This is a genomic window from Nitrospira sp. Nam80, from assembly GCF_965152575.1.
Map to the genome: position 1 here is coordinate 3,858,008 of NZ_OZ224216.1, position 876,829 is coordinate 4,734,836.

Here is an 876,829-nt window from a genome sequence, read left to right on the forward strand (position 1 = left end):
TCGGGTCAAACCACAAAACGTCTTTAGAATCGGCTTGGCTTAATCTCGTAGATAACCGCTTGCCCGTTTTCCGATCTCGTTCTTCAAGGATTAAGGTTACGCTCGTAGTCACATGAGTCGAGAGTAGAGTGCTCACAGCATTGACGTGCATCTCAATGATTTCCCCAGTCATCAAAAGGACTGGCACCTTTGCGTTCCCTGGTTCCACCATCCGAACTTGCCATCCCACCCCTTTGAGATAGCGGAGCATGGCCTTCGCTGTCGCTGTCCCGAGATCGCCACCTTTGATGGTGAAAAGGCATGAATCTAGCGTTCCCCACCGACTAGACTTGGCCCCGAGGGTAGCCGTGTCCCTCCGGCTATCAGTAAATTGGCGAAGCCCTATAGGGGTCCCCGATGCGGGTTGTATACTCGCCATTGCCTGAGTCGAAACGGAATTCGCCGGCGATTCTAGAGAAACCGCGAAGATATGTGGGTCGGCGTTGCACCCTTCGAACAAGGAACCCCAGGGGAGGAGTAGCCAAACCAATCCGGTCGGAATACGTCTGCGCAGACGTCTTAAACCATGCACGGTGAAATGAATCCTGCTGAGTTACGATAAGCAACGGGAGAGCGAGGAGGAGGAACGCTCCTCCTCGACTCTAGAGCGTTGGTTACAAGAGGGCGCCCCCTTTGCCCGGGCTTACCAGGTTTTGCTAGCCCGTGCGCGGGATGTGGGCGCCGGGATCACGCCCGTCATTAGAGCCAATTCACCCGCTCAGCTGGTCTGATGTAGATCGGCTCTTCGACCTGAATACGCGCCACTTCCTTCCCCGACTTGTTGAAGCCCAGCACGGTATCGTTGAACATCTCGAACCGCTTCCCGTGAATCTGGGTCTCGAACACCTTCGGGCCTGGAATGACGTCGTACCGGAAGATGATCTGCTGGCTCGCTCTCCAGAGTTGGAGCACGGCCAACAACTCCCGGCTCGGCACCAGGTACTTCTCGATCGCATTGTCCACGCCCGGCCCGAACATCTGCCGCGCGTAGCCCCGCGGGCTGTGCCGCGGCGGAATGTAGAAGCCGTTCGGCTCCGTGCCCCACTGCGGATACAACGGCAAGGCCACCTGCTCTACCCGAATGGAATAATAGAGCGGATGCCACCGATCCTCCGCCCAGAGGCCGTCCTCGCCGATCCGCACCAGGCTCTGCATCCGGATCTTCCCGACGCAGGCCGCCATGCAGCGCGTTTCCATCGGCTCCCCGCCCGTCAACGGATCCTTCCCTTCGATCCGCGGATAGCAGGCAATGCACTTCTCCGACACCCGGGTCGTCCCCCGGTACATCGGCTTCTTGAACGGGCACTGCTCCACGCACTTCTTGTACCCGCGGCAGCGGTTCTGGTCGATCAACACGATGCCGTCTTCCGGCCGCTTGTAGATCGCCTTCCGCGGGCACGCCGCCAGACAGCCCGGATACGTGCAGTGATTGCAGATCCGCTGCAGATAGAAGAAGAACGTTTCATGCTCCGGGAGGCTGCTCCCGGACAGCCGCCACGGTTCGTCCCGGCTGAAGCCCGACTTGTCGATGCCTTCCACCAGGGCCCGCATCGAGGTCGCCGTGTCTTCATAGATGTTGACGAACCGCCATTCCTGGTCCGTCGGGATGTAGCCGATCGCCGCCTGGCCCACTTTGGCCCCCGCGTCGAAAATCGTCATCCCTTCGAACACCCCGTAGGGCGCATGGTGCTTGCGGCCCACCCGCACGTTCCACACCTGCCCCCCCGGGTTCACTTGCTCGATCAACTGCGTGATCTTCACGTCGTAGAACTGGGGATACCCGCCGTACGGCTTGGTCTCCACATTGTTCCACCACATGTACTCCTGGCCCTTCGAGAACAGCCAGGTCGACTTGTCCGCCATCGAACAGGTCTGACAGGCTAAACATCGATTGATGTTGAACACAAAGGCAAACTGCCATTTCGGATGCCGCTCCTCGTACGGGTACAGCATCTTCCGGCCCAGTTGCCAGTTATAAACTTCAGGCATGGCTGATTCCTCCTCCGTAGCCGTTAGACGTGAGGCCGAGACGAGAGGGATGCAATCCTCGCTTCCGTGCGCCTCAGGGTTCTTAGACTTTGATCCTGATGTGTTCGCCTTTGAGCCACTTGAGCATGAACTCGTTCTCCTGACCCGGCGTAAACCCGGTCCGGACCGGCTCCCACGGACCCCGGGCGCCGATGCCGCCGTCTTCCGCCTTCGTAATGCGAATTAAGCATTCCTTCGGCACTGTGTTGATTGCATGGTGGTCCACTTGATACCCCCATTTGAATTTCCAGGCGACGGCATGCTTACCCGGTAACGAGTCGGTCTGGTGCATCGGCATCAACCAGCTCCGCGTAAACGACTGCTGGGCGCCGTACCGGAAGTTCGACTGATACCCGGTATCGACGGCAATCGCGCGGCCGTCCGGTCTCGTCTCGTGCCCCTTCACCGACTTCGCCGTCGACACGTAGGGGGCGTGCTTCGCCATCGTCACGTGGTACGGATACGCCGGGTTGTATTTACACCGGATCATCAATCGTGCGACTTTGTAATAAGGGTCCGATGGTTTCCAGCCGCGATACGGCCGGTCCACCGGGTTGCCGTCTACATAGACGTAGTCGCCGTCATTGATCCCGCGGTCTTTCGCCGCCTGCGGGTTGATGTGCAATTGGTGCTCACCGACGCCCGGCGTCCGCTTGTCCATCCGGTACGGATCGCCGAAGTTCGACTCGTAAATCTGTACCCAGTCGTTCACCGACCACTGGCTGTGCACCCGATGCCGGGTCTTGGGCGTCACACAGTAGAACTGGTAGCCCTTCTCCCATAATGGGTTTGAGTGCCGCTTGATCTCTGACCATGGCATCTTGATATTGCGCACGGTCTTGTCGTCATGGTGTTGCGCGGTGATCGGAATCCCATAGTCGTCCGGCCGAACATACGGATTGGACGTGAAAATGGCATTCGGAAGATAGGGAGTGGCTTCTGTCCCTTCCCGATGGGAGATGAAGTTTTCGCCATACTCGATCGCTTCCGGCTCGGTGCGGTAGTTTTCATACCGCCCGGTTCGCGTCCACATGGGTTTCGATTCGTTTGTTTCTTCCCAGAACGGATGACGTGGATAGGTCCGACACATGACCATCCAGCCCTTTTCCGACTTCAGCATCACGTCCGCGCTGTAGCCGTAGAACGTGCTCGAGGCATCGAGCAAGCGTTGAACGTAGACGTCTACACGGTTGACATAGACAAATTTGAAATAGTCACGGAACCGCTGATCACCGGTAATCTCACCGAGCTTCGAGGCGACCCCTGCCACCGTATCGAGATCATTGCGGGTGTCGTACAACGGGCGAATGCCGCCTTTCCAAACCTGGACCCACGGATTGGACACCGTGACGGTCATTTCCGGATAGGTGAATTCCATCCAGGAATTGCAGGCGAAGGCCACGTCATTGTGGTTGACGTCCGAGGTCATCTCAATGTCCTGCGTAATCAACATCTCGATACTTGGATCGACATTCTTCACCATATCGTAATGGTGCTTCGCGTTGTTCAGTACGTTGACATTGGCAACCCACCGCACCTTGCTCGGGCTCGGCATGTGGGTCTTGCCGGTGAACACCTTGCGACCATACTTCGGCGTATTGACGATCAGGGCGGTATCGCCATGGTTCCAATAGCCGACCTCTTCCCCGTAGTAGTAGGATTTGGTCTTGATCTCTTTGCCGTGCGCATCCGGATCAAGCGTAATTTGGAATGGGTCTTCGCCGGTATGCACCGCCAAGCCGGCACCGGACCATGGCGTGGACGTCCACACGCCGGCCTTATAGTTGCCCGCCCAGGTATGTTGACCCGTCCCGAATTTGCCCACGTTGCCGGTGACGATTAGCACCATCGCCGCACCACGAGAGTTGATCGTCATATGAAAATAATGATTCGTGCCTTCGCCATTATGGATGGCGGCGGGCTTAACGGTTCCCGAATCCCGTGCCCATCTGACCAAAAGATCCTTCGGCGTCCGGCAGATCTGATGGACGGTGTCCAGGTCATAATCCTGAAAATGCACCAAGTACATCTGCCACACCGGCATCGCGTCGACTTCACGCCCGTTGAGCAATTTCACGCGGTACGTTCCATTCAGTGCCGCGTCGATGCCGCTGTTTTGATAATGCCATCCGACCTGCTCTCGATGGAGAGGAACCGGCGCCTTCTTATTCAAGTCCCAGACCATCATGCCGCCCAGCCGTTGCACTTGTTCCGCCTTCAGGGTCTGGACTCGCCCGGAATAGCTCTTGGAAAAATCGGGGAACTCGTACCCTGCAATCACGTCTCTCGGATCCAAAAATTGCAGCGTGTCCGTGCGGACAAGGATCGGCGCATCCGTGAAGCCTTTCAGAAAATCAATGTCGTGCATGTTTTCATCGGCAATAATTTTCATCGCGCCCAAGAAGATCGCGCCGTCCGATTGCGGCCGCAGCGGCATCCAATAATCGGCGCGATAGGCGGTCGGGTTGTATTCAGGGGTAATCACGACGACACGGGCACCTCGTTCAATGCATTCCAACTTCCAATGGGCCTCCGGCATTTTGTTTTCGACGAAATTCTTGCCCCAGCTGGTGTTCAGCTTGGAGAAGCGCATGTCCGAGAGATCAATGTCCGACGCTTGCGCGCCACACCACCAGGGATTGGAGGGATTCTGATCGCCGTGCCACGTATAGTTTGACCAATAGCGGCCCCCTTGGGCCCGATCGGGTCCCACTTTGCGAATCCACGAGTCGAGGAGCGTATAACAGCCCCCATTCATTCGCGTAACCCCCATTTTGCCGACAATACCCAAGACCGGCATTCCCGCTCGGTTCTTGAAGCAGCGCGTGCCGGCACCTTTCATCATCTCGATCATCTCCGGCGCATACCCCTGTTCACGCAGACGGCGGGCTCCGGCTTCCCCGCTGTACCGGGTTCCGATGACAATGAGACCCTTCGCGACATAGGTGAACGCCGTATCCCAGGACACGCGAACCATGTCATCGAGATAGCGGCTGTCAAACTTATATTTCCGTTTGGTGTCCGGCGTTAGTTCTGGCGACCCGTCATCCATCCATTGTTTCCATCCCTTGCGGATCAGCGGACCTTTCAATCGGTACGGTCCGTAGACCCGCCGATGAAACGTGAATCCCTTGAGGCACATACGCGGGTTGTGGGCGAAGGTCCCACGGTTCCCGTACAGGTCTTCGTAGGTTTGGTGATCATAATTCTGCTCGACGCGCATCACCACGCCGTTTCGGACGAAGGCCCGAATCCGACACGCATGCGTATCATTCGGTGAACAACACCAGGTAAAGGAAGAATCATACCGATATTGATCGTGATAGACCCGTTCCCAGGACCGATCCGGATATTCCCCCAAGGGATTGCCGACTTCCACCACCGGCTGGAGCGCGGTCAATGCCAAGGCCCTATCGGCCAAGACAGCAACTGCGACGGTACCTGCTGAAAGTTTCAAAAATTGCCGACGTGAAAGAACCATGGATGCACCTCCGTAATAAGTGGCCGCACTCACCGTTACTGCCCGCGTTATGCCTCGCGTTATCACTCACCTCCTTCCACGCTGCCGCCGAGGGCACACACAACGACATACCGATGCGGCGTAGCAAGGGTGCTGCCACATATCCTAGGGTTGCGCCTAATCACTATGCGGTTGACTTTACGGGGATTTTGCGAGATGCGAAGGAAAAGAGAGGACGGATGTGAGGCTATGGATCAGTGTTCGGCATACGGCGATGTGCGCGTTACGCATATGTCGATATGCTGAACATATGGAGGAGCCGGTTACAACTCGGAATCGGTAGTGGCGCCTTGTAGATGCTTTTTCATTAACAAAGAGAAATGCTGACGAGGTATCTCACTGCTGTCGGCCGCCTTGGTTATGACCCCTTCATGCTGAGCAAGCTTGGCACGCAGATACGCACGCGTGAAGTCGGCCAGCGCCTTTTCCTTGGCCTCCATGTAGGGAAGATCCGCATAAAGCGATCCGTATTCGGGCTGCGGGGTTCCCGTGGATAGCGGCGTCAACAGACCGCGGATTTCCGCGCCCGAGATCGGGCCATCGTCTGCCATCATAACGGCCCGTTCGATCACGTTACGCAACTCGCGCACATTTCCAGGCCAATGATATCTACTCAATGCCTCCGTCGCGGACGGCTCTAGATAGAGGCCCGGCTTACCCATTTCTCGAGCTAACTGCGCCAGCAAATGGTCGGCAATGCTGGCAATATCGTCCGGCCGCTCGCGCAGAGGCGGAATGTTGAGGGGAATGATCGCGAGGCGATAATAAAGATCCTTCCGGAAAGCGCCCCGTTGAATCTGCTCTTCCAGACTGCGGTTCGTCGCCGCTATAAACCGCACATCGATCCGCCGAACCCTCGTGCTGCCGACGGCCCTGATTTCATTGTCTTCCAGGACCCGCAGCAGTTTGGCCTGCAACGACAGCGGCAGTTCTCCAATCTCATCCAGGAAAATGGTGCCTCCATTCGCCATCTCAATCAGACCGGACTTATCGGTGACTGCGCCGGTAAACGCTCCCCGGACGTGCCCAAAGAGCTCGCTTTCCATGACGCCTTCCGGGATGGTGGAACAGTCGATGATCTGAAAAGGCTTTGCATGTTCCACGCTTTTCCGATGTATGGCCCGCGCAATCAGTCCTTTACCGGTCCCGGTTTCGCCGGTAATGAGGACGGTGGAACGCACCTTGGCCGCTTCGCGAATGCTGCGCATGATGGAATGGTACGCCGCACTCGTTCCGACAAAGCCGCTTGCCTTGAATTCCTGCTCGGTTTGCTGCTCATAGAGAGCTTGGCGTCTCATAATTTCCGAGACACGAATCGCACGATGAAGCCGGGTTTCGAGATCTGCCGGGCTGACCGGTTTGAGAATATAATCGAAGGCACCGCTTCGCATCGTGTCGACCGCAAGCTGAACGGTATTCATCCGTGTGACGACCAAGACCGGAAGGTTTCGATCAATCGCCTGAATGCGGCTGACCAACTCAATCCCGGTCATACCAGGCAGCATCATGTCCGTCAGCACCAAGTCGACCGCTTGCTCGCGCAATAGATCTAAGGCGCCTTCCGCTGTCGCGCGGATCTCTATATCCCATTCGCCCCCAGTGGGTCTTACATTCGCCTGCTCCAACGCATCCAGAATCAATTCGACATCAGTCGCATTGTCTTCGACGACCAATACGGTGAACAGAGCCCTGGTTTTGCGATCCGCTGTACTGGTCGTCATATCCCCGGCTCGCATAACATCTCTCCCAGCGGACCGATAGGCCGCCTACATGTGCGCCTGTGCGGTGCCTTGATCGAAAAGGATGGTCGAATTCTCCCAATTCTCTAAGGCTGGGAGCGAAAACGTGATCGTCGCGCCCGGCTGGTCGGACGCCTCGACCCACACCTGTCCGCCGTATAATTCCACAATGCGCTTAATGATGGTCAACCCAATGCCGCTGCCCTTCGTTCGGGACGGATCCAACCGCACGAACGCTTCAAAGACACGCTCGCGAAAAGCGGCGGGAATTCCTATTCCATTGTCCGCCACACTAAAATGCAGCATCTTGCCGCAGCGCCGAGCCTTGATGACAATCTCCAGGGTGACATCCGGTCGGGCGAATTTAATCGAGTTTGATATCAGATTGTCCAGAATCTGCCGCAAGTAGGCGCTGTGGCAGGGGACGAGCGGCAGGTTGTCTTGCACGATCAAATGAACTCGGGCTCTCTCCAACTCCTCGGCGTGCGACTTCAGCACATCGCTCAGCACGGCGTGCGAATCGACGAACGTGGAGGCGGCTCGGCAGGTCCCCAGGCGTGCGATGCTCAGGATGCCGTCGGCACGGTTCGTCAACTCACCGCCGTTCTGCTGGACGAGGTCAAGCCATCGCCTGCCGCGCTCATCCAATTTTCCGCCGTATTCACGCCAGAGGAGGGACGCCAACTCGGACATCCGCTGGCCCGGACCTTTCAAGTCGTGGGCGAGAGTCTCGGCCAACTGTTCAAGCTGGCGAAGACGTGCCTGTACCGTTTGGTGCTTCTCGTGCACGATCTCATACAATCGCGCGTTTGAAATGGCGACCGCGGCTTCTTGCGCCAGTCCGAGCGCCAATCTGACATTCCACTCCTCGCGCCGAACATTCCTTTCGCTCAACAGAACCAGAACACCGAAAGGCTTCCCTTGATTCAAGAGAGGAGCGGCCAACATACTGTTGCCGATGAGATTTCGGCGCGCTAATTCGGGACTTCGATTGTCCCGCAATCCCTCGCCATTGACCGGTTCGCCTGTTTCAAAGGCCCTCGCACAGAGAGGAAGCTCTTCCCACAGCATGACGCTCTTGCAGAGCCGAGCATTCCAAAGTCCGGAAGCCGCCTCGATAATCCAACAGCCCATCTGCTCATTCCGCAAGAGAACGAGACAGAGATCGGCTCTCACCAGCTCGGCAGCTCGATCGGTGATCCGTCTCAGGACCCCTGTAATACCATCGGGACCAATGGTATTGATCTCGTGCCCGATGGCCTGCAGCGTTTCCAACTCCTGGAGATATCTCCGTATCTGTTGAGCCATTTCCTCATAGGATCTCGCCAGTTCGCCGATCTCATCTCCGGAGGAGATCCGCGCGACAGTATCCATCACTGTCGTCTGGCGGTCCGGATCGCGCCCAAGAGCTTTGCTGACGTTCCGAAGTAGTGCCAAAGGCTCCGTCACGCTCCGTGCCAAAACAAACGCGGCAAGCCATCCGAGCCCCAAGGTCCCAACCACCGCCACCAATAGACCTCTGAATGCAGCCTGCGAGAGATCCATGGCTTGTTCATTGTAGCGCTCTATTTCATCATCAAGCTGATCTTCCACATGACGGAACTGCGCGCGCAAGGTATCGGCTAGCTGAACACCTTGACCGGTGCGCACGTATTCGAGAACCTCCTCAAACTCTCCCTGTTCGACCTTCCGAATTAAGCCTTGCTTGGAGTACAGAAACTTCTTCAATTCGTTGTCGACTGCCTCCATGTCGCTACGACGTACAAACCGGTCCCTCGTCATAGTCGACGCGCGTTCAATCTCTTGAACCAATCGAGCTTCCGCCTCATGCATTGGCTTCAGAAATTCAAGTCGTCTTGTAAGCAGATAGCCCCGAAAGGCATCCTCGATATCTATTGCCAGCCGGCGGAGTTCTCCAATTCGTTCTCGCACGAGAACGATGTCATTGCGGGTATCCTGATAAGAGAGTAAAGTTTTAATCAGATATACGTGAAGAGAGAGGGCAATAAGGAGAGGGGCTAGGATAGCGAAAAGAACGAGTTCAACCTTGCGTTGAACCCGCAGATCTCCCCACCATTCGAGCTTGGAGCGGAGCATACTACAATAAGCTGCTCCATCGACCGAGGCTGCTGTCAGCCTCTTACAAGGTTACTGTAGACATGAAGTAAACGATGGTATTAAGAAAATTGACGCCATGTCAAGGAGTTGGGATTCGTGGGGCGTGGTCAGTTCGAAATAGATTTCTACTGTCGCTTGGGCCCTGCACAATCCTGAAAAGAACTAATGGAACATAGGCTGAAGACGTAAAGGAATAGCTTGGTCATGCGTCGATTTAATCGACCGCCTCGATTTTGTCCCGACCGTAGAGGGTGGTAGCAAAGTAGCCACAGCACTTTCAAACAGAAACGGCCCTTGCTCCACCGGAACAAGGGCCGTATATTCAAGCGCTTCAACTGGAGCCGGCGAGTGGAATCGAACCACCGACCTGCGGTTTACGAAACCGCTGCTCTGCCAACTGAGCTACGCCGGCTTTCGGCATGCGGCGGATGCTTCCGCCTTGAACGGGGCATCTTACTCAGGCTGTTTCAGTACTGTCAACGTGCATCGCTTAATACAACAAGCCCGGCCTGATTTTTCTTGAAGCATCATTTTTCTTCAACGCCGCTACGCGCCGGCCGGCCTTCGGAACAGCGGATTGTCCTTCAGCGCATCGAACAGGATCTCGGCCTTCATAGCCTCCCCCTCGACGGTCAAATGGCAGTTATCCACAAACCATTCGTCCTTGAACTTCTCTTGCCGCGGAATGATAAAAGGGACCCCATACCGGCGGGCCACCTCATCCAGCACCGCATACGTTTTCTCTAGGCCGATCACGAGAGCCTCTTCATACCCCGTGAAGGCCGCTGCGTTCTTGGATAAATTTTCCTTGCGCGCCTGCAAGAATCCAAATAGAACGATTTGGGAACCGGCTTGCTTGGCCTGCGACACCAGATAGTCGACGTTTCGGCGGAATCCTTCCGGATCCGTACGCTTTACCCGTTCAACCGCGTCCTGGCGAGGCACTTCCCAGAATGGTTTGGTGTAAAAGACCGTTCCCACCGGCTCCAGCCATCTGGCATAGAGATATTTGGCGATGTTGGACCGACTCAGGAGCGAACGTTCGCCCGGCCTTGGCCGCAACCCGCTTCCATGGTCGCGAAAATGCGCGTACTCGGGATCGTACCCGTCGAAAAACAACGGTAGCACATCATTGCCTCCGCCATGATAGATAATCAGGTCCGGCTCTAAATGGCGATGGCGGAAGACATAGCCGGCCACCGCCTCGGCGCTCGTCCCATAATTCAGGCCGCCGTTGATCACTTGGACCCGTTTGCCGGAAATAGCCTGAAGCCTGGCTTCGAGTTGCGCCACCCAGGTATCCCTGGGATTCTTCACGTAAGGCCACATATACGTGGTGGACCCACCCAAACATAATATTCTGATGGTGTCCTTGTCCTTCTCGACGGTGAATTCCTCGTTTCGATAGCCCAATGAATTCGTTTGCTGATAGCCGGCCGCACGGAAATTCGGCACGTTGGTGTAGAGTAAATAGGGATGGGGCATCAGCGACGTTTGGCCTGACTCTCCCGCCTCCCTTTCCGACGAAGAAGCCTTGCCTTGGTAATAGGCGACCGTTCGCTTCCCGTTGGCATAGGAAGCCTTTTCATAGAGGGGTCCTGCCGCGAATTCCAACAATAGAATCGATAGGCCGATGCTGAGTAGACTGAGCATGACGCCCACCACGATGCCTCGAGTACGGGTCATGAATGGTCACCTCTTTCAGATCGATGCAAATCCACATACGGGTTCAGGCACCGGACGAGAGCCCTCGCTCCTCATACCACTCAGATCGTTGCCGGCCTCCGGTCCCCGGGGGGCTATCCGGCAACTTGCCTATGCTGCCTCTGTTTCAATGGGACTTGCTCAACGGCAACACGCGAAGGTGGGAAGACTGACCGGCGTCCGGTAGGCAAAGCGGCTCTTGCGCATTCCCATACTGGTGTTTGGCAACGTCTTGAACCTGTCGGTGCACATAGGTGCACAGCTCACCGGCTAAGACCGTGCCGTTCTTATCCAAGTCGGCGGCCCCCCGGAGCCCCTTGAAAAGGTAGTAAGTAAAGAGGCCATGTTGCCCCGGCCTGTAGGCATGGGCATCTTGCAGAGCGTTATTGCCGATGATCCACATCAGGCGATCCGGCTTTTGCCCGTTTTCCGACATGTCCCATGTGGGCGTTGCCCCCTGAGCGACATCCGTCCCCGCAGTCGGTTCAAGAGACAAGTCCAGTAATAGAACGGCCTGCTGGACCCCTGTGCGAGCCAGTGCGCGCTGCACCCGTGCCAACGAAAAGAGACGAGACGGAGAAGCGGCGCTGCCGTCAAAGGGAACCAAGGAGACGGCCCCTGTCACCGGATCGACCACCCCCCGCCCGGACACATACACGAGCGCGGTGCCTCGTGATTCGACTTGCTGCGGCAGCCATTTCTCAAACACTTCCGCCAGATCGTCCTTCATGACATGCGTGCCCTGCAGCAACTTCACGCGTTGGCTGGGAACACCCATGAAAAACTTGAAATACTTCGCCATGATTTCCGCATCCCGATTCGCGAAGAGAGTCCCCGGCATGGCGGGGTCCCGAAATTGGCCGATGCCGATCGCAATGCCGATGGCCTGGGGATTCTTGAACGACCCCGGCCCGTACGGCATTTGGTCGACATCGACGGACAAGACTTCGGCATCTTCCTCTCGATCAGGCCGAATCGCGATCAAAAATCGTTTTGCAGTCGGCGATGCCGCATCCGAACCGGCCGTCCGCAGCACACAGACCAATTCCGCCTGTTCCACCTCCGTCACCGGCCCTAAGGCGCCATTGACGGACATGCGCTTGATTTCACCGGGTCCCAATGTCCCTACCTTCACGGGATGGGTCAAGTTCCGAAGGACGGCTGGATGTCCGTCAAAATCGATTTCGACATCATACGCGGCAGCCGATCCGTCATTCTTGATCTCAAATTCAACCGTAAACCGTTCCTCGCGTTCCAACACTTGATTGCGGTTCTCATCGCGAAAGATGGTGCGAAATGAGAGTCTCGCCTCGCCGCCATCCCGCCGATCAGCTGACATCGCGGAAGCAGCCGGCATCGCGGAGGCAGCCGGGTTGATTGCTGGCGTGGGAGCGGCAGGAGGAAGAGGCGGATTCCCGAACTGAGTCCGGACGGGCGCATCCGATTCCGGCAGCGGGCGCACCGAAGGAATCGCGGCCACCGGTCGGGGGTTCTTTGGCGATTGTGCCGCTTCACGAATCTTGGGCGAGTCCCCGAGATCGCGCGCCATGCCTTCCACTACTTTATCAACCGTCTCCCGGACCAAATCGTTCACGCCTTTAACGTCACAGGAATCGGTTGTGACCTCCACATCTTCGCGAGTCTGGCTCTGGAGTTTCTTGCTGTGACGGATGCTCCCGTCTGCATCACTATAGGAAAAATCAAGACCGAGCGTCACGATAGCCGGATAGGCGCGGTTTGCCTTTCTCGGCACGAAAAGCTCCAATTGCTTCAATCCCAATGCGACATCTACGACTCCGTCCACAGCCGCGGGCGTAGCGGAAGAGTCGACCACAACCTTCTGAAACACCATGCCCAACTTCTTTCGCAGCGCCTCCTGTAGAGGGCCTTCCACATAGACAAAGGCGGGCTGGCCGCAGGCATCCCGATAGTCCAGCACAGCCTGTTCAACGCTGGAATCGGCTCGGAGCACCACGGTGAGGGGAAGATTATAGCTAATGAAAGTGTGACTTCGGTTGAAGAACTGACATCCCGAAAGAACCAGAAGGAGACACAACAGAGCAAACGTACCGAAAGAATACCGCGATTTATTGCCACGAGACCGAGGACGATCGCAGCCCGGCCGGGGCATGACCGGTGCCGTCACGACACAGGAAAGAGCCTTGCTCGGGGCGATTTGACAGAGATTCGAGGCTCCGCTATGGTCAGCCATGTGATCGACCTTTCCGGCAATCCACACGCTCATCATACGACATATCAATCGGTCTGGACAGCGTGCGGCGAACTCATCCGCCTGCGCAACCAGTCTGGCACATGGCTCCTCATGTTGCCAAGCCTTTGGTCGCTTGTGCTCGCGAACGCTGGGCGGCCGCCGCTCTCACTGCTCGCTGTTTTCATCGCGGGCTCGTTCATCATGCGAAGTCTTGGTGTGGTCCTGAATGATCTGGCTGACCGAAACTTCGATCGCCAGGTCTCACGCACCAAAACCAGGCCGTTGGCCTGCGGAACACTCAGCCCGCACCAGGGTTGGATCATCGCGGCGGCACTGCTCGTGGCGGCTGCGTTGCTGGTCGTCACGCTTAATCCGCTTGCCATTCTCTTGAGTCCGGTCGGCTTGTTGCTCGCCGCCGTTTATCCCTATGCCAAGCGAAGGTTGCAACTTCCGCAGGCGGTGCTCGGCATCGCCTTCGGCTGGGGCGTCATCATGGCATGGGCCGCCTCTCGCAATGAGTTGACCGGTCCGGCCTGGGCGTTGTTCGGCGCAACCACTTGTTGGGCCGTCGCCTACGATACGATCTATGCGCTCCAGGATCGGGACGATGACGCGCGCATCGGCGTGAAATCCGCCGCTATCTTGTTCGGTTCCTACACGTGGCTTGCTGTCGGCATGTTCCTGGCCGCCATGCTGCTATTACTTGGATTTGCGGGATACTGGTGCTCTGTACAACCGCTGTATTACGTGGTCCTGGCTTCCGTCGGGATATTCTTCGGCCTCCAGGTGAGGAAGCTGCTGGAAACGGTTCCTCCATCTGTTGCCTTTACACTCTTCAAGCAACATGTCTGGGCGGGAACAGTCATTCTATTTGGAATGTGGGCGAGCGTCCGTTGATAGGCGCCTATCCTTCTTCCACCCTTTCGATAGGCTTGTCCGGTTTGGGCGCACGCAAGGTTCGGAGATACATGCTGACTGCCTTCGCATCAGCGTCATTGAGTCCAAGATTCGGCATCCTCGTGTCAGGTTTCATGACCTGGGGATTTCTCAACCAGCGATAGACCCACGTCGGATTCAGTCTAAACCCTGCGCGGTCCAACGCGGGACCGACCTTGCCTCCTTCGTCATTGATCTTATGGCAGCCGTTGCAGCCGTATTTATTCTGATAGAGTCGTTTGCCCACTTCCGCTAATTGCGTCGCCGCCTCAGGTTTCATGGTCAAGTCCGGACGAGCGATATTGACGCCTTTTCCCGGTCTCGTGGTGAAATTCGTCAGATTGGCTTGTGCCTGATCCAATTCCTTCTTGGCCTGACCCATAGCCTGCTGCTCTTTGGCGTAGGCGTCATCGTCAACTTCCACGCCTTTTTTCTCGGCCTCATCGTTCGCCTTTTTTTCTGCGTCTTCGGCAATCTGCGTGGCTTGCTTATATTTTTGTTCGGCTGCCTGCACCGCGTCCTGCAGGTCCTTTTTTCGACCTTCGACATTGAATTCCAGTTTCCTGCCGTGCAAGCCCCGGACAAACCCGACAATGCTCCAGATTTCTTCTTCTGAAAGCGTGTACTTGAAGGACGGCATGGTCGGCACGGCGAATTCATCGTCCCCGATTTTGTCGCCGCCCGGGCCGGTGTCCTTCATGTCACGCGAGACGGTGTGAAAAATTTCTTCGTCGCTGAAGGTGCCCATCTCTTCTTTATTGGAAAGATCCTTGGGTTTTGGATCAGGCATGGAAGACCAGTTGAATCCCTCGTTCTGGCGGCCATTTTCTCCGTGGCAATGCATGCAGTAGTGCGCATAGAGTCTTTCGCCCCTGGCCGCCTGCTCGCTCTGAAACATGGAACATCCACCGGTACCGGCCAATGCCCAGAGGCCAACCAGTCCTCCGACGAAACTTAACACCCGCAATTTTCCCCTCGCCCTCATGCTCAGGACCCTTTCTTTAAACGTCTGACGAGGACCAGCTCAAACCCGACAGCGAGCGCGATAGCCAAAACGGCATACAAGTAGGGTGAATAGTCCGGAGGCGGGTCCGCGCGGAAATACCACCAGGACGAGACGGCCTTTTCGGAACCCTTTTCTTTTGGTTGGCCGGTCTCCATTTTCTTGCCGTCCCACAAGGCGAACGCGATGCTGGTAAACTCTCCCGGCTTCAACTGAGTGTCTTCGGTGGCGTTTTCAGTGGCGAGCGGCCGCGAAAACACAACCTTCCACACGCCGCCTTCGTAGACACCCTTGGCTTTTACGTCCTGATGAGCCTGGGCCTTCAAGGTCCCGAAGCCCATGGCACTCATATCGACCCCTTTCCCGTCCTTATTCTTCCAATACCAAATATTGACCGGACCGCCCTGCACCTGACTCATTTCCTGGCCATGCGCAAAATGGGCCTTCGTGTCGCCGACCATGAATTCAATCGCGGCCGCATCGTCGGGATCTTCGGTTGGATCCGCAAACTCAAGAAGAATGGCGACATTGGTGCCGTCATGCAAGCCTTTGACTTTGATTGACTTGGCGGTCACCTCGGTGATTCGCACCGGCCAGTGGACCTGCGGGGACATGGGAAATTCAGAAGACGGAACCGTATTCCATGCCGCCGCGGTAGGATCATCTACCGGCAAGGCACCGGAGACAAGCGACGCTCGAACGGCGACGCTTTCCTGAGCCCCCGCAGAACCGAGCCACCCGACCATCATCAAACCGGCGAGTCCGGCCACGCCAATGAACCATCGATGCCTCTGTCCCAATGCGATAGTCATAGGATGCGATCCCCTTACAGCGAACGTCTGCGTTCAGGACGTCTACTCGGATTCGTCCCAGGTTCGGGGTTTCTGACCGGCGCCGTCATACTCGCCCATAATGACTTTCCAAATGTCCTCGTCTGAGAGTTCGAGCTCCCATCGGGGCATTGCCGACTTCCACGGCATCCCCTCGACCGGCAAACCGACCCCGCCCTTCTTAATGCGCCAGAACAAGAAGCTTTCCTGCAACATGGCAATGGTCGTCGGATCTTTAAAATTGGCAGGAGGAGGATTGAACCCCGCCGCGGCGAACCCCTTCCCATCAAAATTCCCATGGCAGGGCGCGCAACGAGACGCGTACAGACCTTTCCCGTACATGATATTTTCCGGCGTCTTCGGCACCGGATTGGACAACCCGGTGTATTCGCCGGGCGGAGCCGGATGGATCGTGCGGTTTTCCGCCGGAGGCGCATCGCTGGGAGCCGTGCTCCCATACGTCTGCCACCCGACAAGCAGCGGGAACAGGATCAACACGAGATAGCGTGCGGATTGCAGCGCCCCACCGCTCTCCCCGGCGAGAAACCGAAAGATCGGACCGAAGAATGCGTCTTTCGACGCGCCGCTGAGTGTAGCGAAAATGACGATTCCCGTCACCACCAAGGCGATGTACAAGAAGATCAGGCTGGCCGGGAGTGGGGCGGAATGAGGCAAATTCGGCACTACGAATTTCAGAAAGAGATAGATCCCGATCGTCAAAAGAACCGGTCTGAGTAATACGCCTCCCATAGATCCTCCTCGCCGCCGCTACGTGGTTCCGGTTAGTGCGCCCGCGCCACAGATACCGCTTCTGCGTCCGCCGCTTTGACCGGTTGGCCGGGCGCGACAATCTCCGATGGACTGACCGTAATAGGCTCTCCGCTCATTTGCTGCAAGAATGCGATCACGGAGAGAATTTCGTTTCGCGAGAGCCCGATAGGATTCTTGTTGATGTACGGCATACGTGCGGGATATTCCTTCGGCAGCCCCTCGTGCCGGAAATCCATGTAGATATAGGCCTGCGGCTCGGTGAGGCTCTCGTAAATGAAATCCCGAGACAGCTTCGCTCCGATGCCCTTCAGATCCGGACAGCGGGCCGATTCACTGGGCCCAATAGAATGGCAGAGCGCGCATTGGCCTTTGCTGAAGAAGATTTTTTGCCCGATGGCCGCCATGTCGGACGGTGTTTTAATGCTCGCGATATCAAACTTCTCCTCGGCCGGCGGCAACGAGGCCATCTGCGGCACCGCCAGCGCCACCAGGGCGAACAAGCCGAGGACAATCGCGACGAAGCCGATCACCCGGATAAATTGAGCTTTGATGAACAACAGAATGACGATGCCCGATCCCACCACACAGAGACCGATCAACTGCAGCTTGGCAACTTCACTCATAATTTCCCTTCGGGTAGTGATAAGTTTTGAGTGACGAGTCCTGAGTTAATCTCTCAATACGGATGCCAAACTCAGAACTCAACACTCAGAATTCGGAACTCAGTTCGACGGCTTCTCGTCGAATTGAGGCGATCCTCCCGCCATGGCCGGCAATGCTCCCTGCGGGAGCGGCGCCTTGGCCGGACTGCCTCCGCCTGCGGCTTTCGCTTTGTCCCCCATCGTCGCGACCCAGAAGATAAACGCGACGAGCATGCAGAAAAGAAACGTATTCAGCGCCATTAGGGCCGCCGCGTAGCCCAAGGCCGGTGAGAACGCGTAGGGAGACGAGTCCCGCATCACACCGTAGATATGCCAGTGGACGCGAGAGGAGGAACGCGCGTAGCCCATGAGCGTCATCAAGAGGATGACCATGACGGCGTTCAGCACGAGCGCATAACCGGCGCGCGGCGGCATCTTTCCCCAGACCATCTCCGTCGTCGTCTTGGCGCTCTTCAGCAGCAAAGCGGTCAGCGGCGTGATCGTCAACATGACGAACAGCACGATTCCCACCTGGGAGGTCGAAAAGTAATTAATTCGAATGATGGCTGGCACAAAATATCCCCAGACCCCGAGAATAATCACCGCGATCCCGGCCAGGACCAGCAAGGCGCCCATGACGGATTTTGCAATTTTCGCCCACCCCGCCGTCTCTTGCTTCCCCGCGCGCCAGTACATGATGAAACTCATGAACGTCACGAGAATCATGAGATTGGACACGGTCATTTTAGCCGACATGACGCCGAAGACTCCGAGGAGCGGATGGTGGGTACCGCCCATCTTGCGAGCCTCTTCTAAGCTGGCGACCAACGAGTGAGGAGTCATCCACACGCCGAGACACAGCAACAGAATAACCAGCATGGCCATGATGGGCTTGCGATACTGCATCTCCGATCCGGGAATGCGATGCGTAATTCCAAGCCAGAAATAGTAGTTGGATCCCAGGAACAGCACGCCGATCAACATGGCTTGCAAGATAAACAGCCAGGACAGGAATCCGCCCATCAGTGTAATGCCCATCTGCTGGTTGTACTGGTAAATCTCCCGCATCAGCCAATAGCCCGCAAAGGGCAGCGGCAGCAGCCCGAAGACGCCGATAAAGTTGCCGACGTATCCCATCCAATCATAGTGATAGCGTTCTTCTTGATTTCTCGCGGCCAGGTAACGAATACCGGCATAGGCGCCGCAAATGTATCCCCCCAAGACGACGTTTGCGATCAGCCGATGAATATTGACCGGCCACCAGGTTGGATTCCAGGTGGCGGCCCAAGCTCGCTCGAAATCCGTGCCTTCGGCGATGACGACGGGACTCGCTTGGAACGTCGCCCAGGAATTCGGGACGATCATAATGAAGAACGCGAACACATTGAGCAGAAGGCCAAGAACCACGTGAAGGCTCTTTTTATTGCCTTCGGCCATCGCGTCCCATCCGTACCAATAGAGATAGAGAGTCGCGGTTTCCAAGAGAAACAGGAGGCAATACACGATGAACGAAGGGAAGAAGATGTCCGTCAAATAATTCATCAGCTTCGGATAGAAACCGATGAGCAAGAACAAGAGAATGCCGCCGAAGAGCGCCGTGGTGGCGTAGGAGGAGGTCAAGAGCTTCGTGAACTCTTTGGCCAATTTGTCATAGCGCTTGTCGCCCGATTTCCACCCGACAATTTCGCACAGCCAGGCAAAGATCGGCACGCCGAGCACAAATCCGGCAAGGAGCAAGTGCAACTGAGCGACGACCCAGATCAGATTCCGGCTGCCGCCCACTTGAGGGAGATCACGATACGCCACGCCGGTGCCGGACGCGTCCTGCGCGGAACTGACGGCGGGAATTCCGCATAACTCAATGAGCGCGATGAGCCCGGCCGCGGCTGCGACGTGATAAAGCCTGCGATTCTTTTGATAGATTTCGTCACGCTGGTGCGCCATGATCCTCACCTCGCGATAGCCCTGTTTATGGTTTCGCTTTCTGCGGAACGGACTTGGCTTCAGGTTGCGATTTCGCCTCTTTCGCCGCCGATTCCTTGACGGCGGCCTTATCCTTTCCGCCCTTGTCTTTCTCTTCTTCCACCCGCTTCTCGAAGGACGCGATACGTACCTCGGAATCCTTAATGACCTTCTCGGCTTTCCCGAGGACCTTTTGAGGGTCGAGCGGACCTTCGGTCTTCGTATCGGCAGGTTTACAGCATTCATGCGGATGAGGCGTGCTGACCGGGAGAAATACCCAGAACAGGACGCCCAACACGGCGCCGGCTGCGGTGAATCCGCCCAACATCAGCGGTTGATCACTCGGTACTCGCATTAAGTCCCATCTCGAAATAAGTGCCTGGTAATTGTCGCTGGCCGGACGCGATCGATTCGCCAGTGACCGCACGAATCGGCCGATAATCGTAAAACCAATCCAGACCAACACGACTAGAACCACGGTCGAGATGGTGCCCCAGAAGGTCAATTCAAGGCTGATGCGTTCAGCGACTGGAACATGTTTCAGCAGGTCCGATTCAAAGATGGACAAAGCGATGCCGCGGGCAAGGTCTGTGGTCTGGCCGACGATGAACCAGAGAAGCGGCAGATAAATAGCGCCGGCGACGGCGCAGCGGACCCAGAGGGCCATGCCGAGCGAATCCGGAGGTTCAACGCGGAGCCGCTCCAGGAACAGTGTACGCGCTACCAGCCCCAACGCCCAGATATCGATCGGGATAGAGAGCAAAAAGAGAAATGGGAGACCGAAGCCCTCTCCAAGATGAACATCCATCGCGAGGCTGAGCACAAAATACGCGAAGACGCTGACGGGGCTGATCAATACCAGCAAGAACGCGACACCCAACTTTGTCTCAAGATGCATTGAGCCCATGGCCATGAACAACAGCGCAAGGGCCAATTTGATCGGCAGCGCAGTCCAGAATGCTGGCCACAGAACGCCAAGACCTAACTTAAATGGAGACATGGATTCACGATCAACCATAGTGATTCACACCCGGCATTGAAAACATACCCGCTCCCTCACGATGTTCTCACCGCCCGCGCAGGGCCCGCGGCACAATCGTGAGCGATCGCCGCTTGCACAAAGAAGGCATGACCGACGAATCAGCGATCGCCGGGCTGCTTCTCCATGCCGCCTATTCAAGAAATTCCCGATTAATAATGGCTGATACGGTAAAGATCAGAATCGTCGCCATCACGACAATCCATCCGATCAGCGCAATCGGTCGTTTGAAAATGTTGCGCTCGGGGCTGCGATCGATAAACGGCAGCGCCGCCAGCAGAGCCATGAAGGCGCCCGGAATCGCTACGGCTCCCAGAAATTGGCCGAACTCTCCGGCGAAAATCTTGAGGCGCAGCATTTGAAACAGAAACAAAAAATACCATTCCGGTTCCGGATGGTAATCGCCGGGATCCGGTGTGGCTTCTTCAAGGAGGACGACGGGTTCCCAAAACGCCAAGCTGCAGATGCTCAGGAACACCACGACCATGCCGACGATGTCCTTCCAGATTTGCCGCGGAAAGAAGTAGTCGGTCTTAACCCTAAGTTCCTGGGGACTCCCGCGAAATGGTCCGGCCGGTCCGGCCTTGCGGAATAAGAACAGATGGAGCCCGGCCAGTCCCATGAGAGCGGCAGGCAAAATCATCACATGAATCACAAAGAACCGGCTCAGCGTCATCTGCCCTGGAGTGGGACCGCCTTTGAGGAAGCGCGCCAAGAAGTCGCCCACCAGCGGGGTCTTATCCATGATTTCGACACCGACTGTCGTGGCCCAGTAGGCGCGCTGATCCCAGGGAAGCAGATAGCCGGTAAATCCAAACCCCATGACCAAGCCGAAGAGAGCCAACCCAACCAGCCAAATCATTTCCCGTGGTTTTTTGTACGCGCCCCAGAGAAAGACCTGTGACATATGGGCAAAGACGGTCACGACCATCGCGGTTGAGCCCCAGAAGTGGTAGCTCAGCAGAAACCATCCGTAATCGACGTCGTGGATGATGTATTGAGTGCTCGCATAGGCATGGTCGGCCGTCGGAACATAATAGAACATCAAGAGGATGCCGGTGACCGCCTGCATGATGAAGATGAAGAGCAGAACGGAACCGAACACATAGGCCCAACGGGACCCGCCGGGGACCGGCTCGTTGAGCATCTTGGCTTGCAGGGTCTTTAGGCCGACCCGTTCATCGACGAACTCGAAGACCTTTTCGATCGCGGTCGGCTGCGTATTGGTGGATTGCGTCGTTTCCATTAGACGATCCGCACCTGCGCCTTGGTTCCGGCTTTAAATTCCATATCGATGATCGAAATTTCTCCGTTGGCGGTCACTTGGATCGGCAGAGGATCAAGCGGGCGTGGAGCCGGCCCATCCAGCACTTTGCCCGCGGCATCATAGATGCTGAGGTGACAGGGACAGAGAAAGACCTGTCCGAGCACTTTATGAGTGCGCCACTTGTACCCGCAACCCAAATGCGGGCACTTGCCGGAAAAGGCGATGTATGGAACGTTCTTCTTGTTGGTCCATACATGCTTGCCGGTCGCGTCGCGGAACTCCATATCCTTGCCCTGATAGACTTTCTCAAGGACGGCCGGGGTGGCCTTCAACACCCAGACGTTCTTATCGATTTCCTGCTCCGGCATGTAGGCTTCTTTGGACATGCGCTTGAACTTGTATTGGACGCCGATGTCCTCCTGCTTGATCTTGCCGACATTGCCGATCTGCAGCCAGCCGTTATCGAACGGCTGATACATGGGCTTCATCAAATACCGCAAGACGGGCCAGGCCAGCGGCACGGCGATCAGAAAACCGATGGCATGAGTGAAATTCGCAAAAAATGTCCGGCGCTTGACGCTGCGCTCGAGTTCAGGAAGAGGAACCAGCACCTCCCCAGGCGTCACATGAATGTTCTCTTCCAGATGAGCGATTTCCACTTCATGAGTGGTGACGTAGTCTTGGCGGTTAAAGGCCGGTAGCGCGGCAAAATCGCCGGACGTGGAGCGCAGGGTGACCTTATCGTCCGTGATGCCTGAGACCTGCCCCATCGGCACTTGTCGCTCGATCGGGCCCATCCCGTCGCCGCCCACTACGATATGACTGATTTCCTGGGACAAAGGATCGACGATGACCCGCGTCACCTCGCCGACTTCGCGATCTGTACAGAGAACTTTAGACTTAAGCTTAGGCTGCATCGTTATTTCTTCTTGATGGGTTTAGGCGTATTGATGGAGCTGTTTTTAAAGCTGCTCAGCCAAGCGGCGAGCACCTGGACGTCCTTTTCTTCCATCAGGTCCTTGTACTTATCGGGCATCTTGCCCTTTTCGTACTCCTTCTCAAATCCCTCAGCCATCCAACTCTTTGGATCAAGGATCTTGTCTTTGATGTCATCGGCGGTCATCAAATTTCCGATGTTGTCGAGCTCCGGCCCTCGCTTCTTCCCGCCTTCACCCTTGAGCTTGTGACAGTTGTAGCATTCCTGCAGTTGCCACTGCTCTTCGCCTAATTTGGCGACGTCGCCAACGGCCGCGCCGCCGGTCGTCGGAGGAGGCACGCCCTCTCCGCCGGCCTTTTGATCACCGGGGGCTTGGCTCGCACCGAGAGCCTGCAACCGAGCCGTCAATTCTTTGGCTTTGTCATCGAGGGCCTTGGCCCGCTCCATCAAGACGTCGACTTTTCCCGCCTCGAACCGTTCCCGCTTCGGTTTCAGAATCTGATTAATCTTTCCCCGCTCGTCTTCCGGGTCAAACTGGGGCCAGAGGGACCCCCCGGCGATGTAGACTCCGCAGAGAACGAGATAAAAGACAATCAGTGCGCCCAATGCCTTCCCGCCGGCCAACGGCTTGAGCGATGGGGCATCCAGCATGATGAAGACAATGGTGCCCAACATGGCATAGGCAAAAAACATGGCCTGGAAGACGAACGGAAAGCCCAGCGCGTTCGATGCGCCAAAGAGAATAGCGCCGATGATGACCCCGACGATGCTTTTCTTTATGACGTTTCCCATGAGACCTCTTGTTCACCTCGCACGCAACCCGTGCAAGCCTCTATTTGGCTCCCGCCGGAACCGGGGCCCCTTCAGGCGCATGCGCCTTCGCTTCCGATGCCCGAAGAGTGACAAAAATTGCGAAACTGACCACGGAGAAAAATACGACCGTAATGGCGGTGATCCACCACGCAGAGTAAGCCAATGTCGGCGTGTATGATTCGGCCGTAAAATCAGGCAACAGGTTATAAGTGTGAAAATACTTACGAAGCAGCGACCGGATGGCCCCCATGAGGCCCATCGTCCAGATCATGCTGAACGCCAGGAAGACCAATACAAATTGCGAGACAAAATCAATGCGGCCCCAAATAATCGTGCCCTGCGTAATCGCGCGATTATAGATGATGTAGTTCACGACCGTGACAAAGACCAGGGTAAACGCGGCCGAATTCTTTGCGGGCATCAATGCCAGCCAGTTCCAATCGGACGGCAGCTCCAGATGCTCGACCAGCTTCGCGCCGGTCGGCACGAACCCGTGCGGCGTCATCCAGATAGCATTGCCGACCACGATCATCAGAAAACCGACCTTAATCACGGTGCGCGACGATACGGTGATCGGAATGAACCGGCCGAGAATGACCGGCGCAAAGAGCAACGGCAAAAGAAAAACCAACGACATAGGATCAGGCACCGGATAGTCCGTCATGACCTTCGTCATCACCGCAGGTAGCGCGACCATGACGAGAGGCGCCAAAATGGTCATCCGGACCCGTTCGACGCCTTCGATCCGCTTCATGCTCAACCAGATATAGTAATTACTGGCCAGAAAGATGAGGCCGATCATGGCGCCCTGCATTTCAAAGAACATTGATAACTGGTCCGCCATCATATACGGGCAGATCGAGGCATCGTAATCGCACAATTCATAAGCGTACAGGTAGCCCATAAACGGCAGAAACAGCAGCGCGCCGACGCCGATCAAGTTTCCGACGAATCCCATCCAATCGTAATAGGACCGCTCTTCCTCTTTCTTCGATCCCATATACATATAGGCTGCAATGAGCCCCGCGACGAACCCGCCGAAGGTCACATTCCCCACCAGGCGGTGAAGATTCATGGGAATCCAGCTGTAGTTGAAAATCTTGTCCCAGAGAGTCGCGGTCGCGAGGAAGTCGGCCGGAGACACCCCTTCCCCCTTGACCGGCGTATTCATGAAGGAGGTGGGTCCGTCGATGACGAACAGAGTGATTGTTCCGACCAAGTTCAAGAGAACGCCGAGCGCGATGTGCCGCGCCTTTTTGTCCCCTTTCCACGCATCCCACGTGTAGAAATACATGTAGAGCAGGATCGTTTCGCCGATGAACAGCAAGGGATAGACTACGGCGAAGATCAAAAAGAAATGATTGATCAACCAAGTCGTAAATTGGGGGTAGGTGGCCAGCAAGACAAAGATAAATAGCCCGCCGGTGAGAGCCGTCATACTGTACAGGATGACCGTGACTTTGGTGACCTCTTTGGCCAGACGGTCGTAACGGGGGTCCTGCTTTCGGTAACCCAACCATTCCGAGATCACGACAAAGATCGGCGCGCCCAAAATGAACCCTGCGAAGAGAATATGCAACTGGGCGACGATCCACACCGCGGTTCGATTGCCCGTGTAAGGGAATTCCACGGGTGGCGCGCTTGGAGCCTGGGCATATGCCACGCCTCCGACCACCGCCGCAAGGGCGAATACAGCTATCAGACTGCGCTGCCATATCCTCATGATCGTTCGCCGCCCCTCCTCATCTAGCAGAATAGTGAATCGCTCTCGCCGGACCGACCATCGAGACGCGCTTACTCCGCCGCCTCGGCCTTGGCAGTCTGCGTCGCAGAGGGCGCCGCAGCCGACTTCACTTGATCCGCAGGCACCCAGTCCTTCTTTTCAGGGTCCCACCCCTTGCCGGCAAGGCCGAATGTCCGCTCAAACGCCATCACCTTCCAGCGATCCTCATCCGAGAGCTTGGTTTTCCAAGCCTTCATCTTCGTATTGGGCACCCCTTCGGAGATACGCCAGAACCACACCGAATCGGAATACATCTTCATCCGGTCGCTGTTACGAAAATCGCGTGCACCCGCCTTAACCGGCTTCCCGTCCTTGCCATGGCAACTGGCGCAATTCACGTCGGGATTCTTCGCGCCGATGTAGATTTCCTTCCCCTCATCGATGATCTTTTGGTCGGTCCACCATCCGGCAGGCATATGCTTATCGGCGTACTCCGCAGGAGCCGGGGGCGGCGGAACAATGGGGCCTTCCCCTCCCCCTTCGCCACCACAACCCGCAACGGCCAAGCCGAATCCGAAGACACCGGCCATCAACATCAGCGCGCTTTTCCCTGTACCCGCCATAAAATTCTTCGCTCCTTTCTTCGGTGCCGGGCCGTCACCTGCCCAGCCTTTCGCTTTCAATGGCAGAAAAAAGACGCTTTTCCCGAGGCCCGTTCACTACTGCCCCAGCAAAAGCGCCGGCACTTACCAGTCCAATGAGGTCACGTTCGGTTTTCCCCCGCCCGACACTCGAAATCCGATCCGGCGAGGTATCACGCCCCACGGACCGTCCCGTTATTTCTGCCGCTTGCCCAGCCCCTTTCGCCGTCGCTGCTCTTTGCGCTTCCACTTCCTGAAAATTTTGAACCCGATGAGGCTGCCCCCCGCGACAACTCCACCGATCAACCCGTACACGAGCCATCGAGGGGGACCCAGATCCTGTTCGCATCCGCTTCCGAAATTCGCCTGGAGACGGCGCTCGCTCTCCAGATCATTGGGATCGAACTGGACCGTATACCGCTTTTGCTCCGCACCGGCCTCCACGAGGAGCGGGTCACCAAGATTGTCGTTATGCAAATGAAGGGTGACTTTATAATACCCGTCACTATCGGTCCGTACCGTCTGACCGATGGTCACCCGCGTATCTTTGACCAAGACCTCGACTTGGGAATTCGGCCTTCCGTCCTTGTCACACACAAACCCTTCAACGGTGAACCGATGATCGGCTTCATGTGTGGCGAAGAGGATTGAAGGAAGAGATAGGCCGACCGATCCGAGCGTGATAATCATCCACCGGATGGTACTGCCGCTGATATTCCTCCAGTCTCGAACTTCCCGCAGTTCGGTTGATGTCCGGTTTTCCGTCCCGGACACTGCCGTTTCTGACTCAAGCAATAAAAAGCCCCACCACAGCGGGAGTGCCCAATTTTGAGGCCGGCTCTTTTAACATAGGCTCCCTACTTTGTCAACAATTAGAGAGGAACAAAACAGCCAAGCAGACCATGATGGTTCCCCTCCATTTCATATACATGATCGGGGTGAATCGATCTCCAAAACGTTTACCGCTTTGACCCTAGGCAAGAAGAGGTGGCAACAACAACGAGGCCGATAGTACAGGGATCGAGAAAGATTTTCCCACGAGACTTCCTAAAGATGGCCCCGCGCCTTGGCCTGAGCCGCAACGTGATCCGCTTCCGCATGCCGCTCAGTCTCCTTTTTGGCCACCCAGGTCTCCCACGACTTGCCGTTCGCCGTGTCTTCACCGGAAAATGCAATGGACCGGACGTCAGCGTATGGAATAGTTCGCGCCGGCTCTCCTGTGGTGGGAATCACTTCGATGGTCGGTCCATGGTCAGTCACCGAACGGTTAAAAAGGTATCCGAGAACCATCTCGCCCGAGGAGAGCTCCAGAGTCACATCTCCACGATAGTCGAAGGCCAATTCCACCGCCTCGGAAAGTTCTGCATCTGTGGCGGGCCTGAATACGCGACCTTCCGGGCTGCCGGATTCAGAGGTGTGATATTTCGTATCAGTCATGGTAAAGACGAGAAGTGATTATTTTTGCTCACCCGCCAAGCCCCGCGCAGGCTATTTTCACCCACCACACCCCGGTTGCTTCGCACCCGCTTCCCGGGAGACGTCCCTTTGCCCGATCTCACCCACCCGCCCCGGCAGCGCCGGGACACTGCCTCGTCCCGATCTCACCCGCCCAACCCGGCAGCGCCGGGACGCTGCCTCGTCCCGATCTCACCCGCCCAACCCGGCGCACGCCGAGACCTGCGCGATTCCCTAGAGTCACCCGTTCGGGAGCAGAGTCAGCTTGACGGTTCGCGTGAACCCATTCAGTGATCCGAAGGTATCTTGGACCGCCGATGCCTCGTATCCGCAATGCACCATGCAATCGGCGCATTTTTCGTTCCGCCCCGTGCCGTAGTGTGCCCAATCGGTTCCTTCCATCAGCTCGCGGAACGTTTTCACATAACCGTCCTGCAGGAGATAGCAGGGTCGCTGCCATCCGAATACGTTATACGTGGGATTTCCCCAAGGCGTGCATTGATATTCGCGCCTGCCCATCAAGAATTCCAAAAAGAGCGGAGACTGATTGAAGCGCCAGCCCCTCTTGCGATTGCCGAGGATCTTCGAAAACAACTCTTTCGTGCGGCTGCGCTTGAGAAAATGTTGCTGATCAGGGGCCTTTTGATAGCTATAGCCGGGGGAAATCATCATCCCCTCGACACCGAGGTCCATCATGGCGTCAAAAAAGGCCCGCACCCGCTCGGGATTGGCATCATCGAATAACGTGGTATTGGTCGTCACGCGATGCCCGCGCGCCAGCGCGGTCTTGATTGCCTTGACCGCCACATCATAGACCCCGTCGCGACAGACGGCCCAATCATGCTCTTCCTTCAGTCCGTCCATATGGACTGAAAAGGTCAGAAATTGGGACGGAGAATAGTCATCCAGCTTGCGCTCCATCAGAATGGCGTTAGTGCACAGATACACATATTTTTTCCGCTCCACCAACCCACGCACGATCTGAGGCATTTCTGGATGGATCAGCGGCTCCCCGCCGGGAATACTGATAATCGGCGCGCCGCATTCGTCGGCGGCGGCCCAGCATTGCTCGGGCGTGAGCCGCTTATCGAGGATATGATCGGGATACTGAATTTTCCCGCATCCTGCGCAGGCGAGATTACAGCGAAAGAGCGGCTCGAGCATCAGCACGAGCGGATACCGCTTGATGCCTTTGAATCTCTGCGTCAGCACATACTTGCTGACTGTATACATTTGGGAGACTGGAACAGCCATCCCTTACTCCTCTGTGTAAGTTGATATATGACACGTGGCTAATGTCCCTTAGGCCCAAGATGGGAACTCGGGAGCCGCATTCTAGCATCTGCTTTTGAACAGGGTCAATTTCCGAACCGTCACACCGGCATGAACTTCGGTCGGTTTCTGGCGGTCACTACGTAGGCGATGAAGAGAGCAATGCAGAAGCCGGACACCGCGGCAAGCGCCACATTAAGAAGGATCCGCGGCCTGCTATGCCGGTCCGCCGGAATCGCCGGGTCCAGTACCTGCACGGTGGGCGTGTCGCGGGCTTCGGTGATTTTCGCCTGCTCGTATTGGGACGTGAGCAAGGTGTAGAGTGTTTCCTGCACTTTGAGTTCTCGGAAGAGGCGCCCGTACTGTAGGGCCAGTTCCGGCACCGTGATCATGGCCGGATGGAGCCGGTCGCCGGGCAACATGCCCTTGCCCCCCTTCCCCGATTCCATCACGCTGAGCTGTTTTCTTAGCTCGTCGATGCTCGATCGCACCCGTGCCAGCTCGGGATTGTCCTGCGAAAGATAAGAACTCATCACCTGCAATTGAACCTCTTGGGCGGTGATTTGCCCTTGAATGGTGGCGGCCGCTTCGATCATTACCTTGGATTGCGCCTCCACCGCCACCGCCTTATTCTTAGTCTGAAAGTCTCTCAACGCCTCCTCCGCCTTTACCAGGTTCACCTGTGTCTCGCCCAGGCGCCGTTCGATGAACGCTCGGTTCTGACTGGCCTTGCTGACATTCACCGTCCGATTCAATCGATCCAGATTTGTCATATAGAAATTGGCCATCTCGGCGGCCACCTGCGGATCATGGTCTTCCACCACGACCTTGATGACTTTTTCCTTCGAGACCGTGACTCTGACGCGCTCCATCAATTCTTCCCGCGTTTGCAACATGGTCGGCTCATCATAGCGCTCCATCAAGTGGAACCGCCCAATGACCTCGTCCATCATCACGCGTGATTTGAGAATCGCGACAAAAATATCAGTCGGCGTGGTCGGGATACCGGGCAACCCGATCCCCAGATTTTGCGCCATGCCGCCAGCCGCGGTGGCGGTCAAGAGAGCGCTCAACGCGCCGCCTTCTTTTGATTCCAACTGCGGCAGCACGGCGGCTGTCGATTCGTACGTTTTTGGGAGGAGGAGGCTGGCGATCAATGCGATCAGAATCGATGCGCATGTCAGCGCCGCGATTAACTTGCCCTGTAGGGATAGCAGGGACCACAGGTCTGTCCCCGCAGGCCGGCCCGATGCGGGGAGGCCTCCTCGATTGTCCCGCCCCGGCGTCATCATGGCCTGTGAAAGATCCTGGGACGGAGTCATGATGAACGGTTATCGGCCGACCACGGCGATCCCCGCCGCAGTCAGCGCGACGCTTCCGATAATACTCGCGACGGTTTGCCATAAGGCAAGCGGCGGAGTCTTGGCTTCAATCTTTTGCGGCACGACGATCGTATCGCCGGGCCTTACTTCCCGGGCGGCCAGATAGGCCGAGTCGGTAGTCCCATTGGCCCGCATCACGTACATCTCCCGCTTGTTCGCATCCTCGGTCATCCCCCCGGCCTGACCGATATATCCATTCAGGTCGAGATTGGGACGATAGACCACGGTGCTGGGGGTCTTCACAGAACCGATGATGCTGACGGTCTGAGGCGGTGTTGGAATGGTGATTCGATCCCGGGCTTCCAGGACAATATCGTCGAGGGTACCTTGGAGTTGGTCCAGAGATTCCATGCGCACCACGACTCGTCCCAATTCCAGGCGTGCGCTGATGGCCTCGAGTTGCTGCAGACGGAGCCCCAATACCTGCTGCTCTACCATCCCGGCATTCGACAAGGCCGCCGGGCCGCTGAGTCCGGCGGCGCCGGCGGCCACTTCGGCCGACTGTGCCGTGAGCCGTTGCCGTTCCGAGGAAATATACCGCTCGAGTTCCTGTTGTTGCCGCAATTTGACCGACTGGCGGACTAAGACCAACCCTTGGGGGAACGAATTGGCGGTCATCCCGCCGGCTCTCTTCAGCACCGAACTCAGCCGCTCACCCATTTCAATGGTGAAATATCCCGGCCGTTTGACCTCTCCTTCCACGAGCACCAGGTTGGGCGGTCGGTGCTGGCTGGACACGACGATTTCATCGAGCCGTTGAAGGGGATGATTCTCCCCTTCGCTGCCTTCAATCAGCGCCCTCGGGCTGAACGGAATGACCTTTGTCTGGTAGGTGACCGGATCGGTCCGTACGATCTCTGCCCGGTCGGCAAAGGCCTCCACCGTCAACTGATCGGCGGTGATCAAGTCCTTCACCGTCATACCGGAACGGTATTCATAGGGACCCGGGCTTTTGACCGCCCCGACCAAGCTCACGACATTCATGATCTGTGTCGGCAAAATTCCGATCCGGACATAGTCACCGTCGAGCAGCAACGGGTCGCCTCCGGCCACGCCCGGCCGATCCTTCTCTTTTCCCTGGGAAGCCAGAGCGCCCGTGAGATCGACGTCTATCATGATACGACCGCGGGCGGGATCGAGCCGGAAAAGATGGCATCGCTGGCGATTTGATAGCGGCGTCAATCCACCCGCCAGGCTCAACAGGTCGGTCAACCTTGTCCCCTGCTTCACTTCATAAATCGCCGGCCGCTTGATCGAGCCGCTGACGGCCACCACCGGACCCAACGGTGGGACGAGCACGACATCCCCTGACTGAAGACGCGCGTCCTGCCGGCGATCGCCTCGGATCAGAAAATCGTACATATCCAAATCCGCCACCGGCTGTCCGTCGCGCAATATTTTGACTTGTCGAAGCGAGCCCGCGCGGGACGGCCCGCAGGCGGCGTAGACTGCATTCGAGGCGGTCGCCAATGCGCTGACTTCATAGGCTCCCGGACGGACGACTTCACCGACGACATAGACCTTGATGGTTCGGATCCGGGCCATCGACACATGGACCTCAAAGCGCTTGAGCAAGTTGCTCAGTCGTGTTCGGATCGCTCGTTCGGCTTGAGAATAGGTCAGTCCTGCCACCGGAATCGCCCCGACTTGGGGGATGACCATCATCCCGTCCCGCTCGACCGGAACGATAAAACTCCGATTCAGATTCTGGTCGGGCACATTCCAGATATGGACCGCCAACGAGTCCTGAGGACCGATGATATAGTCCGGGCCGACCGGCACATCCTGAACCGGAGAAAAGCTGCCGGCTTGAGCATCGAAAAATTCGTAGCCGAACTGTTTGAGACGACTCTTCACTCCATGCAATACGGAGAATTCGGCGAAGGCTTCCTCGACCGTAAAGTCCTGTTGCCTGAGCTCTTCGGCGGTAAACGGCTTCTTTTCCTGACCCGGTCGTTGAAACCGCTCGGGCAGCCCCGGCTGTTGTTGTAACTGTTGGGACTGCTGGGGAGCGGACGGTTGCAGCATCCCCGGAATGTTCGTGCCCTGTACCGTGGGCGGCTGTAGAACGCCTTTCCTCTCGCGTTCGATTTCGACCTGTTGTTCGAGCGCACGCTTTTCCTTTTCGGCTTGGATCTTTTCGTGCTGGCGATCGCGTTCTTCTTGTTCCTGTTTCATTCGCTGTTCGATTGAGGAGGGCAACAGGCTGCTCGGCTCAACCGGCCAGTAATCGTTCAAATTCGGCACGCTGCCTTTCGGGCTGAGATCCGGCGGCACCTGGACCGGACACGGCGTCACCGCCGGCACAATCGGCTGGAGCGCATTGGGATTGGTGATAATGGCCTGCCCCGGTGCCTGCGGCCCCCCCGGCATCACAAAGCCCCCCGGTCCAAAAGGGTTCAACCCGGCGCTGGGATTTATTCCCTGAGGAATGCCCGGCTGGCCTGGTGATTGAGGGACAGGAAGAGGAAGAGATTGTGCCAGCAGCCCCGCCGGAAAAAGGAGATCCGCAACGAGCACGCCTATCAGCGCCTGCATGCCCAGCGCGGAAAGAATGCGAGTGATGGCGGGCTGAGGGCTCCGAGAGCCTTGTACCACGGCGATTCAGGCTCCTTTGGCAAGGTGGAAGGCGTGCCAGGTCTTGTAATCCAAAATTGCGAAGGCTGTCAAACATTGGAGAGCGGCTTCCAGAAGGCGCCCTTTTTCAACCTCCTGTCAGAACTGAACCGCCATGGACGTCCATATCAGATGGTTCTTCGCCGTGACGCCGGCAGCGAAGCTTTCGACAAATGGGGCGATATTGACGACCTGGCCGGGATTCTCGATACGCTGGTACGTATAGCCGAACATGAATTGCATCCGGCTGGAAGCCCACCAGGTGAGATCCACCGCCGCTTCCCGCTTCTTCTCATGAACCGGTTTGCCGCGGTCCCGTTCCTGGATATTGAAATTGGCGCCGAGTTGGATGGATTCCGTCAGGAAACGAGTGGAGCGGACAAAGAAGTCGATGCCGTCCGTCCCCATGTGATGACCCAGAGGAAAGCCGCGGTACCGCATGCCGCTGGTGTAGGTGCCGTTGTTGTACCAGACATCGGATAACTCGGGATGCCGGCGTCGCGCGAGATCCGTGTCGGCATATTCGATGCGCAAATCCAACGTATCACCGGCGAACACCTGGGGAATGTAAATGCCGCCCAGGATCGCCGCCCGGCTCGGAAGCGGCAGCTCCGACCATTTGTCTTCCGTACCCAGTTCCCCGTAAATTTGGATCCCGGCAGGAAACGGGATGAGATAGGGGACGCGCGGCACCTTGGCGCGGAAATCCACCATAGCCTGCTCGTTCACTTCCTGTTCCCCCGCCTGGTTGGGAGCGTTGACATAGGCGTCGAAGACCGCCGCGGGAAACGATTGATCACGGCCTCCTCCGTCGAATTGAGTCAATCGGGTCAATCCGATTTCCATCCAGCTTGCGGGCAGCCAACTCACCCGAAGACCGAAAATCTTAGCGCGGGAGAAGTCCCGGTTCTTCTCCAATTGCGTGAGGAAGCTGTTGACCTTGAATTCGCCGAGTTCGCGAAGCACCCACGGAAGCCGGAACGGTTGGTCGCTGCCGAGCTTGATCATATCGAGGGGAAAGGCGTGGTTGGTGAGCAGGAGCGATCCGTGATAACCCGGCCCCCACCATTGCGTGCCGCGGCCGGCTTCGAGCGCAATATTCCAGTAGGACAATTTCAGGCTGAACTCACGCAGATAAAAATTCTGGCTGTTATTGGTGGCGCCGATGCCGAGCAGATGCCGGTCGCTGATAAATTTCGGCTGCACCATGAGCGCAGCCCCGTCGTTGATGTCCAGCCACCCGCGCACGTCCGTCTGGTTCTGCTCTCCGTTGGCATAATATTCACCGCCGCGATTTTCGCGAAATCGCACGGTTTGGCCGCCCCCGACAAAAAACGCGTCGGCCTCCGTCGTCACACGGGCCCCGCCCCGCAACGGACCCCGCCTATCCTCGGGTGTCGCCTTCAGCAGGCCCCGGTCGATGAGCTCCGGTCGAAACTCCCGCATCAGCCGCTCCAGAAGCGGCTCCGCCACCGCCTCTCTCCCATCGACATCGACATGATCGGCTCTGATGCGTTCAATGGCTCGGCCCACATAGGATGCCGCTTGCTTGCGGCTATAGGGCTTCTGCACGAGCATGGCTCGGTCGATGATGTCGAGCGCCGTCAGCCGTTCGATGGCTTCATAGGACCAATGGCCGATCGGAATATCCGCCGACGCCAACGCGCCATTGGGATTCGCCGCTTGAGCGATCATCAAACCGGCCATCAGGCCTATGAGCAAACGGATCGCGCGGCCGGTCATCAGCTTCACCGGGAATGGGTATTACCAGTCATTCGGCAAATGGGCGATTCTCAATGGCGGCGGAGATGAAGTCAACGAGAAGATCGGGAGCATTCAGGTGAGCGGGCCGGCGGTCCAAGGCCGGCCATTGCGAAGATGATCTTAAAGTCACGTACAGGCTTTTCTGTGTCGATCGGGACGGGCTCGCCATACGGTGCAACTCCGTCGGCTATCGCCGTCGGGACAGAAACCAACTTCCCGAGAAAGATTCTCTTCAGCAGCACTTTTCCTTTCATCGTGGAGGGGATCAGCCGAAGCCGCACGGCCAGACGCTTCAGGCCGGATACGATACGATCCCTCAGGGATCCCGCTTTGGAGGGAAACGCTCCCAGCAGCTGAACCGAAAACTGCTGCCGGCTCAGCATCCGCGTCAGGCCTGTCGCCGTCGCGTAGCGATGGCTCTGACGGCTCGGATTGAACTCGGGCCATTCGGGGTTGACGCTGCACAGCAATAACAGACCGTTCGGCGATAATATGCGACGGCATTCGCTTACAAAGCGCTCCGGTTCGGAAAGGTAATAGATCGCTTCATAACACACGACGACGTCAATGCTTCCATCGCAGAGCGGGAGAGAATGCGCGTCCATCCTCATGAGAGGAATGTGGCCTCGGGAGGAACGTCGAGCGGCGATCAGCAAAGACCGGGTGTAATCGCCGCCCACCACAAACGCGGCCTGTTTCGAAAGATATTCCAGTCCCAAGCCCGGGCCGCATGCCACTTCCAACACTCGTTTTCCGGCGCAGAACCGGGAGGCATAGCGGTAGCGGCTGTACAGCATGGAGAGCGCCTCTCCGGAAACAAGGTCGCCCGACTGCTCGGTCACCGTGCTGTAGTCACATTCCTTCATCAGGACCGTGAAAAAAACTCACGGATGGTCCCTACGGTGATTCGGACATGTTCTTCTGTCGTCTCCGCGCTCATCGGAAGCGACAAAACTTCACGACACAGGCGTGCTGTTTCGGGCAAGCTCGGCGTATCCAGCCGGAGCTCCTTGTGTTCCCACATCGGCTTGGGCCAATGCACCAACGTTTCGATTCCATGCTCTTTCAGATACGCGCGCAATCGATCACGCATGGGAATCTGAATGACGTAGTTCTGATACACCTCCCTGCGGCGGGGATCCGGAAAATGGGGGAGCTGGATATCGGGAATATCCGATAGTCCCTCTCGGTACAGCGCCGCGATATGGCGCCGGTGAGCAATCCATTCCGGCAAGTACCGCAGTTTCACATTTAAAACCGCCGCTTGCACGTTGTCGAGCAGGGCCGTGTAGCCATGATAATGATATTCGCCTGTGTCACGATCCTCGCCGTTGTATCGCAGCAATGTGGCCATCCGGGCAAGGCGCGGATCATTCGTCGTAATGGCTCCGCCGTCCCCGAATCCCCCGAGGATCTTGAACGGATAAAAGCTGAAACAGCCGGCCTGCCCGAAGCTCCCGGCACCACGCCCATCGTACGTCGCTCCGAGCGCCTGAGCCGCATCTTCAATAACGGCCAGGCGATGGCGCTGCGCGAACGCGAGAATCGGATCCATGTCGCACAACCGGCCGTTCAAATGAACGGGCATGACCGCCCTCGTCCGAGACGTGAGGGCGCGTTCCAGCGCTTCCGGATCCATGTTGTAGTCGCGGCCGACATCCACCAACACCGGCCGGGCCCCGCAATGAACAATGGCGGACACCGTCGCCACGAAGGTATGCGCCACAGTGATGACGTCATCTCCCGGTCCGACCCCTGCTCCCAGCAATGAAAAATGCAGCGCGTGATATCCGCTGTTCACACCGACTGCGTACTTGACCCCGACAAACGACGCGAGATGCGCCTCAAAGTCGTGCAACTGCCGGCGGCACACGAGATCCCCCTGAGAGAGGCATTCGATGATCGCGGCGTCAATGTCCGGTTTCAGCTTGGCGTAATGGGCGCGGGGATCGACAAACGGAACTTTGTAGCCCATAGGACTTTCGTCTTGCTCAGTGCAGGATTTTTTGAACCGCGGCGACGATGTCGCCGGCATCGATATAGTAGGCCCGTTCCAGGACCGCGCTGGTCGGCGCAGGGGCATCGGGCAGACAGACACGAAGAATCGGCGCTTTCAACGCATGGAACAATTCACCCGTCACAGTCGCAGCGATTTCGGCGGCAAGCCCACCGCTTTGCCATGCCGCGTCGGCAATGACCAAGCGACCTGTCTTGCCCACGGAGGAGAAGAGCAGGTCACGATCCCACGGTTTGACGGAGCGCAAATCGATCAATTCGACATCCACTCCCAGCGCCGTGAGGGTCTCCACCGCCTTCATCGCTTCGGCCGCCATGAATGACGTCGTGACCACCGTGATATCCTTGCCTTGACGACGGACCGCCGCCTTCCCGATCGAGACTTCGTACATTTCTTCCGGGACATCGCCCATCTCATCATAGAGCCACCGGTCATCGATATATATGACCGGATTCCCATCCCGTATGGCTGCGATCAAGAGCCCTTTGGCATCGTACGGGGTGCTCGGCATGACCACCTTCAATCCAGGCACGTGCGCAAACAGCCCGTGGAGCGCCTGCGAATGCTGTGCCCCTTGCTCGCCGCCGCGATTGATGACGCACCGGATGACGATCGGCACCGGCACCTGACCGGCGAACAGATAGGACCAGTTGGCTGCTTGATTCAGGATCGGGTCCATTGCCAGCAGCATGAAATCCATTCGCGCATGAAACACGATCGGCCTCATGCCGACGATGGCCGCCCCGATGGCGGCTCCGGTCGTCGCATTCTCCGACACCGGACAGTCCAACACCCGCCGGCGGCCGAACTCTTTATCCAAATCGAGCAGGCTCTTCCCGGCATACCAAGGATTCCACACTCCTTGGCCACAGACGAATACCCGAGCATCCGTCCTCAAGAGTTGGGCGTGAGCTTCACGTATGGCCTGCGCGTACGTCAGCCGGCGCATGAAATTCTAACTCCTGGGCACACACACCTGTTGGAGAAGCTCGCCGGAATCGGGAAACGGTGATTCACGCGCAAAGTACACAGCGGCCTCGATATCCGCGCGGACTTCCTGTTCCATCCTCTCCAGCTCGTCCACGCGTCCGCCTGCCTCGACAATCCGCCGCCGCAGTCTGAGGATCGGATCTTTGGGCACCCATTCTTCCAACTCGCGCCGCCGCTCTTCGCCGACATCGAGATCCCAAGCGGGGCCGACATGCCCCCGCCAGCGATACGTACGACATTCCAACAGCGTCGGACCTCGCCCTTCTCGGGCGCGCACCACAGCCTCAAGGGTTGCTTCATGCACGACGACGGCATCATTGCCGTCAATGCGCTTGCCTGGGAATCCATACAGATCGGCGGTCTGCGCGATATTATCCTGCGGCCGTCGGTCGCGAAGCGCCATATGCGTTGAATAGAAATTGTTTTCGCACACAAACAGGACGGGCAGGCGATACAGGGCCGCAAGATTCATCGATTCATGGAAATGGCCTTCTTCCGTCGCCCCGTCACCGAAAAATGCGACGGCCACATGGCTGTCGCCGCGCAATGTCGAGGCCAGGGCCGCCCCGACAGCGAGCGGAATTGTGGCGGCGACGAGGGGGACCGTTCCGTACAACCCGATGTCGGGAGCAACCAGATGCATCGATCCCCCATGTCCTTTGGAACAGCCGGTCGTCTTCCCAAAGATCTCGGCCATCAGCGCGTTCGGATTTCCGCCTTTCGCCAGGTAATGTCCATGCGAGCGATGCCCGCCCCAGATCGAGTCCTCCTGCTTCAATGCCGCACACACGCCGGCGGCAACCGCCTCCTGGCCGATGCACAAATGACAGGGCGTCTTGATCTCGCCGCCTTCAATCAATAAGGCGATTCGCTCTTCCGTGAGGCGAATCTGCAGCATGGTGCGATACAACGCAATCAGCAATTCGGCCGTCCAAGCAGTGTTTTCACGCATCAGTTGGTCATTCGCGGATTCGGCCGAGGATTCTTTCGACATGGGATCTCAACCGCCGATCCGTTGCAATCTTACTGAAGCTCGGCGGACGAATACTAGCCCGCAGCCGGGTGCTCGATCACGGAGGAGGGAAGCGGGATGCCTTACCGCCCTTGATAAAATTGCCTTACCGAGGAGATGACGTGCTGGATCTGGCTGTCGGAGAGCTCCGGCCAAATCGGCAAATACAGGAATTCCCCGGCGATTCTTTCCGTCATAGGAAGTGAAATATGATCCAGTCCGAGCGCCTTGTGTTTGTGGACCGGCGTGACTAAAGAAAGAGGGGTCAGGGGTTCGACCCCGCTCTTCTTCAGGAAGCTCACGAGATCATCCCGGCGCTCGGCTCTTACGGCGTAATTCATATACACGTCGCCATAGGCGTCGCCGGGAAAATGCGGCAGCTTCAGTTGAGGCATGTCGGCAAACCCACGGCGATAGAGATCGGCGATGCTGCGGCGTCGCTTGACCCACATGTCAAAATACTTCAGTTTGACGTTCAACACAGCCGCCTGCAGATTGTCCAGCCGTGAATTAAACCCGAAATACAGTACTTCCCCCGTTTCTCTATCTTCTCCATAATCCCGCAGGATCGCGATCTCGCGGGCGATTCTCGGATCGTTAGTCGTGACAACTCCTCCGTCACCGAAGGCGCCCAACATCTTAAAGGGGTAGAGGCTGAAACAACCCGCGATGCCGAATGAACCGACTTTGCGTCGGTCGAACTCCGCGCCGAGTGCCTGCGCGGCATCCTCAATGATGAGCAACTTGTGCCGGCGCGCAATGCCTGCAAGCCGCTCCATATCGCAGGCGCGTCCGTTCAGATGAACCGGGACAATGGCGCGGGTGCGCGGTGTAATCGCCGCTTCGACTTTGGCCATGTCCATCGTGAAATCCTCACCGATGTCGATCAGCACCGGCGTCGCTTTCGCATGAACAATGGCGGAGATCGTCGCCACGCAGGTATGCGATACGGAAATGACTTCGTCGCCCTGCCCGATCTCCAAAGCCCTCAAGGTTAAGTGCAGGGCGTCGGAACCGCTGTTCACGCCGACCGCGTAGTCCGTGCCCACGAAGGCGGCGAGGTTCGCTTCGAATGTTCGGAGCTCGTCGCGGAGGATCAGATTGCCCTTGCGAAGGACCGTGGTGACCGTCTCCAAAATTTCCTTTTGGAGGCTCGAGAAATGAGTCGGGACATCGACGAAAGGCACCTTGTAAGGCATGAATACTGGTCCTGCCTACAGACAATGAATGAGAGGAAGCCGTGACGCCCCGGCTGAATCAAGTCTCATGGGAAACTGGGCTGTCCGTCAACCGGCCTCGACCGAACCGTGTCGCCACGATGATCGCGAGCGTCATCAGAATAAGCTTGAGATCAGTACAGAGCGATTGCTCGCGGATGTAGCGCCGCTGCTCCCTGACTTTTTCATCACGAATGCGCTCGACATAGGCTTTCACTGGATCGGCATCGCCGGCGAGGAGTTCACTTTCATTGTGAAAGCGCAACGATCCATAATCCGTCATGCCCGGGCGGACCGATAGGATCTCATCCTTCTCTTCGGTGGTGTAAAATTGGAAATAGAATGCGGTTTCGGGCCTGGGGCCGACCAAGCTCATCTCGCCCTTCAGCACATTGATCAGTTGCGGAAGCTCATCCAATTTGAATTTCCTGAGCACGGCGCCGATCCGGGTCACCCTTCTATCACCATTGGGGGTGATGGGCGGACCGGCTCGCTCGCTGTCTCGGCGCATGGTTCGGAACTTCAGTATATGGAATGGTTTGCCATGCCTGCCTAGGCGCTCTCCTCTATAGAAGACAGGACCGCGAGAATCCAATTTCACGAGCAGGGACAGAGCGACCATCAGTGGAAGGCACAGTATTAAACCGACCGCGGACCCGACGATATCGAAGGCTCTCCTTCCCGCGTATCCTTTATTTGCGTTCCTCGCACCGGCCCGTCGCCCTTTCCATGTCATACCTGGTAACGGCACCAAGAGCCCGCCATAGAGAGCGCCGAGTCCATGAGCGACATGCCTAATGGCAAAGACAATCGGAATCACCGCTATGTATTTCCAATTCCCGGTTCTCACGCAGAGTTGCGCAGCCGCCGCCAGATTGACGCCCCCGTATGCAATCGTCGTCCATGTGAGAAGCCGGCCCACCGGCGGAAAGAAGAAAAGAGCGGGAATCCAGCCGAGCAACGTGAGAACAAACAACAGAGGAACCATGTGCCTCCATGAACCGGCCAGTTTGCCGAACTTCAATGGATAGGTCGCCCACACGCCGTCGCTAAAATTATGTTGCCAAAACCGTCCGAGATCCGAGTCGGCGAAGTAGGTAATTTGTATTTGAGGAGCAAGTAAAATTTTGCCGCCGCTCTTTCTCAGCCTGATGTTGAGATCCATATCGGAGCTGCCCGCCAGGCGCTCATCGAAGGGTCCCAATTTTTCCAACGCCTCGCGTGTCCAACAGCCGAAGGCGGCGGCGTCCGCCCACCGAGGCTCGCCGGAACCGGTCTTGATGTAGGCATTGCCGGATGCGAACCAGTGAGACAGCGCTGCGGCAATGGATTGAGCCCTCAGGGTGTTCTTCCGAGGCGCGATGGACCATATGCCCCCTGCCATGTCGGCCTGATAGCCGATCAGGTATCGAATGCAGTCTCTGATGTAGGAAGGCGGATATGTCGAATGCGCGTCCATTTTCAGAATGAATTGGCCGCCGGATTCTTTGATCCCGAGATTCATAGCCGCGGGGATTGTCCCGGCTGGGTTATTCACGAGTCTGAGGCGTGGACATCGTTTTGCATATTCATCCACTATGGCTCGGGTCCGGTCTTCGCTCATGCCGTCTACGACGATTATCTCCACCCGCTCGGCCGGATAATCATTCTTCACGATCGAGTCGAGACATTGTTCGATAAGCGCCTCTTCGTTCCGGCACGGAATAATGACTGAGGCGAACGGCAATCCGCGATCCAATTGAGTCATGATTTCCATGAGAGCTGTGTTCCCGCCTGTCCAGCGGTGTCCATTGGTGAGCCGTCCCTCCGATGGAGCAATTGGCCCCACCGGGTAGACGCCAATAATATGATCACCATCGGTATGAGGAACCCTTCAATGATCACGCCTTTGTAACCGTCCGGTCCGGCGCGCACGAGCAAAGGGATAGCGGCAACGAACCCTGCGGGGGCTACGATTGCAAGCGCATGGTGCCACCGGCGACTGCCGCTCCCCGCCTTCGTATACGCTCGATAGCACTGTCCCCATACCAGCCCCCATATCACCGCCCCGGCAATAATTCCCCATATCCCGAAATTCAAATACCATCCCGCCGCATGATGGATCGTATAGGCCTCGCCGGTCGCGCCTTCATAGATGCCGACACTTTCCGCATATTCGACATAGGTGCCTAAGGGGCGGTCGGTCCAGAGCAATCGAGGCACGACTGATTGCGCAAACGACACAAAACTGGAGCCATAGGTAAGCGGCGCATTGAAATGCAGCATGCCATAAAGCGAGAAATGGGCCGCAAACGCCTCGCCGCTGGAACGGATCTCAGGCGCATGAGTGGCTGCTTCCCACCACGTATCGGTATCTAACAAAGCCAAGACGGGCAAACTCCTCAAAAAGTTGATCGCTCCGATTGCCAGAAATGCGATGCCCCCTATTGGCACCACGGACTTCCAGTTCATTGTTCTCGTATTGATCGAATAAAACACTCCTCCCAGTAACAGGGCGGCAAACAATTCATTCTTATTGCCCAGCATGGCCAGAAATCCAAACGTCCCCAACAGCAACCCGGCATAGGTCCATCCGACCAGGAATGATTTGCCACCAACTAAAAACATCCCTCGCTCACCGGCTAGATACACCGCGATCCCGATGGCCAATGCAAACACAGCCATCCGATTCAGGATCTGATGAACGGTGAACAAGGGATGATACGCCCCCAATCCGCCCCTCGTCGCGACATAGGCTGAGACGTTCATTTCCGTGGCGCTGGTAAGCTGATCCGCCAATATCCCAAAACTCACGGTAATACTTATTCCGGCGAGAATGAATATACAAGTGTGTGATACCCGCATTCGCGGGCTATTGTGATCATCGTCCGGACTCGCTGCCGCCGGGAGGAGCCATAAGAGCGTGAATTGAATCACAACAATAAAGACCGCATAGAGACCCAAGGCCGCCATATAATGCTCGTCCAAATCGACAGGGAACATTTTTTCGGTCAGATAGTCATAGCCCTTTCCACCGTCTCCTCCGGTTCTCTCGGCAAAGACCGACCAGGCCCCGTAGAGGGACCAGTAATACAGGAGGCCGAAGCCCACCGGGAAGCCTATATGCCGGGTCTTGAGGAACAGCAGTGCCGTCAGCGCGGTGATCGCCGCCGTTGCTGCTCCCAGCACAAAATAAAATTCCATTCTTTGTCGCCTATGCCGCAGGGCAATAGAAAATAGAATCTCCTCACTCCGTCATTGTTTCAGCGCTTCCTCGTATAAGCGGAGGGTTCTCCATGCGATTTTGTCTGTCGAGAGATCTTGGATGATCTGAGGCCCGTTGGAACGTTCGCTTTCCAGCAAAATCTCAGCCAATGCCTTTCCGATAGCCTCCGGATCCCGGCTTACGATCATCGATGGGCGGACATTCCGCAAGCGTTCCCTGACATCGCCGACGTCTACGGACACGACCGGAAGACCGCAGGCTATCGATTCCTTGACCACGTTCGGCGACCCTTCCGAATCACTCGTCATAAGAAAACAATCCGAGGCGTTGAAAATGATCGACACATCGCGGTGTTCCGTGCATCCATCCAGGACGACAAAACGGATGGCGCCGCATAACGATTCTGCGGCCCGAATGCTCGCTTGAGCCAAGTCAAGACGCTTGCGAGGCGGATCTGTCCCGGCGCTGGACACGACGATTTTCTCCTGCTGTCCCCAGCCGAGCTTCGTCCTTGCCTCACTCTTCGGAATGGGACGAAATATCGCGGTATCGACGCCGGAGGGCAGGACCGACGTTCGCGCGCGTTTCCACCACAGTCTTCCTCTCAATTGTTCGCTCACGCATATAATACGGCCGGCCCGCAGAGCGGCAAGCTGAGACAGCACACGACCGATCGGTGATCGCAGCGGGTTCGGATGGAGAAACCAGTTCAAATCACTGCCTTGATAGGTGATGATCAACGGGAGTCGTGTGAGGACTACACAAAAGAACGCCGTCACCGTGCCGTAATGAGCATGGATGAGATCCGGCTTGAACCGCTTCACTTCTCGGCGAAATCTGCGCGATTCATTGATGAGTATCGGCAATGAGCTACGAGAAGATAGTGTGAATGTGGTCCCTATGACTCCACATCTTTCAATGGCCGCGATATCGTTCCTGATAAAGACTGTCGTGGGACCCGCGGGTGTCCCTGGTACAACAAAGAGAACACGTGGCTTGCCGGACTCCATATCGCAAACAACCTTCTATTTCACCCGCCCTATTTCACCCGCCCGCCCCGGCAGGTCCTTCTCGCCCACCACATCCCCCGGTTGCTTCGCCACCGCTTCCCGGGGACTCACCTCACCGCTCAAGAACTCTTCTAGAAGCCGGAGTCGGATTTCAGATGAACGGGTGAATTCATCATTGGCGCCTGCCTGCTTTGTTCCTGTCAAAGATGTCGGCAAACGCCTTTGTGTGTTGTATGGATCGAGCAACGACTTCATGGCCGACGGGATTCCAATGATAGTCATTCGGAAATTCGTATTTCAAACCGGTTCGTTGATAATCGGATATGAAGACTTGTTCCATATCGATCATCCCGAATCCCTTTTCCGAAGCGGCGGTGGTCAAATACCGGCGCATAATCTCAAAGTAGCTGTCTTGCACGGCGGCCAGCCGATCCAGCGAATAGATTTCCGGCCGAGGCGCATCCAACACAAGCACGATATGGTCGGGCCGGAGCCCTGCCTCGGCGGGCAACATGTCCAAGAACGCGTCTACGGCTTTCTTCGAGTCGCTGAGGCGCACCGGGTCTGCGTTTGCCGGCACATTTCCGACAAATTGAGGGCTGTTTCCAAAAAAAGAGACTATTCGCTCCCTCAGTTGATCGGGGTTTCCGAATTCGAGATTCATGACGAGATACCGGCCGAGGGTCGGCATCATAAGCATATCCTTCCACCACGGGATTGAGCGGTCTATCCGTTTGAGGACCAGCCGGTCATTCTCTGTCTCGACGAAATAGTGGAACCCGGGATTGCTCCGGTATTTCAAGAGGCTCTCATCAAAATCATTGCCGACGACAATAATTACCATGCCGTCCGGATGGAACTCATCTCGAACATACCGAGCGTACGCCAGATATTGGCTTAAAGCCGCACCGGAAGCGCCGAACGAATAGACTCGGCCGATGTCCTTGACTGATGCCTGCAAATTGCCGGCGGCCGTCTGCCGATAGGGAACCATGGCGGCTTCCACGAAACTGTCTCCAATAACGGCTAATAAAGGTGACATCGCCGCCGGATCATAATCGATGTCATTGATGAATCCATAATTATTCGTTCGGATTTCGTTGACGAGAAAGAAGTTCCATCCTTTGGACCAGCGCAACGTCCGATTCGGCGCAAACCGATACACGGGATTGTTCTCGTTCACCGGCACGCCGCGAAGCCCGTCGCTGACGGGAAAAAATCGGAGCGCCGTATCCATCACCAGGAGAGTCGCCGAGATAGACAGCAAGGCGGACACGGCTGCGAATTTTCTGCGCCTAGTGTGTAATTTCATCAGCCGGCGCCATGGATCGGCGTTGGAACCCAATCATTGGCGGTCTTTTATAGAAGGCGCGGCGGAACATTGACCGCGGGAAGCTCCAGCACAGGCGCGATTTCAGAATGGAGCCGAACCGCCATACGGCGATGCAACACCGTGCCGAGCAGAAGCCCTTCTAACGCATAATACAAACTCATGGCCAAGGCGATTCCGATAAGCCCTCCCAGAACAAATCCACAGCACTTCATTACGATGCCGATTGAATAGCTCAGCATCTGGATCCTGGTCGGCGTGCGCATGTCGCCGTGAGCATAGAAGGCGCTCATCAAAAGATGATTGAGACTTCCGCACAGCAAGATGCCGGAACTTCCTATGAGCGCCAGCACAAGCTTGTTCACATCCGGAGAGCTGATTGCGGTCAGTATCACCTCCCTACCGGCGTTGTGATAATAGTCGTGCGGCAATAGCGCCGCGGCGGCAAGTCCGCCGACCGCCGGCAGACTGACAAGCATGATCCATAAGAGCCTCCGCCGATACTGTCGCCTAAAATCTTGCCACGCGCCTTGATGTGAAAGCCTGGCAAGGACCGGAAGGATCGGCGTCGTGAGGCCCTGATTGAGGATTCGCACCAGTGCCAAATGGAATCGGCAGGCCAACTCCAACACCACCACACTCCCCGGCGCAAGAAGAGACGCTAAAAAGCGATCGACCAAGAAACCAGTCCGATAATAGGCAGCGCTCACCATCAGCGGTTTCAGTCGCCGCCACAACTCGCGTACGTTCGCGCCAAGTTTCAACCACTCACTCCGCCCTACCCATCCGACGGATGGGGCAAGGGAAAGCATCGGGCCGATGGAGCACAGCACCTGTACCCATGCCGCCAACGAGACACCCCGCTCCTGTATTCCAACGACAAGGATAAGCCATCCCACGAGGGTCCACACCAGTGTCCACAATGCCGGTCGGATGAATTGTTGACCGGCATGATAGAGGCTCGACAGCACCATCATGCAGGCGGCGCCGATGACTCCGATGACCTGGATTCGTGCCAGCTTAACGGTCAGTTGCGTGGTCGCGTCCGAAAAACCCGGGACAAGGAACGGAACAATGAGCGGGAGCAGCAGAAACAACAGAAGCGTAATGAGGATCGAGGCCACACCGACAAACCAGAAAAGCAAGCTTCCGGCGATCTTCCGCTCACTTGCCTGTGTCACGGCCAGCATCGGCACCAGCACAAACCCTAAGGGGTCAATCAAGACCACCATTACAATCTGTGGAAGCGTGAAGCCGGCATAGAAGGCATCGGTTTCCGGTCCCGCACCTAATTGCGCAACCGTATACCACTGAATGGCGAACGCGCTCGCGATTTGTGCCGTCGTGACCGCTGAAAGCGCAAGCCCCAACAGCAAGGGCTGACGCGGCGCTGCGATTAGAGCTTCTTTTTCCGTCAACATCCCGCCATTCGGTCTCCTTGCACCGGAGCGGACCACCCTCTCAAACGCCGTCATATGACGCGCTTTTAAAATCAAGTCAAGCCGGGCCCCCGGCGGGATTCTGTCATTGACGGGCGCCGTAGGCCCCGAATATGATCGGCCACCATTGTGCACCGGCTCGGCCACATTTCATCCTGCGTATCATGGATGCGCGGGACAGCGGCGCTCGTTCTGCTGTTCTTCGGACTCATCGGCACCGTCGCAGGCGCTGATTCGATTCCCCCTCATAATCTCGACCTCCGGCTTGAAACGACCACCTTCCTCCTCAATATGGAAAAGCAAGGGCTGGAAGACAACACGTTCACCAACGGCTTGGGCCGCGATACGACTCTGATCGGGAGCCTTCTCAATGTGTACCTCCACAAGCGGTTATTCTCTTCCCTCGAAGCGGACCTCGGCGTCTTTGCCAACATCCCGTTCGGATATGAGACGGAAGTCTCCCAAGTGCGCCCGATCTTTCGGCTGAAGTATACGCCCAATGAACAAGTCTCCGCCTTGATCGGCACACTTCAGGTCCCGCATCGCGACTTCCACGATGCGGTGTTCGATAATGCCAATCGGTTTGTCCGTCCACTCGAGCAGGGCGCGCAATTCCTGGTAGACAACCGATACTACCGGCAGGACCTCTTCATCAATTGGGAGCAGGCATTCCGCGGATCCGCGCCTAATCGATACGATGTGGGATATGCGGGGCAGCTCCGATGGGGGCCGCTCCGATTCAACGCACAGGCTCACTGGGTCCGAAACGGTCAAGCCCTGTTGAAGCTGAATCGATCGTTTAACACCGCGAATAATCTGGTGACCGCCGCCGGACCGGAGCTGGTATTGGCGCCCTCGGCTTACTTTCCGGCCCTGTTCTGGTGGAATGAAATCGGTGCGAGCTTTACCTATCTCACGACCTATAACGAGCCGATGGGCGATGGGCCGGCGCTTCGCGGACGCGGCTACGAGACGACCTTTTGGCTTGACCTCGCGGGATGGCGGCCATGGGTGTCGTTTTGGAAAGGGCGTCATTTTCTGAGCCTTCAGGGGGACCCCGAATTCGCCGCGAGCAATTTTCCTGAATTTGGCCTCGCAAGGCGGGTTCCCTTGGGAGAATCGGCCTCGATTGAATTTGGCGTCCAGGTACGGCGGATTCGCGCGTTTTTCACGGAGGACGGCATTACGTATCAAAATCGCGACACCTTCAAATGGGTCAACCAGCAATACATCGTATTCAACTGGAACTGGGACACAGGCAGGAGCCGGCTCTTCGAAGATCTTTTCAACAGCACGCGGCCGCTTTCTACGGCCGGAAACGACCGGGCCGGAGCAGGCCGTTTCAGCGCCAAACTGGACGCGCTGACCTACGTGTACAACATCGACTATGCCGGCCTGAAGCAACTCGATGGACAACCGGTCTCGAATCGGACGTTCGCGGGGCAGTATCTGGCGCCGGTCCTCCGCTATACGCCCTTTGCCCGCTTGAACCTCGACGCCGGGTTCTTTGCCGGGCTTCCGATCGGCGACACACAACCTTTCCATACCGTGCAGCCGATTCTGGCCGCGGAATATGAATTCTGGCCGAATGTCTCCTTGATCGCCGGCACGATCAAGCGGAATCACCCCTTTGTCGATGCGCTCTTTAACGATGCCACACTCTTTTCGCGTCCGGTTGAGCAAGGATTTCAACTGCTCGTCAACCGGCCCGGCTACCAGCAGGATTTGTTCATCGAGTGGAATCAAATTGAAACGTTCCAGAAGGCCGAGCAGTTCGACGTCGGATACACGGGGCGTGTGGTCTACGGCAATCTCGCCTTGAACGGGCAGGTCTATTGGGCTCATTCCGGAGGCGCGCAATATTCCGAGTCTCGCACCTTCATTGGCGTGGGCCTCCCCCGCGATCGTACCGCAACGAACAATTTCGTGACGGCTCTTGGACCGGAACTGGCCTTCGAACCGGGCCGATATTGGTCCGGTCTGTCATGGATTAGGGAAATCGATGTGATCGCACTGTACCTGACGAGCCAGAACGAGCCCACCAGCAGCGCCCTGCCGATCGTCCGGGGGCGAGGATACTTTCTCTCGGCCGGTGTCGATATCGGAGGGTGGCGGCCCTATGTCAATTTCTGGAGGGGCGAGGGATTCGTGTCGGACCGGGGCGATCCCGCCTATGCCGCCGGCAACTTCACCGAGTTCGGCCTGCTGAAGGATGTTCTCTTGCCGGCTGGCTTCAGCCTTCGAATCGGTGGGTTCGGCCGCATATTGTCGGACCGCCTGACTCACACGGAATACGCACTGCTCAATTGGTCATGGGACAAATCACCGTGGCGCGGATTCTGTCTGCGCCCTACGCTCCTTCATCGGCAGGACACGCAATGTACCGGGTTCTAGAGACTTTTCTGACGAAGTTTTCCGGCTTTTTCCCTTTCACTTCTCTCTTGCCAGGTTCGTCAGACCCCGTTAGAGTAGCACTCGCATAAGTCGGTGTATGGACAGGAGGAAATGCATGGCTCGATGGCAACTAGGCGGTCTCGTCGCAGGGATTATCCTGCTGGGCCTGGTTTCTGTTGCTCACGCAGACACGTATGTAGCGGTCGGCGGCGGCCTCAATTTTGCCGAATTGGATTCAACCGATGCCGGGACCATTCGCCTCAAGCAGAATGGGTTTTTCGGCGGCAAGATCGGACACTACTTCGATGACCGGCAGTTCAATTGGTTCGGCCTTGAAGTGGACATGTACCGAGCCAACCCCAGCATCAAACAGCAACATGTCAATGGTTCGACCAATCAGGCACTGGGCGGCTCGACCGGTTCCTTGCCGGGAGCGGATTTCTTGGTGCATTCACTGGCCTTCAACGCCTTGATCCGGCTCACCGGGTATCAATACAAAGTCGAGCCCTACACGGGCCTTGGGATCGGCCTGAACGTCGGGAATGTTTCGGACGGAAGCCTCAAACCCGAAGCCTCCTTTGCTCCGAGCTTCAATATCCTGGCCGGCACCAGATATTACGTGACTCCGAAGATTGCACCGTTCATCGAATACAAGTATAACTTCGCGCATTTCAACTTCAGTCGCAGTGATCTCTCCGCCGACTATCGCGCCCACCTCTTCATGTTCGGCATCTCCTTCCACTTCGGCCGCTGACCGTCACTAACGAGCAATTAATTTCCGCTGTACTCATCACTGGAAGCTCTATTTCCGGCGCGTTAGTCTTCAATCATACAAACCGGCAGACATGAACTGGAAATTTAAGGCGGCAATTCAGAACGCTCTATCAGCGCTTCCTACGCCCATCAGCTATCGCGCCTATTATCTCGTGCAGCGCTATTTGGGGAGCCTCAGAACTACAAGTCCGGTGAACCGTCTACTCGCCGGAGCTGAAATTATTCATCGTATACAACAAGCAGGATGCTCGGTGGTCGGCAAAACGTTTCTTGAAGTCGGCACCGGCCATCAATTGAACATCCCGACGGCATGCTGGTTGTGCGGCGCAGAGCGAAGCATTACCGTCGACCTCAATCCTTACCTGAGATCTGAACTCGTTCAAGAAGATCTTTCCTATTGTCGAAAGAATCCCGAGTCAATCGCCGGGATGTTTAAAGAACGCGCTGAACCGCGTTGCTTCGAACAACGTTTCCGCGAGTTGATCCAGAAGGAAATCATGTTGGATGAGTTTTTACGCATGGCCAATATCGAATATGTTTCTCCCGCCGATGCGGCTCATCTCGAACTGACTTCGCAGAGCATCGACTTCCATGTCTCGTACACCACACTTGAGCACATGCCGCCTGAAACGCTCCGCGGTGCTCTCCTTGAGAGTAAGAGGGTTCTAAAAGAGGACGGCCTGTTTGTGCATCTCATCGATATGACGGATCATTTTTCCCATTCCGATCGGTCCATCTCATCGATACATTTCCTCCAATTCAGCGATGCAGAATGGCTGAAGTATGCAGGCAACCGGTACATGTATCAAAATAGGCTGCGCATTGATGAATACCTGGACTTTATAGAGAAGTCTGGACTAAGGGTCGTTTCGATGCAGGCAAGCATTGACGCCGTTGCGTTGAACAGCCTCCGTCACGGCTTGCCATTGGATGAGAGGTTTCGCAATAAACCGGAGGAGATCAACGCAACCACGCACGCCTGGATTATCGCCCGCCCGGCCGCAAGATAGATCCATGTTCATGACTTTAGCCGCATTGTCTACAGGGTCACCTCTCGTACAATACTTCTCTCCATCTTTATCCGGCCCGTTGTCCCAATGATGCGGGCTGCGCCGCTATGGCATCTTTATCAGACGCATACGATCACAAATGATAGTAACAGTAGTCCATCGAGGCTGTTCTCAGATACCCGGCAGGACGATATCTCCATACCGTCGCGAGCGCGTGGCAAGTCAGTAAGACGAGGTTCGTTCGTAATTGTTCGCCCGCGATATCGGTGGGAAAGCTTTCTCGCGCCGTACCCTTCCACAGTTCCTCTTCTTTTTGCACGGACAGAGCTCGTATGGAGACCGCCAGTTCATCGGGGTTGTGATTCCGTGAGAAGCGCGCAAATACCACTTGTTCCGCTTTCAATAATTTAGCATGGGCCAGCACGGCTTGTAATTGGCAATCCTGACAAGATTCCGCCCCCTGGCCAGGCAGTGCTCGATCAAGGATGGCGAGTCCCTGGTTCCGTAACCATGTTTGCACCGTCTCGCGCAGGACGGCATCCTCCGCCCATACGAAGACCCCAGTGCGCTCTCCGGGGATGGCTCTAAACGAGCCGTCCGTGTAAACGCGATGCAAATCCGTCGTACAGCCCAAGAAGAACGTCGCCATGATCAGTGCGAGACTCCATCGACTCCACACACGCATGTTCGGTGTGACCCCTTTTGTTAGCCGCCAGAATGCTGAGTGCATGGACCTACGGTATCGCAGTTAAGTCCGACCCCTCGAATGTGAAGAAGAACAAGACCGTGTATTGATTGTAGAACGCCGACCCTTCATACCAGGAAGTCGATCGTACGAGTTCGCCGGTGTGGGCATCGTAGACGTCCATCGTGAAGCGGGCATAGGCTCGTTGTCGTTGCGCCTTGTATAGGGTGAGCTCCGGCAACGAGAACGGTATCAGCACGCTCTGGACCGGCGGCATGCCGAAAAACGTTTCTCCCTGCTCTGTCCCAAGGGCTTCCACGACGGCACGCAGAAAATACCGGGCCTCCTCGCGACGCGTGCGCAGCATCAACCCCAGTTCCCCCAGACGAGCCTCGAGCTTTCCTTGCACGACAGGCAGATCGGAGGCCTGCTGGCGAATGACCGGCAGGTCATCTGGACTGGTAGTCGGCGCTTGTGGGACGGCAAACGTCCTCTGTAGGATCGATCGGTCCTGTGGGAAACCCGCCAGCTCAACGACGACCGGCTGCCGTAAGGGTACCGGGACGACAAGATGATTCAGGCTGCGTGTGATGGCCTGTGCCAGCAGCAATTGCTCCATAGCTGTTCTCGGTGTGCGGGTCGGTTCGCGGGTCAGAGCGCAGCCGGATAGGACCGTGGAAACCAAGAGCGCGAAAAAGATCGGCTTCCTGAGCTTCAACGCAATCAAGGTCTTGGCATCCTGCTTGGCGATGATGTGTGGGCTCTGACTCGGCGGTTGCGGCTCATGATAAGAAATCTACCCGAGGCGGGAACGCTCTTCAAGGGGAACCCTTGCGAGATATCCGCTGCGCGGAGACAAATGCAATCAGCAGGCTCGAAGGAATCGTTGTACTGGCGGCTATCCCTAATGAGAAATGACTCTGGGCGCCTGAAGGCGGCTGAGACAGTCCTGCCAGAGCGTGGCTGGATCCTTATCAAAGATGTCGAACGATTCAGGCGGCAGGGTTGCCCACGCTCCTTGGAGCATTTCAAATGTCAGTTGCCCCGGAGCCCACCCGGCGGATCCGGCAAAAGCCCGGAAGGTCTCGGTGGGACGGGCCTGTGTGATGATGCGTTCCAGAACCGCCGGTGTGCCACCCACATAAACTCCGTCGATGACCGCCCGCGCGTCTGTTGGAGGCTCCTTGAGGCGGAACAGCAGGAGCAGGCGGGATGGTTCTACCGGCCCTCCCACAAACAACCGGTGGTTACTTCCCTTGAGCACGGTGAGCTGCGGTAATGCCTCCGACAGGAGGATGTTCGTGGACCGATTCAGAATGAGTCCGGTTGTTCCCTCCGACCCGTGCTCCATGATGAGCACACGGCTTGACGGAAGTTCGGATCATTCAGCATCGGGCTGGCCACCAAGAGCACTCCCTTCGCGACCGACGACGGCGAAAACTCGTTCCCCGTCGCCGGAACCGTGAGCAGGACGGTGAAGAATCCCCCGAGCAGGAAGCTCACCACCGCTTTTCGTGCACCTGCGAGAGCGAGAAACAGCAACATTCGATCCACGCCGGGTTCCCCCATGATATCGAATTGGTCCCTTTTCTTTAAGCGAAGTGAAGTTACTTTTCCCGTAGCAGCCAGACATTCTCCTTTGCCGCGCATTTTCCCTTCAAACCACCAGGCACATCTGCACTTAAGATCATACTCACCTCGTAACTTTCTCTATAATGTCTATTGACTTCCTCGTTGTTGATGGAAAAAGGAGGGCCTTCCATCAGGCTTTGGTCGTACTCATAGGTAATGAGCAGTTGCGGCGCGTCGCTCGTAAGCGCCGTTAAATGTGCCGTGTATCGCTTTCGTACTTCTTCCGGCAACGCAACTAAAGCGGCCCTGTCATAAACGGCATCGACCGGGCCAAGGACGTCGCTGGACAGTTGAAATATGTCACCAACAAACACGTCGATATTGGCCGCGCTGTAGTGATCTACTTCACCGTCACGCGATACTTTCGGCTCCACGCCGAGTTCCGTAAATAATTGCTCAATGGCTACCTTGCTCAGCTCCGCGCCGGCTACACGAAAGCCTTCAGAAAGTAACCAATGAATATCCAGGGTCTTGCCGCACAATGGTACAAAGACACGACTACCCTTCGACAATGAAAGCGCGGCGAAGCATCTGACCAGGAGCGGGTTGGCTTCCTTTTTGTGAAAAGCAATGTCGTTGGTTTCCCATCTTTCGTGCCAAAAACCTGCATCCATATTTATCTCCTTAGAGAATGGCTTACCCGCAGCGTTAGAAGGCGGCGTCCCATATTTGGACGGAAACTGCGTTCGAAAATCGATAAGACTATATACACTGCCTAAGCCTTGAGAGTCGATTTAGAATGGTTTTACCTTGGCTTGGTCTTCGAAGATCCCCCTATTTAGACCACATAGGTGTTAAGCAGGTTGCACATAGTCGTGGGAGAGATCGAGGTCGAGCAATCACACCAGCGAGAACGGTGTGCCGACCGGAAAGGATGAGCCGTGAGTCACAAGCAATTTGGGTTGTTAATCGTCGTGACGTTGATTGGGGGTTGTATTGGCGGAATATTGGGGGATCGGTGGCTGGCTCCCTCGCCGGCTACTGCGGAAAAGGCCAATAGCGTTAATGCCGAGGAGTTTCTCTTGCTCGACCCATCGGGCAAGGCACGGGCAGGCTTGGGGCTCGATCAAAACGGAGAGGTCGGGTTGGTGCTGACGAGTCGGGATGGCAATCGAAGGCTATACCTCACCCCTGACGAGCGAACCGTCATAAAACTGACCGATCGCAACGGACAGATCATTTGGAGCATGCCATAGACACTGGAATAAAAGTGGCGCTGGTGCTGGTGGCTCGATGACCTGGTAGTGAAAACCAAATGAATTAAATTGAATAGACTTCAGCAAGCGCGTAGGTAAGCTGTATCAGACTGAAATGGAGACAAGGAGGTACACCATGATGCCACTCTTAGTCATCCTTACCGTCATTTTCAATGGTTCAGTCTTTGCGCAGATGAACCAGTCCTACAAAAGAGGCGACACGTCGAGCACGGTCTTCGGGACGAGTCCGAATAATATCGAGGAGTACCTCGAGAGCCGAAAGAATACAGGGACGGTCTTTACCAATCCTGAGATCGGCACCCCACAGCGCCGGTTCAATGAACCGGCCGGGATGATGCAGGAGAGCCTCACGATATTTAATACACCAATGGATCGTACACCGGTCGGTAATACACCGATGGGTATGCCGCGATCTGCACCCGATATCATGGCTCCATCTCAGCCCTTTGGGCCCGCACTGGTTCCGACACCATGGAGACGATAACAGCGCCGTGAAGGCCGGCCCGGGCGATTCTCTTCCACTGTGCAATCGGTAACCTACATTGGTGCCGTCTGTCTCGTCGCCAAGCACAATGAGAAGGTCGGTGGGGTGCTTGCGTCACCTTTACATAATCGGCAATCTCCTTGCTAGCTCATACAGTCGCCGGAAGACAATATATGGAAATTACAAAAAGCGGCCCCGCTGCTTTCATGCCACCCTCGGCATGACACGCTAATTCTAGAGATACGCCTAGTCCACGGGGGTTTGCAGCCAGTATACGATTAAGCAACACCAACGGCGGACCCACGGTTATTTCTTGCCGAGGGCGCTGGCATGGTGATTAATTCACCTAAAGGAGGCGAAATGACGAAAAAACTTTTAGCCATCGCATTGCTTTCCGGGGTCATGTCCAGTCCCGCGTGGGCACTGTTCGAGACCAATAAGGAATTGATCGCGACGGCGAAGATCACGATGGAAGACGCCGTGCGTACTGCCGTAAAGGCAGTCCCGGGTAGCAAAGCAGTAGATGCCGAACTTGGGAAGGAAGACGGCCGGACAGTCTACGAGGTCGAGGTCATAGACGCCAACAAGAAGACCCAAAAAGTCTATGTCGATGCCGAGACGGGAAAAACCAAGATCGATAAGTAACGCCTAGCGTGCGGCCTCCTCGCGGGAGGCCGCACGTCTCACCTCATATGCTCTCCCCAGCGCGGTGTGATCCGGCGTTCTAGCCTCAAGAGCGTCCCGCCTTCCGCTCAGAGCCTTCGCTAAAGCTCCCTTACGTGGCTCAATTACCATCAACCTGAATCGCTTTGCGTTCCCGTTCCCGGTGGGCAAGCCATGCGTCATTTGCGCGTATCTGCCGCGCCCGCCAGTGCCATTCCATGTAGATATAGATTGCCCGCCCGGTGAGCGCAAGCAAGGAGATTCCGGTCAGCCATTCCACCGTGTTTAAGGTCATTTTCACCGCCTCGAACGCGAATCTTACCTGTATAGCAGCCGCTGGTCAGATAAGTCTGTTCGAGCGGAGATCAAGATCAGTAACCGAAGAAAGAAGCAAGACAACCAGGTGCGCTGTTTAAGAGAAGCCACGGAGAAGACTCTTTTCTCTCCTCAAAGAATCGAGCTCCTTTAGCAAGGTAGTACCGGGATAGATAATCCCAAGCGACGGGATGTTGCGCTAATAGGCAGGCGTAACCGCGCTCTTGTAAATTGTCCAGTTGATCGCGTAGCCTGCTTATGAGGCCTCTTCTCACCCTGTCACCCCATCAGCCAGCGGACAAGAATCGTCTGACGAAACTGCTGGGCATGCCTGAGAAAGGAATCCAGTGACGACTGCCACCAGCAAATTTGCTGCGAATCGCATCCTCGCGCTTCTGCCGCCTCAGGAGGCTGAGGTCATTCTTCCTCATCTTGAATCGGTCGATATTCATCTCGGCGATATCATTGACCAGCCTGGAGAGCTGATCCAATACTTGTACTTCCCGCTTCACGCCGCCATTAGTATGACGGACATCCTTGACGAGCGTCATACCGTCGAAGTGACGATCACAGGAGCCGAAGGCTCTAGCGGGGCATCGGTGGTGCAAGGGAGTGAACGAGCCGTCTGTCTGGCGATTGTCCAAATTGGCGGCCCGGCCGTCCGTGTCCCAGCCCCGGAGCTGGTTTCACGGCTGCATGACCTGCCATACCTGCAAGGCGCGTTACAGCGGTACAACGCCCTACTGCTCCGCCATGCGGTGATTTCCGTAGGCTGTAACCGCTTCCATTCCCACCAGCAACGTCTCGCGCGGTGGTTAAAGGCCCATTGGGATCGGACGGGGTTGGAAACGTTTCCATTTACACTAGACTTTCTCGGCGCACAGGTGGGATTGGACCTGAAAACAATCACCGATGTGGTAGACGACCTTCAACGCCAGAGCATTGTTGCGAAGACCCGCCATACCATTGCGATCGTTGACCACGACCGGCTCACTGCCACGTGCTGTGACTGTTTTGCCCTTTGCAAAGAGACCACGCAACAGTATGTCGCGGCCTTACAGGACATCGCGCGTGCAAACCGCGGTGAGTAAATCACATGCCGACGATCTTGACGCCCGGAATCTCTTGAGCAATCGTCCGTGCCGCCTCAGGGCCATCCATGATCGGCATATTGAAATCCATTAACACGATCTGCGGCCGTAATTGACGGGCCAGTTTCACCGCGTCCGCTCCATTCCTTGCCTCGCCGATAACCCGGAAATCGAAGTATGATTCAATTAGGTACCGTACGGACTCGCGAACCAACGCATGATCGTCGGCTACGAGCACATCAACGACCGTCTGAGCGAAGACAGTTTGCAGTCTTTCTGAGCCGAGTACCACTGGTAACGATGATGAGTGATGGATTGCTACGTGAGCCGAGAAAACACGATGGCTTAGAGATGCTTATTACTATAGTCTGTGACTGAGTACCGGGACTTAGAACCGGGACTGGGACCGGAGTAAAACCGGGATCAGGGCCTTTACGCAATAGTGCACCAGGAGGTGTGATGAGCAAAAAGAAAAAGCGCAAGAAGCGAGACATCTCCATTGGCGAGGCTGTTGGAAACTCTATAGATCAGGGATTGTTACGGTCAGCGGCAACGATGGGTCAACAGATGATGGAGCATGTGCTCAAGACCGATCCGAAAATTAAGTCGCTTGTAGAACAACTGGTAAGAAAGCGACTCGAACGGGCGTTGCGGGATTTGGGCGGCAACAGAAAGCCATGATTAGTGCATCAACTACAGTGGCCGAATACATTTTGCGCTACCTGGTGCCAAAGCCGGGATTTGATTTCCCTCGATTTAGCTGTGAAAGCTAGAACTTAAACTGACAGTCAGGTAGAGTCCTCCCTCTTTCGAAAGGAGCGAGGACAATGACGACGGAGCAGAAGATCATCAAGGCCAAAGTCGGCGTGTTGGAACTGGCGAAGCAGCTCGGTAATGTCTCCAAAGCCTGTCAGCTGATGGGGTATAGCCGAGATAGTTTCTATCGGTTCAAAGAACTCTACGACACGGGCGGCGAGGCCGCCCTCCAAGAGATTTCGCGACAGAAACCCCTCCTCAAGAATCGGGTGGCGCCTGAAGTGGAGCAGGTGATTGTGCAGATGGCCATTGAGCAGCCGGCTTGGGGGCAGGCCCGCGTGGCCAATGAACTGCGCAAGCAGGCCCTGACGATTTCCCCGGCGGGCGTGCGATGCATCTGGCTCCGCCATGATCTCGAAACGATGCGGAAACGATTGAAGGCGCTGGAAGCGAAGGTGGCGCAAGAAGGTCTGGTGCTCACCGATGCGCAAGTGGTGGCGCTCGAGAAGGCCACCGCGGATAAAGAAGCGCACGGGGAATTCGAGAGCGCATGTCCCGGCTACTGCGGCGCGCAGGACACGTTCTACGTCGGGACGTTGAAGGGCGTGGGCCGGATCTATCAACAGACCTTCATCGATACCTACAGCAAAGTCGGCTTTGCCAAGCTATACGACCGAAAGACGCCGGTGACGGCCGCGGAATTGCTCAATGACCGAGTCTTGCCGTTTTTCGAGCAGCACGACATTCCGCTGAACCGTGTGCTCACCGATCGTGGCACGGAATACTGTGGCGCGCCGGAGCGCCATGAGTACGAATTGTACCTTGCCGTGGAGAACATTGATCACACGCGCACCAAGACGCGGCATCCCCAGACCAACGGGATCTGTGAGCGGTTCCACAAAACGATGTTGAACGAGTTCTACCGCGTAGCGTTCCGGAAGAAGATCTATCAGACGCTGGAGGAACTCCAGGCCGACCTGGATGCATGGATACAGGAGTACAACGAGCAGCGCCCTCATCAGGGCCGCTGGTGCTATGGCAAGACGCCCATGCACACCTTCGTCGACAGTGTGCCGCTGGCCAAGGAGAAAATGTTAGCGGCCTAAACCCGGTGAGGACTCGCTGTCTGTCAGATGAAGTCTTGAGTTATACAATTTAGGAATTATCCAATTGGCGTGGAATTCACTGCCTTTTACCTCAATTGTCAATAAGTTGGCGTGCGGTATAGAGTGATACGGAATGATAAGAAAACGCATCAAAATCGGTCTGCTATACGACCGTTTTACGACCGCTTGCCTCCGTAGTAAACCCTTACCCGCTCTGCTTCATTGAAACACACTCAGGAATACGCTACATACGTACGGCATTTCCACACACTGGCCTTATTGGTGCTTCTTATGTCTCGGGCCTATTGGTTAGATCTGTTCACATTCACCACGTGGCAAGAGTTCATTAAGGCAGGCTCCAGTGTCTCTGGGTTCCGCGAAAAGCGGTGGAAAACCGTTCAGCAGATCAAACCAGGCGACTATCTACTTTGCTATCTGACGGGTCTTTCACGTTGGATAGGAGTCCTCGAGGTGACTTCATCCGCGTTTAAGGACTCTGCTCCGATATGGAAAGATGAAGACTTTCCTTCAAGGGTGAAGGTCAAGATGATAGTCAGTTTGACACCAGAAACCGCTCTGCCAGTCCTAGAAATGAGGGACAAACTAACATTTTTTAGCAACCTTAAAAGTCCAATGGCATGGACTGGACACTTCCGGGGTTCACCGACAAAGATGAAGGCTTCCGATGGGGAAGCCATTGTTACCGCCATGCGTGAGGCGGAGAAAAATCCTGTATCACGCCCCTTCGATAATAATCTGGCCCATCGGCCTAAAGCGCTGAAAGCAAAAATCGGTTCAGTAACCGTCCCAGAAGCCGATGAAACGCCGCTGCAGCTGGCACTTGTTGAAAAGGAAACTACAGCGCACGATGAGATTCAGTGGATCCTGTTAAAGCTCGGGAGCGAGATGGGTCTCGAAGTCTGGGTGGCACGCAATGATCGCGGGAAGGTAATAAACGGTCATCGCGTTATGGATCTTCCAAGACTAAAAAAGGATCTTCCATTGCAGTTCGATGAAGCAACAAATCGAACAATTGAATTAATTGATGTTCTCTGGCTTAAAGGTAATGCAATTGTAGCGGCGTTCGAGATTGAGAGTACTACATCAGTTTACTCAGGGCTGTTGCGGATGTCAGATCTAATCGCCATGCAACCGAACATCAACATTCCCCTTTATTTGGTCGCACCAGACGAGCGTCGCAATAAGGTTATTCTTGAGGTGAATCGCCCGACATTCTCGAGACTTTCCCCGCCGATGAAAGAGATGTGCAGGTTTATTTCCTTTTCTGTACTACGAGACCGCATTCCTCAAGTAACTGCTATGGCGCGGTACCTTAAACCGGAATTCTTGGAAGAACTGTCCGAGTCTTGTGAGGCAGAAGAAGCAGAAGACTAACCCTACCTAAACGCTGCTGAGCCTCTTTGAGAGGGCCCTTATAGGCTCTACAGCTTCTTCGATGATTATGCACTTTCGCGTTCCCAATACTGACCCTGTGCTATGTGTCTGCCCCCGGTCGTAAAATTGTGCAGCCTAATTGAGTGCTACAGCAGGTAAAGTAGCGGATATTCGTATGAGAACGATTGCGGTGGTTTTTGAGGGAGGCATCAAGCTATGGAATATCGATGGGCTTTTTTACAAGGACTCCAATGTTCGCTCAGAAAGTCTCGGGCGATTGAAAGAAGTAGTCGAAAAGTATGGGATAAGGCCCATAGTGGCGATTCTAGGAGGGATCGGCGAGTATGAAAGGGCAATGTTGCTGCCATTTCAGGAAGAAACGCAAAGCTTAGATATTCAGAAATCGAACTTCGAACAAAGTGCTTTGACAAAAGGGGTCTTTTTTTTCTCTCAAACATTCAACATCAGCTATTTGATAGGAGCTGTTATTTATCACTGTAAAGAACTAGCTTTCACTTACAATGACATTTCATCCGGAGCCTACGATTTTCCTCTGCCTGGTGACCCAAGCTCCAATGAATTCATTTTCAGTGGTCATCCAGAACCATACTACGAATTTGAGGCCCTTATAACCGCCGCGCGACGAACGTACGATAGTACTCGATTTATCCTCTGGAACACGTTTATGGGCGGACAGGGCAGCGTTCCGAGTTCCTTCGCTAGAACCATTAAGAACTGTCGGAATATTCCCGAATCATTAGCTATGCGTTTGGAACGGAGTTGGTCAAGCTACGGCGAAATGATAACGGAGTATAGAGATTGCCTCCAACACTATTGCCCTATTGGAAGGGAAATGCCGTACGCACATATGAAACGATTGCAGGGCGAATTATGGTCAACGGCCCTATGGATACCTGACAATCCACAAGTCCGATCGCAGCGGTTGTACCGGTACGATTTAAAAATCGACGCTTTGACTTACGGATGGAGGGTTACTAGCGAACTCATGAATTTGGCTCGGTGCATCATAGAAGAACTGCCAAAGAAGGATGGCTGAAGAACTACGACTGTCCGGGCTGAGTTCGGAACTATAGACACACGCCTGAGCTGTATAACTCAAGACTTCATCTGACAGACAGCGAGTCCTCACCGGGTTTAGGCCGCTAACATTTTCTCCTTGGCCAGCGGCACACTGTCGACGAAGGTGTGCATGGGCGTCTTGCCATAGCACCAGCGGCCCTGATGAGGGCGCTGCTCGTTGTACTCCTGTATCCATGCATCCAGGTCGGCCTGGAGTTCCTCCAGCGTCTGATAGATCTTCTTCCGGAACGCTACGCGGTAGAACTCGTTCAACATCGTTTTGTGGAACCGCTCACAGATCCCGTTGGTCTGGGGATGCCGCGTCTTGGTGCGCGTGTGATCAATGTTCTCCACGGCAAGGTACAATTCGTACTCATGGCGCTCCGGCGCGCCACAGTATTCCGTGCCACGATCGGTGAGCACACGGTTCAGCGGAATGTCGTGCTGCTCGAAAAACGGCAAGACTCGGTCATTGAGCAATTCCGCGGCCGTCACCGGCGTCTTTCGGTCGTATAGCTTGGCAAAGCCGACTTTGCTGTAGGTATCGATGAAGGTCTGTTGATAGATCCGGCCCACGCCCTTCAACGTCCCGACGTAGAACGTGTCCTGCGCGCCGCAGTAGCCGGGACATGCGCTCTCGAATTCCCCGTGCGCTTCTTTATCCGCGGTGGCCTTCTCGAGCGCCACCACTTGCGCATCGGTGAGCACCAGACCTTCTTGCGCCACCTTCGCTTCCAGCGCCTTCAATCGTTTCCGCATCGTTTCGAGATCATGGCGGAGCCAGATGCATCGCACGCTGTCAGGGGTCATCCAATAATCCCCAGGTGTGGTCATTGAATTCTCCCCACCCATCCTAACGAAGGAGGAGAGAGATGGGACTTGACGAGACGGGAGCGTCGACGATCATGCGCGTCCAGGACCAACTTGGGGAGGCGTGCATGGTGGATCAGGAGCGGTGGGCGGAGATCCGACGGTTGTTTCATGAGGAACGGGTATCCATTTCGGAGATCGGGCGGCGGTTGGACCTGGATCGCAAGACCGTGCGTCGCAGTGTCCGGCAGACGACGTGGCAGCCCTATCGCCGGGTGGCGGTCGCCGAGACACTCTTGACCGCCCATGCCGACTTTGTGCGGGCCCGCGCCCCGCAGGTCAATTACTCCGCACGGATTCTCTACCAGGAGCTGCGGGCGAGCCGGAGCTACACCGGCAGTTACGAGACGGTCAAGCGGTGTGTGGCACCACTGCGTGAGGTGCAGATGCAAGCGGAGCGGGCCCTGCTGCGCTTTGAGACGCCGCCAGGGCAGCAAAGTCAGATTGATTGGGGGCAAGCGTTGGTCCCCTTTCGCGCCGGCGCCTCGGTCGTGCACGTGTTCGTGCTCACCTTAGGCTTCAGCCGACGCGGGTTCTATTACGCCTGTGCTGACGAGCGACTCGCGCAGTTTCTCGAGGCCCACGAGCGGGCCTTTGCCCATTTCGGCGGGCATACCCGTGAGCATCTGTATGACCGGCCGCGGACAGTCTGCTATGCGGATGACACCGGACGGCGCCTCTGGAATCCGACCTTCAAAGCGTTTGCCGACTACTGGGGCTTCGAGCCGCGGGTGTGTCGGCCCTACCGCGCACAGACCAAGGGCAAAGTCGAATCGGGCGTGAAGTATGTGAAGCGGAACTTCCTGCCGGGGCGGACGTTCGTCGATGTCGTCGACTTCCAAGCCCAGCTCGACGAATGGAATGCGACGATTGCCGACCGTCGCTTGCATGGGACCACACATGAGCCGCCGATCACGCGGTTCGAGCGGGAGCGCGGGCAATTGGTGCCGTTGGCAGGGCAGCGCAGCTTCCAGCAGGAAGCGCGCGTCTCGCCATCGTGGCCGAAGACTATCTCGTCAGCCTGGACACGAACCGCTACTCCGTGCCCTTCCGGCTCATCGGCCAGCGAGTCGAGGTACAGCGACGGGGCGAGATGGTGCACATCTTCCATCGCGACCGCGAGGTCGCCAGCCATCCCGTCCTCGCTGGCACCCACCAATTCCGCATCCTGCCAGAACACGGCCCTGGGGCCATCGCGCGCATCGCACGCCAGCGCCGGTCGACACGAGGCGAGTCGGCCCCATGGGCGGCGGTCCTGCCGGAGGTCGAGATCCGGGATTTGGCCTGCTACGAGACGCTGTGCGGACGCGTGAACGCGCACGAGGTGCAGCCATGAACCCCGCCCAGCTCGAACGACTCCGCGAACAGTTGACGCGCTTGCGGCTTTTCACAAGCCGCGAACGACTCGACGCGCTCTTACAGGAGGCCGCGGCGAAGGACCTCTCGTATGCGGACTTCCTCGACCAGGTGCTCAGTGAAGAAGTCGCCGCCAAGGCCGAAAAGAACATTACCATGCGCACCAGTCTCGCGCGGTTTCCGTTTGTGAAGAGTCTGGACGCCTTCGACTTCGCGTACCAACCCTCCTTGGATAAGAAGCAGATTCAGCAGGTGGCGACCTGTCATTTCATCGAACACGGCGAGAATCTCGTGATCCTGGGACCGCCCGGCGTGGGCAAAAGCCACCTGGCCATTGGGCTAGGACTCAAAGCCATTGCGCAGGGCTACCGGGTCTTGTTCACGACGGCGGCCGCCATGATTGCCACGCTCACCCGGGCGCTCACGGAGAATCGGCTGGAGGACAAGTTGAAGCTCTACACCATCCCGCGGTTACTGATTATTGATGAAATCGGCTATCTGCCGATTGACCGCACTGGAGCCAACTTGTTTTTCCAGCTCATCTCGCGCCGCTACGAGAAAGGGCCGATGATTCTCACCAGCAATCAGAGCTTCGGCGCCTGGGGGGAGGTGTTTGGCGATCGGGTGCTGGCCACCGCCATCCTGGATCGGGTCCTGCACCACGCCATCACGATCAATATCCGCGGCCATTCCTACCGCCTGAAGGAGAAGCTCAAAGCCGGCTTGGTGCGACCCGAAGAAGCCACAACCACAACCTAACTGGGTGGGGACTTTTCGATGACCATAACTGGGGAAATTTGGGTGACCCTTGACAGCACGCCCGCCGGGGAAATCGTCAGGGCCTGCTTGCGCAGTTCATTGGCCACGCGGGCCTGCCCCCAAGCCGGCTGCTCAATGGCCATCTGCACAATCACCTGCTCCACTTCAGGCGCCACCCGATTCTTGAGGAGGGGTTTCTGTCGCGAAATCTCTTGGAGGGCGGCCTCGCCGCCCGTGTCGTAGAGTTCTTTGAACCGATAGAAACTATCTCGGCTATACCCCATCAGCTGACAGGCTTTGGAGACATTACCGAGCTGCTTCGCCAGTTCCAACACGCCGACTTTGGCCTTGATGATCTTCTGCTCCGTCGTCATTGTCCTCGCTCCTTTCGAAAGAGGGAGGACTCTACCTGACTGTCAGTTTAAGTTCTAGCTTTCACACCTGAGCCATGCACGACTATCCTAACGGAGGCTATCGAACATCGAATGGATCTGTTCATCCGTGCCCATTTCTAGTTCCGATGCTGCTCCCCTCCAGTCATCGTCGTTATAGTTCGGCTCTTCTGCGTGTCTCGCATCAATCTCGTCTGCAGTTTCTCTGATCTGATCGCAAGCGGCGTCCACATCGACATTCAGTTTTTCACCAATGGAGCTCAGCTGATCGGCATACTGTCTAATACTGTCTGTATCATAAACTAAATCAGACAGGTCTCCATCTACGATAGCATTATATGCGTCCTTAAAATCCTTTCGGATTTCTTCGAATTCTTCTTTGGACACCGCTGAAGAAAAAAGCTCAGAAAACTCGATGGCAAGGTCAAAGTCATCTAATCTCAAAAACTCGTGGTTTTTCATCAAGGCTTGGAGCAATGTTTGTTTTGTTGTCTCTATGAAACTTTGTGAGACAGGGATTTCATGCTTAGCTATATAATTCAGCAGATAGCTTAACGAAGTTCCTTTACGAGGCATCAACTCTATCATTGCCTCAATTACTCGTTCTCTCAGGCCGTCTTCGTTGAGATGTCGTGAGATATCGAGGGCGTGTATTGACCGTCTCTCCCAGGGGATAGGGCTGGCTTGCATGCGTTCGCTTGCTCCCGCGCTGTCATATGTCGTTTGCTTTGTCAAAGTGCAATCTGAAGAGCAAAAGAGCCGGTCCACGGCGTCTACCATCTCATTGCCCAATTTTATTAGGGTACTACGGAGACCATTTTCTTCTTTAGCGTTAGCGGTTGAACCCCATAGTTCCATTACCTGTGTAAAGAAACAACACGACTTCACTAGTGCGGCACATACGTCTAAGTTTTCTTTCAGGTACGCTATGATGAAGTCCTTTATCGATGGGTTGTGATACCTTACTAAAATGGTCTCCCCAACTTTGCTCAGGTTAATAAAATTCCCCTCTAACTCTTTCATGGCTCTCTTGTAATCCATTGGCGAGATGGAAAACCGATATTGGCTTGCGCGTGCACTGTGCAGACCGGTAAAGGCCTTCTGGACATCCTCCCATGATGCTTGGCTCGGCATACTAGACAACACGATCAATATGTGTCTGGCAGCATGCGAGAGCTGGCTTTCGAATGCGTGCTCCCAAAGCTTTGATGGATTATCAAGCGTATACATGAACTTCGTGTAATATTCCCTCGGCATTATGCCGTGTGCTTCTACGTAGCTGGTCATCCACTCGATGATGCGAGGATTAAAATTGGGATGTCCAATTATTCTCATATACCGCCGATCCCTTAGCAGATCAGCTAGATAATGGGGTTTTAGGCCTGAAAAATAAACGTGGTTATAAAGAATCTTTGCACGGTGAGATCTTTTATAGTCTGAAAGGTCAATCACGCATTTCTTGTAATCCATGTTAGACCTGGAGAGTTTCTCATAGACTTGTTTAGCTTGAGCGAGGATGTATTCGCGGGTCGTAAGCAGCAACCTTGTATTCTTTGATTTCTGGACCATGTCTATGAACCGAAGAAGATTGTCATCCTCGTTCTTATGCAACTTGTCGCCCAACGATGTTTGGCCCAGAAAGTCATCATAGTAAAAAATTTGCCGCTTCCCTTGTTCCAACACCTTAAAGGCTTCTGCAATATCATTCGTTACTTTTAAAGGCTCATAGCCGATACTCAAGTAGTGGACTAGTAGTATCTCAGCCAGGGTCGTCTTGCCGATTCCCGGGATCCCCGCAATGATGCAATAGTGCAATTCGTCAAGTATCTCCTGGGCTCGGAAGAAACTTTCATTTTGGACATAGAGTTTTATTTTTTGCTTAATGTTCTCTAGGTCGACCTCGGTCTGATTGTAAATAGTGCTATGAATGATACGGCTAAGGACTGCTTCACTAGACAACCATAATTTAAAGTTCTTTCTTTCAATCTCCGGATGTTGGCGTAGAAGATTATTAAGATCTTCTCTGCCGTACACGTCTTGAGTCCCTCGGCAGAAGGGTTTCAATATTTCAATGATTTGGTTCTTTTGGGATGGACTCAGGGAGACAGATGTCGCGATGATGTACTGCGAGGGTTTGATTCTCTCTATCTTTGAATACTCTTTGTCCTTTAGATCACGACAGAGTCGAGAAAATCCCGACTCAGCGTAGTGCTTACACTGTACGATAAGTGTTTTTGAAGGAAAAACCCTCTGCTCCGTCGAATAACGAAGATCAATGCCCTGATCTCGCCCCGCCTTAAAAGACTCTAGTCTCAGTTTCAATTCGACTTGCAACAAGTCCCTGACGCATTCTTCAAAGTCATGGCTTGAAAGCGTCTTGAAATCATAGTTCGACATTTGTTGGTTATAGTAGTATTTATTAGCTGTCCAGTAATGTTCTATTAAAAGGACAGCGTAAATATACTAATTTCACGCGAAAAATTCGAGGCTTTTTGAGGGATGGTTTTGACAGGTTTTATGGACAAAGGATTTAGACACCTTCACGGCCTCAGCGATGGCTCGAATAGAATGTCCCTCGGCCTTCAGCTGTACCACTGTCCACAAAAAATTAAGATCGGTGAATGGACGCCTTCCCAGCTGCTTATCTACTTCCTTCGTAACGGTCTGTGAAAAAGCGGTAGAACGCGATGCACCAGAGTTGTACGTGGAGTGACATTGCGGGCGAGCCGTACTGGTGTGCGTGGCGAACAATCGAGCCAGGTCCGACTGCCGGTGGCTGTCGCAACAGGCAGCGGCAGATCGGAAACCCCCGCATTCTGATGTGGGGGCTGGGGGGAGCCGCAGCCGATTGTCCGCGAGCTACAACAGTTCGGCGAGCACGCACCGGAACGACATGCACAACTCTGGTGGTATGAAGCGGCGTTTATTCCGTCGCCAAGACTAATGAGAAGGGCTCCGAGTCGGGGCAAGCAAGGTGTGGAGGCGCCGGGCGGGTTCGAACCGCCGCATCGCAGTTTTGCAGACTGCTCCCTTAGCCACTTGGGTACGGCGCCACTGGAAGGATAGACAATCGGATTATAAAAGGGGGAGCTTGCAGAACTCAACCATCAGGAACGTACGGACGAGAAATAACGAAAACGAAATGCGGCGTGACCTTGACTGGAAGACTTACCGCTGGGTCGGCAGTACCGGGATGTCCCGCACGATCGTCGAATTCTCATCAGGAGCATGGCCGATCGGCTCCCAGCCTGTTTCTCCATGGCCGTTCTCCTGTGCCGGTACGCTGTCCGGCGCGCCGGCCTCGGCTTCTTTTTCCTTGGCGAGAATCTCGACTTCCTGAATCAAAGTGTCCATGAGTTCTTCCATAGGCACCTTGCGCATCAGTTTGCCCTTCTTGAAGAGAATGCCTTTGCCTTCCCCGCCCGCGATGCCGATGTCCGCCTCTTTGCCTTCCCCGATGCCGTTGACGACACACCCTAATACGGACACGTTCAGCGGAGTCTTGATATGGCCCAGCTTCTTTTCCAGTTCATTGGCCATCCGCACGACGTCGATCTCGACCCGCCCGCAGGTCGGGCAGGCAATCACATTGATCCCGCGATGCCGGAGTTCCAGCGACTTCAGAATTTCAAAACCGACTTTCACTTCTTCCACCGGATCGGCCGCCAAGGACACGCGCAAGGTGTCGCCGATTCCCGAGGACAACAGCCACCCGAGCCCGATGGCCGACTTGACCGCCCCCGTCATCGCGGTGCCGGCTTCGGTAATGCCGATATGGAGTGGATAATTGGATTGGTGAGAAAAGAGCCAGTACGCGTCGATCGCGTGATGCACGTCGGAGGCCTTGAGCGACACTTTCATGTTCGTGAAGCCTTCGTCTTCGAGCGCATGCACGGCGTTGAGCGCCGACTCAGACAGAGCCTCCGGTGACGGCCATCCGTATTTATCGAGCAGCGGCCGCTCCAATGAGCCGCCGTTGACGCCGACTCTCAGCGGAATGCCGCGCTCGTTCACCGCCTTCAGCACTTCCTGAACTTTCCACCAGGCGCCGATATTCCCGGGATTGATTCGCACGCAATCGACGATTTGAGCGGCTTTCAACGCGAGCCGGTGATCAAAATGGATGTCGGCGATCAATGGCACCGACATCTGCGCCTTGATCTTCGGCAAGGCGGCAGCCGCTTCCTCATCCGGCACCGCTACGCGAATAATTTCACAGCCCACCGCTTCAAGCTGCTTGATCTGTTCCACCGTTGCCGCGACATCACGGGTATCCGTCGAACACATCGACTGCACTGAGACCGGTGCGCCGCCGCCGATCTTCACGGGTCCCACTTGAATCTGTCTCGTCGCTCGACGTGTAATATGCATGATTCTTTACAGGCGCCTCTGCCCTTTTCCGCTTTCTATCCTATTCCTCATTCCTCATTCCACATTCGCTTCGCGTCAGCTTCCCTGCTCATCACCGTGGATCGCTCCACCGGCGAAGGCGGACCACTTGTCGGCGGAGACGGGGGACTTGCCCAGCAATTCCTTGACGCTATCATAGATGCCTTCGGCCGTCAGCCCGTATCGTTCTCTCAACAGATCTTGAGGTCCCTGCTCAATATACCAGTCCGGCAGACCCAGAATCTTCGTGCGAAGGTGCGTGAGCCCTTCGTCGGAAATCGCCTCCAGAACAGCCGATCCGAAACCGCCCATCTTGGCTCCCTCTTCGACTGTCACCAGATACCGAACCCGTTTCGCAACTTCGACGATCAGTTCTCGATCCAACGGCTTCACGAACCGCGCATTGATCACGGCGGTCGAAATACCTTCTTCTTCCAGCCGCTCCGCCGCTTTGTTCGCCGGCCATGTGGTGACGCCGATCGATACGATGACGACATCGCTGCCGTCCCGCAACAACTCGCCTTTTCCGACCGGGACGGCCGCCGGCTGCTCATCCATCGGGACTCCGAGACTGACGCCCCGAGGATAGCGGACCGATGCAGGGCCATCGTACGTGAATGCGGTCTTAATCAAATGCTGCAGTTCGTTTTCGTCCTTGGGCGCCATCACGACCATGTTCGGGACATGCCGGAGAAAAGCATAGTCGAACGCTCCGTGATGGGTCGTTCCATCCTCGGCCACCAGTCCGCCCCGATCGATACAAAAGGTGACCGGAAGGTTTTGCGTCGCGACATCGTGAACGACCTGATCGTAGGAGCGTTGCAGGAAAGTCGAGTACAGAGCACACACGGGTCGCATCCCTTGCGCAGCCAACCCCGCCGCGAATGTTACGGCATGCTGTTCGGCGATGCCCACATCATAGATACGGTCGGGAAACACTTTCTCGAACGCGTTCAGTCCCGTTCCTTCACACATCGCAGCGGTAATGGCGACAATTCGCTTGTCCTGCTTTGCGAGCTTCACAAGCGTATCGACCGCCAGGGCGGTGTACGTCGGACGAGGCGATTTCTTGGCCGGCACCCCTGTTTCGCGGATGAACGAGGGGCAGGCATGGAACCAGACCGGGTTGGCGATCGCCGGCTCATAGCCCAAGCCTTTCTTGGTGATCACATGCAACAGAACCGGGCCCTTCATCTTGAGCACATTTTCGAATGTAGGCAGCAAATGTTCAAAATTATGGCCGTCGATCGGGCCGACATATTGGAAACCCAATTCTTCAAAGAGCAGGCCGGGCAGAATGGCTCCTTTGGCCAACTCCTCGGCGCGCCGGGCGATCTTTTCCATTTCAAACCCGATGTGCGGGATCTTTCTCAGCAGTTGTCCGGTTTCCTCGCGGACGCGGGCGTAAAATTCACCCGTGAAGGTTCGGTTCAGATAGGCCGATATTGCGCCCACGTTCTTGGAGATAGACATCTGATTGTCGTTCAAAATCACCAGAAAATCTTTATTGGCCCCGCCGGCATGGTGCAGTCCTTCCAAGGTCATTCCGGCCGTCATCGCCCCGTCACCGACGACGCACAGCACCTTGTACTTCTCTTTCATTTGCTCGCGCGCCGCGACCATCCCGAAGGCCGCCGACACCCCGGTCCCGGCATGGCCCGCATTGAAAGTGTCATAGACGCTCTCTTCGCGCTTGCAGAACCCGCTCAGTCCTCCATATTGGCGCAACGTATGGAATTGTTCCCGCCGGCCCGTGAGGAGCTTATGCGTGTAGGCCTGATTGCTCGTATCCCACACGATCTTGTCTTTCGGAGTGTCCAGGAGGTAATGCAGCGCCACCGTCAACTCAACCACGCCGAGATTCGAAGCAAGATGGCCTCCTACGTTGGAGACCACAGAGATGATTTGTTCGCGAATTTCTTGACAGAGCGCGGGAAATTGCTCCGGAGAAAGCCGCTTTAAATCAGCGGGGCTATGTATGGTCTTCAACAATGACATTGCGATCTCCTTGGTGAATAAACCAGAGCGTACGAGATGTGGTAGTTTTGCGCAGGGCTCGGCGAAGCAGCGATAGAAGTTCGTCCAATTTCCACAGTCTCACATAGACATATGGCAATGTCAAGTATTCCGTTGCCTTAACAGGAGGTTCGGCGCCTCGCGGACTCTAGTGGGTTCACGTACGGCCTGAGCCCTGTGTGCTGGTTCCACGTGATTCGATATCGCCATCCTTGGATTACGATCCGAATCGAAACGTCACCAGCGTCGCGGCCGTAAAATCAGCGGCGCTGCCCCTGATGAAATCGAGATTTTCAATCCCATACACTTGCCAGAGCAAATTCCGCGTGAACCGATAGCTGAACCCGGCAGCGACCTCGGTGACTCCTTTATTGAGCACCTGCGTCCCGGTCCCATGGTACGGGGACGAATAATAATCGAATTGAGCCGTGAACGAGAGCGCATGAGACCAGAGATACTCCACGGCCGCAATGCCGCTGACTACCGGATGGAGCGGCAACCCCGCGATGCGGCCGGTCGGAAACACGCCGTTGATATTGCCATAAAGGATGAATTGCGATCCCATGGTCTTCTCCATAGCCAGGCCGATCCCGGCGTCCGGATGCCCGCTTCCGAATACCTGGCTGGCATTGCCGGTGGGCGCTTTCACTCCGATCCGCAGAGAGATGGCCGGCATGGTATGGCTTTCCCGCAGCATTTGATACTTGCCGTAGAAGGAGATATCCCCAAGTCCGACCTGCCCCTCCCGCCCAGCGAATAATGTCCGATCTCCCGTTCTCACGTCGAAGACATATCCAAAATCCTTCAAGGCTGTCCGGGCTGGGGCCTCGCCGGTCGTGGCATTTTCGACCCCGACGATCGCCCCCTCCATAAAACCGCCCCAGCGGTAAATCACCGGAATCTCCAGCGCCGCCTCGAATCGATCGGTGATGCCGTACCGGAAAAACGCTCCCGTGCGCATCGTTTCGAACTTCATCCTGGCCACGGCTTGATCTGTTTCATCCCGCGCGATATTGGCGGTTTCCGCCAACTCCAGCCTGAAATCGAACGCGCCTTTCTTGATGACCTCCGCTCGTTCCCCCGGCATGGCCATGACCAACAGATTGAGCGCCTGAAAATTCCGCACGGGAAAGGGCCCGGCGCCGTCGGCGCTCGCCGACCACGGCAGGCTGAGCGACAGGGCGCCGAAAAACCCGACCGACAAGATCAGCTTCCAACCATGCGATACACGAGCGTGCACGGCGGGTCACAGAGGGCAGCTAATAAGGGAAATCGAGGCCGGCGAAAATTGCTCCGCCTTCACGACTATAGCCATAATCCACTCTACCGACGACATTGGGCCGTACAATTCCCCGAAATCCTATGCCGGGCGTCATCCGATAATCTTTGAAACTGAGATCGTTATAGGAATTGAAAACCTGGCCGGTGTCGAGAAAAGGCGCGATCTCAAAATCCGCCGTGACTCCTGCGATCTTCGTGCGCAACATATGAATGCGCTCTTCGACGCTGAACGCAATCAGATGCTTGTCGATATACCGGTCCTGCCCGAAGCCGCGAAGATTATTTTGCCCGCCCAGCGACGACTGTTCATAAAACGGTACATCGGTCCCGAGCGTGGCTTGAAGGTCGCCGCGAACGACCAATACGGCACGTTTTGATTCACTAGGAAAAAGTCTCTTTACTTCAATTTCATAGCGCGAATACACGGGATGATCCCCGTTCCTGACATTCTGATTGATTTCGGCGTAGGCGGTGACCGCCATGCCCTCCGTCGGAGTGACCAGGCTGTTGCGGGTATCGTAATAGAACGTGGCCCGATGTCCAAAGATCACCGCTTCCCCCTGCACTCCGGGGACATCGGGAAACACTTCCTTGGTGAACGGCAGATCCGTCGCGCCACGCTCAAGCCGCACCTGGCGGAACCGCTGTCCCACCGAGATCTGCGTCACCTCGTTGACATGCACGCCGAAGCGCCAATCCGCCCGAATCTCCCGCGCCGTGTAGTTGGTCTCGTTCGCCTCCACCGTTCTCTCGCCGAGGCCGAAAAATCGGGAGGTCGCATTCTTAAAGAACTGCGCGCCGAGGTTCAAGGAATACCGGCCATTGCTGAATGCGGGATCCATATAGCTGAATACCAATTTCCGTTCGATTCGCTCCGTGAGTGACGCAATTACCCGCAACTGGCGATTGCCCGGCTCATAATGGAACCAATTCAACGCTCCGCGCGTCCCGACAATCGAATTTTGGATCAGCATGGGGGCAAAGAGGTTTTTCAACTCTCCGTCCTGGTCGCTGTGCAGAATCGGCACGATGAGCCCGACATCATTGCCGTCGTTCCGGCTGGTCGAAACCGATGGAATGGGGAAATATTGCGTATCCGCCACGGCATTCTCTGGGGCGCAGAGCGAGAGGACCCACGCGCACGCCACCAGCACACGGAGTACAAACACGTGTCTATGCTGCATGGCTCCTACGACGGATCACGACGGCCCACAAGGATTACGGAGATTTGATTTTGTCGGACTTCTTGCGAAGCTGGTCGACGAGTTCGGGATAGGACGAGGTGCGGAGGATTTTCGAAAATTGTCCCCGATAATTATTGACCAGACTGACGCCGTCGACCACCACATCATAGACACGCCAGTCACTATTCTTATTCATGAGCCGATAATCCATCGGGATTTCCGTCTTGCCTGACAGGATCTTCGTGCGCACTTCGGCGTAGTCCTTCTCCATCCGCTCGTTTAAGTATTGCACCCCTTCGCCGGAATAGGATTCCACCCGGTCGGCATAGGTATTGGTCAGCAACGTGCGAAACAGATCCACGAACTCGTGCTTGTCTTTGTCGGCCAACTGGTTCCATGGCGCGCCCAACGATCGCCGCGACATTTCCTGATAATCGAACCGCGCTCCGACGGTTTTTTCGAGCAGCTTGCGGCGCTCCTGGGCGCGCGACGGCTGCTTCAGGTCCTTGTCACCGAGGATACGCAAGACTTCATCAATCGTGGCCCGCACCGCGTCCGTAGCGGTCGCGGCGAAAACATCCGCCGGCATCAGGCCGACCAGCAGGAGGTATGCGAGAACCAGCCGCACCACATGGCGGCGAAGCCCAGCCGCTATCGATTTTGCCGGATTGGCGTCGATCGTCCCATCCATCCCCGCCCCCTTTATCCTAATTCACCTTGCCGTGCACATACTGGCTGACCAGTTCCTCTAGATCAAGCCCCGATTCCGTGTCGCGGATCTTTTCACCCTCTTTGAGTGGATCGCCGCCACCGCCGACCGAGAGCGCCACATATTTGTCGCCGATGATGCCGCGTGTCTTAATGGACGCGATCGAATCGGTAAACAGCTTCACCCCTTCTTGAATTGCAAGATTCACGATCGCGCGGTCGCCGCGCAGCATGATGCCCTTGACGCGACCGACTTCCACGCCCGCGATCTCCACCGAGGCGCCGGATTTCAGCCCGGAGGCGGATGTGAATTCCGCCTCGACGACATAGTTGTCTCCGCCGATGACTTCCAGCTTGCCCAACTTGATGGATAGATAGGCGAGGCAGGCGAGACCGACCAACACGAAGACCCCCACCACCAGCTCCAGCTTTGCCCGTTCCATGCTCAACTCCTCTCCCGAGTTTTGGCCATCACGCCCTCCAAGCTGATCGTTCCCCCGGCCGTGATGAATTCCTGGATCTCTTCATCCTTCGTGCGGACGAACTCGGCGGCGGGGGCCATGGTCACGATCTTTCCGTTCAGCAACATGGCGACCCAATCCGAAATCGCGAAGACTTCCGGAATTTCATGGCTGACCATCACGGCGGTAAATCCGAATTTCTTCTGCGTGGCGACAATCAGATCATGAATTGACTTGGCCAACAGCGGATCCAAGCCGGTTGTCGGCTCGTCGAACAGTACGATTTCCGGATCCATGACCAATGCACGCGCCAGCCCGGCGCGCTTCTTCATGCCGCCGCTCAACTCGGCGGGGAATTTATGGCCCATTCCGGCCAAACCGACCTGCTCCAGTTTTTCCTCGACCCGCCTGGTTACGTCGGCGCCTTTCAGGTGCAGCTTTTCGCGCAAAGGAAAGGCGACGTTCTCAAACACCGTAAAGGAGTCGAACAGCGCGGCGCTCTGAAACAGCATCGCGAATCGCTTTCGGACTTCGTTGAGGGCCGGCTCCCTGAGTCGCGCGATCTCGGTGCCGTCGATCCACACTTCGCCGCGATCCGGATGCATCAGCCCGATCATGTGCTTCAGCAGGACGCTCTTCCCGCTGCCGCTCTTCCCGATGATGGTGGTCAACTGGCCCGCTGGAATGGTGAGATCCAAACCGCGAAGCACCTGTTGGCCGCCGAGCGTCTTTTGGAGACCGACAAGCTTGATCACAATGCACGTCCAAGTACTGGGTTCTGAATTTTCAATTATGAGTTACAAGAGCACGGAGGTCAGGAAATAGTCCCACACCAGAACCATGACCGACGACAAAACTACGGCTTCCGTCGTGGCCGTGCCCAGTCCTTCCGCACTCTGCCTCGTATAGAAGCCTTTGTAGCAACAGATCCAACTGATGAGAAGCCCGAAGCTGACGGATTTCCAGATCCCGCCGTAGACATCCTTCCACTCGACGGCCGATTCGATCGAACTCCAATAGGCCCCCGCGTTGCCGCCGAGCAGATTGACTCCGACAAGGTAGCCTCCATAGATTCCCACGACGTCGAACAGCGCGACCAGCAGAGGCACCCCGATCAGGCTGGCTACCAATTTCGGCGCAATCAGATACTGCAGCGGATTGATGGCCATGGTCTCGAGCGCGTCGATCTGCTCGGTAATACGCATAATGCCGATTTCCGCCGTCATGGCCGATCCGGCCCGTGCCGTTACCATGAGCGCGGCCAACACCGGCCCCAGTTCCCGAATGATGCTCAGAGCCACGGCCGAGCCGAGCACCGCTTCGGAGCCGAATTTCCGTAACGTGTAGTATCCCTGCAAGCCCAGGACCATACCGGTGAACACCGCAGTCAAGACGACGACGAAGGTGGATTTATATCCGATAAAGTGAAGCTGTTTGATCATTTGGAAGAATCGCACCGGAGGGCGCACGAGCCAGGCGAAGGACGACAGAAGGAAGAGCAACATCCGCCCCATCTCCTCGATGTAACGGAGCGTGACGCGGCCTATCTTTGCAATCCACGGCACAGTAAGTCCCTCCTCTAGCGCCGGGCCGCGGCCAATGCGCCCACATAACATTGATGGAACCGGCTTAACTGCTTCGCAGCTATCCGACTTTGAGCCCGCAGCCGTGACAACCCGGTGAAGCTCGACGGATGCGATAGACAGGCCATGGCGCCCGCGATCCATCCGCTTGGCCGCAGGAAGAGATTGAAATCGAGGGGCAGATCTTCATCCCTGCCATCGGATACGGTTCGAATGGCGGCAAAGGGAAGAGTCGCCTCACGGGCCACCAAAGCCAGCGCAGCGCTCTCCATGTCCAATGCTATGGCGGCAGTTGATTGAGCCAGGGCTCGCTTCTGATCGCCACGGCATACCACCTGTTCCACCGAGACAAATCGCCCCGGCGCATGCTCCACCCCCGACTCCTGTGCCGCGTGAATCGCCTCCGTGGTCAATTCGAGGTCACAGGAATACACCGGATCGTATCCGGTGCAGGACTGACGGACGATCTCGGTTCCGATTAGTACATCGCCGACGCGCGCTTCATTCAAGGCACAAACGAAGCCGGTGGAGATGATCGCGGAAAGCGGGCCAACCGTCAGGATCGCTCGGGCGGTTTCTTCGGCCTTCCGTGGACCGATACCGGTTCGAACGACCCAACAGGGAATGTCACCGCAGTTGCCGGCCCAATACTGCACCCCGTTCACCGACCGCATATCATGGGACGGGAGAGCCTCAAGAACAGCGTTAATCTCCCATCTGGTGGCAGCAAAAATTCCGATCGGTTTCACCGGTTCACCCGGGAGGGGATGAAAAAATGGAATCCGCAACGGGACGCGAGCGATCACTCGGATCGATAGCGCCCCGATTCGCAGGCCTGCTGACGTAACTCATCAGCTTTAGTTTTCCCGCGAGTCCTGATGTTGCGGTACATGGCGAGAGCCCACAATGGGAAGTACTGGCAATACCAATGGTAGCGAAGATAAAACACGCGTGGAAATCCGGTGCCGGTATGGCGGACTTCCTCCCACGATCCGTCCGCGGTCTGATGGCGCAGCAGATAATGGATGCCGCGCGCCAGACTAAATGAATCGTAGACCCCCGCGGACATCAGCGCGAGCAGAGCCCAGGCGGTCTGGGACGGTGTGCTCTCCCCCTTGCCGCTGTGCGCGAGGTCGCCATAGGAGAGACACGATTCCCCCCATCCTCCATCCTGATTCTGCTTGGATTCGAGCCAGTGCACCGCCTTCCGAATGTAAGGCGACGCCGGATCCTCACCGATCGCCCGAAGCCCGGCGAGCACGGACCAGGTTCCATAAATATAGTTGACGCCCCACCGTCCGTACCAGCTCCCGTCTTCTTCCTGATCCTGCTTTAAAAATGTCAGCGCCGGTGCCACGGCCGGATGCCGGTGATCGTATCCCAGTGTCGCCAGCATCTCGAGGCAGCGACCGGCCAAATCGGCCGTGCTCGGATCCAGCAAGGCTCGATGGTCGGCGAACGGAATATAGTTAAACACGATGCGATTGTTATCTTTGTCGTACGCGCCCCATCCGCCGTCGGATCCTTGCATGGCGACAACCCACCGGCACCCGCGCGCGATGGCAGATTTCAAGGCCGAATCATCCTGCATGCGGACCTTGGCCAGCGCCATGAGCACGACGGCCGAATCGTCCACATCGGGATAGGTCTCATTTTCGAACTGAAAATACCAGCCGCCTGGTTCCGCGGCAGGCGATGAAATCTTCCAATCACCGATCGTCGTCGTCTGCTTGGAGAGAAGCCATGAGGCGCTTTTCAGCAATGCCGGATGGTCCTGCGGCATCCCCGCCTCGATCAATGCATTGATCAGCAGCGAAGTATCCCAAATGGGAGACACGCAGGGCTGGAGGTGCATCGCCTCAACCCGTTGCCCATGTTCATACACCGTATCGTGCACTTCGAGTTCTTCGATTTCACGCAATGCCTTAAGGACCAAGGGATCGTCCGCCTTATACCCCAGGCACAGGAGCGCCATCACCGAGTTGGCCATGGCCGGATAAATTGCGCCGAGCCCGCCGGTTCCCTTGAGCCGCTCAATCATCCATCGCGCCGCCTTCTCGAGCGCATGCTTACGCACCGAAGCGACCGGCGTTCGATCATAAATCTTCAACAGCGCGTCGAGGTTGATGAAGAAATTGCGCGGCGTGAACCAGGCCCGGTCCTTCTGGAACGGCGGGACCGCGCGATAGTTGATCCGGTCCGGCGGCACGGTGTACAGCTCGCTGATGCCCTGTTCATCCGGAATACGGCACAGCGGGCGATGCGCGAAGACAATCAGCAACGGGATGAGGACCGCTCGGGACCAATAGGAAATGGCATAGATGCTGAAATAGAACCGTTTGGGCAACAGCATGATCTCGGGCGGCATACTCGGAACACCGCGCCAATCGTATTGCCCGAACAAGGCCAAGGTGATCTTCGTAAAGACGTTGGCCGCCACGACGCCGCCCTTCGCGAGGATGCATTGCTTGGCTTTGATCATGAACGGTTCGTCAGCCGACACGCCCGACAACTTCAACGCAAAATAGGCCTTGACCGATGCGCTGATTTCCGAGGGGCCGCCGTAATAAATGGGCCATCCGCCGTCGGACAGCTGCGCGGATTTCAAATAGCGCACGGCTTTTCGCTCGAGTTCGGGCTCGACCCGGTCCATGAAACGGCGCAGCATCAAATACTCGGATGTCAATGTCGTATCGGCTTCCAGCTCCGCCACCCAATAGCCGTCGGCCTGGTTCTGCCGAGCCAGGAACCAGGCTTGGCTCTTATGAATCGCTTCGTCAATGGCATCGAGCTGTCCGGTATGATTGGTGGCACGGCGCGACGGCGCATCGGTTTGCGGCGACGGCACGGAGGTGCCGAATCCCCAAATCAGACGAGGCGCGGTGAGCCCGCTGGCCGCCATGATTCGGTTGGACACCGACACGAGCGGGCTATCGGACAGACGATTCATCAACGATTTGATCAGCCGCATGATATTGTTCCGTGATTCAGACGAAGGCGGCAGGAAAGATGATCGAGACTGCTCCATCAGCCTCTATGCAGCAAGACCTAGTAATCTTACATCCCACATTCTCACGGCTTATAACAGACAAGGGTGGGCAAGTCAAGCAAGCGGCAAGGTAAGCTCTCTAAAGTATTCGCGTTTTTGCCCGCCTACTAAGCAGGCTGAAGGTCCGCGAGCTTCACCGAGATCAGTTTCGACACCCCCGGATCTTCCATCGTCACGCCGAATAATGAATCGGCCATGGCCATTGTTCGCTTGTTATGCGTGATGACGAGGAACTGCGCTCCGCTCGAGAGTTCACGGAGAACGGTGGTGAATCGCCCGATGTTCTCCTCATCCAAGGGCGCGTCGATCTCGTCCAGGATGCAGAAGGGCGTAGGGCGAATCAAAAAACTGGCGAACAGGAGCGCCATGGCGGTGAGAGTCTTCTCTCCGCCCGAAAGCATCGTGATGCTTTTGAGGCGCTTGCCCGGCGGTTGCGCCACGATGTCCACACCCGGTTCCCCGGACGATCCTTGCTCGGCCCCTTCTTCCGGCTGCTCTTCGACGAGCTGCAGTTCGGCGCGGCCGCCAGGAAAAAACTGCGTGAAGACTTCGCCGAACTTTTGCTGCAGCTCATTGAAGGTGGAGATGAACATTTCTTTCGTCGTCCGATTGATGCGCTGGATAATTTCCTTCAACGAAGCGATGGAATTCGAGAGATCCTGTTCCTGTGCCGTCAAGAATCCGTACCGCTCCTCCAACTCCCGATGCTCTTCGATGGCCGCAAGATTGATCGCGCCCATGCGATCCAATCGCTCGCGAACCTTGCGTAATTGCTCTCGCAATTCTTCCGTGGCCGTGTCCGCAAAGCGATGTGCCTCCTCCGATGGTGCGCCGCCACCGGCTTCTGTTTGGACGGAAACCGGCCCGCCCGCCAACAGCGTCGTATCCATCTGATAGGTGCCCGTCAGCGTGCCTTCCAGAGTCGAGAGGTGTGTCTTGATTTCCGCACGCCGCACTTCCACCGCCATCCGGCTGTCTCTGATCGCCGAGAGCGCATGGCGTGTCTCGGCTAAAGCCTGTTCCAGTTTTTGAATCAAGGTCATCTCGTCGGCCTGTCGCTCCTGCGCCGCAACGAGATCCGACTTGATGCGATGAACCGTCACGCCGTATTCCTGGCAGAGCGAATCCTGCCGAGCCGATTCCCGGCGGCTTTCTTCGATCGCGGCCGTCAACGTGGCCAACTGGTCCTCCAGCACAGCCACTCGGCTGCCGGCCGCCTGTTGCTCCTGAAGCAGTCGGTTCAGGTCCGCGCGGCCGTGCTCGCCGCGGGACCGCAAATTCTCCAGCATCAAGCGAGCTTCGGTGTGTTGTTGCTGCCTCGCAGACATATCCCGTTCCATGTCGCCCAATCGGGCCCGCGCTTGCGTCAATATCGTTTCCTGCCCGGTTTTTTCGGCGATCCATTGCGCCAATTGCCCGCGGCCCGACTTCAATTCCTGCTCCAACCGAAGCCGGTCCTGCCCGCACGCCCTCAGATCGTCGGCCAGGACGTCGGCGCGCCGCCTCAATTCGACGCGCTGATGATCCACTCCCGTTTCATCCTTCTGAACGGAAAGTTCCAGCAGTTCCGCTTCACGAAGGGCTTGCGCCGTATGCCGCTCGTCCTCGCGCAACGTCGCCGCCTGCGCGACGGATTCTTCGCGCAGTTGCTTGCTTTCTTGGAGCGCCATGCTCAACCTATCCCGTTGAGCCTCCAATTCCAGCACCTCGCGGCGGCGCTGAAGTAGTCCCTCGTTCTCACTGCTCGACCCGGCGGTAATCACACCGGCCGCATCCACGATCTCTCCGGATAGGGTCACCAAGGTCGGACCGTCCGGCGCCGCCCATTGGTGGCGTTCCCATAATGATAGGGCAATATCCAGCCGATCGACGAGCACGACACCCTCGAAGAAATAGGGCACCGCCGCAGTAAATCCGTCACGAGTTCGGATCAGATCTACGGCGCGGCCGACGACACCGGCTTCCTGCGCGATCCCGTTCCACCAAGGTTGGACCCCCTCGCTCCGTTGTTCGTTCCACCGGAGTTGTCGGGGAATGAAAGAGCCCCGCCCCAACTCTTGGCCTTTTAAAAACTCAACGGCGCGGCAGGCGGCTGCCGGCTCGTCGACAAGCCAGCCTCTGACCCGCTCGCCGAGAATCGCTTCGACGGCGCGATCAAGACCGGGCGGAATCTCCAGCCATTCGGCCACTGCGTCCTGCACACCCTCGCACGCGCGCAGAGCCGTCCCTTCTTCCTGCCCTTCGCGGCCATACCCCATTTCTTCGCGCACGACACCTTGGATCGCCTGCAACCGGGAATCGGTGGCGGCCAAGTCCGTCGATTGCTCTGTAACCTGTTGTTCCAGTTGACCGATGCGTGCCGTCGTCTGCTCAAGCGCCGAATGGATTTCTTTCCGCCGATCGGTGAGCGACGTGATCCGTTCCCTCACCTCGATCCGCTGGCTGACCAGCGCTTCCTGCTGATCGCTCAGAGCGACCAAGACCCGCTCCAATTCGTCCCGTTCACGAGCCGCCCGTTCTTCGCGCTGCGCTGTTTCTTCCAACCGCGTCGCGATTTGACTAAGTCCCTGCTCGGTATTCGCCACGAGGACGGTTAGATTCAAGATGTCATGGCGCCCCCGCTCCTCCTCGGCTACCGCGGCCGCCCGCTGGGACGCCAGCGCCTGCACCGCCCGATCAAGCGTCGTGAACTGCTGTTCCTGTCCCGCCGTTTCCTCGTCGATCTGTGCCAATCTGGTTCGAAGATCTTCCACTTCGCGATTCGCCTGCTCCTGCTCTTCCGCCAGGCGTGTCAGCTCGTGCGACGCCTGCGTTCGCTGCTGATCGAATAATTCGGTCCTGCTGCGCTCCAGTTGACCGGCGGCCAGGGCTTGCGCCTGTTGCTGTTCGGCCTGCCCTAATTCTTCCCGCACTCGGCTGATCGCTTCGCCCATGTCGGTAATACGGAGACGGGCTTCCTCGTGTTCGCCGTCGAGACGGGCTTGTTCAGCCAATCGTTGCGCTTCCTGTGTTTCGAGACCCTCCACCTCGGTGTCCACCTCATTCAGTCTCGCCCGGTACAGGCGATAGTCTCGCGTCAACAGCTCGATCTCCACCGTTCGCGCTTCCTGTTGCAAGGTTTGAAACGACCTGGCCTGTCGCGCCTGCCGCTCCAGCGAGTTCAATTGTTTTTTCACTTCGACAATGATGTCGCGGACGCGCAGCAGGTTCTGCTGGGTTGCGTCAAGCTTGCGCAGCGCTTCGGCTTTTTGCTTCTTGTAGCGGACGATGCCGGCGGTCTCCTCGATCAATTCGCGCCGGTCCTGCGGCGAGGCATTGAGAATTTGGTCGATGCGTCCCTGCTCAATCACCGTATGGCCCTTGGTCCCAGCCCTGGTTTCGATCAATACGCTTCGAATGTCCTTGAGCCGGCAGGCCGTCTTATTGATGAGGTATTCACTGTCCCCGTTTCGGTACAGCCGTCTCGTGATCATGAGCTCCTGATACTCTCCCAGCTGGCTCGGCATGCCGGCCACGACGTCCAATCGCAAATCGGCCAGCCCTCCGATGATCAACGACACTTCCGACATCCCCAATGGTTTGCGTAACTCGGTCCCGTTAAAGATCACGTCTTCCATTCGCTCGCTGCGGAGAGTCTTCGTGCTTTGTTCCCCCAGGACCCAGAGAATGGCGTCGACCACGTTGCTTTTGCCGCTGCCATTCGGACCCACGATCGCCGTAATACCCTTGGGAAATTGGATCTTCGCCTCGGCAAAGGACTTAAAACCCAGCATTTCCAATGACTTTAGATACACGATGCACCTCCAGGGATGAGACGAGTTGGGAGAGGAGCGACGGCGGGGCCACTTCTAGCATAGAGCCCATGGGAAAGCAAAGAAAAACACCGGGTATGGGGGATAATCAAAAATGATCCCCTATATATGGAGGAAATGACCTAAGGGGAGAGAAGCCGATTTAGGAGGTTGGGGCAGCGGCGCGGGACGCCGACTCGATCGTGACCAGTTCCTTAGGGAGAAGGAATTCAACATCCTCTTCGACCACGGTTAAATCTTCGACTTCTTCGCAAGATCCCAACTCTTTGAGATATGCCACGACTTCGGTGACCAAAACCTCCGGCGCCGAGGCGCCGGCCGTGATCCCGACCGCTCTTGCACGGGTCAACCAGGCGGGATTGATGTCCGCAGCGGAATCAATGAGATAGGAAGGAATACCGCAATGCTCGCCGAGTTCGCGCAGCCGATTTGAATTGGAACTGTTGGGCGACCCGATGACCAAAATGACATCGACCAATTTCGACAAGGTCTTGACGGCATTCTGCCGATTTTGAGTCGCGTAGCAGATATCCTCCTGATGAGGACCTTTGATATTCGGAAATCGCCGGTGCAATGCGCCGACAATATCGCGGCATTCATCCACGCTGAGCGTCGTCTGCGTGACATAGGAAAGATTGGGCGTCTTTCCCACTTGCAGCTTTTCCACGTCTTCCACCGAAGAGACCAGATGGAACTTGTCCGGGATCTGCCCCAAGGTGCCGATCACTTCCGGATGCCCGGCATGGCCGATCAGGATGAGCTCATACCCCTGGGTATAGTCTCGATTGACTTCGTTATGGACTTTGATGACGAGAGGGCAGGTCGCATCGATGACATGCAACCGGCGGCTTTGCGCTTCTTCCCAGACGGACTTGGCCACGCCATGGGCGCTGAATATCACGACCGAGCCTTCCGGCACTTCGTTCAGCTCTTCCACGAAGACGGCGCCTTTCTGGCGCAAGGAGTTGACGACATGCCGGCTGTGGACGATCTCATGCCGGACATAGATAGGAGCTCCGTATTTCTTCAGCGACAAATCAACGATGTCGATCGCACGGTCCACTCCCGCGCAGAAACCCCGAGGATTAGCCAGATAGATTTTCATGGGTCGTAGATCTCCCTACCGTCGCGTCTTGAAAACAGCCGCAGAGTTTCACCTTACGTCAGACCCGCCCTTCTCGTCAACATTCATCCTTTCCCCTGCTCCCGTCCGGGGTTGAGCCTTCCGCCTCCGCTATGCCACAATCGCGCCATGTCGCGGATCGCGAATAAGAAAATCCTGATCGTGGAAGATGAGGCGGATATTCTTCACCTCGTGAGCCTCTATTTGGAGAAAGAAGGATTCCGCATCAGCACGGCCGGAACCGGCGTCCATGCGCTCAAGCTGGTGAAGGAAGAGCGGCCGGATTTGATCATCCTCGATTTGATGTTGCCGGAGATGGACGGCCTCGAAGTGTGCAAGAAAATACGGCTCAATCAGGACACGGCTATGATCCCGATTCTGATGCTGACCGCGAAAGCCGAGGAATCGGATACGGTGATCGGCTTGGAGTTGGGGGCCGATGACTATGTCACCAAACCATTCAGCCCCAAGGCTTTGGTCGCGCGCGTGAAGGCCTTGCTTCGAAGAATGGACCGCAGCGCGAACGAGGCCCAGTCGGTCCACCAGTACGGATCTCTCGTGATCGACCTTTCGCGCCATGAAGTGCGGGTGCGGGATCGCGAAGTTCCGCTCACGGCCAAGGAGTTCGGGCTGCTGGAACATCTCGTGCGCAACGTGGGCCGCGTGCTGACACGCGATGTCTTGTTGAACGCCGTGTGGGGCTATGACTATTACGGCACGACCAGGACCGTCGATGTCCATGTTCGGCGGCTCAAACAAAAGATCCCGCTTCTCAACGACGCCATCGTTTCGGTCAAATCACTCGGGTACAAGCTCCGCGACTCCGACGCCTCTCCATGAACCTTTCCATTCGATGGAAGGTCGCCCTCGGCACGCTGGCAGCCGTCATTCTGGGATTGGCGGTGGCCGGATGGCTGGCGATCCGTTCGGTCGAGGAATCCGAGCTGACACGAGTGACCGACATGCTCGACACCCGTGGTAATCTCATCGCGCATGCGCTGCGCCCGCTCTTCAATGAGACCGGTTTACCGTCCGTCGACTCACCAGCCCTGCAAGCCGCGATCACGGAACTGAGCGACAAAGCACATATCAGGGTGACGGTGGTCGCCGCCGACGGGACCGTCCTCGCCGACAGCTCGGTCACTGCCGCCGAACTCGCCCGCCTCGACAATCACCGATCGCGGCCCGAGATCAAGCAGGCTCTGGATGCCGGGCGCGGCGCCGATATTCGAGCCAGCCATACAACCGGAGAACGGACATTCTATATCGCGTTGGCGATGGAGCAGCCGCGTGGAGGGGTCGCCTTCCCTATCGTGCGGGTCGGATATCCGCTCACGACCATGGAAGACCATATCCGCCACATCCAGGAGGACTTGGCCGTGGCCTTCGGCATTGCTTTTCTAGCGGCCTTATCGTTGAGCATTATCCTGGCCAGAAGCATCACCAAGCCGCTCGCCGAAATGACGTCCGTCGCGCGACAACTGGCCGGCGGCACGCCCGGCGTCCGGATTCATATTGCCTCGCGCGATGAGGTCGGCTTTCTCGCCCAAACCCTCAATCATATGACCGATGAGTTGGAATCCAAGATTAAAGAAGTCTCGGAGGACCGCGCGCAATTACTGGCCATGTTGAGTGCCATGATCGAAGGCATCATGGTGCTCGACTACCGCGGCGTGATTCTTCAGGTCAATCCCGCGCTCGAGCGCATGTTCTCGCTTGGCCGCCACGACTGGCGCGGCCGGCCCTACGGAGAAGTCGTTCGACACGAGGGGCTCAGCGAACTCGTGTCCAGGGTTCTGGAGACCCGGACCGGAGAAGGCAATGAAATTATTCTATTCCCCAGCGGCCGCTGCCTGCGGATTGAGGCCTCCATGGCGGGCGGGCGGCTCGAAAATGAAGCCTGTGTGGTGCTGGTCTTTCACGATATGACCGAACTGCGGCGGCTCGAGAAGATCCGCAAAGATTTTGTCGCCAACGTGTCGCATGAACTGCGCACACCGCTCACCTCTATCAAAGGCTATGTCGAAGCGCTGATCGACGGCGGAAAGGACGACCCCGACACCGCCGCGCAGTTTCTCGACATCATCCTGCGGCAGAGCAATCGGCTGAATCTGATTCTCGACGATCTGCTGCAATTGTCACAAATCGAATCCGGTCAGGTGCTGCTGCGAAAAGACCCCGTGGATCTCCGGTCCGTGCTGGAGCGCACCGTCGCGTTCATCAAGCCGCTCGCCGACAAGAAACAGCATACGGTCGGCGTCAGTTTGCCCGATCAAGTGCCGTTAATTGTCGGGGATGAAGACCGCCTGGTCCAAGTGTTTATCAATCTCCTCGACAACGCGGTGAAGTACACCCCGGATGGGGGCGCGATCACCGTCGCTCTCCGATTGGCCTCCGACCACCGTACACCCCCGATCGAAGAAGCCCTCGAAGTGCGTGTCTCGGATTCGGGCATCGGCATCCCTGAAACGGACCGGCCACGGGTCTTCGAGCGGTTTTACCGTGTCGATAAGGCTCGATCACGTGAATTGGGCGGCACCGGACTCGGACTGGCTATCGTGAAACACATTGTCGAGGGTCATGGCGGGTTGGTTTGGGTAGAAGGCAACCATCCGCGAGGGAGTCGCTTTATTGTGAAACTGCCGGTCAGTGACTCCGCGCTGTCCTAGCCTCTCAACGGACAACCATCATGAGAGCATAAACGCCTGCGGCAAGCAGGCCGGCTCCAGGCAGCGTAAAAATCCAGGCGCTCACGATTTTGGTCGTCACGCCCCACCGCACCGCCGACAATCGTTTCGTCGCCCCAACCCCCATAATCGCCGAGGTAATCGTATGGGTTGTGCTGACCGGAAGGCCGATGTGCGCCGTCATGAGGAGAACGGCCGCCGCGCCTGTTTCAGCGGCGAAACCATGAACCGGCTCCAGCTTGACGATGCGCATGCCCAATGTTCGGACGATCCGCCAGCCGCCGGCGACGGTCCCCAGCCCCATGGCGGCGGCGCAGATCGCAATGACCCATCCCGGCACATCGTTGGTTTCCAAATGACCAGAAGACAGCAGGGCCAGGGTAATGATCCCCATTACTTTCTGCGCATCGTTCGCGCCGTGACTGAACGCCATGAAACTGGCCGACACAAGCTGCAGGCGGCTGAAAATCCTGGTCGCGGTCCCGCGCGCCACACGAAAAAATGACCAGCTGATCACGACCATAATCAGCAAGCCCGCCGCGAAGCCGAACAAAGGGGACAGCACCATGGCTTCCAGGACGGATCGCAACCCGCCGAGCTTGATCGTGGTCCAGCCTCCATGAGCGACCGCGGATCCGACCAGTCCGCCGATCAGCGCATGCGACGAACTGCTCGGCAACCCGAGGATCAGCGTGAAGAGGTTCCAGAGAATGGCCCCGCTCAAGGAGGCCGCGACGACCGTATGCGTGATCGCTTCGGGAAATACGATGCCGGAGCCGACCATTTTCGCCACGGCGGTGGAAAAAAACGCTCCGGCCACGTTCAAAAAACCGGCCAGCAACACGGCGACCAGCGGGCTCAAGATCCGCGTCGAGACCACGGTGGCAATGGCATTGGCGCTGTCGTGCCATCCGTTCGAAAAATCAAATACCAGCGCCAGAGCAATGGTGATGAGCAGCATACTTTCAAATTCAGGCATGGATCTTTTTTGGGGGCTGATGTAGACGGATATATCGTGGATGGTCTCGTGTGCGGCGCGGGTTACTTAATAGTGCTTGAGCGCGATCCGCTCCAGGATGTTTGCAACGTCTTCGCAGCGATCCGTGCCGGTCTCAAAATTCTCGTAAATCTCCTTCCACTTGATCACGGCGATCGGATCGGTTTCTTTTTCAAAGAGCTGGGAGATGGCTTCGCGGGAAATGCGATCCGCTTCGTTCTCCAAGCTGTTCACGCGCACGCTGCATTTATTCACGTCGGAGTGCGGCTTCCCCAACATTTCGACGGTGGCTCCGACTTCGACGGCCGATTGGTAGAGAATATCGGCCAACCGGATCGCTTGTTCGTTCGGCCGGCTGATCTTGTAGAGCACGAACCGATCGGCGATGTCTTCGACCACGTCCAGAATATCATCGAGCGCGCTGGCCAGGTCGTGAATGTCCTCGCGATCGATCGGAGTAATAAACGTCTGATTCAATCGACGAGCGATATCATGCGTAATACCGTCTCCGACATGCTCCACTTCCTTGATCCGCTTGGCCTTCCCGACCGGATCATGAAAATTATCCATCATGTCCTTCAACAACCGGCTGCCCTCGATCATATTGTGGGCCGCTTGCTTGAACAAATCGAAGAACGCTTCTTCCCGCGGAATCAAGCTCAACATTGCTACATCTACCTTCGCGCGCCTTTCGGATTGTGATCAAGCCTCGAAGCCGGCGACGAGCCCGCTCACCAGCGGAGCACCCCTGTCGCCCAGGTCAATCCTCCGCCGAAGGCGCCCAATAAAAGCGTGTCCCCGGACTTGACCGGCGCGTCGCGAACGGCGCAGTCCAAGGCAATAGGCAGGGAGGCCGACGAGGTATTTCCATACCGCTCAATGACCGAATGCATGCGCCCCGCCGAGATGTGAAGGCGGCGGCGGATCGCATCCAGAATACGGACATTGGCCTGGTGCATGATGACATGATCGATGTTGTCGATGGTCATCCCCAATTCCTTGAGGAGATCGGTGACCGCCCGTTCCAGCCTGCGGACCGCCTGACGAAACACCGCCCCGCCTTTCATTCGAAGCATGTGTCGATGATTCCGGATGGTGTCGGTCTTGAACGGCGCCCGCGAACCGCCGGCCGGCACGGTAATCAGATCATGCCCCGACCCATCGGCGTACACCCGCACCGCTATGATCCCGGATTGCTCTTGGCCGGATCCGGCTTCCGCCGTGAGAAGAGCGGCTCCCGCTCCGTCACCGAACAGCAGCGCCGTTTCTTTATCCGTCCGATCCAAGAACCGCGATTTGACTTCCGCCGCCGCAACTAGACATGTCCGCAGCTGCCCGCTACGGATCATCGCATCGGCCATGGAGAGCCCGTACAGAAATCCCGAACAGGAGGCGGCCAGATCGAAGGCCACCGTCGATCGTCCGCCCAATGCGCGCTGGACATAGCAGGCCGTGGACGGAAAAGCCGTGTCGGGCGACGTGGTGGATAGGAGAATCGCATCAACCGACTCCGGGGATTTTCCGGCTGCCGCGCAGGCTCGGCGACAGGCCTCAAGTGCCAGATCGGAGGTAGCCTGCTCGCTCCCACTCCAATATCGCGAGCGGATGCCCGTCAACTGATACACCTGCTCGGCAGAGAGATTCAGAGGTCCGGCTATTTCCTCATTCTCCACCATACGCCCCGCGATATAGGAGCCTGTACCGATGATTCTGCTACGTATCACGCTGCCCAGCTATGTCGATAATTGGTTCAGGACGCGGCGCATAGAGCGGACGGAATGTCGGCGGATTATAGGGCGGGCAAACCGGAGGGTCAACCGCATGAGCCATTTTCGTTGCAATTCAGGAAACCTTCTGCTAAAAAACGGCAACATATTCATCGGGCCGTCTAGTTACACAAACGAATGCCGCACCGTTGGCCGTTTCTCATACCGTGCGTGGCGTTGGGGGCCCTGCTCTGGCTGCTCGGCGCCTGCTCCAGTACTCCCAAGAGCAATCCCGCGGAGAAAAAAGTCCTCAGCAGCACCGATGAACAAATCTTTCTCGGTGACACCATCGAAAAGAATTATGATCCCAATGTGATCATGAAACGCGGCGAGGCGTTCTTCGACAAGGAGGAATTCCCCGAGGCGATCGTCGAGTATCAACATTTTCTGGATCTGCACCGGTCGCACATGCTGGCCGCCTACGCGCAATTCCGATTGGCGGAGAGCCATTTGCGAATCGCCCGCTCAATCGACCGAGACCCGGATCCGATTCATAAGGCCATCGCCGCCTTTGAACGTCTTCGAAAAGAATTTCCCGGCAGCCGGTATGACGCGCAGGCGGTGCAACGCCTCGAGGACTGTCATGATTGGTTGGCGCAGACCCACCTGTTCGTCGGACAATTTTATTATCGTCGCGACTCATTTCTGGCCGCCGCGCATCGGTTTGATCAGATCATGAAGCAGTATCCCGACAAATCGGTCGCCCCGGCCGCCCTGTATTATTTGGCGCTGAGCTATAAGGAAATGGGCGCGAACGACTGGGCGAGCGAAAAGCTCATCATGCTGGCGGAAAAATACCCGCAGAGTGAGGCGGCACAAGACGGAAGGAAGTTGCTCGCGAAGATCCAGTCCACCAATCCGCCGCCGGTCGTGGCGCAATCCAAAGAGCTCCCGCCGCCGGCGCCGATGGTCGCGCATTCGCAAGCCGCGCCGCCCTCACCGGCCGGCGCGCCATTCCAGCCGGCAGCGCCGCCGCCCGCGGGCGCGAAGTCCCCGGAGGCGTCGCCGGCCCCCGTGACGAATGCCAGTCTTCTGGCCGAGACCCGGCCGCAACCGGTGTTCCGTACTCCGCTCAGCCGACCGCCGATCTTGTCCGATGCCTCCGGGACCAAAGTGACGCAGCGCTTCGTCTCCTGCCGCCTCGGCGCGTGGTGCTAACCGTTCCCCTCGCCGCACGACGAATCGGGCCGCATCAGCCACGTCTATCGTATAGGAGAGGATTAGCAATGTGCTGAGGCGGATGTCCGCCCTTAATGGAGCGGCAACGCTTCAAGGATGAGTTTGCGGAACGAGTCTTTGACCAACCCCTTGGCCTGCGAAAAAAATCCCTGGTACGTCGTTCTTCCCTGCAACACGCCGTAATACAGCCGAATAACTTCCTGATAGTTGTGCATCAATCGATAGCACATCTGGGGGAAGGAGTAGACGATGCGGGCCATCCGGGACGCAATCCGGAATTCGGGATAAATTTCCCGCTCCAGCGCACGGTCGTATTCGAACAGAGATGCGCAACGGTCATGCACGCGTCCGAGCACGGCATGGGCCGCCAGCTGTCCCGACCGGACGGCGTAATAGATGCCTTCGCCGAACAGAGGATCGACCAAATGACCCGCATCGCCGACCAACAATGCGTCTCCGTTCACCAACCCGCCAGATTTCCAGTCACCGTTGCTGTTCCGCCGGCTCTTGAAAATGGGAAGCGGATGGCCGAGCGGCCGGGGAATGGTTCGGTTTGCGAGCCTCCGTTCTTCTTTCGTGAAGCGTTCGAACGTCCGTTTGGGACTGCCGGATTTCTCACGAAATTCAGCCACGCCGATCGATAATTGATGATGCTTGGGAAACACCCAGGCATAGCCCTTTTTCGCAGCGCCGATATCAATGAGGACGGTTCTCGTGTTGTGATGACACGCCGCCTCGTCGGCTCCGAGCATCACTTCGCTTTCCAACGTCGGCATCCGGAGGGCTCGTGAACCGGGGAACAACTGTTGCGCCACGAGGCTGTTTGCGCCATCCGCCCCAATGAGCACCTTGGCATGGTACCGGCCTCGATCGGTCGATACGGAGACGCCCTCGGGCTGGTGGCTGAACAATATTGCCCGTTCGCCTTCGTGAATCGTGGTCCCGGCGGCACGCGCCTTTTCTACGAGCGCATGATCGAATCGGTCGCGCATGACCATGTACGCGATCGGGGAGGGCGACTCGATGAGGAAGGACTCCTGCCCCCGATAAGAGAACTGGACACCGTAGACCGTGTGCTCGATGAGTGACGCGACATCCTGATCGAGGATGGCGTCGATACGAGCCGATAATCCACCGCCGCACACTTTGTATCGAGGATGCTGTTGTTTATCCAAGGCCAGGACAGAAAGACCGGCCCGGCTCAGCTCGTATGCGGCGGCCGCCCCAGCCGGCCCCATGCCGACAACCAGCGCATCGTAGATGGTGACATCGGGACTGGCTTTCATAGATGCCGCGAGGGACAGGTAAAATGCAGATCCTGACACTACTGGCCGAGATACCAGCCGATGCCGTATCGCTCCAAAAAACTCGTGATCATGGTAAGCGAATTGGCGTAGATCATCACGCCGACGACGATAAGCAGGACACCGCTGACCGTCGAGACTCCCCACAAATATCCCCGAAGCTCTTTGAAATAGCCGAGGAACCGGTCGACGCCGAGCGCCGTCAAAAATAACGGTAGGGCAAGCCCGAGTGAGTAGCAGCTGAGCAAGACCACCCCGTTCAGCAGAGAATCGGTCGTGCTGGCATACAGTAAGATGGTTCCCAACACCGGTCCCACGCAGGGGGTCCAACCCGCCGCAAAGGCAATTCCGATCAAGAAGGAACCCAAATAGCCGGCTGGCCGGCTCTGAAATTGATACCGGTGCTCCATTTTCAGAAAGTTCAGATTCAAGATGCCGAGCAGGTACAGGCCGAACACAATGACGATAATGCCTCCGATCCGGCGGACATGTTCCTGATAGGTCAAGAGCGCCTGCCCGATCAAGCTTGCGGAGGCTCCGAAGGCCACGAACACGGCTGAAAATCCCGCAATAAAGAGGAGCGAGTTCAAAATGATCGCCTTACGGAATCGAGTGCGTTCCGAGGCGGAGGTCAGCTGTTCGATGGACAGGCCGGTAATGTACGAGACATAGGACGGCACCAGGGGCAGCACGCAGGGCGAGACAAAGGACAAGAGCCCCGCGCTGAAGGCTGCGACCAGAGAAATGGACTGCATCGACTCCGTCATAATCAGGATGCTCCCATGAGCGATTGAACCAAGCGACGGCCCTCCGGCGTATTCCAGTCGCGCGCACCGAAAATGCGCTTGCGGATGATGCCGTGGGGGTCGATCAAAAATGTCATGGGTAACGTACGGGCCCCATAGCGCATCCCGATGCGGAAATCGGCATCATGCAACACGGGGAACGTAAATCCCATTTCCCGCTGAAAGGGTCTGGTAACAGCTATACCCTGTGCATCCGTCGAGACGGCGAGGATCTCAAAATCTTTCCGGCTGAACGATCGGTAGAGTTGCTCCATGGCGGGCATCTCAATACGGCATGGTCCGCACCAGGTTGCCCAGAAGTTGAGCAGCACCACCTTGCCCCGAAACTGATCCAGCGCGACCTGGAAGCCTTCCAGGTCCTTGAGAACGAAATTCGGCGCTTCATCGCCGATTTTCACGATCCCGTTGTCGGCCACGCCGGCCGCCGAGATCAATTGTTTCGGTGGAGCGGCGGGCGCTCCCGCTCCGCAGAGAACCGCGCTGCCATGCATCAGCACCGCCAGAAGGCTGGATATGATCCATCGGGACAACATGCCGATGCCTCAAAGAGACGGTTCTGTGGCGGGGGGGACGGATTGAGCAGACTGAGAACCCTGCTTGATGAGTTGGGTGAGGATCTGCAGATTATCGAGTCTGGTCCAATCTCGAGGGCCGATCACCTTCTCACGCAATGTGCCTTCTCGATCTATAATATAAGTTTCCGGCACTCCCATAAGTTTGTACCGCTTGTCGGTTTGTCCCCACGAGTCCACCAACACCGGGAAGGTCAAATTGAGACTCTTTACGAACGGCGGGATTTCCTTCTTGGTCGTCACGCGATCAATGCTGACGGCTAGAATGACCAACCCATCCTTCTCAAAATTCTTGTAGAGAACCTCCATGGAGGGCATCTCTTCCCGGCATGGCTTGCACCAGGTCGCCCAGAAATTAAGGAACACGACCTTGCCCCGGTAATCCGATAGTCGGATGTCCTTATCGTTCAAATCCGGCAATTGGAAATCGGGGGCCGGTTTGCCGACGGTCAGCGGCTCATACTTCGAGCTCTGCAGCCAGACCACCATGAACATGGCCACGAGAATCAGGCCCGCAATGAGCGCGACCAGAAATCTGGAGCGGCCCGCCCCCTGCGGAGTGGAGAGCGAATTTATGACCGACTGGTCTGCCATGATCGGATAGAGCTCTCCATGATACCGGTCCGACTCATCCCGGTGGATTTACGCGTAGGCATGCAATCCTGACAGCAGAAAATTCACGCCCCAGAAACAGAAAACGACCATGAGAAAACCGAAAATCGCGTAGACCGCCGCACGGTGGCCTTCCCATCCACGGGTCATCCGCGCGTGGATGTAGGCGCCGTAAATCAACCAGACGATCAGCGACCAGGTTTCCTTCGGATCCCAGCTCCAATAGCCTCCCCACGCATAGTTCGCCCACATCGCGCCGAGGATAATACCGAACGCCAGCATAGGGAATCCGATCATGATGGCCTTGTAGCCCAGCTCGTCGATCGTTTCGAGATCGGGAAAGGCCTCGTAGAACCGGGACCGGCTGCCCTTCCGCTCCGCCCGTTCCTTGAGCAAATACATGATACCGAGGCCGCCGGCCATCGCAAACGCCGCATAACTGGTCAGCGTTACCGAGACGTGAATATAGATCCAATAGCTGTTCAGCGCCGGGACCAAGGGCTCCGCCGTCTGGTACCGGTACGGGAGAAGCGAGGCGGCTCCCATTGCGATGAATCCGATTCCCACGACAAAAGCTCCGATGGCCTTGATTCTATAGCGATACTCCAGGAGAACATATCCCAGGATAATGGCCCAGGAGACGTAGGACATCGCTTCGAACTGATTGGACCAGGGAGCGAACGTCCCGGAATGCTCCATTCGCTCATAGGCCCGAGTCGTCAGCGCCAGGGTGTTCATGATCCACCCGAACACCGTGACGAGCGTGGCAACCTGACCCAATTGAGACGCCCATGCGCCGTCTCGATCTTCATAGCCGCCGCTTGGATGCCCGGCCGGCGCCAATTGCATGGCCGGACGTCGGGCGAACAAATAGGCGATGTAGAGTCCGAGCGCGGCCAGATACAGCCAAAACGTCATATCAAAAAGAAACAGTGAACGCGCCATACTTTCCTCCGTCTTTCCTTACGCCTGGATCTTATCCGTGAGCTTTTTGAATTCTTTCTGAAAATCGATTTGGCTCTTATGTGTCGTCCCGCCGAGATGCACAGTCACACCCGTATCGGCGGGGATGATCTTCGCCCACAGTCGTCGATGATAGATGAAGGACGATAATGTCATCCCGACGACCAGCATGGTTGATCCGATCCACACGATATTGATGCCGGGGTTCTTGGCGATTTGAAGCCCGGTGAATTTCTTCGGCTGGTAGCCGATCAATTCGAACTGATAGGTGGAGTCCTTCACTTCGAACAGGTCGGGATAATGGTAAAAAATCCAGGGCGTCGCCTGGACGGAGTTCCGTTCATCGACCGCTAAACGAACGGCGGGGTTGGCATGTTCCGCCGATTTGGAAAACACCTTCTTCTCGGTGGAATTGAACGCGAAATCCGCCACGAAATCGGTCATGGTGATTTTTAACGGCAGGCCTTCGACCGCTTGTTCCTTCTTCCATTCCAAATCCACGGTCTTCACCACTTTATCGGTCGACTTGTCCTTGATATTCACGCGGGCCACTTCGATCTGATCCCACGCATCCCCATAGCTTGATTGATAGAACCAAATACCCTTATGGACGAGCGGATCATTGACCGTGATCGTCTTCGTCACGGTCGGAGCGCCGTCCTCAATGACGGTCAACGTACTGTTATACGATTTGACCGATCCATTCTCATGGTAATCGATCCAAAATTTATCGACGCGCAAATCAAAATTACCCCGGGGAATATGATAGGTCTGGCCTTCCAAACACACGCCGAATTCTTGAAACCCGTAGGAACTTCCCAGCAGCCCTCCCAACACGATGACCGTGGCGCTTAAATGCGCCATGTGAGCTCCCACGCGCCCCATGATTCCCTTGGTGGCATAGAGGGTGACTTCACCGGCATCTTTCTTTGCCAGGACGCGATAGCCCTTTTCGGCAAAGAGCCGCACCATCTGAGCGGCGGTCTGTTCCTGTGAAGAGGACGCGTTCAGTTCGGTGTGCTGCTTCATGCCCTTGATGAAGGCAAGTGTGACACTGACCTTATCCTGGCGCATTGATCGCCAGACGGCGGGAAAGCGTTTATAAAAGCACGTCAGCGAGTTGATACAGAGCAGGCCCAGCAGGCTGGTGAACCACCACGTATGATACACATCGATGAACCCAAGGCGAACGAACCACCGGTACGCCTCTTCTCCGTATTCTTTGATGTAGACTTCAGGCCGCTCCCCCTGTTGAATGACGGTTCCGATCGTCGCAGTCATGGCGATCGCAATGAACAAGAACATCGCCAGCTTGATCGAGGCGAAGAACTCGACGACCTCGCGGGAAAATTCTTCCCATCCCAGGCCGGACGGCCGGGAGGTCTCCTGTTCGGTAAGGGCGTCCGGATTACTCATGAAATATCTGCTCGCAGCATCACGGATTGGAACATACTATCCATTCTCTGGCGCAAAGATCCACTCCCTGAAACCGGCAGAGCTTTCTCCCGAGAGGTCCGCTACCATGGGGGTCGGGGTGGCCGAGGAGGAAGCGATACAATACGACGCTACGCGAAAGCCGCGAAATTCCAGCTATCTTACAAGTCGATTCGGAGCACTGTCAAGCAACGGCCCGCCGCCTTGCCGGCGCGATATCTATCAGAAATGGTGGACAATTGGGGGCTACTCATATAAGATTCGACCTGTTTTTTTGGTAGCTTCGGCGCACGTTCATCTACAGTGCCAAAGAGGATAGATACTCATCCGGGCCGCCGCTTCACTACACATTCCAGGGGGAGCAATGAGACACAATTATTTGTTCACGTCGGAATCCGTCACCGAAGGACATCCGGATAAGATCGCCGACCAAATTTCAGACGGCATCCTCGACGCCATCATCGCCCAGGATAAATATTGCCGGGTCGCTTGTGAAACCATTCTGACCACTGGGATTGCTTTTGTCGCCGGTGAAATTTCGACCAAAGCCTATGTTGAAATTCCGGATATTATTCGTGAAGTCATCAAAGACGTGGGTTATACCGACGCCTCCTGGGGATTCGACTGCACGACCTGTTCGGTGTTGACTTCAATCCATCAACAGTCCGGCGATATCGCCATGGGCGTGGACTCAGGCGGAGCCGGAGATCAAGGATTGATGTTCGGCTACGCGACCAACGAATCAACCGAACTGATGCCCATGCCGATCGTCCTTGCCCATCGCCTGACCAGGCGGCTCGCGGAGGTGCGAAAGAAGAAGATCCTGCCGTGGGTCCGGCCGGACGGCAAGTCCCAAGTCACGGTCGAGTATAAGAACGGCAAACCATTTCGCATCGATACCGTCGTGGTCTCGACCCAGCATAGCCCGGATGTCACCAGCAAGCAGATTGAAAAAGAGATCATGGAGCAAGTCATCAAACCGGTCATGCCGAAGAGCCTCTACGATCCGACGAGCGTCAAGCATCATATCAATCCAACCGGTCGCTTCGTAGTGGGAGGACCGATGGGCGACACCGGGTTGACCGGACGCAAAATCATCGTGGATACCTATGGAGGCCAAGGTAGTCATGGGGGAGGAGCCTTCTCCGGCAAGGATCCGTCAAAAGTCGATCGATCGGCATCCTACATGGCGCGCTATATCGCCAAGAACCTTGTCGCAGCCGGCTTGGCGGACAAGTGTGAAGTCCAACTCGCCTACGCCATCGGCGTCGCCGATCCCGTCTCCGTACTAGTCGATACCAAGAATACCGAGAAGGTCTCCGTGGATTTGCTCGACAAGCTGGTTCGCAGGCATTTCCCGATGACACCGCGCGGCATCATCGACCACCTCAAACTCCGCCGGCCTATTTTCAAGAAAACCGCGGCCTACGGGCACTTCGGCCGAAATGAACCGGAATTCATCTGGGAAAAGACCGACAAGGTCAAGGCCTTGCGGAAGGATGCGGGCCTCTAATCCGAGGCTCCATGTGCCCTACACAGGGGGACGGATTGACCGATCCGTCCCCCTTTTCATGACTATCGAGTGACGATCACAACGGGAGGGTTCTGTGGATTACGATGTCAAAGACCTCAGATTAGCGGAGCAAGGAAACCTGAAGATTGAATGGGCGGAAGCCACGATGCCGGTGCTCCGCCTGATCAGAAAACGATTCGAGAAGGAGCAGCCGTTTCGCGGCGTTCGCATGGCGGCCTGCCTCCATGTCACCACGGAAACCGCGAATCTGATGAAAACTTTGAAGGCGGGCGGCGCCGATGTCCGGCTTTGCGCCTCCAACCCGCTCAGCACGCAAGATGACGTGGCCGCCGCTCTGGTGCAGCATGAAGGCATTCCGGTATTTGCCATCAAGGGCGAAGACAATGAGACGTACTATCGCCATATTGAATCGGCCATCGCTCACAAGCCGCATGTCTCGATGGATGACGGAGCGGATGTGGTTTCCCACCTCCATTCGAAACGAAAGGAATTTCTGAAGCACGTCATCGGCGGCACCGAAGAAACGACGACCGGCGTGATCAGACTCCGGAGCATGGCCCAGAAGAAGGTGCTGCGCTTTCCGGTCATCTCGGTCAACGACGCCGATACCAAACACATGTTCGACAACCGGTACGGAACGGGACAGAGTACGATGGACGGCATCATCCGGGCGACGAACCGGCTTGTCTGCGGATCCACCTTGGTAGTCGCCGGGTACGGCTGGTGCGGGCGGGGGATCGCGATGCGGGCGAGGGGCATGGGGGCCGACGTGGTCGTCACCGAGATCGATCCGCTCAAGGCATTGGAAGCGGTCATGGATGGATTCCGCGTCATGCCGATGGAACAAGCCGCGCCTATCGGGGATTTCTTCGTGACCGTGACCGGCAACCTCAAGGTCATCCGCGGCGAACATTTCGAAGCAATGAAAGACGGCGCCATCGTCTGCAACTCGGGCCATTTCAATGTGGAACTGGATATCCCCGCGTTGGAGAAATTGAGCAAGAAGAAGCGGGTCGTGCGGTCAGGCGTGGAAGAATATACGCTGAAGAATCGCCGCCGCGTCAGCCTGCTCGGCGAGGGGAGACTGGTGAATCTGGCGACAGCGGAAGGCCATCCGTCCAGCGTGATGGATATGAGCTTCGCGAACCAAGCTTTAGGGGCCGAATTCATTGTGAAGAATCATAAGAAGCTCGAAAAGAAGGTCTATCCCGTGCCGCCGGAGATTGACAAAGAGATTGCCCGTCTGAAGCTTGCCGGCATGGGTGTCTCCATCGACAAGCTTACCAAGGAACAGGATAAGTATTTGGCCTCGTGGGAAATGGGGACATAAGCGGCCATCTGGCTGCGGTCTCGCTTTGGCTTGAGCTTGCCTCGCGGCTGTAGCTCCCGGGTGGAGGCTCCGTCCACCATCCCCCGCATCAGAATGCGGGGGGTTTCCGATCCACCGGCGCCTGATTCAACAGGCGCCGGTGGTCGGCCTCGTGCTTCACGCAGTTCGCACAGCCGTGTCACTCGCCCGCAAAGTCGCTCACCGCAGCCCAGATGCCCGCTAGTCGAAGGAGTAAAATATCAGCGCCTGATCCCCACCCACATGCTCGGCAAGCGCCGTACCCCGAACCTCCGCTGAATTGGCGAAGTGCCCCCGCCATTCCCTTACACAAATCTCGCTTTGGGTGGCTCCATTGAAGAGGACATCGTTCATTATTTCAACCACACGAAGGGAATACATATGAGGACGGCAAGGCATGTCAGGGGCGACTTGACCTATGCTCAACAGTGACCAGGCGCGGACGCGTATAAGCGAGTCTCCCGCCCAGACCGCGCCTATGTGCCATATCTCCAACAAGAAATGGTCTGTTGACTCGTCCAGGCAACCAGCGTATCGTTTTTTTACTCTGACTCAAAGCTATGTGGGATTCGCTTCACGAAGAATGCTTCACCTTTAACAAGGAGGGAGAACCATGTCGGTCATGTGCTCCCTGGCAGTGTGCAAGGCGCAGCAAGGGATGTGCGGGCACGAAAAGGTGATGCTGAGCGTCGCCGTGCTTGCGGCCGTTGGCCTTGGCGCTTACTTCCTGGTCGGCTGAGTCCGGCTTCCGACTTATCCTAATCCAAGCTGTAGAATCAGAGGGGATTGGTGTGTCGACCCCGGACAAACTACGGCGGCGATCGCTTTATTTGCCAATCTCTGATGATGCGGCTCCTATTGGAGCAACGAAGGATTTGTTATGGCCGACATCCATATTGGTCTTTCCGGCTATTCCTACAAACCCTGGCAAGGGCCGGATCGCTTTTACCCTTCAGAAATCAAGCAATCAGGTTTTCTCGAGTACTATGCCACCCGTTATGACACGGTGGAGTTGGACGGGATCTGGTATCGCTTTCCAAGCGAGGCCGCAGTTCAGACCTGGATCGAGCAGACTCCTCCGGGTTTTGCCTTCTGTCCAAAAGCTCATCGGGAGATTACGCACTACAAGCGTTTATCATCCGAGAGTTTTTCCACCGTGGATTTTATGCTCAAGCGACTGGCCCCGATGGCCGCCGCCCAAAAGCTGGGCCCGATTCTTCTTCAATTGCCTCCTAATCTCAAAGAAAAACTCGATCGCCTGGAAGCATTTCTGGCTGCACTCTCGACGGAGTATCGCTGGGCCATCGAGTTTCGCCATGACAGCTGGCACACCAAAGAGACGGAGGAGTTATTACGCCGTCACCGTATCGCCTGGGCCGCGGTTGAAACGGACGATCACCAAGCCGAGCATCGCGACACGGCCGATTTTTTCTATGCCCGCCTGCGACGAAGCGAGTACGACATGGAGGACTTACAGAAGTGGGCAAGGCGATTGACCGAGAAGCGGGAAAAAGGCATGGATTGCTTCGTGTATTGTAAACACGAAGACGAGGGCTCGCCTTGGGTCTGGGCGGACCAATTGAAGGGATTTACCGCCTCACCGGAAAGCTAACGTGCCGGCATCATCGGCAACTCTCGCAACCCTTCGGCCTCGCGCTGAATGCGAGAACGTTCCGCCTTCGATGTTTCCAACACATTGTGCAACATCTCGTCCGTGAGTTGCGTCAATTCCGCAGCCGTTTCCTTCATCTCGGCGTGCTCCACCGCGCGTGACAGCACCTCGGCGTTTGTAGCCCCTTTCTTTCTTCCAAGGAATGGTTTCGTGATCAGATACACCACATCACGAACCGGCATGTACCGGAGAAACCGGCGAAGCAAGCGATAGGTCTGAAGTGGATAGTGCATGAGCTTGTATAGAAACAATCGCTTGAGGCCTTGCTGGCGCGCATCATTGATCGTCTCGCCCGGCAGGCAGGTCGGATCGATTTCGGAGCATTTAAAATACTTGTACCAATCCGTCGCGTCGCTCACCAACCCGCGCTTCAGGTACTCTTGCCAAAGCGGGGTGCCACGATACACACAGAGCCGGTTGAAACCGAACGTATCGAGCGGCAGTTTGGAGGCGAAATCGAATGTCGCGCGCATATCTTCAACGGTTTCATCGGGATTGCCGACCGTGAAAAACCCGTGCACGATTTCGATGCCGGCTTGCTTGGCATTGCCGACCGCCGTCGTCACTTCGGCCAGCGTCTGCTCCTTCTTAAGTCGATCGAGAATCTTCTGACTGCCGCTTTCGATCCCAAACATGACCGTTCGACAATGAGCCTTCGCCATCGCGGGGAAGAGGTGCTGCGCAACGGAATCCACGCGTCCTTCGATGCCCCACTGGATGGTCAATCCCGCCTCCATGATCCCATCGCAGATGGCCTCGATACGCTTCGGCTGCAAGAGGAAGTGATCGTCGACAAAGTAGACGGATCCATAGCCCTGAGCTTCAAGATGTTTCAACTCATTGACGACATGCTGTGGACTTCTCGCCCGCCATTTCCCCTCGTTGAAAATGGGGATATCACAGAAGACACAGGGCCATGGACAGCCACGCGACGTTTGCATCGTGGTGAACCGCTCCATGGACAAAACGGCGGGCACATCGAGGGGCATGGACTCGACAAAATCGAGAGGCAGACCTTCCCGATCCGGGAATGGCCACTGGTCCAATCGGCGCTCGATCGAACGATTGGCGTTTTCAATGACGCGACCATCCTTGGACCAGGTCAATCCTGCGACACCTTCCGGGTTATCCAGATGACACACTAAATCAAGAAGAAGCTGCTCACCATCTCCGCGACATACAAAGTCGACCTCCGGGCACTGTAATTTCACCAAACCGGCGTTGAGTGTCGCGAAGACGCCGCCAAATGCAAGTTTCACGGTCGAATGCGCCGCTCGTATTTGCCGTGCGAAGATTTTGGCATAGGGATAACTCGTCGTGCTGAGGAAGCTGAGTCCCACAAGTGCCGGCTGCCGCTCTTGAATCTCTTGAATGATACTCTCATTCGGAGTCTCCGGATTGGCCTGATCGAACATGACGCATTCATGCCCGGCCGTCTTGAGCACAGCCGAGAGGGACATGATGCCGATGGGAGGAAATCCCATCACGCGAATTCGGCCGTTCTTCGCACGCGTTTTGGCGGGAAGCGCATAGAATTGTGGGTCGCGGATATGGATGAGAAAGACGAGCATAGAGGTCTCCATTCGGCTGCGAGAGCGCAACCGCGACAACGGCATAGTGAATGCCGGCGTTCAGTGAAAGGAAGGAGTTGGAATTAGACGGTGCCGCAGACTAACACGATGGAGCAGGCATAGAAAGGAATAAATGACGGAGAGGAATGGATTCCCGGTCAAGGGAATCCATTCGACCAATGACAAAGAGAACTTCAGCGACCCAACGCTGTCTTGACCGTATGACCAATTTCGGCTGGATTCTTGACCACCTGCACGCCGGCCGACTCCAGCGCCTTCATCTTTTCGGTCGCGGTGCCCTTGCCACCACTGATGATGGCGCCGGCATGGCCCATGCGGCGGCCCGGTGGTGCGGTGATACCGGCGATGAAGCTGATGACTGGTTTTTTGATGTGCTGTTGGATGAATTCGGCGGCCTTCTCTTCCGCGTCGCCGCCGATTTCGCCGATCATCACAATAGCTTGCGTCTCAGGGTCCTTCTCGAACAGGGGCAATACATCGACAAAGCTCGTGCCGTTCACTGGATCGCCGCCAATTCCGATACAGGTCGTTTCACCGAGCCCCAGCGTGGATAGTTGATGCACCGCCTCATAGGTGAGCGTGCCGCTGCGTGACACGACTCCGACCACGCCTCGCTTATGAATGAATCCCGGCATGATGCCGATCTTGCATTCATCGACCGTGATGATACCCGGACAGTTGGGGCCGATGAGCCGAACGGGCCGACCCCGTAACGCCCGCTTGGCACGCACCATGTCATTCACAGGGATGCCCTCAGTGATACAGATGATGAGGGCAATGCCGGCATCAGCCGCCTCAAGAATCGCATCGGCAGCAAACGGCGGCGGAACGAAAATTAACGAGGTATCGCACTGGGTCTTCTGCAGCGCCTCGCGGACAGTATTGAAGACTGGAATCCCCTCGACCTCCTGCCCGGCTTTCCCCGGCGTGACGCCGGCCACGACCTGCGTGCCGTAGGCCTTGCACTGTGTCGCATGAAACGATCCCTCTTTCCCCGTGATGCCCTGCACCACCACCCGCGTATTTTTATTAACTAAAATACTCATCCCTCAGTCACCTTTCATGGTTGCCGAAGATCAGCTATTCCGCTTTCGCTGAGCGATTCTTGTACCAGAATGCACCAGTACAGCGCTTGTCCGCCTTCAATACACGAGGCACTTCCCTATAAACTGATTGATCTTTCCTGGCACAGAATATCCACGATTCATGTTCAATTCCGGCACTATGTGACAGACAGCCGCCGGGATATCTTCCTGATATGTCAAGTCCAGGCTGTCCAATTGATCACTTGCTTCACTGAGCTGCTTTCGAGCATCTTTGATGGCGCAGTTTTTTATGGATAGCCCTAGCCGGGAGGATTTCTTTTGTTAGCCTCATACCAACTGATTACAAATCCATGATCTTCTTACAGGCAAGAATCACAAGATTATCAGGGATGGCCGGCCTCGGATCGCGACCTATGCGAAGGTTCGGCTCCCGCACTTGCCCTCCCTCCACCTACTCTATTTTCCTTCCAGAGGCGAGGCGGCGCCATGCTGCCTGAAGCGACATTGCGCCGGAGCGACCGGGTCTCATCCGATGTCGAAACTGACTTCCACCTATCCCTTCCCCTATGCTGTGAGGGAAGAACGCCGACCGAGCCGAGAAACTCTTGAAGCGTGATCAGAGTATCGTTGCAACTCGCTCTTACTGAGCTGAAGCGACCCGCAAAGCGGGATGGCGAGGACTGTTCGCAGCTGCATTCGTGCCGAGCACGGGATGCAGGAAGTTCTGCAGCCAAACGGAAGCGAAGCTTAGAGCGATCAACGACACTCTGTGGCTTCGAGCGAAAAGAGTTCTCGGATCGGACCGCATCTTCTGCTTCAAGCCGCCTCCACCTTTCCCTTTTTCTTCCCTGTCATCTCCACGATCTTCTGCGCTGCTTCCCAGAGATCATCCGCAACGTCCAGTTGCAATCCCGATTGCTGGAGCAACGTCCGTCCTTCTTCCGCATTCGTGCCTTGCAGCCGAACTACCAACGGCACCTTGATCTTTACTTCCTTGGCCGCTTCAATCACGCCGTGCGCGATGCGTTCGCAGCGGACGATTCCTCCGAAAATATTGATGAAGATGCCCTTCACATTCCTGTCCTTCAGGAGAATCCGGAAACCGGCCGCCACAGTCTCCTTCGTCGCTCCGCCACCGACGTCCAGGAAGTTCGCCGGCTCGCTCCCGGCCAGCTTGATGACATCCATCGTGGCCATCGCCAACCCGGCCCCATTGACCATGCAGCCGATATTCCCGTCCAACTTCACGTAATTGAGGTTGTTTTTCCCGGCCTCGATCTCGAGCGGGTCCTCTTCGTTCAAATCCCGCATTTTCTGTACGTCGGCATGCTTGAACAAGCCGTTATCGTCGAAGGACACCTTGCCGTCGAGCGCGATCAGGATTTTTTCCTTCGTGATGACCAAGGGGTTGATCTCGACCAGCGCGCAATTCTTCTCCATGAAGAAACGATAGAGATTTCCCAACATCTGGACGAACTGGTTCATGACGGCGGGCTCGATATGATTGAGTCCCAATCCAAACGCGACATTGCGGCCGTTGTACCCTTGAAACCCGACGGCCGGGTCGATCGCTTCCTTGATGATTTTTTCCGGAGAATGCGCGGCGACTTCCTCGATCTCCATGCCCCCTTCGGTGCTCGCGATAAAGACGATCCATCCCGTATCCCGATCGACCAACAAGCTGAGATAGAGCTCTTTCGCGATATTGGCGCCTTCTTCGACCAAGAGGCGGCGTACCTTTCGGCCTTTCGGACCGGTCTGGTGGGTGACAAGGACCTTTCCCAGCAACTCTTGGGCAATGGCCGGCACCTCCGCCTGCTCCTTTGTAAGCTTGACGCCGCCCGCTTTTCCCCGACCACCGGCATGGATCTGGGCTTTCACCACGTAGACAGGTGATTGGAGTTTTGCCGCCCATTGTTCGGCAGCACGCGAGGTTTTGACTTCCTTCCCCCGCAAGACGGGAATTCCATATTCCGCAAACAATTGCTTCGCCTGAAATTCATGAACGTTCATCGTAACCTCAAAGAGCTAATAGCTGATCGCACATACCTTATGGCAAGACCCGAGGACGCGTTTCTATTCCTTCCTTGCGTAGGCCGGCAAGACCATGGGCGAGACGACCGAAGAAGAGACGCCGTGTTTCTTGGACTCTGAGCGGAAACGGTCCAGGTGGTCGAGCGTCAGCTTTCCATGCCGGACGGATCCTGTTCTTAGCCCCGCCGTCGTTCCCGAGCGCTTCCCGAAAACCATTAGATCGAGCAATGAATTGCCCATGAGACGGTTGCGGCCATGCAGGCCGCCGGAAGCCTCGCCCGCGACAAAGAGATTTTTGACGCCGGATTCTCCGTTCACGTCGATCTTGATCCCGCCATTCTGATAGTGCAACGTGGGATAGATCAGCACCGGATCCTTCGAGATATCGATGCCGAACCTCTCGTACTGCAACACCATTGCGGGAAAATGCTTCGCGAGCGTTCCAGGCCCCTGTTCGACCTCGAGCAAGGGCGTATCCAACCAGACACCGATTCGGCCGGACATCGTTCTAATCCCACGGCCCTCCTCGCACTCCCGAATAATGGATGAGGACACGACATCGCGCGTGTCCAGTTCATTCACGAATCGTTCGCCCTGCGCATTGACCAGTTGGCCGCCTTCCGACCTGATGCCCTCGGTGACGAGCGCGCCGATTAATTGTTCAGGATATACGGCTCCGGAAGGATGATACTGAAACGTATCAATATGCATAAGACGGGCGCCCATCCGATAGGCCATCGCCAGGCCGTCCCCGGTTGCGCCATAGTGATTACTGGTTGGAAATCCTTGAATGTGAAGACGGCCGATGCCGCCGGTCGCCAGGATCACGGCCTTGGCCGCGACGACCACAAACCGCTTATTGTCCAGATCCTTGAACACGGCGCCGGTGCAGACACCCTCCTCGCTGAGCAACTCAACCGCCGCACAGAATTCGAGGAGTTGAATCTTGCGATTCAATACTTCATCCTTCAGCACCCGCATGATCTCCAGCCCGGTATAATCCGAGCACGTGACCAGCCGAGGCTTTGAACTGCCGCCGCCTTTCTTGACGTGGAGATTGCCGTCGGCGTCTAGATCGAACAGGACCCCGAGACTCAGCAGCCATTTGGCGATCGACGGCCCTTCCTCCACCATCGTCTTGAGCAGATCGTGGTCATTTTTCATATGACCACCTTTCAACGTGTCAAGAAAATGGGTGACCGGTGAATCCTCATCGGTCACGGCGATTTGCATCCCGCCCTGGGCCATCACCGTATTGGAATCGCCCAGACGAAGCTTCGTCGCCAACATCACCTCGGCGCCGTGCGCCTGGGCATGCAGCGCAGCCGCGCATCCGGCCCCGCCTCCGCCGATGACCAAGACATCCGTCGTGTAATCCGGCTTCAGGTCCAAGTCGGCCGGGATGGGACTTTCCCCTTCCAGCAGGGCGGCGAGTTCGCGCACGGTCATGTCCCCGGCATTGGGACCGAACTTGATCGCCCGGTAGGCGCTTTCACGAAAATCCGGATGATACTTCTTGATGAGCTGATCGCGGTCGGCCGGAGAATATTTCGGCAAGGTTTGCTTGCGGCGAGTTTCCCGCGTCCGGTGGACGATATCTTGAAGTTTATGGATATCCATTCTGTTCGGCACCAATCTTACCGGCGGGTCGCCATCTGAAGAGGCAAAAAGTTTGCTCTTTGCGAATAGCGCCGCGAAAGAGGACGATCAATCGCTATTTGAGGTCCGCACACACCGCCTTGAGTTCCTGATCGTCCATGCGCAGCACGCGATCCCATTCCTCTTTGTATTTCCCGCTCTCAATCTCTCGGATACGCTTGTCCAAACGCTCGGGCCTTTCGGTAAAGTGGGCTCCCTGGGCGCGGCTCACATAGAGCGCCACGAGATTCGGCGCGATGTCGGCGATGCAGACCGGCGTGCACATCCCGCACATCACGCAATCCATGAACATTTCCGAGACACTCTTGAAGTCGCCGAAGACCGCCTTCCAGACTCCTTCACGAACATCGATTTTCTGGGGGCAGGCTTCGGTGCAGGCGTTGCAATTCCGGCACAACGGCGCCTCGGGATAGAGGGTGAAGAGATCCTGCTTTGGATCCTGCAAAGCCGCCATATCGTAGGTGGCTTTTCTCGCAGGGAATGGCGGCATCATGGAAAACGACATGCCGTCCTGTACCGCCGTTTGACAGGCCAAACAGGTCTTGACCTTCGGATCATCTTTCGTTCGGTAATACGTGGCGCAGGCTCCGCAGAAACCGCCCAAGCAGCCGGCACCCCGCACGACTTCCTGCCCGGTGTACCACAGGGCCTTCATCAACGTGATGCCTTCCGGCACTTCGTATTTCTTTCCGGCAATTTCCACCGATACCATCCGTGGTTTCAGCACCTCGGGCTGGTCGATGATGTTGGTGTCTTCTTGTGCCATTGTTGCTCTTTGTGAAGCGGAGGTCGTAAGGCATGAGGCCGCAGCCTCACGCCTCACGCCTTTTATTCTTTACTCCTCTTCCGGTCTGGCTTATACGATCGCGTCCACGATTCTATTCAAGGTCTGGCTGGGACGCATGGCCTTGGCTGCTTTCTCATCGCTGGGATGATAATATCCGCCGATGTCCACCGGTTTTCCCTGAGCGGCGAGCAGCTCGCCGGAAATCTTAGACTCATTATCCGCCAGGTCTTTCGCGATCTTGCTGAATCGTTCGGCCAGTTTTTTATCCTGCGTCTGCTCGGCTAACGCTTGCGCCCAATACAAGGCTAGATAAAAATGGCTGCCGCGATTATCGATCTCGCCCACCTTGCGAGCGGGAGACTTATTGCTTTCCAGGAACTTGGCGTTCGCTTGATCGAGCGTATCCGCCAACACCTTTGCGGCGGAATTGTTGGACACTTTCGCCAGGTGTTCCAAAGAGGCGGCCAAGGCCAAAAACTCACCGAGGGAGTCCCACCGTAAATACCCTTCTTCCTGGAACTGCTGCACGTGTTTGGGCGCCGAGCCGCCGGCGCCGGTTTCGAAGAGCCCCCCGCCGTTCAGCAAGGGGACAATCGAGAGCATTTTCGCGCTAGTGCCGATTTCTAGAATCGGAAACAGATCCGTTAAATAGTCGCGCAGGACGTTCCCGGTGACTGAAATGGTATCTTTCCCCGCTTTCATCCGCTCCAATGAGAAGCGGGTGGCCTCAGCCGGCGACATGATTCGAATATCGAGCCCTGTCGTATCGTGCTTCGGCAAGTATTGGTTGACCTTCTTGATCAATTCGACGTCATGCGCCCGCTCCTTGTTCAGCCAGAATACAGCCGGTGCGCCGGTGGCTTTCGCACGATTCACCGCCAGCTTGATCCAGTCCTGAATCGGCGCATCTTTCACCTGGCACATCCGCCAGATGTCGCCCTCTTCGACTTTGTGTTCCAGCAATGTCTTTCCGGACGCATCGACCACTCGCATCGTTCCGTTACCCGGCGCCTTGAAGGTCTTATCATGCGAGCCGTATTCTTCCGCTGCCTGCGCCATCAGACCGACGTTGGGAATGCTTCCCATGGTTCTGGGATCGAAAGCGCCATGCTTCTTACAGAACTCCACGACTTCATGATACACCGGCGCGTAACTCGAATCTGGGATGACGCACTTGGTATCCGCCAGCTTCCCATCCGGACCCCACATTTTGCCGCCGTCCCGAATGACCGGTGGCATGGAGGCGTCGATAATCACGTCGCTTGGCACATGAAGATTGGTAATGCCTTTGTCGGAATTGACCATCGCCATCGGTGGTCGCTTCTGATACACGGCTTGAATATCTGTCTCGATGGCTTTGCGCTGGTCTTCGGGCAACGCCTTGATTTTGAGGTACAAGTCGCCGAGCCCATTGTCCGGATCGACGCCGAGCTTCTGGAACGTGGCCGCATGTTTGTCGAAGACGTCTTTAAAATAGACGGACACCGCGTGACCGAAGATCTTCGGATCCGAGACCTTCATCATGGTCGCTTTCATATGGAGGGAAAACAACACGCCCTGCCGCTTGGCCTCCTCAATCTGTTCATCGAGAAACTGGCGGAGCGCGCGCTTGCTCATAAATGTCGCGTCGATGACTTCGCCGGCTTGCAGAGCGACCTTTGGCTTCAGCACCGTCGTCTTGCCGTCTTGACCGACGAATTCGATTCGGGCATCGGTGGCGGCCGGAACCGTCATTGATTTTTCGTTTGAACGAAAATCTCCGCCTTTCATATGAGCGACATGGGTCTTGGAATCTTGGCTCCAAGGGGACATTTTGTGCGGATGCTTCTTGGCGTAGTTCTTTACCGACAGCGGCGCGCGACGATCGGAATTGCCTTCGCGTAAGACCGGATTGACCGCACTTCCTTTGACCTTGTCATACCGGGCCTTGATGTCCTTTTCCTTATCGTCCTTCGGATCCTCGGGATACTCCGGCAGCTTGTAGCCCTGATCCTGCAATTCCTTGACTGTTGCTTTCAACTGAGGAATCGAGGCGCTGATATTCGGCAGCTTGATGATGTTGGCCTCAGGAGTCTTTGCGAGTTCCCCCAATTCGGCAAGAGCGTCTGATTGTTTTTGTTGCGCTGTCAGGTATTCCGGAAACACGGCCAGGATTCTTCCTGCCAGCGAGATATCTCTCAATTCAACCGACACGCCGGCCGCTTTGGTAAAGGCGTTGACGATCGGAAGAAACGAGTAGGTCGCCAGCATGGGCGCTTCATCGGTTTTTGTATATATGATTTTGGACGCATTGGTCGCCATGGTTTCCCTCTCCAGATCTGGTTAGTTCAAGGCGTTCAACGCCGAACCGGCTTTGAACCACGTGATTTGCTGATCGGTCATGCTGTGATTGGCCTGAATCGTCAACGTCCTGCCGTCGGCCTTATGAATCATGACCGTCACTGGCTTTCCCGGAGCCAGATTATTGAGCCCGGTCGCGCTCAAGCGATCGGTCTGGTCGATTGTGTCGTAATCCTTCGGGTCCACAAACGTCAGCGGCAGGATTCCCTGTTTCTTGAGGTTGGTTTCATGGATGCGCGCAAAGCTCTTGGTAAGCACAACCCGCACGTTTAAAAAGCGAGGCGACATCGCGGCATGTTCGCGGCTGCTGCCCTCACCATAATTTTCATCCCCCACGACAAAGGAGCCGATGTTCTGAGCCTTATAGCGGCGCGCAATCGCGGCAATCGTCAAACCGGATTCGCCGGTCAGCACGTCGGTGCCCTTGCCCGGTTCCGAAGAAAACGCGCTATTCGCTCCCAAAAACATATTGTCGCTGATTTTATCGAGATGGCCGCGATATTTGAGCCACGGTCCGGCCGGCGAGATATGATCAGTGGTCGTTTTGCCTTTGGTCTTGATGAGCAACGGCAGCTTATCGAAATCCTTGCCGTCCCATCGGGGAAAGGGCTGCAACAGCTGCAGGCGTTCGCTGGTCGGAGGAATTTCTACCGTCAAGCTATCGCCATTCTCGGCCGGAGCGACAAACCCTTCTTCGCCTTTCGCAAAACCCTTGGCCGGCAATTCTTCTCCCTGGGGAGGATCGAGCTTGAACTCTTTGCCGTCCGCTCCTTTCAGAGTCTGGTGAACCGGATCAAAGTTCAAAGACCCGGATAAGGCGTAGGCGGTGACAATTTCCGGGCTCGCCAGGAACGAGAGCGTGTCACTGATCCCGTCGTTGCGGCCGGGGAAATTCCGGTTGAAGGAGCTCACGATCGAATCGGCTTTCCCTTTCACGCCATCGGCGCGCTTCCATTGCCCGATACAAGGCCCGCAGGCATTCGCCAACACCGTGGCGCCCATTTGCTCAAACGTCTCCATAAACCCGTCACGCTTCATCGTGTGGTAAATCCGTTCAGATCCAGGAGAAACGAGAAACGCGGTCTTCGCCTTGAGGCCGGCCTTCATACCTTGGCGCGCAATATGCGCAGAACGGCTAATGTCCTCATAGGAGGAGTTAGTACAGCTTCCGATCAAGGCCGCCTTGAGTTCGATCGGATAGCCTTTTTCGTTCGCCTCCGCAGCCATTTTCGAGATCGGACGAGCCAAATCCGGCGTGTGGGGTCCGACGACGTGTGGTTCCAACTGGGATAGATCCACCTCGACCACTTGATCGTAGTATTTTTCCGGTGCCTGAGCTACTTCAGGGTCGGCGACCAAGAGATTCTTATTGGCTTGGGCCAAGTTGGCCAGGTCGGCTCGATCGGTCAAATTCAGATAGGCTACCATCTTCTGATCGAATGGGAACACGGACGTGGTGGCGCCCAATTCCGCTCCCATGTTCGTGATCGTGCCTTTTCCCGTGGCGCTGATCGTCTCGGCTCCCGGCCCAAAATATTCCACGATCTTATTGGTGCCGCCTTTGACGGTGAGCAGACCGCAGAGATACAGGATGACATCTTTCGGCGAAGCCCATCCGTTCAACCTTCCCGTCAACTTCACGCCGATTAATTTCGGATGCAGTACCTCCCAAGGCAAACCCGCCATCACTTCGCCCGCGTCCGCGCCACCGACCCCGATAGCCAGCATCCCGAGACCTCCGCCGTTAGGCGTATGCGAATCGGTGCCGATGATCAAGCCGCCTGGGAAAGCATAGTTTTCCAGGACCACCTGATGGATGATACCGGAGCCTGGCTTCCAGAAGCCTATCCCATACTTTTTGGCCGCGGAAGCCAGAAAGTTATAGACTTCCTTATTCTCATCCATCGCACGCAAGAGATCTTTCTGCGATCCCACTTCCGCGCGGATCAAGTGATCGCAGTGAATCGTGCTCGGCACCGCCACTTTCTTCTTACCGGCTTGCATGAACTGCAGCATGGCCATCTGTGCCGTCGCATCCTGCATCGCCACGCGATCGGGACGGAGCGCCAGCATGGCTTTCCCACGTTCCCATACCTGGGAGTCAAAATTGTCCGCGTGCGAGACGAGAATTTTTTCGGCCAACGTCAGCGCGCGGCCGAATTTTTTCCGTGCCTTCGCGATCACGTCCGGCATCTTGGCGTAGAGTTGTTTGGTCAATTCGAGCGACATGGCAGTTTATCCTCTCAATTCTAAATTCTGAGTTCCGAATGCTGAGCGACAGGATCCCTCGGCACTCCCCTCAGTATGTATTTTACAGTGGAACTTCCCGCGATTACTGTAAGGGCGGGACTTCCCGCCGTTTGGGCGCCGCATAGTTGACCAAGTAATCAAAGAGCCGGATCAATCGGCTTTCCTGCCGCTTCTGGTCAACCCAATGGCCGATCAATCCAATGGTGCGCGCAAGGATGAAGAACCCGTTCAGGCTTTCGACCGGAAAGCCAAGATCCACCAGCACGGCCGCCATGGTTCCATCGACGTTCAGGATCAGATTGTCTTTTTTCGCCGCGGTCACTTTTTCGACTTCCAATGCAAAATCCAGGTGAGGAGTCTTGATTGCCAAACTCTTGACGTAACCCACCAGTTCCTTGACCCGCTTATCGGGATTGCGCAGGCTTTTCACCCGGTGGCCGATGCCCGGCACGGGGCCGACGTTCTTCTTCATATACCCAAGAAATTCATCCACGCTCATTTTGTGATCGACGGCGTGCTTGAAATACCGGCCGGCATCAGTCACGGCACCGCCGAAGCGGGGACCGATCATGATCAATCCCGCCGCCACCGCCTGGGACATGCCGATACCCGCGCAGGCGGCCAAGATTGTGCCGAACGCCCCGCTTACGCAGGGCCCATGGTCCGCGGAAAGCATGATGATCCGCTTGATGATTTCGGCTTCCTGCTTGGAAATCAGCCGCTTATCCCAGAGGAGGCCGACGATGTGAGGAATCTCATAGCCTTTGTTGATGAGTTCAGACGCGGGATAGCCATCGTACAACGGTTCATCGCCTCGGTCGTCGCTGATCGTCGTCCGAATCAGCGGGACAACGGTAACTTCCTGTGCCCGCATCGCTTCTTCGACTGTTTTCGGCAATTTGGGAAGGTCCGTGGGATTGACGTCCGCCACCGGGACGATCTGCCGGGACTTCACAAATTCCTCATATGTTTCCTTGATCGCGGGTCCCAGCGCGCCGAACGTCGGCGGCACAAGCGCGCCCGCTTTCTTGAGCGCATCAGACTTCGCTCGCGCCGATCCCTCGCCTTTCATTCCTTCCTTCGCGCCGGCATGGCCGAATTTCATGCCCTTGGGCAGGCTTTCCTGGCAAAACCCCGAGACCACGCCGATCAATTTGATCCTACGCTTCTTGGCGCCGTACCATTCCGCTGCCCGTTCCTCCAGGTCGCCGCCCATTTCTCCGACGATGACGACTGCTTTGGTTTGAGGATCTTGTTCAAACTTTTCCAGGTAGGAAACGTAATCGGTGCCAGGATAGGCATCTCCGCCGATGCCGATCGCAGTGGTGATGCCGTCGGCGAATTGCGAGCAAATCCAGATGATCTCATTCGAAAGCCCGCCGGATTTCGTGATCACCCCGAAGGAGCCTTCCCGATACAGCTTCGACAGAACCAGATTATCGAAAGCGCCGCCGATGACGCCCAGCCGACATGCTCCGGCGGAAATGATGCCGATGGACGAAGGACCGTTGAATACCTTGCCGAGTTTCGTGGCCTGCCGAGCCAGAATCTTTGCGTCCTTTTCCGGGACTCCCTCCGTGATCATCGATACCAACTGGACCTTGGTATCATTGATGGCTTCCAGCCCAGCCGCCATAGCGCGATCCGCCCCGATGTAGACCAGACTGGTATTGATTTGAGGGTGGTTCTTCGTCGCATCCGCCACGGTCCTGTAAATCGGAATGGCCAACAGCCCGCTGCCGTAGGGAATCTCGTTCGTCTTTCCGGCGTCCGGAGGATAGACGAAGGCCTCCACATTCAATGGCCGTTTGATCAAATAACAGAATTCGGCCATGCGTCGGGCGGCGTTCACGCCTGCGGCGCCGCCCTGAATGACCACGCGGGTGTCTTTATTTGCCAGGATGCTCATCGGGATCTCCCCTATGTGAGTAAGTTCATGTACTCGACGGCGGCGGGCTACTTGCTTGAATGGACCGCTTTATCCACGATGTCCGTGAGCGGTGTATACCGGTCGAACACGTTGATATCGAATCCTTCCTCCTTCAAGGCCCGCATGGCGTCGAGACCTTCCTTCTCTCGTGGACCGCCCCGGCGAACCCAGATTTTAACCCCATTGAGTTTACCGTCCGCTTTCGCCTTTCGGAAACCGTTGATGATGCCGCCGAAAGTCTTTTTCACATCCGTGAAGTTGGCGATCGCTCCCCCGACAATAATATTCTTAATTCCATGGAGGGAACAGACCTTTTCAGTCAACACTTCCACGGCCCAATCAGGTGGGTCGCCAGAATACTCGGCATAGTTGGCCAGTTTTCCGCCTCGCGCCACCACGGCATCGGAATAGTAGACGCTGGCGCCGCCGCCCGCCGGTAACATCGCCGTATCGCCGCCGGGAATCTCGATGAACTTGACCGACCCCTTGATCTTCGAATCCACCGCCATCACGTCGAGTTCATCCTTGGAATACGCTCGCCCAAATTCGGCGGCAAATGCAAAATTCCAATCCGGATGCCTGAACTTAGCGTCGCCGTCCAACAGAGTCACGGCATCCAACGCGAGCAAGGCTCCGTCGCTTTGGCGAAGCACGACAGGGTTGACTTCCAGGTACTGAGCGTCCTCATTATCGAAACAGGCGAACATCTTTCCGGCAAACTCCGCCATTTTCTTGATCAAGTCTCCGGAAAACCCGGCTTCCTTCGCAAGCTTCTGGAGGTCCTCGGACGAGGGTGCCTGTCCCACTTCAAGCGAGTGGCGCTTGACACGATCCCAATTGGATTCGACTTCAATCCCGCCGCAGTTCGCCACCAAGACATCGGCTCCTTCGCGAGTCGATTTCACGGCACAGTAATACTCTTCTTTGTGGGGAATCATCTCGGACACAATGACTTGTGAGACGTTGATGCTGCCGACCTGCCGTCCGAGCATTTCCTTCGCCGCTGATTCAGCCCCTTTCAAATCTAAATCCACTTTCACAAGCCCGAGCTTGAAGCGTGATCCGAGAGCCTCATGAGCCTTCACGACCAACTTCGACTGTTTCAGCCAATCATTGGCCTGACCAAGCTTCGACAGTTCGTCGACTGAGGTGACAACAACATAATGGGGGACATTGATGCCCCACTTCTTCATGAGTCCCATCCCCGGTCCCTCGAGCACTTTTGCCATGGCTCACCACTCCTTATGTCGAAAAAGGAAAAAGGACTGCAAGAATAGCCAATTCTTTGAATCAGCTCAATCCACCAAAGGGCCCACGTTTCGAGCGCAGAAGTCCTACGCTCTTCCAGGTCTCTGGATTCGGACTAAGCCGTTGAAACTCTTAACGATGGGGGGCTGAGTCTACGGAACCCTTGCGCATGAAGTCAAGGGGCGCCGGATCGTTGAGCGCTTGCCGTTCGATTGGCAGGTGGGACAGAAAAATGAACTTCGCTCATGAACCAAATGTTTGACGAAGCTCCCACAGCGGTTGGGACAAGGCTCACCCGTTTTGCCGTACACTCGATGATGAAGGCTGTATGTCCCTAATGTTCCATCAGGAGCGAAGAAATCCCGTACGCTGGAGCCTCCGCTTTGGATGGCCTCCAGCAGCACTTTTTGCATGGCTTCATGCAATGTGTCGATTTCCATAGGCCGTAATCGCCCGGCGATTGAGTTCGGATGAAGCCCGGCGCGGAAGAGAATTTCATTGGCGTAGATGTTACCGATGCCGGCAAGTTTCTGCTGGTGCATCAAAAACCGTTTGAGCCGGCCGCGGCTCATTGCCATAAGAGTCCTCAACTCCTCCCTGGTGATGGTCAAAGGATCCCAGCCAAACCGTCGCCTGCAATAGTAATCAAGACCCTGTGCATCGAACAGGCACAGCCGACCGAACCGACGGGGATTCCAGTAGCGCAGCTCCGGCTCCAGCCCTCCTTCGAACTTCATCACAAAATGGGTATGCCGGGGAAAGCGAGATGGGGCGGAACGAAAAAGAAGCAACCCCGTCATGCCGAGTTCTGCGGCGAGAAATCGCTTGTATCCGTCCCGCGAAAAGGCGATCACGACGGTCTTGCCCCTGCGCTCCACGGCCTCGACCCGGCTCCCGTCGTACCAGGACATCGTGTCGCGCCCCTCTCTAATGATGTCAGATCGGCCGACCCAACAGTCCTGGACGATTGATCCGAGGATCCGTCCGCGGAGTTGCGCGGCGGCGACTTCGGCTTCCGGTAGCTCCGGCATATGAACAACACCTGCAATGAGAATGGACCGACGACAGGCACATATGGACCCGTCGCACCGGCCATTACGCCACGAGCCTTATGCAAAAGGCAACCGGACGCAGGCTCGATTTCGGGCAGATTTGAGCGTGTCGGCTAGGTCACGGAGTTGGCGAGGGAGTGGGGGTTATTGGATCGACTTGGCTGCTTGATCCGCGGGATCGATCGCGGCGGGTGGCGAGCACCTGTTGAACTGCCTCCTCCAGTCTTGGAAGCGGCACACCGCCAGGTCTCCTCGTTAGAACAAGCTTGACCGCTTCGTCATAGCTAAGGCTCTCCACGCAACAAAGATACGCGATGACGACCGATACAGAGCGCCCCATCCCGGCTCGGCAGCACACCATAATGCGATTCTGCGCGATATGGGATTCAATCCAATCTACCGCCTCACACAAGGCGGAAGCTTGCGGTTCGCCGAACTCTTTCAGGGGAATCTTCGCATAGGCCAACCAGGAAGGCGCGGTGATATCTTGCTCTTCGGCGACCAGCAACAACCCACCGACTTGAATGGGAGGATGCGCGGCATCCTCGATATTTCCGACGATGAGTCGCTTGCTGATCATGTGCATGGTAACGTTAGTATAGAGCCGGACCCCCTTGCGTCAAGAAAATCATTTATTGGCCGCCGTCGCATTGCGTCTGCTGCAAATGACCGTTATACTCCGATTAGAATGTCGTAATTCCGAAAAGCAGGTTCACGGAAGAGTGTGACGACAATGGGGAGACCAAGCCTTGAAGACGTGGAGAAGCGCCTGCAAGATGTACGTTGCGCCGTCTGTAAGGCCAATAGTTTCGGTATCGATCGACGCACCCTCCAGCCCGACGGCGAATGTCGGGGTGTGTGTTTGAAATGCCGGTATACGTTCCCCGTCTATACGGACATGGATTTTTACCTGAGGACTCAGCCGGACATTCCGTATCGTCTTAAGGAAATTTCATGCCCTTCATGCCGGCATCGCGGGGTCGATCTTGATTTCCGAGCGACCATGTCAGTCCGGGAAGCGATCTATTTTGTCACCTGCGCCGCGTGCCGGACACGGTTCCCGGAACGCTCTTCTTTGGAAGCCTTCGAGTAGAAGGTAATCCATCCCCGAATCGTGTATACTGTTCTTATGCCTGATTCTGATACATCCCGGCCACAGGGACAAACTCCTCCAGGGGAACCACCCGCCAAACCGCGAAAGGAGATTCCACTTGTCTCCGTTCCAAACGATCGGGACATGATCGCGGAGGAGATGGAGGAATTGTTCGACGAAGACCGGGTCACCCACCAGCACGGCAGTTCGGAACCGGAAGCAGATTAGTCCACCCCGTTCAGCAATCAGCCGTCAGATTCCAGCGAAAATTATCGATTAAGGGATTACAGCTTTAAGACCGGGTAAGAACTGGCTGACCGCTCCTGCCTGCTCAGACGCTTCGGCTCGACCGCAGTAAGCTTCGCATCTACTTGGCTGCGCAACTTCTTAGCTTCCAGCTTCGCGAAGCGGAGGCTGGCTGGCCGCTCCTGCGTCGCGCATCGCGGCGTGGCACCCACTATTCACACCCATTCACACCGAGCGAACGATCTGCACTGCCGTGTCGCCTTCAATTCTACCGACCGTCGACACTCTTCCCTCTCGTTCCTTTCTCACGATCTCGCTGATGCGCACGATTGCGCCTCGATGCCAGCCGTTGACCGCCGCGTTCTGAGGCGATGTCAGCCGATCCAGCCGACCAACCTCCGGTCGCCCTTGTGCACTGCAAAGCCAAGCCCGCTTTTCTCCTTTCATCACCCGGAGCTCGCTCACGATGCGATACAGATCAGGATTTCGTTCGACCACAGTTCGACCGTCCTTGCGCAGAAGCGCATAGGAGAACTTCAACGCGTCTTTGATGAATCCCGCCTTCCGGTCTATAGCTCGGATCCAGTCAGGAGGAATCCACGCACGCTCTTCATGACACCAGTCGGTCGGTTTCATGAGCGCCGGACAAGGGCCTTCGTGCAAGCAAGGGCTGTACAACGTGCAGTGCATGGTCTCGAGGAGCCGGTCTCGTACTTCATGGAGTTCGCGTGATGCGTCGCGCAGCGCCGGCTCGATCAGCATGAGAGTCCCACGATAAGACAGCATACTCATGGCCTCCGCAACCAAACCGACGCGCGCTTTGATTCGCTCAGATTCTTTCATTACAAATAGTTCGCTCAGAGTATTCTGCATAATGATGAGATCGTACCCACCCGATCCGGCTAGGTACTGTACTTCTGAACCTAATCCGTGCTGCACATCCCGGCACATCGTAAGCAAGGTTGCCTTTTGTCGAATAGGCTGCAGAACACGGTGGGTATAGCTCGCCCACAGTTCTGTACATGTACTCAGCGCATGCTTGGATCGGTCGAGCGCCACGCATTCAAGCCCGCGGCTCTCAAGTAAGCCTGTTGACCAGGCCCAATCCAAAATCCCCATTACTCCGGTGCCGGGACCGCAGCCAAGTTCCAGCACACGGACCACTCCATCTTGGCCGCATTCAACAACCGGCGCCAGCTCTTCGAGAAGTTCCTGCACTTTCGCGACGTTGACCGGGAAAAAGTAGGCAAGATATGCCGCAGCCAGCTGGCGATCCTCCATGTAAGGCATTGGCGCCTTCCGCCGTTCCCGCGTAAATCGCCGGGACAATTCGAGAACGTCCTGGACCAGCACCCCAGGCACGGCGATCCCCTGATCCCGGACGTCAAGACCGATGGCCTCCGACAAGACCGTTAGGATCGCCTCAGAAAGCCGGCGCATAGGACCCTCATGTGGTTGACCCCCGAAAGAAACCTGCGGTATCTTACCGATTGAGAGGAGTCACTGTCATGACCGACACTATCCTGCACGCTTATAAGGACGTTGAGAAGGCCATGGAGCGATATACGCTGGCGCTCGAAGACTATGTGAAGACATTGCAGTCGTCCGAATCAGCGGATGCCGGGAAGTTAGAGCGCATGACTCACGGCGCTCGCGCCATGCGTGACAGCAGTATGATTTATTTGTCGTACGCCAAGTTCATCGCGTATGGCATGCCCGATAGTCCCGACCTGGTGGAGGAAGATCTCCAGGGATAATGAAGTCCACCTCACCCGGCTTGTTTTAGGTACTAAAGACGAAGGGCCTGTTCGGCATGACCGAACAGGCCCTTCTCATCTTCGGCCCTTCGCCGGGTCAGATACTGCGCATGAAATGACCCATGGCTTCTTGATCGGAATCGGTCATTCCCATGATTTGAGACATCGCCACGTTGGTCGATTTCTTTCCGGTTGCTCCTGACTCCACTTCATCGACGATAAGTTCCACCGGCATGGACTGCCCGCCATAGACCCTCGGCCCTCCGATGATCTTCGCCTTTGAATACCCATAGATCGCAGCCGCGACATCTTTGGCCAACCATCCGACATAGTTAAATTCCGGAATAACAATGAGTTTGGCCTTGGCACATAACTGCCGGAGTTCCAGGGTGGGAAACGGTCGGAGCGAACGAATTTTGATGAGACCGACCTTAATCCCCTTTTCCTTACAGAGGCGCATGGCTTCCCGCGACTGCGCGGCGGCGCTACCCGAGGCGACGATCAGCACATCTGCGTCATCGACATTCTCCGCGCTTAACAAGCCATCCATATAGTTGATGATGTACTTGCGGGAACGCTCCACCGCGGCCCACACTTCCTGCTGCCAGACCGCGTGGATGTTATAAGCCATGAAATTCGACTTTTGCACCGGAGCGTCGCGCGAGAGCCGAGCCGGAGGATTCTCGGCATCGAGTACAGGAACCGCACCACGCCACGCCTCACGCGGGGGAAGTTTGATTCCCCGCTCTTGCATATGAACATACCCGCGGGCATGCGTGACAAAGAAGCCGTCGCAGCAGACTCCCACCGGCAACGTCACGTCGTTTTTCTCGCTGATGATGAAACCCTTCATGATGAAGTCAAACATGTCCTGCTGGTTCTCGGCATGAAACACGATCATCCCGCAGTTCAGCAGATAGGAGATCTCAATGTTGTCCGGCTGAATCGCCAGCGGCGCATTGACAACACGACAGGTAAACATCGCCACGGCTGGAAGCCGGTGACCCGGCCAGGACGCGATCGGCTCAATGCCGCGCAGCGTACCGGGTCCGGCTGTCGCCGTGAAACATCGCACCCCGGCGCGTGAAGCGCCCGCTATGGCCGACATCACTCCATATTCCTCTTCACCGCGGAAATATTCTTTGACGTACCCCTCGCCGTAGAGAACCCCGATCAATTGCATGGTTTCGCTTTGAGGCGTGATCGGGTAGGCGATGGACACATCGACGTTGGAACGCCGAACGGCTTCTTTTGCCGCTTCGCTGCCGGTAATGAACTCCCGCGTGCGAGGCGCCTCCAGAAACATATATTCGGGGCTGACCACCTTTTGCTTTTTCGCTTCCGCGTGCGGATCCTTCTTTACGTCCGCTTTTTGAGCCGCGACGCTGGTGATCGGATCACCCTGCGGATTGGTTTTGACTTCGGATTCCAAGGCTTCACTCATGGCCGCACCTCATAGCTATATAGTCTGCAAAACCGAACTAGGCTTCACTTTGCATATGTTCCGGTTTATGCCCGAACATGGCCGCGCTTCCGAGGGCGGTGGGCTCCGGAGAAAAGGACATTGGATTGGTGTGGGTTTTTCCTCCATGCACCTTCGACTGCGTGCCGGTGAATCGTACATTCTCTCCGTTATCCGGCAATTTGATGCCCAACTGTTCGCGCACCCGCTTGAATACCTGCGCTACCTTTTTCAGTTTGGCGGTATCCGAATCACGAATGGTCAGCATGGCGTCTTCATGGCCCTGCTCAGCGCACACGGCCATGGTACAACAGTTCGTGCCGGCGCGAATCATCTTTAGGGTCAAATTGGCGTAGTGGCAGTGGACCCCAATAAAGATACAGGCTTCGATCTTATTACCCCAAATCGTGAGGTTTGGATGATTGGGATTAATCACTTCCTCGGGATCGATTTTGGGATACTTCGGCCGATAATCCGGCATGGGAATGATCAACACGTCGGGGATCTGGGCTGCGATTTCAAGAACCGCTTTGGCCTTTTCGACCGCGTGGTCGTTCCACGCCCATAGCACAAGCGGCCCGGGAAAGAGTGTCGCGTTGGGGCTTGTAAGCATCTTGCGCGCCATCTCTTCGATGACCTTTTCCTCGTTGGGTTCCAAGAGGCCGTAATACAACCCCTGTCCGGGATCAGGCAAGGAGACGCCCATCTGCGCGGCGGATGGAGGATGGAACCCCGCTGGACCCGGCACGATAATCTTCTCTCTCGCATCTTGTGTTGCAGCCACTGTAGAGATCTCCCTTTTCTAACCGACCACCGGACTAGCCAACACGGCCGTGGTGCTTTTCTCGCCGTAAGTCACATTGTCCGTGATAGCAGCCTGAGGTAATTGATCGATCATGATCATCTTAATCGCATTATGTTTCGACATGTTGTCGCAGACCCAGACGCACTGGGCGCAGCCCTTGCACCGGTCCACTGCGACATACGCTGATCCGTATTTAAAGCCTCTGTCCTTACCCAGGCTGTCGTTATACAGAATGGTATTCGCTTCTGGACAATACTGCGTACAAAGCTTGCAGCTCGTTGCCGCACAAATGTCTACGTTGATATCTGCTACAAGGTACATCGAGACTCCTTCCGTACCGGTTATGCGCCGACCGCTTCAGGCGCTTCCGCACGCTTGACGGCCGGGGCGCTCCAGCCTTGATCCACAGCGTAGTTCCAGCCTGCGCGGATGACCGCCACATTTTTCTCAATCAGTTCCTGCTTTTTCTTGAACTTCCGTTCGACCACACTGTCCAGCGCGGCAGTTCCACCGGAGACCACGAAACCTTTGCCGAGGAATCGATCCTTAACTGCCTGAGACAAGGCGTCAATAGTCGTCAATCCGGTAATCGCCCCGATCGCGCCCATCAATGCCATATTGGTGGCAAGATCCATCCCCGCTACGTCCAGAGAAATCTTAGTGGCCGGGAAATAATAGAGTTTCGCACGCCGCTCTTCCAATTCCCGCGCCTGATCTCTGTGCAGCTTCATCGGCCCGTCGTTGTTGATCAAGGCAATGCCGTCTTCCTTCAATCCAAAATAAAACGGCATCGTGTATGACTTGCCGTGCGTAATGACCTGCGGGTGGAAGATGATAATGATGTGAGGAAAGGTGATCTCGCCGATCTCATAAATTGGTTCATCCGAGACCCTCACATAACTCTCAACCGGGGCCATTCGCTTTTCGGAACCATAGAAAGGAACGATTGTACTTTCACCGCCGGCATTGATCACCGCCGTGCTGAGAATGTGCGACCCCGTCACAACTCCTTGCCCTCCGACGCCCGCCATGCGGATATTGAATCGTTTTGACATTGCTCCGCTCCTTCAGTTATGGACCTTGCCGAAACCGATCGTCACCTGATTTAGGCCTTCGGAATCTCCGCCTTGGCAGCCGGCTTTTGCTGGAATTCTCTGTAGCCATACCGATCCGTCAGATATTGCTTCGCATCATCCGTAATGTATTCGGTAAATTGATAGCGGTCGTTTTCGACATTCTTGGCGTCTTCCATAACTTTGTCGGTGGGAATGGCATATTCGATGTTACAGGACGTATACGCTTGAATATATGTCGGACCGACTTCCCGCGCGATCAACACGGCCTTCTTGATCACGCTTTCCACGCGCCGGGGATTATTGGGTACGACGGTGGCAATGTAGGCGCATCCAGCCACCTTGGCCATGGACACCATATCCATCTTATCGAACTTCTTCCCCAACGGAGCCATCTTCAGCACAGCTCCCCGGTTCGTCATACCGCTTTCCTGGCCACCCGTATTCCCGTACACTTCATTGTCCAACATGATCGTGGTGAACTTCTCTCGCCGGAACCATGAATGGAGCGTCGCCGAGAACCCGATGTCCGCCATTCCGCCGTCGCCAACCATCACGACCACGTCTTTGGGCTTATCACCGAAGCGCAGTCTTAGCCCGCGCGAAAGCCCTGTGGCGACACCGTTCTGATCGCCGTAATTGCCGTACACGAAAGGAATAGCCGCTTGCGAAATGGCCAGTCGTCCGCAACCGGCGGTGCCGACCGTGATAGTATCTTCAGGATTGGGAAAGGAAATCATGGCGAGTCGGATAAAGAGTGTCATGGCGCATCCGGCGCACATCGGGTGCTCTTCAAGGATTTCCTTGAAGGAGCCCATTTGAGACACGGAGACTTTCTTCCCGAAGGGACCATGCTCCACCATATCTCGATATTCTTTCGGCATGAACTTTTCGAAGCCGTTCGAAAATTTCACGTAATCAAGACTCATTGGGATCCCTCCTTCTATGCTTGATCGGCTTCGGCGGTATCTGAAAGCCGTTCAAATGATTCTGAATGGTGCCCGCTGTTACGAGGAAATGATCTGCCGATCGCTCACCGAGAACTCCGCGCTCAAAGCAGACAGTCGCCGAGTGTAACAAAGGCTGAAAAAAACTGTCAATTGGAAACCCTGGCAGAACTTGCCGTCAATTCAAGGCAATCTCAGTGTATAGCGGTACAAGGAGGCAATGCAACTTTGCAGAAGACCCACGTCGGACGAAAGAAGGCCTAGTGCCGTTATAGGGGCTAGGCCCTTGGCCCTAACATAACATCGCTGTAGAGAAGTCTGCGCCGGCACTTAATATCCGAATCGCCCCGCCATAGGCAACGGTTGAAAGCCGAATCGAGGATGAATAAGATTGCCGGCTGAAGCATTTTAAGGCTACACTGTACGAATGCCGTTGCGAGTCATTATTCCAGGAGAAGACGAAGGTTCTCAACAGACCGGAGGGGTCCATAAGCGCCCTCCGATCCCAGACGGTTCATTGAAGTCGGAATGCCCCAAGTTCATGAGTCACGGCCCCTGCGGCGGCGTCCGAAAAGGAGGCTTTTGCGAGGTCTATCCGGAAATGGCATGCCCATGGGTGACATTGTACCAGCAACTGGAGAAGATCGATCAACTGGAATGGATGAAACAACTGTGAGCAAGCGAAGCAGTAGACCTGAGTATTCCGAAGCCCATGCCAAGAGTGGTTTAACCGCGGCTCTGCCTGAAATCGAAACCTGGCCGAACCAATATAAGGGATATGAAATAACGATCGAGATCCCCGAGTATACCGCCATTTGTCCGAAGACCAGTTTGCCTGACTTCGGTACCATTACCCTCTCCTATATGCCGGACCGATCCTGCCTCGAACTGAAGTCGCTCAAAATGTATGTCCATGCCTATCGCAATGTCGGGATCTTCTACGAGAACGCTGTGAACCGGATTCTTCGCGATGTCGTGAAAGCTTGCCGGCCTGTCTGGGCCAAAGTGACCGGGGATTTCAAGGCTCGCGGCGGCCTCTCCAGTAGAATCGAAGCCAAATATCCGTAGCGTCGCCCGGCTTTCTCCACAACCGGCCTGCTATGAGTGGGGTCAGTTATTGCCCTTTCTTTGACAGAATCGCCCATGAATCCTACACTTCGGTTAGGTCATCAGCAAGCGGCGGGTACGGGGATGCCCCATGAAAAAGATCGCCGTCATCGGCATACTTGTCGGATTGGGCTGGTGGTTTTGGGGACGGACCCTCGAGCCAGCCAAGGTCGTCCATGCCCAATTGGAAGCTATCGGCAACCATGACTATCAGACGGCCTATAACTTTCTCTCGGCTACCGCAAAAAGCCGTATAACGCCAGAGCAATTCACAGAATTGATACAGAGCAACAAGATCGTGGACAATAACTACACCAGCGATTTCCTTGATCGACATATGAAGGATAACGTTGCGACCTTTTCGGGCACTGTGCGAGCCTTGGGCAAGGAGAAAACATCCGCCGTCTTTACCGTGGTGAAGGAAGGCGACCGTTGGGCCATTGAAGACTTTCACTTCAACTGACTCCTTATCTTCCCCGCTCCACCGAGCCTTCTTCACACTTGCCGCCGCCTTCGCATCACGATACTCTCTTCCACATGGCCATCTACGCGATCGGCGACGTGCAAGGGTGTTTCACTGCCCTGGAGAAACTCATCCGACGCATCGACTTTGACCCTTCAAGAGACCGCCTCTGGTTTGTGGGAGACCTTGTCAATCGCGGCCCGGCGTCACTCCACGTCCTTCGATATGTCAAAAACTTGCACGACGCCGCAACCGTCGTACTCGGAAATCACGACTTGTTTCTGATTGCCGCCGCATCAGGCATTGTGTCCCTACGTCCCAAGGATACGATCAGGGACGTGCTCGATGCCCCGGATTGCTGGGAATTAATCGGCTGGTTGCGGCGGCAGCGGTTACTGTATCGTTCGGACTCCTTCGCGTTGGTACATGCGGGATTGCTTCCGCAGTGGACTATAGAAGAGGCCGCGCAACTTGCCGTGGAAGCGGAATCCATGCTTCAGGGTCTCGATTTTCAGACCTTCTTGCGCACGCTCTATTCGAGTTCCGATTGGCAATGGTCTTCTTCCTTAACAGGCTCGGCCCGCGTTGCAGCAATTGCCACGGTTCTCACCAGGCTGCGAACCTGTTCCGCTGCCGGCTTGATGGAACCTGAATTCTCCGGTCCGCCGAGCCGGGCACCGAAGGGCTTCCTTCCGTGGTTCGATATTCCCGGCCGGCAAAATGAAGACATCACGATCGTATGCGGGCATTGGGCGGCCCTTGGCCTCTGCCTGAAGCCCAACATCATAGCCCTTGATAGCGGTTGTGTGTGGGGCAATCACCTCACCGCGGTCCGGCTCGACGATAGATCGGTCTTTCAGACCGACTGCCGCAATTAAATGACTACCATTTATGCGTTCGGACAGGCCTCGCTATTCCAACCGACCTTTTCCCCGCTATCGCTTTGTGCCGGGTGAAACTCCCCACCCTCGGCGCCATCCGCACGGACATTCGTTCAGACAGCCGGAGGCAAGTCCGGTCGCTTTCGAAATGGAATTGTGGCGCGACTCGGAGATCTATGCATTTGGGATCGATCTATTCAACTTCGGCTACTGGTGGGAAAGTCATGAATGCTTCGAAGCCTTGTGGCACGCATTTGGTCGCCGAACCCCGGAAGCCCGCTTTTTCCAAGGACTTATTCAATTAGCAGCGGCACATTTGAAGCGACGAAGCGGGAACGAGACGGCGGCAATCCGATTGTCCACCAGATCGCGGCATACCTTGCAAGGAAGTCCGATTCGCTATATGGGTCTGGACATTGCGAAATTAATAGAAGACATCGAACGGTTTTATGCCACCCCGCGCGGACCGGCCGTGAGCCTCAGGCTCGATCTTTCCGAAGAGCAGCCGATGACAACATTTAAGGATTATCCGACCGAGAATCAAGCGAACGAACAGAGTCGAGCGAGCGGCAAACGGAAACCTTGAGGCGGAAACCTGTCCAAGCAGATTTGATGAAAACTCCGAGGGGCGATTATTGATAACTTTCCGACTCGGTGGGAAATTTTTGCTGTTCCACTTCTTCTTTGTAGCGCCGCAAGGCCTCTAGGGCATCCGCTTTCAAATGCCCATAGGGCCGGACAAATTTCGGCACAAAATCATCAAAGAGCCCCAAGAGATCGTACAAGACGAGGACCTGCCCATCGCAGGACGGCCCCGCGCCGATACCGACGGTCGGTATGGTCAAGGACTCAGTAATCTTCCGAGCCAACGGAGCGGGAATGGCTTCCAGGACGACCGCAAAGGCACCGGCTGCCTGCAATGCTTCGGCATCCTGAAGCAGCATGTCCGCCCGATCCTTTCCTTTGCCCTGAACTTTGTACCCTCCATACTGGTGAACGGATTGGGGAGTCATGCCCAGATGGCCTACCACCGGAATTCCGACGCTCGTCATGGCCTGAATGCGGTCTGCCATGATCCCTCCACCTTCCAATTTGACGGCCGCCGCACCGGCCTGGAGTAATCGACCGGCATTGCGCACCGCTTCTTCGAGGCTGGCCTGATAGGACATGAACGGCATATCTCCGATCACGAAAGCCCGTTGCGCTACGTTAGCCACCATGCCCGTGTGATACAGCATCTCGTCCATCGTCACAGCGAGTGTATTCGACTTACCTTGGACGACGACTCCCAGAGAGTCGCCCACTAAAATAATGTCGATCCCGGCCTGTTCCACGATTCTCGTGAACAAGGCATCGTACGCCGTCACGACGATGAGCTTTTTCCCCTCCCGCTTGTATTTCTGAAAGTCCGGAACCGTCATCATCCCAATTCGGCTTTCGTAAGGATTTCGGGAATCCTGTCGGTTGCTTTGATCGCCATGATATGGACGCCGTCGCAATGAGGGCGAACCGCTTTAATGGTGCGCACGGCGATGTCCACCCCCACATCAAGCGCATGCTTGTCGCCGGCTTCGCGCAATTCTTGGATCATCCCCTCCGGCACTGATACGCCGGGTATATTGGCGTTCATGAATTCCGCCATTTTGGCGCTGCGCAGCAGGAGAATCCCGGCCAGCACTTTCACTTTGAATTTCCGAACCGTCTTCATAAACTGCTGGAATTGGTCCGGGTGGTAGATCGCTTGTGTTTGGAAGAATTCCACGCCCGCCCGGACCTTCACTTCGAATTTGATCAGCATTGGGCCCAAAGGATCTGCCTCCGGAGTCACGGCTCCGCCGATCGTATAATTCGTCGATCCGTCGAGCTTGTGTCCCGCATAATCCTTGCCGTTATTCAGACCCTTGACCAATTGCATGACTTGGACCGAATCCAGGTCATACACCGGCTTGGCGTCTTTATGGTCCCCGACGGTCGGATAATCCCCGGTGAGGCAGAGAATATTGCGAATCCCGAGAATATGCGCGCCCATCAAATCCGACTGCATCGCAATGCGGTTTCGATCCCGACATGTGAGTTGCATAACCGGATCGTGGCCTAGCTCATACAGCACACGGCAGACCGGAAGTGACCCGGCCCGGACGATTGCAGCCGTATTGTCGGTGACATTGATGCCGTGGACGCGCCCCAGCAGACTCCGCGCGCTATCTACGATATGCGTGATGTTCGTGCCTTTCGGGGGATTATATTCTATGGTAACGGCAAATTGTCCCTGATCCAACACCTCCTTAAGGCGACGCGGTTCCCGGCTCATCAATATCTCCCTGATTCAGAATCGGTTTCCAAAAGCGACCGGCACGATCATACACTCTGCGCTTATATGGCGCGACGCCATACTGAGCAGAGTCATCTCGCTCCCGCAATTCTCTTAGCAGATTCAACGGTATTGTCCAGCAACATCGCAATCGTCATCGGCCCCACTCCACCGGGCACAGGACTGATCCATCCCGCCTTGAGGCTGACCGGCTCGAAATCGACGTCGCCGACAACTTTCCCGTCCGGAAGGCGGTTCGTGCCCACATCGATGACCACTGCTCTGTCGCGCACCATGTCCGCCGTGACGAACTTCGGCTTGCCGATGGCGACCAGCAGCAATTCCGCTTCCCGGCAAACCGCCGGCAAGTCCTTCGTTTTCGAGTGGCAAATGGTCACGGTGGCATTCCGTTGCAGCAGCATCAACGCGAGGGGCTTCCCCACAATGTTGCTTCGACCCAGGACGACGGCGCGCTTTCCTTCAATGGGCACGCCCGTCGATTCGATCATTTTGATGACGCCTTTTGGAGTGCAGGCCTCAAAAATGGGATGGCCTTCAACCAAGCGACCGAAGTTATAAGGATGAAATCCGTCCGCGTCCTTGTGGGGAGAGACGGCATCGAGCACCACCTTACTGTCGATATGCTTGGGTAATGGGAGTTGGACGAGGATGCCGTGAATTTTAGAATCCCCGTTGACCTTCTCGATGAGGGCCAGCAGATCAGCCTGTGTCGTGCTCGCCGGAAGCTTATGGTCGTCGATATAAATGCCGGCTGCGTCACAAGCTTTCTGTTTATTTCTCACGTACAGATGCGACGCCGGATCGTCGCCCACCAGGATCGTCGAAAGTCCCGGCTTGACGCCGGTCTTCGCCAGCAGTTCAGCCGATTCTTTGGCGAGGCGCTCCCGCACCTGTTGCGCTAATGCTTTGCCGTCGATAAGTCGTGCCGACACTGGCTCCTCCCTGGTATCGTTTTGTGGAATTTGCGATAGAACAGGCCACCATAACAGGGCATTTTTGAGCAAGTCAACGCCGTCTCCGATACGGCATAGTCCGCTATGGGGGGCCGGCGTTCCTTGACAGTCCGCGAGACCGTTGGCTACGATGCGTCATTACCAATCTACAGTTCTCATTCGTGAAGATATCCCATCGCATTCGTTTCTCGCTTGGATGCAAGCCGGCTTGGTTCTTCGGCGTACTATTGCTGACGACCGTCCCGACCGGAGTGCTTCCGGCTGCGGCCACGCAAATCAGCGGTCTTGAATCACCGCAAAGCTTTCTCGCCGACCCGGCCACCAATAGTTATTTCATCTCGAACGTCAACGGCGAACCGGGCGCGCGGGACAACAATGGATTCATTACAAAACTAAACGGCAATGCGGAGGTCATCGGATTCAAATTCATTCACGGCGGCCAGAACAATACGACGCTCCATGCGCCCAAGGGCATGGCCCTGATCGACAATATCCTGTATGTCGCCGACGTTGACACGTTGCGGGCCTTCGATAAAAATACCGGCCGGAGCATTACGAACGTAACGTTTCCCGCTCCGAAATCCACCGTCCCCATGTCTCTGGTCGATATCGCGGTGGGAGATCACGGGCTGCTCTACGTGTCTGATTTGATGAGCAATACCATTTATCAGGTAGACACCGTCCATCAGTATCGCGTATCCGTCTTTGTTCACGATGCCCGCCTCGCCGGCCCGGCAGCCATCGCGGTCCATCCCAAAACCGGGCATGTCATCTCCGTGAGCTGGGAAAAGGGGAGCATCATCGATATCACGCCCAAGGGCGAGGTGACGGAATTGGTCAGTAATTCCTTCTTTACCTCGCGCTTTCAGAATTTGAGCGGTGTGGATTTTGATCGATGGGGCAACATGTACGTATCGGACTTGACGGCCGGAAAAGTATGGCGGATGCAGCCCAATAAGAAGTTTCAAGTGATCGCGGAATATCTTCCCTCTCCGGCGGATCTCGGCGTCGATCGCGTCAACAACCTGATCCTCGTGCCTTTCTTGCAGGCGAATGTGGCCGAGGTCAATGGGCTCGAGATGCCCGTCGGTCTGCGCGGCGACAGCAAGAAGCGAACACTGGCGGATTACGGGTTCGTCGCCCCCCCGAAAACGGATGCCGGCGGGACGGCTCCACAATGAGCAAGTGCGTCTATTGCCACCAGCGGAAGGGACGCCGCGCCTGCCCTGCGTTGGCGGGACTGATCTGTAGTCAATGTTGCGGGGAACACCGGCTCAGCCGAATCTCCTGCCCCCCCGACTGCTCCTACCTCGACACCGGCAGCGAATACCAGCAACGGAGGCTCGGCGAACAATTCACTCCTGTCCGCCGCGATCTGTACCGCCAACTGAGTGAACTGGGAGGCGAGAAAGCCGCAGCCCTTTGCAATTTAATCGAGGTTGTTACCTTCACACATTTTCACGACCGCCGGGACGGCCAGGACGCAGAGGTAATCGCAGCTGTTCAAGCCCTCAGAAGGACACTCAGCCCTCTCCATGTTCCGGCGGCTCCCATGCCGGTCTTCGCCGAACGCTTGAAGCGGGAATATGACACATTTGTCAAACAACAGCCGCAACAGATCGTAGATAACCGGACCGCCCCGGATATCCTCGATCGGCTGCTGACGGTCATATCGGAATTTTCCGGACGCGAATTTCAATCGCGGCGATTCTTGCACGGCCTGATCGGATACGTCCGAACATTTCACCCGGACGTGGCCGAGCATTTGGCCAAGCAGGCGGAAGCTGGACGGATCGTGCTGCCCAGCCAGTTCACGCCTCCGCCTCCCGAGACGCACGTCCATTCCCCTGAGTGCCGGCATCATCATTAAAATCCGGCTCTTCCCGTTTTTTCCCCGAGTCGTCCACCGCACGATCTATCCAGCCGCCGTCATCTTCACAAATTTCCGAGCGCCATTTTATCCATTCGGATACAGCCGGTTATCCTTAGAGATACGCGCTCATAGTTTTCGCCTATGTGTGGACTCGTATGTGCTTGAGTCTACGATTAATAATAGCTGGATCAAACTTTGCTTTACATCAGGACAGGGTACGTAGTAAAAGACACGGCCACTGGGATCGTAATAGATGACAATTTTTGTCTCACAGAGACCACAGGGCTTTCCGTGCATTGCCTGACGTTCGAGGTAGAAGAGCATTTTCAGGTCTTGCGCTTTGACTCGCCGATGCGCCGCCGACATTGGCACTCTTATGAGAGCCGAGTCGCCGCCAACGTTGCTCGACTGCTCGAACTCCTCGAAAACCAGCGCACCAAGGCCACTTTCTTCGTCCTAGGCTGGGTGGCGGAACGCCATCCCGCTCTTATCAAGACCATCGCCGGTTATGGACACGAGATCGCTTCGCACGGCTACAACCATGAGGTCATCACTGCTCAGACGCCGGACCTGTTCCGTGAAGATATCAAGCGAGCCAAAGAGCTCCTGGAAGAACTGACCGGCCGGCCGGTCCGGGGGTATCGCGCACCTGGCTTCACGATCACGTCCGAGACGACATGGGCGCTGCCAATACTGGTGGAAGAGGGGTATACCTACGATTCGAGCATCATCCCCGCCCGGCACGATGTCTCAAGCATGCCGGGAACGAGACTCGGTTGTCATATGCGGGAAACAGCGGCCGGATATCTGTGGGAAGTTCAGCCCACGACTGCCCGCCTTGCCGGCATGCGATGGCCTCTCGTCGGCAGCGGGTTCCGCCTGATTCCATTTTCACTGATCGAGACGCTGTTACAAGAAATGGATCGAAGCGGACAAGGGCTCGTGATGTGCTTCCATGCGTGGGAATTCGATCAGCAACAACCGAGAATGGATGGTCCGTTTCTTTCCCAACTACTGCACTACTTAAATCTCCATCAAATGGAGCCGCGCCTCGTCTCCCTGCTTCGGCAGTTCACCTTCGGGCCAATCGAGGACTATATCGGCATGTTGCGGACGGCACCTGCCGACCATTCGCTCCATTTCTCCCCCTCTTCCGCGCCGGCAATCGTGACGGACCCCGTCTGACGGTCCCATTGTTCTTCGTCGGACCGGCATCCGCGAATTAGATTGATCGCGGCCGGACCATCAAGTACTGTTAGGGGCCTGTCCGGAGATTGGCTCACGCTTTGTGAAAAGGAGCGGCTACTTGATTCGAATCTGGGGACGCATGATGCCGTTTGGACGGCGCATGCTTGCTGCTGCGGGGTTGTTTTTTCTCGCCTGGTGGCCCACCGGCGCATCTGCGCAATCCGTCGATGAAACGGTGAAATTTATTTCAGACATGGTGAATACCCGGGGCTTTGTCCGCGCGCTGAATTGCCGAAACCCCAAGGCGGCCAAGCCGACAAAAATGACGGAGGTCTACACGATTATTCCGACCGGGGCCAAGTTAGGAGTGATCGAACTGAATCATGGCCGGGACGATGCATTGACGGGGTTTACTCAGTTTGATTTGCATGACATCGAGGTCGTGGAGTACCGCGCCAACGACACAGAGGAGCGGGGAGTCATTTACCATGCGGTGCAGTTCTCCTGTGCGGCCGGAAATCCCTGCGTAGTGAAAGCCACGTTTTGTAGCGGGGCCGTGAGCGAACTGGAGTCTCAGTTTTCCGAAGATCGACTCTTGTTCCGCAACGCCTCTCACGCAGAACGGGTCGCAAAAGCCTTCACCCATTTCTTGACGCTGATCCGGTCGGAAAAAAGCAACTCGCCGTTTTAGACGGTCATTCGACCACCACCACGGTCATCTCGATCCGTTCGAGCGGATTATCGCAGGGGCCTTTATCCGGGGGATTGGGAGACCCGGTCTGACATGTCACCCGCGGCTGGCCCGCGATCTTATCCGCCACCCCGATGCCCTTCACGACTTCTCCAAAGATCGTGTACTTCCGATCGAGAAAGCGCGAATCCTCGATGACAATGAAGAACTGGGAACCGGCGCTGTCCGGATCCTGAGCGCGAGCCATGGAGACGACTCCGCGCTTATGCGCTAACTCGCTGAACTCGGCCTTCACATTATGGCCCGGTCCTCCCTGGCCGTACGTGTCCTTTTTCAAGGAGTCTTTGGTATTCGGATCGCCGCCTTGGATCATAAAGCCGGGGATCACCCGGTGGAAAATGGTCCCATTATAAACTCCCGATTTCGCCAGCTTGATAAAGTTTTCCACATGTTTGGGCGCCACGTCGGGAAGGAACTTGATTTCCATGTCACCGAATTTTGTTTTAATGACCGCCCGGGCCGATCGACTTGAGGCAGGTTCTTTCCCGCCTTTTCCTTCTTCCGCCGCCCAGAGAGGATTGGAGCCAGGTCCCCATACGAACGCCATCACCGTGAGTAGGGCGCCCGCCAGTCTGATGAAATACCCTCTTGCTTGCATTTCATTCCTCCGCCTTCGGTTGTTCATGATCACCGTCGCTCATTCCTGGCGCATTCACCACTTGCTCCAACGCCTGCTTGGCCGCCATCTGCTCGGCCTCTTTCTTGCTGAGTCCCCGGCCGCTCCCTTTGACCTCCCCGCGGATCAGCAGTTCCACTTCGAAGAGTTTTCGATGATCGGGGCCGGATTCACGCACTGTAACATAGCGAGGTAACGTATCATACCGTTTCTGGCAGATCTCCTGCAGATGTGTCTTGTAGTCTTCGACACCGGATTCCCCGTTCAATTGCTGAATTGCCTGAAGCTCTTGCTCAAAAATTCGCAAGATAAAGTCGCGGCTCGCCTCCAACCCACCATCCAAGTAGATCGCCGCGATCAAGGCTTCCAGTGCATCGGCCAGCAATGAATGCTTTTCTCGGCCCTTGGAGAGTTCCTCCCCCCTGCCGAGCCGGAGTAACGATCCGAGACCTAGACGCCTCGCCGCCTTGGCCAGGGACGATTCACTGACCAGCCTGGCCTTCAGCTTTGAAAGCGCGCCTTCCGTGCAGTGCGGAAGGCCCGCCGCCAGATGCTCACTGATGATGAGCGAAAGCACGGCATCGCCGAGAAATTCCAATCGTTCATTCTGTCTTTGATTCTTGGCCCGGTTCTCATTGACAAATGACTTGTGAGTCAGGGCTTCATCCAACAGGTAGGCGCGCACGAAATGATACCCGATGATGCGCTCGATCGCCTCCGTTGATACAGTGGGAGTCATCGTGCGTTGCGTCCGCGGACTGGAATGAATCAGGCTTCGGGGCGCCGAAACAGCAGGCAGGCATTCACGCCGCCGAATCCGAATGAATTAGACAGCGCCACATTCAGCACAGCCCGACGAGCGGTATTGGGGACATAATCCAGATCGCATGCGGGATCCGGCCGGTCGAGGTTGATGGTCGGGGGCAGCACTCCATGATGAAGCGCCAGGATGCTGAAGACGGCCTCAATACCTCCCGCCGCACCGAGAAGATGGCCGGTCATGGATTTCGTCGAGCTGACCGGTACGCGATATGCGTAGTCGCCGAACACTTGCTTAATGGCCTTGGTTTCAATCGCGTCCGCCATCGTCGACGTACCGTGCGCGTTGATATAGCCGATATCAGTTTTTGCCACTCCGGCATCTTTGATCGCGAGTTCCATGCACCGCACGGCGCCCTCGCCTTCTTCAGGCGGCGCGGTGATGTGATAAGCGTCACTGTTCATGGCATACCCGATGATTTCCGCGTAGACACGCGCCCCGCGGCGGCGGGCATGCTCCCATTCTTCGAGCACGATGACCCCCGCTCCCTCTCCCAACACAAATCCGTCCCGGTCCTGATCAAACGGCCGGCTGGCCTTTTCCGGCGCATCGTTGCGAAACGACAAGGCTTTGGCTGAAGCGAATCCTGCAACTCCTAGGGGAGTAATGGCGGCTTCCGCGCCTCCTGCGACCATCACATCGGCATCCCCCCGCTGGATGAGTCGATACGCGTCGCCGATACAGTGGTTGCCCGTGGCGCAGGCCGTCACCGCGCAGGAGTTAGGACCTTTCGCTCCGAGACGGATGGCCACTTGCCCCGAGGCCAAATTTATGATGGTCATGGGGATAAAGAAGGGAGAGACGCGTCCCGGCCCCTTATCCCGCAGGACTTGATGATAGTGTTCAATCGAACCGAGACCGCCGATTCCGGATCCGATATAGACACCCACTTTTGTAGCCTCGTCGGAAGTCACCTTCAATCCGGCGTCATCCACCGCCAACTGGCTGGCGCCAACCGCGTAGTGGATGAACGTATCCATCTTCTTGATTTCTTTTTTCTCAATAAACTGGGCCGGGTCAAAATCTTTGACCTCGCCGGCGATCTGGGCATCATAGCCGGCCGGATCGAAGCGGGTAATCCGGCCAATGCCGGACTGCCCGGCACACAGGGCCTTCCAAGTCTTGTCCGTGCCGGTGCCCAATGGGGTCACCAACCCCAGGCCGGTAATGACCACACGCCGTGAATCTCGATCCGGTGCCATAGAGGCGTACCGCCTAGACCTTTTCCTTGATGTAGTCCAAAGCCTTGCCGACCGTCAGAATTTTTTCGGCGTCCTCATCGGGTATTTCGATCTCAAATTCTTCCTCCAGCGCCATCACCAGCTCCACCGTATCGAGCGAGTCGGCGCCCAGATCTTCGACGAAGTGCGCTTCGGGAGTCACCTCTTCTTCTTCCACGCCGAGTTGCTCGGCGATAATTTTCTTTACTCGTTCATCCACGGTTGCCATCGACTTACCCACCTCCTTCCCCATAGAAAAGCCTCCTTCAGACCAGGTCGTCGCCGCTTATGAAGCAGCCGCCGACCGGGCCGTCACGCACTTATGACATTAGCATACCGCCATTGACATGGAGCACCTGCCCCGTAATGTATGCCGCCTCATCGGAGGCCAGAAAACGGACCGCAGCCGCGATATCGCCGGGCTGGCCCAAGCGGCCTAAGGGAATCTGCTTTTGAAGCACCTCCTTGACGTCGGGCGACAGTCCCTGCGTCATCGCTGTGTCGATGAATCCGGGGGCCACCGCATTGACCGTCACCGCACGACTGGCATATTCCCGAGCAACCGTTTTGGTGAATCCGATCACGGCCGCTTTCGACGCCGCGTAATTCGCCTGGCCGACGTTGCCCATCACGCCCACGATCGACGCGATGTTGACGATGCGTCCGTACCGCTGTTTCGTCATCGGCTGCAATGCGGCTTTGGTGCAGTGAAATGTCCCGTTGAGATTTACCTGAAGCACCAAGTTCCAGTCTTCCTCCTTCATCCGGAGCAGCAGCCCATCCCGCGTGATCCCGGCGTTATTAACGAGGATATCGACCTTGCCCCATTCTTTGATGACTTGGTCCACCATCGCTTTCGCATCATTCCAGTCGGCAACGTTGACCTTGACGTTCAACGCGCGGCGACCGAGTTGTTGAACCGCCGCCACGGTCTCCTGTGAGCGGCCCGCATCTAAGTCCGCCACGGCCACGTCCGCACCATCCCGGGCGAGCGCTTCGGCGATGGCCCGGCCGATACCCTGCGCGGCTCCGGTCACCACTGCCACTCTTCCTTGCAATCCCATCAGAAAACCATCCTTCGTATCCTAACAGAGAAACTTAGATAATGGCTTCAGTTCAGCGCGTTCACCGTCGCGTCCAGCGACTTAGGATCACTCACGTTCAATGTTTGTGCCCCAGGGAGAATCCGTTTGATCAAGCCGGTCAGAACCGCGCCCGGACCGACTTCAATGAAGATCGTGACACCCAATTGCGCCATTGTCTTGATGGACTCTTCCCAGCGCACCGACGACGGCAATTGCCGGACGAGAGACGCTCGAACCGCCTCAGCCGTCCGAAGGGCAACCGCCTCCGCATTATTGATCAAGGGGGCGTTGAGATCCTGCCACGCCACCGAATCAAATTCCTTCGCCAACCGCTCGGCAGCCCGTTGCATCAACGGCGTATGTACCGGCACGCTGACGGGCAGCGGAATCGCCTTCCTGCACCCGTTGGCTTTCGCGGCGTCGATCGCCCATTCGACCGCGGCTTTTTCTCCAGCAATCACAACTTGCCCGGGGCAATTGAAATTGGCGGCAGTGACTACCCCATGAGCCGCGGCGGCCCGACAGATTTGAGTCACGGTATCGCCGTCCAATCCGATCAAGGCCGCCACCAAACCGGACCCGCTGGGAACGGCCTCGGCCATATAGCGCCCGCGCTTCTGCACGATCGAGACGGCATCCGTGAACGACAATCCACCCGCCGCACAGATCGCGCTGTACTCTCCCAAGCTATGTCCGGCAACGGCCGTTGCGGTCAGACCGGCCGGTGCCAGCGCCTGCCAGGCTGCCATGCTGGTTATCAGCAACGCCGGCTGCGTAAACTCCGTGAGGTTCAACCGTTCGGCCGGCCCATTAAAACAGAGAGCCGCGGCGTCATATCCGAGAACCGACGACGCCTCCTCATAAATACGATGCACGGCGGGAACGGCATCATGAAATGCGCGGCCCATTCCGACCGACTGCGACCCTTGCCCGGGAAAGACAAACCCGATACCAGTCGATACCATAAGCGCGTAAGATATCTTAGAAACTGCCGGGAATGTCAACGAGAAAAATGGTTCAGAGTCGCCGGCGCCGCAATGTCGATGAGTCGACGCTTCACCAACGAATCAATGCCGAGGCCCAGGTCAATCCGGCCCCGAATGCTCCAAGCATGATCAAGTTTCCCGGTACGATGCGGCCGTCTCTGACTGCTTCATCCAACGCGAGGGGAATCGACGCGGCAGACGTGTTCCCATAGCGGTCCATGTTGAGCACCACTTTCTTCAACGGCAACCCGAGTCGGTCCGCGACGGCTTTGATAATTCGAACATTGGCTTGGTGCGGGACGTAAAGATCAATATCGTCGACTTTCAAATTGTTCGCTGACAGCGTCTCCCGCGCAATCTCCTCCAACGTCCGAACCGCGACTTTGAATGTCTCATTGCCCTTCATCTTGATGTATTGAAGCCGCTCGCTCAGCATCTTCTCGGAGGGAGGAATGCGCGAGCAGCCCCCCGGCACGATGATCAAATCGCAGAGACTCCCATCGGACCGCAAATGCGTGGACAAAATGCCGCGTTCATCAGGCGAGGCCGAGACTACGACGGCGCCGGCGCCGTCGCCGAACAGCACGCAGGTGTTGCGGTCCGTCCAGTCGGTGATGGCGGACATCACTTCCGATCCAATGACCAAGACATGGCGCATGCCGGTCTTGATGTAGGCGTCGGCGATTCCTAAGGCATACACGAAGCCGCAGCAGGCGGCAGAAATATCACAGGCTGCAGCCCGGATCGCCCCCAACCGGTGCTGAATCAGACAAGCGGTTGCAGGCAACGGTGTATCCCCGGTGCACGTGGCAACGAGGATCATGTCCAAGTCACTGGCGGAGAGACCCGCGGCTTTCACCGCTCGCTCGGACGCCTTGATGCCGAGATCGGAACAGGCTTCGCCTTCGGCAGCGATCCGACGCTCACGGATGCCCGTACGCTCGGCAATCCATTGATCGGACGTCGCCACCATACGTTCCAATTCCGCATTGGACAGGATCCGCTCCGGAGCATAGGAGCCTGTCCCGGAAATCCGGCTTCTCATGTCGCGCTCGTGTCTCCTCGCCGCTCTTCCTGGTGGCGGATGATCGATTCATCGATATCCCGCTGGATCAGTTCGTTGACCCGGCTTTCCGCCAGTCCTTTCGCCCGCTTGATCGCATTCTTAATGGCCTTCGCCGAGGAACGACCGTGACAGATCATGGTAATTCCGTTCACGCCCAGCAACGGAGCGCCGCCGAATTCTGCATAATCGATTTTTCGTTTCAGATTGAGCAACGGCCCGGCGATGAGGGGGTAGGCCAGCCGCCCTAACCAGGACCCTGAAATTTCCTTCAGCAACAATTTCTTAATGACCTCCGCGACCCCTTCGGAAATTTTCAAGGCGACGTTCCCGATGAATCCGTCGCAGACCACCACATCGGCCCCTCCACTGTAGACCTCGCGACCTTCGACGTTCCCCACGAAATTGAGCGGGCTGGCCTTCAAGAGTTTAAAGGCTTCCTTCGTCACCTCATTGCCCTTCGTATCTTCCTCGCCGATGCTGAGCAAGCCGACCCGCGGATTCGGCTTGCCGTACAAGTGTTGCGCGTATTCATGGCCCATGAGCGCGAACTGTTCCAGGTGCTCGGCCGTGCAATCCACATTGGCGCCGACATCCAGCATGACTGCCGTCCCGGTCAGCGTGGGCAACTGCGTGGCAATGGCAGGACGCTCCACTCCTTTCGTCAATCCGAGGATAAAAAAGGCGGCCACCATACTGGCTCCGGTATTGCCGGGGCTGACCACGGCGTTGGCCTCACCGTTTTTCACTAACCCGGTGGCGACCCAGATCGACGATTCACGCTTCTTTCGGGCGACGACCGAAGGGGACTCATGCATTTCGACGATTTGCGGGGCATGGCGGATACTGAGGCGGGCATCGCGGCATCCCAGGCGGCCGCATTCCTTCTTCAAGGCATCTTCCTGGCCGACGAGAATGATGTCCGTGTCATATTCACGGGCCGCCAGCATCGCCCCCTCGATGACGGGGGCCGGTCCATGGTCACCGCCCATGGCATCGACGGCAATTCTCATAGGCGATGAATGTCCACGGATGGATGACGAGATGGATCGTCGGGTAAGCGCGCTCAACCCTGATTACGGCGCGCCATTGTACCGAATCACGCCCTTCAAGAAAAAGACATCAGGCTTCTTCGACCGCGATGATGGCCTTGCCTTTGTAGGTCCCGCAGTTCAGACAGGTATAGTGAGGCAACTTCAGCTCATGACATTGCGGGCACACTGAAAATCCGGGCGGCACCAGCCGGGTCTTGGCCGTGCGGCGCTTATCTCTGCGTGCCCGGGAATGTTTATGTTTTGGATTCGGCATAGTAACTCCTTAACTACCGGCGGAAAGACTTACGTTCCGCTGTTCTTTCCGTTCCTCTCGCGACGTTCTCCCAGAATGCGAAATGGGCTTCTGATCGTCTCCGGCTCACAGCCACACCGCCGCTCATTCAAATTTTGCCCGCATTTCGGACAGAGGCCGGCGCAGTCCTCCCGGCAGAGCGGCTGCATCGGCGCAACGAGAATGATCTGCTCCCGCAACATCGGATTCAAATCGACATGATCGCCCTGGTAGAAATAAATCTCATCCTGTTCGTCGGCATCCTCCATGGCCGCTTCTTGCGCGCGCTCTTTCGATCTCCGCGCGACGCGCTTCAGCGGAAGACCGGACTTGGACGCGCCCTCCGCCTGTCGAAGGTAATCCGCATAGACAGTCACATATAACGGGTCCTCATATTCGCTCAAACAGCGGACACATTGACGCAGGGCTGCTCCCTCGACGGTACCGGCGACCGTAATGGCATTTTCCTGCTGCCGGACTTCCAGGTTAACGGACAGCGGGCCGGCAAGCCGTTCATCGGCCTCGTTCAGTCCGAGTTCCTCGGCGGTCACGTCACAGGAAATGACCAAGCCTTGCGGGGTAATGTCTACGATGGCAGGATGAAGCAAATCCATGACGGCGATACCGGTTACCATGAAATTGGAACAGTCGGCGCTCAATGTCGGCCCTCCGCGGAAAATTCCCACCGGGGCTTTCGGAACTGGCGCGCGAGTCTCATCGCTCTTCTGCAAAACTGACCAGCGCAATATGCCGGGCCCGCTTCACCGCCACGGTCAACTCCCGCTGGTGGCGCAGGCAATTGCCTGAAATTCGGCGAGGGACGATGCGGCCACGTTCCGTCAGAAAATTCCGCAACAGTCCGATGTCTTTGAAGTCAATCGGCGCTTTGTCGATACAGAACCGGCACGGCTTGCGCCGTTGAAAGAACCGACCGCCGCCGCTTGATGCTCGCTCCATATCTACCTCCGTCTTCTAGCAGGATGTTGAAAAAGTCTTTATTTCACCCGCCCGGCCGTTGTGCGCCGAGACGCACATTTCACCAGGCTTTGTTCTCGCATGATACGCCCGCTTCGCTCCGCAGACATTCCTGCGGCCACGCATGGGAAAGGCGTGTTTCGGCACGCCGGAGCTGGGCGGGTGAGAAAACGGCCTTTTGAACATCCTGCATGTATTCCAAATCGCTTTTCAATAGCCGCCAGAACGTGTCTAAAACGTTTCGTCTTCGTACGCCGGTTCTTCGTGCGGGGCCTCGGCGCCGCTCGTTCCGGATTCGGCCCGCTTGGGAAGAAAGGTGACGCTAAGCGCCACCACTTCATGCTTGCTCCGCTTTTGCCCGTCTTCAGTTTCCCAGCGGCGTTGTTGCAGCCGGCCGTCCACGATCACCCCGTTCCCTTTGCTGAGATACTGGCCGCAATGCTCGGCTTGCTTGCCGAACACCACGATATCGACGAAACACACTTCCTCTTTCAGTTCATCGCCTTGCTTGAAGCGCCGGCTGGTGGCGAGACCGAAGCTGGCCACAGGCGTACCGCTCGGCGTGTATCGGAGCTCCGGATTGCGCGTGAGGTTCCCGACGAGGATAACCTTGTTAAACCCTGCCACCGGCGGCTCCCTGTGTTTCGGCGGCGCCACGCGGAGGCGGCAATTCCTTTTCCAGGCGAACAGTCAGAAACTTGATGATCGAATCCTCAAGTCTGTAGGAACGCTCCAGTTCGCCGATGACTTGACCGGGCCCTTTGAAATACAGATACACAAAGGTTCCTTTTCGCTCCCGTTTGATTTCATAGGCGAGCTTCTTCCGGCCCCAATTTTCAGCCTTCATCAGCGTGGCGCCGTTCTTTTCGACGACGCCTTTCATCTTGTCGAATAGCGATGCGGTCTCTTCGTCGTTTAAGGACGGACGAATAATGAACAGAGATTCGTAGATCTCCATGCGGCAATCCTCCTGGACAAAGGCCCCGCGTCAATGCGCGGAGCGAGGTGTAGGACGTCGAAATCGACGCGGGTTTTGGAAGCTATCACAGCGCCGCGCGGAGTGTCAAACGATCAAGAAGGCCGCGGAGCAGGCCGTCATGTGAATAGGTTTGTGTCCCACGGCAAGCGTTCCGCCCTGCTCCATGGCGACACTTCCTTCATCAAACCCCCGCACCTCAATAAAAACCCTGCTAATCCGGTGGTCGCTCACGGGCTCCAGTCGCTTCCTCGACTTGCCGCCAAGTTCCTACGCATTGGGGCGAGCTTGACTGAATCGAGCCATACTGTAACCATTGGTTACTCTACAAAAACACGCCGAGGCGGCGCATCCTTCAATTGAGCGAGTTCCCTTGATTCATCTTCACGTCCATTCCGATTTTTCACCCATGCACGGCGTTTCCTCTGTGTCCGCATTGACGGCTGCCGTGCGAGCCCAAGGAGGATCTGCCGTCGCCTTGACGGATACGAACGGACTCTATGGAGCAATCCGCTTCGTGGAGGAAGCTCGACGAGCCGGACTGCGTCCCATCCTTGGCGCGGAATTGGTCACAGACGACCATCGCGCCGTGCTGCTGGCGAAGACTCCCGAGGGCTATGGCAATCTGTGCCGGATATTATCCGCGCGCCATTGCGAGGCGTCATTTGATTTCATCGAAACGGTGGCACGCCGTCGAGGAGGGGTGATCATTCTGACGGACGATGAGCGGGCGATTCAGGCCTGGTCTCAGGATTCGCCCCAGGATCTCTATGTGGAATTGACGCCGGGACCGGCCATGCACGACACGCTGGCCGTCAGCCGCCAACTGCATCTGCCTCCTGTCGCCACAAACCGCGTTTATTTTATCCGGCCGGATGAATTTCCAGTCCATCGTCTCCTTCGCACGATTGCGCTCAATACGACCCTCTCTCGGCTGCCGGCCGAAGCTTGCTGCGCACCCACCCAATGGCTGATGCCGCCGGCGGCCATGCGGATCCGATTCGCTCATGTTCCCGAGGCGATCGACAATACGGTCCGGATCGCCGACGCTTGCCACACCGCTTGGGACTTTCGCGAGACGATCTTCCCGGCTTTCCGCCGGCTCTCCAACGACGAAGCCTCCGCCTTGCTGCGCGAGAAAAGTTATGCCGGGGCTCGCCGGCGGTATGGAATGATTTCTCCGGCGATCCGCCGGCGCCTGGAGCACGAACTGGCGCTGATCTCACACAAACGATTCGCCCATTATTTTTTGATCGTCGATGAAATCGTTCGGCGGGCGCCGCGCACATGCGGGCGTGGATCGGTCGCCGCATCGATTGTCTCGTACTGCCTGGAAATCACCCATGTCGATCCGATCCGCCACAACCTGTTCTTTGAGCGCTTCTTGAATCCGGGGCGAAAAGATCCACCGGACATCGACATCGATTTTCCCTGGGACGAACGGGACGACATTATCAAGTGGGTCTTCGATCATTATGGAATGGAGCGCGCGGCCATGGTGGCGAATCAGAACAGCTTGGGCCTTCGGGCAGCTTTCCGCGAAGTCGCCAAAGTGCACGGCATTCCGCCGGCGGAAATCGGCCGGGTTTCTTCACTGATCATGCGGCGAAAGGAATTTCTGCAGTTCGACGAGACGCCCACGGCACGGATGTGGGCCGATCGGCTCGGCAAAGAATTGCGCCTGGCGGAACCATGGCCGCTTATCGTCCGTTCGGCGGTCCACGTCCAAAACCATTTCCGACATTTGTCCGTCCATTGCGGCGGAGTCGTCATCGTGCCGGATGAGATCCGGCGCTATGTACCGGTTGAAATTGCCGCCAAGGGTGTGCCGGTCATTCAATGGGAAAAGGACCAAACGGAAGACGCCGGTCTCGTCAAAATCGATTTATTGGGTAACCGGTCGCTGGCCGTCATCCGTGACGCGCTGGATGCCATCGCGCGTAACACCGGCCGCCGCATCGACTACGCGGCCTGGGACCCGCTACGCGATCCGGCCACGCAAGCGCTCATCACGCAAGGCGACACCATCGGATGCTTCTACATCGAATCGCCCGCCACCCGGCTCCTGCTCAAAAAGCTCTGGGGCGGCATGCCGGCTCAGCGGCGCGCGCGGCTCGATGTCTTCGACTATCTCGTCATGGTGTCGTCGCTGGTCCGGCCGGCGGCGAATCATTTCGTCGATGAATTCATCCGACGCGCGCAGGGAAACTCCTATGATCCCTGGCATCCGCGGCTCAAATCCATTCTGAAAGACACCCATGGGATCATGGTGTATCAGGAAGACGTGACGAAAGTCGCCATGGCCCTGGCAGACTTTTCGGTAGAGGACGCGGACCAATTGCGAAAGGTCCTCAGCAAAAAACACAAGGCCAAGCAGTTGCGCGATTATCACCGGCAGTTTTGCGAGGGCGCCGCGAAAAACGGTGTGTCGGCCCGCGTCATCGCGTTGATCTGGGATATGATCATGAGCTTCGCCGGTTACAGTTTTTGCAAGCCCCACTCGGCCAGTTACGCGCAAGTCTCGTTCAAATCCGCCTATCTCCGTGCCCATTATCCCGCGGAATTCATCGCCGCCGTCATCAGCAACCAAGGCGGCTTCTACTCTACCTTTGCCTACCTGTCCGAAGCGCGACGGATGGGACTCTCCATTCTGCTGCCGGACGTGAACATGAGCGAGTGGGCCTATACAGGACGCAACCGTTCCCTTCGCATCGGGCTCATGCAAATCAAAACACTGCGGGAGTCATTGGGGAAGCGCCTCATCGAAGAGCGGAATCGCGGCGGACGATTTCGATCCTTCCAGGATTTTCTTGACCGCGTCAAGCCGGATCCCGCTGACGCGCGCACCCTGGTGCGGGCCGGCTGCTGCGATTCCTTGGCGGGCGATCTGACCCGCCCGGCGCTGCTGTGGCGTTTATATGCCGGCGACCGGACACGATCCGCCATGCCCATTCCTGATGAGTATGCCGTGCCGACCAAGCTCGCCCATGAACGAGACACGCTCGGCTTGCTCGCCAGCCGGCATCCATTGGAGCTGTACACCGGCGAAATCCAGCGATTGTCCCCTGTTCCCGGTTCAGCCATGGCCCGCTATGTCGGTCGAACCATCACCATGGTCGGCTGGCTGATTACCGAAAAGTTTGCCGAGACCAAGCAAGGCCTCCCGATGGAATTTGTCACGTTCGAAGATACGACCGCCTTGTACGACGCCACGCTGTTTCCCGACGTGTATCAACGGTGCTGCCATCTGCTGTCCCCCGACTACCCTTATCTGTTGCGTGGTCTTGTCGAGGAGCAATTTGGAGTCGTGACGTTGACAGTCCACGATCTCCGGATTCTTCCCGCCGCTCATCATGCTTCCGAAAATAATGGCCTGTCGCAGTCTTTTTCATCATGGTATGGTGACACATGGGACGACGAATGCCGGAGAGATCCGCCGCAGACTTTCTGCCGTCCACAGTGACGGTGGCGGCGTTGCGCGAAGCGGCCGAATCCTGCACCGGCTGCGACCTCTACAAACGAGCGACCCAGACGGTCTTTGGCGAAGGAGCGTCGCATGCCAAGATCCTCTTCGTCGGGGAGCAACCGGGAGATCAGGAAGATCGAGCGGGTCATCCCTTTGTGGGACCGGCGGGGAGAATTCTCGACAAAGCGCTCGCGGAGGCCGGCATTGCACGAGATGAGGTCTACATCACCAACGCGGTGAAGCATTTCAAATGGGAACCACAGGGCAAACGGCGAAAGCATAAAAAGCCGTCGGCCGGTGAAATCGCCGCCTGTCGCCCATGGCTCCAAACCGAGATCAAAGCAGTGCGGCCCCGCGTCGTCGTCTGCCTTGGAGCCACAGCCGTGCAATCCATGCTCGGCAAAGTGGTCCGCCTGAATGAGACCCGTGGCAAATTTTTCTATACGCCCTGGGCGCCGGTCGTAATGGCAACGGTTCATCCGTCGGCGATCCTGCGCCATCGCGAGCGGATGCAACAGGAAGCCGAGTACCGGCACCTTGTTCAAGAACTCGTGCTTGTGCGGCGCAAGCTGCTTGATCCGGCCTCATAATCACTCACATCCATGCCATTACCCGAATCCGATCTTCATGGCAACGTTCCCGATGCGGCCGAGACCTGTCTCGTCATCATCGACATGATCAATGCCTTTACCTTCGACGACGCGGAGAAGTTGTTTCCCGCGGTGGTACAGGCGGCCGACTGCATTGCGCGGTTGAAACAACGAGCGGCGGCGGCTCAGGTGCCCGTGATCTATGTCAACGACAACTTTGGGAAATGGCGGCACGATTTCCACAAGCTGGTCGAACATTGCATGAAGACCCAATGCAGGGGAAAGCCGGTCGCGGAACGGCTGCACCCGACAGAGGACGACTATTTCGTGTTGAAACCGAAGCATTCGGGCTTCTTTGCGACGCCATTGGAGCTCCTGTTGAAATTCCTGGGAACCAGGCGGCTGATTCTAACCGGCGTGGCGGGCGATAATTGCGTGTTGTACACGGCGGCAGACGCGTATATGCGGGATTTTGTCGTCTGCGTCCCGGCTGACTGCATCGTCTCGCTCGACTCGAACTCAAACCAGGCGGCACTCGACCATATGAAGACGACGCTCAAGGCGGACATCAGCCCGTCCATCGATATCCGATTCAAGGAAGAACCAGCCTAAGCCGCGGGTCCGGAAAAGCACCGCCTGACCGTCAGAAGCGATAGGACAGTTCGATCATGTGAAGATCGACTCCGCGGGTGTCGCTGCCATAGATCGTCCCGTCGGAATAGTGCTGAAAGCGATAGCCCAGGGCGACCGGCCGGAACACCACGACGCTGATTCCGGTCGTCGCGACAAATTGAAAAGGGCCGCCCAAGTTGTGCCGCCCAAACCGATGTGCACTCACGAGGGCGCCGCCTATCCCGGCATCGACGGTAAACGTCTCATCTTTCGTACCAAGCGCAAGAACCGGCGCGACGGAACTCACCAATGCGACCTTCTCCAAGGCGGAGAGCGCACCGGCGCTCGTGATCAGTCTGGTCCCCACACCCCAACCTGAGGCCGAATACCAACTCCACGGCAGACGAAACAGACCGAACATATCTGCCCCGACGAAGTCCTCCCGCATTTGCTCGCCAAGTGGAGATTCGCCTTTGATACTGACCCCACCGCGCAGTCCCACCGCCATCAATTCCCTCTCAATTCCATATCCGACCTCGGCAACTACGAGTACATGAAGACCGACCAACAGCCGGCAAACCTGCAAAAACATTCGAGACTCGCGATCTTCGCGATGCGCCGTCATGTGCCGTTCTCTTTTCCTCCATATGCGTCGGATGAGGAGTCCCGCCACATCGCTTCGAACCAACATGACAAATCTTTGTGCGAGTTCACGGAATGAGCGGGTTGCCGAGTGAGAGAGCAGGTCCTCACCGTTCCGGCTCGTTGCGAGCGGATGAGCCGTACAGATGATACAGCACAATCCCAGCCGCGGCGGCGATGAGAATGCCGGCAACTATCCGTGTGCCGAAGGTAATCGGGCCTCCAAAGAACTCGTACAGGCGCGGGAGAGCGATCGGGGCGATAACGGCGAGCGTTAAAGCCACCATGTGAATGCGCAGATAGATCGGTTCGCCGGGTTTCCGCATATCGGAGAAAGAGATGACTGAAGTGTAAGCGAATGGGATTTCATTATTCCAGCCTCACGGCACAAAAGTCCCGGGGGCCGTCCACTCGACCGTACAACGGCTCACAGCGTGCCGCACTCGAGATGCAGACTATTGGCCGTGAATAGACCGTTTCGTTTCTTCCAGATGTTTGGTCAGATAAGTCATGAAGGGCGTGCCGCCTGTACCGACGGCGGTGGGATTGCTCGCGTGGGACTGATGCTGGCGAAAGATATAGCGATCGGCATAGCCGACATGGATTTCCCTGAATTGCGCGAGTAAGTCCACGCACGCGCCATAGGCTTTCCAGAGATCCGGGTTTGTGCGTCGTCGATCGGAGACATACCCGTAAAGCAGGGGCCGCTGCTGCTGATCCATCCGCTCCTCAAGCGCAGCCACAAAAGCCCGGTGGCGCGGCGGCATATAATCGCGCATTTCATTAAGATACTGAGTTAGCGGATCGTCGGCATGCCGGATTCCGAGTCCCGCATCGAGAGCTGGCACAATGGTGCTTTGCGCGCCGGTTTCCCCGCGAAATAGCTGCGGCTTTTCTTGGTAAACGGCGACGCCCTCATATATCAGCCCGTCCGGCAAAGCCGGGCTGTTCTTCCAACCGTGGATATAGGGCCGCACCCGGCTGTAGTAGATGTAGGGATCGCAGCGCTCGGGCATCCGCAGGAGCGTCTCGCGCATCGCTTCTTGGGACGCAGCCAAACTCTCCAAACCAAGCAGGACCTCGTCCTCCTTGTTGTCCTGTGCGGCATTCTGTGCTTGGAGCAAACCCACAAGACCAGGTCCCGCTTCCGCTTCAATTTCGATGTGGACGAGGACAAACCACTCCTCGTCAAGGCCTCCGAGGAAATTTTGCTGGAGCACGATATTCCCCAGCTCAATGGCTTTTTGCGGATCGAGGCGCCGCCAGTTCTCGAGAGCATAGGACGCGTAGGACAACACGGGCTGGCGCCCAAGCTGTCGCGCAATGTCGTACCAGGGACCGGCCAAGCTTGGAGGCAATCTTGTGGCCGGATGATCCGGGTCTTCCCAGACGTAGGCGTGACCGGTGAAGGACAAGGTTCGCATGGCGCACCGAAATGCGTCGAGCCCCCAGTCGTCCGCGACGGGCCCCATAAGATTCGTGCGATCTTCAATGGACCGGCGGACGTGCCGCGCGGTGAGGAGCTTCGGAAGCTCGGCTCCGATTTGGTTAAGGACCGGTTCGCTGGCAAGATGGTCTAAAGGATCGACCGCCGGGAGGAAACCGCGCTCAGGCGAAATATCGAAATCGTCGAGGGAAAGCCGCGGTGGGCCGGATGCCTTCATGACAAATTTCGCCCCTCAATAAGATGCTTCCTTTCACTTTACCACAGGAAGCTCGAGTAGCAAGCGCGGACGAAATAGGGGAACAACCCAAACAGGGGAGAGATGTTTACTCCCTCCCGCACTTGTCGGACTCGAAGGGAATGATCAATCTTTCCATTTCTCATCACCTAAACGGTGTAGACAAAACTATTCTCGACGGGAATAGCTGAAAGGCAGGCGTACTTTTTACAATGGGCTCGATCCATCGATAGGTCACCGACCGGGGCTTCCAGAGCATCCTCATGAATCGTACATCCTATTCAATCGCGAGATCTCCTCCGGGATATCAAGCAGCCTCGGCGGCCGACGCCTGTTCAGCAAGGCGGCTGGCGCAAAAAGGCCCGATCACACCAAGAGAGGTGCACCATGCTGCGACAAACCGTACGACGCGACGCACGCGGGTTGTTGGTCGCGAGCTGTGCTTTGGTATTGATATGCGGCGGTGTGGCCCTGGCGGCGGAGAACTGGGTGGACGAAGTCAGAAACATGGTGACATTCGAAAAGGCGAGCTATCCCGGCTCGGATTTTGATCCCTATCTCCAGAAACTGGACAGGATTCAAGCGGGGCTGGATCGAGAGGATCAACGCATCGTCAGGATGGAAACGGATCGTTTCCTGAAGATGCTGGCGGAGCGCCGGCACGGGATCAATGACGTAGCCGCCGATGAAATCTACAACTTTGTCTTGAGCGTCCGGCCGAATGACACCGGCGAGGCGGCCGCGACCAATTCCGCGACTGAACTTGGTCCCGACACCGAGCGTCCCATCAGTGTCCCGGAGCACACCGTCAATACTCCATATGAAGGCGGAAAGTTCTGCGGCGCCGACGGTTGCGACTACTGGCTCGACGACGTGTACGATCCAGGCGCAGCCGGGTGATGATGAAAGAACACTGATTGAATTGAATCTGTCCTGTGGAAATCCGCGTGGCCCTACTGTTGTGAAGGGCCACGCGGGAAGGGTACCGAGACCTTCGATCACCGCGGAGCCAGTATAGTTCGCTCAACTGACGGACGTGAACAATCTCAGTGTGTCGAGCATAAACGCCAACTGCTCGCTGTCTGGCAGGTGCGGTAGGATCTCTCGCTTCAACGCTTCCCGCGGCATCCCATCCACAGCAGTCTGGAGCGGAAGCCTTCTGGAATTCCCGCGGTCACGATCGCTGATCGTGGTGCCTTGGTCAGTTCCAACTTTCCTTCTCCAGATGCCGGGCGGGACCCTGCCGCTCCAGCGAAATCGCTCAAGATCCTACCGCACCCGCCGACCCGCAACCCCGTAACACTTAGCTCCTACTGACCGCCTTTTCATCCCTTGCCACCCAATCTCTCTGCCTTCATCTGATCAGTTTCCACAACACTTCTTATACTTAAGACCTGATTCACATGGACACGGGTCATTCTTACCTAGCTTGTTTGATTTTGATGGAGGAACAAAAATTCTGATCTGACCCCAGTGACGATCTTGATACTCAGCCTTAGACGGATTTGGGAAACTCGAAGGTTTGGGAAGTGCTGCTACAGAAAACGTGCCACCACCTCCTAACATTAGCGCCCCATCGTTACCTATTTTTAGAGCACCACCCTGATATTGGGCACTACGACCGTCACGGCTTGTTGCTGATAGGGCCACACATCCTTCACTATGAGCCACAATCTCCCGACCAGAGATTATGACTATACCTTTGTCATGACCTTTAACGCGAAGCTCATACCCATCAGAAATGAACCGGGTGCCTCTAAAAGACATGTTCATTTTTTCAATGATGATACCGTTAGGAGGATTACAAAGGATTTGTAGAGTTATAAGTGAGAACTGACTCCTGATGATAACCTTTCCTCCGATGCATTCGATATCCCAATTGCTAGTCTCTCCAAACCACTCGTTTCTCGAAATCCTAAAAAGAGGATTTCCAGAATCGTCATAGAACTCGCCCGACAACCGATAGGGAGATCCCGCTTGTTCGGGCGGTTCAATCGACAACAAGATTGTTTCATCAACCCGAAGTATAGTTTCAATATTGACGACCTTTACCGTTCCAATCCAAACCGTCAAATCCTGTTGTCCTATATCAAACGCGTCGTGGCATTTGCCTTGTCGAATACAAAAAGGATCACGTCTTGCCTCTTTTATTTTTTCTTTCGACCAGAAGCTCCGTGTAACCCGCCCGTGACAATTTCCGCACAAGAGTGCCATTTTATCGGGGTCATGACTCTCTGCATTGTGAAACTCTGGATCAATATGTTCATAGGTGACGATAGCGAGGCCGCAGCAGACACATCCAAAGCCACAAGTTTGTCTTACCTGCCTTTTAACATCCTCCGGGATAGTCCGGCTTAATTCATATCTATTGTATGTATCCGGCATAGTGAAATTGAAAAGCTAGCGTGGGAGCTGTTTATCATTTCTGTGCTTCATGCGGTAGGGGCTTCGGTAAAATTTTAGGTAATCGCAGTGCGGGCGCGCTCAGCATGCACAATAATCAACGACCGTGGCCGCGGCAGGGCGTGGAAGCAGGAGGCCCTACCGCAGTTGGGGTCAGACTAGCCAGCCACCCCTGACCTGCATCGCTAATCGCACGGAAGTTCGGGGCATCGCACTTGCCGAGCAGATGCGGTCGCTCAAAGCGACGACGAGCACTGTTCGAAGTTCCGTTCAAGCTCGCTTGGAACGGAACAAGTTGCACAGTCGAGCAGATGGAAGGCTTAGTGCGGTCGAACCGCAGTGCTGAGCAGGGCAGGACAGGAGCGGCAGGATCAAAAAAGGCATGAGCCTCGGATGGAACGGATGCGCGGCGAAATGCATACCGTGTCGCGGGAGGCGCGGAAGCGAGAGACCCGTCCCGCACCTGCCACTTTTCAAAAACCGTCAGCCGCCCTTGTTTGCATCGCAATTGCAGGAGGTCTGGATACGGCATTTGAGCAGGGCAGAACAGAACGACAAATCCTTCGCGCTGTTCGCTAATGTCCTGATTGCAATGGCACGTCCGTTTTATAGCGGCCGCGCCGCCTGGGCGGTGGTGCCTGCGACCTTGTGGGCGAGCTGTTGCTGATGTGCGAGCAATGAGAGCCAGCGAGGCCCGACCCGGCCAGGCCTGTCGAATCAGGCTTGGCCGAATCGGAAACCTCCACATTCCGATGTGGGGGCTGGGGGGAGCCGCAGCGGTTCTCCCTTCGAGCTACAGCAGCGCAGCGAGCACACACAGGAACAGGCATCCACCGTTCAGGCGAGAAACATCAATGCTGGCTGGTGCCGGAGGGCTTGCGGATTAGGCGCAGTGAGTGGATTCCCGCCTACGCGGGAATGACAAGATTAGGCGGGAATTACAAGATATTGTTCCACCAAATTTTAGACCCCGCTACACATTGAACCGGAAATACACCACATCCCCTTCCTTGATCACGTACTCCTTCCCCTCCAGCCGGAACAACCCCTTTTCCTTCACCTTCGCCTCCGACCCGCACGCCAGAAGATCATCGTAGTGATAGACCTCGGCGCGAATGAACCCGCGCTCCATGTCGGTGTGGATCTTTCCAGCCGCTTGCGGAGCTTTCGTACCCTCGGGGATCGGCCACGCTCGAGATTCGACTTCACCGGCGGTGAAGAACGTGACAATGCGCAAAAGCTGGTAGGCCTCCCGTGTCAGGCGCACCAGACCCGATTCGGCCAACCCCATTTCTTTCAAAAAATCCGCACGCTCCGATTCCGGCAAAGACGACAGCTCAGCCTCCAATTGGCCGCAGATCGTGACGACCCGCGCGCCTCGCTTTTCGGCAAACTCCCGCACCGTTTTCACCATCGCCTCGTCGATATGCGCACCTTCCGACACGTTCGCCACAAACAGCACCGGTTTGGCCGCAAGGAGTTGGAACTCCGCCAACATGGCGCGTTCCTCGGGCGTGTACGTCAGATTTCCCAGCCACTCCCCCTTGTCGAGCAGGCCGGACAGCTTTTGGATAAAGGCCAGCTCCACCGCCGCCTTCTTCTCGCCGGCCCTCACCTTTTTTTCAGTCTTCTGTTTCCGGCGTTCGAGCGTATCCAGATCGGCCAGCATGAGTTCGGTTTCAATCGTTCCAATGTCGCGGAGAGGGTGGACGCCCCCGCTCACATGGACCACGTCCGTTCCCTGGAAGCAGCGGACGACGTGCAACAGGGCATCGACTTCGCGGATATGGCCGAGAAATTGATTGCCCAATCCTTCGCCTTTGCTGGCCCCTTCGACCAAGCCGGCGATATCGCGCACTTCGAGCGTGCTATAGGTGGTTTTCTTGGATTTGAAAATGTCAGTCAGCACCACCAGGCGAGGATCCGGCACCAGCGCGATCCCGGTATTCGGATCGACCGTCGCGAATGGATAGTTGGCCGCCAGTGCACCGCCACCCGTCAAAGCATTATAGACCGTCGTCTTCCCGACGTTCGGCAACCCGATCATGCCGCAACACAAAGCCATACTTCTACCCCAATGAGAAATTAGGAATGAGAAATGGGGAATGAGTGAGGCGCCAATCTCGCTGGATTCAGCATTCCCAATTTTTCATTTTCCCACATTCGTCATTCCTCATTCCTCATTTGTTTCGTCCCGCTCTCTCACATTGAACCGGTTCATCGCCACGGCAGGCCCGCGGTGGAGCAAGACTTCCAAGGCATCGATGGCCCGCTCCAGACAAGGCTCAATGATGTCCAGCTCCGCCTTCGTCGCCGGCTCAAGCACGTAATCTGCCGAATCGAGCCCGCGTGGAGGACGCCCGATCCCGATTTTCATCCGCATGAATTGCCCGGTCCCCAAGGTTTCGAGGATCGAGCGGATCCCATTGTGCCCCCCGTGGCCGCCGTTCTGCTTGATGCGCAGCCGACCCGGCTCCAGATCCAGGTCGTCATGGACGACCACCAGACGATCAACGTCCAAACGGAGTTCACGGAGGAGCGATTTGATGGGAGGACCGCTCAGGTTCATCCAGTCGAGCGCTCCGGCGAGTTCGATCGCTTCGGAACCCAGTCGCCCGGTTCCTCGTATGGCGTGACCTTGTCGGGTGAGACGGATGGACCAGCGGGCGGCGGCTCGCTCTATGACCCACAGACCGGCATTGTGGCGCGTTCTGGTATAGGAAGAACCGGGATTGCCCAGTCCGACGATGAGGTGCAATGCTATTTCTTCTTTTCCGGCTCCTTCTTCTCAGCTTTGGGAGCCGCCGCTGCCTCCTTCTTTTCTCCCGCCTTCGCTTCACCGCCGGCTGGGGCAGCCTTGGCGGCCTCCGCAGGTGCGCCCTCGGCAGCCGCTTTGCCTTTTGCCGCGACCTCCGGTTCTTTACCGGCTTCCAGTCCGGCCCCGCTCGTAAGCAGCGCTTCAAGCTTGGCGTCCGACATCGGAGCCGCCACACTCACGACCATCTGGTCCGGATCATCAAGGAATCGCACCCCTTCGCGCGGCGGCACTTCTTTTAAGTGAATACCTTCGTTAATGCCCAACTGCGACGCATCGATTTCAATGAAATCAGGAAGCACAGAGGGGAGGCACTCGATATGAAGTTCTCGCATGTTGTGGTGCAAGACCCCGCCATCTTTCAATCCGAGAGGCTGCCCTCCGGTCAGGGTCACCGGCACCTTTACGCGAATCGGTTTGTCCATTAGAACTTCGAACAGGTCCGCATGCAACACCTGTCCGGTAATGGGATCGACTTGGTAGTCCCGCAACAGGGCGATCCGGCTGGTGTTCGAGCTGCCCCCGTTCACGGTCAGGGAAATCAGGGCCGTCGCTCCCGCGTGCGATCGCAGAATCTTCACCAGGTCGTCGGGATTCACCGTCAGCAGAAGACATTCGCCCTGTCCATACAGCACGGCCGGCACTTTACCTGCCCGCCGCAGTTGACGCGCCGGCCCCTTGCCGACACCCTGTCTCACCTCTACCGCCAGATCAAACTTCATCGGAATCCTCCCTCACGACCGAGCCGGTCTCATATAAATAGCGAACTGACTGATTCGTCTTCATGGATACGCCGGATCGCTTCACCAAGCAGCGGCGCCACGGATAGTACATGGAGCTTGGGACACTGTTCTTCTTTTCCGCGCAACGGAATAGTATCCGTCACCATGACCTCCGCCAGGCAGGATCGACAGAGCCGTTCAAGCGCCGGTCCGGATAACACCGGATGGGTGCAGCCGGCCCATACTTCGCGCGCCCCCTTGTCATAGCAGGCTTGCGCTCCCTGCACGATTGTGCCCGCCGTGTCGATCATGTCGTCCAAGAGCAACGCGCTCTTTCCCTGAACGTCCCCGATGATGTTCATCACCTGCGCTTGATTGGGGCCCTCTCGCCGCTTGTCGATGATCGCCAGATTGGCCTGCAGTCGCTTCGCAAACGCACGAGCCCGTTCCACACCGCCCGCGTCCGGAGAAACAATGACGAGATCCGCAATTGTGCGCTTGGTAATGTAATCCATGAGCACCGGAAGGGCATACAGGTGGTCAACGGGAATGTTGAAGAAACCTTGGATTTGTCCGGCATGTAAGTCCATGGTCAGCACGCGATCCGCCCCGGCGGTCGTGATGATGTCCGCGACCAACTTGGCGGAGATCGGAACACGCGGCTGATCTTTTCGATCCTGCCGCCCATAGCCAAAGTAAGGGATGACCGCGGTGATGCGATTGGCCGACGACCGTTTGAGCGCATCGATCATGATCAGCAATTCCATGATCGAATCATTGACGGGCGCGCAGCACGATTGAGTGACAAACACATCGGCGCCGCGAACATTTTCCTCTACTTTGACGCGAACTTCTCCGTCACTGAACGAGGACACGGTCGCTTCGCCGATGCGGATACCGAGGTAGTCACAAATGGCGTGGGCGAGCGCAGGATTGGCGCTGCCCGAGAAAAGCTTCAACTCCCTGCTCATGTGTCCCTCGGACTCTTACGATGTGCCGACGCAGAGGCCTATCCGGAAAGCTGAACGAATCGTTTGGAACGGCGTGGATCTGTGGGCGCCCACTAACCTCGTCGCGTGACCGTCAAGAAAGAAGCCGTCGGAAAGTGCAAAATCTATCGGAAAGCCATATGGGTTGTCAACCTGGGAAGTGGTGCGGTGATGGTCAAGGGATGTCTTTATTGGAAGCTCAGCGGCTCCACGCACGTCTCGACCAAAAAAACTCTGTTCTGCGGCTCGGCGCTGAATAGTTCACACGCGCGAGTGGCCGAGGCTTTGTCCGGAAAGACTCCAAATACCGTCGCCCCGCTGCCGGACAGCAAGGCCATGTCCGCCCCCGCCGCCGCCAGGCGGTGCTTGAGGTCGCGAAGGACGGGATGCGCCTCGAACACGGGCGACTCAAAATCATTCGCCGCATCGCGGATGATATCGTGCCAGTTCAACTCCGGATAGTCACCAAGCGCGGGTTGCCGCACCGGGGCAGTCTTTTCACGAGAGGCGGCCAATTGCTGATAGGCCCATCGCGTATCGACGGGAAACCCCGGGTTGATCAAGAGAACCCAGCGGCGTTCCACGAGCGGCGCCGGGCGAACTTGCTCTCCTCTCCCCGTCGCCACAGCGGTCGGAGCGGCAAAGAAAAAGGGGACATCGCTGCCCAGATTTTGGCCGATGTCGCTCATGATCGCTCGCGACCATCCTAGCCCCAGCAACCGATCGAGGCCCAGGATGGTAGCCGCGGCATCGCTGCTGCCACCCCCGAGGCCGGCGCCCGTGGGAATGCGCTTCTGCAATTCGATTGCGATCCCCCCCCGGCGCTGCGCTCGCTCGAGCACGAGCGCGGCCGCGCGGGAGACCAGGTTGGTCTGATCTACTGCCAACGCCGGATCATCGCATCGCAAATCAATGCCGGCGGGCGATTCAGGCCTCAGGGTAATCAGGAGCTCGTCGTAGAGTCCCACCGTCTGCATCACGGACCACACATTATGGTACCCGTCAGACCGGCGGTCGAGCACTCGGAGGATAAGATTGATTTTGGCTGGAGCGCGAACCCGAACGTAGGCGGGCCTCATGTGAGGCGCATCCGGCTGACCCTAGTCACGGCCTCCTTTGATCTCATATTTCTCCAGCCGGTACCGAAAGGATCTGGTATTCAAGCGAAGCAACCGCGCCGCTCGTTTCTTGACCCATTGGCTCCGTTCCAGCGCTTTGAGGAGCAGCGCTTTTTCAATTGAATTGATCAGCCCTTCCAGGTCCAAGCCTTCGTCCGGCAGATCGGTCGACAGGCCGGCCTGCTGGTGAGCGGGGGCTTTATGAAGCCATCCGCCGATGTCGGCGTCGGTCACCGTACTTTCCTGACTGAACGCGACCACGCGTTCAATGACGTTCTCCAATTCCCGGACATTGCCCCGCCATTCATGTGCCAGCAGCACGCGCATGGCTTCCTGCGTCAGGTTCGGCATCGGTTTACCACTTTCCCGGGAAAATTTCTCCAGAAAATGGGTCACCAAGAGAGGAATATCGCCGCTGCGCATACGGAGCGGCGGCAGCTTGATGGGAATGACATCCAAGCGATAGTAGAGATCTTCCCGAAACGCGCCCTCCGCCACGGCCTTTTCCAGATCGCGATTCGTGGCCGCGACGATCCGAACGTCGACTTTGACATCTTGCGTACCGCCGACCCGTCGAAATTCGCGTTCCTGGATCACCCGCAGCAGCTTGACTTGGATGGCCGGAGTCGTATCCCCGATCTCGTCGAGAAAAATCGTGCCCCCATTCGCCACTTCGAACAATCCAGCTTTGTTCGAAACGGCCCCCGTGAACGAGCCTTTCATATGCCCGAACAGTTCGCTTTCCAACAGAGTTTCCGGCACGGCGCTGCAGTTGACCGTGACGAACGGCATCTGCGCCCGGCTGCTGTTGTAGTGGATAGCCCGCGCCACCAACTCCTTCCCGGTGCCGCTTTCTCCTCCGATCAGGACATTGCTTTTGGAATCCGCGACCTTTTTGATCACTTCGAACACCCGTTGCATCGCCTCGCTTTGACCGATGATCCGGGAGAACGATGATTGGCTGGCCATTTCCCGCTTGAGCAGAATGTTCTCGGTGGAAAGCCGGCGCCGCTCCAGGGCGTTGCGAATAATCAGCTGGACCTCGTCGACTTGAAACGGTTTCGTCAGGTAGTCATAGGCCCCATGCTTCATGGCATCCACGGCCGACTCGGCGGATGCAAAAGCGGTAATTACCAAGACCACGGTCTCGGGCGACGATGCTTTGACCGCCTTCAGCACTTCCAATCCATCGATCTTGGGCATACGGAGATCGGTAATCACCAGGTCGAACAATTCTTTATGAATATGGTCGATCGCCTCTTGTCCGTTCGACGCGGCCGTCACGCCGTACCCCGCCCGCTTGAGCATGATGCTCAGCACATCGCGCATACTTTGTTCGTCATCGACAACTAGAATCTTTTCCACGGTTCCCTTCCTTCATACCATGGCCGCGCGCCGGTATCGGCAGAGCGCGGCAAGCACACGATGAACTTGGCCCCATGCCCTACGTCACTGTCGACCTTAATCCATCCTCCATGCAGATCGACGATTCGGTGGACTTGGGCGAGTCCCAGGCCCGAGCCTTCTTTTTTGGTCGTAAAGAAGGGCAGAAAAATCTTGTCGAAGTTCTGCCGGGGAATACCTTCGCCCGTATCCTGAAACGTGATTTCCATGACATCGGTACGGCGGCCCATGACATCAACCTGCCGCAAGGCGGTCGCAATGGCGAGCCGGCCCCCGGCTGGCATGGCATCAAACGCGTTCGTCGCAAGGTTCCAGAAAACCTGTTTGAGTTGATCTTGATCCACCTGCGCGACGAGGGGCTCGGTCGCCATGGACGCCGATATCGTCATGTGCACGCGTGTTCGAGCCTCATGTTGAATCAGATTCAACGTGTCGGCAAGCAGTTTGTTTAAATCGTGCTCGCGCAAATGGAGTTCCGGCGGACGGGCATACTGAAGAAACTCCGTGATGATGTTATCCAACCTGGTCGCCTCTCGAATCGCGATGTCCATCAAGCGTTGGCTGGTGTCATCGCCGCGCACATCAGCCCGCAACATCTGCATGGCTCCCGCCAGCGCGCCCAGCGGATTCCGTATTTCATGCGCCATCCCGGCTGACATCTCACCCAGCTTGGCCAGCCATTCGCGCCTCCGCATTTCCTCTTCCAAGTCTCGAATCTGGGTGAGATCCTTGAAGACGCCTACCAAGCCCGTTTGCTTGCCCTGCTCATGAAGCGGTGACACCGTCATGCCCAACACGAGCCGGCTTCCGTCGGCTCGCGCGCATTCCACTTCGAATCGAACGGACGCGATCGACATCACATCTTCTTCGTCCGAGGACTCCATGGGATGCCAATTGAAGACTTCGCGCCAGAAACGCCCCCGGACCTGTTCGGCCTGGTAGCCGGTGGCCTCTTGCGCAGCAGGGTTGAATGAGGTGATCCGTCCCGCCTCGTCGGTGGTGAACACCCCGCTGCTGATGCTGTGGACGATATCCTCGTGAAACCGTTGCAGGCGCGAAAGCCCTTGTTCCTTTTCGCGCAGCGATTGATCCGCTTGTCGCAACTGATCCGCCAGCATCCCGCTCAAAAATCCGACACCGAGAAACGCAAGTCCGTAGATTGAAAAGGTCTGCATGCTTTCCGCATAACTCAATCGGCTGGGCGGTAACCATCCGACCGACTGTAAGAGCCCTTCGGATTGAACCACCGTCACCGTCCCCAGCAAGATGGTGCATAGACTGGCCGTCACCAGGCCCGCGCGACATTGCAGCACGAGGCTGGCAACGGCCACGGTGATGACATACAGCACGGAAAAAGGACTCTCGATCCCGCCGGTCGCCAGGACCAGAATGGTTTCAAGAATCAAGTCAATGGCCATCTGAAACCAGAGCACGAGCGTCAAGGCTTGCTGAGTACTCAGATACCGGAGCAGCGCGGCATAGAACAGGGTGACGACATAGGTGAAGATAATAAGTCCGTAGAATATCGGCGCCTGTTCGCCTCTGGTGACCTGGAACGCCAGAGACAGGCCGAGCAACAACGTCACCACGACCACGCGGAGGGCCATCAACCAATGCAATCGCGTTTTCAGTTCATTCATGAGATCAGGTGCTCAACGAGGCGGCTAGGACTAATACGACACGCTGCCCCACGGCAAAGCGGGATGCCGCGCCGTTCCGCTTGTTTCGGAGACGGCGAACGGTGCCTGGCGGTTGCGTGCGGCATCCGATTCCAAGCGATGCATGAAAACTTATTGATGTGGAAATGAGGGGGACAATACTACGGAACAAGCATTCCTTGACGTCTCCGGCTTAGCCGATCGCCGAGGCCATCGTAAAGATGGGTAAGTACATCGCGATGACGATGAAGCCGATAATCGTGCCCAGGACGACCATCATGATGGGCTCCAGCAGCGACGTCATGGCGGCGACCGCTTGATCGACTTCGTCCTCGTAGAAATCCGCGATCTTTCCCAACATGGCGTCCAAAGCGCCGGTTGATTCTCCCACCGAAATCATGTGGGTCACCATTTTGGGAAAGACTTGGCTCTTGGCAAGGGGCTCGGAAATGGTTTTCCCGCTGCTGATGCTGATCCGGGCCCCCAGGAGCGCTTCTTCGATCACTTTGTTCCCCGAGGTCTTGGCGCAGATCCCTAATCCTTCCAAGAGGGGTACGCCGCTGGTGATCAGCGTCCCCAACGTTCTCGTAAATTTTGCCACCGCGGCTTTCCGAATGATGTCGCCGAAGATCGGCAGTCTGAGCAGCAGGCGATCGATGACGACGCGCCCGTTGGTGGTGTTGTAGTACCGCTTGGTCCCGTAAATGGCCGCGGCCAAGGCGATCACGATATAGACGATATAGTTCTGGAAGAAATTGCTGATGTCGATGACGAGTTGCGTCGGACCCGGCAGTCCGACTTTTCCTCCGGACATCTCCGCAAACATCTTGGCAAAGATGGGGATGACCCACACCATCAGCACGGAAATCACAATGACCGCCACTCCCAAAATGGCGATCGGATACACCATGGCCGACTTGATCTGACCTTTCAGCTTCATGGCTTTTTCAATATGCTTGGCCAGCCGGGTCAGAATCGTATCGAGCAGCCCGCCCACTTCGCCCGCGTGAATCATATTGACGTAGAGATCATCGAAAACCTTCGGATGTTTCCTTAGGGCGTCGGAAAATGTCGATCCGCTCTCGACATGATTTTTCACGTCCGCCACGGTCTCCCGGAGGACCTTGTTTTCGGACTGGGTGGCCAAAATGTCGAGACATTGGATCAACGGAAGGCCGGCATTGATCATGGTGCCGAATTGGCGCGTGAAGACGACCAGATCTTTGTCCGTGAGGCCGCTGCCGAAACTAAGACTGAACTTGCCCGATTTGGCGGCCCGCTCTTCGAGGCTGGTGACGACGACTTGCTGCTTGCGAAGCTGGTCAACCGCTTCGTCACGGGATTTTGCGCTGAGTTCGCCCTTTTTGACGGTTCCCTGGCGGGTCCTTCCCACGTACGCGAATGTACTCATAGGCGCAACTCCAGCGAGACATGCACGAGCGACCTCGTCATTGTGCGAGCATGAACGAAGTCTATAAGAGGTCCCTGGGTCTGTCAAACGAATGAACCAAATGCGTGAGGTGAGACGTCGTCGAGACAATCGGCTACGCGCCGCTTGTCGTGACGTGGGCGTAGCCGCGGTAGAGATAGTGAAGACCCGACGACAAGGTCACGAGCGCCATCACATACAAGAGAGGGCGAATGATCGACAAGTCGATTTGACGGGACGCGAAAAAGACAACCAACACCAATGTCGTGAGTTGGATCAGGGTCGTGCTTTTTCCCAAGACTGTCGGTGAGATATCGACCTGGGTATCGGTGTATTGCGCCACCGCTGTTCCCAGCATCAAAATCAGATCTCGACTTACCACAATAATCGTCACCCATAAGGGGATCAAGTGCATGACCGAGAGAGTAATGAAGCCGGTCGTCAAAAGCAGCTTGTCCGCCAAGGGATCGAGAACCGCTCCCAACTGGGTCCGCTGGTTCGCCACGCGCGCGATGGTGCCGTCCAATCCGTCGGTCAACCCCGCCACAAAGAGCACCACTAATGCGTAATCATATTGCTCATAGACCAGAAAGCCGACGTAAACGGGAATCAGAAGAATGCGGAGGATGGTCAAGCTATTGGGAACGTTCATGTACATGAAACGTGCTGCGACCTGTCACGCCGAAAAGACGCCGGAACGGGATAAGCCAGGCATCATAGAAAGCGGGCCCCGCCTTGTCAACGACGGTTGCACTCCGCGTTGCGGCCCCTTATAATCCGCTCCGGCCTAGGGCTTTGGAGACTCGGACGGAGGTATGTATGAGTTCGCTCCCTCTCCTTTTTAGAAAAGAGGGCTTGATCGAACGACATCAGGTCGAAGGGATCGACCCGAGCGATCGATATTTTAACCGTGCGATCCTGGTCAATCGGACGACTGCGGGTTATACAGCCAAGGTCACCTATGAGGCCTTGGCCGTGGAAGGAAAGGCTTACTCAACCGTGGCCGCGGCGGTCAAGGACGTCATCGAACAGCTCCAACGGTTTGGATTTCACAAGCTGCGCAGCCGAGCCAATTTCAAGGGCGCCCGCTACCTGGCTGAGAAGGAAACCTGGATCGAGTACCCCGATCAGCCGTGACGCGGTTCTATTCCCGCCTCGTTCGCACTATCGTTTGATACACCACATCATGAATCTGCGGCCGGAACTGTTTAATGCGCTCGTTCCGCCTGCTGGGATGGACTCGATTCGACAACAGCACAACTTCCAGGCGGCAAGCCGGATCGACCCACAGCGATGTACCGGTGTACCCAAGATGCCCGAAGGAGATATCCGAAAACCATGTCCCCGCCGACGATGGCGCAGAAGGTGTATCCCAACCGAGAGCCCAGCTGGAATGAGGAACAGCGGTGTGTCGGGCGACACACCGACGGACGAGACCGGCATCCAAGATGGACTGCCGCCCCTCGTATGCGGACAGCCAGGCGGATGAGATCGCGAGCACTGCGCGGGCAGTGCCGAAGAGGCCGGCATGCCCGGCGATGCCTCCGAGCGCAAAGGCGTTTTCGTCGTGAGCCTCCCCACACAGGAGTCGTCCTCGCCATGCATCATGCTCGGTTGCTGCAATGGGATACTCCGCGCCAAATCGCCTCTCGCCTTGTTTTGCGTCGGGAACAAACGCAAGCGGCGTCGCCCCCACCGGCTCAAAGAGCTGCCGTCCACAAAACATTGCCAAGGACTCGTTTGTAATACGTTCCACGATGAAGCCCAGCAACATAAAGCCGAGATCGCTATAGAGACTGCGTGTTCCGGCCGGATACAGCAGAGACTCATCCCGAATGTAGGAGATCACGGCCTCTTTGGCCCGTTGGTGATCCACGCAGCCATCACAGAGGATCCCGTCCGCGCAAAGACGTTCATAAAATGGACGCCAGCCCGGCAAACCGGAACTGTGCGTCAGCAGGTGAATAAGGGTAACACCTCCAAGTGCGGTGCCGCGTAACGTATCGATCCAGTCATCGACGCGCGACTCGAGTGTAAGCCGGCCCTGCTGCGCGAGGAACACGATGGCTGTAGTGGTCGCGAGCGGTTTGGTGAGGGAGGCAAGATCGTACAGCGTCTGCGTCGTCGCTGGCACCGGGGAAGGCGCAAGAAAACGTTGGCCTACGGCCCGTTCATAGACAAGGACATCCTGGTGTCGAACCGCCAAGACCGCGCCGGGAAAGGTGCCGTCTTCGACTGCTTTCTGAAGCGCCGCATCAATGGCTTCTACGCCGGCCATACGAGCCCGCCCGCCGCCCTCGTCACGTGCAGACTCGCCATTCTTCGAGCAATGGATCCGTTATCGGCCGCCGCTTGACTCACCGGCTAATTTCTCGTCCGCCGTTGCCGTTTCCGCTTGAAAGGCTTCCGTCTCCTCCACTTCCAACATGCGCTCAAAGGAACGAAGGGTAGCCCGAAACCGTTCGACCATGAGCAGACGCTGCTTCTGCAGGTCGGCCACATCGCGTTGCACATCGGTTAGCTCCACGCGCGCCTGACGGATCACCTCGCTGGCCTTCAACTCCGCTTCCTTGATGATCAAATCCGCTTCCCGCTGCGCGGATCGCTTGACATCCTCCGCCAACGATTGGGCGGACACCAGCGTGTTGGACAACGTCGATTCGGTCCGCTTTAACTCGGTGAGATGCTGCTCCGTCGCGACCAGTTTTTCGCGAAGCAAGGCGTTGTCCCGGTTCAATCCTTCGACCGTGAGCGCCAGTTCCTCGAGAAATCGATTGACCTCATCCTTGTCATACCCGCGGAACTTGACTTGGAACACCATCTGCTGAATGTCGATCGGCGTAATCTTCATGAGCCACCTCTTCGTCGTTCAGTTGATTCTGACTGCGAGGTCCATTAGCGTGCGGACGAGCGCTAATTGTAGAAAGATTATGATGAGGATAGCAATCATGGGAGAGAGATCAATTCCCATCCGCCAACCCATCCATCGTCGGATCGGCGCCAGCACGGGCTCGGTCGCCCGTTCCAAAAATTGCACGATCGGATTCCAGGGATCAGGATTCACCCACGAAATTAATGCCCGGGCGATGATGACCCACATGTACAACCAGAGTACCGTATCGAGCACGGTCGCGAATCCATGTAACACGTTGCCGACTACAAACATGTGCGTCCTAACTCCTCCGAGCGTTTGGTCGCGGCTTCGACGGCCGCCATCAGTGTCGCGCGAAAGCCCCCCTCTTCCAACCGGTGAAGTCCGGCTATCGTAGTTCCACCCGGCGAAGCCACCTGGTCTTTCAAGCGCGCGGGGTGTTCCCCCCGTTCCATCAATAAGCGGGCTGCACCCAGCATAGTCTGGACCGCCAATAATTCTGCCGTCCGGCGGGGAAGCCCCATGTTGACGCCGCCGTCGGCCAAGGCTTCGATCGCCACAAACACATACGCGGGACCGCTCCCACTCAGCCCGGTCACGGCATCCATCAATCGCTCCTCCACCATCACGACGCGGCCCACCGATTCAAACAGGCTCCTGGCAAATGCCACTTCTTGATCACCGCACGACGATTCAGCGGCCAAGGCCGTGATGCCCTCATGCACGAGCGCCGGCGTATTGGGCATAGCCCGGATGATGGCCCGCACCGCGGGTGCTTTCTTTCTGATCCAGTCCATCGGAATCCCGGCCGCAATCGACACAACCAGCTTCCCGTTTGCGACGGATACGATATCGGCCAATACTCGGGCGACCATTTGAGGCTTAACCGCCAACAGCATGGCATCCGCCCATTCCACGGCCGCTTCATTGCTGTCCCCTACCTGAATACCGAACCGCGTTTTCAACACTTCCCGACGGGGGGCTAATGGATCGGTTGCCCAAATCTCGGATGGCCGGCAAACTTGTGATGCGAGTAGTCCCCCGATCAGCGCCTCGGCCATTTGCCCGCCTCCCAGGAAAGCAAGCTTGTTAGATCGACCGGCCTCAGACATCGCGCGTCCCAAAAATCGCGGTTCCGACTCGTACCAATGTGGCTCCCTCTTCCACTGCCATTAGATAATCGGCCGACATGCCCATCGATAATTCGTCCATCCGAACGTTGGGAAAACCGTACTGCGTGAGTACCTGCGCCAGGTCTCGTAGACCGCGAAAATGCGGACGCGTTCGGTTCGGATCGGTCTCCAGTGGAGGAATGGCCATTAAGCCTCGTACGGCCAGATGAGCCATGCCGCCTAAATCCGCGCAGGCGCCGGCTACAGCTTCCGGAGCAAATCCGCCTTTACTTTCTTCTCTCCCGATATTGATTTCAAGCAGCACGCACTGGCACAGACCGGCCTGTTCCGCGCGCCGATTGATTTCCTCCGCCACTTCAAGGCTCTCAACCGAGTGGATGAGTTCAAATTTGCCGACGACCGCTTTGACTTTGCGCCGTTGCAGCCGTCCGATAAAGTGCCAAGCCACGTGCTCATGCCCTAACTGCTGAATCTTCGGCAACGCTTCCTGAAGTCGGTTTTCTCCCAGAATGGTGACCCCGGCGGCAATCGCTTCCCGGATGCGATCCGCCCCGACCGTCTTTGTAGCGGCGACCAAGCGAATCTGGTCAGGCTGGCGCCCCGATCGCAATGCCGCCGACCTGATGCCTTCCAGAATATGGGAGACATTATCGGCAATCGTTCCGGAGTCCCGATCCATTCGCACCCCATATGTCCTCACCGATCGGTTCCGGCTCCGGAGGCAAGTATCCGCTCATGGGCTCGCAAACCAGGCGGCCCATGCGAGGGAGCATGTCACGGCAGGAGTATCATCTTGGCGCCACCAAGGCAATACCGCTCACCATGGTGCGCTTCACAATGCCTTCCCGTCGGTAGGAAAAGAATAGATTGGGATGACAAATCGTACAGGCGTTGACCACACCGATCGCCTCTTCAAACAGACCGCTTCCAATCGCTTGCCGGCGGATCAGTTCTCGCAAATCGAGCATCGCCTTCTGTGGACCCCTTTGCCTGCGCACGACCAATTGCCAATCGGGAAAGGCGTCCCGCAATTGGGACAGGACCGGCTCATCGACTTCATAACAACAGGATCCGGCTGAAGGTCCCACCGCCATTCGCAGCGAGGCCGCCTCACTGCTGAACCGGCCGGCCAATGCGGTAATTGTTTTAGGCACAATGCCGGCGACGGCCCCCCGCCATCCGGCATGGATGGCCGCCACGACCCGGCGGACCGGATCATGGAGCAAGACGGGAACGCAATCGGCCGTGCGCACCGTCACGGTCACACCCGGTTGGTCGGTGATCAGGGCATCCCACCCGCCCTCGAAGGATTGCCCTTCCACCACCGGGCGGTCGACGATCAGCACCTCGGTCCCATGCACCTGCTTCACTGCGATCACGGTTGCCGGCCCGGCGGAATGAAACCTCCTGCGTCCTGTAGATGTGCTGATCCCCGGCGTGACTTCAAGTTCGGAATGCCTTGTCCCAAAAAAATGGGCGATCCCGTCACCGTTCGCCGCGAACGAAGGAATGGTAATGAACGGCTGCGGCATGTTCAACACACTCGGCTGCTGTCCGTCGGCGCTAGTCCGCCTGCCTTCTTAGAAATGTCGGCACATCCCACTCATCATCCGCAGCAACCGCCACTCGCTCCACCGGCTCGCGCGCTTCGCCCAAGCGACGAAGGAACGTGGGACGGTCCAGGTCCTTGTGCGGCCGCTCTCCGGCGGCCTGCATGCCGGTCAAGACCTGTTGGGCCGCTCGACCGTTTCCATTCTTGGCGACCAACCGTTCAGGCGCCACCGGCTTGGAAGACGGTTGATCTTCCCGTTCAAATCCCGTCGCGATGACGGTCACCACCAAATCGTCTCCCATTTCAGAGTTGATGACCTGCCCGACGATGATGTTTGCCTCTGGATCCGCGGCATGTTGAACAATGGACGCCGCCTCCTCCACCTCGTGCAACGACATGTTAGGACCACCCGTGATATTCAGCAACACGCCGCGCGCTCCCTCGACGCTGCCCTCTTCGAGCAGCGGGCTGCAGATGGCCTTCTGCGCCGCTTCGGCGGCCCTGGTGGCGCCGCGTGCGATGCCCATTCCCATCACCGCCCGGCCGGTATGGGACATGATTGTGCGCACATCGGCGAAATCTACGTTCACGAGACCGGTTGTCGTGATGACATCCGCGATGCCTTGAATGGCTTGACGAAGCACATCATCCGCAACCTTGAACGCGTCGAGTAACGGCGTCGCCTTATCCACGATGCCGAGCAACCGCTGATTGGGAATGATCAGGACCGTGTCCACATGGCGCTTCAAATCGCGAATGCCTTCCTCGGCATGGCTCATTCGCCGGTGGCCTTCATATTGAAACGGCTTCGTCACGACGGCAACCGTGAGAATGCCGAGTTCACGGGCGATGCTGGCGACGATCGGCGCGGCCCCCGTGCCGGTGCCTCCGCCCATGCCCGCCGTTACGAAGACCATGTCGGCCCCTTCGAGGCTTTCCCGGATCTCATCCTTGCTTTCCAACGCCGCATCCCGGCCGACTTCCGGCTTCGCTCCGGCGCCGAGGCCCCGCGTCCGGTCGGGACCGATCTGAATTTTATAGGAGGCTTGTGACCGTTCCAGCGCCTGCACATCGGTGTTGGCCGCGATGAAGTCCACCCGGCAGAGCCCCCCGGTGATCATCGTATTGATCGCATTGCAACCGGCCCCACCGACTCCGATCACTTTGATGCGGACGGGTGACAATTGATCTTCTTGAATTGAAAACATGGGGACACCTCCCTTGGCGATATCGCGTTGGCCGGCCTCCTGCCGCACGCGACGGTTAAAAAAACTCGAACATCCACGACCGCATGCGATCCAATACTTTCCCCAACCCGCGCCCATGACGCATTCCCGCCGTCTCCAAGTCCTGAGCATGCTGTCGGGCGTGCAGCAACAGCCCGACACCGGTCGCATGCATGGGATTACTGACGATATCCCGCAGGCCACCGATGCCGGTCGGCACACCACGCCGCGCGGGGAGATTCAATCCTTTTTCCGCCGCATCGGGCATCCCTTCCAGCAACGACGTGCCGCCCGTAATAACCACGCCGGCGCCCAACATGCCTTCATACCCGGCGCGCACAATTTCCCGCTTCACCAGATCGAACATTTCTTCCACCCGCGGCTCGAGGATCTCCGCGATATCCCGACGCGAAAAAGTTCGGGGCGGCCGATCGCCGACCGAGGGCACTTCAACGGTCTGGTGCCCAGAGACCAGGTCCGTCCGCGCAATGCCGTGCTGCACCTTGATGCGCTCCGCCTCCGTCTGAGAAGTCAGCAATCCAATGGCCAGATCCTTCGTAAGATTCTGTCCGCCGATCGGCAAGACCGCCGTGTGTCGGATGCTGCCGTCCAAAAAAATGGCCAAGTCGGTCGTGCCTCCTCCCAGGTCCACCATCACCACGCCCAGCTCGCGCTCCTCCGCGCTCAAGACCGCCTCGCTCGAAGCAAGCGGCTGCAGAATAATGTCCACCACATCCAAACCGGCTCGATTCACGCTCTTGATGATATTTTGCGCGGACGTCACGGCTCCAGTAATCACGTGGACGTTGACCTCCAGCCGGTTGCCCGACATTCCCAACGGCTCCCGCACTCCTTCTTGATCATCGACCATGAACTCTCGAGGCAGCACATGAAGGATGCGCCGTTCGTGCGGGATCACCGCCAACGTTCGGGCGCTTTCGATGGCTCGATTGATGTCGTCCCTCGTCACCTCCTGCTTTTTCAGGGCGATAACGCCTTTCAGGTTTTCTCCCGAAATATGGCTGCCGGCGATTCCCGTGTACACGGAATTGATCTGAACGGCAGCCATGAGCTCCGCTTCTTCCACGGCTTTCTTGATGGACTCGACCGTACTTTCGATGTTCACCACCACGCCCTTGCGCAGGCCGCGGGAGGGACAGGACCCCACGCCGATGATATTGAGCGGTCCTTCATCGAGGACCTCCGCCACGATCGCGCAGATCTTGGTCGTCCCGATGTCCAAGCCGACAAGAATATGATCCCGCTTAGGCAATCAGCTCACCCCCTTCCACGAATAATGACGCGATCCATGTAACGGAGGTCGATCTCCTGGCTTCGCTCGCCTTCGTTGTCGAAAGCGACATCCCGAAGCGCGGGCCGCATCTGCAGGAATCGGTGCCATTGCTGATCCATCGATGACGCACTGAACTGGAAAGTCAAGCCCTGCACTGTAGCGACTAGATTCGACAGATGCGCCACATTAATATCGGGCCGTCCTCCCATGGACTTTGCCATCATCCGCGCCAATTCGGTGCCGGTCTTCACCGCCTGTCTTGCGTCCACCTTCCCTTGCAGCAAGCCGGGTGCATCAATACCGGACAGCATCGGCAATGACGGGTCGTCTTTGGTTCCCAGTCGCGCCAGAATGAAACCCTCCTCGTCGGTCAATACATTTTCAGTCGGGGTCCGCACGATGGCGGACGGTGATCGTTCCGTGATCGATATTCGGATTTCATGAAACGGCACGAGCGTGACGGACGCGTCTTTAATCCAGGGATGCTGCTCCAGCCGTCCCGCAAGCCAGGTCGGGTTCAGCGAGTAGAGAGTTGTATCGGGTTTCAGCGCCAGCCGCGATAGGATTTCTCGGCGACTCACATGATCCAAACCTTCGACCGTCACCTGCCGGACGGCGAATGATTCCTTCATCAACGGCCCCAGTTCACGCAGCAGCACGAAGAGTCCTGCACATCCCGCAGCAAACAAACTCAGCAGGCCGACGGCATAGAGTCCCTTCACCAACCGCCTGCCGAATCGCGCCAATCGGCCCTTGGCGGTTCGCCGATCATCACCGTATTCCTCGCCTCCACGGCGCGCATTGACGCGGGCGCTGCGCTTCTTCGCTTCCTTTTTGGTGAACAGGCTTGCCATCGTGACGATCAGGCCTTCGTATTGAACGGCTCACGTTCAGCGCGCGCCAAGGCGGATTGCAGAATCCGTTCGGTCAACGCTTCATAGGTCAGCCCCGCTCGCACAGCCGCCATCGGCAAGAGGCTGGTCTCGGTCATGCCGGGCACCGTATTGATCTCGAGAACATAGGGCTTCCCTTTGGGCGTAATCCGAAAATCGACTCGCGCCGCCCCTTCGCATCCTATGACTCGATAGGCCCGGATGGCCAAGTCACGGATCCGGCGGGCCACTGTGGCCGCAAGCGGAGCCGGACAGAGATATTGCGTGCGGCCCTTTTGATACTTGGCGGAGAAATCATAAAATCCTTCCGGCGCTACGATCTCGACGGCTGGGAATGCCTCTACACGGCCGCCTTCTCCCCGCACGACCCCGACCGTCACTTCATGACCGGGGATGTACGCCTCGACCATCGCCTCATTTTCATACCGATGCGCGAGCGCGAGCGCTTCATGCCATTGCGACGGGTTTCTGACGATAGTCACTCCGATGGTCGAGCCTTGAGACGGAGGTTTGACCACCACGGGCCATTTGAGTTTTGCGGCACGTAAGACGCCGGCACCCGAAGGTCGTGTGCCTCGCTCGACCACAGTGCCGGCCGGCGCCGGAATGTCATGCGCAGCCAGCAACGTTTTCGTGACGACCTTGTGCATCCCGATGGCGCTGGCGCGCACGCCCGATCCCGTGTAGGGAATGCGGAGTGATTCAAGAAACCCTTGAATGGAACCGTCTTCGCCGCCTGGTCCATGTAACGCAAGGAACGCGATCTGCACCTGGTGGTCGACCAAATCTTTGTGGAGGGACGGCCCCACATCGAGCGTGACCGCGTCATAGCCGCGTCGCAGCAACGCCCGATACACCGCGTCGCCTGTTCTGAGCGACACGTCCCGCTCCGCCGATTGCCCGCCCATCAGGACGCCGATCCGGGCTCGGGTCAATGGGCCGGCATCAGATTCGTTCCGGTTCACACATCCCCTCTAGGCTTCCCCAACAATTTTCAACTCGAGATCTAACGAGACACCGGTTTTCCGCCGGACTTCGCGACGAACTTTCTTGATTAAGTCGAGCACGTCCTTCGCCCGGGCATGCCCCAGATTCACCATGAAATTGGCATGCTTGTCCGAGACCTCCGCGTCCCCGACGCGCACACCTTTCAGTCCGGCCGCTTCGACCAACCGGCCGGCGGAGTCGTGTGGAGGATTTCTAAAGACACAGCCGGCGCTGGCCTGCGCCAACGGCTGCGTATCCTTGCGATACTGCAAATAGTCCTTCACCGTCTTTTCGATCGTGGCCCGTACACCCGCGCGCAATTGGAGCCGGACGCCAACGACGACTCCCCGAGGCAACCGGGCATGGCGATATTCGAACTCAATGTCCGACGCGTCGATATCGGCGACGTCTCCTTTCGGTGTGACAAGGCGAACGGCCTTCACGGCATCCTTCATCTCGCCTAACCTCGTCCCCGCATTCATCACGACGCAACCGGCGACCGTTCCCGGGATGCCGGCGCCCCATTCCACTCCGCTCAACCCGCGCCGGATTGCATACCCGATCAAGGTCGGCATGCCGACGCCGCCCTCCGCATACAAGACATGCCCCGGCTCTTCCTGAATCGCCCGCAGCTTCGACAGACTCATGACAACTCCGCGAATCCCTCCGTCACGGATGAGCAGATTCGTGCCGCCGAGCACAAAGACGCGGACTTTATTGGCGGTCGCTTGCTTGACCAGCAGAGCGACATCATCGATATCGACCGGTTCGACCAATATATCCGCCGGGCCACCGATTCGAAACGATGTATATTTCCGAAGCGGTTCATGGAATAGACTTCTTCCCCGGACACCGGCCACAACTTGCCGGAGCGTTGCCGCAGAAACCGGATGAGCGGCTTTGGTTGCAGCGTTCGACTCAGTCTTTCGCTCATGAGTCATTACGCCTGAGTCGGCAATCGATCCAAGATGCCGATGCCCGCTTTCCATATATCGCCCGCCCCCAACGTCAGCACCAGATCACCGGGTTTCAGTGCGGGCAAGACCTGTTCCGGCAATGTTTCTTTCCGCGGGACATACGTCACGATGGCGTGCCCGGCACCACGCACGGCGTCCGCCAAGCTCTGACCCGAAATCCCCGGCAGCGGCTGTTCTCCTGCCGCATAAATGTCGGTCATGAATAGCAGGTCGGCCTGATCAAACGCATGCGCAAACTCATCGGCCAAATCCCTGGTCCGGCTGTACCGGTGCGGTTGGAACAGGACGACCAGCCGCCGGTCCCAGCCTTGTTTGGCGGCGGCCAGGGTGGCTCGGATCTCGGTCGGATGATGGCCGTAATCATCAACCACCATGATACCGGCTTTTTCACCCCGCAAATGAAACCGGCGTTCGACGCCGCTGAAGGCGGCCAAGCCCTTGCGAATCAGATCGACAGGCACGTCGAGTTCCAAGCCGATCGCGATCGCGATCAACGCATTCGACACGTTGTGCACGCCCGGGATGGCCAGGCGAAACGGGCCCAGATTCCTCCCGCGGAAGTGAGCGCGAAATTCAGATCCCCATTGCCGTAGGCTGATTTCCGTCGCGCGAAAATCAAGGACGGTTCCCCCATGGTCCTGCAGTCCGTACGTGTGGTACCGCTTGACCACGCGGGGAAGGAGCGCCTGCAACCGCTCGTCATCCGCACAGAGGACGGCCAGGCCATAGAACGGCACCTTATTGATGAATTCGAGGAAACTGTCGTTCAACCGATCCATCGTTCCGTAGTGTTCGAGATGCTCACGATCGATGTTGGTCACGGCCACGATGGTCGGGGACAACCGCAGGAACGAGCCGTCGCTTTCATCCGCCTCGGCCACAAGAAGATCGCCGCGCCCCAGGCGGGCATGGCTGCCGAGCGCATTCACCTTGCCGCCGATGACCATGGTCGGATCCAATCCTCCCTGGGCCAGCACATTGGCCACCATCGAGGTCGTGGTCGTTTTTCCATGGGCCCCCGCGATGGCGACGCCGTATTTGAGCCGCATGAGTTCGGCCAGCATCTCGGCCCGAGGAATTACGGGAATCTGCTTCGCCTTGGCGGCGACGACCTCGGGATTGGTCGCGGACACCGCCGACGAAATCACCACGACCTGCGCCTCGCCGATGTTGGATTCATGGTGACCGATCGCGATGCGGCCGCCGAGCTCCTCGAGCCGCCTGGTCGTCTCCGATGCGGCGAGGTCGGAGCCGCTGACCTTATATCCCAAGGTCAGCAAGACCTCCGCGATGCCGCTCATGCCGGAACCCCCGATTCCGACCAAATGAATATGTTGCGTCTTTCTGAACATGGCGGTCCGCCTCAACTCATTGGCTCTGGGAAATGTTTGCGGAGCCTGTCCATGGCGCTCACTTTCGTGATGCTGAACTTCTCTGCGTTCATACCGCTCCAACACTCCTGTTGGTCTCATGACGCCTCCCCATTACGTCATAACATTCGCGGACAATGGCTTCTGCAGCATCGATCCGTCCAATCCCGGCGCTTTTTTCGCCCATGGCACGAAGCCGCTCCGGATCATTGAGAATGGCGGCCAGCGTGTCGGCCAAGCGCGATCCGGTTAATTCCGATTGAGGCAGCACCACGGCGGCGCCCGCCGACTCCATCACCGCGGCGTTCAGCGCCTGATGGTTGTAGATCGCGGTCGGCAGCGGAACCAGAATGGCGGGCTTCCCGCACACCGTCAGTTCGGCGACCGTCATGCCGCCGGCTCGGGCCACGATGAGATCCGCCGACCGCAACACAGCAGGCATGTCATAAAGAAACGGCACGACCTCGGCCGGCAGGCCGGCTCGTTCATAGGCCGTCCTCACTCGCTCAAGATCCTGCGCGCCGGTTTGATGCGTCACGCGTAGGCCGCTGATTGCCCGCAATACCGGTAACGAATCGATCACGGCCGAGTTGATCGCCTTTGCTCCTTGGCTGCCACCAAAAATCAACACATGGCGCCCTCCGCACATGCCCCGCTGTTCGTTACCTGATCGTTGATCTAAGAAGGCCCGCCGCACGGGCATGCCCACGACCCGAACCGTGGCCTGTTTGAAATACTGCTTCGCCGATTCAAACGCCAAAAAGATCCGGCGGGCAAGCGGTGCGACCACGGTATTGGCAAGCCCGGGATAGGCGTTCGGCTCCAAAATGACGCTCGGAATCCGGCGGAGGAACGCGGCCAGCAAGACAGTGGGGCTCGTATAGCCGCCGACTCCGATGACTAGGTCGGCCCGTCTGCGCTTGAGCACTCGCAACGATTGCCACAGGCTCACGGGAATAGCGGCCAATGCGCGTGCTCTGTCGAAGACCTGCTTGCCCATTAGCGGTTGGGCGGAAATCAACTCCAACTCGAACCCCTCGTGGGCCAATACGGTGGATTCAATGCCGCGCGAGGTACCGACGAATACGATATGAGTCGCTTGATCCCGGCGCTGGAATTCCCGAGCTACCGCGATCGCGGGATAGAGATGTCCTCCGGTCCCCCCCGCGGCAATCACCACGTTCATGCGCCTCCCTTCGCCTGTGCCCGTCCGCTTTTCGCTCCACCGCTTTCGCGACCTCCATGGCGATCCCGGGAGATGCTCAACAAGATGCCGACCGCCAAGAGACTGGCCACGAGTGACGATCCCCCATAACTGACAAACGGCAAGGTCAAGCCTTTCGTCGGGAGCAAGCCGGTGACCACGCCGGCATTGACAAGCGCCTGCACTCCGATGAGCAGCGTAATCCCCATGCCGAGATAGCGGCCGAACGGTACTCGCGCACGGTTCGCCACTTGAAATCCCTTGGTGACGAACAATGCGAACAACAGAACGATCAAGACGGTTCCGATCAAGCCCAATTCCTCGCCGATGAGCGCCAGCACAAAATCGGTGTGCGCCTCCGGCAAGAAGAAGAGCTTTTGTTTCCCTTCGCCGAGGCCGACCCCAAACAGCCCCCCGCTGCCGAATGCCAGAAAGGATTGCGTGATCTGAAAACCTGCATCGGCGGCGTCTTTCCATGGCGAAAGAAACGTCATCAATCGCTGCCGCCGGTAGCTGGACCGTAAGATCAACATCAACACCAGCGGGAGCGTGCAGAGGCCCAGCGCGATGAGGTGCTGGATCTTTGCCCCGCCGAGGAACAAGAGGGTCAACATGACCAACCCCATGACGACAACGGTGCCGAGATCCGGTTCCATTAACACCAACCCGCTCAACAGACCGATCACAATGACGGGCGGCAACAGCCCTCGGGCGAACTGCGTGATCTTCTCGTTTTTCTTGGTCAAGTAGGCGGACAGATAGATCACCGACACGACTTTCACCAGTTCGGCCGGCTGCACATGAATCGAGCCGACCTGCAACCATCGCCTCGCTCCCTTGGCCACGACCCCCAGCGAAGGGACGAGGACCAGGACAAGGAGGATGACGTTCAAGGCAAGCAGCGGCACGGCGAACTTGCGCCAGATCGTGTAGTCGATGCGCGATGCCACATGCATGAGGATCAAGCCGACGACCATCCACGCCATCTGGCGCTTGAGGTAGTACCATGGATCGTGAAAGCGATTGCCCGCCACAACGGCGCTCGCGCTGAACACCATCACCAACCCCACGAGCGAAAGGATGAGGGTCACCGCCAGGAGCGTCGGGTCCATCGCCACCCGCTTCGCCGACCGTTGCCCCGATGTGGACCAGGGCAATGTCAGCGTCCCGACCGCTTTCTGCGCCATCTCTCAGTGTCACTCCTCCGGTGCTCGGACCGCCCAGGGCGATCATGCCGGCAACTCATGCACCAGTGCCTTGAATTGTCGTCCTCGATCCTGATAATCCGCGAACATGTCGAAGCTGGCGCAAGCCGGCGAAAGCAGTACCACGTCGCCGGATTGAGCCTCCGCGGCGGCCAGTTCAACGGCTTCGCGCAGCGTCGCGGCATGGCGGAGCCGGTCAAACGGACCCACGGCGGACTGGATACGCGGCGCCGCTTCGCCGATCAGAATCAGACGCTTCACGCGTTTGCGAATCGCGCTTTCCAAGCGCCCGAAATCTCCCCCTTTATCACGACCGCCGGCGATCAACCAGATCGGCTGTTCGATACCCTCTAACGCTTTCAGTGTGGCATCGACGTTCGTTCCCTTGGAATCGTTCACATACCGGACACCCCGCCGTTCACGGACGACTTCCAGGGCGTGTTCGAGGCCCGGAAAAGAGCGCAGGACTCGCCGGATGGCCTCAATGGGGCATCCACAGAGCAACGCATAAGTCACGGCCGCCATGACATTGTCCACATTGTGCAAACCGATCAGCCGCATATCGCTTCTTCGACAAATCTCCTCCAGTTTACCGGTGACAGTGGAGACGATCCGATCGCCGGCAAGATACGTTTCCCTGTCCACCATGCCGGCGGCGCTCGCGCATCGGCGACACCCCAACACGTTGGCGTGGATGCCGGGCCGCAAGCGCGCGACCCGATCATCATCCAAATTTAAGACCGCATAGTCTCCCGGCCCTTGGTTTTCGAAGATTCTGGCTTTTGCCGCCACATAGTCCTCGACCGAGCGGTAGCGATCCATATGGTCAAGCGTCACATTCAGAATCGAGGCCACCCAGGGATGAAAATTTTCGATCGTCTCCAATTGAAAGCTGGATACTTCCGCAACCAGAAAATCAAAGGGCTTGTCTGCCGGCCCACCCGCTGCAACAGCCTGCTGCGAACGATAGATCGTCAATGCGGCTTCGCTGATCGCCGTGCCGAGATTGCCCCCGACAAAGGCCGACTTCCCCGCTTCCTTGAGGAAGAGTCCGATCAGCGTGACCGTCGTGCTCTTCCCGTTCGTGCCGGTGACGGCCAAAATCGGCGCATTCAGAAATTGCGAGGCCAACTCCAATTCGCCGATGACTTTGACGCCGCGCTCTCGAGCCCGTTCCAGCGCCTCCAGGCTGGAGGGAACACCGGGGCTGACCACGATCACATCGGCTCCTTCGAGCGCCGATTCATAGCCGGATCCCAATGCCGTCCGAATACGGTCCTGATTCAATTGCGACAGCACGCCGCCGAACTCCGACGATTCCTTGCGGTCCGCCACGGTAACATGGGCGCCGACGGCATCGAGCAACCGCGCGGCGGCGGCGCCGCTCCTGGCAAGACCCACGATGACGACGTTGGCGTCTTTGTACTCCATGGGCATCATCACCGGAGTTTCAGCGTGCTCAAACTCAGCAGGGCCAGGAGAATGGCGATGATCCAGAGACGGACCACCACCTTCGGTTCTTCCCATCCCTTCATCTCGAAATGATGATGAATGGGCGCCATGAGAAAAATTCGCTTTCCACGGGACTTAAACGAAATGACCTGAAAAATGACCGACACTGCCTCAATCACGAAGACGCCGCCGACGAGCAGCAACAACAATTCATGTTTGCTGATGACCGCCACGGTCCCCAACGCCGCGCCCAACGGGAGTGAACCCACGTCTCCCATGAACACGGAAGCCGGGTAGGTGTTAAACCACAGAAATCCAAGACTCGATCCGAGGATTGCCCCGGTAAAAATTGCGATTTCTCCGGCCCCCTCGATATGCGGAATCAACAGATACTCAGCCATCACTTTATTGCCCGTCACGTAGGCGACGATCGTATAGGCGAGCGATGCGATCATGACCGGTCCGATCGCCAAGCCGTCGAGCCCGTCGGTGAGGTTGACGGCATTCGAGCTGCCGACGATCACCAAAATCGCGAAGACGATGTAAAACATTCCGAGATCGGGGGTGAAATGCTTGAAGAACGGCACGCTGAGCTTCGTCGTGTAGCTCGGCAACATGTACAACAAGAGCCCGATCGCCAGCGCGATGGAAATCTGTCCGAGAAATTTTTGGGTGGCCGACAAGCCTTTCGATCGCGACTTGATGAATTTTAAATAGTCGTCGGCGAATCCCACCGCACCGAATCCCACCGTCGCCAATACCACCAACCAGACGTACCGGTTCGTCAAATCCGCCCACAGTAGAGTGGACAACACCACGGCGAAGATGATCAGAATGCCTCCCATCGTGGGAGTCCCGCTCTTGGCTAAATGGCGCTTGGGGCCGTCGTCCCGGATTTGCTGTCCCAGCTTGACCTCTTGCAGTTTCCGAATTACCCATGGAGCCAGCGCAAAGGCGATAAGAAATGCCGTGACGGCCGCATAGATAATCCGAAAGCTTTGATACCGAAAGACGTTCAGAAACGAAAATTGCGTGTGCAGCGGATAGAGCCAGTTGTATAGCATCCGAATACTTCAGGCTTGGTTCGATCGACGAACGAATCGAATCGTCATGCCGTCCCTGCTATGAGGCTTTCGCCACCCGCCGCATGCCGGTGAGGGTCTCGACGACCTGTTCCAGGCGCATGCCTCGCGACGCCTTCACCAAGACCACGTCTCCTTGCCGGACCATGGCCTTCAGACTGGACCCGGCTGCAGCGGCATCCGGCACTTCAATGATCCGCTCGGCGGCCATTCCCGCCGAGCGCGCGCCCTGCGCCAGCTCGCGGCCAAGCACGCCGCAGGCGATCAGTTGCGTAGGACCTTGGTCTGCGAGAAACGCTCCGACTGTCCGATGCAACTGTTTCGCATCAGCTCCCAATTCAAGCATATCGCCCAACACGGCAATGGTGCGTCGTCCCGATCCCAGCTGGGCCAGAAGCCGGATGGCAGCCTGCATGGAGGCAGGATTGGCGTTGTAGCAATCATTGATTACGCGCACACCATGGCATTGAAGAATTTGGGACCGCATGGCCGCAGGACGGAATCGTCCCAATCCGTCGGCAATCGCCGCTCCCGGCACGCCCAATACGTAACCCACTGCCGCAGCAGCCAGTGCATTTTGTATATTATGGTGCCCGTGGGCCTTCAGGCGGATCGCGATCGGCCGCGCCCGCCCGGGAAGGATCAACCCGAACATCGCGCCGTCATTGCTCCCGTCGCGGCTCAGAACCGCCCGCACATCGGCTTTTGGCGAGAGGCCGAAGGATACGACGCGGCATTGGGCCCTGGCAGCCAGATAATCGAAATACTGATCGTCCGCATTCAAGACGACGGCTCCGTCGGGAGGAAGCTTATCCAGCAACTCAGCCTTTGCCTGCGCGGAACCCTCCATGCTTCCAAAAAATTCCAGATGATCGGGCCCGATATTCGTAATGATCCCAACCGTCGGCCTCGCGATCTCGCACAGCCTGGTCGTCTGCCCTTCCTGATCCACGCCCATTTCGATGACCGCCGCCTCATGGCGGGGTGTCAGCAAGAAGAGCGTTTGCGGCACACCGATACGATTGTTCAGATTGCCTTCGGTCTTCAATGTTCGCCAGCGCCGGGTCAATACGGCGGCAACCATTTCTTTTGTCGTGGTTTTCCCGTTACTGCCGGTGATCGCCACCACCGGTATGGCGAATCTTGACCGATGATGCGCGGCCAATTGCTGAAAGGCGACCAGTGTATCCTTGACGCCGATCACGGCCGGCTCGCCCACCCGTTTTGGCAGAGACGGCGGCTGATAGTCCTCCTGCACGATGACTCCCGCAGCTCCGTTAGCCAAGGCCGCCGGCACGAAGGCATGACCATCGAACCGATCGCCTGGTAAGGCCACGAACAGATCACCTATCCGAACAATTCTGGAATCGGACACCACGCGTCGGACTTTTCGTTTCAAGCTCGCCGCCGGCCGGCCGGATATCAGCTTGCCGGTTAGAACTTCCAGGATTTCCTCGATCGTGAAGAGAGACATGGATCAGCCTGAGCCTGCGGCGTTTAGACGGACGAACCCAAATTGTGAATTGCCTCGCGGGCAACTTCGCGATCGTCGAAGTGAAATTTCGTAGTCCCGATAATCTGATAGTCCTCATGGCCCTTCCCGGCGATCAGTACGATATCTCCGGTTCGAGCCTTTTGGATCGCGTGTTCGATCGCGAGGCGCCGATCGGCCACCAGCACGTAGTCCACCTCGGGCCGCTCCTTCAACGCCTCCTTCACGCCCACTTCCACCTCTGCCAGAATGCTGGCCGGGTCTTCCGTCCGCGGATTATCCGAGGTGAGCACGACGACGTCGCTGAATCGGACTGCGACCCGCCCCATCTTCGGGCGTTTGCTTCGATCCCGGTCGCCGCCGCATCCGAACACGGTGATGATCCGTCCTGTCCGCAGGGCTTGGGCCGCCGTGAGTAGACGAGCCAAGGCGTCGTCTGTGTGGGCATAGTCCACCACCACGGTAAAATCCTGACCCGCTTCGACCCGTTCGAATCGACCCGGGACATTCGACACGTCGGCGATCCCCGCCTGGATTTGTTCGAGGGTCATGCCTTCATGTAAGACGACGCCGATGGCGGCAAGGAGATTATAGACGTTATGTTCGCCCACCAAATTATTCTCGATGGCAATCGATCCCTTTGGAGTGTTGAGTCGAAATGTCGTTCCCCGCGGCGTCAAACTCACGTCATGCGCCTGCAAGTCCGCTTCCTTCCGAATTCCATAGGTCCAGACCGGGACGGAGCAAGCGGCCCGCACAGCGTCACCCCGCGGATCGTCCAGGTTGACAATGGCGCGTTTCTCGCCAGCCTTTCTTCCCTCCAGGCCGAGGCCGCTGAAGAGCCGGAGCTTCGCACGAAAGTATTCCTCCATCGTCCCGTGGAAATCGAGATGGTCTTGAGTCAAGTTCGTAAAGACGGCCACATCGAATTCCGCGCCGGCCGTGCGATCCAAGGCCAACGCGTGGGAAGAAACCTCCATGACGACTCCGTCCAATCCCGCCGCCACCATTCGGCCGAAGAGACCTTGGAGTTCTATGGCCCCCGGTGTGGTATGAGAGGCGGGGATGATCTCACTTCCAACGAGATAGGCGACCGTCCCAACCAGGCCGACACGGCGCCCGCACGACTCCAACAGGCTCTTGCAGACATACGTCGTCGTCGTTTTCCCATTCGTCCCCGTAACCCCGACGACACGAAGTTTGGACGTGGGGTAACCATGAAAATGTGCCCCTAACAGGCCGAGCACTCGGCGCGAATTCTTGACTCGTATCGTCGGCAGCGGAACGGGCCCGCCATGCTGAATTACGACTGCGCCGGCTCCCTGCTTGACGGCCGCGTCGAGATAATCATGCCCGTCTACTCTCTCCCCCTTCACCGCGACAAACAACGTACCCGGACCGACGGCGCGGGAATCATCGGTCACACCTGTAATGACGACGCGCTGGTCGCCGTGTCGCTCCGTCACCTCCAGCCGGCTTTCAAGAGGCACTACCAACTCGTCAAGCGTCATGCATCACAACGTCGGACCTGCGAGAGCAACCCTCACCGGCTCCTCCGCCGGTATCCCAAGATAATTCAATACCTGCTCTCCCACCCTTCGGAAAACCGGGGCCGCCACCACTCCTCCCCACCCTTCGCCGTGCGGTTCATCGATGACCACGATCATCGCGAGCTGCGGATCCTCGGCCGGCACAAACCCCACGAAGGACCCCACCAGCAGAGTGGACGAATACGCCCCCGTTCGAGGATCGATCTTTTGTGCCGTGCCTGTCTTTCCCGCCACCTGATATCCGGGGATCGCCGCCTTGCCGCCCGTGCCGCTGCTCACCACTCCTTCCATGATATGAGTCAGTGTCCGGGCCGTATCCGTCGAGATGACGCGACGGCGGACTTGAGGCTTGGTTTGCGCCACCGGCAAATTCTTCGTGTTGCGAACCTCCGACATCACGTAGGGTCTCATGAGAAGGCCGCCATTAGCGATGGCCCCGACCGCCGTCACCATTTGCAGCGGCGTCACGCCGATTTCCTGCCCCATCGAGATAGAGGCCACGGATCGCCGCCCCCACTCGCGAGGGCTTCGCAACAAGCCGGAGGCTTCGCCCGGCAAATCAATATCGCTCTTATCGCCAAATCCAAATTCTTTCAAGTAATCATAGAGACGCCAATCACCCAAGGTCATACCGACTTTGGCCGCTCCAATGTTGCTGGAGCGTTGAATCATCTGGGCAAACGTCATCCAGCCAGATTTCTCATGATCATGGATGACAGTGTTGGCCACCGCCATCTGCCCATGCTCGCCAAAAATCATTGAGCCGGGACTCATAACCTTCTCTTCCAAGGCCGCCGCCGCGAGGACTACTTTCATGGTCGATCCCGGTTCGTAGGAATCGCTGAGAGCTCGATTGCGCCATCGATCCGGGCTCAGCGCGCCGACGGTGTTCGGATCGAATCGCGGGCTGACAGCCATCGCAAGAACGGCCCCCGTCTTGGGATTGGTCACAATAATGGTTCCGGACTTGGCGTTGCTACGATTGACTGCCTCGTCAAGCTCCTTTTCAGCAATGTATTGAATGACTTCGTCAATAGTGAGAACCACGCTATGTCCTGCAGCCACATCTTTTTCATTCAGTCCCTTGGGAAAGACCGCCCTACCGAGGGCATCTCGCTGGAGAATCACGACCCGCTTCTCTCCGCGAAGAAAGGCCTCATATTTCAGCTCGACTCCCTCCAGCCCCCGATCGTCCATTCCAGCGAAACCCAGCACATGGGACAGCAATGGCCCTTTGGGATAAAATCTTCTTCCTTCCATGACCACGCCGACACCGTCCAGCGTGAGGCGCTCCAATTTGCGCCCCTGCTCGGGCTCCAATTTACGCGCCAACCAGACAAAATGCTTCTCCTGTCGAAGCTTTTTTTCCAATTCACCGGCTCGAACATGCAGAATTGGCGAGAGATGCCTTGCCGTTTGACCGGGATCGCCGAGTGACGTGGGCACGCCGAATACCGACGGCACATCCATATTCATGGCCAATACTTTTCCGTGGCGATCGTAGATCGTTCCCCTGGCCCCTTCAAACGAAACGCTCTTCTGATGCTGGCGGTCGGCCTTGACGGTTAATTCGGCCGCTTGGAGTACTTGCAGGTTCACGAGCCTGATCAACACAAAGACAAAAGCAACGACCAGCCCGGCCGACACAACCATCCAACGCCCGCGCGACGGCACTCCTGCCACTACTTGCCCCTCCTGATAGGCACGTTCTTGGCGAGCCGCACCTCACCGTGATCGGAGTCGTGATGTGGAACTACGGGAGACTCCGGCTCCAGATGAACAAGGATGATCTGCCCTTTTTCTGGAAGCACCATGCTCAATTTCTCGGAGGCGGCTCTCGCTATCCGCTCGGGAGAGGTCAAGGAGGATAGCTTGACACGCAACCCATCCCGCTCCCGTTCCAGCAAGACTTTTTGGGACTTCAATCGCTCAATGTGATATCCCAATCGAACGATATCTACTCGTTCCCAGACGAATAGGAGGGTCATCGATAGCACAAGGGTAAAGACGATGCCTTTCATGACACAGGCTCCCCGGGGAGGCGCTCCCCGACGCGCAACTTTGCGCTTCGTGCTCGTGGATTGCGTCGGCTCTCCGCCTCCGTGGCCATGATTGGTTTTTTCGTAAGGCTCCTGAATGCAGCGCGCGGGGCTTGGGTAAGGGCGCGCAGGGCGTTCTTCACAATGCGATCTTCAAGCGAATGAAAGGAGATCGCACACAGCCGGCCTTCCGGGGCCAGCACTTCCGCCGCTTGCCCCAAAGCGGGCCCCAGGGCGTCCAGTTCTTGATTCACCGCGATTCGAAGCGCTTGAAACGTTCGCGTCGCGCAATGAATACGACCATATCGATAGGTGGATGGAACTGCTTGCTTGACGAGTGCGGCCAACTGTCCGGTGGTCTCTATCGGCCGGCTCAAGCGTTCACGCGCAATGACACGTGCGATTCGCCTGGCATAACGTTCCTCGCCGAATTCATAAATGAGATCGGCGATTTCCCCTTCCGACAATTCACGAATCAAATCGGACGCCGTCCGTCCGGTGCTTTGATCCATCCGCATATCGAGAGGACCGTCAGCTAAAAAGCTGAATCCCCTCTCGGCGGTGTCCAATTGTGGAGAGGAGACTCCGAAGTCAAACACCACGCCATCGACAGTGGAAAATCCAAAGAATGTGAGGTGCGATTTGAGGTCGGCAAAGTTACCTTTTCGGAGGTAGACCCGTTGTCCGAATTGCCGAAGATTATTTTTAGCTGCATCAAGAGCTTCCTGATCGCGATCGATTCCTATCAGGATGCCGTCCGGCCCCGACTGCTCCAGGATTCGCGACGCTAGGCCGGCGTAACCCACCGTACAATCCATATAGACTCCACCAGGCCTGGAACGGAGCCAGAAAAGCGTTTCTTCAAGGAGCACTGGGATATGCATGGCGCGGAATTCAGCATCGGTTCCATTTCCACCCACTTTTCCCCACTTCAGAGCCGGAGTATACACTCAACCGAAAACTAGTCAACAGGTTTTTCGACGTATTTTCAAGAATATTGTCCCTTACGTGGATCTCTCAGGCCAACATGCCCCGTCCGACGATTACTGGTATTTCGTCCATGAAAAAGCTGTCGGACGACAGCGGGTGGACCAGCGAAGCCGGTGTTTTCAGTTGATGCAGCGGGACTGCCGGCAGATCTCGCAGATGGTGCGCTTAAAGGGCAGGATTACGGATAGAGTCTGTACAGCATCCGTGGGAAGGGAATCGTTTCACGAACATGTTCGAGCCCGCATATCCAGGCCACGGCACGCTCTATTCCCATGCCAAAACCGGCGTGAGGGACGGAACCGTAGCGGCGCAAATCGAGATACCATTTGAACGCTTCTTCCGGAAGATGGTGTTCCAAAATCCGAGCGTGTAGCTTGTCGTATTCGTGAATGCGTTGGCCTCCGCCGATAATCTCGCCATACCCTTCCGGCGCCAAGATATCCATGCACAGCGCCAGATCCGGTCGATCAGGATCGTTCTGCATATAAAAGGCCTTCATGGACGCGGGATATCGGTGGACGATGACGGGACGATCAAACTCGTTCGATAGAATAGTTTCCTCGTCTCCACCGAAATCATCGCCGACCTTGGTCGGGTTGCCTTTCCGCTGAAGAAGCGCAACGCCTTCCTCATATGTCATCCTTGGAAAGGGCGCGCAAATACGTTCCAACTTCAACACGTCCCGTTTCAACAGCTGCAGTTCAGCTCGTTTTGATGCCAAGACCCGCTCCACAATATAAATCAGAAATTCCTCAGCCAAGATCATCATATCCGCCAACTCGGCAAAGGCAACTTCCGGCTCAACCATCCAAAATTCCATCAGGTGGCGACGCGTCTTTGATTTTTCGGCCCGGAACGTCGGGCCGAAGCAATATACTTTTCCGAACGCCGCCGCGGTGGCCTCGCTATACAACTGTCCACTTTGCGTCAAGTACGCGGTCTCATCGAAGTATTGGGTCTGGAACAGCGTCGTCGTGCCTTCGCACGCGTTCGGCGTGAAAATGGGCGCATCAACCAGCACAAATCCCCGATCGTCAAAAAAATTGCGGCACGCGCGGATAATTTCATGGCGGATTCGAAGCACCGCATGTTGCCGGCTGGATCGAAGCCACAGGTGCCGATGTTCCATGAGAAATCCCGTCCCGTGCTCCTTGGGCTGGATTGGGAACGGCTCGGCGAGTTGCACGAGTTCAATGTGCTTGACATCCAATTCACATCCGCCCGGCGCTCGCGTGTCTGCTCTCAACATACCGGTGACAATGCAGGACGATTCCTGGGTCAATTGTCCTGACAAGGCGAACTGATCATCCCCGATCACGCTCTTGTTCACCACGGCCTGCAAATCGCCTGTGCCGTCGCGCAGCATCAAAAAGTGCAACTTCCCTTTATCCCGGCGACTTCGTAACCACCCGCGAACAGTCACGTCCTCGGCAATATGCCGTGCGGCGTTTTCGATATAGATATGCGGCATCACGTTCACCTCACTGTGAGCCTTTCGACATGAGCGACGCAGCCTACCGCGTTCCCAACGGGCTTGCAAGGCGGCTTTCGCGTCTTCGTTTGACAATCAGAAATGGTAAGGGAACAATCGTCGATATGCGATCACAACCGACTCGTCTCCTTACCGGCGTTCAGTTTGTCCTGATCACGGTGATCCTATACTGCGGATATACCTTGCCTTCAGTGGGACTTGCAGCGCCGCCTCTGGAATATTGCGAAAATCGGACGGCCGATCAACAGCTGGGAGCCGCTTCGCACCCGGAACGCAGCCATAACGGCCGTGCTCACGCCGGCTGTACGCCACTGATTGACAACGACAAGACTCCCGATGAACCAACACCTACAGATGAACGAAAGGCAATCCGGCCCTCACATGAAATGAAGATTGATAACCTCCAAGGCGAAGTCTCCGACTTTTTGCGCGAATACCGGCAGTTTCTCGATTGCTGCAAGGCCGATCCGGCGGAATTGGAACGAGTCGAAGAACTTGGCGACCACGTCGGCGAGTTGCTCCGCCTCGCGCAATCCGAGTTGTTCAGCGAACAGATGAAGCTGCGGGGCATGACCCTGAAAGAAATCATTCCACCTGTCGCGCGCGCCAGGCATGATCTGTCGGTGTTGCGCAAGCAATTGGAGCAACTCGGCGCGTTAATGGAAAAACGAGATGCCGCGGGGTATGAAGAAGCCGGACGGGAAACATTTTTCATCCAAGAAACGGAAGAAGCGCTGCGCAAGAGACTGCGCCCGTACGATCTTCCAGGCGGAGCCAAGACGGGCGTTGAGATCGGCGCCACTCCTTCGGCGGGTAAATCCATTGGGAAAACCCCGGCCAGCGGTACGGCAATTGGAGTAGATGGGCTCACCGGCCCGAACATCGGTGTGAATCCGAAGACCGGCAGAGAAATCGGCTCTACCGGATCAACAGGCTTCGAAATCGGCGCCACCGGCCGCGCAGGCCCGGAGATCGGCGAATCGACGCTGAACAGCGCCACCTCGTCATCCGCCGGCTCCACCCTACCCCAATCCACCATCGGGTCATCGTTGCAGGATTCCACTATCGGATCGAACATTGGACGATCGACGACGGGCTCCTCTCTTTCGGATTCGTCAGTAGGCTCCTCCCTCGGCGGCTCATCGATCGGTTCGTCACTTCAGAATCGTGGCACCCGTACGAAATAGCCGGTGCTCGACTGCAGAGGACCTCATCCCTCTGAACACCGCACTGTTAATCACTCGACGACTTGATCGGCGGCATCTTTTCCCACAGCTCGCCATGATTGCCGCTGCGATACAAGCCACTCCCATTTGTTCCGGCATACCAGACCGCCGCATCGGACAGACTCTGCGCCAAGGACCGTATGTTTTTTGTGGCCAGTCCTTCATTCAGGAAGCTCCACGTCATACCGCCGTCTTCACTGCGGGAGATGCCTTCCCGGCCGGCCAGATAGATGACGCCCTTGCGGGTCCGGTCGAGAACCATCGTAATGATCATCTGATCGTGCAATGACTCGCCGATTCGCTTCCATGACTTCGCCGCATCCACCGATTTATACAGTCCGCTCAGCGTGGCGGCATACACCGTGTCCGGCTCAAACGCGTCGACCTGCACCGCGGTGACGTTCAATGCCCGAGATGATTTGAGCATTTCGCGTGCCACTAAGCCGGTATTGGCTTTTTCCCAATGTCCGGCTCGATCAACCGACCGGTACACGCCGCCGCTGGTGCCGGCGTATAACATCGCCGGGCGAGTCGGGTCCAGACAGAGCGTGACCACCATCAAGACCTCCTTCATGCCCTCCATCCGCTTCACCCAGTTGTCTCCGCCGTTGGTGGATTCGAATACTCCCATCGTTGTCGCGGCGAACAGATGCGTATTTTGAGCCGGATCGAACACGAACTGATTGACGACCGACGAAATGGTGGCGTCATCCAGCCCCGCCCGCTGCGAGACCCATCGCTGCCCGCCGTCATAGCTCTTGTACACGGCGTCGCCCTTCGTGCCGGCATAAATCGTGGCCGGATAGGCCGGATCAACCGCCATTGAAATGACGCGCGAATGGCTCATGCCTTTGGACAGATTCTTCCATGTACGCCCGCCGTCGCGCGTCTTGTAAATATAGTCGTTCGTGGCGATATAGAGGATGTCCGGATTTTTCGGATGGAGTTCAATGACGACGATCGGATCGCTGCCGTTGCAGCCGGCAAGAGCGAACAGCAGAAAAAAGAGGAGAAGACCAACCGGATGTCCCATAACAAATATTGAGACCGGTTCGAACGAAACAAGCAAACAAGCTTGCAGCGAAGCCGCGGGGGAACAGAATTGGTGAGCCGTATCCGATTCACCATCCCGACTAGCGGTAATTCGTGAACTGCAAGTCGATCCCGAAGTCCTTTCCTCTTAATAACGAGATTGCCTGTTGAAGTTCATCCTTACTCTTACTCACAATCCGAACCTGCTCCCCTTGAATTTGCGCTTGGACCTTGAGTTTGGAGTCTCGCACCTGTTTGGCAATATCCTTGGCCTTCTCGGACGAAATACCGCTTTGAATCTTGACGACCTGTCGGACAGTGCCGCCTAAGGCTTCTTCCACCTGGCCATAGTTCAGGGCTTTCAGGGACACTTGGCGCTTCACGCACTTGTTTTTGATGATGTCATTCACAGCATTGAGCTTATAGTCGTCGTCCGACAGCACAATCAATTCTTTTTCTTTCTCCTTGAGCGTAATCTCGGTCTTTGAATCCTTGAAGTCGAACCGCTGCTTGATCTCTTTGGTCGCCTGATCCACCACGTTCTTCATTTCCTGCATATTGACTTCGGACACCACATCAAATGAAAACTGGTCAGCCATTGTCTCCTCCTCCGACGTTACATGTTAGCAGCAGCCTCCGCCCGGCAGTTGAAAACCATCCTGAGCGTTCACCGTCGTTTGCACCCGGCCTGCCGACCCGCCTCCGGCCGTGGCGATTACCTCGCTGCTCGTGAACGGCCGTTTCAAGACGACATAGCCGTACCATTTCATCATACTATCGCCCAGGACAATGGCCCCGAGGAGAGCGACCAGCCCGACAAGCACCGCGTCGAGGTATAACACGAAGGCTTGACTCGTCACGGTCAGAGCCGAGGCCTTGCTTATGAACATCCCGAACATCTCATAAGAACCGGTCAGCGTAATCGCCGCCACGAACACCATCGGCAAGGCAGTGACCCAAAGATATTGGGACTTCCACATCTTGATCAAGACCGTCGTTCCGATGCAGAGCGCCAGTGTCCCCAGCAATTGATTGGCTGCCCCGAACATCGGCCAAATCGTCGAGATGCTGCCCGTCCCGATCAGATAGCCCCAGGCTCCCACCACAAGCCCGCTGCTTGCCAACACGCCCGGCCACCAGTTCATACGGCGGAACGGCGCATGGAACCGGCCAGCCATTTCCTGGATGAGATACCGAGCCACGCGGGTCCCTGTATCGATCGTCGTCAGAATGAACAGCGCCTCGAAGACCAATGCAAATTGGTACCAATAGGCCATCAATCCGGCCATGCCGGGAAGCGCGGCAAAGATCGATGCCATGCCGACCGCGAGCGAAACGGCTCCGCCCGGCCGTCCCGCCACGTCAGTTTCTACCAATCGGGACAATTCTTCGATCCGCGCCGGGGCGAATCCCATTGAAGCCAGCACATCCTGGGATAAGGTCGTATTGATCGCCAGATAGTCGCCTGGCACAAGCACCGATGCGGCAATCAATGCCATCACACCCACGAAGCTTTCCAGCAACATGGCCCCGTATCCGATCATTGCTTCGCTTTCCCGCTCGATCATCTTGGGCGTCGTACCGGATGACACGAGCGAATGAAAGCCGGACACGGCTCCGCAGGCGATCGTAATAAACAGAAAGGGGAACAATGTCCCCGGAATGATGGGGCCGCCGCCGGAGGCAAAGATGGTCACACGCGGCATCTCGATTGCCGGCGCCATCAGGATCACGCCGAACCCCAAGAGGAACACGACCCCAAGCTTCATAAAGGTCGAGAGATAGCCGCGCGGCACGAGGAGCATCCATCCCGGCAGAACGGACGCGAGAAACCCATAGCCGGCCAAGAGCCATACCAAAGTAGGCCGGTCATATTCAAACCATCCCGCTATGGAAGACTGCGCGACGACCCGGCCGAGCAGGACTGACGCAATCAACAGCGCCACACCAAGAAGCGACACTTCCGCGATCCGGCCGGGGCGGAAGCGTTGCAGATAAAAGCCCATGATGAAGCCAATGGGAATGGTCATCGCAATCGTGAAGGTTCCCCATGCGTTCTGGTAGAGGGCGTTGACCACGGCAAAGCCGAGACCGGCCAGTGCCACGACCACGATGAACAGCACCGCCACTGCGGTCGCCGTCCCGGTTACAGAGCCGAGTTCACTCTGCGCGATCTCCGGCAGCGAGCGGCCGTTCCGTCTCATCGAGGCGACGAGAATAATAAAATCCTGCACCGCCCCCGCCAGTACCGCTCCAATCACGAGCCACAGAAATCCGGGCAAGAAACCGAACTGAGCGGCCAACACCGGGCCCAACAATGGACCGGCGCCGGCGATGGCCGCAAAGTGGTGACCGAACAGCACCGCCTTGTTCGTGGGATGGTAATTGACCCCGTCATTCAATCGGACGGCGGGCGTGACACGCCGGTCGTCCAATTCAACGACACGGCGGGCTATCCAGCGGGCATAAAAGCGAAACGCCAACACATAAATGCAGGCCGCCGCGACGACCAGCCACAGGCCGTTGACCTTTTCATTGGGATTGATCAGGCCGGTGATGAACGCCAATGCGACCGCGCCGAGGATCGCGAACAGCGGCCAAATCAGTGCCGAGGCCAATTGCATGCGGGGCATCCTACCATAAAGACGAAAGAACGGACCCAAATTACGGCGCCGTGACGGTGTGATACACTGTGCGCGGCTCGATCACCTCGGATCCGAATGACATCGCCCTTCATGAACACCGGCCCAGACATCCCGCTGCTCTTCGGACCGTATGGCAGGGCTGCACTGGCCTACGCCGATACGCTGGCCAGTTACGGCGTAACCGCTTGCTGGTTTCACATGTTCGACGCCAACGCTTTCGAGACCTGCGCGCGGCATGGGTTGGCCGCTTGCGTTGAGTTCAAAACCTTCCGCGCAGATTTCGATCGCCACCCAGAGCTGATCCCGATCGGCATCGACGGCAAGCCGATCCGCTATGGCCGGCTGGTCCAAGGTGTCTGCCTCTCACAGCAGGATTTTCTTGAGCAGATCGAGGCGGACCTGCGCGGCGGCGTACGAGCCTACAAGCCCGTCGGCATTTGGCTTGACTACCTGACCTATGCAGGCTGGTTCGAGACAGCCGACCCCGATCTGCAGGAGAGCTGCTTCTGCGCCGCCTGCATCGCGACGTTTTGCAAACAAACCGGCGTCGACGCCCACACACCGGAAGAGATCCTGGCCGGCCACGCCGACGCTTGGACTCGGCACAAGTGTGAGCGGGTCCAGCACTTCGCGCGCCGCTACGCGGAGATCATCCGTGCCGAGCTGCCGGATTGTGTGATCGGCGCCTACATGTGCCCGTGGACGCCGGAGGAGTTCGGCGGCGCGCTGACGCATATCTTCGCTCAGGACTATGCGCTGCTTGCCGAGGCCATCGACATATTTACTCCGTTGATCTATGGCACGAAAAGTGGTCGTTCCATCACGTGGGGCCGCCGCTTTCTCGAACACGCGCCGGCGTTTGTTCCGCAGAATCGCAAACTGCAGCTCATCGTCGATGCTCAGGATGGGCCCGGCAGTCTCTCGGAGACGGCCGCGGCGGTGCGGCCAAGCTGGGGGCTTCAGGTCTTCGATGGCGCGAGCGTTCACCGATGCGAGTTTCGCACGCACGTTTCGGGCTGCCGTCTCACGTATCCGAAGCGCTACCGGTGCATGACAATGGCGAGATGGTCACCTCCCGCAAACATCCGCCACGAGAGAATTCGTCTAGCGCGAGGGCCCGTAGCCGGCTGAGCAGACCACCTCCGTCTCACTGATCTGGATCCTGCTATCGTGCCGTTTTCCCCAACTGCGCGCCGGTTCCTTACCCGCTCGGATCACCGTTATATTGGCTTCATTCTTCGTGAAAAAAAGCATTCTGAAAGATTCATTGTTCTTGAAGGTAATAGACGAATTGCTGCCCTAAAGATTCTTTCAAATCCGAATGTGCTAACAAAGGCGCTTCGAGTCACCGATCAAAAGGTTCATTCGAACTCAGACTGAGCCCATAGCTTGTTTTGAAGTATCAGACCGTGATGATGGCAACCGCTAGATCTACTCAGGCATACCGACGAGACCGAAGGCCCATACGAATCAGCCGGCTCGTACACTTGATATCGCCCAACCGTCTTCACCAGCCGCAGGCGGTTTTCTTCCACCAGCACCTTGTAGAATCCTGCCCAGCGGCCGAAATCTCCGACCACGATATAGCCCGGGTTCGCGCTGAGCGGATCATATTCCGGAGGAGGACCTAATTGTTGATGATGCCGGATGATCTCCACCAGGACATGAGGCGGTGCATAGGTATAGGGACGATTAAGAAGGAGAAACAATTCGCTGTCGTAGGTTTCGACGAGCGCACCTGGCGGTGTATGGGCATGGAGAAATGCGGTCACCGCTATGAGGTCGCGATCGTCCTCTCGCCCTCGAAGAGCATACCGCTCTTGGACACCCACCCATAGCATCAACGCCAACAAGCCGAGAGCGACGATGACCTTCCGTCCATCGAGATCGAGACGTCTATTGCGAACCAGCATCGTCAACGTCTCACGGACATAACGCACGTCGAAATCACGTGTGAGAAAAGCGAAGAACGCGGCCGTGCAGGGCGCTGCGATGAATAAACCCGGCAAAGCATAGCGCGCCTCGCCGGCACAGAGAAACGCGAACCAGACCAGCCAGCTGCCCGCCAGCAGGATCAGCATGATTCGAACGGTGCGAACGAGGGATGGAAGCCGATCCTCCGAATCAGCCCACCACATACGCAGAACCCCATACCCCAACGCCACGATATATTCCGGCCACACGGTCAGGGTGAGTTGAAGGGTTTCCAGTCGAATCGAGGGCACAAAGACGACAGCGATCGCTTCGGCCAGCCCCTTCAGATGGGGATGCGGAATGGTATGCCCCGCCAGCAACTGGTCTTTTGCCCACAGCAGCCCGCGATAGCCCATCCACGACCCGACCAATCCCATCGCGAGCCAGCACACGATCTGCCATTCCCGGCGGCGGACGGCCAGCGCAAGAGACAGACCGAAAGAGGCCGCAAGAAATGGCGCCGCTTGCGCTTTCGTCATCCAGGCAATGCTCCAGCAGAGTACTGCAGCACCCAACCAAGCTTGCTGCCGTTCGATGTTGAGGAAACAGGCGTAGCCGGCCAGCAGAAAGAATATCATCGGCATTTCGCCCAATACCTGACGGCCGACGATCAACGGATGGATTTGCCATTTTAATGGAAACAGAATAATGAGGGCCAACGCAGCAATCGCGACTTTGCGCCCATAGAGACGATCGGCGAGATAGTACAGCAGGAGAAAAGCCCCATACGTATACAATAATCCGACCAGACGCGCCTGCCAGACACCGACGCCGAACAGGCGAAAGCTCGCGGCGATCGACGCGACGACTGGAAAATGAGCGGAGAGCAACGGCGGGGCCGGTTCGCCCTGGAGCAGGCATCCATAGTGTCCTTGTTCTATCCATGTCCGAGCAGCGCACGTCGTCCATCCTTCATCGAACCAGAAGGGTGGCAGGCTTTCCAGGTGAAACGCCCCGGAGCCGAACACGATGAGGGCGAGAACCGCCGCGACGAGGACATGCGTGCCTGTGTCAGTCCACACGAGCGGAGCGGCCACGGATGATGGACGATCGCTTATAGTTGACCCCATGCGCTCATTCGCCTTGCCGCTCACTTTTCTTTCCACGGAATCTCCCACGGCCGGACGTCCTATGCCCGATCGCGTACAGCATGATGTTCTGAAACCGATCCCGGGAATACAGCGGCATGCAGACCGCGTCGATCTGATAGTCAAAGCCCTGTGCCTCAAGCGTGGTTAGAAACCGCCCCAGCTTCGCGCGTTCGCCGTCGATCCTGTGGTGAAACTCGATCAGCGCTTCCCGAACCGCCTTCAGCCGTCCGGTGATTGCAAGATCGCTCAGGACGATATCTTCTGCGCCTTCAACGTCCAGCTTGAGGAAATCGATATCTCGTCCCGGCAACTGCGTGCCGATGACAGCCGAAAGCGCAACCGTCTCCACGGTGATAGTGTCCTTCGGCATACGCCGATAGTTGAGGCTCATGCGTAAGGACCCGGGAGGGGCATGGTCCACATGGAAGTCGGCCGTTCCGGATGCATGGGATAGCGCGGCGTTGTACAGGTGTACGTGGGATAGATTGTTCGCCTCGACATTGCGTTTGAGCAGTGCAAACGTAATCCCATCCGGTTCGAATGCATGGATTTCACTGTGCGGGTACATCCACTTGAAGAACAGCGTGGCAAGACCGATGTTGGCCCCGCAATCGAAGATCACCGGATTGCCTTTCGGTGTTTCGAAATAATACTCATTCCGCAATAGGATGACCCGAAGCAAGAGATGCATGGTTCGATAGTCAAAACACCGCACGGTGAAACCGAAGACCGTCTCTTCTTGAATCGGCCGGAACGGATGGACGAAGAGCAGTTTGGCGGTCACCCGCATATAGGTAACGAGAACGCAGGTCTTCGCTCGCACGGGCAATCGTCCGCGCAGTACGTACGGCGCGAACATGAGCGTGTCGAACACTATTTCGAGGAACAACCAGATGCCTGGGTTCATCGTGTCTCCTCGCTCATGCTGACGCGGCGATCCGGTCTTGATGTCGGATCTTCGCTTCGATCTCCTGCATGGCCTTCGCCCGGCTCGGCATGAGCAGCGGCGCACATCGGTAGACCGCGACCTTGACCGGTCCTCGGCCATGCCGCGCGATCAAGGCACGTCGCAAGTCCTCCCATTGCCCGAATACCAGGGCGCGAGAAAAGACGCGCCTCAGTTCGTCCTGTTTCAATCCCGAGGACAGCACCATGTAGGGCTGCTGTTTTTCTCGGATCAATCTGGCCATCGTTTTCAGTTTGTCAGCTGGATGCCGCAGATCAGCGAACCGGAAGTGCCGTACCCGTCGGACAACTCTTGTCCAGAGTTGATTGTCGACCGGGAATAAATCATGCGTACCGATGCCCAATGGACAAGCGGCAATCACGACCCGCGAAGAATTCTTTTGCGCATCGTCGAACGGCCAGAGCCCCCGGTCGTGAGCGAACTGCCAACTGGTATCGAAGGGATACATATCAGCAATGACCACATCCGCTTTTGGAAGCCGGGACATCTCGTACATTCTTCGCGCTGCTTCAACTCCCTGCGCATGCGCCAAAACGACATCGCCGGCAAAGAGGGCACCGATGCGCCGCTCATGATTCAGCACCACGTTGCCAATGAAGTCGAGTCCGACCATTTTCGCAACGTCCACCATGTCACGCCGAAGTTCCGTATCGACCGACCCTCCTCGCTCGCGCGCACCCCGCAGATAATCGTGCATCATGCGCGTCGTTTCAGCTCCACAGACAGCCGGGAGAATGATCTTGGCGCCTCCTGAAAAACCGGCAATCGGATGAGGATAAATGCACCCGACGCCGATTTTGAGATCGCAGGACATGAGCGTGCGATTGATCTGAAGCGGTAAGCCGGCCGGAGATACACCGAGATCGACGAGATCCCGGCGGCAATCATGCGGAATGACCCGGACGGTCCCCGCCATCCGAGCACCAACCTTCTTGGCGATTCCCTCCGCCGCTTCAGGCGGATGCGTGCCCCCTGCCACGATGATGGTGATTGCGGATTCAGCCATGCCGCCGCGTTTCAACTCACCGATCAGCAGCGGCAGCAGCTCGGCGGTGGGCGTCGGCCTCGTGAGATCATCGATCACGATCGCCGCGCTGCTTCTCGTTTTCGCCAGTTCGGACAGCGGTCGCGTGCCGATCGGCTGGGCCAGCACTTGCCGCATCCGATCTGCCGTTAGAGCCGGCTGATCCCGAGGTCCAGCTTGATAGATCTCCCACGGATCAGGGAATTCGATGGTGAGCGGCTCGTCTCCGAACCAGGCTTTCGTCCGCAGATGCACCGCAGTCATAGTTTCACGCGCGCTCCTTTACGCCTGCGATCCCAGTAGTTCCACGGCGGGTGGTCGGTCCGGCAGCCGCGCGTCTCCGGATCATTCCCCAGAGAAATCCTAACGCCAGGCATTTTTCTCCGATCCAAAATGCCCAGAAGTGCCGGGCCTTCGCAAAATTCTTGAAATCGAACGGCCCGATGATCTTCTCCGAGAACGCTTCGCGCCATCGCGGCTTGGATTTCATGCCATGCCGGCCCCACAGCAAGCTGTCCTGCACGATGACGGTCCCGGCGTCCGACTGGTACAGCCTGTACAGGAGCGCAATGCCCATTCCGCGTTGGAACGAATGGCGGCAATGTTGCCCCAGCGAGGCCCGGCGTAAATGGGTCACCGGGTTAGGCACATACACCATCATCGCTCCGCGTTTCCGCAGCCGCCAGATCAGTTCCCAGTCTTCACCAGACCCCGCGAAGCCGGGATTGAAGACGTAGCCGTCTTCAGCGAAACATTTTTCCAGCCATGCACGGACAAACAGAATATTGCCGGCATTTCCTACGAGGCCGCTTCCGTCGAGTTGCTCGACGAGCGGCGCCGGGTTCCGCCGGCGAATGGCATTCAACAGGGAATCGGTTTCCCGGTATGTTCCTCCCACGGCGGCCGCCCCGTATTCATCGATGGCTCGGATCAATCGCTCCAACCAGTCAGGAGGGGCGACCGCATCGTCGTCGATAAAGGCGATGAGGTCACCTTTGGCCCGGCGCAGGCCTTCGTTCCGTGCCCAAGCCGCGCCTCGACGGTCATGATCCACCACCGTGATGATTTCGTCGGCCGGCCTCGTTTGCTCGGCCAGTGCCGTCCGGCAGGGGGTAAGCGTGTGCCGTCCTATCGTCGGAATGATGACGGAGACAAAATGACGATCGTATCCCATCGAGCTATGAAGGCCTCCCTAACCCAATGCAATCGCATCCAGACGGATCAGCATGGGTTGAAACAGACGCATCACTTTGATGCCGATCCGGTGTAACGGCCCAGGAAGGCTGTCCACAATCCGTTCGAGTTCATGGACACGGAGCAACCCCAACCAGAAGATACCGGCCCAATAGAGAACGACCGCAAGGGTTCCTCCCGTCGCCAGCGCTATCCATGAAGAGCTGATCGCCAAGGCAATGGGAGTAAGGACGGCTAGAGTGACCGCGCAGAGCACGATGAATCGACCGCCGGCAAAGCCTTGAAAGGGGTGCGCTCCTTCAACTTGCAAGAGCCGGACGTACACAATCGCCACGCCGATGAACGAGAGGGACGTGGCCACGGACGCTCCGGCCGCGCCCCAGGACGGAACCAGCGCCACATTCAAGGCGATATTGACCACCGTGGCCGCCACGACCACTTTCAGCAACGTCAGGATCCTTCCGCGCGCCTGAATGACCGGCCTGATGACCCGAGCCAACGAGAAGGCGAATGCGCCGGGCACCAACAATTGCAGCGGCACGGACGCATCTTTGAATTCCGGTCCGAAGTACACAGTGACGATCTGTTCGGAAAACACCAGCACAAAGAGCAGGAGGAAGGCGGTCGTCAGGGCCACATAGCGCATCAATCGACTGACTAATTGCGTGATTTGATCCACCTGTCCCTGAATCCATAGACGCGCCGTCGTTTGCAGCATGACTCCCTCGATCGCGATAGGGAGAAACCACACGAACTCCGACCACTGGACGGCCGCGGCATACAGTCCCGTTTGCTGATCGCCGGCGAAGTGCCGCACCAAAACGACATCGATTGAATACAAGGTCATGGCGATTCCGGCATACGCCATAGAGGAAAGCCCGAATTGCAGCAACTCGCGGCGTGGAAGGGCCATCTTGGGTTCGCGTTCCCAAGGGCTGCCCAAAGCCCGGTGCGCGAGACACATGGTCACGACCGCCACGATTATGCCCGCTCCCAGCATTCCGCTTAGTGCCCCTAATACGCCGAAGCCGGCCGCCGCCAAGCCCACGCCGAACGCTCCGCCGAGGACAATACCGAGCGAAGCGGGCAGGGTGGCCTGCTCTTCACGATGCAGCCCATACAGAATCCCGCCGGCATGCTGAAGCACCTGTTCAGACCACAACAGGCCGATCACGACGGCAGTCAACAACAGCGATCCGAACTCAAACGGCAACGAGGATAGCAGCCAGCAAACAACGACGATCCCAATAAGGCCCGCCGCGACGGCGTTCACGGACCCGGCAAACCGGGCCAGATGTCGATGCCACGCATGATCCTCCGTCCGTTCCGCGAGGTACTTGGTGAGGGTCTGCCTCATCCCGCAGTTGGCCGGCTGCGAAGCGAGCAGCAGCAAGGCCACGTAATAGGCATATTGGCCGTACCCTTCGATGCCGAGAAGCCGGGAATACAGGGGCAGGACGATGCCGGTGACCAAAAGCTTAGTGGCAGACCAGGTTCCGACCGAAACGATGCCCTTCGAAACGGTCTTGATGGAGAGCATACCGCGCGACAAGGCCAACCTTACGGGCTAACCGACATGATTCATGAACGGCGTGGCGGCGGATGAAAACATTCGGTCGATCCAGGAGCGAATCATGCCGCGCGTCCCACGCCGCGGACATGACTCTCGTAGACTTCGACATGCGCCTGCAACGCTTTGGAGGTTTCATACGTGTCCCGCACATACGCGTAGGCGGCACGCCCCTTTTCGAGAGGGCCTTCTGCCAACAACGCTCGAATCGCTCCGGCATAGTCGTCGTTATGGACTTGTCTTCCGAATTTCGTGGCGAACTGATCCGGGTCCACACTGCTGACGATGGGGCATCCGTACGCGGCTGCCTCCAGAAACGTCAGCGGCAGGCCTTCCCGCACCGCCGTGCTCACGAACACCCAGGTGTCCGACAGCAGCCGGTGCATTCGATCTGGTTCCCGAAACCGATTGATGAGCCCCGGCATTTCCAGGTTCGGCACATCCCGATAGCGGCGCCTGAGCCGCGCATCGAAGTCCATTTCAGCCGAGGCGCTTCCTTGGCCGACGGCCACGAACCGATACTCGGGAAACATGCCGGCCAGGTCGAGAAAGATCCAGGGGCGTTTCCGCTTATCCCATCGAGCGACAAAGGTCAGCGTCGGCCGATCGCTCTTTGCCGGCAGCGTCGCCGGCACGTCGATCAAGTTCGGAAGTAAGTCCGGCAGCGTCTTCAGGCCGTACAAGCGCTTCACTTTTTCCTTGAGAAAATGCGCGGGACAGAACACGGCGTCCGCATTGCGAACAGCCTGCCGGACGAAAAGACCGGCCTCGGTCAGATAGTTGAACGGGGTCAGCAGCCTGCGCGCCGGCGTGGCATAGCGAAACTCAATCCACCAGTCCTTGAGATCCCGAGGATCACGACTCGTGACCAAATGCGTGCGCCGGGGATGTAATCGCTCGGCAAGATACGTCAGAATCGTCGGATCCTGAGAATGGAAGAGATCGGCCGACGATTGCCGGATGAGACGGCACGCGTCGAATACATTCCGCGGTGAAAAACTCCGGATCTCAACGCCTTCAATCGTCTCCTCCGGCCGCTGTCCCCGGCGTCCCGGCACAATGACACTGACTCGATGACCGGCCCGCGCCAGGCTCTCGGCGAGTTTTCTGGACATGCTCCCGAATCCGCCGTAAATCCCCCAATCGAAATACTGGCTGGTCAGAATGCAGATCGATGGGCCGGTCTTCATGCCGAGGATTCCTTCGGGCGATCGTTAGATAAGGTTCCAACCGCCGATGCGCCGGATTTCCCTTTTTCCGTCGTGGTCTGCTTCACGACCGTCATGCAAAGATCCAGATATCTCGCTGCCAGGGCCGGCCAGCCGAAGGGGATCGCGCGCCGTCGGCTTTCCGCTCCAAATCGTCGGCGCATGGGCTCATCCTCCGCCAACACTTTGAGCGCCTGGGTCAACGCCTCGATGTCACCCCACGGGACAATGTCGCCGTTGACGCCTTTCGTCACCAGTTCATCCGTCCCGCCCGTTTGCGTCACCACGACCGGCAACCCCGATGCCATCGCTTCCAGCAGCGCGATCGACATCCCTTCCTGTTGAGACGGTAAGACGAACAAGTCCGCCGCGCGATACATGTCCGGCATCCCATCTCTCGGTACATAGCCCGTAAAGGTGACAGCGTGGGCGATGTGCAGGCGCGCAGCGAGATCCCGCAACGACCTCTCCGCGTCTCCCGTCCCGACCAATGTGACGTGCACCGGCCTGCGAGAACAGCCCTGCAGCCGTGCCAGCGCTTCAAGCAGATGACGTTGACCCTTTCGTTCGATCAGCCGAGCCGCGCATACCATGTTGACTTCCCGCCGTGCCTCTCGCTCGACGGGGGAAAAGGTCTCCGTATCGACGCCGTTCGGAATGGTCACCAGCTTGAGCTCGGGCATCGTGCGCCAAGCCAATGCGGCCTGCTCGGCGCTGATGGCAGTGACGGCTCCCGCCCTTCCCCAGATGCGCCGGATAAGTGGCGTCAGGACAGGGTAGAGGCGCTGGTATCGCTCCTCAAATCCCGGCACATCCGGCCCTTGCAGAGAGAGCACATAGGGCAAACGATGTGTCAGGTTCAAGGCATAGCTCAATGCGCCGGCCGGCACGCCGGCGAAGGCGAAACTGAGATCGTATCGATGTTTCTTCAGCAGACCATAGGCGAGCCGGATCCCGCGCGCGCTGTAGCAGATCAGTTCGCGATTAGTCGAATGATGAATATTCCGATTGTCGACCGGCACTCTATGAAGGATAATCCGCTCCGAAAACCGCTCCCGTTCATAGGTGCGCCGGCTGCGCGATGAGGTGACGAGATCGACGGCGACGTCCTGGTGTTTGACCAGTTCCTGCAACAGGTAATGATTGACGACTCCCGTTCCGCCACCGAGCGGGGGGAACTCGTTATCGAACATCAGGATGCGAATGGGAGTTCTCTCCTCGTGACACGGCGGGCAACATACAAGGGGCGGCGTTTGACTTCATCGGAAATTCTTCCGATGTATTCGCCGATCACCCCGATCGTCATGAGTTGAATACCGGCTAAAAAGAAAATCGACACGACCAACGTGGTGAATCCGGGAATTCCCGCTCCCAATACTATTTTCTTGACCACATAGAACAGGGCCACGGTAAAGGACAACAGCGACACGGCAATGCCGAGCAGCGTGATGATACGCAGCGGCATGTGACTGAAGGAGATCAACCCGTCAAGCGCCAGATAGATCAGTTTGCGAAAGGTGTATTTCGGGCGCCCGGCATGTCGTGAATGGCGCTCATAGGCCACCCCGACTTGATGAAATCCGATCCAACTCCGAATTCCCCGAACAAACCGGTTCCGTTCCGGCATCTGGACGAGATGGTCCACCACGCAGCGATCCATGATGCAGAAATCGCCGGCATCGAGCGGAATTTTGATATTCGCCACGCACTGCAGCAAACGGTAAAAACCGGCATAGGCCAGGCGCTTCCCCCACCATTCCTTGCGCATGGTCCGGACGGCGTACACGACCTCCGCTCCCTCCTGCCATTTCTCCAGAAACTGCGGGAGGACTTCAGGCGGATCCTGCAAGTCCGCGTCCATGATGCACACCGCTCGCCCGCAACTGTGTTCCAATCCTGCGCTGATCGCCACCTGATGTCCGAAATTCCTGGCCAACTCCACGACCACAACGTGGCCATCGCGGTCGGCAAGTCGATTCAAAAGGGAAGGGCTTTGATCCTGGCTTCCATCGTCCACAAAAATAATTTCATACTCATGGCCAATGTCTCGAAGCACCCGGGTGAGGCGAGCATGGAGCGTTTCAATGTTCTCCGCTTCGTTGAAGACGGGGATCACAATGGAAAGAACCGGCTGAGTCCTCGCGCTCATGGCCGGCTGGTGCGCCCGATGCGTGTCCATTGGCGAGATCGGTGCCGTCCCAAGGACATCCGCTTTTCCGATCGTTGAACCGTGCGGCGGTGTTGACAAATTCCGTACAGTCACGCTGCGCTCCGTTTTGGCATCAGACTTGGCCGGATCACGTCGAGCCGGATCTTATCCGCGTTCATTAACATAGCGCCGTCCCAGTCCAGGCCGGAAAGCCGCCATGCGATCCTTCGCTGAATGGAATCACGATATCGCAGAGAACAGGATTTGCCCAGCTATATGGAAAAATGAACCATACCGGGAACCACGTAGCGGAAGGCTGTGGCAGGACGCAGGACTTACTTGCCCGAACTCTGAACTTCTTTGCCTCTCTTGCCCATGATGCCCAGACAAACGAGACCAATGAGGACCCATACCAACTCGCGGAAGCGGCGCAACAGCGCAAAGGTAATCCCGGCCACGTCGCCGTAACCGAATGTGGTGACCAGCAGCAGATTGCCCGCATCCTGCGCCCCGAGGCTGCCGGGGATAAAAAACGCTCCCCCCTTGATGAAGACCGAAAGCGCCCCGATTGCGATGGAGGCCTTGATGGTTGCCGGTTCTCCCAGGACCCTCAGCATGACGAAGACCTCAATGGTCTCGACCAGCCATCCCAAAAAAAATAGCAGAACGGACATGACGAAGCCCGAACGATTCTTGACATAGAACGCGGCGATCGTCCGATCCAACTCGAGCAGCCTCTCCTCGTGCCTGTCCAGCGCCTTGATCGCGACGCCGATCTTTCGCAGCACCCACAAAAGCGACGAGAAAATTCCTCGTCGTTGGATTAACACGAAGCCGCCGACGCCGAACGCGAGCAGCCCGACGCTCACCATGGTGGCCATCGCGGTCTTGCCCGGTGACCCGCCCGTCCCAAGCAACCAGAAGCCCACGGCCATACCAACCAAGATGAACGCAATTTGCGCGATCGTCATGGTCGTCTTGGCCGTCACAACCGACGCGAGCCCATCGACCATCGGTACGCCGTATTGTTTGAGCAGGTAGGCCTTCAGCGGCTCGCCGCCGACGTACGCGGTCGGTGTCGTCATATTGACCACCTCGCCGGCCGTCCGAATCGCCAGGAGCCGCCAAAACGGGACAATCCGGGCGTAGCGGCCGAGCGTCATGCGCCAGCCGTACGCTTCGAGCGCGTACATGAGGATGGAGGGTAGAAGGATCAGCAGCAGCGCCCATGGTCCCAGGCGCGTGACCGCATTATAAATGTTGCCGGGACCGATATGCCAAACAATGAGGCAGAGGGTGAGAAGACCGAGCGTGAGAAGGATTAATCGGAGCACGTGGCGTAGCCGGGATCATTCCTTACATAGGTGGTGCCGAAACAGAATAATGGAAGCTGTGCGATCCTGTTGATCTCTACGCGCGCGCGACCGCAGAAGGTCGGATGACCCAGAGCATTAGAAGCCAGAAGGCGGTCGAGCCGAGGGCGGCGATCCAGAGGAACCAATCGAGCCGGTCGAACAGGGCGAAGAGCAGGACGACGACGGAGAAATCACGGCTGGCAACATTCTTCAAAATAAATCGTGACCAGGCTGCTTGACCAGGCGTGCTCCATCCCCTGGTCGCGCCGATTTTTTGAGCCTTGGTCACCAGCCAGAACGAGAGCCCGTTTCCCAATACCGCCGCCGTGCCGAGCATCAGGGGAATCCATTCGGCTCCCGATCCTCGCTGGCGCACGTAAGTGCCCCAGGCAATCCCGGCGAATACGGCCATATGGACGACATTGTCCATCGCAATATCCAACCATGCTCCGAAGGCCGACTCGCGGAAGGTCAGCCGCGCCACTTCCCCGTCGCAACAGTCAATCACCGCGGCCAATTGAAACAGGATCGCCGCGACAATGCCGGCGCTATAACTGCCGAGCGCGAATCCACCCGCGGCCAATAGTCCCACCAGGGTAGCCGCCATGGTAATGACGTTGGGAGAGCAGCCTAGGCCAAGAAAGAACTTCGTAAACAAGCGTGAAACGGTGCGATTGAAATATCGGTCGACTATTCCCTCGTACTCCCCTTTCAGCGATCTGAAGAGCGTGCGCTCGGCTGATGTGGCGCTCGGTTGATCCCAGACGTCGCGATACCACAATCCGACGTCGGCGGTGGTGCCGATGACCCGAACCCGGCGCTCGGCCGCGGCCCTTTCGAGCCACCGTCGGATGGGAATTCCACCCCCAGACTCCGGCGTGCCGCTCAAGCCGGCCGCCGTGCCGGCCGCTCCCAGAATGCCGGCCGGCAAGACGACTAGGTCCGCGGCGATTTGGCTGCTCTCAAAACCGGTTTGGTTATGGAACGAGACCAGCTCATCGGCGCGTGACTCGATAGCCGGATTGCGGCGCCCCATCTGCGGCTCCCGCTCAATCGCCGTCCGCGCAACGATGAGCGCCTGCCCGCCTTGAACGGCGCCGCGCAACTGCTCGATCAGTGCTTTCGGATAGACCGCTTGCACGCCGGCGATAAGACAAAACCCATGAATCTCGGTGGCCAAGGCTTCCCATGTTCTCGGATCATCCAAGGGAAATTCCCGAATCGGCATCCATCGAACCGGAATGGTCACTCGGGGACCGCGGAGCAGGGTCTGCTTCAGCAGTTCTTCTTCCGACCCGGCCAAGATGATCAATTGGCGAATACCCGCTCGCTGCAAGGTCAACACGGTCCGCTGAAACAACGGCACGCCGCCCACTCGCGTCAATGGGCCCACATTGCTTAATCCGCGGCCCGCTCGATCGGCGAACAATCCCGTATTAGGCAACAGGATGGCCGTGGCCAGCTCCTGAACTTCCGTGCCTCGCTGCAGAATGCTTTCACTCATTGCTCACCAAAGCTTGTGGTCAACGGCGTATTGCATATGCCACGAACAAAGGGCCACCTCTTTGGTCCTGCGATCGGCCATAAGCCATTTGCTATATGCTCCCATACCCTAGAGCTTCGGCAATATTTCTTGCTCGGCTCGTGTGACATCCTCAGCGAAATCGATTTCAATCCAAGGCAGCCCGCCGATCTTTTCATGGCCCACCGGCACGTGCTGAAAAAAGTCCCGGAGGGCATCCTCATATTCCATGGACCAGGCCTCCCGTTCGACATGCGGCTTCAGCGATGCGACAACCTGGCCGGAATCGGCACGGCGAACTTTCAAGAATCCCACTCCTTCGCCGGCGTAGTCATAATGGAGCGGCATCTGTTTGGTCAGTGCGATGACCCGCCCTCCCTGGACCACGACCATACACTCCTCAGCCTGCTGTTTTACGTTCTCATCCATCAGCAAGCAATTTGGAGATCGTGACTCCACCAACCGGCGAAGAATCTCTCGGTGAAACAGCACGTCGGCATCCATAATAATGAGGTCGTCATCGAAGGCCGTACGGGCGATCCAGAGCGAAGAGATACTGCCGCGATGGAACTGGTCATTCACCAAATACGATACGGAGACGCCGGCATACTCCGATCCGACGGCCGCCCGAATCATCTCCTGTTTGTATCCCACCACCAACACGGCGCTTCGAACCCGCAGACCGGACAGAGCGTCGAGGTACCGATGAATCAACGAACGCCCGCCGAGTTCGATTAAACACTTGGGCCGGTGCTGGGTGACCGGCCATAGGCGCTTGCCGACGCCGGCGGCCAAAATGACCGCCTTCATGACGGGACCGCGGCGCTCTCAAGCGTTTGCTCAAAAGCCCGAAGAAAGCCCTGCACATTGTCCACCGTCAGCACGCCCATGTTGGCGATCCGGAATGTCTTTCCCTCAAGCGGCCCTTGGCCGGCATAGATAACATAGCCCTGTTCTTTCAACCGATCATGGAGCGTCTGGTACGAGAGGCCCGCCGGCATATGAAAACAGGTGATCGTATTGGACTGCAGCTCCGGGGGCAGCATGGGCTTGATACCGAGCGCACGCAACCGCTCCCGAATCATGGACGAGACTTTCTTATACCGATTTATACGATTCGCCACTCCTTCTTCCAGCAGTTCATCGAGCGCCTCTTCAAATGCATAGTAGACCTGTACCGCGGGCGTGAACGGCACCGTGCCGCGGCCTTGGTCGTCGACGTAATGGGTCAGATGCATATACCAGGATCGCTTGGGATACAGCCGCATCCGCTCCAAAAATCCTTTGCGGATCAGCACGAATGCGGCACCAGGAAATCCCTGAATGCATTTGCCCGCCGTACCAGCCACCATATAGATGTGCGACCCGGGGATGTCGAGGGCCTCTCCCGCTAATCCGCTCACGGAGTCCAACACACAGACCCGGTTTTGGCTATCCACGACATCGGCAAGTTCCTTGACATTATTGATCAAGCCCGTGGTCGTTTCGTGATGCACCAGGGCCACTGCGTGGACCTCGGGATGCTGGCGCAAGGCCAGCCGCAATCGTTCGGGGTCGAGCCTGGTCGACCAATCAAGCTTCAGCTCGGAGACCCCGAGTCGATGCAGGCCGATCATATTCGAAATCCGCTCGCCATAGACTCCGTTGTTGATCACCATCATCCGTTTGCCGTGAGGCAGGCAGGACATAACAGCAGCTTCCACCGCCGCCGTTCCGGAACCAGTGAGGACGACCGCCACATAGTCGGATTCCGCCCCCGGCACAAAGGCTCGGAGCAGTTTGTGTTGGATGCGATGGAGAAGTTCGGAAAATTCAGACTCGCGATGGCAAATGTCCGGGCGTTGAAGAGCGCCCCGCACTCGTTCGCTCACGTTCACCGGACCGGGGTTGAGTAAAATCATGAATGTACCTCGTCGTTCGTAATCGCGGATAAAAAGCGATTTCGTACTTGTTGCGTTCGTGAGCCGGAGACCGGCCGGATCGACAATCAGCAATTCATCCGTTGAGCTATGAACGAAGCGTATGAGCTGCGAACGGCGCGATCACTCGATGGCTTTCATGAACCGTTGCGTGATCTCCGGCGGCTCAAGCAGGACGCGCCCGGCGTCCTCGGCCAGCTCGTTCACCTTGATGAGCAACATGCTGGGCCCGTCTTTCTTGAGCAGATCTTTGAATTCGTAGACAATGTCCTCGCGCTCTCGCACTCGCTCCACATTCACGTACCCCGCCGCTTTGGCTACTTGCTCCAACCGGACGACGTTGGAAATGGTCGGCTGATTGCCGGTGCTGCCGTACACTTCATTATCAAAGACCACATGAATGAAGTTCTTCGGTTGAAGCGACCCGACCGTGGCCAACGTGCCCATTCCCATCAGCACGTTGCCGTCGCCGTCGAAGACCACGACCCGCTTGGCCGGCTTGGAGAGGGCGACGCCCAATCCGATCGCAGCGGCTACCCCCATGGACCCGATCATGTAGAAATGCGTCGGCCGATCGGCGATCTTAAAGGCTTCCCGTGAAGGAAACCCATTGCAAATAATAACCGGCTCGTCGCTTAACAATTCGAGAATCGCGGCCATCGCCTGCGCGCGGCTCTGCATGGTGCCTTGTTCCGGTCTCATGGGTGTAGCCCCTTGATGACTCCTTTTTTGATGATCAGGGCCGCGGGAATCCGCTGTTTCATGAACGTCTCCCCGAGCCACTTCAGATCGTCATGGAGACTCTGTTCCGACAGGGTGCGGTGTGGAATTTTCATGGTATCGAGCACTTGCGGCATCGTCTCCCCCATGACAAGATGCTCCGGCGCGTCCTTTCCCTGATACCCGCGCCAGGATACGATCATTACGCAGGGCTGCCGGTAAATAAGATTCAAGGAAATCAATGTATTGAGGGACGTGCCCAGCCCGGAATTCTGCATGAGCACGGCCGGAATTTTCCCGGCCATGTAGGCGCCCGCCGCCATCGCCATCGCTTCATCCTCCCGGACGGCCGGCGTATAGACTTTCCGCGTCATAAGCTCCGCGATAATACCGCCGAGCATCGAATCCGGAACCCCGGTAAAAAAGTTGACCCCCATGTCTTGCAGGGCCTGAACAAATACATCGCTCTCGATCATAGAATGTCCTGTCACCATGTGGACTGAAGAGCAAAAAGAATCCGCATTATAGCCAAGGCGTCACGACATACTCAAGGATTGATGACCGGTTGCCTTATCAATCCACCCATGCTAGCGTGGCGGCATGACGGCGAAGACGATGGCGGCTCGGCTTCGTTTATTTCCTGCCCGGTCCACTCACCACGCCCTCTTAATTGTCTTATTCGCCTTCATAGCATCGGCCTTGGTGACCGCGTTTGACGCGAGTCCGGCCGGCGCAACGACCATGAGCCATGATCCGAATGGATTTCATGGCATTCTATGGGGGTCCCCACTAAACGAGACGCAGTTTTCGGTATCCCATCCGGGAACCCGTATCAGCGACTATCGCCTCAAGGATGGACGGTCGCGCTTCGCGGATACGGACGTGGACAGCATTATGTTTTCCACCGTGGATAATCAATTCGCTCGGGTCACGATTCGCTATCGCGGCGAAAACACCCATAAAAAAGTCCTCGCCTATCTCGAACACACATACGGAGAAATCGACCGCCTGCCTGGGCAAATGACGCGCGGACTCAATCAGCAATATAATTGGCGGGGGCCTGAGACCGAAATCAATCTGACCTACGAAGGAAATCTGGAACGAGGATATATTTTCATCGAAAGCCGAACGCTCTCTCCGCGGTTCAACGACGGGTTGACTGACACGGGCGGCTGACATGATCTCCACCTCCGGTGGACGAACGGTTCTGCTTCGACCGGCTCAGGCGGCTGGCGCTCTCCTCTTGTTGCCCTTTACCATTTCGCTTGCGCTCGCAGTTCCCATGGAGCATGACCCCAACGGATTCGAGGGTCTCCCTTGGGGTGCCACCTGCAACAACTCCGAAACCTTCGTGAAAATCGAGAGTGCCGGCTGGATCGAAACATACGAACTCACAACTCGGCCGCCCGCTCTCGGCCCAATCACCGTGGACCAGATTCGATTTATGACGGTGGACGGCAAACTCGCGCGTGTGGCGGTGCGCTACCACGGCAAAAGCTCGCACAATCGTATCCTCGTCTACCTACAGCAACAGTTTGGTCATCTGGACCATCGACCGGGGCAAATCGCGGCAGGCACCGTGAAACTCTTCGACTGGCGAGGACTGGACACCGAGATCATTCTTCGCTACGAGAATCGTACGGACGAAGGCATCATTTTTTTCGAAAGCCAAACTTTCCGCGCCAAGCTGCTGGAAGGCGACTCCGGCTCGCTCTTTTAACGCAGAATTTTCTCGCACGACCTCGCACGAGCCCCGCCGTCAAAACTGTTCTTGACAACTCGGTTGAGACTTTCGCATCATGCCGAGCCATGCATAACGCGACCAAACTGCGACACATGCTCCAACAACCCGGCATTATTAAAGCCGTCGGCGCTCATGACGCGCTCAGCGCCAAGCTGATCGAGCGGGCAGGGTTCGACGCCATCTGGGCCAGCGGCTTCGCAATCTCCGCGTCGCTCAAATGCATTCCGGACGCAAGCTTTATCACTTCCAGCGAACAACTAGAGGTCGAGCGCAATATCGCGGAGGCGGTCTCGATTCCGATCATCGCTGATTGCGACACAGGATATGGCAACGCGCTGAATGTCATGCGCACGGTCAATGACCGCGAGCGGGCCGGTGTTGCGGCCATCTGCATCGAGGACAACGTGTACCCCAAGCGGTGCAGCTTCTACGCCGGAGTCCGGCGGGAATTGATCCCGGTTGAGGAACATTGCGGGAAAATCCAAGCGGCCAAGGCCGCTCAGACCATTCCTGACTTCGTGGTCATCGCCAGGACCGAGGCGCTCATCGCCGGCTGGGGCCAGGAGGAGGCGCTCACCCGTGCCAAAGCCTATGCGGATGCCGGCGCGGATGCCGTGCTCATTCACTCGAAATCTTCGACCTTCGATGAACTGAGAACCGTGGCCAAAGCCTGGTCCGGCCGTGTCCCGCTGGTCGTCGTTCCCACCATCTTTGACCAGGTCACGGCGGCGGAACTGGAGGAGGCGGGCTTCAAGATTGTGATCTACGCCAACCAAATGGTCCGGGCCAGCATCAGGGCTATGCGCGACGCCTTGACCGTCATCAAGAAAGATACCCGCCCCGGTTCGGTGAACGATCAGATCGTGAAGTTGAAAGAGGTCTATGACATCGTCGGCGTGCCGCAGATGGAGCAGGACGAGCGGAAGTTTCTCCCCATGGGAAGCGAACAAATCACCGCCATCATCGCCGCGGCCGGTTTTGAGAAGCAGTTATTGCCGTTGATCGAAGACAAACCGAAATGCCTGCTTGATATTAAGGGGAAGACGATTCTCGAACGGCAGGTCACCGCTCTGAACGATTGCAACATCAAGGAGATCGCGCTGGTCCGCGGCTATAAAAAAGAGGCGATTACCCTGCCAAACATCCGCTATTACGATAATGATCGCTACGAAGAGACGGGCGAGCTCTTCTCCCTGTTCTGTGCGGAGAACGAGATGAAGGGCCGCACAATCGTCCTCTATGGCGATATCATTTTCGAGACGGCGGTCTTAGAAAAACTTCTGAAGAGTCCGGCCGACATCACGTTGGTGGTCGATTTGGCCTGGTCCGACACCCCCGAAAAGGGGCAGGAACGGCATCTGCAGCCTGATCTGGTGAAGCTGGATCCTCCACCCGGCAAGAATTATTTGGCTCGGTTCATCATGCCGGAGGGGGAGACGACGGTCACGCGGATCGGTCAGAATATTCCGTTGGACCAAGCCCATGGCGAGTTCATCGGGATGGCAATGTTCTCCGACAAGGGTGCGCGGGCCTTCACCGAGTGCTATCACGCCTCGCTGGCCAAATATAAGGCCAAAGGGTTCCACGAAGCCGGCGAATTCATGAAAGCCTCACTGCCCGATCTCATTCAAGAATTGATCGATACCGGCGTGACGGTCCAAGCTGTGCCTATCTACAAAGGCTGGATGGAAGTCGATTCCTTCGAGGAATACCAGAAAGCCTGGGCCAAGATTCGCAGTTAGCTCCAGTCTTCCCTGTCTCGGCCCGTTTTCCCCCAAATCGGTTCACCGCTCATTCCTTAAGGCTGTCCCCGCCTGACGCCCTACCTGCCCAGGAAGGCGACTCTTCCCTAATTCTTGTGATTTTTCGCCCCTGCGTGGTACGCTCGTGAGTAACCACTCACTCACTGCCGGATTGCGATGCCAGATCGCGCGAAGATCGCCGCGCCCACCGCCCATTTTCGTCGGATTGCGATGCCGCGTCGCAAGCAGGACGGTCCCTCCTCGGGTCGTACTCGCCAGGCCAATCTCATCGCCGCCGCCACATCCCTTTTCGCCGCACGGGGATTCCGCGGCACGACGACCAAGGAAATCGCCAAAGCCGCCGGGGTCAGCGAGGCGCTACTCTTCAAATACTTTCCGACCAAACGCGCGCTCTATGCCGCCATCCTCGCGGAAAAGGCGAATCTCAATGCGCTCGTAGGGGCGATCGATGAGGTCGCGCGCAAGCGCGATGACGAGCGGCTGTTTTCGTTGATCGCAAGTTACCGCATCCGGCCCGGCGCCGACCCCACGATGCTCCGCCTCCTGCTGTTCAGCGGGTTGGAGGGCCACGAGTTGGCCGATATGTTCTTCCGCAAGCAACACCGAGTCATTAGCGATTATCTGGCCGGTTATATCGAAACCAGGATCCAGGAAGGAGCCTTCCGTCCCGTCGATCCCTTGTTGGCCGCGCGGGCCTTCATCGGCATGGTCGTCCACCATCGCCTGCTGCACGAGATCTATCGGATTCCGATGCACCGGTCCCACGAGGACACGGTGGCCAGGTATGTGGAATTGTTTCTCCAAGGCTTGGTGCACGATCGACCACGAGGCCGGAAGGAGAGGATTCCGTGTCGCTGAATCCGGTGAGACAACATCCGCTGGTTACCTTGGGAGTCATCCTTTTCTTTGCCGTGTCCGCTCTGGTGGTTTTTCGTCTCAGCAGCGGGGCGAAAATCGACGCCCGCAAGAGCCGTGTCATCACGGTCGGCATCGCCGTGCCGATCAAGCAGGATCTGGATGTCCGGCTCACCTACACGGCCGATCTGATTCCGAATCAGTTGGTCAATATCTTCTCCCGCGTCGACGGCTACATCGCCAAGATCTATGTGGACAAGGGTGATTTGGTTCATGCGAATCAACTCTTGATCGAGATCGACCATACTGATTTCGTGCATGCCGTCAATCAAGCCAAGGCCAATCTGCTGTCCGCCCGCGCCAAGGTCGTCCAGCAGGACGCCGCCGTCCGCAATGCCAAGCTGACGTTGAATCGTATGCAAGCGCTGATCAAAGACGAGTTCGTCTCCCAGCAGGACCTCGATACGGCGCAGGTGAATTATGACGGTGCGCTGGCCCTCCAGGACTCGTTGCGGGCGCAGGTCAAACAGATGGAAGTAGCCCTCGCCCAGGCGGAGACGAATCTGGCCTATTCCTATATTCGGGCGCCGTTTGCCGGCTATGTCGCCGAGCGGAATCTGGACCCGGGCTCCTACGTGAGCGGAGCCACGGCGAGCACTTCCACCATGTCCCGCGGGATCCTGAGTCTGCACGACGTGGAAACGGTGCGCACGTTGATTGAGGTCGTGGAGAAGGATGTTCCGCTGGTGCGGATCGGCCAGCGCGCTGAAATCCGGGCGGAAGCCTATCCGAACCGGATTTTTGAAGGCACGGTGACCCGCATTGTCCAAGCCCTCAACCGGGCGACCCGAACGATGACCGTGGAGGTGGACCTACCCAACAAAGATCATCTCCTCAAAGGCGGCATGTTCGCCCGAGTCGAAGTACTCGTGGACCGGCACGTCAATGCCGTTCAGATCCCGCTCGACGCGGTCAGCCGCCTCGAAGAGTTTCAATATGTGTATGTGGTCAAAGAAGGCAAAGCCCATCAAGTGCCGGTCGAGTTGGGCAGCCGCGTGGACAATCGAGTGGAAGTGACCAAGGGCCTGGCGGGAGACGAGCAGGTCATCGTCTCGGGGAAAGACCTGGTGAGCGACGGCATGGCCGTGCAGGCGCAACCGCTGTAGAAAGTACGAGTCAATCACCCAATCCTTTCGTATGTGGCTGACCCTTCTCGCGCTCAGGAACCGCATCGGCATTTTGATGCTGTCGCTGGCCATGGTCGTGTTGGGCATCGCGTCCCTGCAACGGCTCCCGGTCGATCTCTTTCCCAATATTCAAGTCCCCGTCGCCTTTGTCGGTGTGATTTATAAAGGCGCGCCGCCGCTCGACATCGAACAGAGCGTGGTCTACCCCATCGAGAAGGCCGTCAGCTCCGCTTCCAACGTGGAGCATGTGGAATCATTCTCAAAGCAAGGCATCGGGGCGGTGCAGGTCTGGTTCAACTGGGGCGCCGATATCAATGTCGGCCAAATGGAGGTGATGCAGCGCATCACGCAGATCCTCAACAGTCTGCCGCCCGGCATTCTGCAGCCGTTCATCGTCAAGTTTGATGTCTCCAACATCCCCGTCGCCTTCGTCACTGTCGCCGGCAGCGACTTGGATGAGCGGGCTCTGTACGATCTGGCCTTCAATACGATCGCGCCGCAAATCGAGCAAATCGCCAACGTGGCGGCGGCAACGGTCGAAGGAGGCAAGGTCCGGCAGATCAACATCAACCTCGACCCGGCTCTGCTTCAGGCGAGGGGACTTTCCATCCTCGACGTGGTGAAGGCGGTCAAAGCCGCGAACCTGATCCTGCCGTCCGGAGACATCAAGGCCGGCAATCTGGATTACAACGTGTTTACGAACAATCAATTCAAGACGGTCGAGCCGATCGCGGATGTGGTCGTCAAGATCGATCCCCGCGGGAACCCTGTCAGAGTGCGCGATCTGGCGACCGTGACCGACTCGTCCGACATCCAGACAAATATCGTGCGGACCGACGGCAAACGGTCCGTCTACCTGCGCGTCAACAAACAACCGATCGCCAATACGGTCGAGGTAGTCGATGCCCTGCGGAAGGCCTTGCCCCAAATGATCGGCATCCCGCCCGGCGTTCAATTGGGCATCTCGTTCGATCAATCCCTGTATATCCGGCAGTCGATTCAAAACCTGATCGAGCAGGCGCTCCACGGTTCGCTCTTGGCGGCGGCCGTGATCCTGATCTTCCTACGGAACCTCACGAGCACATTGATCATCTCCGTGGCGATTCCCTTGTCCATCCTCGTCACCTTTATCGTCCTGTACTTCACCGGGCAGACACTGAATGTCTTCACGCTCGGTGGACTGGCCCTCGGTATCGGCCGGCTCGTAGACGACTCGATCGTGGAATTGGAAAACATTCAACGGCATCTGAACGAGGACCGCAACCGATGGACCGCCATCGTAAACGCAGCGCGCGAAGTGGCCATGCCGATCTTTGCTTCCACAGTGACGACCGTCGTGGTGTTTCTACCCATTTTCTTTGTCGTCGGCATCGCCCGTCTCTTGCTGATCCCGCTGACCCTCACGATCGCGATTGCCTTGTTCACCTCCTTCTTTGTGTCGCGCACTGTGACGCCGGCCCTGTGCTATAAATTCCTCAAGCCCGAGCAAGAAGCCCAGCGCTCCATGCCCGCCTGGTTCGTCCGCATCATGGAATGGAGCCGTCGGCGATATGAGGCGTTCGATCAAAGTTATGAACAAAGCCTGGAGTGGATTCTGCGGCACCGGCGCGTGCTGGTCGTCGGTGTCATCGTGATCTTCGCCGGATCGGTCGCGCTCGTCCCGCTGTTGGGCAGCGAGTTCCTGCCCGTCTCGGACGAAAGCCAATTCCGGATCGTCCTCCGGGCGCCGGTGGGACAGCGGGTTGAGAAAACTGAACAGCAGGTCGCGGCGGTCGAGCGGGTATTGCGCGAAAATATCCCGCCCCACGAACTCGATACGATCGTCTCGAGCACCGGAGTTCTGGCCCAAGGTCGTTCGTCGCTCTTCAATCCCAACACCGGACCGCACACGTCGGTCATCTCGGTTTATTTGACGCCCCCCGCCAAGCGGAAACGGACCCAGGTGGATGTCATGAACGAGGTGCGTCCTAAGATCATCCGACTTTTTCCCGGCGTCGCGATGTTTTTCGATCCGGGCGGGCTGGTGAAGCGTGTCACCAGTTTCGGGTCGCAGAAATCGGTCGATGTCGAAATCTACGGCTACGACTTCGAAAAAGCCCGCGCGGTGATCGCACAAGTCCAGGAGGTGATGCACAAGACGGAGGGCCTGGCCGATATCGAGGTCAGCCGAGAGGAGAATTACCCGGAGGTCAACGTCGTGGTGGACCGCGAGAAGGCGGCGCTCTTGGGCATCAGCGAAACCGATGTCGCCATCGCCGTACTCTATTCCTTGAACGGCAACGGGCAGACCGATCCGATTATCTACACCGATCCACAGAACGGAAATGAATATTACATCAGCGCCTGGCTCGCCGAAGAGCATCGAAAGGACCTGAGCGATCTTGAAAATATTCTGCTGACGACGAAGGCCGGCGAGCCAGTCCTGCTCAGAAACGTCGCGTCATTGAAGCTGAACGCGGGCCCGGTGAAGATCGAGCGAAAATATTTTCAGCGGGTGGTGCATATCACGGCGAACCCCGTGAACCGCGACCTCGGGTCCATCGCCACCGACCTCGAAGAAGGCTTTGCCAAGCTTCAGATGCCGCCCGGATTCAGCATCCGGCTGGCCGGGCAGATCCAGCAGCAGCGCGAAACCTTCGCGGGACTCATTTTCGCCAGCATCCTCGCACTGATCCTGGTCTACATGGTCATGGCGGCGCAGTTCAAATCGCTGGTGGATCCGTTCATCATCATGTTCTCGGTACCCATGGGCATCCCAGGCGTGATCCTCATCCTGTTCCTGACGGGGACGACCTTGTCCACTACGTCGATGATGGGAGTGATCATGATGCTCGGCATCGTTGTCTCGAACGGCGTCTTGCTGGTGGACTATACGAATGTGCTGAGGCGGAGAGGTTTGCCGTTACGGGAAGCCGTGGTCACGGCGGCCAGGACGAGGCTCCGGCCGATCCTGATGACCTCGTTTGCCACCGTCGTCGGATTGTTTCCGATGGCGCTGGGCCTCGGGACCGGAGGAGAAACCAACGCGCCGCTCGCGCGGGCCGTGGTGGGAGGGCTGACGGTTTCGACCCTGCTGACGCTCTTTCTCGTGCCGACCGTCTATATGATTCTGGAGGAACGATTCCCGCGGCCGGCCAAAGAATTGATCGACCAGGAGACAGGAGCGCTGGCCGCACAACAGGCCTGACAATCCAAATCAAATTGGATGGAATGCCTCTGTCGTTCCCGCGCAACCGGGAATTCATGTGGTCTCGAAATAGCGATGGAAAGTTTTAAGACTCCCGTATCCGGGAATGACGAGACAAGGGCCCTTGCTCCCCGTGTTAGCGCCGTAAGCTCGGGAACAGCGATCCCAACTGCAACGCCAACCCCATGTCTCCGCTGATGCGGAGCCGGCCCGACATGGCGACGGCCGGGCCATTCAATTGCCCATTCAGGACCCGTACGCAGTCTTCTCCCGAGAGCGACAGGGTGACGTGCGGCTCAGGATGCGAACCACGCGTCACCCGGCAGGACCCGTCATTAATCAGCACATAGTACTGTCCCCCCTGTGCCCCGCTTAGGTCGAACTGATACACAGCATCCATTCCTTCGGCGGCTTCGGGATCGAACTTTCCCGGCAACAACCGAAAGAAATCTTCGACTGTTTTTTCTTTATGTTCGTCCATCACGTGTGGAGACAGTATACGCCCTGGTCGTTGATCTTGTTCAATATCGCAGCAGCCCCGTATGGGTGGACCGGCGCGCACCGAAGAACGTTTTGGAAAACTCCTCCACGACGGCGGGATCATACCCTTTGCAGCTGAAAATATCGAGATAGGCGCTGTTCGTATCGTTGGCAAAGTGCCCGCTGATCAGAGAAGTCTGAATCAGCTGAACCATGCTGTACCCCGCTACCCGCCCTTCGCCGAAATGCACTACTTGGCAGGCGCCGTATCGCGTCATCCCAATCAACGCGCACAATTCAATGACATAGCGTTCAATGTATTTGGCATCGCGGATCCGATCGGGATCGCAATCTTGAAGGTCAACCGAGGTGAGCAGTCCCCAGGCTTTCCCTGATCCAACCGAGTCTTCGTGGATCGTGGGCTGGGAGAGCCTGGCTAAGGATGACGAGATGTCGTCGGACGTGGCGCTGTCGGCGTTGTGCATGGGATTGTGCATCCTTTCTGTGGTGAAGGGTGGTTGTAGGATTCATGAACCGCACTATACTCAAGGCTCCCCGGACTGTCCACTTTTTCAATGATCGGCTCATTGACAAATTCACGGAGGCTTGGCGAGAATGCCAGCCATGGATGATCAGCCGGCCAATAGACAGACGCCAGTGGGGACGCCCCAAGCCGATATTCCCGACCGGCTCTGCACCTGGTGCAAAGTCCCGATGAGAAAGCGGCTCGTGGCCGGCGGCCAATTCATCCATTACACTTGCCCGAAATGCATCTTCCAGCACACCACCAAAGCGGCGAAGCCCCCTGCGGAGTAACGCGTCACTCGTCATAATACTTCTCTCGATGGATCGGGCAGAGCCCTTTCCCGCTTAGAACTGCCGTCACATCCTTGATCATCCCGCCATTGCCGCAGAGGTAGACCGACAAATTCTTGACCAAAGCAATCGCTTTCTCAATGAAGGTCGTGACCCTCCCTGCGAACCCCATCCAGCCCGGCTCGGGGCGAGACAGCGTGATCACGTAGGAGAAGCGTGGGTGCGCCTGTTGAAGGCCGGCCAATTCGGATTGATAATAAAGGTCCCGCTGCGAGCGCAGTCCCCAGATCAACGTCACCTGCCTGGCTGAGTCACGTGCCAACTCCGCCAGCAGCATGGAGCGAAGCGGCGCGATGCCGCTCCCCGTCGCCACTAACAGGAGGTCGCGACCGTCGTCCCGAAGATAAAATGATCCAGCCGGGCCTTTGAACTGCGTCTTGTCTCCTTCGCGTAAGCCGTAGAGATAGGTCGAGCCCGGCCCCCCGGTCACGAGGTTGAAGACAAGGATCACGCGATCCGATTGGCTTGGCGGCGAGGCGATCGAGTAGGGCCTGGTCACGAAGGGAAACCGGCCGCTTGACGGAACCTCAAAGGAGATGAACTGGCCGGCCTTGAATTGAATGTCGCGCGGCTCAATGAGCCGCAACTCGACCTCCCGCACATCGTGCGTCAAATCTCTGATACGGGCGACTTCTGCGTGAAAGAGTTCCATCCGGGGCTTGCCCGTCCTCCTTTGCTTCACCATACCATGGACGATGGCCAATAGCAGATGGCTGATGGCGTATAGCTCCAGCACGGATGAAAGATGTTTCTTTGGCTTGCCCGGAGGCCAGAAGCTGTATGCATTGGCCACCGGTTCCGCTAATAGAGGATAGTCGTGGGTGTTTGCGATGGCAGCTCGGTTTCGACCGTGAAACGGATCCGGCCGAACACCCGGCCATCCTCCGCCTCGATATCCACCCGCCAGTCGCCCGGAGATAGTCCTTGTTTGACGCTGTAGGCGCGATATCCGCCTTCGCGACCTCCCTGGATTCGGATCGGAATGCGGTCAACCGGGGAGAACGGCGCATTCTTGTCTCCCCTGTGATACCAATGGTGAAAAACCGTGGTTTCCAGCATCACCGGCGCGAAGACCGCCGTAAAGCAATAAATCGGTTCGTCGGCGGGAAACGGATCGTCGGAGTATTTGAAGAACTGAAACCATCGCTTCTGATAGACCAATTCGAATTTTTCTCCGGCTTTTCGGACCTCATGGAAGACCCCGCCGAATTTCATGGAGAGCGGCACGGGGGGAATCCAGTTCATGAAGTATAAAACAACGACTAGGCCGAGCACGCCGAACGCCGGGGCGGCGGCCAACGCGGCCTCCCGCCGGGACGAGTCCGGCCGGCCTCGATAGAGCCAATCCACCACCCGCCAGGTCACCACGCCGCTCAAGGCCACGCCGACCAGAAACACCACCTTATTCATCGATCCGGTCATGACGGGGAGAAAAAACGTGAAGAATGAACAGGACACCAGCGCATAGAGCCCGAGCAAGAGTTGTAGATTCGTGAGCCGGTCCCGTAGAAATTCGTTTCCCACCAGCAGGCCGACCAGCAGACAGAAAAAGACCGCCGTACCGGTCAACGAGGCGCTTTTCCAATAAAAAATGGCATACGCGCTGAAGAGACTGCCCAGAAAGAACTGAATTCCCATGGGAGCGTAGGGACGGATCTGCAGCAACAGGCGTTCCAGCGGAGATTTGGTCTGTTCCAACTCTTCCGGGCCGACGGCGCCCGTGCCCAATCGTCCCGTCAACACGATCAGAAAACCAAGGAGTGAGAGGTAGAGAAGTAAAACCAGGTTGTCCCGCAGGCGGTCGATTCTTGTGAGCATGATGGAGTCATAGGTCACACCGGCGAAGAAGAACAGCGGGGGCAAGAACGGTTGCCCGAGCACCGCCTGAAATTTCGGATGTCGCCACACATTGGAGGGTCGCCACATGGGGGCTAGGTTTCAGGAGAAACGTGAGAATGTCAAACGAAGAAATGAAAGATAATATCAGCTGCTGTAGAGATCGGAAGCCTTGGCTGACGAAGGCGAATCGGCGCACGGACACGCGTCGGTCTGACGCGGACTCGCTGTGCTGCTGTGGGGAGTCAGCGAGCGGTATGCTTTCACGCCGCACAGCCTCGACTAGCTGCTGTAGCGTGCGAAAGACCGGGTGCGCTTCCCCCCAGCCCCCGCATCAGAATGTGGAGGTTTCCGATCCGCCGAGGGCGGTCGGACCTCCCTCGGTCTTTCGCTCGACACATCAGCATGTCTCGGCCGCAAAGGCGCGAAGCACACCGCCCGCCGCCCCAGTGGAAAGAATAACAGCGCCGCAGTTACATCCCTTCGCGCATCCGTTCCAGCCAAGGCGAGAAAGGGTGCTGAAGCCTCAACTCAAGAGAACCCACGGGTGTAACAAATGGGAAGCCAACATCCAGTCAGACGAACGGCGGGAGCGGCGCATACCTGGCCGGGTGGCCGAGCAGGCGCTCTACCCAGCTATCCATCAATTCTTCCGGAAGCGGCGCGCAGTTGAGGCGGACCTCCAACTGAAAGCTCTGCCCGCTTCCGACGACGCCGATGATGGCCGACGCCTCCTCTCCGTCCGGAAGCAACTCCTGGGTGTGAAACTCGCACAGGGTCGCGTACAACCGCCCCTGTGGTTGAATCGCTTCGAGAACTTCCGGCAACTCGTCGAGCAGGCAGTGGACGGAACAGCGATAGGCATAGGTTGCGCCGGCCTGGACCGTTTCGAATTCTTTGAGCGCCGCCTCGTCGAAGCCGGTCAGGTAGGTGCGCACGTTGGCGAGCTGCGGCCCGAAGGTCGAGGCCAGCTTGCTGGCCGGTACAAGAAATTCGTAGGCGTCCGAAGAATTGTACTCAAATTGGCAGGGGCCGAACGCATCCGGCCATGAACAGAAAAATGGAGTCGCCTCGTCGGCCGGCTTCAACACGACGCTGCCCCGTTCGACACCGGTCTCGACGGGGAGATCCAAGGTCGTGATGGCTTCCAGAAATGCGGCGCGGCGCTCTTCCACCCAGCCGTCCCGCTGGTCATCCGCCCGGTGTTCGCCTGGTGTCACCACGTCGCGGGTATTGAGACGGACGCGAATGAACGCATGTGCGTGCCGGAAGCCGACCCACAGCATGCTGGCCGGATGATGGAACCGCAGGGGCCCGCGGATTCTCCACGGGTGGCTGATCGAACAGTAGGTGCCGACGTCTTGATGGCGCCGGTACACCGTATGATATCCCCCGGCCAGCAGAAAGAAGTCTCCTTGCCACTGTTCCCGCACATGGATCAACGTGACATCCTCGGTCGCCCAGGGATCGAGCTGATCGAAATCCTCCGGAGCCTTGACGGACCACTCTTCGACATAGCAGATCACATCCTTCGCGGGATGCACGGGTTTGAGCCCAAGCGCAGCCAGACGCTCGCCGACGGCGAGGATTTCTCTGAACTGAAGTGGTGTGGTCGTTTCCCAGCGACGTTCCCGCATGGTGGCTCCGTGGTCCAATGGACGACGCGCCGAGCATTGGATCACCGTACTGACTTTATCGTCCCGTCTTCAATCTTCGTATCGCTCACAAAGCGGTCGAAGCCGTCCTTCAGAACCAGCCCGACCAATTTCTTCACGTCATCATGCTCGAACCAAAACACCGTCTGAGTGAGCGCGCCTTCGACGCTCCTCGTCGTCACGCTGCCGTCCTTGAGATTGGACGCTTTGATCAGCATTTTGCATTCGGTGGTGATGACCGTGGAAAAAAACCGGCTTTTTGCGTTGGCCGCCAATTCCAAGACTTCCCCCGTGACCAGAATATCCGCACCCGAGACCGCCACGCCGCTCTGCACGACCCTGGCATCCCATCCGCGCCGTTGCCAACCTTGCTGGCGCAGAGTCTCCGCCATCGTCTCGGCTGCGGTATCTCCCACTTTCCCACCCGCGACGTTGAAGTAGGTCACACCGCCCCCCAGATGAGTCCGATAGCCGAGCCTGCTCTGATCCGCCCGCCGGTCCTCGAAGGGTTCGATCACGATCTTCACCGGATCGGACGCCAACGCTTGCGCCGGCGGCAGCTTCGGTACGACATCGAGGGACACCATTTGACCGCTCCCGGCGCAGCCGGCCAGAAGAACCAGCACGGCCGGCAACCACGCCATGAGCCTTCGTCCACACACCGCTGATAGTCTCACGCCCACCTCCATAACCATTTGGTTGAGTTCGTTATGATAAAAGGACCCCCAGTCTACCTAACTTGACGAGGGGCTGACAATTCATTGTCGGCCAGGAATCAGCTGGTGAGTCAGCCCACAGATCCTGTGCCGCAATAGCATGGCATTACTCGTCCAAATTCCTAAGGTGGTGTGACAATGGGAAGGACGCTGCGGAAGGTGTCCCGGCCGATGTCCGGCAGGCTGTCTTGGAGCCGGTCGAAGTCCGCAATCGGAACAAACCGCAGGATCTTCATAAAGGATCGTTCGGCAATGACCGCCCCGATCCGCGCCTTGCGGTCGTGAGAGAGGGGCAAGGTGTAGCCTTCTCCTCGTTTCCACTCCCAAAAGTGGGATGCCAAGGACATTTCCAGGTCGCGTCCCGCCACCATGTGAAACCGATCGATGAGATTGCGCTTGTAGTCTTTGAGCTGCGCGCCTTCGAGCAACAACGCAAACGTCAGATGATGGCCCCACCAGAACAGGGAGCGGAAACTGAATGTATTGCCTCCGCTGAAGTGTTTGGGATAGTCCAGATACTGATAGGGACATTGTTCGAGGTGCTCGCCCTTCACGAATTGGCAGTTGACCGAGTTGAAGCCCGGCGGCGCGAGCAGCGCGGTCCTAGCCATCTCTTCCCGCAACCCCTCATGCAAGCGACCCAGCAGGTCCCGGACTTTCCGCATGATTACGGCCTTGGCGCGGAAGAACTCCGCATTCTCCATCAAGGCCAATTCGTCGGGGGTGAACCGTTGGAGAGCCATGCGAGGAATCAGATCTGCGTGAACGGGACCTGTTGTCCGATCAGCACGCCGCGGCAATGACCGGCCGACATTCTCACCATGCGGCTATTTCTGGCGGGTTTCACAGGAGGCAATACGGAGGTCAAAGACACGCCGGCATTGGGCGCATCGCAATCCCATGGTGTCATGCAGGACATTCATCTCCCTGATCGACACGGCGCCCGCATGTTCGACGATGCAACGGTCTAGCACGAGCGGAGCCTCATCGCCGGTCGTCCGGACGGGACTATCCGGCGCATCCATCACGATCGAGACTCGGGCGACGATCGAGTTGATCATGACATGGTGGGCCATCCGGCAGGAACTGCACGTGAAGACCAGTTTGTTCTGATTCTCAAACCGCTTCAGCGTCACACAGAGCGGATGCACGGCGAAACACTGCTGTACGAAGGCTCCGCTGTGAAATACTTGAGTCATGACAACCCGCTCTGCGGCGTCACTCGGATAGTTTGCGTCACACGGCCGGCGGGGTAACCCGGTCGCATTGACCGACCACCTTAGAACTTGATCAGAACCAGCATGACCAGGATGCCGGCTGCATAGGGGATGAGACAGGAATACAAGACGGCGTGAAGCGCCCGTTCATGCGAGGCGGCTCGGGCACGCTGTTCTTTATACACGAACTCATAGGCCAGGATCGCAAGCGTTAGGGTCAAGGCAAAGACCCGGCTGCTTCGTGGCCATCCGTACTGCCCGCTCACGATAAAGTTGGCGGTGAAGAACCCGCTCGACAACGAAATCAGCGGCGCCAGCACATAGAGGACGGTTTGGGCGAAAGCGCTATGCCAGGCCGGGCGGGCGGAGCGATGCTCGGGCCTCGCCAGGACGCTCATGACCCGACCGCCACGTCCGGTGAAGAGGCCGGCTGAGCGGCACCAACTTTCGCGCCGGTGCGGGCTTTCTGACAGGTCAGGCAGACTCGGGGGCGCTGCTTGAGAAATTTTACTTTGCCGCTGGCTAGACAACTGTAATGCACAAATTCATCGCAGACCGTGCAACGAGACCAACCGCCACGCAGCATGGTCTTGTCTCGGTAGAGACCTTCCTTGCAGACCTTGCATCGCCGGGGTTCGATCCCCAGCAACATGGGCTCCCAGTCGCCGCCGGCTTTTCGAATACTCATCAGCGGAAGTATAGCGAAGGGTCTCGCGGAAATACAAGCCGGCCAACGGTGGCCTGCCAGGTTCAGCGCCTGTTCCAGCAAAGCAATCGCATAGATTTGATGCGGCAATTTCGATAGACTTCGTCTCGGCAGGCTTTCGACTCTATGTTCCAGTTTCGAATTCCCGTGGTATTCCCATGCAGCGCAGACTACAGATTGTCAATGAGCTTGAACAAAGCGGTGCGATGAGTCGATATGCGATAGGCGGCGCGATGAGGGCGACTTTTTACATAGAGCCGCTGCTGACCTTCGACCTGGATATTTTCGTGCTGCTGCCGCGGACCACCGGCGGCCTGTTGACGCTTACAGGACTCTAGGTTTCCGATCCGCCAAGGGCGGTCGGACCTCGGTCTTTCGCTCGACACATCAGCGAATGCACCGCGAGCTCACCGACTCGCGCCCGTGCGCAAATGGGAGGCGATTTATTCATCGCCTCGCGCACCTCGGCCGCAAAGGCGCGAAGCACACCGCCCGCCGGCAAAAAAGCCCAATCAGGCGGCATACTCCTTCCCTTATTCCTATAAGCCAGCAAAAACGGCACAAACCCACACCGCGAATGAGAACTTTAACCCTGTTCTGTTTCTTCGCGAGCGCGGCACGCACGATATCCTTGTGGTCGAAGTGAAGGCAGAGGGGGATGATTCAAATCGAAACCGGGCCAAGTGTCGCGACGGCCTTCGGCACTTTGAAGTCCTGAACGACAGGCTTGTGAAGATGAAAGAGCCATGGCGGTATCACTTCTATTTCCTTTCGCCTGGAGATTACACTCATTTCTTTGAAAAAATACGCGATGGGAAATATGCGGGCTGGAAGTCCGGATTGATGTAAGAATTGATTAAGTCATCTAGCTAATGGCAGTCAGGTATTCGGAGCGCGTTTACGGCCGAGCCATGCATACAATCCAGTTCTAGCCTTGGCTGGAACGGATGCGCACAGAGGTTTGGACGTGGTCTCATCACTCGTCAGCAAGAGGCGAACGGACAGCGGAGCGTCCTTGCGGGCGAGCCATGCTGATGTGTGAGGCGGGAAACCGCGCGAGGCCCGACTGTCGAAGGCAGATCGGAATCCCCCATTCTCTGGAATGGGGGTTGGGGGGAGCCGCAGCCGGATTGCCGGCCACTACAGCAGCACGGCGAGTCCGCATTAGACCGACACGTCCGTTCGCCGATTTACCGTTCGTCAGCCAAGGTCCGACGCCGCTTGCACCCGACCATATATCGCTCACCCCAAGTATTCCTATGCGCCTTTAACCGACTCACTTGCTGTCCCGATCAAACCCGATGCGCCGTTTGGGTTCGTCGGGAAGCGGTTGAAGGAGCGGCAGCAATTTCTCATACACATCCACCAGCGCCGAATCGTGCTCAAGCAAGGTCTTATCGATTTCGGTCAAGCGTTTCAGAATCGCCTGATTGGCGGCAACATGCTCGCGCAAGCGCACGAAGGCGCGGATGACAAACACGCTCATGTGTACGGCCCGCTCGCTACGCAAGATGTTCGCCGCCATCAATGCACCGTGCTCAGTAAATGCCCATGGGCGATACACTGCACCACGATGGCGGCTGGAACTGGTCGCAAATTGCGACCAGTTCGGATTATCTTCCATTGATTCAATGGGTTGTAAATTTGAGGCCGCGAGCTGCGACCTCAAATTATTGAGTTCGGCCTTGGTGAGCTGGAATGCAAAATCATGCGGAAACCGTTGGTGATTCCGCTTGAACGCTTCGTTGAAGCGCTTTGTGGGCACGCCATAGAGTCGCGCCAAGTCCGCATCAAGAATCACGCGTTGGTTTCTAATGACGACAATTAGCGGTTCCACCGATTCATGCGCGCCGGATTTCTTACGAGAAGACATATGCGAAGTCTCTTATCGATCAAATTTGCCGAGGAATACCCTTATTCACAGGACGAAATCAACGCGAGCGCTCGGAAAGTCCCTCACGCGCGGTTTGACACCCCTCAAATTCTTTTGCTACTCTCGCGCGGATATGAACGGTACGGATTTTCACTCACTCCAAACTCAACAGACATGAGCCCTCTCAGCCAAGCTCCTCCATCCCGCATGGACATCAAGGAATACCTGGAACAAAAACGGGAAGCCGTGGACGGCTATTTGCTCTCAGTCATCCCGGCTGCTGATACGCCTCCGACGACGCTGCACGAAAGCATGCGCTACAGCCTCTTTGCCGGAGGCAAACGGGTCCGGCCCATCCTGGCCATCGCCGCCGCAGAAGCCGTCGGTGATCCCGGCGCCGCGATCCTCCCGATCGCCTCCTCGCTCGAACTGATCCATACTTATTCGTTGATCCATGATGATTTGCCGTCCATGGATAATGATGATTTCCGCCGCGGGAAACCGACCAACCACAAAGTCTATGGCGAAGCCATGGCGATTCTGGCGGGAGACGCCTTGCTGACCATGGCATTTGAGTTGTGCAGCCAGACCGGAGCATTGGACGTCCTTGACTCGGCACGGCAAGTGCGGCTGATCCAGGAACTCGCCGTCGGCTCCGGCAATCGCGGCATGGTCGGCGGGCAGGTGTTGGACATTCAGTCCGAGAATAAAGACATCGATCTCGCGACGCTGCAATCGATCCACAGGCATAAGACCGGCATGCTGATCCGGGCGGCGGTCCGCATGGGAGCCCTCACCGCGGGCGCAACCGAAAGTCAGCTAGGCAAGTTGACCGCCTACGCCGAAGATATCGGCCTGGCATTTCAAATCGCCGATGATGTGTTGAATGTAACCGGCACGCGGGAGGAATTGGGCAAGAATCCCAATACGGACGCACAGCGCGGAAAGAAAACCTACCCGACGTTTTACGGCGTGGACGGGGCGAAACGGCTGGCCGACGACTGCGTGAGCCGGGCCGTGACCCGGTTGTCTGAATTTGGCCACTCCGCCGATCCGCTCCGCGAACTCGCTCGATACATCACGTCACGGAAGAATTGACGATTTAGTGATTTGGCGAGTGAGAGATTGAGCGGATCCCTCCTGCAGGCTCATTTCGCCAAATCGCGAAATCATTAGATCACTAAGTCATGAAGGCTCTCGTCACCGGCGCCTCCGGATTCATCGGTGGAGCGGTCGTCCGCGCACTTGTCGCGTCCGGCGTCCATGTGCGTGTCACTGCCAGGCCGGGCAACGATATGCGGCATCTCACCGGCGTGGCGATGGAACGGGTCGAGGGAGACCTGCGGAACAAGGAGTCCCTGCTTCGTGCGCTGACTGGATGCGGACAGCTGTACCATGTTGCTGCGCATTATGCGCTCTGGGCCCAAGATCCGTCGATTTTTTACGACGTGAACGTGGCCGGCACGCGCAATCTGTTGGAAGCCGCGCGCGAGGCCGGCATCGAGCGAACCGTCTATTGCAGCACCATCGGCGCGATCGGTTTACCTCCCGGCGGGGGACTCGGGACGGAAACAACGCCGGTTTCGCTGGATCAAATGGCCGGTCACTACAAGCGGTCAAAATATCTTGCCGAACAGGAAGTATTGAAGCTCGCGCGGGAGGGGCTTCCGGTGGTCATCGTCAATCCGAGCGCGCCGGTCGGCGCCGGTGACGTGAAGCCGACCCCGACCGGCCAGGTCATCGTTGATTTCATGAAGGGCCGGATGCCGGCGTATATTGAAACCGGCATGAATCTGGTCGATGTGGATGACGTGGCGGCCGGGCATCTCCTCGCTATGGAGAACGGGCGGCTCGGGGAACGCTATATTCTCGGCAACCGGAATCTCTTGCTGCGTGAAGTCTTCGAGATCCTGAGCCGGCTCACCGGCGTGAAAGCCCCGGCACTCAAGTTGCCCCGCCTCGCGATTCTCCCGCTCGCCTATGTGAACGAATGGATGTCGTCGTGCACGGGCAAACAGCCGCGCATTCCCCTCGAAGGGGTCCGCATGGCGAAGTATAAGATGCATTATGATTGCAGCAAGGCAATCAAGGAGCTGGGCCTCCCGCAAACACCGGTCGAAACGGCCCTTGAAAAAGCCGTGCAGTGGTTCCGCGACCACGGCTACGCGTAATCGAATGAGGAATGTGGAATGAGAAATTTGGAATGTGAATCTTGCGAAGTGATTGATTATACGTGTCTAAATTATCGGGGCATGGAGAGAACGATGACTTCTGACTCGGAGTTCTCAGCCGGGTCAGAAGACATTCCTCATTCCTCATTTCTCATTCCTCATTGATGGAATTCTTTTCTCTCTTCCTGAAAACTATCCTCCTCCGCTCGTACGTCTTCATCTTCCTCGCCGCGTTTCTTTTCTCGGCGATCAAATTGCTCGGCTGGCCCAGGACCTGGCGGTTCTGGTTCATCAGTTGGATCACCGCCTTCGTCTGCGAATTTTCCTCAACGCGAACCGGCATCCCGTTCGGCTGGTACCACTACACCGGCTCCACCGTCGGCCAGGAACTCTATATTTCGAATATTCCGTTCATGTCCTCCCTGTCGTTCTCCTTTCTGCTCTACGCGAGCTATTGCCTAGCCCTGACGCTTCTCCTTCCCATGGAAAAGCCGAGCGGCCTCTCCGGTTCCCGCGGGCTGCCGAGGCTTGCACTCGATGCCGCCTCGCGCACCTCATGGTCGGTTGCGGCGCTGACGGTACTGTTCTTCGTGATGATTGATATGGTGATCGACCCGGTTGCCCTGCGAGGCGACCGATGGTTCCTCGGCAAGATTTATTACTATCCTGAGCCGGGCGTCCATTATGGCGTGCCGATCGCAAACTATATCGGCTGGGCCGTGGTCGGAACGCTGTCACTACTCATATACAATCCGCTGGACCGGCGGCTTGCCGATCCGATTCAGCCCCATCGCCCATCAAAGACCGGCATCCTCCTGCTCGGCTGCGGACTCTACTATGGAGTGTTGGTGTTCAATCTTACCGTAACCTTTTGGATCGGGGAATCGTTGCAAGGCATAACGGGCCTGCTGTTATATCTCCCAATTACTCTATTGCTCGCCTTGCGCCTGCTCCGGCAGTGGCCGGCACAAGCTATCGCGCGCTGACCCACAGCGGCATTGTTCTTGCCGAATCCGACTGTGGCATTGAACTGAATGAGACGGTATAGTGAAACAGCGCGTTGCCTAAGGCCTGCGGCGAATATTTTGCCCGGTACACTCTCACGGAAGGCGGGACATGCGGAAATTTGTTGGATTCATCGTGATCCTCTTCCTGCTGTTCCTCGGCTTACTGGGCTGGTTCGGCTATCAATCTTTTTCGACCGGATTCAGCGCCAAAGCCGAGCCGAACTGGCTCGAGGTTTTAGTCGCGCGACAACTTCGCTATCTGGCGATCCCGCTGGAGAATCGTAACCTGCGCAATCCGGTACCTCTCACACCGGACGTGATGAAGGAGGCCCGCGGGCATTTTGCCGACCACTGCGCCTCCTGCCATGCCAACGACGGCAGCGGCCAAACGAAAATGGGGAAGAATTTCTATCCCAAGACTCCGGACCTGAGATTGAGCGATACTCAAGACATGTCCGACGGTGAGATGTTCTTCATCATCCAAAACGGGATCCGCTTTACCGGGATGCCGGCCTGGGGCACCGGCGATCCATCGGAAGATACGGATAGTTGGAAGTTGGTGCACTTCATCCGGCATCTTCCCAGAATCACCCAGGAGGAACTGGCGGAAATGAAGACCCTGAACCCTAAAACGAAACATGAGCTGGAGGAAGAAGAGGCCAAAGAACGATTCCTCCGAGGCGAGGACGAAGGACCCGCTGCGCCTTCGAGCCATCGCCATTAAATCGGCCTGGAAGGAGTTTCCGTGAAGACGATTGTACGATATGCCTTGCTGACATTCGCGCTGATCGCTGTTCCAACCCTGGGCCTGGCCCATGGTAACGACCAACATGTGCTGGGGACGGTGACGGCTATCGATGCCACCCATGTGGACGTAAAGACTCCGAAGGGAGCCTCCGTGACGGTGCAGCTAACCGATCAAACCAAGTTCATCCCGAAAGGAATCAAGCGGGCCGGCGGCCAGCCTCAAGTCGGCGATCGCGTGGTAATCGATGTGAACACGGAAGGCGCGGTCATGACCGCGACGGAAGTGCAATATTCGAATCCGAAACCAAAGACTCCATAACGTCGATGGCCGTGTTTCACTTTCAACGTATGGAGCGCGTCGGCGGGGCGGGATCAGGTCTGTCCCCGCTGGCGCTCCGGATCCTGGTGACCGGAGTAGCCGTTTTTCTGGCTATTACCATTGTCCCGGGCATCGAGGCCCAAACGTTGGCAGCCGGCGTGGCGGCGGTCCTTGTGCTGACCTTGTTGAATGCGGTGATACGGCCCATCCTCTATTTCATCTCCCTCCCGTTGATCCTGCTGTCTCTCGGGCTGTTTCTGGTCGTCATCAACGGACTACTGCTGCAAATTACCGCCTATTTTGTGAAGGGGTTCATCGTGGCGGGATTCTGGCCGTCGGTCGGGGGCGCTGTGGTCATCAGTATCGTCACCTCGGTTCTCAATCTCTGGATTGGAACGGATCACGTACGAATTCACGAACCGCCCCATTCCACTCGCCCACCGAAGATCATCAATCCCAACTGAGCGGCATTTCACGCGACGCCTCGTCTCTCGCGGATTTCTTGTGTTCTTCCCACCCGGCTGCTACAATGCGCTCTCTTTTTCTAAGGACGTATGACGCCCCCAGCAGAGCAAGCCAAAGCCGCGGCCGATACCCATCTCCAACGCACCCTGACATCGGTCATTAACGGATTTTCGTTTGATGCGGCCCTGGCGGCAATCTTTCATCAGGAACATGGTCCTCTGACGGCGCATGTCTCACGCGGATTTACGCCCCGCGACGTCCAATCCATTCTACGAACCCTGTCATCCCGAACGGTACTCAGCGCCGTGCCTCCGCAGGACGAAGCGGACTCAACCCGCACACTTCGGCTCCGGCTGGTGACTCCCGGCGCGAAATCGCTCTTGGGCATCCCGCTCCGGCATCGCCAACGGACCTATGGATTTTTGGTGATCGGCCGAAAGGACAATGCCGCGTTCGCCAAAAAGGAAAAGTCCCTGATGGAGCAGGCGGGCGACGAAGTGACCAAATCCCTCGAACGCGAAGCTCTGTTTGATTTAAACGTGATTTTAGGTCGTTCCTTGGTGGGCAATGAACCGGTTCCCGCTGCTCCGCCCGCCGAGGCATTCATTCCGGCGCCGTCCCGAGCCACCCCGGACTTACAGGAAAAAGTTGTCGCGCTGTTGAATGACGCGGGTGAACATGTACCCTTCGATCGCGCCTGGATCTGCGCCTACGATCCTATTGCTGGGAGCGTGGAAGTCCTGGGCATCGCCGGAGAAGCGAGAGTCGATCCGAAAGATCAGAAAAAGGAACTCAAGCCCGGGCATCGACTGGCATTGGACGCTTCTGCCGCCGGATGGGCCGTCCGCCATCGCAAACCACGCGTGGACCATGACTTGGCCTCAACGCAGGGGCGGTTCTTAGATCATAAACATCTGTATAAGGATCGCTTTCAATCTTCGCTCGTCGTCCCGTTTTTCTTACGGGGACAGGTCGGAGGCACGATCACGCTCGCATCCAAGAATCCCGATCGCTATACCCTTGCGGATGCACGGACTTTGGAGCCGATCACGCTGAAGCTCGTCGAGCTGCTCCAGGCCACCCCGGCCGGCCAACCCTCGAAACCGGCCGAATCCACGGGGGACGCCGCTGCGGCGGGGACTACTCCACCGCCTCCGTCCGAGCCGCTCATTCGCAAGCAGGAACGACAGGCGGCCATCGGTGAATTCAGCGCGTTCCTCGCGACCGAAGTGAGGGAGCCCCTGGCGTCGATCCGAGCACAATTGGAAGAAGTCACCGGGGAAGGGATTCTTGACTTCGACCCGCAGACGCGGGTTGAGAATGCCATGCGGGATCTCATCCGCGTCGAAGCGATCCTCAATGAGATTCTTGATTTTGCCAAACCGCTCGAACTGAATCGCCGGCTCTGCCGCGTGCCGGAAATTATTGAAAGCTCCCTCACCGTCGTCGCCACCGAATTGGAAGTCACTCGGATTCAAGTCGTCAAGGAATACGCGGGCCACATCGCCCCGGTCCGGTGCGACGAAGCCAAAATGCAGCAGGTCTTCTTGAGTATCTTCAAGAATGCCATCGAGGCCATGACACCCGGTTGTATCTTGACCATCTCCATGAGCAACCAGCGGGCAGGCCGGCACCTTGAGGTTCAGATCCTCATCAAGAACAACGGTGCTCCAATCCCCGCCGAACATGTCGACAAGGTATTCGAGCCGTTTTTCACGACCAAGCGCTCCGGAACCGGCCTAGGTCTGGCCACGGTCAAGAAGATCGTCGAGGAACATCAAGGCCACATTGCGATCGCGAGCACGCCGGGAGAAGGCACAACGGTCACCATTCGACTCCCCGGCATCAGCCGCGGGCCGGTCCATCGATATCGAGGCCGCGGCCGGCGGCCACCACGCCGCCCACAATAAGGACTTCCGAGCCGGCCGGGCCCGCCACGCAACGGAGCGAGCCCGCATGAAACCGCCGCAGCCGCTCGCCTTTCTTTTCCTTGACACTGCCCCCCAAGCTCGCTAAGATTTCCCCACTTTATCGGCCTTAGACTATTATCGGCAAGTATCCTTTCACATTCTTTCAAAGGAGTAGGGGACATGAAACTCGTGATTGGCAGTGTTGCAACACTGGCGGGTGTGTTCTTTGTCCTGTCATCGGCATCGGCGAATCCAGCATTGCTCCCGAAGCATCCAGGTTATCCGGCGAAAGCGGCCACGAGCCCCGTGAACGGCCAGCCGCTCGCGAATGATCCGGGCCAGACTAATGCCGCCGGTGAAAATGCCGTACTGCAATCGGCTGGATACGATGACAAGCATGTCAGCCAGCAGCTCAAAGACCCCAATAACGACCGTATCACCAAGAAGGAAGGGGCCGGCCGGCTCCCCAACGTCCAGGGACCCCAGATTCAAATTCAGCCCCCTGTCTCGACCGCCACAAAGGCTGACGCCAGCTTGGGCGTGAAGTAATTCATTTTCGCGCTCGTCATTATTGAAATGAACGGGGCGGCTACCCTGTGATAGCCGCCCCGTTTTTCTTTCAGCGTGCCATACTATTTGATCAGCCGAAACCTCCACGGTTTTTTGGCCCATTCCCCCGCGTAATCAACACCGATCCGAGGATAGGCCCCCACGTCTCCCGGTTTGACCCGTACGAGGCGGTCTTCCAACCAGAGAGATCGACCTATCGATAGGTCATACCGGTTGAGGTTGAGATCGATGTTCAGGGCGCGGCATAACCGGCCGGGCCCGTCGATCAAACGGCCGTCGATTTCAATGGCGCGGATCAGCACGGCCGCGGGAAACTCCTCCCGCTCCGTCACGACGTTCAACAGGTGATACATCCCATAGATGAGATACACATAACTCATGCCGGGAGGGCCAAACAGCACCTCCGTACGCTTCGTTCGCCCCTTCGACGCATGACAAGCCTTGTCCTGTGGGCCGACGTAGGCCTCCACCTCGATAATCTTGCCCGCGATTCGTCCACGTCCGTTTTCCCGAACGAGATACTTCCCGATCAGCGACCTAGCGACTTCCACAGTAGGGCGAGCGAAGTACTTGCGATCTAGCACGGCCTCCTTCCTTTCCTCTCCATTAGTTGGCAGCATTCCGCAGTCTCCTGAATCATCCCAGTGGTGAAGTGTTCAAAAGTGATATTTTAACGTATGATACTTCAATTGTGTTCTCCAAGCCGGCTGCTCAAAAAGGCTGACATTCTCACCCAGCCCTCCCCGGCGCGCTGTGCGCGCTTTTCCCTGGCGCGGCCGCACGGAGGCTGGCGACTGAGGCGTACGGTTGTATGTACGTCGCAAGGAGGCGGACGACGGAGAACAAAGTTGGTAAGTTTTTCAGCAGCCCGCTAGAAGTACCACGCCAGACCGCTCATGAGAAACCGCGGATTCCCCGGCACGAAATGAATATCCATCACGCCCGTCGCTTCGTTTCGCAAGCGGGACTCAAAGGCAAAGACGGCTTGTTCCCACTTTGTGTTGAAGAGATTTTGAATGAACAAAAACGCTTCGAGGCGTCCATGGGACAGTTTAACGGGGATCTGATACCGCGTGGACAAGTCGAATTCCAGCCAAGATGGCGATTTGATGCTACGATCTTCGACCAGCGGTCTCGTGCCGAGGTACGTCCCTTGAACCTGTGTGGTTAATCCTTCCGGCCATCGCAAAATCAGCGCCCCATAGCCGGTCAATTCGGGAGCCAGCGGAATCGCATCGCCGTTCGTGAATTCCGCATGTGACCAGGCCACGCTGCCATTGAAGTACAGGGGACCGGCAATCTGGCCACGTGCCGCAACTTCCACGCCGCGCCGTCTGGTCGCCCCGCGGATTTCTGTAGTGCCCTCGTCTCCGACAAACACCAGTTCCGATTTCAAGTCGATGGCCCAGAGAGTCGCAATCAGTTCCAGTCCTTCCGGCCCCCATGGCTTTGATCGGACTCCTATCTCATAAGTCTTGGCGCGGGCAAGCGGCGCCGAGCCCGGAGCCACGGCAGAGCGAGCGTCGTTACTGTGAAAGCCCTCGCCATAGTTGCCAAACAATTCCGTCCGGAACCAGGGCCCGAGTATGAGATTGACCTTGGGCAGGACGAGCCCTGAATTCGTTCTGCCTGCAGGCTGTTCGGCACAATTGGGGCAACGATTGCGCACATCAAAAGTAAAGACCTCGCTCCGCACACCACCGGCCAGTCTCATCCATGAAGTCGGCTGCATCTCCAGTTTCAGAAATGGTGAATAGGAGGCTTCCATAATATCGCTGTCCAGTGTCGTGCTCAAAGGGTTGCGCTTCGCCTGGGTCCCGAGCCGCGCATGGATGTTATCAACACGAGATTGCACGCCGACCGTAACTGCACTCTCCATATCCAAGAATTTGCCCATGTGCCGATATCCAATATCGCCTCCGTACATCAACCGCCGATCAGACTGTTCAATACCGTCGCCGTTGACCGGATCATTCAAAAAGAAGGTGAAGTTGGTGAACAGGTCGAACTTGTAATACTGCCCATAGGCGTTCATGAAGAATCGGCCGCCGGATGGGGTATCGTAATGGTAGTTCAAGCGGCCGGTCGATCTGATCGTCTTTCCGCCTTCGGACGGATCAATCGCCCCAAAGCGGTCCAGTGATCCGTCGTGCACCGCGCGCAGGGGAATTTCGCCCGACGCATTCCACTGAGCCTTCTGGAACGTACCGGTGAGGCTCAATTCCGAGCGGCCGCTGGGATTCATAGTCATTTTCCCCAATAGGTTGGTGCGAAAATAGCGATTGTCGTTCTGAAACGGCCCATTCGTGTAGTAGCCTTCCGCCGCAAACAAGGTCCGCACCTGGTTCTTCGTCGGGGACAGCATCAAGAGATACCGCTGGGTATCGAATTGGCCGCCGGCCGCCTGCATCAATCCTTCGCGAACCATCTCCCGCGTTTTGAAGTTGACCGCCCCCGCCGTGGCAAAGTCGCCGAACTCAACATGGTACGCGCCTTTGTACACATCAAGGCCTTCGATGGTTTCCGGGATGATGAAATTCAAATCGGCATAGCCTTGGCCATGAGCATGGGAACGAAAGTTGATCGGCATGCCGTCGGTGAAGAACGCCACATCCGTCCCGTGGTCTGCATCGAAGCCCCGCAAAAAGTACTGATCGGCTTTGCCCGCCCCGCCCGAATGCTCCACCGTGATCATGCCCGGGATCAAACGCAGCACCTGCGCCGGCCGGCCCTGTGGTTGGAGAACAATCTCCTTGTCGGGAATGAACTGCTGAGAAGACGCGGCCACCGGCCGCTCGGCGGACACGGCAATCTCAGGCATCTCCACCTCCGGCGCATCCGGATCATGGGCGAAGACGCCCCCGCTGGTGAAGAGAAGCCCTACGCCGGCTATGATAAGCAAGCATGTCCCCGGCCCCGTCAGGCGCCACCCCGGACGGCGAGTGAACGGGAACGCGGCGATTGAAGATCTCAACACGGCTCCTTTCAGCCGGTTCAGACCCTCGTGATCTGAATGTGCGGGGTTACAGGCAGGAAGAACGGTATGAATCAGGCGGCTGACTTCGTCATACAGGTAATCCGCTGCACAGCCTGCTCAATGAGTGAATCGAGGGTTCGTCCCTCCAAACCGACCACTTCGATCTTTCGCCGATTGAGCGGAAGGAGAAACTTCTGCGCCGGCGACTCCACCAAGGCCTGAACGAGATCCGATGTCACCTCGCCCAACATGGCTCCCGGTAGAAGCAGACTCAATGACCCCACAATCATGTCCGCCTCGCCGATTTGCTGTCGGATGACGTCCGTCTGCGTTTCCACTGATGTCGCTCCCGCACGCACCATCGCCTGCGCAGCAACCTTATTGAGACCAAGACCAACCACCGCATGTCCATCGATCGCGATGTCACGCAACCCCTCGACAATCCGGCTGCCAAGACCGCCCCCGCGGCCGTCTACGACGCAGATTGTCATCACAGACTGAGCCCCCTCCCGGTCGTCGTCATGACCAATTTTCCGTGTTTCACGCCCTTGATGCTGATCAATGCATCGGCGATTTTTTTGATCTCAGCACCCTTGCCCTTCACGACCAAGACCTCCAGACAATGGTCATGATCCAGGTGCACATGCATCCCGGCCAGCACGAGCCCCTGAAAATCATGCTGTATAGTGGTGAGCTTTTTCGTCAGGTCGCGGACATGATGATCATAGACAAACGTGATGGTCCCGACCGTCTCCTTGTTTTCCGACCATTCTTCGCCGACCAGCTTGTCCCGGATCAGATCCCTCAGCGCCTCCGACCGGTTGGTGTATTTTCGTGTCTTGATATGGCGGTCGAAATCATCGAGCAGGTGATGATCGAGCGACACGCCGAAGCGAACCAGTTTCTTCATGATGGACGAGACAGTGCTACGAATTAGCAAAAGATGGCACGGAGAGTAATACAATCGGCGGAGTTAAGCAACTGTCTATTCCGCCATCACAAGATAATTCTAACGGGCTTGGCTTGGCTGGAAGGGATGCGTGCGAAGGTTTGGCCGTGGCGCCTCACTTAGTATTAGAACAAAGTGCATGGTGAGTCGTGCGTCGCGCATCGCGCGAAGGCGAAACCTCTGTTCATTTACTGGCCGGGACGCTGCCGTGCGGCGTGCGACCTTCACCGGAGGAACGGGGACCCACCGAGGCTTGGCCGAGAAGGAAAGCTGGAACTGACTGAAGCACTGCGATCACATGATCGCAGCTGAGGGAATTCCAGAAGGGTCCGCGACGCGAAGAATAATGAGCGTCACGCTTGCGGACGCCGGTGAGTCGGTGAGCCGGCAGGATATTCCGCTCGGTTAAGCCCGGAAGGGTCGTTCTGAGAGGTGGGGAGCAGCGCACGCACGACAGCGGCAATCATTGCTTACGTGCGGTCGAGTCATAGCGCTGAGCAGGCAGGACTCACCATTCAGCAGCCGTCGCATGACGGCCAACACCGGCCGGGTGCGCCGTTCGTCAGCCAAGGCTTCTTCTTTATTCACTCTGAATCGGAATATACAGCACCGCCCCCTGGCGGTTGATCAGCAGAAGAGCCAGGTCGGTGGTTTTGAGCGGCTCGGCGAGGCGTTGAAAGGTATTAAAGTTCGAGACCGGCTGCCGGTTCAATTCGAGAATCACATCGCCGGGCTGAAGGCCGGACACTTCCGCAATGCTGCCCTCCTCGACATCCGTGACGACAATGCCGGAATTCGCGGTGAGATCCATTTGTCGGGCCAAGGCCGGCGTCACATCGTCCACCATCACTCCGGACAGCGGATGCGCCGCCGCCTGGTTCTGAGACGCCTCCGTGTGATCCCGCTTACTTCGTTCACGGGGCGCTTCCTGCACGACGAGCTCGGCCTGCATGACCTTCCCATCGCGGACCACTTCCAGCCGATGTTTGCTCCCTATCGCCGCGACCGCGATCAGATTTTTCAAATGGCCGCTGTCCATGACATCGCGCCCGTCGAACCGCACCACCACATCGCCGCGTTTGAGACCGGCCCGCTCGGCGGACCCCTTCGCTTGGAGATCCGTCACGACGGAGCCTTTGACATCGGGCAAACGAAAGACCTTGGCCAAGAGCGGGCTCACATCCTGCGTGGAAGCGCCAAGAAATCCCCTGACCACTCGTCCGGTTTTGATCAGACTCTGCATCGCGGCGCGAGCCATATTGCTCGGAATCGCAAAGCCCACGCCGACACTTCCGCCCGTGGGGCTGGCGATAGCCGTGTTGATGCCGACCAACTCTCCATTGATATTCACAAGCGCGCCGCCGCTATTGCCCGGGTTGATCGGGGCATCGGTCTGAATGAAATCTTCAAAGTCCGCCACGCCGACATCGGCGCGGCCGACCGCGCTCACGATCCCGAACGTCGCAGTCCGACTCAATCCCAACGGATTGCCGATCGCCAGCACGAAATCTCCCACCACCAGCGCGCTCGAATCTCCCCAGGATACGGTCGGCAGACCGGTCGCATTGATCTTCACGACCGCCACATCCGTTTTCGGATCGGTCGCCACCACACGGCCCTTGTATTGACGCCGATCGGCCAGGACAACTTCGACATCGACTGCCTCCGCGACAACATGGTTATTCGTCACGATATAGCCGTCGGCGGTGACAATGACTCCGGATCCTTGACCATATTGCCGCCGTGGGGGCACATCTTTAAACATGCCGAACGGCAACCCCTCATCACTGAAGGCCTGGTCATGAACCACGACCGTCGAGGCGATGCTGACCACCGCCGGGATCACCTTGGCCGCGGTGGACCGAACTTGAGCCTGTAAGTCCGCCGCAGCCGTCAGGCGCATCGACTGCCTCGCCGCGTGTGCCGGAGAAACAGCAGCGGACTCAAGCAGAATACACGCCTGAACGGCAATCACAATAGTGGAGATCAGGCGGAGCCAATCATTACAATGACGAATCATGGCTAGTTTCCGGTAAACGAGGATGCCGACAAAATTTATCATGTGGACCACCGGCTGCACAGAGAGAGCTATAATTCGGCGCGTCGCAGGCGGAGCGCGTTGGAAATGACGGAGACGGAGCTGAAGGTCATCGCCGCGCTGGCAATCATGGGGCTGAGTAAGAGACCAAAGAACGGGTAGAGCACTCCCGCCGCAATGGGCACACCAAGCGCATTATAAAGAAAGGCGAACAGCAGATTCTGTCGAATGTTTTTCATGGTCGCCCGGCTGAGCCGCTTGGCCCTCGCGATGGCCCGCAGATCACCCTTTACGAGAGTCACTTCCGCGCTCTCCATTGCCACATCGGTTCCGGTTCCCATGGCCAATCCGACATCGGCTTGCGCCAGCGCCGGCGCATCATTGATCCCGTCCCCTGCCATCGCCACCACATGGCCTTGCGCTTGTAGTTCCTTGATGATTCGGCCTTTGTCTTCGGGTCGCACCTGGGCCCGCACCTCGTCGATCCTCAACTGCTTGGCAACCGCATCAGCAGTAACCTGGTGGTCACCCGTCACCATAATCAACCGCAACCCTTCCTGCCGCAACAATTCGATGGCTTCAGGAGTTGTCGCTTTGATCGGATCCGCTACCGCCACCAGCCCGGCCGGCTCCCTATCAATGGCGATAAACATCACCGTCGCCCCGGAGTGACGTAACGACTCGGCCTGCTGGATCAGTTGATCCAGGGATGCGCCCTGTGCACCCAGTTCATGTAACAATTCGGCGGTGCCGACACCGACGACCCGGCCCTGCACCGTGCCCGTGACCCCCCGACCGGTGACCGATTGAAACTCGGACACCGGTGGAATATCGAGACGCTGCGCATGAGCGCCGGCGACGATTGCGGCGGCCAGAGGGTGTTCGCTTCCATGCTCCACGGCGGCGGCGATCTGCAGAACCTCCTGCTCCTTCCATGGAGACACGACCGAGGTTTTGAGGAGCCTCGGCCTTCCCTCCGTCAAAGTTCCGGTCTTGTCGAACACCAACGTATCGACCTTTTCCATTACTTCCAGCGCCTCGGCCTTTCGGATCAGCACGCCTGCCGTCGCACCCCGGCCGGTACCGACCATAATCGACATCGGCGTCGCGAGCCCAAGCGCGCAGGGACAGGCAATAATCAACACCGCCACGGCGTTCAACAGCGCATACGCGAGCCGCGGCTCCGGTCCCCAAAAGGCCCACGCCACCCCGGTCAGCAACGCGATCGCCACAACGATCGGCACAAAATACCCGGCCACAACGTCGGCAACCCGCTGGATCGGCGCGCGGCTGCGTTGCGCTTCTCCGACCATGCGAACAATCTGCGCCAGCAGGGTCTCATCCCCGACGCGCTCGGCCCTCATGATGAATCCGCCGGTCCCATTAATAGTTCCGCCGGTAACGCGGCTGCCCTCACTTTTTTCGACCGGTACCGCCTCCCCTGTCACCATTGACTCGTCGACGACGGTTCTGCCTTCCGCCAATACTCCGTCCACCGGCACCCTCTCGCCCGGACGGACGCGCAGGCGATCGCCGACCTGCACGCGCTCGAGCGGGACATCTTCCTCTCGTCCATCATCACGCAGGAGTCGGGCGGTTTTCGGAGCGAGCCCGAGCAGCGCCCGGATCGCTCCCGATGTCCGGCTTCTGGCCCGCAGTTCCAAAACTTGGCCGAGCAAGACCAGCACCGTGATCACTGCGGCCGCTTCAAAGTAGACGGGAACCGACCCATTGGGTTGGTGAAAGGACGCTGGGATGAAATCGGGGAACAGCGTCGCGACAGCGCTATACACATAGGCCGCGCCGGTGCCGATCGCGATGAGCGTGAACATATTCGGACTGCGATGGATGATGGAATTCCATCCTCGCTGGAAAAAGGGCCACCCGCCCCACAAGACAACGGGTGTCGCAAGAGCGAACTGCACCCAAGCGGACATGTGATCCGACAGCATGTGTTGTACGGGATGGCCGGGTAGCATATGAGACATGCCCAGGATGAAGACAATGACGGTCGGGCCGAGGCTCCACCAGAATCGCCTCGACATATCGATCAACTCAGGGTTCGCCTCCTCTTCCACTGAGACGGTCCTGGGTTCCAACGCCATGCCGCAGATGGGACAAGTCCCCGGTTCCGATCGGACGATCTCAGGATGCATGGGACAGGTGTATTCCGTTTTGCTTTTCGCAAGCGGCTCGGCCGGCTCCAGCGCCATCCCGCATTTGGGACAGGGCACCGGCTTGTCTTCCGACACCTCGGGACACATCGGGCAGACATAGTTTGTCGTTTTCGACCCCGTTTTTGCGGCGGGCGCTTCCATTGATCGTGTTACTGCCCCTGACGGGTACGCGTCCGGATCCTTCCTAAATCGTTGGAGGCAACTGGTGGAGCAAAACCAATAGGTCTTGCCTTGATAGGGATAGGAGCCTGCGGCGGTCTCAGGCTGCACGGTCATGCCGCAGACCGGATCGATCTGGGCCTTCGAACGATCTTTCACTCCGTGAGCATGCGCCATCGGAAGCGGCTTCAACAGGACCGGCGCCCCCTCATGCATGTGACGAGCCGACGGTCCGGACGCCAGAAATTGCTCCGGCACGGCTCGAAATTTTTCGAGGCAGCCCTCGCTGCAAAAATAGTACGTTTTCCCCCCGTGCTGATAAGACCCTGCGGCTGATTCCGGCCGGACTGTCATGCCGCACACTGGGTCAATTTCTCCAGGAGTCGGCTCGGAGGAGGGCGATGCCGGAACATGCATCATCGGCAGCGGCTTGCGGCCGGCGAATTCTTTCTGTGGCATTCCCGGGGGCACCTTGGCATAGCGAGCCGGATCGGCGCGGAATTTGTCGAGGCAGTGCCGGCTACAAAACCAGAAGGTCGTTCCTTCGTAATCGTAGCGGCCCGCCGCGGTCGCCGGGTCCACCGTCATACCGCAGACCGGATCAATCGCCATCGCTTACTCCGTCGTTCGTCGCTCGCATCTCGACACCAAGGATAATAAGAGCTGATGACTCATTCAGAATTCACCATTCCTCATTCGATTACCGTTTCCCGTCTCCATCGAGAATGCTTTGGATGATCAACTTGAGATTGTCGGGATCGATCTGCTCAACCTTGATGTTCCCGTCCAACAGAACCGTCGGGGTTTGCTGGACCTTGATTCGATCGCCCCATTTCCGTCCCTCTTCAAACGCCTTAGCCGGCTTCGCGCTTTCCAACCCCTCTTCAAAGGCCTTCGGATCCAGGCCGACTTCCCGGATCAATGCCTGGCGCAGCGTGCGATCCAAAATGCCGGTGACCTTGTCCTTGTGAATCGTGCGGAACAACACCCGCTTCATCTCGTTCCCCTTGCCCATCATCTTGGCCTGCTCGTACATATCGAAGGCGGTCGGCAGTTTGCCGGCGATGACCGGATAGCCGACCATCGTCACATCAAGCTTCTTCCCGAATTCCTTTTCCAGGATCTCCAAGCCTTCCCCATCGAACCGATGGCAATGGGGACAATAAAAATCCGCGAATTCGACGAGTTTTACTTTACCGGGCTGGTGGGTGGAGGGCTCGTCTTTTAACAGTTCGAATTTCCCTTTGAGCTCCGGCTTGGCGGCGCCGGCTGCCGTGGATAACGCCAATGCGCCGATTATGGCCAGCATCAGGCTCAAGATCTTCCTGCTCCTACCGCATTCCTTCATACACCGCACTCCTTTCGCTCCTTACGTGACATGTCAGTACACAAGACTTCCTCCATTATAGTCAATGCCGGCCGGTTTGTATGTCTGCTATAATCGACCCACCTATGATGAGCTATTCGAAACTCGGTATGCTGGCACTCGTCCTCGCCCTCCCCGGGTGCGCCACCACGTCCGAGCCCGGCGATTCGAGCCAAATTCCCTTCACTCAAATTAAGAGTTCGCCGGATTCATTCAGGGGACAGACGGTTGTCTTGGGCGGCGAGGTGCTCGCGGCAAAACGCTTGAAGGATGCGACGAGGATTGAAGTTCTCCAGCTCCCATTGAGCGGTTCGGCCCCGGTCCCCGACCTCACGCAATCCCAGGGACGGTTTCTTGCGCTTCAGAGAGAATTTCTTGATCCAGCGACCATTCCCCATGGAACTCGCATCACGGTCACGGGCGAAGTGACCGGCTCACAAACCATGCCGTTGGACGAGACTGACTATACGTATCCCGTCATCGAAGTGAGAGAGCTGAAAGTCTGGCCGCAGATGGCCGAAGCGCCCCTGTACCCCTATCGTCCCTATCCCTACTACTATCCCTACTGGGGGCCCATGTGGGGTCCCTATTGGCGCCCCTATCCCTATTGGTAACGAAGTCCTGGTTCTTGCCGCCCCTTTACTGGTTTCCGTGCGTCGCCACTTCCGCATGGGCCAGCGCTTCCTCGGCATGCTTGATCGCCTCTTTTGCATGCTCCAAGGCTTCTTTGGCATGCGGGTCGCCGCTGGCCTTCACGGACTCTTCCAAATGTTTGATCGCCTGCTTTTCGTGCGCGATGCCTTCCTTGGCATGCTTGATGATCTTTTTCACATGATCCGGCTCCTCAGCCGCTGGCACGACATTCGCCGACAAGAGGATAAATAAAAAACAGACGCCGAGTATATGGATGATTGGACGTAGCATGGCACTTCTCCTTTGTTGCAATGTAATGCACAGAGACTCATTCCTCAACTTCTCCGGCGCTGTCATGAGCTCGGATCGCCGTGCATTAAAATTTATACTCCACTCCCGCAAACCCACTGATGCCCCAGGCGGGATTCGCAAAACGATTGAGTTGGTCGTTCACGACCACCGCGCCGGCATAAGTCTTGTCCGTCAGATTGCGTCCCTCGGCGAAGAGTGTCCAATGCTCGTCGATGTTCCAGCCGGACTTCATATGCAGCACAAAATACGACGGGTTCTTGATTGTATTCAGATAGTCCACATAGAAGCCGGACAGCGACCATTCGAAATACGGCGCAATCCACCAGCCGGACGGATGGTCATACCGCATTTCGACATTGAGTGCATGTTCCGGGGCGCCGGCTACGGTATTGCCGTCCTTGGCAATCAGAACGTTCGGGCCTCCGATGCCGCCGCCACGTACATCATCCGTGAACTTGAATCGAGACCATGTGTAGGCGACACGCGTTTGCAGACTGTCGTCGCGCATGCCGCCCCCACGGGCAAAAAGACCTTTGGTCAGCACCATCGCCCCACCGGCCTCCACCCCGGTATGGCGCGTCCCGTTGGCATTCTGAAAAGTGCCTTGATTATTAATAATCGAGGCTAGAATCTCCTTTTGCATTTCCAGATTGTAGACGGTCACATCCCAGCTATAGCGTTTATTCTCAGATGTCCCACGGTGCCCCAACTCCAACTGCCACGCCCGCTGCGCGTCCAGATTCAGGAAGCCCGTGTTTGCGCTTCCATTCGCATTGAAAGCGGAAAGCAACTCAAGATTCAGCGGAGCCTCATAGGCTCGGCTGGCGTTGAAATACAGTTGCGAAGTCTGAGTCGTGCGATACACAAACCCCAACTTGGGATTGATGGCATCGAAATGCCGCAACGGCTGCTGTGTCGTCGTGGGGGCTGACGGAGTGTTCGGGTTGAAGGGATTGCCAGCGGGCCCGAAATTATTCACGTTGGCTTGGCGCCCGCTGTAGTCCCATCGGCCGCCGAACACGAGCGTCAGGTTCTGAGTGGCATCAAATGCATCTTCGGCGTACATCCCGAAATAGGTCGTGCGGATGTGCGCGTTCTGCGTCATAGCGCCGATGTTGCCGTTGATGTTCACGAACCGGGTTTGATGCTGATCGTCGTAGCGTGGTTGAAATCCGACAACCAACGAATTCTTTCTTCCGAAGAGTTCGTTGGAATTCACATAGCGAAATTCGCCGCCGACATTATTATTGTCCTGTCTGATAGTCTGAAAAATCGGATGGTCGAGGTATTGGTACGAATAGTACGGAATGATTTCAAAGAACTGATTGGTGGCGAACTCATTGTGGTACGCGACACCGATGCGTTGCAGATTATAGTACCGGCCATAATTACAGGTTTGATTATTGATATTGCAGGCAAAGAAGGGCGGAGTGCCGGGAGGACTTTGCCCGCCTGCCTGTTGTGGATTTGCAAACAGTTGGGCATTGGTCAACGAGCCTGGGATGCGCTCGGCTACGTTTGCTTGCAGAAAATAGGCGCGAATTTCTTGGTGGTTCCCGAGTTGAATCCCGACGTTCGCGTTGACACGCTGCCGTGTCTGTTGGCTGTTGTCCTGAAATCCGTCCATGCGGTTGCCTGATGCGCTGATGTAGTAATCCATGGTCGCGTTCATATTGCCGACCTTGAACGGTTGCGTGACCTTTCCGCTTGAGACCTGTCCGCTGACCAATCCGTAGCTGCCCGCCAAGAAACGCGATTGGAGAAATGAAGCACTGTACCCGGTTCTCGGCACGAAATTGATGGCGCCGCCGATGCTGTTGGCCCCGTAGCGGAGGGCATTCGCCCCTTTGTACACTTCGATCCGCTCATAGGCCAGGAGATCGATCGACTCAAAATCGGAGAATCCGTCGGCATCTCCAAAAAAAATGCCGTTAATCAGAATATTGATGCCGCGGTGATGGAAGTTGTTGCGCAATGAGGTTCCGCGGATTTGAAACTGCCCTTCGTCGGCGCCGAAACGCGATTGAAACCGGACGCCCGGCGCGAACAGCAAGACGTCGTTCAGGTTCAAGGCGCGCGATTGGACGATTTCCCTCTCCGGGACGATGATGTTACTGCCAGGGCGGCGGGCCAGTTCGCGCCGCACGTCCTCGATGTTTTCGATACGCTTGCCTTCCACTGCGACCGGCTCCATCACTATTTCCGGATGTTCATCTTCCGGTCGTTCCGCGCCCCAAGCGGCAGACGGAATGACTCCGCCAAGATCCATCGTGATCACGCCCAAGACAATCGATACAATGATCAGCCCCGCCATGCGCCCCATTTCCCTACTCCTCGATTCAACGTGAATCCAATCGCCCTGTCTGCTCCGCTTCCTTTCCCGGCGATACTCGTGGACATCAATGAAAAGGACCATCTAGCCGCATCCCTTGCTTGACCCGCAACTCGATCGTCTGCACGTTCGCGAAATTCGCCAGCGGATCTCCTTCGAGCGCAAGAAAGGAGGCTTCATACCCTTCGTCGAGTCGTCCGATCCTGCGACCGGGGAAGATTGCGGCCGGCGTGATTTCGCACCAGAGCTTCAGCAGGGTCAGATTGTCAAAGACCCCCAATGCTTTTAGACTGAGCGCTTCAGCCAATGACGTGTCGGCATGGTCACTGCCGATAGCCAACTTCACCCCGTATCGGTGCAACAGCCGGAGATTGTCTCGCTGCACATCACGCGCACGGTTTTGTAGAGTGCCGCCATCCCCGTGGGAATCCGGATGTGCTGTGGATTCTTGAGCCTCATGTGCATGTCCGCCGGGATGATGCACGCCGGTTCCGGGCATCATCCGGCCCGCCACGGTTGTGGTCACCACCACAACACCTTTGCTTGCGGCAAGCCTCGCATCCCCTTCAGAGAGCCGAGCACTCTCCATATCCGATTCTCTTACAACCAACCAGCCCGGGAGGTGTGCGATTTCGTCAACCCCGGCCTGCACGTCGGTTCTGAAATGGACGTCATTCGGGTTCTTCACATAGAACACGCCGTCTCTCACATACCGGGCGACGACAGCCTTCAGATTCCATTCGCCTTCGATATTGTGATTGTGCGCTTCGCCGAAGGGCGGAACGACAAAGGCACCGGCAAGATCGACGACTTCCACCGGCCCAATCGGCGGGGTGCGGGTCAACCTCCCTTGCACCGAATACCAGGTGGCCTCCTGGAATCCGCTGCCGTCAAACCACCGACCGTTTGTGAAGGCATAGTTCTGAGGCGCGGAAGGCCCGCTCGCCGGCGCCGGGACAGGAGAATTCGTCAGGGCAAAGACGGCGAACACACACGTGGCGGCCATACAGCCTCGGATCAGACGACTCATTTCATAACCCACACTTGATTGAATGAATGGACATGGACGCGCCGTCTCATTCCAGTCCGGTCGGCTCGTGCCGGCGCAAGGGTTTCATCACGCATGGCGGCGATGGCCACACGACTACCGCGCGATCGAACCGACCGGCAGAACGAGGTGAACGACAATCGGAAACTGATGGGATTACAGAGGAGGGCCGCGGGATGAACGTGCGATCAACTCATTCTGGAGAGGTACTTTAAGGACGGCCGCGACGATCGCCGAGACTGGATCAAAGGCCCGAACGGTCAGGGACGCCGGAACGAATGTCGATTCAGCCGAACCTTGGCAGGCCCAGGCGCAGAGCGAGAGATGCGAGGCCCCGTGTGGATGGTGTTCATGCCCTCCGAAAGAAATGTCCGAAAGGCTCGCACAGGCTGAGGAGCCGATAAGGACGCAGATGTAGAGGGCAACAACTGATCCGAGGAGAATCGTCCGATACCGCGCCACAGCACAGATTCCTATAAAATGGGCGTGCTAGCATAGCGACGTACCGCCGGTGTGTCTACCGACGGTTGCTCACGGATGCTACACAAAAGCAAGATTCCGTCATCGATCCAATCGACCCCATCGCACGACAACGCGGTTATGGGGCCATTCATGCTCATTCCAACTAATAGCTACGGTCCCATTCTCGTGCATTGCGGCGGTAGGGTTTTGCGCCTTCGCTTGGCCGCTCACAGGTCGTACCGCCCCAAACGTTTTTCCTCGATCGGTTGATACGCGCATGACGATGCGCTTCCGCACGCCGGTAATGTCCTCCCACACCGCCATGATCATTCCATCCGGATGCACAGCCATCCTCAATTGATCAGGCAATGAGTTCACGGAGGTGTGGAGAGAGATCGGTTCCGAGAACGTCTTCCCAGAGTCATCCGAGGTCGCAAACAACAGACGTGGGGTTTCGTCCGTTCCCTCCGTATACCAGGCGACATAGAGCCGCCCGAACTTGTCGAGGCCAAGGGAAGGCCCTCTATGAGGACAGGCGGAAAACACCCATCCATCTTCATGCACGAGAACCGGAGAGGAACCAGCGAGATTTCCGTTCTGAACCCGGTTCAATACAATATCGCGCACGTTTCCATCGAACGTTTTTCTCCAGCTCAGCCATACGGAGGCATCAGGGGCCATCACGCTTGTCGGACGGCAACAGGGACAGGCCATTCCGTCCACGGTGACATTTGGGTTGATCGCTTTCCCCGCGTCGCGTGACCGCACAAAAAGAATCCCGGCGCCACTCTTCTGCTTGTGTCGGTTATCCAACCACGCCACATAGATGTCATCGTCCGACCCGACCGCGATCGTTTCGAAACTATGGCCGATCGATTGGCCGTCATCATTCACCACGACGGGGGATTCGAACGTTTCCCCACCATCCGTGGAGCGGACGAGCATCAAATCCCCGGGCAAAGGTTCCCGGATCTCCCTTCGGCGTCGTCCAGGTGGCATACACCCTTCCTTGCCGACCACTCGCCAAGCCTGGGGCTTGATGCAAGGAGGCGGGGGGCACATCGAGAGGATTCGCACGAACCGAAGCAGACGCCTGACCTTTCTCAATACGAGATACAACAAGTGAGGATGTTTCTTGTCTCCGTTCAAACCAGGCGGCATGGAGTGTCCCCTCCATATTGAATTGAATGGCCGGGGGGGAGAGCTCTTCGCGCATTTCCACCACAACTTGTGTTTCAGCCAGGACGAGCCCATCGCTCGTGGATATCTCGCCACCCGCAGGACCAAGGGCCGGAAAAGCCAAGCCAGCGATCATAGCAATCGAACCGACGTTTCTCCGAATGGAGTCGGCGCCGGTCGGCAGGAGTCCCCCGAACAGTGTCCGGGCTACGGCAGGGAGTTTTGATCGGTCGTTCATATAATCGTCCTCCCTTCCTCCATTCTGTTCTGCTGGACCAGCTTGTTTAGGGATGCACGAAATACTCTCAAACTGCCTCGGCCGAGCTTGGTCCCCTCCAGCTTTCCCTCCTCCAGCCATCGATAAATCGTCCAGCGACTGACCGATAAAAACTCTGCCGCTTCGCCCACACGCAACAAGGTCTTTTCCATAGCGAATCTCCTATTCTCCGGCCAAGAAATGACCGCCACAGATACGGTCCTCTCTCGACGCGGTCAGAACAGCCCCAAGGTCACGCCTGCATAGAATGCCCGGCCGTAGCCCGAGAAGAACAGCGTCTTACTGGCATCCGGCGTGCTGTCGCCGACGACGTTGCCGGAGGCCGCATAGGTCTTGTCCGCGATATTGTCCAACTGGGCGAAGAATTTTGCAAAGCGGATATACTTATTGTTAGGAAACTCCACGTTCTTGTGGATGTTGGCGCTCAGCAGCCAATAGGCCGGAATGCCGACAGTATTGTTGTTGTTCAAGAAGTAACTGTTCCAGTAACTGACTTCAAACCAGCCGCCCCAGCCGGACGCCCAGTGATCATACTCTTGCTTGAAGTTTAATACGTCGGTCGGCACGTTGGGCACAAACTTGCCGTCCCGCACGAATGTCGTCGGCACTCCACCAACCAGGAACTTGTCGCTGAAATTGATGTACTTGGCATCGATGTGGGTATAGGCGCCTGAGAAGCGCAAGCCGGTGAACGGCCGCCAGTCATAGAACAATTCAATTCCTCGATATTGGGATGAGTCGGCATTAATCGACGCGGTGCCGCCCGTGTTGGATACGACTTGAGAGATGATTTCATCCTTGAAGAACACCATGAACGCCGCCAACTGAATTGAGAAGGTCTTATGCAACCTCGACTCCGTCCCGATCTCTACATTGAGATTTTTCTGCGGCTTGATATCGAAGTTGGTGCCGGCCAGACCGGTGAAGGGATTCGTCGTGAGATTGGTGAATCCCGGTATGCCATACCCGGTGGAACCTCGAATCCAGTGCCGATACCCGTCGGCCGGCTTCCAGGTTAAGGACATCTCTGGCGCCCAGTTATAGAAGGTGCGGTCGGCATTGGCTCGCGTCGCGACTGCGCCGTTGGTGTAGTTGATCGTCTGGACGCTCAGCATTGATTGTTCAAAGCCGAGCCCTGCGGCGAGAGTCCATTTTGGGATAAATTCCAATTCTTCCCTGAACCGTCCCCCGATGTTCCGGATCGTACCTCGGTTGTTTTGCACCAGCGTGCCGCGGGTACCAAAATAGTCCTGGAGATTATTGAAGGTCTGACCTTCCTGTTCCATTTGGTTCACAAAAAAGCCGACGTAGCTCCGTAGCGGCATATTGAACAAACGGCCGTCATGGCGCAGATCCGCGTAATGCTTGTAGTTCGGATTGAGGTTGTCGGTGATTTGGGTGAACGTCTGATTGATATCCTTCACATCATAGTCGGCTTCGAGCGTGAGGACGGTATTCGGATTGATCTGCCGCTCGTACATCCCGCCGATGATCGTCCGCCGGTCCAAGCGGCGTTGTGCCAGCAGCACGGCATCGGTCGCCGCATTGATTCCGCCCGCCTGCCGGGGATCATTGTTGAACTGCGACAGCGTCAACCTGGTCGGCACATTGGTATTCAGCCAATTGGTGATGGCCTTGAAATACAGATTTTGCTTGTCATCGACCTTGACTCGGAAATTAAAGTTCAACGTCTGCGTGTTGTAATTGCTGTGTCGAATAAAGCCGTCTTCAATCACATTGCTGGCAAAGAGCGAGACGTCGACATTGGTGTACTGCTTCCCCACCGCGAACGCATATTTTTGGTAGCCGTAGGATCCACCGCTGAAGAAGGACTCGAAGCCGTTAATGTCGCTGCCCCGCCTGGTCCTGAACTGCACCATACCGCCGAGTGCATAATTGTCATACAGAGATGAAGAGGCCCCACGCGTGACCTCCACGCTGCGCATGAACCAGGGGTCCTGAATGTCGAGGCGGGACAAACCGTCGGATTGAGTTTGAATGATTCCATCTTCGTAGATCTTGAGATCACGGATGGCGAACGAGGTTTTGACGCCGGAGCCGCGAATGGAGATGCTGAAATCGCGCGGGCCGTTGGCCTGCCGCAGGACCACGCCGGGGAGCGACTCCATTGCTTCCTTCATCGTCCTGGTCGGCTGGGAATCGGTCTCGGAGCGCGGTGTCGCGGAAAACGTAGTACCTTCCGGCCGCCGCTGCACATGCTCGCTGACGATGCTGACATCGGCCAATTCATAGTGTGGAGTTTCTTCCGGCGTCTGAGGTTCCGTTTTCTCGACGATCGGACTTGGCGGCGGCGTCTCCTCCGGAGCCGCCGGTTCGGATTCCTCGAGTTGGTCGAGCTCGTTCAAAATCTTCTGCAACTGCTCGCGCAATTGCCGCTCGCGCTGCACCTTCTCGCCGGCCGCCGGAGCCGCGCCTTGTTGCGCTGATACGAACTGCGGAATGAGGCTGACAAGCAGCACAAGGAAGAGACAACCACTAAACGTTACGCTCAGCACAAATCTCGGCACACACATACGCATCCTCCTGAGAGGCGGCCAGGCCGCACACGCACAATCCACTCCTCTCCCGCTCGATGAGTGCGGGAAAGGGCCCTAGGAACGAGATGGAAAGGAAGAGTTACGGCAGGGAACCGGACGGAGGAGGGCCGCGGGAAACCGAGAACTGATCGGAGCGGGATGGCATGGTGACCGCCGGCTTCACCTGCAAGGCGTCGATGGCCAAAATTGATTGCGAGGTGACGCCGGATGAGATCAATCCCACCGCCGGATTGGCATGGCAGGCCCATGCACAGAAGCTCGAATGCGAGAGACTGCCGCCATGGTGGTGGCCGGCGGCATGCCGGTCGGGGACATCGATAGGACAGACCATCGGCGCGATCGATAGGGCCAGATAGGCGGCCACAAGTAGCAGCGCCATGCCGAAGAAAGACTTTCTCACTCCTGCCGCTCCATGAACCGGCGCATCAACGCCACGGTCTCGGGGCTGTCCCATTGCCGAGGTCCTACGGCCCGGCCCAACAACGTTCCATCCCGGTTGATGATGATCGTCGTGGGAAGGGCACGGACCATATATGCGCGAGATACTTCCTGATCCTCATCGAACAGCACCGGAAGGTGCACGTCGAGGTTGCGGAGAAAGTGGCCGATGCCGTCCCGCTGTAGATCCGTCGTGACGGTCAGCAAGGCGAACGTGTCAGGATCCAGGCTCTTCCGAAGACGGTCGAGCGCAGGCATTTCATCTTTGCAGGGACCGCACCAGGTCGCCCAAAAATTCAGGACAATCAGCTTTCCCGCAAGCTCGTTCGAAGCGACACGGCCGCCGTCGAGCGTCGGCATTTCGAACGGCGCAGCCGCCGTGCCGGCAGGCACCGGGCCGATCCTGAGCCGCTTGAAGGAGTCCTCCGCCGAACGTGCGGCAGTCCCGACAGCCAGGCAGGTTAGAAGAACGAGACCGGACATGCTCGCCGGCAGGATTCTGAACTGGCAGGACGCCAATCTACGGAACACGGGGCTCGGCCTTTTCGGCTGCTATTCTGGCGGCGGGCAGGCGCAATGTCTGGAGGACCATTCGATGCGCTGGCATGGCATGTTCCATCCAGGCCACTGCAAAGACTCCACGGCCGTTGACGGCGACTGATGGAGTCTGAGCTTTCTTCTCATTGAGTTTCTGCGGAACGGTGAAGGTCTCCCCGCGGTCCAACGACGCGCTCACGACCACTTCCCGGCGCACGGGTGATTGTTCTTCCCAGACCACGACGACACGGCCTGCCGGATCGACGGCCATTTGCGGATGATCGGGGAAGGTTCCCTTGCCGCCGTTGAGCTGCCGTTTCTGAGAGAAAGTTTTCCCGCGATCGTCCGAATAGGCCAGATAAATGGCAGGGGTTTCGTCGGTGCCTTCCGTATACCACACCACATAGAGCCGCCCCTGCTGATCGACTCCGAGAGAGGCCGGACGGTGAGGGCAACTTGGAAACACCCACTGATCATGTCCCACGACGACCGGAGCCGAGAACGTTTGCCCGCCGTCCTCCGATCGGGCGACCACCGTTTCACGGATGTCTCCAAAGATTTTTCGCCAGGCCACATAGAGAGTCCCATCGGGAGCGGATGCAAGGGCGGTTCGGCAGCAGACACATGTGTTCTCATCCACTTTCAGGTTTGCCGTCACGCTCCGGCCGTGATCCTGAGAGCGAGCTACAAAAGTACCCGGCTCCTTCTTGCCTTCCCGCCCGTCGATCCAGGAGAGGTGGACGGTGCCGTCCGGGCCCCGATGCAACGCGTCAAACGTGTGGTTGATGACCTGCTGATCATCATTCACCACAATAGAAGGAAGGAACGTGCGGCCTCCGTCGGCCGATTTACTCAAACGCAATTCACTGGAAAACGGCTTCTCGGGGCTCGCCTTGGGATGAGCCATGGCCCAGGAAATATAAATATCCGAGCCGGCGGTGATCAACGCCGGGGCTTCTTGCCGCCAATAGGGAGATTCTTGCGGCTGATTCACGCGTACGGGCTGTCCCATCGGGCCGCCCGGCTTCGTATCCCTCGCGTAGAAGACCGACCTAACCTCATGATCTTCCTCCATCCAAGCCAGCGACACAGAGGATTGGTCATCAATTTGAACGGAAGGTCCCACCAGGCTTCGCACTTTATGATCCGTCGAAACTTTTTCGCCCAGTTCGATCATCGACGCCGCGACAGATTCCGTCTTCCCTTGCGTCGGGCAAAACAGAATTCCGGCACACAACAGAAAACAGAGGCCCCCGCGGACAAATGTCGTCATGTGCGGACTCCCTGGTGCTCCGTCACGAAAGGACGCACAATGGGGCGGCACGACTCATTCGATTCCTTCCGCTCCATGGCTACCTGTTTAAACTATAATTGATCGGCACCTGTACCACGACCATCGGACTGGTCAATTCGTGCTTCAGATGTAAGGGACACGCGCGCCTGACCGCTTCCATGGCCGCATTGTCCAATGTTTCGTGACCGGAGCTTTTCACGACGGAGACGCTCTCGAGATTGCCGTCCTGCCGGATCTGAACACGCAGTACGACTTTGCCTTCCCAGCCGTTCAATCGTGCGGTGCTGGGATAATGCCGCAGCTCAACGATCCTCCGATGAAGGGATTCCGCCAGCCATCCGTAGTCCGCTTTTTTAGGCTGTGTGGGCGCTATGGATCGGGCAATCACCGGCGCCTGCTCTTGAACAGCCGGAGCAGGAGAGTCATTCGCTGAAGGGACCGATTGAACGGGCCTCGATTCAATGGCATCCGGAACGGCCGGTGGTGAAGCGACAGGCGCCGGTCCGGGACGCTCAGCCGGCGCCGGTTTTTCGACCGGCACGGCCGGAGGGCTCTCGATCACCGGCGCACGAGCCATCACTTCCGGTTCCGGTCGCGTTTCGGGCATCACTTGATCAGTCACAGGCGCCGGTACTTGGCGCGTCTGGAGGGGCACCGGCGCCGCCTGAGTCACCTGCTGTTCGACTGCGGGAGTGATCTCCCGAACCGCTTCCGCCGCCACTGGTTGATCGATCACCGTATCCGGCTTCGCGACATCCTGCCGTTCGGTGTTCTGCATCGCGACGATTTCTCGGGCAGGTTCCGTCTGCTGCCTCGGCCGTTCCTCTACAATCGGCTGCGGCTCACGCTGCACCGGCTGAACGTCGCGTTGAACCGTTTCGACCTTCCGCTGAACCGGCTGGGTCTCTCGTTGGAATGGTTCCACTTCACGCGTGATCGGTTGCACCGACTCTTGCGGGTGAACCTGTTTGGTAATGATCTGTGGCGCCGGTTGCGGTGAACGGACGGGCTGCTGCTTGGGCGGCGCCTGTTTAGCTGGAGCCGCCTCTTGTGCCGGCTGCGCCGTCGCTGGAACGGCCGGCGCCGGGGACGGCGTATCGACCAGCGCGACATCCCATCGAAACGGCTCCTTGTCCAGCGTGACCGTCAGCTTCGGCATCGCGACCATGATCGCCAGGATCAGGCATCCATGGAGCGCGATTGACAAACTCCAGCCCTTGGCCAATTGCGACGTGCGCTCCTGCTCTAGGACCATCACCTGATGACTCATGCCGCTGCCTTTATTTCTCGTAGCCGGCCACCCGCTCTACTTAAATGTAATTTTCGACAGGGATGCGACCGGGACATCGACCTGCCCGAAATCCGATTCGCCGCGCATGCTGCCGGTCACTGCAGGGACGAATTCTCCGGTTTTGCCGTTGGTCAATGTGATGACAATCACCGGCGAGCCTTTGTCATCCGATGGTTTGACATCCACCTGCTTGATCGTCTCGAACTTAATATTCACGGTCGATGTGCCGCGCTTTACCGGGAGGTACCGCAGTTCATGAGGGACGAAGGACGTCTCGCTGACCTTTTCCTCCCAGTAGAACATGACATTCTTCAATTCCGTTTCCAGACCTTGCGTATCCGCCACAATGGCCTGGAAGGACCGCTCGCCCTTTGTCTCGGCCGCCTGCCCGGCCGCCGCACAGGCTAACAGTCCCGCCACCATCATGCCGATGATTCCATACCGCATTCCTGTCCTCCGTTGCCGGTCCATATTCGCCCTGGCCTTTCCTTAACGCACCATGGCATGTCAGGTCCGATAATGATCGCACCGTCACCCAGTTATCTCATTGAAAATGGACGTATTGTTTCATTCCTGCTCTTTTAGGAATTCCGGTTGCCGTCATATCAATCACCAAACCAACTTGGCACAGGAACCAGGATCAAACCGTTGACATGACGGCAACGTTGCCGTTGTCATTCGGAGAACCGGCCTGCTCATGGAGCGTCGTTAGGCGATAGAGACTGGAGGAGCCCGAGAGATCAGATTGGTGACGAGATGAACCGGGAGATACCGATCAGGAACGGATGCGGGTAAGTCAGACTTGGACAATACATACTCCGGGGAAGGCGAACTCTGCTGGGCTATTCCGCCGACCGCGCACATCCAGGCGCAAATACCATGACTATGCGAGGCCGCCGTGTGGTGAGCGGCATGCTCAACATCATGTACAACGGACGCGCTCATAGCGCCGCCCAACATGATCAGCATCGCCAGCAGGAGCAGACAACCCGAAGATCTGAAGAAAACCGTCTTCATGGGAACCAACTCAAGGTCTCTTGATTAGAGCGCATGGTAACAAAATCCAGGGGCAGGGTCAAAGGCATGTCTTGAGCAACATTACGGTGCCGGCGCTCCGATGATTCGCTCAACCCGGTCATCGCGTCCTCCAAGATCTCGATATCGACGATAATGCACCAGCGCCTTAATCATGTCCTTCCGATGGAGTTCATAGAAGACGCCAATGTTGTAGTGGCCTTCCAACGAATCAGGCTTCAACGCGACCGCTTGCGCATAAGAGCGTTCCGCCTCATCCAACCGGTTGAGGCTCGTGTAGACCATTCCCAGATTCATGTGGGCTTCCGCATAATCGGGACGATACCGTAACACTTCCAGCAATTCTCTCTCCGCATCGGCCAGACTCCCCTGGCTGCGATGGACAAACGCCAAATTATAATGGGCGTCCACCAAATCGGGACGGGCCCGGATCGCCTCTCCATATGCGTGCGCCGCTTCCGGCAGATTATTGGCCCGCTCGGCCAACCGTCCCAGCAGATACCAGGCATCGGCATGCCTCGGGCTGATTTTGGTCAGGCGGGTCAATTGCTCTCGCGCCGAACGAGAATCCCCCTGACTGTCGTACAAATTCGCCAAGTTGTACAGCGCATCGGTCTGATCGGGATGCATCCGAAGCAGCGTCTGGTAGACGCGGGCGGCGGCCGCGCGATCCTGTCGTCCTTCGTACAGCCGCGCCAAGTCCAGATACGCTTCCTTTCCCGCGGGAGACACGTCGATGGCTTTACGGAGCACTTCTTCCGCCTCCTGGGATTTGCCCTGTGCGATGTACACATCGGCCAAATCGTTCAAAATACGGGGTGACCGCGGCTCCAACTTATGCGCTTCATTCAATGCTTCCACGGCATGGAGCGCATCCCGCTTCCCTTTGAAATACACCAGCCCGAGGACATGATGGGCTTCGGTGAGGCGGGGATTCAGTTCGATGGCGCGCTTGAGCGCCTGGACCGCCCCATCAGGGTCCCCTTCCCGAAAAAGCGCTATTCCTTTGTCGAAATACTCATTCGCCGTATTCGGGGTGCGAGGCGCCGCAGCTAAGAGCGGTGGAAAGAGCCAGCAGGCACCGGCGAGCAAGAGCGCGACGGCGGCGAACTTCTGGAGGCAACAGGGGAATTGTTGCACGAGACCAACCTAGAATCGGCGACGGCGTTCCAAAAGAATGGAGGAAACCAAGTTTACCACCCGACTATAGAGAAAGGTTGAAGGCCGAAGCAACGGAGATCTCATACGGTCGGTTCCTTTCATCGCCGGCTCAGGCGACATGCCCGGCCGTCTGTCACACCAACTCGCCAATCTGGCATCCGTACTTCACAAGGACGCCGTTCGCCTCCCAGCCGGGAGGACAGAGCTTCCCCGTCCCGTAGTAATCGGCATCAAGGACGGTCAAGGGCGCGACGTTTTTAATCCAGTCTTGCACGACAGCGTTGGATTCGATGTAGGATTGAAAAAAGTAAGGGCCGCCGCTCAACGGCAACTCAGGGACTATGAATTCCACATAACCCTCACCGCGCAAGGTCAGCGGAGTCGGATCGACGATATCGGTGGACAGCACGAACAGGTCCTGCCCCTTTCGCCCGTTCACGGATAAACTAGCCCGGCAGTGACGAAACTCCCGATCGATCGGACACCGGTAGTACATGCGGAAGATCGTATCCCGTCCCGTGATGGCCGCAGCCAACGGACGTCGATCTTCGTCGAGCACTTCAATCTGGGTCACGATGATTTCCCCTGAACCGACCCTGTCGGCCCGATCCTGAATGGGGGTGCCGGCCAGTGCCGCCAAGGAATCGGCATACCCTTGGACGACCTTTCGCGCGTCGCCTTCCTGAGCGATCTCGCCTTTCTCAAGGAGAATCGCCCGCCCACAGAGGTTTTCAATGACCGTCATATTGTGGCTGACGATCAACACCGCCCGCCCGCTGCGGCTGACTTCCTCCATCTTTCCCAGGCATTTCTGTTGAAAACCGGCATCCCCCACCGCCAGGACTTCATCGACAATGAGAATTTCCGGCTCCAGATGCGCGGCAACGGCAAAGGCCAGCCTCACATACATTCCGCTCGAATACCGTTTCACCGGGGTATCGATGAAGGGGCCGACGCCGGAGAAATCTACGATCTCGTCAAATTTCCTCTGTACCTCGGCACGGCGCATCCCCAGCATCGCCGCATTCAAAAAAATATTCTCGCGGCCGGTCAACTCGGAGTGAAATCCCGTCCCTACTTCAAGGAGAGCACTCACACGTCCGTACATATCCGCCCGCCCTTGGGTCGGTTCGGTAATCCTCGATAGGATTTTTAAAAGCGTGCTCTTCCCGGCTCCATTATGGCCGATGATCCCGAGCACCTCTCCATGTTGGACCTGCAATGAGACATCTTTCAGCGCCCAAAACGGAGTCGGCGCGCCGCGCCCCTGTCCGCCTCTCGCCAGATCCTTCAACCGGTGCATGATCTGGTCACGAAGCGTGTTATGCCGAGCCTTGAACCCGCCGCGCCAATACCGCTTCGACAGCTTGTCAATGACGATGGCCTGGTTGCCCTTTCTAAATGACATCAGCAAACGTGCGCTCCATGGAACGGAAATAGATGAGCCCGCCTACCAGAACGACGGCGACGATCGCGAGGCTGGGCGCAAACACGGCGAAGTCCACCTCAAAGCCGGGCAATAGGGCCCAACGAAACCCCTGAATGACGCACACGACGGGATTCAATGCGTAGATAGGGCGCCAGGATTCGGGGACCGCGCTGACCGGATAAATAATAGGAGAGACGAACATCCATAACTGGACAAACATAGGAATGACATGTCCGACGTCGCGATATTTCACGTTCATGGCGGAGAGCCACACGCCTCCCGACAGGGCAATAAGAAAGGCCAGGCCGGCAAAGAGAGGTACCGTCAACATGCGCCACGAGGGGACTGCCCCGAACCATGTCATCAACCCCAAAAAGACGATGAATGCCAACAGGAGATCGAGCAATGGGGCGATCGTCGCGGACAGGGGCAGAATCAGCCGAGGGAAATACACCTTGCTGATCAACGGCGCCTCGCCCACCAAGCTCGTCGCGCTCCGGCCTAACGCCTGGGACATATAGAACCACGGCAACAAGCCGGCGTAGAGAAAGATCGGATAGGGAACCCCGTCCGACGCAATCTTGCCCGCGTAACTGAAGACGGCCGTAAAAATCAGCATCGTCGCGAGCGGCTGAAACATGGCCCAACCCGCTCCGAGAAGCGTTTGCTTATAGCGGACTTTGATATCCCGCCACACCAGGATGTAAATCAGTTCACGGTACTGCCAGAGTGCCGGCAGATCCAAATGCAGCAATCCCTTGGAGGGGCGGATCTTAATGTGCGGCAAGCGCAACGGGCGACCGCTTTGAAGGTCTGAACTCAGCACACGCGCATCTCTCTTCGGCAATCCATCTCCCTACGCCGGACTAAAGATCGCTCTGCCGAAAGCAAGGCCGGTACCAGCCGGCTCATGAGCGATCGGCGGCCCCGGTGCGGCGTTCTTCATCGAACGGCCGACAAGTATTGTGTGATGGTGACGGGACAGAACGTGTTTCTACCATGTCACCCCGGCAAAAAGCGATAATATTGGAGAGACCGTTCTTGAGAGAACCAGCCGGGACGCTTCGAGAGACGCCGCTGTTTCTGTAGGATTCGCGTCGAACTTGCTGTATACTGCCACATTGTTGTTCAATAGTTACATAGGCCCTCCCACGAAATGAATCCTTATGCTGACTCAAACGCTCAACCTGATCTTCGGCAGCAAAAATGATCGCGAGATCAAAGCGCTCCGGCCGATCGTCGAACGGATCAACGGCCTCGAATCCGATCTGACTCCCCTTTCGGACCACGCACTCGCCGATAAAACCCAAGAGTTCCGCAAGCGGCTTGCAGGAGGGGCCCCGCTGGACGACCTTCTTCCGGAAGCCTTTGCCGTGTGCCGCGAGGCGTCGCGCCGCGTCCTCAACATGCGCCACTTCGACGTGCAATTGATCGGCGGCATGATCCTGCACAAGGGGCGTATCGCGGAAATGAAGACCGGCGAGGGCAAGACGCTGGTGGCGACCCTCGCCTTGTATCTCAATGCCCTCGAAGGAAAAGGCGCGCACCTCGTGACGGTCAACGATTACCTCGCGAAGCGCGACGCGCAGTGGATGGGCCCTTTGTATCACGCGCTCGGCTTGTCGGTGGGCATCATTCAGCACGACGCCTCATTTTTCTTCGATCCAGCGTTCGATGCGGCCGATAAACGGCTGCAATACCTTCGGCCTTGCACGAGGCAGGAGGCCTATCGCGCCGACCTCACGTACGGCACCAACAATGAATATGGATTCGACTATCTGCGCGACAATCTAATCGTCAGCGACCTGAGCCAGTGCGTGCAGCGTGAATTGAACTTCGCCATTGTCGACGAGGTCGACAGCATCTTGATCGATGAAGCGCGGACGCCGCTGATCATTTCGGGACCGACCGACCAGTCCACCGACCTGTACTACCGCATCAACGCAATCATTCCTCAACTGAAGATGGAGCAGGATTACACCATCGAAGAGAAGACGAAGACCGCCTCGCTGACGGAAGAGGGAAATAATCGGGTCGAAAAGCTGCTCGGCGTGGATAACCTCTACGACATCAAACACATGGACTTGGTCCATCATGTCGTCAAAGCATTGCAAGCCTACGCGTTGTACAAGCGGGATGTCGATTACGTGGTGAAAGACGGCGAAGTCATCATTGTCGATGAATTTACCGGACGGCTCATGCCTGGACGCCGCTGGAGCGACGGGCTGCACCAAGCCGTCGAAGCGAAGGAAGGGGTGAAGATCGCCAATGAGAATCAGACCTTGGCTTCGGTCACTTTCCAGAACTACTTTCGCATGTACAAGAAACTCGCCGGCATGACGGGAACTGCGGATACCGAAGCGGGGGAATTCGCTAAGATCTACAACCTCGATGTGAATGTGGTCCCGACAAACCGAAACATGGTCCGTAAAGACTACGCCGATGTGGTGTATCGGACCGAAAAAGAAAAATTCAATGCGATCGTCGAGGAAATCAAGGATTGCCATCAGCGGGGCCAACCGGTCCTGGTCGGTACAATTTCGATTGAAAAGTCGGAGCGATTGGCCGGGCATCTCAGCCGACACGGCATCAAGCACAATGTCTTGAATGCTAAATACCACGAAAAAGAAGCGGAAATTATCGCGCAGGCGGGGCGAAAGGGCGCCGTGACGATCGCCACCAACATGGCGGGGCGCGGCACCGACATTCTCCTCGGCGGCAATGCGGATTTTCTGTTCAAACGCGTGCTGTATCAGGACGAGGCGCTGTCTGATGCCCGCAAGCTGGAAATTTACGAACAGATCAAAAGCGAGTGCGAAAAAGACAAGCAAGAGGTCATGGCCGCGGGCGGGCTCCACATACTCGGCACTGAACGCCATGAAAGCCGGCGCATCGACAACCAGTTGCGGGGACGCGCCGGCCGGCAAGGTGACCCGGGCTCCTCTCGTTTTTATCTATCCCTCGAAGATGATCTCATGCGCATCTTCGCGTCGGAGCGGGTCTCCCAGCTCATGTTGAAGCTCGGCATGGAAGAAGGGGTGCCGATCGAACATGGGATGGTGACGCGAGCCATCGCCAACGCGCAGAAGAAAGTGGAAGCGCACAACTTCGAAATTCGAAAGCAACTGCTCGAATACGACGACGTGATGAATAAGCAGCGCGAGGTCATCTACCAGCATCGGCATGCCGTGTTGGCCGGGGAGAATATTCGCGAAGACGTCCAAGACATGATCAAGGAAGTCATCACATCCTTCGTCGATACCTATTGCCCCGCCGATCAGTACCCGGAAGAATGGGATTACAGCGGGCTGGTCGAAGCGCTCCAAGGACAATTCGCCGTGGATATCCTCGAATCGCACCACAACTCGATGGACCACCTCAAGGATTTGGGCCGGGATGCGTTGTTGGAAGAACTCCGGACGCACATTGCTCAAGCCTACGAGAAGAAGGAACAAGAGTTGGGGTCCGATCTCATGCGCTATCTCGAGAAGCTCATGCTCCTTCAAGTGATCGACCACCATTGGAAGGACCATCTCCTCGGCATGGACCACCTGCGCGACGGCATCGGCTTGCGAGGCTACGGCCAAAAGGACCCGCTGATCGAATACAAGCGCGAAGGCTTCGACATGTTTTCGAGCATGATGGATCGTATCAAGTCGGACGTTTTGGACCGGCTGTTCCGAGTGCAGGCTGTAAGAGGTGAAGAACCGCCGCCGCCCCCTGTCGCCGCGCCGCCGCCCCGCATGATCCTCAACCGCGGGGAAGAGCCGGCCGCTTCTCCCGCTGTCCAGCGCCACGCCGACAAAGTCGGCCGCAACGATCCCTGCCCCTGCGGCAGCGGTAAAAAATATAAAAAGTGCCACGGAGCGTAGTGGCGAGAGACCCGACTTCATTGTCCTCCGTCAGCTTGACCGTTCTACGCCTCATGGCGCTCGGCGACGGAACTGAAAGGCGCGGCTGACGAAGCGCGGACACGTTCGGTGTGGCCATGATGCGATGACAACGCACATCATCTGAACCTTTTCTTTACCCCCGCGCGCTCCTATGAGGCTGCGACGAAGCGTCGCAATGCCAGTCGCACGCTGACTGGTTACTCATTCTCGACTCAAACGACGCCGTGGCGACAGCCTCAGTGCCCATCGCTTCCACCCGCGCCGATAAAAGAAAGAAGAGTATAGCTCTTAGTATTTGCATTACGAAGGCTCTTCTGTCAGGGGGAGTCTGTGTTGGTCCATCGTTATCAATCCACCCGTATCCCTCCCACCGTTCTAGCCAATACGCGTAAATCTGGCATAAGCGTCCTGCAAGCGTGACCTTGCGGGCGAGCCACGCTGATGTGCGAATGAACAATCTCTTCCTACCGCGCGACGTAAGGTCTCGGAGCACCAGCCGTTCGGTAAAATGAATCACGGCTTTTCCCCTGCTTGGCTGAACGGATGCGCGCAGAGGTTTGGACGTGGCGCTAATGAAGCTAAGAGAGCAGAAGGCCGACAGCGGAGCCGTTCCGGTAATCCGTAAGGCGAAGCGGCACAGTCGAATCTATGCCGGAATGGCTCGCGAGAGGTCTCGCATCACGGCCAACACCGGCTGGGCGCGCCGTTCGTCAGCCAAGGTCCCGAATTCTCCGAAGCAGCCAGGCGAGGCTGCCCAGGTGAAGTGGGACGCTGATGCCGGTTGGTCTCACGGTCCGCGCTTCGTCAGCCGCCTTCACCCCATTTCGCCTTGACTTAGTTCTCACGCGGCGGCTAATTTAACCCACTCTTTTCCTTAATGAATACGGTAAGAGGACAGGCGTCTCGCTGGATGACGAGGATTGCCTCCGATTACCGGCAAGGGTGGTGTCACTTTGCTTCCTGGACATCAAGAACTCATCGCCGACATCGCGTCCGAAATCACGCGCAGCGGTCCGATCACCTTCGCCCGCTTCATGGAACTCGCCCTTTATCATCCGCAGTTCGGCTATTACGTTCGGCCGGTGGACGGTTCCGATCTCGAGCGGATCGGATGGTCCGGCGATTTTTATACCAGTTCCGATGTGCACCCATTTCTCGCTCATGCGCTGGCGAAACAGGCTAAACAGATCGACGATTTCCTCGGCCATCCCACACCCTTTACCGTCATCGAAATGGGACCGGGGAAGGGATTGCTGGCCCGTGATTTTATCGCGGCCTGCCAAACCTATGGCGAATCGTTCAACACACGCCTGCATTACATTCTGATCGAGCGCAGCCCCGCGATGCGGATGCTGCAGCAAGAGGCCCTGGCTCCGTACATGAACCGGACCGGACTTGTGACCTGGCTCGCGGGTCTCGATGAATTGCCGCCCGGCAGCGTAGAAGGACTGTTCTTCTCCAATGAACTTGTAGATGCGTTCCCTGTGCACCGGGTGACCGTCGCGCAAGGCGGGCTTCAGGAACTCTACGTCGGCTGGAACGGTGAAGGCTTCCAGGAGTCCCCCGGGCCGCTCTCGACTCCTCTGCTGGCGGACTATTTCGACCGGCTCGGTCTCGTACTTGGCGAAGGGTTCCGGACCGAAGTCAATCTTGAAGCCGTCCGCTGGATGGGGCGAGTAGCGCTGGCCATGGCTCGCGGCGTCGTGATGACGATTGATTATGGACACACGGCCCACGATTTCTACGGGCCGTCACGATCCCGCGGCACGCTGCTGTGTTATTACCATCAGACTGCCTCAGACGATCCCTATACGCGGGTCGGCGAGCAGGATATGACGGCCCACGTGGATTTCACCAGTCTCGCAACGGCCGGAGAAGCGGCCGACCTTCGCGTGACCGGCTTTACGAATCAGATGAGCTTTTTGATCGCATTGGGTATGGAAGAGATGCTCGAAACCCTGGCTCCGGATTCGCCGGAGTTTGCCGGAGCCATTCACCTCCTGCGACCGGAAGGCATGGGCCGCACATTCAAAATCTTGGTTCAACATAAGGGAATAGCATGCCCCGAACTTGACGGATTGAAATTCCAGCCGTTCTTCGGCTCCGCATTGACGACAACGACGGCATTCAAAGACGCATAACGAAACCCCATGGGAAACGAAGCCGTTCCACTAAATTATGTCCCGATTCTCGTCTTTACCGCTATCGCCGTGGCGTTCGGAGCGGTGTCGTTGCTGTTGGGCTGGGTCGTTCGCCCGAGCCGACCTTATCGGGCGAAACTCGCGCCCTACGAGAGCGGCAGCCCGCTGTTCTCCGATGCGCGTGTCCAATTCCCGATGCGGTACTACATCATTGCGATGCTGTTCGTCATTTTCGACATCGAGATCGTCTTCCTCTTTCCCTGGGCCGTCGCATTCAAGAAACTGGGCCTTGTCGGCGTGGTCGAAATGGCGATTTTCATCGGCATTCTCGTGGTCGGGTTCTGGTACGCCTGGAAAAAAGGCGCCTTGGAATGGGACTGACGCGCGCGAGGCGCGCGAATTCTGAATGATGAAGTAGAATGATGAATGCCGGGTTCGGCCTTCAACTCAGCATTTAGAATTCAGCATTCACAATTTAACGCGGGGCGTAGCGATCGTGAGTTTTCTTGAGCGGCAGCTTGAGCCAAATATTTTGACGACGAATCTGGACGCCTTTGTCTGCTGGGCGAGAAAATCGTCGCTGTGGCCCATGACGTTCGGTCTCGCCTGCTGCGCGATTGAGATGATCGCGACGGTCTCGTCCCGATATGATATCGATCGCTTCGGCGCCGGGGTGTTCCGATCTTCTCCCCGGCAGTCGGACTTGATGATCGTAGCCGGCACCGTCACCAGGAAAATGGCCCCGGTGATCAGACGGATTTACGATCAGATGGCCGAGCCTCGGTATGTCATTTCGATGGGCTCCTGCGCCACTTCCGGCAATCATTACAACAGTTACGCCGTGGTGCAGGGCGTGGACCAAATCGTGCCGGTTGACGTGTATATTCCCGGCTGTCCACCCAGACCTGAAGCGCTTCTGGACGGATTGCTCAAGCTCCAGGAAAAAATCCAGCGCGAGAAAGTATTTGTGAAGTAAGACGCGATGCAGCCATTGCTTGAATCATTAATGAAAACCTTTCCCGACGCGGTGCTTTCCATCGAGGCGGATACCGAACGCCAGGAAATCATGGCCCGCGTGGCTCCCGGTCGCATCGCCGACGTGGCCCGATGGCTGCACGATACACCGGAGGCCGCGTTCGACCATATCACCGATATTTGTTCCGCCGACTACCCGGATGATGTGGAGCGGTTCGAGGTCATTTACCATTTGCTGTCGCTTCCCCATCGACGCCGCATTCGATTGAAAGCCCGCGTTACCGAGGATGATCCGACCATCCCTTCCCTCACAAGCATCTGGAAGGGCGCCGATTTCATGGAGCGTGAGGTCTATGACCTGATGGGTATCAAGTTTTCCGGGCATCCCGACCTTCGGCGGATTCTTCTGCCGGAAGACTACGAAGAAGGCCACCCGCTCCGAAAAGATTTCCCGACCGAAGGAAGAGGTTGGAGAAGTTCGTTCCCGTTCATCCCGCGGCTGGACGAGCCGCCGAAGGAACTATCTGACAGCGAAGTTTCCGCCAAGGAGAAGCAGGCGTTTCTTTCAGCGAATGGCAACCAGACGGGCCAACGCCGGCGCGAGGAACTCTTGCTCAATATGGGTCCGCAGCACCCCAGCACCCACGGCGTACTCCGCGTGGTCCTGGAACTGGACGGCGAACGGATCGTCAAGGCGACGCCCGACCTCGGCTATCTGCATCGCGGAGTCGAAAAACTGTCCGAAGGCCTCCATTACATGCAGGTCATCCCGCATACCGACCGGCTTGACTATGTGTGCGCCATGGCGAACAACTATGCCTACGTGCGGGCGGTCGAAAAGCTCCTGTGCCTCAAGGTGCCGGAACGGGCGGAATACATCCGAACAATCGTCGCTGAGATGCAACGCATCATCGGTCATCTCTTCTGGCTGGGCACCCAGGCCCTCGATATCGGCGCCATGACTGTGTTCTTCTGGACGTTTCGAGAGCGCGAGGTGCTCCTCGACATGTTCGAGAAGCTCTGCGGCGCCCGCCTGACGTTGAACTATTACCGCATCGGCGGCGTGGACAGCGATTTTACGCCCGACTTGGTGGCGCGGCTGCGTTCGTTTCTCGCGACGTTTCCGGATAAAGTCGGCGAGTATGATCAATTGCTCATGACCAATCGCATTTGGATCGGCCGCACGAAAAACGTGGCGCTGATCTCGGCCGAAGACGCCATCAATTTCGGATTGACCGGCCCGACCTTGCGCGGCTCGGGCGTCGCCTATGATATTCGGAAGTATGAACCCTACGGCGCCTACGACAAAGTCGATTGGGAAGTCCCGGTGGGCAAGAACGGCGACACGTACGACCGCTACTGGGTTCGGATGGAAGAAATGCGGCAAAGCGCCCGGATCATCAAACAATGCCTCGATCAAATGCCGGACGGTCCCATCATGGCCGACGTGCCGCAGGTGATTCCGCCTCCCAAAGCGCAGGTGATGCGGGACATGGAGAGCCTGATCCACCATTTCATCATCTTTACGCAGGGTTTCAAACCGCCGAAGGGTGAGACCTACTGCGGGACGGAAGCGCCGAAGGGCGAATTGGGCTTCTTCATTATCAGCGACGGAAGCCCGCGCCCCTACCGGTTGAAGATCAGAGCGCCCTCGTTCATCCACATGGGTGCGTTCGACCATATGGCGCGCGGCTATCTGATTTCCGATGTGATTACGATCTTCGGAACGTACGATATCGTGATGGGAGAGTGCGACCGGTGAAGCAGCGGAATGCTGAATGTTGAATGACAAATCAGGACGCCGAATGGCAATTCATCATTCAGAGACCCGTGACTAAAAATAGGTAATGCAATGGGCGTCATGAGTGCATAGCAATTCAGCATTCATCATTCAGCATTCAAAATTCGAGACTGCGAAGTGTTACTGGAAAAATACAAAACTGAAATAGAGGGCATCCTCGCCCGCTATCCGGTGAAGCGCTCAGCGCTGTTGCCGTTGCTGTACCTGGCACAGGAAGAGAACGGATACGTCACCGAGGCCGCCATGACCGAAATCGCGGGGATTTTGAAATTGACGCCGCCGCAGGTCTACGAGACGGTGACGTTTTATACGATGCTGAACTTAAAACCGGTGGGCAAATTTCACATCCAAGTGTGCAAATCTCTGATGTGCGCACTGGTCGGCTCGGATACCGTGCTGGGGTGGTTGCGCGACAAGTTGGGCGTAGGACCGGGCGAAACGACGCCGGATCGCCTGTTCAGCGTCAGCGCGGTGGAATGCTTGGCCGCCTGCGGCACCGGCCCGATGATGCAAATCAACGACGACTATTACGAGCGCCTCACCGAGCAGAAAGTGGATCAAATCTTAGCGGACCTTCGACGCGACGGCACGTCGCCACTCAAGAGTGGCCCATTCATGTGGCCGGAAGCGCCTCAGGCGCAAGCAGCCAAGTAAAAGGGAAACCGTACAAAGTGACAGTCTTCCATCGAAACATTTTTGCCTTTTGACTTTTGCCTTGCGACAACAATGCCAAGTTACGAACCCATCCTGTTGAAAAACATGCTGCAGCCCGGCTACGGCGGGTCGCTGACGGAGTATGAGCGCACGGGCGGGTATCAGGCATTGCGCAAAGTCATCGGCAAGGTTGCTCCCGCCGACGTGACCGCCATGGTCATGAAATCCGGATTGCGCGGCCGAGGCGGCGCCGGCTTTCCTACCGGGGTCAAATGGGGTTTCCTTCCAAAAGACTATCAGGGGCCGCGCTATCTCTGCTGTAATGCCGACGAAAGCGAGCCGGGGACGTTCAAGGACCGACAACTGATCGAACGGGATCCCCACCAGATGATCGAAGGCATCGTCATCGCCTGTTACGCCATCCAAGCCGCCACGGCCTATATTTATATCCGCGGTGAGTTTGTTCTGGGCGCCAAAATTCTGGAGCGCGCGTTGGCTGAAGCCCGCGCGGCGGGCTATGTCGGCAATAACGTGCTCGGCTCGGGCCTCAAGATCGATGTCTGGGTGCATCGCGGGGCGGGAGCCTACATCTGTGGTGAAGAAACAGCCCTGCTTGAGTCGTTGGAAGGAAAACGAGGATTGCCGCGCGTCAAGCCGCCCTTTCCGGCCACGCACGGGCTCTACAACAAGCCGACCGTCGTCAACAATGTCGAAACGCTGGCCAATCTGCCGCACATCCTCACGCGCGGGCCGGAATGGTTCGCCGCCATCGGTTCGCCGCCCAAGAGCACGGGGACGAGAATTTTCTGCGTCAGCGGGCACGTGAAGCGCCCGGGCAACTATGAAGTGCCGATGGGAATCACATGTCGAGAATTGATTTACGAGCAGGCCGGGGGGATGCGGGGAGCCGAACCTCTGAAGGCCTTCATCCCCGGAGGGGCGTCCGCGCCGTTTTTGACTCCCGACCATTTGGACGTCAAATTGGATTTCGAATCTGTCGCGCAGGCCGGATCCATGCTGGGATCGGGCGGCGTGACGGTGATGGAAGAGGGGACGAGCATGGTCTGGGCCGCTCTGAGGCTGATGGAATTTTTTTATCATGAATCCTGCGGCAAGTGTACGCCCTGCCGCGAAGGCAGTTCCTGGCTGGTTCAAACCATGCGGCGCATCATGAATAAGCGCGGCCGCATGGAGGATCTTGAAACACTGACCGATCTGTGCAAGAACATCGCGGGCCGGACTGTCTGCGCGTTCGGCGACGCCGAAATTTCTCCGATCCTCAGCACACTGAAGCATTGGCGACATGAATATATCGAATTGATCCGTACGGCTGAGGCGGCGAATCTGATTAAGCCCGAGCCGGTGGGAGCACGAAAGTAAAATGTGGCGTCGACACTTCGCCAAATCCCTCGATCACGGATCTAGCGATGTAATGCGCCTTTCCATTCACCAAATCACACAATCACAATTCACCAAATAACCTATGCCTGATTCTCCGAAAGATACGGTTCGATTGACGATCGACGGCATTCCCGTGACCGTGCCCAGGGGCACGCTGGTCATCGAGGCGGCGCGGCGCGTGGGAGTAATGGTGCCGCATTTCTGCTATCACCCCAAATTGAAGCCGGACGCCAACTGCAGGATGTGCCTGGTCGAAATTGAAAAGATGCCGAAGCTCCAGACCTCCTGCAGCACGCCGGTGGCCGAAGGCATGGCGGTCAGAACCGCCACGACCGTCGTGAACGACGCCCACAAGTCGGTGCTGGAATTTATCCTCGCCAACCATCCGCTGGACTGTCCGGTGTGCGACCAAGGAGGGCGCTGCGATCTTCAGGACTTTTCACACCAGTACACCCCGACCACGAGCCGCTTCGCCGAGACGAAACGGATCTTTCAGAAGGAATATTTCAGCCCGCTGATCGAAACCCAGATGAATCGGTGCGTGCAATGTTTGCGTTGCGTCCGCTACTGCGACGAAATCATGGACGTCAAAGCGCTGGCGCCGTCCGGCCGGGGGACGATGACGGAGATCAAGCATTTCGGCCATCACCAGCTCGACTGTGAATTCTGCGGCGGCTGCATCCAGATTTGCCCGGTGGGCGCCATCGTGAGCCGCTTGTCCCTGTACGAATACCGCCCCTGGATGCTGAAGCGCGCGGATACGATCTGCACCTATTGTGGGGACGGCTGCCGCATCACGATTCAGACCAAAGGCAATGAACTTATCGAAGTGAATTCCTCACACGGCGCCGGCCGGAACAACGGAGATCTTTGCGCCCGCGGATATTTCGGCTTCCACGTGTCCACCCATCCCGATCGCTTGACTCATCCTCTGGTTCGCCGGGAGGGTCGGCTCATCCAAGCCACATGGGAAGAAGCGCTTGAATATGTAGCCGAACAGACGACCAAGCTGAAGCTCGCGCACGGCCCCGACTCCTTCGGCGGCCTGATTTCGTCGCATTGCACGAACGAGGACCTCTACGTCTTCCAAAAATTCATGCGCCTGGCGATCGGCACGAACCACATCGACAGCGGCGCGCGGCACGGCCATATCACCGGCATTCAAGCGCTTCGGCGGGTCCAAGGCACGCATCGCTGGACCTTTACGTTCGACGATATCGCCGCCGCAGACGCGCTCCTGCTGGTCGGCACCAACATCACGGAGGCCAATCCCATCACCGGCCTCCGAGTGAAGGACGCGGTGAAAAAGCGGGGAGCCTCGTTGGTGACGGTGGAGTCTCTGGAGCCGGCCGTCGATACGATCAGCAACATTGCGAATTTGGCGCAGCATCATTTTTCCGCGTTGCCCGGTCGGCATGGGAATGTGATTCTGGGTTTGATCAAAGCTCTCGTCGAGCAACATCTGGTCGACGAAGACTTACAGCGCGAGGCGGGCGCCTATAACGAAGCGCTGGCGAGCGTGGTTCACAAGCTCAATTGGGAAGCGATCGAACGTTCCACCGGTCAATCACGGACCGATCTAGAGGAGGCGGCCCAAACCCTTGCGAAGGCCAAGAAGCTCGTCGTCCTGGTCGGGGCGGATATCTTGCGACATCCGGGCGCGCCGGCCGTCATGGCCAATCTTCTCGATCTCTTGATCTTGACGGGAAAACTCATGACGCCCGGCTGCGGGCTTGGAGCGTTGGCCGAAGAGAACAATGACCAAGGCGCGGTGGAAATGGGAGCCGTGTCGGAATTCTGGCCCGGCGCGACCGAGTCGGCGGATCGAGCGGCACAGGAACGCCTGTCTCAGCTCTGGCACGAGGATCTGCCGCAGCAGGCCGGCGCCTCGTTGACAGAGATGCTGCAACTGGCGCGTGATGGGCGACTCAAAGCCATGTTCGTCGTCGGAGAAAATCCGGTCGGGACATTCCCGCCCGCCGCGCACAGCCGGGATGCCTTGGCCGCGCTCGATCTGCTCGTCGTCCAGGAATTGTTCCCGACGGAGACCACGGAGCTGGCTCATGTCGTGCTGCCCGCATCGTCCTACGCTGAGAAGAACGGCACCTTTACGAATTCCGAAGGACATGTCCAAACCGTGCGCCAGGCGATCGATCCGGTAGGCGAAAGCCGGCCGGATTGGGAAATCGAGTCCGCCTTATCGATTCTAATGGGCTATCCGCTCGAATACGGCTCTGCCCGCGAAATTCTGAAGGAGATCCGCGAGGTCATTCCGGGCTATGGACTGCTCGGTCCGGCGCCGACGCCGCCCAAGATCGATCCGGCGATTCTTCGACGGTATCTCTCGGAAGGCTATGCAAGCGATCTCCCGGCCAGGTACACGTTGACCGTCGAAGCATCGCAAACGGGCACGCCGCTGGTCTTTGGACAGAGCCTGTTTCATTCCGGCAAGCTTTCGACCAAAGCCAAGGGTCTTTTGGAAGTACAGAGCAGCGGCGTCTTGCGCATGAATCCGGAGGATGCGGCACGTCTCGGCCTTGTCGACGGCGATCCCGTTCGCTTGGCCAACGGGCAAGGACAAGCCACGGCGACCGTTTCTATCAAGGCGCGCGTGCCGTCCGGGATGGTATGGTTCCCCGAGCACTTCAACGATGCGCTCAAGCCGCTCGTCAATTGGAGCGTTGATCCGCTGACCAAGGTGCCGTATTGTAGGCTCGCTCACGTATCGATCGAAAAGGTGAGGTAGGAAGTCATGGAACTCGGATTACGGCTCGCAGTTTCCCTTGCGCAAATCGCGGCGGTCATGGGCGTGGTGATGCTCACGGTCATGATCTTGACCCTGGCGGAGCGCAAGGTATTGGGATGGATGCAGGATCGTATGGGCCCGATGGAAGTCGGTCCGTACGGTGTGCTCCAACCGATTGCCGATGGCCTGAAATTATTCTTCAAAGAAGACATCATCCCTGCGGGCGCGAATAAATTTCTGTTCAGTCTCGCCCCTATTTTGGCGTTGGTGCCGGCCTTGATCGGATTCGCGGTGATTCCCTTCGGCCCGAACCATACCGTTGAATTATTCGGGATGCAGATCAAGCCCTTCATCATCAGCGACATTAATATCGGCATCCTTTACATTCTGGCCTTTGCGTCTATTGGCGCCTATGGGATCATCCTCGGGGGCTGGTCCTCCAACAGCAAGTATTCGCTGCTCGGCGGCTTGCGATCCGCGGCCCAGGTCATCAGTTATGAATTAAATGTCGGCTTGGCGATCGTCGGCGTCATCCTGCTGTCCGGGTCGCTCAGCCTGATGCAAATCACCGAGGCGCAATCCGGCTGGTTTTGGAACTGGTTCGTCCTGGCGCTGCCGTTCCCGCAGATCTTCGCATTTGTAGTCTATGTCATCTCGTCCGTGGCGGAGACCAACCGCGTGCCCTTCGATCTTCCCGAAGCGGAAAGCGAACTGGTGGCGGGATTCTTCACGGAATATAGCGGAATGCGGTTCGCTTTTTTCTTTATCGCTGAGTACGCGAACATGATCCTCGTGAGTTGCGTGGCGGCTGTGCTGTTTCTGGGGGGCTGGAACGCGCCCTATCCCGGCACGCTGCTCGGCCACCTCGGGCTGGAGAGCATTGCCTGGGTGGAAAATGTCGTATGGTTTGCCGCCAAGGTGTATTTTTTCCTGTTTCTCTTCTTTTGGCTGCGTGCCACGCTGCCCCGGCTTCGGTATGATCAGTTGATGCGGTTCGGCTGGAAGGTGATGCTTCCGATCGCGCTCGGCAATATCTTGATCACCTCGATCGCCGCGTATTTGTTTCCCCGATCCTGAGGAACCCGATGGCCACCACGACAGCTTCTTCAGCAAGCGCCCGTAAGCTCTCCTTCGGAGACTGGGTCAAGACGCTGACCTTTTATGAACTGCTGGTCGGCATGAAGGCGACGCTTAAACATTTGCTGCGCTACAAGCCCATTACGCTGCAATACCCGCATGAGAAGCGCACGCTGCCGGAAAATTATCGCGGCATGCTGGCGTTGCTCCGCTACGACGACGGAACCGAGAAGTGCGTCGGCTGTGATCTCTGCGAAGCCGCCTGTCCATCCCGGGTGATCCGCGTCGTGAGCGCCGAAGTGCCGGGCGAGCCGACCAAGCGTTATTCCAAGGAATATTACATGGACATGACGCGTTGCCTGTTTTGCGGCCTCTGCGTGGACGCCTGCCCGGTAGATGCACTCGGGATGACGAGGGAGTTCGAGTGGTCCGTGTATGACAAGCGCCAATTGCATTTGAACAAACAGCAGTTGCTCGCCATCGGCGACCGCTCCTATCCCGTGAGGGAAAAACGGCTGGAATTGCAGCATCCCAACGTCGCGTTCTTCAACGTGGCATTCAAAAATCTTCCGCAAAAACCAAACTGATTCGAATGAGCCACGCACCCTGCGACCATCAGACCCGCACAAGCGGACAACGGCGTGCCGCCGAGGTTTTGCGCATCCGCGTGTCCTCCGTCGGCCGCTTCACGTCCTGTCCAGGAATCATGACACAACGACCCGGACCCATCGCATGAGCGGGTCAGGCTTCCGTCCATGCGCACGCGACGCGCGCCTGCGTTTACCGTCGAGCGGCTCCAAACCGCCGGCGCGGTACCGCCCCGGCTCGGATAAAAGGAGCCGGTAATGGCATCGGTCTTTTTCTTTTACTTTGCGGCAATTATTGTGACGACCTCGGTTCTGGTCGTTGCCGCCCGCAATCCGATCTATAGCGCCCTGTCGCTTCTCATCATGTTCTTTCACGTCGCCGGGCTCTATGTGACGCTCCACGCGGAGTTCCTGGCCGCGGTGCAGATCATCGTGTATGCCGGCGCGATTCTGGTGCTCTATCTGTTTGTGGTGATGCTGCTCAATATCCGGCGGGAAGACCGGTATCATACTCAGCTTCCTGTCGCCATTCTCCTCGGCATGATGCTCCTGACCGAATTGGTGCTGCTGGCGCTGCAACGAGGCTGGACGCTGGGGCCGGAAGCCGGCGAAGGAAGCGCAGCGGTCACCGACTTGGGCAATACGCAGATGATCGGGGAAGTGCTCTACTCGACCTATCTATTTCCATTCGAGGTCGCGTCGCTGATCCTGCTCGTGGCGATGATCGGAGCGATTATTCTAGCGAAGCGGGATATCTTGCCGGAGAACTAACAGGATGGCGGAAAGCATTATCAAAGACACATTTTTGGTGAGCCGCCCATGACCGTACCGTTGTCGTACTATGTCGTGCTCAGCGCCGTCGTGTTCTTGACGGGCGTGGTCGGCGTGCTGATCCGGCGGAATATCATTATCATCCTGTTGTCGGTTGAACTCATGCTGAATGCGACCAACATCAATTTCGTCGCGTTCTCGCAGTACTATCAAAATGTGGCGGGGCAGGTCTTCGTTTTCTTTGCCTTGACCGTCGCCGCGGCCGAAGTGGCGGTGGGCCTGGCGATTATCATCGCCCTTTATCGGGTAAAATCCACGATCAATGTGGACGAGTTCCAGCTGCTGAAATGGTGAAAACCAGCACAATTTCGCGATTGGAGATTTGACGAAGTGATGTACGCGCTCATCCCTCTCTTGCCGTTCGCGGCATTTCTCGTGCTCGGCCTCACCGGCTCGCGAGTAAAGGATCGCGCGCATCTGGTGGCGGTCCCGGCCGTATTGGGTTCGTTCGCCCTTTCCGTTTTTGCCCTCGTCGAAGTCGCGACCGCCGGTCCTCTCCATGCCACCTGGTACACGTGGCTGACATCAGGAAATCTTCACGTCGAGATCGGCATCTCGATCGATAGGCTGACGGCGGTCATGCTGCTCCTGGTGACGATCGTAAGTTCACTGGTTCATATTTATACGATCGGCTACATGCATGGCGAGCCTGGTTACGCGCGGTTCTTCGCCTACATCGCGCTGTTTACCTTTTCGATGCTGATGCTCGCCATGGCCGACAACCTGCTCCAGCTCTTCGTGTTTTGGGAAGCGGTCGGATTGTGTTCCTACCTGTTGATTGGTCATTGGTTTGATCGCCCCAGCGCCTGCAGCGCCGCGACCAAAGCCTTCATCGTGAATCGAATCGGCGATTTCGGATTTATCCTCGGCCTGTTTATGGTCTGGTACTTCGCCGGCTCATTGGACTACGCCACGATCTTCGATAAGGCTCAAGCGCTGGGCAGCCTCACAATCAACTTCCTAGCGCCGTTCGGGGGAACCTGGGACATCTCGGTCGTCACGCTAATCTGCCTCCTGTTGTTCACCGGCGCGGTGGGCAAGTCAGCGCAGGTTCCCTTACACGTCTGGCTTCCCGACGCCATGGAAGGTCCGACGCCCATCTCGGCTTTGATTCATGCCGCCACGATGGTCACCGCCGGCGTATTCATGGTCGCCCGGCTGTCACCATTATATGATCAGTCCCAAACCGCCCTGACCGTCGTCGCCATCACCGGCGGGATCACGATGCTGCTCGGCGCGTCCATCGCCCTCACTCAACACGATATCAAGCGGGTGGTAGCCTATTCGACGGTAAGTCAGCTTGGCTACATGGTCATGGCGTGCGGATTGGGCGCCTATGCGGCCGGCATGTATCATCTGCTCACGCACGGAGCCTTCAAGGCGCTGCTGTTCCTAGGATGCGGTTCCGTCATCATCGCGTTGCATCATGAGCAGGACATGCGGCACATGGGCGGCTTGAAAGAGAAGTTGCCCGTCACCTATTGGACCTTTGTCGTCGGTTCGCTGGCGCTGGCCGGATTTCCGCTCACCGCTGGATTCTTCAGCAAGGATGATCTGCTCGTGGCTGCCTGGTCGGCCGGACCGTTGGGCCAAGCCCTCGCCATTGCCGGACTGTTGACCGCCGGGATCACGGCCTTTTACAGCTTCCGTTTAGTCTTCGTCGTCTTCTGGGGACCATCTCATGTCGATCGCCATCATGCGGACCATGTGCATGAGCCGTCCCGAACAATGACCGTTCCGTTGATGGTGTTGGCCCTGCTGAGCATCATTACCGGATACTTTGGAATCCCCGGATTTCTTGCGCCGGTGTTTCCCACAGGTTCCGATCTGCACCATGAAGGATCCGCCGCCTCAATTATTATGGCGATCGCCTCGATCGTGGGCCTGACGGGGATCGGCGCCGCCTACTACGCCTATGTCGTGAATCCGAGGTTCCCGGATCGGCTGGCCCGGCAATGGCGCGCCCTGTATGACCTGTCGCTGCACAAATGGTACGTGGATGAACTGTACGATCATGCATTCGTCCGGCCGACCTTTTCACTGGCGCAAGGATTATGGAAACAGATCGACGTGAACGTAATCGATGCCGCCGTCAACGGCGTGGCCCGCGCGGTTGCCTGGGGCGGGTGGTTCATGCGACTGGTTCAAAGCGGGCAGACCCAGCACTATGCCCTGGGCATGGCCTTGGGCACGGTAATCATCCTGGGCGTGTACATGTTCTTCTGAGCGAAATCCGATGACCGAATTTCCCTGGCTTAGCGCCATCATTTTTCTGCCATTGCTCGGCGCGGCGGCGCTGTGGTTCGTACCGGCCGGGGCCGCGCGCTGGCTCGCATTGGGCTGCACCTTGTTGGTGTTCATTGTCGCGCTTCCCCTCTGGTGGGCCTTCGATTCCGGCTCTGCCCAGATGCAGTTCGTGGAACAGCTCTCTTGGATCTCCTCGCCGCCTATTCAATACAGTGTCGGGCTCGACGGAATCAGTTTCCCCATGTTTCTGATGACCGCGTTTTTGATGCCGTTCTGCATCCTCGTGTCCTGGACGTCGATTACGACTCGTGTCCACGGTTTCATGGCTACGCTCTTGATCATGGAATCGGCGATGCTTGGAGTCTTCGCGGCCCTCGATTTCGTGCTGTTCTACGTGTTCTGGGAAGTGATGCTCATTCCGATGTATCTCTTGATCGGCGTCTGGGGCGGCCCGAATCGGCTCTACGCCGCGATTAAATTCTTTCTCTATACATTGGCCGGCAGCCTGCTGCTTCTGGTGGCGATTTTGGCCTTGTACTTCCACGGCGGCCATACATTCGATATCCAGGCCTTGAGTCAGAACTCCTATGGCGTCACGCTGCAGACCCTCCTGTTCTGGGCATTTTTCGCCGCCTTTGCCGTGAAGGTTCCGATGTTTCCGTTTCACACCTGGTTGCCCGACGCTCACGTGGAGGCGCCGACGGCCGGCAGCGTCATCCTCGCCAGCGTGCTGCTCAAAATGGGCGCCTACGGCTTTCTCCGCTTTACGCTGCCTATGCTGCCGGACGCCACCGCCCGCTTCACCAATCTCATGATTGCGCTCTCGATCATTGCGATCATTTACGGCGCCTACATGGCCTTGGCCCAGGCGGATCTCAAGAAATTGATCGCCTATTCCAGCGTCAGCCATATGGGATTCGTGACTCTGGGGATTTTCGTCTCCAATACGCAAGGCATTGAAGGCGCGGTGATGCAGATGATCAATCACGGCATCACGACCGGCGCCCTCTTTTGCTCTGTCGGGATGATCTACGAACGGACTCATAGCCGCCTGATCGCCGACAATACCGGCTTGGCCGGGCCGATGCCGCGATATGCGACCTGCCTGATGATCTTTACCCTGTCGTCGCTCGGGCTGCCGGGCACGAACAGCTTTGTCGGGGAATTTTTAGTGCTGGCCGGCACGTTCGTCTGGAGTAAGTTCGCGACAACGCTGGCCGCACTCGGCATTATTCTCGCCGCGGCGTATTTTTTATGGATGGCACAGCGCGTGGTGTTCGGGATTCCCTCCGCCGATCAGCGGGCCCATTTGAGTGACTTGTCTTTTAGGGAGATGGCGACCTTGGTTCCGTTGGTGTTCTTGGTTTTTTGGATCGGCTTCTTTCCCAATCCGTTCCTGACGAAGATGCATGCGAGCGTGAGCAACCTATTGTCCGGCGGAATCGAACGGGCCCGCGCCGTTGCACCACTTGAGCCCGATCAGGTCGCGCACGAGGCGACCCTGAAAACCAAGAACGATCACTATCTTCTGTCTCCATACAGCACACCATGACACTTCCCTTCACCGATATCCTCGCCATTCTCCCGGAATTGATCGTCATCGGAACGGCCTGTCTCGTGCTCGCGCTCGACCCGATCACGCCGGCGGCGAAAAAGGATGCGCTGGCTTGGCTTACGCTGGTCGCGTTGGCCTGCTGCATAGGAGTGACCTCTTCTCAAATGTCCTCGCGCATCTCGGCGTTCAGCGATCTCGTCATTGTCGATCCCTATGCCGGATTCTGGAAATTGTTGCTATACATCGTCACGGGGCTGACGGTGCTCTTATCCCTGGTCTATCTCAAATCTGAACGGCTTCATGTCGGCGAATATTATGGGTTCATTCTGCTGTGCCTTGCCGGAATGATGGTGATGGTGTCCGCCGCGGATTTGCTGACGATCTATCTCGGGACAGAACTCATGTCTCTGTCCCTCTATGTGCTGGCCGGTCTCAAACGCTCCGAGCCCCGCTCCCTGGAGGCCTCCGCCAAGTATTTCGTCCTGGGCGCCTTTTCCTCCGGCATCCTGCTCTACGGGATCTCACTTCTTTTCGGCGTCGCGGGCAGTACCAGGCTTCCCGACATTGCGGCCGCTACCGCCGGTCAAGGATTGGGAAATCCTATTTTAACCCTTGCGATGATTCTGTTGACGGTCGGCTTTGGATTCAAGCTTGCCGTCGTGCCCTTCCATATGTGGACACCGGATGTGTACCAGGGGGCGCCTACCAGCGTGACCATCTATATGGCGGTGGCCTCGAAGGCCGCGAGCTTCGGCGCATTCCTCCGTGTCTTCACGGAGGGCCTTGGAGGACTCAGGACCGATTGGTACGGCCTCTTCTTGATTATTTGTATCGTCACGCTGGTCCTGGGAAATGTGGTGGCCATCGTCCAGACCAACATCAAACGGATGCTCGCCTACTCGAGCATCGCGCATGCCGGTTATGCTCTGATCGGTGTGGTGGCGGCGGCCAAGGTCGGCACGCCCGGCAGCTCCACCAGCCTGGCGAGCGTCATGCTCTATCTCGCCATGTATGCGTTCATGACGCTGGGCGCTTTCGCGATCGTCGCGATGTTGCGAAAAGGCCGTCTCGAAGGCGAAGAAATTCAGGATTTCACCGGCCTCGCCAAACGCGAGCCGATTCCCGCGTTTTTCATGCTGATCTTTTTAGTGTCGCTGGCCGGTATTCCTCCGACCGCTGGCTTCATCGGCAAACTCTATGTCTTCATGGCGGCGGTGGAAGCCGGGCTGGCCTGGCTCGCCGTGGTCGCCGTTATCTTTGCCGCCATCTCTGCCTACTACTATCTTCGCATCGTCATGGTCATGTATATGCGCGAGCCAGACCCGGCCGTCATGCCTGCTCCAACATTTGAAACCTCGCCCGCTTTATCGATCGTACTGGCCTGCGCATTGGCAGGAGTGGTGCTGCTAGGGCTCTTCCCGAACATCGTTGTGTCCCTTGCTACGCAAGCCGTGCCGCTCATGAGGTAGCCGCGCCGTCTGCTTTCTCCGGATTGTGCAACGGGCGCTTGCCCTGATACGGTGAAACCGGCGCGAGATTCCAAGAGGTTTCCTCATGTCGATAAGCCGAATTCTGGCCAATGCCGCCTCGGCGTTCCGCCATCAGGGCTGCATTAGCCTCGCAGCATCGCTGGCGTTCTACTCATTCTTGTCTCTCTTCCCGATGGTCTTTCTCCTTCTCTATTTCGTCAGCTTCGTCGTCAGTCAGGACGTGATCGGGTATCAGTTCCTTTTGATCTTTCTCAAAGGCTTTCTTCCCAGCGTGGGAACCGGCCTCGCGGAAGAAATCCGGCGGGTCGCTCAACTCGATGAGGTGCGATGGATCATTTTTTTCATGTTCGTATGGTTCGGCGCATTGGTCTTTTACGAACTGGACTACGCGATGAATATCGTGTTCGGCACGGCGGGACAGCGACACCCGCTCATTTCGACCGCGATCGCCATCGCCTTGGTCGGTCTCCTCGCCGTGCTGCTCATTGTCTCCTATGTGGCTACCCAAACCATTGAACTGCTGACGGCGCACGCGCCCCACCTCTGGGGCATGGACCTTGTCGCGATTGCGGCCCATGACTTTCTGCTCGCCTACACGTTGCCCTTCGCCCTCGCGTTTCTGTCCGTCACCTGCCTCTATCGCTATCTGCCGCACCGGCGCCCGACCTGGCGGGATGCGACGATCGGCGCCATCGTCTTCAGCCTATTGTGGGTCGCCGCCAAGCTGATCTTCACCACCTATGCGGAACAGGCCGCCGTCTACACCCGAATCTACGGCTCGCTCCTCGAAGTCGTGCTGCTGCTCTTATGGGTTTACTACTCGGCCACGCTCTTGCTGGCCGGTGCGGTGATTACACGGCAGTTCCAACTCCATGCGATGCATTCGAGGCCGGAACCTGGGTAATACCCCTCGCCCGCTGTTTTGTCGAGAATCCGCAACCTGCTTGTTTCCGGTCTTTTTCTAGCGGCATCTGCACCCGCCGTATAGAATTCTGTTGGGAACCAGACAGAACCCATCCGCATCGTACTGAGCATGGCCGACGGACCTGAGAAGGACCTCCTCATGTTGGCGGGAACGCTGGCCGGCTTTACGGCGGCGGTCCTCACCATTTTCGAGAGGCTCCTGAACATCCAGGATCGACTGGGACAGCGCAAGGCCAAGCAGTCGCCCGGCACCGACGAACGGCCCGTTGCGTCTACCGCTCCTTCCGGCGGCTCCTTCGAATCCAAGTCGTTTCAGCGAGCCTCGTATTTGTTCCTTTACGAGACGGGCGTCATCGTGGCGGCGGGCGTTCTGCTTAATTATCTCGGACTGACGCTGAGCCGCCATTTGGAAAGCATCCTGTTCCTGGACATGACCGGTACCGCCTTGGCGGCGTTTCTGCTCGGTCCCTGGTGGGGCGCGATCGTGGCGCTGCTCTCGAACTCGGTGGTGAACTGGCTGCTCTATCCGGAGGCGGGAGCGAATGTCGTGATCTTTCCTTGGTCTCTGGTCAACATGGCCGGCGGATTTTTCTGGGGCGTCATGGCACGCCGTGCCGGCTTTCGGCATTATCTGAAGGCCGGCCGGATCTCAATTCTCTCGCATGCCTGGTTCCTCATTACCTTCGGTCTGTTCGGCGCGGTGGTGATGAGCATTCCCGGCACCTGGGTGCAGGCCGCGCTCGGCGAACAGGCGGTCTTCGCGCTCAACCCCGAGGTAGCCGCCGTGTTGGCGCGCTTGGTGAGCCAATGGGAAGCGGCGGTGCGCGAATACTTGCAAACGTGGGTGGGACTGACCTGGAGCCAGCATCTCGGCTGGACCATCGTGAACTGGTTTCAGAACTGCATTCGCTATATTCCGGATAAAACGTTCAGCGCCGCCATTGCGCTGGTCGTGCTGAAGTACAGCTATCCGTTGTTTGAGCGCGAGTTGGTGCACGGCGGACCGGACGGGGAGCGCATCCCGGATGAACGGATCCTACCACTGATGCTCGGCTTATTTTACGCGCCGTCCTGCGCCGCGTTGATAACCGGAGAACTCTATAGCGGGTCATCTTACTGGCCGCTCTGGGCGGCGCCTTGGCTGGGCATCGTGGGAGGCTATGTCATATTGCGGCGCAACGAGGATCCGGCCGCATCCCCGCACGAGTTGCGGACGCTGCGTGCGGGGCGGTATGCAAACGCGCTGAACCTTCCCGACAAAGAACCATCGTACGAATTCTGCCGGCGGTTAACGCTGATGACCTTGATCGCCAGCCTCATCTTCGCGCTCTTCCTGCCCCTCTTGCTGGTCGATTTCTACCGGGTGGCGTTCAATTTCTTCTGCGTGGTCTATGGCTTTCTGCTTGTCGTCCACCTGCTTCGAGTCGCCATCCTCCAGAACCTGTCGGCGGCGCGGATAAACGATTAGAAATGAGGAATGAGGAAGTGGGAATGAGGAATGAAGGCGTTCTTCATGTTTTGCGTCCCGACGGGTAAACTTCTGCGAAGTGCGCGATGGCGGCCCGAGTAATCATTCCAACCACCAATCCATGCTCGACAACGATGAGACGTTCCACCTCCTGCTGAATCATCCGGTCCACCGCTTCCATCGTGGAGAGATCCGGACCGACTATCAATCGTTCGTCCGCCGGCCGCATGACTTCATGAATCCGGCTTGACGTCCATCGTGAGACCGGCACCGCTTGGACATCGGCGACGGTGACCAGTCCAAGCAACCGTTCCTCTTGCATGACCGGAAACCCGCTGTAGCCGTAGGGCAGAAAATATCGGTTGACCGCTTCTTCCAAGGTGAGATCCGGCGACAGGGAGACCACCGTCCGCACCATCAATTCACGGATCGGAATGGCGGCCAGGGACGCGCGCATGGCCGCTTGCCGCCGACTGCCCCGCGCCGCTGCAAAAAGAAACACACCGAGGAGGATGATCCAACCTCCGCTGCTCGCCAACTGGCTCGATAATGAGCCGGACACGGCCCCGATTACCAACAGCGCCCCGATCAAGCCGAACGACAACCCGAAGAGGAGGCCCAGCATTGCGGCTTGACCGGTCGCCCGATAGAAATCCTTGGTCCACGCCCACAAGCCCGCCCGCAAGACACGGCCCCCGTCGAGTGGAAACCCCGGCAGCAGATTGAACAGCCCGAGGTTGGTATTGACCACCCCGAGGACGGCGCCCAGTGCGATCAAGCCCCGGAATGTTTCTCCGGTTGATGATGCTTCTGCAAGCGCGACAAGTCCGAGACAAATCCCGGCAATCACCAAGCTCACAATCGGACCGGCGATGGCGATGAGAAATTCGGCGCGCGGGTTCGGCGGCTCCTTACGCATCTGGGCGACCCCGCCAAAAATAAATAGCGTGATTTGCCCGATCGGAATTCGATATTTGAGCGCCACATACGAATGGCCGAGTTCGTGCAAAAGGACTGATCCGAATAGAAGGAGGGACGCTACCGCCCCCATCGCCCAATAGCGAGGAGCCGATAGTCCGGGCAGGGCGTCCGGCAGATAACCGGTCGCCAACCCCCAGGTCACGAACCAAAACACGAGCAGCCACGAAATATGGATGCGGATGGGAATCCCGTAGATACGGCCGATCTGCCAATCAGGGCCTTGCATAGATGTCACCGTAACAGGGCCTCGGCACACCGTCAACTACCCTAATTGCAGCAACAGTGTTCAGGAATCACGCGGTGGGGTATACTTCCGCCATGCGATTGCTTCTTCTCGCATGCGCGGTGATGACGTTCGGCCTATGCCTCTTCCTCGGCTCGGGTTCGGCCGAGGAACGCGGGATCGTGACCGCTGGTCCCCGGACCTGTCCCGCCGTGGCTCTGACCTACGATCTGTGTCCCGTCCAAGGCAAGCCGGGATTTGACGCGGAACTGATCGATCTCTTGACGAGCCGTCGAATCCCCGCCACTTTTTTCATGTCCGGAAAATGGATCACGCGGCACGACGCCGACGTGAAACGACTCTTGGCCGTGCCGTACTTCGAAGTGGGAACCCATGGCAATGTACATGCGCATCTACCTCTTCACGACGCTGCATCCCAAACAAGGGAGATTTCCGGACCGGTCACCCTGCTGAAGTCGGCTTATGGGCATCAGGCGAGACTCTTTCGGCCGCCGTATGGAGAGTTCAACGACGCAACGGTCGAAGTGGTGAAGTCATTGGGGTTGGAATTCATTCTCTGGACGATCAAGTCGGGCGACCCCGATCCCACTTTGAGCGCCGGATCAATTGTCGCGCGTATTAAAAAACAACTGAAGCCGGGCAGCATTATTGTCATGCATGCGAACGGCAAAGGCCGCCACACACGAGAGGTCACGCAGGAATTGATTACAACGGTCCTGCCTGCCGAGGGACTCAAAGCCGTGACCGTGACCGACCTGCGCTCATGCAACCCGGCGATCGATTAGCGTCCACCGTCAGGCCCATGCAACCGGACGATCGCGCCGCGGCAATCGCATTGCTGGCCGAGTCGGATCCCTGGAAACGGTTAGGCTACCCTGTCGATTTCTGGGATCGCCTGTTTGCCCCCCTTCCGCAGGGCCGTGACAGTCTGGTGCTGACGCGAGGCGGACAGATCGCCGGAATTGCCGTTTTACGCCCGAAGTTTCTTGTAGGCGATTACCTCGAATTATTGGCCATTGCGCCCGGCCTGACGGGACAAGGGCTCGGCGCTCGTCTATTGAGCCATCTCGAATCCCTGGTGTTCGCGCGCGCAAACAATCTCTTTGCCTGCGTCTCCGACTTCAATACCGGCGCGCGACAGTTTTATCGTCGCCACGGTTTTCAAGAGGTCGGTCCCCTTCCAAATTTGCTCGTCCACGGGTCGACGGAAATCCTTCTCCGAAAAACGGTCGGTCCACTGACACGAACCCGGGCGTGAAGAGAGATCCGGTCCATCACAACTCCGCCATACACTGTTAAAAGTCTTTACATGTTTTGAACGTATTTCCGGACGAGCGGCTTTCTGCAATGGCATGCAAATTGCGCCATGGTAGACAATCAGAAAATGTCTATACTAGCCGCACGATTCAGATAGACAACTTGGGCCCAAGGAGAGGCTGCATGACACGACGCACAACTTTGTGTTTGATGGCAGCAATACTCACCCTATTGTCTTGGTCTTATCCTGTCGCCTGCTCGGCGCAGCCGTCGAAGACCGATAAAAACGGCTCGGCGACTCAAGCCCCTGCTAATAAGGACAGCGCGACTTCTAAACCTCCAGCCACCACCCCTCCAGAAGTTCCAACTGAAGGAGATCGTGAAAAGGAGGCGGAAGAGGTCAAACGTTTACAGGAATTCTATTTGCGCAATCAGAGTGTTTTCATAAAAAAAGGAGAGTATATCGTCGAATTCACCGCGTTCTATAGCACGGACACCAGGCAAGAATTTATACCGATCGCACCGGGCCAGTCGACACTCATCAATACCACAAGACGCTTTTTCGATGCATCGCTCTTTGGCCGTGCGGGTATCTTCACAGATGGGTTGGAACTGGATGTCATTGTGCCGTTCCTTGTTCATGCCGACCAAGAGATTGATCTTGTGTCCGGCCGTACCAGGTCTTCTACGACAGGATTCGGCGATGCCGCCGCTGCATTGCGCTATCAAGTCTGGTATGAGCGCGGTGCCAGGCCGGGATTGATTATTGACATCGGCGGCAAGTCGACGTCCGGCGGAACCGGCCTGCGTGGAACGGACAATATCAACCTCGGCGGCGGTATCACGCTGCTCAAATCAATCGACCCGGTTGTGTTTTTTGGCCGGGTCGGATACACAGAAACCTTGCCCCAGGGTGGACGCAACTTGGGTAATATTTTCGAGTATAGTGCAGGAATGGGATTCGCGTTGAATGATCGAGTGGCGTTCAACATGCAACTCATCGGTTCATACATCGGCAGAAGTAAGATACAGGGACAAACCATTGACGGATCGAGTCTGGAGATCGCCAGCCTCCAATTCTCGAGCACGATTCTCATCACAAGAAAACTGTTTATTGAGCCGATCGTGGTCGTCGGCATGACAGAAGACGCGTTTAACTCTACAATCGGGATCCGGGTCCCTTACAGGTTTTAGATGGAACCAGGCTGTTCAGACACACCGAGACGATTTGGCTCGCCGGTATTTCTGGGAGCGGGTGTACTCATCGCGTCTCTATTCTGCGGATGCGCCGCCTCACGTGATGGAACATCGTCGGCCGGCTCACCCGAGCCTCTCGTGGTGCGGCATTCGCTCAAGGAATTGCGCGACCGCTATGTCGTGAAGCAGGCCCTCGACTATTCCTGCGGAGCCGCGGCCCTTGCAACATTGCTGATCTATTATTATGGAGACATAACATCCGAAGCGGAAATCCTCAACATGCTCAAGGAACATCTGACCCCTGAGGAATTGGCCATCAAGACCGAACGCGGCTTTTCTCTTTTAGATCTGAAGAAAGTGGCCCAAAAAAGGGGATATCGAGCGGCCGGCTTCAGGCTGACGCCCGAGCAGCTTACGCGGCTGGTTGCCCCGGTTATCGTGTTTGTCGAACCTCTGGGCTATAAACATTTTGCCGTTCTTCGTGGTGTACGGAATGGAATGGTTCATCTCGCAGATCCAGCCCGGGGAAATCTACGCATGCGGATCGATCAGTTCGCGGGATATGGAAATGAATGGGAAGGAATTATTTTTGTACTCGGCAAGACAGGAGAAGAAAAAAGCACCGCCCATACGCTTTACCCCGGGGCATCCTACACCGACTATCAGCCACAGTTCATAGGAGTCATCGATATGTTGGATCAAGCGCAGAACATACGGGCGTTGCCGATGAGATAATGCTTGAGAGTTGCTGGTGAGAAGCGGGTAGGAGATCAAGAGAGGCGACCGAAGCCGGAAGGAACCTCCCTTGACCTCCGTCTCGTGCAGCGTCAGCGGACGCGGGCGACATTGCTCTGAGTGGCGTCATTCATCTGATTAATAGAGCCGTTGCGATGGCCGCCGATGTTCAGGTTGGCCTGGTCCAGCCAATTTGACTGGCTGATTTGCACGGACCGAGAACTATACCCACAACCACAATCGTGGTGGCGTGTATAGCTCATACCTTCCACAGACTTCAATTCCTGATCGGACATCCCCTGCAGAGCGTTGGAATTCTGGGTGGTCAGTTCGCTGACAGCATACAATTCGACCGTCTCATTGTCGGCTGCGAACGAAGAAACTCCGAAACCAAGCGCGATTCCCACAACACCAAGCATAAGTAGGCCTTTCATGGACACCTCCTTGTTGTTGATATGAACCTCACCGACCACTGTGCTGATCGATCGCTAAGTTACGCTGCTGGACTACAGAACCGAACGCATCAGGAACTAGCCGCTCCTTTATCAATGCATTCTCAACATGGTCGGTGGACTCCCGATCATAGGGATGGACAACTCCTGGATAGCACGAACGACGTCAGGCGAGACCGACACAAGATTCTGAAACGGAATGGCGTTCAAGAGCGTATGAGACGAAACGGGGAATGGAATAATAATGGTTATCGTCCGTCCTCCGTTTTGCGTCACCACCCTCGTTGTGCCGTCCGGTTGTGCAGTAATACTGATGTTCGGGATTTGGGGAAGGCTGGTGACCGGACTATCAGACTGATGAAGCGGCGTTCGAGCAACCACGACAGGCTGCGGTCCGTTTGATTGTGTACCGCCTTGAGTTTGCTGTACGACTACGGTGGTGTCCCCGCTCGACTGCACGTTTGTAGTAGACGATTCTCTGGTAGTGGAGCCTGATTGATTCATTGTTTGTCCGGCCAATATTTGATTGAGGATCTGGGTCACCTGGCTGCTGATCGAAGGATTGGAAGAAACTCCCGTCGAATGGATTGGGAAGCCAAACTCCCCTCCGATGACTGAACCCAATTGGCTGTCGGACATCTCTAAGAGAGTGGTTTCTTCTCCGTCTCCTAGATTTAGATCCACCAACGCATCAAATCCTTGTGAATTATCGGCTGCTGCCACGCCCATCGTTCCTGCTTGAAGTCCGAGGGCGACAATAATCGGTCCGCTTATCATCCACACACGGTTCATGACAGGCCTCCGTATCCGCTTCGGGGTTCATATCTATCTCCATGGCTATTGGATTCATTGCCGGTGCTTGACCGGAGGTTTGACCCTACGACTTGCCGATCCGGCACAAAGTTAAAATTAGGGGCGCAGGTGCTATTTCAGTTACCGAAGACTGTCGTTCCGGCTGCGAAAAAAGCCGCGTCACCGGACCGAGGCGTAATTGCTTTGATACGCGTAATTCCCCTGGTATACGTCGCCGCCTTTCTTGCCTCCAAAGTTGAGGTTCCCCTGACTCAAGGAATTGCTCTGATATATGCTGGTCCAGGACGAACTGCTTTTTCCGTAGCAGCCACAGTCCATGTGGCGGGAATAACTCATGCCTTCTACCTTCGTGAGCTGTGCATCCGTCATGGTTTGGAGATTGGAAGCGGTCTCAAGCTGGCTGACCGCATAGAATTCTTGCACGGTATTGTCCGCGGCAAGCGCCGAAAAGCCAAATCCAAGGACGACCGCCATAACGCTCAGAAAAGCTAATGTCCTCATAAAGATACTCCTTATTGATAGATGTTTTGCCTCCGCACCATACTTGAGCCTGCGCCCCTAAGCACGAAGCCCTCAGTATGTTAACGACCACCTCTAGAGCCACCGGTGTTATTGATCGCCGATGCAAACGACGACTGATCAATATTTCGTCCGAGTGCAATGGACACTTGATTGATGATATTGAATTGAGCGATCGGCGCGATCGCTATGTTTACATTGATCGACGGGCATCCCAAGCAAATCCCCGCTCCTTCAATCGAATCCAGGCTGCTGTCGGACAGCGGCGTCAAGGACTCTCCTTGACGGTCTTCTCCAATTTCGCTGATTGCCATAAATGGATCAGACCCGTCATTCTCCGCCATGACCGGTGTCCCCAACAAAGACAGACCAAGCGCTATCGCGAAATAGTGGTTGCGCGTCGTCATACTGTCCTCCGGTTAAAGGCCCATAAAGCGCTCACGTTGCCTCTCGGCAAAGGTGTACGTGAGCCTTCACTCGGTCTATGCCTGCAGTCTGTTATGCAAATGGAGACACGTCTCGTATCGGTTTAATGACTCGGACCGCTCTTTATAAAACTTTTCAGTGGTCTTCCAATTTCCAAGCAGAGCTCACCGATCAATTGCTTTAGCCTACGGTTCTCCTCTTCGAGCTGATGGACGCGATGGCTGTTCCGATACTTCTTGCTGTTGTATTTCGCCTTCCAGACGTAGAGCGTTGCGCGGCTGATCCCGTGCTCCCGACTAATCTCGGTTATCTTCCGGCCTGCATTGAGTTCCTTTACAATAGATGCAATTTTGTCCTCTCTGAACAGACCTCTTGGCATTGCCTGCTCGCGCGAATCGCTTCGGACCATCGGTTCATGGAAGAAAACATTCTGCACGACACGGTTCGCAATTTGTATGCCGCTCCGACAATAACCGTAAGTACTATTCGCTGGCCTGGGATTATATGAGTGAATTAGCGCTTTCGGAATTAGCAGTATTGTGTTCGTCCCAGAAGAGGTCGGGAAGCGGGATGAGAGGGTGTAAAGAAGGCGGACGCCTGCCGTTCTGACAGAATCCATGACGTTAAGAAATCACTTCTCTTGTCCCAGAATATTTGCATGGCATCCGCTGTACAGGTCACGGGCCGGGTATACATCATGTAGGCAGGGGTGAATGGGGCATCTGGAATGCGAAGGCGGCCGGTTTGTACATCTTGTCTGTCATTGATGTGTTTAAGAGGATCTGGCTGGAAAGAATCTTTACATATGTCAATGCATGCAAACACTTTGGTCAGCCTTACGCACCGCGAGCGAAAAGGAAAAGCAGGCTGCCATTGCAATCGTGGAAAAGGCTAGATCGGCACAGAATGGATCGGAGGAGATACACCGTATTCGGCGTACCTCCTCCACAGGAAGGATCAGCGCATGGGTTGCGCTGTCAACGAGGCGTTGTTGTACTGGAACCCGTTGTTTGTCTGGCTGATGTGGTTGCCGATTGCCACGTTAAGTTGGATGAGGAAATTATTCTGACCGGGCGGTGAAATTACCCCCCCACCACGAAAGAGGTCGGTGAGAAATCTATATAGAAAGTACTCGAACATCAGCTTTCGCATTTCCCGGGCCCCATTGTGATTGCTCCAAGGGTTGAATCGAGAGCTTCCTTCGACGGTCCCAAGCTGCACATCCGATAACGGTTTCAATCGTGCAACATCGCCCTTCACCGACCCCAAGTTGCTTAGCGCATAGAAGCCCGACGGCGCTTCATCGGCCGCCCACGCGGGGCTCGCCGCTGCGCAGAGAAACATGGCCAAAAGAGCTGTGCCCACATATCGCATATGGTCCTCCAGGTTATTGTGAGCTGCAAATCACATCGCCGCCCGGGTCGTCTGTGAGGCCGACTAAACACGTGTATAGACACTATCTGGACACAGAGGGTGAATCAGACACGTTTTCTCTTCCCTGCTTGACGTACGCGATATGCTTAATCCTTTTGGCAAAGCCCATGCTTTTGTAATAGACGATATAGGGTAGGCCGACTAATCCCGAGTTCCTTCGCGGCGCGACTTAAATTCCACTGATGGAGGGCGAGCGCCTCCACGACAATATGACTTTCCAATTGCTGCCGAGCTTGCTTCATCGAAAGACTTGCCGGCGGGACATCCGCAATATTCTTTTCTGAAAGATTCAAGTCATGGGCGGTGATGTCGGGGTGCTCAGCCATGACGATCGCATGCCTGATCCTGTTTTGTAGCTCCCGAATATTCCCGGGCCATGAATGATTGCGCAGAGCCTGGACTGCATCGGAGGTAAATCCGGAGGTCCTTTTGTTCAGTTCCCCGCTCAGGCGTTTAAGAAATACCATTCCGATCAGGAGCGCATCGTCTCCCCGGTCGCGCAAAGCCGGGAGTGTCAGATGCACTCCACCTAGCCGGTGGTACAGATCTTCACGGAATGTTTTATTCGCCATAGCCTGATTCAGGTTTGCATTTGTTGCCGCAATGATTCGGACATCAAGTTTGATTCTTTGGCATCCGCCAACCCGTTCGATCGTTTGATCCTGCAGAAACCGCAGCAGTTTGCACTGAGCCGATAAAGGAAGCTCTGCAACCTCATCTAGAAATAATGTCCCGCCTTGTGCCAATTCCGCCTTGCCGTACTGGCGTTGCACCGCACCTGTAAACGCGCCCTTTTCATGCCCGAATAACTCGGATTCCAGAAGATTCTCCGGGATAGCCCCGCAGTTAATCGGAATAAACGGGCCGCTCTTCCTTGAACCATGCTCATGGATGGCCCGTGCGGCCAAGTCCTTTCCCGTTCCACTTTCCCCGATGATCAACACCGGGAAATCGGTGGCGGCAATTTTTCTGATCGCTGCGAAACACTCTCGGATACTATCGCTCGTACCAATCATTCCACCTAATCGCTCTGCATCGTCGACTGCTCTGCCGCCGAGTTCCAAATCGCGAAGCGCGCCGGCCCTCCGGATAATGCATGTGAGAACATGTGGGTCAACGGGTTTGGGAAGCACGTCATGGGCTCCAAGCGAAAGAGCCTTGACTGCGTGTTCCCGCTCAACCAGACGGGTATATACGATGATTTTACCGAGGCATCCATGCTTGCGGATATCTTGCATCAAGCTCAAGCCGGTGTCAGGCCGTGTGACTGTCGGAGGCAATCCAAGTTCGAGCACGATGACATCAGGCTGCCACTCAATACAGAGTGTCGTCGCCGTGGCAGGGTTTTCAGTCGACCAAATATCAAATTCATCCTTGGACATGACTTCCAAAGTCCGTTGGATGGCGATATCCGAATCAATGAGCAAAACCTTCCGTCGTGTCATTGCAATCCTTTCCCTACAAGACGACATCGTCTATTCGAATGTCGCCCAAACAGTTTTGGAATTGCATTGCCCAACTTTGCACCCGTGATGAATGGAATTCGTCAACTGTCTCGAAACGTGTCAGTTGACAATCTTAAACGCCGTAGACAAGTACGCACCCCGAGGCCATCAGGTGTGTTACTTAGTATTCCATGGAGCATAGGCTCCCATAAAGCAGTGAATGATTCGTCCGTCTCTACAAGGGAGCAGCGGGAGCACTTCATCGCTTGCGTGCAGCGTCTGGACGTATGCAGAGCAGATGAACGGATTCATACCGACTGAGGCGCATTGATTCGGCGAAGCTGCGGCAATATTCCCACGCCCTTCAATGAGTCCATACAGCCCTAGCTAAAAACACTAGCCTGAAACTATGCTTTAAGATGAATAACTTATACATCGCCGAAAGTATGAAATCGGCATCATAGTTTGTACTACACGTGTATACCACAACAGACTACATCAAATCATTGCATTATTTGCTTGACATAAAAAATGTCCAGCTCCGAGCGGAACTACTGGGCATAATCTGCACGTGTTTTGTCTGTCAACCTATTGCCCATGAGCTCTCACAGTTTTCATTCAAACGTCTCAGATACTTCCCGGATCACAGCCTCAAATCCTGGTCTCTTGAAAGACCCTACCTGCGTCTCTTGAGGAGAAACCCCGATCGCGCTAGGATTCGACTCTACCGTCCATAGTCGTGAGTCGCGATAGGGTCTACAATAACGAGGGAACAGGATCTGTGTTTTCGGAATGACTTACGTATAGGTGGCCTATGCAATTTCACAGTGCCCGTCAATTGTTTCTCGTAGTCGCTCTCACAATCATCTGCGCATTCTATGAATCCGTCCCGATCGCCCTGGCTCAGAGCGGTGGTGGAGCAGCCGGAGGGTCGGCTGGTGGAACAGGGCCCGGCGCAGGAGGCGGATCCGGCGCCGGACGTGGGACGGGCAAAGCCGTCGTGCCGAGCAGCAAGGACCCGGACGCGAAGTCCGTCAATCCGCAACTCCCTTCAGGCCAATCCCAACAACGTGACCGCGCACAGAGACTTGAGCAGCAACTCCGACAGGGCCCAGTCAATGCCCCTTCGCCACAAACAGAAATGAGCGACCGGCTGGATCAGTTGTACAAGAATCCGCCGGCCGGGCCATCGGGCACGGGTGAGAGTGGTAAATGACGGAACAACCCCGCCCCATGAACAGCCATCACAACCTCACCGCTCAAACGCCATTGAGGCGCCTTCCATGAATGCCATGAATTCGCGGCCAATCATCCATTCGAATGAGCCGAACCGATCCCTTCCGCTTGAGTACCATTTTGGCGACAGCTACAATCGGTTTTCTTCGACTCGGCAGAGGATTGGGACCGATAACTCGCTAGAGATTTACAACGGAGTCCAGAATGAAATGGTCGTTCCCTTTTCAAGCAAACACGCAGGTTCACTCGGCTCACCGGCCGGTACTGTCGAGAAGAGAGGCATCGTGGACGCTTGCCGCGCTTCTGGCTGTCGCGGTGTTGATGCTCACGGTCCATGGATGGACCGGCATCGCCAACGGGCAAACCGGCTCGACGGCCGACGGATGCCGCCTTTTACCGATCGCTGAGTTGGAGTCACATTTCGGTGCACAAGCGACAGCTGTCCGCGCCTCTGAAAGTCTCGCAGGGACGGTGTGCTCGGCGGACCTTCCGGATCGCGGACAGGGGGCCGAACTCCTGAGTAAGCCGCCAGGGCCCGGCGCTCCGACCATGGAGGAGCGACTGGCCGCGCTAAGGCGCCCGCTTGAACTGCGAGGCGCCCAGATCGAGAACTTCGGTTCCGTGGCTTGCTTTACGGATCACACGAAGATCGCGGGCGCCACGGTCTTCACCGCGACCTGCTTTCAGGAAGCAGGGGGCTATCTCAGCCTGTCCCTGCGCAGCAATGACCGGCAACGTGTGTCGGTCGAAGCGGCCAAGGAACTCCTCAAAACCGCGGTTCTCAGGCGTGAATGAGAGCGGTACGTTACAAAGAGTGATGCGTGTGAAACACCTCGATCCTTGTCCATCGAGCCCGAATTGCGTTTCAACGCTGGCACATGATCAGCAACATACGATTGCGCCGTTCCGATACCAAAAGGACACCGCCGAGGCACAAGCGACGCTGAAGCGCCTCGTTCTCGAGCTGCCCCGTGTCACGCTTGCCGAAGAAGAGGAAGCCTACCTGCACTTTGAATTCACAAGTCTCTTGCTTCGCTTCGTGGATGATGTTGAGTTCCTCTTCGATGCGCAGACCAAGACGGTTCATTTTCGTTCCGCCTCTCGAATCGGCTACGGTGATTTCGGCGTCAACCGCCGGCGGATGGAAGAAGTCAGGAGATTGATCGAGGGGAAGATTTGACGCGGATCGCGCAACGAGGTCCGCGGCGCGAAGCATCCGGCTGGTGGCGAGTAGAGTGAACCGCGTTGGATACACTCCTGTATCAAGTCGGATACGACAATGAAATGCTGGTATTTCAGAGCTTCCATCCAACTGCTCGCGTAAGTATCTGCACCTGCCCCATTTAAAAACCAACCATTTCCCTTCTCATCCCGTCACTCATCGGCACATGGTTTGCTCAATTAGCTCGGCGGCTGAAGCCGTTGTGCCCGAATCCTGCTTCCCGTCCTGATTTACGGTTCAGGTGTGCGGAATGAAGCACGATAGTTCGGCTGAGCGCTGACGATTTCGGAAACGGCAGAGAGTCGCTGGATCGCCAGATGGGTGAGGGCGGCCAGATTGAGATCGAGCAATGCCTTATCCGCCATGCGATTGGTATCTATCGCCAGCAGCAGACGCTGGCCTGAAACCAATTGCTTGGCGGTCAGTGGAATGCCGGTCATGGTTTCGAGGCGCGTCACGATGGGAGCAAAATCCGTCAAGTCCGGCACCGACTGCCTGCTCGCCTGCATGGCAAGGCGGTGGCCTTCGGAGCCGGGGTCGAATTGAATGATAATTTCGCCGGGCACAAACGGAGCGGAGGAGGCTGCGACCGACGGCATGACCATGAGACCGGTCGCGAAGAGCAACCAGGCCGGGGTCTGATGCCATGCGGTGTGCATCGCGTTGGTGTCCTGCGGGTGAGCAATCAAGACCGTTCTCCACACTATACAGGAAAGGAACGCCGCCATGAAGACGAGGACTCTGCTGATTGTGCTCACAGCAACGGCGGGTTTGTGTACGGGTGTACCGGTCTTTGCGATAGACAAGGCCGGCGGCAAGGGGCAACGGACGTTGGAAGGCAGCTCGTCCGAAAAGCCTCGGTTCGTGCCCGGCGAAGTGATCGTGAAAATGAAGCCGACACGCAGCTTGGATGCTCCAGCGGCTGCCGGCCTGGGTGTCGAAGAAGTCGTCCAACAGACGTCCGGCGGAGAAAAAGTGTACCGCATCCCGTCATCGACACGCAGCACGATGAGTGACAAACAAGTGACAGATCGGACTCTGTCCGCAGTTCAGGAATTCCGGGCACGGGACGATGTCGAATATGCGCAGCCGAATTGGATCAAGCGTATCGTCGCGACGCCAAATGACGAGCGATTTCACGATCAATGGCACTACCGGAACAACGGCGCCGGCACCGGCCTTTCGGCGGGTGGGATCGGACTCCCTTCGGCGTGGGATCAGACCAAGGGCAGTCATGATGTCGTCGTGGCGGTGGTGGATACGGGGATCCTACCGGACCATCCGGACATCACCGGTTCCCCGAATCTCCTGCGGGGACATGACATGATTACCGATCCGAAGATCGCCAACGATGGAGGAGGGCGGGATAACGATCCGAGCGACCCCGGCGATGCCGTCGGGGCCGACGAGTGTTCCCCAGGCGATCCCGCGTCGCCCAGTAGTTGGCACGGGACGCATGTGGCAGGAACAATCGGCGCGGGGAGGACGAACAATGGTATCGGGGTGGCCGGAATCAACTGGAACACGAAGGTGATAGTCGTCCGGGTACTGGGGAAATGCGGCGGGACCACGGTCGACATCAATGACGGGATCCGTTGGGCGGCGGGGTTGGATGTACTGGGCGTCCCGAAGAACATGAACCCGGCGCGAGTCATCAATATGAGCCTCGGGACACCACCCGGCGTGTCCTGTGATGACGATCCGGCGACGCAATCGGCCATTCGGGACGCGGTCGAGGCGGGAGCGCTTGTCGTCGTCGCCGCCGGGAACGACGCCGTCGATGCATCGCAGGTTTCGCCGGCCAGTTGCGACAACGCCTTCACCGTCGCCGCCAGCGACGCCCGCGGTCAGCTGGTGAGCCGGTATTCGAATTTCGGCCCGCTCGTGAAAATCATGGCGCCAGGCGGTGACCGGCAGCGTGATGACAATGGCGATGGTCAGCCCGACGGTGTCCTCAGCATGGTGAAGGATGGGTATGCCTACTATAACGGGACCTCCATGGCCGCCCCTCATGTAGCGGGCGTGGCGGCGTTGATTATTTCCCAGAATCCCGAAATGATTCCCGGTCAAATCATGGCAAGGCTCCAGCATGACGCGTTGCCGCGTGATGCTGCTCAATGCCCTAATCCGTGCGGCGCCGGCCTCTTGCAAGCGAAGTTTGTCGATCCTCTCCTTGTCGATGGAGAGGTGATTCCGCTACAGATTATTCCACCCGCTCCACCGGCCACCTTAGGAACCATTCAGAAACCGGGCGAGAAGGATCTCTATGAATTCCAGGTGGCGATGGAGAAGAGGTATCTGATCGAAACACAGGGCGGGACCGATCTGTACATGACATTGTTTGGGCCTAACAGCCCGACGGCGAAGGTCGCCGAGGATGACGACAGCGGAGAAGCATCCAACCCAAAGATTGTGCAGGCCTTGAAACCGGGCGCCTACAGAGTTGAAGTTCGTCACTATTCGCCGACCGGCATAGGAGACTATCGCATCTGGGTTCGACAAGACGAACCATGACGAACCGGCACGCTGCGTATTGTTGTATTTCCGCAGTTCGTAGTACTGGTCACCAGCATCGACACATGGGCCTATGGCGAAACGGCGCTATCGCAGTCCGTTGGAAGGAGAACCTATGGAGCACAACAATTGGACGGTCGTCATGGCTCTGATCACGGCATGTCTTGTACTCGCGACACCCCCTCCGGCGCGATCCGAGATCACCAAACATTTCGGTATGTGCGACGCATCCGCCGCCGTGCCGGTCGGGCCGGCAATGTTCGTGGTCGCAAACGATGAAGACAATCGACTGCGCGTGTACCGGCGCGACGATCCCGGCGCACCGGTCTCTTCAGTGGACCTTACGTCCTTTCTCAACGTCGGTCCGAAGCACCCAGAAGCCGACATCGAAGGCGCTACCCGAATAAGGGATCGCATCTACTGGATCACCTCGCATGGAAGGAACAAGAATGGCAAGCCGCGCCCTAGCCGTCACCGGCTGTTCGCCACAGAGGTCAAGGTCTCCGGTGACCAGGTCACTATTGTCCCTGTGGGTAAACCATACAGGGATCTGCTCAAAGACCTTACCGCGTTACCATGGCTGAAAGAGTATCGATTGGGTGACGCAGCGGAGAAACCGCCCGAAGAAGAGGGGGGCCTGAACATCGAAGGGCTCTCCGCAACCCCGGACGGTGCCTTGTTGATTGGCTTTCGCAACCCCGTCCCCAATGGGAAGGCGCTTCTCGTTCCGCTGAAAAACCCCAAGCAGGTCGTCGATGGGAAAGCGGCAACGCTCGGGAGGCCGATCTCACTGTCGCTCGGCGGTCTGGGCATCCGCAGCATCGAGTATTTTGAGGTGACGGGCAAGTATCTAATCGTGGCGGGTCCGCCGGGCGATGACGGGGATATCCACCTATATCAGTGGTCAGGTCCTCCTTCGGAAGAGACGGAACCGGTTGCAGGAGTGAATTTCAGCAGTCTGCATCCTGAAGCGTTGATCGTGTACCCCGAAGAGAAGAGTAGAGTCCAAGTCCTTAGCGATGACGGCTCGGAGAAGATCAACGGGAAGGATTGCAAGGACGAGGACGTCGAACCGACGCACAAATATTTCCGGAGTGTCTGGATAAGTCCATAGCAAAGGACTTCACGTGAACCGAATCCGGCAGCAAGCGTCACTCGCTGCGGGTCTGCGTAGATAGAAGCTCATAAGTAGTGCCGCAGGTAAAATGGGTACGGACGAGGACCTGTGCCTTACCCTGAGTCTGTACCTTGTGGGTCGCAAGAACAAACGCTTCGGCTTTCGGTCGGGCGCGCCGTTTCTTCATTCGCTTCCCTTTGGGTTTCGCCAGGATGATCGCGTTGTGTTGAAGCAGCGTGCGAACGAATGCCGTGGCCTCCTCTCTGGTTGCGCGCTCCTCCGGGAGCTGCCCGAGCACCGCAGCCCGCGACCCACTCTCTCCGATGAGGACAGGTTCCGAAGCCACTACCACCACCTTCTTGAGCCGCTTGTCCAGCGCATCGAGCCGCACAGGCCTTTGATGGACAGCTTTGGCGATGGTCTGTCCTCCAACTGTGATCCGGACCGCGGGCAATGTCGCTTTCGTCGAACCGCGAATTCGTTTCAACACATCCCGCTGCGTGGCGGTCGCGAGCGTGGCCTTCCGGAGGTCTCGTGTAAAACGAGGGGCCTCGCCCGCCAAAGCGACGGTCGGCGCGAGCATGGCGGAACTTCCCAGCAGGACGTTATGCGCTGCAAAGGCGTCGCGGATGGACTGATGATTGGTGCCACCATTCAGCTCCGTGTCAGCCAAAATCATCGCACGACCGACGGCTTGAAAAAACCGCATGGCCTCGGGGGCGGTCTTGGCCGCTGCGATCAGGAGCCTGCCGGCGGTGAGCGCAGCTCTTCGCAACCCGGCGGTATCCCGGGATGAACCGGTGTCGAAGAGGTTGCAGACCATGTCATAGAAACAGCCGGTGAACACACGGCTGAAGCTGTGAGGCTCTGAGGTCAGTTCAGCAGCCGACCCGATCGTCGGCAGGTTGACGGGAAACTCCCACTGCCAGGTGTTCAGCGCGCGCCGTGGGAGTGAGCTGGGATGGCCTGTGCCATGTTCGCGAAGAACGCCGTCCGCTACGTCCTCGGCCAGCGATTCAAGAAAGTTGGGTTGCCGGAGCGCCGAACCATTGCGTAGCAAAGCCTGTCTGGTCTGAGCATCACACCAGCCGACGAGGAGGGCGAGGCAATCTCCAAAGGCCTCATGGAATGCCGCCACCTCGGTATAGGCGCTGCCCCACAGGTCCGGCCGGATCGCGTCGAGCAACGCATGGCCCACTTCATGCGCCACTGCATCGGTGCTGGCGCCGGAAGCCGTCGTCTTTGATCCCGTCGTCCAACGTGAAAAGGACAGCGCCGTCCGGTCGTACGATGCATTCAAGCCTTCGCCGCGGTCATGGTTGAGCGTTAACAGATTGACGCCATTCGCCCAATGTGAGAGCGGCTGGGTGACCAGAGCCCAAGTCTCCAATGCGGCCAACGCCGCCTCACGACATTGCCAGAAGAGAAACTCCGGTGTGTCCCGCGCATAGTGGCCTTCCGAAATTGCAGCGGCATAGCTGAATCGCGCCCGGACCGATAAAGGATCCGGGCGCGGCCGCTTACGACGAGGCCCGAGCGGGCCCCCGTCCAACGGATCATTTTGGATGAACATAATGGCCATAGAGGACCGCGGCTCAGTCCCTCCACGTGTCACTGGCCGTGCGGCGTGTGAGTCACGCTCAAGTTGTACGAGGCGGCGGAAAAGCCGTGTGCCATGACGAAGGCCTGGGTCTTCCCGGCCGGCACATCGAGCGCGCAGGCTTCCTCTGCTCCGGTCAGATACGGCCGGCAGGCGTAGCCCCCAGCTACACGGGTCGGAGTCTGCCCGAACTGTACGTAGAGATCCGGGTCGCCGGATGCCGTTCCGGCTCCGGTCATTTTGACCTCAAACCGAGTGCCGGGTGTGACGGCGAACGCAGGATAGGCTTTCTGCTCGTCCTTGGCCACCTGCTGATTCGTGAATGTCTTGGTCTGGGTGGCGCAGGGTTCCGGTTCTGAACCAACATCAGGGCATGAAATACCGGACCCAGGAAGCGCGCCATATAAGCACGCGGCCCCCCGCTTGTCCATATCGGTGAGCTTTAAGGTCCAATCGCCGCCACCATTGCACTGAGGATAATGCATGACCGAAAACTTGTCGTAGTCCGTCAATGGACGCCACTCGGTGTCTTCGAAGCAAGCACCCGACTCCGGTCGCGTATGTTCATGCCGGAAGCCCAACGTATGTCCGAGCTCATGACGGAGGATGCCGATCAACGTCAACTTGCCGTTGGGATCGAGTTGAAAACTGCTCTCGTCGACCAAGACGTTGCGGCTTGCGCGAGCGTCATTCGGGAAAAACGCGCGGGCCAGATAGTCCCCGTTCACATTGACCGGACGCACGTCGAAGACCACGTTCGGATTGGACGCGTCGCAGGTCGCATCCTGCGACGCCACATGCATATACTTCACGTCAGAAATCTCTTCCCACGCGCTCCCGGCTGCGACCATTTCTGCGACCATTTTCGTGTGCCGGTTCCCAAAGTCGGTGCTCACGCAGTAGGTCAACTGTTTCTTCTGGGTGCTGTTCCACACCGTGTCTTGTCCGCCTGCCCGGTTGACCACGAGGTTGGCGACGATGTGCTTGCCGGCCTGTGTTTTGACGCGACTTTCGAAAAACTCTTGGAGGTGCTTCCTATCCACGATGGGAGTGTCGCCGTCAACAAGATACTTCCCGCCCGGCCAAGGCTCCCGATAGACGGACCGTTCGAATTCTTCGAACGTCTTGTCCTTCCAATAGTCCCGCTTCTGCGCCGACGTCGTCTTCATCCGGACCATGGCACTTTCAACCGCTTCGGGATCAGCCTTGACGGTGCCGGACGCGGGGCGCATCTTCGACCCCTGAAGCTTGGACATCATGCTCGTGGTCGTTTCGCAGCCGGTGAGCATGAGACAGAATGAGACACTGGCGGCGGCTAATGTTCGGACAATGCCGGCCGGAGGTGTCATGGTCATCTCCTTTCGATTGAAGTGAGTGAACGAAGACTGCTTCGGTGGCGTTCAGCGTTGCAAACAGGGTTCTTCGACCACATTGATCAGATCGATCCCCTGAACCATCTCACGAATCTGTCGCAAAAAATCCTGTTTCGCTGATTCATCGCGCAGGTCCACGCAGACTCGCGTCTCTCCCTCCAACCCGATCCGTGTTTGCCGCCACTCTTGGACCGTTCCCCGCTGTTTCCCGGTTTCAGCGAGACCGCGCACGTCTTGGAGCACCAGCCGGGCCGCTTCAGGCACGCCCTTGCCGCGTGAGAGCCCATAGATTGCGACGCTATGCTGACCGAGCACGGGCGCTCCTTCGTTGACCGGCTGCGCCGATGATGCGGCGCAGCCGGTATAGGTCATCCAAGCCGCTGCCACGACCACGGCGACGACCCGCATGGAAACTCCCCAAAGAACTTTTTCCTTGTCTACAGAGTGAACCAGGCGACGCATCAGCGGAACCTCGTGACTGGGGTGAGCAAAAGATATACCAGCCGTTTAAGAACAGGCAGAATCGACATAACTCCTCATGGCAGCGAGGAATCTCGGCCCTCCCGGTAAGTCCATACGCATCCCACTTCCTCCCGTGGGTGTATCCGATCGGATTCGATCCGGTATCGTTTTAGATACCCACGTATTATCGCTTACCCATGGATCGCCGTCGGATCCTCATCTCGCTGATCGCACCTTCTCCAATGCAATCAATCGCTTGTCACGATCGCCTGGCCTATGAGCCACAAGCGTGTGCTCTGGCATGATGTGTGATCTCTTTGCAAGTGGATGGTTTAACAACTGATCAGGGCGCAGAGAACTAATGCGGCAATTGCGAGACCGGAGATTGCCATGCCGAAAAATATCGTGATCTGTTCAGATGGCACCGGCAATTCAGCCATTAGACGATTTCTGCCGGCGCCAGAGGGTTCGGACTCAGTCGCAACGTGGAGCAACTGTATAAAGAGTTGGTCCGCATCCACGACCCCGGCGATCGCATCTTTCTCTTCGGCTTCAGCCGCGGCGCCTTTACCGTGCGGACGCTCGCCGGTCTCATTGCCGCCTTCTGCCGGCCGACGCGACGTAATCGCGACCGCCACGAACAATCGCGGAAAACAGACAGCCATGCTGACGAGGACGAGAGGAGTTGAAGCGGCGCTTCGCGCCGCCCATGCCGGAGAAGAAAAACCACTGGCCACCGCGCCCTGGAGACTTTGGGTCGCCGTCGGGGGCTTCGCCATGGCCTATGTGCTGATGTTCTACGCGGACCGCCGCATGAGTTCGGTCCTTTCGCAATTCTGGCATCGGACGCATCTGCACCTGCGCGATGCCTTGAAGCAGGCCCGCATGACGGCGCTGGAATACAGACGGGGAAGAGACGAAGGTGGGGTGACGGATGGCTGACGTTTTCTTAAGTTACGCCCGAGAAGACCGCAAACTTGTGCAACAGATTGCAAGCGCGCTGGAATCACAACGGATCACACGAGGTTCTTAGCAACCATTTGGAGGCGGCCATTATCACCGTGGCTCCCCCCACTGCCACCGACCAACAGCAGTTAAGTGACGCACTTTCCACTTTGAGCACTGAGATCAAAAAGGATATGAAGTGGTCCGCCGCATTTAAACTGACGAGGGACATTCATATTGCCGCACAGAGCATTCAAGCCAACATGACCGGCCGACAAAACCGCATGATCGCTTAATTTGTCATTTTTGCATGTGCTTGAAAGACTCGAGCATAGCCATGATTTCAGCGTAGCTCGTCATCGAGTAATGCTATGCTGCAGATGGTTGAGGGCTGCAAAGGTGGCCGAAACTCTACGAATTGTCGACGGCGCGTATTACCAATTTCTCGATCAGCAGATCCAATCGATGGCCGGGCAATCATCAGACTTGGAAACTCGGGCCGAGGCCACGGTTCGGAAGCCGGACCTTGCGCCACAGAAGAAGACGCATCAAGGTCATTCGAGTCGCTTTTCTCCCGACTCTTGCGGTATCTTCGGCGGCAAAGGTCACGGCGCTCGGCGGAGCGCGTTCCATGGCGATCTCTGAGGGAGATAGATGACATCAGTGAACCAACAACGGCCGGTTGCGCGCCTCTTTCTCCCGCCCCTTCGATTCCCTCTTAGACGATTGTTCGGCCTTCGCGCGGTCCTGCCTTGGCTCGTGATTGCCGGCCTCGCCTCCGGCTGCTCGTTCAAACCCAAGGGCGGCATAGTGGAATCGACTGAGACGTACGAGGTGGTTCTGGACGACTCGAGCACCGACGCGGGCCTTTTCAATAATCGCGGCACCATCAAGATGCAGAATGACGACTTCAAAGGCGCGATTGACGATTTCCTCGAGGCCGTCAAGCGCAATCCCAATGAAGCCAGCTACCTCGAGAACCTCGGCTGGGCGCAAGCCGGGGCGGGGAACTTCACAGAGGCGGTTAAAACACTCGGGCAAGCGGTCGCCCTCAAACCGAATGATCCGGAGCTCTACTGGAAACGAGGCGTCATTACGGGGCGCCTGGGAAATCACCGGGCCGCAGTGGAGGATTTTACCAAGGCGTTGTCGATCGATCCCAAACTGGCAAAGGCCTATCGCGATCGTGGATGGGAACGAGCGACCTTGCGTGACTGGACCGCGTCAATTGCCGACTCAACCGAAGCCATTAGCCTCGCGCCCGACGACGCGCTCGCCTACGAAAATCGTGCGGCCGCTCTGGCCGGCGCCGGCAATTGGAAGGGCGCCGCCGAAGATTACACGCGCGCCTTGGACAAGAGTCCACATGACCATGAGATCTATCTCATGCGTGCGGAAGCGAGAGGAAACGTGAACGATCTGTCCGGCGCAGTTGCCGACCTGGACCGGGCCATTCGCATGCATCCTGATGCCGCGAAAGCTTACCAGTTGCGCGGCGTGATCAAACAGCGGCTCGGCGACAACCGCGGTGCCGATGAGGATTTCCAAAAGGCCAAGACATTGAAAAACCCCTGACCGTGAAGGACACAGGACGATACCAATTTCTTTTCCCATTGAATTCATCTGCGGGTTTCGGCAGAATTGGCGTATGCGACGGTTCTCAACTCTCCTACTTGCTGGGTTCTGTACTTCTCTCTTGACCGCTTGCGTCTCAGTCAAGGTCAATCCGCTGGTGCCGGCGACATTCGAGCCGCGCCCCGGCAAGGCAGCGGTGGCCACGCTTGATCGCGAGCCGGACCAGAGCCACGTGGAGATTGCCCGAATCATTGCCACGAGCGAGCATGTCAGCGAGGACACCCTTCGGGACAAAATTCTGGCCCGGGCAAAGGAATTGGGCGCGGATGCCGTTGTCCTCGGTAAAGCCGATGTTCGTCATTTCTATGGACAGGGCCCCAGCTTTCAATCCACGGCAGGCCCGGCCGGTGTCAGTACAAGCCCGTTCAGCGGCGGCGGCTACTGGAACCCGTTCCGCATGGATGCCTGGACCTTCATGCAGGGAGCCGGAGGCGGCGAGAGTTGGATGTTGCACCTATCCGGTGTCGCGATTCGTTATGTGTCGGAAGACGAACGGCGCGCCCTGGAACAAGAAACTCAAGCGGCTCAACGACATCCTCCCCCACCCGAGCAATAGTATGGCCGGATCGCCCGATCCCTATCGGTCGGCCTCGTGTCTCCCTCTCCTGAGAAGTCCGGATTGGCACGATCCAAACGAGCGCACTATAATGGGCCGGCAGGTTGTTTTCCTGTCCATGGGTGCCGATGGCGTCTCCGTTTGATGAGCGACCGGCTCAACTTGAATTAGCGGGACTCAAACGCGCCCTTGAATGGACGCAAATTCAGCGGGAGCAGCTTCTTGATCGGCTTGATATGCTGCGGTTGGAAAATCAACGGCTGCACAGTCGCGTTGAGGAGCTGGAGCAACAAGTGGCCGAGATGAAACAGCAACAACCCCTCTTCTAGGCGTGTCTCGTGAAGGTCCGCGACGCGACGAATAATGAGGCCCACGGCGGGAGGAATAACGAGCGCCACGTTTGTGCGCGCCGGCGAGTGGTGAGCGGGCAGTGTCTTCGGATTTTCTGCGGACGGGCGCGAGCCGGTGAACGCCCAGTGTCTTGAACAGCGAAATCTTGAACAGCGAAAGACGAGCGATGAGCCGCCTTCTGAGGCGACCGATAGCATGAAGCACCATCTTAAACAAGCGGACGATCTGCGATGGTTCATCGCGCATACACAGGGCTTTCGCGGCGGGTACATCACCGACGTCCAGATGTCGAAAAAGCGGCTGTTCGACGAAGGCAGCGGCCGCATGTTGCCGGCCGGCACGACCGTTGCGGTCGTTATTCATTACTGCGCCGACGAGATGCTCCGCATGGCCAAACTCACCATGAGCGGCGTGTCCGATTTTTCGGTTCTGGAACAGGAAGGAGTCGATGCGTCGGCGCTCTGCGTCATTCAGGCCGAGGCATCCGATGAACAATTGCGTTTTTGGTTCGATCCAGAAGGCCGTCTCTATGTGGTCTGTGAAGAAGCCTTGTTCGAAGAGGTTGGAGACCCGGCCGGGGACCGGGACATTGCCTGCGCTGTGGCCAAGTGGTCGTTCCAAGCCGAGGAAGGGGACGTGCCGACTATCGATTGGGTCTTAAACCATCTGGACGAGGCAGGCATGCCATGCATTTGGCGAGTCGAACGGCCGCAACGCAGGCGCCATCCCGCTATTCGCTGGGAAGGAGATCTCATGCCGTCCTCTCTTTCAGAAACAAGAAGGGCGTCCGTGCATGTGACGGCCCATCGCTCCCTGCAGTCATCCGGATTCGGCATGACGCTCCGCGCACCGGACAATTCCGATCCGCACTGCGGCCGGGTCCTGGGACTGGTCGCCGACCTCATCGTTCGGACCTACCCCGGAACCTGCGTGGCCGGTGATACGTTCCTGTCCAGCGATGAATGGTTACGCGGGAATCGACGAGAGAAAAGCCGGCAATAGGCAGGGCGTTCGCCGGCGATGGCTTAATTGGTGTGGCCGTTCCTTCCGCCCCCGTTCATGACGGTCTTCTGATTGACACACTCGACGAGATGCCAGAATTTCAGGGGATTGACCTTCTCCTTGCGGGCGACTTGTAACGCGGTTCCTTCCAGCACGGTCTTCAACGACAAATCAGTCCGGAAACCGATGTGTTTGCATAGCGGGGAAATGACTTTTTCAACGGCCGCGATCAGCTTATTCCCATTGCTGAAGTGATTCAGCATGATGATGCGCCCGCCCGGCCTGCATACGCGGATCATTTCATTGACCACCGTCCGATAGTCAGGCACGGCCGTCACCACATAAGCGGCCATGACCGTATCGAAACTGTCATCGGGAAAGTCCATGCGGCCCGCATCCATAAGCATGAGCCTGACATGGTCCAGGTGATATCGCGCTTGGCGCTGCCTGGCTTTGGCGAGCATGCCGGGCGAGAGATCGATGCCGACGACTTTGCAATTCTTGGGGTAGAAGGGAAGGGCGATGCCGGTTCCGACCCCCACTTCCAGGATCTCTTCATTTGGTGTGATCCGAAGGTTCCGTACCGCCGATTCTCTGGATTCATGAAAAATTTTGCCGAAGATGTGATCGTACACTCCGGCATAATTGGTATACACACGTTCAACCTTCGCAATATCCATCGTACCTCCGCTATCCACGCTCCGATTCCCGCGCACCCCCGATGGTGCTGGGATGGGCTGATGAGCGGTATGGCGTGGGAAACTATAATGAAGGCGGGAAAGTCAAATACCAGCGTGACGAACCCGAGCCCGCCCGAAGAAACTCAGCTTAATGTAGCCAAAGCACAGAACCTAGTCAACAGGTTGACGCGCGAATTTCCGCCTGCCCGGTCGGGTGCTCTTGATTCTCCGGTCCGGCCTATGGGATGGTTTGTACATGGTCCTTGCCGGCACATTTGCCGTGGTGTTGTTCATCGGCCTCATCGTAGGCGACTGGTTATATTTCATCCGATTAACCGCAGACGCCAGCCGATATGGCTGCGGTATTGCGCGGGGACGAGATCAAGTCGCGCTCGCCGATCTGGACCATGTCACCCACCGGTTTGATCGTAACGGCCTTCTCCCGTTGCCGCACGGGATCGCGCGGTTTTTTCCGGACGTCAAACGAATCCTGATTCGCCCTCAGTATCGCCTCTTTTCCCTGCGCTTCCGGACGGCCTGGCCGCTCAAGGGCTCTCTGGAACTGGCGCCGGTCGAGGAGGGCTTTCGCGTCCTCTATATCAAGCGTATCCCCTGGTCTTCGGCCATCATCACGCTACTCTGGTTCGCACTGGTCGGATTCGGCACCATCGGCTTTCTCGTCAGCTACGTGATGCAAGGCGGCCTTGCCTCGCTGAGCGGCGTCCTGCTCGGTGCCGGTGTCATGGGACTTGGGCTGCTCGTGCTGGCTTTCGGCCTCATCACAATTACGATGGCGTATCGTTTGGAAGACAGCCGTTTGACCCAGGTATACCAAGAACTCCGAAACGCGCTGGAATGGTCAAGCCAATCCGCTTAGCCTGCATTGATCATGAGCAGACTACCGAATTACAAGGCGCCATGAACGATGCGGGGCTTAGCGGCGGACATAGAGATCGAGAAAATGATCGAACTCCGGAGGGAGGTCGAGGGTGCCGCGCTGTTGAGCAAGCCCGGCGATAATGCCGCGGTGTTTCTGGCTCAAACCAGAATCAATAAAGGCCCGGCGGAAATGCGACCACCGAAGAGTCTCATCCGACAGGAGCCGATGTTGATCGGCGGCCGGTAATGCTTCGAGGGACGCAGTGAGTTGGCGCACGGCTTTCTCGACACTGTCGTATGGAGGCGCCAATTTGAGCCGGCTGTAGAACAGTTGCAGATGCCGGCGGAATTCGTCCCTCACGGCGTCAAGGAAAGCGTTGGCTGTATGGCGATTTTGTCCGGCCATCCTTCAATGGTAGTTCAATCCAGCAGTTTCGGTAGCTTACGACAAGAAGTATCCGACCCGCAATCACCGGCCAGGCTCTCATACGTTGAAGCCCATCACTCACTTACTTAAGCAAGGAGAAGTTCATGATGCGATCGACCGGGCTGTGGTGTGCCGTTCTCTTTTCCATTATCATCGCGGGCTGTTCCTCTCCGCATCACAGCAGAATGGGACATGGATCGGGAGACGCTTATTTGGACAAGGCGAAAGGAGACATTGCCTCCCTGATCAATAAACATGTCGCTGATCCGCAGAAGGCCAAGGAAGCGAACGCCGTCACGGAAGATATTGTGGCCGAGATCAGAACATCACGCGAGCAGAACAGCCGGTATCATCGCGAATTGTATGAACTGAATGCCAAATACGACGCGGCGCCGGAAGAATTTACAAGGATTCTCGATGCTCAGAATAACAGTCGCATGCAGTCGGCAGCCAAAATCCTGGGCCTGCGATTCAAACTGAAGAATTTGCTGACGGCTCAAGAATGGAACGCCTTGTCGCAGGATCTGGCGGCGTACGGGAATCGCTACTACGGGAAAGGCGGCGATCGGCCGGGCGCGAGCGGCTACTGACAAGCTGAACCTCAACAATTCATAGCTGCCTCATAAGATTCAGACACTGGGCGCTCACCGTCTCGCGCCCGCCCACAGAAGATCCGAAGACACTGCCGGCTCACCACTCGGCGGCGTGCACAAACGTGGCGCTCATTCTTCCTCGCGCGCCTCATTATTCTTCGCGTCGTGGACCTCAGAGTTTCTTAGAGCAGCACGTCCGGCGTGGGCCGATAGTTCAAAAACAGGAGCTGATTTCCTTGCGGAGCGATTTCAAGCGCGGTCGCCGACGCATGGTCGATCTTGATGTTGCGCAATGCGGCGAGATCCAACTGAAGGTAATGGGCGACGATCGTTCGGATGACGTCGGCATGCGACACGAAGGCACAGTGCCCCCCGCGTAATGTCGGTAGAACTTCTTGGACCGCGGACACCGCCCGCCGTTGGACCTCACACAGCGTCTCCCCTCCCTCGGGTCGCGCTTCATCCGGCCTGGTATACCAATCGCGTTTCGCCGGGTCCTCCGCCAAGTCTCTCCAGAAGCGGTTCAGCCACGCGCCGACGCCGATCTCGCTGAGCCCTTGAGCGGGGACGACGGCGGCCTGCAATGCCTCGCCGAGGACCTGCGCCGTCTGAAGTGCGCGCAGAACCGGACTACTGTAGAGACGTGCAATCTTGGCCCCTCCGAGCAACCGAGCCAGTTCTCGGGCTTGCCGTTCTCCGGCATGATTCAGGGGAATCGGTTGATCTCCCATGACCCGGCCTGACCGGTTCCAGTCCGTCTCGCCATGTCGAATCAGCAGACAAATCGGCACGAGTATCGCCTCAATTCGGCGGCGCCGCCGATGCGGCCCGGTGCAGCGGCACGTGTGTCCAAGTTTCACCCCCGTCCGCCGAGCGGTAGAGACCGCTGCCATTGGTCCCCGCATAGAGCAACTGCGTGTCGCGCGGGCTCATGACCACGGTTCGGATGTTCAGCGTCTCAAGCCCTTGGTTTTTGGTCTGCCAGGTTGATCCGCCGTCCAGGCTTTTCAGGATACCGGCCCGCCCCCCGACATAGAGAAGGCCGTCCTGATTCGGATGGACCACCAGGCTGCTGACAAATTGATCGGGCATCGTCTGCCCGATCTGCTGCCATGAATCGGCCCGATTCGTCGATCGGAAGAGGCCGTTGGTCGTTCCGGCATACACGACCGCGGGGTTCAGGGGATCGACGACCAGCGTATTGATCCCGAGAGCCATCGAAGCATTCAGGACCTGCTCGGGAATCAGCCCCGTATTCACCTTTTGCCACGAGGCGCCGCCGTCCTGTGTCCGATAGGCACCGCCGGTTGTTCCGGCGTACAGCAAACGAGGATTCGTCGGATCCATGGCCAGAGACACGACGATGTGTACTTCCTTCATGCCGACCATCCGCTCTTCCCACTCGCGCCCCCCATCCGTCGTGAGAAACGCCCCAACTGTCGTCGCCATATAAATCGTGTCTGTTTTCTCAGGGTGGAAGACGAATTGATTGACGAACGAGACGTGTTCTTTCAAGCCAACGTTGTGCGGCAGCCAATGTTGCCCGCCGTCAGGGCTCTTATACACCGCATCTCCCATTGTGCCGGCATAGACAGTTGCGGGCAGTTTTGGATCAAGAGCCAGGGTCGTGACACGGCGCGCACTGAAGCTCGGAAACTGCTCCCAGGACCGGCCGCCGTCGCGGGTCTTGTGCACGGCTTCATTGGTGGCGACGTATAGGATGTTGGCATTCGTCGGATGGACGACGATCGACACAACCGCGTTGTCCTGGCTGCCGCAGGCGGCCAACGTCAGAAATGCAAACAGGCTAAGAACCGCCGACCGTCGCAATGCGGACAAAAACACCTGTTCGATATAAATGCGAAGACAACTCAGCCTGGACTTGCGATCACTGGCATGCCCAGGATATTTCTCGAGTAATCCACATGAAAGCATGAGTGAATACTAACTGCGAGCAACCTACGGAGCAACTCTTGGAGGCTTATCCGCAGGACTTGACTCCACCGCAATATGTTCGCCCGTGTCCCGCAATCATTTTATACGGGTCGGCACATGAGCGGTCGGCTGCCGACTTCACCGGAGGCGCGGGGTGCCCACCGAGGACCGGGAAGGAAAGCCGCAACTGACCACGACACGGTGGTCGCAGACGACCACAGCCACGGAAACTCCGGAAGGGTGCATAGACTGACGCTGAATGGCGCTAGTCCAGGTGCAGGATTCCACCCGGGAAGTCCTGAAGGGCCGCGCCGGGAGATGCGAAGGCAGACGGCCGATCAGATGGCGACATTAGGTGTAAAATTTTTACCAATTCGCTCACAGCCGTTCTCTGAATCGTTCGGCGTACCCGGTCAATTCGACATAGCCCTGCCCCGTGACGGACCGACCGTTCGACGTCCCCGCCATGCGCACCGCGCCTTCCCAATAGGTCACCTGCGTGCTGCGTCGCGTGGCAAGTTCCTGATCCGCCATGAGCGGCGTCACATCAACGTCCAGACGCAACGAGGGACAAGCAATATGCCAAGCCGCGGGATAGCGGGCGCCTGACATCGGACTGGTCCAGTGGGAATGCACCGTCACGTTGACATCGCCGCTCGCGAGCGTCTCGCTCCGTCCGTCAGGGAGCACCACCGTGCCGCTGGACGCCGGGTCCAGCGAGCCATCGGCTCGACGCAGCAGATAGACCATCAGCTCGCTGCGGTCATCCAGTTGCAGGCTGAACCAATCCCACCCGACCAGATCCTCACTCAAGTCGGCCGACCCGAATTCATGATCCATCCAACTGGTCCCGGTTACTTGAAAACTCTCCCCATCGATCGTCAGGCGGCCTTCCGCCGCCATGCGGGTCATGGAATAATAATGCGAGGCCTGACCGGCTTGTTCTCCTTTACGGCTGACCCCTGCCCGCCCATGAATGATCGGTTGCTTCAGCGGATGCAAGGTCAATTCAACGGCCACGCCATCCTGTTCGGCCGACACACGATGATGCAACGGCTCTTCCGTCGTGCCTTCTACAACCCACCGATCCGCCCACACGTGCAATCGTCCGGTCTCGGCTCCCGCCTTGCCCAATCCTTCTCGACTGATTTTCTCGGAAAACAAAAACTGTTTTCCTTCAGTGTCGGAAACGGCAAAGTGCGCCAAATAGAGATGCCGGATGGCCCAGCGCGATGGCAGCGTGGCTGATTGATCGGGCCCCATGGCACGGCGGAAAAAGGTCACTTGAAACCCGAACCGGCGGCCCTTCTGTGTTGAGAGATGGCCGGTGTAATACCACCATTCGGTCCGAAATTCGTCATGCGATCCGTGGTCACGCGGAAACTCGTACTGATATCCGGGCTCAGCCAATCGAAAGCCGTCCGCCTCGGCGGAAGACGGTGCGGAAGTTCCCGCGCCGGCGGTCACCTGGGTCAAGAGCAGAATGGCCGCTACAAGGAAATAGCCAAGCGGCGGCAGGATGCGACGACAGCGTTTGTGGACCATGGCGGTGTGGAGTTTCGGCCGATGCACGGTGCTTATATCATGCTGCCGGCAAACGCGTAAACGCCAATAGTCATCGGTGTTTTCGCCTAAGCGAGAAAAACTCCGCTCGGCCGCGCGCCGTTGACAATTTCGCCGGGCATCGGCTATCGTGAGCCATGTTCATTCAGCCGGAACGCGACCAGCCGGGCCACGGAGGGCCCGAACAGCCCCAGGCATTTCGGGTTCCGGAACGCATTCCGCTGTTCCCGCTGCCCAATGTCGTGTTCTTCCCCAAAACCTATCTCCCGTTACATGTATTCGAGCCCCGCTATCGGGAAATGGTGGCCGATGCGGCGGTTCACGGCCACTGTATCGGAATGGCCTTGCTCAAGGAAGGGTGGGAAGCCGACTACCATAAGAATCCGCCGATTTTTTCCATCGGTTGCGTTGGGCGATTGGCGACGGTGCAGAAGTTGCCGGACGGTCGTTCCAATATCCTCCTGCAAGGCATTGAGCGTTTTGAAATTCATGAAGAATTTCAGGATAAGCCGTATCGCGAAGCGAAAATCGAATTGAAAGCCCGCGCCGGCGCCGGCGCCTTGGACACCGCGATCCGAACTCATTTGCTGGCATTGCTCCGGGAGTATACGAACATGTCGCAGGACGCGTCCGCCCTCCAGGTATTGGTCCGCCAAGCCGTCGCGGATGAGATACTCGTCAATTCCCTATCCGGCTCCTTTGATTGCACGCCGTTGGAAAAGCAATTCCTCCTCGAAGCGGAGACGCTCCATCAGCATGCGCGCCGCCTGTGCGATTTGATCCAATTCAAGCTGCTGGAACGGCGAGGGGCGAAAGGCTGGGGGTAATGATCGCCGCAGCCGCCATCGAGGTGTCTCGCCTCACGAAAGTGTACGACCGCGTGAAGGCCGTCGATGATTTATCCTTTCAAGTCGCCGGGGGAGAAATCTTCGGGCTCCTGGGTCCGAACGGCGCCGGCAAAAGCACCACGCTTCGGATTCTGATCACGCTGCTTCACCCGACATCCGGCACCGCCAAGGTTCTGGGCCTGGACACCGTCGCCGACGCCGACCGCGTCCGGCAGACCATCGGCTATGTGCCGCAAGAACGGGCCATCGACCGGTTCCTCACCGGAAGAGAGCATTTGGAGCTGCTGGCGAACCTGTACCATCTGACACCGCCTGAAGCGGCGCAACGCATTCCGCATCTGCTGAAACTTGTGGAACTCGAGAGCCATGCAGACCGGCCCGCCAAGACCTATTCGGGCGGCATGAAACGTAAGTTGGACATCGCCTGCGGGCTTCTGCCGGATCCTAAGATTTTGTTCCTCGATGAGCCGACCCTGGGACTTGATGTCCAAAGCCGCCTGCGGATCTGGGACCATGTCCGGGCCATGCGCGCGCGCGGCATCACCGTCGTCATGACGACCAACTACCTGGACGAAGCGGATCAACTGTGCGACCGCATCGCCATTATCGATCAAGGCCGGATCAAGGCGCTCGGTTCGCCGGCCGAGCTCAAGATTGGACTGGGCGGCGACATCGTGTCGCTGACGATCCGGGAATCGGATCGGGTCGAAATCTTGGGCGCGGCGATCAAAGCTTTGCCTTCCGTTCGTTCTGTTGTCTCCAAGCCGGCGGGGCTGGATGTGCGCGTCGATTCTCCGGAAAAGGCCCTCCCTGCCATTTTGGAAGCAGCCAACCGGCTCGCGTGCCAGCTCGAGTTCATCGATTACCACCGTCCCCGCTTGGATGACGTATTTATCGCCCACACGGGGCGCTCAATTGCCGAGGAAATGAAGAATGAGGAATGAGGCATTAGGAATGGCCAATTCCACATTCCTCATTTCTCATTTCTAAGTGGGAGCCATGCGAACTTATTGGCAGGAAATCAGGGCGTTGACGATGCGATGGGTCCGGCGACTCAGCCGCGAGAAATTCAGCATGCTGTTTACGCTCGTGCAACCGATGCTGTTCTGGTTGATCTTCTTCGGCAATCTGTTTCAGCGGGCGGCCGACACGCAGGTGACTCAGGCGCCGAACTACATCAGTTTTCTGGCGGCCGGAGTCGTCGTGATGACGGTGCTCAATAATGGCCTCGCCGGAGGCGTCGATCTGCTCTTCGATAAGGAAAACGGCTTTCTCGAACGGCTCATGTCCACCCCGATCCGCCGGAGCTCCGTCATTCTCAGCCGCTTTATTTTTGTGATGACCATCACATCGCTGCAAGTCCTGGTCATCCTCGGCGTCGCGTGGCTGTTCGGCGTCACCCCCGCCACCGGGCTGGGCGGCGTGGCCATGATTCTGTTGATCGGCATGTTGTTCGGCGTCGGACTGACCGCGATTTCAATGGCCATGGCCTTTTCGGTGCGGAGTCATGGAGACTTCTTCTCGGTGCTGGGCTTTCTTTCCTTGCCGATGATCTTTCTCAGTTCCGCGCTGGTGCCGTTGGCGGCGATGCCGGCCTGGATGGGCGTGCTGGCGAAGTTCAATCCCATGACGTGGGCCATCGACGCCGTTCGCCCCTTGATCCTGCAGGGATGGGCGGAGGCCTTGCCTCATGTCGGCATGGTGATCGTCGTCATGTTGATTTTCGACGCTCTCTGTCTCTATGGCGGCGCCCGCGCATTTCGCCGGGCGATTGGATAAGGCGGCCCTTGGTGGGAATTTCCATGCTCGTGAATGAAAGCCAAATTCGAGCTTTGATTCGCCTTCTCGGAGACGAGGACGAGCGGATCGTCAAGACCATTAGCGGCCGGCTCATCGACTTTGGCGACTCCGCCGTCCCCCTGTTGCAGGAGGCGGAAATCGAGCAGCCGGATATGGCCGACCGGATTGCGACGATTCTCGAAGAGATCCGAGGAAGCCGCCTGGAGGAAGAATTGCAAGATCTGGTCAACGGGGCCGGTCACGACATCGACTTGGAAGCCGGGACGTTTCTTCTGGCGCGCTATGCCTACCCGTCTCTCGATGTGCGCGTCTACGAACGCCAACTCGACGGCATGGCTTGCGAACTGCGGGGGCAGATCGGCTCGCGGGTTTCCGGCGAAGAAACCGTCAAAGCCCTCAACCGCTACCTGTTCACCGAACAAGGCTTCAAAGGCAACACGAAGAACTATTACGAATTGGAAAACAGTTATCTCAATCGCGTGATCGATCGCCGGACGGGCATCCCGATCAGCCTTTCCGCCGTTTACCTGCTCGTAGGCAAGCGTCTGGGTCTGCCGGTGCACGGGATCGGCATGCCCGGTCATTTCCTCGTGAAGTATGAATCCGACAAGTACAAGATCTTCATTGATTGCTTTAACGGGGGAGCCTTGCTCACGGAAAAGAACTGCGCCCGTTTTTTAACCGAAGCCGGGTATGGCTTCGAGGAACGGTACCTGCAAAAGAGTCCCACCCGGGCGATTCTCACGCGCATGATCAAGAACCTATTGGCCATCTACAGCAAAATGAACGACCCCCTGAAAAAGGTCCGCTTGGTGCGGTTTATGGAGATACTGGGGTGTGAGCAACGAGAAGGCGGATTATAAAGCGCTGCGGCCGTCCCGCGGAAAGGCATGTCTCGGCATGCCGGGGCTGGAAGGTGAGACAATCGGCTATTTTGAAACATCCTGGAACAATCTCCTATCCAATTTTATAGCTGGCCAAATCCCGCGCCATCTTGATCTTCCCTGAAAAATACTCTCCTGCCTGTTCACGCACGTTATAGCGCTCCGCAATTTGATAAAAATGCGAAAGCACCAACTGCGAGACGCCTGCGTCTCTCGCCGCCTGGCCGCATTGTCCGGCATGAAGGTGCGCCGGTCCGGGCTTATTGGCAGGAAAGGAACAATCGAGCACGGCGACATCCACTTCCCTGCACAACCGGACCAGATTGGGACAGAGTTGCGTATCGCCGGAGTAGGCGATGGACTTGCCTTGGTAATCGATTCGATACCCCAGACAATGGAGATCCGGGACATGATTCATCGTCCGAGCCGTGACGAGGGTCCCACCGATCGTCATGCTGCGATCGGCCATCTCCTTGATGATGACGGGAAACGGCGGGGAATCGAAACTTGGGAAGGTGCTCATGATCGTGCGAAGAAGACGCTTGGTCCCGCGGGGGCCGATCAGAGTCAGCGGCGGCCGCTTCCCTCCTTCATACTTGCAATGAATCACAGCGTCGAAAAAAAACGTGATCAAATCCGAGAAATGATCGGCATGAAAATGCGAGAAATAAATATGGGAAATACGATGGCGATCGACCCCGCTTTTGATTAGATTCATGAGTGTGCGCGGGCCGAAATCGAGCAAGAACAGGTGATCGGTTTGTACGAGATAGCCGGCTGCCGCACGAGTGGGATGGACGTTGGTCCCGGAACCCAATATGGTCAGGGTGATCATGGCGGCGTCTGCTCGAAGCTGTCGCGAATCCGCTCCAGCAAGGCCTGCAATTGATCCGCATCCTTGGGCGTCAGCGCGCGGTCGAAAAACGGCCGGATAAAATCGATATGCGCCGCGAACGTTTTGCGGAAGAGTCGATCCCCCTTGTCGGTGAGATGAATCTTGATGCTCCGCCGGTCCGCTTCAACCGGTTCGCGCCGGATCAATCCTTTATCCGCCAGACGGTCGAGTACGCCGGTCAAGGTTCCTTTGGTCACGAGCGTCGCCGCGGACAGTTCGGCGCAGGTCATGCCCTTCGTGTCGCCCAACGTCGCAATGACGTCAAACTGCGACGGAGTCAGCTTGAGCGACCGAATATGGCGGCTATCGGTTCGATTGAAGGCAAGGTAGGCTTCGACCAGCGGACGCAGGACCTTGAGAATCGGATCATCTTTGAGGTCGGGAAGTTCCACGTCGAGGGCGCAGCCTAGTCACTGCTCCGGGCGCCTGTCAAGCCCGAGGGCCGATCGTTGACGGATTCTCCGGGGCCACCTATCATGCGTCATCACATGGTACGACGCAGCCTTTCTCACGAACAAGGACAGGTCAATGTGATTGCCGCCTTGGTGCTGGTGGCGATCGTGGTGACCTGCGTCTGGGTCTGGAAACGTCTGCCGCTCGAGACACAAGACTACTTGACCGACCAGGCCTTGCCGTCGTCGGCGATTCTTGCCGTCGTCGCGATCGCCGCCTGGATGATTCTGCGGGCGATTCGGCAGCGCCGGTGGAAGCAGCAGCGACGAACTCGCCTCATGCAGTCCTTTACGAAGGCAACGACCAGAGAGAAACGTCTTGAATTGGCCTTCGCCCTGGTCGAGCTCAACCAATATCGACGCACCGGGATCGAAGAGGTACTGCCGGCCTTACAGGAATTATTTACAACGGTCCTTACCCGGGCGTTGGACGATAAGCAACATCAAATCAGGGGCATGGCGGCCAGCCATCTCGGCGTCGTGGGCGACCAATCGACCGTCCGGCTGTTGTTGAACGCACTCGAAGACGACCATGCGTACGTCAGGTCCTGCGCAGCGCTGGGATTGGGTCGTTTACGGGCGCCGGAAGCAAAAGAGAAATTGCAGAAAGTCAGCGAGGAGGACTGGGATCAAACCGTCCGAAGCCGGGCACGTGAGGCGTTGGAGCGGATCAGGCGGTCCACTCGATGAGGAGGATTTCGCTCGGGCAGTTCCAGCGGATCGGCAGCGCAGACCATCCGAGACCGCGGTTCACGTAGAGCCGGTGGCCGTTCGCCTCATACAAGCCACCCAATCGCCCGTTGCAGCCGGGCGGCAGCCAAAAGGTCGGCACAAAAGGGACTCGACATTGCCCGGCATGACTATGCCCGCAGAGCCCCAGATCGACATGATGGCGGTGATCCAGTTGATCGAGAATATTCGGCGCATGAGCCAGCAAGAGAGTGTACCGGCCGGTCCCGGCGGACGGGATGCACTCAAGATCCGCCCGATGGAGGGACGGATCATCCAACCCCACGATCGCCAATTCTCCGGCAGGCAAGGGCAAAAAGGTCACCTGATTGATCAGCAGCGTGATCTTATGGCGGTCGAACGCCTCGGTAAATTCATCGATGGAGACGCCGCTATAGTAATCGTGATTGCCGAGAACCACGAAGACCGGGGCCAGGTTCCGCAACCGACTCAGAAAACGGATGAGATGGGGCAGGCCGTCACGGACGTTCAGCAGGTCCCCCGTGATAAAGATCCAATCAGGCCGCAAGCCGTCGATGGTCCGGATCGCCTCCTCATGATGAGGAAGATAGCGATCCAGATGCAGATCACTCAAGTGGACGGCGCGACGTCCCGCCAAAACCGGATGCGAGCAGCGCAGATGTGAGATATGCAGCCGGGACAGGCCGAAATGGACATGCGGGACGAGATTGAAGAGCTTGTGAAAAGGGCGGCTCAGCCAGTGGCCGATCCAGATCCTTGCAATTTCCTGCCACCGGAGGCCCGGATGCCTCATTCCATGAGCCTATCCAAATTGGCTTTGTCGGCCGCGGTGAACCGATAGCCCTGGTCATACAATTTGGTCATGCCCGCCATCAGCTTTTCGAGCGACCGCCCCCGATGCATGGAATCGAAGCTTCCGGTCAAGGCCTTGATATGGCCGAACACGCCTTGCGCCGATTGTGCCGGCAGCTCGAGCGCGCGCAGGATATCCTGAAGCTCATGCGCACTGTAGGCGCCGTTGTCATCCCCGTCCGCGACGAGCGCAAACTCATAGAAGGTCAACGACAATGATAAGGACGTCTGGGTCCGCTGAAAATCCTGACGGACCGCATCCAATCCACCCGGATACCGAGCGTCGCAGTCCTGTTGCGACTGAACTGTCCCGGCTCGAACCCGGTCAGGAACAGCCCATGAAACCCCTTGAACCGCCGGAGGCGCAGGCTTGTTGCGCTCGCGGCGATAGAACCAGTTCATGCACTGGCTGGCATGCGCGAACTCTCGCTTGTCGGAATCGGTTTGGCGGCGGATATGTTGCGTGAATTGAAGAAACACATCGGTGGCTTCATATGGACCCGCGATGGACGCAGAAGGTAGGAGGACAAAGATCAGCAGAGCGGCCGACAGCCACACCATCAAAGTAGTCCGGGATTGCCGTCGATTCATGAAAACTGCGCCACGCCGGTAATGGGGTCCATGGACGATGCAGCACTCTGAGGAGTATACCATGGGAAGGCATGGTAACCAGCTCAGGTTTCCACAAATGAGCCGGTCGAAAAAAGGGGCCTTGCGATTATGAATTCACCCGGCGTTTCCAAAGAGCTCCTACCCTTCTTGACGCCCGGCATCCCCGGCATCGGTGGTCGGATGAAGAGCGCTCCCGAAGATTTCTACGTGGATGAATGCCCGCTCTATCTCCCATGTGGAGCGGGCGAGCATCTCTACGTGCGCATTACCAAGCGCAATTTATCTACACCGGATCTCGTGGGGCGGCTTTCATCCGTTCTCGGCGTGAAAGCCAAATGCATCGGGGTCGCGGGCCTGAAAGACGCGCAAGCCGTCACCAGTCAGATGATCTCCATTCAGGGCGTTGAGCCGTCCGCGCTGGACCGGATTCGCACCGATGATCGATTGACGGCCATTGAAATCCTGGGACGGCATCGCAACCGCCTCCGAAAAGGACACCATTCGGGCAACCGGTTTCGCATCACGATCCGGGACGTGAGCCCCGATGCCGGGGATCGTGTTCCCGCTATCCTTGCCGAGTTGGAACGACGCGGCGTACCGAACTATTTCGGGCCTCAGCGACAGGGACGGAGCGGCTTGAATTATGAAACCGGCGCTCAATTGCTGGTCGATTCTGAACGCCGGGCACGGATGAGTCGCTCGAAGCGACTCTGGTACTTGAGCTCCTATCAATCCTATCTTTTTAACCGCCTGCTGGCGCGGCGGATCGACCGAATCGATCACATGCTCGCCGGAGATTGGGCCATGAAGCATGCCAATGGCGCCTGTTTCCCGGTAACCGACGCGGCGGTGGAACAACCCCGCGCCGACCGATTCGAGATCAGTCCCACGGGGATTCTGTTCGGCTCCCGCGCGCCCTGGGCTGCAGGCGAACCGGGTGCTATGGAGCACACCGTCGCGGCAGAGGCCGGAGCGACCGCCGAAGAACTGACCCGGGCCGCGGCCGAGTGCGGGTTCCGCGGTGAGCGCCGCGCGTTGCGCGTACAGCTAAAAGACCTGGTCTGGTCCCTTGATCAGGGTCGACTCACGATTGCCTTTTCGCTTCCTCCCGGCGCCTATGCCACCAGCGTGCTGCGTGAATTGATGAAATCCGAATAAGCGCGGTTCGGTGGGAAACCTGGTGTACAATAATCCCATGTCACCGGTTCATGAGACCGTCATCCTGCAAGGCCACATCATCGATTCCTTGATTCTCGCCAAGGTCTTGGACACCGTCTTGATGATGGGGGGATCGTTCGATCTCAAGGATGTGCGGATCGGCGCCACGCGGGAGGACCCGTCGCGCGCGAAGATCGCCGTGCAGGCCCCTTCCCAGCGCCTCTTGGCCGAGATTCTCCAGGCAATCCAACCCCATGGGGCGGCAGTCGAGCGGGAATCGGATTGTACCTACCAGCCGGCTCCACGCGACGGCGTGCTGCCCGACGGGTTCTATGCCACCACCCATCTGACGACGCAGATTCGGCTGGAAGGCGAGTGGACCGATGTCGAAGGCATCGAAATGGATCTGGCCATATCCATCGACCCGATCAAGAATAAGGCCCGCGCCGTGCCGATGGGCGATGTGAAAAAGGGAGAGCTGATTGTAACCGGCCGCGACGGCATCAGGGTCATTCCGCTCGAACGGCCGAAGGAACGGGACGTCTTCAGCTTTATGGCCTCCGTGGTGTCCTCCGAACGCCCTCATCATCCGGTGATTGCGGATGTCGCCAAGCGAATGGCGGGACTCCGGGAAGCCTATCGGCAAGGCCGCCCTGCGTCCAAGGTGCTACTCGCCGGAGGTCCGGCGATCGTGCATGCCGGAGGACGGGACGCGCTCGCCTGGTTGATTGACTCTGGATACATTCAAGTTTTGTTTTGCGGCAACGCGCTCGCGGCGCACGACTTGGAAGTCGCGCTCTACGGCACATCCTTGGGATACGGTCTCGCCGCCGGCCGCGCCGTTCCCCACGGCCATGAACATCATCTTCGCACCATTAACCACGTCCGCGCCCTGGGCAGTATTCAACAGGCCGTCGAGACCGGGCTCATTACGTCGGGCATCATGGCCGCCGCCGTGCGACAAGGCGTGAACGTGATCATGGCCGGCACGATCCGTGACGACGGCCCGCTACCCAGCGTCATCACCGATTCGGTCGAGGCGCAGCGGGCGATGCGCGCCGCAATCCCGGGAGTGGGACTCGCCTTATTGATCGCCTCTACCCTGCATGCGGTGGCGACCGGCAATCTGCTTCCGGCCTCGGTGCCGACGGTCTGCGTCGACGTCAATCCGGCCGTGCCGACCAAACTGGCGGATCGAGGAACATTCCAGGCGGTCGGCGTCGTGATGGATGCCGCATCATTTCTGATGGAACTCGGGCGTGAACTGGGATGGGCCCCATGAGCCGCCTCTTGGTTTGTCCGCCGGATTACTTCCAGATCGATTACGAGATCAATCCATGGATGCATCGAGCCAATGCCGTCGTCGCGAAAAACGCAGTGCAGCAATGGCACACTCTCATGGCGGTCTTCGAACGGGATCTCGGTGTCGTCTTGGAGCGTATGAAGCCGGTGGCCGGCCTGCCGGATCTCGTCTTCACGGCGAATGCCGCCGTCGTGTCGGGCCGGCGCGTGGCCCTGAGCCGTTTCCGGCATCCCGAGCGCCAGCGAGAGGAAGCTTATTTTGAAAACTGGTTCCGGGAACGGCACTATGACTTGTTCATCCTCGACAAGGATTGTTTCTTTGAAGGGGCCGGCGATCTGCTGGGATTTCCTGAGGGTTGGTTCGGCGGCTACCGGCAACGCTCGGATATTCGCGCCTTCCCTCGGCTCAGCGAATGGTTTCAGCAGGAGATTATCCCGCTCGAACTAACCGATAGCCGCTTCTATCATCTAGACACCTGTTTCTGCCCACTCAGCGGCGGCGAACTGCTCTATTATCCCGCCGCATTCGACGAATATGGCCGGCGGGCGATCATCGAGCGCCTGGCTCCCGAACGCCTGCTGCCCGTGACCGAGCCGGAAGCGCTGAAATTTGCTTGTAACGCCGTCTGTGTCGGCAAAGATGTGGTTCTTCCGGCAGGCTGTCCCAATACGGTGCGGCTTTTGGAGTCCTGCGGATACCGAAGTCATCCGGTGGTTCTCGACGAATTCATGAAATCAGGCGGGTCCGCCAAGTGCCTCACGCTCGCCCTCGATTGACTCATCCCCATAACCGAGCCCGCGCGCACCGGTTCAACAGCTCGGCCGGTCATACGAACATCTTCAACGCAGATTCCCAAGCCATCAGTTCTTGCTTCGAAGGAGAAACGAGAAGTACAGGCCGGCGATGGCAAGCGTTGTCAATTCGATTGTGAGGAGCAACCGGCTGACGACAGCCTCCGGATTGGGTGGACTCAGGATGAAGTGTAGGCCGAGAAATTCCGGTGTCTGTGAAGCGGGAGTTTCCCAGGGCGGAAAGAGCAAGGCCAATAGGAGGGCTGCCACCATCGCATAGAGCACGTTGATGTTGAGATCTTCGCGTTTGATGCCGGATGGGGAAGCCGATGGACGTGTACTTACAGACGCATCAACCGGGTGGCCGCATCGCGTGCAGAAGCGGCTGATATCCGGAAGTTCCTGATGACAGGAAGGACAACTCTTCATCGTCGTCTGCCGAACGGCTTCATAGCGCTACAGCCTAGCGCGATCATAAGCGCATGTCCACTGAGGAGGTCCCGGCTGGACTGCCATGAGACTGATCGACCGGTAACGCGACGGGTCGTTCCGTTGACAGTCATCGAACTCGATTCCTATAATCCGCCACGTCGCCCGATAGCCAGGAATTCGACGCCGAGTGAGTTCGCCGTCATTGACGTATGCCTGACACAACGGCCATCACGACAGTAGGGGTCATAGGAGCCGGCGCCTGGGGAACGGCGCTCGCGCGCCATGCGGCGGACAAAGGATTGTCCGTGACCCTGTGGGCGTATGAAAAGGAAGTGGCCGACGCAATCAACAGCAGGCACGAGAACTCGCCGTATCTTCCTGCCGTTCGACTCCCGGCCTCGCTCAACGCGACCAGCGACCTGGCGGATGTCACGCGAGATGCGAATTGTCTCATCTTTGCCGTCCCCTCGCATGCGGCGCGGTCCGTCTTGGGACGAATCTCGGGATCGCTGAATCGAACCGTGTCCGTGGTGAGCGCAACCAAAGGAATCGAGGAAGACAGCCTTAAACTCATCACGCAAATCATGGAAGAACTCCTGCCTCCCGACATCGCCGCCCGCTTGCTGGTCCTGTCTGGTCCCAGTTTCGCCACGGAAGTCAGCCGTGCACATCCAACGGCGCTCTGCCTCGCCGGCAAAGATGCCGAGTTGGTGAAACAGGTCCAAGCTCTCCTCATGACGCCGGTCTTTCGGGTCTATGCCGATGACGATCCCATCGGCGTGCAACTCGGCGGCGCGCTCAAGAACGTCATGGCGCTGGCCGCGGGCGTGGTGGATGGCTTGGGACTCGGCGCCAATGCCCGAGCGGCCCTCATCACCCGAGGGTTGGCCGAAATGATCCGCCTCGGCGTGGCCATGGGAGCCGATCCGCGCACGTTTTATGGATTATCCGGAGTGGGAGACCTGGTATTGACCTGCACCGGGGCATTAAGCCGCAACCATTCGGTCGGCGTGCGACTGGGAAAGGGAGAACGGTTGGAGGCCATCCTCGGCAGCATGCATGCGGTGGCGGAAGGCGTGCGAACCGCCAAAGCCGCCCTCCGCCTCGCGCAGCGCTATCATGTCGAAATGCCGATCGTGCAAGAAGTCCATAACGTCTTATTCTCAGAAAAGTCCTGCCGGCACGCCGTCGGCGATTTGATGGAACGCGACGCCAAGGAAGAAAAGAATCCGGCATGACCCGCGAACAATTGAGCGCCCTCCTTTCTGAAGTCCAATCCGGCACGCTGTCCGTCGAGGCGGCCTTACGCCGATTGCGCACCTTGCCGTTCGAAGATCTTGGGTTCGCCTCCTTGGACCACCATCGATCGATTCGCCAAGGATTTCCCGAGGTGTTGTTCTGCGAGGGAAAAACCGACGCGCAGATTCTGGGCATCGCCAAAAGCCTGCTCCGCGGCAAAGGACCGTTTCTCGCCACACGCATCGGCCCGCGCGCCGCGCGGGCCCTCTGTCGCTTGAACCGGCGCGCTCGATACGTCGAGGCGGCCCGGGTCGTAGCGGTGGCCCCGTCCGGTCTAACTCGCCATGGCCATGTGCTGATCGTGACGGCCGGAACCGCGGATATCCCGGTCGCCGAGGAGGCGCGGGTCACCGCTGAAACCATGGGGAGCCGGGTCGATACACTGTATGATGTCGGCGTGGCGGGTCTGCATCGCCTGTTGGGCCAGCAAGAGCGGTTGCACCGCGCTCGCGTGCTCATCGTCGCCGCCGGGATGGACGGTGTGCTGCCCAGCGTCGTGGGAGGGCTGGTGAGTCAACCGGTCATCGCCGTGCCGACAAGCCGGGGCTATGGGGCCAGCTTCGGAGGATTGGCGGCGCTTCTGACGATGCTCAATTCCTGCGCCGCCGGCGTCGGAGTCATGAACATCGACAACGGCTTTGGAGCCGGATGTCTTGCCCACCGCATCAATATGATCGGGATTGACGTCAAGGATGAGGCATAACCGCTCGCGACAGCAGTCGCCTCACGTCCGGCTGGTTTTATTTGACCACAAACGTGCCCCGCTTCGGCCAGGACAGCATCTGTGTTTTCTGTCCCTTGTCGTCGTTGCTCAACAGCTTGGCCCGTACCATATAATCATAGGAGCCGGGGGGCGCCAGTTGCTTGTTGTGGTCGAGGCCGTCCCAGCTCAGGTGAATGCGGACCCGCTTTGGTTCCGGCTCACCGGATGAGCCGGGCGTCGCAACGACCGTCGAGGGCTGGTGATCATTGACCGCCTGCCGGCTCGACAGGAATCGGAGTGAGGTCATCGACGCGGACGTGACGAGGGACGAGACTTCGAGCATCAACGCTTCGTCGACTTCCTTCGGCAATTGCACGATTACCGTAAAGTCCAGCGCGCCCTTCTCCGGTGTATAGGGGAGCGGTGTAATCTTCAGATCGATGATTTTCAGTTCCGGTTCACGGCGCGGCGCGCTTTTCTGTTTGGTCTTGGCGCCGAGTTCGCCGGCTCCGACGGTGAAGAACACCAGGAATAGAAAAAGAAAGACGCCGTAAACGAGGCGGGTGCGACGACTGTCGAGCGCGGAGAAGCGCGCAAGAGGCCGGCAACTCATCATGCGATTACGGCAACATCTGGGGTCGATGACGGCATGTTCATCGGGGATAACATAGCCGCGGGAGACTGTCAATGAAGCCCGCATTATTCACGAGCTCTTCTACTGCAAATGACTGAGCCGCTACTGCGACGAGCCAGCACACGGCTTCGCGTGTGCGGACGGGCGGGCTCGCGTCTCCATGCGCAAGACACGGCCGGCTCACGTGACGCCGTGCACCTCGCGCCCGTGCGCAAACATGACGCTCCTTCTTCGTCGCGTCGCGCACCTCAGTAGTCTTCGCGCCGTGGACCTCGCCACGCGACTTAATTTTACACCCGCCCTTGCCCAGGCACGCCGAGACGCGCCTCTTCCAGAGTTCGTGACGAACCGTCGTAAATAATACGGGCCAACCGGCCAATCGTTGCCGTCCGAACACCGCGTCGAGTAAGATGACCGCCGATCCGATCCATTCATGCGAGGCGATGCGTAGTGGGACGACATCTGCATTTTGATTGTTTTTCCGGAATCAGCGGAGATATGGTGCTCGGCGCATTGATCGATGCCGGGCTGCCCTTCAAGGATCTGGCGCGGGCGCTGCGTTCGCTGTCCATAGACGGGTATCGATTGACCCGCAAGCCGGTGTCCCGAGCCGCGCTGCAGGCCACAAAAGTAGACGTCTCGATTCCGCAGGAAGTGCGGGTCCCCTTGCCGTCGAAGAAGATCGACCGCCTCATCGCGCACAGCCGGCTGCCGGCGCCGGTCAAAGATCGCGCGCGCAGGGTGTTCGCGGAATTAGCCAAGGCCGAAAGCGTGGCGCATCGAGTCCATCCCTCTCATGTGCATTTTCATGAGGTCGGCTTGATCGATTCCGTCGTGGACGTCGTCGGCACCGTGTGGGGGCTACATGCCTTGGATATTGAGCGGGTCACGGCTTCGGCGGTCAATGTGGGCGGTGGTACTATTATGTCGGCCCATGGTCTGCTCCCGGTCCCGGGACCGGCCGTAGCGTCGCTGGGGCGCGGCATCCCGATCTATAGTGACGGGCCGTCGCAGGAGCTGGCGACGCCGACCGGTATGGCCTTGTTGCGTACATTCGCCGAAGGCTTTGGCTCGATGCCGCTCTTACGGCTACAGGCCGTCGGCTATGGGGCGGGGACGGCCGATTTCCAGGATTGGCCGAATGTGCTGCGGGTCTTTATCGGCGATGACGGCGCCCAAGGGTCAGGCGAGACCGACCGAATCGTCGAACTAACCAGCAATCTCGACGATCTCTCTCCCCAAGCCTATGAAACGGTGATGGATCGCCTCTTTGCGGCAGGGGCCGTCGATGTGACGTTGACCCCGATCATTATGAAACGCGGCCGGCCCGGTGTGGCGCTGTCCGTCCTGGTCTCCCCGGAAAAGGCGGATGCCGCTTCATCCGTGTTCTTCCGTGATACCACCGCGTTGGGAGTTCGCATGCAGGAAATTCAGCGGCGCACCTTGCCGCGTACCTTCGCCACCGTCCCCGTCGGGGGCGGGATCGTGCGCATGAAATTGGCCGGTCTCGGACAGGGGCAGACCAAAGCCGCTCCAGAATATCTCGATTGCAAACGGATAGCTGAGCAGAGCGGACGTCCCGTTAAAGATGTGATGGAGGAGGCGATCGTCGCGTATCACCGGCAAAAGGACCAGAAGCGCCGATCTTCCGAATCCGGCGGAAGGGCAAGGAAGCGCTAAGTGTTCACGATCTTGACCTACGCCGGCCTGTTCATCGCTTCCGTGGTCATCACGTTAGGCGGCTGCCATCTCTTCACCAATGGCATCGAGTGGTTGGGAAAGCGGCTGAAGGTATCGGAAGGTGCGGTCGGCAGCGTGTTCGCCGCAGTGGGAACGACGTTGCCGGAAACCTCCATTCCGATCATCGCAATTTTTTTCGGCTCGGGCCAGGAACGGACAGAGGTCGGGCTCGGAGCGATCCTGGGCGCGCCCTTCATGCTCAGCACATTGGTGCTCCCAATTCTCGCCATGTTGCTCCTGCTCTATGCGAGACTCGGCAAGAGACCTCCGCACTTCAAACTGGATTACGGGGAGGTGAGGGCGGATCTGCTGTTCTTCTTGATCGCCTATAGTCTGGCGCTCGCCTGCGTCTTCGTCCCGATCAAGCCGCTTCATATCGCCGTCGCAATCGGCTTGATCCTGCTTTACATTTATTATATGCGGATGAAATTTTCGGCCGTCGATGAAGAGGGCCAGCCGAGCAGTGAACTGGAGCCGCTGGTGCTGGTTCCTCGCAGTCGGAAACCATCGTTTCCAATGATCGGCTTTCAAGGAATCCTGGGCCTCGTCGGATTGGTAGCGGGCGCGCATCTATTCGTCACCGCCGCCAAGTCTCTTTCTGCCGAATTAAGCGTCTCCCCACTGCTTCTCGCCTTGCTGATTGCGCCGCTCGCCACCGAGTTGCCGGAAATGTCGAACAGTTTCCTATGGCTCTATCGAAAAAAAGACCGGCTGGCGGTCGGGAACGTGACGGGCGCCATGGTGTTCCAGGGAACCTTTCCCGTCTCTGTGGGACTGGTGGGAACCCAGTGGACGTTGGACACCACGGCCTTGGCCACGATGGTCCTGGCCGTCGTCGCGATGGTCTTCAGTTTTTTGCAGTTGTTGTGGGGTGGTCATTGGCGTCCCTGGCTGCTGGGCGCCGCGTCCTTGTTGTATGTGGGATACACGGTGTATCTGTATAGCAACTCCTGAGAGGAGCTGATGGCTGGAACTCAGAACTCACAACTCAGAATTCAGAACTCAGAACGCCGTGACACAACGCGGCGTTCTGTTTCTCGTCTGCCCCTCCTCGGGCTCACTATGGGAGATCCGGCCGGTATCGGAGCTGAGGTCATTGCAAAGGCATTGGCAGAGAAGGCCGTAACCCGTCTGTGCCGTCCTCTGGTGATCGGTTCACGCGCCGTGATGGAAGAGACGGTTCGGAATTTGCGTCTATCATTGAAGGTCATCCAGGTGGAGGATCTTCAGCATCTGTCCCCGAAAGCGAACCAACTTATGGTCTACGAACCGCTTGAAAAGCCGCTCGGCCGGTTCGAGATGGGGTTGGCCGCCCCTGAAACCGGCGCGGCTTCCGTCGTCTTCATCAAGCAGGGAGTCGCCTTGGCCCAGGCGGGACAGATCGCCGGCATCGTCACGGCTCCCATCAATAAGGAAGCGATGAACATGGCGGGCTTCCATTATCCCGGACACACCGAACTATTGGCGGATCTGACGCAGAGCGCCGAAGTGGGTATGATGATCGTGGGCGGACCGCTGAAGATCATGTTCACCACGACCCATGTCGCGATCAACACTCTCTCATCGCTTTTGACGACCGATCGGATTGCCAAGGCGATCAGGCTCGCCCACCGCGGGCTCCGTGATTATTTCGGCATCGCCGCGCCGAAGATCGGCGTGGCGGCGTTAAATCCGCACGCGGGCGAGCATGGATTATTCGGCGATGAGGAAGCCACCAAGATCTTCCCCGCCGTACAGCAGGCGCGGGCAGCAGGGATTGATGCGAGTGATCCGATGCCGGCGGATACGCTGTTCGGAAAGGCAACGAAGGGCGCCTATGACGGAATCGTGGCAATGTACCATGATCAAGGATTGATTCCACTGAAGCTGGTCGCGTTTGGCACCTGTGTCAATGTCACCGTCGGCTTGCCGATCATTCGCACCTCCGTGGATCATGGCACGGCCTATGACATCGCCGGCAAGGGTGTGGCCGACCCTGGCAGCCTGCTGGAAGCGGTCAAGTTGGCGGCAAACCTGGCAAAGAAAAGAAATGAGGAATGAAGAATTATGAATGAGGAATGGAGAATCCGAATTGATGACTCGGCCGGGACGTTCCCGCGAGATTGTTCCTTAAAGAAAAACCATGCTGATCGACAAGGAGAATCACGGTGGACATGACACAAGCAGCGCTTGCGGTCATCGAACAACAAATCAAGGAATTGGATGCCATTGCCAAGGATACAAACGATACGTTGAATGCGGTGGCGGGACGCGAACGCGTAGCCAAATGGAAGGCGCGCACCGCTGACGCGCTGGCGCAACAAGTGAGCCAGCAAGAGGGCCAAGCTTTCTCCAAAGCCAATCCCGGCCCTTCCTTTACAAACGATTTGGTGGACGAATTCAACGACGAAGTGGACTTCTATCGCGTGCAATTGACGGCGTTGCGGACTCGCATGCAAAAGATCGGGCCGGGATAGACTTACGTTTTCATGTCTACGCCCCTCCCCCCGCCGCTCAAACGCTTCGGCCAAAACTTCCTGATTGATCACAATATCGTCCGCAAAATCGTGGATTTGGCGGCCATCCGCCCGGAAGAAACGGTCCTGGAAATCGGACCGGGTCGTGGCATTCTGACTCGTGCGCTCTGCGCGAAAGCGCGGCGTGTGATTGCCATCGAAATCGATCGCCAACTGGCGCAAGCACTGGCGGAGAGTCAGGTTGAGCATCAAGCACCCGTTGAAGCCGGCAATGCCGGCTCGGGCGACTTACCGCTTACTGCGGCCTGTCCCAACCTCGATCTCCGCATCGGGGATGCGCTGGAATTTGATTATGGGACTTTGCCGCCCGGCACGGTCGTCGTCGCCAATCTGCCCTATTACGTTTCGACCCCGCTCCTGTTTACATTGCTGGAATCATCGCGGTTGATTGATCGGCTGATTCTGATGCTGCAGACGGAAGTGGCCCAGCGGTTGGCGGCCAGACCGGGATCAAAAGAATATGGAGCATTGTCGGTGCTGACCCAGTACAGAGCAGCGGTGACGCTCGCCTTTCGTGTCTCCCCTCATTGCTTTCGCCCTAGACCCACGGTCGGATCGGCGGTGGTGCATCTCAGGATGAAGACGACCGGATTACTGGACGCCGGTAATGAACAACGCTTTGTGCAAGTGGTCCGTGCGGCCTTCGCGCATCGCCGGAAAACCGTGCTGAACTCGCTCCGCGACGAAGGCTATGCCGCGGATTCCGTTACGGCTGCTTTGAGCCGATGCGGTATCGCGGCGGATCGCCGCGCCGAAACGCTTTCACTGGACGATTATTTCAAGCTTGCCAGAACACTCGCGGCCCTCGAATTCTGAACGATGTATGGAGGTGCCAATGCCATAATCAGGACAGGCATCAGTATCCCGCTTCGTTCTCCGCGGTCTCGCCAAGCTGCTGTAGCTGGCAGAAATCCGGCTGCGGTTCCCCCCAGCCCCCACATCAGAATGCGGGGGTTTCTGATCAGTCGATGCCTGAAAGAGCAGCCATCGCCTGTCGGGCCTCGCTCAGATTTCTACTGCGCACATCAGTCTGGCTCGCCCGCAATGTCACTCCAGCGGGATACTGATGCCGAACCGACGCATATTGGGAACAACGGGGAGACACAGACGAGCTTAGGAGAGGCGGCTGACGAAGGGCGGGCCCTCCGGCGTCGCCATAATGCGATGAGCCGCAATGCCGATTGAATCCTTTTCAACTTGACGCGGGCTCCTATAAGGCTGCGCCGAAAACGTCGCAATGCCGTCACCCGCTCGCTTCTTGCGCCAGTGGACTGAATTTCCGCTATGGCGAGCGCCTCCGCGCCCATCCCTTCCAGCCGCCGAAGGCACACTGGTATTGCCAGCGCTACAGGCATCAGGGTCCTGCTTCGTTCTCCGCGGTCTCGCCAAGGTCCTGTAGAAAAGGGTCCGCCTTGGCTGACGAACGGCGCGCCCAGCCGGTGTTGGCGACGCCGGAGGGGCCAATATCTCACCCGCCCGTTTCCCCGGCGCGCCCGGCGCGCCTTTCCCGGCGTCAGCCGCCTATACCCTATTGCCTCACACTGTTCACAACCGCAGGTTCAGGAACAGCATCCTGCGACAACGACCGGCGATCGGTTTTCCGAGCGCATTGCGGCCGAGGCGTGCTGATGTGTGGAGCGAAGGACCGAGGGAGGTCCGACCGCCGGAGGCGGATCGGAAACTTCCGTCTTCTGAGATGGGGGCTGGGGGAACCGCGGCCAGGATTTAAGCCTTTTTCCGCCGTGGCTGGAACGGATGCGCGCAGAGGTTTGGCCGTGGCGCTAGAGATGGCAAGAAAAGCTGCGGCTGACAGCGGAGCCGTTCCGGTGGTCCCTAAGGCGAAGCGACGTAGCTTAATCTCTACGCGATGGTCCAGAGAGATGCATCGCATCACGGCCAACACCGGCTGCGCGCGCCGTTCGTCAGCCAAGGCTCCCGCTCTACAGGCAGTCAGGCGAGCCCGCACGAAATGATGCAGGATGCTGATGCCTGGTGACGATCTCGCCATCCTGAAGTCGCATCGCTGTTTGAAATGACCCTTTTCCTGTGCTAGCATGCCGACTTATGGGTGTATCCACCACGGCGAAGCGCGGTGACGCCCGCAGTACCTCCTCTCGCCCATCCCATGTACAGCGTGAAGTAATCGGGGTGCTCCTGATTACAGCCGGCCTGCTGATCCTGCTCAGCCTTCTGTCGTTTGTCCCGAGCGATACCAAGCTCCTGACCAGTTCCGGACCGGCCGCGGCCGCTCCGGCCAAGAATATGATCGGAACAGTAGGCGCCATGCTGGCCGCCACCATGTTTTTTCTCATCGGCGGCGGGGCCTATCTCTTTCCCGTGTTACTCGGGCTGTTGGGAGCGCGTTGTTTCACGCAGACCCCATTGACCGTACGCCTCCGCAATGCCGGCAGTTCGGTCGCAGCCGTCATCTTTCTGAGCGCCTTCTTGCACGTCGAAATAACCGGGGTGCCGACTCTATCGAGCGGGATGGTGAATCGCGGGATGGCGGGCGGCATCATCGGACAGACCTTGGCGGAGACCTTGCGGGCCTACTTTGCCAATACCGGCGCCCACATCATCATTCTGGCTGGATTCCTCATCGCTCTCCTCTTCACCGTGCCGGTTTCCGTCGGGACCTTATTACAACGAGTACCTGAATGGTGGGACAGGGTGAAAGACCGAATGGCGGCCTTGATTCCGGACTGGCCCGTTCCTTCAGCATCGGAGCCAAGACGAGCCAGGCCAAAAGCCGCCAGGCCCGCTCGCCCCGCGTTCACGGAGACACAGGCGGAGCCGGCACTCGAGGCCGTCGAGCGCGAACAGCCTCTTCTCGAACCGGCGGAAGATCTCCCGCGAATTCAGCCTTCTATTCGCATTGAGAAACGCCGGCCTCCCGAGTCGCCGCCGGAGCCGGACGTGGTCATGGCCCATCCCGTGTCCAAGGCGGGGTATATTCTCCCGGATTCCAACGAACTCCTGAGCGATCCGTCCGGTCCGCTGTCGAGACTGACGGAGGAGGAACTCAAGGCCCAATCTGAAATTCTGACGAAGGCGCTCAAGAGCTTTGCCGTTGACGGCCGAGTCACGGACGTGCGCCCCGGTCCCGTCGTGACGATGTATGAATATGAGCCGGCGCCCGGCACCAAGGTCGCGCGCATCGTCAATTTGGCGGACGATCTTGCCCTTGCCCTCAAAGCGATCAGCCTGCGGATCGTGGCCCCGCTGCCGGGCAAGTCGGTCGTCGGCATTGAAGTGCCGAATCCCCACCGGGAGACGGTCTCCTTCAAAGAGATCGTGATGAGCGACTCGTTCGCGCGCTCGCGGTCCAAGCTCGCGCTCGGGTTGGGTAAAGATATTTTCGGCGCGCCGGTGACGGCCGATTTGAAGACGATGCCGCATTTGCTGGTCGCGGGAGCGACCGGCGCCGGCAAGAGCGTGAGCCTCAATACGATGTTGCTGAGCATCCTGTTCAACGCCAGACCCGACGAGGTCAAACTGCTCTTGATCGATCCGAAGATGCTGGAGTTTCAAACGTACGAAGGCATTCCGCATTTGCTGCGGCCGGTCATCACCGATCCTAAGTCCGCGGCGCGGGGCCTCGCATGGGTCGTGCAGGAAATGGAACGGCGCTACAAATTGCTCGCCGAGGCGGGGGTGCGGAACATTGACGCCTACAACCGAAAAGTGGGCCACGCGCAAGGCGTTCTGCCGGATCCGTCGAAACCCCAACAGCCGGAATTGCCGATTCAATTTTTATCCGAGGAGGAACGGCTGTCCGCCGGGGAAACGACGGAAGGTCCCAGCATTACCGTGCCGGGCGGCTCAGCCCCGCCGACTCCGCCTGAACCCCTTCCTTATATAGTGGTGATGATCGACGAGCTCGCCGACCTCATGATGGTGGCCCCCAAAGATGTGGAGGATCGTATCGCCCGCCTGGCCCAGATGGCGAGGGCTTCGGGCATCCATTTGATTCTGGCGACGCAGCGCCCATCCGTCGATGTATTGACCGGCTTGATCAAAGCCAATTTTCCGGCCCGGATCGCGTTTCAAGTTTCTTCGAAAACGGACTCACGCACGATTCTCGATGCGAACGGCGCTGAAGCGCTGCTCGGTCGCGGCGACATGCTCTATCTCGCGTCTGGGACCGGGCGCCTTATGCGTCTGCACGGATCATTTGTCTCGGATGACGACGTCCGTCGCACGGTGGAGTTCGTCAAGAAACAATCATCGCCTTCCTATTCACAAGAACTCCAGTCGCTCAAACAGGAGGAAGCCGAAGAAGAGCAGGCGCGCGATGAGGTTTATGAGCAAGCAAAGGATCTGGTCTTGACTACGGGTCAAGCCTCCGCATCCTTGATTCAGCGCCGGCTCCGTGTCGGATATCCGAGGGCAGCCCGCATGATCGAACAGATGGAATCAGAAGGATTGGTCGGCGCGGCCGGGCGTGACGGCCGCCGCGAAGTCATCGGACGCCGTGGACCGGTCGGAGAGGAAGAAACATGAGAATGATGATGATGGACGGTTTCCGGCCGTGGCGCGTGTGTCTATTGTCGTTTATTTTATCCTGTTACTCGGGAGCACCCGGCTTGGATGTCGCACAGTCGGCGGACGAGGTCGTCGATGAAAAAGCCAATCACGAGGTCGCCGAGATCGTCAAAAAGATCCAGGCCAGGTATGAAAAGACCAAGGATCTGCAGGCCGAGTTTACGCAGAAGACCAGGATCGAGGGGTTTGCGACCCCGGTGCTCTCATCGGGACGGTTCTATATCAAAAAACCAGGCCTGCTGCGCTGGGATTACCGCGAGCCTTCCATCGAAGAAATCTATGTCAACAAAGATGATGTGCGGATGTACGTGCCGGAGCATAAACAGGTCCTGGTGGGGAAACTGACTCACATGGCGGCGTCGCAGGCGCCGCTCCAGCTGCTCCAAGGCGTGGGAAAGATCGACGAGGAGTTCGATGTGCAGCCGACGGGGCAGGAACGAGGAGCGGGCGGCATCCGACGAGTGACCCTCATCCCCAAACAGGGGCGTTCCGAGCCGGACCGCGCCGTGCAACGGATCGTCATCGAAGTACAGCCGAAAACCTATTTTCTCAAGACCATTGCCCTGCACGAGGTCACCGGGAACATTGCGACCTTTGAATTCGTCGATCTCAAATCCAACAGCGGATTGCCTGACGACCTGTTCGAATTTAAAACGCCGGCCGACGTGGAAGTCGTAAAGGCGCCGGTGCTGAGCCCGCCCTGACGGAAGGGCCGAATTATGAGTTATGAATTATAAGTTCTGAATGAGGGATAAGGGACTTCGGACTAGAAAGGGATCGCTATGATGACATCATCGACGACGCGGATCGGTGAGTCGGTCGACCAGGCGCTGGCAGCGCTGGACTTCGATCGGCTGCGGCAAGAGTATTGGGCGCAGAATGAATTTCTATACATCCCGTCGTTTTTGCCCCGCGATGTGGTGGAGAGCTGCCTGGTGCCCCAGGCGCAAAAACTCAAAAGCCATTTGAATCGCAATTACATTCCCGGACACAAGAAGGGCGGAAGCGTCAGCTATTACAGCGTTATCGAGAAGGCGCCTGCGTTTCTCGAATTCTATCGGTCTGACGCGTTTCGATCGTTTCTGAACCGTCTCACGAACGTGGATCTATTGCTCTGCCCCGACACCGACCCGCATTCCTGCGCGCTCTATTATTACACGGAGCCAGGCGATCATATCGGGTATCATTACGATACCTCCTATTACAAGGGCGCCCGTTACACCATTCTCGTGGGCCTGCTCGATCAATCACGGCAATGCCGGCTGGTCTGCGATCTCTATAAGGATGTGCCGAGCAAAGAACCCGTGCATCTGGAACTGGCGACCGCACCGGGCGATATGGTGATTTTCAACGGGGACAAGCTCTGGCATGCAGTCACCCCGCTCGGTGAACGGGAAGAGCGCATCGTCTTGACGATGGAATATGTCACGAACCCGGAAATGGGGGCATTCAAACGTTTGTACTCGAATTTGAAGGACTCATTCGCCTACTTCGGCTTACGGGCCGTATTCAAACGGCCTTCCCATCCCACTGCCGGATCGCGCTCCTGATCATCCGGTTCACACGATGAATTGGTCCTTGAAGATCGTATGGTGATCAACCGCATTCTTGAGCGACCGCAACAGTTCCTGCTTGGCCGCCGGCTTGACCAGATAATCGCGGACACCCGCCTTCATGAGATGAATGGCGAGTTCGACGTCCGGATAGCCGGTCAACACAATGATCGGGATCGACGGATATTGGGCGCGAAAGTAGGGAATCAGGTCGGTGCCATCTATTTTCGGCATACGGATATCGCATAGAATGGCGTCCACCATCAATGCATTGTCCCCTTCGCGAAGCACGGCAAGCGCCTCTTCTCCGTCGGCCGCTTCGATCACCTCCAGGCCTGCCTGCAAAAGACAGCGCCGGATCGGCATCCTGATCGACGCTTCGTCGTCAACCACCAGTACCCGACCTTCCCGCATGGCGAGAGGTCGAAAGATTTCTGCATGCGGCGTCAGTGTCATGATAGGGCCCTCCTACGCTCGCCGCCCGTTTGGCATCGACCGGCTCTCCTGGCTTCTTCCGGCGGCCGAACGCTCGCGGTCGACATCCAATATGGACAGGGCTTGTAACTTTACGCAACATCGGCCAACGGAAACCGAATGCGAAAGACCGTACCCTTTCCATCCTCGCTCTCAAGCGCAATCGTGCCTCCATACTTGGTCACGATTCTATGAACGATGCTCAGGCCGAGTCCGGTCCCTTTGCCCGGCTCCTTCGTGGTAAAGAATGGATCGAAGATTTTAGCCTGAATCGACTTGGGAATTCCGCATCCCGTATCGCCGATCGAAACGACGAGGGTCCCGCCTTCAACCGCGGTCGAAAGCCTCAATTCCCCTCGCCCGTTCATGGCTTGAGCCGCATTGCTGATCAGGTTCACAAAGACCTGATCGATCTCCGCCCTGCGGGCCCGCATGATGGCGGGTCCCATAAAATCGGTGACCACCGCCACGTAACCGAAGTGCGGACCGCGCCGGACCATTTTGACCGCCTCCGTCAATCGATCGGTGACATCCAATTCCGTCTGGCCGTCTCGTCCGGCTGCTCTTGCATAGCTGGCGAAATCACGCACCACATTGGAGACATGCCGCGCATAGTCCACGATGTCCGCCGCAAACTGCTTGATCTGCTGCGGATCCTCCTCCTCCTGAATCAGCTCGGCCATGCTGAGGATGGCTTGAGCGGGGTTATTGATCTCATGAGCCATCCCGGAAACCATGGTGCCGAGGCTCGCGAGCTTGTCGGTCTGCATCAGTTGCTCCTGAAAGTGCTTCTCCTCCGTGATGTCCCAGAGCACGATGCCGACTTCGTAACGGGGAGCTTGACGGTCCATTGAAACCGGAAACAGGCGGTATCGGAAGACACGTTTCCCTCCTTCGAACTCCCGATCGAGCGGCGGACGTTGCCCGGACAGCAGAACCTCGACGAAATCCTGCGTCAAGCGGTCCTTCGCGGAAGAGGATAAGGGCAGGCACGCCATAAGCGATCGACCAAGCAGCGGCGTGTCCGGCGTTCCAAAATACGTGGCGGCCAGTTCATTGGCGTACTGAACGACATGTCCCTCCCCGCACAGAAAAATGGCGCCAGGCAGACTGCCTAAAATACGTTGGGTTTCTTCATGGGCGTCGCGCAGCGCTCGGTCCGAGGACTCGCGCTCGATAAACTGGCCGATCTTCATGCCGATATCGGCCATGGTATGGAGCACACGGCGGTCGGATGGACGATGTTCATGGCTGAGCACCTCGATCACCCCGCATATGTCATCCCCGCTGCGAATGGGAAATGCGGCGGCTCCATGCAACCCGACCCGGGCTGCAGTCGGACTCCTGGTAAACCCGGCATCATTCCCAACGTCCGGCATCCAGACCGGTTCCCGGCCGAGCCAGGCTCGGCCGGGAAGATCAACGCCGGGTGGAAAGGCGGCGCCGCGACTGACGGCGCAGAATTCTTCGTCCTGGGACCACGGCTTGTGCCAAACCGATTCGCAGCGGAGAACATTCATACCGGTATCCATCCGCCAGTAGAGCGCCACGTCCCACTGTCCCAGTTCGGAACAGGCCTTGAGGAGCGACGGCATGGCGGCTTGCAGGCTTCTGGCTTCGGCAAGAATATGGCTGACCGTGAGCTGAGCCTGCTGGAGCGCATCCATTCGTTTTCGCCAGGCGATATCCTTGAACACCACCACGGCGCCCACCAGCCGGCCCTGCTCTCGAATCCCGCTCGTAACATATTCGGCGGGAAATGTCGTGCCGTCCTTCCGCGAAAAGGCCTCGTTCTGAATACGGTGGGTGGCGCCGTCTCTGATGGCGGAATAGACCGGACTCGTATCCTTGGTCGGGACGCTTTCCTCGGCCATCGAATGATACAGAACCGTATGCATGACTCGTCCGATGAGCTGCGACGGCTCCCACCCGAGCAGTTGTGCGCCCGTCGGATTAATAAATGTCACACGACCCTCCAGGTCCAAGCCAAAAATGCCTTCGCCGGCTGAATTGAGAATGAGCTGATTGTAGTGACTGAGACGGGCAACCGCTTCTTCCGCCCGCTTCCGCTCCGTGATGTCCCGTATGATGCCGCTGAAGAAGGTCCCTTCCTTGGTGGTCCAGCGGGCCAGCGACAATTCCAGGGGAAACTCAGTCCCCTCCTTTTTTAAACCCACCATTTCGATCGCTTTCCCGATCATCCGCGGCTCGCCTCCCTGAGCGAGCCGGCCCAGCCCCGCCTCATGGGCCGCGCGGAACCGCTCTGGCATCAGCATGCTGAGCGACCGGCCCAAGGCCTCATGCTGCGGATAGGCAAAGAGACGTTCGGCCGCCGCATTCCACCAGATAATGTGTCCCCCCTGGTCAGATAAGACGATCGCGTCGCTGGCGGATTCGACCAGGGCTCGGAATCGCTGTTCACTGGCCAACAAGGCTTGTTCGACATGTTCGGCACGGACGACCAGCCCTTTCACGGAGACGGCCCGGCGCAGGATGGCCGTGAGTTCCTGCTTGTTATAGGGCTTGGTGAGATAGGCGAACGCCCCCTTAACGAGCGAACCGATGGTATTCTCGGCGTTGGCGTGGCCGGTCAGGATGATGATCGGTAGATTGGGGTCCAACTCCATCATGACCTTCAGGACTGAGAGTCCGTCAAGATCAGGCAGTTGAATGTCCAAGAGGGCTGCGCTATAGCGCTCGCGCTTCACGCATTGCAGGGCCTCCGTGCCGTCGGGGACCGTCTGAACCCGGTACCCTTCATGGGCCAGCATGTCCCCCAGGGACTCTCGGATGTCGGGGTCGTCGTCGACGATCAAGATCGGTGTAGGCATACAACCTCACAAGATCAAAGTTCTTCGATGGGATAGCGCAATAGACGTGCCGTGCGCGATCGATCGCGGACTTGTGCGCCGGCTTTCGCAAGAGGGGGTAATTACGATTGATTTCGGCCTGGGCTTGAGAATGCCGGACTAGGGCCGAATGGACCGTATCGAAATGGATATAGCGCCGTTATCGAATCAGATACACCGGGGCATCAAGAGATACATCTGGAAAGCCTCCGGATACACCGGTGCTGCAGGACATTAGGGCCGGGGGGAATGGTCACCGGCATCGCAAGGAAGCGTGACTTGAAAACGGCAACCCGAACCGAGCGTGCTCTCCACACAGATTGTGCCGCCGTGCAATTCCAAGAGACTCTTCACGATGGCGAGACCCAGTCCCGCCCCCCGAGCATCGGTCGGAGCGGAATCCGCATGGTAGAATTTCTCAAACACCCGCTGGATCTGATGAGACGGGATGCCGCATCCGGTGTCGGCCACGCAAATCTGCACGGCGCCGGCTTGAGAGACATCCGTCGAGATCGAAACCCGTCCTCCGGCCGGCGTAAATTTGATTGCATTATGAACCAAGTTGATCAACACCTGGTTCAATTTGTCACGATCGCCCTTGATGTCTGGAAGAGGACGATGGTGTTGGACGTGAACAGTAATCCGTTTGTCCTGAGCCAGTTGCTCGAGGCTATCCACGACATCCAGGACCAATTCCCCAACGGATAACGACGAGACTTTCAGTCCCGCCCGCTTGGCCTCGATGCGCGATAAATCCAAGAGATCGTTGATCATCCGCGTCAGCCGCTCCATGTTGTATTTGATGCGCGCCAAATAGGCAGCCTGCTTCTCCGTCAATTCTCCGGCTATGCCTTCGAGCATATTCTCGACATAGCCCTTGATCGATGTCATGGGGGTCCGCAGCTCATGCGAGACTGTGGAAACGAAAAACGACTTCAATTGATCCAGTTCCTGTAGCCTGCTATTGGCACCCAGAAGCTCCTGGTTCACTTCTTCCAACGCCACGGTGCGTTCCTTGATCTTGGCTTCCAAGCCGATATTGAGTTCCTCAATCTGGCGGTAGGCCGCCGCATGATCCAACGCCACGGCCAGATGGTTCGCGACCGTCACCATCACTTCCAGATCTTCCTCATTGAGGGAGCGCTCCTGCAGCCGGTCCACCGTCAGCGACCCGATGATGCGGTCCTTTACCTTCAGCGGTACGGCGAGGAGCGTTCGGGCCCGGCTGAGCGTCGCCAATTGCTGCGTCAAGGGATGCAGGCGGGACCGCACCTCGTCGATATCCGCGATCAGAATCGGGACCCCTTGCACGAATAATTGCGCTTCGATACCGGCCGGATCACTGACCGGCGTCACCAGCGACCGGGCGAACGAAGCCACTTCATCCGGCACGCCGACCATGCGGGTATCATGGGCGACCCCTCGCACACTATCGTAAAACGAAATCATCACGCGATCGAAATGGAGATTGTCTTTAATCGAACGCAGCGCCTGCTCAATCAACGTTTCTCGTTCCAGCGTCGAACTGACCATCACACTGGTCTGATGGAGCAGGGTCAACTGGCTGACTTTATGCTTCAGATCGACGGCGACCTGTTCCTGCTCAAGGTATGCCTCTCGTAGTTCTTCATGCCTGTTGTCCGCCAACGCGATCTGCTCCTGCAGCACCGCCGTGGTCGCGCCGACCTTCCCGCGAAGGATGCGCGCCTGACTTGCCAACCAGCAGGCAATCCCTGGAAAGAGCGAAAGAAAACCGGCTTCGGGAAAAGCCAAGCCGGGATGGCGGAGGCGAAGGTAGGTGAAGATTACCCCGGACAAGGCGGCTCCGATCAGAATCCCGGGCAACGAACTCGGTTCCTGCGGAGTCCATGTGAATTCCCACTCGCAACAGTCATCCCCTTCGGAGACGCACGCGCGATCAGTGATGATGGCCGGCCTGAGCGAGTGGATCAGGTGAGGAAAGGCGCCCAGCGCCGCTTTAGAAGATTGGCAGATCAAATAGGCGCAGGCCTTTCGGTAACGCCCGAATTGTCGATACACATGATCGCTGTACTGCATTCGAAGGACCGCGGACCGGTCGGTAATGGCTCCAGTCGAAAAGAGAATGGACCCTTTCGCATACTTCTGACCGAAATGAGGGAACATCCGATAAATCTGCGCTACCGAGAAGGGACGGCCCAGGGTTTGAATGATCGGTGAAATGAGTTTTCGCTCGCCGACGTGGAACTGAAAATCACGGTCGCCCGAGATATCGACGCAGAATTCCCCGAGGTAGCACACAAACTCATATGAATAGCTGTTCCACACGTTCCTGAGGAAGTCGGGTGTCACATGATAGGCGCGATCGCCGATGCGTTCATTCAATCGTCTGCAGAGTTCCGCCACTGCTTCCCGGCCCGCCTCCGGCCCACGCGCCTCCCCCACGAGGTCTTCGAGATATTCCACATTGGCCAGAACCGTGACACCGCTCGCATCTCGGATCTTCCGTCCTTCGGCATCTACCCCGAACGGCCGAAATTCCATCATCCCCTTTTCGAGAATCCGGTGATGTTTCGAGAACAGCTCCGCGATGCTGTTATGCTCGTTGTCGGTCATAGCGGCCATAGGGGGTCGGCGTATTACGTCCTGATGCTTACAATACGATCCATGATCCTCTGATAGATCGCGCCAAGCCCCGGTTCCAAGTCGTCATTCCAGCTATAGTCGGGAATGCGCCAATTGATCTGCCCGAAATGATCGTACGGGATGGTTTCCGCATAGTCGCGTCCCTCATCATCCCATGGAAAATGCGAAGACCAGTCGGAGACCGCTCCGTCATTATTGCCTGCTTTCTCGGCCGGAGTTCCGAAAACGCGGATGAGATCGGAAGACGGCTTCAACAGGGATACGGAGCCTGACGGCAGCGCCCCTCCATATGCCACATACCTAATATGACGTCCAGCGCCGGACCGCGTCTGCTGCTCCGCCGCTGCAAGGCCGTCGTTGAAACCTTGCACTCCCTGTAACGTGAGGTCATGGAGTCCTCGTTTGAGCTCAGCGCGTGAAGTATGTTCGACCAGATTGCCTAACAAATGGCGGATGCACTCAAAATGATCGCGCGTAATACGGATGCGAGGGCCGGCAAACCAACCGAAGAAGTCGTGGAATTTGTTGTCGATCTCTTGGATCGCATGGTCGAGCTGATACAACCCGTCGGCCACGGACGGAATCACACCACGCAGGGCATAGGCGATATCGCCCAGCGACGTTCCGCGATGCGGCGTGGCGATCGTGGTCAGCGAATCGATTCGATCGGTGAGGCTCCCTTCGGCGATTACCCAACGGCCGTCCAAGCCGCCCATGCTGTGAGCGATGAGATGCACGCGGGTTGCCGAAGGCATCGTCTCCAATTGTGTCCTGATGGCATTCAGGAGACGCCGGCCGCGGACCGCGGCACTTTCCGAGACGGGCACCTGCGGGGCAATAATCGTGAGGGTGAGATCATCCCTATTCCCATACTGACGTTCAAGGAACGGCCTGAGCCCGGTATAGTAATCCAGTCGCATATCGCGTCCGGTGGCCTGGGTCCCCCATCCAAAAATCCCGTGGGCCAGCACCACCAGCAGTGGTCGCTTAGTCACCTCTCCACCCCTCTCTTTCCGCCGCAACGATACCGCTTATTCAGCGGCTATTATAGTAACAGCCTGACGATCAACCCGAACGCTACGTCACTTTTCATGGCGGCCTTCCCGCAATGGACCTAAAAATTCACCCGAAGATTGACGGCCCCCACATACCACGCCGTCTGGTATGTCCCATTGATCACGCCCGGGATCGCCACGGGATTCTGGTTGCCGGCCACGGTCCGCGTTTCGTACAACAACGTCTGAAAAGCCAGATCAAGCCCGATCGCGCGGGAACGAATCGGCCCGATGCTTGACCCCTCACAGGCAAGCAGGCCGAGAAAACGGCCCTGCTCTTTGCATAGCAGGCCCAATCCCACTGAAATCGAATGGTTGTCGGCGTCCGGGACGGTCGGGGAAAAGGAAGTGTCTGGAACGGCACTCTGCGAATGCCAATAGCCCCCACGCAGCGCGACTTCCCAATGAGGTAACCGCTCCGGCCGGAGCCATTTGTATTCCGTTCCTATCATGACCGTATAGGTGCTGCGCCAATTCTGTGGAAAGGCGATGGTCGTGCCGTTGGAGAGATGCACATCCGTGTTGCGGAGCGATTTCCAGCCTGTATAGTCCACGTCCAGTTCGAGCTTCCATTCATGGTCCGGATCACGCACCGGCCAGACTGCGACTCCGCCCGTAAAGACCTGCGGCAGCACGAGCGTGGTGGAGGCATCGGCAATCAATCCTCCATTCGCGAGGAAATTTCCATTCAAATGCAACGTCGCCTGACTGCGATACACGAATCCAATATTCACGAGCGGCTTGCCGTCGCTGTTGCGAAACGGCGTATACATCAGGCTCGCATTAAATCCCGCGGCGGTATCGCCCCCATTGATTTCCAATGGAGCGCCGGCCGGAATCCCCGGCAACCCGGCATTGTTGAGTTTCGTCACTCCTTGTCCGGCACCCCAGAAACTGGCAAACGTATAAATATCCGCTCCCACCCCCACCGACAGCTGATCGTTGAACCGATAAGCCAGCGTGGGTTTGATATCGAGCAAGGGAAGGGTCTGACGGGTCACGGCGGTTGAAAAGGGGGCTTCGTTGGCATATCGATACAGGATACCGAAGGGGGAGAGCACGCCGATACCGGCCGTGACGCCGGAAAGCCCGGCAAGTCCCACGTCCTTCAAATTCGCCGTCGCATAAAAATTGATGGGCGGCGGGAACGCCACACTCCCGCCGAAATCACCCCGAGCGGTCGCGCCGGTCTGGCTGTCGAACGACGTGTGACCGCCTGCCAGGATGGTACCGGCGGAGAACTGAACTCCTCGCAACTGCGTCATCCCCGCCGGATTATAAAATAATGCCGATGGGTCGTCGGCCTGCGCCGTGAAGGCTCCACTTTGCCCCACCGCCGACGCGCTTTGATCCAGGATGCGAAACCCAGTCGCAGAGGCGGACGCGGGAGGCAATAAGCATCCCAGCACGAGCGCCGCCATGCCGACCCTTAGCCTCACGAGACGCATGGATGAGATCCCGCTCAGCGACCTTGCCCCGGCGCCGGCGCGCCGGAACAGGGAATGGTGAAATAGAAACGGCTTCCCACATTCAACTGGCTTTCCACCCATATGTCTCCTCCATGAAGCCTGACCAGGCTCTTTGTAATGAATAACCCCAGCTGCGCGCCTTGAGACGAAGGCAGCGAGGACTCGACTTTGGAAAACTCATTGAATACTTTTGGCACTTCATGGGCCGCGATGCCGCAGCCTGAGTCGATGATGCCGATCTGCACGAATCCTTCTTTCAGGAGAAACTCTACGGAGACCCGGCCTCCTGGCGGCGTGAACTTCACCGCATTGCCGAGCAGGTTCCATAGAACCTGCTCCAATTTATCGCGATCGGCCTGAACCAGCGGGAATTCCTCGCATGCGGCGATGTGAAGCGTGATGGATTTTTCCGCCGCCATGGTCTGAAAGCTCTCCACCACATCACCGACGAACTCGCAAATGGCGAGAGGCTCGGGCTTCAGTTCAATACGTCCCACGTCGATGCGGGACCAATCCAGCAGCTGGTTGATGATCCGTGTCAGCCGCTCGATATTGTGCTTCACCCGCTGCAGGTAGTGTTGCTGGCGGTCCGTCAACTGTCCGGTGAGGCCGTCGAGCATGTTTTCGACGAACCCTTTGATGGACGTCATCGGCGTGCGCAACTCATGAGACGCAACCGATACGAATTTTGACCGGCGCCGGTCATGCTCCTGCAGGCGTTCATTGGCGCTTTGCAATTCCTCTGTGCGTTCCTCGACACGGCTCTCCAAACTCTGGGTCAGGCTTTCCAGTTCGCTATAGGCCCTGGCATTGTCGATCGCCACCGCCACGTGGCTGGCGACCGTCATCAAGAGGTCAAGGTCTTCCTGATTGCAAAGTTGTGTTCCTCGGTCCGCACCCATGTACCCCAGGATCCGTTGCTGGCTGCGCAGCGGCACGCCCACGAAGGAGAGTAGTCCCACCTTCCGAACCAGAGGCAGAACGGCAGGAGAAATTCTATGCGCCACCGACTCGAGATCAGAAATGAGTACTGGTTTGCCATGGATCAACATTTCCGCGGCAAGCCCGCCGTCGTCCCGGACCGGAATGACCAGCTCCCGGGCCGCCCGTTCGACCTCGACGGGAACTCCGGCGACCTGGCCGAGCACGGCAACGCCGCGTTCACTGTCCAACAAGAACAAAACCATGCGTGTGAACCCAAGGTTATCGCTCAGGAGTTGCAGCACCATGCTCATCAGTCGGTCCTGGTCGAGCGTCGAGGTGATCGCGGCACTGGTTTGATTCAACGTCGTCAATTGGGTGACTTGCCGGCGAATAATTTCCAAATTTCCGGAAATCGCCTGATTCCGCTCCTGAATTGATTTGGTCATGAGATTGAACATCCCCGTCAGTTGCCCTACTTCATCCCGCGTCGTCGGCGTGACGAACGTCGAGAAATCCCCTTCCGCGACTTTTCTCGCGCCGGCAGCGAGATGGCGTAACGGCGTGATGATCATCCTGGCCAGGAACACCGTTCCCAGGATGCCGGCCAGCGCGATCCCGAGTGCAAGCAACACGAAATTGCCGATGATCCTCGCCAGCTCCCGCTGCATCACCGACTCGGTGAGTCCGACCTGCACGACACCGTAGACTTTGGACTGCGGGGTCGGCTGAGGCCGGAGCAGATCTTCTCCCTGGAGCGGCAACGCCTCGCTTTGGGTCGTCTCACGCCTCATGACGGGAAGCGCAAAATCGTAAAAGGTCTCGTCCGAGCCCCGCCCACTGAACAGCGGGAATCCGGATTCGTGCGGCGGAATGATGATCGAGCCGATGCCACTGAGGCGCAAATGCGTGACCAGCGGGTCGGCGCGAGGCTGCTTCACGAGGGTTTCCGCGATTTCAGGACGGGGGTAGAAGGGTTTATCGGCGGAACGTGTCTGCGTGAGCGTGCTTTCCAGCTTTCCTTTGCTCCGTGCGGCGAGCACTTGGCCGTCGCTGCCCGAGATAATGACATAGACCACTTCATCGGCTTCCATCACCCCGGTGATGAACTGGTCCAGCATCGTCCGCTCCTCGATGATAATGCCATAGCGGACATTGTGGGCAAGGTTCTTGACCAGAACAGCCCCCAAATCCTTTACCCGGTCCGCCATGGCGACCCGCTTGTTCTGGATGAAATACCAGCTCAAGGCGGAGCAAGTGAGAACGATGATCAGGCTGAAGAAGACGACAAATTTCGTCCTCAGACCGATGAATCGCCCGGCCCCGACGGTCGGAGGATGCGGTATCTTCAGGTTGTCGCTCTGCTGATCCATGGGAGCGCCTCGCGATTAATAAAGTTCATCGGCTCGCGTTTCCATTTCTTTTGGAATGTCGATGCCGAGGAACTTAGCCGTCTTGAGGTTCAAGGTCATTTCGATCCGATCCGGGGAAATGGGGGCGAGCGGCAAGCTCGCGCGTCCATCCAAAAGTTTTCGCGTCAATTGACCGGCTTGCCGGCCGATGTCCTGATAATTGACCGACAGGCACAGAAGGGCGCCGGTCTTCGCGAATTCGCGTGAGAATCCGATGACCGGCACATGAGCTTCCAGAGCGCTGTTCAGAATGAACCGCAGTGACTCATCGTTCAGGACCGTCGAATCCGGGATTAACCACAACGCGCCGATGGATCCCAATAGCCGCTGGAGCGCGGCCGGTACTTCCTTCTCGGTCGACACGGGGGTCGCATACAGGTCGGCATTGTTGGCGTGCTTCATCAGACGCTGCGCATCTTCGATCACCGCGGCGGTCTTTGCCGGGTCGTAGAGCGTGCCGATATGCTTCACGCGAGGCAGCAGCATCTTAATGGTGGCCAGCTGGCGCTCCACCGGCACTTCCAGTAAGACGCCCGTCATGTTTGGCGTCGACAATCCGTACTTCGCCGGGTCCAGCACCATGACATAGACAATCGGGATATCGACGATCTCCAATTGCGCCGCCTTGGCCGCCTTGAGCCCCACCGCCAGGACAAGGGCGGGATCGGAGGCCCGGATTTTTCGAGCCAGTTTGCGGCCTTTTTCCAGATCGCCTTGGAGGTCGTATTCTGTCAGGGTTAGGTTGCCGGGTAGCGCCGCTTTGAAGCCGGCGATGGCCTGGTTATAGGCCGCGATGTCGGAGGATTTGAGAATGGCGACTTCCGTCGCGTCGGCGGGAAGCGGACGGAACAGTGATTGGTGGAGAACCAGCGCGCTCAGCAGACAAAGCCAGAGCATCACGCTCCGGCGTACCCCTCCGATTGAGGTTCCCCTCGCTGAACGCGTCACTCGCGCTGATCTCCCGATAATCCGATATGTCTGTATGAGGCCTTTCCCTCATTCATAGGTTGTGAACATCCCGTCCTGTCACGTCGCTCACCGTACCTAACACGCGCACGGCGCGATTTTCGCTATCGCGGTAAATCCGTCCCGCCCAAGCCAGCCAGTGTAGCGTCCCATCGGGCCACATCACGCGGTGCGTAGCCTCTATGGCGGCCTGGCCGGTCAATGCTCGTTGGACCGAAGCAAGCAACGACCCGCGATCTTCCAGGTACACCAGCTCGATGTAGGCCGCGTATGTGCCGGCAAATGAGCCGGTGGCCAGCCCGCATAGGGCCTCCACTCCAGCGGACCAGTACATGCGCCCGGTGCGGATGTCCCAGTCCCAGATACCCACATGCGATGCCGAGAGGGCCATGCGCAGTCGCTCTTCGCTCATACGGAGCTGCTCTTCCGCGCGCTTACGTTCGGTAATGTCGGTCGAAATTCCGCACGACGCATAGACTCGTCCCTGCGGATCCACGAGCGGCACCTTCACGGAAATGTAGGCGTGGAGACCGTCCGGGTGGGGAGCGACTTCTTCATACTCACACGGCTGGCCTGTCTTGAGCACAAGAAGGTCATTGGCGCGGAAGGCGTCGGCAAATTCCTTCGGAAAGATGTCGTGATCCGTCTTCCCTCGCAACTGGTCGAGCGGGATTGAAAACAGTTGCTCGAAACGGGAGTTGACCAGCAGATATCGGCCGTCCGCATCTTTGGCGTAGACGACCGCCGTGGAATTGTTGATGATGGACCGGAGCAGCTCCTCGCTCTGCCGGAGCGCTTCCTCAAAGCGTTTGCGGTCCGTGATGCATTGCAGGGACCCGGCCATGCGAATCAGCCGCCCCGCCTCGTCCCAGACGCCTTGTCCCCGCGCGCGGAACCACCGGTATTCTCCCTGCTTAGTGAGCAACCGGTATTCGTGATCGTACGGAATGCGGCGTTCGATATGCGCTTCGAGAGCTGCAAACGTTTGCTCTTTGTCTTCGGGATGCAGCCGGGCGATCCAACTTTCCAGCATATCCGGGAACTCAGCTTCGCTCACGCCGAGCATTTCCCGTACGCGGGGCGAATACCAGATCGGCGTACTCGGGGAATACCACGGCTCGTTCGGCGGCATGCGACCGTCCCAGAACCCGTCGTTCGACCCGTGGATGACGTGCTCCAGCCGCTCCTCGCTGATGCGCAGCGCTTCCTGGACTCGCCGGTACTCGGTGATATCCCGCGACGTGACCAGCAGCCGCCGCAGCGTATGTTGCGCGTCATACATAGGTGTGATCTGCACGTCCCACCATTTCCGCTGGCCGCCGGCGATCGGACAGCAGCCGACGAACTTCCCGGTCTCTCCGGCTTTCGCCGCCGCAATCGCGGCAAACGCGGCCGCCCGATCTTCTTCTTCCCAGAAATCCGTCCAGAGCCGGTTTGTCAGCGCAGAAGGATCCGTGATTCCCATCAGCGCCGCCCCGGCCTGGTTCATGAATTGAATGCGATCCTCGAGGTCAAGCACCTTGATACAATCGGCGCTGCTCCGGAGAATTTGATTCGTGAAATCCTCGCTTTCACGAGCGGCCCGCTCCGCGTCCTTCATCGCGCTGATGTCTTCGCACACGATCAACACCACCGGTTCACCGCGTTCGTTCATGACCGCCTGAGCCGTTTCTCGCACCCAGATCACCGAGCGGTCCTTTCTCACTTTGCGCAATTCCCAACTCATGGGCACGCCGGGCGAAGCGAGGCAGGATTCCACGCTGCTCCGCACAGCGGCCCGATCGGCATCATGGAAGATATCGAAGACCGACCGGCCGACCAGTTCTTCCACCTTGTATCCGAGCTGTTCGGATCCAAAGCGATTCACGGACAAGACAACGCCCACCCCGTCCACCATGAAGTACATCGACGGGTTGTCTTCGAAAAGCGCTCGATAGCGCGCCTCGCTCTCTTGCAGTGATTTCTCCGCGAGCTTGCGGTCGGTAATATCGAAGATGGCGCCGTCGAGCCACAGCAGCCGGCCATCCTCCCCGAAGATGGCCTGACCGTTTTCATAGACCCATCGAATCCTGTCCTGGGCGGTCACAATGCGGTATTCCAATTGATAGGGCTGCCTGCCGAAAATGGCTTTCCCGATGACCTCCTGGACCAGAAGGCGATCGTCGCTGTGAATAATGCTGGCGTAGGATCGGACCACATTGTCGATGAAATCGGAAGCGGGGTAACCGCAGATGTCCTGGATGGCCTCGCTGAGATATCGCATTGTCCAGTCCGCGTCACAGGCGCAGCGGTACACCGCTCCCGGAATATTGGCGACCAAGGAGCGAAAGCGCTGTTCCGCCTCCTCCAGGGCCGACTCGGCGCGCTTGCGATCCGAAATATCGCGAAACACGACGACCACACCGATCACCCGATGATCCTCGCGAATGGGCGTGCTCACATACTCCACAGGGAAGCTGGTGCCGTCCTTTCGCCAGAACACCTCGTTGGTAACCCGGCGCACGCGGCCATCATGGATCGCGCCATGAACAGGACAGAGTTCCATAGGATAGGGGGCGCCGTCAGCCTTGGTATGATGCAGGATCCGATGCATCGATCGGCCCAGCAGCTCATCCACCTCATATCCAAGCAAGGCGGCGGCCGCCGTATTGACGAATGTCGTGTTGCCATCGGCGTCCAATCCGTAGATGCCTTCGCCGGCCTGCGTCAAGATCAACGCATGCTGCCGGCGCAATCGATCGAGGGCCACTTCCGCGCGCCGCCGCTCGGTAATGTCCCGAATGATGCCGCTGTAGAACGATTGCCCTCCGCTCTTCCAGGTCGCCAGTGAGAGTTCCAGCGGAAATTCAGTTCCGTCCTTTCGCAATCCTTCGACCGCAATCAGGCTCCCGATCAGCCGGGATTGCCCCGTGGCTCGAACTCGCTGAAACCCCCGTTCATGGGCCGCCCGGTATCGCTCGGGCATGATGATGGTGAGCGGCCTCCCCCGGACCTCGGCTTCGGTATAGCCGAACAGCCGCCTGGCGGCCTGGTTCCAGGACACGATGAGGCCATCCTCATCGGCCAATACGATGGCATCCGTCGCCGATCCCACGAGCGAGCGAAACCGTTCCTCGCTTTCGCTGAGCGCATGCTCGACAGACTGCACTTTGGTCGCCAGCTCGTGGACGCCGACGGCGCGCGTCAGGATCGCGATCAATTCGTCGCGGTTGTACGGCTTGGTCAAGTAGGCGAAGGCGCCCTCGCTCAATGAGCCTACTGTCCGTTCGGTGGTCGTAAAGGCGGTCAGGATGATGACGGGAAGCCGCGGATCCAACTCTTGCAGCGTCCGTAGGACGCCGAATCCGTCGCCGTCCGGCAGGCTCAAGTCCAGGATGACGGCGTCGTAATGCCGGCCCCTTGCCGCCGTCAGCGCCTCGGCGCAGGTGTAGGCGACATTAACCCGATACCCATGATGATCGAGAAAATCCTGCAGGCCGAGGACGATATCCGGATCGTCGTCCACCACCAGAATGGAATAGTCTGTCGTCAGGGAAGCCATGACGCACCTCGCTTGGCTCGGTGTAGTTCCGAATTCTGAATGATGCATGCTGAATGATGGATGTCAGGAGAAGACAAAGAGCCTGACTTTAATCGTGAGCGGGCAGTGAGGATGATGCTGTTAAGAATGGTCAGGATTTCCTGGCATTCATTCACAAGACCGTTGAGACTGGCACTATCGATCATCATCGATCCATGGAGTATCCTGAGCCAGTACATGGTTTCCGTGGCCTCCTTCGCGGAAATCGACATTTTGGCTATGAATTCTTTTTTTCTGTGCGCACCGATAGCCTCTTCAACATTGGTTCCAATAGAAGTTCCTGATCGAAGCAGTTGTTTTGAGAGGGAAGACTCCTTCTGTTCCATTTGAAGGAATCGGCTGAATTTGACGATCTTCACTGCAAAGGCAAAACTCTTCTCCTGGATCACGTTCTTACGTTGTTGTTTCTCCACAGCTCTTCTCTCCTTACAATTTCCATTCATCATTCAGCATTCCGCATTTCACGTTGTTCATTGGCCGCTCCCCATTCCTCATTCCTAACTGCTCCTTCCTCATTTAGGGTCTCAGACCCCGCTGCCCCATGGCGTGCCAGGCCGCAGTGACACATGGCCTGCGCAAGGAAGGCTGTTTTGAGCCCTTCTCATCGGCGCTCGTCAGGCGTCGGCGCGAACAGTTGTCCTCGGTGCACAACGCGCTTCAACACCGAGGAAGGTCCTTTCAATCGTGTACGAAAAAGATTGGCAGGTTTTTGCAAGGGTAGATCGGCCCTCTCGGGATGCCGGGCGCAGGACCGATGTGTCATGGCCCTTCTGACCTCGCACTCTGGTCGCGGAAGGTGATACCACAAGCTATCTTGGGTCGGAATGTCCTAACGCAAAATGCATGCTTGGAATGCCGAAGGCGGCCGCCTGGAAAGGCGGCCATCAGGCAGGAAAATTAAAGGGTTGGGATAGAGGTCTGAGAAGGAATCGCCCCGGCCGGTTCAGGCTGGTATCTGAGAAGATACAGTATGTATTTCATCAGATACAGAGGCGGAGGAATCGCGGTCCATCTTGGGCCGCCCAGGCTTCAGCGCTCCAAGCCGTGGAGCGAATGGCCGGCCGTTCTGTACTTCGCGTTGTTTGAGTAAATCTTCAAGGGCCTGCGTGATCAATCCGGCCATCGTCGAACCCGGCGTCCAATAGGCGGCGTCGCGCACTCGCTCGACGAGGTCCGCCGGTAGACTCACCGTCATCCGCTGTCGCTTGAAGGATCGCATAAATAGAAGGCGATTCATGGCATTCCTCCCGGTTGTTAAATAAGGTCCGCCGGCCTATAAATCGAGGCGGGTTATGCGACGGCCTTCATGCCCCGCTCTTTTCCTTGAATGGGACCCGTTTCCTGCCGCATTGCCGGATGGTCTTCCCCATCCTTGCTCAGATCCTCTGAATCATTTCCTTGAAGCGAAGCCGCGACAAGGAGCCAGACCATGCCGACCATTCCAATCAGAAGTCCCCATATGACGAGTTCCATATGAACCTCCCGGTTGTTTGGAGGTCATTCAAGCCGATCACTATTGCTCGATGGGAAGAACCCTTATCCTCTGCCGTGAGAATGAGCAACTGCTATGCCATCGGCTCGTGTTCAATACCTGCACCGGTAAACTTCTTGAAATTCCTACAGTTCTGATCAAATTAGTCATAGCCCTTATGGCACCCTTACCTAGTTTAAGAAGCGCTACTGTATCTAATTTGATGGAGGCGTATCCAATTGGATAACGCGTGTTCTACAGAAATCTGTATCGGCGAAGAACGACCCGATGATTAACTTGGCAAGTAGACGCCGGCTTGTCTCAACAGATGATCCAGGATTTTCTGCAAGGCGCTCCGGTCGTGCTCCCGTTCCATAAGATCAAGCAGGCAGGCAATGGCGTCATACCACAATCCGGATTCGGCATAGCGATACACTGCCTCCAGTTCACAGGTATTCCACGTACAGGGCATATTCAGGGCGCAGGCTTCATCGAACGGGATTCGCTCGATCATGCCGCCCGCGACGAGATCTTGGGACGGCTTTTCCGGATTCCACACCAGCGTGATGAACCATCTATACTGTTCCTGCTCCTTCAGATCGATTCCGTGTTCCCGCAAGCGAATACAATGAATGCCGGCGCGAATAGGAGAGGGAAGCGACTTGTCCAGGATCGGACGAATCCCTCGCGAATCGACCACGGTGAAGGTGATCGGCCCGGAGGTGTTCATAGAGAGATACCAGCAGAGAGAGGGATCGCTCTTAATGGTAAAGGCGATATGATCCGGAACCAAGGCGATCAATTGAGGCGCATCTGCCTTTGCTCCTCTGGATCTGCCTCCGATGCGTGCACGGGGCGCATTCTCCTTCCGCGGTTTGTAGATCGGCATGCGCGCCTCCGGCGGCGCAGTAAGTTCCGCCACGGCATTTGCCTGATGGCTGGAGGGCAACCACTCAAAATGGTGAGGGGTCTCGAACCAAACGAGAAAGAACCCGAGAAGAAAGACGAGCCTGGGAGGACGCATGGCACCCTCCATCGAAAGTGCATCTCTCTTTCAACACTCGTTAGAAATTCCGAGCATGGGGGGCTGAGAGATCCCATTCGGCCACTTCATGCAGCCCCACTTGCTTCAACAAACCAGCCCGCTGCCGGCGCAAGTCTCTATCATCCGGATTGATTTCGATAAGATCGCAGAGACAGGCCATCGCGTCATACCAAAACCCTTTGCTTGCGCTGACCGCCACCGCATCTCTGTTACAGGTCGTGGTCGCGTCCAACACGAGACACTCGCTGAACTCGCACCGTTCGATGATGCCGCCGGTTACGATATCCCGGGAGGGTGAATCGGCATCCTTGATTAACGAGACGTACCATCGGTATTGGACATTCGGCTGGAGGGTGAAGTCAATGTCGCTCAGTTTGATCGCTTGGACACCGGCCTTCTCGGGAGGCGTAATGGATTTCTCCACCAAGGCCCGGATTGACCGCTCGTCGATCAGCGTGAACCGAATCGGCAGGGAGGTACGCTTCGACAGAAACCAATTCAGCTCGGGATGTTGCTTGACGGTTATCCCCACGTGGTCGGGGACTAATGCGGTCACCGCCGGATCGGATCCCTCGGTGCCGCGCAGTCCCCTGCCGATACGAGCCCGCGGCGTCGCATGCTCCGGAGGCTTGTAGACCGGCATGTTCTGCTGGCTGTCAGAGAAGGCCTCGCTCGTTACCAGCAATAGACAGGCGCCGATAACCGGGCCGACGAATCCAGAGAGGACACTATGGTAGGCTTTGGAGGCCATCGTGACACCATACGGCTTTACCCCACCGCTCTCGGCCCTACCATGCGCAAGGCCTATGCCACTAAGGTCTTTCCCTTGTATCCCTAGACCGGCCCATCATAGACGCATATATTTACTGAGGAAAAACAGACCGGGCCATTAAGCCCTAGCTCGAATATTGAAAGGATTTTCCTGTTTCCGGTGTATCCGAATGGATGCGGACCGTATCCAAAGCGATACGAGGAGGTCTGCTATTGGCTTGCAGGCTCTTCGAGACAGGAGACCCTTTTCGTGAAGCGTAAAGATTAGCCTGCCAGGATCTGCTGAAGAAATCATGGATGAAGGTTAGCCGGCCTCATACCACGATGACTTTCTTCCGAACGTGATGCAACCGAACGATTTCCAGAGATTGTCCCTCATCGAAGTGGCAGCAAACCAGCCGATCTTCATTCCAGAAGATTCAGTGTAGCGGCCGCTCTCAGCAATGGCCCGTCCAAGCTCCAAAGAGCACACCCTGTGAGAAGTGCTGACGCAAGGATGTGCACATCGATCCAACCCAAACCGCGTCCGTATAGGCGTCGTCCGTCTAAGAAATGCAGGACTTCGTCATGCTCCAGTACCCGAGCCTGTGGCAAAGCACCTAATAGAGTAAGTATTTCATGACGGTTTCGCAATGTCCCGCAAGCCAACTCACCTGCAATGAACGGGTGGCAGAATACCTGCTCCTCAGACAGCAGAGACTGCAACTGTTCACTTCCCGTACGGAAATGATGAATCCACACCGACGTGTCGACCAGAATCATGCCGGGCGGGCGAAACGCCGTCTTGGGATAGGACGGAGTCCCTTTTCTGTCCCTGCGAGTTCCGCTAAGCGGCGGGCACTAGCTCTAGCGACCAGAGCCTCCAAACCCAGGCGTACAAGTGAAGTCTTCTCCTTCACCCCCGTAAGTTTGGCAGCGTGACGTAGAAGGGAATCGTCGATGTTCAGTGTCGTCCTCATATGCATCAGTATGTCCTATTCATGCATACAGTTCAAGCCCCTATCCTAATCCTTGAGTAAAAAGCGCCTGCCTGCCGGGACAATGACTCATGCAAGTAGGCTGGAGAGGAGCGCACTCTAGTGTGGAGCGAGCCGGGGTAATTTCTTGAGAATCTGTGGCAGTTCACCAAGCGTTCTTTTCTTGACCGGAGGATGTAGCCGGTCCGGTCCCAATGTGCCACGGGTCTTCCTCCGCGAAGAATCGTGTACCGCGCGCCTTAAATCTAATAGTGTTCAACAAATCGGAAAACTCGTGCAGTGCGGAAGCCGGAACGAATCGGCCTGGAAGCATGTCCGGCCGGTGGAAGTACGCCGGCGGATTACGGTCTCAGCTCGAACTGAGGGCAGTGGCGGGACCCGACGAGGGAAAAATGATGGGGTCGGTAGTCAACGGTTCTTTGATCTGCAATCGTTCAGCTACAGCAACGAGTGACGCATCAACAAAACCGCGGCCGCGTCGACATACCAGAATCGGCTTCACCATTTACGCTTCGAGTGGGGAGACGTCCAGAGCAGGTCTTCAGCCCGATCGGCGATGTCCTTTCTCCCGCTTCACGCAATCCCCGCACAGGAAGGCAAGATACCTGATCCCTGGTGCCGTCCGAGAAATTCTTCGAGCGCCCGCCGGATCACCGATGCGAGACTGCTCTGCTCTGCGCGGGCAATGTCGTGGAGGGCCCGGAGAAGCGGTTCCTCCGCAAAGATCGTCGTTTTTTTCATGAATACACCCAAATATGCTGGTATGCCATCGAGAGTGGAATAGCTTATCAAGCAGCGATGAAGAACCCGCCTTACAGCGGGAGCTCTCCTTATAGTTCAAGTTGGAGTGGCTTATTCCCTATCCAATGATGAAGCAATGCGCTAGGGAATGGAATAGTGTTAAACAAAGCCGAAAACCGGCGACCGCTCGGTGATGCTTTTCATCTCAGCGGCTCCATCAGAGTCTGACGTATCTTAGTCCGCTCAAGTTCGAGTGACGGACCAGTGCCTCTTAACGTGATGTCCACGAAACCCGGGCCAACTCAGGGTGCCCCTTTTTAGTTCGCTCATTCTCACCGTAGAAGCTAACTTCGCGCCTGCTATTCCTATGGTTCACTTCCTAATGTGGCCTAACTTGTAATAGGATGCCATACGGGAGTTCCCCATACTTCGTCATCATCGAAGCCTCTTTTTAATACAGCTCCTAAGTTGCGGTTTATTTGAACGTAGGTTGTTTCTGAACTCGGCTGCTTGGCAAGCGCTAAGATGGCTCCAGCCAATAACTGAGCGTCATCTCCTAGGTAGGATAACGTGGTGACCTCATCTGGGTTTAACGGATTAATCAAGCCAATAACATGTGAAACGTGTTCAGCCTGATTCTCATCACATTCATCCCATGTTTCAAGATCCTGAATTGAATGACCTCCTAAGGCTTTCAGCTTGGAGGAGGCAATGTAATATCCAACCTGTCTCGCATATTCCTGCATTTCAGGGCGAGGCAATTCGAGAGCGTTCCCTGCCGTAAATTGTTTATACTCTGGGGGCCCTATCGGGAGTTTAGGGCCGATCCAAATCCACGTGCCAGCTCTAATCTGTAGCCATCCTTTAATAAGGACATTCTTTGTTGCGTAATGGTCGAGAGGGACTCCGGGATATGACCGCTGCAGTGCCTCATTGCCTTCCGCGAGACAGACATCGATAGAGTTCTTAATCCAACGTATGTACTCATCTTTTGTCTTGTCAGGTAGATCGTTAAGCGCCTCTATGGCTCCGATAACGGCATACAATGCCAAAATGTTCGGTGGATGATATTTTATGTAAGTTTGCTGGCGCTGTTCATCATATATATTAGAGATAGAAAGCGCAGGTAACCGATCTCCTGTTTCCGAGTTGCCGTTTTTAGATTTTCCATATAAATGCCTGCGCACACGTTCGCCCAACGCAGCGAAGTATAAGGCAAGGGCTATACCGTACGATGGTCCAAGATTCATAACGGCATATACATCAGACGCTGTTTCTTCAGTCCAATACTGCCAAAGGAGCCCGAGTTTCTGCTTATCACTATCCAATTGTTGTACGTGAGGGTCTGGTCCGCGGTAAAAGAGTTCGCGCACCCCTCGCTGCAGTTCGGGGAGCAACCCTTTGTAGGCATGTAGTACGTCATGCCCGCCCGCCTCATGCGCGACTGGGGCCCAACACAGAACAGGATGACATCGATAGACTGACGGCAGGCTTACCACCGCGACTCTAGCGCCACAGAGCCTATACACTTCATCAGTAGGTAGGGTAAATGGGACGAACACGTGCTCATTGGTCCATTTCCCGTCCTTAGGGGGAAGCTTCGGCTCAGGATTGAATGTAACCAGCGCTGGCCAGCGGGAATCCGGTTGAGGGAAACTAGCGGAGGGGACTAGTTCGGGCTCAAGAAATGATCTGTATACGTTTGAAGTTAATGCAAGAACTGACTTGATGTCATCGCTACATTCAGGGTTCATGAGGTCAAAGACTGCCCCTGATAATGTTTCCACTGTACCTGGTGACCACTCTTGAACCGACTCTAAAGTTTTCAGAATTTGGTCACTATAGTTCTCCCTGTAACTGCCGGGCAAATAGCTAGCTGCTGAAGTAATAATTGTCTTGAGATCAGAAATGCGTTTCGCTTCTTTCTGCTTCTGTTCCTCAGTTTTCTGGGGCGCTCTCCCAATCTCTCTTAGTTTTTCAATAATGGGGCGTACCTCTTTCCAACGCTCAACTGGCGCACACATATCTTCAATTTCGGAAAGAAAAGTTCGGAAAAGTTTCAGGAATGTCTCGCCCGCTGTAATGTTAGCTTCATCTTCCATGGGACGGTTCCTTTCTGTTTCCAATAGCTACCATGTAGATCGTCGAATGAGTTACTCCGTCCAGCCCGAGGATGTCGTCAATCTCACGATCATAGAATCCGCCAATATTGACGCAGCCCAGATCGAGTGCCGTGACGACGTGATTGATGTTTTGTGCAACGTGACCCGCCTCCAAGAAGATGAATCGATAGCCTCGATCACCGTATTTGAAGATAGAACGTTCGAAAATAGCGGTGATGAAGATTATCAATGCTGCCCTCTCAATCAGTTCGGGGTACACCATAGCCTTTGCAACACTTTGCGTCTTGTCGGCCTGGCTCAACAGGCGAATGTTCCGTCTAGATAGGTTGTAGTGGTAAATGCCGGGCTGTTCATTGGCGATGCAGTTGCTGTGAAAATAGATTTCCAATGGGTACAGGCCGCCACCCGATGGAACGACCCTGAATGGACGGACATAGCCTGTATCCTTGTTATCTCTGGTCTCGCCGTAGGCATAATGAAGTATTGTGGAGAGAGCGGATAAGGTTAGGACGGATGGATGCAGCTCTCGTACAGACGCGCGCGCCTGCAGAACTTGGTCTAGGGCGTTCTTTAATGGAAGCGGCTGCGGCAGTTCAGTGATTGGGTAGCCTTTGTACGGGAGTGCTTCATGGAGCTCCTTCATTCGCTCAACTACTTGTTGTTCCGTTAAGGAAAAGCGATCGTACCTGCTGATCTTGGAATTCTCATGGAAAAGCTCCCACAGAAGGTCTTCTTGCTCCGTGGAAAGAAGCGAGTTTTGCCAGCGGATCCGATTCATAAGCCGTTCCTTTTTCATGGGTAGGGATGTGGAGCCGGATTATCTCCTGAAACACGTTCAATTCCTCTATGCCCCATCTTCTGTGGAACGTTCCACAACCTTGTACCCCCGAGAGCCCGTAGCCGATGGCCTAATACGAGCGGATGGAAACCAGGAACAATCGCACGCAGAACCCGAAAGCCTAGAATGCCAACATCGGGCGTGGTCAAATCGGCAATGAGTACCTTATGACCGATTGAGTGTATCTTCTCTACAAGGGCGCCAACGTCCTTACCAGCATCTCCGCTTGAAATATTAGGTATCTCGTGAAAGTCAATTCGCCTGTCAGATAAAAACATAAAGTCTGCGAGATGCGAGTTGATATGCTCTGAGTAGAAGCGCACGTGGCTTTCTTGGTCTACAATGTTCCGGTATTCCGGGTCATTGCTCAAATCGGGTAGCGTCGCCTTCACATGGCGTGCATAGATGCTTGTATAAGCTACCTCTTCCAGGCTCTTCCGTACGGCTTGCTCCGGATCAGGGTGAGCCGATGCCGCAAAGATCAATGCAGGAATCTCCGGCGAATCAGACCGCAGCACCGATAGAATCGTCGGCACACCAACATCCATGGAGATGTCCAATATGATCACGGTGCTTCCCGTCTTTCGAAGTCTGTCCACTATATCGGTGTTTTCCTCGCTCAATGAATCCAGACGGATCTGAGAACGTGGCCATATGGCCTGCCAGGTTATCGTAAAGGCGTCTCGCTCAATAACTTCGCAGATAGCGGAGATGGCGGCCTCTGAATAGCTCATATGGCAGGCAAGGCCCGTAGAGATTGGCTGTACAATGGGCTTTTCCGTTCCATGTGAATAATAATAAGGCACATAGACCATCGCTGCAGGAACGTGCCAGGTCCGGCCGCTTGACACTTCCGTAGCAGGAGCCCACCGCACTGGTGTGTCGTGCTGAAACCGACAGAAGGGGAAATCCGTCCACGCACACTGCTCGGCGCTATACAGAGCGAATTCACTTGGCGGTACGCAGAGAAACGGGGCCGATTTGAACGTTGTCAGAGGAAAGTCATTCTGGTCAAAGATGGCAGAACAATATCGTTCAACGGCCTCGCCAACGGCTTTTGCAAATGCTCGCTCTCGGTTGGTAGATCCGCCGCCTCCTATATTGGAGTTTCGTTGAACCGCAAACGCGCTGGTATCGCAGGAAGAAGCGTAAAAATAGAAGAAATCTGGCTCACCGGCTTGTCTTGGGGCTTCATCGACGTTGTGTATAATGCCAACATGGCTATCCACCAAGTACTCCGCTGCCTGAAACAGCCGTTCGAATGAGGTCTTGTAGTCTTTCACGGAGACATTTCTTTCTCTGTAGGAGAAGCAAAGAGCGTCCTTCGAGATGTCATCGACGGCCTTGTATTCAGCGGACTGCAAGCGGGACAACGCGGAACTTTTAATACTTTTCGCGCGGTCATCTGATAGGTAAGCAGATTAACTTCTATCAGCCTGCCGATCTGTCCATGCGGAACTCCACCATAAAACTTGGCCAGCTCAAAGGCCGCTAACTCTGCCAGAACGCCAGCCATGGCGGGATGGAAAGCGATTATCTTTCGATACTCAAAAGTCGACTCTTCAATGGCGCGGTACACCCTTGGCGAGGCCAGGTGCGAATTCTGTCGCAATAGCAGACATTCATAGCAGGGTGTCTCTGTCGGGACGACAAGAGGTCCTAAATATCCGATCATGTTATGCAGCACGACGGGTAGAAAATGCTTCTTTCTCTGAACGCAAGCTTTGTTCCATTCCTGGATGATAGGAGTGCGGCCGCAATCTGATGCGACGACAAGGCAGCTGTAATCTTCCAGAGACTTATCAAATGCATCGCTAAACTGCTGAGGCTCCTGAAGAGAATTAGGCCACGAGTCCCGTCTTTGTTTTCCAGCATCGTCGAAGAGTTCTAGATTTCGGAGTTGCGGATGGTCGACGACGCTGAAATTAGTCATACCTGACCTGCCCAGTGCAACAGCAAGCTGCTGGGATAGATAATTAACCCCCATAATCAAGATGGGCTGGTCGGCCAGACGCGGAAGTAGTTCTGCCGACGACGCATCAAAATGCCAATAGAAGATGTCAAGGCTTGACTCATAGGTTGTGGGGCTCACGTCCCCGTCGGGGTGGTAGGCTAATAGGCGTCGCTCGGTCAACTGCTGAATCAAATGTTTCACTATTGAATGGTGCGCAGGTATGAAAAGCTGGGTCAGGCCGTCAACCGTGGCGCCATGGTTGGCCGCTGCCAGTATTAACCTCAGAACGTCCGCGACGCCTTCGCCGGTAATCCTGACTTCAGTGCATCCTCTTTTGAGCAGCACGCCATCGAACGTCTCCATTAACTGTACGGCCTTCGCGTACAGTTTTTTGCCCGCTTCATCAATCATTGGCGATCACTATCTCAGTTCCGTGCCACGCGACAGGAAAACATTGAACCCGTGTGAGGGAATCGAGCGATCCCCTCACCATGAGAATCTTGACCACAGGCGTCGGTATGTACAACAAGGCGGTTCGTCTTCAACGTGCAGTACAGCACATGCCGGTACAGCACATTCCGGTGCAGCACATAACTCCACGGGGCTTAGTGCCTTTCACCTCTAATTCTTGAATGGCTTCGTTAAGATTATTGATGTCTGAAACAGAAACGTCTCTAAGGGTGGGCACGTTCAAGTCGTACTTTTGAATCAACTCTTTTGGTATGACTTCAAGAATCTTCTTCTCAGCCATGATATAGCCTCCTTATGGTTGGATTTGTTCTACGAGAATCAGACTCTAATATCTGACCGTGAGCCACCCCATAACGCGACTTCCAATTGTGTCCCCTAGAGGATGCTCTTTGTGCTTATCGTTGAGTGCATTGAAGACAGCGAACGCCGCCTCGGCTCGGTCATGCCAAAAGAAATAGCCGACTCTTACATTTAAAAGGACATAGCTTCCAACCCGCGTGTTGGGAGCAGGTGGGCCTGATCCAGGAGGCGTCCCTAGAGGAAGATTTTGAGCCGTCGTGAAGAACGAACCGATTGGATAAACCGCAGAATCGACGTAATGAACGGCTGCCTCTCCATTTAAGCCATTATCCAATTCAGTTCGTAGGCCTGCATTAGATTTCCATCGCGGAGCGCCACGGCGGGTTGTTCCCGTTAGATTTTGGCCGATCTGTTCGTAGCTGAAGTTCGCGAATCCGGTAAGCCATTTGGTCGCAAGAAATTCAACTCCGGCTTCGCCTCCGTAAATGTCTGCCTTGCCACTGTTGACCGGCGTAGGGATGTTAAAGGTGATCATGTCACTCAATTGATTGTAGAAAAGAGCAGCCCGAGTCCTTAAACGATGTCGCAGATACCAGCCCTGATATTCTGCCTCATAGGATATGATCTGCTCGGGCTTTAGATTTTTAGAACCGACAAATATGTTGGGAATTCCTACACAGTTGGGAGGGCAGCCAAACAAGAACAGGAGGGAATGGGATTCTATGAAACTCTCATAAAGCGTCGGAGGGCGATAAGCAACAGAGCCTGAAATCCTAAAGCTGTGATTCTCAGTGGGACTATATACAAGCGATGCGCGAGGACTGTAGGTCGGGTTGATTTGGCTATGCATATCGAACCGAACTCCCGCCATGGCAGTCAACTGCTTTATGGGCTGCCATTCCTCCTGCACATACAGGCCTACGCGATCTTCACGTGCCGCGTCTCCTAGAATGAAGTTACTCGTGAAGCGTGTATAGCGAAGATTAGCCCCATAGGTGAATCGATGACTACTCCCAAAAGGGATCGTGTGTTGAGCATCGATGTTGTAGGTGTTTCTTTGGCGGTTCTGTTCAATGTTGCCGTTACGGTCTATAATGCGGAAAAACCGCTGAATGGAGGGAAATACAGTTTCGTCGTCTTCATGCCTCCAGTATTGCCACCAAGCACGGATAAAAAAGTTCGGTCGTTCATACATCGCGTTCAAATACCCCGAATTGATACCCGTAGTCGTTTCAGCAATGGTCTCGAAGAATTGTCCATCGAAGCGGTTGTTGGCCAAGTAACCACCCTGCACCACCACTCGTGAATCGGAAGAAAGGGCATAGTCAGTGTGGAGGTTGAATTTCGTCTGGCGCAGAGCGAGAGCATCGCGATTTCTCCACTGCTGATTCTGGTCATGGCCAATGGACAGACGATATCCCAATTTGTTATAAGTGCCGGCCTGAATAGCCGCCGCGCGGATCGTGCCGAGCTCTCCTCCGCCCACCTGTACCGTTGTTCCCTTTATTTCTTCTGGAGATTTGGTAATGATATTGATGACCCCATCGAACGCGTTGAAGCCGTACAGCGCCGAAGCAGGTCCTTTCAACACTTCAATTCGCTTTATTTCGGGCAGTGTGACTGGAAGAGTTGTCCAAAATACACTCCCATACGCGTCTTCATAGATTGAACGACCATCTATCATGACGAGTAGTTTGTTGGCTGCTGGTTGGTTATCGCCTCTTACACTGACGTTGTAGTCCGCGCCAGTCATCTGTATAACTTCAAGGCCCGGGATGCGCCGGAGCACCTGGGGTATATCAGTTGCGCCTGAATGCCTAATATCCTCGTCCGTTATCACGTAGACGTTCGAAGGAGCCTGGGAAATCGGCTGCGGCTTTCCCGGATACATCCCGTGCGCAATGGAAGCGCTTTCCTCTCGTAGCGCCACACTTTCTTCTTTGAGCAGTTCGAGTTCGGATATGAGTTGATCCCCAGGTGCGGCCGGGTAATCACCAGAGTGGGGTTTGGCGGAACCGTCGCTTGGCACGGGACGGTCGCTACCCAGCCGGTCCTGAGCCAAAGAGTGATCAACCTCCAACAGACACAACGCGCCCATGCTCAGCACCACCCGTAGGAGGATTTGGGCTTGATGAAGGTGGAACGGCTTTGGCGGGCGGGAGGGTCTGTCGTGAAAAGACTGCGGAGCCTGAGCAGCCATCCCGGGCTTACTCCTTCCGGCCTTCTCCACGCCATGCTCTGGTGTTCTCTAGAACATGGCAGTAATGAGGGCTGCTTAGATAGACCTTTTTCGATTTTTTGGCAAGCCCTGATTCGGGGCGGCTTTGCAGCCTCAGCATTTGTCTTGATTCGATTGTGCGGCTGTGGCACAGTCCCTCGTTTTCCCGCTCAGTTTCCGCGCTCGCGATTCTGTTCAAAAATGTTTCTCGCTTGGTTCTCGTAAGAGTTCGCTGATCTGATTGCCGCCCACGCGCGCGACTCTGAGTACTGATCCAGCCGCCGTCGGCTGTGCTTCGGTCTCTCGCGGATTCTGAGGGGGAACGATCACAAGTGTGCTGCCAGCGATCGGAACGCCCACTGTCCGCTCAAGCCAACGAGTTTTCTTGCTCGCCGACTTTTTCAACCTTCGCCGGCCCCGATTTGATCTGGTGCACGTATTGGGATTCGTCCCCTTGGCTGGGCGGCGTCCCGTCCTGCCAGATCCGGGACACGAGGGCCAGTAGAATAATCAGCAGAAGCACCGTGACCAGCGCGACTGTGACGAACATCATGTCCCACGTCATCGCGTTCTCCTCTAGTCATCGTCGGTGTGCCCCGCCGCGATTCGATGTTAGTCTCAAGAATCTTCGTGATGTCGGCCTAACGTATGGGCAAAGGCTGTGCCACGCTGCGAGCTTTACGTACGATAGGGAGGAGTCCCCGCATAGCCCCATCAATTACCTGAGGAAAATCGGCCCGGGCTATTCAGCCCTCGCCTAGCTCGATGGGAAGGGATGTGTGTCGAGTGTATCCGAAAGGATTCTCATGGTATCTAAAGAGATACGTGGACGATCACTTACCCACGGGAGCCGTCGTGGTCGCGGCCAAGTCTTTCAAATGTTTATAGACGTGCGCGAGCTCGGCGCTTGATTGTCTGGTGAGATGAATGTGTCGGGCGCGTGACCGAAGCGCGGCCGTTTCATCGGAATCAACAGCATATTTCCGGATGGTGGTCTCCAGCAGCGCGACATCGGTGCCGTCATCCACGACCAGGAACGTTCGAGATAACAATCGCCGCGAGACGATCGTTTGGATTTCAAACAGACAACCGCTGTTGTTCTCGCTAAAGCCGCGGAGGTCTATCAGCACCAGGTCACTGTGTTGCAACAGCTCGATGAGCGCGGCGCGCCACGTATCGTCTCGGCAAAAGAATTTGGTGGTTCGGAAGCGATCGTCCGCATCCCTGACGACGTCGATGGCGGTGGACACCCGGCGGACTTGTGCTTCTCCGCCAATAAAAAGACTCTGCAATCTGCCGCTCATGAAGCCGACGATGTCCCCGGGACTGAACGTCCGCATCGCCAAGTCCGTACCGGCGATCATCACCACCGGCCCCAGAAACCGCCATCGTTCGGCGATGGAGTCAAAGAGCGCTTCGGTCCGTCGTTGAAATCCGAATACCCGCAAGAGCAGCAGTGTGGGGCCCTTTCGATCGGCGCCGGAGCGAAACAGCCGCAAGCCTATTTCTACTGTTCCCCGATATCCGGCGAACGCCAGCAAGCCGGCCAGCCCACCCCACCCCAAATCAGAGGCCACCTGCGAGCTGAATTGAAAGGCCACGATCAGCCACCAGGAATCGACCAGCACTTGCACATCGCTGAACCGTTTCTGCTCATACCAGGCAGCCAGGCGCTGAATTCCCAGCCAACAGACATATCCGATCGGCACGGCGGCGATGAAATACCAGAAGGAGTAGGTGGTGGCGCCCGCGAACAGAAACCACGAGGCCGTGGGATCGGCCTGCACTGCCGCGATATAGAGGTCGCGCGCCAAGAGTGAGCCGAAGCTGAAGACCAGCAGGCCGGCCAGCACAACCGGCGACACCGGCCGCAGCCGGCGATTCCCCGTCACCAGGATGATGAGATAGGGAAGCCAGCTTACCCGCACCAAGAACTCAAGAAAGAAGCGCGCGTTGGTCGATGGCGAGACATGGGGGCGCCCGAGAATGACGGACGAGAAGCCCGACCATCCGATGACGATGAGTGCGCCAAGAAGAACGTAGATCAGGAGGAACGTCATGTTGCGGTGCCGCGGGAGAGCCAGCAGGACGATCGTGATCGGGACGATGGGCCATGCATAGACGTACCAACTCACAAAGAGAGCGAGCGTACTGAGATCGAACTGCATTGAGTATGCGAACAGGAAGGCCATCATACCGGCAGCTGCCAGGCTGCCCATGCCGTACACAAGCGTGAGACGCCGTCTGATCGTTTTTATTGAATCGTCGCCCGCGATCTTGGGCTGTGCAACCAGGACCGGTGCGCGGGTTCGCGGCTCGTCCTTGACAGCCGGAAGCGGCATGGAAGCGCCGTCTCCTGCCTGACGCATGTTGCGAGCGACGCTCCGCCGATAGCCAGCCAGAATCACGAGCGATGTTGGAACCGTAATGAGAACGGCTTCCAGAAAATACATCCATAATTTCCCCGGCGCCTGACCAATCATCGCGAGCGTTCCATTGAGAGATCGGGTATAGTCCCGCGGGCGGGGAGGCGCAAGAGAAGATCGATGAAGACCCGCATTCGCGGACTCATTCTGTTTCTCGCTATCGTCTGGTCCATTGCGCTGGCCTTCCTATTACTCGAACAGGGCAGCCAGGAACTGGTAGATTGGGCTTTTCGATCCGGCACCATTGCCGCCGACCTCGGCATGCCGAGAGCTTCACCGGAAGCGGCGGAGAAATGCGCCGCTGCCATGCACACTTTAAACGAGTCCGCACGCCGAAAGCCGGACGCCCATACGCTGCGCCAAGACCGGGTGACGGCCTGGAAGATGGGATATGGATTCGGCTTTGCGGTCGCGCTTGGCGATGCGGGCATGATCGACGAGGCGAGGCGGGAGGAATCGTTGAACGGCATTGCCACGATCAGCCAGGACCTTCACGTGCCGGCCCCCACAGCACCGCCCCTCGCTCGCTCGATCACGGCGATCCCGGATTATGGACAATTGATCGAGGACGATACTTCCTGCACGGCGGCGTTTCTCACGAAGGAGTATGGCGCGGACATGAGTCATGTGTATAAGCTCGGCGCAGTGATTGGGTTTGCCGTCGTGTACCGGATCGCCTGCCCCGAGTGCGGCGTGCTCTTCGCACCGCAGATCGCCCGCCATGCCACGGACGCAGGCCTGCCGAGTGACACATGGCAGGCGTTCACGCAGCTTCCGCCGCAGGAGCCGAGCATGGAAGAGCGGCAAAAGAAAACAATGGGGCTGGTGGTTCAAATTGAACAACATCTTCAGGCTCGCGGTCATTAGCGGATTTCTAAAGGTCTACCCTATCAGGTGCCCGCCGTCTTTTTGGTCGTTGAGAGGGACCTCCGCTATTTCCAGACACTTGCAGTATGGGAATGACCACAATAGTGATATCAGGTAAGTATGAACTCGACCGTCGCCTAGGATCTCATGGCCCGTGCGGCACTCGTTTGCTTACAATTTCGAGATATCGATGATCTCCACTGGATGACCTTCATTTTGCCAGTCGCGCACCGCGTCCGCCGTGCCGCCCGCCCCGTCGCCGGGATTGCCGTTCCAGACGGCGATCAACAGCGGCTCTTCATCCAGCAGCTGCGCCTTGGCGATCGCTTCTTCCAAGATTTTGCGGTTGCAGGCGGCATAGGCGTCGGGGTGCTGGTCTTCCGGGGGGAGCTCTTGTGACAGCTCGACCACTTCTAATCCTTGTAAGGCTCGTTCGAAGGCCGGATTCCAGCCATTGCCGACAGAAGTCTTCTTGAACTGATCTCGTGGAAAGGGCAGGAACACGCGAGGGCGACCGTTGACCTTCTTCAGCTCCTCAATGAAGATGAGATCCGAGCCACGGGCGGCGGAACTAAAGCCATAACCGATTCGCTGCCTCTTAAGACATTCGGAGAGCGCCTTGCGAACCGCAGGAACTTTGTCGGACGGGAATCGCGGCGTGGCCCGTCCCGGCGCGTCCACCATATGGCCCGTGAAGGCAGCGACGTGCGGCACGTCAAGGACGGCATCCAAGGCGCTTCGCTCAAGCCCGAGTTTCTCGAGATTGCGCCGCGCCTGACGCCGCATCACGGCGATATCCTGATGGCATTCGGGGCAGTACGCGACCGCCTTCCCATACCATTTCTTGGCATTGTCCAAATCACCCAAGAAAAGATAGACCTCGCCGAATGTCGCCAGCTTCCAGTGGTCAAAGTCCTCGACACGCGCCCCCTGGAGAGAAGACAGGACTTGCTGGGCGATGCGCAGCATTTCGCCACGATCACCAAGTTCCATCGCCATTGCGGCAGCATTGATTCCCGGATACGAGTCCTTCGTCCGCTCGAACGTCTCGCGGTAGATCTCGAACGATGCACGGAGATCTGCGTTGTTGGTGCGACTGCCCTTGATCCATCGCTGCTTATAGCGACCGGCCAGAATCCCGCCCGTTTCTGAATCTGTTTCAGTTTTCTTCCTGTCATACAGTTTCCTCAAAATCTGGATCGCGCCATCGATATCGTTCGTTTTTGCAAGGGCTAGCGCCAATAGTTGATCCGCACGCTCTCCTGGCTGCGCATGTTTCAGGACTTCGATCACCCGATCGGGTACAGCCAACGAAATCAGCAATTGGGCAACATAGAGGTTCGCCGGTCCATCCGGCATTTCCGCCTCTCGCCACTTTTTCCAGAGCGCGTAGACCTTTTCTGGGCCTGTTGCTGCCGCCGCTTTGACCTCCCGAATCAATTCGTCAGTCGCTGCCGTTTCTGCCTTGAAGACCCGGTTTTCGATGGAATCCTCACGTGGCGGCGTCTTACCGATGAGCCCGAATTGCAGTCTTCTCAACTCATGGCCCTCTGGAAGCTTGCTGTCAGAAAAATCCAACCAGAACCGCCCATCCCACATGGCAGGCGGTTGAGATTTATCAATACGCACCGGCACCACATGGAAAGACGGGGTTTCTATTGACCGCTTAAGAAGCACGTTGCCTTCTTCTTGACACCAAGGCGATGCCAACCAACCGCTGCTCATAATCACGACTGCGGATTTGCACGTAGCCAGGGCCTTTTGGAGAGTATTAGCCAGTTGTGTTCCTGGAACCAACTCCCGATGGTCGATAAAGACTTTGAACCCGATGCCCTCGAGACGCGTGATCAATTGATCCGCCCACTTGCGATCGGTTGATCGATAACTGATGAAGACGTGGTACTCGTCTTCCCCAAGGCTCGGCAATGATGCGGTCGGAAACAGCGGGTCGGGAGGTTGGATCACCGTCACCGCCGGCTGCGCGCCCAAAAGCTGGAGAACGGCGCGTGATGGCGTGGCATACACATAGCCATACGCCGGACGCAGCGGGCTCTCCCTATCCTTGATATATCGTTTGAGATGGCCCACGACCATGCCATCCACCAAGACGGGGCTCCCGGAAAACCCATGCAACGACGCTCCTTCTCCTGCCGCGACCTGCTCCGACCGAAGGAGAAGGACCGGCGCGCTTTGATCGTCTTTACTTTCGGGATCCATCACGGCGCCTTCAAGTGGAAGGCCTTCCCCTTTCGTCAGCTCGGGAAACCCATATCCTTCCCAAGGAGCTTTCCGATCGACGCTGCCGGCCAGCTGAAGGGGAGTGATATCATTGAGCGGACGTGGCAGGGCCAACAACGCCGCGTCCGCTGCTTCGTCAAGCTTGAGAACCGTCGCAACCAGTTCAGCGCTTGAAAACGCCACGCTCGCCGTGCCGCCCACTCCGACCGGCTTGACGACGTGCGCGCAGGTGGCCACTCGATCACGGCCCACGAGGTATCCGCTGCCCTTGCTGGTCCCTGCGACAATGCGCGCACAGGCCGCCTTCAGCGCCTTATAGATTTCGTCGGCCATCACAGCACTCCATTGCTTCTCGTGCTCAAGGGCTAAGTCTTGTCAGGCGTCCATTCGGAACTCGCTCGACTTCACCCACTCCGTTGAAGAAATAGGCCTCGCTTGATTGAAGGCTGTCGTCGTCCAAATCGATCCGCACGAAGGTCGGAATCAGTCTGCGCCACTGTTCGAGCCGGTTCGTGCGCAGGTCTTCGATGAATGGAACAAGCGCCTGTTTTGCATCTTCTTCCTTTCCCTCCAATACCTGCTTGGGCACTTGCATGAGATCGGCCCACGTCCCGCTGTTCAAATAGATCGCACCTTCTTCGTCCAACGGCACTCGTTTCACCAGGTGCGTGTGGCCAAAGACAATGGCTTTGAATCCTCGTGCGGCTGCAGCTTGTGCCGGCTTGATGAATTGTTCGTTCTCTCGATTGACATCGAAGGTCTGCCAAGTACTTTCGGCCCTCGCCCGCAGGGCGGCATAGAGCCGCTGAAGTTGCTTGCCCTTATCCTTGACTGATCGCGCTAATTGCCACAGCTCGAAGAGGTTTTTCAGGTCATCCACCGCGCTGATATCGCCCAATTGGTCGGTGTACAGCTCATTGGCCAAATCGATTAACTCTTCCTCTTTATTAGAGGTTGCGGATGCAATGTTCTGCACATCGACGGGTGCACCTTGCTCATCGAATTCCACATGGGACTGCTGTCGCCAGAGTGCGATCGCCTGCTTCGCTTCTCCAAAGGAAGCCGGATCAAGAACAGCCAGCACAGGAAGCAGTGCAGCGTCCTCCGGCTTCAACAAATCTACGAACGGAAACTTCGCTTTGATCCCATTCATGATAGTGACGACCAGCCTGCTCCCGGCCGGACTCTCAAAGATCGGCGCCGCTTCGCCGCGCGACATGGCCGATCTCACTTCCCGCAACTGATCGTGCGAAATCACGTTCCATGAATCATATCGGTTGCCATGTTCGATCAGCACCGGTCCTTCGACATAGGCTTGGTTGTCGTAGATGAATTCGACTCGGCCGGAGCCCAGTCTTTCAAGCAGCAATCGCCGAGGGGTCGGAAGCGACAGCTCGATATCATGATTGCCGAGCAAGAGGGTCAGCCGGCATCCCGCTCCGACGAAGGCCTCGAGACTCTTCCAAACCTCATCCGTGCGTTCGAGGATGCTTGAGAGTTTGTTCCCCGCGAGGTTGTCTTGCGCCGTGAAAGGAGCAAACTCCTCTTCGGCCAAAAAATCCACGATGTCGCCGTTGATAATGAGATGAACTTCCCCTTTCCCGGATTCCTGGACCACATAGTCAATGAACTCCGCCAGACGTTTTCGACCATTCTCGGAGCACATCTGGAAACTCGGCTTGCCGTCCTGCGCCGGCGCGCCGCCCAGGTGAAGGTCGGAGATGACGAAGATACTTTTCTTCATGGAATTCCTCCCCGCTCCCAAGCGTTTCGGGATTGAACAGGCACGGCTGGCGCAATGCAATCATTGCAATCGGGGAACTGATCTGTGCTGAGCGTGCCTGGCTAGCCGGCGCACGGAACTTCTTCACCTCGCCTTCGCTTTTATGGCAATGACCCTACCGGTCGAGAGTTAGGATGGTTCGCAGGCAATTACCCGCTTTTTTCCAAGCCGCAAGGGCTGTGCCATTACTGAGATGCCTATTCGCAACGAACCCATGGATGTCCCCGGACCAAGGAAGATTCCTGAGGAAATACGGCTCGACCTGTTACGCCTATTGTCGGCCCCTGCCATAAGAACAACTCGTCAGGTGTATCTAAATGGATAAGTGACAGTATCTAAATCGATACGATGCGACAACGTCACGATCGTTGGAAAATGAGGAATACCGGCTACTGACCGATGGACGAGAACTGAGAAATTGAGCATGCGGAACTGCTATGGGTTCGACACTCAGGCTCGAGACCTAATTATGTATTGGGACGCGTACACGTCTTCGTTACAAGGAGGGGCCGCGTCCCCGGTGATGGACGGAAACGCGGCCGAGTGGCGTGAGTTGTGAGGCGGCTCGATCAGCGCTGGATGGGCACGATCCAGGAGATCGTGTGGTGAGATCGGTCGGCTGCTGACGACCGAAGACACTCTGCCGGCTCATCGTCACGCCGAAAGGGAAATCGAATCATGGTCGTCACGCGAAGACCGGAGTGCTGTTCGCCGCTGCCATATGTTGCTCACTACAGTCAGCAAGAAATAGACCGCAATCACTTCCAACAACGCTATGGAGATGGCCCACAACACGTGCTGTCTTCTTCCGAGGATACTGAGAGATTTTACGGTTCGCTTAACGTTTCTGCCGTTGAGTAAAAGCAATCACTGTGCCACCCAGGCGCCATCGCTCTGTCAATAATTGAAGCGCAGGGAGAGAGCGCCGACATGGATCATCGTGTCATATCGTCCGTTCACGGTCGGGTTCTGATTGCCGTTGACCGTACGAACTTCGTAGAACGCCGCCTGATATCCAAGGTCGAGGGCGACCAGCTTTGGTTTGAGCGGGCCGATTCCCAGCCGGCCACACTTTATACCGAGGAATGAACCGGCCTCCCTGCATGCCAGACCGACTCCAACGGATGGCACATGGTTCGTCGCGGACGGAATACCCGGATTGAACGTGCGGTCGGGAACCTGGGTCTGCTGAGTGAAATACCCGGCGCGCAGGGCGATTTCCCACTCTGGCATTGCGGCCAAGCGGAGCCACTTATATTCGGTTCCGATCATCACCGTATAGGCATTCTGCCAGTTTTGCGGAAACGGAATCAGAGCCCCGTTCGAAAGATGGATGTCCAGATTGCGGTTCGATTTCCATCCGACATAATCCACATCCAATTCCAATTTCCATTCATGATCTGAATCCCTGACGGGCCACACCGCGATGCCGCCGGAAAATACTTGGGGCAGCACCAGCGTGGCGGCGGCGTTGGACACCAACGCGCCGTTCGCGCGAAATTCTCCATTGAGATGCAATGTCGCCTGACTACGGTAGACCAGGCCAATATTGGCCAGCGGCTTTCCATCGGCATTGCGTAACGGCGTATACATCAGACTCACATTGAATCCCGCCGTCGTATCGGTGCCGTTTAGCTCGACCGCCGAGCCTGCCGGGATGCCGAGGCCGCCGGGCCAGATCGATCGTTGCTCGACCTGCCCTTCGCCGAATAAGCCGGAGAACGTGTAGATATCGGCCCCGAGTCCGATCGAAACCTGCTCATTGAGCTTGTACGCGAGCGTCGGCTTGATATCGAGCAATGGGAGGGTGGTAAAGGTGACCGCCGTTCGGAATGGACCGTCGTTCGGATAGCGGGTGAGCGATCCAAATGGGTTGTTCAATCCAATGCCGGCCGTCAGATCCCCGAGCGCAGTGATTCCGAGATCCTTGAGGTTCGCTGTGATGTAGATATGCCCCGGCGGCGGCCACGCCACGCTTCCATTGCGGTCTCCGGTGACATGCTGACCGCTCGGGCTCGTATAGTGCGTGGTCCCGCCGATGAGGGATGTCCCAAACATATTCTCCACGCCGCGCAACTGCGTCATCCCGGCGGGATTATAGTGCACCGCCGAGGCGTCGTCAGCCTGCGCCGTGAAAGCATTGCCCATGCCCACTGCGGAGGCGCTTTGTCCTTGCAGGCGAGGAGTCTGGGCCAGTGCCCGCCCACTCAATGCCGGTGAAACCGACCCTATTAGAATGAATGACAAAATAACATCGAGGAGAGTGGGAATCGAGGTACGAAGCAAATCGACTGCGCAGTCTGCCCGTGACCTATCGTTCAGAGGCATGACGTTCAATATCGCTCGCACCGTCGGTGGCCCGTTTGAACCATCGATCCACGATCTGCTTCAGTTGGCCAATATCGAACGGCTTCAATAAGTACGCTTGGGCTCCCGCTTCCACCGCCAGGAGCGCCCGGTCCAAGGCCTCGACTGCCGTCATGATAACCACGGGCGTTGTCTGATCGGTCCGGCGCAAGAGACTCAACACCTCCAATCCAGCGATTTCCGGAATTCCGATATCCAGCATAACCCCGCCGATTGATCCTTGGCGGAGTACCTCCAGCGCCTGCCGGCCGTCGCGGGCTGTTTGCACGCGATATCCGTCGGCTAGAAGACGATCGCGCAGCAGGTCCCGAATATCCGGATCGTCATCCACGACCAAGATATGCAATGCCGGGGCGCGAGGCGCTCCCAATTCATTCCGCGTCGCAAGAGGAAGCGAGAATTCAAAGGTGCTTCCTTTTCCCACCTCGCTTTCAACCGTGATGGTCCCGCCGTGGAGTTCGACCAGCTCCTTGACGATCGCGAGGCCCAACCCCAAGCCCTTGGAATGGTTCCGTTCTTGTTGGTCGACGCGGAAAAACGGATCGAAGAGTTTATCCAACGCATCTCTCGGAATTCCTTGTCCGGTATCGGTCACGCTCACCGTCGCGATCCCGGCGGACGCTGCGCCGATGACGACGGCCACCGTCCCGCCTTCATCGGTATACTTAATCGCGTTATCCAATAGATTCGTTACGATTTGACTGACTCGATCGGCATCCGCGCGCACCATAATGTCCGGTGCGACCGCGTGATAGTGCAGCCTGATCTCCTTGGCATAGGCGAGAGGCCGAATCTGTTCGATCACCTCCGACACGAGAGCCGGCAGTTCGACATGATCAAACGAGACGGCGATCTTTCCCGCCTCCACCCGCGACAGATCCAACAGGTCGGTAATCATGCGCGCCAGCCGTGCGCTGTTCGCCTTGATACGCGAGAGATACTGTTCCTGCTTCAGGTTCAAGGCGCCGACCAAGCCCTCGAGCATGTTATCGGTGAATCCCACGATGCTGGTCAGCGGCGTCCGAAGCTCGTGAGAAACATGGGCGAGAAATTGCGATTTCAGCCGATCCATCTGTTTGAGCTTGGCATTGGCCGTCTCTAATTCTTCGGTTCGTTCATGAACCCTCGCCTCAAGACCGAGATTCAGGGCTTCGATTTCGCCATAGGCCTGCGTATTGTCCAGGGCAATGGCAACCTGGCCGGCCAGCGTGCTGATGAGCTCAAGATCATCGTTCGTCAACGGCTGCTCCGTGGTCCGCTCCACGGTGAGTGAGCCGAGGATGATCTCTTTCACTTTCAGTGGGACGGAGATCAGAGATTTCGCTCCGACCATGGCCGCCAATTCCTGATTCAGGGGGTGCAATCGATTCCAGATCTCGCCGAGATCCCTCGTGAGCACGGATTCGCCCTTGATCAAGACCTGTCCCTCCACCATCGAAGGATCCGTGACGGGAATCTCCCGCGCATGGGCGAAGGCGATCACTTCGTCCGATACGCCGCGGATGCGGAAGCTATGGGACATTCGGCGCTCCCGATCATAGAGGGCGATCACGGCCCGATCGTAGTGAAGCTGCTGAACAATGGTTTCCAACACGCTGTCGAGCAAGGCCTCCTGATCGAATGTCGAACTGAACAGCAGGCCGGCCCGGTGGAGCGTGGTGAGATGCTGAACCTTCCGGCGCAGCTCCACCGCGGTGCGTTGTTGTTCAAGGTACGATTCGCGCAACTGTTCATGACGCGCTTCCACGACCTGTTCTTGTTCGCGGATCAGCGTCTGCAAGCCCTTGGCTTGCCGTTTCACGAGCCCCATGATCCCGAGGCAGACCGCGGCGACCGGCACCAGCGCGAGACCAACCGTTTCTACGAGCGACATCTCTGGGTGCAACAAGCGCAGATAGGCGAACATTCCGGCGGACAGCAGGCCCCCTAAAGGCCACAGGAGACTCACGCCGCCCTTTGGTGTCCAGGTAAATTCCCATTCGCACCATTCGTCTCCATTGACGATACAGGAGAGATCTCGCACATGGGCGGGCGCCAGTCCATGTATCTGTTGTTGCGCCCCGGCGATACCGGCCTTGCATGATTGGCAAATGACGTCCACGCACCGCTTGCGATAAGGGCCGAACTGTCGAAAGGCCTTCTCCGTGAATCGCATCCGCAAGATCGCAGACCGGTTGGTCACCCTTCCGATCCCGAATTCCAACACCCCCTTCGTATACTTTTGCCCGACATAGGCCCACATCTTGTAACTCTGCTGAGTAGAAAACGGGCGGAGCAGAATTTGGATGATCTGCGACACCTTCCGGCCCCGTGCCGCATTGACGTGAAATTGAGGAGTCCCGGACAGCGCCTCACAGAATTCTCGGAGGTAGCATCCGAACTCGTAAGAATAACTGTTCCAGGCGTTGCGGAGGAATTCCGGCGTGACATGGTAGGCCGGATCATGCAGCCGTTCGTTCAGCATCCGGCACAATTCCTGGACAGCCCGGTCGGCAGCCTCGGGGCCCGCGCTGAGCGAGATGAAGTCGTGCAGATATTCGACATTCGACTGGACGATGACGCCGCTGATGTCGCAGATCTTCTCACCATGCGCATCCACTCCAAACGGGCGGAACTCCATGAACGGCCGCTCAAGGATGGAGTGGTCTTTGGAGAGAAGCTCGGTCATGGACGAACCAACGATGGCGGGCGAATGATCATGCCCCACTGCCGGCTGACTACGAATTCTTATTCCGGCAGAAAGACCCGTCTCGCCTTGCATACCTTCGGAATTTCATGTGGATTCCACGTCACATCGTCCAAGTCGCAGGTTTTCAGATATTCAATGATCGCCATGCGTTGGTCGCGGTTGAGCTCGCACCCGAGTATTCCATTTTTTCCGCCCTTTTCAAACGATTTGCATTCTTCAGGCGTGAAGATCTGCCCGGCGCGATTATCCCTGCGAAACTCGTGTCCCGTTTGTCGATTCCCGTCCTTCGAGGTGTCGAACTTAAACTCCCCGTGTCGCTCCCCGTCGGCGCATGGTCGCACCTTATAGCCCGCTTTTTCCGTGTCATATTCAAGGTCGCCAAGATAAAAACATGCCGTTCGCTCTTCCATGGGGCTGAGAATTTCGTACAAATTCGGTACAGAGCCGTTATGCAGGAACGGCGGAGTAGCCCAGACACCGGCATGCGGTCGCGCCAATAACCCATACGATTCCCACTTATTCGGGCCGGGGTCCGGCGTCCACCGTCTCATCAGGGTCGTGGTCAGCCATTCGGACGCCTTGGCCGCCGACAGGGACTCGGCTCCGAAGTCATCCTTCAGTTTCCCCGTCTGTACCCTCCGGGAAACAAAGTTGAGATATTTGGTATCGGTCCCCACTTCGGCAGGGTCGATGATATTCATCTTGAAACGCTGGCCGAACCCCGTCGGCGAATCCAGAAGTGCCGGCACATGACAATGCTTACAGTTGTCGCGGTACAGTTGTTTGCCTTCCACCGCTTTCGCCATATTGATCTCACCAAAGAGTTCCTCCGGCCAACGCGGCGGCTTGATCGTTGACACCATTTCCTCTAGCTGCAGAAGCTTGTCGATCTCCAAAGAGGATGCAAAAGGATCAGGCGGCCGTTTAAGAAGGAGCAGCGCCTTTGGATCCTGGAGATCCTGAAACGGCGGATTTTGAAAGAGCCCTGACCCGATGCCGATCACCTGGGCAATATTCCGCGCCAACGGATTTTGTATGGCGCCGTTCCACTGGACCCAATCGTAGAGATGCACATTCCAGAGCGGCGGGATACTTACCGGCGCATCCAGCGCGCTTTCATTTTTAGAGTGCAACGGCATAAACACCAAGTTGCTGCCCCGGTTCAGAGCGTCGAACCGGCCGACTCCCCATTCCTGAACTTCCTCCCGGTGCGATCGTGCGACAAGGACGTCCTTCGAATTATTCAGGGCCTTCTTGAGAGCTTTTCTGCTTTCTTCGTTGTCCCACTGCTTGAGGACAGGCTTGGCAAATTTCTTGAGCTTGGCCTCGTCCGAGGCGGTGCGCGCGAGCGATGTCACGAGCGCCTCCAAAAATTTGGGATTGTTCTGCATGGAGCCGCCGCCCTCGATGTACAAGGTAAGGCGCCCGCGATCCTGCGAAGTGATGTGAAGCTCGCCGGTGTGGCAGAAGGCGCAAGTAATGCCGACATATTCCTTGATCCCACGGGGGTCGTTGGGAAACACCGTCTTGGTAAAACCCAGCGGCAACCCGTCCGGGTTGTGCACAGGATGAGCGCCATCGGGAATTAGATGGAGCTGCTTCATGTGATCATCGTCTGTAAATAAACCCTCCTTGTCGGGCTGTTCCAACGCAAGAAACCAACTATACGGGATGAGCTGAGTGCCGCTGCTCAAATGGTAGTACAGTGCCCGTTCGTCTTCATTCCACGGAGCCTGCCTGAGCCACACGGCATCGATATCAGGACGTGCCACAAATGATGAGGCGCCATTCTGCTGTCCCATAGAGGGGAGAGGCATACCGGACGATAACATTAGTGCAAGTCCCACCAGCGCGATCACGGGCGTCTTTGGCATAACTCCTCCTATCGAGTGCGTAGTGGGACGCACTATTGCCATAAGTATGACCGCCCTGCAAGAACGCGGATCGTGTGTCCCGTCGCTGCCATCGGATCTGTTGGGTCCTGGCAGACCTATCCGCCTTTTATCTCAAGCAACTCGTATACCACCCAGGTCCGTTTGGCACCCGTTACGGCGCGCCTTAGATACTGACATTTTTTCAAAAGCTTGCGGGAAGGCGGATGTTGACCGGGCAGAGCAGGCTGCCTGTGGTGGTGGAGCGGTGTATCGTTTCAGAAAACGAACGGTATCTGAATGGATACGGTCCTACAGGCGTGAGGGCACCGAATTAGATCATCATAAACGGTTCAGGCCCTCTAGGGAGAACTGCCCGTACCGGGCATGATTACTGGTGCAGATGCTTCATGGCGGCGGCGCACAGAATGATGAAAAATCCCATCCATAGGGCCGCCCGTTGAAACGGAATGGCCTCGTAGGCCTCCTCTTCCTCATGTTCGTCTTCCGGATCGGATTTGAAGATCACCGTGTAGAGAAAGAGGGTCAAGAGGCAGAGGACAAGGATGAGTTTAATGCAGAAAATCCAGAGGTATTTGCCGTGATGCTGAATCCCCTGTCCGGTTTGGGAGGTGAGGACTTTATTTACATAATGGACGTTGATGCCGCCGGTGAACAAAAGCACGACGAGAAGCGCGCCGGCGACGCGTTTATAGTACTTATAGAAGGCATCCGTAATCGGACGGATATACTCCTTGGGCACACTGCCGTCTTTCAAAGCCGGGTTCACCGCCATGACGAGAAAGGCCAATCCGCCGATCCAGATCACGGCGGACATGAGATGAAACCAGTGATTCACGATAGGAATCAACTGATTGAGATCGAAGAAGACGCTTTGAAGGCCGTCCATCAGCAGCCCAACGAGGAAGGGAGAGTGAGAAATGAGAAGTGAGGAATGAAAAATGAGGAATGGTGTGCGGAATCTAGGAAAGTCAGCGATCGGACCCTGCCATCATTCCACATTTCTAATTCCACACTCCTCATTAGAATTTAAAGACCGGTGCGTCGTTGCCGAAGCGCTTCTTGCGAAGCTCTTCCATTAATTGCACCGTGATCAGGGTGATGCCGTTCTCCCTCGCGTGCCGCTCGACACCCTTCTTCACCATGGCCCGTAGGAAATAGGGAATACGGCTGAGGCGGAGTTCCGACGCTTCATCCCAGGCGATATCCGTCTCTTCCGGCGTGTTGAACGCGACCTGAATTTTCTCGCCGCCCTTCGGGGTATAGAGACACCATTGGTCTTCATCCAGCCAATCACCGTGATCGACATAGGGCCTGGCCCGACAGCCGCCGCAAATATCCGTGTATTCACAGTCGCCGCATTTGCCTTTTAATTGCGGATACCGGAATGAATCAAAGATGGCGGAGCGTTCCCAGAGATCGACGAAGCTGCTCTCCCGCACATTGCCCGCCGACAACGGCATATAGGGACAAGGGGTGAGTTCGCCGTTAGGCGTCACGCGGGCATAATTGGTCCCGGCGAGGCAGCCGCCGCCCATGTACCCGGTCGCCTTGGTGATGGGAGAATTGGGATCTTTCTCGTAAGCCAGCCGCTTGAAGTGCGGTGCGCAGCGAGCGCGCACGAGCATGTCCTTATACTTATCCTGGCAGTCGATCAGGAAGCCGAGCACTTCTTCGTATTGTTGCGGGGTAATATCAGTCAACTCCTCCCCACGGCCCGTACAGACCATAAAGAAGACATTCAGCACCCGCGCACCCAAGTCGTGAGCCCAATCTACGACCGCCGGCAACTCCTGGTAGTTCATCGGTTGCGCGCTGAAGTGCACCTGGAACTGCAATCCGTTCCGTTTACAGGCTTCGATGCCGGCCAGCGCGCCTTCCCACGCGCCGGTGAGGCCGCGGAACCGATTATGCTTCTCGGCATCCAATGAATCGATGCTGATCCCGACTCCCATGACCCCGATCTCGACCAATGTTTGCGCCATGCGATCATTGATCAACATCCCGTTCGTACCGAAAACGACCATGAAGCCGAGCTTCACTGCATGGCGCGCGATATCGAGAATGTCCGGGCGCACCAGCGGCTCGCCGCCCGTAATAACCAGCAAGCAGCCCTTATTGACCTCCGCAATTTGATCGATCAGGCGCAGACATTCCTGCGTTGACAATTCATCGGAGCCGCCGCCTGCTTTGGTCGTGGCGTCCAGATAGCAGTGATCGCATTTGAGATTGCACCGTTTGGTCAGATTCAGCGCGACCAGATAGGGCTTAAAGTCATCGACCGTCCGCCCGTCCTGTGGCGCTTGCGGGCGATCAGACGGCGAAAAGAATTGGGTGAACTGGCCTTGAAGAGCCCCGAGTTTGTCCCCAAACGAAGGCAGATTGATGATCGGAAGAGATTTACCCATGTTCGTGTTAATTTGGAATTTGGAATTAGGAATAAGGAATGAGGAATGTCAGGATAGAACAGTTGCCCGATTCATTCATCATTCCAAATTACTCATTTATCATTGCAAAGCTAGGAACCGGCTTTGCCTGTCAGATTGGCGATCATGTCTTTCAGGTTGCCGGTTTTCATCGCCTCAGCCATGTAGCCTTTGGCCTGCTCGATGCCCTCGGTGGCGACTTCCAGCGTGATGACCGTCGCCCCAATCTTATCCGCATGTTTCTCGATGAGCGCCCTGGTGCAATCGCGCATGAACCCTTCCGGCGCCCGCTCCAGTCTGGCTTGCGCATCGGAAGTCCAGGTGTAGGGCGAAGCAGGCTGCGGCGGCGCGGACACCTCCTGTATCCCGTGACCATTGGACCGGTTGCCGTTCGCATCTTCAGGTTCCGCCTCTGATCCCGGGGCCGTCCCGGTGCCCTTATTGGCAAAGATCGGCGTATAGTCTTCGGAGGCTGCCTCTTCAATCATCGGCCCGGCATATTCCAGAGTAATCGTAGTCATGCCGAGTTTTCTTGCGCTTTTCTCGATTTTTGCCTTTGCGCGTCGGCGCTGGAATCCGGCAGGGACGGCACGGATGGCTTCCTTCGCATCTTTCGTCCATTGCATCGGCACATCGTCGTACGCGACGTCGGTTTCGACGCCGCCCTCCGTCTTGGCAGCCGCATCGAAGATGCTCTTATCGACCTGCTTGAACCGATTGCCCTCGGCATTGCAGACGGGGCACTTGACCGGCGTCTCGCCTTTTCCGATGTAGCCGCAACCGTCACACACAAAATAATTCTGGCTCATCCTGTCGAGATAGGCCTGCGTCGCTTCTGTCACCACCGGCTTCTCTTCGACGACCTGAGTCATCATGCCGCTCAAGGTTGAGCCCATGAGATCCTGAGCAACCGAATCATCGGCCTGCATCTTGTCCCGGTCGATGCCGGCCGCATCGAGACTCCCCCCTAAGGCCCGCATCGCATCCATGGCGCCTTTCGGAAGGATGTGTCCCACCGCCGCGTCCACGACCGTGTTGCTGATGATCGTGTGGCCTTTCTCGATGGCATAGCGATGAATGGCGGTCTTGGCGACGCCGCGCGCGAAGATCGGAATTTTTTCCATCCGCCTGAGAGCTTCCTCGGTCCAGGCGATGGTGTATTCGGCCTGGGTATCGATGGGGGGTACGTACTTGCGGTTCGAAATGAGGACATTGCAGGGCGCGGATCGAAGAAGATTTTCCGTGTTGCTGCCGATGTCCATATCCTCATCGCTATGAACGCCGATGCGTCCCACGATCAAGAGCCACGGCGTTTCTTTACGCACATACTGGATAATTTTTTCAAAGGCCTTGCCGTCCAGCAGTGTGGTCTTGACATCTGTATCTTCAGCCTGTGCAATTTCTCGGGAAATGTCGAGATGCGACTGGTAAATCTTGGCCAGGCCGCTGTCGATGATCTCTTCGTGCAGCTTTTCCTGCTCCTTGAACCGAAAGACCTTCCCGGCCTCCTCGTTCAAGACCCCCGAGATGCTATGGAAGGCGGCATAGTGAAAATAAGGATCGAAGGCGGCGATCGCTTCAACCGGCCGGTTGAACGCCTTGCCCAATGCCAGACCGGTCATAAGACCGCCGAAGGAATAGGGGCTGCCGTCGACCGCAACCACGATCTTGCCGTTGGTCATGGGCTGGGTCTGTTTGATGATGAGCATGTCGGAATTGCGCACCCGGCGGACGACCCGCTCGGTGTTGCTGCCGATCACGCTGTCCTTGACCGCTCCCACGCCGAGCGACCCCATGATGACCAGGTCGTAAGCATTGGAATTGATATCCTCGACCAATACTTTCCAATTACGGCCTTCGAGCGAACGCCGCTCGATCGGCAAGTTGTTCTCCGTGCACATCTTGTCGACGTAATCGAGGTAGGAGTCGGTGATGATCTGCAGGCCGCGGGTGATCAAGGAATCGTGGATCTGTCGCTGGCGGTCCAATTCCTTTTCATCGTGGTACTCTTCCGGCAGTCCCGCTTCCATCTGCTTGAAGCGTTTATCGTGCATCTTTGCCGCATACACATGGCTGCCGACAATCTTGGATCCATAGGTCTTCGCAAGGTGTATTCCCACGTCCACGGCCGTATTGGAGTGGTCGGAATTATCGACCGGGATGTAGATAGTCTTATACATCGAGGTGCCTCCTGGAGGAACGCTCCATACGAGATCGAGTCAAATAAATTTCAGAATTTCAATTGGTTAAATGAGACTCGTCCCTGAAATGAAGGGGCATGATAGCATCGCGTTTCTTTGGAATGCAAGTAATCCTTGGCCTATCGGTGCGTACTCACGGCGGTCCTCTGCGCCCCGGAAGTGGCCGGATTCGAGGAGCCGCGCGACCGCAGTATTTCTTCCAGGGTCAACAGGGCTTCCCGGCCGGAGTTGTTCTGGACGCCCTTGATGAGATTCCCATCGGCATAGGAACCGGTGGCGGGCCTCCCCGTGAGGGAGGCTGAATTCTGCGAGAGCGAGCCGGTCCAACGCCGCGGGTCCCGGCTACCCTGCTTCCGCTCCCAGGCTGCAAGACAGGCCTTGGCTATGATCTTGTTCAGCGGCGCCGGGTTATATAGCAGTTTCCTGATGCTGGTGGGGGTCAACATCAAAGGATTGTATCCGGCGGACAAATATCCCTCCTCCAATAGCCGATGTTCGAGATCGGTGTTCGGCTGGATGCCGAGGAAGAACATCAATGGGAACACTCGATCCTCGCCCAAGATCGAGGCCACCTTTTTATAAGACTCCACGCTTTGCAACAGACTGTCTTCGGTCTCCTTGGGACTATTGAGGGAATAGTTCAGAATCACCTTCCCTTTGAATCCTGCTTCAGCCAGATAACGGCAGCCGTCGTAGAGCCGCTCCAATTTGAAGCCCATATGAAGATTATTCAGGACTTCCTGGGACCCGGACGTGATCGCGACCTCCAGATCGCCGACTCCCGACCGCACCATCAATTTGGCAAGCTCGGGCGTGATCAGGGACGTCCGAATATAGCCGGACCATTCGATGTCCAGCTTCTCAAGGAGAATGCGCTCCAGGATTTCAATGCATTGCGGATACGCCTCTTTGCCCGTGATGAATTGCGCATCCGTAAACCAGAATCGCCTGGCGCCCCATTGGTGATAATGCTGGGCGATGTCGCGGACGACCATCTCGGGCGGCCGATACCGCACCCGTTTCCCCTCTATATATGGATAGAGGCAGAAGGCGCAGTCGTACGGACAACCTCGCTTGGTCTGGACGCCGATCGATTCATCGACATACTGCCCGTACTGCGGGAAGATTGAGGTCAGATACGGCAGATCCACGGTCAGGGCGTCGAGCAAGGCCGGCGCCCGCTGCTCCCCTTTGCGGACTTGCTTACCTTCACGAACGATATACCTCTCACCTTCCAGCGATTGGCCTTCTATCACTTTGAGAATGGCGTCCTCCCCCTCACCGAGGATGCCGATGGTGCCTTCCGGCAATTTTTGGATCAGTTGATCTGCAAAGGCGGTGAAAGCACCGCCCCCGATCATGATCTGCGACTCGGGGAATTCCTTGCTGATCAGCCAGGGATAGGACAGGGTGGCTCTGATGTGGCTGTAATACCGATAAAGCTGCGTCAGCCCCGAGAAGGAGGCTGCCACCCGCTTGATCGGGTTGCTGGCGAAATAAAAGTTGAACGCATGTTCCAGCGAGGCGTCCCCTTCATGGGGTGAAAAAATCTGAATGTCCCGCCAGGAAAAGCAGACTAAATCAGGCTTGAACGCCAGAGCCGCATCCCGGACCGCTTGGGTACGTTGAGATTCCGGATACAGCGACAGATCGATAATCCGCTGGCGGACCTGCGGCTTCCTCCGGTGAATAAAATCCGCCAGATAGGTCACCCCAATCGGATAGACCTTCTTGCAGGGAAGGAAAATGTAGAGGATGGAATCCATAAACAATTAGAAATGAGGGTTCCTCATTTATTTTATTGCCACATGTATCGCCACGATTCCGCCGGTCAAGTTATGGTACTCCACTTCGCGGAATCCCGCCCGGCGAAGCAGCTCGCTGAACCGTTCTTGATCAGGAAATCCCCGGATAGACGCAGGAAGATATTCATACACACCGGTCCGATCATGTGCAACTTTGGTCCCGATCCAAGGCATGAGGTGGAAGGAATACCAATCATAGGACCTTCTCAACCATCTATAGACCGGCCTGGAAAACTCCAAGCACACGAAACGGCCTCCCGGGCGCAGGACCCGCCTGATTTCCATACAGGCCTGCATGAGGTCACCGACGTTGCGCATGCAGAACCCGGTAGTCACGGCATGGAACGTGTGGTCGGCAAACCCTAATTGCTCGGCATTGGCGCGCAGACAGGAGATACGCCGTCGAAGCTGTCTCTGGTCGATTTTCTTGAACCCTTCCACCAACATGGCATGGTTCAAATCGGATGCAATGACATGTCCGCCGTTTCCCATCCGAGGCTCGATCAGTAAGGCCAGGTCCGCCGTCCCTGCCCCGATGTCGATCGCGCGCCCGCTGTCGACGGCCGGCACAAACGAGGCGGCTTTTCGTTTCCAGCCATGATGCAGCCCGAAGCTCAACAGCGTATTATTGAGATCGTAGACACGGGCGATGGCCGTGAACATCCGCTGCACGGCCTGCTCGCGCGCCGGCCCGGACCAAGTCGAAACGGCCTGCGGCGGAGCGGCAGGCTCCTCTTCTGTACGCACCGGCCGTTCTTCCAGATGCACCATGGCTGCGTGGTAGCACCCAAGTTCGAGCTTTGTCAAGCACGGGCGCCATAGAACGGGCGAGAGCTTGTTTCCAACATCTTGTGAAGCGACTTGATTCGTCGCGCCGTATTTAATGCGATACTCTTCGGGATAACTTACTTACTTTTCAGCAATGGGAAGATTTTCGAAGAAGCAGGCGCGCTGTGATGAGCGTCTGCGCTCGCCGTAGAGGCACGTCCAATAGATGGTGAGTCCTGCGCCGCGAATCGCGTGGAGGGTCGGGGTCCGCGACGCGAGGACTAACGAGCGTCATGTTTGCGGACGCAGGCACCCGAAGCTGCCACGGTTCGTCAGCCGCCATTCTTGCCCTTGCCCCGCGTCAATCAGTCCATCCACGGCGCCTACGAGGACTGAGAGTTTTGCCATGCGTCGATTTCGGCCAGAAAAGCTTCGTCCGACTGCTTGCGGTTCTTCTTCCTTACAGCGGTGACGTAAGCGGCGCTGTTCTTCACTTCCGTATGCCCGAACGGCTTAAAATTCTCCCGCATGAGATGTTCGAGGAGCGTAACCGGCTGCACGCCCGCCCTTTCGCCGGGCAGCTTTGGCCACCAGACTTTCAGCGCTGCATCGAACACCGGCGTCCATTTCACTTTTCGTAAGGTATCATTGGTCATGCGGGCCTTTCCATCTTTCGATTTAATATTGTTATAATCCTGCGCTTATGTCCGACTCCATCGTCATCAAGGGCGCGCGCGAGCACAATCTTAAGAATCTCGATGTCGAAATCCCCCGCGACAAGCTGGTCGTCATCACCGGCTTGAGCGGTTCGGGGAAATCCTCGCTCGCCTTCGATACGATCTACGCCGAAGGTCAGCGCCGCTACGTCGAGTCGCTTTCCGCCTATGCCAGGCAGTTTCTGGAGCAGATGGGAAAGCCGGACGTCGATTCCATTGAAGGGCTCTCGCCCGCCATTTCGATCGAGCAGAAGAGCACGAGTCACAATCCGCGCTCCACGGTCGGAACCGTCACGGAGATTTACGACTATCTGCGCCTCCTGTTTGCGCGGGTCGGCCGGCCGTTCTGCCATCAATGCGGAGAAGAAATCACTGCCCAGACGATCCAGCAGATGGTCGATGCCATCCGGGAATTACCGGAGGGTACCAAATTCCAAATCACCGCGCCGATCATTCGGGGGCGGAAGGGCGAATACCGGAAAGAACTGTTGGAGATGCGCCGCGCCGGCTATGTGCGGGCCCGGATCGATAACCAGATCGTCGATCTCGGCGACGACATTTCCTTAGACAAGCAGAAAAAACACACAATCGAAATTATTATCGATCGTCTGATTATGAAAGCGGGCGATGCGCTGGCTCGGCGGCTGGCCGACTCGGTCGAAGCGGCTTCCAAGTTGACGGGTGGCCTCGTCGGGGTCCTGACCGAGGACGGTCACGGTCGCCTCTATAGCGACAAGCTGGCTTGTATCAAGTGCGGCGTGAGCTATCCGGAGGTCACACCGCGGATTTTTTCCTTCAACAGCCCGCACGGCGCCTGTCCTGCCTGCGACGGCATCGGCTATGCCGTCACGCCCGGCTGCCCGGAGGATGAAGACTTCACATTATTGGAGCTCTGTGCCGCCTGCCAGGGCGCGCGGCTGAAGCCCGAAAGCCTCTCGATTAAGCTTGCGAATAAGTCCATCGCTGATACGACCCGGCTCTCGGTCCGGGCCGCAGCCGAATTCTTCCAAGGACTGAAGTTCACCGACCGGGAACTGGTCATCGCACAGCGGATCCTGAAGGAAATCCGCGAGCGATTGGGTTTTCTCGTCAATGTCGGCTTGGACTATCTGACCTTGGACCGAGCTGCCGCAACGCTATCCGGCGGCGAAGGGCAGCGTATCAGACTCGCCACCCAGATCGGCTCAGGGCTTGTCGGCGTGCTCTATATATTGGATGAGCCGTCAATCGGCTTGCATCAACGGGACAATCGCCGATTACTGCAAACCCTTCTGCGACTTCGGGATCTCGGCAACACGGTCGTCGTCGTGGAACATGACGCAGAGACGATGGAGGCGGCGGACCATATTGTCGATATGGGCCCCGGCGCCGGCACCCACGGCGGCAACATCATCGCCCAAGGGACGCCGGCACAGATCATGGCCACCCCCGCCTCGCTCACGGGGCAATATCTACGGGGCGAGCAGATGGTCTCCCTGCCGCACCGGGACCGAAAGGCCAAAGGCCATCTCAGTGTAGTCGGCGCCCGGAAACACAATCTCAAAGGCATTACGGCCCGCATTCCGCTGGGATTGCTCACCTGCGTCACCGGGGTGTCCGGATCGGGAAAGAGCACGCTCGTGCTGGAGGTTTTATTCCACTCACTGTCGCAGCTGCTCTACCACAAGAAACCAAAAATCGACGGATGCAAAGAGGTGGCGGGCGTCGACGCGCTGGACAAGGTTATCGACATCGACCAGTCGCCGATCGGCAGAACTCCGCGATCCAACCCCGCCACCTACACGGGGCTCTTTAGCTTTATCCGGGATTTATTCTCCAATTTGCCGGAGTCGCGGGTGCGCGGTTATAAGCCGGGCCGATATAGTTTCAACGTGAAGGGCGGTCGCTGTGAAGCCTGCCAGGGCGACGGCCTCATCAAGATCGAGATGCACTTCCTTCCTGACGTCTATGTGACCTGCGAAGTCTGCAAGGGACAACGGTACAATCGCGAGACATTAGAGATTGAATACAAGGGTCGGAGCATTGCGGATATTCTCAACATGACGGTGGATGATGCCCTGGAATTCTTTGAGCATATCCCCCATATCAAGGCCAAGTTGCAGACGCTCCATGACGTGGGACTGCACTATGTAAAGCTCGGCCAATCGGCGACGACCCTGTCCGGCGGTGAAGCCCAACGGGTGAAACTGTCCCGCGAATTGTCCAAGCGGGCGACCGGCCGCACCATGTACATTCTCGATGAACCGACCACCGGCTTGCACTTTGCCGACATCCAGCGGTTGATGGACGTGCTGAATCGGCTTGTCGAAGCTGGCAATACGGTCCTTGTGATCGAACATAATCTCGATGTGATCCGCAATGCGGACTGGATCATCGACCTTGGCCCGGAAGGAGGCGAACGGGGCGGAGAAATCGTCGTCGAAGGCCCACCGCGGGATATCGCCAAATCGAAACGGTCGTATACGGGACAGGTGCTGAAGGAAGCGGGGATGTGAGGCCGCGGATGCAGACCGGCGTCTTCTTCGATTGCATGTGATACGATAGACCGAATAAGTTCAGCCCCCGTTTCTGATCATTCTCCGCAGCTTTTGGTCCGCGTACCGCTCGCCGTTTCATCTGCTCTGCAGCCGCGTTGAAAAACATAAAATGCTCGGGATTATCAGTCCCGGGCTCTACACTAAATCGTATGCCCGCGTCATTAGAGCCCCGCTACATCAGGCCATGCCGCCGCTCGTGAAGCGCAAAGACTTAAGACTCAAATAATGCATAAGCCAGATACCATAGCCGCAACTCTTTCGAAAGGAGTTCTATGCAAACCGTCGCCTTGCTCACCGTCTCGAACATCTTCATGACGTTCGCCTGGTATGGACACCTCAGATATAAACAGTCGCCTTTATGGATCGCCATCGTCCTGAGTTGGCTGATCGCGTTCCTCGAATACTGCTTTCAGGTTCCGGCCAATCGCATCGGGCACCATATGTTTACCGCGGCTCAATTGAAGACCATCCAGGAGGTCATCACGCTGGTCGTCTTCTGTGTGTTCTCCGTCCTCTATCTGAAGGAACCATTGAAATGGAACTATGTGGCAGGCTTTGCCATGATGGCGGGCGCCGTGTTTGTTATTTTTAAGGATTGGTGAAGTACAACCCCGCACAACTAAACCGAACCATCTCGCCAAATCGATCCAACCTCGGGCTTCGCCCCAATTAGAGCCGTCCGCAGGCGGCCCCATGCCGTTCAACTCTCCATCCCACCGTTCAATGCATTCTGTCCGAAATCGAGACAAGATGTCCGCAGAGCACGACGAATGAGATCCGTCCCTCGCGGGAACACGTAGAGAATTCGACGAATTGTCTGCAGGTTCGCTGGGGGACGGCGCTCTTCAGGCCGGTCCGCCATTTGCTTGTACTCATACCGCAAATCGGTAACGGCGGCAGTATCGTCTTGACACAAAGAAACGCGAACTGCACTCGACCTCATTGCCAATCATAAGAGGAGGAGCGATGACAACCACACTTCGTCACCAACTAGCGGCAATGGTCGGAATCATGGCCCTCGGCGTCAGCCTGTCGGCCTGCAATACGACCAAAGCCAGTGTCGACACCACGGTACGGTTCTTTTCCAGCACGAGCCCGGAAGGTCTCTTCTCGGCGGACGGCATCGTCAAACAAGAGCAGAAGATCAATCTCTTTGCCGGCGTCGCATATGAGAACTTGCGCCAAGAGGCAGCGGCCGGCGGCGGGCAATATGTGACCTCTCTCGCGGTTCTGTATGGAGTCCCGGAGACAAGGCATGGACAATTCGCGGAACTGTTGCAGAGGAATCATGCCAACCTCTTTGTCGCCGATCTGGCACAGGATCGGACGGCCCATCTGAAGATGGTGGATGCACTGAATCGCGCCCTCCTGGCGGACGCCTCGATGAGCACGCGATGATCCGATGCTGCTCCTGATTATGCAATGCACTCAAAATCGGAGGGGACAATGGGTACGATGGGAAAGGGATTTATTCTGTGGCTTCTGGGCGTCCCTGTCAGCCTGCTCATCCTGCTCTGGCTGCTCGGAATTCTAAAGTAGCGGCGCCGGCACTTCGATCGACCGGCCTATAACGCCATTATGCGCCCATTGAAAAGGAGGGTACGATGCGGTTGCACAACCTTTGCGTGAGAGCATGGTTCCTTGCGCCGGTACTCATATTCGCCGCCTGGCTCCCGAGCGGCGCGGCGGATCTGGAAATGCAGGTGGTCGACAAAAATTGCTGGATCGAGATTTTTGAAGATGATGACTTCGACGCCGACGATCCCCACGTCAAGCTCTATGGGCCGAAAGAGTTCGCCACGCTCAAGAGCGTCGCGGGAAAAGATTGGAGCAACGACATCGAAAGCGTCATCGTCGGATCCAATGCGACCGTGCGGGCATACGAAGATAAGGATTACAAAGGGACTGAAATCGCGTTTGCCCCGGGACAGCGGGTCCAGAATCTCGGCAAACTGGATATGGCCAACGATATCGAGTCCATGAAGATCACCTGCGGCAAGTGAACTCGTCATGCGCTGAATCGTTCGTGTGACCGCTTGCCCGATCATCTCCGTTCTCCCGGACTATTTAGCGGACGAGGCTCCGAAGAAGTGTACGGGCCATAACAATGTGCCGGCTCCACTTTCGAAAGGCACGGCCGACCGATAGTCGCATACGGGGTTCATAACTTACCGTCCAAGATACAAGGAGGGCCCATGAGTACATTCAGTCAATTGTTGACCGCGGTGGGGATCATGGCGGCGGGCCTTAGTCTGTCGGCCTGCAACACGACCAAAGCGACCGTCGATACAACTATCAACTTCTTCTCCAGCACGAGCCCGTCGGACCTGCTCTCACAGGACGGCTTGGTGAAGCAGGAGCACAAAATCAATCTCTTTGCAGGTGTGGCATATGAGAACCTTCGTCAGGAGTCCGCGGCCGGCGGCGGCCAATACGTGAGCTCTTTGGCGTCGTTGTACCAGATTCCGGCGGATAGGCAGCAGGACTTCGCCCGGTTGCTCCAGAGCAAGCATGCCGATCTGTTCGCGTCGGATTTGAGTGTTGATCGAACCGCACATCTCAAAATGGTCGACACGTTGAATCAAGCACTGAAGGTCTCGGCGATATTGAATCGCTGAGAAGAGTACCGCGCCCGCGGCAGGGCTGCGATTCCGCAGCACCATCAGCGTCCTTCTCCGGCGGCCTGATCGCCTCTTCTTGTAGCGATCAGGCCGCAACTCTCTCAGTTATCTCCCCATGAACTCCCCAACCGGTGCCAGCATCTCGATATGTTCGCATAGAATTTTAAACGCCACCATGAGTGGAACGGCCAATAGGGCTCCGGGGATGCCCCACATCCATCCCCACACCATTAGGCCGATCAAGAGGACGACAGGATTGAGTTCCAGCCGATGGCCGAGAATCAGGGGATAGGCGAACGAGCCCTCGATGAGAGCGAACAAGGAATAGGCTCCTGCAACCGCAAGAATCCATCCCGCGCTCTCGAACGTCATGGCCGCGACCAATGAGACCACCGCGACGCCGATCATATGTCCCAAATACGGAATGAACGTCAGCAACGCAGCCATGGTTCCCCACAAAACCGGATTCGGCATCCCCAGAAAGAACATGGCACTCCCCACAGCAAAACCCAGGCCGCAATTGATGCAAGTCACCGTGAACAGATAGGTGGCCACTTGTCCCTCAATCTCGCGAATAATCTCCACCGCCCGCTTCTTATCCTGTAATCGGTGCAACACTTTCATCACCTTCTGGAGAAACAAATCGCCCGACGACAAAAAGAAATAGAGCAACACCATCATCGCCGCGAGGCCGGCGAGGAATTCCCCGGTGATGCTGAATATCTTTGCCGGCCAGGCATCATTTTTCAGCTTCACTTGTTGCACTTTCTTTGATCCATCCGGATCGGCTGCATTCGCAATGAGGTCGGACGCTTTGTTCATCTCCTGCATGGGTCTCTTGAGCACGCGAAGTTTCTGTTCGGCCGCGCTGAACGTATCGGGCGCCCTGGCGATCCATTCCGCCGCCGGTTCCGAAAGCCGCAAGAGCCCATACGCGACAACAAGCACGACGATCGCCAGCACGAACGCGGCTCCGATCGGCTCGGGAATGTTCATTCTCTTCATGCGGCGGATCAGCGGCGCCAACAATACGGACAGCATGACGGCGATGGCGATGGGAACAAACACAACGCGTCCAAGGTGCAACGTATACAAAATGGCGAGAATAAAGAGGCCGGTCAACGGGACCGAATGCGGATGAGGCAAGCCATCTATCAGCCTGGCGAGCGGACCCATGTGTTCCATGTCACCGGTCCGGCGATGGGGCAGCGGATCAGTCGAGGACATCTCTGCCTCCGGTAGCCATCTTCATTAACAGCGCACGTCCGGCATCCCGCGTGGGGTCTCGTGCTGTCCTGATTTTTCAAGCACCCGACCGGCCGAACCGAGGCCATCCTTGACCGCCGGCCCCGGAGTCGAGGCCGGTTCGCAAACCGCATTCGGATCGCACATATTCTCCAGCAGCGCCGCGAAAGGCCGGATGCCAGCCCTGGCTTGGATTGCAGTCTTGAGCGATGCGGCTCGGCGTTTCCAATGAGGCTCACGCAGCAGTTGGCGCGCCGCCCGGCTCAAGGTCGTCACGGAGGGATCGCCGGCACGAACGTATTGTCCGGCGCCGAATTTTTGCGTGTAGTCCATCATGAGATATTGATCAAGATTATTGGGAATGCCAAGCACAGGAACGCCGGCTGCCAACGCCTGGTAGACCGTCGCACTGCCCCCGTTGCAAATGACAAGATCGGCCCGCGTGGCTGCTTCGGTACCGGGTAGATACTCGGAAATCCAGGCGCGGCCTTGAACCGCTGCCCGGAATTGCCGTCCGGCCGTCGAAACCAAAGCGCTAACGCCAAGGTCCTCCAAGACCCTCAGGATAGCCGGCAAGAGATCGCTTCTTCCCGATGACCCCAGATTGACGTAAGCCGACGGTCGAATTTCCGGCATGCTATCCCACCAAGGCGGCCTGGTCGCGGGCGACCATAAGACAGGACCGATATAGTGATGATGGGACGGCAGATGATAGGTCGGCACGAGCTGAGGAATATCCGCATATACCGTCTGATCTGCCTCCGTGAAGATCCGAGACAAGCTATAGCCCATGGCGGGCAATCCGTACTCCCGGCGAACTTTGTTGGCGGCCCAGGCATGATGAGCGAACGCGACCGGCCTCATGAGATTGAACAGCGCTTGGCCTAGCCTTGGTCCAAACTTCGTCGCAATCGCCAATTCCGGGACGATGAACCGCGGCCGTGCATAGGGACTCCAATGGGCGTTCGTCACGGTCATGTAGGGCACGCCGGCCGCTCTCGCGCTGATCGACAGAGACAGGCGAAAATCGCCGACGACCACGGCAGGGTCCAGGGAGCCGATGACGCGCAAGTCCTCCTTCACATAGCGGCGCATCTCGGAAACGGTATACAGGGGATTCCCTTTTGCGAGCCGGTGCTGGAATTCGCCGCCTGCGAGCGAAACGATCGGATGGATGGGAAAAGACAGCGGTTGGAACAGTTCGGCGTAACGCGGGTCGCAGGCCAAGTGAATGTCATAACGGTTCTGGTCGAGCGATTGAGCCAGAGCGACCGCTCGTGCCATGTGGGCCAGGCTCACCGCCTCGGCAACAAACAGAATGCGCCGGCGGGATCCCATCGGCCGGGATGGATCCACGTGACGACCGAACGACGGGGAAGGAGAAGACTGCGGGCGGCGGCTGCGGATCAAGGACGGCACATCCAAGTTCCGGGCGATGAGCTTTCGCGCCACCATTCTCGTAATCCTCGCGATGTCCCTGCCTTTTCGAAAATGACTTCGGCGAAGATGCCGTCCATAGACCGCAGACACCGGGACAGATTGAATTCTGATACCTTTCCGGCCCGCCTCGATCAGCACTTCGCTTTCGAAGACAAACCCCGCCCTCCGGTCGCACGATAAGACCACCGACCCAAGCACCGTGGTCGGATAGAGCCGAAACCCCGATTGACTGTCCGCGATAGACTGTCCGGCAGCCCAGGAGATCCAAAAGTTCGCCACCCGGTTTGCCAGCAACCGCGCCTGGGGAATCGCGTGAGCGTCATGCAATCGGGATCCGATGATGACGGCATGGGGAGCCCGCCGGTGCATGGCGATCAAGGCAGGAATGGATTCCGGCTCATGCTGCCCGTCGCCGTCGAGTGTAATGATCGCGGTTGCTCCCTGGTCGATGGCGGCTCGCATGCCCCGCCAGAGCGCCGCCGCTTTCCCATGGTTGTCGGGCTGGCGAAGGAGGGTGACCGGAAGATCACGCAAGGCTGCAGCCGTACCGTCGCTCGACCCGTCATCGACCACGATGACCTGAGAAACGACCTTCAAGGCGCGCGCCGCCACGTCGTAAATCGTCGCGGCTTCATTGAACGCCGGGATCACGGCGACGTAGCGAGAGCGCGGATCGTTCATGCCATGGCTCCATTCACCGAAATGATTTGGCCGGACAGATAAGAAGCGGCATCGGAGACCAGGTAGGCCACCATGCTTCCCACCTCCGATGGTGCGCCGGCTCGTTTCATCGGAACCAGCCGCGCAATGGTATCCGCGTCGAAGAGGCCTGCCGTGGTAGGAGTCGAGACAAGCCCCGGCGCCACGGCGTTCACCGTAATCCCGCGCGGCGCCAACTCCAGCGCCAGCGCCTTTGTCGCTCCATGAAGGCCGGCTTTGGCCGCGGCGTAGTTGACCTGGCCCCGGTTGCCGATCAATCCGCTGATTGAGGTGACCGTCACGATGCGCCCCCACCTGGTCCCGATCATAGGAAGCAGCAGCGGTTGCGTGACATTGAAGAATCCTTTCAACGACACATCGATTACGTTGCTCCATTGAGCGGGCGTCATCCCGGCCATCGGCCCATCCTGAAAGATGCCGGCGTTGTTCACCAAGACTTGAATCGCCCCGTCCTCCAGCAATTTGGTCAACACCGGCTGCGTCTGCTCATAATCCGTGACATCAAACGTCACCGCTTCGGCCGACCTTCCGGACATACAAACCGAATCGGCCAAGGCCTGGGCTCGATCGGGATGTCGATGGGCATGAATAATCACATGCAGGCCGGCTGCCGCGAGTTCCCGGCAGATCGCCGCGCCGATGTGCCCACTGCCGCCCGTCACCAATGCCCGTTTCTTCATCATGGTTGGGTCTCTCCAAACATGCTGTGGCCCTTCTGCGGCCTCCCTCCCGTCATGAAAAGCTCTCATCCGCCGCGCGTGGCATCATGACCACGATACGCCCCGTGAGAATGGTCTGCGCCCCGGCCGTGACGATGATCTCGTAGACGCGACCGGATCCCTGCCTCATCGCCACATCCGCACGCACGGTGAGCACTTCGTCGATGTCATCGAACCGCGCCACCGACACCATGACCTCCCGGACCGCCGCGAGGAATCCCGTCCGCGCTCCGGCAGCTGATGCTTCTTCCATCAGCCCGGCATGCGCCGCGGCGGCCTGCGCGCCATATTCAACCGCGCACGGGCCTCGCAGTCCCACACCGTCCCGCAAGGGATTTTCCGGACGCCGATGACTGTTCGTGCGGCAGACTATTCCCTCCTCATTCCAGCTTTCCACCATATCCAGCAAGCACATGGCGCCTTGGTGAGGAATGAGAGCGGCGATATCGATCGGCCTATCACGGGTCACAGGTCACCACGAGACTCGAATGGTCAAGATATTCCAGCGAAACGAGGGCCGGACCTCCTTCGGCCAATGCCGCCAACAGCGGCAAGCATCGGGCCGCGGGATTGTTCTGCAACGTCTCATTGAGTCCCGGCGGCAAAGCCGTGGAGTCTCGATAGGCACCCAGCGTCACATCCCATCGCATTAACGGCGCACCGCCTTCGTCCGGCGCCAAAAGAAGCGCAACGGCGAAACTGTGATCCATCGGTCTCACCGCCTGGAGCGGATCGGGAAACGGCAAGTCCGACGCAATCATCATCACCGGTTGCCGTTCCACCGTCACCTGGACCGCCGCTTCCAACAAGGCTGCCGCAAAGGACAGGTCGTACGCGCACAGGCTGGTTGATCCGGATCGCGAGCCAGTGGCAATGCTCCAGTACCCTGCCGGGGCATTGTAAACGGAGTTATGGAAAAGGGTCGGTGAAACGTCGCGGTCGGCGCCGGCCAGTGACTGGCAAATCGTATGGGTGATGTGGCCGTCACCGTCCGAGGAAGCGAAGACCGTCGCCACCTCGCGGGCAGAAATCCCGCCCGCCTCGAAGGCTTCTTGCGCGACCGCAATGGCGAGACGAGCCGCCTCGCTGCTTCGCCGCCGCTCGGTCGCGGGTAACACCTCGGCAATCGGTTTCCTGGTCGGCCGCACGTGATACGCGTTGAGGCCGGCCAGGATCGCGCGCGTGGACGGCCATCCGTCCAGCCCCGGTCCCAGCACACCGACCGCATGAACAGACAGGATCATGACGTCACCTTTCCGAATATCAGGCTGCAATTATTACCACCGAACCCGAATGAATTACTGATGACGCGCGCGAGCGGCTGATAGACACTCTTCACCATGATGCGGCTTCCCAGGCAAGGATCGACCACCGCCGTGTGTAAGGTCCCGGGGATGAAATCATGCCGGAGGCACAGGGCGCAGAGAATCGCTTCGGTAATGCCGGCTGCCCCGAGCGTGTGTCCCGTTCCACCCTTGGTCGAACTGCAGGGTGTACGGTCTCCCAGCACCGCACAAACGGCCCGATCTTCAGCCCGATCGTTGGCCGGCGTGCCGGTGCCGTGCAGATTGACATAATCAATGTCGATGGATTTAAGCCCCGCGCGCGCCAAGGCCTGCTCCATGGCCGCCGCCGCTCCCTTTCCCTCCGGTTGCGGCGTCGACATGTGGTAGGCGTCGCTGCTTTCCCCATACCCGAGCAAGACCACATCCGCGTTCCGCCGGCCGGGTCGCTCCAGTAACATGAATCCCGCGGCCTCGCCGATCGACAGTCCGTTTCGCGCCACGTCGCAGGGACGACAGGGATGATCCGACAACAGCCCGAGCGACGCAAATCCATACAGGGTCATGAGGCACAAGCTGTCCACACCCCCGACGACCACTGCATCGCAGACACCGGACCGGATGAGCCGCGACGCGCTTGCAAACACCTTCGCGCTGGATGAACAAGCGGTCGAAATGGAGACGGCCGGGCCGGACAACCCAAGCCGGCGCCGGACGAACTCGCTGACCGAGAAGAGATTCTGCTGGTGCCGGTATCGCAACGTGTCGGGCAGCGCCCCGTCCGCAGCCCGCCGGCGATAGGCCAGTTCCGTCTCGTAAATTCCCGACGTCGTCGTCCCGATGACCACGCCGATTCGTCCCGTCCCATAGCTCCGTCGCGCATCATCCACGGATTCCTCGAATCCGTCCTGTCGTAGTCCAAGCAAAGCCAGGCGATTATTCCGGCAATCCCAGTCGGACAGCTCACCGAGAATCGGTTGTTCCTCCAGTCCGACGATTCGTCCAATCCACGTCTTGACGGCCGCATCCTCGAAATCGTTGGGGCGCAGGCTGCTTCGTCCTTCGTGTAGCGCATCCCATGTGGCCGGCAGGCCGAGACCCAAGGGGTTGGCTGTGGCAATGCCGGTCACCGGCAGGGGTTCCATGAAGGTCACGTCTTCACCTCGGGCTTCGATAATGTCGCCGAAAGAATCAGCGAAAAGAAGGCGCCCAGGCTCACCGTGCTGCCGATTGCATGCAACACGGGCGTGCGCGAAAAGGCCAGCGTGCCGAAGGCGGACAGCGTGGCTGCAATACAGACGGTCAGGGACAACGACGTGCGCCGGCGGTCGGTCTCGTCGTCCGCGGGGCGCTGAAAAAAGAGGGCATAATTGAGGCCGATGCCCAACACCAGCAGCAATGACACCAGATGAAAGAGCGACAGGCGCTCTCCCGCCAGAACAAGCGCCGTAACGGCCAACAGGATCGCGAGCACCGAGGGAACCAATACCGCCGCGACGAGGCTGGGACGACGCAGGCCCCACCACAGAATAAGCGTGATGGCCACGAGCCCGGCGGCGGTCAGCCGCAGCGCCTCCTGCCGATACCCCGCCACCAACCGATCCGCTTCCGCCTTTAGGTCAAGAAACGACAGATTCGCGTCTTCCCGTTCGATCCGGGCAGCCAGCGCGGCCGGTTCCGCGACTCCTCGCAACGGAGCCAGCGCCGTCCATTCCTGCCCCGTCTGCAGCAGGAGCGCGTGCAGCTTCAGTGAGAGAGCGGACGAGCCGAGCGAGGAAATGTCCATGAATTCACCGGTACGCGCCCGCTCGACGTCCTGGAGGAACGGCTGGAACAAACCCTTTCGAAACGGCAAGTCCTCGATCGCCTCCTCTAAGGCGGTTCGCAACGCGACCGGTTCAGGAAGCGCGGCGCGGCGGCGGCTCTGCGTCTCACGAGAGGGTAGATAGAGACTGGGTAAATCGAACCCCGTCAGCAGGCCTTCGTGAACCAGCCGGCGGAGAAGAATGTCGGCAGCCTCGCTCATTGCCAGGACTTCGTCGCGACTTGCGGCGGTCATGATCAACAAATACCGCACATCCGGCGCTCCCACATCCGTGCGCAACTGTTCGTCCAATCGTTTCGCCGACTGGGAAATCGGGCTGAGATGCGCCAAGTCATCATCCCAGATTCGACCATGATTCATCGCCAGGAATGACAGCGCCATGGCCGCGCCGAACCACACGAGCCATCGTCCGCGGCTCATCCATCGCAAGGGGCGATTCCAATCGATCCAAGGAACATGAGCCGACGGGACCGCCTGCGGTGCCGGCGCTAGCGCCGGCACGATCCATCGGGTGACGAGACCGGCGGCGATGACGCCCACGACGGTGAGAGCGCCCAACTGGGAGAGCCCGGTGAAGCTGGACAAGAGCATGCTCAGGCCGCCGAAGACCGTCGTGAGCACGGCAAGGCGGAGCGTGGGCCATATGCGCGACAGTGTGTGCTTCAACTGTTCACCCGGAGCCAAATGAATGAACAGATAGGCGGGATAATCGACGGCTTCTCCGATCAACGTGGCTCCGAACCCCAGTGTAATGCCGTGGACGAAGCCGAACAGCAGTTGCACCGCCGCGATTCCCATGAAGAGGCCCGTCAACACCGGCAGCAGGCTCAACAAGATGAGTGGAACCGATCGATAGACTAGAGCGAGCAGCATAATGACGAGAGTGCCCGCAATAAGGGAGAGCCGCCAGGAGTCAGCCTCAATGGTCTCCCGAGCCTCCACGGCGAACACCGCGGGGCCGCTGAGGAGTAATCGACTGTCAGCGGGGAGGCCCGTATCGGCGAACGCCGCACGGATCGCCGCTAATGCCTCTTCCTGCCGGTCGAGATCGAATCCCGGCGCGGCCGATTCCGCAATGAGCTGAGCCCGTGTTCCATCCCGAGAGAACCAGACTCCATGGAGCATCGAAGGGGGAGTGCCGGGAGAGATGTCGGCAAGGATATGCCCCAGTTCGCCGGTCGGGTCGGCCGGCAATAGGGCCTTCGTGAGCGCTCCGGTCGGAGAGCCGAGCAGCCGCAGTTGCTCGCCCAGTGAGGCGCGGAGGGAATCAGCCGTAAAGTGGCCGCTGGTGACGGCGGAACTCAGCAGATATCGGTGACGCATCACAATATCCCGCTCTTCCTCGAAGGCAGCCGGATCCCCGTTATTCACATAACTGAACAGGCCGCTTGACTGCAGGCGCCGAATGATCAGCCGGCTGGCATCCGCCAAGGATTCGGGCGGCGCCCCTTGGAGTCCCATCAGGATCAGTCTGGCCGCGACCCCGTCGTGCAATTGGGCGACCAGCAAGTGTTGCATGCGGTCAGCGGCTCGCGGCAAGAGAGCCGTCAAGTCGGCGGTCAGCGTCAGGCGGCTGATGACCAGCCCACCGGCCAGCAACAGGATGACCCAGATGGCTACGGCCGCCCGTGACCCGGCAGTCACGAGACCGGCTCATGGATAGCCATGACGGATCGGTCTCCACCCGTCTCCCTGATATCGACCGACTTCAAATGATTCCCACGCCCGCTCAGCATAATGGATGTCAAATAGGACGCGGCCTGTGGATCGAGTGGACGTAACGTCAGCAGCCAGCTCGTTCGTGTGCCCTCAAGCTTGACGTGGTAGAAGCGCCGGAGCGCGGTCACTTCGCCGGCAAGGCTGGCTCGAATCGCTTCGACGAACGACCAGATCAGCGGATGGCTTTTCACGCCGATTCGCTTCGTGCCGTCCTTATTCATCAAGGTCAGCTCATCGCCTTTTACGATGAGATGTTCTTCATAGGGGGTCATGACATGTTTTTCGACACGGTCCGGCCGCGAATAGGCCAACGTCCCGGTCAGCACCAACGGCTTGGTCAGAACGGCGAGCGACTTGGTTTCGGTGAACCGTTCCCGGCGGTCCTTCACCTGCGCCATCAACTCCATGAGTTGGGGCAGATCCAAGGGCTGTTCGGTGTCCGCCTCAACGAGAACGGGCAGCCCAAGCGCGAGAATCAGTGTCCACGACCGAACCAGGAGATTCATAGGACTGTTCATAGAAATTAAACCAGTTGTACGGATAGAGCCGGCAATAGTGCTCCAGTCGTTCGACATACCGTTCCACCCATTGCTGAACCTCTCCGGCGCAACGGCTCCTGTCTTTGGTAATCCGTTCCGTCAATAACTCGAACCGGATGAGATAGCGGCGGCCGCCCCGATACAAGCCGAAGCACAGCACTACCGGCGCTTGCAAGACGGCGGCGAGCAAAAAGGGTCCTTCAGAAAACCGGGTCGGAACCCCAAGGAACTTGCAGGTGACGGACTTCTCATGTTGTAAGAGCCGGTCCCCCAGAATTCCGACCAATTCTCCCCGATCCAACCGTTCTTTCACCAGCAACATGGTGTCCGACGTGCCCGGAGGAATAATTCGTTCTCGGATTTCCGGGCACAGGCCATGAAGCACGCGATTCAAGTTTGAAGCAGCCCCCTCATGCATAATGACGTTGATCGGCAGGTGCTTCTCGAACAGACCCTGCGCGCGAAGTACTTCGAAGCTTCCCAAATGCGACCCCAGCAGGATGCACCCGCGCTTCTCGACTAGAAATGGTTCCAGCTCGGAGGCCCCTTCGATCTGCAGGTCGAAATACTGATGTCGTCCCGATAGAAGATAGACGCGGTCGTGAATCGTCGAGGCGAAGGCATGGTAATGACGAAACACGTCCCGCCACCCGGCCGGCCGCCGCAAGGCCCGCGCTAAGTACCGGCGGGACGATGCGGACGTCCCGCGCGAGAACAGCATGAAGTAGAGACAAATGAGGGGCAGGATCAATCGCCCGATCGGCCGGCCGATCCGCAGAGTTATCCAGGTGAGGAAACGGACAAGGAACAGGTTGCCGCGTTCAGGTTTGGTCAACCATTCGACCTTCACGATGTCACAGTCGCCACGAGAGCGTCGCGCTGCTGCAAGCTTCCCGACGCGATCGCAGTGTTCCCCCGGCGGATGGTGAAGGAAATCCGCCCCCTGTCGGCGACATCTATGGTAACGGTAAAGAGTTCGCCGGGACGTAATGGAGCAGTGAATTTCACGATTGAGAAGGACACAGGTCCAGGCGTCACCCTCAATCCACGTTCGATCACTGAGAGCACTTCGTTCAACAACAGCACACCGGGAACAATGGGATTCCCGGGAAAGTGCCCGGCCAACGCCGGATGATCGGTGGAAATGCATCTCTGAGCTGTGATCTGCATGGATCAGCCTCGTGATGGCGGCTGCTTCACGAATCCGATCGCAAAGGCCTCGAGTTGTTCACGCGGCAACTTTCCTGTTGCATTTCGCGGCAACCTTTCAACCAAATGCAGCGGGCGCGGAAGGAAGACCGGATCGATCCTGGTCCGTAACGCCGCCACGATCACTGAGGGAGACAATCCCGGGGCCACCACGAACGCGGTGAGCCGGCCGTGCCCGTTTCTGCCGCCGGCAGGCCGGTAAAACACTCCATCCACGACTCCGTCGATGCCGGCCAAAACCGCATTCAAGGCCGCCAGGGACGCGCGTTTTCCCGCTACCTTCACCACGTCATAGCCGGGACCGTGCAGGACGAATTCGTCGACATTAAGGACTGAAATCCGGTCCGCCAAGCGGAACGATTCGCCGACGTGGCCGCCGCTCACCCAGGCGGCATCCCCGTCCTGCTTGAGCCGTAAGCCTCGGCATAGGGTCCACACCTCCTTGTCGGTAGGTTGCCGCAATCCGATCACGCCGGTTTCGGTACAACCGTAGATCTCGTGGACCGGCGCATTCCATAATCGTTCTGCTTTTTCGGCCAATGCGCGGGACAGCGGCATGGTGGCCGACACAATGCCTTCCAGCCCCGGCAAGGGAGTCTCTTGACCGACATAGGCCCGAAGATGAATCGGCGTCGTCATCAACCAAGCCGGCGCCTGGAGCACATCGAGTTCGCCGCGAATGTCCGCTGGGAACACCGGATGGGCGGCATGGACGATCCAGCCCCGCTGGAGGGGCAGCATGATCGTCGTTTCCAGACCATACATATGTTGCGGCGGGACGGTGCCGACCGCGACACGCGGCATGGCGGCCTGGATGTGGAGTTGCCGCGCGAGCACATCCGCACCCCGCACCAGGGAGCCCCAGGTCTTGGCATGCGCCCTCGGCAACCCGCTGCTTCCTGATGTAAAGACGACGGCGGCGAGGCGATCGACCGGGATCATCGGAACTGGAATCTCCTGGGTCGATACCGGTGAGGAAGACAAGAGGGCATCGGACGGGCGGCACACCGGCATGCCACGAGGTATGTCGTCGTGGTCGGTCAGGATGTAGCTTTCGGGATAGCGGTCATTGATCTGCGCGAGCGATTCCGGCGCCCGGCAGGTCGGAAACAGGCTGACGTGCTTGGATAGTAACGCCGCGGCAAATCCGATCAGAAAATGGTAGCGATCCTTGCAGAGATTGACGGCATGCCGCTTGGGCGGTAATCGAGAGGCCAGATCGGCGACGGTCCCCAGGAAGTCCGACACGGAGAATGCGGTTCCCCGGCGCCACGCCACACAATCCTCCGGATCTCGGTGCACGAGAAGTGGAGAGGTCTGCCGCTCGTCGAGAACATCCCTATGGTCAAGTTTCCTGAGTGCGAGATCTGTTGCTCGCATGGCCGAGCGGATCATTTGGTCCTGTGTTGTTCGATATGAGCGGTGAGGGCGCGCACCGATGCGAAAGCCGCGCGATCTTCGGAGCGCAGCTCGAGTCCATACTTCTTTGAGACGGATAAGGCGATTTCCAGCATGTCGATGGAGTCCAATCCAAGACCTTCACCGAAAAGCGGAGCGCCGTGGTCCACATCCGCAGGCGAGACATCGAGGTGCAACGTCTCGACGATCAGCCGCGCAATCTCTGTCTCGGATATCGAAGCCATCGGTTTCTCAGCTTGTTGAGACATGGCTATCACGCCGCGGGCGGGCGCCTTCTTGACGAGGCGGCTCGGAGCGGATGAACCGCGCGATGTCGCGCGGCCCTCTCCAGCTCCGTCGCCTCGTCGTAATAGGGTTGATGGTCCAACGGCAGACCGGCTCGAACGGCTTCCTCTATAAGTAGCTCAAGATAGTCGCCGACATGTTCGGCCGTGTACGAATTCGTGTCATGGAACGCGACGACGACGGGAACGACGTCGCCGGTCGTGGGAATCTCATCGTCCGGCAGGCGTCCGGCGATCGAGGCGAGCTGCGCACGGAAGTTCCACCGTCTCAACACATGCAGACCCCAATTGATGCCGTCGTACGCCTTCACGTCGGACAATATCATCTTCAGGCCATGACGCTCGTACTCCGCGACCGTCGTCTGGTTAAACCACCAATAGGGCGGCCGCACGAGGGACGGCTTGGCTCCGGTGACCGCGCAGATGTCCGCCATCCCGTCCTCCAACGATCGATTCAATTCAGCCGACGACATGCTCGTATGGCTAATATGGCCTCTCGCCGTCCCGGTATGAAGACCCAACACATGCCCCTCCGCATGTTCTCGTTGAAGCAGCGCGCGCCCTTGCCGGCATCCCCCACCCTCGATGCTCCGAGTCTGCACAAAAAACACGGCCTTGATGTCGGGCTGAACCCGGTTACGACCGAGCTTCTCCAACACCAATCCGGTGTTCACATGAGGCCCATCGTCAAACGTCAGAGCGAATCGGATTTTCACAGAGCTTTTTGAGCTTCTGCGCTGCTCTTTACCACCCTGCCCGTGCAGACGTAGCTGTTTGTATAGATCCAGGCGATCGGCCCGGACGTCGCTTCATGGTGCACATCGGTCAGGCGGACTTTGAGATTGAGCTTCTGGGCGTCTTCCTTAAGATTCTCGATGCAGGACTGGGGGGAGCGTCCGCTCGATATGACCTTCTCCACTTCGTCGGTCTCGAAGTTTGGAATCGTATATTGCGGCCCGCATCCGCCCAGCAGCACCAGTGTGGCTATGATCCAAGATTTCTTCATGGGTACATCCTCCCGCGATAGAATGTTGTCATGATCGGTTCGATCCTCCGTAGAACCTCAGTGTAGGAATCATTAGAACCTTACTGCACTAGGCCGACCCCTAGTCCACCGAGGGAAGCACCCGAGATTAGCTTCCCTCCACGGCCTTGCGGCCTCCGCGCGCCCGCCATACAATGCACGCCGGTGTTTCCGTTTTGCCGTTTACCTTGCAGGGAGGACCCATGCCACGGAAGAAACGCGAGGCTCCGCGCGAACGGGCCGCCGCTTCCGGCCAACCGAACGAGGACTTTGAGAAGCTGGGCGTCTTTTATCTGGGCCGTCGATATGATCCGGCCTCCAAGCAGCGGGAGCGGGACCTGTTGCTCTATGACTCCAAGGACCTCGTGACCCATGCCGTTTGTGTCGGCATGACAGGAAGCGGGAAAACCGGGCTCTGTATCGGTTTGCTTGAAGAAGCCGCGATCGATGCCATTCCCGCCCTGATCATCGATCCGAAGGGAGATCTGACGAACTTGATGCTGACATTTTCGCAACTGCGCGGAGACGATTTTGTTCCGTGGGTGAACGAAGATGACGCGCGCAAAAAGGGGCTGTCCCCGCAGACCTATGCCGAGCAACAGGCGGCTTTGTGGAAGAGCGGACTCGCCGAGTGGGGACAAGACGGATCCCGCATCCAGAAACTCCGTGAAGCGGCCGACTGCGTGGTGTATACGCCGGGCAGCAATGCGGGCATTCCGCTGTCCATCCTCAAATCCTTTTCCGTTCCATCAACTCCGATCCTCGATGATCCGGAGTTGCTGCGCGAGCGGGTCGGCACGACGGTGACCGGCCTACTGGCGCTCATCGGCATCGAAGCCGATCCCGTCAAGAGTCGCGAGCACATTCTCTTGTCCACCATCTTTGCTCAGCTTTGGAAGGACAGGCAGGATCTTGACTTGGCCTCGCTGATCCAGGCGATTCAGGCCCCTCCCGTGACCAAGGTCGGCGTGCTGGATCTTGAATCGTTTTTTCCGTCCAAGGAACGATTCGCGCTCGCGATGAAGTTGAATAACCTGCTTGCCGCGCCCGGGTTCAGCGCATGGCTGGAGGGAGAGGCGATGGATGTGGGAACACTGCTGCATTCCCAGGCGGGCAAACCGCAGTTGGCCATCATGTCCATCGCCCATCTGAACGATGCCGAGCGGATGTTTTTCGTGACACTGCTTCTGACTCAAGTCTTGGGATGGATGAGGACCCAGTCGGGGACGACAAGCCTGCGGGCCATTCTGTACATGGATGAAATATTCGGCTACTTCCCTCCTGTCGCGAACCCTCCCTCGAAGGCGCCGCTCCTCACGTTGTTGAAACAGGCCAGAGCGTTCGGATTGGGTGTCGTCCTCGCGACTCAGAATCCGGTCGATTTGGATTACAAGGGATTGGCCAACGCCGGTACCTGGTTCATTGGTCGCCTTCAGACCGAACGGGACAAAGCGCGGATGCTTGAAGGCCTGGAAGGAGCGGCGGCAAGCGGCGGACGCCGGTTTGATCGCAGCAACATGGAGCGACTCCTGGCCGGCTTGGGAAGTCGCATATTCTTAATGAATAATGTTCATGAGGATGCCCCTGAAGTCTTTGAAACCAGGTGGACCCTGTCCTATCTCCGCGGCCCCCTGACTCGGACGCAGATTAAATCGTTGATGGACCCCATCAAACGCGGAACCGAATCGCCAGGCATCGGGGGTACGGGGTCAGGCGAAGAAGAAAAAGGCCGGACAGTCATCTCCATCCTTACGACTCACCCTTCACGCCCGATCGTGCCGCCCGACGTCCCGCAGCACTTCATCCCGATTCGCGGCGCGCACCCGGCCGGCACGGACCTGATCTATCAGCCGATGCTCCTTGGCTACGCCCAAGTCAGAATGACCGACACGAAAGCGGGGGTCGATTATACCGAGCCAGTGACGGTGCTGGCGCCGATTACCGATGGGGCGGTTGCTGTCGATTGGGACCATGCGGCGGACACCGCGCTGGAGATCGGTGACTTGGATGACGCTCCGGAAAAGACCGCGGCATTCGCAGCCCTGCCAGCCATCGCCACCAAGCGAAAGAGCTATGAAGTGTGGAAACAGGATTTCCTCGGATGGCTATTTCGGAACCGCCGGCTGCAGCTGATGCGAAGCCCGAGCACGAAACTGCTGTCGAATCCCGGGGAATCGGAGCGGGATTTCCGCGTACGGCTGCAACAGACAGGACGAGAACAGCGTGATCAGGATGCGAAGCGCCTGCGTCTCAAATATGCGCCAAAGATCGCGACTCTCCAGGAACGAATCAGACGGGCTCAACAGGCGGTCGAACGACAGACGACGGAATCACGAAACAGTCAGATACAGGCGGCTATTTCCGTCGGCGCGACCATCCTCGGTGCCTTTCTCGGCAGAAAGACCGTGAGCGCGGCCAACATCGGCAGAGCCACCACGGCCATCCGCGGAGCAGGCCGGGTCATGAAGGAAGCGGAAGATGTGAATCAAGCACAGGACAACGTCACGGCGCTACAACAACAGCTCACCGAGTTGGAGGCGCAATTCCAACAAGAGATTCAGGCCGCGGCTGCCGCAAGCGATCCGCTCGCGGAACGTTTCGATGAGGTCATCGTGAAACCCACAAAATCCAATATCGCCGTGAAATTCGTGGCCTTGGCCTGGCGGCCATCCTGGCAGGAATCCGGCGGGCGCCTCGTGCCGGCGTGGGAATAGCAACACTCTGAGTTCGACAAATCGTGTCCTGTTCAAGTTTCCAACTCAGAAGACACAATTCAGAACTCAGAACTGACTCACCGTAGCGTTCGTTTCATCCTGAGCCGACCCGGAACGGATCCGTCGCGGGTGAATCCGAGCTGCTCATAGAATTTCACCCACACCGCCTTTTGATCGGAGTAGCCGGCCACGTTCGCATCATCCGGCCCAAAGTCCACCATGACGATAGACCCTGCATAGGTTTGGCTGAGCGAATGGAGAGCCGCTCGCAAGAGGCGGCTGCCGATGCCGAGTCCACGATAGGCCGGCCGGACCCACGTATACAGCTCTACTGTGCGGCCGGACGGGATGGTTGCCGCGGCAACCGCCAAGAACTGCCCGCTCATCCGTCCATTCTGCGGCTCAGCGTCGGTCGGCAGGATGCGGAGCGCCCATCTGGCGACACCATCCGGTCTTCCCTGCCCTCCACGAAGCGGCGCCGGCTGGTGAAAAGCCCTTCGGCAGTTCTCCGGGTACTCCGGGATGATCTGACACTCGCGCGCCATCTCGGCAAGAAGCGGCGCCACGTGATCTACATTTTCGCATGGCCCAACGGAGAGGGCCTGGTCAAATGCCAAACCCAAATGGCGCTGAATAAAGTCCACGAACTGACGACTGTAGCTGCCGCAGAGCATCGGCCAGAATCCGCGCAATGTGGGCGTCGAGGCCCAGCGGCGGAACAGATTCATCCATCCGCGGCTGAGCGGATGCGCATGGAACTCCTCCAACCTCAAGGCATAAAAAACCTTTTCCATCACTTCAAGCTGCGCGCGGCAGGCGTGCAAGGCCGAACGCGGATCCATCGAGGAATCCGGCGGCGGATGCCCGAAGAGCGACTGGAGTTCCGGATACAGTTGAAGATCGTAATGCAGGAGCTGCGGATCGTTGCGCAACAATTGGTTGAGCCGGCCCAACCCGGGCGTCTCGCGGAGGAGAAAGTCTTGCATCGCCGGCGGCGCGGTGACCCAATGGGATCGCAATTCCTCACAGACCGCCGTAAAGCCCTCGCCGGCGCAGTGAGCCGCGGGACTGAGCACTTCCCAGGCCGCATGTTCGCCGAGGCGGCTGTACGATTGGAATTGCGATTCGTCGAAAAATTGATCGGAGGTCGGCTCGTGGGGAAAGGCCGGATGGTGTACGGCATATTCGTGGACATCGGTCGGTTCGTCGCCGGTCAATGAAGGCTTGAGATACAGGATGGTTCCCACGGCGGCGGTCGCGTCTACCTTGTCGTAGCGAATGGAGCCGATGGCATGGTGCCCCCGGCTGGCGGACGAGCCGGGTTGCCGCTTCAGCAATTCGAGGTCCATGTCAATCTCGATGCCCAGATCGACTTGAATTTTTCGAATGGCATTGCCGAGATCTTCGAAAAATCCGGCGGGGTCACAGCCGGCGTCCACCACAAGAATGGAATGACAGCGGCGCAGCACCATTTCATAGAGACCCAGGTTCTCAAAATGTCCCCCATCCGACAGGTAGACATAGGGATGTCCGGCATCCGTAAGCCCGAACGCCTCGGAAAAGAGCGGCCCCACGGCGAAAGTGGGTGACGATCGAGAATAGGTGGCCACCCCTGCCGGTCCCGGATTGCCGAGCCACCAACCCAAGCGGACATTGAAAAGGGCAAGGAGGAATGTGACGGCCGGCGATGAGTGATAGCCCATGTTCGGGCTCGCGGCCGCCCCGGAAATGGCCAGCGCCGTCCCAAGCGAGATCGGTCGATTCAAAAAGACGTTCTTTCCGTAGTCTTGAGAGCGCCGGTATCCCAAATTGGAACTGCCGCAGTGGAGCGCGCTAACCGTCAGCGATTGCGCCTTTCTCTGCTGCCACGCGAGGTTGTCGCCCTTGACCAGATTCAGGGCAATATTCAGCACGTGCAGCGGGCGGGGCTCGACTCGGTCGAGCCGGTTCAGCAGAATCGATCTCAGCCATGACGTAGTGTCGCGCCAGGATTGTTCCTCCGACGGAACTTTGGTCAGGGTTTTCAGCCGCTCCAGGCAGGCCGGGCCAAAGGCCAAGTCTTGGGACATTCGATCCAGCACGCCTCGCTCGATCAGCTTCCGTATATCATGATCGAGCTCGCGATCAAGATCATCCTGCAAGTCCCCGGGCGCGCCTCCGCAGTGACCACCTTCCAAACGCCGCCGCGTCGAATCCGAGAGATGGTCCCGATAGAGCGCGCCGGCCAGCCGGACATCGTCGAACCGTAGATTGCACATGGCCTCATTGTCACGGGGATCGAAGCCGGTAAAGGGATTAAACAGCCGTTTCCTCTCTTCCGGCCGGCGGGAAGCGCCAAGATAGGCGCGGATCAATCTGTTTCGGTACATCGCATGCAAAGAGAACTGGTTGATGTTGATCGTAACCGCCATCAGGATTCCGATCAGACCGAGAATCCCCGCCAGTTCCACGATCATCGGCAAGGTCGCATTGTGCAAAATCAAATTGTGTGCGACAGGCTTCGAAGGCATCAGCAAGCCGATGTTCTCCGGACCCGCCGCCATGGTGAGCGGATGGCCATGGAGATGACCGGCCAAGGCATTCAGCAGCCAGCTGGATACCAAAGCCAACAGAATCAGGATGAACAACATGAAAATGGGTGCGGCTGCCTTCGAGGCTGCTTCCAATACGACGACCGACCATGATCGATCCGTTTCCGTTTTTGCCGGAGTTTTCGATCCAAATCCCAAGAAGAGCGTGATCAAGCCAGATAGACCACCCAGCGGGGCAACGACATGCGGCATATAGGCCAGGAGACCCGGCCCGAAAATAACGACCCCGCTCAGCACCGTCCATAACACCATGGCAATGAGACACCAGGATCCCGTACGTCCCCACCATTCCCGGTCATGGTCATCGGTGACTCGGCTCGCCATCCCAATGAACAAGGTCGCGGTCAGCAGGAACATCGCGAGGTATCCGGGAATACCGAAACAGGCATACCATTCCGCGTACCTCGCCACGGGAAGGTCGGCCGGTGTGTTGATCAACACCGCCCACAGAAAAAATCCTCCTGCGGCGCCGGTCCCCGCAATTACGGCCAACTCCCCGAAAATCCATTTGCCGAACAGCTGCAGCCGGCGCAATGCGACCGTTGAAAAAAGCCAGCTGCCGACATGAATCAACGATGCGCCCGATACGGCGAGCATCCAAGTGAATTGCTCGCCGCCGGCATTTCGATACCAAGCCCAGCTGATCGTCAGGCAGACGGTGGACAAAAGGAGAGGCGCCAGACAGGCCTTGAGGAACCAGGCCTGCGTTTCCAACCGCTGGAACCCATACCGAACCCGTAGCTCGTGAAGATGCGGCCGGCAGAGATGGAGGTAAATCAGCGCGACGGCCGCAAGTCCCAACCCTGAGACCAACATCTCGGTCGTCAGAAATTTCGAAACCTCATGGCCCGCGGTATTCATTTGCAGAAGCGCGATCAGCGCCCTCGGCGCGAGCAGCGGCACCATTAATAGCGGCAGCAGGACCATCCAGTTCAGCAGCAAATTTCGCAGGTAAATGCCGAGCAATGTCCATGAATCGGCCGAAAGAAAGCCGAGTTTTGGAGTCAGATAGTTGCTGTAATTGCGCAGCCAACGCACCGGGTCTGCTTCATGGCTCTCGCCGGTCGGCGACCCTATGGATAACTCGTGCATGACCCCAGGCAGTCCGCGCGGATGCCGGTGGATCCACGCCGTGAGCCAGCTCCCGATATACCCGCCGCCTGAGACCGTCGAGAGATAGTCGAACTTATCGAGCAAGCGTAGGCGCGCCAGTGACCGCAGGACTCCCAAGCCGTAGGTCGCGCTGCGGATACCCCCTCCAGAAAAACACAACGCGGTGCGCTTGCGATCGAGACCATGGATGTAAGACGTGATTTCCCGGACGCGGGCCGAGTCGGCGTCATGAGCGGGATAGTCGGACGGAAGCGGCCCGTGGAGCAGACGGTATTCGTCCTCGAGCACGGCAGAGAGGCTGAGCGGAGCATCTGGTTTCGCGCTCATCGTTCCGCTTGCTGTTCGGTCAACCCATTCCTGTAGAAGATCCGCATAAATGCCGAACAGCTCACCCGTTTGGAGCATCAAGCACTGCGGCTCAGTGCTTCTTGTCCTTCTGCATGAGTTTGTCCGTATAGGCCAAGAGAATCGCCGAACCCAAAAACGTGAGGTGAATATAGATTTGCCACTTGATGTGTTCGACCGGCACGTTCGCGACGTTGACAAACGCCTTCAGGAGATGAATGCTTGAGATTCCGATCAGAGAGGCGGCGAGCTTGATCTTAATAGTGCCCGGATCAACATGAGTCAGCCAATCCGGACGATCCGGGTGGGTTTCCAGATCGAGCTTGCTGACGAACGTCGCATAGCCCCCGATGACGACCATTGTTAAGAGATTGGCCACCATCGTAATATCGATCAACGAAAGAATGCCGAGCATGAATACCGTCTCGGTCAATTCGCGAAGGCCGTGAATCATCTCCCACAGTTCGACAAGAAACTTGTAGGCATAGAGCAGTTCCGCGACGATGAGGCCTCCGTACAGAGGCGCTTGAATCCAGCGACTTGCAAAAACGATCGTCTCGAATACGTGCTCGATTCGCTGGGCCGTGCGGGAAAGCGGGATAACGGGCGGGGATTCCGAATGCGACGATTGACTCACGCTCGCGAATGATCCTCCTTACGGGGGCGTATCCTAGAGGGTGGCGCCGCATCTGTCAATCAACGAATGTGGGTTCAGACATAGCATCAGGCGTTACACCGACATGATGAAGGAATATGGCGAATAGAACACCAATGCCGTTCACCTCATTGCAAATTCCCTGTTCTTAACTCCACGTTCCTCGTTCCCAATTTCTCATTTCATTATGCCTCACCCGCTGTGCGCCTCATGAGAAGTGCTTCGAGTAGAAGGCCGCCGCCTGTGAGCGTCTCGTGATATGCAGTTTATTGTACACATTGGCCAAATAATTCTTGACCGTCTTATCGCTTAACCCAAGCTCGGCGGCGATCTCCTTATTGGTCTTTCCCTGAGCGACCAACGGCAGGAGACGCTGTTCCTGAGGCGACAGCGGCGGCCTGTTCCGTTCCGTCGGCTGTGCGGCGATCCGGCGCAAATAGGCGAAGGTATGGTGCGTCACCCGCGGATCCAGATAGGCATTCCCCCGCGCGACGGTCCGAAGGGCTTGTAAGAGCGTTTCAGTCCCCGTGTCTCGGAGAACATACCCATGCGCGCCGGATCCCACGGCGGCCAGCAGCGTCTGGTCTTCGAGGCTGTTGGATAAGAAGAGAATGCGCATTTTGTCGTGGAGCTTGATGAGATCCTGCGCCGCCTCGATGCCGCTTCCGTCCTCCAGCCGGATATCCAAGATGACGATGTCCGGCTTGAGCCGGCCCAGATTCGCCATGGCCTGTTGTTTCGATGTGGCCTCCCCGACCACCGTGAATTCCGGGTCCGACTCCAGTAAGGCGCGCAAACCGACGCGAACAATTTCATGGGGGTCAACGATATAGACCTGTACAGGCTTCGAAGATTGTTTTGTCATCGTATTGTTCCATTCTGACAGAGACGTAGGTTCCGGTTCTTTGATCATGCGGGCATCCGATCGCTGCCCTGCTTGCAACGCCGCCATCCGACCGTACGGCGTACCAGGAGGAAAACCTTTTGGAGACAGAATCCGTTTTCTGATCTTTGGTATCGGCTTATCCATGACGACCTCCTGCTGTTTGCGATCACCTGAACGCGATCAAGCACCGGCATTGTGAGTTAGCAGCGGGACGGCGCCGCCCGGCGCCGTCCCGCTCTCTTCCCTTAAGAGACACCTGCAAACTGGTGGCTGGGATGAGCCGCCCAGTCATTGTCCATGAGCGCCCCATACGCAACTGCCGCGTCCACCCGCGAAAGCGCCAGCACGACGTTCTTTCCACCGAAGCCGAAACTATTGATGAGGGTCCGGCGCATGTTGGCCGAACGGCCCACACCGGCGACGTAATCCAAATCGCACTCGGAATCCGGCTCGGTAAGATTCACCGTGGGAGGAATGAACTGTTGCTCGAGGGCCAGCGCGGTACCGACCACTTGAAATGCCCCGCTGGCGGCAAAGGCATGGCCCAGCGCTCCCTTGAAGGAGCTGACGGGGATACGATACGCGCAATCGCCCATGGCCATCTTGATGGCGCCCGTTTCAATTGCGTCCAGGTCTCGTGTCCCGAGCCCGCAGGCGTTGATATAGTCCACTTCCTCGGGAAACCAGCTCGCGGTATTGAGGGTGAGTTCGATGGCCCGTCGCTGTTCAGCCCCTGTTTCTTGAGGCTTAGCCATCGAATAGGCGTCGCAGGTGAAGCGCCACCCTTCCAGCTCCGCATACATACGGGCACCGCGTTCTCGAGCGTGTTCAAATGATTCCAACACAACACAACCCGCTCCCTCCCCGAGTACGATCCCGCAGCGCGTGCGATCGAACGGTCTCGGCAAATTGCGGATCGCTCCTTCGTGGTCCGGAGCCAGGACACGTCCCGCGTCCATCGCGGAAAAAATCGTCGGATGCAGCGGCGCTTCGGAACCTCCGGCGATGACGATGTCCGTAAGGCCGGACTTGATGAGTTCGGATGCGCGCCCAATTGCATTGGCGGTCGACGAACATCCGACCGAATACGTCTCGGATCGACCATGGAGGCCCAGCGCAATGGCGACTTCGGAAGACACGGCATTCGGGAATGTCGCCGTCATCGTAAACGGATTGGTGTGCTGGTACCGTTTGCGGATCATGGAGTCATGCGCCTCGAACGCTTCCTTTAAGCCGCCCACGGATGTGCCGAAGCTTACGGCCGCCTCCGCCCGGTCGTTATCGGAAAAATCCAAATGCGCATCACGAACCGCCATCAGCGAGGAGGCGACGGCGAACTGGGACACCCGCCCCATCCGCCGAGCCTGTTTGACCGGAATAAAGTCGGTCGGATCGAAGTCGGTCACTTCTGCGGCCAGCGAAGCGGAAAACGGAGATGTATCGAACAAGGAGAGCGGCCGGACTCCGCTCGCCCCATCACTCAACAATTGCCAAAACGTTTTGAGGTCGTTTCCTAACGGAGATACGATGCCGAGGCCCGTGACAACGACGCGGCGCGCTTCATTCGTATTCATCGGATGCCCTCCTTGTGTGCTGAGTCCTCTGTGTCATAAATCCAGTGCTCTTCGGCATGCCAATCCGTCCTATGGTTGCGATGCGCCGGCGGCAAGGGGTCTTTGGGATAAAATGTGCCATAAAATTCTTCGTCCACATGATGCGCCTGAAACGCGATCACGGTCTTGAATGCATCCTCATGTGCGGGGAAACGGCCGTAGGTGGTGTATACGTAGTCGCAGAAGGCAATGACGGCCTCGACCGCCCGATCGTCATGCGGGGCAATGAAGCCGTCCGCCGCCCCTGTCCACGGCCGCGCGCGAGAGGGGCCATAACTGCCACCGGCACCGAATTTCGACGCAAGGAGATCCAGCACGGATTCCGTCATGCTGGAGACGAACGGCGGCAGCGCTCCCCGCCAAGCTTCGGGATGCCCGACGGGATTCGATCGCACACCCGGCACCGGTGATGCGCCGAAGTGGAAGCCGAGACCGCGGCACATTGCAGGTTCCCACCCGAGCAGATGCCGCCCGCTTCCGACGCTGTGAATACCACCGCCCAGGCCCATCGCCTGTATCATCAAGAACATATTTTGGCAGATGGCGCCTTGTTCCTGGAGAGCGGTGCCGGCGATCGCGGTGTCCAACTCACGCAGCGTCATGGTTCGCCGCTTTGCCGGATCGTCGTACAAATGCCCTCCTTTAGATCGGCGGAAGCGGTCCAGTCCGCAACTGCGACTGCCCTGATCGGTATCCACAATGAAATATCCATACTCATCGCTGAGCAGCGAAAATAGGAGATTCAAATACACGGTCGATACATTCGTTACCGGGACGAGATACAGCGTGCCGGGACGATTGGCATACCACTGGTTAAACGAGAGCATGAAGGGCAGCGCCCGTGGAATATCAAGGCGGCCGTCCTGCAGATGAAGGAGCCGGGGGGCCATACCGGTCCCCGGCACCGGCACCATGTCAACAAAATAGAGGCCGTTGTCGTCTGACATAAAAAGCTTGGTCGCATTCGCCGCACAGGCACTCGGGCTGGTTCGTCCTTGAAATCCCATGATCGCCATACCTTGTCCATCCTCAGCGCCGGCGCGCCGGGCATATTGCATGTCGCCGAGATGAACACCTGTTTCCCCCACCCCCGCGAATAAGATGTGATGGACTTCTTCCGCCGACAAAGGCATGGGCGGTACCTTGCTCCGATAAGCAAGCGGACCGGCCGGCAGTTCCATGCCGTAGCCGAAACGGCGTGTTTTTCGATGCTGGAGGAGACCGACGAGAGTGTGTACTGCTGTTGAATGTGTGGCATGGCAGTCCGTAGTAAGCATCTCATTCTCCTTCCGTGAGTACGGCTTATTCTGGCCGTTGATGTGGCGACTATACGAAAATGAACGCAGCGGGGGACCTACCCGCTGGGGTAGGTGATGGGGGAGATCGGCCGGTCAGCCTGAAACGACAAGCGGCCGGCGAAACGTGACAAAGTTGGCGGCGAAACCGAACGGTCGGCATGCCCGGTAGGCAGGGCGCCCACCGCCCGCATGACCTTCCTTGACCAAGAAATTGGAGATGGGGAATCGTCTAATGTGGAAGCGACGAACTTTGGTCGGACGAGGCCCTATGATGGCGGACATGAGGCTCGGAAATCAAACCGGCTGAATACCACTGCCAGCGTGCAATGGCGTCCCAACGGTTTTCAACCCCGCCTAACTTATCGTAGATATTTTTCAGATGGAACTTAATCGTGTTCAAACTGACATGCAAGATCATGGAAATTTCCCAATTGGTCTTGCCCTCGGCCACCCACTTGATGATCTCTTCTTCGCGAGGAGTCAGCATAAGAGCTGCGTCGCTGGGTGGTTGTGTCGAAACCGGGGTCGTGGCTCTCAGATACGCCAAATGGAAATGCGGACCGACGATATAGAGCAGCGTTCGAAGTCTCGCCTGCGCCTTCTTGTCAAAATTGCTGAAGGCAAAATAGGTGCAGATGCCGAGGGCTCCGCGAACACCTGCCGATAAGCATGTCTTGATCCCAAAATCGAGCTTCAACCCTAAGACCGACCGAGGAACTTCCGGCGAAGTGGCATCATCGCTCGACGTCATGCTCACATGCGTCGATTGAAGAGTCTGAATTGAGGGGTCCGTGAGAAAACCCTGGGTCTGGTACAGATGCGCGAATTCTCGCCCGTACGAGGAATACCCCAGCGATAATTGGCATTTCCGAATATTGAAAGCACCGCACGCGGCATATTGATGCGGCACCCACTTCCCCAGGAGTGAAGTCAAGCTCGATAGCTTGCCGGCACTATCGACAAAACGGGCGAGATGCATGATCTCGCCCAAGCGCTCGAATTCTTTTTTTGATGGGTAGGTAAGAGGTTGAGGATCTGAAGTCATAGCCTTACCTCTCGTTGTGACGAAGCCTCATAGTGAAGATGAAACGCATGGTGATGTGCCGTACAATCTGTTACGTAGCGTGCGCATTGTACTCTTGCGTCAAACCGAATAGCTAGATCCATTCGGCCCTATTCAGGCACTATTGTGCCTGAATCGAAGGGGAGATCGCTCCAGGGTCGTTCTAGGGGATAAGGGCTATGCGGCCAGGGTAATAACACTCCGCCACTATCTCTGGACACGGATGATCGGCCCTATGGCCAACCATTTCAACGGCCCTAACGCCGCCATATGCGGAAGGTGGGCGGTATACCAAAACACAATATCTTGTTCCTGCACGCCATCATGATCCTCGTCATACGCGAGCTCGCCCCTGGCTCCAAATGGCCAGGGCTCATCCTCAGTCCGTTTACTTCGTCGTATGGCAACGTCGATGTCTGAGAATGCGTCACGAACTCCGTCGTCTTTGAGCGGCGCATAGCCGGTTCCCGGAATGATCCATACGCCATGGCCCGTGGGCTGATCGCGCACAAACCAGACGCGGTTGGTCGCAGGCAGCCTGATATCGTTTTGCTCGTTCGTATATTTATGCCAACCAGGCCCCCATCCGGTATCTTCCATTCCTCCTTCATCATGGCGAAACACCTGATCCAATCCATTTCCATCGATATCAAAATCGAATCGCCAATAGGGATGGTGGACGTGGTCGGTATTGCAGGACAGGCCTCGGCTATGCACCACCGGATGAATCTCACCATTCTCGTTCAGGTACCAGGCTTGATAGATATGGTATTCACCGATCCGGGCATAGATACCGAGTTCCAACCATTGAACTCCGTTCTGATTGTAGGACTGGATGCAGACTTTGTTCCCGCCGCAATCCGCTATGGGCGTGCTGTTTGTCCAGCTCAGCCGATCTTGAAATGGTCCGCAGCGGCCCGTCGCGGCTCGCGATCCTCCGAGTGAAAACGGATTCCACCAATGCCGCTCTTTGATATATTTCACCCGAATGACCGGCATGCTAGCCTTCGCCAGGACCTTTTCCTTTTGGTAGAAGACATTGCGAAGAGCGAGGCCGGTATTGTCCTTCAGCTCCCAGTCGAAGGCCCAGCCGCCGAATTCAATCTTGCCGAACATGTCATCCGCGACGGCATGCGAACTGAACCCGCCGGCCGGAATGCACATGAGCATGACAACCAGACCGAGGCAAACAGACAGCTTCATGGATGCGGCTCCTCTTTGTCCGCCTTCAAGACTTTTCGCTCACTCAGATCGACAACGGCCCAATAGTGGGGATTCCCACTGACTCCTTGAGAGAATGTCACCCAAAACACCCGATGCCCGTATCCGGGATCGTTGAAGATGATGCCGTCGCCCGGCTGCATGAGGATCGCATGTCCCTCGAGCCCTTGAATTGATGCAGCGATCCGATTGTCTTTCCGTGCCAGCTCAACGGCTTGATCGAGTTCCTCCCGACTCTCCGGCGGGAGATAGTCCTTTCGCTGCCGCACCGACACGATCCGTTCTCCGCGAAGGGTGACTTCTACCGCCGCATCGTTGGAGTAACTATAAAACATGCCCTCCAGCAGAGGAGGGGCGGGGGAGCAGCATCCGAGATCAAACTTGTGCGGCGGGTCCGCGGGATGCAGGCTGATCAAGGCATAGCGCTCCCCGAGCAGGTCACGGACCGCGGTATTCGCCGCTGCTCGTGCCTCGAATTCCGCCACATGCGGCGAGGCCGCGTCTTGGCCGCGTGAAACGACCGGATCGGGAAGCGCGATGACGTTCTTAGGTTTCACGCGTGAACCGTCCGAGGGATCATCAAATTCAAGGCGAGCCGGCATCGGCGCTGAAATTGGAAGGGGCCGTTTATCGACCTTTGTTTCCGGGCTGCGAATGTCTTCAGGCGGGCGTGGCCCGCTCGTCAAGAGCGAACAACCCGCTGCCAGCACTATCACCGGCACGATCAGGCCATATCGAAGAAGACACGCGACTGTATCCATGTTCCCGTTTCCATCCTCTCTCCAGCTCTTGGCGGGGTCCGCTGCGGGAGCCGAGAGGACGAGAGGGCTTTCAGGCGATCAATTTAATCGCCACCTTGGCCGCAAACTTCGTCAATCCGACGGCGCCGTCAAGAATAAACGCCAGCTTTTTCCTTTCATCGGTATCGAGGTCCGCTCGCTTCACGAGCGTGGCATATTCGTCGATGTCCAACGGCTCGAAGGAAATGACTTGTGACACGGTAGTCGTGAAAGTATCGGCCAGCTTTTTATACAACTTCGACCGGTGCAAGAGTTGAAGGGCCGTCAAGTCGGGATCGGCATGGAAATCGCGGATCGATTCACTGATCTCGTTGATGGCGGCCAGCAAGGATTGCTGCTGTGCTCGGACGTCGCTTGATTTGGCGACGACAAATTTCACGTTCGGGCCCAATGCGTTCAATAATTCGCGGGCGTCTTGCTTAGCGACCTCGAGCTTGCTGAATAATCTTCCCGCCTCGCTGCCAAGATCTTCACCGATCTCGACGGCATCCCTGATTTGGGACACAAGCTGGTCACTTTGCTTGAGAAAGTTGGTGACTCCTTCCATGCTCAACGGGATACTCATAGCTAGGCCTCCCCGTGCCGCTTCATATGCGCCGCCGCCTACTTCACGCGCTCCAGCAAGTCCATGAGCTCCACCGTCAAGGACCGGGTTCGCTCAAGCGTTCTCGTCTTGAGGAATTGGTAGGTCATCGCTTCCTGGAGCGCGTCATTGAGCGTACTCGACTGTTGAAGAACTTGAGCAAGTCGATCCGATGCTCCCGGCACCTGTTCGGCGATCGCGCCCACCAACTTGGGATCGAGAGAGGCCAATGCCGATTTGTCGGCATAGCGCTCGATGAGGGTGTGGATCCTCCCCAGATCGGCCCATGAGTCTTCGACCTGGTTGGCCGCCTCCAGCAACGCGCAAAAATCGTCGTCAAATTGTTTGACCACCGCCTGTTCCAAGCCTTCATATTCCGCCAGGTAGGTCTTGGCGATGAGATAGGAAATGGCCCAGGCCTCGACGTCCGTCTTGCTCAACACCGGCTGCGGGGTAGAGGTGATCAGAGAGTGTTTTGCCTCGGCGGCCTGGGTCAGTTTGATACTTTGATTCAAATCCTCGATGGAAGACTTGAGATGATCCACGCGCCTTTGAGCTTCTTCATGGAATTGGCGGCTATTTGATTGGGCCGCGTCGATTTTGGTCCCTTCCTTTTTTATGAGATCTCGAATCGCACTGCTGGGGATCGAATGGCACCCGTATTGTCCGGTCAGGATGACCGTAATGATAATCAGGACGCGTCCGATAGGCATGCGGATCTCCTCCAAGCGCAGGGCTTCTCTACCGTAGCTGCTTCGCCGTGTCGATAAGCTGCTTCAGATCTTCCGGCTTTACTGTTACGTCGATGTCCAGGTACTGTTCCACAATCGCATTGATCCGTCGCAGCCCGGCGAGGTTAGTTTGGTACTCATCGAACGGCTGGTAGTCGGTCGTCTTGTAGGCCTCCTTAAACTCCGCTTCGACCTTCTTCTGAATGACGTCGATCAGCTCCGGAATCGCTTGGATCAATTGCTTCATATCTGCATGGCCGGCCGCGAATACGAGGTCGCCGTCGCCGCTCTTCCGTTCCGGTAATCCATTGAGACGAAGCCTGTTGATCAACCTGATGAGGGGATCAGACTTGGCGGACTCGAAAATGTCCTTTGATGTCGGCTCCTTGTCTTTTGTTTCCTTGGCGACAAGCTCACGCACGTAAGTTGCCAAATACTTTTCCTCACTCGCTCCTGTCGAAGGCAACGGATTCGTCGTCGTCCACTTGAGGGCCGCATTCAAGAGAGCCAGTTTTTTCGCATAGCGGTACCAATACCAATAGCGGGTGTCGATATTGACCAGCAGCCCGCGGTGGATTTCCATGAGTCGCGCATTGTTCGCGTAGGCCTGATCCTTCGCGATGAGAGCTTGCTTGATTTCTGGAGGAGTGGCGCAGCCGGTCGCCGTCAAAAGCAGCAGCAGGAGTGTACCCACGACCCTCATACGAAACCTCCTCTGGAATGACGGCGGCGATACGCTGCCACCGCAGCAATCCCCGTGCCTGGGGAAACCTCGTAGGGACGGAGTGGAATCTATCGGCGCATCCCAATGAAAGCAAGAAGAAAGATCGGATCGCCTCATAATGAGACAGTCGGCCGGCGGGCTTTCAGATGGATACAAACAGATACACACTGTATCCGTATAGGTACAGAGTGAATGAGGAATGTGGAATTAGAAATGTGGAGTGAGAAACGGAAAAAGAACGAAGGAATGAGGGGCATTGCGAATACAAATCGCTGATTCCTCATTCCTCATTCATTCGGCCATTGTTTTGCGGACTTCCTGCGCGGTTCTTGCATCGAGGCCTGCCTGCTTCAACTCGTCCTCTGTCGCCTGCGCAATTTTATCAAGCGAACCGAAGTGCCGGAGCAGCCGATTGCGCCGGATTTCGCCGACTCCGATGATGTGATCAAGCCGTGACGAGATGAGCGCCTTGCCGCGTAACTTGCGATGGTACGTAATGGCGAACCGATGCGCTTCATCGCGAATCCGTTGCAGCAAGTGAGTGACAGGAGACGTGGGCCGAAGAACAATCGAATTTTTTCTTCCGGGCAGAAAAATGCGCTCTTCCTTGTCGCCGCGAGCCTTCGCCAATCCGATGATCGGGATGTGAGAGCCGCCTACTTTCCGCAAGCCTTCCAGGGCCGCAGCCAATTGTCCCAAGCCCCCGTCGATGACAATCAGATCAGGCGCGGGGAGGTCCTCCGTATGCCCGTATCGCCGCTCCACGACCTCCTGCATGCTGGCAAAGTCGTTGGCCCCCACGACCGTTTGAATACGAAAGCGGCGGTAGTCGGATTTCTTGGCCTGCCCGTCCTCCCAGACCACCAGCGAAGCCACCGATTCCTTGCCCATGATATTCGAAATATCCATGGCTTCTATCCGCCGAGGCGGATGATCCAATCGCAAGAGCCGCTTCAGTTCGGCGGTCGCCTGCCGATCCAATTCCTCGTTGCGTAGGTGATCGGCGATCGCCGCCGCGGCGTTCTCTTCCGCGAGCCGGACCAATTGATGCTTCTGGCCTCGCTCCGGAGCAATGACGCGGACGGTCTCTCCTCGCTTCTCCGTCAGCCATTGTTCGATGAGCGGCGCATCGGCCAGCTCCGCCGACACCAGCAGTTCCTTCGGGGGTTGACCTTCCTTGTTATAAAATTGTTCGATCGCCGACCGGAGCAGTTCTTCATCGCCGGCATCCGCGGACTGAGGCCAGAAGAAGTCTTTCCGTCCGATCAGCAGGCCGCTGCGCACGAATAAGATCTGGAGATCCACCGCCTCACCCTGACGGGCCAGGCCTAAAACGTCCTGGTCGCTGGCGGTCGTTTGGGTGATCCGCTGCTTCTCGAGCGTCTGTTCAATTTTGAAAATGCGGTCCCTAAGGCGGGCCGCCTCTTCAAATTCCTCGCGATCCGCCGCCCCTTCCATCTGGCTGCGTAACTCATCGAGCAACTCTCGGTCCCGGCCTTCCAGAAATTGACGCGCCTGCTTGACAATCCGGTGATAGTCGTCGCGAGTCTGGTTGCCGGTGCAGGGCGCCATGCACCGCTTGATTTCGAACTCGATACAAGCCCGGTCCGCGGTTCCGTCGATTTCGATTTCGCACGTCGCGAGAGGAAAGACCTTCCGGATGACTTTCAACGTCTCACGAAGCGCGCCGGCCGGCGTATAGGGTCCGTAATATAAGGCGCCGTCCTTCTGGACCCGGCGCACAATGGAGAAGCGGGGAAAGTCTTCCTTAATCGGCAGACGCAAATAGGGATATTGCTTGTCGTCCCGCAGGACGACGTTGAAGCGAGGCCGATGCCGTTTGATCAGGTTGCTTTCGAGGATGAGCGCCTCCAGAGCCGAACGGGTGACGATGGTTTCCAGATCGGCGATCTGGCTCACCAACAAGGCGGTTTTCGGTGACGAGTCGCCGCCTTTCTGGAAATACGACCGGACGCGATCCGCCAGGACCACCGCTTTCCCTACATAGAGGATTTCTCCTTGCCGGTCTTTGAACAGATACACGCCCGGCTGATCGGACAGGTGGTCGAGCTTGGATTGGAACGTGTCGGTCGTCATAGGTCGATCCATGCATCGTTAGCCCGCATTATTCATGGCGCTTCGTGACGAAACTGCGAAGACACCATGGGAGACGGGCGCGCGGAGCGCCAAGAGGCCGAGGCGTACTTGAACCAGTACGTTGACACCGCGCGGGGCAAGCCCGCCCGCCTGGCCGTGTACAAACCACGGCCAGGCTTGTCGCAGCGGCGTATGCGCAGTTGCAGTAGAATCGTTCATGAATAATGTGGGTTAGGATACCAGGAACCGCCCTCCATTTTCCTGCCGTTTCGGTTCATGACGCGAGGAGTGGATGCAGTCGCCTTATTTCAGGTTTCGGACAAACGAGCGACTGAGCGTCCCTCGGGCCACTTCCGCGACCGGTCCCTTCATTGTGAGGTAATAGTCGGCGGTAACCTCGATGTCGAGCGACCCGCCGGGCATTCTGACGGTGACAGGGCTGCGCACGAGGCCCAGTCGGACGGCCGCGCTGGCGGCGGCGCATGAGGACGAACCGGAAGCTTGGGTTTCACCGGCCCCTCGCTCCCAAATGAGAACAAAGATCTCTTGCGGACCGGTCGGCACGGCCAACTGCACGTTCGTCCGCTTGGGAAACAACGGATGATTTTCAAGCGCCGGTCCGAGGGCCAGGAGATCCGTCCGCGACCAGGACTCGCCCGCCTCTTTGAACAGGACGCAATGCGGATTGCCGACGCTCACCCCCGTGAACCGGAGCGATTGCCCTCCCGCGTCGATCGGCTGCTCAATTAATTCTTTAACGGCGAGCGTGCAAGGAAGGGCGTCGGGCAGGAAACTGGCCTGCCCCATTTCGACCGTGACGGCAGCTGCCTCCCGATGCCGATCCAAATGCAACCTGATCGAGACGAGACCTCCCTTTGTATCCACGGAGAAGGTCGTTCGCGTCGTCTTGCGGGTCGCATGGAGATAGCGGGCAAAGATGCGCAATCCATTCCCGGACTTTTCTGCCTCGCTTCCGTCCGGGTTGAAGATGCGCAAGCCGAAATCGGCCTTCTTGGTCGGCACGAGCGCCAGAATCCCATCGCTCCCGAGCCCCCAATTTCGATCGCAAATCGTTCTGATTGCGGCCGGGGTCAATTTGAAGCCCAACTCCTTTGGATCCATGACGATGTAGTCATTGCCCAATCCATGCCCCCTGAAGAAACCGTTTTTCATCTGGCGCGCTCCTTTGGGAAAACCGTCTCATGAATCATCGTTCGTAAAGATTCGTAAAGAAACAAACAATTGATGGGCGGGCCACTAGAATGAGCCTGGTGAAACGAGCGACGGAGACTGTCATACGAGCACCGCTTCACAACTGACGCGATATGAAATACGAAGCGACGCTTCACGATGCTACACAAGCGCCGTGCCCGGAGGCCGTTCGATCAGCTCGATCTCATACCCGTCGGGCGCATCGATGAAAATGAATCGGCTTCCTGAAGAGGTCCTGGTCGGCCCGTCGGTGATCTTGATATGGCGGTCGGTGAGCGAGGCGATCGTCGCGTCCAGATTCTCGACTTCGAAGGCCAGATGGACCAGATCTTCCTGCACCTTCACCGGGCCGCTCGCAGCGAAACTGCATAATTCAATCAATTCCTCGCTGTTCGGCACCTTTAGGAAAGCCAGATGCGAGCCTCGGGGGGACACCTTCCGTTCCATCACTTCGAGCCCGAGCACATCGGTGTAAAATGCGATGGTCTCATCCATGTCGCTGACCCGCATGCGCGTGTGAAGCAATTTCCGAACTCTCATCGTTCACCATCTCCCTTGTGCCTGGTACGGCCGGCCGCCGTCGATCGCCGCCGGATAGTACCGGGCCATGCAGCAATCCTCTGGTAGTGGGGCTGACCCACTACCAAGCCTCTCGTTGATTGCCACAGTGCACCTGCTGTAGTCTACCCCCTCGTTCAAGAAATCGCTCACAGTCCGACGCCGAGCGCGACTGCCTCGATGCGTCCGCATGATCCTAGAAAGGAGCTCCTCAGCATGGCCGGGTTTCCCATTGAATATGCCACACGTATCAAAACACTGCCTCCTTATTTGTTCGCCGCCATCGACAAGATGAAACAAGAAGCAATCGGGCGGGGCGTGGATATCATCAACCTTGGTATCGGCGACCCGGACCTGCCAACCCCGGCTCCGATCATCGAAAGCTTGCGCAAGGCCGCGGGCGACCCCAAACATCACCAGTATCCCTCCTACGAGGGCATGGCGTCGTTCCGGGGCGCCGTGGCCGGCTGGTACAAACGGCGTTTTAATGTCACGCTGGACCCGGCCTCGGAGGTATTGACTCTGATCGGATCAAAAGAAGGGATCGGCCATGTCCCGCTTGCCTTTGTCGATCCGGGCGATATCGTCTTGGTGCCGAGCCCGGGTTATCCCGTGTATCCGGTCGGTACCAGCTTCGCAGGCGGTGCCTCGCACATCATGCCGCTTACGAAGGAGAACGGCTTCTTACCGGATTTAACCGCCCTCCCACAGGATGTCGCCAGGAAGGCGAAGCTGATGTGGCTGAATTCGCCGAACAATCCCACATCGGTGGTCATGAGCAAGGACTTCTTTCGAAGAGTCGTCGACTTCGCGCGAGCGAATCAGATTATCGTCTGCCACGATGCGGCCTATTCGGAAATCTATTACGACGGAAAACGTCCCGCCAGTTTCCTTGAAATAGACGGCGCCAAGGAAGTCGGGGTCGAATTTCATTCGCTTTCCAAGACCTATAACATGACCGGATGGCGTTTGGGCTTTGCCGTCGGCCACCGAGAGGTATTGGCCGGCTTGGGCAAGGTCAAAAGCAACCTGGACTCCGGCGTGTTTCAGGCCGTTCAGGAGGCCGGGATTACAGCCCTTAACCTGGATGATTCGGTGACGGACGGGCTACGCAAGGTGTATCAGGAACGGCGCGACGTGCTGGTCCCCGGCCTGAAAATGCTGGGATTGGAGGTCGATCCACCAGCTGCGGCTTTTTACGTGTGGGTAACGGTTCCGAAGGGCTATACATCTGCATCTTTCACGGCGCATCTCTTGGAAAAAGCCGGCATCGTGACGACGCCGGGCAATGGGTTCGGCGCGCCGGGCGAGGGCTATATCCGGATGACGGTCACCACGTCGAAGGAACGGTTAGCGGAAGCGGTGGAACGAATGAAGAAGACAGGGTACTGAGGGAAATAAGGAATGAGGAGTGAGGAGTGACGAATATCAAGGCGCTTCAAGGGGTGTGATAGATCATGGCTACCGCCCTCATCGGTTTCGGCTCCAACGTGGGTAATCGCCTGGATTACTGCGACCGGGCCATGACGCTGCTGAGCTTGCTGCCGCATTCACGACTCGACGCGACTTCTTCACTCTATGAAACCGAACCGGTCATGGATGGGGCATCGCCTGGTCCCAACTGGTTTCTGAACGGCGTGGTGCGTCTCGAAACAGACATTACGCCCAAAAGCCTGTTGGATGTCTGCCGGGAGATCGAGCAAGCGCTCGGGCGTGACGAGGAGCAACGCAACGGTCCTCGAACTCTGGATCTGGACCTCCTTTTCTATGATGATCGTATTATCAATGAACCGGGCCTTTCGATTCCCCATCCCCGCTTGCACCAGCGACGCTTTGTCCTCGTGCCGCTGGCTGAAGTGGCTCCCGAATGGCGGCACCCGCTCTTGAATCGAACCGTCGCGGAACTGCTGAACGATGTCAAGGATCAGTCAGCGGTCCGGCTATTAGACCCCCAGCCAAGCAGCCGCTATGGAAGCCCGCCATCCTGTGGAACCCCGCTCTCAGGCGAGCCGCCCGCGTGAAGACCATCCGATCACTCTCTGCCTTGACAAACTGGAGCAGGGCGCTCCGCCGGGAAGGTGTGACAATTGGACTCGTGCCGACCATGGGCGCCCTGCATGCCGGCCATCGAGCGTTGATAAGGGCAGCGCGCCTACGGTGCGATGCAGTGGTCGTCAGTATTTTCGTGAACCCGACCCAATTCGGTCCACAGGAAGATTTCGCCCGCTATCCTCGCCGGCTTCGGCCCGACCAAGCCCTGTGCAAGGCTGAAGGTGTCGACGTAGTCTTCGCGCCGGACACCGCCTCCATGTATCCGGACGGGTTTCAAACCGTCGTTTCAGTCCCCGGTATCGCCCGATGCTGGGAGGGAGCCGCTCGTCCCACGCACTTTCAAGGGGTGGCGACGATCGTGACCAAGCTTCTCTGCCTTGCGGAGCCGGATGTCGCGTTCTTCGGTCAAAAAGATCATCAACAGGCAACGCTTGTCCGGCGGCTCGTGACGGACTTGAACATCGGATGCGCCATTGTCGTCCACCCCACCGTGCGGGAACCCGATGGATTGGCTCTCAGCTCGCGTAACATCTATCTCTCGCAGGCGGAACGGCAAGCGGCGCCGGTGCTGTATCGCGCTCTCAGCGCCGGCGCTCAAGCGCTCGGCAAGGGACCCCGTGTGAGCAAGGATATTATCCGGGTCATGGCCGGCTTGATTGCGCAAGAACGGCTGGCGAAAGTCGAGTACCTGGCCGTCTGTGATCCCATTACGCTGGAACCGGTGACCACAGTCCGAGCAGATTGTGTGTTGCTCGGGGCGATACGTGTGGGATCGATTCGCTTGATCGATAATATGCCTGTCGGTATGTCGAAGAAGTCGCCGAGATCACGCGGTGATGCCCGGCGGGGAAGTTTGCGTGACCAGAAGGCTTAGGACCAATTCACCGAGCCGGTATTTATCGTCCGGTTCAAATTCCAGAAATTTAAGACCGACCGTCGAGCCTCGCTGCGAACAGATCATCGCCGCATCCACCTTGATGTCCATTTCGCTCTGCGGCGGTTTGAGCAGAACCTCGACAAAGGTACCTCGGGGAAAGGTGGCTTCCGTCTGCATGGTACAGCCTCCCATAGAGACGTCGGTGATCATTCCCTCGAAGCTCGGCTGATCAACCGTGACGGCGGCCGGAATATTGGCGACGAGCCGCCGGTATTGCCGCCGATCGAATTGTTGCGTGGCATGTCGGGCGCCCGAACGAATGGCTCGAAACTGATTGGTACAGACCTGACAGCGATACGTAAAGAGTCCGAAACGATTGAAGAGGCGTTCCACGATCCCGGGCTGATGCGTCAGCCGAACAAACGGTGTCCCGCAGGCCGGACAATGCAGTTCCTTCATGCCCATTACTCCGCGTCCGGGGCTTCGGATGAACAAGAGCGGCCGCGACCCGCAAGCTGCGACGTGAGAATAGGGCCGATTTGCGCCGGCGAGTATGTCGGCGGCTTTACCCATTTCCCGTCTCCGCGTTTGTAACCCCCTACCTTGCTTAGATTCGAGCGGTGGACTTCGCGAAACACCGGATCCATGTCGATGCCGTACGACACAGCGGTACCGTACACGACATAAAGCAAGTCGGCCAATTCTTTAGCGATTCCGTTCAAGTCTTCCTTCGCCAGGGCCTCCTTGACCTCGTCGAACTCTTCTTGAATCAGCCGGACCCGGAGCCGGCGTGTTGCTTCATCCGGAATCGCCGGCGCCGGCTCAACGCGAAGCTCAAATTTCTGATGAAACTCTTCAACCATGCATTGCTGTTCACTCATTCTGCACTCCCGGCGTCCTGTCCTACCAACGATGGGGGCTCCCTGGGCGCGACGTCGATCGTATCGAGCCGACTCAGCTCTTTCTCCGATGACACGCCGAGGTCTTTAAATTTCCTGGCGGCCGGAAGAATGCGCGTCTCCAAGGAAGCGACGGCTTTATTATACGCTTGAACACTTCTGGTAAGCGATTGTCCGATATCGTTCAGATGGTCGGCCAGCACTGCCATCCGTTCATACAAATCTTTTCCCAACCTCCCGGCCAATGCGGCGTGTTCCGTCAACTGTTCCTGGCGCCATCCGTACGCGACCGCGCGCAAGACCGCTACCAGCGTCGTCGGCGTCGCAATGACCACCCCACGGGCGAACCCGTCTTCGATCAATGAAGAATCCTGCTCCAACGCCGCGCCGAGGAACTGCTCGCCGGGCAAAAACAGTATCACGAATTCAGGCGCGTGCGCGAACTGGCCCCAGTAAGCTTTCAAGCTCAGCTCCTCCATGCGCGAGCGGACCTGGGCGGCATGTCGCGTAAGATGAGCGCGCCGCTGGCTTTCGTCTTGACATTCATAGGCGTCCAGATAAGCCGACAGGACGGTTTTGGCGTCCACCACGACTTGCCGCCCCGCTGGAAGCCGCACAACCATATCCGGACGACGGTTTCCGTCTCCCTGGCCTGCCACGGCCTGTTCGATAAAATCACACTGCGCGATCATGCCTGCGAGTTCGGCCACCCGCCTCAACGTCGTCTCTCCCCAGCGGCCGCGTACCGCCGGCGCACGAAGGGCCCTTACCAAATTCCCGGTCTCTTGTTGCAGGCGCTGATGTGATTCAGCCATGAGCTTCAGCTGCTGTTCAAGTCCTCCATAGTCACGGAGTCGTATTTGTTCGACCTGACTGATCTGTGTTTCATACCGCTTGAGTTGATCCTGCAGCGGCCGGATCACCTCATCGATGGCCTGTTGCCGCCGGCCAAGATCTCCGTTGGCTTCAACCTGAAACGTTGCAAAGGATGAATGGGCCAGTTGCAGAAACGCTTCGTTATTCTGTTTCAGCGCCTCCCCGGACAGCGCTCGAAACGAGTCCTGAAGTTCCCGCCGCGCTTCTTGCAGCAAGGCCTTTTGCTCGTCGATGTGTTTCGCGGCTTCCGCGCTCTTTGTTTCGGCCACGGCGCAGGCCCGTTGCGACAGGGCCAACTCTTCACGAAGACCGCCCGTCAGGAGTTGTTCCTCCTGCAGGCGCCGCCGAAGCTCTTCGCACATGGCTTCAGCTCGATGCAGGCGCTCCAGGCCATGGCCCGGCAGAGCTTCCGTGCGATTGCGCAGTCGCGCAATGTTCCACACCAATGCGGCCAACAAAGTGAGCGCCAACGCCACGCCGGCGCCAAGGAAGAAGGAAGAGGAAGTGAGGGCCATCGCTTTCCGATGCGGGAACCGTCAACGCGTAAAATTGATGAAGCCTACGGAAACTGCGTAGAAAGGTCAAGCAGGTGTCAACCCCAAGTAGAAATGTCCTCTTCTTCCCCAAGTAGAAATGTCCGGTTTATGTTCGGGCCTCCGCCGCGTGGCGTTCTTGTTCAGGCAGAAGCCGTTTGCGCCACGGATGATCCGCTGCCGGCTTGACTGGGCGCTGAGGGCGGTGGACTGTTGGGGCATCAGCCGCACGCACCGGACGCGTGGCGATAGCCGCATGGTCGAGCCTCCGGCCCTGATGTGTGATGCAGAGCGTCCCATCCACGCGTTCTTCCACCAGCACGTGGGTCGCCCGGACATTGGTCTGAACCTGATAGAGCTGCCCGTGGTGGGCCACAGTCCAATCGCGGCGCAGGACCCGCGGGGTCTTCAGACACAGCATGCGATCGAGATCTCGGCCGGCCGGAACCGGTCGATGCAGATCGGCGGGCTGCGCGGGCAGCACGGCAAAGCGTTGGTTGTACCGCGGCAGATACTCCTCCAAGAAGCGGTTCGCGGCCTCCAGCGTCGTGATCCCGGCGAGGCGCAGTTCCTTGACCAGCCGATCCTGGAAGGTGGCAAACAGCCGCTCCACTCGACCTTTGGCCTGCGGCGAATGGGCAGGAATCACCGTGACGCCCATCTCCACGAGGCTCCGCTCAAACTGACTCTGGGGCGTGCGGCCTTCAAGCTGGTCGTCCACCGTCGGCTCGGCCGGCGACTTGTAGGTCGTATGCTTGTCCGTGTAGACGGCCAGCGGAAGGCCATGTTGCTTCACATAGCGCCCAAAGCTGTCCAACGCCGGGATGGTCCCTTCGTACTCATAGAATCGGGCATAGACGCGACTGCTTGCATCGTCGATGTAGGCCATGAGCACACCGCGGGGGCCGCGCCCTTCCAACCAGTCCTGGTGCGAGCCATCCATCTGGAGCAACTCGCCCACGTGCGCGTGGCGCGCCCGCCACGCCCGATGCGGACGCTTGCGCCGCTGAAAATGCTGCACCCCTTGCTCGAGGAGCCAGCCCCGCAACGTCTCCGGGCTCACCGCGATCCCATGCCGCTCGGCCAACTTCTCCGCTGCCAACGTCGGGCCAAAATCCCCGTACCGCTTCTCATACAGCCGGAGCACCCGCGCCTTGACCGGCTCCGCGATCCGGCGATTTGACGGCTGGCCCCGTCCCCGATGCGCCAGCCCCTGGTCCCCCGCCTGCTCCACCCGCTTGATCAGTCGCCGGATCTGGCGGGCTGTCAGCCCCAACAGATCACCGGCTTTCTCTTGCGTGATGCGCTTTTCCCTGACCTGGCGAATCACATGCACCCGCCTCAACTCCTTTCCACTCATCATGACCCTGTCCTCTCCGACCATCCGGCCCTCCTTGTGAGGGCCGGCAGTCTAGCAGTGAAGAGGACATTTCTATCTTGGTCAAAGCGGACATTATCATTTTGCGATTACAGCAGGGACACGCTCCACCAAGCCTACGACGGCATTGAGCCTGACACGGTCTCCGTCTCTCAACAACTCGGTAACACGGGAGACGTTCACAACGCCCGGAATTCCATATTCCCTCAGGATGATCGCCCCATGAGATAACGTTCCTCCCATTTCCGCAATCAGACCCGCAGCCAGCCCGAACGCCGTCACCATTCCCGGATCAATCACCGGCGCGACGATAATATCACCGCGCCGCACTTTCTCGATGTCCTTTGCGCTCCGTACGATCACCACCGGTCCTTCGACGACTCCGCCGCTGATCGAGACGCCGTGCAGGCATCGTTCCGCGTCCATGGTGGCCTCCCCGGGCGTCCTCGGCCTGCTTCCCGATGCGGGGATAAAATCCGGCACCGTGGTCTCCGCATATTTGCGGCGAAGCGCCCGGCGCCGCCTCACCACCGCCTTCCAATCATAGGGAGAAGAGGAGCCGCGTGCTAATTGTAGGCATTCTTCCGCCGTGACAAAGAAGACATCGTCCGGAGCCGACAGCGCACCGGTCTCCGTGAGTCTTTTGCCGAGGACAAGGGCCAGCCGCCGCATGGCCGTCCCGTAGTACATCAAGGAATGCCGATTGGCCTCCCGCAAGGCGGAAACTCGGCAAAGACGCGCATACCACCATTCGAATATCAGCCGCCGATCATATCTCCATCCTAGACGGCTGCGAATCGACTCAAGGGCTACCTTGCGGTCCAATTCCTGTTCTCTGGTTGCCTGTTCTGCCGTCCGGCGCGAAGCATCCCGGAGGTGCCGACGAATCACATTTAAGAGGTATGTGGGATCTTCGGCGAAGCGCGGGCTCATGATGTCGGACTCCCCGATGGCCCGATGGCCAAACTCCGCCAAAAATGCATCCAATTCCACCAAACAGGCGGTTTCACTCAATTCCTTTCGATACAGTCCCGGCATCCAGTGATCCGACAAGAAAAAGGTTCTCGCCTTCGCTTCATGACCGGCATGGTCTGCAATCTCACGCAACGCGCGAATCTGCTTAGCGCTGATGATGGTGTGCTGCCCTTGTAACGCCCGATTCAGCAGGGACCGCCACTCTGTGCCCAGCCACCGAGGGAGGACCGTGCCCAACACCTGTTGCGCCTGTCCCACCGCGGCCACAATGGCAAAGGTACATTCTCCTCCACTGAGATAGGCTCCCAGCCACCCGATCCGGCGCAGCACCTCATCGAGGGAAAGATTCTCTAGCGAGCCGTCGGTTTGAGCGGAACTAGCTTGCTTGAGATCGTCAAACCATCCCGGTGCGTGTCGAAGGGCATGGCGAATCTTCCGGCGCATCCTGAGCAACGCGCGCCCAAGCTTCCAGACGGGAAGTCGCGCGGACCGTTGTGCGGCCGTTTGCCCTTCCCCTCCCATCTGTTCGGTCACCAATTCGGGATGTCCACCTAATTGCGCCAAGCATGATTGCAGCAGTGTCACGTTGATGAAGGGACGGCCTTGAACAATCTGGACGGCCGTGAGTCCGGCTGGAATCTCGCATCCCAGTTCACGGTAATGGCGCAGGATGAAGTTTTCCATAAACTGGTTCAGGAAGGAGAGGCCTAGCGGACTCGGCAGTTCCGGCAGCGTCTCCTTGAAATTCGCACGAGACCACTCGCACCGGGAGTTCCTCACGTAGTCCGCATCGCTCCGGCTGGACGCGGGCCGAGCTTGGAGCAGCCATACACTGTCTTGATCGAACGCCCATTCCACATCGACCGGCTGCCCCAGTGCCCGCTCTACTTCTTGTACGGCGCACGCGAGCATCACCGCCTCCCTGTCTGTAAGCGAGACACATCGGCCCGCTGCTTCTGGTAAGTGCTCGATGACCGGACCGGTCGAGCTGAGATTCATCACGGACGATTTTCGGGCGACGCGGCGCGACAAGACCTTAGCCGTGATGTCAGATCGCCGGCGCGACACTACATATTCATCCGGTTCTACCCGCCCAGACACCAGGAGCTCGGCCAAACCAGGAACCGCATTGATGAGCGTTTCATCGTCACCCGTTACCGGATGCCGGGAGAACGCCACGCCCGACACGCGGGCGGCGATCATAGGTTGCACAATGACCGCCATGGCGGGGGCCGGATCCATCTCCCAATCCCGGTTGAGATATGAGACCACTCGTTCCTCCCAGAGCGAAGCCCAACAATCCCGGATTGCGCGCGGAATATCGTGGAAGGCCACGCCGAGTTCCGTTTTGTAGAGTCCGGCGCCGCTGTCTTCCGCGGTATCTTCATTAGTAGCAGACGAGCGTACCGCCCAGAGCAACCCGGGCTCTCTACCGAGGCTTTTGAGCGCAGCGTGGAGATCCCCAGCCCAGTCCGCTGGGAAGGGAGCGGTTGCTATCCGTGCCCGCACCGCTGCGAGAATTTCAATTCGCCGGTCCGGGGGCAGCTCTCGGGCGAGTCTCCATGTAGATCCGGCGTCGATTCCGGCTTGTCGGCAAGATTCTCGATACGCAGCAGTCGTGAGGCAGATACCCGAGGGAACGTGGAATCCCGCCACGATGAGGCGAGCCAATCCCACAGCCTTGCCTCCGGCAACGGCTGGATCCAAACACTGCTCCAGTGGCAGGAGTAGAGCGGCCATGCGGAAGAATCGTACCTAGAGGGCGAGGAGAAGGTAAAGATCGTTGACGTTCGTGCCGGTCGGACCGGTGATAATATGGCCGCCGGCTTTTTGAAAAAAAGGATAGGCATCGTTCTGATGCAACGCGTGCGCAGCATCGAGTCCCTTTCGCTTTGCAACAGCCACGGTATTTCCGTCTACGATCGCGCCGGCGACATCGGTGGGACCGTCCGAGCCATCCGTCGCGAATCCGGCAATCCAGATTCTCTTCAAACCGGCTATCTCGCCGGCCGCCGCGAGGGCGAACTCTTGAGCTCGGCCTCCTTTTCCTTTACCGGTCACCGAAACGGTCAACTCCCCCCCGGCCAGGAGACAGCACGGACGGCGCAGAGGCCTCGCTCGATGGGCAACCTCGCGGGCCATTGCCCCAAAGACTTTGGCCGCCTCCTTGGCTTCTCCCGTCAGGGTCGAACCGATCACCATCGGGCGGAGACCGGCGGTGAGCGCCGCGCCTGACACCGCGTCCACGGCGGCGCTATTGCCGCCGATCATGTGATGACGCACGCGCTTGAAGACGGCCGATTTGGATGTCGGCGTTTCAGGTACCCGCCCTTGTACTCCCCGCAGAAGATGGCGCCGGACTGATGGTGAAATGGACCGGTCAAGACGATAGCGCCGCACGATTGTCCATGCCTCACTGAACGTTGTATCGTCCGGAGCAGTCGGACCGGACCCGATCGTCCCAATATCGTCGCCGATCACATCGGACAAGAGAAGGGTCAGTACCTGCGCCCTGGTCGCCGCGGCCAACTGTCCGCCTTTCAGCGACGACAGATGCTTCCGTATCGTATTCATTTCCTGAATGGTGGCCCCGCTCCGCAGCAATAACTGGGTAGTGTGCTGTTTATCCTGCAAGGTCAGACCGTTCACCGGAGCCGGCAGCAGACTCGAGGCTCCTCCGGACAAGAGGACAATCAGCAGATCTTCTTCGGTGAGCGCCTTGGCAACATCCAGCAACCGCCGCGCGGCCGCAAGCCCCTGTTGATCGGGAACGGGATGACCGGCTTCCAGGATTTGTACTGTCTTGGTCGGCACGCCATGGCCGTACTTCACCACCACCAGGCCGCTTACCAATGACTCTCCCAATACTTGTTCAAGGGACTGCGCCATACGAGCCGAAGCTTTGCCCGCTCCGATTGCCACGATGCGGCGATACCGCGAGAACGGGTAGCGATAGGGTCCCGCCACCAACGACCCCTTCTCAATGCTGATGCTACGAAGCATGGCGCCGTACGGATCGACGGCGCGCAGCCCCGCCTTGAACAAACGGGAGAAAATACCTCGCGCGCGAGCCTGTGGCACTTCGATGCGCATGGAGATGTCAGGGCTTTTCCTGCTTGAAACAGCGATTGGGGCAGGTTTGGCGTGGAACTTTGATTTGATAGCTTCCCTTGGGCAGGAAATCCTTGGTGAACTCAGGGTTGAGCATTTTGAGCTCGAGAAAATATGTTCCGAACTCCTGCGCGATAGCGGTGAGATGGCGCTGGGCTTCCTTGATCGTCACCGTGACGGTTTCCGTTTCCAAGGGGGTGTACAGGTCTTTTTTCGTCAGGCCGAGATATTTTTCGGGCTGGGAGTAGATTTCCTTGGCGGCGATGATCCGCGGGACATATCGCATGGTTTCCCGCGGTCCGTGGAGTCTCCAGTAATCGCCGACTTTCTGTTCCTTCATCAGCTTCCTCACCCGGTCCTCTCCGGCGTTATAGGATGCCATGGCCAAAAACCAATCCCCCTGCTGAAATTCGCGCAAATACCGCAAATACTTGATGGCCGCTTCCGTGGACATCTCGAGGTTTCGTCGTTCATCCCGCCACCGGTCGCTGTGCAATTTGTATCGGCGTCCGGTCGAATTGATGAACTGCCAAGGGCCTGAAGCTTTTGCTCGTGAATAGGCCGCCGCAATGCATTTGCTTTCGACCAACAGCATATATTTGAGATCGTCCGGCAATCCGGCTTCGGCCAGTTGTTTTTCCGCAGGAGCGAAGCACCGCCCGGTTCGTTTCGCGAGAATAATGCTTTCGCCTTGATCCTCAAGAAATTGATAGAACTCGTATTCAATCCGTTCCCGCACCTGCCAATTGTCCAACGGCACCGATTGACCGGCAAAGGTGAGTTTATCCGGCAGCTTGAATGAACTGAGAAAGAACCGTTCTCCTTCGCGTTTAATCTCCGGAAGAATCACCAGACGATCTTCCGGTTCCGGCGTCCCGTCTTGTTCGGATGGTACGGCGCCCGGCCTCTGAGCGGAGTCACCGGTCTCCGGCACTCCCTCTCCCGGTTTCTCTGAAACGATGTTTCTATGACCACCTGCCGATTCTCCCCGACTTTGCATAGGCAGGTACAACACAATGAGAAGCCAGGCGGCTATGACGCCGACAACAGCATGGAGCATAGGTATTTATCCTTTCCGAAGAAGACTGGCACCATGCTATCAGCAAGGTCGGGAAGCGACAAGCGTGAACAAGTTTTGCGATTCTGGTACAGTCCGCCTATGCCCTCGCTGACTCTGCTCAATGAAACAATCGTCGCTTGCCGGCGATGTCCCCGTCTCGTGGCATATCGGGAACAGGTGGCGCGCACCAAGCGGCGACAGTTCGAGGACTGGACTTACTGGGGCCGGCCGGTACCCGGATTCGGTGACCGTCGCGCGCAATTGTATATTTTGGGATTGGCCCCGGCCGCGCACGGCGGCAATCGGACCGGGAGGATTTTCACCGGTGACCGGAGCGGGGACTGGCTCTACGAAGCGCTGCATCGGTATGGATTCGCTAACCAAGCGCATTCTGTTCATCGGGACGACGGCCTGCGCCTATCGAACTGTTACATCGGCGCATCGGTGCGGTGTGCGCCGCCGGACAATAAGCCGTTGCCCGACGAGTTTGCGAATTGCCGGCCGTACGTCACTCGCGAGTTGGACGATCTCGGTGCCGTGCGGGCGGTCATCGCACTGGGGAAGGTCGCGTTTGATCAATATTTCAAAGCCTGCAGGGACATGGGCCTGGCGCCGCCGAGGCCGGCTCTCCGGTTCACGCATGGCGCGGTCTATCATCTACCGTGGCGCATTACCCTCCTCTGTTCTTTCCATCCAAGCCAGCAAAATACCTTTACCGGCAAACTGACCAAACCCATGTTTCACAAGGTATTCGAACGAGCCCGTGCGCTTCTTGCCGATCCGGCAAGTCCGGCAGTCTGATCCGGAATCCCTTTACTTTCGTCTTTACTTTCGTCCCTGGGCTTCCCAGTCGGCCAGAAATTTCTTCAACCCGGCATCGGTCAAAGGATGCTTGACCAATTGTTGAAATACGCCGTAAGGCATCGTGCAGATATGACCGCCGGCCAGCGCCGCTTCAACGACGTGTTGCGGATGTCGCACGCTCGCGACCAGCACCAGCGTCTTGTAGTCATAGTTCCGATAGATGGTGACGATCTGGCGGATCAATTCCATCCCATTGGAACTCACGTCATCCAGCCGGCCGATAAAGGGAGAGACGCACCACGCACCGGCTTTGGCTGCAAGGAGCGCTTGGGTCGGCGAAAAGCATAGGGTGACGTTGACCCGAATTCCTTCGGCCGCAAGCTTTTTCGTCGCGCGCAGTCCTTCAGGAATAAGGGGCACCTTGACAATGACATTCTTGTGGACCTTGGCCAGTTCACGACCTTCTTTGACCATTCCATCGGCCTCGACGCTCACCACTTCGGCGCTGATCGGCCCGTCCACGATATTGCAAATTTCCAAGAGCACCTCGCGAAAACTGCGGCCTTCCTTGGCCACGAGGGAGGGATTTGTGGTGACTCCATCGATCAAGCCGAGCGCAGCTCCTTCCTGAATCTCTTTGACACTGGCGGTATCCAAGTAGAGTTTCATGACTCATCCTTTCCTTCGGGTGATTCCGTTCCGCTGAGGGTCTTCGGTTTAGCTATTTTAAAGGGCTCAGGACTTCATGGCAAACAATCCTTGGCTTCCCACGCGGGACGTTTGACAGTCTCGCCGGATCGACGCTAGAATTTCTTCGTATGTCTTTCGACACAACTCCCGATTGTTCCCAAGGAGCAACTGTATGAGACGTTCCGCCTGGTTGACGGTCTTGACGTTCATGTTCGTCGCATGCAGCCATAATCCATATCTTGAAGCCTCACTCAAGCCATCCGAACTGCAAGGAAAGGATAAAGCCTGGTTTGAAAAGAATTGGGGTCCTCCCGACGGAAGAAGTTCACGCTTTTTCGGCGGTGAAAAATGGATTTACTATCGGATTGCCGGAGGGAAAGCGGCGCTACCCCTGTTTAATTTCGAAGCCAATGAGTGTCAGATTACCCTGCTCTTTGATAAGGAGGACAAGTTTACGGACTATAGTTATTCCGGCTGCTAACCAGCCAATTGGCGTTGAAACGTTTTCGCGCACTCCCGGCTACAGAAAAAATAGTTCTGTCCTCCTATTTCCTCCTGCACGGCCGCTCCTCTTGGAACAAAAACCCGACAAACCGGATCCTGTACCATTTGATGTTTGTCGGAAAGCTGATTTTGCCCGACCGTTTTGCTTCGTTCCTGTAACGCACGGACTGCGCTGCGGAGCAAAAAATACAGAATCGTGAGCAATATCAGGATAGTGATGATTCTATACATAGCGGTCCCGTGCTTCCTCACCCCGCCTATATTGACCAGTCGAATCCAAGCCGATCCCAAACCGGTACACTTACTAGTTCATCTAAGGCCGAATGGCCATAGTTGAGGTTCGAAGGGCCCATTCATTCTCCGAATCAAGGGACCTTTGACCTCGATGCCAGGTACTTCAGGTGGATGGCTTGTCTCACGGAGCAATGTTATAGAGATAGATATGCATACATGTGATAAATGCCGCGGCACGATGTTGCCGGAGCGGGCTGTTGATTTGGATGCAGGTCTCGCGATCACAGTTTTAGCATGCCTGAATTGTGGTCGACGAAAAGTAGCCGATCCCGAGCCGAGACCTATTACATCCCGTCACTGACCGCTCTTATGAAGAGACCGAGGCCGCTCACCCACGATGAGCAAAAAGCCGCCGAAGCGGCTTTTCGTGGTCTTCCGCCCGATCCCACGTGGACGGTGGGCGCGCTATGCGTCTATCATGGGATACGGACCGCGCTGGCCTCCCGAAGAGAACTGAAGGAGTTTACTCCAGCCGGCGACGCACCCAGTTGGGCTCATCAAACCGCCTCCGTTTAAGGTTTCTGGTCCGTTCGGCTTTCCTCATCAGGATCGCGCGGATCACAGTGCCTTCATCTTCCATACCATGAAGCTAGACAGCGGGCACTATATCAAGCGCGCTGCCGAAGTCCCAACACATCCAACATGTCATAGAGCCCCGGAGACTGTTTGACCACCCATCCGGCGGCGCGCAACGCACCGCTGGCGAACGTGTCACGGCTCTGTGCGCGGTGGGTTATCTCGATCCTCTCTCCCACAGTCCCGAACAGAACGGTATGATCACCGACAATATCACCGGCCCGGACTGTCTGAATCCCGATTTCCTTTTGCGACCGCTCACCGATCAATCCTTTACGGGAATAGACCGCAACTTGCTCTAAATCCCGGTTGACGGCCCGAGCCAGGATATCGGCCATTTTGATGGCCGTCCCGCTTGGCGCATCCTTCTTAAGCCGGTGATGCGCCTCGATGATTTCGATATCGTACTCTTCACCCAAGGTCGTGGCCATCTCGGCAAGGATCTTGTAGATCACGTTCACCCCTACGCTCATATTCGGCGAGCACACGCATGGAGCCTGTCGGGAAAGGCTCTTCAGTTCATCACATTCGGATGGGGAGAAGCCTGTCGTCCCAATGACCATGGCCCGACGGCGTCCGGCGGCGGCCTTGAAGTGCTGCAAGGTGGCCGCTGGAGTGGAAAAATCAACAATCACTTCTCCCTCATCCAGAAGCGTCGAAAGATTATTGCCGATGGTGACGCCCATACGGCCGCAGCCCGCTATCTCACCCGCATCTTGTCCTACCAATGGATGATCTTTGCCTTCGACAGCGCCTGCCAGTACCAGCGACGGCGAATCCTTGACCAGCGCGATGAGACGACGGCCCATCCGTCCTCCTGCCCCGGCGATAATAACCTTCGTCATGAGAATTCCAATCTCTCTGGCACAACGCAACTATAGCAGCCCGTATTCCTTCATCACGTTTGTCAACTTATGTTTCGTGTCCGGCGCCATGCCGCATAACGGCAGACGTATCTCGCCGTCGATCTTCCCCATCATACTGAGCGCCTCCTTGACCGGTATCGGGTTGGTCTCATAGAAGAGAGCGGTAAACAGGGGCGCGAGCTTATAGTGTAGCCGCCGAGCTTCTTCCACACGGCCAGCCAGGAAGCTATTGACCAGCCCGGACATATCAGCGGGAGCAATATTTGCCGTCACCGTGATCACGCCTTTTCCGCCGAGCGCCAAGATAGGAAGGGTCAAGACATCATCCCCGGCAAGAACCGCCATTCTGTCACCGCAAGCCTGGATGATTTCGGATGCCTGCTGGACTGAACCGCTCCCTTCCTTGACGGCCACGATGGTCCGGCAACTCACGAGGCGCGCCACGGTAGACGGCATCATGTTCACGCCGGTCCGGCCCGGGATATTGTAGAGGACAAGCGGAAGATCGACCGCATCGGCAACGGCCTTATAGTGCCGGAACAGTCCTTCCTGAGTCGGCTTGTTGTAATACGGCGTGATTAGGAGCGCACCATCCGCCCCAGCCTTCTTGGCGTGTTTCGTCAACGCGATGGCTTCATCGGTGCTGTTCGAGCCGGCTCCGGCAATGACCGGTACACGACGCTTCGCCACTTCCACGGTAAAGGCCACGACCCGCTCATGCTCGGCATGGGAGAGCGTCGCCGATTCTCCGGTAGTGCCGCAGGGAACAATTCCATGCGTCCCGTTAGCGATTTGCCATTCGATCAGTTCTCCGAGCGCTTTCTCATCCACCTTTCCTTGTCGGAACGGGGTGACGATTGCTACCAATGATCCCGTGAACATGGCCTACTCCTTCGCCGGCAATGTGGCAAAACTAAGATAAAAAGGCGGGAATATGTTCGCCGCGCACGAGATCGTCGTACGACTCTCGAGCCCGGATCACATGCATTTCCCCGCCCTTCACTAGGACTTCCGGCACGCGAGGCCGCGAGTTATAGTTCGACGCCATCACAAATCCATAGGCGCCTGCGCTCATGACCGCCAACATCTCACCCGGTTTGACATCCGGCATCATCCGATCCTTCGCCAGGAAATCGCCGGACTCGCAGACCGGGCCTACGACGTCCACCAAGCTCCGGTGAGTCTGATTGGTGCGCTCATACAGCGGGCGAATATCATGATAAGCCCCATACAGGCTGGGCCGGATAAGATCATTCATGGCTGCATCAACGATCAAGAACCGCTTGGCTTCCCCATCCTTGGTATACAGGACCTTCGTCATGAGTACCCCGGCATTGCCGACGATCACGCGTCCCGGCTCCATGATCAGCACGCACTTGAGATCGCGCACCAGGGGAGAAATGGCGTCCGCCAAGTCTTTGGGTTGCGGCGGGTTCTCATCCGAATAGGTGATCCCGAGGCCGCCGCCGATATTGATGTAGCGGATGTTGATGCCCCGATCTTTCAAGGCTTGCACTAAGCCTAATACCTTTTTCAAGGCCTCCACGAAAGGCGTCACCTCGGTCAATTGCGATCCGATATGTTTGTGCACCCCCACTACGTCAATGTGTGACAATGTGGATGCCAGATGAAATTCCTCCATTGCCCGATCGGCCCCAATGCCGAACTTGCTCTTTTTCAGGCCGGTGGAGATATAGGGATGGGTTTTGGGGTCGATGTCGGGGTTGATCCGCAGCGCCACGCGAGCCTGCTTTCCCATCGATGCCGCGACGTCGTTGATGGCCCGCAATTCCTCGGACGACTCGACATTGAACATGAGGATATCCGCCTTCAACGCTTCGGCGATCTCATCCGCATTCTTGCCGACACCGGCAAACACGATCTTCGAGGCCGGCACCCCGGCCCTCATGGCCCGATACAATTCGCCTCCCGAGACGATATCGACCCCGCTTCCTTCATTCGCCATCAGTTTCAAAATCGCCAGATTCGAGTTGGCCTTCATGGCAAAGGCCAGAATGTGCGGAATGTTCTGAAACGCGCTGTCGTACGCGCGGAAATGCCGCACAAGGGTATGATGGCTATACACGTAACAGGGTGTACCGATTTCTTTGGCAATCCGGGCGAGCGGCACGTCCTCGCAATACAATTCACCTTCCCGGTACTGAAAATCATGCATCTTGGAAATCCTCGCTCAAAAAGTCGATCCCGCTCATCGACAGCCCATGCAACGCGTCCTCGAACGCCGCTCTAAACTTTTGATACCGCACTTTCGCGTAGGGCAACACCTCTTTCACCGCCCCTCCGTCCAGCAGCGCTTTCAGCGCTTCCGGTGTGGCATGCTTGAGATGTTCGAAATTAATAATGATGTCCAACCGAGCCTGTTCAGCCGCCGTCTTGATCCGCTTAAGCAGTTCCTGCGCGTTCAGGTGATCCAGCGTTCCTTCCAGGGTAATGACCAGGGCGGCGAACTGATCGTGCCGCTTGGCCTTGATGTTGAGCCACATTCCGTGCGCCGGGGCCGTCGTCTGATCGAACCGCTGTTTGATCGCATGCAAGGCATTGGGAATGAGTTGCCTGGTTTCGACGGTGGGCAACTTGGCCTGCAAGTTTTTCAGCACGCCGGCGACCGGTGAGAGCGTGCCTTTGGGACAGGACCGCTTTACCAGCTTTCGAAATTCCCGATTCATTTCAAGACGCGCCACAAGGCGTTGTTTCGTTCCCGAGAGGCGGGCCCAGATCGAAGGGACCGAATAGAAATGATGGTTCGCCCAGTAAAATCCCTCCTGCAACTGTTCCGGCGTCATCCGGCTCGGACGAAATACGACGTGTTTGCCGTCGTACTTGGCCCAATCCCGATCGAAGATACGGCCCGCCTGGTTGTATCGGTCGTAGAGCGCCGTCCCCGGCAGAGGAGTCAGCACGTTGAAATAGGCTAGTTCCACGCGGCATTTCGTGAGAAATTCCACCGCACGTTCGAAGACGGATTCATCATCATTGTCGAACCCGAACACGATGCCCGGATTGACCATGATCCCGTATTTGTGGAACATGTCGATTTCCTGAGCGAATTTTTGGACTCGATTGAACGGCTTGTTCGTTTCCTCCAGACAATCTTCATCCAGCGACTCCATTCCGACGAAGACGGAAACACAGCCGCTTTCCGATGCCAGCTTCACCATCTCTTCGTCGTCGCCGAGAAAGAGCGTCGACTGGCAGCCCCATTTGATATTCAACGGCTTCAGGGCCGACCATAATTCGCGGCAGTACGCGCGGTTGCTGTTGTGCAAATCATCGACGAACGCGAAGATGGTGCCGTCCTCCACGCCAAGTCTGATGCGCAGGCCGGTCTTAAAAGCCTGCCACAACGAGTCGTCGCAAATTCGATCCACCAGCTCGCTTCGGACCCATTGTTTGACGGCCGTGAGCTCTTTGACGACTTCCTGCACCGGCCGGCGCCGCGTCGTTTTGCCGTTGAAGGGGGAAACGCTGCAGAACTCGCAATCGAAATGGCATCCCCGCGTGGTGAAACTACATTGCCGCGTCATATAGGAATCCGGGCTCAGCAGCTCGACGCGGGGGCTCTTATAGTGCTCCAATGAAGGAAACGCCTTCATTTCATACTTGCGTTGCATCCGGCCGGCTTCGAAATCGGAAATAACCTCGGGCCAGAGATCCTCGGCCTCTCCGCACACTACGGCGTCGCAGTAACGCAAGGCTTCGTCCGGACAATAAGTCGGATGAACTCCTCCCAATACGACTTTGACGCCCCGCTTTCTGAATTCGTGAGCGATTTCGTATGCCCGGGGCGCGTAGCAGGTCATGACCGACAGGCCGACCAAGTCGCATTCGTGATCAAAATTGATATCCGTCACGGCCTCGTCCACGAGATCGACATGCCAATGCTCCGGCGTATAGGCAGCAATGGTGGGGAGACTCAATTTCGGAAACCAGACCGCCCGGCGTTCTGACGCGGTCAAATGATAGCGATTATTTCTCGGGTATGGGTCCAAGAGTAACAACCGTCGCTGCGGCCTTTTGCCGGGGACCATCGGATGACGTGCCGGTTGAATCAGTTCCATATTGGGGTTCTCCTCTCGGCCTGAATACGATGAGACCAATAAAGAGCCATTATTATATTCGCCGCCCAGGTGCTGGAGCGTTACGGTTTCGTGCCCACGGATTGCAGCGGTGGCACGGGAAGGTCATCGGTCGACTGGCTTGCATCTCCTTCGCCGGCCCTGAGACCCGGATACATGAGAGGGGGGCCGGCCGAGTCCGGTACGCCACGACTGCTCATATCCTGTTCCCGCTCTTTTTGCCGCTCAATAATCGGGGCTACGCCCACATCCTCCGGTGCGACGGGGGCGCCGATCACGCCGCAACCGGACAACCAGACCGCAGCGGTCACAATAACCCAGCCGGCGTTCATTGTCCCGCGCCCGCTCGGTGTCATCTTAGGACAGCGATCTCTCCAGTTCCCGTATCCGGGCTTCAACGCGTTTCCTGGACGTTCCCCCGATCTGCGCTTTACGATCGACCGCCGCGCTGATCGTCAGGCGATCCAGGACGTCCGATTCAAATCGTTTCGAAAATTCCTTCAATTCTTCCAGCGTCATCCGCTGAAGATCGCGCTCCTGCTCCAGGGAGGATCGCACAACTCGTCCCGCTATGGAATGGGCTTCTCGAAACGGAACACCCTTGAGCACCAGATAGTCGGCCAACTCCGTTGCCAACATGGCGCCTCCCGACGCCGCCTGCGCCAGCGCTTCGCGATTCATCCGCATCCGCCGGACCAATTCCGTCAGCAATGTGACGGACTGCAGAGTCGTGTCAACCGCGTCAAAGAGGGCTTCCTTGTCTTCCTGAAGATCGCGGTTGTAACTGAGCGGCAATCCTTTGAGCATCGTCAGCACGCCGACCCAATGGCCGTAGACCCGTCCCGTTTTACCACGAATCAACTCCGGGACATCAGGATTCTTCTTTTGAGGCATCATGCTGCTGCCCGTGCAATAGGCGTCGGGAAGATCGACGAAATGGAACTCCTGGGAGGCCCACACAATCAGCTCCTCGCTCATGCGCGACAGATGCATCATGATCAGCGAGAGCGCGCCGAGCGATTCCGCCACAAAATCCCGGTCGGACACCGCGTCCAGACTGTTTTGCGTCACGGCAGGGAACCCGAGGAGCCGAGCGAGGTATTCCCGATCCGCCGCGTAATTCGTGCCGGCAAGCGCTCCCGACCCGAGCGGCATGACATCGAGGCGGGACCGTGCATCAGTCAGGCGGCCCCGATCTCGAGCGAACATATCCACGTACGCGAGAAAATGGTGGGCCAGCAGCACCGGCTGCGCCCGCTGGAGATGCGTATACCCCGGCATGACGACGTCGAGATGCTCGCGCGCCTGCGCCAGCAATACGCGCTGAAACTTCATCAGCGCCTGACCGAGACGGTCGAGCATGTCCCGCAAATACAATCGGATATCCAGCGCGACCTGGTCGTTTCTGCTACGCCCGGTGTGAAGTTTGCCCCCGAGCGGGCCGATCAGTTCCGTGAGACGGCGCTCAACGGCCATATGGATATCCTCATCTTCGGCCGCGAAGGAAAATCGTCCTTCATCGAGTTCAAGATTCACCGCTTTGAGACCTCGTATCAATACTTCCGTCTCGCGCGTCGTAAAGACGCCGGCGCGCTCCATCGCTTTGCAATGAGCCATGCTGCCCTGAATGTCATAGGGATACAGCCGGCTATCAAATGCCAACGACGAACTGAAAGATTCCACCACGCGGTCGGTCTGTTCGCTGAACCTTCCCCCCCAGGCCTTGCCCCTCGGCAGCCCGCCTGCACTTTGCATTCTGGTCCCGGCTCTCGAACCGGGCTTCGCCTTGGAGGGAGGCCGGCGGCGTGTGGTTGCCCGTGCCATCAGGATCGAGGTTTTTTCCGCTGGGCTCGGATGGCCAGCCGAAGCGCGTTCAAGCGGATAAATCCTTCCGCATCCTGTTGGCGATACACTTCATCTTCCTCGAACGTTGCCATATCCAGCCGGTAGAGGGAGCGCGGTGATTTCCGCCCCACGACCGTGCAGCTCCCCTTATACAGTTTCACCCGCACCGTCCCCGTCACGTCCTGCTGCGCTTCATCCAGAGCCCGTTGCAGCATTTCTCGTTCCGGCGCATACCAATAGCCGTAGTAGATCAACTCCGCGTAGCGAGGAATGAGACCGTCCCGCAAATGCATGACTTCTCGATCCATCGTCAGGGATTCAAGGCCACGGTGGGCGGCATGCAAGATCGTCCCGCCCGGCGTTTCGTAGACGCCGCGTGATTTCATGCCGACATATCGATTTTCCACCAGATCGACACGCCCTACCCCGTGCGCGCCGCCGACTTTATTCAGATGGGCCAATAAGGCGGCAGGACGTAGACGCTTGCCGTCCACGGCGACCGGATCCCCTTGCTGGTATTCGATTTCGATTTCCTGCGGCTTCGCCGGCGCTCGTTCCGGTGACACCGTCATATGAAAGATCTCTTCCGGCGGGGCCTCCCACGGATCTTCCAAGATGCCGCCTTCATAGCTGACGTGAAAAAGATTCATGTCCATGCTGTAGGGCTTGGCTTTGGTCGCCGTGATGGGAATGCCGTGTCGCTGCGCATATTCGATCAGTTCCCGCCTGGAGCGCAACGACCATTCCCGCCACGGCGCGATGATTTTCACTTTCGGATCCAGCGCCAAATAGGTCAGCTCAAACCGTACCTGGTCGTTCCCCTTGCCGGTCGATCCATGGGAAACCGCATCGGCGCCTTCTTTCGCGGCAATTTCAATCTGACGGCGCGCGATCAGCGGACGGGCGATCGACGTGCCGAGCAGGTAACTGCCCTCATAGACGGCATTGCCGCGCAGCATCGGGAAGATATGCTCCTTGACGAACGTCTCGCGCAGGTCTTCCACATACACCTTGGAGACGCCCAAAGCCTTCGCCTTCGCCTTGATGGCCTTGAGATCTTCTCCTTGTCCGAGATCCGCGCAGAAGGCTACGACGGAACAGTCGTAGGTCTCCTGGAGCCACTTGAGGATGACCGACGTGTCGAGTCCTCCGGAATACGCCAGCACGACTTTCTTGATTGAAGACCGGTTCATCTCACTCCCTTGTCAATTGTGATGCTTCGCCTGTCGCTTCTGCTTGGATAACAATCGCACCAGAACGGCCTTTTGAACATGCAGGCGGTTTTCCGCCTGATCCAGAATGACCGATTGCGGCCCATCCAGAACCGCCGCCGTGATTTCCTCGCCGCGGTGGGCAGGCAAACAATGCATGACGATGGCGTCCGGCTTCGCCCGCTTGAGGAGCCGCTCGTTCAGCTGGTAGGGCGCCAGGGTCTTGAGCCGCCGCGCCTGCTCGCGCTCACGTCCCATGCTGATCCAGACATCGGTATACACAACGTCGGCGTCCTTCACCGCCACATGGGGGTCCTGATGAATCTCAACCGCCGCCCCGGTCTGTTGCGCCTCCGCGCGAGCCCAATCGACAATGTGTTGATCGGGAAGGTATCCGGCCGGGCAGCCGACCGCAATGGACATGCCCATCTTGGCCGACGCCTCGATCAATGAGTTCGTGACGTTATTCCCGTCGCCGACATAGGCGATTTTGACCCCCCGCAATCGACGCTTCTTTTCCTGGATCGTCAACAGATCCGACAACGCCTGGCAGGGATGGCTCAAATCGGTCAGCCCGTTAATGACCGGGATCGTCGCTTCGCGGGCCCATTCTTCCACGATTGCATGGTCGAATGTCCTGATCACCAGGCCGTCCAGATATCGCGAGAGCACCCGGGCCGTATCCGCCACACTCTCTCCCCTCGACAATTGAATGTCGGCCATCGGCAGAACCATGGCCTGCCCGCCCAATTGATTCATGCCAGCCTCAAACGACACTCTCGTGCGCGTGGACGGCTTTTGAAACAGGAGACCCAGCATCTTGCCCTGCAGATGGCGCTGGACGATTCCCCGCCGTCTTTGTTGTTTCAATTGGGCGGCCAACCGCAACAGCCCGGCCAATTCCTGGCGGGGCACGGACATCAGCTCTAAAAAATCTTTACCGAGAGCGTTTCGGCCTGATCGCCGTGCAGGACGCCGCAACATGGTACGCCGCTTCACATTAAATTTAATGGAGTGACGCGGGCCGCTTGCCGAAGACCTGCGAAAGCCCGTCCAATAATCGATCGACGTCACGCTCGGTGATGATCAAGGGAGGAACCACGCGCAAGACCCGGTCACTGGTGCAATTGATCAACAACCCTCGGGCAAGACAATCGGCGACAACCGTGCGAGCGTCAATATCCAACTCCATCCCTTGCAAGAGTCCCAGGCCCCGTACCTCTTTCACAAGATGATGGCGCTCTTTGCACTCATCGAGTCCTTTTCGCAGATAATCGCCGATTCGTTTGGCCTGATCCAGCACCTTGCCTTCGAGTAACACGCGCAGCACGGCAAGGCCGGCCGCACAGGCCAGAGGATTCCCGCCGAATGTCGAGGCATGAGAGCCGGGGACGAAGGCGCGGGCGACATCTTGCTTAGCCAGGCAGGCGCCGATGGGCACGCCGCCTCCCAAGCCTTTGGCCAAGGTCATGATATCCGGCTCGACCTGCATCTGCTCGTACGCAAACAGAGTCCCGGTGCGCCCCATGCCCGTCTGCACTTCGTCAAAGACGAGGAGAATATCCCGCTGCCGGCAGAGATCGCGCACGCCCTTTAAATAGGCCTGGTCGGCCACATGCACGCCCCCCTCGGCTTGAATGGGCTCGAGCAACACCGCCGCCGTCTTCTCGGAAACTGCGCCCTCCAGCGCCGTCATATCATTGAAGGGAACATAGGCAAATCCGGGAAGTAAGGGCTCAAATCCCTTTTGCACCTTTTCCTGTCCGGTTGCCGTCAAGGTCGCCATGGTTCGGCCATGAAACGAATTCTTCATCGTAATGATTTCATATCGGCCTGGCCCGTACTTCTCATGCGCGTAGCGCCTGGCCAGCTTGATCGCCGCTTCATTGGCCTCCGCACCGCTATTGCAGAAGAACACCTTGTCGGCGAACGAGTGATCCACCAGCATCTGCGCCAATAGCACCTGTGGTTCGGTAAAGTATAAATTCGACGCATGAATGAGGTGCATCATTTGCTTCTGAAGGGCGACGATCAAATCGGGATGGCCGTGGCCGAGAATGTTCACCGCGATCCCGCCGACGAAGTCAATGTATTCCCGTCCCTCCAAATCATAGACGCGGGAGCCGCGGCCTCGTGCGATGGAAATGGGTTGTCGCTGGTACGTGTTCATCAAATACAAGTCTGCTTGCCGCCGTAATTCTTCCGTCAACATGGCCCACCGCTCAGATATGAATTTGCGAAGCTAGCATAGGGAGATTGTGAACGCAATACAAGGGCTTCGGGCCGAAACGAATCGATCTTCGCTCCGATTGCTTGACGCGAAGTCATGGCGGATGGGATAAGGGTTAACCAATGAAAACCTGCGCGCAGTGTCGACAGCACAACAGCGATGAGGCGAAGTTCTGCCACCAATGTGGAACCGCCTTGGATCAGCAAGAGCAGCTCTCGACTCCGGCTCCTCCCATCCCGCTGACGGAACAGGATCTATGGCGGGGTTTTATCGGACCCAATGCCGATCGTTATCTGGAGACATTCAAGAAATTTTCGACGCCGGCCGGGCCCCGATTCGCCTTCACCTGGCACTGGCCCGCGTTTATTTTTGAGCCGTTCCTCTGGTTTCTCTATCGAAAAATGTATGTCTACGCGATGATCTATGCCATCGGGCCGGTCATCGCATTCTATTTGACCCAGGACCTGTCCGCAGACATCGTCTGGCGGCTCATGGCTGGCGTGAGCGCCAACTACATCTATTTCTGGCACGTCAAGGAGCAGGTGGATACGATTAAGAATCAGCGCCTGCCGGATACCGAAGACCGCCGGCGAATGTTGGGTGAACTCGGGGGAGTCCAGCCCTACGTCGTATGGGTCGGCGTGGGACTGTTGGTTTTGAAAGTGGCGATGGTCATCACGATTTTCAAGGAAGGCGCGCCGGGAGAATCTGGCCACGAGCGCCCGAAAGTGAAACCCGCCGCCCTCATGTCCGTGTAACCGGCACAGGGTTTTATTCGGGCGGGAGCGGCATTTGCGTGCGTTGCCATTGAATCCAGGCGACGAACCAGGAAAAGTCCTGTTCGGAGGCCACCCCGCTCAACTCCGGGGTTGATTGTGTCTGCTCGAGCTGGTTATAAGTCCGCGGCCAATTTTTCTGCCACCACGATTTCAATTCATCCGCTCCGTATGGTGCGCCTGTCGCCTGTGTGATGCCCGCGGCCGCGCACAGACTGGCGACCAGGGGCCAGTATCGGTCCTTCCCCAATCCCACGCTGCGAAAATGTTCGCGCAGTAGAAAGACGACCCATAATTCGGCACTGTTCTTCTTGTTATGTTTAAAGGGCTGGGTTTGGCGGAGGGGAACCGGGTCAAAGCTTTTTACGACCGAGGTATAGTCCGGCCCCCCGTAGCTGCCCGCCACTTCCGCGATCCCTTCCAACATGTTCGCTAACTCCACCTCCACGATCGGGGCGCCCGGCGAACCGGTCATTCCCTGCCCTCCCATCAAAGGGTTCGGAGCGGTCAGCAACTCGATGAGAGGCTTCAGTTCCCGAAGTCGAATGACGGCGGCTTTGAGGACTTGCTCCGACTCCAGCCAATAGTCCGCGTCATTCTTCGTCAAACGTTCCCGTCCGGAGGGCGGGAGTACCACAGGAACCCAATACCGCACGATCACGAACAGGATGTAATCGAGTTGCCCTCCGAGCTGATACGCTCGTTCCAGCACCGATTCCGGCCCCACGGCATGCTGAAAAAACGCCTGCATTTTCTCGCGGACCCGCAGGCGTTCGCCCATGTGCATCCACCATGCGCGGAACACATCCGATGCGCGACTGGACCATTCCGAAGCGGCCGACGTTGGTTGGTTTTTTCCCACGATAGATGACGGTGAATGTGCGGCATCGTACCGGCGCGCCGTCCTTGGATGCAAGTCATTCGTGACGCCGAGGCATGTATCGCACGCGGCCAAGTAGATCCGTCTCTGCGACATCCATCGGTTGACAGCCTGAATAGGCAATCGCGTATGCTATGGCGGATCCGAACATACGCTACGGAGGAACGATATGAGCCGACTGGTTTTACTGCGACATGGGGAATCACAATGGAATCTGGAGAACCGCTTTACCGGGTGGATCGACGTTCCTCTCTCGCCCAAGGGAATTGAAGAAGCCAAAGCCGCAGGAGAGAAACTTCGCGGGTACAAGTTTGATCGCGCGTTCACGTCCGTCCTGACTCGCGCCAACGAAACGCTTCGCCTCGTCCTCGAGGTGCTGGGCCAGACCGCGATCCCGGTTGAAAAAGATAAAGCGCTCAACGAACGCATGTATGGAGAGCTGCAGGGACTCAATAAAGCCGAGACGGCAAAGAAGTTCGGCGACGAACAGGTGAAGATTTGGCGAAGAAGCTTCGATGTGCGCCCTCCGGGGGGAGAAAGCCTGAAAGACACGGCCGAGCGCGTCCTGCCTTATTACGACACCCGCATTCGACCCTTCCTGGCAAAAGGCGAAACCATCCTCATCGCCGCCCACGGCAATAGTCTTCGGGCGCTGGTCATGCAGTTGGATCAGCTCACGACAGAGCAGGTGCTGGAGCTGAATATTCCGACCGGAGCGCCCCTCTCGTACGAATTGGATTCGGAAGGCAAAGTGCGTTCACGACACTATCTGTGATTCAATTCCGGGCAAAATTCAAATAGGGAGTCGTCACCGTTCAGCATCGAGAATCTCCCCATAGCGATCCAGCGGCACATGATCCACCAAAAACGCGAGTACTTTGGTGCGATCTTCAGCCGACACGGTTGCCTGGTCCTCAAGGATCGTACCGGCTTCTTTTGCAACGGTGAGATCACCTCCCGGCTCGTTTCCGAGCGGTCGATACACTGCTTCCCGTTCGTGGAATTCCGTCAGATAGTCTGCCCACGGCCTACCCTGCTGATGGAAACTTTCCCAGTCTTGCTGGATGAGCTCAACCAACCGGTCGAACAGCACCGTGCGGTACTGACGCGGAATATGCGCGTCGATGGCCGCCCGAACCCAATAGAGATTGAGAGACAGCACCTCTTTGGTAAGGACACGGGCTTGGTCCTCCGTCGCCTCAATCCCATATTCTTCGAGGAGCGCTCTGGAAATCGCCCGCGGCATCACTGCATACAAGGCCTGCGCTGCTTCTTCAGGCGTCATGATCCGACAATCCTCTCACGTTCAAAGCCGAGAATATCGCACCGCGCATCGACTGACAACCTCGATCGAAGGCCCATTGCGCCTGCCTTCCCGGCGAGCCAATCTGCTGTCTGGCATGTCGGCTGAAATTATAATGGAATGAACAAAGGACGTGGAAGGTTGCCGCGCCGGTAACTACGCGACGACCTTGGCCGGCCGCCACCGCAACCCGATGTGGAGCAATTCCTGCAGCAGGTCCTTGTAAGAGTAATTCGCCTTGAGCGCGGATTCCGCAAAGTCCTCATCATCGGCAATCTGCGGGTTCGGATTCGCTTCGAGGACATAGACGTTGCCGTTCCCATCCATCCGCATATCGACTCGGGCATAGCCGCTGAGACCCAGCACGCGATACACGCGTTTGGCCAGATGCTGAATCTTCTCCGCGGCGCCCTCCGGCAGATTCTTGGCTTCCCCCGATCGGATGCCATATTTATCCTGATATTTCCGGCTCCATTTGACCCGCTCCGTCGCGATACGGTTCGCCTCCTCCGGCATGCGATCCATCACCAACTCCCATACGGGCAAGACCTGAAGGTGGGCATTCCCCATGACACCCACGTACAACTCCCTTCCTTCGATATACCGTTCCACGAGCGCGCCGGTCCCCACGCTGTCATGGATGAAGGCGACCCGCTCGCGCAACTTGTCTTCATCGTCCACAATCGAGGCTTGAGAAATGCCCAAGGAAGCCTCTTCGCTGACGGATTTGACAATGAGGGGAAATGCCAGCCACTTGGGCCGCCGGACCATGCGATGGGGCGACACCACCATGAAATCGGGATAGGGGATGCGATGGTAAGACATGACCTGTTTGGACAGGGCCTTATCGCGCGCCAGCATAAGACCGCGGGGATTGCAGCCGGTATACGGCACGCGAAGCAACTCCAGATAGGACACGACGTTCTGATCGTACACGGCCACACCGTCGAACTCTTCAAGAAGATTGAACGCAATGTGCGGTTTCCACTGCTCCACCGCTCCGCGGATCACCTCCAGGTCACTCTTCACGCCGAGCGCGATGACTTCATGGCCCGACTTTCGGAGCGTCGACACGACGTCGTATTCGGTCTTCCATTCGACGGTCTGCAGGTCCTGCCCGTTCAACTGGTCCGGGGGGACAAGATCTTTATGCATCAGGACGAGAATTCGAAGCCGCCTCATAATGCCACCTTATGCCGACCGCTATGGAGATGATTCATGGTTTGCACCGTCAGCAGGATCGAAAATTCCCACTTCGCCTGCTCCTTTGTCGTCGTCAAGCGGAGGCCGAGGGCTTGGCACCGCTCAATCATTCCTTGCAGCACCTGATCGATCGTATATTGATACTCACCGGTCCAGTCGGCGACTTTCCGGCGCACCTCCTTCCTGATCCGGTGCAGAAACGCGGCGGCAGGCGGATTGTGGACGCAGGAGGCATCGTCGGAAAATAGCCGCCGCAAGTCGGCATCATACGAAGGCACGCCCCCGATCCCGTAATGTTTCCGTTTTTCGTCATAATGATCGCGCAGCGTCTTATAGATCCGGCGTAGCGGATCCACCTGCTCCCGCGTTGTGACCAGCGATTCCATTCCCGCCAACTCGCGCATGAGCGAGTCCATGAATTGCAATTTCTTCATGACCGGCCATCCTTTATACCGATCGGCCCAGAACGACTGCGGGTCCAACCACACGGCAAAGGTCTCGGCAAAATCCTCGTCCGGATGACTTTGCGCATACCAGACATCGAGATACCGGACAAAACTGCGGCTATAGGGTTTCGGCTGATAGTAATCCGGATACGGCTTGGACGATCTCCCGAAGAGTTGTTGGCGGCGGCGGCGGCGGCGCAGGAAATATGCGTTTTCAATCGCATGTCCCGCTTCATGTCGAAGTATCCGCATGCACCAGTCCCGGGTTCCGCCCTCCACCTCGAGCATTTGATGTAATTCCAATTTAGCCAAGCGCGGATGCGCCAGGTAAAACGGCAGCGCAATGCCCGGGATGCCGTCCGGTGTAAACCATTCGTCCGACAACCAGAAGTACGGCCGAAATCGCAACTGGCGCGCCTCCAACTCTTGGGCCAACTGCTTGATCGGCTCCTCAAAAAAACTCCCTTCAATGCTGAGCCGAAGGTCCCGCATTCTCACATCCAAAAGCCGCTCATCAGGCCAGTCCACCCATTCCGCCTCACGGATGGTCGCCCCTTGGACGGTCTCCGCGTGCAATGTGGTCTCATCCATTCCATGCAATCCTATGCTGACCTCGGGAAAATCGCCTGTCGGATGCCCTTTTCCCATTCTCAACTATAGCACTCCAAGAAAAACACGCCCAGCCCCCTAGGGCAATGAGCGTAGTGAACCAGGGTCCAGCCCGGCCTGCGTATAGGCGAACACACCTTCTTGAAGTACGTACTGGCCGTAGATGGGCCTTCGCCGCACCGGCACATGAGACACGTTGCAAAACTCAAGTAATGGTGGTAGATGTGTGAAAGGGTATCGGAAAGGAACGGGGATTTGCCTAGACCCGCCGTCTCATTGATTTGTCTTCTCATCGGCCTCCTCATGGCGGCGACCCCCGACTTCGCTTCGGCGAAGGCCAATGTGGATGCGGCCCAATGGAGAGAGCAACTGATCCATATCTTGGGAACCTTCCAGGGCAGTCAGAGTCAACCGGTCGGCGTGGTGGCCGAGGTCGTCATCGGCCTCGAGCAACGGGCCGACCACCGTGGCACTGAGGTCGTATTCGAAGAAGCGTCCGGGACTTTTTCAGATCGGACTCAAGGGGCCATCATGTTGGCTATCGATCGAACCGCGCGGGCGGCTCACCTGAACCCGGACTCGTGGAGCGTATTTCTTTCTTTCAATACGCCGGGGATGACGCTGTACGGCGACAGCCTGTCGGCGATGGTCGGTCTGACCGTCGTCGCATTGGCCAAAGGCGATACGGTGCGATTTGATCGTGCCATGACCGGCACCGTGACCAATGACGGACATATCGGGGTCGTCAGCGGGATCCCGTTCAAAATTGCCGCCGCGCACGGGCGGATGCACCGCGTTTTGATCCCGGACGAAGCCGATGCGACCGACCCGGATTGGCGCACTCCGTTTCTCATGCATGTGTCTCCCGTTGCCTCGATCTCGGATGCGTACGAGGCACTCACGGATCGGCCGCTCGTAAGCGACCCGACCCCTCGCTAGATCCGGCTTTCTTTCCTATTTCCTCCTATCCCCTTCCGCCCGAGCTGCGCTACAATGCAATGCGAACATGACGACTCTCTATCGCCCCCGAACAGCAAGCGCGTCACCGGCTGACGGCGCCATCGAAAAAGCGCACGTGCGGTTGTGTCGCTCAGTCGGCCAGGCGATTTCCGACTACGCCATGATCGAAGAAGGGGATGTCGTCATGGTCTGTCTGTCCGGTGGGAAAGACAGCTACGCGCTGCTCGACGTCCTCCTTTCGTTGCGCCGTCGTTCGCCGGTCCGCTTCGACCTGATCGCGGTCAACCTGGATCAGAAGCAGCCCGGGTTTCCGGCGCATGTTCTTCCGGATTATCTGTCCGGCCTGGGCATCCCGTTTCATATTGAGACCCGCGATACCTATTCAATCGTCAAACGACTGATTCCCGAGGGAGAGACGACCTGTTCCCTCTGTTCACGGCTCCGTCGCGGTCATTTGTACCGCATCGCCGGAGAATTCGGAGCAACGAAGATCGCACTGGGCCATCATCGAGACGACATCCTGGAGACACTGTTGTTAAATCTTTTTTTTACCGGGAAACTCAAAGCGATGCCTCCGAAGCTGCGCTCCAAGGATGGCCGGCATATCGTGATCCGCCCGCTCGCCTACGTGAGGGAGCGGGAGCTGGCCCGGTATGCCGAGTTAAAGGCCTTCCCCATTATTCCGTGTGATCTCTGCGGCTCCCAGAGCGATTTGAAGCGCCGGCAAGTCAAGGCCATGCTGGCCGACTGGGACCGACGGTTTCCCGGATCCAACGACAGCCTCTTTGCGGCGCTGTCAAACGTGGCGCCGTCACTCCTGCTCGACCGGCGACTCTTTGACTTTCTGACGCTCCGCTCCGCGAGACCGAACACCGAAAGCCCGGCTGATGGAAACTGCGATGATGAAGAGGAATAGGTCGCGGTCACGATGAACAGCAGGTTTCGGAACCGAGGATACGGACTGATGTTTCTCTGTGTAATGACTTCTTGCCTGATAGCCGGCGCAGGAAGCTCTCCGGCCGCCGATGCACCGGCCGAACCTCCTGTGATTAGGATCATGCCGTTGGGAGACTCGATTACCGAATCCGGCAGCGGGCATCCGAGTTACCGGTACTTTCTGTGGCAACGGCTGGCAGCGGACGGTCTGCATGTGGACTTTGTCGGGTCGAAGGTCAGCCGGCCTGAGGAGAGGTTTGATCCGTCGAATTTCGATAGTGATCACGAAGGCCATAGCGGGTGGCGGTCGGATCAAATCCTCGCGTGGATTTCCTCCTGGACCTCAGTTGCCCGCCCCGATATCGTGTTACTCCATCTCGGGCATAACGACTTATGGCAGGGAAAGGGACCGACCAACACGCTACAGGATCTGGCCGGCATCCTCGATCACATACGCGGGGTTGATCCACTCGTGGTGATCCTGATCGCGCAGATTATTCCTTCGACGTCCATCCCCATGGAGACGACGACAGAACTGAATGAAGGCATTGCGGCATTGGCTCGGGCGAGTTCCACAGCGGGCTCCCCCGTGATAACGGTGGACCACAGCACCGGTTTCGAGGCCGCGGCGATGACCCGAGACGGCACCCATCCGAATGACGAAGGAGAGCGCCACATGGCAGACCGGTGGTATGCCGCCCTACGCCCGATTCTCATTGAGAAGGAAGCGACCCTTGCCGAAGGAAGATAGAGCGATGGCTATGACCGCCGCCGCAGCCGAAATCGATAGTGACAGACGACGCATCGGAAGGGATAGTACCCGATGAGATGGAGGACAAAATCTTTCCAGCCATGGCGGCCGACCCGCTTGGCATTCCCCGAACACATGGGACAATAGACCATAGGACAGTTCCACTAGAAAACTGCCGCCGATTGAAGTCGATGGGCGGTCGGCGCGCGAAAGCGCGCCAGTGTGACGAAACCGGAATCCACGCGCAAGCAAATTATTCGTTCAGTCATGTCGAACCGGCCGACTTCGGATAAAGAAGAATTCAGGCCAGCCGAGCCGCCTCTCTGGTCGATCGGGCTCGCGGCCGCCGTGATACTTGTGGCCCCGATGGTGATGTACAGCCTGGCGCCGGCGGGTCCGATCAGAGAAGGGGACACGGTCTTCTCGAACGGTAGCCATAAAGTCTTATTGTCCGACCCCGAGCGCTATAAAAGCATCGGATTTGAACAGACCTGTATGCTCGATCCCAAGGATCCCCTGATCATTATGCACGGAATGGCCGATGACGCCGACGGGACGATGATCGCCCAGGTGCAGGGAAAGAGTCGAATCGAGTGGCCGTTTTGCCCGCCTCAAGCCGAAATCTTGCTTAAACCGCACCAATTTCAGCAGAAGCCCAACCTCCTGCAAGATATCAAAGACAGTTTCATCCGGGTATTTGGAAGTTAATGCTTTAATTTGGCGGAGAACCGCTGGCGGAATTTTGCGACTTTCGGTCCCACGATATAGGAGCAATACCCTTGAAGCGGATTCCGCGCGAAATATTCTTGGTGATACGCCTCCGCCTCGTACCACTGGGACGCCGGCTGTAGCTGGGTAACAATCGGATTCGGATACACCTTCTCCCTGGTCAGCTCCGCGATGACTTCACCGGCCGTGCGCTGCTGATCCGCCGAGTGATAGAAAACAGCGGATCGATATTGGGTCCCGACATCATTTCCCTGGCGATTCAGGGTCGTCGGGTCGTGGATCGTGAAGAATATTTCCAAGAGTTCACGATACGAGATCACCGCCGGATCGAACGTAATCTTCACCGCTTCGGCATGACCGGTCATGCCCCCGCAGACCTGCTCATAGGTCGGCCGGTCGGTCGCTCCTCCTGTATACCCCGAGTCCACTGACTCCACGCCCTTGACCTCGTCATACACCGCTTCGAGACACCAAAAGCAGCCGCCGGCCAACGTGGCCGTTTCATGTGTTGATGGAGAAGTATCGCTCATACAGCCCTTCCCGGCTATCTATTGGCGGATCTCCTATCCCTATACCACCAATCACTCGTGCAGTACCACCTTCCGCGTCTCGATGACCCGGCCGCCGGCTTTTTTAATTGTCTAGGCCATCACAACGGTCCATGGTACTGATCAGGCGACAGGACCATCTCTACAGGAACAGCGAGGATCCGTTTGTTGGCTCACCGGACACCGATTGTAGTCGAGGCTTGGCCCTTTCCATTGCGGTCCGCTCTCCACCGATCTTCGATGATACTTGGAGCTGTGACAGCCTGCGTCCTTCTTGCGCCGTCCCAGGCCTTCCCTTCATCGCCGCTGCTACCGGCGGATATCCGCATCGATATCCCCCGCACGCAGCTGTTCGGCTCGCTCCCCACGAATCGAGGGCTGACCTTGGTCGTGCAAGTCCATGGGCAGGCGGCGGACAGCGGCGAACAGCTGGTGGCGATCTTTGAAAGTCCCGCATTCGCCCAACAGATCAGCCCGCTCGTTCCGGATTCCGAGGGACGGACGCTTACGACGACCGTCGCCTTCGGCCCTATCTCCCCGTCGATCGGGACTCCCCCGAAAGCCGCGCCGGTGCATATCGCCATCGCACGACAGCGGGGGTTGCACTTCGAAGAACGAGCACGCCGGACGATCTTCGTCACGGTGGCGGTTCCCGGCTATGTCGACCATGGGTCACGGCAGCCGGTCGTCAGGATCGATGGAATGGCGTTTGAGATTGCCGACTCTCCGCAATTCCAGGAACCGGCATCGGAAGCCCTCCCCGCAGGCCGACTGGAAGAAAAGGATCTGGCGGAAAATTCACGGCAGAATCAGGCGGTTGGATACTGGAGAATGGTCAACGGCATGATCCATCGACAAATTGACCGAGACGCGCCTTCTCGACCGGCGACTCCGGCGCGGCGGATGCCGATCGTGCATTTTCGCTTGTATACCAACGGCGAAGCCCAGCTCATTGAAATTGAACGAAGTTCCGGAGACCTGGAATTGGACCAATCGGCGATCTTGGCCGTGGTAAACGCGCACCCCTTTCCTCCTTTGCCGGCCGGCTCTCTCGAGTCCCATGTGGACGTGCATGTCAACATGCCCGTTCCCTCCCGGTAATCTCCCATATCGGCGGTTCCTCATCCCGCCTCCACATTCCGGCGAAGGCGGCGATAGCCCGCATTATTCATGACGGTTCGTCGCGAAATCATGGAGTCGCCAAGCGAGACGGGCAAGCAGAGCCACGAGGGACCGAGGCGTACTTGAAACAGTACGTCGAGGGACTGAGAGGCGAGCACGCCCGCCGACTGGCTTGTCGCAGCGGTGAATCCGCGATTGCAGCAGAAGCGTTCATGAATAATGCGGGCTAGTTGTTCTGGGTAGTCTCCAGCCAAAGGATGAACCGCTTGAGCCGCTCTAATTCCTCGGCATGCAGATGAACGAATTCAAGGCCGAAGCTCGACATGTTGGTCCATCGCACGTGAGCCACCTCGACTTTCAACGGAGCGTTGGGCTCCGGCAACTGTACCCTCAGGGCGACGAAGGTATGAGCCGGAACTGATTCTTCACTCTTGACCGCACAGCCTTCCTTCGACAGACTCGTCACGATCCCGCCGCCAGCCAACTCGTTTCCGGAGTAGGAAAAAGGAAGTTCGACTTCATAACGAACCGTCTCTCTGCGTTCCATCCAGACCTCAAACCATCTTATCGCTGTCCTTGCGAGGGATACCTGTTTCCCAACCATAAATCAATGTGCGAGCCGTTGCCTCTATCCAATCGGATACACCCTGTATCAGTTTGCGACGGCGGTGCGAGGCATAGCTAGAGACATTGGCGACCGTGCATCTCTCACAACACCTCGAAACCATTTAGAAAGCGTTGTTCTCTGCCCTCGTGGACAAAGCAACATGCCCGGGCATGGCTATTGCTGTGCTGTCATGGCAGCGGAAGTTGAAACAGAAAAGAAAAGACGGCTCAGGAGTTCGGGAGAAACCATGGATCATCTACCGGCAATGATCAGAAGCTTGCGAGGATTGGGAGAAGCCCATCCCCCGCTCGAACTCTTCGTGACGCTTCTTCCTCTTTCCCTCGGATGGCCGATTGCGATTTGGTTTGCGGGAGGTCGCGGCACTGCCGTAGCGAGCTCCCTGCTCATGTTGCTGTGCCGGTCGCTTCGCATACATTCCGCCGCTCACGCCGATGCCCTTCCACTGGGCTGAACAGTTGCATCGTTTCTAAAGGAAACAAGACGATTCCGGCTTGATCGCTTGATCATCGACTTGTGGGACGGGACTGCGTGGCGCCGCCGCCTCAGTCCTTCGTCGGATCCGACATCCGCTTCCGGATGATCCTTCGGCCGATGGCCATCAATCCAAACGACAGCCCGAATGCGAACGGAATGAAGACAGCGGTGGCGAGCGTGGCGCTTTTCATCCAGCCCCCCTCATACATCGCCTTGAAGAGATACTGCGCCAGTCCCGTCAAATAATAGGTAATGACGATGACGGACAAACTCTCCACTGTTCGCTGGAGGATCGCTTGACCGCGTGTGGTCGAATCCACGCTGGCCAGCAATTTGATATTTTGGTCCTGAAGGGCGAGGTTTTGTTCCTGAAGCCGGAGTTCAATCTGGGTCCGGAGCACCGCGATCGTCGCTTCGAAGTCCTTCTCCATCGCATCAATCCGCCGGAGGAGCTGCTGGTAGCCATCGGTCACTCCGGTGATCTTCCAATAAATATACTCGGATATCGGCCGCAACGGCGGGTACGCTCGTTCCTGCATCGCAGTCAGGTTTCCTCTCACGATGCTGTCATAGGGCACCGAGGCTGAGAGCCGGTATCGCATGGATTCGGTGAGCCGGCTCACCTGGAGAAGATCCTGGGTCAGCACCGTGAGCCATTTTTGCAAAGTCTGGGGGTTTGAACTGCTCAATTGCTCGCTGAGGACCGCGCGCTGGTACAGATGCCGTTGCTCAAAGTCATGAATCTGATCGACCGCCCGCGAGAAGGCCTGGAACGGCAGCATCACCAGATGGTAGTAATTTTCCACCGCGACGATCGTGTCCACGATTTTCGTGACATGGTATTGCAATACCTCCGTGTTGGGCGAACATACGAGGTACCGCTCGCGACTGTCGGCGTCCGGCGTGAAACTCGTCGCCGCCACAATATCCTGACCAAATATTCGACTGCCGTACACATGGGGTCCCGACAGATTGGTTTCCAGAGTTTCCTGCGATGGAAGCGGCTGCGGCAGGATCAGGATGTCCAGAGCATTAATCCGCACACCGAGCGGGCTCACGGGAAATGCATAGCCCGGATACGTGAGAGGGCCGAAGCTCAGCGGGCGCGTCGCATCCGGCGTGATGTGCCACACTTGATAGCTGTAGTATTCGGTGTGGGCCTCCCACACCACCACGAGCCGATCACCGTTCGGCGCCGATTTTGCGCCATATCCGAATTTCTCCTGAACATCCGCCTCCTTGATTTCCAGCGAGTCGAGAACCTGCTGAAACTCCTTCCGGCTGAGCGGGCGCTCCACCGGAGGGTTCGCCATCCGATGCGCCACATGATGAATATGAGCAGGCGCCCCGAGCATGTGGAACAATCGGGGCTTCGCCGGCAGATGAATTCTGCCGAGGACTTCCAGCGGTCGTACGGTCCGCTCGGTTTGCTTGACTTGTTCGCTCATGGCAGTACGCGGCTCACTTAATCGTCTTCTTCTTCAATGTCCTCGATTCCCTCATAGCTGGCATCTCCTTCCCCCATGGAGGCGGCTGCCTTCTCACAAGCGGATTCGATGATCTCTTCGGCTTCTTCCGGCGTATCTGCACTGATTAAAAATTTGACGGTAATGCCGTAACGTTGGCTCACGAGTCATCCTTTCCATGTTGATGGTCTCTCTACGGCGGCCTTTCAGCCACGTGGTCCTTACGCGCTCAAATACCACAAGCCCCGCCGCATTGTCACAAAAAAAGCGCCTCCCGGATCGACTCCGGGAGGCGCCCTGGGTCCGATGATGAAACGGGTTACTTCGCTTTCAGCAACATATGGCCCCTGCGATTCTCCTGATAGCAGGTCTCGCCGCTCTCTCGACAGAAAGGACGATCCTTTCCATATGACACAGTCGTGACTTGTTTCGGGTTGACGCCCAACTCGACAAGGATATTCTTGGCCGCGCGGGCGCGTTTTTCTCCAAGCACTAGGTTATAGTCATGGCTGCCCCGCTCGTCACAATGGCCCGAAATTCGCAACTGCGCGGCCGGATTGTCCTTGAGCCAACCAGCGTTCCGGGAGAGGGCCTGTACGCCCTCGTCCTGCACCAGCCATTGATTGTAGGCGTAGAACACGTCGTGAAGGCCCGCCGCAACGGCCGCTTCCTCCTGACGTTTGAGTTCGGCATACATGCTGTCCCCCTGATCAACCGGGCGGAGCATCGTCCCGATTCTACTCCGGCTCAGTCGTTCCTCCCCGCTGATCCGGTCGCCTTCGACCGATGAGAGGCCGCTCAGGCTACCCCCTTCAGAACCAAGGGAGGAACCGGCCTCGCGATCGGTCTGCACGCTCAGGGAAGGCAACCCCTCCAATGTCCCGTTATTCTTCGATGCGCGTAGATCGGATCCGCTTCCGGCACTATCTTGGCTGCCGCCGTTATCAGCCGATCCTGCGCCGGCTCGCTCCCGATCACTCCGGCTGGCGATTTGCTCGTCCTCTCCGTGATTGAACCATTTCATGTTGCTACAGCCCGGCATCGACATGACCAGGCCGCTCAGAAGACCGAGGATAATGAGGTGAGTATGACGATACTCCATAAAGATTCTCCTTCGAGATGATTCCCTATTGCGATGGTGAAAGAAGCGGTGCAATGGGTTCTCCAGTAAATATAGCACTGGCGGCCGGATGCGCCCGGCCGAGAGCCGGCATCACGGCGGATAAGAGAATCACACTATAATTTCGCGGGGTTGGAGGATTGCGATGCGGAGGTCCGCCGCCCCAAAAAGGCAACGGCCCCACGATCGTCTAGGCGACGGGGAGGGGTTCTTGGGCCAATCGCCGGCGGAACCAAGCGGTTAAGACAGCCAAGACCAGCAGGACGCTGCCAATTCCCACCAGGCTGACTGATTCATTGGAAATCTCCATGAGCCACCCAAAGAAAGTCATGCCCGCCATTGAGGTCGCCGTCGCGATCGCCGTGTAGAGGGCCATGACTCGGCCGATCATATGCGCGGGGGACAATTCTTGAATAATGCCCCAGGCGATGGGGGTCCATGTCCCATATCCAATGCCGATCAGCACCACAAGGATCGTCGCGACGGCCATGTTGGAAGTCCAAATCAGCGCGCACAACGAGAGCCCGCCGAGGGCGCTCGACAGGGTGATGACCGATACGCGACGCGAAAGATTCCAGCCAGTGAGGCGGACGAGGCATAAGGATACCACTAACAGGCCCACTCCCAGCCAGGACCAGAGATACCCGACTTCCACGGGGCCGAGCGAGAGTAGCCTCTTGCCGAACACCGGGAACAACGTGGTAAAGGCGCCGCTGCCGAACGTGTAGAGAGAGGCGAGAACAATCAGCAGCAAAATGGTTCGCCGGGATACCAAGGTGTAGCGAACCCCGTCGATCAGGTCCTGAAGGGCCGTCGGTCGATTGGTCTGCGTCAAGGGTTGCGCCGCTCCCTTCGAGAGACGAAGCGGAAATAGGAAGACCGCCGAGGCAACATACGTGATCGCATTCAGACACAGCACGTCTTGGGAGCCGGACAACGCGATGCCGAGGCCGCTGACGGCCGGGCCGATAATGATGCCGAGGCTGGTCGTGCCCTGAAGGAGGGCATTGGCGGCGGTGAGTTGATTTCTGTTCACCATTAACGGCACGGAAGAAGACAGGGTGGGTACAAACATCGCCGTCGCAATGCCGTAGAGAAATGTCAGCACATAGAGCCATTGAACCGTAAACGATTCAACGGAAACCCAGCAGGGAATCAATCCGATCAACAGAGCCCTGGCGAGATCACTGCAAATAAGTATGGTCTTTTTCGGCAGGCGATCGACCGTCACCCCGATGATCGGCCCCAGCATGATCGGGGGCAGCGTTTGCAGGAGACCAATGACGGTGGTTTTCAGCGGCGACCCGGTGATCGAATAGACGAACCACAGGAGAGCCAGCTTGCTGACTCCATCCGCCACTTGGGAGAGCACCTGACTCCACCAGACGAGGCTGAAATCGCGCGTGAGGAGCCACCGCCTGCGACGGATGATCGAGTACTCCGCCATACGAGAGGTTTCCTCTCCCTGATCCATCGTGAGCGGCCGGCCTAACAGCGTGCCGATGCCGGTTGGCTCCCGCATACAACCTCGCGAAGAGATAGGTTATACCGAAGTGTGGCCGATCAAGAAAGGCGGGGGAGACGACAAGCCCGAAAAGCGAACGGATACACCATTCTAGGCAACCGCCGGTTTCGCGACTACCGCTTGGTGCATGAATCGGATCGCGACCACGGCCGTCAGCAACAGCATCAGACCGAGACCGATCAGACTTTGCGCCGGACCGACCGCATCGGCGATCCAGCCGAACCCTGTCATGCCCGCCATGGCGGCTGCCATCGAGCCGGTGCTGAACGTCGTCAGAACACGTCCCATCAAGTGTTCCGGCGTAACCTCTTGCAGTAACGCCCACACCACGGGATTCATGATCGCCGTGCTGCCGCCCACCACGATGACCACGGCAGTGGCGACCAGCGGCTGCTCGAGAAGGCTCAGGCTACAGACGGCGAAGCCCCCCACGGTCATCCCCCAGACAATGAGGCGCAACCGGCTATGGATGTCGCCTTGATGTCTCCACGCGAGCCACGTTGACACGATCAGCATGCCCACGCCCAGCGCCGACCACAGCCATCCCAGTTGTACCGGCCCGACCTGCAGAAACTCCTTGGCGTACACCGGCAGAATAAAAACGAAGGCGCTGGCGCCCAGATTGTATAAGGCGGAAAGAATGACCAGGAGAAAAATCACGGATTTGGAACCGAACACAAATCGGAATCCCACCTTTAGATCTTCAAGTACCGACAAGGACGTCCCGTCCCCATCGGCAGCGCTTCTCCATGTTTCGTGAAGCCGCATCGGCATCAAACAGAAGGCCGAGACTACGAATGTCGCGGAATTCACATACAGCACGTTCTCCGCTCCCATGATGGCGATCAGCACGCCACTCATGGCCGGGCCAAGCAGTAACCCGATATTGTTCGTTCCCTGAATCAAGGCATTCGCCGTCATCAACTCCGTCGGTCGGACCAGCTTGGGAACAGCCGACACGAGCGCCGGACCGAAGATTGTCGACACGATGGAGGTGAGAAAGATCAGGACGTACAGCCCCCCCAGCGAGAGGAGATCCAAAGCGTAGAGTGCGGGAATGAGAAAAGTCATGATCGTGCGGATCATATCGACCCATATCATCACGGTTTTTTTCGGCAAACGATCGAGATAGACCCCGATCATCGGTCCGAACAGGAGAGGTGGAATTGTTTGAATCAGCCCGACGATTGTCATCTTCAAGGCGGAGCCGGTCAGGGTATAGACGAACCAGAGGAGTGCGACCTTGTTCAGCCCTTCACCAACTTGAGAAGTCAGTTGCCCCCACCAAAGGAGGCCAAAATCTCTGGTTCGGACTAAACGCCATCCTCTGCTGTCGCGGTCGCTCATGCTGTCTTCCATGATCGGCTCCCTGTCGGATAAAAGGCCGCTATCCCATGAACTGACGCGTACGTTCTATATGGTGAGCATAATGCATGTTTGCCGAAAGAGAAGCCTCGGAATGCCCCTAGTCGGTCCCCGACAAATACCTGATTCATATGGCGATTTTGTCGAATTGGTTAGCCGCTGGATGGACTCAGGGTCATCACCGGCTGCCTAAGTCTTTCAGAAACCAGAGGAACGAGGGCCAATGCTCTCGATGCAGCTATCGCGCTATTATGATGAGACCGTGAGTTCGTGATACCGGCGCGCCAGACGCGTGTAGAGCACATCGGCAAGCGGCTCGAGGTTGGCACAGTCGGCTTCGTTATAAGCGATCAATCGCTCCAATGCGTCGGCATCACGGCTATGTCGCCAGCGATTCCACCAACGCACCGCATCGGATCCGTCCATGCCGAGTAGATCATCTCGTCGAATGATTCCCATCGCAGTTTCAATCGTTTTCAGTCCGCCCCGCAATCCGACGGCGCGAGCCAGGCGATAGACATCGATATGCGGCTGATCCAGTTGAAGCAACGGAAACTGTCCGTGAAGCATCGGCAGGTCGAAGCTCGCGCCGCAAAATGTAACCAGCAAGTCGTACTGCGCGAGCTCATCGCATAGCCGGGCCTGCGTGAGCGAATCACCGCGAATCAGCGACGTCATGGTTCCGTGCGCATGTAATCCCACGAGCGTAATCCGACCGAACGAATCGGTCTCAATATCCAAATAGACCGCCTTCGGCCGCAGCCATTCATACAGTCGCCATTGATGGCGCGGAGGAAGACGTCCCCCAAAAAACCGGGCGTTGCCTCCCTCGTATTGTTGTTGAGCCTGCGCCACCTCGTGGTCGTAGAGTGCCTTTCTGTGCCGGCCGATTCCCGGAACAGTCGTGTGGGCAAGAAACGTTCGCCAGGTCTGAATGCCGCGCCCCCACCATCTCCGCTCGGTCGTGAGGCCGACGCCAGGCAGAAAACAAAAGGTGGATTCAATCATCGGCGGTCTCCCGCGGGCTCATCGCATCATCGCGCCGCCTTTCGCGTCGATGTTATTCTGTCCCGCCACGGTAAAGAGCACGCCGGCATCCCCGACCCAATGCTCCTCGAAGCGATATTGGATTGTCGGTTCGATACCCAACAATGGGAAGCTCGACGGCGCGATGTTTACTGCATGCCCGTCGGCGCGAAACGGCAGGCCATGGATCGTGACGAACTCCAGATTATATCCAAAGCCGTGCGTTTCATCGAGGATGTGGCTCCAGAATGAGTTTGGCAGTGTGTCGATTGGGAACGTGCAGGCAAGAGTGCGGCCCTTGAGAAGCCCGCTTGACGGCCTGCCCAAGACGAAGCCAACGCGTGCCATCGCACAGTCGGACAAAGGCAGACATCCGTTAGATATTGAGTCCCCGCGTCACCCCCGTCATGACCAGCCGTCCGACCAGCGCGCCGATTTGCGTATGGGTCCCGCCGTATCTCGTCGCCGGCCCATCACCGGAGACCACGACCACCGCATCAGTCCCCGTGCCGGTGGCCCCCGGTTGCCCGGTCCAGGTTCTGACGCCGTGCGCGAGCAACGCCGCCGTCTTGCTCTCCGTGGCAACCTGCACCAGCGTCACCATCGCGGATGTCGAGAGGGCTGCATTGGTGATCAGGATGATGTTGATAGTGCCTGCAGGAACCGCCGGCTGCTGAGCCACTGCATCTCCGGCTCGCACCGCATTCGTTATCCCGACGGTTAAAAACCCTTCAAGCCACAGGTCCTTCGATTGTTCCCGAAGGACGATCAGCCGGCGCATCAACACCGCGGTCATGAGGCCGACGCAAGGCTCCGGCGCGGCAAGCGACCGCGCGATCAAACCCAGGTAGCGGGCGGGATCCCCCCAATGTCGTCGGCCATTTCCTGAAACATCATGACCGCTGGTGGAATTGTCCGGCACTTGGTGATTGATGATGGATCGTGCCGATACCAACCCGCCCAGGCGCGGCGAGGACGACAGCACGCGCCGCCGGGTCATCAAATCAACCACCAGCGTGTTGTCCTTAACGAAGAATCCGGTCGTGAAGCGTTGCCCGGACAAAGCGCGTGTGTCGTTAGCCATAAAGAATGGTCTGCAATGCCCGGCACAACCGTTCATTGTCTCCTCGTCGCTTGATCGCGATCCTGATCGTCCGCTCGTTCAAGCCCGGGACGTTGGAGCAATCGCGGATCAGGATGCCGGTCTCACGAAACCGTTTAGTCACATGGCCGGCTGTTATCGTTGAAGGCAGTTCCAACAAAAGAAAGTTCGCGGCTGATGGGAAGACCCGGACGCCTGTGATGGACTGCAATGTCGATTGTAACCATTTCCGTTCCTTTTCGATGAAAGAGAGGCTCTTCGCTGCGTAACCAGATTCTTGGAGCGCGGCGACTGCCGCAATCTGGGCTAACGCATTGACCGACCAGGGAGCCTGCCGCTGGTGCACCTGCCTAAGCGCAGCGGGATGACCAACCAGGTATCCTAATCGGAGGCCGGGAATGCCATAAAACTTCGTGCAACTCCTGAGGATCAGGAGCCGAGGATACTGAGACACGACTTCGAGCATGGAATGGTCCGGCGCAAAATCACCGAAAGCTTCATCGATAATCATCCAACCACCGCGCCGGTTCTGCACATCGATCAATGGGAACAGGTCGGCCTTCGTCACGACTTGACCGGTCGGGCTATTGGGATTACAGAGGAACACCGCGTCAATGGTTCGTTCCTTTTGCAGTTTTGCGATGACCCGGTCGATCGGAGGTCGATAGTCCTCATGTCGATCCGCAAGACATGAAGTGCAGACCGCGCCTACCCCGTGGATAGCCGAGTCATATTCAGAAAAGGTCGGTCCGACGACCAAAACCTTTGTGATTCCCAGGCTCAACGGAAGCAGATGGATCAATTCCGCCGAACCGTTGCCGACTAGTAGCCAATCCGGCGACAGACCAATCTGTTTGCTGAGGCTATTCCTGACCTCGTACGCATCAGGATCGGGGTAATGGCCGATCGCCCAGAGACCATTGCGCAGGACGCGCAGCACACCGCCAGGCGGTCCCAATGGATTGATGTTGGCGCTGAAATCAAGCCACTCAGTGGGCCGGCAGTGCTCTTCTCGCGCGGCCCCATAGATGTTCCCACCATGCCCATCGAGGCTCTTCACCAGAGAACCCAACAAGCGAGTCCCGCGGACAAGGCCGAGACGATCCACATGAGGGTAACGGCTTCCGTGATCCGATCCACAGCCAGCGGTTCGCGAGCCGTTCCTATTGTGGGACGAGATTCAATTCTCCCGTCATACCGGTTGCTTCCACCAAGCCGGACGCCGAGTGCTCCCGCCATCGCGGCTTCCGGCCGGCCGCTGTTGGGGCTGGGATGCTTGCCCCCGTCCTTAAGGAGCGTCCGCCAACCGTCCGCAAGACGGCGCCGATCAGCGAACCGGATGCCGGCCGCGACCACGATCAACGCGGCCGTCAGGCGTGCCGGAATCCAGTTCATCACATCATCCAGACGAGCCGACGCCCAACCGATGTCGCGATAGGGCGCTTCTTTGTGTCCGATCATCGAATCGAGCGTATTCACGGTCTTGTAAGCCCAAACCAATGGAGCCCCTCCGATCGCGAGGAAAAAGATCGGCGCCACGATGCCGTCGCAACTGCTTTCGGCCACCGTTTCGACGGTGGCACGCACGATCTCCGATTCCGGCAAACAAGCCGTGTCCCGCCCCACGATTTGTCCGACAGCCGCACGCGCTTGCTCGATCCGTCCATGGCTTAGCGCCTCTCTCACGTTCCCTGCGTGATCGGCAAGATCTCGTGCCGCAAGCGCCCAGAACGCAAACAATAGCTCAACGACCCACCCGACACGTATGAAATCGGCGGCCTTGATGGCGCTCCATACAAGGAACGCGCTCACCGCGGGAAAACCGATCGCCGCAATGGCGCCGATAATCTTGGCCGCCGTGGGTCGCGTGGGCCAAGCACCGGCAAACCGCCTTTCCGCCGATTCGATCAGCCGGCCGATGGCTCGTACCGGATGAGGAATCATGCGAGGATCACCGAAAAGAAAGTCCAAGGCGCAGGCGCCCAGGAAGGAGACCGCGGTCATCGGCGACTCATGAGCGCCGGCATCGCGATCACAAATGCGACCTCCGTCACCTCGTTGATCAGACCGAAGACATCGCCGGTGATGCCGCCGCAAAGACGGTGCGAAAAGAACGCAATCCCTCTCGCGACCAGTCCGGAGATGGCCAACACGCTGAGTCCTCCCGTGAGGCCGAAGGACCAAATCAGCCACGGTCCGGCAAAGGCGGTCGCGATCACGACATGATGAGTTTTGAGGTGATCCAGGAATGGTCGCGCCATCCCGCCCTCCGGCCTCGCATAGGGCATTCTCAATCCGCCGATCGCCATGGCCCAACGACCGACGAGAGGCATGCTCGCGACAGCCAGCCAGCGGCCGTGATCCGGGAGCGCCGACAGTCCCAGGTAACGGAGTCCCAAAGCTGCAATCAAGGCCATGGCTCCCATCGCGCCGATCCTGGGATCACGCATGATCGTCAACCGTTGTTCCGGCGTCCGCCCGCCTCCCCACCCATCGATGGTATCGGCGAGACCATCCAGATGAAGTCCGCGTGTCACAATCATGAGAAGGACAACCGCCAATCCGTCGCTCACGCTTCGCGGCAAGGCGATCTCGAAGAGTGACATGGCGCCGGCAAGCATGCCGCCCACTACCAATCCAACCGCCGGGAACCAGGCCATGGAGGCGGCAAGTTGCTCGGACGCGACGACATGGTGCCTGCGACTCACCGGAATGATCGTCAGGAATTGCCACGCCGCCACAAACTGATTCAGCATTGCCCAGCCCGCGGTTCTGCGCTGGAAACGCCGGCTTCATCGAAGGTCGCCATCTGTCCGTATATTTTGATCGCGGCCTTCAGCAAGCTGATTCCAAGACAGGCGCCCGTCCCCTCGCCCAGGCGAAGTTGCAGATCCAACAGCGGCATCAGGTCCAACCGAGCCAGAACCGCCTCATGCCCGCATTCGACCGATCGATGCGAGGCAATCACGTACTCTCGGCAAGCGGGAGCCAGGCCCACGGCGATGAGAGCCGCCGCACCGGAGATGAATCCATCGAGTATGATCGGCACGCGAGCCGCCGCCCCGCCCAAAATCAGACCGGCGATGCCGGCAATCTCGAGGCCGCCGACCTTGGCCAGCACATCCAGGGCATCATGCGGAATGGGCCGATGTCGTGCCAACGCCTGTTCAATGACGGCTATCTTATGTCGCATCGTCACTTCATCGATGCCCGTTCCCCTCCCCGTGACCGAGGTCACCGGCTCGCTGGTCAAGACGGCCGCGATGGCGGCACTGGCCGTGGTATTGCCGATGCCCATGTCCCCGGTGCCCAGGATGCCGATTCCGTCCCTCACCGCCTCCATGGCCAAACCAATCCCCGTTTCTACCGCGCGCCGCGCCTGCTCCGTCGTCATCGCCGGCTCATGGAGAAAGTTATTGGTGCCGGCCGCAATCTTGCGCCGGATCAAACGGGGAAGCATAGGGAACTCGCCGGCCACTCCGATATCGACCACTCGCACTTCCGCGCCCACATGCTGCGCCAGCACGTTGACTCCGGCGCCTCCACGCAAAAAATTCAGCACCATTTGCGCCGTGACTTCCTGAGGATAGGCGCTGACCCCGTCCTTCGCGATGCCGTGGTCCGCTGCGAACGTAAAAACAGCCGCGCGCGGCACATTGGGTTTGACGTCGCCGGTCAACATCACGTACCGGGCGGCCAGCTCTTCCAGCCGGCCCAGGCTTCCCTGCGGCTTCGTCAGGCGGTCGAGCCGTTCTTGGGCCTTGTCCCACAGGCTGCGATCAGGCGTCTCTATCCGAGCGGCGATGTCCTCAATCGTCATCCGACTCCCTCATTACTTCACCCGCAGCGACTGGCCCGCGAGAATGAAATGGACCTCGTCCGCGCTCGTGGCAATCTGTTGATGGACCTTCCCCGCTACGTCTCGAAAGCGACGCCCCGCCCGGTTCACCGGGACCAAACCCAGACCGACTTCGTTACTCACCAGCACAACTCGTGCGGAGGTTGAACGAATGGCATCAAGCAGTTCGCCGACTCGCTGTGGGATTGCTGTGTCCGGCACACGATTGTTTTGCAGATTACTGACCCACAAGGTCAAACAATCAATGACAATCGTGCGATAGCTCGATCCCCGACCTCGCAGCCATCCGGAAAGATCCATCGGTACTTCCGCGGTATGCCAGTCAGCCGAGCGCGAAGCTTGATGACGCCGGATCCGTTCAGCCATCTCCTGGTCCAGGGCCTGCCCTGTCGCCACGAAGGCTTTCGGGGTCGCTCCACCGGCCAGTTCCAGCGCAGCCTGACTTTTTCCTGAGGCCGCGCCACCCAAGACGAGAATCAATGGGAATGGCTGCCGGCCGCTCCTCTTGAGGGAAAAGGCCGATACGCCGGCTCGACGCACATGGCGCTCCGGCACTGTTCGCCGGCCGGCCGATCGTGGTTTCCTTCGTCCAGCGATGCGCCCTGCATCAGACACCGGAAGCACCGCCCTGCGGATTTCCCGGATCACTGGGACGATGAGCCATATTCGTGGCCGGCCCCAGTTCTTCGCGACTGACTTTCCGGAGGCACGCGGGGCAGAGACAGTCCCGGAACGTCGCCGCGATCCAATCCATGTGTCGTTCCGTAATTGCGACCCGCCCGCACCAGCAGCCATAGCCTCCGCAACTGAATGCCAGCCCGCAGGCTTCGCAGATCTTTGGCACCGGTCCTCTCATCGCGCTCAAAACTCCACGCCGGGCTGCGCTTTGATCCCTTTGCGGAACGGATGTTTGATCTGTTTCATTTCGGTGACGAGGTCCGCTTGCTCCATCAATTGCTGCGGCGCGCCGCGGCCGGTAATGACCGCATGCTGCATGGGCGGCCGCCGGGACAAGAGCGGCAACACGTCGTCGAGGCCCACGTATCCCTGCTGCAAGGCAATGTTGAGCTCATCGAGAATCACCATCGCATACGACGGATCACGAAGAAATTCGCCGGCTTTCTTCCATGCCGCCTGGGCGAACAACGTATCCCGCTCGCGGTCTTGCGTTTCCCAGGTATAACCTTCCCCCATGCGCAGAAAGACGACCCCGTCGCCGAACGACTTCAAGACCCGTTCCTCCGCTGTGTCGATTGTCCCTTTGATGAACTGCACGACGGCGACCTTCATGCCATGGCCTACGCAGCGCAAGGCCATTCCCAATGCGGCAGTCGTCTTGCCCTTCCCCGCGCCCATATAGACGATCAGGAGGCCCCGTTCCTCCTGCGCCGCCTCTATCCGGCGATCGACCGACGCCTTCAAACGCTTCATGCGTGAGTGATGTTCGGCCGGCTGCGCAGCGTCCGCGCCTGCTTTCACTTTTTCAGGACACATTTGTCATAGAGGTCCTTGAGCCTTCCGGTTGAGTCGTATCTCAGCTTGAGTCGGCGGTAGGCTGGTTCGTTGTACAATCGTCCGAATTCCTCTCGTGAATAGTAGGAGCTCGAATAAAGGGACTTCCGGCCGCCGCACTCCCGCACCTTGGCTTCCACGGCCTTGTTGAAATATCCCTCTTCGTGATTGCTCTTCACCACATCCCAGAATCCGAAATTGACATAGAGCTGTTTGGGATTCATGGAATACAACGAATACGAGACCGACGGGTCATAGGCCCTCACGGGACACACCCAGACCGGTCTGATACCGATGTTCCGATGGAGAAACCTTGCAAAATCCGGCGCGCGTTCAATCGGAATTTCCACGTCTTGAATGACGGCTTCCTGCCGCCCCTCAATCATCCGGGCCATCAATTGCGCCACTCGTGAACGATGAAAGCGTTTCCATAATTTCCAGTACACGGCCGACCCGAGCCGGTTTTTCCCCCAGAGGCGCCGCATGACGGGATATTGCAGAAGAAAGTGCTTGGAGCACCAGAACCAATCGGTGTCCCAACGCCAGAGATAGTCATGGGTCGTCAGATAGTCCGTCTGTTTCCGTGGGATCGATTGATAATAGATCTGTTGATAGGTGTAATCGCTCACCCATTCGGCGCGATCCACGAACTCTCCCGTGGTCATGTACAACTCGTTCTCGTGAAACATCGTTCCATCGATGAAATCGACGGACCGTGCCTCACACGACCGCGCGATCCCTTGAAAATACTGTTCCAGATCTGAATAGCGATGGTGCGACAGCTTGACGAACCGCTTGATGGGAATGAGCTTCACGACGGTTCTCAACGCATAGCCCAGCGTCCCGTACGAGTTGGGAAATCCCAGGAACAGATCGCTGTATTGATTTTCCCTCGTCGCCACCACGATGTTTCCATCCGGGAGCAAGACCTCGAGCTCCAGCATCGTTTCGTGGACAAATCCATACCTGAACGACGAGGATTCGATGCCGATGCCGGCGATGGCTCCGCCGACGGTAATTGATTTGAGCTGAGGGACGACCGCGGGCATCAGATTGAAGGGCAGCGTTTCGCGGACCAAATCTTCATAGGTGGTGAGACCTTCGACCTCCGCACAGGCTTCCTTCTCGTCCACCCGGATGACTTGATTGAAATGACCCACATCAAGGCGGTGCACGCGCTCCTGCTCACGATGCCGGAAAAGGTTCGATGTCGTTTTCGCAAGAGCCAGCGGCGGGAGCCCGGCCATTCCGCGAAGGGACGCCAGCGCCTGCTCCCGTTTGGCGAGATATTGGTCGATGGAAATCATGACGGTTCAGCGGACCGACTCATACCCGCCCAACACCCCCTGTTTGGACATGACAATTTGCCACAGGTGGATCTTTCTGGCGCGGAACGATCCGGCGAGCGACAGCAGGTAGTAGCGCCATGCGCGATAAAACCGTTCGTCATGCATCGCCTTCAGCTCGTCCCGATGCCGATCGACATTCTCCTGCCAGGCCATCAAAGTCTTGTCATAGTCCGGCCCGAAATTATGCCAATCCTCCATTACCAGGAGACCGTTCATCGCCGCGCTCAATTGCGCGACCGAGGGCAGCATGCCCCCCGGAAAAATGTATTTATCAAACCAGGGATCGGCGGTCGTCACCGACGCATTATTGCCGATGGTGTGGAGGAGAAAGAGCCCGTGCCGCTTCAATGTCCGGTGGGCGATGTCCATCAGCGTGCGATAATTCTTGAATCCCACATGCTCGCAGAGGCCGATGGCCGCCACTTTATCGAAGTCTCCGGCCGCTTCCCGATAGTCCTTCTGGATGATGTCGACAGGGAGACCGGCACACCATCGGCGTCCGTACGCAACCTGCTGCTCGGAAATGTTGTACGCCGTCACGGAGCAGCCGTACTTGGAGGCCGCATAGTGAGCAAAGCCTCCCCATCCACACCCGAGTTCCAGCACGCGCTCGCCCTTGCACAACCGGAGTTTTTGACAGATCAGTTCCAGCTTGTGCTCCTGGGCTTCATCCAGACTGTGTGCCCGCTTCCAATAGCCGCAGGTGTACTGCATGGACGGTCCCAGCATCGTGCCGTAAAAATCGTTGTCCAGATCGTAGTGGCGATGCGCCACTCTCATGGAGAGTCGCTTGTTCTGCATGTTGAAGAGACGGGCTTTCAGCGCGTTGAACATGAGCCACTTATCGACCACGGCTTGGTCAAGCTGCACCGTATGGAACTTGAAGAAAAATTCATCCAGCTGTTCCGAATCCCACCACCCGTCCATATAGGACTCGCCAAGGCCGAGCGATCCTTCAGACAGCACCCGGCTGTAGAAACCGTCGTTGTGCACGCAGATGTCACCGGGCCCGGTGCCGTTGATTCGCACCTGCGCCTTCTCCAGCAATCGTTCGATGATGTCTCTATGTTTCATAGACTTCTTGATATGCTCGAATGCATGCCGGTCTGAAGGCGCTTCTCGACGGCCATGGTCCTGGCCTTGATATGCGCCGGAGGCGTCCTGAGATCCCATACGATTCCGACCCAAGACAACACCGATAAGACATAATAGGACAGGTCCACCTCCCACCAGAACCATCCCTGGTTGACGGCCGACTGATAGTGATGATGATTGTTGTGCCAGCCTTCTCCACAACAGAGGATCGCGAGCACAAAACTGTTCCGGCTCTGGTCATTCGACCTGTAGCGGACCCGCCCCACCATGTGCGTCAGAGAATTGATGAAGAAGGTGCAGTGATACAGTGCGGTCGTGGAAATAAAGAACCCCCAGACGAGGCCGGGAAAGCCCCAGAAAATATAGATCAGCAACGCGTAAAGAACCGGCGGGATGTAATGGTACCGATTCAAGAAACGCAGCTCCGGGTAACGGCAGAGATCCCTCACCCGCTTGAAATCAGTCCGGGTCGATTCTTTGGATAACATCCATCCGACATGCGCGGACCAGAATCCTTTTTGCGATGGAGAGTGCACATCCGGTTCCTGATCCGAATATCGATGGTGATGTCTATGGTGCGCGGCCCACCATAAGACGCCCTTCTGCGCCGACGTCATTGCGAGAAAGGCCAAGAAGAACTGGAACAGCCGGCTCGTCTTGTACGATCGATGTGAAAAATAGCGGTGGTACCCGGCGGTGATGCCGAACATCCTCACATAATAGCTGGCAACAGCCAGTATGACCCATTCCGGCCGGATGCCGGTGTGAAATGCCCACAAACCCATCAGATGGATGCTGAGAAACGGAACGAGGTCCCAATATCGAAGGAACGCTGTCCCGGTGGTGCGCACGAAATGGCGATGGTTGTTCCGGATCGTGCTCTTCATATGCGAGGCCCGCCGGATCTCTGGTTCATGTGCACATTCATGAGTCTCCTTATTCTGTAATAGGGCGAACGGCGGATGGCGCATTCCGGCGAGCGGATTCAACCAGCGCTTCGGCCACTTGCGGGCAACTCGCGAAATGCAGGTGGGTATAGAGGGCCAGCGTTTTTCTCGTGACAAGGCCGTCAGGTCCCAGAGGTTCTCCTCTCGCGTCCCTCAATAGACAGGCACAGTCGAGCGGTCCCTGGTGGCTCAAGCTCGAATAATGAAATTCATGTCCCCGCACAACAGTCCCGCGTTCACCGAGAAGACAGGATTTCGACACCTCGACCGTGCGATAGCCCAACGTGAGACCGGTTCTCCGCATGATGGCCTCGGCGGGAAATACGCCGACCATTTCTTGCGCAGCGCCGTCGAGGTCGCGGATCGCTCCCGTAAGATACATCATGCCGCCGCATTCAGCGTAGACTACGCCGCCTGCTTCAGCGAAGGATCGGATCGCTTGCCGCATGGAGCGGTTTCCCGCCAAGGCCCTTCCATGGAGCTCCGGATACCCTCCGCCGAGATACAACATGTCTACCTCGGGTAATGTCTCGTCCTGTATCGGAGAAAATGGCGCCAGTTCGCCTCCGGCCGATTGGAGCAATTCCAGATTGTCGGGATAGTAAAAACAGAAGGCTTGGTCCTGAGCCAGACCGATTCTGATTCCCCGGCCGTGATGCCGTCGAGCCGGCTGGATCGGCGCGAAGAGCCACTCCCTGGCCGAGCCGGCCAATTGTTCGAGACGATCCAGATCGACCGTCTCAGCTGCGGATTGCCCCAGGCGCGCGTAGAGATCCGCTCTGCCTCGTTCGATTGCCGTGACTAGGCCGAGATGGCGATCGGGAATAGTGGCGGTCGGATCGGTCCGCAGATATCCGACGACGGGGACGGCCATCCGCTGTTCCACGGCTGCCTCCAGGATCCGGTAATGGCCCTCGCTATTGACACGATTGAACAGAACCGCTGCCACGTTGAGCTCGGGATCGAACCGGACGAATCCCTCGACAATCGCCGCGGCCGATCGGGCCATGGCGCTGCCGTCGAGGACGAGCAGCACGGGAGCCTCCAGCTGCTTGGCCAATTCCGCGGTGCTGCCGAGATCGCTGATCGGGGAACTGCCGTCGAACAGTCCCATCATGCCTTCGATCAAGGAAAGATCCGCGCCCAAGGCGGCGCGACTGAAGATGGCGCGGTTCACATCTTTCCCTAACATCCAGCCGTCCAGGTTGCGGGATGGTCGTCCGGTGACGGCCGCATGGTGGCCCGGATCAATGAAGTCCGGTCCCGCCTTGAATGCCTGCACGACCCGCCCCTTGGCCGCAAACGCCGCCAAGAGAGCGAGCATGGTCGTAGTTTTGCCGACGCTGCTCGCAGTACCGGCGATAACCAGACGAGGCGCCTTCACCATCGAACCTCATAACGTAAGCCGAACGCCCCCCTAGACCGGGTTGATCGAGCGTCCAAATCCGATCCTGCCGTCCTAGTCCTCATCGCACAGTCCTCTTTTTCGCCCGGCGCCGGCCCATCATGCGTACCGCGTTGGTTCTCGATGGCACGACATCATGAGATAAATGAAAAACGGTCCTCCGGCCAAGGCGGTGACAATGCCGACGGGGATCTCGCTCGGCGCCAAGGCGGTCCGGGCGATCGTATCGGCGATGACGAGAAAGAGCCCGCCGCTCAAGATCGATGCGGGAAGCAAGACCCGATTATCGGCGCCGAGTACAAGCCGGACCGCGTGGGGAACGACCATGCCGACAAATCCGATCATGCCGCTGAGTGACACCACCGCGCCGGTGATGAGAGCGGTCAGGATAAAAAGCCGCCGCGTCACCGATCTTGTGGAGACCCCGAGTGTACCGGCCACTTCTTCACCCAACGCCATCATGTTGAGCCCCCGGCTCTCCCGCATCAATAACAGTAAACCTCCGATGAGGTACAGCGACACGGCCGTCAAGCCGTGAGTTCCGTCCCCTGTAAGCGAGCCCATCAGCCAGGCCATCATGCCGAACGAGCGATTCGGTTCCATAATCGACGTGAGGAACATGATCAAGGCGCTGAAGATCGCGTTCAAGATCACGCCTGCCAGCAAGAGGCTATGCACCGACAAGTGACCGCGATGGGCCGCTAGGCCATAGACAATTCCGAGAGACAGCAATCCTCCGACGAATCCGCAGAGAGGAAGCGTCGTGACGGCAACCATGGACGTGCCGATGCCGAACAGCACGGCCAGGGACGTTCCAAGCGCCGCGCCGCTGGAGACCCCCAAGACATAGGGATCGGCCAGCGGATTTCGCATGAGAGCCTGCAATGTCACGCCGACTCCCGCCAAACTGGCTCCGACCAGAAAACCCAGGAACACGCGCGGCAGGCGGACCTGAAAAAGAATGACGCCGGTTGTGCCGATGGTTCGAACGGTCCACTCGTCTTCCGCCGCGGCTCGCTGCAGCGCCTGCACCACTTCCGTCGCCTGGATGTGCTGCGCCCCGAATTGGAGGCATACGGCAAGTCCGGCGACAGAAGAGAGGCCGAGGAAGAACAACACGCGTCGAGCCCGCATGGCGGGACGACCGGATTCACATCCACCCCCTGAACGAGCCGCATGCGGCACATTCCAATGGGATTGAGCTGTTCGTTCTTGCAGTAAAGGCTTTTCGTTGCTCACCGTGAGGGCCTCGATTGATCCGCCGCCGGATGAACAATACTGATCAATTCCTCCAAAGCTTCGACGATACGGGGGCCCGGACGATTGATGACATCGGACGAAACGGTATGGAGCCGGCCGGTTCGGACCGCCGTCATATCGGTCCACCGCTTCCACGCTTCCCGATCGGCGACCGGCACCGATTCCGTCTTTCCCGCAGGAAACAGCAAGATCTCGGGGTCACCCACCACCACCGTGTCCATGCCGATTCTCGGGTAAGCCGTCCCCGCAGAGGCGGCAATATTTACACCGCCGGCCCGTTCGAGCAATTCATGAATATAGCTCCCGGGCCCCACGGTTATGAGGGGCCGGCTGTTCAGCACATACAGCACACGGACAGGCCTCAGCTTCCGGACTCGCGCGTTTGCCGTCTCCATCCGTTGCCGCATGGCATTGACTACTGCCTCCGCCTGCGAAGGCCGGTTGAAGACCAGGCCGAAGAGCCGGAGATGCTGCTCGATGTCTTTCAGGGATCGCGCGCTCAGCACGAGCGTGGGGATCCTGAGTTGCTCCAGCTTCCCGACTAGCGCGGGGTGCAGGAAATCGGCAGGCGCAATCACCAGATCTGGATTCAGCGCGACGATCTGCTCAAGACTGGGGTTGGCATATCCGATTTGGGGTCGTCCGGCGGCGGCCGCCGGAAAATCGCAAAACGGCGTCACGGCCACGATCTCGCGATCAAGCCCGATGGCAAACAACATTTCGGTTATGCTGGGGGCAAGCGAAATGATGCGTGAAGGCGTAGCCGGCACGAGAACCGTTCGTGTGAGGTCGTCGGTGAATGAGCGGGACTCAGTCGCCGCCGTGGGAGGGACCCACACGAGGCCGTGAGCCGCCGGTACCAGCGGAAGGACACAAAGGTAGAGGAACAATCCGATACGGCGCAAGAACGAAGTCCTGGGGGGCTGTTGAGCCAAGACCCGGAGGACTGCACCAGGCTTTTCGTCCTCGCCTCATTCCCCACCCCACGAGGGAATAGTGGTCGCAGTCTTCGGCCAGGTCTTCTGACTTCTGGATCAACCAAGCACCCGCGTCTTCCCAATCGCGCAGGGCGACAGTGACATGCAACGGTGTTGTTCCCAGTTACAGCGGCGGGACCGTGAGGGAATTCCACCCTCTTCCCTTAACCGAAGCCTTATATGGAGGCGGACTGTAGAGGAGAGCAGGGGGTGAAGTCAAGGAAGAGAATGAGGCTGCGCGATGACACATCGCGCAGCCTTCGCACACCTAGAACAGACTCCGGCTCAATTCGCCGGAACGCGCACTTTCATTCCCCGACCTGTCATAGGCCGTGACGGCGAAGAAGTATGTCACGCCTTTGGGAAGCGTAATCGCATAAGAAGTGGCGTTGCCGGCATCAATGGTTCGCGTATACACGCCGGACGTGGTGCCCACATAAATTTTATATCCGGCCAGATCCGCCTCACTGTTGGCAGACCATGTCACCGTCGCCACGCCGTTCACCGGAGGGACTGGCGGGGGCGGCGGCGGGGGCGGCGCGACTTGGCCATTGGGATCAACCGGTGGAACTGGAGGCGGAGACGGCTGCGGTGTGGTGCCGCCGCCCGGAGTCACGGTTACGGTCAGGGGGACCGTCACAAGACGTGACAGCCCCGGGGCAGTGTCCCAGATATAGACCAAGGCGTGGTTCGTACCGACGGTAAGGTTCCCCGTGTTGATCGTGACCTGCAGTTGGTCCAATTCGGTCGTAATCGTGTTGATGCTGCCATAGCTGGGAGACAAGCTGATCCACGGAACACTGGACGTCGGTTCCCAGTTATGCGGATCGGCTCCGGTCTTCTGCAGATTTATCGTGAGCGTCGCACTCTGTCCCTTGGCCACGGTTGCAGAAAGAGCACCTGGAGACGCCGTGATATTCGATTGTAAACCGGGCGCCGTCGGGGGTACCGGTGGTGGCGACGGCGGAGCCGGAGGCGGCGATGGCGGTGCCGGCGGAGGTGGAGAAGGGGGAACCGGAGATGGTGACGGGGGCGTCGGAGGCGGTGAGATGGGAGCCGGCGGCGTAGGTGATGGAGTTCCGGCCTGCGTCACCGTCACCATGACAGGAACGGAGATAAGTCGCGATACCCCGGGAGCCGTATCCCAGATGTACACCAGCCCTGAATTGTTACCCACCGGCATGTTTGCCGAATTGACCGTAACCTTGATCTGATCCAGTTCGCTCGTGATGGTATTGACACTGCCGTAGTTCGGTGACAAGCCGATCCACATCACGTTCGTCTTCGGCTCCCAGTTATGCGGATCGGTGCCCGCCTTCTGTAAATTCAAGGTGAGTGTCGTGCTCTGGCCTTTCGCCAAAGTCGCCGAGAGGGCGGCAGGGAACGCCGTAATGTTGGAATTGAGGGATGTCGGGGTCGGTGCGGCCGGCGGTGGTGATGGCGGTGCTGGTGGCGGAGGAGGCAATGCCGCAGGCGGAGAGGGAGGAGAAGCCGGGGGCGGTGATGCGGGAGCAGGCGGCGGGCTGACTGTCCCGGCTTGAGTTACCGTTACCATGACGGGAACGGAGATGAGCCGCGATACGCCCGGGGCCGTATCCCAGATATAGACCAGACCAGAGTTGGCTCCCATGGCCATGTTTGCGGAATTGACCGTGACTTTGATCTGATCTAGTTCGCTCGTGATGGTATTGATGCTGCCATAGTTGGGCGTCAGGCCGATCCACGGAACACTGGTTTTTGGTTCCCAGTTATGCGGATCGGTACCGGTCTTCTGCAACGTCAACGTCAATGTCGCGCTTTGCCCTTTCACCACCGTCGTCGAGAGCAAGGAGGGGCTGGCCTGAATATTTTGGGCCCATGCCGGGACGGCTGAGAATCCGATCGGCGCGAAGGCCAGCGCTACGGCCCACAAGAGCAGCCGGCCGGCCGACCAAACGGAAAATGGTGTGTGTCTGGATCCTTCCTGATCATGACCGGATCTCATCGGCCTGCTCCTCGGTTAACGCAGTGGTATTACGGGACTCCTTCCGGGGAACTGAGCAACTGCCATGCCATTTGTTGGAGGGAGAAGGAATGGAATCAGCGAATCCTAACGAGCAGGAATGGAAAGGAACGAGCTAGAGCCGTGGAAGACCGTATCTTTCTGCCTTTGGTATGAACGAAAGGTTACTGTATGGAGGTGAAGACGCCGCTGTTCAAAAATGATTCATCGGCGCCGCTCTTCACTTGGTCCATGGTGGCCGGCACAAGAACCATCGAGACGGAGAGTACGGACCTGGTGACATAAACGCCGATGCGAGGGCTTCAGAAAGCCGTTGCAGCCCAATCGGGACACTTGCACGATCGAGATGATTGGGGGGCCCCCAGGGAGTATTGTTCACATCGACCACATACAGTCTCCCATCATCCCGGTCTCTCAGGACATCCAACTCTCCGTAATCCAGCCCCATCGCATCGCAGAATTGCAAAATTTGTCGCACTTCAACGGAGGACAATACCGTATCCACTTCACAGAGGCTGGCCGAGGTGTTTTCATTGCTGAACCGGGAGACAATCGGCCGTCGCTTCCGATAGCAAAAGGGAATCAGGTGCCCGAAAACCGGCACGCGAATGTCTTCTATGTACTCGGCGTCTATTCGGTTGTTTACCTCTTTTTGATAGACGCAGCGCTCGTCACGCTCGGCAATCGGACACTCAATGATCGTCCCGTCATTCATGGCGTTTTCATTCGATTTCTTCACGCACGGGCCATGATGCCGTAACGGATCCACCTCAAGCCTATAGCCGAACACCGCGTGATGTGTGGCATCTACTTTCAGTTTGGAAATATCCCGGCAGTGCAGATTGAGGACTTTTTGCCGCCGATTCCGTTCTTCCAGGGCGGGATAGGCCGGACGAAACGAGGAGTCTTCCCAATGAATGACGAGATCCGCCTTCGCGGCAATGTTGTCTGTCATTCGATAACCGAGCTGCTCACATATCTTGAACAGAACCGATCCGGGCTCGAGCGCGTGAGGATAGGCGAGTATGGTTTTGCGAAACGCTGCACGGACCAGCCGGAGCGCTTGAATCAGCCTTTCAGGAAGAACCCGTTTAATGAAGACTAACATGAGTCCACGCCCGTGGCGACCCTCACGTCCCGCCTTGCTTCACTGCCCTGATGGAAATGATGACGTCGTAGTCACGGTCGTGATAATCCAGTTCCTCCGGGCGCAGTTCAGAGGCGAGAATGCCGTGCAGGCGGGCAATCGTGGTGAGGACGTTTCCATAGGACTGCACCGTCACGCTTTCGTCCTGAAATTGTTCCCGGAACAGCGTCTGCGCCGACAATGTGGTAAATCGCCAGTATTCGCCCCATTGCTCCATGTCGTAGCGGGTAATTTGAGCGATCCCGGGCACCGTGGCAAGTAAAACCCCGCCCGGCCTTAAGATACGCTTGATGGTCCGCACGGCGGCGCGGGAATCCCAGATGTACTGCAATGTCTGCGTGAGAATGACGCAGTCAAATGCATCCGACGGAATATGGTCCGCCGAAGTCAAATCCGCAATAATCGTCGCATCCGGGTTACCGGCCTTTACATGCAGCACGTCCGACTGCAAGACGCGGTTTCCGCCGTGTCTTGTGGTATAACGCCTGTCGGCCACCTCCAAGACCCGGCCCTGGATATCGCCGGCATGTTGAGCAATGAAGTTGTCGATGTAGTACCGCCCGATGCCAAGGCCGACCCGCGCCCCCGAATCGAGCCGGATGGGCCGGAGGCGTCGCAATGAACAGAAATACTTCCAGTCAATGGCGGGGCTCTCCTCTCCGAGCAGGGCTTCCCGCATGTTCAGATAGGTTCTGGAAGGGAATACAAATTTGACGGCTTGCTTGGCGAGACGGATCAACACGGCAGTCAATGTCATGGCCGGATCGAACGAACGGGCTTCATTCGCCTGCTATCGTTCATCATTAGATCGACGTCCCGCGATCCCAAGACAAGGCTGCATGGTACGCAAGAATGCGGGGCCGCTCAAGTCCTCCTCCCCGGCCATCCGGCCAATGGCGTTCACATTGGGGTTGTTCTTTTGGTAAGGTGGTGGCACATCACGGTTACGGCGACACAGCGTTCGTACTGATCGTAGCGGCTTGGGACCGTCCATCTGTTCCTCCAACCGGGATGCTTGCGTGCCTATGCAGGGAAGCTGAATGGAGAGCGTACGAAAGTTAGCCGATGCGGTGTTCATAACCGCGGCGTCATCCTGCCTCCTATTCCTCGTTGTCATGCTCCTGCGTCACGGATGGGCATGGCACTATGTTGTGCTGATCCTCCTGGCCGTCATCGGGTTTGCCGCATTGCGCCTGTCCGTTTCGACCAAACTCAATCTCGCCCTCCTGCTTCTTTCAACCGCGGTGGGAGCCTATGGCGCCGAGGCCCTCGTCGGCCATGTTCTGTTCTCCTCCAGCCGTTTCAGCATGGGCGACTGGCTGAATTTTCCGTCGGATCGTGATTCTCGCGCGGCAGTCAGGCGCATCAAGGAAGAGCAGTCCTCTCACACCGCATTTGACGCCAGGACCAGGTTGCAAGTGGTGCAGGACCTCAGAAACGAGGGCATTCGGGCGTTTCCGGACGTATTCTCGGCGGTGTTGTTTCAATCAGCCGGCAAAGGGGTGATCCGATCGGTATTTACAAGTGATCAGGGAGAACTCCTGCCGCTGGCCAGTCTCTCGAACGTGACGACCGTCTTTTGCAATGAGAGCGGGGAATACATCATTTACGAGAGCGATGAGCACGGATTTCACAATCCTCACGGAATTTGGCAAACCCGGCCGATCCAGATCGCCGCCCTCGGCGATTCATTCACACACGGAGCGTGCGTGCCGTCGGACGAGAGCTTTGTCGCGGGCATTCGATCCCGTCTTCCGGCGACGATCAATCTCGGCATTAACGGCGACGGCCCCTTGGCGATGCTCGCCACGCTCAAAGAGTATGCAGCGTCGCTGCGCCCGAAGGTCGTGCTCTGGTTCTATTTCGAGGGAAATGATCTTCGCGATCTCGACGGCCGGGAAAAATATTCACCGCTCTTGCGGACGTATCTGGAACCGTCTTTTTCTCAACGCTTGATCGAGCGGCAGGCGGAAGTGGACCGGCTGCTCACGACGTATCTTGACCAGGTCATGCAGTCGCAGGATTCCTCGTTCAACGTCGAGGAGTTCCTTAAACTCCAGCGGCTGCGAAACTCGGTGAAGTCGATGCTCGACAGGCCGGTCGGGCGGGACGGTCTCTCCGGAGAACTCATCGAATTTTTGCAGACCAACGCCGAGCCCGCCGCGCAGGAAGATTTGGAATTATTCCGGGGTATCCTCCGAGAAGCTCGGACAACGGTCTCGACATGGGGCGGACAGTTGTATTTTATCTATTTGCCCGCATGGCAACGGTATCGAATCCCGGAACTCGCGAGTCACGATAGAGACATCGTCATCAACATGGTGAGCGATCTGGATATTCCCCTCGTAGATCTCCATACCTCATTTGCCGAACATCCTGATCCGCTGTCCCTCTTTCCCTCCCGGCGCCATGCGCACTACAACATCGAGGGCCATCGGCTTGTCGCCCAAGAAGTCTTGAAACGCTTGGCGGCCGACGATGAGCGCTTGGCTTCAAACGACCCGCTTCGGTAACACAGGCGCCGCACACCATATCCTTATGCGGCGCTAGTAAATGCTCTTGGTTACGACCGTGGAGAGCGGGCTCTCATTTCCACTTGTATCGTACGCACTGATCGCAAAGTAATACGTATTTCCGAGCTGCAGATTACCGGCTGTGTATGACGTGACCTTGCCCAGGACAACAGGGGCGCCGTAGACCCCTGCAGCACTACCCATGTAGATTTTATACCCGCCAAGATCTGTCTCGGCATTGGGAGACCAAGTCAAGGTCGCGGTCGTCGGTGGCGCCGGGGACGGAGGCGGTGGTGGAGTGAACGATGGGCTGATGATCGAGAGTGTCACCGGGATCCGGAGCGACGAGCCGTTACTGACTCGAATCTTCACTGTGCCGGTGTAAATGCCCACACCCAGCCCCGCGATGTTCACCGTGACAAGGACTTGATCACTAGAAACAAGTTGTCCTGAGGTCGGCGCCACCGTTAGCCAAGCGGATCTATCGGAACTGGTCCAACTCACGAGGCGCTTGGTGCTCTTCGAAACAGTTACGGTCTGGCCGGGAGGATTAGCGCCTCCTGCCGGAGCGGTGAATGAGAGACTGGCCGGAGCAGCGGTCAACGCCCATGCTTCCGGCAGCGTTGGAGCAATCAACAAAATGGCGACGATTATGCCGATGCCACAGGATTGGTGGAGTCTCATGGCGGAACCTCCCGTCGGAATTTCCGGGAAGAGTGTTGCAACGGCAGTACCAGCAGTCGCCGAGCCCTAACGCCAGGACTTATCGACGAAAACCGTGATGTGTTTCGTTTTGGGCCTGAATTCGACTGTAGGGTTCACCATCCGGAACGGAAGAATCTGTACAGGAGTACGTCCGAGGGAGATTCGATATGGCCCGACGGGAAGTCCTTCGGCATCCATGAAGGGTTGATTTGCGTCTCAATGAGCGTCTTGCGGGCGGCACCTATTATCTGAATTCGCCGTGGAGGATTGAAGATCTTGCATGGATGAAGCCGCCTGGGTCGGTCGAGTGAACGGGGGACGCCGAAGCGGGAATGAAGGTGTCTCGGCCGTCGCCATGGATTCACCGGAGGAAGGCACTATTTGGTGCGCCCGGCAGGAATTGAACCTGCGACCTGCGGGTTCGAAGCTAGAACAAGACGCCTCTCCAAATCAGGAAAACCGCATGGACACTGGCGAAGGGAAAGGCAACAGTGGTCAAGAATAGCCTAAGCCAACTCCCCGACCGCACCCCAGCAGCACCAACGCCACGCCCCCGAGCGTGGAGCAAGGGGAAGGAAAAATCGGGGGGATAGGGGCCTCTAGGCCTTAGGCTCCTTCTCTATTCGTGCGGAAAATTTATCTAGCCATGCTATAGAAAGGTATTTTCTATGTCTTCCTTGTCGGAAGGTCATCCATGATCAACCACCCCGGTCTTGGTGTCGCTAATCTTTTTTGGAAGATTCCTTACCGCCCTGAGTTTTCTTACCTTTATTTTTTCCTTTGAGCCATTGAAGCAACTTTTCCCTTAGTCCGGCCTCAAGCGCATCAGATACTCCCTTTGCCGCCCCGCAAATTATCATTCCAGCTGGTACCGTCACCAGTAGCATAGGACTGGCCCCAAACGCGACAAATCCTACAAATGCTCCAACCCCAGCGCCGGATGCCTTCGTGACGAGTGTTACGAGGGCTTCTGCCTTCAAAGGTGACTGCTCGATCGGTATGACATCATCAAAGCCCACGACCTCTGCGAAGGTCAAGTCGGACGCTGCAACGACAGCGACACCAGAGCGCATTTCAATTTTCCCATTGCTTGCTGAGACCAGCAGTTGGTCTACCTCCTCTGTCGAGACCGAACTAGAAAGAGCAACTGCGAGAGCGCGCGTGATATTCGATGGATTTATCTGGGCGGTGATGAGACGCATACCCAACTCTGGCAAAATATCCCCAACCGGCATGTCGCTATTGAATTCACGAAACGATCTTGAAGGAAGCACGACTATATGAGCCGCGTGCTGCGATGTTTCTGCGATGATCGTTGTTTCATAAATTTGCAATGTTTTCATTGTACCTCCTATCGTAACCCTGAGCCTTCTGTCTGCTCTCTGCCGGTTCACCGGAAGCAATCTCACCGCGCTCAGTGTGGGCGGTTTCGACAGAAAAATTGGGCGGCTAAGCGGCTATAGGCTATGGGTTGTCTCTCTGTTGTACGAAAAATGCATTGCGCTTTGCTGGAAGGATGTCGGGTCCTTTTATTACATGACTTAAGCGCAACCTATATGAAGGGATGGAGATAGCGTACTATCCAACGCCCAGGAAAGCGATCTACGGGCATTCGAACAATCCTGCCAAGCACACGCGCTAAAAGAAGGAGAAAGTTACAAAAATTACGGGCCATTAATCAACGGCTGCAAACCGTTTTACGCTTAATTGATTCAACAGCATCCCATGATCGGTCATCCGCTGCGCAGGCAGAAACGGAGTATCACGGATTATGTCCCCATGTTTGGCAGTCAAGAGTCGGCGGAGTGTTTCAGGTAAATCCTCCTCTAGCTTGAGAAGGTGTTTCTCGCCTTCTTCTTTGGTTCGGGACCCGACAATTTCTATAAGATTTAAGATTAGATCCCTTTCTGGACCACCTAATCGATGCGTTATGAATCTCCGTACACCTTCATCCTGCCATTCCGGCTCAGCCGGCTTTGGTTGGCTTGTTCTAAAAATCGACGAAAATTCGCTAAGCTCAGAAAAAGCCTTTGCTTTCATATTGACTAATAGTAACGAGGCTATTCGAAGCATCTTCATAACTAGTTTTCCTCTAACAGGGAGGTTACGCTCCTTCAGTACTTCATCAGCCAACTTTAGTGTGACATCAAAGTGACTCATTGTAAAATTCGATTCGGCAAAATTCATTTTTACGTTCAGGTTGTTACCTCCTATTTCATAGGCCTTTTCGTAATACGTGTATGCTTTGGAATAATCAAAAAATACTTCATGATATAAGGTTGCCAATTGGGTCAATAGATATACATTAGGCTCGTCCGCCTTAAAATAGCTCTCAAGAAGCGTTGCCGCGTCGAGCGGCCGTCCTATTTTTGCATATGCTTTTGTTATCAGGGAGAAGGCGTCCTCCTGGAAATATTTACTGTATTTTAATGACTGCTTTGCACTTTCTATAGCAGCTTCATATTTACGCCTGTCGGATTGTAACTGTGCTTCATCTAGTTCAATCGTTCCCTTAATTAGATATAAATGACTAATAATGTCGCCTGGGTATCTCTTCTCATTCGAAATTCTCAGCGCTTTTTTTATGATACTGATCCCCTGATCCAACTGCTTTCGCAATCTATAGACTTCGGCTAGTTGCGCATATAACTTCACTGAGTTCGGGATAACACTTAAGCCGTTCTCAATGATTTCTATTGACCGACTATAATCCCCCTGGTCACTGTAGATAGCTGACCAGCTACGATATGCCTCATCGGATCGATCGTTCATTTTAATTGCTTTCCTCACATAGCCTTCCGCTGAGACGTAATCATACTTCGCGCGGAATAAATCAGCTAGGTAAGTATAGCGGAAGTCGGTAGGTTCGATTTCGGTTGAGAGGCTGGAAGTCGTTATTGCTTGATCCAGGTCGCCGATACTCGCATACGCTCCACTCAATGCATCTAAAGCCCGCTGGTCGCGACGATTCAGTGCTACAGCCTTCTGCAGCGCGGCGATAGCATTTTGAAATTCTCCATTGCTAAGCCAGATTACACCTATAGTGACATATGGAAGATAATAGTCTGGTGCCGCTTCGATGGCTTGTTGTAGTAAATCGATAAATGGACCCTTACTTTTATCCCTATAAATGTATTCTAATTCTAAATATACTTCTTCTTTTCTCGGGGCTAAGTGCAACGCACTCTTCAAAGCTTGCTCTGTGCTCGCAATATCATTCTTGTCGGTGTATACCTGCGCCATAGCGATGTAGGTGTCCGCATTCGGCTCCATCTTGATAGAGGTCTCAAAATCTTGTAAGGCAGCGTCTAGTTCAGCATTGTCCTTTTTCCCGATTCCGCGAGCATAATAAGCCTCAGCTAATCGGGACGTGATATTTGTGTCGCCAGGCTGTTGGCTCTCCGCCTGTCTATAGCTTGAGATAGCACTATCATGTTCTCCGATTGCGGAGTAAACATCACCAAGTGCTTTATTCGCCTTGAACTCCATGCTATGGTCGCTGGGCGCGACCTCACGCAGTTTCTGAAAGACTGAAATCGCCTTCTCATAAGCCGCTAAATTCGCATAGGCGATCCCAAGGCCGTAATATGCATTTGCATTTGATGGACTGAGAACAACCACTCTATTATAGAGGTCGCTGGCTTCATTGAAGTCAGCTATCGATAAGTACGTAGACGCCAAACCATTAAGGGACTCCATGTCGTCAGGACGGATCTCTAGGGCTTTTCGGTACATCAGAATCGCCGAGTAATAGTCGCCTTGTTGGACATATTGCGCTGCTTTGTCGCGGTATTTTTCCGGCTCGACACTCGCTAGGAGAAGCGACTCTTCCTTCCACTTTCCGCTATAGGATACGCGTCCTCGTATTACCTCTATGAGTCTTCGTGATACCTTTTTCAAGGTGCCATCCAAATCGTTCTTTAGTCCGTGAACCTCTGTTTTGAAAACTGCTCCCTCGCGCTCAGTAATTACGCAGTTCACAATCATATGCTCTTGAGTTATCTTGAAAGTCCCATCAATCAAAGCATCACTTGCTATTTCAGAATGAGTATCCGTCATGCCTTGTCGCAAGGTTATTCCCAAGATCTTTGCCTGTTCAATACTCTCCCTTATTGCACCGGGTATGACTGACTCCAAAAAATGATAGTGGTCTTGATCACCATCTTGCCGGAACGTACCCCCAATGGCGTAAATAATACTCTTGTCTTTTATGTCGCCCGGACTGATGCGGTTTTCTATGGTTTCCACCAGTCGCGTGATTAATTTGTCCATGGATATAAGGAGCCGTTTGTCGAAGCGGATGAAGTCCCTAAATATTACCGTTCCAGCCACTATATCGGTGAGGCTTATATCAATAAGCGCTTGTCCTTTGGATCGATCGTCTAATTGAAAAATCTTTCCTTTCAGTATGAATTCAGCACCTTTCCATCTGTAAAAATCTGCATCAGGGTATGCCGATCCGGTTCTCTTTTCACTTGGATCGAGCGATTGAACCGAAATCCCTGGACGGGACAATAATCCTGCGCGCAGTAAATCCGGAATAAGTTTTTTCAGATCTGCTGTGCCAGGAGACGAATCCGTCGTCTCAAAGGGTGCGATAATGATATTGGTTGAATCAGATACGCGTTCCTCTGCACACAATGAGCTGGCAAACAAAGCCATAGGAGCCACAGCAAGAAACCATACGAGAATAGTCTTCATATTAGGCGGGTCTTACAATTCAGCTTGGGTGAAATCCTTTCCCGCGATTTTTGATTTCAGTGTTTTCAGTACAGATTCGAGCGTTGAACTTAAGCTTAATAGCTTGCTCTCCTCGCCAGCCACCTCCTTAAAATTATTCCTGCCCTCTATGACAAATAGAAAAATGATGTGAATCTTCTCTGGTGTGTCAATGCAACTACCGTTATCGTGAAGATCTCTAACTCTTATTTCTGAATGGACGTACACGGCAGCATCTGCATCGTCTTCTTTAAGCGTTTGGACCATTGAAGCAGTCAAAGGATCACCGGAATTAGGATGAACTTCGGGTTTAAAGCGGTTCAATTCCCCGTCAAACAGGATCTTGGAAAGTAGTAGCCGAATCTCGGCCTGGAGGTAACTTGCAGTTGTTCGCGACCACGCGCATGTTATGACAGAATCAGGGAAAAAGGTGGACCCGAGAACTAGAACGCTATTTCCTTGCGGTTTAGGAATGCCTTTGTCACTTAATAGAGCATTCACTAACTTATTAGCCCAACCTGCATAGAATAACTTGTAAGATGTGTTTGGAAGAAGTGAGTGCTCAATGGTATTCACGGAATTCAAATGGTCCGCATCTAAACGTACAATTCGGGACTTTATTAGAATTTTTGATGTTTGCTCCATTCCCGGCTGAACGGTTATCTGGCTCACAACAACATATTCAATACCACGTGCCCGTAGAGCACCAAAGTGATCCAACCCCTCATAATGAAGTTTGCCAGACCTTATCTTTCTGTAAATTTCTCTAGTAATTTGATATTTATGATTTTCAATAAACTCAGCTGGAAGGTTCTTTGATTTCGCGAAAGTGAATAACGGCGTTAGGACGCTAGAAAAGTTATCGATTAGCTGTTTAGCCCTTTCATCGTTCTTTCCCTCTAGTGTGTATGTTTGAATCTGAACAATAAATTCTTCGATAGCATAAGCATTATGTGCTTGATCAGCCACACACAATGTAGTTAGGGCTAATAATAGGCGGGACAGATAAGCTCGGTGCATTTTATGAATCTTTACACATCAAGTGCTTTAATGCTGGATGAACCACGCGTACTATCAGTTCTGCTGAGTGATTACAGGTGTGCCGTCTCTATAATCCGTGTCCTTCTTCTGCTGTAGCTCTATCTTCTTTAACTCGATCTGACCATTTATGAAGATCTGTAGAAGGTCACCCGCCATGTCTTTGTCTTTTACCCTTGAAAGCGTTTCTATCACTTGCGCTTCTGCGAGTGTGACGCTCGTGTTGACGATGGTTGCATAGAGCGATCTGACATCCCGGGGGTCTAAGGTTCCATTCAACTGTTGCTCGCATAGACGGTACATCGCCTCCCGAAGAAACAAAATAGTTTGAGTTCGAGATACTAATTCCACTACGCTGCCAGTGTAATCTACTTGTGCTTTAACTGATGCAGCTACCTCAGGTACTGTATCCAGCGCTTTTCCAGAGGCAGACAGTTCAGCTAGCTTCGTAATTGCAGTATTGAGTGCCGCGTCCGGAGAGGGCTCCGCACACATAGAAACACCCTTCTGTTGTTCCTGCCTTGGGGTGAGGATTGTACCCCGACGCGTAGCGTCATAGTTAAACCAGTAAGCCTGGTCTTTCATAAGTGGGTGAAAACCATGTGTTGTTGTTCCGCCTGTGCAACCCTCTAAAACTGACAAGAGAGATAGAACCGATACGGCAATAACAAGGGATAGCGGCATAAATGAAGTACCGAGATGCTTATTCTTCACAGTTGCAATCCTAAGCCTGCTTGCGCGCTTTCTTGCTGAGCAAAATGCGAGCCAAAGAATAAGGACAGTGGTATGGTTGGTAAGCCTGAAATTTCCATAGGATACGAATTTTGGATAACCGCTCACGCAAATGGAAGAAGAATAAAAGGATACAGTAGTATCTTAATGGATAAATGTAGCCGTAGAGCGGCAATAGCGGCGAACGTGGGCCTCAAGGCGACGAAGGGTAGCTGGACTAAGATGGCTGATTTCGGCAGTCCTCGCTAAAAGGGGTGGAGCTATGTCCGCTAATGGTTGAGTAGCAAAGACCCGGATCAAATACGCGTGAAGATGTCAACATTCCTCCCTTTGTTTTGCGAAGTACCATGGACTAACTCTGAAAAGGACATCAAGACCTGTGACCTCAACCATGGCATCAGTACACCTGATCATCAACGACTACTTAACCTTGATATCGACCGGTTTTGTCGTTGAGATGGCGCCAGAATGGAAAGGGGTCGGGACTCTCAGCTGAGTTATTGGATAAGCTTTCGCGGAACCTCTTGGCTAACGACTTCGGAGAAAAGAAGCATCCCAAGCATCCCAGCCGAGGACCTAGCTTCCGCGCTACTTGGGACTTCTACATCCCTTTCCCACGAAAATATCATGCGTGGGTAACGCTACATTAGACCAGAAGGGAATTAAGGAGTTTCCGGAAGACCGCAAGTTAAAAGGGAGTGACCGAATAGTGCATACATCACGTGATGGCTAGCATAGTCGATCTCTATAAAGGCCATATGAGATGGATATTCGTCTGTACTGAATCAGAAGGAAGGCTATCTTTCTTCTCAAAGGATATACGGAGAGGTATCATGCTGAACGAACCGCCAAAGTATAGGCTAGAAAATGAAGCCACTCAGACGCGGGAAAACCGCATGGGCACTGACGAGAAGAAGGGCAACAGTCGCCAAGAATAGCCTCAACCAACTCGCTGACCGCACCCCGCCACACCCAGCTGACAGACCCCATGTGCCGAGACGGGTAAGGACAAATCGGGGGGATAGGGGGCTATAGGCTATAGATTCCCTCCCTGTTGTGCGAAAAATGGATTAAGGCGATAGGGTCACAACGATTCTCAGATAAACCTGCTTTTCATCCAACCATCCCGCAGTTGAAATACTTGTATTTGCTCGGAGGTACTGTACTTACTGACAGGTTTATCGAGGTGACCGTCTATCTCTCCTCGACGTAGGAAGACCGGAAAGACTATCGCCGCATCATATTTGAAACCTTGCGGAAAAGCGGGCACCATATTATCGCGGTGAAGGACTATGTTGCGGCAAATCAGCGACCAGTCGATCAGTGTCTTAAGGATGTGGAGAAAGCTGATCTCTGCCATTCTTCATAGGGTAAAACCACAGACTAAACCGCAGTTATACCTATCTATCGACAGTGCGCTTCACTAAGCACTAAGACTAATCAGCTTCGGTTAGTCATTTTTCTTGAAGCTTAGCTGATAAACCTCCTAAAATCCGCGAATCTTGGTATAACACCGTGTACCCTTCATCTTGTGAAATGCTCTCATTTGAAGAAGATAACATTAGGGCCTATAGAATCCTTCTCTGGATTGAAGTCGCGCTGAGAGAATGCATCAGAAATGCTATGGAGAAAGCCCATGGAACTGTATGGAGGAGGCGAATCCCTGGCCAACTGCTAACCCAAATTAGAGAGGCACAAAAGGATGAGAATCGCCCCCATTACAACTACGTGTGTCTGGGCCCACTTTACTATCTAAGTCTTGGGGAGCTGATTGAAATTATTAAACAAAGGGTTGGTACGGAAGTGGTCAACACCTTTGGTGGAGAATGGATTATAAAAGACATTGAAGGCATTCTCGGGATTCGTAATGCAGTGTGCCACTCTCGGCCTATCCCAAAGAACGGGCTGCCAGCCCTTGAAACGCTCAGACTTAAAATGGAAACCGCGCTCGAAGCAAATGGTTTGAATCATCTGTTTAATAATCTAGATACCGGCATGTTTCCTGAGATGGCACCGAGAGTGTTAGCTACATGGTTGGAGACAGCAAGGGAAACTGCTTCTAAGTTAGAAGCGCCAATCTCGCCTTCTGAAGAGTATGAAACCGCGACAAAGCAGTACTGGTGGGGCGTGGAGACCTTGGCTGGTTTTGATTGTAGGAAGGTCGAAACTGCAGCCATGATGATAATGAAATACAATTCATTGCGATCCGGGGTAGGCTCGGCTGCAATCCGACAACGCTTCATTGAAAACAATAACGTCATTTTGTTGCTAGACGAGGCTGTCATCGAGTTGAAGAGGGGCTATTTATGAAAGGATTCTCTAAAGATTCCCTTCCACCAAATCCATACACTCGACAGCCGATCAAGAATCGCGAGTTTTTAGCAGGACGCGGTAGAGAGTTACGGTCAATTCGATACTACCTTGGCTTAACAGCATCCGGCCAAAGTCCACATCTCGCCTTGATAGGACAAAGAGGAGTGGGAAAAACGAGTCTGCTAAATGGAACGGAATCCATAGCAACCGACTTGAAACTCCTATCCATTCGGATAGACCTGAATGAGAACAAAGTTCGTGGACCAGGATTGTTCTGGCATGATCTGTATGCGACTTTAATAATCACATTAGCCAAAGCTGGTTGCTGGGGAGGGCTGCAAGGCCCAATATACATGGAATTGTTTAAGATGATGTACGCTAAAGCACAACCGCCATCACTCGAAAAGGTGGTGTTGCAGATTCCCTATGCATACTCTTGCCATACCGGTGACCTCTCTACTTTCTCTTGTAACGACGCGCTAGTTATACATGATTTTACATCCTGCATAGAGGAGCTTCAGCAGCGAGGGTACATGGGTATTGCACTTTTAGTAGATGAGGCGGATTGCCTTGGGACTAATGCGCCATTGTTACAGATGCTGAGAAACATATTCCAAGTCGTTCAAAGAACGTCGTTAGTCATGGCAGGCACAGAAGCGATATTCCCGTCCATATCAGAGATATTTTCTCCTGTACCAAGGCAGTTCCATCGGCTAGATGTCAAACCGTTCTCTCAAGCAAACGATACAGCACAGCTTGTGACGAAACCGTTGAAGCCATCCAACAGAAAAGAAATCGCCCCTGAATACTCCAACATAATGGAGTTGCACGAGTTATGCGGCGGAGATCCATCTGAAGTTCAATTGTATTGTCATCATATGTATCGCCTCGTTGAGGAAGGAAAAGCGGAGAGAATGGCACTTATTCCGCAAGTATTTAGAGAGGTACTACACGAGTACAGAGCAAACGCGACTGCTGGCCTCGAATCGGTTATTAATGCCATAGAACAACTGCCAGACAAGTACCTTTTTAAATCCAAGTGGCTCTCTCGACAAGGCATAAACCTAGAGCAGAATATTGAGATCGAAATTCTCCGAAGAGCATTGGAAAAAGGTGCTCAACTATCTCAAGAAGAAGTGAACTCACTAACGTGGGATCTTAGGCAGGGTTATTCAACATTATTCAATATGGGCATAACGGAGAGCGAAACCCAAATAAGGCTCGTCGGTTCTCCGTTGACCGCAGGATATTGGAAGTCCTTCGTTGAATTGGAAAAGGATAAACGTTGGAAATGGTCCGATGATTCCTTCGGAGAATTGCTACGTCATGTCATTGCAAAGGCAATCTCAAAGACTATACATAGTCGCGGTTACTTTGCTGTGTCATCTGCCGATGAAGCGCTGTTGGCGCTCACTGCCTTGCGTAAGGGTGAACCGATACCGGAAATCAAAGATGATTTTAACGATATGATCTTAACAGGAATAGTGGCATCATTTGACAATACGACGGTCGCCGTGGATATCGACGTCCAGATGGAATCTCCTGCTGGCAGACAAATATTCCGATGCAGATATCTACAGAGCCCGGAAACCTCAACTAGCCGAGAAACGGTAGAGGCATGGATCAACTCTAGTCTAGGTTCTTTATCAAGCAGTAACATTGTGCTGGTCATTCTGAATTTCTATCAATGGCAGCTTCCGACGAATACTGAATTTCATCGACTTGCCAGAATCGCTGGCGCCGATCTTCCCGAGAACGTTTTTGGCCCTAGTGAAATCGATATCGCAGTGATGAAGTTCGACGAAGGAGGAATAGCAGAGTCTGCGGAGATTTTTAGGAGAATGTACCAAGACAAACAAGAATCGGTTATAGCGAATAACTTAGCTTTTTGTGAATTGTTACTGGGAAAGACAGACAGCGCTTTGGCTACACTAGAGAACGCCCTTGCTAAAGATTATGACCCTCTTTTCGCGCTTAACAAAGGTCTTGCTCTGATTGTGCTGGGAGATTCCGATACCGGCGTCAAGGAATTGTGGCATGCCATTAAATGGTTGGGAGATAATAAAAATGAAAATAGGTATAAAGATAATGACCCTCTCTATGTCTTATTGATTAATCCCTCCTCAATGACGGTGAAGTCGATTGCTAATGTCCCACTCATCGCAGCTCTCCATGCTAACTTGTGGCGAATGGGTGAGGAATCCAAGGAAGAATTTCAAAAGACTCTGGAGACTGATTTTCCTGAGAAATACAAAAGCATCCTCCTCCTTCTAGAAAGTGTTTGAATATGCATCCCCAGTATTGTCTCTAGCCATAGCTGGGCACTGTCTTTCCTTTAATCTGGCGTAACGCGCGCGGTGGGACGAGTTGACCTTAAGCACCCGGTTCGGCTTTACTATTTTACGATTGCTCCACATGTTGTTCTTCCAATACCACAAATCCATAAGTAAGAAAAACTGGCACGATACGAAGGACTGAAAAACAGTAATTCCAGCTTCGGTACCTATCATGACAGGCTGATCTTCCCCCGATTCCGTGGACACCGGGTTACGCGACAGTCGCCCTCGCTTCAAACTCAGCCGGGGACCGATAGTCGAGGGTCGAGTGACGCCGCTGCCGATTATAAAACACTTCGAGATATTCAAAGATCTCCTGCCTGGCTTCCTCCCGCGTCTGGTACGGGCGATGATGAATCAGTTCCCGTTTCAAGGTGCCAAAGAAGCTCTCGACACAGGCGTTGTCCCAACAGTTCCCTCGACGCGTGACATATCCTGTTGAGAATGGGCCCCCTGGCTAGGCTAGAGTTCAGCCATTCCGGAAAGGGGGATACCGATGTTAACCGTCACGGCCAAAAGAACTGGAGACATTGAAGATTCCGAAACAGTACCGGCCCACCGTCAAAGGGCGCTTAGCGTCTTGCGCTATGCCAGTGACTATGGCGTGCACCCCGCCGCCGACCGCTTTGGCTTGAATCGCAAGACCGTGCGCCGCTGGCGACGACGCTGGCAGACCCAGGGACCGTTGGGTTTGGTGCCGCGCTATCCGGCCCACCGACGTCGACGCATCCCGGAGAGCACGGTGCAGCTCATCGAACATGCCCGCCGGGACCTGGAGTATGGGGCCGCCCGGATCCGGATCTGGCTGGAGCGGGTCCATCGGATCCGGGTGGCGGCCTCTACGATCCAGCGCATCTGCCGCCAACTCGGCTATCCCCCCATCCGTCGCACTCCGAAACGCCGGCCCCGGCAACTCACACTCTTTAGCCGCGAGCGGCCCGGCGACTGTGTGCAAGTCGATGTTAAGGAAGTGAAGATTGCGGGCCAGCGCTGTTTTCAGTATACGGCGCTCGACGATTGCACCCGCTATCGCCTCCTCCGGCTCTATCCGAAAAAGGATCATCACACCAGCCTGCAGTTCCTCTCGGTGATCCGGCAGCACTACCCGTTCGCTATTTCCGAAGATTCAAGTCGACAATGGGACGAATTCTCCCTTGCCTTCGCCTTAGCCGTGCAAGCGGCCGGCATGCGCCTCCGATACATTAAGCCACGCCGGCACGAACAGAATGGCAAGGTCGAACGCAGTCACCGCATCGATGATGAGGAGTTCTGGAGCGTCCGTACCTTTGCCGTCTTTGATTCAGCCGCCGCGGCGGTACAAGCCTTGGAACAGCGGTATAACCACGACCGATTCTCCATGGCCCTCGATGGTTTGACTCCAGCGGAGAAGCTGGCCCGGTGCCTCATGCGGCCCGGCCTGCCTTCCCTCGTTCCACGATCGGAGCCCGGTCCAAATCCCGTTACGGATTTACCGGCACACTCCCATCCTGAGTCACATGCATGAGCTCAATATTCACCGCCGCCGGCTCAGCCACCAGGAGACCACTTCTTGACAGGTGATTACACCCGGCCCACACCTGATTCGGAGCCGCGACGGTAAACTGCCGGTTCAGCTGATTGGCGGCCACCGGAAACGAATGGCTGGATTGGGTGGTGGCACGCCACTTCGTGACGGTCTTGGCGCGCAACCCATCGTGCCGCATGAGCCGGGCCACGCGATGGCGGCCCACGACTCGACCTCGCTCGACCAGCACTCGCCACATCCGGGGGCTCCCGTAGGTCTGGCGACTCTCATGGTGCAGCTGGCGCAATTCGGTCAGCAGCGTCTGATTCGCGGTCGCTCGGCCGCTCGCAGGCCGGGTCCGCCAGGCATAATACCCGGTGGGCGATACGGCCAAGGCCCGGCACATCAGACGGATCGGATAGCGACGGTCGTGCTCCTGAATGACCCGGTATCTCATCGCGACTCCTTCGCGAAGAACGCCGCCGCACGTCGTAAAAAATCTCGCTCCTGCTTCAAGATGGCATTCTCTCGGCGCAGTCGGGCCAGTTCCGCCTGCTCGGCCCGGAGGGATTGCCGGGTCTGCCCATCATGTTCCTCCTTTAGAGAGGTGTCTGTAAAATCGGGGGAAGGTCATTCAGTGTACCCTGGGACGGGATAAAAGATCACGTCGCACTAAAGGAGATACTAGAAGCGAAATCCAGAATATTTTCTACAGTTACAGCATCTTTTCCAGCAGTGAACGGTAGCATCACTATTCAGAGGCAGGAACCATTTGATCAAGTCAGCATACATTTTCAGGATGATGAACCTGCGAAGTACGCCAGCTTTATTGCTGCGGTGTACACCGAGCTTCAGGCTATTGATTCAAAGGAAAGCATCGAGAGAATACTTGGTTCCGAAGTTGCCGAGTTTTATAGGCAGAGAGAAGAGACCTTAGTACGTCTTGAAAACTTGTCCCAAAAATTGATAGAGCAAAATGAGGAATACCGACGCAAGAAAGACGCTGAGGCAGATACTCTAAGACAAACGCTTATCGCCGAACGGGAAGATGATAAAAAACAGATAGAGACCATTAGGCTTCAAGGCGAAGAGTCCCTGAAGCTTCGCCTGAAGCAACTCGAAGAGCGAGAAAAACAACTCGATGATCGGAGCAGCCGACACGCAAGAAGGCAACTACGGCAAGACTTAAAGCAGGCAGTTGCGGCGCGTGGAGGGCCTGGTTTTATGTTCTGAAGCCTGTGCTAAGCGGTATTGCGATTGCAGCCGCAATCATCTTCTATATTCGTTGGAACAATGAATGGTTTAGCCTGCATTCAAATGAAGAGTTTCGCCTCATGCGGTTAGACCTCGACATTGACCGGGCAAGTTGGGTTTTCGAGATGGCATCAGAATGGAAGGACGACAAAGGGTCTGAGCTTCCGGCGGATCTTATTGATAAGCTATCTCGGAACCTCTTTGTTCAAGATGCTGGAAATAACCGGCATCCCAAACATCCCAGCGAAGATTTAGCTTCGGCGCTTTGGGGGCTTCTACCTCCCTCTCTATGAAAATTCCAGGCTTAGGTGATGCCATGTTAGATCGAAAAGGAATTAAGAATTTTCAGAAGACTGCGAATGAAAAAGGTGTGACGGAGTAATGGGAAGCTGACCAAAGCCATAAAACATGGCAGCCTATGAGTCCATTATATAAAGCTTACGAGAACACGAGGATATGGAATCCCTTGCCCGCCGCAAGGATATCACCATCGAGAAGGATATAAATGGAGGTATAATGCCCGACAAACTTCAAAAGCGGCCAGAAATAGACGAACCGGAGAATATCAAAAGCCAGAGAACTGGTGTGCTCTTCCCCCTACGCCCCCACCTTGTGCCGATCAGAAGGAAAATCTCTCCGTGCCGATAAAGGACGTGAACGATACTGTACTTAGATGTATAACTCAAGACTTCATCTGACAGACAGCGAGTCCTCACCGGGTTTAGGCCGCTAACATTTTCTCCTTGGCCAGCGGCACACTGTCGATGAAGGTGTGCATGGGCGTCTTGCCATAGCACCAGCGGCCCTGATGAGGGCGCTGCTCGTTGTACTCCTGTATCCATGCATCCAGGTCGGCCTGGAGTTCCTCCAGCGTCCGATAGATCTTCTTCCGGAACGCCACGCGGTAGAACTCGTTCAACATCGTTTTGTGGAACCGCTCACAGATCCCGTTGGTCTGGGGATGCCGCGTCTTGGTGCGCGTGTGATCAATGTTCTCCACGGCAAGGTACAATTCGTACTCATGGCGCTCCGGCGCGCCACAGTATTCCGTGCCACGATCGGTGAGCACACGGTTCAGCGGAATGTCGTGCTGCTCGAAAAACGGCAAGACTCGGTCATTGAGCAATTCCGCGGCCGTCACCGGCGTCTTTCGGTCGTATAGCTTGGCAAAGCCGACTTTGCTGTAGGTATCGATGAAGGTCTGTTGATAGATCCGGCCCACGCCCTTCAACGTCCCGACGTAGAACGTGTCCTGCGCGCCGCAGTAGCCGGGACATGCGCTCTCGAATTCCCCGTGCGCTTCTTTATCCGCGGTGGCCTTCTCGAGCGCCACCACTTGCGCATCGGTGAGCACCAGACCTTCTTGCGCCACCTTCGCTTCCAGCGCCTTCAATCGTTTCCGCATCGTTTCGAGATCATGGCGGAGCCAGATGCATCGCACGCCCGCCGGGGAAATCGTCAGGGCCTGCTTGCGCAGTTCATTGGCCACGCGGGCCTGCCCCCAAGCCGGCTGCTCAATGGCCATCTGCACAATCACCTGCTCCACTTCAGGCGCCACCCGATTCTTGAGGAGGGGTTTCTGTCGCGAAATCTCTTGGAGGGCGGCCTCGCCGCCCCTGTCGTAGAGTTCTTTGAACCGATAGAAACTATCTCGGCTATACCCCATCAGCTGACAGGCTTTGGAGACATTACCGAGCTGCTTCGCCAGTTCCAACACGCCGACTTTGGCCTTGATGATCTTCTGCTCCGTCGTCATTGTCCTCGCTCCTTTCGAAAGAAGGAGGACTCTACCTGACTGTCAGATTAAGTTCTAGCTTTCACAACTTAGACCCGGAGGCGTGAAAGAACACGTTGCCGTTCTTCTTCCCTCTCTAGTTGGCGTCGTAATTCTTGGCGCTTCAGTTCCATTGCATTGGCTCTTTCAGAACTGACAATCTCTTCATACTTTTTATTCACTCTTGGTAACCATTCCTTAAAATAGGCAAGAATCTGTTCGGCATCGTGCGCCCTAGTTGGTATTCTGGCCTCATTCCCGCGAAACTCGAACTGATCAGGTCCCTTGCCAAAGACAGCAGTATGGTTTCCGAAATTACGGAAAGCGTGCCGCCAATTTGCGTTGACCGGCTGGCTTAGAGTTAGGATCAATTGATTATCTTGATAGTCTACCTCCGTTAGCCGTATTGGATCAGCGATGTGTGGATCGTCAATTTCAGTTTCGGGAATAACGGTATTCTCAAGCTGACTTACCCGCTGTTGAGTAACAAAGTCATTATGACGTGCAATCAGCTGTTCTTTTATCTGTCTGATTGTCGAAGGCCGGTCCGCCGGGTTCTGGCGGATCATTTGTGCTACTAAGTCATCAAGGTAGGCGAAGTCACGATCAACAGCACCAATCGGTCGGTATTGGGTTCCCTGCGGTATTTCCTTTGTAAACATCTCATTCAGAATCAAGCCAAGTCCATAAATATCCGCTAGATGGTCCACGGATTGCCCTCTCCGGCGCTGTTCTGGCGCGGCATACTGAAAGTTTGCCAGTCGATCTCGATGACCTGTTTCGACCGCCGTGTATAGTTCTTCTTCTTCAAAAGCCGCAATGCCAAAATCGGCTACTACTAGCTGATCAGCTTCGAGACTATGAAGAATATTTTCAGGTTTCAAATCGCGATGAAATATTCCTTTCAGGTGTGCCGCTTCAACTCCATTTAGGATTTGGCTGAAGTATGGCAGAACTTTTACCGAACCAATCCCGCCCTCTATTAGGTTCCGTAACGTTTGGCTGTAGCGCGGCATGACGTAGAAGGGTGAAGCGGATTTCCCATTACCATATAGGCCATGGTCAACAATAGTGATGATGTTTGCATGGGTATTGCGGATACCAAATTGCACTTCATTTCTAAATCGTTTTAGCTTGTTCCCGGTTGCCTTTTTAGGATCGAGAATCTTAACCGCGAACGTAGAACCTGACTCATCCTTTGCTTCATAAACTCGACCCGACCCGCCTTCACCAATAGTTCGACCGGTAGAGTATGAAGTGAACGTAGTTCTGAGAGTTACACTGGGCATGATTGCCGAATATACCTATGGGCCATATCCGTGTCCAGGATTGTAAGCGGCAGGTTCACATAACCTCTATCAACCATAACCATGAAAGGCCCCACCATGTCCACCAAACAAATATCCCAGCCATCCTGGACTAACCATGCCTACCGCCGCTGAACCGATATGCTTGCCTGTGTCATGGCGATGGTCGATATGCTGTCGTCTCAGCGTGTGACCGGTGGATTACGGCAACTCTCTATCCGACCCTGGAAGCAGCCCAGGGAGGGATTAGCCGAACTAGACCTTGTGTACTGCGGCGGGGGATGCCGGGGCGAGCGAGGAAACCATTGGATTGAGGACTTGGGTAGGCGAGAGAGGAATTGGAATTATTAAATTTAACTAATTGTGAGACAAATTTAGTAGGTGGGGTGGTAGCTACGCCGCTGAAACTGTTATTAGGCATGCGAGATACCATCCTGTTTACACATGTGCGGTAGTAAATTTGGCTGCGTCGTCGTTATTAGGTATGAGCCATGAAAGTAGGCTGTTTTTTAGTCGTAAGAGACTCCCAGTTACTACCACTGGCTTTGGCTCTTTAACGTTCCCGTGCTTAGCGGTGAACACCCGGTAGAGTTGAGTAGTTGGATGCGTCCCTCCCCCCGGTGAAGCTTCAGCGTAGTTTGTTCTAAGCCGCGGATATCTCTAACTTGTCCCAAAGAGTGTGCGAAGCGTGCTAGGTGTGTCCTTTTGGATAACACCACGGCTCTACTTAGATGAACTTAAACTTACGAAAGGAGGTTCAGTAGTGGAAGCGATATCTGAATCGGCGGTCCTACAGCAGTATCAACCAGACTGGAGAATAACCCTGCAAGAGGCGATTAAAAGCGCACAGGAGTCAGTCGGCCTACGCCTTGCCGATCTCCTGGAGGAGATTAAACATTATCTTACGCAGTTCGTCTACTTCCCTTATCCATCTGTGGCATCGCTGGTAGCCTGTTGGGTTGCTCTGACATACTGTTATGAGGAATTTTATTACAGCGGGTACCTGGCCATTCGCTCAGACCTTCCCGGATCGGGTAAGACCCAACTATTGGATGTACTTAGCGGCCTTTCAAAAGGTAACCCGCCTGTCGTAACCAGCCCGACCCCGGCAGTGTTGTACCGCGCAAACAAGGGAGTCTGGCTAATCGATGAGGTAGATAATCTCGGAAATCGCGACAAAGACACGTACGGGATGGTTATCGCTGTCCTCAATGCCGGCTTCAAAAGAGGCGGGCAAATCATTCGGAATGAAAAAACAAAGACCGGATACAAACCCACCACGTTCACGGTTTACGGCCCGAAGGGATTTGCCGGTTTACAAAAGCTTACGGATACGCTGGAGGACCGTAGCTTTCCTGTCGAAATGGTGAAAGCCCCATACCGCTTGCCCCGGTTGCATCACACATGGCTCTCGGGAGTAGCACCACGCATTCGGCAGGACATGGATACATGGTTCGATCTACATAAAGACTCCATCAGGGCATTGTACGAAAACCTTCCCAAGGAGATGCCATTTCTACGAGGCTATGACCACCGGTTTCAGGATATTGCTGAGCCGCTCGTTACATTGGCAGCGGTTGCAGATGCTGAAGTAGGTTCCATTCCAGGGCATCTAGCGTCTGTTCTATCGGGCATCCGAATCATCGGGAGCCATCGTCTTACTCCTGAGGGGCTAGACAATGCCTTGCTAGAATCGGTCTCGCATGCACTCGGCGAGCAGAACGAATGCTTTGTTCCATCAAAGAGCCTTCTGGAAAGATGCCGGGAGAATGGACTTACACAAATCCAATCCGAAAAAGCATTAAGCGCGCGGCTATCAAAACTCGGACTATCTTCACGGTCGAATGGGTCAGTCCGTGGGTATGACCTCAATAAATCGCGATTAGATGGGGCGAGATGTAATGTGTCAGCCAGTTTTGCCGCTTCAGCAGTGGGGTTTTGACACTTCTATATATTATATGAAGGGGTATAAGGGGCATTACGATGCCCCTCTCTTTATCTTTCTATCTTTGTATGGAGGACGCTATACATCCGCCCCCCTAGAAAAAGGGTCAATGTGTCAAATCGCCTCTCCAGGAGCGGGAATAAGGGCTGACGGATGCCTAAATTTGCCCTAACCGGAGAGGCGTCTTACACGAGCTGCCGGGCCGCTATGAAGCCGCGGGCAGGCTCGCCCTTCGGCTTATACACCCTTCCCATAGCGACATATGGGGATGACTAACCCAATTCCCAATGAGGTAAACAACCATGCCACGCAAATCGATTACCGACCCGCGAGTGTCCTGGATACCGCCCTTAGAGAACGACAAACTGAAACGCCGCTCGCACAAGCGGAAACCGACTCCATGGACAGAATCGCGGTTCGCGAACGAGACGGTAGACATATTGGATCAGCCTACCGAAGCCGACGTAAAGCGAGAATGGGCACTTTTACGGCAAGCACGGAGAGAATGGTTGAAAACCGAGGCATTGAAGAAGCGGATGGAGGCTTTGTTGAAGCGCATAAACAGCCGCATACGCCGCAACGAGATCAAAGCAGCGAATCAGCGGTTACGGGAGGAAATAAAAGCCTATCGGCACAAGACCGACGAAGCGGTATCTGGCAATCCAATCAGCAGCCCACTGTCACAGCCAGAGGCAGCCTAATGCCTGGCTTTCTTTCCGTTAAGGAAGCAGCTCTATGGGCTAGTGTGTCCACAAAGACCATCCAACGATGGATAGAGCGAGGATTGCCCATCTACCAGGCTGGCCCACGGGAGAAGGTCCTCATCAAACCGAGTGACATAGAGCGGTATTTGACGCGGAAACAGCAAGCACAGCTGGACCTGAATGCGGTAGTGGACGGTGTATTAGCGGAGATGGCACTCCCGACACGAACCCGGCGGGCAGCATGAGAATAACGTATTTAAAGGCCCTAGGACGTTTATCCCATACCAGGGGCCAGGGTGCGAAACGATCGCCCGTCCTAGGGCAAATCTCAAAAATGAACCTTAGTGGAATCAACCACTTAGCATGAGGCTAAAAGGGGGTCCGAGACAGGAGAAAGTACTATGAGGAATAATCCAACACATTCCTTCCGCTGGCAACATCAAGTAGCTTCCTGTAGCTGTGGAAGGTGGGAGTTATCGTCTACCAAGCGGGGCGGGCTTACGCTGCTATCGGCTCAGCGGAATCATGCGCTCCATGTGAGGAACGCGAGAAAGGTAAGGGAAGAAAATAAATCAGTAATGCAAAACGCAGCCTAGTTGAGGTACAGAATCCCGTGGAGTATGTGATGGATTGCGCTAGCGAGTTTGCGAAAGATTGCACCTGCCTGCGATGGCTGCAGGTTGGGAGTTAAGGCAATTTGAATAATGACGCTGAGTGCCAGCATCAACCAATCCTTTTTCCCAACACGAGAAGTGGCATCTTCGAGGTATTGAAACCGCTCCCTTACAAATTCGGCTTGCTGCCCCAAAAACCTGTGAGTCGCGATAATGTCTTCCTTGAGTTGATGCAATCTTTTAGAAATAGTCGTTTGCTCTTCCGCCGTAAACCGCGCGTTCGACGTATCTGATGAGGCCGCAAGATTGATAAGCGATCGGTCGCCTGAAATTGTACCCCATAAATCCGGTGCATCAATCTGTGTTCGTAAACAAGAGAGCCATTTCTCTAAATGCGTGTACAAGCTGACCCAATCTCCGGGTAGCACCCGCTTTTCTGTCACACCTTCGCCTGGGGAATACTGCGCCCAGTGCGCTGACTGATCATCGCTCCAATCAAACTCAAAATAGAAGTCACTCGGTTTATGAATGATAACAGGTATTAACAGATGTTCCTCGACTCTACTCGCTCTTTCAGTCCAATCAAAATCCTCTGGATCAAAACTACGTTGACGAATAGCGCCGTGAACATCATTCTTTTGCGTCCCTAGCAGGCGGTGCCTTTTTGGTTCGGCATTGCTTGCCAGAAGATCAGTCATTACGCCCATGGAGCATTCCTCTTGGTAATGTGCCCTTCTTCCCTAACTCATTGACATGGTCCTCTAAGACCGTAACTACATATTCCTTAAGCGGTTTATGGGCAAAAGCAGCCGCAGCCTTGAGACAGGCAACTAATTCACGGGGTACATCCCGAAGGTTCAGGACCCCTGAACCTGACTCATGTGCATCGCTTTTTCTATGCTTCCGCTGTGTCATGGTGCCAGACTGTAATACTTGGTCTATTGCTTGTCAATGGGTTATTGACACCATAGTGTACACTGAGTACAATGTTTCCTGTTGGCTGAATCGACATTTACTAGGCTTCAGGAAGGTAACTGAGTTATGGGCGTTCGGGTCAAACAATGGAAAGGCGCATGGTGGGTATTCATCTACCATAATCGCCGTCGCGTGGTGAAACGGATTGGCGTAAGCGAACAAAGCAAGAGGGCTGCGCGGGATGCTGCATCGAAGATACAGGCAAAGCTTGCGCTAGGCGAACAGGGCTTCTTTGCCGCTCCTGAATCCGTCGTACTCGCTGACTATGCTAAGACCTGGCTGTCCCGTATCAAGCAGACTCGCAAGCAGTCTACCCATGAGGACTATGAGAACATGCTCGCTCGCGATATTCTGCCCGTTCTTGGGGGACTCCCCTTGCATGAGATTACCCGGGAGAAGGTGAAGGCACTAGCGTATGACCGCCTAGAAAACGGACAATCGCCCAAAACAGTCCAGAACGTGATTAGGTGCCTCAGCAGCCTTTTGTCTCACGCCGTAGAGGATGGCATCATTCAAGTGAACGTGGCTCTCAAGCCCGGCAGGTTTCTGCCCAAAGTTGGCAAGCGGCGGAACATCAATCCATTCTCGCGTGAGGAAGTAGCGGCCTTCCTGGAAGCCACAAAGCGGTATTTGCCACAATTCTACCCATTGTTCCTATGCGCCGTCCGTACGGGGATGCGCCTGGGTGAACTGCTCGCGTTACAGTGGGGAGATATTGATTTCCACGGGCAGTTTATCGTGGTGCGGAGGAATTACACACGAGGTGAAGTTGTGGATACTCCGAAAAGCGGAGAGACTCGCCGAGTCGATATGTCCAGAAAACTGACGCAGACGCTCAAGGACCTACTTACCGACCGACAACTAGAAGCAGCGATGAACAAGCGTGAAGTATCGTCATGGGTATTTCAGAGCGGCACTGGAGGCTTGCTTGACCCGGATAATGTCCGGCATCGCGCATTCTATAAGGTCCTAGCAAAAGCGGGACTTAGACGGATACGGTTCCATGATCTGCGCCACACGTACGCATCGCTCCTGCTTCAACAGGGTGAGAGTCCGGTTTACGTCAAAGAACAGTTAGGCCATAGTTCCATTAGCATCACCGTGGACCTGTACGGACATCTCATTCCAGGGGGGAACAGGCAGGCAGTCGATAGGTTGGATGAACCGGTGAGAATGCCACTTCCGGAGGACCTAAACCGCACCCAGGCCGCACCAGCGTTTGATGAGCTAGGACCCAATGTACCGCAAGTGCCTGATTCTATTTGGTGCGCCCGGCAGGAATTGAACCTGCGACCTGCGGGTTCGAAGCCCGACGCTCTATCCAACTGAGCTACGGGCGCACGCTGCTGCGAAATTCAAAGAAAACGCGCGCCGGTCATCGGGCGGATGCGGCCTTTCCGAGCGGGCGCAGTGTGACGTGTCATTGTGTAATCAGTCGATGGGATCCGTTGCTATCGCACTACCACCGATCGCGATCCCCGCCGCCCGGTCCTCGTCCCCCGCCTCCGCCGCCGAATGACCGCTTCTCCTGAGGACGGGCCTCATTCACCACCAAGGTCCTTCCGCCGAGATCGGCGCCGTTCAAAGCGGCGATCGCTTTCTGCGCTTCTTCATCGGTCGCCATTTCGACAAAACCAAATCCACGGGATTGCCCGGTAAATCGATCTGTAATGACCTTGGCCGACTGCACGGACCCATGCTGCGCAAAGAGATCGCTGAGCTGTTGTTCCGTCGTCGAGTACGGAAGACTGCCCACATACAGTTTGCTCCCCATGACAAACCTCCGTCAGGCTATACGGCTGATTGATGGACGAGGGAAGGAAAGAGGAACGGTCGCGCAACCGGGCGCTGCGGCAGCACTGGGTCACTGAGTCATTCCAGCCAGCTTCCACTCACGGCGAAAAAAGGATAGCACGCACCCCCTATGAGATCAACCGGAAGGGCCTGGAACGTGAAGGAGAATGCGTTCCGCAACCTCGTGGACGGTCAACCCCTCGGTCGAAATCGTCCAATCTGCCGCTGCCTGGTATTTCGGCAAGCGTTCCGCCAGCACTTCACTGATTTCATCGAGAAACGACCGCGTGCCGGTCAATGACGGCCGTTGGGTGTCATGCCCAATCCGCCGCGCAATGGTATCGACTCCGGCCGTCAACCACCAGAAGCGCCCGTTTTTCTTGAGGACCTCGACATTCTGCGGCCTGAGAATCGCCCCCCCGCCGGTATCGATGATCAGGTTGTCTTTCTCGGCCAGGTCACGGCAAACGGCGCTTTCCAACTCTCGAAAATGCTCCCACCCGTGCTGCTCGACGATCTTCGGAATCGCCTGGTCTGCCCGCTTCACGATCTCCGCGTCGGTCGAAACGAGTTCCCGGCGCAGTCGTTGAGCCAATACCCGGCTCACCGCGCTCTTGCCGGTTCCCCGGTACCCGATCAGCACAATGTTCATTGAAATCGGCTCTCGAGCACGGCGCGCATGACATCCGCCGGAGCCGTCTGGTTGGTCCAGAGTTCGAATTGGAGGATGGCTTGGCTGAGAAACATCTCGATGCCCTGAATCGTGCGGCACCCCGCCGCCCTGGCCTCTTTGAGCAATCGGGTTTCGCGCGGATTATAGACGATATCCATGACGGTCAGATCCGATCGCCACATTGCGGCCGGCACGCAGGTTTCTTCCACATGGGGCGACATGCCCACGGGGGTGCAATGGATGACGGTCCGGCAGTGCGGAATCCAGCTGCGCAAGCTGTCATCTTGGATCGGCCCATCCTCGACGACCAGCGTTGTCCTGCTTCTTAAGTCCTGCACCAGCCGGCGGCGTTCTTCTTCATCGACGCCCAATATCGTAAGCCCGGCGATCTGGGCATTGCCGGCCAGTGCAAACGCAATGGCGCGCGCGGCTCCGCCCGAACCCAACATCAGCACACGCTGACCTGAAAGCGCGGCTCCCCCCTCACGCAAGGCCCGCAATGCCCCGGACGCGTCGGTGTTGTAGCCGATGAGTTTGCCGTTCTCCACCACGATGGTATTGATCGCACCGATATGCCGAGCCGTCTGGTCCACTTCATCCAAGAACGGCATCGCGGAGAGTTTATGAGGAATCGTGACGCTGAAGCCGCGGCTGTTTCCCAACGCCCGCAGTCCTTTGATAGCGTCGCCGATCACTTCCACCGGGAATGCCAGATAGACGAAGTTCAAGCCCATCTTTCGAAACGCCGCATTGTGGATGGCCGGGGACAGCGAATGGTGGACCGGGTTGCCGATCACTCCGCACAATTGCGTCTCCGTGTCGATTTCAAACATTACATCCCATCCTTACTTCTTCGGCGTCACTCGAAGCGCGAGGTACTGAGCCCCTTGCATCTGATACACCACCACGACATGATCATCTTTCTTCAAATCACCGATTCCCTTGAGTCCACCCTCCCAGCGCGTCTGCTCGTTGGTGACGAAGGTAAACCTGGTTCCCCCCGACTCTTTCCTGACGGCGATCTTGCCCGTCTTCGCATCGGCCGTGAGCACCGTGCCGGCAAATTCAACCTCTCCAGCGGCCTCACCCCATCCGGTTGATGCGATCGCATGGACGAAAACGAGGGAAAGAACTAACACATACCGGATCAGCCGATCTGGACCGGATCCCTCGGCGGTTCGCGCCATGTCTCATCCTCCCTTATTGATCGTCATCCCGCCGTCGATCATAAACGTGCCGCCCGTCACCCATGCCGCTTCGTCGGAGGCCAGATAGAGGACCATCTTCGCCACCTCATCCGGCTTTCCGGGCCGCCGGATCGCGTATTGCGCCATAATCGGGTTCAATTGTTCGGGACTATTCATGAGCGGCGCGGCCATGGGCGTATCGACCAATCCCGGATTGACGACGTTGCACCGAATGTTGTCTTTGGCGTAATCGACTGCAAGCGCTCTGGTGAGGGCATCAAGGCCGCCCTTCGAGGTGGCGTACGCCGGATTTCCCGGCAACCCCACCACGCTGGCGATGCTGGAAATGTTGACGATGGATCCCCCGCCGGCCTTGATGAGTTCCGGGACCACGGCCCGCGTCATGCGAAAGACGCCGGTCAGATTGATATCCAGGACACTTTGCCAGGTAGCATCATCGATTTCGTGGAGCCGGCGGCCGAAATCCCCGACGCCGGCGTTGTTCACCAAAATATTCACCTTGCCGAACGTCCGCACGGTTTGCGCCACAACCTCCCGAACATGGGGCTCGTCGCTGACCGAGCCGGGCACGGCCAAGGCTCGTCCGCCGTTGACGACAATGCCCTTCACGACACGCTCAAGTTCTTCTTTCCGCCGGCCGGTGACGACGACCGAGGCTCCTTCTCCGGCGAAGAGTTTGGCGATCGCTTCGCCGATTCCCGCGCTCCCGCCGGTGATGACGGCGACCTTTCCCGATAATCGATTCATACGTCTCGCTCTAACTTTCATCCAAGGCATCCGAAGAGTCCGGCATGTCCATCTCAACTGCCTCTTCGACTGGATTCACGGGGCCGCGTGAACCCATATGCCATTCCGCATCCACCTTTCGCGCCACCGTAATGAACCCCGAATGCGCGACCATCCGATGATCCGGCCTCACGCTGCGCCCCTGAATCGACCAGGTCCGCAGAAGCGTCTCGAACGTGTGAATCATCCCGAAGACCGCCGCGCGCTCCAAGGCCTCCACCGTCTGGACGACCTGCGGAACGGTCGGCACAAAACTCAGATAGATCCCCCCGCTTCTGAGGGCAGTCACCGCATGAGGAACGACTTGCCACGGCTCGGGAAGATCCAAGACGATTCGGTCAAACAGTCGTCCGTCCTCCGGCACTTCAATTCCTTCATAGGCGTTCTTGCGAACCGGGTAGAGGTTCGGCGCCGCCCCCATATAGCGTTCGATGTTCGACAGTGCGGTTCTGGAGAAATCGTCCCTCATTTCGTAGGTGACGACCGCACCTTTCGGGCCGACGGCGCGTAACAGCGCCATCGTCAAGGCGCCCGAGCCGGTTCCCGATTCGAACACGAGGGCGCCCGGATACACGTCCGCCCACATGGGTATCAGAGCCAAATCCTTCGGATACAGGACTTGCGCGCCTCGCGGCATTTTCAGTACGTACTCCCCCAGCGTCGGGCGCAGAGCCAACATGCGTTTCCCGCGTGATAGTTGCACCAAGCACCCGTCGGGCCTGCCGATTAGGGCGTCATGCGCCACTGTTTCACCGCTGTGCTGGTAGGTTTCGCCGGCTTTCAACGTCAAGGCATACTGCCGGCCCTTCCGGTCGATCAAATGAATGCGTTCTCCGTTCGAGAAAAGTGACATGCCGGCATTCTAGGAGACTGCCCATGGCTTTTCAATAAGCCGGACACCGGCGGCGGCCTTCCTTGACAGTCCCCGGAGCGGGCCGTATGATCCGCTCTGGTTTCGAATTGGCATCATTCCGGATTGGGACTTCCCTTCCGACTCCCGCGCATGGAGCGTTCAATGCGTGGCCGATCGTATCTCCCGGCGGCACGCCATGTCGGCGCGGCCTGCTCTGTATTATTTGTCTGGTTGTCGGTTTTTCCGAGTCCCGGGTTTACCTCGGATAAGACCGCGGAAATCGTTCTTGCCTCGTACGAAGGGGTAATCAATCCTGTCGCAGCCGAATATTTGCACGATGCCCTTCTTACGGCGCAGGAAAGAAAAGCCCAGGCCTTGGTGATTCGGTTGGACACACCCGGCGGCCTCGACACCTCGATGCGCCTCATTATCAAGGACATCACCGGCGCAAGCGTGCCGGTCGTCGTGTATGTTTCGCCTTCCGGCGGCCGAGCGGCCTCGGCCGGAGTGTTCATTACGATGGCGGCCCATGTGGCGGCAATGGCGCCCGGCACCAATATCGGCGCGGCTCATCCCGTGGCGATGGGGGGCGGCGACATGGACAAGACGATGCGGGAAAAAGTCGAGAATGATTCCGCCGCCTACATCAAATCCATTGCCGAACAGCGGGGGCGCAACGCCGCCTGGGCGGAGAACGCCGTCCGGAAGAGTGTGTCCGCCACTGAAAAGGAAGCTGTCAAACTCAAAGTCGTCGATGGTATCGTGGAAGATGTCCCGGCTCTTCTCCAATGGATCAATGGTCGCACAGTGACGCTCGCGACCGGTTCGGTGGCCTTGCGGACCGAACATGTCGCCATTCACGAGTACCCGATGAGTCTGCGCCTGGAATTGCTGAAGACGCTCAGTGATCCCAATATCGCCTACATTCTCATGACGGTCGGAACCATCGGTTTGATGGCGGAATTGTACAATCCGGGCGCCATCCTGCCGGGCATTGTCGGAGCTATCAGCTTGGTCCTCGCCTTTTATTCGTTCCAATCGCTCCCGGTCAATTACGCGGGCCTTCTCTTGATGGCATTGGGCATCCTTTTCTTCATTCTCGAAGCCAGCGTCACGAGTTACGGATTGCTGGCCATCGGAGGCGTCATTTCCATGCTGCTCGGCTCGCTGATGCTGATCAAGACCGATGCGGAGTTTTATCAGCTCTCGTGGGCCGTGATTGTGCCGGTCATCGGCTTGGCCACGGTTTTCTCGCTCTTCATCGTCGGGATGGGGGTCAGAGCCATGCGAAGCCGGCCGCTGACGGGCGTGGAGGGGATGGTGGGATTGATCGGCATCGCGAAAACCGCGGTCGCTCCTCATGGACAGCTATCCGTTCACGGTGAACTATGGGAAGCCGTCAGCGACCGCCCGCTTCAGCCCGGCGACCGGGCTGAAGTGATCAAAGTCGAAGGACTGACGCTGCACGTGAGACCGGTCGTCCATGAACATGAGGCCACATTATGATTCTCAGCCCCATCGGTCTGGTACTCGTCATCGTCATCATCATTTTTTTGGGCTTTAAAGTTCTCCCCGAATATGAGCGGGCGGTTATTTTTCGATGGGGCCGCCTGGCCAAAGGGTTGGTCGGCGCGAACGGTCCCGGAGTCGTCATTATTATTCCGTTCGTGGATAAGATGGTCCGCGTCAGTCTCCGTACGGTGACCATGGATGTCCCACCGCAAGATGTCATTACTCGCGATAACGTGACGGTGAAAGTCAACGCCGTAATCTATTTCCGCGTCGTGGACGCCCAGCGAGCCATCATCCAGGTGGAGGATTATCTCTATGCCACCTCCATGATGGCTCAAACCACGTTGCGCAGCGTGCTCGGACAAATGCAGCTCGATGACTTGCTGGCCAAACGCGACGAGATCAACGCCGAATTACAGCGGATCATCGATCAGCAGACGGAGCCCTGGGGTGTCAAGGTCAGTGCCGTCGAGGTCAAGAATGTGGATCTCCCCCAGGAGATGCAGCGAGCGATCGCCCGGCAAGCCGAAGCGGAGCGAGAACGGCGGGCAAAGATCATCCATGCCGAAGGCGAATTCCAGGCAGCCCAACGCCTGGCTGACGCGGCGGACGTCATTAGCCCCAACCCTGCCGCGCTTCAACTCCGATACCTCCAGACCCTCGTTGAAATCGCGGCGGAGAAGAATTCGACCACAATCTTTCCCATCCCCATCGACACCCTCGCGCCGTTTCTGAAGCGGACGGTTGAAGAGAAATAGCCCTGGGCCGCCCTGACCGAATGGCCGGGAGAAGCCTAGGCCCTTCGGTCCGTCGAACTCCGCCCTGTTCTCTACTTCATTGACTCCATAGGCATTTTTCAGCTTGGCATCGGCTTTTGCCTGGGTCTAGCAAGGTGCCCCTCTTCACACACCACAGCCGGGATTCACTCCGGCTCGAGACATATTGAATCCTTTCCGGCCTGCCATGGCTCTAATTGTATTGAAGAAGCACAGTTCCCGCCGTACTTTATAATCAGCGATTATTCCCTGAGAGGGGAGAGGTGACGATATGAAAGAGACTCTGGTGCTTGCGGAAGAAAAGGAACCGATGACCGGTCCGGGGATCGACCCGGACGCGGACGATCCCAAGGCAAGTGATCTGCTGGAAGTGATTTCGCACGACGCGCATGAAGCGAGCGCGCGAGAGGAACAGCCGGCAGCCAAGGCTCCGCGGATGGCGGACGGCCCGTTCCTGCTCGAGTCGCTGTACTTTCGGTCTTTCGGGGAGCGTCCGCTGCTCGCCCGAGAGGAGGAAATCGCCCTCGCCAAGCAAATCGATATTGGAACGCGGTCTGTCCGATTGGCCCTTCGCCAGGCCATCAAAGCCGGGGCTCGCCTCAAACGGTCCGATGACACGCTGGAAGCACTTCGTACTTTGCAAGAGACCAAACGGCTGAGCGGGTTGTCAGCGACCGCGTTGGATCAGGCTCAGCAGGCGCTTCAGAGTGTCATCACCGAACATACCGGTACGTCAAAGACGAGCATCCCCCTCTTGAAGCAGATGGCTCAAAGTCTGTCCGATGTCCGAAGGGCGCGCATCATTCTGGAGCGAGCCAAGGATGAATTGGTCCGCTGCAACCTTCGCCTCGTGGTCGATGTCGCGAAGCACTATACGGGTCGCGGCCTGACCTTGCTGGACCTGGTTCAAGAAGGCAACATCGGCTTGATGAAAGCCGCCGAACGCTATCAGTATCGCAAGGGCTTCAAATTCAGCACCTATGCCACCTGGTGGATTAGGCAGGGCATTACAAGGGCGCTCGCGGACCAGTCCCGGACAATCCGTATTCCCGTGCACCAGACGGAGGCATCGAATCGAATCCTCCGGGTCACCCGCAGGCTCGGCCAGCAACTCGGGCGTCCGCCGCGACTGGAAGAGGTCGCCCACACGATGCGCATAAGGCCCGACCGGCTGCACGAGACGATTCAGGCATTTCAAGAACCGGTCGCTCTTGAACATACGATCGGCGATGGCGAAACCGAGTTCGGCGAACTCTTGCCCGATCAACAGGCGGTGCCGCCGGACGCGCATGTGAATCGCAGCGAACTCACTCGAGAAATGGATCGGATCCTCGGTACATTGACGCCGAGGGAGCAAACAGTCATTCGCTTGCGCTTCGGGATCGGCCAAGATCATCCGCGCACGTTGGAACAAGTCGGCCAACGGCTGTCCGTCACGCGGGAACGCATTCGCCAGATCGAAGCCAAGGCCTTGAAGAAACTCAAGACCCCGCAAGTGAAAGAAATGTTCGCAGCGCTGAAGTGATTCTCCGTCAAGAGATCAGATGACGGGCGAGGGACGGCCCTCGCCCGTTTTATTTGCCTTCCGCTTTCCGCCTTCCTCGAAGTTATGAGACAATAGCGCATGAGCGGACTTGTCGAGCGTGGAGGCCTGCCTGCTCCTTTACCCCCATTGCCGGCTCAACCGTGTCACAGAACGACTATCCTGTCTTTATGTGTTCTCATGGCGCTGTGCGGCGGCCTCGTCTTCCAGGCCGTTACCCCTTCTGCCCAGGCTGAAGAGTCTCCAACCAAAACTCTGTCCGTTCCAGCCGTGGTGAACAAGGTTCGCCCGTCGGTGGTCACTATCCTCACTCGCGGCGTTCCTCCGAGTTCCAGTCAGCATTCCACCCAATCTGGGTCGGGGTCCGGCATCATCATCGATGAGAACGGCTATGTGTTGACCAACAACCACCTGGTGCAGGGGGTGAAGAGCGTGGTCGTGGGCCTCTCCAGCGGCCGGCTCATCCCGGGGCGGGTGGTGGCCCATGATTTCCTCCTGGACCTTGCCTTGATCAAGATCACCGCCCCCGAGCTTGTCGCGGCGGCGTTGAGCCGACCGGTGTCCTTGGAAATCGGGGAAACAGTAGTCGCGATCGGCAACCCATTAGCATTGAAGGGCGGCTCCACGGTAACTGTTGGAGTGGTCAGCGCGCTGGATCGTTCGGTTCTGACGCCGGAAGGCGAGACGCTCTATGATCTGATACAGACGGACGCGGCCATCAATCCCGGCAACAGCGGCGGCCCGCTTGTGGATCTATCAGGCCGTGTCGTGGGTATCAATGTCGCCATTGCCCCTTCGGCTCAAGCCATCAGTTATGCCATTTCCATGGACGCGATCTATCCACACATGCAATCCATGATCGTGCGCGGCACGGTTCTTCGGCCTGAATTGGGATTCATCCCGCTCACCGTGACTCCCAGCGTCGGGGCGAGCTTTGATTTGGATGCGGAGCGGGGAATTCTGGCCCTCCAAGTCGATCCGTCGAAACCGGCGGGACAAGCGGGCCTGCAGTCGGGAGATGTGATTACATCCATCGATTCGCGCCAGGTGTTTAATATGGGTGACTTCTGGCACGTCTTGCTTCGCTCCGCCGATCAACCTACCGCCCAGTTGACCATTCAGAATAAGGCCGGCAACTCGTCCGTCACGATACCCAAGCCCTCCGTCCCCAAATCATCGCAATGACTCGGTCTAGGATGGGAGAGGCCCGATGTTTGATACAGGAACAGCAAGATCGAGTTCCAGGAGGAACCGAGCCATGACCATGCCGGCCGATTTGATCATCGATGACCGAATACCGTATGAAACGGCGTTGGGCCGGCAGAACCGGATAGCCCGGGAGCGGGCGGACAATGCGCGAACGGACGCGTTATGGTTGCTGGAACATGAGCCGATTTTTACCGCCGGCCGCACCACCAATCGCGCCGCATGGCCGAGCGATGAAGACGAGGACAGAATCGGGGGGATCCCGATCGTTCGTACGGACCGAGGGGGATCCGTCACATACCATGGTCCGGGTCAGGTGGTCGGCTATCCTATCCTCCGTTTGAAGCAATATTGTGCCGGTCCGAAGGCTTACGTCGCAATGCTGGAAGAGGTCCTCATTCGGGTCCTTCATGAGTGGCATGTGCCGGGCCGTCATTTGGACGGCTTGCCCGGCGTATGGGTCGGGACGGACAGGGCTGAGAAAATCGCCTCGATCGGCGTGCGGATCTACCAGGGAATTACCACCCATGGTTTTGCCTTGAATGTGGACATGGATCTGACTCCTTTCTCTCTCATCGTGCCCTGCGGTATCACAGGCTGCCGCGTGACATCTATGTCCCGGCATCTGGCACGGCCTGTCAATGTGACCAGTGTAAAGCACGATCTGGCCGCCGCGTTTTCCGAGGTGTTTCGGTTGGCCTGGGCCAATCGGCCGGGCGGAGACCCGCCGGAATCAGAGGGTCGGCGACGCGCCCTGGGATTTGCAGCAGCATCGCTTGATCGCTGATGACTCGAATTATGTGGAGGGCTTAATGCATGAATTAGATACTCCGACCTATCGCCTGGCGGTTGCGCAATTCGACGAAGCGGCCGAGGCCATGCACCTCGATCCCAATCTGCGTGAACGCCTGAAGGTACCGCAACGGTCGCTGATCGTCAGCGTGCCGGTCCGCATGGATGATGGACGAGTGGAGATTTTTACAGGGTACCGTGTCCAGCATGATTCGGCGCGAGGCCCCTCCAAAGGCGGCATCAGATATCATCCCGATGTGAATCTCGGCGAAATCGCGGCGTTGGCGATGTGGATGACGTGGAAGTGCGCGCTCGCCGGCCTTCCGTATGGCGGAGCCAAAGGCGGCGTCCAGGTGGCGCCGAGAATGTTGTCACGAGCCGAGCTTCAGCGTCTGACTCGCAGGTATGCGGCGGAGATCTTTCCGCTCATTGGACCGGACAAGGATGTGCCCGCGCCGGATGTCGGCACGGACGCGCAGGTTATGGCGTGGATTATGGATACGTACAGCCAACAGGTCGGCTATTCCGTGGGAGGAGTGGTTACCGGAAAACCGCTGTCGATAGGGGGCAGCCTGGGCCGCGAAGATGCCACCGGGCGGGGAGTCGTCTATGTCACCCTGGAAGCACTGAAGCATCTCAATATCCCGATCGATCAGGTGACGGTTGCCATCCAAGGATTCGGCAATGTCGGGTCCCACACCGCGCTCATCATGCAAGAGGCCGGTGCGCGCGTCGTGGCCGTCAGCGATGTCAATGGTGGGATTTACAATCCAAAGGGACTCGATGTGCGGGAGGTGCTCCGCCGGCATCGCGATAAGGGTGGATTTGAGACCGGTGGCAGTATGGGTGATCGTCTTACAAATGCCGAATTGCTCGAACTGGACTGCACGGTGCTTGTTCCGGCTGCGCTCTCCGAGCAGATTACCGGGAAAAATGCCGGCCAGTTGCGATGCCGCATCCTCGCCGAAGGCGCCAACGGCCCGACCACTCTCGATGCGGATCGGATCCTGGCCGACAAAGGGGTCTTTATTATTCCGGATATTCTCGCCAATTCCGGCGGCGTCATTGTGTCCTATTTCGAGTGGGTGCAGGATGTTCAACGTTTCTTCTGGAAGGCACCCGACATTCGTGAACGCTTGCAGGATATTATTACCGACGCGTTTCATCGAACGCTCCATTTCGCGACGGAAAGGCGCACCAGTATGAGGTTGGCGGCGCTTATCTCGGGAATCGACAAGGTGGCGCACGCCCACCTGCAACGAGGCCTGTATCCGTAGCGGAGCGAATAGGATGAACGCCGTCCTTGCACTTACGGCCGAGTGCAGTTTACAGATGAACCGTTTGGCCCGGCGGCAGGTTCGCTCAAGCTCCATTCGAGTCGTAGGCGCAGAATCCGGCACACTGCCTGGTCAGTCTTACGGCTGGCTTTCAGATGAATGGCTGCGGCAACATCGGCGGTGCTACGAACAACTGTAGCGGTGACGACATGGATCAATCATCAATTGCGTCCGTCTGGGATGCGCACAGCCAAGCAAGTTGGCCGCAATTGTCGGATCCCAATGAAGGGCAATTGATGACCCTCGATACCGTCATTGGAGGCTGCGCCGTGTACTATTTGGACAGCGCCGATGGATTGGATGCCGGACGAGTCTCAATTCTGAAAGACTGTATCAGTGATCTCGATGCTCTTCTCGACGATCTCACAGATGATTCTCTCGCTTACTTCCGTCGTCTCCGGCTTCTTGCGGAACTTTTGATTGCAAGCGATCGGCTGCCTTAACAGAAGGAGTGAAGCAGGGAGTCGCCCATAGGACCGACTCCCTCCCGCCTACACCTACGGTGCTTCGACGATGTCCATCTTCATCGGCCCCAGCAGAGCCAGAAGTTCGTTCTTTTCCTGAGACGGCACCTTGAATTTGTCCAGAGCAGCCACAAGGTCTTCCACCAATGCATGGAAGTCCTTCGTGCTGATTCTCATGCCTTCATGCGTCGTTTTCATATCACGACCGCGATACGTGCAAGGTCCGCCGGTCGCCTGGCATACCTGATCGACCAAGTGCCCCTTGAGCCTGGGAATATCGGTCGTGGCAAATCGGCCGTTGATACGCCCGTCGGCTGCAACATTGGACACAAACTGATCGACCACCGCCGTGATGGCCGGTTCCCCCCCCAGCCGCTCATAGAGGGACGCCGTGCCGCTCGCAGGAGCGGCGTTTTTTACCGGCGCCGCGGGTTGGGACTGTTCGACACAGGCGAGGGTGGTGGCAAGGAGCAATCCCGACAACAGGTAGAGCGCCCGGGGTGATGACCGCATCGTTTCCTTTCTTTCGGTATTAAGGGTTGGCCATCGGACTAATTGCAGTGGAGTCGGACAGCATCTTTACGTTGACGGCTGCACGGTAAGGCACGTACTGTCTATTTGTCTAATATATCTTTATGATAGATTCTATAGTCCGCGTCTATAGGAACTTCCCGCCCGACGGCGAGGCATCTCAATGGAACTACGGCAACTGCATTATTTCCTGGCGGTAGCGAAACACGAAAGTTTCACCCGTGCCGCCGAACATGTCCACGTTTCGCAGCCTTCTCTTTCCGTCCAAATCAGCGCGCTGGAGAATGAACTCGGGGCGCGCCTCCTCGACCGATTGGGACGAAAGGTTGTGTTGACTCAAGCGGGTGAATTGTTTCGCCGGCACGCCGAGCGCGCGCTGGGGGAACTGGAGGAGGCGGCGCACATCGTGCATGAGTTGCGGGGAGCCAAACGCGGTCGCCTCACCGTGGGCACGCTCTCAACCGTCAACAGCTATTTGATCGCGCCCCTGGTGTCTCGCTTCAAACAGCGGTTCCCTGCGGTTCATTTGCATATCCACGCCCAACCTTCCACCGACATTGTCCGCGGGCTTCTAGCGAATCAATTGGACCTCGGCATTTTCCTGCTTCCGGTTGCTCATCCGCAATTGACCACCATTCCCCTCTTCGAGGAACGACTGGTGCTCGCCGCGCCCGCCTCAGCCAAGGTGCCCAAGACGCGGGTCAGGATGCAGGAGCTTGCCACGTTTCCGTTGATTCTCATGCCGGTCGATTACTGTTTACGAAGGATGGTGGAGCAGGAATGCGCTAGAGCGGGAGTGCACCCGCAAGTCTCATTGGAAATGAGTTCACCCGAAGGGATCCTGCAAGCCGTTTCGGAAGGAGCCGGGATGACGATTCTACCCGAACTCTATGTACGGCTCCGTGTGCCGGGAAGCGAACTTCAGATCGTGGACATTTACGATCCTGTTCCTCGGCACCCTGTCGGTCTGGCGTTTTTAAAACGTCGACATCAGAATCTTGCCGCGACGGAATTCGCCAATCTCTGCCAGAGCACCGTGAAAGAGTTACTCGCGGAGTCCAAAAAGGCCACCGTGCCAAACAATCGGACTCGCTTCTCCACCTGACGTCCTATCGTCGAGTCGCACACGATCGGCATTCGGCCGCATCCCCGCTATCCGTCGAAGGGTTGCCTTGAAAGTGATCGTGTCGTTGTTTAGAATGCGGGTATCGTCTGAGTCTTCCTTGTCATACTCTCGAGATTCTCAGCACGATAGGTCGAGTGAAGGAGGAGTCGATGATAAACAGCAGATGGGCGGCGGCCGCTTTGATTGTATTGTCGGGGTTCTGGGGCGAGGCCTTGCTTGGAGCTGAACCCTACGAATTGAGCAAGAACGACCTGATGGACCCAAAGGCCATTACCAGTCCGGACGTGTCCTTGTTCGGCGTCAAGCTGGGCGATTCGGAGAGCAAAGCCATCGATATTCTGGTCAACGAAAAGATTCCGGGCATCAAAACCGAACAGGAAGCGACCTTTATTTTCCTGCTCGATCAGCGCAGGCCGACCGGTCCCATGGCGGGAGTTCGCGTGCAGGACGGGAAAGTGGATTTAATTTTTATCAATAATCGTTTCGCGTATAAGACGCGAGGAATTTTCCGTAATGTGCTGAACAGCGAAAGCCCTGATGACGTCCGGAAACTGCTCGGCAAAGAAGATTATGGAGACGAGAACGTTATGGGCGCAGTCTTGTCCTATGACAAGCAGGGTTTCATGGTGAACTACCTCGGCAAGGATGTGAACGTCGAATTTTCCCAGCCTCACTGACCGTCTCCTGCATGCTCTGGTTGACAGCAAAGCCCTCCACGTCCTCATAGCGTATCGTTCTGCTCAACTGAACTCTCTTCGTAGCAGAATCTGGCCGACCGCCGGTGCTGCGTCAAGCGTATCGATGGAGACTACTGCACAAGCTCCGGCCGCCCTTGAGCCATCCTCAGGCCGTAGGTGATGAGACTGGTGGCTGTGTTCCACCGACGCTTCGAATTCAGGATTACCAGCAATAAATCGCTGCCGTCTTGAGAGACCTTTGCAATCAGGCACCGGCCGGCCTTGGACGTGAACCCCGTTTTGACCCCCTCGACACCGGGGACGCGACCGAGGAGGCGGTTGGTATTGCGGAGCAGGTAGGAACGATGCTCATTGAGCGGCATGATCATTTCGCGTTCCTCTCGGACGAGGCCTTTGAAGATCGGATCTTGCAGGGCGATTTCACTTAATTTGGCTAAATCCTCCGCCGTGGAATAGTGATCCGGCGCGTCAAACCCGCAGGCGTTGCTGAAATGGGTATTTTTCAGTCCGAGAGCCGCCGCTTTCGCGTTCATGATCATCACGAACTGATCTTCCGATCCCCCGACATGCTCGATCGCGGCGAGGCAGGCATCATTGGCCGACACAATCAGCATGGCTTTCAAGAGGTCTTCCAAACGAAAAATTTGGCCGGTCCGCAGTCGCAAACGAATCTTGTGTGCACGCGCGGCCTTCGCACTGACCGTTACTTCATCACTGAGACGGCCGTGCTCCAAAATGACCAACGCGGACATGATTTTCGTCAAACTGGCCGGCGACAATTTCCTTTCCGATTGGAATTGATAGAGGGTCACGCCGGTTTTCAATTCCTTGAGGAGGATACTGTGGGCCGGCACGCGCCGCCAAGGCGGTCGAGACGCAGCCTGGGCGGTCTTGCCCACAGGCGGCCGGCCTTCTCGGGACAAAGACATTGAAGCGATTTCAGCGTGAAGATCGGGCGATAAAAATGCGATGGCGAACAGGACGGTGAGACACTCGAGCGCACGGAACAACCAACGAGGCGATGGGATTGTCATGCGCCCGCCAAATCTTGCTTGTTCATCTACGCCTCCTCCGTCAAAGAGTGTAGGATTCCTTAATCTTGCCCCCGCGCACGCCGCTCTCGATGACCTTGTGGAAGAATCGCAGCATGTCGGCGAGATCGATCCAAAACCCGCAATTCAAGCACCGGGCGTACAGGCGCCGATTCATCAACGTGTAATGGCGCTCGACCATCATGAAACCTTTGCATTTTAAGCAGTGCATAGAATAGTGCGTCAATCCGGGTCGTCAGGCGGTGGAGGATCTTGTTGTATTCAGGCAAGACGCGGCAAGCCATTCCAGGCGGTGTCGTTCACCGGAGACGGTTCAAAATGAGCGCTAGACACCCGGCCAAGAGTCCCCCGCCGAAAATGGTGGTACCGAACGAGAGATAGGCGCTGGTGCCCGCCGAATGTGTTCCGTAGAACAAATCTCTGACTCCTCCCTGAACCATGAGCACCGCAAGCGTCATGAGCGATCCCATACTGAACCACCAGACGAACGGCCGCACTTCCCCTCTCGCGCATGCACCGAACGTGATAACCAAATACGATCCGTTAAATCTTTTTGAACTCTAGCCGACCGGTCCCATGGTGTCAAGCAAGCGCTTCCTTTATGCGAATAACGGCTGCGACGGTGAGTCGAGGTTAGCCCGAACTCCTTGCTGACGACACGGATTTATGCCCGCGATGAAGAAAAATCGACACACTGCCGGCTCCATTATTGGCGATGGCGAGCCCCGGTTCTTCCGCTTCCTGGGATAACACCTTGAAGTTCGCGAGCGCGAAGGGTCCCGAAGGCGTCCGATAGTTTCGCGGGGGATATTCAAAGGTGCCGTCACCCCGCCCGAACAGGATCGAAAGATCGTTCGACTGTAAATTGACAATGGCCACGTCCGGCAGTCGATCACCGTTAAAGTCCCTGATCAAGCCGAAATTCGGGCTGGCATCGGCTCCGGCCTCCTTGCCGGATTGGAATGTGCCATTCCCGTTGCCGAGGAAGGTGGTGAACGAATCCTTCTCCCCGTTAATAACCAACAGATCAAGGAATCGATCATTGTTGAAATCACCGAAGCTCACTCCCAGCGGGCGCTTTCCGGTCTTATAGTCCGCCGGCTGGCGGAACGTGCCATCCCCAATCCCGATCCAGACCGACACCGCCCCCAACATGGGCCCGCCGTTCGTGACGATCATTTCCGGAATGCCGTCGTTATTCAAATCCTGAAGCGCAAGCGAAGTCGGTGTATCTCCATATTCATATTGGGCCCCGGAGCGAAATGTTCCGTTGCCGTCGCCCAAAAAGACTTTGATCTTATCGTTTCGCAAAGCCACAACGAGGTCCGGCTTCTGATCCCCGTCGACATCGTCGACAGCGATCGAAACGGGGGTCCGGTGAACCGGATATTGTGCGCCCTCATCGAATTTCGAGTTTCCCTTGCCGAGGAAGATGGAGACCTGATCGCTGCCCGAACAGGCCAAAGCGATATCAGGGTGGCCATCCAGATTAAAATCGCTCGTGGCCAATGCGCGCGGCTCCTGGCACACGCGCAACTGGACCTGCTCTTGAAATGTACCGTCACCGTTTCCCATCAAGAGCGACAGGGTATTACTGGAGATGTTGGTCGTAATGATGTCGGTGAATCCGTCGGAGTTGAAGTCAGCCGTTGTTACGGTGGTGGGATTCTTTCCGACGGGATAGCTGGCGAAATAATATAACGGGTCCGGTGGATCAAAGGGGTCGGATTTCGAGCAGGCCGGTCCACTTAGGAGGCAGCACGCCAGACCGACTCCCAGGAGAGCGAAAGCCCGTCGCCCCACATTCGGGCCGGTTGTCCGGTGTAAACCCGGCTGAGTGATCCATTTCATTACGCCACGGAACATCGGTCCTGCTCATAGGTGAATTGACCTCGTCCAGCGGAGTATACAGAGGCTATTTGCGCTTCGCAACGGCACGAATCGTCCCGGTGCCGTAGCCAACTCTGTATGCCTCAGAGTCAGAGGGATTGACAGGTTCCGTCAATCGATGGGCGTCAATTTGATTTCCGTGCGACAGATTCTCGGGACATCGATGGACCCTGCGCATAGGTCTTCAGACCCTTTGATAATAGACAAAGAGCTGAGCTAGAATGCCCTTCTTTCTTCAGGAGGATACAATGAGTGAAATCGTGCGCATCCCGCTCACCATGTACGGCATCGCAGAAGTACTGAAATGGTGTATCGATAAAAATCAGGGACGTATTCCCGGCGTGGATACCCAGGGATTCAAAAAAATGCAGGCGCTTCTTGCTGAGAGGCCTCAGTCCAACGACTATGTGGCGCTCGACAATTTCTGGAAGAAGCAGGTGACGCTTGAGTTAACGACGGAAGAAGTGGAGACCATTGATCGGTGCCTCTACGACATTCCAAACTTCGAGAACGTTCCGCTGCCTCAAATCCGCCACAAATTCTGGCCGCAGGGAACATCGGCCCATTAACGAACGGGCTACAGCGACCCTTCCCCTTTGAGATATTTGCGGAATCGCGACATGAGGTCGGCACCCAGCGTGCCGCCCTCCGGTTTTTTCGTTTCGGGATCCTTGAAATGATCCCGGATTTCCTGCAGTCGGAGTTCCGCCTGCTCATTGCCCTGCAGCCGTTTGGTCTTCTGAAGCGCCGTCTCAAAGGCATCAAACGTCAGATCGTTGTACCCGAACGACCGAATCCGCTTCACGGCTTTCATCATAGCCTGATTGCGGAAGGTCGTCAGATGGTCCGAGTCGATCTCCTTCAGACCGAGTTTCCGTGCGCGCCGCTCCGCAGCTTTACGAATCCCGCTGCGCACAAAATCCGGCGAGGTTTGTAATCGCTTCCATGCCTCATCCGTCCACGTCACGCGTTCCTGCGGAGCATCCCAGAGTTGGCGCAGGGTCTGCTCGTCGATGGAGGTGAGCCCCCGCTCTCGCGCCAGTTCCTCCGTGTCCAGCTTCAACATATCGTGAACGAATTCCATCGCAATGGGCGGTGAATCTTTGATCTTTTCCTGCAACAGCGCCGCAGCTTGCTCGGTCCATGCCATCGGTGCCGCCGGCGTCTCCCGCACATCGCCCAATGCCTCGACTTTTTCAAACAGATCGACATTGACCTCTAGGTGTCCCCGCTCGCGGGCCATTTCCTCCGCGATCTGCTTGATCATGCCGCGCATGAATTCCGGCACCGTCGCCAGCCGTTCGCGGGCGGCAGCCGTCCACGGCAGGTGCCCTTGTGCCATTTGCTCGGCCGCGTCGCTCATGCCGGACTCGCCGCCCATGCGGCCCATCATTTGATTCTTGAACTCGTCGAGAATTGGTTCGGTAATTTCTTCATAGCCCAGTTCCCGCGCTTTCTTTTCCGCGAGCCGGCGGACCATCCCGCGCAGAAAAATGGGGGCGCGTTCCATCCGTTTGAGCGCGCCTTCACTCCATCGAACCTCGGATGTTGATATGTCATTCGAATGCGACACGTGCATCTCCTGTTATTGATTCAAGAGCTCCTTCAGTTCCTTGCCGGCTTTGAAAAACGGCACCCGTTTGGCGGGGACGGCGACGGTCGCGCCGGTCTTGGGATTCCGTCCCTCCTTCATGCGGCGGGCTCTCAAGCGAAAACTGCCGAATCCTCGAATCTCCGTCTTGTCCCCGTTTCGCAACGAGTCGCGGACACAGTCAAAGATGGTGTTCACGACGATCTCGGCTTGACGCTTGGTCAAAGTCGTCACCTGCTCGGAAACCCGTTCGATGATTTGCGCCTTGGTCATAGCTCCCTCTCTTGCGGTTTAGTGCTGAGAGACCTCCACGAGGACGTTCGCCTGCTTTTCAAACGCGTACCGGACACGACTTAGAACGCCATCAAGTACTTCAAGCTCATGCCGGCTTGGAGCTCAAGTTTGGGGAACAACGATGCCAGCCGCGACTCCAGCAACTCACGAATTGAAAAGCGCCGCCGCGGTTCCAGGACCTTGGGCTCCCCTTCGATACCTACAATGTCGGCGGCGAGTCGAATGGCGTCGTCCAGATCACCCAATTCATCCACCAACCGAGCCTCCTTGGCCTGGCGCCCCGTAAAAATCCGCCCATCCGCCAATGGTTGTACTTCCGATAGTTCCAACGAACGGCCCTCGGCGACAGCCTGAATGAATTGCTGGTGAACATCGTCCATGACCGATTGCATCAGTTTACGTTCTTCCTCGTTCATCTTGCGGAGCGGTGACCCCACATCCTTATATCTGCCGCTTTTGATCACGACGCCTTCGACGCCGATCTTCTTCAGCAACCCTTCGACATTGGCCATTTCCATGATGACCCCGATACTGCCGGTGAGCGTGCCGGGATTGGCGATAATGCGATCGGTCGCTGCTGCGATATAATATCCGCCGGACGCCGCAACAGTCCCCATCGAGGCGATAATCGCTTTGTTGCTCCTATTTTTCACGCGCTTCACCGCATCATGGATCTCCTGCGACGGCACGACCCCGCCTCCGGGGCTGTCGATGCGCAGTACGATGGCCTTCACGAGAGGGTTTTCGCTGAATCGCTTCAAGTCGCCGACCGTGGTCTGAGCATCCAGAATAACGCCTTCCACCCGGACCAGCGCAATGCGGTTCTCCCCGGACAAGTCGAGATCGGGAAACAAGATATTGAGGACGATCAGCGCCCCAATGCCAATCACCGCGATCCAGACGATTCGCCGAAACAGGCTGCGTTTTCGGCCGGCCGGCTTGTCAGTTCCCTCATCCATATAGGCTCCTGTGCAGGCAATCTGTCCGAATCGGCCTCACCAGGCGGAGCGCCCTATTGCGCATCCCCCTCGCCTCGCTTCCGGCTTTGCTTGGCCGCTCGGCCGAGCGATTGATCGACGGCCCCCTGCGACGCATGGAACTCATCCACTTGCCGGCGCTCAGCATCCATTTGATGGTCCCGCAGGCTAAGAGCGATCTTTCGCTCCTCGCGGTCGACCTTAATGATCTTCGCAGTCACCTCGTCTTGGGCTTTGAATTTGTCCTCCATGCGGGCCTGGGGTTCGAGCCCGACTTCGCTGACATGGATCAGTCCTTCGACATCCCCGTCCAGCTCAACAAAAACGCCAAAATCCGCGATCTTCGTGACTTTACCGGAGACCGTATCACCGACATGATACCGCGCCGGGATTTGATCGTCCCAAGGATCGCGGCTGAGTTGCTTGTAGCCCAGGGACAGGCGTTCTTTATCCTTGTCGATGCGAATCACGACGGCATCGACCTTCTGTCCCTTCTTAAACAATTCGGACGGATGCTTGATGTGCTTGGTCCAGGACATGTCGGAAATGTGAATCAGCCCGTCGATGCCCTCTTCCAATCCGACAAACGCCCCGAAATCGGTCAGGCTTTTCACTTTGCCTTCGATACGGGTGCCGGGCGGATATTTACCTTCGATCATGTCCCAGGGATTGGGCGCTGTTTGCTTCATACCGAGGGAGATCTTCCGGTTCGCCGGATCCACGTTCAACACGGCCGCTTCGACCTGGTCCCCCACCGACACGACACGCGAAGGATGGCGCACTTCATGGGTCCAGGACATTTCGGACACGTGAACCAATCCCTCGACTCCCGGTTCTAGTTCGATGAAGGCCCCGTAATCCGTCAGGCTCACGACGCGCCCGCGCACGCGGGTCCCGACGGGATATTTGCCGGCAACGCCGGTCCATGGATCGGCGCTCTTTTGCTTCAAGCCGAGTGAAATGCGGCCGGTCTCGCGATCATATTTCAGGACGGTGACTTCAACTTTATCACCGACCTGGAACAGTTCCGAGGGATGCCCGACGCGCCCCCAGGACATGTCGGTGATGTGCAAGAGTCCGTCGATGCCTCCCAAATCGATAAAGGCCCCGTAGTCCGTAATGTTCTTGACCATTCCTTGGATGAGTTGGCCTTCTTTCAGCGAAGCCAAGGTGGTTTGGCGCCGCTTGTCGCGTGATTCCTCCAATAACACCCGGCGGGACACGACCACATTCCCGCGCCGATGATTAATCTTAATGATTTTCAGCGGGAAGGTCTTGCCGACCAATCCATCGAGATCGCGGACAGGATGCAGGTCGATCTGAGAACCGGGCAGGAAGGCCTTGACGCCGATATCGACCATCATGCCGCCCTTGATGCGGGAAATGATTTTGCCTTCGATGCTCTTCTCCTCTTTGTGGAGCTTTTCCAGTTCTTCCCAAATCTTCATCTTGTCGGCTTTTTCTTTGGAAAGAACCAGATTGCCGTCGGCGTCTTCACACTCCTCCAAATAAACTTGTAACCGGTCGCCGACCTTCAAGCGCTGCAATTCTTCGGATGAGAATTGATCGGCCGAGATCATGCCTTCCGATTTGTACCCGATATCGACGACCACCTTATCCTTGCCGATCGCCACCACGGAGCCTTCCGTGATGGTGCCTTCCTCGAAGTTCCGGAAGGTTTCTTCGTACATGGCGGCAAGGGCGTCGCGATTCAATTTAGGTTCCATTTGTCTCGTCACTGTACTCATGAGCAATTCCTAGTCCTCCGGCTCATGCCGGGTGCTGAAAGTGAAATGACACGAGGCTTACTCAGCGTTGCAAGACTCGGGAGCCAATGTCGAGCCAAGGCGCGACTGGTCGCCGGATCGTTCTCCGTGGTCCTTGGGAGGCGCCACGTGTCCCAGCGTCGCAATCTTAGCCATGACTGTTCGACTCACATGTTGATAGAGTGCTTTTCCTTCCAAACGCTTCAGATCATCAGAAAAATTAACCGGCTCTCCATACGAGATCGTCACCCGGCGGAATCGCGGCCAGAACGCTCCGACGGGCAGCGCCTCATGCGTGCCTTTGATAAAGGCCGGAACGACGGGACAACCGGTCTGGCTCACGATGAGTCCGATCCCTGGCTTGCCCGGACGCAATTTGCCCGTTGCCGAACGAGTTCCTTCCGGGAAAATAACGACCGCTCTGCCTGCTTTGATATGTTCCACGGCTTTCGCAAATGCGATCCGATCCAATCGACCCACCCGTAATGGAATCCATCCCAGCGCCTGCAACACCTGATTCAGCAGCGGGATCGGAAACAGATCATGTCGCCCGAGGAACCAGACACGCCGGGAAATCCCGCAGCCCAGGAGCGGAATATCCAAATAACTCGCATGATTCGCCGCCACGAGAATCCCGCCTTCACGAGGCACGCTCCCGGTTGTCTTGTATCGGAAACAGATCCAACCGACGACCCGTGACAAGATCCATAGCAACCCATAGACGACCCCGGTCACAACTTGGCCGCAATGACGGCGAGCATGTGCCGGACCACTTCCTCCGCCGGGATCGCCGATGTATCGATCAGCTCGGCATCCGGCGCCGGCATCAACGGCGCGACGTCCCTGGTCCGATCACGAGTGTCCCGGCCCGAGATATCTCGTTTGGTCTCCTCCAGCGGCACCGCATGTCCTGCGGCGACCAACTCGTGATGCCGGCGCGTGGCTCGCACCTCCACATCCGCCTCAAGAAAAAATTTGATGTCCGCCGTCGGAAAGACCACCGTACCGATGTCTCGGCCTTCCGCGACGACACCACCGCAGGCCCCAATTTTTCGCTGGACCGGAAGCAACCATTCCCGTACCGCCGGAACGGCCGACACGATCGAGGCCAAACTGGTGACCGCCGGCATCCGGAGTTCTTGTGAAATCTCATGGCCATCGACATAAACCCCGATGCGTTCTCGGGCACAATCCATATGGATCTCGGTATGCTGAAGCAGATCGGCCATGGCCAAATGGTCATGAGGGTGGACGCCGGCGGCTTTGACCTTCCAGGCCACGGCACGATAGAGGGCGCCGGTATCCAGATATAAATATCCCAAACGGGAGGCCAGCAACTTGGCGACCGTACTCTTCCCCGCGCCCGCCGGCCCGTCGATCGCGATCACCAACCCGCGCCTGTCCTGACCGTCCTTGCCTGTCCTGCCGATGGACTCCTGCATTATAGGGATCACGCCTTGTCGGTCAATAAATCGGCCAACTTCTGGTCAAATTGGGGAAATGACGTTTCGATACAGTCCGTGTTTTCAATAGTGGTGGGGACCGGTGCAGTCAGGGCGCCGACCGCAAGCGACATCGCGACGCGATGATCCCCGTGACTCGAACAGCGAGCCCCGGATAGGCGCCCATTTCCATGGCGGTCGCCAAGTCCCTCAATAAGAAGGCCATCGGGTTTTTCCACGACTCGCGCCCCCATCGATCGCAGTTCCGCAGCCATGGTGGCGATACGATCGCTTTCCTTGACCCGCAATTCTCCCGCACCCGAGATTTCCGTCGTTCCGGCGGCGACCGCCGCCGCCACGCAGAGGATGGGAAATTCGTCGATAGTCTGCGGGATGTCCTCCGCGCCGATACGGATGCCTTTCAGCGGAGCAGTTTGCACTCGTAAATCCGCCACCGGCTCGCCTGATTCATGCCGATGATTTTCGATTTGGATGTCGGCTCCCATTTTGTTCAGCAGATCGATCAAACCGGTTCTGGTCTGATTCATCCCAACGCCGGTCACCGTCACGCAAGATTCAGGAACGATCGTCGCGCCGACGAGAAAAAACGCGGCGGCGGAAAGGTCCCCGGCGACCTTGACTTCCCCGCCACCCCATCGGACCGGCGGTCTCCCCTCGATCGTCAGGCTGAGGCCTTCGCGCTTGAATGGGATACCGAAATACTGAAAGAGCCGCTCGGTATGGTCGCGAGAAGCCCCCGGTTCGGAGAAGACCGTCGCCCCGTCGGCATAGAGGGCGGCAAGCAAGAGCGCCGACTTAATCTGGCCGCTGGCAACGGGAGACTGATAGTTAATCGCCCGCAACTTCGTTCCCGTCACCGCCAGCGGCGCCAGTTCCCCCCCTTTGCGGCCCGCGATCGAAGCTCCCATCTGGCGGAGCGGCTTCACCACCCGGCCCATCGGACGCTTCCGGATCGATTCGTCGCCGGTGAGGACGGTAAAGAAATCCTGTCCGGCGAGGACGCCCGCCAAGAGGCGAATACCGGTTCCTGAATTTCCGCAGTCGATCGGGCTCTCCGGTTCAGTGAGCCCCCACATGCCTTTGCCATGCACCACCAAGTGACGGTCGGTTTCATCCACGCGCACACCCAGCGAGCGGAACGCCCGCATGGTATTCAGACAGTCCTCGCCACGGCAGTACCCGGAGATGGTGGTCGCTCCATCGCCCAAAGCACTCAGGATAACGGCTCGATGGGTAATGGATTTGTCGCCCGGGACCGCCACGGTTCCGCGCAAGGGACGACCCGGTGTAATGGTGAGAGATGCCATCGTGCTCAGGCCGATCTAGCCGGCCGCTGATTTAACTGCTCGCGTTCGTGCTTGGCATTTTCGAGTTCTTTTTCGATGCCCGCGCCATCTCCGGCACGAATCAATCGTTTCAATTCCCCGAGCCGGCGCTCATAGGCTTCAATGAAGGAGACGAGATTATCCCGGTTCCAGAGAAAGATGTCCCGCCACATCTCGGGAGAACTGGCCGCAATCCTCGTCGTATCACGCAGCCCGCCGCCCGAATGCCCGGCAAGGTCGAGTTCCGGGATCCCATGGTCCCTGGCATCCGCCAAGGTATTGATCAAAGCAAAGGCGGCGGCATGGGGCAAATGACTCACCGCGCCGAGAATTTTGTCATGGAGATACGGATCCATCTCCAGCACCGTCGATCCGGCCGTTTCCCACAACGCGCGAACCGTCGCGAGCGCGGCACGATCTGTTGATGTGGTCGGCGTAAGAATACAGCGGGCACGCTGAAACAACGTCTCCGATCCGGCCGCGACCCCTGTCTTCTCCTTGCCCGCGATCGGATGGGCGCCGACAAAATGGACGTTCGCCGGCATCATCGCTTCGGCACGCTCCACCAGCAGTCCCTTGACGCTTCCCACGTCGCTCACTACGGCGCCGGACGGGAGGCACTGGGCCCAATCTTTCAGATGTTGCTCATAGGTATCGACGGGAGTGGCCAAGACAACGAAATCCGCGGCTCTTACCCCTTCCTTCGGATCCGACACGTATCGATCGATGGCGCCGAGGTCGACGGCCGTCTTCAAATTCTCGAGGCGGCGGCCGATTCCCACGACTTCATCGGCAAGCTTTTTCCGGCGGAGGATCATCCCGAGCGATCCTCCGATCAGCCCGACTCCGATGATCGCGACCTGTCTAAAGTGCACCGTCATGCCGTTTGACCGCACCTCATGAACTCAGCACGGTTCCTTTTGAGAGATGTGGATCTCACAGGGTTCGTCCGACCGCTTCAGCGATCTTATGAAGGTCGTGCATCAATTCCTTGAACTTGCTCGGCCTGATGGACTCTTCCCCGTCACAGAGCGCGCATTCCGGGTTGGAATGCACCTCCACCAACAGTCCGTCCGCACCGGCCGCCACCGCGGCCTTTGACATCGGCGCTACGAGATTCCACTTGCCGGTCGCATGGCTCGGATCGACGATCACCGGAAGATGCGAAAGTTCTTTCAGCGTCGGGATGGCGGCCAAGTCCAAAGTATTTCGATATTGAGTTTCGAAGGTCCTGATGCCCCGCTCGCACAGCATCACATTGCGGTTGCCCCGGGACATGATGTATTCCGCGGACAGTAGAAATTCCTTGATCGTCGCCGACAGACCGCGCTTCAGCAACACCGGCTTATCATAGGCGCCTACCTCTTTCAGCAGTTCGAAATTTTGCATGTTCCGGGCGCCGATCTGAATGATATCCGCCTTTTCAAGAAACAACTCGATGTCGCGCGTATCCAGAATCTCGCTCACGACCGGCAATCCGGTCTGCTTCCTCGCTTCGAGGAGATAATCCAGCCCCTCCCGGCCAAGCCCTTGAAATGAATAGGGTGAGGTTCTGGGCTTGTAGGCGCCGCCGCGCAATACGGTGGCACCCGATGATTTGACCTCATGCGCAATTCCCACCGTGAGTTCCAACCGTTCGACGGCGCACGGGCCCGCCATGATCGTGACCTTCCGGTCTCCGATCTTCACGCCGTTGACATCGATGATGGTGTTCTCTTTCTTGAATTCCCGGCTGACCAGTTTCCAGGGAGCCAGGATGGGCAGCACACTCTCGACCCCGGGCAGGGCCGTCAGCGGCTGATTCTGGAGAATACGGTCGTCCCCGATTACCCCGATAATGGTCCGCTCTTGTCCCGTCGAAATATGTGATTTCAGCCCAAGCTCCCGCAAGCGGTCAATGATATGATCGACCTCCCGCTCACTGGCCTCGGGCCGCAAAACAATAATCATGACAGCCTCTTTTGTTTCGCCGCGCTCACGCCTTCAGTACTTTCTGCAATGCCGCCACAAACGCCTGATTCTCCTCCGGCAAGCCGATACTCACCCGCACCATCGGTCCATGAATATGTCGAACAATGACGCCTTCCCGCAACAATGCCTCAAAGAGTAGACGGCCGTCCCTGCCTGCATCGAAGTAGAGAAAGTTGGCGTCGCTCGGAAGCGGCTTGATGCTCAGGGCTTCCAGTGCGGAGCGGACCTTTTCCATTTCGATTGCGTTCAACGTTCGACTTCTTGCGACATGGTCCTCATCTTGTAACGCGGCTAGCGCCGCCCGCTGGGCCATGCTGTTGGCATTGAACGGTGGACGGACTCGGTTCAAGTAGCCGGTGATTTCCGCTGTCGTCACGCCGTAGCCGATCCTCAGTCCCGCGAGGCCGTATATTTTTGAAAACGTCCTCAACACGACCGCATGGCGGCCTTGGGCCACATATTTCAAACTATCGGGAAAGTCGGGAAGCCGCACATATTCATAGTAGGCTTCGTCAAACACGACGAGCACATGGTCCGGGAGACGCGCCATCAGCGCATCCACGTCCGCCTGTCCGACTGTAGTGCCGGTCGGATTATTGGGATTGCACAAAAAGAGGAGCCTTGTCTTATCGGTGACCGCATCGGCCATCGCCCGTAGATCGTGCCGGCCGTTCTTGAGCGGAACTTCAACGGGGATTCCGTGCGCGGCCGTGACCTCCATCTTATAGATAACGAAGGTCTGGTCCGCCATGACCGCTTCATCACCCGGCGCGAGAAACGCACGAGCCAAGAGACCGAGAATCTCATCCGACCCGTTTCCCAAAATGACCTGATCCAAGGCGACCTTCCACCGTTCCGCCAAGGCGGTGCGCAATTTATGGGCGCCGCCGTCCGGGTATCGATTCAACGTGGAGGCAACCTGGGACAAGACCGCCAATGCTTTCGGCGACGGGCCGATGGGGTTTTCGTTCGAAGCCAGTTTCACCACGCGGGACAACCCCAGCTCGCGCTGTAACTCTTCGATCGGCTTGCCCGGAATGTAAGGATGAAGGGACAGAATGTCTTGATGGACGTGTAGCGGCATGATGTCAGTTATGCGCCGGATAGGAACCGAGAATTTTCATGAACAGGCACCGGCCTTTGACTTCCTCCAACGCCTTTCTCAGTTTTTCTTCTTCGATATGGCCCTCGATATCGACGAAGAACAAATACTCCCAGGCCTTGCGACGGGACGGACGCGATTCGATCTTCGTCATATTCAAGCCATGCGAAGCAAACGGGCGCAGCAAGTCGTACAGCGCTCCGACTTTGTCTTTGATAGACAGCATGAGAGACGTCTTATCCCGACCGGTCCGTTCAGGCGGTTTTTGGGACAAGACCAGGAATCGGGTGAAGTTATTAATATTATCTTCAATCCGCGCCGTGATGACTTTCAGGCCGTAGAGCTGCGCCGCAAGTTCCGACGCGATCGCGGCGGCGGAGGGCTCGTCGACACAGACCTCCGCAGCACGCGCCGTGCTGGCGACCTCCGAGACCGGAACATGGGGCAGGTTCGTTTCCAGCCAGTTCCGGCACTGAGCGATGGCATGGGAATGCGAATAAATCTTTTTCACATCGTCGATCAGACCCGTCTTTGACAGTAGATGGTGCGCCACTTCTTGGAGCACCTCTCCATAGATCAGAAGGTTCGAATCGATGAACATGTCGAGCGTGTAGTTCACGACCCCTTCGGTCGTATTCTCAATAGGAACCACGCCGAAGTTGGCTCGCCCGCGCTCCACCTCACTGAACACTTCCTTGATACTACCGACCGGCACGTACTGGGCGGAGGCGCCGAATTTTTGGGTACAGGCCATATGAGTGAACGTCGCCCGAGGACCCAAGTAGGCCACCTTTTGTGGCCCTTCCAGGGACAGAGAGGCCGACATGATTTCCCGGTACAACGGCCGGATGGCATCGGTCGGGAAGGGGCCGGTGTTCTGCTTCATCAGTCGGTCAATGATGGCCGCTTCCCTGGCCGGCGTATGGAGATGGGCGTCGGAATCCTTCAGCTTCTTGAGTTTTCCAATCTCGACGACGCTTTTGGATCGTTGGTTCAAGAGCCGTAGGATCTCGTCGTCGATACGGTCGATCTCCTGCCGGTACCCCTGCAAGTCATTGGACATGATGGGATCTATTTCCTTCCGGAGGACTCCCGTAGCAAGGCGGGGGTCTTTCGCACACGTCGCCGTCTCTGGTGCGGGGCCAAGCGAGTATCCTACAGGAAGCGCCGAGATCTTTGCAACAATAGACTCGACGATTCAATGACTTGCAGGAGGCTCGGTTTCTTCTGGCGGAGAGAATAGATCCTTCTGTTTTTTGAAATGTGCATACGCGAGCCTCGTGGCTTGCCGGCCTCGGCCGGTGCGTTCCAACATGGCGGCCTGAATCAGGTACGGCTCGTAGACATCTTCCAACGTGCCTTTGTCTTCTTGCACAGCGGCGGCCAATGATTCGATTCCCACCGGCCCTCCGTCGAATTTTTCGAGAATCGTGAGGAGAATTTTCCGGTCCATTTCATCAAACCCGGCCGAATCGATCCCCAGCCAATCAAGGGCCGCTTCGGCCACCGGCTTGGTCACCCGGCCGGCGGCTTTAATTTGTGCATAGTCCCTGGTTCGCCTGATCAACCGATTCACGATCCGGGGCGTCCCTCTGGCTCGGCGCGCGATTTCCGCCGCCCCTGCTTGCTCCATTTCCACATGGAGCAGCAATGCCGACCGCAACACAATCGCTTCCAACTCAACCGGCGTATAGAACTCCAGCCGATGGACCAACCCAAACCGATCCCGTAAAGGGGAAGTCAGGGCGCCGGCCCTCGTGGTTGCGCCCACCAAGGTGAATCGTGGCAAATCCAGCTTGATCGTACGCGTGGAAGGGCCTTGTCCGATGACGAGGTCCAATTGATAGTCTTCCATAGCCGGATACAGCGCTTCCTCTACCGAGGCCGGCAGGCGATGAATCTCGTCGATGAAGAGCACATCATGTTCCTGTAAATTGGTGAGGATGGCCGCCAAATCGCCCGCATGGCTTAACACGAGACCGGATGTTGATTTGATGGAGACTCCCATTTCCCGGGCAATGATATGGGCGATCGTGGTCTTGCCCAGTCCGGGAGGCCCGTAGAAAATGGCATGGTCCAGCGCTTCCCCCCGACGCCGCGCCGCCTCGATGCAGATCCGCAGGGATTCCTTCATGCGCTCTTGCCCCACATATTCTTCCAACGACTGGGGCCGCAACGCCGCTTCTAATCCGCGCTCGTCATCGGATACGCGGTTCGTGACCATGCGATCGGACATCCGAACCTCTCCGATTCTATTTGGAGCTGGGCGCCGGCCGGAACTTCGGCGGAGGCGTCCCGGCTCCTTCCCCGGCCGTCCCGGTACTTCCACAGTCGGGCGGGCAGACGACTCCGCCTTTGGTCGGGTCTGGCAAGGTACTTTCCATCTGCTGCTGTTGGCATTGCGCAAGGAGACCGCCGGCACGTTGGCCGCATCGGGCCACGACGTTGGAGCGACCGATTTCCCTGTATCCGCCCGGACATTCTCCGCACACCGCCAGCATATTCGCTCCCAAGGGCACACATTGCACCAGTGTCGACTCTCCATCCTTACAGAGTTCCGGCGCGCTGGTTACGGCGGTCGTCGCATAGCCGTCGGGACAGCTTCCACACATTTTACGAATCGATTTGGGCTCGTTCTCCGGCTCGGCAGCCGATACCGCCGTCATCAGGAGTGCACAGGTCATCATCATGACGAGCCATAACCGTCCCACGATAGATCCGCCGCCGAGTCCGTCCGGGCGCTTGCCGCATCCTTGATCTTCCGTATGATTCATCGCTACCCCCTGGCTAATTCCTTGAGTGCTTCTCGAATGAAATCCTGAAGGAGGGACGGAGGTTGTTGTCCGCCTGAGATTCGCTTGAGGACTTCCTTCACGTCGGCCGTCCGGTATCCGAGATTCACCAAGGCGGACAAGGCGTCATCCTGCAGCACATCGGACGCGCTGGACACCGCATGAGAACTGGGGCCTGCCGCGGGCTGGATGCGGGCGGCTTTTTCCTTGAGTTCAAGTACAATGCGACCGGCGGATTTCTTTCCGATGCCGGGGACCGTGGCAAGTTTTTCGATGTCGCCAGCCTGAATGGCGGTCAGGAGATCCATGACAGGGAGAGTAGACAGCACACTCAGCGCCAATTTGGGACCGATGCCGGAAACGGCGGTCAACAAGAGGAAGGACTCTTTTTCGGCGCCGGTCAAAAATCCATAGAGCTGAATGGCATCTTCTCGAAGGTGGGTGTGGATGCTGAGCGTGACGACGTCGTTGACGCCGGGAAGCGCATAATAGGTGCTGAGCGGGATGAAGACCTCATAACCGACGCCTTGGACATCAAGCGTCAAGGCGGTAGGTGCCTTCACAGCCACACGGCCCGTCAGTAAGGCGATCATCTCAAGTGATAGGGAGAGTAGCGCGAGCTGTGGCCGACCAGTGGGATTCGAAGGTTACCCGGCCGCCGCGGCCATTTTTTCCATAACCTCGTCCGGAATATCGAAGTTTGCATGCACCTTCTGGACGTCATCGTGTTCATCGAGGACTTCCATCAACTTGAGCATCTGCTCGGCCGGCCGTTCCTCGAGGCGGATGGTATTTTGCGGAATGAAATTGATCTCCGCCAGCGAGGTCTCGATCGAGGCATCGCTGAGAGCCTTTTTCACGGCCTCGAAGTCATGCGGATCGGTGATGATTTCAAAGGCCTTGTCCGTGACTTTCACATCTTCCGCGCCGGCCTCCAAGGTGACGGCCAGCAGACGATCCTCATCGGCCTTGTCCTTTTCGACAACCAGCACGCCCCTTTTCTGGAACTGCCAGGAAACCGCCCCAGCTTCCGCCATATTGCCGCTGTTCTTGGTGAGCAGATTTCGGATCTCGGCCACGGTGCGATTGCGATTATCCGACGTGATCTCAATGAGCAGCGCCGTACCGCCCGGCCCGTAGCCCTCAAGGCTGAACTCTTCATAAGTCACACCGGGCAGTTCACCGGTCCCGCGCTGAATCGCCTTCTTCATCGTATCACCGGGCATATTGGCTTCCTTCGCTTTGGAAATGGCGAGCCGCAGCCGGGGATTGCCGTCCGGGTCGCCGCCCGATCGGGCGGCAATGGTCAATTCCCTGATGATTCTGGTGAAGATTTTTCCGCGCTTCGCGTCCTGTGCCGATTTATGGCGCTTGATGGTCGCCCAATGGCTATGCCCACCCATGTGTTCCTCCCCGGGACTGGTACGCCCGCCATGCCGTTCCAGGACGCCGAATCCGCTTGGATCGTGATGAAAGAGTTCGAACGGTTAGAGCTAACACAGTGCGGACAAACGTGTCAAACCACAGGCAGCCGCCTCGTCGCGTACTTGCATTGCTGCTGAGCTCATTCGGAATAGAAAAGCAGTTGGACGCCGATTGCCAGAACCAAGATGGCCCAGGCGAATTCCCACCAGGTCCCGAGAACCACCGGAACCGTATCACCATGCCGACCCCATTGAGGGGGTTTGCGCCAACGCGCTGATACCAACTTTGACGAACCGGCTGTAATGGCCAACAATCCCATGATCGTGTGATGAAGCTGGATCTTGTGCGCGGCCGGATGATCGCCATGCGAATGACCGAACAGCATCAAGCCGCCGATGATCGCAAAGAGCGGAAGCGGGATAGCCCACGTGCTGCGGCGCATCGGCCCCAAGCGGCGCATCAATTCAATGGCACCGACGGCCAAAGCCAGAACTCCATAAGTCTTGTGCTGGATCATCTCCGGATCCTGCCCGGATAACGTTTTGGCCAGCGTGAGCGAACCGATCGGCCAAGCGTCGTGGTCACTCCAGATCAACAAGAAGATCCCGGCTGTCATGAACGAGAACGGAAGCAGGAGCCGCGTCCAGGCTAGAACATGGAGACCCAGCGCCTGCCGCAATTCGCTGAGGCCGATCAGCAGGACCAAGATGCCGGCGAGATGATGATTGGCTTCCGAATAGGCGATGCCCTCGGCGGAACCTTCCCAGAGAGAGGGCGAGGCTGAATGATGGTGATGAGAGCTCGCGGCCTCATACACCCCGTCGCCTTGCACCGGCACAGACCATCCGGTGAAAATGATTACAAGGACACTTGCACACCAAAAGAGGAGGCCGGCCGACGAGAGTCGCCCCCGCCGACTTTGGAGACACCGCCCTTTCAAAAGTCCCAACAACCGAAAGGCCCATCCGGTGCCCCGGATGAGCCTTCTACCCGGCTCGCCCATCGTCTCGCACATTACATGAACTTCATAAACTTTTCCTTGGCTTCATCCATGACCTCCGCCGTGATCGTCGCCAACCCGCGCTCCTTTGCGATCCGCTCGATCTCCCGGCGGGCCATCGGCCGGATGAAGTCCGGAATATTGTCCAACCTGCGCTCCGCATCCTGCGTCCACGCCAACCCATTGGGCGAATCGTTCTTGGAATCGTCCATGACTTGCAGCGTGATGCTCTTGTATCCGTGCTTCCGCGCATAGGCTTCCACACTGCCCTGCACCATCGGCTTAACGAAGGAGGGCAACCGGTCCAGCTTTTCCTTGGCATCCGGCGTCCACGATAAATCGGACGCCCCTCCGCCGTTCTGGGGCTTGCCGGATGAAGTCAGTCCCATTTCGGCAACCATCGCGGAGAACGGGCATCCGCTGGAGGATTTTTCTCCTTCTTTGGCCCCCGCCACCGCAGGCTTGGCCGAGGCGGCCGGCTGTCCGCCCTGAATTTTCTCGTTCAGATAGGCGGCCATGGCCCCGCTGCCGGCCATTGCTTCATCCTTCAACGTTCCGCGCGTCATTTCAAACGGTTCTGCCGCCGCCGGCCTCCCACCCAGCTTTACGCCGAGCGAGGCCACCATTTGCGTCTCTCCCGGATTGGTCACCATGGAGAATTTTGCGCCGCAGGAGGGGCACCCGAAAAAGACGCCGAGCGATCCTTCGCCTGGCTTCTCAACTTTCTCAAAATTCATGTAGGTTTCACAATTTAAGCAAACAAATTTCATACTTCCCCCTTCAGGGCTTACAATTTCTCGGCCAGCACCTTTTTATAATCCAACAGAGACTGCACTCGTTCCACGATGGATTGATACCGTTGGATGGTGGGATAGTCGGCATCGAGCAATGGTTCACCCTTATCAAACGTCCGCGCCAACCGCCGATCGAACGGAATGCGGCCGAGGAGCGGTAAGTCCAACGCTTCACACATCGCTTCCGTATTGCCTTCGAAGAGCTCATGTTCTGCGCCACACGAGGGGCATCGATACTGGCTCATATTCTCGACGATGCCGAGCACGCGAATCCCCATGTCGCGAGCATAGGTCACCGACTTTTGCACCACATCCGACGCGACTTCTGACGGCGTCGTCACCACAATGGCGCCCGCCAAATCGGGAATAAAGCCGGCGATCACCGGTGGTTTGTCGGCGGCTGCGCCCGGCGGCAGATCGGCCAGCAAATAGTCCAATTCTCCCCAGATGACGTCCGCCAAAAATTCCCGGATGACATTCATTTCCATGAGACCCAACCAGACGGGGCTCAAGTCCATCGGTCCTTTCCAGCGAACCGGGGAGCTGGCATCGAGGAAAAAATCCATTGAGGCAACTTTGATTCCAAGCGGGCCGGTCGGAGGCACCGCCCCGTCCGGCGTGATGGTCAGGCTGCGACCGTGCAATCCCAACATGCGCGGGACACAAGGACCGTTCAAATCCACATCCAAGAGTCCGACTCGCGCTCCGCGCCGTGCGAAGGCCAAGCCGAGATTGACGGTGGTCATGCTCTTGCCGACCCCGCCCTTGCCGCTCATTACAACCAGCTTATTTTTGATCCCGGCCATGCGCGCCTGGACCTGCCGCATCTGGTCGGTGATCTGCTGGACGACCTTGGCGTCATCCGAATATTGCAGTTTGCTCAGGATCGATTTCAGATCTTTCTCGGCGGCCATTGCCATGGGAGTCCCCAGAATTGTGCGAAAAATTACGGTAGCACAGCGGTTTCTATTGAGTCAAACGCAAGCCGACAGGCAAGTCCCCAAAGCCGCCGGCTGTCTGCATGGGCGGATGGTCCGACTAAATCGAATATTGAACGGTCGGGCGCGTCCCGCCGGATTCGACAAACACGCCCCGCCGCTTTAATTCCTCGATGATTCTCCTGGCCGCCGCATCGAAATCCTGCGGGCCGGCGTAGTGCAGATCGGTGTCCTGGGGAGGTTCTTCTCCGATCTTGCTCATATGGACGGAGATGACGGGAGCCGGCTGGACCAGCGTGCGGATCATCTGCGCCATCTGCTGATGAGCGATGCCAAATGTCTTGCTCGTGGACACTACGATCAAACCCGTATCGATCAGCAGTCTGGCGACTTCTCCATACCGGCGCACTCGCTCGGCTGCGTCGGATGGATTCGACGCGGAGAGATCGGCATCCAGGCCGTGTAGCAGGTTTTCTCCGTCGAGCAGGTAGGCATGGCGGCTGTCCGCCACCAATAATGATTCGACTTTCCTCGCAAGAAATGTCTTCCCGGTCTGCGCTGCCCCGGTGAACAAGACAATCGCCGCCTGGTGCCCATAGTGCCGAGCCCGGTCTTCCGGCGTGACCTCGCCTCGGAGCCAGGCAAAATCCCGTTGGCGCGCCTCTTCGCGCAGAAACTCCTGTTCGTCGTGCACGAATTCGGTGACAATCCCGCCGCCTGAGATATCGTACTCGTCCACCAGCACAAATCGGCCGGTCGATTCGAACGATGCCGACAGGTCGAAGGCCACCGGAGCTTTGGTGCGCAGCGTCACCTCGGCGACTTGATTCTTCGCGATCGACTGTCCGCCCTGCCGCTGACTCAAGTCCGCCGTGTCGATGATCCGATGAATCGTCGCCACTTCGCACTCGATCTCGCGGGTGGTGAGCCGCAGGCCGTACTTGTGCCCGCGATCCAGCGGACGCTTCCCGAGCCAGAATACATTGGCGCGGAACGCCGTGGAGACCAGGGGCAAATTGTCCTGATGGGACGCAATCTCGCCCCGCTCGACGAATAGTTGCTCGTCCAGCGTAATGCCGACTGACTGTCCCGCGTGCGCCTCCGCAGGAGGCGGCTCAATGTTAAATGCTTCGATCGATTTAATGTACGCCGATTTATTCGACGGACAAAATACCAGGCGGTCGCCCACTCGCAGCCGTCCGGCGGCGATCCGCCCGGCCAGGATCCGGCGGGCATCAAACTTATACACGTCTTGCACCGGGAAACGGAGAGCCTGCTCTGATCGAGCCGCCTCTTTCTGGAATGTGCTCAAGATATCCAGGACAGTGGGGCCGTCGTACCAGGGCATGGCATTGCTATGCGAGGCAATATTTTCTCCCAGCTTGGCGCTGACCGGGATGACATGCTGCGGCGAGACCTTGAACTGACTCAGATATTCCCGATATTCCTTTTCGATGCCGGCAAACACATCTTCTCGATATCCCACGAGATCCATTTTATTGACCACGACGGCAAACTGGCGGACCCCGAGCAGTGACAGCAAATACCCGTGTTTCTTGGATTGCTCCTTCACGCCTTCCAAGGCATCAATCAGCAGCAAGGCCGCTTCCGCCCTGGCTGCGCCGGAGATCATGTTCTTGAGAAACTCCTTGTGGCCCGGGGCATCAATGATGATGTACTGACGGTCCTTCCAGTTAAAAAAGGTTCTCGCCGTATCGATAGTAATGCCTTGTTCCTGCTCTTCCAGAAACGCGTCGAAAAGGAAAGCGTACTCGAATTCTTTGCCCTGCTGGCGGCAGATGGCCTGGACTTTCTCAAGCTTGCCTTCGGGCAAGGAACCGGTATCGGCATAGAGGCGCCCGAGCAGGGTCGATTTTCCGTGATCGACATGGCCCACGATGACGATGTTCAATGTTTCACTTGGAGTGGCACCCGCGTGCGTATTGGTGGTCATGGTTTTCCTGGGAGGATGATCCAAAAGAACGCCGCCCTCATCGTTTTCATCATCCGACTCTACATGTAGCCGTCTTTGCGCAACAACTCCATCCCGCGTCCCTCATCCTGCGCACGGCCCGCCCGCTCCGCCACGGTCGTATGCCTCAATTCTTCGATGATTTCGTCCACCGTGCTGGCAGTCGATTTGATCGGCGCCGTGCAGGGCGCGCATCCCAAGCTGCGATACCTGGTGCCGTCTCCTTTATTGAGATACAGATCCATAAAGGGGATATTCTCAAGCTTGATGTATTCCCAAATATTGATCTCGGTCCAATCGAGCAGCGGATGAATGCGGATATGGGTGCCGGGCGGAAACGTCGTCTTGAATTGATCCCAGAGTTCGGGCGGTTGGTCGCGAAAGTCCCAATCGCCGTGTTTGTCCCGCGGAGAAAAATAGCGCTCCTTGGCCCTGGTTCCTTCCTCATCGGCGCGGACACCCAGAATGATGCCGGTATAGCCCTTCGCTTCGATCAGTTGCTTGAGTCCGTTCGTCTTCAGCGCCGTGCAACAGGTGACGCGCCCCATCGTGTGATTCATGCCGGCGGCCAAAGCCTCCTTGTTCTGCCCGACAACCAAATTCAGGCGCCATTCCCGCGCGAGCCGGTCGCGATATTCGATCATGGCCGGAATCTTATAGCTGGTATCCACATGAAGAAGGGGGAATGGAACATGTCCGAAAAAAGCTTTCCTGGCAAGCCAGAGCAGCACGGTCGAATCCTTGCCCATGGACCACAGCATGGCCAGATTGTCGAAGTGTTTATAGGCCTCGCGCATGATGTAGACGCTCTGATCTTCAAGCTGTCGCAAATGTTTCATGCTCTCGCTCCCGATGCGGCCGGCGAATCATCCGGAAGAGGCCGGTCTATTTCCCGCGCGCCGGCCAAGCTCGCTAACTTCCTGGCCGCTGCTCCCGATTCTACCGCCTGCCTCGCCAGCGTCACGCAGGCGCCAATCGAGGACCCCTTACCCGCCGCATACAGCAAGGTCGCTGCATTCAGCAGCAGCCAGTCCTTCGGTCCACCCTGGACTTCGTTTTTGAGCAGCCGCGAGATCAATGTAACCTCCTGAGCCCGCTGTTCCTTCGGAAATCCCGCCATCTCGCGATGGGAGCCAAGCGCCAACCCTGCATCTTTCGGGTGGAACGTCGCGGGTGTGATGCGCTCGTCCCGCAATTCCAGCATCTTGGTGACGGACGCGATGGAGAGTTCCGGATCGCCTTCGACGCCTCGAATGACCAACCCGCGACGGCATCCCAACATGCGAAGCGCTTCGATGGTCTTCTCAAAATACGGCGGATGAGAGAGGCCGATCACCTGGGATCCGGCCCGAGCTGGATTCAACATACGGGCCACCGGATGAAACAAATTCCTCACGCCCAACTGCTGTCTCAGCTCAAGCAAGCGGTTCACCGGCGGGTGATAGAGCGCGAGATCCAGATACGCGAAACTCTGATTACAAAGCTCGTTTCCGATTTCCGCGGAGGTCAGTTCAGTTGGAAGTCCCAGCGCCTGAAGGACCGGGCCGACGCCTGGCCGGTCTTCAGGTCCTCTTGAACCGTGCATCAGGATCATGGCCCCGGCCGCCGCCGCCACAATGGCCGCCGGCACGATGACATGAAACGTTTCCTGCTTCCCCGCATAGGTCGGCACATCGAGGACCGGAAGTCCCGCGACATTCGGGATGGGGGGAATATATTGCCGAGCTTGGGCGGTGAACGCCGCCAGTTCCGTGACCGATTCCGTCTTGAGACGCATCGCCACGAGAAAGCCGCCGATTTGCTCCGGCGTGGCCGCGCCTTCAATCAAGAGCCGCATGGCCTGCTTGGCTTCTTCCCAAGTCAGATCCTTCGATGTCTTCTGCCCCTTGGCGATTTTGGCAATGAACTGTTGCATGGAGAATGAGGCGGCCATCGTGAGGATGTCTTATTTATGCAGCCCGCACTCGGTCTTGCCGCTGTTCTTCCAACGTCCCGAACGGGGATCCTCGCCGGGAAGAACGGGCGCGGTGCAATGGGTGCAGCCGATGCTGGGGTAATTTTGGTCGTGAAGGGTATTGTACGGAATTTCATGGATGCGAATATAGCTCCAGACCTCCTCGCTGCTCCACCGAGCCAATGGATTCACTTTAATGAGCTGAAACTTGGGATCCCACTCGATGAGGCCGGCATTGGCCCGGGTTGGGGCCTGATCGCGCCTGATGCCGGTGATCCACGCGGTATAGTTGCCGAGGACTCTGGTCAGAGGTTCGATCTTCCGCAGGCCGCAGCAGCGATCCGGATCGCGCGACCACAGGGCCGGTCCATGTTCAATCGCCTGTTGTTCCGGCGTAAGCCGCGATTTGACCTGAATGACCTGTTCCGGCTTCAAACCATACCGGGCGACCAGCCGGTCTTTGACCTCAATGGTTTCAGGAAACAAGAAATCCGTATCGAGGTAGAACAACGGCGCCGCCGGGTCGATCCGGTGGATCATGTCGAGCAGGGCCACGTCTTCCGCGCCAAAGCTGCAAGCGAGCACGATGCGCGGGGCATACCGCTGCAACGCAAACTCCACCACCTGCCACGGCTGCTTCGCCTCAAACGCATCACTGAGCGTCTTCAGTTCCTCGTCAGTGGGACGAAACTGAGAATGCTGCATCGGCATTGATTTGCTCATCATGTTGCCCGGAACAGATTACGCTTCGACCTTTTCAACCAGGATCGTGAAGTGTTTCGCCTCGGCATCCAGCGGCTCTTCGCGCATGATCTTATGTCCGTCGTTCCGCAAGCTCATGGGTACATTACGAATAGGCTCGCCGGCATCGAGCCAGACTTCGAGCTTGTCTCCGGCATCCATCATCTCCAATTTGAGCTTGGTCTTGACATAGTTCATCGGGCAGGCGACCCCGCGAAGGTCATAGACCGGCGCTTCGCCCGACTGCTCGGCCTTGGGTTGTTCCACGGCGGAAGGTTCCCGTGGTTCCTGAGCCGGCTGGGCGAGCTTCAGATCCTTCCCCATCTGTTCGGTGGCCGTACGGCAAACGTTGAGAAACTCCTTCGCAAATGCCATCTTGGCGGCGGCCGCAGTCCCGGTGGTCTCTTTGGGGCCCAAGTCGCCGATCTGCTCCCCCAGGTTTCGATAGACGGCCGGGACTGCTCCCTTGGCCGCCAATCGTTGTTCAAACTGCTGAAGCGTTTCGGCATCGGTCGCGGGGTCGATTCCTTCTGTGACGAGCAAAGCTTTCGCCGCGGACAGGATGGCACGATATGATTTGTTCACCGAGACGGCGTACTGATGTTTGTCGATGAGCAACCGCGCCTGGTACAATTCCTGCTCGGCCTCCAGCATGCGATTATCAATCATTTCCAACGCGCCGCCGGCGCATTCTCCCGGCCCTAAATCCTCGAGTACGAATTCGTTCTCCCCTTCCCAGTCATAGTAGTAAGTCGGATCGTCGTTATAATCGGGCACGATCGTGTAGGGAATGAGTTCGTCCTTCAATTTGGCCTTCCCCGCCCGAGTGAGAAAGGACAGCAAGGGCTCGCCCCCCTGCCGATCACGGCGATAGACGTCCACCAAGTGTCTGATGGCCGCTGGAACGCTCTTGGCCGGCAGTTTGACCGTCATTTGCCCGATCTTGGCCGTGCCGTTCACCTGACCGCCGAGATGCAGCTCGTAATGAGGAGCGACATGCTCGCCCAAGCGCTTGCCCACTCCATGTAAGCCGATCGTCGCGATATGGTGTTGGGCACAGGAATTGTGGCATCCGCTGATTTTGATGCTGACGCCGTTGAGGTCGTCCGGAACTTGGCCGGCGGGAAAGACTTCCGCCAGCGCCCGCGCCATGCCCTTTGAGGAGGTAATCCCGAGGCCGCAGGTGTCGGTGCCGGGGCAGGCAATGATGTCCTCGACCAATTCGGCGCCCGGATCGCCGAGACCGATGGCGGCAAGCTCCTCATAAAACGCCGTCAATTTGGTTTCCGGAATCCAACGGATGATCATGTTCTGATTGATCGTCGTCCGGATATTGCCGTTGGAGTAGCGTTCGGCCAGATCAGCCACGGCCCACATATGGTCGGCAGTGAGGTCTCCCATGGGCAATTTGATGACCGCGGCCGCATAGCCCGGCTGTTTTTGCGTGATCACATTTGTGCGCTTCCATGCCTCAAAGCCGGACCCATTCCTTGCATGGAGCGCGCCGTTTCCTTGCTCTCCATTGCCGCCGTTGAGTCTGGTCGGCATCAGCAGCGGCGGTTCATCCCGATGCTCAAGAAGCCGAAGCGGCTCGTGCGAGGGCGTGTCATACCCCATTGCCTTATAGGTGTCCTGCCACCGGCGCTTAAATTCTTCGAATCCCAGCTTCTCGATGACGAATTTCATCCGCGCCTTATGGCGATTCTTGCGGTTGCCCAACGTATCGAACACCTTGATCACGGCTTCAATAGAAGGGATCAGCTCCTCCATCGGGGTAAATTCCCGCAACACCTGTGCAATGCGCGGAGCCGATCCAAGTCCTCCCCCGACGACCATTCGAAATCCGATCACACCGTCTTCCCGTTTGACTGCCAGCAGACCGATATCGTGAATCGGCGTAAGCGCGCAATCTTGGCGGCAGCCCGAAAAGGCAATCTTAAATTTTCTCGGCATGCTCTGATTCAGAGGGTTGCGGAGCAGATGCAAGGCGACGGTTTTCGCATAGGACGTCACATCGAACACTTCACCTTGACAGATCCCCGCCAAATGGCAGGCGGTCACGTTGCGCACCGTGTTGGCACAGGCTTCGCGCGTGGTCAGCCCCACCTCCGCCAAGCCCCGCATCATCCCGCCCACGTTGCGAAGCTCAACGAAATGCAGCTGAATGTCCTGGCGCGTGGTGACGTGTCCCACGCCGGTCGCGGACTGCTCGGCCAATTCCGCGACGCGCCGCAATTGGTTGTCGGTCAATCCGCCGAACGGAATCTTGATGCGAAACATTTGAACGCCGCCCTGGCGTTGTCCATAGATGCCGTGCTGCAGCCGAAACGGCTTAAAGATGTCGCCGGACAATTCGCCCGACAACATCCGCTGGGCTTCGACTTCAAAGGCTTCGATTTCTTCCAGGATCGCCGGTGGTATCGGGGTTATTTCGATGGATGGGCGGAGACCCGCAACAGGAGTCATGATCGACCTCGCGAATTATTAATCTGGAAAGCCGTCGAGCCTTCCCGGCTAAATGTGGTACATGATCGAGCGTTGTTGCTCGAGCTGGCGTTGTCGCGTCGCAAGCTGTTCAATCGTCACCTCAGACAGGATGCTCAATTCCGCCTGCTTGATGCGCTCCCATACAGGGGCCAATAATGCATCCAACCTGGGGCTCGGTCCGTCGATTCGTTTGCCTCCCGCGCCGTTCGAGACCACTACGGGTCCTTCCAATGCCTCCAGGATATCGGCCAGGGAAAGACGCTCGGGCTTCCGGTTGAGCACATAGCCTCCCTGTGCCCCGCGATGGCTGCTCACGAGCCCCGCTTTCTTCATGGCGTGGAGCACCTGTTCGAGAAAACGAGCCGGTATCTTCTGACGCCGCGCAATCATTTTGGCTTGGACCGGCACCTCACCGTCGTGTAACGCAAGATCCACAGCGGCAATGATTCCATAGGTCGCGCGCAGCGAAATCCTCATTCCTGATTATTCCGATAGGAATTAGAAATCTTTTATACACGGGCCGTTGCCAGCCTGTCAAGGCGGGGATTGAGCCGGCCTTCCCGATAGCCAGGCTGTCTTTTATCATCGCGCCACTTTTTCGCCGTCGTGATTAAGATCGTGGCGCCACGAAACATCCGAGCAGCGTGTGAACAATGAGGGGCCCGCGTTGAAATTCTTTACAACAACATTATTGAACTGAGAACATTTTGCAACGCACGACGATGCGCCGCGAACTTGGATCGAGTTTCCTGCGTTCTGCCGACAATCCTATAATGCTGGCATTGATTTCGTGGTGCCACGTCAGCCCGGCCGGATTTCTCGATTGACAACCTCTGATGGCTGGGCAATAATCCCGCCCTCTTCTTCGTTTGGTACCCTCATGTCATTGCGCACTTCACCCGTCATTGTGCTGTTGCTTACCGGAGACCCAGAAATTCAGACTCAGTACAAGGATGTCTTCCGGGACGCGACAGTCATTAGCGCGAAAGATCTGGCTTCCGTGCAGAAAGACGTGATGAAGCGTAGCCTGCACGCCGTGATAGTTGAAACCGGACCTCACATGCGCAACGGCGATCTCTCCAAACTGTTGCACGGGATCGATCCGTCGCAGACCTTGATTGTGGCCGGATCCCGGCCGGTGCTGAAACGAACCTCCGCGCTGTTGCAGGCAACCAAGCCTCAAAAAACTGCATCGGCGAACGGCGCCGAGCAAGCGCTTGGCCTGGAAACGTATCTGGAACACAAGGTCGAAGACTTCGTGAAAGGCATGCGGAACGGGTCGGCGCGAAATCTTCACCCCATACTGATGTCGGCGGTCGAACGTCCCTTAATCGCGTTGGCGCTGCAGGAGACCCGAGGCAATCAAATCCAGGCGGCCGAACTATTGGGATTAAATCGCAACACGCTGAGAAGAAAGATCCAGGAACTTCGCATTCCGATCAAGCGGTCTAAAACCCATTGACCGCACCGGTTGGTCGCTCGGAGCGATGCGGTGATCGCCCGCAGGAGCCGGTGCGAAACACCAGGCGATTCCACGCGCGCTTCTCAACCAAAGGAGGATGCAATGACCAAAGAGGAGTTGATCGCCAAGATGGCTCATACCGCGGGCATCACCAAAGTCGCTGCAACCACGGCCTTGGAGGCATTTACCGGCGCCGTCACGTCATCATTGAAGAAGGGCAATCGGGTGACCCTGGTGAATTTTGGAACGTTTACCGTAGCAAAGCGACGGGCTCGAATGGGGCGAAACCCACGCACCGGAGAAGCGCTGAAGATCCCGGCTGCCCGGATCCCGAAATTTTCTGCGGGAAAAGAATTGAAGGCAGCGGTGAAATAGGTCGTCCGAGCTAGTCATCGGTTTTGGGCCCTCGAGCGGGCGCCGTCGTCAGCGGTTTCGGTCCGCGATCGGTTGCTCATTGGTTTTCTTGACACCCTTGTCAGGGCTGTATTAGCATTCGCGGACGATAGGCGCGTAGCTCAGGGGGAGAGCGCTACCTTGACACGGTAGAGGTCGACGGTTCAAGACCGTCCGCGCCTACCATTTGAATCTTAAACAATACCCCTGTGATATTCGTCCAATTATCCGCCGACGGATTCAATTGGAAGGGTTAGGTTTTTCTGCGTTAGGACATACTTGAGTGGCCGCTCAGCATATCCACATTACCCTTCCCGATGGAACCCATAAACAGGTCCCAGCCGGCGGTTCAGTAGGCGACGCCTTGGCCCAGGCCGGGGTGCCGATCGGCCCCGATGTTGTCGCGGCTAAAGTAAACGGCGTACCCAGTGACCTATCGCGCCCCCTACATGAAGATGCCGCCATCGAACCGTTGACTTTCGCCTCGCCCGAGGGGCGGGATGTCTACCGCCACAGCAGCACCCATATTATGGCGCAGGCGGTCAAAGAGGTTTTCCCTACAGCGCAGCTCACTATCGGACCGGCTCTGGAAGAAGGGTTCTATTACGACTTCGCGTTCGACCGTCCCTTTACCCCGGACGATCTGGCCAGCATAGAGGCACGCGCGAAAGATATCATCAAACGCGATCTCGGCATCACGCGCACAGAACTGCCGAAAGAGGACGCGATCCGTTTCTTTGAGTCCCGCGGGGAGCACTACAAAGTCGAAATGATCCAGGGCTTCGACGACAACCAACCGATTTCCTTGTACAAGCAGGGCGACTTCATCGATCTCTGCCGCGGTCCACATCTGCCGGCCACCGGGCACGTGGGAGCTTTCAAGTTATTAAGTACCGGCGGCGCCTATTGGCGCGGCGATGAACGCAACCCGATGCTGCAACGCATCTATGGAACCTCGTTTCCCACGCAACGGGAACTGGACGCGCATCTCGCCAAGCTCGAGGAAATCAAACGGCGGGATCACCGCAAGCTGGGCAAGGAATTGGATCTGATCACCATTCAGGACGATATCGGTCCCGGCCTGGTGCTGTGGCATCCGAAAGGCGCGCTCGTCCGATTGCTGATCGAGAATTTCTGGCGTGAGCAGCATCTCAAGGATGGGTATGAATTAGTCTATAGCCCCCATGTGGCCCGGTTGGATCTTTGGAAGACGAGCGGCCATGTGGATTATTACCGCGACAATATGTTCGCGACCATGAAACTGGAAGGTAGCGAGTATCAACTGAAGCCGATGAACTGCCCCTTCCACATCATGATCTACAAATCGCACCTTCGAAGCTACCGCGACCTTCCGATCCGATACGGAGAACTGGGTACGGTGTATCGCTATGAACGGACCGGGGTGCTCCACGGCCTGTTGCGGGTGCGGGGATTTACACAGGACGATGCGCACCTGTTTTGCCGTCCCGATCAGATCGAAGCGGAGGTCAGCCGGGTCTTGGACTTCACATTCTTCATCTTGCGGACGTTCGGCTTCACCGAATTCGAGGTCTTCCTCTCGACACGGCCCGAGAAGTCCGTGGGCTCGGATGAAAACTGGTCGATCGCAACCGACGCCTTGGACGCCGCGCTCAAGAGCCGGGGAGTGGCCTACCAGGTCGATCCCGGCGAAGGGGTGTTCTATGGACCCAAGATCGATATCAAAATCAAAGATATCCTCGGTCGATCATGGCAATGTTCCACCGTGCAGGTGGACTTCAACAATCCGGAGCGATTCGATCTGGCCTATACGGGCGAGGACGGCAAACATCATCGCCCTATCATGATCCATCGGGCCTTGATGGGGTCCATCGAGCGATTCTTCGGAATTCTCTTGGAGCACTACGCCGGGGCCTTTCCCTTGTGGCTCGCACCCGTTCAGGCGGTCGTGCTGACGATCACAGACAAACAGCAGGACGTCGCGGCCGGCGTCGTGAGCGCCCTCAAGAGCCAAGGCTTCCGAGTAGAACCCGACTTTCGAAACGAGAAAATCGGGTTTAAGATCCGAGAGGCGGAGAAATCGAAGATTCCCTATATGATCGTCATCGGCGATAAGGAAGTTCAAAGCGGGACGGTTTCCGTTCGCGGTCGCAGCGGCGCCAACCATGGAAGCATGCCGATTTCAGGGTTCATCGATTTCATGCGAACCGAACTCACCTCCGTCAACCGCTAACTTCAACTTTATTACCAAGAGGTGGCCTATCGTCCCCAAATTACGAGTGAATCGCGAAATCCGAATCCGTGAGGTCCGTGTCATCGGCCCCGAGGGCGAACAATTGGGCATCATCCCGACGGCCGAAGCGTTTGCCAAGGCTCAAGAGCAGGGATATGACCTGGTCGAGGTGGCGCCCACCTCGCAGCCCCCGGTGTGCCGGATCATGGACTATGGTAAGTATAAGTATGAGCTGAGCAAAAAGGACCACCAAAGCCGCCGCCATCAGAAATCCACGCAAGTCAAGGAAATCAAACTGCGGCCGCGGACGGATAAGCACGACCTGGAGATCAAGATTCGCCAGATCAGAGGATTCTTGACCGATGGAAACAAGACCAAGGTCACGCTGACCTATCGGGGGCGGGAAATGGCCAATCAGGAAATGGGTCGGACGATGATGGCGACCGTAATCGAACAGTTGTCGGATTCGGGAACGGTGGAATTCGCTCCCCGGATGGAAGGCCGAAATCTCATTATGATTTTAGCTCCAAAGTGACGGGATTTTACGGAAGGATAGAAAAATGAAGCTTAAAACTCACAGCGGCACGAGTAAGCGGATTCGGCGGACAGGGACCGGCAAATTGGTCCGACAAAAAGGCGGCAAACGGCATTTATTGACCGGAAAGGGAAGAGATCGAAAGCGCCGGTTAAGCGGAACGGCTGCCGTCCCCTCCACCATGACGCTGGCCGTCAACCGACTGCTGCCGAACGGATAGGTTGGATATTCACGTCATCGGTGTGGAAAGGAGTCACATGTTATGCCTCGTGTAAAAGGTGGACCCAAGTCCCGTGCCCGGAGAAAAAAGCGGTTGAAATTAGCGAAGGGTCAGTATGGCGCCAAAAGCCGGTTGTTCCGTACCGCGACTGAATCGGTCGATAAGGGACAAGCCTACGCTTATGTCGGGCGGAAGCATCGCAAGCGGGATTTCCGGCAATTGTGGATCGCGCGCATCAGCGCCGCCACCCGCCCGCACGGCCTCGCGTACAGCCGGTTCATCAGCGCATTGCGCAAAGCCAATATCCTGCTGGACCGGCGGGTCCTGTCCGATATGGCCATTCGCGACAGCGCCGGATTCGAACGGCTCGTTGGAATGGCGAAGGAACAGTTGGCTGCCGCCGCCAAATAGCCCTCTTGCCGTCCGCATAGATATCCGGGTGTTGCTTGCGTTGCGTGGGAGTCGGGCCGGTGCCGCCGGTCAGAGAATTTTGAGCAGCCGCTGAAGGTCCAATTCCAACGCGACGGCGGGCATCCCGATCTGCCATTGTTCAAGCACCTCGGGATGAATCTCTCCAAGCAGCCCCACCGCCTTTCCGTCGGATACGATTGAGCCTGCCCGGCCGCTCAAAAAGGTCGGATGATCCAGCGCGCGTAACTCATAGGGGCAATTTAAATAATACAGCAGCAAATCAAGGCATGAATGCAGCTCGGAAAAGTGGGCTTGGGCATGGGCGATGAGCGCGCCGAGCGCCGTCACGGTCCGGGACCCCACGTCCGCTCCTTCATCAGGAATGGCGACCTCTCCGACTTCGAACAGACGATGGGGATAGAACGCGCGGCTCGATGCGGCTTCGACATGTAGAAGAGACGGCATCACCCATTGCCGCAAGCAGGCGTAGCTCTGCGACATCACATTATCGACTTCGACCACGCGTCCCCATGCTGTGCCTTCGACTCTCATCCGCCCGCAGAGATCGCCCCGCGACCCCATGATGTTAGCCATGATTTCCTGAAACTCCATCCCGACCATGAGATCCCTGACCCGATCCGCTAACTGCTCCACCCTGGACAAATTCCCGACCGTAAATTGTGCTGGCATGACCGGCGCAAAAGTGCCATAACCCCGGCTGATCGCCACATCCTCGACGACGTCCACGGCATGGAGAAAATCATTCCGATAGAGTGGCAACTGCACCGTGACCGCTTCCTCGTCGGCCTTCACTTCATATCCATAACTGGTCAGTGAACTGGAGATCGCCTGCATGCCGAGCGGTTCTCCCAGGGCTGCTTCAATCACGGTAAGCGGAATGGTTCTGGGCTCGGCAAAGGTCATCGGCGTCACGCAGATCCGTCCCAGTTCGGTATCGGCCGGATAGTGAATGGCAACCGGCGTCACGGCCGCCCCACGATCCGCCAGATTGGCTGCCAGGATATTGAGCGTCAACACCACCATTCGGATGTCGGTGCCGGTCACTTCGACGAACAACTCGCTGTCGCCGACCTGGACTTCTCCCACGTCCCGGCTGTTGATGATGGGTGGGAAAGACAGCACCAGTCCTTTTGCGTCCCGCAGCAAGGGCACACGGTCATGTCCCGCGAGAATGCTCCCGTACTCCAATCCTTTGGGATGGACCATAAGGATTTCCGCCGGCGTCATCATGGTATCCATGCCCAACGGGGTAAAACGAAATTCGTCCGGCGCCACGAGACCGTATGTGACCGGAAAGGTTATCCGCGGCAAGCGATAGAGGCCGATTGAGACGGTCCGCCGCTTGCGGCCGAAAATATCCGCGAGTTTTTCCTGTGTCTGGATGAGCTGCGTCAGTCCCTCGCCGGTGATCCGATGGCCGACGGCGATGCAGGCGGCGACATAGGGCCGCATTGCTTCCAGCCCAGGCATCACATCGAGGCGGGGAATCGTTCCCTCCGGACGCTCGTTGGACCACGCATAGAAGCTCGGCTCGCCTTGGCACTTGATCCGAATCTGCCGGGCGATGCCTTCACAGCACCACAGGTCGGGCCGGTTGCTGTCCTGCAATTCGATGCGTAATTCGCCGGTGTCCGGATTATGTCCCTTGAGTTCACCTTTGACGAGTGCCAGCCAGGCTTCCACCTGCTCAAGAGTGGGCGGTTCCGGAGGGCCGCCTCCGGCGGCTATGAGCGCTTCAAGATCCTGGCGGTGTACGGTAATGGTCGGCATAACGGTGCGGCTAGAATCGCCTTCTCATGGTTCGAATGAAATCCAAATCGGTCGTAAACAGCTCGCGAATGTCATGGATGCCCAGCGCGATCATGGCCATGCGATCCAAACCGAGCCCCCAGGCGATAACCGGCACATCCACCCCAAGCGGCAACGTGACCTCGGGCCTGAAAAGACCGGCGCCTCCCAATTCCATCCACCCCAACTGAGGATGCTTCACGTGGAGTTCGACCGAGGGCTCGGTGAACGGAAAATAGGCCGGAACAAATTTTACCTCTTTCGCCTGGGCGACCTCGCGGGCAAATAAATTCAGTAATCCCAGGAGGGTCCTGAAATTGATGTCCGAGCCGAGCACGATGCCTTCCACCTGAAAAAAATCCGTGGCATGGGTCGCGTCCACTTGATCGTATCGAAAACAGCGGGCAATGGAAAAATACTTGCCCGGTACATCCGGCGCCGCAGCCAGCGTATGAGCCGAAACCGCCGTGCCTTGGCTCCGCAACACCAGCCGTTTGGCGCGCTCGATATCGAATCGATAGCCCCAGCCGGTGGATCCGACCTCATCGCCGTTTTCATGCACCTGTGCCACCCGAGCCAGGTACGGCCCCGCGATCTGACGCGCATGGGTCGGTTGTTTCACGAAGTAGACATCGTGAATGTCCCGCGCGGGATGGAATTGCGGCATGAACAGCGCATCCATGTTCCAGAACTCTGTTTCGACCAACTGCCCTCGCATTTCCTGAAAGCCCATGCTGACGAGCTTATACTTCACGCTGTCCAGAAATTCTCGGTAGGGATGGCGTTTCCCCGCGGCGATCCGCGGCGCCCGCAAACTGATCGTGTATTGGCGGAACCGCCTGGTTCGCCAAGCCCCTTCTTTCAAAAGATCCGGTGTCAGTTGAGACACTTCATCTTCGGTCCTTTGCTGAGCAAGCCGCTGCACGGCCGCTTGGCCTTCCCCCGTCAGCGCAACCATGCGCATGACGCGTTCATCGATACGAAACGGCTCGCGCGTGTTCCCCCGCCGAACCGCATGTTGCTGAATCACCTTGCGGATCGCCTCGGAATACGTTTGAAGATCGCGAGGCGCCGCCTGCAACTCCTGCAAGAGCGTGCGGATGGTCTCGGCGGTCGGACTGGGCCGTCCCGTGGCCTCGAGGCACCCCCCTTGGACGATCAGAATCGCCCCTTCCTTTTTAAGTACGCCTACCGCGCCGCTGATATCGCCCGGCTCGAATCCTTCTTTGCTCTGGATATCTTGAAGCGTCAGCCGATTGCCGGTGTGGCCGGCATCGCGCGCCGCGTCCAACACTCGTTCAATCGGGGCCTTCGATCCGGCATAGGCCTCGCCGACCTTGGTCAGTGAAACCGACTGCGTCACCGTTTCCGATTCAATCTGAATAAGCGCCTTCGCCAGCAGCCATTCGACGGCCATGCTGAGCTGGGACGGTTCAAGGCCGGATGCTTCGGACAACTCATCGACGGAGGCGGCAGACGGACGTGAGCCCAAGGACGTGAGGACTTTGATTTCGAGAGGATGGAGACTGTCGATCAGCGACGATATGCGCACTCTGCCTCGCTCATTGGTGGGCGGATGCCGGGGCGGAAGACCGGGGCGCCTTCGGACCGTTGTGGCCGCCTCTCAGCGAGCGGATGGTAGCCGCATAATCATTCCCGCAAAAGACCGCCGATCCCGCGACAAGAATGTCTGCGCCCGCTTCAATGACTGTCGAAGCATTGTCCGGCTTGATCCCCCCATCGACTTCCAACAGGGCCTGACTCCGCGCCTGTTCGATCAATTGACGTGCCCTCTCAATCTTACGCAACGACGAGGGAATAAACGCCTGGCCCCCGAAACCGGGATTGACCGACATGATCAAGACCAAGTCTACGTCGCCCACGATTTCTTCAAGCGCCATCAAGGATGTGGCCGGGTTCAACGTGACTCCCGCTTTGACTCCACGCTCTTTAATGGATTGAACCGTCCGATGAAGATGCGGGCAGGCTTCGACGTGCACCGTGAGGTAATCCGCGCCAGCCTCCGCAAAGTCAGCAATGTACTGATCGGGGTTCGTGATCATGAGATGGCAATCCAGCGGCAGCTTCGTCACCTTACGTAACGCTTCAACGACCAAGGGTCCGACGGTCAAATTCGGCACAAAGTGGCCGTCCATGACATCGACGTGCAACAGATCCGCCCCACCCCGCTCCACCAAACCGACTTCATCGGCAAGACGCGCGAAATCAGCGGAAAGAATAGAGGGGGCAATGTGGACCGGCCTGGCCTCCATCATCGTTCCTTTCGCAGTCGGGCCGCATAAAATCCATCCATGGAAAAGATATTGCCCATCGTGGAAAGATCTCCTCGCGGTGTTATGAGCGGCAGACCGACCGAGGGCAACCGAGGCCCGAGGTGCTCACGGCGAAATTCGTGATGGGCGCGACAGAACCGGTCGATAACCTGCTCACTCTCCTCCGGTTCCGTCGAGCAGGCACTATAGACCAAGCACCCGCCGGGTCGCAAGAGAGCGCTCACCCTCTCGAGCAGCTGATATTGAACCTCATGGTGGGCTGCGGGCGACGTCGCCTCTTTGAGCCATTTGCCTTCGGGATGTCGGCGAAGCACGCCGAGCCCGCTGCAGGGCGCGTCCAAGAGGATGCGATCAAACTGCGAATCACACACAATCCCGCTCTGTGACAGCGGCTGGAGCCCGACATTGATGCCGGGCACGGCCGCTTCGGCCATCATATCGCCCGGCATCGGTTTCACGATCGAGATGCCGAGACGGCCGCAGTTTTCGCTGATCAGCTGCAATCGCGATTCATTCCGGTCGACCGCAATCACTTCACCTTGGTTCTTCATGAGCGCAGCTAGATGGGTCGTCTTCCCTCCAGGCGCGGCACAAGCATCCAGGATTCGCTCACCCGGTTGAGGATCGAGCAGCAACGGAACGAGTTGCGCGGCTTCATCCTCGACGTAGAACCAGCCTTCGCGGAACATCGGCAAGGATTCGATCGTTTGCCGGCTATCCACAGACAACCCATAGGGGCTGACCGGCGTCGGCTTCACCAGACAACCGGCTTGGAGGAGCCGATCCAGCAGCGCTTCCCGTGTAGTGCGGAGACTATTGACCCTCAAGGTCAGCGGAGGCGCTTCCAATGACGCGCGGCACCACACTTCGGCCTGAGTCCGCCCGAGACGCTCGATCCACCGCTGGACGAGCCATGTCGGACAGGAGTATCGGACGGCCAGTGCGTGAACCGAATCTCGATGAATATCAGGCCAGTCAGGAGGCGGATTGCGGCTCAATGACCGCAGGACCGCATTGACGAATCCGCTCCAATCCCGGCCAAGTTTTTTCCCCACTGCCTTGATCAGCCGGACCGATTCATTCACCGCGGCAGACGGCGGGATTTTCGTCATATAGATGATCTGGTAAGCGCCGAGCCGCAGCGACATCTGGACGAGAAGGGGCAGACGGCGAAGCGGCCGATCCGTCACGGAACCAAGTCGCCAATCGAGCGTGGCCCGATATCGCTCCACGCCATGAACCAGATGGACGGCCAGCGCTCGATCGCGGACGTCGAGGCGGGACTCGGCGATGAATCGCTCCAGTATGTCGTCCGTCAGGAGGCCCGTCTCATCCGTAGACAAGAGAATGCGAAGAGCGGCCATGCGTGCGGAGGATTGAGCGGATCGGACTATTGACTGTGCCGATGCCATATGGAGATCGTGACACGAGGCGGGAGCCGGAGGCAATTGCCGGGCGGCGCGGCCCTGCGGCTCTCTCTGCGGCTCTATTGAGTCGCCTCCTGGACGATGGGCCCGAGACGCGCGCCGGTAGAAATCTTATGGCCCGCGAGGTATTGCGCCGTCGCCATGCGCCGGCTATTGGCCGGTTGCAGTTCCGTGATCAAGAGGGCGCCTTGTCCGGTCGCCACTGAAATGCCCTCTTTCCCGGCGGAAATCACATGGCCGGGTCGAATCCCCGGGACTGAGTCGGTCACGGCCGCCCGCCAGATCGTCCACCGTTCCTCGCCCGCAAACGTAAATGCGCCGGGCCATGGAGACAATCCACGAATGCGCCGTTCAATCTCCACGGCGGACGTGGTCCAATCGATGACTCCATCTTCTTTTTTAAGCAATGGCGCCAGCGTCGCCTGCGTATGATCCTGTGCCACCGGCACAAGCGTTCCGGCCTTGAGTCGGGCGATCGTCTCAACCAGCAACCGCCCGCCCACATCGGCCAATCTGGTCGATAATGACCCGGCTGTATCGTCAAGGAGAATCCGCATCCGCTCCTGCAGTAACACCGCTCCGGTGTCCATGCCTTCATCCATCAACATGGTCGTGATCCCGGTTTCCGTTTCTCCGGTGAGAATCGCCCATTGAATGGGTCCGGCGCCGCGAAACTTAGGCAGGAGGGAGCCGTGCACATTGATGCAGCCGCGTGGCGGCATGGTCAAAATCACAGACGGCAGGATTCGACCGAACGCCGCTACCGCAATGAAATCCGCTTGCCAAGCGCGCAGCGCGTCAAGAAACGCGGGGTCCTTCATCTTGGCCGGCTGCAGAACTGGAATGTTTTCCCGTTGGCACACCAACTTGATCGGTGACAAAGTGACTTCCTGCCCGCGGCCTTTCGGCCGGTCGGGCTGCGTCACCACGCCCACGACCTGGTCCTCCGATTTCAACAGCGCTTCCAGTGACGGTACCGCGAAGGCAGGCGTGCCCATAAAGATGATGCGCATGGTCCGCTTTAGCATTCCGCCGGGACGAAAGCAACTTCACGCGCAGTTTTCTTGACTTGGCTTTCCGTCGTTTGTTAGCATCCGACCGCGGGGTGGAGCAGCCTGGTAGCTCGTTGGGCTCATAACCCAAAGGTCGAAGGTTCAAATCCTTCCCCCGCAACCACATTATTTAGCTTTCCGCCCGCCCCCAAGTTCAGCAGCCCTGCATAGTGACCCGCCATCTCCGTGCGGCCGCATCTTTGGCACCCGCCGCTTGGTTTCTGGATTCAGGATCCGATCCCGCCGATTCCAAATAACTTTCCGATTGTCAAGACTGAAGTTGGTTGTCCACAAATCACCGATGTGGGATGTCCACTTTTCACCGCGATGAAATTGTCCACGCCGTCGGGTCAGACCGACGCATCGGTTGTCACCTCCGCCGACACGGCGGCTGGCCGTCGGCTGAAGAGCCCCGCCTTCTTCTTTTCCCTGAGTCGATAACTCTCGCCCTTGATGTTTAACGCTGTGGCATGGTGCAGGAGTCGGTCTAGCTGTTAAGGAGCAGTATCTGACAGGCAATCAGCGGCTATCAGATCGTTCGGCAGTGAAGTCTGTAAGTTCTCATACGAGCATTTGTTTCCGTATGCGTTTGATCGCCTGTAGCACGTGGAAATAGGGCTGGTTACTGTCTATGGGGATACGACCATGATGCGACAAATCTACCAAGGGGATTTCCTGTTGACCCTTTTGAGCCTGCACTATCAAACATCCGAGAAATTCCCACCCGGTAGCGTTAAGTTTGCCGTTCAGGGCTCGTTTACAGGCATTGCATACGATATCTACGAGTTGAAGACCCGGCTCATTTTCAGACGGCTGAAAGCAAATATTTTTCATAATCTTATCTATCCTGATGTAGTCAAAAGGCTCGCTTTTGAATCTGCCCCTGAGGTGTCTAGGCGGCTTCTTCCTTGTTCCAGTGAACTTGTAAAAATAGCTGTAGTCAGCTCCGCGTAGACGATACAAAGGCGGAGAGTTTCCCTCAAGATATGGCTTTACGGTACCACACCACAAAGTTTCATACTCCGTGAGCGCCTTCTTGTCCTTTGCATCAATGATCCATTCAAAAACGTCCAATTCCTTTGGCTGTCGTTGCGCATAATATAAAGTCACATCCTGCAGTAGCTTCCTTACTAAACAAGTCATAAGCGTTGCCTGCGTGTACAATTGATCGGGCAAAGATCTGATACGGGCCTGTAACTCTTTCAGCGAATTAATCAATTCCGGTCTGTGAGCCGGAGTTAGATTTTCCATGATTCTTTCGGCCTGCCTTAATTTATGAGCTGAGATCCCTGAGCGAGTCTGTAGCCCCATATCAATGGCAACAACTTCAAGAATCACGTCGAACTTGTTCAATAGCCTGATCATGCTTACGATTTCATTCTCGTGCAAATCTCTTCCCTTGATTTCTTTGCCGATCACACCCCATTCTTTCTTCAGTGTTTCGAATTCATCAATAATCAGCGAATAACTGGCGCCTGGAATCACAAGAGCAGCCACACAGCAAACAGACCATTTCCCGTGGGTCGGAACCACAAAGGAGCCAGACTCATCAATGAAAATCAGCACATCATCACCCGCTTTGAGTCATCAATACTGCTGACCTGCGCTTATATGCTCCATGCAAGGCGGTGCCAAGATGGTACCAAAGCACCATGACCTATGCCGATCTAGGAAGGCAATAGGCTAGTACTCGTCGCTGTTATTGGTCTCTGATTCCTCGGAATAGGTCAGGTCAGGCAGGGATCCGGCAGGACTCTTAATCAATTGGCCCCAGGCTCGATCCCTACACGGCTCACGAGAATCTCAATTCCTCTTACCTTGCGGATGATCGTCCGTAACCATCTCTTCATGGTCGTCAAAATCTGTACATCGCCTTGCCTTGCTTCCAGCTGATTTACTAGAACCGAAGCAGCCGGCCGAGCTTCCGAACAGGCATCAACGAATCACGGACAAGCCACGGACAGGTAGTAAAAACCGACAGAGGATCGATGAGATAGGAGCGCCCATTGGGTCCGCTCCCCAATGGACAACCCAGATGATTCCTGACTGAAGGGGAGAAGAGCCGTCTGTCGAGAAGCGAGAATACTGGTATAAATGTAAATGGAATCAATCATGTGACTTGACCCGCAGTTACACTTGGAATACCCTTCGTAAACGCGTAAGCCCTGGGTTTGCTACTATGCTCTCAAAGCGGCTTCGTGTATTTCTCAGCTCCCGCATGCAAGAATTGGCGGATGAACGTAAAGCAGTCCGCCAAGCTCTCGAAGAAGTATATCTATCACCCTTCGTTTACGAAAACGACGCCGGAGCTCGTCCTACTACCGCTCAACACACGTTCTCGAACGAGCTTCACAAGGCAGACCTGTATATCGGTATCTTCTGGAAGGGATACGGTCAGTACACCATCCAGGAGTTCGAGGAAGCGCGGACATTGCGCAAACCGTGTTTTATATACGAAAAGCAAGCCAACATCTCAGAGCGAGACGCGAAACTGATCGACTTTCTATCCGAGGTCAATAATGTGCGGGGAGGGTTGACCGTTCGCCGATTTGATACGCTCGATGAGCTGCGCCTCGGCGTTAAAGATGACGTGTCACAGTGGATAGCTTCTGTTGTCCGCTCGTATGCAGGAGATCCTACCGGGCTCCTGCCGGAACAACTCCCTTGCCTCTGCAATCGCGACCCTCAAGATAAGACGCTAACTGATCAGGTGTCCACTCACCTCACTGCCCGGCTAAGAAGACCTCTCGTCATCGCGCTCAAGGGTCACAAATTCGACGGGCATTATCATTATATCGAGCGGGTTAGATCACGTTCAGCGCTGGAGTGGTTGACCAAATTCAACATGGGACCCTTTCGAGAAATCCTTCGGATCTCTGAATCCATTTCCGGCACTCAAACGCTCGAGGAATTTTCAAAGGATCTGCGTTCACGGCTGGCTCCAAAATTGAAGGACTATACCGACGACAATGGGATGCTGGTCCGATATATGCGCAATAAGAGACTCAGCGCACTGATCATTGTGTTTACTGTCAATTCATCGGAGTATGAGCAGGAGAAATGCACGTTCGTGCAGCGAGTTTGCGAGTACGTGGCAGAATTGCCTGATACCCTAGAAGGGACCTTTTTAGGCTTTCTAATCTGTCTGAAGTATGGCAGCCGCCAGGCCGGCAAATCCATAGTTCGGCAGCTGACAGGTCTCTTTTCATCGTCGTATCATATCGATGAAGACAACGTCTTCAAGGCAGATCTCGATCATTGCCGACATATCTATGGGGAGAACTCGAAGACGGTTCGTTTCATCGAGCTACCGACGCTCCTACCGATCACACAGAATGACGTCGAACGCTGGGTTGACCGAGAAGAGGTGCGTCGTCACGTTCATCCCAAAGCCTTCATGAACATCGAGCGATTCTTTGAGGACCGCAGGAGTCTTAGGTTCGAAGAGGCGTATGAAAAGATGCTCCAACTGATCGGAGGACAGATCCCCCCTTCAAGGAGGCCTGATGAAGTTTCCCTTCATCGACGGCAAAGCTAAAGAGCGACCCCAGCGTCCAGTGGATGTGCCCACGCCTGATCGCGAGCATTATCTTGACCCGGCGGGCTATCTCATGGACCAGGCACTCGTCGATGCGGTCAACGTCGCACTCCTCCTCAGCCAGCCATTGTTGGTCACCGGAGCACCCGGTACAGGCAAAACGCAGCTCGCCTATCGGGTAGCGTGGGAGTTAGGGCTAGGCACTCCCCTACGGTTCGATACGAAGTCCACCAGCACGGCGCGAGACCTCTTTTACACATTTGATACTTTGAGCCGCTTCCATGCCGCCAATGTCAAAGCCGGGGCCAACCATACCAACTTAGACTACATCACGTATAACGCGCTCGGTCGCGCCATGCTGTTCTCCCGCGATCCAGAAGATATGGACATACAGTCCCTTCTTCCGCCGGGATTTGTCCATACCGGCAAGAAGGTGCGTAGCGTCGTACTCATTGATGAAGTGGACAAGGCACCAAGAGATTTTCCCAATGACTTGCTGAATGAGGTTGAAAACATGATGTTCTGCATACCGGAACTCGGTAATGCTCCAGTGATTGCCGACAGGTCCCTTCGACCTATCGTGGTTCTGACGAGTAACTCTGAAAAAAATCTTCCCGATGCATTTCTCCGTCGATGCGTCTATTTTCACATCGATTTCCCGTCAAAAGATCGTCTAGCCGAGATTGTTCGAATACGAGTCCCAGAACAGGCAGGGACCGAGGGAATTACGCCCCTGCTGGATTCGGTCCTCACTCTCTTTTTCAGTATTCAAGGGGATCTCGACCTCCGTAAGCCGCCCTCAACCGCTGAACTGATCAACTGGGTACAGGCCCTCCAAGCATGGGGGGTGAAACCACAGCAAACATTGAAAGATTGCCCCGACGTGACGAAACGCACATTAAGCACGTTGGCAAAGACGAAGGAGGATCTTGAGAATCTGGACAACTACGTGAAGACCTATATCGAGAAGGTCTAAACGGACACAGCGATGCTCAGCGCCGATGACATAAGTGATCTCGGCGCGACGCTCTCGGGCGCCGGCTTCAAAGTTTCCATTCAGCAGTATCTCGCCGCACAACGCATTGTCACCCATCTTCGGAATGCGCTAAGTGGTGCCGACCCTCACTTACGACTAATCACGTTGTTTAGTCCGATTTTCTGTACGAATGCTGAGGAGCAGGACCGGTTTGGACAAATCTATACAAAGTGGCTCTACAAGCGATTCGGGACAAATTTGCCGGACAGTGTGGAAGCAGTCACACCCATATCGTCATTTCCGGCACGCCATGCGATCGCATTGACTCTGGCATTATTCTCCCTTGCGGTGGTCGGATGGTTCTTCTGGCAAGATCTTAGAGAACGCACATATCACGGACGAGTCATCCTTGAACGGCAGGCAGTCGGCCACGCCAAGCTTAGCATGCTCGGTCGGCCCGTGGAGTCCGAGGACGATGGCCGTTTCTTGCTCACGTTCCGTGCCAATGAGATGCCGGCGACGCTATCTGTCAAGCTACGACAAGACAAGGAGCTTGAGCAGACAATAGGGGAGGAATTCACCACGAGTCGCCGTCGTCTCTACCTTGATGGAACTGGTCGGCAAACGGAGTTTCCACTTGAAGATTTGGATTTGAGCAGGGCAGTTACACGTCCTCAGCCGCCGATCGTCCTGAAGGATCCATCTGAACAAACCCGCCAGCGTTTCGAAGCACTTAACCGATTCGATGTACGCGACATCATTCCTCCCCTCAGTTGGTGGCAACGCATCAATACGCGGAATGCGGCTCTAATTGCGCTGTTACTTGTTCCAGCTATCGGGGGCATGATCTACCGAAAGCTCCGAAAACCGGTGCTGCAGCGACTTGCGACCCAAACGCCACAGTCGCTGCACGAGGTCCACATTACCAGGCGGCAACAGTCGTTCTTTCCGGCTTTGCCGTTACGACGATTAGCCCAAGCTCTGCGAAGCCGGACGAGCACTGAGTCAGCGAGCTTGGATGTCGAACGAACCGCTTATGCCACCGCCCGGGCGGCCGGTCTGTTCACGGCAGTTTATGGCTCCCGATTCGAGCCCGGTTATCTTGCCTTGATTGACAGCTACACGCGTGACGACCACGAGGCTTGCTTCGCCAGTCATATCGTGACCGATCTCCGAGGAAGCGACGTGTCACTCGAACAGTTCGAGTTCTCACAAGATCCCCGCCTTTTACAACCGATTTATTCGTCAGGCGAGATTAAATCAAAATCAGCGACCGCCGTTACCACGATGATGCAGGCCATTACGCTCGATGAGCTCTACGCGCGGTATCCCCATCGTCGTCTTCTCATATTCGCCGATGCGGACTTTCTTTTCGACGGCTTTACGGGCCGGCCTTATCCCTGGCTGGAAGATCTGGGACGGTGGCATGAGCGCTATCTCTTCACTGTAAAGGAGCTCGGTCTATGGAGCCGCGCGGAATGGCTCATTGAAAAATCCGGGATTAGGATCCTGCCCCTATCACCGTCTGGCCTTGTGCTGTTCTCGGAGCTGCTGCAGGGAAGTGAAAGCGCCCCAAGCCGCGTGCCCGCACAAGACGTGGTACAGCCGTTATACGAGCGTCGTCGACACCGCTGGCTTGAGAGAGAAGGTCCGCCAGACGCTGAAGTCCGGCGTCTCTGTGATGGGTTGGAACGTGATTTGGGGCCAGATACCTTCACCTGGTTGTCCGCGTGCGCGGCGTATCCCGAGATCGTTTGGGGCTTGACGCTGCGACTCGGGACAGGACTCCTTGGCCAGGGCGAGCGTTTTGTACAAAGCCTGACGCGCCTCGCGCAACTGATCTGGTTTCGTGAAGCTTTCATGCCTGATTGGCTTCGGATCGCCCTACTTCAGCGACTGCCAATCGCTCAATGGAAGAAGGTCACCAACCTTCTAACCAAGATCCTTTCCACTGTGGGAGAATCCAATCAGACTTTTGGATTATGGGTCGGAGTCGGCTCGTCCAGTTCGCGTCAGGCCCGTGGGATACGGGGAATTATCGCACGATGGTTCAGCCGACAGAAGGCGAAAGTTCAAGCGCAAGAGATCATTGCAGAGGCGCCGAAGAAAAGCCCGCTCGGTGACTTTGTCTTTCTGCAATTCTTATCTGGCAAACGCCCGGAGAGGTTCACGCCCGGTGTCCCACGCGTCTTCCTGCGCGCGCTGTTCCGACAGGGCCATCCGTGGCTGGGCTTCCGTTCCTATATCCTGATGCTGGCCGTTGTGAGCAGCATTGTGGTGCTCGGCCTGATACTCCCCCCAATTGATCCGCCCGATAGCCGCGAATTCACTGTCCGCTTGGTATCGCCGAGCGCGGATGGAAAGACATTTGCCGCACTTGAAGGGAACGGCAATGTGATCTTGTGGGATACAGCACGAGGTCCGGAGGTAATCACCCACAAACAGGGGAAACAGGTCGATCACATTGCCTTGCGGCCGGACGGGAAACTAGTCGCACTGCAACATCCGGATGGCCGCATCACATTATGGGATCCGATTGGAGAATACCGGTCACGAGAGCTGAATGTATCATCCAGGGTTGGCACTTCAGGACTCGGTATACAGTTTGGCAATCAAGAGACTCTCCTATCCTTTTTTAAAAATTCGAGTGGTGAGGGGATGGAATTTGTGAAATGGGATCTCAGCAAAGATAGTTTTGCACCATTTCCTCTTCCGCGACTCAACATCACTGCAGCAACCATGGCAGTTGATGGCCAAACTGTCGCCTTTGGCACGTCAGACGGCAATGTCGAAGTCTATGAGCCCGTGGGTCGAAATAGAACGCAGCTGCCGACGAAGAACACCACACCACTGACAGAGCTCTCATACAGCTCGGATGGACTACGGCTCGCTGCACTTCATCAGGACGGAGCGATCGATATTTGGGATATGACATCACGGACAATCCTTGCAACCATGGCGATGTTGAGAGGATCTTCCGATACATCACCACGACATATCGCATTAAGCCCCGACGGGACCTTTCTGGCGGCAAGCACTGATGATGAACTCCGATTGTGGACGACCGCGGATGGGGGTGGCGCGGAAGGCTTACTAAAACCCTTCAGCGACGCCATCAGCAGTATCGCATTTTCAAACGATGGGAAAACACTCGTGGCGGCAGGATTCGACGGTATGATTCAAATATGGGCACTGCCCCAACGCACAATCCCACGTCAGTCGAGGTCTGTGGCGCTCCTGATCGGAAACAACTCTGTCGAGGTTTCATTGTCCCTACCAGGACTCATCACTGAACTCAAAAACGTGGGCGATCAATTAGCTAAGCTTGGTTTCCAGGTATTTCTTCTCGACGAACCCAGTCATGAGCAGATCGATGGAGCATTGGAACAACTCATCCAAAAATTGCGGCCCAATGATCGCCTGCTATTATTTCTTGCTGGCCACAGCTCGACTGACGAGGCCGGGGACTTTCTATTTGGCAAGGCGCGCGATTCCAATCCATCAATCTATGAATACAGTGGAAGTGAATTGGCAGAACGTCTAAGCCAGATGCGTGCGTCGGAGATCCTGGTTATCATTGATGCCAGTTTCGCCAATCTTCCCTCGAAACTCGCTCCGGCGACGACACCCAACACAACTTTGCGCCGTTCCAGGATGCTGCTAGCGTCGACATCCAATGATGTCGCCCATCATTCTGTGGACGGCGGGCCCTTCGGGATAGCGCTAACCAGACTGCTTGGAGATATGAAACGGACAACAAGTGGATCGCAGTTTGCCAGGGATCTGGTTAGCAAAATGAAAGCCACAGAGCCTGTGCAACATCCATCATATGGTCCGTTTCTTGCTGCCGGCCATACAGCTGGTGATTTTCACTTTATACTGCCTAAAGACGAGAGGACACGAGACGTACCACCAAACTACGGCTATGCGTACTATGCTTCTTCAACTGAACGATACTTTCGCAAAATTTCGGGGGATCCTACCGGTGAACCCAAACCCGGCGATATTGTTGAAGCGACAAGAAATGTGAACATCAGGAAGGGCTACATCGAATTTCAAGGCTCCGAATGGGTCAATAAGGAAAGTATTGGCATTCTACGGCCTGGTGCTCGCGTCAAGGTTGCTGAGGTCAAGTCGTTCGGTGGATTTATTTGGATCGCGTTCGAACGACTGCTCCGTAAGGATGCGACCGGTGCGGGCGGAGGGCCCACTGAGACACCAACTGGGGTTCCAATGATACCCACTCAGCCTAAAGCAACGCCGACTAAGACCATATCGCCCACCCCTGACTGGGTCAGCCGTGGCGCATCTGCTGCATCAAAACAGAATGAGAGAGCATTTTACGGGGTCGGTACTATCACCGGCGTGAGAAATGAGCTTTTGGCGTGGGAAGTCACTAAAAGCCGAGCAAGTGATGACATCATCCAGCAGATGGAGGCCTATGTGGAGCTTCTCCTGAAGGACTATACTTCATCGCTAGAAGGCAAAAGCGTCGCCCCTATCTTTAAAGATATTACGCTCAAAACGTTGAGGCGGCCCGACAGAAAACTTCCAGTTACCGCTGCCGATCAATATAAGGACGATAGTAAAAACACATACTATGTACTTATGAAACTGAATCTAAAAGACGTTGTTGAAGTACTAGAATCAAGATCCTCAAGTAAGGAATTCCGCGGCTTTGTCAAACAGAATGCCGAGCGCATTTTCGATGAACGATTAAAACGATCGCCTGACTCAGATGGGGCGATCCGGCATACCATGAATCAGCCTCTTGGTACGCGATCTCTTCGCGCATCGAACTTACCTAATCATTTTGTCCGCCATCGACATTTTCTGATAGAACTTTCGGAAATAAGAGAAGATCTGGATCAGTATGATGCCTCCTTTACCATCGTTCCAGGCGTAGCGGATTCCGCTGGGATCTCATTCGAGTCCGTAAACTACCCTGGGCACTATCTCCGTCATCAAGATTTCCGGCTCAAACTGGCGCCTGCTTCTGACGATTCCCTATTTAAAGCTGATGCGACATTCTACATAGTCCCTGGCTTAGCGGATCAGACGAAGGTGTCTTTCCGATCGTCTAATTTTCCGGACCGGTACATGCGGCATCGAAACTTTGAAGTGGTACTGGATCCGGATACGGGTCCGCCGTACCGGGAAGATGCGACCTTTATTCTTGATGCACCGTTCAAACTTAAGGCGCCAGACGCGGCACCACAGGCCAGAGCCACAGACCAACAGTCAGATTCAGCAAAGTTGTCGCCGTTTACGCAAGCCATCTACCGAGAAGTTGCAAGAACCGCCGGCGTATCAGAGAGTGAAGTATCTTCGGACTTCAAGTTAACTGATTACACACAAAAAGCCCTCGTCATAAAGAATCTCACACCGGTTTTTCATGGCGACTTTTCAGGTCTTAATTTGAGGGTTATCAAAACAGCCGGCGAACTGGCCAACTCTATGGCACGTGAACCTTTTTCGATCTTGAACAGTGTTGATCCGATTAACTTATTGATGAAATATGGCTGGTCACTGCCATCAGATAACTATTATCAAATCGGTTATTACATACTTGCGACTCATGAGAATGTGAATAACGGAAGACCAATTATTCTCACACGCGAATTCGATATTAGGGGCTTAATGGAAGAGAATAAGCAATGGCAAGAAAGACTAATGAAGATTATTCAGGAATGCGAATGTCCCATACTGGCGATAGACCGGAGCTACTATGATCTGTATTTTGATGACTCGATTAAAGTAGGAGGTAAACTTTATCTGTTGGACAGAACGCTTTCCTTTTACCAGCTTCTACGAGAGTGGCATCAAGCCCTCCCCGCCCTCTTCAACCGCAATGATGTTAATTAACACCATTGCCGCGCCTGAGCTAGTAATGGTAGAACTCCATTCTAGCATTACGAAAGAAACGTATGGCCCGGAAGCTGTCTGTTGTGGACATGTCCGTCCCTCCGTGGAAGTGATCGATCGGGATGGTGCCAATAACGATAGCCATGAGCGAACAAGGGACCAGGAGTGAGTCACGCCATGATTTGCCCTCATAACCCAAAGGTCGAAGGTTCAAATCCTTCCCCCGCAACCACATTATTTAGCTTTCCGCCCGCCCCCAAGTTCAGCAGCCCTGCATAGTGACCCGCCATCTCCGCTTCAAGATAGCCATTTGCGGGGACGAGCCGAATTTCTCCCACGAGAACGGGAATAGATTCCCGCGCCCATCCCCTATCCTTTCCCAATACGCAAGCTGGGCTGTTCAGTCACAATCCATTCCGACTGCGGCCGCATCTTTGGCACCCGCCGCTTGGTTTCTGGCTTCACGATCCATTCCCGCCGATTCCAAATAACCTTCCGATGTAAACGGGTTGGTGCGGCATGCCTGTCGCGTGCCCGATATCACCATGCAGAACTGTGGCCGACCACGTGCCGTAATAACTCGGCCGGATCTTTCGCCGGTAAGTCACGCCGGGGGCAGGGATGCCCGATCGATTCAATTGGCCGGCCATCCACCGCGGAGATTTGCCGTCCACATACCAGGCGAAAATTTGCCGAACCCATGTCGCTTGATCTTCATCGATTCCGAACGCACGGCCTTGATTCAATTTGGGAATCGGCATAGGGCAAGATATGCCAGACAGTACATGCCAAGAATCGATATGGTCGATGCCGACGTTTAATGATGGAGAAGAAACGTACAAAGCCAGGAACAATCTCCAGGTGATGCTTCAGCGCGGCTATAACGGCGACAGGCGTCGCGAAAAGGCGAAGGCCGTGATTGGAATGAGCCAGCGTAGAGCTTCTCGGCAACAAAGCATCACTTATCCATCCAGTTTACAGCATTATTTATTAAAGTCCTGCAATGGCAAACAGTATCAGCACCTGATTCAATAGATTAGGACTAAAAGACTATGATCTAAAGCTACCTTCGCAGACGTGATCCTGCCTGATATAGTGGGCGCCCTCCATGGCATCCATTCTCATCATTCAAAGCAAGGACGTGGTTCGCGCCCTATACCGTGAACTCCTCGAACGGGCTGGCCATGATGTTCGAGAAGCCTCGCAGGGCCTGGAAGGCCTCTGGAATACCGCCAATCGCCAACAGCATTAGTGATAGCCGATATTGATATGCCGGATTGCGATGGCCTGGAAGTGATTATGACCCTCGGAGAGGAATATCCCCACGTTAAAATTTTGGCTATCTCGGCAAAGAAGGGAAATGAGGATGCGCTTATCTCCTCAAAACTGCTTGGTGCGAACGCCATTGTGCAAGATGCTCTTGATGGAGAAGAACTGATCAACGCAGTGAGCCAATTACTCAGCGAACCGAAATAAGAGAGGGCATGGCGGATTTTCCCGGACAAGTGGTGACTTTCATTTTGTGCGGCGTCCCTTTGGTACGGAATCGGCTGGCGCGGCGCGAAGATGAGCCGTTTATGAATCAGGCCTTTAAGGGGACTTGCAGTTATGCGAATAGGTCACCACATTTATCGCTCACCTTGGTCCTGAGTCTGTTTACCGCTCGCTGCTGCGCACGACGTTCATTACTTTTACAGGTTTGTCGCAATCTTTTCAGGCTCACCTCAATCCTGGTCGCTGTTTGTTCCAAAGAAGCGGCCGATTCCTGAACGCGGAGCATAGACTGGGCGAGCAGCTCATCCACCCGATAGCTCAGCGGTGTCTCAGCACTATTACACTGATGTTGGTCTCGTCGCTCGCGCAAACGCGCCAAGGCTTGCTGTTTACGCGCAATTAATGCGCGCCACTTTGACAATAGAAGAGCGTCCTCTATCGATTCGCGAATCTGCTCGAGTTGGAATGGGCTGAAGAGGAAATCATAGACCCCAAGATCGAGCCATTGAGCAGCGAATTCGAACTCGTCCGGTTTAAGCCTGAGCAGGAACGGTACGGGTGGATCGACTCGACGGCTGCTTGTCAGTATGGAATTACCACCGGCAACTGTCAGAGTTGGACTACAGATAATAGCGTGGTATGGGAAGGTAAATAATCGCTGTCGCGCCTCATTAGATGAGACGCACGTATCGATACTCAAACGGGGGACGCTCGCCCGGAGTGTGCGTGCTAAAGCATCGACCATCGCACTGTCCTCATCGAGTAGCAGCAGACTGGTCCTCGATCCCATCCGAGACGCTTGCAAAGTTCGTTCACTCACTTTGTCAGTTCCTCCTTGCGCCCAGCGCTACGTGGTTGAACCAGCGCGACGCGGTGCCAGTGGACGTCGGAGCGCTGCCCCATGGATGGCGTCGCCGACTCCGCTCCATGCGGAGCGCAGTGCGTGAACTGCTTCGCTCGCAGGCAACGGCGGCGCAGTAACCCAGAGGCAGCGCTCCTCGCCGCGGAGCCCCGCGACCAAGTACGGAACCAATGCCGCCACAAGCTCCTCGCGATTGGTGTAAGGGTCACAGACATGCATGCCGAAAGGGACGCGGTTGATTCCCGGCAAGCCAAAACGCGCGATGTGGGAAAGCTTCACCATAGATCACGCAAGCGGTCGGTGGTACTGGTGATGAGGACGCAGGTGCAGCCGGTCGCGCTCCAGACGCGCTCGTCTCCCGTGCCCGGAGCACCATAGTAGTAGTCGCCGGGTAAGAGCTTGCGCTGGTCGATCCAGAGCTCGCCGCCGAGGAGATGTAACTCTTCAGCACCGGTATGCGTATGGCCTGGGTACTCCCCTCCGGGTGGGAGGCGTACGAGCATGCTGACGCGGTATCGTTCTGTGTCGGTCTCGAGAAGCTTGCATTCGATTCCGGGTGCAACCTGTTCCCATACCGGCTCGGACCGCTGCCGCGCGGGTGGCGCCACGAGCGGCAGGCCGGTCTCTTCGGCGATACGCCGCGCAAGACGCGTCTGTAGCGACGTCGTCGGCCTCAGCACATCGGTGGGCCAGCAGACAAACCGATTGACCACCAGGCGGAGACTTTCCACCTCGCGCCGGCAATCCGGGCACGAGGCGATGTGGGCCTCGGCTGCCGGCAATTCGCTCGCAGCCAGGACCTCAAGGGCAAAGGCGCACGCCAGGTCCGCTCCTTCGCAAGAATCAGATCCGAAGTTCCGCCCATTGGCTTGCCTCTGCGCCATGACTAGACGTCTAAATGACGGAGAGAGAGGGTTTGCCGGTGGTGGGCAGCAATTTCGCCGCGGTTGATTTCATGGGTTGTCCCAATGTCCTAAGGATTGGGAACGTTGTCTACCTCCTTAAACGTCAAACGAGAGCGTTTGGATTGCTCCGAGGTGAGAAAAACGGGAAGGCTTTATGCCGCCGGCGGCATCCTCGGTCTCACTGGCGACAAAATCATTGTATTCGAGGGGTTGCTCAGAGGGCGACCAGCGCGTATGGATGGCGTTGTATCTGGGCGCGCCATGTGCCCAAGGCGCTTTAGCGAAGGGTGTCCTTGGTGCTTGTAACGAGTATGCAGGTGCAGCCGGTCGCGCTCCAGACGCGCTCGTCTCCCGTGCCCGGAGCACCATAGTAGTAGTCGCCGGGTAAGAGCTTGCGCTGGTCGATCCAGAGCTCGCCGTCGAGGAGATGTAACTCTTCAGCACCCGTATGCGTATGGCCTGGGTACTCCCCGCCGGGTGCGAGGCGTACGAGCATGCTGACGCGGTGCCGTTCTGTGTCGGTCGCGAGAAGCTTGCATTCGATTCCGGGTGCAACCTGTTCCCATACCGGCTCGGACCGCTGCCGCGCGGGTGGCGCCACGAGCGGCAGGCCGGTCTCTTCGGCGATACGCCTCGCAAGACGCGTCTGTAGCGACGTCGTCGGCCTCAGCACATCGGTGGGCCAGCAAACAAACCGATTGACTACCAGGCGGAGACTTTCCACCTCGCGCCGGCAATCCGGGCACGAGGCGATGTGGGCTTCGGCTGCCGGCAATTCGCTCGCAGGGAGGACCTGCAGGGCGAAGGCGCACGCCACGTCGCCCTGCTGGCAGCGCCCCTGATCAGACGTACTCATGATTCCCCGCTTCCGTGGTCAGCTTCTGCCGCAATTTGTGTAGTCCTGAACGTATGCGCGTCTTGATCGTGCCGAGCGGCTGATTCAGCCGCGCTGCGGCTTCCGCATGCGTCAGCCCGGAGAAAAATGTCATCTCAATAGCCTGACGCTCGTCCGGCGTGAGCACTGCCAATGCGGCATGCAACGACTCGCCCTGCTCTCGCAGCTCGAGCTGGTCACGTGGATCAGCGGCCACCTCAACAAGGGGCTCTATGTCGCCGCCCGGACTGCGTTTCTTTCGGCTCTCAAAGCGCAACCGATCGATGGCTCGTGAGCGTGCCTGATTCATGATCCAGCCGAGCACTGTGCCGTTCGCGGCGTCATAACGCGACGCACGCCGCCAGATGTCGTGGAAGACGTCGATGGTGAGTTCTTCAGCGGTTTCCCGGTTGGCCGTGATTCGCATGATCAAAGTGAAGACGATGCGATGAGCCATCTCGTAGAGCGCATGCAGAGCGAGTTGATCGCCTGCGGCAATCGAGTGAACGAGCGTTGCCCAGTCTTGCTCCGGCACTGGAGCCTTGGGCTTGGCATACAGTATGTCGCCGAGTGTTGCCGGCCTCTTCTCTGCATGTTCCTTCGACATCACCGGAAGGTTCTCCAAGCGGGAAGGAGTTTGCCAGATTCTCCGGTGCTCGATCAAGGGCCGGCGGTGACGGTAAAGCATTGGGCGCGTGCGTATAACACGACTAGGGTTGGCCCTAGCAGCAGACCTATTGCTCAGAGGTATACTGGCCTATCCTGGCAAAAGTCGATGAGAAAGGATGGACCATGACGGAAGGCAAGGGAGATTCGCTGTCCGCTACAGACGGACGCTGTTGGACCGGCATTGAGGGACTGGACAGTATCCTCGACGGAGGATTGCCGAGCGCCTGCTTCTACCTCATTCAGGGCGATCCCGGCTCAGGCAAGACGACATTGGCCATGCAATTCTTGCTCGAAGGGGTGCGGCGCGGCGAAAAGACCCTTTACATTACGCTTTCCGAAACGAAAGAAGAGTTGCTCAAAGTTGCCCGTTCGCACGGATGGTCACTTGATGGCATTGCCTTACTGGAATTATCAGCCATTGAGCCACTTGTGCGTCCGGAAGCCCAGACCACAGTCTTTCATCCCTCCGAAATCGAATTAGCCAAGATAAGCGGTATATTGCTTGATCAAGTCCGTACCACGCAGCCGACACGGGTCGTATTTGACTCCTTGTCGGAATTCAGGCTTATGGCCGAAACACCCTTACGGTATCGCCGTCAGCTACTGTCGATGAAGCAGGAGTTCGCTAAGTATCACAGCACCGTCCTCTTGCTCGATGACAAAATGGGCCATAACGTCTCTGGAACGGACCCTCATGTGCTGAGCTTGGCGCATGGAGTGGTTGAACTCGAGCAGCTCTCGCCGATCTATGGCCGGTCACGCCGGCGGCTGCGGCTGCTGAAACTGCGCGGCGTGCGATTTCGCGAAGGATATCACGACTACGTTATTGAAACCGGCGGCCTGAGAGTCTTTCCGCGCATCGTCGCGGCCGATTATCGGGGGGAATTCCGGCGTGAGAGCATTTCAAGTGGGTACCGTGAACTTGATGATCTTCTTGGCGGAGGCCTGGACCGAGGAACCACCACTCTGATCATTGGGCCGGCCGGCACAGGAAAATCCACGCTGGCAATGCAATACGCCGCACAGATGTCGCAAGCTGGACAACGCAGTTTAATGTTCTCGTTCGATGAAATTCGCGGCATTGTCCTGGCTCGAGCAGACGCACTGGGGATTAATTTTACGAAGCAGGTCCATAGCGGCCTTATTTCCGTGGAGCAAGTAGACCCAGCTGAAATTTCTCCTGGGGAATTTGGCGCGCGCGTTCTCCGCGGCGTGGCGGATGGGTGTAAGCTGATCATCATCGATAGCCTCAATGGCTACATGAATGCGATGCCGGGCGAGAAATACCTTAATAACCAGCTCCACGAGTTATCCGCTTTTCTCAACCAACAAGGGGTCGTGACTATTTTCATCGTGGCTCAGCATGGGTTCTTAGGCACTGCCGAAGCTCCCATTGATCTCAGCTATTTGGCCGATACGGTGATCAATCTCAGGTTCTTCGAATCCGCCGGGGCGGTGAAGCAAGCCGTATCAGTGATGAAAAAACGTAGTGGCCATCATGAACGCATGATCCGTGAATTCCAGCTGCGAACCGGGCATGGGTTACGCATCGGTCGGCCTCTGGCACAATTTCGCGGGATTCTCACCGGGATGCCTCGCTTCGAGGGCACCGCGGACCAGACGTTGGAGCAGCCAGCCGATGGCACAACTGCTTGAAGAACGCATCCTTATTCTTGCTCCGATCGGGCAGGATGCGACTGCGATGGCGAGGCTGCTGCATGGCCATGGGTTTGTTGCGACCATCTGTGAGGCAGCGAGCGAAGTTTGCAATCATATAAAGGCGGGCGCGGGCGCATTCCTGATCACGGAGGAAGCGCTCGAATTACCACGGATCCCGGCTGTGCTCGAAGAGCTTGCCGGCCAGCCGCCGTGGGGCGAATTGCCGGTCATTGTGCTCACGCGTGGGGGAGAGTCGAGGCTAGCTCGGCTGCTCAATCTGGTAGCGCAGGCCGCGGGCAGCCTGACCGTACTCGAACGGCCCCTCGGCGAGGCCACCTTGGTGCGTTCCGTCGAAGTGGCGCTGCGGTCCCGGCGGCGACAATACCAGGTGCGGGACTTACTTGAACAACAGCGCCTCGTGCAGGCGCAGCTTCAGCGGAGCGAAGAACGGCTACGTCTCGCGATGGCCGGAGCCAACATGGGCGCGTGGGATATCGATCTCGAAACGGGCGTTGTTGTCTGGGACGCCCGGCAGCAGGAGCTGTATGGAACCGATCGGCCCCCTCGGAATATCGAAGAGTTCTACGCGCTCATTTATCCCGAGGACCGAAACCGCATCCAACAAGCCGCAGCACATAGTGAACTGACGGGGCATTTCGTTGACGAATTCAGAATTATACGGGACGACGGCACGGTGCGCTGGATCGCCGGTCACGGGATGACGGTGGGCGATCCTGCCGGCCGACCTATGCGCATGGTGGGAATCAACTACGACATTACCGAACGCAAAGTCTCTCAGCGCCGATTGGAGGAGTTCAGCGAAGAGCTTGAGCGGCAAGTAGCGGAACGAACCCATGAACTGATGGCATCACGGAACCAGCTTCGGGCCCTGACGACCGAGTTGAACCTCACGGAGCAGCGTGAGCGTAAACGCCTTGCAGGTGAACTGCATGATCATTTGGCGCAAATGCTGGTCCTGGTTCGCTTGAAATTAGCACAGGCAAAACGAGGGCCGGTATCGAGTTCACTTGAGAGTATTCGCGAGGCGGAAGACGTGATCAGCCAATCTTTGGCTTACACCCGCAACCTGGTTGCGGAATTGAGCCCGCCGGTCCTGCACGAATTCGGACTTCCAGCGGCCTTGCGCTGGCTTGGCGAGCAGATGTACCGTTACCAATTGGCAGTAACTGTGAGAGTCCAATGCGCGGAAGATTTACGACTTGCTGAAGACCAGGCTGTCCTGCTGTTTCAATCAGTCCGGGAATTGCTCATAAATTCTGCAAAGCACGCCGTCTCGAAACACGCGATTGTTATCATTGAAGAGCACGGAGGCGCTCTTCGCATACGGGTGGAAGATCAGGGCATCGGCTTCGATCCTCTCGCGGTCACGACGCGAAAGAGCGCTCCGATATCATCTCAATTCGGACTCTTCAGTATCAGAGAACGCATGGCTGCGTTAGGAGGTCGTTTCGAATTGCATTCCGCTCCAGGTGAGGGCACCAGAGCAACCCTGATTCTTCCGCTGCTGCCTTCTCTTCAAAAGAATGTAGCCTGCGGGGCAGGCATGCGAAGAGATTTGATCCGCGCACAGGACCAAGGCTCGCCCTCCACTGGTCGATTTCGAATTATCATTGCCGATGATCACGCCATGGTCCGTCAAGGTCTACGCTCTGTGCTGGAGAGGTTCACGGATATTGAAATCATAGGAGAGGCTTCCAACGGCCACGAGGCCGTCGAGATGACGGAGCAGCACCAACCATCGGCCGTCGTCATGGATGTCAATATGCCCATGATGGGCGGGATCGAGGCCACGGCAGTCATAAAGGGGAGGCAGCCGGACGTCGTGGTCATTGGGCTCAGCGTCAATGCAACAATTGAAAATCAAGAGGCGATGCGAAGGGCCGGTGCTTCGGTTTTGCTCACCAAAGAAGCGGCTGTCGAAGAACTCCACGAAGCGATTTGTGGCTTTGTGAAACAGACAGGAAAACTTGGGATAGGTCTCTGACCTGTTCTCCCCTATGCGACGCATTGTGATAGCGCTGCCCAGGCGAGTTACCGTCAACCCCGACGTTCACAGCAAGCACAAATCAGCGAGCCTAGACGTTGGTCGCTCCGCCACCGCACATATTTCTTTTCTTAGCCGAACTTATAGTCCATCTACTGGAAACTTTCTGGATCCGAGTCAATCTCAAGCTACTCCCGTCATGCTTCGCCTCATCCTCAAGCTTAAACCTCCCATATAACCGCCGGGACACCCCGCGCGTTCGCAGCTGTTCCGCCGGATGCCGTCCGTTCGTTTTCACGCCGGTGCACCGTTCGCGGTCACGCCCCCCTATCCTTGCCCCAGCATCGCGCTCCAAAACTCTTCTTATTCATCCGCATTCGTCACAACGCCAATGGCATAACGTTTGCGTTGTACAGAACGAAATACAGTGCGGACTTAGGCTATTCCGGATCGCCGAGAACCAGCTTATTGTTCCCTAACAGGTTTCTAAAAAATCTTTGTGCATCACTAGGAAGTCGCTGAATGAATGTCCCGGATGACGAGACACTACCACCAGCAGGATGTTCACAATGGCTTCGAGCAAGGCCGCAACTAGGTCCACGGCACGAGGAATAATGGAGTGCACGAGACGGCGGAAGAAGGAGCGTCACATTGGCGCACGGGCCCGGGACGGTGAGCGCCCGGTGTCTTCCAAGAACAAAGCTGGAGGACTTTTTCAACATCCTGCTCATGAAGAAAGCGGGAGAAAGGAAAGTAGACATGAAAGATAACAGCACAATCTGGGCGATGTTCGGTACGATCGCGGCTTCCAGCCTACTAGGCTTTAGTATTGTTCACGCGGCTCCAGATCATCTCGGCACCACGGTACCGGCATTCTGGGGCAACACTGAGAGTCAAAAATCTGCTGCGTGGTCGGAAGAGCTGCTGGGACAAGTCGTGACCTACCAGATATTGGCTGAGAAAGGAATCATTCCGGGTGACTTTGATCCCTATCTCAACCAAATGAGTGAGATACGTGAGAAGCACCGCGCAGGCGACCGTCGTGCGACTTATGAAGGGGTTAACACCTTCATGGTCATGTTGGAGGCACGCGTGGGCGGGATTGATCCTCACAGTGCCGATGCCTTGTGGGATTTTTGCTATAAGGTGACGCCTCATGAGTTTCATGCCCGTGATCGACACGTCAGGGCCAAAGGCGCCGAGGAAGTGAAACAGTATGAGGAGTTCATCCGGGACATGGAAGAACGAGCCGGCATGGCATTCTAACCCCGCTGGTCCTTGATGACGGAGCGCTGCGAGGATCGGAACCCGGCATACATGCCGCCCTGAAAGTTCTCAATTCCGCATCTGTGGTTCTTCACTTCGTGAAGCCGATCTTTCAGTTTTCCACGTGCTTCTTTTCGGTGACAACCCGGCCGAGACGACCGATCATGCCGAGGTCGCGTCTCCAGCCACCGTCGTCACCAGGGCCCCGAAGTCACACACCGCCGCAATCCCGACGAGAAACCCGGCCGAGATGCCATCGGTCGCGTCCGTCAGGGGGAGGAGCCAGGCACAGCTCGTCGGGATCGGGGCGATGATATTCCCGGCCTCGGTCCACCCGTTCTCGTAGCTCGAATCCAGGGCCTGCTCGACCGTGGCCCAGACGCCGATGCCGAGGACCATGGCGCCGAAGATGGTGAGGGCGATCGGCCCCACGATCGGAAGGAATCTCGACTCCGCTTTCACGCTCGATAAGGTCGTGAACGCGATGTTGAGGAGAATGGGCCCGAAGCCGAATGCCCAGTAGGTGAGCGTCGCCTTGTCGGCCTCGGACCAGTCGGCCTCGGACTTTGACAGGACCGTGTAGGGTACGGTGAGCCCGAGAATTACCACGCCGAGGACGATGCCTGTCCAGGACAGGAACGTCGCGAACGGGTCCTGTCCTCCTTCTTCCGCGGCGGCATAAGCATCAATCCCCATGTCGCAGAACGCATAGAGAAAGTACGTGATGCCGCCGAGAGCGAGCAATATTTCCTGGGTCGGCGTCATCGTGCCCGGCGCCGCTTGGGTGCGGATGGACGACAGACTCGGCCAAGGGATGGGGCTGCTCGTGATCGCACTAACCTGCGCGGAGGTGAACGGCGGTGACGCGCTCGCCCCGCCGAACAGAACCTTGTAGAGGATGGTGGCAGGGATGGCGAGGATTAGGCAGAGCAGATCGAGAATCGTCAGATCGTCCCCCGGATCCACGATCGTGCCCGTGATTACGTACTTGTAGAGCCACGAGATAATCGGGATGTCAATGTCGGCGTTCAGCGAGTCCTGGAGCGCGGTGATCGCTCCGCCGATCAGGTTAATGAGCCCGACGGCGATATCCTCGATCACGTCGAGAATGAAGGTGATGACCTCGGCCGCAGCTTCGAGGAACCCGGCGGCGGCCAGGTCGAACAGCTTGGTCGGATCGCTGATCTGGATTTGCAGCAGGGCTTGCAGCTTGGCCGTGCTGGCCTGGAGGCTGGAGACTTGCTGCTGGATCATGTTGATCAGGTTGGCAAAGGGGCCGGAGTCGACCGCAGCCGCAAGAGTGGTCGGGAGACCGGTCGCGCCGGCGAAATGCTGCTGGGCCTTGGCAAGGGCATAGTTGCAGCGCACCGCATGGTCGTTGAACGTCGTGCGATAGCTCTGGGCCGCGAGGCTCGACGACGAGCCGCCCGGCTGCCGGCTGATGAAGCCGTTGAACGACTGGTTACCGAACACCGTAGCGATCTGGTTCACGCCCTTCGTGATCTTGCTTTGCAGCGCGCTGAATTCGCTCTGGATCAAGTTCACCGCCTGCTGGTCACTGTTCTTCAAATTGGTGAATACCGAGTTGACGTAGTATTTGATGACCGTATGGGTGCGCAGGATGTCGTCCCATTCGAACAGCATACGGAGCCACGCGATGATCACCTTGATAATCTCGATCACCTCCTTGAAAAGCGTGGCGATCTTCTTGAGGACCAACTCGATGCCATCGACGATCTCATTGATCCTGTTCAACGCATAGGCAATGCCATTGATGGCGAGATTGGCCACGCCGTTGACGATGCTGACGGCGATCGTCTTCACCTCATCGACCGTCTGCTTGAAGAAGTGGATGACGTCCCCGACAATGTCGCTGATCCAACCGCCGACCGCGCTCCCCGCTGCGGTTCTCCCGAAAAGCTGCGGGTCGAGCTCACGCCAGACCAGACGACCCGGCTGGGTAAAGTCGAGCTCGAAGCAGGCATCCGGCAGAGCGGCGCGCGTGGCGCGGCTCGCCGACGGCGCAAGGTTGGCGGCCGCGGCGCCGAGCGTGGTGATCGTCTGCGCAACCTGGGTCGCATCGCTCGGCGACATTGCCGCCGGCAGCAGGCCCGCGGCTTGGAGCGAGGCGCCGGTCATCGGAAAGGTTGCATCCTGTCCTGCCAGCCGCTGGTGAACGCGCACATCCGCCCGGAACCAGAGCGCGGCGCCCAAGGACGGCGCACTCAGCGCCGTGGCTGCCGTTGCAACCGTCACCGCCCCCCTCGCGTCGCTCTCCACCAACACCGGCTCGTTCGGCCCGATATGGTACGAGAGACCGTTCGCGACGATCACTGCCTTGCGGTCCGCATAAAGGGTCACAGGCGAGCTCGGCACGGGCAGCCCCTGATCATTCTGGAGAATCAGCTCCTGCGTGTACGTCGTCGTCTGAGTCGGATTGGCGTTCGCGGCGGCCGGCACGGCCATTTGGGTGGTGAACCAGGTGCTGTCGCCGCCGGTGATGCCTTGCGCCATCTGGCAGACCTGCGCTTGAAGATTGTAAAAGAACAGCTCCGGCCCCGCGGTCATGATCGGCGGGCAGGCAATTGACGCAAGCTCATTGCCGAGCGCGACCCAGTCGTTGAACGTGACCCCTCGGGTCCCCGTCGAAGCCTGCGATTGGCGGAGCAGCCAAAGCCTGGTGCTCGTAGTCTCGATGACGAACACCATCCAGCGGTTCTCGCTGTCGAGCCCGATGGCAACCTGCTGGGCGCCGGCAGGCTGATTCGCGCCGCCGGTCATCGGAGTGACAGTCGGTTGGTCGGCGAGGTACTCCTCGACCCGATAGAGCGTGCCGGTGCTGCTCAGCAGCCAAAAAGCCCGGATCGTTGCTCGTAGAGGGCATAGCGAACACCTCCTGCGCCGCGATGTCCCCCTGTCCGAGGTCATGGCTGATAGCGGGCTGTGAACCCCACTGGAACATGCCGTCGGCGATCGACCTGCCCTGAAAGGTCGCGGTCACCCCTTGCAGCGTCATCACGGTGAGCTGCTCGCCGCTTTGCCCCGGCAGCAGGCGATAGGTGGCGCCGCTTGCAGCCACCCCCTCGAACACTAGGTCCCATGGCTGCGCCCCCTGTGCCGCCAGCATCACGAAGGTGGGCTGGTTGAACTGCTGCGAGACACCGTAGACGATCACGTTGCCGGCGGCGTCGGTGAACATGGCGGTCTCGAGCATCGCGCCAAGGGCATTGGTCAAATCCGGTGTCATCGGCATCGCGGCCCACCCGCTGTTAGGGGTCTTCTGCATGCCGATAACCTGGTGGCGCCGCCGGAAGCCGCGTAGTGCGCGAACACGAACAGCGCGTCGCCCTGATAGAACCCGATCAGCTTGGTGATGGGCTGATCCGGCGCGCCGTCGACCAGACGCTGCTCCTGCCCCCAGCCGGAATGACGCTCGGGTCGCGAAAGAAATGCAGGAGTTCGTTCTGATCGGTGACCGTCAGCACTTCGCTCACGGGTGTCCCGCTGGCCCCATTTTGCAACGTCAGGAACGAGTACTGGACATTTTGAGCCACCGGCGGCCAAACCGTCAGCGCATAGTCCTCGATCATGTTGTAGTTGTACTGGATCTGCGTCGCTTGCGTGGCCATCACGCGCCTCCCCTACCCGAGCTTGAAAGGATTGTCCCGATCTATCGCTTGCCGAGGGATTCCGACTGACCCGCCGTGTAGGTGCAGGCCTGCATGACCACATAGGGACCGCTGCCATTTGCTCGCACACCAGGAACTGGATGAAGGGCAGCGGGAGGGACGCTTCTTGACTGGTGCCGCTGCTCGTGACCTCGCCGCCCGCGGCCCTTGGAATGTGTACGCCCGAGGTGGGCAATGACGAGTTCGACGCGCTGGCGATCGTTCCAGTGACCGTGAACGCGTGGACGTGCTGGGGCGGCTGCGCATCTGTTGCGGGGGTGCCTGCCAGAATCTGGACTTTCGAGCCGGCAGTCGTGCCGAGGATCAACCGCCCTTGCGCGTAGGCCGCCTCGGTCCAGTTGTTGGGGCATTCGGTCTGGCCCGGCCCAGTCATGTAGGTCACCATGTGTTGCGGCAAGCCTTGGGTCGGAGATGACGTGGCCATCGCCCACAATAGGCACCCGAACACCACGCCGACAGCCATACGGCCAGAGAGCACGGGCACAGCCGTTCCGAGGCCCTGCATAAAACGAATGACCGTGGCGACAGAGCCAAGATCTCGCACATTCTGATCCTGGGCGGAACACAGGGTAACCGGTTTCCAGCTCACATGTATCTGGGCCTATTTAGGCTTTGATGGTGTTAAATTTTTCGCGGATTACACCTTGAGCCTGTATATACTCTCTTCTCATCTCTGCTTTCCCTGAGAAGGCCGCTGTGCTCGTTACAGTGCGCGTATGTACTCGCCACCCCTGTGAGGGCTGATCTATGTCACGCGCGATCTTGCGGTTTGCATTTGTCATTAACTTCATCGTCGCTGGTTCGGGCTTTGAAACCGCTATGGCCCAAACGCCGCGATCGCCTACACCGGCCCCGCGCGAGGGAATGTTCCGCGTTGAAACTGTGGCTGTCGGTCTGGAACACCCGTGGGCGCTCGCGTTCCTGCCTGATGGTCGGCTCCTTGTTACTGAACGGCCCGGCCGATTACGTATAGTGGGAGCACGGGGAGCATTATCCGAGCCGCTCGCAGGCGTACCGCCCGTGTTTGCCGGCCGCCAAGGAGGACTCCTCGATGTAAAGCTCGACCCACGTTTTGCGGACAATCGGTTCGTCTATCTCTCGTATGCCGAGCCCGGGGAAAACGATACGGCCGGGACGGCGGTAGCGCGAGGTCGGCTCGTTGAGGACGGCCGGCTTGATCAGGTGGAGATTCTTTATCGGCAGCAGCCCAAGGTAAACGGCCCCAATCATTTCGGCTCTCGTCTCGTGTTTGCGCGCGACCATACCCTCTTCATTACTCAGGGCGACCGTGGCGATCGCGATAAGGCACAAGACCTGTCCTCCGGTCTGGGGAAGATCATCCATATTAATCCGGATGGGGCGGTTCCCAGTGATAATCCCTTCGTGGGTCAAACGAATGCACGGCCGGAAATATGGTCATACGGCCATCGCAACGTTCAGGCGGCGGCGATTCATCCAGGCACCAGACAACTCTGGACCGTGGAACATGGCGCCCAAGGAGGCGATGAACTGAATTATCCTGAGGCGGCAAAGAATTACGGTTGGCCGGTCATCACCTACGGCGTGGACTATGGTGGCGCAAGCATCGGAGAAGGGACGATGAAGCCGGGTATGGAGCAGCCCGTGTATTATTGGGATCCGGTGATCGCGCCTTCCGGTATGGTGTTCTATACAGGGGAGGCATTCCCTGATTGGAAGGGCGATATATTCATTGGTTCGCTCAATCCTGGGCTGCTCGTGCGTCTGACGCTCCGTGACAACAAGGTGGTCCATGAGGAGCGCTACCTTGGTGATCTACGCGAACGCATCCGCGACGTGCAGCAGGGGCCCGACGGCTTGCTCTACCTCCTGACGGACAGCAGCAATGGAAGAATACTCCGCTTATCTCCGGCGACCCGATAATGTCTGGGACGGCCACATGCAGAGAAGTTGGCGCGCCGGATGCCATTATCCTCGTGCGCGTCATCGCAGGGTCGCGTTTCAGCCGTTACACAATCACTTCGCAGGGTTGGAGAAAAGCTTTTAACACGAATTCCCGGTGCTCTTGAACCTGCCTGTCATGCAGCTCCTTCACCGCGTTCACTAATGAAGCCATGTGCTCGTCGTCCAAGGCGATGAGATATAACTTGCTGCGATCTGCCCATAGGCCTTTCCCAAAAACCATCCCGGTTTGGCCGCTACCTCCGACGTCAGAAATGACGGTGTATCCTGTAACAGCAAGGGTGTTCAACAACATGCGAACCTGCTCTTCAATTCGCGGGCCACAGACTATCGTGAGCATCTGCATCGTTCGGCCCTCCTCTTCATCCAGTCCCCATTCGAATAAAGAGAGTCTGCATACTGCGTGACGCGCCGGCGAAGCTATACGTGCTCCACCGTAGTTTCTAAGTCTCATCTTTGAATTATAGGCGGCTTGACGAAGAATACAACTAAGAGCCGTATCCATTGATCAAACGAAACAGACCGGTAATAATTTGCCGAGCGACTCCCCTTTACTCCACCGGATGTTGAGATCTTTGAAGCTGGAATGAAGGCCGGGCTGCGTTTCCATCAGGCCTGTTTCATTCACTGAGGGATCCTTGAAATGACCCGTCCAGATATGTAGGGCAGCAGCGTGCAGTTCCTACCGCCAGCGGGGCACATCCAAGCCTATCGCGATGAGAAGGCGAAATGGTCGGTGAACTTTCATTCTATCTAGCCACAATTCTCATCTGCACCGGATACCCACTGTTAATGCAGAGCTATCCTCAATGGAGAATATATATTTCTATTGGATTTGCAGGCTTCATTATTTCAGGAGCCGTGCTTACCTATCTTGAAGCGAAAGAAAAAGGAGAAGACCAAGCGAAGATCGGACAACTGCAAAGCATGCTTGAGGACGCGAAGAAGGAGACCCAGAAACAAGAACATCTCGTAAAAGATGCCGCCAAGAAATCTTTTGTACTGGCCGAACAATTAAGGAGAAAGACCGAACAAGTCCGCAATGAGCTGAAAGCGCAACCACAAATAGTTGGGAAGATCGATAAAGTGACAGTATTTCCTTGGCAGCGTCACTCAGCGTCCCGAACGCCCGCAGAGGATATGGCAACCACAATAGGAATCCTGGTCTTCGCGCATATTGCGAACGACCGCTCCGCCACACCGCTCGCAAACTGGGAACTGAACATCGAACTTCCCGACAACACAATTATCAGGCCGCAGAAATGGCCGGTTCAAAAACCAATGCATATTCAATGTCAGAATGGTGTGATCAACATTTCACAAGGCGAATACTTGGATGCCAAAAGCAAGCAAGCACTTCAAGAAAAAGAGGAGCGCTCGGGCGTCACCATATGGATGATCAAGAACATACCTTTGAGCACCGTTCGCACCAAGGATTCGGTCTATACTTTGACAGTGAGAGACAACGCCGGCGTGGTCCACGCATTGGAGAGATTTGACCTGGCGTCTTTACCGCAGAAATGCACCGGATTTGATATGGATTAGTCCCCCGTTGACGGCTGCAACATCCTGTTTCCGCTCCCATTTCATGGAGGCGACATGGCGTGACTTACCTTTTCCCGGACCAATTGCCCCGCCTCATGTCAACCAGCCCTGGAGTTCCCATAGATCTCCCATTTGTTCATCAAACTTCGCCGGACTTGAACAAATGTAATAATGTATGTTCAAATTTTGGAGACGAGCGATGGAGGCTGCCATGACGAACGTTGGGAGCGTCATGCTTGTGACTCTATCCGTTTTAGTGGCCGGCAGTCACGGTGATGTGAAGGCACAGGGGGCACAACCGCTGAATCCCAAAGCCGCCCAAGAATATGCGGCCGACTCGGAGAAAGCCGCCGGCGGAGATCCCGACGCGGCATACCGCATGGGGGAAGCTCTTGAATCGGGCCGCCTGGGCGGTCTGAGGGATCTCAATAAGGCTCTCAAATTCTATAGGCTCGCGGCGCAGAAAGGTCACCACCAAGCAGCCGCGAGGGCGGCCGAAATTGAGGCTGATCTCCACCGAAGCCAAAAGAAGCAAGCGCCAACTCCTGGTTTAGGGCACTGAACTGTCTCTCGACCTCAGCAACATCCGCCGTTTCGATATGTCACTTCCGCACCCGACAGGCTCAGGATGGCACGGTTATATATCGTACATCTGCCGGCGATAGGCCGGGTGTCCGAAGAGTCCAAAGTCTAAGCGCAAATTTCCACATAGGAATTCCCCGCCGGTAGGTATGGCAATCGTCATCGGTTCCTTCGATGAACGGGCCGGTCATCACGGCATACTCTCTGTTCCACACACAGGGTCGTTCCGGCAAGACGGTTATCCAGTCGCCGCGGGTTGATTTTACGCTTGCCCCCGTCGCCTTCAGCGAGTCTTAAAATCAAGCGGGGACGGCTGGGGATATTCCTGGTTATGTCTGCGGCCATTGGCGGCGCACAATGAGAGGGAAGCGGACTACGCCGATTGCAGCGGTAACCGCTATGGCTTGGGACGGCCCAGGGTGGAACCATGATTGCGCGTATGTGGCAAGGCAGACCGAGCTTGGTGGAGCAAGAACCGCTGGCGGAGGTGGCCTCGCATCTGTTGGAAGAGTGCCGGATGGTACTGCCCGGCATCCAGGCTCTCTTTGGCTTCCAACTGATCGCGGTGTTCAACGCAACATTTTGGGAGCTGCCTTCCGCCGATCGCATGATCCATCTTTTCGCGATCAGTCTGGTGGCCGTGGCCATTGCCCTCGTCATGACCCCTGCCGCCTACCATCGTCAGGTGCATCAGAATTGCATCAGCCGGAGATTCATTGAGATCTCGTCGCGGCTGTTGTTGTTCAGCATGTTCCCATTGATGCTGGGCATTTGCCTCGACTTTCATCTGATCTCCAAAATGATCCTTGGAAGCCTGGGCATAAGTCTCGCCATCACCGTCGTGCTGGCCGCCATCTTCATTGGTCTATGGATCGTCTTGCCTCGTTTGGCCCGGGCGGCCCGGTAAATCCGCTCCCAAGACGCAAACGCCCTTCATCGTTTTGGAGAAGATTCGCCGCCGCGGTGGACTGCCACGAACGATCCTCGTGGACAATGCGGCTTCCGAGCCCAAGCTCGTGAGTCACCTCGGAGGCGCGGTCACGGACGACCAATGGCAAATGCCGGGGTAGGACTGACGTGGTCAGAATGGTAAGATTCAATCATGTTTTTATTCTTTATTCTGTTGGCCTGTGTTCTGTACGGCGTTCCTGTGTCCGCCGAAACGAAATTGATCGAAGCGCAGGCCTCGTACATGATGGATGACGGCGAAACGCCTCTGTTCGCTGAAGCCATGGTGCTGCAGCTCGCGAAACAGTCTGCGATAAAAGAAGCAGTCACATTTGTCACGGAAGCCACGAAGGCGAAACATTCGCGGCTCACGATCGAAGAGATTCAGGCGATCGCCGGCGCCGGCTTGCGAGTGGAAAGCGTTGAGCGAAGCAGGACGCTGGTGGGCGAGACGCTCCGGTTCGCCGTGAAACTCACCACCAGTCTCGCGACCGAACGCATGGACGAACTGGCCAACCGGATCAAGGGCAGGCCGTTGAGCCAGGAATATAAGAAGCTGCAGGAAGATTATGCGGCATTCGCCAAGGACCTGGAGAAACCAAAGAATTCTGGAGGCTCAGAAGGAACAGCCGGCGCTGATCGAGAGGCGGCGCAGAGCCGTTTGCGCGAAAAGGAACAGTCGCTCGCCAAAATTCAAAGACGCGAGAGCGCCTTACATGAGCGGCTTCTCACCGGGGAAGACCTCCATGCCAAAGCGGAACAGCAGCTCACGGACGAGCGAGACCGCGTGAAACGGAAAACCATGACCGTCTCCTCATTGGTTGATGAAATTGCCCAGCATGGACATGACATCAGCGTTGGAGAGCCGGAAGTCAAGGCACGGCTTGAAGAAAAAGGACAAGCGGATCTCTATTTCCCGGTTGCGATCACGGGGAATCAGGCCATGCGCGGCAAGATCAAGGAGGCACTGGCGTCATCCGGCGGCGAACTCAACAATGCCTCCTATCGGAAATTCGAACGGAGGCTGGCGAACGTCTGGTTTGTATTGGAAGTGTTGTTACGGGATGGAAGCCGCCGGGTGTGCTATGTGCCGACCCATTTAACCAAGTTCCAGGCCGATGGAGAATTTGTATCGATGGAAGAGGGCCGCAGTAACTGGAAGATCAGGATGACGCTTCCTCTGCCTACGATCAAGGACATCGTGAGCGTTCAAGGTAAGTTTATGGAAGCCATGCCCGGTTCTGCATGCGGAGTTGCCCGAGTTCAGTAACGCGCGAACGAATGTCCCCTTCTCCGCGGCGCTGCCTGGCCGCGGCGCTTTAGCCGGCCTGCGCGCTTTTCTTCCTCGCTTCATCCGCATGAGGGACTGCGCATCCTACCCTCGGATTAGGCGCATCGTTGAAGGCCGATGCGATATCAGCCGTCAGTGGGACTTCTCGCTCATACACAGTAAAGTGATAAGGATCCTTTGCCGTCAGGCCGAATTTGTTGATCAACATTTGATGTTGCCGTTCGGATTGGATGTGGTACCGAACGCGGGCGATGAGGCGGAGCCCCTCAATCTCTTTCGGTAGGCGAGCAGTAAAGGGATAGTCCCGGCTGGCGAGAGGCAGCAGCCGATTATCATAGAGTTCCACGATCGCCGGTTGCCACATGATCCACCGCCCCATCGTGCTTTGTTGCTGCGCAATCCGTCCGCCGTTCCGGTTCACCACCTCGAATTCCACCGTAAAGTACCGATCAGGGTCACCGGTCGGAATCTTGTGTCCCGCCCCTGCATTCAGCAACGTAAGGGTCACGTTCAAGTCCTCTCCCGGCTTCGGGACGGATGGAGTAGCCGTCACCTGAATCGCGACGGCTCGTTTCACCATATCCGGATCGTGTCCGCCTCGCCACAGATGTTGCCGGCCGCGTCTGATCGGGCCGTTTTCCGCCACCGGCCGGTCGATCTCCGGCATATGACAGCTCTGGCAAATGAATCCCCGCTCCTTCATGAAGACTTTGCCTTCATACTCGGCATAGGTGCCGCAAGGGCCGACGTTATAGAATTGCGCCGGACCCGATACCACATTGTGGCATCGATAGCAGATCTCGGTCGTGCGAAAGGATGGGTCGAACTTCGTGGGATGCGGAGCCGCGGAATCATCATAGGGCCCAAGTATGGCGCCGTCGCGCACATGACAGGCAGCGCAAGTGACGCCTTCCTTCTGATATTCGGCATCGAAATGCGGATTGGTTTCCTGATGCGCTTTTTCGACCCGCCCGCGGGGGATATCCTTCACGAGGGTCGGTTGCTGATTTTCAAGCGGTGTATGGCAGTTCAGGCAAACCCAGATACGCTTATCCTTGGTCCAGTAGGCTTGGAAGAATGGATCCTGATAGGATCGCGAGTGAATGCTGGTTTTCCACTCCTCGTAGATCTCACGATGGCATTGCCCGCAGGACTCGGCCTTCAGGCTCGTGAGCCCTTCCGGAACTTTCTGCAACGGGATGGCCCGGGCGTAGTCGGAACGGAGGCCGAAGATTACAACCGGTTTGACTTCAGTGTAATAGAGATACACCAGTCCGGCGAGCACGACGACGGCTATGCCGATTTTGATCGCAAGTCGCATGGTTCCTGCATCATATCCTTCAAACTTTGTTATAACAAACAGAACGCCTCAACGGAGGCAGGCCGGTCATGAAGACCAAGAAGCGCTTCTGTTTTCTTCCGCAGATCACCATGACATTGTTTATCGGCCTTTGGCCGCCGGCCTGGCCGGCTCATGGAGAGGCCGCTGACCTTTTCTTCACGACTCGGCGTGGAAATGAACTGGAACAGGTACGCGGGCCGGTGCGGCAGATGACGATCACGACCAAGGATTCGATCGCAACGCTCCGTTTCTGCTCGAATGCAGTTTTAACCGAGAAGATCAGTCGGAATCGTGCCGGTTCTTCCGATGACCCAGGCGAAACAACCCTGTATCGCTATGATGAGGACGATCGAAAGCTCGGCGAGTATGTGGCGGATCTCGATGGAGAAGTCGTGCCTTCCGCTGACAGAGGATGACGCCGTGCACTCCGTCAAAATTGGCAATCGCGCGTTGAATTTGGATAGCTTGACGCACTGCGGATGTCAGATCTGGCATGATCCCACCACATCGAAATCTATTGTTCCGGAGCCGCCAACAATACGCCCATTGTCTTGAGTGAAGGAGAAGCCAAGCTTCTGTGGAAGTATCTCGAGCCCATCTCCCAAAAGCCCGTTGCCCCATGAGCAGGGGCGTGCTCCCAAGACAGGCTGCTGTTGGCTCTGATTGACAATCACCCTCACTCTTCCGGTCCGATCCCCCACTGTCGCCGGCTCTCCGGCCTGCGCCCAAACCGACGTTTCCCCTTGTTGATCCGGCAGGGTACGCTATACTTTGACCGGGCACTCTCGTGACGCCGAACACAATGCCTTCGCTCTTCAGCCGGCAATCCTTGGTTGGCGTGCCGATCAATGAAAGTATTGCTCATAGAAGACAATCCCGTTGATGCGCAGCTGACACAGGATCTACTGAGCGAATGGCAGCCCGACCGGTTCGAACTCGTGCAGGTCTCCACCCTATCCGAAGGCCTCACGCGGCTGAGTCGGGATCGGTTCGACGTGGTGTTGTTGGATCTGTCGCTGCCCGATACCTTCGGCCTCAGTACCGTGACCCAAGTGCTGAGCACCAGCACCGGGATTCCAGTCGTCGTCCTGAGCGGGCATGACGATCACAATCTGGCGCTGCAGGCGATCCAGCACGGCGCCCAGGATTATCTCGTCAAAGGCCAGGGAGGCACCGTTGTATTGGCGCGGGCGATTCTCTATGCCATTGAGCGAAAGCGGGCGCAGGAACGACTGACCTACCTCGCACAATACGATCAACTGACCGGGCTTGTGAATCGCACATTGTTCCGAGACCGGCTGGTCCACGCCATGGCCCGCAGTAAACGGGAAGACCAACCGCTGGGAGTCATGCTGCTGGATCTCGATCGGTTCAAATCCGTCAATGACACGTTGGGCCATGGCGTGGGCGATAGCCTCCTGCAAGCCGTCGCAGAGCGGTTGAGAAGTTGTGTCCGAGAGGTCGATACGATCGCCCGGATGGGAGGCGATGAGTTCACCGCGATCTTAGAAGGTGTCTCGGGCGACGCGGATGTCGCGGTCGTCGCCAAGCGCGTTATCGAGTCGCTCAGTGCGCCGTTTGCTCTCGGAACGCACCGCCTGTCGATCGGCGTCAGCATCGGCGTGACGCTCTATCCATCGGACGATCAAAATATCGACGGGCTGCTGAAACATGCGGATGCCGCGATGTACCGGGCCAAACAACGAGGGGGCAACGCCTTTGAATTTCATTCGGTGACCAATAGCGGGGCACCTGATTCTGCTCCTGCTTCGTAATGCCGTTCCTATGCCTTTACTCCCGCCCATCTGGGTCCTTCCTGGTTCCGGTCATCGCCCAATCTCACTCAATGGCTGTTCCGTGACCTGAATCGCGCCTCTTGGATTGGGGGTGAGCAGGTTACTTGAGGCCAACTCATCCCGACCCGGCACGGGCTTACAGTCCGGCGTCATGACGAGGCCCCATTGCCGGTTCTCCCGACAGTCATTCTCCAAAAGCAGCGCTTCGGCGTGATGAAACAGCAACATCCCGCTCAGCATATTGTCCCGACAGAGATTGCGGACCAATTCCGGATGGCTTCCAGGATCCCGCACCGCGATGCCGAAATGATGATTGCCCGCGCAACGGTTATGAGCCACCCGCGGCTGCGCGCCGGCGAAGACAAAGATCCCGGATTCGCGATTCCCGCAGACTTCATTGTCATGGAAGTTGGGCCGGCATTCCGGACCATAGATCACGACACCGGACAGGAGGCCGTCAACGGCACGGCATTGCGTAATGGTGACGGTCGAATCGAGGATATTCATCGCCGAGTGTTGATCGCTGCCGACATAGCGAAACGTGAGGCCGCTCACCAATCCGGAAGGAACACGTTGAAGGTACAGCGGCCCGCCGCGGCGGCAAAACACCGTCACATGGTCTCGTCCTGCACCCACCATGAGTACCGGGCGGGCGGATATGAAAATCTTATCTTCATAGATTCCGGGCCGGATGAATACCTGGTCGTTGTCCTGCGCATCCTTCAGTGCTGCGCTGGGAGTGACATAGGCGGCGGGATCATGTCCGTCCACAATCAGCGTGCGGCCCCCTCTGGGATTAGGCGGCGGCTCCTGCAGGACAGCTTCACTGATCTCGCGCGGGCCGGCTTCATGAGATTCCATCGGCCGAAGAGTCTCCTTCAACAATGGGAACAATTGAACCATAGCCGACCACATCGAGTCGAATGAAGTGCAGCGGGAAACAGACTGCTCCGTACAGAATCGTTCTTTTTGGAGCGACTCCCAGGAACGGAATGGCTTGTCGTGTGAAGCCAGGGACTGCGTTCGCTGGAACGAATCGTCCAACCTTTCATGCGGTTACCATCGGACTAGGCGGCCGCGGGCTCGAATGGGTACAGCGCTTGCTTCCATAGCGTGAGTTTAAAGAGCAAGGGAGGAACCGATGATGAATATGCTGGTGCGAGCCGCCCGTCGCTTGCGATCTTGCCTCATCATCATGGTCATGACCGGCTGTCTCTCTGTTATGGGCCATTTTGCCGCTGCAGCCGATTCCACCCACCATGTGGCTCGTCATCTGTATGACCGGGTGATGGATGAGTTCCGGCAGAGAGATTATGAAGCCGCCTTGTCCGGCTTTCGGTTCTTCTTAGAACTTCATGGACAGTCAGCGCTGGCAGGCAACGCCCAATACTGGATCGGCGAATGCCAGTATCGGCTCGGGCGATACCAGGACGCACTCGATTCGTTTTATACCGTCCTGTCGTACTACCCGCTTAGCCCGAAACTCCCCGCTTCGACACTCAAGATCGGACAAGCCTATACCAAACTCGGCGACAAGGAGAAGGCTAGAATGATGTACGAACGAGTCGTCGATCAGTATCCCGACATGGCTGAGGCCGAAGCGGCGCGTCGCGCGTTGGACCTGTATGGCTTCAAGAATGAAAACGTCCCTCTGGAATAGGCGGCCGGCAAGCCCGCCGACGATGACATGGTCCGCCTTCTTCCTTTACCGGTTCATTGCGACGGGTACTTACATCAATCGGGTTCCGCCGTATCAAACAATGCGGCCAAATCGGCCACCGTATAAGACTCGCGGGCGTGGATCGTGACGAGTTGCACACCGGCCGACTTCAAGACCGCTTCAAGAAGAGGGTCCGGACGTTCTTCCGGCGCTTCAAGCCCGCTGTCGCCTTTCCAGTCCACTACCTTTTCCGCTTGCCTCGTCCCGGGATGCACGAGGACAAACGTAGCCCGTTTCAGCGCAAGCTGGCTCAACAACGGCACCCGCGAGCCGGCCTCCGGCATCGGCACATCCACCAGGCACCAGAGCGGGACATGAGCAAATACGAGGTACCGGTCTTGTACCGCCATTCTCAAGAGATTATAGAAGCTAACTTCGGCTTCGCTCAGGACCGGTTTCACGGTAGTCGGTTTGCCGAGATCCAGTTGGACGGGGCTTCGCCTGCTACCGGACCGCCTGGTCCCCACACTCCAACCGATCATGGCTGCCATCAGGGCTGCGCCGGCGCCGACCAATAGATAAACTGGATCCATTTATCGGCGCCGGGATTGAGGAATGAGCGATGAACCGGCCGGCCGCTTTCCCGCGCCGGGAACGATGGCACCGAGGATAACGGAATGCCGCGCGCCCGTCACCTGGGGCAGATTCGTGCATTCACCCGAGGCGGTTTGATGGGCTAGCACTGCAAAGGCAACTGCTTCAAAGGCTTTGCTTTTCCATCCCAGATCGTCAAAGGTCTTCACCGGCACATTTCGGAAGACGGATCGCAAATGGCGCATCACCGTTTCGTTATAGATGCCGCCCCCTCCCACCACCACTTCGTCGATGCCGCTGCTGATCCAACGTCGTGCGGATCCGACTGCGGCGGCCGTCCAATACGCGCAGGTGGCCAGAAGATCCTCGGGCCTGAGTCGATGGGCGCGCGATCGCGCGAGGACTTGATCGACAAACCGTTCGCCGAATTCCTCGCGTCCGGTGGATTTCGGCGGCCGTCGCTTGAGAAACGGGTGCGCCATCAATTCCGCCAGGAATTCCCGATGAATCGTGCCGGCCGCCGCTTGTTTTCCTCCCCGATCAAAGGGCATCCGGCCATCCGACACCCGTTGTACGAGCGCATCGAGAACCATATTTGCCGGGCCTGTGTCGAACGCAGCGACATTGTCGGCATTCCCCTGTTTGGGAAGGTACGTCACGTTGCTGATGCCGCCGAGGTTCACGATCAATCTCCCACGACGAGGGTGATGCAACAACACATAGTGCGCGTATGGAGTCAAGGGAGCGCCTTCTCCTCCGGCGGCCATATCGCGAGATCGAAAATTCGCGATGGTGGTGATGCCCGTGCGCTCGGCGATTACCGCGGGTTCCGCGATTTGCAGTGTCGAACGAACGACCCCGACACCCGCTTCCTTGGTCCCGACGGGCAGATGATGGATGGTTTGGCCATGCGATCCGATGAGCGCCACGTCGGCCGGCTTCAATCCCGCGCGCGCGATCACGCGGAGCGCCGCTTGCGCGAACAGTTCTCCGAGCAGGACATTCAAATGACAGACGTCGGCCACTGTTCCTTTCAGCGACGCCTCAAGCACCCGCTGCTGGAGGCTGCGTGAGTAAGGGCGCGACAGGTAGGCCAGCATCGTGACCTTGAGCGCTTCTCCGCGCCCGCGAATATCGATCAGCGCTGCATCGACACCGTCTGCGGATGTTCCGGACATGAGCCCGATGACTTTCATGACCCTCCTGGAGCGTACAGAATGCGAGACATCTCAATAATGGGCTCGCTACGCTAATCGAAGTTCACGGCGGGGTCAAGGGTTTGGAGATCGCCGTCGGATATTTCTTCGCTCACCCTTCGTTGACAATGCCCAGATCGAGTGCTACCGTCCGCTCCGTGTTTCACAGCCCGCGTTATTTCCGACTCTTCCTCATCGCCTTCCTCTGTCCTGTTCTTCAGTGGGCGGCTGCGCCGGCCTATGGATCACAGGCCCTCAATGTGGTCGTCACGCTCCCTGTTCTCAAGGATTGGGCCCAGCAGATCGGAGGCCCGCATGTCAGCGTGACCTCGCTCATGACCGGCTATGAAAGCGAACATACCTATTCCCCCAAGCCGAGCGACCTGGTGGCGGTCCGGAAGGCGCAGATCTTGATCGAAATCGGCGCGGGACTGGAAGTCTGGGTTTCGACCTTGGTGAAGAACGCGGGGAATCCCCGTTTGCAGACGGTTACGGCCTCGCGCGGCATCGAGTTACTCGAAGATCAAGACGACGCCCCCGGGATGCAAGCCGGCGCCGGTGCGCCCCATTCCCATTCTCACGGCAATCCGCATGTCTGGCTGGACCCCGACGGCGCCTCCGTGATGGTCCGCCATATTGCCGATGCGTTCATCGCCGCCGATCCGGCCCATCGAGAACAGTACGAAGCGAATGCATCGATCTATCTGTCCCAGCTTCACCGAACGAGCGAGGCACTTCGACTCCGTTTGGAGACGGTTTCAGACCGCCGCATCGTCGTGCATCACCCGGCTTGGCCTTATTTTGCCCGCTACTTCGGACTCATCGTCACAGGCACCCTGTTAACGCAACCGGGTGCGGAGCCGTCCGCCCGCCGGGTTCAAGCGATGGTGACGACCATCAAGCAAGCCGGCATCCGGGTCATCGTATCGGAGGCGCAGTTGAATCAGAAACTTCCGCAGGTACTGGCCCGCGAAACGGGCGCGCGCGTGGTGGTATTGACCACTCTTCCGGGAGCCGTCCCCGGGACGGAGACCTACCTCGACATGCTCCGTTATAATGTGCTCCAATTGGCCGACGCGCTGGAGAAGCCGACGGAACGCGGCCCCCATCCATAGCACGCCATCACGTTCGATTCGAATCGCTCCATGATGAGCATTCCCATCATCCGCTTCGATCACGCCACCCTCGGGTTTCCCGGGGTCGTGGCCTTGCAAGATATCTCGCTGGAGATCATGCAGGGGGAATTTGTCGGGGTCATCGGGCCTAACGGATCGGGAAAGACGACCCTCTGCCGAGCTGTGTTGGGACTGATGGCGCCGCTGGAGGGCACCTTGCGGGTGTTCGATTGCGCCTGTGAAGAACTGCGCTGTCACCATCGCGCCCGCATCGGATATTTGCCGCAAAAGGGAATGATCGAACGGCATTTCCCTGTGACGGTGTTGGAAGCGGTTATGATGGGCCGCTACGGCGCCTTGGGACTCTTTACACGCCCCTCTACCCGGGATCGGGACATCGCGCTGGAGTCGTTAAGTCACGTCGGCATGGAGACCCATCAGCGTACGGCGCTGGGAGAATTGTCAGGAGGCCAACAGCAGCGAGTCTTCATCGCCCGCGCATTGGCGCAGCAGCCGCAGATTCTGCTGCTGGATGAGCCGACGACAGGGCTCGACATCACGACGCAACACAGCGTGGTCGAGTTGATTCAGCAACTCCATAAGGAACTGGGCCTGACCATTCTTCTGATTACGCATGACATCAATATGATCCGTTCCCGCGTGGACCGGTTGGTGTTGCTCAAGACGAAGCTCTATGCCTCCGGCCGTCCCGAAGAAGTCTTGAAGCCTGATATTCTCAGCCAGGTGTACGGTAAAGAGCTCGTGATTACGGACAAAGATTTTATCTTGGTTGAAGATTATCACCGGCATTGAAAAGCGACGTGATCATTGAACCAGTCCATCATTGCGTCAGTGTCCATGGCACTATTGCAACAGTGCACCAGTGAGCCACGATTCGGATGGGTAAAGGCCCGCCCGGCCCGCTTAGATATTCCAAATCCTCCAATGAACAAACGATTGCAATGACCACGTCGATACAATGTTAGAGATGCTGGCATACGACTTCATGCAACGGTCGCTGCTTGCTGCAGCGCTCGTGGGACTCCTCTGTTCGGTCATCGGCGTCTTCGTCGTGCTGCGAGGCCTGGCATTTGCGGGAGCGGGAACGGCCCATGCGGCCTTTGCCGGGGTTACCCTCGCATATCTCGTGGGCTTTTCGCCGATGGGCCTGGCAATCGTGTTTGGATTGGCGACGGTCTGGATCACCGGATGGGTGGAGGAAAAGGGACGGATGAAATTGGACGTGTCGATCGGGATCCTCTACACCACAACCATGGCTCTCGCGATCCTCTTTCTTGGACTCATGAAAAGCTACAATCCCGAGGTGTATGGATATCTGTTCGGCAGCGTCCTTTCCGTAACGAGCGAAGAACTGCTCGTCATTGGGGGATTGAGCGTTCTGGTGTTGGGGACCATTCTGCTGCTCTCGAAAGAGTTATATTTCATCGCGTTCGACCAGGAAATGGCCGAAGCCTCCGGTGTCCCAGCCCGGCAAATCTTCTACCTGCTCCTCTCATTGGTCGCACTCACCGTCGTGATCGCGCTCAAGACCGTCGGCGCGATCCTCGTCTTCGCCATGATCCTCATTCCGGCCTCAACCGCCTATCAACTCACCCACAGCCTGGCGCAGATGACGTTCTACTCCGCGATTATCGGCACCCTGTGCGCGGTCGGAGGAGTCCTCCTGTCCTATACATTCGATCTGCCGTCGGGGCCGGCCATCGTGCTGCTCGCCACGGCCGTCTTCTTTCTGTCGGTCCTATTCTCGCCGAAGCGATTACTCAGACATCAGCACGCCTGACCGAGGCTATGCCTGCCTGGCTTGCTTGGCTCGAGACCAGACCATGCCGGTCTGCTCCTTGGCGCTGAACCCGAGCCGCTCATAGAAGCCCGGCATGCGCGTGCAGAGCCAGAAGAGTTCAACGTGCTGGAGCGTGGGATGGTCGAGGATGTGCCGGACGAGATCGGTGCCGATGCCGCGGCTTTGGTACGCTTTATCGACGATAATGTCCCAGATCGAAGCGCGGAACACATAGTCGGTCAAGACACGTCCAAAACCGACGAGCCGATCGCCGGCCCAGGCGGACACGACCAGATCGGTATGGCCCAACATCCGTTGCGCCTGCTCGGCCGTGCGGCCTTTCGCCCAGGGGGCCTGGTGGTACAGACGGAGGAGCTGAGAGAGGTCGATGTCTTTCCGGTCCGAAAAGGCGACGGCGTGTTTGACGCTCTTGAGAGGAGACGGCATCTTGTACTAAATTAGTCTCCCTTCGTCATATAGGACATCAGGAGGAGTGTAAGAGGAATAGTATGGGAACGCAAGTCCGAAGCTGTCCGAAATGTTTTCGACTCATGTGGCTCAAAGAGGACCAATTCGAATTTCTCGATGAAAACACGGTCCGCGCGCGATGCCCGCATTGTAATCAACTCGTCCGGGTGAAACTCGTGACCGAAGGCGCCAACGCCGCCGGTCCGAAGATGGGACACTGACCAGTCACATTCCCCTTCCCGCTCCTTCCAGTTCAGGCTGGCTCCCCGGCAGAATCTTCATCAGCGCCGTCCGATACTCCGCGAGACGCTTTTCGTCCGCATGGTTGACCTTGATCTCGTTATCGCGCCGCATGCGATCCACATGGTCCAGCACCGCAAGAAGCGGCTGGACCGCTGCCAGCAGTTTTCCAGCCTCGAAGGCCTCCAGCGACTCCACGAGAAATTCATTCATCACACGAAGCGCCGACCCGGCGCTCTGTAAACGGAACCGCGCCAGCGCCTGCTCGACTATTTCAACGGCCTCCGGTTTGGGTCTGATTCCGGCGGGAGCCACCGACAAATGCACCACGGGCGGCAACTTCGCGGCGTAGGTCTTCAACTGGGAAATCACGGTTCCTAATATGTCGAGAATTTCAGTAGTTTCCATGGTTCGTTTCCTGCCGTAGGGGATCGATACGCCCCGAATACCGGCTTGTCAAGAGGCGAGGCTGCGTTGATTGGTCGCACGCGATTCCAATGCTGCTTCTGCCGAAGCGAAATCCGGCGGAGCCGCCATGTGATACTCCTGAAACAGGCCCGTGACCGGATGGGTAAATCCCAATGTGCGGGCATGCAGCATCACGCGAGAAAATGCGATGCCGCCAATTTCACGAACGCGCCCTCCCCCGTAAGTGTGATCGCCGAGGATCGGATGTCCGATGGAATTCAAATGGACTCTCAGTTGATGGGTCCGACCCGTCTTCGGGTACAGCAAAACGTGCGCTGCTTCTGCGCCGTAGCGCCGGTTGACATGAAACTCAGTGATGGAGTCCTTTGGCCGCGCCGTCCTGGCTGAGAATTTTTTCCGTTCTCGCTGATCCCGGCCGATCGCCAATTCGATCGTCCCACGGGCTTTCCGCGGGACACGCCATACGAGCGCTTCATAGACCCGGCTGATGCTGTGTTGCTTGAATTGGGCGGCGAGGCCGCGATGGGCTTGATCGGTCTTCGCAATGACCATCACCCCGGAGGTCTCCTTGTCCAGCCGATGGACAAGGCCGGGCCGCTCTTTGCCACCGATCGCCGGAATCGGACAACCGGCCGACTCGAAATGATGCAGCAGCGCATTGACCAGCGTGCCGGACCAGTTGCCGGGTGCCGGGTGAACCACCATCCCCGCAGTCTTATTGAGGACCAAGAGATCCTTGTCTTCATGGAGCACCTCAATCTCGATCGCTTCCGGCTTCAATTCCAGCGGAAGCGGTCGGGGGACATCCAAGGCGATGCGATCACCGGGCTTGATCTTACGAGAGGCCCGCACCGGCTCTCCATTGACACGAATGCGCCCTTCCTTGATGAGGCGCTGAATGGCGGCACGCGAAAACTGCGCATCCCGGTTGGCCAGGAACATGTCCAGGCGCTTCATGCCCTCGCCTGCCGTGACGACTAATTCCGTCGGTTCACTCATCGGAAAACGCGAGGAGTGTGAATAACTCATCACGAAGCCATTCGGCGCCAGTCTCATCTGCGAGGCCATAGATCGCCGGCACGGTACTCATTCGAGACCGATGGGTATTGCACAGCGAGGTCACAATACATCCACAGCCTTTCCACACTTTTCACCTTCTCCACTGACGTTGCTTCCTCCCAGCTGCTCTTCGATTTCTGATCACATCTACGAGAAAGTTGCCCAATGCCCATAACACCCCGGGACAGATCCGTCACGGGTCTGTCATTCTCACTTGAGCATCCTCCAAAAATCAAACGCTTAGCCGCCTGGCGAAATGCCGCGGTGCGGGCACTGAATTGCCTTTTTTTCTATGGTCCAGTACTGACCGAAGGCGGCCTCGAGTTATCGAACCTCATGCCGGGCTGGTGCCGAGAGTGCGGCCATGCTCGGCCCATTTGTGGCGGACTTTGTCGTTATGGTACGCGCGCGAGTGGAAAATTGTGTGACAACAATCTCGATACGACGGTTCTTCTGCCGGCCGGCTTCGGTCGTGTTGCTCGCCAGCGGCTTCTTGTCGGCCAATCCGATTGCTCTGATATGCTCTGGTGGTGTACCGCCGCTGATCAAAGCTTTTCGAGCACTATCCGCTCTCGCCCATGAAAGGGCTCTGTTATTGGGAAAGGTCTTTCTCAGTTCTTTGCTGATCACTTGATTGTCGGTGTGGCCGGTTACTTGAATTGCCCTATTGGATCCCTGCCCGATAATCTGTCCGATCCGCTGCAGCACGACTGTCCCATCGGGCTTCAGGTTTACATCCTCGGAAGCAAACAGCAATGAAGAGGACAATGAAACCGACAATTGATTACCCTCCTGTTTCAGCGTAACGGTCCCCCTCGCCATATCGTCCTGTAAGGCTCGCAAAAGCTCGTCTTTGGTCTGGCTCAATTTGGCGTGCGGCTGGTCGCCTGATTTGGAGGGCGCCGGATGATCAGGAGCGGGTTTGCTGCCGGCGACTGAGCCGCCGGTCGACTTCGGAATCGGCATCCTGTTGAATGCCGCTACCTGATTGCCGGAGCTGATTTCCTTCGGGGAGCCTATCTGGCGGAGCAGCGCGTCCCTCTCGGTGACGAGTGATCGGAGGGCTTCCATTTCCTGATTCTTTGCCGCCAATTGTCGTTCAAGTTGGGAAGCGCGCTGCTTCATCTGGGTCAGATCCATGTTGACCGCGGCGAGCTGACCGATCACTCTGTCTCGGTCGCCGCTGCTTCGCTTCAAAATCTGTAGTTGTTGCTCGCTGTCGGTCGCTTGCTGTTCAAGGAGCACGATGCGCTGCCGGGCCAGTTTGAGATCGTTCGCGTAGCCCGCCGATTCCATCGACAAACGCTGCTTCTCACTCGCATTCGCCCGAAGATCCTGGTCCTTTTGCGCCGATTGCTTCTCGATGCTGGCCAGGCGTTCCTTTGTATGGTTCAGCGTGACGGTCGCGGTTTGCAATTGGGCAGCCAAGCTACCCCGTTCTGCGGCGGCGCTTCGAAGTGTCCGGAGTTCCGTGTCCCGCTGTACGAGGGTAGATTCCAGCTCGGCGATGCGGCGTTTGGCCGCCTCCAGTTCACTGGCCGTGACGGCGAGACCTCGAAGGGCGGCCAGTTCCTGTTCCCTTTTCGTGAGCTGTTGATCGAGCGTGCCCAGACGCTGTTTAACTTGAATGAGTTCCGCGGCTGCCGCATCACGCTGCGCGGCCACCGTGGCGTGCTCGGCCGACGCTTTTCGCAGGTCGCGCAACTCCGCCTCTTTGATCGTGAGGAGTTCATCGTAGGATTTCCCGATGGGCTTGCCTTCTCGGTCCGCCAGCTTGCTTTCCAACTCCCGAATCCGTTCATGGAACTCACTCAATGTGGCGAGCAACTGTTGCCGCTCCTGTTGGAGCGTCAGGAGTTGTCGCGCATCGGCGCTCGATGGTTGAGCATTCTGGACAGAAGCGGCGGGCTGGCCGCCTGGGTCGCCCGTGGACCCGTTCTCATGAGGGGCACGGGAAGTGAGCATAGCGCAGCCGACCGCGGCGGCTCCAAGCAGAAGAATCAGGAACGGGTTGGTTTTCATATGCCCTCCCTCGATGCGGCGAGAGTGCTTGCATGAGATACGGATGGGGGATACGTAGACAAAACGCGAACCAAGCAGGCGAGATACAACCGACGCAACCTTCGCGCTTAACGCGGTCCAAGTGATCGGCGTCCTCCGCTCGCCTTACGGAATATTCACGAGGCTAGACTAATCTCTTCGGCTCCAAGATGCAACTTGCGCCCATCCATCCCGTCCTTCTCATTACATGACGTAAGGCAGTTATCATGGCCGCTGGTTTTTAAGAATGTCGCGGATTTCGGTCAGGAGCACCTCTTCTTTCGGTGGCGGCGGCGGAGGTCCCGGGGGCGGCTGCGTCCGGAAGCGATTGACCTGCTTCACGACCATAAAAATGACAAAGGCGAGAATGACGAAATCGAGCACGGTCTGCAGGAACACTCCGTAATTGATCGTCGGGGAGCCGGCTGCCTTGGCGGCGGCGAGCGACTTTCCGGCGGCCTCTTGGGACAAGGGAATGAAGAGGCTGGAGAAGTCGACACGGCCCATGAGCAGGCCGATGGGCGGCATCAGGACATCACTGACAAGGGATGAAACGATCTTGCCGAATGCTCCCCCGATGATCACGCCGACTGCCATATCCAGCACGTTGCCCTTCATCGCAAATTCTTTGAATTCGCTCACCATGCTCATAGGCGCTCCTCCTTTGGTGGCTAGAATGCCGACCGAACGGCTTCACTTCATTGCTTCCGGCTCGTGGCAACACCATATCCGAGCGTGATCAAGTACAGATTATCCGTGTCGGAGACGCCGGGAGGGGTTATCGCGAACGGTCCACCGATCCGACGATATTGCATACAAGCCCCGCCTCAAAAAGTGCTACTCATATAGAAGAGACTGCGTACGAAAGCAATACAAAGGGGGCATGACCTCTCGCAGCGTCGAGGGGTGGTCAGACCGGGTTCAGCAGGCGAACGTCATGCTGGGGAAACGGGATCGAAATATCGTCCTGTCGAAACCGTTCCAGAATGGCTTGATTCAATTCGGCCCGAGTCGATTCGAAGTGAGGAACCTGGACCCATGGTTTGATCGAGACGGTCACGGCCGAATCGGCGAAGCCGGTGACGCCGATAAGCGGCTCCGGCTCCCTGAGCACGTGGGGATGGCGGCCCAGGAGATCACGGACCGTCCCCAACGTCTTCGTAATGTCCGTATCGTATGACACGCCGACCGAGAGGTCGAGCTGGCGGATGCTGCCGAAATTGTGCAGGATCTCTCCGACGATTTTGCGGTTTGGAATGACAATACGCGACCGGTCGGGATGCATGAGCGTCGTCGTGAAAATATCAATCTTCACCACGTCGCCGTGAACCCCCAAAATGCCAATATGTTCGCCGACACGATAGGGCTTGGTAAAAATGATCGATAAGCCGGCGACGACGTTGCTGAGTACGCCCTGAAGAGCCAACCCCACTCCGAGCCCCGCGACACCGAGGCCGGCAATCAATGGGGCGATTTGAAAACCCAATTGATCCAGCGCGACCAGAAGCGCGAAGGCGATCACCACCAATTTGACCACGCGGACCAAGAGCAGCTTGATCGGAGGTTCCAGGTCATGGCGATCGAGCCATTGTTGCGTGAACGCGCCCACCCAACGCGCGAGGAATGCCCCGATCGCGAGGATAACGACCGCGCCCAGTACCTGAAATCCATACCGGACCACATATCCGAGTATGAGATTGGGCAATGACATTACTTCCTCCACGATTATCTCCCCAGCAGATCTTTCAGCAGACTCTTGCCCTGTTTCCGGAGATCCTCCGGTGTGGTGTTGCCCTGCAGCAAGTCGTTCACGGTCTCTCTGACCTTCTGCTTCGCTTGTTCTTGAGCCTTTCCCGCGAACATCTTTGTGTCCAGGGCATATGACGGAGCCTGGACGGTGCCGGTCACGATGAGCGGCAGGGACAGGCGCCCGCCGGATAGAGCCACCTTCGCGATCGGGGATGCGGCCGCAATGCGCTGGCTTAATGACTGGGAAAGATTCATATTCACACGCAAGGATACCGTCTGGTCGAATCCCACCGTTCCTTTGCCGGTGGCCTGAAAGTCATGACTGTCCATGAGCAGGCGTTGGACGGTGATGAAACCTTGGTTCACAGTGAAGTCACTGCTTATGGTAGAGAAGACCGTCGCTTTCACCCCCTCTGCGGAGAGGCCGGCCACCTTCAGCAATGAAGCTACTTCCTGCATGAGATTGACACCTTCGAGTTTTCCATCCTTGACGGCGAGAGTCCCGGCTCCCTCGAGTGTTTTGGTGAGATCGGCCTTGGTGGTTCCCCGGCCTCCGATCGTAAGCGTGGTCGCGGCCGTTCCACTGACGGACACAGCAGCAAGTCCGGCCGCATTGGCCAACGGACGTAGCTGCAGACCTTCAGCGGTCAGCGTCGCATGGAAAGGAGGCGCGCCCGAGCCGAGTCCCGCGCTCGCGTGCCCTTTGACCGATCCATTGAATATCTCGAACACCAAATTATTCAAGCGGACGTCCTGACCCCGCATCTCCGCCGTCGCATGGAGCCCTGTGATTTGAACAGGATTTTTCAGCGGGAGGACGATCGGCAGGTCGGCGGTGTTGAGCCCCTTTGAAACCAGGCTTGCCTTAGCGGTTCCGGCGGCGAGCGTCCCCTGCACATCGGCGGTCGAATTTCCCATCACCGCAATCAAGCCGAAATCCGTGACATCCGCCAACTCCAATAAGCGGGTTCCCTCTTTCGGCGGATAGGGCGCCCGCGCGCTCATGTGAAAGTTCTTGATGTCCATCGGCTTAGCCAGCGGCAGCGCAAGAGGCAGATCGCCCGAGTTGATATTGGATGAGGCGGCAGTGATGTGCGCCACGCCTCGCGCCGCCGTGCCTTTTATGTTCACGACGGACTGTCCCATCGTGAGCGCCAATCCAAGGTCCTTGACCTCGGTGGTATCCAAGAGAGAGGCAGTTGAGGCCGGTCCATAATCCGTGCGAGCGGTGAGGTGGAAGTTTTTGATCTGAACGGGTTTGGTTAGAGGCAGGCCGACCGGAATATCCGCCGTATCAATGAGAGAAGAGCTGACGGTGATGTCCAGGCTGCCTCCGGCCGAGCCGCCTTTCACCGAGATCGGAGTTCTTCCAAGATCGAGAGCAAAGTCAAAATGCTTGAGGTCTAATGTCTCCGTCAGCGGCCCGAATGTCCCGTCTAGTTTGACCGGCAGGTTGTATGGCTGGACGGCAGCTGTGGCATGCAGCTGAGCCGTATCGCCGAGATGGACCGAGGTCAGAAGAAATTCGAGATCATGGACCGCATATTCGACGGGAACCGGTTTGGTTTCGTCCCGATACGTCAGCTTGCCGCCGTCGATGGAAATTTTATCCACAGCCAGAAGGGCGAGCGCGCGTAACGGACCTCCTGTCGGTTCGCCGGGCGGCGCTTCCGGTTTGGGTGCGGTGGGTACTTGCGCGCCAAGAGTCGACACATTCAGGACGCCCGCCTTATTTTTAAAGACCACAATCAGAGGATCGCGTAAGGTGATGTCCTCGACTTCCACCCGCCCGCCGAGCAACGGCCAGAGCTTGACGCCGACATCCAATGAGGAGAGGGAAGCAAAGGGACCGGAGCGGAACGAGGGATCGTCCTGAACGGTGAATCCGGCAATCCTGGCTCCAATCCGAGGCCAGACCGTGAGCCGAATATCCTGGAGAACGACCTTGCGGTTCAACGCATCTTCTATCAGAGGGCGATAGCGATCTTGGTACTTATTGAGATCGACTAAAAAGGGGAGCGAGATACCGACGCCGAGGAGGAGCAGAACGATGATCGCGATGCCGAAGAACACTTTCATAAGCGCATCTTGTACTATGCAGTATAGGTAGAGGATTGAAGAGGGTCAATGCCGGCCTGCTTTTCCGCTCGTGCGTCCCTTGCCTTGCCGCCTATGGGGTCGCGTGATAAGATGCTGCCCTTTAGCAAATTCGCATGGTGCGGAGAGGTGCGAGAGTGGACGAATCGGCGTGCCTGGAGAGCACGTGAACTGGCAACGGTTCCGTGGGTTCGAATCCCACCCTCTCCGCCAGCAAAGCGGGTTCTGAGTTAGGAGTGCTGAGTTTTGAGTTGAAAGTACCGTGCAGACGGGTGCTCCGTCCTCATCTTGAGGTCATGCTGTTCTGGTTATCAGCAGTATAGGGGCCGGGCCCTGTGCAACAGAATCCTGTGAACCCCGCCAGGTCCGGAAGGAAGCAACGGTAAACGGTCAATTCTGTGTGCCGCAGGATCACCTGGCCCCGCTATACCCGAAGCGGGAATGATGAATGAGGAATTATGAATGTTGAATTAATGGAGCTTGAGAAATTCCTCATTTCTCATTCCTAATTCATCATTGGGAGCACTGCGACCCGTGGATTATCAAGTTTCCGCCAGAAAATACCGCCCGGGGACGTTCGATGAGGTGATCGGCCAACCTCATGTGGTGCAGACCCTCGTCAACGCGATCTCATCAAAGCGCGTGGCCCATGCCTTCCTCTTTTCCGGCACGCGCGGGGTGGGAAAAACAACCGTCGCACGCATCTTGGCGAAGTCTCTGAACTGCGAGCAGGGCCCTACCGGAAATCCCTGCAATACCTGCGCAAGCTGCCGCGAAATCACCCAAGGAAGCTCGGTTGATGTGATTGAGATCGACGGCGCATCGAACACCAGCGTGGATGATGTGCGGGAAATCCGCGAGAACGTGAAGTTCACTCCCTTCCGCGGGCAGTATCGCGTGTACATTATCGATGAAGTCCATATGCTGTCCAATTCTGCGTTCAATGCGTTGCTGAAGACGCTGGAAGAGCCGCCGGCTCATGTCATTTTCATTTTTGCAACGACGGAGATTCATAAAATCCCCGCGACCATTCTCTCGCGTTGCCAGCACTACAATTTCCGGCGCATCTCGAAAGCGGAAATCGCCGCCCGCTTGAGGTTGGTGGCCGAGCGTGACCACCTGCAGATCGAAGACCGCAGCTTGCTGGCCTTAGCTCGCGCGAGCGAGGGCAGCATGAGGGATGGATTGAGCCTGCTGGATCAAGTGGTCGCCTTCGGAGGTTCCTCCGTGAACCACGCGGATCTGGAAACCCTGCTGGGAGCGGTCCCCCAGGAATTGGTCCATGCGATGGCCGATGCCGTGCTGGGACAACACAGCGCCAAAGCACTCCATACGATCCGGGAGGTTCTCGATCAAGGACATGATATTCGAACGTACTGCGCCGACGTGGTGGAGTATGTCAGAAACCTACTGGTCGCCGCGGTCGTGCCGTCGCAGGACGAGGTCAAGGGACTGATCGAAGCTGCCGAAGAGGATATCCGCCGGCTCAAGGCCGAGGCTGCCCGAGTCGCGCCTGATCAGCTGCAGGAAGTCCTGCGCATTTTCACCCAAGCGGAAGATGCGGTCCGAAGCAGCGCCCATCCCCGGTATGTGCTGGAAGCGGCGGCGGTCCGCGCAACCCGGCTGACTGCGGCAAGAGAGCCGGCGACAGCCGACACGCCGGCGACCAAATCCCGCACGGAGGACCATCGGCGAACTGCCGCCGATCCGCGCAAACAAGAACGAACCGCGCCTTCCCCGCCCATCACAGGCACCGCACGGCCGGTAGACAGTCGAGGTTCAAATGACAAGCGCCCCGGTCAGACCGCTTCCAACAGCGATGTCTTAACCGAAAAGCCGACCAGCGCGCGGTCCTCGGGCCCGCCGGCAATTGAGACCGCCGAGGCCGGCCCTTCGAGTAGTACCCGTAACAAGCCGGCGCCTGAAGACCGGCAGGCATCAACGGCCAGGACCTCTGTGGAATCGTCTCGGTCTGATGCCGATCGCCCCGCTGCTCCATCCGCCGTACCCGCTCCGCTTGATTGGCAGACGTTTCAAGAGGCGGTCTCGTCGGAATATCCGAACATTGCGCCATTCCTTGAGATGGGGCGATTTCTCGGCATCGAAGGTCACAAAGTGCTCATTGGATTTGCGAAGCAGGGCACGGTTGGACGGGCCATGCTGGAGAAGCCGGATAACATTCACGCGCTGGCCTCGTTGGGTGAAAGGCTCGTGGGGCGTCCCCTGCAGATTCGTATTATCGAAGTGCCCGAAGGAGAGAGCTCCGGACCGACGATGAGAGAATTGCGCGCCGCCAAAGAAGCGGAGGAGCGCATGATGTTATTTCAGCAAGCGCGCGCCCATCCACTGGTCAAGCAGGCGCTTGAACTGTTCGGGGGAGAACTGGCTGAAGTCTCTCCCAAGTCCCTGCCACAGGAGGTCCAGGAATGAAGAATCCATTTGGAAACATGTCGAATATTATGAAACAGGCGCAGGCCATGCAGGAGCAGATGGCCAAAGTCCAAGAACAAGCCTCGGCAAAAACCGTATCGGGTACGGCCGGCGGCGGGATCGTGACCGTGACGGCCAACGGCGCCATGCAAATTGTCAGTGTGGCGCTCGATCCGGAAGTGGTGAAATCCGGCGATGTCGAAATGCTGCAGGATTTGGTCGTTGCCGCCTCGAATGACGCCCTTCGCAAGGCGCATGAGATGATGGCGGAAGAAATGAAGGCGGTCACCGGAGGACTAAAGATTCCAGGGCTGTTCTGATATCGCCGATGAGCGGGAACGTGCGGAGATGAGAAAACCGAGGTGAGTATCGATCAACAGGGGCTGCTCGCCCAATTGGTGCGGGAACTCGTCCGGTTGCCGGGGATCGGCCGGAAAAGCGCGCAACGGTTGGCGTTTCATCTTTTGAAAGCCGAGCGCGAGGACGCGCTTCGATTATCGGACGCCATTCGAGCGGTCAAGGACGGAGTCTCCTTTTGCATTGAATGCCGGAACATTGCGGAAGGCGAGCTGTGTGAATTTTGTCGTGATCCCAAACGTGACCGGTCCAAAATTCTCGTGGTGGAAGAACCCAGTCCTCTCTATGCGATTGAGCGAGCCGGCGGCTATCGAGGGCTGTATCACGTATTGCTTGGGGTGCTGTCCCCGTTGGATGGGGTGGGACCTTCGGATATCCGCGCCGATGAGCTGATCGATCGCGTGAAGCAGGGTGGGGTGACGGAAGTCATTCTTGCCACGAACCCGACGATCGAAGGAGAAGCGACGGCCATTTACCTGACCAAAATGCTGAAGCCGTTACAGGTCCGGGTATCGCGAATCGCCTATGGGATTCCGGTCGGAATGGATATCGAGTATGCCGATGAGGTGACATTGGTCAAATCGATTGAAGGCCGGCGGGATCTGTAAGCAGACCGGCGTTGCGCATGCGATAGAGTTGTGCACACGACGGTGAAATGCCTGCAGCCGGCATTGACCGCGGAACTTTCCGGCTGCTATATTCTCGATTCCTGGGAGGCGCTTCACAGATGAAGATAGGCCAGCCAGCCTCGCGACGCTCCTCACGTTCTCAGCCCAAAAAGCCCCGTAGCCATGATGCTATTGCCGCCTCCAGCGGTAACGGTGAAAAGTACGCGGACATTCAGCTTGACCTTGAGCGCCAGCGTGCGGCCATCCTGCAGGAAGTGGAAGATGTCCTGACGAACCGAAAGGGAATGGAGAGCTTTCCCGACGTCAGCGACCAGGCCTCCGCTGAGACCGATCAAAATTTCTCGCTTCGGATCAGGGAGCGAGAGCAAAAGCTGCTGAAGAAAATCGACGAGGCGTTGGGTCGCCTGGCGAGCCATACGTATGGAATCTGCGAAAGCTGCGGAAATGAGATTCCTTATAAACGGCTGAAGGCCAGGCCCGTGACGACCTTGTGCATCGAGTGCAAGACCAGCCAAGAAGAACAAGAAAAATCCCGCCGGTAAGGTTCGCTTCCCGACCTGACATCCCGAATGCTACGTTGCCGCTGCTATCGTTTGAGGTCTTTCACCCGTTCTTTGGCGAGCAGAATACGATCGGCCTCTTCGGGTATACCGTCCACCAGCGCGATATAAGTTTCGTATTCCGTGATGGCGCGCTTGCGATCGGTCGCTTCAAACAGCTGCGCCAAGTTGTAGCGCGCGATGGCATAATTGGGTCGAACCGACACAGCCTTTTCGAAAGACGCCATCGCGTTACGTTTGTCGCCCAACGTCTTGTAGACCGTACCTAGATTGTTCAAGACTTCAGGGCTGTTCGGTCGAATGGAAAGGGATTGGAGGAGTTCGGCCTTCGCTTTGTCGGTTTCTCCCTTCGCGTCTAACGCCATTCCTAACCGATGGTGCAGTTCCGCCTGCCAGACCTTGTTGGAAAACCCGCTGGCCCCGGCTTTCTGGTAGGCATCAAGCGCGATGGCATCGTTCCGGGTGCCGCAGTACGAGAGCTGGGCGGTTTGTCCCCGCGCAAACTGTTGGAGCGAGACAAAAGGCTCTTTATCTTCGGCGCCCTGACTGTCCAAACGGTGCTCTGCCGATGCATTGCGCGGCCCTCTCAGTCGATCCAGAAAATCCTTCCGGTACGGCGAGAACAACTGGACATACGGATCGATAGTAAAGGAGGCTTCGAGGAGAAACGGAGCATCCAAGTTTCCCAGCACCAGGTACTGAGTGGTCGATTTTTCATCTCCAGTCTGGTAGAGCGTACTGGCCTCCATGTTCGCGCGATCGGCAAGTTTCGCGACGGTCAGGTAAAACTCCAGGGCGGGTTTCAGTTGCGACAGGGTATGACGGAGAGTCCGGTAGGGGGCCAAGTCGAGCCCTGCGGGGAATACGAACAGCGCGCCCACCAGCGTGCCGTCCTCGTCAAAAAAATACGATTCATCGCCTTTGAGAGAACTCTGTGTCGCGGGCAGGCGGAATTCTTCTCCGGTCCCCCAGGGACGTCGTTCAAAAGTCAGTGATGGATGGCGTTTTAGAAACGGCTCCTGCTGGTCGCATAGTTTGGTCGATCGCAACAGGTCCAAGTCGCTTTCGGAAGGCGGAAGCTCAGGCCTTGGGGGCGGTGCTTGGCATGCGCCGGCAAAGGCCAGCAGCGCCAGCATCGCAATCAGACGGGTATAAAAGGAATGGCGCATCTATCGGCCGGAAGCGAGTAATAGACACGGTAGGATACACTAAACGGCCGGGCGAAGTCGAAGTTACGAGCCCAGTGGAGCGGAAACAGAAAGGGCCCGCTACCCGACGCAGCGAGCCCCTCGATCTCTTTATAACCGGATCAACGTCGTTGGGAATCGACCATCGCATCTTCCGCTGTATACCCGAACACGTACGGCATGGTAGAAGCAAGGCCGCGCAGCGGGCGGTTAACCGTGTAATCCACCAGCTGTCCCACCGGGTAAAGCAGGAAACCGAGCCATCGACGAGGTTCGTCATTCATAGGCGCGGCGGCTTTGGGGTCGGTATAAACGAGAGACGTGGCATCCATCACGCTGTAGATACTCATGGGCGCGGCATAATCCTGCTCGATTACGGCGCCCTGACGGGTACTTGAACAACCCGTGAGGAGTAGAACCACCACGATCAGTGATGACCAGGCTAAGCCACGCATACGCGCCTCTCTTTCGTTTGATCCTTTTAGACGAGACAGAAATCTCACATGGAAAGTCTAGCTGAGGGAGTCCATTCTGTCCAGTATCGGCCGACTCCGGCGGGCGAAGAAACTGAATGCTACGTGAAGCGGGGGAAACCCTGTAGAAACAGGATGGTGGGCGATACTGGTATCGAACCAGTGGCCTCTTCCGTGTGAAGGAAGCGCTCTCCCCCTGAGCTAATCGCCCCCAGCGAACGGAGTGTAGCACGGGCTCTTGAAACGGATCAACCGAGGAGGGTGGTGGCGCCATTTCCTTGACATCTTGAAAAAGCGATTCTTACAATCACTTCTTTCCTTTTGAGCGTGAGGTTTCTAGCTATGCGACCGGATATTGTCATCGTCGGAGGCGGGCTGGCAGGAAGTGAAGCGGCCTGGCAGGCAGCCAATCGAGGAGCCAAGGTGACGCTCTATGAAATGCGTCCCAAGGAAACGACCAAGGCCCATAAGACGGGGTACCTGGCAGAGCTCGTCTGTTCCAATAGCCTCGGTTCGGCGGATGTACTCAACGCGCCGGGCATTCTGAAAGAAGAGATGCGGCGTCTTGGGTCATTAGTCATCCGTGTGGCCGACGGGACTCGCGTTCCGGCCGGCTCCGCCTTGGCCGTCGACCGGGAGCAGTTCGCGGCGCGAGTGACGCAGGAATTGGAAGGACATCCCAACATCAAGATTTTGCGGGAAGAGGTGACGGACATTCCTGCCGACGCGATTACGATTATCGCCACCGGTCCACTAACCTCGGACAAGCTCTCGGCTGCCATCGCCCAATTGACGCATGAAAAGCACTTGTATTTCTTTGACGCCATTTCACCGATCGTGGATGCCGATTCCATCAATATGGACGTGGCGTTCCGGGCATCGCGGTACGGAAAGGGCGGCGATGACTATTTGAATTGTCCGATGGACGAGCCGGCCTATCAGGCATTCTATGAAGCCATGGTGACGGCGGAGAAAGTGCAACCGAAGGAATTCGAAAAGATCGCCTATTTTGAAAGTTGTATTCCCATTGAAGTCATGGCAGAACGAGGACGGCAAACTATGCAATTCGGCCCTCTCAAGCCGGTGGGACTGAGCGATCCCCGGACCGGAACGCGTCCTTACGCCGTTGTCCAATTGCGCGCCGAAAATGTCCATCGCTCCTGTTACAACCTGGTCGGGTTTCAGACGAAATTGACCTACCCCGAGCAGCGCCGCGTCTTTCGTATGATCCCCGGCTTGGAACAGGCGGAGTTTCTCCGATACGGGAGCCTTCACCGGAACACGTTTATCAATTCGCCCCAGCTGTTGCGCAGTACGTTGCAGCTCAAGAGCCGAGGCACAGTGTTCTTTGCCGGTCAGCTGCTCGGCGTGGAAGGCTATACGGAATCAGCGGCGATGGGTGGCCTCGCCGGCATCAACGCAGCGCGGGGCCTCGCCGGCCTGCCGCTCGTGACACCTGTGCCCACGACGGCTCATGGTTGCCTGATCTCGCATATTTCATCCAGCGATCCACGGTATTTCCAGCCGATGAACACCAATTTCGGGCTGTTCCCACCGCTGCCGACGCGCGTCCGCGACAAAGAACAGAAACGGCGGCTCTACCAGGAGCGCGCCCTCAAGGATTTCGACGCATGGATGACGCGATCGGCGCTTTCATGACATTCCTGGAAGTGCAGCAGGATGCGTCTCCGGAGACGATGCGGAGTTATCGATCGGATCTGCGGCAGTTTCGGAATTTTGTCGGGAAACGCGCGCATGGACAAGAACCGGATACGATTGCGCCGGACGCATCGCTGATACGGGAATATCTCGCGTGGCTGGCCGGCGCTGGGGAGAAGAGCAGCTCGCTCGCAAGGAAGCTCGCCGCATTGCGGAGCTTCTATCGGTTTCTGGTGCGTACTGGCAGAGCCTCGTACAACCCGGCTCAAGACGTTCGCACGCCCAGGTTGCCGCGCTACCTCCCTCGTGTCCTCTCGAAGGATGACGCCAACGCGCTCATGGAATTTCCGGAGGGTGTAAGCGTGTCGGCGTTACGAGATCGGGCCATTCTGGAGGTCCTGTACTCGACGGGCGCTCGCGTCAGTGAACTGGTGGCGCTCGATGCGGGGGACGTGGTGCCGGCGGAAGGAGTAGTCCGCCTCAGGGGAAAGGGCCGCAAGGAACGCATCGTTCCGATCGGAGCGGTTGCACTCGATGCAATCGGAGCGTACCATGCGCGGCGGTCTGCGATCCGGCGTGACTCGCCCGTGATGAAATCGTCGGATCAGGCAGTCTTTACGAACTCCGCGGGGCGGCGTCTTACGACAAGGACGGTGGCGAGGATCGTCGCCAAATATTCGCGCCGGCTTCCCGGCGGGGCGGTGAGTCCTCATGCGTTGCGCCATTCATTTGCCACGCATCTACTTGATGAAGGGGCCGATCTGCGCGCGATCCAGGAAATGCTGGGTCATGCATCATTGAATACTACGCAAAAATATACGCATCTGGCGGCTGACCAATTGCTGGCGGTTTACGATCAGGCCCATCCGCGCGCCGCCGGTGAGGCGGGCCGCAAACGGGGAATCGGGAAGATCAAGCCATGATGATTCGATCCACGACGGTCCTTTGCGTGAGGCGAGGCGACCGCGTCGCCATGGGTAGCGACGGGCAAGTCACGGTCGGCACGACGGTGATGAAACGGAACGCCAAGAAGGTGCGCCGCCTCCATGGAAATCGGGTCCTGGCCGGGTTTGCCGGCGCGACCGCCGATGCCTTCACCCTGTTCGAAAAGTTCGAGGCCAAGCTGGAGCAGTACCGCGGGAATCTCACGAGGGCGGCGGTGGAACTCGCCAAAGATTGGAGAACCGACCGCGTGTTGCGGAGGCTGGAAGCCTTGCTCTCGGTGGCGGATGAGCACAACTCCCTGCTAATTTCCGGCACGGGCGACGTGGTGGAACCGGAAGATGGCATCCTGGCCATCGGGTCCGGCGGCCCTTATGCGCTGGCGGCCGCACGGGCGTTGCTGGCCCATTCCACATTGGACGCCAAACTGATTGTCCAGGAAGCTCTATCGATCGCGGGCACTATTGATATTTACACCAACGACCACATCATCATCGAAGAATTGCCGCAAGGAATCGCCTCATGAGCATGGAACCGTCCGCGCCTCTGTTGAATGTAAACAGCCTGACTCCACGGCAAATCGTGGAAGAGCTCGACCGCTACGTCATCGGACAGCGCGAAGCGAAGCGCATGGTCGCGATCGCGTTGCGCAATCGCTGGCGGCGGCAACAATTGCCCGCCGATCTGCGGGACGAGGTGATGCCCAAGAACATCATCATGATCGGTCCGACGGGAGTCGGGAAAACCGAGATCGCCCGGCGTCTGGCCCGGTTGGCGGAAGCGCCGTTCATCAAGGTGGAGGCCTCAAAATTCACCGAGGTCGGATACGTCGGGCGGGATGTGGAGTCCATCATTCGTGACTTGACCGAGTTGGCGGTGAACATGGTCAAGGCGAAACATTTGGAGGAGGTCCAGCAAAAGGCCGAACATCTGGGAGAAGATCGCCTGCTCGATCTGCTGTTACCGCCATCAGGTCCCAGGACCACCGCCGGATTTACCGACGGTTCGAACGAATCCGCTGAAAGCTCGCCTGCGGGCGAATCCCAGGAAGCGACCAGATCAAAACTCCGGCTCCAGTTGCGGCAGGGCAAGTTGGATCACCGATCGGTGGAACTCGAGGTCAAGGAGCGCAATCTGCCCGTCGGCGTCATTTCCAATGTGGGCGGTCTCGAGGATATCGAGAGCAACCTGCGCGACATGCTCGGGGGATTATTTCAAGGTAAGAAAAAACGCCGGATGATGAAGGTGCCCGACGCCCTCAAGCAACTGACGCAGGAAGAGGCACAAAAACTTATCGACATGGATGAGGTGATCCGAGAAGCCATCGCCAAGGTTGAGCAGACCGGCATCGTGTTTCTGGATGAAATCGACAAAATCGCCGGTCGCGAACGAACCATGGGACCGGATGTGTCCCGGGAAGGCGTCCAGCGGGATCTGCTGCCGATCGTCGAAGGCTCGACCGTGACGACCAAGCATGGGCCGGTGCATACGGATCATATTCTATTCATTGCCGCTGGGGCGTTCCACGTCGCCAAACCATCCGACCTGATCCCGGAATTGCAGGGCCGGTTCCCGATTCGAGTAGAATTGGCGCCGCTCACCAAGGACGATTTTATCAGGATCCTGACGGAGCCTAAGGGTGCGCTCACGCGCCAGTACCATGCGTTGCTCGATACCGAGGGTATCAGCCTGGAGTTCCGGGCGGACGGGTTGGATGCGATCGCCGCCACGGCGGTGCAGGTCAACGAACGAACCGAAAACATCGGGGCGCGCCGGCTCTTCACAATCATGGAGCGATTGCTGGAGCAGATCTCGTTTGAAGGACCGGAATTGCCGGAAAAGAAGGTCGTGATCGATGCCCAGTATGTGGATCAGCGGCTCAAGGACATTGTCAAGGACCAGGATTTGAGCCGGTATATTCTCTAGCTTCGCCATCCGCTGTGGTTTCTCGCCGGGAGAACAGGCATGAACAAGCTGATTAAGAAGGCCAATGTCCTCATCGAGGCGCTGCCCTACATCCGCACCTTCCGCGGCAAAACGATCGTGATCAAGTACGGCGGCAATGCCATGACGGAAACGTCGCTGAAGGAACGATTCGCGCAGGATATTGTGCTGCTTAAGTATGTCGGCTTGAATCCGGTGATCATTCATGGCGGCGGGCCCCAGATCGACAAGATGTTGAATCGACTCGGCATCCAGGCCAAGTTTCGCCACGGGGTCCGAGTGACCGATGAAGCGACCATGGAAATCGTGGAAATGGTGCTGGCGGGTCAGATCAACATGGAGATTACCGACTTGATCAACCGGCACGGGGGCAAGGCCGTCGGATTGAGCGGCAAAGACGGCGGATTGATCAGAAGCAAGCCGTTGACGGCCAAGGCCTGGGCCCAGAGTTTAGAGAAGGACCTCGGCGCTGAGGACGGAGAAGAGGATTTCGGACTCGTGGGCGACATCGAATCGGTCGATCCCAGCCTGTTACGCAATCTGCAAGAAGACCATTACATCCCGATCATTGCGCCGATCGGGACCGATTACGAAGGGAATACGTACAACATCAATGCCGATCTGGTCGCCGGAGCGGTGGCGGCGGCGCTGCGTTCCGAGAAGCTATTGATGCTGACGGATGTGAAAGGCATCCGCGACGCCAATAATCGGCATCTCTCGACCGTGTCACGCAAAGACGTCCAGCGGATGGTCAAGAAAGGCGTGATCGGCGAAGGCATGCTACCCAAAGTACACGCCTGCCTCGATGCCTTGGAAGGAGGTGTTAGCAAGGCGCATATTATTGACGGCCGGGTGCCCCATGCCGTGCTGCTCGAAATTTTTACCCACAAGGGCATCGGAACGGAAATCGTCGCCTAGTCCTCATAGCCGCTGTGTCAGATCTCGAGAACCGTCTGACAGCTCATCTGCAAGCGCTCATCGGCGAACGGCATCCTTATTCTGCTCGCAACCACCTCCTTCAAGTTCAAACCTATCTGAGCGAGCAGTTCCATAAGACGGGCGCGGCCGTTAAGCTGCATTCATTCCATGCGCTCGGCGGAATCTACCACAATGTCGTGGCCACCGCGGCGGCCAGTGAGCAGGCGCCGGCGCTCATCGTCGCGGCCCATTTCGATACGGTGGAGCAGTCACCCGGCGCCGATGACGATGCCAGCGGACTCGCGGTGCTCTTGGAGGTGGCCCCGCTGGTCCAAACAATGGACTTGGCTCGGCCGGTCCGGTTCATCGCGTTCAATTTGGAGGAAGAGAACCTGTTGGGCAGTTCAGCCTACGCAACCGAACTTCGAACGTCAGGCCAAGAAATTCTTGGCGCGATTGTATTGGAATGCGTCGGGTATGCGCGGAGGGAGCCGGGCTCGCAACGAAGCCCGCCGCATGTGCCGATCCAAGTTCCGTCGGTCGGCGACTTCCTGGCGGTGGTGGGCAATGAGAAGTCTCAACATCTTGTAGCGTCACTGACGGAAGCCGGGAACCGAGCTATCCCGGCTCTCAAGCTGATACCGCTTGTGGTGCCGGGGCGGGGAGAGCAATTGCCTGATACAAGGCGTAGCGACCACGCGGCCTTCTGGGATCAGGGTTATCCCGCCGTCATGCTGACCGACACGGCGAACTTCCGGAATCCGCACTATCATCGGCCGACCGATACCATCGACACGTTGAATCTCGATTTCCTGGCGAACGTCACGAACGCCGTCGCAGCCGCCGTCAAGGAACTCGCCGGCCGGCCTACGTAGCGTTCACGGCCGAAGTTCGCTAGACTGACCGCCAGGAAGCTAGTGAAATGCTTGCCGGTGGTGAAGCAAGCGCCGAAGTCGCCATCCAGGCTGCGGAGGTGACGAATGAAAACCCTGGAAGAATTGATCAAAGAACCGCCGCCCCACCTTCGTCGCGTTGAAGTCCACGCGATCGATTTCCCTTCAATAACGATGGCGAAGGTTCAACTCGGTGATTACGAACGGGTGGCAGAGCGATTACGAGAGATAGATAGGCACTGACCGTGGTCTCTTCATTGGCTCTCCCCAAAACGAGATCTGACCGGTAACTGTTTCCTAATGCCACATCGCTTAAAGCTGGAAACGCGCCGTGCAATTGCCGACATTTTCCGCCGGTTGGACTACGCCGCGCTGGGACCGGTCTATTGCGACGAGGGTGGCGATGAGTTTTGGAAGGCGAAGCGGGGGCTATGTCGGAGGCGAGGCGGTACGATAGCGGCTGCGCTACGGAAGAAGCTGACCCTTGGAGGACGCAGTCTCTACGTCGGCGCCGGCGTGCCGGAGATCCCGCCGCTGATCACGGAACTCATGGAATCGAAGCGGACAGTTGATGCCTACAATCTTAGGGGAAAAGAAGTCTCGGTGTTAAACCGAGCCTGTAGCACGATGGGATTGCGGTTCGAGCGAGGCGATGCGGGACATGCGCGGGGCCGATATGATCATCTCTGGATCGTCAGCGTATTGAATGATCCAGAACGATTTCCCGATCTCGCGGCCTTATCCTATGGACGAGCGACACCGCTGACATTCAATTCCAAACGGTTTGAGGCAGAACGCCGGATTGTAAGGCAGCTCGTGAACCGATGTCTGAGAATATTACGCCGGCCCGGCTGGGTCACGACGACTACCGAGGAGGTGCAGTGGATCGCTGAGTGGTGCCACCGCCGCGCAATTCCATATGCCGTCGAGGAGAAGCAGTATCCCACCGCCACCGTCGGCGATCCCGTCTGCTTCGTCCGAGTAGGATAATAGCTTGAACCTTTCGCGCAGAGAAGTTGAGATGCCGACTTCGCCGGAGGAACGGGGTACCCATCGAGGTCTTGCTGTGAAAGAAAGCCGGATCTAACCACGGAACTGTGGTCGCTTTGCGACCATAGCCACGGGAATTCCGGAAGGGCGTACGATGCGATGAATAAAGAGTATCACGTTTGTGCGCGCCGCCGAGTCGTCGAGATACCGTGATGATTGTCAAGTGGTGTGTGGTCATTGGAGGACTCCGTGCGCGGCAGGGTTGACCACAAAGGGCCGGCGGACAGCCTTCTCACCTCCGAGGACGGAGCCTCGCGGCGGCCATGACGGCGCCCCTCTCCCGGCATCCGTCGAGCAACTAAGATGTTCGAGGACCTATCATACAAGGCGGCAGGAATTCCGCACGGCAAGACCCGGAAGGGTCGTTCCGAGAGGTGGGAGGCATCGAACTTCTCTGCGCGAGACACAGACGCAAAGTTTTCGATTATGACGATGACTGATCGACGTCCAAAACATCAGACCCAGAAGCCGGGGCGGGGCTTCTCCGGCCCATTCATATACTGCCTGGCATAGTTCACGTAGTTCTGCGCCGATTCCTTGATCCAGGCCAATTCTTTTTCGCTGACGGGGCGCTTCACTTTGGCCGGTGAGCCGAGCACCAAGCTCTTCGGCGGCACGATGGTTCCTTCCGTCACCAGGGCGCCGGCTCCCACGACCGAGTCTTCACCGATAACCACGCCATCCATGATAATGGCGCCCATTCCAACCAGGACCCGATCCTGAATCGTACAGCCATGCAAGACCACATGGTGGCCGATGGTGACCTCCGATCCGATCACGAGCGGGTGCGTGTCGTGGGTGACATGCAACATGCAGAGATCTTGAACGTTGGTGCGGTTACCAATACGGATATAATTCACGTCGCCGCGAATGACGGCATGGAACCAGGCGCTGCAGTCCTCGCCCATGACCACATCGCCGATGACGACGGCGGTTTCTTCAATGAAACAGGAAGCAGGAACGGTCGGTTTGATGCCTTGGAAGGTGCGGATCACGACAAGAACTCAGAAAGTAAAAAGACAAAAGCAAAAAGTCGAATGTCGTCGAACTGTAAGTGAATCGCTCGATCGAATCAAGGGCCCGGACCGCAATTGACACCCTTTTCAGCCCTCTCGTACACTGATGAATTATGTCCAATCGTTTGATCACGCCGCGTCCGGCGTCCGGCCGGCAAAAGACCAAGATCGGCTTCGTGAACCTCGGCTGTTCCAAGAACCAGGTCGATTCCGAGGTCATGCTCGGAGTTCTGGTGGCCGCGGGATTCGAGCTGACCGGTGAATCGAAGGACGCCGAAGTCGTCATTATCAATACCTGCGGGTTCATCGAAGAGGCCAAACAGGAATCGATCAACAGCATCATCGAGCACGGCCGCCTCAAGAAGCGGGGGGCCTGCCGAGTGCTCATTGCCGCGGGCTGTCTGGCCCAGCGCTATCAAGGAGAGCTGTTGGCTGAGCTTCCCGAACTCGACGGGGTGGTGGGTACGGGGGAATTCGGAAAAATCGCTGACATCACCCGATCGCTCCTCAAGTCCTCGAAGCCGGAACAGCGGACCTTCATCAGCCCCCCGCCTTATTTGTACGATGAATTGGCACCGCGTATCCGTCTCGGATCATCGCACAGCGCTTACATCAAGATTGCCGAAGGATGCAACCGCACCTGCTCATTCTGTGCGATTCCGATCATGCGCGGAAAGCAGCGCAGCCGTCCGATTGCATCCATTGTCGCCGAAGCGAAACGGCTCGTCGATGAAGGGGCGAAGGAGCTCAATCTGATTTCTCAGGATACGATCAACTATGGCGTGGATCTGGGTATACGGCAGGGCTTGACGTCCTTGTTGCGAGAGCTGGTGAAGATCAAAGGACTCAACTGGATCAGGCCGTTTTACCTCTATCCCCAACAGGTCACCGATGAGTTGCTGGACCTCTATGCCGGTGAGGCGTCCATCACGAAATACATCGATATGCCGCTCCAGCATATCAACGACGGGATGCTCAAACGCATGCGCCGGATCGGCGATCGTTCGACCCTTACCGCGCTCGTGGAGCGCGTCAGGCGGCGGATTCCCGGAGTGATCTTTCGCACTGCCTTCATTGTCGGCTATCCCGGTGAAACGGACGAAGCGTTCGAAGAGTTGCGAGCGTTCGTGGAGGACACCGAGTTCGATCGGGTAGCGGCATTCCTCTATTCGGATGAAGAGGGCACGGCCGCCGTCGATCATGACGGAAAGGTCGCGCGGAGGGTCATGGAAGAGCGCCGGAACGACTTGCTTGCGGTTCAGGATGGGATTGCGGCGGCAAAAGGCCGCGACTTCATCGGCCGGACACTCGAAGTGCTGATCGACGGCCGGTCGGATGAGAGCGAAGATTTACTGGAGGCCCGGCACGAGGGGTTGGCGCCGGAAATCGATGGTGTGGTCCTTCTGTCGAAAGATGCCGGACGGCCCGGCGAGTTTATGAAGGTCACAGTCAGCGATGCCGTCGGGTATGATCTTGTGGCAATCGGAAAACAACGTTCAGGAACGACACTCAATCCTTCCCTCCTGCATCCGTCGAAAACCAGCCGGGGCTACCGCTGACTAGCAGCGGTAGCCCCGTCCTAATTGCCGTACGGGTTCTTACACCTTGGCGCTCAAAAACAGAGATGCGCCGCGCCGATTGATCAGCATCAGCACATTTTCTCCCTTCTTGAGCGATGACGCGGCCTTTTCGTAGTCCTGCACGGACTTGACCGGCTTGCGATTGATCTCGCGGATCACATCGCCGGGCATCAAACCGGCTCGGTCCGCACCGCTGTCCGGCTCCACGCCGGTCACCACGACTCCTTGCACCTTGCCTTTGAGTCCCAGTTCCTGCGCGGTGTCGCGATCGAGGTCCTGCACAGCCAGACCGGCGAGGCCATAGTCGCCCTCTTCGCCGCCTGCTTTCGCGACCTGTGTCGGTTCCGGCAATTCGCTGATTTTCGCCGTCAGTTCCTTCTCATGGCCATCGCGCAAGACCTTGATCGTGGCCTTCGCGTCGATGGGCGTCTTCATCACCAACCGCTGCAACGCCGCCGCGTCTTCGATCGGCGATCCGTCGTAGCCGATGATGACATCACCCTGCTTGATACCGGCCTTGTCGGCCGGGCTGTCTTCCTTGACATCACTGACCAGGGCGCCTTTGGAATCCTTCAAGCCAAACGACTTGGTGAGATCCTGATTCAAATCCTGGATGCCGATCCCCAAATAGCCGCGCACGACCTTGCCGTGTTTGATCAGGCTTTCGAACACCGGTTTGCTCATGCTGGTAGGGACGGCAAAACCGACGCCTTGATAGCCGCCCGTCTGCGAGAAGATCGCCGTGTTGATGCCGACCAACTCCCCTTTGGTGTTCACGAGGGCGCCGCCCGAGTTGCCGGGATTGATCGCGGCATCGGTTTGAATGAAATCCTCATACTGCGTGATCCCCATGCGGCCTCGTCCCAACGCGCTCACAATCCCAAGCGTCACGGTGCTGTTGAGACCGAAGGGATTGCCGACCGCTAGGACGTACTCGCCGACCTGGAGCTTGGATGCGTCACCCCAGGGAATCGTGGGGAGATTGTCTCCGTCGATTTTCACGACCGCTAAGTCGGTTTTGGGATCGGCCCCGACGACCTTGCCTTTGAATTCACGTTTGTCCGGCAACGTGACCGTGAGCTCTTTCGCGCCGTCCACCACATGATTATTCGTCAAAATATAGCCATCCTTCGTCACGATGACGCCCGAGCCCATCCCGCTGCGTTGATGTTCACGCGGCATCTTCGGCCCACGATGCTTGCGGGGCCCGAAGGGATCGCCCGGCATGCCGAAGAATTCCTCCATCCGGTCCCGGAAGTTCGGGGCGTCGGAGACCGTTTCGGCCGCGGCGGTCGTAATATTGACGACAGCCGGTGTGACGGATTTCGCGACGGCGGTAAAGCCCTCTGCCGCCGCCGGCGCTAGCGACTGGACGCCGGTGGAACTTGCTTGTGCGGTCTCGCTCGATGCATGAGATGCCGGAAATGAGACCTGTCCTGAAATCAGAGCCAGGCTCAAGAGCGCCATGCCGGCCAGTCCTCCTGTTGTGTACTGGACCACTCGCTTCATAATCCCTCCATCTGATGGTTTAAGGAATAGGGGCCAAGATCGGCCGTTCCATCGGCCGACACAGGTGTACCCTAGCAACCGGCGATGAGAGAGAGATTAGGTGAAAATTAAAAGACGCTAAGCTGCGGCAAGGGGAAGGATGACGGTGAAGGTGGAGCCTTTGCCCACCTCGCTTTGCACTTCAATGTGGCCCTTGTGGGTGTCGGCGATCCAGGCGCAAATGGCCAACCCGAGACCGGTTCCCTTCTTGTTATGGGCTCGCGCTTCATCGGTCCGGTAGAATCGATCGAAAATCCGTTTCTGCACGTCGGAGGGAAAACCGATGCCTTGATCCGTCACCGCGAGACGGGCTTGGTGCTCCGCCACGGTCAAACTGATCTGGACCGTTCCGCCGGGGTGGGAGTACTTCACCGCATTATCGACGATGTTCAACAGCAGCTCACGCAGGCGAAGCTCATCGCCCATCACGGTTGCGGGCATGACTTGGCCGAGCACGACTTGGATACTGTCTTCCTGCCCCAGCAACACGGCCTGGCGCTGGATATCTTCCACCAGCCCTTCCAACCTGACCGGCTCGCATTCCATCTTGATCTCGCCCAAGTCCGCCCGGGATAGAAACAAGAGTTCATCGACGATTCGCGACATGCGGTCGATTTCTTCCAGGTTGCTTTCGAGCACGGCCTGGTAGTCCTTGACCGGACGCTGTCGCCGCAGGACGAGTTCGGTTTCGCCTTTCATCACCGTCAGGGGCGTGCGCAATTCATGAGAAGCGTCGCTGCTGAACTGGCGAATTTGCTCGAAGGAGGATTCGAGGCGCGCGATCATGTTGTTGAACGTATCGGTCAACCGTCCGATTTCATCCGAGGAGGCCGGCGGTGGCAATCGCTGTGTCAGGTCGCCCCCCGCGATTCGTTGGGCCGCGAGCGTGATGGAATCGACGGGGCGCAAGGCCCGCCCGGCCAGAAACCAGCCTCCCGCCAGCGCGATGGCCAGCGCGATCGGGGTCATGACCCATAAGACGATCAAAAAATGGTGGAGCGTGGCGTCCATCGATTCCAGCGAGGTCCCGACCTGCACGATGTAGAGCAACGATCCGCGATACACGATCGGGACAGAGATCAGGCGCAACGGAGGCTCGTTGGGATACTTGGCGGACTCGAACATGGTCCGCCCGCTGAGGGCGACATCAAGCGCGTGGCGGCTCAGTGGGACCTCATGCTGGCGGATATTCGGCGACCGCAGCGTGATCGTGCCGGAGGGACTGAAGATCTGAAAAAATTTGTCGATCCGCGCCAGCTCGGGGAACTGATTCATGAGTTCATCTTCATCGATCAGCGGCAGAAAGCCGCGCACCTCCAATGACCGGACGGCCACCGTCGCCGTCTCTTCCAACGATTCATCGACCTGGTCGCGAAGATTGCGTTCCGTAATGGTGTAGAGGATGATCGAGAAGGTCAACAGGATGATCGCCAGCGCCGTTCCGTACCAGAGCGTGAGTCTGACGCGCAGGGGCATTAGTCCGCCTTCAACATATAGCCGCTGCCGCGGATCGTATGGATCAATTTGCGGCTGCGACCGCGATCAATCTTATTCCGCAGATAATTCACATAGACGTCGATCACGTTCGTAAAGGTATCGAAGTCCTGATCCCACACATGCTCGGAAATCATGGGTCTGGTGAGCACGCGGCCGGTATGGCGCATGAAATATTCCAGGAGGGCATACTCTTTCATGGTGAGATCGATCCGTTGCCCGTCCCTGGTGACTTCCCGCGTGGCCGGATTGAGGATCAGATCGTCGACTTGAAGTACTCCCGGCGCTTCAGCCGTGCCGCGACGCAGCAACACACGCACGCGGGCCAACAGTTCATCGATGGCGAAGGGTTTGGTGAGGTAGTCGTCCGCGCCCGCATCCAAGCCTTTGACCTTTTGATCGACCTTGGACTGAGCGGTCAGGATCAGGACGGGCGTATGGATCTTTTCTTTCCTGATCCGGCGCAGAATCTCCAAGCCGGGAAGATTGGGCAGCATGAGATCGATGACGATGACGTCGTAACTGCCGCTCAATGCGAGGTCGAGCCCCTGCGCGCCGTCCTCGCAGAGATCCACGGCGTAACTTTCCTCTTCCAGCGCCCGCTTGATGAAGGAGCCGACTTTGGTTTCATCTTCGACGACAAGGACGCGCATCAAACGCTCCACAGGAGTCTTGAATTATACCAAAGCGAAGAAACGCGCAGCGGCACAGAGCCCACCGGCTATTTTGGAATAAACTTGGTCACGGTGACCGGACTATACGAGAGCGCGGGACCATCGGAGGCACGGTGAGCTAAGGTATGTTTAAGCCAGGTCTGGTCGTCTCGTTTCGGAAAATCCCCGCGATAGTGGGCTCCGCGGCTCTCCTCGCGGGCGAGGGCGCCGGTCACGATGGTATCCGCGATCTCCATGAGTGAATCGAGTTCCAAGGCCTGAATCAGGTCGGTATTGAAGACGGGTCCTTTGTCTTGGACCAATACATGAGGACTGCGGCTCTTTAATTCGCGGATCTGGTTCAGCGCTTCGCGCATCGATTGCTCGGTCCGGAAAATTCCCAGGTTTCGGTTCATGACCTTCCCCAGGTCCTCACGGAGCTGCCACGCCCGGAACGGTCCTTCGTTGGACAGTAAGCGTTGAACCCGCATGGTCTCGGCCGTGAGCGCGTTGCCGGGCACGGGACGAGAAGTCGCTGTTTCCACATAACAGGCGGCTCTGATTCCCGCGCGGCGCCCGAACACAATGGTCTCCAGGAGCGAGTTGCCGCCGAGTCGATTTGCGCCGTGGACGCTCACGCATGCGCATTCTCCCGCCGCATAGAGACCGGGAAGCTCCGTTTCTCCCCATTGGTTCGTGGCGACGCCGCCCATTTGATAGTGGGCGCCGGGGCGAACCGGAATCGGCGTTTCAATGGGGTCCAGCCCGGCGAATTCAACAGCCAATTCCCGGATCTGCGGCAGCCGCTCCAGAATGCGCGCCCGGCCAAGATGGCGCAAATCCAACAACACGCAGCCATCGACCCCGCGACCTTCCAAGATTTCCTGGCCGATGGCGAGCGACACGGTGGAGCGGGTCGCCAATTCCATTTGCTCCGGCGCGTATCGCTTCATGAACCGCTCGCCGAGCGTATTCAAGAGGTAGCCGCCTTCGCCCCTGGCTCCTTCCGTGATCAGGATGCCGGTGTCCTTGAGCGTGGTCGGATGGAACTGGACGAACTCCATGTCTTTGAGCGGCACGCCGGCCCGATAGGCGAGCGCCATCCCATCCCCGGTGTTGATCACCGCGTTCGTGCTGGTGTGAAAGACTCGTCCGCTTCCACCGGTGGCAAGGATCACGGCTTTGGCCTGGATCGCCTGCATCCCTCCGCGAATCATGTCCCAAGCGACCACTCCACTGCACCGGCCCTCCTCTGTCACCAGCGCGGTGACGTACCATTCTTCGTAGACGCGCACATGGCGCTTGAGCAATTGTTCGTACATGGCGTGGAGCAACGCATGGCCCGTCCGATCCGCCGCGTAGCAGGTGCGGGGAAACCCGGCGCCGCCGAAAGGCCGTTGAGCGATGCGCCCGTCCTCATTGCGGCTGAAGATCACGCCCATCTGTTCGAGTTCCAGAATATCCTGCGGCGCTTCGCGGCACATGACTTCAATGGCATCCTGATCTCCGAGATAGATGCCGCCTTTGGCGGTATCGAACGCATGGGCTTCCCAGGAATCCTTATCGCCGAGCGCCGCATTGATGCCGCCTTGGGCGGCGACCGAATGGCTGCGAACAGGATGAACCTTTGAGAGGACCGCGACATCAAGGCGGCTGGGAACGGCAAGGGCGGCACGCATCCCGGCTAGACCCGCACCGATGATCAGCACGTCATGCGTGATCATCAGTCCCGAGGCCTTCCGATCCGGAGAAACAGGCGAGCGTCGAGAGAGCCGTTCTCGCGGGTCCGACGCGCGGTGGGCAAGAAGAGAGCGAATAGTGGCCGATGGATCGGCCTGATGCTTGGAAAAGGCTCTTGAGCATGGTACGTTAGCATCGAGATCGACAATCGAACGTCTTCATTCTACCGCTTGCAAGGACGGTCATCTTTCCATGTCACAGCATGATCTACTTACAGTACCCGATTCCTTTGTCCGCCGCCACCTGGGACCGACGGAAGCCGATATCCAGGAGATGCTGGCCATCCTCGGCGTCCCGTCCTTGGACGCGCTCGTAGACAACACGATTCCAGAAGATATCAGATTACGGGCGCCGATTTCGCTCCCGACTAATCGCGGCGAACAGGATGTCCTCGGCGAACTTCGCGCGATCGCCGGCCGCAATCGGGTCTATCGCTCACTCATCGGAATGGGGTATTTCGACTGCATCACGCCGCCTGTGATCCAGCGCAATATTCTGGAGAATCCGGGTTGGTATACGCAATATACGCCCTACCAAGCGGAAATCGCGCAGGGCCGGTTGGAGGCGCTCATCAATTTTCAGACGATGGTGGCGGATTTGACGGGCCTGCCGTTGGCCAACGCGTCGTTGCTCGACGAGGCCACGGCCGCCGCGGAGGCCATGGCGATGTGCGTCGCGCACGCCCGGAACCGACATGAGGAGAAGCCGGAATTTTTCGTGTCCCACGATTGCCATCCGCAGACGATTGCCGTGGTGCAGACGAGGGCGGAACCGCTCGGCATCACCCTGCGCATCGGAGCCAACAAAACCGTTGATTTCAACAGCGGGCGGCTGTGCGGGATTCTCCTGCAATATCCCACGACGGACGGCTATGTGGGCGATTATGGCTGGCTCGTCGAGCAGGCTCATGCGGCCGGCAGCTTGGTGGTGGTGGCGACGGATCTCTTGGCCATGGCACTCTTGCGTCCGCCCGGTGACTTCGGCGCCGATATTGCGGTGGGGTCGACGCAGCGGTTGGGCGTGCCTCTCGGGTATGGAGGCCCGCACGCCGCATTTCTGGCCACCAAAGAGGAATACAAGCGACAAATGCCCGGACGGATCGTCGGCGCTTCCCGTGATAATGCCGGCAAAACGGCCTATCGGTTGGCACTGCAGACACGCGAGCAGCACATCAGGCGCGAACGGGCGACCAGTAATATCTGCACCGCCCAGGTTTTGCTGGCCGTCATGGCGGGAATGTACGCGGTGTATCACGGGCCGGAAGGATTGCGACGGATCGCCGCCCGCGTGCATCGGTTTACCAAACTGCTGGCCGAAGGGTTGCGCCGGCAGGGCTATGACGTGAGCCCCGAAGTCTTTTTTGACACCTTACGTGTGCGAACGCACCAGGACCAGGCGCAGGCGATCTTGTCTCGTGCCGAAGCTGACCGGATCAATCTCCGGCGATACGAGGATGGAAGCATCGGTCTGTCCCTCGATGAGCGAACGACGCTCAACGAGGTCGAGACTCTCTTGACCGTGTTTCTTGGCCCGAAGACGGGTGTCGCGAGTGTGCAGGAGCTGGAACGCGGCCTGAATGTCGAGTATCCGACCGCTCTGGCCCGAACGACGGGATATCTTACGCACGCGGTCTTCAATCGGTATCATTCGGAGCATGAGATGCTCCGGTACCTTCATCGGCTGCAAAGCAAGGATCTCTCGCTCGTGCATTCAATGATTCCGTTGGGCTCCTGCACAATGAAGCTCAACGCGACCGCGGAAATGCTGCCGGTGACGTGGCCGGAGTTTTCCGGCATCCATCCGTTCGCGCCTGCTGAGCAAGTCAGCGGGTACCAGGAACTGTTCCGGCAACTTGAAGCGTGGCTGGCGGACATCACCGGATTTGCAGCCATCTCTCTCCAGCCGAATGCCGGCTCACAGGGAGAGTATGCCGGCCTCATGGCCATCCGAGCGTACCATCGACATCGTGGAGAGTCCCATCGGGATATTTGTTTGATTCCGGTGTCGGCTCACGGAACCAATCCGGCCAGCGCGGCGATGTCCGGGATGACCGTCGTGGCGGTCGCATGCGATGCCAATGGCAATGTGGACCTCGGCGATCTAGAGAATAAGGCGGCGCAGCATCGAGATCGTTTGGCCGCCATGATGATCACCTACCCCTCGACTCATGGCGTGTTCGAGGAAGGGGTCCGAAGAATGTGCCAGATCGTCCATACGCATGGAGGCCAGGTCTACATGGACGGCGCCAATTTGAATGCGCAAGTCGGTTTGTGCCGGCCGGCGGATATCGGAGCGGATGTCTGCCACCTGAATCTGCACAAGACCTTTTGCATTCCACATGGCGGCGGCGGACCGGGAATGGGACCGATCGGCGTGGCTCGGCATCTCATGCCGTTCTTGCCCGGTCATCCGGTCGTCAGGGTCGGCGGGGCGGATTCCATTGGCCCGGTGTCGGCGGCGCCCTACGGCAGTTCAAGTATTCTCACGATCTCGTGGGTGTACATCGCGCTCATGGGCGGCGATGGATTGACCAAGGCGACCGAAGTCGCCATCCTCAATGCCAACTACATGGCCAAGCGGCTGGAAAAGCATTATGCCGTGTTGTACGCCGGCCGGCACGGCGCAGTCGCCCACGAATTTATTCTGGATTTGCGGCCGTTAAAGGAGCAGTCCGGTATTGAAGCCATGGATGTCGCCAAGCGGCTGATGGACTATGGATTTCACGCGCCGACCGTGTCGTTTCCCGTTCCGGGAACCTTGATGATCGAGCCGACTGAAAGCGAATCCAAGGCGGAGCTCGATCGTTTTTGCGATGCCCTGATTGCCATCCGTGGAGAGATCCAAGACGTAATCGACGGCCGCCAGCCGCGATCGGGCAATGTCGTGAAGCAGGCGCCCCATACGGCCCAAGCCGTCACGTCGTCTGAATGGGCCAGACCCTATAGCCGCGAGCAGGCCGCCTTTCCTGCTCCGTGGGTCCGGGATCATAAGTTTTGGCCCAGCGTCGGACGCATTGATGAGGCCTTTGGCGACCGCAACCTTTTCTGTACCTGCCCACCGATGGATCCTCAGTCCTGAGCGCGACAATGAAGGTCGTTCGTGAGGCCGGCACTACCCCCTGGGGCTGGCTTCGCCTCCAGCTTGTTGCGATGGCGATCCTCGTCGGCGGAGCCAGCCTCCTTGCTTCGGATGGTCCATCTCCGGTGTGGGCTGAAGCTCCTCCTCCCGCTTCACCCTCCGATACTCCGGTGGACCTGGCGCCAGGCGGGAACTATGCCTCAGGCATCAGGCTGCGAATTCCCAGCCAGGGATGGTCGTTCCAGGTCCCCGCGCAATGGCATGCGACCGTGTTTGAAGATTCGGAACTACCGTTCCTGATTTCCGACGAAGGCCGGAGCATGGGCATGATGTTTCCATTGGCGCATGCGACCGCAGATGAGGTCGAGCATGAGCTTGGTCAACCGCTCGCGTTATCCCAGGGCGTGTCCTTTGTGCCGACCGGCTCGCTCGTCCGAACGGGGTCCCGTCTTCTGCGGTCCTATGTCAGTGAGGCGACCGTCGGACGCGCGCTGGCTGTGAAAGGACCGTCCGATCAATGGGTGATTTATTTCCTCATGGGGCCCGGCAGTGAGTCGGAAGGCTATGACGCGCTGCTCGATCAATTGGCGGACTCAACGCAGTTTGGTGGGGAAGGAAGCCGGAGCGAGCCTCGTGAGGGTATCTGACCAAATCGTCCTTCTCCGAAGCCTCAGGTGACGCATGAGTCCTTCACATCCGGCGCGCGTCGTGATCGACACCGATCCTGGACTCGATGATGCGCTCGCATTATTGTTGGCATTCCGTTCCCCGGAGCTCGACATCGTCGGCCTCACGACCGTCTGCGGCAATATTCCCGTAGGCCAAGCCACAAAGAACCTCTTTCGCGTCCTGAATCTTCTTCACCCCTGTCCCTCGGTGCCCGTCGGTCAAGGGGCCGCTCGCCCGTTGGAATATCAGTTGGCGACCGCCACGCAGTTTCACGGAACGGACGGCCTGGGCGACCTCGATCAATTTCTGGATGCGGCGGGGGCATGCCGGTATGTCTCGCCGCGCCTGCCGGCGAGTTTGCCGACCGCGCAGGAAGTCTGGCAAGAGTGCGGGCGCCGCTATTCAGGAGAATTGACGTTGATTACGCTGGGACCTTTGACGAACGTCGCGCTGGCGCTGAAGGTCAGTCCCGGCACCGTTCAACGATTCACGCGAATCATCGCGATGGCGGGAGCGATTGCCGTGCCGGGCAACGTCACGCCGGCCGCAGAGTTCAATGTCTTCGTGGACCCCCATGCGGCAAAGCGGGTATTGCAGGCCGGTCTCCCGCTCACATTGATCCCATTGGATGTGACGACGCAAGTCGCCTTCCGTCGTGAGCGGATCGCTGCGTTGACGAAAAGTCCTTGCGACCATGTCGCGCAATTCATCGGCGATTCGATGGGCAAAGGATTTGATTTTGCCGAGATGGTTGAAGGCCATGGACGGGTCTATTTGCATGACCCATTGGCGGTGGCTGCGGCGATCGATGCAACGCTGATCACGCCGGAGCCGCTGCATGTGGATGTGGAAGTCGCAGGTGAGGCGGCGCGAGGCATGACGATCGCCGATCGCCGGACGTTATTGCCCGAGCACAAGAACAAGCCCAATGTGCAGGTGGCGTTGGGAGTGGACGCGTTGCGGGTGCTTGCGTTGTTCGAGGACCGGTTATGCCGAAGGTAATCGTGATCGGTTCGGCCAATCTGGATTTCACTGTCGCGGTGGATCGTTTGCCGGGGCCTGGGGAAACCGTGCTGGGCCGCGATTTCTATCAATCGTACGGCGGGAAAGGAGCCAATCAAGCGGTTGCCGCGCGCAAGGCCGGAGCCGACGTGGTCTTTCTGACCAAGATCGGCACGGATTCGAACGGGAGAATGATGGAGAAACATTTCCTTTCTTCAGGATTGCCGCCGACGGGCCTCCTTCGCGATCCGAAAACGCCGACCGGCGTCGCCTTGATCATGGTAGACCGAGCGGGGGCTAATCAGATCGCCGTCGCGCCGGGAAGCAATCAGATGCTGACCGCGGACGAGGTGCAGCGCGCTTCGTCCCTCATGGCCGGCGCGCGGGTATTGTTGGTGCAATTGGAGATTCCCATGGCGGCCGTGATGATGGCTCTGACTCTTGCGAGAAAGACTCGGGTGATGACGATTCTCAATCCTGCCCCGGCCCAACCGCTTTCGACTGAACTGCTGAAGCTGGTGGATATCTTGACGCCGAACGAAGGGGAAGCCCGCGCTCTGGGAGGGCAGGAGGATCCGGGAGAAGCGGCCCGGGTGTTGATGAAACGCGGAGCGCGATCGGTCATCGTCACTCGTGGCAAAGAGGGCGCCCTGCTGGTAGACGGCGAGGCCGCTCCCCGCTCGTTCCCGGCTTTTGCAGTGGATTCGGTGGATTCAACGGGAGCGGGGGATGCTTTCAACGGGGCGCTGGCCTGCGCTCTGGCTTCCGGCGACCAGCTCGATAAGGCCATTGCCTTTGCCAATGCGGCCGGCGCGCTGGCCACGGCCAAGCGAGGCGCTTACGAATCATTCCCCTCCCGCCGCGAGATCGAGCAACTGCGGCGCCCGCGTATCGATAGGCCGTCATGAAGAATTAATTCATTTCGGTATCGAGCACCGATGCGAGATCAATCGAAGAATGGAGTTCACCATGCATAGGCGTCAGTTTCTGATCAGAACCGGCGCGGTCTTAGGCGCCTCGTTGTTGTCTGGTCTAACGGGTCCGCCGATTCTGCCTGCGGGCGGGCGGCCGGAAAGCGGGTTCACCGGCTGGGAGTCGGTGCGCGCGCAATTCCCGCTTTCACCGGATGTGATTCATATGGCGGGCTTCTTTCTCGCGTCGCACCCGACGCCGGTGCGCGAGGCCATTGAACGGCATCGCCGCGGATTCGACGCCAACCCGATCGGCTATTGGCTCGAGCATGAAGCGAAGCAGGAGGCGATCGTACTCCAAGCCGCCGCGGACTATCTCGCAGTGGCGCCGACCGACATCGCGCTTACCGATAGCACGACGATGGGGCTGGGATTGCTCTATGGCGGCTTATCGCTTCAAGAGGGGCAGGAGATTCTCACGACGGTCCATGACCATTACTCAACCGACATGTCGATCAGGCTGAGAGCCGAGCGGACAGGGGCAACCGTTCGGCACATTACTCTGTACCGGGACATCCAAGGCGTGACGAGCGACGAACTGGTCGAATCGATCGCTGATCACGTGAGGCGGGAGACGAGAGTTGTGGCGGTGACTTGGGTCCATAGCAGCACCGGCCTGAAATTGCCGATCCGGCAGATCGCCGCTCGTTTGGCTCATGTGAACGATCAACGGTCTGCGGATGACCGGGTTCTTCTGTGCGTGGACGGCGTCCATGCGCTGGGTGTGGAGAACTTCCGGCTGGAAGAGATCGGATGCGACTTTTTGGTGGCGGGGACGCATAAGTGGATGTTCGGTCCACGCGGGACCGGGCTGGTATGGGGACATCCGAAAGCCTGGCCGTTCACGAATGCCATTATCCCGACCTTCAATACCGACGCCTACGATATGTGGACCAACGACGCGCCGCCGCATCGGATTCCCCAGTCGGTGTACATGACCCCCGGCGGTTTCCATTCGTTCGAGCACCGGTGGGCGTTGGATCAAGCGTTCGCGTTTCATGAGGGGATCGGGAAGTCCCGGGTGACGGAGCGGATTCATGCCCTGAATGACCGGCTCAAAGACGGCCTGGCGACGATGAAACACGTCAGACTTCATACGCCTCGGTCGCGCGAATTGTCGGCAGGAATCGTGTGCTTCGATATCGAGGGAATGAAACCGCCGGAAGTGATTGAACGACTCCGGCAACGAAACATTATGGGCAGTGTGACACCCTATGCCGATCACCTGGCCCGCTTGGCACCCGGTCTCTTGACGTCGGAGGAGGATGTGGATCGAACCATTGAAGCGATTCACGATCTTCGCCGATCGTAGATCCTACACTCTCTTCGTCACGAGCGTGAGGCGTCTCGTGAACCTGAAACATCTGTCTATCGCCGGGTCAGTTGGCCTTGGCCGCGGTCGCCCGCAGTTGGGAAAGGACGGACCGGGCCTCGGGAAGGAAATCATCGCGGTGATGCGTCTCGGCCAAGTGAAGCGCTTCGGCGGCCGTGGCAATCGCCTCCTCGTGCTTCCCCTTAGCGCAATACCTCTTGGCGAGGCCTAGTCGCGCATTCACCGATACCGGTTCTCGTTGAGTGACCTGTCTGAGAATCTGCTCCCCTTGGGGCTTGTCACCGCCCAGGAATGGAGCAGCCGCACGAGGAGCGTCCCTTTCGGTGAAAAGGCGTCCAGGCGTTTGGCGAGCTGAACAGGAATCATGTGCGGAGAAAGGCGTTGAGTTCTCCGTAGGCCTGCACCATGGCCTCGAGCGAATAATGAGCGTTCCGCCCACTGGGGTTGGGCAACAGGAAAACAGCTGCCTCCGCGAGCCGCGCCCGTTGAAGGCCAGGCCTAGTTGCGCCGCCCTTTCGCTTCGAAAACAAGACGGAATAGAGGGTGAGTCCCAGAATTGCGACCACTCGGGGGCGATAACGTTCGATCTTGGACAAGAGGATGGCGCGTCCTTCGTCATAGTCCTGGGAGGTCAGTTCATGGATGCCGGAACTGGGACGCGCGACCATGTTTGTCAGGCCGAGCCCCCAGGAAGGCAACCGCCAGTCATCCGCGTATGTGAGAAGCTGCGGTACTAAGCCCGAGTGACACAGCACTTTCCAGAATCTGTTGGAATACCCGGCGAAATGATGACCCACCGCGGCGGAGCGCAGCCCGGGATTGATGCCGACGAACAGTACTTGCACATCGGATCCAATATAATCGGGAAGGCCGCCGGCCTTTGGATCCAATGCAGCCTTTCGTTTGCTGGGGCGGTTTAGTGACGGTCCAGCCATTCTGCCACAGGATTTCCGTCCTTCATTGTGTCATCTCGCCGGATGCTCCACCATAAGTTATCGAAAAATAACAGCAGGATTTGAATAAGGCAACAGGCACCACCCTTGCTCTAGCCTTCACCGCTTTCCGAAACAATCTACCAAAATGAAAGGGGGTGACATCTTATGAAGCGGATGATGCTGAGCATGTTGGCTGTCGCGATGTTGGTCGCGTTCAGCGCTCCTGCCTTCGCTGGCGAGGAAAAGAAGAAGGACGAAAAGAAGGGTGGCAAGCTCACCCAGATGGTGTACGGCGAGGAGAAGAAGAAGGACGAGAAGAAGGGCGGCAAGTAATTATTGGGAGTCTCTTGGCGAGGCTTACTGGCCCGGGAGGTCTCCCAGCTCTGATGGGAGGCCTCCTGAGTCGCCTTACCGCTTCATTGCTTGAATGAACACCGCTTGTAATCCGACGATCGTTTTCGCGTCCCGGATCGCCCCATCCTCAATTTTCTGAATCGCCTCTTTCAGCGGCAGTTCCACGACCTCCAGTACCTCATCCCGATCAAGCTCCTGCGTTCCCTGTGCCAACCCCGTCGCCTGATAAATATGGATGACTTCGTCCGTAAAGCCAGGCGCGGTGAAGATACGGGAGAGCAAGACGAACGATGCGGCTTTATAGCCGATTTCCTCTTCAAGTTCGCGCGCGGCGCAATGAAGCGGATCTTCTCCGGGATGGAGTTTGCCGGCGGGAATTTCATAGATGAATCCGCCCGCGGCGTGGCGGAATTGACGGATCATGATCACCGTCGCCTCATCCTTCATCGGCACCATTGCGGCGGCGCCGGGATGGCGCACTACTTCGAGGTCGACTGTGACACCGTTGGGAAGCGTGACGGTGTCAATATTGAGTGTGACGACGTGCCCGGTATAGACGTTTCTCGTCATAGGAGCCAGTAGCGTATGGCCTCCAGCTTGCGGCGTATAGCACAAGCAGAACCAGCCAAATTATTCATTTGTTCCTACTATGAGCCATCAGCCATGCTTTGTTTTTCTATAGAATGGAGCTTTCACGACCGCCGCCGGGAGCAGTTTTCCTCGGATATCGATATGGAGCCGCGTGCCTGGTCCGGACAGTGCCGGCGGCACATAACCCAGACCGATGCCCTTCTGCAGGAGCGGCGAAAAGTTGCCGCTCGTCACGACCCCCGCCGCCTTCTCTTGCGCTTCCGGCCGAAGGATTAAACAACCATGCCGCGGCACGGCTTTCTCCAATAACTCAAATGCCGCCAGCCGGCGTTCCGGCACGGCGGCCTGTTGGCGCAGAAGAGCATCCCGGCCGATGAAGTCACCCTTGTTCAGATGCACCACCCAGTCGGCGCCGGCCTCCAGCGGCGTGGTTTCTTCATCAATGTCGTTGCCGTAGAGCAAATAGCCCATCTCGAGCCGCAACAGATCTCGTGAGCCGAGACCGGCGGGCTTGAGGCCCTTCGGCCGGCCGGCGTCCATGAGATGGTTCCAGACCCGTTGAGCCAGATGGGCGGGCAGATACAGTTCATATCCCAATTCGCCCGTGTAACCGGTTCGAGAGATGAGCGTGGACTCTCCGAACACCTTCGACTGAAGAACATGGCGGGCTTTCAAGGCCGCGAGACCTTCGATATCCAACGCGGCCAGTATCTCTCTGGACTCAGGACCTTGCAATGCGAGCTGGGCCAGTTCCTGGGAACGATCATTCACGGAACAGTCCTCAGCAGCGGTCTTCCGTCCCTGCATCCATGCCAGGATCTTCTCGCGATTGGAAGCATTGACACAGACGAGGTATTCCTCCGGCGTCACGGCATAGATGAACACGTCGTCTTTGATGCCGCCGCGCTCGTTGCAGACCATGGAATAGTGCGATTGCCCGGCCGGCAGTTTCGACAGATCGTTGGTCGTGATGTGCTGCAGGAACGCCGACGAGCCGCGGCCGGTGATGCCGATGCGGCCCATGTGGCTCACATCGAACAATCCGGCCCGCGCCCGTACGGTCTGGTATTCATCCACGACCCCCGAATATTGGATCGGCATGTCCCAACCGGCAAAATCCACCAACTTCGCGCCGGCTGCCCGATGAGCGTCATAGAGCGGGGTTCGTTGCATATCGATGATTGAATCGGACGAACGTTATCGCAGGCCGAGCAGTTCCACGTCGAACATCAACGTCGCATTCGGTGGAATGACGCCGCCGGCTCCGCGCGAGCCGTAGCCCAATTGAGGAGGAATCGTCAGCTTGCGTTTGCCGCCGACCTTCATGCCGGCCACGCCCTCATCCCATCCTTTAATGACTTGCCCGGCCCCGACGCGAAAGGAGAACGGTTCTTTTCGATCGACCGAGCTGTCGAATTTTTTGCCGTCGGTCAGCCACCCGGTATAGTGCACCGTGGCGGTGTCGCCGAGCGCGGCTTCGCGGCCGCTTCCGACCGCCACATCCCGGTACTTCAAGCCGGATTCCGTGGTGATTTCCTGTCCGCCGGTTGGATTATCGCCTGATTGCATGTCGGCCCCCGAATTCAGTGTGGTGATCAATGCGAACAGTAATGCCGTCGCAGGGACTATCAAAAATCTCATGAATAGCTCCTTTTGATTGCCGATTCTTCTGGTTCCACGGGAAGGGCCGTCCTTTCGGAATACCTCATGGCAGGAGCCGCGGTCGCGCCGGAGCGTCGTCCTCGAATATCGCGATGCTCGCCGTATAGCCATGGAGAAAGCTTCTTCCACCGATCGGCCCAATCTCTCCCTGCGCAAAGAAACCTGACAGGGGAATCCGTCCCATGTGCTTTTCGATGACCGACACGTCATGATTCACGCGCCCGAAAAGGCCTTTCCCGCGGCCGCAGCAACTGAACAGGAGCGCGCCAAGCGCCGGCGTGAGAGCGCCGCCCCGGCAGGTCGCGAGGAGATCGTGTAAGTCTTCGTGCGCCGATCCGGCATCGCGCACTTGGAATTGAACGGTCTGGCCTTCCTGCACGACATCTCCGATCACGACGGCCCCGGTCTCCTGGTCCGCGCCGATCAGGTTACGGACGAGAAAATCTCCCCGTTCGAAACGATCACGATGTTCGTCGATGGCGATACCGATATGCAACGCTCGATGCGCCAGTTCCCGTTCCTTGTCCTCCAGTGATTCATAGACATGCTGAAGGCAGTGCAGGGCCGGCATCCCGCCCAGTTCACGGATGACATTCTGTTCCGCCCTGGTGACGATATAGCGTTCCCCGATCGGGCGGCACCCTTGTGAAACGACTGTCGTGACGGAAACGCCGCCGGACAATGCGACCCCGACCAGTCCCGAATCATAGACCTCCTCATTCAACATGAGCCGGTTCTCACCGATATCCCGCCCGCCGCCTGCGAGCCCGCCGATGACGATCGAACCGGGATAGCGGTCTTCCAGCAACGGCAAAAGTTCCTGCATCGGAGTCGAGAACGGGTCGGCAAAGAGCAGCAGCACAGGAGACGAATCCGGATCGCTGTGAAATCTGTCGGGCCAGCCGGCCATGGTGAATTGATCCTGCACGCTCGAAAAAGAAAGGCGTAAGGGGGTGAGGCCGGTACGCGGAAGATGCGCCACCCACAAGCTCGCCGCCGCACTCGCCTCGATTTCTCGTCCGGCTCCGATGACGCCTTCTCCGGTGCATCCGATCACGACGCCGGGAGACAAGGCCGCGCGGGCGCCCGCAACCAGACGATCGGTATCGTTGCCATAATGAGAGGAAAGAAAAAGGACCGCAAGGTCGGCTGAACCGTCACCGAGCTGTTCCCGCACGTTGGCCGATAATATCTCCGCTGCCGCCACCGGATCGCGCTCACTGGTGAGCGAGGAGGCGAATCGGGGTGTCGAAGAATGCGTACCGGCCATCTGAATCGTCTCACGCGTTGCAAATCATGTCAGTGTGAGGGCGGGCGGGATCGCTAGACGCCTGGATTCATGCGTTCCGACCGATCGGCGGCGAGCTTCTTGTAATAACGCCACATGTAGGAATGATAATCATCGAGTTGCGCGAGCAAATAATGGAGTTCGGTCGGGTCCTGCGTTTCCAGCGCGCGCACCATTCGAGCTCGTAGAAATTCGGCAAAATGTTCGGTTTTCTCAAGCGCCGTTAACAGGCGTAACCCTCCGCCTACATGATATTCGCTCATACGTGACCGCCGGGACTCAATCGGGATAGGAGAATAGCGACGCTCGGATACAAATGCAAGGCGCGCATGACATTCACTTGCTTACCCAACCTGTTCAATGAGGTCCTGGTGAGTATTCGCGCAAGATCGATTGCAGCCTCGGGAGGGAGATGGCGTCGACGCGATGACCGTCACGGCCGACGACCGTCGTGGCGCCGGTGAGGGCATTGAGAACGGCTTCTTCGGTCGCTTCAACCGTGGCGGCCAATATCGGATTAATATGAGCATCCGACAAATGCGACATCGTAAAAACCGCGTCTTTGGGATAATGGGGAATGACGTTGGCGGTTGAAAAAGCCAGCATGAAATCTCCGCTCCCATGCCTCGCGGTCGAGCCAGTTCTGGCGAGACCCAAGGCTGCTCGTTTCGCCAGGCGGGTTAATTGTCTCGCATCCAACGGCGCATCTGTTCCGATGACGATGATGATCGATCCTTCCGCGATTCCCGGACCGGCCGCGGCCCATTGCTCGTCCGAAGTGGTGGAAGAGACGCCGGCCGGAGAGGTCTGATTCTCATAGACGAGTCCGACCGGGACACCGGTCACTGTCAGTTCCGGCCTGCGGCCGTGGTTCGCATTGACCAAGACTCCGATCGTATAGCCTCCCTCGTCCTCGGGTAATTGCCTCGATGACGTACCGATGCCGCCTTTAAAGCCATAGGACACCATTCCGGTGCCGGCCCCGACGCTGCCTTCCAAAACAGGGCCGGCGGCAGCCGTATCGAGCGCCGCCATGACATCGCGTTCGGAAACATGACGGCCCTGGCTGTCGTTCAGGCGACTGTCATCGCATTCGGCGACGACAGGGGTCAACGTATCGTCGGTAATGCCGATCCCCGGATACTGCTTGATCATCCAACTCATGACGCCGTTCGACACACGCGGCACATTTAGGGTATTCGTCAGCGCAATGGGATATTCCAGGAATCCCGATTCGGCCACCCATGCCAACCCAGTCATCTCGCCGGTGCCGTTGAGCACGAAAGCTCCAGCCGGGACCTTTTTGCGCCACACATCTTCGCGCGGAATTAGGACGGTCACACCGGTTCGGATTGGGCCTTGTCCAGGGATCAGAGGCCCCTCTCCTTCAATGAGCGTGACGTGGCCGACTTTGACACCGGGGAGATCGGTGATGGCATTGAGTGGTCCCGGTTGATAGCGGCCGACGACAATCCCGAGATCGCGTGCCCGCTGTCTCAAGGAATCGGCCGGCTCGGCGGATCCGTCGCCTGTCGCCCACGAGCCGAGCGGATGGAAGAAGAGAAACATCAGAGCGAGCAGGATAACCCGTCCGTACCGGGGAGCCTGGCCGGACACGGGTGGGCATCGCTTGGATTGCCGCTTGCAAGGGAATGACACGGGGTTCTTCATGATCTGTTAGAGTTCGTATGCTTGGCCGATGGATGGAACAATGACATCCGCTTTGGGAAGTTCGGTTTGGACCGCGCCTGCCAATGAGAGCGATTGCTTGTCCTCGCCGTGCACCACGAAGACCTTGCCTGGAGCGGGGGAGATGCCTCGCACATAGGCCAGTAGCCCGTTGCGGTCCGCATGGGCGGAAAGGCCGTTGAACAGAATCACTTGCGCGCGGCGCGGCGTGGGAATGCCGAAGATCGGGACGATCTCCTGTCTCTCCACCAATTTGCGACCCAGCGTATGCTCTGCCTGAAAGCCGACAATCGCAATGAGGTTTGCCTCATCCTGAACGGCATGCTTGAGATGGTGCAGCACCCGCCCTCCTTCGCACATGCCGGACGATGCGACAATAACGCAAGGCCCCTTCATCGTATTGAGCTGTTTACTCTCTTCGACCGATGAAACGTAACGAATATAACGGGCTCCGAACGGGTCCTCTTGGGACACGAACGTGCGGTAGGTCTCCTCATCGTAGCATTCCGGATGCTTTCGGAAGACCTCGGTCGCTCGGGCGGCGAGCGGGGAGTCGATGTAAATCGGAAGCGGATCGATGCGGCTTTCCATGACGAGTTCCTTGATCCGCATGATGATGTCCTGCGTCCTGCCGACGGCAAAGGCCGGCACGATGATTTTACTGCGGTGAGCCCTCGCGTGAGCCACCATCTGTTGGGCTTTGGCTTTGAGTGCTTCCCCAACCTCTTCATGGAGGCGATCGCCGTACGTGGATTCAATGATCAGCACGTCGCAACTCGGGGGCGGCGCGGGGTCCCGAAGGACCGGCATGCGCGGTCTGCCCAGGTCCCCTGAAAAGAGAATCGTGGTGCTGTTGCCTCGCGCGCTGTACTTTAGTTGAACGGCAGCGGACCCGAGGATATGTCCGGCGTCATGGAGCGAGGCGCTGAGTTGCGGAGCCACCCGTATGGTCCGGCCGTAATCCGTCCCGATAAAGCGGCGGACGATTGCCCTGACATCGTCCGTGTCATAGAAGGGACGCAGGCAGGCATCACCCCATCGGCCCTCCTTCTTGTTGACATAGGCACAGTCATTTTCTTGAACGCGCGCGGAATCTTCCAGCATCACCGCAGTCAGATCAGCCGTCGCGCCGGTCATATGCACGTTGCCGCGAAATCCGTGTTTGCCGAGGATGGGCAAGGCGCCGGAATGATCGATGTGGGCATGAGACAAGAGAACAGCCTGAACGGATCGAGGATCGAAACCCAGATATCGGTTCTGACGGTCGCCTTCCTGGCGGCGCCCTTGGAACAGTCCACAGTCGAGGAGGACGCGGCCGGGCGGCGTGTCCACGAGGTGACGACTTCCGGTCACGGAGCGAGCGGCGCCGTGAAAGGTGATGGTCATGGCGCGGACGGATCTCCATGTTGTCGCACGATCAGATCCCACGCCTCTTGCGCGGTCTCGGCATACTGAAACAAATTCAAATCGGCCGGGCTGATGAATCCCTCCTCCGCGAGCAGTTGCCAATTGATGAGGCGATCCCAGAAGGCCCGGCCGACGAGGACGACGGCGACCCCGGACGCCTTGCCCGTCTGCAACAGGGTCAAGGTCTCAAAGAGTTCGTCCAATGTGCCGAATCCACCCGGAAACGCCACCAAGGCCTTCGCGCGAAGCAAAAAATGCATTTTGCGCAAGGCGAAGTACCGGAATTGGAAGGATAAAGCCGGAGTCACATACGCATTCGGGTATTGTTCATGAGGCAGCATGATATTCAGGCCGATCGATTTCGCCCCGACGTCCGCGGCCCCTCGGTTTGCCGCCTCCATGATCCCGGGACCGCCTCCGGTCACGATGACGAAGTCACACCGCCCGCCGGTCTGGCACGTCGCGGAAACGAGGCGACCGAACTCGCGAGCTTCATCATAGTAGGGCGACAGGGCGACCTGCCGCTGAGCCAAGACGAGCGCGTCCTTCAGCGCGGGATCGTCCGGAGTATCTCGCAGTGCCGCTTCAACTTGGGACAACTGCTCGCGCGCCGTTTGAGGCTCCAATAAGCGCGCGCTGCCGAACACCACGATGGTGGATCGGATGCCTTCCTCTTTTTGAATTAGCTCCGGTTTGAGCAGTTCCAGGCTCAATCTGAACGGGCGCAACTCCTCCCGTTGCAGAAAGGCAAGGTCTCGATCGGCCGGAATGTACGACGTGGACGGGACGGCGGAATCCGGAACGGAATCGCGGTCGGGCGGAACATGAACCATGGGGCGCGATTATAACGGGACGGATGCGACGCCGCAATTCCGTTGCACGACGCGAACCGAGGCGCACCGGCATCGAATGAGGGCTCAATCCCCGAACGGCCAGAATCGAAACTTGGATGAGTTGGCATGAAAGGCGAATGCATAATGTTGGACCACCCATTTTTCGTCGCACTTCACCTGGAACGCATCAAAGCCAACGCCGCCGCCGGCCTGCACGATCTCCGGCGAGTAGAAGGGGACGATGAACCGTAAGCCCCATCCATAGTCAACACGGAAGTATTTTCCGTCGCTGAAGTGATACGTGGCCACTGCTCCGCTCTTGAGATCCAGCAGTTCGTCCGGAGCGCCCAGACGCTCCGCCACTTCGGCTAAGGTCGTTTGCCCGTTGACGATGAAGGCGACATCGTTCTGGCTGATGGGGAAATTGACGCTCATCCGTTGCCAGGTAATGGGACCACGGATGCAGCCGCCGAGCGTCAAGCAAAGGAAGCAGACGAAGAGACCGAACGCGTATCGTGTCATAGGTCAAGCGCCGCTAGGACCCAAAGGGCCAGAACTGAAACTCCAGCGGAGGCCGCTTTTTTCCGGCCACGACTTCCTCGACAATCCCGTTCTTGTCGAAAATGACGAAGACGTCGTCGCTTTTGACGTTGGTCCTTGAAAAGATAATCACCGTGCCGGACTTCATGTCATACCGGAAATAGTGAAAGATCTCCCGCCCATTGGCTTCCACGATTCGATCGGGCGCGCCCAGCAAGTCGGCGACCTCGGCTCTCGTGCTGGCCCCTTTCTTGATTGCGGAAATATCCCCTTGGCGGACTTCTTCGCCGTAATTGCCGCGGATAAAGGCGCACCCGGTCGAAAGCATCACAATGACCAGCCAGCAGAGAAAATCTCCGAGTCTCCGGGAGAAGGCCTGGACGAGATGCCGACGCATGAACAATAGCCGATTCATGATGACTCCTTGAGAGAATGGGACGAATAGACAAAATCTTCTTCGAGTATGAGATAGCTGGAGCGGTGCAGGCCCGCGCGACGATAGGCTTCCCGCGCGATTGTGTTGTTCTGTTCGACGTACAGGCGAATGCCGCAGACTCCGGGCGTCATTTGCGCCCGCTGCCTGATGCTGTCATGCAGCCGCCGATACACGCCGCGGCGGCGCCATTGCGGATCGACATAGACGCTTTGGATCCACCAGAACTGCGCATTTCGCCAATCGCTCCACTCATAGGTGATCAGGCATTGACCAATCACCGTGCGATCCGGGCGGTGCTCCGCCACGTAAAAAGTCCCTCGATCGGTCTGGTCGAAGACCGCCAGAGTCCCGTGCCGCAAACGCTCCTGATCCAGCTCGCGCTGTTCCGTCTCCCACGCCATGGCGGCGCTGAAGCGGATGAGGGTGTCGGCATCCTCCCGACGTGCCTGCCGAATCACGATGTCTTCAGAGACCATCGGCGGGCCGACCGAAGAGAGACGAGAGCCATCGTGTTCCCGGCCGGTAGAGACCGGCTGAGAATTCGAGCTTCAAGGCATCCTCGGGAAGCAGATTCACGGGGCGGAGTTGCTCCCTGGGAACGAATGCCAAGTAACCGGTGAAGGGATGAATGGCTGTGGGAACAAAAATCATCACCAGTTCGGAAGCCGGAACAATCTGGAGCGCAACGGGCGCGGTGCCCATGACAAATCCCAGCGCCCACAGTCCGTCACGCGGAAATGGGAACGCAACCACCTTACTCTGTCCGAAACGGGACCGGTAATTCAACAGGTCGGTCATGCTTTTGAGCGTGAGATAGACGCTTCGTATGAGAGGAATCCGCTCGAGCCATGCCTCGGCCCACCTGAATAACCGCTGTCCCAACACATGGGTCGCGATCGCCCCGACGCTCAGCACGAGGACGATGAGCAAAGCCAGGCCGAGTCCCGGCACATAGGATTCCGCCTCCCTGCCGATCAGATCGATGAGCAGATTGTCCAGCGCGACGAACATCGCGGATAGGATAAGAAAGGTCGCCCATGTCGGGACGAGAATCAACAAGCCGGCCAGACAGTATTGCCACAGCTTCTGGATGACGACCATTCGGAGCCTCCGTGCGCGCAATGTTGTAAGATAGCAGATACATTTCGCCTTTAGTAAGGTCTTGATCTAAAACCATGTTTTGGACTATCGTTTGGCACCGGACGAAGCCACGCCGGATGTCAGTGAGGAGGTGTGCCAGATGGCCGAAGGAACGACCGGAAGAGTCAATATCGCCAAGGATCTCTTAGCGATCCTCTGTTGCCCCGATACCAAGCAAACGGTGACCCTAGCGGACGACCACCTGATCGACAAATTGAACGGCCTCGTTGCGAAGGGTGAGCTGAAGAACAAGGCAAAGAAAACCGTCACCGAAAACCTGGACGGCGGCTTGATCAGAGCAGACGGGAAGGTTCTTTATCCGATTCGTGAAGATATCCCGGTCATGTTAATCGATGAAGCTATTCCGCTCGACCAGGTATCCTGATTCGCACCGCTCCATCCGAATAGCCCAAGGACCTCTGGGCCTTACCCCCACCGGCGGAATTAATCGTCGAGCCCGCCGCACACATTGCGCGCACATTCCAATGGACCAATGAGTCGCTTCCATTCCTCCGCTTGCGTCGGGATCCCGGGAGCCACGGATATCTCGGGCGGTGATTCGCTGGCTGCTTGAACGCCGCTGGGGAATCCGAGCTGTCGGCCGGCATGGGCCTACGGTTTCAGAAGACGGGGCTCCATCTGACCCGCCTCTGTCTTGGAGCCGGTCGATGTGCCGCAGTGGGCACAGAGATATTCATAGAGGTTGCCGCTCGGCAAGACCAGAAGCAAGCGCTGGCGAGTCGGTGTGGCCTGTTTGCAGGTACCGCAATACAAGAGAGACGCGTTAAACGAGTCGTATTGCGCGGGCGGCCGCTGGTGTCCGGGACGAGCGGATGGAGCAGGGCGCGATGGACTCGGTCCGGCCCAAGGAGGCATTCGACGTTTGGCTGAAAAATCTGACATCGCGTTGGATTCTAACGACCCCACCGAGCCAGGTCAATGAGGCCGGCGTGCGAGTCACGCATCATCGTCTCTACCGCCGCGATGAAGCCGCCAAAGCGATCGCCCTACTTGAACGACGCCATACAGAGCCAGACCGGACAGCAGTCCATATAGTCCTGCCCGGCTCCACGGCCAGAGGTCGGGCGCGTGCAGCATGACCCCGAGTGCGATATGCCCTCCCAGGCCAAGGCAGATCGCGAAGATAATCCATTCGCGAGCCATCGTCTCTGTGAAGATTGGCGCGGGTGCCGATACCTGCAAGTCTGGACCAGCTAGACGGAGGTCTTGGCCGATTCGATTTCGGTAGCAGTGATCAGGCTGGACAGATAATCCGCCACGAACGTCAATGCCTCTTCCCGGCCATCCGCTCGGCGGCCCTTTTCCCTGCGCTGGACGGAGAGCTCATGGTCGAGGTCGGATTTGACTTCAGTGAGCACCCGTTGCAGGGTGGTCGGCGTCAAATTGGTATCCATATCCTCGAGTTCTTGGCACCGATCCAGAACCCAATTCAGCCCTTCAATACGCCCGGCATAGTGTTCGGTTTCCGCCGTATCGATTCGAGCCATCGTGGTCGCGAAGGTCTGGGCTTCGTAGACCAAATTATAAAAACTGGTGACAGCTCTCTGTAAAGTCGGATTCATATATCTCCTTGTGTCATGAGAGGTTTTACTAATTATACCCGAGATTGGGGGGTGGACAAGGGATTTTTTTCGCGTCGGGCTGAGCGGCTAGGTAAAAAGAAGCGAATGGAATTCGTTCATAAAGCCGTAATAGAGTGGGGCAAAATCCTTGAGGCTCTCGGGACTGTTCTCCTTCAGACGTTTGAAAAAAAATACCTGACTGCGCGGGTCGAGCTGTTCGAGCAGCTTGCTGAGCTGAGCCATGGTATAGCTGCCGGACGGCACACTTAATACATAGTGAACAAGGCGCTCGACAAACTGCTGCGCAATATACTCGCTGGTCAGCAAGCCTTCTGGGATCTTTCCCGCCGCAAGCAGCTCATCAAAGGGAATCGCGCGTGCAGCAAACGGAATTGGCGGCGGCTGAGGGGAGGTCACGCTCGGGTTACCCCGCTGGTCCGGTGAATCGACTTGAACAAAACTCACTGTACTGAACCACCCGGGGGGCGTCAAGTGCGCAAAGGAAGCAGGAGAGCCTGGGCTGAAAGACCGAGGCTGTTTTTCTGTATAGGCCCCTCGCGGCGGAAACTTATCTTCAATCGGCTCCTCAGTTCGCATCGTGTTGATGGCCGGCAAGGTGTGTCGTCCAAGGTGGTGAAGTAATCGAACGTCGGTATGGATTTATTCCTCAAGGAGCATTGTCTCGGTTCAGCCAACAACCTCGCCTTGACACCATGGGACATGGCCGGTAGAATTCCGCTCCTCACCCCATTCGACGCGAGCGGGAATAGCTCAGTGGTAGAGCATCGCCTTGCCAAGGCGAGGGTCGGGGGTTCAAATCCCCTTTCCCGCTCCAATTTTCCAGCGCTTACACTGAGTCGGCTCCCGGCTGACCTCGTTATAGACAGCGTCGTAGGGTTTGCCCTTGTTCTATTTTCAATTCAGCCTTCCTCACAACCCTACAACAGGACAATCGCACTGAAGCGGACTTCTTCGGCAGGCATAGGAAAGCAATTGGAGGCTACGTGTCGAAACGACTGGCCTCGTTGTAATACTTAAGCGTATCGTCGCGGGGATAGCTTTACACCTGCGGTGACGAAGCGAGCAAACGTCTAGTCAGGCGGTCGAGTTTGGCGTCGAGTTCGTCGAAGTTTTGCAACACTTCGATCTGCGCACTGACAAAATGCTCCTGCATCGCAACCGTCCCTGTGCCTCCCGCTATCAGACTGGTCGCAGGTGCGACCTCGTGGGCCAGGGCATGAATCAGCTCCGTCGATTTGTCCTGAGGTAAGGGCACAGGAAAGGACATGATGGTCAGGTCTGGTTGGACCTGGCGACAAAGATCGCCGAGGGCGGAAATCGGGACGTTGGCGCCGAGGTAGTAGACTCGGCATCCCCGAACTCGACAACGGTATGCGACCACGAGTGCGCCGATGTCATGTTCTTCCCCTGGCGGGCAGGCAACGACCACCTTCGCACCGAACTCCGCCACCGGCAGTTGATTCATGGCGGAGAAAATCTTCTGTTGGACCTGTTTGGTCACATAGTGCTCGATTGCCACATCCAGGCGACCGTCGTGCCACCGCGCTCCGACTTCTTCCTGGAGGGGCAAGAGAATTCCGTGAAGAGCTTCTTCGAACGGCACAACTGCGACGGCGCCGTTTAGGCGCTTTTCGAACTTAATCCGATCGAATGGATCAAGCGCCGCGAGTAATTCCTGCAGCAATCGATCGAACGTGTGGCCAACGACTGACTGGCGCGGCGCGGTCCTTCGCGCGCGATTCATCAACTCTTCGCGGCCCAGTCTAGCCAGTTCCCCGATGGAGCCTCCTGCATCCAACTCCGCTTTCAGGTAACGCAGTAAGGCCACATCTTCGTCCGAGTAATTTCTATACCGATTGGCGCCCCTGGTGGGCTGCAACAGACCAAACCGACGCTCCCATACTCGGATAACGTCTTTAGAGAGTCCGGTGAGCTTTGCAACTCTATGAATTCTATGAATATTCATCGGTATGCGAGTATATTCTTTATGTCTAATGTTTGTCAAAATAAATTTATAATAACTCTTGACAACATTGAACAACTGGTATTATACATTGGACATACAGGCTACAAACATTGGACACACTGGGGAGTGAACTCGCAATATGGATCGAAGCGATGGAGCAGGCGCAGCAATGCGGGACACAGGCGGCAGTTCAGAACAGCATGCCTTCATGAGCTGCATGAGAGACTGTGGGGTTCATGGTGGCGAGATCCGTAGGATTTGCTCATGAGCATGGGAAAAAGGCAAGTGCTGTCTGAGCTCCGCGATGTTTACTCGTCCGCAGGTCGCGGTGAGCAGCAGCTCTCTCGCTGTGGAGTTTCGCATCACGACGATCGGGTGATTTGCGGAGATGTTCCCCAGATCCGGCCCGCATGCGGTGCAAGGATGCCGACGGTTTTTATTGATTCTTCGCCACTCTATGGATCGAAGTCAGCGCACGTCAGGCTTTCAGTTGTGGCGCAGTGTTGTGCTTAACCCACCAGGGGTGCCCTGGTGATGTAGCTCAGGAGGTCAGCCATGCGGAGTCAAACAGTCCTTCAGCTCGGTTTGGGTGTTGCGTTGGTCGCGGGTTCGATGTCCTTGGCGGGAGCGGCGGAGCCGCAAGGAGAGAAAGATATGGTCAGAATCCCCAGGGGCGAGTTCATGATGGGAAGCGCCGAGCATGCGGATGAGGCGAAGCATCGCGTCGTCTTAGATGCCTATCTCATCGATAAGTACGAAACCTCCAATGCTCGCTACAAACAGTTCATGCAGGCCACCAGTCATCCGGCGCCAGCCTATTGGGACGATCCTCGACTTAGCAAGCCCGAACAACCGGTTGTGGGTGTGAGCTGGACCGACGCGGTCGCATTCTGCAAGTGGGAAGGCAAGCGGCTCCCGACGGAAGCCGAATGGGAACGCGCGGCTAAGGGACCGGATGGCGACAACCATTATCCCTGGGGACACCATCTTGACCAGAAGAAGGCGAACTACGGTCAGAACGTCGGTCATACTATGCCAGTCGATTCCTATCCGGAAGGCGTCAGCGGCTTCGGGCTCTACAACATGGCCGGGAACGTGTTCGAGTGGGTGGAAGACTGGTACGAGCCGAAGTATTACAAAGAGAGTGTGGCCCTCAATCCGAAGGGGCCCGACAAGGGATATAACTTTGCGAATCAAGGCCCGGTGCGCGTGCTGCGTGGCGGATCATGGTTGGCGCCTGAAACCTCTCTCCATACCAGCCACCGGTTCTGGAATCAGCCCGAGAACAATTCGTATGGCGTCGGCTTGGGCTTTCGATGTGCCAACTCAGTGAAGTCTGCGTCCGACGAAGCGATGCAAGCGGGCCGCGATGCGTTCATCCAGGCATTGGTTGCCATGGGGGCGGAAAAGAACGCCGATGCGATGACGTCCATCGAAAACGCGTTGGCGGCGGACCCGGAGAATAAGGAGTACCTGGCGACCCGTGACCTGATCAAGAAAACCATGTCCACGAAAAAGAAGTAGGAGGCCGTTAGGATAGGGGCGGACGATCCGCCCCCATCCAGCGGTGCCTCGGGAGGAGGTGTGGGATGCACAGAAAATGGAGCGGGCTGATGCTAATGCTTGTCGTGGCGACGCTCATCCCCTTCGCAGGCAGAGGGTGGGCGGATGAGTCCCTGATCCCGCGTGGAATGGTTCTAATTGCGCACGGACCTTCGGTGATGGGACTGGATAAAGAACAACCTGCGGAGACGACGCGGCGTCTGACCGCCTATGAGAAGCGTATGCAGACCCCCTGGTCGGCCGACTCCTTTCATGACGAAGCGCCGGCCCATATGGTGTTTTTGGACTCCTACCTGATCGACACCTATGAAGTATCGAACAAGTCCTATGGTGAGTTTATGAAGGCGACCGGGCACCCGGCTCCTGCTTATTGGGACGACCCGCGGCTCAACAGCATGAAGCAGCCGGTCGTCGGGGTCAACTGGTTCGACGCCAAAGCCTATTGTGAATTTCAAGGCAAACGTTTGCCGACCGAGGCCGAGTGGGAGAAGGCGGCTCGCGGCCCGCACGGCAATCTCTATCCATGGGGGAACGAGTTTGATGCCAGTAAAGCCAGCTTCGGCAAAAATCAAGAAGCGACTCTCCCGGTGGACGCCTACCCACAAGGCATCAGTTACTATGGGGCTTATAACATGGCCGGCAACGTGTTCGAGTGGGTGTCAGATTGGTATGACCCGCGTTACTACGGACGGCTCGAGACCATGGTGAATCCCACCGGTCCGGAAAAGCCCCTGTGGCTGGGCGGCACCGGCACCTATGTGGACCGTCTAACCGTGGGGGAAAAGCGAGTCATTCGTGGCGGATCCTGGATCGCGCCTGAAAGCACTGTCCGCACCACGCATCGGTTCTGGAACCATCCACTTAACAACAGCTACGGAGTAGGTCTTGGGTTCCGCTGCGCTAAGGCCGCGCCCCCCGAAATCGATCAAGAAATAAATGAAGCGTCCATCATCGCCTTAATCGAAATGGGGCGGGAACGGTTCCCAGAGGCGGAACAGGCGGTGCTCCGTGGCCTGACCGTTGATCCCAAAAATGTCGAACTCTTGGACCTACGCAGCCTGATTGAGCGTTCAATGACGAAGAAATAGCGAGAGAGCGCGATCTTCACGGGAGGCCTGTCCATGCGCACCTATTGCTCGATTATTCCGGCACTTTCACTCACGGCATTCCTAGGGGTGGCCGTCGCTCTGGGGGGGCCCATTGATTCAGCCCGGCATCCGCATCCGGACAAGATTCAGATGGTGCACGAGGCGGAACATACTGTGGATCATGCTTGGGAGGTCTACCACAGGGCGGCCTTGGGCGGGACGATCGCCTCTCCCGCCCTGCAGGCTGAAATCGAACAGCATCTCCACCAGGCCAGGACCCTGGTTCCACAGGCTCAGGAAGCCGCTGACCGAGGCGACAAGGGTGAGGTGGAGCGTCTCATCGGACAAATCAAGGATCATACGGCCCATGCCATCGAGGGCAGTAAGGAGCAGAAGAAATGAATCAAGGTCCTAGGCAGAGAGAATCCCTGATGAAGACGATCGGTTTGTTCATCGCCGTGACCTTCGTCTCGGCGTTGTCATCCGTCGTCGCTGCGTCGCAGCCGAAGGAACCAGATCCTGTTCCAATGGTTGTCATTCCGGCCGGACCATTCCTCATGGGAAATCCTGAATCCAAAGGGCGGGCGGACGAATGGCCGCAGCGGCAGGTGTATCTCGATACCTTTGCCATCGATCGGGTGGAGGTCACGAACGAACGGTACATGAACTTTGTCAAAGTGACAGGTCATCGCAATCCTCCGAATCCCTATGCAAATGGTCTTCTTCTCTCCGCACAGGGCATCGAGCAGCTGCCTGTCGTGCAGGTGACGTGGTACGACGCCAAGGCTTACTGCACCTGGGCCAGGAAGCGGCTCCCGAGCGAGGCGGAGTGGGAGAAGGCGGCAAGAGGGACGGATGGAAGGAAGTTTCCGTGGGGCGACGAATCCCCGAGCCCCAAGCACGCGAATTTTGACCGTGAATGGGACGGCGACAAGACCATGCATCCCGTGGGATCCCTGGAGGCCGGGGACTCGCCCTACGGCGTGAAGGATATGTCAGGCAATGCACGTGAGTGGGTACAGGACTGGTATGACCAACAGTATTACGCGGACGCACCGCTTAGAAACCCGCGCGGGCCCCAGACGGGCGTGGTCCGCACCATCCGCGGAGGTTCATGGCACAGCCTGCTCTCGGACATCACGACGAGCGCTAGAGGGCGCGGTGGATTCGCGCTACAAACACACGGCACGGGGTTTCGATGCGCCCGCAGTATCGGCACCGACACGATGGAAAAGTCGTCCCTCGATGCCGAGGCCCGAAAGGGACAATGACCCATGACTGCGAGAGGCGGCCCCGTTCGCCCCTCACGGAGACACCGCGACTCCGCACGGTGTCTCCAGCCGAGGCTGGCAGGCCCTCTTCCCAGGGAGGGTCTGTCTCCTCGGTGGGACGAGGTGGGATGGTGAGGGCACCTCATCAAGGAGGCGAAGATGAGCGGTATTGTCGTGTTGATATTGGTAGCGATCCTGCTGGTGGTCTGGAAGATCTGGTCGTGAATGCGCAAGCGCGCGCTTGCCGAACGGATCGTGAGGCAGACGGTGTGAGCGATCGGAGGCTCCTGTGGCATCGGATGGACGGCGCGCGAACCAGAGTCCGCAGGGGGGTCGGGCTGTCTGCACGCGTTGCGGAGGGCTGCTGGTGACGGAGCACTATCTGGATCTCCACTACGATACCGGGCAGATCGATTTTATCGCCTTGCGCTGTGCGTCGTGCGGAGAAGTGATCGACCCAGTGATCCTTAAAAACCGTGAAGCCTCGCCGCCTAACCTCTTATATGGAAGCAAGGCTCGAAAGTTTAGCCAGCCGGTAAAGGACCGGAGTGAGGAGAAGCGGGATCGCAATGCCGATGGCGGCGAACAAACTGCTTGGCGGGCGGCTCATCCCGAAGATTGGTGGACCGGCATTCCCGATGCATGGCGCGGACCACTCGATGCAGAGAGTTAAAGGAGACGGCTTATGACGGGGCCGCGCACCGGTCGAGAGATCCAGCTGTTCGGCGTGGTGGTGAGCGATCCCTTCGCGTATTTGGTCAAGCTGCATTCTCCATTGGTCCACTTCCTCATCGGCTACGGGTTTCTGTTCCTTCGCCCTTGGAGCTGGGGATTGGCAGTGGCGTACGGTGCTTTCGGGATCGCGAGCGAGTGGTTGAACCAAGCCGTCTTCGGATTTCATCTCGTTCGGTCGGGGTTCATGCTGACGACGTTCGGTTTCCTCGTCTATCTCGTGTGGCGAAGAACGCTCTTTGCCGATGCGGTTTCGAGAGGGCGCCCTCTCGGCCCGCCCGCCTCGGAGTTGCACTCATGAAGGGGCTGATGTGGTATCGACGGGATTTTCGCCTGCGCGACGACGCGGCGCTGGCTGCTGCCTGCGCGGAGTGCCGTGAGGTCGTGCCATTGTTCGTGTTCGACGAGCCGTTGCTGCACCACCGTATCTTTGGAGCGGCCTGCGTCAATTTTATGTTGGGATGCCTCGAGGAGCTACGGCAGTACGTCAGGCGATACGTCCCTGACCTTCGCCATGTGGGGTCGCGTCGCATCCGCGAGCCCCATCTCATGCCCGTCGGCGAGCAATTGCGCGCCGGCTGCCGGATCGGGGCCGATTATCCGTCGCCCATCGTCGACCATGGTCAGGCTCGGCAGGAATATCCGGCTCTTGGCAGGCAGGAGATGGTCCGCTGATGAAAGCCGCGCTTCGTTTGGGAATCAGCCGCTGTCTGCTGGGAGACGAAGTGCGTTTCGACGGTGGTCATAAACGGGACAGTTTTCTCACCGATCTCCTGGCCCGCTATGTCGAATGGGTCCCCGTTTGCCCCGAAGTGGAAGCAGGGCTCGGTACTCCCCGCGAAGCGATGCGATTGGTCGGGGACGCTCGGCATCCCCGGTTGGTCACGATCAAAAGCGGCCAGGATCAGACGGAGGCCTTGGAATCGATGATAACGGGCCGCATTCCGGAACTCGAGGCGCTCGATCTGTCCGGCTACGTGTTCAAGAAGGACTCCCCCAGCTGCGGCATGGAGAGGGTTCGTCTCTACAACCGCCACGCCATGCCGAGCCGGAACGGAGTCGGATTGTTTGCCCGGGCTTTTATGGACCGCTTCCCGCTCACTCCGATTGAGGAAGAGGGGCGGCTCTGCGATCCCCAGTTACGAGAGAATTTTATCGAACGGGTGTTTTGTTATCGCCGGTGGCAGGATTTGATGCAGAGCGGAGAAACCAAACACGAGCTCATCCGCTTCCACACCATCCACAAGTACTTGCTGCTGGCGCACAGCCCGCAACAGTACGAGATTCTTGGCCGACTGATCGGCGAGGCTGCGCGATACCAGGCGAAAGAATTGGCGGTTCGCTACGGCGAGCTCTTCATGAAGGCCTTGGCCGTGAAGGCCACGGTCCGGAAGCACGTCAACGTGCTGCACCACATGCTCGGCTATTTCAAGGCTCGGCTCGGCCGTCAGGAAAAGGCCGAACTGCTGGAGGTGATGGAGGACTATCGTCGTGGCTTGACGCCGCTCATCGTGCCGTTGACGTTGATGAAACATTACGTGCGGATCTTTGAGGTGGAGTACATCCGTGATCAGGTTTATCTCAATCCTCACCCAAAGGAACTAATGCTGCGAAATCACGTGTAGCGTCGGGCAAGCAGGTGCAACAAAGAGGTTGTCTCGGATGACGGTTGGTGAATGACGATGAACGGACAGTGAGCACCGGTGGTTCCGAAGGAGCAGAGAATGGTCAAGGGAGTCGTGCTGGTGGGCCACGGTGGCATTCCGAAGGATTGCCCTCAGGAATTGGTGACACGACTGAAGCGGCTCGAAGCGCAGCGCCGCAAGGCGGGTGCGCCACCCAGCGTCGAGGAGATGGAGCTCGATCAGAAGATCCGGCTATGGCCCCGAACCGCTGCGACGGACCCATACCAGGCCGGTCTTGAGAAGGTCGCAGCCGAACTGCGGCGGTCGCTGGATGGGACGTTGTTCGGCATTGCCTTCAACGAGTTCTGCACGCCGACGCTGGAGGAGGCGGTGGAGGACTTGATCCGCCAAGGCGCGACCCACATCACGGTCATTACGACCATGTTTACGCCGGGGGGATCGCATTCGGAGATCGAGATTCCGGAAATACTTGAGCATCTCAGGCCGCGCCATCCGGATGTCGACTTGCGCTACGCCTGGCCGTTCGATCTGCAGCTGGTGGCGAAGACCCTGGCGGAGCAACTGCGCGGATGGTTGTGATGCATTCCATGTTGTGAAGGAGCAATACGATGCGGTGCTTGACCAGCATGGCACTTCGATCGGCCGAACAGGGATGGCTGCCCGATCCGGTGATCAGACAAGGGATTCGGCAGTTGCTCAAGCGCCGCCTCCGCGAAGTTGATCCGCTGGCTCCGCGGGCAGTCTTGCGGTCAGAAGCAGAATTTGTGGAACAGATGCAGCATGCTCCGGTGGCCCTCGTGCCCGAGAAGGCGAACGATCAGCACTACGAAATCCCGGTGGACTTCTTCTGTCACATCCTCGGCCCTCACCTGAAATACAGCAGCGCCTTTTGGCCGACGAACAGGGCTACGCTGCCGCAAGGGGAGGCCGCTGCTCTGCGCGAATCCTGCCTCCATGCCGACGTCATGGACGGGCAAAGCATACTGGAACTGGGATGCGGCTGGGGTTCGCTCACGTTGTGGCTGGCCACCCACTATCCCAACGTCCGCATCACCGCGGTGTCCAATTCCGAGTCGCAACGTACCTACATCGACGCGCGAGCCAGGGCGCTCGGTGTCTGCGACCGGATCCGGGTCATCACCTGCGACATGAATGCCTTCACGACCGATCATGAGGCATACGATCGGGTGGTTTCGGTGGAGATGTTCGAGCACATGCGCAACTGGCCTGAACTGTTCCGGCGGGTCGAGCATTGGCTCGCCCCTGGAGGGTGTTTCTTCCTCCACGTCTTCGCGCATCGTGGCGTGCCGTATGTCTTTGAGGACGGCGGACCGGACGATTGGATGAGCCGCCATTTTTTTACCGGGGGAATGATGCCGAGCGACAGCTTGCCGATGGCCTTTCGGCACCATCTGGCTTGTCGTGCACAGTGGCGGTGGGACGGCACGCACTACGAAAAGACTGCGAATGCCTGGCTGGCCAACATGGATGGCGGGCGAGAGCTGCTTTGGCCCGTGCTGGAGCGCGTGTATGGCGCGGCTCTGGCCGGGGTATGGTGGATGCGTTGGCGGATGTTCTTTATGGCCTGTGCCGAATCGTTTGGCTTCCAGCGTGGACAGCAATGGCAGGTCAATCATTATCTGTTCGAAAAGTCGGGAGCGGGCGCGTCATGAAAGCTGGCACCGCGACAGTCCTCATGAATGTGGTTCTCTTTCAAATCGGCTGGTTGACGTGCGTCTGGAGCGCTGCTCTGCACAAGCCCTGGATCGGGGTGGTGGTGATCAGCGGGGTCATCGGTCTGCACCTCTATCGTGCTCCGATGCCCAAGAAGGAATTGCAGCTGGTCCTGCTCACGCTCGGCATCGGCCTCGTCTTCGACAGTCTCTTGGTTTCGCAGGGCTGGGTCGCATATTCCTCGGGCACCGTAGTGCCCAACGTCGCTCCCTATTGGATCGTGGCGCTCTGGGGCTTAATTGCGACGCTTCTGAACGTCTCGTTGCGCTGGATGCGAAGACGCTGGATCACGGCTGCCCTCTTCGGAGCCCTGGGCGGCCCCGCCGCCTACATCGGCGGACTTCGCCTGGGCGCGTTGCATTTCACAAACATGGGGGCAGGCTTGGCGGCCCTCTCGCTCGGGTGGGCGGTATTGACACCGCTGCTGCTGACGCTGGCGGAGCGTTATGACGGCCAGTCGGGCCTATCGGGAGCGGTGGCCACATGAACGCAGGCTTGTATGCAGCGGGCTTGATCGCAACGTTGACCGTTTCGACGGTCACCTGGCTCGTCAGCATTGTCAAGCGGGATGTGAGCATAGTCGATGTGGTGTGGGCTGTTATGATCGCCGCTGCGGCAACGGTCTATGCTTATGGAACGGGTCAGACGACGAGTCGGACGCCGATCATCATGACGTTGGTCGTCCTATGGGCGCTCCGCCTGTCAGGACATATCATGATCCGCAGTTGGGGAGCGCCTGAGGACCACCGCTATCGAGACATTCGAAAACGCTATGAGCCGCACTTCGGACTGAAAAGCCTCGCCATTGTCTTTTGGCTGCAAGCGGGCCTGGCTTGGGTGATCTCCATGCCGCTGTGGGCCGCCCTCACCGTCCCGGTCGACATCACCGGGTGGGATGTGCTGGCGGTCTTGCTCTGGGTAGGCGGTATGTTTTTCGAGGCGGTCGGCGACTGGCAGTTGTCCCGATTTAAGGCCGATCCAGCCCATGCCGGAAAGGTGATGGATCGGGGACTGTGGCGCTATACGCGCCATCCCAATTACTTCGGCGAATGTCTGGTTTGGTGGGCATTTTATCTTTTCGCACTGCCTACTGGGGCTTGGTGGACGGCCGTGGGACCTCTGCTGCTCACCTACATGCTGCTGCGATTCTCCGGCGTCGCATTGCTCGAGCAAACGATCGTCGTGCGCCGGCCTGCTTACCGTGATTACATGGCTCGGACGAACGCGTTCATTCCCGGCCCTCCGAGACGAGGCGCGCTGGGGACGGCCGTCCTCGTCGTTGTCTCCTTCATCGGCCTTACGCAACCGGCGTGGAGCGCCACCTCCAAGAGCTACGACTTCAATGTGTTCCTTGGCCAGGACAAGATCGGGCACCAGCGCTTCGAGGTGCTTACCGAGGGGCAGCGGACGCAGATACGGGTTGAGGCGAAGTTTACGGTCACATTCTTGTACATCCCCGTCTATACGTATCGCCACACCAACGTCGAGACGTGGGACGGGGCATGCCTTCAGGAAATTCGAGCCGAGACGAATGATAACGGCAAGGCGTTTTTTGTACATGGAACCGCCCGCGAAGGACAGCTGGAGGTACAGACGCAGGACGGAACCTGGAGCGGCGACGGCTGTTTTCGGTCCTTCGCGTATTGGAATCAGAAGTGGCTGACGGGTGGCCGCCTCCTGAACTCGCAGACTGGTGAGCTTCAGGGGGTGGACATCCTGACCATTGGCCAGGAACGCATTGCTGTGCACGAAGCCCCGACGGTCACCACGCGCCTGCGCATCGTCACTGCGAAGTTCACGATCGATCTTTGGTACACGCTGGACGGCGAATGGGTCGCGCTCCAATCCACGACGGCGAAGGGAGACGTCCTGCGATATGCGCTTCAATGAGAGAGCCATGACCCTTACCGCATCCTCCATGATTACTATGTGGCTCCTCGCGGTGGTGGCCTGCAGCAACCCTCCGCCAATTCGTACGGTGGAGGCGGTAGACCTGGATCGGTTCATGGGAGACTGGTACGTCGTTGCCCACATCCCCACCTGGCTGGAACGCGATGCCTACAACGCCGTGGAATCATATCGCCTCGATCCGGATGGCACCGTGGCGACGACGTTCAGCTTCCGCGAGGGCGGCTTTGATGACCATTGAACGACTACCACCCGACCGGGTACGTCCTCGATCACGCATCGAATGCTGTCTGGGGGATGCAGTTCGTCTGGCCGATCAAAGCCGACTACCGCATCATCTTCCTGGACGAATCCTACAGTCAGACAGTGGTCGGAAGGAGCGCGCGTGACTACGTATGGTTGATGGCGCGCACGCCAGAGATTTCTGAGTTGGATTATCAGCGGTTCCTGACGCTGATCGCCGCGGAGGGCTACCAACGGTCCAAGGTCCGGAAGGTGCCGCAACGGTGGAACGCGCGAGAGCTGATCCGCTCCGAGTCCGAACCGATTCAGGCGCCGTGAGGTCCGCATGAACATCGCCATTGTAGGAACGGGTATCTCAGGGATGGTCTCCGCCTACCTCCTTCACCAGGATCACAACATCTCCGTTTTTGAGGCCGCGGACTACATCGGCGGGCATACCAATACGATCGACGTCACGCTGGACGGTCAGAACTACTCGGTGGATACCGGGTTCATCGTGTTCAACGACTGGACGTATCCGCATTTCGTCCGATTGTTGGACGAGCTCGGCGTCCCTTCGCAGCCAAGCGACATGAGCTTCAGCGTAAAGTGCGACGAGACGGGATTGGAGTATAACGGCACGAGTCTCAATACGCTGTTTGCCCAGCGCCGCAACCTGTTGCGTCCCTCTTTCTACCGCATGATCCGCGACATTCTTCGGTTCAATCGGGAAGCGCCGGACTTGCTGTCCGGATCGGAGCCAGGTCAGTCCCTCGGTTCCTATCTCGAACAGCACCGCTATTCGAAGGAATTCGTCCGAAATTACATCGTGCCGATGGGCGCGGCGATTTGGTCGGCGAGCCCTGCCACGATATGGGAATTTCCGGCACGCTACCTGGTCCAGTTCTTCAAGCATCACGGGATGCTCTCTGTCGATAACCGGCCGACGTGGCGGGTGATCACCGGGGGATCTCGGCGCTATGTCGACAAACTCGTACGGCCGTTTCGCGATCGGATTCTCTTGTCCACGCCCGTGTCGTCCATCGTCCGGCGGCCGGATTTGGTGGAGATCCGCGCAGTGCCCAAAGGAGGCGCCGCATGCACGTTCACCTTCGACGTGGTCGTCCTCGCTACGCACAGCGACCAGTCGCTGCGCCTGCTGGCCGATCCATCACCGGAGGAACGTGAGATTCTGGGGGCGATCTCATACCAGGAAAACGAGGCGGTCCTCCATATCGACTCGTCCCTGTTGCCCCGGCGTCGCCTTGCCTGGGCGGCTTGGAACTATCATCTACTGCCCATCCAGCCGGACCGCGCCGTCGTCACCTATCATATGAATCGGCTGCAGAGGCTGACAGCGCCGTACGAATTCTGTGTCACGCTGAACCATACGGATGCGATCGATCCGGCGAAGATCCTCCGGCGCATCACGTATCACCATCCACGGTACTCCCCCGCGGCCGTGGCGGCCGAGCGGCGGCGCGGCGACATCAGCGGCGTGAACCGCACCTATTACTGCGGAGCCTACTGGGGCTATGGATTCCATGAAGACGGCGTAAAAAGCGCGCTCGCCGTGCACCGATCGATCAAGGATGAGCGAACGTCATGAACAGCTGCCTATACATGGGCCACGTACGCCACCGTCGGTTCAGCCCGGTTGCTCACGCGTTCCGGTACGGGCTCTTCATGATGTACGTGGATCTCGCCGAGCTGCCCACGCTCTTTGCACGTCGTTGGTTCTGGTCCGTCGGACGTCGGAATGTGGCTTCGTTCAACCGAGCCGACCATGTCGGTGATCCGTCGACCCCCTTGGACGAGACGATCAGGACATTGGTGCAGGAACGAACGGGTCACGAGCCGGCCGGACCGATCCGACTGCTCACCCACTTCCGATACTTCGGGTACGTGTTCAATCCCGTCAGCTTTTATTTTTGTTACGACGAGACCGGAACCGTCGTCGAGGCCATCGTCGCCGAGATCACCAATACTCCGTGGGGAGAGCGGCATTGTTATGTGATGGGAGCAGACCAGCACGTTCCATCGGACGGACGCCGGCGATACTGCCTGAACAAAGTATTTCACATCTCCCCCTTCATGGACATGGATCTGACGTACGACTGGCGGTTCTCGCTGCCTGGGACCAGCCTGTCGATTCACATGGAGAATAGCCGTGCAGGCGCCACCGTCTTCGACGCCACGATGGTCCTGCGGCGGAAAGAACTCTCCGGTGGTGTCTTAGCGCGGGTTCTGTGCCGGTACCCAGCGATGACCGCCACCGTCATCGTCGCGATCTACTGGCAGGCGTTGAGCCTGTGGATGAAGGGCGTGCCCTTTCACCCGCATCCCAATCGGAACAAGGGGACGTCGCCAATGGTGACGAACGAGACACATCGATGACCGAGACGGGAAGTCCATTCGATGTCGTCTATGAAGGCGCCGCTGTGAGGGAAGCTCCGGCTCCGGCTTCCTTGTGCTGGGTCCAGCGGCTCGCCAAACGGATGGTATTCGGGCGACTGCAACGGCTGGAGCACGGCGCGATGACCGTCATCGATGGGATGGACCGAACGCAATTCGGGCATGCCCGGGATGCGACATCGCTCCGCGCCACCGTAACCGTGGTCGATCCCCAGACGTATCTGGACGTGGCATTGGGCGGCACGATTGGGGTGAGCAAGGCCTACCGATCGGGATTCTGGACCTGCGATGATCTCACCTCGCTGATCCGCATCTTCGTCCTCAACCGCGACCTCCTCAACGCGATGGAAGGGGGACTGGCTTCATTGTCCCGACTTTTGTTCAAGACCCTCCATTGGTGGAATCGGAATACCAAATCGGGCAGCCGCCGCAACATCGCGGCTCACTACGATCTTGGGAACGAATTCTTCCGGCTGATGCTCGGCGAGACGATGATGTATTCCTGCGGTTACTTTGAACGGGCGGATGCCACGCTTGCGGAGGCGTCGCGGGTTAAGAATGACTGCATCTGCCGCAAGCTGGAGTTGAGCCCTTCGGATCATCTGCTCGAAATCGGTACGGGTTGGGGCGGGTTCGCGATCCATGCCGCCCGGCACTATGGTTGCCGCGTCACGACGACGACCATCTCGCGGCAACAGTATGATGTCGCCGTCCGTCGTGCCGAGGAAGCCGGACTCAGCGACCGTGTGACGGTGCTTTTGCATGACTATCGTGAATTGCCTTCATTGGGCCGGCAATTCGACAAGCTCGTCTCAATCGAGATGGTCGAGGCGGTCGGTCACGAGTACTACGCCACGTTCTTCGACGTGTGCCGCCGGATGCTGAGGCGCGAGGGACTCATGCTCATCCAAGCCATCACGATGGACGAGCGGTTGTACGAGGGTGCGAAACGGTCGGTCGATTTCATCCAGCATGCGGTGTTTCCAGGGAGCTGCATTCCGTCCATCAGCACACTGATCCGGGCCTCGAGTGACGCCGGGCGGATGACTCTCGTCGACCTAAAAGACATCGGCGCCCACTATGCGCCCACGCTCCGGGCTTGGAGATGCAATGTGGTGCGCGCGCGTCAGGACATCGCCAAGCTTGGGTATCAGCCGGATTTTTTGCGACTTTGGGAGTTCTACCTCTGCTATTGCGAAGCGGGCTTCCTCGAACGTTCGATCAGCAACGTCCAACTCTTGTTCTCCCAGCCGGGGTGGCGGCCTGCGCCGGTCGGATGCTGACTCTGGTTACCTTCTCATCATCTTTCAATGAAGCTGGAGTTGTACGTGATGAAGTGGGTCTTGCGTAGCTCTGGTCGTGCGCCGACCGCGCTGCCGGGTTGCCTTCGAGCGATGATCCTGCGCGGTTGCCTCTTCAGTGTCGCCTTCCCGGCATGGTTGATGACGAGGTCGGCCTGGTTGGTGTGCTGGGGTTCGGCGAGAACCCCGCTCGAACCCGCTCTTCCCGCCTGGCTGCTGGTCATGTTGGCTGTCATGTGCCCAACAATCGCACTCGCTGCGGTCGGCTGGTCGGTAAGATAATCCTCGACCCAATAGAGCGTCCCCGTCGCGCTGAGCAGCAAAAAGCCCGGCTCACCGCTCTCGGACGGCATCGCGAACACCCGCTGCCCCGCGTATTCTGCCGGTCGGGTTCGGAACGAGGCTTGCAGTCCGTGGGTGTGAGGGGAGGATTGGCCGGGCCCCATGCGCTGGAGATCGCATAGCCGGGCGCGACGCCAGCGAACGCCGGCAGGTGAAAGCGACCATCCGCTTGACCGAGCGCTGCCCAATTGTCTGGCACCTCGACGCGTTGCAAAAGGCGACGGTTCCGTAAAGCGCCGAGTCTGGCGATTCCGTCGCCATCTGCTCGCACACCATGAATTGGATGAAGGGCAACGGGAGGGACGCTCCCTGAGTGGTGCCGCTGCTGTTGACTTCGCCGCCTGCGGCCCTTGGGATGTTTACGCCGGGGCCCTTATCACTGGTTTAGTAACTATACGGCCGACAAACCCTACGGTAACATTTCCCCGATGCACGGAAGTTGAGTCGGGTGAAGCCGCCCCCGCCAAGGATTTAGCGACCGGCTTTTTTGAGGGCGCCGAGTTCCCGCAGCAATCCCTCCGCTGCGAGCCGATCCTCCCGGGTCATCGGCATCTGTCCGAACCGCACGCGGCAATAGAGCTGTGTCAGCCGGCGAATGTGGGGAGCCCCCTCCGCCCACTGCTCCTCCACGTGCCGTACGAATTCCAACGGCGTATGGGTGGAAGCTTTATGAAGTCCGCGCGCTGCCGTGTGACGAAGCATGCGCGCATACCATTGAGCCGCGATCATCTGCTCTGTTGAATGAAGACCAAACCTGGACCTCGCCGCTCCGAATGTTTTTGCGACAACAGCAAGAAGCAAGAGGCCGCCCCCGATCAACAGGAGCATAACTGTGGCTTGTCCCGGGCCTGCGTGCGCGATCTTCGATAATCCTTCCCGAATCGATGTCACCAGCAAATTCAGCCGGATGGCCGAGCCGTCCGCGAACCGGCTGCGTAACGCCTCGCCGCCTTCTCGCACGCCCTGGATGACTGACAGTTGGTCGGCGGCGTTGTATTGAATGATGAATTGATCCCACCGCAAGCGCATCGAATCCATGGCGCTGTCCAGGGATTGCCACCAACGTACCGCCGAGTCGGCGGCTTGGGCGGGTGTGGGGTCGAAGGTGATCCACCCTGAGTTGGGGAAATAGACTTCTACCCAGGCATGCGCATCTCGCTGCCGGACCGTATAGTACCGGCCGAATCCGTTCCACTCGGAAGCCAAGAATCCCGTCACGAGCCGAGCCGGTATGCCCAAGGAGCGCAGCATCACGACCATGGCGGATGCATAGTGCTCGCAGTACCCGGTCTTTCGCGTAAATAGAAAATCCTCAATCGGATGCGGCGAGCGACCCGATTCCATATCGAGGCTGTACCGGTAATTCTCCAACAGATGCCGCTTGATGAGAAGCACGGACTCATGTGGAGTTCGTCCGGCCCGGATGATGTCCTGCGACAACCGTGCTATCGCAGGGCTGAGAGAGGGCAGTTGCAAATACTGCCGCCGTATGAATTCGGGGTGGTGGAATGTCGTCGTGGACGCGTCGGTAGGATGAATGAGAGGAGCGCGCGACCGAACGCTATATTGAATGCGGCTGGATGAAGAGAACGGCAGATACATGACGCCCATTAAATCGGATTGCACGGTCACGAAATCCCCGGTGATTGTCAGCGCCTGCGGGACACCGAAGAGCACCGAGATATCGAGCGCCTCCAATAGGATATGTTGCTCAATTTCCGGTGAGACGGGGGTAGGAGATCGGCCGCCGTCCGCGCGGACCGTGAACAGGCCTTGGGGTTTTTCAGTCAAATTGCGTCGATTGACCAGGCTGTTCGTCCATGAGGTTCCGTTATAGCGGTCATAGGCCATGCCTCGTAAATACAGCGGTCCGTTGGCCGGTGGAACTCCTTCGGTCAACTCAACCCGCATGACAATGCTGGGATCCTGCTTGACCGAGCCCATCACGCCGAGATCGACCTTTTCGGTGAATCCTGAGGTGCGGAGATTGTCGCCGGTCCCCTTTTGCAGGAAGCCGATGCCGACGCGGGGAATGATGAAAAAGATCGCAATGGTGAGGCATGCGGCGCCGGCTACCATGGCATTCGTAGCCCAAAAGAAGCGCGCCCTAATATGTTCGATCTGCTGCATGGACCCCGTTGAGATCCGACTCGTAAGGGCGGCCATATCATCTCGTTCCTTGGTGAGATGATAGAGCAGAAGAGTCCAGACTCCCGAGCAAAGATAGGCGAGAAGGAACGGGCCATACCAGATATGGACGGTCATGGCGGCGGAGGCCAGAACAGCCATGAGGCTGACGGCATAGAGATGAAGGAAGTCCCGGCGTTGGTGCAAATTGAAGAGCTTGTTCACCATCAAAACGATCAAGAAGTGGACGCCGGCGGGCAACAACTCTTGGGAGATCCACAAGAGATCGATCCAGAAGGCAACCAATCCGACCACCAGCAGGATATTCCACGTCACAGGGGAGAGCCGGAGGGTGGCAAGCCACGGCGCGCACCGAGGCGGGACCAATGTGTGCGCGAGACACAGAGCAATGGCGGCCCAGCCGAGCGACAACATCCAGACGGAGAGATCCGCCGCGAACGTCAGACCGCCGAACGCGGCGGCCGCCAACAGGATTGAACTAAGAGAAAAGGCCCGGGCGAGCGGCATAGGCCGGCAATCCTTGGTTGGTCGTGGTGATGATGCAGTCTGCCTCGTGGGGGCAGTTCATGAGGGTCCCCTTCGGGGTCCACGGCAGAACGGCCAACACGATGCCCGGGTCCGCGGCCTCGGAAGCGAGGTACGGTCGGACTCGATTGGATGGTGAGACACCGGGATCTTGGCGCTCGCAGGATGCGAGTGCTCGAAGAATACGAACATACTGCTCGGCTCCGGTGGCGGCGGGGATCTCCTCCTGCCCGATCACGGCACGCAGGACATAGCCGCACTCGTGAAAAAACGTCGCCAAGGCGGCCGTCACCGAGACCGCCTGTTCGAAAGCTGCGTCATCCACGGCCGGTGCGATGGTGGAAAGCAGGAGCGTCACGGCTCGTAGATCCTCCGCCTCGGTCTCTTTCAGCATGAGCTTGGAGGTGCGGGCCGTCGTCATCCAATGAATGGCTCGGGAATCGTCCCCAGGCCGATATTCGCGCAGATTATAGAGCGCCATGCCCGGCCCTCGACGCATCAAGGCCTGGTTCCGACCGAGCGCCGTCAGATTCTGGAGGATCGGAGAAGGCAGAGGGATGAGTTCGGGACACACGACGATGGTAGTCTCATCCGGATACAAGGCCTTCTTTTGAAAGAGTCCGAAGGGGAACAGCGTCGCGGCTCGGACGCCTTGTAGACAATAGCGGCCGCGCCGAGCGGCCTGGATCGTATACGTTGCGAGGGTTGACGCTTGGGGAGCCAACTCCGCGAGATGCGCCTCTCGATCGATCTCCTGCCCATTGACCACGTCGAAGATTCGAATCGAAAAACTCGGCAGGTATGCTTTCTGATTCGAGATTGTGATGGAGGCCCGAACCGGTTCGTTGGCGAAGATGTAGTCCGGCACATGGCGCCGGAACACGAGGCCACGAAGACAGAGTTCCGATAACAGGCCGGAGAGCATGATCACGCTCAGCATCATGGCCAGCAGCAAATAGAACAGATTGTTGCCCGTATTGATCGCCGCGATTCCCACCGCCAGCGCGAACAGCAGAAAGCGCGTCCCTTCCGATGTCAGTCTGGTGGAACGGCGACCTGACAGGCCTCGAAAGCGATTGACAACGGACCGTGGGAAGTCGGCCAAGATAGCCCTCGTCCGGTCAGACGGGAACCGGAAGGCTCTCGAGGAGGTCATGAATCGTCTGTTCGGCTTGTTCGAAGGCGCGGGGTCGTATGCCGCGGGAGGCGTTCAGCATGATGCGATGGGAGATCACGACCGGGGCCAATTCTTTGATGTCGTCGGGCAGGCAATAATCGCGATGGCGAACGAGCGCCAGCGCTTTGGCGGCCTTGCCCAACGCAAGTGTCCCTCTGGTACTCGCTCCGAGCATGAACAGTTCGCTCTGTCTGGTGGCCAGCACGATCGAGAGAAGATACTCCATCAAACTATCTTCCATCCGGACCTTTTCGACCTGGGCTTGGAGATCGAGAACGTCTTGCGCCGTCAGCACCGGCTGGATTTCGTCGGCCGGATGCAGCAATTGAGGGCGATCGAGCACCTTCTTCTCGTCTTCCCGCGCCGGATACCCGATTTTCAGCCGCATGAGAAACCGATCTAGCTGGGATTCGGGAAGCGGAAACGTGCCGTGATATTCAGCCGGATTCTGTGTCGCGATCACCATAAACGGCTGGGTCAACGGATAGGTCTGATTCTCGACGGAGATCTGAGCTTCGCTCATGGCCTCCAACAGACTGCTCTGTGTCTTGGGCGTCGTGCGATTGATTTCATCCGCGAGGACGACGTTGGCGAAAATAGGCCCCGGCATGAATTCAAACGCCTGCTTCTGTCGATTGAACATCGAGATGCCGACGATATCGGACGGAAGGAGGTCGCTGGTGAACTGGATGCGCTTAAAGGAGCAATCCAGCGAGCGCGCCAATGCATGGGCTAAGGTCGTTTTTCCCACCCCGGGCACGTCTTCAATGAGCAAGTGACCGCGGGCAAGCAGACAGACGATCGCCATCTCAATGACCCGGGGCTTCCCCTTGATCACTTTGGCAATGTTGTCTTGCAGTGCCTGAATCGATTGTGCAGCGTTCACGATGGGATGGCTATTGAAAGGAGGCCAAGTTCCGCACCTGGCAGGCTATGGCGGAAGTCTAACAGAGGGGTCCCAGACGGTCAATTTTTCACGTGTTTCTGAACGCGGCGAGCGACTGAAGAATGCCAGACGGCGCTCTTCAGATCGATGGAGACTGGGAAAATTCCGGAATGAGCGTCACGAGCCACGGAGGCGTTTCCTCGGTCATACGGTCGAAGAGTCTTGCCGTGCTGCTGGCGGGCATGCCTGGAAAGACGGCGCCGCGGCGGATCGTCACATGGCGAAATCGGAGATACCCGTGCCGGCTCCCGCCGGTCGTTGAACCAACAGGAATGGCGTGCCGCAGCTCCGCGATCTCGCCGAGATCGAGCCCGCTTCCGACCGGCAGCTCCGACAAGCGCCGATACACCTCGCCAAATGCCTCGGCCAGGTTCTGATGCGTGAACAATTTATCGGCCGGCCTGGCGCGCGAATCTTCTAGCAACTGCGCGAGCGTTTCCCAAAACACCTGAGAATCGACGGCTCCCAATATGCAAAGGCTGCCGCGCATGGCCATGAGTTGCAACAGGGAGAGCGGACCTCTTATGTCGAATTTCCATGGGGGGAACAGCAGGAAACGGGTCTGGTGGTGCACCTCCAATGCCGGTTCTCCGTCGATGCGCACCGGACGAAAGTCGCCCTTGGTCCGGCGCAGATCATCTTGAATGACGGAATCGGAGAGCCGCGACGGCTCATAGGCGAAGGTGGGCGTGGCAGGCGCCCAACAGGTCACAATATCGTACTGCGGCGCAAGGACCTGCGTACGGTCTAGCTCATCAAGATCAAACATGTCCCGGTCGCCGACGTAGCGAAATTCGAGATCCGGGTTCGCGCGGAGGCCTGCCAACCGCGAGGGATCCGGATGCAGCGGGCCGCCGAGCCGGGATGAGGGGTCGATGCGATCGATGCAGTGAAGAACGAGCGGCGCCAGGCGCTGTGACAGCAGAGGCCCATAATGAGCCGCCAATTCATGGGCGAAGGACAGATCACCGGCCCCCAGATCGAGCAGAGAGCTGCTCTGTGACCGGAGCAGCAGATCGAAGGGATTGGCGAGTTCCCGGACGAGCGCTTCCACCTCTGAAGGAATCAGTAGGCACGGCGTTGTGTCTTGCCGAGACACGAGATTGAATAGCAGACAGAGGGCTCTGACCGCTTTGGTCAGGGGCAGTCCGGTGAGCTGTTTCAGCTGTTCCCCGGCGAGGTCCTTGGACCTGGTCCCGTGCCCGCCGGCGAGCGCGAGGGTCACCGCCTCTTTGAGGGACTCAGGCCAAGGCGAGGCGGACACCGTTTCGCATAATTGTTGCAAAGTTGTGGGAAGTCGAGCTGGCTCGACAAGGCGGCGTGAGGCCTCCCATGCCTTTCCTCCGTCCGATCGTGCCGCCATGACCTTCCGGCGGAACTCGGCCAGTTCGACCGGTGTTAAAGTATTGAGACTCATCAATAGGGCGACACGATGGTGGCCGCGACCGGGCCAATAAGAAATATGCCTTCACTATATAAGGAGGCACAGTAATGGGCCTGCACTGGGAGAGTCAAGGCAGCTTGCCGGTGACCAAGGGCTATGTTAGGTACTGATCATGACTGTCCTCGCACACATTCTTCGGCGAGCCCTGGTCTGGCGATGCGTGATCCTGTTCTACATTCTTTACGGCTTCATCGCAGCGCCGGCCTGCCGGTCGCTGGAAGCTTCCCCTGCCACACCTAATCCAATCTCGGCCGATCGTGAATGGAAGGAATGGGATGTGCTGGACAGCCGGCTCGGCGCCCCGGTGAAATTTGATCAATGGCTCGACCGCCTGTCCAACTACGACATTGTGTACGTGGGCGAGGAACATCACAATCGTTTCCATATCGAGGCCGCCCTGAAGATTCTTCGCTCGCTCGTGGACCGGAATGGACACCCGACGCTCGCTCTTGAGATGTTTGGCTGGGACGGACAGGCAGCAGTGGACCGATATGTGCACGGAAAATACAACGAGGCGAGCCAGGCTGATTTCCTCGCGCAGTCTCGCTGGACTCAAAATTGGGGTGGGTCGTTCGAAGATTATGCGCCGTTGCTGGAGTTCGCCCGCGAGCATCATCTAGCCGTCCAGGCAATGAATCCTCCGAAGTCGGTGGTCCGGAGCGTGGCCAAGAAGGGTTTGGTCGGCGTCAAGAGTGACCCGGAATGGAGCCACTGGGGGTTGGATAAGGAGACAATCGTCGATGATCCCCTCTATCGACACAAAATCCTTGACCAACTCCAGGAGTGTCATGGAGGTGGGGCCCCGGCGGACTACCAGACGATGTACGAAGCTTCCATGGTCCGGGATGAAGCCATGGCCAAAACCCTCGTGGACGCGTTGGGATCCTCCCGCTCGCGTGGGTCCAATCGCGGACCGATCGTGAGCTATACCGGCGGGGGGCATATTCAATACAACTTGCCTGTTCCCAAGCGAGTGGCTCGGCGTCTGTCGGGTGATGTGAAACAGGTCACGATCTATCTGACGTCATTCGAGCCGTCCCGGAAAGCCGAGTTGCTACAGTCCATGGAGGAAGGCCTTGCCGATTACCTCTGGCTGACTCCGTTGGGCGCACAAGGTCCGCCACGCCGCTGCCGTTAGCCCGTTCGATAACCAGCTTCACATGATACCGGCTTCCAGGTGGCGGATGACATTGTGCGAGAAACTTGACAGGTTCACGGTGCGACGGCAGACTACAATCGACATGTCAGCGCAGCCGCAGTAATTCGTGCCGGGTGTCTCTAGATGAAGGGTAAAATCGCCTGCTCCGCCGATCGGCTCGGATTATTGGAGCCGGCCATGATTCAGTCAGTCGTTGAATCGAACGCCTTCCATATCGGCAAGCAGTACAGCTCCGAAAATCGGGTCAGAATCATCGATGCCAATGAGGTACATCTCACCGCGGCGGTCATGGGAAACTCCGGATTGTACGAGCAGGCGATCCAATTGCGGGACGGATTCTTGGAAGCACGATGCAGTTGCACATTGTCCGAACAACCCTTGTGCCGGCATGGCGTGGCCGCGCTGCTGGAATATCATCGGTGGTCGAAACCGCGGCCGGTGCCGAAGACTCACGAACCGAAGGCGTCCGCGGCCGTCCAAAATGAAGAGCATGAAGCTCCGTCGAGTCGCTCGACGGATGTCCGGCTTGGGGAGCTGACGATCTTTATCGAGTGGATGCAGCAGGCGGTGCGTGCAATTGAGCGGGGCGCTGCGGTTCCCGACCAGCCTGCCACGGCGACGGGCGAAGTAGCGTCGTGGATGCGGTTTATCCGCAATCTCGACGATCGGCGCCGCGAGGGTGAGGAGATTCAGGTCGGGCTCGAGACGGAACTACAAAGCCGGGAAGCGGCTTTGGCCCGGCTCACGCAGCAGCTGGAAGCATCGCTCGATGAGTCCAAGGCCATGCAAGTGACGTGTCGAGATTTGCGGCGGGACCTGGCCTCTTATAAGAGTCAGCTCGGGAAGACGGGAGACCTGTCTCGCCAGTTTGAGAATCTCGATGCGGAGATGCGGGTCATCGCCGGCGATCTGGCTGACAAAAGCGAGAAGCTGGCATCGCTGGCCGCGACGATCAAAAAAGTCATCGTCGCACTGCGGGCCATGGATAAGCGGGAAGCTTCGCACTAGCATTTACTCCGTCGTCCCCAGTCGTCGAAGCTCTACTCTCCTTCCTTGCAATCCTCCGCCGGTGGAATTTTAAGGCACCAGCCTCTTGCGCCGGCCTAATCCCGTTGAGTAGAATGCAATCTTATTTTGGTCTGTCTACAGTTTTTGCTACAAGGGGGTGTAAGGATGAATAGGTTGATGGCGGCATTTTTCGGGCTAGCGGCAATCTTGGGACCGTCCGTGGCCTTTGCCAATGTGAGTGAAGGGCCCGTCGACTACAGCGGCATCACGGGCATGTACTACACGTTGATCGGGATCATCCTGGCCTACGGCGTCTACGATACTTTCTTCAAAAAGAGCTGAACCTTCCCTGCTCCTTTCCCCATCAGCGCTTGTCCCCTTCAAAGGCCGGATGGGCGCTGGTCGGTCTTTGTGTGCCCTGCTCCCTTGCCACCTGTTATCGGGCGGTCAAGCAGCGGTTCCAATGTCCGCAGCACATTCTCGACTACAATCCGGTATCCCTCACCGGTCGGGTGAATGCCGTCCGGTTGATTAAGCCGACGATCACCGCCGACGCCGTCTAGCAGAAAAGGAATCAGAGGAAGACCATGGCGTCTCGACAGATCCCGGTACATGGATTCGAAACGGGTCGTGTAGTCCGCCCCATAGTTGGGAGGCAGTTTCATGCCGGCCAGAACGACGATGATGCCGGCTTGTTTCAAGCGGGCGATGATAGCATCGAGATTCGCGCGGCTTTGCTCCATGTCGAGGCCTCTAAGGCCGTCATTGCCGCCGAGTTCGAGGATGACGATGTGCGGGTTGCCGTTCAAAATCCATGAGATTCGACGAACTCCGCCGGCCGTGGTGTCGCCGCTGACTCCCGCATTCACGACATGATAGCGATATCCCAAAGTATCGAGGCGACGTTGCAGTTGCGCCGGATAGGCATCCTGGGGGGCAACGCCGAACCCCGCCGTCAGACTATCACCAAAAGCGACAATCCTTGGTAGAGTATCTTTCTGCGCTTCGACAGGACGGGGCATGTCGGATGAGCGAGCCGGCTCGGCATCGGCCACGGTCCGCCCGGCGTGAATGTCGGCGGAGGCATCGCTTCTCTGGTGAGGCGACTCCTCATCGCAGGCCGCTATGGCGCAGCCGAAGATAATGGGAATGAGCAACCATAATCGAGTCCGGTGAGAGCGCCCGTTCATCATGAACATCATGTACCCAGTATAATATGAACAGCGGCGTCGTAGTCGAGGGGAGGAAAATACCAACAACATGATCGCCATCAACAATGTCACGATGCGTCTGACGGCCGGCGGGCATGCCATCAGTATTCTTGATGAGATCACACTTACCATCGAAGAGAAGCAACGCGTGGCCATCGTGGGTCCGTCGGGAAGCGGCAAGTCCACGCTGTTGGGACTCATCGCGGGGCTCGATCGTCCCACGTCCGGCTCCATCGTCATCGACGGCACGGACATCACGAAATTATCGGAAAACGTGATGGCCCGCTATCGTCGAAGAAAAATCGGGTATATTTTTCAATCCTTCCATCTCATTCCGACGTTGACCGCCGTGGAGAACGTCACCGTACCGCTCGAATTGGCCGGTGATGCCGATGCAAGGAAACAAGCCCATCAGTTGCTTAATTCAGTCGGGCTGCGAGAGCGCCTCGACCATTATCCCGTCCAACTCTCCGGCGGAGAACAGCAACGGGTGGCGATCGCGAGGGCCTTCGCATGCCGCCCGCCCATCCTGCTCGCAGATGAGCCAACCGGCAATCTGGACACGGTGACCGGCCGGCAAGTGATCGACCTTTTGGAAGGTATGCATCGGGATTATGGAACCACACTGGTGCTGGTGACACATGACCAGTCGCTGGCGAGTCGGATGGAGCGCGTCATCATGTTGCGGGACGGAAAGGTCGAGTCCGATTCCATGGTTCAGCCGTAACTCCTATGAATCAAGTACAAACCTTCTCCTTGAGAATGGCGTGGCGTGAGACGAGGGCGGCCTGGCGGCATTTTCTGTATTTCCTCGCCTGCATCGCCGTGGGAGTCGGAGGGCTCGTGGCGGTGTCGCTGTTCGGCGTCAACGTCGAGCAAGCGGTCACGCGGGAAGCACGCGGCCTCTTGGGTGGCGACATTGAGATCAGGCTTTCGCATCAGCCCGGCGAGCGGGCGACAGAGGTCCTCCTATCTCTGGAAAAGCGAGGGGTCACCGTCAATCATGCCAGTGAACTCGCGGCGATGGTTTCCACAGGCGGGACGGAACGAGCGAGCGACCGCGCCAGGACACTCTTGGTCGAACTAAAGGCGGTGGAAGCCGGGTATCCGCTCTATGGTGTGTTGGCCCATAGTCCTGAAGCGCCCCTTGCTTCGCTCTTGGAAGCGAAGCGCTTGGAAGGCTGCCTGCCGACCTGCTACGGCGCGCTGGTTCAGGAGTCCTTTCTGATTCAGATGGGCATGCAGCGCGGGGCGCGCATTAAAATCGGCGAAGCGGTCTTCGTCATCACCGGCGTGATTCAGAAAGAACCGGACCGCATGGCGAACATGTTCAGCATCGGGCCCAGGGTACTTATTTCTCAAGAGGGGCTGGCGGCCGCGGAGCTCGTGAAGCCGGGCAGTCGGGTGCGCGAACGGTTTCTCCTGCGATTGCCATCCTCGATCGAAATCACTCCGATCCAGCATGAACTGCGCGGCCGTTTGGGCGGGGAATCGGCTCGCGTCTCGTCCTATCGGGAAGCGCAGCCGCAACTCAAGCAATTCCTGGATCAGCTTTCACAGTATCTCGGATTGGTCGGGCTGACCGCCTTGTTCGTAGGCGGAATCGGCGTAGCTGCCTCGGTCCAGTCGTTTCTGCGAGAAAAATTGCAGAGCATTGCCGTCTTGAAGATCTTAGGCGCGGATACGGCCACGATCATTCTCACTTACCTGGGGCAGGCGCTTGGGCTCGGTTTGGTCGGGAGCTTGGCGGGAGTCTTGGTAGGACTCGGGCTTCAAAGTGTCCTGCCGATGGCTGTGTCGCAGTTGATCGAGGTCAATATTTTAGACCAGGTGCAATTTTCCTCCTCGATCAGCCGAGCATCGCTGCTGCCGATCATCAAAGGTATTGGCCTTGGCCTGCTCACGACATTGCTGTTCAGCCTGTGGCCGTTGCTTGCTATTCGCGCCATTAAACCTGCCGCGATTTTTCGCCGTGATGTCGAGGGAATCGGAGGGGCGGCACAACGTCGGGCACTCTCGTTGTCTGCATGCTGGAAGGCGGTCATGGTGCGTGATCGTCCGCGCCTGATCGCCGCCCTCTGTATCGCCGCCGGACTCGCCGGTCTCTCCATATGGCAGGCCGGCAGCGTCAAGGTAGGCGCACTCTTCATCGCCGGACTGCTCGTAGCCGTACTATTGTTGATTCTTGCGTCCCAGGCGATGTTGTCCTTCCTCCGGCGTCTTCCTGCCTCACCGTCGATCACGGTGCGGCAGGCCGTCGGCAATATCATCAGGCCGGGAAGCCAGACACTCATCGTGATGATGTCGATCGGTGTCGGAGTGATGGTGATGGTGACGATCGGCATGGTCGAGCACTCACTGGTCAACCGGGTCCAGGATAACCGGCCGACGGATGCGCCGACCTTTTTTTTCATCGATATCCAACCGGATCAAGCGGACTCCTTCAGAGGCCTGTTGCATAAGGAAACGGGAGAGTTGTCTCCGGCTCTGACACCTCTTGTCCGGTCCCGCTTGCGGGCCATCAACGGCCAGGTGGTCACCGCCGACATCGATCCCGAGGCGCAAGACGACGCAAAAAGAGAAGACAGGCGGAAGAACTGGTACTTGACCCGCGAATACGTGCTGACATTTTTAGACCAGCCCCCGAAGGACAATCTCATTGTGAAGGGAACGTGGTGGGAGCCGGGACAACAATTTACGGAACCTCTGCTCTCCATTGAAGAGGAGGCGGCCAAGCATCTCGGCTTGGACATCGGGTCTTCGGTTGAATTGGAGATCCAAGGTGTGACCCTCAAAGCGAGAATCAGCAGCATCAGGAAAGTGGAATGGGGCAATTTTTCGACAAACTTCTACATGATTGTCTCGCCCGGCGCCTTGGATGGAGCGCCGTTTACCTATGTGGCCACGGTTCGTGTCCCGCCGGCTGAGGAAGCATCGTTGCAGCGCGAGGTCGTCGCCGCGTTCCCCAACGTGACGGCCGTGAACATCGGCGACGTCTTAGACAGCTTTGCCCGCATTCTGGATCGCTTGTCGTTGGCGGTGCGCGCGGTCGCGCTCTTTTGTATCCTGGCCGGGGCCTTGGTCATGGCGACGACGCTCAGCGCCACGCGCTATCGGAGGCTTTATGAGTCCGTGATCCTGAAAGCGCTGGGTGCAACGAGGGGAATGATCGCTCGATCGTTCGCCGTGGAATATGTGATTCTGGGATTGGTCGCCGGCTGTATCGGGGTGCTGTTGGCCGGCGGTCTTTCTTGGGCGGTGTTGCGATTCATCCTCGACTTACCGTGGTCTGCTCAGCCGAGGGTGCTGTTCACCGGACTTGGTTTGACTGTTTTGCTCACCTTGCTGGTCGGATTCCTCAGTACGTTCCGAATTTTGGGACAACGGCCACTGGCGGTCTTGCGGCATGAGTAATCCGGGGGCCGAATCCATCCGGCGCTTTTCGGCGATTGTCGTGTTCGAATTGTCTGCACGTTATGTGGCAAGTTGTGTTTGTGTTCCACCCAGATAGTCACGGACCGCGCCGAGCGACTGCTCGCGGAACGCCACCACGATCTGCAATTGCTCAAGATACTGCTGCAAGGTTTTGCCCCCCAAGTCGATTTTCTTTGAGGCGAAAAATTCCTGCACCTCCTGTTGCAGTTCCCGAGTGGCCAGGCCCACGATGCCGCCGCACATGCGGCGGAGGCCGTTCTTGGGAAAGCGACGATCCATTTCCTCCCAATGTTTCTTTACAAAGGCCCAGGCTATCGTGCGGCCGTACACATTATGGAGCAGGGCGCTCACGACCATGGGCGCGTCCTGCGTCCGAATCTCTCCATTGAGGGTCTTCTCCAACGTCCGCTTAAGGAGGTCGGGCGATCGAAAGGCCGCCAACGCATAGAGAAAGCGCCGCTCTTCCTGCGGGGTGGCGGCTTTACGGAACCGGTGGAGGAACTCCTCATAACGAGCCTCATCGCCCGTAAAGGCGAGAATCGACACGAGCGCCGGAAGAAGGTTCGGATCGACGGTACCGGGATGATCCTGTTCGGCACTGTAGAGTTGCGCCGCTTCGCGTTGCGTGTCGGAATGATTGCCCAAGGTGCCGAGGGCGCGAAGAATATTGCTGCGCAACTCCTTCACCAAATCCCCCTCATTGTGACGAGGCGCCCATCCCAGCTCGTCCGCCGCCGAGAGGAGTCGGTCGCGCACGAACCGTTGGAGCAGCGGCCTCTCGTCTGCCGGCAATACCCGGTCCAACGTTGAAAAGGACCCGAGCAACACGGCCCAGACGTTATGGTCCCGCTCGCCTTTGAAGTGTGCGGTGAGTGATAAATATTGTGCCGGCGGCAGCATGCGCGCGAGCGTCGAGGCCCACATGTCGTTGGCAAGGTTGAACCGTTCGACCGCGGTCAGTCGCGCCAATCCATCCCGTTCGAGACGATCGAGAAGCTCGGGCCCATATCGGACGCGATAGAAGCCATGACCCCCTTCATTCAGGATCACGGAGGTCCACTGATCAGGAAGTCGCATGACAGTTTCCCGCCCGGTAAGCAGTACACGCTGCGTCTCCGTCCGATCCCCGCTCATGATTTTTAATTGAATCGGGACCTGCCACTCCTGATGGTTCGACTCCGGCCCGGCATCATCGGCGAGCGACGTGGACAGATAGGTGAATCGCTGCTGCGAAATCCTGATCTCTGATGGGCCGGCAAGATTCGCGGAAATCAGCGGATACCCCGGAGAAAAGATCCAGCGGTCGAGGAGTTGGGGAATATCGTGATTCGCCGCTCCGGCCATCGAGATCCAGAGATCGTTCGTATCCGCGTTGCCGTATGCATGGGCGCGAAGATACCGCCGCACCCCCTCACGAAACGTATCCGGCCCGATATATTGCTCCAGCATGCGAAGCACGGACGCGCCTTTCTCATAGGTCAGGACGTCGAACATTGCATCGGCATCCTTCGGAGCCAAGACGGGATACTCGATGGGTCTGGTGCTGTGCAGCCCATCTACGGATAAAGCCGCAGCGCGCGAGACGCCGAACGCCGTCCACCGTTCCCACTCCGGCTTCCAACTATCCACGGCCAGCATTTCCATAAAGGTGGCGAAGGCTTCATTCAGCCAGAGGCCGTTCCACCAGGACATGGTCACCAGGTCGCCGAACCACATGTGGGCGTTTTCGTGCGCGACCACATCCGCAACTCGTTCACGTTCCGAGCGCGTGGCCCGTTGAGCGTCGACCAGCAGCGCCGTCTCGCGGAATGTGATTGCGCCGAAATTTTCCATGGCGCCGGAGGCAAAGTCCGGGATGGCGATCAAGTCGAGTTTGTCCCCGGGATAGGGAATGCCGTAGTAGCTCGAAAAGAACGACAGCGAATAAGCGGCAATGTCGAGGCCAAAGGCGGCCAAATGCTGCTTGCCCGGCACCGTCCAGATGCGGATCGGCGTTGTCCCGACCAGGACGGGCTTGGTCCCTTCCATTCGTCCGACGATCAAGGCGACGAGATATGTAGACATTGTTATCGTATCGGCAAAGGTGACGACTTTCTTTCCGTCCTTAATCTCATCCGAACGCACGGCGGAATTGGAGAGAGCGGTTAAGACCGGATCGACGGCCAACGTCACGGCAAATACGGCTTTGAAGTCGGGCTCGTCCCAGCAGGGAAAGGCGCGGCGGGCGTCGGTCGCTTCAAACTGTGTCGCTGCCATGGTCTGCTTGATTCCATCGGCATCAGTGTAGGTGCTACGATAAAAACCGCGCAGCTTGTCGTTGAGCGTGCCCTTGAACGTGAGCGTGAGGCGCCAACTGCCCGAAACGAGCGGAGTGGGAAAATGAATCGTGCAGCGCTCCCTCTCGGGCTGAAGGGCGATATGTCCCTTCTGCTGAACACCGGCCGGGCCGTCGATTAAGGCGGTGAAAATGTCCAGTTCGGCGGCATTGAGCACGATTTCCGACGTGTCCTGCTTTACTTGGAGGCTGATGGTTTCGTGCCCGGAAAAAGTCCTGGCATGGAGATCCGGTTCGAGATGCAGGTCATAGCGACTTGGAACAACATGGCGCGGCAGCCGGTACGGATCGTGGGCGATTGGAGGATGATCGGTCATGGTCGGTTCTCTCGTAGTGTGAGTGTATGCGTAAGGTATAGAGGTTGATTTCATGAACCAGGGGACCGCAAGCGGAAGAGCAATGAGTCCCCGACCGGTACAGGCAATGACTCTCAATAGATGACGGCGCGTAAGGTGACGGTCGTTCGGCTCCTCGGTATGGTGATTGCTCATGTCCCCATGAGACGAATGCCTTCGGGCCCCCCGACGACCAATAAGGTTGTTCTTCCGACGAATAACCCCGTCTCCACCACGCCGGGAATCTGCTGCAAACCGCGCTCGAGTTGAGCCGGGTCATCGATAGCGCCGATAGAGACGTCCAGGATGTAATGGCATGCTTCTGTGCGGAACACCTCATCGCCCTGTCGCCGGAGAGCGCATTTGGCGCCGGTGAGCGCTTCAATTTGCCGCCTGGTACTGCCCCAGCCGAATGGGACCACCTCAATCGGCAAGGGAAAGGAACGTCCCAGAACGGGCACGCATTTATTCTGGTCCACCATCACGATGAATTGCTTGGCGGCGGCCGCGACGATCTTTTCCTTGAGCAATGCCCCGCCGCCGCCTTTGATCAAATTCAAGCGAGGATCCGCTTGATCGGCGCCGTCCAGTGCCAGGTCGATGTTCCAATCCTCTTCCGTGCCGATCAAGGGAATCCCCTGCCCGCGAGCCAGGTCGGCGGTTTCCCGCGAGGTCGGAACACCCCGGATCTCAAGACCGTCGCGCACCCGTTGTCCCAGCAACACGATCATGAATTTGGCCGTTGAGCCGGTTCCGAGGCCGACGACCATCCCGGTGCGGACAAACTCCACCGCCTTGGCTGCGGCCTGTTCTTTAAAAGCGGAGGTCGATTCGGTCGCACTCATCGCGTCGAGGCCTCCACCATCCGCCCGGCGACAGAAGCAGCCCCAAGCAACGCGGTCTTTGGATTCATGACGACCTTCACGGGAATGGTCGTCATCAATCGTTTGTAGCGACCCTTGTTGGTAAAGGCCCTCATGAATGTGCCGTCCTGAAGCTTCTTAAGCAGTTTCGGCGCGATGCCGCCAGCCACATAGACTCCATCGAGCGCCAACGCCTTCAGCGCCAGGTTCCCGGCCTCCGCACCATAAATAGAAGCGAATAACTCCAGCGCTTGCTTGGCGATCTCCGTCCCGCCCTGTAACCCGGCTTGAGCGATGGTCGCGGCCGGGTCTTCGACCTTGATCTTTTCGGCCAGCCATGTCGGCTCATTCTTCTTCGTATCGCGTAAATATTCATAAATCGCGTGGAGTCCCGGACCGGACAGGACGCGCTCGTAACTGACATGGAGATAGCTGCCTCGAAGATGTCGAAGCAGCTCGATTTCACTGTCGCTGTTGGGAGCAAAATCCGTATGGCCTCCCTCCGACGGCATCGGTTGATAGCGCGTTCCATCCCAAAACAAAATTGACTCTCCGAGCCCGGTCCCGGCGGCGATCAACGCCAGCGCCTGTCTTTTCTTCGGCGGACTGCCTGCATTCAGGACCGCCATCTCGTCATCACGCAGGAGAAGAAGGCCGTACGCCGTCGCTTCGAGATCGTTCAGCAGCCGGACATTTCCGATGTTGAACCGTTTGCCGATGGCGGGCCCGTCTACGAGCCACGGCAGATTAGTGGTTCGGGAACAGTTATCGATAACGGGTCCCGCTACTCCGATACAGGCCGCGCCAAGTACCAAGGGAGCCGGTTCTTCTTTTTTTGAGGAATCGAGCTCCTCGGATTCGACCGGCTCGTCCAACCATTCGCCGGATGGACTCTGAACGGTGGCCGGCTTGTTCAGAAACTCCTCAAGGATGTCCTCAAGCGACTGATAGTCGGCACTATGAAAAGTCTCTTCACGGATTGCCTCAACCCGTTCTGTTGTCCATTCGAACAAGGCAAGGTTGGTTTTGGTTCCTCCGATATCTCCTGCCAGAATCATTTATTCCTCACGCCACGATACATGTTGTCTGGTGGTGGTTAATTCAGCTGCTGCCGCGGAATCAAGGAACCACAGAAGTCGTCCACGGCTTGGACGTACGAGCGACGCCGGATGTTGACAGGCCTCGTCGAGCGATGAAGGCTCGAGCACTTCCTTGGCGATGCGGGCCTTGCCGGCCCCGGTGACAAGAAAGAGCACCAGATCGGCATGGTTGATGACTCCCAGGGTGATGGTCAGTCTTTGTCGGACACCGTTGGGAGCAAGCCCGGGCGTCACCCACTTATTCTGCTCTTTGAGAGCATCGGTCCCAGGGAACAAGGATGCCGTGTGGCCGTCCGGACCAAGCCCGAGGAGGATCAAATCAAAACGCGGCCATCCATCGGTCGATGGTTCGAGCGTCCGGCGCATGGTGCCTTCGTACTGGGCGGCTGCAACCTGCGGATCGAGTTCGCCCCTCATGGGAAAAATCCGAGCATCCGACAAATTCAACGGGAGAAATAATGATGTCTGAGCCAGGTGAAAATTGCTGTCCGGATGGGAAGAGGGCACACACCGTTCATCGCCGAAGAAAAAGAATAGGCGGGACCAATCAAGCCGCCTCGCATGAGAAGAGGCGAGCAGGCTATAGACACTTTTTGGTGTTGACCCGCCGGACAAGGCCACAGTACAGCGACCACGGGCCTCGACAGCTTGTTCGGCAAGCCAGAGAAAAAGGTCAGCTGCCTCGGCGGCCAATTCCTCGGAATCCTCAAAGATATGAATCTCGGCCTCTCTAGCCATATCAACGACGATGAGCGCGGGTGCCGGACCGCTTCTGGTCGGAAGTCGATCAGCCTCGGTCAAGATCAAGCCAATCTTAGGTGGCGCGGGGACAAAACGCAAACGGAAGAGTCGGGGGCGGGGCGAGTTGAGGATGAAAGTCTTTAGCCCGGATTATTCATGACGGTTCGTCGCGAAATCGTGGAGCCGCCAAGCCAGACGGGCAAGCGAAGCCACGAGGAACCGAGGCGTACGGGAAAGAGTACGTCGAGGGACTGAGTGGCGAGTACGCCGGCGAATGGCTTGTGGTAGCGGTGAATCCGCGATTGCGGCTGAAGCATTCATGAATAATGCGGGTTAGCATGAACCGCAGCGGTCTACCGTCATGTCTCTTCCTGGTCGCCGAGATCCGCCAGCACCAGTGACACGGAGTTCTGAGATTCCAACGCTCCCACAATGGTCACCGGTGTACCTACTGCGACTTGTTGAAATAACGCAGCGATATGTTGATTGTCGAGGACGATGCTGCCGAACGGTTGATCCGTGATCCCGTGCGCCATGCCATGGATCTCAATCGATCCCGACATGGACTGCGACGTACTGATCTCGCCGGCCTTCTGCGCCGCCTCGAAGCGGCGCTTGTCATCGGCATTCGGATAATTGAGGACCAAGGAACGATGGAATGGAGTATGTCGTTGCCCCCGTTTTCGGACAATCCGATATTCGCCTTCCGGTGTGGCTCCATCGCCGTAATGACGCTTGGCTCTGATGCCCCGTGAGCCGAGCTGGATGGGATAAGAGCGAACCTTTCGTCCGTTCTTATAGAGGAGCAGCAGCCGGTCGGCCTTGCTGATCACAATGGCCTGCGCACGATGCGCCTGCGACCATTCCACGGTTCGCCGAACGGCATCTTTCCACGCAGTAATGAGTTCTTGGTCGGCGTACCGCCCGAGTTCGTTGTTCAAAGTCATGGCTTGGGCGAGGACGATCTTGGAGGCTCGATCGGATGCCTGAATAGACCGCTCGAACTGCCCGTCTTCCAAAAGTGTTCGTGCCTGCTTGATCCAGAACTCCGTTTCGAGATGCTGTTCGCCGGAGACGAGACGGCTGCCGATCGTACCGATGCTGGCTGTCAAGAACCGCAGGCGTTGTTCGATACGGGCAAGTTTAGCCTCCGCTGAGAGACGCTGGCTATTCTGGCGCTCTTTCACGGAGGCAACCAGTTGACTGCCTTCCTCGTGCAGTTTTTCGAGATCGCTCTCCAATCCGTTCTCTTCCCAGGGCCAACGAACCAGGTTTTCCTCGGACTGAACCCGGGCTTTCAGACCAATCCAATGCTGCACAAAATGTGAATAATCTTCCGGGGAGACATCTCCGGCTCGGAGACTAACCAGATCTCGGTCAATTGCTTCGATCGCGTCCACCAATTCATCGGGCACCGTCTCCACACAGCCGGGGAGAACGAGGAGGCTGAGCAGGACGATGCTGAAGATATGGAGCCGGATACCCTGGGACATAACGCGCATGACCGTCATCTTACTCTTGCCCATGCCGAGCGGGCGAGTATTGTTGAATTTGCCCGCAAGGCTTAAGCCAGCATGTTCCGGGCTACGCCGTGGCACCAAAGGCATTTTCACGCAATTGGACAAATAGTTCCTCTACAAGCTAGGCAACCTCAGTGCCAGCGGGACGGCCGGCGGGCAAAACTTGAATTCGACTGAGGTGACCATGGGTTACAGCATTACTCCGCCAATCGTTTTCGAGGAATCACTGTGGCATGATGGCGCCGCGGGGGCAAAAGCGCCTCAAATGTAGACAAACTCCAAGGACGACTTAAGGGATCGCGCTGAGAATACAACCACGCCTTATACGGAGAGCGGCGCACATCGCATTGACACGTTCGCAGGCCTCTCCCTATAATGACCGTCTTTTCGCCTATAGACCTGTAGAGAGGAGCATTCCATGTCGTTTACATTTCGGCAGCCTTCGAATCTCAAGCGCAAGCGGGAGCATGGGTTTCGGAAGCGCATGAGCACGAAGAACGGTCGAAAAGTCTTAGCCCGCCGTCGGGCCAAGGGCCGCGCCCGCCTGACCGTATAAGTCTTTTCCCCCAAGCCGTTTGTAAGATGAATCAACGACATCGGGCCTGGGATCGGAGGCCGGAGGTGGGTACCGCCTTGATGACCTATGGCCGGGGTCGTGTGACTCGTTCAGCGTTGCGTATCGAGCGGACCCCGGCAGAGGGACCGTGTGTGAAGACGTCGGTTCATTCGCCATGCTCGGCTGACGAATGAGAAGGAACTATGAGGGATCGACATTCCGGGGCGGATCTATTCTTGCGGAACACCCGCGATATTGATTGGGTCAAACAGGCGGGGCAACGGGTATCCACCGCATTGTTCAATTTGCTTATTCGCCGGGCCGACGGCATGGACACGAGATTGGCGATCATTGTCGGAAAGCGATTCGGCACGGCGGTGTCACGGAATCGCGCAAAGCGTATCTTTCGCGAACTCGCCCGGCTTGTCCGCGGGCGTCTTTCCCCGGGATATCGATTTCTCGTCTTTCCCAGGCGAGAGTGCCTGACGGTCCAGTTCGCGAGGCTCCATGACGTATGGATTCAGAGCCTTGGACGAAACGGATTAATCGCGGCGGGCGGGGTCGTCTCATGAAGATCCTCTGCCTCGGCCTCATTAGAGTGTACCGCCTATGCGTCTCGCCGTTTCTCGGCCGTGCGTGCCGGTTTGAGCCAACCTGTTCGGCTTATGCGCACGATGCGATTGTAAAGTATGGCGCGTTGCGAGGGGTCGGGATGGCCTGTTTCCGCTTGCTGAAGTGCCATCCATTCCATCCGGGCGGAATGGATCCAGTCAAATGATCAATAGCGGGCAAAAAAGCGGAGCGGGACGGAATGGATAGACGCGTTATCGTATTCCTGCTGATTTCCCTCGCGGTGATCATCGGGTATGACTACTTACTGAAAGAATTCGGCCTGTTGCCTCCGCCGGCGGAGCAGCAGGCCGAGCCCGTCTCTCCTGCTGCTCCCGTCAAAAATGCCGAAGCTCCACCGAGTGAATCGGCTCCGCCGGTTGCCATGGGCCAGCCCGGTCCGGGAAATAAACGCGACGTTTCGGATATGCGGTCCCAGGCCTTGCCGGGCTCGGTCGAGGAACAGAGCGTCGAGATCGAAACGAATCTGTATCGAGCGCGAATGAGTAACCGCGGCGGGGTGATTACCAGCTGGGAGTTGAAGCGGTACACAGTCGGTGACCATGCGGCGGACCAGCCTGTTCAATTGGTGTATACGGGGGGAAGGTTCAAAGGCCCCTTAAACCTCACGGTTCCCGATTCGGGCATGACCGACCGGTTGCAACAGGCGCTCTACCAGGTTTCGCAGGACGCAGGAAAACTCGATGCTTCGCACCCGGTCGGCCACGTGACGTTCCGGTATCAAGACCCCGCCTCCAGGACGATCGTTGAAAAGCAACTGACCTTTCACCATGACACCTATTTGGTGGACATCAACGTAAAGACCGAGGGCTTGCCGACGCCGATCGACGTGGGGCTGGGCACGAATTTCGGCATTATCGAGTGGGGCGAGGGATTCATCGGTCTGATGGGCGCCGCCTCGCTGGTCGATGAGAAAGTGGTGAAGGAGACACCCGATACCGAAGCGGAACGAAAGGGCGACGTTCAATGGGTGGCGCTCCAAGACAAGTATTTCTTAAGCGTATTGATTCCGGTCCGCGCGTCCGGCGCATTGGCGAAAAAGGAGGGCGACAAGCTGGCCTCGGCTGCGGTGCGATTCGCTCAGCCGGCGCCCGAGACCGGCTATTCCATGCAGCTCTTTGCCGGCCCGAAAGAATACGACACATTGAAGGCATTCAATATCGGGCTGGAAGATACGATTGATTTTGGATGGTTCATTTTTGGGAGCTGGAGCTTTGTCAAAGCCGTCGCGAAGCCGATTTTTTATGTGCTGCGCTACCTGTACGAGTTCACCCACAACTACGGCGTCACGATTATTTTGTTGACGGTCGGCATCAAGCTGATGTTCGCGCCCCTGCAGTACAAGAGTTACAAATCAATGAAGCAAATGCAGGTCATTCAGCCGAAGGTTGCGGCCTTGCAGGCAAAATACAAGGATGACCGGGAACGGTTGAATAAGGAATTGATCAAGCTCTATCGGGATCGAAAAGTGAATCCCGTCGGCGGGTGTCTCCCGATGGTGCTACAGATGCCGGTGTTCGTGGCTCTGTTCAACATTCTGTTCATGACCATCGATTTGCGGCAGGCCCCGTTCATATTGTGGATCAAAGACTTGTCCGTACAGGATCCCTATTACATTCTGCCGATTGTCATGGGAGCCAGCATGATCGTGCAACAAAAGATCACGCCGACGACCATGGATCCGACACAGGCCAAGATCATGTTGGTCTTGCCGGCCGTCATGACGTTCTTGTTCATCAATTTCCCCGCCGGATTGGTCCTGTATTGGCTGACGAACAATGTCCTGACGATTACCCAGCAGGTCCTGACCGATCGCTATTTCTCCGGGAAGTGGCACCTGCCCGGCTTGGATACGGACGAGGAGAAGAGCACCGAGCCGGAAGAACCAAAGATCGGATCGAGAAAAAAGAAGGATCAGGCCCAGTAGCGAAGGCCGGCCGGTTCTCGGAATGAAGATGGCACATGAGCGGCGGGTTAAACGATACCATTTGTGCCGTGGCTACCGCTGCAGGAGAGGGCGGGATTGGAATCGTACGGCTCAGCGGCACAGACGCCGTTCAGATCGCCGGCGGTCTTGCGAGACTTCGTTGTCGCGAGCCCCTCGCATCGGCAAAAAATCATACCCTCTATCTAGCTGACCTCGTCTTTCGAACAAGTCCTTCCGAGCTCACGCGAACCAAACAGCCCATTGATTCACCGAGCCAGGCTTTCGATGAGGCGCTGGTGGTCGTGATGCGCGGGCCACGGTCCTTTACCGGCGAAGATGTCGTGGAATTTCACTGTCATGGCAGTCCGCTCATTCTTCAGCTATTGTGCGAAGCGATGGTGGCGGCAGGGAGCCGGCTCGCGGAGCCGGGAGAATTTACGAAGCGCGCGTTTCTGAACGGACGGATGGATCTCGCGCAGGCCGAGGCAGTCCTCGATACCATTCGAGCCAAAACAGCAGGCAGTCTCCGTATCGCGCAGGCCCAGAGACGGGGGTTTTTGTCTCGGGAGATCGACAAGATCAGGAACGAACTGCTCAGCGCATTGGCCCATGTAGAGGCGGGACTTGATTTCGCTGAAGAGGATATCGCGTTCGTGCGGCGTGATGAATTACTAACCATGCTGGAGCGGGCGATCCAGAGAGTTTCAGCTCTGCTGAAAACGGCCCGGGAGGGTCGGATTTGGCGTGAGGGAGCGGCAGTGGCGATCGTTGGGCGTCCGAACGCGGGAAAGTCGAGCCTGATGAACGCTTTGGCCCGCACAGATCGGGCTATCGTGACCGCGATACCGGGGACAACGCGTGATGTGCTGGATGAATGGCTCCGTATCAACGGCATGCCGGTGCGGCTGATGGATACGGCCGGCATTCGAGATACGCGGGACCCGGTGGAACAGGAAGGAATCAGGAGAACGAGACAAGCGGTCGAAGACGCGGATCTCGTGGTCGCCCTGATCGATCAATCAGTGGCGTTGGAAGAGGCGGACCGGACGTTACTGCGAAATCTGTGCGGGAAGAATTATATCGTCGCCCTCAATAAGTCGGACCTTCCATCCGGGCTTCAAGTAGATGCCTACCTGGCCGGATTTCTCGACGGCCGCAGTTCAGTCCGGATTTCGGCTTCTACGGGAGCGGGCCTCGATGATCTGCGCAGACTCATTCGTGTGAAGTTGGCCTCCGGCGGCCTCGAGGCCGGTGACGGCCTGTGCGTAACTCATCTCCGCCATAGCGTATCGTTGCGGCGCACCGAAGAGGCGCTGCTTCAAGCCAGTGCGGCGCTTGAGAATGATCTCACCGGTGAATTCGTTGCGGCGGATTTGCGGCGGGCGGCGGATGCGCTGGGCGAGATTACCGGTGCAATCAGCACGGATGATATTTTGGATCGAATATTCTCTGAATTCTGCATTGGCAAGTGAGAGAGGTGCACGATGGCTCAACGATATGACGTGATCGTTGTCGGCGGTGGTCATGCGGGCTGCGAAGCCGCCCTGGCTGCGGCGAAGATGGGCGCCTCGGTACTACTGCTCACGATGGAACGGCAAAAGATCGCCCAGATGTCTTGCAATCCGGCCATAGGCGGAATCGCCAAAGGGCACTTGGTCAAAGAAATCGACGCGCTCGGCGGAGAGATGGGACGGAACACCGACCGAGCCGGCATTCAGTTTCGGATGATCAATACCAGCAAGGGACCGGCGGTGCGGGCGTTGCGCGCGCAATGCGACAAGCAGCGCTACAAAGAGATGATGCAGCAAACGCTGGATGAGCAAGACGGGGTGACCATCAAGGAAGGCACGGTGGATCGCCTTCTCATCGAACGAGGCGCGGTGAGAGGCGTGACGACGGGCGCCGGGGACCGTGTCGAGGCGGATGCCGTTATTCTTACTTCAGGTACTTTCCTTAAGGGATTAATCCATGTCGGACTAAATCATTTTCCGGCAGGACGGGCGGGAGAAGCCTCCGCGGAACATTTGTCCGACTGCATGCGGGATTTGGGTTTTGCGGTCGGGCGCTTGAAAACGGGAACGCCGCCTCGGCTTGATCGATCCACGATTGATTTTGGCTCCATGGCGCTCCAGCCGGGCGATGACCCGCCGGTTCCATTTTCCGGGCGGACGGAACGAGTGCTCCAACCACAGGTACCCTGTCACTTGACCTATACCACCGAGCAAACCCATGAAATCATTAAACAAAACATCGACAGGTCTCCGCTCTACAATGGACTCATTGACTCGACCGGTCCTCGGTATTGTCCATCCATCGAGGATAAGGTCGTCCGGTTTGCCGATAAGAACCGCCATCAAGTGTTCATTGAGCCGGAAGGGCTCGACACAGACGAGTTCTATCCCAACGGGATTTCAACCAGCCTGCCGGTCGATGTTCAACGCGCAATGCTGACGACAATACCGGGATTGGAGCATGCGAGGATGCTCAAGCCCGGATATGCGGTGGAGTATGATTTTTTCCCTCCCCGCCAACTCCATCCCACGCTAGAAACGAAGCTGGTGGAAGGGCTGTACCATGCCGGACAGATTAATGGCACGTCCGGCTATGAAGAGGCTGCTGCCCAGGGAATTATGGCCGGTATCAATGCCGTACTGAAACTGCGCGGGAGGGCCCCTCTTATTCTGGATCGATCGCAAGCCTATATCGGAGTGCTGATTGACGACCTCATTACCAAAGATGCGAACGAACCATACCGGATGTTTACCTCGCGCGCAGAGCATCGGCTGCTTCTGAGACATGATAACGCCGATTCCCGGCTGACTGAGATTGGATATCGGATGGGCCTAGTGTCTGAAGCGGCTTATCGAGCTTGTGAGAGGAAGTTAAAACGCGTCGAAGAGGAGGTGGTTAGGCTAAATGAGGCAAAACCATCGTTATCATCCGCGGTGCGATCGCGCCTAGAGCAGTTGAGGATGGCGGACATCTCGCCGAATCATACACTTGCACAGATTCTACGACGGCAGGAGATGACCTATGAATCGCTTTATACATTGTTCGGAAGTGACTCCTGGATCATGCCGGAGGAAGAGGTCGTCGAAGCGGTCGAAATTGAAATCAAATATGAGGGCTACATCAAACGGGAACGGCAACAGATCAAGAAGTCCAGCCGTCTCGAACACTGCTTGATCCCGGCTCATTTCAACTATGACGGGATTCCGGGGTTTTCACGGGAAGTTTTGGAAAAACTAAAATCCATTAAGCCGGCCTCTATAGGCCAAGCGAGCCGGATTTCCGGCATGACGCCCGCTGCAATTTCGCTTTTGCTCGTTGGCTTGGAGAAATTCCAACGTTCCGATTCATCTTCCGTGCAAGTTCTTTAAAGGCAAAAAGTTCCTTGACCTCTAATAATGATTCACGTATGTGTTCCACGTGGAACATGTCCGATGAATTCGAGCGACATCTCAACGACGCCGCGAAAATTCTATCAATTTCCATCGACTCACATCAATCGCGGCAATTCCAGGAATATTCCCGCACATTAGATCAATGGAATCGCGCCACGAACCTCACTGCAATCGAAGACCCAGGGGAAGTGGCCGTCAAACATTTCATTGATTCGATTATGCCATTAAAGTTTGGACTCCCACTCGATGGTGCGTCGATCCTGGATGTCGGAAGCGGGGCTGGATTTCCTTCAATACCTCTCAAAATCATGAAACCGACGCTATCGTTGACCCTGCTGGAGCCAAACTCAAAAAAGCGATCCTTTCTTCTCTATATCATCGGCATGTTACGACTTGAGGATACGACCGTGCACGGCCTGACATTAAAGGACTTTGTGGCCCAGGACCATGATCACCATGATTGCGCCGTCATTAGAGCTGTCAAGTTCAGTTTGGTTGGAGGCGACTTGCGAGAGGCTTTGAATGACGGTGGGACGGTCCTGGCATATCGATCAAGCGCGATGGTAAGTAGCGATATTCCGGGCGGATTCATGAAACAACATGAGTGGAGTTACAGTCTTCCGTTTGGTCACGGACCTCGTTTTCTCACGGAACTTGGTCGATTTGACGCAAATGTTCCACGTGGAACAGGGAAGTGTACATAGAACATGGCTAGAACTATTGCAGTCGCCAATCAGAAGGGAGGAGTCGGAAAAACAACGAGTTCTGTCAATCTTGCAGCAGCCTTGGCAATCGAAGGGGTATCGACGCTATTAGTTGATATGGACCCTCAAGCCAACGCAACAAGCGGATTAGGCATCGACCCGAAGTCACTGAATAGGACTGTGTACGACGCCCTGATCAATAATGAAGATGCGAAATCAATTCTGGCTGAGACAGGAATCAAGGGGCTCTCTCTCTTACCGGCCAACAGTCACTTAGCCGGTGCTGAAGTCGAGCTGGTTGAAGTTCATCAGCGAGAACAGCGGCTCCGAAATGCATTAGCGACGGTCCAACATGAATTTGCTACGATTCTCGTGGATTGCCCGCCAGCTCTCGGATTCCTCACGATCAATGCCATGGCCTCCGCTCACTCGGTCCTCGTCCCGGTGCAATGTGAATACTACGCCATGGAAGGATTGGGCCGTCTCATGGAAAGTATTGACCGGATTCGTCAATCGGTGAATCCGGATCTGGAGATCGAAGGCATTCTCCTGACGATGTACGATTCGCGTAACTCCCTCGCGCGGCAAGTCGTCGAACAAATCCGATCGCATTTTCCCGGTAAGGTGTATGAGACGATGATTCCGCGCAACGTCACATTGGCAGAGGCGCCCAGCTACGGTCGTCCTGTATTGCTTTATAATGCAGCATCAGCCGGGGCCCAATCGTATCTTTCGCTAGCGAAGGAGTTTCTTGCTCATGGAGAAAAAAGCGCTCGGTAGAGGACTCGATGCGTTGCTTCCCACAGCTCGTCCGGCAGTCGAGGCGGAGCGGGGTGACGTGCAGCAGTTGCGTGTGGAATCCATCGTTCCCAACCGGTATCAGCCTCGCCAGCAATTCTCAGAGGCCGAGCTTTTGGACTTGTCACGATCACTTAAGGAGAATGGCTTACTGCAGCCGGTTCTCGTGCGACGAAAAGGAGACGGAATTTTCGAACTCATCGCCGGCGAGCGACGGCTCCGTGCCGCCAAGTTGGCCGGATTGGAGAAGATTCCGGCCCTGATCCGCAATTGCTCGGACCAGGAATCCATGGTGCTGGCCCTGGTGGAGAATCTCCAGCGAGACGACCTGAATCCCATGGAGACGGCTCGGGCGTATCACCGCATGGTCACTGAGTTCGGGCTTACGCAAGACGCGATCGCCCAGAAGGTCGGCCGCGATCGATCATCGGTCGCGAATCTCCTGCGGCTCATGACACTTCCCACCGAAATCCAAGAACTAATTGAGACGGATCAACTTTCAACCGGACATGCCAAGGTGATTCTGGGCCTGGTCGCGCCCGATGCGCAAGTGCAGCTGGCCCGCCGGATTCTTCAGGCTCAACTCTCTGTGCGTGAGGCTGAACGTCTTCTTCAGCACCAGGCAGAGGGACGGCGCAGCGCAAAGCGTGTCGCCCGTCCGCCAGCGCGGTCCGACCTGGAAGAGCGACTGCAGAAACGATTGGGAACCCGGGTCCATATCGAAAAAGGGCGACGCGGAGGCAAGATCATCATTCAGTACTTTTCCCCGGAAGAGCTCGACGGGATCGTGGAACGGATTCTGAACGACGCAGAAAGTTTTTCATAAGCTTTTTGGATCGTATCCGGGTAGAATAGCCCCTCATCTCACTCTGGTCATCCGCGACAAGCCGACCGCCCGCGGCGCCGAGGCGCGCGTTGAGAAATTCATGCTTCGCCCGGAGTGATTCGCATCATGAAGGAGGACATGCATGTGGAATAACAAGGACAAGCAGGAAGGGAAGCGGGCTTCTTCACCGGCCGAGGAAGGTGAGACGGAAAATCAGGAAACGACTCCTCCGCGTGAAGGGACTGAAGAGATCAATGCGTTCGTGGGCAAGGGAGTCAGCTTTAAGGGCGTGATCTCTTACAATGGCACGGTTCGCATCGACGGCCAACTGGACGGCGAAATTCATACCGAAGGAGTATTGATAGTCGGAGAAGAGGCCGTGCTTGCCGCAAAGATCACCGCCGGGACGGTCATCTGCAAGGGAAAGATCACCGGCGATATCAGCGCGCGAGAAAAAGTGAAGCTTCGGGCGCCGGCGGTGGTCAACGCCGGAGTCAAGGCGCCGCTTTTGTCCATGGAGGAAGGTGTGGTCTTCAACGGCAATCTTGAAATGAGCCAACCATCGACTCGGGATACGCCGCGCGATACCGCCCGAGGACCAGGCGTGAAACTCGTGTCCGGGTAGAGAGGAACAAGTTCGATCCCAGGCCCGGTCGGTCGCTGTCGCATGGCATTGCGGACTGCGTGAAGGAGGTTTTATGTGGGGCGAAAAAAAAGCGCAAGTTGTTACGGAAGACGATAAGTTTACGTTTTTGGGGAAGGGAACCAGCTTCAAAGGGATCGTCAGCTTTGACGGAACGGTTCGGATCGATGGCCGTGTCGAAGGCGAAGTGCACACCGGCGGGGCCGTCATTGTCGGGGAGAGCGCGATTATCAAGGGTGTCATATCGGCCGGATCCGTCGTCATCAGCGGGAGAGTGAGGGGAACGGTGACCGCGGTTCAGAAAGTCGAAATACAGAAACCAGGCGTCCTGGTCGGCGACATCCATAGCCCGGCGCTGTGCATTGAAGACGGAGGACATTTTCACGGTACATGCGACATGGGAACCGATAAATGGGTTGAGGATGAACAATCGGCCGCAGGAGCCGCTCGTGATATTGCCGTCCATGATCTGGCCGCCCACCGCGGAAAAGTGAAGGGGCAGGAGAGCTGACGGATCGATCCTATGACTCGGCGCACGGTACTTGTCGGCATGAGCGGTGGCGTGGATAGCTGCGTGGCGGCATCGCTCTTGGTACGTCAGGGATTCGAAGTCCACGGCGTCACGTTGCAAGTCTGGGAACATGAGGACGAAACGGTGGCGGCGTCGAAGCGGTGGCAAGAGCGGGGCTGCTGCAAAATCGGGATTGCCAAGTATGTGGCCCAAAAGCTGGATATCACCCACGAGGTGATCGATACCCGCGACAGCTTCCGCCGATACGTCATTAATGATTTCCTTAGCGGATATGCCGGCGGGACCACGCCGAACCCCTGTGTGCGCTGCAATGAACGGGTCAAGATTCGAGCCCTTCATGACTTAGCGCAGGCGCGGGGGATCGAGTATGTCGCGACCGGCCATTACGCGCGCGTCGTCGAAGAAGCCGGATCATGGCAACTCCATCGTTCCAGCGACACCCGCAAAGACCAGAGCTATTTCCTGTACCGAATCCATCCCGGCTGGCTGCCTCGCATTCTATTCCCGGTCGGCGGCATGGAGAAGCGTGACGTCTGGAAAGAAGCCGATGCGCTCGACCTTCCAGCCGATGAATTAAAGGAAAGCCAGGAAATTTGTTTTGTCAGTCAGGGAGATTATCGGACCTTTATTGAGCAGGAAGCTCCCGAAGTCAGAAAAAGCGGCAACTTCGTCGATACGGAAGGCCGCATTCTGGGACGGCATGAGGGAGTCGCCTTTTACACTCCCGGCCAGCGGCGTAGGCTCGGCATCGCGACAGGCCGGCGGCTGTACGTTCAAAAGGTCCTTCCGGAAACCGGTACCGTGGTCCTCTGTCCGGAGGAACAACTGCATCAGTTGGATTGCTTGGCCGGAGATCTTAACGTGTTCGAGCCTTACCTCATCCGCGCGACGCAGGACGTGATGGTGAAGGTGCGCTATGCTACACCGGCGGTGCCGGCGACGGTGACACCGAAGGGAAACGGCACGACGATGCATGTGCAATTCCATGAACCGCAACGAGCGGTGAGTCCCGGACAATCCGTTGTGTTCTACGCTGAAGATCGGGTCCTCGGCGGCGGGATCATCCTGCGTTCGTGATGCGGTTGGTCGTCTCAGACCCGTGCAGCCAATCCCAGTTGCTGCTGCTCTTGCTTCTTGACACTCCCCGCTTTTGAGTGCTACCCTGGCGCGCTTTTGATCGTGCCCGCCCGCACGAAGGCTTCTCGTTTGCTCTAACCCGCATTATCATGACGGTTCGTCGCGAAATTGCGGAGTCGCCAGGCGAAACTGGGGTGCGGAGCCGCGAGGGAAGGAAGCACCGTCGTACAGTATGTTGACCGACCAACGCGCCAATCCATCGGCCTGTACGTTGCGGCTGGTCGCAGCAACGAAATTGCTGTTGCAGCAACCAGGTTCACGAAGGACGCGGGCTCGCACCATAACGCTACCGGACAACTATAGTGATTAAGACAGCCGTCGCACGTCGATACGCAAGAGCCCTGTTTGACCTTTTGGATCAGTCGAACGTCGAGTCGGCCAATCGCGCACTCCATGGGCTCGGAGAGGCGTTTACGCAGTCCGCCGCCTTGCGGCACATTGTTGCCTCGCCGGCGTTCGCTGAGCACGATAAACTCGCTGTGTTGCTTGAATTGGCCGACCGCCTCGGTTGCCCGCCTGTCGGTAAGAATTTTCTTGATCAGCTCGTCCGAAAGAACCGGGTCGGCTTTCTGCCGGACATCGCCGACGCCTTTACGAAGCTCCTCGATGAAGCGAAGGGAAAAGAACAGATCATCGTCTCCGCTGCGACAGCGCTTCCTCCGCAGGAGCAGGATCGCATTCGCATGCGACTGCGCGATGCCCTGAAGCGGGATGTCGAAGTCACGTTTCAGGCCAACGCGGCTCATGTCGCCGGCTTGCATATCAGACTCGGGAGCACCGTGGTCGACAGCACCATCCAGGGCCGCTTCACCGCGATGCAGCGTCTGTTGACGAAGGAGTAGCCATGCAGATTAAGGCCGAAGAAATCAGTTCAATCATCAAAGAAAAAATCAAAGGCTTCGACCAACAGGTCGACGTCAGCCAAACCGGATCGGTGATCCAAGTCGGAGACGGTATCGCCAAGATCTATGGCTTGGACGGCGCGATGGCAGGAGAAATGTTGGAGTTCCCGGGCGGACTCTATGGCATTGCGCTGAATCTCGAAGAGGACAATGTCGGAGCCGTCTTAATGGGGGAAGACGTCGGCATCAAAGAAGGCGATCCGGTCAAACGCACCGGTCGCATTGCCGAGGTTCCGGTCGGTGAAGCCTTGGTCGGACGGGTCGTAAACCCCATCGGTCAGCCTTTGGATGGAAAGGGCCCGATCAAGTCCCAACAGACCCGTCTGATCGAGATGGTGGCCCCCGGAGTGATCACGCGGCAGTCGGTACGCGAGCCGTTGCAGACCGGTATCAAAGCCATCGACGCGATGATTCCAATCGGCCGCGGGCAGCGTGAATTGATCATCGGCGATCGCCAAACCGGCAAAACCGCCATTGCCGTCGATACGATCATCAATCAAAAGGGGCTCGGCGTCTTTTGCATCTATGTCGCAATCGGCCAGAAGCGATCCACCGTGGCGCGCGTGGTGAAAACGCTGGAAGAACATCATGCCATGGAGTACAGCATGGTCGTGTCCGCGACCGCCAGCGACGCGGCCCCGATGCAGTACCTTGCGCCTTTTGCCGGCGTGGCCATTGGCGAGTATTTCCGCGACAACGGCAAGCATGCATTGATTGTCTATGATGATCTTTCCAAACATGCCGTCGCGTATCGCCAACTGTCTCTCTTGTTGCGCCGGCCGCCAGGACGCGAAGCCTACCCGGGGGATGTGTTCTATCTCCATTCGCGGTTGTTGGAGCGGGCGGCCAAATTGAGCGACAAGCTCGGCGGGGGGAGTTTGACGGCACTGCCGATCATCGAGACCCAAGCCGGAGACGTGTCGGCCTACATCCCGACCAATGTGATTTCGATCACGGATGGGCAGATCTATCTAGGAAGCGATCTTTTCTATTCCGGGATCAGGCCTGCGATCAACGTCGGGTTGTCCGTGTCTCGCGTGGGCGGATCCGCGCAGATCAAAACCATGAAGCAAGTGGCCGGCACGCTGCGGCTGGATCTCGCGCAGTATCGGGAAATGGCGGCCTTTGCCCAATTCGGCAGCGAACTGGACAAGGCGACCCAGGCTCAGTTGGCCCGAGGCGTGCGGATGGTCGAATTGCTGAAGCAGGGTCAGTACCAGCCAATGCCGGTGGCGGATCAGGTCTTGTCGATTTTTGCCGGTGTCAACGGCTTCCTCGATGATGTGGCGGTGAACAAGGTGCGCGAGTTTGAAGAGGAGCTGCTCCGTTACGTTGCACAGCATCATCCGGAGCTCAGAAAAGAGGTGACCACGATTTCCAAAATCGACGACAAGGTCGGCGGGAAACTGAAAGAAGTCATTACGACGTTCAAGCAAAAAATGGGCTACGGAGCCAAGTGAATTGATCCTCGTGTCATTAACGATCGCGCCATTTGGTAATCGCGGTCATCAATGGTGCAATGATCTAATGGTGGAGTGGCTCACTGGTGCAGTTCGGCGTGCACGCGCTAAAATAAGTTCTGAATTCTGAATTGTGAGTTCTGAGTCCGGGACGATTCCAACTCATAACTCAACACTCATAACCCAGAATTCAAGTAAGGGAGTTTTATGAGCACAGGCAAAGTAATCCAGGTTATCGGACCGGTCGTGGACGTGGAGTTTCCACCGGGCCATCTTCCCAACATTTATAACGCGTTGAAGGTCGAACAGGCGGAAAACAAGGCCGCCGGCAAACCGGCCGTACGGCTGACGCTCGAAGTCGCCCAGCATCTTGGCGAGAACCGCGTCCGCGGGGTCGCCATGTCAACGACGGATGGGTTGACCCGGGGGATGGATGTCCAGGATACCGGGGCGCCTATTGCCGTGCCGGTGGGTCGTGAAACGCTCGGTCGCTTGATCAACGTCCTGGGTGAGCCGGTCGACGAGAAAGGTCCGGTCAAGACGAAAAAGACGTACCCGATCCACCGACCCGCGCCGCCGCTTGACGAGCAGGAAACAAAAACTGAGGTACTGGAAACCGGCATCAAGGTCGTGGACCTGTTGGAACCCTACAGCAAAGGGGGAAAGGTCGGTCTGTTCGGCGGCGCCGGCGTGGGAAAAACCGTCATCATCATGGAATTGATCAACAATATCGCCCTGCACCACGGCGGTTTCTCGGTGTTCGCCGGTGTCGGTGAGCGCACCCGCGAAGGCAACGATCTGTGGCATGAAATGCAGGAATCCAAAGTCATCGATCCCGATGACTTTTCCAAATCCAAGGCGGCGCTCGTCTATGGCCAGATGAACGAGCCACCAGGGGCGCGGCTGCGGGTCGGCCTCACAGGCTTGACCGTGGCCGAATACTTCCGTGACGAAGAGAATCAAGACGTGTTGCTGTTTGTCGACAATATCTTTCGGTTTACTCAAGCCGGATCGGAGGTGTCCGCCTTGCTGGGCCGCATGCCTTCGGCGGTCGGCTATCAACCCAATCTCGCCACCGAGATGGGTGCGCTGCAGGAACGCATCACGTCGACCAAGCGTGGGTCCATCACATCGGTGCAAGCGATCTACGTCCCGGCCGACGACTTGACCGATCCGGCTCCGGCGACCGCCTTCGCACACTTGGATGCGACAACCGTGTTGTCCAGGCAATTGGCTGAATTGGGAATCTATCCGGCAGTGGACCCCTTGGATTCCACCTCTCGTATTCTCGATCCCCAGGTAATCGGCGAAGAACATTATAAAGTTGCGCGCGGCGTGCAATCGGTTCTTCAGCGTTACAAAGATTTGCAGGACATCATCGCAATTCTCGGCATGGATGAATTGTCGGAAGACGACAAGATGGTGGTCACCCGGGCGCGCAAGATCCAACGGTACCTGTCGCAGCCGTTTCACGTGGCAGAAGCCTTTACCGGCTCCCCAGGCAAGTATGTCAAGCTCAAGGATACGGTGCGGAGCTTTAAGGAGATTCTCGAAGGAAAATATGATCACCTTCCGGAACAGGCCTTCTACATGGTGGGAGCGATCGAAGAAGTCGTGGCGAAGGCGGAGAAGATGGGAGTGAAGGTCTAAAAGGCGACTGGAATCAGATATGGCCGACAAGGTATTGCTCGAAGTCGTGACGCCGGAGAAATTGCTGCTGAGCCAGCAGGTCGATATGGTTATTGCGCCCGGCTCCGAGGGTGAATTCGGCGTGCTGCCTGGCCACTGTCACTTCCTCTCTACTCTTCGGATCGGTGAACTGCGGTATCAGACCGAAGATGTCTGGCACTATATGTCGGTTCTTTGGGGATTTGCCGAAGTGACCCCTACCAAGGTGACGATTCTGGCCGAAATCGCCGAAAAAGCCGAAGACATCAATGTCGAACGAGCCCAAGCTGCGGTGGAGAAAGCCGAGCAGCGCTTGCATGTAGGCGGGTTGCCTTCGGAACTCAAAGAAGCACAGATCAGCCTCGAAAAAGCACGTCTCCGCAAAAAGATCGCCGAACGAGCCCGGCGGGTCGGCCGCGTCTGATCTTCGTCTGGATTCATTGGCCCAGCGGACCAGCGCTTGCCGGCCCCCGGAGCGACGCCTCCGTGCGCAAACTCCAGGCGCGTTATTTCTTCATCTCGCTCATCTCATTATTCTTCGCGTCACGGACCGAAATGCCCGTGTCTGTGGTCAAACACCACACGAACCATTTGTAGCCATAGCGAACGTATCAGAAGCGCGAGTTTGGACTTCTCCGCTTGATTAACCCCCCGATATTCCCCTAGTCTCCGATCATGGAGGCTGCTGCCACGCCGGCTCACGAGACTATCCGTACCGATATCCCGCAACGCCTCGATCGCCTCCCCTGGTCGCGCTGGCACTGGCTGGTCGTCACCGCCCTCGGTGTGACATGGCTGCTCGACGGATTGGAAGTGACCATTGTCGGGGCGTTGGGCGCCGTGCTCACCCATCCGAACACACTTCATTTGACGGAAACCGAGGTCGGGCTTACGGCATCCGCCTACTTGGCGGGATCTGTGTCCGGCGCGCTCCTCTTTTCCTACCTAACCGATCGCCAAGGCCGCAAGAAGTGGTTCACGCGCACATTGATGCTCTATCTGGCCGCAACGGTCCTGACAGCTTTTTCCTGGAATCTGTGGACCTTCATGCTCTGTCGGTTCTTTGCCGGCGCAGGAATCGGTGGCGAATATTCTGCGATCAACTCGGCTATCGATGAACTGATTCCCGCCAGAGCCAGAGGTCACACCGATCTCGCAATCAACGGCAGCTGGTGGCTCGGGACGGTAGTAGGAGCCTTGCTTACCATCCCATTGCTCGATCCATCGCTCATTGCCGAACAGTTGGGATGGCGGCTTTGTTTTGGATTCGGCGCAGTGCTGGGTCTGGGCATGATCATCGTGAGGCGGTACTTGCCGGAAAGTCCTCGGTGGCTGATGACTCACGGGCGGGTGGACGAAGCAGAGCGCATTGTCCGTGGCATCGAGAAGGAGATCATGGAAGAAACTTCGGCTGATCGGCTGCCCGATCCTCAAGGAACGATTGTCATCAGACCAAATCCGCACGTGACAGTCTTGACGGTCGCGCAGGAACTCTTCAGATCGTACCCCAGCCGGACCGTTCTCGGGGTCTCGCTCATGGTCACTCAGTCATTTCTTTATAACGCCGTGTTCTTTACCTATGCGCTGGTGCTCAGCAAATTCCATCATGTACCTCCACAGTCCGTAGGCTGGTATTTGCTGCCTTTCGCGGTGTTCAACTTCCTAGGCCCGCTGCTCCTTGGACGCCTGTTTGATACCGTGGGCCGGCGTGTGATGTTGACAGTGACCTACGGCACTGCCGGCCTCCTACTGGGTTTCACGGGCTATTTGTTCGCGCAAGATTACTTAACGGCTGCTACCCAGACCATGGCCTGGTCGGTCACGTTCTTTTTTGCTTCAGCCGGCGCTAGCGCCGCCTATTTGACCGTCAGCGAAATTTTTCCCCTCGAAATCCGCGCCATGGCGATCGCCTTCTTCTTCATTGTCGGGCAGGGAGCGGGGGTGCTGTCTCCCTGGTTTTTCGGTCATTTAATCGAATCATCCGCGTCGAGTGTCTTTGTCGGCTATCTCGTGGGGGCCGCTCTCATGGTGTTAGGCGCCCTCATTGCATTCGTCTACGGCGTCGATGCAGAACGGCGGTCGCTGGAGGAGATTGCGAAACCCCTCTCTGCGGAGAATTGAATCCATCATGTGACAGCGCGGCGGCGCGTACTAATTACCCGGGTTATCTGACTGAGCGGCTGGAATAGGGAGGCGGAAATAAGAAGGAGATAACCGACAAATCATGCTGCCAGAGCCATAGGCCGATAAAAGCGATTACGCTGATGATGGGAACCATGATCACGAGCGGAATGAGAATATCACTCATGCATACCGGGGTGGGCAACCGAGGACAGGCACCCTCCTCGCCCTGCTTCACCTCCCGTAACAGTGCGGCGACATTCTTCGCATGGCACTTGAACATGAAAGAAAAGGCGTCTCCAAATATCGGCACGCTGCCCGCCAACCCGTTGACGAAGAGGTTGAACGCCATGGTTGCTAATGTACGTCGGGGGACCCCGAGCCGTTGAGCCGTTAGCAGAATAAGACCGCCTGCCGCTGTTACAATCACGTCCCCGACGAGAGGAATGATTCCGATCAAGGGATCCAGACCGAACCGAATGCGGGTGCCGGGTATATGCACCACGTCGTCCAGGAGGTGCGCCAGCCGTTCGACATCCTGTTCTTTGCCGCGAACCGACTCCATCCTTTTATTTTACCTTCCGAGGATGCCCGTCAACCATCGGAAGGGTATAAGAGAAAAGAAGGAACCAAGCCGACAACAATTTGGCTTGGAGTCTTGGAGTGATGAAGATTGGTCTTGGTGCCGAAGCTCAGGGATAAAAATTGATTGTTCGCCTCTCCATTGCATTTGCGACAGACGTAAGGATTTTCTCACGATCGGCCGGTTTCGCGAGGTGCTCGATCACTCCTTGTTGTATCAACGAGGCGGCCAACTGCGGCTCGTGGTAGCCGGTCAGAACAATCACCGGCACAGAAGGATACTGGGCTCGGAAGTATGCAATCGCCTCCGTTCCGTTGATTTTCGGCATCCGAATGTCGCAAATAATGACATCGACCATCAATGGATTATCACCGCTGTTGAGCACCTCCACGGCCCGGCCGCCATCGTCTGCTTCCTCTACGTCGTACCCCGCGTTCGTCAGCATCGTTCGGAGGACCTGCCTCACACAATCCTCGTCATCGACGATCAATACCCGTCCTAGACAGACCCGTTCATTCGTATCGCTTTGTGACCGCCACCACCTTCCCATGGCTCCTCCTTGGATCCGGTTGTGAACTCCACTACTTTCCCAGGGATGCAAAGATGGAACCATGGCAAAACGGGTAGTGATTACTGAGGGAATCCTTGTGGCTTGGGGCGGGTTCTGCTACAGGCCCTCAAGACCAAATGATTTCATTTGGTGGAATGGCACCATGATCGGTTCAAAACCACCGGCAAGATCCCGATGCAATAAGAACGGCACGTCTCAAATGCAATCACACTCACACTTCTCGCAAAGAGAATTTTTTTACAGCGCGTAACTATTCGCCTGAGGCCTCGCGCTGCCTCAGGCTCCTAATCGCTTTTCCCGCGCGGCCGCGGCCAAGACAATCTCTCCGGGCACATCGACTTGCGACTTGGCCTGTCCGCTTACCTCAAACACGGTCAAATCGATCTCATAGACGGCTTCGTGGCTGTTCGGATCCAAATACGGCGGGGTTGTCGTCAGTCGCATGATCTTGCCGGCCTGGGAAGACCGTCATGATCTCTTTGGCGGAATGGACTCTATGCAGCACGCTTCGGCCTTCTCGCAAGGAACCTGTCAAGGCGGTCGAATTGCTTCCGCCCTTTGTATGTGATTTGAGCCATCCGCGCTCATGAAGAGATCCCGGAGCATTGGGGACTTGAGATTCGGAGGTGACGCGATCACTGACCCAGCGGAACCTCGATCACCAGTCCGCCCATCACGTCATTTATCCGAAAATCCTTCTTCGGGCTGCCCTGGTGAGCATTATGACAGTCGATACAAGCTTGCGTGACTGCACGGTCCGCATAGATCGCTTGAAAGTATGGTTGGTCCCCGATCGTCACCGTTTTGGTAAAGGCTCGTTCGGGATTCCGCCGGACCATTTCCAACCCGGTTTTCTCCCCTTCGTTTGCCGGAGCGTTGTCGGGATTGACAGGCCATAGGCTGATCAGTCGATAGCGAACCTTTGTCCCCGTCATCCTTGCAAGGTCGCTGGCTTCATGAAGAAATTGCGCGGGTAGCGGTAAGGAGTTTTTATCTGCCCGCCATGTTTCCGCCGCCTTCGTTCCTCCCTGTTTCTGGAGTCGCTCGACCACATGGACGGTATAAAAGGTCCGATCGGATTCGATCACCGCATGAATGAAGTCTGCTACCGTCTCGGGAGGAATGCCGGACGCTTCCGCATGGGCGTCGCCAGGTCCAAGAAAGAGCGCATAGTACATCCCGCAAAGCATCACCGCGGTCCCGACCGTCCGCCTCATAGTACCCCCTCTGTTGTGAGTGACATGTCCTCATTATGGTCGCTCTGCGAAATCAGGTCAAAGCCGGATTATCCCGGTTATGCCGCCTATTCTGGAAAAGCGGAGGAACGGTTGGTCTGGGATTGACTATGGCTCTTGGTGATCGTCCGCCTGGACCAATGGGTCGGATATTCGGGTCTTGGGAAGATTGGCATCCGAAAGGATTTCGTCACGGATCTGCGCCAAGGCCTCGCTGAACGCACGATTGAGTCGTCCGCCCGGACGCAATTCGTCATTCGGGGTGAAATCCTCATCGAATTTCACCCGTCCGGTATAGGTTCCCACGACTTGGCCTGTCGGTTTTAGCAACATCATGGTCAGGTGGACTTCCCCGTCGCTCATATAGGTATTCAACCTGAACAGGCCGGCCAATTTGTCCGAGTAATACGGGACATAGGTCCATAGCTTCCGGCGGTCGTGTTCATAAAAGCGATCGATGCGGCCGGTCAGCACGAGATCAGGATGAGGATCGTAGAGACTGATGCGGCGAAAGACCCCATTCGATGAGAATTCATTGAGGATCTCGGCCGTAATGGCCTTGTCCATTTTCGACGGAGGCTTGTTCACATAGTCTTCAGCCACCACCCCATATGGCGAGTGTCCGGAGCGCAAGCTTTCCGCAGCCTGGAGCGGATGGAGCTCAACAACGGCATCGATGGACCGGGTGAAGCTCGAAGGAGGGAGAGTGAGCTGGGGCTCATATTTGGTGGAACAACCCCACACCAACGTCATGGCCAACAAGGTGGGGACTAGTGCGCGATATGAGTAGATTAGAGCCCTCATGGAGCTTCATCGTTTCACTCTTCTCACGGGTGAACAACTAGGAAGATCCCGCGCTGTCATTGTTGTCAAAGGCGCCGATCAGGTCGGGCAGAGCCGCCGGTCATGAGACAATCGGAGGGATCGGCCTTGTGCAAATGGACTTACGGCTGGGATGAAAGCTGTCCTCCGGAAAAGGATCAGCCCAACCGGCCGGACCGGCAGTCACCGGCTTCCTTCGCGACGTCATCACCGCTCACCGTCGCGAGAATCTTATAGTGACCGAGTCCTAGTTCTTTGCCGTAGGCTTCCCCGACCAAGATGTCTTGCACGTGCTGATGATCGTCCGCTCTGAAGTAGGACTTTCCTTGCTTCAGTCCGTCAAATGCATGCCCTTCCAGAGCCTTGACTAAGGAGGCCGTCTCCGTCGTCCCCACCCGTTGAATGGCTTCAAGGACCTGCGTCATGGCCGCATATCCGAGATAACAGCGCGAAGTCGGCGTATGGTGATACTTGTCGACCACCGCCTGAATGAACCGTTTCGAACTCTCGGTCTTTACCTTCGGATCCCATACGAGCCCCCAGATGCCCGCGTTGCTCGCATATCCGAGCGGACGCCCTATCTGTTCGCCCCCGATCATCCCCCCGATTCCGATTTTTTCCTTGGCCAGATCCAGTTTGGCATAGGCTTTCAGTGCATTCACAAGATCCCACCCATAGAGATTCAGGATCACGGCATTCGGCTTGGCCCGACGAACTTGCGCCATGACATCGGAGAAATCCGTTGCTCCAAATGTCGTCGTGGACGAACCGACCACTTCACCGCCTTGTTCCGTGAGAGTTTCGGTCATGGCCTGCAATGCGGATCGCCCGTCCACGGTATCCGCGGTGACCATATACCATTGTTTGCCGTAGGCCTTTACGATGGCAGGCGCCACCGCCCGAGCCAACATTCGAGCATTCGGCATGAAGACGAATGTGCGCGAATCGCAGCGCGTCCCCGTGAGGTCCATGATGTGTGCGCCGGTCACCATGAAGAGTCTGTCGTGTTGCTTCGCAACTTCAGATACGGCCAGTGCCACGTCACCGTTGAACGTTCCCATGAGAACATCGACATGCTCCTGGTCAATCAATTTCTTGGCCGCCTTCACCGCCGTCTCGACATCCGAGGCATCATCGGCCTCAAAGAGCATGATCGGCCGTCCCAACACGCCTCCCTGCTTGTTGAACCAGTCGACCGCCACAGTGGCGCCATGCACATCATGGATCGAGGAGGTTTTATATGGGCTGCTCAAGGGATCGAGAATACCGATTTTGATCGGCTCGGCGGCCAATGCGTATCCGGAAAGATTGGATCCTATGGTACGAAATAGCCAATTGGAAGTGATCAGTCCTGCCCCTGCCGTCAGCGACCATTGCAAAAATCTTCTCCTGGATAGTCCCGCCATATTCGTACCCTCCGTTCGTTCAAAATCGAAAAAAAATGGGTGGATGACTCGCCTGAAACGATCCACCACCCGATATGATGGTTCGTTCTGTTGGGACCACGCCGAACGCATCCCCATACGATCAGGGCATACGGCTTGCTATGTGACAGATTGATACAGGAAATTAAGATGACAGATAAAAATTGTCAATGAGGCGGGATGCGGAATGGTCGATTCAGATCGATCAAGCAATCTATTTAACTATATTGGTCTTCCGTATACACCTGCTTTATTGACCAGAAGACAGCTTCCTTTAACTTCTTGATCTGTGGATCAGGCGGATCCTTGCGTATCTTTTGCAGCTTCTTGTCCAGATCGAACAACGGTTGGACCGACCGTCGATCCGGTACCCGTCCCAGTGCCCAGGCGACTTCTGTCTGGACGACGATGTCGACGCCTGGGGCGTCCAACATTTCCAAGAGCGGCGGCACGACGGAGGAGTCATTGTGAGTATTGCCGAGATCTCCCAATCCCTTGGCCGCAGCCGCTTGCAGCTGCGGCTGTTTGGAGTGCTTCAATATATCGACCAGAATGGGGATTCCTTCCTTTCCCATATTGCCCAAGGCGACTGCCGCTTGCTTCGATAAATCCTTGTCCTTGAGAGCTTCCCGCAACCGAGGCAAGGCTTCATCTGCTTCCATCTCCCCTAGAACAGAAATGATGCGCAGCTTTCTAATCTGCGGCGTGTCGGAGGCATCCAATAACTTCAGGAGTCGGTCCGGCTGTCCCCATTCCGCCGTGATCCATACAGGGAAATCGTATTGTTCCAGCTTCTCCCTTAACTTGGCCATCACAAAGTCGCCGACATCTCCGGCCTGTGCTTTGATGGCGGCATCGGCGGGGTCTTCAAAATCGGTGCGCACTTCCTTCTGCCATTTGATCTTGAGGCCTCCCAACACATATGTCAGCTGGCACGCCGGCCCTTTCCATAAACGCGACGGGGCATCCGGCAGATCGGCATCACCTCCCGCCGAGGTCGTCCCTTCCCAGGTCTTTCGCTGTTCGCACTTCACTTTAAAGATAACGTCGCCTGCTTTGGAGCCGTCTCGCGCAACGGCATAGCCCAGTTCGGCCATCCGGCGGGCTACCACATCCGCAATGGCGGTGGAATCAACGGCCCCCTTATCGGTCAATGCGATGACATCCAGCCCTACAGTCTGGATTTTGGCTAATTGCGCTTTCTGTTCCGGAGTAAAATAGTCCCGATATGCCAGCCCGGTACTATATGACGCCGCTATCAATAGAAGCGTTCCGATTATGCCCAATGCTTGCCTCATCTCACTCCTCCTTTGGAGAACGGATCCGAGTTAAGCACCAAGAGGATTTGTTTACGCCGGCCGCAGTCCGCGCCGGAACAATGCGCTTGACGATCGATTAAACCGCAACTTTGCGAGGCAATCCGTCTAGGAGGCAACACAGGAAGCTTCACGGATTATACTCTCGGTATTGGCTCCATTCCACCACATTACAATCCATACCGCCCTGCCTTCGCGGCTCCTTCTTCGCAGGGGTCTTACAAGGACAGCCCCGCGCCTATCGTCCTGCGTGAGTATGGGTTGACACTTCCTCCTATTCAACGGTACAAGATGCCATAATCACAAGGTCTCCCCGCACGCATGTGCCGGTCCTCCTAGGAGAAAAGGGACTCCCGCAACGTGCGAGAGTGGCGGAACTGGCAGACGCGCGAGACTTAGGATCTCGTGGGCAACCGTGGGGGTTCAAGTCCCCCCTCTCGCACCATTCTCCCAGACCTACATTAACGCCATAGTGGATATCACCGGAGGTATTGAGTCCGATATGCGAATGGAAGTAACCGAACTCGGCCCTATGAAACGCGCGTTGAAGATCGAAGTTCCCGTCGAGGAGGTGAAGCAGCGCTTCGTTCAGGCCTATACGGAACTGAACAAACAAGTCCGCATTCCTGGCTTTCGACCCGGCAAGGCGCCTGTCCAACTTCTGGAGAAGCGCTACGCAAAAGCCGTCGAGGAAGACGTCATTCGTTCGCTCGTTCCCGATTATTACGATAAGGCAATTCGACAAGCGGGCATCGTCCCGGTCGTTGTCGAGATTCCGCCCTTGGAACGGGTTAAAATCAGCAGGGATGCGGCGTTTAGTTTTACGGCCACGGTTGAAATCAAGCCGACCATTGAACTGCGGGATTACAAAGCACCGAATCCGATCTCTCTCAAGCCGGATACACGAACCGTTACGGATGAACAAATTGATAAGGCTCTAGAGGTCCTTCGCGAGCGCATGGCCCAGTTGCACCCGGCGCCTGCCGGAGCGGCGCTGGCGGAAGGAGATTTCGCCGTTTTGGATATAGAAGGCCGGCTTGACGGCCAGGTGCTCGAGGGAACAACCAAGGAAGGCCATCTCCACAAAGTCGGGTCGAAGGCTTCGATCCTTGGGATCGAAGTGGACAGCCACATTACTGGAAAACGCGAAGGAGAGGTCATAGACATTCCACAACAGTATCCATCCACTCATCCCGATCAGCGCGTCGCCGGCAAAACGGTGACGTTCCGCTGTACGATTCGCGCGATCAAGCAAAAACAATTGGCCCGACTCGATGACGAATTTGCCAAGGATTGCGGTCCATACAGCACGATTCAGGAACTCAAGGATCATCTCAAGGGAGAAATGGAACGGGCCCTGAAGAAGGACATCGACGATTCATACAAGAATACCGTCCTCAAGCGACTCACGGAAATGCACCACTTTGATCTTCCGGAGTCGCTGGTTGAGCGAGAACTCACGGCCATGATCCGCCAAACGCTGCAATCCCGCCATCGCAAGCCGGACGACGCTCAAGAGTCCGCCGCTGCGTCCCGGACCGAAGAGATTACGAGACTGAGGGACGAGCACCGGCCGGAAGCGGAGCGCCGCGTGAAAACCAGCCTCATTCTTGAAGCGATCGCAGATAAGGAAGGGTTGACGGTCAGCAACGAAGAATTACACGCGGAGATTGCGCGCCTGGCTTCCGAGGTCAAATTGTCGGTGGAAGAGGTCACCCGCATGATCCAGGCCGGCGGGAAGGAATCGTTGGATGATTTGCGAAGCCGGATTCTTGGCGACAAAACGCTGGACTTCGTCTATCGACATTCGGTCATCCAGGGATAACCAGACATTGACCGACAGAACATAATTGTGCTTTTCCCAAGCCAACCGGTCTCTTGCACGGATATGTTAGAGTGAAGCCGGAGAGCTTACTCTAACGGAAAGGATCATGCTGCATGTTAGTTCCGATCGTTATTGAACAAACCAATCGCGGTGAACGCGCCTATGATATTTATTCGCGCCTGCTGAAAGACCGCATCATTTTTCTGGGCGCCCCCATCGATGATGTGTTCGCGAATCTGATCATCGCCCAACTCCTCTTCCTCGAAGCCGAGGATCCCGAGAAGGATATCAATCTTTATATCAATTCACCGGGCGGCAGCGTCACGGCCGGGCTAGGCATTTACGATACCATGCAGTATGTGAAACCTCCCATCACCACGATTTGCCTGGGACAGGCTGCGAGCATGGGAGCGCTCTTGCTTACGGCTGGATCTAAGGGCAAGCGCTTTGCGCTGCCGAATGCTAGGGTGATGATCCATCAGCCCATGGGGGGCTTTCAGGGCCAGGCCACCGAGATTGATATTCATGCGCGGGAGATCTTGAAGATTCGTGAACGACTCAACGACATTCTCTCGAAACATACAGGCCAGCCTCTTGATAAGATCGCCCTCGATACCGAACGCGATTATTTCATGTCGGGTGAAGAGGCCAAGAAGTATGGATTGATCGACGAGGTCATCACCAGACCGCTGAAAAGCTTCAAGATCCCTGGATCCGAGCCGTCAAAAGAAACCGCCAAGAGCTCGTAAGGACAGGAGGGAGCATGGCCAAGCAGGAGAAGATCGACCGGCATTTGCGTTGTTCATTCTGCGGGAAAAGCCGGGACGAAGTCCGCAAACTAATTGCCGGGCCGACGGTCTACATCTGTGACGAATGCGTCAATCTGTGCAACGATATTATTGCGGAAGATTGGGAAGAAGCCAAGGAGGAGATTTCGTCGAAGCTGAAGAAACCGGCGGACATCAAACACCATCTCGACCAGTATGTCATCGGCCAGGATCGGGCCAAAAAAATTCTCTCCGTTGCGGTCCATAATCACTACAAGCGCATTTCGGCCAAAGAAAAGGATGTGGACGATGTCGAATTGCAAAAGGGCAACATCCTCATGATCGGTCCCACCGGGACAGGCAAGACGTTGCTGGCCCAGACCTTGGCCAAGTATTTGGATGTGCCTTTTACGCTAGCCGACGCCACGACGCTCACCGAGGCAGGTTATGTCGGTGAAGACGTCGAGAATATCATTCTCAAGCTCTTGCAGGCGGCTGATTACGATGTGGAACGGGCCGAACGGGGCATCGTGTATATCGACGAGATCGACAAGATCAGCCGGAAAAGCGACAGCCCTTCGATCACCCGCGATGTGTCCGGCGAAGGGGTGCAACAAGCCCTCCTCAAGTTGATTGAAGGCACCATCGCCAATGTCCCGCCTCAAGGAGGAAGGAAACATCCCCATCAGGAGTTTATCCAGGTGAATACCGGGAATATTCTCTTCATATGCGGCGGAGCGTTCGTCGGATTGGAACAGATTATCGAGCAACGCTTGAACAGAAAATCGATGGGATTCGGAGCTGAGATCCGAGGTCGAAATGACGTCCGGTTAGGCGAGTTGCTGCCTTTTGTCCAGCCGGAAGATCTTCTGAAATATGGTCTCATCCCCGAATTTATCGGGCGGCTTCCCGTCGTCGCGACGTTGGACGAACTCGACGAAAAGGCCCTGATCCGAATTCTGACCGAGCCTAGAAATGCCCTTACCAAACAATACGAGAAGCTTCTTTCTTTCGAAAAGGTCAAACTTAAATTTACGGAAGGTGCCCTGGGAGCGGTGGCCCGCAAAGCCTATACTCAAAAAACAGGCGCTCGCGGTCTCCGAGCCATTCTCGAAGAAGTGATGCTTGACCTCATGTACGACGCGCCATCGCAAAAGCAGATCAAAGAGGTCGTGATCACTGAAGACGTTATTATCGGAAAGCATCCGCCGATTCGGATCTTCGAGCAGGACAAGGAGATCAAAAGCGCTTAGACAATGTGCTGGACGCATCTTAGGATGCGTTCCATCCACCGCCCCTGGCAGGTATGCCGCCCTTCAGCCATGAGCGCCCCCGGCCCGTTCGGCTTGCCGGTACGAGGCCTCTCGCTCCAATTGCGATCAATTGATCGACATTTTGGTGCTCTGCGCTATACTCCCTACAGAGAGCGGGCGAATCTTTGCCAAGGAAGAGCGACGTGAAAATCCCCGTAGTTTCCAGCAATCGCCATAAGGGCAAAGCGCTTGACCTGGATAGCGCTCGAGAAGTCATTACACTGATCGGCATCAACGGGGAGACTCTCGGGACCGTCGCATGGGATTTCATTATCGATCATATTCTTGCTTACCGTAAACCCACCCACTTCGAAGACGGCCGGACCGATCCTCGCATCTCGTTATCCGTGCGGGTCAAATACAATACTCCGCAGGGACAGCAAGTCGAGAGCCGGGCAGGCGGCATAGGAGGCGGCGGTCTGTTTATCGAAAGCGAGGCTCCGCCCCCGGTCGGGACAAAGCTCGTCATAGAATTCTGCCTTCCCGATTCCGAGAATGAATGGTTGTCGGCCAAAGGCGTCGTCGCCTGGGTTTGCCCAAAGGCCGATCAGTATACATTCAGCCCCGGCATGGGGGTACGTTTTACGGACATTGCCGCGGAGACCAGGATTCGCGTGGTGAATCTCGTTCATTCAGTCAAGAGCGCCAACCAGAATCCATAGCCGGGGCCGTCTGCCTACCAGCCTTGCACCTTTCTTGAGGAGACGCCATAGATGAAATTCCCTGTTACCATGACCCAGGAGCACCTGGGGAAAGTGCTTGAGCTTGATTGCGATCAAGAAACAGTCACCTTGCTCAGTGAAGGGGGACACCGCCTCGGTACCCTTGGGTGGGGACTCCTGATTGAGCGGATCTTATCGGTCGATGAAGATACCCGATTCGCGCATAGCCGCGCCCATCCACGCGCACCACTTGCGATCAAGGTTCGTTGCACGACTTCGGAGGGCCAGCAATTCGACAGTCTCACCGGAGGTGTGGGAGGAGGAGGGCTTTTCATCGAAAGCAGCGCCCCATTGTCCCCGGGAACAGAACTGACCGTCGAATTTTCATTGCCGGACCGTCCGGCCGACAAATATAAAACGAAAGCCAAAGTCGCGTGGACGCGAGCAAAACCGGAACGGTACTTATTGTTTCCGGGTATGGGAGTGCAATTTACGGAAATAGAAGACGAGGCCCAGCAGCGACTGATTGACCTTGTGGACGCTCTCAACCGGAGTCGAGCGGTCGCCTGAGCTGCTCGCTCGCCCACTTGGCCCACCGACGGACCGTGGCATCGTGATCGGTCGCTGCGACATGACCCAACTCCTTGGCCAGTTTTTGATGCCCGATCTTTCCCAGCCGGTATGCCGCCTCTACCCGGACCCTGGAATCCGCATCAACAGCAAGCCGTTCCCTCAGTAAAGGGACCGCTCGTTCCCCCCACCATTCGCCCAGAGCGGCCACTGCTCCTTGGCGGACTTCCGCATCAGGATCACGGAGAGCAAGGGAGAGCTGAGGAAAGGCCTGGTCCGCTTCAACGTGCACCAACGCTTGAATAGCGGCCTTACGCTTCTGTTTGTCCGGATACTTCAGTAGCTGGACGAGACGATCGCCCGAAGCCTTGCCCCCATTCAGCTCACCGAGGCTACGGGCAGCCGCTGCTCTGACCGGTTCGGCCGTATCGCCTAATGCCTGGACGAGCGCCTGGACTCCGTCCGCTTGAACATCCAACCGCCCCAATGCAATGACACCGGCTTCACGTACACGAGGATCAGGATCCCCTAAGGTTTGGATAATTCTATCGATCTGTGACGGACTACCAATCTTTCCCAAGGCTTCGGCGGCGGTACGCCGGATTTCGGGGTTCCGATCGCCCAGGAGGTCTGCAAGCCATATGGACACCGCATCGGGGCCGGCGGGAGGTGTGTCGAGATAACAGCCGGAAAGAGTCAGAAAAAGAAAGAAGCCATATCCAAGTGGGGATTGCGAAGCCTGATTGAGCAAATATGCCTCACGAGGCGAAAACAGTATCAGGCCGGCTTGCCGGGGGGCTGCTCTTCAGTGACCGACGCTTGCTTGGCTGCTTCAATCGATTGTTCAAGCTCCTTTTGGGCGGCATCGATTTCCGCCTGAATGGTTCGCATCTCGGGGTCTACGGAACCTCGCACATCCGCCACGGCTTGACGAAACGTCCGTAGCGCGTCCCCCAATCCTTCGCCGAAATGCTGCATATCTTGTTGCGACACACCGGCTGACGGTGGATGAGCCTTCCCCTTCAGCGCAGCCTGGGCGGCCTGGACTCGAGCCACCGCCTCCTTATTGACCACGGCAGAAGGTCGTTTGGCGACTGGTTTGGCCTGTGCACCCGGCGGAAGAGGAGGATACTGAGCCCGTGCCATAGGTGCCGGCGCCGCCATCCGATCTTCCATGGTCGGGGGGGACTGGTGAGGGGCAGCAGCCGCCGAACCCGATTGGGCATTCTGGCCATTCTGAGTCCCGGCAACGGCCGGTTTCGGTGGCTGGCCCTGAGCCGATCCTTGTGGCCCGAGATTCGCCAACATCGCCGCAGTGGTACCAGGCGTCAGTTCTGGTCCCGGAGTATAGGGGGAGGTCGGCTTCAAGGTGCTGGCTTCAGTCGGCGGCGTTGCAGCCGGTTGGTTGGATGGCGGGGGAGCCTGGCCACTTGCCGGTTCCGCGGCCACCGTCGCTGCCTCGGCGGGAGGGATGTCGTGGACTTCCTTTTTGAACCCCTTGAGCGCCTTTCCGACTCCCTCCCCGATCTGAGGAAGCTTGCCCGCCCCAAAAATAATCAGCACGATCACGAGGATGATGATCAATTCTGAAAATCCCATTGTGCCGAACATGGCCGTGATCCTTTCCTCTGGAATTCTAGATTTGACACCGCCTCACGCGGGCGAGAGTGCCATCGTCCACGATATATGCCGCGGCTTGGACGTGTCAAGAAACCGGGACTGGCGGCGAGGCGCCCCGCCTTAATTTATCATGCGCGGACCGGAATCGGGACGATCTGAGTCTGCACCGGTTGCCCATACACGACCACTTCATTCTCAGACACATAGACGTCAAGTTCGCTGCGGATGCCGAATTCGCCGGGCAAGTAAATGCCGGGCTCGATCGAGAAGCAGGTGCAGGGAATCAATCGACGGCCATCCTGGGTTTCAAGGTTGTCGATATTCGCCCCGTTCCCATGAACCTCGACGCCGATCGAATGTCCCGTCCGGTGGATGAATCGATCCGCATAGCCGGCCTCTTGGATCACCCGTCGGCACGCATCGTCCACTTCCCATCCGCACGGGAAAATTCCTGCACCGACTCGTTGCCGCACAAAGCTCAACGCCGCATCCCGGGCATTCCTGACTATCTGAAAGAGGCGCTCGTGCCGCTCAGGCACGGAAGATCCCACGTAACCGGTCCAGGTAATGTCGGCGTACACGGCGCCGGCATCCGGCTGTTTGGCCCACAGATCAATCAGCACCAAGTCGCCCTTTCTGATGGGCTGACTCGTTTCCGGTGAGGGTGAGTAATGGGGATCGGCGCTATGCTGGTTGACCGCCGCGATAGGGGCACTTGATGTGACCAGTCCGTACTGCCGGAAACGGGACATGATGAACTGTTGCAATTCGTATTCTCCAAAGGGCTCTATTCGAGCCACCATGGCTCCGACCTGGTGAAATGCTTCATCGACGATCCTGCGAAGTGCCTCGGCTGCGACACGATGGGATCCCAATTGCCGGGCGTCCCATACCGCCTCGAACCGCTGCACCAGATCGGCCGATGTGACGACCTCGATATTGAAGCTCCTCACGAGTTCAACCGTGCCGGCGTCCACGCGAGATACGTAAGGAATTGCGTTATACGGGGAATACTCCATGGCAATTCGCCTGGCCGGCCGAAGGATCGATTGCAATGCCGACTGTCGATCACGCCACGAGACGTACCGTCGCTCCTCTCCCGGCAATGGACCCAACACATGGGGTTCAATACCGTGGAGGAGTTTCACCGGCATCCCACTGGCCGGAATCCAGTAGTACCAGCGTCTCGTGACATGGAGCCCGGCATCGAGCAACAACACTCCGTACGCGAGGGGGTCGCTGTGCCGGAAATCACAGAAGAGCCATCCATCCAATCCAGGCTCTTCGCGGATCGCTTGCTGAATGGCTTCCACACGGTTGCGGTGTACAGCGGACGAATCCATGGAGGCGCATCATAACGTCGGCTTTTTTTGCGGTCAATCGACCTGTTTCCCGATCAGAACCGATGATAGAATGCACGAGAGATGATGCCGCCGTCTTCACCAGACACCACGCCTTTCCGCATTACTTTTTTCTTCGGCCCCGATGATCTCGGACAGGACGAAGCGTGGCGCTGTGTGTTCAATGTCAAGAAACGCAGTTGGAAGGGCGGGGTGCAGGTTTCGGTTGACATCTCGCAGAGCCAAGTAGAACGGATCCGCCAGGCATTACGTTTCCACTCCTGGCTGGCCGAGACGCTTGAGCGAGTGCCGGACGATGAGCGGCTAGACCTGGCCCAGCGAATCGATGAAGTCTTCATCCAAGTTCTCTGCGGCCGTAAGCTCCATCTGGCATTGGAATCCGGTCTTGCGCAGGAGAGCCAGGAGATTGCGGCGCACGCCATGATCTCTGAATTGGACCGGCTTGCGCGAAGCGAACGAGAACACATCTTCTCATCGCTGCGCGCTGAACTTGATCTTGATGAACCTCAATTCCATTCGACGTCTTAAACCTACCGCACGTCGCCGGAGGGGTTTTTATTCCCCATCAGATTTGCTATAACGCCAAGGTATGCCGAGTGGAGCTTCTGCGCCGCCGGCGATGTCATCAATCGCATTATTTTTTGTCGAGATGAGGAGGAGCATATCGTGAGCGTCATGAATAAGGAACCCGAGCCCGCACGTCAGGGACTCCTGAAGACCCTCGCAATTTTGGTCTTATTGGCCTTTTCTTCCGTCCTTATTGCATCGCCGGTTCTTGCCCAGGATTCGCCCACCTCGTCCTCCCCGGCCGGCGACGCCTCGACCGGGACTCCGTCGGGCGTCGGGATGCAGGCCGCATCGGCTGTCGCGACCATTCTCTACTTTCCGTTCAAGGCCGCGTTCGCCATCGGTGGGGGAGTCGTCGGCGGCCTCGCCTATGCTTTCTCCGGGGGCAGCGAACAGACGGCCAAGAATATTTGGATCCCGAGCATGTACGGCACCTACATTATCACTCCCGAGCATCTGAAGGGAGACAAACCCGTGCGATTCCTCGGCGTGCCGGCTGAACCGGCGCGCGAGACCGACGCCGCTGCTCAGGAACCGGCTCCCTTGCCATTGGAACCGATTCGATAACATGAGACCCGTCATCGGGGTAACACCGGACTTCAATGCCGGTGACCGCGAAGATATGGGCGGACGCGAGCCCACCTACTTCTTGAGAGCTCGATACATACGAGCCATTGAAGAGCTCGGCGGCATTCCTGTGATACTGCCGCTCATCGCCGATCGGCGTGCCAGGCGCGCTTTGCTGGCCGACATCGACGGCCTCTTGCTTACGGGAAGCGGCCCCGATCTGAATCCCTCGCATTATGGTGAGGTTCAACAATATGACTTCAAGATCATGGCGCCGCGGCGCGCGGACTTCGAACTCGATCTCGCGAAATGGGCGGTGAAGTCCCGTATCCCTACTCTGGGCATTTGCGGCGGCATGCAGGCCATGAACGTGGCATGCGGTGGAAGCCTCTTTCAGGATATTCCTTCTCAGACCCAAAACTCATTGCCCCATCGCCAGTCGGAACCGGCCACGCGGCTGTCCCACGCCGTCTCCATCGTCCCGGGCAGCGTGCTCAATCGCATTGTCAAACAGAGAATCCTTCGGGTCAACAGTTCGCACCATCAATCGGTCAAGCAGGCCGCGCCCGGCTTCATCATCAGTGCCCAGGCGCCTGACGGGATCATCGAGGCCATTGAATCGCCCTCCCATCGATTTTTCGTCGGGCTTCAATGGCATCCGGAATTCCTGTTTGACCGCTATCCATCCCACCGCCGGCTCTTTCAAGCATTTCTCCGGGCGGCCGGGCGGGCTTCGTGAGAGCGACCTGCTATACTTGTTTCAATACCCCCTGCCAAGAGGTTCTCATCCTCGCCATGGTTATTCACGCATGATCTCGGCCGAAGGAGCGTGAGTGGACAGTTCGCTATTCCGCACGAAATCCATCGAACGAATCCTCGCCGACTCTGACGCTCCGGAACATCGGCTGAAGAAGACCCTGACGGCCTGGGATCTCACCGGCCTTGGAATCGGGGCCATCATTGGAACGGGCATCTTCGTACTGATCGGCACCGCGATCGTCGGCGATGCGCACCGGCCCGGAGCCGGTCCGGGGATTATTCTCTCGTTCATGCTGTCCGGTCTGACGTGCGCGCTGGCGGCTCTCTGCTATGCCGAATTTGCCGCGATGATTCCTGTGGCAGGAAGCGCCTACACCTATTCCTATGCGACGCTGGGAGAATTGCTTGCGTGGCTGACCGGCTGGAATTTGATCCTGGAGTACGGAGTGGCTTGCGTCGCCGTTGCTATAGGGTGGTCCGGCTACTTCAATAACATCTTGAAACTCTGCGGGATCGAGTTGCCTTATTGGGCGACCCACGCGCCCGGCACAGACGGGGGCGTGGCGAACCTGCCCGCCGCGATTATTGTCCTGCTGGTCACCATTATTCTCGTGATCGGCGTCAAGGAAAGCGCGCGCGCCACCGGTGTGATTGTCCTCATTAAACTGGCGGTTATTGTATTTTTCATCGGGGTCGGCGCCGGGGGGGTGGACAAGGCGAACTGGAGTCCCTTCATGCCGTTCGGCTTCGACGGTGTCGGAGCGGCGGCGGCCATAGTCTTTTTCGCGTATATCGGATTTGACGCCGTCTCGACGACCGCCGAGGAGGCCCGCAATCCTCAGCGTGACCTGCCGATCGGGATCTTCGCGTCATTGTTCATTTGCACGCTGCTCTACATCGCCGTCGCGGCAATTTTGACCGGGCTAATCCCCTATTCAAAAATCGACATCAATGCCCCGGTGGCCGAAGCGCTCAGTGTCGCGGGCTATCGATGGGGGGCTGCGGTCGTCGCAATCGGTGCGGTGGCGGGAATTACGAGCGTCCTGGTCGTGATGATGATCGGCCAGATCCGCGTGTTTTTCGCCATGTCTCGGGATGGTCTGCTAGGCCCTTGGTTATCGACAGTGCATCCGAAGTTTCGGACGCCGCATCATGCGACTTATCTGACGGGCGTCGCCGTGGCCGTGCTTGCCGCCTTCATCCCCATCGGAGATGCGGCGGACATGACCAACATCGGAACGTTGTTTGCGTTCGTTTTGGTCTGCATGGGCGTCATGGTGCTCCGTTACACGAAACCTCTCCAGCCGCGACCATTCCGCATGCCGCTGATGCCCTGGGTTCCGCTGCTCGGCATGTTTGCCTGCTTGGCTCTGATGGCGTTTTTACCGACGCTGACCTGGATTCGCTTCGTCGTGTGGACGATTATCGGCATCGCGGTCTATTTCATGTATGGCATCCGCCACAGCCGCCTCTCCGTTCCGTCGCGTGACATTTCCGCCTGAACAGAGTGCTCAGTAGATCATGTTCATGCCGCGCCCGCTATAGGGAACTAGAGACTAAGACTTGGGATCGCGCTGCGGCGCGGCGGTCTTGAGAGGGGCGGCCGGTGCCGTCGGCTTGGCCGGAGCAGGCGGAATCGATGTATTCTTTCCGGCGGCGAGCGGAGCAGCGTTTGAGGGAGTCGCTTGCGCCGGTGCCTTAGCCGCGCCAGGCGTGGAGGCTCCGGCCGGCGCGGAAGTCGCGGAAGCCGGCTGAGCCGGAACTTTGGTTGGTGGAGCGGCCGGTTGTGTCGAAGCATCAGCCGGAACCTTGGCGGATGGGGGCGGTTGCGATCCGCTTCCGGCGTTGCCGGCTGGAGCAGAAGCCGCGGAGGCAGGCTGTGCCGACGCCCCGGGAGTTGCGGCCGGTTTCGGAGGAGCAGCCGGTTTCGGAGGCGCCGGTTTCTCCGGTTTGATACCACCTTCCCAGGACGGTCCGGAATACATGTCGGCGGACAGGCCCTTACCCTTCCATTTTTCCTCGAAGTCTGCAGCAGCCTTGTTCGGAGTCTCCCCGATGCCTATCACATCATTCCATGGATAGGCTTTGGGGCCGATTCGACAACCTTTATCCGAGCGCAGGAGATAGAGGGCGATAGGGTTTCCTCGGTACGGCCCCAAATAGATATGCACGTAGCCGACATATTCCAGCAAGCTACCCATCCCTCTCTCCAAAAGTAAAAGAAGAGGCATGATGCCACAACCGCTTATGCACAGGCAAGAGAGAGTATCGATACGAAGGCTTCACAAGCGCAACGGAACAATTTCTTACGGTCGGGATCAGGCAGGGGCGACCGGAGTCGGCCCCGGACGTTTGCGAAGGAGGTACACGGCGACGATCAGCACCATAATGACGGCGACATTGAGTCCGATATCCATTAAATAGTGATAGAACTGTTGCGGCGTTACCTCCGGTTGATGAGAGAGCTCGGCGCTCGCGGTCAAGATACGCCTGGTGCAGGCGATGATGCCGACGGCCAGATACGGTTCCAGTTCCAAGACCTCGGTCTGCAAAAAACGAACAACGGTCCGGAACAGTTCGAGCAGGATAATGACGAGAAGCAGATCATTCAATAGCCTGAGGCCGGCCGGAAGCAGCCCGGATTGCCCGCTTTTCAAAATAAATACGTACCAGGCATGAGCAAAAATCAGCATGCCGAGCAGCAACAAGCTGAATCCCGCCGTGATGTAGCCGAGACGGTCCAAACCGTCCATGTACCCGAGCCAGCGTTTCATGGTCGGGCTGCGATGGGTCAACAGATTATCCATGGATTCCCTTGAGTTCTCTTCCTATGCAGTCCCGCCCTTGGCATTCTGACCCGGATCCTGACTGCGCATCCCGCCGTATTTCAATTCGCGTATTGACGATAGGGAAAGCGCGTGGCCGCAGCATCGGATTTCTTTGAAGCCCGCGCCGCCGTCGAAGATCATGACCCGCAAGCCGCACGAATCGGGGTACAGTTTTTTTTCGTCCAGAATGAGGGCGGGACCCAACGCGCCCCGCTTGCGGCCGAGGGAAGCAGCCACTTCGGTCACCGTATCGGCTTCAGTGAGTTCGTGATCGCAACACACGATCTTTTCAAATCCCTCACCGCCGCCCATGATCTTCACCACCAACCCGCACGAGTCCGGATGGCGTTTGCGTTCGTCGATGATATCGCCTTTCTTGACAGCCATTTCAGCCTGCCTCCTTGCCGAAAATCGGATGTTAGTGAATCAGATTGTGGAACGGAATGTCCAGGAATTTTCAAAGGCCGCGGGACGGTGAGGGGTCGAACAACTCGTTCGCTAGGACGCAACCGGAAAAGACAGCTGTGCTAACCGGTCACGCGTTCTGAGCAACGACTCAAGCAGCGCTCGATGCGTGCGACACCCCACCGTCAGTCGCGCATCGGAAATCGTCACCGGTTTGTACGGCCGCACAAAGCGCGCCTTGAGTCCGGCAACGCGCGCCAACGAAGTTTCCAGCCTGGCAGAAGAGATTCGCCCCTCCTTGACGGCGTTTTCGATGGCATGGATGGCCGCGACTTCCCGCTCCCGGTCCTTGCAGATCAACAGGACATCGCACCCGGCCAAGAAGGCCTGTACCGAAGCTTCACCAATGCCGTAATGATCGATGATTGCATGCATCTCCAAATCATCCGTCAACACGACGCCGTCATACTTCAATTGCTCCCGGAGTATGGATTGAATAATGGCCGGAGACAGGGTGGCGGGTCGCTGGTCATCCAGGGCATCATAACGGACGTGCGCAGTCATGAGTGTGGCGACCCCATGTTGAACGGCGTGTTCGAACGGCCGCCATTCGACCTCCCGCAGGCGCTGAATCGACGCCGTCACCACCGGAAGCTCTTTATGCGAATCGGTGGCGGTATCTCCGTGCCCGGGAAAATGCTTCCCACAGGCCACGACCCGATTATCTTGCAATCCGGCCACGGTCGCCTGTCCCATTTCACACACAATTTCAGGCACCGAGCCGAAGGCCCGATCGCCGATAACGGGATTGTCTGGATTGCTGTTCACGTCCAGCACCGGCGCCATGTTCATATTGACGCCCACGCACCGCAGCTCCGCCGCGACCACCGAGGCCGCGGCATAGGCGAGCTCGTAGGAATTGCAGCGACCCAACGCTTCACCGGGCGGAAAAATTGTAAACTCCTTCGGCAACCGGGATACGCGTCCCCCCTCCTGATCGATTGAGACGAGCAACGGAGAATGAGAAGACAGCTTCTGGAGTTGATTCGTGAGCTCGACGATTTGCCCGAGGGATTCCAGGTTGCGGCTGAACAGGATCACGCCGCCCGGTTTGTATTCTTCGATGAATGTCGCCAGTTCCTTGGATATCGACGAACCCAGAAACCCGACCATGAAGAGCTGCCCGATCTGCTCGCGTACCGTCATAAGAGGGAAATCCCGATTAGAGAGAACCGCTGCCACGCTCCATGGACGCATGGAACCGCGAATCAGTCTTACGCCCGTCCGACCACATGACCATTGTGGCGTTAATGCGAGGTTCGATCGATCAGATATTGAATCAGCAATCGCGTCCCGATCCCGGTCGGCCCCTTCGGAATATAGGCGCGCTCCCGTTCGCTCCAATCCGTGCTCGCGATATCCAGATGGATCCAGGGACAATCCCCGACAAACTTGCTGAGAAACAGCGCCGCTGTGATCATGCCTCCGCCCCGCCCGCCGATGTTCCGCATGTCGGCCACGTCGCTGCGCAATTGCTCAAAATACTCATCCCAGAGCGGCATTTCCCAGACGCGCTCTCCGGCCCGTAACCCCGCCTTCCGCACCTGATCTTTAAGCCGATCATTATTCCCGAACATCCCGATGGCGAATTGACCAAGCGCCACCACACAGGCTCCCGTTAAGGTCGCGATGTCGATCAGCGCGGCAGGTTGGAACCGAGTTGCATACGCCAACCCGTCCGACAGAATCAGCCTCCCCTCCGCATCGGTATTCTGCACCTCAACCGTCTTGCCGGACAGCGTTTTCACAATATCCCCGGGTTTCATGGCCCGCCCGCCCGGCATGTTTTCGGCTACGGGGAGAATCCCGATCACATAGAGCGGAAGCTTCAGGCGGGCCGCCGCGCGTACGGAAGCCAGCACCTCGGCGCCCCCCGTCATGTCCGCCTTCATCTGTTCCATGTTCTCGGAAGGCTTGAGCGAGATGCCTCCCGTATCAAACGTGATCGTCTTTCCAACCAGGACAATCGGTTGCAGCGTTTTCTTGGCCCGCTCCCCCTTGTATTCCAAGATGATGAACTTCGGCGGTTCATGACTGCCCCGCGCCACCCCGAGCAAGGCGCCCATTCCGAGTTGTTCCATGTCCTTCTGCTCAAGAATCTTCAGCGTTACCCCTGATTCCTTGGCGATGCCTTTCGCTTCGCCGGCAATCCTGGTCGGCGTCATGACATTCGAGGGATGGTTGCAGAGATCCCGGACGAACACCGCCGCCTCGGCCGCTGCGGTTCCGCGACGAATTCCCTCGACGAGCTGCCTCATGTATTGTCGCTGGGCGCAATACAGGGTCAGCCTTTCAAGATCCGGAGGCTTTGATCCGTTGTCGCTCCGATATTCAGTAAAGTGATAAGCCCCGAGGATCGCGCCCTCCGCGATGGCCTGGGCGATATCCAAGGGAGCAGCGCCGCGGGGGGAGACGGGCGGCATCGCCACGCCGAACGACGTCACCTTGGCTTGACGCACTCGCTTGGCGGCAACCCCCATCGCTTGCCGGAAGGAGTCCAACCGCAATTCTTGTTTCTGCCCCAAGCCGACAAGCAGCACCCGCTTGGCGGCACATTTGCCTTGGGTATGCACAAGAAACAGCTCATTCGGCTTGCCTTCGAACTCTCCCTGATCGAGCGCGGCAACAAGCTGCCCGCCCAGCGACTTATTGATCGAAGCGGCTTCGTCTTTAAGATGTTTGTCTCCCTCGCAATGCAACAGCACGAGGAGCTCCAGCGGTTCTTCGTCACTCCGACCCTGCTTCACCTCTATCTGCATTACTTTCATGCGCTCTCCTTTGATGGCCGGCTGGGCTGAAGATCGCCTGGTGCGGTTCACACACCCCGCATGTCGGGCGACCAGATGATTTTATGGAGCTGGAGTTGGAATCGGACATGGAGCCGATCGGCAAGCAGCCATTCGGCCAGGCATCGCGGATCGAGTTCACCGAACACCGGGCTGAAGAGGACATGGCAGCGGGCAGTCAGGTCATGTCGGCGGACCAATGCACGGGCCCATTCATAATCGGCGCGGTCCTTCACGACGAATTTGGCCTCATCCTGAAATGACAGTTGTGAAATGTTGGCCCACAACATCCGATCAGTCATCCCGCTGCCGGGGCATTTGATGTCCATGATCACGCGCGCACGTCGGTCCACCGGCGCAATATCAATCGCGCCGCTGGTTTCGATCAGGACCTCGAATCCTTCCCCGCACAGCCGCTCGATCAGCGGAAGTGCGGCGGGCTGATGCAACGGCTCTCCTCCTGTGATCTCGATCAGCGGGCAACCGTACGCTTTCACTCGCGCCGTTACCTCATCAATCGTCATGTCGTCGCCTCCGTGGAACGCGTACTCGGTATCACACCACGTGCAGCGTAAAGGACAGCCGGTCAGCCGGACGAACACGCAGGGCCGCCCCGCGTGGGTGGACTCACCCTGAATACTGAAAAAAATCTCTGTGACACGTACTCGAGGAGTCGGCATCGGATCAAACATGCTAGTTCCAGCGGACCACCGGCCATCGATGGCGGCGGGCGATCCCTCGCATCCCTCGGATGGGGTTGATGACGAGGGGGTGACCCACCAGCCGCAAAACCTCTACATCGCCCGGACTATCACCATAGGCATAGCACGAGCCAAGGTCCAAGCCGCTGTGCAGAGCAAGCTCGCTGATCAGCAGGCGTTTTCCTTCGCCATAGGGAAGGGGCGGCACCAGATCCCCGGTGTAGCGGCCGTTGAGCCGTTCTGGCTTGGCGGCAAGGACTCTGTCGATGCCCAGCCATTGAGCGAGGGGGGCAATGAGGAAATCCAAACTTCCGGTCACCAGAATAATATGATGACCCGCCCGGCGATGCTGATCCATCCGGGCAAGTCCCATCGAGGAAAGTCCGGGACACAGCACCTGCCGGCAGAATTCATCCGCCAGAGGTTCAATATCGCGGGGTCGTTTTCCTCGAAGATAGAGTTTGCGTTCACGCAGGGGCTGCAGCGAGGCTCCCGTGAGGTGGCTCGCCAACTCAAAGATACTTGTATAGACTTCCCGCCATCCGACCAAGCCTTGGCGCCAAAGATACCGAAAAAACCGAAGTTCACTGGCTTGACCCGGCAACAAGGTGTTATCGAAGTCAAAAAATGCCGCGACGTTTGAGCTCGTGCAGATCTTGGACATGTTCTCCGGAGTACCAGGCGCGATAAGAGATTCCGCTTTCCCGCAGGCTACCATCAGAATTGTTCACGGACTGCGGGTCGGACGGCAGTGAATTCTACCGGACAACTAGTTGATTGACAAGCATTTTAGGCCACTCCTATAATGCATTGCTTTTCCCTCGACGCTTAAAATACGGAGGCTGCCCCTCTCACCGTCATTCACTCAGCGATGAGAAAAATAGCCGGCAGCTTCAGCATCCGGTTAGCGTGCCGAAGTGGTGGAATGGCAGACACGCACGTTTGAGGGGCGTGTGGCGCAAGCCGTGCGGGTTCAAGTCCCGCCTTCGGCACCAAATCTCTCAGTCTACACTTTTCTGCGGCGTATAACTCTTGATACGAAATCAGGTTCGCCACACACCCCCCAACCAGCCGCTGATCCCTCCTGCCACGGACAGACATTAGAGCATGCAATTCATGGTCGGCTGGTTCAGTGCTCAGCAATGCCCTTCTATTGGCATCATGATGAGTTCACCACTGTGACGACGATGACCCATGAGCGAGCGCGACACCTGTAATGAACTGGAATTATTACGGGCCAAAGTGGTGGCTCTTGAACGGGCCCTGATCGATCGCGAGCGCACAGCCGGCAGCGAAAACCTCACCGACCGGAGCGCCATCGAGGAGCAAGCGCACCTCTTTCGGACGTTGATGGATCATTCCAGCGACGCGGTTTTCATGTGCGATCCACGCACCGGGCGCTTTATGGATGTCAATGCGTCCGCCTGCAGGCACTTGGGGTATGGGCGGGAAGAATTGTTGCGCCTTTGCATAGCGGACATCGAACAAATCCTTCCGAACAGAACCTCTTGTTCCGATGTCGTGGCGGCGCTGAAACACACGGGATTTCGCACCGTCAGGGGATGGTACCGGCGCAAGGACGGTTCACTTTTCCCCGTGGAGGTGAACGCCGGATTCGGCGCCCTGGGACGAGGCGATGTGATCGTCGCTATCGCGCGTGACATCAGCGATCGGGAGCGGGCGGAAGAGCAACTTCGTCAAAGCGAAGAACGGTTTAGAACTCTGATTCAATACTCCTCGGATATCATCACCATTCTCAATCCCGACGCCACGATCCGCTATGAGAGTCCCGCGTTCTATCGTCTCTTCGGCTATCGTGAAGAGGACGTATTGGGCATGAATGCGTTCCACTTCGTTCATCCAGACCATCGCGAGCGAACGATGGAGATTTTCCGCGAACGGCTACACACCCCGGGCCTGGCCGAACCAGTGGTGTTCGGGTTCCGCAAGGCCGACGGCGGATACCTGACGCTTGAAGTCGTCGGCAATAACCTCCTGCATGACCCGAATGTCCAGGGTATCGTGGTCAACTGCAGAGAAGTCACCGGCCGCATTCGCGCCGAGGAAGCCTTACGCGCCAGCGAAGCCAAGCTGAGGACGCTGGCAGACCATGCGCCGGTATCCATTTTCATGTCGGACCCGGGTTGCCACTGCGTGTACGTCAATCAACGCTGGTGCGATATGACGGGGTACTCCGCGGCGGAGGCCTATGGCAAGGGATGGCTCCGGACCCTGCCTCACGACCAACGGGTCCGTATCGAGCAGTATGGATTCGACGAGCAGCCGGACGCGACGCCGCCGCTTGAAAAAGAATACCGGTTTCTAACCAAAGGCGGATCCGTCCGGTGGGCCGAAGGCTCAACCGTCCCGCTTCGCAATGCCCGACAAGAGATCATCGGTTTCATCAGTACTTCCGCCGATATCACCGAGCGGCGCAAGGCGGAAGAGGAACTGCGGATGTCGCACGATTTCATCCGCCACATCATCGACACCAATCCGAATCTGATTTTCGCAAAAGATCGGGAGGGACGATTTACGCTCGTGAATAAAGCGGCGGCCGATTTTTATGGCACCACGGTGGACAATCTCATCGGAAAAACAGACGCCGATTTCAATGCGAATCCGGTCGAAGTGGCGGCTCTCCGGCGTCAAGACCTCGAAGTAATGGACACGCTGACCGAGCTCTTCATCTCCGAAGAGATCATTACCGACGCCGCGGGCAACCGGCACTGGCTGCAGACCGTCAAGCGCCCCTTGCTGGACGAAACCGGCCGCGCGTCACAGCTGCTCGGCGCTTCCACGGATATTACGGTTAGGAAAAAAGTGGAAGAAGCGCTGCGGCAGCGTGAACAAGATTTGCAAACCGCGCTCACGGAGCGGGAACGAATCAGCCAGGAACTGCACGACGGCCTGCTTCAATCTCTCTATGCCGTCGGCCTCGGGCTGGAAACCTGTCGATCACTGATCAAGCGGAATTCCAACCGGGCGGCCTTCACTTTGGAACAGGCCGTAAATCAATTGAACGCGGTCATGCGAGAAGTGCGGAACTTTATCGCCGGCCTCGATTCGGAATTGATCCAGGGGGGCGACCTGTGCGGCGCGCTGAGGACAGTGGTAGAATCGCTGGACGGTCCCCAGAAATTGCCGTTCCGTGTCGCGATCGACGAGCAGGCTGCACGGCATATCACCCGAGAGCAGGGTCTTCACGTGCTCAATGTGGTGCGGGAAGCCGTCAGCAACAGCCTTCGCCATGCCAAAGCCAGTCGCGGGACAATCAGCCTGCGACGCCTCAAACGCGTCATTCGCGTGACGGTCCGGGACAACGGCATCGGATTCAATCCGAAAGCGGTCACCGGCTTGGGATATGGACTGACGAATATGGCGGCGCGGGCGAAACGCGTGGGGGCGAAACTCCTTGTCGATTCGAAACCCAAACGCGGCACCAAAATTGTGTTCGATCTGCCGAAGGAACCCGAGCATGACCACCCTTAAGACCCGGGCGATCCGTCTCTTGCTGGTGGATGATCACGAGGTCGTGCGCGTCGGCCTACGCACTTTGCTCAGCGAACATCACGCGATCAAGGTTGTCGGAGAGGCCGAGACCATGGCCGAATCGATCCGGCAAGCGCTACGGTTGAAGCCCGATGTGGTACTCATGGATATTCGTTTGCCGGACGGCTCCGGGGTGGCGGCATGCCGCGACATCCTGGCGGCATGTCCCGCGACCCGTGTCCTCTTCCTTACCTCGTACGCAGACGACGACTCCGTGCTGGCCGCCGTCGTAGCGGGCGCCCAGGGGTATCTACTTAAAGAAATAGATTCCACCGCATTAATCGGCGCGATTGAGGCCGTGTCGGAAGGACGGTCTATTTTGGATCCCAGCGTGACCCAGCGTGCGTTGACCTGGCTCAAGGACTTCGGGAAAGGTGCCAAAAGCTCGTCCACCGAGGAGCCGCTTTCGCCGCAAGAAGAACGTGTCCTGGCCTTGGTGGCGGAAGGAAAAACCAATAAGGAAATCGCCGCCGGTCTTCGGCTTAGCGACAAGACGGTTAAAAACTATCTCGCCAACGTCTTCCAGAAGCTCCATTTGACGAGGCGGACTCAGGCCGCCGCTTTCTTCATCAAGCGCCGCCCATACTAAGTACTTTTTACAGGTCCATCGAGCCCTATTTTGCTAGGGCCAAAAACGCCGTCCTCCTGAACCGATCCTCACTAACATCGCATCGCTTAATTAGGGTAAGATCCCGATTTGCGGCCTTGGCGCGTCACATCAGCGAACGGAAATCGATGCCTTGAGCAGCTGTCCCGTCTTCCGATGCGCGGCATGCGTGACGGCCGAATATGCCAAATTGCTTGGCGGAGTGCCCGTTAGAGTCACCGAAGGCAGAGGCCAAAACAACGGCTGATCACCGCTGAAGATCACTCGCCGGGTGACCGTATCGTTCTACCGCGGGCGTGGGACCATGAAGGAGCGCTATGTCGTCAGTCTTGGTAGTCGATGATGAAGAAAGCGTTCGTCGTCTGATACGGGATACCTTGGGACAGGCCGGATATCAAGTCAGCGAAGCACGAGACGGAAAAGAGGGCTTGAGGCATTATCGTCAGGCTCCGGCTGACTTGGTAATCATGGATATTTTGATGCCGGATCAAGACGGCCTTGAGAGCATTCTGACGCTTCGACGGGAATTTCCGGCGGCCAAGATCATCGCGATTACCGGCGGAAGCGACATGATCGGCATCCTGAATTTTTTGGATGTTGCAAAAATGCTCGGCGCCCGGCGCACCCTACAAAAACCCTTCGACATCAAGCATCTGCTTGAGGCGGTCCAAGCGGAACTTCAGCCCTAAACTCCTTTTTTCCGCTTTCTTGACATTGTGCCGGCGCCCATTCCACACTGCGCCGGCTTGACCTACTGCGAGAACCTCGCACCATGTCTTCTTATGCCATCCAGATCAATATCGTCTTGGCGACCCTGGTGGTGTCCATTGGAGCCTGGCTTGTGTGGGGTCCCTTTCCAATCGTATGGAGTCTCGCGCTCGCCGGCGGCATTTTCTTGTTTCTTCTCTGGCGGGGCGAGACCATCGGGATGGTATGGGCCTGGGCTACATTCTTGTTGGGATCCGAGAGTTTAGCCTGGCCCATTACGATCATGGTCCAACTTCACTCGTCATCCGGCCAGCCGAACGACGAAGAGATGGGTCTGATCCTCAACGCGGTTCTGTTCGGGCTGTTTTCTTCCGTCTTTTGGATTTCGTTTGCTTTCGGCCTGTATAAGCGGGAGCAACGGGCTGCCGATCCAGCCTCGAGAAAAGACCATTCACCACCGGTCAACGAAAAAACTCGGTCTCGTCGAAAGACGCGGCGCTCATAGCATCGTCAGCGGATCCACATCGACACTGAATTTTATGCCTCCGGTCCGGGACAGACCTTCCGTCTCAGGAAGCGTTTGCCTGACCACCTGCAATACGTCCTGTTGCGACTCGGATCTGACGAGGAGCTGCCATCGATACCGCCCGCGCAAGCGGGGCACCGGAGCCGGCGCCGGTCCTAAAATTGTCACTGATGGGCCTTTGCCCGACCGACTTTCAGAGGTCATGGCGCATCGCAGCGCGGCGGCCCACCGTTCGGCGGCTGATTTGACATACCGCTCCGAGGTGCCCGACACATCGAGTCGTATGAGATGACTGAACGGCGGATACCCCAATGCTTTTCTGAATGCCAGCTCGACATTGTGGAACACCGAGGCATCATCACGGGCGATGGCCTGAATGGCATGATGATCAGGAAGATAGGTTTGAATAATGACCCGTCCCGTTCTATCCGTCCGCGAAAGGGCGACCGCGTCGTGAAGCGCATGATAGGTCTGCTCGGCAGAACGAAAATCCGGCAGATGCAGGCCTGCATCCGGGTAGAGCACCCCCACCAAAGCGGCGGGCGGCATGTCGCGGTGCAGAAAAAGCATTTGCGTGCCGATGAGGACGTCGATATCGCCGGTGCCGGCCAGCGTGAGAAGCGCATCGAGTTGCCCTTTTCGCCGCACAGTCTCGCTATCCATTCGTGCAATGCGGATATGCGGAAAATGCTGTCGCAACAACTCCTCTACCCGCTCGGTGCCGGCGCCAAGCGGCTCCAGCCTTGCCGCATGACAGGCCGGACACACGGCCGGCACCTCTATTCTGTGATCACAACAGTGGCACACCAACCGGCCCGTGTTCTTGTGAAACCGCAGCGCAAGACTACAGCCGGGACAGGATGGCGCCTGCCCGCAAGCCCGGCAGAGCAAGAGGGGAGCATACCCTTTCCGATTGAGATACAAAACAGTGAGCGACCGTTCGGCGAGAGCTGTCCGGATACCATCGATCATCGGAGGGCTCAAGAGTGTCCCCCCGGGAAACCCGCGCAGGTCAACGATTTCTACAGTGGCAGGCTGTCGATCGATCGGGATCGACCATAATGTGGCCTCCCCTGTCCCGACCGCGTGCACGCATTCCAAGGAGGGATGAGCAGAGGCCACGACCAGCATTGCCCCATCAAGCTGCGCCCGCATGCGGGCAACCTCCCGAGCATGGTAACGAGGAGCCTGCTCTTCCTTCAGAGCGGTATCGTCTTCTCCATCCACCCACACCAATCCCAGATCCTGTATGGGAGAAAAACCGGCTGACCGAGTCCCGACCACGACCGTCGCCTGGCCGGTGAGCATCGTGTGCCACACGAGAACTCGTTCCCGTTGAGGCAAGCTCGTATGATACACATGAACAGGGTCGATGCCCGATTGCCGCAATATCCCGCCGATATCCCGTGCGCGATTCACTTCTCCCGTGAGAATGAGCACCCGCCGCTTCCGATCAAGCGTCTCATGTACCGCCCGCACAAGAGCTCTCATACGGTCTTCAAAAGAAGCATGGAACAGCACCGTCTGCGGCTGTTCGGAATCCCAAATTCGGCGCAGATATGTCTCGAAAGATGTGAAAGATTCGTCGTGTTGATCTCCTTGCCTCCCCGTAGCGTCGAGTCTGCGGGGAAGAATCGATGAGGGATGATCCGCCGTATGCCGCCGCCCGCTCGTGCCGGCGGTTTCGCGCTCCACAATCAATTGACGCCGCATGAGAGCGGTCCGGGTGGAATCTGCAGGCTCTTCTCCTTCTATTTGTTTCAATGTCCGCCAGGCCAGACCTGACGCCCGCCGCGCCAGTCGCTCCAGCATCCCGAGCTCGGCGACCGTCAGGCCTTCAGGCGAGACAAGAGCCTGCCGCCCTTCAGGCGTGATGAACCATCTCGCTCGAGGCTTCGCCGCCGATTCAGGCGGCGGCGAAACGCATTTCATGCATAGCCCCCAGGGAGTGAGATACCGCTCGGAGAGCCAGCGTGAAAATTGAAGTTGCGCAGGAAAGAGATCAGAGCGATGTCCGGTCGCCAGCGACTGTATTTCCTTGAGGCGCTGCGCTCGAAGAGCGGATGGGAGGCGATGGTGAAGCGAAACCACGACGCCCGATACAGTAGAGGCTCCCAAGGGAACGATCACGCGCAGACCCACCGCCACGGTGCGTTGCAGTGCAGAGGGAATCAGATAGGTAAAGGTGCGACCGAGACCTCGCGGCACGACGACCTCGGCATAGAGCGGAGGAACTCCGCACCCCGATCCATAGTCAGCTGACTCCGCATATGCCGGCATGCCGCATTCTAACAATGTGGCCGACCGCCAACAACGATAATGGCACTCGTCGGAGATTTACGAGCCTGGGAGATCGCGGCCCGATAACAATGCTCTGATTAGAGAGAATGAGCGAGGAGAATAGGCGGAGGAACCTTTCGTCACTGCACCGGTGTCATTACGGGATGCCCGTCACTTTTGTCGTCACCAATCGGCTGAACAAGTTCTGCCTGACCGGATTGGTTTTCGGCCACCCCGCCTGCGGGGACGGGAACAAAAATCTTGGCCGGTTCCACCGTCGCTATGAATGGCTTCACCGGCATAGAAACGCTCGCCTCGCCGATCTCTTTTATGGATTCGGAGGCGCCAGTTGTATAGAGCACAATTTCGATGCGACGGTTACGTTTTCGGCCTTCCTCAGTCGCATTGCTGGCCACAGGCCTGGTCGATCCATAGCCGACCGCGGTTAACTTTGCCGAATCGAGCCCGCCCTTTTCCACCAGATGCCGCATGATGCCGGCAGCCCGCGCCCGTGATAAGTCCCAATTCGAGGCAAAGGAGGACTTGAGTGATGGGCCGATCTCCATGTTGTCGGCATGGCCTTCGACCCGCACCGGCTTATCGGAGGCGGCCGTTTTCAGGAAATCGGCAATTCGATCCAAAATGGGCAGACCAGCCGCTTTCACTTTGACCTCGCCGGACTCATATTCAAGCTGTTCCACCAACTCGTCCAAATCGATGCGAGTCCCTCCTTCAACGGGGACCATGCGAAGCTTCGGTTCCAGCTTTGCGGAGCTGGCAACAGCAGGCGCCAAAGTTTCGGCGCCTGCTACGACCGCGGAAGCGTCTTGTCCCTGGGATGGCCTTTGCCAGGAGCGTAGTTCATCGACCGCGCTGGAATCCCTATATCGCACCCGATCTCCGACGAGCACACGCGACGTCGATCTCGTAATGACGGCGGTGGCCGTCTCGTCTTCGGTGGACAGGATTTTGATTTCGGCTATCTTGCGACGCGGGAGTCCGCCTCCTGTCCGATCGACCTCAAACCGATCCCCCGGCCGGACCCCATGACCTCGCCCCCGATCCAGATACACCAGATTGCCTTGGCCGACCAACGACATGTTCTTGTCCGCCTGCAAATCTACGACCATCCCCTCATCGTCATTCGAGATCTGCGGATCGGCCGCCGTTTCATCGAGGACAGGCGGAACGAACCGCATGACTGAATCACCGGGCGAGAGGGGTGCATAGGACTGAACGATTTGGACCGTGGCTAGATCGTGATCAATTTGGGTCACTCGAACCACGGCCAGCCGGTTGACTATATATCCCATATAGTGCTTGGTCCGTGGATGAAAGACCTTTCGCGTTCTCCGATAGACCGTATACAAATCCCCCAAGGCCGGCTCATCAGGTCGATGGAGTTTTATATAAAGGACATCGGTGCCTCTCCAGCCTAGGATCATGCGATTTCCGGTTGTCTGATTATCCCCGGTGAGAAAGTTGACAATGCCGTCCTGAGGCACGGTCTGGCGTATGGATCCACCGGCAAACCGCAGAGCCGCTTCGCCGAGTTTGACGCTTTGAGCTTCCTGGGAGGCCGCGGTTTCGTGAGAGGCACCTATCAGCGCAACCATAAGGAGCAGAAGCCGGATCTGTCTATGTCGTCTGATCATAGTCGTTACACCCATGTGTTATGTCACAACCTTAGCAAACGACAAAGAGTTGTCAAGAAAGCCCGGCTTGACTCTCCTTTGAAAATCATCCCTTGCGACTGTTACACTAAGATCGATGCGCCAAGGTACAGGCGCCTGAATCAGATCCATGGATGCCAACAAAGATCATGGGTAAGACTCGGATCGACACACAGATTCGCCGCCGCAAAACAAACGCCGGTCCGACAGAACTGACATCGGAGTGGGACATTCAGGAAGGCGTCAGCAGGACACAGCTCAAGATGGCTCCGGACGCCATGGCTCCAAAGCAAACTCGACGAGCAGATCCTTCCAAGCCTTCTTCCTCTCACTGAATCGCTGCATCAGCACAATCTGTGAGACTCCAGGAATTCTAGGACTTTAGGGTCTCCGCAGCTAGGTCCTTTGTTCGCTTGCTATTACAAATGGGGGGGAACTAAGATTCGAAACTCCTTAGTCTCTCCATGCCTTTGAGGATCGTCGTTCATGGCGGGCGCAGAGCTTCTCTTGGAGTATCTGACCAGGTACTTTCCGGTCCTGGTATTCATTTTTGTTGCGCTGGGGTTCGGCGTCGTCACGCTACTCCTCAGCTATGTCGTACAGCCTAAATACCCGGAACCGGAAAAGTTGTCCACTTATGAGTGCGGCAGCGAGCCCTTTTCTGACGCCCGCATGCCGTTTCCGGTCCGGTACTACATCTTTGCGATGTTATTCGTGATTTTTGACGTAGAAATCATATTTTTGTATCCGTGGGCGGTCGTCTTCAACAAGATCGGGCTAATCGGACTATTGGAAATGATGATGTTCATCGCGCTTTTTCTGGTCGCCTACGCCTATGCGTGGCGCAAAGGGGCGTTGGAATGGGATTAATACAAATCGGGCGACAAGGCAAAGACGGTGCCCCCGATGTCATCACCACGACGGTGGAAAAAGCGGTGAACTGGGCCAGAAAGGGTTCCTTGTGGCCGATGACATTTGGCTTGGCGTGTTGCGCCATTGAAATGATCGCCGCGGTCTCGTCACGGTATGACATGGACCGGTACGGCGCGGGAGTCTTTCGCGCATCCCCTCGGCAATCTGATCTGATGATCGTGGCGGGGACGGTCTGCCGCCGGATGGCGCCCGTTATCCGTAAAATCTATGACCAAATGCCGGAACCGAAGTACGTCATCGCAATGGGATCCTGCGCAACTTCTGGGAATATCTACGACAGCTACAGCGTAGTTCAGGGAGTGGACCGATTCGTGCCCGTCGATATTTATGTGCCCGGTTGCCCGCCGACCCCTGAAGCGCTCTTTGACGGCATTCTCAAACTGCAAGAGCGGATCATGCAGAAGCGGGTGTTTGTCAAGCAGCCCAAGGAAGTCAGAGACGTTTTCAAGTCTAGGGTCTAAAGACGGCACTTCATGAATTTGCTGGCGAAGCGCATCCAAGAATCCTTCCCGGAGGGCTTTATTAAGTCCGTTGAATGGCGCGGCGACGTGGCCGTCACGGTGAAGCGGGAAGCGCTACATGACATTGCCGGTTTTCTGCATGATGATCCGGCCCTGGCGTTTGACTACATCGTTCATGTGAGCTCGGTCGATTGGCCCGATGAAGAAGAGCGCTTCGAAGTCGTCTATGAACTCTATTCGATTCGCAAGCGACATCGAATCCGTATCAAATGCCGCGTTCCTGAATCGGACTGCGTGGTCGATTCCCTGACCGATCTCTGGAAAGGATGCGACTTCATGGAACGCGAAGTCTACGACATGATGGGCATCCGCTTTCGCCGGCATCCTGATCTTCGGCGGATTTTGATGCCGGACGACTACGAAGAAGGGTACCCCCTGCGTAAGGACTTCCCGTTGCGCGGCAAAGGCTGGCGCGACACATTTGAATTCTTGGATGAACCGGCCAGATAAGGCATTGAACCCTGTAGAGGATAACTTCACGCATGACAGCCTTTGAAGATCAGCGGACGACAGTTTACAAGGTCGATCCCGATCATCCCGAAAGCGCCACACTGCCGACCCTGAGGACGGAAGAGCTGTTGCTCAACATGGGGCCACAGCATCCCAGCACTCACGGCGTATTGAAGGTGATCCTGGAACTCGAAGGGGAGCGACTGGTCAAATCCACACCTGTCATGGGGTTCCTTCACCGAGGCGTCGAAAAATTGGCGGAGGAGGGCACCTACCACCAGTTTATTCCTCATACGGACCGGCTGGATTATGTGTGCGCGATGTACAACAACTTCGCCTATTGCCGCGCGGTGGAAAAGTTAATGGACCTCACCGTCCCGGAACGGGCGGAATACCTCCGCACTATCGTCGCGGAAGTGCAGCGCATTATCGGCCATCAGTTCTGGCTCGGCACGCAAGCGCTCGACATTGGCGCGATGACGGTGTTCTTTTACTGTTTTCGAGATCGTGAAATTTTGCTCGATTGGTTTGACGAACTGTGCGGAGCCCGGCTGACGACGAGTTGGTATCGAATCGGAGGGGTCGAGCGGGATTTCACCCCCTCTCTCCTGGCCAAGCTGCGCCAGTTCCTGGATTATTTCCCTCCCAAGATCGACGAGTACGTCGTCTTTCTCGAAAAGAACCGCATTTGGCTGGCCCGGACAAAAGGCGTTGCCGTCATCTCGGCAGAAGACGCCTTGAGCTTCGGGCTCAGCGGCCCGACGTTACGGGGATCGGGGGTCGATTACGATTTGCGCAAGTACGAACCCTATGCGGCCTACCCGCGTTGCGAGTTCAGCGTCCCGGTAGGGAAAAACGGAGACACCTACGATCGATACTGGATCCGGGTGCAGGAACTCTACGAGAGCGTCAAAATCATCAAGCAGTGCTTGGAGCAGATGCAGGACGGGCCGATCATGGCGGACGTGCCGAGCGTCACGCTGCCTCCCAAAGAGCGCGTCTTCACAAACTTGGAATCGATGATCCAGCAGTTCAAGTTGTTCTCTCAGGGCTTTAATGCGCCGCCCGGTGAAATCTATTGCGGGACGGAAGCTCACAAAGGAGAACTCGGCTTCTATATCGTGAGTACGGGCGGCGGAAAACCCTATCGCCTGAAGATCCGGGCGCCCTCGTTCATTCACATGGGAGCGTTCGACCACATGTCTCGTGGGTACATGATCGCCGATGCCATCACCATTTTTGGAACGTACGATATTGTCATGGGAGAGTGCGACCGTTAAAGAATCGGTGAATTTGATGATCTGGCGATTTGGTGAAGTGTTCGGATCCGAATCAATCAGGAAATTATCACATCACTAAATCGTACTTGAGGCAACAATGGGACTGAAGCCAGCCACCAACCCGGACGTCGAAGCGGCAACCATCGAATTGTCCATCGACGGCAATCCGGTCACAGCCAAAGACGGTGTCTCGCTGTATGACGTGATCGCGAGCACGGGCAAAATCATCCCGGCCATGTGCTACCACTACACGTTTGATCCTTTCGGATCTTGCGGCATGTGCCTGGTCATGCAGGAGGGCAAAAAGGCTCCGGTTCGTTCATGCACCGCTAAAGCCGCCGCCGGCATGGTGATCCGAACGGAAGGCGAAGACTTGTTCCTCGCACGGAAGAAAGCCGTGGAGAAGCATTTATCCGTGCATCCGCTGGATTGCCCCGTCTGCGACGCCGACGGCCACTGCGAATTACAGGACATGGCTTTTTTGCACGGCGTGACGAACCTCGCCAACGCCAAGCAGAAATTCATTCCGGAGGACACGCGCAGTCTCGTACTCGACTTCAACATGAACCGGTGCATCGCCTGTGCCGAATGCATCAACGTCTGCAAGGACGTGCTGATGATCGACGCCCTTCAATTCATGAAGAAAGGCGGCTTCAACCAGGTCGTCGCCAAAGGCGACACGCCGCTCTCATGCGAATTCTGCGGCGATTGCCTCGCCGTCTGTCCTGTCGGCGCGATCACCAACAAGTATTCGAAGTATCTGTACAAGCCGTGGCAGATGAAAAAAACCATGACCACGTGCAACTACTGCGGCGACGGCTGCCAGATGTATCTGGAGACCAAAGACACGGAAGTTGTCCGCGTGACTTCGCCGCTGTCCTGGAAGAACAAATGGGGAGAACGGACCGACACCGCGAAGGGCCATGGCGGCATCTGTGTCCGCGGGCGGTTCGGCTTTCAATACATTGACAGCGACACCCGCCTGCGTCATCCCCTGATGCGCAAGGACAATCGGCTCGTGGAAACCCCGTGGATCGACACGATGAACGCCGTGGTCGACCGACTCAGCGACATCCATCGCAAGCATGGACCGGAATCCATCGCCGGCTTAATCACCGCCCGCTGCACCAATGAAGAATTGTATCTCTTCCAAAAGCTCATGCGAGCGGGTTTTCGCACCAATCAATTGGACAGCAGCGCGCGATACGGGCATATGAACTTTGTCCGAGCCGTCCGGCATGCGTTGGGAATCGGCCGTTCGCCGAATGATTGGGAAGACATCACGAAGGCCAAGGCGATTTTATTGATCGGCTCCAATCTGACCGAAACGAATCCGTTGACCTCCGTCCGGGTCAAGGAAGCAATCCGCGTCTACAAATCGCAGGTCCTGGTAGTGGATTCGGCAGTCACGAATATTGCGCAATTGGCCTCGCATCCGCTTCTTGTCAAGCCCGGTACGGAATCACTATTCATCGACGGACTGATCAAAGCGGTGCTCGATCAGGATTTGGTGGATGAAGAGGGCACGGCTCAACATCCGCAGGCCTTCGCCGCGCTGAAGCAAGCGATGGAAAAGATCTCGCTGGACCGGATTGCGGCTCACACCGGCGTGTCCGCGGAACAGATCCGGGAAGCCGCCGCCATCTTTGCCGAGGCTCCGCGATCGATCGCCCTCTGCGCCGAAGGCATCGTGCGGCGGCCGGACGGCTATCGCAATGTGCTCAAATTGATCGATCTAGCCTGGATTACCGGAAAGCTAGGCCGCCCCGGCTGCGGCGTCAATACCGTGACCGAAGAAATCAACGAGCAGGGCGCCGTCGACATGGGTGCAGCGCCGGAGTTTCTGCCCGGACAGGCGCGCTTTGGCGACCCCTCGGCAAGGCAACGATTCGAGCAGGCCTGGGATGTGACTCTGCCGGCCGCCGAGAGCGGCGCCAAACTGTTGGAAATTCTTGCGCGCTGCCGCCAAGGGCAGATTAAAGCCCTGTACATCATCGGAGAAAATCCGCTTGCCACGCTGCCCGCTTCCGTGGAGGTCAAGGCGGCGTTGGAAAAGTTGGCGCTTCTGATCGTACAGGATCCTTTCCTGACCGAGACAGCGCAACTCGCGCACTTTGTTCTCCCTGCGTCCACCTACGCGGAGAAAGACGGCACGTTTACGAACCTCGAGGGGAAAGTGTTGCGCGTCCGCCAGGCTCTTGACCCGATCGGCGAGAGTTTTCCTGATTGGCACATTATGACAGCCATGGCGAACGGGCTCGGATACCAGTGGTCGTATGAGTCCTCCCAAGACATTCAGAATGAAATCATGAAACTCGTCCCCGGTTATTACAATCTGGGACAACCGCGGAAATTGACGCCGGATCCCCGGGCGTATCTGTCCAACGGCTACGCCGCGGAAGTAGCCGGCCGGTACGGGAACGGATGGCAATCGGCTCAGGATCAGGATGGACGTCTCTTCTCGCTCGTGATCGGCCAAACTCTGTATCATTCCGGCAAACTCTCGACACGAGCCTCGGGATTGGTTCAGATCCAGCCGAATTCCGGCCGGCTCTGGATGAATCCCTCGGATATGGAGCGCCTTGGTCTGCTGGAATCATCCGTCATGCGCGTCTCGACACCGAAAGGATCGATCGAGATCAAGCCCAAGCCGGATCATGACGTGCTGCCCGGCTCCTGTTTTTATCCGGAGCACTTTATCGATCCTCCGCTGAAAGATCTGATGCCTCTTGAAGCAGACCCGATCACGGGAGTGGCCTATTTCAAATCCGGTCGCGTGCGTATTGAAAAGGTCGGATTGTAAGAGTAAGCTCGTGCGTCTTTTTTGTCTGAGCCAATTGTCGGAGTCTCCATGAGTGTCGCCGCTCTCACAAAACGAGTTCTGCAAGCCGCGCTCTTCTATGAGATTTGGGATGCGATGAAGGTCACGTTCAAGCATATGTTTCATCGCCCGATCACGTTCCAATATCCTCGCGAACAGCGCACGATCCCGGATACGCACCGCGGCGCGCTGGGACTCCTCCGCTATGAGGACGGCCGGGAACGGTGCGTCGGATGCGATTTGTGCGAGGCGGCCTGCCCGTCGCATTGCATTAAAGTCATCAGCCAGGAAGATAAAGACCGGCCGCTTCAGCGGTACGCCTCGGAGTTTTACATCGATATCACGAAATGCGTGTTTTGCGGCTATTGCGTCGAGGCCTGTCCGGTGAACGCGCTCGCCATGACAAAGATGTACGAGTATTCAACGCACGACAAACGATCCCTTCTCTTCGACAAGGCGCGTCTCTACGAGATCGGCGAGCGCCATCTCGAGGATGCGAAACGATATTTGTACGCCCATAACCAAGAGAAGAATTCCGAAGAGAGCCGGGAGTATCGTTATTACTTTCCCCAATCGGTACTCAAGCCTACACAAGAGCCGCCCAAGCATATAAGCTGAGCCGAATCCTATGGCGTTGCTGTTCTTTAGTTATTTTGCGGTGGTCAGTATTGTCGCCGGCGTGTTGACCGTCGCGATGAAGCATCCGGTCCACTGCGCTCTGGCGCTGCTGGCGCTGCTGTTGCACGTGTCCGGATTATTCATTTTGTTGAACGCGGAATTCTTGTGGGCCGTCCAGGTCATCGTCTATGTCGGCGCGATTCTGGTGCTGTATCTGTTCGTCCTCATGCTGTTGAATCTCAAGACCGACGAGCGGTATTTCCATGCACGGACTCCTTATCTCCTCGCTCCGGCCGTCCTCGGCACCCTGTATCTGCTCGCCTTCGTGGTGCGGTCCCCGATGAGCGGAGCCAAAGGGGACGCGACCGCGGCGGCCATTCTTCAGGATGGGAGTACTTCCGCCGTCGGCATCAAGATGTTCAGTGAATACCTCCTTCCCTTCGAAATCATCGGCGTCTTTTTGACGGGCGCTATCGTCGGAGCGATTGTGCTGGCCAAAACGCCGAAACCGCTGGAAGGCAAGCGGGAGTCATGATTCCCCTGTCCGCGTATATCGCCGTGAGCGCCGTACTCTTCGCCACCGGCCTCCTGGGAGTCCTGATCCGCAGAAATTTCATCATCGTATTGATGGCCGTCGAGATCATGCTCAACGCCGCGAATATCAATCTGGTCGCCTTCTCCCATTACCTGGAATCGATGGCCGGTCAAATTGTCGCCCTGTTCATTATCGCCATCGCCGCCGGTGAAGCGGCGATCGGATTGGCGATCATCATTGTAGTATTCCGTGGAAAAATCTCGACGAATGTCGACGAGATGAACTTGTTGAAGTGGTAACGTGTCCGATTCGATCGATCTGATTGTCAAGCTGATCCCGCTGTTCCCGCTGATCGCCGTCATTGTGAACGGCCTCTTCGGACATCGGTACTCACAGGATCTGGCCCATCGATTGGCCTGGGGCTCGGTCCTCCTTTCCTTTTTCTGCGCCCTCACGGTGTTCGCCGATACGCTCAAGACAGGGGCCGCACGGGAAATCGTCGTCTACAAGTGGATCTTCGGCGGAGATCTAACCATCAACCTTGCCTTCCTCATCGATCCGCTCACGTGCATTATGCTGCTGGTGGTGACCGGCGTCGGCTTTCTGATTCACGTGTACTCGGTCGGCTACATGCACGGCGAATCGGGCTTTACGCGCTTCTTCACCTATATGAATTTGTTCATGGTGTCGATGTTGCTCCTTGTGATGGGGAACAACTATGTCGTCCTGTTCATCGGCTGGGAAGGGGTCGGACTCTGCTCCTATTTGCTGATCGGATACTACTACGATCGGGTTTCGGCCGCCAAGGCTGCGACCAAAGCGTTCGTCGTGAACCGGATCGGCGACGCCGGCTTTCTGCTCGCCATCTTTCTGGTATTCGTGAATTTTCGCACGCTCGACTATACGCAGGTCTTTTCCCAGGCCGCCCAACTATCCCCGGAGATGGCCACGGCGATCGCGCTCTGCCTCCTCATAGGCGCGGTCGGCAAGTCGGCCCAGATCCCACTCTACACGTGGTTGCCCGACGCCATGGAAGGTCCCACGCCGGTCAGCGCCTTGATCCATGCCGCCACGATGGTCACGGCCGGGGTCTATATGATTGTCCGCAACCACGCTATTTATGATCTGGCACCGATGGCCATGACCACCGTCGCCTGGATCGGCGGGGCCACCGCGTTGTTCGCCGCCACCATCGGCCTCGTGCAAACCGACATTAAGCGTGTCCTGGCCTACTCGACGGTCAGTCAATTGGGCTATATGTTTCTCGGCTGCGGCGTCGGAGCTTATGCCGCCGCCATTTTCCATTTGATGACGCACGCGTTTTTCAAGGCGCTGTTGTTCTTGTCGGCGGGATCGGTGATTCATGCCTTGTCCGGGGAGCAAGACATCCGGAAGATGGGCGGACTCAGTAAAAAGATTCCTTGGACCCACGCGGTCTTCCTGATCGGCACCATCGCCATTGCCGGAATCCCTCCGCTGGCCGGTTTCTGGAGCAAAGATGAGATCATGGGCCATGCCTTCACCCATCATTATTATGCGCTCTACGGCATGGCCGCGTTGGGCGCGTTTCTCACTTCGTTCTATATGTTCCGGCTGACCTATTTGACGTTCTACGGTCCGTCCCGCGTTGATCATCACACGACCCACCATATCCATGAATCGCCCATGATCATGATCGGTCCGTTGATCGTCCTGGCCGCCCTTTCGGTGATCGGCGGAGTGCCGGGCATTCCGCCTGAGAACGGATGGTTTCACCATTTTCTTGAGCCCGTGATCGGCGCGCCCGGCGGGGAACATGCTGCGAGCACCGGACTCATTATCGGCCTCATGGTCATCGCCACAGCCATTGCCGTGATCGGGTGGGGAGTCGCCCATTATTTCTACTCCATCCAGCCGCGCGTTCCGGATGCTCTCGCCGCTCGGATGCCGGGGTTCTATGCGACCTTGCTCAATAAATATTATGTCGATGAACTGTACGATACCCTGTTTGTCGAACCGACGAAACGCCTTGGGATGGCGTTGGATTGGTTTGACCGCACCGTAATCGACGGGATCGTGCGGGCTGTCGGGCAAGGCGCCGAACTGGGGTCCGCCGCCAGCACCTGGGTCGAAAAGCATGTCATTTACGCGTTCCTGAATGTCGTCGGATATGCCAACCACTTGTTGGCACGATCGTGGCGGCGCTTGCAAAGCGGCATGGTCCACCACTACGCCGCCATCATCGTGGCGGGTCTTTTTATTCTTGTCCACTTGGTGCTGTTGTGGTGGACCGGCTCAGGGACCGGGACCAAGACGTATTCATTACGCTAGGAGAAGTCCGCAGAAAGTCGATCGATGCTGGAAGAATTTAGTTTTACCTTTCCGATTTTGTCCTATATCATTTTTCTTCCGCTGGTCGGAGCCGTTGTCCTCTGGCTCATCGAAGATGAGGATTTGGTCAAGACCGCGGCGCTCGGTGTTGCGCTGTTGGAACTGGCTCTGACCGTCCTCGTGTTGCTCCGGTTCGTCCCCGAATCGCCCGCGATGCAGTTTTCCGAGCATGCCCGCTGGCTGCCCGAACTGGGAATCGGCTATCACCTGGCCGTCGATGGGATCAGCGTGCTGTTTGTCGGGCTGACCGCCTTCCTCACCGTCTTGATCGTGATTTATTCCTGGGACACCGTGCGCCACCAGGTCCGGCTCTATCTCATGTGTCTGCTGGCGCTTGAGACCAGCACGATGGGCATCTTCGCCTCCATCGATTTGATCCTGTTTTTCGTGTTCTGGGAACTCATGCTGATTCCGAGCTACTTCCTGATCAAGCTTTGGGGCGGCGGGACCGACCGGCACTACGCCGCGCTCAAATTTGTGTTGTATACCCTGCTCGGCAGCGTATTCATGTTGGTCGGGATCGCGCTCCTCAACATCAACTATCATCAATGGGCGGTCAACCATCATCTGGAGCGCGTGTATTCGTTCGACCTGCTTGATCTCTTGTCGGCGCCCATCCCGTTGCAGCAACAGATTCTCATTTTCTGGATGATTTTTCTGGGCCTCGCGTTCAAGGCGCCGGTGTTTCCGTTCCATACCTGGCTGCCCGATGCCTTGATTGAAGGCCCTATCGGGATGTCCGTCGTGCTGGCCGGCTTAAAACTCGGTACCTATGGCTTCCTGCGCTTCAGCTTTCCATTGCTTCCCGACGCGTCGCGGAACGAAGGAGTCGTGACCATCGTCATGCTGCTCGGTTTGGCGGCTATTTTGTACGGCGCGATCGTGGCGCTGATTCAGCCTGATTTTCGCCGGTTGTTGGCGTTCAGCAGCATCAGTCACCTGGGATTCGTCGTGGTGGGGCTGTTTGCCCTGAACTATCAGGGACTCCAGGGCAGCCTGCTGACGATGATCAACCTCGGGTTCAGCACGGCGGGGCTGTTTTTCATCGCCGGCTTCCTGGGAACCAGGCAGCAAAGCAACCATCTCTCGTCATTCGGCGGGCTCGCGAAACAAGTCCCCCTATTGGCCACGTTTCTACTCATCATCGGCCTGGCTTCGATCGGCTTGCCGGGAACAAACGGCTTTGTCGGAGAATTCCTGATTCTCCTGGGCGCCTTCAAAGCCAAATGGTGGTACGGAGCGATTGCCGTGCTCGGAGTCATCTTCGGCGCAGCCTACTTCCTCTGGTACTACGAACGATCGATGCTGGGCCCTTTGACGAAAGCCGTGTCGCCCTCGATGAAGGACTTGCACATGCGTGAACTCACCATCGCTACGTCTCTGTGCGTCATGATTCTCTGGATCGGCCTCTATCCCAGCCCCTTCCTGCGCATCATGAACGGATCGATTCAAGCATTGGTGGACCGACTGGACCGGACGGCAGTCGCCTCGGTCGAACTCTATCCACCGACGCAGCAGGCGAAGTAACGGGCATGGCCGAATATACGCTGCTCATCATTCTCTTCGCGCCCTTCATTGGGTCCATCGCGCTGGTCTTCGTATCCAACCGCCAAGCCATGTTGGTCCGCGGCATTGCGGCCGGGTCCGCCTGCGTGTCTCTGATCGCGTCGCTCTATCTTTTCTATGCCTACGATCCGGTCAAGGGAGGATTCCAATTTCTCTGGCGGCATGTCTGGTCTGAGCAACTCGGCGTCTCTCTGTACCTCGGGGTGGACGGCATCGGCACTCCGCTGGTGCTGGCGTCGGCTATCCTGCTGTTCGCCGGCATTTTCGTCTCCTGGCATATCAAGGACCGGATCAAGGAATTTTATATTTCGCTGCTGATCCTGGCCGCCGCGACGATCGGCGTGTTCATGTCGCTCGATCTGTTCTTTCTCTATTTCTTCTATGAGATGTCCGTCATCCCTATGTATCTCTTGCTCGGCATCTGGGGGAGCCATACCAAGGGCTATCTGCAGATGACCGATCCCGAGGGCATCAAGCAGCGGGATTCCGTCGGCTTTATCTTCAATTTCGGATCGAACAGCAAAGAGTACGCGGCGATGAAGCTGGTGTTGTTTCTTTCGGCCGGCGCCGTGTTGGCCCTGATGGGCATTCTGTTGATTTATAAGTTCTCCGGCTTGAATACCTTCGATATCCTGGTTCTCCGCGAGCAAGCCAAATTCTCGGGCTTCCTCGCCGACCTGATCTGGATTCTGATTTTCTTCGGCTTCGCGTCGATCGCGCCGATCTGGCCTTTGCATTCCTGGTCTCCGGTCGGGCACGCGGCCGCCCCTGCCGCGACCAGCATGTTGCATGCCGGCGTCTTGATGAAGCTGGGCCATTTTTCCATTATTCGGGTCGCGTTCGAGATTCTTCCCGAAACGACGCGGGAACTCATGCCGATCGCCGCGATCCTCTGCGTGTTCAGCATCATCTATGGGGGGTTCGTCGCCTATTACGCCAAAGACACCAAGTACGTCATCGGCTATTCCAGCTCCAGCCACATGGGCTATGTCTTTCTCGGCATGGCGGCGCTTGATTACATCAGCCTCAGCGGCGCGGTGATTTATATGTTTGCCCATGCCATGGCGACCGGCATGCTCTTCGCGATGGCCGGCTGGGTCTACGACCAGACCCATACCCGCGATATTCCGTCGCTGGGAGGCTTGTCGAACCGCATGCCCTTCATCGCCGCGTGTTTTGTCGTCGCCTGTATGGCGTCGATCGGAATGCCGGGGACCGTCAACTTCATCGCCGAAGTGATGATCATCGTCGGGAGCTGGAACAAATATCCCTTTCAGGTCGTCGTTGCCGTGTTGGGTATCGTGCTGACGATGGCCTACCTGTTCAAAATGATGCGCGGGCTCTTTTATGGACAAATGGCGGAGAAGTACAGCCATTCCCATGACGCGGTTTCCGTCGTCGACCGGCTCCCGCTCCTGCTGATGATCGCGGTAAGCATCGGGTTCGGCATTTTTCCCGGCCATCTCTATTCCGTGGTCCGCTCCGGCGTTGATCCGCTGATTGCCCGGATTACCCACGTTGTGCCGGTGGCCGAGCAGCCGATGGAACGACTTCCGACGGCCGGCGGCGGCATGCCGGACTCCGAGCCGCCAGGATCACTCATCAAGGTCGCTGATCGATGACGTTCAACCTTTCCATGTCCGGATCGGACTTGCTGCTGCTCCTGCCGGAGCTGTTTCTCGTGGGATGGCTCTGTCTGGTCTTGATCGTCGATTTTTCATTCCGCCGAATTCTTCAAGAACACATTGCCTATCTCAGCATCGGCGGACTCGCTGCGACGCTGGGCATCCTAGCCTGGTTCGACATGGCGGGCATCAGCGGAACGCTGTTCGGCACCATGTTCGTGGTCGATCGACTGGCACTGTTCTTTAAAATCTTTGTCGTGGGCGCCACGGTGCTCGTCATTCTTCTGTCCATTGACTATGTGCACCGGTTCTCATTTTTCCGGGGAGAATACTACTTCTTGGTTGTCATGTCCGCGCTCGGCATGATGTTCATGGCCTCGGCCAACGATCTCTTGTCACTCTTTATCACGCTCGAATTTTCCACCTTCGGGTTCTATATCCTGGTCGCCTACCTCCGCGAGGATATGGCCTCCAATGAGGCGGGGATTAAATTCTTCATCCTGGGCATCTTCGCCGCAGGTCTCCTGGCTTACGGGATCAGCCTGGTCTACGGGGAGACCGGCAAACTGGTGTTTTCGGACATGGCCGCCGCGAACGCAACGCCGGGGCTGACGATCGGATTTCTCCTGATCTTTGCCGCCCTGGGGTTCAAGATCGGAGCCGTTCCCTTCCACTCATGGATTCCGGACACCTACCATGGTGCACCGACCCCGGTGACTGCATTCCTGTCGATTGCGCCCAAGGCCGCCGCCTTCGCGATTCTCTTGCGCATGTTCCTCGTCGCGTTGGCGACCTTCAAACCAGCCTGGGCCCTCTTGCTCGTCGCCGCCTCCATCCTTTCGATGACCTACGGCAATATCGTGGCTATCGCCCAGCGCAATATCAAACGGCTGCTGGCCTATTCCGGTATTGCCCAAGTCGGAAATATTTTGATCGGGTTGGCGGCGGGAACGAAGATGGGAAGTGATTCCATCCTGTTCTATCTGCTGACGTATCTCTTTGCGAACCTCGGGGCCTTTGCCGTCATCGTCGCCGTCAGCAATGTGCTCGGATCCGATGAAATCGACGACTACAACGGACTGAACAGGCGATCTCCCTTTCTTGCGTTCGCCATGCTGATTTTTTTGCTTTCGCTGGCCGGTGTTCCTCCGTTAGCCGGGTTCATCGGCAAACTCTATATCTTCGTGGCGGCCATGAAGGAAGGCTTGTACATGTTGATCACGGTCGGGCTGATCAACATTGTGATTTCCTTGTATTATTACTTGGTGATCGTCAAGAAGATGTACATCAACGAGCCGCTCGATCCGTCGCCTATCAAAACTTCCACCCCGATGAGGGTGGCGCTGTACGTCGGGCTCGCCGGAACGCTGATTATCGGAATCTATCCGCAGCCCTTCATGAACTGGGTGGTCGCTGCAACATTGATGTTCTCCAATCTGGTCGGTCCCGCGGCCTCCGTCCCCTTTTCGTCCTCGCCGTTCGGCGGGTGACCGTCCGTCCCACGCCTCCATCGCTGCTGTTCGATTGTCTTAAATTCCTTCGCCAATCAATATGTTCTGTTAAAATACGCCTTGCAGTAACGGTATCGTCGGTCTACATTTTTGACGGTGGGTTGTTGATTATACCTTCGCCATCACACCCGGCTGACATTCCATGCAGGACTCACAGCGCCAACGCGTTCCCCCTTCTGAGACAAGGGGTGGAGTCCCTCATACGGCGGGAGAAGACGGTTCTCTGGGGCGACGGTCGATCGCGGAACGCCTGGTCGCCGCCTTTGAGCGCTGGTCTATTGAACGCCGTGTCCTGGTGGGATTCGGTCTCGTCTTCGCCGGCATTTTAGTCATCTCCGCCGTGTCCTATCGCAACATGACGGTGCTCTTTCGAAACACTCACCAGGACCAGCGCAGCCACGATCTCATCGAATTGCTGGTCGGGATGGGAACCAGGATGGATGAAGCCGAGATCGGGCATCGCCGCTATCTCGTCACCGGGGACGAGAGTTATCTGAAAGCCTTCCATATCCTCGACGAACGGATTCCCGACTATATCCGGTATGTCCGGGAATTGACCCGCGATATCCCGGAGCAGCGCCAGCATGTCGATCTTTTGAATCAGCTGATGCAAAAGCAGCTCGAAGCAGAGCGGGCAGCCATCACCTTACGAGACCGGACCGGCTTCGAAGGCGTTCGAGACATCGCTCTGACCGGCGTCGCCAAAGCCGAACTCGAGGAATTCCACCGGATTCAATCCCAGATGGAGCACGACGAAAACCGCTCGATCTACGGGAGGGGAATTCAATCGGCCGCCATTACGCGCAATACCATCGGCCTCCTCGGAGTGGGCGCGTTCCTCCTGTTTGTCCTCCTCGCTTCCGTCTATTATCTCATTCGGCACGACATCACCGAGCGGCGCCGGGTCGCGGCCGAGCTCGAGCGGCGAGGTGAACTGCTGGAAGCCGCCAACAAGGAATTGGAAGCGTTCAGCTACTCCGTCTCCCATGACCTGCGCGCTCCGCTGCGCCACATCGACGGCTACGCCTCTCTTCTAGAGAAATCCGCCCAGCGACTCCTCGACGATAAATCCAAGCGCTATCTTCAGAACATTTCGGAGTCTGCCACGCGCATGGGTCAACTCATCGATGATCTGCTCATCTTCAGCCGAATGGGACGTCAGGAAATGCTGCGGAGCGCGGTCAACCTGGACCAGTTGGTTAAATCGGTCCTGCACGATCTCCGCCATGATGTGCAGAATCGAGATATTTCATGGTCCATCGGCGCGCTTCCCGAAGTGAAGGGTGATCCGGCGATGCTGCGACAGGTCTTCACTAACCTGATCGGCAATGCCATAAAATTCACCAGTACCAGGCCGCTCGCGACGATCGAGATCGGCGGCGACCAAAGCAACCCGGCCGAAACCGTCATTTTTGTCCGTGATAACGGCGTCGGGTTCGACATGCAGTATGCGGGGAAATTGTTCGGCGTCTTTCAGCGACTTCACCGGGCCAACGAGTTTGAAGGCACCGGAATCGGACTGGCCAATGTCCGGCGCATTATTCATCGCCACGGTGGCCGAACATGGGCGGAAAGCGAGCTGGGCCGGGGAGCCGCCTTTTATTTCAGTCTGCCGACGAAAATGGAGTCCACATGACCGCGACAAAACCTATTCTCCTTGCCGAAGACAATCCCAGAGACGCTGAGCTGGCCTTGGCCGCCATGGAGGAATACCATTTGGCGGACAAAGTCATCCTCTGCCATGACGGCGCGGAAGTCCTCGACTATTTATATTGCCGGGGCCAGTTCAAGACACGTCTGCACGGCAATCCGGCTGTCGTATTCCTGGACCTTAAGATGCCGAAAATCGACGGTCTGGAAGTGCTCCGGACAATCAAGAGCGATGAGACCTTGAAACCGATCCCGGTCGTCATGTTGACCTCTTCACGGGAAGAGCGGGACCTCGTCGAAAGTTACGCCCTGGGCGCGAACGCCTACGTGGTGAAGCCGGTCGAATTCCATCAATTCCTGAAAGCCGTCAAGGAATTAGGCATCTTCTGGGGTGTCATCAACGAACCACCCCCGGAAGTAACCGGGCGGCACAAATCATGACCACCGGTCCATCCGCACAAACACAGGCGTAATCGTGCAGCATCAGCTCCGCCTCCTCCACCTGGAAGACAATCAAGCCGATGCCGATCTCGTGGCGACTATGTTGCGGAACGGAGGAATCGCCTGCCACAGCCTGCGCGTCGACACGCGCCGAACCTTTCTGGATGCATTACGGCAAGGCGGATTCGATTTGATTTTCGCCGACTTCTCCGTGCCGGCCTTTGACGGCGCCGCGGCTCTGGCGTTGGCTCACAAACTCTGCCCCGATGTCCCTTTCATCTTTGTCTCCGGCACGTTGGTCGAGGAATTTGCCATTGAAATGATGCATCGGGGTGCCACCGACTACATCTTCAAGCAACGGCTCGGCCGTCTCATCCCCTCGGTGCAGCGAACTCTCCGCGAGCTGGATGAACGAGCGGAGCGCAAACGGGCCGAGGAGGCGTTGCGCCTCAGCGAGAAGCAATTTCGTCAAGCCCAAAAGATGGAGGCGGTCGGCAGACTGGCTGGGGGATTGGCCCATGATTTCAATAATCTTCTGACCGTGATCATGGGTCACTCCCAAGTTCTCTTGTCCGAACTGCCGGCGGGCAGCGCAGAACGGGCAAAAATAGAGGAGATGCACAAGGCGGGAGAACGGGCGGCGGCCTTGATCCGCCAACTGTTGGCCTTCAGCCGGAAGCAGGCGCTGGAGCCCAAGGTGCTCTGCCTGAATACGGTCGTCACCAACCTCGACAGCATGCTCAGCCGTCTGATCGGCGAAGATGTTCAGCTCGCAATCAGAATCGATCCCGACAAGGGGCACGTCAAGGCGGACCCCGGCCAGCTCGAACAGATCATCATGAACCTGGTGATCAATGCGCGCGATGCCATGCCGAACGGCGGGCTCTTGGCCATCGAAGTCTCGCAGACCGAGCTGACCAGGACTCCCATGCACCACATTCGCCCACTGTCTCCAGGCCCTTATATGAAACTCACCGTAACGGACACAGGGTGCGGCATGGATCAGAATACCCTGTCGCATTTGTTCGAGCCGTTCTTTACCACCAAGGAAGAAAGCAAGGGGACGGGCTTGGGCTTGTCCACGGTCTTCGGCATTGTCACGAAAAGCGGCGGGGCCATTGATGTATGGAGCCAAGTCGGCCACGGCACCACGTTCGATATTTATCTTCCCCGCATCAATCCTCAGGCCGATGCGCTGTTGCCCCACGAGAAGCCCGCCGCAATCGGACGGGGCAATGAAATGATCCTCGTCGTGGAAGATGAACAAAGTGTCCGTGACCTAGTGCGGGAAGAGCTGACCAAGATCGGCTACCGGGTCGTGGAGGCGATGAACGGGATCGAAGCCTGCCTCATCGCAACTCAGCATAGCGGGCAATTCGACTTGTTGTTGACGGATATCGTCATGCCGGGGATGAATGGGCGTGAACTGGCGGGCCGCCTGCACCTGATCTATCCGGATCTAAAAGTCTTGTTCATGTCGGGGTACCTCGACGACGTGACCGCAAATGCCGGCCTCGAACAGAACCAAACGGCGTTCCTCCAGAAACCGTTTACCCCGGATGTGTTGGCTCGATCAATCCGGGACCTTCTCAATATGCCGACACGCATAGCCCGCGTGAATGGAGTGCGGTCACTGCCACATGCAGCCGAACAAAAATCGACATAGACGGCGCCCCCTGGCGGCGCAAGTCGCCGTGACGCTCTTCTGTATGCTGTTCGCCGGGCTCGGCGTCACCGATAGGACCGGCGCGGCCGATCCACTGTGGGATCGCGTGACCTCCGGGATCATGGCCACCCTCTGGGACCCGGCCGCGGCCTGCCCGGGCATCCCGCCCTTACTGATGCTGCAAATCGATCCCGAGCGGCATCAATTTTCCGTGCAGCAGTTCCGTGACGCCGGCATGGCCGCGCCGTTGACCATCAACGAATGGCAACGCCATACCGGCGCCTATGTCCTATTCAATGCCGGGCTGTTTCGTGAGGATTATTCGTACCTCGGACTTCTTCTGAAGGACGGGCGCCCTTTGGAAGGGAAGCGACATCACTCCTGGCAAGGACTCTTTGCGGCCGAGCCGACCGAGCCATCCCAGCGGAAAGCCAGGCTCTTTGATCTGGCTTTCGATCTCATTCCGGACGGGGCCCGACATTTCTCGTATCGAGAAGCAGCGCAGTCGTTGATGCTGCTCGATCGAACCGGAAAACCCCGGGTGCGCCCGACCGGCAAGCGGGCGAATCAGACCATTGTAGCGGAGGACGGCGAAGGAAAGATTCTTGTCATGAAGAGCGTTGGACCGGCCCCATTGTATGGACTGGCCGAATGCCTGCGTGACGCCCAACCGAATGTTCGGCAGGCTATGGCTATGGATGGCGGTTCCTCATCCGACCTCATCGCGAGTCCCGAACTATTGGCGACCGTACCGGATCGCGGCCCCCAACAGAAATGGCGCCCCCTGCTTGACGGCTATGCGACTCATCATATCGGGCTGCCCGCGGTGATCGCAGTCCAGCCGCGTCTCACGGGGCGCCAGCCGGACCGAACGGCGGTCCAGCGTCCGGCGCCGGCCCGCTAAGGGCAAGTCTACCGGACTTCCGCCACCGGGTATCCCGCTTCCATCCATGCATTCATGCTGCCGTTTACATTATAGACATGGGTATAGCCAAGATCGGCCAACGTCTCGGCGGCAATATTGCTCCGATGGCCTGACTGGCAATAGACGACGATATGATCATCGAGTTGGGCCCCGAGTTCCCGATGACGAGCTTTGATTTCCCTGAAATCGATGTTCAAGTCCGTCCCGGGAATTTCTCCCGACAGGTGCTCCTCCGCGGACCGCACATCGACCAGCACAAAGCCCTTTTGTTTGGGCGACGGCGCTTTCATCAGTCCAGCTCTTAACTGCTGCACCGTCAGCAGATAGGAATGATGGGCCAGCACGTCTTGACTCATCCACATGAAGCAGCTACAGATCAATACAAGAGACAGCCATCCCGTTCGATAGTGCATAAGGTCCTCCTCGCGGCGAATCTCATTGGTTGGAATTTGAACGCACCCTTCATGATAGGAGACCGATGAAAATATGGTCAAGGGTCCTCTTCTTCTTGGCGCTCCCGGCCATTGCAACCGCTTGCGGCGGCAACGGGGTCAGGTTGGCTCAGGATCTCGATAACGGCGGCGTAGTCGTCTACCCCTTCACACCCGGGCAAGGTCACATGTTATCGACGTTTCGAAAAGACGCGGTCCGACTCATGGAAGAGAAATGCCCGAGCGGTCATACGATTGTACGGGAAGGGGAAACGAAGGGACGGTCCCGCCTTGCCGGTCCAATCCAGGCCGGCGGCGGCGAAATGATTCAAGAACGTCGGTGGGGCATTCAGTTTCAGTGCAAATGAGCCGGCAGCCGGGTGATTAAACCTTCGGCAGCGAACCGGCCGGGCGGGCGGGAGCCAAGTCATCGATGGTGAGCAGGCTCACGACTTGAACCTGTTGCTCCTCCACACGCGCCCTGCCTCCCTGCTCCATACGGTCGACGATGACGAGGACGGACCGAACATCCAATTGCGCTTCCCTCGCGGCGGCGATCGCCTTCAGAACCGAGCCGCCGCTGGTCAGGACATCATCGACAATCAAGGCCCGATCGCCCGGCCTCACGACCCCTTCGATCAACTTTCCGAGCCCGTGATCTTTTGGTTGTTTTCGCACGACAAACGTGCGCCATTCCTTCTGCGGGACGGCGAGATAGGCATAGTCGGAAATCGATGTGGCGATGGCGATCGCTCCAATCTCCAGGCCCCCGATGCAGTCGATATCCAATTGGTGGAGGTGGTGCCAAGCCAGGCTGGCGACTTCATGCCTGGCTCGGGGCTCCGCCATGAGAGTCCGGCAATCGATATAGAAAGGACTTGTCTGTCCGGAGGCCAACTTGAACCCGTTCCTCGGATCCCATTTAAACGAGTGAGTTCGGTGAAAGGCTTGGATCAGGTCGTCTTTGGAGCGGCTTTGAGTCGGATTCATCGTCAATAAGAATGAGACGGATGAGCGCAAATCATGCGCCTATGACCAGCATGAGCGCCCATTGTACAGAGCCGGATGCGAGAAGTAATCCGTTTCTTGCCCCATGTCAATATGCTTTCCTCAGTCATACCACCGCGGCAGCCATCCCGTTGAACAAGACTATGTCGGCGCGCATCGATCAACGTGGTCCGCCAACATCTTTGCCACGAAGCCTAAATCAACCGGCCACGCGTAGCGAAGCACCACTCCCGCATGGACCTTGCGCAACTGCGCCAGTAGTTCAGGGATCTCGATTTTCAGCATGGGCGCCCCCGGCGTAACCATCGTCGTAACGGTGATGTCGCTCGCCCCTTGCTGAACCAGATCCTGCACCGCTTCGGGTAACGCCGGAGCGCAATGCTCGTTGTAGGCGGTCGCGATCCAACTGCTTTTTCCTTTAATGAGACCGGCCCGCCTGCCTCCCGCCGCTGTCCTTCCAGCGCTTGAGCCTGATCACGAGTTCACGCGGACAATCCGTTGGAATGCCGCCATGTCCCGCAAGCATTACGCCGCGCTTGATGGTCTTCATGGCTGACTCATACGCAATACCAGGCGCCAAGAATAGCAGGGATCATGGTGCCGGCGCACCAATTGACCCTCTCGGCCCGGCACGGTGCGATCTTGTCAGGCAGGCTCGTGCGAAAGCCGATTCAAACGGCGGCCGGCCCCTCGCCGAGGGCTGCCGCGACGCTGTTCAAGAGATTCGCCATATTGATGGGCTTTTCCAATACTTCATGCGCCCCGAGTTGTCGGGCGGCGACCAGCAGATTTCTATCCCCCGATCCACCCGAGATCGCAATGACTCGGATCGAAGGGAACTCACGACGTAGCGTCATGATCACCTCCAAGCCGTCGCAGTCCGGCATGTAAATATCGGTCAGCACCAGATCGACCGGTGACCGGCGCAGATATTGAAGCGCGGCGCGTCCCTGGCTGGCTTCAGAGATCGTATGGCCTTGTCCTTCCAAGACCGTGCGCAACAATCCACGCACCAGCTCATTGTCATCGACCACGAGGATAGATGCCATGATCAGATGAGTGGGCTCGTCACGATGCGAAGGGCGGGAGTGATAGATCGCTGAATGGCATAGATAGGATTGCATGTATGATAACCATGGGCGATACCCCACGCCACCAGGATCTTGGCCTGAGTCAATCGCTATCAGTATTGCTACGGCCATCGAGCTTGCGGACTCATTCTTCGTCCCATTCGTTTTACATCCGCCCAGGCGAGAAGAACCGTGCTGATTGGCTCTATGGCGGCGCCGGCGTTCACAGTATGCTCAATGCCAGACGGCATCCTCATACAACACGTCGCATTCTAGAAGGGGCGCACCGCGGGTCGGAAGGACCCCGGGCTTGTCCTATGAAGTGGACCATCAAAAAACCCGTGGACCCAGGTTTCTACTGGTACAAAAGCGGCCAACATGACACGACGGTTGTGGAGATCAGTTCAGACGGGACCATCGGCATTCGGCGGGACGGCCGTATCGTCAGGCTGACACTGACCCAGTTTCGTAGCCTGTACGGCAGAGGCAGGTGGTATGGGCCTATCGATTGGGCAATGGGGTAGATCCGGTACAGGACTAGGGGTTTCCCTATTGTATAAGGATTCGTTTTTGGCGAGTCTTGTATGAAGAGACTGCATGACGGCTGAAACTGAAAGGAGGCGTTTATGCGAAAGGTTGTGTTATCACTTGCCGCCGTAGCCTTGTTGAGCCCCGGCGTGGGGACCGCACTAGCGGCCGACCCAATGGGAGAGAAAGAGGCCTCGCCCTCGATCTCGGAACGGCTGACCAAAGATACGGTCAAAGGCACGTTGATGAAGATCGACGGCGAATACTATTGGATCAAGGACAACGACGGGAAAGAAGTCAAAATTCATGTCGATAAGAGCACGAAGCTCGACAAGGTCGTCGAAGGGGATCACGTGAAGGCGTATATCACGGATAAGGGCCATACCACGACGCTCCAGCGGCAGGAGAAATAACCGGATATACGGTCTCGCATCCACGGCCCGGCTGAAAGACTCGGCCGGGCCCCCGATGCGGGGAGCGGGCACACGGTCCGGCCGTCGTTCCGTGAACGACGGCCGCCATGTCGCTTTCACAAATCCCCAGGTTCCTTAGACGGAACAGATAATTCGGTCGTCTCAGGCTTGGCGGGTGCCTAAATTGAGAACAGCCTCGGCATGTCCGCTGGATGTCAGCTGCATGGCGATACTATCGCGAGAGTCGATGTTCGCATCGAGCTTCACGCGAACATGAGTTTGCGTCCCATCAGGCTGTTGAATCCCATAGGCCCCTCGATCCGTACCATTTTCCCGGCGACACTCCTGCAGGGCATTGAAGTACTGCATCCATACGATGCAGGTACTCCCTTCCGATCAAAGAACATGCATGGGGATAGCAATTTCGAGGCCAAGCCTGAAGCAAAAAAGCATGGTCAATTCGCCGGCCTGTGCCGGAAGTCCTGAAAGGCTCAAGAAGCGGTGAACAAGTTGCCGGTTTGAGCGGGACGGAATGTCCGACTCATACCAAAGGATCCGGTTCGGTCATGTCATCGGTTGACTTTCTTCCCGCATCGGCAGAGAATCAAGGGTCCATGTACACGGTCGCCTACAAAGACAAAATACTCACCCGCCAATGTACCTGCACCCACCGCATCTATCGCTCCACCCGGCATGGCATGAAGGAATTTCTCTTCAGCTGGATCGGCCGCTATCCGTTTCGCTGCTGGGAATGCGGCCGTCGCTTCTATCGTTTTCGCCGTCGCTGACCCGCCTTCTGCCCTCTGCCGTTGCACGGATTGGATGCGCTGTCCGCTTCCGGACATCCCTCGCTCAACGGAATGGAAGCGTCATTTCGACTCGCCTTCATTCACACGTTGGAGTGCGGCCTCCGCGCCCCTTCGAAAACTGATTTCATTCTCCCCGGTAAAGGTCGTAATGATCGATCGGTACACCTCGCGCGCCTTATCCGTCTCGTGTTGCCTCAGATAATCGGCGCCGGCATCCCTCATCAGAATGGCGGCGGTGGCTCGTTCACTTCGCCTGAACCGTTGCGCTTCCATTTTGGTCTCCGTCGTACTTGACGGCGTCAGTTGGCGATCATACTCCTCGGCATGGGTCAAGAGATCTTGCGCCGTCCGCAGTTTCGCTTCGGGAGGAGATTCGAAATTGACCCGCTTCATAATGGCGAGACCATCGTCCGCCGTCGGCTTAAGTGGAGTGGGTGGTCCCGCACAAGCGATGAGGACGAGGCTCGTCGCAATGACAAAGAACATACGCATCGTGTCACCTCGCGGCTTTAGCGGCGCATTGCGCCAATCGATCACAGCGCTCGTTTTCCACATGCCCGTGATGCCCGCGCACCCACTCCCAGGTAATCCGGTGCAAGGAACAGAATTCATCCAATTGAACCCACAAGTCGTGGTTCTTTTTTCGTTTCCATCCGAGCGTCATGGTTTTGATGAGCAATTGTGAGTCAGAGTACAGGACCACCGATCTCTGTTCACGCGGCAAAGTTTTCAAGGCCTCAATGGCCGCCGTCATTTCCATGCGATTATTCGTGGTGAAGGGGTCGGATCCGTGGTTTTCTCTTTCCAGCGCTCCATCCCGAATAACATAGGCCCAGCCGCCGGGGCCCGGATTTCCGAGGCAACTGCCGTCCGTGTAGATGTAGATCATCTCATGGAATCCGCCGGGGTTCACGGTTTCTAGCGGGTAGGAGCGAATCGCAGCCCGACGATCTCGCACCGAACCTTGCACCGCTGTACATCACGGAGGCTCAACGGGTCTTTTGTATTGATCTCAAGAGACTGGATCAGGGATTTTTGGAACAGTTCGAGGAGTTTCAGCGCCGCCTCGATATCGCGGGCTTTCGTCCACATCGCCGAATGGATTTCATCGATCGGATCCTTGAAGGCGATTACCACTTCCAATTTCTCGGTCAATGTGATCCATGCCACCTTGTCCACATTAAATGGAACCACGTGAAACGGAGACGAGCCCTTCTCCTGCGCCGGCGCGGCGGACACGAACAATAATGCGAACGCGATGGAGATCAGAATTCTGTAGGTTAGGCTTCTGTGTGGAACAGCCAACCGAGTGCCGACCGGCCCGCCCGTGGCTAATGAGCGCGGTCCGGATGCACCGTAATGAGCCATTTGATATCGTCCCCCGACTCGTGTCGATGATTCTGCTGGAGTTCGAACGTCACGCGCTCCTTCAGCATCGCGACGGCGAGTTCCTGACTTGGAAAGATTTCTTCCACCCTGGCTGGAATATCAAGGACGACCGCTTGGTCCTCATGCACGGCTACGGTGCAGCGCACCTGTTCCCACCCTCCAGGCACTTGCCGCAACTCAATCCTTGCGTCGATCATCCGCAGCTCTCGATCTCTTCGGCCGGCTAGAGCAAGACTCATTATGGCCGGTCACTGATGAGCCTCAGCGTACCCGTCTACAATTGATTACGCAATAGGACGTTGATGTTCCTGCCGAACCGCAGAATTTTTGCCGTGCCGGCGAGCGCTGAAAATACAACAACGTCTTCATTCGGTCCTTACAAGGCGTTCATGCGGCCGGCTTATCTTAGATTTCACAGGAAGGTACTGCACCTAGCATCTCGCTCGTGTGCTTGGGGCGATCGGCTTCACCCTGACGTTTACAGCGGGGGTCATATACGTGATGCAGGACGGCATCTGTCTGTCCCTACAATTCCAGGACGTCTGGACGTATGCGCAGGGAATACCGGATCGGAAACGAAGCGCGGTACTCGCAAGAGTCAGTCGTCGGAAAGATGGCGGAATACAGCCGTGCAGCTTGGCTGATTCTCTTGATTCACTCTCTGTAAAATCACGTCTTGATCGGAATGAAGAATGTATCCCACGCACCCCGACTGGTTGGAAGCACCACCGACATGTGAGATGACATTGCGGCTCATCTCACGCACCAGGGAAAAGGCAAAACCTAGGCTACCATAGATCTCGGCCCACCTGGGAACCTCGGTAGTCCGGTATTCCCAATGTCGGAATGAGAGCGAGTGGCCCGGCGACTCCATTCTACGCCTGATTCCCTGTTTCCGCGACTCATCCGATCATATGGAGCCTCCAACAAATATCCTGTTCCGATTCGGCATAGCCGCATAGCCTGATTCTTTCCATGGCCAGCGCGCGCATGTCTTCGTGTGCCGCGTCGGGTGACGCATAGACCCACTCGGAAGACACGGTCATCGGCTGGCGATCCAAGCCAAAATCGATCGTGCACGATCGAACGCGCCAAGAATCGGGATCTCTCGCTGCCCGAATACCGTCGGCGGCGCTGTCTTTGTAGACGGAAGTGGTGACCTGAATCATGTCGGCGGAGGCTAGCATGGACAGAAACCGGCTTGTAGAGCCGTTCAGCCGGAATGCAAAGCTCTTAGTGTGGCACGATCTCTGCCATGATTCCGTTCCCGGACGTGACGATGGCCGGAGCCAAACGCCTCTTGTGCACACAGTTGCCTCTACTTATTACGAAGTGAGTCAGACGAACGATTGGGATCGAGAATGAAATACCAACCGCTCACGCCGCGCGAACGCGAAGTACTCCAGTTCGTCTGGGAAGGCCTTTCGACCAGGGAGATCGCAAACAAATTAGGCCGGAGTTACAATACCATCGCCATGTATCGACAGCAGATTCGAAGCAAGTTCGGCGTGACGACGACCGCGGCCGTGCTCAAGATCGCGCTTCGAGAAGGCATCCTCGCGGAAAAGAAGTGAGCAAGGCTAAGGCCGGCTGAAGGAAGACGAGGCGGCTCAATGCTGCCGTCTCACCCTCTTTTCCGACTCGTCCTCTACCACCTGTGGTAGCGCAGCCTCTTATACCGTCCAAGCACCCTGGTTTCACAACATCTGTGGATAAGGCTGTGGATTGGGATCCATTTCGGAGGGGAATGCTCCGTGTCCATGCATGATTCGACATCTTGCCTATTTCATGAGCATAGATCATAAACGCACCATTACCCCAATATCTTGAGGATTGACACGTGCGAATTCTATTGCTGGTTCCCCTTCTCAGGGTTTGTCCCAAGTTAAATTAAGTACTTTGACTATGTCCATTTGTCTTTCTACTTATGCACAGCCTTGTGTGATGAGAGAAAGGAAATGATGCAAGGAGCACTTACCGTCCCAGGGGGATGCCTAGTCGGGCGCTTGTGGTTTGAGTATGCGGCAGACCCACGCGAATCGTGGCTAGAGCCGGCATGCATGGTTCCTGGCTTGCCTAGCCCTCTACTATGGATCGACGGCATGATAAGATCGAGCACCTGCAAAGAGTCGCAATGACTACGAATCATCCAAAGGAGTGCTATTATGAATGGTCGTACATTGCTGTCCGGTGCGGTACTCTCAAGCTGCCTGGTTGCTTCTCCCATACGATGCCGTTGGCGTACTCCAATCCATCCCTCTCCGAGCGAAACAAGGTCAGGGCTGCACAGTCCTCGCCTTCGGAATCAGTAGCGACGGCCGTGATCTGACTGTCGGCGAACCCATTGGGCTGGGCGGCATCACTAACTACACTACGGAGTGCCAAGTATCGAATAGCACATTCGAGGATGTCGGCAAAGAATGCGTCACCAACATTCTCCCACGCTCTTACGGTGTTTAACCTCCAACGGATTCTATGATCCGACATACCGTTCCGTGAATGGTGGTACGTGCCGAGTGGTAAACCAAGGGCAAACTCAACCCATGAAGGGATACATCGTCGAGATCGACCCGAGGATCGAGGCGGCTCTGCCTGAGGTCATGCCGGGTGTGATGCGACTTTGCCTGGCCATGTTCGCCCGGCATTGTGACACGGCTTTGTCGGACGGGGTAGAACGCCGAGTGGCGTCTATACCTTCCGGCATGTGTTCAGTACAAATGTGAGGCCGAATGAAGCCTTTGGCGCTCATTGGAGGGATACAATGCACTCACACCTCAATTTGTTGGCAATAGCGAGCATTATCTTCGCTGGCTTACTTTTCCTCGGAGCAACTAAAGACGCTCGTGATGAGGTGGGAAGATTCCAGCTTGTGTCTGCACATCAAACGACGATTTTTCTCGTTGATACAACAAATGGTCGCACATGGAGGTATAGCCATCGGACAGAAGCCCAATCGACGCCGGCGGGCCCCCCATGCGAGGGCATGCTTAAGGATTGCTTCATGGAGATAGACAGACTGTCTGTCACCCCGATGGGATGGGTCAGCGAAATAAAAAGTGCCAATAAAAGCTCACCGTCTCCCTGAATGTCGTCCGTCTGGTATTGCGAAAATTATAGGTTCAGCCACGCTTGGGGAGACGTGTCCAGAAGAGAATCCAGACTGATGATGACTGAGAACACGTCAAGGTAGTAGACAGGATGGGACCGAGGCGAAAGAAGCTGCTTAAGGAGACCAGTAGCGCCGGATACCTGGACAAGGATCACCAGGACCAGTAAACCGTAATGCTCCTAAGAAAGAATCATCTCGGGAATAAGGTTTTCGTGGAGCCTCAAAGGTTGAAGCTTCGTCAGGATCGCACCAGAATGGCTTGCTGCTGATTGATTGACACGCATATACGCTCATTCCGCCCGGCTTTGGAACTCTACCGGGTTTAGAGGACCCCTGCCGAGGCTCAGGTGCATCACCGCATTCATTCATTGTGAGTGACAGCCAGCAAACGTTTAGGCAGTTGTGCTAACGGAGCCGGGCCTTCGTTTGAGGCGGCATTCGCGCCCGCAGGCTGCTTAGGTCCATACGATGTTTGAACCAATCGTATGAGGATCGTTTCTTAATGTGATAGCGATCGTTATCAAACGTGAGCTGTGCCGTATGGAGTCGACGTAAGCCCATGGACGGCAAATGAAGTTGAATCTTGGTGCCGAAGCCGGGATTGTATCAGAGGGGGTTGCTCAAGTCATTGACGACTTGGGCAATCCCGCCTCGGGTGGGGGAATGCTCATGAGTGATTCCTTGTCGGTGTCTGTCGCTCTTTGTTTCAGACCAACGCGATTTGTCGCTCTCGCTAACACCTGATTAACACCTATCACGAGACCGGGGAGGCCCCCTCAGGCTGGCTTCCGGCTGCCGGAAGGCTCTCAGATTCGCGCGCATCAAATTGGAAAGTGAAAAAGCTGACAAGTACTTAATTACCGTCTAGACGACTGTTTTGTACTTGACAGTCAGCATGGATGGAAGTTTGAGGAAAGCTGCCGCATCGCAGGCCGCTCATGCTCGGTGGAGGAAACGCTCAAAGTAACTCTATCGGGATTTCTGAAGATCTAGAATCTTACACCTTTTACTTGTGGCTTCGTCGGTACTGGTAAAGTTTGCCTCTCCGCTGCAATGGCCCTTCCTCGGTCCGTGGTCGAAACGGCCATAGGTGGCACGCTAGTACCATGGAAGCTTAAACAAGGTAGGCCCGCCTCTAGAATGCCGAAGAAGAAATGAGCTTAGACCGCTAATTATCAATATGGCGGCGGACAAAGCCTCCAACATGGGTACGGTGATCGATACTTGCCATACCTATTTTTGCAGCCAATGCGCATTCAAAGAAAATTGAATATCACCAGCACGCCTTGGCGCGCTCTATTTTATGTACTACAATTTCGTGGGATTCATCAAACGTTGCCCGTTACTCCTGCAATGCAGGCAGGAATAACGGATCATGTATGGTCACTTGATGAAATAGCTGGACTACTCGGTTAAATTATGCGAAGCCAATGGACTCTAAACTATTCAAGCCTGCTAGGCGCAGCATTGCACGGGGCAGGCAGCACACCTATAACCTGCATAAAGCTATTAATGCTTGGTTTGATAGAAGACCATATGCTCTTGTCAGAGAGCCGCATGCTGATGGATTGCACGATAGCTTTAAATTTAGACTGACTAAGCAGTTCCCTCCCTCGTTCGAAGCCACCACAGCCGATGCCCTTTACAATCTTCGCGCCTCCCTGGACCAGGCGATTTTCGCTATTGCTGATGTAATTGGCGGGGTGAATCCCAGGGATATTTATTTCCCATTTTCTTCCAACGAGGGAGACTTCAATGGGGCGATAAATGGAAAGTTTGGATTCCTGCCTAAAGAAATTAGGGAGTTGATCTGTTCTTGCAAACCATACCTTGGAGGAAATGACACCCTTTGGGCTCTCAACGAGGCCTGTAAGACAAATAAGCATAGGTTCCTTACTAAACCTGGATTCATTATTGCTGGCTTCGGAATTCATGAGGACAGCGGACATGACTGTCGAGTCCCACCCCTGGTTTGGGATCGCTCGAAAAATGAAATGACTGTGTATATTGTCTCCAAAGAGTACTTCGGAAATGCGCAGTTCAATCTTCCGTCCTTCATAGGCTTTGAGGAAATCCCCGGCATAGCAAATAGACCAGTAGTCGAAGTCCTTTACAGAATGCGATGTATCGCTCAACGATTCATCATCGACCTCGAATCGGCGGCACATCAGCTAGGCCTCACCGGCTAAAGCTTTACCAGTGTCGCCAGCCCGCGCTTCTTGATGCCCACCGACGATTAGGGTATTCTATCTCCGAAGAACTACCTGGGGCGTGGGACGGCCAGTCGGCCTGGTACGTCACCCTCACCACACGCGCATTTGAGGAGGCTCATCATGGGCTCAGTATCAGGCGGCAACCCCAGCCAACCGAAAGCGGAACAGAACCCGTACTCCAGCCTCCAAGCGGGCTGGATGGACACGACGATGCAGCACATCGCCCCGTTCATGCGGGCGGTCCTGGGGGAGGGGGACTCGATCCTGCGGACGGGGAAGGGGAACTTCACCAACGGGCTGATGAACTCCGTCATCGAGAGCACGAAATCGGGGGTGGCGAGGGGCCGGCAAACGACGATGGACGCCCTCGGCCGGTCGCGGATGGCGGGGACGCCGTTCGGCCAGCGCATCCTCGCCGATCAAGCCATGCAAGGCGAAAGTCAAATCGCGCAAGTGACGCCGAACTTCTTCCAATGGTTCATCCCCCAAGTGATGAACTTCGCAACGGGGAACCAAGCGAGCGCGACACAGGGCCTATCCGGCGCATCCGGCGCGGAGGCGTCGCGTATCAGTAGTCAGGTCCAGGCGCAGGGCATGTACGAGTCCCAGAAGGCGCAAAACTACGGGAATATGATGACGAAGATGATTCCCTCCACCCAGTTCTCATTCGGTCCGAAAGGGTAGCCCATGATTGGCACCAGTGCCGGACGGTGGCCACGATCGGGCTGAGGTATTTCCAGCTTGCGTGCCATGGGCCGAGGTGACCTTGAATGCGAGACAACAAGACGGCCCGCTGGTTCAAACCCTCAACCTTAACCTCCACTCGTTCCCTATACGGTAACCACTAGAGGCGAAAGGCCCCTACGCAGATTCGCCCCCCTTTGATACATTCTCTCATCCACCCATGGCCTCTATTCTCATCATTCAAAGCAAGGATGTGGTCCGCGCCCTGTACCGGGAACTGCTTGAGCGGGCGGGCCATGAGGTCATTGAGGAGTCGAGGGGGCGTGAAGGGATTCAACGGTACAACGAATCTCCGACCACGCTGGTGATTACCGATCTGCACCTGCCGGATTGTGATGGACTAGAAGTCATTGTGGCCCTGGGGCAGGACAACCCCAGTGTCAAAATCATAGCTGTCTCAACCCAGACCGGGAGCGACGATGCCTTGATGACGTCAAAACTGTTCGGCGCGAATGCCATTGTGCACGACGCCTTGGACTGCGAAACCTTGCTGAAGAAGGTGCAAGAGCTATTGGACGGTACTTGAGAACATATTCGGTCTCTGGCGAGAATTCCTGGCACATCATAAGCGAAGACGGATAGCAGCACAATCTGGGATGGTGAGGAGGCAGCCACACTTTGTCCGTAGATTATCGCAACACCGGGCTTGATGACTTGTCCAACAGGGGGGAAACGACCGCAGCTGCGATAGCGTTGTCCTGCGTATTGGCGGTCCATGCCGTGCTGGGGAGACTGATGACGCGCTCCTGGGACGGTGCCGCGGGCACAGGCGTGAGGTGAGACGGGGCGGAATCGCCAGATACCAGACCCGCCGTGTTTACTGTGACGGTTTTCTTGCAACGGACGCACCCCCAGTCGTGTAAATCGAGGCTGTTGCCAAAGCGCCCGAGCTTCGCCTTGCGGTAGAGCGGTTGCTGACACACCGGACAGGGGAAGAGTCGGCCTTCTTCATACACCCGCCAGTCCATTTGATCCGGCATCTCTTTGTGACGCTTCGCCTCTAAGTAGCCGAAGGTCGCCTTTTTGGCGTGACGGATACTCTCTTCCAAGGTGTCGAACCGAATGGGACGGAGTAGCGCCGGATTACTTACATCCTGCATGAGCCCGCCGACCTGCACCTGGCACCGTTTCAATTGCCAGTACGCGGGGGTGCCGGTGTGATGCTGAACCTCGACTCGGATAATCATGGCTCCGTAATCTCCTTACACCCAAGCCTAGCACGGGTCTGCACTGACGGCATGACGCCCCTGAGATAACACGAGCGGGGTATGTTCCTTTCAGGCTATTCCAACGTCTGTAGCCGCCACGTCGCGGTGCACCGCGCGGCGCCCCTGGTCCATATCGAATTCAAGAAACCGGCGATTGAATTCGCCCAACGGATTGATGGCAAAGCCGCAGTACTCACACCGCCAGCCCGTCATCCAGACCAACGGCAGCGCCTCGCGCGTATCTATATAATCGACCAGCTTCATGGGGCGGTGACAGGGCGGACATTGCATAGGCGACCTCCTTGTTCGATAGGACAAGGATAGCTGAGTCCCGCCCGTATGCCAGACCTGATTGGAGTAGCCCCTTAGGGGTGTGGAAGACGCCGGTCACACCAGCGCCGTCATGCGAGCGGCAATGAACTCGGTGAGCCGGGTTGCCTGCGGAGCAGCCATATGACGTGTCAACAGCCCCACGTCTGGCCCTCGGCGCCAACAGACCACCGCTTGGTCCACGACGATGGGCGGTGCCCCATCCGGCAGCATGACAAAGAGCTTCAGGTGTGTGCCCGGTGTCAAGGGTAGGTCCGTATCCATTCTCCAGCCCCCTACCGACAGGTTCCACACCGTCCCTGTCCCGCGAAGATTCTTCGTCGCGAAGTATAACCGGCAGTGTACGGCAACCCGCCGGTACTGACGGATGTGAAACGATCTTGGACTATGCATGACCTCACGATACTGGACAGGAAGGCCAGCGACTAGTCCACCGTTGGAGGGAGTGCGATCTCATCCGGCAACCCGCTGTTCACGCGCGTCTCGGCTTGGCTTTCTCATAATCTCCACTGCCTTCAAACGCACGATTGGGAAGGCGTGGCCCTAGCCATTCGCGGTACGCCGTCCGCGCAATAGTCAGCACGGCTTCGGCGCGCTATGCTGGAATCGTCGTCGCAGTAAAATCCAATTCAAGAAGGAGCCTAACATGGAAACAGTGGCAAGGAGTGGATTCAGAGTGGATTTTCGACCAGTCACAGCGCCGGGATGGTCTGAGAGCACCGGCCGCGTGCACGAGCTCACGGAAAAAGAGTGCCGCATTGTAAGTCCGACGCGCTGTGACCCCGGCACCGAGCTGGAGCTGCGGCTCTATATTCCGGACACCAGTTGGCCGCTGTGTGTGACCCGGGCCTCTGTCACCTGGAAACACTGGGATACCTTCAACGTTCAGTTTGAGACGCTACCAGAAACTGATCAGACCATCTTACAACGCATGTTCGCAGGGCACCGATGAAGCACACGGCGATCCTCGGTACGGCTTGTGATGACTTCATCAAGGAGGGATGCTTGTGACGCCTCGGTATAGTGCGCGACGGCCATTTGTCTGTGGCGTGACGTTATCCTGTGACGGCTTGGTGGGGCAGGGAACATTACTCAACCTGTCCGTGCCAGGCTGCCTGATCGACACGGGCCTCAAGCTCAAAGTGGGTCATTTCATTCAGATGCGGCTGACTCTCGCGCCTGCGCAGGGATCGCTGTGGATTGCGCTCGCGGCTGTGCGGTGGGTTCAGTGTTCGAAGGCCGGCATTGAATTTATTCGCATGTCAGAAGGGGACCAGGCTCGCTTGCGAATGCATGTCGGCATGGTTGACAGGCGCCGGACATCGACATGGAGCGAGCACGTCATGTGGACCGGCATCTCGGGGGTGTAAGCATGCCGCTACGAAGCTCAAGCGTCTACGCCATCTATCGAGTTGATCATGACCCGTCTCGGACACATTCCTGGTTAGTCACCCTCCAGCGCCGAGGCCGGATTTACAATCGGCACTTCAGCGATCGCGTGCACGGCGGGAAACGCCAGGCCCTCAAAGCGGCAACAGCCTACCGCGACCGCCTCAACTCTGAACTGCGACCACTAACACGTCAGCAACTCTGTGCGATCAGGAAGAAGAATAATCGCTCCGGGGTGTCGGGTGTCAGCCGAGTCGATGTCATGGAAAAAGGACGACGTGGTGGTCTATTCCATAGAGTCTACTGGGATGTACAGTGGCCGATCGGGAATGGGAAGGCTCGCCACAAGAAGTTTTCGGTGAAGAAGTACGGCGAGAAGCAAGCCTTTGAACTCGCCTGTAAGGCTCGGAGAACTGCGCTTCGCTCGCTCCTAGGTTCTCTTCGCTAAAGCACTTGCCCCCTATACAGGGCGGGGCGAGCGGTCCTGGACCACTCCCCGACGACAAATCCGTGCCATAATTCGGAGATTGCTACGGGTATGTGCCATAATCATAATTATCATTGGTCCGTGCTAAATAATTCGCGAGGTTCACAAAGAAACTTTCCAAGGACTCATCAAATAACTCGCCCCTCGCCGTCAAGCCAATTTGAACTACTCCATAAGTGTGGCTCTGCTGTGTATCCTCTGTTCGGTACCGCCCATAATCCTCCGCTTGAAGGCTCAAAGCGTCTAAGTTCACCCCCGTCTCACGCCGTTTGAGCACTACTGCAAAATCAAAGATTGTTTCCCTACCCGTATCGTTTGAGGTCTGGAATTTGGTAATCACCGGCTCATCTGATCTTTTAATCACTATTTCAAGAATTCCGGGATAGGGATAGACCGGTCTCTGTGGGTCCCGTAAATTACCACGTGAATCTAATACCTTGCCGTTGCTTTTGGCGGCGAGCACTTGCCCGTCTCCGCCGGAGATCATGACGTAGACGACTCCGTCGACGTCCATCACACCATCGATGAACTGATCCAGGATGGTGCGCTCTTCGATGATGATCCCGTAGCGAACGTTGTGCGCCAGATTCTTGACGAGAATGGACCCCAGTCCTATAAGCCTGTCGAATGCGTGTGACCGCGCCTGGTACCAAAACAGGCTCGCCACAAGAAAAATTACCGCGCCTATGAGCAACCCGCCAACGAGACGACGGGTCGCTTGTTTTTGGGCAGCTACGCGTCGGTTCTGCTCTTCAACTCGGGCTTTTTCAGCCTCTTCACGTTTAGCCGCTTCAATTCTTGCATTATCAGCCTCCCGTTGTGCCTGTTCAGCTGCCTCTGCTCTAGCACGTTCTAACTCCAGTTGCTTCTGCAGCTGCTGTTCCTTTTCCCGTTGAGAAACGTTCTCTTGCAGCCGGCATTCCATTAAATATTTCCGCCCTATATCGCCAAGGCGACGGTAGAAATCGAATCGATTCTGCAACTCCTCTGCGGCCTCTAAGCGGGAGCCAGTATGTGTTAGCCAAGCATCAGCGCGAACATTGTTATCCCACTCTGCCGCACTGCGGGTTACACCCTCCAGCACTCTGAGATGATCGGCATCCTCCAAGAGCCACGTGGCCAAAGTAGGCCACTGTCTTAAGAATGCCTCGTGCGCAATTTCGACTACTATGCATTCCCCCTCTACATCGTTCAAAAAGCGTCGGTCACGCAACAGGAGTCTGGCACCGATAAAACGTTCAAGCACCGCATGCGTTTCCGGTGGGAATTCGTCCCATCGTGCGACGCGTCGCTTCGGCTTCTTAGTATCAGGGTCCACATCAGCCAGCCACGGGATGAAGGCTTGCCGGACCAGCTTCGTCCGTTGAGCATGGTCTTCTGGGATCACCGGGACACGAGCAGGGTCGGCGAACGCTGTCTTCACCGCCTCCTCAATCGACCCGCGCATCCCGCCGAGAGATTCGTATTCTATTAACCTTAGATCGCCATCGCTACCATGTTCGACATAAAGTCGTTCCAACATGAATCCTAGGAGCGGAAGCACGTCAGCCCCTTCTGCATCGTGAAGTAGCCGTTCCGTGAGGGCCGGTTCAATCCATAGTTTACGACCTGAAGCCGATGCTCTAGCCGCAGGTCCCTCAATAACGCCTTTGAATTCTGCACGGCTCATTGGTTTCAGGTTGAATAGCCGGCTCTTAAGCGACTGCAATCGTGGCTCCGTTTGGAGTTGTTCATAAGAATCAGAACGGATGGCCACGATTGTTATAGCCGTTGAAGATGTCTGACATGCCGACGGCTCGTCGCGTTGTGTGCCAAGCACATCTGCGAGCAGCCAAGAGAGGTGCTCGGCTTCGCCGCATCCATCGGCAATAAACAGTTCTTCCCCTTGGTCGATCGGGATTACTACTGTCGGCACGCTACCCTGATGTGCCAGACGAGTAAAGGCACAATCCTGAAGTTTTTTAATCAGTTGCCTAAGCGTCCCGGGCTCTCGAACGCACTCACGAATCTCGGCGCGTGTGCTCTGGATTTTGTACTCGCGGAGCACAACTTCAAGGCTCGCAATAAGACCTGTCGAGCCGGTCAGTGCAGCCCGCCCTGGCCTGATGACGGGGAAGACTAAGAAATGCCGATCGTCACGGCGAAGACGTGGCCATAATCCCGCACGCAGAAACGAAGATTTACCGGCCCCGGATGCGCCGAGGATAACAAGGAGATGTTCTACCCCACGTTCCCTAATGGTACGAAGAGTATCAAGTCCATCGATAATTGCTGCCTCTCGGCCGAAAAACACAGCAGCATCTTCTGCCTCAAGTGGTTTAAGGCCACGATATGGGCACCTATCCCGTTCATGTTCGGGTGGCCACGCGAAACTTAGAGCGCCGAGGCCTGCCTTCTGCAATCCAATTCTGAGACGGGCGAGCCCCGCTTTGGCAAAGGAAATAACAGTTTCGGGAACAAGAGGATCATCGTGAACTTGATAGAACTGCCGTTCCACGCCATCCACAAGATTAGCGAGCTGCCATTCGCTCGTCATTTCTTTTGCTAGTGTGTCCAGTGGGGTCGTCTCAACCATTGCACCAAAAATCGTCTTACCGAGCTGCTTTGCCAGCAAGAACTCGGCGAGACACCATTTGGAGTCGCGCCATGCCGGTGAAATCAGGAAGAGTACAGCCTCACAGCGATCGGCGGCTTTCTTAAGGGCTGCCTGCCAACGCTCGCCAGGGCTGAGCCCACGGGTAGGGGTTATATCAAGGAAGTAGTCATCCCAGCCTTGCTCCTCTAGCCATCTTGCTAGTGCCAGTGCAGAAGCATTGTTAATGCTGGAGTGGCTAACAAAAATCTTCGGCATGGTACTTCCGAAGAATGAACGCGTGAATGGTCGGCAGGATCGAGAACCTAGCCGTTAATTTATCTTCGTGTCAATCGAGGTTGCCTCTCAGCCTACATGGGTCGGGCGCGGATGATTTGCCCTGGTATGCCTTCCTTGTGCCTGCCTGGTGCCCCCGGCGCACCTGGAATGCATTTACTCACCGCCAGGCCATCTCCCGCTGTTCCATTGCTTTCTCGACAGCCGCTTTCAACTGCTTGCCATCCACCGGCTTCACCAAATAGTCCATCACGCCGCCCCGCATACAGGACACGGCCATTTCCGTATCCGGGTAGCCGGTCAGCACGATGAGCGGCACGTGAGGATACGCCCGACGAAAATAAGCGATGGCGTCCAGTCCGTTCATCTTCGGCATGCGAATGTCACAGATTACGGCATCCACCATGAGTCGGTTCTCTCCGGTATTGATCCCCTCAATAGCGGCCTCGCCGTCCTCTGCTTCCACCACGTCATAGCCGTTCTTTTCGAGCATCCGGCGGACGACGGCCCGAATCGCAGGCTCATCATCGGCTACGAGAATGCGGCCATTGCCTGTGCAGGCTCCAAAGAATAAATCTGATCTGTACTCCGTCATGGCGTTCTCCTTTTTGAATTGATGTGTACGTTGCAACCGGGCCGTCTATCATCGGACGCCCACCAACACGGCGGCGATTCGCTTACTCCGGCCACAGCATTCGGGCCAACAAAAGGGCTGCGCCCGCGCTGAGTACAAAAGCCATGAGCATCATGAGGTCCATTTTGACATCCTCCTCTTCTCGTTCACCGCGTCACTGGTGGACGAGAAGAGCAAGCCCTGTACCACTATGGACTTCACCTCCAGGATCCGGGAGTTCCATGCCTGAACCAGTTGATTTACTAGGGCCATTGGCCCGGCGGTAGGTGGTGCCGTTACCTTTTTCACATAAGGTGAGAAGGCACCTCGACGGGTATCGAAACGGATACGGTCGTGTATGTATTTGGATAATGACTTCAGGCAAGAGAGGCAAATCGAAGTGTTGTCCATGAGAATCCTTGTCCCCTGCAATCAGCGGAGGTTTCCCGTGTCTTCCCTAGGGCCTGCTGCCCCCGCGTGGCGCTATGCTAACAAGATCATGTCTAGCATCTTGGTCATCGATGCCGATCCTGCCGTTGGCGGGCTCTTTGAGACAGTACTGGTGGGTCACCGTGGCCGGGTCATCGATCCGTTTCGGCACGGGGAGGGCATCGGCCGCAGTACTGTAATAGCCTGAGGCGACATGTAAGGGTTGGTGGAGATCTTCTACCAGGTGGAGAAGCCATCGCAGCGCCTGAAGCCTGGTGAAATGGGGTGACTCGGTCTCTGCCTCCAAAATGTCAATACACTGCTGAATCATTTGCACGATGTCATTTGCCCGGGTAAACGGCAGCACCGGATCCTCGGGATTGTCTGTCTTGAGGAGATCCGGGTAACGAAGGGAACCAAGCGGCAGATCGACATAATGCCATTCCGGATTATCTGGGTGGGCCTTTACATAGGCGCGCGCCTCCTTCCAGGTCGCTTTGCCAGGTCGCTTTGCGAAAAGCCGGGAAGCACTGCATTCGCATTCTTGTTGAACGCTCGGATCTGATCGGGCCACAACGAGAGACGAGCCAACATGCCGATCGGCAGTTCATCGCCAGTTCCTACAATGTCGGCCAGCGCCTTGATGGTGGCAGGCTGGAGATTGGCCTGCACCGCTTCGCCGATTGCGCGATGGCCGAGGTCGCCCCACAGCGAGCACGGGCACGGCTTAAGTCGCCAATAGAAGCAGCATCAACACGAGTATACTTACACGCATAGCCGCCCCGTTAATACATCAATAAGTACGTTCTGCAGGCAGCTTGCCGAATTTGAAACTGTTAAATATGCAGTCTTCAAACCAAGACAGTACATTGAGGATCTACGAGATAAAATGTTGTGAGTTGATATACCGAGAATAAATAGTGAGGACACTTTAGCCAGCCCCTAAATTTGCTGGACTGGCATTAAGTTTGCTTCCCTTGACGCAGTATTCTGTGAATGATATTTGGAGCTGTCACTATCACCATTACACTAGGAGGTGATTCCATTGTCATCGGATGACAGACAAGCGTATGTATTCATCCCTGTCAAACTATCTCCAGGCATTTTTGAGAATGAGGTTACTGTGGAGATAGTGGTTGAGGGTAGAAGCTTTCAATCGATCGTTCCGAGGGAATATGTAAAAATCCAAAAAGAACCAACTCAGAGTACCCTTGGAGAGGGTCAATTACGAGTTCGTGTTGTGGAACCATCCGGTGAGGGGAAGACCTGGGTTGATATGCCTCAGGCGTCATTCACCTCTCAGCCGAGAATTCTAATTCAAGAAGAGGAATTAATTAGAAGTTGATTCTGAGCGATTCCGCTATTAAGGCTGCGATCAGCGATAAGCGCCTCATAATCGATCCCGAGCCTCCACGTCAAAATTACAACACTACTGCTATCGACCTTCGCCTGGGGAAGATCGCGAAAGTTTGGATGAAGGTAGCAAGAGCAACCAAACTAGTTTTGGATTATGACGATGTAAAGCTCCCAGAACTTTCTACCTACTCGCGCGATGCTCAACTTGAGACCGACGGATCATTCACCATAGAGCCGGACCAGTTCGTCCTTGCCCAAACGCTTGAAAGGGTTGGACTACCACTATCCGGCAAGCTGGCGGCTCGTGTAGAAGGAAGAAGCAGTCTTGCGCGCCTAGGCATTGTGATTCACCTGACGGCTCCCACGATACACGCAGATTTTGGCGGAGAAAACGGAGCACCGATAACCCTAGAGATTATTAACCTTGGCCCGTTTCATGTTCGTGTCATCCCTGGCGTTTCAAGGATATGCCAACTAATCGTCGAAAAGGTTGAGGGCGACCACGGTGGCGCTCCATCGAGCCAATTTAGAGAGCAGCGATCGCCGCTTGGGTAATTTTCAGCAATTTGCCTAATTTGGCCTCTGCTCTGCTTCAGATCTTCCATTTACTCCGCCGCTCCCGCGTCCGGATCTTCGAAGAACGAACTGCGAATTCGTCCCCAGTTCTGCTAGCCTTGTTGCGGGTTTTCCCAGATGGTGATCTTGGACAGCTTGCACGTCGAGAGAAAGGCCGTGACCACCTGGCGGCCCTTTCTTAGTTCTCCTGCCACTCCAGTCAAAAGTTCCTAGGCTCCGCGCACTCGCACAGCCGTATAATCGACAAGACAACCTCGGTAATCAAATCCCGGTCTTCAGGCTCAGAAACTAGAATTTAGTTATGGCGACGGGAATTGAAATCGGAAGCTAACTACGGTCATCACTCTTTCCGTAAGGACTTTGACCCTGTGGATTTAACAAATATATGAATATATGACTAAGGTCCACCGCCCACCGCAAAGGTATAAAGGATGTCATAGAATTGCTCAGTGATATCGGAGGGAAACGTGGGCAGTCGATCCACACTCAACACCGCCCGGCGCGCGGCTAGATCATAATAATCATTGCCGGACTGTTGAGTAATCGCAACGCCGCTTATCACTCCGTTGCGCGACAAGCGAAACTTAATTACCACTGTCAGCGCGGCGCCTGAGATGTCAACCGGCGGGGCCGTCCATTTTTCATTGATAGCCCGCTGAACCAACGCCAGATAGGTATTCGATCCCGATGACTCGGGAACATTCATCTTTGTGAAGGGCGTCTTGCTGATTTTCGGCACGCTCGCACTCACCGGAGGCGGTTGTTGCTGGACCGGCGCTTGCCGGACCGGCGGCTCCCGAAACATCGGCTTTGTTTCTCGAACTGCTTCCGGCAACTTCACCGTGGGGGGAGCTTGGATAGGCTTCAGCTCTTTCAATTCCGGATCCAGCTCTTCGGAGAAAGAGGGATATCTCTGGCTATTTTCGTTTGGGTAGGGCTCATACTCCTCTATAGACTGGGCTGTAGTCGTGTTTGACGCGTGAGGATCCTGAACATCCTTCATAATATTATTAGATTCAGAACCTTTAGACGAAGGAGTGTTTGGTCGGCTACTCATAAAATCGTTCAACGCGCCTGCCCACATATAAGGATCCCGCGTCGCCTTCAGTGCCTTTTGATATGCCAAAGGCTGGGATTTGAGCCACTTCTCATAGTCGCTCAGGTCAATCTGCCTCCAGCCAGGGGCTTCACGATCAAACACCTTCAATAAGATATTTTGTGCGAACTCATCGGATGGCTCCTTTTCTGGGGCAAAGCAGTGAATGAGAACCGTGTATCGACGTGCCTCCTCTACGACATCCGCTCGATCTCTCACAGGTCCAGATAGCCGTGAAACATATGGAACGCCGTGAGCCTCTAGAAACGAACGGACCACCGCGCTATGGATGGCAAAGTTCACATTCTGCGGGACTTGTCCGCTCATTTTCGTACCTTTGATCGAATCCAGCATGCCATACATCATACCGACAACGGTCCCACTCGCATCGAGCACAGGTCCACCACTGTTTCCTGGTTGGGTAGGAGCGGAGAGTTGAAATGTTGCGGCATTATTCATCATTCCCGCCAAAGCGCTGATTGTTCCCGTCGTAACAATCGCTTCGTGAGCTAACGCGCCATGCAAAGGATACCCTAAAATAATAACGTCACTCCCAGCACGAATCATTTTGCCATCCCTAAAGACCGCCACAGTTCTAGGTTGCGCGTTGTCCAACAACAGGGCAATATCGTTGTTGGTATCTGAGGCAATAAGCTGTACCTTTCTTCGAATACCGCCCAGTTCAACTTCGATCCGACCGCAACTCTCGATCACGTGATCGTTGGTAAGTAGGTGTCCTTCTTTGCTCACATAGAATCCAGAGCCGGTCTGAATTTCGGAGGCATTCACCGCTTCCGAGACTGTGGTTAGGAATGCGGCCGCTAAACCGATGAAGCTCAAGCCCATGGCTAACCATCTGAAGCTGAGCTGGACCACGCTGGGTGATTGACCACCTTCGGAAAGGGTCCTCATCTGTACAAGCCTTTCGAGGACTCGGCCGGAATTTATAGGGGAGGGATTTTATACCGTTATTTCACCCACGTAAAGGATCCGACGCAGGGGCCTGACCGTGCGTCCTGGAAGCAGCATGAATATACCTGGTGTGGACTACCGTTTTCTTGTCCAAGAAGTGTACTTGGTATGTTTTCAACAGGGCCTGAGTGGTAAGGGAAGGAAGCGCCATTCAAGTAACTGGGCGACGGTCTCAAGCCAGCTACCCTAATGGTTATAGGGTCGTCATGTCATATGGTTGGTTAATCACCAGAAGTTTGCCGTTCCCTTTCCTCTAGCAAGGAAATCCCACAGTCCTGGCACATCCTCATTAGGAACTCGAAGGCCGTCCAGTCATGAACATAAAAAGCCGCATCATTCGTTGAACACTTCGAGGACGGGGGCGAGTCGAGCGTCTTCTGGTTCGATGCCATAGGTCAGCCGGGCCAATCCATCTCATCTCGCTCATCGGTGTATTGCTTTTCCGACGAAGGGGCAGTGAGATGAGGGCGCCTAGTGGAGGTGATGCCGGTCCGGAGGATCGTGCGGCTGATAGAAGACTCAGCAGGCCCAAATGGATCAGGAGGCGGCTGGGCAGACATAGCGGCCGCCTGCTCGGCGGTTCCTTCAGATGCCATAATTGCCGCAGCCTGTTTCGCAATCGCTTTGTATGCGGGGGCGGCATTGAGGCGAGCATAGATCTGCGTCTGTTTGATATCGCTATGATTGAGCACGGCCGCGATCACTGAGAGATTCTCTCCATCCATCGCGGCCCAACTGGCCCACGTGCGGCGGAGATCATGGATGGTCACATCCGCCAAGCCAGCACGGGTCCGAATACGTCGCCAGTAGAGGGTCGCGGTCTCAATGGGCCACGGGTATTCGCCACGTCCGGAGCCGCTAAACACATACGGCCCACACCTGGGAAGCGCCTTGAGGCGGCCGGCAACCTCATCCGGCAGCGGGATCGTATGGGGCGTCCCATTTTTCGTCATGGGCTTGTGCCAAAGATTCTTCGTGAAGTCGAGATCCGCCCAGCGCATGCTCCGCGCCTCGCCACCGCGACAGCCACAGAGTAAACACGTCAAGAAATACGCCTGAATGACATCCGGCTCCGTCATCAGCGAGTCCAAGAGGCGCTTCATTTCCTCGCCAGGCTGGATAAACCGGGTGCGGGCAAATTTACGAAACTTCTTAATACCCGCTGAGGGATTCTTGCCGTCGTAGAGTTCCCACTCCGTCGCCTTGTTATACAGAGCCCGCAGCGTGGTCAGACTCTTCGTCGCTTGCGCGCGGCTCCGGTTGGCGATCTCAAAATACCACTGAGTGACGCCCTGGCGGGTGAGTTCACTGAGCTTCAGCGGATACAGCGCCGGAAAGTATTTAGAGATGCAGCACAAGGTCGAATGCGGGCCATTGAGCGTGGTCAGATGATGCCGCTTATAGAGTTCGACTACTTCCTTAATCGTGTAGTGTGTCCGGCAGTAGTCGCGGAGCCAGGTATCGCCAATCTTCGGGAAGCGATGGCCGGCCAGGCACTCGGCCACATACCCGGCATAGGTCTCGACGGGCTCACCAGCCATCCGAGCGCGGGTGTTCAGTTCGGCCAGAATCACAGGCGGCAGGTCGATGTTAAGGCCTTCGGGGAGCGGTTCAGTCGATGGGGTGACCAATTTCAGCATGGGGTCCTCCTTGAAATCGTCGTTGAGCGAGTCCTAGCCCGCCTTCGCGGGTCGCTGCCGCGCCTGTGCCAACAGGACTTCCAGGCGCTGTAAGGAGATGACTGGGCCGAGCTTCGATTGCAACCGATAGCCCCGGCTCCCGAGGCCGTTCCGCATGCGCGCGTGACCGTTTGCCGGACGGCGGAATTGTTTACAGTTCATGGGGCGCGCCCCTTCTCACGCTGTAGAAAGAATCAACTCCATCGCAATCGATCGAGTTCATACTGTGCGCGCTGTTCCACGCGCCAGCGCTCATCCGCGACCCACCTGCTAACAAAATCTGCGACGGTGATCCCGTGCACGGCCGCGTACCGACAAGCCTTCCGGTAGAGGTCGGGATTGTTGGATTCGAGATCGCGCACAGCCTTGTCCAGTAGCCGCGCCTCGGCGTCCGAGACCGATAGGCCGGTCGCTAAATACTCATCCACCAGTTCATTCACGAGACAGTCAAATTTCTCGGCCTCCGTTAGGGTGGCCATCCGTGTAGCCGCCCGTTCCGTACAACAGCGTGCCATCTTCTTCATGACTCACCGTCCTTTCTGCCCCTTCGGGGCGTTGAAGTATTGTGTGAGCAGATGCAGGATCAGGCCGGGCCGCCGACCTGCCTTGCGCCTTCAATCCATGCAGTCTGGCTTTAAGCGCTCCTAGTAGCTGGATGTTGAGTCTCCGCCATTTGCATAGAGTACCCATGGCGAAATTGTATGCGTGACTACAACTGTAGTTCTTACACATTACGGTGTCAAGTGCTATTTGACTCCGTCTACTATTACCGCTACACTTACTGCCGTATGAAGAAAGCGGACGACTACACGGTTCTCAATCTTCGAAATATGTCCAAGGACGTAGTGGCGAAGCTAAAAGCCGCGGCGGCATTGGAGCACAAGTCGCTTACGGCGTATGTTGCCGAGTTGCTACAGGATCATGTACACGACCTAGAGAAGAAGGGACTGCTGCCGAAGGGAAGATGAGACGCTGAACAAATATAGGATGGATTCATGTTCGGGCGACTGACGGTTTTTACGGTTTTGTGTATAACTATTACGGCAGCAGATTCATTCGCAGAACTATCGGTGTCGTCACTTTGGAAGGGGGTGGCATTCGAGGCTCGAAACAATGTCGAAAAGTTACAGGACAAATTGAAACAACATCCTTGGGAAAGCAAGCAAGCGCAATTTCTCAGGTGCCAAATAATGGTGCAGTTTGCCTTCGTGGCGCATATCTCTCACGAGGAAATAGCTCATAAGCGAGAAGAAGGCTTTCATGCGTTTCATATTCTGCTGAATGGCGGAGAAGAACATGGGCTTTTTGATCTTGTTTACGTATATACGAACGAAGGCGAGCATTCTGTCACCCGCTTGGATCTATTGCCCAAAGGGTGGAACCTCACTTATGTGCCAAACCTCGCGCAGGGAATGCTTGGCGTCCGTAGTTCAGACGGACAATGTATTTTTGGTCTAGATTTGAACAATCCGTTCCACTTCATGGCAATTGATCCTTCTGAATAAGGGGGCGGACAATGAGACATGCCGCCTTGCTCGTTTGGCTCTGTGCGGCGTCCTATACCCCAACTCCCTCCGCCTCCGCCGCATTCCCGCACATTTCAACCACTGCCGGTCCGGGCATCATCCACGGCTGTTACGATGGCGACACCTGCACGATTTCCATTCCCGGCCTGCCGTCGATCTTCGGCGACAAGCTCGGTCTACGCTTGGTCGGCATCGATACGCCAGAGATGAAGGGCAAGTGCGAGGAGGAGCGGGCCCTGGCGAAGCAAGCCAAAGCGTTCTTAAATGCCCGGCTACAAGCCGCTCAGGAGATCAACGTGGAATTTGTCGCGCGAGATAAGTACTTCCGCGTCCTCGCCCTGATCATCGCCGACGGCATGGACTTGGCTGATGCGATGGTTGAGGCGGGACTCGCCCGGAATTATGACGGGAATGCGAAGGCCGGATGGTGCACTGACAACCAGTAGGTGAACTGATGACTTTTATCCAGATCAGCGCAGCCCGGAATGCCCGCAGTACAATTATTCGGGCAGAGCGGAAGGCCAGGGAATTCCTGAAGGAGACCGAAAAGGCTCAAGCGGGGAATGCCATGCGCTCAATCGTCCTACACTCCCGAGGGACCCGCGCAGACCACGCCACCAACCACATCGAGAGCTGGCACATCACGACCGCCGCGGTGTACGTGTAGATCGCGAATGGGTTGAAAATGTAGGCGAGGGCTTCTTCCATGTTATCGCTCCATAATGATCGTGGACTTCGCCCCCTGACTCCGCTCGATCACTGATGGCTGCACCTGAATCATCCCCCCACCCAGATCCTGCCAGGTCCCGCCGGTCGACGTCATCCCGAACGTCGGTCGAGGCGGCGGGGACGCGCCACCTCCCCGATGCAGATCAAAAAACCACGCCCAAAATCCCTTACCCTTCATCGCGTTCTCGTACCGCTTCTGCTCCGCGAGACGATTGAGCCGATTGCCCTCTGCCAACGCCTCGGGCGTTTTGCACACAAGGTAGGGCACGAACGGCGCCTGTTGGCCCATGATCTGCTGATACCGCGCAATGCACTCCTCCTGACTCGCAAAATAGCCAGGCTTCCCATAGTATAGGTCCTTCGACTCATCGTACTCAAACGGCGGGGTTGAGGCGCACCCGGCCAGGACCCCCAGCAGGACGCCAGCAATGACAGGTCTGTGTCGTCTCATGCGGCCCCTCCCTAGGTATCTTGACTAACAACTCCCAGGTTTAGAGGATGACACATACAACACATGATACTCCTTATGTGAATCATACTGATCATGCGTACAATACATATCATGTGTAATACATAACAGTAGCTCACTTTACGCATCATCTGACTAAGGCGCACTGGTTGCTGACTAACCAACGGCTTGATCCCTCGCCCTGTTCCCTATACCCCCTTCACATCGAGGTGTCTTCAGGGTGGCCTAAGCCTCTACCATTATGTGCTTGTGCTGGTTATCGTGCAACCGTGCACTTAACCGAGAAAAGGGCCTTGAAGTCTGAATTCACTATGTTAGAGTAGTTCAGTTACTGAGAGGTTAGCGATATGGAGACCGCCCGGCCCTCGAAGATCGATCAGAAAATCCTGCATCACTTGCTTGTGAATGAAGGGTACAGTCAACGGCAGGCAGCCGATTACTTCGGCGTCAGCGGCGCAGCGGTGTCGAAGTGTGTCAAGAGACTTAACATCAATCTGACCCGGCACGTCGGAATGGAACGCGCCAAAGAGGTGGCCAACTATGGGCTTGATGTCGTGCGGCAGTTGAATGACATCAACCGCACGATCCGACAAGAACTTGAATGGGCGACCCGTGAAGCCAGACGCGAAGAGGGAGACCGCAAGGGCCTTCAGCGTGTCATCGTCGAACTGTCTAGTGAAGTACGCAAGCAGCTCGGCTTCCAACTGGAAGTCCTACGCTCACTCTATGACTTCCAGGCCGCCGCTGAATTCCAGCAGGAGGTACTCAATGCCATCGGAGAAGTCTCGCCAGAAACCCGACAAGCCATCATTCAACGGCTCACTCAAGGACGGACTTTACGATCAGCTCTTACATTCGCTCACGGGGGATGATCTCGCGTCCGAAAGCGAGGTGCGTGCGTATTACCAGTCAAAAGGTCAGGAAAAGTGGAGTCTCTACGAGGTGGACCCTCTAGCGCCGTGGCCAATCCAGCGCAGGCAAGCCTACACCGCTGCAACGCTATTTACGCCCGACGAATATTGGAGATGTGTGTACGGGCTATGGGAATGCGAGGGTATTGATGTTTCGGAGAATCGAACACTAAGTACTTCGCCTCCGCCCGATAAACAAGCCGTTTTAGCGGATTGGGCGGAATGGCGAGAAAGAATGAATCGTCATTATTGTCTCTCCCTGCCGCCTGTAGACGCGCTTTGAAGCTGGCCAGTTACCGACCAGGCGATTGATGAGCTTTACCCTCCAAGTATATCGACATAGAAATTGAATGGCACACGGAAAGTTGCCACTAAGATCCACATGAGTTCTGCCAATGAGCTTCGCCAAGAAATTGAAAGAGAGCTTCGAAATTCCATCGGTAATCGTTTCGCTGAAGAACGTGATAACTATTACCCGACCCTTAGACGCCAACTCACAGATATGACTGTCCGAGATGTGTCATCACAAACTGATGCTTATACTTGGATTTTACAGCGCATTTACTTTGCGCTTCGGTGGCACGCAAGCGAGGCAGGTCTATCACTTGCCCGAGACAAGAGTCTAAGGCAGCAAGCATATCGCGTAAAAGTACAACGCGCCAGGCGTGCCATAGAGCTATTGAAGTTGCGCCATCCGATCATTGAGGACCTACAGCCTACCTTTCGTACAAGCGATGAACCATGTCCGCACGGCCGAACACGTAGTGAGTGTGAATCTTTTTGGTCTCGGTTGGAGCAAATCAAGCTTATAGAACAAGCAGGATCTGTTTCTAGGCTTTTGAAAACAAGACTAGCTGATCTGAAGAGAGGATTACCGGACGATGCACTTGTCTCACCGTTAGGCAATTTGTGCGCGCCCAGTCTACCGCCTGTCTTTGCGGTAAAAGGGCCAGGGGGCCGGGATCGTGACAACTTAAATGAGGATTTGACCGGTCATATCGTTAAACTATTCACTCAGAACGAACGCACGGTTCGGGACGGGTCTCGGTGCGTTCAGCAAATACTCAGATTGTTCTTTAATGAGAGAACTGGCGTGGAAGCGATCGAGCGCCGCTGGTATCGCATCAAATCCACCGCTCATTGATGTAGTTCTAGCTTGGGACATCACTGGCTCGACTGACAAAACCTCCCCCGATAAATCCTACTGAGTTCCGCCGGTTCTACTTCCTGGTCTTCATATACGCTACCCATAGTTTCTGAAGGTGCCTGGTAGTAACCGCACGAGGAGGAATATATGCGAATCGGACAAGTCGCCAAAGTACTTGGCGTGTCGAAAGACTTGCTTCGGAAGTTTGAACAACGCGGTCTGATTGCTGACCACCGGGACTTGAATGGACACCGGCGCTACACGGATGAAGACTTGGCCGCAATCCGCCGCGTGCTATTTGGCAGCCCTGAGCGTGTCTCGGGACACAATCCGAAGATTGGAACAGCGCTCCAATAATGACAGCGTGCCCGTTGCCTAAGGCGAGCTATCTGCAACAAACCAAGATGCAGGGTGGAAACGCCCATAACTAAGAAGCCGCCACCGAGGGATGAGACTCGATAGCGGCTAGAGGAAAGGAGAAAGTTGTGGCTCTCAGAATAACATGTCCGCCTAGTCCCATTCAACCTTACCCCCCTCCTGTCTGGGAATACCGATTCGAACCGCTCCATCTGCCTCGTGGGATCGATGAGGCTGCTGAACAAATTCAGCATAGTGCGATGTTGCTCAACCAGCTCGTGGAGGAGGGCTGGGAATTAATACAGATGCATTTTGGAGAAAATGCCTGGGCTATCGCAATGCTGAGACGCCCAGTCGAGCGAAAGGAGTCATTAAGTGATTCACTTCCAGCCGGCAAGAAGAGGTGGGAATAGCCATGAACGAGTGTCCTCTAAACGCCCTTCCGCTTTCCCTCCGTGCCATTGTCGAGGAAACCGCTCAGGCTTTATCCGTTCCTGTCGATCTCGTTGCATTGCCCGTTCTTGTCGCCGCAGGTACGGCGATCGGCCGCAGTACAGTAATCCGTCTAAAAAATGGCTGGACTGAATCCTCCGCTCTGTATGGGGCTATTGTGGCTGCTACCGGTTCTGGGAAAACGCAGGCCTTGGGGGCCGCCGTTTTTCCTATACACCAACGTCAGGCCAAAGAGCAGCGCAGTTTTGAGGGTGTGCGGAAACAATATCAGGTAGATCTCGCAGAATGGAGAAAGAAGAAAGGAGGAGAGAAGCCAATTCCTCCTGCTATGCCGCGTACATGGACCACTGACGCAACCGTTGAATGCCTAGGCCTACTTTTAACAGAGAATCCGCGCGGACTCCTTATGATACACGATGAGTTATCCGCGTGGGTTAAATCGCAGAATCAATATAGGTCTGGCAAGGGTGCGGACCGTCACTTCTACCTTTCGACTTGGAGCGGCCAATCCACTTCAGTTGACCGTTTAGGCCGTGACTCCATACTCATTGAGTCACCCTTTCTGTCGGTAGTAGGTAACATTCCTCCAGGGATGCTCTCGGACCTATCTGAAGAACATGGGCGGGAAGATGGATTTATACAAAGACTTCTATTTGCCTTTCCAGATCCTATGCCCGTCCGATGGACTGACCAGACGGTTTCACAGCAGGCACAGGATGAGTACGACCAGCTCATTCAAACATTGTACTCACTGGAGCAGGAGACGAATGCCGACACAGGAACACGGGGTCCTGTCTGCCTGGATCTCTCCTCGGATGCTCGCCACCGATTCATGGAGTTTTTTAATGCTCTCCACATGGAGAGTGAAAGTCCTTCTGTCCCCCCCATCCTCAGAGGATTCTATTCAAAATTAATTGGGTATTGTGGACGTCTTGCTCTAATTCACGCGGTCTCTTCGAACCCTGACACAGGGGTCATAGGGGTGGAATCTATTGAATCAGCCATAGCCCTCATTGATTACTTCAAAGCCCAGGCGGCTAAGGTATGCACACACCTCACACAGCCGAAAAAAACACCGATGGAGCGCTGCGAGAAAGAAATTGTTCGTAACCTTAGCGGTGGACGACTCCGTACCAAACGAGAACTCCAACAGGGGGGGAATGCTGAGGCAAAGGTATTTAACCCGGTATTTCAGGATTTGGTCAGGGAAGGGAAGATCATTGAGACGATGAGAGAAGGGAAAAGAAGATCGGAGAAGGCCTTTAGATTACATGACTCCAATGTGGATACATGATTAAAAACACCCCTACTACCTACAGTTACCCTTTATTGAAGGCCTATAGATTGTTTGATCCTGCTTTGGATACATGAATGAACACCTACTACCTACACTCCGCCTGGTTCAAGTGTAGGTATGTAGATAGTAGGTAGACGAGCGACGAGGGTGTTGCGGAACTTGTGAGACTCCTATGAGCCAATCCGATATGACCCACAAGATTATGAAGCGGCTCTATTCTGTCGCTGAGGTGGCAGAGTACACAGGCCTCTCGATTCATACCCTCTACACGATGGTGAGTCAGCGACGGATTCCATTTGTGAAGGTGGGGCGACTCACTAAGTTTGATTTGGTCATGCTCGATGCCTGGATTGACAAGAATACTGTCCTGCCGATGCGATGCAGGCCACTTGAATAATGTATACCTAAAAGGTTACTAATGGCGATGCAAACACGCTTGAAGGAATGGCGAGAGCGACGGGGGATTAGTCTCAGGCAATTAGCGGCGAAGAGCGGTATCCATCACATGTCCCTCTATAAGCTGGAGGCCGGAAAATTGGACCCGCAGCTCTCTACCCTCATCAAGGTGTGTGGCGCTCTAGGTATCACACTTAATCAATTGGTTGGCGTGGCCGCGAAGCCACGGAAAGGAGGTCAGTCCTATGGGACTCACCAAACGAAAGGATAGCTATTACGTCGAGTTTCGGGTTGTGGACGACGGGAAGGTCTTGACGCTCGCTCCACCGGGTGCCGGGAAATTGAAACGGTGGCGAGTCGGATGTCTGAATAAGCATGTGGCCAAGAATCACGAGGCGATTTTGAAGGCCAAGCTGTTGTCTTGCACCATCCCAAGCGGGCGGATCGCGTTGTCGGTCAGAACATTCGGACAATGGGCTGCGGAGTACAAGCACATCGAAGAGGTCAGGGGCCTGCGGAGTTATCGGGAGCGCTGTCAGCGGATAGATCAGGTCCTCATCCCGTTCTTCGGCGAGGGGACACTCTTGGTTGACCTTTCTGTGCAGGATGTCGAGCAGTTTCGGCGGGAACGTGGGGCGGGGCGCGCAACCGCGACGGTGAATATCGATCATAACATTCTCAAGCACATACTGAAGCATGCGATGAAACGCGACTTTGTTACGCGCAATGTGGCCTGTCTGGTGGCAGCGCCAAAGCCGAAGAATGCGCGGGATCGCGTGTTAGCGCCGGAGGAATGGACGCGGTTGTATAAGGCAGCGCCAGCCTGGTTCAAGCCTGTCCTGTTGACTGGCTACCATACTGGTATGCGCTTAGAGGAGATCCTTACGCTGACGTGGGATCGCGTGGACTTGGAGCGAGGGCGCATTTTCTTGCCCAAGGAATTGACCAAGACGGGCCAGGAACGAACCGTTCCGCTCACCCCGACCCTGCGGCGGGAATTGGGCCGACTTCGCCACCTGGAAGGAATTACGCGCATCCAAGGGCTGGTGTTCCAGAAGGGGGGGAAGAAGCTGAATCACACCTATCGAATTGTCAGGCAGCTCTGTCAGGAGCAGCAGATCGAAAATTTTGTCTTCCACGATCTGCGACACTGTGCGGTCACGAATCTCGCGGACGCCGGTGTCCCTACCGAAACCATCATGAAGATCGTGGGTCACTCTTCAGTGGAAATGTTCCTCCGCTATCGGACGATTCACCCCGACAAACTCGACGACGCCATGTCACGGTTGAACACCCTAATAACACGTCGTCACACCGCCACTTCTCAAGTCTCTGGAATTGCTACAGTCTAGGAGAGTTGGTGCCGAAGCCGGGAGTTGAACCCGGAAGGGATTGCTCCCACACGGTCCTGAGCCGTGCGCGTCTGCCAGTTCCGCCACTTCGGCATGAGCACGATGTTGAAAGACAAGAGTTGGGGATTATCGCCGATCATGAGGGAGTCGGTCAAGAAACAGAATTCCCAGCCGGCACTAATGCATGAGCGCGGGACCAAGGCCCATCCGATCGAATCTCCCGGACGTCTCCGCTCAGAATGATTCGCTCGCGCGCAATCCCCGCCGCCGCAACGAGAAAGGAACTCGGGACGCGGGGAGCTTCATCCACGATAAGGACATCAAAACGGACCCGCTTGAACAAGGGATCCGTAAGGACCCGGCCGGCCGTCGTGATCAGCAGCCGGCGATTCTGTACAAAGGCCTGGCGGTTGGTATCTTCCTCGGCCGCAAGTAGCTCGCGGATCTTTCTCGTCCCCCCTAGCCGCTGGATCTCTTCCTTCAGTTCCTGAAACTCGGGCTTCATATCTTTCGGCACGGCGGCTTCCGGAACCAGCTCATCGATCCGGCTCTTGGCCACATCAAGTTCACGCCTCAATCCGTCGATTTGGCCTTCGTGAATCAGGCGATACTCCCGTAAGGTCTCCACATTCTTCCCGACCGCCTGCATGGTCAATCGCTTCCAGAGGGGGATCTTCTCGTAGTCGGTCAGGGTCGTCTCAATCTCTTTGATCCTGCCTTGCAGCTCACTCAATTGGGTCAGCAGCCGCCATTCCAGCAAGCGCACTTCATCGAGGTCTCGCTGCTTCTGCGCCTTGTAGGACAGCAAGGGCGTCAATTCGCGAAACCGTTCATACTTCCTTCTCAGACTAGCCTTGTCGGCGCGCGATTTCGCATAGAATTGATGCATCTGCGCCTCGAACCCCAATTCCTGCAAGGCCATGCCGGCCGCGTCCTTGGCCACGGCCATTTCGTAGCGGGTCAGCCAACTTCGGAAGGAAAGCCCGGCGCCTTTCATGGCTCGGGCAACCAGACCGGTCAACAGATCGGCGGAATGGTGATCGGGGCTGATCAGTAGAATGCGCTTGTTGCCGCGGATCAGTTCCAAAGCCGTCGTAGCTAATTTTTGCCGCCGCCCAGCTGCATCCTCCTGCCAGAACATGGTCAGCACCGAGGTGGAGCTAAGGACTTGAATGGTCGAAGAATCACCCCTTTCCGCCGTCTCGAACAAGGGTAGCAGTCGCTCGGCAGGACCTAACGTGTAGCGCTCGCCCATTTTCGCCATGTCCCCATGCCGTTCTGCAGCCAGCGATAAAAAGCCCGCGGCATCCGGAACCAACGTGGCAATGGAAGGGGTATCGCCCAGTGGATCGAACGTTTGCACCAGCACCTGCTCGCCATCCTGCGCCAATACAAATCCCTCGGTCGACTCCCCTTCATCGGGCGGAATCACCGTCACGGGAATATCGGGCGCCAGAATGGTTCCAGCCGGCAGGTTCCATTCATAGATTTGCAACGTCCCCACCTGCTCGACCAACCGACCACCGGAGACCGCAATCGGTCGATCCACGGACTGTCCGGCGTAACGCTGCGCCTCCCGCTCTAGGCGGGACGCCGTCTGTTCACTAAAGTCCCGGACGGTTTCCGGGAAATGATTCAGCTCCTGGCCGCCCGGCATCATTGGGCTCGCATCTATTGTGCATTCCTTCTCAAAAGAACCGGTATCTTAATGATCCGCGAAGGGACCTGTCCAGCCGACAATTCATTGACTTTTCGCCGCCCCCCCAGTATTCTCTTTTTCTTTCCAACAGAAGGAGTTGCAGTATGAAGGTGATTCTCCAGGAGACGCTCGAAGGCGTCGGCAATCTCGGGGACCTGCTCGATGTGTCCCCTGGATTTGCGCGAAACTACTTGCTTCCCCGCAACAAGGCCGTGGAGGCCAATAACCGGAACATTAAAGAATTCGAGCATGCCAAGCGTGTGACCGCCGAGAAGGCCAAGAAAGAACGGTTCGAGATCGAGGCGTTCGCCAAGAAAGTGTCGACGGTGTCCCTTACCATGCCGATGCAGGTCGGCAAAGATGACAAGCTCTTCGGATCGGTGACGGCCAAGGACATTGCCGAAGGATTGGCCGAACAGGGATTCACGGTGGATCGCCGGAAGATCCAGTTGCCTCAGCCGATTAAGGAACTGGGCACCTTTGCCATTGCGGTGAAACTGCCACGCGACGTGGCGGCTTCGATTTCAGTGCATGTCGTCAAGAAGCAGGAGCCAGAAGCGCCGGCTGCGGAATAAGCGCGGAGCGAGAACGAAGCCTGGCCAAATGTGCGTCTCGGGTTATCGATTGCGCAGCAATCGGCGGGTGGCAGGGTGAGATAAATTCACAAGGGCCGGGGGGGTAAAGTAGACGCTTTTCCACCATCCTGCCAGTCGACCGGAGGATTCATGCAAGATATCATCGGCACCTTGGATGCTCTCAAAGCCACCGATCCCGATGTCTTTGCCGCCATCACAGCGGAGGAGCAGCGCCAGCGGGAAAAACTGCTGCTGATCGCATCGGAGAACTTCGCCAGCCCCGCGGTGCTCGCGGCTCAAGGCTGCCTCATGACCAATAAATATGCCGAGGGCTACCCGGGCAAGCGGTATTACGGCGGCTGCCAATATGTGGACCGGGTGGAAGAGCTGGCGATCCAGCGGACGAAAGAGATCTTCGGCGCCGAGCATGTGAATGTCCAACCCCATTCGGGGTCGCAAGCCAACATGGCCGCCTATCTGTCAGTCCTTAAGCCGGGCGATACCATCCTCGGCATGGACTTGGCACAGGGCGGACATCTGACCCACGGCAGCCGCGTCAATTTTTCAGGCATGATTTTCCGCGCCTTTTCCTACGGAGTGGATCGACAGACCGGCCTCGTCGATTATGCGGCGGTTCAACGCATCGCCGAAGAGAGCCGCCCGCGCATGCTCGTAGTGGGCGCCAGCGCCTATGCCCGTACCTTGGATTTTCCCAAATTTCAAGAGATCGCCAAGTCGGTCGGCGCGTATCTCATGGTCGATATTGCCCACATCGCGGGACTTATCGCCGCGGGACTGCACCCCAACCCCGTGCCCTATGCCGATTTTGTCACCACCACGACTCACAAGACGCTCCGCGGGCCGCGCGGCGGCATCGTCATGTGCAAGGCGGAGCATGCCAAGGCGGTCGATAAGATCATTTTCCCCGGGCTGCAAGGCGGTCCGCTGATGCATGTCATCGCCGCCAAAGCCGTGGCGTTGAAGGAAGCGCTTGCTCCCTCGTTCAAACGGTACCAGCAACAGGTGATCGCCAATGCGCGCGCCCTGGCGCAAGGGCTCGTGGACCGCGGCTATCACATCGTGTCCGGCGGCACCGACACCCATCTGATGCTGGTGAATCTTACGAACAAAGGCGTGACCGGTAAAGAAGCCGAGACCGCGCTGGATGCGGCCGGCATCATCGTGAACAAGAATGCGGTGCCCTACGACGAGAAGCCTCCGGCCGTCGCCAGCGGCATCCGGTTGGGCAGCCCGATTGTCTCGACACGCGGCATGCGTGAACCGGAAATGCGGGAAGTCGTGTCCTTGATCGATCGCGTGTTGCAGCAGCGACAGGATCAGGCGACACTGGACGCCGTGCGCGCCGAAGCCAAGGCGCTATGCGGCCGATTCCCCATCTTTCATGCCTACGACGCCCCTCCCTCTTGATCAGGGATGACGCCAGGTGAAGTGTCCCTTCTGCGACGATGTTGAGGATAAGGTAGTCGACTCGCGGATGGCGAAAGAAGGCGAGGTGATCCGCCGTCGCCGGGAATGCCTGTCCTGCAAGCGACGCTTCACCACCTACGAGCGGGTCGAGGAAACCATGCCGGCCGTCGTGAAAAAGGACGGGCGGCGCGAACCGTTTGACCGTTCAAAGATCGTGTCCGGGCTGAAGAAGGCTTGCGAGAAACGGCCGATCAGCATGGCCACGATTGAGGCCGTGGCCGATCGCATCGAGAAGCGGCTCCAGGAATTGGGCGAAACCGAGATCGCCAGCCCCCTCGTCGGGGAAGAAGTCATGAAAGAACTCTCCCAATTGGACCAGGTCGCTTACGTGCGCTTTGCCTCCGTCTATCGTGAGTTCAAAGACATCGATCAATTCATGGACGAAATCAAGGCGCTCGCGCAGCAACGGCGCGAACGATAGCGCGCATTTCGCTTTCAGGCCCGCATTATTTATGGCGCTTCGTCGCGAAATTGCGCAGTCGCGTGGTGAGACGAGCGCGTGGAGGCTGCGCGATCTGATTGATCTTGCGCGAGAGTAGACGCCATTGTGTTCTTCCTCGCTGACCATCTCAAATTCGCAATTGCAACAGAAGCGCTCATGAATAATGCGGGCTAACCCTGCCTTCATTCCCCCCTATTCTGATAGGATGGATGACGCATCAAGCCTGCGATTCCGATAAGTCATCACTCATGGCCGTCACTCGATCGACACCTAAACGCAAACCGGCGGCGCGGGCGAAGCGCCGGCCGCCCGGCGCCACCCACGTGGCCATTATCGGCGCCGGGCACGGCGGCACCGCGTTGATCGAAATTTTCGCCACGGACCCGTTGGTGCGCATCGTCGGCGTGGCGGAGATCAATCCACACGCGCCGGGACTCGCCCTTGCCAAACGTCTCCAAATCCCTGTCACCGCCGATTATCGGCTGCTGTTGAATCTCGAGCGGCTGGATCTCGTGATCGACGTGTCCGGCAATACCGAGGTCGGAGACCGACTGGAAAGCTTCCACCGCATGGGCGTGACGGTCATCGGCGGCGCCAGCGCCAAATTCATGTGGCAATTGATCGAGGCCCGCATCCGCGCTACGGCCGAGATTGAAAAGACGTTGAACAAATATCAATCGCTGTATCGGCTCTATGTGAAAGAGACGGGAGCCGCGGTCACCGAAGAGCGGACCAGAATCGCCTGTGAAATCCACGACGGGCTCGTCCAGAGCCTCGCCGGGGTGAATTTCAAACTGGAGTTGTGCCAGACATTGGTGCGCAAGGACCCGAAATCGAGCCTCGCGACCCTTCGAGAATCCAAGGCTCAACTCAAGCTCGCCATCCAGGAAGCGCGCCAGGTCATCTTCAACCTGCGGCCGCTCCAGTACGACAAAATGGAGTTGATCCCGGCGCTGACCAATTATCTCCGGTCGTTCGAAACCGAGTCGCACATGAAGACCGAGTTTTCGGCGTCGGGCGACGAGAACAATCTTTTCCCCCGCACCAAGATTTTTCTCTTCCGCATCGTGCAGGAAGCGTTGAGCAACGTGCACAAACATGCCAAGGCCAAGCGGGTGGCGGTTCGCCTGGAAATCGGCACGCGCTTGTTGCAGCTGACGATCACCGATGACGGGATCGGCTTCGATATGGAAGCGATCTTGCGCGATCCGGAAAAGTGGGATCACTTCGGGATCAGAGGCATTCTGGAACGGGCGCGATTGGTCGGCGGCGAGGCCACGATCGATTCAAAGAAGGGGCGCGGCACCAAGATCGTGCTTCGTATTCCTTTATCCGACAAGGAGGCGTTTCGAAATGGAAAAAATTAAGGTGCTCATCGCCGACGACCATCGCGTGGTCCGGGAGGGATTGGCCGCGATTCTCCGGACCAAAGAAGACATCAATGTCATCGGCGAGGCGCAGGACGGCGCGGAAGCCGTCGAGAAGACCCGGACGCTCATGCCGGATGTCGTGCTCATGGACGTCAGCATGCCGCGAATGGGCGGGGTGGAAGCCACCCGTCAGATCAAACGCGAATTTCCCCACATCGGCATCGTGGCCCTGACCATGTACGAAGAACAACAATACATATTCGATCTCGTCCGCGCGGGCGCCACCGGCTACCTGCTCAAGGATTCGGAATCGTCGCAAATCGTCGCCGCCATCCGCGCGATCTATCGGGGCGAGTCGTTGATCCATCCGTCCGTCGCGAGTAAGATTCTCGCTGAATTTTCTTTGATGGCCCAGAAGAAGGGAAAGAAGCCGGCCTGGGTCGAACATGATCTGACGGAACGCGAAATCACCGTGCTGCGGCTCGTCGCCGACGGGAAGACCAACAAGGAAATTGCCAACAGCCTCGACCTGAGCGAGAAGACGGTCAAGAACCACGTGCGGAACATCTTCCACAAGCTGCAAGTTTACGACCGCACGCAAGCAGCCATCTTGGCCATTCGCAAGGGACTGATCGAGCTCGAGCCCCGGCCGTAGCCGATACAGACTCTACGACCTACTCGTATCCCGCCCACCGCCCGATTTGCCTCTTCATGGCGCCTCTCACTCCTGCGTACGGGCACGAGCGCTATATAGTCGCGTGGCAACATTCCTGCCGTCTGACCGAGGCATGTGAACGCTGGCCTCGTTCGATTTGAGGCGTATGATTCGGCGGAACTACACTCCGACTCAAACACATCCATGAGCGCCGGAACGTAGACGCCTTCGATGGGCCGACATCGCCGCTCAAGTACGTGCATGGTCGGACAGTGACTTGCGACCGCCCTACATCAATGGGCGGGGCAATTAGAAACCGGTGGCGAAGCCGTCATTACTCGTGCCGGCTGCTGGTTACGATATTCGGACTCATGCTGGCGCCGATTTTCGATCACGGGTGCAATGCCGGCATGGCGCAGGAGCAGCGCGACGAGTCCTGTCACCCCGGCGGTCTTCGGTGCATGTCTGACGGAACTTCGTCCAATATTTGGTCACGGAACGTGATGACCGAGGCTGAGGGGTGTTCGGACGCGCGAGAGCCGTCGATAAAAGCACCAATCCGTTTCACTAAAAAAACCTCCTTGCTTCTCCGTTCAAGTTAGTAGAACCGCGACTTCATATCTTTTCCTCTTCCACTACGTAAAGAAAGCACAGCCCGATCCAACACTCGGATTGATGGACTAGGGTGACGTCTTGTATTCATGACTAGATGTGACTATCATATGACCATGCGCAAGGTACGGATAGCTGAACTCAAAACTCATCTCAGCGAGTATCTTCGGAAGGTGAGGAGCGGCCATAGCCTCACTGTGCTCGACCGGGATACTCCGATCGCTCGCATACTCCCGTATGAAGAGAATGGCGCCTCCCCTCTCAAGGTAAGGATCCCTGTGCCTGGTTCCCCGAAACCGGCCCGCGTCCCACTGCCTCCACCTCTGCGTCTGCGTGTGGATATTGTGAAACTCTTGCTGGAAGAGCGGCAAGGCGAACGGTGATTGCCTACCTGGACTCTTCTGTTCTTCTGCGAGTCGTCCTCGGTCAGTCGAACGCTCTCCGGGAATGGCCGGCCATTGAAGGCGGGGTCGTCTCCGCCTTGGTAGAGGTCGAATGCCTCCGCACCCTTGATCGCCTTCGGTTGTTGGAAGGCCTCAGCGATGACGAAATTGCTGTGCGACGAGAAGCTGTGTACCGCCTGCTCGATACTATGGAAATGGTCGATCCCACACGGCCGATTCTAAGCCGAGCGGCCCAGCCGCTTCCGACGGCGCTGGGAACGTTGGACGCGATTCATCTGGCGACGGCGCTCCTGTGGCGAGAACGGGGACATGCGGGCCTTGTCATTGCCACGCATGATGAAGCGCTGGCCACAGCCTCCAAGGCCAGCGGATTCCGCGTCGTCGGCGTTTAGTCAAGGCATCGCTCTCTCGCGTTTCTCTTCCCTCCGAAAAACACCCTTGCTTCTCTGTTCAAGTTAGGTAGAATCGCGACTTCGTGGCGCGACGGAGGACATGCGCCGTCGAGATCCACTCGTCTCTAAGAAAAACGATGTCAAATCCTCTTCCACTACGTAATCAGTGCGTGCCGTCCTCGCGTCCCGAGGGATGGGCGAGGAGGCCATGCCGTGCTCATTCTCTCCCTTCATTGGGGACAATGATCGGTCACGGAGGATCCCAATGAATAAGAAACTTGATCCGGCACTTCGCTCGAAGCTCCGTGCCGCCCGGAGTTCCATCAAAACGGCTGCGCCGGGTGACCACGCCGACAGTCCGGGGCAACGGCGCACCGGGATCATTGTCGAATTCACCGGAAAGTTGGACGATCTTCTTGCCGTTGGTTTCGAGAAGCACAGTCTGGTCGAGCATCCGACGAAAGGCTACAAGATTGCCACCGGGCTGATTCCGGTGGAGCGTCTGGAAGATCTCGCGGCCTTGGGTCATGTCGTGCAGGTCGAAGGTCCTCGTCGGATGCACCAGGAATTGAACTACAGTTTGCCCGAGATTCACGCGACTGCCGTGCATACGGGGACGCCGTCGCGCAAAGGTGACGGCATCGTCGTGGGGATTATCGACAGCGGCATCGACTGGCGGCATGGCTGCTTCGTCAAAGACGACGGCACGTCCAGAATTCTCGCCATTTGGGATCAGATGCTCCCGTTTCAAGCCGGAGATACCAGAGGGCCGAACAATGTCGGCGTCGTCTACGTCCGGGATCAGATCACGCAGGCCTTGCGAGGCAACGCTACGGTCCGGACCAGGGATGTTAACGCCAGAAACGAACGGAATGGGCACGGGACCCACGTGGCTGGAATTGCAGCCGGAAACGGCAGGCCTCCCACCTGCTGTCATGTCACCCAAACCTACGTCGGCGTCGCCCCCAACGCCGATATCATCATGGTGCGGTATAACTATCGAGGCTGGACGGAGATTGGAGAAAATCAGTGGTTGGTGCAAGCCCTGGACTATATTTTTACCTTTCTCGACGCCATTGATAAGCCCAAGGTCATCAACATCAGCTTGGGTGACAATATCGGATCTCACGACGGGACCAGCACCGTGGAACTTGCCATCGACGCGCACGTCGCGACCGGCGATTTTCTCCATCTACCCCATATTGTCGTAAAGTCCGCCGGGAATGAGGGAGCCGCGCTGCACCATGTGCAGGGAACTGTGCCAGGGAATAACAATATCGATATCGAGTTCAAGATCGGCGAAGGCCAAGAGTCTCGAACTATTCTGGATCTCTGGTACGACCGAGCCGGCACGATTAACCTCACGGTCACGGCGCCGAGCGGGACAAACAGCGGCACAGTGAACCATGGAACGGATCATTCATTCACCGCCAATCCGGCGGACGCGGCGAATCGCCGGTCGCGAGTGGAAATTGATGGGACGATCAACGGCGCGCACGATCGCGACAATAACTTTCGGATTACCATTCACGATCCCGCCCAAGGGAGTCTGCCCAACGGCGATTGGAAGCTCAATCTGGCCAATCCGAACGCCGGAGGTGTGGCGTTTCATTGCTGGATCCAGCGCGACACCAATACGTGGTTTTTGCCTCAGACAAACCCACCGGACGGCAAAATTCGGGCCACCTCTGATTCGACGCTGAGCATTCCGGGAACCGCCGCCCAAGTCATCGCGGTCGCCAATCACCAGTCGCGCACGAGTTGCTGCAATTGCTGGCCTTCGACCGGAATCGAACCTTCGTCGAGTCGAGGTCCGGTCGCCAAAGGGGCGGCGACCAATCGCAAACCCGATATTGCGGCCCCCGGCCTGGAGATTACCTCCGCAAAGGCCGACGCGGCCAACCTCCGCGGCAACTGTTGCTCTTGTTGCCCCGATGCCTGCTGCTGCCTCTATGAGGATATGACCGGCACGAGCATGGCTGCTCCTCATGTCACGGGAGCGATTGCGCTCCTCCTCGAAGAAAATCCGCGGCTCACGAGAGCGGACATCGTGCGGCATCTGCAAGCCACGGCCAGAGATAGGCCGGCCGGCGGATGGGACACGACATGGGGTGGAGGCAAGCTCAATATTGAAGCAGCCATCGCTGCGGTCAGGGCCGAGGCGGGCGGTGGCGGAGGCGGCGGCGGAGGGCCGCACATTCATGCGCCGGCCGATCTGGATGCGTCTATCCCGAACGGACGCAGAGCCTCCGACTTCAGCCCTGTGCACTTTTCTCCAATCAATCGATTCACCCGCGAGGGCTTCGGTGAAACGGAGCCGGGCTCCCAACAGTTCCCGCCGTGGCTCCGGATTATCCGAGCCCGACTCAAGACTTTTCCGGAAGGCGAGCATGTCGCCGCGGCCGTCAGCCGCCATTTCAGCGAGGTCCGCCGGTTGATCAACAGCAACCGCCGCATTGCCACCATGTGGCATCGGGCCACCGGTCCCTTCCTTCTTCGGCAGCTGTTACAAGGCGCTCTGGACCCCGAGGCGTATGTCGCCCCGGCGGATCCCTCGGAGAGGCAGTATCTCGACCGCTTCTTCGATCAGTTGCGCCGCTACGGGAGCAGGCGGCTGCGCGACCGAATCGACCGGTATCGATCCGCTGTCTTTGCGTTGATCGAAACCCCGTTGGCCGCCATGGCGCACGACCACCAGAGGAAAGGATGAGCGAGACCCTCGGTACCATCGAGCAGTTGGCCGGCGAACTGGCGCGGATGTTTGATCCGCTCGCCCAGCGGGTGGAGGACGACACGGTCGATACGCTGCTTGAATGGCTCGGGCTTCGGTCGTCGGATGCCACGGCGGACGCAACGGAGCTGGCCGGCGCATTGGCGACCACCGCTACGGCAGCAGCAAGCATGCCGGAATTGATCGCTGCTCTGGCGAAGGCGATCGAAGAGAAGGACGGCCCCGCCATTGCCTCAACAAGCCTTGAACTGCTCCAGCATATCGGGACACTGACTCAAGCGGCGCGCGATGTCGGCACGTCGCTGCAAACCGTAAGCGCCGGCGCCGGCTTGACGCCGCAGCAGAAAATTGAACTCGCAAACTTTGCCGGCCTGTTTACCGAACGGCTGCTCAATCGGTTGTTTGTCGAATATCTCGAATCGCGCTTCCCTCATCTGGCGCTGGTGCTGCTGGCGACGGGCGGAATCGAAATCGTGAACGAAGAGGGCGGCCCGCCCGGCTCGCTCAATGGGACGTATACCCGCAAGACGTTTCATTTCGATCGGATGGCCAAGGCCTTCACCGACCCGTCCGGACTTTTGACGGAGGTGTATCAGTGGGGCGCGCCCGGATTCGACGGCCTCGCCTTGTTCACTGCACTCCAAACCCTCTTGCGAGAGCAATTTCGAATCCCGGCCGCGATCCTCCAGCCGCCCGGCTCGCCGGCCGCGATCGAGGCCTTTGGTTTCAGCGCCGAGGTTGATCCAGGCCTCAATCCTCCCGGCCTGGACGTGAGTGTCCGGATGCCGCTGGCGATTGATCAAACACAGACGGTCGATGTCGGGGATTGGCAGGCCACATTCGATGCCCATGCAGCTTTTTCCACCGACCTTGACCTCACGATCCAGCCGCCGTTGGATGTGGCGCTTGATGTTCCAACCGGCGCGGTTGACGTGAAGCTCGGCGCGTCATTCGCCCGCCGTCCGACCGCGCCGCCGTTTTTGCTGCTCGGCGTGGCCGGCGGTTCACGCTTGGAAGTCCAGCGTCCGAGCGCGGGAGTCGATCTCGCACTTCATTTTGACGCGACCGCCTCCCAAGTCCGGCTCGACCCCGAGATTAAGACAGGATTGAACGGCGGCAAACTCGTGATCAGCGGCGCCAGCGGAGACGGATTCATCGCGACGCTCCTGTCCGGCATCGACCTCCAATCCGTCTTCGATGTCGATCTCCGTTGGAGCCCCAGTCGCGGCGTGCGGTTTGAAGGAAGCGCCGCGCTGGAGATCGCGATTCCCTCGCATGTGACGTTGGGTCCCATCGAGATGCTGTCCCTCTATTTGCGACTGGCTATGCAGTCGGACGGCTCGATTCCCGTCGAACTTTCCGGCGGCTTCAAAGCTGCCTTGGGGCCCCTCACCGCGTCGGTGGATCGGCTGGGCATCATTGCGACTTTCACGTTTCCGAAGAACGGCGGCAATCTCGGACCCGCTCATATCGCCTTCGCGTTCAAGCCGCCGAACGGGGTCGGCCTCGCAATCGACGCAGGGATGGTCAAGGGCGGCGGTTATCTCTATCTCGACTTTGAGAAGGGTGAATATGCCGGCGCGCTCGAACTGACGGTTTCAAACTTCCTCTCGCTCAAGGCGATCGGGCTCATCAATACGAAGATGCCGGGCGGGCAGCCGGGCTTTTCGCTGCTCGCGATCATCACGGCGGAATTCAATCCCGGCTTTCAGCTTGGGTTCGGATTCGTGCTGGCAGGAGTCGGCGGGCTTTTGGGGTTGAACCGCGTCGTGCTGCTCGATCCCCTCGTCCAAGGCGTGCGGACCGGCGCGGCCAACAGCATTCTCTTTCCCACGAACGTCATCGAGAATGCGCCGCGAATCATCAGCGACTTGCGGGCGATCTTCCCGCCGCACAACGGCACGTTTCTGATCGGCCCCATGGCCAAAATCGGTTGGGGCACGCCGACCTTGGTCAGCGTCTCGCTCGGCGTCATGATCGAAATCCCGGGCAATGTCGTGATTCTGGGCCGACTGCGGGCGGCGTTGCCAACCGACGAGGAAGCGGTGCTGATCCTGCAGGTCAGCTTCATCGGCGCGCTCGAGTTTGCCAAACGCCGCATCTGGTTCTTTGCCACCCTGTATGAGTCGCGGGTCCTCTTCATCACACTCGAGGGGGAGATGGGCCTCCTCATGGACTTCAGCGACAATCCGAATTTCGTGCTCTCCGTGGGCGGATTTCATCCGCGATTCACCGCCCCGCCGTTGCCGTTTCCCTCGCCGGCGCGCATCACGCTCTCGATCGTGAACGAAAGCTGGGCCAGGATTCGCGCCGAGACCTATTTCGCGGTGACGTCGAATTCGGTCCAAATGGGCGTGCGAGCGGAAGCGTTTTTCGGCTTCGATGCGTTGAGCGTGGAAGGCTACCTCACCTTCGACGCGTTGCTCCGCTTCTCGCCGTTCTATCTGATCGTGGAGATTTCAGCCGGGTTCTCGGTCAAGGTCTTCGGGCTCGGCGTCTACGGCATTCATTTGCGCGGATCGCTCGAAGGGCCCACGCCCTGGCACATCCGCGGGTCGGCTTCCATTGAGTTCTTCTTTTTCTCGATTTCCGTCGATGTGGATGTCACGTTCGGTGAACGGCGCGCGGACCTATTGCCGCCGATCGAAGTGCTTCCACGGTTGCGGGCGGAATTCGAGAAACTGGAAAGCTGGCGCGCGACCTTGCCGCCCTCGGGCCAACTATTCGTCAGCCTGCGCGATGTCGGGAGCGCCGGTGCATTGGTCCTGCATCCGGTCGGGACGTTGCAAATCAGCCAGCGGTTCGCCCCCTTGAACCTGCCGCTCGATAAGATCGGCAATCAAAAGCCGTCCGATATCAAGCAGGCCGCCGCCACCGTCACCACGAGCGGCCTGTCCGTGAAGGGCCCGACCAAAGAGAAATTCGCGGTGGCGCAATACCGCGACATGGAGGATGCGGCCAAGCTGTCGGCACCGGCCTACGAGCCGCTGGACAGCGGGATCGAACTCGGGTCAGCCGGCCGGCCATGGGCGACCGGGCCCTCGGCTCAACGCAATGTGCGCTACGAAACCATTATTGTCGACGGGGCCTTCCGGCGGTTCCGGATTCGCTTCTTCAAATTTTGGGACTCGTTGTTCGTCCATTTCCGAAACGGAGGAGCCGTCTCCCGATCGCCTGTGTCCTTGGCGCAAGAAAGGCGGTTGCGACCCTTTACGACCAAAGTCACCGTCTCGGATGAGCACTATGCCGTAGCCTTCCAGGCCGATAATCGCGTCTATGAGTCCGCCACCTTCGCGAGCTATACGGAAGCGCAGGCGCACATGGCCAAAGTCGTGAGCCTCAATCCGTCTCTGTCCGAGGAGGTCCATATCATTCCCACTGTAGAGTTGAACCAAGCCGCATGAGCACGCAACCGATCGCCGCCTATTCGTTCCTACCCTGGGCCCGTCAGGGACTCGGCATTTTCATCCGCGAAGGGGACCAGCAAGCGGGCGTGTCGGAACGCGGCTCGATCGACGTCAGCCTGCAGATCACCGGCGAGCGGCTTTCCGGCGGGACGGCAACCGCATCGATCCCCAAATCGGTGCAGCTTTACGGACCCGGCGATATCATCGGCATCGACGGCAAGATGATCGTACGGACGGAGCCGCGCCACTGGATTACCAATTTCGAGACTAATTATTTGCCATTCGTCGAGTTCTACGACGAGGATTTTCCCTGGCGCTATACGCCGAACCGTCCCTCACCGGACGGCAAACGCCTGCGGCCCTGGATCAGCCTCGTGGTACTGGAAGAAAGCGAATTCAAGGAGGGCGGGAATGTGCTTGGCAGGCCGCTGCCCTTCATCGAGGTGGCGGACGCCGCGCAGAAGTTCCCTCCGTTCGATCAACTCTGGTTCTGGGCCCACGTGCACGTCAACGGCGGCTTCGGCGTCGATCCCGGCGACCAGGCAGCTCTCGCTGCCCGCTTGGATGACATCGTGAAAACCAATCGCGACCTCGCCTATTCGCGCCTCCTCTGCCCGCGGATCTTAAAGGCCGATACCGCATACCATGCCTTTGTCATTCCCACGTTCGAGACCGGTCGCCTCGCCGGATTAGCCAGGGATCCGGCCAAGGCCGCTTCCGCCACGCAAAGCGCCTGGGCGGACTATACAGGCAAGGAAGAAGGATCATCCTTTCCCTATTATCACCGGTGGTATTTCCTCACGAGCAGCGTCGGCGACTTCGAATATCTCGTGCGCTTGCTCCAACCTCGCACGGTGGACCCGCGGGTCGGACGCCGCGACATGGACGTCCAGAAACCCGATGCCAATCTGCCCGGCATCCCGGAATTGGGCGGTATCCTGCGCCTTGGCGGAGCCCTGCGTGCCCCGCTCGACACATTGAGCGAAGACGATCTCAAGGAGTACGAGCGCTTTGAAGCCTGGGGCAAACCCTATCCGCATCCGTTCCAAACGGCCCTAGCGAGCTTCGTCAATCTGGCGACGGACTACAGTGACCACAGCGCGACGGATGCGAACCATCAGAGCGGGCTCGGGCCGACCATTGAAGATGACGAGGACCCGTTGATCGTCCCGCCGATCTATGGACGCTGGCATGCTCAAACTCAACGCCTGACTCCTCTCGACGGCGATCCGGCCCGGAGCCGATGGGTGCAGGAACTCAACCTCGATCCGCGCCATCGGGTGGCGGCCGGATTCGGTACGCAGGTCGTCCAGCAGAACCAAGAAACCTACATGGAAGCAGCCTGGCAACAGGTCGGCAAAGTCTTGGAAGGCAACCAGAAAATCCGGTTCGGACAAATGGCGAAGCTAGTGTCGCGGGTGTGGCATGCTCGCGAACTGTCCCGGCTCCAGACCGATGCTCCCCAGCAATTGTTGAGCATCACCGCCCCGGTCCAGCGCCGCCTGTTGGCGGATGGAGTGACGATTCGTCATCACATCAACAAAAGCACGGTCCCGAGCGCGGTGCTGTCGAAAACCATGCGGCAAGCCCTGCGCCCAAGGGCGCGCGTGACCAAGTTGATTGGGTTCACGTCTGATCGGCCTCCGGCGCAACTGGTGAACCGGGTGAATCGCGGCGAGGTCTCGGCCGCGCCGCCCAAGATCGTCGCCCCGCAACTCCCGACCGAAACAAAACTCTCCGAAGAGTTTCAACCGGGCGAGATTCCGCCCGGCTGGTTGGACCTGCTGAATCGTTATCCCTGGCTCAAGTATCTCCCCCTGGCATTGGCGGTCTTGATCGCATTGGTACTCCTTGCCGGAGGGGCCGGGATCGCTGCGGCGCTCATCACCGGCGCCGCCCTGTCGGCTGGAGCAATCTGGGTGATGCGCCGGGTGGAAGCGATCCAACGAGGGGCCGCCGCCGCCTCTGCCATCGATTCAGATACGCGCACCCCGGCCGGCATCGACGAGCTGCCGGCCAGTCCCGATTTTCATATCGGCAAGCCGGGGACAGGGCCGATCCCGATCTTCGGAACAACGGACAGCCGCGAAGCGCTCCGATTCAAGTCTTCCTTGCGGAATCTCTACACGGTCGACCAGGTCGAGCGGGCTCTGCCGATCGAGGTCCGGCGGGCCGTCGATCTGCCGGCCTTGGCGACCGCCACGATCCAGGGACTCGATCCGATCCGCACTATCCCGACCCGGGTGCTCGGAACGATCGTCGTTCCATCACGGATCATTGATCAACTGCGCGAGCCGTTCGGCGAAGTGATGGTCTACCCCGAGGTCGATCTCCCGATGTATGAACCGTTGAAGGACGGCTCCAGCGAACTGTTTGTGCCGAACCTTCAGCTCATCCCGAACAACTCCATTACCTTGCTCGAGACGAACCAGAAATTTATCGAATCGTATATGGTCGGGCTCAATCATGAGTTTGCCCGGGAACTCTTGTGGCGCGAATATCCGACCGACCAGCGGGGAAGCTACTTCCGGCAGTTCTGGGACGTCCGCGGATTCCTGGCCGAACCGGGAGTCGATGCGGACGCGCGCCGCGAGCGATTGTACGACATTCCCGAGCTGCACCGGTGGGGGACGATCACCGCCTTAGGCGACCATGATCATCGCGAGGCACAGGGCGATAAGGAAGACGAACTGGTGCTGGTGATTCGCGGAGAATTGCTCAAGAAGTATCCGACCGCCGTCATCTACGCCCATCGAGCCGCGTGGGAACGTACCGCCGACAACCGCATCGATAAATCGCGGCCGCGGAAACTCGCCCCGCTCGCTCCCGGTCAGGACACCAATCCGCCCCGCGATCTCGTAAAGACGCCGCTCTATGAGGCCAAGGTTGATCCGGACATCTATTTCTTTGGATTCGACCTGACGGCCGAGAAGGCGCGCGGCGGGAAGATCGTAAACGGCGAAGAGGACCCAGGCTGGTTCTTTGTGATTAAGGAGCGTCCGAGCGAGCCACGGTTTGGTCTCGATGTGCCTCAATCCGCGCCGCAGGCCGACATCCATACCTGGAATGACTTGGCCTGGACGGATGTGCTCAGCAGCTATGAGCCGGGCAAATTTCTCCGGATCGGCGAGAAGACGATCAGCGTCACCAATCCCGGCGCCGGCAGCGAGGCAAAGGAGCAATACGATGAAGACAGCCGGTTCCAATGGCGGCCTGATACGCATGCGGCCGAACTCGCCTATATCCTTTTCCAGGTGCCGGTCCTCATGGCAGTCCATGCGGCGGAGATGCTGAAAAAACCTGCGTGAACCAGTCATGACGGAATTCGAGCAAATACGCGAGAGCCTCTCCACCCAGCGCCGCGATCTGGACACTCAACGTCGCGAAGCGTTGCTGGCCGGAGAACGGGTCAAGCAACTCGAACGGACAATGGCCCAACTGGGGCGCCGCGGCGGTCCCGGCCGGAGTGACGAGCGTGCCCGTTTGGAGGAAGAACTCAAGCGCGCGCGGGCGCAGGCCGACCGAGCCGGACGAGCCCTGTCGGAACTGTCCGCCGCGGAACGTGAGCGGTTCAAAGAGTTTACTCGTTTCACCGATCCTCGCGAGACCCTCCGGTTGCTGCCCGACGATTATCCGATTGTGCTCCTTCCCTTGCGGCTTGAAACCCGGTTCAAGTCAGGACCTGAAGGACAACCCCAGCTCTGGGTTCGCGTCTATCCGGACACCTGCCTCCTTGATTCTTTTGAAGAAACCCTCAGCGAGCAGGAAGTGGCCAACGCGCGCCTCTTCTGGGCGGCGATCTGGCGAGCCGGCGGCGACGAATCACTTGAGCGGAGCGCCTGGCGCGAATTGGTTGCATCCCACGGGTCGGGGCGAGCCGGCTGGATCGTCCAGCAATACCAGCCGATGAATCCGAACGAGAAACCCGCCAAAGACAGCCCGACCGACATTCTCCTGATCATTCCTGCGGACCAACCGATGCCGGCTGCCGGCATGACGTACTGGGAGTCGGTCTGGAGGGCAGACGGCAGGGCAGATCTTTTGGCGGGGGCCTTTACCGTACTGGAAGCGGCAGTCGGTGCAGCCCAGGCTCGCGAGATCCAAGAACATTTCAGGCCGGTGAATCTGGCCGACGTTCCCTCGCCCCCTCACACGAGAGCGGACGTGCAGGTGAAGGTCGCGCTGCTCCGATTTCCTGACCCGGGGGCGGAGGCTACAAGACGCTCATCCTGGTCCAGCGCGCCCAAGGTTTCGCTCTTGCCGGAACGGTTCATCTTGATCGGCACGGCACAGGAAGGCGCCTCTCGCGTCGAGATCGGCCGGCCGATTCGCACTCCGCTTGTCGTGGGGCCGGACCCGAATGCGCCGCCTGACCAGCAACTGAAACCGGTGGACGACCAGCTCCAGATCCCGGATGAGCTCGCCTGGATGTTCGATTTCGAGAAGGCGTTGGAAGTCGGGATGGCATTTCGTTTCGATCTGACTTCCCAGCAGGCGGCCAACGGCTTTGAGCGTCTCGTCGTACTTGGCGTGAGACTGGCGGATTCATCGCAGCAAGGAAGACAGAATCTCGAAACCTTGCTTCTCCATCATTTGCATAGCCGGGGTGGGCTGGAGATCCTTCCTCAAGGGACTCCGACCAACAATACGGAGCAAGGCGGAACCGGGTATACTTTCCGCGACGAGGCGGACGCGACGTTCGATCTCTTCTTTCGCCGAACCCCTCAATATACGAATGAACCGGATCCGCTCGCACGCCGCGACGGGCAATGGCTCGCCGATCTGCTCGGTCTCTCGCCCGACCTGGTCCAACAATTGCCCCATGCAGACGGCCGGGATCAAAGCGAGGCGCGCGCCATGCAAATCGCGCTCTGGCCGGGCACGCTCGGCTACATGATGCGGACTCTGCTCTCTCCCGTGTTCTCGGACGATGAGATCGCCTCGACGCGATCATTCTTTACCCGCTACGTGAGCGGGCGAGGTCCGCTGCCGGCCCTTCGCATCGGTATCCAGCCCTATGGCCTGCTGCTCACGACATCGTTCGATCGCATCAACTGGTTCGAGCGGGAAGGTCGAGCCAATTATCTCGGGAAGCTCTACGGCATCCTCGCGCGTATCGAGGCCGACTGGAGACAACTGCTCCCCCGCCTCTCGTACATCGGGAAGAGCGGAGGTGATCCGCACCAAATTCTGCTCGATGTCCTGGGACTGCATCCATCCTCGGTCGAGTATTACCCATTGCAGGCGGAGAGCCTGGACCATAAATTTTATGAGCTGTTGTTTTTCGATTCCACGATCGCGTTCGGGTTGTTGAATCTCTTTCCCTCCGCGATCCCGCTGGCATTGCTCCGCAGCTTCGGCTATGTCGGGGCCGAAGTGCCTGATTTACTCACCAAGGTGTTCAAGGCCCGCCAGACTCCCTTGACCGGCCCGCTGATCGACGATCGTCCGCTGTCGGAACAGGACCCGATCCGCAACTATGCCGGCGCCCGCAATTACATCGAGTGGCTGATCGATGCGGCCCAGGCGGGGATCGAACGGGTTCAACAAGAACAGGGGTTCGACGGCGGCAAGAAACCGGCCGCTTTGCTCTATCTGCTGTTGCGGCATGCCTTGCAGCTCACGTTTTATGAAACGGGCGTCCGGCTGCAAACGGAGGCCGGGCTCATCGAGAATCCAGAAGCGAGCTACCGGGAGCCGAACTTTGTACATGTGCGCGAACCCCAGAACGGAAGCGAGAGCCGCTATAGCACCTTGTTTCGTCCGGCGCAGCGCATCACGGGCCGGGACACTCTGTTGCTGGGAGACTATATCGCGCGCGGACTCAGAACACTTCATCCGAATCTCCGCGAGCACATCGAAGCGCTCGAGCGGTTGAGCCGCGTGCCGACCGCTCGGTTGGAACGCATCTTTGCCGAGCACGTCGATACCGTGACCTACCGGCTGGACGCCTGGGAGACCGGGCTCCTGACCTGGCAGCTCGAATCGATGCGACAACAGAAGAATCAACCAGGCAATGAGGGACAACCGGGCGACGACAACCCGGGCCTATTTCTCGGTACATACGGCTGGCTGGAACCGGTACGGCCGAAACAGGCGGCGTTGACTCCCGTCCAACTGCCGCAGGACCTCGCCGACAAGGTCAACCAACGGGATCAGGCGCCGCTGATGCGCGACAGCACGAACGAAGGGCTCATCCACGCGCCGTCGCTTAACCATGCGACCACCGCGGCGGTTCTGCGAAACGGGTATCTCGCCAACGACGGGCGGCTGGCCGTCAATCTGTCGTCACGCCGGGTCCGCCAGGCGCTGGCGATTCTCGAAGGGATGCGAAACGGCCAGTCGATGGGGGCCCTGCTGGGGTATCAATTGGAACGCCATATTCATGATCATGGGCCGCTGCAGGTGCGCGATCTCGTCTACCACTTGCGCCGAGCCTTCCCGCTGGCCGCGAATCAGATCCAGAAGACCAGCACCGATGACGGCGACGCGAAAGACTCGATCGCGGCGATGAACGTGGTCGACGGGCGCAAACTGCTCGAACATGCGGAACAGGCGAACAATTATACGTACCCATTCGGCATCGCGACCCTGCCCCGCCGCGCCGCCGATCAAGAGGCCGCTATCACCAACGCCGTGGCCTCGATCCGAGATGCCAACGACGCGGTGGCCGACCTCGTGTTGGCCGAAGGAGTCCACCAGGCCGTGTTGGGCAATTATGACCGCTCCGCAGGGACCCTGGATGCCTTCGCCAAAGGGAATTATCCTCCGGAGCCCGACATCGTGCGCACGCCGCGCAGCGGGATCGCTCTGACCCTGCGCACCGCGATCCATCTTTCACCCGAGCCGCCAGCCAATCCCCTCCCGGCCATTCCGTTGACGCCTTTATCGAAAGTGGAACCGGCGCTCAATGCCTGGCTCACGCCTCGCTTTCCGGCTCCGGACGATGTCGGCTGCGAAGTGCGCTTCACCGACCGAGGCACCGGCCTGGAGCAGAACCCCTTCATCAGCCAAACCCAGCTGGGATTGCAGCCGATCGATCTCATCTACCGGATCGAGACACAGGCGGATCAAGCGGTCAATCAGCTCGATGATCGCATTCTCGATTATATTCACCGTCACCACGCACCGCGGCTCGATCGCCCGATTGTGATCAGCTACACCGCGAGACAGGGCGGCAAGATCACCTGGTTTGAATTGCAGGCGCTGCTCAACAACTTGCGTCCGCTGGTGGTCGGCTCGCGTCCGCTTCAGCCGGCAGATCTGATCCGCCATAACGATGCGTCACGCGACGATCAGGGGATGTCCGTCCTGTCCAAAACGCTGATCCAAGCGGCGCGTGACGATCTCCACACCGCCCATCTTCCGGCACTCGATACCTTGATCAGCGCGCTCGATAACGCGGCCGTGACGATCGATGCGGTGCTCGCGCAGTTCGCTGCGACGGTAGGGAGCCTGGCTTCCTATCGACTGCCGCAGACCGGAATCGGATTTGTCTATGAATGGCGGGCGGGTCTCTATTCCAACCTCACCAAAAAAATCAGCGACCGGGTAAAGCAGTGGGATGATCGCCTCGCGCGATACCAGTCACGGATCGATGAATACGACGCTCTTCCGGCTTCTACACCGGAAGCGGATCGGTTCAAATCTTTGCAAGCGGCGGAGATCCTGATCAGCACGCAACTCACCGCTCCTCCGCCCGCCAATGCGGGCGACTATCGAGTCGCGCTCGACGGGAGACGAACGGCCTTCGAGACCAAGCAGACCGGCCTGTTGCAATTGATCAACGTCCCGCGCGCTATAGTCGCCGACTTGCTGGCCGATATCCAGGCAGCCTTGCCGCTGACTGACTTCGATGCCGAGCCGTTCGACTTCACCGACGAAGAAGCCGAGGTCGGCCGCTTTCGAATCCGCTTAAAGCAAACCACCTCGCTGGTCAAAGAGGACGTGGCCGGCCGGATCGCGAAAGCCGACGCACTCCTCGTGCAGCATGATGCAGCGTCCTCGTCGGACAAGATCAAGCTTCTCCAGCAGGCGGCAAAGTTCTTGTTCGGCGAAGACTTCCAACTCATTCCTCGCTTCACGCTGCCGGCGGCAGCGGCCGACGAAGTGGCCAATGCCTGGCAGCATTCCAGGTCGGGCGCATTGACCAAATTCTTGCGCGATCCCAAGCCCTCCGGTGCCGGCCGCGATTTTCCGCTCGACGACTGGTTGCATGGCGTCGCGCGGGTCCGCGAGAGGATGAAACAGTGGGAGACGGTGCTCCTCCTGGATGAGGCGTTCCCCGGCGTCCAGCCGCCGGAGCTGATCCCGTTGCAACTCCCGCACGGTGCCGATGAGCCCTGGCTGGCCTTGGACATTCCATCGGATTATAAGATCGACAGCGACCGTTTGCTCTATACCGCGCATTTTGCCGATCCGTTCGACAAGACCAATCCGCTCTGCGGCCTCTTGATTGATGAATGGACCGAAGTCATTCCGGGAACCGAGGAAACGACCGGGATTGCGTTTCACTTCGACCGCCCGAACGCCGAACCACCTCAGGCCTGGCTCGTCGCGCTCCCGGCGGTGCGCGACGGCGCCTGGTCCTGGGACGATCTCCTGGGCGCGGTCCATCATGCGCTGGATGCGGCTAAGCTTCGCGCCGTCGAGCCGGCGCATGTCGATACCACCGCCTATAGCTGGTTCCTGCCGGCCACCACTTCGGCCTACACGTTTCCCGAGATTTCGATTTCCAATAATTTGCTGCGCAACCTCGACATCTTCGCCAAGTTCGCCAAGGAGTAGCGCATGGCCGATCCGAATATTGTGACCAAGATGAGCGAAGCCGTGACCTTGCGGCTGCACCCGGCCATCACGCGCTGGAATCGGCTCGAAGGAAGGCCGCGCACACATACATTTGACCGCGCGCTGAAGGCCGAAGTCAGGGATGCGCTGTGGATGCTCTCCAAGCAATGGCAGATGGGGGAATTCGAAGGGGACGACGCCGGCTCACCGGTCCTGGCGAGGGCCTGTCTCGACGTCATGCCGATCGATCGTTTCCAGGCAAACGAAGGACCGGTCGAACCGCTGTTGCCCGACGAACCGTTGGAAGCCAAAGTCGAACGCAGGCCGCTCCCATTGCGAACCGGAAATCAGTTTCTTTCGCTCGACCTGCGTCTGGTAGTCGGACGCCGCTGGCTCAAGCTGCTGAACCGTGAGGTGTCGCGCCCCGGCGGCCTGTCGGCCGATTACCGAGATGCATATCTCACTCAGTATCGAGTGCCGGTTCCCAATCCGGCGCAAAAGGCGGACGCAGCCATCTGCGCCCATCCCGAGGTCTGGCAGCTGGTCGGCGCGGCAGCCGAACGGGCGATGGACGGCATCGCCCTGCTCGAGCATGTGGCTGCGCCGGGAGGCCAAGCCTTTGACGGGATCGGCGCGTCGGCTCCGGATCAGCCGAAGCTCACCACGCTGGTCGAGGAGCTGAAACGGTGGTTTCTTGATCTTATTGCGCAGCCACCGGCCGCCGAAACCGATGCCTGGGCCCCATCCAGACTCGAGTACCGTTTCGGCTGCGAGGCTCAGAACGGCGCCACTGGCATCGTCATGCGCGCTGAAGAATATTATCAAGGCCGCCTCGATTGGTATGCGCTCGAACGAGACCCGAGCGCCACGCAACTGGGTGAGGAGCCGCCGCCGCCCCAGACACCGGAGCGGCTCGTCCATACATTTCTGCCCATGTCGATCGTGTTCGAAGGCATGCCGAATACCAGATGGTGGGCGTTTGAGGATCGGCGTACCAATTTCGGCGATGTCCGTCCCGACCAGACCGATTTGGGCAAGCTGCTCTTGATGGAATTCGGCCTGGTCTACGCGAATGATTGGTTCGTCTTGCCCTATACGTTGCCGGTCGGCACGGTGACCGACGTGAAGGGCATCGCGATTACGAACGTGTTCGGAGAGCGCTTCTGGATCGAACCGATCACACAGAGGGAAGGAGCCGGCTGGCAACAGTGGAGTCTGTTCGCGTTGACGGCGACGGCGCCCGAACGACAGGCGCCGCCACACAGGCTGACCTTGCTGCCCACGGTGCCAAAGGTCCAAGAAAGCCCGGCGCTGGAGGAAGTCTGGTTGATCCGCGACGAGGTCGCCAACATGGTCTGGGGCATTGAGCAGCGGATCCTGCTGCCGTCCGGCGCCGCGAGAGCCGGCGGCGAAGCCGCCCGCGAGTATCACCGATATTTACAGAAGTTGATCGGTCCACCCGGGCCATCCACCATTGAGCCGGCCGCGCCGATCAGATACCAGGTCATGAACCAGGTGCCCGAGCAGTGGATTCCGTTTATCCCGGTACACGTGGACGGCAGTGTCCGGGAGACGCAATTGCAACGGGCCGCGCTACCCCGCATTCTCGAAGGCGACCCCAATCCCCCGGAAAAGATTCGCCCCCGCACGATGCTGCTCAGGCAGAATCTGCCGAAGGCTTATTATGTGCACGAGGAGGAAGTCCCGCGTGCCGGGGCGGTGGTGAGCCAGTCCTATCAACGCACGCGTTGGATCGGCGGCAAGGTCTTTACGTGGCTGGGCGTCCGGAAACAAACAGGCCGGGGCGAAGGCACCAGCGGGCTCGCGTTCGACCGGGTGGTCGAAACGAAGCCTCGCTCATGACGTGATATCGGCCCGATGCACATTGCCGAGGAGGACCTTGCTTAAACGTTACGCCGTACGTTGAAGACGGGTCGATTTGCGGAGAGAGCGAAGGAACCGGCGCGACCCCGGCGCGAATTCAGAATGCTTGCTCGCTTTCCATGCACCGAAGCAATTAAGTAGAGCCTTTATGACGAAGAAATGTCCAGCAGGCGAGCCTCAGCCGCCCGTCGTGCTCGCTGTATTTGAAGATTTCATCAATCGCCTACAGACTGATTCGTCGATGGATTCCTGCGTCATCGCACGGCTGCGACAGACTCTTGTGGATGATCAGGAGATATCAGCAGAGGCTTTAAGGAAAGCCCTATTCTCAGATGAGCTTCTGCCATGATCCGGGTAGTTTCGCTTGTCATTGAAGAGTTTCGTGGAATTCACAAACTGTCGCTGACATCCAGCGGCCAGAATTTCGCGATCTGTGGACCGAATGGCACTGGCAAGAGCGGTGTCGTCGATGCCTTAGAGTTCGCAATAACAGGAGCGGTCACGCGGCTGACTGGTCAGGGCACTTCCGGCATAACTCTAAAGGCTTATGGTCCGCATGTGGATATGCGCGATAAACCGGATTTCGCACGCGTCGTGCTAACCGCGCTTATTCCCACTATCAACAAGACCGTGACCATCGAGCGAAAGGTCAGCTCGCCGAACGAGCCGTCCGTTACGCCGAACGATCCGCAAATCCTGGCACTAGTAACTGAACTTTCAAATCACCCGGAGTTTGCGCTGTCACGCCGCGAAATCATCAAATATGTTCTCGCCGCACCTGGTGACAGGTCGAAGGAAGTTCAAGCGCTGCTGCGACTCGACAGGATCGACAAGGTCAGACAGAGTCTCCAAATGATCGTCAATAGTTGTAAAACGCGCCTGAAACAGATCAACCAGTCCTTGCAGGACGCCGAAACGAACCTACTGCGCGCTTTGGGAATTCCAATGCTCAAGAAAGAGCATGTGATCGATGCAGTGAACAAAAGACGGCAGGTACTCGGACTTACTCTGCTGACGGATTTGGGAACGAACACTTCCGTAAAAACAGGGATGATACGGACTGCACCATCGATAAAATCCAATATCGGTAAGGCGCAGGCATTGGCTGATATCGCGGCACTATCTGAACAGTTAACTGGACCGGAGCCAAGCACGGTAGCTTCTAGCCGCGTGGACGTGACACAACTGCTTGAAAACCTGGCCAATAAGCCCGCGCTAGTGCGGAGCTTGCGACGCCAGACATTCTTGAGTTCCGGCCTCGATCTTCTTGACGACGCGGCCTGTCCGTTTTGTGAAGACGAATGGATTCTGGATGAGCTCCGTACGCGGGTGAAAGGCAGATTGGCGGAGGCAAAAGAAGCGGCCGAGACCAAAGACTCTCTTGAACGAGCTGCGGCCCCACTGCTCTCATCGCTTCATGGTTTCGAGAATCTGGGGCAAACAGTCGCAGAATATTGTAAGAATCTGCCAACGCCCGTTGATCCCACGGAGCTTACGAATTGGATTCAATCCCTGAACGAGCGGCGTCACAAAATAGTGGATACCGAGGATCTCGAAGCCGCCATGAAGGAGTGCTCTACTGATTGCCGGCAGATGCCGGATGGTGCACTCAAGGTGGTGAAGGAAATTCACGCCGCAGTCGCTAGTCTTCCTGACCCTTCGAAGGAAGATGAGGCACGCGAATTTCTCACTGTTTGTCAGGAGCGGCTTGACAGCTACCGGGAGGCCAAGCGTCAGCAGGCGCGAGCAGAGCAGCAAAGCAATCTGGCCGGGAAGGTTCTCGATGCGTACAGCGCCAGCTCAAATGCAACTTTGGCCCAAATCTATAAAGATGTGGAGAAGGATTTCAGCGACTACTATCGCATAGTGAACCAAGATGATGAAGCCGACTTCGAAGGCAAACTGACTCCGTCGTTGGGAAAGCTCGGGTTTGACGTGGATTTCTATGGCCGTGGCTTCTATCCGCCAGGCGCATATCACAGCGAAGGGCATCAAGACAGCATGGGCCTGTGTCTCTACCTCGCGCTGATGAAGCATACACTTGGAGATAACTTCACTTTCGCCATTCTGGATGACGTACTGATGTCGGTCGATGCAGGTCACCGTCGGGAAATATGCACGTTACTCAAGACGAAGTTCCCCCAGACGCAATTTCTAATGACAACGCACGATCCAATATGGCTGCAACACATGATGACGGAACAGCTCATTACGTCGAAATCCTATGTTCACTTTCGAAAATGGTCGGTGGACGATGGCCCCATAGTCTGGGAGGGTGGCGAAGTTTGGGACGAAATACAACAAGACCTGGATAATGATGATGTTCCAGGCGCAGCCGGGACGCTTCGCCGGTATTTGGAGTACATCTCCGCTTTGCTGTCGCACAAGCTCCGGGCAAGCATCGAATATCGAGGTGACGCCCAATACGATCTTGGCGAACTATTGCCAGCCGTAGTTTCGGCATTTAAGAAGCTGCTCAGTAAGGCGCAGGAGTCGGCAAATTCATGGAATAAGAAGGAAGATTGCACCCGGCTATCCACATATCAAATGGAGTTCAGCTCAAAGGTAGAGAAGTCGCAAATTGAGCAATGGGCCATAAACAAAAGCGTCCACTACAATCAATGGATACAGCTAAAGAAGCAGGACTTCGCCCCGGTTGTCGAGACCTTCAAGGATTTGCTGGCGTGCTTTCGTTGCGACACTTGCGACGGGATAATCTACGTCTCACCGGCAAAGGGAGCGAAAGAAAGTTTTAGGTGCGATTGTGGTGGATTCAATCTGAATCTCAAGACGAAGGGAAAAGCTTAAAGATTGAATCCCAGCGGTGTCTTAGCATGTGGTAAAGAGGGAATGGCTTGATAATATTACGGTTACTTTTGAAATGGCATATATGACGCATGAATTGGACCCGGTAGAACGGGAGATCTCCGAGATCATCGCATCGGTCGCTGTCGATGGGATTCGCGATATGTGGAAATCCGACCGAATCTATACATCAGAGATAAAACGTCGCGTCAGCGAACTGGGCCAGGACAAGGGATTTCAAATCTGCTGCAGCGGCTGGACTCCACCTCATGGTCGTTGTGAATGGCTCTACGACCTCGTCTGGCTTCAACTTAAGGATGATCACATCGAGAGGGTTCCTCTGGTCCTGGAATCCGAATGGAGTCTCGATCTCGGCGAGATTGACTGGGACTTCTGCAAGCTTCTACTGGCACGTGCGGATCATAGAGTGATGATTCTTCAACAGGGTACGGAAGATGACGTTCTGCGCGTTTTCGATACCCTCGAGGCGCGAATCACTAACTTCCGCGAGGCCTCTGCAGGAGATCGCTATCTCCTCCTCGGCTACGATTGGAATTCTCCTCAAGGATTCCACCGCCGCCTGATCGTCTCGTCATAACAGCACATGACCCAAAATCAGAACAGCGGACCAATTAAGCCTCAGATCCGTATTTCTAGGAACCACAACTTACAAAGAGTTTGCATATATATTTGTAGTAACCTCGTTTGAGATCGATCAGACTGATTCTCTTCTCGCAGTGTAGCCAACCACCCAAGGTGATAGTAAGGCAGCAGCATTGATTCCGCGAGCCTTCTTTTCGCTTGCTGTACATATCTGGTGAGCAATCCTATCAGCGCACCCACTGGATCGGCGGCAAGGTCTTTACCTGGCTGGGTGTCCGGAAGCAAACGGGCAGGGGCGAAGGCACCAGTGGGTTGGCGTTCGACCGGGTGGTCGAAACGAAGCCTCGCTCATGACCCGGTTACAGCCCGGTGATAGTCCGCCGCCAGGCAATGTAGACACAAAACACTTCGCCGCCGCCGTTCCATCAATATCGTGTCCAAAATCTCGGCATAGTGGTTCAGGAGATTGAACTAGAAACCAGCGCCTGCGCAGCGACCGTCGACTTCACCGGAGGCGCGGGAACTCATCAAGGCTTAGCCGAGAAGGAAAGCTGGTACTGACCACCGCACCGTGGTCGTAGACCACGGCGACGAGAATACCAGAAGGTTTCCGCTCGGATAAGCCCGGAAGGGTGGCGCCGGGAGGTGTGAAGAGGGCTCACTGCTCAGGCGCCGAGTTCCTGAAAGAGGAACCGGCCCTTCCCGGACCTGTTGTCTTTACTCAGGAAGCTCGATCTTTCGGCAAATAGTCGTTCAGGCGGCGGCGGATGATGCCGTCCGACAAGGTCGGATAGTAGCCCTTGAGCGCCTGGGTTCCGATCTGCGCCGCAAGATAATCTTCGCCGCGTCCCAATTCGCTGAAATGCCGCTCGATCCGCCGCTTGGCGCCGGCGCAGAACGAATCCACCAATTCCCACACCGTCGTATGCCCGTCCAACCGCGTTTGCCGCTCGGCATACAGAGCCGTGGCAGTGATGGCCAGCAAATCTTCGCCGACGGCTTCGATATGCGTCTGCACCAACTGCTCGTCACGAAACGAGGCTTGAAACCGCGCCATAGCGTACAGAGTTGTACGCGCCAGGCGCCGGCTGGTTCGCTCGACATAGCGCAGAAGGGGAAGGACTTGGGGATGCGAGAGTTCCCGGCGATCCGGCACCGCGCGTCTCCGCCACTGTTTCACATACCAGGGCAGGTAGAAGAGCCCCAGTTTCATGACTTGGCGTACGCGCTGGGACCGGGTGCTTTCCTCGGCATACAAGGCTTTCGATCGATCCACATGGCGGCTCAAGGCCTCGCGCACGATAAAGGGCCGCAGGATATCGGTCGCCCCCTCGCCGATCCGGTACATCTCCGCATCTCGGACGAGTTGCTCCACTCCAAAGGCCGGCTCACCTCGTTGTTGTTTAGACTGCGCGGTCTCATACCCCATGCCGCCGAAAATAATCTGCGCATCCCGTAGAAAGCGGATCGTGTGCTCGGAGCAGAATATTTTCGCGACGGCCGCCTCGATCCGGATGTCGTACCGATGTTGGTCGGCCAAATGCCAGATCAGTATCGACATCGCCTCCATGGCGAAGAGATGGCCCGCCATGTCCCCGATGCGAATCTGTTGGGTTTGGCGCTCCGCCAGGGCCCTTTGAAATGTCCGGCGATGGTTCGCCCGATCCAACGTCGGCTGCCAGGCCTGTTTCGCCATGCCCAGACAGATAGCCGGAATGCTGATCCCGCGACCGACGTTCAGGATCGTCAAGGCATACTTCAGTCCCTTGCCAATGTCCCCGATCAGCTGATCGACCGGGACCGGGACATTCTGCAAGGTGATATGAGCATTTTCGATGCCGCGGCATCCCTCGAACTGGCAACGCTGGCGTACGGTGACACCCGGACCAGCCATGTCCAGAATGAACGCCGAGTGGACTCGGTCCTCCGCTTCCTTGCCGCCGGGAACCGGCAGCCATTCCGTTTTTCCCTCCCGTTCAATCCGGCGCGCCGGCACGCGGGCAATCAATGTCACGTATCGGGCAATCGGGCCGTTCGTACACCAGAGCTTCTCGCCGTTCACAAAAAATTGCGTCCCGGTGGTATCGAGCACCGCCTCCGTCTGAACGTTGGCCGCATCGGAACCCGTCATCGGTTCAGTGAGCGCAAAGGCGGAAATCGCTTCTCTCGCCACCAGCGGGAGATACTTCCTTTTTTGCTCGTCGTTTCCAAAAAGAAGGATCGGCATCGCGATGCCGATCGATTGCGGCACCGCGACCGTCAAGGCGAGGATATTGCTCCAACTCGCGATCAAGGTCAGCACGCGCCCATAATTCGTATAGGACAACCCGAGGCCGCCGTACTCCTTCGGAATCTTCATGGCGAACGCTCCGAGCTTGAACAGTCCTTGAATAACCTGCTCCGGAATCTTGGCCTGCCGTTCGATTTCCTCCGGATCGACGTGATGGATCAGGAAATTCTCCATCTGTTTGCAGAATGCCTCACCGGCGGCCTTTTCCTCGGGCCGCTCCGGCGGCGACAGAAGCAGATTAAAGTCGGGAAGTCCGTCATAAAGTCCCGCCATGAAACTGGCTCCCATGAACCGCTCGCGGGCCTCTTCAATCCGCTCGAATCCCTTCAATAGCCGGCTCATCTGTCGCCTCGCTCTTTGTCTTCCTTGAATTGTCGTTCCCGGTACGCGGCCAGCGCACCGGCAAGCCGCGTTTTCAGCTCCAACCGCTTGGGTTTGCCGGTCGAAGTGTAGGGGACCTCCTGCCCAACAATGATGACCTTCGGCTGTTTCGCAAAGGGCAGCCGGCCGCGACAATGGACCAATAGCTCCGCCTCCTTCGGCGGCGCGCTCGGTTCCTTCGGCACGATGTAAGCGGCGATCTCTTCGCCGTAGTAACGGTTTTCAAAGGCGACCGCCATGGCAAATTTCACCCCTGGATGCCCTCGGAGTACGTTGTCGATTTCCAATGGGGAAATGTTGACGCCGCCGCGAATGATCAATTCCTTCATCCGGCCGGAGATGAACAGGAATGGGCGCCCCTGTTCATCGTTCACGAAGAAGCCTTCGTCGCCCGATCGAAACCATCCCCATTGGAAGGCCGCCTCGTTCGCGTCCGGACGCTTGAAATAGCCTGAGCAGACCGTGCGGCCCTTGATGCAGATTTCACCGCGGACCTGTTCGGAGACCGGCTTGCCCTGCTCATCCAAAATCGCCATCTCGTTGTGCCGGAGCGGCAGGCCGATTGATGGGAACTCATAGTCGCCGAGCCAACGCCGATGCACCTCGCGCGACAGGTCATTCGGCAGAAAACAGGAATAGCAAGTCGTCTCGGATAATCCATACCCGTGACGGATGCGGAAGGGAAAGCGATCCTCGAACCGCGCCGCCGTATCCTTGAGCAAAGGCCCGGCCCCGCAGATCAGGCCACCGAAACGGCCGAGTCGATAGCGGCCGATGTCTTCATCGGCCGCCAGAAGAAATTCGAGCAATGTCGGAACGACGCTGACACAGGTCACCTGCTCCTCATGAAGCCGCTTCCAAAAGGCGCCTGGCTTGAATCTCCGATTCAGCACGATGGCGCCCTTGCAATAAAACGGCGTGATCACGGTGACCACGATGCCGTTCACGTGGTGGATCGGCAGAACGCACATCAATCGATCGTTTGCGCCGAAGCCGTGCCATTCGGCGATGGCGTCGGCATCGATCAAAAGATTGGCGGCCGTCAGCACGACTCCCTTCGGAGGCCCGGTCGTGCCGGAGGTGTAGATGATCAGCGCGTCATCGTCGAGCCGTGATAGTTGGGGAGGCCGACCATTCCGCGCCTGGCTCGAAGACAAGCCTTTGCTCCCGTGATGGGCGGCTTTCAGAAATCCATCGTCACCCAACGCGACGACTTCACGCAATGAGAGCAGGTCTTGTTGGAGTTGGACCAGTTCATCGTAATAGTCCGGCCGGCAGATGACCGCCGCCGCCTCCGAATGCTCCAGGATGTAGCGTTTTGTCTCGGGCGACTCTTCGACGTTGATCGGCACGACGGCCGCGCCCAATCGCCAAGCAGCAAAGTACACCAGCACGGTGAGATCGTGATTGAATAGGACCGTGGCGATCCGGTGCCCGCGCCGGAGGCCCAATCGCTCGTGAAGAAAGACTACGGCTCCTTCTACCAGAGTGCCGAATTCGCCATAGGTGTAGGACCGCCGTACCTGGGCGTCATCATCGTAATAGGTCAGCACCGTCCGATCCACCAGCCGGGGATCGTGCACGCGCGCGCGAAAGAACTCCGCGAACGAGGACCAGGGCAGCATGAAGGGTGCCCCCGCCATACCCCGCGCCTGCTCGATCCTGTCCTCAACGGCGGTCAAGAGGTTCATAACTCCTCGGCGCCGGGCCCGTATAGAGGGCCCGCGGCCTCATCAAGCGGTTATGTTCCTGCTGTTCGATCACATGGGCGCACCATCCGGCGATGCGGGAACAGACGAACAGCGGCGTGTACAGCGGCGGAGGAATGCCCATCAACAGGTACGCCACCGCCGTATAAAAATCCAAATTGGGATAGAGACCTTTCTCTTCCTGCATGATGCGGTCGATAGTATGGGCAATCTCGATCCATCGATGTTCACCGCAGAGATGACTCAGTTGCTCCGCATGGCGCTGAATGATGGCGGACCTGGCATCGCCGTGTTTCAACACCCGATGGCCGAAACCCATGATCCGTTGTCGCTTCGCGAGGATCTCGCGGACCCATGCTTCTGCTTTCTCCGGCCGGCCGATCTCTACCATCATCGAGGCCACCGCTTCATTCGCTCCACCGTGCAGCGGCCCTTTCAATGAGGCCACGGCAGCGGTGATGGCGCCATGCAAGTCGGTCAGAGTGGAAGCCACGACCCGGGCCGCAAAGGTCGAAGCGTTGAATTCATGTTCCGCATAGAGAATCAGCGAGACGTTCAGCACCCGCGCCATCGGCTCGGTGAATTCGTCCTCCTTGCGATCAGTCAAGAGCTGAAGCAGATGATGGGCGAAGCTTTTCTTCGACTCCGGCCCACTCGGCTGACTTCCGGCGGCGGCGTCACGCATATAAGCGATCAGCAGCGGGATTTGGCCGAGCAGGCGCACGGACTTTCGAAGATTCGCCTCGTGCGATCCGTCCTGCGCGTCCGTATCCGCCAATCCCAAGAGTGAAATACCGGTCCGCAAGCCATCCATCGGGTGAGCCCCCGAAGGAATCGGCGCCAAACAACGCTGGACCGAGCCCGACAAGATCCGGCCGCAATCCATGAGCCCGCAAAACCTGTCCAATTCCTGGCTATTGGGCAAATGACCGTAGAGCAGGAGATACGCGACTTCTTCGAAGCTGCTCCGGTCCGCTAGATCCGCGACCGCATAGCCGCGATACCGGAGGCCGGCCTCTCCTTCATCAACCAGGCAGATAGCCGATTCGCCGGCTATGACACCTTCCAGGCCGGGACTGTAGGATGGAACCGACACAGACTCAACCGCGGGCCGCTCCTTCATTGTTTGGTTCATAGGGCCTCCGCTCTTGGATTGCCGTCGGGTCATACTGAAGCAATTCATACAACTCCGCTCGCGTCATCATTTGCTGCAACAAGTCGCGCTGGGATCCCGCTTCCTTCAGGTCGGTCAGGAATCGTTCGATGGCCTTGATCGCGACGCGCAATACACTCACAGGAAACAGCACGCCGCGGTATCCGAGTTGCTCGAAGCGGCTCACAGGCAAATAGGGACTCTTGCCGAACTCCGTCATGTTGGCGATCAAGGGCACGGCTACTCCCGCCTTGCTCATTGCCGACGAAAATGTTTCAAATTCCTTCTCCGATTCGAGCGCTTCAGGAAACAACGCGTCTGCTCCGGCCTCGACATACGCCAGGGCTCGATGCACCGCTCCCTTCATTCCCTCGACGCTGCGGGCATCGGTGCGAGCGACAATGACAAAGTCAGGATCGCGCTTGGACTCGACTGCTGCACGAATCTTCGACACCATGTCATCCGTCCGCACCAATTCCTTGCCGGCGAGATGCCCGCACTTCTTCGGCAATTGCTGATCTTCAATTTGCATGCCGGCAAGGCCGGCCTCTTCAAATGAGCGGACAGCCGCAGGGATGGCGGAAACCGGCCCGAACCCCGTGTCCGCGTCCACGATTACAGGAATCGAGACAGCTTTCGCGATGGTCCGTGCCTCCGCTGTAACCTGCTCCAATGAAAGCAGGCCGATATCGGGAAGTCCTTGAACGGCGGAGAGGGCCGCTCCTGACACATACAACGCATCGTAGCCGGCCCGTTCGATCTGCATCCCCGTCAAGCCATTGAACGCGCCGGGAATGGCAATCGTCCTGCCCGCGAGCAGATCTCGAAGTCGCCCGGCTTTGGACAATGTCCGCGCTCTAGGCATGCGCCACCTTCAAAAGCGAAACCAGTTCGCTGAGATCCTTGGCTTGATCGAGCGTCCAGGCCGCTTCCAGCAGCTTCGTGATACGCCGCCGATCGAGCCGGCCTTGAGCCAGGCGGCGGAACTTGCCTTCGACTTCGCGATCCGACATCGGGTGAAGTGGATGACCCAGTGGAATATCGACCTGTTTCCTGTAGGATCGACCGGCTTCAGTCCGGACTGTGATACGGGTCGGCATGGACTCAGGATAGCGATCTACAAACTCAGGCTCTCGGACCACGCGGGTCTTCTTCATCAGTTCACGCAAGACGGGATCTTCGAGCCGTTTCTCGCTGAACGAGTGCAGGGTGACGCGCCCGTCGCGCAAGGCCACCGCCACGCAGTAGGGGAAACTGTGATCGGCCGTCTCCCTCGTAGCCGGCTGCCACTTTTCCGGATCGCGTCCGATGATTTCGATCGCGACATCGTAGCTGCCGATCTCAATTTCTAAAAGATTATCGATTACGTCGGGGCCTTCGGCCTCAATCAACTCCTTGCGCAACGCGAGCGCGGCCTCCACCGCCGTCTGCGCATGGTATTCGACGGGAAAGTGTTTGATGTAGGTCTCCATGATTTTGAACCGTCCGGGCGATTGACCCTGAACGACTTCTGCGCCGAACGGCGGCAACTCGAACGGCCCGGACACCAATTTCATGAAGCCCTTTTCTCCTTCGAACAGCGGCGCGGGGCCTGACATTCCGCGTTGAGCCAAAAGAGCGGCAAACACGGCGTTGCGCGCCGCGTTCGCGAAGGCCGAGGCTTTCCACATCGACAAATCGCCGACTCTGGTCTGCCGAAGCGCCACGTTCGCCACGCCGGCCAATGACGCGGCATGGGCCGTTTGCGCGACGGACAATTTCATCACCTTGGCCGCGGCCAGGGCCGACGAGAAGGGCCCGTAAGTCACATGGTCCCATCCACGGGGCCGCAGCGCCGCCGCATCACAAAGGCGGCATTGCACCTCATAGGCCAGCGCGATGGCTTGAATGACCCGTTTGCCCGAGGCGCGCTCCGTTTCGGCGACGGCCAATACCGCGGGGATATTGTCCGAAGGGTGGGCCGGCTCTTTGGACAAATACGTATCGTTGAAGTCCAAATAGCGCACGCCGGTTCCGTTGGCGAAGGCGGCGAGGTCCGGCGACGTCTTCTGTCCGGTCCCCCACACCGTGGCCCCGCCGGAGAGTTTGACGGATTGAGCTAGTTGCCGGGCGACGCGGTACGGTTTCGCGTTCCACGCGCCCAGCGCGCAGCCCAGGCTGTCGATGATCCGCCGCTTGACTTCATGGACGACCTCGACCGGCAAATCGTCATAACACAACGACTGGGTATAACGAGCCAAGCGATCGGTCAGCATGCAGGACCTCCGATAACAAACGTCGGCAAACACGTCGCTCGTCACAATAGTGGAACATCGCAAGAACTGCCTTCTCATCGACTCGGCGGCGTCCGCAAACGTGACGCTCATTATTCTTCGCGTCGTGGACCTTCACGACGAACGAGCGGCTGTTTTCGCATCCTCTGTTTCAGTCGATGTAGACTGCCGCTTTTCGAGAAACGCCTGGGCGGCTTCCTGCTTGTCGCGCGTGACGCACAACTGCCCGAAGAGTTCCGCCTCGCGTGCCAATCCTTCGGCTAGGGGGATATCGAGGCCGCCGCTGATGGCATGGAGCGCCGCTTGCACGGCTGTCGTCCCGCGCGAGGCAATCAAACCGGCCAACGCCTCCGTTTGCGCCAGCACCTGGGCGATCGGGAACACCCGGTTCACTAAGCCGATCCGGAAGGCTTCCTCCGCCGAAATGGTTTCACCGGTCAAAATCATCTCCGCCGCCCTGGATGGGCCGACGACTCTGGGCAGTCGTTGAGTGCCGCCGAACCCCGGTATCAATCCGAGTTTGATCTCCGGCAAGCCCAACTTGACTCCCTGCGCGGCGATGCGGATATGGCAGGCAAGCGCCAGTTCCAGACCGCCGCCGACGCATGTGCCATTGATGGCCGCCAACATCGGCTTGCGGGAGCGTTCAATGCGGTCGAAGACCCGTTGGCCACGCACGGAAAACTCCATTCCCGCATGCGTGCTGTTGAGGTGAACCAACTCGTGAATATCAGCGCCGGCGCAAAAGAACCGGCCCGATCCAGTAAAGACCACGGCTTTGACATACGGGTCCTCCTCAACTTCTCTAAGGCTCTGTTCCAATTCCTTGAGCACGGCGAGATCCAGGAGGTTCGCCGGCTGGTTATGGAGGGTAATGCGGGCGATATGATGCGCAATTGTCAGTAATTGATGGGGCATGACGGTCTCCTTCTCGAGACACGAACCACTTCCAGCTCAGCGCTTCGCAGGTTCAAGATTCTGGGTTTTTTCCTGTTCGGCAATCGCGGCCATCAGTTCCGGTATGCCTGTACCGCTTACACTTGCCACGGGCAAGACTGATCGACACCACTCACGTAGATTTTTCAGCGTGGCGTCCGCCCCCGCCAGATCGCTCTTGTTCACGACGACGATATCCGCCACTTCCAGGAGACCGGCTTTCATCGCCTGGACCTCATCGCCCAATCCCGGGGCAACGACCGCCACCACCACCTCCGCGACATTCGCAATGTCGATTTCGCCCTGGCCGACACCGATGGTTTCGATCAAGATCACATCATACCCTGCCGCCTCCAATACCTTAGCCGCATCGCGAGTCGCCCGGGCCAATCCGCCTCCTTGCCCGCGCGACGCCATGCTGCGGATGTAGACCATCGGATCGCCGGCATGGTCCTGCATTCTTACGCGGTCACCGAGAACGGCGCCTCCGGTGACAGGACTACTGATATCGACCGCCAGCACACCGACCTTCTTCCCGACTCGCCGGTAGGCGCCGATGAGCGCATCGATCAGCGTGCTCTTCCCTGCGCCCGGGTAGCCGGTGATGCCGATCACCGTTGCTTGGCCCACATCGCTCTTGAGCAATCGGAGAGCCGCACATCCATCCGGTGCCCCATTTTCCAATCGAGTGATCAGGCGCGAGACGGCCCGGATCGCGCCGGCTCGAATCGATCCGACCACAGCTTCAATATCACTCTGATCGCGCCTCATCACATCGTAAAATCGAACCGGCCTCATGTCATATCTTCTATACTTCGCGCAGATTCTTCACGTGAGAGAGTCGAGAGTATAACGGATGATTCAGCACATCCCCGAGTTGTCGCGCTGCCGCCGCAACCATTATTTCATTGACCGGCACGTCTGCTCCACATGCTTTCAACGCATAGACAATATCTTCCGTGGCGACATTACCGGAGGCGCCCGGCGCATAGGGACAGCCGCCCAAACCGCCGGCCGAACTATCAAAAGCCTCGATCTCATAGTCGCTCCAAGCCGTCAGCACATTGGCGACCGCCATCCCATAGGTATCGTGAAAGTGCAGCGATAGCCTGGCCCCCGGGATCCGAGGAAGCACAACATCCAGCAGTGTCCGGACATCAGCCGGAGAGGCCCGGCCGATCGTGTCGCCCAAAGAGATCTCGTCTACTCCCAGATCAAGGAGCTTGATGATCACATCCGCAACCCGTGCCGGTTCGATCCGGCCCTCATAGGGGCAGAACCAGGCCGTCGAAATGTAGCCCCGTACAGTCACCCCGTCTCGTCGAGCCCCTGCCGCCACCGGTTTGAATCGATCCAACGACTCTTGAACCGTGGCATTGATGTTTCGTTGGGTAAACGTCTCGGACGCGGCGGTGAACAGGCCGATCTTCTGCACCCCGACGGAACGGGCACGTTCCAGGCCTCGTTCATTCGGCACCAAGGCTGAATAGGTCACATTCGGCATCCGTTCAATCTTGCGAAACACATCCTCCGAATCCGCCATCTGGAGCACCGCTTTCGGCGATACAAATGCTCCCGCCTCGATTTCGGCAACCCCGGTCCTCGACAGGGCATTGATAAACGCAACTTTCCTCTCAGTGGCGATGATGGCTGGTTCGTTCTGCAGCCCGTCTCGGGGCCCGACTTCGGTGATGCGGATCTGATGAACTCCGGTGCTAGGTCCGTTGGCCTGCAACATGATGCGTCGTGTCCTTCACAGGCTCGCAGTCCCGGTCCACCGTGGCTTGCCTCCATGCCGGTGGACGTTTCTCCATGAAGGCACGGAGTCCTTCCTGCGCCTCTGCGGAAAGCCTCGCCTGAGCATTGGCTTCCACGGACAGACTCTCCTGCTCGCCGGCCGACAGGGCCTGTAGCCGGCGGAGCAGAGCTTTGGTCTGCCTGGTCGCCTCAGGTGCGAGCCGCAAAAGGGCGTCGGTCAATTCCTGTATTCGGCTGTCAAGCAAATCGGGCTTGACCACGTCTTGGACCAGGTTGAATTGCTTGGCCGCAGCCGCGGAAAAGGGCTCGGCGGTCAAGCAGAAACGGCGCATGAAGGACTCGCCGGCTTTGCGAAGCAAGAAGGGAGCGATGACGGCCGGAATCAGACCCAGTTGCACTTCACTGAGCGTAAACATCGCCTCTTCGGCAGCCACGACGACATCGCAGACCGCGAGCAATCCGACTCCGCCTCCGAAGGCATTACCCTGAACTCGGGCGATCACCGGATGTGGACATTCATCAATTGCTCGATACATGCCGGCCAAGAGACGGGCATCGTGCCGGGCTTGCTCCACCGACGGTCGATGATCCTGACTCAGCCAGCGCAGGTCCGCCCCGGCACAAAATACCGATTCCGCGCCGGTCAGAACGACGCCCCGCACTGATCGATCATTGGCGAATGTATGAAAGCTGTCGAGGAGTTCGCCGACCATGTGCTGGTCCAACGCATTGCGACGCTCGGGTCGATTCAGGGTTACGCGGGCGATGCCGTTGCGGGACTCGACGATGATGGAGGTCCGATCGGCCATCTTCATCCTCACATGCGAAACACCGGCGCACGAGATTCGCGGATAGGTGTCAAGGCCGCCACATCCAAACACAGGCCCAACACGCGACGGGTCTCGACCGGATCGAGAATCCCGTCGTCCCACAAGCGGGCCGTGCTGAAGTAGGGACTGCCTTCTTGCTCGTACTGTTGGAGAATAGATTCGGAAAGCCGGCGCTGTTCATCCTCCGACACCGTTCCCTGTTCCCGCCGTCGCTGTTGCTGCTTGACCGTCACCAGCACCTGCGCGGCCTGCTGCGCTCCCATCACCGAAATCCTTGCATTGGGCCAGACGAAGAGAAACCGCGGCCCATAGCCGCGCCCGCACATCGCATAATTGCCGGCCCCGTGAGACGCCCCAATCATGATCGTGAACTTCGGGACCTCCGCCGTCGCGACCGCCTGAACCATCTTTGCGCCGTCCTTGATGATCCCGCGCGTCTCGTACTCCTTGCCAACCATGAATCCCGGAATGTTTTGCAAAAACATGAGCGGGATCCGCCGCTGGGAACAGAGCTGCACAAAGTGGGCGCCCTTCAGCGCCGACTCCGAAAACAGAATGCCGTTGTTCGCTATCAGGCCGACCTGGTGCCCCATCCAATGGGCGAACCCACAGACCAAAGTCCGGCCGTAACGGGCCTTGAACTCCTGGAACCGGCTGCCGTCCACCAGTCTGGCAATGATTTCATGCGCGTCACAGGTCTGGCGGGGATTCGCAGGAATTAGACCGTAGAGATCCTCCGCCGGGTACAACGGCTCTTCAATGTCGGCGCGGCGCGGCTTGGCCGATTTCTTTCCCACCATGGCGACGATCGAGCGGCAGATCTCCAGGGCGTCGCGATCGTCGTCGGCCAAGTGATCGCTGACACCGGACAGCCTCGTGTGCAGATCGGCGCCGCCGAGTTCTTCATGGGTCACCTCCTCGCCGGTCGCCGCCTTGACCAACGGAGGGCCGGCCAGATAAATCGTGCCGGTTCCTTTCACGATGACATTCTCATCGCACATGGCCGGCACATAGGCGCCTCCGGCCGTGCACATGCCCATCACGACGGCAATTTGCGGAATCCCTGAGGCGGACATCCTCGCCTGGTTGTAAAAGATGCGACCGAAATGCTCCTTGTCGGCGAAGACGTCCGCCTGCATAGGCAGAAACACGCCGCCGGAATCCACCAGATAAATGGCCGGCAAGCGGTTTTCCAATGCGATTTCCTGCGCCCGCAGGTGTTTCTTGATCGTGATTGGGAAATAGGTGCCGCCCTTGACCGTCGCGTCATTGGCGGCGATCACGCAGAGGCGTCCCGATACGTAGCCGACTCCCGTGATGATGCCGGCGGCCGGCACCTGGTCATCGTACATACCGAACGCCGCCAATGGACTCAATTCCAGCCAGGGAGAGCCTTGATCCAAGAGAGCCGAGATCCGCTCGCGCGCCGTCAGTTTTCCGCGCTGCTTGTGCAACGCCACGGCATCGGCCGGTCCACCAGCTCGCGCTTGGATGAGATACTTCTTGAAATCCGCCATCAGCCGTTCGTAGTGAACCTGATTGCGGGCAAACTCTTCAGAGCCAGGAACAGCCGAGGTCCTGAGAACCGGCATCGCCTTTCTCCTTACCGGCCGGGAAGGCCCCGTAAAAAGTCCACGATCTCGTCCATGGGAGTCCCCGGACGGAAAAGCGCCCGCACGCCCGCCGCCTTGAGACGCGGCACATCATCATCGGGGATAATTCCTCCGCCGAACACGACGATGTCATCCGCCCCCTGCTCTTTCAGCAACTGAATGACGCGGGGGAATAACGAGTTATGGGCGCCGGAATGCAAACTGAGTCCAATCGCCTGCACGTCTTCCTGGATGGCCGTTGCGACGACTTGTTCCGGTGTTTGATGCAGCCCCGTGTAAATGACTTCCATCCCGGCGTCACGTAAGGCGCGGGTGACCAGCTTCACCCCTCGATCATGGCCATCCAATCCGACCTTTCCCACCAAGACCCGCATCGGTGCCGTGGCGACGGTCATAGTTTCACCTTCTCAAGGAAATATTTCCCTTCCATATCTTTCCTGACATGGCCGGCCTGGACCAACGGATCGTGCTCAAAGATCAGCAGCCAATTCTCCTCGAAGGCCCGGTCTAGAACCCATCGTTTGGTTTCGAGCGTCTGAATGGGATAGAGGTCGTATCCCATGATGTAGGGCAGGGGCAGATGCGAGACGGTCGGGATGAGATCGCCGAGGAAGAACGCCGTCTTACCCTCCGATTCGATCTTCACGCTCTGATGAAACCTGGTATGGCCGGCCGTGACGACGGCCGTAATGCCCGGCAGCAGTTCCGTGTCGCCGCTCAAGAACTCCCATTGGTTCACATGCGCGATCGGCGTGAAATTATCCCGGCGATAACTGGCTCTGGTCCGCTCATTGGCCCGAGCCGCATCATCGTATTCGCCGCGCTGAACATGATAGACCGCTTTGGGAAAGGCCGAGGACAGTTGGTCATCCTCGTATTTGACCGTGTTGCCTCCGGCATGGTCGAAATGCAGGTGCGTGTTAATCACGAGATGGATATCGTCCCGGCTCAGCCCCTGATGTTTGAGAGAGTCCCCTAAAGACGGCGTCCGCTCGACCGCGAACATCGAGTCAAACTTGGCGTCTTCCTTGTCCCCCAATCCCGTATCGACCAGGATATGTTTTCCGTGCGCCCGGATGAGCAGGCAAGTCAGACTCAACGGAATCCGGTTCTGATCGTCAGCCGGACAGCATCGCTGCCAGAGCGCCTTCGGCACCACGCCGAACATCGCGCCCCCGTCCAACCGAAACCGGCCGTCCGAAACCGGCACAATATCAAACGCTCCAAGCTTCATAGATTATCCCTACATCCTTCATGGGATGGCACAGGACTACAAGCGACTTCGCCGACAGAGCGGACCACGTTGAAGCTCCTCATACAATCACCGGCTCCCGATACGTCCCAAACACTTCCTTCAGCGCCGCGCAAATCTCGCCGAGCGTCGCCTTCGCTTTGACCGCTTCGATCAGATACGGCATCACATTCTCGCTGCAGGAGGCCGCCTCCTGCAGTTCTTCCAATGACCCGGCCATCTTGAAGGGATCGCGGGACTTTCGAAGATCAGACAGGCGCGCGATCTGGTCCTGTTCCACTTCCGGCCCGATCTTCAAAATCGGAATGGAACAGGATTGAGGCTCCACCTGCTCGGTCACGCCGACGATGCTGCGCTCATGCCGTTCCAGTTCCCGTTGGTACCGCTGCGAGGCATCCAGAATTTCCCGTTGCGGAAATCCCCGTTCGATTGCCGGCACCATACCGCCCATCTCGTCCAGTCTACGGAAATAGTCGCGTGCCCCTTCCTCCAATCGATTGGTCAACGATTCGACGAGATAGGAGCCGCCCAACGGATCCACGCTGTTCGCCGCTTCGCTTTCCGCGGCGATAATCTGCTGAGTTCTCAGCGCGAGCTTGACCGCCTCTTCGGTGGGCAACGCGAGGGTTTCATCCATCGAATTCGTATGCAGGGATTGAGTCCCGCCGAGGATTGCGGCTAGCGCCTGGAGCGCGGTCCGAACCACGTTGTTCAGCGGTTGCTGAGCGGTCAAGGAACAGCCGGCCGTCTGGGCGTGGCAGCGGAGCTGGAGCGAGCGGGGATTCTTTGGATGATACCGTCGCTCCATTTCTCTTGCCCATAAGCGCCTGGCCGCTCGAAACTTCGCAATCTCTTCAAAGAAATCGTTGTGGACATTGAAAAAGAACGATAGTTGCGGCGCAAATGTATCCACGTCGAGCCCCGACTTGACGGCCGCCTCGACGTAAGTAAGGCCGTCGTAGAGTGTAAGCGCCAACTCCTGGACGGCCGTGGACCCGGCCTCCCTGATGTGGTAGCCGCTGATGCTGATCGGATGCCACTTCGGCACATGGGTCGCGCAGTAGGCAATGGAATCGACAATGAGCCTGATGTGAGGAGAAGGCGGAAACAGCCATTCCTTCTGGGCGATGTATTCTTTGAGAATATCATTCTGCAGCGTACCTCCGAGCCGGTCGAGCGCAATGCCTCGCTTTGCCGCCGTCACCAGGTACATCGCAAAGATCACTGCTGCCGGCCCGTTGATCGTCATCGACGTCGTGACTTGATCCAACGGAATACCGTCGAACAGCCGTTCCATGTCGGCCAGCGAAGAAATCGCCACGCCGCAGTAGCCCACTTCTCCGTGCGCTCTCGGATCGTCGGAATCCAGGCCCATGAGAGTCGGCAGATCGAACGCGACGCTTAATCCTGTCTGTCCGTGTTTCAAGAGATATTTGAAACGCCGGTTGGTATCGTCCGCGGAGCCGAATCCGGCGAACTGGCGCATGGTCCAGAGCCGGCTTCGATACATGGAGGGATATATGCCGCGCGTGTAGGGAAAGGAGCCTGGTTCGCCGAGATCGTGCCCGGCGTTCCAGTCCTTCAGATGATCCGCCGTATAGAACCGCTCAATATCAATACCGGACAGAGAGATGAATCGGGATTTCCGCTCCTGCATGCCATCCTCCGTCACCGGCCGGCGAGACAATTAGGTCACATTGCCACCGGCTGTTCATTATAGAGATAGAAACCTCGCCCGCTTTTCTTGCCGAGCCGGCCTGCATCCACGTATTTCTGCAGCAAGGGGCAAGGACGGAACTTGGGGTCACCGAGATCTTGGTGCAGGACCTCGCAGATCGCGAGCACAGTGTCGAGACCGATACGATCGGCCAAGGCCAAGGGACCGACCGGCTGATTCGTCCCTTCAACCATCGCGAGATCGATCGCCTCGGCGGAGGCCACCCCTTCGTCCAACGCAAAAACCGCTTCGTTGATCATGGGCATGAGCACGCGGTTTACAATGAACCCCGGGACATCCTTGGAGACCACCGCTGTTTTACCGAGGCGGCGAACCAAGGCGAGGGCCAGTTGCATCGTCCCCTCCGACGTTTCGACCGCGCGCACGACCTCGACGAGCCTCATAAGCGGCACAGGATTCATAAAATGAATGCCGACGACACGGTCGGCTCGTCCGGACGCCATACCGAGCGTCGCAATCGACACCGACGACGTATTGCTGGCAAGCACGGTAGACGGCTCGCAGATCTTTCCCAGCTGCGCAAACAGTCCGCGTTTCATCACGCGATCTTCGGGGATGGCTTCAATCACCATTTGGGCGTCATGCAACTGCTCGATCCGGCTGGTCGGTTGGATGAAATCCATCACGGCTCCGGATTGATCCCTTCTGAGCGCCCCCTTCTCAATTGCCTTCATGATTCCCTGGCGGATCTTGGTGATCGCTCCATCGAGCGCCTGATCCGTCACGTCCACCAACCTGACGTGCCAGCCGGCCGTGGCCAAGACTTGGGCGATTCCGCGCCCCATCTGGCCGGCCCCCACCACTCCGATCGTCTTAATTTCATCAATCGTCATCGCCGGATCATTCGCCCTCTTACTGGATTGGCGCTTTCACGGGAATGACCATAGATGATCTGGCCGCAGCATTCCCCTGTTACTGGATTCCCGCTGTCGCGGGAATGACGATAACTCATCGCACCCGGTTCTGAGGAGCATAGTGACTCTAACTCAGAACCCTCTATTCCCCCCAATTCCATTCCTCATTTCTTATTCCTCATTCCCCCCGCTCCACCACCACGGCAAGGGCCTCTCCGCCTCCGATGCAGAGACTGGCAAGGCCCCGCCTGGCGTCCCGCGCTTCCATAGCATGGAGCAAGGTCGTAAGGATTCGAGCGCCTGTCGCGCCGATCGGATGGCCCAATGCCACGGCGCCCCCATTGACATTGACCTTGTTGACATCCAAGCCCAACTCGCGATTGATCACGAGCGAGACGGCCGAGAAGGCTTCGTTGATTTCGAACAGATCAATGTCTTCCAGAGAGAGCCCTGTGTGCTTCAACACACGCCGGATCGCCTCAACCGGGGCGATGGTGAACCATTCCGGCGCCACGGCGGCGCCGGCGTACCCGAGAATCCGGGCCATCGGCTTCAGGTCCATCCTGCCGGCTTCCTCCTCCGCCATGATGATGAGCGCCGCCGCCCCGTCATTGCACGAGGGAGAGTTTCCGACGGTCAGAATCCCATTGTCTTGAAAGGCCGGCTTGAGTTGTCGCATTTTGGTCAATTCCACTCGGTTCGGCTCCTCATCGTCCACCACGAGAAGGGGCTGACCTTTTCGCTGCGGCACGTCAACCGACACGATCTCGGGCTTGAACGCGCCGGTGGCGATCGCATGGCGCGCGCGCCTATAGCTCTCCAGCGCGAAGTCATCCACTTCCCCTCTGGACAACCGGTACTTGGCGGCGCAGAGTTCTCCGGCATCACCCATATGGAAATTGTTGTACACATCCCAGAGCCCGTCCTTGATCAGGCTGTCTGTCACTTCGCCATGACCCAACCGGTATCCCTGACGGGCCTTCTCCAAGAGGTAGGGCGCCCTCGTCATATTCTCCATTCCGCCGGCCACGACCACACGTGCCTCTCCGAGCCTGATCGCTCGGTCTGCCATGATCACGGTTTGGAGGCTGGAGCCGCAGACCTTGTTTACGGTCACGGCTCCGACGGAATGGGGCATCCCGGCCCCAATCGCCGCTTGCCGCGCCGGGGCCTGGCCGAGCCCCGCACTCAACACGCATCCCATCAGCACTTCATCGACGCGATCACCGGGCATCTGCGCGCGCTTCAAGGCTTCCGCAATGGCGAGGCTGCCCAGTTTGGTGGCGGGAACGGCGCTGAACAATCCGTTGAAACTGCCCATCGGGGTTCGGACCGCGCTGACGATCACAGCTCGTGGTCTGGTGGTCACAAGAATTTCTCCCATTCGCTCTGTTCGAGATAGCCCTTCACCTTGGACATGAATCGATCCGCCGTGGCGCCGTCGATTACCCGATGGTCAAATGACAGACTCAAATAACTCATGGAGCGGATGGCGAGGGCGTCGCTGATCACGACCGCCCGCTTCTGAACAGCGCCCACGCCGAGGATGGCGGTTTGCGGTTGGTTGATAATCGGAGTGCTGAAGAGGCTTCCGAATCCACCATGGTTGGTGATCGTAAAGCTCCCGTCCTGGACTTCTTCGGGAGTCAATTTTTTGGTTCTGGCCCGCTCAGCCAGGTCGGCGACTTCACGCGCCAGCTGCCCCAGGCCTTTCCGATCCGCATGCCTGATGACCGGCACCAGCAGCCCCTCGTCGAGCGAAACCGCAATGCCGATATGAATATCTTTTTTGACCGCGATTCCTTGATCGCGCCAGGAGGAGTTTATGATCGGGACATCTTTGAAGGCCCGAGCCACCGCCTGAAGGACGAAGGGCAGGTACGTCAAGGAACGGCCTTCTCGAAATTTGGCGATCACAGAGAAGTCTGCTTCGAAGAACGTCGCGACATGGGCGGCGGTACGGCGGCTCGAGACCATCCGTTCCGCGATGGTCTTTCGCATGAGCGTGAGCGGCACGATTTCTTCGTGAGGCGCCTCACTCCGGTTTTCTTCCCGCCCTGCGGGCGATTGATGTTTCGCGACGGCATCGAGCACATCTTTCTTCGTGACGCGGCCTCCTTCACCGGTTCCGGCGACGGTGGAAAGATCGAGCTCATGCTCTTTCGCCAGCTGCTTGACCGCCGGCGAATAGTGCTGTCCGCTTTCCCCTGCGGTTCCCATCGGCCGGACCACCACGCCGCCCACGCGATTGATGACGCCGGTTGCCGGCTGACCGTCGAGCCGCGCCAGTAATGCGCCGACCGGCACGGTTTCTCCCTCGCCTACCAGAATGTCGGTCAATATTCCCGTCGCCGGACTGGGGATTTCTAATGCCACCTTGTCGGTCTCCACCTCGAGAAGCGGCTGGTCTCGTTCCACGGAGCCACCTCGGACCACCAGCCACTTTACCACCGTCCCTTCGGCGATACTTTCTCCGAGTTGTGGCATTATGATGTCCGTCGCCATCGAAGCTCCCTTAGCAGCATATTGAAAAAGCCCCTATCTCACCCGCCCGCCCTCGTGCGCCGAGGCGCACGTTTCACCAGGTCTCACCCGCCCGCCCTCGTGCACTGAGGCGCACGTTTCACCAGGCCTTGTTCCCACCGGACGGCCTTTTTCAACATTCTGTGGTTGACCGCCGCCTCGCGTCTCAAGACCGCTATTATCAGTACGCCGCGAGCTTTCTCGCCGCCGCGAGCACATCGCCCGCGTTCGGGAGAAAGTACTCCTCGAGCGGGGTGCTGAACGGCACCGGCGTATCCGGGGCCGCGATCCGCATGATCGGACCGTCAAGGTGATCAAAGCAGTCTTCGCTCAGTCGAGCGGCGATCTCCGCCCCCACCCCGCCCGTCTTATTGTCTTCATGCAGCACAATTGCCTTGCTGGTTTTTCTGACTGACTCGTAGATCGCTTCCTTATCGAACGGCATCAGCGACCGCAGGTCCACCACTTCCAACTCGATCCCTTCTTTCGCCAGCGTTTCCGCCGCCTCGAGCGCCACATGGACCATGGCCCCATACGTGATGACCGAAATGTCATCTCCGGTCCGCTTCACATCAGCTTTGCCGATGGGTACGATGATTTCCCCCTCCGGCAACACCGCTTTGATTCGCCGGTACAGGAATTTGTGCTCGAAATAAATGACCGGATTGGGATCTCTGATCGCCGCCGTCAACAGGCCTTTAGCATCATAGGGCGTGGAGGGAGCCACGATCTTGAGGCCAGGCGAATGAAAGAACCACCCTTCCGGGCATTCCGAGTGAAACGGTCCGCCATGCACCCCTCCGCCAAACGGCGCCCTGATCACGAGAGGAACGGCAGCGCCCCAGCGATAATGATTTTTGGCCGCGACTTCGGTGATCTGATCAAAGGCACAGGAAATAAAGTCCGCGAATTGCATCTCGACGACCGGCCGCAGTCCCATCATGGCGGCTCCGATGGCCGCTCCCACGATGCCGGACTCGGAGAGGGGGGTGTCCAGCACGCGCCATTCGCCGAATTTGTCGAGAAATCCTTCGGTGATTTTAAAAGCCCCTCCATAGATACCGATGTCTTCGCCCATCAAAAACACGCGCTCGTCGCGGCTCATTTCCTCGTCCAGCGCCTGCGAGATGGCTTCCAGGTAGGTCGTTTCCTTGGCAACGGTCGCGTTGGTCATGGCCTTGCCTCCTCCTCCAGAGCGAAGACACCCTCTAGAACCTCTTTTCCCTCGGGCAATGGGCTCTGCTCCGCAAACTCCGTTCCTGCGTCAATTTCCTTTTTGATCCGATCACCAACGTCGGCGAAGTAGGAGTCGTCACCATAATTTAGATGTCTCAGAAGCGCTTCGACCTTGATGATCGGATCCTTGGCCTTCCATTCCTCCAGCAACTCCCGGGGGACATATTTGGCGGCGTCGTGCTCGGAATGGCCGTGCATGCGCATGGTCTTGAATTCGAGAAATGTCGGCCCTTCACCCGCTCTCGCTTTGCCTATGGCACGTTTGGATGCCAGATACACGGCCGCCACATCATTGCCGTCGACGATTTCTCCGGGCATGCCGTAGGCCTTCGCTCGTTCGACGACATCTTTGATCGCCATTTGATAGCGCAAGGGCGTCGAGTAGGCGTATTGGTTGTTGGTGCAGAAAAAGACGACCGGAAGTTTGCGCACCGCTGCGAAGTTCATCGCTTCATGAAAATCGCCGCGGCTGGTGCCGCCGTCGCCCGTTCCGGCTAAGGCCACGCGAGACTCACCACGGATCTTGAATGCCAGGGCGGCGCCGGCCGCCACCGGCATGTTATCGGCCAGATGGCTCACGAATCCCAGCATGCCCCGCTTCAAATCTCCCATGTGCACATTGCCGTCCTTGCCTCTGGTGGGGCCGGTCCGTTTGCCGAGGTATTGGGCGATTACCTCGCCTGGAGTAAATCCACGAATCAGGAACGCGCCCATATCGCGGTGAAACGGAGCGACGACGTCATCCCGTTCCAGCGCGGAGGCATAGCCGACGGCGATGGCCTCCATGCCGTGACTGGTATAGACCCCGCCGACGATGCGGCCCTGCCGGTATAGGGCAGTGATGCGTTCTTCCAATGATCTGGTGAGACGAAGATAGTAGTACATCTGGAGGAGGTCGCCCCGTTTGATCTCGTTTGCGACAACGGCCAGGTCCATACGAGCCTCCTCTCTAGCTTGGCGAGATAAGAATGGTTTACAGTTCGGGCAGATCCTTCCACATCAACAAGGGCCGATGATCTTGACACAAGGAACAGTCGGCCGGTTCCCATTGCGGCATGGCGAGATTGGCGCACCAATAGAACGGATGCGCCGCGGTCAACTCGTCCATCAATGGAAATTGGCCGCTGTCTCGTCTGGCAAAGACCATCATCCCTGCAAGCCGGCCGCCATGATCCGTCACGATCTTGCCGAGTTTGCTGACACACATGCCTCTGGTGGTGACGTCGTTCAATGCAAGAAACCGTTCGCCCGGTCTGATCACCCCGGCCGGGACGTCCGTTCCAATTTTCCCCGTTTCGTCATTGAAAGGCGCCAAGACGACCTTCAACGGCATGCGATCAGCCAGAAGTTCGCCGACTCGATCAGCCAGCAATCGGGCGCCCGATGACGGCGCGACGATCCCATCCGGCGGCGCGCCGGCAAACGTGCGCCCGAGCCATTCTGCCATGTCGCGGGCGATGAGCGTGATCAGCTGTGGAAATCGCGCGATCGATTCAAAACGAAGATGGGTCGCCGTGTGATGCCCCGACACGACCTCCACATGGGTGTCGAAATAGACTGCGCGCGCGGTTCTCAACAACCGATGGATATCCCACCACGACAGGGCGCACGTGGACGCGCCCTGTATCAGCGTTTCCAATTTTCCATCGATATCCGGTCCCTCGTAGAACCTGGACTGTCGGTCCACGAGTTCGTGGAGCCCCGCTGTCGGCGTCGTCTTCGCTATAACCGGCATGGCGCGATATCCCTCCCTATGCGGGTTTCTGGACGATGACGGTTCGTAAGATTCCGATCGGCTGGATTTCCAGTTCGACGATGTCGCCCGGCTTGAGATAGCGATCCAGTTCCAGTCCGCAGCCGCCGCCCACAGTACCTGATCCGAAGAGGTCTCCCGGATAGATCGCCTCGCCCCGCGACACATGGGCAATCATTTGATTGAACGACCAATGGATGCTGCCGAATCGACCCTCCGACCATATCTCTCCATTCACCCGGGCAATCATATGCAACGAGGCCGGGTCGGCAATCTCATCCGGTGTCACGATGCAAGGTCCGATGGCCGTCGCAAAGTCCTTTCCTTTTGCCGGACCAAGGCGGCAGGCCATCTCTTGAAATTGAATATCCCGGGCGCTGAAGTCATTCAAGATCGTATAGCCCGCGATATAGTCCGCCGCGTCTTGTTCGGCGATATCGATGCCTTGACGGCCGATCACGCAAGCTAGTTCCAATTCATAGTCTAATTTCGCCGTGTTGAGAGGCCAAGACAAATCCTGATCGGGACCGATGATCGTCCGATGATTTCCCTTGTAATAAACCGGAGCTTTGTACCATTCCGGCGGGATCGGCTGGCCACGCCGTTTGGACGTCGCCGCAATGTGGTCCTCGAACGCGATGAAATCCCGCAGCGACGGAGGATTCGGAAGCGGGGCTGCCACATGGACATGAGCCAGTTCATATAGGATCGTTTCGCCCTCCGGCCCCATCACGGAGGTGCCGCCATGCCCGACGTATTCAAAAGCACGGCGGGCGGCCTTCATTGCGGAGGAGCCGCCTTCGAGAAATTCCAGCATCGATGCCGGTACCTGCGCGTCGGCAAGGCGTCGCGGCTGAGCTTCTTTCTCGGCCGCCAAACAAGCGGCATAGGCCATATTCAGGTCCACGACCCGCGCGTGATGCAAGGCGCCGGTTCTGGTAAACACTCCTATCGGCGTCTTGACCTGGAAGCTGATGAGCTTCACGGCTTCCTCCAACTCATGGCATAGTCCTTCACTTCCACCGTTTCCAAGTCCCGCATGACTGTGAATGGCCGGCGCGACTCGATCATCACCGCCACTTCGTCAGTTTTCTCTTTCCTTATGCTGGCCCCCACCGCCTGGGGTTGCGGACCGTGATGAATCCCTTGTGGATGGAGTGTCAGCATGCCCGGCTCAATCCCGGCCCGGCTGAAAAAATCTCCCGAGTGGTAAAACAACACCTCGTCATAGTCCATGTTCCGGTGGTAGAACGGGACCCGCAGCGCCCGCGGATCGGTTTCGAGCGGCCTCGGGGCAAAGGTCGAAACCAGAAGCCCACCGCTTTGAAACGTGACATGCACGCTTGGCGGTAAGTGATAGCGCGGGCTCGTGACCGGACGAAAGTCACGAACGTGGAGCTTAGCGACCCAGAGGTCGCCTTTCCACCCTGCAACGTCCATCGGATAAAAGGGATAATACACGCGCGTGTACTCGCCGTCCCGTTTGATCCTGACTTCCCACTCGCGCTTGCTGCCCGCATCTTTGGGAGGACCGGCCAGTTCCGGGCTGATCAACACACCAGGGTCGAACAAGGCATGGCGGCCCAGGGGTCCTCGGTCGGGCAGCACCATAGGTACCGGCGTCTCTACGATCACAAACAAGCTCGCACCGGCCGAAGAGTCAACATGGACGCGATAGGTCGTCCCTTTCGGGACGACGAGATAGTCGCCGGGCTCATACGTCAAGATACCGTAATCCGTTTCCCATGTTCCCCGCCCGCTATGCACGAAGATGGTTTCGTCGCCGTCGGCATTGCGCGCAAAATGCGGCATGGTCTCTGTTCGCCTCGAAATAAAGACGCGCCCATCGCTGCTTTCCAGAACGGCCGACGGGTTGCCGTCCGCCGCCCGCTGATCGAGGGTGGTCAACGCGGCGCACTGAAATGCCCGCGGACGCAACGGCCCTTCAATTCTGCTCCAGCCGGTCGGGGGATGGGTCCGATAGAGATGGGAGGAGGGACCGCTGAATCCTTCGCGGCCATGCTCTTCTTCGTGAAGGCCCTCGGGGATACCGACATGGGCCTGGGCGGGAGCCGCCCCTTTTTTCTGCAAATACATCGATGGCCTCCTAAGGCACGTCGGGTGCGTTCGATGCCTTATGACGCCATCCGGTACGGCTTATGCGGGTCTTCATCATAGGGAAGCGGCAATGTCTCATAATCGACAATGGTCCGTTCCACACTTTCGATTTGATCGCGCTCGATATCCTTGTAGAGAGATTCCACCGTCGTCCGTACGAATGTTTTGGACTGTTCATGGCCCTGCTGGCGCTGGGTCAACTCAAAAAACATCCCGCATCCCGGAAACAGCGGATAGGTAAACCGCTGCTTGAGCGGGCCGAACCCGTCCCGTCCGTCTTTCACGTCTCCGCAGAATCGTACTCCGTGGGATTCCCATTCACGGCAGACGGCCTCGATATCATCTACTTCCATCGCAATGTGTTGGACGCCCTCTCCGTATTTATCGATGAATTCGCAAATCTGCGATTTTAGTTCTTTGTTTCGACCTTGCATGAGCGCGATCTTGGCGTTGCCGCGCTGCACCACGACTGTGTCCATACTGGACTTGTCGGTCCCGACATCCTGGGCCGACCAGATGACTTCGAAGCCGAGAATCTTCGTAAATAAGAACTCCGCCGCATCCAGATTCTTCACGCACAAGGTGATGTGATCAATTCCCATCGGCTGTTTCATGATTATCCCTCCCGCAGCATCGCATCAATCCGGTCGGCTTGGGGCTTCTATTCCGAGAGAAGGCGTTCACTGAATCGGATCATACAACATAATAGTTGCATCATTCAATATAAAAACTGTATCATCCTTACAAATGGCGACGAAGCTTCAGGGACGGCGGTGCTTGATGGTCTTTAACACGGCCGCTTCCTCGACAACATTCTCACACTCCCCTTCGTGATAGTAATTTGATATGGCTTTTTTCGTGATGTCTTCGCCGATGATCCGGACCAACCCGATGATGTCATGCTGTAACGGAGGTGCGCCATGTCGTTCTATGAACAGGTACGGGACCAAGTGCTTCGGCATGGGGCGATCAACAATGTCTATTTGACTCGTTTTCGCAACGCCGACATTGCCGATCACGAGTTTCGCGAGTTTGCAATCGAGTTTCACAGTTTCGCTCGCTTTTTCCCCCGAATTCTCGCCGCTCAACTGGTCAATACCGAAGATGAAGCCGTGGCCGAGGAACTCACCAAGGTCCTGTACTCCGAACTCGGTGATGGTCGTGTCAAGAATCGTCATGAATTGTTATATCGGGATTTTCTTCGTTCCATCGGCATCGATATTCACGAGGCGATGACCAAGCCGATGCTGCCGTCCACAAGGGCGTACATCGAAGGGATGGAACGGCTCTACAGCAGCACGAACCATGCGACCGCGCTCGGCGCGTCCTTCGGGCTCGAAAATATGGCCATCACGATGTGGGATCACTTGATTCCGGGCCTGAGCCGCCTTCGGGCTTCGCGTTATCCGGCGATGGATATGACTTACTTCACATTTCATCGTGAACTGGAACAGACGCATGAGGACGCGATGAGAAGTGCCGTGCAGGCGGTCGATGGAGCCGGAGGGTTGGCCCAGCTCTCTTTGCAGGAACGGCAAGACTTTCGGCACGGCATGCTCGCTGTCCTTGATTATCTGGAAGCATTTTGGATGGGGCTTGAACATCGACCGGCGATGCAGCTCCATGGGGAAACGCCCGCCTCCTATATGGAAGCGAATCGGGGAGACACCGGCAGGGCGAGACTGCTCTGAGATTCGTTCTGTAAGGCTCGCTGCGCCGCGAACAGAAGAGTCTTTGCAGACTTCCCCCCAGGAGACGCAACGATGTTCGAGACCGCCCGGTTCATGGCTGAAGTGAAAGATCGGTACAGCCTCAAGAGCGACTATGCTTTGGCCGCCAAGCTGGGGATTGCTCAACCGGAGGCCAATTTGATTCGCCGCGGTCTGAAGGTCCCCAAGCCGGAACTCTGCATCAAAATCGCGACCCTGTTGGAAAAGAATCCCGTCGAACTCTTGTTGATCGCCCAGAAAGACAAGGCTCCTGCCAGGGCGAAGGAATATTGGAAGCTGGCCTTGACGGCAGTGGATGTCATGCTGCACGTGCCGAAGCGGCCTCACTATCTGCCCAAAAAGGTAGAGGCGATCGGCCGGGAATTGCGGCAACTCGAATCACAGACTCTGACCTATGAAGGGGCCGCGGCGAATGCGGAAGCGGTTCGGCTGATGGAAACAGCCGAGCGGTCGGTCGATGCCATGATGGAACGGTGGAATATTTGGAAGAAAGGGGAAGCGCTCTATCCCAATTACTTACTCGCGAACCAAGCCGCCGCGCGCAAACACGTCAAGATTCGACGTCTTCTTATTCTAACCCACGAACAAATGCTTAGCGAGTCATTGATTGCCGACGCGATACAGATCATGGACGACCAGCGGCGGTCTGGGATCAAAATCTTCTATGCCTTTCGGGAAGAATTGGTCCATTCGCCCATGTTCCAGCGGCTGGAAGAGGGGTTCCGCAAATACGGCGCCGCTCAAGACATGAACACCGCCATGTTCGACCGTGAAATTCTGATCTTCTCGCAAACCTATGGAACGGTGCCGCTCGGCGTCGTCGGCACTCCGACCCCCATTACGATGATCAACAGACTTCAAATTTCGTGGAAACCGGACATGATTCGTGAGTTGGATCCCGCCCCGCTGTTTGATATGACTCGTTATGTCTTCGAATATGAAGGAGCGGATTTATTCCGGGAGCAGCTCGCGCGATTCAAGAGGGCCATCCGTGAAGTTCCCATCCGAGCCGTTTAAGATCAAAGTTGTCGAACCGATCCGGCGGACCAGCCGTGAGGAACGTGAACGATTGCTCCGCGAAGCCGGATACAATCTGTTTCGCGTGCCGGCTGAGGGCGTCTACGTCGATCTGCTGACGGACAGCGGCACCTCGGCCATGAGCGACGCCCAATGGGCGGGGCTCATGCTGGGCGATGAATCCTATGCGGGCAGCAAGAACTACTACCATTTCACATCGGTCGTGCAGTCCATCTTCGGGTATCGGCATATCATTCCGACGCACCAAGGACGCGTGGCCGAGAATCTTTTGTTCTCGACCGTCCTCAAGCCGGGCATGCACGTCCCCAACAACATCCATTTCGATACGACACGGGCCAACGTCGAGCACCAGCAGGCCGAAGCCCTCGACCTCGTCATTAAGGAGGCCTACGATCCGCACTGCGAGCTGCCCTTCAAGGGCAATATGGATCTGATCAGGCTGGAAGAGACGATCAACCGGCTGGGACGCCAGTCGATTCCCTTCGCGATGATCACGATTACGAACAACAGCGGGGGAGGACAGCCGGTCTCGATGGAGAACATCAGAAAGACCAGGGAACTGTTGACTCGATATGGCATCCCGTTGATCTTCGACGCCTGCCGTTTTGCTGAGAACTGTTTTTTCATCAAAGAACGAGAGCCGGGCTATGAGAGAGCAGCCGTGCTCGATATCGCCAGGGAACTGTTCAGCTACGGCGACGGTTGCACCATGTCGGCCAAGAAAGACGGGCTCGCCAACATCGGCGGCTTTCTCGGCTTGAACAATGAGCGATGGGCGCAGGACATCACCAACATGCTGATCCTGGTTGAGGGCTTTCCGACCTATGGAGGATTGGCGGGCCGCGATCTCGAAGCAATGGCCCGGGGACTGGAGGAGGTACTCGACGAAGATTATTTACGATTCCGCATCAGCCAAGTCCGTTATTTGGGAGAACTGCTCGACGGGGCGGGCGTGCCGATCCTCAAACCGGTCGGCGGCCATGCCGTGTACCTGAATGCCAAGGAATTTCTTCCCGGCATGCCGGCGGATCAGTACCCGGCCCAAGCCTTGACCGTCGCTCTCTATCGAGAATATGGGATCCGCGGCGTTGAGATCGGAACCGTCATGTTCGGCAAGCGCGATCCCGCGACCGGACGAACCATATATCCCGAACTTGAATTGGTCCGCCTGGCGATTCCTCGCCGCGTCTACACGAACATGCAAATCACCTATGTCGCCGAGTCGATCAGCGACCTGTATAGAAGGCGCGATTCCATCACCGGGCTTGCTATGACATATGAAGCCCCGGTGCTCAGGCACTTTACGGCCCGGTTTCAAGAGGTTCCCCCGCCATAGCCTTTTAGGGACATTGGGCAGCCATTTTCTTGCATCTTTCTCTATCCCGACCCGAAGTCCTCCCAGGCGAGTATCCATGAAAGCCACATGTGTTGCGTTTTTACCACAGAACTAATTGTCTTCAGTTTCATTTTTAGCTTGTAATTCAATAGGTTGATGCAATACCACACCGTGGCATTTCTATTGCTTAATGAACCTCTCGCATCGTCAATTGGGAGGCCACGTGCGACAACAACAGACCATTGGATCCACCGTTTCCTGTTCCGGTGTAGGCTTGCATTCAGGTCAGCCGGTCACGCTCACTCTCCGCCCTGCTTCATGCAATACCGGCATTACGTTTGTGCAGAAGAACGGAGAGAAAGAAGCTGTCCTCCCTGCTTCGGTTACCAACCGGGTTTCCACGGAACTGTGCACGGCCATCAGTTCCAACGGCCACCAAGTGAAGACAATTGAGCACATCCTTGCCGCCTTGGCAGGACTTGAAGTGGACAATGTCCTCATTGAAGTGAACGCGGGCGAAGTACCGGTCATGGACGGGAGCGCCGGTCCCTTTGTAAAGCTGATTCGGAGCGCCGGAATTGTGCCTCAGACCAGACGGCAATCCTATGTGAAGATCACGCAACCGATCGAAGTCATCGATGGTTCGCGCCGTGTCAGAATCGAACCCAGTTCCACGCCGAAAATTTCCTATTCGATTCAGTACGACCATCCTTTGATCAAGACGCAAACCTACACACATGTGTGTTCCGCCGCCTCGTTTGAGAATGATATCGCCTCAGCCCGTACATTCGGCTTTCTCCATGAGGTTCAGGCGCTGTGGTCTCGGGGCTTAGGCAAGGGCGGCTCGTTGGAGAATACCGTCGTCTTGTCGGGGCAGGGCGTCGTCAACCAGTCCGGCTTGCGGTTCTCGAATGAATTCGTCCGTCACAAGATCTTGGACCTGATCGGCGACGTCGCTCTTCTTGGATTTCCCTTTATCGGGCACATCCACGCCGAGCGGTCAGGACACGCGCTCCATACGAAACTTGTCGAGCAGATTCTTCTCCAACCTGATAAATGGGTGCTGCTCAGCCCAGAGCGTCCTAGCTCCGCTTCCGAGGCGCGGCCTTCATTGAGCTTGCTGCGTCCGGTACCTTCTCTCGCGGTCTAACCGATCCTTCATATTCCCCCCTGCGCGACCAGGCCATGCAATCGCATGGGCGCGCCACATGGCGCGGTCTCGCAAAAAGAAAGCGCCGGAGGTAAGTGGCCTTACCTCCGGCGTCTTCAGCCAGGCGGGACTTACTTCTTTTTCTTTTTCGCTGCCTTCTTTGTCGCCAAGACTCTCACCTCCCTTCTGAAGCGTTGAATTGACTCGTCGACTTACACTGCGTGAGTGAGCTCCTCCGCCATCAGCTCAAAAGTATTGGGGCCGACTTTGCGAAACCGTTTGTCGCGCTTGAGTGACGTGGCGACGGACGTCAGCGGAGTTTTCCCTTTGATTTGCAATCCACCCTCCAATAACCGCTGCAACAATTCTTTGGCGTGCATCGGCCGATTGGCCTCTCGAAGAATTTGAAAGGCCGCTTCGGGCACGCTTTTGCCCACATACTTGCTTCGCCCGAGAAGGATTTCTTTCGATTGGTCGGTGACGTCCGTGACCGGCAATGGCCGGACGCCTTTCTCGTCGGTGATGATTTGACTGGAGAGGCTGGCAAGTTTTGCTTTATCGGCTTCAACTCTGTAGAGCGTTTCAGCAAGCTCTAGATATTTCTTGATTGTGGCGATTTCGTCATCCAGACGGCGACGTTTTTTCTCTAGCTCTTGGTATCGGGTCTTGTATGCGCTGATCCGCTGTTCGAGACCTACGAGAATATCCGTTAACTCTTCCACCAAGCACCGCCTCAAAGCATGCTTGCTTATTAGCAAAGCTTCATATCAATGTCAAGTTTTGTTTTTGTATACCGATCTTTGGCAACTGCACGCTTTATCGGTTTGCATGTACCGATTATACAAGCCTTGAATGAAATTACAAGCATTCATATTTTCAGTGGCTTACGGCGTCTATAAGATCGGTTTGCTTACAGACCGCCGAAGCCGTGCTACAATGACTCCGTGCCGACTTCACTCTGGCAGGATCTTCCTCATTCTGAACGAAAGGACCTGCTGCAGTTTGCCGTTGCGTCCGCCAAAGACGCCGCCAGCATACTGCTGCGCCAGGCTCGCGACGGATTTCTCATAGAATACAAGGCAGCCGTGAATCTGGTCACCGACGCGGACCGAGCCGCCGAAGACGCGATTGTCTCGGCCATCCGCCGTTCCTTCCCGACCCATCGACTGCTGGCCGAGGAGCGGGGCGCTATCGACCTGGGTGAATCACCCTATCAGTGGATCATCGACCCATTAGACGGCACGACGAACTTTGCCCATGGGTTTCCCTTCTATGCGGTCTCCATTGGTCTCGAATATGCGGGACAGTGCGTGTTGGGAACCGTGCTGGACCCGGTCCGAAACGAACTGTTCACGGCGGAACGGGGCGCAGGAGCGTTTTTGAACGGACAGAGGATTCGGGTCTCAGGTGTCGAGAACTTGGATCAGTCGTTACTGGTCACCGGGTTCGCCTACGATATTCGGGACAATCCCAACAATAATCTGGATCATTTTGCGCGGTTGTCATTGCGCGCACAGGGCGTCCGTCGGACCGGATCCGCCGCCTTGGATTTGTGCTATGTCGCCACGGGGCGGTTCGATGGATTCTGGGAAGTGACGCTCAAGCCGTGGGATATGGCCGCCGGCTTGGTGATACTGGAGGAAGCAGGGGGCGTGGTCACATCTTTTCAGAAGCACATCTTTTCCATTTACGGGCAAGAGCTCGTCGCGACCAACGGTCTCATTCATGACGAGCTGCTCTTTTTCCTCACTCAATAAGCCGCTTCCGCCGCCGATTCACAGGCAAGCCGATATGTACAGCCAGAGCGGGATTGAGATATGATCCTGTTCGTTTGAAACCCCTTTTCATTTAGAAGGAGTAGATTGGATATGGCGAGTCAGGTGCCTCCCGACAAACCGCCCGCTCAAACCACCAACCGCCAGGAAGTCTTCGATGTCGAGCTTCTCCATGTCAACGTCACGCGAAAGGGCAAAGGAGTCAGCGCGGAATGGGCGATACATCCTCAGATCAAGCAAGATCTGGTGCCCGATGAATGGACAGAAATCTCGCAGCTCATGGCAAAAGTGACCGACATTGTCGGACGCCGTTTTTCACAGATCCTCACCGATGTCGAGCCTGACCCGCCGGGCAATGCCTGACGGCATCGGATGCGGAATCGTGACCGACCGAAGCCACAGCTTGTCTCATTCACAGTCATTGTGAGGACACCCACATGGACACCTATTATCATCCGAAGGATCTCAGCAAGTTCGAGGATATGGGAAAGGGAAACAAGGAGTTATGGGACAAGTTCATGAATTATTACAGTGCCGTGTTCGCGGAGGGCGCGCTGACGGAACGCGAAAAGGCCCTGATTGCCCTGGCCGTCTCACATACTGTCCAATGCCCTTACTGCATCGACGCCTATACGACCGCCTGCCTGGAAAAGGGATCCAATGTTGAAGAAATGACCGAGGCGGTCCATGTGGCCTGTGCCATCAGAGGCGGCGCCTCATTGGTGCATGGAGTGCAGATGCGGAATGTGGCCGAAAAACTCTCGATGTAGGAACGGCGCGGCGAGCGCAACTCAGGCAATCAGTAATACTGATGTTCGGGAATCGCGAGGGTAAAGTATTTGCCGCGCTCTTCGTAGAGAACGCGTTTGAAGGTCAGTCTCGCCAAGGCGGTATCGACCGCTGAATCAGATTCATCGATAGCCGGCGCTTGTGCTCGGACGGCCTGCCGGATCTGATCCACCGACTTGGGCGCCTCATTGCAGAAGTCGATAATGTACGAGGCAGGCCAATTAAACCGCTCTCGAGTGGGAGCGGCAGGATTGCGTCCGTCATACACCGTGACGTACGTCATCGCCTTCGAGAAGTAGAGGAACGGCTTTTCCGCCGAGGCATACCGGCGCTGCCATTCCGCCACCACGCCCACCAATTCTTGGTACAGGTGCGGATCGACGTTCCAATCATCCAGCTCGTACTCGAAGTCGTACGCGATTTTTTTCAGCTCCACCTGGCGAGGATCATAGACGTATTCATAGGCCAGGCCCGGCCCCGTGATCCTGACGCCGTACTCCTGCGGCCGCGTGAAATACGGGCTGAACCGCTCGAGCCAGAACTTTCCCGTCGCTTCGGGAGGTTGGAGATGGAACAGGGACGGAAGCAAGTCGATCTGACGCCGGTAGTCTTCGTTGGTTTCTCCTGGAAATCCTAGGAGAATGTTCCATGACACGACGACACGATAATAAAAACTCCATTTGAGGCAGACAATATTCTGCAGGGGGGTGACCCCCTTATCCATCGCCCGAAGCTGGGTCTGGCTGAGACTTTCGAGCCCCGGCTGCATGCACTTGACTCCGCCGACCGCCAGCGTCCGAATCTGCTGCTTATTGAGATTGCTCTTCGTCTCGATAAACACATCGAGGTCGCACCGTTCTTGACCCAACTTTCCGAACAGTTGTTCGATGTACTTCATATCGATGATGTTGTCGACCAATCGAAACCGGGACGTATCGTAGCGGCTGGACAGCCATGCCATTTCCGTGGCAACTTGCTCGGGGGACTTGGCCCGGAATTTCATGCTTTGGGCGTTGAGTCCGCAAAACGTACAGTGATGTTTTTCCCCCCACCAGCACCCGCGCGATCCCTCGTACAACAGGATGCGGTCCAAACCTAACTGCGAATCGGCGCCAAGCTCCGCCAGCAGCCGATAATAATCGTCGTAATCGGGAGGTCCTGTGCGAACGAACTCGGTAAACAGGGTCGGATTCGCCTCGAATTCGATCCGGCCTTCCCGGCGATATGCGACCCCTTTCGGAAAGGGGCCGTTGCGTCCCTCGACAATATGGGCGACCAGAGCCGGAAAAGTTTCTTCCCCCTCGCCCACAACGACGTGGTCGATGAATGGAAAGGCCCGGAAATATTCCAGTCCCATTTCGCCGTCGAAGTTGGCCCCGCCGAAGACGATCCGCACATCCGGGTAGAGATCCTTGATAAGTTTCGCCAAGGTTAAACTAGCGACGTTTTGATCGAAGGTCGAGGTAAACCCCACGATCTTGTATCGGCCCCAATCGATCGCGGTCATCGCCCAGGTCAAAAATTGCGGCGCGATGCGATGCGCCAAATCCTCGAAGTAGGAGGCGGGTTGGCCGGTCTGCCTCGTCAGATCTTCAAAGACCGGTTTGAAAGTCCTCGGATAGTCGGCATGTTTGGGGTTATCCCGGAAGAGCAACGAGGAAAACAGCCATTCCCCGAACAGGGCCCGTTTTTCGCAAATCAGCTCATACAGCGGGATGCCGATTCGATGCGCAAACCGCACATTCAAGTGATGGCAGTCCACGCCGAACCCCCGCGATTTCAGCAGCGCCGACAATGTGCCGAGCTGGATCGACGGATACTTCGAATAGCTGAACGGCATGTTGACGAGCGCAACCGGTATGTTCTGGTTCATTACGGCTCCGATAGATCATTCACGGACTATAGGACAAACCAGATCATGCCGTGCCGCTCCGAAACGACTCGAATTCGCGGTCTGCCTTTGCGGCCAAGTAGAAATCACTCTCGGTCAGTCCGTTGATCTTGTGCGTCCAAATCTCCACTTTGCACTTGCCCCAGGACAGATAGAAATCCGGATGATGTCCCTCGGCCTCGGCCACCGCGCCCACCTTGTTGACGAACGCAAGCGCCTGCGCGAAATCCTTGAAAGTATAGAGCCGCTCGAGATGGCCGTCCGTATTCACAGTCCAGCCGCGGCCGAGTTCCTGAAGAAGCGACTGCGCGCGATCAGCCGGAAGCGGCGGCACACCGCCGCGGCAGGGCACGCACTTTTGGTCTGCTAATCCCATGTATTCTCCTTCCGTGTTTTCTAGGCGTATTCTAAAGGCGGCATCGAGCCCACGGCAACCCGGCAACTCTGTGGCTCTCCCAAAGACCGTCTCCGCGTTTATGAGTCATGCGGGCTAGAACGCCTGCCCGCGCTCAAAAAAGAGGCCCCGATTGATATCGCCGATGCTCACCATCCCGGCCAGTTTGTCTTTGGCCACGACCGGAATCCTCCGGAAGTTCTTCAAGCCCATATAGGACGCGGCTTGCAGGACGGGATCGTGCGGCGCCACGGTGAGCGGCTGCTGGCTCATGATCTCGTCAACTTTGCGGCCCAATACCTCAGTGTAGCCGTCTTCCATTTCGACGAAATCGCGGCTGTGAACATTGTCATGAATGTAGTCGCCGTAGTTCGGATAGAGCTGAAGCAGGACATCCCGAAGCGTCACGACGCCGAGAAGATGGCCGTCATCGTCCGTCACCGGAATGGCGCCGCAACGGCGATTGAGCATCTTGATCACCACGGACCGGATCGTATCGCTTCTCTTTGCCGTCAACACACCGGCGGTCATCACATCATGCACCAGCATGGCAACCTCCTTTCAGGAAGTCAGTGACTCAGTGGCCAAGCTATTCATAGAACGCTATTCACTCTCATCCGGGGCGCCTCCTGTACGAGCCACATCGTCCATTTTGATCTTATCGGGATTGAACTTCATCGCGGCTGTCATCATACGATCCAGCGCGTCATTTAATGACAGGGGCGGAGCGTCCTTGGGGCGGAACCGGACGGGATTCACCCGGGCGACGACGAAGCTTTTCAGATAGGGGCTGGTCAATCCCTTGGCCTTCAACGCCTCGACCTGTTTCACGATCTCATCATCCAGGGCCAGCAGCACACGGGCGCGCTCTTGCCGAATTGGCAGCGCGTCGGACAATGGATCTTTGAGAAACGCCTCCACCCGCTTCAAAACGGGATGATACGCTCCACCGCTGAAGCGAGACCGCGCCTCATAGCAGAGTCCCAATGTAATGAACGACGGTTCCTCGAATTCCAGTGCATAGTGCTCTTCCGTCGATGTATCCAGGCGGGCCAATTCACGATACATCCGGATTACTTCCAGCGACTTTTCTCGAAGATTGTGCGCCTTCTCCGTGTTGAGCGCGAGAATCTGATAGGCAGCAGCCGCCTCCGGCACCACGATCGCGATAATGCTCTTGGCCCCCAACGTCCGCATCGCCGAAAGCCGGTGGTGGCCGTTGGGCGTCCAAAACCGCACTCCATCGTCCGTTTGACTATCACGGACCGCGATGATGGGATCGAGAAAGCGCCCCAGCTTACTGATCACGGCCTCCAGTTTGCGGACGTGCGTGTCCGAGAGATTCCGCTGATACGGAGTCGGTTCAACCAGTGCGATGGGCAGCGCAGCCATCACCAACCAGCGTCCGCCGTACGGCTCCCGATAAACCGAGAGCGCCTTCCCGCCGTGCGCTTCGATCGCGCGATGCAATTCCACCGCCTCGGGTGACGGGGCCGCGGCTTGCAACTCAGCGGCTGTGAGGCCGATGGAGGCGCCGGCTGGTTTTCTCCGCCGCTTGGGTCCTCCAGGCGCTCGAGATTTTTTACTCTTCTTCTCAGGCATACCAAGAATATGGTAGGAGAGTCGGCCCGTAAAAGAAAGCCCTCTCTCATGAGATCATGAACGAGAATCTGCATTCGGATCCGATGCCGCAACCGCGAAAAGACGCTGCACAATCCGGCATCTTACGCATCGGCCATCGTGGAGCGGCCGGCTACGCGCCTGAAAATACGCTCGCCGGCATCTGGAAGGCACGGTCCCTCCACATCGATATGGTGGAACTCGATCTCCGAGAGACCGGCGACGGTCATCTCGTCCTGCTCCACGATGAAACGGTGGACCGAACGACCGATAAAACGGGACGCCTCGATCAGTTCTCCCTTGAACAGGCGCAACGGTTGAATGCCGGACATTGGCAGTGCATTCCGACGCTCGAGGAAGCGCTCGACGCGGCGGGCCATGAATTGGGCCTGATCCTTGAGCTCAAGGTTGAGGGAATTGGAACGGAAGCGCGCGCGGTCGTCGTCCGGAGCGGATTTGCCGGAACAGTGCTTTACGCCTCGTTCTTGTTCGATGAATTCATGCGCATCCGCGCGGCTGATCCCCGAGCGCAGATCATGCCATTGTTAGGAGAATGCCTTCCTGCAGATTCCGTCCAGGACGCCCTGGCCCTCAACGCGTCACACGTGGGGCTTTTTTATCAAACCCTGACACCATCCTTGGTGAAGACCTATCACGATCTGGGACTGCGCGTCTTTGCCTATACCGTCAATGATGCCCGCGATATCGAACACACGCGCGATTTACAGGTGGATGGGATTATATCGGACTTTCCGGACCGGATTTGAAACCTCTTGTTGCAATAAGATGCGATTCGACCTGGTGGATTGAGCTATCATCATTCTCTGCGCTTCGACATAGAAAGGCGGAAGACTTAGGGTTAGGATTCTGTCTGAAATAGCACGGGCGACCTTGCACTACGGTGGGAGGTCGCCCGTGGTTGGCGCTTAGGACGCCGGATTCTTATCAGTTATGTCCGCTCGCAGACCCGTTCGAGGGAGAGAGCATCAGGTTTCCCGTCGGGGGAAATGGTCATGGTCCCGGGCAATTGTGTTCCTCGTACCTTTACGCTCCTTCACGTTTCTTGGCTGCTATCCTGTTGGTCTACAGTGCCGTGAGGCACAGCCAGTGAGGAACAAGCGATACGACCGACGAGAAACCGGCCCTCAGCTCGGCGGGCCGTCCTGGTCCGGTGGAGTCAGTTCTTCCATCATTTGATCCCTCCTTCAAGGAGCGATAGGAGACTCAACAGGCGCGCTCTGTTCATAGTCTCACCACGGTGAAAGACGGTTTAGTGGACCACTGGTTCCTCCAATACTCCTATCTCGAAAACCTGTCAACCCTGAAATTCGGCCCTAGAGCCAGTACAAGTGATTACGACGACGGAGGCTCCCGTTAAGAGAGCCTCCGACTGGCGCTTAGCGCGCCTGATCTTTACTTGTCTGTATTGCGGCCTTGAGTTGCATGCCCGTTGGGAGAAAGATAGAACCTGACGTCGGAAATTCACGTCCAGTCGCACTACTTTTTCTCGGAATCGACTTCACCATACAAGAGGCGCGACGCAAGCTCTGGAAGCTGTCTGCATCATGGGTGCCGAGAGGCACGGCCAATGGCTGGTCGGTTACGAGTTCCGATGAAAAGGCCGCTCTTCGCCCGACGGGCGATCAAGGCCAGGTGGCGTAGCATCTTCCATCCTTCCACCCTCCTTTCGTTTCGGAATCGTGAGGAGATCTAGCTGACAGCCGCGCGGTCTGCCCGACCTCCCTCCACCATAAGGAACCTGGTAGGCCGCACTTCCCTATCTACGCTTCCCTCAAAAATCTGTCAACAGGGAGAAAACCCGCGGTGGATGCCGCATTCCAGGCCACGGCAGTTGCACAGCGTGTACGGACCGTTTTGCATTTCGTTATCGTTATTGGCCGCTTTGCGGTCGCTTCTTCATCATATCCCCGAACTGCTTCATCATTTCATCCATGTCGGGCTGCGAAGCGTCGCCCGATTGGCCTTCGGTCACCCGGCTCCGTTCTGCCCGGCGTTTCTTCATCTCCTGCATCATTCGTTGGAATTCTTCACCGCCGCCGCCCGTCGCTCCGCCGGCAGCCTCACGCATCAAAGCCTCTCCATTTATCTTCGTATAATCGGCAGGCATGACGAACAGAGCATCGCCAAGAGACTTCTTCTCGATGGCCGTCGTTTCCGTCCGCGATGATTCCTTGCCGTCGTCGCCATAGTGAATGGTCCGTAATCCGAATCCTCCCTCATTGACCAATTGCTTCACCCACCCCGGTTGGGATGATCGCTGAATCTGTTTAGGATCCAACCAAAATGTGGCGGATCGTCCGAATCCCTTCGCCACACAGATTTCTTGTTCTAATTTTTTCGTGTCCTTGTCCGTGATCCGCCACACTTCGCAGGCATAGCCGGCAATCTTCTCTGACTTGCCGGTTCGCTCCACGACATGTTGCTCAAGAGCCTCCTTCAGATGCTCTTGTGACCGCTCGCCCAACTGATCGATCGACATTTCCATGTACATTTTCTTATCCCCCATTGGAATCTGCATAGTCCGCGCGCGGCCGTCGATGATCATGAAATGCTGCTTCCCTTCGTCGCGCAACGTTTCCATGCGCGCCTTCTCACCTTTGATATACCAGTTCATGGCAGTGGCGCCGTCGAGGCCCGGATGCGTGGTTTTCATATGAACGATGCCTTCGAAATCTCCCGCCATAATCGAGCAGGGCACCACCATGAGCACGAGGCAGCCGAGCAGAACCCCATAGATGATCTTCATGGTTGCGGACTCCGGGTTAGGGTACGTGAAGAAAGCGCGCCAGTGTAGCCTATCCGGGAAGGCGACACCAGGAAGAAATAACCTGGACCGCGTGGGGAGCTTGGATGTGTGCCGGTGTTAGATGATCGTAACGTGTTCGAAGTCTACCCCTTCGGGGGCGGGCGGACTCGCGAGTTTCATAGAATCGAGGGTATGCACCACCAGATCGGCTACCACGAGATTACGATACCATTTGCGATTCGCGGGCACGATGTACCAAGGCGCATCGGCGGTGCTCGTGGCGGAGATCACGGCCTCGAACGCCTTCATATAATCGTCCCATCGCTTGCGTTCTTCAAGATCTCCCTCGCTGAATTTCCATCGCTTCTCGGGGTCACGGATCCGCTCTTCCAGGCGCTCCTTTTGCTCCTCCTTGGAGATATGGAGAAAGAATTTGAGCACCGCGGTGCCGCTCTCACTGAGCAATTGCTCGAATTCGACGATCTGATTGAATCGTCGCTTCACCACTTTGTCTGAGACCCAGCCATGGACGCGTGTAATCAGCACATCCTCATAGTGAGACCGGTTAAAGATCCCGATGTGGCCCTTCGGTGGAACTTCACGATGCACGCGCCACAGAAAATCGCGCGCCCGCTCCTCTTGTGACGGTTCTTTGAATGTTGCGACGTTGCAGCCCTGGGGATTCACTCCGGACATCACATGTTTGATCGTGCCGTCCTTCCCGCTGGTATCCATGCCCTGCAGAACGATTAATAGTGCGCGTTGCCGGCCGGCGTACAGCCGCTCTTGCAATTCTCCCAGCCGGACCGCTAATTTCTCTGTCCGCGCTTTGGCCTTATGCTTTCCGTGCTCATTCTTCTTGCAGGAGCCGGTGTCGTTCGGATCAAAGGCCCCCAGCTTGACTCGGCGTCCGGGTTTGATTCGATACTGGTCCATCCGCTCTCCCTCAGTCCTTCTCTCCTCCGGGTGCGCTTAGAAGATAGCCGAGGAGCGAGGCGATCTCCTCCTGCCGCCGCAGGTAATAGCGAGCCGCTGAAAGGGACCGTCGACCGATCCGTACGGAGACTATGCGTTCGTCCGACAGAGCAAATACGTCTTCGTCCGTATCGTCGTCTCCCACATACAGGGCGGCGGGGCAACGCAGTTGCCGCATCAATTCCACCAGGGCGGATCCTTTATGCGGAGTCCCGGGCGGGATCACATTGACAACCGCCTTTCCAAAAATAAGGCGGGGAGTGGGCACGAGCTGCGCCGCGGCTTTGAGCGCGCGCTCCTTGGCCCGGCGTGGGGACTTGGCCTTCCGATAATGCAGCGTCAGCGAATAAATTTTATCCTCGAGACCGATCCCCGCTGCGGCAAATTCCGCTTGGAATTTTTCCAACTCCTTGATCCACACGCGGCACAGATCATGGGATTGATGCAGCATGCGAGAGGACGCGCAGACGCCTTGCATGCCGTGATTGCCGATCAGGTAGGTCACGACGCCCTCTACCCTCGGACGGAGGTCATCGAGAGCTCGTCCCGACACGACGGCGGTCGGGGCTTTCGCCGTCAATTCCCCCAACGCAAGCCGTACGGACTCGACCATTCGGGCCGCGTGCCGATCGCGGACGATGCGCGCCAATGTGCCGTCAAAATCGAACGCGTAGAGCGTCCGACTGTCGCCCGCAAGGCCGTCCAACGCCCGCTTTCCCGTGGCGCTCAAAAGATATCGCATGAATCGATGTTTTCGTGGAGAGACGCTACTGCGGAAGGCCGGTGGTCTGGCCGACTTGTCTCATGACACGAATTCGTTTGCGCATGCGCGCGGCATCCGTGAGCATCCGCCCCGCCCACCGGTACACATTGAATTCCTGAATCAATCCCCGCATGCTCCGCATGCGCGCTCGTTGTTCAGCCGGCGACATGCTCAGCGCCAGATGCAGAGCGGCCGCGCACTGATCAATGTCGTACGGATTGACGACCAGCGCCTCGGGCAATTCCTGAACGGCGCCGGTAAACTGGCTCAAGATCAGGACGCCTTGCTCATCATCACGCGCGGCGATGAATTCTTTGGCGACGAGGTTCATGCCGTCGTGCAGGCTGCTGACCACGCAGACCTCAGACGCCCGATAATATTCGTAGACATCCGGCGGCTCGTGGTGCCGGACTTTCAAGACGATCGGCTCGTATCCTTCGCGGCCGAATCGCTTGTTGATTCGTTCCGCAAGCGCGTACACCTGATCGTGAAAGTGTTGATACTGATCGATGATGGTCCGGCTCGGCGCCGCGATCTGTATGAACGAGAACTTGCCGATCCACTCGGGCTGTAGCTCGAAGAGGCGCTCGACCGCGAGGAACCGCTCGACGATGCCCTTCGTGTAATCCAATCGATCGACGCCGATCCCGACCAGGCGATCGGGTCCCATGGCATGGCGTTCCCGGATATGCTGGCGGCAATCGGCAATCGGCCGTTGGTTATGGAGCCACCGCGACGGCCATTCGATCGAGATCGGATAGTTCTTCACCGCGGTCAGTTTGCCTCCATAGGAGACGATGGAGGTGTCGCGATCGATGCGGGCCTCCAAAATCCGATCGATGCAGTACATGAAATGATTGCAATGCACTCGCGTGTGAAAGCCTACGATGCTGCTCCCGAGTAATCCTTCAAGAATCTCCTGGCGCCACGGGCAAATCCCGTAGCTCTCGGCGTTCGGCCATGGGATATGCCAGAAAGTGATGATCGTCGCGTTCGGCAATTTCTCCCGCACCATCTTCGGCAATAGCGCCAAGTGATAGTCCTGCACTAAGACCACCGGGTCATCCGTTTTGGCCTCTTCGATGACCGCCTGCGCGAACCGTTCATTGATCGTCACGTAATGTTCCCAGTCCGAGGTGCGAAACATGGGGCGGACATGCGCATTGTGACAGAGCGGCCAGAGTCCCTCATTGGCGAAGCCGTAGTAATAGCCGGCCTCCTCGTCGGGAGTCATCCAGATCCGCCGGATATCATACGAGGGATGATCCGGGGGGACACGGACATGGTCCCGGTCGTCGACGACGTCGCGGTCGGCAGACCCGCTTCCGTGCGCAACCCAGACGCCGGAGCAGGCCCGCATGACGGGTTCAAGCGCGGACACCAGGCCGCTCGCCGGCAACTGCACTTCGATTTTCTGGCCGCGCTTCGTATGGATGTAGGGCTCGCGATTGGACACGATGATGATTTCATCACCGGCCAGATGCTCGTGTAGAATCAATTTCAAGCTGGACGGGCTCCATGTTATCTGGCTCTCGTCGCGCATCCGCCGATCCGCCTCCAACTCGCGAACGAGGTCGTGAAGGTCCTCCGCGACGGGATGCAGCTCGGGGGAGTGAACCTGCCGCCTCAACGCCGGAAGTCCGCCGCGATCTAGCAGGGCGCGGACGCCCGCCACCCACCCTCTCCAACTGATCTGCGCCACCAACACCGTCACGAGCGAGACCACAGCCGCCAGCCCGGCGAAGAGATAGAAGATGTACCACTTGGTATCGGTGCTCCACTGATGCACGAAACTCATATCATGAACGAGCATCAGCCGCCCCAAGGCCCGCCCGTTCGATTGAATGGTCGAGGACATGACATGGAGCGGACCTTGAGCGAAGTTTACGACCTCAGACCTGCCGGGTTGCAGGTGCGCCAGGCTTTCGCACGACAATTGATCGGGGTAGGTCAAGGTTTGATAGACGAGTCGGTCTTGAAGATCACAGAACCCCAGCGCGTAGAGCCGTTCGTCCTGAATGACTTTGTGGAAGTAGGTGAAAATTTTCGAGCGAGACTTCGACGCGACCAGCTCCGCTAGCGGCGCCTCCATGGTGCTGGCCAGCAGCCTGGAACGGCTTTCGAGGTCTCGCGTAAACCACTTGAGTGTCAGCGCGTCCACCAACGGCACCACCGCATAGGCAACGAAGCCCAATACCAGGAGCAACGGCACGACAAAGCGCAGGGAAAGCCGCATGCTAAACTCGCAGTTTCCTCTCCAGCCCGTTCGGTTCAGGCTGAACAGAGACACGTCGTGCTGGTGAATCGGCCATATTCCTCACGTTTCAGGCCGCGCTCATCGGTGTGAGCGCTGAGTTAGATCCTACGGCCGCCGCGGAGACGGATACATATCAAGCCCTATTGGTTCGGTTTAAGTCAAGGACAAGCTGGTGATCATTACTTACTTGGACCGCCACGGAGCGATACGGGATGCCGCGTCTGACAGTTCCTCAGGCGGGCATTGTGTCCATTCGTCCAGTCGTTTTGTCCTTCAACCAGCGCACGCCTCCTGGACACTGCACGCCGCCTATGTCTCGATGACACAAGGAAAATCTTGTTTTTTTGCCGGTCATGACTTTGGTATCGGGCTTGCTTGCTGTTAATCGACTTGCCGTAGTTGCCAGCCACAGCGCGCGGCTACGCAGGATCGAGAGAATACTTTGCGCGGTCTACCACGCACCACCACATAAGAAAAGGAGGATGTTCAATGTCAATGATCGAAAAATCAATCGAAGTCGATGTACCGGTTCGGACCGCCTATAACCAATGGACTCAGTTCGAGGAGTTCCCCAAATTCATGGAAGGCGTTCAAGAGGTGAAACAGTTGGACGATACACACCTGCATTGGAAGGCAACCATCGCTGGCAAGGACAAGCAGTGGAACGCCGTCATTACGGAGCAGCGGCCTGACGATCGGATTGCCTGGAAAAGCGTCGACGGCGCCAAGAATGCCGGCGTCGTGACATTCCATCGCCTGTCGGATAACAAATCCAAGATTATGCTGCAGATGGATTATGAGCCGGAAGGCGCCGTGGAAAATGTGGGAGACGCAGTCGGCGCCGTATCCGCGCGAGTAGCAGGGGATCTCGACCGGTTCAAGGATTTTATTGAATCACGTGGACGAGAGACGGGGGCCTGGAGAGGCGACGTGAAACAACCCAGGATTTGAGTAGACCCGCTGGATTGGGATGGCCGTGGCTCGGCGCCTCGGGATTGCTGATTCCGAGAGCGCCGAGCCGATCTCATGGCTTCGGCCGACTGGCTCGGATCATCCCCGCAGGACCTGATCTCCACCACCCAGCGATGTTTCCGCTCGGACGTTGAATTGAAGACGCCCGGCTTTGTGAAACACCGTGAGGAGGTCTCATTCGGCTTGAGACGGACCGATTCTCCCAGCGAACCCATCCAATTTGTGAGACCGCTGGCAAGAAAGATCTTCGGACTTGAGCTGAGGAATTTCGACCCGTGCATGCAGCTCCCTGTGATTGATCCAGCGGACTTCGTCTCCCGCTGGACCAGAACATTGTCGGGCGACAGCTTCTCCTCCAGCTTGATGTCATGAACCGAAGCTGTTCGACCGGGCTCATGAAGACCGGCGCAGCCACCTGAGTGATTCATCCGAACGCTCTCCTATACGAGGGACGATCAATGCCGGACGGGTGGCATGAAGAGCTACTGGAAAAAGATGGTGCTGAAGCCATCGAGTGCCAATGAGTTCAATACAACACCGGAGGGCTTTATCCGGCGGCCTTAGGAAGAGGGCTTTGTCTAAGAGCCGCCGGATCACACGAAGTGCGGTTGGTGGAGGCGAGGGGAGTTGAACCCCTGTCCGAAGATCGTCAGCGCACCGGTTCTACATGTGTAGCCGAACGTTTTAAATTTGCGACCACCCACGCCCGTCGGCAGGCTTAGAATGGCAGCTAGCCCAGAAAGTTCTCGTCCTCAACCGCTGAGCACCGGTCTTGGACCAGCCCGCTGCATCGCGCCTCTTCACCCCCGCGGGCCTCAGATGAAGAGACGTCCCAGCTTAATTAAGCTGCGAGTGCCAGTTCTTGGTTGGCAGTTGCTGTTTTCCTAAAGGTTTTACGAGACTCTAGGAGCTCGACATGCCCCGATGACCTCAGTATCCCCGTCGAAACCGGTCGCCCCCTTTCATTGAGAATGTTGAAAAAAAGCCTGAACCGACCATGCTCGCGGCCATAGGCCATCAGCTCTTCATAGTTACTCATCATATCGCATCCGTCAAGGGGATGCCAGCGATGGAGCACGGCATCCTGAATGTCGAGAATCCCCCGGCCGCCTGATCAATCAATCACCATTCAACCTTTGTCCTGCCGATGAGAGGACGGTCACGGAAAAGTCGCTTGGGATCCGATTCCAGGTGAAGAATGAAGATCCGGCGATCGCCCCAGATCTCGGCTTTTTCTCTCCGTTTTCGCTTGCAATTGGGATGGTCCGCGGATACATCTAACGCAGTTTCAGGTGGCGCCGTCGAAGGGAATCGGGAATTTCAAGCGGGGAGGGAGCCACCTCTCGACATAATGTGACAGGCAGTGGAGTCTCGCCGGTGTTCTCGATAGGGAAAGGCCGGGGACAGTGTAGGCCAGTCGTTGAGTCCTTGTTTCAAGGGCCGTCGGCTGGCCTTTTTCTTTTGTCTATGAGGGAGATGGCGCAGGCATGGCCTTTCTGGTGCTGATCGCATTGCTGCCCGTGTTGACAGCTTTCATCGTGATGACCGGCGATCGCGCGGATCAAGAACGGAATGCGAGGGCCGGAGCCCTGCCGATCGTAGCCGCCTTCTTCGGTTCCATCGTCACCTTGGTACTGGTGTCCTCGGAAGAGCCGATCACCGTGCGGCTCTACGATCTGGAGGCCGCGAGCAACGTCGCATTTCCCTTCGGATTCTATATCGATCGCCTCAGCGGGGTCATGATGGTTCTCATCACAGGGGTCACCACGCTCATCTATCGCTATTCCACCGGCTATATGTATCAAGATCGAGGCTTTCGCCGTTATCTCGGCATGCTGGCCCTCACGACCTCGGTATTGCTGTGCATGGTGTCCAGCGCCAATCTCGTGATGTTGTTCGTCTTCTGGCAAATGCTGTCGTACCTGCTGTTTCTACTGGCTCACAATCATGGGCACCCCGCGACACTCGCCGGAGCCGTCAACACCTTCACACTCTTGCGGGTCAGCGACGTGGGTTTTCTCGCCGGCATCATCCTGGCCTACTCGCTCTACGGCACGTTCGAGTTTCAAACACTCTTCAGCCGGGCAGCCCAGAACCCGGTCACGCTGTCGCTCTGGCCCGCGCTCGGGTGGGAGATGAGCGGCGTGACGGCCGTCACCCTGCTGATTTTTATCGGCGCGATGGGCAAGTCGGCTCAGTTTCCCATCCATACGTGGCTCCCTCGATCGCTCTACGCGCCGACACCGGTTCACGCGCTTCTGCACGCGGGAATCATCAACGCCGGGGGCTTCTTACTGAACCGCCTCGCCCCGCTGTATGGTCAAAGTTCCACGACATTGCACGTCGTGTTTATCACCGGGATGCTCACGGCCATTCTGGGCGCCACCATGATGCTGACGCAGAACGACATCAAGAAGACGCTCGGATTTTCGACCATCGGCCAGATGGGCTACATGATCATGGAGTGCGGCCTGGGCGCCTTTTCCCTCGCCGTCTTCCACCTCATCGCGCACGGTGTGTTCAAGGCCACGGTCTTCCTAAACTGCGGCAATGTCATCCACAAAGCTCGTCAAGAACCGTCGTTCCCGCAGATTGACCGCGAAGCGGTAGAAGGGAAGCTTTCCAATCTCACCTGGTCCACCGGATTTGTGACGACTCTGTTGTTACCGCTCGTGATCCTATTGGTCACCCATGGAGTCTTGCATATACCCTTGCTTGAATCGCAAGGGACGGTGATCTTCCTGTTCTTTATCTGGGTCACGTCCGCGCAAGCCATTCTCTCCTTGACCCGCATTCGCGCCGTCGCGTCCTGGAAAGTCTCTGCCGCCATGCTCTCGACTCTGCTGCTGGTCGTTTTTACCTACCTCTTCGCGGTGGAGAGCTTCACGCATTTCCTCTATCCCGATCCGACCGAAGTAGCCTCCTACTTCAAGGCCGCCGCGCTTCCCGGCCGGCTCTTCGACAGCCTGGTTGCAGGAACCACAGTGTTGATCGTGCTCAGCTGGTTCTATCTCTACGCCCATGCGCATGGGCGGACCTTCCACATCCCGGCCTCGATCGAGAGCCTCCTGGCTCATCTCTATGTGTTGTTCATGAATCGACTCTACATTGACCTCCTCTATCTCAAGGTGGGACGGATGGTGATCCTGATCGCCCATCGCCTGGAGAAACGGCTTTCATGAAGCAGGCCTGGATGATGGCATGGGCAGCCGTCGCCATTCCCTTCATCGGCGCGGCATTCAGTCTCCTCCTGTGGTCCTCACTCTACAGAACAAAGACCGTGGCATTGTCGGCCACGGCGGCAACTCTGTTCGCCGTGTTGGGGCTGTCATGGATTGCGAATGAGCCGGCTGCCGGCATGCCGTTCATGTGGCTGCTTCCGTTGGCGGCGTTCTTCTCATTGCTTGGGCAGCCAATGCATCGGGACAACCGTACAGCCTGGTTGATGACGTTGATCCTTCTCGGGTCGGGGCTCGGATTCCTGACGGTGCAGGAACCGGTCCGGCACATCCTATTGGCGGCGCTATTCAGCGTGCTGTGCGGCTTGATCTATCGCTATCACCCGGATCGTCGCCAAAATGGCATTCACCCCGATGTCTGGCGAGGACTGGGGAGCTATGTCGTCGGTCTCGTCTCGGCTCTGCTCGCGCTCGTCCTGCCGGCACCGGTATCCTCTGTCGCCGCCTTAATCGCCTGCGCGACACTGTTACCTCTGTTTCCTCTCCACAGCGGTTTCATCGCGGCTCTCACGGGATTGCCGGGCAATCTTCCCGCGTTTCTTGTCCTGCTGTTACCCGCACTGGGATTTCATTCACTCCTTCTTCTGCTCCCGAACCTGACCGCGACGATACTTCACACCGCGACTCTTCTCGCGCTGGCGGGCGCCACCTATGGGTCGCTCCGCGCGCTGATTCAGCGGCGCTCGTTGCCCAGGTTGAGCTACGCCGGTTTGGCATTCTTCTCCATGCTCTGGTGGTACGTTGCGGATACCGGCACTGCCCCATCGCAGGCCCTCGTGTACCTGAGCGCCGTGGGGTTTGCGATGAGCGGGCTCTTGCTGGCGTGGTATTCACTCCGCGCTCGTTATGGAGACATTGATACGCGAGCCCTTGGAGGGCTTGTCTATCCAATGCCTCGGTTCAGCACCCTGCTGGTCTTGTTGGCTCTCGCCGCACTGGGCATGCCGCCCTTCGGCGTGTTTTCGGGGTTTATGGGTATGCTGCTCAATCCCGCATTCACGCCCTCGGGATCATTTGCCGTGATCATGATGGTCTGGTTCTGCGCGTCCTGGTATTTCATGGATTGGATGCAGGAATTGGTCTTCGGCAAGCAGCGATCGGATATACGGCATGAAGACTTGCGCCGGACGGAGCTTGCCTCTCTTTTCATGCTGCTTTTGCTGTTGCTGGTCCTCGGCACCGCCCCCTCTCGATTGTTTCAGGCGGGCGCCGTGATGCCTCCTGCTTCTATCGCAACCCAAAGTGTGACATGGGCTCCTTGAATACGGCGAATACGGCCGAACCGGGTCTCGATCTCGAAGCGCGTCGCATGGCGCTTCGCGCCACGATTCGCCTCGCCAGCGAGGTGATCGCGCAGTATTGGCCCATGCGGACCTTTGTCCACCACAATCCGTTGCATAGCCTCGAGTATCTGCCCTTTGCTGAAACCGTGCGCCGCGGCCGCCGGTTTTTGGATGGCAGCGGGTATCTGCCGGGCGAGGTGTATCGGCGGTACTTGAAGTCCGGCCGAATTCTGATTCGCCATCTCGACGACGCATTGGCGCCGCTGGCACGTGATCAGGATGTGATTCTTGGTCCGTGCCGGATTTCGCACCGCGAAGTGTTGCGCGCCTGCTTGACCCATGGACTTTCCATGTCCGCGGACGAACCGTTCGATCGTCTGATGGAATTCGACCCGAACGAGGAGCAAGTCATCAGTCTGGCCGAGCGCCTGGTTTCATTCGCGTCGCCGACCGTCAAAGAACGGATGGCGACCATGATCCGTGACGACCTGGCTACGCTGGGACGGCACACGACGCTCTCAAGCTGGTGCGATCGGACATTGAGCACGCATATCGTTCACCAGATCAATGACGAACTCATCAAATGGTGCGAGGCCTTTTTGGATGAAGGCCATGCCACGTGGTCGATGCCGAAACGCGATCAGGGCCTGTACGCAATCTGGAAAACATTGGCTGCAAAAGAATGGGCGATCTGCGGCATCGCCGACAGCCATCGAAAGATCGCGGCGCTACCCGAGCATCCCGAGGATACAGTGTTGGACTGCCTCGAAGGCCTGGCCATTCCGGTGGAATACCGGCAGGACTACCTCTCGCTCCAGCTCGCGGCCCTACCGGGTTGGGCCGGATTCATCAAGTGGCGCGCGGAAGAACAACACTATCCTTGGCAACAAGCTTTTCCCGTGGGGTTGGTCAAGTTTCTTGCGATCCGTTTATGGTACGTGCGGGAGCTGGTTCAGAAAACGTGCCGAGAAGAATTACACATCGAGGGGACCTATCGCGCGATCTCCACCTATATGGAACAGCATCCCCACGCCTATTTCATGCGGAAGGAGCGTGCCGCGGCGAGGCTCCCGGCCGTCTATGCCGAACGAGTCGATCGACTGCATGCTCGTTCCCGCGACAGCCGTGGGGAACGTTCAGCACTCGCCCACGAGTGGGAACAACTTACGAGTCGGTACCAGACAGAATGCGGGCCGGGCCGCGAGCGAGCCGCTCAGCGAACCACGGCGCGGCGTCTCTTAGCGCTCGCCCAGTCGCTCGAGATCGTCCCGACGGTTCTCATGGACAGTTCTCTCGCTCAGCTTAAGACGCTCGTGGACTGGATGGACGGCTTTCCACAATCAGACCATGGGCCGGTCTGGCTGAAGGCCTTCGAAGCAGGATATCAAGACCACCTGTTCGACATGCTGTTGCGCGCGCCCGCCAAACCCCAGCCGCCCCTTCCCCTACAACAGCCGCCCGTCCGGCCCCACTCACAATCCGTCTTTTGCATCGATGTACGGTCCGAACCGTTCCGTCGCCATCTGGAATCCACCGGGGCCAACGAAACCTATGGCTTCGCCGGATTCTTCGCCGTCTTCATCCGCTATCGCGCCTGGGGGAAGGAACATGAGACCGAGCAGTTCCCTGTGATCATGCGCTCGAAAAACGAAGTGCGTGAGATTCCTCGCAGTTACTTGGACCACTACCTATCGAAACACCGCTCGCGGGCGAAATTGATCCATGCCGGGCATACCCTCCTGCACGATCTGAAGGAGAATGTCGTCACCCCGTACGTTATGGTGGAATCGCTGGGATGGTTCTATGCTTTTCCCATCGTCGGGAAAACGATCGTGCCCGCCTTGTACAAACGTATGACCGGCTGGATACGGAAGTTGTTCGTCCCACCGATCGCGACCAGCCTTACCGTTGATAAACTCTCTCCTGCCGAGACCGAAGAAATGGTGGCGTCCGAACAACGCGCGCTGATTTGGAAGGCGTTGCGTGATCGGTTCGGTCTCGGCGGAGCGCGGGTCGATGCCGAATTCGTCGAAGCGTTGCGGCGGCGTTCGTTGGACGGGGATGAGCCGGTCGGGCCCTTCTTGAGCGAGGCGGCCAAAACCGCCGATCTGACGCCGGAGCAATTGACGGAGTTTCTCAACGAGCTCCGGGACCATTACCGGATCAATCGCCGGGCGGCGTCCCGCCAAAAAGAGCGAATCACCCGGACCGGGTTTACGCTCGAGGAACAGGTCATCACGGTGGACACGGCATTGCGCATGATGGGGTTGGTCCGGAACTTTGCGCGACTCGTGCTCTTCTGTGCGCACGGGAGCACGACGGAGAACAATCCCTTTGAATCGGCCCTGGATTGCGGCGCCTGCGGCGGGAACGAAGGAAAACCCAACGCGCGGGTACTCGCGGCAATGGCGAACCGGACGCCGGTTCGGGAACGCCTGGCGACGCGCGGCATCGAGATTCCTTCCGATACTCATTTTCTCGCGGGCCAAGTGGACACGACCACCGACGAAGTGCAGCTTTTCGATCTGGAGGACGTACCGCCGACGCATCGGAAGGACATCGGCAGATTGCTCGATGACCTTCGAGAGGCCGCGCAGCTCACGAGCCGTGAACGGTGCACCCGGTTCCCCGAGGTGAAGGAGGCCTTGTCGCCGACGCAGGCCGCATCCTATGTCAGAGAGCGGAGCGCGGACTGGAGTCAGGTGCGGCCGGAATGGGGTTTGTCCGGCAATACCGCCTTTATTATTGGCCGGCGGGAGCTGACGAAGGGCTTAAATTTAGGCGGGCGGGTCTTTCTCCACTCCTATGATTACCGGGAAGACCCGACGGACCGCCTCCTGGAGGTCTTGTTGACCGGCCCGCAGGTGGTGGCTCAGTGGATCAATATGGAACATTATTTCTCGGCCGTGGATAACGACGTCTATGGAAGCGGCAGCAAAATTTATCATAACGTCGTCGGCCGAGTCGGCATCATGTCCGGCCCATGGAGCGATTTACGGCTCGGCTTGGCGTGGCAGACCGTTATGAACGGCGAGATGCCGTATCACGAACCAATGCGTCTGTTGACATTGGTCGAAGCGCCGCGCGCGCGCCTGGAAAAATTGATCGCGCGGCATGAACTCCTCCAGCATTTCTATCACAACGAGTGGGTACACCTGGCGGCGCTGGAACCGGATGGCGGAACCTGGTACAGCTACATGCCGTGGGGTGTCTGGCGCCGGGTCAGAAAAGCTCCATGATCGGCAGACCGCAACCGGCCGCGTCGGGAAGACCTGTTTCAGTCGGAGAAGACCTTTTTCAAGGAGTTGCACCATGGGCGGACTGACATTGCATCCCATGAAAGAAATCCGTGTCATCGTGTCGGGCGACAACCGGCCCTTTGTGACCGACCTGTTGGACAGGGTTCAGGCAACGGGGTATACCATCATCGGCAATGTTTCAGGCAAAGGGCACCATGGCATCCGCGAAGCTCACTTCATGTTCAGCGAACAAGAAAGCTTGGTCATGATCATGACCGTCGTGCCGGAGGAGAAAGTGGAACCCATTCTCGCGGGATTGCGGCCGCTGTTCGATCGGTATTCCGGTGTGATGTTTGTTTCGGATGTCACCGTGAGCCGGCATGAGTATTTCGAAAAGAAGGTGACATGAGCCGGCGCGAAGCAAGCTCATCTTGTCTTCTCTCATGTGATTGTCTAGAATGAGGCCCACTTTCGCGATCGAACGTCCGGAGGATGTGGTGAAGGGTTTACGATTCGAGCGGATTGGAAAAGATCGTCATTACAATATCATTTTCCACATCGGCAGCACCTATATCCCGGTCAGCGACGAGACCCTTGAGCAGCTCAAGCGCAGCAGCCTGTTGCCTGCCGATCGCTTCCTCGATGTGCTGATCGATAAGATCGGCTATTCCTCCTATCTCAAGGACCAGATCCGCACGGAACTCGAAGCCGCCGGCGATCCCACCACGCAGATCACCGTCCTTCAAGGCGCAATCAGGGACCTGTAACCACCTGCTGAAAGCTTCCCTCTAGCTGCGTTCTCGTCGTCTGGCCGCCTCAACGTACGGCTCATAAGTACGACCCGGCGCCCAGACTTCCTGCGGCCTTGCTAGAGAAACCTTTGAGCAGGCTGGAATCAATAGACTAAAGCGTCCCATCCCGATTCTCTATGGATGAGAAAGTTTCGACGCCTCAATTTTTACAGATTCTGACCTTTGATTTGATAGGCTCATTCAATTCATCAATTACAATTCCCCGTCATCATTCGCGCTTGCGCGTCAGTCTCCCACCTGGCCCAATTGGAACAGCTCGTTCATGATCTGATTTTTTCGGTCGGGATCCTTTTCCAGCCGCAGAGCCTTCGAGAAATTCTCGGCCGCCATCTCGCGCTTGCGATTCGAGGCGTAGACCCGTCCGATTCCATAATACGCCCAGGCTTCATCTGGATTGCCCTTCACCGCCCGGTTGAAGGAATCCATGGCTTCCCAGAGTCTGCCCTTGTCGAACGACATCCACCCGATCGCCGTATGGGCCGACGCGAATTCAGCATCGATCGCAATCGCTTCGCGATATTCCCGTAAGGCCATATCCGCGCGCCCGCGCCCTTCGTAGAGGCCGCCTAAGGAAAAATGCAGCGCGGCATCTCGAGGATTCAGCCGGATCGCTTCTTTATAGGCCTGGACGGCCGGTTCCAGTTTGCCTTGTTCGGCCAAGGCGCAGGCGAGATTCGCATGGGCCACGGAGTCGTTTGGGTTCAACTTGATGACTTCGCGGTACTGCGGAATCGCCATTTCCAATCGGCCTTGCTCCTGGTAGGCCACGCCCAGATTCGTGCGAGCCGCGGCAAACGCGGGGTCCAACCGCACCGCTTCACGGTATTCCTTGATCGCCATTTCCAGTCGGTCGGCGCGCTCGTGAATCTGCGCAAGGAAATAATGGGGATACGCGGACTGCGCATCCAAGGCGGCCGCGGTTTTATACGCGTCGATGGACTGCTCGGATTGTCCCGCCTGAGACAGGAAGAGGCCCACGATGAGATGGGCATGGCTGCTTTGCGGATGACGGTCGCGGAACGCGCCAACCCACGTTTTGACCTGTTCGATATCCCCCGCCTCTTCCAACGCCTGCGCATGCATTTTCCAGGCATCGGCAAACTCCCCACGAATGAGATGGACGACATTCAGGACAAAAAAGGGGCGGCTGTCCTTGGCTCTGGTACGCTCCAAGTCCAGTTTCCAGGCTGATGCTTCCTGAAAGGCCGAGCTCCAGTCGCCGGCGACGAAGGCTGATTCAATGCGTTCTTCGAAACGTTCCATGTCAGATGCTTGGACAGGCTAGCGTGTCAGGGTGTCCTGTACATCGGGGGGAGTCGCGTGAATGTGATGGCCCAGCATCGGGTAGTGTTCCGCGAGTTTTTTCTTCATCAGCCACGCCACGGTCCGATAGGACCAGTGGCCTTTAACTCCCGATCGCAGCCTGGCGATGTACTCGGCCTCCGCATAATCCATTTTAAACAGACATCGGACATAAAATCCGAACGGGATCGCATACAGCGCGGCCTCCTGGCTACTCTTTCGCAACTGCTCGATGTCCTGTTTGACGAGGTCCATGGCTTCGCAATAGTCATGCTTCACGCCGGCCTCCTCCAAAAGGGGCGGAATGTCATACCCGTGAGCCGTGGTGAAGTTCTGCTGAACCTGTTGGCATCGCCGATGCCGATGGAGGTCGCGCCATCCTCCGATATCCATCAGCACGTCGAAGATGAATGCGTACCCGCTTCGGAACTCCTTAATAAGGTCATCATACGGACCCCTCGTCCGCATTCCCACCTCGATCGTGTCCTGCTTCTGTTTCTCGGTCCACTCGCGGACCACCGCCAAGATATTCCGATAGGGCGCCTGACTCACCCGATAGAGCAGCGTGGTCACCACTTCGTCCAGCGGATGGTGCGGCTCCATGAGATCCACCGGTTGGGATTGATCCGTCCCAAGGTCCATGCCTCTCAGAACTTCCCTCGCATGGCGCGAGAGGTCGTTGTAGATCTCACTCTGATAGGTGCTGGCCTTGGCGTGGCGCGCCAATGTGGGGGCCAGCGGTTCGCTCAACCCTTTTCCTTTTCCCGATAATTCGCCCCAGAGGTCAAGAGGCGGCCGCCCGCAGGCCTGTTTGAGTTCCTCACCGATCGCGCGGAGTTCTGTCACGGACGACGAGAGAAGCCGCGTGATTTGCTTTTCCAAGGTTCTAATGCTGACAACCTGACCCACGTTCGTCCGGGCCGCCAGCGGCAGGAGATACCGGGTCACATCGAATGTTCGCGCGGCGATCGTGCGGTCGTACGCGGCCTGGGTCATTCCCTCGGGGCGAGGGTCGCGTTCCGCGATGCACCTGGCGAGCGGATCATGGACCGACCGATAGACCGTCGAAAGACTCCTAAGGATTCCGTCATACGTGGCTTCGGTTTCCGTGCCTCGAACCGCATCCGGAACGAACCAATTACTTGATGCGAAATTCTGGTAGCGGCTCGACTTGGCCTGACCATCCCACAATTGCTCATCTTCCAGGCGAATCGCCGCCAGTTCGGAAATGTTCTCAAAACAGACGGTCACATGGCCCAGATCTGCAATAGAGGCATGGCCATAATCGAAATAAAACTGTTCCCAGAATTTTTCCGATGAATGACCGTGTACCCACCCAATGCTCGCTTCAATGGAATCAGGCGAACGACTGTACCGGGCCAACGCATAGGCGGATTTCTCCGGAGGCATCGGCGCGACGGCGATCACGCGGCGGATCTGATTGGTCATGTCCGGCAACCTTGGGAACCGTGATGCGGACTTACATTGTGATAGCAGGAAGAATGCGACGATCGCCCATGCTTCGTATGCCGCGCACTATACCCCCGGCTGGCGACGGAGCGCAAGAAGCAGGGAGGACCATTCACGGCTCACGCCGCGGTCAGCGCCCTGAGCCGCGTTGACTTGCCTGCAAAGTCGTCGTTATAGTCCCGACGCGTTCGAGGCTGAAGTGACGGGGCTTCTGGATGGAAGGCAACACGATCAAAGGCATTAAAGGCGTCAAAGATATTCTGCCGGAAGAGACGGGACGTTGGCATTTTATCGAAGAAGCGGCCCGACGCTGGGCGGCCCGTTATGGATTCCGCGAGATCCGCCTCCCGATTTTCGAGACGACTGCGCTCTTCGCGCGAAGCATCGGCGCCACAACCGATATCGTCGAAAAAGAGATGTACACCTTTCCTGACCGCGACGGCACCTCGCTGACCCTTCGTCCGGAAGGGACCGCTGGCGCTGTTCGGGCCTTTATCGAGCATAATCGCGCCGCCGAACCGATCCCGCAGAAATACTTCTACCTGGGTCCCATGTTTCGACATGAGCGTCCCCAGGCCGGCCGGCTCAGGCAATTTCATCAGTTTGGTGTCGAATCATTCGGCACGTCCGACCCGCGGGCCGACATCGAAGTCGTATCGCTCCTCTGGCGCTTCTTGTCCGACTTGGCTTTGCCCGGCCTCACATTGGAAATCAACAGTCTTGGTTTGGCGGACGACCGCGCAGGCTATATCGCTCAACTGGTGACGTATCTGAAAGAACGGGAATCCCGGCTCTGTGGAAACTGCCGGCGGCGTATCGATACCAATCCCTTACGTGTGCTCGACTGCAAGGTTCCGGATTGCCGGACGGCGACAGAAGACGCTCCGCGTTTGCTCGACCATTTATCACCGCCGGCCCGTGCACACTTCGATCACGTCCTCGCCGGTCTCGACGCTCTCACCATTCCCTATGTGATCAATCCCCGGCTCGTCCGCGGGCTCGATTATTATTGCCTCACGGCGTTTGAGCTGACCTGTTCCTACTTAGGCGCACAAAATGCGGTCGGCGCCGGCGGCCGCTACGACGGACTCGTCGCGGCCCTTGGAGGAACGCCCACCCCAGCCGTCGGTTTCGCGGCTGGACTCGAGCGCATTGCGCTTCTGCTTCCGGAGACCATGCTACCTCGACCAACACTGCGCGTCTACGTCGCGGCTTTTGGAGAAAAAGGCAGTCGCATAGGCCTCACTCTGCTTGATGAACTCAGGCGTGCCGGTATCGAAGCGGACATGGATATGCGTCCGACGACGCTGAAAGCCCATCTCCGCCAAGCCGACCGGCTCGGGGTCACGTATGCCGTCCTTCTCGGCGACGACGAAGCAGAAGGCGGTGCGGTCCTGCTCCGCAACATGATGACAAAATCCCAAGAACAATTTCCCATCGCAGACCTCGCATCCGTCTTAGTCAAACGCCTGAATTCCACGTCATAATTGACACTTTTTGCAGTTGACTTTCCTTGCTGAAATTCGTACGCTTCCCCGTTGCATATTACTAACAATAACATATTGAAAACGCTTATGTTTTTATAATTCTTACCCCTGTGGATTACTATGGAGCATAAGAAGCTGGGCGTCCTCTTATCCACAGGTCCATCGCACCCCGATGCCCAGACCGTCGCCAAGCTCTGCACAGAAGCGCTCACTCAACACCATGACGTGTATCTCTATCTAATCGACGAGGGAGTCCGGAACATTCTCGATCCATTGATTCCGCAGCTCGCCGGAGGCGGCACCAAGATGTTTGTCTGTGCTTATGCCTGCCGGCGACACGGCGTCCCGACCGAAGGGTTGGATCCCCGTATCTCCCTGTGCGGGCTGGCCGTTCTCGCAAATCTCATGAAAGGCTGTGATCGTTTCGTATCGTTTAACTAACGCACTACTGCGCGTCTAAGTTTTATGGCATTCACGACCATTGTTGTCGTCCAAGAAGATCCGAGGAAGTCCCATCGTCCTGTTGAGGCGCTCAGGATCGCTCTCGGCTTGGCCGCGGCCGACCACTCTGTCACAGTCATCCTCTTGGACACGGCACCGATTCTTCTTCGCGAGGATACGGAAGATCTCGTCGATCTTGACATTTTGGAGACGTATCTGCCGTCCTTTAAGCAGCTCGCGATTCCATTTGTCACGAGAATCAGCGATCTCCCTCAGGACACTCAGCCGGGTCTTGTCGTGCAGAAACAGGCCCCAGAGGCGATTCACCAGCTCATTGCGACCGCGGATCACACACTTGTATTCTAAGACCCATTCGGTTATATGCCTGGCCGCAAACTTCTCTATATGCTCCGCCGCCCGCTGACTGCCGGGCAAACCGACGATGTCTTTCTCGGCGGACGACCCTTCGCCCAAGAAACTGACATTTCCGTGGTCTTGTTCGACTCGTCGATCACGGATGACCGGCAGTTTCCAGGCCGCATCTTTTTTCTTCAAGAGGGTGCCGACCCTGGTTTCGGTGGGCGGGGTGTGCAAGGGATCTCGTATGCCGACTTGCTCAAGCTCATATTTGAAGCGGATGCTACGATCGTGGTGTAAAAACTCTCCGCGCTCTTCTTCTGATGTTTTCCCGGTAAGAAGAGAATTAGTAAGCGTAGGAGTGATAGTAGGCGTTGTGAGTAATGGGGATAGAGAGGAATACCGCGAGGAAGCATCGAATGCGGGCCGGTTCACTGTGGACGGGTTAGTGGACCGCTCGTGTGGGAATTGTGGGTATCCGGTTGGTGAAATGAAGGTTCCAGGGCAGCTGTCGGTGCCGGCCTCGATTATCCACATACATAGAAGCAGGAATGTCTCTTTGAATGATGTGAGTCGAGCAGAAGGCGCACTGGGAGCGGTATTTGAGTTATCCACATCTGTTGATAAAGCTGTGAACAGTCATAAGTGATTGAATT

The 876,829-nt window shown here is 57.3% G+C and carries 801 protein-coding genes, 11 tRNA genes, 2 other RNA genes, 11 pseudogenes and 1 riboswitch; of the genes and pseudogenes, 322 read left to right on the plus strand and 503 right to left on the minus strand.

Going from position 1 to position 876,829, the window contains the following annotated elements; translation table 11 throughout:
* Window positions 1-738: 738 nt before the first annotated feature.
* The 7 genes from ACWGXE_RS18085 to ACWGXE_RS18115 form a co-directional block, all read right to left on the minus strand.
* Window positions 739-2,028, minus strand: a complete 1,290-nt coding sequence (locus tag ACWGXE_RS18085; RefSeq protein WP_447599415.1) for a 4Fe-4S dicluster domain-containing protein — start codon at window positions 2,026-2,028, stop codon at window positions 739-741.
* Between the two features lie 82 nt (window positions 2,029-2,110).
* Complete coding sequence (locus ACWGXE_RS18090; protein ID WP_447599416.1) at window positions 2,111-5,548, minus strand: molybdopterin-dependent oxidoreductase; 3,438 nt, start codon at window positions 5,546-5,548, stop codon at window positions 2,111-2,113.
* A 302-nt stretch (window positions 5,549-5,850) separates the two neighbouring features.
* On the minus strand, window positions 5,851-7,323 hold the full coding sequence (locus ACWGXE_RS18095; RefSeq protein WP_447599417.1) for a sigma-54-dependent transcriptional regulator: 1,473 nt from the start codon (window positions 7,321-7,323) through the stop codon (window positions 5,851-5,853).
* A gap of 30 nt (window positions 7,324-7,353) precedes the next feature.
* Window positions 7,354-9,423, minus strand: coding sequence for an ATP-binding protein (locus ACWGXE_RS18100; protein WP_447599418.1), 2,070 nt, complete (start codon window positions 9,421-9,423; stop codon window positions 7,354-7,356).
* Window positions 9,424-9,780: 357 nt separating this feature from the next.
* Window positions 9,781-9,856, minus strand: a tRNA-Thr gene (locus ACWGXE_RS18105).
* Window positions 9,857-9,990: 134 nt separating this feature from the next.
* Window positions 9,991-11,130 carry an SGNH/GDSL hydrolase family protein gene (locus ACWGXE_RS18110; protein ID WP_447599420.1) on the minus strand — a complete coding sequence of 380 codons (1,140 nt, stop codon included), beginning with the start codon at window positions 11,128-11,130 and terminating at the stop codon, window positions 9,991-9,993.
* Between the two features lie 145 nt (window positions 11,131-11,275).
* Window positions 11,276-13,396, minus strand: coding sequence for a hypothetical protein (locus ACWGXE_RS18115; protein WP_447599421.1), 2,121 nt, complete (start codon window positions 13,394-13,396; stop codon window positions 11,276-11,278).
* 75 nt (window positions 13,397-13,471) lie between these two features.
* Here ACWGXE_RS18115 and ACWGXE_RS18120 point away from each other — a divergent pair, with 75 nt between their 5' ends.
* On the plus strand, window positions 13,472-14,257 hold the full coding sequence (locus ACWGXE_RS18120; RefSeq protein WP_447599423.1) for a 4-hydroxybenzoate octaprenyltransferase: 786 nt from the start codon (window positions 13,472-13,474) through the stop codon (window positions 14,255-14,257).
* A 7-nt stretch (window positions 14,258-14,264) separates the two neighbouring features.
* Here the strand turns inward: ACWGXE_RS18120 and ACWGXE_RS18125 are convergent, their stop codons facing one another.
* The 27 genes from ACWGXE_RS18125 to ACWGXE_RS18255 form a co-directional block, all read right to left on the minus strand.
* Window positions 14,265-15,281, minus strand: a complete 1,017-nt coding sequence (locus ACWGXE_RS18125; RefSeq protein WP_447599424.1) for a c-type cytochrome — start codon at window positions 15,279-15,281, stop codon at window positions 14,265-14,267.
* Window positions 15,282-15,283: 2 nt separating this feature from the next.
* Entirely contained in the window at window positions 15,284-16,111 is an 828-nt protein-coding gene (locus ACWGXE_RS18130; RefSeq protein WP_447599425.1) for an ethylbenzene dehydrogenase-related protein, read from the minus strand.
* Between the two features lie 42 nt (window positions 16,112-16,153).
* A complete protein-coding gene (locus ACWGXE_RS18135; protein WP_447599426.1) occupies window positions 16,154-16,879 on the minus strand; it encodes a c-type cytochrome in 726 nt (241 codons plus the stop codon).
* Between the two features lie 32 nt (window positions 16,880-16,911).
* Window positions 16,912-17,523: a c-type cytochrome gene (locus ACWGXE_RS18140; protein ID WP_447599427.1), complete on the minus strand. Its 612-nt coding sequence runs from the start codon at window positions 17,521-17,523 to the stop codon at window positions 16,912-16,914.
* Between the two features lie 99 nt (window positions 17,524-17,622).
* The gene (locus tag ACWGXE_RS18145) at window positions 17,623-19,485 is read right to left on the minus strand and encodes a cytochrome ubiquinol oxidase subunit I (protein WP_447599428.1); all 1,863 of its coding nucleotides are present in this window, start codon (window positions 19,483-19,485) and stop codon (window positions 17,623-17,625) included.
* Between the two features lie 25 nt (window positions 19,486-19,510).
* A complete protein-coding gene (locus ACWGXE_RS18150) occupies window positions 19,511-20,503 on the minus strand; it encodes a hypothetical protein (protein ID WP_447599430.1) in 993 nt (330 codons plus the stop codon).
* A 172-nt stretch (window positions 20,504-20,675) separates the two neighbouring features.
* Window positions 20,676-21,788 carry a cytochrome b gene (locus ACWGXE_RS18155; RefSeq protein WP_447599431.1) on the minus strand — a complete coding sequence of 371 codons (1,113 nt, stop codon included), beginning with the start codon at window positions 21,786-21,788 and terminating at the stop codon, window positions 20,676-20,678.
* Window positions 21,788-22,726 carry a QcrA and Rieske domain-containing protein gene (locus ACWGXE_RS18160; RefSeq protein WP_447599432.1) on the minus strand — a complete coding sequence of 313 codons (939 nt, stop codon included), beginning with the start codon at window positions 22,724-22,726 and terminating at the stop codon, window positions 21,788-21,790. The genes ACWGXE_RS18155 and ACWGXE_RS18160 overlap by 1 nt, the downstream gene beginning before the upstream one ends.
* Window positions 22,727-22,728: 2 nt before the next feature.
* Window positions 22,729-23,538 carry a c-type cytochrome gene (locus ACWGXE_RS18165; protein ID WP_447599433.1) on the minus strand — a complete coding sequence of 270 codons (810 nt, stop codon included), beginning with the start codon at window positions 23,536-23,538 and terminating at the stop codon, window positions 22,729-22,731.
* 40 nt (window positions 23,539-23,578) lie between these two features.
* On the minus strand, window positions 23,579-25,282 hold the full coding sequence (locus tag ACWGXE_RS18170) for a cytochrome ubiquinol oxidase subunit I (protein ID WP_447599435.1): 1,704 nt from the start codon (window positions 25,280-25,282) through the stop codon (window positions 23,579-23,581).
* Between the two features lie 71 nt (window positions 25,283-25,353).
* Complete coding sequence (locus tag ACWGXE_RS18175) at window positions 25,354-25,905, minus strand: c-type cytochrome (RefSeq protein WP_447599436.1); 552 nt, start codon at window positions 25,903-25,905, stop codon at window positions 25,354-25,356.
* A 213-nt stretch (window positions 25,906-26,118) separates the two neighbouring features.
* Window positions 26,119-26,697, minus strand: a complete 579-nt coding sequence (locus ACWGXE_RS18180) for a carboxypeptidase-like regulatory domain-containing protein (RefSeq protein ID WP_447599437.1) — start codon at window positions 26,695-26,697, stop codon at window positions 26,119-26,121.
* 273 nt (window positions 26,698-26,970) lie between these two features.
* Complete coding sequence (locus ACWGXE_RS18185) at window positions 26,971-27,360, minus strand: hypothetical protein (protein ID WP_447599438.1); 390 nt, start codon at window positions 27,358-27,360, stop codon at window positions 26,971-26,973.
* A 258-nt stretch (window positions 27,361-27,618) separates the two neighbouring features.
* The gene (hpnH, locus tag ACWGXE_RS18190) at window positions 27,619-28,632 is read right to left on the minus strand and encodes an adenosyl-hopene transferase HpnH (protein ID WP_447599439.1); all 1,014 of its coding nucleotides are present in this window, start codon (window positions 28,630-28,632) and stop codon (window positions 27,619-27,621) included.
* 119 nt (window positions 28,633-28,751) lie between these two features.
* Window positions 28,752-29,972, minus strand: a complete 1,221-nt coding sequence (locus ACWGXE_RS18195; RefSeq protein ID WP_447599440.1) for a GumC family protein — start codon at window positions 29,970-29,972, stop codon at window positions 28,752-28,754.
* Window positions 29,973-29,981: 9 nt separating this feature from the next.
* A complete protein-coding gene (locus tag ACWGXE_RS18200; protein ID WP_447599441.1) occupies window positions 29,982-32,630 on the minus strand; it encodes an SLBB domain-containing protein in 2,649 nt (882 codons plus the stop codon).
* Window positions 32,631-32,747: 117 nt separating this feature from the next.
* Window positions 32,748-34,391, minus strand: coding sequence for a capsule assembly Wzi family protein (locus tag ACWGXE_RS18205; RefSeq protein ID WP_447599442.1), 1,644 nt, complete (start codon window positions 34,389-34,391; stop codon window positions 32,748-32,750).
* Between the two features lie 71 nt (window positions 34,392-34,462).
* Window positions 34,463-35,278 carry a class I SAM-dependent methyltransferase gene (locus tag ACWGXE_RS18210; RefSeq protein ID WP_447599443.1) on the minus strand — a complete coding sequence of 272 codons (816 nt, stop codon included), beginning with the start codon at window positions 35,276-35,278 and terminating at the stop codon, window positions 34,463-34,465.
* Window positions 35,278-36,387 carry a DegT/DnrJ/EryC1/StrS family aminotransferase gene (locus tag ACWGXE_RS18215; protein WP_447599444.1) on the minus strand — a complete coding sequence of 370 codons (1,110 nt, stop codon included), beginning with the start codon at window positions 36,385-36,387 and terminating at the stop codon, window positions 35,278-35,280. The genes ACWGXE_RS18210 and ACWGXE_RS18215 overlap by 1 nt, the downstream gene beginning before the upstream one ends.
* Before the next feature lie 16 nt (window positions 36,388-36,403).
* The gene (locus ACWGXE_RS18220) at window positions 36,404-37,378 is read right to left on the minus strand and encodes an alpha-ketoacid dehydrogenase subunit beta (protein ID WP_447599445.1); all 975 of its coding nucleotides are present in this window, start codon (window positions 37,376-37,378) and stop codon (window positions 36,404-36,406) included.
* 6 nt (window positions 37,379-37,384) lie between these two features.
* On the minus strand, window positions 37,385-38,413 hold the full coding sequence (locus ACWGXE_RS18225; RefSeq protein WP_447599446.1) for a thiamine pyrophosphate-dependent dehydrogenase E1 component subunit alpha: 1,029 nt from the start codon (window positions 38,411-38,413) through the stop codon (window positions 37,385-37,387).
* A gap of 101 nt (window positions 38,414-38,514) precedes the next feature.
* A complete protein-coding gene (locus ACWGXE_RS18230) occupies window positions 38,515-39,630 on the minus strand; it encodes a DegT/DnrJ/EryC1/StrS family aminotransferase (protein WP_447599447.1) in 1,116 nt (371 codons plus the stop codon).
* Between the two features lie 58 nt (window positions 39,631-39,688).
* Complete coding sequence (locus ACWGXE_RS18235; RefSeq protein WP_447599449.1) at window positions 39,689-41,404, minus strand: sugar transferase; 1,716 nt, start codon at window positions 41,402-41,404, stop codon at window positions 39,689-39,691.
* A complete protein-coding gene (locus ACWGXE_RS18240; protein ID WP_447599450.1) occupies window positions 41,392-42,831 on the minus strand; it encodes a hypothetical protein in 1,440 nt (479 codons plus the stop codon). The genes ACWGXE_RS18235 and ACWGXE_RS18240 overlap by 13 nt, the downstream gene beginning before the upstream one ends.
* A gap of 51 nt (window positions 42,832-42,882) precedes the next feature.
* The gene (locus ACWGXE_RS18245; protein WP_447599451.1) at window positions 42,883-43,863 is read right to left on the minus strand and encodes a glycosyltransferase; all 981 of its coding nucleotides are present in this window, start codon (window positions 43,861-43,863) and stop codon (window positions 42,883-42,885) included.
* A gap of 172 nt (window positions 43,864-44,035) precedes the next feature.
* Complete coding sequence (locus tag ACWGXE_RS18250; RefSeq protein ID WP_447599452.1) at window positions 44,036-45,175, minus strand: SGNH/GDSL hydrolase family protein; 1,140 nt, start codon at window positions 45,173-45,175, stop codon at window positions 44,036-44,038.
* A gap of 47 nt (window positions 45,176-45,222) precedes the next feature.
* Complete coding sequence (locus ACWGXE_RS18255) at window positions 45,223-46,614, minus strand: lipid II flippase MurJ (RefSeq protein ID WP_447599453.1); 1,392 nt, start codon at window positions 46,612-46,614, stop codon at window positions 45,223-45,225.
* 186 nt (window positions 46,615-46,800) lie between these two features.
* Here ACWGXE_RS18255 and ACWGXE_RS18260 point away from each other — a divergent pair, with 186 nt between their 5' ends.
* The 3 genes from ACWGXE_RS18260 (at window position 46,801) to ACWGXE_RS18270 (ending at window position 50,810) form a co-directional block, all read left to right on the plus strand.
* Window positions 46,801-49,026: a hypothetical protein gene (locus ACWGXE_RS18260; protein WP_447599454.1), complete on the plus strand. Its 2,226-nt coding sequence runs from the start codon at window positions 46,801-46,803 to the stop codon at window positions 49,024-49,026.
* 115 nt (window positions 49,027-49,141) lie between these two features.
* Complete coding sequence (locus ACWGXE_RS18265) at window positions 49,142-49,780, plus strand: hypothetical protein (protein WP_447599455.1); 639 nt, start codon at window positions 49,142-49,144, stop codon at window positions 49,778-49,780.
* A 172-nt stretch (window positions 49,781-49,952) separates the two neighbouring features.
* A complete protein-coding gene (locus ACWGXE_RS18270; protein ID WP_447599457.1) occupies window positions 49,953-50,810 on the plus strand; it encodes a class I SAM-dependent methyltransferase in 858 nt (285 codons plus the stop codon).
* Window positions 50,811-50,943: 133 nt separating this feature from the next.
* Here the strand turns inward: ACWGXE_RS18270 and ACWGXE_RS18275 are convergent, their stop codons facing one another.
* From ACWGXE_RS18275 to tmpT, 5 genes are all read right to left on the minus strand, one after another.
* Complete coding sequence (locus ACWGXE_RS18275; RefSeq protein ID WP_447599458.1) at window positions 50,944-51,495, minus strand: hypothetical protein; 552 nt, start codon at window positions 51,493-51,495, stop codon at window positions 50,944-50,946.
* Between the two features lie 49 nt (window positions 51,496-51,544).
* Entirely contained in the window at window positions 51,545-52,222 is a 678-nt protein-coding gene (locus tag ACWGXE_RS18280) for a hypothetical protein (protein ID WP_447599459.1), read from the minus strand.
* A 177-nt stretch (window positions 52,223-52,399) separates the two neighbouring features.
* A complete protein-coding gene (locus ACWGXE_RS18285) occupies window positions 52,400-52,846 on the minus strand; it encodes a YqgE/AlgH family protein (RefSeq protein ID WP_447599460.1) in 447 nt (148 codons plus the stop codon).
* Window positions 52,807-53,064 (minus strand): hypothetical protein, encoded by a 258-nt coding sequence (locus ACWGXE_RS18290; protein WP_447599461.1) that lies wholly within the window; start codon window positions 53,062-53,064, stop codon window positions 52,807-52,809. Before ACWGXE_RS18290 ends, ACWGXE_RS18285 begins: the two co-directional genes overlap by 40 nt.
* 38 nt (window positions 53,065-53,102) lie before the next feature.
* Window positions 53,103-53,741 (minus strand): thiopurine S-methyltransferase, encoded by a 639-nt coding sequence (gene tmpT, locus ACWGXE_RS18295; protein ID WP_447599462.1) that lies wholly within the window; start codon window positions 53,739-53,741, stop codon window positions 53,103-53,105.
* A gap of 267 nt (window positions 53,742-54,008) precedes the next feature.
* Between tmpT and ACWGXE_RS18300 the strand changes: the two genes are divergently transcribed.
* The 3 genes from ACWGXE_RS18300 to ACWGXE_RS18310 all read left to right on the plus strand — a co-directional run bounded on the left by ACWGXE_RS18300 (window position 54,009) and on the right by ACWGXE_RS18310 (window position 55,473).
* Window positions 54,009-54,323: a hypothetical protein gene (locus ACWGXE_RS18300; RefSeq protein ID WP_447599463.1), complete on the plus strand. Its 315-nt coding sequence runs from the start codon at window positions 54,009-54,011 to the stop codon at window positions 54,321-54,323.
* Window positions 54,324-54,459: 136 nt separating this feature from the next.
* A complete protein-coding gene (locus ACWGXE_RS18305) occupies window positions 54,460-54,828 on the plus strand; it encodes a hypothetical protein (protein WP_447599464.1) in 369 nt (122 codons plus the stop codon).
* Between the two features lie 360 nt (window positions 54,829-55,188).
* Window positions 55,189-55,473: a PepSY domain-containing protein gene (locus tag ACWGXE_RS18310; RefSeq protein ID WP_447599465.1), complete on the plus strand. Its 285-nt coding sequence runs from the start codon at window positions 55,189-55,191 to the stop codon at window positions 55,471-55,473.
* Window positions 55,474-55,612: 139 nt separating this feature from the next.
* Here the strand turns inward: ACWGXE_RS18310 and ACWGXE_RS18315 are convergent, their stop codons facing one another.
* Window positions 55,613-55,786 (minus strand): hypothetical protein, encoded by a 174-nt coding sequence (locus tag ACWGXE_RS18315; protein ID WP_447599467.1) that lies wholly within the window; start codon window positions 55,784-55,786, stop codon window positions 55,613-55,615.
* 367 nt (window positions 55,787-56,153) lie between these two features.
* On the opposite strand from ACWGXE_RS18315, the gene ACWGXE_RS18320 reads away from it, so the two are divergent.
* Window positions 56,154-56,897, plus strand: coding sequence for a Crp/Fnr family transcriptional regulator (locus ACWGXE_RS18320; RefSeq protein ID WP_447599468.1), 744 nt, complete (start codon window positions 56,154-56,156; stop codon window positions 56,895-56,897).
* Between the two features lies 1 nt (window position 56,898).
* Here ACWGXE_RS18320 and ACWGXE_RS18325 read toward each other — a convergent pair whose 3' ends face one another.
* Entirely contained in the window at window positions 56,899-57,135 is a 237-nt protein-coding gene (locus ACWGXE_RS18325; protein ID WP_447599469.1) for a response regulator, read from the minus strand.
* A 221-nt stretch (window positions 57,136-57,356) separates the two neighbouring features.
* Here ACWGXE_RS18325 and ACWGXE_RS18330 point away from each other — a divergent pair, with 221 nt between their 5' ends.
* From ACWGXE_RS18330 to ACWGXE_RS18345, 4 genes are all read left to right on the plus strand, one after another.
* The gene (locus tag ACWGXE_RS18330) at window positions 57,357-57,578 is read left to right on the plus strand and encodes a hypothetical protein (RefSeq protein WP_447599470.1); all 222 of its coding nucleotides are present in this window, start codon (window positions 57,357-57,359) and stop codon (window positions 57,576-57,578) included.
* 146 nt (window positions 57,579-57,724) lie between these two features.
* Window positions 57,725-58,759, plus strand: a complete 1,035-nt coding sequence (locus ACWGXE_RS18335) for an IS481 family transposase (RefSeq protein WP_447598420.1) — start codon at window positions 57,725-57,727, stop codon at window positions 58,757-58,759.
* Between the two features lie 471 nt (window positions 58,760-59,230).
* Window positions 59,231-60,154: a hypothetical protein gene (locus ACWGXE_RS18340; RefSeq protein WP_447599472.1), complete on the plus strand. Its 924-nt coding sequence runs from the start codon at window positions 59,231-59,233 to the stop codon at window positions 60,152-60,154.
* A gap of 175 nt (window positions 60,155-60,329) precedes the next feature.
* The gene (locus ACWGXE_RS18345; protein WP_447599473.1) at window positions 60,330-61,211 is read left to right on the plus strand and encodes a hypothetical protein; all 882 of its coding nucleotides are present in this window, start codon (window positions 60,330-60,332) and stop codon (window positions 61,209-61,211) included.
* A gap of 98 nt (window positions 61,212-61,309) precedes the next feature.
* On the opposite strand, the pseudogene ACWGXE_RS18350 reads toward ACWGXE_RS18345, so the two are convergent.
* Window positions 61,310-62,047: pseudogene (locus tag ACWGXE_RS18350) on the minus strand (integrase core domain-containing protein); the annotation flags it as partial.
* 125 nt (window positions 62,048-62,172) lie between these two features.
* On the opposite strand from ACWGXE_RS18350, the pseudogene istA reads away from it, so the two are divergent.
* From istA to istB, 3 genes and pseudogenes are all read left to right on the plus strand, one after another.
* A pseudogene (gene istA, locus ACWGXE_RS18355) lies at window positions 62,173-63,000 on the plus strand (IS21 family transposase); the annotation flags it as partial.
* Between the two features lie 101 nt (window positions 63,001-63,101).
* On the plus strand, window positions 63,102-63,440 hold the full coding sequence (locus tag ACWGXE_RS18360; protein ID WP_447603793.1) for a Mu transposase domain-containing protein: 339 nt from the start codon (window positions 63,102-63,104) through the stop codon (window positions 63,438-63,440).
* Complete coding sequence (gene istB, locus ACWGXE_RS18365; RefSeq protein WP_447599474.1) at window positions 63,437-64,219, plus strand: IS21-like element helper ATPase IstB; 783 nt, start codon at window positions 63,437-63,439, stop codon at window positions 64,217-64,219. Before ACWGXE_RS18360 ends, istB begins: the two co-directional genes overlap by 4 nt.
* A 50-nt stretch (window positions 64,220-64,269) precedes the next feature.
* On the opposite strand, the pseudogene ACWGXE_RS18370 reads toward istB, so the two are convergent.
* The 15 genes and pseudogenes from ACWGXE_RS18370 to ispH form a co-directional block, all read right to left on the minus strand.
* Window positions 64,270-64,593: pseudogene (locus ACWGXE_RS18370) on the minus strand (helix-turn-helix domain-containing protein); the annotation flags it as partial.
* An 87-nt stretch (window positions 64,594-64,680) separates the two neighbouring features.
* Complete coding sequence (locus ACWGXE_RS18375; RefSeq protein WP_447599476.1) at window positions 64,681-67,008, minus strand: nSTAND3 domain-containing NTPase; 2,328 nt, start codon at window positions 67,006-67,008, stop codon at window positions 64,681-64,683.
* A 580-nt stretch (window positions 67,009-67,588) separates the two neighbouring features.
* Window positions 67,589-67,664: transfer RNA gene (locus tag ACWGXE_RS18380), tRNA-Cys, on the minus strand.
* Between the two features lie 115 nt (window positions 67,665-67,779).
* On the minus strand, window positions 67,780-68,982 hold the full coding sequence (gene ispG / locus ACWGXE_RS18385) for a flavodoxin-dependent (E)-4-hydroxy-3-methylbut-2-enyl-diphosphate synthase (protein ID WP_447599477.1): 1,203 nt from the start codon (window positions 68,980-68,982) through the stop codon (window positions 67,780-67,782).
* Between the two features lie 75 nt (window positions 68,983-69,057).
* Window positions 69,058-70,998 carry a 1-deoxy-D-xylulose-5-phosphate synthase gene (gene dxs / locus ACWGXE_RS18390; protein ID WP_447599478.1) on the minus strand — a complete coding sequence of 647 codons (1,941 nt, stop codon included), beginning with the start codon at window positions 70,996-70,998 and terminating at the stop codon, window positions 69,058-69,060.
* Window positions 70,999-71,233: 235 nt separating this feature from the next.
* Window positions 71,234-72,220: a DUF3187 family protein gene (locus ACWGXE_RS18395; RefSeq protein ID WP_447599479.1), complete on the minus strand. Its 987-nt coding sequence runs from the start codon at window positions 72,218-72,220 to the stop codon at window positions 71,234-71,236.
* A gap of 55 nt (window positions 72,221-72,275) precedes the next feature.
* A complete protein-coding gene (locus ACWGXE_RS18400) occupies window positions 72,276-73,481 on the minus strand; it encodes a BamA/TamA family outer membrane protein (RefSeq protein WP_447599480.1) in 1,206 nt (401 codons plus the stop codon).
* A gap of 34 nt (window positions 73,482-73,515) precedes the next feature.
* Entirely contained in the window at window positions 73,516-74,172 is a 657-nt protein-coding gene (locus tag ACWGXE_RS18405; RefSeq protein WP_447599481.1) for an MlaC/ttg2D family ABC transporter substrate-binding protein, read from the minus strand.
* 16 nt (window positions 74,173-74,188) lie between these two features.
* On the minus strand, window positions 74,189-74,632 hold the full coding sequence (gene mlaD, locus ACWGXE_RS18410; protein ID WP_447599482.1) for an outer membrane lipid asymmetry maintenance protein MlaD: 444 nt from the start codon (window positions 74,630-74,632) through the stop codon (window positions 74,189-74,191).
* Window positions 74,633-74,634: 2 nt separating this feature from the next.
* The gene (locus tag ACWGXE_RS18415; protein ID WP_447599483.1) at window positions 74,635-75,405 is read right to left on the minus strand and encodes an ABC transporter ATP-binding protein; all 771 of its coding nucleotides are present in this window, start codon (window positions 75,403-75,405) and stop codon (window positions 74,635-74,637) included.
* A gap of 42 nt (window positions 75,406-75,447) precedes the next feature.
* A complete protein-coding gene (locus tag ACWGXE_RS18420; RefSeq protein WP_447603795.1) occupies window positions 75,448-76,164 on the minus strand; it encodes an MlaE family ABC transporter permease in 717 nt (238 codons plus the stop codon).
* 65 nt (window positions 76,165-76,229) lie between these two features.
* Window positions 76,230-77,039, minus strand: a complete 810-nt coding sequence (locus tag ACWGXE_RS18425; RefSeq protein ID WP_447599484.1) for a 5'-methylthioadenosine/S-adenosylhomocysteine nucleosidase family protein — start codon at window positions 77,037-77,039, stop codon at window positions 76,230-76,232.
* Entirely contained in the window at window positions 77,036-79,204 is a 2,169-nt protein-coding gene (shc, locus tag ACWGXE_RS18430) for a squalene--hopene cyclase (RefSeq protein ID WP_447599485.1), read from the minus strand. The genes ACWGXE_RS18425 and shc overlap by 4 nt, the downstream gene beginning before the upstream one ends.
* 185 nt (window positions 79,205-79,389) lie before the next feature.
* Entirely contained in the window at window positions 79,390-83,076 is a 3,687-nt protein-coding gene (smc, locus tag ACWGXE_RS18435; protein ID WP_447599486.1) for a chromosome segregation protein SMC, read from the minus strand.
* Window positions 83,077-83,236: 160 nt separating this feature from the next.
* Window positions 83,237-84,199, minus strand: coding sequence for a 4-hydroxy-3-methylbut-2-enyl diphosphate reductase (gene ispH, locus ACWGXE_RS18440; RefSeq protein ID WP_447599487.1), 963 nt, complete (start codon window positions 84,197-84,199; stop codon window positions 83,237-83,239).
* A 147-nt stretch (window positions 84,200-84,346) separates the two neighbouring features.
* Here ispH and ACWGXE_RS18445 point away from each other — a divergent pair, with 147 nt between their 5' ends.
* On the plus strand, window positions 84,347-85,057 hold the full coding sequence (locus ACWGXE_RS18445) for a response regulator transcription factor (protein ID WP_447599488.1): 711 nt from the start codon (window positions 84,347-84,349) through the stop codon (window positions 85,055-85,057).
* Between the two features lie 620 nt (window positions 85,058-85,677).
* On the plus strand, window positions 85,678-86,886 hold the full coding sequence (pnpS, locus tag ACWGXE_RS18450) for a two-component system histidine kinase PnpS (RefSeq protein ID WP_447603797.1): 1,209 nt from the start codon (window positions 85,678-85,680) through the stop codon (window positions 86,884-86,886).
* Window positions 86,887-86,890: 4 nt separating this feature from the next.
* Here pnpS and ACWGXE_RS18455 read toward each other — a convergent pair whose 3' ends face one another.
* The 3 genes from ACWGXE_RS18455 to ACWGXE_RS18465 form a co-directional block, all read right to left on the minus strand.
* A complete protein-coding gene (locus tag ACWGXE_RS18455; protein WP_447599489.1) occupies window positions 86,891-87,883 on the minus strand; it encodes an anion permease in 993 nt (330 codons plus the stop codon).
* 66 nt (window positions 87,884-87,949) lie between these two features.
* A complete protein-coding gene (locus ACWGXE_RS18460; RefSeq protein WP_447599491.1) occupies window positions 87,950-88,567 on the minus strand; it encodes a DUF47 domain-containing protein in 618 nt (205 codons plus the stop codon).
* Between the two features lie 65 nt (window positions 88,568-88,632).
* Window positions 88,633-89,625 carry a 3-oxoacyl-ACP synthase III family protein gene (locus ACWGXE_RS18465; RefSeq protein ID WP_447599492.1) on the minus strand — a complete coding sequence of 331 codons (993 nt, stop codon included), beginning with the start codon at window positions 89,623-89,625 and terminating at the stop codon, window positions 88,633-88,635.
* 180 nt (window positions 89,626-89,805) lie between these two features.
* Between ACWGXE_RS18465 and ACWGXE_RS18470 the strand changes: the two genes are divergently transcribed.
* Window positions 89,806-90,825 carry an outer membrane protein assembly factor BamD gene (locus ACWGXE_RS18470; protein WP_447599493.1) on the plus strand — a complete coding sequence of 340 codons (1,020 nt, stop codon included), beginning with the start codon at window positions 89,806-89,808 and terminating at the stop codon, window positions 90,823-90,825.
* Between the two features lie 92 nt (window positions 90,826-90,917).
* Here the strand turns inward: ACWGXE_RS18470 and ACWGXE_RS18475 are convergent, their stop codons facing one another.
* The 6 genes from ACWGXE_RS18475 to resB are packed head-to-tail and all read right to left on the minus strand — an operon-like array spanning window position 90,918 to window position 96,519.
* Window positions 90,918-92,132 carry an NAD(P)/FAD-dependent oxidoreductase gene (locus ACWGXE_RS18475; protein ID WP_447599494.1) on the minus strand — a complete coding sequence of 405 codons (1,215 nt, stop codon included), beginning with the start codon at window positions 92,130-92,132 and terminating at the stop codon, window positions 90,918-90,920.
* 38 nt (window positions 92,133-92,170) lie between these two features.
* On the minus strand, window positions 92,171-92,917 hold the full coding sequence (locus tag ACWGXE_RS18480) for a cytochrome c biogenesis CcdA family protein (RefSeq protein ID WP_447599495.1): 747 nt from the start codon (window positions 92,915-92,917) through the stop codon (window positions 92,171-92,173).
* 2 nt (window positions 92,918-92,919) lie between these two features.
* Window positions 92,920-93,489 (minus strand): redoxin domain-containing protein, encoded by a 570-nt coding sequence (locus tag ACWGXE_RS18485; protein ID WP_447599496.1) that lies wholly within the window; start codon window positions 93,487-93,489, stop codon window positions 92,920-92,922.
* A gap of 9 nt (window positions 93,490-93,498) precedes the next feature.
* Window positions 93,499-94,122 carry a redoxin domain-containing protein gene (locus ACWGXE_RS18490; RefSeq protein ID WP_447599497.1) on the minus strand — a complete coding sequence of 208 codons (624 nt, stop codon included), beginning with the start codon at window positions 94,120-94,122 and terminating at the stop codon, window positions 93,499-93,501.
* Window positions 94,123-94,170: 48 nt separating this feature from the next.
* Window positions 94,171-95,085, minus strand: a complete 915-nt coding sequence (gene ccsB / locus ACWGXE_RS18495; protein WP_447599498.1) for a c-type cytochrome biogenesis protein CcsB — start codon at window positions 95,083-95,085, stop codon at window positions 94,171-94,173.
* A gap of 18 nt (window positions 95,086-95,103) precedes the next feature.
* Window positions 95,104-96,519 carry a cytochrome c biogenesis protein ResB gene (resB, locus tag ACWGXE_RS18500; protein WP_447599500.1) on the minus strand — a complete coding sequence of 472 codons (1,416 nt, stop codon included), beginning with the start codon at window positions 96,517-96,519 and terminating at the stop codon, window positions 95,104-95,106.
* 382 nt (window positions 96,520-96,901) lie between these two features.
* On the opposite strand from resB, the gene metK reads away from it, so the two are divergent.
* From metK to ACWGXE_RS18520, 4 genes are all read left to right on the plus strand, one after another.
* Window positions 96,902-98,050 (plus strand): methionine adenosyltransferase, encoded by a 1,149-nt coding sequence (metK, locus tag ACWGXE_RS18505; RefSeq protein WP_447599501.1) that lies wholly within the window; start codon window positions 96,902-96,904, stop codon window positions 98,048-98,050.
* A 94-nt stretch (window positions 98,051-98,144) separates the two neighbouring features.
* Window positions 98,145-99,401, plus strand: a complete 1,257-nt coding sequence (gene ahcY, locus ACWGXE_RS18510; RefSeq protein ID WP_447599503.1) for an adenosylhomocysteinase — start codon at window positions 98,145-98,147, stop codon at window positions 99,399-99,401.
* A 631-nt stretch (window positions 99,402-100,032) separates the two neighbouring features.
* The gene (locus ACWGXE_RS18515; RefSeq protein WP_447599505.1) at window positions 100,033-100,158 is read left to right on the plus strand and encodes a hypothetical protein; all 126 of its coding nucleotides are present in this window, start codon (window positions 100,033-100,035) and stop codon (window positions 100,156-100,158) included.
* A gap of 141 nt (window positions 100,159-100,299) precedes the next feature.
* Entirely contained in the window at window positions 100,300-101,031 is a 732-nt protein-coding gene (locus ACWGXE_RS18520; protein WP_447599507.1) for a DUF72 domain-containing protein, read from the plus strand.
* Here ACWGXE_RS18520 and ACWGXE_RS18525 read toward each other — a convergent pair.
* The 11 genes from ACWGXE_RS18525 to ACWGXE_RS18575 form a co-directional block, all read right to left on the minus strand.
* Window positions 101,028-102,662 carry a B12-binding domain-containing radical SAM protein gene (locus tag ACWGXE_RS18525; protein WP_447599508.1) on the minus strand — a complete coding sequence of 545 codons (1,635 nt, stop codon included), beginning with the start codon at window positions 102,660-102,662 and terminating at the stop codon, window positions 101,028-101,030. The two genes, ACWGXE_RS18520 and ACWGXE_RS18525, sit on opposite strands and share 4 nt — an antisense overlap.
* Window positions 102,663-102,856: 194 nt before the next feature.
* Window positions 102,857-103,729 (minus strand): succinate--CoA ligase subunit alpha, encoded by an 873-nt coding sequence (gene sucD / locus ACWGXE_RS18530; RefSeq protein WP_447599509.1) that lies wholly within the window; start codon window positions 103,727-103,729, stop codon window positions 102,857-102,859.
* Window positions 103,730-104,545: 816 nt separating this feature from the next.
* A complete protein-coding gene (sucC, locus tag ACWGXE_RS18535) occupies window positions 104,546-105,742 on the minus strand; it encodes an ADP-forming succinate--CoA ligase subunit beta (protein WP_447599510.1) in 1,197 nt (398 codons plus the stop codon).
* A gap of 63 nt (window positions 105,743-105,805) precedes the next feature.
* The gene (locus ACWGXE_RS18540) at window positions 105,806-107,383 is read right to left on the minus strand and encodes an FAD-binding protein (RefSeq protein WP_447599511.1); all 1,578 of its coding nucleotides are present in this window, start codon (window positions 107,381-107,383) and stop codon (window positions 105,806-105,808) included.
* Between the two features lie 94 nt (window positions 107,384-107,477).
* Complete coding sequence (locus ACWGXE_RS18545; RefSeq protein WP_447599512.1) at window positions 107,478-108,188, minus strand: 2Fe-2S iron-sulfur cluster-binding protein; 711 nt, start codon at window positions 108,186-108,188, stop codon at window positions 107,478-107,480.
* A 90-nt stretch (window positions 108,189-108,278) separates the two neighbouring features.
* Window positions 108,279-110,510, minus strand: coding sequence for an NADP-dependent isocitrate dehydrogenase (locus ACWGXE_RS18550; RefSeq protein WP_447599513.1), 2,232 nt, complete (start codon window positions 110,508-110,510; stop codon window positions 108,279-108,281).
* 21 nt (window positions 110,511-110,531) lie between these two features.
* The gene (locus ACWGXE_RS18555; protein ID WP_447599514.1) at window positions 110,532-112,778 is read right to left on the minus strand and encodes an aconitate hydratase; all 2,247 of its coding nucleotides are present in this window, start codon (window positions 112,776-112,778) and stop codon (window positions 110,532-110,534) included.
* A gap of 103 nt (window positions 112,779-112,881) precedes the next feature.
* Entirely contained in the window at window positions 112,882-114,708 is a 1,827-nt protein-coding gene (locus tag ACWGXE_RS18560) for a citrate/2-methylcitrate synthase (protein WP_447599515.1), read from the minus strand.
* A 47-nt stretch (window positions 114,709-114,755) separates the two neighbouring features.
* Complete coding sequence (locus ACWGXE_RS18565) at window positions 114,756-115,958, minus strand: ATP citrate lyase citrate-binding domain-containing protein (protein ID WP_447599516.1); 1,203 nt, start codon at window positions 115,956-115,958, stop codon at window positions 114,756-114,758.
* 171 nt (window positions 115,959-116,129) lie between these two features.
* Complete coding sequence (gene mutM / locus ACWGXE_RS18570) at window positions 116,130-117,008, minus strand: bifunctional DNA-formamidopyrimidine glycosylase/DNA-(apurinic or apyrimidinic site) lyase (RefSeq protein ID WP_447599517.1); 879 nt, start codon at window positions 117,006-117,008, stop codon at window positions 116,130-116,132.
* Window positions 117,009-117,147: 139 nt separating this feature from the next.
* Entirely contained in the window at window positions 117,148-117,609 is a 462-nt protein-coding gene (locus tag ACWGXE_RS18575; protein ID WP_447599518.1) for a protein-tyrosine phosphatase family protein, read from the minus strand.
* 153 nt (window positions 117,610-117,762) lie between these two features.
* Here ACWGXE_RS18575 and ACWGXE_RS18580 point away from each other — a divergent pair, with 153 nt between their 5' ends.
* Window positions 117,763-118,122, plus strand: coding sequence for a hypothetical protein (locus ACWGXE_RS18580; protein WP_447599519.1), 360 nt, complete (start codon window positions 117,763-117,765; stop codon window positions 118,120-118,122).
* 471 nt (window positions 118,123-118,593) lie between these two features.
* Here the strand turns inward: ACWGXE_RS18580 and ACWGXE_RS18585 are convergent, their stop codons facing one another.
* Window positions 118,594-119,808: a small ribosomal subunit Rsm22 family protein gene (locus tag ACWGXE_RS18585; protein WP_447599520.1), complete on the minus strand. Its 1,215-nt coding sequence runs from the start codon at window positions 119,806-119,808 to the stop codon at window positions 118,594-118,596.
* Window positions 119,809-119,876: 68 nt separating this feature from the next.
* On the opposite strand from ACWGXE_RS18585, the gene ACWGXE_RS18590 reads away from it, so the two are divergent.
* Window positions 119,877-120,125, plus strand: coding sequence for a hypothetical protein (locus ACWGXE_RS18590; RefSeq protein WP_447599522.1), 249 nt, complete (start codon window positions 119,877-119,879; stop codon window positions 120,123-120,125).
* 97 nt (window positions 120,126-120,222) lie between these two features.
* On the opposite strand, the gene ACWGXE_RS18595 is transcribed toward ACWGXE_RS18590, so the two are convergent.
* The 5 genes from ACWGXE_RS18595 to ACWGXE_RS18615 are packed head-to-tail and all read right to left on the minus strand — an operon-like array spanning window position 120,223 to window position 124,394.
* Window positions 120,223-121,569: a transketolase C-terminal domain-containing protein gene (locus ACWGXE_RS18595; RefSeq protein ID WP_447599524.1), complete on the minus strand. Its 1,347-nt coding sequence runs from the start codon at window positions 121,567-121,569 to the stop codon at window positions 120,223-120,225.
* Between the two features lie 37 nt (window positions 121,570-121,606).
* Complete coding sequence (locus ACWGXE_RS18600; protein ID WP_447599526.1) at window positions 121,607-122,371, minus strand: carbon monoxide dehydrogenase beta subunit family protein; 765 nt, start codon at window positions 122,369-122,371, stop codon at window positions 121,607-121,609.
* An 18-nt stretch (window positions 122,372-122,389) separates the two neighbouring features.
* The gene (locus tag ACWGXE_RS18605) at window positions 122,390-122,713 is read right to left on the minus strand and encodes a pyruvate ferredoxin oxidoreductase (RefSeq protein ID WP_447599528.1); all 324 of its coding nucleotides are present in this window, start codon (window positions 122,711-122,713) and stop codon (window positions 122,390-122,392) included.
* A 20-nt stretch (window positions 122,714-122,733) separates the two neighbouring features.
* Window positions 122,734-123,447: a 2-oxoacid:acceptor oxidoreductase family protein gene (locus tag ACWGXE_RS18610; RefSeq protein WP_447599530.1), complete on the minus strand. Its 714-nt coding sequence runs from the start codon at window positions 123,445-123,447 to the stop codon at window positions 122,734-122,736.
* 50 nt (window positions 123,448-123,497) lie between these two features.
* The gene (locus ACWGXE_RS18615; RefSeq protein ID WP_447599532.1) at window positions 123,498-124,394 is read right to left on the minus strand and encodes a thiamine pyrophosphate-dependent enzyme; all 897 of its coding nucleotides are present in this window, start codon (window positions 124,392-124,394) and stop codon (window positions 123,498-123,500) included.
* Between the two features lie 445 nt (window positions 124,395-124,839).
* Between ACWGXE_RS18615 and ACWGXE_RS18620 the strand changes: the two genes are divergently transcribed.
* From ACWGXE_RS18620 to ACWGXE_RS18640, 5 genes are all read left to right on the plus strand, one after another.
* Entirely contained in the window at window positions 124,840-125,088 is a 249-nt protein-coding gene (locus ACWGXE_RS18620; protein WP_447599534.1) for a methylenetetrahydrofolate reductase C-terminal domain-containing protein, read from the plus strand.
* A complete protein-coding gene (gene queF, locus ACWGXE_RS18625) occupies window positions 125,070-125,480 on the plus strand; it encodes a preQ(1) synthase (protein ID WP_447599536.1) in 411 nt (136 codons plus the stop codon). The genes ACWGXE_RS18620 and queF overlap by 19 nt, the downstream gene beginning before the upstream one ends.
* Window positions 125,481-125,610: 130 nt before the next feature.
* Window positions 125,611-125,982 (plus strand): DUF4864 domain-containing protein, encoded by a 372-nt coding sequence (locus ACWGXE_RS18630; RefSeq protein WP_447599538.1) that lies wholly within the window; start codon window positions 125,611-125,613, stop codon window positions 125,980-125,982.
* 74 nt (window positions 125,983-126,056) lie between these two features.
* Window positions 126,057-126,860: a symmetrical bis(5'-nucleosyl)-tetraphosphatase gene (locus ACWGXE_RS18635; protein WP_447599540.1), complete on the plus strand. Its 804-nt coding sequence runs from the start codon at window positions 126,057-126,059 to the stop codon at window positions 126,858-126,860.
* Window positions 126,861-127,011: 151 nt separating this feature from the next.
* Window positions 127,012-127,449, plus strand: coding sequence for a DUF309 domain-containing protein (locus tag ACWGXE_RS18640; protein ID WP_447599542.1), 438 nt, complete (start codon window positions 127,012-127,014; stop codon window positions 127,447-127,449).
* A 46-nt stretch (window positions 127,450-127,495) separates the two neighbouring features.
* Here ACWGXE_RS18640 and panB read toward each other — a convergent pair whose 3' ends face one another.
* The 3 genes from panB to folD all read right to left on the minus strand — a co-directional run bounded on the left by panB (window position 127,496) and on the right by folD (window position 130,127).
* On the minus strand, window positions 127,496-128,287 hold the full coding sequence (gene panB, locus ACWGXE_RS18645) for a 3-methyl-2-oxobutanoate hydroxymethyltransferase (RefSeq protein WP_447599544.1): 792 nt from the start codon (window positions 128,285-128,287) through the stop codon (window positions 127,496-127,498).
* Window positions 128,284-129,174, minus strand: a complete 891-nt coding sequence (locus ACWGXE_RS18650; RefSeq protein ID WP_447599546.1) for a methylenetetrahydrofolate reductase — start codon at window positions 129,172-129,174, stop codon at window positions 128,284-128,286. Before ACWGXE_RS18650 ends, panB begins: the two co-directional genes overlap by 4 nt.
* Window positions 129,175-129,266: 92 nt before the next feature.
* Window positions 129,267-130,127, minus strand: coding sequence for a bifunctional methylenetetrahydrofolate dehydrogenase/methenyltetrahydrofolate cyclohydrolase FolD (gene folD, locus ACWGXE_RS18655; RefSeq protein ID WP_447599548.1), 861 nt, complete (start codon window positions 130,125-130,127; stop codon window positions 129,267-129,269).
* A 182-nt stretch (window positions 130,128-130,309) separates the two neighbouring features.
* Between folD and ACWGXE_RS18660 the strand changes: the two genes are divergently transcribed.
* From ACWGXE_RS18660 to ACWGXE_RS18675, 4 genes are all read left to right on the plus strand, one after another.
* Window positions 130,310-131,329: a hypothetical protein gene (locus ACWGXE_RS18660; protein ID WP_447599550.1), complete on the plus strand. Its 1,020-nt coding sequence runs from the start codon at window positions 130,310-130,312 to the stop codon at window positions 131,327-131,329.
* Entirely contained in the window at window positions 131,326-132,018 is a 693-nt protein-coding gene (locus tag ACWGXE_RS18665) for a hypothetical protein (protein ID WP_447599551.1), read from the plus strand. Before ACWGXE_RS18660 ends, ACWGXE_RS18665 begins: the two co-directional genes overlap by 4 nt.
* A gap of 354 nt (window positions 132,019-132,372) precedes the next feature.
* Complete coding sequence (locus ACWGXE_RS18670; protein ID WP_447599553.1) at window positions 132,373-133,206, plus strand: XrtA system polysaccharide deacetylase; 834 nt, start codon at window positions 132,373-132,375, stop codon at window positions 133,204-133,206.
* A gap of 121 nt (window positions 133,207-133,327) precedes the next feature.
* Entirely contained in the window at window positions 133,328-133,900 is a 573-nt protein-coding gene (locus ACWGXE_RS18675; RefSeq protein ID WP_447599554.1) for a hypothetical protein, read from the plus strand.
* Between the two features lie 4 nt (window positions 133,901-133,904).
* On the opposite strand, the gene ACWGXE_RS18680 is transcribed toward ACWGXE_RS18675, so the two are convergent.
* The 13 genes from ACWGXE_RS18680 to rpsF all read right to left on the minus strand — a co-directional run bounded on the left by ACWGXE_RS18680 (window position 133,905) and on the right by rpsF (window position 143,009).
* Window positions 133,905-134,387, minus strand: coding sequence for a peptidylprolyl isomerase (locus ACWGXE_RS18680; RefSeq protein WP_447603798.1), 483 nt, complete (start codon window positions 134,385-134,387; stop codon window positions 133,905-133,907).
* Window positions 134,388-134,559: 172 nt separating this feature from the next.
* Window positions 134,560-135,315 carry a ribonuclease III gene (rnc, locus tag ACWGXE_RS18685; protein WP_447599556.1) on the minus strand — a complete coding sequence of 252 codons (756 nt, stop codon included), beginning with the start codon at window positions 135,313-135,315 and terminating at the stop codon, window positions 134,560-134,562.
* 29 nt (window positions 135,316-135,344) lie between these two features.
* Complete coding sequence (gene fabF / locus ACWGXE_RS18690; RefSeq protein WP_447599557.1) at window positions 135,345-136,598, minus strand: beta-ketoacyl-ACP synthase II; 1,254 nt, start codon at window positions 136,596-136,598, stop codon at window positions 135,345-135,347.
* A gap of 13 nt (window positions 136,599-136,611) precedes the next feature.
* Window positions 136,612-136,845 carry an acyl carrier protein gene (gene acpP / locus ACWGXE_RS18695; RefSeq protein WP_447603800.1) on the minus strand — a complete coding sequence of 78 codons (234 nt, stop codon included), beginning with the start codon at window positions 136,843-136,845 and terminating at the stop codon, window positions 136,612-136,614.
* 91 nt (window positions 136,846-136,936) lie between these two features.
* Complete coding sequence (gene fabG, locus ACWGXE_RS18700) at window positions 136,937-137,680, minus strand: 3-oxoacyl-[acyl-carrier-protein] reductase (protein ID WP_447599558.1); 744 nt, start codon at window positions 137,678-137,680, stop codon at window positions 136,937-136,939.
* 47 nt (window positions 137,681-137,727) lie between these two features.
* Entirely contained in the window at window positions 137,728-138,666 is a 939-nt protein-coding gene (gene fabD / locus ACWGXE_RS18705; RefSeq protein WP_447599559.1) for an ACP S-malonyltransferase, read from the minus strand.
* Between the two features lie 91 nt (window positions 138,667-138,757).
* Complete coding sequence (locus ACWGXE_RS18710; protein WP_447599561.1) at window positions 138,758-139,732, minus strand: beta-ketoacyl-ACP synthase III; 975 nt, start codon at window positions 139,730-139,732, stop codon at window positions 138,758-138,760.
* Window positions 139,729-140,763, minus strand: coding sequence for a phosphate acyltransferase PlsX (plsX, locus tag ACWGXE_RS18715; RefSeq protein WP_447599562.1), 1,035 nt, complete (start codon window positions 140,761-140,763; stop codon window positions 139,729-139,731). Before plsX ends, ACWGXE_RS18710 begins: the two co-directional genes overlap by 4 nt.
* A 109-nt stretch (window positions 140,764-140,872) precedes the next feature.
* Window positions 140,873-141,058, minus strand: coding sequence for a 50S ribosomal protein L32 (gene rpmF / locus ACWGXE_RS18720; RefSeq protein ID WP_447599563.1), 186 nt, complete (start codon window positions 141,056-141,058; stop codon window positions 140,873-140,875).
* Between the two features lie 29 nt (window positions 141,059-141,087).
* A complete protein-coding gene (locus tag ACWGXE_RS18725; protein WP_447599564.1) occupies window positions 141,088-141,762 on the minus strand; it encodes a YceD family protein in 675 nt (224 codons plus the stop codon).
* A gap of 28 nt (window positions 141,763-141,790) precedes the next feature.
* Window positions 141,791-142,033 (minus strand): 30S ribosomal protein S18, encoded by a 243-nt coding sequence (gene rpsR / locus ACWGXE_RS18730; protein WP_447599565.1) that lies wholly within the window; start codon window positions 142,031-142,033, stop codon window positions 141,791-141,793.
* A 249-nt stretch (window positions 142,034-142,282) separates the two neighbouring features.
* Window positions 142,283-142,678, minus strand: coding sequence for a single-stranded DNA-binding protein (locus ACWGXE_RS18735; protein WP_447599566.1), 396 nt, complete (start codon window positions 142,676-142,678; stop codon window positions 142,283-142,285).
* Window positions 142,665-143,009: a 30S ribosomal protein S6 gene (gene rpsF, locus ACWGXE_RS18740; RefSeq protein ID WP_447599568.1), complete on the minus strand. Its 345-nt coding sequence runs from the start codon at window positions 143,007-143,009 to the stop codon at window positions 142,665-142,667. Before rpsF ends, ACWGXE_RS18735 begins: the two co-directional genes overlap by 14 nt.
* A gap of 445 nt (window positions 143,010-143,454) precedes the next feature.
* Here rpsF and ACWGXE_RS18745 point away from each other — a divergent pair, with 445 nt between their 5' ends.
* From ACWGXE_RS18745 to ACWGXE_RS18755, 3 genes are read left to right on the plus strand one after another with little or no spacing between them, the layout of a single operon-like run.
* Window positions 143,455-146,490 (plus strand): DNA polymerase III subunit alpha, encoded by a 3,036-nt coding sequence (locus ACWGXE_RS18745; RefSeq protein WP_447599569.1) that lies wholly within the window; start codon window positions 143,455-143,457, stop codon window positions 146,488-146,490.
* Window positions 146,448-147,083 (plus strand): UdgX family uracil-DNA binding protein, encoded by a 636-nt coding sequence (locus tag ACWGXE_RS18750; protein ID WP_447599571.1) that lies wholly within the window; start codon window positions 146,448-146,450, stop codon window positions 147,081-147,083. The genes ACWGXE_RS18745 and ACWGXE_RS18750 overlap by 43 nt, the downstream gene beginning before the upstream one ends.
* Window positions 147,084-147,095: 12 nt before the next feature.
* Complete coding sequence (locus ACWGXE_RS18755; RefSeq protein WP_447599572.1) at window positions 147,096-147,695, plus strand: isochorismatase family cysteine hydrolase; 600 nt, start codon at window positions 147,096-147,098, stop codon at window positions 147,693-147,695.
* Window positions 147,696-147,726: 31 nt separating this feature from the next.
* Here the strand turns inward: ACWGXE_RS18755 and ACWGXE_RS18760 are convergent, their stop codons facing one another.
* The 3 genes from ACWGXE_RS18760 to ACWGXE_RS18770 all read right to left on the minus strand — a co-directional run bounded on the left by ACWGXE_RS18760 (window position 147,727) and on the right by ACWGXE_RS18770 (window position 150,001).
* Window positions 147,727-148,320: an acyloxyacyl hydrolase gene (locus ACWGXE_RS18760; RefSeq protein WP_447599573.1), complete on the minus strand. Its 594-nt coding sequence runs from the start codon at window positions 148,318-148,320 to the stop codon at window positions 147,727-147,729.
* 124 nt (window positions 148,321-148,444) lie between these two features.
* Window positions 148,445-148,624 carry a hypothetical protein gene (locus ACWGXE_RS18765; RefSeq protein ID WP_447599574.1) on the minus strand — a complete coding sequence of 60 codons (180 nt, stop codon included), beginning with the start codon at window positions 148,622-148,624 and terminating at the stop codon, window positions 148,445-148,447.
* Between the two features lie 168 nt (window positions 148,625-148,792).
* A complete protein-coding gene (locus ACWGXE_RS18770) occupies window positions 148,793-150,001 on the minus strand; it encodes a hypothetical protein (protein ID WP_447599575.1) in 1,209 nt (402 codons plus the stop codon).
* A 405-nt stretch (window positions 150,002-150,406) separates the two neighbouring features.
* Between ACWGXE_RS18770 and ACWGXE_RS18775 the strand changes: the two genes are divergently transcribed.
* The gene (locus ACWGXE_RS18775; RefSeq protein ID WP_447599577.1) at window positions 150,407-150,919 is read left to right on the plus strand and encodes a hypothetical protein; all 513 of its coding nucleotides are present in this window, start codon (window positions 150,407-150,409) and stop codon (window positions 150,917-150,919) included.
* Between the two features lie 462 nt (window positions 150,920-151,381).
* Here ACWGXE_RS18775 and ACWGXE_RS18780 read toward each other — a convergent pair whose 3' ends face one another.
* From ACWGXE_RS18780 to ACWGXE_RS18825, 10 genes are all read right to left on the minus strand, one after another.
* Window positions 151,382-152,404 (minus strand): SEC-C metal-binding domain-containing protein, encoded by a 1,023-nt coding sequence (locus ACWGXE_RS18780; RefSeq protein WP_447599578.1) that lies wholly within the window; start codon window positions 152,402-152,404, stop codon window positions 151,382-151,384.
* A 991-nt stretch (window positions 152,405-153,395) separates the two neighbouring features.
* Window positions 153,396-154,487: a redox-regulated ATPase YchF gene (gene ychF / locus ACWGXE_RS18785; protein WP_447599579.1), complete on the minus strand. Its 1,092-nt coding sequence runs from the start codon at window positions 154,485-154,487 to the stop codon at window positions 153,396-153,398.
* A 108-nt stretch (window positions 154,488-154,595) separates the two neighbouring features.
* Window positions 154,596-155,180 carry an aminoacyl-tRNA hydrolase gene (gene pth, locus ACWGXE_RS18790; protein ID WP_447599580.1) on the minus strand — a complete coding sequence of 195 codons (585 nt, stop codon included), beginning with the start codon at window positions 155,178-155,180 and terminating at the stop codon, window positions 154,596-154,598.
* 2 nt (window positions 155,181-155,182) lie between these two features.
* Complete coding sequence (locus tag ACWGXE_RS18795) at window positions 155,183-155,959, minus strand: 50S ribosomal protein L25 (protein WP_447599581.1); 777 nt, start codon at window positions 155,957-155,959, stop codon at window positions 155,183-155,185.
* A gap of 29 nt (window positions 155,960-155,988) precedes the next feature.
* Window positions 155,989-156,930, minus strand: a complete 942-nt coding sequence (locus ACWGXE_RS18800; RefSeq protein ID WP_447599582.1) for a ribose-phosphate diphosphokinase — start codon at window positions 156,928-156,930, stop codon at window positions 155,989-155,991.
* A gap of 206 nt (window positions 156,931-157,136) precedes the next feature.
* On the minus strand, window positions 157,137-158,027 hold the full coding sequence (gene ispE, locus ACWGXE_RS18805; RefSeq protein ID WP_447599584.1) for a 4-(cytidine 5'-diphospho)-2-C-methyl-D-erythritol kinase: 891 nt from the start codon (window positions 158,025-158,027) through the stop codon (window positions 157,137-157,139).
* Window positions 158,028-158,048: 21 nt separating this feature from the next.
* Window positions 158,049-159,431 carry a sigma-54-dependent transcriptional regulator gene (locus tag ACWGXE_RS18810; RefSeq protein WP_447599585.1) on the minus strand — a complete coding sequence of 461 codons (1,383 nt, stop codon included), beginning with the start codon at window positions 159,429-159,431 and terminating at the stop codon, window positions 158,049-158,051.
* The gene (locus ACWGXE_RS18815; protein ID WP_447599587.1) at window positions 159,416-161,110 is read right to left on the minus strand and encodes a two-component system sensor histidine kinase NtrB; all 1,695 of its coding nucleotides are present in this window, start codon (window positions 161,108-161,110) and stop codon (window positions 159,416-159,418) included. Before ACWGXE_RS18815 ends, ACWGXE_RS18810 begins: the two co-directional genes overlap by 16 nt.
* 211 nt (window positions 161,111-161,321) lie before the next feature.
* Window positions 161,322-162,539 carry a type II secretion system F family protein gene (locus ACWGXE_RS18820; protein WP_447599588.1) on the minus strand — a complete coding sequence of 406 codons (1,218 nt, stop codon included), beginning with the start codon at window positions 162,537-162,539 and terminating at the stop codon, window positions 161,322-161,324.
* Between the two features lie 133 nt (window positions 162,540-162,672).
* Window positions 162,673-163,209 (minus strand): CDP-alcohol phosphatidyltransferase family protein, encoded by a 537-nt coding sequence (locus ACWGXE_RS18825; protein ID WP_447599589.1) that lies wholly within the window; start codon window positions 163,207-163,209, stop codon window positions 162,673-162,675.
* A gap of 167 nt (window positions 163,210-163,376) precedes the next feature.
* Here ACWGXE_RS18825 and ACWGXE_RS18830 point away from each other — a divergent pair, with 167 nt between their 5' ends.
* Window positions 163,377-163,694, plus strand: coding sequence for a hypothetical protein (locus tag ACWGXE_RS18830; RefSeq protein WP_447599590.1), 318 nt, complete (start codon window positions 163,377-163,379; stop codon window positions 163,692-163,694).
* A 7-nt stretch (window positions 163,695-163,701) separates the two neighbouring features.
* Here ACWGXE_RS18830 and ACWGXE_RS18835 read toward each other — a convergent pair whose 3' ends face one another.
* The 22 genes from ACWGXE_RS18835 to asnS all read right to left on the minus strand — a co-directional run bounded on the left by ACWGXE_RS18835 (window position 163,702) and on the right by asnS (window position 187,346).
* Entirely contained in the window at window positions 163,702-164,835 is a 1,134-nt protein-coding gene (locus ACWGXE_RS18835; protein ID WP_447599591.1) for a serine hydrolase domain-containing protein, read from the minus strand.
* 60 nt (window positions 164,836-164,895) lie between these two features.
* The gene (locus tag ACWGXE_RS18840) at window positions 164,896-165,408 is read right to left on the minus strand and encodes a DivIVA domain-containing protein (RefSeq protein WP_447599592.1); all 513 of its coding nucleotides are present in this window, start codon (window positions 165,406-165,408) and stop codon (window positions 164,896-164,898) included.
* Window positions 165,409-165,426: 18 nt separating this feature from the next.
* Window positions 165,427-165,723 (minus strand): YggT family protein, encoded by a 297-nt coding sequence (locus ACWGXE_RS18845; protein WP_447599593.1) that lies wholly within the window; start codon window positions 165,721-165,723, stop codon window positions 165,427-165,429.
* Complete coding sequence (proC, locus tag ACWGXE_RS18850; protein ID WP_447599595.1) at window positions 165,714-166,490, minus strand: pyrroline-5-carboxylate reductase; 777 nt, start codon at window positions 166,488-166,490, stop codon at window positions 165,714-165,716. The genes ACWGXE_RS18845 and proC overlap by 10 nt, the downstream gene beginning before the upstream one ends.
* 43 nt (window positions 166,491-166,533) lie before the next feature.
* Entirely contained in the window at window positions 166,534-167,241 is a 708-nt protein-coding gene (locus tag ACWGXE_RS18855; RefSeq protein ID WP_447599597.1) for a YggS family pyridoxal phosphate-dependent enzyme, read from the minus strand.
* A gap of 109 nt (window positions 167,242-167,350) precedes the next feature.
* Window positions 167,351-168,094 (minus strand): peptidoglycan editing factor PgeF, encoded by a 744-nt coding sequence (gene pgeF, locus ACWGXE_RS18860; protein ID WP_447599598.1) that lies wholly within the window; start codon window positions 168,092-168,094, stop codon window positions 167,351-167,353.
* 31 nt (window positions 168,095-168,125) lie between these two features.
* Window positions 168,126-169,322, minus strand: a complete 1,197-nt coding sequence (gene ftsZ / locus ACWGXE_RS18865; protein WP_447599600.1) for a cell division protein FtsZ — start codon at window positions 169,320-169,322, stop codon at window positions 168,126-168,128.
* Between the two features lie 55 nt (window positions 169,323-169,377).
* Window positions 169,378-170,613 carry a cell division protein FtsA gene (gene ftsA / locus ACWGXE_RS18870; protein ID WP_447599602.1) on the minus strand — a complete coding sequence of 412 codons (1,236 nt, stop codon included), beginning with the start codon at window positions 170,611-170,613 and terminating at the stop codon, window positions 169,378-169,380.
* A 5-nt stretch (window positions 170,614-170,618) separates the two neighbouring features.
* A complete protein-coding gene (locus ACWGXE_RS18875) occupies window positions 170,619-171,488 on the minus strand; it encodes a cell division protein FtsQ/DivIB (protein WP_447599604.1) in 870 nt (289 codons plus the stop codon).
* An 8-nt stretch (window positions 171,489-171,496) separates the two neighbouring features.
* Window positions 171,497-172,492, minus strand: a complete 996-nt coding sequence (locus ACWGXE_RS18880) for a D-alanine--D-alanine ligase family protein (protein ID WP_447599605.1) — start codon at window positions 172,490-172,492, stop codon at window positions 171,497-171,499.
* A 9-nt stretch (window positions 172,493-172,501) separates the two neighbouring features.
* A complete protein-coding gene (murB, locus tag ACWGXE_RS18885) occupies window positions 172,502-173,455 on the minus strand; it encodes a UDP-N-acetylmuramate dehydrogenase (RefSeq protein WP_447599606.1) in 954 nt (317 codons plus the stop codon).
* Window positions 173,455-174,843 (minus strand): UDP-N-acetylmuramate--L-alanine ligase, encoded by a 1,389-nt coding sequence (gene murC / locus ACWGXE_RS18890; protein ID WP_447603802.1) that lies wholly within the window; start codon window positions 174,841-174,843, stop codon window positions 173,455-173,457. Before murC ends, murB begins: the two co-directional genes overlap by 1 nt.
* Window positions 174,844-174,931: 88 nt before the next feature.
* Window positions 174,932-176,047 carry an undecaprenyldiphospho-muramoylpentapeptide beta-N-acetylglucosaminyltransferase gene (murG, locus tag ACWGXE_RS18895; protein ID WP_447599607.1) on the minus strand — a complete coding sequence of 372 codons (1,116 nt, stop codon included), beginning with the start codon at window positions 176,045-176,047 and terminating at the stop codon, window positions 174,932-174,934.
* The gene (gene ftsW / locus ACWGXE_RS18900) at window positions 176,044-177,252 is read right to left on the minus strand and encodes a putative lipid II flippase FtsW (protein WP_447599608.1); all 1,209 of its coding nucleotides are present in this window, start codon (window positions 177,250-177,252) and stop codon (window positions 176,044-176,046) included. Before ftsW ends, murG begins: the two co-directional genes overlap by 4 nt.
* 42 nt (window positions 177,253-177,294) lie before the next feature.
* Entirely contained in the window at window positions 177,295-178,701 is a 1,407-nt protein-coding gene (gene murD, locus ACWGXE_RS18905) for a UDP-N-acetylmuramoyl-L-alanine--D-glutamate ligase (protein ID WP_447599609.1), read from the minus strand.
* A gap of 8 nt (window positions 178,702-178,709) precedes the next feature.
* A complete protein-coding gene (gene mraY / locus ACWGXE_RS18910; RefSeq protein WP_447599610.1) occupies window positions 178,710-179,786 on the minus strand; it encodes a phospho-N-acetylmuramoyl-pentapeptide-transferase in 1,077 nt (358 codons plus the stop codon).
* 58 nt (window positions 179,787-179,844) lie between these two features.
* Window positions 179,845-181,278 (minus strand): UDP-N-acetylmuramoyl-tripeptide--D-alanyl-D-alanine ligase, encoded by a 1,434-nt coding sequence (locus tag ACWGXE_RS18915; RefSeq protein WP_447599611.1) that lies wholly within the window; start codon window positions 181,276-181,278, stop codon window positions 179,845-179,847.
* A gap of 23 nt (window positions 181,279-181,301) precedes the next feature.
* Window positions 181,302-182,807, minus strand: a complete 1,506-nt coding sequence (locus ACWGXE_RS18920; RefSeq protein ID WP_447599613.1) for a UDP-N-acetylmuramoyl-L-alanyl-D-glutamate--2,6-diaminopimelate ligase — start codon at window positions 182,805-182,807, stop codon at window positions 181,302-181,304.
* A gap of 3 nt (window positions 182,808-182,810) precedes the next feature.
* Window positions 182,811-184,529, minus strand: coding sequence for a peptidoglycan D,D-transpeptidase FtsI family protein (locus ACWGXE_RS18925; RefSeq protein WP_447599614.1), 1,719 nt, complete (start codon window positions 184,527-184,529; stop codon window positions 182,811-182,813).
* Window positions 184,529-184,867, minus strand: coding sequence for a hypothetical protein (locus ACWGXE_RS18930; protein WP_447599615.1), 339 nt, complete (start codon window positions 184,865-184,867; stop codon window positions 184,529-184,531). Before ACWGXE_RS18930 ends, ACWGXE_RS18925 begins: the two co-directional genes overlap by 1 nt.
* Entirely contained in the window at window positions 184,864-185,769 is a 906-nt protein-coding gene (gene rsmH / locus ACWGXE_RS18935; protein ID WP_447599616.1) for a 16S rRNA (cytosine(1402)-N(4))-methyltransferase RsmH, read from the minus strand. The genes ACWGXE_RS18930 and rsmH overlap by 4 nt, the downstream gene beginning before the upstream one ends.
* Before the next feature lie 284 nt (window positions 185,770-186,053).
* Window positions 186,054-187,346, minus strand: a complete 1,293-nt coding sequence (gene asnS / locus ACWGXE_RS18940) for an asparagine--tRNA ligase (RefSeq protein ID WP_447599618.1) — start codon at window positions 187,344-187,346, stop codon at window positions 186,054-186,056.
* A gap of 29 nt (window positions 187,347-187,375) precedes the next feature.
* On the opposite strand from asnS, the gene ACWGXE_RS18945 reads away from it, so the two are divergent.
* Window positions 187,376-188,554, plus strand: a complete 1,179-nt coding sequence (locus ACWGXE_RS18945; protein ID WP_447599619.1) for a hypothetical protein — start codon at window positions 187,376-187,378, stop codon at window positions 188,552-188,554.
* 46 nt (window positions 188,555-188,600) lie between these two features.
* Here ACWGXE_RS18945 and ACWGXE_RS18950 read toward each other — a convergent pair whose 3' ends face one another.
* From ACWGXE_RS18950 to ACWGXE_RS18960, 3 genes are all read right to left on the minus strand, one after another.
* Window positions 188,601-189,626 (minus strand): WD40/YVTN/BNR-like repeat-containing protein, encoded by a 1,026-nt coding sequence (locus tag ACWGXE_RS18950; RefSeq protein ID WP_447599620.1) that lies wholly within the window; start codon window positions 189,624-189,626, stop codon window positions 188,601-188,603.
* A gap of 100 nt (window positions 189,627-189,726) precedes the next feature.
* Window positions 189,727-190,224 (minus strand): YajQ family cyclic di-GMP-binding protein, encoded by a 498-nt coding sequence (locus tag ACWGXE_RS18955; protein WP_447599622.1) that lies wholly within the window; start codon window positions 190,222-190,224, stop codon window positions 189,727-189,729.
* A 24-nt stretch (window positions 190,225-190,248) separates the two neighbouring features.
* The gene (locus ACWGXE_RS18960) at window positions 190,249-192,249 is read right to left on the minus strand and encodes a carbon starvation CstA family protein (RefSeq protein ID WP_447599623.1); all 2,001 of its coding nucleotides are present in this window, start codon (window positions 192,247-192,249) and stop codon (window positions 190,249-190,251) included.
* 96 nt (window positions 192,250-192,345) lie between these two features.
* Between ACWGXE_RS18960 and ACWGXE_RS18965 the strand changes: the two genes are divergently transcribed.
* On the plus strand, window positions 192,346-193,401 hold the full coding sequence (locus ACWGXE_RS18965) for a hypothetical protein (RefSeq protein ID WP_447599624.1): 1,056 nt from the start codon (window positions 192,346-192,348) through the stop codon (window positions 193,399-193,401).
* Window positions 193,402-193,631: 230 nt separating this feature from the next.
* Here the strand turns inward: ACWGXE_RS18965 and ACWGXE_RS18970 are convergent, their stop codons facing one another.
* From ACWGXE_RS18970 to ACWGXE_RS19035, 14 genes are all read right to left on the minus strand, one after another.
* Window positions 193,632-195,350 (minus strand): ArnT family glycosyltransferase, encoded by a 1,719-nt coding sequence (locus tag ACWGXE_RS18970; protein WP_447599626.1) that lies wholly within the window; start codon window positions 195,348-195,350, stop codon window positions 193,632-193,634.
* Window positions 195,319-196,242, minus strand: coding sequence for an FkbM family methyltransferase (locus tag ACWGXE_RS18975; protein ID WP_447599628.1), 924 nt, complete (start codon window positions 196,240-196,242; stop codon window positions 195,319-195,321). Before ACWGXE_RS18975 ends, ACWGXE_RS18970 begins: the two co-directional genes overlap by 32 nt.
* A 13-nt stretch (window positions 196,243-196,255) precedes the next feature.
* Window positions 196,256-197,590 carry a lactate racemase domain-containing protein gene (locus tag ACWGXE_RS18980; protein WP_447599629.1) on the minus strand — a complete coding sequence of 445 codons (1,335 nt, stop codon included), beginning with the start codon at window positions 197,588-197,590 and terminating at the stop codon, window positions 196,256-196,258.
* A gap of 4 nt (window positions 197,591-197,594) precedes the next feature.
* The gene (locus ACWGXE_RS18985; protein WP_447599631.1) at window positions 197,595-198,500 is read right to left on the minus strand and encodes a glycosyltransferase family 2 protein; all 906 of its coding nucleotides are present in this window, start codon (window positions 198,498-198,500) and stop codon (window positions 197,595-197,597) included.
* A gap of 18 nt (window positions 198,501-198,518) precedes the next feature.
* Window positions 198,519-200,072, minus strand: a complete 1,554-nt coding sequence (locus ACWGXE_RS18990) for a flippase (RefSeq protein WP_447599632.1) — start codon at window positions 200,070-200,072, stop codon at window positions 198,519-198,521.
* An 80-nt stretch (window positions 200,073-200,152) separates the two neighbouring features.
* Window positions 200,153-201,280: a glycosyltransferase family 4 protein gene (locus ACWGXE_RS18995; protein ID WP_447599633.1), complete on the minus strand. Its 1,128-nt coding sequence runs from the start codon at window positions 201,278-201,280 to the stop codon at window positions 200,153-200,155.
* Complete coding sequence (locus tag ACWGXE_RS19000; protein ID WP_447599635.1) at window positions 201,277-202,491, minus strand: glycosyltransferase family 4 protein; 1,215 nt, start codon at window positions 202,489-202,491, stop codon at window positions 201,277-201,279. Before ACWGXE_RS19000 ends, ACWGXE_RS18995 begins: the two co-directional genes overlap by 4 nt.
* Window positions 202,491-203,561 (minus strand): glycosyltransferase family 2 protein, encoded by a 1,071-nt coding sequence (locus ACWGXE_RS19005; RefSeq protein ID WP_447599636.1) that lies wholly within the window; start codon window positions 203,559-203,561, stop codon window positions 202,491-202,493. The genes ACWGXE_RS19000 and ACWGXE_RS19005 overlap by 1 nt, the downstream gene beginning before the upstream one ends.
* 221 nt (window positions 203,562-203,782) lie before the next feature.
* Window positions 203,783-204,781, minus strand: coding sequence for a flippase-like domain-containing protein (locus ACWGXE_RS19010; RefSeq protein ID WP_447599638.1), 999 nt, complete (start codon window positions 204,779-204,781; stop codon window positions 203,783-203,785).
* Between the two features lie 76 nt (window positions 204,782-204,857).
* Window positions 204,858-206,306 carry a CDP-alcohol phosphatidyltransferase family protein gene (locus ACWGXE_RS19015; protein WP_447599640.1) on the minus strand — a complete coding sequence of 483 codons (1,449 nt, stop codon included), beginning with the start codon at window positions 206,304-206,306 and terminating at the stop codon, window positions 204,858-204,860.
* A gap of 108 nt (window positions 206,307-206,414) precedes the next feature.
* The gene (locus ACWGXE_RS19020; RefSeq protein ID WP_447599641.1) at window positions 206,415-207,134 is read right to left on the minus strand and encodes a phosphocholine cytidylyltransferase family protein; all 720 of its coding nucleotides are present in this window, start codon (window positions 207,132-207,134) and stop codon (window positions 206,415-206,417) included.
* Window positions 207,131-208,225, minus strand: coding sequence for a pyridoxal-phosphate-dependent aminotransferase family protein (locus tag ACWGXE_RS19025; protein ID WP_447599642.1), 1,095 nt, complete (start codon window positions 208,223-208,225; stop codon window positions 207,131-207,133). The genes ACWGXE_RS19020 and ACWGXE_RS19025 overlap by 4 nt, the downstream gene beginning before the upstream one ends.
* A 141-nt stretch (window positions 208,226-208,366) precedes the next feature.
* The gene (locus tag ACWGXE_RS19030; RefSeq protein ID WP_447599643.1) at window positions 208,367-208,945 is read right to left on the minus strand and encodes a thiamine pyrophosphate-dependent enzyme; all 579 of its coding nucleotides are present in this window, start codon (window positions 208,943-208,945) and stop codon (window positions 208,367-208,369) included.
* A complete protein-coding gene (locus ACWGXE_RS19035; protein WP_447599644.1) occupies window positions 208,942-209,439 on the minus strand; it encodes a thiamine pyrophosphate-binding protein in 498 nt (165 codons plus the stop codon). The genes ACWGXE_RS19030 and ACWGXE_RS19035 overlap by 4 nt, the downstream gene beginning before the upstream one ends.
* Before the next feature lie 124 nt (window positions 209,440-209,563).
* Between ACWGXE_RS19035 and ACWGXE_RS19040 the strand changes: the two genes are divergently transcribed.
* From ACWGXE_RS19040 to ACWGXE_RS19065, 6 genes are all read left to right on the plus strand, one after another.
* On the plus strand, window positions 209,564-210,139 hold the full coding sequence (locus ACWGXE_RS19040) for a hypothetical protein (protein WP_447599645.1): 576 nt from the start codon (window positions 209,564-209,566) through the stop codon (window positions 210,137-210,139).
* 1 nt (window position 210,140) lies between these two features.
* A complete protein-coding gene (locus ACWGXE_RS19045; protein ID WP_447599646.1) occupies window positions 210,141-210,683 on the plus strand; it encodes a hypothetical protein in 543 nt (180 codons plus the stop codon).
* Between the two features lie 89 nt (window positions 210,684-210,772).
* Window positions 210,773-212,449: an isocitrate lyase/phosphoenolpyruvate mutase family protein gene (locus ACWGXE_RS19050; protein WP_447599647.1), complete on the plus strand. Its 1,677-nt coding sequence runs from the start codon at window positions 210,773-210,775 to the stop codon at window positions 212,447-212,449.
* Window positions 212,450-212,626: 177 nt separating this feature from the next.
* Entirely contained in the window at window positions 212,627-213,328 is a 702-nt protein-coding gene (locus ACWGXE_RS19055) for a TetR/AcrR family transcriptional regulator (protein WP_447599648.1), read from the plus strand.
* On the plus strand, window positions 213,319-214,491 hold the full coding sequence (locus ACWGXE_RS19060; protein ID WP_447599649.1) for an efflux RND transporter periplasmic adaptor subunit: 1,173 nt from the start codon (window positions 213,319-213,321) through the stop codon (window positions 214,489-214,491). Before ACWGXE_RS19055 ends, ACWGXE_RS19060 begins: the two co-directional genes overlap by 10 nt.
* A 31-nt stretch (window positions 214,492-214,522) precedes the next feature.
* Window positions 214,523-217,699 (plus strand): efflux RND transporter permease subunit, encoded by a 3,177-nt coding sequence (locus ACWGXE_RS19065; RefSeq protein WP_447599650.1) that lies wholly within the window; start codon window positions 214,523-214,525, stop codon window positions 217,697-217,699.
* 136 nt (window positions 217,700-217,835) lie between these two features.
* Here ACWGXE_RS19065 and ACWGXE_RS19070 read toward each other — a convergent pair whose 3' ends face one another.
* A complete protein-coding gene (locus ACWGXE_RS19070) occupies window positions 217,836-218,180 on the minus strand; it encodes an SCP2 sterol-binding domain-containing protein (protein ID WP_447603804.1) in 345 nt (114 codons plus the stop codon).
* 40 nt (window positions 218,181-218,220) lie between these two features.
* Window positions 218,221-218,565 (minus strand): annotated as a pseudogene (speD, locus tag ACWGXE_RS19075) (S-adenosylmethionine decarboxylase); the annotation flags it as partial.
* Between the two features lie 238 nt (window positions 218,566-218,803).
* Between speD and ACWGXE_RS19080 the strand changes: the two are divergent.
* Window positions 218,804-218,995, plus strand: a complete 192-nt coding sequence (locus tag ACWGXE_RS19080; RefSeq protein WP_447599651.1) for a hypothetical protein — start codon at window positions 218,804-218,806, stop codon at window positions 218,993-218,995.
* A gap of 4 nt (window positions 218,996-218,999) precedes the next feature.
* Here the strand turns inward: ACWGXE_RS19080 and ACWGXE_RS19085 are convergent, their stop codons facing one another.
* The 8 genes from ACWGXE_RS19085 to ACWGXE_RS19120 all read right to left on the minus strand — a co-directional run bounded on the left by ACWGXE_RS19085 (window position 219,000) and on the right by ACWGXE_RS19120 (window position 225,167).
* Window positions 219,000-219,848 (minus strand): FAD-binding oxidoreductase, encoded by an 849-nt coding sequence (locus tag ACWGXE_RS19085; protein ID WP_447599652.1) that lies wholly within the window; start codon window positions 219,846-219,848, stop codon window positions 219,000-219,002.
* An 8-nt stretch (window positions 219,849-219,856) separates the two neighbouring features.
* A complete protein-coding gene (locus ACWGXE_RS19090; RefSeq protein ID WP_447599653.1) occupies window positions 219,857-220,981 on the minus strand; it encodes a DUF2914 domain-containing protein in 1,125 nt (374 codons plus the stop codon).
* Between the two features lie 485 nt (window positions 220,982-221,466).
* Window positions 221,467-222,528, minus strand: coding sequence for a hypothetical protein (locus tag ACWGXE_RS19095; RefSeq protein ID WP_447599654.1), 1,062 nt, complete (start codon window positions 222,526-222,528; stop codon window positions 221,467-221,469).
* A gap of 41 nt (window positions 222,529-222,569) precedes the next feature.
* Entirely contained in the window at window positions 222,570-223,190 is a 621-nt protein-coding gene (locus tag ACWGXE_RS19100; protein ID WP_447599655.1) for a hypothetical protein, read from the minus strand.
* 194 nt (window positions 223,191-223,384) lie between these two features.
* Entirely contained in the window at window positions 223,385-224,005 is a 621-nt protein-coding gene (locus ACWGXE_RS19105) for a hypothetical protein (RefSeq protein ID WP_447599656.1), read from the minus strand.
* 84 nt (window positions 224,006-224,089) lie between these two features.
* Complete coding sequence (locus ACWGXE_RS19110) at window positions 224,090-224,461, minus strand: hypothetical protein (protein ID WP_447599657.1); 372 nt, start codon at window positions 224,459-224,461, stop codon at window positions 224,090-224,092.
* A gap of 80 nt (window positions 224,462-224,541) precedes the next feature.
* Window positions 224,542-224,877, minus strand: coding sequence for a hypothetical protein (locus tag ACWGXE_RS19115; RefSeq protein ID WP_447599658.1), 336 nt, complete (start codon window positions 224,875-224,877; stop codon window positions 224,542-224,544).
* Complete coding sequence (locus ACWGXE_RS19120; protein WP_447599659.1) at window positions 224,874-225,167, minus strand: hypothetical protein; 294 nt, start codon at window positions 225,165-225,167, stop codon at window positions 224,874-224,876. The genes ACWGXE_RS19115 and ACWGXE_RS19120 overlap by 4 nt, the downstream gene beginning before the upstream one ends.
* A 441-nt stretch (window positions 225,168-225,608) precedes the next feature.
* Between ACWGXE_RS19120 and ACWGXE_RS19125 the strand changes: the two genes are divergently transcribed.
* Window positions 225,609-226,034 (plus strand): hypothetical protein, encoded by a 426-nt coding sequence (locus tag ACWGXE_RS19125; protein ID WP_447599660.1) that lies wholly within the window; start codon window positions 225,609-225,611, stop codon window positions 226,032-226,034.
* A 427-nt stretch (window positions 226,035-226,461) separates the two neighbouring features.
* Here the strand turns inward: ACWGXE_RS19125 and ACWGXE_RS19130 are convergent, their stop codons facing one another.
* Window positions 226,462-227,058, minus strand: a complete 597-nt coding sequence (locus tag ACWGXE_RS19130) for an ORF6N domain-containing protein (protein ID WP_447599661.1) — start codon at window positions 227,056-227,058, stop codon at window positions 226,462-226,464.
* Window positions 227,059-227,265: 207 nt separating this feature from the next.
* Between ACWGXE_RS19130 and ACWGXE_RS19135 the strand changes: the two genes are divergently transcribed.
* From ACWGXE_RS19135 to ACWGXE_RS19170, 8 genes are all read left to right on the plus strand, one after another.
* The gene (locus tag ACWGXE_RS19135) at window positions 227,266-228,156 is read left to right on the plus strand and encodes a polyprenyl synthetase family protein (RefSeq protein ID WP_447603806.1); all 891 of its coding nucleotides are present in this window, start codon (window positions 227,266-227,268) and stop codon (window positions 228,154-228,156) included.
* 89 nt (window positions 228,157-228,245) lie between these two features.
* A complete protein-coding gene (gene hpnA, locus ACWGXE_RS19140) occupies window positions 228,246-229,229 on the plus strand; it encodes a hopanoid-associated sugar epimerase (RefSeq protein ID WP_447599662.1) in 984 nt (327 codons plus the stop codon).
* A gap of 164 nt (window positions 229,230-229,393) precedes the next feature.
* Entirely contained in the window at window positions 229,394-230,215 is an 822-nt protein-coding gene (locus ACWGXE_RS19145) for a carotenoid biosynthesis protein (protein ID WP_447599664.1), read from the plus strand.
* 130 nt (window positions 230,216-230,345) lie between these two features.
* Window positions 230,346-230,960, plus strand: coding sequence for a c-type cytochrome (locus ACWGXE_RS19150; RefSeq protein ID WP_447599665.1), 615 nt, complete (start codon window positions 230,346-230,348; stop codon window positions 230,958-230,960).
* A 21-nt stretch (window positions 230,961-230,981) separates the two neighbouring features.
* Complete coding sequence (locus ACWGXE_RS19155) at window positions 230,982-231,302, plus strand: DUF5666 domain-containing protein (protein ID WP_447599666.1); 321 nt, start codon at window positions 230,982-230,984, stop codon at window positions 231,300-231,302.
* A 5-nt stretch (window positions 231,303-231,307) separates the two neighbouring features.
* Window positions 231,308-231,766, plus strand: coding sequence for a phage holin family protein (locus tag ACWGXE_RS19160; RefSeq protein ID WP_447599667.1), 459 nt, complete (start codon window positions 231,308-231,310; stop codon window positions 231,764-231,766).
* 90 nt (window positions 231,767-231,856) lie between these two features.
* A complete protein-coding gene (locus ACWGXE_RS19165) occupies window positions 231,857-233,677 on the plus strand; it encodes an ATP-binding protein (protein ID WP_447599668.1) in 1,821 nt (606 codons plus the stop codon).
* Between the two features lie 180 nt (window positions 233,678-233,857).
* The gene (locus ACWGXE_RS19170) at window positions 233,858-234,226 is read left to right on the plus strand and encodes a hypothetical protein (RefSeq protein WP_447599670.1); all 369 of its coding nucleotides are present in this window, start codon (window positions 233,858-233,860) and stop codon (window positions 234,224-234,226) included.
* Between the two features lie 83 nt (window positions 234,227-234,309).
* Here the strand turns inward: ACWGXE_RS19170 and ACWGXE_RS19175 are convergent, their stop codons facing one another.
* The 7 genes from ACWGXE_RS19175 to ACWGXE_RS19205 all read right to left on the minus strand — a co-directional run bounded on the left by ACWGXE_RS19175 (window position 234,310) and on the right by ACWGXE_RS19205 (window position 243,895).
* Window positions 234,310-234,867 (minus strand): DNA-3-methyladenine glycosylase, encoded by a 558-nt coding sequence (locus tag ACWGXE_RS19175; RefSeq protein ID WP_447599671.1) that lies wholly within the window; start codon window positions 234,865-234,867, stop codon window positions 234,310-234,312.
* Between the two features lie 251 nt (window positions 234,868-235,118).
* Window positions 235,119-237,224 (minus strand): TonB-dependent receptor, encoded by a 2,106-nt coding sequence (locus ACWGXE_RS19180; protein WP_447599673.1) that lies wholly within the window; start codon window positions 237,222-237,224, stop codon window positions 235,119-235,121.
* 71 nt (window positions 237,225-237,295) lie between these two features.
* Complete coding sequence (locus tag ACWGXE_RS19185) at window positions 237,296-237,715, minus strand: DUF3842 family protein (protein WP_447603807.1); 420 nt, start codon at window positions 237,713-237,715, stop codon at window positions 237,296-237,298.
* Window positions 237,715-238,134: a nickel-responsive transcriptional regulator NikR gene (nikR, locus tag ACWGXE_RS19190; RefSeq protein ID WP_447599674.1), complete on the minus strand. Its 420-nt coding sequence runs from the start codon at window positions 238,132-238,134 to the stop codon at window positions 237,715-237,717. Before nikR ends, ACWGXE_RS19185 begins: the two co-directional genes overlap by 1 nt.
* Before the next feature lie 619 nt (window positions 238,135-238,753).
* A complete protein-coding gene (locus ACWGXE_RS19195; RefSeq protein WP_447599676.1) occupies window positions 238,754-240,235 on the minus strand; it encodes a Do family serine endopeptidase in 1,482 nt (493 codons plus the stop codon).
* 26 nt (window positions 240,236-240,261) lie between these two features.
* Window positions 240,262-243,159, minus strand: a complete 2,898-nt coding sequence (locus ACWGXE_RS19200) for a heavy metal translocating P-type ATPase (RefSeq protein WP_447599677.1) — start codon at window positions 243,157-243,159, stop codon at window positions 240,262-240,264.
* A gap of 88 nt (window positions 243,160-243,247) precedes the next feature.
* Window positions 243,248-243,895: a DsbA family protein gene (locus ACWGXE_RS19205; RefSeq protein WP_447599678.1), complete on the minus strand. Its 648-nt coding sequence runs from the start codon at window positions 243,893-243,895 to the stop codon at window positions 243,248-243,250.
* Between the two features lie 104 nt (window positions 243,896-243,999).
* Here ACWGXE_RS19205 and ACWGXE_RS19210 point away from each other — a divergent pair, with 104 nt between their 5' ends.
* Complete coding sequence (locus ACWGXE_RS19210) at window positions 244,000-244,527, plus strand: Slp family lipoprotein (RefSeq protein WP_447599679.1); 528 nt, start codon at window positions 244,000-244,002, stop codon at window positions 244,525-244,527.
* 25 nt (window positions 244,528-244,552) lie between these two features.
* Here ACWGXE_RS19210 and ACWGXE_RS19215 read toward each other — a convergent pair whose 3' ends face one another.
* The 14 genes from ACWGXE_RS19215 to ACWGXE_RS19280 all read right to left on the minus strand — a co-directional run bounded on the left by ACWGXE_RS19215 (window position 244,553) and on the right by ACWGXE_RS19280 (window position 260,725).
* Window positions 244,553-244,837 carry a hypothetical protein gene (locus tag ACWGXE_RS19215; protein ID WP_447599680.1) on the minus strand — a complete coding sequence of 95 codons (285 nt, stop codon included), beginning with the start codon at window positions 244,835-244,837 and terminating at the stop codon, window positions 244,553-244,555.
* A gap of 85 nt (window positions 244,838-244,922) precedes the next feature.
* On the minus strand, window positions 244,923-247,274 hold the full coding sequence (locus ACWGXE_RS19220) for a TonB-dependent receptor family protein (protein WP_447599681.1): 2,352 nt from the start codon (window positions 247,272-247,274) through the stop codon (window positions 244,923-244,925).
* Window positions 247,258-248,196 carry an amidohydrolase family protein gene (locus ACWGXE_RS19225; RefSeq protein WP_447599682.1) on the minus strand — a complete coding sequence of 313 codons (939 nt, stop codon included), beginning with the start codon at window positions 248,194-248,196 and terminating at the stop codon, window positions 247,258-247,260. Before ACWGXE_RS19225 ends, ACWGXE_RS19220 begins: the two co-directional genes overlap by 17 nt.
* A 603-nt stretch (window positions 248,197-248,799) precedes the next feature.
* A complete protein-coding gene (locus ACWGXE_RS19230) occupies window positions 248,800-249,699 on the minus strand; it encodes a sialidase family protein (protein WP_447599683.1) in 900 nt (299 codons plus the stop codon).
* A gap of 414 nt (window positions 249,700-250,113) precedes the next feature.
* Entirely contained in the window at window positions 250,114-250,308 is a 195-nt protein-coding gene (locus ACWGXE_RS19235) for a helix-turn-helix domain-containing protein (RefSeq protein ID WP_447599684.1), read from the minus strand.
* 63 nt (window positions 250,309-250,371) lie between these two features.
* Window positions 250,372-252,690, minus strand: a complete 2,319-nt coding sequence (locus tag ACWGXE_RS19240; RefSeq protein ID WP_447599685.1) for a TonB-dependent receptor family protein — start codon at window positions 252,688-252,690, stop codon at window positions 250,372-250,374.
* A 103-nt stretch (window positions 252,691-252,793) separates the two neighbouring features.
* Complete coding sequence (locus ACWGXE_RS19245) at window positions 252,794-253,114, minus strand: hypothetical protein (RefSeq protein ID WP_447599686.1); 321 nt, start codon at window positions 253,112-253,114, stop codon at window positions 252,794-252,796.
* The gene (locus ACWGXE_RS19250) at window positions 253,111-253,545 is read right to left on the minus strand and encodes a TlpA family protein disulfide reductase (RefSeq protein WP_447599687.1); all 435 of its coding nucleotides are present in this window, start codon (window positions 253,543-253,545) and stop codon (window positions 253,111-253,113) included. Before ACWGXE_RS19250 ends, ACWGXE_RS19245 begins: the two co-directional genes overlap by 4 nt.
* Window positions 253,546-253,672: 127 nt before the next feature.
* Entirely contained in the window at window positions 253,673-254,962 is a 1,290-nt protein-coding gene (locus tag ACWGXE_RS19255; protein ID WP_447599688.1) for a sialidase family protein, read from the minus strand.
* Between the two features lie 79 nt (window positions 254,963-255,041).
* Entirely contained in the window at window positions 255,042-256,253 is a 1,212-nt protein-coding gene (locus ACWGXE_RS19260) for a TonB family protein (protein ID WP_447599689.1), read from the minus strand.
* A gap of 36 nt (window positions 256,254-256,289) precedes the next feature.
* Window positions 256,290-256,721, minus strand: coding sequence for a hypothetical protein (locus tag ACWGXE_RS19265; protein WP_447599690.1), 432 nt, complete (start codon window positions 256,719-256,721; stop codon window positions 256,290-256,292).
* A 651-nt stretch (window positions 256,722-257,372) separates the two neighbouring features.
* Complete coding sequence (locus ACWGXE_RS19270; RefSeq protein WP_447599691.1) at window positions 257,373-258,449, minus strand: tetratricopeptide repeat protein; 1,077 nt, start codon at window positions 258,447-258,449, stop codon at window positions 257,373-257,375.
* A 154-nt stretch (window positions 258,450-258,603) separates the two neighbouring features.
* The gene (locus ACWGXE_RS19275; RefSeq protein WP_447603809.1) at window positions 258,604-259,878 is read right to left on the minus strand and encodes an ABC transporter ATP-binding protein; all 1,275 of its coding nucleotides are present in this window, start codon (window positions 259,876-259,878) and stop codon (window positions 258,604-258,606) included.
* A complete protein-coding gene (locus ACWGXE_RS19280) occupies window positions 259,868-260,725 on the minus strand; it encodes an ABC transporter permease (protein WP_447599692.1) in 858 nt (285 codons plus the stop codon). Before ACWGXE_RS19280 ends, ACWGXE_RS19275 begins: the two co-directional genes overlap by 11 nt.
* A 340-nt stretch (window positions 260,726-261,065) precedes the next feature.
* On the opposite strand from ACWGXE_RS19280, the gene secA reads away from it, so the two are divergent.
* The 17 genes from secA to ACWGXE_RS19365 all read left to right on the plus strand — a co-directional run bounded on the left by secA (window position 261,066) and on the right by ACWGXE_RS19365 (window position 283,689).
* Entirely contained in the window at window positions 261,066-263,771 is a 2,706-nt protein-coding gene (secA, locus tag ACWGXE_RS19285; protein WP_447599693.1) for a preprotein translocase subunit SecA, read from the plus strand.
* A 941-nt stretch (window positions 263,772-264,712) separates the two neighbouring features.
* Complete coding sequence (locus ACWGXE_RS19290) at window positions 264,713-265,933, plus strand: class I SAM-dependent methyltransferase (protein WP_447599694.1); 1,221 nt, start codon at window positions 264,713-264,715, stop codon at window positions 265,931-265,933.
* A 9-nt stretch (window positions 265,934-265,942) separates the two neighbouring features.
* Entirely contained in the window at window positions 265,943-266,314 is a 372-nt protein-coding gene (locus ACWGXE_RS19295; protein WP_447599695.1) for an NADH-quinone oxidoreductase subunit A, read from the plus strand.
* A gap of 115 nt (window positions 266,315-266,429) precedes the next feature.
* Window positions 266,430-266,909: an NADH-quinone oxidoreductase subunit B gene (locus tag ACWGXE_RS19300; protein ID WP_447599697.1), complete on the plus strand. Its 480-nt coding sequence runs from the start codon at window positions 266,430-266,432 to the stop codon at window positions 266,907-266,909.
* A gap of 6 nt (window positions 266,910-266,915) precedes the next feature.
* The gene (nuoD, locus tag ACWGXE_RS19305) at window positions 266,916-268,670 is read left to right on the plus strand and encodes an NADH dehydrogenase (quinone) subunit D (protein WP_447599698.1); all 1,755 of its coding nucleotides are present in this window, start codon (window positions 266,916-266,918) and stop codon (window positions 268,668-268,670) included.
* A 156-nt stretch (window positions 268,671-268,826) separates the two neighbouring features.
* The gene (locus tag ACWGXE_RS19310; RefSeq protein WP_447599699.1) at window positions 268,827-269,363 is read left to right on the plus strand and encodes an NADH-quinone oxidoreductase subunit NuoE family protein; all 537 of its coding nucleotides are present in this window, start codon (window positions 268,827-268,829) and stop codon (window positions 269,361-269,363) included.
* A 72-nt stretch (window positions 269,364-269,435) separates the two neighbouring features.
* Window positions 269,436-270,743 (plus strand): NADH-quinone oxidoreductase subunit NuoF, encoded by a 1,308-nt coding sequence (gene nuoF / locus ACWGXE_RS19315; protein ID WP_447599701.1) that lies wholly within the window; start codon window positions 269,436-269,438, stop codon window positions 270,741-270,743.
* Between the two features lie 103 nt (window positions 270,744-270,846).
* Window positions 270,847-273,510, plus strand: coding sequence for an NADH-quinone oxidoreductase subunit NuoG (gene nuoG, locus ACWGXE_RS19320; protein WP_447599703.1), 2,664 nt, complete (start codon window positions 270,847-270,849; stop codon window positions 273,508-273,510).
* Between the two features lie 6 nt (window positions 273,511-273,516).
* Window positions 273,517-274,587, plus strand: a complete 1,071-nt coding sequence (gene nuoH, locus ACWGXE_RS19325) for an NADH-quinone oxidoreductase subunit NuoH (RefSeq protein ID WP_447599705.1) — start codon at window positions 273,517-273,519, stop codon at window positions 274,585-274,587.
* Window positions 274,588-274,595: 8 nt separating this feature from the next.
* On the plus strand, window positions 274,596-275,174 hold the full coding sequence (nuoI, locus tag ACWGXE_RS19330; protein WP_447599707.1) for an NADH-quinone oxidoreductase subunit NuoI: 579 nt from the start codon (window positions 274,596-274,598) through the stop codon (window positions 275,172-275,174).
* Window positions 275,175-275,432: 258 nt separating this feature from the next.
* Window positions 275,433-275,945 carry an NADH-quinone oxidoreductase subunit J family protein gene (locus tag ACWGXE_RS19335; RefSeq protein WP_447599708.1) on the plus strand — a complete coding sequence of 171 codons (513 nt, stop codon included), beginning with the start codon at window positions 275,433-275,435 and terminating at the stop codon, window positions 275,943-275,945.
* A 48-nt stretch (window positions 275,946-275,993) separates the two neighbouring features.
* Window positions 275,994-276,299 carry an NADH-quinone oxidoreductase subunit NuoK gene (gene nuoK / locus ACWGXE_RS19340; RefSeq protein ID WP_447599709.1) on the plus strand — a complete coding sequence of 102 codons (306 nt, stop codon included), beginning with the start codon at window positions 275,994-275,996 and terminating at the stop codon, window positions 276,297-276,299.
* A 39-nt stretch (window positions 276,300-276,338) separates the two neighbouring features.
* Window positions 276,339-278,231 carry an NADH-quinone oxidoreductase subunit L gene (gene nuoL, locus ACWGXE_RS19345; protein ID WP_447603810.1) on the plus strand — a complete coding sequence of 631 codons (1,893 nt, stop codon included), beginning with the start codon at window positions 276,339-276,341 and terminating at the stop codon, window positions 278,229-278,231.
* 10 nt (window positions 278,232-278,241) lie between these two features.
* Window positions 278,242-279,804 (plus strand): NADH-quinone oxidoreductase subunit M, encoded by a 1,563-nt coding sequence (locus tag ACWGXE_RS19350; RefSeq protein WP_447599710.1) that lies wholly within the window; start codon window positions 278,242-278,244, stop codon window positions 279,802-279,804.
* Entirely contained in the window at window positions 279,801-281,276 is a 1,476-nt protein-coding gene (locus ACWGXE_RS19355) for an NADH-quinone oxidoreductase subunit N (protein ID WP_447599711.1), read from the plus strand. The genes ACWGXE_RS19350 and ACWGXE_RS19355 overlap by 4 nt, the downstream gene beginning before the upstream one ends.
* An 85-nt stretch (window positions 281,277-281,361) precedes the next feature.
* Window positions 281,362-282,201: a YihY/virulence factor BrkB family protein gene (locus tag ACWGXE_RS19360; protein ID WP_447599712.1), complete on the plus strand. Its 840-nt coding sequence runs from the start codon at window positions 281,362-281,364 to the stop codon at window positions 282,199-282,201.
* Window positions 282,202-282,360: 159 nt separating this feature from the next.
* The gene (locus ACWGXE_RS19365; RefSeq protein ID WP_447599714.1) at window positions 282,361-283,689 is read left to right on the plus strand and encodes a hypothetical protein; all 1,329 of its coding nucleotides are present in this window, start codon (window positions 282,361-282,363) and stop codon (window positions 283,687-283,689) included.
* Window positions 283,690-283,732: 43 nt separating this feature from the next.
* Here the strand turns inward: ACWGXE_RS19365 and ACWGXE_RS19370 are convergent, their stop codons facing one another.
* The gene (locus ACWGXE_RS19370; RefSeq protein ID WP_447599715.1) at window positions 283,733-284,896 is read right to left on the minus strand and encodes a site-2 protease family protein; all 1,164 of its coding nucleotides are present in this window, start codon (window positions 284,894-284,896) and stop codon (window positions 283,733-283,735) included.
* Between the two features lie 74 nt (window positions 284,897-284,970).
* Here ACWGXE_RS19370 and ACWGXE_RS19375 point away from each other — a divergent pair, with 74 nt between their 5' ends.
* The 4 genes from ACWGXE_RS19375 to ACWGXE_RS19390 all read left to right on the plus strand — a co-directional run bounded on the left by ACWGXE_RS19375 (window position 284,971) and on the right by ACWGXE_RS19390 (window position 288,103).
* A complete protein-coding gene (locus ACWGXE_RS19375; RefSeq protein WP_447599716.1) occupies window positions 284,971-285,699 on the plus strand; it encodes a polysaccharide deacetylase family protein in 729 nt (242 codons plus the stop codon).
* On the plus strand, window positions 285,678-286,172 hold the full coding sequence (locus tag ACWGXE_RS19380; RefSeq protein ID WP_447599717.1) for an N-acetyltransferase family protein: 495 nt from the start codon (window positions 285,678-285,680) through the stop codon (window positions 286,170-286,172). The genes ACWGXE_RS19375 and ACWGXE_RS19380 overlap by 22 nt, the downstream gene beginning before the upstream one ends.
* Window positions 286,173-286,354: 182 nt before the next feature.
* On the plus strand, window positions 286,355-287,365 hold the full coding sequence (locus ACWGXE_RS19385) for a hypothetical protein (protein WP_447599718.1): 1,011 nt from the start codon (window positions 286,355-286,357) through the stop codon (window positions 287,363-287,365).
* Between the two features lie 141 nt (window positions 287,366-287,506).
* A complete protein-coding gene (locus ACWGXE_RS19390; RefSeq protein ID WP_447599720.1) occupies window positions 287,507-288,103 on the plus strand; it encodes a C39 family peptidase in 597 nt (198 codons plus the stop codon).
* Between the two features lie 92 nt (window positions 288,104-288,195).
* Here the strand turns inward: ACWGXE_RS19390 and ACWGXE_RS19395 are convergent, their stop codons facing one another.
* From ACWGXE_RS19395 to ACWGXE_RS19425, 7 genes are all read right to left on the minus strand, one after another.
* A complete protein-coding gene (locus ACWGXE_RS19395; protein ID WP_447599721.1) occupies window positions 288,196-288,537 on the minus strand; it encodes a hypothetical protein in 342 nt (113 codons plus the stop codon).
* A gap of 111 nt (window positions 288,538-288,648) precedes the next feature.
* Window positions 288,649-289,347 (minus strand): hypothetical protein, encoded by a 699-nt coding sequence (locus tag ACWGXE_RS19400; protein WP_447599723.1) that lies wholly within the window; start codon window positions 289,345-289,347, stop codon window positions 288,649-288,651.
* A gap of 180 nt (window positions 289,348-289,527) precedes the next feature.
* Window positions 289,528-289,869 (minus strand): hypothetical protein, encoded by a 342-nt coding sequence (locus ACWGXE_RS19405; RefSeq protein ID WP_447599724.1) that lies wholly within the window; start codon window positions 289,867-289,869, stop codon window positions 289,528-289,530.
* An 80-nt stretch (window positions 289,870-289,949) separates the two neighbouring features.
* The gene (locus ACWGXE_RS19410; protein WP_447599725.1) at window positions 289,950-290,294 is read right to left on the minus strand and encodes a hypothetical protein; all 345 of its coding nucleotides are present in this window, start codon (window positions 290,292-290,294) and stop codon (window positions 289,950-289,952) included.
* A 122-nt stretch (window positions 290,295-290,416) separates the two neighbouring features.
* The gene (locus tag ACWGXE_RS19415) at window positions 290,417-290,932 is read right to left on the minus strand and encodes a transposase (RefSeq protein ID WP_447599726.1); all 516 of its coding nucleotides are present in this window, start codon (window positions 290,930-290,932) and stop codon (window positions 290,417-290,419) included.
* A gap of 338 nt (window positions 290,933-291,270) precedes the next feature.
* Entirely contained in the window at window positions 291,271-291,687 is a 417-nt protein-coding gene (locus tag ACWGXE_RS19420) for a hypothetical protein (protein WP_447599727.1), read from the minus strand.
* A gap of 146 nt (window positions 291,688-291,833) precedes the next feature.
* The gene (locus ACWGXE_RS19425; RefSeq protein WP_447599728.1) at window positions 291,834-293,192 is read right to left on the minus strand and encodes a sigma-54-dependent transcriptional regulator; all 1,359 of its coding nucleotides are present in this window, start codon (window positions 293,190-293,192) and stop codon (window positions 291,834-291,836) included.
* An 814-nt stretch (window positions 293,193-294,006) separates the two neighbouring features.
* On the opposite strand from ACWGXE_RS19425, the gene ACWGXE_RS19430 reads away from it, so the two are divergent.
* From ACWGXE_RS19430 to ACWGXE_RS19440, 3 genes are all read left to right on the plus strand, one after another.
* Window positions 294,007-294,408, plus strand: coding sequence for a hypothetical protein (locus tag ACWGXE_RS19430; RefSeq protein WP_447599729.1), 402 nt, complete (start codon window positions 294,007-294,009; stop codon window positions 294,406-294,408).
* A gap of 224 nt (window positions 294,409-294,632) precedes the next feature.
* The gene (locus ACWGXE_RS19435) at window positions 294,633-295,223 is read left to right on the plus strand and encodes a hypothetical protein (protein WP_447599730.1); all 591 of its coding nucleotides are present in this window, start codon (window positions 294,633-294,635) and stop codon (window positions 295,221-295,223) included.
* 22 nt (window positions 295,224-295,245) lie between these two features.
* Entirely contained in the window at window positions 295,246-295,608 is a 363-nt protein-coding gene (locus ACWGXE_RS19440) for a DUF1499 domain-containing protein (RefSeq protein ID WP_447599731.1), read from the plus strand.
* A gap of 272 nt (window positions 295,609-295,880) precedes the next feature.
* On the opposite strand, the gene ACWGXE_RS19445 is transcribed toward ACWGXE_RS19440, so the two are convergent.
* Window positions 295,881-296,339 carry a hypothetical protein gene (locus tag ACWGXE_RS19445; RefSeq protein WP_447599732.1) on the minus strand — a complete coding sequence of 153 codons (459 nt, stop codon included), beginning with the start codon at window positions 296,337-296,339 and terminating at the stop codon, window positions 295,881-295,883.
* A 37-nt stretch (window positions 296,340-296,376) separates the two neighbouring features.
* On the opposite strand from ACWGXE_RS19445, the gene ACWGXE_RS19450 reads away from it, so the two are divergent.
* Window positions 296,377-298,164 carry a S8 family serine peptidase gene (locus tag ACWGXE_RS19450; RefSeq protein ID WP_447599733.1) on the plus strand — a complete coding sequence of 596 codons (1,788 nt, stop codon included), beginning with the start codon at window positions 296,377-296,379 and terminating at the stop codon, window positions 298,162-298,164.
* A 115-nt stretch (window positions 298,165-298,279) separates the two neighbouring features.
* Window positions 298,280-299,278, plus strand: coding sequence for a DUF3616 domain-containing protein (locus ACWGXE_RS19455; RefSeq protein ID WP_447599734.1), 999 nt, complete (start codon window positions 298,280-298,282; stop codon window positions 299,276-299,278).
* Between the two features lie 37 nt (window positions 299,279-299,315).
* On the opposite strand, the gene ACWGXE_RS19460 is transcribed toward ACWGXE_RS19455, so the two are convergent.
* The 3 genes from ACWGXE_RS19460 to ACWGXE_RS19470 are packed head-to-tail and all read right to left on the minus strand — an operon-like array spanning window position 299,316 to window position 302,716.
* On the minus strand, window positions 299,316-300,863 hold the full coding sequence (locus ACWGXE_RS19460) for a hypothetical protein (protein WP_447599735.1): 1,548 nt from the start codon (window positions 300,861-300,863) through the stop codon (window positions 299,316-299,318).
* Window positions 300,864-300,892: 29 nt separating this feature from the next.
* Window positions 300,893-302,230 (minus strand): matrixin family metalloprotease, encoded by a 1,338-nt coding sequence (locus ACWGXE_RS19465; protein WP_447599736.1) that lies wholly within the window; start codon window positions 302,228-302,230, stop codon window positions 300,893-300,895.
* 51 nt (window positions 302,231-302,281) lie between these two features.
* The gene (locus ACWGXE_RS19470; protein WP_447599737.1) at window positions 302,282-302,716 is read right to left on the minus strand and encodes a hypothetical protein; all 435 of its coding nucleotides are present in this window, start codon (window positions 302,714-302,716) and stop codon (window positions 302,282-302,284) included.
* Window positions 302,717-303,201: 485 nt separating this feature from the next.
* Between ACWGXE_RS19470 and ACWGXE_RS19475 the strand changes: the two genes are divergently transcribed.
* The 4 genes from ACWGXE_RS19475 (at window position 303,202) to ACWGXE_RS19490 (ending at window position 305,852) form a co-directional block, all read left to right on the plus strand.
* A complete protein-coding gene (locus ACWGXE_RS19475) occupies window positions 303,202-303,405 on the plus strand; it encodes a phospholipase effector Tle1 domain-containing protein (RefSeq protein ID WP_447599738.1) in 204 nt (67 codons plus the stop codon).
* Entirely contained in the window at window positions 303,380-303,658 is a 279-nt protein-coding gene (locus ACWGXE_RS19480) for a hypothetical protein (RefSeq protein WP_447599739.1), read from the plus strand. Before ACWGXE_RS19475 ends, ACWGXE_RS19480 begins: the two co-directional genes overlap by 26 nt.
* Before the next feature lie 657 nt (window positions 303,659-304,315).
* Window positions 304,316-305,236, plus strand: a complete 921-nt coding sequence (locus ACWGXE_RS19485; protein WP_447599740.1) for a tetratricopeptide repeat protein — start codon at window positions 304,316-304,318, stop codon at window positions 305,234-305,236.
* 73 nt (window positions 305,237-305,309) lie between these two features.
* The gene (locus ACWGXE_RS19490; RefSeq protein ID WP_447599741.1) at window positions 305,310-305,852 is read left to right on the plus strand and encodes a hypothetical protein; all 543 of its coding nucleotides are present in this window, start codon (window positions 305,310-305,312) and stop codon (window positions 305,850-305,852) included.
* 167 nt (window positions 305,853-306,019) lie between these two features.
* Here ACWGXE_RS19490 and ACWGXE_RS19495 read toward each other — a convergent pair whose 3' ends face one another.
* On the minus strand, window positions 306,020-306,250 hold the full coding sequence (locus ACWGXE_RS19495; RefSeq protein WP_447599742.1) for a hypothetical protein: 231 nt from the start codon (window positions 306,248-306,250) through the stop codon (window positions 306,020-306,022).
* Window positions 306,251-306,398: 148 nt separating this feature from the next.
* Here ACWGXE_RS19495 and ACWGXE_RS19500 point away from each other — a divergent pair, with 148 nt between their 5' ends.
* Window positions 306,399-307,205: a hypothetical protein gene (locus ACWGXE_RS19500; RefSeq protein WP_447599743.1), complete on the plus strand. Its 807-nt coding sequence runs from the start codon at window positions 306,399-306,401 to the stop codon at window positions 307,203-307,205.
* Window positions 307,206-307,228: 23 nt separating this feature from the next.
* On the opposite strand, the gene ACWGXE_RS19505 is transcribed toward ACWGXE_RS19500, so the two are convergent.
* A complete protein-coding gene (locus ACWGXE_RS19505) occupies window positions 307,229-307,885 on the minus strand; it encodes a class I SAM-dependent methyltransferase (RefSeq protein WP_447599744.1) in 657 nt (218 codons plus the stop codon).
* Between the two features lie 256 nt (window positions 307,886-308,141).
* Between ACWGXE_RS19505 and ACWGXE_RS19510 the strand changes: the two genes are divergently transcribed.
* On the plus strand, window positions 308,142-308,762 hold the full coding sequence (locus tag ACWGXE_RS19510) for a hypothetical protein (protein WP_447599745.1): 621 nt from the start codon (window positions 308,142-308,144) through the stop codon (window positions 308,760-308,762).
* Between the two features lie 57 nt (window positions 308,763-308,819).
* Here ACWGXE_RS19510 and ACWGXE_RS19515 read toward each other — a convergent pair whose 3' ends face one another.
* Complete coding sequence (locus tag ACWGXE_RS19515; RefSeq protein ID WP_447599746.1) at window positions 308,820-309,125, minus strand: hypothetical protein; 306 nt, start codon at window positions 309,123-309,125, stop codon at window positions 308,820-308,822.
* A 170-nt stretch (window positions 309,126-309,295) separates the two neighbouring features.
* Here ACWGXE_RS19515 and ACWGXE_RS19520 point away from each other — a divergent pair, with 170 nt between their 5' ends.
* Window positions 309,296-309,781, plus strand: coding sequence for a hypothetical protein (locus ACWGXE_RS19520; RefSeq protein WP_447599747.1), 486 nt, complete (start codon window positions 309,296-309,298; stop codon window positions 309,779-309,781).
* 185 nt (window positions 309,782-309,966) lie between these two features.
* On the opposite strand, the gene ACWGXE_RS19525 is transcribed toward ACWGXE_RS19520, so the two are convergent.
* The 3 genes from ACWGXE_RS19525 to ACWGXE_RS19535 form a co-directional block, all read right to left on the minus strand.
* On the minus strand, window positions 309,967-310,575 hold the full coding sequence (locus ACWGXE_RS19525) for a histidine phosphatase family protein (RefSeq protein WP_447599748.1): 609 nt from the start codon (window positions 310,573-310,575) through the stop codon (window positions 309,967-309,969).
* A gap of 10 nt (window positions 310,576-310,585) precedes the next feature.
* Entirely contained in the window at window positions 310,586-311,719 is a 1,134-nt protein-coding gene (locus tag ACWGXE_RS19530) for a WD40/YVTN/BNR-like repeat-containing protein (RefSeq protein ID WP_447599749.1), read from the minus strand.
* Between the two features lie 378 nt (window positions 311,720-312,097).
* Entirely contained in the window at window positions 312,098-313,291 is a 1,194-nt protein-coding gene (locus tag ACWGXE_RS19535; protein ID WP_447599750.1) for a lipocalin-like domain-containing protein, read from the minus strand.
* A 128-nt stretch (window positions 313,292-313,419) separates the two neighbouring features.
* On the opposite strand from ACWGXE_RS19535, the gene ACWGXE_RS19540 reads away from it, so the two are divergent.
* From ACWGXE_RS19540 to ACWGXE_RS19555, 4 genes are read left to right on the plus strand one after another with little or no spacing between them, the layout of a single operon-like run.
* Window positions 313,420-314,109, plus strand: a complete 690-nt coding sequence (locus ACWGXE_RS19540) for an LON peptidase substrate-binding domain-containing protein (protein WP_447599752.1) — start codon at window positions 313,420-313,422, stop codon at window positions 314,107-314,109.
* Window positions 314,109-315,074 (plus strand): ATP-binding cassette domain-containing protein, encoded by a 966-nt coding sequence (locus tag ACWGXE_RS19545; RefSeq protein ID WP_447599753.1) that lies wholly within the window; start codon window positions 314,109-314,111, stop codon window positions 315,072-315,074. The genes ACWGXE_RS19540 and ACWGXE_RS19545 overlap by 1 nt, the downstream gene beginning before the upstream one ends.
* Window positions 315,075-315,129: 55 nt before the next feature.
* A complete protein-coding gene (locus ACWGXE_RS19550) occupies window positions 315,130-315,909 on the plus strand; it encodes an ABC transporter permease (RefSeq protein ID WP_447599754.1) in 780 nt (259 codons plus the stop codon).
* An 11-nt stretch (window positions 315,910-315,920) separates the two neighbouring features.
* Window positions 315,921-316,793: a SirB1 family protein gene (locus ACWGXE_RS19555; protein WP_447599755.1), complete on the plus strand. Its 873-nt coding sequence runs from the start codon at window positions 315,921-315,923 to the stop codon at window positions 316,791-316,793.
* 94 nt (window positions 316,794-316,887) lie between these two features.
* Here the strand turns inward: ACWGXE_RS19555 and ACWGXE_RS19560 are convergent, their stop codons facing one another.
* Complete coding sequence (locus tag ACWGXE_RS19560) at window positions 316,888-317,649, minus strand: MBL fold metallo-hydrolase (RefSeq protein ID WP_447599757.1); 762 nt, start codon at window positions 317,647-317,649, stop codon at window positions 316,888-316,890.
* Entirely contained in the window at window positions 317,646-318,101 is a 456-nt protein-coding gene (locus tag ACWGXE_RS19565; protein WP_447599758.1) for a MarR family winged helix-turn-helix transcriptional regulator, read from the minus strand. The genes ACWGXE_RS19560 and ACWGXE_RS19565 overlap by 4 nt, the downstream gene beginning before the upstream one ends.
* A gap of 96 nt (window positions 318,102-318,197) precedes the next feature.
* Between ACWGXE_RS19565 and ACWGXE_RS19570 the strand changes: the two genes are divergently transcribed.
* Entirely contained in the window at window positions 318,198-318,851 is a 654-nt protein-coding gene (locus ACWGXE_RS19570) for a HEAT repeat domain-containing protein (RefSeq protein ID WP_447599760.1), read from the plus strand.
* Here ACWGXE_RS19570 and ACWGXE_RS19575 read toward each other — a convergent pair.
* Together ACWGXE_RS19575 and ACWGXE_RS19580 are read right to left on the minus strand one after the other, a co-directional pair.
* The gene (locus ACWGXE_RS19575; protein WP_447599761.1) at window positions 318,832-319,665 is read right to left on the minus strand and encodes a metallophosphoesterase; all 834 of its coding nucleotides are present in this window, start codon (window positions 319,663-319,665) and stop codon (window positions 318,832-318,834) included. The two genes, ACWGXE_RS19570 and ACWGXE_RS19575, sit on opposite strands and share 20 nt — an antisense overlap.
* Window positions 319,662-320,315, minus strand: a complete 654-nt coding sequence (locus ACWGXE_RS19580) for a hypothetical protein (protein ID WP_447599762.1) — start codon at window positions 320,313-320,315, stop codon at window positions 319,662-319,664. Before ACWGXE_RS19580 ends, ACWGXE_RS19575 begins: the two co-directional genes overlap by 4 nt.
* Window positions 320,316-320,444: 129 nt before the next feature.
* Between ACWGXE_RS19580 and truD the strand changes: the two genes are divergently transcribed.
* The 3 genes from truD to ACWGXE_RS19595 are packed head-to-tail and all read left to right on the plus strand — an operon-like array spanning window position 320,445 to window position 323,573.
* The gene (gene truD, locus ACWGXE_RS19585) at window positions 320,445-321,494 is read left to right on the plus strand and encodes a tRNA pseudouridine(13) synthase TruD (RefSeq protein ID WP_447599763.1); all 1,050 of its coding nucleotides are present in this window, start codon (window positions 320,445-320,447) and stop codon (window positions 321,492-321,494) included.
* A 10-nt stretch (window positions 321,495-321,504) separates the two neighbouring features.
* Window positions 321,505-322,776: an ornithine cyclodeaminase gene (locus ACWGXE_RS19590; RefSeq protein ID WP_447599764.1), complete on the plus strand. Its 1,272-nt coding sequence runs from the start codon at window positions 321,505-321,507 to the stop codon at window positions 322,774-322,776.
* Entirely contained in the window at window positions 322,773-323,573 is an 801-nt protein-coding gene (locus ACWGXE_RS19595; protein ID WP_447599766.1) for a dimethylarginine dimethylaminohydrolase family protein, read from the plus strand. Before ACWGXE_RS19590 ends, ACWGXE_RS19595 begins: the two co-directional genes overlap by 4 nt.
* 84 nt (window positions 323,574-323,657) lie before the next feature.
* Here ACWGXE_RS19595 and ACWGXE_RS19600 read toward each other — a convergent pair whose 3' ends face one another.
* The gene (locus ACWGXE_RS19600; RefSeq protein ID WP_447599767.1) at window positions 323,658-324,017 is read right to left on the minus strand and encodes a zinc-ribbon domain-containing protein; all 360 of its coding nucleotides are present in this window, start codon (window positions 324,015-324,017) and stop codon (window positions 323,658-323,660) included.
* 212 nt (window positions 324,018-324,229) lie between these two features.
* Here ACWGXE_RS19600 and ACWGXE_RS19605 point away from each other — a divergent pair, with 212 nt between their 5' ends.
* Window positions 324,230-325,258, plus strand: a complete 1,029-nt coding sequence (locus ACWGXE_RS19605) for an NAD(P)H-dependent glycerol-3-phosphate dehydrogenase (protein ID WP_447599768.1) — start codon at window positions 324,230-324,232, stop codon at window positions 325,256-325,258.
* On the plus strand, window positions 325,255-326,022 hold the full coding sequence (gene larB / locus ACWGXE_RS19610; RefSeq protein WP_447599769.1) for a nickel pincer cofactor biosynthesis protein LarB: 768 nt from the start codon (window positions 325,255-325,257) through the stop codon (window positions 326,020-326,022). The genes ACWGXE_RS19605 and larB overlap by 4 nt, the downstream gene beginning before the upstream one ends.
* A gap of 37 nt (window positions 326,023-326,059) precedes the next feature.
* Here larB and ACWGXE_RS19615 read toward each other — a convergent pair whose 3' ends face one another.
* Window positions 326,060-326,722, minus strand: a complete 663-nt coding sequence (locus ACWGXE_RS19615) for a hypothetical protein (RefSeq protein WP_447599770.1) — start codon at window positions 326,720-326,722, stop codon at window positions 326,060-326,062.
* Window positions 326,723-327,106: 384 nt separating this feature from the next.
* On the opposite strand from ACWGXE_RS19615, the gene larC reads away from it, so the two are divergent.
* The 8 genes from larC (at window position 327,107) to ACWGXE_RS19655 (ending at window position 337,007) form a co-directional block, all read left to right on the plus strand.
* Entirely contained in the window at window positions 327,107-328,336 is a 1,230-nt protein-coding gene (gene larC / locus ACWGXE_RS19620) for a nickel pincer cofactor biosynthesis protein LarC (protein ID WP_447599771.1), read from the plus strand.
* Window positions 328,337-329,350, plus strand: coding sequence for a sodium:calcium antiporter (locus ACWGXE_RS19625; protein WP_447599772.1), 1,014 nt, complete (start codon window positions 328,337-328,339; stop codon window positions 329,348-329,350).
* Between the two features lie 108 nt (window positions 329,351-329,458).
* Complete coding sequence (gene pdxA / locus ACWGXE_RS19630; RefSeq protein WP_447599773.1) at window positions 329,459-330,436, plus strand: 4-hydroxythreonine-4-phosphate dehydrogenase PdxA; 978 nt, start codon at window positions 329,459-329,461, stop codon at window positions 330,434-330,436.
* Between the two features lie 107 nt (window positions 330,437-330,543).
* Window positions 330,544-330,852, plus strand: a complete 309-nt coding sequence (locus ACWGXE_RS19635) for a hypothetical protein (protein ID WP_447599774.1) — start codon at window positions 330,544-330,546, stop codon at window positions 330,850-330,852.
* Between the two features lie 12 nt (window positions 330,853-330,864).
* The gene (gene rsmA / locus ACWGXE_RS19640; RefSeq protein WP_447599775.1) at window positions 330,865-331,728 is read left to right on the plus strand and encodes a 16S rRNA (adenine(1518)-N(6)/adenine(1519)-N(6))-dimethyltransferase RsmA; all 864 of its coding nucleotides are present in this window, start codon (window positions 330,865-330,867) and stop codon (window positions 331,726-331,728) included.
* 1,248 nt (window positions 331,729-332,976) lie between these two features.
* Window positions 332,977-335,415, plus strand: a complete 2,439-nt coding sequence (locus ACWGXE_RS19645) for a DNA translocase FtsK (RefSeq protein WP_447599777.1) — start codon at window positions 332,977-332,979, stop codon at window positions 335,413-335,415.
* The gene (locus ACWGXE_RS19650; protein WP_447599778.1) at window positions 335,412-336,161 is read left to right on the plus strand and encodes a LolA family protein; all 750 of its coding nucleotides are present in this window, start codon (window positions 335,412-335,414) and stop codon (window positions 336,159-336,161) included. Before ACWGXE_RS19645 ends, ACWGXE_RS19650 begins: the two co-directional genes overlap by 4 nt.
* 78 nt (window positions 336,162-336,239) lie before the next feature.
* Window positions 336,240-337,007: a 2OG-Fe(II) oxygenase gene (locus ACWGXE_RS19655; protein ID WP_447599779.1), complete on the plus strand. Its 768-nt coding sequence runs from the start codon at window positions 336,240-336,242 to the stop codon at window positions 337,005-337,007.
* Between the two features lie 9 nt (window positions 337,008-337,016).
* Here the strand turns inward: ACWGXE_RS19655 and ACWGXE_RS19660 are convergent, their stop codons facing one another.
* The 24 genes from ACWGXE_RS19660 to ACWGXE_RS19775 all read right to left on the minus strand — a co-directional run bounded on the left by ACWGXE_RS19660 (window position 337,017) and on the right by ACWGXE_RS19775 (window position 367,753).
* Complete coding sequence (locus ACWGXE_RS19660; RefSeq protein ID WP_447599781.1) at window positions 337,017-337,466, minus strand: response regulator; 450 nt, start codon at window positions 337,464-337,466, stop codon at window positions 337,017-337,019.
* 110 nt (window positions 337,467-337,576) lie between these two features.
* Window positions 337,577-340,315 (minus strand): PAS domain S-box protein, encoded by a 2,739-nt coding sequence (locus ACWGXE_RS19665; protein WP_447599782.1) that lies wholly within the window; start codon window positions 340,313-340,315, stop codon window positions 337,577-337,579.
* 252 nt (window positions 340,316-340,567) lie between these two features.
* Entirely contained in the window at window positions 340,568-342,937 is a 2,370-nt protein-coding gene (locus ACWGXE_RS19670; RefSeq protein ID WP_447599783.1) for a sensor histidine kinase, read from the minus strand.
* A 14-nt stretch (window positions 342,938-342,951) separates the two neighbouring features.
* Window positions 342,952-343,953 carry a PGAP1-like alpha/beta domain-containing protein gene (locus ACWGXE_RS19675; protein WP_447599784.1) on the minus strand — a complete coding sequence of 334 codons (1,002 nt, stop codon included), beginning with the start codon at window positions 343,951-343,953 and terminating at the stop codon, window positions 342,952-342,954.
* A gap of 119 nt (window positions 343,954-344,072) precedes the next feature.
* Window positions 344,073-345,563: an OmpP1/FadL family transporter gene (locus ACWGXE_RS19680; RefSeq protein ID WP_447599785.1), complete on the minus strand. Its 1,491-nt coding sequence runs from the start codon at window positions 345,561-345,563 to the stop codon at window positions 344,073-344,075.
* The gene (locus tag ACWGXE_RS19685) at window positions 345,476-347,776 is read right to left on the minus strand and encodes an ATP-binding protein (protein ID WP_447599786.1); all 2,301 of its coding nucleotides are present in this window, start codon (window positions 347,774-347,776) and stop codon (window positions 345,476-345,478) included. The genes ACWGXE_RS19680 and ACWGXE_RS19685 overlap by 88 nt, the downstream gene beginning before the upstream one ends.
* A gap of 15 nt (window positions 347,777-347,791) precedes the next feature.
* Window positions 347,792-348,712, minus strand: a complete 921-nt coding sequence (locus ACWGXE_RS19690) for an ABC transporter substrate-binding protein (protein WP_447603812.1) — start codon at window positions 348,710-348,712, stop codon at window positions 347,792-347,794.
* A gap of 103 nt (window positions 348,713-348,815) precedes the next feature.
* On the minus strand, window positions 348,816-352,322 hold the full coding sequence (locus ACWGXE_RS19695; RefSeq protein ID WP_447599787.1) for a PAS domain S-box protein: 3,507 nt from the start codon (window positions 352,320-352,322) through the stop codon (window positions 348,816-348,818).
* Entirely contained in the window at window positions 352,310-352,774 is a 465-nt protein-coding gene (locus ACWGXE_RS19700; RefSeq protein ID WP_447599788.1) for a four helix bundle protein, read from the minus strand. Before ACWGXE_RS19700 ends, ACWGXE_RS19695 begins: the two co-directional genes overlap by 13 nt.
* 530 nt (window positions 352,775-353,304) lie before the next feature.
* On the minus strand, window positions 353,305-353,598 hold the full coding sequence (locus ACWGXE_RS19705) for a hypothetical protein (RefSeq protein ID WP_447599789.1): 294 nt from the start codon (window positions 353,596-353,598) through the stop codon (window positions 353,305-353,307).
* A gap of 53 nt (window positions 353,599-353,651) precedes the next feature.
* The gene (locus ACWGXE_RS19710) at window positions 353,652-353,834 is read right to left on the minus strand and encodes a hypothetical protein (protein ID WP_447599790.1); all 183 of its coding nucleotides are present in this window, start codon (window positions 353,832-353,834) and stop codon (window positions 353,652-353,654) included.
* Between the two features lie 290 nt (window positions 353,835-354,124).
* On the minus strand, window positions 354,125-354,856 hold the full coding sequence (locus ACWGXE_RS19715) for a DUF928 domain-containing protein (RefSeq protein ID WP_447599791.1): 732 nt from the start codon (window positions 354,854-354,856) through the stop codon (window positions 354,125-354,127).
* 40 nt (window positions 354,857-354,896) lie between these two features.
* A complete protein-coding gene (locus ACWGXE_RS19720) occupies window positions 354,897-355,628 on the minus strand; it encodes a DUF928 domain-containing protein (RefSeq protein ID WP_447599792.1) in 732 nt (243 codons plus the stop codon).
* A 425-nt stretch (window positions 355,629-356,053) separates the two neighbouring features.
* Entirely contained in the window at window positions 356,054-356,410 is a 357-nt protein-coding gene (locus ACWGXE_RS19725; RefSeq protein WP_447599793.1) for a type II toxin-antitoxin system VapC family toxin, read from the minus strand.
* Window positions 356,407-356,607: a type II toxin-antitoxin system VapB family antitoxin gene (locus ACWGXE_RS19730; protein WP_447599794.1), complete on the minus strand. Its 201-nt coding sequence runs from the start codon at window positions 356,605-356,607 to the stop codon at window positions 356,407-356,409. Before ACWGXE_RS19730 ends, ACWGXE_RS19725 begins: the two co-directional genes overlap by 4 nt.
* A gap of 591 nt (window positions 356,608-357,198) precedes the next feature.
* Entirely contained in the window at window positions 357,199-357,366 is a 168-nt protein-coding gene (locus ACWGXE_RS19735; protein ID WP_447599795.1) for a ribbon-helix-helix protein, CopG family, read from the minus strand.
* A 389-nt stretch (window positions 357,367-357,755) separates the two neighbouring features.
* Complete coding sequence (locus tag ACWGXE_RS19740; RefSeq protein WP_447599796.1) at window positions 357,756-359,468, minus strand: hypothetical protein; 1,713 nt, start codon at window positions 359,466-359,468, stop codon at window positions 357,756-357,758.
* Entirely contained in the window at window positions 359,458-360,267 is an 810-nt protein-coding gene (locus ACWGXE_RS19745; RefSeq protein ID WP_447599797.1) for a SagB/ThcOx family dehydrogenase, read from the minus strand. The genes ACWGXE_RS19740 and ACWGXE_RS19745 overlap by 11 nt, the downstream gene beginning before the upstream one ends.
* Before the next feature lie 14 nt (window positions 360,268-360,281).
* On the minus strand, window positions 360,282-361,610 hold the full coding sequence (locus tag ACWGXE_RS19750; RefSeq protein ID WP_447599798.1) for a YcaO-like family protein: 1,329 nt from the start codon (window positions 361,608-361,610) through the stop codon (window positions 360,282-360,284).
* Window positions 361,607-362,692: a TOMM precursor leader peptide-binding protein gene (locus ACWGXE_RS19755; protein WP_447599799.1), complete on the minus strand. Its 1,086-nt coding sequence runs from the start codon at window positions 362,690-362,692 to the stop codon at window positions 361,607-361,609. The genes ACWGXE_RS19750 and ACWGXE_RS19755 overlap by 4 nt, the downstream gene beginning before the upstream one ends.
* Window positions 362,693-362,822: 130 nt before the next feature.
* Complete coding sequence (locus tag ACWGXE_RS19760) at window positions 362,823-363,032, minus strand: hypothetical protein (RefSeq protein WP_447599800.1); 210 nt, start codon at window positions 363,030-363,032, stop codon at window positions 362,823-362,825.
* A gap of 45 nt (window positions 363,033-363,077) precedes the next feature.
* Entirely contained in the window at window positions 363,078-365,252 is a 2,175-nt protein-coding gene (locus ACWGXE_RS19765; protein ID WP_447599801.1) for a TonB-dependent receptor plug domain-containing protein, read from the minus strand.
* Between the two features lie 385 nt (window positions 365,253-365,637).
* A complete protein-coding gene (locus ACWGXE_RS19770; RefSeq protein ID WP_447599802.1) occupies window positions 365,638-365,835 on the minus strand; it encodes a hypothetical protein in 198 nt (65 codons plus the stop codon).
* 268 nt (window positions 365,836-366,103) lie between these two features.
* A complete protein-coding gene (locus tag ACWGXE_RS19775) occupies window positions 366,104-367,753 on the minus strand; it encodes a hypothetical protein (RefSeq protein WP_447599804.1) in 1,650 nt (549 codons plus the stop codon).
* A 63-nt stretch (window positions 367,754-367,816) separates the two neighbouring features.
* Between ACWGXE_RS19775 and ACWGXE_RS19780 the strand changes: the two genes are divergently transcribed.
* Window positions 367,817-368,563: a hypothetical protein gene (locus ACWGXE_RS19780; protein WP_447599805.1), complete on the plus strand. Its 747-nt coding sequence runs from the start codon at window positions 367,817-367,819 to the stop codon at window positions 368,561-368,563.
* 171 nt (window positions 368,564-368,734) lie between these two features.
* Here ACWGXE_RS19780 and ACWGXE_RS19785 read toward each other — a convergent pair whose 3' ends face one another.
* The 11 genes from ACWGXE_RS19785 to ACWGXE_RS19835 all read right to left on the minus strand — a co-directional run bounded on the left by ACWGXE_RS19785 (window position 368,735) and on the right by ACWGXE_RS19835 (window position 387,388).
* Window positions 368,735-371,134 (minus strand): TRAFs-binding domain-containing protein, encoded by a 2,400-nt coding sequence (locus ACWGXE_RS19785; RefSeq protein WP_447599806.1) that lies wholly within the window; start codon window positions 371,132-371,134, stop codon window positions 368,735-368,737.
* Window positions 371,135-371,159: 25 nt separating this feature from the next.
* Complete coding sequence (locus ACWGXE_RS19790; protein ID WP_447599807.1) at window positions 371,160-372,545, minus strand: metallophosphoesterase; 1,386 nt, start codon at window positions 372,543-372,545, stop codon at window positions 371,160-371,162.
* A gap of 936 nt (window positions 372,546-373,481) precedes the next feature.
* Window positions 373,482-374,732: an OmpP1/FadL family transporter gene (locus ACWGXE_RS19795; protein WP_447599808.1), complete on the minus strand. Its 1,251-nt coding sequence runs from the start codon at window positions 374,730-374,732 to the stop codon at window positions 373,482-373,484.
* A 163-nt stretch (window positions 374,733-374,895) separates the two neighbouring features.
* Window positions 374,896-377,619 carry an ATP-binding protein gene (locus ACWGXE_RS19800; RefSeq protein ID WP_447599809.1) on the minus strand — a complete coding sequence of 908 codons (2,724 nt, stop codon included), beginning with the start codon at window positions 377,617-377,619 and terminating at the stop codon, window positions 374,896-374,898.
* 59 nt (window positions 377,620-377,678) lie between these two features.
* Complete coding sequence (locus tag ACWGXE_RS19805; RefSeq protein WP_447599811.1) at window positions 377,679-379,514, minus strand: di-heme-cytochrome C peroxidase; 1,836 nt, start codon at window positions 379,512-379,514, stop codon at window positions 377,679-377,681.
* Window positions 379,515-379,902: 388 nt separating this feature from the next.
* The gene (locus ACWGXE_RS19810; RefSeq protein ID WP_447599812.1) at window positions 379,903-380,421 is read right to left on the minus strand and encodes a hypothetical protein; all 519 of its coding nucleotides are present in this window, start codon (window positions 380,419-380,421) and stop codon (window positions 379,903-379,905) included.
* 133 nt (window positions 380,422-380,554) lie between these two features.
* Window positions 380,555-381,940: a radical SAM protein gene (locus tag ACWGXE_RS19815; protein ID WP_447599813.1), complete on the minus strand. Its 1,386-nt coding sequence runs from the start codon at window positions 381,938-381,940 to the stop codon at window positions 380,555-380,557.
* A 110-nt stretch (window positions 381,941-382,050) separates the two neighbouring features.
* Complete coding sequence (locus ACWGXE_RS19820; protein WP_447599815.1) at window positions 382,051-384,138, minus strand: universal stress protein; 2,088 nt, start codon at window positions 384,136-384,138, stop codon at window positions 382,051-382,053.
* A gap of 140 nt (window positions 384,139-384,278) precedes the next feature.
* Window positions 384,279-385,925, minus strand: coding sequence for a B12-binding domain-containing radical SAM protein (locus tag ACWGXE_RS19825; protein ID WP_447599816.1), 1,647 nt, complete (start codon window positions 385,923-385,925; stop codon window positions 384,279-384,281).
* A 27-nt stretch (window positions 385,926-385,952) separates the two neighbouring features.
* On the minus strand, window positions 385,953-386,771 hold the full coding sequence (locus tag ACWGXE_RS19830) for a class I SAM-dependent methyltransferase (RefSeq protein WP_447599817.1): 819 nt from the start codon (window positions 386,769-386,771) through the stop codon (window positions 385,953-385,955).
* A 344-nt stretch (window positions 386,772-387,115) separates the two neighbouring features.
* Entirely contained in the window at window positions 387,116-387,388 is a 273-nt protein-coding gene (locus tag ACWGXE_RS19835; protein WP_447599818.1) for a hypothetical protein, read from the minus strand.
* A 47-nt stretch (window positions 387,389-387,435) separates the two neighbouring features.
* Here ACWGXE_RS19835 and uvrA point away from each other — a divergent pair, with 47 nt between their 5' ends.
* The 5 genes from uvrA (at window position 387,436) to ACWGXE_RS19860 (ending at window position 392,603) form a co-directional block, all read left to right on the plus strand.
* Complete coding sequence (gene uvrA, locus ACWGXE_RS19840; RefSeq protein ID WP_447599819.1) at window positions 387,436-389,943, plus strand: excinuclease ABC subunit UvrA; 2,508 nt, start codon at window positions 387,436-387,438, stop codon at window positions 389,941-389,943.
* A gap of 314 nt (window positions 389,944-390,257) precedes the next feature.
* Entirely contained in the window at window positions 390,258-390,587 is a 330-nt protein-coding gene (locus tag ACWGXE_RS19845) for a DMT family protein (protein ID WP_447599821.1), read from the plus strand.
* A 364-nt stretch (window positions 390,588-390,951) separates the two neighbouring features.
* On the plus strand, window positions 390,952-391,383 hold the full coding sequence (locus tag ACWGXE_RS19850; RefSeq protein ID WP_447599822.1) for a DUF3015 family protein: 432 nt from the start codon (window positions 390,952-390,954) through the stop codon (window positions 391,381-391,383).
* 206 nt (window positions 391,384-391,589) lie between these two features.
* Window positions 391,590-391,988: a beta/gamma crystallin domain-containing protein gene (locus tag ACWGXE_RS19855; RefSeq protein ID WP_447599824.1), complete on the plus strand. Its 399-nt coding sequence runs from the start codon at window positions 391,590-391,592 to the stop codon at window positions 391,986-391,988.
* A 192-nt stretch (window positions 391,989-392,180) separates the two neighbouring features.
* On the plus strand, window positions 392,181-392,603 hold the full coding sequence (locus ACWGXE_RS19860; protein WP_447599826.1) for a DUF3015 family protein: 423 nt from the start codon (window positions 392,181-392,183) through the stop codon (window positions 392,601-392,603).
* 108 nt (window positions 392,604-392,711) lie between these two features.
* Here ACWGXE_RS19860 and ACWGXE_RS19865 read toward each other — a convergent pair whose 3' ends face one another.
* The 15 genes and pseudogenes from ACWGXE_RS19865 to ACWGXE_RS19935 all read right to left on the minus strand — a co-directional run bounded on the left by ACWGXE_RS19865 (window position 392,712) and on the right by ACWGXE_RS19935 (window position 406,014).
* Window positions 392,712-393,833: an AI-2E family transporter gene (locus ACWGXE_RS19865; RefSeq protein WP_447599828.1), complete on the minus strand. Its 1,122-nt coding sequence runs from the start codon at window positions 393,831-393,833 to the stop codon at window positions 392,712-392,714.
* A gap of 24 nt (window positions 393,834-393,857) precedes the next feature.
* A complete protein-coding gene (locus tag ACWGXE_RS19870; RefSeq protein WP_447603814.1) occupies window positions 393,858-395,189 on the minus strand; it encodes a glycosyltransferase in 1,332 nt (443 codons plus the stop codon).
* A gap of 57 nt (window positions 395,190-395,246) precedes the next feature.
* Window positions 395,247-395,972 (minus strand): annotated as a pseudogene (locus ACWGXE_RS19875) (glycosyltransferase family 2 protein); the annotation flags it as partial.
* Window positions 395,969-396,691, minus strand: coding sequence for a 3-oxoacyl-ACP reductase FabG (fabG, locus tag ACWGXE_RS19880; protein WP_447603815.1), 723 nt, complete (start codon window positions 396,689-396,691; stop codon window positions 395,969-395,971). The gene fabG (ACWGXE_RS19880) and the pseudogene ACWGXE_RS19875, both read right to left, overlap by 4 nt.
* Window positions 396,692-396,743: 52 nt before the next feature.
* Window positions 396,744-397,199 (minus strand): hypothetical protein, encoded by a 456-nt coding sequence (locus tag ACWGXE_RS19885; protein WP_447599830.1) that lies wholly within the window; start codon window positions 397,197-397,199, stop codon window positions 396,744-396,746.
* Window positions 397,189-397,974 (minus strand): beta-ketoacyl synthase chain length factor, encoded by a 786-nt coding sequence (locus ACWGXE_RS19890; RefSeq protein WP_447599832.1) that lies wholly within the window; start codon window positions 397,972-397,974, stop codon window positions 397,189-397,191. The genes ACWGXE_RS19885 and ACWGXE_RS19890 overlap by 11 nt, the downstream gene beginning before the upstream one ends.
* Window positions 397,971-399,158, minus strand: coding sequence for a beta-ketoacyl-[acyl-carrier-protein] synthase family protein (locus ACWGXE_RS19895; RefSeq protein WP_447599834.1), 1,188 nt, complete (start codon window positions 399,156-399,158; stop codon window positions 397,971-397,973). The genes ACWGXE_RS19890 and ACWGXE_RS19895 overlap by 4 nt, the downstream gene beginning before the upstream one ends.
* A 5-nt stretch (window positions 399,159-399,163) precedes the next feature.
* Window positions 399,164-401,482 carry an MMPL family transporter gene (locus ACWGXE_RS19900; protein WP_447599836.1) on the minus strand — a complete coding sequence of 773 codons (2,319 nt, stop codon included), beginning with the start codon at window positions 401,480-401,482 and terminating at the stop codon, window positions 399,164-399,166.
* The gene (locus tag ACWGXE_RS19905; RefSeq protein WP_447599838.1) at window positions 401,479-402,063 is read right to left on the minus strand and encodes a LolA-related protein; all 585 of its coding nucleotides are present in this window, start codon (window positions 402,061-402,063) and stop codon (window positions 401,479-401,481) included. The genes ACWGXE_RS19900 and ACWGXE_RS19905 overlap by 4 nt, the downstream gene beginning before the upstream one ends.
* Window positions 402,002-402,946: an LpxL/LpxP family acyltransferase gene (locus ACWGXE_RS19910; RefSeq protein WP_447599839.1), complete on the minus strand. Its 945-nt coding sequence runs from the start codon at window positions 402,944-402,946 to the stop codon at window positions 402,002-402,004. The genes ACWGXE_RS19905 and ACWGXE_RS19910 overlap by 62 nt, the downstream gene beginning before the upstream one ends.
* A complete protein-coding gene (locus tag ACWGXE_RS19915; protein ID WP_447599841.1) occupies window positions 402,943-403,266 on the minus strand; it encodes a 3-hydroxyacyl-ACP dehydratase FabZ family protein in 324 nt (107 codons plus the stop codon). Before ACWGXE_RS19915 ends, ACWGXE_RS19910 begins: the two co-directional genes overlap by 4 nt.
* 3 nt (window positions 403,267-403,269) lie before the next feature.
* Window positions 403,270-404,583, minus strand: a complete 1,314-nt coding sequence (locus tag ACWGXE_RS19920; RefSeq protein ID WP_447599843.1) for an AMP-binding protein — start codon at window positions 404,581-404,583, stop codon at window positions 403,270-403,272.
* Between the two features lie 113 nt (window positions 404,584-404,696).
* Window positions 404,697-404,948 carry a phosphopantetheine-binding protein gene (locus tag ACWGXE_RS19925; protein WP_447599845.1) on the minus strand — a complete coding sequence of 84 codons (252 nt, stop codon included), beginning with the start codon at window positions 404,946-404,948 and terminating at the stop codon, window positions 404,697-404,699.
* Between the two features lie 29 nt (window positions 404,949-404,977).
* Window positions 404,978-405,682, minus strand: coding sequence for a polysaccharide deacetylase family protein (locus ACWGXE_RS19930; protein ID WP_447599847.1), 705 nt, complete (start codon window positions 405,680-405,682; stop codon window positions 404,978-404,980).
* A 38-nt stretch (window positions 405,683-405,720) separates the two neighbouring features.
* A complete protein-coding gene (locus tag ACWGXE_RS19935) occupies window positions 405,721-406,014 on the minus strand; it encodes a hypothetical protein (protein WP_447599849.1) in 294 nt (97 codons plus the stop codon).
* A 221-nt stretch (window positions 406,015-406,235) separates the two neighbouring features.
* On the opposite strand from ACWGXE_RS19935, the gene ACWGXE_RS19940 reads away from it, so the two are divergent.
* Entirely contained in the window at window positions 406,236-408,746 is a 2,511-nt protein-coding gene (locus ACWGXE_RS19940; RefSeq protein ID WP_447599851.1) for an ATP-binding protein, read from the plus strand.
* Between the two features lie 77 nt (window positions 408,747-408,823).
* On the opposite strand, the gene ACWGXE_RS19945 is transcribed toward ACWGXE_RS19940, so the two are convergent.
* The 14 genes from ACWGXE_RS19945 to ACWGXE_RS20010 all read right to left on the minus strand — a co-directional run bounded on the left by ACWGXE_RS19945 (window position 408,824) and on the right by ACWGXE_RS20010 (window position 426,218).
* Entirely contained in the window at window positions 408,824-412,855 is a 4,032-nt protein-coding gene (locus ACWGXE_RS19945; RefSeq protein ID WP_447599852.1) for a GNAT family N-acetyltransferase, read from the minus strand.
* A gap of 13 nt (window positions 412,856-412,868) precedes the next feature.
* Window positions 412,869-413,432, minus strand: a complete 564-nt coding sequence (locus tag ACWGXE_RS19950; RefSeq protein WP_447599853.1) for a TIGR00645 family protein — start codon at window positions 413,430-413,432, stop codon at window positions 412,869-412,871.
* A 226-nt stretch (window positions 413,433-413,658) separates the two neighbouring features.
* Entirely contained in the window at window positions 413,659-414,480 is an 822-nt protein-coding gene (locus ACWGXE_RS19955) for a response regulator (protein WP_447599854.1), read from the minus strand.
* A 101-nt stretch (window positions 414,481-414,581) separates the two neighbouring features.
* Window positions 414,582-415,910 (minus strand): beta-ketoacyl-[acyl-carrier-protein] synthase family protein, encoded by a 1,329-nt coding sequence (locus ACWGXE_RS19960; protein WP_447599855.1) that lies wholly within the window; start codon window positions 415,908-415,910, stop codon window positions 414,582-414,584.
* The gene (locus ACWGXE_RS19965; RefSeq protein WP_447599856.1) at window positions 415,907-417,226 is read right to left on the minus strand and encodes a hypothetical protein; all 1,320 of its coding nucleotides are present in this window, start codon (window positions 417,224-417,226) and stop codon (window positions 415,907-415,909) included. The genes ACWGXE_RS19960 and ACWGXE_RS19965 overlap by 4 nt, the downstream gene beginning before the upstream one ends.
* 250 nt (window positions 417,227-417,476) lie before the next feature.
* Window positions 417,477-418,292, minus strand: coding sequence for a LuxR C-terminal-related transcriptional regulator (locus ACWGXE_RS19970; protein WP_447599857.1), 816 nt, complete (start codon window positions 418,290-418,292; stop codon window positions 417,477-417,479).
* Window positions 418,293-418,517: 225 nt separating this feature from the next.
* Window positions 418,518-419,513 (minus strand): hypothetical protein, encoded by a 996-nt coding sequence (locus tag ACWGXE_RS19975; RefSeq protein ID WP_447599858.1) that lies wholly within the window; start codon window positions 419,511-419,513, stop codon window positions 418,518-418,520.
* Entirely contained in the window at window positions 419,510-420,292 is a 783-nt protein-coding gene (locus tag ACWGXE_RS19980) for a hypothetical protein (protein WP_447599859.1), read from the minus strand. Before ACWGXE_RS19980 ends, ACWGXE_RS19975 begins: the two co-directional genes overlap by 4 nt.
* Window positions 420,293-420,362: 70 nt before the next feature.
* Entirely contained in the window at window positions 420,363-420,896 is a 534-nt protein-coding gene (locus tag ACWGXE_RS19985) for a hypothetical protein (RefSeq protein ID WP_447599860.1), read from the minus strand.
* Window positions 420,897-420,934: 38 nt separating this feature from the next.
* Window positions 420,935-421,627 (minus strand): hypothetical protein, encoded by a 693-nt coding sequence (locus tag ACWGXE_RS19990; RefSeq protein WP_447599862.1) that lies wholly within the window; start codon window positions 421,625-421,627, stop codon window positions 420,935-420,937.
* A gap of 28 nt (window positions 421,628-421,655) precedes the next feature.
* Window positions 421,656-422,348, minus strand: a complete 693-nt coding sequence (locus ACWGXE_RS19995; protein ID WP_447599864.1) for a hypothetical protein — start codon at window positions 422,346-422,348, stop codon at window positions 421,656-421,658.
* A 312-nt stretch (window positions 422,349-422,660) separates the two neighbouring features.
* Window positions 422,661-424,466, minus strand: a complete 1,806-nt coding sequence (gene uvrC / locus ACWGXE_RS20000) for an excinuclease ABC subunit UvrC (RefSeq protein ID WP_447599865.1) — start codon at window positions 424,464-424,466, stop codon at window positions 422,661-422,663.
* Window positions 424,467-424,769: 303 nt separating this feature from the next.
* A complete protein-coding gene (dapF, locus tag ACWGXE_RS20005) occupies window positions 424,770-425,639 on the minus strand; it encodes a diaminopimelate epimerase (RefSeq protein WP_447599867.1) in 870 nt (289 codons plus the stop codon).
* Window positions 425,640-425,819: 180 nt separating this feature from the next.
* Window positions 425,820-426,218, minus strand: coding sequence for a VOC family protein (locus ACWGXE_RS20010; RefSeq protein WP_447599869.1), 399 nt, complete (start codon window positions 426,216-426,218; stop codon window positions 425,820-425,822).
* A gap of 234 nt (window positions 426,219-426,452) precedes the next feature.
* On the opposite strand from ACWGXE_RS20010, the gene ACWGXE_RS20015 reads away from it, so the two are divergent.
* The 3 genes from ACWGXE_RS20015 (at window position 426,453) to panC (ending at window position 429,162) form a co-directional block, all read left to right on the plus strand.
* Window positions 426,453-427,628 carry an LL-diaminopimelate aminotransferase gene (locus ACWGXE_RS20015; protein WP_447599871.1) on the plus strand — a complete coding sequence of 392 codons (1,176 nt, stop codon included), beginning with the start codon at window positions 426,453-426,455 and terminating at the stop codon, window positions 427,626-427,628.
* Between the two features lie 65 nt (window positions 427,629-427,693).
* On the plus strand, window positions 427,694-428,257 hold the full coding sequence (gene folK / locus ACWGXE_RS20020; RefSeq protein ID WP_447599873.1) for a 2-amino-4-hydroxy-6-hydroxymethyldihydropteridine diphosphokinase: 564 nt from the start codon (window positions 427,694-427,696) through the stop codon (window positions 428,255-428,257).
* On the plus strand, window positions 428,254-429,162 hold the full coding sequence (gene panC / locus ACWGXE_RS20025) for a pantoate--beta-alanine ligase (protein WP_447599875.1): 909 nt from the start codon (window positions 428,254-428,256) through the stop codon (window positions 429,160-429,162). Before folK ends, panC begins: the two co-directional genes overlap by 4 nt.
* Here panC and ACWGXE_RS20030 read toward each other — a convergent pair.
* The 7 genes from ACWGXE_RS20030 to ACWGXE_RS20060 form a co-directional block, all read right to left on the minus strand.
* The gene (locus ACWGXE_RS20030; protein ID WP_447599876.1) at window positions 429,115-429,624 is read right to left on the minus strand and encodes a PilZ domain-containing protein; all 510 of its coding nucleotides are present in this window, start codon (window positions 429,622-429,624) and stop codon (window positions 429,115-429,117) included. The genes panC and ACWGXE_RS20030 overlap by 48 nt on opposite strands.
* A gap of 5 nt (window positions 429,625-429,629) precedes the next feature.
* Window positions 429,630-430,046: a pyrophosphohydrolase domain-containing protein gene (locus ACWGXE_RS20035; RefSeq protein WP_447599877.1), complete on the minus strand. Its 417-nt coding sequence runs from the start codon at window positions 430,044-430,046 to the stop codon at window positions 429,630-429,632.
* Entirely contained in the window at window positions 430,043-431,455 is a 1,413-nt protein-coding gene (rmuC, locus tag ACWGXE_RS20040; RefSeq protein ID WP_447599878.1) for a DNA recombination protein RmuC, read from the minus strand. The genes ACWGXE_RS20035 and rmuC overlap by 4 nt, the downstream gene beginning before the upstream one ends.
* A gap of 127 nt (window positions 431,456-431,582) precedes the next feature.
* A complete protein-coding gene (locus tag ACWGXE_RS20045; protein ID WP_447599880.1) occupies window positions 431,583-432,836 on the minus strand; it encodes an ISNCY family transposase in 1,254 nt (417 codons plus the stop codon).
* A 93-nt stretch (window positions 432,837-432,929) separates the two neighbouring features.
* Window positions 432,930-435,566, minus strand: coding sequence for a PEP/pyruvate-binding domain-containing protein (locus ACWGXE_RS20050; RefSeq protein WP_447599882.1), 2,637 nt, complete (start codon window positions 435,564-435,566; stop codon window positions 432,930-432,932).
* Between the two features lie 15 nt (window positions 435,567-435,581).
* Window positions 435,582-436,919: a glycerate kinase type-2 family protein gene (locus tag ACWGXE_RS20055; protein ID WP_447599884.1), complete on the minus strand. Its 1,338-nt coding sequence runs from the start codon at window positions 436,917-436,919 to the stop codon at window positions 435,582-435,584.
* Between the two features lie 7 nt (window positions 436,920-436,926).
* On the minus strand, window positions 436,927-437,997 hold the full coding sequence (locus ACWGXE_RS20060; protein WP_447599886.1) for a lytic transglycosylase domain-containing protein: 1,071 nt from the start codon (window positions 437,995-437,997) through the stop codon (window positions 436,927-436,929).
* Window positions 437,998-438,096: 99 nt separating this feature from the next.
* Here ACWGXE_RS20060 and ACWGXE_RS20065 point away from each other — a divergent pair, with 99 nt between their 5' ends.
* A complete protein-coding gene (locus ACWGXE_RS20065) occupies window positions 438,097-438,798 on the plus strand; it encodes a uracil-DNA glycosylase (RefSeq protein WP_447603817.1) in 702 nt (233 codons plus the stop codon).
* A 24-nt stretch (window positions 438,799-438,822) separates the two neighbouring features.
* On the opposite strand, the gene fsa is transcribed toward ACWGXE_RS20065, so the two are convergent.
* The gene (fsa, locus tag ACWGXE_RS20070) at window positions 438,823-439,470 is read right to left on the minus strand and encodes a fructose-6-phosphate aldolase (RefSeq protein WP_447599888.1); all 648 of its coding nucleotides are present in this window, start codon (window positions 439,468-439,470) and stop codon (window positions 438,823-438,825) included.
* A gap of 193 nt (window positions 439,471-439,663) precedes the next feature.
* Here fsa and ACWGXE_RS20075 point away from each other — a divergent pair, with 193 nt between their 5' ends.
* Entirely contained in the window at window positions 439,664-439,972 is a 309-nt protein-coding gene (locus ACWGXE_RS20075) for a hypothetical protein (RefSeq protein ID WP_447599890.1), read from the plus strand.
* Here the strand turns inward: ACWGXE_RS20075 and ACWGXE_RS20080 are convergent.
* A complete protein-coding gene (locus tag ACWGXE_RS20080; protein ID WP_447599891.1) occupies window positions 439,969-440,226 on the minus strand; it encodes a YHS domain-containing protein in 258 nt (85 codons plus the stop codon). The two genes, ACWGXE_RS20075 and ACWGXE_RS20080, sit on opposite strands and share 4 nt — an antisense overlap.
* Window positions 440,227-440,523: 297 nt before the next feature.
* Between ACWGXE_RS20080 and ACWGXE_RS20085 the strand changes: the two genes are divergently transcribed.
* Entirely contained in the window at window positions 440,524-440,805 is a 282-nt protein-coding gene (locus ACWGXE_RS20085) for a hypothetical protein (protein ID WP_447599893.1), read from the plus strand.
* Between the two features lie 92 nt (window positions 440,806-440,897).
* On the opposite strand, the gene dapB is transcribed toward ACWGXE_RS20085, so the two are convergent.
* From dapB to ACWGXE_RS20130, 9 genes are all read right to left on the minus strand, one after another.
* Window positions 440,898-441,710 carry a 4-hydroxy-tetrahydrodipicolinate reductase gene (dapB, locus tag ACWGXE_RS20090; RefSeq protein WP_447599895.1) on the minus strand — a complete coding sequence of 271 codons (813 nt, stop codon included), beginning with the start codon at window positions 441,708-441,710 and terminating at the stop codon, window positions 440,898-440,900.
* A 30-nt stretch (window positions 441,711-441,740) separates the two neighbouring features.
* Complete coding sequence (dapA, locus tag ACWGXE_RS20095; RefSeq protein ID WP_447599897.1) at window positions 441,741-442,613, minus strand: 4-hydroxy-tetrahydrodipicolinate synthase; 873 nt, start codon at window positions 442,611-442,613, stop codon at window positions 441,741-441,743.
* 31 nt (window positions 442,614-442,644) lie between these two features.
* Window positions 442,645-443,907: a diaminopimelate decarboxylase gene (gene lysA, locus ACWGXE_RS20100; protein ID WP_447599899.1), complete on the minus strand. Its 1,263-nt coding sequence runs from the start codon at window positions 443,905-443,907 to the stop codon at window positions 442,645-442,647.
* Window positions 443,900-445,810, minus strand: coding sequence for a cobalamin-dependent protein (locus ACWGXE_RS20105; protein ID WP_447599900.1), 1,911 nt, complete (start codon window positions 445,808-445,810; stop codon window positions 443,900-443,902). Before ACWGXE_RS20105 ends, lysA begins: the two co-directional genes overlap by 8 nt.
* 80 nt (window positions 445,811-445,890) lie before the next feature.
* Window positions 445,891-446,160 carry a hypothetical protein gene (locus ACWGXE_RS20110; protein ID WP_447599902.1) on the minus strand — a complete coding sequence of 90 codons (270 nt, stop codon included), beginning with the start codon at window positions 446,158-446,160 and terminating at the stop codon, window positions 445,891-445,893.
* 25 nt (window positions 446,161-446,185) lie between these two features.
* The gene (gene argH, locus ACWGXE_RS20115) at window positions 446,186-447,652 is read right to left on the minus strand and encodes an argininosuccinate lyase (RefSeq protein WP_447599904.1); all 1,467 of its coding nucleotides are present in this window, start codon (window positions 447,650-447,652) and stop codon (window positions 446,186-446,188) included.
* On the minus strand, window positions 447,652-448,866 hold the full coding sequence (locus tag ACWGXE_RS20120) for an argininosuccinate synthase (RefSeq protein ID WP_447599906.1): 1,215 nt from the start codon (window positions 448,864-448,866) through the stop codon (window positions 447,652-447,654). The genes argH and ACWGXE_RS20120 overlap by 1 nt, the downstream gene beginning before the upstream one ends.
* 12 nt (window positions 448,867-448,878) lie before the next feature.
* Complete coding sequence (argF, locus tag ACWGXE_RS20125) at window positions 448,879-449,868, minus strand: ornithine carbamoyltransferase (RefSeq protein ID WP_447599908.1); 990 nt, start codon at window positions 449,866-449,868, stop codon at window positions 448,879-448,881.
* A 22-nt stretch (window positions 449,869-449,890) separates the two neighbouring features.
* On the minus strand, window positions 449,891-451,096 hold the full coding sequence (locus ACWGXE_RS20130) for an acetylornithine transaminase (protein ID WP_447599909.1): 1,206 nt from the start codon (window positions 451,094-451,096) through the stop codon (window positions 449,891-449,893).
* A gap of 140 nt (window positions 451,097-451,236) precedes the next feature.
* Here ACWGXE_RS20130 and ACWGXE_RS20135 point away from each other — a divergent pair, with 140 nt between their 5' ends.
* Window positions 451,237-451,872 carry a zinc-ribbon domain-containing protein gene (locus ACWGXE_RS20135; RefSeq protein ID WP_447599911.1) on the plus strand — a complete coding sequence of 212 codons (636 nt, stop codon included), beginning with the start codon at window positions 451,237-451,239 and terminating at the stop codon, window positions 451,870-451,872.
* Window positions 451,873-451,885: 13 nt separating this feature from the next.
* Here the strand turns inward: ACWGXE_RS20135 and ACWGXE_RS20140 are convergent, their stop codons facing one another.
* Window positions 451,886-452,671, minus strand: a complete 786-nt coding sequence (locus ACWGXE_RS20140) for a hypothetical protein (RefSeq protein WP_447599913.1) — start codon at window positions 452,669-452,671, stop codon at window positions 451,886-451,888.
* A 268-nt stretch (window positions 452,672-452,939) separates the two neighbouring features.
* On the opposite strand from ACWGXE_RS20140, the gene ACWGXE_RS20145 reads away from it, so the two are divergent.
* Complete coding sequence (locus tag ACWGXE_RS20145) at window positions 452,940-453,545, plus strand: 2,3-bisphosphoglycerate-dependent phosphoglycerate mutase (RefSeq protein WP_447599914.1); 606 nt, start codon at window positions 452,940-452,942, stop codon at window positions 453,543-453,545.
* A gap of 33 nt (window positions 453,546-453,578) precedes the next feature.
* Here ACWGXE_RS20145 and ACWGXE_RS20150 read toward each other — a convergent pair whose 3' ends face one another.
* The 3 genes from ACWGXE_RS20150 to ACWGXE_RS20160 all read right to left on the minus strand — a co-directional run bounded on the left by ACWGXE_RS20150 (window position 453,579) and on the right by ACWGXE_RS20160 (window position 456,313).
* Window positions 453,579-454,055 (minus strand): hypothetical protein, encoded by a 477-nt coding sequence (locus ACWGXE_RS20150; protein WP_447599916.1) that lies wholly within the window; start codon window positions 454,053-454,055, stop codon window positions 453,579-453,581.
* A gap of 174 nt (window positions 454,056-454,229) precedes the next feature.
* Window positions 454,230-455,255, minus strand: coding sequence for a D-alanine--D-alanine ligase family protein (locus tag ACWGXE_RS20155; protein WP_447599917.1), 1,026 nt, complete (start codon window positions 455,253-455,255; stop codon window positions 454,230-454,232).
* Complete coding sequence (locus tag ACWGXE_RS20160) at window positions 455,252-456,313, minus strand: putative zinc-binding metallopeptidase (protein ID WP_447599919.1); 1,062 nt, start codon at window positions 456,311-456,313, stop codon at window positions 455,252-455,254. The genes ACWGXE_RS20155 and ACWGXE_RS20160 overlap by 4 nt, the downstream gene beginning before the upstream one ends.
* A gap of 273 nt (window positions 456,314-456,586) precedes the next feature.
* On the opposite strand from ACWGXE_RS20160, the gene ACWGXE_RS20165 reads away from it, so the two are divergent.
* The 4 genes from ACWGXE_RS20165 to ACWGXE_RS20180 all read left to right on the plus strand — a co-directional run bounded on the left by ACWGXE_RS20165 (window position 456,587) and on the right by ACWGXE_RS20180 (window position 459,686).
* Window positions 456,587-457,270, plus strand: coding sequence for a S16 family serine protease (locus tag ACWGXE_RS20165; protein ID WP_447599921.1), 684 nt, complete (start codon window positions 456,587-456,589; stop codon window positions 457,268-457,270).
* 67 nt (window positions 457,271-457,337) lie between these two features.
* Window positions 457,338-458,207: a tRNA 2-thiocytidine(32) synthetase TtcA gene (gene ttcA / locus ACWGXE_RS20170; RefSeq protein ID WP_447599923.1), complete on the plus strand. Its 870-nt coding sequence runs from the start codon at window positions 457,338-457,340 to the stop codon at window positions 458,205-458,207.
* 141 nt (window positions 458,208-458,348) lie between these two features.
* Window positions 458,349-458,978, plus strand: a complete 630-nt coding sequence (locus ACWGXE_RS20175) for an SGNH/GDSL hydrolase family protein (RefSeq protein ID WP_447599925.1) — start codon at window positions 458,349-458,351, stop codon at window positions 458,976-458,978.
* Between the two features lie 222 nt (window positions 458,979-459,200).
* Window positions 459,201-459,686 (plus strand): hypothetical protein, encoded by a 486-nt coding sequence (locus ACWGXE_RS20180; RefSeq protein ID WP_447599927.1) that lies wholly within the window; start codon window positions 459,201-459,203, stop codon window positions 459,684-459,686.
* On the opposite strand, the gene msrA is transcribed toward ACWGXE_RS20180, so the two are convergent.
* Complete coding sequence (gene msrA, locus ACWGXE_RS20185; RefSeq protein WP_447599928.1) at window positions 459,683-460,237, minus strand: peptide-methionine (S)-S-oxide reductase MsrA; 555 nt, start codon at window positions 460,235-460,237, stop codon at window positions 459,683-459,685. The genes ACWGXE_RS20180 and msrA overlap by 4 nt on opposite strands.
* Window positions 460,238-460,495: 258 nt before the next feature.
* Here msrA and ACWGXE_RS20190 point away from each other — a divergent pair, with 258 nt between their 5' ends.
* Entirely contained in the window at window positions 460,496-461,356 is an 861-nt protein-coding gene (locus ACWGXE_RS20190) for a cell envelope integrity protein TolA (RefSeq protein WP_447599929.1), read from the plus strand.
* 247 nt (window positions 461,357-461,603) lie between these two features.
* On the opposite strand, the gene ACWGXE_RS20195 is transcribed toward ACWGXE_RS20190, so the two are convergent.
* A complete protein-coding gene (locus ACWGXE_RS20195; protein ID WP_447599931.1) occupies window positions 461,604-461,924 on the minus strand; it encodes a PilZ domain-containing protein in 321 nt (106 codons plus the stop codon).
* 307 nt (window positions 461,925-462,231) lie between these two features.
* Here ACWGXE_RS20195 and ACWGXE_RS20200 point away from each other — a divergent pair, with 307 nt between their 5' ends.
* Complete coding sequence (locus tag ACWGXE_RS20200) at window positions 462,232-462,456, plus strand: hypothetical protein (protein ID WP_447599933.1); 225 nt, start codon at window positions 462,232-462,234, stop codon at window positions 462,454-462,456.
* Between the two features lie 91 nt (window positions 462,457-462,547).
* On the opposite strand, the gene ACWGXE_RS20205 is transcribed toward ACWGXE_RS20200, so the two are convergent.
* The 24 genes from ACWGXE_RS20205 to ACWGXE_RS20320 all read right to left on the minus strand — a co-directional run bounded on the left by ACWGXE_RS20205 (window position 462,548) and on the right by ACWGXE_RS20320 (window position 486,393).
* Window positions 462,548-463,927 (minus strand): DUF3422 family protein, encoded by a 1,380-nt coding sequence (locus tag ACWGXE_RS20205; RefSeq protein ID WP_447599935.1) that lies wholly within the window; start codon window positions 463,925-463,927, stop codon window positions 462,548-462,550.
* A 17-nt stretch (window positions 463,928-463,944) separates the two neighbouring features.
* Window positions 463,945-464,109 carry a hypothetical protein gene (locus ACWGXE_RS20210; protein WP_447599937.1) on the minus strand — a complete coding sequence of 55 codons (165 nt, stop codon included), beginning with the start codon at window positions 464,107-464,109 and terminating at the stop codon, window positions 463,945-463,947.
* Window positions 464,110-464,264: 155 nt separating this feature from the next.
* Window positions 464,265-465,047 (minus strand): OmpA family protein, encoded by a 783-nt coding sequence (locus tag ACWGXE_RS20215; protein ID WP_447599938.1) that lies wholly within the window; start codon window positions 465,045-465,047, stop codon window positions 464,265-464,267.
* A 208-nt stretch (window positions 465,048-465,255) separates the two neighbouring features.
* A complete protein-coding gene (locus ACWGXE_RS20220) occupies window positions 465,256-466,587 on the minus strand; it encodes an MFS transporter (protein WP_447599939.1) in 1,332 nt (443 codons plus the stop codon).
* A gap of 93 nt (window positions 466,588-466,680) precedes the next feature.
* Complete coding sequence (locus ACWGXE_RS20225; RefSeq protein ID WP_447599941.1) at window positions 466,681-467,949, minus strand: MFS transporter; 1,269 nt, start codon at window positions 467,947-467,949, stop codon at window positions 466,681-466,683.
* Window positions 467,950-468,204: 255 nt separating this feature from the next.
* A complete protein-coding gene (locus ACWGXE_RS20230) occupies window positions 468,205-468,963 on the minus strand; it encodes a ribonuclease H-like domain-containing protein (protein ID WP_447599943.1) in 759 nt (252 codons plus the stop codon).
* Between the two features lie 18 nt (window positions 468,964-468,981).
* A complete protein-coding gene (locus ACWGXE_RS20235; protein WP_447599945.1) occupies window positions 468,982-469,329 on the minus strand; it encodes a hypothetical protein in 348 nt (115 codons plus the stop codon).
* A 28-nt stretch (window positions 469,330-469,357) separates the two neighbouring features.
* Window positions 469,358-470,065, minus strand: coding sequence for an adenosylcobinamide amidohydrolase (locus ACWGXE_RS20240; RefSeq protein WP_447599947.1), 708 nt, complete (start codon window positions 470,063-470,065; stop codon window positions 469,358-469,360).
* Window positions 470,058-471,143, minus strand: a complete 1,086-nt coding sequence (cobD, locus tag ACWGXE_RS20245; RefSeq protein WP_447599949.1) for a threonine-phosphate decarboxylase CobD — start codon at window positions 471,141-471,143, stop codon at window positions 470,058-470,060. The genes ACWGXE_RS20240 and cobD overlap by 8 nt, the downstream gene beginning before the upstream one ends.
* Window positions 471,140-472,087 (minus strand): adenosylcobinamide-phosphate synthase CbiB, encoded by a 948-nt coding sequence (cbiB, locus tag ACWGXE_RS20250; RefSeq protein ID WP_447599950.1) that lies wholly within the window; start codon window positions 472,085-472,087, stop codon window positions 471,140-471,142. Before cbiB ends, cobD begins: the two co-directional genes overlap by 4 nt.
* Window positions 472,084-472,839 carry an adenosylcobinamide-GDP ribazoletransferase gene (gene cobS, locus ACWGXE_RS20255; protein WP_447599951.1) on the minus strand — a complete coding sequence of 252 codons (756 nt, stop codon included), beginning with the start codon at window positions 472,837-472,839 and terminating at the stop codon, window positions 472,084-472,086. Before cobS ends, cbiB begins: the two co-directional genes overlap by 4 nt.
* Complete coding sequence (cobT, locus tag ACWGXE_RS20260) at window positions 472,833-473,903, minus strand: nicotinate-nucleotide--dimethylbenzimidazole phosphoribosyltransferase (protein WP_447599952.1); 1,071 nt, start codon at window positions 473,901-473,903, stop codon at window positions 472,833-472,835. Before cobT ends, cobS begins: the two co-directional genes overlap by 7 nt.
* Before the next feature lie 12 nt (window positions 473,904-473,915).
* The gene (gene cobU, locus ACWGXE_RS20265; protein ID WP_447599953.1) at window positions 473,916-474,482 is read right to left on the minus strand and encodes a bifunctional adenosylcobinamide kinase/adenosylcobinamide-phosphate guanylyltransferase; all 567 of its coding nucleotides are present in this window, start codon (window positions 474,480-474,482) and stop codon (window positions 473,916-473,918) included.
* Window positions 474,483-474,549: 67 nt separating this feature from the next.
* Window positions 474,550-474,786: a cysteine-rich CWC family protein gene (locus ACWGXE_RS20270; RefSeq protein ID WP_447599954.1), complete on the minus strand. Its 237-nt coding sequence runs from the start codon at window positions 474,784-474,786 to the stop codon at window positions 474,550-474,552.
* A gap of 17 nt (window positions 474,787-474,803) precedes the next feature.
* Window positions 474,804-475,373 (minus strand): cob(I)yrinic acid a,c-diamide adenosyltransferase, encoded by a 570-nt coding sequence (gene cobO / locus ACWGXE_RS20275; RefSeq protein ID WP_447599955.1) that lies wholly within the window; start codon window positions 475,371-475,373, stop codon window positions 474,804-474,806.
* Window positions 475,374-475,417: 44 nt separating this feature from the next.
* Window positions 475,418-476,761, minus strand: coding sequence for an FAD-binding oxidoreductase (locus ACWGXE_RS20280; RefSeq protein ID WP_447599956.1), 1,344 nt, complete (start codon window positions 476,759-476,761; stop codon window positions 475,418-475,420).
* Between the two features lie 6 nt (window positions 476,762-476,767).
* Window positions 476,768-477,877: a cyclopropane fatty acyl phospholipid synthase gene (gene cfa, locus ACWGXE_RS20285; protein ID WP_447599957.1), complete on the minus strand. Its 1,110-nt coding sequence runs from the start codon at window positions 477,875-477,877 to the stop codon at window positions 476,768-476,770.
* Window positions 477,874-478,785, minus strand: coding sequence for an acyl-CoA desaturase (locus ACWGXE_RS20290; RefSeq protein WP_447599958.1), 912 nt, complete (start codon window positions 478,783-478,785; stop codon window positions 477,874-477,876). The genes cfa and ACWGXE_RS20290 overlap by 4 nt, the downstream gene beginning before the upstream one ends.
* A 49-nt stretch (window positions 478,786-478,834) precedes the next feature.
* The gene (locus ACWGXE_RS20295; protein WP_447599959.1) at window positions 478,835-480,232 is read right to left on the minus strand and encodes a cobyrinate a,c-diamide synthase; all 1,398 of its coding nucleotides are present in this window, start codon (window positions 480,230-480,232) and stop codon (window positions 478,835-478,837) included.
* Between the two features lie 117 nt (window positions 480,233-480,349).
* Window positions 480,350-481,384: a FecCD family ABC transporter permease gene (locus ACWGXE_RS20300; protein ID WP_447599960.1), complete on the minus strand. Its 1,035-nt coding sequence runs from the start codon at window positions 481,382-481,384 to the stop codon at window positions 480,350-480,352.
* Between the two features lie 101 nt (window positions 481,385-481,485).
* The gene (locus ACWGXE_RS20305; protein ID WP_447599961.1) at window positions 481,486-482,415 is read right to left on the minus strand and encodes an ABC transporter substrate-binding protein; all 930 of its coding nucleotides are present in this window, start codon (window positions 482,413-482,415) and stop codon (window positions 481,486-481,488) included.
* Window positions 482,416-482,505: 90 nt separating this feature from the next.
* Window positions 482,506-482,674: riboswitch (cobalamin riboswitch) on the minus strand.
* Window positions 482,675-482,755: 81 nt separating this feature from the next.
* Window positions 482,756-484,471: a BACON domain-containing protein gene (locus ACWGXE_RS20310; RefSeq protein ID WP_447599962.1), complete on the minus strand. Its 1,716-nt coding sequence runs from the start codon at window positions 484,469-484,471 to the stop codon at window positions 482,756-482,758.
* Window positions 484,472-484,709: 238 nt separating this feature from the next.
* Window positions 484,710-485,597, minus strand: a complete 888-nt coding sequence (locus tag ACWGXE_RS20315) for a hypothetical protein (RefSeq protein WP_447599963.1) — start codon at window positions 485,595-485,597, stop codon at window positions 484,710-484,712.
* Between the two features lie 22 nt (window positions 485,598-485,619).
* On the minus strand, window positions 485,620-486,393 hold the full coding sequence (locus tag ACWGXE_RS20320) for a class I SAM-dependent methyltransferase (RefSeq protein WP_447599964.1): 774 nt from the start codon (window positions 486,391-486,393) through the stop codon (window positions 485,620-485,622).
* Window positions 486,394-486,676: 283 nt separating this feature from the next.
* On the opposite strand from ACWGXE_RS20320, the gene ACWGXE_RS20325 reads away from it, so the two are divergent.
* Window positions 486,677-488,149, plus strand: coding sequence for an SGNH/GDSL hydrolase family protein (locus ACWGXE_RS20325; RefSeq protein WP_447599965.1), 1,473 nt, complete (start codon window positions 486,677-486,679; stop codon window positions 488,147-488,149).
* A 33-nt stretch (window positions 488,150-488,182) separates the two neighbouring features.
* Here ACWGXE_RS20325 and ACWGXE_RS20330 read toward each other — a convergent pair whose 3' ends face one another.
* The 5 genes from ACWGXE_RS20330 to ACWGXE_RS20350 all read right to left on the minus strand — a co-directional run bounded on the left by ACWGXE_RS20330 (window position 488,183) and on the right by ACWGXE_RS20350 (window position 495,325).
* Window positions 488,183-488,833 (minus strand): BACON domain-containing protein, encoded by a 651-nt coding sequence (locus ACWGXE_RS20330; protein WP_447599966.1) that lies wholly within the window; start codon window positions 488,831-488,833, stop codon window positions 488,183-488,185.
* Window positions 488,834-489,576: 743 nt separating this feature from the next.
* Window positions 489,577-490,197, minus strand: a complete 621-nt coding sequence (locus ACWGXE_RS20335) for a hypothetical protein (RefSeq protein ID WP_447599967.1) — start codon at window positions 490,195-490,197, stop codon at window positions 489,577-489,579.
* 331 nt (window positions 490,198-490,528) lie between these two features.
* The gene (locus ACWGXE_RS20340) at window positions 490,529-493,555 is read right to left on the minus strand and encodes a tetratricopeptide repeat protein (protein WP_447599968.1); all 3,027 of its coding nucleotides are present in this window, start codon (window positions 493,553-493,555) and stop codon (window positions 490,529-490,531) included.
* Window positions 493,556-493,567: 12 nt separating this feature from the next.
* A complete protein-coding gene (locus tag ACWGXE_RS20345) occupies window positions 493,568-494,542 on the minus strand; it encodes a hypothetical protein (protein ID WP_447599969.1) in 975 nt (324 codons plus the stop codon).
* A 105-nt stretch (window positions 494,543-494,647) separates the two neighbouring features.
* Window positions 494,648-495,325: a hypothetical protein gene (locus tag ACWGXE_RS20350; protein WP_447599970.1), complete on the minus strand. Its 678-nt coding sequence runs from the start codon at window positions 495,323-495,325 to the stop codon at window positions 494,648-494,650.
* Between the two features lie 1,641 nt (window positions 495,326-496,966).
* On the opposite strand from ACWGXE_RS20350, the gene ACWGXE_RS20355 reads away from it, so the two are divergent.
* Complete coding sequence (locus ACWGXE_RS20355) at window positions 496,967-497,653, plus strand: hypothetical protein (protein WP_447599971.1); 687 nt, start codon at window positions 496,967-496,969, stop codon at window positions 497,651-497,653.
* Entirely contained in the window at window positions 497,650-499,941 is a 2,292-nt protein-coding gene (locus ACWGXE_RS20360) for a hypothetical protein (RefSeq protein ID WP_447599972.1), read from the plus strand. Before ACWGXE_RS20355 ends, ACWGXE_RS20360 begins: the two co-directional genes overlap by 4 nt.
* 262 nt (window positions 499,942-500,203) lie before the next feature.
* On the opposite strand, the pseudogene ACWGXE_RS20365 reads toward ACWGXE_RS20360, so the two are convergent.
* Window positions 500,204-500,422 (minus strand): annotated as a pseudogene (locus ACWGXE_RS20365) (IS3 family transposase); the annotation flags it as partial.
* A gap of 66 nt (window positions 500,423-500,488) precedes the next feature.
* On the opposite strand from ACWGXE_RS20365, the gene ACWGXE_RS20370 reads away from it, so the two are divergent.
* Window positions 500,489-501,496 (plus strand): helix-turn-helix domain-containing protein, encoded by a 1,008-nt coding sequence (locus tag ACWGXE_RS20370; protein ID WP_447599973.1) that lies wholly within the window; start codon window positions 500,489-500,491, stop codon window positions 501,494-501,496.
* Window positions 501,497-501,557: 61 nt separating this feature from the next.
* On the opposite strand, the pseudogene ACWGXE_RS20375 reads toward ACWGXE_RS20370, so the two are convergent.
* Window positions 501,558-502,093 (minus strand): annotated as a pseudogene (locus ACWGXE_RS20375) (IS3 family transposase); the annotation flags it as partial.
* Window positions 502,094-502,231: 138 nt separating this feature from the next.
* Between ACWGXE_RS20375 and ACWGXE_RS20380 the strand changes: the two are divergent.
* Together ACWGXE_RS20380 and ACWGXE_RS20385 are read left to right on the plus strand one after the other, a co-directional pair.
* Window positions 502,232-502,729 carry a hypothetical protein gene (locus ACWGXE_RS20380; protein WP_447599974.1) on the plus strand — a complete coding sequence of 166 codons (498 nt, stop codon included), beginning with the start codon at window positions 502,232-502,234 and terminating at the stop codon, window positions 502,727-502,729.
* A gap of 5 nt (window positions 502,730-502,734) precedes the next feature.
* Window positions 502,735-503,043 carry a hypothetical protein gene (locus ACWGXE_RS20385; RefSeq protein ID WP_447599975.1) on the plus strand — a complete coding sequence of 103 codons (309 nt, stop codon included), beginning with the start codon at window positions 502,735-502,737 and terminating at the stop codon, window positions 503,041-503,043.
* Window positions 503,044-503,471: 428 nt separating this feature from the next.
* Here ACWGXE_RS20385 and ACWGXE_RS20390 read toward each other — a convergent pair whose 3' ends face one another.
* Together ACWGXE_RS20390 and ACWGXE_RS20395 are read right to left on the minus strand one after the other, a co-directional pair.
* Complete coding sequence (locus ACWGXE_RS20390; RefSeq protein ID WP_447597908.1) at window positions 503,472-504,506, minus strand: IS481 family transposase; 1,035 nt, start codon at window positions 504,504-504,506, stop codon at window positions 503,472-503,474.
* Between the two features lie 68 nt (window positions 504,507-504,574).
* Entirely contained in the window at window positions 504,575-505,813 is a 1,239-nt protein-coding gene (locus ACWGXE_RS20395) for a serine/threonine-protein kinase (RefSeq protein ID WP_447599976.1), read from the minus strand.
* 781 nt (window positions 505,814-506,594) lie between these two features.
* On the opposite strand from ACWGXE_RS20395, the gene ACWGXE_RS20400 reads away from it, so the two are divergent.
* From ACWGXE_RS20400 to ACWGXE_RS20410, 3 genes are all read left to right on the plus strand, one after another.
* Entirely contained in the window at window positions 506,595-507,773 is a 1,179-nt protein-coding gene (locus ACWGXE_RS20400) for a hypothetical protein (protein WP_447599977.1), read from the plus strand.
* A gap of 512 nt (window positions 507,774-508,285) precedes the next feature.
* A complete protein-coding gene (locus ACWGXE_RS20405; RefSeq protein ID WP_447603950.1) occupies window positions 508,286-508,477 on the plus strand; it encodes a hypothetical protein in 192 nt (63 codons plus the stop codon).
* On the plus strand, window positions 508,477-508,725 hold the full coding sequence (locus ACWGXE_RS20410) for a helix-turn-helix domain-containing protein (protein ID WP_447603818.1): 249 nt from the start codon (window positions 508,477-508,479) through the stop codon (window positions 508,723-508,725). The genes ACWGXE_RS20405 and ACWGXE_RS20410 overlap by 1 nt, the downstream gene beginning before the upstream one ends.
* Before the next feature lie 347 nt (window positions 508,726-509,072).
* Here ACWGXE_RS20410 and ACWGXE_RS20415 read toward each other — a convergent pair whose 3' ends face one another.
* Window positions 509,073-509,801, minus strand: coding sequence for a hypothetical protein (locus tag ACWGXE_RS20415; protein WP_447599978.1), 729 nt, complete (start codon window positions 509,799-509,801; stop codon window positions 509,073-509,075).
* Between the two features lie 334 nt (window positions 509,802-510,135).
* Here ACWGXE_RS20415 and ACWGXE_RS20420 point away from each other — a divergent pair.
* Window positions 510,136-511,131, plus strand: a pseudogene (locus tag ACWGXE_RS20420) (tyrosine-type recombinase/integrase); the annotation flags it as partial.
* 201 nt (window positions 511,132-511,332) lie between these two features.
* Here ACWGXE_RS20420 and ACWGXE_RS20425 read toward each other — a convergent pair.
* From ACWGXE_RS20425 to ACWGXE_RS20455, 7 genes are all read right to left on the minus strand, one after another.
* Window positions 511,333-511,409 (minus strand) — tRNA-Arg (locus tag ACWGXE_RS20425).
* Between the two features lie 119 nt (window positions 511,410-511,528).
* Complete coding sequence (locus ACWGXE_RS20430; protein WP_447599979.1) at window positions 511,529-511,843, minus strand: RNA recognition motif domain-containing protein; 315 nt, start codon at window positions 511,841-511,843, stop codon at window positions 511,529-511,531.
* Between the two features lie 156 nt (window positions 511,844-511,999).
* On the minus strand, window positions 512,000-512,515 hold the full coding sequence (locus ACWGXE_RS20435; protein WP_447599980.1) for a shikimate kinase: 516 nt from the start codon (window positions 512,513-512,515) through the stop codon (window positions 512,000-512,002).
* Window positions 512,512-513,369 carry a shikimate dehydrogenase gene (locus ACWGXE_RS20440; protein ID WP_447599981.1) on the minus strand — a complete coding sequence of 286 codons (858 nt, stop codon included), beginning with the start codon at window positions 513,367-513,369 and terminating at the stop codon, window positions 512,512-512,514. The genes ACWGXE_RS20435 and ACWGXE_RS20440 overlap by 4 nt, the downstream gene beginning before the upstream one ends.
* 12 nt (window positions 513,370-513,381) lie before the next feature.
* Window positions 513,382-513,723 (minus strand): hypothetical protein, encoded by a 342-nt coding sequence (locus tag ACWGXE_RS20445; protein ID WP_447599982.1) that lies wholly within the window; start codon window positions 513,721-513,723, stop codon window positions 513,382-513,384.
* A 3-nt stretch (window positions 513,724-513,726) separates the two neighbouring features.
* Window positions 513,727-514,491: an SDR family NAD(P)-dependent oxidoreductase gene (locus ACWGXE_RS20450; protein ID WP_447599983.1), complete on the minus strand. Its 765-nt coding sequence runs from the start codon at window positions 514,489-514,491 to the stop codon at window positions 513,727-513,729.
* A 10-nt stretch (window positions 514,492-514,501) separates the two neighbouring features.
* On the minus strand, window positions 514,502-515,383 hold the full coding sequence (locus ACWGXE_RS20455; protein ID WP_447599984.1) for a tRNA (adenine-N1)-methyltransferase: 882 nt from the start codon (window positions 515,381-515,383) through the stop codon (window positions 514,502-514,504).
* Between the two features lie 162 nt (window positions 515,384-515,545).
* Between ACWGXE_RS20455 and ACWGXE_RS20460 the strand changes: the two genes are divergently transcribed.
* The 7 genes from ACWGXE_RS20460 (at window position 515,546) to ACWGXE_RS20490 (ending at window position 522,992) form a co-directional block, all read left to right on the plus strand.
* Window positions 515,546-516,889: an NfeD family protein gene (locus tag ACWGXE_RS20460; protein ID WP_447599985.1), complete on the plus strand. Its 1,344-nt coding sequence runs from the start codon at window positions 515,546-515,548 to the stop codon at window positions 516,887-516,889.
* Window positions 516,886-517,653, plus strand: a complete 768-nt coding sequence (locus ACWGXE_RS20465; protein ID WP_447599986.1) for a slipin family protein — start codon at window positions 516,886-516,888, stop codon at window positions 517,651-517,653. The genes ACWGXE_RS20460 and ACWGXE_RS20465 overlap by 4 nt, the downstream gene beginning before the upstream one ends.
* Window positions 517,654-517,942: 289 nt before the next feature.
* The gene (locus tag ACWGXE_RS20470) at window positions 517,943-519,196 is read left to right on the plus strand and encodes a sigma-70 family RNA polymerase sigma factor (RefSeq protein WP_447599987.1); all 1,254 of its coding nucleotides are present in this window, start codon (window positions 517,943-517,945) and stop codon (window positions 519,194-519,196) included.
* Window positions 519,197-519,394: 198 nt separating this feature from the next.
* Window positions 519,395-520,399: a S1C family serine protease gene (locus tag ACWGXE_RS20475; protein WP_447599988.1), complete on the plus strand. Its 1,005-nt coding sequence runs from the start codon at window positions 519,395-519,397 to the stop codon at window positions 520,397-520,399.
* Between the two features lie 73 nt (window positions 520,400-520,472).
* Complete coding sequence (gene lipB / locus ACWGXE_RS20480; protein ID WP_447599989.1) at window positions 520,473-521,207, plus strand: lipoyl(octanoyl) transferase LipB; 735 nt, start codon at window positions 520,473-520,475, stop codon at window positions 521,205-521,207.
* A 25-nt stretch (window positions 521,208-521,232) separates the two neighbouring features.
* Window positions 521,233-522,489, plus strand: coding sequence for a Glu/Leu/Phe/Val family dehydrogenase (locus tag ACWGXE_RS20485; RefSeq protein ID WP_447599990.1), 1,257 nt, complete (start codon window positions 521,233-521,235; stop codon window positions 522,487-522,489).
* 209 nt (window positions 522,490-522,698) lie between these two features.
* The gene (locus ACWGXE_RS20490) at window positions 522,699-522,992 is read left to right on the plus strand and encodes a hypothetical protein (RefSeq protein ID WP_447599991.1); all 294 of its coding nucleotides are present in this window, start codon (window positions 522,699-522,701) and stop codon (window positions 522,990-522,992) included.
* Between the two features lie 54 nt (window positions 522,993-523,046).
* Here ACWGXE_RS20490 and ACWGXE_RS20495 read toward each other — a convergent pair whose 3' ends face one another.
* Window positions 523,047-523,526 carry a group I truncated hemoglobin gene (locus ACWGXE_RS20495; protein WP_447599992.1) on the minus strand — a complete coding sequence of 160 codons (480 nt, stop codon included), beginning with the start codon at window positions 523,524-523,526 and terminating at the stop codon, window positions 523,047-523,049.
* Window positions 523,527-523,707: 181 nt separating this feature from the next.
* Between ACWGXE_RS20495 and ACWGXE_RS20500 the strand changes: the two genes are divergently transcribed.
* Together ACWGXE_RS20500 and ACWGXE_RS20505 are read left to right on the plus strand one after the other, a co-directional pair.
* Window positions 523,708-524,649: a LysR family transcriptional regulator gene (locus ACWGXE_RS20500; RefSeq protein ID WP_447599993.1), complete on the plus strand. Its 942-nt coding sequence runs from the start codon at window positions 523,708-523,710 to the stop codon at window positions 524,647-524,649.
* A 170-nt stretch (window positions 524,650-524,819) separates the two neighbouring features.
* Window positions 524,820-525,347, plus strand: a complete 528-nt coding sequence (locus ACWGXE_RS20505) for a hypothetical protein (RefSeq protein ID WP_447599994.1) — start codon at window positions 524,820-524,822, stop codon at window positions 525,345-525,347.
* Between the two features lie 131 nt (window positions 525,348-525,478).
* Here the strand turns inward: ACWGXE_RS20505 and ACWGXE_RS20510 are convergent, their stop codons facing one another.
* From ACWGXE_RS20510 to ACWGXE_RS20525, 4 genes are all read right to left on the minus strand, one after another.
* The gene (locus ACWGXE_RS20510; protein ID WP_447599995.1) at window positions 525,479-526,402 is read right to left on the minus strand and encodes a D-alanyl-D-alanine carboxypeptidase family protein; all 924 of its coding nucleotides are present in this window, start codon (window positions 526,400-526,402) and stop codon (window positions 525,479-525,481) included.
* Between the two features lie 40 nt (window positions 526,403-526,442).
* Complete coding sequence (locus ACWGXE_RS20515) at window positions 526,443-526,604, minus strand: hypothetical protein (protein WP_447599996.1); 162 nt, start codon at window positions 526,602-526,604, stop codon at window positions 526,443-526,445.
* 115 nt (window positions 526,605-526,719) lie between these two features.
* Complete coding sequence (locus ACWGXE_RS20520; protein ID WP_447599997.1) at window positions 526,720-526,890, minus strand: hypothetical protein; 171 nt, start codon at window positions 526,888-526,890, stop codon at window positions 526,720-526,722.
* A gap of 163 nt (window positions 526,891-527,053) precedes the next feature.
* Window positions 527,054-528,286, minus strand: a complete 1,233-nt coding sequence (locus ACWGXE_RS20525) for an FG-GAP repeat domain-containing protein (RefSeq protein WP_447599998.1) — start codon at window positions 528,284-528,286, stop codon at window positions 527,054-527,056.
* A gap of 272 nt (window positions 528,287-528,558) precedes the next feature.
* Here ACWGXE_RS20525 and ACWGXE_RS20530 point away from each other — a divergent pair, with 272 nt between their 5' ends.
* Window positions 528,559-528,879 carry a hypothetical protein gene (locus ACWGXE_RS20530; protein ID WP_447599999.1) on the plus strand — a complete coding sequence of 107 codons (321 nt, stop codon included), beginning with the start codon at window positions 528,559-528,561 and terminating at the stop codon, window positions 528,877-528,879.
* Between the two features lie 8 nt (window positions 528,880-528,887).
* Here the strand turns inward: ACWGXE_RS20530 and ACWGXE_RS20535 are convergent, their stop codons facing one another.
* From ACWGXE_RS20535 to ACWGXE_RS20650, 24 genes are all read right to left on the minus strand, one after another.
* On the minus strand, window positions 528,888-529,883 hold the full coding sequence (locus ACWGXE_RS20535) for a PCP reductase family protein (RefSeq protein WP_447600000.1): 996 nt from the start codon (window positions 529,881-529,883) through the stop codon (window positions 528,888-528,890).
* A 12-nt stretch (window positions 529,884-529,895) separates the two neighbouring features.
* Window positions 529,896-530,174 carry an HU family DNA-binding protein gene (locus ACWGXE_RS20540; RefSeq protein WP_447600001.1) on the minus strand — a complete coding sequence of 93 codons (279 nt, stop codon included), beginning with the start codon at window positions 530,172-530,174 and terminating at the stop codon, window positions 529,896-529,898.
* 80 nt (window positions 530,175-530,254) lie between these two features.
* Window positions 530,255-531,154, minus strand: a complete 900-nt coding sequence (sppA, locus tag ACWGXE_RS20545) for a signal peptide peptidase SppA (protein ID WP_447600002.1) — start codon at window positions 531,152-531,154, stop codon at window positions 530,255-530,257.
* Window positions 531,155-531,207: 53 nt separating this feature from the next.
* A complete protein-coding gene (locus ACWGXE_RS20550; protein ID WP_447600003.1) occupies window positions 531,208-532,920 on the minus strand; it encodes a 30S ribosomal protein S1 in 1,713 nt (570 codons plus the stop codon).
* Window positions 532,921-532,977: 57 nt separating this feature from the next.
* On the minus strand, window positions 532,978-533,673 hold the full coding sequence (locus ACWGXE_RS20555) for a lysophospholipid acyltransferase family protein (RefSeq protein ID WP_447600004.1): 696 nt from the start codon (window positions 533,671-533,673) through the stop codon (window positions 532,978-532,980).
* The gene (gene cmk / locus ACWGXE_RS20560; RefSeq protein ID WP_447600005.1) at window positions 533,670-534,380 is read right to left on the minus strand and encodes a (d)CMP kinase; all 711 of its coding nucleotides are present in this window, start codon (window positions 534,378-534,380) and stop codon (window positions 533,670-533,672) included. Before cmk ends, ACWGXE_RS20555 begins: the two co-directional genes overlap by 4 nt.
* 8 nt (window positions 534,381-534,388) lie before the next feature.
* Window positions 534,389-535,708: a 3-phosphoshikimate 1-carboxyvinyltransferase gene (gene aroA / locus ACWGXE_RS20565; RefSeq protein ID WP_447600006.1), complete on the minus strand. Its 1,320-nt coding sequence runs from the start codon at window positions 535,706-535,708 to the stop codon at window positions 534,389-534,391.
* 5 nt (window positions 535,709-535,713) lie between these two features.
* Window positions 535,714-536,607, minus strand: a complete 894-nt coding sequence (locus tag ACWGXE_RS20570; protein ID WP_447600007.1) for a prephenate dehydrogenase — start codon at window positions 536,605-536,607, stop codon at window positions 535,714-535,716.
* Window positions 536,608-536,662: 55 nt separating this feature from the next.
* Window positions 536,663-537,676, minus strand: coding sequence for a 3-deoxy-7-phosphoheptulonate synthase (gene aroF, locus ACWGXE_RS20575; protein WP_447600008.1), 1,014 nt, complete (start codon window positions 537,674-537,676; stop codon window positions 536,663-536,665).
* 25 nt (window positions 537,677-537,701) lie between these two features.
* A complete protein-coding gene (gene hisC, locus ACWGXE_RS20580; RefSeq protein ID WP_447600009.1) occupies window positions 537,702-538,781 on the minus strand; it encodes a histidinol-phosphate transaminase in 1,080 nt (359 codons plus the stop codon).
* A gap of 4 nt (window positions 538,782-538,785) precedes the next feature.
* Window positions 538,786-539,862, minus strand: a complete 1,077-nt coding sequence (pheA, locus tag ACWGXE_RS20585; RefSeq protein ID WP_447600010.1) for a prephenate dehydratase — start codon at window positions 539,860-539,862, stop codon at window positions 538,786-538,788.
* Window positions 539,863-539,997: 135 nt separating this feature from the next.
* A complete protein-coding gene (ruvB, locus tag ACWGXE_RS20590) occupies window positions 539,998-541,035 on the minus strand; it encodes a Holliday junction branch migration DNA helicase RuvB (RefSeq protein ID WP_447600011.1) in 1,038 nt (345 codons plus the stop codon).
* A gap of 16 nt (window positions 541,036-541,051) precedes the next feature.
* Entirely contained in the window at window positions 541,052-541,573 is a 522-nt protein-coding gene (locus ACWGXE_RS20595) for a hypothetical protein (protein WP_447600012.1), read from the minus strand.
* A 2-nt stretch (window positions 541,574-541,575) separates the two neighbouring features.
* Window positions 541,576-542,184, minus strand: coding sequence for a Holliday junction branch migration protein RuvA (gene ruvA / locus ACWGXE_RS20600; protein WP_447600013.1), 609 nt, complete (start codon window positions 542,182-542,184; stop codon window positions 541,576-541,578).
* 54 nt (window positions 542,185-542,238) lie between these two features.
* Window positions 542,239-542,994, minus strand: a complete 756-nt coding sequence (locus ACWGXE_RS20605) for a YebC/PmpR family DNA-binding transcriptional regulator (protein ID WP_447600014.1) — start codon at window positions 542,992-542,994, stop codon at window positions 542,239-542,241.
* A 161-nt stretch (window positions 542,995-543,155) separates the two neighbouring features.
* Window positions 543,156-543,854, minus strand: a complete 699-nt coding sequence (locus ACWGXE_RS20610; protein ID WP_447600015.1) for a hypothetical protein — start codon at window positions 543,852-543,854, stop codon at window positions 543,156-543,158.
* Window positions 543,855-544,030: 176 nt separating this feature from the next.
* Window positions 544,031-544,753, minus strand: coding sequence for a PCP reductase family protein (locus ACWGXE_RS20615; protein ID WP_447600016.1), 723 nt, complete (start codon window positions 544,751-544,753; stop codon window positions 544,031-544,033).
* A 50-nt stretch (window positions 544,754-544,803) separates the two neighbouring features.
* On the minus strand, window positions 544,804-545,730 hold the full coding sequence (locus ACWGXE_RS20620) for an Mrp/NBP35 family ATP-binding protein (RefSeq protein ID WP_447600017.1): 927 nt from the start codon (window positions 545,728-545,730) through the stop codon (window positions 544,804-544,806).
* Window positions 545,731-545,848: 118 nt separating this feature from the next.
* Window positions 545,849-547,702, minus strand: a complete 1,854-nt coding sequence (locus tag ACWGXE_RS20625) for a GTP-binding protein (RefSeq protein WP_447600018.1) — start codon at window positions 547,700-547,702, stop codon at window positions 545,849-545,851.
* A 59-nt stretch (window positions 547,703-547,761) separates the two neighbouring features.
* On the minus strand, window positions 547,762-548,559 hold the full coding sequence (cysD, locus tag ACWGXE_RS20630) for a sulfate adenylyltransferase subunit CysD (protein WP_447600019.1): 798 nt from the start codon (window positions 548,557-548,559) through the stop codon (window positions 547,762-547,764).
* Window positions 548,556-549,653, minus strand: a complete 1,098-nt coding sequence (locus ACWGXE_RS20635) for an anthranilate phosphoribosyltransferase (RefSeq protein ID WP_447600020.1) — start codon at window positions 549,651-549,653, stop codon at window positions 548,556-548,558. The genes cysD and ACWGXE_RS20635 overlap by 4 nt, the downstream gene beginning before the upstream one ends.
* Before the next feature lie 12 nt (window positions 549,654-549,665).
* Window positions 549,666-550,385: a phosphoadenylyl-sulfate reductase gene (locus tag ACWGXE_RS20640; protein ID WP_447600021.1), complete on the minus strand. Its 720-nt coding sequence runs from the start codon at window positions 550,383-550,385 to the stop codon at window positions 549,666-549,668.
* A 30-nt stretch (window positions 550,386-550,415) separates the two neighbouring features.
* Complete coding sequence (locus ACWGXE_RS20645) at window positions 550,416-552,881, minus strand: sulfurtransferase TusA family protein (RefSeq protein ID WP_447600022.1); 2,466 nt, start codon at window positions 552,879-552,881, stop codon at window positions 550,416-550,418.
* Window positions 552,882-552,929: 48 nt separating this feature from the next.
* Window positions 552,930-553,379, minus strand: a complete 450-nt coding sequence (locus ACWGXE_RS20650) for an RrF2 family transcriptional regulator (protein ID WP_447600023.1) — start codon at window positions 553,377-553,379, stop codon at window positions 552,930-552,932.
* Window positions 553,380-553,782: 403 nt separating this feature from the next.
* Here ACWGXE_RS20650 and ACWGXE_RS20655 point away from each other — a divergent pair, with 403 nt between their 5' ends.
* The 7 genes from ACWGXE_RS20655 (at window position 553,783) to rplT (ending at window position 558,135) form a co-directional block, all read left to right on the plus strand.
* Window positions 553,783-554,364 (plus strand): helix-turn-helix domain-containing protein, encoded by a 582-nt coding sequence (locus ACWGXE_RS20655; protein WP_447600024.1) that lies wholly within the window; start codon window positions 553,783-553,785, stop codon window positions 554,362-554,364.
* A gap of 102 nt (window positions 554,365-554,466) precedes the next feature.
* Window positions 554,467-554,739 carry an HU family DNA-binding protein gene (locus ACWGXE_RS20660; protein WP_447600025.1) on the plus strand — a complete coding sequence of 91 codons (273 nt, stop codon included), beginning with the start codon at window positions 554,467-554,469 and terminating at the stop codon, window positions 554,737-554,739.
* Window positions 554,740-554,868: 129 nt separating this feature from the next.
* Window positions 554,869-554,943 (plus strand) — tRNA-Val (locus tag ACWGXE_RS20665).
* 97 nt (window positions 554,944-555,040) lie between these two features.
* Window positions 555,041-556,969, plus strand: a complete 1,929-nt coding sequence (gene thrS, locus ACWGXE_RS20670) for a threonine--tRNA ligase (RefSeq protein ID WP_447600026.1) — start codon at window positions 555,041-555,043, stop codon at window positions 556,967-556,969.
* A gap of 46 nt (window positions 556,970-557,015) precedes the next feature.
* Complete coding sequence (gene infC / locus ACWGXE_RS20675) at window positions 557,016-557,504, plus strand: translation initiation factor IF-3 (protein WP_447600027.1); 489 nt, start codon at window positions 557,016-557,018, stop codon at window positions 557,502-557,504.
* Window positions 557,505-557,529: 25 nt separating this feature from the next.
* On the plus strand, window positions 557,530-557,724 hold the full coding sequence (rpmI, locus tag ACWGXE_RS20680; protein ID WP_447600028.1) for a 50S ribosomal protein L35: 195 nt from the start codon (window positions 557,530-557,532) through the stop codon (window positions 557,722-557,724).
* Between the two features lie 42 nt (window positions 557,725-557,766).
* Window positions 557,767-558,135: a 50S ribosomal protein L20 gene (gene rplT, locus ACWGXE_RS20685; RefSeq protein WP_447600029.1), complete on the plus strand. Its 369-nt coding sequence runs from the start codon at window positions 557,767-557,769 to the stop codon at window positions 558,133-558,135.
* 69 nt (window positions 558,136-558,204) lie between these two features.
* On the opposite strand, the gene pheT is transcribed toward rplT, so the two are convergent.
* The 5 genes from pheT to fmt form a co-directional block, all read right to left on the minus strand.
* The gene (pheT, locus tag ACWGXE_RS20690) at window positions 558,205-559,926 is read right to left on the minus strand and encodes a phenylalanine--tRNA ligase subunit beta (protein ID WP_447600030.1); all 1,722 of its coding nucleotides are present in this window, start codon (window positions 559,924-559,926) and stop codon (window positions 558,205-558,207) included.
* Window positions 559,927-559,936: 10 nt separating this feature from the next.
* The gene (gene pheS, locus ACWGXE_RS20695) at window positions 559,937-561,496 is read right to left on the minus strand and encodes a phenylalanine--tRNA ligase subunit alpha (RefSeq protein WP_447600031.1); all 1,560 of its coding nucleotides are present in this window, start codon (window positions 561,494-561,496) and stop codon (window positions 559,937-559,939) included.
* 10 nt (window positions 561,497-561,506) lie between these two features.
* Complete coding sequence (rpe, locus tag ACWGXE_RS20700; RefSeq protein WP_447603820.1) at window positions 561,507-562,217, minus strand: ribulose-phosphate 3-epimerase; 711 nt, start codon at window positions 562,215-562,217, stop codon at window positions 561,507-561,509.
* Window positions 562,217-563,650: a 16S rRNA (cytosine(967)-C(5))-methyltransferase RsmB gene (rsmB, locus tag ACWGXE_RS20705; RefSeq protein ID WP_447600032.1), complete on the minus strand. Its 1,434-nt coding sequence runs from the start codon at window positions 563,648-563,650 to the stop codon at window positions 562,217-562,219. The genes rpe and rsmB overlap by 1 nt, the downstream gene beginning before the upstream one ends.
* Window positions 563,651-563,724: 74 nt before the next feature.
* Window positions 563,725-564,678 (minus strand): methionyl-tRNA formyltransferase, encoded by a 954-nt coding sequence (fmt, locus tag ACWGXE_RS20710; protein ID WP_447600033.1) that lies wholly within the window; start codon window positions 564,676-564,678, stop codon window positions 563,725-563,727.
* Between the two features lie 86 nt (window positions 564,679-564,764).
* Between fmt and ACWGXE_RS20715 the strand changes: the two genes are divergently transcribed.
* Window positions 564,765-564,841, plus strand: a tRNA-Met gene (locus tag ACWGXE_RS20715).
* 226 nt (window positions 564,842-565,067) lie between these two features.
* On the opposite strand, the pseudogene ACWGXE_RS20720 reads toward ACWGXE_RS20715, so the two are convergent.
* Together ACWGXE_RS20720 and ACWGXE_RS20725 are read right to left on the minus strand one after the other, a co-directional pair.
* A pseudogene (locus ACWGXE_RS20720) lies at window positions 565,068-565,208 on the minus strand (ATP-binding protein); the annotation flags it as partial.
* A gap of 70 nt (window positions 565,209-565,278) precedes the next feature.
* Window positions 565,279-566,283, minus strand: a complete 1,005-nt coding sequence (locus tag ACWGXE_RS20725; RefSeq protein WP_447600034.1) for a DUF3800 domain-containing protein — start codon at window positions 566,281-566,283, stop codon at window positions 565,279-565,281.
* Between the two features lie 613 nt (window positions 566,284-566,896).
* Between ACWGXE_RS20725 and ACWGXE_RS20730 the strand changes: the two genes are divergently transcribed.
* The 3 genes from ACWGXE_RS20730 to ACWGXE_RS20740 are packed head-to-tail and all read left to right on the plus strand — an operon-like array spanning window position 566,897 to window position 575,096.
* A complete protein-coding gene (locus ACWGXE_RS20730; protein ID WP_447600035.1) occupies window positions 566,897-568,255 on the plus strand; it encodes a DUF4062 domain-containing protein in 1,359 nt (452 codons plus the stop codon).
* On the plus strand, window positions 568,224-569,231 hold the full coding sequence (locus ACWGXE_RS20735; protein WP_447600036.1) for an AAA family ATPase: 1,008 nt from the start codon (window positions 568,224-568,226) through the stop codon (window positions 569,229-569,231). The genes ACWGXE_RS20730 and ACWGXE_RS20735 overlap by 32 nt, the downstream gene beginning before the upstream one ends.
* A gap of 12 nt (window positions 569,232-569,243) precedes the next feature.
* On the plus strand, window positions 569,244-575,096 hold the full coding sequence (locus tag ACWGXE_RS20740) for an AbfB domain-containing protein (RefSeq protein ID WP_447600037.1): 5,853 nt from the start codon (window positions 569,244-569,246) through the stop codon (window positions 575,094-575,096).
* Window positions 575,097-575,557: 461 nt separating this feature from the next.
* On the opposite strand, the gene ACWGXE_RS20745 is transcribed toward ACWGXE_RS20740, so the two are convergent.
* A complete protein-coding gene (locus tag ACWGXE_RS20745; RefSeq protein WP_447600038.1) occupies window positions 575,558-575,857 on the minus strand; it encodes a recombinase family protein in 300 nt (99 codons plus the stop codon).
* A gap of 46 nt (window positions 575,858-575,903) precedes the next feature.
* On the opposite strand from ACWGXE_RS20745, the gene ACWGXE_RS20750 reads away from it, so the two are divergent.
* From ACWGXE_RS20750 to ACWGXE_RS20760, 3 genes are all read left to right on the plus strand, one after another.
* The gene (locus ACWGXE_RS20750; RefSeq protein WP_447600039.1) at window positions 575,904-576,131 is read left to right on the plus strand and encodes a hypothetical protein; all 228 of its coding nucleotides are present in this window, start codon (window positions 575,904-575,906) and stop codon (window positions 576,129-576,131) included.
* A 73-nt stretch (window positions 576,132-576,204) separates the two neighbouring features.
* Window positions 576,205-576,348: a hypothetical protein gene (locus tag ACWGXE_RS20755; RefSeq protein WP_447600040.1), complete on the plus strand. Its 144-nt coding sequence runs from the start codon at window positions 576,205-576,207 to the stop codon at window positions 576,346-576,348.
* A 17-nt stretch (window positions 576,349-576,365) separates the two neighbouring features.
* Window positions 576,366-576,572, plus strand: a complete 207-nt coding sequence (locus ACWGXE_RS20760; protein WP_447600041.1) for a hypothetical protein — start codon at window positions 576,366-576,368, stop codon at window positions 576,570-576,572.
* Window positions 576,573-576,702: 130 nt separating this feature from the next.
* On the opposite strand, the gene ACWGXE_RS20765 is transcribed toward ACWGXE_RS20760, so the two are convergent.
* The 5 genes from ACWGXE_RS20765 to ACWGXE_RS20785 all read right to left on the minus strand — a co-directional run bounded on the left by ACWGXE_RS20765 (window position 576,703) and on the right by ACWGXE_RS20785 (window position 579,838).
* A complete protein-coding gene (locus ACWGXE_RS20765) occupies window positions 576,703-577,335 on the minus strand; it encodes a hypothetical protein (RefSeq protein ID WP_447600042.1) in 633 nt (210 codons plus the stop codon).
* 102 nt (window positions 577,336-577,437) lie between these two features.
* Window positions 577,438-577,734, minus strand: coding sequence for an MEDS domain-containing protein (locus tag ACWGXE_RS20770; RefSeq protein WP_447600043.1), 297 nt, complete (start codon window positions 577,732-577,734; stop codon window positions 577,438-577,440).
* Window positions 577,728-578,336 carry a cupin domain-containing protein gene (locus ACWGXE_RS20775; RefSeq protein WP_447600044.1) on the minus strand — a complete coding sequence of 203 codons (609 nt, stop codon included), beginning with the start codon at window positions 578,334-578,336 and terminating at the stop codon, window positions 577,728-577,730. Before ACWGXE_RS20775 ends, ACWGXE_RS20770 begins: the two co-directional genes overlap by 7 nt.
* A 298-nt stretch (window positions 578,337-578,634) precedes the next feature.
* Window positions 578,635-579,213 carry a cupin domain-containing protein gene (locus ACWGXE_RS20780; protein WP_447600045.1) on the minus strand — a complete coding sequence of 193 codons (579 nt, stop codon included), beginning with the start codon at window positions 579,211-579,213 and terminating at the stop codon, window positions 578,635-578,637.
* A complete protein-coding gene (locus ACWGXE_RS20785) occupies window positions 579,200-579,838 on the minus strand; it encodes a sigma-70 family RNA polymerase sigma factor (RefSeq protein WP_447600046.1) in 639 nt (212 codons plus the stop codon). The genes ACWGXE_RS20780 and ACWGXE_RS20785 overlap by 14 nt, the downstream gene beginning before the upstream one ends.
* 185 nt (window positions 579,839-580,023) lie before the next feature.
* On the opposite strand from ACWGXE_RS20785, the gene ACWGXE_RS20790 reads away from it, so the two are divergent.
* The 3 genes from ACWGXE_RS20790 (at window position 580,024) to ACWGXE_RS20800 (ending at window position 584,830) form a co-directional block, all read left to right on the plus strand.
* Window positions 580,024-581,556: an ATPase domain-containing protein gene (locus tag ACWGXE_RS20790; RefSeq protein ID WP_447600047.1), complete on the plus strand. Its 1,533-nt coding sequence runs from the start codon at window positions 580,024-580,026 to the stop codon at window positions 581,554-581,556.
* Entirely contained in the window at window positions 581,540-583,564 is a 2,025-nt protein-coding gene (locus ACWGXE_RS20795; RefSeq protein WP_447600048.1) for a response regulator, read from the plus strand. The genes ACWGXE_RS20790 and ACWGXE_RS20795 overlap by 17 nt, the downstream gene beginning before the upstream one ends.
* Window positions 583,565-584,323: 759 nt before the next feature.
* Window positions 584,324-584,830, plus strand: coding sequence for a hypothetical protein (locus tag ACWGXE_RS20800; RefSeq protein ID WP_447600049.1), 507 nt, complete (start codon window positions 584,324-584,326; stop codon window positions 584,828-584,830).
* A gap of 162 nt (window positions 584,831-584,992) precedes the next feature.
* On the opposite strand, the gene ACWGXE_RS20805 is transcribed toward ACWGXE_RS20800, so the two are convergent.
* Complete coding sequence (locus ACWGXE_RS20805) at window positions 584,993-587,611, minus strand: hypothetical protein (RefSeq protein WP_447600050.1); 2,619 nt, start codon at window positions 587,609-587,611, stop codon at window positions 584,993-584,995.
* Window positions 587,612-588,192: 581 nt separating this feature from the next.
* Window positions 588,193-588,459 carry a hypothetical protein gene (locus ACWGXE_RS20810; RefSeq protein WP_447600051.1) on the minus strand — a complete coding sequence of 89 codons (267 nt, stop codon included), beginning with the start codon at window positions 588,457-588,459 and terminating at the stop codon, window positions 588,193-588,195.
* A gap of 807 nt (window positions 588,460-589,266) precedes the next feature.
* Between ACWGXE_RS20810 and ACWGXE_RS20815 the strand changes: the two genes are divergently transcribed.
* Window positions 589,267-590,421, plus strand: coding sequence for a PQQ-dependent sugar dehydrogenase (locus tag ACWGXE_RS20815; RefSeq protein ID WP_447600052.1), 1,155 nt, complete (start codon window positions 589,267-589,269; stop codon window positions 590,419-590,421).
* Window positions 590,422-590,506: 85 nt separating this feature from the next.
* Here the strand turns inward: ACWGXE_RS20815 and ACWGXE_RS20820 are convergent, their stop codons facing one another.
* Window positions 590,507-590,806 carry a P-II family nitrogen regulator gene (locus tag ACWGXE_RS20820; protein WP_447600053.1) on the minus strand — a complete coding sequence of 100 codons (300 nt, stop codon included), beginning with the start codon at window positions 590,804-590,806 and terminating at the stop codon, window positions 590,507-590,509.
* A gap of 383 nt (window positions 590,807-591,189) precedes the next feature.
* Between ACWGXE_RS20820 and ACWGXE_RS20825 the strand changes: the two genes are divergently transcribed.
* The 4 genes from ACWGXE_RS20825 (at window position 591,190) to ACWGXE_RS20840 (ending at window position 594,805) form a co-directional block, all read left to right on the plus strand.
* Window positions 591,190-592,005, plus strand: a complete 816-nt coding sequence (locus ACWGXE_RS20825; protein WP_447600054.1) for a YtxH domain-containing protein — start codon at window positions 591,190-591,192, stop codon at window positions 592,003-592,005.
* Between the two features lie 211 nt (window positions 592,006-592,216).
* Entirely contained in the window at window positions 592,217-592,567 is a 351-nt protein-coding gene (locus ACWGXE_RS20830; RefSeq protein WP_447600055.1) for a hypothetical protein, read from the plus strand.
* Window positions 592,568-593,026: 459 nt separating this feature from the next.
* Complete coding sequence (locus ACWGXE_RS20835; RefSeq protein ID WP_447600056.1) at window positions 593,027-593,494, plus strand: DUF6328 family protein; 468 nt, start codon at window positions 593,027-593,029, stop codon at window positions 593,492-593,494.
* Between the two features lie 195 nt (window positions 593,495-593,689).
* Window positions 593,690-594,805 (plus strand): hypothetical protein, encoded by a 1,116-nt coding sequence (locus tag ACWGXE_RS20840; protein ID WP_447600057.1) that lies wholly within the window; start codon window positions 593,690-593,692, stop codon window positions 594,803-594,805.
* A gap of 49 nt (window positions 594,806-594,854) precedes the next feature.
* Here the strand turns inward: ACWGXE_RS20840 and ACWGXE_RS20845 are convergent, their stop codons facing one another.
* Window positions 594,855-596,147, minus strand: coding sequence for a hypothetical protein (locus ACWGXE_RS20845; RefSeq protein WP_447600058.1), 1,293 nt, complete (start codon window positions 596,145-596,147; stop codon window positions 594,855-594,857).
* Window positions 596,148-596,215: 68 nt separating this feature from the next.
* Here ACWGXE_RS20845 and ACWGXE_RS20850 point away from each other — a divergent pair, with 68 nt between their 5' ends.
* The gene (locus tag ACWGXE_RS20850; RefSeq protein WP_447600059.1) at window positions 596,216-596,584 is read left to right on the plus strand and encodes a hypothetical protein; all 369 of its coding nucleotides are present in this window, start codon (window positions 596,216-596,218) and stop codon (window positions 596,582-596,584) included.
* Between the two features lie 432 nt (window positions 596,585-597,016).
* On the plus strand, window positions 597,017-597,943 hold the full coding sequence (locus ACWGXE_RS20855) for a diguanylate cyclase domain-containing protein (protein ID WP_447600060.1): 927 nt from the start codon (window positions 597,017-597,019) through the stop codon (window positions 597,941-597,943).
* Between the two features lie 51 nt (window positions 597,944-597,994).
* On the opposite strand, the gene ACWGXE_RS20860 is transcribed toward ACWGXE_RS20855, so the two are convergent.
* The gene (locus tag ACWGXE_RS20860; RefSeq protein WP_447600061.1) at window positions 597,995-598,825 is read right to left on the minus strand and encodes a right-handed parallel beta-helix repeat-containing protein; all 831 of its coding nucleotides are present in this window, start codon (window positions 598,823-598,825) and stop codon (window positions 597,995-597,997) included.
* Window positions 598,826-599,105: 280 nt separating this feature from the next.
* Between ACWGXE_RS20860 and ybgF the strand changes: the two genes are divergently transcribed.
* Window positions 599,106-599,624: a tol-pal system protein YbgF gene (ybgF, locus tag ACWGXE_RS20865; protein ID WP_447600062.1), complete on the plus strand. Its 519-nt coding sequence runs from the start codon at window positions 599,106-599,108 to the stop codon at window positions 599,622-599,624.
* A gap of 74 nt (window positions 599,625-599,698) precedes the next feature.
* Here the strand turns inward: ybgF and ACWGXE_RS20870 are convergent, their stop codons facing one another.
* Window positions 599,699-600,217, minus strand: a complete 519-nt coding sequence (locus ACWGXE_RS20870; protein ID WP_447600063.1) for a DUF2726 domain-containing protein — start codon at window positions 600,215-600,217, stop codon at window positions 599,699-599,701.
* Window positions 600,218-601,414, minus strand: a complete 1,197-nt coding sequence (locus tag ACWGXE_RS20875) for an anhydro-N-acetylmuramic acid kinase (RefSeq protein ID WP_447600064.1) — start codon at window positions 601,412-601,414, stop codon at window positions 600,218-600,220.
* A 128-nt stretch (window positions 601,415-601,542) separates the two neighbouring features.
* Between ACWGXE_RS20875 and ACWGXE_RS20880 the strand changes: the two genes are divergently transcribed.
* From ACWGXE_RS20880 to ACWGXE_RS20890, 3 genes are all read left to right on the plus strand, one after another.
* Window positions 601,543-602,529, plus strand: coding sequence for a metal ABC transporter substrate-binding protein (locus ACWGXE_RS20880; protein WP_447600065.1), 987 nt, complete (start codon window positions 601,543-601,545; stop codon window positions 602,527-602,529).
* 30 nt (window positions 602,530-602,559) lie between these two features.
* Window positions 602,560-603,342: a metal ABC transporter ATP-binding protein gene (locus ACWGXE_RS20885; RefSeq protein ID WP_447600066.1), complete on the plus strand. Its 783-nt coding sequence runs from the start codon at window positions 602,560-602,562 to the stop codon at window positions 603,340-603,342.
* A 175-nt stretch (window positions 603,343-603,517) separates the two neighbouring features.
* Complete coding sequence (locus tag ACWGXE_RS20890; RefSeq protein ID WP_447600067.1) at window positions 603,518-604,330, plus strand: metal ABC transporter permease; 813 nt, start codon at window positions 603,518-603,520, stop codon at window positions 604,328-604,330.
* A gap of 6 nt (window positions 604,331-604,336) precedes the next feature.
* On the opposite strand, the gene ACWGXE_RS20895 is transcribed toward ACWGXE_RS20890, so the two are convergent.
* Window positions 604,337-604,777, minus strand: coding sequence for a GNAT family N-acetyltransferase (locus tag ACWGXE_RS20895; RefSeq protein WP_447600068.1), 441 nt, complete (start codon window positions 604,775-604,777; stop codon window positions 604,337-604,339).
* A gap of 62 nt (window positions 604,778-604,839) precedes the next feature.
* Between ACWGXE_RS20895 and ACWGXE_RS20900 the strand changes: the two genes are divergently transcribed.
* A complete protein-coding gene (locus ACWGXE_RS20900) occupies window positions 604,840-605,019 on the plus strand; it encodes a hypothetical protein (protein ID WP_447600069.1) in 180 nt (59 codons plus the stop codon).
* A gap of 4 nt (window positions 605,020-605,023) precedes the next feature.
* Here the strand turns inward: ACWGXE_RS20900 and ACWGXE_RS20905 are convergent, their stop codons facing one another.
* From ACWGXE_RS20905 to ACWGXE_RS20930, 6 genes are all read right to left on the minus strand, one after another.
* Complete coding sequence (locus ACWGXE_RS20905; RefSeq protein ID WP_447600070.1) at window positions 605,024-605,446, minus strand: hypothetical protein; 423 nt, start codon at window positions 605,444-605,446, stop codon at window positions 605,024-605,026.
* A gap of 48 nt (window positions 605,447-605,494) precedes the next feature.
* The gene (locus ACWGXE_RS20910) at window positions 605,495-606,466 is read right to left on the minus strand and encodes an RluA family pseudouridine synthase (protein ID WP_447600071.1); all 972 of its coding nucleotides are present in this window, start codon (window positions 606,464-606,466) and stop codon (window positions 605,495-605,497) included.
* A gap of 384 nt (window positions 606,467-606,850) precedes the next feature.
* A complete protein-coding gene (locus tag ACWGXE_RS20915; RefSeq protein WP_447600072.1) occupies window positions 606,851-608,548 on the minus strand; it encodes an OmpA family protein in 1,698 nt (565 codons plus the stop codon).
* A 243-nt stretch (window positions 608,549-608,791) separates the two neighbouring features.
* Window positions 608,792-609,217: a large conductance mechanosensitive channel protein MscL gene (gene mscL, locus ACWGXE_RS20920; RefSeq protein WP_447600073.1), complete on the minus strand. Its 426-nt coding sequence runs from the start codon at window positions 609,215-609,217 to the stop codon at window positions 608,792-608,794.
* A gap of 259 nt (window positions 609,218-609,476) precedes the next feature.
* Window positions 609,477-610,277, minus strand: a complete 801-nt coding sequence (locus ACWGXE_RS20925; protein WP_447600074.1) for a mechanosensitive ion channel family protein — start codon at window positions 610,275-610,277, stop codon at window positions 609,477-609,479.
* A 14-nt stretch (window positions 610,278-610,291) separates the two neighbouring features.
* The gene (locus ACWGXE_RS20930; RefSeq protein WP_447600075.1) at window positions 610,292-612,394 is read right to left on the minus strand and encodes an AsmA family protein; all 2,103 of its coding nucleotides are present in this window, start codon (window positions 612,392-612,394) and stop codon (window positions 610,292-610,294) included.
* A gap of 141 nt (window positions 612,395-612,535) precedes the next feature.
* Between ACWGXE_RS20930 and ACWGXE_RS20935 the strand changes: the two genes are divergently transcribed.
* The 6 genes from ACWGXE_RS20935 to dksA all read left to right on the plus strand — a co-directional run bounded on the left by ACWGXE_RS20935 (window position 612,536) and on the right by dksA (window position 616,370).
* Window positions 612,536-612,625: transfer RNA gene (locus ACWGXE_RS20935), tRNA-Ser, on the plus strand.
* Window positions 612,626-612,736: 111 nt separating this feature from the next.
* Window positions 612,737-612,836: signal recognition particle sRNA small type (gene ffs / locus ACWGXE_RS20940), an RNA gene on the plus strand.
* Between the two features lie 110 nt (window positions 612,837-612,946).
* The gene (gene dnaX, locus ACWGXE_RS20945) at window positions 612,947-614,842 is read left to right on the plus strand and encodes a DNA polymerase III subunit gamma/tau (protein ID WP_447600076.1); all 1,896 of its coding nucleotides are present in this window, start codon (window positions 612,947-612,949) and stop codon (window positions 614,840-614,842) included.
* A complete protein-coding gene (locus ACWGXE_RS20950; protein ID WP_447600077.1) occupies window positions 614,839-615,162 on the plus strand; it encodes a YbaB/EbfC family nucleoid-associated protein in 324 nt (107 codons plus the stop codon). The genes dnaX and ACWGXE_RS20950 overlap by 4 nt, the downstream gene beginning before the upstream one ends.
* Window positions 615,163-615,204: 42 nt before the next feature.
* Window positions 615,205-615,807 (plus strand): recombination mediator RecR, encoded by a 603-nt coding sequence (recR, locus tag ACWGXE_RS20955; protein ID WP_447600078.1) that lies wholly within the window; start codon window positions 615,205-615,207, stop codon window positions 615,805-615,807.
* A gap of 119 nt (window positions 615,808-615,926) precedes the next feature.
* Window positions 615,927-616,370 carry an RNA polymerase-binding protein DksA gene (dksA, locus tag ACWGXE_RS20960; RefSeq protein WP_447600079.1) on the plus strand — a complete coding sequence of 148 codons (444 nt, stop codon included), beginning with the start codon at window positions 615,927-615,929 and terminating at the stop codon, window positions 616,368-616,370.
* 44 nt (window positions 616,371-616,414) lie between these two features.
* On the opposite strand, the gene ACWGXE_RS20965 is transcribed toward dksA, so the two are convergent.
* The 3 genes from ACWGXE_RS20965 to ACWGXE_RS20975 all read right to left on the minus strand — a co-directional run bounded on the left by ACWGXE_RS20965 (window position 616,415) and on the right by ACWGXE_RS20975 (window position 618,259).
* On the minus strand, window positions 616,415-617,557 hold the full coding sequence (locus ACWGXE_RS20965) for a tetratricopeptide repeat protein (protein WP_447600080.1): 1,143 nt from the start codon (window positions 617,555-617,557) through the stop codon (window positions 616,415-616,417).
* A 140-nt stretch (window positions 617,558-617,697) separates the two neighbouring features.
* Complete coding sequence (locus ACWGXE_RS20970) at window positions 617,698-618,030, minus strand: hypothetical protein (protein WP_447600081.1); 333 nt, start codon at window positions 618,028-618,030, stop codon at window positions 617,698-617,700.
* Window positions 618,031-618,184: 154 nt separating this feature from the next.
* A tRNA-Val gene (locus tag ACWGXE_RS20975) sits at window positions 618,185-618,259 on the minus strand.
* A 131-nt stretch (window positions 618,260-618,390) separates the two neighbouring features.
* On the opposite strand from ACWGXE_RS20975, the gene trmFO reads away from it, so the two are divergent.
* The 8 genes from trmFO (at window position 618,391) to ACWGXE_RS21015 (ending at window position 625,394) form a co-directional block, all read left to right on the plus strand.
* Window positions 618,391-619,707 carry a methylenetetrahydrofolate--tRNA-(uracil(54)-C(5))-methyltransferase (FADH(2)-oxidizing) TrmFO gene (trmFO, locus tag ACWGXE_RS20980; RefSeq protein ID WP_447600082.1) on the plus strand — a complete coding sequence of 439 codons (1,317 nt, stop codon included), beginning with the start codon at window positions 618,391-618,393 and terminating at the stop codon, window positions 619,705-619,707.
* Complete coding sequence (locus ACWGXE_RS20985) at window positions 619,680-620,630, plus strand: tyrosine recombinase XerC (RefSeq protein WP_447600083.1); 951 nt, start codon at window positions 619,680-619,682, stop codon at window positions 620,628-620,630. The genes trmFO and ACWGXE_RS20985 overlap by 28 nt, the downstream gene beginning before the upstream one ends.
* Window positions 620,627-621,175 carry an ATP-dependent protease subunit HslV gene (gene hslV / locus ACWGXE_RS20990; protein WP_447600084.1) on the plus strand — a complete coding sequence of 183 codons (549 nt, stop codon included), beginning with the start codon at window positions 620,627-620,629 and terminating at the stop codon, window positions 621,173-621,175. Before ACWGXE_RS20985 ends, hslV begins: the two co-directional genes overlap by 4 nt.
* The gene (gene hslU / locus ACWGXE_RS20995; protein WP_447600085.1) at window positions 621,172-622,575 is read left to right on the plus strand and encodes an ATP-dependent protease ATPase subunit HslU; all 1,404 of its coding nucleotides are present in this window, start codon (window positions 621,172-621,174) and stop codon (window positions 622,573-622,575) included. Before hslV ends, hslU begins: the two co-directional genes overlap by 4 nt.
* Before the next feature lie 39 nt (window positions 622,576-622,614).
* Window positions 622,615-623,511, plus strand: a complete 897-nt coding sequence (gene argB / locus ACWGXE_RS21000) for an acetylglutamate kinase (RefSeq protein ID WP_447600086.1) — start codon at window positions 622,615-622,617, stop codon at window positions 623,509-623,511.
* A 14-nt stretch (window positions 623,512-623,525) separates the two neighbouring features.
* On the plus strand, window positions 623,526-624,386 hold the full coding sequence (locus ACWGXE_RS21005) for a M28 family peptidase (RefSeq protein ID WP_447600087.1): 861 nt from the start codon (window positions 623,526-623,528) through the stop codon (window positions 624,384-624,386).
* A 105-nt stretch (window positions 624,387-624,491) separates the two neighbouring features.
* Complete coding sequence (locus ACWGXE_RS21010; RefSeq protein ID WP_447600088.1) at window positions 624,492-624,647, plus strand: hypothetical protein; 156 nt, start codon at window positions 624,492-624,494, stop codon at window positions 624,645-624,647.
* A 57-nt stretch (window positions 624,648-624,704) separates the two neighbouring features.
* Window positions 624,705-625,394 carry a hypothetical protein gene (locus ACWGXE_RS21015; RefSeq protein WP_447600089.1) on the plus strand — a complete coding sequence of 230 codons (690 nt, stop codon included), beginning with the start codon at window positions 624,705-624,707 and terminating at the stop codon, window positions 625,392-625,394.
* A 515-nt stretch (window positions 625,395-625,909) separates the two neighbouring features.
* Here the strand turns inward: ACWGXE_RS21015 and ACWGXE_RS21020 are convergent.
* The gene (locus ACWGXE_RS21020; RefSeq protein WP_447600090.1) at window positions 625,910-626,449 is read right to left on the minus strand and encodes a gamma carbonic anhydrase family protein; all 540 of its coding nucleotides are present in this window, start codon (window positions 626,447-626,449) and stop codon (window positions 625,910-625,912) included.
* Between the two features lie 134 nt (window positions 626,450-626,583).
* On the opposite strand from ACWGXE_RS21020, the gene rimO reads away from it, so the two are divergent.
* Window positions 626,584-628,029: a 30S ribosomal protein S12 methylthiotransferase RimO gene (rimO, locus tag ACWGXE_RS21025; RefSeq protein ID WP_447600091.1), complete on the plus strand. Its 1,446-nt coding sequence runs from the start codon at window positions 626,584-626,586 to the stop codon at window positions 628,027-628,029.
* A 39-nt stretch (window positions 628,030-628,068) separates the two neighbouring features.
* Here rimO and ACWGXE_RS21030 read toward each other — a convergent pair whose 3' ends face one another.
* The 4 genes from ACWGXE_RS21030 to ACWGXE_RS21045 form a co-directional block, all read right to left on the minus strand.
* Window positions 628,069-629,559, minus strand: a complete 1,491-nt coding sequence (locus tag ACWGXE_RS21030) for a DegQ family serine endoprotease (RefSeq protein WP_447600092.1) — start codon at window positions 629,557-629,559, stop codon at window positions 628,069-628,071.
* Window positions 629,560-629,676: 117 nt separating this feature from the next.
* Window positions 629,677-631,074: a sensor histidine kinase gene (locus ACWGXE_RS21035; protein WP_447600093.1), complete on the minus strand. Its 1,398-nt coding sequence runs from the start codon at window positions 631,072-631,074 to the stop codon at window positions 629,677-629,679.
* Complete coding sequence (locus ACWGXE_RS21040) at window positions 631,074-631,745, minus strand: response regulator transcription factor (protein WP_447600094.1); 672 nt, start codon at window positions 631,743-631,745, stop codon at window positions 631,074-631,076. The genes ACWGXE_RS21035 and ACWGXE_RS21040 overlap by 1 nt, the downstream gene beginning before the upstream one ends.
* A 68-nt stretch (window positions 631,746-631,813) precedes the next feature.
* Entirely contained in the window at window positions 631,814-633,469 is a 1,656-nt protein-coding gene (locus tag ACWGXE_RS21045; RefSeq protein ID WP_447600095.1) for an FAD-dependent oxidoreductase, read from the minus strand.
* A 208-nt stretch (window positions 633,470-633,677) separates the two neighbouring features.
* Between ACWGXE_RS21045 and gcvP the strand changes: the two genes are divergently transcribed.
* The 5 genes from gcvP to ACWGXE_RS21070 all read left to right on the plus strand — a co-directional run bounded on the left by gcvP (window position 633,678) and on the right by ACWGXE_RS21070 (window position 640,517).
* Window positions 633,678-636,563: an aminomethyl-transferring glycine dehydrogenase gene (gcvP, locus tag ACWGXE_RS21050; protein ID WP_447600096.1), complete on the plus strand. Its 2,886-nt coding sequence runs from the start codon at window positions 633,678-633,680 to the stop codon at window positions 636,561-636,563.
* Between the two features lie 8 nt (window positions 636,564-636,571).
* Window positions 636,572-637,210, plus strand: coding sequence for a hypothetical protein (locus ACWGXE_RS21055; RefSeq protein ID WP_447600097.1), 639 nt, complete (start codon window positions 636,572-636,574; stop codon window positions 637,208-637,210).
* Between the two features lie 34 nt (window positions 637,211-637,244).
* Window positions 637,245-638,234, plus strand: coding sequence for a nucleoside hydrolase (locus ACWGXE_RS21060; RefSeq protein WP_447600098.1), 990 nt, complete (start codon window positions 637,245-637,247; stop codon window positions 638,232-638,234).
* Window positions 638,222-639,142 carry a ribokinase gene (gene rbsK, locus ACWGXE_RS21065; protein WP_447600099.1) on the plus strand — a complete coding sequence of 307 codons (921 nt, stop codon included), beginning with the start codon at window positions 638,222-638,224 and terminating at the stop codon, window positions 639,140-639,142. The genes ACWGXE_RS21060 and rbsK overlap by 13 nt, the downstream gene beginning before the upstream one ends.
* A gap of 61 nt (window positions 639,143-639,203) precedes the next feature.
* Complete coding sequence (locus ACWGXE_RS21070) at window positions 639,204-640,517, plus strand: aminotransferase class V-fold PLP-dependent enzyme (protein WP_447600100.1); 1,314 nt, start codon at window positions 639,204-639,206, stop codon at window positions 640,515-640,517.
* 67 nt (window positions 640,518-640,584) lie between these two features.
* Here the strand turns inward: ACWGXE_RS21070 and ACWGXE_RS21075 are convergent, their stop codons facing one another.
* Window positions 640,585-640,761: a hypothetical protein gene (locus tag ACWGXE_RS21075; protein ID WP_447600101.1), complete on the minus strand. Its 177-nt coding sequence runs from the start codon at window positions 640,759-640,761 to the stop codon at window positions 640,585-640,587.
* A gap of 139 nt (window positions 640,762-640,900) precedes the next feature.
* Entirely contained in the window at window positions 640,901-641,473 is a 573-nt protein-coding gene (locus ACWGXE_RS21080) for a mismatch-specific DNA-glycosylase (RefSeq protein ID WP_447600102.1), read from the minus strand.
* A 165-nt stretch (window positions 641,474-641,638) separates the two neighbouring features.
* On the opposite strand from ACWGXE_RS21080, the gene ACWGXE_RS21085 reads away from it, so the two are divergent.
* Window positions 641,639-641,806, plus strand: coding sequence for a hypothetical protein (locus tag ACWGXE_RS21085; protein WP_447600103.1), 168 nt, complete (start codon window positions 641,639-641,641; stop codon window positions 641,804-641,806).
* 75 nt (window positions 641,807-641,881) lie between these two features.
* Here ACWGXE_RS21085 and ACWGXE_RS21090 read toward each other — a convergent pair whose 3' ends face one another.
* From ACWGXE_RS21090 to ACWGXE_RS21145, 12 genes are all read right to left on the minus strand, one after another.
* The gene (locus tag ACWGXE_RS21090; protein ID WP_447600104.1) at window positions 641,882-642,397 is read right to left on the minus strand and encodes an NUDIX domain-containing protein; all 516 of its coding nucleotides are present in this window, start codon (window positions 642,395-642,397) and stop codon (window positions 641,882-641,884) included.
* Window positions 642,398-642,484: 87 nt separating this feature from the next.
* A complete protein-coding gene (gene gcvT, locus ACWGXE_RS21095) occupies window positions 642,485-643,591 on the minus strand; it encodes a glycine cleavage system aminomethyltransferase GcvT (RefSeq protein WP_447600105.1) in 1,107 nt (368 codons plus the stop codon).
* A 24-nt stretch (window positions 643,592-643,615) separates the two neighbouring features.
* The gene (locus ACWGXE_RS21100) at window positions 643,616-643,987 is read right to left on the minus strand and encodes an FKBP-type peptidyl-prolyl cis-trans isomerase (RefSeq protein ID WP_447603822.1); all 372 of its coding nucleotides are present in this window, start codon (window positions 643,985-643,987) and stop codon (window positions 643,616-643,618) included.
* Window positions 643,988-644,123: 136 nt separating this feature from the next.
* A complete protein-coding gene (locus ACWGXE_RS21105; protein WP_447600106.1) occupies window positions 644,124-645,350 on the minus strand; it encodes an FIST signal transduction protein in 1,227 nt (408 codons plus the stop codon).
* A gap of 53 nt (window positions 645,351-645,403) precedes the next feature.
* Window positions 645,404-645,631 carry a hypothetical protein gene (locus tag ACWGXE_RS21110; RefSeq protein ID WP_447600107.1) on the minus strand — a complete coding sequence of 76 codons (228 nt, stop codon included), beginning with the start codon at window positions 645,629-645,631 and terminating at the stop codon, window positions 645,404-645,406.
* 94 nt (window positions 645,632-645,725) lie between these two features.
* Window positions 645,726-646,985, minus strand: coding sequence for a DmpA family aminopeptidase (locus tag ACWGXE_RS21115; protein WP_447600108.1), 1,260 nt, complete (start codon window positions 646,983-646,985; stop codon window positions 645,726-645,728).
* A 60-nt stretch (window positions 646,986-647,045) separates the two neighbouring features.
* Window positions 647,046-648,443, minus strand: coding sequence for an MBL fold metallo-hydrolase RNA specificity domain-containing protein (locus tag ACWGXE_RS21120; RefSeq protein WP_447600109.1), 1,398 nt, complete (start codon window positions 648,441-648,443; stop codon window positions 647,046-647,048).
* A complete protein-coding gene (locus ACWGXE_RS21125) occupies window positions 648,440-649,297 on the minus strand; it encodes an LOG family protein (protein ID WP_447600110.1) in 858 nt (285 codons plus the stop codon). The genes ACWGXE_RS21120 and ACWGXE_RS21125 overlap by 4 nt, the downstream gene beginning before the upstream one ends.
* Before the next feature lie 84 nt (window positions 649,298-649,381).
* Entirely contained in the window at window positions 649,382-649,819 is a 438-nt protein-coding gene (locus ACWGXE_RS21130; protein ID WP_447600111.1) for a hypothetical protein, read from the minus strand.
* A 13-nt stretch (window positions 649,820-649,832) separates the two neighbouring features.
* On the minus strand, window positions 649,833-650,252 hold the full coding sequence (bamE, locus tag ACWGXE_RS21135) for an outer membrane protein assembly factor BamE domain-containing protein (RefSeq protein WP_447600112.1): 420 nt from the start codon (window positions 650,250-650,252) through the stop codon (window positions 649,833-649,835).
* On the minus strand, window positions 650,249-650,749 hold the full coding sequence (locus ACWGXE_RS21140) for an N-acetyltransferase family protein (RefSeq protein ID WP_447600113.1): 501 nt from the start codon (window positions 650,747-650,749) through the stop codon (window positions 650,249-650,251). The genes bamE and ACWGXE_RS21140 overlap by 4 nt, the downstream gene beginning before the upstream one ends.
* Window positions 650,739-651,374, minus strand: a complete 636-nt coding sequence (locus ACWGXE_RS21145) for a DUF502 domain-containing protein (protein WP_447600114.1) — start codon at window positions 651,372-651,374, stop codon at window positions 650,739-650,741. The genes ACWGXE_RS21140 and ACWGXE_RS21145 overlap by 11 nt, the downstream gene beginning before the upstream one ends.
* Window positions 651,375-651,513: 139 nt before the next feature.
* On the opposite strand from ACWGXE_RS21145, the gene ACWGXE_RS21150 reads away from it, so the two are divergent.
* The gene (locus ACWGXE_RS21150; RefSeq protein ID WP_447600115.1) at window positions 651,514-651,798 is read left to right on the plus strand and encodes a Trm112 family protein; all 285 of its coding nucleotides are present in this window, start codon (window positions 651,514-651,516) and stop codon (window positions 651,796-651,798) included.
* An 829-nt stretch (window positions 651,799-652,627) separates the two neighbouring features.
* On the opposite strand, the gene ACWGXE_RS21155 is transcribed toward ACWGXE_RS21150, so the two are convergent.
* Both ACWGXE_RS21155 and ACWGXE_RS21160 read right to left on the minus strand, forming a co-directional pair.
* On the minus strand, window positions 652,628-652,996 hold the full coding sequence (locus ACWGXE_RS21155; RefSeq protein ID WP_447600116.1) for a hypothetical protein: 369 nt from the start codon (window positions 652,994-652,996) through the stop codon (window positions 652,628-652,630).
* An 87-nt stretch (window positions 652,997-653,083) separates the two neighbouring features.
* Window positions 653,084-653,611: a hypothetical protein gene (locus tag ACWGXE_RS21160; RefSeq protein ID WP_447600117.1), complete on the minus strand. Its 528-nt coding sequence runs from the start codon at window positions 653,609-653,611 to the stop codon at window positions 653,084-653,086.
* A gap of 145 nt (window positions 653,612-653,756) precedes the next feature.
* Here ACWGXE_RS21160 and ACWGXE_RS21165 point away from each other — a divergent pair.
* Window positions 653,757-653,831, plus strand: a tRNA-Gly gene (locus tag ACWGXE_RS21165).
* Between the two features lie 225 nt (window positions 653,832-654,056).
* Here ACWGXE_RS21165 and ACWGXE_RS21170 read toward each other — a convergent pair.
* Window positions 654,057-654,983, minus strand: a complete 927-nt coding sequence (locus tag ACWGXE_RS21170; RefSeq protein ID WP_447600118.1) for a MerR family transcriptional regulator — start codon at window positions 654,981-654,983, stop codon at window positions 654,057-654,059.
* A 555-nt stretch (window positions 654,984-655,538) separates the two neighbouring features.
* Between ACWGXE_RS21170 and ACWGXE_RS21175 the strand changes: the two genes are divergently transcribed.
* The 16 genes and pseudogenes from ACWGXE_RS21175 (at window position 655,539) to ACWGXE_RS21250 (ending at window position 668,845) form a co-directional block, all read left to right on the plus strand.
* Window positions 655,539-656,507 carry a formylglycine-generating enzyme family protein gene (locus ACWGXE_RS21175; protein ID WP_447600119.1) on the plus strand — a complete coding sequence of 323 codons (969 nt, stop codon included), beginning with the start codon at window positions 655,539-655,541 and terminating at the stop codon, window positions 656,505-656,507.
* A 65-nt stretch (window positions 656,508-656,572) separates the two neighbouring features.
* The gene (locus ACWGXE_RS21180; protein WP_447600120.1) at window positions 656,573-657,634 is read left to right on the plus strand and encodes a formylglycine-generating enzyme family protein; all 1,062 of its coding nucleotides are present in this window, start codon (window positions 656,573-656,575) and stop codon (window positions 657,632-657,634) included.
* Window positions 657,635-657,667: 33 nt separating this feature from the next.
* Window positions 657,668-658,036: a hypothetical protein gene (locus tag ACWGXE_RS21185; RefSeq protein ID WP_447600121.1), complete on the plus strand. Its 369-nt coding sequence runs from the start codon at window positions 657,668-657,670 to the stop codon at window positions 658,034-658,036.
* Window positions 658,037-658,065: 29 nt separating this feature from the next.
* Window positions 658,066-658,905, plus strand: coding sequence for a formylglycine-generating enzyme family protein (locus ACWGXE_RS21190; RefSeq protein WP_447600122.1), 840 nt, complete (start codon window positions 658,066-658,068; stop codon window positions 658,903-658,905).
* Between the two features lie 289 nt (window positions 658,906-659,194).
* Entirely contained in the window at window positions 659,195-659,578 is a 384-nt protein-coding gene (locus ACWGXE_RS21195) for a hypothetical protein (protein WP_447600123.1), read from the plus strand.
* A gap of 12 nt (window positions 659,579-659,590) precedes the next feature.
* The gene (locus ACWGXE_RS21200; RefSeq protein WP_447600124.1) at window positions 659,591-659,938 is read left to right on the plus strand and encodes a hypothetical protein; all 348 of its coding nucleotides are present in this window, start codon (window positions 659,591-659,593) and stop codon (window positions 659,936-659,938) included.
* Window positions 659,935-660,312 carry a deoxyribodipyrimidine photo-lyase gene (locus ACWGXE_RS21205; RefSeq protein WP_447600125.1) on the plus strand — a complete coding sequence of 126 codons (378 nt, stop codon included), beginning with the start codon at window positions 659,935-659,937 and terminating at the stop codon, window positions 660,310-660,312. The genes ACWGXE_RS21200 and ACWGXE_RS21205 overlap by 4 nt, the downstream gene beginning before the upstream one ends.
* Entirely contained in the window at window positions 660,312-661,262 is a 951-nt protein-coding gene (locus tag ACWGXE_RS21210; protein WP_447600126.1) for a YbgA family protein, read from the plus strand. Before ACWGXE_RS21205 ends, ACWGXE_RS21210 begins: the two co-directional genes overlap by 1 nt.
* A 99-nt stretch (window positions 661,263-661,361) precedes the next feature.
* Window positions 661,362-661,862 carry a sirohydrochlorin chelatase gene (locus tag ACWGXE_RS21215; RefSeq protein WP_447600127.1) on the plus strand — a complete coding sequence of 167 codons (501 nt, stop codon included), beginning with the start codon at window positions 661,362-661,364 and terminating at the stop codon, window positions 661,860-661,862.
* Between the two features lie 29 nt (window positions 661,863-661,891).
* Window positions 661,892-662,956 carry an SAM-dependent methyltransferase gene (locus tag ACWGXE_RS21220; RefSeq protein ID WP_447600128.1) on the plus strand — a complete coding sequence of 355 codons (1,065 nt, stop codon included), beginning with the start codon at window positions 661,892-661,894 and terminating at the stop codon, window positions 662,954-662,956.
* On the plus strand, window positions 662,953-663,504 hold the full coding sequence (locus tag ACWGXE_RS21225; protein WP_447600129.1) for a DUF2878 domain-containing protein: 552 nt from the start codon (window positions 662,953-662,955) through the stop codon (window positions 663,502-663,504). Before ACWGXE_RS21220 ends, ACWGXE_RS21225 begins: the two co-directional genes overlap by 4 nt.
* Complete coding sequence (locus tag ACWGXE_RS21230) at window positions 663,501-664,907, plus strand: DUF6134 family protein (RefSeq protein ID WP_447600130.1); 1,407 nt, start codon at window positions 663,501-663,503, stop codon at window positions 664,905-664,907. The genes ACWGXE_RS21225 and ACWGXE_RS21230 overlap by 4 nt, the downstream gene beginning before the upstream one ends.
* 7 nt (window positions 664,908-664,914) lie before the next feature.
* Window positions 664,915-665,486 (plus strand): annotated as a pseudogene (locus ACWGXE_RS21235) (lipocalin family protein).
* A gap of 7 nt (window positions 665,487-665,493) precedes the next feature.
* Window positions 665,494-666,756, plus strand: a complete 1,263-nt coding sequence (locus ACWGXE_RS21240) for an NAD(P)/FAD-dependent oxidoreductase (RefSeq protein WP_447600131.1) — start codon at window positions 665,494-665,496, stop codon at window positions 666,754-666,756.
* A complete protein-coding gene (locus ACWGXE_RS21245; protein ID WP_447600132.1) occupies window positions 666,753-667,544 on the plus strand; it encodes a DUF1365 domain-containing protein in 792 nt (263 codons plus the stop codon). Before ACWGXE_RS21240 ends, ACWGXE_RS21245 begins: the two co-directional genes overlap by 4 nt.
* Entirely contained in the window at window positions 667,541-668,845 is a 1,305-nt protein-coding gene (locus tag ACWGXE_RS21250) for a class I SAM-dependent methyltransferase (protein ID WP_447600133.1), read from the plus strand. The genes ACWGXE_RS21245 and ACWGXE_RS21250 overlap by 4 nt, the downstream gene beginning before the upstream one ends.
* Before the next feature lie 17 nt (window positions 668,846-668,862).
* Here the strand turns inward: ACWGXE_RS21250 and ACWGXE_RS21255 are convergent, their stop codons facing one another.
* The 5 genes from ACWGXE_RS21255 to ACWGXE_RS21275 form a co-directional block, all read right to left on the minus strand.
* Window positions 668,863-669,216 (minus strand): hypothetical protein, encoded by a 354-nt coding sequence (locus ACWGXE_RS21255; RefSeq protein ID WP_447600134.1) that lies wholly within the window; start codon window positions 669,214-669,216, stop codon window positions 668,863-668,865.
* A gap of 460 nt (window positions 669,217-669,676) precedes the next feature.
* On the minus strand, window positions 669,677-671,860 hold the full coding sequence (locus ACWGXE_RS21260) for a transglutaminase TgpA family protein (RefSeq protein WP_447600135.1): 2,184 nt from the start codon (window positions 671,858-671,860) through the stop codon (window positions 669,677-669,679).
* Window positions 671,832-672,983 (minus strand): DUF58 domain-containing protein, encoded by a 1,152-nt coding sequence (locus ACWGXE_RS21265; RefSeq protein ID WP_447600136.1) that lies wholly within the window; start codon window positions 672,981-672,983, stop codon window positions 671,832-671,834. The genes ACWGXE_RS21260 and ACWGXE_RS21265 overlap by 29 nt, the downstream gene beginning before the upstream one ends.
* 16 nt (window positions 672,984-672,999) lie before the next feature.
* A complete protein-coding gene (locus tag ACWGXE_RS21270) occupies window positions 673,000-673,941 on the minus strand; it encodes an AAA family ATPase (RefSeq protein ID WP_447600137.1) in 942 nt (313 codons plus the stop codon).
* A 139-nt stretch (window positions 673,942-674,080) separates the two neighbouring features.
* Complete coding sequence (locus tag ACWGXE_RS21275; protein ID WP_447600138.1) at window positions 674,081-675,364, minus strand: hypothetical protein; 1,284 nt, start codon at window positions 675,362-675,364, stop codon at window positions 674,081-674,083.
* A gap of 193 nt (window positions 675,365-675,557) precedes the next feature.
* Here ACWGXE_RS21275 and ACWGXE_RS21280 point away from each other — a divergent pair, with 193 nt between their 5' ends.
* From ACWGXE_RS21280 to ACWGXE_RS21290, 3 genes are all read left to right on the plus strand, one after another.
* Window positions 675,558-676,583 carry a ChaN family lipoprotein gene (locus ACWGXE_RS21280; RefSeq protein ID WP_447600139.1) on the plus strand — a complete coding sequence of 342 codons (1,026 nt, stop codon included), beginning with the start codon at window positions 675,558-675,560 and terminating at the stop codon, window positions 676,581-676,583.
* A gap of 144 nt (window positions 676,584-676,727) precedes the next feature.
* Window positions 676,728-677,612: a hypothetical protein gene (locus tag ACWGXE_RS21285; protein ID WP_447600140.1), complete on the plus strand. Its 885-nt coding sequence runs from the start codon at window positions 676,728-676,730 to the stop codon at window positions 677,610-677,612.
* Window positions 677,613-677,777: 165 nt separating this feature from the next.
* Window positions 677,778-677,954 (plus strand): hypothetical protein, encoded by a 177-nt coding sequence (locus ACWGXE_RS21290; protein ID WP_447600141.1) that lies wholly within the window; start codon window positions 677,778-677,780, stop codon window positions 677,952-677,954.
* Window positions 677,955-677,992: 38 nt separating this feature from the next.
* Here ACWGXE_RS21290 and ACWGXE_RS21295 read toward each other — a convergent pair whose 3' ends face one another.
* A complete protein-coding gene (locus tag ACWGXE_RS21295; RefSeq protein ID WP_447600142.1) occupies window positions 677,993-678,805 on the minus strand; it encodes an arylesterase in 813 nt (270 codons plus the stop codon).
* 67 nt (window positions 678,806-678,872) lie between these two features.
* Here ACWGXE_RS21295 and ACWGXE_RS21300 point away from each other — a divergent pair, with 67 nt between their 5' ends.
* Window positions 678,873-679,550 (plus strand): ABC transporter ATP-binding protein, encoded by a 678-nt coding sequence (locus ACWGXE_RS21300; RefSeq protein ID WP_447600143.1) that lies wholly within the window; start codon window positions 678,873-678,875, stop codon window positions 679,548-679,550.
* Between the two features lie 5 nt (window positions 679,551-679,555).
* Window positions 679,556-682,237 (plus strand): ABC transporter permease, encoded by a 2,682-nt coding sequence (locus ACWGXE_RS21305; RefSeq protein WP_447600144.1) that lies wholly within the window; start codon window positions 679,556-679,558, stop codon window positions 682,235-682,237.
* A 60-nt stretch (window positions 682,238-682,297) separates the two neighbouring features.
* Here ACWGXE_RS21305 and ACWGXE_RS21310 read toward each other — a convergent pair whose 3' ends face one another.
* The 5 genes from ACWGXE_RS21310 to ACWGXE_RS21330 form a co-directional block, all read right to left on the minus strand.
* Window positions 682,298-684,910 (minus strand): M1 family metallopeptidase, encoded by a 2,613-nt coding sequence (locus ACWGXE_RS21310; protein WP_447600145.1) that lies wholly within the window; start codon window positions 684,908-684,910, stop codon window positions 682,298-682,300.
* Window positions 684,911-685,080: 170 nt separating this feature from the next.
* Window positions 685,081-685,773, minus strand: a complete 693-nt coding sequence (gene rpiA / locus ACWGXE_RS21315; RefSeq protein ID WP_447600146.1) for a ribose-5-phosphate isomerase RpiA — start codon at window positions 685,771-685,773, stop codon at window positions 685,081-685,083.
* Window positions 685,770-686,849: a glucokinase gene (glk, locus tag ACWGXE_RS21320; RefSeq protein WP_447600147.1), complete on the minus strand. Its 1,080-nt coding sequence runs from the start codon at window positions 686,847-686,849 to the stop codon at window positions 685,770-685,772. Before glk ends, rpiA begins: the two co-directional genes overlap by 4 nt.
* On the minus strand, window positions 686,850-687,698 hold the full coding sequence (pgl, locus tag ACWGXE_RS21325) for a 6-phosphogluconolactonase (protein ID WP_447600148.1): 849 nt from the start codon (window positions 687,696-687,698) through the stop codon (window positions 686,850-686,852).
* Window positions 687,699-687,991: 293 nt separating this feature from the next.
* Complete coding sequence (locus ACWGXE_RS21330) at window positions 687,992-689,134, minus strand: L,D-transpeptidase family protein (RefSeq protein ID WP_447600149.1); 1,143 nt, start codon at window positions 689,132-689,134, stop codon at window positions 687,992-687,994.
* A gap of 436 nt (window positions 689,135-689,570) precedes the next feature.
* Between ACWGXE_RS21330 and rpmH the strand changes: the two genes are divergently transcribed.
* The 17 genes from rpmH (at window position 689,571) to ACWGXE_RS21415 (ending at window position 706,460) form a co-directional block, all read left to right on the plus strand.
* Entirely contained in the window at window positions 689,571-689,708 is a 138-nt protein-coding gene (gene rpmH, locus ACWGXE_RS21335; RefSeq protein ID WP_447600150.1) for a 50S ribosomal protein L34, read from the plus strand.
* Window positions 689,709-689,911: 203 nt separating this feature from the next.
* Complete coding sequence (gene rnpA / locus ACWGXE_RS21340; RefSeq protein ID WP_447600151.1) at window positions 689,912-690,280, plus strand: ribonuclease P protein component; 369 nt, start codon at window positions 689,912-689,914, stop codon at window positions 690,278-690,280.
* Entirely contained in the window at window positions 690,277-690,486 is a 210-nt protein-coding gene (gene yidD, locus ACWGXE_RS21345) for a membrane protein insertion efficiency factor YidD (protein ID WP_447600152.1), read from the plus strand. Before rnpA ends, yidD begins: the two co-directional genes overlap by 4 nt.
* 33 nt (window positions 690,487-690,519) lie before the next feature.
* Entirely contained in the window at window positions 690,520-692,265 is a 1,746-nt protein-coding gene (yidC, locus tag ACWGXE_RS21350) for a membrane protein insertase YidC (RefSeq protein ID WP_447600153.1), read from the plus strand.
* Window positions 692,266-692,300: 35 nt separating this feature from the next.
* Window positions 692,301-693,737, plus strand: coding sequence for a tRNA uridine-5-carboxymethylaminomethyl(34) synthesis GTPase MnmE (gene mnmE / locus ACWGXE_RS21355; RefSeq protein WP_447600154.1), 1,437 nt, complete (start codon window positions 692,301-692,303; stop codon window positions 693,735-693,737).
* Between the two features lie 12 nt (window positions 693,738-693,749).
* The gene (mnmG, locus tag ACWGXE_RS21360) at window positions 693,750-695,645 is read left to right on the plus strand and encodes a tRNA uridine-5-carboxymethylaminomethyl(34) synthesis enzyme MnmG (RefSeq protein ID WP_447600155.1); all 1,896 of its coding nucleotides are present in this window, start codon (window positions 693,750-693,752) and stop codon (window positions 695,643-695,645) included.
* 38 nt (window positions 695,646-695,683) lie between these two features.
* On the plus strand, window positions 695,684-696,373 hold the full coding sequence (gene rsmG / locus ACWGXE_RS21365; protein ID WP_447600156.1) for a 16S rRNA (guanine(527)-N(7))-methyltransferase RsmG: 690 nt from the start codon (window positions 695,684-695,686) through the stop codon (window positions 696,371-696,373).
* 3 nt (window positions 696,374-696,376) lie between these two features.
* Window positions 696,377-697,153: a ParA family protein gene (locus ACWGXE_RS21370; RefSeq protein WP_447600157.1), complete on the plus strand. Its 777-nt coding sequence runs from the start codon at window positions 696,377-696,379 to the stop codon at window positions 697,151-697,153.
* On the plus strand, window positions 697,131-697,997 hold the full coding sequence (locus ACWGXE_RS21375) for a ParB/RepB/Spo0J family partition protein (protein ID WP_447600158.1): 867 nt from the start codon (window positions 697,131-697,133) through the stop codon (window positions 697,995-697,997). Before ACWGXE_RS21370 ends, ACWGXE_RS21375 begins: the two co-directional genes overlap by 23 nt.
* A 142-nt stretch (window positions 697,998-698,139) precedes the next feature.
* Window positions 698,140-698,622 (plus strand): bactofilin family protein, encoded by a 483-nt coding sequence (locus tag ACWGXE_RS21380; RefSeq protein ID WP_447600159.1) that lies wholly within the window; start codon window positions 698,140-698,142, stop codon window positions 698,620-698,622.
* Between the two features lie 73 nt (window positions 698,623-698,695).
* On the plus strand, window positions 698,696-699,151 hold the full coding sequence (locus ACWGXE_RS21385; RefSeq protein WP_447600160.1) for a bactofilin family protein: 456 nt from the start codon (window positions 698,696-698,698) through the stop codon (window positions 699,149-699,151).
* Between the two features lie 12 nt (window positions 699,152-699,163).
* Window positions 699,164-700,249, plus strand: coding sequence for a tRNA 2-thiouridine(34) synthase MnmA (gene mnmA / locus ACWGXE_RS21390; protein WP_447600161.1), 1,086 nt, complete (start codon window positions 699,164-699,166; stop codon window positions 700,247-700,249).
* 362 nt (window positions 700,250-700,611) lie between these two features.
* The gene (gene atpH / locus ACWGXE_RS21395) at window positions 700,612-701,151 is read left to right on the plus strand and encodes an ATP synthase F1 subunit delta (RefSeq protein WP_447600162.1); all 540 of its coding nucleotides are present in this window, start codon (window positions 700,612-700,614) and stop codon (window positions 701,149-701,151) included.
* A gap of 2 nt (window positions 701,152-701,153) precedes the next feature.
* Window positions 701,154-702,671 (plus strand): F0F1 ATP synthase subunit alpha, encoded by a 1,518-nt coding sequence (gene atpA, locus ACWGXE_RS21400; protein ID WP_447600163.1) that lies wholly within the window; start codon window positions 701,154-701,156, stop codon window positions 702,669-702,671.
* 207 nt (window positions 702,672-702,878) lie between these two features.
* Entirely contained in the window at window positions 702,879-704,321 is a 1,443-nt protein-coding gene (gene atpD, locus ACWGXE_RS21405; protein WP_447600164.1) for a F0F1 ATP synthase subunit beta, read from the plus strand.
* A 19-nt stretch (window positions 704,322-704,340) separates the two neighbouring features.
* Window positions 704,341-704,763, plus strand: a complete 423-nt coding sequence (locus ACWGXE_RS21410; protein WP_447600165.1) for a F0F1 ATP synthase subunit epsilon — start codon at window positions 704,341-704,343, stop codon at window positions 704,761-704,763.
* Window positions 704,764-705,014: 251 nt separating this feature from the next.
* Complete coding sequence (locus tag ACWGXE_RS21415; RefSeq protein ID WP_447600166.1) at window positions 705,015-706,460, plus strand: MFS transporter; 1,446 nt, start codon at window positions 705,015-705,017, stop codon at window positions 706,458-706,460.
* A gap of 43 nt (window positions 706,461-706,503) precedes the next feature.
* Here ACWGXE_RS21415 and ACWGXE_RS21420 read toward each other — a convergent pair whose 3' ends face one another.
* The 7 genes from ACWGXE_RS21420 to ACWGXE_RS21450 form a co-directional block, all read right to left on the minus strand.
* Window positions 706,504-707,025 carry a DUF4112 domain-containing protein gene (locus tag ACWGXE_RS21420; protein ID WP_447600167.1) on the minus strand — a complete coding sequence of 174 codons (522 nt, stop codon included), beginning with the start codon at window positions 707,023-707,025 and terminating at the stop codon, window positions 706,504-706,506.
* Window positions 707,026-707,152: 127 nt separating this feature from the next.
* Window positions 707,153-707,593 (minus strand): response regulator, encoded by a 441-nt coding sequence (locus ACWGXE_RS21425; protein ID WP_447600168.1) that lies wholly within the window; start codon window positions 707,591-707,593, stop codon window positions 707,153-707,155.
* Between the two features lie 297 nt (window positions 707,594-707,890).
* Window positions 707,891-708,058, minus strand: coding sequence for a hypothetical protein (locus ACWGXE_RS21430; protein ID WP_447600169.1), 168 nt, complete (start codon window positions 708,056-708,058; stop codon window positions 707,891-707,893).
* A 191-nt stretch (window positions 708,059-708,249) separates the two neighbouring features.
* The gene (locus ACWGXE_RS21435; protein WP_447600170.1) at window positions 708,250-708,831 is read right to left on the minus strand and encodes a Tll0287-like domain-containing protein; all 582 of its coding nucleotides are present in this window, start codon (window positions 708,829-708,831) and stop codon (window positions 708,250-708,252) included.
* 126 nt (window positions 708,832-708,957) lie between these two features.
* Window positions 708,958-709,653 carry a hypothetical protein gene (locus ACWGXE_RS21440; RefSeq protein WP_447600171.1) on the minus strand — a complete coding sequence of 232 codons (696 nt, stop codon included), beginning with the start codon at window positions 709,651-709,653 and terminating at the stop codon, window positions 708,958-708,960.
* Between the two features lie 176 nt (window positions 709,654-709,829).
* On the minus strand, window positions 709,830-711,050 hold the full coding sequence (locus ACWGXE_RS21445; RefSeq protein WP_447600172.1) for an ABC transporter substrate-binding protein: 1,221 nt from the start codon (window positions 711,048-711,050) through the stop codon (window positions 709,830-709,832).
* Window positions 711,051-711,313: 263 nt separating this feature from the next.
* Complete coding sequence (locus ACWGXE_RS21450; RefSeq protein WP_447600173.1) at window positions 711,314-712,393, minus strand: HEAT repeat domain-containing protein; 1,080 nt, start codon at window positions 712,391-712,393, stop codon at window positions 711,314-711,316.
* A 380-nt stretch (window positions 712,394-712,773) separates the two neighbouring features.
* Here ACWGXE_RS21450 and ACWGXE_RS21455 point away from each other — a divergent pair.
* The 6 genes from ACWGXE_RS21455 (at window position 712,774) to ACWGXE_RS21480 (ending at window position 717,548) form a co-directional block, all read left to right on the plus strand.
* Window positions 712,774-712,856, plus strand: a tRNA-Leu gene (locus ACWGXE_RS21455).
* 57 nt (window positions 712,857-712,913) lie between these two features.
* A complete protein-coding gene (tig, locus tag ACWGXE_RS21460; RefSeq protein WP_447600174.1) occupies window positions 712,914-714,236 on the plus strand; it encodes a trigger factor in 1,323 nt (440 codons plus the stop codon).
* A 113-nt stretch (window positions 714,237-714,349) separates the two neighbouring features.
* Window positions 714,350-714,985 (plus strand): ATP-dependent Clp endopeptidase proteolytic subunit ClpP, encoded by a 636-nt coding sequence (gene clpP, locus ACWGXE_RS21465; protein ID WP_447600175.1) that lies wholly within the window; start codon window positions 714,350-714,352, stop codon window positions 714,983-714,985.
* A 14-nt stretch (window positions 714,986-714,999) separates the two neighbouring features.
* A complete protein-coding gene (clpX, locus tag ACWGXE_RS21470) occupies window positions 715,000-716,256 on the plus strand; it encodes an ATP-dependent Clp protease ATP-binding subunit ClpX (RefSeq protein WP_447600176.1) in 1,257 nt (418 codons plus the stop codon).
* 203 nt (window positions 716,257-716,459) lie between these two features.
* Window positions 716,460-716,978, plus strand: coding sequence for a PilZ domain-containing protein (locus tag ACWGXE_RS21475; protein ID WP_447600177.1), 519 nt, complete (start codon window positions 716,460-716,462; stop codon window positions 716,976-716,978).
* Between the two features lie 51 nt (window positions 716,979-717,029).
* Complete coding sequence (locus ACWGXE_RS21480; RefSeq protein ID WP_447600178.1) at window positions 717,030-717,548, plus strand: PilZ domain-containing protein; 519 nt, start codon at window positions 717,030-717,032, stop codon at window positions 717,546-717,548.
* Here the strand turns inward: ACWGXE_RS21480 and ACWGXE_RS21485 are convergent.
* The 3 genes from ACWGXE_RS21485 to ACWGXE_RS21495 form a co-directional block, all read right to left on the minus strand.
* Window positions 717,523-718,299 (minus strand): HEAT repeat domain-containing protein, encoded by a 777-nt coding sequence (locus ACWGXE_RS21485; RefSeq protein ID WP_447600179.1) that lies wholly within the window; start codon window positions 718,297-718,299, stop codon window positions 717,523-717,525. The two genes, ACWGXE_RS21480 and ACWGXE_RS21485, sit on opposite strands and share 26 nt — an antisense overlap.
* Before the next feature lie 26 nt (window positions 718,300-718,325).
* Window positions 718,326-719,159, minus strand: a complete 834-nt coding sequence (tatA, locus tag ACWGXE_RS21490) for a twin-arginine translocase TatA/TatE family subunit (protein WP_447600180.1) — start codon at window positions 719,157-719,159, stop codon at window positions 718,326-718,328.
* A 137-nt stretch (window positions 719,160-719,296) separates the two neighbouring features.
* Window positions 719,297-720,511 carry a M24 family metallopeptidase gene (locus ACWGXE_RS21495; protein WP_447600181.1) on the minus strand — a complete coding sequence of 405 codons (1,215 nt, stop codon included), beginning with the start codon at window positions 720,509-720,511 and terminating at the stop codon, window positions 719,297-719,299.
* 81 nt (window positions 720,512-720,592) lie between these two features.
* Here ACWGXE_RS21495 and ACWGXE_RS21500 point away from each other — a divergent pair, with 81 nt between their 5' ends.
* The 4 genes from ACWGXE_RS21500 to ACWGXE_RS21515 all read left to right on the plus strand — a co-directional run bounded on the left by ACWGXE_RS21500 (window position 720,593) and on the right by ACWGXE_RS21515 (window position 723,924).
* The gene (locus ACWGXE_RS21500) at window positions 720,593-721,057 is read left to right on the plus strand and encodes a hypothetical protein (protein WP_447600182.1); all 465 of its coding nucleotides are present in this window, start codon (window positions 720,593-720,595) and stop codon (window positions 721,055-721,057) included.
* Window positions 721,058-721,195: 138 nt separating this feature from the next.
* Window positions 721,196-721,663 carry a hypothetical protein gene (locus ACWGXE_RS21505; protein ID WP_447600183.1) on the plus strand — a complete coding sequence of 156 codons (468 nt, stop codon included), beginning with the start codon at window positions 721,196-721,198 and terminating at the stop codon, window positions 721,661-721,663.
* 1 nt (window position 721,664) lies between these two features.
* Window positions 721,665-722,402 (plus strand): gamma-glutamyl-gamma-aminobutyrate hydrolase family protein, encoded by a 738-nt coding sequence (locus ACWGXE_RS21510; protein WP_447600184.1) that lies wholly within the window; start codon window positions 721,665-721,667, stop codon window positions 722,400-722,402.
* 94 nt (window positions 722,403-722,496) lie between these two features.
* Window positions 722,497-723,924, plus strand: coding sequence for an amino acid permease (locus ACWGXE_RS21515; protein WP_447600185.1), 1,428 nt, complete (start codon window positions 722,497-722,499; stop codon window positions 723,922-723,924).
* Window positions 723,925-723,978: 54 nt separating this feature from the next.
* Here ACWGXE_RS21515 and ACWGXE_RS21520 read toward each other — a convergent pair whose 3' ends face one another.
* From ACWGXE_RS21520 to ACWGXE_RS21550, 7 genes are all read right to left on the minus strand, one after another.
* Window positions 723,979-724,623, minus strand: coding sequence for a hypothetical protein (locus ACWGXE_RS21520; RefSeq protein ID WP_447600186.1), 645 nt, complete (start codon window positions 724,621-724,623; stop codon window positions 723,979-723,981).
* A 117-nt stretch (window positions 724,624-724,740) separates the two neighbouring features.
* Window positions 724,741-725,229, minus strand: coding sequence for a phosphate-starvation-inducible PsiE family protein (locus ACWGXE_RS21525; protein WP_447600187.1), 489 nt, complete (start codon window positions 725,227-725,229; stop codon window positions 724,741-724,743).
* Window positions 725,230-725,250: 21 nt separating this feature from the next.
* The gene (locus tag ACWGXE_RS21530; RefSeq protein ID WP_447600188.1) at window positions 725,251-725,637 is read right to left on the minus strand and encodes a hypothetical protein; all 387 of its coding nucleotides are present in this window, start codon (window positions 725,635-725,637) and stop codon (window positions 725,251-725,253) included.
* Window positions 725,638-725,748: 111 nt separating this feature from the next.
* Complete coding sequence (gene nagZ / locus ACWGXE_RS21535; protein WP_447600189.1) at window positions 725,749-726,861, minus strand: beta-N-acetylhexosaminidase; 1,113 nt, start codon at window positions 726,859-726,861, stop codon at window positions 725,749-725,751.
* A gap of 101 nt (window positions 726,862-726,962) precedes the next feature.
* Window positions 726,963-728,483: a leucyl aminopeptidase gene (locus tag ACWGXE_RS21540; protein ID WP_447600190.1), complete on the minus strand. Its 1,521-nt coding sequence runs from the start codon at window positions 728,481-728,483 to the stop codon at window positions 726,963-726,965.
* A gap of 47 nt (window positions 728,484-728,530) precedes the next feature.
* On the minus strand, window positions 728,531-729,193 hold the full coding sequence (gene queE, locus ACWGXE_RS21545) for a 7-carboxy-7-deazaguanine synthase QueE (RefSeq protein WP_447600191.1): 663 nt from the start codon (window positions 729,191-729,193) through the stop codon (window positions 728,531-728,533).
* A gap of 1 nt (window position 729,194) precedes the next feature.
* Window positions 729,195-729,866, minus strand: coding sequence for an HAD family hydrolase (locus tag ACWGXE_RS21550; RefSeq protein WP_447600192.1), 672 nt, complete (start codon window positions 729,864-729,866; stop codon window positions 729,195-729,197).
* Window positions 729,867-730,113: 247 nt separating this feature from the next.
* Between ACWGXE_RS21550 and ACWGXE_RS21555 the strand changes: the two genes are divergently transcribed.
* The 5 genes from ACWGXE_RS21555 (at window position 730,114) to ACWGXE_RS21575 (ending at window position 734,574) form a co-directional block, all read left to right on the plus strand.
* A tRNA-Leu gene (locus ACWGXE_RS21555) sits at window positions 730,114-730,197 on the plus strand.
* A gap of 199 nt (window positions 730,198-730,396) precedes the next feature.
* The gene (locus tag ACWGXE_RS21560; RefSeq protein ID WP_447600193.1) at window positions 730,397-732,694 is read left to right on the plus strand and encodes a PAS domain S-box protein; all 2,298 of its coding nucleotides are present in this window, start codon (window positions 730,397-730,399) and stop codon (window positions 732,692-732,694) included.
* Window positions 732,681-733,343, plus strand: coding sequence for a response regulator transcription factor (locus ACWGXE_RS21565; RefSeq protein ID WP_447600194.1), 663 nt, complete (start codon window positions 732,681-732,683; stop codon window positions 733,341-733,343). The genes ACWGXE_RS21560 and ACWGXE_RS21565 overlap by 14 nt, the downstream gene beginning before the upstream one ends.
* 335 nt (window positions 733,344-733,678) lie before the next feature.
* Window positions 733,679-734,050 (plus strand): response regulator, encoded by a 372-nt coding sequence (locus ACWGXE_RS21570; protein ID WP_447600195.1) that lies wholly within the window; start codon window positions 733,679-733,681, stop codon window positions 734,048-734,050.
* A gap of 83 nt (window positions 734,051-734,133) precedes the next feature.
* Window positions 734,134-734,574, plus strand: a complete 441-nt coding sequence (locus tag ACWGXE_RS21575; RefSeq protein ID WP_447600196.1) for a hypothetical protein — start codon at window positions 734,134-734,136, stop codon at window positions 734,572-734,574.
* Here the strand turns inward: ACWGXE_RS21575 and priA are convergent.
* Together priA and ACWGXE_RS21585 are read right to left on the minus strand one after the other, a co-directional pair.
* Window positions 734,569-736,875, minus strand: coding sequence for a replication restart helicase PriA (gene priA / locus ACWGXE_RS21580; RefSeq protein WP_447600197.1), 2,307 nt, complete (start codon window positions 736,873-736,875; stop codon window positions 734,569-734,571). The two genes, ACWGXE_RS21575 and priA, sit on opposite strands and share 6 nt — an antisense overlap.
* A 140-nt stretch (window positions 736,876-737,015) precedes the next feature.
* Entirely contained in the window at window positions 737,016-738,530 is a 1,515-nt protein-coding gene (locus ACWGXE_RS21585) for an OmpA family protein (protein ID WP_447600198.1), read from the minus strand.
* 504 nt (window positions 738,531-739,034) lie between these two features.
* Between ACWGXE_RS21585 and ACWGXE_RS21590 the strand changes: the two genes are divergently transcribed.
* From ACWGXE_RS21590 to ACWGXE_RS21665, 16 genes are all read left to right on the plus strand, one after another.
* Window positions 739,035-739,418 carry an NADH-quinone oxidoreductase subunit A gene (locus ACWGXE_RS21590; RefSeq protein ID WP_447600199.1) on the plus strand — a complete coding sequence of 128 codons (384 nt, stop codon included), beginning with the start codon at window positions 739,035-739,037 and terminating at the stop codon, window positions 739,416-739,418.
* Window positions 739,409-739,942 carry an NADH-quinone oxidoreductase subunit B gene (locus tag ACWGXE_RS21595; RefSeq protein WP_447600200.1) on the plus strand — a complete coding sequence of 178 codons (534 nt, stop codon included), beginning with the start codon at window positions 739,409-739,411 and terminating at the stop codon, window positions 739,940-739,942. Before ACWGXE_RS21590 ends, ACWGXE_RS21595 begins: the two co-directional genes overlap by 10 nt.
* A gap of 12 nt (window positions 739,943-739,954) precedes the next feature.
* A complete protein-coding gene (locus ACWGXE_RS21600; RefSeq protein WP_447600201.1) occupies window positions 739,955-740,452 on the plus strand; it encodes an NADH-quinone oxidoreductase subunit C in 498 nt (165 codons plus the stop codon).
* Between the two features lie 137 nt (window positions 740,453-740,589).
* A complete protein-coding gene (nuoD, locus tag ACWGXE_RS21605) occupies window positions 740,590-741,732 on the plus strand; it encodes an NADH dehydrogenase (quinone) subunit D (RefSeq protein ID WP_447603823.1) in 1,143 nt (380 codons plus the stop codon).
* A gap of 97 nt (window positions 741,733-741,829) precedes the next feature.
* The gene (locus tag ACWGXE_RS21610; RefSeq protein WP_447600202.1) at window positions 741,830-744,535 is read left to right on the plus strand and encodes a molybdopterin-dependent oxidoreductase; all 2,706 of its coding nucleotides are present in this window, start codon (window positions 741,830-741,832) and stop codon (window positions 744,533-744,535) included.
* A gap of 48 nt (window positions 744,536-744,583) precedes the next feature.
* A complete protein-coding gene (nuoI, locus tag ACWGXE_RS21615) occupies window positions 744,584-745,171 on the plus strand; it encodes an NADH-quinone oxidoreductase subunit NuoI (protein WP_447600203.1) in 588 nt (195 codons plus the stop codon).
* A gap of 10 nt (window positions 745,172-745,181) precedes the next feature.
* Window positions 745,182-745,706, plus strand: coding sequence for an NADH-quinone oxidoreductase subunit J family protein (locus ACWGXE_RS21620; protein ID WP_447600204.1), 525 nt, complete (start codon window positions 745,182-745,184; stop codon window positions 745,704-745,706).
* The gene (gene nuoK / locus ACWGXE_RS21625) at window positions 745,703-746,005 is read left to right on the plus strand and encodes an NADH-quinone oxidoreductase subunit NuoK (protein WP_447600205.1); all 303 of its coding nucleotides are present in this window, start codon (window positions 745,703-745,705) and stop codon (window positions 746,003-746,005) included. Before ACWGXE_RS21620 ends, nuoK (ACWGXE_RS21625) begins: the two co-directional genes overlap by 4 nt.
* A 1-nt stretch (window position 746,006) precedes the next feature.
* Window positions 746,007-748,016 carry an NADH-quinone oxidoreductase subunit L gene (gene nuoL / locus ACWGXE_RS21630; RefSeq protein ID WP_447600206.1) on the plus strand — a complete coding sequence of 670 codons (2,010 nt, stop codon included), beginning with the start codon at window positions 746,007-746,009 and terminating at the stop codon, window positions 748,014-748,016.
* Between the two features lie 24 nt (window positions 748,017-748,040).
* Window positions 748,041-749,603, plus strand: coding sequence for a complex I subunit 4 family protein (locus ACWGXE_RS21635; protein WP_447600207.1), 1,563 nt, complete (start codon window positions 748,041-748,043; stop codon window positions 749,601-749,603).
* Between the two features lie 5 nt (window positions 749,604-749,608).
* On the plus strand, window positions 749,609-751,264 hold the full coding sequence (locus tag ACWGXE_RS21640; RefSeq protein WP_447600208.1) for a complex I subunit 4 family protein: 1,656 nt from the start codon (window positions 749,609-749,611) through the stop codon (window positions 751,262-751,264).
* Window positions 751,261-752,757 (plus strand): NADH-quinone oxidoreductase subunit N, encoded by a 1,497-nt coding sequence (locus ACWGXE_RS21645; protein ID WP_447600209.1) that lies wholly within the window; start codon window positions 751,261-751,263, stop codon window positions 752,755-752,757. Before ACWGXE_RS21640 ends, ACWGXE_RS21645 begins: the two co-directional genes overlap by 4 nt.
* A 163-nt stretch (window positions 752,758-752,920) precedes the next feature.
* Window positions 752,921-754,414, plus strand: coding sequence for a sensor histidine kinase (locus tag ACWGXE_RS21650; protein ID WP_447600210.1), 1,494 nt, complete (start codon window positions 752,921-752,923; stop codon window positions 754,412-754,414).
* Complete coding sequence (locus ACWGXE_RS21655; RefSeq protein ID WP_447600211.1) at window positions 754,411-754,869, plus strand: response regulator; 459 nt, start codon at window positions 754,411-754,413, stop codon at window positions 754,867-754,869. Before ACWGXE_RS21650 ends, ACWGXE_RS21655 begins: the two co-directional genes overlap by 4 nt.
* A 34-nt stretch (window positions 754,870-754,903) precedes the next feature.
* The gene (locus ACWGXE_RS21660; RefSeq protein ID WP_447600212.1) at window positions 754,904-756,535 is read left to right on the plus strand and encodes a response regulator; all 1,632 of its coding nucleotides are present in this window, start codon (window positions 754,904-754,906) and stop codon (window positions 756,533-756,535) included.
* Window positions 756,510-757,439: a phosphodiester glycosidase family protein gene (locus tag ACWGXE_RS21665; RefSeq protein WP_447600213.1), complete on the plus strand. Its 930-nt coding sequence runs from the start codon at window positions 756,510-756,512 to the stop codon at window positions 757,437-757,439. Before ACWGXE_RS21660 ends, ACWGXE_RS21665 begins: the two co-directional genes overlap by 26 nt.
* Before the next feature lie 8 nt (window positions 757,440-757,447).
* On the opposite strand, the gene ACWGXE_RS21670 is transcribed toward ACWGXE_RS21665, so the two are convergent.
* Window positions 757,448-757,873, minus strand: coding sequence for a rhodanese-like domain-containing protein (locus ACWGXE_RS21670; RefSeq protein WP_447600214.1), 426 nt, complete (start codon window positions 757,871-757,873; stop codon window positions 757,448-757,450).
* A 65-nt stretch (window positions 757,874-757,938) separates the two neighbouring features.
* Here ACWGXE_RS21670 and ACWGXE_RS21675 point away from each other — a divergent pair, with 65 nt between their 5' ends.
* A complete protein-coding gene (locus ACWGXE_RS21675; protein ID WP_447600215.1) occupies window positions 757,939-758,259 on the plus strand; it encodes a hypothetical protein in 321 nt (106 codons plus the stop codon).
* 16 nt (window positions 758,260-758,275) lie between these two features.
* Here the strand turns inward: ACWGXE_RS21675 and pyrE are convergent, their stop codons facing one another.
* From pyrE to ACWGXE_RS21695, 4 genes are all read right to left on the minus strand, one after another.
* Window positions 758,276-758,740, minus strand: coding sequence for an orotate phosphoribosyltransferase (gene pyrE, locus ACWGXE_RS21680; protein ID WP_447600216.1), 465 nt, complete (start codon window positions 758,738-758,740; stop codon window positions 758,276-758,278).
* A 300-nt stretch (window positions 758,741-759,040) separates the two neighbouring features.
* Window positions 759,041-759,253 (minus strand): hypothetical protein, encoded by a 213-nt coding sequence (locus ACWGXE_RS21685; protein WP_447600217.1) that lies wholly within the window; start codon window positions 759,251-759,253, stop codon window positions 759,041-759,043.
* Between the two features lie 64 nt (window positions 759,254-759,317).
* Window positions 759,318-759,449 (minus strand): hypothetical protein, encoded by a 132-nt coding sequence (locus ACWGXE_RS21690; protein ID WP_447600218.1) that lies wholly within the window; start codon window positions 759,447-759,449, stop codon window positions 759,318-759,320.
* Window positions 759,450-759,570: 121 nt separating this feature from the next.
* The gene (locus ACWGXE_RS21695; protein WP_447600219.1) at window positions 759,571-759,948 is read right to left on the minus strand and encodes a response regulator; all 378 of its coding nucleotides are present in this window, start codon (window positions 759,946-759,948) and stop codon (window positions 759,571-759,573) included.
* A gap of 338 nt (window positions 759,949-760,286) precedes the next feature.
* Between ACWGXE_RS21695 and ACWGXE_RS21700 the strand changes: the two genes are divergently transcribed.
* From ACWGXE_RS21700 to ACWGXE_RS21710, 3 genes are all read left to right on the plus strand, one after another.
* Complete coding sequence (locus ACWGXE_RS21700; protein ID WP_447600220.1) at window positions 760,287-760,493, plus strand: hypothetical protein; 207 nt, start codon at window positions 760,287-760,289, stop codon at window positions 760,491-760,493.
* A gap of 102 nt (window positions 760,494-760,595) precedes the next feature.
* Window positions 760,596-760,910 carry a hypothetical protein gene (locus ACWGXE_RS21705; protein ID WP_447600221.1) on the plus strand — a complete coding sequence of 105 codons (315 nt, stop codon included), beginning with the start codon at window positions 760,596-760,598 and terminating at the stop codon, window positions 760,908-760,910.
* A gap of 566 nt (window positions 760,911-761,476) precedes the next feature.
* Window positions 761,477-761,698, plus strand: coding sequence for a hypothetical protein (locus ACWGXE_RS21710; protein ID WP_447600222.1), 222 nt, complete (start codon window positions 761,477-761,479; stop codon window positions 761,696-761,698).
* An 81-nt stretch (window positions 761,699-761,779) separates the two neighbouring features.
* On the opposite strand, the gene ACWGXE_RS21715 is transcribed toward ACWGXE_RS21710, so the two are convergent.
* From ACWGXE_RS21715 to ACWGXE_RS21735, 5 genes are all read right to left on the minus strand, one after another.
* Complete coding sequence (locus ACWGXE_RS21715) at window positions 761,780-762,211, minus strand: hypothetical protein (protein WP_447600223.1); 432 nt, start codon at window positions 762,209-762,211, stop codon at window positions 761,780-761,782.
* A 4-nt stretch (window positions 762,212-762,215) separates the two neighbouring features.
* Window positions 762,216-762,608 (minus strand): ribonuclease H family protein, encoded by a 393-nt coding sequence (locus tag ACWGXE_RS21720; protein ID WP_447600224.1) that lies wholly within the window; start codon window positions 762,606-762,608, stop codon window positions 762,216-762,218.
* 29 nt (window positions 762,609-762,637) lie between these two features.
* Complete coding sequence (locus ACWGXE_RS21725; protein WP_447600225.1) at window positions 762,638-763,087, minus strand: hypothetical protein; 450 nt, start codon at window positions 763,085-763,087, stop codon at window positions 762,638-762,640.
* The gene (locus ACWGXE_RS21730; protein WP_447600226.1) at window positions 763,051-763,305 is read right to left on the minus strand and encodes a hypothetical protein; all 255 of its coding nucleotides are present in this window, start codon (window positions 763,303-763,305) and stop codon (window positions 763,051-763,053) included. The genes ACWGXE_RS21725 and ACWGXE_RS21730 overlap by 37 nt, the downstream gene beginning before the upstream one ends.
* Before the next feature lie 705 nt (window positions 763,306-764,010).
* Complete coding sequence (locus ACWGXE_RS21735; protein WP_447600227.1) at window positions 764,011-764,295, minus strand: hypothetical protein; 285 nt, start codon at window positions 764,293-764,295, stop codon at window positions 764,011-764,013.
* A gap of 174 nt (window positions 764,296-764,469) precedes the next feature.
* Here ACWGXE_RS21735 and ACWGXE_RS21740 point away from each other — a divergent pair, with 174 nt between their 5' ends.
* From ACWGXE_RS21740 to ACWGXE_RS21760, 5 genes and pseudogenes are all read left to right on the plus strand, one after another.
* Window positions 764,470-764,682: a response regulator transcription factor gene (locus ACWGXE_RS21740; protein WP_447600228.1), complete on the plus strand. Its 213-nt coding sequence runs from the start codon at window positions 764,470-764,472 to the stop codon at window positions 764,680-764,682.
* A 2,782-nt stretch (window positions 764,683-767,464) separates the two neighbouring features.
* Window positions 767,465-767,633: pseudogene (locus ACWGXE_RS21745) on the plus strand (IS1 family transposase); the annotation flags it as partial.
* A 14-nt stretch (window positions 767,634-767,647) separates the two neighbouring features.
* Window positions 767,648-768,406, plus strand: coding sequence for a hypothetical protein (locus ACWGXE_RS21750; protein WP_447600229.1), 759 nt, complete (start codon window positions 767,648-767,650; stop codon window positions 768,404-768,406).
* A gap of 144 nt (window positions 768,407-768,550) precedes the next feature.
* Window positions 768,551-769,114, plus strand: coding sequence for a hypothetical protein (locus ACWGXE_RS21755; protein WP_447600230.1), 564 nt, complete (start codon window positions 768,551-768,553; stop codon window positions 769,112-769,114).
* Window positions 769,115-769,334: 220 nt separating this feature from the next.
* The gene (locus ACWGXE_RS21760) at window positions 769,335-769,700 is read left to right on the plus strand and encodes a response regulator (RefSeq protein ID WP_447600231.1); all 366 of its coding nucleotides are present in this window, start codon (window positions 769,335-769,337) and stop codon (window positions 769,698-769,700) included.
* Window positions 769,701-769,803: 103 nt separating this feature from the next.
* Here ACWGXE_RS21760 and ACWGXE_RS21765 read toward each other — a convergent pair whose 3' ends face one another.
* The 3 genes from ACWGXE_RS21765 to ACWGXE_RS21775 form a co-directional block, all read right to left on the minus strand.
* Complete coding sequence (locus ACWGXE_RS21765) at window positions 769,804-770,361, minus strand: hypothetical protein (RefSeq protein ID WP_447600232.1); 558 nt, start codon at window positions 770,359-770,361, stop codon at window positions 769,804-769,806.
* Window positions 770,362-770,451: 90 nt separating this feature from the next.
* The gene (locus ACWGXE_RS21770; protein ID WP_447600233.1) at window positions 770,452-770,673 is read right to left on the minus strand and encodes a hypothetical protein; all 222 of its coding nucleotides are present in this window, start codon (window positions 770,671-770,673) and stop codon (window positions 770,452-770,454) included.
* A 96-nt stretch (window positions 770,674-770,769) separates the two neighbouring features.
* Entirely contained in the window at window positions 770,770-771,105 is a 336-nt protein-coding gene (locus tag ACWGXE_RS21775) for a PilZ domain-containing protein (RefSeq protein WP_447600234.1), read from the minus strand.
* 253 nt (window positions 771,106-771,358) lie between these two features.
* Here ACWGXE_RS21775 and ACWGXE_RS21780 point away from each other — a divergent pair, with 253 nt between their 5' ends.
* Together ACWGXE_RS21780 and ACWGXE_RS21785 are read left to right on the plus strand one after the other, a co-directional pair.
* Complete coding sequence (locus ACWGXE_RS21780; protein ID WP_447600235.1) at window positions 771,359-771,664, plus strand: hypothetical protein; 306 nt, start codon at window positions 771,359-771,361, stop codon at window positions 771,662-771,664.
* A gap of 55 nt (window positions 771,665-771,719) precedes the next feature.
* Entirely contained in the window at window positions 771,720-772,082 is a 363-nt protein-coding gene (locus tag ACWGXE_RS21785; RefSeq protein WP_447600236.1) for a PilZ domain-containing protein, read from the plus strand.
* A gap of 549 nt (window positions 772,083-772,631) precedes the next feature.
* On the opposite strand, the gene ACWGXE_RS21790 is transcribed toward ACWGXE_RS21785, so the two are convergent.
* The 3 genes from ACWGXE_RS21790 to ACWGXE_RS21800 form a co-directional block, all read right to left on the minus strand.
* Window positions 772,632-775,439, minus strand: a complete 2,808-nt coding sequence (locus ACWGXE_RS21790) for an nSTAND1 domain-containing NTPase (RefSeq protein WP_447600237.1) — start codon at window positions 775,437-775,439, stop codon at window positions 772,632-772,634.
* A 178-nt stretch (window positions 775,440-775,617) separates the two neighbouring features.
* Window positions 775,618-776,052 (minus strand): response regulator, encoded by a 435-nt coding sequence (locus ACWGXE_RS21795; RefSeq protein ID WP_447600238.1) that lies wholly within the window; start codon window positions 776,050-776,052, stop codon window positions 775,618-775,620.
* A 475-nt stretch (window positions 776,053-776,527) separates the two neighbouring features.
* Window positions 776,528-777,073, minus strand: coding sequence for a S1/P1 nuclease (locus ACWGXE_RS21800; RefSeq protein ID WP_447600239.1), 546 nt, complete (start codon window positions 777,071-777,073; stop codon window positions 776,528-776,530).
* Window positions 777,074-777,840: 767 nt separating this feature from the next.
* Between ACWGXE_RS21800 and dcd the strand changes: the two genes are divergently transcribed.
* On the plus strand, window positions 777,841-778,410 hold the full coding sequence (gene dcd / locus ACWGXE_RS21805; protein WP_447600240.1) for a dCTP deaminase: 570 nt from the start codon (window positions 777,841-777,843) through the stop codon (window positions 778,408-778,410).
* Between the two features lie 418 nt (window positions 778,411-778,828).
* On the opposite strand, the gene ACWGXE_RS21810 is transcribed toward dcd, so the two are convergent.
* The 3 genes from ACWGXE_RS21810 to ACWGXE_RS21820 all read right to left on the minus strand — a co-directional run bounded on the left by ACWGXE_RS21810 (window position 778,829) and on the right by ACWGXE_RS21820 (window position 782,702).
* Window positions 778,829-780,439 carry a trypsin-like peptidase domain-containing protein gene (locus tag ACWGXE_RS21810; RefSeq protein WP_447600241.1) on the minus strand — a complete coding sequence of 537 codons (1,611 nt, stop codon included), beginning with the start codon at window positions 780,437-780,439 and terminating at the stop codon, window positions 778,829-778,831.
* Window positions 780,440-780,894: 455 nt separating this feature from the next.
* Complete coding sequence (locus ACWGXE_RS21815; RefSeq protein WP_447600242.1) at window positions 780,895-782,139, minus strand: tyrosine-type recombinase/integrase; 1,245 nt, start codon at window positions 782,137-782,139, stop codon at window positions 780,895-780,897.
* A gap of 233 nt (window positions 782,140-782,372) precedes the next feature.
* Entirely contained in the window at window positions 782,373-782,702 is a 330-nt protein-coding gene (locus ACWGXE_RS21820) for a hypothetical protein (RefSeq protein WP_447600243.1), read from the minus strand.
* 471 nt (window positions 782,703-783,173) lie between these two features.
* On the opposite strand from ACWGXE_RS21820, the gene ACWGXE_RS21825 reads away from it, so the two are divergent.
* Window positions 783,174-783,683: a hypothetical protein gene (locus ACWGXE_RS21825; RefSeq protein ID WP_447600244.1), complete on the plus strand. Its 510-nt coding sequence runs from the start codon at window positions 783,174-783,176 to the stop codon at window positions 783,681-783,683.
* Between the two features lie 11 nt (window positions 783,684-783,694).
* Window positions 783,695-784,150, plus strand: coding sequence for a thermonuclease family protein (locus ACWGXE_RS21830; RefSeq protein ID WP_447600245.1), 456 nt, complete (start codon window positions 783,695-783,697; stop codon window positions 784,148-784,150).
* Window positions 784,151-784,413: 263 nt separating this feature from the next.
* On the opposite strand, the gene ACWGXE_RS21835 is transcribed toward ACWGXE_RS21830, so the two are convergent.
* Window positions 784,414-784,884, minus strand: a complete 471-nt coding sequence (locus tag ACWGXE_RS21835; protein WP_447600246.1) for a hypothetical protein — start codon at window positions 784,882-784,884, stop codon at window positions 784,414-784,416.
* Window positions 784,885-785,249: 365 nt separating this feature from the next.
* On the opposite strand from ACWGXE_RS21835, the gene ACWGXE_RS21840 reads away from it, so the two are divergent.
* The 6 genes from ACWGXE_RS21840 to ACWGXE_RS21865 all read left to right on the plus strand — a co-directional run bounded on the left by ACWGXE_RS21840 (window position 785,250) and on the right by ACWGXE_RS21865 (window position 790,815).
* A complete protein-coding gene (locus ACWGXE_RS21840; protein ID WP_447600247.1) occupies window positions 785,250-785,774 on the plus strand; it encodes a winged helix-turn-helix transcriptional regulator in 525 nt (174 codons plus the stop codon).
* 1,333 nt (window positions 785,775-787,107) lie between these two features.
* On the plus strand, window positions 787,108-787,317 hold the full coding sequence (locus tag ACWGXE_RS21845; protein WP_447600248.1) for a MerR family transcriptional regulator: 210 nt from the start codon (window positions 787,108-787,110) through the stop codon (window positions 787,315-787,317).
* A gap of 415 nt (window positions 787,318-787,732) precedes the next feature.
* Window positions 787,733-789,064, plus strand: coding sequence for a YfjI family protein (locus ACWGXE_RS21850; RefSeq protein ID WP_447600249.1), 1,332 nt, complete (start codon window positions 787,733-787,735; stop codon window positions 789,062-789,064).
* A gap of 175 nt (window positions 789,065-789,239) precedes the next feature.
* The gene (locus tag ACWGXE_RS21855; protein WP_447600250.1) at window positions 789,240-789,464 is read left to right on the plus strand and encodes a helix-turn-helix domain-containing protein; all 225 of its coding nucleotides are present in this window, start codon (window positions 789,240-789,242) and stop codon (window positions 789,462-789,464) included.
* Between the two features lie 27 nt (window positions 789,465-789,491).
* The gene (locus tag ACWGXE_RS21860) at window positions 789,492-789,734 is read left to right on the plus strand and encodes a helix-turn-helix domain-containing protein (protein ID WP_447603825.1); all 243 of its coding nucleotides are present in this window, start codon (window positions 789,492-789,494) and stop codon (window positions 789,732-789,734) included.
* A complete protein-coding gene (locus tag ACWGXE_RS21865; RefSeq protein WP_447600251.1) occupies window positions 789,709-790,815 on the plus strand; it encodes a tyrosine-type recombinase/integrase in 1,107 nt (368 codons plus the stop codon). The genes ACWGXE_RS21860 and ACWGXE_RS21865 overlap by 26 nt, the downstream gene beginning before the upstream one ends.
* A gap of 6 nt (window positions 790,816-790,821) precedes the next feature.
* Here the strand turns inward: ACWGXE_RS21865 and ACWGXE_RS21870 are convergent.
* Window positions 790,822-790,908: transfer RNA gene (locus ACWGXE_RS21870), tRNA-Leu, on the minus strand.
* A 58-nt stretch (window positions 790,909-790,966) separates the two neighbouring features.
* Window positions 790,967-792,475: a hypothetical protein gene (locus tag ACWGXE_RS21875; protein WP_447600252.1), complete on the minus strand. Its 1,509-nt coding sequence runs from the start codon at window positions 792,473-792,475 to the stop codon at window positions 790,967-790,969.
* Window positions 792,476-792,618: 143 nt separating this feature from the next.
* On the opposite strand from ACWGXE_RS21875, the gene rplI reads away from it, so the two are divergent.
* The 14 genes from rplI to ACWGXE_RS21945 all read left to right on the plus strand — a co-directional run bounded on the left by rplI (window position 792,619) and on the right by ACWGXE_RS21945 (window position 818,664).
* A complete protein-coding gene (rplI, locus tag ACWGXE_RS21880) occupies window positions 792,619-793,089 on the plus strand; it encodes a 50S ribosomal protein L9 (RefSeq protein WP_447600253.1) in 471 nt (156 codons plus the stop codon).
* A gap of 150 nt (window positions 793,090-793,239) precedes the next feature.
* Window positions 793,240-794,517: a serine hydroxymethyltransferase gene (locus ACWGXE_RS21885; RefSeq protein ID WP_447600254.1), complete on the plus strand. Its 1,278-nt coding sequence runs from the start codon at window positions 793,240-793,242 to the stop codon at window positions 794,515-794,517.
* Window positions 794,518-794,533: 16 nt separating this feature from the next.
* Window positions 794,534-794,998, plus strand: a complete 465-nt coding sequence (gene nrdR, locus ACWGXE_RS21890; protein ID WP_447600255.1) for a transcriptional regulator NrdR — start codon at window positions 794,534-794,536, stop codon at window positions 794,996-794,998.
* Window positions 794,999-795,228: 230 nt separating this feature from the next.
* The gene (locus ACWGXE_RS21895; protein WP_447600256.1) at window positions 795,229-796,386 is read left to right on the plus strand and encodes a histidine kinase; all 1,158 of its coding nucleotides are present in this window, start codon (window positions 795,229-795,231) and stop codon (window positions 796,384-796,386) included.
* A complete protein-coding gene (locus ACWGXE_RS21900; protein WP_447600257.1) occupies window positions 796,373-797,044 on the plus strand; it encodes a response regulator in 672 nt (223 codons plus the stop codon). Before ACWGXE_RS21895 ends, ACWGXE_RS21900 begins: the two co-directional genes overlap by 14 nt.
* A 728-nt stretch (window positions 797,045-797,772) precedes the next feature.
* Entirely contained in the window at window positions 797,773-798,039 is a 267-nt protein-coding gene (locus ACWGXE_RS21905; RefSeq protein WP_447603827.1) for a type II toxin-antitoxin system Phd/YefM family antitoxin, read from the plus strand.
* Window positions 798,036-798,452: a PIN domain-containing protein gene (locus ACWGXE_RS21910; RefSeq protein WP_447600258.1), complete on the plus strand. Its 417-nt coding sequence runs from the start codon at window positions 798,036-798,038 to the stop codon at window positions 798,450-798,452. The genes ACWGXE_RS21905 and ACWGXE_RS21910 overlap by 4 nt, the downstream gene beginning before the upstream one ends.
* Before the next feature lie 265 nt (window positions 798,453-798,717).
* Entirely contained in the window at window positions 798,718-801,162 is a 2,445-nt protein-coding gene (locus ACWGXE_RS21915; RefSeq protein ID WP_447600259.1) for a S8 family serine peptidase, read from the plus strand.
* Complete coding sequence (locus ACWGXE_RS21920; protein ID WP_447600260.1) at window positions 801,159-804,587, plus strand: DUF6603 domain-containing protein; 3,429 nt, start codon at window positions 801,159-801,161, stop codon at window positions 804,585-804,587. The genes ACWGXE_RS21915 and ACWGXE_RS21920 overlap by 4 nt, the downstream gene beginning before the upstream one ends.
* Window positions 804,584-807,898, plus strand: coding sequence for a hypothetical protein (locus tag ACWGXE_RS21925; RefSeq protein ID WP_447600261.1), 3,315 nt, complete (start codon window positions 804,584-804,586; stop codon window positions 807,896-807,898). Before ACWGXE_RS21920 ends, ACWGXE_RS21925 begins: the two co-directional genes overlap by 4 nt.
* Before the next feature lie 7 nt (window positions 807,899-807,905).
* Complete coding sequence (locus ACWGXE_RS21930) at window positions 807,906-813,377, plus strand: hypothetical protein (RefSeq protein WP_447600262.1); 5,472 nt, start codon at window positions 807,906-807,908, stop codon at window positions 813,375-813,377.
* Window positions 813,378-813,380: 3 nt separating this feature from the next.
* Window positions 813,381-815,240, plus strand: coding sequence for a hypothetical protein (locus ACWGXE_RS21935; protein ID WP_447600263.1), 1,860 nt, complete (start codon window positions 813,381-813,383; stop codon window positions 815,238-815,240).
* Window positions 815,241-815,606: 366 nt separating this feature from the next.
* On the plus strand, window positions 815,607-818,069 hold the full coding sequence (locus tag ACWGXE_RS21940; RefSeq protein ID WP_447600264.1) for an AAA family ATPase: 2,463 nt from the start codon (window positions 815,607-815,609) through the stop codon (window positions 818,067-818,069).
* Window positions 818,070-818,097: 28 nt separating this feature from the next.
* A complete protein-coding gene (locus tag ACWGXE_RS21945; protein WP_447600265.1) occupies window positions 818,098-818,664 on the plus strand; it encodes a hypothetical protein in 567 nt (188 codons plus the stop codon).
* A 726-nt stretch (window positions 818,665-819,390) separates the two neighbouring features.
* Here the strand turns inward: ACWGXE_RS21945 and ACWGXE_RS21950 are convergent.
* The 22 genes from ACWGXE_RS21950 to ACWGXE_RS22055 form a co-directional block, all read right to left on the minus strand.
* Window positions 819,391-821,301, minus strand: coding sequence for an acyl-CoA dehydrogenase family protein (locus ACWGXE_RS21950; RefSeq protein WP_447600266.1), 1,911 nt, complete (start codon window positions 821,299-821,301; stop codon window positions 819,391-819,393).
* Complete coding sequence (locus tag ACWGXE_RS21955) at window positions 821,298-823,031, minus strand: class I adenylate-forming enzyme family protein (protein ID WP_447600267.1); 1,734 nt, start codon at window positions 823,029-823,031, stop codon at window positions 821,298-821,300. Before ACWGXE_RS21955 ends, ACWGXE_RS21950 begins: the two co-directional genes overlap by 4 nt.
* On the minus strand, window positions 823,009-824,184 hold the full coding sequence (locus ACWGXE_RS21960; protein ID WP_447600268.1) for a citrate/2-methylcitrate synthase: 1,176 nt from the start codon (window positions 824,182-824,184) through the stop codon (window positions 823,009-823,011). The genes ACWGXE_RS21955 and ACWGXE_RS21960 overlap by 23 nt, the downstream gene beginning before the upstream one ends.
* Entirely contained in the window at window positions 824,150-825,067 is a 918-nt protein-coding gene (prpB, locus tag ACWGXE_RS21965) for a methylisocitrate lyase (RefSeq protein ID WP_447600269.1), read from the minus strand. Before prpB ends, ACWGXE_RS21960 begins: the two co-directional genes overlap by 35 nt.
* Window positions 825,060-826,457, minus strand: a complete 1,398-nt coding sequence (locus ACWGXE_RS21970) for an MmgE/PrpD family protein (RefSeq protein WP_447600270.1) — start codon at window positions 826,455-826,457, stop codon at window positions 825,060-825,062. Before ACWGXE_RS21970 ends, prpB begins: the two co-directional genes overlap by 8 nt.
* 132 nt (window positions 826,458-826,589) lie before the next feature.
* On the minus strand, window positions 826,590-827,393 hold the full coding sequence (locus ACWGXE_RS21975; protein ID WP_447600271.1) for an enoyl-CoA hydratase-related protein: 804 nt from the start codon (window positions 827,391-827,393) through the stop codon (window positions 826,590-826,592).
* Between the two features lie 36 nt (window positions 827,394-827,429).
* Window positions 827,430-828,209 (minus strand): methylmalonyl Co-A mutase-associated GTPase MeaB, encoded by a 780-nt coding sequence (gene meaB, locus ACWGXE_RS21980; RefSeq protein ID WP_447600272.1) that lies wholly within the window; start codon window positions 828,207-828,209, stop codon window positions 827,430-827,432.
* Between the two features lie 10 nt (window positions 828,210-828,219).
* Window positions 828,220-829,149 (minus strand): hydroxymethylglutaryl-CoA lyase, encoded by a 930-nt coding sequence (locus ACWGXE_RS21985; protein ID WP_447600273.1) that lies wholly within the window; start codon window positions 829,147-829,149, stop codon window positions 828,220-828,222.
* Complete coding sequence (locus tag ACWGXE_RS21990; RefSeq protein ID WP_447600274.1) at window positions 829,127-829,978, minus strand: enoyl-CoA hydratase-related protein; 852 nt, start codon at window positions 829,976-829,978, stop codon at window positions 829,127-829,129. The genes ACWGXE_RS21985 and ACWGXE_RS21990 overlap by 23 nt, the downstream gene beginning before the upstream one ends.
* Window positions 829,979-829,986: 8 nt before the next feature.
* Window positions 829,987-831,591: a carboxyl transferase domain-containing protein gene (locus tag ACWGXE_RS21995; RefSeq protein ID WP_447600275.1), complete on the minus strand. Its 1,605-nt coding sequence runs from the start codon at window positions 831,589-831,591 to the stop codon at window positions 829,987-829,989.
* A gap of 11 nt (window positions 831,592-831,602) precedes the next feature.
* Window positions 831,603-832,007 (minus strand): cobalamin B12-binding domain-containing protein, encoded by a 405-nt coding sequence (locus ACWGXE_RS22000; protein ID WP_447600276.1) that lies wholly within the window; start codon window positions 832,005-832,007, stop codon window positions 831,603-831,605.
* Complete coding sequence (locus ACWGXE_RS22005; protein WP_447600277.1) at window positions 832,004-832,846, minus strand: MBL fold metallo-hydrolase; 843 nt, start codon at window positions 832,844-832,846, stop codon at window positions 832,004-832,006. Before ACWGXE_RS22005 ends, ACWGXE_RS22000 begins: the two co-directional genes overlap by 4 nt.
* A 79-nt stretch (window positions 832,847-832,925) precedes the next feature.
* Window positions 832,926-834,521, minus strand: coding sequence for an acyl-CoA mutase large subunit family protein (locus tag ACWGXE_RS22010; RefSeq protein ID WP_447600278.1), 1,596 nt, complete (start codon window positions 834,519-834,521; stop codon window positions 832,926-832,928).
* 35 nt (window positions 834,522-834,556) lie between these two features.
* Window positions 834,557-835,435, minus strand: a complete 879-nt coding sequence (locus ACWGXE_RS22015; RefSeq protein ID WP_447600279.1) for a 3-hydroxyacyl-CoA dehydrogenase family protein — start codon at window positions 835,433-835,435, stop codon at window positions 834,557-834,559.
* 199 nt (window positions 835,436-835,634) lie between these two features.
* The gene (locus ACWGXE_RS22020; protein WP_447600280.1) at window positions 835,635-836,825 is read right to left on the minus strand and encodes a thiolase family protein; all 1,191 of its coding nucleotides are present in this window, start codon (window positions 836,823-836,825) and stop codon (window positions 835,635-835,637) included.
* Window positions 836,822-837,943 carry a dihydrolipoamide acetyltransferase family protein gene (locus ACWGXE_RS22025; RefSeq protein ID WP_447600281.1) on the minus strand — a complete coding sequence of 374 codons (1,122 nt, stop codon included), beginning with the start codon at window positions 837,941-837,943 and terminating at the stop codon, window positions 836,822-836,824. The genes ACWGXE_RS22020 and ACWGXE_RS22025 overlap by 4 nt, the downstream gene beginning before the upstream one ends.
* Window positions 837,944-838,160: 217 nt before the next feature.
* Window positions 838,161-839,153, minus strand: coding sequence for an alpha-ketoacid dehydrogenase subunit beta (locus ACWGXE_RS22030; RefSeq protein ID WP_447600282.1), 993 nt, complete (start codon window positions 839,151-839,153; stop codon window positions 838,161-838,163).
* Window positions 839,150-840,151, minus strand: a complete 1,002-nt coding sequence (locus tag ACWGXE_RS22035; RefSeq protein WP_447600283.1) for a thiamine pyrophosphate-dependent dehydrogenase E1 component subunit alpha — start codon at window positions 840,149-840,151, stop codon at window positions 839,150-839,152. The genes ACWGXE_RS22030 and ACWGXE_RS22035 overlap by 4 nt, the downstream gene beginning before the upstream one ends.
* A 37-nt stretch (window positions 840,152-840,188) precedes the next feature.
* On the minus strand, window positions 840,189-840,950 hold the full coding sequence (locus ACWGXE_RS22040; RefSeq protein ID WP_447600284.1) for a hypothetical protein: 762 nt from the start codon (window positions 840,948-840,950) through the stop codon (window positions 840,189-840,191).
* A 16-nt stretch (window positions 840,951-840,966) separates the two neighbouring features.
* Entirely contained in the window at window positions 840,967-841,953 is a 987-nt protein-coding gene (locus ACWGXE_RS22045) for a fumarylacetoacetate hydrolase family protein (protein WP_447600285.1), read from the minus strand.
* Complete coding sequence (locus ACWGXE_RS22050; RefSeq protein ID WP_447600286.1) at window positions 841,950-843,065, minus strand: homogentisate 1,2-dioxygenase; 1,116 nt, start codon at window positions 843,063-843,065, stop codon at window positions 841,950-841,952. Before ACWGXE_RS22050 ends, ACWGXE_RS22045 begins: the two co-directional genes overlap by 4 nt.
* Window positions 843,066-843,103: 38 nt before the next feature.
* Window positions 843,104-843,700, minus strand: a complete 597-nt coding sequence (locus ACWGXE_RS22055) for a VOC family protein (RefSeq protein WP_447600287.1) — start codon at window positions 843,698-843,700, stop codon at window positions 843,104-843,106.
* Window positions 843,701-844,006: 306 nt separating this feature from the next.
* On the opposite strand from ACWGXE_RS22055, the gene ACWGXE_RS22060 reads away from it, so the two are divergent.
* From ACWGXE_RS22060 to lpxC, 4 genes are all read left to right on the plus strand, one after another.
* The gene (locus ACWGXE_RS22060) at window positions 844,007-844,777 is read left to right on the plus strand and encodes a TenA family transcriptional regulator (RefSeq protein ID WP_447600288.1); all 771 of its coding nucleotides are present in this window, start codon (window positions 844,007-844,009) and stop codon (window positions 844,775-844,777) included.
* Window positions 844,778-844,849: 72 nt separating this feature from the next.
* Window positions 844,850-845,833, plus strand: a complete 984-nt coding sequence (locus tag ACWGXE_RS22065) for a hypothetical protein (RefSeq protein ID WP_447600289.1) — start codon at window positions 844,850-844,852, stop codon at window positions 845,831-845,833.
* A complete protein-coding gene (locus tag ACWGXE_RS22070) occupies window positions 845,808-847,190 on the plus strand; it encodes a tryptophanase (RefSeq protein WP_447600290.1) in 1,383 nt (460 codons plus the stop codon). The genes ACWGXE_RS22065 and ACWGXE_RS22070 overlap by 26 nt, the downstream gene beginning before the upstream one ends.
* A 223-nt stretch (window positions 847,191-847,413) precedes the next feature.
* On the plus strand, window positions 847,414-848,340 hold the full coding sequence (lpxC, locus tag ACWGXE_RS22075; protein WP_447600291.1) for a UDP-3-O-acyl-N-acetylglucosamine deacetylase: 927 nt from the start codon (window positions 847,414-847,416) through the stop codon (window positions 848,338-848,340).
* Between the two features lie 212 nt (window positions 848,341-848,552).
* Here the strand turns inward: lpxC and ACWGXE_RS22080 are convergent, their stop codons facing one another.
* Complete coding sequence (locus tag ACWGXE_RS22080; protein WP_447600292.1) at window positions 848,553-849,062, minus strand: winged helix-turn-helix domain-containing protein; 510 nt, start codon at window positions 849,060-849,062, stop codon at window positions 848,553-848,555.
* 222 nt (window positions 849,063-849,284) lie between these two features.
* On the opposite strand from ACWGXE_RS22080, the gene ACWGXE_RS22085 reads away from it, so the two are divergent.
* The 3 genes from ACWGXE_RS22085 to ACWGXE_RS22095 all read left to right on the plus strand — a co-directional run bounded on the left by ACWGXE_RS22085 (window position 849,285) and on the right by ACWGXE_RS22095 (window position 850,885).
* The gene (locus tag ACWGXE_RS22085; RefSeq protein ID WP_447600293.1) at window positions 849,285-850,097 is read left to right on the plus strand and encodes an inositol monophosphatase family protein; all 813 of its coding nucleotides are present in this window, start codon (window positions 849,285-849,287) and stop codon (window positions 850,095-850,097) included.
* Window positions 850,098-850,208: 111 nt separating this feature from the next.
* Window positions 850,209-850,478, plus strand: coding sequence for a hypothetical protein (locus ACWGXE_RS22090; RefSeq protein ID WP_447600294.1), 270 nt, complete (start codon window positions 850,209-850,211; stop codon window positions 850,476-850,478).
* 74 nt (window positions 850,479-850,552) lie between these two features.
* A complete protein-coding gene (locus ACWGXE_RS22095) occupies window positions 850,553-850,885 on the plus strand; it encodes an arsenosugar biosynthesis-associated peroxidase-like protein (protein WP_447600295.1) in 333 nt (110 codons plus the stop codon).
* Window positions 850,886-850,914: 29 nt separating this feature from the next.
* On the opposite strand, the gene ACWGXE_RS22100 is transcribed toward ACWGXE_RS22095, so the two are convergent.
* The 4 genes from ACWGXE_RS22100 to ACWGXE_RS22115 all read right to left on the minus strand — a co-directional run bounded on the left by ACWGXE_RS22100 (window position 850,915) and on the right by ACWGXE_RS22115 (window position 854,791).
* The gene (locus ACWGXE_RS22100; protein WP_447600296.1) at window positions 850,915-852,777 is read right to left on the minus strand and encodes a RiPP maturation radical SAM C-methyltransferase; all 1,863 of its coding nucleotides are present in this window, start codon (window positions 852,775-852,777) and stop codon (window positions 850,915-850,917) included.
* 43 nt (window positions 852,778-852,820) lie between these two features.
* Complete coding sequence (locus ACWGXE_RS22105; RefSeq protein ID WP_447600297.1) at window positions 852,821-853,171, minus strand: 4a-hydroxytetrahydrobiopterin dehydratase; 351 nt, start codon at window positions 853,169-853,171, stop codon at window positions 852,821-852,823.
* A 114-nt stretch (window positions 853,172-853,285) separates the two neighbouring features.
* Window positions 853,286-853,738 carry a CBS domain-containing protein gene (locus ACWGXE_RS22110; protein ID WP_447600298.1) on the minus strand — a complete coding sequence of 151 codons (453 nt, stop codon included), beginning with the start codon at window positions 853,736-853,738 and terminating at the stop codon, window positions 853,286-853,288.
* Window positions 853,739-853,792: 54 nt separating this feature from the next.
* Window positions 853,793-854,791 carry a chromosome partitioning protein ParB gene (locus tag ACWGXE_RS22115; RefSeq protein ID WP_447600299.1) on the minus strand — a complete coding sequence of 333 codons (999 nt, stop codon included), beginning with the start codon at window positions 854,789-854,791 and terminating at the stop codon, window positions 853,793-853,795.
* Window positions 854,792-854,847: 56 nt separating this feature from the next.
* Between ACWGXE_RS22115 and ACWGXE_RS22120 the strand changes: the two genes are divergently transcribed.
* Window positions 854,848-855,576, plus strand: a complete 729-nt coding sequence (locus ACWGXE_RS22120) for a glycerophosphodiester phosphodiesterase (protein ID WP_447600300.1) — start codon at window positions 854,848-854,850, stop codon at window positions 855,574-855,576.
* Between the two features lie 1,124 nt (window positions 855,577-856,700).
* Here ACWGXE_RS22120 and ACWGXE_RS22125 read toward each other — a convergent pair.
* The 4 genes from ACWGXE_RS22125 to ACWGXE_RS22140 all read right to left on the minus strand — a co-directional run bounded on the left by ACWGXE_RS22125 (window position 856,701) and on the right by ACWGXE_RS22140 (window position 861,550).
* Window positions 856,701-857,576 carry a DUF4412 domain-containing protein gene (locus tag ACWGXE_RS22125; protein ID WP_447600301.1) on the minus strand — a complete coding sequence of 292 codons (876 nt, stop codon included), beginning with the start codon at window positions 857,574-857,576 and terminating at the stop codon, window positions 856,701-856,703.
* Between the two features lie 117 nt (window positions 857,577-857,693).
* Window positions 857,694-858,512, minus strand: a complete 819-nt coding sequence (locus ACWGXE_RS22130; RefSeq protein WP_447600302.1) for a polyphosphate kinase 2 family protein — start codon at window positions 858,510-858,512, stop codon at window positions 857,694-857,696.
* A 10-nt stretch (window positions 858,513-858,522) separates the two neighbouring features.
* Window positions 858,523-859,293: a trehalose-phosphatase gene (gene otsB / locus ACWGXE_RS22135; protein WP_447600303.1), complete on the minus strand. Its 771-nt coding sequence runs from the start codon at window positions 859,291-859,293 to the stop codon at window positions 858,523-858,525.
* 25 nt (window positions 859,294-859,318) lie between these two features.
* The gene (locus tag ACWGXE_RS22140; RefSeq protein ID WP_447600304.1) at window positions 859,319-861,550 is read right to left on the minus strand and encodes an alpha,alpha-trehalose-phosphate synthase (UDP-forming); all 2,232 of its coding nucleotides are present in this window, start codon (window positions 861,548-861,550) and stop codon (window positions 859,319-859,321) included.
* 510 nt (window positions 861,551-862,060) lie between these two features.
* On the opposite strand from ACWGXE_RS22140, the gene ACWGXE_RS22145 reads away from it, so the two are divergent.
* Complete coding sequence (locus tag ACWGXE_RS22145) at window positions 862,061-862,522, plus strand: SRPBCC family protein (protein ID WP_447600305.1); 462 nt, start codon at window positions 862,061-862,063, stop codon at window positions 862,520-862,522.
* Between the two features lie 630 nt (window positions 862,523-863,152).
* Here the strand turns inward: ACWGXE_RS22145 and ssrA are convergent.
* Window positions 863,153-863,503, minus strand: a transfer-messenger RNA (tmRNA) gene (ssrA, locus tag ACWGXE_RS22150).
* A 527-nt stretch (window positions 863,504-864,030) separates the two neighbouring features.
* Here ssrA and ACWGXE_RS22155 point away from each other — a divergent pair.
* The 5 genes from ACWGXE_RS22155 to ACWGXE_RS22175 all read left to right on the plus strand — a co-directional run bounded on the left by ACWGXE_RS22155 (window position 864,031) and on the right by ACWGXE_RS22175 (window position 871,071).
* Complete coding sequence (locus ACWGXE_RS22155) at window positions 864,031-865,725, plus strand: NADH-quinone oxidoreductase subunit 5 family protein (protein WP_447600306.1); 1,695 nt, start codon at window positions 864,031-864,033, stop codon at window positions 865,723-865,725.
* Window positions 865,722-867,044 (plus strand): hypothetical protein, encoded by a 1,323-nt coding sequence (locus ACWGXE_RS22160; protein WP_447600307.1) that lies wholly within the window; start codon window positions 865,722-865,724, stop codon window positions 867,042-867,044. Before ACWGXE_RS22155 ends, ACWGXE_RS22160 begins: the two co-directional genes overlap by 4 nt.
* Window positions 867,032-870,304 carry a DUF2309 domain-containing protein gene (locus ACWGXE_RS22165; protein WP_447600308.1) on the plus strand — a complete coding sequence of 1,091 codons (3,273 nt, stop codon included), beginning with the start codon at window positions 867,032-867,034 and terminating at the stop codon, window positions 870,302-870,304. The genes ACWGXE_RS22160 and ACWGXE_RS22165 overlap by 13 nt, the downstream gene beginning before the upstream one ends.
* A 73-nt stretch (window positions 870,305-870,377) precedes the next feature.
* The gene (locus ACWGXE_RS22170) at window positions 870,378-870,713 is read left to right on the plus strand and encodes a DUF190 domain-containing protein (protein ID WP_447600309.1); all 336 of its coding nucleotides are present in this window, start codon (window positions 870,378-870,380) and stop codon (window positions 870,711-870,713) included.
* 49 nt (window positions 870,714-870,762) lie between these two features.
* Entirely contained in the window at window positions 870,763-871,071 is a 309-nt protein-coding gene (locus ACWGXE_RS22175; protein WP_447600310.1) for a hypothetical protein, read from the plus strand.
* A 270-nt stretch (window positions 871,072-871,341) separates the two neighbouring features.
* On the opposite strand, the gene ACWGXE_RS22180 is transcribed toward ACWGXE_RS22175, so the two are convergent.
* Both ACWGXE_RS22180 and ACWGXE_RS22185 read right to left on the minus strand, forming a co-directional pair.
* On the minus strand, window positions 871,342-872,379 hold the full coding sequence (locus ACWGXE_RS22180; protein WP_447600311.1) for a tetratricopeptide repeat protein: 1,038 nt from the start codon (window positions 872,377-872,379) through the stop codon (window positions 871,342-871,344).
* Between the two features lie 18 nt (window positions 872,380-872,397).
* Window positions 872,398-873,867 (minus strand): FAD-dependent thymidylate synthase, encoded by a 1,470-nt coding sequence (locus ACWGXE_RS22185; protein WP_447600312.1) that lies wholly within the window; start codon window positions 873,865-873,867, stop codon window positions 872,398-872,400.
* Window positions 873,868-874,103: 236 nt separating this feature from the next.
* On the opposite strand from ACWGXE_RS22185, the gene hisS reads away from it, so the two are divergent.
* The 4 genes from hisS (at window position 874,104) to ACWGXE_RS22205 (ending at window position 876,473) form a co-directional block, all read left to right on the plus strand.
* Window positions 874,104-875,375 (plus strand): histidine--tRNA ligase, encoded by a 1,272-nt coding sequence (gene hisS, locus ACWGXE_RS22190; RefSeq protein WP_447600313.1) that lies wholly within the window; start codon window positions 874,104-874,106, stop codon window positions 875,373-875,375.
* 120 nt (window positions 875,376-875,495) lie between these two features.
* Window positions 875,496-875,816, plus strand: a complete 321-nt coding sequence (locus ACWGXE_RS22195) for a DsrE family protein (RefSeq protein ID WP_447600314.1) — start codon at window positions 875,496-875,498, stop codon at window positions 875,814-875,816.
* Between the two features lie 24 nt (window positions 875,817-875,840).
* Window positions 875,841-876,182: a hypothetical protein gene (locus ACWGXE_RS22200; protein ID WP_447600315.1), complete on the plus strand. Its 342-nt coding sequence runs from the start codon at window positions 875,841-875,843 to the stop codon at window positions 876,180-876,182.
* A 15-nt stretch (window positions 876,183-876,197) separates the two neighbouring features.
* Window positions 876,198-876,473 (plus strand): hypothetical protein, encoded by a 276-nt coding sequence (locus ACWGXE_RS22205; RefSeq protein WP_447600316.1) that lies wholly within the window; start codon window positions 876,198-876,200, stop codon window positions 876,471-876,473.
* Window positions 876,474-876,829: the final 356 nt, after the last annotated feature.

Bases quoted from the DNA above. Each gene is read 5' to 3' on its own strand.
- ACWGXE_RS18085 (WP_447599415.1), bottom strand. From the start codon at position 2,028: ATGCCTGAAGTTTATAACTGGCAACTGGGCCGGAAGATGCTGTACCCG.
- ACWGXE_RS18090 (WP_447599416.1), bottom strand. From the start codon at position 5,548: ATGGTTCTTTCACGTCGGCAATTTTTGAAACTTTCAGCAGGTACCGTC.
- ACWGXE_RS18095 (WP_447599417.1), bottom strand. From the start codon at position 7,323: ATGCGAGCCGGGGATATGACGACCAGTACAGCGGATCGCAAAACCAGG.
- ACWGXE_RS18100 (WP_447599418.1), bottom strand. From the start codon at position 9,423: ATGCTCCGCTCCAAGCTCGAATGGTGGGGAGATCTGCGGGTTCAACGC.
- ACWGXE_RS18110 (WP_447599420.1), bottom strand. From the start codon at position 11,130: ATGACCCGTACTCGAGGCATCGTGGTGGGCGTCATGCTCAGTCTACTC.
- ACWGXE_RS18115 (WP_447599421.1), bottom strand. From the start codon at position 13,396: ATGATGAGCGTGTGGATTGCCGGAAAGGTCGATCACATGGCTGACCAT.
- ACWGXE_RS18120 (WP_447599423.1), top strand. From the start codon at position 13,472: ATGTTGCCAAGCCTTTGGTCGCTTGTGCTCGCGAACGCTGGGCGGCCG.
- ACWGXE_RS18125 (WP_447599424.1), bottom strand. From the start codon at position 15,281: ATGAGGGCGAGGGGAAAATTGCGGGTGTTAAGTTTCGTCGGAGGACTG.
- ACWGXE_RS18130 (WP_447599425.1), bottom strand. From the start codon at position 16,111: ATGACTATCGCATTGGGACAGAGGCATCGATGGTTCATTGGCGTGGCC.
- ACWGXE_RS18135 (WP_447599426.1), bottom strand. From the start codon at position 16,879: ATGGGAGGCGTATTACTCAGACCGGTTCTTTTGACGATCGGGATCTAT.
- ACWGXE_RS18140 (WP_447599427.1), bottom strand. From the start codon at position 17,523: ATGAGTGAAGTTGCCAAGCTGCAGTTGATCGGTCTCTGTGTGGTGGGA.
- ACWGXE_RS18145 (WP_447599428.1), bottom strand. From the start codon at position 19,485: ATGGCGCACCAGCGTGACGAAATCTATCAAAAGAATCGCAGGCTTTAT.
- ACWGXE_RS18150 (WP_447599430.1), bottom strand. From the start codon at position 20,503: ATGTCTCCATTTAAGTTAGGTCTTGGCGTTCTGTGGCCAGCATTCTGG.
- ACWGXE_RS18155 (WP_447599431.1), bottom strand. From the start codon at position 21,788: ATGGAAACGACGCAATCCACCAATACGCAGCCGACCGCGATCGAAAAG.
- ACWGXE_RS18160 (WP_447599432.1), bottom strand. From the start codon at position 22,726: ATGCAGCCTAAGCTTAAGTCTAAAGTTCTCTGTACAGATCGCGAAGTC.
- ACWGXE_RS18165 (WP_447599433.1), bottom strand. From the start codon at position 23,538: ATGGGAAACGTCATAAAGAAAAGCATCGTCGGGGTCATCATCGGCGCT.
- ACWGXE_RS18170 (WP_447599435.1), bottom strand. From the start codon at position 25,282: ATGAGGATATGGCAGCGCAGTCTGATAGCTGTATTCGCCCTTGCGGCG.
- ACWGXE_RS18175 (WP_447599436.1), bottom strand. From the start codon at position 25,905: ATGGCGGGTACAGGGAAAAGCGCGCTGATGTTGATGGCCGGTGTCTTC.
- ACWGXE_RS18185 (WP_447599438.1), bottom strand. From the start codon at position 27,360: ATGACTGATACGAAATATCACACCTCTGAATCCGGCAGCCCGGAAGGT.
- hpnH (WP_447599439.1), bottom strand. From the start codon at position 28,632: ATGGCTGTTCCAGTCTCCCAAATGTATACAGTCAGCAAGTATGTGCTG.
- ACWGXE_RS18195 (WP_447599440.1), bottom strand. From the start codon at position 29,972: ATGACTCCGTCCCAGGATCTTTCACAGGCCATGATGACGCCGGGGCGG.
- ACWGXE_RS18205 (WP_447599442.1), bottom strand. From the start codon at position 34,391: ATGACCGGCCGCGCGATCCGTTTGCTCATAGGCCTGATGGCCGGTTTG.
- ACWGXE_RS18210 (WP_447599443.1), bottom strand. From the start codon at position 35,278: ATGAAGGAATGTGACTACAGCACGGTGACCGAGCAGTCGGGCGACCTT.
- ACWGXE_RS18215 (WP_447599444.1), bottom strand. From the start codon at position 36,387: ATGGGCTACAAAGTTCCGTTTGTCGATCCCCGCGCCCATTACGCCAAG.
- ACWGXE_RS18220 (WP_447599445.1), bottom strand. From the start codon at position 37,378: ATGCGCCGGCTGACGTACGCGCAGGCCATACGTGAAGCTCACGCCCAA.
- ACWGXE_RS18225 (WP_447599446.1), bottom strand. From the start codon at position 38,413: ATGTCGAAAGAATCCTCGGCCGAATCCGCGAATGACCAACTGATGCGT.
- ACWGXE_RS18230 (WP_447599447.1), bottom strand. From the start codon at position 39,630: ATGCCTTACAAGGTGCCTTTCGTCGATGTCCCGACTCATTTCTCGAGC.
- ACWGXE_RS18235 (WP_447599449.1), bottom strand. From the start codon at position 41,404: ATGGAAATCATGACTCAATTGGATCGCGGATTGCCGTTCGCCTCAGTC.
- ACWGXE_RS18240 (WP_447599450.1), bottom strand. From the start codon at position 42,831: ATGGAATTTTATTTTGTGCTGGGAGCAGCAACGGCGGCGATCACCGCG.
- ACWGXE_RS18245 (WP_447599451.1), bottom strand. From the start codon at position 43,863: ATGGAGTCCGGCAAGCCACGTGTTCTCTTTGTTGTACCAGGGACACCC.
- ACWGXE_RS18250 (WP_447599452.1), bottom strand. From the start codon at position 45,175: ATGAAATTACACACTAGGCGCAGAAAATTCGCAGCCGTGTCCGCCTTG.
- ACWGXE_RS18255 (WP_447599453.1), bottom strand. From the start codon at position 46,614: ATGTTGACGGAAAAAGAAGCTCTAATCGCAGCGCCGCGTCAGCCCTTG.
- ACWGXE_RS18260 (WP_447599454.1), top strand. From the start codon at position 46,801: ATGCGCGGGACAGCGGCGCTCGTTCTGCTGTTCTTCGGACTCATCGGC.
- ACWGXE_RS18265 (WP_447599455.1), top strand. From the start codon at position 49,142: ATGGCTCGATGGCAACTAGGCGGTCTCGTCGCAGGGATTATCCTGCTG.
- ACWGXE_RS18275 (WP_447599458.1), bottom strand. From the start codon at position 51,495: ATGCGTGTGTGGAGTCGATGGAGTCTCGCACTGATCATGGCGACGTTC.
- ACWGXE_RS18285 (WP_447599460.1), bottom strand. From the start codon at position 52,846: ATGGAGCACGGGTCGGAGGGAACAACCGGACTCATTCTGAATCGGTCC.
- ACWGXE_RS18290 (WP_447599461.1), bottom strand. From the start codon at position 53,064: ATGGGGGAACCCGGCGTGGATCGAATGTTGCTGTTTCTCGCTCTCGCA.
- tmpT (WP_447599462.1), bottom strand. From the start codon at position 53,741: ATGGATGCAGGTTTTTGGCACGAAAGATGGGAAACCAACGACATTGCT.
- ACWGXE_RS18305 (WP_447599464.1), top strand. From the start codon at position 54,460: ATGATGCCACTCTTAGTCATCCTTACCGTCATTTTCAATGGTTCAGTC.
- ACWGXE_RS18310 (WP_447599465.1), top strand. From the start codon at position 55,189: ATGACGAAAAAACTTTTAGCCATCGCATTGCTTTCCGGGGTCATGTCC.
- ACWGXE_RS18315 (WP_447599467.1), bottom strand. From the start codon at position 55,786: ATGACCTTAAACACGGTGGAATGGCTGACCGGAATCTCCTTGCTTGCG.
- ACWGXE_RS18330 (WP_447599470.1), top strand. From the start codon at position 57,357: ATGAGCAAAAAGAAAAAGCGCAAGAAGCGAGACATCTCCATTGGCGAG.
- ACWGXE_RS18335 (WP_447598420.1), top strand. From the start codon at position 57,725: ATGACGACGGAGCAGAAGATCATCAAGGCCAAAGTCGGCGTGTTGGAA.
- ACWGXE_RS18345 (WP_447599473.1), top strand. From the start codon at position 60,330: ATGAGAACGATTGCGGTGGTTTTTGAGGGAGGCATCAAGCTATGGAAT.
- istB (WP_447599474.1), top strand. From the start codon at position 63,437: ATGAACCCCGCCCAGCTCGAACGACTCCGCGAACAGTTGACGCGCTTG.
- ACWGXE_RS18375 (WP_447599476.1), bottom strand. From the start codon at position 67,008: ATGTCGAACTATGATTTCAAGACGCTTTCAAGCCATGACTTTGAAGAA.
- ispG (WP_447599477.1), bottom strand. From the start codon at position 68,982: ATGCATATTACACGTCGAGCGACGAGACAGATTCAAGTGGGACCCGTG.
- dxs (WP_447599478.1), bottom strand. From the start codon at position 70,998: ATGTCATTGTTGAAGACCATACATAGCCCCGCTGATTTAAAGCGGCTT.
- ACWGXE_RS18400 (WP_447599480.1), bottom strand. From the start codon at position 73,481: ATGCAGCATAGACACGTGTTTGTACTCCGTGTGCTGGTGGCGTGCGCG.
- ACWGXE_RS18405 (WP_447599481.1), bottom strand. From the start codon at position 74,172: ATGGATGGGACGATCGACGCCAATCCGGCAAAATCGATAGCGGCTGGG.
- mlaD (WP_447599482.1), bottom strand. From the start codon at position 74,632: ATGGAACGGGCAAAGCTGGAGCTGGTGGTGGGGGTCTTCGTGTTGGTC.
- ACWGXE_RS18420 (WP_447603795.1), bottom strand. From the start codon at position 76,164: ATGGGGCGGATGTTGCTCTTCCTTCTGTCGTCCTTCGCCTGGCTCGTG.
- shc (WP_447599485.1), bottom strand. From the start codon at position 79,204: ATGCGGCTGATCAAATCGTTGATGAATCGTCTGTCCGATAGCCCGCTC.
- ispH (WP_447599487.1), bottom strand. From the start codon at position 84,199: ATGAAAATCTATCTGGCTAATCCTCGGGGTTTCTGCGCGGGAGTGGAC.
- ACWGXE_RS18445 (WP_447599488.1), top strand. From the start codon at position 84,347: ATGTCGCGGATCGCGAATAAGAAAATCCTGATCGTGGAAGATGAGGCG.
- pnpS (WP_447603797.1), top strand. From the start codon at position 85,678: ATGACGTCCGTCGCGCGACAACTGGCCGGCGGCACGCCCGGCGTCCGG.
- ACWGXE_RS18455 (WP_447599489.1), bottom strand. From the start codon at position 87,883: ATGCCTGAATTTGAAAGTATGCTGCTCATCACCATTGCTCTGGCGCTG.
- ACWGXE_RS18460 (WP_447599491.1), bottom strand. From the start codon at position 88,567: ATGTTGAGCTTGATTCCGCGGGAAGAAGCGTTCTTCGATTTGTTCAAG.
- ACWGXE_RS18470 (WP_447599493.1), top strand. From the start codon at position 89,806: ATGCCGCACCGTTGGCCGTTTCTCATACCGTGCGTGGCGTTGGGGGCC.
- ACWGXE_RS18475 (WP_447599494.1), bottom strand. From the start codon at position 92,132: ATGAAAGCCAGTCCCGATGTCACCATCTACGATGCGCTGGTTGTCGGC.
- ACWGXE_RS18480 (WP_447599495.1), bottom strand. From the start codon at position 92,917: ATGACGGAGTCGATGCAGTCCATTTCTCTGGTCGCAGCCTTCAGCGCG.
- ACWGXE_RS18485 (WP_447599496.1), bottom strand. From the start codon at position 93,489: ATGTTGTCCCGATGGATCATATCCAGCCTTCTGGCGGTGCTGATGCAT.
- ACWGXE_RS18490 (WP_447599497.1), bottom strand. From the start codon at position 94,122: ATGGCAGACCAGTCGGTCATAAATTCGCTCTCCACTCCGCAGGGGGCG.
- ccsB (WP_447599498.1), bottom strand. From the start codon at position 95,085: ATGGCGCGTTCACTGTTTCTTTTTGATATGACGTTTTGGCTGTATCTG.
- resB (WP_447599500.1), bottom strand. From the start codon at position 96,519: ATGAGTAATCCGGACGCCCTTACCGAACAGGAGACCTCCCGGCCGTCC.
- metK (WP_447599501.1), top strand. From the start codon at position 96,902: ATGAGACACAATTATTTGTTCACGTCGGAATCCGTCACCGAAGGACAT.
- ACWGXE_RS18515 (WP_447599505.1), top strand. From the start codon at position 100,033: ATGTCGGTCATGTGCTCCCTGGCAGTGTGCAAGGCGCAGCAAGGGATG.
- ACWGXE_RS18520 (WP_447599507.1), top strand. From the start codon at position 100,300: ATGGCCGACATCCATATTGGTCTTTCCGGCTATTCCTACAAACCCTGG.
- ACWGXE_RS18525 (WP_447599508.1), bottom strand. From the start codon at position 102,662: ATGCTCGTCTTTCTCATCCATATCCGCGACCCACAATTCTATGCGCTT.
- sucD (WP_447599509.1), bottom strand. From the start codon at position 103,729: ATGAGTATTTTAGTTAATAAAAATACGCGGGTGGTGGTGCAGGGCATC.
- sucC (WP_447599510.1), bottom strand. From the start codon at position 105,742: ATGAACGTTCATGAATTTCAGGCGAAGCAATTGTTTGCGGAATATGGA.
- ACWGXE_RS18540 (WP_447599511.1), bottom strand. From the start codon at position 107,383: ATGGATATCCATAAACTTCAAGATATCGTCCACCGGACGCGGGAAACT.
- ACWGXE_RS18545 (WP_447599512.1), bottom strand. From the start codon at position 108,188: ATGGCACAAGAAGACACCAACATCATCGACCAGCCCGAGGTGCTGAAA.
- ACWGXE_RS18550 (WP_447599513.1), bottom strand. From the start codon at position 110,510: ATGGCGACCAATGCGTCCAAAATCATATATACAAAAACCGATGAAGCG.
- ACWGXE_RS18555 (WP_447599514.1), bottom strand. From the start codon at position 112,778: ATGTCGCTCGAATTGACCAAACAACTCTACGCCAAGATGCCGGACGTG.
- ACWGXE_RS18560 (WP_447599515.1), bottom strand. From the start codon at position 114,708: ATGAGCATCCTGGCAAATAAAGACACCCGCGTGGTCATTCAGGGCGGC.
- ACWGXE_RS18565 (WP_447599516.1), bottom strand. From the start codon at position 115,958: ATGGCAAAAGTGCTCGAGGGACCGGGGATGGGACTCATGAAGAAGTGG.
- mutM (WP_447599517.1), bottom strand. From the start codon at position 117,008: ATGCCGGAGCTACCGGAAGCCGAAGTCGCCGCCGCGCAACTCCGCGGA.
- ACWGXE_RS18575 (WP_447599518.1), bottom strand. From the start codon at position 117,609: ATGATCAGCAAGCGACTCATCGTCGGAAATATCGAGGATGCCGCGCAT.
- ACWGXE_RS18580 (WP_447599519.1), top strand. From the start codon at position 117,763: ATGGGGAGACCAAGCCTTGAAGACGTGGAGAAGCGCCTGCAAGATGTA.
- ACWGXE_RS18585 (WP_447599520.1), bottom strand. From the start codon at position 119,808: ATGCGCCGGCTTTCTGAGGCGATCCTAACGGTCTTGTCGGAGGCCATC.
- ACWGXE_RS18590 (WP_447599522.1), top strand. From the start codon at position 119,877: ATGACCGACACTATCCTGCACGCTTATAAGGACGTTGAGAAGGCCATG.
- ACWGXE_RS18595 (WP_447599524.1), bottom strand. From the start codon at position 121,569: ATGAGTGAAGCCTTGGAATCCGAAGTCAAAACCAATCCGCAGGGTGAT.
- ACWGXE_RS18605 (WP_447599528.1), bottom strand. From the start codon at position 122,713: ATGTACCTTGTAGCAGATATCAACGTAGACATTTGTGCGGCAACGAGC.
- ACWGXE_RS18610 (WP_447599530.1), bottom strand. From the start codon at position 123,447: ATGTCAAAACGATTCAATATCCGCATGGCGGGCGTCGGAGGGCAAGGA.
- ACWGXE_RS18615 (WP_447599532.1), bottom strand. From the start codon at position 124,394: ATGAGTCTTGATTACGTGAAATTTTCGAACGGCTTCGAAAAGTTCATG.
- ACWGXE_RS18620 (WP_447599534.1), top strand. From the start codon at position 124,840: ATGCCGTTGCGAGTCATTATTCCAGGAGAAGACGAAGGTTCTCAACAG.
- queF (WP_447599536.1), top strand. From the start codon at position 125,070: ATGGATGAAACAACTGTGAGCAAGCGAAGCAGTAGACCTGAGTATTCC.
- ACWGXE_RS18630 (WP_447599538.1), top strand. From the start codon at position 125,611: ATGAAAAAGATCGCCGTCATCGGCATACTTGTCGGATTGGGCTGGTGG.
- ACWGXE_RS18635 (WP_447599540.1), top strand. From the start codon at position 126,057: ATGGCCATCTACGCGATCGGCGACGTGCAAGGGTGTTTCACTGCCCTG.
- ACWGXE_RS18640 (WP_447599542.1), top strand. From the start codon at position 127,012: ATGGAATTGTGGCGCGACTCGGAGATCTATGCATTTGGGATCGATCTA.
- panB (WP_447599544.1), bottom strand. From the start codon at position 128,287: ATGATGACGGTTCCGGACTTTCAGAAATACAAGCGGGAGGGGAAAAAG.
- ACWGXE_RS18650 (WP_447599546.1), bottom strand. From the start codon at position 129,174: ATGAGCCGGGAACCGCGTCGCCTTAAGGAGGTGTTGGATCAGGGACAA.
- ACWGXE_RS18665 (WP_447599551.1), top strand. From the start codon at position 131,326: ATGAGCAAGTGCGTCTATTGCCACCAGCGGAAGGGACGCCGCGCCTGC.
- ACWGXE_RS18670 (WP_447599553.1), top strand. From the start codon at position 132,373: ATGCGCCGCCGACATTGGCACTCTTATGAGAGCCGAGTCGCCGCCAAC.
- ACWGXE_RS18680 (WP_447603798.1), bottom strand. From the start codon at position 134,387: ATGGAAATCAAGTTCCTTCCCGACGTGGCGCCCAAACATGTGGAAAAC.
- rnc (WP_447599556.1), bottom strand. From the start codon at position 135,315: ATGACTCCCACTGTATCAACGGAGGCGATCGAGCGCATCATCGGGTAT.
- fabF (WP_447599557.1), bottom strand. From the start codon at position 136,598: ATGGCACCGGATCGAGATTCACGGCGTGTGGTCATTACCGGCCTGGGG.
- acpP (WP_447603800.1), bottom strand. From the start codon at position 136,845: ATGGCAACCGTGGATGAACGAGTAAAGAAAATTATCGCCGAGCAACTC.
- fabG (WP_447599558.1), bottom strand. From the start codon at position 137,680: ATGGGATTGCAAGGAAGAGTGGCAGTGGTGACCGGAGCCGCGCAGGGT.
- fabD (WP_447599559.1), bottom strand. From the start codon at position 138,666: ATGGTATCGACTGGTATCGGGTTTGTCTTTCCCGGGCAAGGGTCGCAG.
- ACWGXE_RS18710 (WP_447599561.1), bottom strand. From the start codon at position 139,732: ATGAGAAGCCGGATTTCCGGGACAGGCTCCTATGCTCCGGAGCGGATC.
- plsX (WP_447599562.1), bottom strand. From the start codon at position 140,763: ATGAGAATTGCCGTCGATGCCATGGGCGGTGACCATGGACCGGCCCCC.
- rpmF (WP_447599563.1), bottom strand. From the start codon at position 141,058: ATGCCGAATCCAAAACATAAACATTCCCGGGCACGCAGAGATAAGCGC.
- rpsR (WP_447599565.1), bottom strand. From the start codon at position 142,033: ATGGAGCGAGCATCAAGCGGCGGCGGTCGGTTCTTTCAACGGCGCAAG.
- rpsF (WP_447599568.1), bottom strand. From the start codon at position 143,009: ATGGAGATCTACGAATCTCTGTTCATTATTCGTCCGTCCTTAAACGAC.
- ACWGXE_RS18750 (WP_447599571.1), top strand. From the start codon at position 146,448: ATGCCGGAGAGATCCGCCGCAGACTTTCTGCCGTCCACAGTGACGGTG.
- ACWGXE_RS18755 (WP_447599572.1), top strand. From the start codon at position 147,096: ATGCCATTACCCGAATCCGATCTTCATGGCAACGTTCCCGATGCGGCC.
- ACWGXE_RS18760 (WP_447599573.1), bottom strand. From the start codon at position 148,320: ATGACGGCGCATCGCGAAGATCGCGAGTCTCGAATGTTTTTGCAGGTT.
- ACWGXE_RS18765 (WP_447599574.1), bottom strand. From the start codon at position 148,624: ATGGTGGCTTTAACGCTCGCCGTTATCGCCCCGATCGCTCTCCCGCGC.
- ACWGXE_RS18770 (WP_447599575.1), bottom strand. From the start codon at position 150,001: ATGAAGGCATCCGGCCCACCGCGGCTTTCCCTCGACGATTTCGATATT.
- ACWGXE_RS18775 (WP_447599577.1), top strand. From the start codon at position 150,407: ATGCTGCGACAAACCGTACGACGCGACGCACGCGGGTTGTTGGTCGCG.
- ACWGXE_RS18780 (WP_447599578.1), bottom strand. From the start codon at position 152,404: ATGCCGGATACATACAATAGATATGAATTAAGCCGGACTATCCCGGAG.
- ychF (WP_447599579.1), bottom strand. From the start codon at position 154,487: ATGGCTTTGTGTTGCGGCATGATCGGGTTGCCGAACGTCGGGAAGACG.
- ACWGXE_RS18795 (WP_447599581.1), bottom strand. From the start codon at position 155,959: ATGAAGTTTGATCTGGCGGTAGAGGTGAGACAGGGTGTCGGCAAGGGG.
- ACWGXE_RS18800 (WP_447599582.1), bottom strand. From the start codon at position 156,930: ATGAGCAGGGAGTTGAAGCTTTTCTCGGGCAGCGCCAATCCTGCGCTC.
- ispE (WP_447599584.1), bottom strand. From the start codon at position 158,027: ATGAGGCCCGCCTACGTTCGGGTTCGCGCTCCAGCCAAAATCAATCTT.
- ACWGXE_RS18815 (WP_447599587.1), bottom strand. From the start codon at position 161,110: ATGAATGAACTGAAAACGCGATTGCATTGGTTGATGGCCCTCCGCGTG.
- ACWGXE_RS18820 (WP_447599588.1), bottom strand. From the start codon at position 162,539: ATGAGTACATTCGCGTACGTGGGAAGGACCCGCCAGGGAACCGTCAAA.
- ACWGXE_RS18825 (WP_447599589.1), bottom strand. From the start codon at position 163,209: ATGAACGTTCCCAATAGCTTGACCATCCTCCGCATTCTTCTGATTCCC.
- ACWGXE_RS18830 (WP_447599590.1), top strand. From the start codon at position 163,377: ATGAGTTCGCTCCCTCTCCTTTTTAGAAAAGAGGGCTTGATCGAACGA.
- ACWGXE_RS18835 (WP_447599591.1), bottom strand. From the start codon at position 164,835: ATGGCCGGCGTAGAAGCCATTGATGCGGCGCTTCAGAAAGCAGTCGAA.
- ACWGXE_RS18840 (WP_447599592.1), bottom strand. From the start codon at position 165,408: ATGAAGATTACGCCGATCGACATTCAGCAGATGGTGTTCCAAGTCAAG.
- ACWGXE_RS18845 (WP_447599593.1), bottom strand. From the start codon at position 165,723: ATGTTTGTAGTCGGCAACGTGTTACATGGATTCGCGACCGTGCTCGAT.
- proC (WP_447599595.1), bottom strand. From the start codon at position 166,490: ATGGCCGAGGCGCTGATCGGGGGACTACTCGCATCACAAGTTTGCCGG.
- ACWGXE_RS18855 (WP_447599597.1), bottom strand. From the start codon at position 167,241: ATGGATCGGGACTCCGGAACGATTGCCGATAATGTCTCCCATATTCTG.
- pgeF (WP_447599598.1), bottom strand. From the start codon at position 168,094: ATGCCGCAGCCGTTCATTACCATTCCTTCGTTCGCGGCGAACGGTGAC.
- ftsZ (WP_447599600.1), bottom strand. From the start codon at position 169,322: ATGTTTTCAATTCAAGAAGATCAATTGTCACCCGTCCGCATCAAAGTG.
- ACWGXE_RS18875 (WP_447599604.1), bottom strand. From the start codon at position 171,488: ATGGCAAGCCTGTTCACCAAAAAGGAAGCGAAGAAGCGCAGCGCCCGC.
- murB (WP_447599606.1), bottom strand. From the start codon at position 173,455: ATGACTCATGAGCGAAAGACTGAGTCGAACGCTGCAACCAAAGCCGCT.
- murC (WP_447603802.1), bottom strand. From the start codon at position 174,843: ATGTTCAGAAAGACGCAACATATTCATTTGGTCGGAATCGGGGGTTCC.
- murG (WP_447599607.1), bottom strand. From the start codon at position 176,047: ATGAACGTGGTGATTGCCGCGGGGGGGACCGGAGGACATCTCTATCCC.
- ftsW (WP_447599608.1), bottom strand. From the start codon at position 177,252: ATGGCGCAGAAAGCGGTCGGGACGCTGACATTGCCCTGGTCCACATCG.
- murD (WP_447599609.1), bottom strand. From the start codon at position 178,701: ATGGAGTACAAAGACGCCAACGTCGTCATCGTGGGTCTTGCCAGGAGC.
- mraY (WP_447599610.1), bottom strand. From the start codon at position 179,786: ATGCTATACAACTGGCTCTATCCGCTGCACACGCAATTTTCGTTTCTG.
- ACWGXE_RS18915 (WP_447599611.1), bottom strand. From the start codon at position 181,278: ATGTCTCTCTTCACGATCGAGGAAATCCTGGAAGTTCTAACCGGCAAG.
- ACWGXE_RS18920 (WP_447599613.1), bottom strand. From the start codon at position 182,807: ATGACGCTTGACGAGTTGGTAGTGCCTCTTGAAAGCCGGCTGGAGGTG.
- ACWGXE_RS18930 (WP_447599615.1), bottom strand. From the start codon at position 184,867: ATGAAAGGCATCGTCTTTACCCTTGTGCTATCGATGACCCTCCTATTC.
- rsmH (WP_447599616.1), bottom strand. From the start codon at position 185,769: ATGCATATCCCAGTGCTCCTTGAAGAAACGCTTTTCTGGCTCCGTTCC.
- asnS (WP_447599618.1), bottom strand. From the start codon at position 187,346: ATGCCGCATATCTATATCGAAAACGCCGCACGGCATATTGCCGAGGAC.
- ACWGXE_RS18945 (WP_447599619.1), top strand. From the start codon at position 187,376: ATGAGCGACGCAGCCTACCGCGTTCCCAACGGGCTTGCAAGGCGGCTT.
- ACWGXE_RS18950 (WP_447599620.1), bottom strand. From the start codon at position 189,626: ATGGGACATCCGGTTGGTCTTCTCCTCTTTTTTCTGCTGTTCGCTCTT.
- ACWGXE_RS18955 (WP_447599622.1), bottom strand. From the start codon at position 190,224: ATGGCTGACCAGTTTTCATTTGATGTGGTGTCCGAAGTCAATATGCAG.
- ACWGXE_RS18960 (WP_447599623.1), bottom strand. From the start codon at position 192,249: ATGCAATTGGCCTCGGCACTGATTTGGCCGCTGTTCGCGATCCTCGGC.
- ACWGXE_RS18965 (WP_447599624.1), top strand. From the start codon at position 192,346: ATGACATCGCCCTTCATGAACACCGGCCCAGACATCCCGCTGCTCTTC.
- ACWGXE_RS18975 (WP_447599628.1), bottom strand. From the start codon at position 196,242: ATGAACCCAGGCATCTGGTTGTTCCTCGAAATAGTGTTCGACACGCTC.
- ACWGXE_RS18980 (WP_447599629.1), bottom strand. From the start codon at position 197,590: ATGACTGCGGTGCATCTGCGGACGAAAGCCTGGTTCGGAGACGAGCCG.
- ACWGXE_RS18985 (WP_447599631.1), bottom strand. From the start codon at position 198,500: ATGGGATACGATCGTCATTTTGTCTCCGTCATCATTCCGACGATAGGA.
- ACWGXE_RS18995 (WP_447599633.1), bottom strand. From the start codon at position 201,280: ATGAAGACCGGCCCATCGATCTGCATTCTGACCAGCCAGTATTTCGAT.
- ACWGXE_RS19000 (WP_447599635.1), bottom strand. From the start codon at position 202,491: ATGTTCGATAACGAGTTCCCCCCGCTCGGTGGCGGAACGGGAGTCGTC.
- ACWGXE_RS19015 (WP_447599640.1), bottom strand. From the start codon at position 206,306: ATGAGTGAAAGCATTCTGCAGCGAGGCACGGAAGTTCAGGAGCTGGCC.
- ACWGXE_RS19020 (WP_447599641.1), bottom strand. From the start codon at position 207,134: ATGAAGGCGGTCATTTTGGCCGCCGGCGTCGGCAAGCGCCTATGGCCG.
- ACWGXE_RS19025 (WP_447599642.1), bottom strand. From the start codon at position 208,225: ATGATTTTACTCAACCCCGGTCCGGTGAACGTGAGCGAACGAGTGCGG.
- ACWGXE_RS19030 (WP_447599643.1), bottom strand. From the start codon at position 208,945: ATGAGACCGGAACAAGGCACCATGCAGAGCCGCGCGCAGGCGATGGCC.
- ACWGXE_RS19035 (WP_447599644.1), bottom strand. From the start codon at position 209,439: ATGATCGAGAGCGATGTATTTGTTCAGGCCCTGCAAGACATGGGGGTC.
- ACWGXE_RS19040 (WP_447599645.1), top strand. From the start codon at position 209,564: ATGACGGCGAAGACGATGGCGGCTCGGCTTCGTTTATTTCCTGCCCGG.
- ACWGXE_RS19045 (WP_447599646.1), top strand. From the start codon at position 210,141: ATGATCTCCACCTCCGGTGGACGAACGGTTCTGCTTCGACCGGCTCAG.
- ACWGXE_RS19050 (WP_447599647.1), top strand. From the start codon at position 210,773: ATGCATAACGCGACCAAACTGCGACACATGCTCCAACAACCCGGCATT.
- ACWGXE_RS19055 (WP_447599648.1), top strand. From the start codon at position 212,627: ATGCCAGATCGCGCGAAGATCGCCGCGCCCACCGCCCATTTTCGTCGG.
- ACWGXE_RS19065 (WP_447599650.1), top strand. From the start codon at position 214,523: ATGTGGCTGACCCTTCTCGCGCTCAGGAACCGCATCGGCATTTTGATG.
- ACWGXE_RS19070 (WP_447603804.1), bottom strand. From the start codon at position 218,180: ATGGACGAACATAAAGAAAAAACAGTCGAAGATTTCTTTCGGTTGTTG.
- ACWGXE_RS19080 (WP_447599651.1), top strand. From the start codon at position 218,804: ATGGATGATCAGCCGGCCAATAGACAGACGCCAGTGGGGACGCCCCAA.
- ACWGXE_RS19090 (WP_447599653.1), bottom strand. From the start codon at position 220,981: ATGTGGCGACCCTCCAATGTGTGGCGACATCCGAAATTTCAGGCGGTG.
- ACWGXE_RS19095 (WP_447599654.1), bottom strand. From the start codon at position 222,528: ATGCGGGAACGTCGCTGGGAAACGACCACACCACTTCAGTTCAGAGAA.
- ACWGXE_RS19100 (WP_447599655.1), bottom strand. From the start codon at position 223,190: ATGGCGTGGTTGCCGGCCGTGCTGGTTCTTCTGGCCGGCTGCGCCGGG.
- ACWGXE_RS19105 (WP_447599656.1), bottom strand. From the start codon at position 224,005: ATGGCTCTCCAACGGTTCACCCCCGACGAATTGGCCTTGATGGAGAAT.
- ACWGXE_RS19110 (WP_447599657.1), bottom strand. From the start codon at position 224,461: ATGACTCAAGTATTTCACAGCGGAGCCTTCGTACAGCAGTGTTTCGCC.
- ACWGXE_RS19115 (WP_447599658.1), bottom strand. From the start codon at position 224,877: ATGAGCGTCCTGGCGAGGCCCGAGCATCGCTCCGCCCGCCCGGCCTGG.
- ACWGXE_RS19120 (WP_447599659.1), bottom strand. From the start codon at position 225,167: ATGAGTATTCGAAAAGCCGGCGGCGACTGGGAGCCCATGTTGCTGGGG.
- ACWGXE_RS19130 (WP_447599661.1), bottom strand. From the start codon at position 227,058: ATGTCTTCTCGTAAGAAATCCGGCGCGCATGAATCGGTGGAACCGCTA.
- ACWGXE_RS19135 (WP_447603806.1), top strand. From the start codon at position 227,266: ATGGACATCAAGGAATACCTGGAACAAAAACGGGAAGCCGTGGACGGC.
- hpnA (WP_447599662.1), top strand. From the start codon at position 228,246: ATGAAGGCTCTCGTCACCGGCGCCTCCGGATTCATCGGTGGAGCGGTC.
- ACWGXE_RS19145 (WP_447599664.1), top strand. From the start codon at position 229,394: ATGGAATTCTTTTCTCTCTTCCTGAAAACTATCCTCCTCCGCTCGTAC.
- ACWGXE_RS19150 (WP_447599665.1), top strand. From the start codon at position 230,346: ATGCGGAAATTTGTTGGATTCATCGTGATCCTCTTCCTGCTGTTCCTC.
- ACWGXE_RS19160 (WP_447599667.1), top strand. From the start codon at position 231,308: ATGGCCGTGTTTCACTTTCAACGTATGGAGCGCGTCGGCGGGGCGGGA.
- ACWGXE_RS19165 (WP_447599668.1), top strand. From the start codon at position 231,857: ATGACGCCCCCAGCAGAGCAAGCCAAAGCCGCGGCCGATACCCATCTC.
- ACWGXE_RS19170 (WP_447599670.1), top strand. From the start codon at position 233,858: ATGAAACTCGTGATTGGCAGTGTTGCAACACTGGCGGGTGTGTTCTTT.
- ACWGXE_RS19175 (WP_447599671.1), bottom strand. From the start codon at position 234,867: ATGCTGCCAACTAATGGAGAGGAAAGGAAGGAGGCCGTGCTAGATCGC.
- ACWGXE_RS19185 (WP_447603807.1), bottom strand. From the start codon at position 237,715: ATGACAATCTGCGTCGTAGACGGCCGCGGGGGCGGTCTTGGCAGCCGG.
- nikR (WP_447599674.1), bottom strand. From the start codon at position 238,134: ATGAAGAAACTGGTTCGCTTCGGCGTGTCGCTCGATCATCACCTGCTC.
- ACWGXE_RS19195 (WP_447599676.1), bottom strand. From the start codon at position 240,235: ATGATAAATTTTGTCGGCATCCTCGTTTACCGGAAACTAGCCATGATT.
- ACWGXE_RS19200 (WP_447599677.1), bottom strand. From the start codon at position 243,159: ATGGCGATTGATCCGGTCTGCGGTATGACGGTGGACCCGGCGACCGCG.
- ACWGXE_RS19205 (WP_447599678.1), bottom strand. From the start codon at position 243,895: ATGAAGGAATGCGGTAGGAGCAGGAAGATCTTGAGCCTGATGCTGGCC.
- ACWGXE_RS19210 (WP_447599679.1), top strand. From the start codon at position 244,000: ATGATGAGCTATTCGAAACTCGGTATGCTGGCACTCGTCCTCGCCCTC.
- ACWGXE_RS19215 (WP_447599680.1), bottom strand. From the start codon at position 244,837: ATGCTACGTCCAATCATCCATATACTCGGCGTCTGTTTTTTATTTATC.
- ACWGXE_RS19220 (WP_447599681.1), bottom strand. From the start codon at position 247,274: ATGGTCCTTTTCATTGATGTCCACGAGTATCGCCGGGAAAGGAAGCGG.
- ACWGXE_RS19225 (WP_447599682.1), bottom strand. From the start codon at position 248,196: ATGGCCGCCACGTGTGTGTTCGCCGTCTTTGCCCTGACGAATTCTCCT.
- ACWGXE_RS19230 (WP_447599683.1), bottom strand. From the start codon at position 249,699: ATGCCACCTGGACGACGCCGAAGGGAGATCCGGGAACCTTTGCCCGGG.
- ACWGXE_RS19235 (WP_447599684.1), bottom strand. From the start codon at position 250,308: ATGGAAAAGACCTTGTTGCGTGTGGGCGAAGCGGCAGAGTTTTTATCG.
- ACWGXE_RS19240 (WP_447599685.1), bottom strand. From the start codon at position 252,690: ATGTGTGTGCCGAGATTTGTGCTGAGCGTAACGTTTAGTGGTTGTCTC.
- ACWGXE_RS19255 (WP_447599688.1), bottom strand. From the start codon at position 254,962: ATGACGACATTTGTCCGCGGGGGCCTCTGTTTTCTGTTGTGTGCCGGA.
- ACWGXE_RS19260 (WP_447599689.1), bottom strand. From the start codon at position 256,253: ATGAGTCATCAGGTGATGGTCCTAGAGCAGGAGCGCACGTCGCAATTG.
- ACWGXE_RS19265 (WP_447599690.1), bottom strand. From the start codon at position 256,721: ATGCGGTATGGAATCATCGGCATGATGGTGGCGGGACTGTTAGCCTGT.
- ACWGXE_RS19275 (WP_447603809.1), bottom strand. From the start codon at position 259,878: ATGTCATTTAGAAAGGGCAACCAGGCCATCGTCATTGACAAGCTGTCG.
- secA (WP_447599693.1), top strand. From the start codon at position 261,066: ATGCTGACTCAAACGCTCAACCTGATCTTCGGCAGCAAAAATGATCGC.
- ACWGXE_RS19295 (WP_447599695.1), top strand. From the start codon at position 265,943: ATGGGAAACGAAGCCGTTCCACTAAATTATGTCCCGATTCTCGTCTTT.
- nuoD (WP_447599698.1), top strand. From the start codon at position 266,916: ATGCAGCCATTGCTTGAATCATTAATGAAAACCTTTCCCGACGCGGTG.
- nuoF (WP_447599701.1), top strand. From the start codon at position 269,436: ATGCCAAGTTACGAACCCATCCTGTTGAAAAACATGCTGCAGCCCGGC.
- nuoG (WP_447599703.1), top strand. From the start codon at position 270,847: ATGCCTGATTCTCCGAAAGATACGGTTCGATTGACGATCGACGGCATT.
- nuoH (WP_447599705.1), top strand. From the start codon at position 273,517: ATGGAACTCGGATTACGGCTCGCAGTTTCCCTTGCGCAAATCGCGGCG.
- nuoI (WP_447599707.1), top strand. From the start codon at position 274,596: ATGGCCACCACGACAGCTTCTTCAGCAAGCGCCCGTAAGCTCTCCTTC.
- ACWGXE_RS19335 (WP_447599708.1), top strand. From the start codon at position 275,433: ATGGCATCGGTCTTTTTCTTTTACTTTGCGGCAATTATTGTGACGACC.
- nuoK (WP_447599709.1), top strand. From the start codon at position 275,994: ATGACCGTACCGTTGTCGTACTATGTCGTGCTCAGCGCCGTCGTGTTC.
- nuoL (WP_447603810.1), top strand. From the start codon at position 276,339: ATGTACGCGCTCATCCCTCTCTTGCCGTTCGCGGCATTTCTCGTGCTC.
- ACWGXE_RS19350 (WP_447599710.1), top strand. From the start codon at position 278,242: ATGACCGAATTTCCCTGGCTTAGCGCCATCATTTTTCTGCCATTGCTC.
- ACWGXE_RS19355 (WP_447599711.1), top strand. From the start codon at position 279,801: ATGACACTTCCCTTCACCGATATCCTCGCCATTCTCCCGGAATTGATC.
- ACWGXE_RS19360 (WP_447599712.1), top strand. From the start codon at position 281,362: ATGTCGATAAGCCGAATTCTGGCCAATGCCGCCTCGGCGTTCCGCCAT.
- ACWGXE_RS19365 (WP_447599714.1), top strand. From the start codon at position 282,361: ATGTTGGCGGGAACGCTGGCCGGCTTTACGGCGGCGGTCCTCACCATT.
- ACWGXE_RS19370 (WP_447599715.1), bottom strand. From the start codon at position 284,896: ATGCAAGGCCCTGATTGGCAGATCGGCCGTATCTACGGGATTCCCATC.
- ACWGXE_RS19380 (WP_447599717.1), top strand. From the start codon at position 285,678: ATGCAACCCGGCGATCGATTAGCGTCCACCGTCAGGCCCATGCAACCG.
- ACWGXE_RS19385 (WP_447599718.1), top strand. From the start codon at position 286,355: ATGACACGACGCACAACTTTGTGTTTGATGGCAGCAATACTCACCCTA.
- ACWGXE_RS19395 (WP_447599721.1), bottom strand. From the start codon at position 288,537: ATGAAAGGCCTACTTATGCTTGGTGTTGTGGGAATCGCGCTTGGTTTC.
- ACWGXE_RS19400 (WP_447599723.1), bottom strand. From the start codon at position 289,347: ATGAACCGTGTGTGGATGATAAGCGGACCGATTATTGTCGCCCTCGGA.
- ACWGXE_RS19405 (WP_447599724.1), bottom strand. From the start codon at position 289,869: ATGAGGACATTAGCTTTTCTGAGCGTTATGGCGGTCGTCCTTGGATTT.
- ACWGXE_RS19410 (WP_447599725.1), bottom strand. From the start codon at position 290,294: ATGACGACGCGCAACCACTATTTCGCGATAGCGCTTGGTCTGTCTTTG.
- ACWGXE_RS19415 (WP_447599726.1), bottom strand. From the start codon at position 290,932: ATGGATTCTGTCAGAACGGCAGGCGTCCGCCTTCTTTACACCCTCTCA.
- ACWGXE_RS19420 (WP_447599727.1), bottom strand. From the start codon at position 291,687: ATGCGATATGTGGGCACAGCTCTTTTGGCCATGTTTCTCTGCGCAGCG.
- ACWGXE_RS19425 (WP_447599728.1), bottom strand. From the start codon at position 293,192: ATGACACGACGGAAGGTTTTGCTCATTGATTCGGATATCGCCATCCAA.
- ACWGXE_RS19430 (WP_447599729.1), top strand. From the start codon at position 294,007: ATGCAATTTCACAGTGCCCGTCAATTGTTTCTCGTAGTCGCTCTCACA.
- ACWGXE_RS19435 (WP_447599730.1), top strand. From the start codon at position 294,633: ATGAAATGGTCGTTCCCTTTTCAAGCAAACACGCAGGTTCACTCGGCT.
- ACWGXE_RS19440 (WP_447599731.1), top strand. From the start codon at position 295,246: ATGCGTGTGAAACACCTCGATCCTTGTCCATCGAGCCCGAATTGCGTT.
- ACWGXE_RS19450 (WP_447599733.1), top strand. From the start codon at position 296,377: ATGAAGACGAGGACTCTGCTGATTGTGCTCACAGCAACGGCGGGTTTG.
- ACWGXE_RS19455 (WP_447599734.1), top strand. From the start codon at position 298,280: ATGGAGCACAACAATTGGACGGTCGTCATGGCTCTGATCACGGCATGT.
- ACWGXE_RS19460 (WP_447599735.1), bottom strand. From the start codon at position 300,863: ATGGCCATTATGTTCATCCAAAATGATCCGTTGGACGGGGGCCCGCTC.
- ACWGXE_RS19465 (WP_447599736.1), bottom strand. From the start codon at position 302,230: ATGACACCTCCGGCCGGCATTGTCCGAACATTAGCCGCCGCCAGTGTC.
- ACWGXE_RS19470 (WP_447599737.1), bottom strand. From the start codon at position 302,716: ATGCGTCGCCTGGTTCACTCTGTAGACAAGGAAAAAGTTCTTTGGGGA.
- ACWGXE_RS19480 (WP_447599739.1), top strand. From the start codon at position 303,380: ATGCTGACGAGGACGAGAGGAGTTGAAGCGGCGCTTCGCGCCGCCCAT.
- ACWGXE_RS19485 (WP_447599740.1), top strand. From the start codon at position 304,316: ATGACATCAGTGAACCAACAACGGCCGGTTGCGCGCCTCTTTCTCCCG.
- ACWGXE_RS19490 (WP_447599741.1), top strand. From the start codon at position 305,310: ATGCGACGGTTCTCAACTCTCCTACTTGCTGGGTTCTGTACTTCTCTC.
- ACWGXE_RS19500 (WP_447599743.1), top strand. From the start codon at position 306,399: ATGAAGCACCATCTTAAACAAGCGGACGATCTGCGATGGTTCATCGCG.
- ACWGXE_RS19505 (WP_447599744.1), bottom strand. From the start codon at position 307,885: ATGGATATTGCGAAGGTTGAACGTGTGTATACCAATTATGCCGGAGTG.
- ACWGXE_RS19510 (WP_447599745.1), top strand. From the start codon at position 308,142: ATGGTCCTTGCCGGCACATTTGCCGTGGTGTTGTTCATCGGCCTCATC.
- ACWGXE_RS19520 (WP_447599747.1), top strand. From the start codon at position 309,296: ATGATGCGATCGACCGGGCTGTGGTGTGCCGTTCTCTTTTCCATTATC.
- ACWGXE_RS19530 (WP_447599749.1), bottom strand. From the start codon at position 311,719: ATGCTTTCATGTGGATTACTCGAGAAATATCCTGGGCATGCCAGTGAT.
- ACWGXE_RS19540 (WP_447599752.1), top strand. From the start codon at position 313,420: ATGTTCATTCAGCCGGAACGCGACCAGCCGGGCCACGGAGGGCCCGAA.
- ACWGXE_RS19545 (WP_447599753.1), top strand. From the start codon at position 314,109: ATGATCGCCGCAGCCGCCATCGAGGTGTCTCGCCTCACGAAAGTGTAC.
- ACWGXE_RS19550 (WP_447599754.1), top strand. From the start codon at position 315,130: ATGCGAACTTATTGGCAGGAAATCAGGGCGTTGACGATGCGATGGGTC.
- ACWGXE_RS19560 (WP_447599757.1), bottom strand. From the start codon at position 317,649: ATGATCACCCTGACCATATTGGGTTCCGGGACCAACGTCCATCCCACT.
- ACWGXE_RS19570 (WP_447599760.1), top strand. From the start codon at position 318,198: ATGGTACGACGCAGCCTTTCTCACGAACAAGGACAGGTCAATGTGATT.
- ACWGXE_RS19575 (WP_447599761.1), bottom strand. From the start codon at position 319,665: ATGAGGCATCCGGGCCTCCGGTGGCAGGAAATTGCAAGGATCTGGATC.
- ACWGXE_RS19580 (WP_447599762.1), bottom strand. From the start codon at position 320,315: ATGAATCGACGGCAATCCCGGACTACTTTGATGGTGTGGCTGTCGGCC.
- truD (WP_447599763.1), top strand. From the start codon at position 320,445: ATGAATTCACCCGGCGTTTCCAAAGAGCTCCTACCCTTCTTGACGCCC.
- ACWGXE_RS19595 (WP_447599766.1), top strand. From the start codon at position 322,773: ATGAGCCGCCTCTTGGTTTGTCCGCCGGATTACTTCCAGATCGATTAC.
- ACWGXE_RS19600 (WP_447599767.1), bottom strand. From the start codon at position 324,017: ATGAAGAGTTGTCCTTCCTGTCATCAGGAACTTCCGGATATCAGCCGC.
- ACWGXE_RS19605 (WP_447599768.1), top strand. From the start codon at position 324,230: ATGCCTGACACAACGGCCATCACGACAGTAGGGGTCATAGGAGCCGGC.
- larB (WP_447599769.1), top strand. From the start codon at position 325,255: ATGACCCGCGAACAATTGAGCGCCCTCCTTTCTGAAGTCCAATCCGGC.
- ACWGXE_RS19615 (WP_447599770.1), bottom strand. From the start codon at position 326,722: ATGCGGGCTTCATTGACAGTCTCCCGCGGCTATGTTATCCCCGATGAA.
- pdxA (WP_447599773.1), top strand. From the start codon at position 329,459: ATGGGAGATCCGGCCGGTATCGGAGCTGAGGTCATTGCAAAGGCATTG.
- rsmA (WP_447599775.1), top strand. From the start codon at position 330,865: ATGTCTACGCCCCTCCCCCCGCCGCTCAAACGCTTCGGCCAAAACTTC.
- ACWGXE_RS19645 (WP_447599777.1), top strand. From the start codon at position 332,977: ATGGGTGTATCCACCACGGCGAAGCGCGGTGACGCCCGCAGTACCTCC.
- ACWGXE_RS19650 (WP_447599778.1), top strand. From the start codon at position 335,412: ATGAGAATGATGATGATGGACGGTTTCCGGCCGTGGCGCGTGTGTCTA.
- ACWGXE_RS19655 (WP_447599779.1), top strand. From the start codon at position 336,240: ATGATGACATCATCGACGACGCGGATCGGTGAGTCGGTCGACCAGGCG.
- ACWGXE_RS19660 (WP_447599781.1), bottom strand. From the start codon at position 337,466: ATGACACTGACGCCGCATGCAGAAATCTTTCGACCTCTCGCCATGCGG.
- ACWGXE_RS19665 (WP_447599782.1), bottom strand. From the start codon at position 340,315: ATGCCTACACCGATCTTGATCGTCGACGACGACCCCGACATCCGAGAG.
- ACWGXE_RS19670 (WP_447599783.1), bottom strand. From the start codon at position 342,937: ATGGCCGCTATGACCGACAACGAGCATAACAGCATCGCGGAGCTGTTC.
- ACWGXE_RS19680 (WP_447599785.1), bottom strand. From the start codon at position 345,563: ATGGGTGGAAAGCCAGTTGAATGTGGGAAGCCGTTTCTATTTCACCAT.
- ACWGXE_RS19685 (WP_447599786.1), bottom strand. From the start codon at position 347,776: ATGGATCAGCAGAGCGACAACCTGAAGATACCGCATCCTCCGACCGTC.
- ACWGXE_RS19690 (WP_447603812.1), bottom strand. From the start codon at position 348,712: ATGCTCTGGCTTTGTCTGCTGAGCGCGCTGGTTCTCCACCAATCACTG.
- ACWGXE_RS19695 (WP_447599787.1), bottom strand. From the start codon at position 352,322: ATGGCTTCCCTGACGACAGACTATTCCATTCTGGTGGTGGACGACGAT.
- ACWGXE_RS19705 (WP_447599789.1), bottom strand. From the start codon at position 353,598: ATGAATCGCCTTCTATTTATGCGATCCTTCAAGCGACAGCGGATGACG.
- ACWGXE_RS19710 (WP_447599790.1), bottom strand. From the start codon at position 353,834: ATGGAACTCGTCATATGGGGACTTCTGATTGGAATGGTCGGCATGGTC.
- ACWGXE_RS19715 (WP_447599791.1), bottom strand. From the start codon at position 354,856: ATGCGTCCTCCCAGGCTCGTCTTTCTTCTCGGGTTCTTTCTCGTTTGG.
- ACWGXE_RS19720 (WP_447599792.1), bottom strand. From the start codon at position 355,628: ATGGCCTCCAAAGCCTACCATAGTGTCCTCTCTGGATTCGTCGGCCCG.
- ACWGXE_RS19725 (WP_447599793.1), bottom strand. From the start codon at position 356,410: ATGATTCTGGTCGACACGTCGGTGTGGATTCATCATTTCCGTACGGGA.
- ACWGXE_RS19730 (WP_447599794.1), bottom strand. From the start codon at position 356,607: ATGAGGACGACACTGAACATCGACGATTCCCTTCTACGTCACGCTGCC.
- ACWGXE_RS19735 (WP_447599795.1), bottom strand. From the start codon at position 357,366: ATGAAAAAAACGACGATCTTTGCGGAGGAACCGCTTCTCCGGGCCCTC.
- ACWGXE_RS19740 (WP_447599796.1), bottom strand. From the start codon at position 359,468: ATGGAAGATGAAGCTAACATTACAGCGGGCGAGACATTCCTGAAACTT.
- ACWGXE_RS19745 (WP_447599797.1), bottom strand. From the start codon at position 360,267: ATGAATCGGATCCGCTGGCAAAACTCGCTTCTTTCCACGGAGCAAGAA.
- ACWGXE_RS19755 (WP_447599799.1), bottom strand. From the start codon at position 362,692: ATGATTGATGAAGCGGGCAAAAAACTGTACGCGAAGGCCGTACAGTTA.
- ACWGXE_RS19760 (WP_447599800.1), bottom strand. From the start codon at position 363,032: ATGGCTGAGAAGAAGATTCTTGAAGTCATACCAAAAGAGTTGATTCAA.
- ACWGXE_RS19765 (WP_447599801.1), bottom strand. From the start codon at position 365,252: ATGGCTGCTCAGGCTCCGCAGTCTTTTCACGACAGACCCTCCCGCCCG.
- ACWGXE_RS19770 (WP_447599802.1), bottom strand. From the start codon at position 365,835: ATGACGTGGGACATGATGTTCGTCACAGTCGCGCTGGTCACGGTGCTT.
- ACWGXE_RS19775 (WP_447599804.1), bottom strand. From the start codon at position 367,753: ATGATTGGTCAGGCGCCGGGGAAATTATGGATGTATTTTCTGGAAGCC.
- ACWGXE_RS19780 (WP_447599805.1), top strand. From the start codon at position 367,817: ATGAAGACCCGCATTCGCGGACTCATTCTGTTTCTCGCTATCGTCTGG.
- ACWGXE_RS19785 (WP_447599806.1), bottom strand. From the start codon at position 371,134: ATGGCCGACGAAATCTATAAGGCGCTGAAGGCGGCCTGTGCGCGCATT.
- ACWGXE_RS19790 (WP_447599807.1), bottom strand. From the start codon at position 372,545: ATGAAGAAAAGTATCTTCGTCATCTCCGACCTTCACCTGGGCGGCGCG.
- ACWGXE_RS19795 (WP_447599808.1), bottom strand. From the start codon at position 374,732: ATGGGCAATGCTTTCACGGCGCAGGCTGACGACGCCTCGGCGGTGCAC.
- ACWGXE_RS19800 (WP_447599809.1), bottom strand. From the start codon at position 377,619: ATGACCGAGCTTCTCTCCAAAGACCACTCCATCCTTGAGCGGCCGTTC.
- ACWGXE_RS19805 (WP_447599811.1), bottom strand. From the start codon at position 379,514: ATGCCAAAGACGCCCGTGATCGCGCTGGTGGGACTTGCACTAATGTTA.
- ACWGXE_RS19810 (WP_447599812.1), bottom strand. From the start codon at position 380,421: ATGGACGGCCTTCAAAGCGTCTTCTTCGATCTCAATCAGTTGATTCCT.
- ACWGXE_RS19815 (WP_447599813.1), bottom strand. From the start codon at position 381,940: ATGGGTAAATCTCTTCCGATCATCAATCTGCCTTCGTTTGGGGACAAA.
- ACWGXE_RS19820 (WP_447599815.1), bottom strand. From the start codon at position 384,138: ATGTATAAGACTATCTACATCCCGGTCGATAATTCCGACCACTCCAAT.
- ACWGXE_RS19825 (WP_447599816.1), bottom strand. From the start codon at position 385,925: ATGGATTCCATCCTCTACATTTTCCTTCCCTGCAAGAAGGTCTATCCG.
- ACWGXE_RS19835 (WP_447599818.1), bottom strand. From the start codon at position 387,388: ATGACCAATGATACCTTACGAAAAGTGAAATGGACGCCGGTGTTCGAT.
- uvrA (WP_447599819.1), top strand. From the start codon at position 387,436: ATGTCCGACTCCATCGTCATCAAGGGCGCGCGCGAGCACAATCTTAAG.
- ACWGXE_RS19845 (WP_447599821.1), top strand. From the start codon at position 390,258: ATGCAAACCGTCGCCTTGCTCACCGTCTCGAACATCTTCATGACGTTC.
- ACWGXE_RS19850 (WP_447599822.1), top strand. From the start codon at position 390,952: ATGACAACCACACTTCGTCACCAACTAGCGGCAATGGTCGGAATCATG.
- ACWGXE_RS19855 (WP_447599824.1), top strand. From the start codon at position 391,590: ATGCGGTTGCACAACCTTTGCGTGAGAGCATGGTTCCTTGCGCCGGTA.
- ACWGXE_RS19860 (WP_447599826.1), top strand. From the start codon at position 392,181: ATGAGTACATTCAGTCAATTGTTGACCGCGGTGGGGATCATGGCGGCG.
- ACWGXE_RS19865 (WP_447599828.1), bottom strand. From the start codon at position 393,833: ATGTCCTCGACTGATCCGCTGCCCCATCGCCGGACCGGTGACATGGAA.
- ACWGXE_RS19870 (WP_447603814.1), bottom strand. From the start codon at position 395,189: ATGGGATCCCGCCGGCGCATTCTGTTTGTTGCCGAGGCGGTGAGCCTG.
- fabG (WP_447603815.1), bottom strand. From the start codon at position 396,691: ATGAAGAAACGGGCATTGGTGACGGGCGGCAGTGGGCACATCGGCGCG.
- ACWGXE_RS19890 (WP_447599832.1), bottom strand. From the start codon at position 397,974: ATGATCCTGTCTGTTCATGCGGTCGGTGTGCTGGGACCGGGGCTGGAC.
- ACWGXE_RS19895 (WP_447599834.1), bottom strand. From the start codon at position 399,158: ATGGAACCCCTGCCGGTGACCGGCATTGCCACAGCCAACCCCTTGGGT.
- ACWGXE_RS19905 (WP_447599838.1), bottom strand. From the start codon at position 402,063: ATGAATCTCCTGGTTCGGTCGTGGACACTGATTCTCGCGCTTGGGCTG.
- ACWGXE_RS19915 (WP_447599841.1), bottom strand. From the start codon at position 403,266: ATGCAGATCACAGCTCAGAGATGCATTTCCACCGATCATCCGGCGTTG.
- ACWGXE_RS19925 (WP_447599845.1), bottom strand. From the start codon at position 404,948: ATGGCTTCGATATCCGAGACAGAGATTGCGCGGCTGATCGTCGAGACG.
- ACWGXE_RS19935 (WP_447599849.1), bottom strand. From the start codon at position 406,014: ATGAAGAAATCTTGGATCATAGCCACACTGGTGCTGCTGGGCGGATGC.
- ACWGXE_RS19940 (WP_447599851.1), top strand. From the start codon at position 406,236: ATGCCACGGAAGAAACGCGAGGCTCCGCGCGAACGGGCCGCCGCTTCC.
- ACWGXE_RS19945 (WP_447599852.1), bottom strand. From the start codon at position 412,855: ATGCTCCAAACGGGTGAGCTGTTCGGCATTTATGCGGATCTTCTACAG.
- ACWGXE_RS19955 (WP_447599854.1), bottom strand. From the start codon at position 414,480: ATGGATAAGCCGATACCAAAGATCAGAAAACGGATTCTGTCTCCAAAA.
- ACWGXE_RS19960 (WP_447599855.1), bottom strand. From the start codon at position 415,910: ATGAATACGAATGAAGCGCGCCGCGTCGTTGTCACGGGCCTCGGCATC.
- ACWGXE_RS19965 (WP_447599856.1), bottom strand. From the start codon at position 417,226: ATGCTTACTACGGACTGCCATGCCACACATTCAACAGCAGTACACACT.
- ACWGXE_RS19970 (WP_447599857.1), bottom strand. From the start codon at position 418,292: ATGACTTCAGATCCTCAACCTCTTACCTACCCATCAAAAAAAGAATTC.
- ACWGXE_RS19975 (WP_447599858.1), bottom strand. From the start codon at position 419,513: ATGAAGCTGTCTGTTTGCCTCGGTCTGGTTGTCATGCTCATGTGCATT.
- ACWGXE_RS19980 (WP_447599859.1), bottom strand. From the start codon at position 420,292: ATGGATACAGTCGCGTGTCTTCTTCGATATGGCCTGATCGTGCCGGTG.
- ACWGXE_RS19985 (WP_447599860.1), bottom strand. From the start codon at position 420,896: ATGAGTATCCCGTTGAGCATGGAAGGAGTCACCAACTTTCTCAAGCAA.
- ACWGXE_RS19990 (WP_447599862.1), bottom strand. From the start codon at position 421,627: ATGCCTATCGGACGCGTCCTGATTATCATTACGGTCATCCTGACCGGA.
- ACWGXE_RS19995 (WP_447599864.1), bottom strand. From the start codon at position 422,348: ATGAGGGTCGTGGGTACACTCCTGCTGCTGCTTTTGACGGCGACCGGC.
- uvrC (WP_447599865.1), bottom strand. From the start codon at position 424,466: ATGACGACCGACACGTTCCAATCCAAGCTCGACCACCTGTCCGATCAG.
- dapF (WP_447599867.1), bottom strand. From the start codon at position 425,639: ATGAAAAACGGTTTCTTCAGGGGGCATGGATTGGGCAATGACTACATC.
- ACWGXE_RS20010 (WP_447599869.1), bottom strand. From the start codon at position 426,218: ATGAGAGTTCGGAAATTGCTTCACACGCGCATGCGGGTCAGCGACATG.
- ACWGXE_RS20015 (WP_447599871.1), top strand. From the start codon at position 426,453: ATGGCCGGGTTTCCCATTGAATATGCCACACGTATCAAAACACTGCCT.
- folK (WP_447599873.1), top strand. From the start codon at position 427,694: ATGGCTACCGCCCTCATCGGTTTCGGCTCCAACGTGGGTAATCGCCTG.
- ACWGXE_RS20030 (WP_447599876.1), bottom strand. From the start codon at position 429,624: ATGAAGGAACTGCATTGTCCGGCCTGCGGGACACCGTTTGTTCGGCTG.
- ACWGXE_RS20035 (WP_447599877.1), bottom strand. From the start codon at position 430,046: ATGAGTGAACAGCAATGCATGGTTGAAGAGTTTCATCAGAAATTTGAG.
- rmuC (WP_447599878.1), bottom strand. From the start codon at position 431,455: ATGGCCCTCACTTCCTCTTCCTTCTTCCTTGGCGCCGGCGTGGCGTTG.
- ACWGXE_RS20045 (WP_447599880.1), bottom strand. From the start codon at position 432,836: ATGATGAGTGGAAAGGAGTTGAGGCGGGTGCATGTGATTCGCCAGGTC.
- ACWGXE_RS20050 (WP_447599882.1), bottom strand. From the start codon at position 435,566: ATGGCCGCTCTACTCCTGCCACTGGAGCAGTGTTTGGATCCAGCCGTT.
- ACWGXE_RS20055 (WP_447599884.1), bottom strand. From the start codon at position 436,919: ATGCGCATCGAAGTGCCACAGGCTCGCGCGCGAGGTATTTTCTCCCGT.
- ACWGXE_RS20060 (WP_447599886.1), bottom strand. From the start codon at position 437,997: ATGCTCCATGCTGTTGTCGGCGTCATAGCCGCCTGGCTTCTCATTGTG.
- ACWGXE_RS20065 (WP_447603817.1), top strand. From the start codon at position 438,097: ATGCCCTCGCTGACTCTGCTCAATGAAACAATCGTCGCTTGCCGGCGA.
- fsa (WP_447599888.1), bottom strand. From the start codon at position 439,470: ATGAAACTCTACTTGGATACCGCCAGTGTCAAAGAGATTCAGGAAGGA.
- ACWGXE_RS20075 (WP_447599890.1), top strand. From the start codon at position 439,664: ATGAGACGTTCCGCCTGGTTGACGGTCTTGACGTTCATGTTCGTCGCA.
- ACWGXE_RS20080 (WP_447599891.1), bottom strand. From the start codon at position 440,226: ATGTATAGAATCATCACTATCCTGATATTGCTCACGATTCTGTATTTT.
- ACWGXE_RS20085 (WP_447599893.1), top strand. From the start codon at position 440,524: ATGCCTGAATTGTGGTCGACGAAAAGTAGCCGATCCCGAGCCGAGACC.
- dapB (WP_447599895.1), bottom strand. From the start codon at position 441,710: ATGACGAAGGTTATTATCGCCGGGGCAGGAGGACGGATGGGCCGTCGT.
- dapA (WP_447599897.1), bottom strand. From the start codon at position 442,613: ATGTTCACGGGATCATTGGTAGCAATCGTCACCCCGTTCCGACAAGGA.
- lysA (WP_447599899.1), bottom strand. From the start codon at position 443,907: ATGCATGATTTTCAGTACCGGGAAGGTGAATTGTATTGCGAGGACGTG.
- ACWGXE_RS20105 (WP_447599900.1), bottom strand. From the start codon at position 445,810: ATGGAACTGATTCAACCGGCACGTCATCCGATGGTCCCCGGCAAAAGG.
- ACWGXE_RS20110 (WP_447599902.1), bottom strand. From the start codon at position 446,160: ATGAACGCCGGCTGGGTTATTGTGACCGCTGCGGTCTGGTTGTCCGGT.
- argH (WP_447599904.1), bottom strand. From the start codon at position 447,652: ATGGCACGGGCAACCACACGCCGCCGGCCTCCCTCCAAGGCGAAGCCC.
- ACWGXE_RS20120 (WP_447599906.1), bottom strand. From the start codon at position 448,866: ATGAACCGGTCTTCAATCAAGAAAGTCGTGCTGGCGTATTCCGGAGGA.
- argF (WP_447599908.1), bottom strand. From the start codon at position 449,868: ATGTTGCGGCGTCCTGCACGGCGATCAGGCCGAAACGCTCTCGGTAAA.
- ACWGXE_RS20130 (WP_447599909.1), bottom strand. From the start codon at position 451,096: ATGTTGACGGAAGAATTACGGCGGCAAGCAGACTTGTATTTGATGAAC.
- ACWGXE_RS20135 (WP_447599911.1), top strand. From the start codon at position 451,237: ATGAAAACCTGCGCGCAGTGTCGACAGCACAACAGCGATGAGGCGAAG.
- ACWGXE_RS20140 (WP_447599913.1), bottom strand. From the start codon at position 452,671: ATGGGCGAACGCCTGCGGGTCCGCGAGAAAATGCAGGCGTTTTTTCAG.
- ACWGXE_RS20145 (WP_447599914.1), top strand. From the start codon at position 452,940: ATGAGCCGACTGGTTTTACTGCGACATGGGGAATCACAATGGAATCTG.
- ACWGXE_RS20150 (WP_447599916.1), bottom strand. From the start codon at position 454,055: ATGACGCCTGAAGAAGCAGCGCAGGCCTTGTATGCAGTGATGCCGCGG.
- ACWGXE_RS20155 (WP_447599917.1), bottom strand. From the start codon at position 455,255: ATGAGGCGGCTTCGAATTCTCGTCCTGATGCATAAAGATCTTGTCCCC.
- ACWGXE_RS20160 (WP_447599919.1), bottom strand. From the start codon at position 456,313: ATGGATGAGACCACATTGCACGCGGAGACCGTCCAAGGGGCGACCATC.
- ttcA (WP_447599923.1), top strand. From the start codon at position 457,338: ATGACGACTCTCTATCGCCCCCGAACAGCAAGCGCGTCACCGGCTGAC.
- ACWGXE_RS20175 (WP_447599925.1), top strand. From the start codon at position 458,349: ATGCCGTTGGGAGACTCGATTACCGAATCCGGCAGCGGGCATCCGAGT.
- msrA (WP_447599928.1), bottom strand. From the start codon at position 460,237: ATGAGCGATACTTCTCCATCAACACATGAAACGGCCACGTTGGCCGGC.
- ACWGXE_RS20190 (WP_447599929.1), top strand. From the start codon at position 460,496: ATGATACTTGGAGCTGTGACAGCCTGCGTCCTTCTTGCGCCGTCCCAG.
- ACWGXE_RS20195 (WP_447599931.1), bottom strand. From the start codon at position 461,924: ATGGAACGCAGAGAGACGGTTCGTTATGAAGTCGAACTTCCTTTTTCC.
- ACWGXE_RS20200 (WP_447599933.1), top strand. From the start codon at position 462,232: ATGGATCATCTACCGGCAATGATCAGAAGCTTGCGAGGATTGGGAGAA.
- ACWGXE_RS20205 (WP_447599935.1), bottom strand. From the start codon at position 463,927: ATGAGCGAACAAGTCAAGCAAACCGAGCGGACCGTACGACCGCTGGAA.
- ACWGXE_RS20215 (WP_447599938.1), bottom strand. From the start codon at position 465,047: ATGGAGTATCGTCATACTCACCTCATTATCCTCGGTCTTCTGAGCGGC.
- ACWGXE_RS20220 (WP_447599939.1), bottom strand. From the start codon at position 466,587: ATGCGGGAGCCAACCGGCATCGGCACGCTGTTAGGCCGGCCGCTCACG.
- ACWGXE_RS20225 (WP_447599941.1), bottom strand. From the start codon at position 467,949: ATGGAAGACAGCATGAGCGACCGCGACAGCAGAGGATGGCGTTTAGTC.
- ACWGXE_RS20230 (WP_447599943.1), bottom strand. From the start codon at position 468,963: ATGATTGAATCCACCTTTTGTTTTCTGCCTGGCGTCGGCCTCACGACC.
- ACWGXE_RS20235 (WP_447599945.1), bottom strand. From the start codon at position 469,329: ATGGCACGCGTTGGCTTCGTCTTGGGCAGGCCGTCAAGCGGGCTTCTC.
- ACWGXE_RS20240 (WP_447599947.1), bottom strand. From the start codon at position 470,065: ATGGCTAACGACACACGCGCTTTGTCCGGGCAACGCTTCACGACCGGA.
- cbiB (WP_447599950.1), bottom strand. From the start codon at position 472,087: ATGACCGCGGTCTCCTTCCTGGGCGCCTGCGCCTTGGACTTTCTTTTC.
- cobS (WP_447599951.1), bottom strand. From the start codon at position 472,839: ATGCTGAATCAGTTTGTGGCGGCGTGGCAATTCCTGACGATCATTCCG.
- cobT (WP_447599952.1), bottom strand. From the start codon at position 473,903: ATGACGATTGAGGACATCGCCGCTCGGATAGAGACGCCTGATCGCAGC.
- cobO (WP_447599955.1), bottom strand. From the start codon at position 475,373: ATGAAGCGTTTGAAGGCGTCGGTCGATCGCCGGATAGAGGCGGCGCAG.
- ACWGXE_RS20280 (WP_447599956.1), bottom strand. From the start codon at position 476,761: ATGATTTCCATCGACCAATATCTCGCCAAACGGGAGCAGGCGCTGGCG.
- cfa (WP_447599957.1), bottom strand. From the start codon at position 477,877: ATGAAACATAGAGACATCATCGAACGATTGCTGGAGAAGGCGCAGGTG.
- ACWGXE_RS20290 (WP_447599958.1), bottom strand. From the start codon at position 478,785: ATGAAGAGCACGATCCGGAACAACCATCGCCATTTCGTGCGCACCACC.
- ACWGXE_RS20295 (WP_447599959.1), bottom strand. From the start codon at position 480,232: ATGGTGAAGGCGCCTCGTCTGGTTATCGCCGGTACTGCGAGCAGCGTC.
- ACWGXE_RS20300 (WP_447599960.1), bottom strand. From the start codon at position 481,384: ATGCGGGCTCGACGCGTGTTGTTCTTCCTCGGCCTCTCTTCTGTCGCC.
- ACWGXE_RS20310 (WP_447599962.1), bottom strand. From the start codon at position 484,471: ATGAGATCCGGTCATGATCAGGAAGGATCCAGACACACACCATTTTCC.
- ACWGXE_RS20315 (WP_447599963.1), bottom strand. From the start codon at position 485,597: ATGTTAGTCTTCATTAAACGGGTTCTTCCTGAAAGGCTGATTCAAGCG.
- ACWGXE_RS20320 (WP_447599964.1), bottom strand. From the start codon at position 486,393: ATGACATTGACTGCCGTGTTGATCCGTCTCGCCAAGCAAGCCGTCAAA.
- ACWGXE_RS20325 (WP_447599965.1), top strand. From the start codon at position 486,677: ATGGAGAGCGTACGAAAGTTAGCCGATGCGGTGTTCATAACCGCGGCG.
- ACWGXE_RS20330 (WP_447599966.1), bottom strand. From the start codon at position 488,833: ATGAGACTCCACCAATCCTGTGGCATCGGCATAATCGTCGCCATTTTG.
- ACWGXE_RS20335 (WP_447599967.1), bottom strand. From the start codon at position 490,197: ATGAAAACATTGCAAATTTATGAAACAACGATCATCGCAGAAACATCG.
- ACWGXE_RS20340 (WP_447599968.1), bottom strand. From the start codon at position 493,555: ATGAAGACTATTCTCGTATGGTTTCTTGCTGTGGCTCCTATGGCTTTG.
- ACWGXE_RS20355 (WP_447599971.1), top strand. From the start codon at position 496,967: ATGGAGAAAGCCCATGGAACTGTATGGAGGAGGCGAATCCCTGGCCAA.
- ACWGXE_RS20360 (WP_447599972.1), top strand. From the start codon at position 497,650: ATGAAAGGATTCTCTAAAGATTCCCTTCCACCAAATCCATACACTCGA.
- ACWGXE_RS20370 (WP_447599973.1), top strand. From the start codon at position 500,489: ATGTTAACCGTCACGGCCAAAAGAACTGGAGACATTGAAGATTCCGAA.
- ACWGXE_RS20390 (WP_447597908.1), bottom strand. From the start codon at position 504,506: ATGACGACGGAGCAGAAGATCATCAAGGCCAAAGTCGGCGTGTTGGAA.
- ACWGXE_RS20395 (WP_447599976.1), bottom strand. From the start codon at position 505,813: ATGCCCAGTGTAACTCTCAGAACTACGTTCACTTCATACTCTACCGGT.
- ACWGXE_RS20410 (WP_447603818.1), top strand. From the start codon at position 508,477: ATGCCTGGCTTTCTTTCCGTTAAGGAAGCAGCTCTATGGGCTAGTGTG.
- ACWGXE_RS20415 (WP_447599978.1), bottom strand. From the start codon at position 509,801: ATGGGCGTAATGACTGATCTTCTGGCAAGCAATGCCGAACCAAAAAGG.
- ACWGXE_RS20430 (WP_447599979.1), bottom strand. From the start codon at position 511,843: ATGGGGAGCAAACTGTATGTGGGCAGTCTTCCGTACTCGACGACGGAA.
- ACWGXE_RS20435 (WP_447599980.1), bottom strand. From the start codon at position 512,515: ATGAACATTGTGCTGATCGGGTACCGGGGAACCGGCAAGAGCGCGGTG.
- ACWGXE_RS20440 (WP_447599981.1), bottom strand. From the start codon at position 513,369: ATGTTTGAAATCGACACGGAGACGCAATTGTGCGGAGTGATCGGCAAC.
- ACWGXE_RS20445 (WP_447599982.1), bottom strand. From the start codon at position 513,723: ATGGCGCGAACCGCCGAGGGATCCGGTCCAGATCGGCTGATCCGGTAT.
- ACWGXE_RS20450 (WP_447599983.1), bottom strand. From the start codon at position 514,491: ATGAATCGATTATCGGGAAAGGTCGCCGTCATCACCGGCGGGAGCGCG.
- ACWGXE_RS20455 (WP_447599984.1), bottom strand. From the start codon at position 515,383: ATGTCACTTTTCTCGAACGGAGAACGCATTCATTTGATCGACCGGAAG.
- ACWGXE_RS20460 (WP_447599985.1), top strand. From the start codon at position 515,546: ATGCGTGGCCGATCGTATCTCCCGGCGGCACGCCATGTCGGCGCGGCC.
- ACWGXE_RS20465 (WP_447599986.1), top strand. From the start codon at position 516,886: ATGATTCTCAGCCCCATCGGTCTGGTACTCGTCATCGTCATCATCATT.
- ACWGXE_RS20470 (WP_447599987.1), top strand. From the start codon at position 517,943: ATGAAAGAGACTCTGGTGCTTGCGGAAGAAAAGGAACCGATGACCGGT.
- ACWGXE_RS20475 (WP_447599988.1), top strand. From the start codon at position 519,395: ATGGCGCTGTGCGGCGGCCTCGTCTTCCAGGCCGTTACCCCTTCTGCC.
- lipB (WP_447599989.1), top strand. From the start codon at position 520,473: ATGACCATGCCGGCCGATTTGATCATCGATGACCGAATACCGTATGAA.
- ACWGXE_RS20485 (WP_447599990.1), top strand. From the start codon at position 521,233: ATGCATGAATTAGATACTCCGACCTATCGCCTGGCGGTTGCGCAATTC.
- ACWGXE_RS20490 (WP_447599991.1), top strand. From the start codon at position 522,699: ATGGATCAATCATCAATTGCGTCCGTCTGGGATGCGCACAGCCAAGCA.
- ACWGXE_RS20495 (WP_447599992.1), bottom strand. From the start codon at position 523,526: ATGCGGTCATCACCCCGGGCGCTCTACCTGTTGTCGGGATTGCTCCTT.
- ACWGXE_RS20500 (WP_447599993.1), top strand. From the start codon at position 523,708: ATGGAACTACGGCAACTGCATTATTTCCTGGCGGTAGCGAAACACGAA.
- ACWGXE_RS20505 (WP_447599994.1), top strand. From the start codon at position 524,820: ATGATAAACAGCAGATGGGCGGCGGCCGCTTTGATTGTATTGTCGGGG.
- ACWGXE_RS20510 (WP_447599995.1), bottom strand. From the start codon at position 526,402: ATGACAATCCCATCGCCTCGTTGGTTGTTCCGTGCGCTCGAGTGTCTC.
- ACWGXE_RS20515 (WP_447599996.1), bottom strand. From the start codon at position 526,604: ATGATGGTCGAGCGCCATTACACGTTGATGAATCGGCGCCTGTACGCC.
- ACWGXE_RS20520 (WP_447599997.1), bottom strand. From the start codon at position 526,890: ATGGGATCGCTCATGACGCTTGCGGTGCTCATGGTTCAGGGAGGAGTC.
- ACWGXE_RS20525 (WP_447599998.1), bottom strand. From the start codon at position 528,286: ATGTTCCGTGGCGTAATGAAATGGATCACTCAGCCGGGTTTACACCGG.
- ACWGXE_RS20530 (WP_447599999.1), top strand. From the start codon at position 528,559: ATGAGTGAAATCGTGCGCATCCCGCTCACCATGTACGGCATCGCAGAA.
- ACWGXE_RS20540 (WP_447600001.1), bottom strand. From the start codon at position 530,174: ATGACCAAGGCGCAAATCATCGAACGGGTTTCCGAGCAGGTGACGACT.
- sppA (WP_447600002.1), bottom strand. From the start codon at position 531,154: ATGGATGAGGGAACTGACAAGCCGGCCGGCCGAAAACGCAGCCTGTTT.
- ACWGXE_RS20550 (WP_447600003.1), bottom strand. From the start codon at position 532,920: ATGAGTACAGTGACGAGACAAATGGAACCTAAATTGAATCGCGACGCC.
- cmk (WP_447600005.1), bottom strand. From the start codon at position 534,380: ATGCAGGAGTCCATCGGCAGGACAGGCAAGGACGGTCAGGACAGGCGC.
- aroA (WP_447600006.1), bottom strand. From the start codon at position 535,708: ATGGCATCTCTCACCATTACACCGGGTCGTCCCTTGCGCGGAACCGTG.
- ACWGXE_RS20570 (WP_447600007.1), bottom strand. From the start codon at position 536,607: ATGACGGTGCACTTTAGACAGGTCGCGATCATCGGAGTCGGGCTGATC.
- aroF (WP_447600008.1), bottom strand. From the start codon at position 537,676: ATGATTATTGTTTTGCGGCCCGAGGCCAGTGAGCGGGAGGTCGATCAT.
- hisC (WP_447600009.1), bottom strand. From the start codon at position 538,781: ATGCCGCTACACGTCCATCAAGACATTCTGTCCCTTCATCCTTACATT.
- pheA (WP_447600010.1), bottom strand. From the start codon at position 539,862: ATGTCCAATGACTTGCAGGGGTACCGGCAGGAGATCGACCGTATCGAC.
- ruvB (WP_447600011.1), bottom strand. From the start codon at position 541,035: ATGTCCGATCGCATGGTCACGAACCGCGTATCCGATGACGAGCGCGGA.
- ACWGXE_RS20595 (WP_447600012.1), bottom strand. From the start codon at position 541,573: ATGAATCATACGGAAGATCAAGGATGCGGCAAGCGCCCGGACGGACTC.
- ruvA (WP_447600013.1), bottom strand. From the start codon at position 542,184: ATGATCGCCTTACTGACGGGCCGTGTGGCTGTGAAGGCACCTACCGCC.
- ACWGXE_RS20605 (WP_447600014.1), bottom strand. From the start codon at position 542,994: ATGGGTGGGCATAGCCATTGGGCGACCATCAAGCGCCATAAATCGGCA.
- ACWGXE_RS20615 (WP_447600016.1), bottom strand. From the start codon at position 544,753: ATGAATTTTGAGAAAGTTGAGAAGCCAGGCGAAGGATCGCTCGGCGTC.
- ACWGXE_RS20620 (WP_447600017.1), bottom strand. From the start codon at position 545,730: ATGGCAATGGCCGCCGAGAAAGATCTGAAATCGATCCTGAGCAAACTG.
- ACWGXE_RS20625 (WP_447600018.1), bottom strand. From the start codon at position 547,702: ATGACCACCAATACGCACGCGGGTGCCACTCCAAGTGAAACATTGAAC.
- cysD (WP_447600019.1), bottom strand. From the start codon at position 548,559: ATGAAACATTTGCGACAGCTTGAAGATCAGAGCGTCTACATCATGCGC.
- ACWGXE_RS20635 (WP_447600020.1), bottom strand. From the start codon at position 549,653: ATGGCCGCCTCATTCTCCATGCAACAGTTCATTGCCAAAATCGCCAAG.
- ACWGXE_RS20640 (WP_447600021.1), bottom strand. From the start codon at position 550,385: ATGCCGATGCAGCATTCTCAGTTTCGTCCCACTGACGAGGAACTGAAG.
- ACWGXE_RS20645 (WP_447600022.1), bottom strand. From the start codon at position 552,881: ATGACTCCTGTTGCGGGTCTCCGCCCATCCATCGAAATAACCCCGATA.
- ACWGXE_RS20650 (WP_447600023.1), bottom strand. From the start codon at position 553,379: ATGAGGATTTCGCTGCGCGCGACCTATGGAATCATTGCCGCTGTGGAT.
- ACWGXE_RS20655 (WP_447600024.1), top strand. From the start codon at position 553,783: ATGTCATTGCGCACTTCACCCGTCATTGTGCTGTTGCTTACCGGAGAC.
- ACWGXE_RS20660 (WP_447600025.1), top strand. From the start codon at position 554,467: ATGACCAAAGAGGAGTTGATCGCCAAGATGGCTCATACCGCGGGCATC.
- rpmI (WP_447600028.1), top strand. From the start codon at position 557,530: ATGAAGCTTAAAACTCACAGCGGCACGAGTAAGCGGATTCGGCGGACA.
- rplT (WP_447600029.1), top strand. From the start codon at position 557,767: ATGCCTCGTGTAAAAGGTGGACCCAAGTCCCGTGCCCGGAGAAAAAAG.
- pheT (WP_447600030.1), bottom strand. From the start codon at position 559,926: ATGCCGACCATTACCGTACACCGCCAGGATCTTGAAGCGCTCATAGCC.
- rpe (WP_447603820.1), bottom strand. From the start codon at position 562,217: ATGGAGGCCAGGCCGGTCCACATTGCCCCCTCTATTCTTTCCGCTGAT.
- rsmB (WP_447600032.1), bottom strand. From the start codon at position 563,650: ATGGCATCGGCACAGTCAATAGTCCGATCCGCTCAATCCTCCGCACGC.
- fmt (WP_447600033.1), bottom strand. From the start codon at position 564,678: ATGCGCATCATCTTTATGGGCACGCCTGCCTTCGCGGTACCGTCACTG.
- ACWGXE_RS20730 (WP_447600035.1), top strand. From the start codon at position 566,897: ATGCTCTCAAAGCGGCTTCGTGTATTTCTCAGCTCCCGCATGCAAGAA.
- ACWGXE_RS20735 (WP_447600036.1), top strand. From the start codon at position 568,224: ATGAAGTTTCCCTTCATCGACGGCAAAGCTAAAGAGCGACCCCAGCGT.
- ACWGXE_RS20740 (WP_447600037.1), top strand. From the start codon at position 569,244: ATGCTCAGCGCCGATGACATAAGTGATCTCGGCGCGACGCTCTCGGGC.
- ACWGXE_RS20745 (WP_447600038.1), bottom strand. From the start codon at position 575,857: ATGCCGATTCCCAAATTGAATCAAGGCCGTGCGTTCGGAATCGATGAA.
- ACWGXE_RS20750 (WP_447600039.1), top strand. From the start codon at position 575,904: ATGCCGACGTTTAATGATGGAGAAGAAACGTACAAAGCCAGGAACAAT.
- ACWGXE_RS20755 (WP_447600040.1), top strand. From the start codon at position 576,205: ATGGCATCCATTCTCATCATTCAAAGCAAGGACGTGGTTCGCGCCCTA.
- ACWGXE_RS20760 (WP_447600041.1), top strand. From the start codon at position 576,366: ATGCCGGATTGCGATGGCCTGGAAGTGATTATGACCCTCGGAGAGGAA.
- ACWGXE_RS20765 (WP_447600042.1), bottom strand. From the start codon at position 577,335: ATGGTCGATGCTTTAGCACGCACACTCCGGGCGAGCGTCCCCCGTTTG.
- ACWGXE_RS20770 (WP_447600043.1), bottom strand. From the start codon at position 577,734: ATGGTGAAGCTTTCCCACATCGCGCGTTTTGGCTTGCCGGGAATCAAC.
- ACWGXE_RS20775 (WP_447600044.1), bottom strand. From the start codon at position 578,336: ATGGCGCAGAGGCAAGCCAATGGGCGGAACTTCGGATCTGATTCTTGC.
- ACWGXE_RS20780 (WP_447600045.1), bottom strand. From the start codon at position 579,213: ATGAGTACGTCTGATCAGGGGCGCTGCCAGCAGGGCGACGTGGCGTGC.
- ACWGXE_RS20785 (WP_447600046.1), bottom strand. From the start codon at position 579,838: ATGTCGAAGGAACATGCAGAGAAGAGGCCGGCAACACTCGGCGACATA.
- ACWGXE_RS20790 (WP_447600047.1), top strand. From the start codon at position 580,024: ATGACGGAAGGCAAGGGAGATTCGCTGTCCGCTACAGACGGACGCTGT.
- ACWGXE_RS20795 (WP_447600048.1), top strand. From the start codon at position 581,540: ATGGCACAACTGCTTGAAGAACGCATCCTTATTCTTGCTCCGATCGGG.
- ACWGXE_RS20800 (WP_447600049.1), top strand. From the start codon at position 584,324: ATGAAAGATAACAGCACAATCTGGGCGATGTTCGGTACGATCGCGGCT.
- ACWGXE_RS20805 (WP_447600050.1), bottom strand. From the start codon at position 587,611: ATGACCGGCGGCGCGAATCAGCCTGCCGGCGCCCAGCAGGTTGCCATC.
- ACWGXE_RS20810 (WP_447600051.1), bottom strand. From the start codon at position 588,459: ATGGCCACGCAAGCGACGCAGATCCAGTACAACTACAACATGATCGAG.
- ACWGXE_RS20815 (WP_447600052.1), top strand. From the start codon at position 589,267: ATGTCACGCGCGATCTTGCGGTTTGCATTTGTCATTAACTTCATCGTC.
- ACWGXE_RS20820 (WP_447600053.1), bottom strand. From the start codon at position 590,806: ATGCAGATGCTCACGATAGTCTGTGGCCCGCGAATTGAAGAGCAGGTT.
- ACWGXE_RS20825 (WP_447600054.1), top strand. From the start codon at position 591,190: ATGGTCGGTGAACTTTCATTCTATCTAGCCACAATTCTCATCTGCACC.
- ACWGXE_RS20830 (WP_447600055.1), top strand. From the start codon at position 592,217: ATGACGAACGTTGGGAGCGTCATGCTTGTGACTCTATCCGTTTTAGTG.
- ACWGXE_RS20835 (WP_447600056.1), top strand. From the start codon at position 593,027: ATGTGGCAAGGCAGACCGAGCTTGGTGGAGCAAGAACCGCTGGCGGAG.
- ACWGXE_RS20840 (WP_447600057.1), top strand. From the start codon at position 593,690: ATGTTTTTATTCTTTATTCTGTTGGCCTGTGTTCTGTACGGCGTTCCT.
- ACWGXE_RS20845 (WP_447600058.1), bottom strand. From the start codon at position 596,147: ATGCGACTTGCGATCAAAATCGGCATAGCCGTCGTCGTGCTCGCCGGA.
- ACWGXE_RS20850 (WP_447600059.1), top strand. From the start codon at position 596,216: ATGAAGACCAAGAAGCGCTTCTGTTTTCTTCCGCAGATCACCATGACA.
- ACWGXE_RS20855 (WP_447600060.1), top strand. From the start codon at position 597,017: ATGAAAGTATTGCTCATAGAAGACAATCCCGTTGATGCGCAGCTGACA.
- ACWGXE_RS20860 (WP_447600061.1), bottom strand. From the start codon at position 598,825: ATGGAATCTCATGAAGCCGGCCCGCGCGAGATCAGTGAAGCTGTCCTG.
- ybgF (WP_447600062.1), top strand. From the start codon at position 599,106: ATGATGAATATGCTGGTGCGAGCCGCCCGTCGCTTGCGATCTTGCCTC.
- ACWGXE_RS20870 (WP_447600063.1), bottom strand. From the start codon at position 600,217: ATGGATCCAGTTTATCTATTGGTCGGCGCCGGCGCAGCCCTGATGGCA.
- ACWGXE_RS20875 (WP_447600064.1), bottom strand. From the start codon at position 601,414: ATGAAAGTCATCGGGCTCATGTCCGGAACATCCGCAGACGGTGTCGAT.
- ACWGXE_RS20880 (WP_447600065.1), top strand. From the start codon at position 601,543: ATGCCCAGATCGAGTGCTACCGTCCGCTCCGTGTTTCACAGCCCGCGT.
- ACWGXE_RS20885 (WP_447600066.1), top strand. From the start codon at position 602,560: ATGATGAGCATTCCCATCATCCGCTTCGATCACGCCACCCTCGGGTTT.
- ACWGXE_RS20890 (WP_447600067.1), top strand. From the start codon at position 603,518: ATGCTGGCATACGACTTCATGCAACGGTCGCTGCTTGCTGCAGCGCTC.
- ACWGXE_RS20895 (WP_447600068.1), bottom strand. From the start codon at position 604,777: ATGCCGTCTCCTCTCAAGAGCGTCAAACACGCCGTCGCCTTTTCGGAC.
- ACWGXE_RS20900 (WP_447600069.1), top strand. From the start codon at position 604,840: ATGGGAACGCAAGTCCGAAGCTGTCCGAAATGTTTTCGACTCATGTGG.
- ACWGXE_RS20905 (WP_447600070.1), bottom strand. From the start codon at position 605,446: ATGGAAACTACTGAAATTCTCGACATATTAGGAACCGTGATTTCCCAG.
- ACWGXE_RS20910 (WP_447600071.1), bottom strand. From the start codon at position 606,466: ATGAGTGAACCGACGGAATTAGTCGTCACGGCAGGCGAGGGCATGAAG.
- ACWGXE_RS20915 (WP_447600072.1), bottom strand. From the start codon at position 608,548: ATGAAAACCAACCCGTTCCTGATTCTTCTGCTTGGAGCCGCCGCGGTC.
- mscL (WP_447600073.1), bottom strand. From the start codon at position 609,217: ATGAGCATGGTGAGCGAATTCAAAGAATTTGCGATGAAGGGCAACGTG.
- ACWGXE_RS20925 (WP_447600074.1), bottom strand. From the start codon at position 610,277: ATGTCATTGCCCAATCTCATACTCGGATATGTGGTCCGGTATGGATTT.
- ACWGXE_RS20930 (WP_447600075.1), bottom strand. From the start codon at position 612,394: ATGAAAGTGTTCTTCGGCATCGCGATCATCGTTCTGCTCCTCCTCGGC.
- ACWGXE_RS20950 (WP_447600077.1), top strand. From the start codon at position 614,839: ATGAAGAATCCATTTGGAAACATGTCGAATATTATGAAACAGGCGCAG.
- dksA (WP_447600079.1), top strand. From the start codon at position 615,927: ATGAAGATAGGCCAGCCAGCCTCGCGACGCTCCTCACGTTCTCAGCCC.
- ACWGXE_RS20965 (WP_447600080.1), bottom strand. From the start codon at position 617,557: ATGCGCCATTCCTTTTATACCCGTCTGATTGCGATGCTGGCGCTGCTG.
- ACWGXE_RS20970 (WP_447600081.1), bottom strand. From the start codon at position 618,030: ATGCGTGGCTTAGCCTGGTCATCACTGATCGTGGTGGTTCTACTCCTC.
- trmFO (WP_447600082.1), top strand. From the start codon at position 618,391: ATGCGACCGGATATTGTCATCGTCGGAGGCGGGCTGGCAGGAAGTGAA.
- ACWGXE_RS20985 (WP_447600083.1), top strand. From the start codon at position 619,680: ATGGATGACGCGATCGGCGCTTTCATGACATTCCTGGAAGTGCAGCAG.
- hslV (WP_447600084.1), top strand. From the start codon at position 620,627: ATGATGATTCGATCCACGACGGTCCTTTGCGTGAGGCGAGGCGACCGC.
- hslU (WP_447600085.1), top strand. From the start codon at position 621,172: ATGAGCATGGAACCGTCCGCGCCTCTGTTGAATGTAAACAGCCTGACT.
- argB (WP_447600086.1), top strand. From the start codon at position 622,615: ATGAACAAGCTGATTAAGAAGGCCAATGTCCTCATCGAGGCGCTGCCC.
- ACWGXE_RS21010 (WP_447600088.1), top strand. From the start codon at position 624,492: ATGAAAACCCTGGAAGAATTGATCAAAGAACCGCCGCCCCACCTTCGT.
- ACWGXE_RS21015 (WP_447600089.1), top strand. From the start codon at position 624,705: ATGCCACATCGCTTAAAGCTGGAAACGCGCCGTGCAATTGCCGACATT.
- rimO (WP_447600091.1), top strand. From the start codon at position 626,584: ATGTCCAATCGTTTGATCACGCCGCGTCCGGCGTCCGGCCGGCAAAAG.
- ACWGXE_RS21030 (WP_447600092.1), bottom strand. From the start codon at position 629,559: ATGAAGCGAGTGGTCCAGTACACAACAGGAGGACTGGCCGGCATGGCG.
- ACWGXE_RS21035 (WP_447600093.1), bottom strand. From the start codon at position 631,074: ATGCCCCTGCGCGTCAGACTCACGCTCTGGTACGGAACGGCGCTGGCG.
- ACWGXE_RS21040 (WP_447600094.1), bottom strand. From the start codon at position 631,745: ATGCGCGTCCTTGTCGTCGAAGATGAAACCAAAGTCGGCTCCTTCATC.
- ACWGXE_RS21045 (WP_447600095.1), bottom strand. From the start codon at position 633,469: ATGATCACGCATGACGTGCTGATCATCGGTGCGGGTCTAGCCGGGATG.
- gcvP (WP_447600096.1), top strand. From the start codon at position 633,678: ATGTCACAGCATGATCTACTTACAGTACCCGATTCCTTTGTCCGCCGC.
- ACWGXE_RS21055 (WP_447600097.1), top strand. From the start codon at position 636,572: ATGAAGGTCGTTCGTGAGGCCGGCACTACCCCCTGGGGCTGGCTTCGC.
- ACWGXE_RS21060 (WP_447600098.1), top strand. From the start codon at position 637,245: ATGAGTCCTTCACATCCGGCGCGCGTCGTGATCGACACCGATCCTGGA.
- rbsK (WP_447600099.1), top strand. From the start codon at position 638,222: ATGCCGAAGGTAATCGTGATCGGTTCGGCCAATCTGGATTTCACTGTC.
- ACWGXE_RS21070 (WP_447600100.1), top strand. From the start codon at position 639,204: ATGCATAGGCGTCAGTTTCTGATCAGAACCGGCGCGGTCTTAGGCGCC.
- ACWGXE_RS21080 (WP_447600102.1), bottom strand. From the start codon at position 641,473: ATGGCTGGACCGTCACTAAACCGCCCCAGCAAACGAAAGGCTGCATTG.
- ACWGXE_RS21085 (WP_447600103.1), top strand. From the start codon at position 641,639: ATGAAGCGGATGATGCTGAGCATGTTGGCTGTCGCGATGTTGGTCGCG.
- ACWGXE_RS21090 (WP_447600104.1), bottom strand. From the start codon at position 642,397: ATGACGAGAAACGTCTATACCGGGCACGTCGTCACACTCAATATTGAC.
- gcvT (WP_447600105.1), bottom strand. From the start codon at position 643,591: ATGCAACGAACCCCGCTCTATGACGCTCATCGGGCAGCCGGCGCGAAG.
- ACWGXE_RS21100 (WP_447603822.1), bottom strand. From the start codon at position 643,987: ATGCAATCAGGCGATAATCCAACCGGCGGACAGGAAATCACCACGGAA.
- ACWGXE_RS21105 (WP_447600106.1), bottom strand. From the start codon at position 645,350: ATGGCCGGTACGCATTCTTCGACACCCCGATTCGCCTCCTCGCTCACC.
- ACWGXE_RS21110 (WP_447600107.1), bottom strand. From the start codon at position 645,631: ATGAGCGAATATCATGTAGGCGGAGGGTTACGCCTGTTAACGGCGCTT.
- ACWGXE_RS21120 (WP_447600109.1), bottom strand. From the start codon at position 648,443: ATGACCATCACCTTTCACGGCGCCGCTCGCTCCGTGACCGGAAGTCGT.
- ACWGXE_RS21125 (WP_447600110.1), bottom strand. From the start codon at position 649,297: ATGGTTCATGTTCCGCCCGACCGCGATTCCGTTCCGGATTCCGCCGTC.
- ACWGXE_RS21130 (WP_447600111.1), bottom strand. From the start codon at position 649,819: ATGACACGATACGCGTTCGGTCTCTTCGTCTGCTTCCTTTGCTTGACG.
- bamE (WP_447600112.1), bottom strand. From the start codon at position 650,252: ATGAATCGGCTATTGTTCATGCGTCGGCATCTCGTCCAGGCCTTCTCC.
- ACWGXE_RS21140 (WP_447600113.1), bottom strand. From the start codon at position 650,749: ATGGTCTCTGAAGACATCGTGATTCGGCAGGCACGTCGGGAGGATGCC.
- ACWGXE_RS21145 (WP_447600114.1), bottom strand. From the start codon at position 651,374: ATGGTCGTCATCCAGAAGCTGTGGCAATACTGTCTGGCCGGCTTGTTG.
- ACWGXE_RS21150 (WP_447600115.1), top strand. From the start codon at position 651,514: ATGGCCGAAGGAACGACCGGAAGAGTCAATATCGCCAAGGATCTCTTA.
- ACWGXE_RS21155 (WP_447600116.1), bottom strand. From the start codon at position 652,996: ATGAATCCGACTTTACAGAGAGCTGTCACCAGTTTTTATAATTTGGTC.
- ACWGXE_RS21170 (WP_447600118.1), bottom strand. From the start codon at position 654,983: ATGAATATTCATAGAATTCATAGAGTTGCAAAGCTCACCGGACTCTCT.
- ACWGXE_RS21175 (WP_447600119.1), top strand. From the start codon at position 655,539: ATGCGGAGTCAAACAGTCCTTCAGCTCGGTTTGGGTGTTGCGTTGGTC.
- ACWGXE_RS21180 (WP_447600120.1), top strand. From the start codon at position 656,573: ATGCACAGAAAATGGAGCGGGCTGATGCTAATGCTTGTCGTGGCGACG.
- ACWGXE_RS21185 (WP_447600121.1), top strand. From the start codon at position 657,668: ATGCGCACCTATTGCTCGATTATTCCGGCACTTTCACTCACGGCATTC.
- ACWGXE_RS21190 (WP_447600122.1), top strand. From the start codon at position 658,066: ATGAAGACGATCGGTTTGTTCATCGCCGTGACCTTCGTCTCGGCGTTG.
- ACWGXE_RS21200 (WP_447600124.1), top strand. From the start codon at position 659,591: ATGACGGGGCCGCGCACCGGTCGAGAGATCCAGCTGTTCGGCGTGGTG.
- ACWGXE_RS21205 (WP_447600125.1), top strand. From the start codon at position 659,935: ATGAAGGGGCTGATGTGGTATCGACGGGATTTTCGCCTGCGCGACGAC.
- ACWGXE_RS21210 (WP_447600126.1), top strand. From the start codon at position 660,312: ATGAAAGCCGCGCTTCGTTTGGGAATCAGCCGCTGTCTGCTGGGAGAC.
- ACWGXE_RS21215 (WP_447600127.1), top strand. From the start codon at position 661,362: ATGGTCAAGGGAGTCGTGCTGGTGGGCCACGGTGGCATTCCGAAGGAT.
- ACWGXE_RS21220 (WP_447600128.1), top strand. From the start codon at position 661,892: ATGCGGTGCTTGACCAGCATGGCACTTCGATCGGCCGAACAGGGATGG.
- ACWGXE_RS21225 (WP_447600129.1), top strand. From the start codon at position 662,953: ATGAAAGCTGGCACCGCGACAGTCCTCATGAATGTGGTTCTCTTTCAA.
- ACWGXE_RS21230 (WP_447600130.1), top strand. From the start codon at position 663,501: ATGAACGCAGGCTTGTATGCAGCGGGCTTGATCGCAACGTTGACCGTT.
- ACWGXE_RS21240 (WP_447600131.1), top strand. From the start codon at position 665,494: ATGAACATCGCCATTGTAGGAACGGGTATCTCAGGGATGGTCTCCGCC.
- ACWGXE_RS21245 (WP_447600132.1), top strand. From the start codon at position 666,753: ATGAACAGCTGCCTATACATGGGCCACGTACGCCACCGTCGGTTCAGC.
- ACWGXE_RS21250 (WP_447600133.1), top strand. From the start codon at position 667,541: ATGACCGAGACGGGAAGTCCATTCGATGTCGTCTATGAAGGCGCCGCT.
- ACWGXE_RS21255 (WP_447600134.1), bottom strand. From the start codon at position 669,216: ATGCCGTCCGAGAGCGGTGAGCCGGGCTTTTTGCTGCTCAGCGCGACG.
- ACWGXE_RS21260 (WP_447600135.1), bottom strand. From the start codon at position 671,860: ATGCCGCTCGCCCGGGCCTTTTCTCTTAGTTCAATCCTGTTGGCGGCC.
- ACWGXE_RS21275 (WP_447600138.1), bottom strand. From the start codon at position 675,364: ATGGCGGCACGATCGGACGGAGGAAAGGCATGGGAGGCCTCACGCCGC.
- ACWGXE_RS21280 (WP_447600139.1), top strand. From the start codon at position 675,558: ATGACTGTCCTCGCACACATTCTTCGGCGAGCCCTGGTCTGGCGATGC.
- ACWGXE_RS21285 (WP_447600140.1), top strand. From the start codon at position 676,728: ATGAAGGGTAAAATCGCCTGCTCCGCCGATCGGCTCGGATTATTGGAG.
- ACWGXE_RS21290 (WP_447600141.1), top strand. From the start codon at position 677,778: ATGAATAGGTTGATGGCGGCATTTTTCGGGCTAGCGGCAATCTTGGGA.
- ACWGXE_RS21295 (WP_447600142.1), bottom strand. From the start codon at position 678,805: ATGATGAACGGGCGCTCTCACCGGACTCGATTATGGTTGCTCATTCCC.
- ACWGXE_RS21300 (WP_447600143.1), top strand. From the start codon at position 678,873: ATGATCGCCATCAACAATGTCACGATGCGTCTGACGGCCGGCGGGCAT.
- ACWGXE_RS21305 (WP_447600144.1), top strand. From the start codon at position 679,556: ATGAATCAAGTACAAACCTTCTCCTTGAGAATGGCGTGGCGTGAGACG.
- ACWGXE_RS21310 (WP_447600145.1), bottom strand. From the start codon at position 684,910: ATGACCGATCATCCTCCAATCGCCCACGATCCGTACCGGCTGCCGCGC.
- rpiA (WP_447600146.1), bottom strand. From the start codon at position 685,773: ATGAGTGCGACCGAATCGACCTCCGCTTTTAAAGAACAGGCCGCAGCC.
- glk (WP_447600147.1), bottom strand. From the start codon at position 686,849: ATGATTCTGGCAGGAGATATCGGAGGAACCAAAACCAACCTTGCCTTG.
- ACWGXE_RS21330 (WP_447600149.1), bottom strand. From the start codon at position 689,134: ATGCGCGTTATGTCCCAGGGTATCCGGCTCCATATCTTCAGCATCGTC.
- rpmH (WP_447600150.1), top strand. From the start codon at position 689,571: ATGTCGTTTACATTTCGGCAGCCTTCGAATCTCAAGCGCAAGCGGGAG.
- rnpA (WP_447600151.1), top strand. From the start codon at position 689,912: ATGAGGGATCGACATTCCGGGGCGGATCTATTCTTGCGGAACACCCGC.
- yidD (WP_447600152.1), top strand. From the start codon at position 690,277: ATGAAGATCCTCTGCCTCGGCCTCATTAGAGTGTACCGCCTATGCGTC.
- yidC (WP_447600153.1), top strand. From the start codon at position 690,520: ATGGATAGACGCGTTATCGTATTCCTGCTGATTTCCCTCGCGGTGATC.
- mnmE (WP_447600154.1), top strand. From the start codon at position 692,301: ATGAGCGGCGGGTTAAACGATACCATTTGTGCCGTGGCTACCGCTGCA.
- mnmG (WP_447600155.1), top strand. From the start codon at position 693,750: ATGGCTCAACGATATGACGTGATCGTTGTCGGCGGTGGTCATGCGGGC.
- rsmG (WP_447600156.1), top strand. From the start codon at position 695,684: ATGTGTTCCACGTGGAACATGTCCGATGAATTCGAGCGACATCTCAAC.
- ACWGXE_RS21370 (WP_447600157.1), top strand. From the start codon at position 696,377: ATGGCTAGAACTATTGCAGTCGCCAATCAGAAGGGAGGAGTCGGAAAA.
- ACWGXE_RS21375 (WP_447600158.1), top strand. From the start codon at position 697,131: ATGGAGAAAAAAGCGCTCGGTAGAGGACTCGATGCGTTGCTTCCCACA.
- ACWGXE_RS21380 (WP_447600159.1), top strand. From the start codon at position 698,140: ATGTGGAATAACAAGGACAAGCAGGAAGGGAAGCGGGCTTCTTCACCG.
- ACWGXE_RS21385 (WP_447600160.1), top strand. From the start codon at position 698,696: ATGTGGGGCGAAAAAAAAGCGCAAGTTGTTACGGAAGACGATAAGTTT.
- mnmA (WP_447600161.1), top strand. From the start codon at position 699,164: ATGACTCGGCGCACGGTACTTGTCGGCATGAGCGGTGGCGTGGATAGC.
- atpA (WP_447600163.1), top strand. From the start codon at position 701,154: ATGCAGATTAAGGCCGAAGAAATCAGTTCAATCATCAAAGAAAAAATC.
- atpD (WP_447600164.1), top strand. From the start codon at position 702,879: ATGAGCACAGGCAAAGTAATCCAGGTTATCGGACCGGTCGTGGACGTG.
- ACWGXE_RS21410 (WP_447600165.1), top strand. From the start codon at position 704,341: ATGGCCGACAAGGTATTGCTCGAAGTCGTGACGCCGGAGAAATTGCTG.
- ACWGXE_RS21415 (WP_447600166.1), top strand. From the start codon at position 705,015: ATGGAGGCTGCTGCCACGCCGGCTCACGAGACTATCCGTACCGATATC.
- ACWGXE_RS21420 (WP_447600167.1), bottom strand. From the start codon at position 707,025: ATGGAGTCGGTTCGCGGCAAAGAACAGGATGTCGAACGGCTGGCGCAC.
- ACWGXE_RS21425 (WP_447600168.1), bottom strand. From the start codon at position 707,593: ATGGGAAGGTGGTGGCGGTCACAAAGCGATACGAATGAACGGGTCTGT.
- ACWGXE_RS21430 (WP_447600169.1), bottom strand. From the start codon at position 708,058: ATGCGACTGACGACAACCCCGCCGTATTTGGATCCGAACAGCCACGAA.
- ACWGXE_RS21435 (WP_447600170.1), bottom strand. From the start codon at position 708,831: ATGAGGCGGACGGTCGGGACCGCGGTGATGCTTTGCGGGATGTACTAT.
- ACWGXE_RS21440 (WP_447600171.1), bottom strand. From the start codon at position 709,653: ATGAGGGCTCTAATCTACTCATATCGCGCACTAGTCCCCACCTTGTTG.
- ACWGXE_RS21450 (WP_447600173.1), bottom strand. From the start codon at position 712,393: ATGAGGCAAGCATTGGGCATAATCGGAACGCTTCTATTGATAGCGGCG.
- tig (WP_447600174.1), top strand. From the start codon at position 712,914: ATGCGAATGGAAGTAACCGAACTCGGCCCTATGAAACGCGCGTTGAAG.
- clpP (WP_447600175.1), top strand. From the start codon at position 714,350: ATGTTAGTTCCGATCGTTATTGAACAAACCAATCGCGGTGAACGCGCC.
- clpX (WP_447600176.1), top strand. From the start codon at position 715,000: ATGGCCAAGCAGGAGAAGATCGACCGGCATTTGCGTTGTTCATTCTGC.
- ACWGXE_RS21480 (WP_447600178.1), top strand. From the start codon at position 717,030: ATGAAATTCCCTGTTACCATGACCCAGGAGCACCTGGGGAAAGTGCTT.
- tatA (WP_447600180.1), bottom strand. From the start codon at position 719,159: ATGTTCGGCACAATGGGATTTTCAGAATTGATCATCATCCTCGTGATC.
- ACWGXE_RS21495 (WP_447600181.1), bottom strand. From the start codon at position 720,511: ATGGATTCGTCCGCTGTACACCGCAACCGTGTGGAAGCCATTCAGCAA.
- ACWGXE_RS21500 (WP_447600182.1), top strand. From the start codon at position 720,593: ATGATGCCGCCGTCTTCACCAGACACCACGCCTTTCCGCATTACTTTT.
- ACWGXE_RS21510 (WP_447600184.1), top strand. From the start codon at position 721,665: ATGAGACCCGTCATCGGGGTAACACCGGACTTCAATGCCGGTGACCGC.
- ACWGXE_RS21520 (WP_447600186.1), bottom strand. From the start codon at position 724,623: ATGGGTAGCTTGCTGGAATATGTCGGCTACGTGCATATCTATTTGGGG.
- ACWGXE_RS21525 (WP_447600187.1), bottom strand. From the start codon at position 725,229: ATGGATAATCTGTTGACCCATCGCAGCCCGACCATGAAACGCTGGCTC.
- ACWGXE_RS21530 (WP_447600188.1), bottom strand. From the start codon at position 725,637: ATGGCTGTCAAGAAAGGCGATATCATCGACGAACGCAAACGCCATCCG.
- nagZ (WP_447600189.1), bottom strand. From the start codon at position 726,861: ATGACGGTACGCGAGCAGATCGGGCAGCTCTTCATGGTCGGGTTTCTG.
- ACWGXE_RS21540 (WP_447600190.1), bottom strand. From the start codon at position 728,483: ATGAAAGTAATGCAGATAGAGGTGAAGCAGGGTCGGAGTGACGAAGAA.
- queE (WP_447600191.1), bottom strand. From the start codon at position 729,193: ATGTTTGATCCGATGCCGACTCCTCGAGTACGTGTCACAGAGATTTTT.
- ACWGXE_RS21550 (WP_447600192.1), bottom strand. From the start codon at position 729,866: ATGTCCAAGATCTGCACGAGCTCAAACGTCGCGGCATTTTTTGACTTC.
- ACWGXE_RS21560 (WP_447600193.1), top strand. From the start codon at position 730,397: ATGAGCGAGCGCGACACCTGTAATGAACTGGAATTATTACGGGCCAAA.
- ACWGXE_RS21565 (WP_447600194.1), top strand. From the start codon at position 732,681: ATGACCACCCTTAAGACCCGGGCGATCCGTCTCTTGCTGGTGGATGAT.
- ACWGXE_RS21570 (WP_447600195.1), top strand. From the start codon at position 733,679: ATGTCGTCAGTCTTGGTAGTCGATGATGAAGAAAGCGTTCGTCGTCTG.
- ACWGXE_RS21575 (WP_447600196.1), top strand. From the start codon at position 734,134: ATGTCTTCTTATGCCATCCAGATCAATATCGTCTTGGCGACCCTGGTG.
- priA (WP_447600197.1), bottom strand. From the start codon at position 736,875: ATGCCGGCATATGCGGAGTCAGCTGACTATGGATCGGGGTGCGGAGTT.
- ACWGXE_RS21585 (WP_447600198.1), bottom strand. From the start codon at position 738,530: ATGATCAGACGACATAGACAGATCCGGCTTCTGCTCCTTATGGTTGCG.
- ACWGXE_RS21590 (WP_447600199.1), top strand. From the start codon at position 739,035: ATGGCGGGCGCAGAGCTTCTCTTGGAGTATCTGACCAGGTACTTTCCG.
- ACWGXE_RS21595 (WP_447600200.1), top strand. From the start codon at position 739,409: ATGGGATTAATACAAATCGGGCGACAAGGCAAAGACGGTGCCCCCGAT.
- ACWGXE_RS21600 (WP_447600201.1), top strand. From the start codon at position 739,955: ATGAATTTGCTGGCGAAGCGCATCCAAGAATCCTTCCCGGAGGGCTTT.
- nuoD (WP_447603823.1), top strand. From the start codon at position 740,590: ATGGGGCCACAGCATCCCAGCACTCACGGCGTATTGAAGGTGATCCTG.
- ACWGXE_RS21610 (WP_447600202.1), top strand. From the start codon at position 741,830: ATGGGACTGAAGCCAGCCACCAACCCGGACGTCGAAGCGGCAACCATC.
- nuoI (WP_447600203.1), top strand. From the start codon at position 744,584: ATGAGTGTCGCCGCTCTCACAAAACGAGTTCTGCAAGCCGCGCTCTTC.
- ACWGXE_RS21620 (WP_447600204.1), top strand. From the start codon at position 745,182: ATGGCGTTGCTGTTCTTTAGTTATTTTGCGGTGGTCAGTATTGTCGCC.
- nuoK (WP_447600205.1), top strand. From the start codon at position 745,703: ATGATTCCCCTGTCCGCGTATATCGCCGTGAGCGCCGTACTCTTCGCC.
- ACWGXE_RS21635 (WP_447600207.1), top strand. From the start codon at position 748,041: ATGCTGGAAGAATTTAGTTTTACCTTTCCGATTTTGTCCTATATCATT.
- ACWGXE_RS21640 (WP_447600208.1), top strand. From the start codon at position 749,609: ATGGCCGAATATACGCTGCTCATCATTCTCTTCGCGCCCTTCATTGGG.
- ACWGXE_RS21645 (WP_447600209.1), top strand. From the start codon at position 751,261: ATGACGTTCAACCTTTCCATGTCCGGATCGGACTTGCTGCTGCTCCTG.
- ACWGXE_RS21650 (WP_447600210.1), top strand. From the start codon at position 752,921: ATGCAGGACTCACAGCGCCAACGCGTTCCCCCTTCTGAGACAAGGGGT.
- ACWGXE_RS21655 (WP_447600211.1), top strand. From the start codon at position 754,411: ATGACCGCGACAAAACCTATTCTCCTTGCCGAAGACAATCCCAGAGAC.
- ACWGXE_RS21665 (WP_447600213.1), top strand. From the start codon at position 756,510: ATGCAGCCGAACAAAAATCGACATAGACGGCGCCCCCTGGCGGCGCAA.
- ACWGXE_RS21670 (WP_447600214.1), bottom strand. From the start codon at position 757,873: ATGCACTATCGAACGGGATGGCTGTCTCTTGTATTGATCTGTAGCTGC.
- ACWGXE_RS21675 (WP_447600215.1), top strand. From the start codon at position 757,939: ATGAAAATATGGTCAAGGGTCCTCTTCTTCTTGGCGCTCCCGGCCATT.
- pyrE (WP_447600216.1), bottom strand. From the start codon at position 758,740: ATGGCGGAGCCCCGAGCCAGGCATGAAGTCGCCAGCCTGGCTTGGCAC.
- ACWGXE_RS21690 (WP_447600218.1), bottom strand. From the start codon at position 759,449: ATGAAGACCATCAAGCGCGGCGTAATGCTTGCGGGACATGGCGGCATT.
- ACWGXE_RS21695 (WP_447600219.1), bottom strand. From the start codon at position 759,948: ATGGCATCTATCCTCGTGGTCGATGACAATGAGCTGGTGCGTGGATTG.
- ACWGXE_RS21700 (WP_447600220.1), top strand. From the start codon at position 760,287: ATGAAGTGGACCATCAAAAAACCCGTGGACCCAGGTTTCTACTGGTAC.
- ACWGXE_RS21705 (WP_447600221.1), top strand. From the start codon at position 760,596: ATGCGAAAGGTTGTGTTATCACTTGCCGCCGTAGCCTTGTTGAGCCCC.
- ACWGXE_RS21710 (WP_447600222.1), top strand. From the start codon at position 761,477: ATGTCATCGGTTGACTTTCTTCCCGCATCGGCAGAGAATCAAGGGTCC.
- ACWGXE_RS21715 (WP_447600223.1), bottom strand. From the start codon at position 762,211: ATGCGTATGTTCTTTGTCATTGCGACGAGCCTCGTCCTCATCGCTTGT.
- ACWGXE_RS21720 (WP_447600224.1), bottom strand. From the start codon at position 762,608: ATGATCTACATCTACACGGACGGCAGTTGCCTCGGAAATCCGGGCCCC.
- ACWGXE_RS21725 (WP_447600225.1), bottom strand. From the start codon at position 763,087: ATGGCTCATTACGGTGCATCCGGACCGCGCTCATTAGCCACGGGCGGG.
- ACWGXE_RS21730 (WP_447600226.1), bottom strand. From the start codon at position 763,305: ATGATCGACGCAAGGATTGAGTTGCGGCAAGTGCCTGGAGGGTGGGAA.
- ACWGXE_RS21735 (WP_447600227.1), bottom strand. From the start codon at position 764,295: ATGCTAGCCTCCGCCGACATGATTCAGGTCACCACTTCCGTCTACAAA.
- ACWGXE_RS21740 (WP_447600228.1), top strand. From the start codon at position 764,470: ATGAAATACCAACCGCTCACGCCGCGCGAACGCGAAGTACTCCAGTTC.
- ACWGXE_RS21750 (WP_447600229.1), top strand. From the start codon at position 767,648: ATGGACTCTAAACTATTCAAGCCTGCTAGGCGCAGCATTGCACGGGGC.
- ACWGXE_RS21755 (WP_447600230.1), top strand. From the start codon at position 768,551: ATGGGCTCAGTATCAGGCGGCAACCCCAGCCAACCGAAAGCGGAACAG.
- ACWGXE_RS21760 (WP_447600231.1), top strand. From the start codon at position 769,335: ATGGCCTCTATTCTCATCATTCAAAGCAAGGATGTGGTCCGCGCCCTG.
- ACWGXE_RS21765 (WP_447600232.1), bottom strand. From the start codon at position 770,361: ATGATTATCCGAGTCGAGGTTCAGCATCACACCGGCACCCCCGCGTAC.
- ACWGXE_RS21770 (WP_447600233.1), bottom strand. From the start codon at position 770,673: ATGCAATGTCCGCCCTGTCACCGCCCCATGAAGCTGGTCGATTATATA.
- ACWGXE_RS21775 (WP_447600234.1), bottom strand. From the start codon at position 771,105: ATGCATAGTCCAAGATCGTTTCACATCCGTCAGTACCGGCGGGTTGCC.
- ACWGXE_RS21780 (WP_447600235.1), top strand. From the start codon at position 771,359: ATGGAAACAGTGGCAAGGAGTGGATTCAGAGTGGATTTTCGACCAGTC.
- ACWGXE_RS21790 (WP_447600237.1), bottom strand. From the start codon at position 775,439: ATGCCGAAGATTTTTGTTAGCCACTCCAGCATTAACAATGCTTCTGCA.
- ACWGXE_RS21795 (WP_447600238.1), bottom strand. From the start codon at position 776,052: ATGACGGAGTACAGATCAGATTTATTCTTTGGAGCCTGCACAGGCAAT.
- ACWGXE_RS21810 (WP_447600241.1), bottom strand. From the start codon at position 780,439: ATGAGGACCCTTTCCGAAGGTGGTCAATCACCCAGCGTGGTCCAGCTC.
- ACWGXE_RS21815 (WP_447600242.1), bottom strand. From the start codon at position 782,139: ATGCTGAAATTGGTCACCCCATCGACTGAACCGCTCCCCGAAGGCCTT.
- ACWGXE_RS21820 (WP_447600243.1), bottom strand. From the start codon at position 782,702: ATGAAGAAGATGGCACGCTGTTGTACGGAACGGGCGGCTACACGGATG.
- ACWGXE_RS21825 (WP_447600244.1), top strand. From the start codon at position 783,174: ATGTTCGGGCGACTGACGGTTTTTACGGTTTTGTGTATAACTATTACG.
- ACWGXE_RS21830 (WP_447600245.1), top strand. From the start codon at position 783,695: ATGAGACATGCCGCCTTGCTCGTTTGGCTCTGTGCGGCGTCCTATACC.
- ACWGXE_RS21835 (WP_447600246.1), bottom strand. From the start codon at position 784,884: ATGAGACGACACAGACCTGTCATTGCTGGCGTCCTGCTGGGGGTCCTG.
- ACWGXE_RS21840 (WP_447600247.1), top strand. From the start codon at position 785,250: ATGGAGACCGCCCGGCCCTCGAAGATCGATCAGAAAATCCTGCATCAC.
- ACWGXE_RS21845 (WP_447600248.1), top strand. From the start codon at position 787,108: ATGCGAATCGGACAAGTCGCCAAAGTACTTGGCGTGTCGAAAGACTTG.
- ACWGXE_RS21850 (WP_447600249.1), top strand. From the start codon at position 787,733: ATGAACGAGTGTCCTCTAAACGCCCTTCCGCTTTCCCTCCGTGCCATT.
- ACWGXE_RS21855 (WP_447600250.1), top strand. From the start codon at position 789,240: ATGAGCCAATCCGATATGACCCACAAGATTATGAAGCGGCTCTATTCT.
- ACWGXE_RS21860 (WP_447603825.1), top strand. From the start codon at position 789,492: ATGCAAACACGCTTGAAGGAATGGCGAGAGCGACGGGGGATTAGTCTC.
- ACWGXE_RS21865 (WP_447600251.1), top strand. From the start codon at position 789,709: ATGGGACTCACCAAACGAAAGGATAGCTATTACGTCGAGTTTCGGGTT.
- ACWGXE_RS21875 (WP_447600252.1), bottom strand. From the start codon at position 792,475: ATGATGCCGGGCGGCCAGGAGCTGAATCATTTCCCGGAAACCGTCCGG.
- rplI (WP_447600253.1), top strand. From the start codon at position 792,619: ATGAAGGTGATTCTCCAGGAGACGCTCGAAGGCGTCGGCAATCTCGGG.
- ACWGXE_RS21885 (WP_447600254.1), top strand. From the start codon at position 793,240: ATGCAAGATATCATCGGCACCTTGGATGCTCTCAAAGCCACCGATCCC.
- ACWGXE_RS21895 (WP_447600256.1), top strand. From the start codon at position 795,229: ATGACGCATCAAGCCTGCGATTCCGATAAGTCATCACTCATGGCCGTC.
- ACWGXE_RS21900 (WP_447600257.1), top strand. From the start codon at position 796,373: ATGGAAAAAATTAAGGTGCTCATCGCCGACGACCATCGCGTGGTCCGG.
- ACWGXE_RS21905 (WP_447603827.1), top strand. From the start codon at position 797,773: ATGCGCAAGGTACGGATAGCTGAACTCAAAACTCATCTCAGCGAGTAT.
- ACWGXE_RS21915 (WP_447600259.1), top strand. From the start codon at position 798,718: ATGAATAAGAAACTTGATCCGGCACTTCGCTCGAAGCTCCGTGCCGCC.
- ACWGXE_RS21920 (WP_447600260.1), top strand. From the start codon at position 801,159: ATGAGCGAGACCCTCGGTACCATCGAGCAGTTGGCCGGCGAACTGGCG.
- ACWGXE_RS21925 (WP_447600261.1), top strand. From the start codon at position 804,584: ATGAGCACGCAACCGATCGCCGCCTATTCGTTCCTACCCTGGGCCCGT.
- ACWGXE_RS21930 (WP_447600262.1), top strand. From the start codon at position 807,906: ATGACGGAATTCGAGCAAATACGCGAGAGCCTCTCCACCCAGCGCCGC.
- ACWGXE_RS21935 (WP_447600263.1), top strand. From the start codon at position 813,381: ATGGCCGATCCGAATATTGTGACCAAGATGAGCGAAGCCGTGACCTTG.
- ACWGXE_RS21940 (WP_447600264.1), top strand. From the start codon at position 815,607: ATGATCCGGGTAGTTTCGCTTGTCATTGAAGAGTTTCGTGGAATTCAC.
- ACWGXE_RS21950 (WP_447600266.1), bottom strand. From the start codon at position 821,301: ATGAGCCGGCTATTGAAGGGATTCGAGCGGATTGAAGAGGCCCGCGAG.
- ACWGXE_RS21955 (WP_447600267.1), bottom strand. From the start codon at position 823,031: ATGAACCTCTTGACCGCCGTTGAGGACAGGATCGAGCAGGCGCGGGGT.
- ACWGXE_RS21960 (WP_447600268.1), bottom strand. From the start codon at position 824,184: ATGAACCAAACAATGAAGGAGCGGCCCGCGGTTGAGTCTGTGTCGGTT.
- prpB (WP_447600269.1), bottom strand. From the start codon at position 825,067: ATGCCTAGAGCGCGGACATTGTCCAAAGCCGGGCGACTTCGAGATCTG.
- ACWGXE_RS21970 (WP_447600270.1), bottom strand. From the start codon at position 826,457: ATGCTGACCGATCGCTTGGCTCGTTATACCCAGTCGTTGTGTTATGAC.
- ACWGXE_RS21975 (WP_447600271.1), bottom strand. From the start codon at position 827,393: ATGCCCCATCAATTACTGACAATTGCGCATCATATCGCCCGCATTACC.
- meaB (WP_447600272.1), bottom strand. From the start codon at position 828,209: ATGAGGCCGGTTCGATTTTACGATGTGATGAGGCGCGATCAGAGTGAT.
- ACWGXE_RS21985 (WP_447600273.1), bottom strand. From the start codon at position 829,149: ATGTTGCAGGCCAACGGACCTAGCACCGGAGTTCATCAGATCCGCATC.
- ACWGXE_RS21990 (WP_447600274.1), bottom strand. From the start codon at position 829,978: ATGGCCGATCGGACCTCCATCATCGTCGAGTCCCGCAACGGCATCGCC.
- ACWGXE_RS21995 (WP_447600275.1), bottom strand. From the start codon at position 831,591: ATGCCGGTTCTCAGGACCTCGGCTGTTCCTGGCTCTGAAGAGTTTGCC.
- ACWGXE_RS22000 (WP_447600276.1), bottom strand. From the start codon at position 832,007: ATGACCGTCGCCACGGCACCGATGCGGGTCTTGGTGGGAAAGGTCGGA.
- ACWGXE_RS22005 (WP_447600277.1), bottom strand. From the start codon at position 832,846: ATGAAGCTTGGAGCGTTTGATATTGTGCCGGTTTCGGACGGCCGGTTT.
- ACWGXE_RS22010 (WP_447600278.1), bottom strand. From the start codon at position 834,521: ATGCAGGAGCGGAAATCCCGATTCATCTCTCTGTCCGGTATTGATATT.
- ACWGXE_RS22015 (WP_447600279.1), bottom strand. From the start codon at position 835,435: ATGACGATTGATGAAATTAAGACGATCGGAGTGGTGGGGGCCGGCCAG.
- ACWGXE_RS22025 (WP_447600281.1), bottom strand. From the start codon at position 837,943: ATGCCACAACTCGGAGAAAGTATCGCCGAAGGGACGGTGGTAAAGTGG.
- ACWGXE_RS22030 (WP_447600282.1), bottom strand. From the start codon at position 839,153: ATGACCAACGCGACCGTTGCCAAGGAAACGACCTACCTGGAAGCCATC.
- ACWGXE_RS22035 (WP_447600283.1), bottom strand. From the start codon at position 840,151: ATGGACCTGGCCGTTGTCGCAAACGAGATCAAACGGGGCGACCTCCTC.
- ACWGXE_RS22040 (WP_447600284.1), bottom strand. From the start codon at position 840,950: ATGCCGGTTATAGCGAAGACGACGCCGACAGCGGGGCTCCACGAACTC.
- ACWGXE_RS22050 (WP_447600286.1), bottom strand. From the start codon at position 843,065: ATGTATTTGCAGAAAAAAGGGGCGGCTCCCGCCCAGGCCCATGTCGGT.
- ACWGXE_RS22055 (WP_447600287.1), bottom strand. From the start codon at position 843,700: ATGAAACAGCCGATGGGAATTGATCACATCACCTTGTGCGTGAAGAAT.
- ACWGXE_RS22060 (WP_447600288.1), top strand. From the start codon at position 844,007: ATGTCGTTCTATGAACAGGTACGGGACCAAGTGCTTCGGCATGGGGCG.
- ACWGXE_RS22065 (WP_447600289.1), top strand. From the start codon at position 844,850: ATGTTCGAGACCGCCCGGTTCATGGCTGAAGTGAAAGATCGGTACAGC.
- ACWGXE_RS22090 (WP_447600294.1), top strand. From the start codon at position 850,209: ATGGCGAGTCAGGTGCCTCCCGACAAACCGCCCGCTCAAACCACCAAC.
- ACWGXE_RS22095 (WP_447600295.1), top strand. From the start codon at position 850,553: ATGGACACCTATTATCATCCGAAGGATCTCAGCAAGTTCGAGGATATG.
- ACWGXE_RS22100 (WP_447600296.1), bottom strand. From the start codon at position 852,777: ATGAACCAGAACATACCGGTTGCGCTCGTCAACATGCCGTTCAGCTAT.
- ACWGXE_RS22105 (WP_447600297.1), bottom strand. From the start codon at position 853,171: ATGGGATTAGCAGACCAAAAGTGCGTGCCCTGCCGCGGCGGTGTGCCG.
- ACWGXE_RS22110 (WP_447600298.1), bottom strand. From the start codon at position 853,738: ATGCTGGTGCATGATGTGATGACCGCCGGTGTGTTGACGGCAAAGAGA.
- ACWGXE_RS22115 (WP_447600299.1), bottom strand. From the start codon at position 854,791: ATGCCTGAGAAGAAGAGTAAAAAATCTCGAGCGCCTGGAGGACCCAAG.
- ACWGXE_RS22120 (WP_447600300.1), top strand. From the start codon at position 854,848: ATGAACGAGAATCTGCATTCGGATCCGATGCCGCAACCGCGAAAAGAC.
- ACWGXE_RS22125 (WP_447600301.1), bottom strand. From the start codon at position 857,576: ATGAAGATCATCTATGGGGTTCTGCTCGGCTGCCTCGTGCTCATGGTG.
- ACWGXE_RS22130 (WP_447600302.1), bottom strand. From the start codon at position 858,512: ATGGACCAGTATCGAATCAAACCCGGACGCCGAGTCAAGCTGGGGGCC.
- otsB (WP_447600303.1), bottom strand. From the start codon at position 859,293: ATGCGATATCTTTTGAGCGCCACGGGAAAGCGGGCGTTGGACGGCCTT.
- ACWGXE_RS22140 (WP_447600304.1), bottom strand. From the start codon at position 861,550: ATGCGGCTTTCCCTGCGCTTTGTCGTGCCGTTGCTCCTGGTATTGGGC.
- ACWGXE_RS22145 (WP_447600305.1), top strand. From the start codon at position 862,061: ATGTCAATGATCGAAAAATCAATCGAAGTCGATGTACCGGTTCGGACC.
- ACWGXE_RS22155 (WP_447600306.1), top strand. From the start codon at position 864,031: ATGGCCTTTCTGGTGCTGATCGCATTGCTGCCCGTGTTGACAGCTTTC.
- ACWGXE_RS22160 (WP_447600307.1), top strand. From the start codon at position 865,722: ATGAAGCAGGCCTGGATGATGGCATGGGCAGCCGTCGCCATTCCCTTC.
- ACWGXE_RS22165 (WP_447600308.1), top strand. From the start codon at position 867,032: ATGGGCTCCTTGAATACGGCGAATACGGCCGAACCGGGTCTCGATCTC.
- ACWGXE_RS22170 (WP_447600309.1), top strand. From the start codon at position 870,378: ATGGGCGGACTGACATTGCATCCCATGAAAGAAATCCGTGTCATCGTG.
- ACWGXE_RS22175 (WP_447600310.1), top strand. From the start codon at position 870,763: ATGAGGCCCACTTTCGCGATCGAACGTCCGGAGGATGTGGTGAAGGGT.
- ACWGXE_RS22180 (WP_447600311.1), bottom strand. From the start codon at position 872,379: ATGGAACGTTTCGAAGAACGCATTGAATCAGCCTTCGTCGCCGGCGAC.
- ACWGXE_RS22185 (WP_447600312.1), bottom strand. From the start codon at position 873,867: ATGACCAATCAGATCCGCCGCGTGATCGCCGTCGCGCCGATGCCTCCG.
- hisS (WP_447600313.1), top strand. From the start codon at position 874,104: ATGGAAGGCAACACGATCAAAGGCATTAAAGGCGTCAAAGATATTCTG.
- ACWGXE_RS22195 (WP_447600314.1), top strand. From the start codon at position 875,496: ATGGAGCATAAGAAGCTGGGCGTCCTCTTATCCACAGGTCCATCGCAC.
- ACWGXE_RS22200 (WP_447600315.1), top strand. From the start codon at position 875,841: ATGGCATTCACGACCATTGTTGTCGTCCAAGAAGATCCGAGGAAGTCC.
- ACWGXE_RS22205 (WP_447600316.1), top strand. From the start codon at position 876,198: ATGCCTGGCCGCAAACTTCTCTATATGCTCCGCCGCCCGCTGACTGCC.